Annotated in this window: 803 protein-coding genes, 11 tRNA genes, 6 rRNA genes, 6 pseudogenes, 2 riboswitches and 1 other annotated feature (2 of these 829 only partly in view); of the genes and pseudogenes, 327 read left to right on the forward strand and 499 right to left on the reverse strand. The window is 51.2% G+C overall.

Annotated features, from left to right (window positions below; genetic code table 11):
• A protein-coding gene (locus E2566_RS17535) for a hypothetical protein (protein ID WP_107168066.1) crosses the window boundary here: on the forward strand, window positions 1–43 show its 3' portion. Its footprint begins 548 nt before the window's first position; the window shows 43 of its 591 coding nt (coding positions 549–591); the start codon falls outside the window, past its left edge; the stop codon is at window positions 41–43.
• A gap of 111 nt (window positions 44–154) precedes the next feature.
• On the opposite strand, the gene E2566_RS17540 is transcribed toward E2566_RS17535, so the two are convergent.
• Window positions 155–586 (reverse strand): carboxymuconolactone decarboxylase family protein, encoded by a 432-nt coding sequence (locus E2566_RS17540; protein ID WP_107168065.1) that lies wholly within the window; start codon window positions 584–586, stop codon window positions 155–157.
• Between the two features lie 139 nt (window positions 587–725).
• Entirely contained in the window at window positions 726–1,157 is a 432-nt protein-coding gene (locus E2566_RS17545) for a GNAT family N-acetyltransferase (protein ID WP_103807971.1), read from the reverse strand.
• Window positions 1,158–1,248: 91 nt separating this feature from the next.
• Here E2566_RS17545 and pdxR (E2566_RS17550) point away from each other — a divergent pair, with 91 nt between their 5' ends.
• Window positions 1,249–2,667: a MocR-like pyridoxine biosynthesis transcription factor PdxR gene (gene pdxR, locus E2566_RS17550; RefSeq protein ID WP_107168112.1), complete on the forward strand. Its 1,419-nt coding sequence runs from the start codon at window positions 1,249–1,251 to the stop codon at window positions 2,665–2,667.
• Between the two features lie 42 nt (window positions 2,668–2,709).
• Here pdxR (E2566_RS17550) and E2566_RS17555 read toward each other — a convergent pair whose 3' ends face one another.
• Genes E2566_RS17555 through E2566_RS17580 form a run of 6 tightly spaced genes read right to left on the reverse strand, consistent with a single transcriptional unit; the run spans window position 2,710 to window position 10,506 of the window.
• Window positions 2,710–3,759: a LacI family DNA-binding transcriptional regulator gene (locus tag E2566_RS17555; protein ID WP_107168064.1), complete on the reverse strand. Its 1,050-nt coding sequence runs from the start codon at window positions 3,757–3,759 to the stop codon at window positions 2,710–2,712.
• A complete protein-coding gene (locus E2566_RS17560) occupies window positions 3,759–4,811 on the reverse strand; it encodes a carbohydrate ABC transporter permease (RefSeq protein WP_014916590.1) in 1,053 nt (350 codons plus the stop codon). Before E2566_RS17560 ends, E2566_RS17555 begins: the two co-directional genes overlap by 1 nt.
• 8 nt (window positions 4,812–4,819) lie before the next feature.
• Window positions 4,820–5,818 carry a carbohydrate ABC transporter permease gene (locus tag E2566_RS17565; protein ID WP_107168063.1) on the reverse strand — a complete coding sequence of 333 codons (999 nt, stop codon included), beginning with the start codon at window positions 5,816–5,818 and terminating at the stop codon, window positions 4,820–4,822.
• Window positions 5,819–5,841: 23 nt separating this feature from the next.
• Entirely contained in the window at window positions 5,842–6,933 is a 1,092-nt protein-coding gene (locus E2566_RS17570; protein ID WP_107168062.1) for an ABC transporter ATP-binding protein, read from the reverse strand.
• Window positions 6,934–6,935: 2 nt separating this feature from the next.
• Window positions 6,936–8,042 carry a beta-galactosidase BglB gene (gene bglB, locus E2566_RS17575; protein ID WP_107168061.1) on the reverse strand — a complete coding sequence of 369 codons (1,107 nt, stop codon included), beginning with the start codon at window positions 8,040–8,042 and terminating at the stop codon, window positions 6,936–6,938.
• A 1-nt stretch (window position 8,043) separates the two neighbouring features.
• Window positions 8,044–10,506 carry a hypothetical protein gene (locus tag E2566_RS17580; protein ID WP_107168060.1) on the reverse strand — a complete coding sequence of 821 codons (2,463 nt, stop codon included), beginning with the start codon at window positions 10,504–10,506 and terminating at the stop codon, window positions 8,044–8,046.
• A gap of 443 nt (window positions 10,507–10,949) precedes the next feature.
• Here E2566_RS17580 and E2566_RS17585 point away from each other — a divergent pair, with 443 nt between their 5' ends.
• The 11 genes from E2566_RS17585 (at window position 10,950) to E2566_RS17635 (ending at window position 22,525) form a co-directional block, all read left to right on the forward strand.
• Window positions 10,950–12,257, forward strand: coding sequence for an ABC transporter substrate-binding protein (locus E2566_RS17585; RefSeq protein WP_107168058.1), 1,308 nt, complete (start codon window positions 10,950–10,952; stop codon window positions 12,255–12,257).
• The gene (locus E2566_RS17590; RefSeq protein WP_107168057.1) at window positions 12,254–12,805 is read left to right on the forward strand and encodes a glucosamine kinase; all 552 of its coding nucleotides are present in this window, start codon (window positions 12,254–12,256) and stop codon (window positions 12,803–12,805) included. Before E2566_RS17585 ends, E2566_RS17590 begins: the two co-directional genes overlap by 4 nt.
• Window positions 12,802–13,716 carry a glucosamine kinase nucleotide-binding domain-containing protein gene (locus E2566_RS17595; RefSeq protein ID WP_107168056.1) on the forward strand — a complete coding sequence of 305 codons (915 nt, stop codon included), beginning with the start codon at window positions 12,802–12,804 and terminating at the stop codon, window positions 13,714–13,716. The genes E2566_RS17590 and E2566_RS17595 overlap by 4 nt, the downstream gene beginning before the upstream one ends.
• A gap of 25 nt (window positions 13,717–13,741) precedes the next feature.
• Entirely contained in the window at window positions 13,742–15,565 is a 1,824-nt protein-coding gene (locus E2566_RS17600; RefSeq protein ID WP_107168055.1) for a metallophosphoesterase, read from the forward strand.
• A gap of 919 nt (window positions 15,566–16,484) precedes the next feature.
• Window positions 16,485–16,622, forward strand: a complete 138-nt coding sequence (locus E2566_RS17605; protein ID WP_165800624.1) for a hypothetical protein — start codon at window positions 16,485–16,487, stop codon at window positions 16,620–16,622.
• 87 nt (window positions 16,623–16,709) lie between these two features.
• Window positions 16,710–17,177 carry a glycine-rich domain-containing protein gene (locus E2566_RS17610; protein ID WP_107168054.1) on the forward strand — a complete coding sequence of 156 codons (468 nt, stop codon included), beginning with the start codon at window positions 16,710–16,712 and terminating at the stop codon, window positions 17,175–17,177.
• Window positions 17,152–18,462, forward strand: coding sequence for a hypothetical protein (locus E2566_RS17615; RefSeq protein ID WP_107168053.1), 1,311 nt, complete (start codon window positions 17,152–17,154; stop codon window positions 18,460–18,462). Before E2566_RS17610 ends, E2566_RS17615 begins: the two co-directional genes overlap by 26 nt.
• The gene (locus tag E2566_RS17620; protein ID WP_107168052.1) at window positions 18,449–19,627 is read left to right on the forward strand and encodes a cupin-like domain-containing protein; all 1,179 of its coding nucleotides are present in this window, start codon (window positions 18,449–18,451) and stop codon (window positions 19,625–19,627) included. The genes E2566_RS17615 and E2566_RS17620 overlap by 14 nt, the downstream gene beginning before the upstream one ends.
• Before the next feature lie 417 nt (window positions 19,628–20,044).
• Window positions 20,045–20,755 (forward strand): metal ABC transporter ATP-binding protein, encoded by a 711-nt coding sequence (locus tag E2566_RS17625; RefSeq protein ID WP_107168051.1) that lies wholly within the window; start codon window positions 20,045–20,047, stop codon window positions 20,753–20,755.
• Window positions 20,752–21,606: a metal ABC transporter permease gene (locus E2566_RS17630; protein WP_107168050.1), complete on the forward strand. Its 855-nt coding sequence runs from the start codon at window positions 20,752–20,754 to the stop codon at window positions 21,604–21,606. Before E2566_RS17625 ends, E2566_RS17630 begins: the two co-directional genes overlap by 4 nt.
• A 40-nt stretch (window positions 21,607–21,646) precedes the next feature.
• Window positions 21,647–22,525, forward strand: coding sequence for a metal ABC transporter substrate-binding protein (locus E2566_RS17635; protein ID WP_107168049.1), 879 nt, complete (start codon window positions 21,647–21,649; stop codon window positions 22,523–22,525).
• A 116-nt stretch (window positions 22,526–22,641) separates the two neighbouring features.
• On the opposite strand, the gene E2566_RS17640 is transcribed toward E2566_RS17635, so the two are convergent.
• The 12 genes from E2566_RS17640 to E2566_RS17695 all read right to left on the reverse strand — a co-directional run bounded on the left by E2566_RS17640 (window position 22,642) and on the right by E2566_RS17695 (window position 35,029).
• On the reverse strand, window positions 22,642–24,141 hold the full coding sequence (locus E2566_RS17640; RefSeq protein ID WP_107168048.1) for a helix-hairpin-helix domain-containing protein: 1,500 nt from the start codon (window positions 24,139–24,141) through the stop codon (window positions 22,642–22,644).
• Between the two features lie 30 nt (window positions 24,142–24,171).
• The gene (locus E2566_RS17645) at window positions 24,172–25,938 is read right to left on the reverse strand and encodes a PP2C family serine/threonine-protein phosphatase (RefSeq protein WP_107168047.1); all 1,767 of its coding nucleotides are present in this window, start codon (window positions 25,936–25,938) and stop codon (window positions 24,172–24,174) included.
• Complete coding sequence (locus E2566_RS17650) at window positions 25,938–26,978, reverse strand: TerY-C metal binding domain-containing protein (RefSeq protein ID WP_005975029.1); 1,041 nt, start codon at window positions 26,976–26,978, stop codon at window positions 25,938–25,940. Before E2566_RS17650 ends, E2566_RS17645 begins: the two co-directional genes overlap by 1 nt.
• 129 nt (window positions 26,979–27,107) lie before the next feature.
• Window positions 27,108–27,746, reverse strand: a complete 639-nt coding sequence (locus tag E2566_RS17655; protein WP_107168046.1) for a vWA domain-containing protein — start codon at window positions 27,744–27,746, stop codon at window positions 27,108–27,110.
• Window positions 27,747–28,391, reverse strand: a complete 645-nt coding sequence (locus tag E2566_RS17660) for a TerD family protein (protein ID WP_107168045.1) — start codon at window positions 28,389–28,391, stop codon at window positions 27,747–27,749.
• A gap of 27 nt (window positions 28,392–28,418) precedes the next feature.
• The gene (locus tag E2566_RS17665; protein WP_107168044.1) at window positions 28,419–29,057 is read right to left on the reverse strand and encodes a vWA domain-containing protein; all 639 of its coding nucleotides are present in this window, start codon (window positions 29,055–29,057) and stop codon (window positions 28,419–28,421) included.
• A gap of 147 nt (window positions 29,058–29,204) precedes the next feature.
• Window positions 29,205–29,672, reverse strand: coding sequence for a tellurium resistance protein TerW (locus E2566_RS17670; RefSeq protein WP_107168043.1), 468 nt, complete (start codon window positions 29,670–29,672; stop codon window positions 29,205–29,207).
• Window positions 29,673–30,012: 340 nt separating this feature from the next.
• Entirely contained in the window at window positions 30,013–30,966 is a 954-nt protein-coding gene (locus tag E2566_RS17675) for an HpcH/HpaI aldolase/citrate lyase family protein (protein WP_107168042.1), read from the reverse strand.
• Entirely contained in the window at window positions 30,966–32,048 is a 1,083-nt protein-coding gene (locus E2566_RS17680; RefSeq protein ID WP_107168041.1) for a cysteine protease StiP family protein, read from the reverse strand. Before E2566_RS17680 ends, E2566_RS17675 begins: the two co-directional genes overlap by 1 nt.
• On the reverse strand, window positions 32,041–32,823 hold the full coding sequence (locus tag E2566_RS17685) for an HAD family hydrolase (RefSeq protein WP_107168040.1): 783 nt from the start codon (window positions 32,821–32,823) through the stop codon (window positions 32,041–32,043). Before E2566_RS17685 ends, E2566_RS17680 begins: the two co-directional genes overlap by 8 nt.
• Window positions 32,816–33,958: a phosphoribosyltransferase domain-containing protein gene (locus tag E2566_RS17690; RefSeq protein ID WP_107168039.1), complete on the reverse strand. Its 1,143-nt coding sequence runs from the start codon at window positions 33,956–33,958 to the stop codon at window positions 32,816–32,818. The genes E2566_RS17685 and E2566_RS17690 overlap by 8 nt, the downstream gene beginning before the upstream one ends.
• Window positions 33,959–33,964: 6 nt before the next feature.
• A complete protein-coding gene (locus tag E2566_RS17695; protein ID WP_107168038.1) occupies window positions 33,965–35,029 on the reverse strand; it encodes an ATP-grasp domain-containing protein in 1,065 nt (354 codons plus the stop codon).
• Window positions 35,030–35,351: 322 nt separating this feature from the next.
• Between E2566_RS17695 and E2566_RS17700 the strand changes: the two genes are divergently transcribed.
• The 6 genes from E2566_RS17700 (at window position 35,352) to E2566_RS17725 (ending at window position 39,916) form a co-directional block, all read left to right on the forward strand.
• Window positions 35,352–35,933 carry a TerD family protein gene (locus E2566_RS17700; protein ID WP_107168037.1) on the forward strand — a complete coding sequence of 194 codons (582 nt, stop codon included), beginning with the start codon at window positions 35,352–35,354 and terminating at the stop codon, window positions 35,931–35,933.
• The gene (locus E2566_RS17705) at window positions 35,933–37,087 is read left to right on the forward strand and encodes a TerD family protein (RefSeq protein ID WP_107168036.1); all 1,155 of its coding nucleotides are present in this window, start codon (window positions 35,933–35,935) and stop codon (window positions 37,085–37,087) included. The genes E2566_RS17700 and E2566_RS17705 overlap by 1 nt, the downstream gene beginning before the upstream one ends.
• A gap of 23 nt (window positions 37,088–37,110) precedes the next feature.
• Window positions 37,111–37,566, forward strand: a complete 456-nt coding sequence (locus tag E2566_RS17710) for a tellurite resistance TerB family protein (RefSeq protein WP_005975059.1) — start codon at window positions 37,111–37,113, stop codon at window positions 37,564–37,566.
• 25 nt (window positions 37,567–37,591) lie between these two features.
• A complete protein-coding gene (locus E2566_RS17715) occupies window positions 37,592–38,635 on the forward strand; it encodes a TerC/Alx family metal homeostasis membrane protein (RefSeq protein ID WP_107168035.1) in 1,044 nt (347 codons plus the stop codon).
• 52 nt (window positions 38,636–38,687) lie between these two features.
• Entirely contained in the window at window positions 38,688–39,266 is a 579-nt protein-coding gene (locus E2566_RS17720; RefSeq protein WP_107168034.1) for a TerD family protein, read from the forward strand.
• A gap of 74 nt (window positions 39,267–39,340) precedes the next feature.
• Window positions 39,341–39,916, forward strand: a complete 576-nt coding sequence (locus E2566_RS17725; RefSeq protein WP_014701349.1) for a TerD family protein — start codon at window positions 39,341–39,343, stop codon at window positions 39,914–39,916.
• Window positions 39,917–39,960: 44 nt separating this feature from the next.
• On the opposite strand, the gene E2566_RS17730 is transcribed toward E2566_RS17725, so the two are convergent.
• From E2566_RS17730 to dtnK, 4 genes are all read right to left on the reverse strand, one after another.
• Entirely contained in the window at window positions 39,961–40,644 is a 684-nt protein-coding gene (locus E2566_RS17730; protein WP_107168033.1) for an HAD-IB family hydrolase, read from the reverse strand.
• Between the two features lie 15 nt (window positions 40,645–40,659).
• Window positions 40,660–41,481 (reverse strand): DeoR/GlpR family DNA-binding transcription regulator, encoded by an 822-nt coding sequence (locus E2566_RS17735; RefSeq protein WP_107168032.1) that lies wholly within the window; start codon window positions 41,479–41,481, stop codon window positions 40,660–40,662.
• 261 nt (window positions 41,482–41,742) lie between these two features.
• Complete coding sequence (locus tag E2566_RS17740; RefSeq protein WP_107168031.1) at window positions 41,743–42,723, reverse strand: D-threonate 4-phosphate dehydrogenase; 981 nt, start codon at window positions 42,721–42,723, stop codon at window positions 41,743–41,745.
• The gene (dtnK, locus tag E2566_RS17745) at window positions 42,716–44,044 is read right to left on the reverse strand and encodes a D-threonate kinase (RefSeq protein WP_107168030.1); all 1,329 of its coding nucleotides are present in this window, start codon (window positions 44,042–44,044) and stop codon (window positions 42,716–42,718) included. The genes E2566_RS17740 and dtnK overlap by 8 nt, the downstream gene beginning before the upstream one ends.
• Window positions 44,045–44,279: 235 nt before the next feature.
• Between dtnK and E2566_RS17750 the strand changes: the two genes are divergently transcribed.
• The 6 genes from E2566_RS17750 to E2566_RS17775 all read left to right on the forward strand — a co-directional run bounded on the left by E2566_RS17750 (window position 44,280) and on the right by E2566_RS17775 (window position 50,526).
• Window positions 44,280–45,416, forward strand: a complete 1,137-nt coding sequence (locus E2566_RS17750; protein ID WP_107168029.1) for an iron-containing alcohol dehydrogenase — start codon at window positions 44,280–44,282, stop codon at window positions 45,414–45,416.
• Window positions 45,417–45,623: 207 nt separating this feature from the next.
• Entirely contained in the window at window positions 45,624–46,508 is an 885-nt protein-coding gene (locus E2566_RS17755) for a dihydrodipicolinate synthase family protein (RefSeq protein WP_107168028.1), read from the forward strand.
• Between the two features lie 37 nt (window positions 46,509–46,545).
• Window positions 46,546–47,961 carry a sodium:solute symporter family protein gene (locus tag E2566_RS17760; protein WP_107168027.1) on the forward strand — a complete coding sequence of 472 codons (1,416 nt, stop codon included), beginning with the start codon at window positions 46,546–46,548 and terminating at the stop codon, window positions 47,959–47,961.
• Window positions 47,962–47,964: 3 nt separating this feature from the next.
• The gene (locus E2566_RS17765) at window positions 47,965–49,152 is read left to right on the forward strand and encodes a sialidase family protein (RefSeq protein ID WP_107168026.1); all 1,188 of its coding nucleotides are present in this window, start codon (window positions 47,965–47,967) and stop codon (window positions 49,150–49,152) included.
• Between the two features lie 171 nt (window positions 49,153–49,323).
• Window positions 49,324–49,791, forward strand: a complete 468-nt coding sequence (locus tag E2566_RS17770; protein WP_014916607.1) for a NanQ anomerase/TabA/YiaL family protein — start codon at window positions 49,324–49,326, stop codon at window positions 49,789–49,791.
• Window positions 49,792–49,836: 45 nt separating this feature from the next.
• Entirely contained in the window at window positions 49,837–50,526 is a 690-nt protein-coding gene (locus E2566_RS17775) for an SDR family NAD(P)-dependent oxidoreductase (RefSeq protein ID WP_107168025.1), read from the forward strand.
• A gap of 21 nt (window positions 50,527–50,547) precedes the next feature.
• On the opposite strand, the gene E2566_RS17780 is transcribed toward E2566_RS17775, so the two are convergent.
• The 10 genes from E2566_RS17780 to acnB form a co-directional block, all read right to left on the reverse strand.
• Window positions 50,548–51,534, reverse strand: a complete 987-nt coding sequence (locus E2566_RS17780; RefSeq protein WP_107168024.1) for a ribokinase — start codon at window positions 51,532–51,534, stop codon at window positions 50,548–50,550.
• Entirely contained in the window at window positions 51,531–52,424 is an 894-nt protein-coding gene (alsK, locus tag E2566_RS17785; RefSeq protein ID WP_107168023.1) for an allose kinase, read from the reverse strand. The genes E2566_RS17780 and alsK overlap by 4 nt, the downstream gene beginning before the upstream one ends.
• A complete protein-coding gene (gene alsE / locus E2566_RS17790) occupies window positions 52,421–53,113 on the reverse strand; it encodes a D-allulose 6-phosphate 3-epimerase (protein WP_107168022.1) in 693 nt (230 codons plus the stop codon). Before alsE ends, alsK begins: the two co-directional genes overlap by 4 nt.
• Entirely contained in the window at window positions 53,113–54,159 is a 1,047-nt protein-coding gene (locus tag E2566_RS17795; RefSeq protein ID WP_107168021.1) for an ABC transporter permease, read from the reverse strand. The genes alsE and E2566_RS17795 overlap by 1 nt, the downstream gene beginning before the upstream one ends.
• A 17-nt stretch (window positions 54,160–54,176) precedes the next feature.
• On the reverse strand, window positions 54,177–55,166 hold the full coding sequence (locus tag E2566_RS17800) for an ABC transporter permease (protein WP_107168020.1): 990 nt from the start codon (window positions 55,164–55,166) through the stop codon (window positions 54,177–54,179).
• Window positions 55,159–56,679 (reverse strand): sugar ABC transporter ATP-binding protein, encoded by a 1,521-nt coding sequence (locus E2566_RS17805; protein ID WP_107168019.1) that lies wholly within the window; start codon window positions 56,677–56,679, stop codon window positions 55,159–55,161. Before E2566_RS17805 ends, E2566_RS17800 begins: the two co-directional genes overlap by 8 nt.
• Window positions 56,680–56,683: 4 nt before the next feature.
• Window positions 56,684–57,667 carry a substrate-binding domain-containing protein gene (locus E2566_RS17810; RefSeq protein WP_107168018.1) on the reverse strand — a complete coding sequence of 328 codons (984 nt, stop codon included), beginning with the start codon at window positions 57,665–57,667 and terminating at the stop codon, window positions 56,684–56,686.
• Between the two features lie 24 nt (window positions 57,668–57,691).
• Entirely contained in the window at window positions 57,692–58,522 is an 831-nt protein-coding gene (locus E2566_RS17815; protein ID WP_107168017.1) for a DeoR/GlpR family DNA-binding transcription regulator, read from the reverse strand.
• 558 nt (window positions 58,523–59,080) lie between these two features.
• A complete protein-coding gene (yacL, locus tag E2566_RS17820; RefSeq protein WP_025919395.1) occupies window positions 59,081–59,440 on the reverse strand; it encodes a protein YacL in 360 nt (119 codons plus the stop codon).
• 204 nt (window positions 59,441–59,644) lie between these two features.
• A complete protein-coding gene (gene acnB, locus E2566_RS17825) occupies window positions 59,645–62,242 on the reverse strand; it encodes a bifunctional aconitate hydratase 2/2-methylisocitrate dehydratase (protein WP_107168015.1) in 2,598 nt (865 codons plus the stop codon).
• A gap of 443 nt (window positions 62,243–62,685) precedes the next feature.
• Between acnB and E2566_RS17830 the strand changes: the two genes are divergently transcribed.
• Both E2566_RS17830 and E2566_RS17835 read left to right on the forward strand, forming a co-directional pair.
• Window positions 62,686–63,192, forward strand: coding sequence for a DUF3060 domain-containing protein (locus E2566_RS17830; RefSeq protein ID WP_107168111.1), 507 nt, complete (start codon window positions 62,686–62,688; stop codon window positions 63,190–63,192).
• A gap of 116 nt (window positions 63,193–63,308) precedes the next feature.
• Window positions 63,309–63,620, forward strand: coding sequence for an ArsR/SmtB family transcription factor (locus E2566_RS17835; RefSeq protein ID WP_107168014.1), 312 nt, complete (start codon window positions 63,309–63,311; stop codon window positions 63,618–63,620).
• Window positions 63,621–63,726: 106 nt separating this feature from the next.
• Here E2566_RS17835 and E2566_RS17840 read toward each other — a convergent pair whose 3' ends face one another.
• On the reverse strand, window positions 63,727–66,027 hold the full coding sequence (locus E2566_RS17840; RefSeq protein ID WP_107168013.1) for a TonB-dependent siderophore receptor: 2,301 nt from the start codon (window positions 66,025–66,027) through the stop codon (window positions 63,727–63,729).
• A 427-nt stretch (window positions 66,028–66,454) separates the two neighbouring features.
• Between E2566_RS17840 and E2566_RS17845 the strand changes: the two genes are divergently transcribed.
• Entirely contained in the window at window positions 66,455–67,438 is a 984-nt protein-coding gene (locus E2566_RS17845; RefSeq protein WP_107168012.1) for a helix-turn-helix transcriptional regulator, read from the forward strand.
• A 109-nt stretch (window positions 67,439–67,547) separates the two neighbouring features.
• Complete coding sequence (locus tag E2566_RS17850) at window positions 67,548–68,876, forward strand: MmgE/PrpD family protein (protein WP_107168011.1); 1,329 nt, start codon at window positions 67,548–67,550, stop codon at window positions 68,874–68,876.
• A gap of 138 nt (window positions 68,877–69,014) precedes the next feature.
• Here the strand turns inward: E2566_RS17850 and E2566_RS17855 are convergent, their stop codons facing one another.
• The 5 genes from E2566_RS17855 to E2566_RS17875 form a co-directional block, all read right to left on the reverse strand.
• Entirely contained in the window at window positions 69,015–70,721 is a 1,707-nt protein-coding gene (locus E2566_RS17855; protein ID WP_107168010.1) for a hypothetical protein, read from the reverse strand.
• Window positions 70,722–70,834: 113 nt separating this feature from the next.
• The gene (locus E2566_RS17860) at window positions 70,835–72,013 is read right to left on the reverse strand and encodes a dienelactone hydrolase family protein (RefSeq protein WP_107168110.1); all 1,179 of its coding nucleotides are present in this window, start codon (window positions 72,011–72,013) and stop codon (window positions 70,835–70,837) included.
• 166 nt (window positions 72,014–72,179) lie between these two features.
• Window positions 72,180–72,803 (reverse strand): hypothetical protein, encoded by a 624-nt coding sequence (locus E2566_RS17865; RefSeq protein WP_107168009.1) that lies wholly within the window; start codon window positions 72,801–72,803, stop codon window positions 72,180–72,182.
• A 198-nt stretch (window positions 72,804–73,001) separates the two neighbouring features.
• Entirely contained in the window at window positions 73,002–74,186 is a 1,185-nt protein-coding gene (locus tag E2566_RS17870; RefSeq protein ID WP_205942449.1) for an MFS transporter, read from the reverse strand.
• Window positions 74,183–75,376, reverse strand: coding sequence for a serine hydrolase domain-containing protein (locus E2566_RS17875; RefSeq protein ID WP_107168008.1), 1,194 nt, complete (start codon window positions 75,374–75,376; stop codon window positions 74,183–74,185). Before E2566_RS17875 ends, E2566_RS17870 begins: the two co-directional genes overlap by 4 nt.
• Before the next feature lie 116 nt (window positions 75,377–75,492).
• On the opposite strand from E2566_RS17875, the gene E2566_RS17880 reads away from it, so the two are divergent.
• Entirely contained in the window at window positions 75,493–76,407 is a 915-nt protein-coding gene (locus E2566_RS17880; RefSeq protein WP_107168007.1) for a LysR family transcriptional regulator, read from the forward strand.
• Window positions 76,408–76,441: 34 nt separating this feature from the next.
• Here E2566_RS17880 and lpdA read toward each other — a convergent pair whose 3' ends face one another.
• The 4 genes from lpdA to pdhR all read right to left on the reverse strand — a co-directional run bounded on the left by lpdA (window position 76,442) and on the right by pdhR (window position 83,578).
• Window positions 76,442–77,866, reverse strand: coding sequence for a dihydrolipoyl dehydrogenase (gene lpdA, locus E2566_RS17885; protein ID WP_107168006.1), 1,425 nt, complete (start codon window positions 77,864–77,866; stop codon window positions 76,442–76,444).
• 236 nt (window positions 77,867–78,102) lie between these two features.
• Complete coding sequence (gene aceF, locus E2566_RS17890) at window positions 78,103–79,992, reverse strand: pyruvate dehydrogenase complex dihydrolipoyllysine-residue acetyltransferase (RefSeq protein ID WP_107168005.1); 1,890 nt, start codon at window positions 79,990–79,992, stop codon at window positions 78,103–78,105.
• 14 nt (window positions 79,993–80,006) lie between these two features.
• The gene (gene aceE, locus E2566_RS17895; RefSeq protein ID WP_107168004.1) at window positions 80,007–82,670 is read right to left on the reverse strand and encodes a pyruvate dehydrogenase (acetyl-transferring), homodimeric type; all 2,664 of its coding nucleotides are present in this window, start codon (window positions 82,668–82,670) and stop codon (window positions 80,007–80,009) included.
• 143 nt (window positions 82,671–82,813) lie between these two features.
• Window positions 82,814–83,578: a pyruvate dehydrogenase complex transcriptional repressor PdhR gene (gene pdhR, locus E2566_RS17900; RefSeq protein ID WP_107168003.1), complete on the reverse strand. Its 765-nt coding sequence runs from the start codon at window positions 83,576–83,578 to the stop codon at window positions 82,814–82,816.
• 658 nt (window positions 83,579–84,236) lie between these two features.
• Between pdhR and E2566_RS17905 the strand changes: the two genes are divergently transcribed.
• Window positions 84,237–85,595, forward strand: a complete 1,359-nt coding sequence (locus E2566_RS17905; RefSeq protein WP_107168002.1) for an amino acid permease — start codon at window positions 84,237–84,239, stop codon at window positions 85,593–85,595.
• A gap of 80 nt (window positions 85,596–85,675) precedes the next feature.
• Here E2566_RS17905 and ampE read toward each other — a convergent pair whose 3' ends face one another.
• Together ampE and ampD are read right to left on the reverse strand one after the other, a co-directional pair.
• On the reverse strand, window positions 85,676–86,530 hold the full coding sequence (gene ampE / locus E2566_RS17910; protein ID WP_107168001.1) for a beta-lactamase regulator AmpE: 855 nt from the start codon (window positions 86,528–86,530) through the stop codon (window positions 85,676–85,678).
• Window positions 86,527–87,102, reverse strand: a complete 576-nt coding sequence (gene ampD, locus E2566_RS17915) for a 1,6-anhydro-N-acetylmuramyl-L-alanine amidase AmpD (RefSeq protein ID WP_107168000.1) — start codon at window positions 87,100–87,102, stop codon at window positions 86,527–86,529. The genes ampE and ampD overlap by 4 nt, the downstream gene beginning before the upstream one ends.
• Window positions 87,103–87,501: 399 nt before the next feature.
• Here ampD and E2566_RS17920 point away from each other — a divergent pair, with 399 nt between their 5' ends.
• The 5 genes from E2566_RS17920 (at window position 87,502) to hofC (ending at window position 92,852) form a co-directional block, all read left to right on the forward strand.
• Window positions 87,502–88,368 carry a nucleoside-specific channel-forming protein Tsx gene (locus tag E2566_RS17920; RefSeq protein ID WP_107167999.1) on the forward strand — a complete coding sequence of 289 codons (867 nt, stop codon included), beginning with the start codon at window positions 87,502–87,504 and terminating at the stop codon, window positions 88,366–88,368.
• A 144-nt stretch (window positions 88,369–88,512) separates the two neighbouring features.
• Window positions 88,513–89,403, forward strand: a complete 891-nt coding sequence (gene nadC / locus E2566_RS17925; RefSeq protein ID WP_107167998.1) for a carboxylating nicotinate-nucleotide diphosphorylase — start codon at window positions 88,513–88,515, stop codon at window positions 89,401–89,403.
• A 325-nt stretch (window positions 89,404–89,728) separates the two neighbouring features.
• Window positions 89,729–90,175: a prepilin peptidase-dependent pilin gene (gene ppdD, locus E2566_RS17930; protein ID WP_107167997.1), complete on the forward strand. Its 447-nt coding sequence runs from the start codon at window positions 89,729–89,731 to the stop codon at window positions 90,173–90,175.
• Between the two features lie 2 nt (window positions 90,176–90,177).
• The gene (gene gspE, locus E2566_RS17935) at window positions 90,178–91,650 is read left to right on the forward strand and encodes a type II secretion system protein GspE (RefSeq protein WP_107167996.1); all 1,473 of its coding nucleotides are present in this window, start codon (window positions 90,178–90,180) and stop codon (window positions 91,648–91,650) included.
• Complete coding sequence (gene hofC, locus E2566_RS17940) at window positions 91,647–92,852, forward strand: protein transport protein HofC (RefSeq protein WP_107167995.1); 1,206 nt, start codon at window positions 91,647–91,649, stop codon at window positions 92,850–92,852. Before gspE ends, hofC begins: the two co-directional genes overlap by 4 nt.
• Before the next feature lie 87 nt (window positions 92,853–92,939).
• Here hofC and E2566_RS17945 read toward each other — a convergent pair whose 3' ends face one another.
• Entirely contained in the window at window positions 92,940–93,980 is a 1,041-nt protein-coding gene (locus tag E2566_RS17945; RefSeq protein WP_107167994.1) for a GMP reductase, read from the reverse strand.
• 292 nt (window positions 93,981–94,272) lie between these two features.
• On the opposite strand from E2566_RS17945, the gene coaE reads away from it, so the two are divergent.
• Genes coaE through yacG form a run of 3 tightly spaced genes read left to right on the forward strand, consistent with a single transcriptional unit; the run spans window position 94,273 to window position 95,895 of the window.
• Window positions 94,273–94,899, forward strand: coding sequence for a dephospho-CoA kinase (coaE, locus tag E2566_RS17950; protein ID WP_107167993.1), 627 nt, complete (start codon window positions 94,273–94,275; stop codon window positions 94,897–94,899).
• Window positions 94,892–95,644 carry a cell division protein ZapD gene (zapD, locus tag E2566_RS17955; protein ID WP_107167992.1) on the forward strand — a complete coding sequence of 251 codons (753 nt, stop codon included), beginning with the start codon at window positions 94,892–94,894 and terminating at the stop codon, window positions 95,642–95,644. The genes coaE and zapD overlap by 8 nt, the downstream gene beginning before the upstream one ends.
• Window positions 95,645–95,700: 56 nt before the next feature.
• A complete protein-coding gene (gene yacG / locus E2566_RS17960) occupies window positions 95,701–95,895 on the forward strand; it encodes a DNA gyrase inhibitor YacG (RefSeq protein ID WP_107167991.1) in 195 nt (64 codons plus the stop codon).
• Between the two features lie 43 nt (window positions 95,896–95,938).
• On the opposite strand, the gene mutT is transcribed toward yacG, so the two are convergent.
• The 3 genes from mutT to secM form a co-directional block, all read right to left on the reverse strand.
• Window positions 95,939–96,334, reverse strand: a complete 396-nt coding sequence (gene mutT, locus E2566_RS17965; RefSeq protein ID WP_107167990.1) for an 8-oxo-dGTP diphosphatase MutT — start codon at window positions 96,332–96,334, stop codon at window positions 95,939–95,941.
• A 90-nt stretch (window positions 96,335–96,424) separates the two neighbouring features.
• A complete protein-coding gene (gene secA, locus E2566_RS17970; protein ID WP_107167989.1) occupies window positions 96,425–99,127 on the reverse strand; it encodes a preprotein translocase subunit SecA in 2,703 nt (900 codons plus the stop codon).
• 111 nt (window positions 99,128–99,238) lie between these two features.
• Window positions 99,239–99,754, reverse strand: coding sequence for a secA translation cis-regulator SecM (secM, locus tag E2566_RS17975; protein ID WP_205540266.1), 516 nt, complete (start codon window positions 99,752–99,754; stop codon window positions 99,239–99,241).
• 26 nt (window positions 99,755–99,780) lie between these two features.
• On the opposite strand from secM, the gene E2566_RS17980 reads away from it, so the two are divergent.
• Window positions 99,781–100,308 carry a DUF721 domain-containing protein gene (locus E2566_RS17980; RefSeq protein ID WP_107167987.1) on the forward strand — a complete coding sequence of 176 codons (528 nt, stop codon included), beginning with the start codon at window positions 99,781–99,783 and terminating at the stop codon, window positions 100,306–100,308.
• A gap of 12 nt (window positions 100,309–100,320) precedes the next feature.
• Here the strand turns inward: E2566_RS17980 and lpxC are convergent, their stop codons facing one another.
• The 16 genes from lpxC to mraZ all read right to left on the reverse strand — a co-directional run bounded on the left by lpxC (window position 100,321) and on the right by mraZ (window position 118,178).
• Window positions 100,321–101,238 carry a UDP-3-O-acyl-N-acetylglucosamine deacetylase gene (gene lpxC, locus E2566_RS17985; protein ID WP_039278868.1) on the reverse strand — a complete coding sequence of 306 codons (918 nt, stop codon included), beginning with the start codon at window positions 101,236–101,238 and terminating at the stop codon, window positions 100,321–100,323.
• A 104-nt stretch (window positions 101,239–101,342) separates the two neighbouring features.
• Window positions 101,343–102,494 carry a cell division protein FtsZ gene (ftsZ, locus tag E2566_RS17990; RefSeq protein ID WP_005975217.1) on the reverse strand — a complete coding sequence of 384 codons (1,152 nt, stop codon included), beginning with the start codon at window positions 102,492–102,494 and terminating at the stop codon, window positions 101,343–101,345.
• Window positions 102,495–102,562: 68 nt separating this feature from the next.
• Window positions 102,563–103,819 (reverse strand): cell division protein FtsA, encoded by a 1,257-nt coding sequence (gene ftsA, locus E2566_RS17995; RefSeq protein ID WP_010298002.1) that lies wholly within the window; start codon window positions 103,817–103,819, stop codon window positions 102,563–102,565.
• A complete protein-coding gene (gene ftsQ / locus E2566_RS18000; RefSeq protein ID WP_107171053.1) occupies window positions 103,816–104,697 on the reverse strand; it encodes a cell division protein FtsQ in 882 nt (293 codons plus the stop codon). The genes ftsA and ftsQ overlap by 4 nt, the downstream gene beginning before the upstream one ends.
• Before the next feature lies 1 nt (window position 104,698).
• Window positions 104,699–105,619, reverse strand: coding sequence for a D-alanine--D-alanine ligase (locus E2566_RS18005; protein ID WP_107171052.1), 921 nt, complete (start codon window positions 105,617–105,619; stop codon window positions 104,699–104,701).
• 8 nt (window positions 105,620–105,627) lie between these two features.
• Window positions 105,628–107,088, reverse strand: coding sequence for a UDP-N-acetylmuramate--L-alanine ligase (gene murC / locus E2566_RS18010; protein WP_107171051.1), 1,461 nt, complete (start codon window positions 107,086–107,088; stop codon window positions 105,628–105,630).
• Between the two features lie 62 nt (window positions 107,089–107,150).
• Window positions 107,151–108,242 (reverse strand): undecaprenyldiphospho-muramoylpentapeptide beta-N-acetylglucosaminyltransferase, encoded by a 1,092-nt coding sequence (murG, locus tag E2566_RS18015; protein WP_107171050.1) that lies wholly within the window; start codon window positions 108,240–108,242, stop codon window positions 107,151–107,153.
• Entirely contained in the window at window positions 108,239–109,441 is a 1,203-nt protein-coding gene (gene ftsW / locus E2566_RS18020; protein ID WP_107171049.1) for a cell division protein FtsW, read from the reverse strand. Before ftsW ends, murG begins: the two co-directional genes overlap by 4 nt.
• Window positions 109,441–110,757 carry a UDP-N-acetylmuramoyl-L-alanine--D-glutamate ligase gene (gene murD / locus E2566_RS18025; protein ID WP_107171048.1) on the reverse strand — a complete coding sequence of 439 codons (1,317 nt, stop codon included), beginning with the start codon at window positions 110,755–110,757 and terminating at the stop codon, window positions 109,441–109,443. The genes ftsW and murD overlap by 1 nt, the downstream gene beginning before the upstream one ends.
• 3 nt (window positions 110,758–110,760) lie before the next feature.
• Window positions 110,761–111,843 (reverse strand): phospho-N-acetylmuramoyl-pentapeptide-transferase, encoded by a 1,083-nt coding sequence (gene mraY, locus E2566_RS18030; RefSeq protein ID WP_010298023.1) that lies wholly within the window; start codon window positions 111,841–111,843, stop codon window positions 110,761–110,763.
• The gene (gene murF, locus E2566_RS18035; RefSeq protein ID WP_107171047.1) at window positions 111,837–113,198 is read right to left on the reverse strand and encodes a UDP-N-acetylmuramoyl-tripeptide--D-alanyl-D-alanine ligase; all 1,362 of its coding nucleotides are present in this window, start codon (window positions 113,196–113,198) and stop codon (window positions 111,837–111,839) included. The genes mraY and murF overlap by 7 nt, the downstream gene beginning before the upstream one ends.
• Entirely contained in the window at window positions 113,195–114,682 is a 1,488-nt protein-coding gene (gene murE / locus E2566_RS18040) for a UDP-N-acetylmuramoyl-L-alanyl-D-glutamate--2,6-diaminopimelate ligase (protein ID WP_107171046.1), read from the reverse strand. Before murE ends, murF begins: the two co-directional genes overlap by 4 nt.
• Window positions 114,669–116,432: a peptidoglycan glycosyltransferase FtsI gene (locus E2566_RS18045; protein ID WP_107171045.1), complete on the reverse strand. Its 1,764-nt coding sequence runs from the start codon at window positions 116,430–116,432 to the stop codon at window positions 114,669–114,671. Before E2566_RS18045 ends, murE begins: the two co-directional genes overlap by 14 nt.
• A 26-nt stretch (window positions 116,433–116,458) precedes the next feature.
• Window positions 116,459–116,776: a cell division protein FtsL gene (gene ftsL / locus E2566_RS18050; protein ID WP_107171044.1), complete on the reverse strand. Its 318-nt coding sequence runs from the start codon at window positions 116,774–116,776 to the stop codon at window positions 116,459–116,461.
• Entirely contained in the window at window positions 116,773–117,717 is a 945-nt protein-coding gene (gene rsmH / locus E2566_RS18055; RefSeq protein WP_107171043.1) for a 16S rRNA (cytosine(1402)-N(4))-methyltransferase RsmH, read from the reverse strand. The genes ftsL and rsmH overlap by 4 nt, the downstream gene beginning before the upstream one ends.
• 2 nt (window positions 117,718–117,719) lie before the next feature.
• Window positions 117,720–118,178, reverse strand: a complete 459-nt coding sequence (mraZ, locus tag E2566_RS18060; protein ID WP_107171042.1) for a division/cell wall cluster transcriptional repressor MraZ — start codon at window positions 118,176–118,178, stop codon at window positions 117,720–117,722.
• An 890-nt stretch (window positions 118,179–119,068) separates the two neighbouring features.
• Between mraZ and E2566_RS18065 the strand changes: the two genes are divergently transcribed.
• Complete coding sequence (locus E2566_RS18065) at window positions 119,069–119,506, forward strand: L-alanine exporter AlaE (protein WP_107171041.1); 438 nt, start codon at window positions 119,069–119,071, stop codon at window positions 119,504–119,506.
• A 67-nt stretch (window positions 119,507–119,573) separates the two neighbouring features.
• Here the strand turns inward: E2566_RS18065 and cra are convergent, their stop codons facing one another.
• From cra to E2566_RS18085, 4 genes are all read right to left on the reverse strand, one after another.
• Window positions 119,574–120,578, reverse strand: a complete 1,005-nt coding sequence (cra, locus tag E2566_RS18070; RefSeq protein WP_107171040.1) for a catabolite repressor/activator — start codon at window positions 120,576–120,578, stop codon at window positions 119,574–119,576.
• Between the two features lie 267 nt (window positions 120,579–120,845).
• Window positions 120,846–121,337 (reverse strand): acetolactate synthase small subunit, encoded by a 492-nt coding sequence (ilvN, locus tag E2566_RS18075; RefSeq protein WP_165800684.1) that lies wholly within the window; start codon window positions 121,335–121,337, stop codon window positions 120,846–120,848.
• A gap of 2 nt (window positions 121,338–121,339) precedes the next feature.
• Window positions 121,340–123,058, reverse strand: a complete 1,719-nt coding sequence (gene ilvI / locus E2566_RS18080) for an acetolactate synthase 3 large subunit (protein WP_107171039.1) — start codon at window positions 123,056–123,058, stop codon at window positions 121,340–121,342.
• A 486-nt stretch (window positions 123,059–123,544) separates the two neighbouring features.
• Window positions 123,545–125,350, reverse strand: a complete 1,806-nt coding sequence (locus E2566_RS18085) for an AMP-dependent synthetase/ligase (protein ID WP_107169258.1) — start codon at window positions 125,348–125,350, stop codon at window positions 123,545–123,547.
• 411 nt (window positions 125,351–125,761) lie between these two features.
• Here E2566_RS18085 and leuA point away from each other — a divergent pair, with 411 nt between their 5' ends.
• Genes leuA through leuD form a run of 4 tightly spaced genes read left to right on the forward strand, consistent with a single transcriptional unit; the run spans window position 125,762 to window position 130,470 of the window.
• Complete coding sequence (leuA, locus tag E2566_RS18090) at window positions 125,762–127,360, forward strand: 2-isopropylmalate synthase (protein WP_107169257.1); 1,599 nt, start codon at window positions 125,762–125,764, stop codon at window positions 127,358–127,360.
• Window positions 127,360–128,451, forward strand: a complete 1,092-nt coding sequence (leuB, locus tag E2566_RS18095; RefSeq protein ID WP_107169256.1) for a 3-isopropylmalate dehydrogenase — start codon at window positions 127,360–127,362, stop codon at window positions 128,449–128,451. The genes leuA and leuB overlap by 1 nt, the downstream gene beginning before the upstream one ends.
• Window positions 128,452–128,453: 2 nt before the next feature.
• Window positions 128,454–129,854, forward strand: coding sequence for a 3-isopropylmalate dehydratase large subunit (gene leuC, locus E2566_RS18100; protein ID WP_107169255.1), 1,401 nt, complete (start codon window positions 128,454–128,456; stop codon window positions 129,852–129,854).
• Window positions 129,855–129,867: 13 nt separating this feature from the next.
• Window positions 129,868–130,470 carry a 3-isopropylmalate dehydratase small subunit gene (gene leuD / locus E2566_RS18105; RefSeq protein WP_107169254.1) on the forward strand — a complete coding sequence of 201 codons (603 nt, stop codon included), beginning with the start codon at window positions 129,868–129,870 and terminating at the stop codon, window positions 130,468–130,470.
• A gap of 252 nt (window positions 130,471–130,722) precedes the next feature.
• Here the strand turns inward: leuD and E2566_RS18110 are convergent, their stop codons facing one another.
• From E2566_RS18110 to E2566_RS18130, 5 genes and pseudogenes are all read right to left on the reverse strand, one after another.
• Entirely contained in the window at window positions 130,723–131,034 is a 312-nt protein-coding gene (locus E2566_RS18110) for an AzlD domain-containing protein (protein ID WP_107169253.1), read from the reverse strand.
• Window positions 131,031–131,765 carry an AzlC family ABC transporter permease gene (locus E2566_RS18115; protein WP_107169252.1) on the reverse strand — a complete coding sequence of 245 codons (735 nt, stop codon included), beginning with the start codon at window positions 131,763–131,765 and terminating at the stop codon, window positions 131,031–131,033. Before E2566_RS18115 ends, E2566_RS18110 begins: the two co-directional genes overlap by 4 nt.
• A gap of 183 nt (window positions 131,766–131,948) precedes the next feature.
• Window positions 131,949–132,785 carry an AraC family transcriptional regulator gene (locus E2566_RS18120; protein ID WP_107169251.1) on the reverse strand — a complete coding sequence of 279 codons (837 nt, stop codon included), beginning with the start codon at window positions 132,783–132,785 and terminating at the stop codon, window positions 131,949–131,951.
• Between the two features lie 215 nt (window positions 132,786–133,000).
• Window positions 133,001–133,925 (reverse strand): annotated as a pseudogene (locus tag E2566_RS21910) (group II intron maturase-specific domain-containing protein).
• A 519-nt stretch (window positions 133,926–134,444) separates the two neighbouring features.
• Complete coding sequence (locus E2566_RS18130; RefSeq protein WP_107169169.1) at window positions 134,445–136,064, reverse strand: methyl-accepting chemotaxis protein; 1,620 nt, start codon at window positions 136,062–136,064, stop codon at window positions 134,445–134,447.
• Between the two features lie 564 nt (window positions 136,065–136,628).
• Between E2566_RS18130 and E2566_RS21915 the strand changes: the two are divergent.
• Window positions 136,629–136,855 (forward strand): annotated as a pseudogene (locus tag E2566_RS21915) (hypothetical protein).
• Window positions 136,856–136,883: 28 nt separating this feature from the next.
• The gene (locus tag E2566_RS18140; RefSeq protein ID WP_107169170.1) at window positions 136,884–137,444 is read left to right on the forward strand and encodes a helix-turn-helix transcriptional regulator; all 561 of its coding nucleotides are present in this window, start codon (window positions 136,884–136,886) and stop codon (window positions 137,442–137,444) included.
• A gap of 185 nt (window positions 137,445–137,629) precedes the next feature.
• On the opposite strand, the gene sgrT is transcribed toward E2566_RS18140, so the two are convergent.
• The gene (gene sgrT / locus E2566_RS18145) at window positions 137,630–137,794 is read right to left on the reverse strand and encodes a glucose uptake inhibitor SgrT (RefSeq protein ID WP_107169171.1); all 165 of its coding nucleotides are present in this window, start codon (window positions 137,792–137,794) and stop codon (window positions 137,630–137,632) included.
• Window positions 137,795–137,884: 90 nt separating this feature from the next.
• Here sgrT and sgrR point away from each other — a divergent pair, with 90 nt between their 5' ends.
• From sgrR to thiQ, 4 genes are all read left to right on the forward strand, one after another.
• The gene (gene sgrR, locus E2566_RS18150; protein WP_107169172.1) at window positions 137,885–139,543 is read left to right on the forward strand and encodes an HTH-type transcriptional regulator SgrR; all 1,659 of its coding nucleotides are present in this window, start codon (window positions 137,885–137,887) and stop codon (window positions 139,541–139,543) included.
• A gap of 37 nt (window positions 139,544–139,580) precedes the next feature.
• Window positions 139,581–139,677, forward strand: a riboswitch (TPP riboswitch).
• A gap of 79 nt (window positions 139,678–139,756) precedes the next feature.
• Window positions 139,757–140,740 (forward strand): thiamine ABC transporter substrate binding subunit, encoded by a 984-nt coding sequence (gene thiB / locus E2566_RS18155; protein ID WP_165800647.1) that lies wholly within the window; start codon window positions 139,757–139,759, stop codon window positions 140,738–140,740.
• Entirely contained in the window at window positions 140,716–142,323 is a 1,608-nt protein-coding gene (thiP, locus tag E2566_RS18160; protein ID WP_107169174.1) for a thiamine/thiamine pyrophosphate ABC transporter permease ThiP, read from the forward strand. Before thiB ends, thiP begins: the two co-directional genes overlap by 25 nt.
• A complete protein-coding gene (thiQ, locus tag E2566_RS18165) occupies window positions 142,310–143,014 on the forward strand; it encodes a thiamine ABC transporter ATP-binding protein ThiQ (RefSeq protein WP_107169175.1) in 705 nt (234 codons plus the stop codon). Before thiP ends, thiQ begins: the two co-directional genes overlap by 14 nt.
• Window positions 143,015–143,024: 10 nt before the next feature.
• On the opposite strand, the gene E2566_RS18170 is transcribed toward thiQ, so the two are convergent.
• A complete protein-coding gene (locus tag E2566_RS18170; RefSeq protein WP_107169176.1) occupies window positions 143,025–144,647 on the reverse strand; it encodes a family 43 glycosylhydrolase in 1,623 nt (540 codons plus the stop codon).
• Window positions 144,648–144,934: 287 nt separating this feature from the next.
• Between E2566_RS18170 and E2566_RS22055 the strand changes: the two genes are divergently transcribed.
• The 3 genes from E2566_RS22055 to ilvN (E2566_RS18180) all read left to right on the forward strand — a co-directional run bounded on the left by E2566_RS22055 (window position 144,935) and on the right by ilvN (E2566_RS18180) (window position 147,134).
• The gene (locus tag E2566_RS22055; RefSeq protein ID WP_015731251.1) at window positions 144,935–145,042 is read left to right on the forward strand and encodes an ilvB operon leader peptide IvbL; all 108 of its coding nucleotides are present in this window, start codon (window positions 144,935–144,937) and stop codon (window positions 145,040–145,042) included.
• Window positions 145,043–145,152: 110 nt separating this feature from the next.
• On the forward strand, window positions 145,153–146,817 hold the full coding sequence (gene ilvB / locus E2566_RS18175; protein ID WP_165800646.1) for an acetolactate synthase large subunit: 1,665 nt from the start codon (window positions 145,153–145,155) through the stop codon (window positions 146,815–146,817).
• A gap of 5 nt (window positions 146,818–146,822) precedes the next feature.
• On the forward strand, window positions 146,823–147,134 hold the full coding sequence (gene ilvN, locus E2566_RS18180; protein WP_107169244.1) for an acetolactate synthase small subunit: 312 nt from the start codon (window positions 146,823–146,825) through the stop codon (window positions 147,132–147,134).
• A gap of 35 nt (window positions 147,135–147,169) precedes the next feature.
• On the opposite strand, the gene E2566_RS18185 is transcribed toward ilvN (E2566_RS18180), so the two are convergent.
• The gene (locus E2566_RS18185; protein ID WP_107169178.1) at window positions 147,170–147,940 is read right to left on the reverse strand and encodes a DedA family protein; all 771 of its coding nucleotides are present in this window, start codon (window positions 147,938–147,940) and stop codon (window positions 147,170–147,172) included.
• Between the two features lie 147 nt (window positions 147,941–148,087).
• Here E2566_RS18185 and E2566_RS18190 point away from each other — a divergent pair, with 147 nt between their 5' ends.
• The 4 genes from E2566_RS18190 to rluA all read left to right on the forward strand — a co-directional run bounded on the left by E2566_RS18190 (window position 148,088) and on the right by rluA (window position 156,366).
• A complete protein-coding gene (locus E2566_RS18190; RefSeq protein WP_107169245.1) occupies window positions 148,088–149,668 on the forward strand; it encodes a sensor domain-containing diguanylate cyclase in 1,581 nt (526 codons plus the stop codon).
• 444 nt (window positions 149,669–150,112) lie between these two features.
• Entirely contained in the window at window positions 150,113–152,479 is a 2,367-nt protein-coding gene (locus tag E2566_RS18195; protein WP_107169179.1) for a DNA polymerase II, read from the forward strand.
• Window positions 152,480–152,640: 161 nt separating this feature from the next.
• Window positions 152,641–155,544, forward strand: coding sequence for an RNA polymerase-associated protein RapA (rapA, locus tag E2566_RS18200; protein WP_107169180.1), 2,904 nt, complete (start codon window positions 152,641–152,643; stop codon window positions 155,542–155,544).
• Between the two features lie 168 nt (window positions 155,545–155,712).
• Window positions 155,713–156,366, forward strand: coding sequence for a bifunctional tRNA pseudouridine(32) synthase/23S rRNA pseudouridine(746) synthase RluA (gene rluA / locus E2566_RS18205; protein WP_107169181.1), 654 nt, complete (start codon window positions 155,713–155,715; stop codon window positions 156,364–156,366).
• Window positions 156,367–156,449: 83 nt separating this feature from the next.
• Here rluA and djlA read toward each other — a convergent pair whose 3' ends face one another.
• Window positions 156,450–157,331, reverse strand: a complete 882-nt coding sequence (gene djlA, locus E2566_RS18210) for a co-chaperone DjlA (protein WP_107169182.1) — start codon at window positions 157,329–157,331, stop codon at window positions 156,450–156,452.
• Between the two features lie 186 nt (window positions 157,332–157,517).
• On the opposite strand from djlA, the gene lptD reads away from it, so the two are divergent.
• From lptD to apaH, 6 genes are all read left to right on the forward strand, one after another.
• The gene (gene lptD / locus E2566_RS18215) at window positions 157,518–159,887 is read left to right on the forward strand and encodes an LPS assembly protein LptD (RefSeq protein ID WP_107169246.1); all 2,370 of its coding nucleotides are present in this window, start codon (window positions 157,518–157,520) and stop codon (window positions 159,885–159,887) included.
• 89 nt (window positions 159,888–159,976) lie between these two features.
• Complete coding sequence (surA, locus tag E2566_RS18220; RefSeq protein ID WP_107169183.1) at window positions 159,977–161,272, forward strand: peptidylprolyl isomerase SurA; 1,296 nt, start codon at window positions 159,977–159,979, stop codon at window positions 161,270–161,272.
• Window positions 161,272–162,273 (forward strand): 4-hydroxythreonine-4-phosphate dehydrogenase PdxA, encoded by a 1,002-nt coding sequence (gene pdxA / locus E2566_RS18225; RefSeq protein WP_107169184.1) that lies wholly within the window; start codon window positions 161,272–161,274, stop codon window positions 162,271–162,273. Before surA ends, pdxA begins: the two co-directional genes overlap by 1 nt.
• On the forward strand, window positions 162,266–163,084 hold the full coding sequence (gene rsmA / locus E2566_RS18230; RefSeq protein ID WP_107169185.1) for a 16S rRNA (adenine(1518)-N(6)/adenine(1519)-N(6))-dimethyltransferase RsmA: 819 nt from the start codon (window positions 162,266–162,268) through the stop codon (window positions 163,082–163,084). Before pdxA ends, rsmA begins: the two co-directional genes overlap by 8 nt.
• 12 nt (window positions 163,085–163,096) lie before the next feature.
• On the forward strand, window positions 163,097–163,474 hold the full coding sequence (apaG, locus tag E2566_RS18235; RefSeq protein ID WP_107169186.1) for a Co2+/Mg2+ efflux protein ApaG: 378 nt from the start codon (window positions 163,097–163,099) through the stop codon (window positions 163,472–163,474).
• Window positions 163,475–163,476: 2 nt separating this feature from the next.
• A complete protein-coding gene (gene apaH / locus E2566_RS18240) occupies window positions 163,477–164,322 on the forward strand; it encodes a bis(5'-nucleosyl)-tetraphosphatase (symmetrical) ApaH (protein ID WP_107169187.1) in 846 nt (281 codons plus the stop codon).
• Window positions 164,323–164,374: 52 nt separating this feature from the next.
• Here the strand turns inward: apaH and E2566_RS18245 are convergent, their stop codons facing one another.
• Window positions 164,375–164,569: a hypothetical protein gene (locus E2566_RS18245; RefSeq protein ID WP_107169188.1), complete on the reverse strand. Its 195-nt coding sequence runs from the start codon at window positions 164,567–164,569 to the stop codon at window positions 164,375–164,377.
• Window positions 164,570–164,710: 141 nt separating this feature from the next.
• On the reverse strand, window positions 164,711–165,235 hold the full coding sequence (locus E2566_RS18250; protein WP_107169189.1) for a DMT family transporter: 525 nt from the start codon (window positions 165,233–165,235) through the stop codon (window positions 164,711–164,713).
• Between the two features lie 111 nt (window positions 165,236–165,346).
• On the opposite strand from E2566_RS18250, the gene E2566_RS18255 reads away from it, so the two are divergent.
• Window positions 165,347–166,252, forward strand: a complete 906-nt coding sequence (locus E2566_RS18255; protein ID WP_107169190.1) for a LysR family transcriptional regulator — start codon at window positions 165,347–165,349, stop codon at window positions 166,250–166,252.
• 91 nt (window positions 166,253–166,343) lie between these two features.
• Here the strand turns inward: E2566_RS18255 and folA are convergent, their stop codons facing one another.
• The 3 genes from folA to E2566_RS18270 form a co-directional block, all read right to left on the reverse strand.
• Window positions 166,344–166,826, reverse strand: coding sequence for a type 3 dihydrofolate reductase (gene folA, locus E2566_RS18260; protein WP_107169191.1), 483 nt, complete (start codon window positions 166,824–166,826; stop codon window positions 166,344–166,346).
• 110 nt (window positions 166,827–166,936) lie between these two features.
• Complete coding sequence (locus tag E2566_RS18265) at window positions 166,937–167,407, reverse strand: threonine/serine exporter (protein ID WP_048262415.1); 471 nt, start codon at window positions 167,405–167,407, stop codon at window positions 166,937–166,939.
• Entirely contained in the window at window positions 167,398–168,171 is a 774-nt protein-coding gene (locus E2566_RS18270) for a threonine/serine exporter family protein (protein ID WP_107169247.1), read from the reverse strand. Before E2566_RS18270 ends, E2566_RS18265 begins: the two co-directional genes overlap by 10 nt.
• Window positions 168,172–168,410: 239 nt before the next feature.
• On the opposite strand from E2566_RS18270, the gene E2566_RS18275 reads away from it, so the two are divergent.
• The gene (locus tag E2566_RS18275) at window positions 168,411–169,025 is read left to right on the forward strand and encodes a LysE family transporter (RefSeq protein WP_107169192.1); all 615 of its coding nucleotides are present in this window, start codon (window positions 168,411–168,413) and stop codon (window positions 169,023–169,025) included.
• A gap of 72 nt (window positions 169,026–169,097) precedes the next feature.
• On the opposite strand, the gene E2566_RS18280 is transcribed toward E2566_RS18275, so the two are convergent.
• The 10 genes from E2566_RS18280 to ribF form a co-directional block, all read right to left on the reverse strand.
• Window positions 169,098–169,466: a VOC family protein gene (locus E2566_RS18280; RefSeq protein WP_107169193.1), complete on the reverse strand. Its 369-nt coding sequence runs from the start codon at window positions 169,464–169,466 to the stop codon at window positions 169,098–169,100.
• 97 nt (window positions 169,467–169,563) lie between these two features.
• Window positions 169,564–170,253: a helix-turn-helix transcriptional regulator gene (locus E2566_RS18285; protein WP_107169194.1), complete on the reverse strand. Its 690-nt coding sequence runs from the start codon at window positions 170,251–170,253 to the stop codon at window positions 169,564–169,566.
• Between the two features lie 160 nt (window positions 170,254–170,413).
• A complete protein-coding gene (carB, locus tag E2566_RS18290; protein ID WP_107169195.1) occupies window positions 170,414–173,638 on the reverse strand; it encodes a carbamoyl-phosphate synthase large subunit in 3,225 nt (1,074 codons plus the stop codon).
• Window positions 173,639–173,652: 14 nt separating this feature from the next.
• The gene (gene carA / locus E2566_RS18295) at window positions 173,653–174,801 is read right to left on the reverse strand and encodes a glutamine-hydrolyzing carbamoyl-phosphate synthase small subunit (protein WP_107169196.1); all 1,149 of its coding nucleotides are present in this window, start codon (window positions 174,799–174,801) and stop codon (window positions 173,653–173,655) included.
• A gap of 445 nt (window positions 174,802–175,246) precedes the next feature.
• Window positions 175,247–176,068 (reverse strand): 4-hydroxy-tetrahydrodipicolinate reductase, encoded by an 822-nt coding sequence (gene dapB, locus E2566_RS18300; protein ID WP_107169197.1) that lies wholly within the window; start codon window positions 176,066–176,068, stop codon window positions 175,247–175,249.
• 335 nt (window positions 176,069–176,403) lie between these two features.
• Window positions 176,404–177,354, reverse strand: a complete 951-nt coding sequence (gene ispH, locus E2566_RS18305; RefSeq protein WP_107169198.1) for a 4-hydroxy-3-methylbut-2-enyl diphosphate reductase — start codon at window positions 177,352–177,354, stop codon at window positions 176,404–176,406.
• Window positions 177,335–177,808: an FKBP-type peptidyl-prolyl cis-trans isomerase gene (fkpB, locus tag E2566_RS18310; RefSeq protein ID WP_107169199.1), complete on the reverse strand. Its 474-nt coding sequence runs from the start codon at window positions 177,806–177,808 to the stop codon at window positions 177,335–177,337. Before fkpB ends, ispH begins: the two co-directional genes overlap by 20 nt.
• Window positions 177,808–178,323 carry a signal peptidase II gene (gene lspA, locus E2566_RS18315; protein WP_107169200.1) on the reverse strand — a complete coding sequence of 172 codons (516 nt, stop codon included), beginning with the start codon at window positions 178,321–178,323 and terminating at the stop codon, window positions 177,808–177,810. The genes fkpB and lspA overlap by 1 nt, the downstream gene beginning before the upstream one ends.
• Window positions 178,320–181,133 (reverse strand): isoleucine--tRNA ligase, encoded by a 2,814-nt coding sequence (ileS, locus tag E2566_RS18320; protein ID WP_107169201.1) that lies wholly within the window; start codon window positions 181,131–181,133, stop codon window positions 178,320–178,322. The genes lspA and ileS overlap by 4 nt, the downstream gene beginning before the upstream one ends.
• 31 nt (window positions 181,134–181,164) lie before the next feature.
• Window positions 181,165–182,106: a bifunctional riboflavin kinase/FAD synthetase gene (gene ribF, locus E2566_RS18325; RefSeq protein ID WP_107169202.1), complete on the reverse strand. Its 942-nt coding sequence runs from the start codon at window positions 182,104–182,106 to the stop codon at window positions 181,165–181,167.
• A 425-nt stretch (window positions 182,107–182,531) separates the two neighbouring features.
• Between ribF and rpsT the strand changes: the two genes are divergently transcribed.
• The gene (rpsT, locus tag E2566_RS18330; RefSeq protein WP_005973217.1) at window positions 182,532–182,795 is read left to right on the forward strand and encodes a 30S ribosomal protein S20; all 264 of its coding nucleotides are present in this window, start codon (window positions 182,532–182,534) and stop codon (window positions 182,793–182,795) included.
• A 95-nt stretch (window positions 182,796–182,890) separates the two neighbouring features.
• Here the strand turns inward: rpsT and nhaR are convergent, their stop codons facing one another.
• The 4 genes from nhaR to dnaK form a co-directional block, all read right to left on the reverse strand.
• On the reverse strand, window positions 182,891–183,796 hold the full coding sequence (gene nhaR / locus E2566_RS18335; protein ID WP_107169203.1) for a transcriptional activator NhaR: 906 nt from the start codon (window positions 183,794–183,796) through the stop codon (window positions 182,891–182,893).
• 32 nt (window positions 183,797–183,828) lie between these two features.
• On the reverse strand, window positions 183,829–185,025 hold the full coding sequence (gene nhaA / locus E2566_RS18340; protein ID WP_107169204.1) for a Na+/H+ antiporter NhaA: 1,197 nt from the start codon (window positions 185,023–185,025) through the stop codon (window positions 183,829–183,831).
• 268 nt (window positions 185,026–185,293) lie between these two features.
• Window positions 185,294–186,430, reverse strand: a complete 1,137-nt coding sequence (dnaJ, locus tag E2566_RS18345) for a molecular chaperone DnaJ (protein WP_014701502.1) — start codon at window positions 186,428–186,430, stop codon at window positions 185,294–185,296.
• Between the two features lie 108 nt (window positions 186,431–186,538).
• A complete protein-coding gene (gene dnaK, locus E2566_RS18350) occupies window positions 186,539–188,446 on the reverse strand; it encodes a molecular chaperone DnaK (RefSeq protein WP_107169205.1) in 1,908 nt (635 codons plus the stop codon).
• 490 nt (window positions 188,447–188,936) lie between these two features.
• On the opposite strand from dnaK, the gene satP reads away from it, so the two are divergent.
• Window positions 188,937–189,512 carry an acetate uptake transporter gene (gene satP, locus E2566_RS18355; RefSeq protein ID WP_005973207.1) on the forward strand — a complete coding sequence of 192 codons (576 nt, stop codon included), beginning with the start codon at window positions 188,937–188,939 and terminating at the stop codon, window positions 189,510–189,512.
• 133 nt (window positions 189,513–189,645) lie between these two features.
• On the opposite strand, the gene E2566_RS18360 is transcribed toward satP, so the two are convergent.
• Both E2566_RS18360 and mog read right to left on the reverse strand, forming a co-directional pair.
• Entirely contained in the window at window positions 189,646–190,983 is a 1,338-nt protein-coding gene (locus E2566_RS18360) for an MFS transporter (protein WP_168444511.1), read from the reverse strand.
• 122 nt (window positions 190,984–191,105) lie between these two features.
• Window positions 191,106–191,693, reverse strand: coding sequence for a molybdopterin adenylyltransferase (gene mog / locus E2566_RS18365; RefSeq protein ID WP_107169207.1), 588 nt, complete (start codon window positions 191,691–191,693; stop codon window positions 191,106–191,108).
• A gap of 387 nt (window positions 191,694–192,080) precedes the next feature.
• Here mog and E2566_RS18370 point away from each other — a divergent pair, with 387 nt between their 5' ends.
• A complete protein-coding gene (locus tag E2566_RS18370; protein ID WP_107169208.1) occupies window positions 192,081–193,169 on the forward strand; it encodes a GGDEF domain-containing protein in 1,089 nt (362 codons plus the stop codon).
• A 76-nt stretch (window positions 193,170–193,245) separates the two neighbouring features.
• Here E2566_RS18370 and tal read toward each other — a convergent pair whose 3' ends face one another.
• Window positions 193,246–194,199, reverse strand: a complete 954-nt coding sequence (tal, locus tag E2566_RS18375) for a transaldolase (protein ID WP_107169209.1) — start codon at window positions 194,197–194,199, stop codon at window positions 193,246–193,248.
• Window positions 194,200–194,522: 323 nt separating this feature from the next.
• On the opposite strand from tal, the gene yaaA reads away from it, so the two are divergent.
• The gene (yaaA, locus tag E2566_RS18380; protein WP_107169210.1) at window positions 194,523–195,296 is read left to right on the forward strand and encodes a peroxide stress protein YaaA; all 774 of its coding nucleotides are present in this window, start codon (window positions 194,523–194,525) and stop codon (window positions 195,294–195,296) included.
• Window positions 195,297–195,368: 72 nt separating this feature from the next.
• Here yaaA and thrC read toward each other — a convergent pair whose 3' ends face one another.
• The 5 genes from thrC to E2566_RS18405 all read right to left on the reverse strand — a co-directional run bounded on the left by thrC (window position 195,369) and on the right by E2566_RS18405 (window position 201,165).
• Window positions 195,369–196,658 carry a threonine synthase gene (thrC, locus tag E2566_RS18385; RefSeq protein WP_107169211.1) on the reverse strand — a complete coding sequence of 430 codons (1,290 nt, stop codon included), beginning with the start codon at window positions 196,656–196,658 and terminating at the stop codon, window positions 195,369–195,371.
• 3 nt (window positions 196,659–196,661) lie between these two features.
• Window positions 196,662–197,591, reverse strand: a complete 930-nt coding sequence (gene thrB / locus E2566_RS18390; RefSeq protein ID WP_010300501.1) for a homoserine kinase — start codon at window positions 197,589–197,591, stop codon at window positions 196,662–196,664.
• 2 nt (window positions 197,592–197,593) lie between these two features.
• Window positions 197,594–200,053, reverse strand: a complete 2,460-nt coding sequence (gene thrA, locus E2566_RS18395) for a bifunctional aspartate kinase/homoserine dehydrogenase I (protein ID WP_107169212.1) — start codon at window positions 200,051–200,053, stop codon at window positions 197,594–197,596.
• A gap of 91 nt (window positions 200,054–200,144) precedes the next feature.
• Window positions 200,145–200,260 (reverse strand) — a sequence feature (Thr leader region).
• Window positions 200,199–200,285, reverse strand: a complete 87-nt coding sequence (gene thrL / locus E2566_RS22060) for a thr operon leader peptide (RefSeq protein WP_071531141.1) — start codon at window positions 200,283–200,285, stop codon at window positions 200,199–200,201. Its footprint overlaps the feature before it by 62 nt.
• Window positions 200,286–200,478: 193 nt before the next feature.
• Window positions 200,479–201,165, reverse strand: coding sequence for a tRNA/rRNA methyltransferase (locus E2566_RS18405; RefSeq protein ID WP_107169213.1), 687 nt, complete (start codon window positions 201,163–201,165; stop codon window positions 200,479–200,481).
• A gap of 756 nt (window positions 201,166–201,921) precedes the next feature.
• On the opposite strand from E2566_RS18405, the gene arcA reads away from it, so the two are divergent.
• Window positions 201,922–202,638, forward strand: coding sequence for a two-component system response regulator ArcA (gene arcA, locus E2566_RS18410; RefSeq protein WP_005973184.1), 717 nt, complete (start codon window positions 201,922–201,924; stop codon window positions 202,636–202,638).
• 57 nt (window positions 202,639–202,695) lie between these two features.
• Here the strand turns inward: arcA and creA are convergent, their stop codons facing one another.
• Window positions 202,696–203,178, reverse strand: coding sequence for a protein CreA (gene creA, locus E2566_RS18415; RefSeq protein WP_107169214.1), 483 nt, complete (start codon window positions 203,176–203,178; stop codon window positions 202,696–202,698).
• A gap of 205 nt (window positions 203,179–203,383) precedes the next feature.
• On the opposite strand from creA, the gene robA reads away from it, so the two are divergent.
• The gene (gene robA, locus E2566_RS18420; RefSeq protein WP_107169215.1) at window positions 203,384–204,271 is read left to right on the forward strand and encodes an MDR efflux pump AcrAB transcriptional activator RobA; all 888 of its coding nucleotides are present in this window, start codon (window positions 203,384–203,386) and stop codon (window positions 204,269–204,271) included.
• Here the strand turns inward: robA and gpmB are convergent.
• The gene (gene gpmB, locus E2566_RS18425; RefSeq protein ID WP_107169216.1) at window positions 204,260–204,910 is read right to left on the reverse strand and encodes a 2,3-diphosphoglycerate-dependent phosphoglycerate mutase GpmB; all 651 of its coding nucleotides are present in this window, start codon (window positions 204,908–204,910) and stop codon (window positions 204,260–204,262) included. The two genes, robA and gpmB, sit on opposite strands and share 12 nt — an antisense overlap.
• Before the next feature lie 50 nt (window positions 204,911–204,960).
• On the opposite strand from gpmB, the gene yjjX reads away from it, so the two are divergent.
• On the forward strand, window positions 204,961–205,500 hold the full coding sequence (gene yjjX, locus E2566_RS18430) for an inosine/xanthosine triphosphatase (RefSeq protein ID WP_107169217.1): 540 nt from the start codon (window positions 204,961–204,963) through the stop codon (window positions 205,498–205,500).
• 3 nt (window positions 205,501–205,503) lie between these two features.
• On the opposite strand, the gene trpR is transcribed toward yjjX, so the two are convergent.
• Together trpR and sltY are read right to left on the reverse strand one after the other, a co-directional pair.
• Entirely contained in the window at window positions 205,504–205,851 is a 348-nt protein-coding gene (gene trpR / locus E2566_RS18435) for a trp operon repressor (protein ID WP_107169218.1), read from the reverse strand.
• A 72-nt stretch (window positions 205,852–205,923) separates the two neighbouring features.
• A complete protein-coding gene (gene sltY, locus E2566_RS18440) occupies window positions 205,924–207,858 on the reverse strand; it encodes a murein transglycosylase (RefSeq protein WP_107169219.1) in 1,935 nt (644 codons plus the stop codon).
• Between the two features lie 87 nt (window positions 207,859–207,945).
• On the opposite strand from sltY, the gene E2566_RS21945 reads away from it, so the two are divergent.
• Both E2566_RS21945 and ettA read left to right on the forward strand, forming a co-directional pair.
• Complete coding sequence (locus E2566_RS21945; RefSeq protein ID WP_275898510.1) at window positions 207,946–208,077, forward strand: hypothetical protein; 132 nt, start codon at window positions 207,946–207,948, stop codon at window positions 208,075–208,077.
• A 126-nt stretch (window positions 208,078–208,203) separates the two neighbouring features.
• A complete protein-coding gene (ettA, locus tag E2566_RS18445; protein ID WP_107169220.1) occupies window positions 208,204–209,871 on the forward strand; it encodes an energy-dependent translational throttle protein EttA in 1,668 nt (555 codons plus the stop codon).
• Window positions 209,872–209,952: 81 nt separating this feature from the next.
• Here the strand turns inward: ettA and E2566_RS18450 are convergent.
• Both E2566_RS18450 and E2566_RS18455 read right to left on the reverse strand, forming a co-directional pair.
• Window positions 209,953–211,655, reverse strand: a pseudogene (locus E2566_RS18450) (methyl-accepting chemotaxis protein).
• A 255-nt stretch (window positions 211,656–211,910) separates the two neighbouring features.
• A complete protein-coding gene (locus E2566_RS18455; protein WP_107169221.1) occupies window positions 211,911–212,822 on the reverse strand; it encodes a LysR family transcriptional regulator in 912 nt (303 codons plus the stop codon).
• A 136-nt stretch (window positions 212,823–212,958) separates the two neighbouring features.
• Here E2566_RS18455 and E2566_RS18460 point away from each other — a divergent pair, with 136 nt between their 5' ends.
• Window positions 212,959–213,960 (forward strand): zinc-binding alcohol dehydrogenase family protein, encoded by a 1,002-nt coding sequence (locus E2566_RS18460; protein WP_107169222.1) that lies wholly within the window; start codon window positions 212,959–212,961, stop codon window positions 213,958–213,960.
• Between the two features lie 53 nt (window positions 213,961–214,013).
• Here E2566_RS18460 and serA read toward each other — a convergent pair whose 3' ends face one another.
• Both serA and rpiA read right to left on the reverse strand, forming a co-directional pair.
• On the reverse strand, window positions 214,014–215,246 hold the full coding sequence (gene serA / locus E2566_RS18465) for a phosphoglycerate dehydrogenase (RefSeq protein ID WP_107169223.1): 1,233 nt from the start codon (window positions 215,244–215,246) through the stop codon (window positions 214,014–214,016).
• A 301-nt stretch (window positions 215,247–215,547) separates the two neighbouring features.
• Window positions 215,548–216,207, reverse strand: a complete 660-nt coding sequence (gene rpiA, locus E2566_RS18470; protein ID WP_107169249.1) for a ribose-5-phosphate isomerase RpiA — start codon at window positions 216,205–216,207, stop codon at window positions 215,548–215,550.
• A gap of 239 nt (window positions 216,208–216,446) precedes the next feature.
• Here rpiA and E2566_RS18475 point away from each other — a divergent pair, with 239 nt between their 5' ends.
• Window positions 216,447–217,340, forward strand: coding sequence for a LysR family transcriptional regulator ArgP (locus E2566_RS18475; protein WP_010300546.1), 894 nt, complete (start codon window positions 216,447–216,449; stop codon window positions 217,338–217,340).
• Between the two features lie 77 nt (window positions 217,341–217,417).
• Here E2566_RS18475 and E2566_RS18480 read toward each other — a convergent pair whose 3' ends face one another.
• The 3 genes from E2566_RS18480 to E2566_RS18490 all read right to left on the reverse strand — a co-directional run bounded on the left by E2566_RS18480 (window position 217,418) and on the right by E2566_RS18490 (window position 219,903).
• The gene (locus E2566_RS18480) at window positions 217,418–218,143 is read right to left on the reverse strand and encodes an oxidative stress defense protein (RefSeq protein ID WP_107169250.1); all 726 of its coding nucleotides are present in this window, start codon (window positions 218,141–218,143) and stop codon (window positions 217,418–217,420) included.
• Between the two features lie 205 nt (window positions 218,144–218,348).
• Complete coding sequence (argO, locus tag E2566_RS18485; protein WP_107169224.1) at window positions 218,349–218,963, reverse strand: arginine exporter ArgO; 615 nt, start codon at window positions 218,961–218,963, stop codon at window positions 218,349–218,351.
• Between the two features lie 121 nt (window positions 218,964–219,084).
• A complete protein-coding gene (locus tag E2566_RS18490) occupies window positions 219,085–219,903 on the reverse strand; it encodes an IclR family transcriptional regulator (RefSeq protein WP_107169225.1) in 819 nt (272 codons plus the stop codon).
• A gap of 467 nt (window positions 219,904–220,370) precedes the next feature.
• Between E2566_RS18490 and E2566_RS18495 the strand changes: the two genes are divergently transcribed.
• From E2566_RS18495 to araD, 11 genes are all read left to right on the forward strand, one after another.
• Window positions 220,371–221,900 (forward strand): sugar ABC transporter ATP-binding protein, encoded by a 1,530-nt coding sequence (locus tag E2566_RS18495; RefSeq protein WP_107169226.1) that lies wholly within the window; start codon window positions 220,371–220,373, stop codon window positions 221,898–221,900.
• An 87-nt stretch (window positions 221,901–221,987) separates the two neighbouring features.
• Window positions 221,988–223,118 (forward strand): ABC transporter permease, encoded by a 1,131-nt coding sequence (locus E2566_RS18500; RefSeq protein ID WP_107169227.1) that lies wholly within the window; start codon window positions 221,988–221,990, stop codon window positions 223,116–223,118.
• Between the two features lie 14 nt (window positions 223,119–223,132).
• Entirely contained in the window at window positions 223,133–224,233 is a 1,101-nt protein-coding gene (locus E2566_RS18505; RefSeq protein WP_107169228.1) for an ABC transporter substrate-binding protein, read from the forward strand.
• A 14-nt stretch (window positions 224,234–224,247) separates the two neighbouring features.
• Window positions 224,248–225,093 carry an SMP-30/gluconolactonase/LRE family protein gene (locus tag E2566_RS18510; RefSeq protein WP_107169229.1) on the forward strand — a complete coding sequence of 282 codons (846 nt, stop codon included), beginning with the start codon at window positions 224,248–224,250 and terminating at the stop codon, window positions 225,091–225,093.
• A gap of 441 nt (window positions 225,094–225,534) precedes the next feature.
• The gene (gene yiaK, locus E2566_RS18515) at window positions 225,535–226,533 is read left to right on the forward strand and encodes a 3-dehydro-L-gulonate 2-dehydrogenase (RefSeq protein WP_107169230.1); all 999 of its coding nucleotides are present in this window, start codon (window positions 225,535–225,537) and stop codon (window positions 226,531–226,533) included.
• Window positions 226,534–226,547: 14 nt separating this feature from the next.
• The gene (locus tag E2566_RS18520; protein ID WP_107169231.1) at window positions 226,548–227,021 is read left to right on the forward strand and encodes a NanQ anomerase/TabA/YiaL family protein; all 474 of its coding nucleotides are present in this window, start codon (window positions 226,548–226,550) and stop codon (window positions 227,019–227,021) included.
• A 121-nt stretch (window positions 227,022–227,142) separates the two neighbouring features.
• Window positions 227,143–228,444, forward strand: coding sequence for an MFS transporter (locus E2566_RS18525; protein ID WP_107169232.1), 1,302 nt, complete (start codon window positions 227,143–227,145; stop codon window positions 228,442–228,444).
• Entirely contained in the window at window positions 228,441–229,949 is a 1,509-nt protein-coding gene (locus tag E2566_RS18530) for an FGGY-family carbohydrate kinase (RefSeq protein WP_107169233.1), read from the forward strand. Before E2566_RS18525 ends, E2566_RS18530 begins: the two co-directional genes overlap by 4 nt.
• Window positions 229,946–230,602 (forward strand): 3-keto-L-gulonate-6-phosphate decarboxylase UlaD, encoded by a 657-nt coding sequence (gene ulaD / locus E2566_RS18535; protein ID WP_107169234.1) that lies wholly within the window; start codon window positions 229,946–229,948, stop codon window positions 230,600–230,602. Before E2566_RS18530 ends, ulaD begins: the two co-directional genes overlap by 4 nt.
• Window position 230,603: 1 nt before the next feature.
• Window positions 230,604–231,464 carry an L-ribulose-5-phosphate 3-epimerase gene (locus E2566_RS18540; RefSeq protein ID WP_107169235.1) on the forward strand — a complete coding sequence of 287 codons (861 nt, stop codon included), beginning with the start codon at window positions 230,604–230,606 and terminating at the stop codon, window positions 231,462–231,464.
• Entirely contained in the window at window positions 231,458–232,159 is a 702-nt protein-coding gene (gene araD, locus E2566_RS18545) for an L-ribulose-5-phosphate 4-epimerase (protein ID WP_107169236.1), read from the forward strand. Before E2566_RS18540 ends, araD begins: the two co-directional genes overlap by 7 nt.
• A 46-nt stretch (window positions 232,160–232,205) precedes the next feature.
• Here araD and mscS read toward each other — a convergent pair whose 3' ends face one another.
• The 5 genes from mscS to tkt form a co-directional block, all read right to left on the reverse strand.
• Window positions 232,206–233,057, reverse strand: a complete 852-nt coding sequence (gene mscS / locus E2566_RS18550) for a small-conductance mechanosensitive channel MscS (RefSeq protein ID WP_107169237.1) — start codon at window positions 233,055–233,057, stop codon at window positions 232,206–232,208.
• 126 nt (window positions 233,058–233,183) lie between these two features.
• On the reverse strand, window positions 233,184–234,260 hold the full coding sequence (gene fbaA, locus E2566_RS18555; protein ID WP_107169238.1) for a class II fructose-bisphosphate aldolase: 1,077 nt from the start codon (window positions 234,258–234,260) through the stop codon (window positions 233,184–233,186).
• Window positions 234,261–234,398: 138 nt separating this feature from the next.
• On the reverse strand, window positions 234,399–235,562 hold the full coding sequence (pgk, locus tag E2566_RS18560) for a phosphoglycerate kinase (RefSeq protein ID WP_107169239.1): 1,164 nt from the start codon (window positions 235,560–235,562) through the stop codon (window positions 234,399–234,401).
• A 72-nt stretch (window positions 235,563–235,634) separates the two neighbouring features.
• Window positions 235,635–236,651, reverse strand: coding sequence for an erythrose-4-phosphate dehydrogenase (gene epd / locus E2566_RS18565; protein WP_107169240.1), 1,017 nt, complete (start codon window positions 236,649–236,651; stop codon window positions 235,635–235,637).
• A gap of 314 nt (window positions 236,652–236,965) precedes the next feature.
• Window positions 236,966–238,960: a transketolase gene (gene tkt, locus E2566_RS18570; protein WP_107169241.1), complete on the reverse strand. Its 1,995-nt coding sequence runs from the start codon at window positions 238,958–238,960 to the stop codon at window positions 236,966–236,968.
• A gap of 410 nt (window positions 238,961–239,370) precedes the next feature.
• Between tkt and loiP the strand changes: the two genes are divergently transcribed.
• Complete coding sequence (loiP, locus tag E2566_RS18575; RefSeq protein WP_107169242.1) at window positions 239,371–240,123, forward strand: metalloprotease LoiP; 753 nt, start codon at window positions 239,371–239,373, stop codon at window positions 240,121–240,123.
• Between the two features lie 673 nt (window positions 240,124–240,796).
• The gene (locus E2566_RS18580; RefSeq protein WP_107169243.1) at window positions 240,797–241,342 is read left to right on the forward strand and encodes a helix-turn-helix transcriptional regulator; all 546 of its coding nucleotides are present in this window, start codon (window positions 240,797–240,799) and stop codon (window positions 241,340–241,342) included.
• Window positions 241,343–241,425: 83 nt separating this feature from the next.
• Here the strand turns inward: E2566_RS18580 and E2566_RS22085 are convergent.
• The 3 genes and pseudogenes from E2566_RS22085 to speA form a co-directional block, all read right to left on the reverse strand.
• Window positions 241,426–241,857: pseudogene (locus E2566_RS22085) on the reverse strand (group II intron maturase-specific domain-containing protein); the annotation flags it as partial.
• The gene (locus E2566_RS22090) at window positions 241,823–242,353 is read right to left on the reverse strand and encodes a reverse transcriptase family protein (RefSeq protein ID WP_240618670.1); all 531 of its coding nucleotides are present in this window, start codon (window positions 242,351–242,353) and stop codon (window positions 241,823–241,825) included. The pseudogene E2566_RS22085 and the gene E2566_RS22090, both read right to left, overlap by 35 nt.
• Before the next feature lie 504 nt (window positions 242,354–242,857).
• On the reverse strand, window positions 242,858–244,837 hold the full coding sequence (gene speA, locus E2566_RS18590; RefSeq protein WP_107170097.1) for a biosynthetic arginine decarboxylase: 1,980 nt from the start codon (window positions 244,835–244,837) through the stop codon (window positions 242,858–242,860).
• A 715-nt stretch (window positions 244,838–245,552) separates the two neighbouring features.
• Between speA and metK the strand changes: the two genes are divergently transcribed.
• The 7 genes from metK (at window position 245,553) to ruvX (ending at window position 251,005) form a co-directional block, all read left to right on the forward strand.
• The gene (gene metK / locus E2566_RS18595; protein WP_107170096.1) at window positions 245,553–246,704 is read left to right on the forward strand and encodes a methionine adenosyltransferase; all 1,152 of its coding nucleotides are present in this window, start codon (window positions 245,553–245,555) and stop codon (window positions 246,702–246,704) included.
• A gap of 113 nt (window positions 246,705–246,817) precedes the next feature.
• On the forward strand, window positions 246,818–247,330 hold the full coding sequence (locus E2566_RS18600) for a SprT family zinc-dependent metalloprotease (RefSeq protein ID WP_107170095.1): 513 nt from the start codon (window positions 246,818–246,820) through the stop codon (window positions 247,328–247,330).
• A gap of 95 nt (window positions 247,331–247,425) precedes the next feature.
• Complete coding sequence (endA, locus tag E2566_RS18605; RefSeq protein WP_107170094.1) at window positions 247,426–248,124, forward strand: deoxyribonuclease I; 699 nt, start codon at window positions 247,426–247,428, stop codon at window positions 248,122–248,124.
• Window positions 248,125–248,242: 118 nt separating this feature from the next.
• Complete coding sequence (gene rsmE, locus E2566_RS18610) at window positions 248,243–248,977, forward strand: 16S rRNA (uracil(1498)-N(3))-methyltransferase (RefSeq protein WP_107170093.1); 735 nt, start codon at window positions 248,243–248,245, stop codon at window positions 248,975–248,977.
• Window positions 248,978–248,988: 11 nt separating this feature from the next.
• Window positions 248,989–249,948, forward strand: coding sequence for a glutathione synthase (gene gshB, locus E2566_RS18615; protein WP_014701549.1), 960 nt, complete (start codon window positions 248,989–248,991; stop codon window positions 249,946–249,948).
• Between the two features lie 74 nt (window positions 249,949–250,022).
• Window positions 250,023–250,586, forward strand: a complete 564-nt coding sequence (locus E2566_RS18620; RefSeq protein ID WP_107170092.1) for a YqgE/AlgH family protein — start codon at window positions 250,023–250,025, stop codon at window positions 250,584–250,586.
• Window positions 250,586–251,005 (forward strand): Holliday junction resolvase RuvX, encoded by a 420-nt coding sequence (ruvX, locus tag E2566_RS18625; protein ID WP_107170091.1) that lies wholly within the window; start codon window positions 250,586–250,588, stop codon window positions 251,003–251,005. Before E2566_RS18620 ends, ruvX begins: the two co-directional genes overlap by 1 nt.
• A 121-nt stretch (window positions 251,006–251,126) precedes the next feature.
• Here ruvX and fbp read toward each other — a convergent pair whose 3' ends face one another.
• The gene (gene fbp, locus E2566_RS18630) at window positions 251,127–252,131 is read right to left on the reverse strand and encodes a class 1 fructose-bisphosphatase (RefSeq protein WP_107170090.1); all 1,005 of its coding nucleotides are present in this window, start codon (window positions 252,129–252,131) and stop codon (window positions 251,127–251,129) included.
• 169 nt (window positions 252,132–252,300) lie between these two features.
• Between fbp and mpl the strand changes: the two genes are divergently transcribed.
• Window positions 252,301–253,686 (forward strand): UDP-N-acetylmuramate:L-alanyl-gamma-D-glutamyl-meso-diaminopimelate ligase, encoded by a 1,386-nt coding sequence (gene mpl / locus E2566_RS18635; RefSeq protein WP_107170089.1) that lies wholly within the window; start codon window positions 252,301–252,303, stop codon window positions 253,684–253,686.
• Window positions 253,687–253,797: 111 nt separating this feature from the next.
• Here mpl and E2566_RS18640 read toward each other — a convergent pair whose 3' ends face one another.
• The 11 genes from E2566_RS18640 to nnr all read right to left on the reverse strand — a co-directional run bounded on the left by E2566_RS18640 (window position 253,798) and on the right by nnr (window position 266,338).
• Complete coding sequence (locus E2566_RS18640) at window positions 253,798–255,096, reverse strand: adenylosuccinate synthase (RefSeq protein WP_005973072.1); 1,299 nt, start codon at window positions 255,094–255,096, stop codon at window positions 253,798–253,800.
• Window positions 255,097–255,195: 99 nt separating this feature from the next.
• On the reverse strand, window positions 255,196–255,396 hold the full coding sequence (locus E2566_RS18645) for a DUF2065 domain-containing protein (RefSeq protein ID WP_048262534.1): 201 nt from the start codon (window positions 255,394–255,396) through the stop codon (window positions 255,196–255,198).
• A 124-nt stretch (window positions 255,397–255,520) separates the two neighbouring features.
• On the reverse strand, window positions 255,521–256,516 hold the full coding sequence (hflC, locus tag E2566_RS18650; RefSeq protein WP_107170088.1) for a protease modulator HflC: 996 nt from the start codon (window positions 256,514–256,516) through the stop codon (window positions 255,521–255,523).
• Between the two features lie 3 nt (window positions 256,517–256,519).
• On the reverse strand, window positions 256,520–257,773 hold the full coding sequence (hflK, locus tag E2566_RS18655) for an FtsH protease activity modulator HflK (protein WP_107170087.1): 1,254 nt from the start codon (window positions 257,771–257,773) through the stop codon (window positions 256,520–256,522).
• Between the two features lie 96 nt (window positions 257,774–257,869).
• Window positions 257,870–259,150: a ribosome rescue GTPase HflX gene (gene hflX / locus E2566_RS18660; RefSeq protein WP_107170086.1), complete on the reverse strand. Its 1,281-nt coding sequence runs from the start codon at window positions 259,148–259,150 to the stop codon at window positions 257,870–257,872.
• A gap of 94 nt (window positions 259,151–259,244) precedes the next feature.
• Window positions 259,245–259,544 carry an RNA chaperone Hfq gene (hfq, locus tag E2566_RS18665; RefSeq protein ID WP_107170085.1) on the reverse strand — a complete coding sequence of 100 codons (300 nt, stop codon included), beginning with the start codon at window positions 259,542–259,544 and terminating at the stop codon, window positions 259,245–259,247.
• A 113-nt stretch (window positions 259,545–259,657) separates the two neighbouring features.
• Window positions 259,658–260,599, reverse strand: a complete 942-nt coding sequence (miaA, locus tag E2566_RS18670) for a tRNA (adenosine(37)-N6)-dimethylallyltransferase MiaA (RefSeq protein WP_107170084.1) — start codon at window positions 260,597–260,599, stop codon at window positions 259,658–259,660.
• Window positions 260,592–262,568: a DNA mismatch repair endonuclease MutL gene (gene mutL / locus E2566_RS18675; protein ID WP_107170083.1), complete on the reverse strand. Its 1,977-nt coding sequence runs from the start codon at window positions 262,566–262,568 to the stop codon at window positions 260,592–260,594. The genes miaA and mutL overlap by 8 nt, the downstream gene beginning before the upstream one ends.
• Before the next feature lie 51 nt (window positions 262,569–262,619).
• Window positions 262,620–264,287 carry an N-acetylmuramoyl-L-alanine amidase AmiB gene (gene amiB, locus E2566_RS18680; RefSeq protein ID WP_107170082.1) on the reverse strand — a complete coding sequence of 556 codons (1,668 nt, stop codon included), beginning with the start codon at window positions 264,285–264,287 and terminating at the stop codon, window positions 262,620–262,622.
• Entirely contained in the window at window positions 264,284–264,766 is a 483-nt protein-coding gene (gene tsaE, locus E2566_RS18685; RefSeq protein ID WP_107170081.1) for a tRNA (adenosine(37)-N6)-threonylcarbamoyltransferase complex ATPase subunit type 1 TsaE, read from the reverse strand. Before tsaE ends, amiB begins: the two co-directional genes overlap by 4 nt.
• A gap of 39 nt (window positions 264,767–264,805) precedes the next feature.
• Entirely contained in the window at window positions 264,806–266,338 is a 1,533-nt protein-coding gene (nnr, locus tag E2566_RS18690; RefSeq protein ID WP_107170080.1) for a bifunctional ADP-dependent NAD(P)H-hydrate dehydratase/NAD(P)H-hydrate epimerase, read from the reverse strand.
• Window positions 266,339–266,482: 144 nt separating this feature from the next.
• Between nnr and queG the strand changes: the two genes are divergently transcribed.
• Complete coding sequence (gene queG / locus E2566_RS18695; RefSeq protein ID WP_107170079.1) at window positions 266,483–267,622, forward strand: tRNA epoxyqueuosine(34) reductase QueG; 1,140 nt, start codon at window positions 266,483–266,485, stop codon at window positions 267,620–267,622.
• Window positions 267,623–268,149: 527 nt separating this feature from the next.
• Here the strand turns inward: queG and ahpF are convergent.
• The 3 genes from ahpF to E2566_RS18710 form a co-directional block, all read right to left on the reverse strand.
• Window positions 268,150–269,712 carry an alkyl hydroperoxide reductase subunit F gene (ahpF, locus tag E2566_RS18700; protein ID WP_107170078.1) on the reverse strand — a complete coding sequence of 521 codons (1,563 nt, stop codon included), beginning with the start codon at window positions 269,710–269,712 and terminating at the stop codon, window positions 268,150–268,152.
• 147 nt (window positions 269,713–269,859) lie between these two features.
• Entirely contained in the window at window positions 269,860–270,423 is a 564-nt protein-coding gene (gene ahpC / locus E2566_RS18705) for an alkyl hydroperoxide reductase subunit C (RefSeq protein ID WP_010287114.1), read from the reverse strand.
• Between the two features lie 113 nt (window positions 270,424–270,536).
• Window positions 270,537–272,186, reverse strand: a complete 1,650-nt coding sequence (locus E2566_RS18710; protein ID WP_107170077.1) for a DUF4153 domain-containing protein — start codon at window positions 272,184–272,186, stop codon at window positions 270,537–270,539.
• 214 nt (window positions 272,187–272,400) lie between these two features.
• On the opposite strand from E2566_RS18710, the gene E2566_RS18715 reads away from it, so the two are divergent.
• Window positions 272,401–275,433, forward strand: a complete 3,033-nt coding sequence (locus E2566_RS18715) for an autotransporter domain-containing protein (protein ID WP_107170076.1) — start codon at window positions 272,401–272,403, stop codon at window positions 275,431–275,433.
• Window positions 275,434–276,043: 610 nt separating this feature from the next.
• Window positions 276,044–276,853 (forward strand): hypothetical protein, encoded by an 810-nt coding sequence (locus E2566_RS18720; RefSeq protein WP_107170075.1) that lies wholly within the window; start codon window positions 276,044–276,046, stop codon window positions 276,851–276,853.
• 164 nt (window positions 276,854–277,017) lie between these two features.
• On the opposite strand, the gene E2566_RS18725 is transcribed toward E2566_RS18720, so the two are convergent.
• The 9 genes from E2566_RS18725 to E2566_RS18765 form a co-directional block, all read right to left on the reverse strand.
• On the reverse strand, window positions 277,018–278,283 hold the full coding sequence (locus tag E2566_RS18725) for an efflux RND transporter periplasmic adaptor subunit (RefSeq protein WP_107170074.1): 1,266 nt from the start codon (window positions 278,281–278,283) through the stop codon (window positions 277,018–277,020).
• Window positions 278,276–279,742, reverse strand: a complete 1,467-nt coding sequence (locus tag E2566_RS18730) for a TolC family protein (RefSeq protein ID WP_107170073.1) — start codon at window positions 279,740–279,742, stop codon at window positions 278,276–278,278. The genes E2566_RS18725 and E2566_RS18730 overlap by 8 nt, the downstream gene beginning before the upstream one ends.
• A complete protein-coding gene (locus tag E2566_RS18735) occupies window positions 279,735–280,982 on the reverse strand; it encodes an ABC transporter permease (protein WP_107170072.1) in 1,248 nt (415 codons plus the stop codon). The genes E2566_RS18730 and E2566_RS18735 overlap by 8 nt, the downstream gene beginning before the upstream one ends.
• Window positions 280,975–281,676 (reverse strand): ABC transporter ATP-binding protein, encoded by a 702-nt coding sequence (locus tag E2566_RS18740; RefSeq protein WP_107170071.1) that lies wholly within the window; start codon window positions 281,674–281,676, stop codon window positions 280,975–280,977. The genes E2566_RS18735 and E2566_RS18740 overlap by 8 nt, the downstream gene beginning before the upstream one ends.
• Window positions 281,677–281,957: 281 nt before the next feature.
• Window positions 281,958–282,476, reverse strand: a complete 519-nt coding sequence (locus tag E2566_RS18745; protein ID WP_133169872.1) for a hypothetical protein — start codon at window positions 282,474–282,476, stop codon at window positions 281,958–281,960.
• A 139-nt stretch (window positions 282,477–282,615) separates the two neighbouring features.
• Entirely contained in the window at window positions 282,616–283,074 is a 459-nt protein-coding gene (locus tag E2566_RS18750) for a flagellar protein FlhE (RefSeq protein ID WP_107170069.1), read from the reverse strand.
• Between the two features lie 679 nt (window positions 283,075–283,753).
• The gene (locus tag E2566_RS18755; protein ID WP_107168427.1) at window positions 283,754–284,488 is read right to left on the reverse strand and encodes a hypothetical protein; all 735 of its coding nucleotides are present in this window, start codon (window positions 284,486–284,488) and stop codon (window positions 283,754–283,756) included.
• 197 nt (window positions 284,489–284,685) lie between these two features.
• Window positions 284,686–285,153, reverse strand: coding sequence for a hypothetical protein (locus E2566_RS18760; RefSeq protein ID WP_107168426.1), 468 nt, complete (start codon window positions 285,151–285,153; stop codon window positions 284,686–284,688).
• Window positions 285,150–285,386 (reverse strand): hypothetical protein, encoded by a 237-nt coding sequence (locus E2566_RS18765; RefSeq protein WP_133169850.1) that lies wholly within the window; start codon window positions 285,384–285,386, stop codon window positions 285,150–285,152. The genes E2566_RS18760 and E2566_RS18765 overlap by 4 nt, the downstream gene beginning before the upstream one ends.
• Before the next feature lie 516 nt (window positions 285,387–285,902).
• Here E2566_RS18765 and E2566_RS18770 point away from each other — a divergent pair.
• Both E2566_RS18770 and E2566_RS18775 read left to right on the forward strand, forming a co-directional pair.
• Window positions 285,903–286,376, forward strand: coding sequence for a hypothetical protein (locus E2566_RS18770; RefSeq protein ID WP_107168424.1), 474 nt, complete (start codon window positions 285,903–285,905; stop codon window positions 286,374–286,376).
• An 87-nt stretch (window positions 286,377–286,463) separates the two neighbouring features.
• A complete protein-coding gene (locus E2566_RS18775) occupies window positions 286,464–287,333 on the forward strand; it encodes a hypothetical protein (RefSeq protein WP_107168423.1) in 870 nt (289 codons plus the stop codon).
• 304 nt (window positions 287,334–287,637) lie between these two features.
• On the opposite strand, the gene E2566_RS18780 is transcribed toward E2566_RS18775, so the two are convergent.
• The 6 genes from E2566_RS18780 to E2566_RS18805 form a co-directional block, all read right to left on the reverse strand.
• A tRNA-Gly gene (locus E2566_RS18780) sits at window positions 287,638–287,713 on the reverse strand.
• Window positions 287,714–288,018: 305 nt separating this feature from the next.
• On the reverse strand, window positions 288,019–288,420 hold the full coding sequence (locus E2566_RS18785) for a hypothetical protein (protein ID WP_107168422.1): 402 nt from the start codon (window positions 288,418–288,420) through the stop codon (window positions 288,019–288,021).
• Window positions 288,421–288,853: 433 nt separating this feature from the next.
• On the reverse strand, window positions 288,854–289,780 hold the full coding sequence (locus E2566_RS18790; RefSeq protein WP_107168421.1) for a D-2-hydroxyacid dehydrogenase: 927 nt from the start codon (window positions 289,778–289,780) through the stop codon (window positions 288,854–288,856).
• Between the two features lie 61 nt (window positions 289,781–289,841).
• Entirely contained in the window at window positions 289,842–291,554 is a 1,713-nt protein-coding gene (locus E2566_RS18795) for a DUF6138 family protein (RefSeq protein WP_107168420.1), read from the reverse strand.
• A 369-nt stretch (window positions 291,555–291,923) separates the two neighbouring features.
• Window positions 291,924–292,973, reverse strand: a complete 1,050-nt coding sequence (locus E2566_RS18800) for an NAD(P)-dependent alcohol dehydrogenase (protein WP_107168419.1) — start codon at window positions 292,971–292,973, stop codon at window positions 291,924–291,926.
• A 172-nt stretch (window positions 292,974–293,145) separates the two neighbouring features.
• Complete coding sequence (locus tag E2566_RS18805) at window positions 293,146–293,763, reverse strand: LysE family translocator (protein WP_107168418.1); 618 nt, start codon at window positions 293,761–293,763, stop codon at window positions 293,146–293,148.
• A gap of 251 nt (window positions 293,764–294,014) precedes the next feature.
• On the opposite strand from E2566_RS18805, the gene E2566_RS18810 reads away from it, so the two are divergent.
• Window positions 294,015–294,899 carry a LysR substrate-binding domain-containing protein gene (locus E2566_RS18810; RefSeq protein WP_107168417.1) on the forward strand — a complete coding sequence of 295 codons (885 nt, stop codon included), beginning with the start codon at window positions 294,015–294,017 and terminating at the stop codon, window positions 294,897–294,899.
• A 19-nt stretch (window positions 294,900–294,918) separates the two neighbouring features.
• Window positions 294,919–296,085 carry an MFS transporter gene (locus E2566_RS18815; RefSeq protein ID WP_107168416.1) on the forward strand — a complete coding sequence of 389 codons (1,167 nt, stop codon included), beginning with the start codon at window positions 294,919–294,921 and terminating at the stop codon, window positions 296,083–296,085.
• Between the two features lie 78 nt (window positions 296,086–296,163).
• Here E2566_RS18815 and E2566_RS18820 read toward each other — a convergent pair whose 3' ends face one another.
• From E2566_RS18820 to E2566_RS18830, 3 genes are read right to left on the reverse strand one after another with little or no spacing between them, the layout of a single operon-like run.
• The gene (locus E2566_RS18820) at window positions 296,164–296,982 is read right to left on the reverse strand and encodes an ABC transporter ATP-binding protein (protein ID WP_107168415.1); all 819 of its coding nucleotides are present in this window, start codon (window positions 296,980–296,982) and stop codon (window positions 296,164–296,166) included.
• Window positions 296,979–297,743, reverse strand: coding sequence for an ABC transporter permease (locus E2566_RS18825; RefSeq protein ID WP_011095449.1), 765 nt, complete (start codon window positions 297,741–297,743; stop codon window positions 296,979–296,981). The genes E2566_RS18820 and E2566_RS18825 overlap by 4 nt, the downstream gene beginning before the upstream one ends.
• A gap of 15 nt (window positions 297,744–297,758) precedes the next feature.
• The gene (locus tag E2566_RS18830; RefSeq protein WP_107168414.1) at window positions 297,759–298,778 is read right to left on the reverse strand and encodes an ABC transporter substrate-binding protein; all 1,020 of its coding nucleotides are present in this window, start codon (window positions 298,776–298,778) and stop codon (window positions 297,759–297,761) included.
• Between the two features lie 449 nt (window positions 298,779–299,227).
• Here E2566_RS18830 and E2566_RS18835 point away from each other — a divergent pair, with 449 nt between their 5' ends.
• Window positions 299,228–300,877 (forward strand): DUF1963 domain-containing protein, encoded by a 1,650-nt coding sequence (locus E2566_RS18835; protein ID WP_107168413.1) that lies wholly within the window; start codon window positions 299,228–299,230, stop codon window positions 300,875–300,877.
• A gap of 125 nt (window positions 300,878–301,002) precedes the next feature.
• Here E2566_RS18835 and E2566_RS18840 read toward each other — a convergent pair whose 3' ends face one another.
• On the reverse strand, window positions 301,003–301,698 hold the full coding sequence (locus E2566_RS18840; RefSeq protein WP_107168412.1) for a YjjG family noncanonical pyrimidine nucleotidase: 696 nt from the start codon (window positions 301,696–301,698) through the stop codon (window positions 301,003–301,005).
• Window positions 301,695–302,927: an MFS transporter gene (locus tag E2566_RS18845; protein WP_107168411.1), complete on the reverse strand. Its 1,233-nt coding sequence runs from the start codon at window positions 302,925–302,927 to the stop codon at window positions 301,695–301,697. The genes E2566_RS18840 and E2566_RS18845 overlap by 4 nt, the downstream gene beginning before the upstream one ends.
• A 166-nt stretch (window positions 302,928–303,093) precedes the next feature.
• Between E2566_RS18845 and E2566_RS18850 the strand changes: the two genes are divergently transcribed.
• Window positions 303,094–303,699 (forward strand): hypothetical protein, encoded by a 606-nt coding sequence (locus E2566_RS18850; RefSeq protein ID WP_107168410.1) that lies wholly within the window; start codon window positions 303,094–303,096, stop codon window positions 303,697–303,699.
• Window positions 303,700–303,744: 45 nt separating this feature from the next.
• Here E2566_RS18850 and E2566_RS18855 read toward each other — a convergent pair whose 3' ends face one another.
• Entirely contained in the window at window positions 303,745–304,068 is a 324-nt protein-coding gene (locus E2566_RS18855) for an ArsR/SmtB family transcription factor (protein WP_107168409.1), read from the reverse strand.
• 46 nt (window positions 304,069–304,114) lie between these two features.
• Here E2566_RS18855 and E2566_RS18860 point away from each other — a divergent pair, with 46 nt between their 5' ends.
• Together E2566_RS18860 and E2566_RS18865 are read left to right on the forward strand one after the other, a co-directional pair.
• Window positions 304,115–304,954 carry an alpha/beta fold hydrolase gene (locus E2566_RS18860; RefSeq protein ID WP_107168408.1) on the forward strand — a complete coding sequence of 280 codons (840 nt, stop codon included), beginning with the start codon at window positions 304,115–304,117 and terminating at the stop codon, window positions 304,952–304,954.
• A 10-nt stretch (window positions 304,955–304,964) separates the two neighbouring features.
• Window positions 304,965–305,591: a dimethylsulfonioproprionate lyase family protein gene (locus E2566_RS18865; protein WP_107168407.1), complete on the forward strand. Its 627-nt coding sequence runs from the start codon at window positions 304,965–304,967 to the stop codon at window positions 305,589–305,591.
• 81 nt (window positions 305,592–305,672) lie between these two features.
• On the opposite strand, the gene E2566_RS18870 is transcribed toward E2566_RS18865, so the two are convergent.
• The 3 genes from E2566_RS18870 to orn all read right to left on the reverse strand — a co-directional run bounded on the left by E2566_RS18870 (window position 305,673) and on the right by orn (window position 306,636).
• A tRNA-Gly gene (locus E2566_RS18870) sits at window positions 305,673–305,748 on the reverse strand.
• Window positions 305,749–305,824: 76 nt separating this feature from the next.
• Window positions 305,825–305,900: transfer RNA gene (locus E2566_RS18875), tRNA-Gly, on the reverse strand.
• 193 nt (window positions 305,901–306,093) lie between these two features.
• Complete coding sequence (gene orn, locus E2566_RS18880) at window positions 306,094–306,636, reverse strand: oligoribonuclease (RefSeq protein WP_107168406.1); 543 nt, start codon at window positions 306,634–306,636, stop codon at window positions 306,094–306,096.
• A 183-nt stretch (window positions 306,637–306,819) separates the two neighbouring features.
• Between orn and rsgA the strand changes: the two genes are divergently transcribed.
• The 3 genes from rsgA to mscM all read left to right on the forward strand — a co-directional run bounded on the left by rsgA (window position 306,820) and on the right by mscM (window position 312,345).
• Window positions 306,820–307,869 carry a small ribosomal subunit biogenesis GTPase RsgA gene (rsgA, locus tag E2566_RS18885; protein WP_107168405.1) on the forward strand — a complete coding sequence of 350 codons (1,050 nt, stop codon included), beginning with the start codon at window positions 306,820–306,822 and terminating at the stop codon, window positions 307,867–307,869.
• A gap of 144 nt (window positions 307,870–308,013) precedes the next feature.
• On the forward strand, window positions 308,014–308,967 hold the full coding sequence (asd, locus tag E2566_RS18890) for an archaetidylserine decarboxylase (RefSeq protein WP_107168404.1): 954 nt from the start codon (window positions 308,014–308,016) through the stop codon (window positions 308,965–308,967).
• 54 nt (window positions 308,968–309,021) lie between these two features.
• Window positions 309,022–312,345 carry a miniconductance mechanosensitive channel MscM gene (gene mscM, locus E2566_RS18895; RefSeq protein ID WP_107168403.1) on the forward strand — a complete coding sequence of 1,108 codons (3,324 nt, stop codon included), beginning with the start codon at window positions 309,022–309,024 and terminating at the stop codon, window positions 312,343–312,345.
• 51 nt (window positions 312,346–312,396) lie between these two features.
• Here mscM and epmA read toward each other — a convergent pair whose 3' ends face one another.
• Complete coding sequence (gene epmA / locus E2566_RS18900) at window positions 312,397–313,374, reverse strand: elongation factor P--(R)-beta-lysine ligase (RefSeq protein WP_107168402.1); 978 nt, start codon at window positions 313,372–313,374, stop codon at window positions 312,397–312,399.
• A 598-nt stretch (window positions 313,375–313,972) separates the two neighbouring features.
• Here epmA and frdA point away from each other — a divergent pair.
• The 5 genes from frdA (at window position 313,973) to E2566_RS18925 (ending at window position 318,001) form a co-directional block, all read left to right on the forward strand.
• Window positions 313,973–315,769 carry a fumarate reductase (quinol) flavoprotein subunit gene (gene frdA, locus E2566_RS18905; protein ID WP_107168429.1) on the forward strand — a complete coding sequence of 599 codons (1,797 nt, stop codon included), beginning with the start codon at window positions 313,973–313,975 and terminating at the stop codon, window positions 315,767–315,769.
• Complete coding sequence (locus E2566_RS18910; protein ID WP_107168430.1) at window positions 315,762–316,499, forward strand: succinate dehydrogenase/fumarate reductase iron-sulfur subunit; 738 nt, start codon at window positions 315,762–315,764, stop codon at window positions 316,497–316,499. Before frdA ends, E2566_RS18910 begins: the two co-directional genes overlap by 8 nt.
• Window positions 316,500–316,512: 13 nt before the next feature.
• Complete coding sequence (gene frdC / locus E2566_RS18915) at window positions 316,513–316,908, forward strand: fumarate reductase subunit FrdC (RefSeq protein WP_107168445.1); 396 nt, start codon at window positions 316,513–316,515, stop codon at window positions 316,906–316,908.
• Window positions 316,909–316,922: 14 nt separating this feature from the next.
• Window positions 316,923–317,279 (forward strand): fumarate reductase subunit FrdD, encoded by a 357-nt coding sequence (frdD, locus tag E2566_RS18920; protein WP_014701584.1) that lies wholly within the window; start codon window positions 316,923–316,925, stop codon window positions 317,277–317,279.
• A gap of 122 nt (window positions 317,280–317,401) precedes the next feature.
• Entirely contained in the window at window positions 317,402–318,001 is a 600-nt protein-coding gene (locus E2566_RS18925) for a lipocalin family protein (protein ID WP_107168431.1), read from the forward strand.
• A gap of 40 nt (window positions 318,002–318,041) precedes the next feature.
• On the opposite strand, the gene E2566_RS18930 is transcribed toward E2566_RS18925, so the two are convergent.
• From E2566_RS18930 to efp, 3 genes are all read right to left on the reverse strand, one after another.
• Window positions 318,042–318,395 (reverse strand): DMT family protein, encoded by a 354-nt coding sequence (locus E2566_RS18930; RefSeq protein ID WP_107168432.1) that lies wholly within the window; start codon window positions 318,393–318,395, stop codon window positions 318,042–318,044.
• Between the two features lie 304 nt (window positions 318,396–318,699).
• A complete protein-coding gene (locus tag E2566_RS18935) occupies window positions 318,700–318,831 on the reverse strand; it encodes an entericidin A/B family lipoprotein (RefSeq protein WP_005972977.1) in 132 nt (43 codons plus the stop codon).
• A gap of 181 nt (window positions 318,832–319,012) precedes the next feature.
• A complete protein-coding gene (gene efp, locus E2566_RS18940; RefSeq protein WP_107168434.1) occupies window positions 319,013–319,579 on the reverse strand; it encodes an elongation factor P in 567 nt (188 codons plus the stop codon).
• 41 nt (window positions 319,580–319,620) lie between these two features.
• Between efp and epmB the strand changes: the two genes are divergently transcribed.
• Window positions 319,621–320,673, forward strand: coding sequence for an EF-P beta-lysylation protein EpmB (gene epmB, locus E2566_RS18945; RefSeq protein WP_107168435.1), 1,053 nt, complete (start codon window positions 319,621–319,623; stop codon window positions 320,671–320,673).
• Between the two features lie 59 nt (window positions 320,674–320,732).
• Here epmB and E2566_RS18950 read toward each other — a convergent pair whose 3' ends face one another.
• Together E2566_RS18950 and pgi are read right to left on the reverse strand one after the other, a co-directional pair.
• Window positions 320,733–321,077: a DUF4156 domain-containing protein gene (locus E2566_RS18950; protein ID WP_107168436.1), complete on the reverse strand. Its 345-nt coding sequence runs from the start codon at window positions 321,075–321,077 to the stop codon at window positions 320,733–320,735.
• Window positions 321,078–321,120: 43 nt separating this feature from the next.
• On the reverse strand, window positions 321,121–322,770 hold the full coding sequence (gene pgi, locus E2566_RS18955; RefSeq protein WP_107168437.1) for a glucose-6-phosphate isomerase: 1,650 nt from the start codon (window positions 322,768–322,770) through the stop codon (window positions 321,121–321,123).
• Between the two features lie 168 nt (window positions 322,771–322,938).
• Window positions 322,939–323,131: riboswitch (Lysine riboswitch) on the forward strand.
• A gap of 116 nt (window positions 323,132–323,247) precedes the next feature.
• Here pgi and lysC point away from each other — a divergent pair.
• Window positions 323,248–324,624, forward strand: coding sequence for a lysine-sensitive aspartokinase 3 (gene lysC, locus E2566_RS18960; protein WP_107168438.1), 1,377 nt, complete (start codon window positions 323,248–323,250; stop codon window positions 324,622–324,624).
• 428 nt (window positions 324,625–325,052) lie between these two features.
• On the opposite strand, the gene E2566_RS18965 is transcribed toward lysC, so the two are convergent.
• Window positions 325,053–326,699 (reverse strand): Na/Pi cotransporter family protein, encoded by a 1,647-nt coding sequence (locus E2566_RS18965; protein ID WP_107168439.1) that lies wholly within the window; start codon window positions 326,697–326,699, stop codon window positions 325,053–325,055.
• A 414-nt stretch (window positions 326,700–327,113) separates the two neighbouring features.
• Here E2566_RS18965 and E2566_RS18970 point away from each other — a divergent pair, with 414 nt between their 5' ends.
• A complete protein-coding gene (locus E2566_RS18970) occupies window positions 327,114–328,568 on the forward strand; it encodes a DASS family sodium-coupled anion symporter (RefSeq protein ID WP_107168440.1) in 1,455 nt (484 codons plus the stop codon).
• 56 nt (window positions 328,569–328,624) lie between these two features.
• Here the strand turns inward: E2566_RS18970 and E2566_RS18975 are convergent, their stop codons facing one another.
• The 4 genes from E2566_RS18975 to metH all read right to left on the reverse strand — a co-directional run bounded on the left by E2566_RS18975 (window position 328,625) and on the right by metH (window position 337,456).
• Window positions 328,625–329,470, reverse strand: coding sequence for an intradiol ring-cleavage dioxygenase (locus tag E2566_RS18975; RefSeq protein ID WP_107168441.1), 846 nt, complete (start codon window positions 329,468–329,470; stop codon window positions 328,625–328,627).
• A 508-nt stretch (window positions 329,471–329,978) separates the two neighbouring features.
• Window positions 329,979–332,075, reverse strand: coding sequence for a ferrioxamine B receptor FoxA (foxA, locus tag E2566_RS18980; RefSeq protein ID WP_107168442.1), 2,097 nt, complete (start codon window positions 332,073–332,075; stop codon window positions 329,979–329,981).
• A gap of 193 nt (window positions 332,076–332,268) precedes the next feature.
• The gene (locus E2566_RS18985; RefSeq protein WP_107168446.1) at window positions 332,269–333,225 is read right to left on the reverse strand and encodes a helix-turn-helix transcriptional regulator; all 957 of its coding nucleotides are present in this window, start codon (window positions 333,223–333,225) and stop codon (window positions 332,269–332,271) included.
• 547 nt (window positions 333,226–333,772) lie between these two features.
• On the reverse strand, window positions 333,773–337,456 hold the full coding sequence (gene metH / locus E2566_RS18990; protein WP_107168443.1) for a methionine synthase: 3,684 nt from the start codon (window positions 337,454–337,456) through the stop codon (window positions 333,773–333,775).
• 193 nt (window positions 337,457–337,649) lie between these two features.
• On the opposite strand from metH, the gene iclR reads away from it, so the two are divergent.
• Together iclR and E2566_RS19000 are read left to right on the forward strand one after the other, a co-directional pair.
• Window positions 337,650–338,480, forward strand: a complete 831-nt coding sequence (gene iclR, locus E2566_RS18995; protein WP_107168444.1) for a glyoxylate bypass operon transcriptional repressor IclR — start codon at window positions 337,650–337,652, stop codon at window positions 338,478–338,480.
• Window positions 338,481–338,806: 326 nt separating this feature from the next.
• Complete coding sequence (locus E2566_RS19000) at window positions 338,807–339,796, forward strand: IS110 family RNA-guided transposase (protein WP_107168428.1); 990 nt, start codon at window positions 338,807–338,809, stop codon at window positions 339,794–339,796.
• Between the two features lie 66 nt (window positions 339,797–339,862).
• Here E2566_RS19000 and aceK read toward each other — a convergent pair whose 3' ends face one another.
• From aceK to E2566_RS19050, 10 genes are all read right to left on the reverse strand, one after another.
• A complete protein-coding gene (gene aceK / locus E2566_RS19005; RefSeq protein ID WP_107171165.1) occupies window positions 339,863–341,638 on the reverse strand; it encodes a bifunctional isocitrate dehydrogenase kinase/phosphatase in 1,776 nt (591 codons plus the stop codon).
• A gap of 48 nt (window positions 341,639–341,686) precedes the next feature.
• On the reverse strand, window positions 341,687–342,994 hold the full coding sequence (gene aceA, locus E2566_RS19010) for an isocitrate lyase (protein ID WP_107171166.1): 1,308 nt from the start codon (window positions 342,992–342,994) through the stop codon (window positions 341,687–341,689).
• A 31-nt stretch (window positions 342,995–343,025) separates the two neighbouring features.
• Complete coding sequence (gene aceB, locus E2566_RS19015) at window positions 343,026–344,624, reverse strand: malate synthase A (protein ID WP_107171167.1); 1,599 nt, start codon at window positions 344,622–344,624, stop codon at window positions 343,026–343,028.
• Between the two features lie 287 nt (window positions 344,625–344,911).
• Window positions 344,912–345,841 carry a homoserine O-acetyltransferase MetA gene (metA, locus tag E2566_RS19020; protein WP_107171168.1) on the reverse strand — a complete coding sequence of 310 codons (930 nt, stop codon included), beginning with the start codon at window positions 345,839–345,841 and terminating at the stop codon, window positions 344,912–344,914.
• 137 nt (window positions 345,842–345,978) lie between these two features.
• Entirely contained in the window at window positions 345,979–346,350 is a 372-nt protein-coding gene (locus tag E2566_RS19025; protein ID WP_107171169.1) for a YjaA family stress response protein, read from the reverse strand.
• A 121-nt stretch (window positions 346,351–346,471) separates the two neighbouring features.
• Window positions 346,472–346,587 (reverse strand): 5S ribosomal RNA (gene rrf / locus E2566_RS19030).
• Between the two features lie 132 nt (window positions 346,588–346,719).
• A 23S ribosomal RNA gene (locus E2566_RS19035) occupies window positions 346,720–349,615 on the reverse strand.
• A gap of 217 nt (window positions 349,616–349,832) precedes the next feature.
• A tRNA-Ala gene (locus E2566_RS19040) sits at window positions 349,833–349,908 on the reverse strand.
• Between the two features lie 42 nt (window positions 349,909–349,950).
• Window positions 349,951–350,026, reverse strand: a tRNA-OTHER gene (locus tag E2566_RS19045).
• A 73-nt stretch (window positions 350,027–350,099) separates the two neighbouring features.
• Window positions 350,100–351,641 (reverse strand): 16S ribosomal RNA (locus tag E2566_RS19050).
• The 16S, 23S and 5S rRNA genes sit together here with 2 tRNA genes alongside, the layout of an rRNA operon.
• Window positions 351,642–352,135: 494 nt before the next feature.
• On the opposite strand from E2566_RS19050, the gene E2566_RS19055 reads away from it, so the two are divergent.
• The gene (locus E2566_RS19055; RefSeq protein WP_107168827.1) at window positions 352,136–352,684 is read left to right on the forward strand and encodes a gamma carbonic anhydrase family protein; all 549 of its coding nucleotides are present in this window, start codon (window positions 352,136–352,138) and stop codon (window positions 352,682–352,684) included.
• Here the strand turns inward: E2566_RS19055 and E2566_RS19060 are convergent.
• Genes E2566_RS19060 through dprA form a run of 6 tightly spaced genes read right to left on the reverse strand, consistent with a single transcriptional unit; the run spans window position 352,669 to window position 356,476 of the window.
• The gene (locus E2566_RS19060) at window positions 352,669–352,926 is read right to left on the reverse strand and encodes a DUF1488 family protein (RefSeq protein WP_107168828.1); all 258 of its coding nucleotides are present in this window, start codon (window positions 352,924–352,926) and stop codon (window positions 352,669–352,671) included. The genes E2566_RS19055 and E2566_RS19060 overlap by 16 nt on opposite strands.
• Window positions 352,923–353,750, reverse strand: coding sequence for a shikimate dehydrogenase (gene aroE / locus E2566_RS19065; protein ID WP_107168829.1), 828 nt, complete (start codon window positions 353,748–353,750; stop codon window positions 352,923–352,925). Before aroE ends, E2566_RS19060 begins: the two co-directional genes overlap by 4 nt.
• A 19-nt stretch (window positions 353,751–353,769) precedes the next feature.
• Complete coding sequence (gene tsaC / locus E2566_RS19070; protein ID WP_107168830.1) at window positions 353,770–354,339, reverse strand: L-threonylcarbamoyladenylate synthase type 1 TsaC; 570 nt, start codon at window positions 354,337–354,339, stop codon at window positions 353,770–353,772.
• Window positions 354,332–354,889 carry a DNA topoisomerase family protein gene (locus tag E2566_RS19075; RefSeq protein ID WP_107168831.1) on the reverse strand — a complete coding sequence of 186 codons (558 nt, stop codon included), beginning with the start codon at window positions 354,887–354,889 and terminating at the stop codon, window positions 354,332–354,334. The genes tsaC and E2566_RS19075 overlap by 8 nt, the downstream gene beginning before the upstream one ends.
• A gap of 20 nt (window positions 354,890–354,909) precedes the next feature.
• Window positions 354,910–355,383, reverse strand: a complete 474-nt coding sequence (locus tag E2566_RS19080; RefSeq protein ID WP_107168832.1) for a DUF494 family protein — start codon at window positions 355,381–355,383, stop codon at window positions 354,910–354,912.
• Window positions 355,355–356,476, reverse strand: a complete 1,122-nt coding sequence (gene dprA / locus E2566_RS19085; protein ID WP_107168833.1) for a DNA-protecting protein DprA — start codon at window positions 356,474–356,476, stop codon at window positions 355,355–355,357. The genes E2566_RS19080 and dprA overlap by 29 nt, the downstream gene beginning before the upstream one ends.
• 128 nt (window positions 356,477–356,604) lie before the next feature.
• On the opposite strand from dprA, the gene def reads away from it, so the two are divergent.
• The 5 genes from def to mscL all read left to right on the forward strand — a co-directional run bounded on the left by def (window position 356,605) and on the right by mscL (window position 361,382).
• Window positions 356,605–357,117, forward strand: a complete 513-nt coding sequence (gene def, locus E2566_RS19090; protein ID WP_107168834.1) for a peptide deformylase — start codon at window positions 356,605–356,607, stop codon at window positions 357,115–357,117.
• A gap of 23 nt (window positions 357,118–357,140) precedes the next feature.
• Window positions 357,141–358,088, forward strand: a complete 948-nt coding sequence (gene fmt / locus E2566_RS19095; RefSeq protein WP_107168835.1) for a methionyl-tRNA formyltransferase — start codon at window positions 357,141–357,143, stop codon at window positions 358,086–358,088.
• Between the two features lie 67 nt (window positions 358,089–358,155).
• Window positions 358,156–359,445, forward strand: coding sequence for a 16S rRNA (cytosine(967)-C(5))-methyltransferase RsmB (gene rsmB, locus E2566_RS19100; RefSeq protein ID WP_107168836.1), 1,290 nt, complete (start codon window positions 358,156–358,158; stop codon window positions 359,443–359,445).
• Window positions 359,446–359,501: 56 nt separating this feature from the next.
• The gene (trkA, locus tag E2566_RS19105; RefSeq protein ID WP_107168837.1) at window positions 359,502–360,878 is read left to right on the forward strand and encodes a Trk system potassium transporter TrkA; all 1,377 of its coding nucleotides are present in this window, start codon (window positions 359,502–359,504) and stop codon (window positions 360,876–360,878) included.
• Between the two features lie 90 nt (window positions 360,879–360,968).
• Entirely contained in the window at window positions 360,969–361,382 is a 414-nt protein-coding gene (gene mscL, locus E2566_RS19110) for a large-conductance mechanosensitive channel protein MscL (protein ID WP_107168838.1), read from the forward strand.
• A 32-nt stretch (window positions 361,383–361,414) separates the two neighbouring features.
• On the opposite strand, the gene E2566_RS19115 is transcribed toward mscL, so the two are convergent.
• The 39 genes from E2566_RS19115 to E2566_RS19305 all read right to left on the reverse strand — a co-directional run bounded on the left by E2566_RS19115 (window position 361,415) and on the right by E2566_RS19305 (window position 383,072).
• Window positions 361,415–361,627, reverse strand: coding sequence for an alternative ribosome-rescue factor A (locus tag E2566_RS19115; protein ID WP_107168839.1), 213 nt, complete (start codon window positions 361,625–361,627; stop codon window positions 361,415–361,417).
• A 207-nt stretch (window positions 361,628–361,834) separates the two neighbouring features.
• A complete protein-coding gene (rplQ, locus tag E2566_RS19120) occupies window positions 361,835–362,227 on the reverse strand; it encodes a 50S ribosomal protein L17 (RefSeq protein WP_005970246.1) in 393 nt (130 codons plus the stop codon).
• A gap of 40 nt (window positions 362,228–362,267) precedes the next feature.
• Window positions 362,268–363,257, reverse strand: a complete 990-nt coding sequence (locus E2566_RS19125; protein ID WP_005970247.1) for a DNA-directed RNA polymerase subunit alpha — start codon at window positions 363,255–363,257, stop codon at window positions 362,268–362,270.
• 25 nt (window positions 363,258–363,282) lie between these two features.
• Window positions 363,283–363,903 (reverse strand): 30S ribosomal protein S4, encoded by a 621-nt coding sequence (gene rpsD / locus E2566_RS19130; RefSeq protein WP_010286047.1) that lies wholly within the window; start codon window positions 363,901–363,903, stop codon window positions 363,283–363,285.
• 30 nt (window positions 363,904–363,933) lie between these two features.
• Window positions 363,934–364,323 carry a 30S ribosomal protein S11 gene (rpsK, locus tag E2566_RS19135; protein WP_002919257.1) on the reverse strand — a complete coding sequence of 130 codons (390 nt, stop codon included), beginning with the start codon at window positions 364,321–364,323 and terminating at the stop codon, window positions 363,934–363,936.
• 16 nt (window positions 364,324–364,339) lie between these two features.
• Window positions 364,340–364,696, reverse strand: a complete 357-nt coding sequence (rpsM, locus tag E2566_RS19140; protein ID WP_005970252.1) for a 30S ribosomal protein S13 — start codon at window positions 364,694–364,696, stop codon at window positions 364,340–364,342.
• A 146-nt stretch (window positions 364,697–364,842) separates the two neighbouring features.
• Complete coding sequence (rpmJ, locus tag E2566_RS19145; protein ID WP_002227352.1) at window positions 364,843–364,959, reverse strand: 50S ribosomal protein L36; 117 nt, start codon at window positions 364,957–364,959, stop codon at window positions 364,843–364,845.
• Between the two features lie 33 nt (window positions 364,960–364,992).
• Complete coding sequence (secY, locus tag E2566_RS19150) at window positions 364,993–366,324, reverse strand: preprotein translocase subunit SecY (RefSeq protein WP_005970255.1); 1,332 nt, start codon at window positions 366,322–366,324, stop codon at window positions 364,993–364,995.
• A gap of 7 nt (window positions 366,325–366,331) precedes the next feature.
• Complete coding sequence (gene rplO / locus E2566_RS19155; RefSeq protein ID WP_015841922.1) at window positions 366,332–366,766, reverse strand: 50S ribosomal protein L15; 435 nt, start codon at window positions 366,764–366,766, stop codon at window positions 366,332–366,334.
• A gap of 3 nt (window positions 366,767–366,769) precedes the next feature.
• Complete coding sequence (gene rpmD / locus E2566_RS19160) at window positions 366,770–366,949, reverse strand: 50S ribosomal protein L30 (protein ID WP_004846568.1); 180 nt, start codon at window positions 366,947–366,949, stop codon at window positions 366,770–366,772.
• A gap of 6 nt (window positions 366,950–366,955) precedes the next feature.
• Entirely contained in the window at window positions 366,956–367,456 is a 501-nt protein-coding gene (gene rpsE / locus E2566_RS19165; RefSeq protein WP_005970257.1) for a 30S ribosomal protein S5, read from the reverse strand.
• 14 nt (window positions 367,457–367,470) lie between these two features.
• Entirely contained in the window at window positions 367,471–367,824 is a 354-nt protein-coding gene (rplR, locus tag E2566_RS19170) for a 50S ribosomal protein L18 (protein WP_039308896.1), read from the reverse strand.
• A 9-nt stretch (window positions 367,825–367,833) separates the two neighbouring features.
• Complete coding sequence (rplF, locus tag E2566_RS19175) at window positions 367,834–368,367, reverse strand: 50S ribosomal protein L6 (RefSeq protein ID WP_005970259.1); 534 nt, start codon at window positions 368,365–368,367, stop codon at window positions 367,834–367,836.
• A 12-nt stretch (window positions 368,368–368,379) separates the two neighbouring features.
• Window positions 368,380–368,772, reverse strand: coding sequence for a 30S ribosomal protein S8 (gene rpsH / locus E2566_RS19180; protein WP_005970261.1), 393 nt, complete (start codon window positions 368,770–368,772; stop codon window positions 368,380–368,382).
• Window positions 368,773–368,805: 33 nt separating this feature from the next.
• On the reverse strand, window positions 368,806–369,111 hold the full coding sequence (gene rpsN / locus E2566_RS19185) for a 30S ribosomal protein S14 (protein ID WP_010286114.1): 306 nt from the start codon (window positions 369,109–369,111) through the stop codon (window positions 368,806–368,808).
• A 13-nt stretch (window positions 369,112–369,124) separates the two neighbouring features.
• Entirely contained in the window at window positions 369,125–369,664 is a 540-nt protein-coding gene (gene rplE / locus E2566_RS19190) for a 50S ribosomal protein L5 (protein ID WP_005970265.1), read from the reverse strand.
• A gap of 14 nt (window positions 369,665–369,678) precedes the next feature.
• Window positions 369,679–369,993, reverse strand: a complete 315-nt coding sequence (rplX, locus tag E2566_RS19195) for a 50S ribosomal protein L24 (protein ID WP_005970267.1) — start codon at window positions 369,991–369,993, stop codon at window positions 369,679–369,681.
• 10 nt (window positions 369,994–370,003) lie between these two features.
• Complete coding sequence (rplN, locus tag E2566_RS19200; RefSeq protein ID WP_000613954.1) at window positions 370,004–370,375, reverse strand: 50S ribosomal protein L14; 372 nt, start codon at window positions 370,373–370,375, stop codon at window positions 370,004–370,006.
• Between the two features lie 163 nt (window positions 370,376–370,538).
• On the reverse strand, window positions 370,539–370,793 hold the full coding sequence (gene rpsQ / locus E2566_RS19205) for a 30S ribosomal protein S17 (protein WP_005970270.1): 255 nt from the start codon (window positions 370,791–370,793) through the stop codon (window positions 370,539–370,541).
• The gene (gene rpmC / locus E2566_RS19210) at window positions 370,793–370,984 is read right to left on the reverse strand and encodes a 50S ribosomal protein L29 (RefSeq protein ID WP_107168840.1); all 192 of its coding nucleotides are present in this window, start codon (window positions 370,982–370,984) and stop codon (window positions 370,793–370,795) included. The genes rpsQ and rpmC overlap by 1 nt, the downstream gene beginning before the upstream one ends.
• Entirely contained in the window at window positions 370,984–371,394 is a 411-nt protein-coding gene (gene rplP / locus E2566_RS19215) for a 50S ribosomal protein L16 (protein WP_005970273.1), read from the reverse strand. The genes rpmC and rplP overlap by 1 nt, the downstream gene beginning before the upstream one ends.
• 12 nt (window positions 371,395–371,406) lie before the next feature.
• Window positions 371,407–372,108, reverse strand: coding sequence for a 30S ribosomal protein S3 (gene rpsC, locus E2566_RS19220; protein ID WP_005970274.1), 702 nt, complete (start codon window positions 372,106–372,108; stop codon window positions 371,407–371,409).
• A 17-nt stretch (window positions 372,109–372,125) separates the two neighbouring features.
• Window positions 372,126–372,458: a 50S ribosomal protein L22 gene (gene rplV, locus E2566_RS19225; RefSeq protein ID WP_005970275.1), complete on the reverse strand. Its 333-nt coding sequence runs from the start codon at window positions 372,456–372,458 to the stop codon at window positions 372,126–372,128.
• Window positions 372,459–372,472: 14 nt separating this feature from the next.
• Window positions 372,473–372,751 carry a 30S ribosomal protein S19 gene (rpsS, locus tag E2566_RS19230; protein ID WP_004929772.1) on the reverse strand — a complete coding sequence of 93 codons (279 nt, stop codon included), beginning with the start codon at window positions 372,749–372,751 and terminating at the stop codon, window positions 372,473–372,475.
• Window positions 372,752–372,767: 16 nt separating this feature from the next.
• Window positions 372,768–373,589: a 50S ribosomal protein L2 gene (gene rplB, locus E2566_RS19235; RefSeq protein WP_005970276.1), complete on the reverse strand. Its 822-nt coding sequence runs from the start codon at window positions 373,587–373,589 to the stop codon at window positions 372,768–372,770.
• A 17-nt stretch (window positions 373,590–373,606) separates the two neighbouring features.
• Window positions 373,607–373,909: a 50S ribosomal protein L23 gene (gene rplW / locus E2566_RS19240; protein WP_005970277.1), complete on the reverse strand. Its 303-nt coding sequence runs from the start codon at window positions 373,907–373,909 to the stop codon at window positions 373,607–373,609.
• Window positions 373,906–374,511 carry a 50S ribosomal protein L4 gene (gene rplD / locus E2566_RS19245; protein WP_039308906.1) on the reverse strand — a complete coding sequence of 202 codons (606 nt, stop codon included), beginning with the start codon at window positions 374,509–374,511 and terminating at the stop codon, window positions 373,906–373,908. The genes rplW and rplD overlap by 4 nt, the downstream gene beginning before the upstream one ends.
• Before the next feature lie 10 nt (window positions 374,512–374,521).
• Window positions 374,522–375,151, reverse strand: coding sequence for a 50S ribosomal protein L3 (gene rplC, locus E2566_RS19250; protein WP_014701620.1), 630 nt, complete (start codon window positions 375,149–375,151; stop codon window positions 374,522–374,524).
• A gap of 32 nt (window positions 375,152–375,183) precedes the next feature.
• Window positions 375,184–375,495, reverse strand: a complete 312-nt coding sequence (gene rpsJ / locus E2566_RS19255; protein WP_001181005.1) for a 30S ribosomal protein S10 — start codon at window positions 375,493–375,495, stop codon at window positions 375,184–375,186.
• 307 nt (window positions 375,496–375,802) lie between these two features.
• A complete protein-coding gene (gene bfr, locus E2566_RS19260) occupies window positions 375,803–376,276 on the reverse strand; it encodes a bacterioferritin (protein WP_005970280.1) in 474 nt (157 codons plus the stop codon).
• A gap of 71 nt (window positions 376,277–376,347) precedes the next feature.
• Window positions 376,348–376,542: a bacterioferritin-associated ferredoxin gene (bfd, locus tag E2566_RS19265; protein ID WP_107168841.1), complete on the reverse strand. Its 195-nt coding sequence runs from the start codon at window positions 376,540–376,542 to the stop codon at window positions 376,348–376,350.
• Between the two features lie 204 nt (window positions 376,543–376,746).
• Window positions 376,747–377,931, reverse strand: a complete 1,185-nt coding sequence (gene tuf / locus E2566_RS19270; protein ID WP_014913795.1) for an elongation factor Tu — start codon at window positions 377,929–377,931, stop codon at window positions 376,747–376,749.
• Window positions 377,932–378,000: 69 nt separating this feature from the next.
• Window positions 378,001–380,115: an elongation factor G gene (gene fusA, locus E2566_RS19275; RefSeq protein WP_107168842.1), complete on the reverse strand. Its 2,115-nt coding sequence runs from the start codon at window positions 380,113–380,115 to the stop codon at window positions 378,001–378,003.
• 96 nt (window positions 380,116–380,211) lie between these two features.
• Entirely contained in the window at window positions 380,212–380,682 is a 471-nt protein-coding gene (gene rpsG / locus E2566_RS19280) for a 30S ribosomal protein S7 (RefSeq protein ID WP_009111198.1), read from the reverse strand.
• Between the two features lie 96 nt (window positions 380,683–380,778).
• Entirely contained in the window at window positions 380,779–381,153 is a 375-nt protein-coding gene (rpsL, locus tag E2566_RS19285; protein WP_005969567.1) for a 30S ribosomal protein S12, read from the reverse strand.
• Window positions 381,154–381,284: 131 nt separating this feature from the next.
• Window positions 381,285–381,572 carry a sulfurtransferase complex subunit TusB gene (gene tusB, locus E2566_RS19290; RefSeq protein WP_107168843.1) on the reverse strand — a complete coding sequence of 96 codons (288 nt, stop codon included), beginning with the start codon at window positions 381,570–381,572 and terminating at the stop codon, window positions 381,285–381,287.
• Between the two features lie 19 nt (window positions 381,573–381,591).
• Window positions 381,592–381,951, reverse strand: coding sequence for a sulfurtransferase complex subunit TusC (gene tusC / locus E2566_RS19295; RefSeq protein ID WP_107168844.1), 360 nt, complete (start codon window positions 381,949–381,951; stop codon window positions 381,592–381,594).
• 9 nt (window positions 381,952–381,960) lie between these two features.
• Window positions 381,961–382,350, reverse strand: a complete 390-nt coding sequence (gene tusD / locus E2566_RS19300; RefSeq protein ID WP_107168845.1) for a sulfurtransferase complex subunit TusD — start codon at window positions 382,348–382,350, stop codon at window positions 381,961–381,963.
• Window positions 382,350–383,072: a helix-turn-helix transcriptional regulator gene (locus E2566_RS19305; RefSeq protein WP_005969561.1), complete on the reverse strand. Its 723-nt coding sequence runs from the start codon at window positions 383,070–383,072 to the stop codon at window positions 382,350–382,352. The genes tusD and E2566_RS19305 overlap by 1 nt, the downstream gene beginning before the upstream one ends.
• A 383-nt stretch (window positions 383,073–383,455) precedes the next feature.
• Between E2566_RS19305 and eptA the strand changes: the two genes are divergently transcribed.
• The 3 genes from eptA to pmrB are packed head-to-tail and all read left to right on the forward strand — an operon-like array spanning window position 383,456 to window position 386,858.
• A complete protein-coding gene (gene eptA / locus E2566_RS19310) occupies window positions 383,456–385,102 on the forward strand; it encodes a phosphoethanolamine transferase EptA (protein ID WP_107168846.1) in 1,647 nt (548 codons plus the stop codon).
• On the forward strand, window positions 385,099–385,767 hold the full coding sequence (gene pmrA / locus E2566_RS19315; RefSeq protein ID WP_107168847.1) for a two-component system response regulator PmrA: 669 nt from the start codon (window positions 385,099–385,101) through the stop codon (window positions 385,765–385,767). The genes eptA and pmrA overlap by 4 nt, the downstream gene beginning before the upstream one ends.
• Window positions 385,764–386,858 carry a two-component system sensor histidine kinase PmrB gene (gene pmrB, locus E2566_RS19320; protein ID WP_107168848.1) on the forward strand — a complete coding sequence of 365 codons (1,095 nt, stop codon included), beginning with the start codon at window positions 385,764–385,766 and terminating at the stop codon, window positions 386,856–386,858. The genes pmrA and pmrB overlap by 4 nt, the downstream gene beginning before the upstream one ends.
• 70 nt (window positions 386,859–386,928) lie before the next feature.
• On the opposite strand, the gene glyA is transcribed toward pmrB, so the two are convergent.
• Complete coding sequence (gene glyA / locus E2566_RS19325; protein ID WP_107168849.1) at window positions 386,929–388,200, reverse strand: serine hydroxymethyltransferase; 1,272 nt, start codon at window positions 388,198–388,200, stop codon at window positions 386,929–386,931.
• Window positions 388,201–388,219: 19 nt separating this feature from the next.
• Window positions 388,220–389,032 carry a YggS family pyridoxal phosphate-dependent enzyme gene (locus E2566_RS19330; RefSeq protein WP_107168850.1) on the reverse strand — a complete coding sequence of 271 codons (813 nt, stop codon included), beginning with the start codon at window positions 389,030–389,032 and terminating at the stop codon, window positions 388,220–388,222.
• A 103-nt stretch (window positions 389,033–389,135) separates the two neighbouring features.
• Here E2566_RS19330 and pdxR (E2566_RS19335) point away from each other — a divergent pair, with 103 nt between their 5' ends.
• Entirely contained in the window at window positions 389,136–390,635 is a 1,500-nt protein-coding gene (gene pdxR / locus E2566_RS19335) for a MocR-like pyridoxine biosynthesis transcription factor PdxR (RefSeq protein ID WP_107168851.1), read from the forward strand.
• 182 nt (window positions 390,636–390,817) lie between these two features.
• Here the strand turns inward: pdxR (E2566_RS19335) and fkpA are convergent, their stop codons facing one another.
• Entirely contained in the window at window positions 390,818–391,636 is an 819-nt protein-coding gene (fkpA, locus tag E2566_RS19340; RefSeq protein ID WP_107168852.1) for an FKBP-type peptidyl-prolyl cis-trans isomerase, read from the reverse strand.
• Between the two features lie 282 nt (window positions 391,637–391,918).
• Here fkpA and E2566_RS19345 point away from each other — a divergent pair, with 282 nt between their 5' ends.
• Entirely contained in the window at window positions 391,919–392,137 is a 219-nt protein-coding gene (locus E2566_RS19345) for a protein SlyX (protein WP_107168853.1), read from the forward strand.
• Window positions 392,138–392,250: 113 nt separating this feature from the next.
• Here the strand turns inward: E2566_RS19345 and slyD are convergent, their stop codons facing one another.
• The 4 genes from slyD to kefG all read right to left on the reverse strand — a co-directional run bounded on the left by slyD (window position 392,251) and on the right by kefG (window position 395,572).
• Window positions 392,251–392,835 (reverse strand): peptidylprolyl isomerase, encoded by a 585-nt coding sequence (slyD, locus tag E2566_RS19350; RefSeq protein WP_014701635.1) that lies wholly within the window; start codon window positions 392,833–392,835, stop codon window positions 392,251–392,253.
• Window positions 392,836–392,955: 120 nt separating this feature from the next.
• On the reverse strand, window positions 392,956–393,150 hold the full coding sequence (locus E2566_RS19355; protein ID WP_165800639.1) for a YheV family putative zinc ribbon protein: 195 nt from the start codon (window positions 393,148–393,150) through the stop codon (window positions 392,956–392,958).
• A gap of 57 nt (window positions 393,151–393,207) precedes the next feature.
• Window positions 393,208–395,019 (reverse strand): glutathione-regulated potassium-efflux system protein KefB, encoded by a 1,812-nt coding sequence (gene kefB / locus E2566_RS19360; RefSeq protein WP_107168855.1) that lies wholly within the window; start codon window positions 395,017–395,019, stop codon window positions 393,208–393,210.
• Window position 395,020: 1 nt separating this feature from the next.
• Window positions 395,021–395,572 carry a glutathione-regulated potassium-efflux system ancillary protein KefG gene (gene kefG, locus E2566_RS19365; RefSeq protein WP_165800640.1) on the reverse strand — a complete coding sequence of 184 codons (552 nt, stop codon included), beginning with the start codon at window positions 395,570–395,572 and terminating at the stop codon, window positions 395,021–395,023.
• 125 nt (window positions 395,573–395,697) lie between these two features.
• Between kefG and E2566_RS19370 the strand changes: the two genes are divergently transcribed.
• Window positions 395,698–397,605 (forward strand): ABC transporter ATP-binding protein, encoded by a 1,908-nt coding sequence (locus E2566_RS19370; protein ID WP_107168857.1) that lies wholly within the window; start codon window positions 395,698–395,700, stop codon window positions 397,603–397,605.
• Between the two features lie 82 nt (window positions 397,606–397,687).
• Here the strand turns inward: E2566_RS19370 and E2566_RS19375 are convergent, their stop codons facing one another.
• Window positions 397,688–398,290, reverse strand: a complete 603-nt coding sequence (locus E2566_RS19375; protein ID WP_107168858.1) for a LysE family translocator — start codon at window positions 398,288–398,290, stop codon at window positions 397,688–397,690.
• 106 nt (window positions 398,291–398,396) lie between these two features.
• Here E2566_RS19375 and E2566_RS19380 point away from each other — a divergent pair, with 106 nt between their 5' ends.
• The 3 genes from E2566_RS19380 (at window position 398,397) to E2566_RS19390 (ending at window position 400,645) form a co-directional block, all read left to right on the forward strand.
• On the forward strand, window positions 398,397–399,413 hold the full coding sequence (locus E2566_RS19380) for a hydrolase (RefSeq protein WP_107168859.1): 1,017 nt from the start codon (window positions 398,397–398,399) through the stop codon (window positions 399,411–399,413).
• Between the two features lies 1 nt (window position 399,414).
• Window positions 399,415–399,651 carry a YheU family protein gene (locus tag E2566_RS19385; protein WP_048262706.1) on the forward strand — a complete coding sequence of 79 codons (237 nt, stop codon included), beginning with the start codon at window positions 399,415–399,417 and terminating at the stop codon, window positions 399,649–399,651.
• A gap of 124 nt (window positions 399,652–399,775) precedes the next feature.
• Entirely contained in the window at window positions 399,776–400,645 is an 870-nt protein-coding gene (locus E2566_RS19390) for a phosphoribulokinase (RefSeq protein ID WP_107168860.1), read from the forward strand.
• Between the two features lie 113 nt (window positions 400,646–400,758).
• Here E2566_RS19390 and E2566_RS19395 read toward each other — a convergent pair whose 3' ends face one another.
• Window positions 400,759–401,166, reverse strand: a complete 408-nt coding sequence (locus E2566_RS19395; protein WP_107168861.1) for an OsmC family protein — start codon at window positions 401,164–401,166, stop codon at window positions 400,759–400,761.
• Window positions 401,167–401,543: 377 nt separating this feature from the next.
• Between E2566_RS19395 and crp the strand changes: the two genes are divergently transcribed.
• Complete coding sequence (crp, locus tag E2566_RS19400) at window positions 401,544–402,176, forward strand: cAMP-activated global transcriptional regulator CRP (RefSeq protein ID WP_004090925.1); 633 nt, start codon at window positions 401,544–401,546, stop codon at window positions 402,174–402,176.
• 143 nt (window positions 402,177–402,319) lie between these two features.
• On the opposite strand, the gene argD is transcribed toward crp, so the two are convergent.
• The 6 genes from argD to E2566_RS19430 form a co-directional block, all read right to left on the reverse strand.
• The gene (gene argD, locus E2566_RS19405; protein ID WP_107168862.1) at window positions 402,320–403,546 is read right to left on the reverse strand and encodes a bifunctional acetylornithine/succinyldiaminopimelate transaminase; all 1,227 of its coding nucleotides are present in this window, start codon (window positions 403,544–403,546) and stop codon (window positions 402,320–402,322) included.
• Between the two features lie 120 nt (window positions 403,547–403,666).
• On the reverse strand, window positions 403,667–404,242 hold the full coding sequence (locus tag E2566_RS19410; RefSeq protein WP_107168863.1) for an aminodeoxychorismate synthase component II: 576 nt from the start codon (window positions 404,240–404,242) through the stop codon (window positions 403,667–403,669).
• Between the two features lie 276 nt (window positions 404,243–404,518).
• Window positions 404,519–405,193: a hypothetical protein gene (locus E2566_RS19415; RefSeq protein WP_107168864.1), complete on the reverse strand. Its 675-nt coding sequence runs from the start codon at window positions 405,191–405,193 to the stop codon at window positions 404,519–404,521.
• 12 nt (window positions 405,194–405,205) lie between these two features.
• Window positions 405,206–405,502, reverse strand: coding sequence for a 2Fe-2S iron-sulfur cluster-binding protein (locus tag E2566_RS19420; RefSeq protein ID WP_107168865.1), 297 nt, complete (start codon window positions 405,500–405,502; stop codon window positions 405,206–405,208).
• Window positions 405,503–405,631: 129 nt separating this feature from the next.
• A complete protein-coding gene (locus E2566_RS19425; protein WP_107168866.1) occupies window positions 405,632–405,967 on the reverse strand; it encodes a hypothetical protein in 336 nt (111 codons plus the stop codon).
• 226 nt (window positions 405,968–406,193) lie between these two features.
• On the reverse strand, window positions 406,194–406,445 hold the full coding sequence (locus E2566_RS19430; protein WP_107168867.1) for a hypothetical protein: 252 nt from the start codon (window positions 406,443–406,445) through the stop codon (window positions 406,194–406,196).
• Window positions 406,446–407,287: 842 nt separating this feature from the next.
• On the opposite strand from E2566_RS19430, the gene pelA reads away from it, so the two are divergent.
• The 4 genes from pelA (at window position 407,288) to pelZ (ending at window position 413,276) form a co-directional block, all read left to right on the forward strand.
• On the forward strand, window positions 407,288–408,412 hold the full coding sequence (gene pelA / locus E2566_RS19435) for a pectate lyase PelA (protein ID WP_107168868.1): 1,125 nt from the start codon (window positions 407,288–407,290) through the stop codon (window positions 408,410–408,412).
• A 546-nt stretch (window positions 408,413–408,958) separates the two neighbouring features.
• Window positions 408,959–410,083 (forward strand): pectate lyase PelB, encoded by a 1,125-nt coding sequence (gene pelB, locus E2566_RS19440; RefSeq protein ID WP_107168869.1) that lies wholly within the window; start codon window positions 408,959–408,961, stop codon window positions 410,081–410,083.
• 628 nt (window positions 410,084–410,711) lie between these two features.
• Window positions 410,712–411,836 (forward strand): pectate lyase PelC, encoded by a 1,125-nt coding sequence (pelC, locus tag E2566_RS19445; protein WP_107168870.1) that lies wholly within the window; start codon window positions 410,712–410,714, stop codon window positions 411,834–411,836.
• A gap of 162 nt (window positions 411,837–411,998) precedes the next feature.
• Window positions 411,999–413,276 (forward strand): pectate lyase PelZ, encoded by a 1,278-nt coding sequence (gene pelZ, locus E2566_RS19450; protein WP_107168871.1) that lies wholly within the window; start codon window positions 411,999–412,001, stop codon window positions 413,274–413,276.
• Window positions 413,277–413,360: 84 nt separating this feature from the next.
• Here the strand turns inward: pelZ and ppiA are convergent, their stop codons facing one another.
• The 7 genes from ppiA to E2566_RS19485 all read right to left on the reverse strand — a co-directional run bounded on the left by ppiA (window position 413,361) and on the right by E2566_RS19485 (window position 420,761).
• A complete protein-coding gene (ppiA, locus tag E2566_RS19455) occupies window positions 413,361–413,930 on the reverse strand; it encodes a peptidylprolyl isomerase A (protein ID WP_107168872.1) in 570 nt (189 codons plus the stop codon).
• A gap of 194 nt (window positions 413,931–414,124) precedes the next feature.
• Window positions 414,125–414,901, reverse strand: coding sequence for an ABC transporter ATP-binding protein (locus tag E2566_RS19460; RefSeq protein WP_205543208.1), 777 nt, complete (start codon window positions 414,899–414,901; stop codon window positions 414,125–414,127).
• 44 nt (window positions 414,902–414,945) lie between these two features.
• Window positions 414,946–415,833 carry an ABC transporter ATP-binding protein gene (locus tag E2566_RS19465; RefSeq protein WP_370642183.1) on the reverse strand — a complete coding sequence of 296 codons (888 nt, stop codon included), beginning with the start codon at window positions 415,831–415,833 and terminating at the stop codon, window positions 414,946–414,948.
• Window positions 415,805–416,686, reverse strand: a complete 882-nt coding sequence (locus E2566_RS19470) for an ABC transporter permease (protein ID WP_103158211.1) — start codon at window positions 416,684–416,686, stop codon at window positions 415,805–415,807. The genes E2566_RS19465 and E2566_RS19470 overlap by 29 nt, the downstream gene beginning before the upstream one ends.
• A gap of 38 nt (window positions 416,687–416,724) precedes the next feature.
• A complete protein-coding gene (locus tag E2566_RS19475; protein WP_039492138.1) occupies window positions 416,725–417,765 on the reverse strand; it encodes an ABC transporter permease in 1,041 nt (346 codons plus the stop codon).
• A 131-nt stretch (window positions 417,766–417,896) separates the two neighbouring features.
• Window positions 417,897–419,507: an ABC transporter substrate-binding protein gene (locus tag E2566_RS19480; RefSeq protein ID WP_107168875.1), complete on the reverse strand. Its 1,611-nt coding sequence runs from the start codon at window positions 419,505–419,507 to the stop codon at window positions 417,897–417,899.
• A gap of 99 nt (window positions 419,508–419,606) precedes the next feature.
• Complete coding sequence (locus tag E2566_RS19485) at window positions 419,607–420,761, reverse strand: mandelate racemase family protein (RefSeq protein ID WP_107168952.1); 1,155 nt, start codon at window positions 420,759–420,761, stop codon at window positions 419,607–419,609.
• 634 nt (window positions 420,762–421,395) lie between these two features.
• Between E2566_RS19485 and nirB the strand changes: the two genes are divergently transcribed.
• The 8 genes from nirB to E2566_RS19525 all read left to right on the forward strand — a co-directional run bounded on the left by nirB (window position 421,396) and on the right by E2566_RS19525 (window position 430,965).
• A complete protein-coding gene (gene nirB / locus E2566_RS19490; RefSeq protein ID WP_107168876.1) occupies window positions 421,396–423,948 on the forward strand; it encodes a nitrite reductase large subunit NirB in 2,553 nt (850 codons plus the stop codon).
• A complete protein-coding gene (gene nirD / locus E2566_RS19495) occupies window positions 423,945–424,313 on the forward strand; it encodes a nitrite reductase small subunit NirD (RefSeq protein WP_010277621.1) in 369 nt (122 codons plus the stop codon). The genes nirB and nirD overlap by 4 nt, the downstream gene beginning before the upstream one ends.
• Window positions 424,314–424,339: 26 nt before the next feature.
• On the forward strand, window positions 424,340–425,719 hold the full coding sequence (gene cysG, locus E2566_RS19500) for a siroheme synthase CysG (RefSeq protein ID WP_107168877.1): 1,380 nt from the start codon (window positions 424,340–424,342) through the stop codon (window positions 425,717–425,719).
• A gap of 538 nt (window positions 425,720–426,257) precedes the next feature.
• A complete protein-coding gene (locus E2566_RS19505) occupies window positions 426,258–426,974 on the forward strand; it encodes an ABC transporter permease (protein ID WP_107168878.1) in 717 nt (238 codons plus the stop codon).
• Complete coding sequence (locus tag E2566_RS19510) at window positions 426,974–427,708, forward strand: ABC transporter permease (protein WP_107168879.1); 735 nt, start codon at window positions 426,974–426,976, stop codon at window positions 427,706–427,708. Before E2566_RS19505 ends, E2566_RS19510 begins: the two co-directional genes overlap by 1 nt.
• The gene (locus E2566_RS19515; protein WP_095993023.1) at window positions 427,705–428,469 is read left to right on the forward strand and encodes an ABC transporter ATP-binding protein; all 765 of its coding nucleotides are present in this window, start codon (window positions 427,705–427,707) and stop codon (window positions 428,467–428,469) included. The genes E2566_RS19510 and E2566_RS19515 overlap by 4 nt, the downstream gene beginning before the upstream one ends.
• 75 nt (window positions 428,470–428,544) lie before the next feature.
• Window positions 428,545–429,414: a transporter substrate-binding domain-containing protein gene (locus E2566_RS19520; protein ID WP_107168880.1), complete on the forward strand. Its 870-nt coding sequence runs from the start codon at window positions 428,545–428,547 to the stop codon at window positions 429,412–429,414.
• 93 nt (window positions 429,415–429,507) lie between these two features.
• Window positions 429,508–430,965 (forward strand): M20 family metallopeptidase, encoded by a 1,458-nt coding sequence (locus E2566_RS19525; RefSeq protein WP_107168881.1) that lies wholly within the window; start codon window positions 429,508–429,510, stop codon window positions 430,963–430,965.
• 53 nt (window positions 430,966–431,018) lie between these two features.
• Here E2566_RS19525 and trpS read toward each other — a convergent pair whose 3' ends face one another.
• The 12 genes from trpS to pilM form a co-directional block, all read right to left on the reverse strand.
• Window positions 431,019–432,023, reverse strand: coding sequence for a tryptophan--tRNA ligase (gene trpS / locus E2566_RS19530; protein WP_107168882.1), 1,005 nt, complete (start codon window positions 432,021–432,023; stop codon window positions 431,019–431,021).
• Window positions 432,020–432,724, reverse strand: coding sequence for a phosphoglycolate phosphatase (locus E2566_RS19535; protein ID WP_107168883.1), 705 nt, complete (start codon window positions 432,722–432,724; stop codon window positions 432,020–432,022). Before E2566_RS19535 ends, trpS begins: the two co-directional genes overlap by 4 nt.
• Window positions 432,717–433,394, reverse strand: coding sequence for a ribulose-phosphate 3-epimerase (rpe, locus tag E2566_RS19540; RefSeq protein ID WP_107168884.1), 678 nt, complete (start codon window positions 433,392–433,394; stop codon window positions 432,717–432,719). The genes E2566_RS19535 and rpe overlap by 8 nt, the downstream gene beginning before the upstream one ends.
• Before the next feature lie 112 nt (window positions 433,395–433,506).
• The gene (dam, locus tag E2566_RS19545) at window positions 433,507–434,319 is read right to left on the reverse strand and encodes an adenine-specific DNA-methyltransferase (RefSeq protein WP_107168885.1); all 813 of its coding nucleotides are present in this window, start codon (window positions 434,317–434,319) and stop codon (window positions 433,507–433,509) included.
• 79 nt (window positions 434,320–434,398) lie between these two features.
• Window positions 434,399–435,415, reverse strand: a complete 1,017-nt coding sequence (locus E2566_RS19550; protein ID WP_107168886.1) for an SPOR domain-containing protein — start codon at window positions 435,413–435,415, stop codon at window positions 434,399–434,401.
• 166 nt (window positions 435,416–435,581) lie between these two features.
• Window positions 435,582–436,667 carry a 3-dehydroquinate synthase gene (gene aroB / locus E2566_RS19555; protein ID WP_107168887.1) on the reverse strand — a complete coding sequence of 362 codons (1,086 nt, stop codon included), beginning with the start codon at window positions 436,665–436,667 and terminating at the stop codon, window positions 435,582–435,584.
• A gap of 51 nt (window positions 436,668–436,718) precedes the next feature.
• Window positions 436,719–437,240, reverse strand: coding sequence for a shikimate kinase AroK (aroK, locus tag E2566_RS19560; protein ID WP_005969451.1), 522 nt, complete (start codon window positions 437,238–437,240; stop codon window positions 436,719–436,721).
• Window positions 437,241–437,591: 351 nt separating this feature from the next.
• Window positions 437,592–438,866, reverse strand: a complete 1,275-nt coding sequence (gene hofQ / locus E2566_RS19565) for a DNA uptake porin HofQ (RefSeq protein ID WP_107168888.1) — start codon at window positions 438,864–438,866, stop codon at window positions 437,592–437,594.
• A 62-nt stretch (window positions 438,867–438,928) separates the two neighbouring features.
• Window positions 438,929–439,306, reverse strand: coding sequence for a HofP DNA utilization family protein (locus E2566_RS19570; protein ID WP_107168889.1), 378 nt, complete (start codon window positions 439,304–439,306; stop codon window positions 438,929–438,931).
• Entirely contained in the window at window positions 439,303–439,890 is a 588-nt protein-coding gene (locus E2566_RS19575) for a hypothetical protein (protein WP_107168953.1), read from the reverse strand. Before E2566_RS19575 ends, E2566_RS19570 begins: the two co-directional genes overlap by 4 nt.
• A complete protein-coding gene (locus tag E2566_RS19580; RefSeq protein WP_107168890.1) occupies window positions 439,883–440,452 on the reverse strand; it encodes a PilN domain-containing protein in 570 nt (189 codons plus the stop codon). Before E2566_RS19580 ends, E2566_RS19575 begins: the two co-directional genes overlap by 8 nt.
• Before the next feature lie 2 nt (window positions 440,453–440,454).
• Window positions 440,455–441,306 (reverse strand): type IV pilus biogenesis protein PilM, encoded by an 852-nt coding sequence (pilM, locus tag E2566_RS19585; protein ID WP_107168891.1) that lies wholly within the window; start codon window positions 441,304–441,306, stop codon window positions 440,455–440,457.
• A 111-nt stretch (window positions 441,307–441,417) separates the two neighbouring features.
• Between pilM and mrcA the strand changes: the two genes are divergently transcribed.
• Entirely contained in the window at window positions 441,418–443,973 is a 2,556-nt protein-coding gene (gene mrcA, locus E2566_RS19590) for a peptidoglycan glycosyltransferase/peptidoglycan DD-transpeptidase MrcA (RefSeq protein ID WP_107168892.1), read from the forward strand.
• A gap of 79 nt (window positions 443,974–444,052) precedes the next feature.
• Here the strand turns inward: mrcA and nudE are convergent, their stop codons facing one another.
• On the reverse strand, window positions 444,053–444,610 hold the full coding sequence (nudE, locus tag E2566_RS19595; protein ID WP_107168893.1) for an ADP compounds hydrolase NudE: 558 nt from the start codon (window positions 444,608–444,610) through the stop codon (window positions 444,053–444,055).
• Between the two features lie 436 nt (window positions 444,611–445,046).
• On the opposite strand from nudE, the gene E2566_RS19600 reads away from it, so the two are divergent.
• The 5 genes from E2566_RS19600 (at window position 445,047) to pckA (ending at window position 451,232) form a co-directional block, all read left to right on the forward strand.
• Window positions 445,047–447,194: an intracellular growth attenuator family protein gene (locus tag E2566_RS19600; RefSeq protein ID WP_107168895.1), complete on the forward strand. Its 2,148-nt coding sequence runs from the start codon at window positions 445,047–445,049 to the stop codon at window positions 447,192–447,194.
• Window positions 447,195–447,321: 127 nt separating this feature from the next.
• Window positions 447,322–448,008, forward strand: a complete 687-nt coding sequence (yrfG, locus tag E2566_RS19605) for a GMP/IMP nucleotidase (RefSeq protein WP_107168896.1) — start codon at window positions 447,322–447,324, stop codon at window positions 448,006–448,008.
• Window positions 448,009–448,020: 12 nt separating this feature from the next.
• On the forward strand, window positions 448,021–448,431 hold the full coding sequence (hslR, locus tag E2566_RS19610) for a ribosome-associated heat shock protein Hsp15 (protein WP_107168897.1): 411 nt from the start codon (window positions 448,021–448,023) through the stop codon (window positions 448,429–448,431).
• Window positions 448,432–448,545: 114 nt separating this feature from the next.
• On the forward strand, window positions 448,546–449,415 hold the full coding sequence (gene hslO / locus E2566_RS19615) for an Hsp33 family molecular chaperone HslO (RefSeq protein ID WP_107168898.1): 870 nt from the start codon (window positions 448,546–448,548) through the stop codon (window positions 449,413–449,415).
• Window positions 449,416–449,612: 197 nt separating this feature from the next.
• On the forward strand, window positions 449,613–451,232 hold the full coding sequence (gene pckA / locus E2566_RS19620) for a phosphoenolpyruvate carboxykinase (ATP) (RefSeq protein WP_107168899.1): 1,620 nt from the start codon (window positions 449,613–449,615) through the stop codon (window positions 451,230–451,232).
• Between the two features lie 196 nt (window positions 451,233–451,428).
• Here pckA and envZ read toward each other — a convergent pair whose 3' ends face one another.
• The 10 genes from envZ to E2566_RS19670 all read right to left on the reverse strand — a co-directional run bounded on the left by envZ (window position 451,429) and on the right by E2566_RS19670 (window position 464,550).
• The gene (gene envZ / locus E2566_RS19625; RefSeq protein WP_107168900.1) at window positions 451,429–452,790 is read right to left on the reverse strand and encodes a two-component system sensor histidine kinase EnvZ; all 1,362 of its coding nucleotides are present in this window, start codon (window positions 452,788–452,790) and stop codon (window positions 451,429–451,431) included.
• Window positions 452,787–453,506 carry an osmolarity response regulator transcription factor OmpR gene (gene ompR / locus E2566_RS19630; protein ID WP_005969424.1) on the reverse strand — a complete coding sequence of 240 codons (720 nt, stop codon included), beginning with the start codon at window positions 453,504–453,506 and terminating at the stop codon, window positions 452,787–452,789. The genes envZ and ompR overlap by 4 nt, the downstream gene beginning before the upstream one ends.
• Window positions 453,507–453,836: 330 nt before the next feature.
• The gene (locus E2566_RS19635; RefSeq protein ID WP_107168901.1) at window positions 453,837–454,247 is read right to left on the reverse strand and encodes a ParB N-terminal domain-containing protein; all 411 of its coding nucleotides are present in this window, start codon (window positions 454,245–454,247) and stop codon (window positions 453,837–453,839) included.
• 62 nt (window positions 454,248–454,309) lie between these two features.
• Window positions 454,310–455,470 carry an ABC transporter substrate-binding protein gene (locus E2566_RS19640; protein WP_107168902.1) on the reverse strand — a complete coding sequence of 387 codons (1,161 nt, stop codon included), beginning with the start codon at window positions 455,468–455,470 and terminating at the stop codon, window positions 454,310–454,312.
• Window positions 455,463–456,713 carry an MFS transporter gene (locus E2566_RS19645; RefSeq protein ID WP_107168903.1) on the reverse strand — a complete coding sequence of 417 codons (1,251 nt, stop codon included), beginning with the start codon at window positions 456,711–456,713 and terminating at the stop codon, window positions 455,463–455,465. The genes E2566_RS19640 and E2566_RS19645 overlap by 8 nt, the downstream gene beginning before the upstream one ends.
• 37 nt (window positions 456,714–456,750) lie before the next feature.
• The gene (locus E2566_RS19650) at window positions 456,751–457,908 is read right to left on the reverse strand and encodes an NAD/NADP-dependent octopine/nopaline dehydrogenase family protein (RefSeq protein WP_107168904.1); all 1,158 of its coding nucleotides are present in this window, start codon (window positions 457,906–457,908) and stop codon (window positions 456,751–456,753) included.
• A gap of 10 nt (window positions 457,909–457,918) precedes the next feature.
• On the reverse strand, window positions 457,919–458,935 hold the full coding sequence (locus E2566_RS19655) for a PLP-dependent cysteine synthase family protein (RefSeq protein WP_107168905.1): 1,017 nt from the start codon (window positions 458,933–458,935) through the stop codon (window positions 457,919–457,921).
• A gap of 13 nt (window positions 458,936–458,948) precedes the next feature.
• Window positions 458,949–460,352 carry a Y4yA family PLP-dependent enzyme gene (locus tag E2566_RS19660; protein WP_107168906.1) on the reverse strand — a complete coding sequence of 468 codons (1,404 nt, stop codon included), beginning with the start codon at window positions 460,350–460,352 and terminating at the stop codon, window positions 458,949–458,951.
• Between the two features lie 39 nt (window positions 460,353–460,391).
• Complete coding sequence (locus E2566_RS19665; protein ID WP_107168907.1) at window positions 460,392–462,566, reverse strand: TonB-dependent receptor; 2,175 nt, start codon at window positions 462,564–462,566, stop codon at window positions 460,392–460,394.
• Between the two features lie 82 nt (window positions 462,567–462,648).
• Window positions 462,649–464,550: an IucA/IucC family protein gene (locus E2566_RS19670; RefSeq protein WP_107168908.1), complete on the reverse strand. Its 1,902-nt coding sequence runs from the start codon at window positions 464,548–464,550 to the stop codon at window positions 462,649–462,651.
• Between the two features lie 250 nt (window positions 464,551–464,800).
• Here E2566_RS19670 and E2566_RS19675 point away from each other — a divergent pair, with 250 nt between their 5' ends.
• Entirely contained in the window at window positions 464,801–465,688 is an 888-nt protein-coding gene (locus E2566_RS19675; protein WP_107168909.1) for an HpcH/HpaI aldolase/citrate lyase family protein, read from the forward strand.
• A gap of 68 nt (window positions 465,689–465,756) precedes the next feature.
• Here E2566_RS19675 and greB read toward each other — a convergent pair whose 3' ends face one another.
• The 3 genes from greB to E2566_RS19690 are packed head-to-tail and all read right to left on the reverse strand — an operon-like array spanning window position 465,757 to window position 467,856.
• Window positions 465,757–466,236 (reverse strand): transcription elongation factor GreB, encoded by a 480-nt coding sequence (gene greB, locus E2566_RS19680; RefSeq protein WP_107168910.1) that lies wholly within the window; start codon window positions 466,234–466,236, stop codon window positions 465,757–465,759.
• Window positions 466,233–467,528: a type II toxin-antitoxin system HipA family toxin gene (locus tag E2566_RS19685; protein WP_107168954.1), complete on the reverse strand. Its 1,296-nt coding sequence runs from the start codon at window positions 467,526–467,528 to the stop codon at window positions 466,233–466,235. Before E2566_RS19685 ends, greB begins: the two co-directional genes overlap by 4 nt.
• Window positions 467,518–467,856 (reverse strand): helix-turn-helix transcriptional regulator, encoded by a 339-nt coding sequence (locus E2566_RS19690; protein WP_107168911.1) that lies wholly within the window; start codon window positions 467,854–467,856, stop codon window positions 467,518–467,520. The genes E2566_RS19685 and E2566_RS19690 overlap by 11 nt, the downstream gene beginning before the upstream one ends.
• A 351-nt stretch (window positions 467,857–468,207) precedes the next feature.
• Between E2566_RS19690 and olsF the strand changes: the two genes are divergently transcribed.
• Window positions 468,208–469,923: a bifunctional ornithine lipid synthase OlsF gene (gene olsF / locus E2566_RS19695; RefSeq protein WP_107168912.1), complete on the forward strand. Its 1,716-nt coding sequence runs from the start codon at window positions 468,208–468,210 to the stop codon at window positions 469,921–469,923.
• Window positions 469,924–470,255: 332 nt separating this feature from the next.
• The gene (locus E2566_RS19700; protein WP_107168913.1) at window positions 470,256–471,923 is read left to right on the forward strand and encodes a methyl-accepting chemotaxis protein; all 1,668 of its coding nucleotides are present in this window, start codon (window positions 470,256–470,258) and stop codon (window positions 471,921–471,923) included.
• Between the two features lie 94 nt (window positions 471,924–472,017).
• Here the strand turns inward: E2566_RS19700 and E2566_RS19705 are convergent, their stop codons facing one another.
• The gene (locus E2566_RS19705) at window positions 472,018–473,301 is read right to left on the reverse strand and encodes a citrate synthase (RefSeq protein ID WP_107168914.1); all 1,284 of its coding nucleotides are present in this window, start codon (window positions 473,299–473,301) and stop codon (window positions 472,018–472,020) included.
• Between the two features lie 317 nt (window positions 473,302–473,618).
• Between E2566_RS19705 and E2566_RS19710 the strand changes: the two genes are divergently transcribed.
• The 4 genes from E2566_RS19710 to kduI all read left to right on the forward strand — a co-directional run bounded on the left by E2566_RS19710 (window position 473,619) and on the right by kduI (window position 479,281).
• Window positions 473,619–475,952 (forward strand): Tex family protein, encoded by a 2,334-nt coding sequence (locus E2566_RS19710; RefSeq protein WP_107168915.1) that lies wholly within the window; start codon window positions 473,619–473,621, stop codon window positions 475,950–475,952.
• A gap of 402 nt (window positions 475,953–476,354) precedes the next feature.
• Window positions 476,355–477,143: an IclR family transcriptional regulator gene (locus E2566_RS19715; protein WP_107168916.1), complete on the forward strand. Its 789-nt coding sequence runs from the start codon at window positions 476,355–476,357 to the stop codon at window positions 477,141–477,143.
• Window positions 477,144–477,475: 332 nt separating this feature from the next.
• Complete coding sequence (kdgT, locus tag E2566_RS19720) at window positions 477,476–478,432, forward strand: 2-keto-3-deoxygluconate transporter (protein WP_107168917.1); 957 nt, start codon at window positions 477,476–477,478, stop codon at window positions 478,430–478,432.
• Window positions 478,433–478,444: 12 nt separating this feature from the next.
• Window positions 478,445–479,281 (forward strand): 5-dehydro-4-deoxy-D-glucuronate isomerase, encoded by an 837-nt coding sequence (kduI, locus tag E2566_RS19725; protein ID WP_107168918.1) that lies wholly within the window; start codon window positions 478,445–478,447, stop codon window positions 479,279–479,281.
• Between the two features lie 67 nt (window positions 479,282–479,348).
• Here the strand turns inward: kduI and E2566_RS19730 are convergent, their stop codons facing one another.
• From E2566_RS19730 to bioH, 11 genes are all read right to left on the reverse strand, one after another.
• On the reverse strand, window positions 479,349–479,891 hold the full coding sequence (locus E2566_RS19730) for a carbapenem biosynthesis protein CpmH (RefSeq protein WP_240618621.1): 543 nt from the start codon (window positions 479,889–479,891) through the stop codon (window positions 479,349–479,351).
• Between the two features lie 8 nt (window positions 479,892–479,899).
• Window positions 479,900–480,433 (reverse strand): carbapenem self-resistance protein CarG family protein, encoded by a 534-nt coding sequence (locus E2566_RS19735; protein WP_107168920.1) that lies wholly within the window; start codon window positions 480,431–480,433, stop codon window positions 479,900–479,902.
• Window positions 480,423–481,304 (reverse strand): SUMF1/EgtB/PvdO family nonheme iron enzyme, encoded by an 882-nt coding sequence (locus E2566_RS19740; protein ID WP_107168921.1) that lies wholly within the window; start codon window positions 481,302–481,304, stop codon window positions 480,423–480,425. The genes E2566_RS19735 and E2566_RS19740 overlap by 11 nt, the downstream gene beginning before the upstream one ends.
• A 219-nt stretch (window positions 481,305–481,523) precedes the next feature.
• Window positions 481,524–482,936 carry an FtsX-like permease family protein gene (locus E2566_RS19745; protein WP_107168922.1) on the reverse strand — a complete coding sequence of 471 codons (1,413 nt, stop codon included), beginning with the start codon at window positions 482,934–482,936 and terminating at the stop codon, window positions 481,524–481,526.
• On the reverse strand, window positions 482,933–483,625 hold the full coding sequence (locus E2566_RS19750) for an ABC transporter ATP-binding protein (RefSeq protein WP_107168923.1): 693 nt from the start codon (window positions 483,623–483,625) through the stop codon (window positions 482,933–482,935). Before E2566_RS19750 ends, E2566_RS19745 begins: the two co-directional genes overlap by 4 nt.
• Window positions 483,626–483,633: 8 nt before the next feature.
• Window positions 483,634–484,113, reverse strand: coding sequence for a hypothetical protein (locus tag E2566_RS19755; protein ID WP_107168924.1), 480 nt, complete (start codon window positions 484,111–484,113; stop codon window positions 483,634–483,636).
• 12 nt (window positions 484,114–484,125) lie between these two features.
• Window positions 484,126–485,871 carry an alkaline phosphatase gene (locus E2566_RS19760; RefSeq protein WP_107168925.1) on the reverse strand — a complete coding sequence of 582 codons (1,746 nt, stop codon included), beginning with the start codon at window positions 485,869–485,871 and terminating at the stop codon, window positions 484,126–484,128.
• A gap of 124 nt (window positions 485,872–485,995) precedes the next feature.
• A complete protein-coding gene (locus E2566_RS19765) occupies window positions 485,996–486,979 on the reverse strand; it encodes a GlxA family transcriptional regulator (RefSeq protein ID WP_107168926.1) in 984 nt (327 codons plus the stop codon).
• A gap of 106 nt (window positions 486,980–487,085) precedes the next feature.
• Window positions 487,086–487,700: a LysE family translocator gene (locus tag E2566_RS19770; protein ID WP_107168927.1), complete on the reverse strand. Its 615-nt coding sequence runs from the start codon at window positions 487,698–487,700 to the stop codon at window positions 487,086–487,088.
• Between the two features lie 145 nt (window positions 487,701–487,845).
• The gene (gene acrD, locus E2566_RS19775; protein ID WP_107168928.1) at window positions 487,846–490,962 is read right to left on the reverse strand and encodes a multidrug efflux RND transporter permease AcrD; all 3,117 of its coding nucleotides are present in this window, start codon (window positions 490,960–490,962) and stop codon (window positions 487,846–487,848) included.
• Between the two features lie 376 nt (window positions 490,963–491,338).
• Window positions 491,339–492,106: a pimeloyl-ACP methyl ester esterase BioH gene (gene bioH / locus E2566_RS19780; protein WP_107168929.1), complete on the reverse strand. Its 768-nt coding sequence runs from the start codon at window positions 492,104–492,106 to the stop codon at window positions 491,339–491,341.
• Between the two features lie 83 nt (window positions 492,107–492,189).
• On the opposite strand from bioH, the gene gntX reads away from it, so the two are divergent.
• The gene (gntX, locus tag E2566_RS19785; RefSeq protein WP_107168930.1) at window positions 492,190–492,891 is read left to right on the forward strand and encodes a DNA utilization protein GntX; all 702 of its coding nucleotides are present in this window, start codon (window positions 492,190–492,192) and stop codon (window positions 492,889–492,891) included.
• 60 nt (window positions 492,892–492,951) lie between these two features.
• Window positions 492,952–493,527 (forward strand): Fe-S biogenesis protein NfuA, encoded by a 576-nt coding sequence (gene nfuA, locus E2566_RS19790; protein ID WP_039304954.1) that lies wholly within the window; start codon window positions 492,952–492,954, stop codon window positions 493,525–493,527.
• Window positions 493,528–493,597: 70 nt separating this feature from the next.
• Here the strand turns inward: nfuA and malQ are convergent, their stop codons facing one another.
• Genes malQ through glpG form a run of 4 tightly spaced genes read right to left on the reverse strand, consistent with a single transcriptional unit; the run spans window position 493,598 to window position 499,876 of the window.
• On the reverse strand, window positions 493,598–495,682 hold the full coding sequence (gene malQ / locus E2566_RS19795) for a 4-alpha-glucanotransferase (protein ID WP_107168931.1): 2,085 nt from the start codon (window positions 495,680–495,682) through the stop codon (window positions 493,598–493,600).
• Window positions 495,683–495,694: 12 nt separating this feature from the next.
• Window positions 495,695–498,217 carry a maltodextrin phosphorylase gene (gene malP, locus E2566_RS19800; protein ID WP_107168932.1) on the reverse strand — a complete coding sequence of 841 codons (2,523 nt, stop codon included), beginning with the start codon at window positions 498,215–498,217 and terminating at the stop codon, window positions 495,695–495,697.
• A 42-nt stretch (window positions 498,218–498,259) separates the two neighbouring features.
• Window positions 498,260–499,018 carry a DeoR/GlpR family transcriptional regulator gene (locus tag E2566_RS19805; RefSeq protein WP_005969330.1) on the reverse strand — a complete coding sequence of 253 codons (759 nt, stop codon included), beginning with the start codon at window positions 499,016–499,018 and terminating at the stop codon, window positions 498,260–498,262.
• Between the two features lie 24 nt (window positions 499,019–499,042).
• On the reverse strand, window positions 499,043–499,876 hold the full coding sequence (glpG, locus tag E2566_RS19810; RefSeq protein WP_107168933.1) for a rhomboid family intramembrane serine protease GlpG: 834 nt from the start codon (window positions 499,874–499,876) through the stop codon (window positions 499,043–499,045).
• A gap of 203 nt (window positions 499,877–500,079) precedes the next feature.
• Between glpG and rbsK (E2566_RS19815) the strand changes: the two genes are divergently transcribed.
• From rbsK (E2566_RS19815) to E2566_RS19830, 4 genes are all read left to right on the forward strand, one after another.
• Window positions 500,080–501,291, forward strand: coding sequence for a ribokinase (gene rbsK / locus E2566_RS19815; protein ID WP_107168934.1), 1,212 nt, complete (start codon window positions 500,080–500,082; stop codon window positions 501,289–501,291).
• Between the two features lie 44 nt (window positions 501,292–501,335).
• On the forward strand, window positions 501,336–502,259 hold the full coding sequence (locus tag E2566_RS19820; RefSeq protein WP_107168935.1) for a dihydrodipicolinate synthase family protein: 924 nt from the start codon (window positions 501,336–501,338) through the stop codon (window positions 502,257–502,259).
• A gap of 85 nt (window positions 502,260–502,344) precedes the next feature.
• Window positions 502,345–502,827, forward strand: coding sequence for a NanQ anomerase/TabA/YiaL family protein (locus E2566_RS19825; RefSeq protein WP_107168936.1), 483 nt, complete (start codon window positions 502,345–502,347; stop codon window positions 502,825–502,827).
• Between the two features lies 1 nt (window position 502,828).
• On the forward strand, window positions 502,829–504,127 hold the full coding sequence (locus E2566_RS19830) for an MFS transporter (RefSeq protein ID WP_107168937.1): 1,299 nt from the start codon (window positions 502,829–502,831) through the stop codon (window positions 504,125–504,127).
• A 42-nt stretch (window positions 504,128–504,169) separates the two neighbouring features.
• On the opposite strand, the gene glpE is transcribed toward E2566_RS19830, so the two are convergent.
• On the reverse strand, window positions 504,170–504,493 hold the full coding sequence (gene glpE / locus E2566_RS19835) for a thiosulfate sulfurtransferase GlpE (RefSeq protein WP_107168938.1): 324 nt from the start codon (window positions 504,491–504,493) through the stop codon (window positions 504,170–504,172).
• Between the two features lie 269 nt (window positions 504,494–504,762).
• On the opposite strand from glpE, the gene E2566_RS19840 reads away from it, so the two are divergent.
• Both E2566_RS19840 and glpD read left to right on the forward strand, forming a co-directional pair.
• Window positions 504,763–505,191 (forward strand): bleomycin resistance protein, encoded by a 429-nt coding sequence (locus E2566_RS19840; protein WP_234257425.1) that lies wholly within the window; start codon window positions 504,763–504,765, stop codon window positions 505,189–505,191.
• 203 nt (window positions 505,192–505,394) lie between these two features.
• Window positions 505,395–506,897, forward strand: coding sequence for a glycerol-3-phosphate dehydrogenase (gene glpD, locus E2566_RS19845; protein WP_107168939.1), 1,503 nt, complete (start codon window positions 505,395–505,397; stop codon window positions 506,895–506,897).
• 847 nt (window positions 506,898–507,744) lie between these two features.
• Here the strand turns inward: glpD and glgP are convergent.
• The 5 genes from glgP to glgB all read right to left on the reverse strand — a co-directional run bounded on the left by glgP (window position 507,745) and on the right by glgB (window position 517,204).
• Window positions 507,745–510,192, reverse strand: coding sequence for a glycogen phosphorylase (glgP, locus tag E2566_RS19855; protein ID WP_107168942.1), 2,448 nt, complete (start codon window positions 510,190–510,192; stop codon window positions 507,745–507,747).
• Window positions 510,193–510,267: 75 nt separating this feature from the next.
• Window positions 510,268–511,707 carry a glycogen synthase GlgA gene (gene glgA / locus E2566_RS19860; protein WP_107168943.1) on the reverse strand — a complete coding sequence of 480 codons (1,440 nt, stop codon included), beginning with the start codon at window positions 511,705–511,707 and terminating at the stop codon, window positions 510,268–510,270.
• 28 nt (window positions 511,708–511,735) lie between these two features.
• Window positions 511,736–513,013 (reverse strand): glucose-1-phosphate adenylyltransferase, encoded by a 1,278-nt coding sequence (gene glgC / locus E2566_RS19865; RefSeq protein ID WP_107168944.1) that lies wholly within the window; start codon window positions 513,011–513,013, stop codon window positions 511,736–511,738.
• Window positions 513,014–513,049: 36 nt separating this feature from the next.
• Complete coding sequence (gene glgX / locus E2566_RS19870; protein ID WP_107168945.1) at window positions 513,050–515,026, reverse strand: glycogen debranching protein GlgX; 1,977 nt, start codon at window positions 515,024–515,026, stop codon at window positions 513,050–513,052.
• Window positions 515,027–517,204 carry a 1,4-alpha-glucan branching enzyme gene (gene glgB, locus E2566_RS19875; RefSeq protein ID WP_107168946.1) on the reverse strand — a complete coding sequence of 726 codons (2,178 nt, stop codon included), beginning with the start codon at window positions 517,202–517,204 and terminating at the stop codon, window positions 515,027–515,029. It abuts the gene before it with no gap.
• Between the two features lie 368 nt (window positions 517,205–517,572).
• Here glgB and E2566_RS19880 point away from each other — a divergent pair, with 368 nt between their 5' ends.
• Window positions 517,573–519,291: a sensor histidine kinase gene (locus E2566_RS19880; RefSeq protein WP_107168947.1), complete on the forward strand. Its 1,719-nt coding sequence runs from the start codon at window positions 517,573–517,575 to the stop codon at window positions 519,289–519,291.
• 83 nt (window positions 519,292–519,374) lie between these two features.
• Complete coding sequence (locus tag E2566_RS19885) at window positions 519,375–519,866, forward strand: hypothetical protein (protein ID WP_107168948.1); 492 nt, start codon at window positions 519,375–519,377, stop codon at window positions 519,864–519,866.
• Window positions 519,867–520,019: 153 nt separating this feature from the next.
• Here E2566_RS19885 and asd (E2566_RS19890) read toward each other — a convergent pair whose 3' ends face one another.
• On the reverse strand, window positions 520,020–521,123 hold the full coding sequence (gene asd / locus E2566_RS19890) for an aspartate-semialdehyde dehydrogenase (protein WP_107168949.1): 1,104 nt from the start codon (window positions 521,121–521,123) through the stop codon (window positions 520,020–520,022).
• Between the two features lie 291 nt (window positions 521,124–521,414).
• Between asd (E2566_RS19890) and E2566_RS19895 the strand changes: the two genes are divergently transcribed.
• On the forward strand, window positions 521,415–522,008 hold the full coding sequence (locus E2566_RS19895; protein ID WP_107168950.1) for a YhgN family NAAT transporter: 594 nt from the start codon (window positions 521,415–521,417) through the stop codon (window positions 522,006–522,008).
• 322 nt (window positions 522,009–522,330) lie between these two features.
• Window positions 522,331–523,319: pseudogene (locus E2566_RS19900) on the forward strand (IS110 family RNA-guided transposase).
• A gap of 249 nt (window positions 523,320–523,568) precedes the next feature.
• Here the strand turns inward: E2566_RS19900 and E2566_RS19905 are convergent.
• Window positions 523,569–524,945: a GntP family permease gene (locus E2566_RS19905; protein ID WP_107171088.1), complete on the reverse strand. Its 1,377-nt coding sequence runs from the start codon at window positions 524,943–524,945 to the stop codon at window positions 523,569–523,571.
• Between the two features lie 158 nt (window positions 524,946–525,103).
• On the opposite strand from E2566_RS19905, the gene E2566_RS19910 reads away from it, so the two are divergent.
• Window positions 525,104–525,616 carry a gluconokinase gene (locus E2566_RS19910; protein ID WP_107171087.1) on the forward strand — a complete coding sequence of 171 codons (513 nt, stop codon included), beginning with the start codon at window positions 525,104–525,106 and terminating at the stop codon, window positions 525,614–525,616.
• A gap of 9 nt (window positions 525,617–525,625) precedes the next feature.
• Here the strand turns inward: E2566_RS19910 and gntR are convergent, their stop codons facing one another.
• From gntR to E2566_RS19930, 4 genes are all read right to left on the reverse strand, one after another.
• Window positions 525,626–526,621, reverse strand: coding sequence for a gluconate operon transcriptional repressor GntR (gntR, locus tag E2566_RS19915; protein WP_107171089.1), 996 nt, complete (start codon window positions 526,619–526,621; stop codon window positions 525,626–525,628).
• 78 nt (window positions 526,622–526,699) lie between these two features.
• Complete coding sequence (locus E2566_RS19920) at window positions 526,700–528,655, reverse strand: glycoside hydrolase family 3 protein (protein ID WP_107171086.1); 1,956 nt, start codon at window positions 528,653–528,655, stop codon at window positions 526,700–526,702.
• A gap of 318 nt (window positions 528,656–528,973) precedes the next feature.
• Complete coding sequence (locus E2566_RS19925; RefSeq protein WP_107171085.1) at window positions 528,974–529,669, reverse strand: pirin family protein; 696 nt, start codon at window positions 529,667–529,669, stop codon at window positions 528,974–528,976.
• 143 nt (window positions 529,670–529,812) lie between these two features.
• Window positions 529,813–530,724 carry a LysR family transcriptional regulator gene (locus tag E2566_RS19930; RefSeq protein ID WP_107171084.1) on the reverse strand — a complete coding sequence of 304 codons (912 nt, stop codon included), beginning with the start codon at window positions 530,722–530,724 and terminating at the stop codon, window positions 529,813–529,815.
• Between the two features lie 117 nt (window positions 530,725–530,841).
• On the opposite strand from E2566_RS19930, the gene E2566_RS19935 reads away from it, so the two are divergent.
• The 6 genes from E2566_RS19935 to E2566_RS19960 all read left to right on the forward strand — a co-directional run bounded on the left by E2566_RS19935 (window position 530,842) and on the right by E2566_RS19960 (window position 536,878).
• Window positions 530,842–531,693, forward strand: a complete 852-nt coding sequence (locus E2566_RS19935; protein WP_240618669.1) for a transporter substrate-binding domain-containing protein — start codon at window positions 530,842–530,844, stop codon at window positions 531,691–531,693.
• A gap of 172 nt (window positions 531,694–531,865) precedes the next feature.
• Window positions 531,866–532,756 carry an L-isoleucine 3(1)-dioxygenase gene (hilA, locus tag E2566_RS19940; RefSeq protein ID WP_107171083.1) on the forward strand — a complete coding sequence of 297 codons (891 nt, stop codon included), beginning with the start codon at window positions 531,866–531,868 and terminating at the stop codon, window positions 532,754–532,756.
• A gap of 62 nt (window positions 532,757–532,818) precedes the next feature.
• Window positions 532,819–533,559, forward strand: coding sequence for a 3(1)-hydroxy-L-isoleucine 4-dioxygenase HilB (gene hilB, locus E2566_RS19945; protein WP_240618668.1), 741 nt, complete (start codon window positions 532,819–532,821; stop codon window positions 533,557–533,559).
• Entirely contained in the window at window positions 533,547–534,281 is a 735-nt protein-coding gene (locus E2566_RS19950; RefSeq protein WP_107171081.1) for an SDR family NAD(P)-dependent oxidoreductase, read from the forward strand. The genes hilB and E2566_RS19950 overlap by 13 nt, the downstream gene beginning before the upstream one ends.
• Before the next feature lie 47 nt (window positions 534,282–534,328).
• Entirely contained in the window at window positions 534,329–535,585 is a 1,257-nt protein-coding gene (locus E2566_RS19955; protein ID WP_107171080.1) for an ATP-grasp domain-containing protein, read from the forward strand.
• A gap of 51 nt (window positions 535,586–535,636) precedes the next feature.
• A complete protein-coding gene (locus E2566_RS19960) occupies window positions 535,637–536,878 on the forward strand; it encodes an MFS transporter (protein ID WP_107171079.1) in 1,242 nt (413 codons plus the stop codon).
• A gap of 326 nt (window positions 536,879–537,204) precedes the next feature.
• On the opposite strand, the gene glpC is transcribed toward E2566_RS19960, so the two are convergent.
• The 3 genes from glpC to glpA are packed head-to-tail and all read right to left on the reverse strand — an operon-like array spanning window position 537,205 to window position 541,335.
• The gene (gene glpC, locus E2566_RS19965) at window positions 537,205–538,416 is read right to left on the reverse strand and encodes an anaerobic glycerol-3-phosphate dehydrogenase subunit GlpC (RefSeq protein ID WP_107171078.1); all 1,212 of its coding nucleotides are present in this window, start codon (window positions 538,414–538,416) and stop codon (window positions 537,205–537,207) included.
• Window positions 538,413–539,675 (reverse strand): glycerol-3-phosphate dehydrogenase subunit GlpB, encoded by a 1,263-nt coding sequence (gene glpB / locus E2566_RS19970; RefSeq protein WP_107171077.1) that lies wholly within the window; start codon window positions 539,673–539,675, stop codon window positions 538,413–538,415. The genes glpC and glpB overlap by 4 nt, the downstream gene beginning before the upstream one ends.
• Window positions 539,665–541,335 (reverse strand): anaerobic glycerol-3-phosphate dehydrogenase subunit A, encoded by a 1,671-nt coding sequence (gene glpA, locus E2566_RS19975; RefSeq protein WP_168444512.1) that lies wholly within the window; start codon window positions 541,333–541,335, stop codon window positions 539,665–539,667. Before glpA ends, glpB begins: the two co-directional genes overlap by 11 nt.
• Window positions 541,336–541,655: 320 nt before the next feature.
• Here glpA and glpT point away from each other — a divergent pair, with 320 nt between their 5' ends.
• Both glpT and glpQ read left to right on the forward strand, forming a co-directional pair.
• The gene (glpT, locus tag E2566_RS19980; RefSeq protein WP_107170489.1) at window positions 541,656–543,005 is read left to right on the forward strand and encodes a glycerol-3-phosphate transporter; all 1,350 of its coding nucleotides are present in this window, start codon (window positions 541,656–541,658) and stop codon (window positions 543,003–543,005) included.
• A gap of 75 nt (window positions 543,006–543,080) precedes the next feature.
• Window positions 543,081–544,166, forward strand: coding sequence for a glycerophosphodiester phosphodiesterase (gene glpQ / locus E2566_RS19985; RefSeq protein WP_107170490.1), 1,086 nt, complete (start codon window positions 543,081–543,083; stop codon window positions 544,164–544,166).
• 61 nt (window positions 544,167–544,227) lie between these two features.
• On the opposite strand, the gene yigL is transcribed toward glpQ, so the two are convergent.
• Window positions 544,228–545,028 (reverse strand): sugar/pyridoxal phosphate phosphatase YigL, encoded by an 801-nt coding sequence (yigL, locus tag E2566_RS19990; RefSeq protein ID WP_107170491.1) that lies wholly within the window; start codon window positions 545,026–545,028, stop codon window positions 544,228–544,230.
• Window positions 545,029–545,076: 48 nt separating this feature from the next.
• Window positions 545,077–546,114 (reverse strand): lysophospholipase L2, encoded by a 1,038-nt coding sequence (gene pldB / locus E2566_RS19995; RefSeq protein ID WP_107170492.1) that lies wholly within the window; start codon window positions 546,112–546,114, stop codon window positions 545,077–545,079.
• A 132-nt stretch (window positions 546,115–546,246) separates the two neighbouring features.
• On the opposite strand from pldB, the gene rhtB reads away from it, so the two are divergent.
• Entirely contained in the window at window positions 546,247–546,867 is a 621-nt protein-coding gene (gene rhtB, locus E2566_RS20000; protein ID WP_107170493.1) for a homoserine/homoserine lactone efflux protein, read from the forward strand.
• A 70-nt stretch (window positions 546,868–546,937) separates the two neighbouring features.
• On the opposite strand, the gene rhtC is transcribed toward rhtB, so the two are convergent.
• The 3 genes from rhtC to pldA all read right to left on the reverse strand — a co-directional run bounded on the left by rhtC (window position 546,938) and on the right by pldA (window position 550,379).
• Window positions 546,938–547,561, reverse strand: a complete 624-nt coding sequence (rhtC, locus tag E2566_RS20005) for a threonine export protein RhtC (RefSeq protein WP_107170494.1) — start codon at window positions 547,559–547,561, stop codon at window positions 546,938–546,940.
• A 42-nt stretch (window positions 547,562–547,603) separates the two neighbouring features.
• A complete protein-coding gene (gene recQ / locus E2566_RS20010) occupies window positions 547,604–549,430 on the reverse strand; it encodes an ATP-dependent DNA helicase RecQ (RefSeq protein ID WP_107170495.1) in 1,827 nt (608 codons plus the stop codon).
• An 82-nt stretch (window positions 549,431–549,512) separates the two neighbouring features.
• Window positions 549,513–550,379 carry a phospholipase A gene (gene pldA, locus E2566_RS20015; RefSeq protein ID WP_107170496.1) on the reverse strand — a complete coding sequence of 289 codons (867 nt, stop codon included), beginning with the start codon at window positions 550,377–550,379 and terminating at the stop codon, window positions 549,513–549,515.
• A gap of 286 nt (window positions 550,380–550,665) precedes the next feature.
• On the opposite strand from pldA, the gene E2566_RS20020 reads away from it, so the two are divergent.
• Complete coding sequence (locus tag E2566_RS20020) at window positions 550,666–551,136, forward strand: thioesterase family protein (RefSeq protein ID WP_205543215.1); 471 nt, start codon at window positions 550,666–550,668, stop codon at window positions 551,134–551,136.
• Window positions 551,137–551,226: 90 nt separating this feature from the next.
• Window positions 551,227–552,156, forward strand: coding sequence for an EamA family transporter RarD (rarD, locus tag E2566_RS20025; protein WP_107170498.1), 930 nt, complete (start codon window positions 551,227–551,229; stop codon window positions 552,154–552,156).
• Here rarD and E2566_RS20030 read toward each other — a convergent pair.
• The 10 genes from E2566_RS20030 to lptM all read right to left on the reverse strand — a co-directional run bounded on the left by E2566_RS20030 (window position 552,122) and on the right by lptM (window position 561,299).
• On the reverse strand, window positions 552,122–553,180 hold the full coding sequence (locus E2566_RS20030) for an AbrB family transcriptional regulator (protein WP_107170499.1): 1,059 nt from the start codon (window positions 553,178–553,180) through the stop codon (window positions 552,122–552,124). The genes rarD and E2566_RS20030 overlap by 35 nt on opposite strands.
• A 201-nt stretch (window positions 553,181–553,381) precedes the next feature.
• A complete protein-coding gene (gene corA / locus E2566_RS20035) occupies window positions 553,382–554,332 on the reverse strand; it encodes a magnesium/cobalt transporter CorA (protein ID WP_048262883.1) in 951 nt (316 codons plus the stop codon).
• Window positions 554,333–554,498: 166 nt separating this feature from the next.
• Entirely contained in the window at window positions 554,499–554,555 is a 57-nt protein-coding gene (ysgD, locus tag E2566_RS22065; RefSeq protein ID WP_349814568.1) for a YsgD/CorL family protein, read from the reverse strand.
• 189 nt (window positions 554,556–554,744) lie between these two features.
• Window positions 554,745–555,491 carry a cyclase family protein gene (locus E2566_RS20040; protein WP_107170500.1) on the reverse strand — a complete coding sequence of 249 codons (747 nt, stop codon included), beginning with the start codon at window positions 555,489–555,491 and terminating at the stop codon, window positions 554,745–554,747.
• 144 nt (window positions 555,492–555,635) lie between these two features.
• The gene (gene uvrD, locus E2566_RS20045; RefSeq protein ID WP_107170501.1) at window positions 555,636–557,798 is read right to left on the reverse strand and encodes a DNA helicase II; all 2,163 of its coding nucleotides are present in this window, start codon (window positions 557,796–557,798) and stop codon (window positions 555,636–555,638) included.
• An 82-nt stretch (window positions 557,799–557,880) separates the two neighbouring features.
• Window positions 557,881–558,597, reverse strand: coding sequence for a 5-amino-6-(5-phospho-D-ribitylamino)uracil phosphatase YigB (gene yigB, locus E2566_RS20050; protein ID WP_107170502.1), 717 nt, complete (start codon window positions 558,595–558,597; stop codon window positions 557,881–557,883).
• Window positions 558,597–559,532 carry a tyrosine recombinase XerC gene (gene xerC, locus E2566_RS20055; RefSeq protein ID WP_107170503.1) on the reverse strand — a complete coding sequence of 312 codons (936 nt, stop codon included), beginning with the start codon at window positions 559,530–559,532 and terminating at the stop codon, window positions 558,597–558,599. Before xerC ends, yigB begins: the two co-directional genes overlap by 1 nt.
• Window positions 559,529–560,233 carry a DUF484 domain-containing protein gene (locus E2566_RS20060; RefSeq protein WP_107170504.1) on the reverse strand — a complete coding sequence of 235 codons (705 nt, stop codon included), beginning with the start codon at window positions 560,231–560,233 and terminating at the stop codon, window positions 559,529–559,531. The genes xerC and E2566_RS20060 overlap by 4 nt, the downstream gene beginning before the upstream one ends.
• The gene (gene dapF / locus E2566_RS20065) at window positions 560,230–561,054 is read right to left on the reverse strand and encodes a diaminopimelate epimerase (RefSeq protein ID WP_107170505.1); all 825 of its coding nucleotides are present in this window, start codon (window positions 561,052–561,054) and stop codon (window positions 560,230–560,232) included. Before dapF ends, E2566_RS20060 begins: the two co-directional genes overlap by 4 nt.
• A 77-nt stretch (window positions 561,055–561,131) precedes the next feature.
• Window positions 561,132–561,299 carry an LPS translocon maturation chaperone LptM gene (gene lptM / locus E2566_RS20070; RefSeq protein ID WP_286010455.1) on the reverse strand — a complete coding sequence of 56 codons (168 nt, stop codon included), beginning with the start codon at window positions 561,297–561,299 and terminating at the stop codon, window positions 561,132–561,134.
• A gap of 77 nt (window positions 561,300–561,376) precedes the next feature.
• On the opposite strand from lptM, the gene cyaY reads away from it, so the two are divergent.
• Window positions 561,377–561,697 (forward strand): iron donor protein CyaY, encoded by a 321-nt coding sequence (cyaY, locus tag E2566_RS20075; RefSeq protein ID WP_107170507.1) that lies wholly within the window; start codon window positions 561,377–561,379, stop codon window positions 561,695–561,697.
• Window positions 561,698–561,734: 37 nt separating this feature from the next.
• On the opposite strand, the gene E2566_RS20080 is transcribed toward cyaY, so the two are convergent.
• Both E2566_RS20080 and E2566_RS20085 read right to left on the reverse strand, forming a co-directional pair.
• Complete coding sequence (locus tag E2566_RS20080) at window positions 561,735–562,907, reverse strand: MFS transporter (protein ID WP_107170508.1); 1,173 nt, start codon at window positions 562,905–562,907, stop codon at window positions 561,735–561,737.
• Between the two features lie 48 nt (window positions 562,908–562,955).
• On the reverse strand, window positions 562,956–565,514 hold the full coding sequence (locus tag E2566_RS20085) for a class I adenylate cyclase (protein ID WP_107170509.1): 2,559 nt from the start codon (window positions 565,512–565,514) through the stop codon (window positions 562,956–562,958).
• A gap of 605 nt (window positions 565,515–566,119) precedes the next feature.
• Between E2566_RS20085 and hemC the strand changes: the two genes are divergently transcribed.
• Genes hemC through hemY form a run of 4 tightly spaced genes read left to right on the forward strand, consistent with a single transcriptional unit; the run spans window position 566,120 to window position 570,142 of the window.
• On the forward strand, window positions 566,120–567,061 hold the full coding sequence (gene hemC / locus E2566_RS20090) for a hydroxymethylbilane synthase (protein ID WP_107170510.1): 942 nt from the start codon (window positions 566,120–566,122) through the stop codon (window positions 567,059–567,061).
• Window positions 567,058–567,798 (forward strand): uroporphyrinogen-III synthase, encoded by a 741-nt coding sequence (hemD, locus tag E2566_RS20095; protein ID WP_107170511.1) that lies wholly within the window; start codon window positions 567,058–567,060, stop codon window positions 567,796–567,798. Before hemC ends, hemD begins: the two co-directional genes overlap by 4 nt.
• Window positions 567,799–567,821: 23 nt before the next feature.
• Window positions 567,822–568,946: a uroporphyrinogen-III C-methyltransferase gene (hemX, locus tag E2566_RS20100; RefSeq protein WP_107170512.1), complete on the forward strand. Its 1,125-nt coding sequence runs from the start codon at window positions 567,822–567,824 to the stop codon at window positions 568,944–568,946.
• A gap of 2 nt (window positions 568,947–568,948) precedes the next feature.
• Window positions 568,949–570,142 carry a protoheme IX biogenesis protein HemY gene (hemY, locus tag E2566_RS20105; protein ID WP_107170513.1) on the forward strand — a complete coding sequence of 398 codons (1,194 nt, stop codon included), beginning with the start codon at window positions 568,949–568,951 and terminating at the stop codon, window positions 570,140–570,142.
• 167 nt (window positions 570,143–570,309) lie between these two features.
• Here the strand turns inward: hemY and E2566_RS21920 are convergent.
• The 7 genes and pseudogenes from E2566_RS21920 to purB all read right to left on the reverse strand — a co-directional run bounded on the left by E2566_RS21920 (window position 570,310) and on the right by purB (window position 577,788).
• Window positions 570,310–571,233, reverse strand: a pseudogene (locus E2566_RS21920) (group II intron maturase-specific domain-containing protein).
• A gap of 1,033 nt (window positions 571,234–572,266) precedes the next feature.
• Complete coding sequence (locus tag E2566_RS20115; protein WP_107168956.1) at window positions 572,267–573,424, reverse strand: M20 peptidase aminoacylase family protein; 1,158 nt, start codon at window positions 573,422–573,424, stop codon at window positions 572,267–572,269.
• Between the two features lie 77 nt (window positions 573,425–573,501).
• Window positions 573,502–574,263, reverse strand: coding sequence for an amino acid ABC transporter ATP-binding protein (locus E2566_RS20120; protein WP_107168957.1), 762 nt, complete (start codon window positions 574,261–574,263; stop codon window positions 573,502–573,504).
• 9 nt (window positions 574,264–574,272) lie between these two features.
• Window positions 574,273–574,944 (reverse strand): amino acid ABC transporter permease, encoded by a 672-nt coding sequence (locus E2566_RS20125; RefSeq protein ID WP_011095665.1) that lies wholly within the window; start codon window positions 574,942–574,944, stop codon window positions 574,273–574,275.
• 139 nt (window positions 574,945–575,083) lie between these two features.
• On the reverse strand, window positions 575,084–575,875 hold the full coding sequence (locus E2566_RS20130; RefSeq protein ID WP_107168958.1) for an amino acid ABC transporter substrate-binding protein: 792 nt from the start codon (window positions 575,873–575,875) through the stop codon (window positions 575,084–575,086).
• Window positions 575,872–576,414: a GNAT family N-acetyltransferase gene (locus E2566_RS20135; RefSeq protein ID WP_107168959.1), complete on the reverse strand. Its 543-nt coding sequence runs from the start codon at window positions 576,412–576,414 to the stop codon at window positions 575,872–575,874. Before E2566_RS20135 ends, E2566_RS20130 begins: the two co-directional genes overlap by 4 nt.
• A gap of 9 nt (window positions 576,415–576,423) precedes the next feature.
• Entirely contained in the window at window positions 576,424–577,788 is a 1,365-nt protein-coding gene (purB, locus tag E2566_RS20140; protein WP_014916939.1) for an adenylosuccinate lyase, read from the reverse strand.
• Between the two features lie 248 nt (window positions 577,789–578,036).
• Between purB and E2566_RS20145 the strand changes: the two genes are divergently transcribed.
• Window positions 578,037–579,338: a histidine-type phosphatase gene (locus tag E2566_RS20145; RefSeq protein ID WP_107168960.1), complete on the forward strand. Its 1,302-nt coding sequence runs from the start codon at window positions 578,037–578,039 to the stop codon at window positions 579,336–579,338.
• 63 nt (window positions 579,339–579,401) lie between these two features.
• On the opposite strand, the gene E2566_RS20150 is transcribed toward E2566_RS20145, so the two are convergent.
• Window positions 579,402–580,478 (reverse strand): iron-containing alcohol dehydrogenase family protein, encoded by a 1,077-nt coding sequence (locus E2566_RS20150; protein ID WP_107168961.1) that lies wholly within the window; start codon window positions 580,476–580,478, stop codon window positions 579,402–579,404.
• Window positions 580,479–580,732: 254 nt separating this feature from the next.
• Here E2566_RS20150 and E2566_RS20155 point away from each other — a divergent pair, with 254 nt between their 5' ends.
• Entirely contained in the window at window positions 580,733–581,542 is an 810-nt protein-coding gene (locus E2566_RS20155) for a transporter substrate-binding domain-containing protein (protein WP_107168962.1), read from the forward strand.
• A gap of 175 nt (window positions 581,543–581,717) precedes the next feature.
• Here E2566_RS20155 and E2566_RS20160 read toward each other — a convergent pair.
• From E2566_RS20160 to trxA, 17 genes are all read right to left on the reverse strand, one after another.
• Window positions 581,718–581,794, reverse strand: a tRNA-Pro gene (locus E2566_RS20160).
• Between the two features lie 43 nt (window positions 581,795–581,837).
• Window positions 581,838–581,924: transfer RNA gene (locus E2566_RS20165), tRNA-Leu, on the reverse strand.
• Between the two features lie 52 nt (window positions 581,925–581,976).
• A tRNA-His gene (locus E2566_RS20170) sits at window positions 581,977–582,052 on the reverse strand.
• Window positions 582,053–582,169: 117 nt separating this feature from the next.
• A tRNA-Arg gene (locus E2566_RS20175) sits at window positions 582,170–582,246 on the reverse strand.
• A 264-nt stretch (window positions 582,247–582,510) separates the two neighbouring features.
• Complete coding sequence (gene wecG / locus E2566_RS20180) at window positions 582,511–583,260, reverse strand: lipopolysaccharide N-acetylmannosaminouronosyltransferase (protein WP_107168963.1); 750 nt, start codon at window positions 583,258–583,260, stop codon at window positions 582,511–582,513.
• Window positions 583,257–584,648: an ECA oligosaccharide polymerase gene (gene wzyE, locus E2566_RS20185; protein WP_107168964.1), complete on the reverse strand. Its 1,392-nt coding sequence runs from the start codon at window positions 584,646–584,648 to the stop codon at window positions 583,257–583,259. Before wzyE ends, wecG begins: the two co-directional genes overlap by 4 nt.
• A complete protein-coding gene (locus E2566_RS20190) occupies window positions 584,645–585,730 on the reverse strand; it encodes a TDP-N-acetylfucosamine:lipid II N-acetylfucosaminyltransferase (RefSeq protein ID WP_107168965.1) in 1,086 nt (361 codons plus the stop codon). Before E2566_RS20190 ends, wzyE begins: the two co-directional genes overlap by 4 nt.
• Entirely contained in the window at window positions 585,727–586,977 is a 1,251-nt protein-coding gene (gene wzxE, locus E2566_RS20195) for a lipid III flippase WzxE (protein ID WP_107168966.1), read from the reverse strand. Before wzxE ends, E2566_RS20190 begins: the two co-directional genes overlap by 4 nt.
• Before the next feature lies 1 nt (window position 586,978).
• Window positions 586,979–588,109 carry a dTDP-4-amino-4,6-dideoxygalactose transaminase gene (gene rffA / locus E2566_RS20200; RefSeq protein ID WP_107168967.1) on the reverse strand — a complete coding sequence of 377 codons (1,131 nt, stop codon included), beginning with the start codon at window positions 588,107–588,109 and terminating at the stop codon, window positions 586,979–586,981.
• Between the two features lie 4 nt (window positions 588,110–588,113).
• A complete protein-coding gene (wecD, locus tag E2566_RS20205; protein ID WP_107168968.1) occupies window positions 588,114–588,845 on the reverse strand; it encodes a dTDP-4-amino-4,6-dideoxy-D-galactose acyltransferase in 732 nt (243 codons plus the stop codon).
• A 38-nt stretch (window positions 588,846–588,883) separates the two neighbouring features.
• Window positions 588,884–589,957, reverse strand: coding sequence for a dTDP-glucose 4,6-dehydratase (rffG, locus tag E2566_RS20210; protein ID WP_205942470.1), 1,074 nt, complete (start codon window positions 589,955–589,957; stop codon window positions 588,884–588,886).
• The gene (gene wecC / locus E2566_RS20215) at window positions 589,948–591,210 is read right to left on the reverse strand and encodes a UDP-N-acetyl-D-mannosamine dehydrogenase (protein WP_107168969.1); all 1,263 of its coding nucleotides are present in this window, start codon (window positions 591,208–591,210) and stop codon (window positions 589,948–589,950) included. Before wecC ends, rffG begins: the two co-directional genes overlap by 10 nt.
• A 116-nt stretch (window positions 591,211–591,326) precedes the next feature.
• The gene (gene wecB, locus E2566_RS20220) at window positions 591,327–592,457 is read right to left on the reverse strand and encodes a non-hydrolyzing UDP-N-acetylglucosamine 2-epimerase (RefSeq protein WP_107168970.1); all 1,131 of its coding nucleotides are present in this window, start codon (window positions 592,455–592,457) and stop codon (window positions 591,327–591,329) included.
• A gap of 67 nt (window positions 592,458–592,524) precedes the next feature.
• Window positions 592,525–593,571 carry an ECA polysaccharide chain length modulation protein gene (gene wzzE / locus E2566_RS20225; RefSeq protein ID WP_107168971.1) on the reverse strand — a complete coding sequence of 349 codons (1,047 nt, stop codon included), beginning with the start codon at window positions 593,569–593,571 and terminating at the stop codon, window positions 592,525–592,527.
• 21 nt (window positions 593,572–593,592) lie between these two features.
• The gene (wecA, locus tag E2566_RS20230) at window positions 593,593–594,690 is read right to left on the reverse strand and encodes a UDP-N-acetylglucosamine--undecaprenyl-phosphate N-acetylglucosaminephosphotransferase (RefSeq protein ID WP_107168972.1); all 1,098 of its coding nucleotides are present in this window, start codon (window positions 594,688–594,690) and stop codon (window positions 593,593–593,595) included.
• A 480-nt stretch (window positions 594,691–595,170) separates the two neighbouring features.
• Window positions 595,171–596,430, reverse strand: a complete 1,260-nt coding sequence (rho, locus tag E2566_RS20235; protein WP_025919665.1) for a transcription termination factor Rho — start codon at window positions 596,428–596,430, stop codon at window positions 595,171–595,173.
• A gap of 489 nt (window positions 596,431–596,919) precedes the next feature.
• Entirely contained in the window at window positions 596,920–597,246 is a 327-nt protein-coding gene (gene trxA / locus E2566_RS20240) for a thioredoxin TrxA (RefSeq protein ID WP_107168973.1), read from the reverse strand.
• A gap of 118 nt (window positions 597,247–597,364) precedes the next feature.
• Here trxA and rhlB point away from each other — a divergent pair, with 118 nt between their 5' ends.
• Together rhlB and ppx are read left to right on the forward strand one after the other, a co-directional pair.
• Entirely contained in the window at window positions 597,365–598,657 is a 1,293-nt protein-coding gene (rhlB, locus tag E2566_RS20245) for an ATP-dependent RNA helicase RhlB (protein ID WP_107168974.1), read from the forward strand.
• A gap of 6 nt (window positions 598,658–598,663) precedes the next feature.
• Window positions 598,664–600,160: an exopolyphosphatase gene (ppx, locus tag E2566_RS20250; protein WP_107168975.1), complete on the forward strand. Its 1,497-nt coding sequence runs from the start codon at window positions 598,664–598,666 to the stop codon at window positions 600,158–600,160.
• Window positions 600,161–600,443: 283 nt separating this feature from the next.
• On the opposite strand, the gene rep is transcribed toward ppx, so the two are convergent.
• Window positions 600,444–602,465, reverse strand: coding sequence for a DNA helicase Rep (gene rep / locus E2566_RS20255; RefSeq protein WP_107168976.1), 2,022 nt, complete (start codon window positions 602,463–602,465; stop codon window positions 600,444–600,446).
• 160 nt (window positions 602,466–602,625) lie between these two features.
• Here rep and ppiC point away from each other — a divergent pair, with 160 nt between their 5' ends.
• On the forward strand, window positions 602,626–602,907 hold the full coding sequence (gene ppiC, locus E2566_RS20260; RefSeq protein ID WP_011095687.1) for a peptidylprolyl isomerase PpiC: 282 nt from the start codon (window positions 602,626–602,628) through the stop codon (window positions 602,905–602,907).
• A 77-nt stretch (window positions 602,908–602,984) separates the two neighbouring features.
• Here the strand turns inward: ppiC and putA are convergent, their stop codons facing one another.
• Window positions 602,985–606,932, reverse strand: a complete 3,948-nt coding sequence (putA, locus tag E2566_RS20265; protein WP_107168977.1) for a trifunctional transcriptional regulator/proline dehydrogenase/L-glutamate gamma-semialdehyde dehydrogenase — start codon at window positions 606,930–606,932, stop codon at window positions 602,985–602,987.
• 195 nt (window positions 606,933–607,127) lie between these two features.
• On the opposite strand from putA, the gene putP reads away from it, so the two are divergent.
• The gene (gene putP, locus E2566_RS20270) at window positions 607,128–608,612 is read left to right on the forward strand and encodes a sodium/proline symporter PutP (protein WP_107168978.1); all 1,485 of its coding nucleotides are present in this window, start codon (window positions 607,128–607,130) and stop codon (window positions 608,610–608,612) included.
• 37 nt (window positions 608,613–608,649) lie between these two features.
• Here putP and E2566_RS20275 read toward each other — a convergent pair whose 3' ends face one another.
• Window positions 608,650–609,543, reverse strand: a complete 894-nt coding sequence (locus tag E2566_RS20275; protein WP_107168979.1) for a LysR family transcriptional regulator — start codon at window positions 609,541–609,543, stop codon at window positions 608,650–608,652.
• 101 nt (window positions 609,544–609,644) lie between these two features.
• Between E2566_RS20275 and E2566_RS20280 the strand changes: the two genes are divergently transcribed.
• Window positions 609,645–610,298, forward strand: a complete 654-nt coding sequence (locus E2566_RS20280; RefSeq protein ID WP_107168980.1) for an NADPH-dependent F420 reductase — start codon at window positions 609,645–609,647, stop codon at window positions 610,296–610,298.
• A 93-nt stretch (window positions 610,299–610,391) separates the two neighbouring features.
• Here E2566_RS20280 and ilvC read toward each other — a convergent pair whose 3' ends face one another.
• On the reverse strand, window positions 610,392–611,870 hold the full coding sequence (ilvC, locus tag E2566_RS20285; RefSeq protein ID WP_107168981.1) for a ketol-acid reductoisomerase: 1,479 nt from the start codon (window positions 611,868–611,870) through the stop codon (window positions 610,392–610,394).
• Window positions 611,871–612,057: 187 nt separating this feature from the next.
• Here ilvC and ilvY point away from each other — a divergent pair, with 187 nt between their 5' ends.
• Together ilvY and E2566_RS20295 are read left to right on the forward strand one after the other, a co-directional pair.
• Entirely contained in the window at window positions 612,058–612,948 is an 891-nt protein-coding gene (gene ilvY / locus E2566_RS20290; RefSeq protein ID WP_107168982.1) for an HTH-type transcriptional activator IlvY, read from the forward strand.
• Entirely contained in the window at window positions 612,945–613,745 is an 801-nt protein-coding gene (locus E2566_RS20295; RefSeq protein ID WP_107168983.1) for a lysozyme inhibitor LprI family protein, read from the forward strand. The genes ilvY and E2566_RS20295 overlap by 4 nt, the downstream gene beginning before the upstream one ends.
• An 18-nt stretch (window positions 613,746–613,763) precedes the next feature.
• Here E2566_RS20295 and E2566_RS20300 read toward each other — a convergent pair whose 3' ends face one another.
• Window positions 613,764–614,507 (reverse strand): DUF2461 domain-containing protein, encoded by a 744-nt coding sequence (locus E2566_RS20300; RefSeq protein ID WP_107168984.1) that lies wholly within the window; start codon window positions 614,505–614,507, stop codon window positions 613,764–613,766.
• A gap of 401 nt (window positions 614,508–614,908) precedes the next feature.
• Here E2566_RS20300 and E2566_RS20305 point away from each other — a divergent pair, with 401 nt between their 5' ends.
• Complete coding sequence (locus E2566_RS20305; protein WP_107168985.1) at window positions 614,909–615,802, forward strand: hypothetical protein; 894 nt, start codon at window positions 614,909–614,911, stop codon at window positions 615,800–615,802.
• Window positions 615,803–615,971: 169 nt separating this feature from the next.
• Here E2566_RS20305 and E2566_RS20310 read toward each other — a convergent pair whose 3' ends face one another.
• From E2566_RS20310 to E2566_RS20330, 5 genes are read right to left on the reverse strand one after another with little or no spacing between them, the layout of a single operon-like run.
• Window positions 615,972–616,715: an ABC transporter ATP-binding protein gene (locus E2566_RS20310; RefSeq protein ID WP_107168986.1), complete on the reverse strand. Its 744-nt coding sequence runs from the start codon at window positions 616,713–616,715 to the stop codon at window positions 615,972–615,974.
• A 17-nt stretch (window positions 616,716–616,732) separates the two neighbouring features.
• Window positions 616,733–618,343: an ABC transporter permease gene (locus E2566_RS20315; RefSeq protein WP_107168987.1), complete on the reverse strand. Its 1,611-nt coding sequence runs from the start codon at window positions 618,341–618,343 to the stop codon at window positions 616,733–616,735.
• A gap of 21 nt (window positions 618,344–618,364) precedes the next feature.
• The gene (locus E2566_RS20320; RefSeq protein ID WP_107168988.1) at window positions 618,365–618,766 is read right to left on the reverse strand and encodes an ExbD/TolR family protein; all 402 of its coding nucleotides are present in this window, start codon (window positions 618,764–618,766) and stop codon (window positions 618,365–618,367) included.
• A gap of 1 nt (window position 618,767) precedes the next feature.
• Window positions 618,768–619,484 carry a MotA/TolQ/ExbB proton channel family protein gene (locus E2566_RS20325; protein ID WP_107168989.1) on the reverse strand — a complete coding sequence of 239 codons (717 nt, stop codon included), beginning with the start codon at window positions 619,482–619,484 and terminating at the stop codon, window positions 618,768–618,770.
• Window positions 619,485–619,494: 10 nt separating this feature from the next.
• The gene (locus E2566_RS20330) at window positions 619,495–620,376 is read right to left on the reverse strand and encodes an energy transducer TonB (RefSeq protein ID WP_107168990.1); all 882 of its coding nucleotides are present in this window, start codon (window positions 620,374–620,376) and stop codon (window positions 619,495–619,497) included.
• 567 nt (window positions 620,377–620,943) lie between these two features.
• Here E2566_RS20330 and E2566_RS20335 point away from each other — a divergent pair.
• From E2566_RS20335 to E2566_RS20350, 4 genes are all read left to right on the forward strand, one after another.
• Entirely contained in the window at window positions 620,944–621,951 is a 1,008-nt protein-coding gene (locus tag E2566_RS20335; protein WP_107169117.1) for an ABC transporter substrate-binding protein, read from the forward strand.
• A gap of 82 nt (window positions 621,952–622,033) precedes the next feature.
• The gene (locus E2566_RS20340; protein ID WP_107169116.1) at window positions 622,034–624,304 is read left to right on the forward strand and encodes a TonB-dependent receptor; all 2,271 of its coding nucleotides are present in this window, start codon (window positions 622,034–622,036) and stop codon (window positions 624,302–624,304) included.
• A 4-nt stretch (window positions 624,305–624,308) separates the two neighbouring features.
• On the forward strand, window positions 624,309–627,080 hold the full coding sequence (locus tag E2566_RS20345) for an exo-rhamnogalacturonan lyase family protein (protein ID WP_107169115.1): 2,772 nt from the start codon (window positions 624,309–624,311) through the stop codon (window positions 627,078–627,080).
• The gene (locus E2566_RS20350) at window positions 627,080–627,808 is read left to right on the forward strand and encodes a DUF6250 domain-containing protein (RefSeq protein ID WP_107169114.1); all 729 of its coding nucleotides are present in this window, start codon (window positions 627,080–627,082) and stop codon (window positions 627,806–627,808) included. The genes E2566_RS20345 and E2566_RS20350 overlap by 1 nt, the downstream gene beginning before the upstream one ends.
• On the opposite strand, the gene E2566_RS20355 is transcribed toward E2566_RS20350, so the two are convergent.
• The 9 genes from E2566_RS20355 to E2566_RS20395 form a co-directional block, all read right to left on the reverse strand.
• Window positions 627,795–628,724, reverse strand: coding sequence for a LysR family transcriptional regulator (locus tag E2566_RS20355; protein ID WP_107169123.1), 930 nt, complete (start codon window positions 628,722–628,724; stop codon window positions 627,795–627,797). The two genes, E2566_RS20350 and E2566_RS20355, sit on opposite strands and share 14 nt — an antisense overlap.
• A gap of 505 nt (window positions 628,725–629,229) precedes the next feature.
• The gene (gene pfkA, locus E2566_RS20360) at window positions 629,230–630,192 is read right to left on the reverse strand and encodes a 6-phosphofructokinase (protein WP_107169113.1); all 963 of its coding nucleotides are present in this window, start codon (window positions 630,190–630,192) and stop codon (window positions 629,230–629,232) included.
• 207 nt (window positions 630,193–630,399) lie between these two features.
• The gene (gene fieF / locus E2566_RS20365; protein ID WP_107169122.1) at window positions 630,400–631,302 is read right to left on the reverse strand and encodes a CDF family cation-efflux transporter FieF; all 903 of its coding nucleotides are present in this window, start codon (window positions 631,300–631,302) and stop codon (window positions 630,400–630,402) included.
• Between the two features lie 31 nt (window positions 631,303–631,333).
• Entirely contained in the window at window positions 631,334–632,521 is a 1,188-nt protein-coding gene (locus tag E2566_RS20370; RefSeq protein ID WP_107169112.1) for a sugar transporter, read from the reverse strand.
• 293 nt (window positions 632,522–632,814) lie between these two features.
• Window positions 632,815–634,887: an SWIM zinc finger family protein gene (locus E2566_RS20375; RefSeq protein ID WP_107169121.1), complete on the reverse strand. Its 2,073-nt coding sequence runs from the start codon at window positions 634,885–634,887 to the stop codon at window positions 632,815–632,817.
• On the reverse strand, window positions 634,884–636,023 hold the full coding sequence (locus E2566_RS20380) for a VWA domain-containing protein (RefSeq protein WP_107169111.1): 1,140 nt from the start codon (window positions 636,021–636,023) through the stop codon (window positions 634,884–634,886). Before E2566_RS20380 ends, E2566_RS20375 begins: the two co-directional genes overlap by 4 nt.
• Window positions 636,020–638,584, reverse strand: a complete 2,565-nt coding sequence (locus E2566_RS20385; RefSeq protein ID WP_107169110.1) for a DUF5682 family protein — start codon at window positions 638,582–638,584, stop codon at window positions 636,020–636,022. The genes E2566_RS20380 and E2566_RS20385 overlap by 4 nt, the downstream gene beginning before the upstream one ends.
• Window positions 638,585–638,766: 182 nt before the next feature.
• On the reverse strand, window positions 638,767–639,876 hold the full coding sequence (locus E2566_RS20390) for an ATP-binding protein (protein WP_107169109.1): 1,110 nt from the start codon (window positions 639,874–639,876) through the stop codon (window positions 638,767–638,769).
• A gap of 69 nt (window positions 639,877–639,945) precedes the next feature.
• The gene (locus E2566_RS20395; protein WP_107169108.1) at window positions 639,946–643,695 is read right to left on the reverse strand and encodes a DUF4132 domain-containing protein; all 3,750 of its coding nucleotides are present in this window, start codon (window positions 643,693–643,695) and stop codon (window positions 639,946–639,948) included.
• 557 nt (window positions 643,696–644,252) lie between these two features.
• Here E2566_RS20395 and ppc point away from each other — a divergent pair.
• Window positions 644,253–646,892, forward strand: coding sequence for a phosphoenolpyruvate carboxylase (gene ppc / locus E2566_RS20400; protein WP_107169107.1), 2,640 nt, complete (start codon window positions 644,253–644,255; stop codon window positions 646,890–646,892).
• A 74-nt stretch (window positions 646,893–646,966) separates the two neighbouring features.
• Here ppc and E2566_RS20405 read toward each other — a convergent pair whose 3' ends face one another.
• The 5 genes from E2566_RS20405 to udp all read right to left on the reverse strand — a co-directional run bounded on the left by E2566_RS20405 (window position 646,967) and on the right by udp (window position 653,262).
• Window positions 646,967–647,665 carry a DUF1266 domain-containing protein gene (locus E2566_RS20405; protein ID WP_107169106.1) on the reverse strand — a complete coding sequence of 233 codons (699 nt, stop codon included), beginning with the start codon at window positions 647,663–647,665 and terminating at the stop codon, window positions 646,967–646,969.
• The gene (locus E2566_RS20410) at window positions 647,662–649,713 is read right to left on the reverse strand and encodes a tetratricopeptide repeat protein (RefSeq protein ID WP_107169105.1); all 2,052 of its coding nucleotides are present in this window, start codon (window positions 649,711–649,713) and stop codon (window positions 647,662–647,664) included. Before E2566_RS20410 ends, E2566_RS20405 begins: the two co-directional genes overlap by 4 nt.
• Window positions 649,710–651,407, reverse strand: a complete 1,698-nt coding sequence (locus E2566_RS20415) for an Hsp70 family protein (RefSeq protein WP_107169104.1) — start codon at window positions 651,405–651,407, stop codon at window positions 649,710–649,712. Before E2566_RS20415 ends, E2566_RS20410 begins: the two co-directional genes overlap by 4 nt.
• Window positions 651,408–651,552: 145 nt before the next feature.
• The gene (locus E2566_RS20420) at window positions 651,553–652,341 is read right to left on the reverse strand and encodes a tyrosine-protein phosphatase (protein ID WP_107169103.1); all 789 of its coding nucleotides are present in this window, start codon (window positions 652,339–652,341) and stop codon (window positions 651,553–651,555) included.
• 150 nt (window positions 652,342–652,491) lie between these two features.
• Window positions 652,492–653,262, reverse strand: coding sequence for a uridine phosphorylase (gene udp / locus E2566_RS20425; protein WP_107169102.1), 771 nt, complete (start codon window positions 653,260–653,262; stop codon window positions 652,492–652,494).
• 327 nt (window positions 653,263–653,589) lie between these two features.
• On the opposite strand from udp, the gene E2566_RS20430 reads away from it, so the two are divergent.
• Window positions 653,590–654,417, forward strand: a complete 828-nt coding sequence (locus E2566_RS20430; protein ID WP_107169101.1) for a dienelactone hydrolase family protein — start codon at window positions 653,590–653,592, stop codon at window positions 654,415–654,417.
• An 89-nt stretch (window positions 654,418–654,506) separates the two neighbouring features.
• Here E2566_RS20430 and E2566_RS20435 read toward each other — a convergent pair whose 3' ends face one another.
• From E2566_RS20435 to metE, 3 genes are all read right to left on the reverse strand, one after another.
• Window positions 654,507–656,171: a methyl-accepting chemotaxis protein gene (locus E2566_RS20435; protein WP_107169100.1), complete on the reverse strand. Its 1,665-nt coding sequence runs from the start codon at window positions 656,169–656,171 to the stop codon at window positions 654,507–654,509.
• Between the two features lie 809 nt (window positions 656,172–656,980).
• The gene (locus E2566_RS20440) at window positions 656,981–658,603 is read right to left on the reverse strand and encodes a methyl-accepting chemotaxis protein (RefSeq protein WP_107169099.1); all 1,623 of its coding nucleotides are present in this window, start codon (window positions 658,601–658,603) and stop codon (window positions 656,981–656,983) included.
• Between the two features lie 546 nt (window positions 658,604–659,149).
• Window positions 659,150–661,414 (reverse strand): 5-methyltetrahydropteroyltriglutamate--homocysteine S-methyltransferase, encoded by a 2,265-nt coding sequence (metE, locus tag E2566_RS20445; protein WP_107169098.1) that lies wholly within the window; start codon window positions 661,412–661,414, stop codon window positions 659,150–659,152.
• A gap of 104 nt (window positions 661,415–661,518) precedes the next feature.
• Between metE and metR the strand changes: the two genes are divergently transcribed.
• Window positions 661,519–662,454 carry an HTH-type transcriptional regulator MetR gene (gene metR, locus E2566_RS20450; RefSeq protein WP_107169097.1) on the forward strand — a complete coding sequence of 312 codons (936 nt, stop codon included), beginning with the start codon at window positions 661,519–661,521 and terminating at the stop codon, window positions 662,452–662,454.
• Here metR and E2566_RS20455 read toward each other — a convergent pair.
• From E2566_RS20455 to E2566_RS20480, 6 genes are all read right to left on the reverse strand, one after another.
• A complete protein-coding gene (locus E2566_RS20455; RefSeq protein ID WP_107169096.1) occupies window positions 662,360–663,259 on the reverse strand; it encodes a carboxylate/amino acid/amine transporter in 900 nt (299 codons plus the stop codon). The two genes, metR and E2566_RS20455, sit on opposite strands and share 95 nt — an antisense overlap.
• A 247-nt stretch (window positions 663,260–663,506) precedes the next feature.
• Window positions 663,507–664,145 (reverse strand): lipid IV(A) palmitoyltransferase PagP, encoded by a 639-nt coding sequence (pagP, locus tag E2566_RS20460; protein ID WP_107169095.1) that lies wholly within the window; start codon window positions 664,143–664,145, stop codon window positions 663,507–663,509.
• 287 nt (window positions 664,146–664,432) lie between these two features.
• Entirely contained in the window at window positions 664,433–665,254 is an 822-nt protein-coding gene (cysE, locus tag E2566_RS20465; RefSeq protein ID WP_107169094.1) for a serine O-acetyltransferase, read from the reverse strand.
• A gap of 214 nt (window positions 665,255–665,468) precedes the next feature.
• The gene (gene gpsA, locus E2566_RS20470) at window positions 665,469–666,488 is read right to left on the reverse strand and encodes an NAD(P)H-dependent glycerol-3-phosphate dehydrogenase (protein ID WP_107169093.1); all 1,020 of its coding nucleotides are present in this window, start codon (window positions 666,486–666,488) and stop codon (window positions 665,469–665,471) included.
• Entirely contained in the window at window positions 666,488–666,958 is a 471-nt protein-coding gene (gene secB, locus E2566_RS20475) for a protein-export chaperone SecB (protein WP_014913761.1), read from the reverse strand. Before secB ends, gpsA begins: the two co-directional genes overlap by 1 nt.
• Before the next feature lie 187 nt (window positions 666,959–667,145).
• Entirely contained in the window at window positions 667,146–667,577 is a 432-nt protein-coding gene (locus E2566_RS20480; protein WP_015842174.1) for a rhodanese-like domain-containing protein, read from the reverse strand.
• Between the two features lie 244 nt (window positions 667,578–667,821).
• Between E2566_RS20480 and envC the strand changes: the two genes are divergently transcribed.
• Together envC and E2566_RS20490 are read left to right on the forward strand one after the other, a co-directional pair.
• Window positions 667,822–669,123, forward strand: a complete 1,302-nt coding sequence (envC, locus tag E2566_RS20485) for a murein hydrolase activator EnvC (RefSeq protein ID WP_107169092.1) — start codon at window positions 667,822–667,824, stop codon at window positions 669,121–669,123.
• A gap of 2 nt (window positions 669,124–669,125) precedes the next feature.
• Window positions 669,126–670,073, forward strand: coding sequence for a divergent polysaccharide deacetylase family protein (locus E2566_RS20490; protein WP_107169091.1), 948 nt, complete (start codon window positions 669,126–669,128; stop codon window positions 670,071–670,073).
• A 26-nt stretch (window positions 670,074–670,099) separates the two neighbouring features.
• Here E2566_RS20490 and tdh read toward each other — a convergent pair whose 3' ends face one another.
• Together tdh and E2566_RS20500 are read right to left on the reverse strand one after the other, a co-directional pair.
• On the reverse strand, window positions 670,100–671,131 hold the full coding sequence (gene tdh / locus E2566_RS20495; RefSeq protein ID WP_107169090.1) for an L-threonine 3-dehydrogenase: 1,032 nt from the start codon (window positions 671,129–671,131) through the stop codon (window positions 670,100–670,102).
• Window positions 671,132–671,141: 10 nt separating this feature from the next.
• The gene (locus E2566_RS20500) at window positions 671,142–672,338 is read right to left on the reverse strand and encodes a glycine C-acetyltransferase (protein ID WP_107169089.1); all 1,197 of its coding nucleotides are present in this window, start codon (window positions 672,336–672,338) and stop codon (window positions 671,142–671,144) included.
• A 242-nt stretch (window positions 672,339–672,580) separates the two neighbouring features.
• Between E2566_RS20500 and rfaD the strand changes: the two genes are divergently transcribed.
• From rfaD to E2566_RS20555, 11 genes are all read left to right on the forward strand, one after another.
• Entirely contained in the window at window positions 672,581–673,513 is a 933-nt protein-coding gene (gene rfaD / locus E2566_RS20505) for an ADP-glyceromanno-heptose 6-epimerase (protein ID WP_107169088.1), read from the forward strand.
• Between the two features lie 23 nt (window positions 673,514–673,536).
• Window positions 673,537–674,586 carry an ADP-heptose--LPS heptosyltransferase RfaF gene (gene rfaF, locus E2566_RS20510; RefSeq protein ID WP_107169087.1) on the forward strand — a complete coding sequence of 350 codons (1,050 nt, stop codon included), beginning with the start codon at window positions 673,537–673,539 and terminating at the stop codon, window positions 674,584–674,586.
• Complete coding sequence (gene rfaC / locus E2566_RS20515; protein WP_107169086.1) at window positions 674,583–675,566, forward strand: lipopolysaccharide heptosyltransferase RfaC; 984 nt, start codon at window positions 674,583–674,585, stop codon at window positions 675,564–675,566. Before rfaF ends, rfaC begins: the two co-directional genes overlap by 4 nt.
• A gap of 26 nt (window positions 675,567–675,592) precedes the next feature.
• A complete protein-coding gene (locus tag E2566_RS20520) occupies window positions 675,593–676,846 on the forward strand; it encodes an O-antigen ligase family protein (protein WP_240618622.1) in 1,254 nt (417 codons plus the stop codon).
• A 235-nt stretch (window positions 676,847–677,081) separates the two neighbouring features.
• Window positions 677,082–678,152: a lipopolysaccharide core heptosyltransferase RfaQ gene (rfaQ, locus tag E2566_RS20525; protein ID WP_107169084.1), complete on the forward strand. Its 1,071-nt coding sequence runs from the start codon at window positions 677,082–677,084 to the stop codon at window positions 678,150–678,152.
• Complete coding sequence (locus tag E2566_RS20530) at window positions 678,149–679,264, forward strand: glycosyltransferase family 4 protein (protein ID WP_107169083.1); 1,116 nt, start codon at window positions 678,149–678,151, stop codon at window positions 679,262–679,264. The genes rfaQ and E2566_RS20530 overlap by 4 nt, the downstream gene beginning before the upstream one ends.
• Before the next feature lie 63 nt (window positions 679,265–679,327).
• The gene (waaO, locus tag E2566_RS20535; protein ID WP_107169082.1) at window positions 679,328–680,338 is read left to right on the forward strand and encodes a lipopolysaccharide 3-alpha-galactosyltransferase; all 1,011 of its coding nucleotides are present in this window, start codon (window positions 679,328–679,330) and stop codon (window positions 680,336–680,338) included.
• Between the two features lie 48 nt (window positions 680,339–680,386).
• The gene (locus E2566_RS20540) at window positions 680,387–681,409 is read left to right on the forward strand and encodes a glycosyltransferase family 8 protein (protein ID WP_107169081.1); all 1,023 of its coding nucleotides are present in this window, start codon (window positions 680,387–680,389) and stop codon (window positions 681,407–681,409) included.
• Between the two features lie 334 nt (window positions 681,410–681,743).
• Entirely contained in the window at window positions 681,744–682,619 is an 876-nt protein-coding gene (gene yibB / locus E2566_RS20545; protein WP_107169080.1) for a protein YibB, read from the forward strand.
• Window positions 682,620–682,766: 147 nt separating this feature from the next.
• Window positions 682,767–683,555 (forward strand): hypothetical protein, encoded by a 789-nt coding sequence (locus tag E2566_RS20550; RefSeq protein ID WP_107169079.1) that lies wholly within the window; start codon window positions 682,767–682,769, stop codon window positions 683,553–683,555.
• Window positions 683,556–683,614: 59 nt separating this feature from the next.
• The gene (locus E2566_RS20555) at window positions 683,615–684,589 is read left to right on the forward strand and encodes a glycosyltransferase family protein (protein WP_133169855.1); all 975 of its coding nucleotides are present in this window, start codon (window positions 683,615–683,617) and stop codon (window positions 684,587–684,589) included.
• Between the two features lie 132 nt (window positions 684,590–684,721).
• Here the strand turns inward: E2566_RS20555 and E2566_RS20560 are convergent, their stop codons facing one another.
• Complete coding sequence (locus E2566_RS20560; RefSeq protein ID WP_107169077.1) at window positions 684,722–685,471, reverse strand: glycosyltransferase family 25 protein; 750 nt, start codon at window positions 685,469–685,471, stop codon at window positions 684,722–684,724.
• 86 nt (window positions 685,472–685,557) lie between these two features.
• Here E2566_RS20560 and E2566_RS20565 point away from each other — a divergent pair, with 86 nt between their 5' ends.
• The 4 genes from E2566_RS20565 to coaD all read left to right on the forward strand — a co-directional run bounded on the left by E2566_RS20565 (window position 685,558) and on the right by coaD (window position 689,311).
• Entirely contained in the window at window positions 685,558–686,322 is a 765-nt protein-coding gene (locus tag E2566_RS20565) for a glycosyltransferase family 2 protein (protein WP_107169076.1), read from the forward strand.
• A 93-nt stretch (window positions 686,323–686,415) separates the two neighbouring features.
• Window positions 686,416–687,276, forward strand: coding sequence for a glycosyltransferase family 32 protein (locus tag E2566_RS20570; RefSeq protein WP_107169075.1), 861 nt, complete (start codon window positions 686,416–686,418; stop codon window positions 687,274–687,276).
• A gap of 229 nt (window positions 687,277–687,505) precedes the next feature.
• Window positions 687,506–688,783, forward strand: coding sequence for a lipid IV(A) 3-deoxy-D-manno-octulosonic acid transferase (waaA, locus tag E2566_RS20575; protein ID WP_107169074.1), 1,278 nt, complete (start codon window positions 687,506–687,508; stop codon window positions 688,781–688,783).
• Between the two features lie 39 nt (window positions 688,784–688,822).
• Window positions 688,823–689,311 carry a pantetheine-phosphate adenylyltransferase gene (gene coaD, locus E2566_RS20580; protein ID WP_107169073.1) on the forward strand — a complete coding sequence of 163 codons (489 nt, stop codon included), beginning with the start codon at window positions 688,823–688,825 and terminating at the stop codon, window positions 689,309–689,311.
• 5 nt (window positions 689,312–689,316) lie between these two features.
• Here coaD and E2566_RS20585 read toward each other — a convergent pair whose 3' ends face one another.
• From E2566_RS20585 to radC, 5 genes are all read right to left on the reverse strand, one after another.
• Window positions 689,317–690,306 (reverse strand): glycosyltransferase, encoded by a 990-nt coding sequence (locus E2566_RS20585; RefSeq protein ID WP_107169072.1) that lies wholly within the window; start codon window positions 690,304–690,306, stop codon window positions 689,317–689,319.
• 53 nt (window positions 690,307–690,359) lie between these two features.
• Window positions 690,360–691,169 (reverse strand): bifunctional DNA-formamidopyrimidine glycosylase/DNA-(apurinic or apyrimidinic site) lyase, encoded by an 810-nt coding sequence (gene mutM / locus E2566_RS20590; protein ID WP_107169071.1) that lies wholly within the window; start codon window positions 691,167–691,169, stop codon window positions 690,360–690,362.
• A gap of 219 nt (window positions 691,170–691,388) precedes the next feature.
• Window positions 691,389–691,556: a 50S ribosomal protein L33 gene (gene rpmG, locus E2566_RS20595; protein ID WP_002208990.1), complete on the reverse strand. Its 168-nt coding sequence runs from the start codon at window positions 691,554–691,556 to the stop codon at window positions 691,389–691,391.
• 11 nt (window positions 691,557–691,567) lie between these two features.
• Window positions 691,568–691,804: a 50S ribosomal protein L28 gene (gene rpmB, locus E2566_RS20600; protein WP_005967968.1), complete on the reverse strand. Its 237-nt coding sequence runs from the start codon at window positions 691,802–691,804 to the stop codon at window positions 691,568–691,570.
• A gap of 237 nt (window positions 691,805–692,041) precedes the next feature.
• On the reverse strand, window positions 692,042–692,707 hold the full coding sequence (gene radC / locus E2566_RS20605) for a RadC family protein (RefSeq protein WP_107169070.1): 666 nt from the start codon (window positions 692,705–692,707) through the stop codon (window positions 692,042–692,044).
• A 153-nt stretch (window positions 692,708–692,860) separates the two neighbouring features.
• Here radC and coaBC point away from each other — a divergent pair, with 153 nt between their 5' ends.
• The 3 genes from coaBC (at window position 692,861) to slmA (ending at window position 695,299) form a co-directional block, all read left to right on the forward strand.
• Window positions 692,861–694,138 (forward strand): bifunctional phosphopantothenoylcysteine decarboxylase/phosphopantothenate--cysteine ligase CoaBC, encoded by a 1,278-nt coding sequence (coaBC, locus tag E2566_RS20610; RefSeq protein ID WP_420892580.1) that lies wholly within the window; start codon window positions 692,861–692,863, stop codon window positions 694,136–694,138.
• Entirely contained in the window at window positions 694,116–694,574 is a 459-nt protein-coding gene (gene dut, locus E2566_RS20615) for a dUTP diphosphatase (RefSeq protein WP_005967975.1), read from the forward strand. Before coaBC ends, dut begins: the two co-directional genes overlap by 23 nt.
• A 128-nt stretch (window positions 694,575–694,702) precedes the next feature.
• A complete protein-coding gene (gene slmA, locus E2566_RS20620; protein WP_005967978.1) occupies window positions 694,703–695,299 on the forward strand; it encodes a nucleoid occlusion factor SlmA in 597 nt (198 codons plus the stop codon).
• Between the two features lie 92 nt (window positions 695,300–695,391).
• Here slmA and pyrE read toward each other — a convergent pair whose 3' ends face one another.
• On the reverse strand, window positions 695,392–696,033 hold the full coding sequence (gene pyrE / locus E2566_RS20625; RefSeq protein ID WP_107169069.1) for an orotate phosphoribosyltransferase: 642 nt from the start codon (window positions 696,031–696,033) through the stop codon (window positions 695,392–695,394).
• 221 nt (window positions 696,034–696,254) lie between these two features.
• Entirely contained in the window at window positions 696,255–696,971 is a 717-nt protein-coding gene (gene rph, locus E2566_RS20630; RefSeq protein ID WP_107169068.1) for a ribonuclease PH, read from the reverse strand.
• Between the two features lie 244 nt (window positions 696,972–697,215).
• Here rph and ycjG point away from each other — a divergent pair, with 244 nt between their 5' ends.
• From ycjG to E2566_RS20685, 11 genes are all read left to right on the forward strand, one after another.
• Window positions 697,216–698,181, forward strand: coding sequence for an L-Ala-D/L-Glu epimerase (gene ycjG, locus E2566_RS20635; RefSeq protein ID WP_205942474.1), 966 nt, complete (start codon window positions 697,216–697,218; stop codon window positions 698,179–698,181).
• Window positions 698,182–698,225: 44 nt separating this feature from the next.
• Window positions 698,226–700,097, forward strand: coding sequence for an ABC transporter ATP-binding protein (locus E2566_RS20640; protein ID WP_107169066.1), 1,872 nt, complete (start codon window positions 698,226–698,228; stop codon window positions 700,095–700,097).
• An 87-nt stretch (window positions 700,098–700,184) separates the two neighbouring features.
• Window positions 700,185–701,726 carry a glutathione ABC transporter substrate-binding protein gene (locus E2566_RS20645; RefSeq protein WP_107169065.1) on the forward strand — a complete coding sequence of 514 codons (1,542 nt, stop codon included), beginning with the start codon at window positions 700,185–700,187 and terminating at the stop codon, window positions 701,724–701,726.
• 18 nt (window positions 701,727–701,744) lie between these two features.
• Entirely contained in the window at window positions 701,745–702,665 is a 921-nt protein-coding gene (locus E2566_RS20650; protein ID WP_014913740.1) for an ABC transporter permease, read from the forward strand.
• 8 nt (window positions 702,666–702,673) lie between these two features.
• Window positions 702,674–703,573, forward strand: coding sequence for an ABC transporter permease subunit (locus E2566_RS20655; protein WP_107169064.1), 900 nt, complete (start codon window positions 702,674–702,676; stop codon window positions 703,571–703,573).
• An 8-nt stretch (window positions 703,574–703,581) separates the two neighbouring features.
• Window positions 703,582–704,682, forward strand: a complete 1,101-nt coding sequence (locus E2566_RS20660; protein WP_420892581.1) for a DmpA family aminopeptidase — start codon at window positions 703,582–703,584, stop codon at window positions 704,680–704,682.
• 2 nt (window positions 704,683–704,684) lie between these two features.
• Window positions 704,685–705,506 carry a M55 family metallopeptidase gene (locus E2566_RS20665; RefSeq protein WP_107169063.1) on the forward strand — a complete coding sequence of 274 codons (822 nt, stop codon included), beginning with the start codon at window positions 704,685–704,687 and terminating at the stop codon, window positions 705,504–705,506.
• A gap of 60 nt (window positions 705,507–705,566) precedes the next feature.
• Window positions 705,567–706,514 carry an isoaspartyl peptidase/L-asparaginase family protein gene (locus E2566_RS20670; protein WP_107169062.1) on the forward strand — a complete coding sequence of 316 codons (948 nt, stop codon included), beginning with the start codon at window positions 705,567–705,569 and terminating at the stop codon, window positions 706,512–706,514.
• A 205-nt stretch (window positions 706,515–706,719) separates the two neighbouring features.
• Window positions 706,720–707,628, forward strand: a complete 909-nt coding sequence (locus E2566_RS20675; RefSeq protein WP_107169061.1) for a LysR family transcriptional regulator — start codon at window positions 706,720–706,722, stop codon at window positions 707,626–707,628.
• 98 nt (window positions 707,629–707,726) lie between these two features.
• The gene (locus E2566_RS20680) at window positions 707,727–708,590 is read left to right on the forward strand and encodes a YicC/YloC family endoribonuclease (protein ID WP_107169060.1); all 864 of its coding nucleotides are present in this window, start codon (window positions 707,727–707,729) and stop codon (window positions 708,588–708,590) included.
• A 192-nt stretch (window positions 708,591–708,782) separates the two neighbouring features.
• Window positions 708,783–710,045: a tyrosine-type recombinase/integrase gene (locus E2566_RS20685; RefSeq protein WP_107169059.1), complete on the forward strand. Its 1,263-nt coding sequence runs from the start codon at window positions 708,783–708,785 to the stop codon at window positions 710,043–710,045.
• Between the two features lie 244 nt (window positions 710,046–710,289).
• Here the strand turns inward: E2566_RS20685 and E2566_RS20690 are convergent.
• The 4 genes from E2566_RS20690 to E2566_RS20705 all read right to left on the reverse strand — a co-directional run bounded on the left by E2566_RS20690 (window position 710,290) and on the right by E2566_RS20705 (window position 712,945).
• Window positions 710,290–711,440 (reverse strand): IS3 family transposase gene (locus E2566_RS20690; protein ID WP_107170981.1). Its coding sequence is split into 2 segments (ribosomal slippage): window positions 710,290–711,182 and window positions 711,182–711,440, totalling 1,152 coding nucleotides; the frame shifts between segments, so codons are not numbered across the junction.
• 62 nt (window positions 711,441–711,502) lie between these two features.
• Window positions 711,503–711,727, reverse strand: a complete 225-nt coding sequence (locus tag E2566_RS20695; protein WP_168444513.1) for a hypothetical protein — start codon at window positions 711,725–711,727, stop codon at window positions 711,503–711,505.
• A gap of 45 nt (window positions 711,728–711,772) precedes the next feature.
• Window positions 711,773–712,267 (reverse strand): hypothetical protein, encoded by a 495-nt coding sequence (locus E2566_RS20700; RefSeq protein WP_107169260.1) that lies wholly within the window; start codon window positions 712,265–712,267, stop codon window positions 711,773–711,775.
• 93 nt (window positions 712,268–712,360) lie between these two features.
• Window positions 712,361–712,945, reverse strand: a complete 585-nt coding sequence (locus E2566_RS20705; RefSeq protein WP_008502684.1) for a hypothetical protein — start codon at window positions 712,943–712,945, stop codon at window positions 712,361–712,363.
• 258 nt (window positions 712,946–713,203) lie between these two features.
• Between E2566_RS20705 and E2566_RS20710 the strand changes: the two genes are divergently transcribed.
• Window positions 713,204–713,584 (forward strand): helix-turn-helix domain-containing protein, encoded by a 381-nt coding sequence (locus tag E2566_RS20710; protein WP_032623044.1) that lies wholly within the window; start codon window positions 713,204–713,206, stop codon window positions 713,582–713,584.
• Window positions 713,585–713,615: 31 nt separating this feature from the next.
• Here E2566_RS20710 and E2566_RS20715 read toward each other — a convergent pair whose 3' ends face one another.
• Window positions 713,616–714,167 (reverse strand): hypothetical protein, encoded by a 552-nt coding sequence (locus E2566_RS20715; RefSeq protein WP_008502683.1) that lies wholly within the window; start codon window positions 714,165–714,167, stop codon window positions 713,616–713,618.
• A 285-nt stretch (window positions 714,168–714,452) separates the two neighbouring features.
• On the opposite strand from E2566_RS20715, the gene E2566_RS20720 reads away from it, so the two are divergent.
• Complete coding sequence (locus tag E2566_RS20720; RefSeq protein ID WP_032623043.1) at window positions 714,453–714,686, forward strand: helix-turn-helix transcriptional regulator; 234 nt, start codon at window positions 714,453–714,455, stop codon at window positions 714,684–714,686.
• A 191-nt stretch (window positions 714,687–714,877) separates the two neighbouring features.
• Window positions 714,878–715,969, forward strand: coding sequence for a hypothetical protein (locus tag E2566_RS20725; protein WP_107169261.1), 1,092 nt, complete (start codon window positions 714,878–714,880; stop codon window positions 715,967–715,969).
• Between the two features lie 236 nt (window positions 715,970–716,205).
• On the opposite strand, the gene E2566_RS20730 is transcribed toward E2566_RS20725, so the two are convergent.
• The 5 genes from E2566_RS20730 to E2566_RS20750 all read right to left on the reverse strand — a co-directional run bounded on the left by E2566_RS20730 (window position 716,206) and on the right by E2566_RS20750 (window position 721,972).
• Window positions 716,206–717,576 carry a reverse transcriptase domain-containing protein gene (locus tag E2566_RS20730; protein ID WP_107169262.1) on the reverse strand — a complete coding sequence of 457 codons (1,371 nt, stop codon included), beginning with the start codon at window positions 717,574–717,576 and terminating at the stop codon, window positions 716,206–716,208.
• Entirely contained in the window at window positions 717,560–718,108 is a 549-nt protein-coding gene (locus tag E2566_RS20735; protein WP_107169263.1) for an SLATT domain-containing protein, read from the reverse strand. Before E2566_RS20735 ends, E2566_RS20730 begins: the two co-directional genes overlap by 17 nt.
• A gap of 416 nt (window positions 718,109–718,524) precedes the next feature.
• Entirely contained in the window at window positions 718,525–719,310 is a 786-nt protein-coding gene (locus tag E2566_RS20740) for a hypothetical protein (RefSeq protein ID WP_050110122.1), read from the reverse strand.
• A 46-nt stretch (window positions 719,311–719,356) separates the two neighbouring features.
• A complete protein-coding gene (locus tag E2566_RS20745; protein ID WP_107169264.1) occupies window positions 719,357–719,707 on the reverse strand; it encodes a hypothetical protein in 351 nt (116 codons plus the stop codon).
• 1,080 nt (window positions 719,708–720,787) lie between these two features.
• On the reverse strand, window positions 720,788–721,972 hold the full coding sequence (locus E2566_RS20750) for a DNA-methyltransferase (protein ID WP_107169265.1): 1,185 nt from the start codon (window positions 721,970–721,972) through the stop codon (window positions 720,788–720,790).
• Window positions 721,973–722,099: 127 nt separating this feature from the next.
• Between E2566_RS20750 and E2566_RS20755 the strand changes: the two genes are divergently transcribed.
• Window positions 722,100–722,336 carry a helix-turn-helix domain-containing protein gene (locus E2566_RS20755; RefSeq protein ID WP_107169266.1) on the forward strand — a complete coding sequence of 79 codons (237 nt, stop codon included), beginning with the start codon at window positions 722,100–722,102 and terminating at the stop codon, window positions 722,334–722,336.
• Entirely contained in the window at window positions 722,320–722,919 is a 600-nt protein-coding gene (locus E2566_RS20760; RefSeq protein ID WP_107169267.1) for a PDDEXK family nuclease, read from the forward strand. The genes E2566_RS20755 and E2566_RS20760 overlap by 17 nt, the downstream gene beginning before the upstream one ends.
• 243 nt (window positions 722,920–723,162) lie before the next feature.
• Here the strand turns inward: E2566_RS20760 and E2566_RS20765 are convergent, their stop codons facing one another.
• Window positions 723,163–724,200, reverse strand: a complete 1,038-nt coding sequence (locus E2566_RS20765; RefSeq protein ID WP_107169268.1) for an IS630 family transposase — start codon at window positions 724,198–724,200, stop codon at window positions 723,163–723,165.
• A 1,045-nt stretch (window positions 724,201–725,245) separates the two neighbouring features.
• Here E2566_RS20765 and E2566_RS20770 point away from each other — a divergent pair.
• Window positions 725,246–726,919, forward strand: a complete 1,674-nt coding sequence (locus E2566_RS20770) for a methyl-accepting chemotaxis protein (protein WP_107169271.1) — start codon at window positions 725,246–725,248, stop codon at window positions 726,917–726,919.
• Window positions 726,920–727,105: 186 nt separating this feature from the next.
• Entirely contained in the window at window positions 727,106–727,663 is a 558-nt protein-coding gene (locus E2566_RS20775) for a hypothetical protein (RefSeq protein WP_107169272.1), read from the forward strand.
• A gap of 47 nt (window positions 727,664–727,710) precedes the next feature.
• On the opposite strand, the gene E2566_RS20780 is transcribed toward E2566_RS20775, so the two are convergent.
• The 14 genes from E2566_RS20780 to E2566_RS20845 all read right to left on the reverse strand — a co-directional run bounded on the left by E2566_RS20780 (window position 727,711) and on the right by E2566_RS20845 (window position 742,583).
• Complete coding sequence (locus E2566_RS20780; protein WP_205540526.1) at window positions 727,711–728,256, reverse strand: hypothetical protein; 546 nt, start codon at window positions 728,254–728,256, stop codon at window positions 727,711–727,713.
• A 205-nt stretch (window positions 728,257–728,461) separates the two neighbouring features.
• Window positions 728,462–729,676, reverse strand: a complete 1,215-nt coding sequence (locus tag E2566_RS20785) for an AI-2E family transporter (protein ID WP_107169274.1) — start codon at window positions 729,674–729,676, stop codon at window positions 728,462–728,464.
• A 93-nt stretch (window positions 729,677–729,769) separates the two neighbouring features.
• Window positions 729,770–730,270 (reverse strand): GrpB family protein, encoded by a 501-nt coding sequence (locus E2566_RS20790; RefSeq protein WP_107169275.1) that lies wholly within the window; start codon window positions 730,268–730,270, stop codon window positions 729,770–729,772.
• Between the two features lie 129 nt (window positions 730,271–730,399).
• A complete protein-coding gene (lldD, locus tag E2566_RS20795; RefSeq protein WP_107169276.1) occupies window positions 730,400–731,542 on the reverse strand; it encodes an FMN-dependent L-lactate dehydrogenase LldD in 1,143 nt (380 codons plus the stop codon).
• A 211-nt stretch (window positions 731,543–731,753) separates the two neighbouring features.
• Window positions 731,754–733,193, reverse strand: a complete 1,440-nt coding sequence (gene aldA / locus E2566_RS20800) for an aldehyde dehydrogenase (RefSeq protein ID WP_107169277.1) — start codon at window positions 733,191–733,193, stop codon at window positions 731,754–731,756.
• A 269-nt stretch (window positions 733,194–733,462) separates the two neighbouring features.
• On the reverse strand, window positions 733,463–734,392 hold the full coding sequence (locus E2566_RS20805) for a lysozyme inhibitor LprI family protein (protein ID WP_107169278.1): 930 nt from the start codon (window positions 734,390–734,392) through the stop codon (window positions 733,463–733,465).
• A 65-nt stretch (window positions 734,393–734,457) separates the two neighbouring features.
• Entirely contained in the window at window positions 734,458–735,549 is a 1,092-nt protein-coding gene (locus tag E2566_RS20810; RefSeq protein ID WP_107169371.1) for an acyl-CoA desaturase, read from the reverse strand.
• Between the two features lie 2 nt (window positions 735,550–735,551).
• Window positions 735,552–736,688: a fatty acid desaturase family protein gene (locus tag E2566_RS20815; RefSeq protein ID WP_107169279.1), complete on the reverse strand. Its 1,137-nt coding sequence runs from the start codon at window positions 736,686–736,688 to the stop codon at window positions 735,552–735,554.
• Window positions 736,681–737,805: a sterol desaturase family protein gene (locus E2566_RS20820; RefSeq protein WP_107169280.1), complete on the reverse strand. Its 1,125-nt coding sequence runs from the start codon at window positions 737,803–737,805 to the stop codon at window positions 736,681–736,683. The genes E2566_RS20815 and E2566_RS20820 overlap by 8 nt, the downstream gene beginning before the upstream one ends.
• Window positions 737,806–737,809: 4 nt before the next feature.
• The gene (locus tag E2566_RS20825) at window positions 737,810–738,463 is read right to left on the reverse strand and encodes a phosphatase PAP2 family protein (RefSeq protein ID WP_107169281.1); all 654 of its coding nucleotides are present in this window, start codon (window positions 738,461–738,463) and stop codon (window positions 737,810–737,812) included.
• Window positions 738,463–739,749 (reverse strand): F390 synthetase-related protein, encoded by a 1,287-nt coding sequence (locus tag E2566_RS20830; RefSeq protein WP_107169282.1) that lies wholly within the window; start codon window positions 739,747–739,749, stop codon window positions 738,463–738,465. The genes E2566_RS20825 and E2566_RS20830 overlap by 1 nt, the downstream gene beginning before the upstream one ends.
• The gene (locus E2566_RS20835) at window positions 739,746–740,552 is read right to left on the reverse strand and encodes an MBL fold metallo-hydrolase (RefSeq protein ID WP_107169283.1); all 807 of its coding nucleotides are present in this window, start codon (window positions 740,550–740,552) and stop codon (window positions 739,746–739,748) included. The genes E2566_RS20830 and E2566_RS20835 overlap by 4 nt, the downstream gene beginning before the upstream one ends.
• Window positions 740,545–741,573: an NAD-dependent epimerase/dehydratase family protein gene (locus E2566_RS20840; RefSeq protein WP_107169284.1), complete on the reverse strand. Its 1,029-nt coding sequence runs from the start codon at window positions 741,571–741,573 to the stop codon at window positions 740,545–740,547. The genes E2566_RS20835 and E2566_RS20840 overlap by 8 nt, the downstream gene beginning before the upstream one ends.
• Window positions 741,570–742,583, reverse strand: a complete 1,014-nt coding sequence (locus E2566_RS20845) for a 3-oxoacyl-[acyl-carrier-protein] synthase III C-terminal domain-containing protein (protein WP_107169285.1) — start codon at window positions 742,581–742,583, stop codon at window positions 741,570–741,572. Before E2566_RS20845 ends, E2566_RS20840 begins: the two co-directional genes overlap by 4 nt.
• Before the next feature lie 324 nt (window positions 742,584–742,907).
• On the opposite strand from E2566_RS20845, the gene E2566_RS20850 reads away from it, so the two are divergent.
• The 3 genes from E2566_RS20850 to E2566_RS20860 all read left to right on the forward strand — a co-directional run bounded on the left by E2566_RS20850 (window position 742,908) and on the right by E2566_RS20860 (window position 745,609).
• Window positions 742,908–743,249: a GlpM family protein gene (locus E2566_RS20850; RefSeq protein WP_107169286.1), complete on the forward strand. Its 342-nt coding sequence runs from the start codon at window positions 742,908–742,910 to the stop codon at window positions 743,247–743,249.
• A 29-nt stretch (window positions 743,250–743,278) separates the two neighbouring features.
• On the forward strand, window positions 743,279–744,481 hold the full coding sequence (pemB, locus tag E2566_RS20855) for a pectinesterase PemB (RefSeq protein WP_107169287.1): 1,203 nt from the start codon (window positions 743,279–743,281) through the stop codon (window positions 744,479–744,481).
• 390 nt (window positions 744,482–744,871) lie between these two features.
• Window positions 744,872–745,609 carry a LuxR family transcriptional regulator gene (locus E2566_RS20860; RefSeq protein ID WP_107169288.1) on the forward strand — a complete coding sequence of 246 codons (738 nt, stop codon included), beginning with the start codon at window positions 744,872–744,874 and terminating at the stop codon, window positions 745,607–745,609.
• Here the strand turns inward: E2566_RS20860 and E2566_RS20865 are convergent.
• Together E2566_RS20865 and argG are read right to left on the reverse strand one after the other, a co-directional pair.
• Window positions 745,587–746,240, reverse strand: a complete 654-nt coding sequence (locus E2566_RS20865; RefSeq protein ID WP_107169289.1) for an acyl-homoserine-lactone synthase — start codon at window positions 746,238–746,240, stop codon at window positions 745,587–745,589. The genes E2566_RS20860 and E2566_RS20865 overlap by 23 nt on opposite strands.
• A 268-nt stretch (window positions 746,241–746,508) precedes the next feature.
• Window positions 746,509–747,855 (reverse strand): argininosuccinate synthase, encoded by a 1,347-nt coding sequence (argG, locus tag E2566_RS20870; protein ID WP_107169290.1) that lies wholly within the window; start codon window positions 747,853–747,855, stop codon window positions 746,509–746,511.
• Between the two features lie 535 nt (window positions 747,856–748,390).
• Between argG and E2566_RS20875 the strand changes: the two genes are divergently transcribed.
• Window positions 748,391–748,966, forward strand: coding sequence for a DJ-1/PfpI family protein (locus E2566_RS20875; protein WP_107169291.1), 576 nt, complete (start codon window positions 748,391–748,393; stop codon window positions 748,964–748,966).
• Window positions 748,967–749,047: 81 nt separating this feature from the next.
• Here the strand turns inward: E2566_RS20875 and xylR are convergent, their stop codons facing one another.
• The 4 genes from xylR to xylF form a co-directional block, all read right to left on the reverse strand.
• Window positions 749,048–750,226, reverse strand: a complete 1,179-nt coding sequence (gene xylR / locus E2566_RS20880) for a D-xylose utilization transcriptional activator XylR (RefSeq protein ID WP_107169292.1) — start codon at window positions 750,224–750,226, stop codon at window positions 749,048–749,050.
• A gap of 136 nt (window positions 750,227–750,362) precedes the next feature.
• Complete coding sequence (gene xylH / locus E2566_RS20885) at window positions 750,363–751,493, reverse strand: xylose ABC transporter permease XylH (protein WP_233671783.1); 1,131 nt, start codon at window positions 751,491–751,493, stop codon at window positions 750,363–750,365.
• 28 nt (window positions 751,494–751,521) lie between these two features.
• Window positions 751,522–753,063 (reverse strand): xylose ABC transporter ATP-binding protein, encoded by a 1,542-nt coding sequence (locus E2566_RS20890; RefSeq protein WP_107169294.1) that lies wholly within the window; start codon window positions 753,061–753,063, stop codon window positions 751,522–751,524.
• Between the two features lie 120 nt (window positions 753,064–753,183).
• Window positions 753,184–754,179, reverse strand: a complete 996-nt coding sequence (gene xylF / locus E2566_RS20895; protein ID WP_048258294.1) for a D-xylose ABC transporter substrate-binding protein — start codon at window positions 754,177–754,179, stop codon at window positions 753,184–753,186.
• Between the two features lie 359 nt (window positions 754,180–754,538).
• Between xylF and xylA the strand changes: the two genes are divergently transcribed.
• Window positions 754,539–755,858 carry a xylose isomerase gene (gene xylA, locus E2566_RS20900; protein WP_107169295.1) on the forward strand — a complete coding sequence of 440 codons (1,320 nt, stop codon included), beginning with the start codon at window positions 754,539–754,541 and terminating at the stop codon, window positions 755,856–755,858.
• A gap of 62 nt (window positions 755,859–755,920) precedes the next feature.
• Entirely contained in the window at window positions 755,921–757,378 is a 1,458-nt protein-coding gene (gene xylB / locus E2566_RS20905) for a xylulokinase (RefSeq protein ID WP_107169296.1), read from the forward strand.
• A 30-nt stretch (window positions 757,379–757,408) separates the two neighbouring features.
• Here the strand turns inward: xylB and E2566_RS20910 are convergent, their stop codons facing one another.
• Both E2566_RS20910 and exaC read right to left on the reverse strand, forming a co-directional pair.
• Window positions 757,409–758,401, reverse strand: coding sequence for an acyltransferase (locus E2566_RS20910; protein ID WP_107169297.1), 993 nt, complete (start codon window positions 758,399–758,401; stop codon window positions 757,409–757,411).
• A gap of 196 nt (window positions 758,402–758,597) precedes the next feature.
• Entirely contained in the window at window positions 758,598–760,133 is a 1,536-nt protein-coding gene (exaC, locus tag E2566_RS20915; RefSeq protein WP_107169298.1) for an acetaldehyde dehydrogenase ExaC, read from the reverse strand.
• A 220-nt stretch (window positions 760,134–760,353) separates the two neighbouring features.
• On the opposite strand from exaC, the gene fdhD reads away from it, so the two are divergent.
• The 3 genes from fdhD (at window position 760,354) to E2566_RS20930 (ending at window position 764,263) form a co-directional block, all read left to right on the forward strand.
• Complete coding sequence (gene fdhD / locus E2566_RS20920) at window positions 760,354–761,187, forward strand: formate dehydrogenase accessory sulfurtransferase FdhD (RefSeq protein ID WP_107169299.1); 834 nt, start codon at window positions 760,354–760,356, stop codon at window positions 761,185–761,187.
• A gap of 258 nt (window positions 761,188–761,445) precedes the next feature.
• Window positions 761,446–762,072, forward strand: a complete 627-nt coding sequence (gene sodA / locus E2566_RS20925) for a superoxide dismutase [Mn] (RefSeq protein WP_039533059.1) — start codon at window positions 761,446–761,448, stop codon at window positions 762,070–762,072.
• A gap of 298 nt (window positions 762,073–762,370) precedes the next feature.
• Window positions 762,371–764,263 carry a methyl-accepting chemotaxis protein gene (locus tag E2566_RS20930; RefSeq protein ID WP_107169300.1) on the forward strand — a complete coding sequence of 631 codons (1,893 nt, stop codon included), beginning with the start codon at window positions 762,371–762,373 and terminating at the stop codon, window positions 764,261–764,263.
• A 96-nt stretch (window positions 764,264–764,359) separates the two neighbouring features.
• On the opposite strand, the gene E2566_RS20935 is transcribed toward E2566_RS20930, so the two are convergent.
• From E2566_RS20935 to E2566_RS20970, 8 genes are all read right to left on the reverse strand, one after another.
• Window positions 764,360–764,722 carry a YibL family ribosome-associated protein gene (locus E2566_RS20935; protein WP_107169301.1) on the reverse strand — a complete coding sequence of 121 codons (363 nt, stop codon included), beginning with the start codon at window positions 764,720–764,722 and terminating at the stop codon, window positions 764,360–764,362.
• Window positions 764,723–764,871: 149 nt separating this feature from the next.
• Window positions 764,872–765,444 carry an MltR family transcriptional regulator gene (locus E2566_RS20940; protein WP_205543228.1) on the reverse strand — a complete coding sequence of 191 codons (573 nt, stop codon included), beginning with the start codon at window positions 765,442–765,444 and terminating at the stop codon, window positions 764,872–764,874.
• A gap of 111 nt (window positions 765,445–765,555) precedes the next feature.
• Window positions 765,556–766,704 (reverse strand): mannitol-1-phosphate 5-dehydrogenase, encoded by a 1,149-nt coding sequence (locus E2566_RS20945; RefSeq protein ID WP_107169302.1) that lies wholly within the window; start codon window positions 766,702–766,704, stop codon window positions 765,556–765,558.
• A 61-nt stretch (window positions 766,705–766,765) separates the two neighbouring features.
• Complete coding sequence (locus E2566_RS20950) at window positions 766,766–768,673, reverse strand: PTS mannitol transporter subunit IICBA (protein WP_107169303.1); 1,908 nt, start codon at window positions 768,671–768,673, stop codon at window positions 766,766–766,768.
• Between the two features lie 510 nt (window positions 768,674–769,183).
• Window positions 769,184–769,900: a DUF3053 domain-containing protein gene (locus E2566_RS20955; RefSeq protein WP_240958790.1), complete on the reverse strand. Its 717-nt coding sequence runs from the start codon at window positions 769,898–769,900 to the stop codon at window positions 769,184–769,186.
• A 276-nt stretch (window positions 769,901–770,176) separates the two neighbouring features.
• On the reverse strand, window positions 770,177–772,246 hold the full coding sequence (gene glyS, locus E2566_RS20960; protein ID WP_107169305.1) for a glycine--tRNA ligase subunit beta: 2,070 nt from the start codon (window positions 772,244–772,246) through the stop codon (window positions 770,177–770,179).
• 9 nt (window positions 772,247–772,255) lie between these two features.
• Entirely contained in the window at window positions 772,256–773,170 is a 915-nt protein-coding gene (gene glyQ, locus E2566_RS20965) for a glycine--tRNA ligase subunit alpha (protein ID WP_010286428.1), read from the reverse strand.
• Between the two features lie 126 nt (window positions 773,171–773,296).
• Window positions 773,297–774,103, reverse strand: a complete 807-nt coding sequence (locus E2566_RS20970) for a sulfite exporter TauE/SafE family protein (protein ID WP_107169306.1) — start codon at window positions 774,101–774,103, stop codon at window positions 773,297–773,299.
• A gap of 277 nt (window positions 774,104–774,380) precedes the next feature.
• On the opposite strand from E2566_RS20970, the gene E2566_RS20975 reads away from it, so the two are divergent.
• Both E2566_RS20975 and E2566_RS20980 read left to right on the forward strand, forming a co-directional pair.
• Complete coding sequence (locus tag E2566_RS20975) at window positions 774,381–774,944, forward strand: DNA-3-methyladenine glycosylase I (protein ID WP_107169307.1); 564 nt, start codon at window positions 774,381–774,383, stop codon at window positions 774,942–774,944.
• The gene (locus tag E2566_RS20980) at window positions 774,941–775,414 is read left to right on the forward strand and encodes an N-acetyltransferase (protein WP_107169308.1); all 474 of its coding nucleotides are present in this window, start codon (window positions 774,941–774,943) and stop codon (window positions 775,412–775,414) included. Before E2566_RS20975 ends, E2566_RS20980 begins: the two co-directional genes overlap by 4 nt.
• Before the next feature lie 20 nt (window positions 775,415–775,434).
• Here E2566_RS20980 and E2566_RS20985 read toward each other — a convergent pair whose 3' ends face one another.
• A complete protein-coding gene (locus E2566_RS20985) occupies window positions 775,435–777,396 on the reverse strand; it encodes a methyl-accepting chemotaxis protein (protein WP_107169309.1) in 1,962 nt (653 codons plus the stop codon).
• Between the two features lie 362 nt (window positions 777,397–777,758).
• Between E2566_RS20985 and ghrB the strand changes: the two genes are divergently transcribed.
• The 7 genes from ghrB to E2566_RS21020 all read left to right on the forward strand — a co-directional run bounded on the left by ghrB (window position 777,759) and on the right by E2566_RS21020 (window position 786,349).
• Window positions 777,759–778,721 (forward strand): glyoxylate/hydroxypyruvate reductase GhrB, encoded by a 963-nt coding sequence (gene ghrB, locus E2566_RS20990; RefSeq protein WP_107169310.1) that lies wholly within the window; start codon window positions 777,759–777,761, stop codon window positions 778,719–778,721.
• A 302-nt stretch (window positions 778,722–779,023) separates the two neighbouring features.
• Window positions 779,024–780,661: a TIGR04028 family ABC transporter substrate-binding protein gene (locus tag E2566_RS20995; protein ID WP_107169311.1), complete on the forward strand. Its 1,638-nt coding sequence runs from the start codon at window positions 779,024–779,026 to the stop codon at window positions 780,659–780,661.
• A 26-nt stretch (window positions 780,662–780,687) separates the two neighbouring features.
• The gene (locus E2566_RS21000; RefSeq protein ID WP_107169312.1) at window positions 780,688–781,632 is read left to right on the forward strand and encodes an ABC transporter permease; all 945 of its coding nucleotides are present in this window, start codon (window positions 780,688–780,690) and stop codon (window positions 781,630–781,632) included.
• Window positions 781,629–782,489, forward strand: a complete 861-nt coding sequence (locus E2566_RS21005; RefSeq protein WP_107169313.1) for an ABC transporter permease — start codon at window positions 781,629–781,631, stop codon at window positions 782,487–782,489. Before E2566_RS21000 ends, E2566_RS21005 begins: the two co-directional genes overlap by 4 nt.
• Window positions 782,486–784,183 carry a dipeptide ABC transporter ATP-binding protein gene (locus E2566_RS21010; RefSeq protein ID WP_107169314.1) on the forward strand — a complete coding sequence of 566 codons (1,698 nt, stop codon included), beginning with the start codon at window positions 782,486–782,488 and terminating at the stop codon, window positions 784,181–784,183. The genes E2566_RS21005 and E2566_RS21010 overlap by 4 nt, the downstream gene beginning before the upstream one ends.
• A 1-nt stretch (window position 784,184) precedes the next feature.
• Window positions 784,185–785,219: a putative FMN-dependent luciferase-like monooxygenase gene (locus E2566_RS21015; RefSeq protein ID WP_107169315.1), complete on the forward strand. Its 1,035-nt coding sequence runs from the start codon at window positions 784,185–784,187 to the stop codon at window positions 785,217–785,219.
• Entirely contained in the window at window positions 785,216–786,349 is a 1,134-nt protein-coding gene (locus tag E2566_RS21020) for an alkylhydroperoxidase domain protein (RefSeq protein WP_107169316.1), read from the forward strand. Before E2566_RS21015 ends, E2566_RS21020 begins: the two co-directional genes overlap by 4 nt.
• A gap of 56 nt (window positions 786,350–786,405) precedes the next feature.
• Here the strand turns inward: E2566_RS21020 and E2566_RS21025 are convergent, their stop codons facing one another.
• Window positions 786,406–786,915 (reverse strand): phenolic acid decarboxylase, encoded by a 510-nt coding sequence (locus E2566_RS21025; protein ID WP_107169317.1) that lies wholly within the window; start codon window positions 786,913–786,915, stop codon window positions 786,406–786,408.
• Between the two features lie 102 nt (window positions 786,916–787,017).
• Here E2566_RS21025 and E2566_RS21030 point away from each other — a divergent pair, with 102 nt between their 5' ends.
• The 4 genes from E2566_RS21030 to E2566_RS21045 all read left to right on the forward strand — a co-directional run bounded on the left by E2566_RS21030 (window position 787,018) and on the right by E2566_RS21045 (window position 789,701).
• Window positions 787,018–787,890, forward strand: coding sequence for a LysR family transcriptional regulator (locus E2566_RS21030; RefSeq protein ID WP_107169318.1), 873 nt, complete (start codon window positions 787,018–787,020; stop codon window positions 787,888–787,890).
• Between the two features lie 148 nt (window positions 787,891–788,038).
• Window positions 788,039–788,365, forward strand: coding sequence for a helix-turn-helix domain-containing protein (locus E2566_RS21035; RefSeq protein ID WP_107169319.1), 327 nt, complete (start codon window positions 788,039–788,041; stop codon window positions 788,363–788,365).
• Window positions 788,350–788,664 (forward strand): HipA N-terminal domain-containing protein, encoded by a 315-nt coding sequence (locus E2566_RS21040; protein WP_107169320.1) that lies wholly within the window; start codon window positions 788,350–788,352, stop codon window positions 788,662–788,664. The genes E2566_RS21035 and E2566_RS21040 overlap by 16 nt, the downstream gene beginning before the upstream one ends.
• Entirely contained in the window at window positions 788,661–789,701 is a 1,041-nt protein-coding gene (locus tag E2566_RS21045; RefSeq protein ID WP_107169321.1) for a type II toxin-antitoxin system HipA family toxin, read from the forward strand. The genes E2566_RS21040 and E2566_RS21045 overlap by 4 nt, the downstream gene beginning before the upstream one ends.
• 60 nt (window positions 789,702–789,761) lie before the next feature.
• Here the strand turns inward: E2566_RS21045 and E2566_RS21050 are convergent, their stop codons facing one another.
• Window positions 789,762–790,385: a LysE family translocator gene (locus tag E2566_RS21050; protein WP_107169322.1), complete on the reverse strand. Its 624-nt coding sequence runs from the start codon at window positions 790,383–790,385 to the stop codon at window positions 789,762–789,764.
• Window positions 790,386–790,428: 43 nt separating this feature from the next.
• Entirely contained in the window at window positions 790,429–790,968 is a 540-nt protein-coding gene (locus E2566_RS21055) for a CbrC family protein (protein ID WP_107169323.1), read from the reverse strand.
• Window positions 790,969–791,168: 200 nt separating this feature from the next.
• On the opposite strand from E2566_RS21055, the gene dsbG reads away from it, so the two are divergent.
• Complete coding sequence (dsbG, locus tag E2566_RS21060) at window positions 791,169–791,924, forward strand: thiol:disulfide interchange protein DsbG (protein ID WP_107169324.1); 756 nt, start codon at window positions 791,169–791,171, stop codon at window positions 791,922–791,924.
• 34 nt (window positions 791,925–791,958) lie between these two features.
• On the opposite strand, the gene E2566_RS21065 is transcribed toward dsbG, so the two are convergent.
• The gene (locus tag E2566_RS21065; RefSeq protein ID WP_107169325.1) at window positions 791,959–792,864 is read right to left on the reverse strand and encodes a siderophore-interacting protein; all 906 of its coding nucleotides are present in this window, start codon (window positions 792,862–792,864) and stop codon (window positions 791,959–791,961) included.
• 482 nt (window positions 792,865–793,346) lie between these two features.
• Here E2566_RS21065 and E2566_RS21070 point away from each other — a divergent pair, with 482 nt between their 5' ends.
• A complete protein-coding gene (locus E2566_RS21070; protein WP_107169326.1) occupies window positions 793,347–793,949 on the forward strand; it encodes a RhiA in 603 nt (200 codons plus the stop codon).
• Window positions 793,950–794,017: 68 nt separating this feature from the next.
• On the forward strand, window positions 794,018–794,377 hold the full coding sequence (locus E2566_RS21075; RefSeq protein ID WP_107169327.1) for a hypothetical protein: 360 nt from the start codon (window positions 794,018–794,020) through the stop codon (window positions 794,375–794,377).
• 69 nt (window positions 794,378–794,446) lie between these two features.
• Here the strand turns inward: E2566_RS21075 and E2566_RS21080 are convergent, their stop codons facing one another.
• The 3 genes from E2566_RS21080 to E2566_RS21090 all read right to left on the reverse strand — a co-directional run bounded on the left by E2566_RS21080 (window position 794,447) and on the right by E2566_RS21090 (window position 797,633).
• Window positions 794,447–794,836, reverse strand: a complete 390-nt coding sequence (locus tag E2566_RS21080) for a Mor transcription activator family protein (protein ID WP_107169328.1) — start codon at window positions 794,834–794,836, stop codon at window positions 794,447–794,449.
• A 473-nt stretch (window positions 794,837–795,309) separates the two neighbouring features.
• Entirely contained in the window at window positions 795,310–796,662 is a 1,353-nt protein-coding gene (gene gorA, locus E2566_RS21085) for a glutathione-disulfide reductase (RefSeq protein ID WP_107169329.1), read from the reverse strand.
• Window positions 796,663–796,790: 128 nt separating this feature from the next.
• Window positions 796,791–797,633 (reverse strand): 23S rRNA (adenine(2030)-N(6))-methyltransferase RlmJ, encoded by an 843-nt coding sequence (locus E2566_RS21090; RefSeq protein WP_107169330.1) that lies wholly within the window; start codon window positions 797,631–797,633, stop codon window positions 796,791–796,793.
• Window positions 797,634–797,939: 306 nt separating this feature from the next.
• Between E2566_RS21090 and E2566_RS21095 the strand changes: the two genes are divergently transcribed.
• Window positions 797,940–798,233 carry a DUF2623 domain-containing protein gene (locus E2566_RS21095; RefSeq protein WP_107169331.1) on the forward strand — a complete coding sequence of 98 codons (294 nt, stop codon included), beginning with the start codon at window positions 797,940–797,942 and terminating at the stop codon, window positions 798,231–798,233.
• A 10-nt stretch (window positions 798,234–798,243) separates the two neighbouring features.
• On the opposite strand, the gene E2566_RS21100 is transcribed toward E2566_RS21095, so the two are convergent.
• The 4 genes from E2566_RS21100 to E2566_RS21115 all read right to left on the reverse strand — a co-directional run bounded on the left by E2566_RS21100 (window position 798,244) and on the right by E2566_RS21115 (window position 803,498).
• Window positions 798,244–799,071, reverse strand: a complete 828-nt coding sequence (locus E2566_RS21100; protein WP_233671782.1) for an energy transducer TonB — start codon at window positions 799,069–799,071, stop codon at window positions 798,244–798,246.
• Between the two features lie 195 nt (window positions 799,072–799,266).
• Window positions 799,267–800,256: a FecR domain-containing protein gene (locus E2566_RS21105; protein ID WP_107169332.1), complete on the reverse strand. Its 990-nt coding sequence runs from the start codon at window positions 800,254–800,256 to the stop codon at window positions 799,267–799,269.
• Window positions 800,253–800,765: a sigma-70 family RNA polymerase sigma factor gene (locus tag E2566_RS21110; RefSeq protein ID WP_107169333.1), complete on the reverse strand. Its 513-nt coding sequence runs from the start codon at window positions 800,763–800,765 to the stop codon at window positions 800,253–800,255. The genes E2566_RS21105 and E2566_RS21110 overlap by 4 nt, the downstream gene beginning before the upstream one ends.
• A 180-nt stretch (window positions 800,766–800,945) precedes the next feature.
• Window positions 800,946–803,498: a TonB-dependent receptor gene (locus E2566_RS21115; protein WP_107169334.1), complete on the reverse strand. Its 2,553-nt coding sequence runs from the start codon at window positions 803,496–803,498 to the stop codon at window positions 800,946–800,948.
• A 322-nt stretch (window positions 803,499–803,820) separates the two neighbouring features.
• Between E2566_RS21115 and prlC the strand changes: the two genes are divergently transcribed.
• The 3 genes from prlC (at window position 803,821) to E2566_RS21130 (ending at window position 808,654) form a co-directional block, all read left to right on the forward strand.
• Window positions 803,821–805,863: an oligopeptidase A gene (gene prlC / locus E2566_RS21120; RefSeq protein ID WP_107169335.1), complete on the forward strand. Its 2,043-nt coding sequence runs from the start codon at window positions 803,821–803,823 to the stop codon at window positions 805,861–805,863.
• Entirely contained in the window at window positions 805,860–806,606 is a 747-nt protein-coding gene (rsmJ, locus tag E2566_RS21125) for a 16S rRNA (guanine(1516)-N(2))-methyltransferase RsmJ (protein ID WP_107169336.1), read from the forward strand. The genes prlC and rsmJ overlap by 4 nt, the downstream gene beginning before the upstream one ends.
• A 152-nt stretch (window positions 806,607–806,758) precedes the next feature.
• Window positions 806,759–808,654: a bifunctional metallophosphatase/5'-nucleotidase gene (locus E2566_RS21130; RefSeq protein WP_107169337.1), complete on the forward strand. Its 1,896-nt coding sequence runs from the start codon at window positions 806,759–806,761 to the stop codon at window positions 808,652–808,654.
• Window positions 808,655–808,930: 276 nt separating this feature from the next.
• Here E2566_RS21130 and E2566_RS21135 read toward each other — a convergent pair whose 3' ends face one another.
• The 3 genes from E2566_RS21135 to uspA all read right to left on the reverse strand — a co-directional run bounded on the left by E2566_RS21135 (window position 808,931) and on the right by uspA (window position 812,534).
• On the reverse strand, window positions 808,931–810,244 hold the full coding sequence (locus tag E2566_RS21135) for an NAD(P)/FAD-dependent oxidoreductase (RefSeq protein ID WP_107169338.1): 1,314 nt from the start codon (window positions 810,242–810,244) through the stop codon (window positions 808,931–808,933).
• Between the two features lie 216 nt (window positions 810,245–810,460).
• Window positions 810,461–811,804, reverse strand: coding sequence for an NADP-specific glutamate dehydrogenase (gene gdhA, locus E2566_RS21140; protein ID WP_039474396.1), 1,344 nt, complete (start codon window positions 811,802–811,804; stop codon window positions 810,461–810,463).
• A 292-nt stretch (window positions 811,805–812,096) separates the two neighbouring features.
• The gene (gene uspA, locus E2566_RS21145) at window positions 812,097–812,534 is read right to left on the reverse strand and encodes a universal stress protein UspA (protein WP_005968210.1); all 438 of its coding nucleotides are present in this window, start codon (window positions 812,532–812,534) and stop codon (window positions 812,097–812,099) included.
• Window positions 812,535–813,093: 559 nt separating this feature from the next.
• Here uspA and uspB point away from each other — a divergent pair.
• A complete protein-coding gene (uspB, locus tag E2566_RS21150) occupies window positions 813,094–813,429 on the forward strand; it encodes a universal stress protein UspB (RefSeq protein WP_107169339.1) in 336 nt (111 codons plus the stop codon).
• A gap of 108 nt (window positions 813,430–813,537) precedes the next feature.
• Here the strand turns inward: uspB and pitA are convergent, their stop codons facing one another.
• Complete coding sequence (gene pitA, locus E2566_RS21155) at window positions 813,538–815,043, reverse strand: inorganic phosphate transporter PitA (RefSeq protein ID WP_107169340.1); 1,506 nt, start codon at window positions 815,041–815,043, stop codon at window positions 813,538–813,540.
• A 268-nt stretch (window positions 815,044–815,311) separates the two neighbouring features.
• Here pitA and E2566_RS21160 point away from each other — a divergent pair, with 268 nt between their 5' ends.
• Together E2566_RS21160 and E2566_RS21165 are read left to right on the forward strand one after the other, a co-directional pair.
• Window positions 815,312–816,511, forward strand: a complete 1,200-nt coding sequence (locus tag E2566_RS21160) for a BaiN/RdsA family NAD(P)/FAD-dependent oxidoreductase (RefSeq protein WP_107169341.1) — start codon at window positions 815,312–815,314, stop codon at window positions 816,509–816,511.
• A 92-nt stretch (window positions 816,512–816,603) separates the two neighbouring features.
• Window positions 816,604–818,208, forward strand: coding sequence for an EAL domain-containing protein (locus E2566_RS21165; protein ID WP_107169342.1), 1,605 nt, complete (start codon window positions 816,604–816,606; stop codon window positions 818,206–818,208).
• Window positions 818,209–818,252: 44 nt separating this feature from the next.
• On the opposite strand, the gene E2566_RS21170 is transcribed toward E2566_RS21165, so the two are convergent.
• From E2566_RS21170 to ligB, 4 genes are all read right to left on the reverse strand, one after another.
• Window positions 818,253–818,915 (reverse strand): Ail/Lom family outer membrane beta-barrel protein, encoded by a 663-nt coding sequence (locus E2566_RS21170; protein ID WP_233671780.1) that lies wholly within the window; start codon window positions 818,913–818,915, stop codon window positions 818,253–818,255.
• A 238-nt stretch (window positions 818,916–819,153) separates the two neighbouring features.
• Window positions 819,154–819,230, reverse strand: a tRNA-Pro gene (locus E2566_RS21175).
• A gap of 132 nt (window positions 819,231–819,362) precedes the next feature.
• The gene (gene eptB / locus E2566_RS21180; protein WP_107169344.1) at window positions 819,363–821,042 is read right to left on the reverse strand and encodes a kdo(2)-lipid A phosphoethanolamine 7''-transferase; all 1,680 of its coding nucleotides are present in this window, start codon (window positions 821,040–821,042) and stop codon (window positions 819,363–819,365) included.
• 254 nt (window positions 821,043–821,296) lie between these two features.
• Window positions 821,297–822,988: an NAD-dependent DNA ligase LigB gene (ligB, locus tag E2566_RS21185; RefSeq protein ID WP_107169345.1), complete on the reverse strand. Its 1,692-nt coding sequence runs from the start codon at window positions 822,986–822,988 to the stop codon at window positions 821,297–821,299.
• A gap of 319 nt (window positions 822,989–823,307) precedes the next feature.
• Between ligB and gmk the strand changes: the two genes are divergently transcribed.
• Genes gmk through recG form a run of 5 tightly spaced genes read left to right on the forward strand, consistent with a single transcriptional unit; the run spans window position 823,308 to window position 829,157 of the window.
• Entirely contained in the window at window positions 823,308–823,931 is a 624-nt protein-coding gene (gene gmk, locus E2566_RS21190; protein ID WP_107169346.1) for a guanylate kinase, read from the forward strand.
• A gap of 53 nt (window positions 823,932–823,984) precedes the next feature.
• Window positions 823,985–824,260, forward strand: coding sequence for a DNA-directed RNA polymerase subunit omega (gene rpoZ, locus E2566_RS21195; protein WP_005968230.1), 276 nt, complete (start codon window positions 823,985–823,987; stop codon window positions 824,258–824,260).
• Between the two features lie 18 nt (window positions 824,261–824,278).
• Window positions 824,279–826,378, forward strand: coding sequence for a bifunctional GTP diphosphokinase/guanosine-3',5'-bis pyrophosphate 3'-pyrophosphohydrolase (spoT, locus tag E2566_RS21200; RefSeq protein ID WP_107169347.1), 2,100 nt, complete (start codon window positions 824,279–824,281; stop codon window positions 826,376–826,378).
• Between the two features lie 5 nt (window positions 826,379–826,383).
• Complete coding sequence (trmH, locus tag E2566_RS21205) at window positions 826,384–827,076, forward strand: tRNA (guanosine(18)-2'-O)-methyltransferase TrmH (RefSeq protein WP_107169348.1); 693 nt, start codon at window positions 826,384–826,386, stop codon at window positions 827,074–827,076.
• Window positions 827,076–829,157 carry an ATP-dependent DNA helicase RecG gene (recG, locus tag E2566_RS21210; RefSeq protein ID WP_107169349.1) on the forward strand — a complete coding sequence of 694 codons (2,082 nt, stop codon included), beginning with the start codon at window positions 827,076–827,078 and terminating at the stop codon, window positions 829,155–829,157. Before trmH ends, recG begins: the two co-directional genes overlap by 1 nt.
• Window positions 829,158–829,190: 33 nt before the next feature.
• Here recG and E2566_RS21215 read toward each other — a convergent pair whose 3' ends face one another.
• Genes E2566_RS21215 through E2566_RS21230 form a run of 4 tightly spaced genes read right to left on the reverse strand, consistent with a single transcriptional unit; the run spans window position 829,191 to window position 831,919 of the window.
• Window positions 829,191–829,574, reverse strand: a complete 384-nt coding sequence (locus E2566_RS21215; RefSeq protein WP_107169350.1) for a hypothetical protein — start codon at window positions 829,572–829,574, stop codon at window positions 829,191–829,193.
• Between the two features lies 1 nt (window position 829,575).
• A complete protein-coding gene (locus tag E2566_RS21220) occupies window positions 829,576–830,094 on the reverse strand; it encodes a C39 family peptidase (protein WP_107169351.1) in 519 nt (172 codons plus the stop codon).
• The gene (locus E2566_RS21225) at window positions 830,094–831,305 is read right to left on the reverse strand and encodes a transporter (protein WP_133169858.1); all 1,212 of its coding nucleotides are present in this window, start codon (window positions 831,303–831,305) and stop codon (window positions 830,094–830,096) included. The genes E2566_RS21220 and E2566_RS21225 overlap by 1 nt, the downstream gene beginning before the upstream one ends.
• A 5-nt stretch (window positions 831,306–831,310) precedes the next feature.
• On the reverse strand, window positions 831,311–831,919 hold the full coding sequence (locus tag E2566_RS21230; RefSeq protein ID WP_107169353.1) for a hypothetical protein: 609 nt from the start codon (window positions 831,917–831,919) through the stop codon (window positions 831,311–831,313).
• A 501-nt stretch (window positions 831,920–832,420) separates the two neighbouring features.
• Here E2566_RS21230 and E2566_RS21235 point away from each other — a divergent pair.
• Together E2566_RS21235 and E2566_RS21240 are read left to right on the forward strand one after the other, a co-directional pair.
• Window positions 832,421–833,809, forward strand: coding sequence for a nucleobase:cation symporter-2 family protein (locus E2566_RS21235; protein ID WP_107169354.1), 1,389 nt, complete (start codon window positions 832,421–832,423; stop codon window positions 833,807–833,809).
• 157 nt (window positions 833,810–833,966) lie between these two features.
• Window positions 833,967–835,658: an AsmA family protein gene (locus tag E2566_RS21240; RefSeq protein ID WP_107169355.1), complete on the forward strand. Its 1,692-nt coding sequence runs from the start codon at window positions 833,967–833,969 to the stop codon at window positions 835,656–835,658.
• A 162-nt stretch (window positions 835,659–835,820) separates the two neighbouring features.
• Here E2566_RS21240 and fabY read toward each other — a convergent pair whose 3' ends face one another.
• The 4 genes from fabY to typA all read right to left on the reverse strand — a co-directional run bounded on the left by fabY (window position 835,821) and on the right by typA (window position 839,939).
• On the reverse strand, window positions 835,821–836,762 hold the full coding sequence (gene fabY / locus E2566_RS21245) for a fatty acid biosynthesis protein FabY (RefSeq protein ID WP_107169356.1): 942 nt from the start codon (window positions 836,760–836,762) through the stop codon (window positions 835,821–835,823).
• Window positions 836,763–836,839: 77 nt separating this feature from the next.
• Window positions 836,840–837,277, reverse strand: coding sequence for a D-aminoacyl-tRNA deacylase (gene dtd / locus E2566_RS21250; protein ID WP_107169357.1), 438 nt, complete (start codon window positions 837,275–837,277; stop codon window positions 836,840–836,842).
• Between the two features lie 64 nt (window positions 837,278–837,341).
• Window positions 837,342–837,953 (reverse strand): glucose-1-phosphatase, encoded by a 612-nt coding sequence (yihX, locus tag E2566_RS21255; protein WP_107169358.1) that lies wholly within the window; start codon window positions 837,951–837,953, stop codon window positions 837,342–837,344.
• Between the two features lie 162 nt (window positions 837,954–838,115).
• On the reverse strand, window positions 838,116–839,939 hold the full coding sequence (gene typA, locus E2566_RS21260) for a ribosome-dependent GTPase TypA (protein ID WP_107169359.1): 1,824 nt from the start codon (window positions 839,937–839,939) through the stop codon (window positions 838,116–838,118).
• 369 nt (window positions 839,940–840,308) lie between these two features.
• Here typA and glnA point away from each other — a divergent pair, with 369 nt between their 5' ends.
• From glnA to E2566_RS21280, 4 genes are all read left to right on the forward strand, one after another.
• Entirely contained in the window at window positions 840,309–841,718 is a 1,410-nt protein-coding gene (gene glnA / locus E2566_RS21265; RefSeq protein ID WP_107169360.1) for a glutamate--ammonia ligase, read from the forward strand.
• Window positions 841,719–841,921: 203 nt separating this feature from the next.
• Window positions 841,922–842,971: a nitrogen regulation protein NR(II) gene (glnL, locus tag E2566_RS21270; protein WP_005968247.1), complete on the forward strand. Its 1,050-nt coding sequence runs from the start codon at window positions 841,922–841,924 to the stop codon at window positions 842,969–842,971.
• An 8-nt stretch (window positions 842,972–842,979) separates the two neighbouring features.
• A complete protein-coding gene (gene glnG / locus E2566_RS21275; RefSeq protein ID WP_107169361.1) occupies window positions 842,980–844,392 on the forward strand; it encodes a nitrogen regulation protein NR(I) in 1,413 nt (470 codons plus the stop codon).
• Window positions 844,393–844,535: 143 nt separating this feature from the next.
• Window positions 844,536–844,673 carry a YshB family small membrane protein gene (locus tag E2566_RS21280; protein ID WP_010281646.1) on the forward strand — a complete coding sequence of 46 codons (138 nt, stop codon included), beginning with the start codon at window positions 844,536–844,538 and terminating at the stop codon, window positions 844,671–844,673.
• 59 nt (window positions 844,674–844,732) lie between these two features.
• Here E2566_RS21280 and hemN read toward each other — a convergent pair whose 3' ends face one another.
• Both hemN and yihI read right to left on the reverse strand, forming a co-directional pair.
• Window positions 844,733–846,106, reverse strand: a complete 1,374-nt coding sequence (gene hemN / locus E2566_RS21285) for an oxygen-independent coproporphyrinogen III oxidase (protein ID WP_107169362.1) — start codon at window positions 846,104–846,106, stop codon at window positions 844,733–844,735.
• Window positions 846,107–846,420: 314 nt separating this feature from the next.
• Window positions 846,421–846,975, reverse strand: coding sequence for a Der GTPase-activating protein YihI (gene yihI / locus E2566_RS21290; protein ID WP_107169363.1), 555 nt, complete (start codon window positions 846,973–846,975; stop codon window positions 846,421–846,423).
• Between the two features lie 203 nt (window positions 846,976–847,178).
• On the opposite strand from yihI, the gene yihA reads away from it, so the two are divergent.
• Entirely contained in the window at window positions 847,179–847,814 is a 636-nt protein-coding gene (gene yihA / locus E2566_RS21300; protein WP_107169365.1) for a ribosome biogenesis GTP-binding protein YihA/YsxC, read from the forward strand.
• A 206-nt stretch (window positions 847,815–848,020) separates the two neighbouring features.
• On the opposite strand, the gene spfP is transcribed toward yihA, so the two are convergent.
• From spfP to E2566_RS21320, 5 genes are all read right to left on the reverse strand, one after another.
• Window positions 848,021–848,068: a small protein SpfP gene (spfP, locus tag E2566_RS22095; protein ID WP_071892919.1), complete on the reverse strand. Its 48-nt coding sequence runs from the start codon at window positions 848,066–848,068 to the stop codon at window positions 848,021–848,023.
• A 162-nt stretch (window positions 848,069–848,230) separates the two neighbouring features.
• Window positions 848,231–851,020, reverse strand: coding sequence for a DNA polymerase I (gene polA, locus E2566_RS21305; protein WP_107169366.1), 2,790 nt, complete (start codon window positions 851,018–851,020; stop codon window positions 848,231–848,233).
• Between the two features lie 384 nt (window positions 851,021–851,404).
• The gene (gene dsbA, locus E2566_RS21310) at window positions 851,405–852,028 is read right to left on the reverse strand and encodes a thiol:disulfide interchange protein DsbA (protein ID WP_107169367.1); all 624 of its coding nucleotides are present in this window, start codon (window positions 852,026–852,028) and stop codon (window positions 851,405–851,407) included.
• 24 nt (window positions 852,029–852,052) lie between these two features.
• Window positions 852,053–853,039: a serine/threonine protein kinase gene (locus E2566_RS21315; RefSeq protein WP_107169368.1), complete on the reverse strand. Its 987-nt coding sequence runs from the start codon at window positions 853,037–853,039 to the stop codon at window positions 852,053–852,055.
• A 78-nt stretch (window positions 853,040–853,117) separates the two neighbouring features.
• A complete protein-coding gene (locus E2566_RS21320; RefSeq protein ID WP_005968263.1) occupies window positions 853,118–853,387 on the reverse strand; it encodes a YihD family protein in 270 nt (89 codons plus the stop codon).
• A 212-nt stretch (window positions 853,388–853,599) separates the two neighbouring features.
• Between E2566_RS21320 and mobA the strand changes: the two genes are divergently transcribed.
• The gene (gene mobA, locus E2566_RS21325) at window positions 853,600–854,163 is read left to right on the forward strand and encodes a molybdenum cofactor guanylyltransferase MobA (protein WP_107169369.1); all 564 of its coding nucleotides are present in this window, start codon (window positions 853,600–853,602) and stop codon (window positions 854,161–854,163) included.
• A 4-nt stretch (window positions 854,164–854,167) separates the two neighbouring features.
• Window positions 854,168–854,689 carry a molybdopterin-guanine dinucleotide biosynthesis protein MobB gene (gene mobB / locus E2566_RS21330; RefSeq protein ID WP_107169370.1) on the forward strand — a complete coding sequence of 174 codons (522 nt, stop codon included), beginning with the start codon at window positions 854,168–854,170 and terminating at the stop codon, window positions 854,687–854,689.
• A 108-nt stretch (window positions 854,690–854,797) separates the two neighbouring features.
• On the opposite strand, the gene rrf (E2566_RS21335) is transcribed toward mobB, so the two are convergent.
• The 11 genes from rrf (E2566_RS21335) to E2566_RS21385 form a co-directional block, all read right to left on the reverse strand.
• Window positions 854,798–854,913 (reverse strand): 5S ribosomal RNA (gene rrf / locus E2566_RS21335).
• 134 nt (window positions 854,914–855,047) lie between these two features.
• Window positions 855,048–857,955, reverse strand: a 23S ribosomal RNA gene (locus tag E2566_RS21340).
• Window positions 857,956–858,182: 227 nt separating this feature from the next.
• Window positions 858,183–858,258: transfer RNA gene (locus E2566_RS21345), tRNA-Glu, on the reverse strand.
• Between the two features lie 140 nt (window positions 858,259–858,398).
• A 16S ribosomal RNA gene (locus E2566_RS21350) occupies window positions 858,399–859,939 on the reverse strand.
• A gap of 427 nt (window positions 859,940–860,366) precedes the next feature.
• A complete protein-coding gene (gene rbsR / locus E2566_RS21355) occupies window positions 860,367–861,362 on the reverse strand; it encodes a ribose operon transcriptional repressor RbsR (RefSeq protein WP_165800685.1) in 996 nt (331 codons plus the stop codon).
• A 4-nt stretch (window positions 861,363–861,366) separates the two neighbouring features.
• Entirely contained in the window at window positions 861,367–862,293 is a 927-nt protein-coding gene (gene rbsK / locus E2566_RS21360) for a ribokinase (protein ID WP_107171112.1), read from the reverse strand.
• A gap of 71 nt (window positions 862,294–862,364) precedes the next feature.
• A complete protein-coding gene (gene rbsB / locus E2566_RS21365; RefSeq protein ID WP_005976509.1) occupies window positions 862,365–863,252 on the reverse strand; it encodes a ribose ABC transporter substrate-binding protein RbsB in 888 nt (295 codons plus the stop codon).
• A 25-nt stretch (window positions 863,253–863,277) separates the two neighbouring features.
• Window positions 863,278–864,246 carry a ribose ABC transporter permease gene (gene rbsC / locus E2566_RS21370; protein WP_107171113.1) on the reverse strand — a complete coding sequence of 323 codons (969 nt, stop codon included), beginning with the start codon at window positions 864,244–864,246 and terminating at the stop codon, window positions 863,278–863,280.
• A 7-nt stretch (window positions 864,247–864,253) separates the two neighbouring features.
• Window positions 864,254–865,759 (reverse strand): ribose ABC transporter ATP-binding protein RbsA, encoded by a 1,506-nt coding sequence (gene rbsA, locus E2566_RS21375; protein WP_107171114.1) that lies wholly within the window; start codon window positions 865,757–865,759, stop codon window positions 864,254–864,256.
• 7 nt (window positions 865,760–865,766) lie between these two features.
• Window positions 865,767–866,186, reverse strand: a complete 420-nt coding sequence (gene rbsD / locus E2566_RS21380; protein WP_107171115.1) for a D-ribose pyranase — start codon at window positions 866,184–866,186, stop codon at window positions 865,767–865,769.
• A 316-nt stretch (window positions 866,187–866,502) separates the two neighbouring features.
• The gene (locus E2566_RS21385; protein ID WP_107171116.1) at window positions 866,503–866,898 is read right to left on the reverse strand and encodes a YgiW/YdeI family stress tolerance OB fold protein; all 396 of its coding nucleotides are present in this window, start codon (window positions 866,896–866,898) and stop codon (window positions 866,503–866,505) included.
• A gap of 244 nt (window positions 866,899–867,142) precedes the next feature.
• On the opposite strand from E2566_RS21385, the gene qseB reads away from it, so the two are divergent.
• Window positions 867,143–867,805 (forward strand): quorum sensing response regulator transcription factor QseB, encoded by a 663-nt coding sequence (gene qseB, locus E2566_RS21390; RefSeq protein WP_107171117.1) that lies wholly within the window; start codon window positions 867,143–867,145, stop codon window positions 867,803–867,805.
• Complete coding sequence (qseC, locus tag E2566_RS21395) at window positions 867,802–869,151, forward strand: quorum sensing histidine kinase QseC (protein ID WP_107171118.1); 1,350 nt, start codon at window positions 867,802–867,804, stop codon at window positions 869,149–869,151. The genes qseB and qseC overlap by 4 nt, the downstream gene beginning before the upstream one ends.
• Window positions 869,152–869,310: 159 nt before the next feature.
• On the opposite strand, the gene kup is transcribed toward qseC, so the two are convergent.
• Entirely contained in the window at window positions 869,311–871,179 is a 1,869-nt protein-coding gene (gene kup / locus E2566_RS21400; protein ID WP_107171119.1) for a low affinity potassium transporter Kup, read from the reverse strand.
• Between the two features lie 337 nt (window positions 871,180–871,516).
• On the opposite strand from kup, the gene ravA reads away from it, so the two are divergent.
• The gene (gene ravA / locus E2566_RS21405) at window positions 871,517–873,016 is read left to right on the forward strand and encodes an ATPase RavA (protein WP_107171120.1); all 1,500 of its coding nucleotides are present in this window, start codon (window positions 871,517–871,519) and stop codon (window positions 873,014–873,016) included.
• Between the two features lie 5 nt (window positions 873,017–873,021).
• Complete coding sequence (gene viaA / locus E2566_RS21410) at window positions 873,022–874,500, forward strand: ATPase RavA stimulator ViaA (RefSeq protein WP_107171121.1); 1,479 nt, start codon at window positions 873,022–873,024, stop codon at window positions 874,498–874,500.
• On the opposite strand, the gene asnA is transcribed toward viaA, so the two are convergent.
• Window positions 874,497–875,489 (reverse strand): aspartate--ammonia ligase, encoded by a 993-nt coding sequence (gene asnA, locus E2566_RS21415; RefSeq protein WP_107171122.1) that lies wholly within the window; start codon window positions 875,487–875,489, stop codon window positions 874,497–874,499. The genes viaA and asnA overlap by 4 nt on opposite strands.
• A gap of 206 nt (window positions 875,490–875,695) precedes the next feature.
• Between asnA and asnC the strand changes: the two genes are divergently transcribed.
• The 13 genes from asnC to E2566_RS21480 all read left to right on the forward strand — a co-directional run bounded on the left by asnC (window position 875,696) and on the right by E2566_RS21480 (window position 887,160).
• Window positions 875,696–876,103 carry a transcriptional regulator AsnC gene (asnC, locus tag E2566_RS21420; protein ID WP_233671890.1) on the forward strand — a complete coding sequence of 136 codons (408 nt, stop codon included), beginning with the start codon at window positions 875,696–875,698 and terminating at the stop codon, window positions 876,101–876,103.
• A gap of 89 nt (window positions 876,104–876,192) precedes the next feature.
• Window positions 876,193–876,636 (forward strand): FMN-binding protein MioC, encoded by a 444-nt coding sequence (gene mioC / locus E2566_RS21425; protein WP_107171124.1) that lies wholly within the window; start codon window positions 876,193–876,195, stop codon window positions 876,634–876,636.
• Window positions 876,637–877,027: 391 nt separating this feature from the next.
• A complete protein-coding gene (mnmG, locus tag E2566_RS21430; protein ID WP_107171126.1) occupies window positions 877,028–878,917 on the forward strand; it encodes a tRNA uridine-5-carboxymethylaminomethyl(34) synthesis enzyme MnmG in 1,890 nt (629 codons plus the stop codon).
• Window positions 878,918–878,999: 82 nt separating this feature from the next.
• Window positions 879,000–879,620 (forward strand): 16S rRNA (guanine(527)-N(7))-methyltransferase RsmG, encoded by a 621-nt coding sequence (rsmG, locus tag E2566_RS21435; protein WP_107171127.1) that lies wholly within the window; start codon window positions 879,000–879,002, stop codon window positions 879,618–879,620.
• Between the two features lie 623 nt (window positions 879,621–880,243).
• On the forward strand, window positions 880,244–880,627 hold the full coding sequence (gene atpI, locus E2566_RS21440; protein ID WP_048263438.1) for a F0F1 ATP synthase subunit I: 384 nt from the start codon (window positions 880,244–880,246) through the stop codon (window positions 880,625–880,627).
• A gap of 22 nt (window positions 880,628–880,649) precedes the next feature.
• On the forward strand, window positions 880,650–881,450 hold the full coding sequence (atpB, locus tag E2566_RS21445) for a F0F1 ATP synthase subunit A (protein ID WP_107171128.1): 801 nt from the start codon (window positions 880,650–880,652) through the stop codon (window positions 881,448–881,450).
• Window positions 881,451–881,499: 49 nt separating this feature from the next.
• On the forward strand, window positions 881,500–881,739 hold the full coding sequence (atpE, locus tag E2566_RS21450) for a F0F1 ATP synthase subunit C (protein ID WP_005976545.1): 240 nt from the start codon (window positions 881,500–881,502) through the stop codon (window positions 881,737–881,739).
• A gap of 63 nt (window positions 881,740–881,802) precedes the next feature.
• Window positions 881,803–882,273, forward strand: a complete 471-nt coding sequence (atpF, locus tag E2566_RS21455) for a F0F1 ATP synthase subunit B (RefSeq protein WP_107171129.1) — start codon at window positions 881,803–881,805, stop codon at window positions 882,271–882,273.
• Between the two features lie 14 nt (window positions 882,274–882,287).
• Window positions 882,288–882,821 carry a F0F1 ATP synthase subunit delta gene (atpH, locus tag E2566_RS21460; protein WP_107171130.1) on the forward strand — a complete coding sequence of 178 codons (534 nt, stop codon included), beginning with the start codon at window positions 882,288–882,290 and terminating at the stop codon, window positions 882,819–882,821.
• Between the two features lie 12 nt (window positions 882,822–882,833).
• Complete coding sequence (atpA, locus tag E2566_RS21465) at window positions 882,834–884,375, forward strand: F0F1 ATP synthase subunit alpha (RefSeq protein WP_005976551.1); 1,542 nt, start codon at window positions 882,834–882,836, stop codon at window positions 884,373–884,375.
• 52 nt (window positions 884,376–884,427) lie between these two features.
• A complete protein-coding gene (gene atpG, locus E2566_RS21470; RefSeq protein WP_107171131.1) occupies window positions 884,428–885,291 on the forward strand; it encodes a F0F1 ATP synthase subunit gamma in 864 nt (287 codons plus the stop codon).
• Window positions 885,292–885,338: 47 nt separating this feature from the next.
• The gene (gene atpD / locus E2566_RS21475; protein WP_107171132.1) at window positions 885,339–886,721 is read left to right on the forward strand and encodes a F0F1 ATP synthase subunit beta; all 1,383 of its coding nucleotides are present in this window, start codon (window positions 885,339–885,341) and stop codon (window positions 886,719–886,721) included.
• Window positions 886,722–886,740: 19 nt separating this feature from the next.
• Window positions 886,741–887,160: a F0F1 ATP synthase subunit epsilon gene (locus E2566_RS21480; RefSeq protein WP_005976558.1), complete on the forward strand. Its 420-nt coding sequence runs from the start codon at window positions 886,741–886,743 to the stop codon at window positions 887,158–887,160.
• A gap of 229 nt (window positions 887,161–887,389) precedes the next feature.
• Here E2566_RS21480 and pelX read toward each other — a convergent pair whose 3' ends face one another.
• On the reverse strand, window positions 887,390–889,624 hold the full coding sequence (pelX, locus tag E2566_RS21485) for a pectate disaccharide-lyase PelX (protein ID WP_107171133.1): 2,235 nt from the start codon (window positions 889,622–889,624) through the stop codon (window positions 887,390–887,392).
• A gap of 312 nt (window positions 889,625–889,936) precedes the next feature.
• Between pelX and glmU the strand changes: the two genes are divergently transcribed.
• On the forward strand, window positions 889,937–891,307 hold the full coding sequence (gene glmU / locus E2566_RS21490) for a bifunctional UDP-N-acetylglucosamine diphosphorylase/glucosamine-1-phosphate N-acetyltransferase GlmU (protein ID WP_107171134.1): 1,371 nt from the start codon (window positions 889,937–889,939) through the stop codon (window positions 891,305–891,307).
• 188 nt (window positions 891,308–891,495) lie between these two features.
• Window positions 891,496–893,328, forward strand: coding sequence for a glutamine--fructose-6-phosphate transaminase (isomerizing) (glmS, locus tag E2566_RS21495; protein WP_107171135.1), 1,833 nt, complete (start codon window positions 891,496–891,498; stop codon window positions 893,326–893,328).
• Between the two features lie 154 nt (window positions 893,329–893,482).
• On the opposite strand, the gene E2566_RS21500 is transcribed toward glmS, so the two are convergent.
• The 4 genes from E2566_RS21500 to E2566_RS21510 all read right to left on the reverse strand — a co-directional run bounded on the left by E2566_RS21500 (window position 893,483) and on the right by E2566_RS21510 (window position 897,157).
• Window positions 893,483–894,591, reverse strand: a protein-coding gene (locus E2566_RS21500; RefSeq protein ID WP_107171160.1) for an IS3 family transposase whose coding sequence is annotated in 2 segments (ribosomal slippage) — window positions 893,483–894,339 and window positions 894,339–894,591 — 1,110 coding nt in all. Because the reading frame shifts where the segments join, the coding sequence is not laid out codon by codon here.
• Window positions 894,592–894,792: 201 nt separating this feature from the next.
• On the reverse strand, window positions 894,793–895,293 hold the full coding sequence (locus tag E2566_RS21925) for a hypothetical protein (RefSeq protein ID WP_240618613.1): 501 nt from the start codon (window positions 895,291–895,293) through the stop codon (window positions 894,793–894,795).
• An 87-nt stretch (window positions 895,294–895,380) separates the two neighbouring features.
• Complete coding sequence (locus tag E2566_RS21930; protein ID WP_240618614.1) at window positions 895,381–895,953, reverse strand: metallophosphoesterase family protein; 573 nt, start codon at window positions 895,951–895,953, stop codon at window positions 895,381–895,383.
• A 289-nt stretch (window positions 895,954–896,242) separates the two neighbouring features.
• Window positions 896,243–897,157 carry a LysR family transcriptional regulator gene (locus E2566_RS21510; protein WP_107168541.1) on the reverse strand — a complete coding sequence of 305 codons (915 nt, stop codon included), beginning with the start codon at window positions 897,155–897,157 and terminating at the stop codon, window positions 896,243–896,245.
• A 114-nt stretch (window positions 897,158–897,271) separates the two neighbouring features.
• Here E2566_RS21510 and E2566_RS21515 point away from each other — a divergent pair, with 114 nt between their 5' ends.
• From E2566_RS21515 to phoU, 6 genes are all read left to right on the forward strand, one after another.
• Window positions 897,272–898,633, forward strand: a complete 1,362-nt coding sequence (locus E2566_RS21515) for an MFS transporter (RefSeq protein WP_107168542.1) — start codon at window positions 897,272–897,274, stop codon at window positions 898,631–898,633.
• 215 nt (window positions 898,634–898,848) lie between these two features.
• Complete coding sequence (gene pstS / locus E2566_RS21520; protein WP_107168543.1) at window positions 898,849–899,886, forward strand: phosphate ABC transporter substrate-binding protein PstS; 1,038 nt, start codon at window positions 898,849–898,851, stop codon at window positions 899,884–899,886.
• A gap of 162 nt (window positions 899,887–900,048) precedes the next feature.
• The gene (gene pstC, locus E2566_RS21525) at window positions 900,049–901,008 is read left to right on the forward strand and encodes a phosphate ABC transporter permease PstC (RefSeq protein WP_005976607.1); all 960 of its coding nucleotides are present in this window, start codon (window positions 900,049–900,051) and stop codon (window positions 901,006–901,008) included.
• Window positions 901,008–901,895 (forward strand): phosphate ABC transporter permease PstA, encoded by an 888-nt coding sequence (pstA, locus tag E2566_RS21530; RefSeq protein WP_107168544.1) that lies wholly within the window; start codon window positions 901,008–901,010, stop codon window positions 901,893–901,895. Before pstC ends, pstA begins: the two co-directional genes overlap by 1 nt.
• Window positions 901,896–901,980: 85 nt before the next feature.
• A complete protein-coding gene (gene pstB / locus E2566_RS21535; protein WP_010681437.1) occupies window positions 901,981–902,754 on the forward strand; it encodes a phosphate ABC transporter ATP-binding protein PstB in 774 nt (257 codons plus the stop codon).
• 13 nt (window positions 902,755–902,767) lie between these two features.
• Window positions 902,768–903,499 carry a phosphate signaling complex protein PhoU gene (phoU, locus tag E2566_RS21540; protein WP_107168545.1) on the forward strand — a complete coding sequence of 244 codons (732 nt, stop codon included), beginning with the start codon at window positions 902,768–902,770 and terminating at the stop codon, window positions 903,497–903,499.
• 61 nt (window positions 903,500–903,560) lie between these two features.
• Here the strand turns inward: phoU and E2566_RS21545 are convergent, their stop codons facing one another.
• The 6 genes from E2566_RS21545 to E2566_RS21570 all read right to left on the reverse strand — a co-directional run bounded on the left by E2566_RS21545 (window position 903,561) and on the right by E2566_RS21570 (window position 908,664).
• Window positions 903,561–904,895 carry an aminotransferase family protein gene (locus tag E2566_RS21545; protein ID WP_107168546.1) on the reverse strand — a complete coding sequence of 445 codons (1,335 nt, stop codon included), beginning with the start codon at window positions 904,893–904,895 and terminating at the stop codon, window positions 903,561–903,563.
• A 43-nt stretch (window positions 904,896–904,938) separates the two neighbouring features.
• A complete protein-coding gene (locus E2566_RS21550) occupies window positions 904,939–905,703 on the reverse strand; it encodes an ATP-binding cassette domain-containing protein (protein WP_107168715.1) in 765 nt (254 codons plus the stop codon).
• A gap of 29 nt (window positions 905,704–905,732) precedes the next feature.
• Window positions 905,733–906,464, reverse strand: a complete 732-nt coding sequence (locus E2566_RS21555) for an ABC transporter permease (protein ID WP_165800636.1) — start codon at window positions 906,462–906,464, stop codon at window positions 905,733–905,735.
• Window positions 906,461–907,153 carry an ABC transporter permease subunit gene (locus E2566_RS21560; protein ID WP_107168548.1) on the reverse strand — a complete coding sequence of 231 codons (693 nt, stop codon included), beginning with the start codon at window positions 907,151–907,153 and terminating at the stop codon, window positions 906,461–906,463. Before E2566_RS21560 ends, E2566_RS21555 begins: the two co-directional genes overlap by 4 nt.
• A complete protein-coding gene (locus tag E2566_RS21565) occupies window positions 907,150–907,977 on the reverse strand; it encodes a transporter substrate-binding domain-containing protein (RefSeq protein ID WP_107168549.1) in 828 nt (275 codons plus the stop codon). Before E2566_RS21565 ends, E2566_RS21560 begins: the two co-directional genes overlap by 4 nt.
• A 129-nt stretch (window positions 907,978–908,106) precedes the next feature.
• The gene (locus E2566_RS21570; RefSeq protein WP_107168550.1) at window positions 908,107–908,664 is read right to left on the reverse strand and encodes a helix-turn-helix domain-containing protein; all 558 of its coding nucleotides are present in this window, start codon (window positions 908,662–908,664) and stop codon (window positions 908,107–908,109) included.
• A gap of 93 nt (window positions 908,665–908,757) precedes the next feature.
• Here E2566_RS21570 and E2566_RS21575 point away from each other — a divergent pair, with 93 nt between their 5' ends.
• From E2566_RS21575 to E2566_RS21595, 5 genes are all read left to right on the forward strand, one after another.
• Window positions 908,758–909,942 (forward strand): benzoate/H(+) symporter BenE family transporter, encoded by a 1,185-nt coding sequence (locus E2566_RS21575; protein ID WP_107168551.1) that lies wholly within the window; start codon window positions 908,758–908,760, stop codon window positions 909,940–909,942.
• Between the two features lie 262 nt (window positions 909,943–910,204).
• Window positions 910,205–911,200 carry a VirK/YbjX family protein gene (locus E2566_RS21580; RefSeq protein ID WP_133169853.1) on the forward strand — a complete coding sequence of 332 codons (996 nt, stop codon included), beginning with the start codon at window positions 910,205–910,207 and terminating at the stop codon, window positions 911,198–911,200.
• Window positions 911,201–911,324: 124 nt separating this feature from the next.
• Window positions 911,325–912,161, forward strand: a complete 837-nt coding sequence (locus E2566_RS21585) for an ABC transporter substrate-binding protein (RefSeq protein ID WP_107168553.1) — start codon at window positions 911,325–911,327, stop codon at window positions 912,159–912,161.
• A 100-nt stretch (window positions 912,162–912,261) separates the two neighbouring features.
• Window positions 912,262–913,005: an amino acid ABC transporter permease gene (locus E2566_RS21590; protein ID WP_107168554.1), complete on the forward strand. Its 744-nt coding sequence runs from the start codon at window positions 912,262–912,264 to the stop codon at window positions 913,003–913,005.
• A gap of 1 nt (window position 913,006) precedes the next feature.
• Entirely contained in the window at window positions 913,007–913,735 is a 729-nt protein-coding gene (locus E2566_RS21595; protein ID WP_107168555.1) for an amino acid ABC transporter permease, read from the forward strand.
• A gap of 146 nt (window positions 913,736–913,881) precedes the next feature.
• On the opposite strand, the gene yieH is transcribed toward E2566_RS21595, so the two are convergent.
• A complete protein-coding gene (gene yieH, locus E2566_RS21600) occupies window positions 913,882–914,547 on the reverse strand; it encodes a 6-phosphogluconate phosphatase (protein ID WP_107168556.1) in 666 nt (221 codons plus the stop codon).
• Window positions 914,548–915,119: 572 nt separating this feature from the next.
• Here yieH and E2566_RS21605 point away from each other — a divergent pair.
• Window positions 915,120–916,457, forward strand: coding sequence for an NCS2 family permease (locus E2566_RS21605; protein WP_107168558.1), 1,338 nt, complete (start codon window positions 915,120–915,122; stop codon window positions 916,455–916,457).
• Window positions 916,458–916,511: 54 nt separating this feature from the next.
• Here E2566_RS21605 and E2566_RS21610 read toward each other — a convergent pair whose 3' ends face one another.
• The 3 genes from E2566_RS21610 to aegA form a co-directional block, all read right to left on the reverse strand.
• The gene (locus tag E2566_RS21610) at window positions 916,512–917,255 is read right to left on the reverse strand and encodes a 4'-phosphopantetheinyl transferase family protein (protein WP_107168559.1); all 744 of its coding nucleotides are present in this window, start codon (window positions 917,253–917,255) and stop codon (window positions 916,512–916,514) included.
• Window positions 917,256–917,443: 188 nt separating this feature from the next.
• Complete coding sequence (locus tag E2566_RS21615; protein ID WP_107168560.1) at window positions 917,444–917,953, reverse strand: 4Fe-4S binding protein; 510 nt, start codon at window positions 917,951–917,953, stop codon at window positions 917,444–917,446.
• The gene (gene aegA / locus E2566_RS21620; RefSeq protein ID WP_107168561.1) at window positions 917,950–919,974 is read right to left on the reverse strand and encodes a formate-dependent uric acid utilization protein AegA; all 2,025 of its coding nucleotides are present in this window, start codon (window positions 919,972–919,974) and stop codon (window positions 917,950–917,952) included. Before aegA ends, E2566_RS21615 begins: the two co-directional genes overlap by 4 nt.
• A 423-nt stretch (window positions 919,975–920,397) precedes the next feature.
• Between aegA and E2566_RS21625 the strand changes: the two genes are divergently transcribed.
• From E2566_RS21625 to E2566_RS21635, 3 genes are read left to right on the forward strand one after another with little or no spacing between them, the layout of a single operon-like run.
• Window positions 920,398–921,069, forward strand: coding sequence for a CsgG/HfaB family protein (locus E2566_RS21625; protein ID WP_015842352.1), 672 nt, complete (start codon window positions 920,398–920,400; stop codon window positions 921,067–921,069).
• An 18-nt stretch (window positions 921,070–921,087) separates the two neighbouring features.
• A complete protein-coding gene (locus tag E2566_RS21630) occupies window positions 921,088–921,447 on the forward strand; it encodes a DUF4810 domain-containing protein (RefSeq protein ID WP_107168562.1) in 360 nt (119 codons plus the stop codon).
• On the forward strand, window positions 921,444–922,103 hold the full coding sequence (locus tag E2566_RS21635) for a DUF799 domain-containing protein (protein ID WP_107168563.1): 660 nt from the start codon (window positions 921,444–921,446) through the stop codon (window positions 922,101–922,103). Before E2566_RS21630 ends, E2566_RS21635 begins: the two co-directional genes overlap by 4 nt.
• Window positions 922,104–922,195: 92 nt before the next feature.
• Here the strand turns inward: E2566_RS21635 and E2566_RS21640 are convergent, their stop codons facing one another.
• Window positions 922,196–922,746 carry the 3' portion of an MFS transporter gene (locus E2566_RS21640; protein WP_107168564.1) on the reverse strand. 952 nt of this gene lie beyond the right edge of the window, so the window shows 551 of its 1,503 coding nt (coding positions 953–1,503); its start codon lies off the right edge, out of view — the gene reads right to left on this strand; its stop codon occupies window positions 922,196–922,198.

Raw genomic sequence — 922,746 nt, forward strand, 5'->3', positions numbered from 1 at the left:
CTATCGTGTCACGGTTCTTGAACGGCTGCTGTCACTGAAATAGCATCCCGTCTATTTCAGTCTCTGTACTGATTCTCTGACCACCACCAGTTCGGAGCGTTGGGCAATACAGTGATGACGTCATTTGCTGCGCCTGCAAAGCAGGCGCCATACCTTATTGACGCATGCCGATCGCCAAGCGATTAAAGGCGCTCATCAGCGCAACGGCAAAACTCAGATCGGCGATCTCTGCATCGCTAAAATGCGCTTTCAGCGGTTCGAAATCTTCATCAGGCGCGTGGCTGCGAGCCACATCCACAAGTGATTCAGTCCAGGCCAGCGCCGCACGCTCGCGTTCATTGAACTGCGTGCTCACACGCCAGCCAGCCAGGCTGTCTAGCTTGGCATCCGGCACGCCGCCAGCACGCAGAGCCGACGCATGCATCTCCAGGCAGAAAGCACAGCCATTAATTTGCGAAACACGCAAATAGACCAATTCGATCAACTGTTTTCCAAGGCTGCTCTTGTTCAGGGCTTTCTTGGTCATGCCCAACCCTTGATAGGCTTCTGGCGAGAGGGTTTGGTAGGGCAAGCGAAGCGTACTCATAGAAGATCTCCAATAAGAAATGAAAGAACGAGAAAAGAAGCGAACGCATAAAGCGTCTAAGCCCATGTTTCAACCGTTGGGGGGTTACAACCTTGCCATTAGAGGTGAACGTAACGTCGTTTTTCATGACGCTTCACGCCTACAGCGCCTGGCTGAAATGCAGCCCCCTGGAAAGCAAGCCCTGACGAAAATAGAAGCGTTGCGCCAGCGCATTGCCTAAGGCCGTATCGAGCACCAGATGAGCGCAGTTTTGCCGCTGCGCTTCCTCGCGCATTGCCTCGATCAGCAGGCCGCCGAGCCCCTGATGGCGGGCATCCGCAGTGGCGACAAGGTCATCGACATAGAGGAATCGGCCATACAACAGGTTTTCCTGAATGCGGTAGCCCGCCAATCCCATGACGAGATCGCCCTGCCATGCCGCAAGCAGACGATAACCTTGCCCAGCCTGACGACGAGCCTGCGCAGTGAATGCGGCCGCATCAGGAAGATGAGGCCGTAGTTCCCGCATAACATCGAAACAAGCCAGGTAGTCCCGATCGCTGTCAATGAGGCTCAATCGAAAGGTGCTCATATCAATCTCCTTGTAATGAAGCCAGCATGTTAGGAAAATCATGCCCCATAAAAAAGGTGCAAGAATTGAGTAAATGAATGGGACATTACGTATGGATATGCAGCAACTGAAACCAAGCAGAGAACACGATGCCCCGCTCTATTTACAGTTGTATCGACGCTACCGAGACGCCATTGCCGTCGGAAAACTTCACCCAGGCGATCGCGTACCGTCCGTGCGCAGCCTTGCCAGTGAGCTGAATCTGGCACGCGGCACGGTCGAAATGGCTTATCAGATGCTGGCCAGCGAAGGCTATTTCCTGACCCGCGGCCCAGCGGGTACTATCGTCTCACCTCGGCTGGAAAACCTGAGCGAGTCGGGATACAGCAACGTATCCCTTTCTCAAATACCCTCGCGCCCGCAAATCGATACCGCTCAAGTACAACCTTTCCAGCTCGGCTTGCCTGCACTGGATGCCTTTCCTCGCAAGACCTGGGCACGCCTAGCCGGGCACAATTTACGCACTCTGGATACGGCAGCCATGCTCTCTCCCGATCCAGTAGGCTACGAACCACTGCGTCGCGCCATCGCGACCTACCTGGGGATCTCACGCGGCATCGCTTGCACACACGAGCAGGTGTTCATCACCGCTGGCTACCGGGGAGCGCTGGAACTGGTGTGCCGCACGTTATTACACCCCGGCGACATTGGATGGTTCGAAGATCCCGGCTATATCTTCGCTCGCCAGTTTTTGGCGCGAGCAGGTATGCGTCTGGAACCCGTTCCGGTGGATGAGGAGGGGCTGAACGTGGACATCGGTCAACAGCGAGCCGCAGAGGCTCGTTTTGCCGTGGTAACGCCCACGCACCAAAGCCCCATGGGGATGGCGTTGTCATTGCCCCGAAGACTGCAACTGCTGGAATGGGCCAGCTATCGCCAATCGTGGATCATTGAGGACGACTACGACAGCGAGTTCCGTTACCACGGCCGGCCATTGCCGGCGCTGAAAAGTCTGGATCGCGACGGGCGCGTGCTCTACACCGGCACCTTCAGCAAGGTACTGTTTCCCGGCCTGCGTTTAGCTTATCTGGTTGTCCCTGAACCGCAGATCGAGCGCTTCAGGGATACGGCAGATCATTTTTGCTGCGCGGGATCGATCCTACCCCAAGCCACGGTGGCGGATTTCATGGAGCAAGGTCACTTTGCTCGCCATTTGCGCAAGATGCGTTCACTGTATGCCATTCGTCGCGGCTATCTCGTTGATGCGCTTTTACAAACATTAGGTTCACACTTGACCGTCCAGCCACAGGCAGGCGGCATTCATGTGTTAGCTACGCTGAGCACCCGTGGCAATGACCAGTCTCTGGCAGCCGCCGCCCAATCTCATGGTCTTGCCATTCAGGCGCTGAATAGCTGGCGAACAAGCAGGGCATCACACGGCGGACTCCTTATGGGATTCACGAATGTGACCGAACCTGCGATGGCAGAGGCATTGGTGCATCGACTGGCAGCAGCCATCGGATTATCGTGAACGGGTTTTCCCACCAGCCGAACCGCGCTGCTGCCCGTGAGCTCAACCGGTATTCGTCCCCACTCGCCGCACTGATTCTCTGACGACCACCTGCCCCGCCAGTTCGGTGCGTTGGGCAATACCCAGCGCCTGTGAGGGAGTCATTTGCTGCGCCAGCAGTTGTAATGCGGCACGAGCGATAGTTTCAAACGGCAGATGTACCGTGGTGAGCGAAACCGGCAGCATATCGAACGGCAGAATGTCATCCATTCCCATCACCGACATGTCTTCCGGCACCCGTAGCCCGTGCTGATACAGCGCGTCGATCACGCCGATAGCCTGATTATCCGCCGCACAGAAAATCGCGGTCGCACCTAGCCGGTCGGGGTTCGCCGTCAGCCAGCGCAGCAGTGCGTCACGCGCAGTGCGCGGGTGGAAATCCGGCAACGACAGAATCAGATCCTCATCCACCGCTATGCCTGCCTGTGCAAGCGCATCACGGTAGCCGCGTTCACGCTGTTTGATCGTCATACGCGACGTCCAGGTTAGGTGCAAAATGCGCGAGTGCCCTTGATCGATCAGATAACGCACCGCGGCTGCCGCGGCATAATGGTTGGCAGGCGTGACGCTGCTCAGGCGCATTGAGGGATCTTCACCGTTGATCAGCACCGCCGGAATCCCGCTTTCCGCCACGGCGTTCAGTAGCGTTGGGTGATCGTCATTCACAATCAGAATGCCGCTCTCTTTTCCGCCCTGAAGTTCACGCAATAGCTGCTGTTCGTTAATGGTATCGTGTTCCCCCAAAAACGGACGCAGTTGGATATTGCGTTGCAGACACAGCGTTTTCAGAGCATTAATCAGCGTCAGCGACACCAGATTGTACTCACTTTCCAGCATCAGGTTGCGCGGCGTCGCCAGCAAAATATGGCGCAGCGGTTCCGTCTGCGCGACGGTCGCTTTGGCCACTTTATGCAGCGGATAACCCTGCTCGGTGGCAATCGCCATGATGTGCTGCCTGACTTTGGCGCTGATCGGTGCCGTCCCGTTCAGCGCGCGGGAAACCGTGCTGATGGAAACCCCCGCGCGGTCGGCAATATCCTTGAGTGTCGCCATTATTTCATCCCCGTGTTGGCAATCCCCGTCGTGATGTATTTTTGCAGGAAGACGAATACCGCCGTCACCGGCAGAAGCGAGAGCATCGTCATCGCCAGTATATAGTGCCACTGCACCGAGAACTGCCCCTGAAACGCATTCAAACCGATTTGCAGCGTAAAATTGTCCTGACTGGAGAGGACAATCAGCGGCCAGAGGAAGTCATTCCAGCGCCAGATCACCGAGAAGATCGCCAGCACCGCCAGCGCGGGTGCGGTCAGCGGCAGGATGATCTTCCAGTAAATACGGAATTCGCTGGCCGCATCGATCCGCGCCGCCTCGATCAGTTCATCGGGGATCGTCAGCATGTATTGGCGCAGCAGGAATACGCCCGTCGGTGTCGCCACCGTGGGGATAATCACACCCCATAGGTTATCGCCCATATTCAGGCCAATCACCACCAGAAACGTTGGCACCATCACCACCGACAGCGGGATCATCATGGTGGAGAGAAACAGCGTCAACACCGTGCCACGCCCGCGAAACTCGTATTTTGACAACGCGAACGCCGCCATCGAACTGAGCAACAAGGTCAGCAGCGTCGCCATCACCGTTACGAATACGGTGTTTTTCAGGTAAGTGGCAAAGTGGAACTTCGTTATCGGCGTCGTGTAGTTCTCCGTCTCCAGATGCAAGGCCTTCATTGGTACCAGATCTTTCGTCGATACACGCACCACCTCGCTCGGCGCATCCGGGTTCACCAACTGTGCAATCAGGCCGATACGCCTGACCAGCGCCATGGTTTTCGCTTCGCCGTCTTCCTGCTTAACCTGCCACAGCTCCAGCGGCTTCGGGTACTCCGGCAACGTGATGGTATCCGCCGCCTGCGGCAGAAAGCTGGGCGGAAAGCGGTTAATCTCTGCGGGCGTTTTGAACGACGACATCGCCGCCCACATGACCGGAATCATCACCAGCAGCGTGCCGACCACCAGCCAGACCCAGCTCATGATATCCGTAATATGAATGCGCCCCGGATGACGGGTGCGGGTGAGAAATGCGATTATCTTCATCATGGCTCCCGTTATTTTTTCCCTTCCAGCCGACGCGTCAGCAGGAACTGCAACGCTGTCAGGATCATCAGCACCACGCCCATCAGTACCGAGGCCGCCGAGGCCAGCCCATAGAGCGATGCATTTGACGAGAAGGCGGTCTGGTAGATGTACTGCACGATAAAGCTGTTGGCCGTGCCAGGGCCGCCGCCGTTGGTTAACACCCAAGCTTCATCGAAGATCTGCACGCTGTTGATGGTCAGCAGAATCACTACCACCAGAATATTTGGTGCCAGCAGCGGCAGCGTCAGGCGATAAAAACCGCGCCAGCGCGAAGTGCCGTCCACCGCCGCCGCCTCATAGATATCACGCGGGATCGCCTGCAATCCCGCCAGCAGGATCAGGGTATAAAACCCGACGTGAAACCAGACGGAGACAAATACCACCCAGAAACGCGACAGCGTCGGGTCGAGCAGGAAGGTAATCGGCTGTCCGCCCAGCGATGACAGCACCAGATTCAGCAGGCCGTTACGGTTAAGGAACCACTGCCAGATCAGGCCCACCACCACCGGCGACAGCAGCACCGGATAGAAGAACATCGCACGGAAAAAACCCCGTGCGATAATCTTGCGGTTAAGGATCAGTGCCGTCACCAGCGCCACCAGCAGCGTGCAGAGCACGTTGAAAAAGGTGAACGACACCGTGTTGTAGACGCCAGTCCAGAACAGATCTTGTTCACAGCTCGATGGCTCGGCGTAGTTGCCGCAGCTCAGCAGCGTGGAGAAATTATCCACGCCGACGTAAGGACGTTCCCACAGCAGAATATTGGTGCCACCGGTAAAGGCGTAGCACACCGCCAGTAGAATCGGAATAAAGACAAAAACGGCGAACAGCAGCATGTTGGGCGCGATAAAAAACCACGGCATCACTTTGCGGCCACCGAGTTTTTGTAGCAGATTCACCGCTTTCTCTACTGGCGTCACCAGCTTATCGATCAGCGATCCTGCGGGCAGTAAGGCAATCTTTTTCATGTCGTCCTCTCCCGTCGCGATAATTAATGCTCGCTACCGCGTGGCAATGTGTCATCCGTTTCGCCATCGAACAGATGGCAATACGTCGGCGGGAAGCGCACGAACACCGACTCACCCGCAGCGAACTCGCGGTGCTGCGCCAGATGGACGATCATCTCATCGTCAATGCCGCCCATCCGCCCATAGATGAAGGTTTCATGCCCCATCATCTCGCAGCGATCGACGCACAGCGCGATCCCCTCACCTTCCTCCACCAGCTCACAGTGTGAAGGACGAATCCCGAGCGTGACGTTCTGCCCGACGGTGCCGATAAACGGCAGCACCAGACGATTACCGGACGGACACTGCACCTCGACGCTGTCGGCACCGGTGGCGACGATCTGCGCTGGGAACATATTCATGCGCGGTGAGCCGATGAAGCCCGCAACAAACTTATTTTTCGGCCGATTGAACAGCTCCAGCGGCGTGCCAACCTGCTCGATCCGCCCCGCATTCAGCACCACAATGCGCTGCGCCATCGTCATCGCCTCCACCTGATCGTGAGTGACGTAGATCATGGTGGTACGCAGCTTCTGATGCAGACGGGACAGCTCGCCGCGTGTCTGCACGCGCAGCTTGGCATCCAGATTCGAGAGCGGTTCGTCAAACAGGAACAGGTCAGGTTCACGCACGATAGCGCGGCCAATGGCGACGCGCTGCTGCTGTCCGCCCGACAGCGCGCGCGGTCGGCGATCCAGATAGGGTTCCAGCCCCAGCATGCGGGCGGCTTCATCAATACGGCGGGCGATTTCGTCTTTGGGGAAGTGCAAATTTTCCAGCCCGAACGCGAGGTTCTTGCGCACCGAAAGGTGCGGATAGAGCGCGTAAGACTGGAACACCATCGCAATCTTGCGCTCTGCTGGCGTGAGATCGTTCACCTTGCGGTTGTCGATCAACAGCTCACCGCTACTGATCTCTTCCAGCCCGGCAATCATGCGCAGCAGCGTGGATTTTCCACAGCCCGACGGGCCGACAAAGACCATGAACTCGCCATCATGAATCGTTAAGTCCACGCCTTTGATGATGTTCACCGCACCATAGCTTTTGTGGACGTTTTTTAGTTCCAGACTCGCCATTGTCAGCCCTCGCAAACAGAATCTAACTGTGCCAATAACATCAGCATGACCAGCGCCTGCCCGTAAGGCACGGCAACATTGGGGATATCGCGATAGAACTGCAAATCATGCCCCATCGCTGTGCCATCAGAGACACCCTGTACCACGCCCTGTGCGTCAACCTGCGCCACCACGGCGGCATAGCCTTTTTCCAGTACGTCCTGCGGGAAATCGCGTAGCATCCCCAGCCGCTGCGCCGTCAGAATACCGGCAATAAACCCCGCGCTGGCGGACGTTTCCAGCGGTGAGTCCGGGTCATCCAGCAGCGTGTGCCACAGACCGGAATCGTGCTGGACGCGAGCCAGCGTTGTCGTTTGCTGTTCCAGAATCGCTTCCAGCGTGCGCAACACCGGCGAGGACAGTTGATCCTCCGCCAATACCCGCATTTCCGGCAGCACCAGCGTGATCCAGGCGTTGCCACGTCCCCAGAATGCATTGGCATAGTGATGGCGACCGACGAACGTCCAGCCGTGATACCACAGCCCGCTGCGCACGTCGGCGAGATAGCGCGCGTGCGTGACGAGCTGATATTCCGCTTCTTCAATCAGATCGCGGCGAGAAAGCAATTTCCCCGCGACCACCAGAAACAGACCGGCCATAAACAGCGTGTCGTCCCACAGTTGCCCGGTGTTTGGCCGTTCTTTCACCGTGTGCTGGAAACCGCCATCCTCCGTTTTCGGCAGCGAGTGCAACAGCCAGTCCGCCCAGTCGCTCACGGTTTCACGCCACTGCGCGGGCGCATCCGGTTTGTCCTGACACAGCAACGCCAGCACCAGCATCGGTGCCGTCGAGTTGATCTGGCGCGGTGGCAGACCGGTATCCAGCTTTTGCTGATACCAGTTCGCCAGCGTCGTCAGCATAGTGTCGTCCTGCGTCAGATGTGCCAGCTTCCAGAAACCGTACAGCCCGACACCAACTTCCCAATCCCACTCTTCAAATTGAATCGTCAGCCCGGCGTCCGGTGCGTCGTCCTGCGTGACGCTGTCAATCGCTTTCAGGCGGCAAAACGCCCGCGCCACCTGCGCTAACAGCGCTTCGGTTTGTTGTCGGTTAAGTGAACCTGTCTGCATGTCATGGGTTTCCTGTGTTGAGCTGCGGGACGACCGGGACATCGTCGGGAAAAATGAAAGGCTGCTGCGCCACACTGAATCCTGTCTCTTGGCTAAAGGCCAGTTCGCCGTAATCGGGATCGTCGATACGTACGCCGTCGCTGTCCTGTATCAGAGAACGCCCTCGGAAGCGGGCAGCGAATGCGGCGAATCCTTGCGCGCCGTCGCCGCTGTCCACGGCAACGAACCAGACGTTCTGTTCGCCATACGCCCGCAGTTCGCCTTCGGCCTGCTGGCCTGCGGTCGCAAACGGCTGTAGCCCGGCAGGATTATGGAAGGCGGCATAGCCGTTGCCACCGCGTACGAAGCACCAGACATCTTCAACGATGACGTCATCCAGCGCGGTTTGTGGCAAATAGAGGTGCGTCCACGGGCGAATATCCTGTTGCAGATCGAACACCATCAGCGCGCGATTACGATGCTGCATCAGGTGTGGCAAGCACCCGTTGCCCGCCCAGTACGAAGGTCGATGCACGCCGTCAGGACGATCCTCGCCGGGGTGGTTCACCCACAGGCGGGCGGCATAGTGTGTCCCCAGCCGCACATCCAGCAGATGCTGCTGGTGTCCGGGCTGGCCGGGGTGATGATCGAAAACGGAAGAAAAGGCCACATCCTGCTGCTTCCAGGCGATGATGCGGGCGCTACGGTTCAGCCCTTGTACCCAGCGAGCTTCTACACCGTGTGACAGTGACCAGTGTGCAACCCGATCCGTCGTTTCCGGCGGCTGATAGTCGCTCAGACACAGCAGCGGCAGCGCAGCACAATGAGGTATCAGCCAGCCTTCGCCCCACATCAGCGCACAGAGGCCAGATAGCTCGGTCAACATGCCGGAACGCAGCTCTTTATCGTAGGCACGTCCCATGGTGCCAACCGCGACGCCATTCTGATGCACCCACGCCGTCATCAGCATGATGCGGTCAATCACCACGCGAGATTTGTCGCGCAGATCGACATCCTGCGCCAGTTCATACAGTGCCACCAGCCCAATCAGATCGATGGGGTAATAGGCCGCCGAGTTCCACTCCACCAGCCCGTGTTCCAGAATGGAATCAAACCAGCGCGTCAAACGTTCGTGGGCAATCGCCTTTTGCTCCAGACCACGACGGCCGCTACACGGAAAGGTGTCATCAGGGAAGTTTTGTCCGGCAAGGTATTGCGCGACGTGGAAACACAGGCAGTGGTTCTCACTCCAGAACCACATGGTGTCGTTGCCTGGTTCATCAATCCAGTAGCGGAAACCGAGAATGGCGCTGCGCACGCGCCGCCAGTCCTGAGGCGGTAACTGTTGCCCCTGATAGCGCTGCCACAGCCAAATCAGCGGCACCAGTTGGAAATCCGCGCAGTCTTCACGGCGGCTGATTTTTTGCAGCGCGCTGTTGAGAATCGGCTCAGCGGCATCGCTGCCCTCGCCCGTCGCGACAATCGCCAACAGCCGTCCGAGGCGCTCAAAACCGTGCAGCGCAGTATGGCGCAACACCGTTTCACGCCGCGCGGCCAGCGTCGGTAACGCAGGCATCGTTTGCGGTGGCAAGCGCCCAAAGCTCAGGGTACGCGTCAGCGTAATGCCGTTACAGGTCGCGGCACAGACCAGATCGTAGTAGCCGACTAAAACATCAGGCAGATCCACCTGCCAACCCAGATTGCCAGCGGGCAGCGTTTGTTTCTGCTGCCATACGGGGACGGATTCGTTGACGTTGCCAATCAGACGGTGCGCCATCGTCACAGATTCCGGCAGCGGCTGCGTGCTATTCAGCACCAGCACGGGCGGCTGGATCAGGTTATTTTCCAACGTCAGTCCGTTAACCCAGCTATCCAGCGCGGTCAGCTGTACGCTGAGTGCCGTATCCTCATCAAGCTGCCAGAAGAGTGTGTCTTCCCCCTGATAGCACAGGCTGAATAGATAATCGGTATCACGTTCGCACAGTTCTTCGCTATGCACTACCAGCGTGTTCGCCCCCGCTTGCAGCGGCAGCGTGATGTCACAGGTTTGTTCAGTATTACGGGTAAAGGGCGTAAAGCGGGTGACCTGTTCGCCGTTCAGCCACAGCGTAATGCCGCCGCAGGTGCTGAGGGTAAACGGTGCCGCCTGCGCGCTGTCGCAGTGGATAACACAGCGGGAAAAACGCTGAACGTGAACCGGACACGGCCAGAAATCACTGAAATTCACACTGCGACTTTCATCGCCTCCGCTCCACATCAGCGGGAAATGAAGGTCTTCGGGTAACGTCACCTCACGCTTTGCTTCTTCCTGCAAAAAACGCACGCGGCAGGGTAAAACACCGACATCGACAAAACCATTGATAAAGCGGTAATTCACCTTATCCGCCAGCGTATCCGGCTCGGCGAAATAACGTTTTTCCGTCAGCTCGGTAATCAGAAACCGATTAATGACGCCGTTCTTCTTTAATTTCCAACCGATATTCATACGGAATCCTGTTTACGATTTTGACAAATAAAATAACGAAAACGTATGACTACACTTATTTGCACATTCACTGTGCACACGCCGCCAACATTTAGGGCAACGAGCCATTTCCTGCACTATTAACTGGCAATTATAATGCAAATTTGCATTAAATTTTTATTTGCATTCATTTTTTGACATTTCGCATTAATAAATAAGATTCTCATATTTATATATGTGATTAATATCACAAAAATACTTTATTTAAACCAACATTTAAAATATCTTTAATCTGCCTCACATAAATCAGTCGTGCTTCTGTCCATGATTGCATGATGAAAATGACAGATGAATGCAAATTTGCATTAATTAGGACAGAGAATAAATCACAGGAATAAAAATAACCCCGCAGCCAACGCCAGGGTATTTCAACCATTAATCAAACCTATGATGTGGAGATGTTTATGATGCGTTCCAATACCGCGTTATTTTTTTCCGCCCTTACGCTGGGATTATTCAGCAGCAGCGCGTTAGCCGCCAAAACGCAGATAACATTTTTATATAGTGACGACGATCCCGAATTAGTGCATTTCATGGAGCAGAAAGTTAAATCCTTCTCCCAAAGTAATGAACGCATTGATGTGAATTTCGTCAGCACGGGTTATAACGCGCTGCAAACACAGTTGCCGATGCAGCTGGCGGCAGGTTTAGGCCCCGATATTGCCAAAACCACGCAAATGGGGCTGCTCGGCTATACGCTGGATTTGCGCCCCTATCTGAAAGATCCGGCCGCCTTTGAGAAACGTTACAGCGCAGGCATCGAAAAAATCATGCGCGTGAAAGGCGTGCATAAAGCGGATGCGCTGCCGGGCTTTGTCGCGTCCTGGACCGCTGATCTGCCGTTCGTTAACGTGACGCTGTTTGAACAGGCGGGCGTGCCTCTGCCGCAGCCGGGCTACACGATTGATGATTTGATGAAAGCCTCGAAACTGGTCGCGGAAAAAACCGGCGTGCATATCCCCTTCACCATCGACCGTAGCGGCTTCCGTTTCTCCGGCCCAGCCTACTCTTACGGTGCACGTTACGATAAAGACGGGTTGATCAACTTCCCGGACGCCGCGGCGCAGCAGTGGATTAAAGATCTGAAACGCTGGTCGGATGAAGGCGTGTTCCCGCGTGAAATGTGGGGCGCGGCAGGCGGCGGTCAGTATAAGAGCATGGCGGACGATTTCGTGAACGGCAACATCGTGACCTATTTCTCCGGCAACTGGCTGTTGAACCAGTTCAGTAAGCAGATTGGCGACGGCTTTGACTGGAAAGTACTGCCAGCGCCTTGCAAAGAGAAGTGTATTTCAATGGGCGGTGCGACCTTCATCATGCCGTTCACCACCACCAAACACCCGCAGGAAGTGGCCGAGTTTATGGAGTGGCTGGGCAGCGAACCGTTGCAGCGTGAGATCGCCGAGCGCTTCAATATCATCGTCGGCGCGGATATTACCGATCTGCACTACCAAACCAAAGATAAACACGTGATCGACGGCCTGAATACCGCGCGCGAAGAAATCAAAAAGATCCCGTCTTATGTCTTTGATTGGGAACGTATGGAAAGTCTGGGTGCGAACGAGCTGTACCCCATCATCCTGACGCGTTTTACGCAATATCTGAACGATCAAGTGTCGTTTGATGAGTATCTGCGCCTGACATCAAACGATGTGAAGCGCCTCAACGAAACGATCGCGACCAACCAACAACAGCGGAAAAACGCACCGTGAAATGGCAACTGAGGGAGATCGACATCGATGGCGATCGCCCCTTTGATCGGTCGCAGGAGCACGCGCTGTGTGAGCAGCGCTGGCCGGGGCAAAACCGCTATCTGCTGGTGACGGGTGGTTTTACCCGGCTGTTACATTGGCATGACGGACTCTTGACCTGTCGCGGCGGCGACAATTTTCCCATCGGGAATCCGGCCAGTCTCTCGCGGCTGGGACTGTGGGCGGTGCAGGAGATGCTTCAGGCCGTTGAGGGCATAACCCCGCTTACGCCACTCAGTGAAGCGCTGTTTCAACACTTCGATAAACATGTCGATCGGGTGATCGACTGGTCAAAGCAGGCGCAGGCCAACGATTACACCACGCTTGGGCATGCTGTGCTCACACACCCGCAGGATGCGCTGGCGGTGCAGTTGCTGACACGCTGCGCCAGCGAGTTAAACCTGCTGCTCAACAGCCTACCGGCCTCACAGGCTGAAACCGTCAGCCTCAGCGGCGATCTGGCGGTGGCCTGTCTTCCTTATCTGGATTCAAGAGAGCGCACATCATGACGACATGGCTCTATGCGGGTGTGGATGGCGGCGGCACAGGCTGTCGAGCGCGTATTTATCAGGCCGACGGCACACCACTCGGGCAAGGGCACGGCGGTCGCGCCAACCTGCTGCTCGGCGTGGAGAACGTGCGCCAGTCGGTGGACGATGCTATCGCACAGGCGCTGAAACACAGCGGGCTGTCACCGGATGACGTACCCCGGCTGAAAGTCGGACTGGCACTCGCCAGCGCGGAACATCGCACCGCCTACGAGGCGTTTCTGGCATTACCTCATCCTTATGCCACTCAGGTGCTTAATACCGATGCGCTCGGTGCCTGTCTGGCCGTCAATCAAGGAAAAGACGCGGGCGTAGTCATTGCCGGAACCGGCTCCTGCGGGCTAGCGTGGCAGAACCAGACAATTACTGCCTACGGCGGCCATGAGTTCCCGATCTCCGATCAGGGCAGCGGCGCACGCCTTGGGCTAGCAGCGTTACAACACACCTACGATGTACTACAAGGCTGGTGCACGTCGTCGGCACTCAGCCAAAGCATCGACGATTTCTTTTCCACCAGCGCAACGCACATACAGGCTGCCAACACGCTTGACGCGCTACAGACATTTAGCCAGCAGGCAAAACCGGGCGACTATGCGCAGTTCGCCCGCCACGTATTTGACAGTGCTCAGCAAGGCGATACCGTTTCTCACGCGCTGTTGGCGCAGACGGCCAGCGAAATCAGCCTGCTGTTGGCCGCCGTGGCACGCCATGCCACGCCTCGCTTATCGCTCATGGGCAGCATCGGCCTGCATATTCGTCCCTGGCTGCCGGACGAGTGGCAATCCCAGCTCGCCGCCCCGATGGGCGATGCGCTCGACGGCGCACGATTGATTGCCTGTCATGATTATGCGTTATACAGCCATCCGTTATAAAAAATAAATAATGCCGGAGACATCAATGACATCACTCACTCGCAGAACCTTCGTCAAGCTCGGTGCAGGCAGTGCTATTACGCTAGCTGGCGGCTTTTTTCACGCTAACGGTGAATCAGCGGTACCCGCTGGGCCGCTACGCATTGCCATTATTTCAGATGTTCACGTCCACAATATCTATGGCAACTACGATTTTGACGGCCTGCCCGATACACAGACCGGAAAGAAACTGACCATTCGCACCCTGAAAGATTCGGTGAATTCGACCCGCATCTTCAACGAGCCCTACTTCGCGCTGCTGGCTGCGCTAGACGAACTGGCAAAACAGCAGGTGAAATACGTAGTGCTGTCCGGCGATTATTCTGATGACGGCCAACAGCCTACCGTTGAAGGCATTGCCGCCATCCTGACGCAGTATGAACAGCGCCACGGCATGCGCTTTTTCGCCACACCGGGCAACCATGATGTCAATCGTCCACAGGGGGATGACTCGTGGGAAAGAATGCTCAACGCCGACGGCACCAGCACGCTGTTGAGCAGTAAACCCGGCGTTAAATTGGGCGACGCGCAGTCGTTGATTGTCACCGCTAAAATGCAGGCACTCGGCTATGAACGCGGCCTGCCGCTGATGAAGCCGTTTGGTTTCTTTAAGCGCGACGACTTTCTGCACTGGGAAACACCGTTTGGCGACAGTGACGAACTCAGTAAACGTCAGTATCTCGCCCGCTCACCGGACGGTAGCAAGCAGTGGAACATCGTCGATGCCTCCTATCTGGTGGAGCCGGAAGCGGGGTTGTGGCTACTTTCCATCGACGCCAACGTGTATCAGGTTAAAGACGGCCCGGAGAAACGTGAAGGGATTGAAGGCTACTCCACCAGCAGTAACACGGGCTGGAATGCCTTGCTGACCGAGAAACCGTTCATGCTGCCGTGGGTGAAATCGGTGGTACAGCGGGCGAAAGCACAAAATAAGAAGCTGCTGGTGTTCTCGCACTATCCGCTGGTCGATTTCCTCGACGGCACGGTGGAGGACGAAAAGCAGTTGTTTGGCAGTAACAGCTTCATTAAACGCACGCCGAAGCCAGAGGTTGCCGAACAGGCGCTGGCGGCAGGCATCCGTTTGCACTTCAGCGGCCACCTGCACGTCAACGACACTGGCGTGTATCGCGGTTCACAAGGGACGCTGGTGAATGTGGCGGTGCCGTCACTGGCCGCTTACCCACCCGCGATGAAGTTAGCGACGCTGCATAGCGACCGCGTCGATATTGATACGCTGGTCCTACGCAACGTGCCGCAGTTCAACCATCTATTCCCGTTTTATCAGAAAGAGTTGGATCGCACCGGTGAGCCGCTGGGCGATATTCTGAAAAGCCGCGATTACTACGACTTCCTGCATCATCATCTGGCGCTGCTGGTACGCCAGCGTTTTCTGGTAAAAGACTGGCCGGAAGATTTATCGCCTCTCATCAACACACTGAACTGCGCCGATCTGCTGTGGATCGCGCAGCAGCAGGAACCGATCAATGCCAAAACACTGCCTGATGCCGACCAGCGTAAACCGAATGCGGTAGCAGGCACCGAAGGGTTACAGGATATTTCTCTGCTCACGCTGGTCACGGACTGGTACTGCCTGCGCAACGGCAGCGATCTCGCCTGGCAGGATATTCCGGCAACGCGGGTGAAACAGTATCGCGCGCTGCTGGCAGCCTACACACCGACGACCACACTGCCGCCGGACAGCCTGCAACACCGCTTCGGCCTGATGCTGAAAATCCTCGCGGGTTACATCAACGATGAGCCAGCTACTCGCTTTGTGGTTGATATGCAGGGAAATTTATCAGCGGTGTAATGTGTCTACGATAGTCGGCATAATCGCACACAAAGCGTAAAAAATTATATTAAGGAAAAATTAGGCATCAAAGATGCGAAAAAATCATATATAAAGCCACTACTTCGATAAAGACTTATATCGTGAAAGTATAAAAGTCAGTACCTTCACTCATTAAGATTACATTTTCTCCTAGCACGCCATATAACTCTTAGCCACTAGAATTACAAAACATTATAGTGGCTTAAAGGCTGTCCAAAATTCGCCAGCCAGCCTATTCGCAGTAAGTGGAACAATGTTGGAAAACTGAAGCCACAATTTTTATTCACTATAGCAAAAACCAAGTAAAGTATGATGCTTTATGGAAATAACAAGCCCATACCTCACGGGAAACATCTTTTTCTCATTTTTTTCTGTATTAGTGTCAGCTAGTTAACTTAAAAACTCCCTAGAAAAGATTCGGACATGCACAACTTACTTAGCTTCTTACTGGTAGATGCTGGTTTTGCAGACTACCTATTTTCGATAATTAGCCTAGTCGTGAACTCACTATTTCTATCTAAAATCGGTATTAGATGCATCCATTTACTACATTCAATGGAGAGAACCCCCTTTAACTATTTTGACAAATGGCACCAATTAATATATAAGTTTATTAATAATTTCAGATTGAAATAAGAAGCAGGAAAACTCAAGTATATACCCTGTATATATCGCATACCTCCCACCGCCTAGAATTAAAAACCGACTTATAAAAAAACATTAATTTTTTATAAAAAAATGTTAAAAAAAACAAAATCAACAAGATATATTCGTTTAATTTATAAAATATTATTTTTGTGACAAGGATCACACATTTAAGCAATTATGCTTAATGTTGTTATTGGATTGTTATTAACTGTTTTGGCGCAAGAGCGCTTAACTAATCAAGGATATTGATATGAAAAAACTTTCTAAAATTATTAAAGCTGCCGTTTCTACTGTAAAACCAACTCAAAAAGTTAAAGGTAAGGAACTGTATGCCGGTGGCGAAACTACAGGAAATAGTTCACATTGCCAAGGCGGTGGTGGCTGGTAATTTAAGCCTGGGGAGAGACGTCTCTCCCCAAACTAAGTGTTATCAAGGATGACAAAGTTAAATAGATTTTTTTAATGAGATAAATCAATGCTGGATAATATTGTAAAAACTCTTCCGCATAGCATGAATGTCAATCTAACTGGCCAGGAACCCAGTTTGGAAGATGCGGTTAATTATATAGACTCCATAGATTTTTCCGCACTAAAAAATAAATTATCTCGAAATGATCCACTTATTTCAAGGGTGTGGAGCAATAAAGAATTAATAATGACAGAACAATATTATAAAAATTTCCTATACTTAAATAAGAAATATAACAAAGAAGTTAAAGTTATTGTCCCTAGCATTGCAATTGATGAATTTTGGCACCATCACATCCTTGATACTCGATCATACATTTATGACTGCGATAATATATTTGGATATTATTTTCATCACTACCCATATTTTGGAATGAGAGGTAATGATGATTATAAAAACCTAAAAATTGCGTTTGAATTAACACAAGAAATTTATGAATTAGAATTTGGTGAAAAAATTGTTGATATTTGGTGATGGGAAGTATAATAAAAACGTTAAGCTAAAACTTGTTCCATTTATTACAAGCCGATTAGCACCTTTTATTGGTTTTACACTCATAATAGTTTTAATTTCAAAATTAAATTATCCGGAACTTGGTAAGTTTAGTTACCTTACCGCAATGTATTCATTACCTGTAGTTTTAATGTCCATGCCACTTGCTATGATAGGGAATATTTCTGTTGAAGAAAAAAACAATGGGAAATCTGGATATGATATTTTTTTAAGCGGACTACCAATAGCAATTTTAATGTCATTGCTAGGTTTTATATCTGCCCTTATAATGAAAGACAATATCATTAGCAAAGAGAATGAATCCGTAATTACCGCCAGTAAAATTTATATATTTTGCGTCCCACTCCTAATAGCAAACACATATCTATTTTACTTTATTGAAGGGTTCGTAAATAACATAGCAATGGCAAAGGTAAAACTAATTACAACCTTCACCAGTTCATTTGTTATTATAAGCATTTCTTTTTATGTTAAAAAACTACTCACATGGCATGTTTTTTCTGTTTTCTTACTCATAGAAATAATTATATTGATGCTATACACTCATGTTTTGTATAACTATTTTAAAGGAAAATACAAACGACATAAAATTAAAAGCATGAAATTTATTTCATCAAAGATCCTTCGTATAGGCTTGCCGGTAGCATTAGGGTTAGCAGGACAAAAACTTGTGTATTTTTTGATTACACAGCGCTTAACTAATTTTAATATAGATTTAGTTTCAGATCTATCAATAATAATGAGTATCATAGGGATTATATCGTTACCATTTGGTGCATTTTCGCAGATACACAGTCTTTTTGTTAGTGAAAGTGATAAGAGGGAACATAAAAAATTTTTCATTAGTGGGGTAAAGTTATCATTTCTTTTCATTATATTAATGATATTTATTACATGGCTAATTTATCCTTACTTGATAAGACTTTATGGTGCAAATCCTCAGTTGATAGATAACTCATATTTTATAGGTCTCTCTTTTTTATTCGCGACATCTTCTTTGATGCTTCTATGCATGAGTCACCTGAGAGCATTACAGGATACGTTTTACTCTCAAGCTACAGCTGTAATTATTCTTTTACTAGGTTTTATACCTGCCATATGGCTGTATAAACTTCACAATGGGGAGTTGTATAAAATAATATACACTCAATCCATGTTTACAACTTTAATTATCTTAATTTTAACATTTCGCATACTTTATTTTAAACAAGAAAATAAAAAGGAATTTTATCATGAAAAAAATTGACTTAAAATCAAAGCCACTGACAAAAGACAATTTAAAAAAGCATACAAGAAACATGACTCAGCCCTGTATATTTTTTAATTTACCATTAAATAAAAAACTAGATTCATGCTCAGTAGAAGATATTCTTTCTTTGAAAGAAAAAAAATTCCTATCTAGCATTCATAATGGTTCGTATTGGTCTGATAAACCCCTTTACGCAGAAGTTCAGGGGAGAAATAAAAGATTAGACTTAGAAAGCATGTTTTTAGATAATAACGGAGATTATTACGTTACATATTTTCGTTCCACTCGAGACAATCCCACAGGATGGAAAACAATACGAACATGTGGAAATAATGATTTTGACAACTTTCTAGCAGAAAAAACAGATTTCATGGATTATATGAAAGGAAGTAATCTTCATAATCATTGGGTATCGAATGGTAAAACATTAAGTTTATTACATGCAGATCCCGTAGATACTCTATTTTTACAGATTAAAGGAGTCAAAACTTTTCGGTTGATACCAGAATCTTATAAAATTGCTCTATTAGCTGATTTTAAACAACCTCATAAACTTAAATATAATGTAGAAGAACTTAAAAAAAATGGAAATAGTATAATAGAAATAGATATCCATCCAGGAACCGCCGTTTTTATGCCAGCATGGTGTTTTCATGAAATAGAAAGCAAAAATGAAGGGTTAAACATTTCATTAACATCTCATTACCTGAGAAAAAGAAAGTTATACGAAATATCTCCATTCCAAATAATTAATAAATTCAGAAGATTCTTGTATCCTAAAATTGTCAATAAAAAAAGGATTGAATTTCAACTAAGCAACCTTTCCCCAGAATCAATTCCATTTTTCCCTTGGTTTTCATCATATGTATATAATAATAACTTCAAATATGATACAACTTTTCAACATAAAAATTTCCTTATCAATAGGGTGAAAGTAAAAATAACCCCTATCACTAATGAATTATTGAATTTAATTTTAAATGAAGTTGATGGATATAAAAGCATTTATAGAATTTCAAAAGATAAAGAAATTGAAATTGATAAATTACTCAATGTATTCAAACAATTAATTGAGGATGAGTTTATTCAAATACTTTTTGAATCTGATGACAAATATAATTATTTCTATCAAAGCATCGAGCCTAAGAATATTTACATATAAAATAAATCCAATAAATTAAAATAAGGAAAAAAATATATATGATAAGCATTCGATAAAAATATCGAAAGACATCATTACAATATATTTGACTTATAAATATAAATCGATGAATAGCTCCGACCTCACAGAAGTCGCTCGGTCAATTGCCATTGGCAGTGGGCACAGCGTTGGTTCCATACAAATATTCTTATTGTCCCAAAAAGAACGATAACCCTCGCGCTAATATCGACTTACATACTTTTTTACCTATTGCCCCTACCGTCATCGTTAAAAACTGATATGTTATAATATAACAATTGATATTTTACCGATGACAATGACAAATTTTTACTCTCTCTCCGCGCTGAAGCGCGTGTTACTGGTTTCCCTGCTGTTAGCACTGTTGTGGCTATTAGTCGGGTGGGCGGTGATGCTGCCATGATCACTTTACAGGAACTGGCTTTTGGCTACCGTGGCCAACCACCATTAGGTACGCTCAGCGGGTGTTTTCATCAGGGATCGCTGACGGCAATTATTGGCGCGAACGGTACGGGGAAATCCACCCTGCTGAAAACGCTGGCGGGTTTGCTGCCACCGCTTTACGGTACGTTCAACCTCGGGGCTGGTAGCAAAGAGAATGCTGTCGGCTATCTGCCACAGCTCTCCGAATTCGATCGGCAGTTTCCGATTAACGTGCGCGATCTGGTGCTGATGGGTTCACTGCCCCATCGCGGATTGTTACGGAGTATTAACGCCAACTGGCACCGCAAAGCCATTGATGCCCTCGACGCCGTCTCAATGGGAGATTTCGCCGATCGTCATATTGGCGTCCTGTCCGGCGGGCAGCTACAGCGCGTGCTCTTCGCTCGTCTGATGCTAACGCAGGCTCCCATCATTCTGCTGGATGAGCCTCTTACCGGCGTCGATAGCCAAACCACGCAGGCACTCTTGCAGATTATCGAGCAGCTTCACGCCGAAGGCAGAACCATTCTTACCGTGTTGCACGATCTGGAACTGGTTGGGCAGCACTTTCCAACTATCTTGCAGCTCACCCAGGGCGGTCATCGCTGGGGAGATGCCCAACCCATATTACATAGCCTGCGCAAGGCAGAAAGTGATACGCCAACGCTCAGGATCGTCACGTCATGATGCTATTCCACCTGATGACTTCCCCTTTTGCCGAATTCGGTTTTATGCGCCGCGCGCTAGTCGGCTGTCTGGTACTCACATTGAGCGCCGCGCCGCTGGGCTGTTTCCTGCTGCTACGACGTATGAGCCTGATTGGCGATGCCCTGTCGCATGCCGTATTACCCGGCGTGGCAATCGGCTATCTCATCTCCGGGATGTCACTGCTGGCAATGGGAATCGGTGGCTTTATTGCCGGGCTATCCGTCGCCATGCTCTCCGGCTTCGTCACCCGCCACACGGAATTAAAAGAGGACGCCAGCTTCGCAGGATTTTACCTCGGTTCGCTGGCGCTTGGCGTCACGCTGGTTTCACTGCGTGGCTCCAGCATTGACCTGCTGCATGTCCTGTTCGGATCGATTTTGGCGGTGGATCGCGCCGCGCTGATCGACATTGCGTTGATCGGATCGTCGTCCTTGCTGGTGCTGGCCGCTCTCTATCGGGCGCTGGTGATTGAATCGTTTGACGTAACCTTCCTGCGCATCAGCTCAGGCCGCTATCGGGCGCTAATCCACGGCCTATTTCTGTCGCTGGTGGTGCTCAATCTGGTCGCAGGGTTCCAGCTGCTAGGCACGCTGATGACGGTCGGCATGATGATGCTGCCAGCCGCCAGCGCACGGTTCTGGACGCAGCGCCTGCCCGCCATGCTCGGTATTGCGGTGCTGCAAGGAATGGTTGCCAGCCTGATTGGGCTGCTGTGGTCTTACTATGCCGAGTTGCCTGCTGGCCCCGCCATCATCCTGACGATGACGCTGTTTTTCTGTTTCTCCGTCTGTGTTGGTCACCACGGTGGGCTGCTACGCCTGCGTCGTTGATCGATAAATTTTGTTATCTGCAACTTTCTGTGAGGGAAAAATGAAACGTTCACTATTAGCTATCGCGTTATCCGGCCTGCTGCTTAGTCCACTGGCGATGGCAAAGAACCTTGATGTTGTCGCCAGCTTTTCCGTACTTGGCGATATGGTCAGCCACATCGGCGGCGATCGCGTTACCGTGACCGATCTGGTAAAACCGAATGGCGATCCACATGAGTTTGAACCGTCGCCAAAAGACAGTAAAACGTTGGCTAGCGCCGATCTGGTTTTCGTTAATGGTCTAGGTTTAGAAGGCTGGATCGACAGACTGGTCACCGCATCTGGCTATCATGGCAACGTTATTACCGCCTCCGACGGGATTGAAACACGCTCAATGGTAGAAGACGGCAAAACGGAAACCGATCCGCATGCCTGGAACAGCATGAGCAACGGCGTGATCTACGCACACAATATCGTCAATGCGCTGGCAAAAGCCGACCCTGCCAATGCCGATTACTATCGTCAGCAGGGCGAAGCCTACATTACGCAGCTACAGGAACTGGATCGCTACGCGAAGAAAACCTTTGCCGCCATTCCTCCAGAAAAACGCAAGGTGCTGACCAGCCATGACGCGTTCGGCTACTTCAGTCAGGCCTATGGCGTGAAATTCCTGTCGCCGGTGGGCTACTCTACCGAATCTGAAGCCAGCAGCAAAAAAGTGGCCTCGCTGATTAAGCAAATTAAGCAAGAGAAGGTGAAAAGCTACTTCATTGAGAACCAGACCGATGGACGTCTGGTGAAGCAAATCGCCAATGCCAGCGGCGCACAGCCCGGCGGTGAACTGTACCCGGAAGCCCTGACCGACGCATCCGGCCCGGCAGCGACCTATACGGCCGCGTTTAAGCACAACGTTGATACCCTCGTCGCCAGCATGAAGTAAGCCCCACACCGGCTAACGCCGGGCGACCAAGAGAAATAGATAAGGGCAGCAATGCCGGGAAACTTCCCGCCAGACGCTGCCCTTAATGTCATGCACACGGTTGGTACAGTCGAACGTTAATTGGATACCAGTTGTACCACCACGAGCCTTCCCCCCTCTTGGGTGGAAAGGACAAACTGTGCGCCGTCCGTCAACGCCAGCTTATCCCCGATGGCGATCCTCTGTTTATCGGGTAACGACATCAACTCCTCAATGCCTTCATTCACCAGCCACCATTGGTCATTATGAAAGACAAAATAACCCACACGTTTCTTCTGCTCTGGCGTCGTGCGCTCATTTGGGGCAATCAGGCGATTAACATGCCAGGCATACAAAGACTGGCCGTTCCAGACCATTAGACGATGGTCATCAGGGCGATAGCTCCCTGTTTTACGCGAAGAATACAGGTTGAGTATCGGCAGCTTGCCTTTATACGGCGTACCGCAATACGGGCATGAGGGCTGAGTCTTACCCGAAAAGACATACCATTCCTGTTCGCACGCCGAATTCTGGCACGGCTGGATAAGATCGACCGTTTTCACCAGTGCCGTTTCCCACTCATCCGCCGTCGGACGTTGGGTTGGCTCATGCAAACCGGTAATAAATGCTTTCTCAAACAGAGGCGTAAGATAAGGTCCCAGAATGGTATAGGGGATCTTATCCGTATCCGCCCACGGCAAAGATGACGGGCTGACTTGGCTGAGCTTAACCGCATTGCTGCGGTCTGTCGGATGTTCGATAAACAGCGCCCTTTCCCCCATGGACAGCGCTTCGTCCCGCATTTCATCATCCATATCATGAATTTTACCGCCCCGTAGCGGGTGCCGGTAAAACAGATACATGTAGTTCAATACGGCTAACGCATGACGATCGGTACTGATGCTAGGCAAAATCCGATTGGCATCTTCTTTCGCCAAGTGAGTCGTTTTCACCACTTCGGGCGCAATAAAGTCCGGCGTACCCACGACGTCCGGTGGATATTTCCCCGGCACCACCAGACCATCGATATCGATCACACAGGCATGACCCGCTTCGGGATCAACCAGCACGTTCTTATAACTCAGATCGCTGTGGCACAGACCAGCGGCGTGCATGCGGCGCACTGCCCGGGTCAATAGCAAGCAGACTTTTAGGTAATTCAGCAGGTTACCGCGCTCACGCGGATCGAGAAATTTGTTCTGGTTATTCGCACTGGCGAACCATTTTCCTTCTTTTTCTCGTCCTTTGATGCCAAGAAAATCATTATTCTTGGAACCATACTTAAAGAAAAAGTGGCTGTGGTAGGTTGGCACCACAATGCCGATTCGCCCCTCGTGTTCAACCACGCTGGTCGGCCAGCAGAACAGGTCTTGCCAATACTCGCCGCCCGCCTGCTCAAAAATACTTTGCCGATAGCGACCGGTGATCATCGCAATTCGCTCTTTCGCCTGCTCATTCTGTGGCTTTTTATAGAACGCCACCACGTAGGTCTTGTCAGGAGAGAAATAGACATCTTTCATCGAACCCGAACCGATGACTTCGTCAACGTACTGGACGAGCTCGCCATCTCGGGTGGTACAACTAATAATATTCGCCATTTATTATCACCAGCAATCCATTTCTGAGACTCACCATGCCACGACAATCGTCCGGTCATCATGGTTTCCGGGCGAGAAAAAGTTTAGCCACTCAGTCAGTTGTTCTGCCGCCTGCTCGCCGTCATTCAGGCAAGGGGCAATGTCGGCAATCAGTGCATCCCATTTTGCCGCGTTTTGTAGCCCGTTATCCGTTTCAAAATACGGATCGGATACCCCGTCGGTCATCAGGATCAGGTGCGAGATCTCGCTCCATTTACCAATAATAACGCGCTTACTAAACTGGGTGTCCTGTACGGCATCCTGATCCAGAAAGCGGGTTTGCCCAGCATATTCACCACTATCCGGCATGCCTAATAGACGGACTTTCCCCGCGGGCCCATAGGCGGCGATAGCACCGTCTCCTAACCAGAACGACGCGGCAAATAACCCATCATCAGTGCGTAACGCAACCGTTGCTAACAGCGTGGTGGAGTAGGATTTGATGCTTTCGTTCGTTTCCAGCGCTTCGCCGTGGATCTTATGCACCGCAAGCTGTGCGGCCTTATGAAATTGGCTGACAAAGAAGGTGCCGACCTCCCGCTGATCTTCCGGCGTCCAATCGGCGATCGCGCGCTTTAATCCTGACGCCGATTCCCCTGCCAGCTGCCGCGCTAAATAGTCGCCAACCACTGCCGTGACCAGCCGCGATCCCTGCCGAGAATTTTTCGCACTCCCAGCACCGTCAGCAACCAACAGGACACTCCAGCCGCTATCATTGTCGTGTGCGATAAAATAGTCATCATCACGAAACGAACCGACGTGCTCGTGCGAACGCCCTCGACGACTGGCGGCAACAATGTTAACGCCCGGCAGCCGGATCGCTTGTTGCGCGATATTCGCTTTAAAATAACGATCGTCAGCGGGGGGATCGATGATTTTCCATAGGCTGCGCGGATCGGGATTCACGATCAAAAGTACCTTTGTGACGCCCACCGTCGCAGTTCCGCATGACCAGTGGACAGCGATTTCCCAATCACCACTTCGTGTCGGCACTCCCACCAACGCCGCAGTCTCTCGGTCGAAATGCAGCCCGATCGCCTCGCTAAACACCACCTCCTGCACATCAGGCGTCATCCCGTTATCAAGGCTAATCTCAATGGGTGAATTAAAGGGTGTACCGACGCGGGCATTAGCGATATTCACTTTTGCCTGTGGCAGACTCACCGCCGCGGGAGGGGCTTTATTACTCTGGCTCGGCGTGGGAACTTGCCCAGGTTTTAGCGCATTTACCGTAGCTGGGCGAGCTTGTGCGGCATTCAACTCTGCAAACGACATCGCTTCCCATTGTTCTTTTTCCACTTTCTCCTGTTCCACAGGCACCGGCGGTGGATCGACTGCTTCTGGTGCAGCTATCTCAGAGGAGGTCACCTCGCCCTGTACCGATACAGTGGCCATATCCTGTGATATCTCCACGGCATCCGGCGGCGTAATGACAGCGTCCGCTGATGCCGCTAAGGCTTCAACAGAGTCAGGCTTCATGCTCTGAGAGTCATTGTTTTCTTTAGAATCATCGTTTTCTGTAGCACTACGGTTTTCTGTAGCACTACGGCTTCCTGTAGCGTCACCGTTTTCTGTAATAGAAAGAGGCAGCGCGATACTTTCCACTTTGAGCACTACCTGTTCACGCAGTTTGTCTAACAGTGCGCGCAGCTCAGCATCATCGTCCCACGCATTAACGTCAGCGTCGGGAAGCGTTTTTCCTGCCTGCTGCAAGATCAGCGCGAAGATCTGGAGATCTGGACGGACATCAATATCCATTAGCCCCTCCCGCGATTGACATCGAAATCATCCACACCGCCGTTTTCACTAAAGCTAATGTTATGATTGCACCAAGGGCATATCACAGTTTCTGGCCCATTGATGCACAGGAGTTTTCCGCAGGAACACATCGCAAAGGCACTGGCATTACCGCAGTGGGGGCAACCCGGCGCGCCGTGTAATTCGCTCGTGTTTACTTGCAATGCAGAGGCTCTGGCATCACTCCAGGCAAAATAATCTTCATCTATCGGGAAACAGCCCGCCAGATTAAATCCGTTGATATTGAGCTTAAAATTGAGGGACGACAGGTTAACGTTGGGGCGCTCATACTTCATCAGATAGGGGCGGCGAGATTTGTTGCAGCGACCAACCAGAATGACACAGTTCTCATCATACGCCCGCGCGACCTCATCCTTAGCCAGCCGAACAATAGACTCATTATTCGACAACAACGGTGGCGCATCTTCCCCGACGCTACGGCTATGGGCAGTGACAGACGCGGTGATCCATTTGATAAAACGGGTGAAGTCCCCTTCCTGTGCCTCAGTAAACAGCAATACATTTTCGGTGAGTTGGCGCAATGTATTCAAATCGGCAGAGGCTCCCAGACCAATCGCGATCAGGTTGACCTTATTAGCGTAGTGCTGTTTCCAACGTGTAATCTCCGGTGCGGTATCATCCGTCGGGCGGCCATCTGTCAGCAGATAGACCACGGGTTTCCAATCACCTTTACGCTCTTGCGTCGTCTTTCTTACTTGTTCATCGATCTGCTTAGTCAATTCCCGCAGCGCGGCACCAAGGCTGGTACCGCCGCCTAACGGCAGACGCGGTGGATAGAATGATACCACCTCCACTAGGGGAACGATGGTTTGCGCCACACCGGCAAAAGCGATGACGGAAATCCAAGCTGTTTCGAGGGCGTGAGGATCTTTTTTCAAATCGCTAACGATAGCCTGTAGACCATCGTTCATTTTCTTCAGATTATCTCCGATCATCGACTCCGAGCAGTCGAGAACGAAGAAAACGGGTAGTCGTCTCATAACAGACACCTTTATTAAGCCAATAGCCTGTAAGCGAATCGCCTTCGCAGCAAGCACGTCTATGGGTTTAAATGTGAGCGTGGTCGCTAAATAAAAGGCAAGGTCCCTGTCGGGAGCCCTGCCTTGACGTCACAGAACCAGCTGTATTTCGGGAGGCGGCGGCGGTAGGTTATCCTGACCCGCCGTGACGCCGGAGCTGGTGCTGCCGGACGCGACGCTCGCAGAAACCCATTTGAAGAAACCGGCAAACGCCGTAGAGTCCAGCGTTTCTAAGGCCACCACTTGGTTGGTCAGTTTTTTCAGGTGTTCATGCTTGGCTTTCGGCCCAACCGCACAGGCAATGATCGAACCAAAGGCGCGCTTTTTGACTTCGGTCACCGCTTCATCATACGCGTAGGCGTCAGAAGGGCTGCCGTCCGTCATGAGGAATACCAGAGGACGCCAGTCGCCTTTCTGATCGCCATCGGAGCGTTTAACATCACGATCGACGGACTGGATCAAACACTCAAGGGCCGCCCCCGTAAAGGTGCCACCCGCGCTGGGAACCACGATATCGGTAAACTGGAAATCTTCCAGCGGCGTCAAGGGGATAAACTCTCGCGCGTCATTGTCGTAGGTGATGATCGAGATATGGACGCTTTCTAGCGCGTAAGGGTCCTGACGCAGTGCGCTTAGCATGGCCTGAATCCCCACATTGACCGCATGAATGGACTCGCCGCGCATTGAGCCTGAAGTATCAATCAAGAGATAAACAGGTAGCCGCCTCATTTACAGGTAGCTCTTTAAATGTGTAATAAAGCTATCTGAATCGGAAGGCTCACCGATAGCGCAGAGTTTCCAACCCGTGCCTTCACGCACCAGTTCGGCAAATACCATAGAGCATTGTTGGTTAAATGCAGGCCCGCCGGAAAGATCAAAACGCGCCATTTCTACATTCTTGGCATCGACAGCGCGAATAAACGCGTTCTTCACTTTACCAAAATGCTGTTGCTGTTCCTGGCCGTTATAAATTTGGACGATAAAAACAATTTTTTCGTATTTGGCATCCAGCGTATTCAGGTTAGCGATGATTTGTTCATCGTCGCCATCTCCTGCTCCGGTACGGTTGTCGCCAGTTAACCAGATTTGACCTGAGTGGTGACGCTGGTTATTGAAAAAGATCACATCCCCGTTATCCAAAGTGGGTCGGCCATCTTCTATTTGCCCCAAATCAACTACTTTTCCTTCGGCATTGCACAGGAAAGCAATAACATCGAGATCATACTCATCTTCTGTTTTCTTACCAAATATTCCCCCCAGGAAGCTTTTTTTCTCTTCGCTAATGTCCCAACCCAGGCCGATGGTGACAGAGGAGAGATCAAATTCATTCTTCTTGAGGCTAACACTTTGTCCTTTACGCAAACTGACTGACATACAGTCTCCTTGTTTTTGATAATAGAATTAGAGCACGACATTCACTTCTGGCGGCGGTGGGGGGAGATCGTCAAGACCGATAACGTCTTTTTTACCCGACTCCACTTTTTGGCTTCCAACAGAAATACTCGCCGATACCCACTTGAAAAATGCTTTGATGGCGTTCGAATCCGCCGTATCAAGCTGTAAAACGATTTCGGTAATTTCCTGCAAAACCTTTGTTTCCGCGACTTGCCCAGCGGCACAGGCAACAACGACGCCCGTACGTGCCGACTTAAAGTCAGCGACACCTTTACGCCAGTCATCCGTTGGCGCACCATCAGTCATGATAAAGACCAGAGGACGCCAGTCACCCTTCGTTTCCGCCGTGGTTTTCTGAACCTCGCGTTCAATAGCCTGTGCCACCAACGATAGCGCCTCGCCCAGCGCAGTCGTGCCATTCGCAACCAGATCGGGGGATTTGAAAGTAAGCAGGTCAGTTAGCGGTACAACTTGGCGGGCGGAGGTATCAAAGGTAATGACGGAAACATAAGCGGTTTCCAACGCGTAGGGATCTTGTCGCAACGTCGTGAGTAACGTCTGTACCCCATTTTTGACGGCTTCAATTGGCTCACCGTGCATAGAACCAGAGGTATCCAACAACAAATAGACGGGTAGTCTTCGCATATCATCAATCCGTTTATCTTATGCATAATATGATGGAGATATCATAATCCTTCTGGTTGTTATCTCAACAAAAAATGCGCACCACCAACCCGCAGAATTGAGAGGGTTGAATGGGATGTTGTAGGGGGGGACGGGAAGACGTGGAGCTTATTTCCGTGGTGGTAAAGACGTACGAATCAGTTCATCAGCACATTTACCGATCAGCATTTCCACCGCTTCGCTGCGCGTAACGTCTTTAAGACCTGCCAGCGTATCGATTTTACGCAGCACCGACATCCTTAATGACAGGGAAACGGCTTTCTTTTTTTCTTTATCCAGAAAGACCCGGCTAACCGTTTCTTCTTCTTTCAACTCGGCATTGGAATCAAGCGCTTGCGCCATACGACGCAGTTCTTTTTTATCAAGCTGGCCGGGATGAATCATCTGATAAGCATGCAGAGATTTACTGTACTTTATCTCAGCGGAGTAGGCACTTCTCAACTCTTTCAGTACCCGAGTCAATGTGGGTTCCGAACAGTCCAACATCGTGATGATCTGCTTTGCGGCAACGGGTTTTCCTGCCCCCAGAATTTTGGCAAGACGGTAAACACGAACCTGACGGGTGCTTAGTTGCATAAGAAATCACACCCTGTATTCCAGGACAACGATCGTATGGGCTGAAAAATAAGTGTGTTCACTAACATTCTTCTGAGGACTCTCTCATGCTAATCGTTGTTAATTAAAGAATTATCAATCGTCCCGCAGCCCTTTATGCTGGGGTAATTGCCGCATCGCCGTCATTTCCAAGCGTGGAAAAATAATGTAGGTGATAGCGAATAAACGCGCGCTCCCGCATGCTTAAGTAAAATTTTAATCGTTTTTCACTCTAACAGACAAATTTTCAACGTGAGATAAACCAGAAACACTATCGAACAACGTACCCGGACAAAATATGGCGCATAGCCTATCAACCGCCTCAGTGATTATGGGTCGCAACGATAAGGCGAGCTCCCTGGTTTTGTTCTGATGCAATGCCATAGACCTTCGCCCGTTCCAAAATTCCCGATGCCCAGCGGCGATGCGTGGCAGGCTCGCACATCGATCCCTGAGATTTAAAGACCGCCTGGCTGGAATTCAGAATGCGCAACGCATCCGCATAATCTGTCGCGGACACCATCAGCGCCTGCTCAATGATATCGATTTGATTGGGGTGAATAGCCGTTTTTCCGACCAATCCGTGCGCCATATCCAACGCCAGCTCACGCGACATGATGTGATGGTCATCAATATGTTCACAGACTGGCGCGGTCAACGCGAAATTACGTGCTGCAAAGATCGAGACCAACATTTTGATCACGTATCCCATCGGTCCATCATATAAAGTCAGGTGGCGTGAGCGCCGCAGTGAGATCACATTCATCAGATCGTTTCCGCCAATACGCAAGGCAATAATGCGCGCATGGCAGGGATGAGACTGGAGCTGCGTAGCTAACTCACGCATCTGCACCACGTCGAAAACGTCTTCAGTTTCCAGTGTCGGCATCATGCAAAGCTCGCTGTTCCGCACCACCTCCCACCACTGTGGCAAAGAAGCCAGAGTAAATTTGGGCAACACCAGCCCATCCAGCGGACTCAAGTCCATCTCATGCGCAAGCCAGCGGCCCATCTCAGCGTCGCGCGGCCGAACAAAAACCAACGGCCAGTCGGCTTTTCCATTAGCCTGTTTCGCCTGCGCCAATGTCGTCAAAAGCTCACGAAGGCGCAACAACGCCAGAGGGACATCACTTTCCGCGACGGCATCTTCAAGGCAAATAACCAGCGAGCGCAGCCCGCTAATTTTATCGGTCAAAATAACGTCAGCGATATCGGCACGCGTCGCGGGCATATAGAGCGTCGCACCTAAATTCCAGGGAGAAAGCCTTTTATTCATCAGTGCACCTTTTTGATAATGGTAACCGCGCGGTACTGACCGATTTCATCGCCAACTTCAGTAATCGTGATGCCCTTTTCCTTCGCAAGATAAACCAACAGCGCAACATCCGGGTCGTCCATCGTTTGTACCAGAACATGATCCGGCACCCGACGTAGCACAGCGCGGGTCGCTTCAGCAATACCTGGTTTGATTCTATTGATGCTATCGATGCCATAGCGTTCAGCCAGAGTACGGATCACCCTTTCACTCTGTTGTTGAAGATCGCGTTGCCGTTCAGGCAGTAATTCGCTACATGACAAATCCACGGGAGAGGAGGCTCGACGCAGCGCCTCGACGGTATCTGCCAGCATTTGGCTGCACTCATAGCGCTTAAGGTGCTCGCATATCACGCAGCCGTGTAACCCTTCCGCCGACCACAGCGATCGGGATATCAGACCCGAAACAGGGGCTCCCATAATCCCAAACGGAATCAGCCAGTCATCATTACTCGCTGACAGCCAGGCACAGCCGCAGGGGTCCGCCAGTACCACCAGACGTGGCTGTTCGGGATACCCTTCTCTTCCCTTCAGAGATTTGATCAACTCGCCCGTGATAGCGCCTTTACCGGTCCAGCCATCAACAAACACAATGCCCTTACTGCCGTGACGCGCCTCAATCCATTCCAGCGCGGTTTTATCGATGCCCCGATCGCGGATAATGCTGATGCCATAATGGTAAGACGTTTTCCCCATAGCACGTAGGGCGCGATGCAACATCACACCCAGAGGAACACCGGCCCGCACCAAGCTGGTCAATATCACTGGCGTATCGCCAAAACGCTGTGCCAGCGTTTGCGCAAGCATCTGCACCTCGCGCGCCAAACGTGCGCCCTCTTGTTCAAGCGCGCGGGAGAAAAGCTCAAGGTGCCAGACCGTCGGTTCCGGCTCCTGGCTCAGCATATCGGAATAGTGCTTAGCGCCCGACTGAATCAGTCGCTCCTTCTCTTCCACGGGCGTCACGTCTATCTCGACAGGCTGAAGCAAAAAATGGATATCGTGTGGCAAGTAGGAGCCAGAGAAAGGCGTGATGTCGTCATGCATCCTGGGCATCTCCGAAAATGCGGTGAGCGATTGCCTCGGCAAACTGACTTTGCCGAGGCAATCCGTACCAGGTGCAAAGCGTCATAAAGCGGTGATCGCTGAGACTATCGCCCAAACCAATCACGGGAAAAGTGCCGCGTTCCGCCCGTAATTTGTTGAGTAAATAGGTCACTGCGCGCCCTTTCTCTACCGGGTCAGGTAACCAGGCCACGTTGTTGCTGTTGCGATGCAGATAGAAACCCTGTGTCGGATAGCGCTGCTCTATTTCATCAGCAATGGCGTAGAGTTCCTCGATTCTGGTGCTATCGCGGTGCTTCATCACCAGATAAATCGGCGTATCGCCATATTCGTAATTAATCCGCGCCCAGCCGTTAATATTACGCTCTGCCATCAGTTCGGTGATGCCATGCTGCATGGTCTGAAGCTGCTCGGCATACGGAGCCAAAGCAGTCAGTATCTGCGCTTTCCAGACAGGATCAGGCTCCCCTTGCGGGGTAAGAATGACAGCACCATGCGTGGTAACGGCCCAGGAACGGAAAGGGATGGTCACACGGGCAATTTCCTCCGTGCCGCGTGCCGTCACGGGGATCAGCTCCGCGTATTCCAGCATCCAGTCCACCAGCATGGCCTGTTCTTCGGTCATGAAACTGCGCGGCGTCAGGCTAGGGTCCAACGCCCCCGTACGATAAGGTTCAAGCGCCAACTCATTCACCATCTTACGTCGCGTCTGAAACAGCGTGTCGTCAAGATCGGAAAAAATAACGGGCTTAGTCATAGCTGATAATCTCCACGCTGGGCGCTACCGTCGCCAACGCATCGAGTAATTGGGGATCGACACTCTCTGACGGCGTTTCCACGCAGAGCAGAATGCGATCGAAACGTTGATGCATCACGTTGTAGACAAAATTTGCAATGCCTAGCCCGTAATTGTCATTGAACGTTATCGCCGACTGAATGGCGAATCCAGTTGCGATAGGGGATCGCGTGGTAGAGCCGAACTTAACGTCAGCCCCTTGCGCTTGCAAACGCTCCGCCAGTAAAAAAGGTTCCCAAACAAACTCACTACTGCCCAGAACCAATATTTTTTCACTCGGCGCTACACGCAAATCACGCCCTAAATCCCCGGCAGGTTCGGCCATACCCAAGCGTCCCCAGCTCTGTTTTCCCGTGATGGCAACGTTACCGCGCGCCGTGACGTTCACCGTCGGCATAATGGGAAGAGGTGCATCCGGTTTGGGCACCCATTGCCAGTCGCCCTGAACCAGAGAAATGGACTGAAGAGGTAAAGGACAACGCTGTGCGAGCGCACTACCGCTCCAGTCAGTCAGCGTTACCGTAAATACCTGCTGCAAGTGCGTCAGCCATGCGGTTTCTCGCAGGGCGGCCAGTAAATTAATGAACGTATTGCCCGTCGTCGCTTCGTCATCAATCAGTATCAGAGTACGTGCTTCACGCACGCGGCGACGTAACAGCTCATCTTCTGGGAGATAGATTAAGTGATCGGTGGCGTGACTATGCGCTTCCTTAAACTCACAGAGCAGTTCAGCGTCTTGCGGGTGGCGGGTGGAGGTCAAATAAACGGGTTCACTGACCCGTTGCCTCACTTCATCAAAAACGCCTGCCCCTAAACCTACCGCCGTTTCGGCCATGCCGATAAACAACACCGGTCCCTCAATAGAGGCGGGGATCTGCTCAGCAAGCTGGCGATACACACCGCGCATCGTCGCGGGAGATACGGGAATGTGTCGTCCCAGTACTTTGCTAACAAACAGGAAAGCACGCTTAGGGTTACGACGTTCAGCAATATCAAACAAGGTATCCAGCGCCGCCACGCCGCCAGTTGGCGTTACGCTGAGCGTGCCGCAGGAAAGGTGGCGGGTATAAACGGGCTGTTGTGGAATCGGTGACATTGCGGCTTACCCTTCCTGAAGTCGGTTAGACAACGTAGTCTGGTAGCGGACAACATCGGTGATGGTACGCACGGTCGCGGGCTCAAAGGCTTCCGCCGCCAGTTCGACCACCTGTTGCACACTCAGCAATTCCAACTGGCGCAGGGCGAAGAGCCCAGGCAGGTTTACGCCGCTAAAACGGGTATAGCCAATCCCCCCGGAAGGACGCATGTTAATCTCAAGCAGTTGAGGGACGCCATCATCATTGTGGCGGGTCTGCACGTTGACTAACCCATCCGCTTGCATCGACTCCGCACAGGCAATGGCGAGCTGGTAAGCTTCGCCGCTATTTTCCAGATATTGCAGCGCACCGGCCTTACGCCGTGCCACTGCGGCCAACACCTTGCCTTTTTCTACCAGCATATCGACAGAATATTCCGGCCCAGGCAGGTAGGGCATCAGCACCAGCGGCGCAAAATTTCCCGCTTCGCTCAGTGCACGTAAATAGTGAGCTGGAGCAACCACACGTCTTTCTGGATGGGTAAATACCGCCATCGGAGAGGCGCTATCATCAAAACGCCAAAAACCCATGCCATAAATACCCGTTACTGGCTTAACACACAGTGGCGCGCCGGAAAAAGGTGCCGCGGCGATCTGCTGTCGGAGTTCATCGACGGAGGACACGCGAATCGAAGGCACGACAGCTAGCCCTAATTTCTCCATTTCATGAGCAAAAGCGACTTTGTCATCGGCTATCAGTAGAGAAGCGACATTAACGGTGCCGGTAGTCAGTTTCACGCCAAGCGATTCAATTTCATGTCGATGGTTTTCGCACCAGCGGCCGTGTCGACCGGCATGGATCGCATGAATCCCCTGCGTTTTGACGGTAGTCAGGATAAATGAGAGACGTTCAGCCTCGTCCTTTGGCTCCAGGAATGCACGATCGGCAAGCGACAGGATTTCATTACGCTCATTACGATGAGAAGCAAAAATGGTGACGTCCACACCGCGGATTTCAGCAAAAGATTTAATCGCCAAAATCATATCGCGCTGGGAAGACAAGCCTTCCATTAGCCAAATTCTCTGTGTCATTGGTATGCATTCCCGTGCTGTATTGCCAGATTGAGTTAAGCGCATTGAGTCTATTGACGCCATCATAATATGTCAATCATATGATGATTTACATTAAGTAAAGAAAAAACATGATGAAAAAGCTTATGAATATTAAGTAAAAACGTAAAACCACAACAAAAAACACATTTTTCACATAAAAATCATATAATTGTAAAATTCAAAACAATAAAAGACAAAAAGTCACTTGCTCACAAACTACATCATGATATGATTTTTTAAAGAATGGGATTTGGTGTAAAAAAGCGTTGTTCTTTTCAATACCTTTATAAGGAATGTGGCTATGGTTTCTTTAAGTAAAAACCAGACAATTTCTCTCAGCAAACAGTCTTCTGCTATCAGTAATCTTCACTTTGGGCTCGGCTGGGACCCAGTGAAAAAGAAAGGCCTCTTAGGGGGATTATTTGGCGGTAATGCGTCAATCGATCTTGATGCCGGATGCGTTCTGCTCGACAAAGCAGGTAATGAGATCGACACAGTGTGGTTTCGTAAACTGAAATCATCCTGTGGCTCGGTGGTACACAGCGGAGACAACCTGACTGGCGAGGGAGACGGCGATGACGAAGTGATCCGCGTTGACCTGAACCGATTGCCACAAAACGTCGAGTTCCTGGCATTTACCGTCAATAGCTTCCGTGGCCAAACGTTTAATGAAGTTGAAAATGCCTTCTGCCGCGTCGTTGATCAAGCCAATAAAGAACAGGCTCGCTATCAGTTGACCGAACAAGGCTCTCATACCGGGATCGTTATCGCTTCACTGCGCCGCAATAATGGCCAGTGGGATTTCACCGCTCATGGGCAGGCCTGTCGTGGCCGCACCATCAGTGATATGCACGCCGATATCGTTACCACGGTGGTACGCTAATGAATCTGACCCCAGGCGGCAATGCGTCCGTCCCTAACAAAGCGTTGCAGGTTCGCGTCCTCTCCGGTGCCGCCGTTGATGCCAGTGCTTTCCGTCTGTTTGCAACAGGCAAGGTACAGGGCGACGCAGATATGGTGTTTTATGGTCAGCCACGCAATGATGACGGCAGCATCAGTCTGATGCATGAAGGGCACAACACCCTCTTCACCGTTGACGTCACTCGACTAAAGCCAGAAGTACAAAAGGTCGCCTTTACCGTTGCTTGTGAAGGTAGCCAAACCATCGCGAATTTACAGCGGCTCAACATTCAGGTTGAGGCTGATAATGAGGTTCTGGTTAACGGCAATGTCGAACTGGCTGGGCGTCAGGAAGCCGCCCTGATCCTGGGAGAACTTTATCGTCGTAACAATGACTGGAAGTTTCGCTTTATTGCGCAAGGATTCAACGGCGGCCTACAGCCCCTTGCCGAGCACTTCGGCATCGAAGTGGCCGCGCCTACCGCACACACTGAACCTACGCCTCCTCCGGCACCACCAGCGACAAGCCGCATCAATCTGAGCAAGGTGTCACTCACCAAAGAAAAACCAGCCATTAGCCTGGAAAAACGCGATAACTTCGGTGAGATTCGCATCAACCTAAACTGGCATCGCGAGGCCAAAGCATCCGGTCTGCGTGGGATGTTTGGGGGCAGTAACGGCGTCGATCTCGACCTCGGTGCCTTTGTCGAAATGCAAGACGGTCACAAAACCGTGGTTCAGGCGTTGGGCAGTCGCTTTGGCGATTATCAGGACGAACCCTTTGTCCTGCTCAAAGGTGACGACCGCACTGGCGATGTCTCAGAAGGCGAATGGCTGCATATCAATGGCCGCGAATGGAAAAACCTGCGCCAGGTACTGATTTACGCCTTTATTTACGAAGGTGTACCTAGCTGGAATAAAACCGACGGCGTGGTCACGCTGCACATCCCCGATCAACCACCGATCGAAACCCGCATGACGGAAGGGCAAGATAGCCGCAGCATGTGTGCGGTTGCGCGTCTGGTCAATGAAGGCGGGAACATCAAGGTCGAACGTATCAATCAGTTCTTCCGTGACCACAGCGAGATGGATAACGCACTTGGCTGGGGGTTCCGCTGGAAAGCGGGCTCAAAATAGTTTCATTTTACGAGGGGTTCAGCATGAGTTTTCTTAATAAGGTTAAAGGCGCCTTCAATGCCAGCCGAGAAGAGTTGACCAAACAGGTCGGACGCTTCAAGAACAAGAAGTTTCTGCAAGGTACTGTCGCCGTTTGTGTCCGCATCGCGGTATCCAGCGGTGGCGTGAGTACGGAAGAAAAACAGAAGATGATTGGTTTTCTCAAATCATCAGAAGAGTTGAAAGTGTTTGATACTGCTGAAGTTATTGAATTCTTTAACAAACTGGTTGCCAGTTTCGATTTCGATGAAGAAGTCGGAAAAGGTGAAACCATGAAATATATCCTGGCGCTCAAAGATCAGCCTGAAGCCGCACAGCTGGCGCTGCGAGTCGGTATTGCTGTTGCTAAAAGTGACGGTGATTTCGATGCAGCAGAGCAACATGCCGTGCGAGAGATCGCGACTGCGCTTGGGTTTCAACCAGCCGACTTCGGCCTTTGATGTCAATATCCTCTAAGGGTTATCTATGGTATCCACTCATATCGGCTTCCCGACAGAAACCGTCATTGTTTTTATAGCACTGGCCGTCGGGGCCATTTTTATCGACCTGTTCATGCACCGCCATGACAAGCCGATTTCATTGAAAAGCGCCGCGCTGTGGTCTGTATTCTGGGTCATTGTGGCAATGGCTTTTGCCGGTTTCCTCTATATTCATCACGGTACTGAGGTCGCCAGCCTGTTCATTACCGGCTATGCGCTGGAAAAAGTGCTATCGGTGGATAACCTGTTCGTGATGATGGCGATCTTCTCTTGGTTCGCTGTTCCCGATCGTTACCGTCACCGCGTACTCTACTGGGGGATCATCGGAGCCATCGTGTTCCGTGGTATTTTCGTCGCAATCGGTACAGGGCTGCTCAGCCTGGGGCCGTATGTCGAAATCGTCTTTGCTTTGATCGTTGCCTGGACCGCCGTCATGATGCTGAGAAGCGGCGATGATAACGACGAGATCGAAGATTACTCACAGCATCTCGCTTACCGTTTAGTGAAACGCTTCTTCCCTATTTGGCCAAAATTGAAAGGTCACGCATTTCTGTTAAACCAGAAAGAAGTGGACGAAGAACTGGCCAAACCGGAAAACAAAGACGTCACGATTGGCCGTGGAACCAAAGCCGCTTTCTACGCCACGCCACTGATGCTCTGTGTCGCGGTAGTAGAACTTTCTGACGTAATGTTCGCCTTTGACTCGGTTCCCGCTATTATTGCCGTGAGCCGTGAACCGCTGATTGTCTACAGTGCGATGATGTTCGCTATCCTAGGTTTGCGTACACTCTACTTTGTACTGGAAGCACTGAAACAATATCTGGTTCATCTGGAAAAAGCCGTTATTGTGTTGCTGTTCTTCATCGCTGCCAAGCTTGGCCTGAATGCAACCGATCACATATGGCACCATGGCTACAGCATCTCGGCAACCACCAGCCTGTTTGTTGTTCTGGGCGTACTGGCGCTAGGTATTATCGTCAGCGTACTGTTCCCAGCCAAACCCGATGCTGAGGAGAACAAGGAGAGTTAATCTTCTGCTCCTAACACTACATTCTGAAATATCAACTTAAGAGGTTAATTTAATGAGCGTTTCTCTTTCTAAAGGCGGTAATGTCTCACTGAGTAAAGCAGCACCGACGATGAAAAATGTCTTAGTCGGTCTTGGCTGGGATGCACGCGCGACGGATGGTCAGGACTTTGACCTGGATGCTTCGGCATTCCTGCTCAATGCGAATGGCAAAGTCCGTGGCGATACTGACTTCATTTTCTACAACAACTTGAAGTCTGCTGATGGCTCAGTGGCCCACACCGGCGATAACCGTACAGGCGCGGGTGATGGAGATGACGAATCATTGAAAATTAAGCTGGATCTGATTCCGGCTGAGGTCGACAAAATCGTTTTCGTTGTCACTATCCATGATGCACAGGTTCGTAACCAGAGCTTTGGTCAGGTATCCGGCGCTTTCATTCGCCTGGTAAACGATGACACCCAAGCCGAAATCGCACGCTACGATCTGACTGAAGATGCTTCAACTGAAACCGCCATGCTGTTCGGTGAACTGTATCGTCATAATGCGGAGTGGAAATTCCGTGCCGTCGGTCAGGGCTATGCGGGTGGTTTGGCATCGGTCTGCTCACAGTATGGTATCAACGCATCCTGATAAACCTCACCTTGTCTTTCCCTTTGGGCAGTCTCGCACTGCCCAGTAATCCACTCTAAAGCAGGAGCTATAAAATGGCAGTTTCTCTGGTAAAAGGCGGTAATGTATCCCTAACGAAAGAAGCACCAACCATGAATGTTGCCATGGTCGGCCTGGGATGGGATGCTCGCGTCACCGACGGGCAAGCATTCGATCTGGATGCGTCAGTATTTATGGTGGGAGAAGATGGCAAGGTCCTGTCTGACGCTAATTTTATTTTCTTCAATAACAAACTGAGCCCTTGCGCCTCCGTTGAGCACCAAGGCGACAACCGTACCGGAGAAGGTGACGGCGATGATGAGCAAGTAAAAATTCATCTGGCGAAAGTGCCGGCTGAAGTGAAAAAGCTGGTGTTTTCCGTAACGATTTATGATGCCGAAGGCCGTAAACAAAACTTCGGTATGGTCAGCAACAGTTTCATGCGCGTCTATAACAACGATACCAGTGCTGAAATTGCGCGTTTCGATCTGTCTGAGGATGCATCCACCGAAACGGCCATGATTTTTGGCGAACTGTACCGTAATGGCACCGAGTGGAAATTCAAGGCAGTAGGCCAAGGTTTTGCGGGCGGATTGTCAGCCCTTGCCGCTCAACACGGCGTTAATGTGTGATTGATACCGTCTCCCCGACTTAGGTCGGGGAAGTTTCCTGATGTTTAAGGATGAACCTTAATCACACCCGATAGAAGTAGTCGTTCCGAAAGTGGTTTACGCCGCAGCCAGCGCGGATGGAAATGACGCCAGTGCGCATCGTGAGCGGATGCCAACAGCTCGTAGTCGCCACGGGTGTCGCCCCATGCACGTATATGGTATTGGTTTAGCGGGCCATACACGCTTTCCAAACGCTGTACCTTATAGCTACACCGACAATTATGCCCGTTAATCTTTCCGGTCAGTATTCCGTTTTCTACCTCAAGCTGCGTCCCAATCAGTTTTACACCTAATCGTTCGGCAAAAGGCCGTAGCACGATCTCCGGCGATGCCGAACAGAGCGTCACCTCAGCCCCGGAATGCAGTTCCGCAGCGACGCCAAGCACCCCAGACTTACGCATTAACGTATTCCACTTACGCTGACAAAACGCCTCTGCTTTTTCCTGTATCCAGGCTGCTTCAATGCCAGAAAGAAACGTGGCAATGAGGTATTCTTTGAGTTCATCGCGCGTCAGCTTACGCTGAACACAACGTGCAGAAGGCAGCACCAGATGCATCATCCGCCGGGCAAAAACACGCTTACCGAAGGCAAAACGTAAAAAAGGAATAAAGCTGTCATGGTAGGTCAACGTTCCATCGAAATCGAAAACCGACAGAACCTGACGAGTCCCATTGAACTCAGTACTCATTATAAAACTCTCCTGTCAGCCACCAACCAACGTAAGATTGAATGTTTTACCTTTCAGTTGCGCCTGTACGTCGGGCACTAACGCGCTGTCGGTAATGATATCGGTCAGTTCTGACAACGGTGTCACGCAGAACAGGGAATACGCACCATATTTACTGCTATCGGCCAGCAACACGCGCCGGCTGGCATTCGCGCCAAGATCTTGCTTCACACCGGCTTTTTCTTCTGTCGGTGTGGTCACCCCTTTATCGAGGCTCCATGAGTTGCAGCTAATAAACGCGATATCGGGGTAAATATTGCGTAACAGGCGGCGACCGTGCTCACCAATACAAGATTGGCTGCTGTCATCAATACGCCCGCCAATAATCGTCACTTCGATCTGCTTGAATTCAGACAGAAATAACGCAATTTGTAAATCGGCGGTAATCACGCGCAGCGGCAGATGCGTTAAATTACGCGCCAATTCCAGCATCGTCGTTCCCGCATCCAGAACTACTGCACTGCCCGGCGTCACCAATGTTGCGGCATAACGTGCGATCGCCTGCTTTTCCTGAAGATTACGATGCAGTTTCTCGTTCGTCGTCGGCTGGGAAGGAATAAAGCGATTAAGCGTTACACCACCATGACTACGGCTAATCACGCCCTGCTCATCCAGCTTAATCAAATCACGACGAATTGTCGCCGGGGAAGCGTCGATCACAGACACCAGTTCCTCTACCGTCACCAGATTATGGCTTTTCAGATAATCCATAATCTGATCAAGGCGGCTTTGTCCTTTTACTTTATCCCCGCTCATGCGGAAAGCATCAGTTAATGTAGGGTCCACGGCGATATCCATCTGACAGTCATAAAATAATTTTAAGTTGTTGGTCAATCGATATAAAGAATGAAAACAATGATAATGGGATGATAGAGGAGTGAAGCGTTTTCGCCAGGAACGCTTTTACACGTTACCCAACAAACGTTATCAGCAATGTAATGCGTAATCATTCTTGGTTGCAGGATACCAGAAACCTTCCCGAAGGCGGGAAGGAAGATATCCTGCAATGTGCTCTGTAGCTTAAAAAACCGTACGGACAGCAGCCGTAGTCACCGCAAATTAGGCCAGTTGCATCGCGAGTTGAATAGAGATCGCCATGCTTTCAGGCTTCGCTTTACCCGTCCAGGCAATGTCAAAGGCCGTGCCGTGGTCAGCCGATGTGCGAATAAACGGCAGCCCAGCGGTAATGTTCACCCCATCATAGAAGCCCAGCAGCTTGAGCGGGATGTGCCCCTGATCGTGATACATCGCCACGACCATATCGTACTGGCCTTCATACGCCTGCAAATAGACGGTATCCGGCGGGCACGGGCCATACACATCAATACCTTTGGCCTTCATAGCTTCAACCGATGGCGAGACAATTTTAATCTCTTCATCACCAAACAGACCATTCTCACCCGCGTGCGGATTAACCCCGGCAACGGCGATACGTGGGTGGGTAAAACCGACGCGCTTAAGGAAGACATCCGCCATGTCGATCACCGTTTCCACGCGATCGCGGTTCAGCGTATCGAGGAATTTACGCAGCGCAATATGCGTTGAAACATGGATAACCTTCAGCTTGTCGGTATACAACACCATCGCATAGTCGCGGCTGTTGGTCAGCTTAGCCAACAGCTCCGTGTGACCTGGGTAGAGGTGGCCTGCCGAGTGCAGCGCTTCTTTATTTAGCGGCGCAGTCGCGATCGCATGCACTTCACCTGCCATTGCCAGCTCGGTGGCCTTCTTGATACAGCGATAAGCTAAATCGCCCGCCTGTGCCTGAACGACGCCAGGCTCTAGTGCCTGCGGATCTTCCAGCGGCTCGTCGATAATGTTGATGACGCCAGGTGCGAATACGGCGTCAGCCGGTTTATCAATGATTTTTAACTCTACGGCTGGCACCACATTCAATGCCAGAACACGCCGCATCGTTTGTACGCAGCCCACCACCACGGCAGATGCGCCGGAAAGCTCGCCTTCGGCCAGAGATTTGATAATAATTTCCGGTCCAATCCCTGCCGGATCACCCATCGTTACTGCAATAATTTTACTCACTGACCTTCTCCTCAATAAAACGTAAAACGTCGAGCAGAGTAGTTTCGTTGCCAAAACCCCCCGCTTTAGTCATCACAGGGGTCATGCCGACAACGCTATTCAGCAGGTATCCCCAAGGCACGCAGGATGCGATTTGTCCCTTAATCTGAAAACCGGTAGCACCCAGTGCGGTTGCCACGGCAATCGCGATATCGCCCCCAGATAAATACAAACCTCCCGGCAAGCGTCGGCTAGCGCCGTCCGCAGCCTGGCTATCTAGTGTCTGAACAATGCGGCGCGTGAGTTCCCCCAGATAGTGGCTGATCGTTTCGCCAAGCTGCTGGCGACTAAGTCCAAGCTGCTGACACCGCGCGTCGATCTCGAAGCGCTGATTTTCGTTATGACAGGTGCGAATAATGCAGTGATTACCGCTCATCAGCGCCTTCACCGCGTCCTCACTCTGGGATGCCATGACGGTGGATGACTCGGCTGAAAAGAGTGCGTTGATATCAATATCAACCAGCGTGACATCGCTGCGCAGCCTGACGGCCGCAATCTGCTTTTGAGCGATGTCGCTCATCGACCCGACGACAGCCAGCAGCGGCTTTTCGGTTTTACGCGTAAAATTCTGCGTATTCGCCAACGCGTCGCTCAAACCTGCCGAACCGACCAGCAAGGGGCGAAACGGCAACGTTCTGGCGGCATCAACGATATGTGTCAGATCGTCCTGCACATCGGTATCAAGAATAATCAGACGCACGCCCTCGTCCGCCAGCTGCTGCAAACGGTGGGCTAAATTAGCCTGACGGACGTCATCAAGGTGTATCTCCGCCACCGGTAACGCGGTTTGTTCTGCCAGACGGGCAGCGATAGAAGCGGAGGTCACCGGCGTTTTGGGATCGCTGGCAAACTCCGTGTCGGTAAGCAGACGGCCATTCACCCAGACTTCACCTTTGCGGGTCACGCGTCCCAGCGTCGGTGACGCCGCGGCAATCAGCGCGACGGGCACGTCAGCAGCAGACAGCGCAGCGGCGATTTCCGCGCCCAAATTCCCGCGCAGCGTCGAATCAATCTTCTTGATAATCCAGCCTTGTCCGCCAGCGGCCTGCCAGGCTGCAACCGCTTCTGCGGTACGTTGAGACGCCACGTCGTCACGCGCCGCACGGCTATCGGTGTTGATCACCACCGCATCGCCCAGTAAATCCGCGTGCAGTTTATTAACGTCAAAGACGACGCTAACCCGCGCACCATGCTGCGCCAGACCGACGCCCGCATCATTGGCACCCGTAAAGTCATCAGCGACCACTAATACCTGTTCTGCTGATTGCTGCACGTTTGGCATACCTCATCCCCGCTTCATGATTACCTGATAATGATTATATTGAATCACGTTTGATTATATGTGAGCAACATCAAATTATTTAAAAGGAATTTCACCTATAAATTATCACCACGATGTGGCAAATGGCGTTCAGTCGTGATGAGAAACATGCCATTTGACTGAAAATAATCACCATCGCAACCATTATCATCGCGATAACGCTCTGGCGAAGAAGAGAAAAGGCAAGGTAATAAGCATGAACATCAATAGCACTATCCTCAGCGGCTACCGGGTACTTCAGGACATCAGTCATCTGTTGTCAGGTAAACAGCACGTTTTATTTGTCACCGACAAAAACATTGTCGGGCTGCCTGACGTTCAGGCGCTGATCGCACAAGTTAAGCAAGCCGTTCCGCAGGTTCTGCTGGTTGATAACGTGCCTGCCGAGCCGAGCCAACATGACGTTGCCCAGATACTGAGCCAACTGACACAAACCCAGACCGATCTGGTCATCGGCGTAGGCGGCGGCAGCGTGCTGGATGTTGCCAAACTGCTTTCCGTACTGTGTGCGGGCGATGAAACCGTGACGTTGGATAGCCTGCTGGCAGGGGAAAAACCCACCCGCCGCACAACATCACTGCTCATCCCAACCACGGCGGGAACCGGCTCTGAAGCCACGCCAAATGCCATTCTGGCGATCCCAGAGAAAGAGACGAAAGTCGGCATTATTACGCCAGTGATGCTGCCGGACTACGTTGCGCTGGTGCCAGAGCTGACGGTCAGCATGCCGCCGCATATCGCCGCTTCCACCGGTATTGATGCACTCTGCCACCTGATCGAGTGTTTCACGTCAACAATTGCCAACCCGGTCAGCGACAACTACGCACTGATTGGCTTGAAAAAGCTGTTTGCCAACCTCGAAACCTCCGTGCGCGAGCCAGGCAATATGGAAGCCAAGCTGAACATGCTGTGGGCATCCTATTATGGCGGTGCCGCCATTGCCCACTCCGGTACGCACCTGGTCCATGCGATGTCCTACCCGCTCGGCGGCAAGTATCACATCCCACACGGCGTGGCGAACGCCATTCTGCTCGCCCCTTGCATGCGTTTCGTGCAGGACGCCGCACAGGACAAATTCGCACAGGCGTATGACCTGGTGCCGGATGCCGACCTAACCCTCAGTACAGCGGAAAAAGCGCAGGCGCTGGTGGCCTACTTCAGCGAGTTGGTCAAACGACTCAATCTGCCCAACACCCTACAGCAGCTCGGTGTGGAAAAAGATCACCTGCCCTACTTGGTCGATGCCGCATTACAGGTTCAGCGCCTGATGAAAAATGTACCGACGCAGGTCAGTGCTGACGATGTGCGTGAGGTTTATCTGACCCTGTTTTAACCGCACAGCGTTAAAGAACTGATGCCGACCGTTCAAGCATCGAGATACACGGGGCGACCACAGGGGTGAGGCATCCCTGCGGGAACCTCCCCCTGTGTTTCCCCTAACAACAGGCTTAAGTGAATAGTATTAGGCGTTAAAGAACACCGTTTTGAGTAGGGCAGTTTTAGGTTTTCACTTTTTGATTACGTGTCACGAGGAATAACAATGAGTAAGAAAATTGCTGGCGTCCTGACCGCCATCGTCACGCCGTTTGATAATCAGGGCGAATTTAACCCCGCAGCTATGCGCCTTCAGGTTCAGCGCCAGATGCGCTATGGCAACGGTATTTTCTGCAACGGCACCAACGGTGAGTTCTTTGTTCTACACACCGATGAGAAAGTCGCCGTCACCGAAACCTGCGTGGATGAAGTTGCCGGAAAAGTGCCCGTTGTCGGCCACATCGGTGAAATCTCCACGCGGGAAACCATTAAGCTCGGCAAGCGTATCGCCGCGCTGGGTGTCGATGCCGTTTCAGTCATCACCCCTTATTTCATCCCATTAAAACAGGAAGAGTTGATCGCCCACTACACCGCCGTCGCCGATGCGCTGACCGTGCCGGTGTTCCTCTACAACATTCCTGCACGCACGGGGAATACGCTGGCACCGGAAACCGTCCGCACGCTGGCGGATCACCCGAACATCATCGGCATCAAAGACAGCGCAGGCAGCTATGAAAGCCTGAGCAGCTATGTGCAAGCGGTGAAAGGCGTACAGGGTTTTGACGTACTGAATGGCCCAGACTCGCTCATTCACCAGGGCTTTGTTGACGGCTGCTCCGCCTGTATTTCCGGGCTAGCTAACGTGGCACCGGAACCGATCAGCCAGATTTGGCACCGTTTCCATGCTGGTGACATCGAAGGCTCCCGTCAGGCACAAGAACAGGTTGCCGAATTGCGTAAGACGCTGTACGCCATCGCGTTTTCACCGGCTGTGGTGAAGAAAGCGCTGGCGATCATGGGTGAAGATGTCGGCGTCAGCCGCTATCCGATCCAGTTTTCCGCACAGGATGAAGACAACATCCGCAACATCCTTAATCAATTCTCGCAGTAACAGAGAAATTACAATTTCCACTTAAGGCCGAGAAGATATGAACCATTTTAATTTTACCGACACCCTCATAATCATCGGGATGATTGTATTTTATATCGCATTCACCTCGTGGTTAACGCTCAAACTACGCAGTAAATCGAACACCGAATTCATGGAAGGATCGCGTGCGCTACCGGCATTTATCGTCGGTGTTCTACTGATGACCGAGTTTATCGGTGCCAAATCCACAGTAGGTACGGCGCAGTCCGCTTTTGAAAATGGTATCGCCGCCTCTTGGTCAGTGATCGGTGCCGCCATCGGCTTCCTGCTGTTCGGGATGATTCTGGTCAAAAAAATCTACAACACGGGCAAAGTTACTATTTCCGGTGCGATCGCTGAGAAATACGGTACATCGACCAAGAACATCATCTCAATCATCATGATCTATGCTTTGCTGCTGGTTAACGTGGGCAACTACGTCAGCGGCGCGGCAGCCATCTCAACCGTGTTGAAAATTTCTCTGCCCGTTGCAGCCCTGATCACCGCTATCGTCAGTACGTTCTACTTTTACTTTGGCGGCTTAAAAGGTGTTGCTTACGTGACGTTGATTCACAGCGCCGTGAAATATGTCGGCGTTATGATCATTCTGTACGTGGCACTGAAAATGACCGGTGGCATCACACCGATGATTGAAAAAATGCCGGATTACTACTGGACGTGGGACGGTAAAATTGGTGCCAGCACTATCTTTGCCTGGCTGATCGGCACCATTGGATCGATTTTCTGTACCCAATTCGTTATTCAAGCCATTTCAGCCACCAAGGATGCCACTTCCGCCAAACGCGCGACCTGGGTTGCCTTCTTCTTCTGTATGCCGATTGCAATTGCTATCGCGGTTATCGGCGTCGCGGCGAAGTTTGCTCACCCAGAAATCAACAGCCTGTACGCCATGCCAGTCTTCCTGCAAGATATGAACCCGTGGGTAGCAGGACTGGTGACAACCTCACTGGTCGCATCAATCTTTATCAGCGTGAGTACCGTAGCACTGGCGATCGCCTCACTGATCGTGAAAGACTTTTACGTCCCGTACTACAATCCGACGCCAGAAAAAGAGATGAAAATGACGCGTGTATTCTCGCTCATTATCGGATTCCTGCCGTTAGTTTTCGTCCTGCTGGTGCCTGAAGTTCTGAAGCTGTCGTTCTTTACCCGTGCCATTCGCCTGTCGATTTCCGTAGTTGCGGTGATTGCATTCTATCTGCCGTTCTTTAATAGCACCCGCGGCGCTAACGCCAGTCTGATCTCAGCCTGCGTGGCCACCTCCGTCTGGTACATACTCGGCAACCCATACGGTATCGACAACATGTACGTCGCACTGGTTACCCCGGCTATCGTCATGCTGCTCGATCGCATGATTCCGAATAAAGAACACAAAATCAAAATTTCTCAAACTGAAAATAAATCAGGAGCCTGAGTCATGAGTAGCGAAACCATTACCGTGGAACGTAGCGGAAAAGTTCATCACGCAGAAGGCGATGCCGCGCGTCTGGATGCCTACATTCCGTCGGAATGCCCGCAGAATCATGCAGCCAACCTGCTCCATCTGCCAAACGGCGATGTGCTGTGCGTCTGGTTCGGCGGTACACAAGAAGGGATTGCAGATATCTCTATCTACCTGTCACGCCTTGTGAAAGGCAGCGATAGCTGGAGTAAAGCCGTTAAGCTGTCTGAGGATGCGACGCGTTCTGAACAGAATCCCGTGCTGTTCCTCGCGCCGGATAACGTGCTGTGGCTGCTGTACACCGCACAGAAATCCGGTAATCAGGACACCGCAATTGTGCGTTATCGCCAGTCCACCGATTTGGGTGCCACCTGGGGTGAGATCGGCACGTTGCTCGATCAGCCGGGCACCTTTATCCGCCAACCCATCACCGTGTTGGAAAACGGTGACTGGCTGCTGCCGGTGTTCTACTGCCGCGTTCAGCCTGGCGAGAAGTGGGTCGGTAACGATGATGATAGCGCCGTGAAAATTTCCAGCGATCGGGGTAAAACCTGGCGGGAATATCCGGTGCCAAACAGCACGGGCTGTGTACACATGAACATCACCCCGTTGCAGGACGGCACGCTGCTGGCGCTGTACCGCAGCCGCTGGGCCGATTTTATCTATCAGAGCCGTTCAACCGACGGCGGTAAAACCTGGTCAGAGCCCGTACCGACCGATTTACCGAATAACAACTCGTCTATTCAGGTGACTACGCTGAAAAACGGCCATCTGGCACTGGTGTTCAACCACATGAGCGCCGCCAATGCTACCGAGCGCCGTCTGTCACTGTACGATGAAATCGAGGATGAAGAAGACAAAGCCAGCAATGCCAAAATGCCGGAAGTGCAAGCCGGTGGTCGTAGCGCCTTCTGGGGCGCACCGCGCGCACCGATGACGCTCGCTATTTCGGAAGACGGCGGTAAAAGCTGGCCGTGGCAGCGCAATGTCGAAGTGGGTGACGGTTACTGCATGACCAATAACTCAACGGAGAAGCTGAACCGCGAGTTCTCTTACCCCAGCGTCAAGCAAGCGCAGGACGGTAAGCTACATCTTGCTTTCACCTACTTCCGTCAGGCGATCAAGCATGTCGTGGTAAGCGAGGAGTGGGTCAAGGCGGGTTAAGGCTGTCTCGCCTTTAGAGCCTGAGATACACGGAGCGACCACGGGGCGAGGCTTCCCTACGGGAACCTCATCCCCGTGTTTCTCCTAAAAATAGGCTTAGGTTAAACCACGCTGCTTTTTTCTCTTTTCCAGCGGGGGCTCTCCCCCGCTATCTTCCTTCAGGACACGATAATGATTGCAGGAAACCTCAACGCCCTCAAACTCGCCACGCTGCCCGATGCACTGTGGACCATTCTCTCCGCACCGGGCATGTCGTTAGCTGAACTGAATGCGCTGCCAGAAGGCCGCTATCAGCCAGAAGGTGCCGACTGGTTCTACAACATCGGCACCGTGAACACCGCACCGCGCGCGACGAGACATACCGAATTTCACAGCAACTATCTCGATATTCAACTGATTCTGGAAGGCGAGGAGATTATCGGTTACGGTCTGAATGATGTGCATGGTCAGCCTGCAACCGAGCGTAAACCGGATCTTTATATTCTGGATAACCCGCAGGTGCCGCATCAGATCCATCTGCGGGCAGGCGATTTCGTCACGTTCTATCCGGGAGAAGCCCACCAGGCGCTGTGTGCCATCAACGACAGTCCAGCACCCGTCAAAAAAGCCGTGTTTAAAATCCCCGTTACGTTGTTGTAATTAAGAATGGTGCATCAAAGCCGTTAAGTTTGATTAAGGAGACACATGTCAGCTACAGCCCCTAAACATGCCCTGATTACCGGCAGCAGCTCAGGGATCGGTGCCGCCATCGCACAAAAATTACTGGCGGAAGGCTGGCGAGTAACGGGCCTGTCACGCAAACCGGGTGACTATTCACATCCACACTTTACCCACCGTGCGGTAGATATCATGGATACGCACGCGCTGACTGCAATTCTGGACGAGATTGCACAGGTTGATGCCGTTATCCATGCTGCTGGCATTATGAAATCGGCCCCGCTCGGCCAGCTGTCGTTAGAAGACGGAGAAACGCTGTGGCGCTTGCACATCCAGGCAGCGCAAGTACTTGCCGATCGGCTGGTTGATAAGCTGCCACAAGGCGGCAGGATTGTGTTGCTGGGCAGTCGTACCTCCAGCGGTGCGGCGGGACGCAGCCAGTACGTCACCACAAAATCTGCGATGATTGGTATGGCGAGAAGCTGGGCGGCGGAGCTGGCACCACGTGGCATTACGGTGAACATTGTTGCGCCGGGCGCAACGGAAACGCCAATGCTGACGATGCCGGGACGCCAGAGCTCTCCACCAAAGCTACCGCCGATTGGCCGTTTCATTCAGCCACAGGAAGTAGCCGATTTGGTAGGCTATCTGCTCTCCCCTTCTGCGGCAGCTATTACCGGCCAACAGTTGGTGATGTGCGGCGGTGCCTCGCTGTAAGCTAGCAGACGCTGACTTTCCCTAATCGGCCTGCTGGTCGGTCTCCACCATTCGACCAGCAGTTCCCACATCATGCAACCGCTCTGCATGCTGCTGCATCCGTTCCAGCGCTTCTTCATAACGCGGCATCGCGTGCGCAGCACCTTCGCGCTCAACGCAAAGTGAGGCATAGGCGGAGGAAAAGAGCGCCGCCTGTTCCAGGGTGTCGCCCGCCGCCAGCCTCGCGGCCAACGCCCCATTAAACGCATCGCCCGCGCCCGTGGTGTCCTTGGGTTGCGTAGGAAACGCAGGGATATGCGCCTGAGTCTCACCGGTGGATAAAAACGCGCCCTGCATGCCGAGCGTGATCACCAGTTGTCGCACCCCTTTTTGATGCAGCACCGCTGCGGCACGCTGGGCGCTATCGATATCGGTGACTGAAATGCCCGTCAACAGCGTTGCTTCGGTGCTATTCGGCGTCAGCAGATCGATCTTACTGAGCAAAGCGTCGCTCACTTTCTGCCAGGGAGCAGGATTCATAATGATGAAGGTATTCGCCGCCTGTGCGCTATCCACAATGCGCTGAATCGCACTCAGATTATTTTCTAACTGAATCAATAAAATATCCGCCGCGGCGACCGTCGGCTGGCAGCGCGCGATCTCCGCCGCCGTCACCATCAAATTGGCACCAGGATAAACGGAGATCATATTTTCCGCATCATTGCCGGCCACATAGATCAGCGCATTCCCCGTCGGTTTTTCCTTACAGGTAAACAGCGTAATGGCATCAAAGCCGGTCTTTTCGAGATGACGCCGAGCAAACAGGCCAAAGTCATCATTACCAATTTTGCCGATGTAATGTACGCGCGCGCCCGCACGCAACGCCGCCGTCGCCTGATTCGCTCCTTTTCCGCCCGGCCCCATCATGCTGCGATGAGCAATCAGCGACTCTCCCGGCTGCGGAAAACGGGACATGCCCGCCACAATATCCAGATTGAACGAGCCAAATACGCAAACCTTGCCTTTCATGCCTTTCTCCCGAATTGACGCTCCGCTGCCAGACAAGCCCCGCGACAGCCGGTATAGTCTGTCGCCTCACTGAACACCATGTTTAGCTTCTCTCGTGTCATTGGCGGGCGTAAATGCTGCCAAATCCCGTCGCGTAGCGCCGCATGCGGAAAATCGACCATCGACAGCACGCCGCCGCCAAGAACCAGATAGTCGGGATCGAAAATATTCATTTCCATCGCAACGACCTTCGCCAGTCGATCGATAAACGCCTGTAAATCCGGGTGCGTTCCCCAGCGCGTAAACAGTGACGACATGGCTGAGTCCCCCTGCTGGATTGCCCAGTTTTTCAACCAGTGCCCCGACGTCAGGGTTTCCACACAGCCAAGGTTACCGCAGGGGCAAGGCTGTTGATTATCCGGCCAGGGTATATGCCCCAGCTCACCCGCACCGCCGTGCTCACCGTGATAAAAACGGCCATTGAGCCACAGGCTATTGCCAATCCCTGTACCAAGGTAAATACCAATTGCCGTGTCCGGCAGCGTTTTCAACTGCATTAAATCCCACAGCATCAGATGGTTGACGTCTTTATCCATCGCCACGGGGATACCCAGACGTTCGCTGATCTTCTGGGCAACTGGCTGACCATCCAACGCCGGAATAAACGGCAGCGACAGCACAGATTGGCGGTCGCGGCTCAAAATCCCCGGCAGCCCCAGCATCACGCCATTCACCGTCTGCGGTTCCAGCGTCTGCGCGATCACCTCCGTCAAGGCGGCCAGCGCATCAGGCTGCTGTGCCCAGCTCTCCGTTGCTATCTTGCGAAACCCCGACCACTGGTGCTGTGCATCCATCAGCATTAACCGTGTACTGGTGCCGCCAATATCGATCCCCAGCCAGCATTCGGTCATGCCGACTCCTGTATCAGGCGCTGAGCCTGCGCGATGTGTCCCGTCATGGTTTCCCATGATTCTGCCAGATCGTCATGCAGGTTGAAGAGGCCCGATGTCCCCACAATCAGGACTTCCGCCCCCGCCGCCAGAAGCGTACTGTAGGTTTTCTGATTACAAGAACCATCGATCTCGATCAGGTAAGAATAGTCATGCTGCTGTTTTAACGCTTTCAGCTTCCCAATCTTTTGCAGCATTTCTGGGATGAACGGCTGACCGGCATAGCCTGGGTCGACCGTCATCACCGTAATCTTATCCAAGAGATGTATATAGTGCTGGATAAATTCGACTGGCGTTGCAGGGTTAAGCACCACCCCCACTTTTTTGCCTAGTGCGCGGATCTGATTGATCACGCGAAACGCATCTCGATTAATGGTTTCAGCGTGAGGGCAAATGTAGTCTGCCCCCGCCTTCGCAATCGCATCGATAAAATCCGTAGGCGTTTCCACCATCAGATGTACATCTATCACCAGCGGCGTATGTGGCCGAATCTGTTCAATGAAGAACGGTGACAGCGTGATATTTTTCACGTAATGCCCGTCCATGATATCGACATGTAAAAAATCCGCACGCGAGTTTAAGACCGCCAACTGCTGCTTGATCTCCATCAGATTCATGCACATCAGCGAGGGAGAAATTTTAGTACGCATCAGACTTCCTTTTTTTCAGTTAAATGATCGGTGCGGGCGCGTAAGGCACTAAGGCGCACCGCACGGTAATCGGAGTAGCGAGCTTTAAAGAATTTCAGCGCCAGAACGACAATCAACACGGCTCCCCACATCGCCAGACTGAAGTGCTGGCTGATATTCATCAGGTTAAAGCCCGTGGAGAGGATCTGGAGCACGATGAGCGACAGCACCACACCGGTCACCCGACCAAATCCACCGTTCGGATCGGTGCCGCCAAGAATGATCGCCAACACCGTGAGCAGCAGGTAAGAATCGCCGTATCCCATGCGGGCCGAGTTAAAACGCGCCATCATCACCAGCCCGGCCAACACGCACATCAGGCTGGAAATGACGTACACCAGCATCAGCATTCGGTGCGTATTGATGCCGCTGAACCAGGTAGCATTAATGTTGCTGCCGCCCATATAAATGCACTTTCCTGCCCGCGTTTTGCCGAGGAATAGAGCCAGTGCGCCAGCGGCGGCCATAAACAACCAGAGCGGCAACGGAATGCCAAGCCACGTGCCGGACCCTAGCGTGCGCAAGACATCCGGCATTCCACTAACGGCCGCGCCTTTGGTTAACCAGATGCCGATTCCGTTAACCGTCATCATGCTCGCCAGCGTCACCAGAATGGGGTGCGCCCCCACCTTCGTGACCATAAAGCCCGTTAACGCACCAATCACCACGGCAATAACCGATGCGCCTAGCAGACCAACTCCTAGCCACAGCAGTTGCATCGCCGTTCCTGCCCCTTCAGGCAGAAAGTGCAGCAACACCCAAGCGATAAACAGGCTGGTCAGGTTCGCCGTCGCAATAATGCACAGGTTGAGTCCACCGCTGAGAATGGCAATAAACATACCCAGCGTCAGCAGCCCCAGTTCGGGAAGCTGAAACGCCATACTCATGAACGTCGAGGTGGTAAAAAAACGGCCGGGCAGCATCACGCTAAACAGTGCACAACACAGTGCGATGAGGAACAATAGCCCTACGTCAGCGCCGCTCGGTTTGAAGATGTGTCGTTTCATCAGGACCCTCCGGTCGGTCACACAAAGCTGACGTCGGTTTCTTTGCGTTTTTTGTAATGTGTGACGGCGATGGCCAGCATAATCACCACGCCGATAACGATATTCATGAAGTAACTCGACACACCGATCAGATTCAGGCCGTTTTTCAAGATGGCAATGAGAAAGACCCCCATCAGCGTCCCCAGAACCGTCCCTTTACCGCCCATCAGGCTGGCACCGCCGAGTACGGTAGCGGCCAGCACGTCGAGTTCACCGCCCACGAGCGCATTGGGCACCACCTCGCCCATACGATAGGTCTGCACTAATCCACCTATCGCGGCCATTGCCCCTAAATAGCCATAGGCGAAGAGATGGATTAGCCCCACCCGAATACCAATGCGGCGAGCGGATTCCTGATCGCCACCAACCGCATAGAGTTGACGCCCCAGATGCGTTTTATTCAGGAGAACCCAGGTCAGCCCGGTAATCACCAGCAGCGTGACCAGCGGTAGCCCCACCTGAAAAGGCAGGCCGCCCAGCGTGAACGGCAAGACTTGCCGTAGCGTGACCCACCATTCGGGCAGCGTGTAAAGGCTACGCCCGTCGGTCAACCACATCAGGAGGCCGAACAGCAGCGACTGCATACTGATCGTGATAATGATCGAGACGATTCTCAGCGAATAGATCAGCACCGCGTTGACCATGCCAAACACGATGCCGCAGGCAATCGCCAGCACAATGCTGAGCGCGGCGTTATCAAATTGAAACTGAATGAACAGCGTGGCGATCAGGTACTGCACGACCGACGCCACCGCAGCAAACGAAATATCGATCCCCCCGGTCACCAGCACCACGAACAACCCCAGCGCGAAGATCCCTGTCACCGCATAGCTTTCCGCCAGATCGAGCAGATTTTGCATCGACAAAAATTGATCGCTGGTCAGTGAGAAAAATACGATAGCGACAAGCAGCACCCAGGCCAGCCATCCTTGGCTACTCTTAGGTTTGAAAAAGGAGAAATCAGGCATTGATCACCTCGGCAAGTTGCTGTTGTTCCAGCTGTTCTGGCTGATACTCCGCATGAATAGCACCATTGCGAAAGTGTAAAATCCGGTCGCAGTTGTAATACACTTCCGGCACCTCGTCAGAGATCAGAATGATGGCAAGCCCTTCCTGCGCAAGTTGGTGGATCAACGCGTAAATACTGGCTTTCGCCCCCACATCTACCCCCACCGTGGGCGAATCCAGAATGAGGATTTTCGGCTGAGTCAGCACCCATTTCGCCAGCACGATTTTCTGTTGATTACCCCCAGACAAGGTAGAAATCGCCTGCTGCGGATCGGCCATCCGCACCCCTAGCTGCTCGATCCAGCTCATGATCAGTTTATTTTTACGATACTCATCAATCAGGTGGAATCGGTTGCGAAGCTGATCGAGGATGGTCAACACCATGTTGTCTGCAACCGACTGCTGCTGCACTAGCCCCAGCGTTAGACGATCCTCAGAAACGTAGCCAATACCCGCCTTAATCGCGTCTTCGTGGTTACGGAAGGTCACCGGCTTACTATCCAGCCAGATTTTTCCGCTGTCGGGACGCGTCATACCGAATAAAGAAAGCGCCAGTTCTGTTCGCCCGGAGCCCAACAGCCCACACAGCCCCAGCACTTCCCCCTCGCGCAGAGTGAAATTGATATCGTGGTACTGACCTGCACGGGTCAGACCAGCCACCTCCAGTAGCGTACGATCTGGATTTAGCGTTGGCGTTTTACGCTGATAATCCAGCGTTAACCCCGTCATCAGTTCAGTCAGACGATGACCATCCATCTCGCTGGCAGGCCAGGTTCCAATCTTCCGCCCGTCACGGATTACAGTGACGCGATCGGAGATCTCCAGCACCTCATCCAGACGGTGGCTGACAAACACCACACAGATACGTTTCTCTTTCAGGTAACGCACGGTACGTAGCAGTTGGTTCACTTCAGTCCGCGTCAACGATGCCGTCGGTTCATCCATGATCACCAGTCGGGCATCCGCGACTAGCGCGCGACAGATGGCAACCTGCTGGCGCTGGGCGATGGATAGCGCCGACACCTTTTCATCCAGATCCAGATCAAAATTCAGTTCACCAATGACTCGCTGCGCCGTTTCTCTCAGCGTTCCTGCGCGATACCAGCCAAGCAACCCCTTCAGGTTGTGTTCAAACGCGATGTTTTCCGCCACGCTGAGATTGGGAAACAGCGACAGATCCTGATAGATCACCTGAATCCCAAATTCGCGTGCCTGCTTAGGCGTCAGGCGGGGAAATTGCACTTCCGCCGCCGTCTCACCGTTAAAGAGCGAAATCTGGCTACCGGCATCCGGCGCGTACACGCCGGAAATCACCTTTATCAACGTACTTTTGCCGCAGCCATTAGTACCAGCAAGGCAGTGAACCTCCCCGACAGCCAATGACAGATCGACCTCGTGCAATGCGCGGTTGCCGCCAAACGTCTTGGAGACAGAGCCGAGCGCAATCAACGTCTGTGGTTCGGTCAGCGTCATTGGTCTACAGCCCCATTTCGATCAGTTTTGGCAGATTGGCTTTATCAAGGCTTTCGGTATTGTTGCCAAGAATGGTACGCGCCTGTACATCCACATTGACCTTACCCAATCCCTCAATCGTCATACCGTCTGTAATCGGCTGATTCTTCTGCATCATGTCGGCCAACCGAACAAACACCTCGCCCGCCGTTTTCGGGTTCCAGATATAGCCGCCTTTGATGGCACCCCGGTTTACCAACGTGGCACCTTGTCCAGGGCTAAACGCACCAATCACGCAGATCTGATCGGTTTTATTACGGTTCATCACCGCACGTCCTGCTCCAATTGGCCCTTGTGAACCAAAGGCCATGATGCCTTTAAGATCGGGGTATTTAGACATCAGCTCGTTACTGGTACGGATAGACCCATCCAGCGATTCACCGACGCCAAACTTATCGGTTACCAACTGCATTTTTGGATAGTGTGTTTTTTGATATTCCAGCGCGGCATCGGTCCATTCCTGATGTAAAGGCACCGTCAGGCTCCCTACATACATGGCGTATTTGCCTTCCTCTTTCATGCAGGCAGCCAAGGCTTTCATATGGTTAATACCGTGGGTCGGCGCATCCACCAGCTCAAAGTCCCAGTCTGCATATTTCTGCCCAGGAGATTCATGCACCAGAACCTTAATGCCCGCCTCTTGTGCACGTTTAAGAACCGGTTCCAGCACTTTCGGGTCATTCGGTACGACGCCAATGATGTCCACTTTCTGTGCGATTAAGTCTTCAATGGCACGAACCTGTAGAGCGGGGTCAGCCGCAGTAGGGCCAACCTGCCAGGCATCAATACCGAGTTTGGCCGCTTCGCTTTTAATGCCCGCTTCCATTGCATTAAACCAGGGAATACCACCAATTTTGACGACGACGCCCATACGTAATTTCTCGGCGGCATCGGCGTGGGCTGAACTCAATAAGGCAAAGAGGGTACAGGCGAGGAATGTTTTTTTCATAATCTCTCCAGGGTGATGATCTTGTTAGTTATTAATTAACTGCATGGACTGGGGACGTTGCGAACAATCAATAATATTGACGCCGTTCCAGGCCAATTCCTGTGTTAGATCTTTGTCGTCCATTTTGTCGGTAATAAGAAAATCCACATCACGGTAATGGCAAATACGTGCAAAAGAAGGATGCAAAAATTTACTCGCATCCATCAGCAAATATTTCCTTTCTGAAGCCAATAACATCTGCTGTTTCAGGTGTGCTTTATTTTCATTTCCTTCACGTAAATAACCATCATTACCCAAACTGCTACAGGAAAAGAAAATTTTATTAATCAAAAACTCTTTTAACGGCTGTTCTGCCACTACACCATTAAAATCTTCATCACGATCGGAATATTCTCCACCCAGACAGATTGTGCGAATATTCCCTTTCGGTGCCAACGTCTGTACCGTTCGTAGTGAATTAGTGATTACCGTTAATTCTATATCGGGTAATTGTCGAGCGAGAAACCAGCATGTGGTACTACTGTCGAGTAATAAGCAGTCTCCCACACTAATAAAATCCAGCGCACGTTTAGCTATCTGCATTTTTTGCGAAATATTTTCATTCGTGCGCTGGTGAAAGGTTAATTCATACTCATTATTTTTATTTATATTATTTATTATATTTCCCTGGTGCTTTTGCGCTAATACTGCACCGCCGTGACTCCGCAATAACATACCTTTCTTTTCTAAACTGGCTAAATCACGGCGAATCGTTTCCTGAGAAACCTGTAACAAACTCACTAATTCTGCCACCAGCACGCGGCTATTCAGGGTTAATATTTCCATTATCCGCCGCTGACGTTCAATCGGTAGCATGATGACCTCCTGTGTTAATAAAGTAATGGATAGAGGGATCGAAAAATGTGCACTGCGCGAGAGTAACAAGGGGTAAAATTGGCAGTTTCAATTAAGTGATATGAATCAAATAAAAATGAAAACAGATAAAAACAACCATTAACTATTGTGATTAACTTCACATTTAATGCCGTTATACGCCATTTTTTTTACCGACATCCGAATCAAGAAAAAATAGCGACAGCGCACCACAATGACCGAATATGACCGAGTTTGTGTATTTGACCGTTTCATCTTGTTTCAGTTCTGTTAACAAATTATTTTCCAATCTCAGTTTTCTCACCGGAGAAAGCGGTACGTGCAGGAGGCCAGGAAAGGGGAACATGAGATCGCGGAACTTAATCATTGGTAATAAGACAGGAAAGCGTGCCTGCCAGTCACCCCGACAGAATGTGTCGCTTTATAAGCAGGGGGGAAAACACCACTCGTCTGGCGGGTGGTGTTATAAACGTTCGATTTATCAATAATACCGTCTTACAAAAACGATCATGTGACCAAACGATCTCGTAGCTAAAACCATCAATGCAGGACAAACTCGCGGTACTTTTCCACCAGCGTCAAAAAGTCATCCAAGCCGCATAGCGACAGGCTCTCTTCGTCGTAATAACTCATGCCTTCTTCCAGCTCATCCGTGGTGAAAGACAGCTGATTCGCCTGCACCATCACTTCTTCTTCATCCAGCAACAGCGTGTATTCGTGACCCACGCGCCGCCACTGCCGTTCGCTGCCAGCAACAGAACGCGCCGCTTCTTCAACGTCAGTTAATACCGTTAGCTGGCCTTTCACTTCTTCATTGAACCAATGCCCGATCGCCTCATGTCCCATCGACATACGAACGATGACCTGGCCCGTCACATCCCGCAAAAATTCATAGTCCATGATGCCATCCTCACTGTGATGTTTCTTCTGTTCAGTTTAGTCGCCTATACACCCTACCGTCGTGACGCACCTTCACCTTTGATGTTGCTAGATGCACAATGCCGCAGCCAACGGCCAGCGAACAGGCAACGTGAAGTATGAAAACAGGCAGAAAAAAAGGAGGCACAAGGCCTCCTTCGGTGTAGAGATGCGAACTATAGCGAGTTAGACCGTCGTCTGGAAGATCACACCATCTGCTTTCTCGGTATATTGACCTAACTGGTCAAAATTCAGATAGCGATAGGTGTCCTGCGCGGTTTTATCCACCTGCGACATGTAGGTCTGATACTCTTCTGACGTCGGCAAGCGACCCAGCAGGGAAGCAACCGCAGCCAGTTCAGCAGAGGCCAGATACACGTTGGCACCGGTTCCCAAACGGTTCGGGAAGTTACGGGTCGAGGTAGAAACCACGGTAGAACCGTCAGCCACACGCGCCTGGTTACCCATACACAGCGAACAACCAGGGATCTCAATACGCGCCCCGCTCTTACCAAACACGCTGTAGTAACCTTCTTCTGTCAGCTGCGCGGCATCCATTTTGGTCGGCGGCGCAACCCACAGGCGGGTCGGCAACTGGCCTTTGTGACTATCCAGCAGTTTACCTGCCGCACGGAAGTGTCCGATGTTGGTCATACAGGAACCGATAAAGACTTCATCGATCTTCTCGCCCTGCACGTCAGACAGCCAGCGCGCATCATCTGGATCGTTCGGCGCACACAGGATCGGCTCTTTGATGTCAGCCAGATCGATGTCGATCACCGCCGCATACTCAGCATCGGCATCCGCTTCCAGCAGTTGTGGATCGGCCAGCCATTTTTCCATGCCCTGAATACGGCGCTCCAGCGTACGGCGATCGCCGTAACCTTCAGAGATCATCCACTTCAGCAGCACGATGTTAGAGTTCAGATACTCTATGATCGGCGCTTTATCCAGCTTGATCGTACAACCAGCCGCAGAACGTTCCGCGGAGGCATCGGTCAATTCAAACGCCTGCTCGACTTTCAGATCCGGCAGACCTTCGATTTCCAGAATACGGCCAGAGAAGATGTTCTTCTTCCCTTTCTTCTCAACGGTCAGCAGGCCTTGCTTGATGGCATACAGAGGGATGGCGTGAACCAGATCGCGCAGAGTAATGCCCGGCTGCATTTTGCCTTTGAAGCGCACCAGAACGGATTCCGGCATATCCAGCGGCATCACGCCCGTCGCGGCAGCAAACGCCACCAGACCGGAGCCCGCAGGGAAAGAAATACCGATTGGGAAACGAGTATGGGAGTCACCACCCGTACCGACGGTATCCGGCAGCAACATACGGTTCAGCCAGGAGTGGATAACACCATCGCCCGGACGCAGCGATACGCCACCACGGTTCATGATGAAATCAGGCAGCGTGTGGTGCGTGGTCACGTCAACCGGCTTCGGATAGGCGGCAGTGTGACAGAACGACTGCATCACCAGATCGGCGGAGAAACCGAGACAAGCCAAATCTTTCAGCTCATCACGAGTCATCGGCCCAGTGGTATCCTGTGAACCCACAGAGGTCATTTTCGGCTCGCAGTATTCGTCAGGACGAATGCCCGCGACACCACAGGCACGACCCACCATTTTCTGCGCCAGTGAGAAGCCTTTTTTGCTGGCTTCAACCGCTTTGGAAATACGGAAAACATCGCTGTGCGGCAAGCCCAGTGACTCACGCGCTTTAGACGTCAGCCCACGTCCGATGATCAGCGGGATACGCCCCCCCGCGCGCACTTCATCCAGCAGTACATCGGTTTTCAGCGCAAACGTTGCCAGTACTTCATTGGTATCATGACGGCGTACTTCACCTTCATACGGATAGATGTCAATCACATCACCCATATTCAGATCGTTAACGTCGACTTCGATCGGCAACGCACCTGCATCTTCCATGGTGTTGAAGAAGATTGGCGCAATCTTGCCGCCCAGCACCACACCACCACCACGCTTGTTTGGAACATGAGGAATGTCTTCACCCATGAACCACAGCACAGAGTTGGTCGCCGATTTACGCGACGATCCTGTACCGACAACGTCACCGACGTACGCCAGCGGGAAGCCTTTCTTGTTCAGTTCTTCGATCTGTTTGATCGGGCCTACTGCACCAGGCTGATCGGGATCAATACCTTCACGGGCGTTTTTCAGCATCGCCAACGCGTGCAGCGGAATATCAGGGCGCGACCAGGCATCAGGTGCCGGAGACAGGTCATCAGTATTAGTTTCACCAGTGACTTTAAAGACGGTAACGGTAATTTTTTCCGCCAGTTTCGGGCGGGACAGGAACCACTCGGCATCAGCCCAGGATTGAATGACTTTCTTGGCGTGCGCATTGCCTGCTTTCGCTTTTTCTTCCACATCATAGAAGTTATCAAACATCAGCAGCGTGTGGGACAACGCTTCAGCGGCAATCGGAGCCAGCTTGTCGCTATCCAACGCATCAATCAGCGGATGGATGTTATAACCACCCTGCATGGTACCCAGCAGCTCGATCGCTTTTTCCTGGCTAACCAAGGGGGAAGTGGCTTCGCCTTTCGCGACAGCAGCCAAAAAACCGGCCTTCACATAGGCGGCTTCATCAACACCGGGGGGGACACGGTTAATCAGCAGATCAAGCAATGCTTCTTCTTCGCCTGCCGGGGGATTCTTGAGTGACTCAACCAGCGCGGCCATCTGCGTGGCATCTAACGGTTTAGGAACAATCCCCTGCGCAGCCCGCTCGGCTACGTGCTTACGATATTCTTCTAGCACGACGTTCTCCTCGCTCTCATTGTCTTCATTATGCCGGCGCTCTTGTTCCCAATTGTGGTGTCCATGCCTGGGTGTCAGCGTGTGGATGTAAGGTAGTAGAGTGTCCGGTCCAGCCTCGTCAGCATATCAGGATTTGAATTGATTGTTAATTCGTTCACATAATAGCAACATTAATTTTTATTCAACTGCGCTATGTGCCAAATATCACTATCGCTGAAAAATACCGACATCAGCAGAATAGCATGTCCCTGACGGCGCACACTAACTATGCTGATTTAACCATAAAATATCTGGGCTTTTAACAACATAACGTGATTAAGCATCGTCTAAAAACGCCGCGATAATCAGAATGTTCGCAATAGAGTCTGAATAAGTGTTAACAGATGATAGGAGCTCCCACGGCAACGATGCCGGATTGCTTCATTGATAATAGGAAGGACGCCATGAGGGTGAAACGGTATCTACGCGTGGTTTCTGCCACACTTTTGGCGTTAAGCGCATCGGTCTATGCCGCCCCTATCGAATTGGCGGGTCTCGCTTTAACGCGCGATATTCCTTGTAATGGCAATGATGTCACTATTTCGGGCAATGGCAACCGCATCGTGCTGACAGGGAAATGTGCCAATATCTACATCAATGGTTCCGAGCACAATGTCACATTTGATACCGCCACATCCCTTACCGTGACTGGCTCCGAGATAGCCGTTACAGGCCAGTCAACCGGTGACCTGACCGTCGCCGCATATAAGAACGCTATTCACACTCATATCATTACTGAAGATAAGCCAGTAAAGGTGACGGTGACGGGTACGGAACATCATCTCGATTTGGATTTTAACGGACCTGCGGTTGTCTCTTTCAATGGCATTAGTAACCACCTCACATGGGGCGGAACAGAACCCCGACTCTCCTCTAGCGGTGCCAATAACGTCATCAAACAAAAACCCTAGCGTGCATTTTTTCTCTGATGTTATCAGTCAAGTCGGGGGAGGAATGCGGCAATGATATGGTAAACTCAATACATTAGGCATCACTAAATTAGCCAGTAACGCAGGGTGGAGTGAAGATGACGTTGAGCAATTCAGATCGGGAATTCATGCAGGACGGCGCGGTAAAAGCCGCGGCGCTACTGCGCGCGATTGGCAACGAAAACCGGCTGCTGGTGCTGTGCCTGCTTATCGAACACGGTGAAATGTCAGTGGGTGCGCTGCTTGAGCATATCCCTCTTAGCCAGTCCGCTCTCTCGCAACATCTGGCGAAAATGCGTGAGGAAGGGTTGATTAGCTATCGTCGTGAATCTCAAACGCTGTACTACCGCATCGAGAATCATGACGTGGAGAAAATCGTCGCCACCTTAAAAGCCCTTTTCTGCCCCTGATAACAGCAACGGCACGCAAGGTGACGACCAGTGATGGCACGCTATAAAAAACGCCACGGCACAATGGCACCGTGGCGCTCGCGATTCAGTATGACGGAGATAAAACTTAGAACGACGTCTTCACGCTAACAAAGAAGGTGCGTCCCGGTTCGTTATAGGTTGCTGCACCGGCACCCGCAATGGTGACAACGTTATTGTTCACCACATCCTGCGCATTACCAGCACGGAACAGACGTTTATCAAACAGGTTCTCTACGCCACCCGTCACGCTCAGGTTCTTGTTAAACGTATAGGTACTGCTTAACCCGAACAGTGCATAGGGGCTTAACTCATTGGTTGCGCTACCGGTGACGCGCTCACCCTTGTAGTTATACATCTTCGGTTTTTGACGACCATACCAGGTTACATCGGCCAAGAAGGAGAGTTTCTCCGTCGCCTGCCAGTCCACGGATGAGTTCAGAGTAAACTCCGGGGTAATCGACAAGTAATCGCCCGTGGTTTTATTCTTCGACTCCAGCATCCAGGTCAGGTTATTACGCCAGTTGATGGTCTCCGTAACAGGAACGGTCAGGTTACCTTCCAGCCCTTGAATAACGGCCTTAGGTACATTGCCCCACTGGAAAATATTGGCGTTGTTGCGACCCGTATTATTTCCACCTACAGCATTACCAATAACATTGTTGCCTGATTCAATCTTGTTACGATAATCGTTATGGAAGTAGGTGACGCCCGCGATCAACCCATCGCGGTGAAACTCCAGACCAATCTCTTTATTCAGGCTGGTTTCCGCTTTCAGATCTTCATTGCCAATCAGGTAGCAAGGAGTACCGCCGGAACAGCCCTGACCACGACTATAGAGGATATAGTTCTCATTCGTTTGGTACAGGTTCGGTGCTTTATAAGCGCGGGCGATGCCTAACTTCAGCGTATAGTCGTCGCCCAGCTCCTGCGCCAGATTGAGCGACGGGCTCCAGTTGGTTCCCGCGGTGCTGTGATGATCGACACGCAGTGCAGGCGTCAGCATGGTGCTGTCCGTCAATTGGACGTTATCTTCCACAAAGGCAGAAGCCAGACGGGCGGAAGATCGCTCGCTACGACCACGGCTACTTAACGAACCGATACTCCCTGCTTCATCCGTATCCTGCGCATTTGAAACTGGGTCCTTCATCTTCTGTTCGTTCCACTCAACCCCAAACGTGAGTACCTGATCGACCCAGACATTCAGAGGAATATTCACTTCGTTGTGCGCAGTGAAGTTATCCAGTTTTATCGTGCCATATTGGTTTGGATTGGCCGTATCAAAAATCCCTTCTAAACCGCCAGACAGTCCCTCAAGGATACGGGTATTGTGCGTACGTTCGTATTGCAGATACGACGTAGAGCTAACGCCGCTGTCCCAATAGCCGCGATGCGTGACCGCAAAATTCTGGCGGTACATGCGGTTGGTTTCCTTGCCATAATTGCTGACGACAAGCGGGTTAGTGTTGGTATTTTGCGAATCGCCCGCATAGATATTGCCTTGACGGCTGGAACCAGCCTCAAACTCCAGCGACTGCTGCTGCGTCATATCCCAACGCAGGAGGCCGTTGATATCCTTGTTGCGTACCCCTTCACGCCCGGAAGGCAGTGAAGCTGACTGATTGCCCGCACGCGCGGACTGATGCCCTTGGTTAATATCACGTGCATCAGCCTCGGTTTTATTCACATTACCAAACAGGCGGAAGCTCAGACTATCGGTCAGGCCGCCCATCAGGCTGAAATCGGTACGCTTAGTTGCACCTTCCGAGCTATGTTCCGGCGCGTTCAGATAAGTATTCCAGGTACCGTGCCATTCTTGCGTCGGCTGTTTGGTGATGATGTTGACCACACCGCCTGCGGCACCGTTACCATAGCGCGCTGCCGCAGGACCGCGCAGCACTTCAATGCGCTCAACCATGTCGGCAGGTACCCAGTTGGTATCGCCGCGGGTATCACGCTCACCGCGCCAGCCGTAACGTACCGCCGTACGGCTTGACACTGGCTTACCATCCACCAGAATCAGCGTGTTTTCCGGCCCCATGCCGCGGATATCGATCTGACGATTGTTGCCACGCTGGCCGCTAGTTGAGTTACCGGACAGATTAACGCCTGGCATGGTGCGAATCAGTTCTGACAGATCGTTAGCGGGCGGACGTTTGCTGATATCCTCAGCCGTGATTACCGACACACCCGGAGCCTGACGCGTTTGCTCCGCAGCCGTCACCACCATCGTATCGCCCGATGGACTATTTTCGGCCTGATTCTGCACCTGAGAGGCAGGTTCTGTTGAAGGAATGGTCGAGGTCTGCGCCGCACTCAGAAACGACGTCATCCCGCAGCTAACGCCAATGAGCGTCGCCAGATAACGGCGCGATTGTGGTAGTTTCATCAAAATTATCCTGCCCTGTAAGAAATGAATAAGTAGCCTGAAAAAGGATCAACATCGCAGCCGGTACAGCGACACCTAATGACAATCAGCAACAGTGCTGAATAACGGCGGAGATAAAACGCGCAGACGTACGGTTATCAGGAGAGAAGCGTCATGCAAACGGGGGCATCACGTCGCATTGTTATGAAATACTGTTTGTCATCAATCAGCCCTCTTTCTCCGCATTGCCGGAAATGGAAAATGCATTTATCGTGCAATGTGACCTCCTCAACGAAAAATGCTATTGAGAAGTATTTGCATTACCATTTTGGCGCGGTCATTGTTACATTTGTCATTCAGGACGGGGTTTGCTCTAGCAGCAAAATGTTTTGCCAAAGCATCAAAATGGAAGGCGCAGGTCGAAGGGTTTAATCAGGTAGGTAATCACGTGCGCAGCTTCACTCAGTCATCAAAGCCGATCTATAAAGATCACATCGTTCAGCAATCGAGTCTGGTCGCGAATAATTACCGTTTTATCGGCCCTCGGCTGATCGATAACACAGCCGTGTTATTCGGTTCGTTCACCGTCGTGCAGCTCAATCCGCATCTGATCCTACATACCGCTGATGTGATTAATCGTCACAACATGAAAACCCAAAACCTGCTGGATGGCGCGATCAAGCTCGCCATCGTAGTGAGCGGAAATGCGCATATTTCATTTTCCCATCAGGAACTGCATCTGGGAGAGAGCCAGCCAGCCTCGCTGATTTCGCTGACGGAACCAACGATGTTTACCCGCATCGGCAAGCGTGATGAATATGAACGAACCATTACGCTGACGTTCGACAGAGAATGGCTGTACGGCAATATGATGGACACCGTCGGTGACTGGCAGGCCATCCACGATTTCACGCAGACCCATCTTGCAACACACTTATGGACACCGTCCCGACAGGCGCTGGCGATTGCTTTACAAACGCTGGATGCTAAACCTTGCCAAACGCCGCTCCAGCGCCTTTATCTGGAAACGCAGTGCATGAGCCTGATTATCGAGGCGTTTACGTCACTAACCGCCAGCGTGGCGCAAGAGAAAAACAGCGGTGTCACCCTGCGCGGCTACCATCGTATTCAACAAATCAGAGATATGCTGGAAAGCGGCAGCGCTGACCATCTTTCGATGAGCGAAATCGCCAAAAGCGTCAACATGAGTGAAAGCACGCTACAACGCCATTTTCGTCAGACGTTCAATATGAGCGTTTTTGAATACCTGCGTAACTGTCGCTTGCAGCGCGCCATGCTGGCTTTGCAGAAGGACGGTATCGGTATCGCTCAGGCAGCCAGCATTGCTGGCTACAACAGTCCCGCTAACTTTGCCACCGCGCTGCGACGTGCATTCGGGATTACGCCAGGGCAGCTAAAAGACCGCTTCTGATCTCCACCATTAATAACCAAATGGAATTTATTATTCTGTTTGGTTATTAATCGCTCTTCAGCGATGCACAGTAAATTAGTGTTTTATCTGCCAGCACACATGACTACCCATGACCAATCAGACTGATATCACCGCAACGCTTGCCCACCACATCATCCATAGCGAACCCAATCGGGAAGCGATTGATGCCGCCCGTGAAGGGGTGACTGACTTCATCTCTACCGCGCTCCCGATCGCACAGGGTGCGATTGTTGATAGCGGGCTCGCGCCGTTAAAGCAGGTATTCAGCGGTGCGGACAGCCTGACGCGTAGCCTGATTTTGGGTTACTCCGGTCACGTACTGGACTTTGACGATTATCATCCGGCGTTTCGCGGCCACCCCAGCACCGTCATTCTACCTGCGCTATTTGCTCTTGCCGCGGAGGATGCATCCGTTACAGAAGAGGCGTTTTTGACAGCCTATGTGATCGGCGTAGAAGCCGCTGGCAGAATCGGGCTGGCATGCGGCCCGCGTCATTACAGCCTCGGCTATCACAACACGGCTACGCTCGGCGCTATCGCCGCTGCGGCGGCGGCGGCACGTCTGGCTGGAGCCTCGGTGGAGCAAACGCAAACTATTCTTGGCCTGGCCGCTACACAGGCCGCAGGGCTACGGGCGCAGTTTGGTTCCGCGGTCAAACCGCTACATGCAGGGCTTTCTGCCAGAGCGGGATTAACCGCCGTCAAGCTGGGGTTAGCGGGCTTCGAGGGCAACCCACAACGGGTAATTGATGCCTTTCTTGCCGCGCATGGCGATCAAAAACAGCAACCAGCGCTGCTGGTGGAAAACTGGGGAGCCCCGTGGCGCATGCTTTCTCCCGGTCTGGAGTTCAAGCGCTACCCAACCTGTGGCGGAACCCACAGCGCCGCCGAGGCTGCGTTTGCGTTGCGGGAACGGTGGCATGAGCAAAATGGGGCGGATGCCGATCTGGCTGACGCCATCGAGCATATCACGGTGACCTTCCCGCCGGGCGGTGACGTTGCTCCTTTCATCCGTAACGCGACCAACGGCGTAGAGGCACGCTTCAGTCTGGAATATGTCATTGCGGCCGCGCTGATTGAAGGGGAACTGAAGCTGGCGCATTTTTCGGAAGCACCGGTTGAAACCACGATCGCCGCGCTAGCGAGTCGAGTCATACGCCGCGCCGATGAAACCGCGCCACCTGATGAGCTTGACCCAGAGGCACGTTTTCATGAGGTTACCCTGCATTTGCGTAACGGCAGCATGCTGATCCAGCGTACCACACGTCAGGAAACCTCAGCACGTCCCACCGATCTGCGCGCCAAACTGCGGCAAACCATCGGTTCTCTGGCACATCTCGACAGCAGCCAGATCGCCGATCGTTGCGCATTACGGCAGGACGGCGATCTACGCTATTTGCTTGGGCTGTTATTTTAACAATGCTGGTTTTAACAAGATAATGTTTTAACAAGATGCGGTTTTAACGGGATACGAAGCGCTGTCGATAGCCATCATTATCGACAGCGCTATTCCCCACAATACCATTACCGACAACCACCACGCCGTCAGCTCCGATTAGTCTTTCTGATGGGAAATCAATTTTCCTTTTTCATCAAAGACCATCACACCCGGTACTCTGGAATAATTCCCTTCCCCCTCTGATTTATAACGGGTCGCCAAGATATGGGGTGAGTTGTATTTAAACTCAAAATAGCCATCAGCAGGGCTAGCAATAATCAAATTGCCCACGCTGTCGATGAGACCTTCTTTCACATTGAAATAACGATCGCCAAGGTTAGATCCGAAAAGTGGCGCACGCTCATACTTAGATAGATTTTTTCCTTCCTGCTCAGAAATCATGGGGAAATGTGTCATATCAAGCTGCCGTAATACATGCAGAAACATTAACCGTTCCAGCGGTGTTCCTGAATCCTTCGGCACCAAGAATTGCAATATGAGCCCATTTCCGACATGAGCGTCATATTCATAGCCGGCAAACGCGCTATCACCATAAATAAAGACGTCATCCACCTGTTTACCTTCAGGAACAATTTCCTTAGTTTCAGCCATAAGTTCAGGGATTGACTGGGGAGAGACCTGAAAATAAATGTCATACATAAAGACTTCTGACGGGAATCTTATCCGTATACGTTTCATTCCCCGATCGATAAAACGTTCGGGCTTTTCCAGATTTTTATTTATGTCCTTCCATATCTGCTGATGCATTTCTGCGATATTAAATGTATCAGCAATCTTTACACCATACTTCGCTTCCAGCGCCTGTGGAGATAATGCCAGATCGTACATCGACAGTGCCTGCTTGCCACGATAGCGTTCATCCATCGTACGCAGTACGGCAAATGCCTTGGCTAGCGATTCGGTGTCTTCAGCATTCGCTAACCCAATAAAATAGCGCTGCTTAGCCTCATCATATTGAAAATAGACCGCTTCCAATGTGCCCTGTCGATTATCGTATGCCGCGCCGTTTTCCGACTGGAACAACACGCCCTTTTGCCCTTCCAGCCACGATGCGAGATTAAAATCCTCTTTTGCCGCGCTCACGGTAAACAGGTCAAAGTCAGTTTTATTCTGCTTATCCCGATAGGAATAGATCTGCGTGTCTTTATTTTCCCGGTCGATAAGCAGGCGTCCCATCCTGCGAATATAAGTCCCGTGCTCCCACAAACTCAGCTTGTCGAACATGGCAAACGGCAGCTTAATCGTAAAGTCGTCTTCAGGATAAAAAGGGATACCAGGGAAATCGTCCATCGGCGTGCGGTTAAATATTTCTTTCTCTTCAAGAAGCCACGCCTGATAGGCTTTTTTGCTATCGTCAAAACGCTGCTGGATTTTGAGTAAATCGGGGGACTGCGTTTCCGTCTTTTTCAAGACCATGATGATTTCACAGTAATAAAACCCGCAGGCAGCGCTTTTATCCGATACGAACTGAACCGTATTTTTCCCGGTAATTTTTAGCGTATGCCACGAACCGTTTACCTGTACTCGGTTCTCTTTTATGTCCTCGGTATGTTCGCCATCCACACTGTAGTAACTCACCTGAGTTGGTGTCAGGTTAAAATAGATGTCGTTTTTAATGTGTTTAAGACTTTGCGTAATATGTTCCTGAAGATCATCTCTGTTTTTATTAGCTTCAGGATTTTTACTGTTATCAAACACAACGCGAACGTCCTCAACCAGATATTTCCCCTCGCTAAGTGTTTCTTCGCCATTACAACCCGACAGCCATAGCACCATCATGATAATGCCCAGATATTTCTTCATCACCTCATCCCTGTAAAATTAAAAAGCCCCTGAATGCTACAGCACGCAGAGGCGAATAATGCATCAGTAAGCTGATGTTATCAAAAAACATATTACAATTCAGGCACTGACGGCTAGGGTTTCAGCCATTGTTCCAGAAAGCTAAAAACTTCTTCTTGCTGTTCCTGATAGAAAACATGCCCTAACTCAGGCCAGATCTTGGTTTGCAACTTGTTGTCCGCCCGTTGGGATTGCCACACTTCATGCATTTTGGCATAAGCATCTTCGACCGATTTCGTCGGGAACAGTTTGTCTTTGCCGCCGTTAAATAACAGCATCGGTTTTGGCGCGGCGACACTCGCCACATCGGGGAAATCAAAGCGTGTCGGTTGCCCCGGATGCAACATATAGAATGCTGACTGGCCTCTCAACACGTTATTGCCCGGCGTCATCAGACCGTCGTACGTACCAATCCAAGACACCGCTGCCGTTGCCGCTACCTTGTCGGATAGCGCAGCGAGCTGCCAGGCACGATAGGCCCCCATCGAAAAGCCAACGACACCAATACGTTGCTTATCGACCTGCTCAAGCGATGCCAGAAAATCCGTCGCCCGCATATCTTCGTAGGCCATCAGACCCGCGAGCGAGCGTCCCAGATTAAAGAAATTACTCGCCAGCGCCTGCTGCTGTTCATATTTGATCGGCCCACGCGATCCCCAACCTAACGCATCTACGGCCAGCACCACATAGCCTCGCTTCGCCAGCTCATCGCCGACAAAGCGCCCCGTGAAGAACTTATCGGCCCACGCCTGTGCGGAAGCAAGCTGTTCGTCATTGCCCCATGGCTTGATCATCTTCTCTTTGCCGATATCAAACTTCGCGCCGTGATCGTGCAGCAGGATGACCGCAGGATGCGGCCCCGCGCTTTTTGGCGTCAGGAGCAACGCGTCTACGCGGCTTTCATCGGTGAGATTAAAAGCGACCTTTTCTGCCGTGTAGCTGCCACGATCCTGTTTTTCAATCGCCTGCGGCGCAAAGTCTTTGGTGGAATCCGGTGTCAGAAGCAGCGAACGCAGCGTTTTTCTCGACTGGGATTGCCACTGACTAAAATCCGTAAAGTTTCCAGATAGCCAGGAATCAGAGTAGGTCATCTGCTGCTTAAGCTGCGGATAAAATGAAGGCAGACCTTCATCCGTCACCGCCTGATCCGCCGCTATTTGAGGAGAAGGGTTCATATCGTTCGCCATCAGTGAAGGGCTGGCTAGCAACGCCGCCAATAACCAGACAGAGGAGCGTAAGGTATTCAGATTCATCATAACCTCAAAAACAAAACATCGTTTCTTTTTTGAGGTTTGATTGTAATTGACGCGGCTAAAAATAAACGGACGGAGCGCGCATTCTGCGAAGCGCCCGGCAAAAAAATCCGGCACCTTACGGTGCCGGATTATGATTCATCGTAGCAGTAGGCGCAAAATGACATCAGGTTACGGATTCACCTCGTTTACGTTCAGCCACCAGCACAACCCCTTTTCGCGATTCATTCGGAGCAAGGCTCCAGATATCGCTTTCGGGAATACTACGGCCATCATATCGGATTCGTTCTCCGTCATACGGCCAAAACGCACGCTGTTCTGAGTCGAATACAAATACCTGAATACCCACTTCTTTACGCGCCATACGTGCCCACAACGCTTTCCCACCTGGGAATTGAACGTTATCACTCACCAGCACAATGCCGTCATTAATGAGCGCCTTATACATGGCGCTCGCGACATTGGCGTTTCGTTCACGTTTAGTGACAATCACACCTTCAACCTGAGCAAGACTGTCACCTACCAGTTGCAGATTTTCGTAATAACCGATAACCGCCAAAATAGTTTCGGTTTCATCATTGCTGTGACGAGATTTTAGGTCAATCTTTGCGACGACAACATGCCGTAAATCTCCGTTAACGTCATCAGGTTCTCCGTATATAGCAACGGCATGATGCCGCTCGTTATGGATATAAATATCCACCGCGCGACCGTTCACACTCGTTTCGCCAATTTTCCGATATTCCCGCGCCATAGTGGCGGGACTATATGACATTGGAAGAATCGCCATATCAAAACTCCCGCTATCGTTGAGTACTGGTGACATTGTAAGCATAGCCTGTTGCTCGTCGTTGGTGACTATCATACCAAACATCATGCACATTTTAGCCAATTTACGCCGTGGCGCTCCCCATAAACATTGCAGCCAGACGAAACAGGAAAATAGGTTGATTCATCGCAGGCTCACGTGAACAAAAAATCCGGCACCTTACCGCCGTGCCGTAGGGAAACCGTGTGGTCTGGCGAACCACACCACAATCAGTGTCACCAGTAACAAGACGAACATTGCTGGAGAAAATGCGGCAACACCGATGTGCTCCAGCAAAACACCGCCGATGATACCGCCCCCGGCGATCGCCATATTCCAGGCGGTGACCAGCATAGACTGCGCGACATCGGCTTCCTTCTCCGCGGTGTTGACCATGGCCGTTTGGAACAAGGTTGGCACGCCACCAAAAGCAAGTCCCCAGACTGCCACAGCGACATAAACCACCACTGGCACATCCCCCGCTACGCCAAGCACCACGGCGGACAGGCAGAACAGTGCCGAACAGCCAAGCGTCAAGGCTCGCAAATAGCCGTCGATCAGTACACCGACGATCCAGATGCCCAGCAATGAGGTAACACCGAACACCAACAGTACCAGATCGGTCTGTGCGACCATACCCACCGCCGCGAGAAACGGCGCGATATAGGTGTAGAGAATGTTATGCGCCAGCACAAAGGCCAACACGACGACGAGTACCGATCGCACGCCTGCGAGGGTGAAAACCTGCCCCAGCGAAAGCCGTTTACCTGCTGGCTGCCCGGCAAAATCGGGTACTTGAATGCGCACCCACACCATGAGTATGACGGCCAAAACACTAATCATGCCGAAACACATGCGCCAGCCGATCAGATTGCCAACAAAAGTTCCCGCCGGTACGCCGAGCGATAACGCCAATGGCGTACCCACCATCGCTATCGCAATAGCGCGTCCCTTCTGATGTTCAGGCACCATACGCGCCGCGTAGCCTGCCAGTAGCGCCCATAGCAGCCCAGCGGAAACTCCTGCCAGAAAACGCGCGGCCATCGTCAGCATATAGCTGCCGGAAAACGCCGTAATCGTATTGGCGATAACAAAACCTCCGATGGCCGCCAATAGCAACTGGCGGCGACGTACACCTTGCGTCGCTGCGGTCAACGGGATCGCAGCCACCAGAGACCCCACGGCATAGATCGTGACGGTTTGCCCAACCCAAGCTTCGGACACCGCCAGACCTTGCGCCATTTGTGGCAACAGGCCCGCAGGCAGTGCTTCGGTCAGGATGGTGATGAAGGCCGCAGTAGCTAACGCCAAGAGTGAGGCAATCGGTAAGCTATCACGCTGTGTAGCCGTCATTGAGGCAGTCATCGTACAGCCTCCAACTCGCCATACACGGCATCACGCAGATCGGTAACAAAGCGCCCTGACATCCCCTCGTACATCGTGTTGGTGAACGCCACCACGCTCAAACCTTGCGTTCGATCGACAAACCATGAATGGCCGTAGGCACCGCCCCAGCGCCAGGTGCCTGACGATTCCGGTGACTCGGCTAACTGCGGATCGCGCAAGACGGAAAAACCAAGGCCGAAACCGCAGCCCGGTGCGTTGGGCAATTCCAGACCCTGAGTCTGATCGCGTCCCATCTCCTCAATCAGCGCATCAGGCAGTGGTACCCCCTCTCCTTTGCGCAACGCTTCCAGCAGGCGTAGCAGATCCCACGCGCTCCCCACCATGCCAGCACCACCTGACGGAAAGGCCTGTGCATCAAAGATACGAGCGGGGCTATACGCAATACCGATTGCCCCCTCGAAGGGAGAAACCATCTCGCCTTCAGTCAGGCGATGCGGTTCTGGGGTGTCGTTCACATAAGCGGTGGTCAGGCGCAAAGGAGCACGAACAACGAATCCAGTATCATGCATACCCAGCGGGTCGGTCACCAATTGGCGAATCGCCTCATCCAGTGACGAACCGTGGATGCGTTCAATCAAGGCTCCCAGTACGTCTGTTGCCAGCGAATAACCCCAGGCCGTTCCCGGCACATACAACAACGGCACGCTGGCGATGCGACTCAGGTTCTCATCCAGAGTAATGCCAGAGGCATCCATACCGTCTGAAACTCCCGCTCGCGCGTAGGGGCCATCCGCATGATCCTCGAAAAAGCGATAGCCCAAACCTGCTGTGTGGCTGAGCAGCTGTCGCACCGTGATACGCGAGGGGCAACCATCGGGCAGCCGGGGCTGGAACGTTGGCATCCAGCGAGTAATATCCTCATCCAGATCGAGCCGACCTTGCGCCACCAGCACCAGCACTGCCACGGACACGATGGGTTTGCTTACCGAAGCCAACCGGAAGATGGCGTCCAGCGTCATCGGGCGAGCCTTCTCCCGGTCAGCCCATCCGGCAGCCTGCTGATGAATCAATGCGCCGTTATGCGCGACCAGCACGACGGTACCAACCAAACGCCGCTCGTCCAATGCTTGTTGAACGACTGTCTGAATTCGAGCAGAGAGATGCGTTGTCGGCGAATCGGTACGCGGGGGAAATAAGGGAGTTATCACGACATGTTCCTTTCATTAATGAGCGTTCCCGGTACGATAGAAAATCGACAATTAAAGAAAAAGTAGGCTACAGTTCCTAGATATACGGAAAAAAACATCCGTAATGGAGGAGTAATATGGACAGCCTGAATGGCTTTGTGGTGTTTGTACAGGTGGCCGAAACGCGCAGCTTCGTTGCGGCAGGCCGGTTACTTGGCGTGTCAGCCTCTGCGGTGGGGAAAAGCATTGCACGGCTCGAAGAAAAGCTGGGCGTGAGACTGTTTCACCGCAGTACGCGCAGCATCACACTGACGGCTGAAGGCTCACTATTTCTAGCGCGTAGCCGACGTATTCTGGCCGAAATTGAGGCCGCAGAGCGGGAACTGTCTCAGGGCAAAGCCGTACCACGCGGACGTCTACGAGTCAGCCTGCCGCTGGTTAGCCCGCTGATGCTGCCCATACTCGGCGATTTCATGCGCGACTATCCTGAAATCGAACTGGACTTGGACTTCTCCGATCGCATGGTAGATGTGATTGAGGAAGGTTTTGATGCCGTTGTGCGGACGGGCGAGCCGGTTGATTCACGCCTCACGGCACGCAAGCTGGGTATTTTCCGTTTTCTGCTGGTCGCCGCGCCAGACTATCTTGCCCAACACGGCACACCCCAGCAGCCTGCTGATCTGCTGCAACACACTTGCCTGCACTACCGCTTTCCCAGCAGTGGCAAGCTGGAACCTTGGGCGTTGCGGCTTGATCCCGATGAACCCGAATTGCCGTTGCCCACGTCGATGATCTGCAACAACATCGAAACGCGCCTCTGTTTTGCATTACAAGGACTGGGGATCGCCTATCTGCCGGATTTCTCTATCCGCGAACCGCTGGCCAAGGGACTGCTACAGCCGATCCTAAGCAACTATGTGGAACGCAGCGGCGTCTTCCATGTGCTGTGGCCTGCCAGCAAACATCCGTCACCAAAAGTACGGGCACTGGTGGATTTCCTCTGCGCGCGGGTGTTTCCCTCTTCTGACGGACAAAAAAAATCCGGCGCCTAAGCACCGGATTCTGATTCATCGAACGCGAGTAAACTTACTTCTTCTTCGCTTTCGGGTTTGGCAGGTCAGTAATGCTACCTTCAAAGATTTCAGCCGCCAGACCAACAGACTCATGCAGCGTTGGGTGCGCATGGATGGTCAGTGCGATATCTTCTGCATCACAGCCCATTTCAATCGCCAGACCGATTTCGCCTAACAGTTCACCACCGTTAGTCCCGACAATCGCACCACCAATAACACGGTGAGTTTCTTTGTCGAAAATCAGTTTGGTCATACCGTCAGCGCAGTCAGACGCAATAGCACGGCCAGACGCCGCCCATGGGAAGGTCGCGGTTTCGTAGCTGATGCCTTTCTCTTTGGCTTCTTTCTCGGTCAGACCCACCCATGCCACTTCCGGTTCGGTATAGGCGATAGAAGGAATCACTTTCGGATCGAAGTAGTGTTTCTTACCGGAGATCACTTCAGCAGCAACGTGGCCTTCATGCACGCCTTTGTGCGCCAGCATCGGCTGACCGACGATGTCGCCGATAGCATAGATGTGTGGCACGTTGGTGCGCATTTGCTTATCAACGTGGATGAAGCCGCGATCGTCAACTTCCACGCCCGCTTTGCCAGCATCCAGGTTTTTGCCGTTCGGTACACGACCGATAGCCACCAGAACCGCATCGTAACGCTGTGGCTCGGCTGGCGCTTTTTTGCCTTCCATCGTCACATAGATGCCGTCTTCTTTGGCTTCTACTGCCGTCACTTTGGTTTCCAGCATCAGATTGAACTGCTTGCTGATACGTTTGGTGAAGACTTTGACGACATCTTTGTCAGCGGCTGGAATCACCTGATCGAACATTTCAACAACGTCGATCTGTGAACCCAGAGCATGGTAAACGGTACCCATTTCCAGACCGATGATACCGCCGCCCATCACCAACAGACGACCTGGGACGCTTTTCAGCTCCAGTGCATCGGTAGAATCCCATACGCGCGGGTCATTATGAGGAATGAAAGGCAGTTGGATAGGACGTGAACCCGCAGCGATAATCGCGTTATCGAAGTTGATCGTCGTTTTGCCGTTTTCACCGTCAACTTCCAGCGTGTTGGCACCCGTGAATTTGCCCAGACCGTTAACGACTTTAACTTTACGGCCTTTAGCCATACCCGCCAGACCACCGGTCAGTTGGGTGATAACTTTTTCTTTCCACAGGCGGATCTTATCAATGTCGGTTTTAGGTTCACCGAACACGATACCGTGTTCTGCCAGTGCTTTGGCTTCTTCGATAACTTTGGCAACGTGCAGCAGGGCTTTGGAAGGAATACAGCCCACATTCAGACACACCCCACCCAGCGTGGAGTAGCGCTCTACCAGTACGGTTTCCAGACCCAAATCCGCCGCGCGGAATGCAGCAGAATAGCCTGCGGGGCCGGCACCAAGTACCACTACCTGAGCTTTAATTTCAGTACTCATCATGACCTCTTAATTGATTTCCGGCGGGTCTGTGACGTCACACCCGTCATCATTCTGATTGAGGGTGCATTTTTAATAACGCCCTCTTCCACCGGGACGTGTCTTTGCCGCAGTAGTTTACAAAATCGTTAACAATTTTGAAACAACAAGCGACTAACGATTTGTCCTTGATCACTGACCGCTGTAACAAATTACAGCTTATCAGAAAAAAGCCGGCCGTCAGGCCGGCTTTTCGATTACATCACCAGACGGCGGATGTCAGACAACGTGTTGTTAATGATGGTAATGAAGCGAGCACCATCAGCACCGTCAATGACACGGTGGTCGAAGGACAGAGACATCGGCATCATCAGACGCGGAGTGAACTCTTTACCATTCCAGACCGGTTCCATTGCAGACTTAGACACACCAAGAATAGCCACTTCAGGCGCGTTGACGATCGGCGCAAAGTGCGTAGTCCCGATACCGCCCAGGCTGGAGATAGTGAAGCAACCACCCTGCATTTCGCCTGCGGTCAGCTTACCGTCACGGGCTTTCTTGGAAATCGCCATCAGTTCGCGAGACAGCTCAGTGATGCTCTTCTTGTTCACGTCTTTAAAGACCGGAACCACCAGACCGTTCGGGGTATCAACCGCAACACCGATGTTGATGTATTTCTTCAGCGTCAGACGTTGCGCGTCTTCAGACAGGGAACTGTTGAAGCGTGGCATCTGCTCAAGCGCAGCGGCAACGGCTTTCATGATGAAGACAACTGGGGTGAATTTCACATCCAGTTTGCGCTTCTCAGCTTCGGCGTTCTGCTGTTTACGGAACGCTTCCAGATCGGTGATGTCCGTTTTATCGAAGTGCGTAACATGCGGGATCATCACCCAGTTACGGCTCAGGTTAGCACCAGAGATTTTCTGGATACGGCCCAGTTCCACTTCTTCGACTTCACCAAACTTGCTGAAGTCGACTTTCGGCCATGGCAGCATGCCTGGCAGACCGCCGCCAGCGGCAGCGGCTGGCGCAGACTCAGCGCGTTTCACGGCATCTTTCACGTAAGCCTGAACGTCTTCGCGCAGGATACGGCCTTTACGACCAGAACCCTTCACTTTCGCCAGATTCACGCCGAATTCACGTGCCAGACGACGGATAACAGGCGTCGCGTGAACGTAAGCATCATTCTCAGCGAACTCGCTCTTGCCTTCCGCTTTCGCAGCCGGTGCAGCAGCAGGTTTTGCCGCTGGAGCAGGTGCAGCAGGAACCGCGTCTTGCTTCGCAGCTGGAGCCGCCGCAGGCGCAGCGCCTTCCACTTCGAAGACCATGATCAGTGAACCGGTTTTCACTTTGTCGCCGGTGCTGATTTTGATTTCTTTAACCGTACCCGCGAACGGCGCAGGGACTTCCATTGAAGCCTTATCGCCTTCAACGGTGATCAGTGATTGCTCAGCCGCGATTTTATCGCCAACTTTAACCATCACTTCAGTCACTTCGACTTCGTCACCGCCGATATCCGGTACGTTAACTTCTTTAGCGGCAGAGGCCGCTGGCGCAGCTGCTGCTGGAGCAGCTGCTTGTGCCGGAGCGGCAGCAGGTGCAGCTCCCGCGACTTCGAATACCATGATCAGAGAACCGGTAGAGACTTTATCGCCGGTGCTGATTTTGATCTCTTTAACCGTACCCGCGAAAGGTGCCGGGACTTCCATAGACGCTTTGTCGCCTTCTACGGTGATCAGAGACTGTTCAGCAGCAACGGTGTCGCCCACTTTAACCAGTACTTCGGTCACTTCAACTTCGTCACCGCCGATATCCGGTACGTTGACGTCTTTCGCCGCAGAGGCTGCTGGTGCAGCAGCCGGAGCCGCTTCTTTCTTCTCTTCTGCCTTAGCAGGTGCAGCATCAGCTGCACCGTCGGCGGAATCGAAAATCATGATCAGTTTGCCGGTTTCAACTTTGTCACCGACAGAGACTTTGATCTCTTTAATGACACCAGCCTGCGGAGAAGGGACTTCCATAGAAGCCTTATCACCTTCAACCGTGATCAGCGACTGTTCAGCTTCAACCTTGTCGCCCACCTTCACCAGCACTTCGGTGACTTCAACTTCATCTGCACCGATGTCCGGTACGTTGATTTCGATAGCCATGTAATCTTTACCTCTTATGCCAGACGCGGGTTAACTTTATCTGCATCGATGTTGAATTTAGTGATGGCATCAGCAACCACTTTCTTATCGATTTCACCGCGTTTAGCCAGTTCACCCAGAGCCGCAACCACGACGTAAGACGCATCCACTTCGAAGTGGTGACGCAGGTTCTCACGGCTGTCAGAACGACCGAAACCGTCAGTACCCAGTACGCGGTAATCGCTAGCCGGGATGAAGTTACGGATTTGCTCAGCAAACAGCTTCATGTAGTCAGTAGATGCAACCGCTGGCGCATCACTCAGTACCTGAGCCACGTAAGGTACGCGCGGCGTTTCGGTCGGATGCAGCATGTTCCAACGCTCACAATCCTGACCTTCGCGAGCCAGTTCAGTGAAGGAGGTTACGCTGAATACGTCAGAACCGATGCCATAGTCTTTAGCCAGAATCTGAGACGCTTCACGTACGTGACGCAGGATAGAACCAGAGCCCAGCAGTTGAACTTTACCTTTGCTACCTTCAACCGTTTCCAGCTTGTAGATACCCTTACGGATACCTTCTTCCGCACCCTGCGGCATCGCAGGCATGTGGTAGTTTTCGTTCAGCGTGGTGATGTAGTAGTAAATGTTCTCTTGCGCTTCGCCGTACATACGGTGCAGACCATCATGCATGATCACCGCAACTTCATAGGCGAATGCCGGATCGTAGGAGAGACAGTTCGGGATAGTCAGCGACTGAATGTGGCTGTGGCCATCTTCGTGTTGCAGACCTTCACCGTTCAGCGTTGTACGTCCTGAAGTGCCACCGATCAGGAATCCACGCGCCTGTTGGTCACCCGCAGCCCAGCACAGGTCGCCGATACGTTGGAAACCGAACATAGAGTAGTAGATGTAGAACGGGATCATTGGCAGATTGTTGGTGCTGTAAGACGTTGCCGCCGCCAGCCAAGAAGAACCTGCACCCAGCTCGTTGATACCTTCCTGCAGAATCTGACCTTTCTGGTCTTCTTTGTAGTAAGCAACTTGCTCACGGTCCTGCGGGGTGTACTGCTGGCCTTTCGGGCTATAAATACCGATTTGGCGGAACAGACCTTCCATACCGAAGGTACGCGCTTCGTCAGCGATGATCGGAACCAGACGATCTTTGATAGATTGGTTCTTCAGCATCACGTTCAGGGCACGTACAAACGCGATAGTGGTAGAGATTTCTTTGTTCTGCTCTTCCAGCAGCGTGCGGAAATCTTCCAGCGTTGGCAGCTCAAGCTTCTCATCAAAGTTCGGCTGACGAGATGGCAGGTAACCGCCCAGTGCCTGACGACGTTCGTGCAGGTACTTGTACTCTTCGGAATCTTTATCGAAGGTGATGTACGGCAGGCTTTCGATGTTTTCATCGCTCACTGGCACGTTGAAGCGGTCACGGAAGTAACGTACGCCGTCCATGTTAACTTTCTTAACCTGGTGAGCGATGTTCTTACCTTCCGCCGCGTCGCCCATACCATAACCTTTAATGGTATGCGCCAGAATAACGGTTGGTTTGCCTTTGGTGTCCTGCGCTTTTTTCAGTGCAGCGTAGACTTTCTTCGGATCGTGACCACCACGGTTCAGTGACCAAATCTGATCGTCGCTCCAGTCTTTAACCAGTGCAGCCGTCTCCGGGTATTTACCGAAGAAGTGCTCACGCACGTAGGCACCATTTTTGGATTTGAAGGTCTGGTAGTCACCGTCGACGGTTTCTTCCATCAGTTGGATCAGTTTACCGCTGGTGTCTTTACGCAGCAGTTCGTCCCAACGATCGCCCCACATCACTTTAATCACATCCCAGCCAGCGCCGCTGAAGATGCCTTCCAGTTCATTGATGATCTTACCATTACCCGTAACCGGACCATCCAGACGTTGCAGGTTACAGTTGATAACGAATACCAGGTTGTCCAGTTTTTCACGGGTCGCGATGGTGATCGCACCTTTGGATTCTGGCTCATCCATTTCGCCGTCGCCCAGGAAGGCATAAACGGTTTGCTTAGAGGTATCTTTCAGACCACGGTTTTCCAGATACTTCAGGAATTTAGCCTGGTAGATAGCACCAATCGGACCCAGACCCATAGAAACGGTCGGGAACTGCCAGAAGTCAGGCATCAATTTAGGGTGCGGATAAGAAGACAGACCGTTACCGTGAACTTCCTGACGGAAGTTGTTCATCTGGTCTTCTGTCAGACGGCCTTCAAGGAAGGCACGAGCGTAAACGCCCGGAGAAATGTGGCCCTGGAAGTAGACCAGGTCGCCGCCGTCCTGCGCAGTGCGAGCACGGAAGAAGTGGTTAAAGCACACTTCATAGAAAGTAGCGGAAGACTGGAAAGAAGCCATGTGGCCACCCAGATCCAGATCTTTTTTCGAAGCACGCAGCACTGTCATGATCGCGTTCCAGCGGATTGCTGAGCGAATACGACGTTCCAGATCCAGATTACCAGGGTACTCCGGTTCGTCTTCCACTGCGATGGTGTTGATATATTGGCGTGCAGCCGTACCAGCAGCAACGCTGACACCGCCTTTACGCGCTTCACCCAGAACCTGATCTATCAGGAACTGAGCGCGCTCAACACCCTCTTCACGGATGACCGATTCGATCGCCTGCAGCCAGTCGCGGGTTTCGATCGGATCCACGTCATTATTTAAACGATCTGACATGGTTATTCCTTATCTTCTCTAATAAGTTGGTTTGTTGGAGCCTGTCTTCATGCATTCTGGCTTATATTTGATCATAAGCAAAACGCATGAAGACAGGCTCATCGTCGTCATTGCCGCATTCAGAGCACCAAAAATATGGGTACTCAGTCCTTGCGTTGCTGGAGCCGACGCAGCGATCTCTCGCGCCGACTATGTTCCCGGTTAAGATCCAGCAATACTTCCTCAATAAACGCCAGATGGCGGTGTGATGCTTCGCGCGCCTTCTCTGGCTCACGGGCAACAATCGCCTCAAAAATGCTGGCGCGATGAATGCTAACCTGAGCCAACACTTCACGGCTCAAATAAAGCAATTCAAAATTCTGCCTCACGTTCTGTTCGAGCATCGGCCCCATACAACGTACCAAATGCAGCAAAACCACATTATGCGTGGCTTCTGTTACAGCAACCTGATACTGCATAACGGCTTCTGACTCGGCGTCTAGATCGCCCGCTTCCCTCGCCTTCTCAATCACGGCATGACAATCCTGGATACGCTGCAAATCAGACTCTGTGCCACGCAACGCCGCATAGTAGGCAGCAATGCCTTCCAGCGCATGACGCGTTTCCAGAAGATCGAACTGTGATTCGGGATGTGTGCTCAGTAATTCTGCCAGCGGATCGCTGACGCTTTGCCATAGATTGGCTTGAACGAAGGTACCACCACCCTGACGGCGCAAAAGTAAACCTTTGGCTTCCAGGCGTTGAATGGCTTCTCTCAGAGAAGGGCGGGAAACATCGAACTGTTTTGCCAGTTCGCGCTCCGGTGGGAGCTTCTCGCCGGGGCGCAAGGTTCCCTCAAGGATCAGAAACTCCAACTGCTTTTCAATCACATCTGACAGTTTGGGCTGACGGATCTTGCTGTATGCCATGGTGAATTCTTCTCTGCGAATGGCGCGGAGTCAATTGGTAATACCAATTTCAAAAACGTGACGCTAAAGTAACAAAGTATTCACCTTCTGTCCATAAGGACCTTGAGCTAAATCACCAATCCCACCAGATTTTAACAAATGCACGAGAAACATGCGGCAAAGTGATAGCCCGCCTGTGGTATTACCATTAATCCCCCCTGTCTATATTTTAACTTTTTTGAAACGTAAAGCAGGCGGTGCTGAACCGTTTAAATGCACAAATAATGAATTTTTATTCAAAAAATAAGGATTTTTATTCTTATAAAGATAGCGTGATTACCAGTAGCCCTCTATCGGGGTAAACACTATTTTTACAGCGGGGATAAACAGGCAATAAAAGGGAGTAAGCCAAAAGAGGTATCGCCTTTCAAATTCCCCACCTATTTCTCATCATCAGGGGTTCAATCGAAGAGAGATAAAAATTTTGATGTGACGATAGTTTTTAATTATCAGGCTATAAGAAATCAGTGCAATCTTGCGTACTTACCACTATTCTTTGGCAAACGGTAGAGAGTTTCTTAATTTAAGAAAAATCAATCCGTAAAAATAAAATTACACAAACGTACAGTCAATAATACGCAGCGTATTTTTTACTTGCACAGGCAGAGGGTTAAATTTGATGGATAATCAACAAACGGACGGCACGCTAAAGCGTGGTTTGAAAAACCGTCATATTCAGTTGATTGCCTTGGGTGGCGCGGTAGGTACTGGCCTCTTTCTTGGTATTGCACAAACAATCAAAATGGCCGGACCATCAGTCCTGTTAGGCTATGCGATTGGCGGACTGATCGCGTTTCTCATTATGCGCCAACTGGGCGAGATGGTGGTTGAAGAACCGGTAGCCGGATCGTTCAGCCACTTTGCTTATAAATATTGGGGCGATTTCGCGGGCTTTGCATCTGGATGGAACTACTGGGTACTGTATGTTCTGGTCGCCATGGCTGAGCTCAGTGCCGTAGGGATTTACGTCCAGTACTGGTGGCCAGATATTCCGACCTGGGTATCCGCCGCGGTATTCTTCCTACTGATTAACGCTATCAATCTGGCGAACGTCAAAGTCTACGGTGAGATGGAGTTCTGGTTTGCCATCATCAAAGTCGCTGCGATTATTGGCATGATCGTCTTCGGCGGCTGGCTGTTGATCAGCGGTACAGGTGGGCCGGAAGCCACCGTGACCAATCTGTGGGCGCAAGGCGGGTTCTTCCCGAATGGCGGGCTCGGTCTGGTGATGGCGATGGCCGTTATCATGTTCTCATTTGGCGGGCTGGAACTGGTGGGGATTACCGCGGCAGAAGCAGATGACCCAGAGAAAAGTATTCCACGCGCGACCAATCAGGTGATCTACCGTATTCTGATTTTCTATATCGGTTCACTTGCTATCCTGCTGTCACTTTATCCGTGGGGAAAAGTTGTAGAAGGCGGTAGCCCGTTCGTCATGATCTTCCATGAACTGAACAGCAACGTCGTAGCTACGGTACTGAACATCGTGGTATTGACCGCAGCACTGTCGGTTTACAACAGCTGTGTTTATTGCAACAGCCGCATGCTGTTCGGGTTAGCAAAACAGGGTAATGGCCCGAAAGTGCTGGAGACCGTCGATAGCCGTGGCGTACCGGTTGTCGCAATCGGTATTTCCGCACTGGCGACAGCACTCTGCGTGCTGATTAACTACCTTATTCCCGGCAAAGCATTCGAGCTATTAATGGCGTTGGTCGTGTCTGCTCTCGTGATTAACTGGGCGATGATCAGTCTGGCACACCTGAAGTTCCGTGCACAGAAGGACAAAGAAGGTACGGTGACCAAGTTTAAAGCGTTGCTGTATCCGCTGGGTAACTACCTCTGCCTGCTGTTCCTGGCGGGGATATTGGTCATCATGTTCCTGACGCCGGGCATTCAGATTTCCGTCATGCTGATCCCGGTCTGGCTGGTTATTCTGGGCGTGGGCTACTTCATCAAAAAGAAAAATCAGCTTAAGTAAACCTCTGCCTTAACCACATTTTCTCGATTCAATGGCCGACCTTGTCGGCCATTATTTTTCCTACCAACGCCCAACAAACATCAGACCAGCGCACCGTATATCGTCAGAAGCGCGACAACCACCACCAGCACCAGCGTCACTTTTTTCGCCAGCGTCACGGCGGCTTTGGGCGTTTCTACGGGCTCGCTATGGGATTCACGCGCCAGAGAAAATTGAGCCAACTGAGTTAACACCCAATATTGCGAACTGCGAGAGTCCCCTAGCGATGCGAACCAGGCAGGCAACGCTTTTTCACCATGTCCCAGCAACGCGTAAGCCGCACCAGCCAAACGAGCGGGAATCCAGTCGAGCCAATGCAACAAACGATCGACACCAGACTGCGCACGTTCCAGCGGCGTGTTATGCCGAGCAAGCCAGGTTTGTCTGGCGCGCAAAAACGCATACCCCACGAGTGCAACCGGCCCGTATGGTCCTGCGGCAACGAACCAAAACAGCGGAGCCAGATAAAACCGGAAATTTATCCATAGCAATGCATTTTGCAGCTCTTTTAGCTGCTCGCTTTCACCAGCACCAACGGGTAAACCGTGAATCAACGCCAGTTCCGCCGCCATTTCCCGGCTGGCATCCGCCTCGCCGCGCTGTGCGGCCTGCAAATAACGTCGATAGTGTTGGCGAATCTCACCCGCACCAATGCACATCAGGCTGATAACAATCCACAGCAAAAGAGAAATCAGGCCAAACAGAATGCCACTCGTTAGCCACAGCAGTCCCACCACAATTCCCATGCTGCATAACGTCAGGAACAGCGTTTGAAATAAAGAGGGAGAGGGAACGTGTCGGAATACAACGTCAAGCCGATGATCGATCTGCCAATGCTCCCCCTGTTTGAACAACCGTTCCCATGCCAGCGTAAGCAACAGTGTAAACAGCGTCATTGATCGAGACTCCCTTTGTTTTCTTTCCAGTTTTCTTGTAGCAGACGATGATAGCCGTCCCAGTCAAATGCCGGACCGGGATCGGTTTTACGGCCCGGAGCAATGTCGCTATGTCCGGTAATTCGAGACGGTGTAATAGGATAAGCCCGCATTAATAGGCGTGTAATCATAACCAGTGAGTGATACTGCTCCATGGTAAAAGGCAGCGTATCCGTACCTTCCAATTCAATACCAATAGAGAAATCATTACAGCGTTCACGACCTTCAAACACCGAAACACCGGCATGCCAGGCGCGCTGATCGAAAGACACATACTGCGTGGTTTGCCCATCGCGACGAATAAGGCAATGTGCCGCGACGCGTAAATGGGAAATATCGGCGAAATAAGGATGCGCAGTGGGGTCCAATGTCGCCGTAAACAGCTGGTCAATATACGGACCGCCAAACTCACCGGGCGGTAGGCTGATATTGTGAATCACCAGTAAGGAAGGCACCTCGTTATTCGGGCGACCATCATAATGCGGCGAAGGCGTGTGTGTAATGTCGGATAACCAGCCATTTTCCAAAAGCATCGGCGATAACCTCGCATCGTATCGTTTGCCGGCTGAATCAAGCGAAAAATCAATTGGAGCTAAAAGTCCTCGGCTCCAAGATACCATGTTTCACGTCATCCTATCTATCCAACTGGATATCAATAGATTTTACCGTTCGTTTTGTGATGTTTTAGCCATTTTCCTGCCTTTTTCGACTTTCACATCTTTTTTAGCAAGATAAAATCCCAATCTCATTGTGTGATTAAAGTCACATTACAAATGTAATAACACAATAAAAGGCAATCGTTTTCGTGCATTGCGTCTATTTTTACTTAAAATGCATGGCAAAATTATCTCCTGATTTTTTTTGATATTACCAAAATTTATTTTGCGGTCTTACGCTCGGCGTAAATAACGTCTAACACTATGGTACTTAACATGAAAAACACTTTCGCCGCAGGCACCTTGCTCGCACTGTCATGCTCAATGCCAGCTCTTGCCGACAGCAATAGCAATAAAGCTGAATACCTCTCCGACTGGTGGCACCAAAGCGTTAACGTCGTCGGCAGCGCCCATACGCGTTTCGGACCGCAACTGAACAGCACGACCTACCTGGAATATGAAGCATTTGCGCGTAAAGACTGGTTCGATTTCTACGGTTACGCCGATGCGCCTAAATTTTTTGGTGGCGATCCCGACAGCCGTGGCATTTGGGACAAAGGCTCCCCACTGTTTGTCGAGATCGAACCACGCTTCTCGATTGATAAACTGACGGGAGCTGACCTGAGCTTTGGTCCGTTTAAAGAGTGGTACATCGCCAATAACGTTATTTACGATCAGGGGCGCAACAGCGGTTCACGCCAAAGCACCTGGTACATGGGGTTAGGTACCGATATTGATACCGGTACCGACCTGTCGCTATCACTGAACGGTTATGCCAAATACCAATGGCAGAACTACGGCGCAGCGAACGAAAATGAGTGGGACGGCTACCGCGTAAAAGTGAAATACTCCTACCCGCTGGGCTCTCTGATGGGCGGTAACATCTCGTATATCAGCTTCACCAATTTTGATTTCGGTTCAGAACTACGTGATAAATCGAATTCAAGCCGCACTAACAACTCCATTGCCTCCAGTCATATTCTGGCACTGGGTTACGACCACTGGCACTACTCTTTCGTCGCACGCTATTTCCACAACGGTGGCCAATGGGCTGATGGCACAGAGCTCAATTTCGGCAAAGGTCCGTTTGAAGTGAAATCTACCGGTTGGGGCTATTACCTGGTCGTCGGTTACAACTTCTAAAATGACATCTCCTTTCCGGCGACCACGCATGTTCGCCGGAAAGTTAAAGAAAGTAATGCATTGAATTACAAAGGCTATTCATTCTGGATGTCCTGATATAAACAAGGTAGCATAGACCTCCGAATCCCCCTTCGGAGTTTTGTCATGTCAACGCGTCGCTACAGTCAGGAACAACGCCAGCAAGCCTTGCTCGCTCGTATTTCACAAGATATCCCCGCCAGCGTGCAACTGGCACTGCGTGAAGATTTAGGTGGCATCGTCGATGCTAATCAAGACATTACCGCTCTGCTGTTACCCGACAACGAGACCGTCAGCGCGCGTATTATCACGCGCGAAGCAGGCATATTCTGCGGTACGCGCTGGCTTGAAGAAGTCTTTTCTCAATTGGGCGACACGACAACGATCGTTTGGCACGTCGCCGATGGCGAGGCTATCACCCCCAATCAAACGCTGTGTGAGATCACGGGGCCTGCTAAACAGCTTCTGACCGGTGAGCGCACAGCGCTGAATTTCCTGCAAACGCTGTCCGGCGTCGCAACCGAAGTCAGCCGCTATGTTGCCGTCTTGCAGGGAACGCGCACTCGACTGCTGGATACCCGCAAGACGCTGCCGGGGCTGAGAACCGCACTGAAATACGCCGTATCATGCGGCGGTGGAGATAACCATCGTCTTGGCCTATCCGATGCCTTCCTGATTAAGGAAAACCATATCATCGCCGCTGGCTCAATCAAAAATGCGGTAGAAAAAGCACAGGCTTTGCGCAACGATGTTCCGGTAGAAGTTGAAGTCGAATCACTGAATGAGTTGCAGCAGGCGCTAGAGGCTGGTGCCGATATCATTATGCTGGATAATTTTAGTCTGGATAATATTCGGGAAGCGGTTGGCTTGGCACAAGGCCGTGCACTACTGGAAATATCCGGCAATGTCACGCTCGACACGCTACGTGGCTATGCAGAAACCGGCGTCGATTATATCTCGGTGGGCGCATTAACCAAGCACGTACAGGCACTGGATTTATCCATGCGCTTTATCTAATCGCTCCTCTATTTCTATCGGCGAGGTGCTATTTCGCACCTCGTTCACCTCTCTACATATCATTCTCTCGTACACCATCGTAACAACACAAACTACGAATCCCGCGCGGACTTCCTGTCCCAACAGCGTGAAAATTGCGTCTCTGCTCGCAAAAAACTTTCAATCCTCTGCAAGTCGCTAAAAACATGTCGTAGCGCCTTCCTGTTTCACATTTTCCTGCTCGTCAGCCTTCGCTCCCTTTCCTATGCTGCCGCCATCCGTATGGGTTTATGTACCGCAATATTTATGTGCCACAAAATTTATATGCAACAACAGGGAAATCAACATGACAACACAACAAGGATTCACACTGATTGAGCTGATGATCGTGATTGCGATCATTGCTATCCTCAGCGCCATTGGCGTCCCCGCCTATCAAGGTTATCTGCAAAAGGCGGCGCTCACAGACATGCTACAAACGATGGTGTCTTATAAAACGCCAGTCGATCTCTGCGGCCTGGAAAATGCGGCGTTTACGGCCTGCAACGCAGGTAATCAGGGAATTCCTGGTAGCAAATCTTCACGCTATGTCAGCGCCGTTAGCGTCGCCCAAGGGGTGATTACGCTCACTGGGCAATCTACTCTGCAAGGGCTACGCGTTATTCTGACGCCAACGTGGGATACCGAAACTGGTGCTTCACACTGGACGAAAAACTGTGCCACAGATAACGGCGCAGAGAGCCTGCAAGCCGCCTGTCAGGACGTTTTCCGTTTTGATAATACGGCGGGTTAATCATGACAGATTCGTCCTTCTCCTCCGAGCATACGCTCAGCGAGTTACAGACGCTGTGCCGGCGTTATCAGGCATTATTGCTCAGCATTGATGAACAAACGCTGTCGGTAGCCGTCACGACCTCCCCTTCGGCGGAAATGATTTCCGCACTGCGTTTTGCCAGCAATCGCCGCATTATGGTGGAACAGTGGCCGCAGGCCAGAATGGAACAACAGCTTAACCCCGTGAACGCCGTTGCCGAGCCAGTAGAAACCTACCATGCCAGTATTCATCACGCCAACGTAGGGCCGCAGGATCATGATGACGATTCCCCTGTTGCGCAATTTATCCATCAAACGCTACGCCTCGCCGTTCAGCGCCGCGCTTCTGATATCCACTTTGAGCCACAGCTAGACAGCTACCGTGTGCGGCTACGCATTGATGGTGTATTACAGGTAATATCCGCACCACCTCCAGAGCTGATAAGCCGAATTACCGCACGGCTAAAAATCATGGGTAAGTTGAATATCGCCGAACGACGGTTGCCGCAGGATGGTCAATTCAGCCTAACGTTGGATCAACAGCCCTACTCGTTACGTATCGCCACCCTCCCCGTGCAGCAGGGGGAAAAAGTCGTATTGCGTATTTTACAAACGCACCAACAGGAGTTGGCGCTGGACAAACTCGGTCTTGGCGAAAAAGCATTGCAGCAGGTTATCAGTGTGCTGAACGCCTCACAGGGAATGCTGCTAGTCACTGGTCCTACAGGGAGTGGTAAAACCGTGACGCTTTACAGCGCAATACGCTGGCTTAACGAGTGCAGTCGCAATATCTGTAGCGTGGAAGATCCGGTCGAAATTCCCTTACAGGGAATCAATCAAACGGCAATCAATCCCAAAGCGGAACTAGGCTTTGGGAGAATTTTACGTGCGCTGCTGCGACAAGATCCAGACGTCATTATGATTGGTGAAATCCGCGATGCTGAAACCGCTGAAATTGCGGTAAAAGCCGCACAAACGGGCCATCTGGTCATGTCCACGTTGCATACCAACTCTGCGGTCGAAACGCTAACTCGTCTCAATCACTTGGGCATTCCTGGATATCTGTTAGCTTCGGCGCTTAAACTCATCATCGCACAGCGGCTTGTGCGTCGACTATGCCCACACTGTAAAACCCAAGGAGAACCGCTACTCTCACTGCCAAAAAATATATGGCAAGGACCACTGAACCATTGGCAGGCCAGCGGTTGCAGCCACTGCTTCTCTGGTTACTATGGTCGTGTCGCGCTCTATGAATTACTCCCCATCACGCCAGATTTTCAGGCTGCATTAGCAGGCAACGCCAGCATTGGGGAATTATCTGCCCTATCGCAAGACTCTGGTTTTCCGACACTGCTGGCTGCGGGGCTCGAACGGATCAACGATGGCCTAACCTCACTTGTTGAAGTCTATCGTGTTGTCGGCGATGAGTGGTCTATGAATCAGGAGATACAATGAAGTTAGCGCGCTTATATCATTGGCAGGCAATCACATCCGAGGGCGAATTTGCTAACGGCACACTGATTAGCACGCACCGCCAGCACGCCTATGCCAACTTGATTGCCCAAGGCTACCAGCCGCTCATCGTAAAGGCTGGCCATTATCTGTCACCCCGCTACTGGAAACGCGAACAGCTAGGTGAGTTAATCAAACAGCTTGCGGCTCTACTACAAGCTGGATTGCCTCTGCTGGAAGCATTAAAATTGGTGTCAGAGCAGCATGAGCGCCCCGGTTGGCGCTGCATATTACGCGACGTTCGCACTCATGTTGCTCAGGGAAATTCGCTGTCTGAGGCATTGCACGGCTATCCTCATATTTTTCCCGTTCTGTATCGATCCCTCATTGCCGTCGGCGAATTGACGGGAAAACTAGATATATGCTGCCTACAGCTAGCTCAACAACAAGAGAAGCAGTCCAGACTGCAACAAAAAGTTATCAAGGCGCTACGCTATCCCTGTTTTGTTTTGCTCATTGCAATGCTGGTCAGCATGATGATGTTGCTGCTGGTTCTACCCGAATTCGCAACACTCTACTCCTCGTTCAATACGCCGTTGCCGTGGTTTACTCGGCAGTTACTTCATCTAGCCGATCTCCTCGCTGGCTACGGGTTCCTTGGGCTATTGCTTATTAGCTGCCTAATATTGGGATATGCCCGACTGAGACAGCAAAGACCATTATGGAAAACCAGAGAACAAGAATGGCTGCTGAGGCTCCCTGTGGTATCCAGTTTGCTACGTGGTAAATCACTGAACCAGATATTCAATATTCTGGCCATGACTCAGCATGCCGGTTTAACGCTTCCTGAGGGGCTGGATGCGGCCGCCACGATCCGTCATCCGCTTTATCAGGCCGCGATTCAACAGATACAAGAGCAGCTGCATCAGGGCACGTCGCTATACCATGCCACACAGCATCACACCACGTTGTTCCCCGCACCGTGTCCGCAGTTGATTCGGGTTGGTGAAGAAACCGGGGCACTGGATGCAATCTTTACACAGTTAGCAGAATGGCATGAAAGGCGGGTACAACAACAGGCCGACATGCTGACACAAACGCTGGAGCCGTTATTGATGATGGTCGTCGGGGGAATGGTCGGGGCGCTAGTGATTGGCATGTATTTGCCTATCTTCCAGTTGGGGAATATATTGGCCGGTGCCTGAACCAGCCAATACATGTACGACAACGTCTACAAATCAAACCACATAACCACTATTAAGAGCGGAAAGACGGAATGTGAAAACGTATAACTATCCGTTAAAAATACGATTTTCCTGCTCGGCCACGCGGATAAACGTTGTACGTTTCGTCAGTTCCTTCAAGCGGGATGCGCCAACATAGGTACAGGCCGAACGCAATCCGCCAAGAATATCGCGGACGGTATTATCTACCGGACCGCGTAATGGCAGCTTCACGGTTTTTCCTTCTGCGGCACGGTACTCAGCCACACCACCGACGTGACGCTCCATCGCAGATGCGGAACTCATACCGTAGAACAACATCATCTTCTCACCGTTTTCTTCAACGATAGTACCTTCACATTCATCATGCCCTGCCAACATGCCGCCCAGCATGACAAAATCGGCACCGCCGCCAAAGGCTTTCGCGACATCGCCGGGCATAGCGCAGCCACCATCGCTCACAATTTGCCCGCCGAGGCCATGTGCCGCATCGGCACATTCAATCACGGCGGAAAGCTGAGGGTAGCCAACGCCCGTTTTAACACGCGTTGTGCAGACAGAACCGGGGCCAATACCGACTTTCACGATGTCCGCCCCAGAGAGAATAAGTTCTTCCACCATTTCACCCGTTACCACATTTCCAGCACAGATAACCTTGTCTGGACAGGCCTCACGCGCTTTTTGCAGGAACGTCACAAAGTGCTCAGAATAGCCATTTGCTACATCGATACAGATAAATTTCAGCTCTGGCGACAGCGCCAAAATCTGTTTTAACTTGATGAAGTCAGCGTCAGATGTTCCGGTCGAGACCATGACGTGGCGTAATACCGATTCTGGTGCTCGCTGCACAAACTGGGACCATTGCTCGACAGAATAGTGTTTATGGACGGCTGTCAGAACATCAAAAGAAGCCAGGACTTCCGCCATACTAAACGTACCCACGGTATCCATATTAGCGGCGATAATCGGAACACCAGACCAGTTGCCACCAGCGTGGAGGAAGGTGAATTGACGTTCTAGTTCAACGTCAGAGCGGCTTTTCAGCGTCGAACGCTTTGGCCGGATGAGAACGTCTTTAAAGCCTAACTTTAAATCTTCTTCAATACGCATGAGGTTCGAGTTCCTGGTGAGTGACGGCGGAATGCTCAGTATCGTTACTGGGCATAATCATTTCTAAAAAAATAATGCCCTTTACCAGTGACGTTATCATACGCAGGAATAATCCTGCGGCAAGACTGCGATTTTCACTTTATTTGGGATAAAATCAGAAAAATTTACCTATCGCCTAGCAGGGTGATAGTGTGGAGCAAACTGCGGTTTATGCTTGATTGGGTTCAGGGGACGGGAATGAATTCCTCGCCCTTGAAGATAGTAAAAATGTTAACTTTTCAACACAGGTGCAATGACATACATCGTAGCCTTAACGGGCGGTATTGGCAGCGGAAAAAGCACCGTAGCCGATGAATTTGCCAAATTAGGGGTCACTATCGTTGATGCGGATATCCTCGCACGACAGGTAGTCGAACCTGGGAAACCCGCACTGGATGCCATTAAGCACCGGTTTGGCGATGCCGTGCTCAATGCCGATGGTTCATTAAACCGTACCGCACTACGTCACCGAATTTTTTCCTCACCAGACGAGAAACAGTGGCTGAATAATTTGCTCCATCCGTTGATCCATCAGGAAACACAGGCCCAGTTTCACGCCATATCTACACCGTACATTCTGTGGGTCGTCCCTTTACTGGTAGAAAATGGGTTACAGCAGCGAGCACAGCGTATTCTGGTCGTTGATGTAGATAGAGACACACAGCTTGAACGCACACTGGCCCGTGATGGCATCAGTCGGCAGCAAGCGGAAAACATACTGGCAGCACAGGCAACCCGAGAACAGCGCCTGGCTTATGCCGATGATATTATTGATAACAGTCGTTGCCCAAGCGAGTTGGCTCCACAGGTTGCGGAATTACACCGCCATTACCTAGAGCTAGCCGCTTCCGCAGCCGACAGGATGACTAAGAATGAGTGACGCTTCCTCAACGATTTTATTTGAATATCCGCTCAACGAGAAAACGCGTACCTGGTTGCGTATCGAATCATTATTGCAGCAGCTGCATCAAAACCATTCTCTGACTGACATGGGGAGCGCTCTGACATTTTTTCGCGCCGTCGCCGAGCTGCTTGATGTACTGGAACGCGGAGATGTGCGTACCGAGTTGCTGAAAGAACTGGAGCGCCAACAGCAAAAATTGCTGCAATGGAGTGATGTACCAGGTGTAGACATGGAACGCATCCACACGTTGCGGCGTCAGTTGAAAGATCTGGCCAGTACGCTGATGGCAGCACCGCGGATGGGGCAGTTCTTACGAGAAGATCGTCTGATTAGCATGGTTCGTCAGCGACTAGGTATTCCCGGCGGGTGTTGCAGTTTCGACTTACCAACGCTACATAGCTGGTTGCATCAACCTCAGGCGCTACGTGAGAAACTGGTTTATGGCTGGCTTAGCTCTCTATCACCGCTTAAACAAGCGCTGGACATGATCCTGGAACTAATCCGTCACTCCGGTACGTTCCGCCCACAAACCAGTTTGAATGGCTTCTTTCAGGACAATGCCTCAGATGCTGACCTGCTACGCTTGCGTCTTGAACAGGCACATCAACTCTATCCACAAATATCCGGTCATAAGACACGCTACGCCATCCGTTTCCTGCCATTAGATAGCGAAAACGGCCATATTCCGCCTCGTTTAACGTTTGAACTGGCCTGTTGCTAGACTCAGCACAGATAAACGAAAACGTGTTAAGTACCAAATAGAGTGAAAAGAACGTTATGACAACAGAGATTACGACGGTGAAGTGCCCAACCTGCAAGCGAGCGGTTATCTGGAATGAAGCCAGCATCTATCGCCCCTTTTGCAGCAAACGTTGCCAGCTCATCGACTTAGGCGAATGGGCTGATGAAGAAAAACGCATTCCAAGCGATGATATGGTTTCAGACAGTGAAGACTGGAGCGAAACGCGCTAACAGCAACGTTTCGCGATAATGAGTTCAAACAGAAAATCGTAGATTAAAGCGATTTCAGCCAGCGGATCATCTCCGCATTCGCTGGCGGAAACTCTTCCTCGCGCAGCGCCTCCACGCTCACCCAGCGAGATTCCTGACCTTCCCGCCCATAGGGCTCACCCTGCCACGTTTCAACCAGAAAGAAATGAAGTGTGATGATTCTCTCCGGCGTAGAAAACGTTTTGCTGTTTAGCGGCTGCGGTGCGCTCGCTTCGATACCCGTTTCTTCACGCAGTTCACGAATCAGCCCCTGCTCTGGCGTTTCTCCCTCTTCAATTTTACCGCCGGGAAACTCCCACATCCCTGCCATATGAACGCCATCGGGACGACGAGCAATGAAGTATTGCTGATCCGCATTGCGGATGATGCCCACTGCGACGGATAACTGTTTTTGCGTCATGACAATTCCTATCAGATTCTTACCAAGTAAAAGGCGGTCAATGACCGCCTTTACACTTATCACCAATTAATCACTGGATTCAGCAGTCAATTATTTCTGTAAGCGACCGTGGCACTGCTTATATTTCTTACCTGAACCACATGGGCAAGGATCGTTACGCCCAATCTTACGGTCTGCCTGCGCCGGTGAACCTGTATTCAGGCTATCTTCTTCCTGATGGCTCAGTTGCTGCTGCCTAGCCAAACGTTCAGCTTCTTCGCGACGTTGCTGCTCCAGCGCTTCGATCTCTTCCGGCATTCTCACCTGGACTTTGCTCAGCGTACTGATCACTTCATATTTCAGTGATTCCAACATCGCGGCAAACATAGAGAACGACTCACGCTTATATTCTTGCTTAGGATCTTTCTGCGCATAGCCACGTAAGTGGATACCCTGACGCAGGTAATCCATTGCCGCCAAATGCTCTTTCCACAAGGAATCCAGCGTCTGCAACATCACGCCTTTCTCGAAGTTGCGCATGACTTCATTGCCAACCACTTCTTCTTTGCGATGATAAACTTCAAGCGCCTGCTGGAAAATACGCTCACGCAGCGTTTCTTCATGCAATTCAGGCTCTTTATCCAGCCACGCCTTGACTGGCATATCCAGATCGAAATCGTTCTTCAGGCGCTGTTCCAGGCCTTCCGTATCCCACATTTCTTCCAGAGATTCCGGTGGAATATAGCTGTCGATCGTCGCTTTGAATACATCTTCACGAATGCTGGTGATGGTTTCGCTGATATCAGACACATCCAGCAGTTCGTTGCGCTGTGTGTAGATCGCGCGACGTTGGTCGTTCGCCACATCATCGTATTCCAGCAATTGTTTACGAATATCGAAGTTACGGCTTTCCACTTTACGCTGCGCGTTCGCAATCGCCTTAGTGACCCACGGGTGCTCAATCGCTTCGCCCGGTTTCATCCCCAGCTTGCGCATCATGTTGGAAACACGATCGGAGGCAAAGATACGCATCAGCGCATCTTCCATCGACAGATAGAAGCGTGATGAACCCGCATCCCCCTGACGACCGGAACGGCCGCGTAGCTGATTATCAATACGGCGAGATTCATGGCGCTCAGTACCGATAATATGCAAACCGCCCGCAGCTAATACGGCATCATGGCGCACTTTCCAGGCCGCTTTAATTTCTGCAATTTGCTCGTCACTTGGGTTTTCCAGATGTGCAACTTCTGCCTGCCAGCTACCGCCCAATACGATGTCCGTACCACGACCGGCCATGTTGGTAGCAATAGTAACCGCACCAGCCTGACCCGCCTGAGCAACGATGTCCGCTTCCATGGCATGGAATTTCGCATTCAACACGTTGTGTTTAATGCCCGCTTTTTCCAGCGCATGAGAAACCACTTCTGATTTCTCAATCGAGATCGTACCGACCAGAATCGGTTGACCTTTTACGGAACGATCTTTGATATCTTCAATGATGGCATCGATTTTTTCCTGCTCGGTCATGTAGACCAGATCGGGCAAGTCTTTACGAATCATCGGACGGTTAGTCGGTACCACAATCGTATCCAGCTTATAGATAGAGCTGAATTCAAACGCTTCGGTATCTGCCGTACCGGTCATACCCGCCAATTTTTCATACAAGCGGAAGTAGTTCTGGAAGGTAATGGAAGCCAGAGTCTGGTTTTCATTCTGAATCGCCACTTTCTCTTTCGCTTCCACAGCCTGATGCAGACCATCTGACCAGCGACGCCCCTGCATGGTACGGCCAGTGTGCTCGTCGACGATGATCACTTCACCGTCTTTCACAATGTAGTCCACATCGCGGGTAAACAGCACGTGCGCACGCAGCGCGGCGGTCACATGGTGCATCAGCATAATGTTCGTCGGAGAGTACAGCGATTCTCCCTCTTCCATAATGCCTTCTTTCACCAGCAGTTCTTCTACCAGAACCAGACCACGCTCAGTGAGGTTAACCTGACGTGCTTTTTCATCAACAGAGAAATGACCTTCGCCCTGGAAAGTATCGGAATCTTCTTTCTCCTGACGGATCAGGTGAGGGATAATTTTATTGACGCTAATATAAAGCTCAGAGCTATCTTCAGCCGGACCGGAAATGATCAGCGGCGTACGTGCTTCATCGATCAGGATGGAGTCAACCTCATCCACCAGCGCGTAGTAAAGTTTACGCTGTACACGCTCTTCTGGGCTAAATGCCATGTTGTCACGCAGATAGTCAAAGCCGTATTCGTTATTGGTTCCGTAGGTAATATCGGCGGCGTAGGCTTCACGCTTCGCTGGCGCAGGCATCCCCGGCAGGTTAATACCGACGCTCAGGCCAAGGAACTCAAACAGCGGGCGGTTATTTTCGGCATCACGCTGTGCCAAATAATCGTTCACGGTAACTACGTGTACGCCACGGCCAGTCAATGCATTCAGGTACGCAGGTAAGGTTGCCGTCAGCGTTTTACCTTCACCGGTACGCATCTCCGCAATACACCGCTCATTCAGAACCATACCGCCAAGAAGCTGTACGTCGAAGTGACGCATACCAAATACACGTTTACTGGATTCACGCACTACAGCGAAAGCTTCCGGCAGCAGGCTCTCCAGCGTTTCGCCTTTCTCCAGACGAGCACGGAACTCCAGCGTTTTCGCCTGTAGTTCCTCATCGGAAAGTTTTTCCATTCCTGGCTCTAACCGACTAATAACATCAACATTTTTACGCATACGACGCAGCGTACGATCGTTACGGCTACCAAAAATTTTGGTTAAGATATTCATGACCATAATAGTTTTAATCTCACAAGTGCCACGTATCCAGTGGCAATACAATATCGAAAACCTGAGAAACTCAGCAAAAAACGAGAGAAATTTCTTCAGCTAATTATCATTACACGTTCAGCTGATGAGGTATGGTCCTGCGCGGATGCCACGGATTTGGGCAAGCCAGATACCGATTTGATGATATGCCTGAGGATAAAAAGTGACTCGTCCAGCATGGGGAGAGATCACGAAGGGATACTGGGAATCCTGCGTCAACAGCGCATTTAGCGTATCCAACAAAACCAGAGAATGAGGCTCTAGCTCGTCAGCCTGTTGGGCATTGGCCGTCTGTGGCGTCGTCAATGCAAAAGAAAGGTGACGAATGACAGTGCGTATCGCATGCTGATGCCAATAATCAACGCTGTAGGACGAGCGTCGATGCGCTTCTTTTAGCGCCACCAGATCGGTAAGGCTCAGCGATACGTTATTCTGCCGGCTAACGCTGGAGCTTGAATTAGGAAGTGAGGCGATGTCCTGTGAGTCGTTCAGGCTTGTCGGCAGACCAAGACTCGCCGCGACCATCCCTAATAAGAGATGCGGCCAGAAATAACGTCTGCCAAATTGTCGCCAACGATTTAGAATACCAATCACGAGTAACATCCACCGGAGCCAGGTCTATGCGTGATAGCCGCCCACAATCACTGGAATTTCTGTTTGATAGCGCATCCATGTCGGGTAAAGGCCCGCTACAAGATGTGCAACAGCGCGCTATCGCCTTATTAAAACTCAACCGTGCCGTGCGCGGATTACTGCCTGCACCGTTGCACCCATGGTGCCGCGTCGCTAATTACCGGCAAGGTTTACTGATACTGGAAACCGCCAACGCCAGTTGGCTGATGCGGTTACGTTACGAACAACCTGCGTTGCTCTCTGCATTACGCGCACAAATACTACCATCATTGGCTTCAATCGACATCAGGATTAATCCAACGCTTGCCGCAAAAGGGCATGAAATCGTGAAAAATAGTGACATTGCAGCGCAAGAAATTACCGGGGATAAACCGTTGCGTCAGTTGAGTGAGCAAAGCGCGGAGACATTGAGGACGTTAGCAGGCAACAGCCCGGAAAAACTCAGAAAGATATTAGAACGACTGGCTTCACTGGCCGGAGAGGGTACCAGTAAAACCAGTCGTAATAAGAAGTGACAACGTCAGGCGTTACGCCAACACAATAGATGGCGCTTTAAACGCCAGCGGCATTTCAGCTTCATCTTCAAAGGTCACGTATTCCCACGCTTCCTGATTCGCCAGCACAGCCTGCAACAGTTTGTTGTTCAGAGCATGACCGGATTTAAACGCAGAAAACGCACCGATGATGTTATGACCACACATAAACAAGTCACCAATGGCATCCAGCATTTTATGACGGACAAACTCATCTTCAAAACGCAGGCCGTCTTCGTTCAGTACGCGATAATCGTCAACAACGATGGCACAATCCATACTGCCGCCCAGGCACAACCCACGAGACTGCAAGTATTCGATATCGCGCATGAAGCCGAAGGTACGCGCACGACTGATCTGGCGAACAAACGCATCGGCAGAGAAATCCAAACGATAGCGCTGGTTGCCCGCATCAATCGCTGGGTGGTTGAAGTCGATAGTGAAATCCAAGCTAAAACCGTTAAACGGTTTCATTTCGGCCCACTTGTCGCCGTCTTCAACGCGAACGGGCTGTTTGATACGTACGAATTTCTTGGCGCAGTTCAGCTCTTCGATACCCGCATCTAGCAACAGGTAAACGAACGGGCTGGCGCTGCCATCCATAATTGGAATTTCTGGTGCATCAACATCGATGACAATATTGTCAATGCCCAACCCTGCAAGCGCAGCGTTAAGATGCTCCACCGTAGAAATACGCACGTCATGCTCATTAACCAGGCAAGTACAGAGCATGGTATCACGCACGGATTTTGCATCAGCCGGGAAATCAACCGGGGGATTCAAGTCTGTGCGGCGATAGATGACCCCGGTATTTGCCGGTGCAGGACGCATGGTCAAGGTGACCTTCTTGCCGGTATGTAACCCGACACCAGTCGCCTGAACAATACGTTTTAATGTACGTTGTTTGATCATCATTTTATCTCGCATGTTACTGAACCTACCGACCTAGTATAGACCAAGCTCGGTGGCACAGTTTAGCACAAAGAGCGGAGATTCCAACGTTATCTGGCAGCAAATTAGTCTGCCTGCTTACGCAGAAACGCTGGGATATCCAGATAGTCTGGCTCTTTATTTGTCTGCGGATTCTGGTCGTTAACCACTTTAGCAGCCGGTTTTTCCTGCGCCAGCGGCGTCATGCCGTGTTGCTGGTAACGATGATCCATCACAGGCTGGCTGGCCTGCTTATTTGTCACCAGAGTAATCTCAGGACGTTTGTCCATACCGATACCCGTCGCAACAACCGTTACACGCAGTTCATCATTCATTTCTGGGTCAAGCGACGTACCGATTACTACGGTCGCATTGTCGGACGCGAATGCACGGATGGTGTTACCTACCGTCTCGAACTCATCCAGGCGCAGGTCAAAACCCGCCGTGATGTTGACCAGCACGCCACGTGCACCAGACAGATCGATATCTTCCAACAGTGGGCTGGAGATTGCCATTTCAGCCGCTTCTTCTGCACGGTCTTCACCGCGTGCAACGCCGGAGCCCATCATGGCATAACCCATTTCGGACATCACGGTACGCACGTCTGCAAAGTCGACGTTCATCAGACCTGGACGCGTGATCAGCTCGGCGATACCCTGCACCGCGCCTTTCAGTACGTCATTTGCCGCACCAAATGCATCCAGCAGGGAGATCCCCCGCCCGAGTACTTTCAGCAGCTTGTCGTTCGGAATGGTGATCAGCGAGTCGACGTGCTTAGACAGCTCGGCGATACCCTGCTCCGCAAACGCCATACGCTTTTTGCCTTCAAAGTTGAAAGGCTTGGTCACTACAGCGACGGTCAGAATGCCCAGATCTTTGGCAACTTCGGCCACAACGGGTGCAGCACCTGTACCTGTACCACCGCCCATACCGGCGGCGATAAACACCATATCCGCACCTTCGAGTGCTGAACGCAACGCTTCGCGATCTTCTTCAGCCGAGTTACGGCCGACTTCTGGATTAGCGCCTGCACCCAAACCTTTTGTGATGCCGCTACCGATCTGAATTGTCTGGCCAACCGCTGTTTTACGTAATGCCTGCGCATCCGTGTTGACTGCAAAAAACTCGACGCCTTCGATGCGCTCACGCACCATGTGTTCGACGGCATTACCACCGCCGCCACCGACGCCGATGACTTTAATCACCGCGTCGTTGGTTAATTCCATTGGTTCAAACATAATTTCTCTCCGTTTGTGCCTGTAACTGCGAGATCATAAAACTGTGCCAGGTGATCTCTTTGATAAAATTAGAATTCTTTCCTCAACCAGCTGTTGATTCGTTTGAACCAGTTGCTCACTGAGGCACGTTTTTCGACTTCATGCTCACCACCCAGATGAGATTCTTTCCCGTAATGCAGCAACCCAACCGCCGTTGAGTAATAAGGCTCTTGGGCATAATCCGTCAGCCCTGTTATATTCATTGGTTGTCCAATACGCACCTGTGTATGAAACACACGCTGCGCACAAGCCGCCAGACCGTCTATTTGCGCGGCACCGCCCGTCAGCACAATCCCTGCTGCCAGATGGTGTTTTACGCCCTGTTGACGCAACTGCTCCTGCAACTGTAAAAGTTCATCGTTCACCAAGTTCAACAGCTCGGTGTAACGTGGTTCAATCACTTCCGCCAGTGTCTGTCTTTGCAAACTGCGGGGTGGACGTCCTCCAACGCTCGGGACCTCCACATTCTCATCTTTGCCAACGATCGCGCCTAATGCACAACCATGACGCACTTTGATCGCTTCAGCATCCGTCGGCGGCGTGCCAAACGCGTAGGCAATGTCGCTCGTAACCACGTTGCCTGCATAAGGAATCACTTTCGTGTGTCGCAATGCGCCACCGGTGTAGACCGCGATATCCATTGTGCCGCCGCCGATATCAACAACGCACACGCCCAGCTCACGTTCGTCTTCTGTCAAAACCGCATAGCTGGAAGCCAATCCTGCGAAAATCAGTTGGTCGACCTTTAAACCACAGCGTTCAACGGCTTTAACAATATTCTTCGCCATATCGTTATGGCAGGTTATCAGGTGGACTTTCGCCTGCATACGCACGCCAGATAAGCCAACTGGGTTTTTAATCCCTTCCTGATAATCGATCGCATACTCCTGTGGGATCACATGGAGAACACGGTGTTCATCGCGCACACGCACGGACTTGGCGGTATGCACCACACTTTCTACGTCGTCCTGCGTCACCTCTTCTTCTGAAATAGGCACCATCCCTATTTCATTCTGGCAACTGATGTGTTTTCCCGATAGCGCCAGATACACGGAAGAGATCTGACAGTCTGCCATTAACTCCGCCTGATCAATCGCGCGTTGAACACACTTAACGACTGATTCCAGATCGTTTACGCCGCCTTTATCCATTCCACGTGACGGGCAACTGCCTACGCCAATAATATTGACCATGCCATCGGGCAGGACTTCCCCTACCAGCGCAGCCACTTTCGCTGTACCGATTTCCAGCCCAACTACCAGTTTTCTGTCCGTCGACTTGATCATTGTTGTTTAGCCTGTGTCTGTTTCTGGTTACTGTTCTGTTGCTGATCAATGTCTTGTTGCTGACCAACTCGCTGCCGATCAACATGTTGTTGATCAAGCAAGGCTGGAGCCCAACCTATCGCGGCCCCGCTGTCGTATCGCAAATCTACATGGCTAATACGTTTGTTTTCGCTCTGAGCCTGCCGCTGCAACAGCGGATAAAGTTCAATAAAGCGTTGCAGACGTTTAGCCCTATCGTCCCGCCCCAATTCGAGGCGAGTATCATCGTCTAATCCCAGTTGCCATGAATGCCGTGCACTCATCGCAACCGTTTTTAACGTAAACTTTCCGGCGGCTAGCGTCTGACTCATGATGCGATAGCCTTCCAATACTTCGGTTTCACTGCCTTCCGGGCCATACAGCAACGGCATCTTACGGTTACCAACACGTTCAGCGGGTACACTGAACGAATTTCCTTCCGCATCAACCATTAGCTGATCATTCCAACGCGCTACCGGTACATATTCAACCAGATGAATCTTTAATTCGTCCGGCCACTGCTTACGTACGCTGGCCTGTTTTATCCATGATAGACGTTCGATCTGCTGCTGGATCACGTTCACATCCTGTGTCATGAACGTTCCCGGCGACCCCAACGACAAAATTGCCTGACGAATATCGTCATTGGTGGTGTACTGCCTTTCCCCTGTTACTGCCATACGAGAGAGCGGCAGGCGGCTGGCGTCTTTCATCCACCCCACCACCATCCAGCTTCCCCAGACGATCGTCCCTATCACCATCAGCAGGAAAACAATTCCTGCCAATTGGCCTCCATTACTGCGACGTGTTCCTTTCGGTTCAGGCTCTCGTCCGCGTGTATTCAGCGCTGCCTGCGACATATCAGCCAGCAAGCTCCAGAATTTTCACGACCAGTTGCGAGAAAGTCAGGCCACGTTGACGCGCCGCCATAGGAACCAGGCTGTGGCTCGTCATCCCTGGAGACGTATTCACCTCAAGCAAGTAGAAAGCACCATCGCTATCCAACATAAAATCGACGCGTCCCCATCCGCTACAGTCCACCGCACGATAAGCCGCCATCGCCAGTACCGCTAATGCCTGCTCTTGATCGTCAGGCAAACCACTTGGGCAGAAATACTGGGTATCATCTGACAAATACTTCGCTTCATAGTCGTAAAACGTACCCGCAGGCTGAATGCGAATAGCAGGTAATACCTCATCACCCAGGATAGCGACGGTATATTCTGGGCCACTCAGCCATTTCTCGACCAGAACATCGTCATCATGACGGAATGCCTCTTCCAATGCCGCAGGCAAATCACTAAGCGCGTTCACTTTGCTCATGCCGACGCTGGAACCTTCACGGCTTGGTTTGACAATCAGTGGCAAACCAAGATGAGTGAATTTCGCCAGCAATTCATTTGCCGCCGTCTCTGAATACTGGCGACGAGCCAATGCCACGTAAGGCGATACCGGTAATCCGACCGCCTGCCACACCTGTTTGGTACGGAGCTTATCCATCGTCAGTGCGGATGCCATGACGCCGCTACCGGTATAAGGCAGCTCCAGAAATTCCAAAACACCCTGCAATGTGCCATCTTCACCACCGCGACCATGTAAGGCGATGAAAACGCGGGTAAAACCTTCGTCCTTCAATTTCGTCACAGGGAAGTCACGGGTATCAACCGCATGGGCATTGATGCCAGCTTCCTTCAGGCCAGCCAAGACCGCCTGACCGGAAAGTAACGACACTTCACGTTCAGCAGAGGTTCCACCAAGCAATACAGCAACTTTCTCAGTCATGATGTTCCTCATTCACTTATCTGCGGCTGTAATCTGGAATCAGCCAGTTTACGCGCCAGTTTACCGATGTTGCCGGCTCCCTGAACCAAAATCAGGTCTTCGCCTCGCAGCGCCTGTGACAACAGTTCCGGTAAAGTATCCACATCTGTTACCAGAATCGGATCAATCTTACCTCTTCCTCGAATGGTACGGCACAGTGAACGGCTGTCTGCGCCCGGAATCGGCGATTCTCCTGCGGAATACACATCCAGCATCAGCAGCACGTCAACCTGCGATAACACATGCGCGAAGTCGTCATATAAATCGCGGGTTCGCGTATAGCGATGCGGCTGAAAAATCATAACCAACCGCTTATCTGGCCAGCCAGCGCGTGCGGCTTTAATCGTAGCATCAACCTCTGTCGGATGATGACCGTAATCATCCACCAACATCGCTGTTCCACTGTGCCCATTTACCAATTCGAGCGGATATTCACCGAGAAAATCAAAACGACGCCCAGTCCCCTGAAAACGTTCTAGCGCGCGTAGAATTGCCTCGTCATCGATGCCTTCATCGGTCGCTACAGCAACCGCCGCCGCCGCATTCAGCGCATTGTGACGCCCTGGCGCATTCAGCGTAACGTTCAGCAACGGTTTATCTTTCCGCTCCAGCGTAAAGTGTCCTTGTGCGCCAATCTGACGATACCCAGCAACGCGCACATCAGCATCGTCGCTAAAACCATAGGTAATGATATGGCGGCCAACTCGTGGCAACAGTTCGCGGATGACCGCATCATCAACACACATCACAGCCTGACCATAAAACGGCAGGTTGTGCAGGAAATTAATGAACGTCTGCTTCAGGTTCTCAAAATCCCCCTGATAAGTGTCCATATGGTCGGCTTCAATGTTAGTTACAATCGCCACCATCGGCTGCAAATGCAGGAAGGACGCATCGCTTTCATCCGCTTCCGCAATCAAGTAACGGCTTGACCCCAGACGTGCATGCGTTCCCGCCGCTTTCACCAAACCACCGTTCACAAACGTTGGGTCCAATCCCGCTTCTGCGTAAATACTGGTGACCATCGCCGTTGTCGTCGTCTTGCCATGCGTACCGGCGACCGCAATACCGTGACGAAACCGCATCAGTTCCGCCAACATTTCAGCACGACGGATCACGGGAATACGAGCGTCATGCGCAGCGACAATCTCCGGGTTATCCGCCGTAATCGCACTCGATACCACCACCACGCTGGCGTTCAGCACGTTCTCTGCACGGTGGTGGAAATAAATCTGTGCACCAAGATCGGTCAACTGCTGCGTCACCGCATTCGGTGCCAGATCGGAGCCGCTAATTTCATAACCTTCGTTGGCCAACACTTCGGCGATACCACCCATGCCAGCACCGCCGATGCCAACAAAGTGTATGTGCCGGACGCGATGCATCTCGGGCACGATTGAACGTAGTTTCGCCAGTTGTTGAGTATTCACGTTATTCTATCGCTACCTTGTAGCGTCACCGGACAGTCTCCTACCCGACAACGCTGTATTAATTAACCATGAGCCACGTGTGTGGCCCGACTGCCTGCCGCTGTACTGACCTCCGCCGCAACCCGTTCGGTTGCATCTGGAATCGCCACTGCGCGGGCTTTTTGCGCCATCGCCAGCAAAGTTGTGCGATCCCAAGCAGACAGCACCTCGCTAACAGATGCCACGCTAAACTGTGGCTGCTCAATAATTTTTGCCGCGCCAGCCTTTTCCAACGGCAGCGCATTCCAGTACTGCTGCCGATCTTTATGCTGAAACGGCACAAACAGAGCTGGTAGCCCTGCCGCTGCAATTTCACTGACGGTCAAGGCACCAGAGCGGCATACCACCACGTCTGCCCAAGCGTAAGCTGCCGCCATATCATCAATAAACTCGGTAATCTTGTGCTGAGTCTGCCCAACATCCTGATAAGCCAGTTGAACAGTTGATAGCGCACCTTTACCGACCTGATGCCAAATCGTAATACGCTCCCCCAACTGCTCTGCCACACCGGGAAGCGTGTGGTTCAGCACTCTCGCTCCCTGACTACCACCGACAACCAGCACCCTCACAGGGCCTGAGCGATCGGCTAATCGTGTTTCCGGCGCAGGCAGTGTCAACACATCAGTTCTTACCGGGTTCCCCACAACATCTGCCTTAGGAAACGCCCCCGGGAATGCCTGCAATACCTTTTTGGCGATATGGGATAACCAACGATTGGTTAGCCCTGCAATACCGTTCTGCTCATGTAGGACAACCGGAATGCCGCACAGCCAGGCAGCCAAGCCACCGGGACCGGAAACATAACCGCCCATCCCCAGCACGACATCAGGCTGGTAACGGCGCATAATCGCCCGCGCCTGACGCACTGCCTGAAAAATACGAATCGGTGCGCTTAGCTGCGCCCGAATGCCTTTACCGCGTAACCCAGAAATGCGGATAAAATCAATTTCGATACCATGCTTAGGCACCAAATCGGCTTCCATACGATCCGCTGTACCTAACCAGCGAACCTGCCAGCCCTGCGCCATCAGATGATGTGCAACCGCCAGCCCAGGGAAGACATGTCCACCCGTGCCGCCAGCCATCACCATCAAACGCTTGCCTTCGCCACTCATCGGGCACCTCTCGTAAACGCCTGCGCTTTTGTCAGACGCGTTTCAAAATCAATGCGTAACAACAAAACAATCGCCGTCGACATAATCAGCAAACTGGAACCACCATAACTGATCAGCGGTAGCGTTAACCCTTTCGTCGGCAGCATCCCCGCAGCTGCGCCTACGTTCACCAGCGTTTGAAAGCTAAACCAAACACCAATTGAACATGCCAGAAAGCCTGAAAAACGCTGATCGATCTCCAGCGCCCGCTTTCCAATAGACATCGCGCGAAAAGCGACGAAGAATATCATTAACAACGCCAAAACCACACCGATATACCCCAGTTCCTCACCTAAAATAGAGAAAATGAAATCGGTATGTGCCTCCGGCAAATATTCCAGTTTCTGTACTGAATTCCCCAGGCCTTGCCCCCAGAACTCGCCGCGTCCAAACGCCATCAGAGATTGTGTTAACTGATAGCCATCGCCGAACGGATCATCCCACGGATTCCAGAAAGACGTTACGCGCCGCATACGATAAGGTTCAGCCACAATCAGCAGCCCAACGGCAAAGGCACCGGAACCAATGATCGCCAGAAACTGCCACATCTTAGCGCCGGCCAGAAACAACATCGCCAACGTCGTAATGAACAGCACAACCACCGTACCGAGGTCAGGCTGGGCCAGCAATAGCACTGCCAACACCACCATCACGCCCATTGGTTTGCAAAAGCCCCAGAAGTTGTTTCGTACTTCTTCAACTTTGCGCACCATATAGCTGGACAGGTAGCAAAACAACGCCAGCTTGGATAACTCCGCGGGCTGGATGCGTAACGGCCCCAGAGAAATCCAGCGCGACGCACCGTTGACCGAACTGCCTACCGCGAGTACAACCAGCAGCATGACCATGGCGAGCAATAACAGCACTGGACTATAGCGTTGCCATATTTCCATCGGGACACGCAGCGTAATTAACGACAAACCAAATGCTAACCCCAGATAAATCGCATCACGCTTCGCGAACAAAAACGGGTCGTTGGCAAGACGCTGCCCGACAGGCATAGATGCCGAGGTCACCATCACAAAACCAATCACAGCCAGGCCAAGCGTTAACCACACGAGCGTTCTATCGTACAGAACGATGCTCAACGTATCGCTTTCGCGCGTCCCCATGACCCAGCTTTTGATACGTTCAATAAATGCCAACCCAAAGAAACGCATCAACCTAATTCCTTCGCCAGGCGAGCAAACTCATCGCCTCGCTGTTCAAAACTGCGAAACTGATCCAGGCTTGCGCAAGCTGGCGACAGCAACACCATGTCACCGGGCTTAACGTGTTCGGCGATGATACGCATTGCCTGTTCCATCGTGTCCGTCTGCTCGGCAATTTCCGGGCGCAACGCAGCCAGTTGTTCACCATCACGTCCAAAACAATACAAGCGAATACGCTCACCCTGTAAATACGGCACCAGCGGCGAGAAGTCGGCAGATTTTCCATCCCCCCCTAACAGCAGGTGCAACGTGCCGTCGACGGTCAAACCGCTTAATGCGGCCTCAGTGCTGCCCACATTGGTGGCTTTAGAATCATTGATCCACCGTACGCCGTTGTGCTCGAAGGCCATTTGAAAACGGTGCGGCAGCCCGGTAAATGACGTCAATGCCGCCAGTGCAGAAGCCCGCGGAATCTTCACGGCATCAGCCAGTGCCAGTGCTGCTAATGCGTTCGTATAGTTGTGCTGTCCAACAAGCTTGATTTCGCGGGTGTTGAGCACACGTTCACCGTTCACCCGCAGCCAGGTTTCGCCCTGCTGGCGGTTAAGATGATAATCACCGACATCAACACCAAAACTGCGACAGCGCACATCTGCACCGCGAACTGGCATGGTCAACGCATCGTCTGCATTCACCACGCACAAATCTGCATTTTCATAGATACGCAATTTCGCTGCACGATACTGCTGTAGGCCAAACGGGTAACGGTTGGTGTGATCTTCCGTTACGTTCAGAATGGTAGCCGCTGCGGCATGCAGACTACTCGTCGTTTCCAGTTGGAAGCTCGACAGTTCCAGTACATACAGTTGAGCAGGCTGTTCCAGCAGTTGCAGCGCAGGAAGGCCAATGTTGCCACCGACGCCCACCTGCCAGCCTGCCGCGCGCGCCATTTCACCGACCAGCGTTGTCACCGTACTTTTACCGTTCGAACCGGTAATCGCCACAATCGGGGCCTGCGCTTCACGGCAGAACAGTTCGATATCGCCAACAATCTCAATACCAGCATCAGCGGCGTCACACAGAATCGGCGTCGCCAACGCCACACCGGGGCTGGCGACAATCAAATCCGCATTCATCAGCCAGTCTTCATTCAAGCTACCAAGATGTCGTTCCACCTGTTCTGGCAGCTTATCCAGACCCGGTGGACTGATACGGGTATCCACCACGCGCGGTACGACACCACGCGCGAGAAAGAAATCAACACAGGAAAGCCCGGTCAGACCCAACCCGATAATGACGACTTTTTTACCCTGATAGTCCACCATGTCTTATCGTACCTTCAGCGTTGCCAGGCCAATCAGCACCAGCATCAACGAAATAATCCAGAAGCGCACAATCACGCGCGGTTCCGGCCAGCCCTTAAGTTCATAATGATGATGAATGGGCGCCATGCGGAAAATCCGCTGCCCGCGCAACTTAAAGGACCCGACTTGCAGAATCACCGACAGCGTTTCGACGACGAAAACGCCGCCCATAATCACTAACAAAAACTCCTGACGTAACAGTACCGCGATAGTACCCAGTGCGCCGCCCAGTGCCAGTGAACCTACGTCTCCCATGAAGACCTGCGCCGGATAGGTGTTAAACCACAGGAAGCCGAGCCCAGCCCCCACAATCGCAGTACAGACAATCACCAGCTCGCTGGCATGACGGATATACGGAATATGCAAATAGCCGGCAAAATTCATGTTCCCTGTCGCCCATGCCACCAGTGCAAAACCCGCAGCAACAAACACGGTCGGCATGATTGCCAATCCATCCAGGCCGTCAGTCAGGTTTACGGCATTACTGGTGCCGACAATGACAAAATAGGCTAGCGCAACATACAGCAGGCCCAATTGCGGCATCACGTCTTTGAAAAATGGCACAACCAGCTGCGTTGCTGGCGTATCTTTACCGATGGAGTACATAGTGAAAGCCACCACGAGCGCAATCACGGACTGCCAGAAGTATTTCCAGCGTGCAATCAACCCTTTAGTATCCTTACGTACCACTTTGCGATAATCATCAACAAAACCGACGGCGCCATAGCCCGCTAACACAAGCAGCACGCACCAGACATAAGGGTTAGACAGATTCGCCCACATCAAAACGGAAACGATAATCGCGACCAGAATCATCACGCCCCCCATTGTCGGGGTTCCACGTTTGCTAAAATGCGATTCTGGCCCTTCGTTACGCACAACCTGCCCAATCTGCAAACGTTGCAGCCAGGCGATCATATGCGGCCCCATCCATAGAGAGATAACCAATGCGGTCAGCAGGCTGACAATGGCGCGGAACGTCAAATAAGAAAAGACGTTAAAACCGGTATAAAGTTTGGCCAAATGTTCGGCCAGCCATACTAACATTGCGCATTCTCCTGTAATGCATGTACAACCTGCTCCATCGCAGCACTGCGTGAGCCTTTGACCAATACGCTGATGACGTTATGTTCTGACATCAGCACCTTCAAACGTGAAACCAGCGCGGCCTTATCATGAAAATGTTCACCATTGCCGCTGGCAGCGCCGATCAATTCACTCAACGTTCCCACACTCAATACGCAATCAATACCCGCAACACGTGCGGCTTCGCCTACTTGACGATGACACTCGGGGGCTTCCTCTCCCAGCTCTCCCATATCGCCGACAGCCATCACACGGTAGCCCGGCATCTCCGCCAGTACCTGTGCTGCCGCCGTCATGGAACCCACATTGGCGTTATAGCTGTCATCCAACAGCAGCTTGCCTTCGGACAAGGCAATCGGAAACAATCGCCCTGGCACCGCTTGAAGTTGAGATAATCCTGTTTTAACGGCCTCTAGCGTCGCCCCGACGGACATCGCCAGCGCAGCCGCCGCCAGTGCGTTCGACACATTATGTCGACCAGGTAAAGGCAGCAAAACCTGCGTTTCGCCAAACGGCGTGTGCAGAGTAAAGCGCGTACCTTGTGCCAAAACGGCTACGTCGCTGGCAAAAAAATCGATATCGCAAGCAGCCTGCGGCGAGAACCGCCAAACGGTTTTATGATTCAGTGTGGCCTGCCAGTGCGGGAAATCGTTACTGTCCGCATTCACGATCGCAACGCCGTCTGCTGGCAAACCAGAAAAAATCTCACCTTTCGCCTGCGCCACGCCGGCCAGCGAACCAAAGCCTTCCAGATGCGCAGCAGCCAGATTATTGACCAGCGCACTTTCCGGCCGCACCAGATCGGTGGTATAGGCAATCTCACCAATGTGATTCGCCCCTAGTTCAATCACTGCAAACTGGTGTTCCGCCGTCAAACGAAGCAGCGTTAACGGCACGCCGATGTCGTTATTGAAGTTACCCGCGGTATACAGAACCGAACCGCACTGACGCAGAATCGCCGCGGTCATCTCTTTAACCGAGGTTTTGCCGGAAGAACCGGTCAGTGCAACAACGCGCGCCGTTGACTGCTGGCGAACCCAGGCCGCCACTTGACCTAATGCTAAACGTGTATCGCTTACCAACAGTTGGGGAACATCAAGAGGTAAGTGCTTACTGACTAACAGAGCCGCCGCACCGCCTTTTACCGCGTCTGCGGCATAATCATGCGCATCAAATTTCTCGCCTTTCAGCGCAACAAACAAACAGCCGGACGTCAGCTTACGCGTATCCGTTGAAACATCGTCAATATCAATGTTTTCACCAATGAGCTGCGCATTCAGCACCGTGGCAAGCTGCTGTAGGGAAACGCGAATCATGCGATCACCCCCAGCAGACGAGCAACAGTGATGCGATCGGAATAATCAAGACGCTGATTGCCAACCAGTTGATAATCTTCGTGTCCTTTGCCCGCAACCAGCACCACGTCATTTTCCTGCGCCTGCATGATCGCGCTAGTGACAGCTTCAGCACGTCCGTGAATCACCTGAACCCGCCCGGCATCCAGCAGCCCGGAGAGAATATCGGCAACAATTGCCTGAGGCTCTTCACTGCGCGGGTTATCATCAGTCACTACAACACGATCGGCCAGTTGTTCTGCGATGCCGCCCATAAGTGGGCGCTTACCTTTATCGCGATCGCCGCCGCAGCCAAACACACACCAGAGTTTACCCAGACAGTGCAAACGCGCCGCTTCAAGCGCTTTTTCCAGCGCATCCGGCGTGTGAGCATAATCAACAACGACCGTTGGTTTGCCTTCAGCATGGAAAACTTCCATGCGCCCACATACGGGTTGTAGTTGCGATCCGGCGATGACGAGCTTGTCGAGCGGATAACCTAGAGACAGCAATGTTGCCAGCGCCAACAGCATATTGCTGACGTTAAACGCGCCCATCAGGCGACTTTCAATTTCGCCATGTCCCCAGCTTGAATCAAACGCAATCGTGGCGCCGTTATCGTGATAATCAATCTGTGTCGCTTTCAGCCAGCGCCCACGGCAGCCGGGGACCAAATTGTTTTCCATCGTCACAGCAACCGCATCCGGCAGCTTCGCCAGCCAACGCAGCCCAACCTCATCATCAGCATTGATAATCATCTGACCAACGCGATGCTCAGCGAACAACGCCCACTTGGCCGCTTCATAGCTTTCCATATCGCCGTGGTAATCAAGATGGTCGCGGCTCAAGTTGGTGAACACGGCCGCCGCAAACGGCAGCGCGGCCACACGGTTTTGTACCAGCCCATGGGAAGACACTTCCATTGCGGCAAAGGTCGCGCCTTGCTCTACCAGTTGGCTCAGCACCTGCTGAACATCTACAGCAGACCCTGTTGTATTCTCTGTCGGAATGGCACGCCCCAATAGACCATTGCCTACGGTGCCCATCACGGCACTCGTTTCGCCTAACGCCTGACTCCACTGAGCAAGAAGCTGAGTCGTTGTCGTTTTTCCATTGGTTCCCGTTACACCAACCAGCTGTAACCTTTCCGCAGGCTGACGATAAAAACGGCCTGCCAGCGCGGAAAGCCGCTGATTCAGATTACTGAGATAGACCACTGGCACACCGTGCATTTCGCGAATCGTACCGTCAGCAGCTTCACCTTCTGCTTCGGCAACAATCGCTGCTACGCCTTGCGCAATTGCCTGCGGAATATAGCGCCGTCCATCTGCTTTGTGCCCGACAATCGCGACAAACAGATCCCCGGCAGCCGCAACGCGGCTGTCTAATGTCATTTCCCGCAGCGCACACGCCGGGGTGTCTTGCACCCACGGAGCAAGTAAATCGCGCAAATTACGATCTGCCACCTGATCCCTCTTCTCTATTAATTACAAACTCGTTTTTGTCGCCCGCAGGTAACGCATCCGGTTCGATATTCATCGTACGCAGAACGCCCCCCATGATGGCGCCAAAGATTGGCGCAGAAACCGCGCCGCCGTAGTACTTCCCTGCCTGCGGATCGTTGATCACGACAACCAGAGCAAAACGTGGGTTACTGGCTGGCGCCACACCCGCCGTATAGGCAATGTATTTATTGATGTATTTACCATCTGGACCGACTTTCTTGGCCGTACCGGTTTTAATCGCGATACGGTAACCTTTGATCGCAGCCTTGGTGCCGCCACCGCCGGGCAGTGCAACGCTTTCCATCATGTGCACCACGGAACGCACGAGCGCTTCTGGGAAGACGCGCTCGCCAGGCACAGGGGGATCAACTTTGGTAATCGACAGCGGACGGTAAATACCGAAACTGCCGATCGTGGCATAGACTCGCGCTAACTGTAACGGGGTTACCATCAGCCCATAGCCGAAAGAAAAGGTGGCCCGCTCTACGTCAGACCACCGTTGTTTTTGAGGATATAAGCCACTGCTTTCTCCGACCAACCCCAAATTGGTCGCTTTTCCTAATCCAAAGCGGGCGTAAGTGTCGACCAGCGCAGAGGAAGGCATCGCTAACGCCAGCTTAGACACGCCAACGTTACTCGATTTTTGAAGAATACCGGCTAGCGTTAATTCGCTGTAGCGCGCCACATCTTTGATTTCATGACCGTTGACGTAGTAAGGCAGCGTGTTGAGTACGCTATTTTCTTTCACCACGCCGCGCTGCAAGGCCGTCATTACCACCATCGGTTTAACGGTAGACCCTGGTTCGAAGATATCGGTGATCGCGCGATTACGCATGATGTCTTTCGGCGTACCCGCCAGATTGTTCGGGTTATAAGACGGGCTATTCGCCATTGCCAATACTTCACCGGTATTCACATCGACCAGTACGGCCGTTCCCGATTCAGCTTTGTTAAAGGCCACTGCGTTATTAAGTTCACGGTACACCAGCGCCTGCAAACGCTCATCAATACTGAGCGCCAAATTATGTGCTGCCTGGCTGTCAACGGAGGAGATATCTTCAATCACGCGGCCAAATCGGTCTTTTCGCACGGTGCGTTCACCGGGTTGCCCGGTCAGCCAGCGGTCAAAACTTTTCTCTACCCCTTCGATGCCTTGCCCATCGATATTGGTGAAACCGATGAGATGAGAGGTAACTTGCCCAGAAGGATAGTACCGGCGAGACTCCTGCCGCAGATTAATTCCTGGCAATTTCAGCTTATGAACGTATTCGCCAATAGCCGGATTCACCTGACGCGCCAGATAAACGAAGCGCCCTTTCGGGTTAGCATTGATTTTGGTTGCCAACTGATCTAACGGAATATCGAGCGCGTCAGAAAGTGCTTTCCAGCGCGTATCCAGCGTGATGCCACCACGATCGTTCACTTCTTTCGGATCTGCCCATACGGCATTTACTGGCACGCTAACGGCCAAAGGACGGCCAGCGCGATCGCTGATCATACCGCGCGCTGTCGGCACTTCCTGAACACGTAGGGAACGCATATCGCCTTCGCGCACCAGTTTGTCTGGATTGATCACCTGAAGATAAGCCGCGCGAGCCATCAAGCCAACCATCGCAAGCAGGATACAGCCGCAAAGCAACGCAAAACGCCAGCTAACAAAGCTGGCTTGTTCTTCTTGGCGCTTTAACTTTCCTGTACGGGCTGCTTTCATGCTTGGTTGATTGCCTATTTAGTTCATTACTTAACCACAATGTTTTCCTGTGACGGATCAACATGCCCCATTTGCAGCTTTTCCGTCGCGATCCGCTCAACGCGGCTATGATCCCCTAATGAGTTTTCCTCCAGGATCAGATTTCGCCATTCGATATCCAGCGCATCACGCTCCAGTAGAAGCCGTTCGCGCTCCGCTGTCAGCAAGCGCGTCCGGTGCGCCGTCGTTACGACAAAAACGGCTGAAATCAACACGGCAACCATCAGCAGCACCGGGAGTTTTGCATTGCGTAGCAGATCCTCGCCGATGACGCCGACCAGAGTATGCCGCTCATTACCGATCATGCCGGCAGTCTCTCAGCAAACCGCAGCACGGAACTACGCGCACGCGGGTTTTCTGCAACTTCTTCTTCCGAAGGCATCAGTTTCTTTCCAACAGGCTTTAATGTCTGTCCACCTTGGCTGCGCAGTTGCGCTTCCGTTAGTGGCAGGCCGGCAGGAACCTGTGGTCCACGACTTTGATGACGGATAAACCGTTTTACAATCCGATCTTCTAACGAATGGAAGCTGATCACCGACAGACGTCCCTGCGGAGCCAGTACGCTCAGCGCACCTTCTAACGCACGTTCGATCTCTTCCAGTTCACTATTGATATAAATGCGGATCGCCTGAAAGCTGCGCGTTGCAGGATGTTTATGCTTTTCCCGAACCGGGCTAGCAGCAGCAATCAATTCCGCCAGTTCTTTTGTACGCGTCATCGGCTCAGTACGATTACGTTCCACAATGGCGCGGGCAATACGCTTGGCAAAACGCTCTTCACCGAACGTTTTCAATACCCAGACAATGTCGTCAGCTTCCGCTTTCATCAGCCACTCGGCAGCAGACAAACCGCGCGTCGGGTCCATACGCATATCCAGCGGGCCATCGCGCATAAATGAGAACCCACGCTCAGGGTCATCAAGTTGTGGGGAAGAAACGCCGAGATCGAGCAAAACACCATCGATTTGCCCGGTAAGCCCAAGCTCCTCGACATAATCCGCCATTGCAGAGAACGGCCCATGAATAATGGAGAAACGCGGATCGTTAATCGCCTTGGCTGCTTCAATGGCCTGAGGATCGCGGTCAATAGCTAACAGACGCCCTTCCGGCCCGAGTTGGGAAAGAATGAGACGAGAGTGACCACCACGGCCAAATGTGCCGTCGATGTATGTGCCGCCGCTGCGAATATTCAGGCCATTTACGGCCTCATCCAGCAGGACGGTGGTATGTTTATAATTTTCCAGCATGGCTATAGCGATAGGTCCTGCAACCGCTCAGACAAAGGCTCCTGAGTCGATTGTTCAGCGTCAATATCATCCTTGACCTGTTGATACCAAGTCTGTTCATCCCACAGCTCAAACTTGTTGAACTGCCCGACTAGCATCACTTCTTTTTTAAGGTCCGCATGCTGCCTTAACGTATTCGCAATCAACAAACGCCCTGCACTATCCATTTGACACTCGCTGGCATGCCCCAATAACAAACGCTGCACACGGCGCTCAACGGGGTTCATGCTCGACAAGCGAGACAATTTTTGTTCAATGATTTCCCATTCAGGTAAGGGATAAAGCAGCAGGCATGGCTGATGCAGGTCAATGGTACAAACCATTTGACCTTGCGATTCCTCATTCAGCATTTCCCGGTATCGGGTAGGCACAGCAAGACGCCCTTTACTGTCGAGGTTAACCAGCGTAGCCCCACGAAACATACCTGAGTTACCCCTCCATCACCTTTTTCACCACTTTACCCCACAAAATCCCACCTTTAAGAGTGTACGGAGGGTATGAAAACCTTGTCAAGCCAGAGCGGACGCGCTTTGGGATTATTCCTGAATGAATTTGGGCCAGCATAGAGGTAAAAAGAATAAGGAGTCGGAATTAACAGTGATTAACATCATGATAATTTGAGGAAAATTTGCAGTAAAAAGGGTTCATTGCAAACATATCGCCGCCAACTTCAACATATCGATTATTTTTATTGTCACAACCTGATACCAAAGATAAAAGCTTTCAGAATTGTCTCATTAAGCCGAACACCTTGAATGTCAAGGCTTACCGAATCACGCGGGATCATACCGTGGGTGCAAACATTTGCTCAATGTCACATTTTTAACATCAACGCCATCGATTCTGCATTAATCCGTCGATTTACGCTCATTTACGTCTCTCTACGATGAATACAGGTTCCCACTGAAAGAACAACAGGCTCAGGAATCACGTCGAATAAAATGAACACCAGTACATCCTAAGAAGCCTTAAACAACGGCGTCAAAAGTAACCTTTGTTTATCGGTCATTCCCTCACTTCCTTTAAGGCTTCCACATAATTAACGCGTTGCAGAAACCCCATGGCTCAAAAATAAATTAATGCATTGTTTTTAAATGATTTTAAATTTCATCTCGCGATAAAAAAACGGGAAAATTATTGGATAGACATAAAGTAGCGGAAAAGTATAAAAAACGAACATAAATAAAAACTTTTCACTAATACCAAGCCAATCATTCAGTGATGTAAACTACGCAAATAAAATAAGACATAACAAAAAACCACACAAATAGACTTAAGCAGTTTATCCGACCTAACAATGGAGCACCTAGGTATGTTTTCCCCGACATCACGATTGCGAAGCGTCACCGCTGATACCTTTGCACTCGTTGTCTATTGTTTCATCATCGGCATGGCAATTGAAATTATACTTTCCGGGATGAGCTTCGAGCAGTCGCTGTCTTCACGTCTGCTATCTATCCCCGTCAATATTGCTATTGCCTGGCCGTACGGGCTTTACCGCGATCGCGTGTTGAATATGGCCAAACGTCACGGTGGCAACCATTTCCTGGTGCGCAGCGTTGCTGACCTGTTTGCATATGTTAGCTTTCAATCTCCTGTCTATGCTGCGATTCTCTGGGTTATCGGGGCAAGCCCGGCACAAATTTTGACCGCAGTCACCAGTAATCTGGTGATATCAATGGTGATGGGTGTAACGTACGGCTACTTTCTGGAATATTGTCGTCGGCTATTCCGGGTCGCACTGCCATAAAAATGGATTGAGATCGGATAAAGAAGAGGCGCCATAGCAGTCTATGGCGCAGAAAAGCAGAGGGATATTATGCGCGGCTCAATGAGCCACGGCGGTACAGATTACGTCGAATACGATTCAAGCCAGGCTTCGGCCTTTTCGGTTCATCCAGACTGGCCAACACCAACTCCAGCACACGCTCAGCAACTTCACGATGACGCTGGGCGACAGACAATACTGGGCATTCCAGATAATCCAACAGCTCATTATCCCCAAAGGTCGCGATAGCCAGATTATTCGGCAAACGCCCGTTAACCTTCAGGTTAACGTCCATCACCCCCTGCAATAGTGGGAATGAAGTGGTGAACAACGCATCAGGCATAGGATTATTATTCAAATAATCCATAAACGCAGCAGCAGCAGCCACCCGCTCATAGCTATTGGAATAAAGATAATTCACTTCACGCGGATCGCCCGACCATGCCTGACGGAATCCCTGTTCACGCAGGAAACTGACGGAAAGTTCAGGTAACGCCCCAAGGTAGAGTACCGATTTAGCAGGCACCTTCCTCAATTCCTGCGCCAACATTTCGGCATCTTCAAGGTCGGCCCCGACCACGCTGGTAAAGTGCTCGCGATCTAATGCTCGGTCTAATGCAATAATCGGCAGGCCGCCGTTTATCCAGCGCTGATAAAACGGGTGCTCGGGTGGCAGCGCGGTAGAAACGATAATCGCATCAACTTGCCGCTGTAATAGATGCTCAATACACCGCATCTCGTTATCCGGCTGATCTTCGGAACATGCGATTAATAACTGATATCCGCGCTGTCTGGCCTGGCGCTCCAGATAATTGGCAATGCGCGTATAGCTGGTATTTTCCAGATCGGGAATAACCAGACCAATTGAACGTGTGCGTCCGGCACGTAATCCAGCCGCGACGGCGTTGGGATGATAATTGTGCTCCCTGACGACAGCCATGACTTTCTCAACGGTCTTATCGCTTACGCGATATTGTTTGGCTTTCCCGTTAATGACATAGCTGGCTGTCGTGCGTGAAACACCCGCAAGACGCGCGATTTCATCCAGTTTCACGGTAACCCCTTAGTAGGCCGGAAAATAAATAGGCCGGCTAAATAAATAGTGTGATGACCATAAAATCATCATGGATATGGCGTAGATCTAACAGCAGAAGCTTTTGTACGGCAACTGCTTTTATCACGTTACCCACATATTTCAAGCTGCCATATCAATAATGGACACCTTTTAAGCTGAATATATTGCGTTTATATAAGATAAGGGAAATAAAAAGGCCCGATACGATAATATCGGGCCTCTTAAAGGAAAAAGCTGCGAAGTTGATTAACGCATTATCTTATCGCCGCGCGATACGCCGACAACTCCTGAACGCGCCACCTCAACAATTTCGGCAACTTCACGCACAGCGCTGAGGAATGCATCCAGTTTATCGCTGGTGCCAGCAAGCTGTACGGTATACAGCGAGGCGGTGACATCCACGATCTGCCCGCGGAAAATATCGGCGCAGCGTTTCACTTCTTCACGGCCATAACCTGTAGCCTGTAACTTCACCAGCATGATTTCACGCTCAACGTGCGCGCCCTGCCCCAATTCGCTGACGCGCAGAACATCCACCAGCTTGTGCAGTTGTTTTTCGATCTGTTCCAACACCTTCTCATCGCCTACCGTCTGAATCGTCATACGGGATAGCGTAGGGTCTTCGGTTGGTGCCACCGTCAGACTTTCGATGTTGTAACCACGCTGTGAAAACAGACCGACGACACGTGATAAAGCACCTGATTCATTCTCAAGTAATACTGATAAAATCCGCCGCATGATCAGGTTCTCTCCGTTTTGCTCAACCACATTTCATCCATCGCCCCGCCGCGAATCTGCATGGGGTAAACATGCTCGCTGCTATCGATGTTGATATCAACAAACACCAGACGATCTTTCTGTGCCAGTGCTTGCGACAGCTTACTTTCCAGTTCATCCGGCGTATCGATAGAAATCCCGACGTGACCGTACGCTTCAGCCAGCTTGACGAAATCCGGTAACGATTCCATATAAGAACTGGAATGGCGGCCAGAGTAAATCATGTCCTGCCACTGCTTCACCATACCAAGGAAACGGTTGTTCAGGTTGATCACCACGACCGGCAGATCATATTGCAGTGCCGTAGAAAGCTCCTGAATATTCATCTGAATACTGCCATCGCCCGTCACACAAATGACCGTTTCTTCCGGCAGCGCAAGCTTAATGCCCAACGCAGCAGGCAGGCCAAAGCCCATCGTCCCCAGTCCACCTGAGTTCACCCAGCGACGTGGTAAATCGAAAGGATAATACAGTGCAGCAAACATCTGGTGCTGGCCGACATCCGATGCCACATAGGCTTTACCTTCAGTCAGCCGATGCAGCGTTTCAATCACTGCCTGCGGTTTAATTTTGTCGCTTTCAGTGTCGTATTTCAGACAGTGACGTCCACGCCACTGCTCGATACCCTGCCACCAGTCGCGCAGCGCATCGAACTGCTGCGGTGCGCCATCCTGTTCCAACAACTCCAACATCAGGCTTAGCACTTGTTTGGCATCGCCCACGATAGGGATATCTGCGTTTACCGTTTTAGAAATCGACGCGGGATCGATATCAATATGCAATACCGTCGCATTCGGGCAATATTTCGCCAGATTGTTGGTCGTACGGTCATCGAAACGCACCCCAACGGCAAAAATCACATCGGCGTTATGCATAGCCATGTTGGCTTCGTACGTCCCGTGCATTCCCAGCATGCCGAGGCATTGACGATGCGTTCCCGGGAAGCCGCCCAGCCCCATCAGAGACGTTGTCACGGGCAAATTAAGCTTTTCCGCCAGCGTCAGCAGCTCTTCATGGCACTCCGCGTTAATCACGCCGCCACCGCTGTAGATAATCGGCTTTTCTGCCGCCAGCAGGGTTTGCAACGCACGGCGAATCTGACCTTTGTGCCCTTGAACCGTTGGGCTATAGGAGCGCATGCTGACGCTTTCGGGATAAACATACGGCAGTTTATTTGCCGGATTCATGATGTCTTTGGGTAGATCGACGACTACCGGCCCCGGACGTCCGGTTGATGCCAGATAAAACGCTTTTTTCAGGATCGTCGGAACATCTTCAACTTTCTTGACCAGAAAGCTGTGCTTCACGATAGGGCGGGAAATGCCCACCGTGTCACATTCCTGAAAGGAATCATAGCCAATCAGCGAGGTAGCAACCTGACCGGATAACACCACCATAGGAATGGAGTCCATATACGCCGTCGCAATACCGGTAATGGCATTTGTCGCACCGGGACCGGAGGTAACCAGCACCACACCGACCTCACCCGTCGCGCGCGCATAGCCATCGGCCATATGTACCGCACCTTGCTCATGCCGCACCAAAATATGCTCGATACCGCCAACCGTGTGTAGGGCATCATAAATATCCAACACCGCACCGCCCGGATAACCGAACACATGTTTTACGCCCTGATCGATCAACGATCGGACCACCATTTCGGCGCCTGACAACATCTCCATGGATCTGCCTCTTTTGTTCAGAAAACGGAGCCCGTTTCTGTATTGACCGGGGGAAATCCCCGCGCTCACGTTGTGTTAATACTGTTAACTTTTAGTATATCCCAAATAATTCGAGTTTCAGGAAGGCGGCAAGAGAAGGCATCCCGATGAGCTTACTCAAGTAAGTGATTCGGGTGACTAAACGCAGCCAACGCACATGCAACTTGAAGTATGACGGATAGACAACAATACGAAATATTATAGGGTTGCTAATAACCCATTAACATAACGCCAGATTATGACGCAGACAAACGGCAAAAAACCACCGCTCTTAATCAGGCCTAGGGGAAATCGAACGTGAGTGAAAAAAGAACTGAGATAAAATACTAATCAGAGACCTGTAGACCTGAGAGATCGTCCATGAAGACGGTAAATTACAGAGTGAAATCTTGAGGCCGAAAAACCACATTTCTTTTCAGGAAACGCATTTTTCGGCCGACGACATCATCAAGACTCGGCGTACATCGCATCAATCTCCAGCTGGTAACGCTGATTGATGATCTTCCTGCGCAGCTTGAGCGTTGGCGTCAGTTCCCCTTCAGCCATCGAAAACGGCACAGGCAATAGCGTGAATTTCTTCACCTGCTCAACGCGAGAAAGCTCTTTCTGCATTTCTCGCAGGCGCTGTTCGAACAGCTCAATAATATGGCTGTGACGCAACAGTTCCAGACGATCGTGGTACTTCAGATTAATAGAGTGAGCATATTCTTCCAGCGCCTCGAAACAGGGAACAATCAGCGCAGACACGTACTTACGCGTGTCCGCGATAATCGCAACCTGTTCGATAAAACGATCCTGCCCCAGCGTCCCTTCCAGATGCTGCGGTGCGATATATTTACCGCCCGAGGTTTTCATCAGATCTTTCAATCGCTCGGTAATAAACAGGTTACCGTTGGCATCCAGCTCTCCCGCATCGCCCGTTTTCAGCCAGCCATCTTCGGTAAAAGCGTCCGCGGTTTCTTGCGGACGATGGAAATACCCCCGCATGATGGTCGCCCCGCGCACCTGGATCTCTTTTTCCTCGCCAATACGGACATCAATGCCCGGTAGCGGCGTGCCAATAGAGCCTAAGCGGAAACGGTTTTCTTCCCAGCAGGAAACCGTCGCGCAGGTTTCGGTCATACCATAACCATAAATAATGCGAATCCCGATCGACCGGAAAAACAGAATGATATTGTCATCCAGCCGTGCGCCTGCTGCCGGCATAAAGCGAATTTCGCCGCCCAGAAGCTGGCGCAGTTTCCCTAACACCAGACGGTCGGCATAGTGGTGCATCACGCGACGGAAAAGACCGCCCTTCTTCGCGGTTTGGCTCGCCAGAAAAGCGTGTTGCCCCTGCGTGACAGCCCAGTTGAAGAGCCGCTGGCGATACCACGGCGCCTGCGCCACTTTTTCATGGATGGCGCTATACACTTTTTCATAAAAACGGGGAACGGCACACATCACCGTCGGCTTCACCGCCTGCATTGCCTCACGCACCAGATTTGTGTTGCTGAGATACACGTTCTGCGCGCCGCGGTGCATAATGACAAAGCTCCAGGCGCGCTCAAATACGTGGGAAAGCGGTAAGAAACAGAGCGATACGTCATTTTCTGACATATCCAGACGATCGTCATGCAGCTTAAGCTGCATCGCCATGTTGGTGTAATCCAGCATGACGCCTTTCGGCTCGCCGGTAGTGCCAGAGGTATAAATCAGCGTAAATAGATCGTTGAGATCGCGGCTGTCGATGCGCGTTTGCCATTCATCACGCCAGAAATCGTCTACGGCCTGCGCTTCAAATTCATGCAGGGATTGTGCGATGTCGCTACCGCGCAGGTTAACGCCGTTATCCATCACGATAATGTTTCGCAACTGTGGGCAGGTATCGCGCAGCGCCAGCAGCGCATCCAATTGCTCCTGACCCCCGACGAATATCGTACGAATATCCGCGTCATTGATAATGAACGCCGCCTGTGCCGCCGTATTCGTGGCATAAACTGGCACACTGATTGCGCGCAGGTGCAACAATGCCAGGTCGGCTAGCGACCAATTCATCGAATTGTGAGAGAAAATCGCAACCCGTTCCTGAACATCCACGCCCTGCGCTAAGAGCGCGCTGGCAATGCGCTGAATGCGCTGTCCGGCCTGTGTCCAGGTGAGTTGCTGCTCGCCCGTAGGCGTCCACTCGCGCAGCGCAATACGACCTGCGCAGTGATTGATCCGATCTTGAACCCGGTGCACCACATGGTATGGCTGTAAATGATTAGTCATCTGTAAAAGAATTTATAAGGGAAATGAATGTGACAGCGTTTCAGCGTACAGCTGTATATTATTTGGCGTGCAGTCTACCGCCATTGTTCAAAACCGCAACGATCTTTCGTTCATTCGCCGTGGGCTATCGCTGGTTTACTTGACGCACGTCACATCAATCAAAAGTTGACATAACCCTGATAATCGCGTACCAATAATGCAACACCGAATTTTAGATGACGAGATCCCATGTTCAACTTTGCTGTCCTACTAGGCCTACTACTAAACGCATCCTTCTTGCGCGGTAGGTTTGTGGGCAGAGTTAAGAACTAAGTTTCTCGCCACACGATACAAAAACCCGCGCTGATGCGCGGGTTTTTTTTTACTCGCCGAGCGCCAAGTACAAAGTAGACACGACAAGGAACTAAACCGATGAGCGAGCAAGTCATTATTTTTGATACCACATTACGCGATGGTGAACAGGCTTTACAGGCGAGTTTGAGCGTAAAAGAAAAGCTGCAAATTGCCTTTGCCCTGGAACGTATGGGCGTTGATGTCATGGAAGTCGGCTTTCCCGTGTCATCTCCCGGCGACTTTGAATCCGTTCAGACCATTGCCCGCAACATCAAGAATAGTCGTGTGTGCGGTCTGACCCGCTGTGTCGAAAAGGATATCGATGTCGCCGCAGAAGCACTGCGCGTCGCAGAGGCCTTCCGTATCCACACCTTCATCGCCACCTCACCGATGCACATCTCCACCAAGCTGCGCAGCACGCTGGATGAAGTCATTGAACGCGCTATTTACATGATCAAACGCGCGCGTAACTACACAGACGATGTTGAATTCTCCTGTGAAGATGCAGGCCGCACGCCAATCCCCGATCTGTGTCGCGTGGTCGAAGCTGCAATTAACGCGGGCGCTCGCACCATTAATATCCCGGACACCGTCGGCTACACCATGCCGCATGAGTTCGGCAATATCATCGCTTCACTGTATCAACGTGTCCCCAATATCGATAAAGCCATCATTTCTGTTCACACTCACGACGATCTGGGCTTGGCCGTCGGCAATGCCATGGCGGCGGTTCATGCAGGTGCTCGTCAGGTAGAAGGCACGTTGAACGGTATCGGTGAACGTGCGGGTAACTGCTCACTGGAAGAAGTGATCATGGCGATAAAAACTCGCCATAACCTCCTGAATGTCCACACCAACATCAATCATCAGGAAATCTACCGCACCAGCCAACTGGTCAGCCAGATTTGCAACATGCCTATTCCTGCCAACAAAGCGGTCGTCGGTGCCAACGCCTTCGCCCACTCTTCAGGCATTCATCAGGATGGCGTGCTGAAGAATCGTGAAAACTACGAAATCATGACGCCGGAATCCATCGGGCTGAAAGAAGTGCAGTTGAACCTGACTTCTCGCTCTGGCCGTGCCGCCGTGAAACACCGTATGGAAGAAATGGGCTACCAAGACAGCGATTACAATCTGGACGACTTGTACTCCGCTTTCCTGAAACTGGCAGATAAAAAAGGTCAGGTATTTGATTACGATCTGGAAGCGCTGGCCTTTATCAGCCGTCAGCAGGAAGAACCTGAATTCTACAGTTTGGACTATTTCAGCGTTCAGTCTGGCTCCAGCGTAATGGCAACCGCTTCGGTCAAGCTGATCTGTGGTGAAGAAACCCAGTCAGAAGCCGCAACGGGTAATGGTCCGGTAGATGCCGTTTATCAGGCGATCAACCGCATTACGGGTTATCAGGTTTCGCTGGTTAAATACCAACTGACGGCCAAAGGTCAGGGGCGTGATGCGCTGGGTCAGGTTGATATCGTCGCGGATTATCAGGGCCGTCGTTTCCACGGCGTCGGTTTGGCGACGGATATCGTTGAATCTTCCGCGCAGGCAATGGTAAATGTATTAAACAACATTAAACGTGCTCAGCAGGTAGAAAAAGAAATTCAACGTCTGCAACAGCACAATAACCAACAACAAAACGATAGCAAACAACAAAACAGTCAGGAAACAGTGTGATGACAAAGAGCTACCATATCGCCGTTTTACCCGGAGACGGCATTGGCCCAGAAGTAATGGCGCAGGCCCACAAAGTACTGGATGCGGTGCGTCAGCGTTTTGGTATCCGCATTACCACCAGTGAATACGACGTTGGCGGTATCGCCATTGACCGTCAGGGCACACCATTGCCGCAGGCGACCGTCACGGGCTGCGAGCAGGCCGATGCGATTCTGTTTGGTTCCGTGGGCGGGCCGAAATGGGAACATTTGCCACCCGCAGAGCAACCGGAACGCGGTGCATTATTGCCTTTGCGTAAGCACTTCAAACTGTTCAGCAACCTGCGTCCCGCACGTCTGTATCAAGGACTGGAAGCATTTTGTCCACTGCGTAGCGACATCGCCGCAAAAGGCTTTGATATCCTGTGCGTCCGTGAACTGACGGGTGGGATCTACTTTGGTCAGCCGAAAGGACGCGAAGGTAGCGGTCAGTATGAGCGCGCATTCGATACTGAGGTGTATCACCGTTTCGAGATTGAGCGCATCGCACATATCGCGTTTGAATCTGCCCGTAAACGCCGCAGTATCGTGACTTCCATCGATAAAGCCAACGTGCTGCAAAGCTCTATTTTGTGGCGCGAGATCGTCACAGAAGTCGCTAAAGCCTATCCAGATGTGAAGCTGTCCCATCTGTATATCGATAACGCGACAATGCAGTTAATTAAAGATCCCTCTCAGTTTGACGTGATGCTGTGTTCTAACCTGTTCGGTGACATTCTGTCCGACGAGTGCGCCATGATTACTGGCTCCATGGGTATGCTGCCTTCCGCGAGCTTGAACGAACAAGGCTTTGGTCTGTACGAACCTGCTGGCGGTTCCGCACCGGATATCGCCGGTAAAGACATTGCTAACCCGATCGCACAGATTCTGTCGTTGGCGCTGCTGCTGCGTTACAGTCTGGGTGCAGATGATGCCGCAGAGGCGATCGAAAAAGCCGTCAATACTGCGCTGGCTGAGGGCTACCGCACCGCCGATCTGGCAAGCGCCAGCAACGCGATCGGTACCAGTGAAATGGGCGACGTTATTGCGCGTTTCGTGGCGCAAGGGGCATAACCATGGGTAAGACGTTATATCAAAAACTGTACGACGCACACATCGTTCATGAAGCGCCGAACGAAACACCGCTGCTGTATATCGACAGGCATCTGGTACACGAAGTGACTTCCCCACAGGCATTCGACGGCTTGCGTGCGATGGGCCGCAAGGTTCGTCAGCCGGGGAAAACCTTTGCAACCATGGACCACAACGTATCCACACAGACCAAAGACATCAATGCCAGCGGTGAGATGGCTCGCATTCAGATGCAAGAGTTAATCAAGAACTGTGCGGAATTCGGCGTTCAACTGTATGACCTGAACCACCCGAATCAGGGTATCGTTCACGTTATCGGCCCAGAACAAGGGATGACGCTGCCGGGTATGACCATCGTCTGCGGTGATTCACACACCGCAACGCACGGCGCATTTGGTTCACTGGCTTTCGGTATCGGTACATCAGAAGTGGAACATGTGCTGGCGACGCAAACCCTGAAACAGGGTCGTGCTAAAACCATGAAGATTGAAGTCACCGGTGATGCTGCACACGGCATCACCGCGAAAGATATTGTGCTGGCGATCATCGGTAAAACGGGTAGCGCGGGCGGCACCGGCCATGTGGTTGAATTCTGTGGCAAAGCCATTCGGGCGCTGAGCATGGAAGGCCGTATGACGCTGTGCAACATGGCCATCGAGATGGGGGCGAAGGCAGGTCTGGTTGCACCGGATGAAACCACCTTCAACTATCTGAAAGGCCGCCAATTTGCACCGAAAGACGCCAACTGGGACGCCGCCGTTGCGTACTGGAGCACGCTGAAATCCGATGATGACGCGCAGTTCGACACGATCGTCACACTGGACGCCGCGCAGATTGCACCGCAGGTCACCTGGGGCACCAACCCCGGTCAGGTTATCGCCGTCAATCAGGAAATCCCTAACCCTGATTCTTTCAGCGATCCGGTAGAGCGCGCCTCTGCCGCTAAAGCGCTGGCGTATATGGATCTGCAACCCGGCATTAAATTGACCGACGTGAAGATCGATAAAGTCTTCATTGGTTCTTGTACCAACTCGCGTATCGAAGATTTACGCGCAGCGGCAGAAATCGCCAAAGGGCGTAAAGTCGCGGCTGGCGTTCAGGCCATCGTCGTACCCGGCTCCGGCCCGGTAAAAACCATGGCTGAGCTGGAAGGGCTGGATAAAGTGTTCATCGAAGCAGGTTTTGAGTGGCGCTTACCGGGCTGTTCCATGTGCCTGGCGATGAACAATGACCGCCTGAACCCTGGCGAGCGTTGTGCATCAACCAGTAACCGTAACTTTGAAGGCCGTCAGGGCCGCGCGGGTCGTACCCATTTGGTCAGCCCGGCAATGGCTGCTGCTGCTGCGGTGACGGGTCGCTTTGCCGACGTCCGCGAGTTGAATTAAGAGAGAAACCGACATGGCTAAATTTACTCAACACACAGGTCTGGTGGTTCCTCTGGATGCCGCTAACGTCGATACCGACGCCATTATCCCCAAGCAGTTTCTGCAAAAGGTGACGCGTACCGGTTTCGGCCAACATCTGTTCCACGACTGGCGTTTTCTGGACGACGCCGGCCAACAGCCCAACCCTGAGTTTGTGCTGAACAAGCCACAATACAAAGGGGCAAGCATCCTGCTGGCGCGCGAAAACTTCGGCTGCGGCTCTTCCCGTGAGCACGCGCCGTGGGCGCTGACCGATTACGGCTTCAAAGTCGTTATCGCCCCAAGCTTTGCCGATATCTTCTACGGCAACTCGTTTAACAACCAACTGCTGCCAGTGAAGTTGAGCGACGAAGAAGTAGACGAACTGTTCAAACTGGTTGATGGTCAAGAAGGCATTAACTTCACCGTCGATCTGGAAAATCAGGTCGTTCAGGCAGGCAGCAAAAGCTATCCATTTGAAATCGACAGCTTCCGTCGTCACTGCATGATCAACGGATTAGACAGTATCGGCCTGACGCTGCAACACGAAGCATCGATTACCGAGTATGAAAAGAATCAGCCTGCATTTTTGAACTGATTCAAGATTACAGATAGCCCGAAGCCCGCACACTTCCCTGCGGGCTTCGGGGCTGACAAAGTCCACCTAGCGGCAGTAACGGATAGATCGTAAAGACGCTGTAAACACATCCATGTGCGCTCGGCTTGCGCCATCCATGGCGCAAACGCTTTACTCTTCTATTCCGTTACTCCCGTTTTCGTTCGGCAAATAGGTTTATCAACAGTCTGAGCCCGCACTTTATTGCGGGCTTTTTCTTTTTTAAATTAAGCGCTAAAGCAAGGCGGCAATCATATAGAAAGCCAGCATACTCAAGAGCACCGCGACTACTATATTTCTGATAAAGAATGAAATCACGACACTCACTATCGCGCCGAGAAAATACGGGTTATCAGGAAAGGCGCGAATCACGCCGTGTTCCATTAAAATAATCGGCCCACAAATCGCGGTGAGTAAACATGGCGCAGAATACTTTAATGCACGATGCAGTAAAACGGGGATTTTTACCGGCACGGCGGGTTCGAGGAAAATATAACGATTAAAAAATACGATCCCCGCCAGAACGAATATCAATAACCAACTCATTTTTCTTCCTTAAGCACGGACGCAATGAATACAGAGAAAAACATACCACCGACACCAGCAATAGCGATGGCACCTTCTATCTTGAAATAGGTCAATAGCATTGAAAGAAATAGAGAGAACAGAACACCAGAAAAGGTACTGATCTTTTTTATCATCGGTACAACGATGGTAATGAACGTAGCCACGATAGAGTAATCAAGGTGATACTTATCCAAATCGGGTACAGATGACGCCATGACCACGCCAAGAATACTGAAGATATTCCAAAAAATATAAAAGGTGAAACCCGCACCAATTAAATAGCTGGTACTAACGTTGTTCTTTCTATCTTTCTTTTCACTCAGCGCAAAAAGCTCATCTGACAATAAAAAACCGATAGGCAGCCGTTTTCTTAATCTCAAGGTTGAAACATATTCCCGCAGCGTCAGGCCATATATCAGGTGCTGTGCGGTGATAAAGAAAACAGAGATTAATAGCGTCGCGACATTCGCCCCAGACATGAGCAATCCTAGCGAGACTAATTGCGCAGCTCCCGCAAAAATAATCGCGGACATCCCGATACTTTGCCCGACAGATAATCCCGATTGGATAGCCATAGAACCAGCGAGAATTCCCCATGGCACCACGGACAAACAGAGCGGAAGCATTTCAACCACGCCGGTCATAAAATGCTTCCACGGGCTAATCGTATCTTTTGATTCCGACGATGAACGGGCTACGGTGTTTTCCATATAACATTGCGCTACCATAAATAAATCGATAGCGGAAAACTAACAGAACGGTTTTTAACAGTATTGGATAAATTTGCTGTGACTCGGAATAGAGAACGAGCCTATTAATATCCTAAATAATTCGAGTTTCAGGACAAAACGTTAACGTTTTGAACAACGCACAGGCAACTTGAAGTAGACGGGTTATACGTTGCCTTTAGCAAACTCGCCCGGCGTCAGCCCCAACGAATTTTTGAAATGACGGTGGAAGTGGCTCTGATCGGTAAAACCACACTGTACCGAAACATCAAGAATCGTGTTGCCTTTACGCAGTAGATCTTTCGCCTTACGCAAGCGCGCTTGAATCAAATAAGCGTGGGGTGTGATACCGACAACGGCCTTAAACTGCCGTAAGAAGTGCCATACGCTAAGCTCGGCAAGTTCTGCCAGTTCAACAAGGGCGAGTTCTCTCTCAGGATAGCCGTCCATAAACGCTTTAACATTCAATATATTTTGGGTCGAAACAGGTAGCGTCTGTGGCGTAAGACGAGTCTTGCTATAGCGCATCGTCAGCCAGGTTAATGACGACAACAGCAGCGTTTCTTTCAATAGCATATTGCCCGGCTGAGCAAGCATATTGAAGGTCATGAGCAGTTGTTCCGCCAATCCTGGATCGTGCACCACAGCGTCAGGAAACCACGGAATGGAATCCTTTTCGCGTTGAAGATCCTGATTAATTGAGCGAAAAAGGTCAGGATGAGGATAAATGGCTCGATAGGCCCAGCCGGTTTCTACCTCGGAACTTCCCGTATGCACATCGTCTGCATTCACCAAAATGATGTCACCTTTAGGCGCAACGTGCTCCGCACCAGAGCGATAAAAGCGCTGAGCGCCCTGTTCAATCACGCTGATGCAATAGGTATCATGAACATGACGAGGAAAGCGTTGCTGGTAGTACTGCGCCTGCAACATATCCAGACCACCGAGTGCCTCCAGGTGTCTGAAATTTGTCTGCTCTTGCGCAACCAGCTTTTTATGCACGCGTTAACCCTCTTGTCATTTGTACAAAATTGCTCAGGCAGAGAAGAAAAATAAGCGATCTTCATCATCCAGAAACGGTGTACCTGTTTCACTGATTCTATCAGAAACGGATTAACATCCCCATGCTGGAAAAAAACAGATCGAGTAGGAGGCGGGATCGCTCCCGCCGTCCTCTCACACCACCGTACGTACGGTTCCGTATACGGCGGTTCAGGTTAACTCTGGAACTGCCTGTGTTCTTCGAGTAGTGATAGCAAGCCCGCCTTCCTTAGCCACGAGACTTTAATCGCTTGATTCATATGCCTCGCTCCCGCGTTCCACCACGCTCCTCGTTGGTTGCTCGCTGAACGCCACGCCCTTTCTTCCGTTAAACCCGCTTGCATTAACTTCTTCGCTCGCGTGCCTGGACGCTTCCATTGCCGCCACAGCAGGCAACGCAACTTCCTGTTTATCCCGCTATCTATTTCCTCCAGTACCCCTTTCACCTCGGTGTATCGGAAGTAACTTATCCAGCCTCTGAGGAGCGGTTTCAGTTTATTGATGACACTCTGGATTGACGCCGAGTTATGCCCTGTCGTCAGACTGCGCAGCTTTTCCTTTAACCTCGCTACACTACTGCCTGCCACTTTTAAGCGAACCTGTTTGTGCCTGACGCACTGCCTGCCATGCGTTGCGTGCCGGGCGGAAGCCATAACTGGAATTTGAGAAGGTCGGGTCGACGATAGCGCTCAGCTTCTGCGCTATCGCTTGTTGGATAAGTCTGTCTGCTACCGTCGGGATACCTAATGTTCTCACGCCGCCATCTGGCTTTGGGATGTCCATTTTACGTATCGCGCGGGGCGGATAATGTCCTGTCATCAATGCACTTTTGATGCTTGCCCAGTTTTCTTTCAGCCACGGCTTTAACGCTGACACGCTGAGATTATCTACCCTGCCGCACCTTTGTTTTCCACCACGCGCTGATAGGCCAGCATCATATTGGCTCTCTGTCACCGTTTCGATTGTCAACGGCACTTCCGCTTTCGTTCGCCCACTGACCGCCGTGTCGATTTCAGCACCACTACGTTGCGCTCGCGGATTCTGTCCGCAGCCCTGACTGATGGCGGCAATGTTCTGCCCTTGTGCATCATTAATCGACATCGAGTATCCGTGTCCTAATTACGGTTAACCTGTTCAGCCCTTCGTGCTCCTGGTCAATGAGTACTACTACGGCGTCGGCTGACTTCTGACATTCCCTCCCAACACCTCTCGATATTGGTAGCACAGTGGCAGAATGGCAGAGCTCCCGAGGTAATTCGCGTGACCTTCCTGCATATGTCTGTCGGCTCTACGTCACAGCGTTCCGTGTAAGTATTGGGCGTTGACGATATCGGCCGCCTTACCCCGCTGTGCCGCCTGAACCGCTTCCTGTTCGTCAGACCCGCATTTTGCTTTCAGCTTCCTTCAGATTTCACCTCACGGTGAACACCCTTGCCGTTCAGCTAACACTTCCCCTTACCGGGTGTGTAGAGGACTTGCACCTCCAAGTCGTCTGTTAACCACCACAGTCAACAGACAGCGCCTGTCAAGGCACTACGCGCCATGCTCGGCGCACCGAAAAAAAGCCAGCGACAACGTCGCTGGCCATCAATGGTACTTTCTTTTTTTACCGTCAGGGGGCTACATCAGGTGAAAACGGGACACGCCAAGATTTAACCGCTCAGCCTGCTGCTCCAGAGATGCGGCTGATGAGGAGGCCTCCAACACCAGCGTCGCATTTTGTTGCGTGACCCGATCCATTTCTGATATTGCTAACGACACCTGATTGATACCGCTGCTTTGCTCATCGGAAGCCAGCGCGATCTCATTCATGATTCGGGTAACGTTATTAATTTCAGCGACAATCTCAGCCATCGCTTTACCCGCTTCAGATGCCAGCGTCGTACCTTCTGTTACTCTGGTTTCGGATTCTTTAATCAACGCGGCAATTTCCGTTGCGGCGTTAGCCGAACGCTGTGCCAGGCTACGCACTTCTCCTGCCACCACCGCGAATCCTTTGCCCTGCTCGCCTGCTCTGGCTGCTTCAACTGCCGCATTCAGCGCTAGAATATTAGTCTGGAATGCAATCCCATTAATGAGCGCGATAATCTCAGAGATTTTGTCTGAACTCTTGGCAATACCAGCCATAGAATCCACCACCTGTTCAACAATATTGCCACCGTTTACGGCCTTGGAAGACGTCTCCGTCGCTACCTCACTGGCATGATGCGCATTATCGGTATTCTGCTTCACCGCTGCGGTAAGTTGCTCCATGCTGGCTGCTGTTTCCGCCAGTGCCGCAGCCTGCTGTTCCGTTCGAGCGGATAAGTCTGTGTTACCAACGGCGATTTTCGTCGAACTACTATGGATCGACTCCGCACTATCACGCACCGATCCAACCGTTTCGGAGAGTGAATCCTGCATTTGCTGGATATTTCCCCCCAAAATGCCGATTTCATTTCTTCCCACATCCACGCTCGTGCGCGTCAAATCCCCCTGCGCGATAGCCTGTATGCGCGACACCCAATACTGCACTGGATTAATAATGACCCGACGAATTAATAAGAACGTCATACCAGTTAGCACAATGGCAAGAATAAACGCCCCTGTCATCAGCGTATATCCCAACGTTGAATGTCTTTCGGCCGTCACATTAATATTTTTTGCCATCTCAACCCGATAAAGATAAGACGCTTTCAGCGGTACGTCATACTCATCGTCCAGCTTAGACAGGGTTGTCGACTCAAACGCATTGAGTTCGTCAACATTGCCCCGTTTCGCGATATCAAACATGGGCTTGATACCCCGCTCAACATAATCGCTATAACGCGCTTTCAATTCATTATCACGTGCTTGTTCAACGTCAGCGCGAACCGCTCTATTTTGATATCCGTTAAACATTTGTTGCGACATCATCAGCCGTTCTTCGGCGGCTTTCATACTGGCGTTGTAATTGTTCGTAAGGCCATTATGTAAGTGGTTCACGGCATGCAACAGATTCATACGTGCCGCACGCATATGATTCGCGCTATCAACTAACTCCATCCGGACGTTCAATTCCAGCGTTGATTCATTTAATGACAATTCCGCTTGCTTCAAAAAATAGGACGACGTCGCCACAGCCAGAGCGAAGAGCAATAAAACACCAGAAAAAACAACAACAAAGAGAGGCGTCAGCTTAATGTTATGTACCCCAGGGGTGGACTGCCAGGATTCTGGCTTTTCGTAAAGCGCTATTGACTGATACGGTACATCGCTCATTTTTACATCCGTCGAGTTATTCAGAAGGTTGCTGTGAAGTAAATTTCAGGTAAGCAAGAAAAAATAAAACGCCACTACATGTTACATATTAATTAAAGATTGTGATAATCTGCGTTAAATGCAAGAAAAAAAATAGTAACCCATGAAAAATAATTTTATCAATAAGATCACCATCACGAAAAAACGTCATTTTAACGATAATTTCTTCAATTAAAAATCATTCATAACATGAACTATTACATAGAGTTAGTGAATAATCCGAATTAAGACTTTTGCGTTACAGCATCTTATTAGTATAGAAACACATTCATAGAATTGTTTAATTTTAATGACAATAGATTTCACCCTAACATTCAATATTGGGTATTAAACGTTACGTTAGTAATATCTGAATACGGTTCTCTGAAATGTATTCTTCCTCTTCCTTTCAACCTGCTTTTGCGAAGCCACACGCAGGCTCGCCACGCCATTCAATAGCCAGTGAAATAAGCGGGTATATTTCATTCTTGATCAACACCAATGTTGACACTCGTCAACAAACAAACATACCATGACCGTATATAGATGAAAAAACACCCAAACAAGCATATTCAGGCAGCCATTGAATATGCATTAGCGCAGGGCTGGCGTTTTATCCCAGCAACGGGCATGCATTTGGCAGGCTTATCTGCGGCACGCCGGACCACAGCACTCATATGATGAGCATTTGGTCCACGCCATCAATCCCGGAAAATCATGCAAAGCAGATCCGCCGTAACGTCGATAACTGCCTGACAATACTGAAAAAATAAAAGATATATACGGCTTACCGAGGAATTTATGACAACGTATCACTTTTCTCTCACGCTAGCGGGCGTTTGCGCAGATACGGCTGGGCTGGAAGATGCACTTTTTGCCAGCGGCTGCGACGACGCGTTGATCTGCTTCTATGGCAGCGCCGTCTATCTCGAATTTGATCGAGAAAGCCCCCGTTTTTCTACCGCGGTCATCAGCGCTATTCATGACATCGAGTCAGCAGGTATCCAGGCCAGAGTCCACTCCGTTGATGCAGTCTGGGTTGGGATCAGTGATATCGCAGCCTTGTCTACGATGTCGCGTCAGGCGATTGCGCTTCTCAAAGATGGAAAACGTGGCGCAGGCGATTTCCCCTCCCCAGTCCAACGTTTACGCGGCACATCACCGCTGTGGGAGTGGAGCGATGTCGCAGACTGGCTGGCCAAACAAAAAAAAATCCCACAATCGTTAGCCGACAACGCTCGGGAGCTTGCCACGATTAATCTGGCCTTACAGATACGAAATGCCCGCCAACAGGATGAATTAGCACGCTATTGTGCACTGCTCAGCGAAGGTAAGCCATTACGTGAACAAGTCATTACGTGAACCGCGCCGCTGATGCCACTTCGTCACGCAAGCTCTCCGCAATAGCCAAAAAATGACGCGACGATCCGTAGTAGGGTGGCAGGTAAACGCCATAAAAAAAGCCAGCGAGAAAACTCGCTGGCTGGTGAAACATCACCATTACTCAGAATACATTGTTTTACTCAGAATACGTTTCCTCACACCACCTAGAGCCAATGACGATACTCTTCATCAGACATTTCGTTTAGGTGCCACTGCGTCGCCTGCTGCAATAAGGCAACGCGCTGCTGGGTAGACATCCATCGCAACCACTTCGCTTTACACGTCGATAGATAGGTTCGATAGAACTGGGACAAACGGGAAATTGTCATGATCCACCTCCTCTCTTTCCTTGCTAGAAAGTATCGACGTAATATAGGGAAAGATAAATTGATGACTTTAGTGTAGGGAGTTCCTCTTTTATGTCTTCCCCTCGATTGCAACAACAGTTCATCCGCCTGTGGCAACACTTTCAGGGGCAAACCACCGATACCACGCTGCAAGAGCTAACCGGGGTGTTGAACTGCTCACGCCGCCACATCCGTTCGTTATTGAACGCAATGCAACAAGAAGGCTGGCTCATCTGGCAGGCAGAGGCCGGGCGAGGAAAACGTTCACAGCTCTCCTTTGTCTATACCGGATTAGCGCTACAGCAACAGCGTGCCGAAGATTTACTGGAACAGGATCGTATTGAGCAGTTGGTGCAGTTGGTGGGTGACAAAGAAGCGGTGCGCCAGATGCTACTCGCCCACCTTGGGCGAAGTTTCCGGCAAGGGAAGCATATTCTGCGCATCCTCTATTACCGCCCGTTACGCAATTTATTACCCAGTTCAGCACTACGACGCTCAGAAATGCACATTGCGAGGCAAATATTCAGCGGACTGACCAATATAAATGAGGAAAATGGGGAACTGAAACCCGATCTAGCTCATCACTGGCAGAGCCTATCTCCTCTGCACTGGCGCTTTTATCTGCGTCCAGCCATCCGCTTCCATCACGGTCGTGAACTCACGATGGATGACATCACCCTATCGTTATCGCGCCTCGCGCCGCTTCCGCTCTTCTCACATATCGAAGCCGTGACCTCACCGATGCCGTTTGTGATTGATATCCGCTTACGCAGCCCAGATAAGTGGTTGCCGTGGCTTTTGGCCAGCGTGCATGCCATGATCCTGCCGCAAGAGTGGCAAACACTGCCGAATTTCGCCCAACACCCGATTGGCACCGGCCCTTACGCCGTGGTGCGCAATAACAGCAGCCAATTGAAGATCCGCGCTTTCGATGACTATTTTGGCTATCGAGCGCTGATTGATGAGGTCAACATCTGGGTCTTGCCGGACGAACCGGAGGAAATGCCCGTCTCCGTCCAATTCCAGTCAGACAATTCTCGTCACGAACAGTTGGAAAGCCGGATGGAAGAAGGCGGTTATTTCCTGTTGTTCGACAAACGTTCACCGCTGAACAAGCGCCCAGAGGCTCAGCAATGGCTCAGGCAGGTATTTAATCCTATTTCGCTGCTCAACCACGCCAATATCAGCAACCAACGCGATTGGTCGCCAGCCTATAGCCTGCTGCCGCGCTGGCATCACCATCACCCTGACACGCCACAGTCGATGCCAAAAGGGCTGACCGACGTCACGCTCACGTTCTATCAGGAGCACCCAGAGTACCGGATATTAAGCGAGATTATGCGCACGCTGCTGGCGCAACAGGGTGTCACTCTACATGTTCAGACCATCAGCTACGAAGATTGGTATCAGGGCAATGCCGAAAGCGATATCTGGTTTGGTAGCCTGAATTGTTATCTGCCGCTCGAATTCTCTCTGTTCGCCATGCTCTATGAGCTGCCGCTGGTGCAACATTGTCTGAACGACGACCTGGATACCGACGCACAACAGTGGCGTAATCACTCGCTCCCAATGGCAGAATGGAGTGAAAAACTCATCAAAAGCGGGCAACTGCATCCGTTATTGCATCACTGGCTGCAACTTCAAGGGCAGCGCAGCATGCGCGGCGTCAGAATGAATATGCTGGGCTGGTTTGATTTTAAATCCGCGTGGTTTGCGCCGCCGGAACGCTGAGAGCCTTTCACTGCCGGACTTAACCCTTTACAATGAGCCGTTCTCAACGGGGTGCGGAAAATTTTTCGCTGAGAAGATACCCGTCGAACCTGATCCGGTTAATACCGGCGAAGGGATTTGAGAGTGCGGCTTATGCTGCCTCGAAGTCCTTTGCCACCCTATGATTCTCAGGAGTGCAAAGTGTTAAATCAATTCTTACACCGTTCAGCCACCGTGCTGAAAACCAGCCTACCTTGTTTGTTACTGCTCTCAGCATCCGCTTTCGCCAAGCCCGCGCTTACCGTTTATACCTATGACTCATTCGCTTCCGAATGGGGCCCGGGGCCCGTCATCAAGACCGCGTTTGAAAAAGAGTGCGCGTGCGAGCTGAATTTCGTCGCGCTGGAAGATGGTGCATCGCTGCTAAATCGCCTGCGTATGGAAGGAAAAAACAGTAAAGCGGACATCATTCTGGGGCTGGATAACAATTTGTTGCAGGCCGCAGAGCAAACCGGTCTGTTTGCGCCACACGGTCAGGACACCAGCACCGTCACGGTGCCGGGCGGTTGGAACAATAAAACGTTCGTTCCTTACGACTACGGCTATTTCGCCTTTGTGTATAACAAAGACACGCTGAAGAACCCGCCGAAAAGCCTGCATGAGCTGGTGGACAGCAACACGCCGTGGAAAGTGATCTATCAAGACCCGCGCACCAGCACACCGGGGCTGGGCCTGCTACTGTGGATGCAGAAAGTTTACGGCGACGATGCGCCGCAAGCCTGGCAGAAGCTAGCGAAAAAAACCGTTACCGTCACCAAAGGCTGGAGCGAAGCCTATGGTTTGTTCCTGAAAGGGGAAGCCGATCTGGTGTTGAGCTACACGACATCGCCGGCCTACCACATCATCGAAGAGAAGAAAGACAGCTACGCAGCGGCGACCTTTAGCGAAGGACATTATCTGCAAATTGAAATCGCCGGGCAGTTGGCTTCCAGCAAAAACCCCGAGCTGGCAAAACGCTTTATGCAGTTCATCCTGAGCCCAACCTTCCAGCAGGCTATCCCTACGACAAACTGGATGTATCCGGCGGTGAAAACCGAACTGCCTGCAGGCTTCGCAACGCTCGCCGTGCCTGAGAAAGCGATGCAGTTCAGCGCACAAGACGTTGCCGACCAAAGGACGCAGTGGATTCAGGCATGGCAACGCGCCGTCAGCCACTAATCGGCGGACGTCTGTGGCCAGGGCTACTGGCCACCACGTTGTTAATTTCCGTTGCCGTACTGGCTTTCGGCGCGCTGTGGATACAGGCACCAGAAAGCCAGTGGCGCACGCTATGGCATGACAGCTATCTCTGGCATGTCATTCGGTTTACCTTCTGGCAGGCCTTTCTCTCTGCGCTGTTTTCTACCGTTCCTGCGATTTTCCTCGCCAGAGCGCTGTACCGACGGCGCTTCCCCGGCCATCGCTGGTTGCTGCGCCTGTGCGCGATGACGCTGGTGTTGCCCGTACTGGTGGCCGTTTTTGGCCTGCTCAGCGTTTATGGCCGACAAGGCTGGCTGGCCTCTGCATTGGGCTGGTTCGACCTAAAATACACGTTTTCACCCTACGGACTGCAAGGTATTTTGCTGGCACACGTCTTCTTCAACCTGCCGCTGGCAACCCGACTGCTATTGCAATCCTTAGAAGGCATCGCCACCGAGCAGCGCCAGTTAGCCGCCAATCTGGGCATGAATAGCTGGCAACATTTCCGTCTGTTGGAGTGGCCCGCCCTGCGCAGGCAAATTTTACCCACTGGCGCGCTAATTTTTATGCTCTGCTTTGCCAGCTTTGCCACAGTTCTATCACTGGGCGGTGGCCCGCAGGCGACCACGATTGAGCTGGCTATCTATCAGGCATTGAGCTTTGATTACGATCCGGCACGCGCGGCACTGCTGGCGTTAATTCAGATGGTTTGCTGTCTCGGTTTGGTGCTGCTGAGTCAGCGGCTGGGACGAATTCTGCCTGTCGGCAGTACGCAGCAGCTTTCATGGCGCAACCCGCAAGATAGCGCCTTAAGCCGCCTCACCGATGGCCTGATGATTGGCGCGCTGTTGCTGCTGGTCATTCCCCCTTTGCTAGCCGTGGTGGTTGATGGCGTGAACCGCTCGCTGGTTACCGTGCTGCAACAGCCCGTACTCTGGCAAACGCTGTTTACTTCGCTGCGCATTGCCCTAGGCGCTGGGCTCCTGTGTCTGGTGTTAACCATGATGCTGCTCTGGAGCAGCCGCGAACTCAAGTTACGCCAGAAGCCACTCTACGGGCAGTTGATGAACCTGAGCGGGATGCTCATCCTCGCCATGCCCGGTATTGTGCTGGCAACTGGCTTTTTTCTGCTGCTGAATAACAGCATCGGGCTGCCACAATCCCCCTATGCGCTGGTCGTGTTCACGAATGCGCTGATGGCAATTCCATATGCCATTAAGGTGTTGGAAAACCCGATGTTGGACGTTGCCGAACGCTACAATCGGCTCTGTACATCGCTGGATATTCGCGGCTGGCAAAGGCTGAAGCTAATCGAACTTGCCGCCCTGAAGCAGCCGTTAGCGCAGGCGTTGGCCTTTGCCTGCGTATTGTCTATCGGCGACTTCGGCGTCATCGCACTGTTCGGCAATGAGCAGTTCCGTACGTTGCCGTTCTATCTGTATCAGCAAATTGGTTCCTATCGCAGCGCCGACGGTGCGGTCACGGCACTGTTGTTGATGCTGCTGTGCTTTATGTTATTTACCCTGATTGAGAAACTGGCAGGCCGTCATGATCGCGCTTGAGAAATTGACCTACTTCTATCAGCACTTGCCTATGCGCTTTGATTTTCACGTCAAACCGGGTGAGCGCATCGCCATCCTCGGCCCCAGCGGCGCTGGGAAAAGCACACTGCTGAATCTGATTGCCGGTTTCCTGATGGCAGACAGCGGCGAATTACGGCTTAACGGCGCTCCCCACCGCGAAACGCCCCCCGCTAAACGACCGGTTTCTATTCTATTTCAGGAAAACAACCTGTTTCCTCACCTGACGATTGGGCAGAACATCGCGCTGGGGTTGCACCCCGGTCTACGGCTCAGTACCGCACAGCGTGAAACGCTACGGCAGATCGCCGATCGGGTTGGTCTGGCAGATCTTCTGGATCGGTTACCGTCGCAGGTTTCCGGCGGGCAACGTCAGCGCGCGGCATTGGCACGCTGTCTGGTACGTCATCAACCGATTCTGCTGTTGGATGAACCGTTTTCAGCACTCGATCCGGCACTGCGTCAGGAGATGCTCGATCTGGTTGAAAGCGTATGTCAGGAGCGTCAGTTCACGCTGCTGATGGTGTCTCACAATCTGGATGATGCCATGCGGATCGCAAAACGCACGGTGCTGATCGTGGACGGGCAGATTTATTATGATGGATCGACTCAGGCGCTACAGGATGGCAGCGCCGAAGCCGCCACCATCCTGGGCATTTCACGCTCGTCTTAAGACCGGGGAATCAAGGCAAAGCCTGATAGCGCAGGTTACTGAACGTCACCTCGCCTTCGCCTGAAGCATACAGGGCAGGCCGCAGACTGAGGAAGTCATACGCGACGTTGTGATGGTAGCCAGACACTTCCATCTGCACCGGATACTTCTTCCACGGCTCCTGATCCGAGGTTCGGGTATAAAACGTCACGATATGGCGATCGTTTTTCATCCGAATTTGCACCTCATTGCCTGTGATGTGCGGCAGTTTCTTCTCCGCCCTTTCCAACCCATAGCGGTGCATGACGGTGCCATCCTGATTAAACGACAACCCGACATACAGCTTCGCGTTGTAGAACAGCAGTAAACCAGCCTGCGATCCAGGGGCAAAGTTCGCCGTGACCTCAATTTGATAGGCCTGATCGCCAGGGATCATCGTCAGCGGTGCGCTGTCTTTCGGCGACGTTCCTTTTGCCTTCAGGTGCAGCTTGCCGTCGCTGAGCGTAACCCGTTTCAGCTCTTCCGCATTGGCGCGGTAGAAATGCCAGCGGGCTGGAAATTTTTCATCGGTAAAGCTATCAGACCAGCCGATACCGTGCGGCACCGCTTCGCCCCCTGCCGGTTTGCGAATCGGTTTACCGGTATCAAAGCCAGCAGACGTAAACCAGCCATCGTCTCCCCAGATGATCGGCTCCAGCATCGCCTGCCGTCCCAGCGTCATAAAGCCATTTTCATAACCGTGATACACCATGTACCAATTTTTATCCGGTCCTTCGATCAGCGTTGCGTGGCCGCGTGACCACCACTTTTCAGAACGATCTTGCGTGCGGATAATCGGGTTATGCGGTGAGTTTTCCCACGGCCCGTTGATCGATTTCGATCGCGCGGCAATCACCATATGCCCCGTTGGTGGCCCCGCCGTGCCGCCTTCCGCCAGCACCATGTAGAAATAGTCGCCGTGGCGCAGCATCTTCGGCCCTTCCTGCGAGAAGCTTTCCACATCCCACTCTTCCGGGTACTGCCATCCCTGATAAACCACTTCCATGTCACCGACCGTCGACAGCCCGTCATCGGTTAACTGCACGCGATTGCCGCCAGACATAAAGATGTAACGTTTACCGTCCTCTCCCACCACATGACCGGGATCGCTGGCCGGATTTTTCAAGCCCGTATCCTTCGGCGGCGTCCACGGGCCGTGAATATCATCGGCAGTAATCACATACAGCGTTTTCTTTTTCGTTCCTTTGGCGTCGATAATCCGGTTTGTGGTGAAGTAGATATAATATTTGCCGTCGTGTTTCACCAAATCCGGCGCCCAGATCGCGTCAACGGGCGTCGTGATCGCCGGGCCAATCGGCTGCCAGTTAACTAAATCGCGCGAGTGCCAAATCAGCAGTCCGGGGATATCGTCAAAGGACGAGAACGTCATGTAGTAATCGGCACCATCCTTGATAATCGTGGGATCTGGATGATCGCCCGCAATAATCGGATTGAGATAACAGCCGTTGCCCAAATCCGCCTGACGCTGCTGTTCAATACCCCGTTTCCACTCATTAGCAGGGCCAGCCTGACAGGACATTGCCTGACCGATACCCATTGCCATCAGTAAGATACCGCTCAATACCCCTTTCCCTACCACTCGGGACACACCCATTTATCACCACCCACTATCCCAATGATTATTTTATAATTTATAACATTGAAACCCTGTTCCAATTGTGAAAACAGTCACGCTTCTCTGGTTTTTCGGCGAAAAATCAAGCGGTAATCACACCGTGCAATTTTCAATATACTGTGACCAATTCGACATATTCAGTTTTTATCCCTTGTAGGTATTGTGTCTTTTTGTACTGCTGTGCTTATATGAGTTGGCGAGTGAATAACTCATTCGAACACAACATTCGGCCATAAATAATTCACTAGAACATAAATAGGATTCCCGTGACGCACTACTCTTCTTCCACTTCAGCACTACTAAGCACCGCGCATGTTGACGCGGTCGTCGTCGTGCGCGTGGTGGTCGTGGTCGTCGTCGGCAGCGCGCCGTAACGGGTTCCGAATCGAAGATTCTCAAACCCCGCCGGCGCCAGCCGAGCGGGGTTTCTTGTTTCTACCCTCCCCGCTCCGACACCGCACCGGCCCTGATGAAGGATGTAAACATGCGTTATACAGGCGCTCAGTTGATTGTTCGGCTGCTCGAACAGCAGGGCATCACCACCGTAGCGGGTATTCCAGGCGGCGCAGCTCTGCCGTTATATGATGCACTGGGTCAAAGTAAGACGATTCACCACGTTCTGGCCCGCCATGAACAAGGGGCGGGATTTATGGCACAAGGCATGGCGCGCGCCAGTGGGCAAGCCGCCGTTTGTATGGCCTCCAGCGGCCCAGGAGCAACCAACCTGCTCACTGCCATTGCCGATGCCAAGCTGGATTCCATCCCGCTGGTGTGCATCACCGGTCAGGTGCCTTCCGGCATGATCGGCACCGATGCGTTTCAGGAAGTCGACACCTACGGCATCTCAATCCCCGTCACTAAGCATAATTATCTGGTGCGTGACATCAGCGAACTGCCGCACGTGATCCCAGAAGCGTTTCGCATCGCGCAGTCGGGCCGTCCCGGACCGGTGTGGATCGATATTCCAAAAGATATTCAGAACGCAACCATTGAACTGAGCGAATTGCCGGGCGTCTTTCCTCTCGATACGCCCCCCGCTATCGCCCAGCAGGACATAGAGCGAGCAGCGGCTATGATTAACGCGGCGCAGCGTCCGGTTCTCTATCTGGGCGGTGGGATCATTAGCAGCGCTGCGCACGAGCAGGCGGTTCAACTGGCAGAACGTTCCAGCCTGCCAACCACCATGACGCTGATGGCCCTGGGCTCAATGCCTGTCGATCATCCTCTGTCGCTGGGTATGCTCGGCATGCACGCCGCACGATCAACCAATCTGATCTTACAGCAGGCGGATTTGTTAATTGTGCTGGGTGCGCGTTTTGACGATCGCGCGATTGGTAAAGCAGAGCAGTTTTGCCCGCAGGCCAGCATCATCCACATCGACATCGATCCGGCAGAACTGGGCAAGATCCGCCAGCCACATGTGGCGATCAATGCCGACGTTGCACAGGCACTGGATCAGTTGCTGCCGCATATTACGTCGCAGCAGCGTGACGTGTGGCGTGCAACCGTTAGCAGTCTGCAACAGGAATTCCCGTTCAGCATGCCGAATGCTGACGATCCGTTAAGCCATTATGGTCTGGTGCAGGCCACGGCGCAGGCGCTGACGGATGATGCCATCATCACCACCGATGTCGGCCAACATCAAATGTGGGTGGCTCAGTCCTATCCACTGCGTCGTCCACGTCAGTGGCTGACATCTGGTGGATTTGGCACGATGGGCTTTGGCCTGCCTGCGGCGATTGGTGCCGCGCTGGCCGAACCGGAACGCACCGTAGTGTGCTTCTCGGGTGATGGCAGCCTGATGATGAATATTCAGGAAATGGCGACCGCGGCAGAAGAAGGGCTCAACGTAAAAATCGTCCTGATGAACAACCAGTCACTGGGTCTGGTTCACCAGCAGCAGGATATGTTTTTCCAGCAGCGCATCTTCGCTGCCGATTACCGTTACAGTACCAATTTCCTCGCGATTGCCGCCGGTTTCGGCTTTGCAACCTGCGATCTGAACGCCGCAGCCGATCCACAGGCTGCCCTGCAAGAGGCGCTCAACCAGCCAGGCCCGGCGCTGATCCACGTACTTATTGACGCCAATGAGAAAGTTTTACCCATCGTGCCACCGGGCGCAGCGAACATCGATATGATCGGAGATTAATGACTATGTCAACTCAACTAACTTCGTCAACTCAGCCAATTTCAAATCAGGTCACGCTAGAACTCTCTGTGCGCAACCACCCCGGCGTGATGTCACACGTTTGCGGACTGTTTGCCCGCCGGGCATTTAACGTAGAAGGCATTCTGTGTATGCCGCTGGCAAACGGTGAAGAAAGCCGAATCTGGCTACTGGTTAAAGATGACCAGCGGCTACAGCAAATGATCAGTCAGGTAGAAAAGCTGGAGGATGTCCTTCAGGTTCGTCGTCACGGTGAAGAAATGCGTATTTTTGAGCAGGTCGCCGAGTTTTACTGCTAAATGGCGTGGCCGGGTCTTTCCCGGCCTGCCCAATCTCACCCGTTCAACACCTGCCATAGCAGGTGCCGGTAAACCGGCATCAGCGGGTGCTGAACCAGCACGACCAACGATGCAGCCGCCGATACAGATATCGCTGGAGCGACCCAACGCAGGCGTCTGAGCGGTATCTTTCTGCTAAACCAATCATGATGTTTACGCTTATCGCTGCGCCACCAGCGCCAGTTTAACCAGCCTGCGACCCATACCACGATGGCCGTTGCCAGTAATAACCACTTAAAGCCCGCGCTGTTCGTCCCTGCGGGAATATCAATCGCCACCCCAGCCAGAATACCGGGTAAGAAATAGGCCGGTGGCCACAGCAGGCAGCCGATGATATTCGGCACCGCGAATTTATAAGGCGGTAGCCCCAGCATCCCCGCCACCATCGGGATTAATGGCCGCGTAGGGCCGACAAAGCGCCCAATCAATATTGTCGGCATTGGATGTTGATACAAAGCATATTCAGTTTTACTTAGTAATGCCTGATACTTTTTCAGGAAAGACCAGTTATGCAGCGGAGTCTTAAAACGTATGCCAATAAAATAGGAAATCCAGTCTCCTAGCAGGCAACCGATAATTCCAACTGCCCACGCCGGGTACAGCCCCATTTGTCCACTGCCGATCAGCGCCCCCAGCGTTGCCATCATGACCGTGCCCGGCAACAACAGCCCCACCAGAGCCAGAGATTCCAGAAAAGCAACCAGCATGACGGCGATCAGTGAATACGCGAGTGATTGAGTAACCAGATGATCCAGCCACGCTTCCATAAAACCTACCCGTACTTTATAAAAACAAAGATTGTCTGGATCATAGCAGAAGCCGTCAACTCCTGATTGCTGGTCAATTCTTTTGCACCGACAGGCAGCAACACTTATGATAGCGGTCATTTTTTGCCACTGTGCCGCTCTGCCACTATGTTTTTTAAACTACTCAATCATTTCGGGCTACGACGTCTTATCCTCTTACTGGCAGTGGCAAGCGCATTAGTGACGCTGGCAAACAGCTTTTACGCCAGCTATCGCGTCCAGCGAGAGCTTCTGATTGATAACACACTTGAAGCCAATCGCGTCTACGCCGCCAAACTTGCGGCAATGACCCATTCTTTCTTTAAAGAATCTCAGCAACAGTTAGCCTACAGCGCAAACATCGTCGCTTCCCAAATGGATGACAAGGTTAGTCTGCTAAAAGAAGCTGACCGCCTGCGGTTACAGACCAGCAACTTCAACTCTGTCGTCATTGCAGATGAAAAAGGTATCGTCAGAGCCACGTCACCCGATACGTTCCAATTAATCGGGAGAAACCTGACAACAGACGGCGCACTCGACGCCTTGAAAGAAAAGCGACCTCTCATCAGCCAGCCCTACATGTCTGCCGCCAATAACTTTATCGTGCTGATATCGTCGCCGATCTTTACACGGGATGGCCGTTACAAAGGGTTTATCGGCGGATCGATCTATCTTAAGCAGCCCAGCGTTCTTAATACGCTACTAGATAAACACTATTACCGCGACGGCTCTTATATTTATGTCACCGATAGAAACAGAAGGATGCTGTATCACCGCGATATGGAGCGTATTGGTAAAGTAGAAACCAACGATCTGAAGATCGATGCACAGCGCGAAGATAATGGTAGCCAGCATATGGTGAACTATCTGGGTGAACAAATGTTAGCGGGTTACGCCGTGGAATCTACCTCACAATGGGAGATTGTGGCGCTTCGCCCAACGGACATCACGCTGAAACCACTGGATGGACTGATGCTGAATGTTCTGCGTCATACGCTTCCGCTCGCGCTGCTCACAATCTTGTGCGTCTGGCTACTTGCCCGGCTCATCGCGCAGCCTCTCTGGCTGCTGGCACGCAGCGCCAATAAGATGGATGCGACGGATGTTTCCGACGATATCAGAAACATCCACTCTTGGTATTTTGAGGCCTCTCAGCTCAAGCAGGCCATGTTGCTGGGTATCGATTTATTGCAGCGCAAAATTGGTAAATTACGCTCTGAGGCACACTCAGACCCGATGACCGAACTGCTCAATCGCCGCGGGTTGGATAGCGTTCTCCGCTACTGGCAGATGGGGCAAAAAAGCTTTGCGGTCATCGCGCTCGATATCGACCGCTTCAAACGCATCAATGACACCCACGGTCACGACGTAGGGGATACCGTCATTCGCTATCTATCACAGCTTATTCGCACCAGCTCGCGCGATGCTGACATCCTGTGCCGCAGCGGCGGTGAAGAGTTTCTGATATTGTTGCCCGAAACCAGCCTGAATGAGGCTCTCAACATTGCTGAACGATTACGCCAACGCACGCAGGAATCCACGATACCTGTCGTGGGCAATATCACCATCTCATTAGGTGTTGCCCTATGGGAACCGGGTACCAGCGATATGTCGATCGAGCGAACCTTCAAGCTCGCGGATGAGGCTCTGTATCAAGCCAAACAGGAAGGCCGCAACCGCGTGGCTTCAGCTTTACGCGACGAGCATTAATTCATTTTCACCTTATATACCCTAAATAATTCGAGTTGCATGACAAAACGTTAAGCGTTTTGAACAACGCTCTGCGTTGACCCTTTAGGGCAAGGCCCATTTATGGCCTTGTAACGCGGCAACGGCGCGACAAATTCGTCGGGAACGAATTTGACCAGCCAACGGCTGGCCTTCGGTGAGAGACAGGATGTCTCTCATTTCATCCTCAGGAGCTTACTCAGGTAAGTGACTGGGGTGAGCAAGGACAAATTGGTTTAGCCAATTTGAACGCCGTTTACGGCGGCCCTTCAGGGCGAGGCTCAGTGATGAGCCGAGTATTGCCAACGCACAAGCAGCTTGAAGTATGACGGGTATACAGGTGATGTCGCTGGACATTACCTGTATAAATAACCATACTTATCTCTACCATCCTTCCTTATCTCGCTTGCTATAAAAGGCCGCTTAGTGACTCAGGTTCGTCAGGGGTTTCTACTGACCCGCCACTGGAACGATACGCCAGCAGGCACGCAGGTTGAATTTTGGCTGGCCACCGATGAAGGTCCACTGCTTGCACGGCTGCCGCCACAAGAGGCCGTTGCCTTTATTCCCGCACAGCAGGAAGCCCGCGCAAGAATACTGTTACAGCAGGAAAAACGCTGGCAGTTAAAGCCGCTCGCTATGCAAGATTTCCACCATCAACCGCTATTGGGGCTGTATTGCCCGCAATACCGTCAGTTGCTGCGGCTGGAAAAGTTACTGCGTGAAGGTGGCGTTCAGGTCTACGAAGCGGATATTCGCCCGACGGAACGTTTTCTGATGGAACGCTTTATCACCGCCCCCGTGTGGCTGAGCGGTACCCCCATGTCAGATAACCTGCTAACACAAGCCCGCATGAAGCCGAATCCCGATTACCGTCCGACGCTCAGGCTAGTGTCGCTGGATATCGAAACCAACCGCCACGGTGAGCTTTACTGCATCGGGCTCGAAGGCTGCGGGCAGCGCCAGGTTTACATGCTCGGCCCGCCAAACGGCACACCTGCCGAACGCGATGATTTTAATCTTGAGTACGTTGCCAGCCGCCCGCTACTGTTGGAAAAGCTGAATACCTGGATGCAGCAACACGATCCTGATGCCATCATCGGCTGGAATCTGGTGCAGTTTGACCTACGTGTTTTGCAGAAACATGCTGAGCGCTACAACATTCCTCTCAAGCTGGGGCGTAATGGGCAGGCGTTGGAATGGCGAGAGCACGGCTTTAAACAGGGGCATTTCTTTGCCAGCGCCACCGGCCGTCTGATTATTGACGGCATTGAAGCGCTCAAATCCGCGACGTGGAATTTTGCCTCGTTCAGTCTGGAGTTTGTCGCGCAGTCGCTGCTGGGGGAAGGTAAAGCCATCGACACGCCCTATCAGAGGATGGATGAAATTGACCGTCGCTTTGCCGAAGATAAGCCCGCACTCGCTCGCTATAACCTACAGGACTGCGAACTCGTCACGCGTATTTTTGAAAAAACCGAACTCCTGCCCTTTTTACTGGAACGCGCCAGCGTCACCGGGCTGGCGGCAGACCGCAGCGGTGGTTCCGTCGCGGCATTTTCCCACCTTTATCTACCGCGCATGCATCGCATGGGTTACGTCGCGCCCAATCTGGGCGAGGTCGCACTGGAAGCCAGCCCCGGTGGGTTTGTGATGGATTCACGTCCCGGCCTGTATGACTCGGTGCTCGTGCTGGATTACAAGAGCCTCTATCCTTCGATTATCCGCACCTTTCTGATCGACCCCGTCGGGCTGGCGGTGGGAACACAGAATCCAGACGCTCAGCATGCCGTCTCCGGCTTTCGCGGGGCATGGTTCTCACGTGACCAACACTGCTTGCCAGCCATTGTTGAACACATCTGGCAAGGACGTGAAGCGGCGAAACGCACCAATAATAAGCCGCTATCACAGGCATTGAAGATTATCATGAATGCCTTTTACGGCGTGCTAGGTGCGACTGGCTGCCGCTTCTTTGACCCGCGTCTCGCCTCCTCTATCACTCTGCGCGGTCATGAAATTATGCGTAAAACGCGCGAACTGATCGAAGAGCAAGGCTATCAGGTGATTTATGGCGATACCGACTCCACGTTCGTCTGGCTTAAGCATGCGCACAGTGAAGAGGAAGCCGCAAAAATTGGTAAAACGCTGGTACAGCACGTTAATCAGTGGTGGACACAGCACCTGCAAGACACTCAGCAGTTAACCAGCGCGCTAGAGCTGGAGTTCGAAACCCATTTTCGCCGTTTCCTGATGCCAACGATACGCGGCGCAGAACAAGGTAGTAAAAAACGCTACGCCGGAATGATCGACACGCCACAAGGCGAAAAGATGGTGTTCAAAGGGCTGGAAACCGTGCGTACCGATTGGACGCCGCTGGCACAGCAGTTTCAGCAACAGCTTTATCTGTTGATTTTTCAGCAACAACCTTATCAGGACTGGCTGCGGGATTATGTTGACCGTACTCTGAACGGGGATTTTGACGATCTGCTGATCTACCGTAAACGGCTGCGTCGCAAGCTGGACGATTACCAGCGCAACGTGCCGCCACACGCCAGAGCCGCGAAAGTCGCCGATGATTATAACCGCCAGCAAGGGCGGCCGCTGCAATACCAAAACGGTGGCTGGATCAGTTATGTGATGACCGTCAATGGCCCTGAACCGCTGGAAACCCGACATTCACCGTTAGATTATCAGCATTATGTAGAACGCCAGCTTCAGCCCGTCGCGGACGCCATTCTTCCTTTCCTTCATGACGACTTTGCTACACTGGTAACAGGTCAGATGGGATTATTTTAAATAGAAACGGTTAATTCACAGCACAGCAAGTTTGAGAGGTGACGAACGCGCCGTCATCCATTACCATAACGCCCTTTCTGAATTTGCATCAGCAGCATTATCCGCAACCGATAATGTAATCAGACATTCCCCCGACACAAACGACATCGAGCTAAGAATTTATGCCTTTTACACTTGGTCAGCGCTGGATCAGCGATACAGAAAGCGAACTTGGACTGGGAACGGTTGTTGCCGTCGATACGCGTATGATAACGCTGCTTTTCCCTGCCAGCGGTGAAAACCGACTTTATTCCCGCAGCGACGCCCCCATCACCCGCGTGATGTTCAATCCCGGCGATACCGTTACCAGCCATGAAGGTTGGCAGCTTAAGGTTGATGACGTGCGGGAAGAAAAAGGGTTACTGGTGTATTGCGGCCAACGCCTGGACGATGAAACACAGGCAGAACTGCGTGAAGTCTTTCTGGACAGCAAGCTCACGTTCAACAAACCACAAGATCGCCTGTTCGCCGGACAGATAGATCGTATGGATCGCTTTGCGCTGCGCTATCGCGCCCGCAAGCACCAGAACGAGCAGGCGCTGCAACAATGGGGCGGTTTGCGCGGCATGCGTGCCAGCCTCATCCCCCATCAGCTTCACATCGCTCATGAAGTCGGCCAACGCCATGCGCCACGCGTTTTGCTGGCGGACGAAGTCGGTCTGGGGAAAACGATTGAAGCCGGTATGATTATCCACCAGCAGTTGTTGGCGGGTCGTGCCAGCCGCGTGTTAATTATCGTACCGGAAACTCTGCAACATCAGTGGCTGGTCGAAATGCTGCGCCGCTTTAATCTGCTGTTCTCACTGTTTGACGATGAGCGCTATGCCGAAGCCAAGCTGGACAGCAGCAATCCGTTTGAAACCGAACAGTTGGTGATCTGCTCACTGGGATTTGTTCAGCGCAACGCCCAGCGTTTTGCACAGTTAGTTAACGCCGACTGGGATCTGCTGGTAGTGGATGAAGCCCACCATCTGGTCTGGAGCGAAGAAAGCCCCAGCGCGGAATATCAGGCTATTGAAACGCTGGCACGCGCCACCCCTGCCGTTCTGCTATTAACCGCAACGCCGGAACAGCTTGGCCAGCAAAGCCACTTTGCGCGTTTACGCCTGCTCGATCCCAACCGTTTCCACGACTATCAAGAATTCGTTGCCGAACAGCAGCAGTACCGTCCGGTTGCCGATGCCGTCACACTACTATTAGCAGGCGAAAAAGCCCAAACGACTGAACTGAATGCGCTAAGCGATCTGCTGGGTGAACAGGACATCGAGCCGTTACTAAAAGCCATCAACAGCGACAGCGATGATAATCAAAAGGCGCGTCAGGAACTGATCACTATGCTGATGGATCGCCACGGCACCAGCCGTGTGTTGTTCCGCAATACGCGTCAGGGAGTTAAAGGTTTTCCGCAGCGTATTCTGCATCAAATTCGTCTGCCGCTGCCGGCACAGTACCAAACAGCCATTAAAGTTTCCGGCATTATGAACGCGAATAAGCCGTTGGAAACCCGCGCCCGCGACATGCTGTATCCAGAACAAATTTATCAACAGCTCGAAGGGGACGACGCCACCTGGTGGAACTTCGACCCACGTGTGGAATGGTTGCTGAACTACCTGACTGCTAACCGCGATGAAAAGGTGCTGGTGATCTGTGCACAGGCCGCCACAGCGCTACAGTTGGAGCAAGTGCTACGCACGCGTGAGGCGATTCGCGCCGCCGTCTTCCATGAGGGATTGTCTATTCTGGAACGTGACCGCGCCGCCGCCTATTTTGCTTCCGAAGAAGAAGGCGCACAGGTGCTGATCTGCTCAGAGATTGGCTCTGAAGGCCGTAACTTCCAGTTTGCCAGCCATTTAGTGATGTTCGATCTGCCGTTCAACCCCGACCTGCTGGAACAGCGTATTGGTCGTCTGGACCGAATCGGACAGGCAAAAGAGATTCAGGTTCTGGTGCCCTATCTGGAAAATACCGCACAGGCCATGCTGGTACGCTGGTATCACGAAGGGTTAGATGCATTTGAGCACACCTGTCCAACAGGCCGTACTATCTATGATGCCCACCATACGCAGCTGATTGAACGACTGACGACCGTCGGTGAACAGCAGGGATTAGATGAATTTATCCATACCTGCCGTCAGCAGCACGACAGCCTGAAGCAGCAGCTTGAACAGGGTCGCGATCGCCTGCTGGAAATGCATTCTAACGGTGGCGAGCAGGCTCAGCTATTGGCGCAGGCCATTGCTGAACAGGATAATGACGTCAATCTGGTGACATTCGCCCTGAACCTGTTTGATATTGTTGGCATCAATCAGGAAGATCGCAGCGATAACCTGATCATTCTGACGCCATCCGATCATATGCTGGTGCCGGATTTCCCAGGGTTGCCGCAGGACGGCTGTACGATCACCTTCGATCGCGATCAGGCGCTCTCTCGCGAAGATGCGCAGTTTATCAGTTGGGAACACCCACTTATCCGCAACGGGCTCGATCTGGTGCTGTCCGGCGATACCGGAAGCTGCGCGGTGTCGCTGCTGAAAAATAAAGCGCTGCCGGTCGGTACACTGCTGGCAGAGCTGGTTTACGTTGTCGAAGCACAGGCACCAAAACACCTGCAACTGACCCGCTTCCTGCCGCCAACACCGGTTCGCCTGCTGATGGATCGTAAAGGTACGAATTTGGCGGCACAGGTTGAATTTGAGAGCTTCAACCGCCAGCTCAATGCAGTAAACCGTCATACCTCCAGCAAACTGGTGAATGCGGTGCAATCCGATGTTCATGCGATGCTACAGCAGGCGGAAGCGTTGGTGGAAACGCAGGCGCGCCAGCTTATCACTGAAGCGCAACAGCAGGCTGACCTGCAACTGCGCCGTGAGCTGGAACGTCTGGAAGCGCTGAAAGCCGTCAACCCTAACATTCGTGAAGATGAGCTGACTGCACTGGAAAATCAGCGTGAACAGGTGTTGAGCAACCTGCACGAGGCCAACTGGCGTCTGGATGCGATCCGTCTGGTCGTAGTAACGCATCAGTAAATGTCGCTTGCAGCGGTATAGGCACAACGCGTTACCGCTGCCATAACAACATGTTGTTTGTAAAATCGAGATACACGGGCCTACCACGAGGCGAGGTCTCCCTGCGGGAACCTCATCCCCGTGTTCTCCCTAATATCACACATTATACGTTGCCTGAAAGGTGCTCCGATGGAACCCTATAATCCGCCTACCGATCCCTGGTTGCATATTCTGTATCAGGATCAGCACATTATGGTGGTGAATAAACCCAGCGGCCTGCTGTCGGTTCCCGGCCGTGCGCCAGAACACAAAGATAGCGTCATGAACCGCATTCAGGCTGACTACCCGACGGCAGAATCCGTTCATCGTCTGGATATGGCAACCAGCGGAGTGATTGCCGTTGCGCTCACAAAAGACGCAGAGCGCGAATTAAAGCGCCAATTTCGCGAACGTGAACCCAAGAAATCCTACCTTGCCCGCGTCTGGGGTCATATGGCACAGGATGAAGGCGTCATAGATCTGCCTCTGATCTGTGACTGGCCGAACCGCCCGAAACAGAAAGTCTGCTTTGAAACAGGAAAATCAGCGCAGACAGAGTATCAGGTACTCTCGCGTGACGATGATGGTACAACACGCGTCAAGCTGATGCCGATTACCGGCCGTTCTCATCAACTGCGCGTCCATCTGCTCGCACTGGGTCACCCTATCCTCGGCGATGGCTTTTATGCACATCCCGATGCTAAAGCGATGGCTCCACGCCTTTTACTGCACGCACAAGAGTTGGCTATCACACACCCCGCGTTCAATACTCCGATGCACTTTCGTTGCGAAGCAGATTTTTGAGCCAAATGTGCTGACGGTATTGTTAAATCGGGTGTGGTAGAGCGGTGAGACAGAGAAGACATTAAAAAAGGGAAGAATACGGATTATTTTGCCTGATTCGCACTTTTCAACAGTTCATAGGCAGCCTGAATATCCTGCGCTTTACGCTTGGCCATCTCCATCATCCTTGGTGAAAGCTTCTTCGCGACCAGCTTGTCGGGATGATGTTCACTCATGAGTTTACGGTAGGCACGTTTAATCGTAGCGGCATCATCGCTACTGCGCACCCCCAATGTACGACAGGCACTTTCAACCGTTGGCCCGCGCGGTGCCGAAGGCGGGCGTTGACCACCATAAGAATGCCCGTTGGAGTTGGAATAACTGCTGTTGCGCCGCTGATGTGATTTACCATTCTGTCGTGACTGATTTTGCCGAGACTGCTGCCCTGTGGCGCTTTCCATATTCCGCAAAAAGAACTCAAACTGTTCACGCGTCACCCCCAGTTCATCAGCAATCACGTACAGCACGCGACGCTCATTTGGGTGCAGAACCCCATCGACAAACGCGACCTGAAGCTGAATTTCCAGAAACATCTTAATTAAATCAAAACGTCCCAGACAGGCATCGCGCAGCTTGCGCAGTTTTATTCGCAGCGGGAAATGACCGGCCTTTCCCTCGCGGAAAGCTCGCTGGGCAGCCGCTCTGGCCTCACCAAACAGCTCAAGGCGATCCATCATTTTGGTCGCGATCTTGATGTCAGCTTCCGTCACCCGACCTTTAGATTTGGTCAGATGCCCCATGGCCTGAAAGGTGGTGAGAAAGAACAATGACTGACGGGTAGACTGGGCGGAGAAATAATCACGGCGACGCGATGCCCGGGCTCTGTCAATCCAGTGCCCCATCAGTAAGCCCATGATCATTCCCCAGATGCCAGCGCTTGAAACAATTCCCAGCGCCAACCCCAGCAACTTTCCCCAATACCGCATATACTCCTCAAATCCTCATGCCGTCAGCTAAAAATTGCTTTATCATACCTGTCATTTATCTTTGCACCTAACGGCGGTGCGTATATAGCGGTGGGGATTTAACACTGGCGCAACGCCAACGAGTGATATAGTCTCTGACCGTTTGCCGACATGATGCCCCTGATGACGGAACACCTGATAACACGTATGAAAAAAAGTTTCCCAACTCTGCTGGCCACTCTGGTTTGGTCCGCGCTTTACAGCCAGCACGCGCTGGCCGATCTCGCTGAACAGTGCATGCTGGGCGTACCCACGTACAACAGGCCGCTGGTAACAGGCGATCCTAATCAGCTGCCGGTTAATATTCAGGCCGACAAAACCGAAGCCAATTATCCCGACAATGCAAAATTCATCGGCAATGTTAACATCCAGCAGGGTAACAGCGTCATGACTGCCGAGCAGGTGGAGCTGAACCAACTGGACCCGGCAACGCAGGGCAGCACACCTACGCGCACCATTACCGCGACGGGGAATGTCCACTACGACGACAATCAAGTCATCCTAAAAGGCCCTAAAGCCTGGGCCAACTTGAACACCAAAGATACCGACGTCTATGAAGGCGACTATCAGATGGTAGGCCGTCAAGGGCGTGGTTCCGCCGACAAAATGAAAATGCGTGACAGCAATCGCTACACCATTCTGGAAAACGGCTCTTTCACATCCTGCCTGCCGGGAGATAATAGCTGGAGTGTCGTCGGTTCGGAAGTGATTCAAGACAGAGAAGAGCAGGTTGCTGAAATCTGGAACGCACGTTTCAAGATCGGCGGCGTGCCTGTGTTCTACAGCCCGTATTTACAACTTCCTATCGGCGATAAACGACGCTCTGGCTTCCTGATCCCCAATGCGAAATATGGTAGTAGCAATGGCTTTGAACTACTGACGCCCTATTACTGGAATATCGCCCCTAATTTCGACGCCACGATCACACCGCATTTGCAAACCAAACGCGGCATGCAGTGGCAGAACGAATTCCGCTATCTAACCACACCGGGCCTTGGCGTTATTCAGTTCGACTGGCTACCTAGCGATCGTGAATACGCCAAAACCTCACCGCAGGACGATAATGATACCCGCTGGCTGCTCCACTGGGGTCACAGCGGCGTGATGGATCAGGTATGGCGTTTTAACGCAGACTATACAAAAGTCAGCGACGATCGCTACTTTACCGATCTAGACTCGCATTACGGTTCAACCACTGACGGCTACGTTACCCAAAAACTCAGTGCAGGTTATGCGAACCAAAATTGGAACACCACGCTGTCTACCAAACAGTTCCAGGTTTTTTCCAATGCGACCAGTCGCGATGTCTACCGCGCAGAACCACAGCTTGATATCAATTACTACCAGAATGATATCGGCCCGGTTGATATGCACCTTTACGGTCAGGCGGTAAAATTTACCAACGTCAACGATAACAGGCCAGAAGCAACGCGTCTGCACGTTGAGCCAACGCTAAATCTCCCGCTGGCAAACCGCTGGGCCAGCCTGAATACCGAAGCTAAGCTGTTAGCGACGCACTACCAGCAGGATAATCTGGATCGTTACCGTGCTTCCTCGACGCCAAATATTGACCAAAGTACAAAAGATGCACTGAAAGATTCGGTGAACCGAGTCATGCCGCAATATAAAGTCGACGGCAAGATGGTCTTTGAACGCGAAATGGACTGGTCGCAGGCTTATACCCAAACGCTGGAACCTCGCGCGCAATATCTGTACGTGCCTTACCGCGATCAGAGCAGCATCCACAGCTATGACTCCACACTCATGCAGACCGACTATTCCGGCCTGTTCCGCGATCGCAGCTACAGCGGTCTGGATCGTATCGCCTCCGCGAATCAGCTTGTGACCGGTATCACCACGCGTATTTATGATGATGCGCTGGTTGAACGTTTTAACGCTTCTATTGGTCAAATCTATTACTTCGATCGTCCACGCACCGGTGACCGCAACACGTCACTCGATAAAAGTGATAACAACGGCAGCCAGGTGTGGGCAGGTGACTCCTTCCTGAAAATCGATGACAGCTGGGGTGTTCGCGGTGGTCTACAGTATGACAATCGTCTGAACGAAGTCGCTCTGGGCGACGCCGTGTTAGAATACCGTCGTGATGCAGAACGTCTGGTGCAGTTAAACTACCGTTACGCCAGCCCTGAATATATTCGCGACATGATCCCTAATGTCACGAACCCTGGCTTCCAGCAAGGTATCTCACAGGTTGGTGTTACCGCGAGCTGGCCGATCGTCGAACGTTGGGCTGTCGTGGGCGCTTATTATTACGACACCAAAGCCAATCAGCCGGCAAACCAGCTAATTGGCTTACAGTACAACACCTGCTGCTGGGCTGTGAGCGTCGGTTATGAACGTAAAATTACCGACTGGAATAGCGCCAGCCGCAGTAGCGTATACGACAACAAAGTGTCATTTAATATCGAGTTACGTGGTTTAAGCAGTAATTACAGTCTGGGTTCCGACAAAATGCTGCGCTCAGGCATTTTGCCTTACCAGCGCGCATTCTGATGTCATCCAGAGTGTGAGTAGCAAACAGGCTGTCTCACTGAAACGTTGGAACTTTTAACCCGCCTTGCGGATGAAATAATGGGAAAGGTATGAAGAACTGGAGAACGCTTATTCTCGGATTGGCACTGAGTGCCTCTACCGCGTTCGCAGCACCACAGGTGGTTGATAAAGTCGCAGCAGTCGTCGATAACAGCGTCGTACTGGAAAGTGATGTAAACAGTCTTTTGCAATCGGTCAAACTGAACGCCCAGCAGGCCGGGCAACAGTTACCCGATGATGCCACGTTACGTCATCAGATAACCGACCGCCTGATCATGGATAACATCATCCTGCAAATGGCGCAAAAAATGGGTATTCAGGTGACGGATGAGCAGTTGGATCAGGCCATCACTAATATTGCCGCTCAGAACCGGATGTCTCTGGATCAGTTAAAGAGTCAGTTGGCTTATGAAGGTCTGAACTACAACACCTACCGCAACCAGATTCGTAAAGAGATGCTGATTTCGGAAGTGCGTAACAACGAAGTTCGCCGTCGCGTTACCGTCCTGCCACAGGAAGTCGATACGCTGGCGAAGCAGATTGCTAACCAGACCGGCGAGAATGATGAGCTGAATCTGAGCCACATCCTGATTCCATTACCGGAAAACCCGACTCAGCAGCAGGTTGATGAAGCGGAAAATCTGGCCACATCGCTGGTGAAGCAAATCAGTGAAGGGGCGGATTTCGGTAAGCTGGCCATCACCTATTCATCTGATTCTCAGGCGCTGAAAGGCGGTCAAATGGGCTGGGGCAAGTTGCAGGAGATCCCAACGCTGTTTGCTGAACGCTTAACACAGGCGCAGAAAGGCCAAGTCGTCGGTCCGATCCGTTCTGGTGTCGGCTTCCACATTCTGAAGGTGAACGACATCCGCGGTGGTAACAAAAGCGTGTCGGTAACCGAAACCCATGCTCGCCATATTTTGATCAAACCTTCCGTCGTGATGACGGACAGCCAGGCGCAAGCCAAGCTGGCCGACGTTGCGCAACAGATCAAAAACGGCAGCACAGATTTTGCTGCTCAGGCCAAACTGCTTTCTCAGGACCCAGGATCGGCAAATCAAGGCGGCGACCTTGGCTGGGCTTCTCCAGATATGTACGATCCAGCCTTCCGCGATGCGTTGCTGAAACTGAAGAAAGGCGAAATCAGTCAGCCGATTCATTCCTCTTTTGGCTGGCACCTGATTCAATTACTGGACACCCGTCAGGTTGATAAAACAGACGCGGCGCAAAAAGAGCAGGCATACCGTATGATCTTTAATCGTAAATTCGCTGAAGAAGCACAAACCTGGATGCAGGAACAGCGTGCAGCGGCCTATGTCAAAGTGATTAATGGTGCCACTAACTAATGCAGACTGAGAGCAATACGCCACGCGTTGTGATCACCCCCGGCGAACCCGCTGGGATTGGCCCCGATCTGGTTATTGCTCTGGCACAGCAGGCTTGGCCTGTAGAGCTCGTTTGCTGTGCCGATCCCGAGCTGTTATTAACTCGCGCATTACAGTTGTCTATGCCGCTGACGCTGCGTGACTATCAACCCGGCCAGCCCGCACAGCCACAGCAGGCAGGTAGCCTCACCGTCCTGCCGATTGCCGCACCAGCAACCGTCATTGCAGGGCAACTGAATGTTGCCAACAGTGCTTATGTCGTTGAGACGTTAGCCCGCGCGTGTGATGGTTGTCTGAACGGTGAATTCGCGGCGCTGATTACCGGCCCGGTGCATAAAGGCATTATCAACGATGCCGGTGTCCCCTTCAGCGGGCACACTGAATTTTTCGCCGATCGCAGCCACTGTGAGCGCGTCGTCATGATGCTGGCGACGGAAGCGTTGCGCGTCGCCTTAGCGACCACACACTTACCGCTCGCTGCCGTTTCTGCGGCCATTACTCGCCAGAGTCTGCATGAAGTCATCACGATCTTACATCATGATTTGCAGACAAAATTCGGTATCTCTCAACCGCAGATTTATGTCTGCGGACTGAATCCTCATGCGGGTGAAGGCGGTCATATGGGCCGTGAAGAGCTGGATGTCATTAATCCTGCACTGGACGAGCTACGGCAACAAGGCATCACGCTGGTTGGGCCGCTGCCTGCCGATACGCTTTTCCAACCAAAGTATCTGCAACACGCCGATGCCATTTTGGCGATGTATCACGATCAAGGGCTCCCGGTTCTGAAATATCAGGGCTTCGGGCGCGCTGTTAATATCACACTGGGGCTACCGTTTATCCGCACATCGGTCGATCACGGTACAGCGCTAGAGCTGGCCGCAACCGGTAACGCTGAGCCTGGTAGCTTCATCACGGCATTAAATCTTGCCATTAAAATGATAAAGAATAGTAATGAATAATCGCGTACACCAAGGTCACTTCGCCCGTAAACGTTTTGGGCAAAACTTTTTAAACGATCATTTCGTGATCGATAGCATCGTTTCGGCGATTCATCCTCAGCCAGGTCAGGCCGTGGTAGAAATCGGTCCGGGGCTTGGCGCGTTGACGGCCCCGGTCGGCGACAGAATGGATCGTTTTACCGTGATTGAGCTGGACAGGGATCTGGCGGCACGGTTGGAAAGGCACCCGACGCTGAAAGATAAGCTGACAATTATTCAGCAAGACGCCATGACGATCGATTTCGCCGCGCTGGCTGAACAGGCTGGGCAGCCTCTGCGTGTTTTTGGCAACCTGCCGTATAATATTTCTACACCGCTGATGTTCCATCTATTCACCTATACTCAATCTATCCGCGACATGCACTTTATGTTGCAGAAAGAAGTGGTTAACCGCTTAGTGGCAGGGCCAAATAGTAAAGCGTTTGGACGCCTGAGCGTTATGGCACAGTATTATTGTCAGGTGATTCCGGTGCTTGAAGTGCCACCGGAGGCATTCACGCCTGCGCCTAAAGTCGATTCCGCTGTAGTGCGACTCGTGCCTCATGCCGTGACCCCTTATCCGGTTAGTGATATTCGCGTGCTGAGCCGCATCACAACGGAAGCATTTAATCAGCGCCGCAAAACGCTACGTAACAGTCTCGGTAACCTGTTCACCCCAGAAACGCTCACCGAACTGGGTATCAATGTTACCAGCCGCGCAGAGAATGTGACCGTTGAGCAATATTGCCGATTGGCGAACTGGTTAAGCGAGCATCCGGCAAAACAGGAATAACTGGAGTTCATCATGATTAATGCGCCCCGTGTTTGTGTACAAGTTCAGAGCTTCTACGTGGAATCACAATCGGAGCCTGATGAAGAACGTTTCGTGTTTGCTTATACAATTACGGTTCGCAATCTGGGGCGTCATGAAGTCCAGCTTTTAGGGCGTTATTGGCTGATCACCAACGGTAATGGCCGGCAGACTGAGGTTCAGGGGGAAGGCGTAGTCGGCGAACAGCCGATTATCCAGCCCGGTGGCGAGTTCCAATATACCAGTGGTGCCGTCATAGAAACGCCCCTCGGCACAATGGAAGGCCACTACCATATGATTGACCATCAGGGTAAGGCATTTCAGGTTCCAATCTCCGTCTTCCGTCTGGCTATCCCTTCACTGATACATTAATTATGTCTACCTATTTAGTTGGCGATGTTCACGGCTGTTTAGTTGAACTCAAAGCGCTATTAGCGCAAGTTTCCTTTAATCCTGAGCAGGATACGCTCTGGCTAACCGGCGATTTAGTCGCACGTGGGCCGGACTCGCTTCAGGTTCTGCGCTTCGTTCGCTCTCTCGGTTCAGCTGTCCGTATGGTACTTGGCAATCACGATCTGCACCTGCTGGCCGTTTATGCCGGTATCAGCCGCAACAAACCGAAAGATCGTCTCAACGATCTTCTCACCGCACCGGATGCGGACGAGCTAATTAACTGGCTACGCCGTCAGCCGATCTTACAGGTCGATGACGATCTTAAGCTGGTCATGGCGCACGCAGGCATCACACCACAGTGGGATCTACCGACGGCACTCATGTGCGCGCGCGAAGTTGAAGCGATCCTGAGCAGCGACAGTTACCCGCTTTTCCTTGATGCCATGTACGGCGATATGCCAAACCACTGGAGCCCAGAGCTCAGCGGCTTGGCACGTCTACGCTTTAGTACCAATGTTTTTACCCGCATGCGTTACTGTTTCTCTGGCGGACAGTTGGATATGCTCTGCAAAGAACCACCGGGTCAGGCACCTTCCCTGCTAAAACCATGGTTTGATCTACCCAGTCAAATCGCTGGAGAATACGCCATTGTGTTCGGCCATTGGGCATCACTGGAAGGGAAAGGCACGCCGGAAAACATTTATGCGCTGGATACCGGGTGCTGTTGGGGGGGAGAAATGACGATGCTGCGTTGGGACGATAAGCGCTACTTTACACAACCGTCACTCTCATCAACTACCGAACTCTCTGGCGATATCACGCTCTGAAATGGGTGAATAATACACCAGTATCTCCATTCCATCGCTAGCCGTGCCATTGTCATAGAAAGGGGAAGGTCGTATCAGACTGCACCTGCCTGGATGGCGGCACGGCCAACGCCTCAGCGGGAATCGACCAGATACCGCCACCAAGAAACCCAGCCAGACCAACGGCTTCTACACCATCTGACGGTAATTCGCGGCGGCGTGGATCGCTTAAGCGATCAGTATTCAGATTGCTGCTTCTATTCGTCATGTGTACTGTCTCCTACCTATCAAACACAGCGGCTTAACGACATCTTGATTTAACGACAAAAGCCGCAACCCGTTGTCATACTAGCGATAATAGATGACGAAAATGTGACCCATTTCTGCTAAAAAATAGAGAGTTAGCCGCTCATTGTGGTTGCTTATAGGTTTCAACGGCAGGTTTTGTCAGCGGTTGAGAAACCGCAGAATATTGCACCACCAGCATCCCCATGACGATGAGCGCTACACCCGCTATACGCCCTAACGTCGCTGGCCTCACCGCCAACCCCATCAAGCCAAAGTGGTCAATAATCAGCGATGCCACAACCTGACCGACAATTACGCAGACAATAAATCCTGAAGCGCCGAGCTTTGGCGTCAGTAATAACGCGGCGGTGATATAAGCCACACCCGCTATCCCACCCAGCCAGATCCACCACGATCCCTGTAAGGTATGACCAACCGTTGGAGCGGGTACTCGGGCAGCAAACAGGATCGGCAACAACACACAGATACTTACCAGCAGTGATGCCAACGTTGCCCAAAGCGGATGGCCTAACGAGCGCCCCAACGCCGCGTTGCTGGCTGCCTGAAAAGGCACAATGCTACCAGCAAGTACAGCAACACCTAACGGCAGCAACAGTGAGAGAGAAAAAGAAGAGAATAACGACATGGAACCCCCTGGCTCACAATATAAAATTCACAACGTCATTGGGATGTTCCAATACTCATCCATCCATTAAACTAATGGAAATTCGTAATTTTCACATGAGACATGCATAGAATGGATGATTTGCGTCGTATCGACATGAATTTGCTGCTAACACTTCATGCTCTGCTGACGGAAAAACACGTTACGCGGGCTGCGCTACGTCTGCACCGCAGCCAGCCTGCCGTCAGCCATTCACTATCACAGCTGCGTCAGATTTTTAACGATCCATTGTTAGTCCGGCGTGAGGCTGGTTTGACGCTAACAACCCGCGCTCAGGCACTACTCGATCCGCTGGAACAGGCGCTTGATCAACTAAACGGACTTATTCAAGCACCACAGTTCGATCCGCGTCATAGCACACGACATTTCCGTTTAGTCCTCTCTGATTACGGTACGAATGCCGTCCTGCCAACGCTCATGCGGCATCTCCGTACACAGGCTCCTGGTATTTCGCTGTCCGTCGGCCATGCTGGTCGCGAAATGATGCTGGCACAGTTGATCGATGGAGAAATTGACTTAGCCCTCGGCGTATTCCCTGAACGCCCGTCGGAGGTACACGCAGAACTTCTCTTTGAAGAGCATTTTTCCTGTCTGGCCGACCGCGCCACGCTGCCGGAAAACGGCACACTGTCGTTTAGCGAATGGCTGGAAAGGCCGCACATTCTGATCACGATGCATCCTGATTCTGCCAATGAAATTGACAGTACGCTGGCAGCCAGTGGCCAATCGCGTAATGTCGTGCTGGCACTGCCCCACTGGCATGCTGCCATCAACCTCATTGCCGGTACTGACCTGATTTTGACGGCTGCGCGACGCAGCATGTCACAAATCAATTCGCCTGATTTGCACGTTTTTCCACCGCCGTTCACGATCCCCAATTTCGCATTCCAGCAGGTGTGGCATACGCGACGCGAAAGCGATCCTGCGCATCGCTGGCTGAGAAAAGCCATTTGGGAAAGCTGTCAGGCGGGGAAGTAAAGTAACGGGTAAGAAAACGAAAAAACCCGCAACAAAGGCGGGTTTGGGTATTCATCGTATTACCGACAGCGCGTTATCGCAGGAAAGGTGCTTAGCGGCGTTCCAGAATTTCAAAGCAGTAACTGTGTGAGTTACGCTCATCAGCATCATGGAATTCGCTGAAAACAGACTGCCATTCGTCCGGCTCATAGTCAGGGAAATGCGTGTCGCCTTCCACTTCAGCATCAATATGCGTCAGGTAGAGACGATTAGCCTGCGCCAGCATTTGCTGATAAATACTGCCGCCGCCAATCACCATCACTTCTTCAACCTCGCCCGCCGCCGCCAGCGCAGCATCTAACGAAGAGACCCAGGTCACACGTTCGTCATCACCGGGATGATTACTCACAACAATGTTCAGTCTGCCGGGCAGCGGCTGACCGATAGAGCGGAAGGTGTTACGCCCCATAATAATCGGCTTATTAAGCGTATTACGCTTAAACCATGCCAGATCGGCTGGCAAATGCCACGGCATCGCGTTTTCCATGCCAATCACGCGATCCACTGCCAGTGCAGCAATCAAACTAATAACCATGGTGAAAAAACCCTGTAGGTCAGAAAATTGCTGACACTATACGGAAAGCCCCTTCACTCGTCGACATGGAGACGAGACCGAAACGCAATATAAGAGAGCTCCGACGCTATTTATACTCCTGGCCGTTTACGGTAGAGCCAGATTCCCGGTAAAGACAGGCCGATAGAGAGCGCACCGACAATAAAACTGGCCTTTAGGAAATTGGTCATCATGACGCTCATCAGCGCTTCGCTGTAGCCAAGGTGCGAAATCTCCACCACCGAAATCATCGCCGTGTAGGCAGAAATACCGGGAAACATCGGAATGACGGCTGCCACAGTGAAGACTTTCGGATGCGCCAGCAGCCAGCGTGACCAGCGAATACCCGTGATGCCAATCAGGATTGCCGCCAGAAACGATGCCCATTCGATATTCATACCAAAATGTATCGCCAGAAACCGTACGCCATGCCCGACGCCTCCCAACAGCGCGCAGTAAGGCAGCACTTTCAGTGGCACATTGAAGACCATAGCAAACCCCAATGCAGGGACCGCGGCCAGCACCATATCCTGCAAGAGCGCCCAGAGTAAACTTAAGCCCATCCGCGTAACCCCCACAGCGACATCGCCATCACCACACCAATACAGGTTGCCAGCGTCAATAAACTCGCCACCGTCCAACGTGCCAGACCGGTATTCACGTGCCCTTTAAACATATCCGCCACAGCGTTAATTAGCGGAAAGCCGGGAACCAGCAGCAGCACACTCGCCGCCATCGCCACCGTTGAGGTCTGAGAAAAAACCGGCAGGCGCATCAACAGCCCGGATGCCGACGTCGCGACAAACGCGGTAATACAGAAATTGATTAGCGGATTCAGGTGCCGTCCGGTAAAAACCTGTCGGACGTACATCGCCAGGCCGCTGGCAATCAGCGTGACAATAAACGCATCCCACCCGCCGCCGTTCAAACGGCTGAAGCAGCCGCAGGAGAGCGCCACAACGGAAACCATCAGCCAACGCGGGTAGCGCAGTGGCTTAATATTTCCCAGACGCTTCTCCACGCCTGCCACATCCAGCAGTTTATGCTCGGCCATGATCACCGCATGCTGCACCTCAATAACGACGTGCATATTAATGCCGCGATCCACATTCTTCCGCGTTGACGTCAGGCAATGCCCCTGCATGATGGTGGTTAGGACAATCGAATTTGCCGAAATTGAACTCTCAACGCTATCGGCCCCCAGTGCCATACCCAACCTTGAAGACAGCTGCTCCACGACCATACTTTCTGCACCATGCTGTAACAGCAGCAGCGCACACTGAATACACAGTCGGGTTATCTCCCGCTGCTGTGGTGCTTCACCCATCCGTTTTGCGCCACTGACTTGTTTTTCACCACTAAATGGTTTTTCACCACTGAATGGTTCACGGTTCTCACGTTCACTGACCATGTTGTTCTCTCAACCCGCCCCTGAAATTAACCACAAAAAATGAAAGGGTAATTGTTAACATATCGCCGCCGAATAACCAATAAGTGTGATGCGAATTCATTATTCTGGCGTTATGATTCCCCTCGCCCCTCTCTTTTTTACTGTCTGGAATGATCATGCTAGAAACATCGCTGTTTGTCGCGACCATCGCCACGTTAGGGATGATCTCCCCCGGCCCCGACTTTTTCCTCGTCATCAGGAATGCCGCGCGCTACCCACGCGTCGCCGCACTGATGACCGCATTTGGTGTAATCTGCGGTGTAGCAACCCATATGGCGTACTGCGTCGCCGGGCTCGCCGTCGTCATCACCACCACGCCGTGGCTGTTTAATGTACTGAAATATGCCGGTGCCGCCTATCTAATCTGGATCGGTGTTCAGGCACTATTCACGCGCGGTGGCAGCAAGCTGGATGTATCACATCTGGCACAGCAAAGCGTCAGCCTGAAGAAAGCCTTCCTGCAAGGTTATCTCTGCAACCTGCTTAACCCGAAAGCCACACTATTCTTTCTGGCAATGTTCACTCAGGTTCTAAATATTCACTCCGGTATTGGTGAAAAACTGTGGTATGCCATGATTATCTGGGGACTATCTGTCGTCTGGTGGCCGCTGTTGGTGGTGCTTTTCCAAAGCGAACCGGTACGGCGCGGATTAGCTAAAGTACAGAAACTGGTAGATAAGCTGCTGGGAACGGTGTTGATCGCGTTAGGTATCAAAGTAGCGCTGGGTTGATAATGCCGTCTGGAGCGATATACCCCCTCCGATTTTCACCGAAGGGGGTTATGGTCTTATCCTGAAGTGGGCTTAGTAACTGGCATAATAAACACGTAATCGATGTTGATCGGGATCGAGTGCCACGAACGTCAGGCCAAAATCCATCTGGGTGATGTCCTGAGCGATAGTTATATTCCGTGCCTTCCAGCTTTCATACATCGCATTCAATACAGCCTCACTCTCGACACGAATGGCTAATTCGCTACCACCGCCCACTAATTGCGCTACCGGTTTAACCTCATGCTTAGACCACAACCCCAATAACAACCCAGAGTCAAAGGCAAACATGGCAAAGTGTTCTGACTTCTCAATAGGCTGAAAATCAAACAGTTCACGATAGAAACGTTCACTGGCAACAGCATTTTCCACATATAAAATAATAAAATTTGGTGCGTTCATCAGAGACTCCCTGTAATCAGGTGAGATATAAGCAGAAGGATTCTGCTTGCCTGAATGCATCGTAGTACGCCCTGATGTCAATTTTTGTCAGTAGCCATTACTGCTGAGGAATGCCCTCTTTTTCATACCACTCTTTTAATAACTGCTGCCGACGACGAGGATAGCGCTGTTCCAACACCGACATGCTACGGATACGTTCAGCTCTGAAATGACGAAACTGCTGACGACGTTCGCACCAGGCGGCAATCACGTGCGTTTGATCGAAAAACCCCAATGCAAACGGCCAGATAACACGGTGGGATTCATCCCCCTGAAGGTCACAATAAGCAATCTCCGTACGACGTTCTGCACGAATAGCATGACGCAAGACAGATAAATCGATAACAGCAGCGGGAGTAACTTCTGCCTTACCCACTAATAATCCTGAGGAATCGAGTGCATTGCGCAACTCTGGCGGTAATACCGCCGCAATCTTCATCAACGCATTACGGGCTGCCCCCGCCAAACGCTCATCTGTTCTTCGGACTACCCAGCGCGATCCCAATACCAATGCTTCAATTTCCTCTTCTGAAAACATCAGAGGAGGGAGAATGAACCCTGGGCGCAGGATATAACCTAATCCCGCCTCGCCCTCAATATGCGCTCCCTGCAACTGTAGCGTAGCAATATCACGATAGACGGTTCTCTGGCTCACATTTAACTTTTCCGCCAAATACGCCCCTGTTACGGGAAACCGGTGATGGCGTAATATCTGTAAAAGCTCAAGTAAACGCTGCGTTCTGGACATCATCTCACCCTGATTTCAGGCATAGAAAACCTGTTCAATACCGGCCTTAAAACAGAGTGGCTGGAAAGAGGGTTTCAGGCTAAATAAAAATACAAAAAAGCCAGCGCTGTTACCAACGCTGGCTTTCATCATCGGTTTATTGCCTACCGAAGCCGGCCAATCAACCTTTAATCATCGCATGCATTTCCTGCACGGAAGTCACCTTCTCCGTCGGATCTGCCGTCAACGACATCGCGGTAGCGAAACCGCCGTTCAGCGTCGTGTCGTAATGCACCTTGTATTGCAGCGCACTGCGGCGAATCAGCTTGGAGTCCTCAATCGCCTGACGTCCTGCTGTGGTGTTGACGATGTAAGTATACTCGCCGTTCTTGATGCGGTCCTGAATGTGCGGACGACCTTCGTGCACCTTGTTCACCAGACGTGGATTAATGCCCGCTTCACCCAGCTCAATCGCCGTACCGTGTGTCGCATCCAGCTCAAAGCCGTGTTTCAGCAGTTTGGCCGCCAGATCCACCACACGGGCTTTATCGCCCTCACGTACCGACAGCAGCGCACGTCCGGTTTTCTTCATGTGCGAATTGCTGCCCAGCATCGCCTTGGCAAACGCTTCAGCAAACGTGCGGCCAACGCCCATCACTTCACCGGTTGAACGCATTTCTGGCCCCAGAATCGGGTCAACGCCAGGGAATTTGTTGAATGGCAGCACCACTTCTTTCACTGAGTAGTAAGGCGGGATGATTTCTTTGGTGACGCCCTGCTCAGCCAGCGTTTTGCCTGCCATCACGCGTGCCGCGACTTTCGCCAACGGAACGCCCGTCGCTTTCGAGACGAATGGTACCGTACGCGCTGCACGTGGGTTCACTTCAATCAGATAAACTTCGTTATCCTTCACCGCGAACTGCACGTTCATCAGACCGCGAACACAAAGTTCAAACGCCAGCTTCTCAACCTGCTGACGCATCACGTCCTGAATCTCTTTGCTTAACGTGTAAGCCGGTAGTGAACAAGCCGAGTCACCGGAGTGAACCCCTGCCTGCTCGATGTGTTCCATAATGCCGCCAATCAGTACACGTTCGCCGTCGCAAATGGCATCGACGTCCACTTCGATAGCATCGTCAAGGAAGCGGTCTAACAGAACCGGCGCATCATTGGATACGCTCACCGCGTTTTGGAAGTAGCGACGCAGGTCGATTTCGTCATACACGATTTCCATCGCACGGCCGCCCAGAACATAAGAAGGACGAACAACCAGCGGGTAGCCGATACCACGCGCTTTTTCTACCGCCTGCTCAATGGTCGCGACCGTGGCGTTAGCGGGCTGTTTCAGCCCCAGACGATTCACAGCCTGTTGGAAACGTTCACGGTCTTCTGCACGGTCAATCGCGTCCGGGCTGGTGCCGATAACCGGCACACCAGCGGCTTCCAGCGCACGCGCCAGTTTCAGCGGCGTCTGGCCACCGTATTGCACGATAACGCCTTTTGGCTTCTCGATACGGACGATTTCCAGCACATCTTCAAACGTTACCGGCTCGAAGTACAAGCGGTCAGACGTATCGTAGTCTGTTGAAACGGTTTCAGGGTTACAGTTGACCATGATGGTTTCATAACCATCTTCACGCAGCGCCAGAGAAGCGTGGACGCAGCAGTAGTCAAATTCAATTCCCTGACCGATACGGTTAGGTCCGCCGCCCAGCACCATGATTTTGTCACGATCCTGAGTCGGATTGGCTTCACATTCTTCTTCATACGTGGAGTACATGTAAGCCGTATCGGTGGCGAATTCTGCCGCACAGGTGTCGACGCGCTTATAGACCGGATGCAGGTCGAATTTATCGCGCAGCTTGCGAATTTCGCTTTCTGCCACGCCAGCCAGCTTCGCCAGACGCGCATCGGCAAAGCCTTTACGCTTCAGCGTGCGCAGGAATTCTGCATCCAGCGCGGTAGCGCCTTTCTCTGCAACCTGCTCTTCCAAACGAACCAGCTCTTCAATCTGCACCAGGAACCAGCGATCGACGTTGGTCAGGTTAAACACGCCATCGACGGACATCCCCGCGCGGAAGGCATCGGCGATGTACCAGATACGCTCGGCACCGGCATCTTTCAGCTCGCGGCGGATTTTGGTCAGCGCTTCTGGATCGTCTAGATCCACTTTCGGATCGAAGCCCGTTGCGCCCACTTCCAGGCCACGCAGCGCTTTCTGCAAGGATTCCTGCTGCGTGCGACCAATCGCCATCACTTCACCCACAGATTTCATCTGCGTGGTCAGACGATCGTTGGCACCCGCGAATTTTTCGAAGTTGAAGCGCGGAATCTTGGTCACAACGTAGTCGATAGCAGGTTCGAAGGACGCTGGCGTACGACCACCCGTGATGTCATTCATCAGCTCATCGAGCGTGTAGCCTACAGCCAACTTGGCCGCGATTTTCGCGATCGGGAAGCCCGTTGCTTTAGACGCCAGCGCGGAAGAACGTGATACGCGTGGGTTCATTTCGATCACGATCAGGCGACCCGTTTTCGGGTTTACCGAGAACTGAACGTTGGAGCCACCCGTTTCTACACCGATTTCACGCAGTACCGCCATCGAGGCGTTACGCATGATTTGATATTCTTTATCGGTCAGCGTTTGCGCTGGTGCAACGGTGATGGAGTCACCGGTGTGGATACCCATCGCATCAAAGTTTTCGATGGAGCAGACGATGATGCAGTTGTCGTTCTTATCACGCACCACTTCCATCTCATACTCTTTCCAACCAATCAGCGATTCATCGATCAGCAGCTCTTTGGTTGGCGAAAGATCCAGCCCACGTTCACAGATCTCTTCGAACTCTTCGCGGTTGTAAGCGATGCCGCCACCGGTGCCGCCCATCGTAAAGGAAGGACGAATAATGCACGGGAAGCCGACGTCAGCCGCGACAGCCAGCGCTTCTTCCATATTATGTGCAATACCAGAACGCGCCGTGTCCAGACCGATTTTCTTCATCGCGACGTCGAAACGGCGGCGATCTTCTGCTTTATCAATCGCGTCTGCCGTTGCACCAATCATGGTGACGCCGAACTCGGCCAGCACACCCTGGCGTTCCAGCTCCAGCGCACAGTTCAGCGCGGTCTGGCCGCCCATCGTCGGCAGCACCGCGTCTGGACGCTCTTTTTCAATAATTTTACGCACCACTTCCCAGTGAATTGGCTCGATGTAAGTTGCATCGGCCATTTCAGGGTCGGTCATAATGGTTGCTGGGTTGGAGTTCACCAGAATAACGCGGTAACCCTCTTCACGTAGCGCTTTACACGCCTGTGCACCCGAGTAGTCAAACTCACACGCCTGGCCGATAACAATCGGGCCTGCGCCCAGAATCAGGATGCTTTTAATATCTGTACGTTTTGGCATTTTCTCGCTCCTGATTATTTAGCTGAAGAACGGTAAGTCTGAATCAAGTCAATAAAGTGGTCGAACAGCGGCGCGGCATCGTGCGGGCCAGGGCTGGCTTCTGGATGCCCCTGGAAGCTAAACGCCGGTTTGTCAGTACGGTGAATTCCCTGAACCGTGTGGTCAAACAAGGATTTATGCGTGACGCGCAGCGTGTCCGGCAGGTTATTTTCATCCACCGCAAAGCCGTGGTTCTGTGCGGTGATCATCACACAGTTGTTATCCAGATCTTTTACTGGATGGTTGCCGCCGTGGTGACCCAGCTTCATTTTGATGGTCTTCGCACCGCTCGCCAATGCCAGCAGTTGGTGACCAAGGCAGATACCGAACACCGGAATATCCGTTTCCAGGAAGGTTTTGATCGCGCGAATCGCATAGTCACACGGTTCCGGGTCGCCCGGGCCGTTAGAGAGGAAAATACCGTCTGGATTAAGCTTCAGTACGTCTGAAGCAGACGTTTGCGCCGGAACAACCGTCAGGCGACAACCGCGATCTACTAGCATACGTAAAATGTTGCGTTTCACGCCATAATCATAAGCCACTACGTGGTAAGGCAACTCACTCTCGTTTTTCGCCGCAGGCAATTCGCCTTCCAGCGTCCAGCTTCCCTGTAACCAGCTGTAGCTTTCCGTCGTCGTCACTTCTTTTGCCAGATCCATCCCCTTCAGCCCTGGAAAGGCTTTCGCTTTCTCCAGTGCGACGGCAGCATCCGGTGCATCGCCCGCGATGATGCAGCCATTCTGTGCGCCTTTTTCACGCAGCAGACGGGTCAGTTTACGGGTGTCGATGTCGGCGATGGCAACGATGTTGTTGCGTTTGAGGTATTCAGACAGGCTTCCTTCACTACGGTAGTTGCTGGCAATCAGAGGTAAATCGCGAATAACCAGACCTTGAGCCTGTACAGAGGGGGATTCTTCATCGTTGGCATTAGCGCCGACATTACCGATATGGGGATAAGTGAGAGTGACAATCTGGCGGGAATAGGAAGGATCAGTAAGGATTTCTTGATAACCGGTCATCGACGTATTGAAGACCACTTCCCCCACTGCCGATCCTTCTGCCCCAATGGCCCGACCGTGGAATTGGGTTCCGTCTTCCAGAACCAATAGCGCTGACTTAATCAAAACACCCTCCAAGGAATAAACAATCACGTTATTTGCATATTAATTCAGATTCGAGCCACTAAATCAATGCAAAAACTACCTGTAAGGCCAATTTTTGGCAAATTGGGCGCATTTTAATGATGGTCTTCCCAATTGTCTACCCAAACCGCTTTTTTTCTCTTATTTTTATGCTTTCCGAAATAAATAACCGCCCACTGACGTAAAAAGCCGTATCAACTTAGACAGGTAAACGGTTGCGAGACAATTTTGTTAAAATCAGGGTAACAAATCACCAGCAAAGGACATTTAGGCAGTGGGGAAGGTAAACCATCACGAAAAAAGAGAATAAAACCCAAATAAAAACCGGTGATAACAACAAAAACAAACCAAAAACATGAAAATAAAGGTGAGAACAAAAAAACCCACCTTTTTCATAAAGATATTTTTTTATAAAAAAAATAAAGTACTACAAATCATCCAAAGAAAGCACATCTCTCATATCAAAAAGACCAGATTCCTTCGCACCAATCCAAATAGCCGCTCTTACGGCACCATTAGCAAATGTCATACGGCTAGAAGCCTTGTGGGTAATCTCAACGCGCTCACCAATATCAGCAAACATCGCCGTATGCTCACCGACAATGTCACCCGCCCGCACGGTAGCAAAACCAATGCTTTTAGGATCGCGTTCTCCCGTATGACCTTCACGCGCGTAAACGGCGCAGGACTTCAGATCGCGTCCCAGCGCATCAGCAATCGCTTCGCCCATCGCCAACGCGGTGCCAGACGGCGCATCCACTTTGTGGCGGTGATGTGCTTCAATGATTTCGATGTCAGTATAGTCGCCCATGACCTTGGCTGCTTTTTCCAGCAGTTTCAGCATGACATTGACGCCAACGCTGAAGTTCGCCGCAAACACAATCCCGATATCCTGTGCAGCCAGCTTAATCGCCGCCTTACCTGCGTCATCAAAGCCGGTTGTCCCAATAATCATGCCCTTACGATGCTGACGGCAAAATGCCAGATGCGCGAGCGTCCCTTCTGGTCGGGTGAAGTCGATCAAAATATCGAAATCATTCTGCACGGCATCCAGGTTTTCATTCACGGTGATACCGTTTTTACCCAGCCCTGCCAGCTCACCAGCATCACTTCCGATCAGGGACGAGCCAGAACGTTCGAGTGCCGCGCCCAGTACCACACCGTCCATTTGCTCAACAGCCTGAATTAGCTGACGCCCCATACGGCCGCCCGCACCAACCACCGCAATACGGATGGATGAATCTTTCATAATGCCTCTCTCTTTTTGATCCTGACGACATAAAAATAACATCAGGTTAACGGGCGCTGCGCACTATCGCCAGCGGATTTACCGCCAGATTAGAAAATACTGTTTGAAGCCGCAGAAAATCAGCAAAACTGTCTAGCTACAGCCAGCAGAATCGCATCTGAAAGCGATGAAAAGCCTTAAAGCGTTTGAAGACAAGCAGAAACGTTCAGAAATAAACCATACGTGATAACGCATAAAAATTCATTTTTATGCATTAACACTTTCATGAATGAATACAAGGAGAGATAGAGACGGGAATAACAGCGATAGAGCCGAAGCCCTATCGCAGAAACAGACTAATCGATCTGTTTAACTTCAACGCGCAGCTCTTTCGGTACTTCAAAGACGATGTTTTCTTCACGCCCTTGCATTTCAACCGCAACCTTGCCGCCTAATTCTTTCAGGCGCTGAATCACCTGTTGAACCAAAATATCCGGTGCCGATGCCCCTGCGGTGACGCCAACCTGCGCAACGCCCGTTACCCATGATTCCTGGATATCTTCGGCTGCATCAATCAGATAAGCTGCTTTCCCGGCTCTTTGAGCCAATTCAGCAAGGCGGTTGGAGTTTGAGGAGTTTTTAGACCCCACAACAAAAACAACATCCGCTTTATCCGACAAATGACGAACCGCTTCCTGACGATTGGTCGTTGCATAACAGATATCATCTTTACGCGGGCCCACAATCTGCGGGAAACGCTCGCGCAACGCATCAATTACCGCATAGGTATCATCAACAGAAAGCGTGGTTTGCGTCATAAAACACAGATTAGTTTCATCTTTTACGCGTAACTGCCAGACATCCTCAGGGGACTCGACCAGATACATGCCGCCATCCGCATTGCTGTACTGCCCCATCGTTCCCTCAACCTCGGGGTGCCCAGCATGCCCGATCAGAATGGCTTCTACGCCTTTCTTACTGGCCCTGGCAACTTCCATATGCACCTTGGTTACCAAAGGACAGGTCGCATCGAATACCGTCAGGTCGCGGTTTTTGGCTTCATTACGTACCGCTTGCGAAACACCATGTGCCGAAAAAATCAGAATCGCACCATCCGGCACATCTTCGATCTGCTCAATAAAGATCGCGCCGCGTTCGCGTAAGCCATTAACCACATAGCGATTATGTACCACTTCATGACGAACGTAGATCGGCGTACCAAAAAGCTCCAGCGCACGTTCCACTATGCTGATAGCACGATCGACACCGGCACAGAAGCCGCGTGGATTAGCCAGCAGAATCTGCATGTGATGCCTCCTGTTGTACGGGATCGATGTCCAGCACTTCAAGATCGAAGGTAATCGCCTGACCGGATAAAGGATGGTTGAAATCCACCGTGACAGACTCTTCAGTCACATCACGGATAATCCCCGGCATATCATTCCCAGCGACGCCGCTGAACAGCATGATGGTGCCAACATCCGGCACGCCGGTCTGGGCAAAATCACGACGTAAGAAGAACTGGATCAGGTTCGGGTTGGTCGGTCCAAAGGCTGACTCCGGCGGCAGCGTAAACTTGCGTTTATCACCACGCTTCAACCCCAACAGATGTTGTTCCAGCGCGTCAGACAGGCTACCGTCACCAAGACGAAACAGCGCAGGCTTGCCGCGCTCACGCGTGGATTCAGCCGCAGAGCCATCCTCCAGCGTCAGAATAAAATGCACCAGCAGCGCGCTGCTGTGCTGCACAGTCTCAGACATCAGTGACCCTTTTGCTTAACGGTATCAGTATCATCATGCGTACTGAAAAACCCTTCCAGTACGATGAGCGCCGCACCAATACAGATGGCGGTATCGGCCAAATTAAACGTGGCAAAGTGCCAGTCACCGACATAGAAGTCGATAAAATCGACGACAAATCCGTGCCATGTCCGGTCAAACAGATTGCCCAATGCACCGCCGATAATCAGCGAATAGGCGATGTTATTTAGCTTCTGCTTGACGTTGCCACGATACATCATCACCAGCAGCGCAACCACGATAGCAATCGCGATACCAGCAAAGAACCAACGTTGCCAACCGCCTTTATCCGCCAGGAAGCTGAATGCTGCGCCGTAGTTACGGGCGTAATGCAGATTCAGAGAAGGCATCACTGGTACCGTATCTCCCAGCGCAAAGTGGGCAAGAATCCACTGCTTGCTGCCAAGGTCGATAACTAAAACCAGTAGCGCCAGCCAGAGCCAGCGCAATCCGCTCGAACAGATTTTATTCATCAGACAAATTTACGCTCTTCGCCATTACCGCCCACGTTAGTCGCACAGCGACCACACACTTCAGGATGCTCGGCATTGCTACCAATATCCGTCTCGTAATGCCAGCAGCGTGGACACTTGTGCCCTTCTGCCTCACTTAAGGCAATTTTCAGTCCGGTGAGTTCCGTTGCCTGTGCGCTATCCGGCGCATTTTCATAACGTTCTACTCGCGCTTTTGACGTCAACAGCGCAAAGTGCAGTTCCTGCTGTAGCCGGTTCAGCTTGTCTGCCAGATTAGCATCGGCGTACAGCGTGACGGAAGCTTCCAGCGAGCCACCGATGCGCTTATCATTACGCGCCTGCTCAATGACTTTGTTCACTTCGCTACGTACTTTCAGGATATCCGCCCAGAACGTATCGTTCATCGTTTCAGAAGCATCCAGCGCAAACAGACCGTCATACCACTCTTCGGTAAACACGTACTGCGCACGTTCGCCCGGCAGGTAGCTCCAAATTTCATCCGCAGTGAAGGACATAATCGGTGCCATCCAGCGTACCAGCGCTTCTGAGATATGGTATAGCGCAGTCTGGCAGCTACGACGTGCAACACTGTCGCTTTTTGCCGTGTACTGACGATCTTTAATGATGTCCAGATAGAACGAGCCCATTTCGATTGAGCAGAACTGCATCAGGCGCTGTACCACACGGTGGAAATCGTAGCTTTCATAGGCTTCGAGGATCTCGTCCTGCGCCGCTTTCGCACAGCCAACCGCCCAACGATCCAGCACCACCATCTCTTCCGGTTTTACAATATCTTTCTGCGGATCAAACCCATTCAGGTTCGCCAGCAAGAAACGCGCAGTGTTACGAATACGGCGGTAGGCATCGGCGGAACGTTTCAGGATCTCATCGGATACGGCGATTTCACCAGAGTAATCCGTTGAGCCGATCCACAGGCGCAGAATGTCAGCGCCCAGCTTGTTCGTCACGTCCTGCGGGCTAACGGTATTCCCGATCGACTTGGACATCTTACGACCCTGACCATCAACGGTGAAACCGTGGGTCAACACCTGACGGTAAGGCGCTTTACCTTTAATCGCGGTGGAGATCATCAGAGAAGACATGAACCAGCCACGATGCTGGTCAGAGCCTTCCAGATACATATCTGCTGCGTGACCGCCGAATTCAGGGCGAGCCTCCACCACGGAGGCGTGCGTTGATCCAGAATCGAACCACACGTCCAGCGTATCTGGCACTTTGACGTAGTTATCCGCATCTGCGCCTAGCACATCGGCCGGATCGAGATCCCACCATGCCTGAATACCATCAGCTTCAACACGTTTCGCCACTGCTTCAATCAGCTCAGCGGTACGCGGATGCAGTTCTTCCGTCTCTTTATGAACGAAGAGTGACATCGGCACGCCCCAGGTACGCTGACGGGAGATACACCAGTCAGGACGGTTGGCGACCATCGATTCAATACGCGCCTGACCCCAATCCGGAATCCACTGCACGCCTTTGATTTCAGACAGCGATTGCTTACGCAGGCCTTTCTGATCCATGCTGACAAACCATTGTGGCGTTGCACGGAAAATGATCGGCGATTTATGACGCCAGCAGCACGGATAGCTATGCTGTAATTTCTCTACGTGCAGCAACATGCCTTTTTCACGCAGGATTTCAACGATCAGATCGTTGGCTTTGAAAACGAATTTGCCATCCAGCTCAGGATAAGTACCGCTCAGGTAGCAGCCGTTCGGCCCCACTGGGTTAGCGATTTCCAGATTGTATTTTTGGCTGATCACATAGTCGTCAGGGCCGTGGCCGCCGGCAGTATGTACTGCACCAGTACCTGCATCCAGCGTTACGTGGTCGCCCAGAATTGCTGGAACATCGAAGCCCAGGAACGGGTGTTTGAAACGCAGCAGCTCAAGATCCGCGCCTTTGCAGTCACCCAGCACTATCCACTGAGTCACACCCACGCGTTTCATGACGCTTTCAACCAGATCGGCCGCCAGAATCAGTACCTGGCCGTCAATCTGAACCAGTTGATAATCGAACTCTGCATTCAGCGAGATCGCACGGTTTGCTGGTAATGTCCACGGCGTCGTCGTCCAGATCACCAGCGAAACAGGGCCATCTACGCGACTCACGCCAAACTTGGCTAATACCGCCGCCACATCAGTCGCGTTAAACGTCACATCAATGGATGGGGACGTTTTGTCGTAATACTCAACCTCTGCTTCCGCCAGCGAGGAACCGCAGTCCACACACCAGTGAACTGGCTTCGCCCCCTTATGCAGGTGACCGTTATCAATGATGCGGCCCAGCGCACGAATGATGTTCGCTTCGGTTTTGAAATCCATCGTCAGGTAAGGACGATCCCAATCGCCCAGTACGCCGAGACGAATAAAATCGGCTTTCTGCCCGACAATCTGCTCCGCCGCATACTTACGGCACTCAGCGCGAAATTCTGCCGCGCTGACTTTCTCGCCCGGTTTACCGATCAACTGTTCGACTTTCAGTTCGATCGGCAAACCATGGCAGTCCCAGCCCGGCACATAAGGAGAATCGTAGCCAGACAGACCTTTCGATTTAACAATAATATCTTTCAGAATCTTGTTAACTGAGTGACCAATGTGAATGCTGCCGTTCGCGTACGGAGGGCCATCGTGCAAAATGAAGGTCTTCTTTCCCTTTTTCGCATTACGAATAATCCCGTACAGATCCTGCTCATACCAACGTTTCAGCATGTCAGGTTCGCGCTTGGCCAGATCGCCACGCATCGGGAACCCTGTTTCCGGCAAGTTCAGGGTAGTCTTATAGTCACTCATTAGATTCTCGATTTCGTTTCGGCTAGAAAAATTAAACCGGTGTCTTTAACCCGAAGAACGTCCGGGCGGTCACCACATCATCGGCGATTTGCTGTTTTAACGCATCGAGCGAAGCAAAACGCTGTTCATTACGGATCTTTTTACGCAGTACGACTTCAATATGACGACCATAGAGGTTCATCGTCACGTCCAGCAAATGCACTTCAAGCTGCTGGCGTTTATCACCATTTACGGTCGGACGTGTACCAATATTGGCAACGCCCGGCAGAGGTTCTTCGCCCAGACCATAAACGCTGACGGCATAGACCCCGCTGACGGGGGAAACCTGACGTTTCAACGGCAGGTTGGCAGTCGGGAACCCAATGGTTCTGCCCAGCGCTTTACCATGTTCTACGCGCCCGGAAATGCAGTAAGGGTGACCCAACAGGCTTTCTGCCAGTTCAAGCTCATCACGACTGAGCGCTTCACGTACTGCCGTGCTGCTGACACGTTTGCCACCATTGCAGAACGAATTGGTGCTGATGACATCAAACCCCGACTCACGCCCAGCCTTCTGTAATAACAGGAAATCACCCTGACGACCAGCCCCGAAGCGGAAGTCATCGCCCACAACCAGAAACTTCACGCCGAGTTTCTTCACCAACAGAGAAGAGACGAATGTTTGAGCATCATTGGCGGCAAAACACGCATCAAATTTGACGCACAGCAGATAGTCCACGCCAGCCTGCGCCAGATACTTCACCTTGTCACGCAGACGCGTCAGGCGTGCGGGGGCTTTGTCCGTAGCAAAAAGTTCCAGCGGCTGCGGTTCAAAAATCATGACCATCACCGGCAACCCACGAGTGCGACCTTCCTGCTTCAGTCGTTCAAGCAGCATTTGGTGTCCGAGGTGCACGCCGTCAAAATTACCAATAGTGAGCACACAGCCGTAATGGTGTGCCCGAAGATTGTGTATACCGCGAATTAGCTGCATGGCTGGCCCAGAACAAAGGGTTAAAATTATGGAAATCGGCGGATTATACCTTGTACAGCGAGTAAGGTTAACCCGCGATTCGCGCCTTTTGCAGCCACCCTATAAATCGTGCCAGTATTTGTACGTTTTTTAGCTGAATCATCGATGAATGAGGCGCATATGCAGAATATCCAGGTAGCGGATGTCCCATCCAATCCGACTTTACCGAGAGCAGACAGGGCTTTATCAAATTCAAGATGAAATTATGATGCGAAAGGCTGTATTCCACCGCGTGAAGCTGCTAAAATCCTGCGCCATCACAACGTAACAAGTGTCGACGTACAAACGACGCTTATTTGCACAAATCCATTGACAAACGAAGGCTAAACGAGCATATTCCACGGCCTTTGAATTGTCCTCGATTGAATATATTTGGGAGTTGGACCTTGGCTAATATCAAATCAGCTAAGAAACGCGCCGTACAATCTGAGAAGCGCCGTAAGCATAACGCAAGCCGTCGCTCAATGATGCGTACTTTCATCAAGAAAGTATATGCGGCGATCGCTACTGGCGATAAAGAAGTGGCACAGAAAGCGTTTAATGACATGCAACCGATCGTGGATCGCCAGGCTGGTAAAGGTCTGATTCACAAGAACAAAGCTGCACGTCATAAATCCAATCTGGTTGCGCGCATCAACGCCATGCAATAATCACGCATCTGCGTGTAGTTGCTAAAAAACCGGCTTAGGCCGGTTTTTTTGTATCTATTGTACGACAAGTGCTCAAGTGCTTATGCATCGTCCCGTTATAGACTTGCTGTTCTATCGCGGAAAAGCGCAGTGAAATCCGCGTTACAGACACGCTGCACTGCGGGGTGCTGGATCATTCTGGCCGCAAAAATCGCATAATACTCGTCCTGGATGTTCTCGATCCTTCCAATCTCGACGATATCCCCCTGCTGGTAGATTTCATTAGCATACAGCGACGGCGCAACGAAAATCGCATCGTTATTAATGCCAAACGCCGTCATCAGCGCCGCATCATCAAACTCACCCAAAATATCCGCCTGAATATTCTGCGCCGTAAACCAATTCAATAGCTTGCGTCCCAGCATGGTTCTACGTCCTGGAATCAGTAATTTACGTTGTTCAAGACAGGCAGGGAAAGCGTGCTCAGGCTGTGGGCGCTTACAATAAAAGCTCACACCACATTCACCTAACTTGAGTGAAAACAGCCCTTCCTGCTGCGTCGAATCCACCGGACAATCCGACAGAATCATATCCAGTTTATGCTGACTCAACTGCTCCAACAGCATCTCATGCGTCGACTCAAAACAACGCAAATGAATATGTTCCTGTTCTGTTACGACCGTTTCCAGCACCCTGCTTACCAGCCGTTTGGACAACGCATCGGCCACGCCAACGTCGAATAGCAGATTCGATTCTTTGCGGTAGTTCACAATATCCAACATTTCCTGGCTGAGCTGGAACATGCTATCCGCATAGCGAAAAACGAGCTGCCCCAGCTCTGTCGGTTCCAGCCCTCGCCCTTTACGCTTGAAAAGTTTGCCCTGCAAACGCTCTTCCAGGCATTTAATTTGCCCGGTGATCGTCTGCGGGGTTAAAAACAGCGTTTCTGCCGCACCGGCAACGGAGCCAGACTTATAAACCTGCCAGAAATAATAGAGATGGTTAAAATTCAAATGAGACACACCCGCCTCCTCTTCGCGCCTCTCGCATCGCATCAACCCTTACACGGCTGAACCACCTTGTCCAGCGCTGGCAACACCCCGCGTAATGCCAGATAACCCAGCAGCGCTGCCAGTCCTGACGCCAGCAAGATCCCCAGCTTGGCGTAGGTAATCAACGCCTCATCACCGCCAGAGAATGCCAGCAGCGTAATAAATATCGACATAGTAAAGCCGATACCACACAGCACAGAGACCGCCACAATCTGGTTAAAGTGCACACCAGCAGGCAGACGCGCATAGCCCAGCCGAAGGGTTAGCCAACTGAACAAGGTAATGCCCAGTGGTTTACCAAGCAACAGCCCAGCAGCGATACCGAGGCTCAACGGGGAAAACAGTTTTTCCAACACAATTCCCTGCAATACAATGCCTGCGTTGGCGAATGCAAACAGCGGTATAATCAGAAACGCGACCCACGTTTGTAAGCCATGCTCCAGCATGATTGCCGGAGAAGGCTGCCCGCCTGACGTGCGCAAAGGAATAAAGAATCCAACGATCACACCAGCCAGCGTCGCATGAACGCCGCATTTCAGAATGCACACCCACAAAACGATCCCCACCAGCAAATAGGCGGACGTTTTCATGACCTGCTGTCGGTTCATATAGGCCAGAACCGCGATTGCCAGCACCGCCCCCCCCAGCGCAGGCCAGAAAATCTGCTGCGTATAAAACAGAGCGATAATCAGGATCGCTCCCAGATCGTCAATGATCGCCAGCGCCAGCAGGAAGACTTTCAACCCTGCTGGAACGCGCTTGCCCAATAACGTCAGTACCCCGATGGCAAACGCGATGTCTGTCGCAGCGGGGATAGCCCAGCCAGCGCGCGTCACCTCATCATTCGCATTAAAAAGCAGAAAGAGCAAAGCGGGAAAAACCATTCCACCTACCGCAGCAGCCAATGGCAACATCGCCTGCTGACGACTGGCTAATGTGCCTTCGACTAACTCGCGTTTTACTTCCAGACCAATCAGCAGGAAAAAAATCGCCATCAAGCCATCATTAATCCACAGCAGCAGGTTCTTATTGATTTCCAGCGCACCAAAGCGCATTTCCACTGGCATCATCAGGAATTGTTGATAGCCCAAAGCAGTAACAGACCAATTGGCAAGTACGATCGCCAACATCGTTGCCATCATTAGCACCACGCCAGCGGCCACATCCAAGCGAATAAAGCGGCGAATCATTGTTATCATTGACTTAATCTCCCATCAGGCACGAACATCAATATCGAACGTCCGCTTTCTTGCAGGCAAGATTACGCAATACAATCATTCGTTAAAAGTAGATTAAAACTGACTTAACACTCGAAAAAAACGATCTATTGAATTGAGGGTATTGAGAAAAAAGCATAAAAAACGTTGCGCAGCAACGGCCACCGAGTGACGGACAACGATTTCTGTCATAAAAAAAACCGGCGGGATTACCCCACCGGTTTTTCTGCCACGCGTTAACGAAAAGCGATTAACGGGTCAAATCGTCGAAAAACTTCTTCACGCCGTCGAAAAAGTTTTTCGAACGTGGACTGTTTCTTTCGCCAGACGGGCCACCGAAACTCTCATCGAGTTCTTGCAGCAATTGTCTCTGCCGCTCGTTCAGATTAACTGGCGTTTCCACAACCACGCGGCACAGCAGATCGCCCTGTGCACCGCCGCGAACCGATTTCACACCTTTGCCGCGCATACGGAACAGTTTTCCGGTTTGCGTTTCCGCAGGCACTTTCAGCTTCACGCGGCCATCCAGCGTCGGGACTTCAATCTCGCCGCCTAATGCTGCCATTGCAAAGTTGATCGGCACTTCGCAGTACAGGTTGTTTTCTTCACGCTGGAAGATCGGATGCGCTTTAACCTGAACCTGAACGTACAAATCGCCTGACGGTGCGCCGTGCTCGCCTGCTTCACCCTCGCCAGATAAGCGGATACGGTCGCCCGTGTCCACACCCGCCGGAATTTTCACCGACAGCGTTTTGCTTTTCTCTACGCGACCATGGCCGTGACATTTGACGCACGGATCTTTAATGATCTTACCGCGACCATGACAGTGCGGACACGCCTGCTGCACGGTAAAGAACCCCTGGCGCATCTGTACCTGACCGTTACCATGACAGGTTGGACAGGTGACCGGTGAGCTACCCGGCTTCGCACCGTTGCCGTGGCACACATCACACTCTTCCAGCGCAGGAATACGGATCTCTTTGGTGACGCCACGTACCGCTTCTTCCAGCGTCAACTCCATGTTGTAGCGTAAATCGGAGCCACGGCTTGCGCGCTGACGACGGCCACCGCCAAAGATGTCTCCGAACACGTCGCCAAAAATATCACCAAAATCAGCACCGCCGCCGCCAAAGCCACCGCCGCCTCCGCCCATACCACCCTGCTCAAACGCCGCGTGACCGTACTGATCGTAAGCTGCGCGTTTTTGCGAATCGATAAGGATCTCGTAGGCTTCTTTGATCTCTTTAAACTTGGCTTCTGCCTCGCTATCACCAGGATTACGATCCGGGTGGTACTTCATCGCCAGACGCTTGTACGCTTTCTTTATTTCGCGCTCATCCGCGCTTTTAGCAACGCCCAGGCTTTCGTAATAATCTTGCTTCGCCATTTCTTTTCCTGCCCCTCAACATGCGTGCACGGGCGCAGAGTTTCCTCGACGCCCGTGCTGATTGCCAGCAATAGCCTTGTGGCTGCTACTGCGCCCGCTCAAGGGCGATTACTTTTTGTCTTTTACTTCTTCAAACTCAGCATCAACGACATCGTCGTCGCGACGAGCAGAAGCATCATCAGCGGCGCCTTCAGCACCAGGCTGTGGCTGAGACGCTTCCAGCAGCTTGCCGGAAACCTGAACCAGCGCCTGAATTTTCGCTTCGATTTCTGCTTTATCTTCGCCTTTCAGCGCGCTTTCCAGCGCTTTCAACGCGTCATCAATGGCAGCTTTGTCATCGGCGGCCAGTTTATCACCCACTTCTTCCAGCTGCTTACGCGTACTGTGCAGCAGATGATCGCCTTGGTTACGTGCCTGAACCAGCTCTTCAAACTTACGGTCAGCTTCAGCGTTGGCTTCTGCATCGCGTACCATTTTCTGAATTTCTTCTTCGTTCAGACCAGAAGAAGCCTTGATGGTGATTTTCTGCTCGCGACCGCTGTTTTTGTCTTTCGCGGAAACGTGCAGAATACCGTCGGCATCGATGTCGAAAGTAACTTCGATCTGCGGCATACCGCGCGGTGCAGCCTGAATACCATCCAGGTTAAATTGACCCAAGGATTTGTTGTCATGCGCGCGCTTACGCTCACCCTGCAGAACGTGAATCGTTACCGCAGACTGGTTGTCTTCCGCCGTAGAGAACACCTGACTGTGTTTCGTCGGGATCGTGGTGTTCTTAGCAATCAGCGCCGTCATCACGCCGCCCATGGTTTCGATACCCAGAGACAGCGGGCTTACATCCAGCAGCAGAACGTCTTTCACGTCACCAGACAACACACCGCCCTGAACCGCAGCACCGATGGCAACCGCTTCGTCCGGGTTCACGTCTTTACGTGGCTCTTTACCGAAGAAGTCAGCGACTTTCTTCTGTACCAGAGGCATACGCGTCTGACCACCAACCAGAATCACGTCCTGAATTTCAGAAACAGACAGGCCAGCATCCTGTAATGCGACTTTCAGCGGCTCAAGAGAACGGTTCACCAGTTCTTCGACCAGAGATTCCAGTTTCGCACGAGTCACTTTGATGTTCAGGTGCTTAGGACCGGTCGCGTCAGCCGTGATGTACGGCAGGTTAACGTCGGTCTGCTGTGCAGAAGACAGCTCAATCTTGGCTTTTTCTGCTGCTTCTTTCAGACGCTGCATCGCCAGTGGATCGTTACGCAGGTCGAAACTTTGCTCTTTCTTAAATTCGTCAACCAGATAGTTGATCATACGGCTATCGAAGTCTTCACCACCCAGGTGGGTATCACCGTTGGTCGCCAGCACTTCAAAGGTTTTTTCGCCATCAACTTCGTCGATTTCGATGATGGAAATATCGAACGTACCGCCGCCCAAGTCGTAAACCGCGATAGTACGGTTGCCAACTTCTTTATCCAGACCATACGCCAGCGCTGCCGCGGTTGGTTCGTTGATGATACGTTTGACTTCCAGACCCGCGATACGACCAGCATCTTTGGTTGCCTGACGCTGCGCATCGTTGAAGTAAGCCGGTACGGTGATAACCGCTTCGGAGATCGTCTCACCCAGATAATCTTCCGCCGTTTTCTTCATTTTTTTCAGCACTTCAGCTGAAATCTGCGGCGGAGCCATTTTCTGATCTTTCACTTCCAGCCATGCATCGCCATTATCCGCCGCGATGATTTTGTACGGCATGATGTTGGCATCGCGCTGAACTTCTTCGTCTTTGAAACGACGACCAATCAGACGCTTGATAGCAAACAGGGTATTTTTCGGGTTGGTCACTGCCTGACGTTTAGCCGGTTGGCCAACCAAAGTTTCACCGTCTTGCGTATAAGCAATGATTGAAGGCGTGGTGCGATCGCCTTCGCTATTTTCCAGTACTTTTACCTGAGTACCGTCAATAATCGCGACACAAGAGTTGGTTGTACCCAGGTCGATACCAATAATCTTACCCATCTAAACATCTCCACTAAAAAGTCATATTCGGTGTGGTGGTTAAACCTACTACCTACTGTGCGGGCGAAATGTCGTTTTTCAACAAGATTTCTCGTTTTATAGCGACACACCCTCGTTTTTCATCAGCAGCACACGTTTCATTTTCATGCTAACTACCGATGTAACGGCCCGACACACGCCTTTGCGGCAGGTCAAACTGTTTCGGTTGGAAATAAGATGGGGCCAACATTTCTATCATCAAGGGGGGAAGATGAAAAAAAATGGCCTTTATCCCTCTTACGATCAAACTATTCTGCCTTCCCGATGTTGTGTCCATTCCAAACGCCCGATATGATGCCGCGCTCGTCGCAAAAATGGGGACATATCCCTACACAATGGCGGGCAATAACACCTAAACGACACCTATCCCAACGTGATTGGCGCATTCGCTAACCTTAATGCCGCGCCCGACGCGAAGGGACTATTAATAATCTGTTATTGCAGAGGATTTATGAGCACGAACACGTTGGCAAATCCTGGTCCATTAGGACTGATGGGCTTCGGGATGACCACTATTCTGTTGAACCTGCACAACGCAGGCTTTTTCCCACTTTCTTCAATCATTCTCAGCATGGGTATCTTCTACGGCGGTATTGCCCAGATTCTGGCTGGCCTGTTGGAATATAAAAAAGGTAATACGTTTGGCGTGACAGCGTTTACGTCTTATGGCGCATTCTGGCTGACGCTGGTTGCCATTCTCGTCCTGCCGAAAATGGGTCTGGCGGAAGCCAGCGACGCGCAGTTCCTTGGTGTATTCCTGGGTCTGTGGGGCGTCTTCACACTGTTTATGTTCTTCGGTACATTCGGCACCAACCGTGCCCTGCAATTTGTATTCGGTAGCCTGACCGTGCTGTTTGCTCTACTGGCCGTAGGTAACTTTACTGGCAACCACGCACTGCTAACCTTCGCGGGTTACGAAGGTATCATCTGTGGCGCTAGCGCCATTTATCTGGCAATGGCTGAAGTGCTGAACGAGAAGTTTGGCCGCACCGTACTGCCAATTGGTGCTCGTGGCGCGTCTCACTGAGTTCTGGCGCAGCATAAATACCGACGCGATAGACGCTGTTTATAAGCACTAGCCCGCGTTAAATAGCAACGAGCCTTGTCAACCTGACAGGGCTCGTTTGTTTTTGATGAAGAGCTTGTTTGATAACGTGGGTTTAAACGTTGACAGGTGACCGATCGCCCGCGTCGCTATCTTCCGAAGAACGCGAATCAGCATCCAAATCGCGTTGCAAATAAACGCCTAGCAGTAATCCTACCGCAGCCAGCGTCAAGACATAGAATGCCGGAGCCATCGGTGTCGCCTTCATGATCAGCGTGACAAAGACGGGCGTCAGGCCACCAAAAATGGCATAGGACACGTTGTAGGAAAAAGAAAGTCCTGAGAATCGGACCGCAGCGGGAAATGCCCGCACCATGACATAAGGCACCCCACCCACGATGCCAACACTGAGCCCTACAATCGCATAGCTGACAAAGAGCAATGTTGTACTGCTTGCCGCCGAACTATAAAAGAACCAGCTACACACGGCTAACAGCAGGCTACCCACAATGAACAACCTGCTGGCACCGAAACGATCAACCAACAGCCCTGCTCCGACGCAGCCCACCATCAGCGCAATCGTTGCCAGACAGTTCGCCTGCAATGCCAGCGCGGCCGATATACCGTGGACTTTTTGCAGATAGGTTGGTGCCATCAGAATAACGACGACGATACACGCAGACAGCAGCCAGGTCAGCAGCATTGACACCACAACCGCACGTTTATGATTTAAGACAACCGATTTCAGCGGCAGCTCTTCCGCCAGCTTTTTCTGCGCCTGCATTTCCATAAAAATGGGCGTTTCTTGTAACCAGCGACGCAGATACATCGCCACAAGGCCAAATACCCCGCCGATGAAAAACGGCAACCGCCAACCACCACCCGACATCTGCTCTGGCGTGAGCACCGTATTCAAGAGCGTTGCGATCAGCGAACCCAGCAGAATCCCCATCGTCAACCCGGCGGTCAACGTACCGCAGGCAAATCCAATGCGAGCACGAGGCACATGCTCTGCAACGAAGACCCATGCGCCGGGAACTTCACCACCAATTGCCGCACCTTGCAGCACGCGCATGAACAGCAGTAACAGCGGAGCCGCAATACCAATGGCTTCATAGGTTGGTAGCAGACCCATTGCCAGCGTTGGTAACGCCATCAGTAATATGCTCAGACTGAACATTTTCTTACGCCCACTCTTATCGCCAAAGTGAGCCATGATGATGCCCCCAAGCGGGCGAGCCAGATAGCCAGCAGCAAAGATACCGAACGTCTGTACCTGCCGCAGCCATTCTGGAATATCTGGCGGGAAGAAGAGATCGCCAATAACCGCAGCAAAAAAGACGAAAATAATAAAATCATAAAACTCTAGCGCGCCACCCAGCGCAGCCAGAGACAGCGTTTTATAGTCCTGCCGATTCAGCCGACGAGGATAGGCGTGTTGATTCTGAGTCATAAATTACCGTGCATTGCCAGAGTGAAAAAGACGTCACCGCAGTGTGTAAAGTAGAAATTACTATAGCGGCAAAAATTTTATACACCAGCAAAGCTGAATCTTATGTTTCAAATCGCCTAACTTCAGTCTTTTATTTCGCGCACCGCATTTTTAGGGCGAAAAGCTGCTACTACATCCACATTGGTTTCAATATAAGGGCCTTCCAGCAGTTGGATACAATACGGTACGCTGGCAAAAATACCGGCCACAATCACCTTGCCATCGGCATCTTTTAAACCTTCCAGCGTTTCCTTAATCGCCTTAGGTTGCCCTGGTAAATTGAGAATCAGCGCCTGTTTACGCAGCACCCCCACCTGACGAGAGAGGATCGCGGTAGGCACGAAACGCAGGCTGATCTGCCGCATTTGCTCGCCAAATCCAGGCATTTCTCGATCGGCAACGGCCAGCGTGGCATCCGGCGTGACATCACGACGTGCAGGCCCCGTGCCTCCCGTCGTTAACACCAAATGGCAGCCGCGTTCATCCACCAGCTCACACAGCGTTTGTTCAATCATCGACTGTTCATCCGGCACTAGCCGAGTTTCCACGTCAAAAGGCGTCGTCAGGGCACTGCGAAGCCAGGATTCCAATTCTGGGATACCTTTATCCTGATAAATTCCGCTGGAAGCGCGATCGGATACGGAGACCAAACCAATACGTAGTACGTTCATAAGCACCTCAATTTAAACAAAAAATAAATTTTATCAGGATAGTGAACGCTTTTATCAAAGAATTAGCGCTTATAAAAAAATTCCTATCACACCCGTTATTTCGCACGCTGCGTGATACAGCATTTGATAATGGTTATTAATTGTCGTCTCAAAAAACCATGAAATTACTTAAATTAATAATACCGCCACGAAATTAAAATTAAAAAATCGCAGGCGAATAAAAAAATCGCTTACCCATTAAGAGCCAAGGAAATAGGCCGATATATTAAAGAGAAAAAGGATGATATCCGCCATGACAGAACATCACGAAAAATCAAATCATATGATAAAATTAAAGCACTTCTTTAGTATCACAATAAGTAAAAAAGCCTTATCAAGGAAGTCGCCATGAACGACCTTAAGTATAAGATACTTAAACTTTTTGCCCATCCGACATACGCATTTTTCCTGTTCGGGGCGATTTCTTTTATCTTCACCATCGTTATTATGCATGAAGCCAACAAATCGACTTGGAAAGCAGAACGCACCAATCTCGATACCGCAATCAAAACCTATGGTTCCTACAGCAACAGCGGTGAAGTAACAGAAAGCGATATGACCCGGCAATCCGGCACTTATTTATCTTCACGAACCAGAACAGTAGCCTTTAACACTCGAAATTCACGTAGTGAATGCATAAACAAGCTTTCTTCTTCCGATCTCACTTTCAACGATATGGCCGTGATCCGAACCTGCCAAAATAAATTGCCGTCTATCGGTGACTATGCAGGTAAAGACACGCTGACAGTTATTTTCCCTATACTGTCTCCCACCGATGAACTACTGGGCATTTGGATAAGAACAACGTCGGAAAAACCACAACCATCATTTATCCAGACGCTATTTTCTCTGTCATCGACCCTCATTATTGTTGGTAGCGTAGTGCTTTTCGCTATTTTAGGCAGCCTGCTGTCACTTCTGGCAAAAAAATACCTGATAGAACTGCCGATCATTGCCAAATACGACGATCTGACTGGCTATTTACGGCGAGATGCGTTCTTTCTGGCAACGAATAAAGCCTTTAGTATCGCCAATCTGACCAAGCGGCCCGTTAGCGTCATGCTGATCGATATCGACCATTTTAAACGAGTGAATGACAGCTTCGGCCATAGCGTCGGCGATGACGCATTGAGATTCATTGCCGACACATTCAAGAAATCATTTCGCCGCGAAGATATTTTTGGCCGTATTGGCGGCGATGAATTCGCTATTGTTTTACCGAATACCGGATTGGACGATGCTTACACGATCGTCGATCGAGCCAGAGAGCGTATTAGCGACACACCTTGTGATACAACCGCAGGAAAAATCAGGCTAACGGTGAGCATCGGACTGGTTGAATACCATACCGCAGAGGAAGATTTAAGCGAGGTCATGAAACGCGCCGATGACAATCTTTATATCGCGAAGAAAACGCGTAACGCGACGGCGAGATAGGTTTCGCCTCCCTCAGCAACGAACCACAGACAAAAAAATAGCCGGGATTTCCCGGCTATTTTTATTTGCACAATGCTTACAGTAAATCTGCAATCATTTTTTCCAGTTTTTCCTGGTCAATCGCAAACTTACGAATACCGTCGGCCAGTTTATCAATCGCCATTGGGTCTTGGTTGTGCTGCCAGTAGAATTCAGCTTCTGTCATTTTCGCTGGACGAACTTTCACCTCACCGACATAAGACAGCTTACGAACCACTTCACCTTCGCTTTCTGACAGTTCTTTCAGCAGGGCTGGTGCAATCGTCAGGCGGTCACACCCGGCCAGTTCCAAAATCTCACCGACATTACGGAAGCTCGCGCCCATCACAACGGTTTCATAGCCGTGCTCTTTGTAGTAATCATAGATTTCGCTAACAGAAACCACGCCCGGATCTTCATGCGGCGCGAAGTCTTTCTTGTCGCCATTGGCTTTGTACCAATCCAGAATACGGCCAACAAACGGTGAAATCAGGAACACGCCAGCTTCGGCACAAGCACGCGCCTGTGCAAAGGAGAACAGCAGCGTCAGGTTACAGTTGATGCCTTCTTTTTCCAGTTGCTCCGCCGCGCGGATGCCCTGCCAGGTTGAGGCTAACTTAATCAGGATACGCTCGTTGCTGATGCCTGCGTCGTTGTACAGTTTGATCAGGTGCTTAGCTTTCGCCACGCTAGCCTCGGTGTCATAAGACAAACGCGCATCGACTTCAGTAGAGATACGGCCGGGGATCAATTTTAAAATTTCGAGACCAATGTTGACCGCCAGTTTATCCGTGGCATCCACGACCTGCTGTTTACGATCGCTGCTCTGCTCGCGCGCCCAAGCAATAGCCTCGTCGATTAGCTTACGGTATTCAGGAATCTGCGCCGCGTTCAAAATCAGTGAAGGGTTGGTGGTCGCGTCTTGCGGTTGGTACAGTTTCATTGCCGCAATATCACCGGTATCAGCGACAACTGTGGTCAATTGGCGTAGGGAAGTCAGTTTATCCGTCATGTTGGCATGTCTCGTTGTTTATACGTGGTGCTCGTGAATGAAAATAGCTCGTATATGAATCGACTTGTTATGTAATCAGGTGGCCATCTGTTTTGCGCCGAAATCTGATAATAACACGCGCGTTTTACCGTGCAAGCCGACTGTTAATCCTCTCCACACAGCCTCACCTCTGACCACGCTAAAATCATCGCACCGGGAAAATGAAGCGTCTTAAAAGATGAAGCTATTTCTTAAAAGATGAAGCTATTGTAGCCATCGCCGTTTTCTTATCAGGTTCTTGCTATAGTAGGCGCATCAAAAATCAGACCGACAGGACATGGCGCATGCTTATTACTATTTCACCCGCAAAAACGCTCGACTACACCAGTCCGTTGGCAACAACGCGTTACACCCAGCCGGAACTCCTGAACTATTCCAGCCAGTTAATTAACGTGTGTAAAAAGCTGACGCCAGCGCAGATCGCCTCACTGATGAGCATCAGCGATAAATTGGCTGACCTGAACGCGGGTCGCTTTAACGAGTGGCACCCAGATTTCACGCCGGAGAATGCGCGTCAGGCGCTGTTAGCATTTAAGGGCGACGTCTACACCGGATTAGCCGCAGAAGATTTCAGCGAAGATGACTTTGATTTCGCCCAGCAGCATTTGCGTATGCTGTCAGGTCTCTACGGCGTGTTGCGCCCACTGGATTTGATGCAGCCGTATCGGCTGGAAATGGGCACCAAACTGGAAAATAAAACCGGTAAAGATCTCTACAGCTTCTGGGGCGATACCATTACCGAAAAGCTGAATCAGGCGCTACGCGATCAAGGCGACGACGTACTGATTAATCTGGCATCGGATGAGTATTTCAAAGCCGTTAAACCGAAAAAGCTCAATGCTCGTTTGATCAAGCCCGTCTTTTTGGATGAGAAAAACGGTAAATTCAAGGTGATCAGCTTCTACGCTAAGAAAGCGCGAGGCCTGATGAGTCGTTTCATTATTCAAAACCGTCTGACTCAACCGGAACAGTTGAAAGCGTTTAATCTGGACGGTTACTTCTTCGAGGCAGCAGACTCGTCAAATGACGAACTGGTATTTAAGCGCCACGAACAGTAAGTCGAAAATGTAAAAAGGGCGGAATTCTCCGCCCTTACTCTTTAGCCTTTACCGCGATGCCTCACAACAGGATTATTCTGGCAGAGACATCAGGAACTCACGCAGCTTCGCGAAATCATCCGGGAAGTTGTGCGACAGCAGATCCAGATCGGCACGCTCAGCAAGCGCTTCTGGCAGATCCAGTTCTTTGCCAAGAATGTCTTCTACGCTTTCCTTGAATTTCGCTGGGTGCGCCGTACCCAGGAACAGGCCAAACTCACCGGCTTGCAGCTGATCGCGCAGCAGACGGTAAGCAATCGCCGCGTGCGGCTCAGAGAGATAGCCTAACGCATCCAGCTCATGCATGGTTTCTTTCGTGGTCTCATCGCTCACCGCACCAAAGCCCAGCGTTTTCAACTGCCAGTTCTTACGACGGAACAGCTCTTCCACGCGCGGCCAGTTGTTCGGCTGGCTTACGTCCATCGCGTTGGATAACGTTGCCACCGTTTTATGCGGTTCCCAGTTACCATTGCTTAGGAAGCGCGGCACGGTATCATTGGCGTTCGTCGCCGCGATGAAGCGCTTAATCGGCAGCCCCAGAGATTTCGCCAGCAGACCAGCGGTCAGATCGCCGAAGTTACCACTCGGTACAGAAACGACCAACTGGTTACGCGCTTCCTGCGGCAGTTGTGCAACGGCTTCAAAGTAGTAGCAAATTTGCGCCAGCAGACGGCTGATGTTGATGGAGTTCGCTGAGTTCAGGCCAATCGCCTTTTTCAGTTCTTCATCATCAAACGCCTTTTTCACCAACGCCTGACAGGCATCGAAATCACTGTCGATAGCGATGGTGTGAATATTACCACCCAGCGTACAGAACAGTTTTTCCTGCAATGGGCTGATCTTGCCCTGCGGATACAAAATCACAACGCGGACATTTTCCAGACCGTAAAAAGCGTGCGCCACAGCAGCACCGGTATCGCCAGAGGTTGCCGTCAGAATGGTAATTTTCTCGTCGCCAGAGACTTCCGTCAGCATTTGCGCCATAAAGCGGCCGCCGAAGTCTTTAAAGGCCAGCGTCGGGCCGTGGAACAGCTCCAGCGCAGCGACATCGTCCTCAACTGGCGCGATAGGAGCAGGAAACGCAAAGGCCGCCTTTACGCGCTCAAATACGGTTTCAGCCGCGATCTCATCGCCAATGTACGCAGACAGAATACGGCTGCTGCGAGTAACGAAATCCAGATCCAGCAGTGCATCGATTTCGGTGCGCTCAAACTCCGGCAGCTCCAGCGGGAAGAACAGCCCCTGCTGGCTCCCCAGCCCTTGCTTGATAGCCTGAGCAAAACTGACCTGCTCGTTATGATCTTTAAGGTTGTACAGTTTCATGCGTTATCCCAGTTGTCGTGCGCCAGTCGTATCAAGACGGCAAATATGAACAAAACCTTCATCGTTCTGCAAATAGTTATCCCGCAGCCAGTCGGCTAAGCGCTGTGCGCTCGCCATGTCGTTGCAGACGGAGAATAACGTTGGACCAGAACCGGAAATACCGCAGGCCAGCGCCCCGATATCTTCAGCAGCCTGGCGAGCGGCCGCAAATCCAGGCAGCAGTTTCGTACGATAAGGTTCCGCGATGACATCCTTCATCAGTTTCGCCGCCAGCGCAGCCTGTCCGGTATGGCAAGCGTGGATAAAGCCAGCCAGATAACGGCCGTGGCTAATGCAATCCTGACGACGATATTGCGCAGGCAGAATCGCGCGCGCTTCTGCGGTAGAGACTTTAATCCCCGGATACGCCATGACCCACAGCCAATCATCGAACGACGGCACAGGCTGGCTGATAATGCCGTTTTCTTCCAGCATCAGTTGGACACCACCGAGGAAACACGGGGCAACGTTATCGTAGTGAACGCTGCCGGAAATGCGCCCTTCCAGCTCGCCCATCAGCGTCAGCAGACGGGTATCATCCAGCGGTTTGCCGCAAAATTCGTTCATCGCCATCAGCCCGGCGACCACGGAACAAGCGCTGGAACCGAGCCCCGAACCAATCGGCATGTTCTTTTCGAGCGTCATCGCCACCGGCACGGTTTTGCCAATTTCCTGACAGAACAGTTCCCAACATTGATACACAATGTTTTCTTTCGGGTTGTCCGGCAGTTTGCTAACAAAACGCCCTTCATTACGCAGGCTGAACAGATCGGCGGCTTCAACAGAGACGCAATCCCCCAGCAGTGAACCGTCTACCGGCGAAACGGCCGCACCCAGCACATCAAATCCAACGCTGACGTTACCGATTGATGCAGGTGCATACACCTTAACCATAATTATGCTCCCAACTTCCATGACAAGGTGCGCAGCAGATCGGCGAACACACCAGCAGCGGTAACATCGTTACCCGCGCCATAACCGCGCAACACGAGCGGCAGTGGCTGATAATAGCGGCTGTAGAATGCCAGCGCATTCTCACCATCTTTGACTTTAAACAGTGGATCGTTGCCGCCAACGGCGCTGATCTTGACTTTGCAGCGGCCTTCTTCAATCACGCCAACATAGCGCAACACTTTACCTTCATCGCGCGCTTGTGCAACACGGCTGGCAAACTCATCGTCTGCCGCCGGCAGGCGTTGCATAAAACTGGCGACATCACCGGCGGCATCGAAGCTGGCAGGCAGGACGGATTCCACCTCAATATCGCCCAATTCCAACTGATAACCCGCTTCACGAGCCAGAATCAGCAATTTACGCGCTACGTCCATACCAGACAGATCGTCACGCGGATCGGGTTCGGTATAGCCTTTCTCTTTCGCCTGCGTGGTCGCTGCCGACAGCGACATGCCTTCATCGAGTTTACCGAAAATAAAGGACAGCGAGCCAGAGAGAATACCGGTAAAGCGAATCAGTTCATCACCCGCATTCAGCAAATTTTGCAGATTCTCAATGACGGGTAGCCCCGCACCGACGTTGGTGTCATACAGGAACCGACGACGGGATTTCGCCGCAGCGCTGCGCAGTTGGTGATAATAGTTCATCGACCCGGTATTGGCTTTCTTGTTTGGCGTCACCACGTGGAAACCATCGGCCAGAAAATCTACATACTGATCGGCCACCGCCTGATTCGACGTACAGTCGACAATGACGGGGTTCAGCAGGTGATATTCTTTAACCAGACGAATCAGACGGCCCAAATTGAACGGCTCACGGGCTTTCTCTAGCTCTTCACGCCAGTTGTCCATCGAAATGCCGTTAATGTTGGTCAACATAGCCTTGGAGTTAGCGATCCCACAGACACGCAGGTCGATATGTTTGTCTTTCAGCCACGGCTGTTGGCGGTGGATCTGCTCCAGCAATGCACCACCCACGCCGCCGACGCCGATAACAAATACGTCGATCACCTGATCGGTGTTAAACAACATTTGGTGAGCAACGCGAACCCCGGTGGTAGCGACATCGTTATTCACGACAACGGAGATGGAGCGCTCGGATGAGCCCTGTGCGATAGCCACGATATTGATGTTTGCCGTCGCCAGTGCCGAGAACAGGCGGGCAGACAGGCCGCGCAGCGTGCGCATACCATCGCCCACCACAGAGAGGATGGCCAAACGTTCCATCACATCCAGCGGCTCCAGCACACCTTCTTTCAGTTCCAGATAAAATTCGTCTTCCAGCGTTTTTCTGGCGCGCGCCAACTCGTTTTGCGATACACAGAAGCTAATGCTGTATTCAGAAGAGGACTGCGTGATCAGCACGACCGAGATACCCGCACGTGACATCGCGGCAAACACACGTGCGGCCATGCCGACCATGCCTTTCATGCCGGGGCCAGATACGTTGATCATCGCCATGTTGTTCAGGTTGGTAATGCCTTTCACCGGATACTGGGTATCCGTGCTGTCCATGCCGATGAGCGTACCGGGAGCCTGAGGATTTTCGGTGTTTTTGATGAGGCAGGGAATCTGGAACTGGGCAATCGGAGCGATGGTGCGGGGGTGGAGGACTTTAGCGCCGAAATAGGACAGCTCCATCGCCTCCTGATAGGACATCGATTTCAATAATCGAGCGTCCGGCACCTGACGCGGATCGCAGGTATACACGCCGTCTACATCGGTCCAGATCTCACAACAGTCAGCACGCAAACACGCGGCCAGCACCGCAGCTGAATAGTCTGAACCGTTGCGGCCCAGCACCACCAGTTCGCCTTTATCGTTACCAGCAGTGAAGCCCGCCATCAGGATCACATGATCTTTCGGAATGGCGCTTTCGGCGATACGGCGAGTTGATTCAGTAATGTCCACGGTAGATTCGAGATAGTGCCCCTGCGCCAGCAGTTTCTCGACGGGATTGATGACGGAAACGCCGTAGCCGCGTGCCTGAAAGACCGCTTCCATAATGGCGATAGACAGTTTTTCCCCCCGGCAGATAATCGCAGCATTCACGCTGTCAGGACATTGCCCCAGCAGAGCGATACCGTGCAGAACGTGTTTCAGCTGTGCAAATTCCTGATCCACAAATGCCTTTAGACGGGCGTGTTCAAAGCCAGGTTGGGATGCGGCGAGACCTTGCAGCAGAGAAGAAAAGATCGTTTCGGCGTCATTTAAATGCGGCAGGATATCTTGTCCGGCGACGGTTTTCTCAATCATGGCAACCAGATGGTTGGTAATTTTCGCCGGCGCGGATAATACGGTAGCCACCTGTCCCTGGCGCGCGTTGTTTTCGATAATGTCAGCAACGCGGGCAAAGCGTTCCGCATTCGCTACTGAAGTCCCGCCAAATTTCAACACTCGCATTTTTATCTGTTCTCCTGAATTTCTGCCAACCAAACGCCGGAAGCGTTTTTTATATGCCGCTTACAAACGGCGTTGAGGGATAACCTGCCATAAAAAAAAAGCCCGCACTGTTCGGTGCGGGCTTTTTCTGGAATCTTGGTATGCGTCAGCCCGCACCGTTACTGGTTGTATCGGTGATGGTAATAATCGTGGTGATCAGGCTGATAGTGCGCATGCTAAAATCGAATCTCATTAAAAGTAGAGTTATCTGCCCTATTAGTTAGGCCAATCGCCCTTTGAAGTCAACGGATTTCTTTTTTTTCTTCTCGTCGAATGAAAAACGCCTACCGCTAAACCCACTGCTAAAACAGAAATACGCCAGACAAACCATTGCCAAAATACGCGTTTCAATATGTTCGCCTGCCAGGAAAGTCATTCTTGCTATCTTATTTCGGCAACCTTTTTTCAATATCGTGTAGCAACCGATGGAGCATCGCCGTATCGCGTTGCTCTAAACGACCCAGCCGCTGATGCAGCCAGTCCCGTAGTTTTTCATCGTCCTCAACCGCCAAATTAACCAGTAGCCGATCCAAACGATCGTGTAACGCCGACAATTGTCCCGCCGCCGCTGGCTGCACAGCATCCGGTTTGACCTGCATGAGTGCGGCCATCTGGTAACAAAACACCATCACGGCCTGACCAAGATTCAGCGAAGGATAATCCGCTTTCATTGGCACGCCAGTTAATACATCCGCCAGCTCGAGCTCTTCATTCGTCAGGCCGGTATCTTCGCGACCGAACACCAACGCCGCAGACGCCATCCATTGGATCTTTTCCTGCAATAGGTCTGTCAGTTCGGCTGGCGTGCAGTAATAGCGAAATTTAGCCCGACTGCGCGCGGTAGTCGCAACCGTAAAATCAACATCTGCCAGTGCATCGGCCAGCGTGGAAAAGACCTGTACGTTATCCAGAATCTCTCCCGAACCATGTGCCACCCAGCGTGCCGCAGGCTCTTGGTGTGCCGTACTGCCGACAATACGTAAACTGCTGAATCCCATCGTCTTCATCGCACGGGCCGCCGCCCCTACGTTCTCAGCCCGAGCGGGCTCAACCAAAATAATATGAAACTGCATAGACTCCCCAGTATGGGTTAGAACGCACTGACACTATTTGCGCCAGCAGGTCAATAACACGGTCTTGTAATCGATAGCATCATTGGTAACGATTGATTGTTCACCGCTCCTCGATAACGAACTATCACTCGCGACAGGTAGAAAATTAACAATAAACCAACAGAGTTTCTGGCATCAACTCAGCCTGTGGCAGGAAACATCGGGATGTCCAAAAAGTGGGCGGGAATAAAAACCCTAAGAAAAACAAGGTAAATTATTTTATTTCAATAAGTTATAAAAACACCAACGACTGTGTAGCGTCAATTATGATTATTGGCATTTGCTATGCTAAATCGTTCATAAAAAGTGCTAAATTGTGACGTAAACTGGCAATCCTATAAGTGTTTATCACAAAATAGTTAACGTGCTAAAATGAAATTTGATATATGTCAACAGAACCGTAGATTTATCAGCAGGCAAAATCTGTGCTTACTGTTATGTTGCTGTTAATAAGGTTAAACTGTGCGCCACTTTGAGCGCAGTTAAATTAGCGCCACGCTCATCCGCTAGCAGTACCTCTAAGCGGGTAGAGAATGAACACCAGTAACGCATTTACGTACTTGAGTCTGACGTTGAGCGAGAGCGTAGTCTACCTCGATAAGCTCCAGGGAAATACCCGGAATAACTGGCGTTGTAGCCAGCGGGCCAGCAGGGTATGACAGCGACTTCTGTACTTCCGATTTCTATAATTTAAGTTGGCAATTTTAGGTAGCAAACATGCAGACGCCGCACATTCTTATTGTTGAAGACGAGCTAGTAACTCGTAATACCCTCAAAAGCATTTTTGAGGCGGAAGGATACGTTGTTCACGAAGCCACTGATGGCGCAGAAATGCACCACATTTTGTCCGAGAACGACATCAATCTGGTGATCATGGACATCAACCTGCCAGGAAAGAACGGCCTGTTGCTGGCACGTGAATTGCGCGAGCAAGCCACCGTTGCCTTGATGTTCCTCACCGGCCGCGACAATGAAGTCGATAAGATCCTCGGTCTGGAAATCGGTGCGGATGATTACATCACCAAACCATTCAACCCACGTGAATTGACGATCCGCGCACGTAACCTGCTGTCACGTACCATGAATCTGGGCAGTGGCACTGAAGAACGTCGTCTGGTGGAAAGCTACCGTTTCAACGGCTGGGAACTGGATATCAATAGCCGTTCTCTGATCAGCCCGGCTGGCGAGCAATACAAGCTGCCACGCAGTGAATTCCGCGCGATGCTGCACTTCTGCGAAAACCCAGGCAAGATTCAGTCTCGCGCAGAACTGCTGAAGAAAATGACCGGTCGCGAGCTTAAACCGCATGACCGTACCGTTGACGTCACCATCCGCCGCATCCGCAAGCACTTTGAATCAACCGCAGATACGCCGGAAATCATCGCGACGATCCACGGCGAAGGTTACCGCTTCTGCGGCGATCTGGATAATTAATCCTACTCAGCCGGAGCAGGTCTCTGTTCCGGCTGTTTTTCCTCTTCTTACCACACCTTATTCACTCTTTCCCCACGGCATCACCGGCACCGCGCTTAACGCGTTTTTTGGCGAACCATCAACCAGTCGATCAGAGTAAGCAAGATAGATCAGAGAATTGCGTTTCTGATCGTAGAACCGAACGACCTGCAATTTTTTGAAAACCAACGACGTTCGTTTTTGGAATACGACGGACCCGCGGTTGCCACCGTTTTTGATCTTATCGGACAGATCAATCGGCCCAACCTGCTGGCAGGAAATTGCCGCATCCGACGTGTCTTCCGCCAGCCCTAACCCTCCCTTGATTCCGCCTGTTTTGGCCCGGCTAATGTAGCAGGTCACGTTTGATACATCAGGATCATCAAACGCTTCCACCACGATCTTATGATCCGGCCCAAGTAGTTTAAAGACCGTATCGACCGATCCCACTTCTTCCGCATTGGCTACGCTAACGGCAGATAGCACCAGTAGCCCCGCTCCCATCATTCGCTTTATGTTCATATTTCAGACTCTGTGATAATTCATAACAAACGATTAATAACCACAATAAAAAAGAGGATGTACAAAATAAACCGCTATGATCATCCTCCTTATCCAAATTACCTGCGGGATATTTTCAAAAATCTTCAGCAGTACCAACGTGAAAATATTGCTATGATGCGGGATCTCAATACGCTCGCGCTCAATGTGTTTGATGAGGAAGATTATGGATCAAGCCGGTATCATACGTGACCTACTTAACTGGCTGGAAAGCCATCTCGACCAACCATTATCACTCGATAATGTGGCGGCGAAAGCAGGTTATTCCAAGTGGCATCTGCAAAGAATGTTCAAAGACGTAACAGGTAATGCCATTGGTTCCTATATCCGGGCGCGGAGATTGACCAAAGCGGCGGTTGCACTCTGCCTGACCAGCCGCCCTATTCTTGATATTGCCCTGCAATACCGCTTTGATTCACAACAGACTTTTACTCGCGCGTTCAAAAAGCAGTTTGCCCAAACGCCAGCGTCTTACCGTCGTTCCGATAACTGGAATACTTTTGGCATTCGTCCGCCGATCCGGCTCGGTGAATTTACCCTACCACAGCCGCAATTTGTAGCCCTCCCAGAAACGCAACTTCTTGGGCTAACGCAAACCTATAACTGTCGTCTTGAACAGATCTGTAACTTCCGCACAGAAATTCGTGTCCACTATTGGCGTCAATTTTTAGGCGAAACCTGTTCTGTCCCGCCAGTGCTTTACGGACTGCACCATTCGCGCCCAAGCAAAGAGAAAGACGACGAACACGAGGTGCTTTACACCACCGCGCTGGAACCACAATATCTGCCTGACGATGTTCACACGGGCGAACCCATTACGCTGCCGGGCGGCGACTACGCGATGTTTGTATTTGAAGGGCCGAAAGATGGGCTACAGGATTTTATTATCACACTGTATGACACCTGTCTGCCGACCTTTCAACTCACGCGCCGCAAAGGGTTCGATGCAGAACGTTTCCATCCAGACGGTACGGCACGTGACGAGGTGCCCGCTATCATTCGCTGCGAGTACCTCATCCCCATCCAGCACGCAGAACCCATCTCAGCGCTGTAGCTCATCCAGTGCCGGAATATCCAGATGAGAAATATCTCCGGCCGTTTCTACCACCCAACCCGGTGCCAGCCACGGGCTTTGCTGATAATCAATGCGTGACAAGGAACAGTTGCGCAGACGCAGGCGGCGCTCAGCCGACGCGGACAGCCCGAGTACCGTACTCAGCAGGCACCCTAACGCCATCCCGTGGCTCACCAATAACGGGCGGCTTCCTGCTGGCAGCGCCAGGCAGCGTTCCAGAACGCCATGCATGCGTAATGCCACATCAACCATCGATTCACCTTCTGGGATGCGGCCATTGGGCGTACCATCCACCAGCCCTTTACGCCATCCTTCCTCTTCAGTGGTCAGCGAATCCAGATCGCGAGCTTCTAATACGCCCATGTTCAATTCACGTAACCCTGGCTCCAGGATTATCTGGCAATTACCACTAGATTTAGCGATGATTTCTGTTGTCTGACGCGTTCTTCCGAGATCGCTGGTAAAAATGTGCGTAATCCCTAGCGTTCTGATTCGTTCAGCAACCTGCTGTGCCTGTTGCTCACCTCTTGGCGTCAGTGCACTGTCCGATTGACCCTGAATACGTCGAGCCACATTCCATTCTGTTTCGCCGTGGCGAACAAGATATACCTGTAACATGGTTATTTTCCGTTATACTGCGTCAAATTAACTAAAGGTACGAAACTGTTATGTATCACGTTGTTGCTGCAACTACCAACCCGGCAAAAATTAAGGCTATTAGTCTGGCATTCACCGATGTCTTTGGTGCAGAAAATTGCCGCATCGAAGGCGTTGACGTCGATAGCGGCGTCCCACGCCAGCCTCTCGGTTCTATTGAAACCCGTACCGGAGCCAGAAACCGCGTTATGATGGCACGTCAGGTACGGCCAGAAGCCGATTTTTGGGTCGGTGTAGAAGCAGGCATTGAAGAAAGTATGACTTTCGCCTGGATGGTGATCGAAAATGCTCACCTGCGTGGCGAATCACGTTCTGCAAGCCTGGTCCTTCCAGAAAGTATATTACATGGTATCCGTGAAGGGCGGGAATTAGGTGATGAAATGGAACGTTTGACGGGCGTTCAGAACATTAAACATAAAGGCGGTGCCATCGGCGTCTTCACCGACGGCAAATTATCGCGCACTAGCGTGTACCATCAAGCGCTGCTGCTGGCGCTGGTGCCATTCCATAATCCAATCTATCAGATTCCCGTTCAGGCCGCGAAACCGTAACGGCTACGCGTCTTCATCCAACGGTTTATCTGCCGACAGCAACTGCGCTTCCAGCCAGCTTTTTAACGCGGGGGGCGCGGCTTTCAGACTATTTGAACCGCGCGTAATCGTAGCGATTCCCGCTCCTAGCTCACTTTTCAGTTCGCGCTGGCTCATTTCACCCCGCATTAACTCTTGCACAATTCGCACCCGCGTTCCCAACGCTGTACGCTCATCTGGCGTCAACAGCAGTTGCAGCAGTGGCAGTTGGAGATCTTTCTCAATTGACTGCTGTAATAGCGCGACAAAGCGTAACCAATGTTCATTGTCTTGTTCAGAAAGTGCTGGGTCGATTAGCGATAACGGAGTCATAATTGGCTGCCATACTATTTAACTAGTACGGCAGCATAGCACAGTTCCGGGTAACGATCGCAACGCCGCGTCTCAGTAACGCCGTTGCCATTCTCCATCCGTCAGCACATTGGCTGGCTGATTGAGGAAATAACGATAGAAGACGTCATAGGCCAGCACATTTTTCACGTAACCGCGTGTTTCCGAGAACGGGATACTTTCGATAAACGCAACGGGATCGATACGCCCCGCGCTGTTCCTCAGCCAGGTATTCACGCGCGACGGCCCGGCATTGTAAGCCGCAGAAGACAGAATGCGGTTACGGCCAAATGTCTGGTACACGTACTCCAGGTAGCTCGTTCCCAACAGAATGTTCGTCTCAGGATCAAGCAGTTGGCTGCTGTTCGTGTAGAACGTGATATTGCTCATTTTAGCGGTATGCTGCGCCGTCGCAGGCATCAACTGCATCAGACCCGATGCGCCGACGGGCGACCGCGCTTTCGGATTCCAGGCGCTCTCCTGACGGGCAATCGCCATCGCATAGCTCTGGCTGATCCCCTTGCCCTGCGTTTCACGGCGGAATTCATCATTCCAGGCCAACGGGAAGCGCTCTTCAAGATGATCCCATAATTTTGCAACAATCGTCGCCTGAACGCTTAAATCTGCCCAACGCTGTTCAAACGCATAGCGAGCCAACGCTTCCTGCTGCGGCTTACTGCGATTCGCCACCAGCCCGACCCACTCGCTACGCGCCAGATTATCCATCTGCCAGAACATCAATTCCCGCACGCGGGTGATTTCGGGTAATTGGGACAAAGAAGGGTCTGGCTTCACTGCCGCCATGATAGTAATAGCATAGCGCTCGTTCAGTTTCTGCGCCGCTGCCATTGGGTAGAACCCACGCTCCTGCATCAGGCTGCGTAATAACGTCTCGCCTTCCTGACGTTTGCCCTGATCCAACAGCACGACGGCACGCCAGTAGCGCCATTCATCTTTCTGCAACGCCTCCGCCGGTAAACGCGCCATCCAGCTCGTCAAGCCCTGACGATCGCCTGTACCCAACGCCATACGCACGCGACGTTCCAGCAAGGTGGTCGACGTGCTGCGCCGCACCACGCTATCCCGCCACTGTGCTTGCTCTGGTGTGGCATCATTCCCCATTAAACGCCAGGCGATGGTTTCTTCCATATCCTGACATTCTGCGGCGCTCATCTTTTGCAAACGGGCAATAACCGGCAGCATCGAACGGGCATTGTCCGTATCCTGACGCGCCGTACGCGTAAAGGCCGACAGCGTGACTTTGCGGGTGAAATCCGTTGGCCCGACGGTGCGAGCAAAGCTCTCCAGCGAATTGGGATCATTCTGGAGTTTCAGCAGCGCATCACCCATCGTTTTATAATCGTCGGGCAATTGCTTAATGAGATAGCTCACCAGACTACCGCTGCCTTCATCCATGGCAAGACGCGCACGTTCCAACGTCGTCAGCGGCGTTTGTTCACCCGCTTGCTGCCACACGGAGAAGAGTTTATCGCACACGGTAGGGAGCGAACGCCCGGTTAGCCAGATATCACGCGTGGCTTCCCAGACGCCTTGGCGCTGGCCAGTTGCCCATTGGGCGTAATAAAAATTACAGCGGGCGCTGACCGGCTTCGGCGGCTGCGGGCTAAATGCCAGTAGCCCGATCCAGTCCTGACGGCGTGCAAGTTCATTCACAAAGCTGGTGGTCAGATTACGGGCAGGCGGCAGCGTTGGGTGCGTTGCCATAAACTGCCTCACCTGCGTTGCGCTTATCTGACTCAGATCCTGCGTAAGCGAGCGATATTCAAGATAAGGATAAAGCGGGTAGCTGCGCAGCGTCGGCATCAGTTGCGCTACCGTGTCCATTTGGTTGCTGTCCCACGCCTGCTTCACCTGCTGATAACGCTGGCGCTGTTCGTCCAGAGAATCCGCCAGCACATGGCCGGAAGCCCCAGCCAGACATATCGCCGCAACGGCGTACCACCAATGACCTGCTTTTATCACCTGCATTAACCTCATCCGTTATCGAACCTGCTATCGGCATCCTTCATCGTATCGATACCCCTATCCTATCGGGCAGATCCAGTGTGGCACATCATGCCAGACAACGATATGCCGATCCGCAAACCGATTCTGAAATTCATCACGCGGTCTACGTCTCAGATCGGCCATGGCAAATCGCCGGATAGCTGGGATCGCGGGCTGAAACCCGCTACACTTCATACTTAGAATAATCGATCCGCTGCCGGGGTATTTCCCAGGCTGCACCACTGAGTATTAAGTAGCGCAGTGCTACATATGGTCACCCGCTTATGGTGACAAATCATAGAGATAAGAGAGAGGCGAAGTCGCAACGTGGCTCAATATGTTTATACCATGCATCGCGTCGGTAAGGTCGTACCGCCGAAGCGTCACATTCTGAAAAACATCTCCCTCAGTTTTTTCCCCGGTGCCAAGATCGGCGTACTGGGTCTGAACGGAGCCGGTAAATCAACGCTGTTGCGTATTATGGCTGGCATTGATACGGACATCGAGGGTGAAGCTCGCCCACAACCAGGAATCAAAATCGGCTATTTGCCGCAGGAACCGCAGTTAAACACGGAACACACCGTACGTGAATCCGTGGAAGAAGCGGTGTCTGAAGTCGTGACTGCGCTGAAACGTCTTGATGAAGTCTATGCGTTGTATGCCGATCCAGATGCAGACTTCGATAAGCTGGCCGCCGAACAAGGTCGGTTGGAAGAAGTCATTCAGGCGCACGACGGCCACAACCTGAATAACCAGTTAGAGCGCGCGGCAGATGCCCTGCGTCTGCCTGAATGGGATGCAAAAATCGCCAACCTGTCCGGGGGGGAGCGCCGCCGCGTTGCACTATGCCGTCTGCTGCTGGAAAAACCAGACATGCTGCTGCTCGACGAACCGACCAACCACCTGGATGCCGAATCAGTCGCCTGGCTGGAACGCTTCCTACACGATTTCGAGGGTACCGTGGTGGCGATTACCCACGACCGTTACTTCCTCGATAACGTCGCAGGCTGGATTCTGGAGCTGGACCGCGGTGAAGGCATTCCGTGGGAAGGTAACTACTCTTCGTGGCTGGAGCAGAAAGATCAGCGTCTGGCACAGGAAGCCTCTCAGGAAGCGGCACGTCGTAAATCGATTGAGAAAGAGCTGGAGTGGGTGCGTCAAGGCGCTAAAGGCCGCCAGTCGAAAGGTAAGGCGCGTCTGGCACGCTTTGAAGAGCTGAACAACACGGAATACCAGAAACGTAACGAAACCAACGAACTGTTTATTCCACCTGGTGCCCGCCTCGGCGATAAAGTGGTGGAAGTCACCAACCTGAGTAAGTCTTACGGCGAGCGTCAACTCATCGACGGGCTTTCTTTCTCCGTACCGAAAGGTGCGATTGTCGGCATTATCGGTCCGAACGGTGCGGGTAAATCAACGCTGTTCCGCATGATGTCCGGTCAGGAACAGCCAGATAGCGGCGCGATTGAACTGGGTGAAACCGTCAAACTGGCGTCAGTCGACCAGTTCCGTGATGCGATGGACAACAGCAAAACCGTCTGGGAAGAAGTTTCCGGCGGGCAGGACATCATGCGCATCGGCAATACCGAAATGCCGAGCCGCGCTTACGTTGGCCGTTTCAACTTCAAAGGGGTTGATCAGGGCAAACGCGTTGGTGAACTATCCGGTGGTGAGCGTGGCCGTCTGCATCTGGCGAAGCTGCTACAGGTAGGCGGCAACGTGCTGCTGCTCGATGAACCGACCAACGACCTGGATATCGAAACCCTGCGCGCACTGGAAAACGCCCTGCTGGAATTCCCTGGCTGCGCCATGGTGATCTCGCATGACCGTTGGTTCCTCGACCGTATCGCAACGCACATTCTGGATTATCAGGATGAAGGTAAAGTGGAATTCTTCGAAGGTAACTTTACCGAATACGAAGAATACAAGAAGCGTACGTTGGGTGCAGAAGCGCTGGAACCTCACCGCATCAAGTACAAGAAGATTGCTAAATAAGCCGTCACCAGACGTCATAAAAAAATGGCCCGCATCGCGGGCCATTTTTCTTTCTGATGGTGTGTTATTTACTGTAAGCGATCAGAACGTTTCCCAGTTTTGATTATCACTGCCTTTACTGCTGGCACTAGCGATGGCCATTGCTGGCGCTAAACGTGGTTGCGCAGCTGCTTTCGGCAATGACGTTCTCCGTTGCTGAGCCACGCCAGCCAGCTTGAATACCGCAACAGCCTGCGTCAAACGCGCCGCCTGCTCTTCAAGCGAAACCGCTGCCGCCGAGGCTTCTTGCACCAGTGCCGCATTCTGCTGCGTCGCGCTATCCATTTCAGACACAGCCTGACTCACCTGCCCGATACCACGGCTTTGCTCATCAGACGCAGAGGCAATTTCCCCCATGATGTCAGTGACGCTGACAACCGCACGGACAATCTCACCCATCGTTGACCCCGCCTGCGCCACCAGCCCAGAGCCGGTATCGACCAACCTGCCAGATTCACCAATCAGCGTTTCGATTTCCTTCGCTGCCTGCGCACTACGCTGCGCCAGATTACGAACTTCCCCCGCGACCACGGCAAAACCACGCCCTTGTTCACCCGCCCGCGCCGCTTCTACTGCGGCGTTCAACGCCAGAATATTGGTCTGGAAGGCGATGCTGTTAATAACGGAAGTGATCTCGGAAATACGTTTTGAGCTAGTGGAAATATCATGCATGGTATCCACCACACCTTGCACAATCTGTCCGCCTTTCTCTGCTTTTTCAGACGCGTTCTTCGCCAGTTGGCTAGCATGGTGAGCGTTGTCAGAGTTTTGTTTCACCGTTGCGGTCAGCTGTTCCATGCTCGCGGCGGTTTCTTCCAGCGCGGCGGCCTGCTGCTCGGTACGCGAAGAGAGATCGACGTTGCCTGCCGTGATTTCTGACGATCCCTGGTAGATCGAATCTGCACCTTCACGAACGATCGTGACCGTATCGGTCAGCTCCGCCTGCATATTCTGGATATTCGTTCCCAGAATGCCGATTTCATTACGCCCCATTACCATTGGCGGTTGTGTCAAATCCCCGCCGCAATCTTCTGGATACGCTCAACCAATCGGTTGATAGGCGCGAGGATCACATTGCGTACCATGATGTACGCCATAATCGCCATAATGATGGATAAGGCAAATGAGCCCGCCATCATCCAGTTACCCAGTTTCGCGTTCTCCGCCGCTCGATCATTGATGTCTTGCGCAGCTTTCGTAAGTTCAGTCACTTTCTTACGCACCGGAACGCTAAACGCTTCATCTAATGTGCGCGCCACCGTGCTTTCCAACGACACCAGATCTTCGAATTCACCATCATTCGTCGCTTTCTGCATCACCGCAATCGCGTTATCACGATAGTTGGCGTAAGCCTTGAGAATATCCTCATCCAGAGCCTTTTCACTCTCCAATCTGTCTGGACGCGCAAGATATTCATCAAGACGTTTCTGTGAGGCTCGGACTCGACCAGCAGCCTGATCTGAAGCAGCTTTAAATACCTCGTGATCGCTAATACGGTTTGCTGCACCCGCCTGAATGAGCAGCAATCTGGCAACACGTAATTGATCGAGGCTGCTGCTGATACCTGCACGGATGTCAGACAGATCATTAGCCTTATCCAGTGAATCATTGCTCTGCTTTAAGAAATAACTTGCGGTGCCAATAGAAAGCGCAAAAAGAATCAGGATAATTGAAAAAAGAGTAATAAATAGCGAGACGAGACGTATATTGTTGATGTAACTCAACTTCTCTTTTTGAACAGACATCGATTGCATTGTCATTTTCACCATCACTGGTCTACATTATCTCTGCCATCATGGCTGCGACAGAGCTCGGATATTACCGTGACAACAACGCCACGCAGGAAATAAATACCTTTCATAAAAAAGTAAAAAGGAACCACATTGTGTTATCGGCACTTCCACGCTAAAGCGTACCTAAAATAGGTTGATAGAAATCATGTTTCAATAAAAATTGAAATATACCCATAAAAATGAAACAAAAACGTTTTTCTCTGCCTATCACGGCGACTTTTTCAACGCTATTGAGTAATCATCCAATGCACGATGTTGCAAAACAAAGTCGATAAAACACGCTAGCGCGGGCGAGTTCAGCTTGCGGCTGGGGTACACCAGATAAAGCTCATTGGCCTCCGCCTGCCAATCCGGCAGAACCTTAACCAACTTTCCTGACACCGCTTTATCTTGGCAGAGAAAATCCGGCAACAGCGTAATCCCCGCCCCCGCAATCGCGCACTCGCGGGCGTAAAGCAGGTTGTCTGTAATGTGTGCGTCAGGTAATAGCCAACGATAGAGTTCTGAACCGCGGTGAAGGAGCCACTCTGTCCAGGCATGATGCGCAATACAGCGATGTTGCTGGAGCTGTTGCGGATGAAGCAATGTCGGATGCCGTGCAAGATAGTCAGGCGATGCCAGCAAATATCGCGGAGTCTGTCCGAGTGAACGCCCAATGAGTGAGGAATCGTGCGGTTTGCCAGTACGAAAAGCGACGTCAAATCCCTCCTGAACCAGATCGATCACGGCATCTGAAATCAGCACGTCCAGCGATACCGCGGGAAAGCTCTGCTGAAACTCGGCGGTGAGTCGCGCTAGCAGCGTGGAACCTAACCCCGCAGGGCTGGTAATACGTAGTCGCCCACTGGGGTTATCGCGCAGGCGCTGTATGGCGAGATCGGCACGCTCACTGGCTTGTAGCATCTCCTGGCAGTGAATCAGGTAACGTTCGCCAGCAAACGTCAGATTTAGCTGGCGCGTCGTTCGGTTAAGCAATCGCAGGCCGATCTGCTGTTCGAGCTGGCTAATACGCAGACTCAAGCTGGATTTTGCCAACCCTGCTTTTCGTGCCGCCAGTGTAAAGCTGCCACACTCAGCCACCAGCGCAAACAGTGCCATATCCTGCAATTGTTTAAACATTATTGTTCATCTCAGTCGAACACTTCATTATTTATTGTCCATCTTATCAGCCCTATCTCCGTGTTCTACACTTGGTTGTATTCAAAAACATGTCCCATTCACAAGACCCTATTCTGAAAATAATGAGGAATACACCATGACCGCTCATGCGATAGCCGTTGATCCACAACAGCCAGAAAACTTCATCGCCATCACACAGGAGATCCCGGAACCGGGCGAATACGATCTGCTGATCGGCGTAAAAGCCATTTCCGTCAATCCGGTTGATACCAAGGTTCATGCCGGATTGCGTCAGAATGGGTTACAGCAACCCAGAATTCTCGGCTGGGACGCCAGCGGCATCGTGCTGAAAGCGGGCAGCGCGGTTAGTCACTTTCAAGTCGGTGATGAAGTCTGGTACGCGGGCGACATCACACGCCCTGGCAGCAACACCACCCATCAGTTGATTGATTCACGTATCGTGGCGCGTAAGCCCATCTCTCTGGACTGGGCAGCCGCTGCCGCCATGCCGCTCACGGCGTTAACCGCATGGGAAGGATTGTTTGAGCACCTGAAAATACAGCAGGCCGACAGCAAGAAAACGCTGCTGATTATCGGCGGCGCGGGCGGCGTCGGTTCTCTCGCGATTTCTCTGGCAGCGTTACGCAGCTCGGTGAACATTATCGCCACCGCATCACAGCCAGACTCGGCAGAGTGGTGCCGCCAGCGTGGCGCACACAAGGTCGTGGATTACCGTAATCTGGTGGATGAGCTCGCAAAAGAAGGGATCAAGCAGGTCGATTATATCTTCTGCCTGAACGATACCGACGGCCATTGGGATGCCATCAGCAAACTGATCGCACCAATGGGGCACATCTGTACCATCGTGGAAAACAAAAATCCACTCGACCAAACGCAGCTAAAACTCAAAAGCGCGGCACTGCATTGGGAACTCATGTTTACTCGCAGCATGTTCACCACCCCGGATATCGCGGAACAGGGGAACATTTTGCACGACGTCGCACAGCTGGTTGATGCAGGGAAACTTCAGGGAACCGCCAGCGAAGCACTGCAAGGGTTAACGGTAGATACACTGAAGCAGGTACACGATAAAGTACTGGAAGGGCATATGCGCGGCAAGATCGTTATCGCGCTGTAATAACGCAACCAGCCCCGTTTGGGGCTGGCTGTTTATTCACTGATTACAACGAATTAGAACAGCAGACGGGCACGAATAGTGCCAGGGATCGCTTTCATCAGTTGCAGCGCGGTTTGCGCGCCGTCGGTTTCGACGTCAATCACCACATAACCAATTTCAGGCGTCGTTTGCAGATACTGTGCGGCAATGTTAATACCCTGCTCAGCAAAGATCTGGTTAATTTTGGTAATCATACCAGGACGGTTTTCATGGATGTGCAGCAGACGGCTGGCGCGTGCACCATGAACAGGCAGCGACACCTCTGGGAAATTCACCGCAGACAGCGTAGAACCGTTGTCTGAGTATTTCGCCAGTTTTCCGGCAACTTCATCACCGATATTTTCCTGTGCTTCCTGCGTGGAGCCACCGATATGCGGCGTTAGCAGCACGTTATCAAACTCACACAACGGTGACAGGAACGGATCGCTGTTGGTTGCAGGTTCTTGTGGGAATACGTCAATCGCCGCACCGGACAGATGCTTGCTGCTCAACACGTCGCACAACGCTGGAATATCAACTACGGTACCACGAGCGGCGTTAATCAGGATTGAACCCGGCTTCATCAGCGCCAGTTCTTCTGCGCCCATCATGTTATACGTGCTTTCATTTTCCGGTACGTGCAGGCTCACCACGTCGCTCATATTCAGTAAATCAGACAGGTGACGCACCTGCTGAGCATTGCCCAGCGGCAATTTACTTTCGATATCATAGAAGTAAACGTGCATACCGAGGCTTTCAGCCAAAATACCCAACTGCATACCGATATGGCCGTAGCCGATGATCCCGAGTTTTTTGCCACGCGCTTCAAACGATCCCACAGCCAGTTTGTGCCAAATACCACGGTGCGCTTTCGCGTTGGCAGCCGGGATACCGCGCAGCATCAGCAACATTTCGCCGATCACCATTTCTGCTACGGATCGGGTATTGGAAAAAGGTGCGTTAAATACCGGAATACCGCGTTTGGTCGCAGCCGACAGCTCAACCTGATTAGTCCCAATACAGAAACACCCTACCGCGATCAGTTTTTCCGCAGCAGCAAAAATTTCTTCTGTCAGATGGGTACGCGAGCGGATACCAACAAAATGCGCATCGCGAATGGAGGCTTTCAGCGCCTCAGGATCTAGTGCGCCTTTATGGAACTCGATGTTGGTGTAACCAGCTGCACGCAGGTTATCCAACGCGCTCTGGTGCACGCCTTCCACTAACAGAAACTTAATCTTGTCTTTTTCCAGTGATACCTTTGCCATTTCCCGACCTTATTTTCAGACTTCAAATGTGACAGAGTGCTAAATAACCTCTGCCAACATAACAAAAATTACGCAGTCAGCAATACAAACGATTGCGTTGCCCGAATCGCGCCACCGAGAAGCGCGCCTGATTTATGGCAAAAAATATTGCCAAAGAGATACATCGCCATATCGGCGATAAACAAAATAAGAAAATGTGATATTAAGTACCAAAAATGAGCCGTTAACTAAATAGATTTTTTTAGCTAAAAAATTTCTGACGTGGAACGTGGACGCTCATCACGTCAGAACAATCGCGAACTCATTTAACGACAGTTTTTACACCCTCGGCGGTGCCGACTAACGCAACATCTGCGCCGCGATTAGCAAACAACCCAACGGTCACGACGCCTGCGATACCATTGATGTGGTTTTCTACCGCAACGGCATCCATGATATTCAGGTTGTGTACATCCAGAATGACGTTGCCGTTATCCGTCACCACTCCCTGACGATATACTGGCTGCCCGCCTAGCTTCGCCAGTTCACGCGCCACGTAAGATCGCGCCATCGGAATAACTTCAACGGGCAACGGGAACGTGCCCAGCACATCAACCTGCTTGGATGCATCAACAATGCAGATGAACTGGCGCGACAGCGCCGAAATGATTTTCTCGCGGGTCAGTGCCGCACCACCGCCTTTAATCATCTGCATATGGCCGTTGATCTCATCGGCACCATCGACATAAACATCCAACGAATCGACTTCATTGGCGTCAAAAACGGGGATACCCAGACTTTTCAGCTTTTCCGTTGAGGCATCAGAGCTGGAAACCGCGCCTTTGATTTGATGTTTTATCGAACCCAGCGCATCAATAAAGTGTGCTGCCGTCGATCCGGTTCCTACTCCCACAATGGTGTCAGGACGGACATAGTCGAGCGCCGCCCATCCCACTGCTTTTTTCAGTTCATCTTGCGTCATAATCTGCTTCTGGCCTGTAGAATCAATATACGAAAACGTGTGCGTATTATAGAACATGCGCGTTGGGGAAAGCGTGCAAATTCATCACCCCATTGCCGCATTATTTCATACGCACCGCGCCACACGCAGCGTGCTGAATCGTGATTGCACACAACAGCCAAAATAAGATTTCTGCATGGCAAATCAGCAAAATGTGGCATAGTGAAAAAAACGGACTCATTCAGAGGATTTTGAATTTCATGAAACGCCCGGACTATCGAACGCTTCAGGCTCTGGATGCCGTCATCCGCGAGCGTGGTTTTGAACGCGCTGCCCAAAAGTTGTGTATTACCCAATCTGCCGTTTCGCAACGCATTAAACAGCTGGAAAATCTGTTCGGCCAGCCGCTGCTGGTCAGAACCATTCCTCCTCGTCCGACGGAACAAGGGCAGAAACTGCTGGCTCTGCTTCATCAGGTAGAATTGTTGGAAGAAGAGTGGCTGGGCAATGAAACTAACAGCGATATCCCACTGCTGCTGTCGCTGGCGGTGAACGCTGACAGTCTGGCAACCTGGCTGTTACCCGCGTTACAGCCGGTGCTGGTCGATTCACCGATTCGCCTCAACTTGCAGGTAGAAGATGAAACGCGTACTCAGGAAAGGCTGCGCCGGGGTGAAGTGGTGGGTGCAGTGAGTATCCAATCTCAGCCGCTGCCAAGCTGTCTGGTGGATAAACTGGGCGCGCTGGATTATCTGTTTGTCGCATCACCCACCTTCGCTGCCCGCTATTTCCCGAATGGCGTCACGCGTTCGGCGCTCCTGCGCGCGCCTGCGGTCGCCTTCGACCATCTGGATGACATGCATCAGGCTTTTTTACAACAAAACTTTGATTTATCGCCGGGCAGCGTTCCCTGCCATATCGTGAATTCGTCGGAAGCCTTTGTTCAATTAGCGCGACAGGGCACGACCTGCTGCATGATCCCGCATCTGCAAATCGAGAGAGAACTGGCCAATAACGAGCTAATCGACCTGACGCCGGGGCTATTTCAACGTCGGATGCTCTATTGGCATCGCTTCGCACCAGAAAGCCGGATGATGAGGAAAGTGACGGACGCCCTACTTTCGCACGGCCATCAGGTACTGAGACAATCATAACGTACTGAGAGAGTGATAAACGAAAACAGGCCTGTCTGAACAGGCCTGTTAGTAGCATCACTGCGTTCACGCAGTCATTACGGCGTACGCTGTAGTTCAAACACGACATCCACCTGATCGTCAAAGTGAATGGTTTGCTGTTCATAAGTTTGTGCCGCTTCCGTTTGCGTCGCCGCATCTGCCGTTTTAAACATCCGTGCCATTGGCATCGGCTGATAGTTGGCAACATGGTAGCGAACGCTGTAGATCGGCCCCAGCTTGGCATTGAAGCCCTGCGCCAGCGCTGCCGCTTGGCTCGTCGCCTGCTCAATCGCTTTCTTACGCGCTTCGTCACGATAGGTTTCTGGGTTAGCCACGCCGAGTTCTACCGTGCGAATCTCATTCAGGCCCGATTTCAACGCCCCATCCAGCAGTTCGTTCAGTTTATCTAACTGACGTAATGTCACTTCAACCTGACGCACGGCACGGTAGCCTTTCAGCACCGATCCCCCCGTTTTCAGATAGTCATATTCCGGCTGCGTGCGCAAATTGGCGGCATTAATGTCTTTTTTCTCAATGCCGTTTTTACCTAGAAAATCAAAATATTGTGCAACGCGGGCATCGACCTGCTTTTTCGCTTCCGCCGCATCTTTCGATGACACGCTCACTTCAATCGCCAAGCGCGCAATATCCGGCGTCGCGTCTACGCTGGATGTCCCTGACGTCACGATATGCGGGCCATCCGGCAATTCCGCAGCCTGTGCGACCATCGACACACCACCAAATCCTACTGCGGCGGCCAGCGCCAGTGCATTTAGCTTCATCATACCTCGCTTCACACTCTCTCCTTACTGATGTTTCGTCACGCGTGTGTCCCGGCAGATTTTTCCTGCGTCGGCACAGCACGTTCCAGAATGAAAGATACAAGAAGGGTATCTTTTACCAGACAACATAACGTATTACTGACTCCACACAATATAGGTGAATTTCTGAAACGTAGCGTAAGGTGATGTCATTTATTTCTAACCACTATTGCCAACCGTGACGCGCCAACTGCAAGGCAATCCCCCACATCACCACGCCGACAAAAACGTTGATGACCCGCTGTACCCTCGACGTATTCAGCCACGGTGCCAACCAGGCCGCCAATAACGCCAGCGCGAAGAACCAGGTGAAGGAAGCCGTTATCGTCCCCAGCGCAAACCAGCCTCGATCATCCTCCGTAAATTGGCTCCCCAGGCTTCCCAACACCACAAAGGTATCGAGATAAACATGGGGATTAAGCCAGGTCACTGCCAGCATAGTGGCAATAATCCGCCAGCGGCTCTGCTTCATCACCTCAGCGCTAGCCAGTGCGATATTTTTGCTGAAAGCCGTTTTCATCGCTCCCCAGCCGAACCAGAGTAGAAACGCAACGCCGCCCCAAGTCACCGCCCCCAATAACAGTGAAGACTGGCTGAGCAACGCGCTGCCGCCAAAAATACCGGCGGTAATCAACACCATATCGCTCACGGCACACAACAGCGCTACCATCAGGTGATACTGACGGCGAATTCCCTGATTCATCACAAATGCATTCTGTGGCCCCAGCGGCAGAATCATCGCCGCGCCTAATAGAACGCCTTGTAGAAAGACAGCAAACATGATTTCCCTCGTAGATAAAGCGCCAATAGCGGCGCATGCGCGATGTCACTCGCGCATCATACGAAGGGATAATCATTAGATGAAATGGATGTTTCTAATCAGGCATTAGCCAAGCTAATACTCAACCGGGCGTGACAAAACCCAGCTCCAGAGAAATACGCTGCGCGGTCGCGATGACCGGCTTAATCAGCGATTTCATACCGATTTGCTGTAACTTAGCGGTAGGCAGGGATACCGATACGGCATAAGGAACACGCTGCTGAATATCAAATACCGGCGCGGCAATACACGATACGCCAAGTTCATTTTCCTCACGATCCATCGCCAGACCTTTCTGACGAATATCCTCCAGCTCTTCATACATCTTCGGCAGCTCGGTGATGGTATTGCGCGTGAGAGGCTGGATAGTATTTTGGTGAGTTTGCCAATAGTACGCAGGGTAGTCGCTTTTACCATATGCCATAAAGATTTTGCCCATGGCAGAGCAATAAAGCGGCATGTGCTGACCGATATAAGCGCGAGTACGCATCATCCCCGTCGTCGGCTCCAGTTTGTAAATCAGAATGACATGATCGTCTTCACGGCTGGAGAAGTTTACCGTCTCTCCCACTTCCAGATTTAATTGCACCAAATGGGGCGAGGCGACGTGGATAATATTCAGTGAAGACAGGGCCTTCTGCCCAATAGAGATAAATTTAGTCGTCAGACGATAGCTGCCGGGTGAAGGTGCCTGCGTAACATAGCCACTGGTGTGCAGCCCTTGTAGCAGCCTGTGCACGGTGCTTTTGTTCATCCCCGCCAGTTCTGACAAATGGGCGAGTGGGCAACCGTTAGGAAAATTACTCAGAATTTCAATCAATTGCAAACCACGAAATAGACTCTGGCTCCCCAGCGGTTTCTCTTTTTGATCGTCTTTCTCATTAACAGCTTTCGGGCTCATAACTGATCTCCAGAATCAGGGGCTGGGCAGTGCTTGCGCAGAAATTGCTGCAACGCAGTGTGTCGCCGCCATCCATTTCTCTTAAGAATAGCGATGTTACCGCAAGGGCTGCATGAGGTGAAGTGGAACGCCGTTTCATTGTCGGCATGACATCCCGAATACGCAACCTTCCCCCTGTCCATGAAGTGAGCAGTACGTCACAAATACGAAACAACAAAAATAACTATTTGTTTTTTAAATAAATTAAAAACCTCTTTGCCTTTGCTTTAGCGCAATCTTCAGTATATTGTTTTTGAAATCAAGTTTCGCATATTGAAATATGCGGATTATTAAAACGCCAAAATATTACTGATTTCGTTCCTGCCACACCACATTCAGGACGCGATGCCGTTCTGAATTAATGGGAACAGGTTGCTTACCGATTTTGCACCGCATTGCAGCGTGTGCTGAACACAAGGGCGCATCACATGAATCAAATCAATGCGGATCAACCCATACTTGCGCTTAGCCACATCACTAAACGCTTTGGCGGCAACATTGCGGTTAATGATGTCAGCCTTCAGGTCATGCCGGGCGAGGTGCTCGCGCTGCTGGGCGAAAATGGCGCGGGGAAATCGACAATTATTAAAGTCCTCGCGGGCGTCTACCCCCGCGATGGCGGTGATATTCAATTCCGTGGAACCAGCATAGCGTCAGCCGCAGCGATAAAAAGTGATGGCCTCCAGCCTATTGCGTTTATTCATCAGGATCTGGGGCTGATCGAGTGGATGACGGTGGCGGAAAACATGGCACTGGTCATGGGGTTTCCACGCCGTTTTGGATTAATTGACTGGCGGGCGATCCGTAAACGTGCCAGCCAGGCGTTACAGGATGTAGGGATCGCACTCGATCCCGATGCCCGCGTATTTGAACTCTCCCGTACGGAAAAATCACTACTCGCCATCGCACGAGCCGTCGCCGTTAATGCCGAGCTGCTGGTGCTGGATGAACCCACGGCTTCGCTCCCAGCAAACGATGTCCGCCATCTTTTTTCCGTGATTAACCGACTGCGTGCGAAAAAGGTTGGCATGATTTACGTCACTCACCGACTGGATGAAGTGATCGACATCGCCGATCGCGTCTGCGTTATGCGCGATGGTCGCTATGTCGCTGGCGGAAAAACAGCGGATTATTCGCTGCGTGACCTGGTGCAATTGATTGTGGGCGAAGCGATGCCCGGCGATCAGCGTGAACCCTTGCCTGCCCCTTCCGCCCCCGTTCTCCAGGTAAAAAACGTCACCGTAGGCGATATTGGCCCGGTCAGCTTTAACCTACAGCCGGGGGAAATGCTCGCACTGGCCGGTCTGCGCGGCGCGGGTCAGGAAGAAATCGGTCGTTTGCTGTTCGGGCTACGTCAATGCGACAGCGGAGAAATTCAGTTTCGTGATGCACCTTACCACGCCAGTTCGCCGCAACAGGCGATGGCTCACGGCGTTTCGCTGGTCGCAGGCGATCGCACCAACGAAAGCCTGGTGATGTCTATGAGCGTACGAGAGAACCTGTTTATCAACCCCTGCGCCAGCGGACATAAACTCTTTTCCCGCTACAGCCGCCGCGAAGAGATAGGGGCAAGCTGGTGGAAAGTGCAACTGTTCGATGTTCGCCCCAAAAACGTCAATATCGACATCAGTGCGCTGTCCGGCGGCAACCAACAGAAAGTGGTGATGGCACGCTGGATGCATCTCGGCGCACCGCTGCTGATCCTCGAAGATCCCACGGCGGGCGTTGATGTCGGTGCGCGTGCCGAAATTTACCATCTATTAAATAAGTCACTGGCAGAAGGCGTCGCCGTGCTGGTGATCTCCAATGATTTCGAGGAAATCGCCCATATTTGCAACCGCGCACTGGTTTTCAATCGAGGCAGTGTCGTCGGCGAACTCAAGAATCAACAGGTCTCTTTCGCCAACTTATTGGAACTGGCGTCTGCCAGCGCGGGAGAAACCACGGCTTCGGCCTGAATGACACGTTATTGCGCAGTCGAACTGAATCAACAGTAAAAAAATTCAGACGCTCACACAGCCTCACCTGTTCGAAGGAAGAAAATAATGTCTAATAAAACATCAGTAAAATCAACGGCGCTAGAGCAACGCGTGAGTCTGGCACAGGACGGTGCAGGCCCCTGGTTGATGCAAATTCTGACCCGCTATGGCCTGCTGCTACTGTGCATCGCGCTGGTTATTCTATTTTCACTCGCCACGCCATCGTTCGCTTCCATGTTGACGCTACAGGCAATCCTCTCCAGCAAAGCCAAAATTGCCCTGCTGGCACTGGCCGCGACCATTCCCATGATCGTCGGAAAAATCGATCTCAACGTCGGTTTCGGCATCGTGCTCTGGCACATTCTGGCGATTACGCTTCAGGTGGAATACGGCTTCTCATGGCAGATGGCCGTGCTGACGGTGCTGGTCATTTCCGCGCTATACGGCCTGCTCAACGGCATTCTGGTGGCATTGGCCGATATCGATAGCTTCGTCGCCACGCTGGGCTCTGGCACTGTACTGTACGCTGTCGCCCTGTGGCACTCGGGCGGCCGCCAGATCGTCGGCGATCTGCCTGATGCCTTCATTGCTCTACACCATACCGAGATCGGCGGAATCCCTATCGTGGCCTTCTATGTCCTGCTTGTCGCGATCGTTTTGTGGCTCGTCACTGAACATACACCGCTTGGCCGCTGCATGTATGCCGTAGGCGGCAACCCAGCAGCAGCACGGCTCAATGGGATTTCCGTCAATCGTTTTACTATCGGTGCCTTCATCGTCTCAAGCGTATTGACAGGTTTTAGCGGCGTGTTAATCGCCGCAGAACAAGGCGTCGGGCAGGCCAGCGTCGGTATGGATTATCTCTTGCCCGCGCTGGTGGGTGCATTCCTTGGCAGTACCACGCTTCGCCCCGGCCGAGTTAACGTCTGGGGAACGGTTATCGGTATCGCCATTCTTGCGATTGGCATCGCCGGTATCCAACAATTTGGCGGCGAATTCTGGGTTGAGCCACTGTTTAACGGAGCCACGCTGCTGCTCTCCATCACGCTGGCAGGCTATGCCCAGCGCCGCCGCTTGCTGAATCAAAAAGCCGTACAACGCCGTCAGGCTGACACACCCGAGCGCCACCACCAGGAGTCTTCTCATCAGAAAAACACGCCACCAGAAAACAATAACCATAACGTGACACATCCCTAACAGGAGCACACCCTATGAAACGTTTATTGCTGTTATCAGGACTGACCACCGTGTTATTAAGCAGTCAGTCAACGTGGGCTGACAGCTATCTCGATCAGGCAACAGCGGCCGTTGCAAAAGCGACCGCCAGCAGCACGCAGTGGGATGGCCCGACTCAGGGGCCGCAGTTGCAGCCGAATAAGAAGATTATTTTTATTGCTTCCGACATGAAAAATGGCGGTGTTCAAGGCGTACAGCAGGGGCTAAGCGAAGCAGCCAAAGCCGCTGGCTGGAAGCTGGAAACGCTGGACGGTGGCGGCTCAGTCAAAGATCAGTTGGCCTCGCTCAATCAGGCGATCGCTCAGAAGCCAGATGGCATTGTGATTGGCGGCTGGAACCCGAATGTTGCCAAAATCCCGCTGAAGAAAGCCATTCAGCAAGGCATTGTTCTGACAGCATGGCACGCTGTGCCAGAACCGGGCCCGCTGCCTAAATACGATATTTTCTACAACGTGACATCAGATTCAAATGACGTCGCCCGTATCGCCGCCCAATACGCCGTCGTTAAATCAGGTGGAAAAGCCAATGTCTTAATCTTTACCGATTCCCTTTATCAAATCGCTCTTGATAAAGCCAACGTCATGAAAGACGAGATCGCTAAATGCAGCGGCTGCAAGGTGGTGGAATTCATCGATACACCGCTCGCCGATACCGCAAACCGCATGCCTGCGATGACGTTTAGTCTGTTGCAGAAATACGGCGACAGCTTCCAGTATTCGCTGGCCATTAACGACCTGTATTTTGATTTCATGGCACCGTCGTTAAAAACAGCCGGGAAAGGCGGTAAAAATGCACCGTACAACATTTCGGCGGGCGATGGCTCCATCTCTGCCTATCAACGTATTCGCTCCGGCGATAGCCAATCAGCCACCGTGCCCGAACCCTTGAAGCTGCACGGCTGGCAGTTGCTGGATGAGTTTAACCGTGCCTTTGCCAAACAACCGCCTTCTGGCTATGTCACCCCGGCACATTTGGTGACCGCCGAAAACGTCGCGAACGATGGCGGTAATAACAACCTGTATGACCCGCAAAATGATTATCAGGGCCATTACCGGGCAATCTGGGGTGTGAAATAAGTGGGGAGCCCAACATGACACAACAACTTGAGCGTCTGTGTTCTCCCGCCATCTGGGCCGAAGGCCCAGTATGGTTGCCGCAGCAGGATGCCGTGGTCTTTAGCGATGTGAAAGGAAACCGGATGTTTATCTGGTCGCGTACTGGCGACGTCACGCTCTGGCGCTCTCCATCCCACTACGCCAACGGCAATGCACTCGATGCGCAAGGACGCGTCGTAAGCTGCGAGCATGGTCGACGTGGTATCAGCCGTCGTGAGCACAGTGGCGATATTCACATTCTGGTTGACCGCATTGACGGGAAACGCTTCAACTCGCCAAACGATGTGGCGATCCGTAGTGACGGCACGATCTGGTTTACCGATCCGCCTTATGGCATTACCAGCGATGACGAAGGCTACAAATCAGAAAGTCAGGTCATTGGCTGCTATGTCTACTGTTTCGATCCGCGCGATGGCTCACTCAGCATCGCGGCCAGCGATCTCCAGCGCCCAAACGGGTTGGCCTTTTCGCCAGATGAAAAATATTTATATGTTGCAGACATGTCGATTATTGATTTCCCCACGCTGGGTCGTCGCGATCTGCGCATTTATCCGGTTGAGGGAAAGCGTCTGGGCGCGGGACAGTTTTTCGCCCGCGTAGAACCGGGCATTCCCGATGGCTTCTGTGTTGATCGCACTGGCAATCTGTTTTGCAGTTGCGCTGACGGCGTTCTGGTTTTTAGTCCCGAAGGTCATCAGATCGGCAAAATTGATGTACCGGAATGCGTGTCCAACTGCACCATCGGCGGGCCAGAAGGGAATGAACTGTACATCACGGCAACAACGTCGCTTTACCGTATCGGGGTAGAGTCGTACCGGTAAAACCGCGCGTATGGGGTAGCTAACAGGGTGAGGCTCTCACCTCTTAAACCGTTGACAAACCTACTCGCAGAACGAAAACGGGAGTAACGGAATAGAAGAGTAAAGCGTTTGCGCCATGGATGGCGCAATCCGAGCGCACAGGGACGTGTTTACAGCGACTTTACGATCTATCCGTTACTCACGCTCGACGGCCATTGTCAGCAACTTTAGGGTGCGGCTCTCACCCTGCTTTTTCACGTCTGTACTTCGCGAACCGACCAAAATGCGGCACCGATCACAAAGTCACCACATTAAAATAACCACCTGTTTTTAAATGAAAATTTAACACACTCTCATTTTGACTTCATGCAAGCACAGGTATAGCATTTATTTGAAATGCAATTTCGCATAATGAAATATGACGAATAAAAAGCAATCTAATTATCGTCATGGAGACGCGTTATGAGAGTGAGTTACAACGACCTTAAGCAACAGTTCAAACGTGTTTTACTGGCGCGCAATGTCGCGGAAGAAACCGCCGATACCTGCGCGACGCTGTTCGCCGATACTTCAGCCGACGGCGTTTATTCTCACGGTGTAAACCGTTTCCCACGCTTTATTCAGCAGTTGGACGCCGGCGACATCGTACCCGATGCCGAACCCAGCAAACTGCTCTCACTTGGTGCTATCGAGCAGTGGGATGCCCATCAGGGCATTGGCAACCTGACGGCGCGCCGCATGATGGATCGCGCGATGCAGTTGGCCGATGCGCACGGTATTGGTCTGGTGGCATTGCGCAATGCTAACCACTGGATGCGCGGCGGCGGCTATGGCTGGCAGGCCGCCGAGAAAGGCTATATCGGTATTTGCTGGACTAACTCGATCGCCGTTATGCCACCGTGGGGAGCAAAAACCTGCCGCATCGGTACTAATCCGCTGATCGTCGCCGTCCCCGGCAACCCAATCACCATGGTGGATATGTCGATGTCGATGTTTTCCTATGGCGCGCTAGAGATCAACCGATTGGCAGGCAAGACCTTGCCCGTTGATGGTGGGTTCGACAACGACGGTAATTTGACCCGCGATCCAGCCATTATCGAGGAGAACCGACGCATCCTCCCGGCGGGCTACTGGAAAGGATCGGCACTGTCTATTGTGCTGGACATGATCGCCACCCTACTGTCCGGCGGTGCCTCCGTCGCAGAAGTCACAGAAGATCATCGCGACGAATACGGCGTATCGCAGGTCTTCATCGCCATTGAGATCGATAGGTTGATCGACGGCAAAACCCGCGATGAAAAACTGAAACGCATAATGGATTACATCACCAGCGCCGAGCGTACCCAACCTGATGTCGCCATCCGTCTGCCGGGCCATAAGTTTCCGCGTATTCGCGAGGAAAACTTGCGCGACGGCATCCCGGTTGATGAACGGGTGTGGGCACGCATTCAGGCGCTTTAACAAGGAGACGTCCCATGATCTTCGGTCATATCGACAATACCGTTTTTGGTCAGCACCCTGCACCCGTCGCCCGTGCGCTGGCCTACCTGCAAAAAACCGACTTCAGCGCCTTACCGGCTGGCCGCTACCTTGATGAAGAGACAGGCTATACCGTTCAGGTACTGGATCTACACACGCAGACTAAAAGTGACTTACGTCCTGAAGTCCATCGTCACAATATCGATGTGCAATTTTTAGTCAGCGGAACCGAACGGATCGGCGTGGTAACGGACAACGGCCGTAATCCGGTACATCAGGAATGGAACGAAGCACGCGACATCTTGTTCTATCAGGATGTTGATGACGAGTCCTGGCTGACCATGCATTCCGGCAACTTTGCCGTGTTCTTTCCTCAGGATGTGCATCGTCCAGCCTGCATTCACGAGCAGCCCTGCGCAATCCGCAAAGTGGTGGTGAAGATACCGATGGCACACTTTCACGCTCCCTAATCGTTTCTGATTTTGCCATGTAACGCGACACATGCCTGCGGGCATGTGCGGGGATCGCTACGCGCGAAAAAGCCCAAAGTGAAGCACGCCATGCACGCAACATGTTGAAGGGTAAAGTGATATGAATACAGCTACGGTTTCTTCTAGCCAGCCCACAGCGGCAAACATTCCTCGATTACGCTGGTTGCGGATCGTACCGCCCATTTTGATTACCTGCATTATTTCCTATATGGACCGCGTCAACATTGCCTTCGCGATGCCGGGCGGTATGGATGACGAACTGGGTATTACGGCATCGATGGCCGGACTCGCAGGCGGGATCTTCTTCATCGGCTATCTGTTTTTACAAGTGCCGGGCGGCAAACTCGCCGTACACGGCAACGGTAAAAAATTTATCGGCTGGTCACTGCTGGCCTGGGCCGTCATTTCGGTGTTGACCGGTCTGGTAACCAATCAGTATCAGTTGCTGTTTTTGCGCTTTGCGCTGGGGGTATCTGAAGGCGGCATGCTCCCGGTGGTGCTCACGATGATCAGCAACTGGTTCCCGGATAAAGAGCGTGGCCGCGCCAACGCGATTGTCATCATGTTTGTGCCCATCGCCGGAATTTTGACCGCCCCGCTTTCTGGCTGGGTCATCACAACCTGGGATTGGCGCATGCTGTTTCTGGTGGAGGGAGGATTCTCGCTGGTGGTTATGCTGCTGTGGTGGTTTACCATCAGCAACCGCCCGCAGGAAGCGAAATGGATTTCACCGGCAGAAAAAGAGTATCTGATCAAAACGTTGCAGGAAGAACAAGCGGCCCTGCAAGGCAAAACCGTCCGTAATGCCTCCCTAAGCCGGGTACTGCGCGAAAAGCTGATGTGGCAGTTAATTTTGGTGAATTTCTTTTACCAGACAGGTATTTACGGCTACACCCTGTGGTTGCCCACCATCCTGAAAGGGCTGACCAACGGCAATATGGAACAGGTCGGTATGCTGGCTATTTTGCCTTATATCGGTGCGATCGTCGGCATGTTCACGATCTCCTATCTGTCCGATAACTCAGGAAAACGTAAAGTCTTCGTCGCACTACCGCTCGCCTGTTTTGCTATCTGCATGGCGCTGTCCGTCTTGCTCAAAAGCCATATCTGGTGGTCCTATGCCGCGCTAGTCGGCTGTGGCGTCTTCATTCAGGCGGCTGCGGGCGTGTTCTGGACCATTCCTCCCAAGCTGTTTGATGCCGAAGTCGCTGGCGGCGCGCGCGGTGTCATTAACGCGCTCGGTAATCTCGGTGGCTTCTGCGGCCCTTATATGGTCGGCGTCCTGATTTCAGCCTTTAACAAAGACGTTGGCGTTTACAGTTTGGCTATCTCGCTGGCGATTGCCGCTGTACTGGCCATGATGCTGCCACCGCGCTGCGATGAGTCCACGGAGGCAGCATGACGGACTATTTTCTGGGGCTCGACTGCGGCGGCACTTTTATCAAAGCCGGGATCTATGACGTCACCGGAACAGAGTACGGCATCGCACGCCGTAATCTGCCAATTACCACACCGCAGCCCGGTTGGGCTGAGCGCGACCTGCACACCCTGTGGCAGACCGCTGCTGAGGTTATTCGCGAACTGCTGGGCAGAGCGGCAATCCCCGCCAGCGCCATTTCCGGCGTAGGGATCTCTGCCCAAGGCAAAGGGTTATTCTTGCTGGATAAGCATGACAAGCCGCTAGGTAATGCGATGCTGTCATCCGATCAACGCGCGCGTGAACAGGTTCTGGCGTGGCAGCAGGCAGGGATACCGCAAGCGCTTTATCCTCAGACCCGTCAGACGCTGTGGACAGGCCATCCGGTTTCGCTACTGCGGTGGCTTAAAGACCACCAGCCGACACGCTATGCACAAATCGGTACGCTGTTCATGGCACACGACTATCTGCGTTTCTGCCTGACCGGAGAACGGGCTTGTGAAGAAACCAATATCTCCGAATCCAATCTCTACAACATGGACACGGGCCGCTACGATCCCGCGCTGGCAGAACAGCTCGGGATTGCAGAAATCATCGAGGCTTTACCGCCGCTTATCGGTTCTGCTGATATCGCAGGCCGAATTACCCCAGAAGCGGCACAGCTCACCGGACTGCGGGCAGGAACCCCCGTCGTCGGCGGATTATTCGACGTGGTTTCTACCGCCCTGTGCGCAGGCCTTCAGGACGAAACCCGACTCAATGCGGTGATGGGAACATGGTCTGTCACCAGCGGCATCACCGACACGCTCGCCGATGGCTACGACCATCCCTTTGTGTATGGCCGCCATGCGGAAGCAGGCCGTTACATCGTGCATGAAGCCAGTCCTACGTCTGCCGCCAATCTGGAATGGTTCTGCCAACAATGGCGGCTGAGCGACGGTTTAGGGGTTGATTATGCTCAGCTCAACCGCTGGGTTTCGGATCTGCCTAAAGCAGGCAGCCCCCTACTGTTTGTCCCGTTTTTGTATGGCTCCAACGCCGGATTAGGGCTCAGCGCCAGCTTCTACGGCCTGCAAGCGTTCCACCAGCGAGAACACCTTGTTCAGGCCATTTACGAAGGCGTGGTGTTCTGCCACATGGCGCACCTGAATCGTATGCGTCAGCGCTTCCCTCACGTGGACGCGTTGCGCATCACCGGCGGCCCTGCCAAGTCCGTCCCCTGGATGCAGATGTTCGCGGACATCAGTGGCCTGCCTGTCGAACTCCCACAGGTAGAAGAAACCGGCTGTCTGGGTGCGGCGATGGCGGCGATGGTCGGCAACGGTGCCTTTAGCGATTTCACTGCCGCTCAGCAGGCACTCTCACCACGCATTACACGCCTTACCCCAGATGAACACGTTCGCACGGCCTACGACAAAAAATACCAACACTATCAGGCGCTCGTCGACGCGTTAAAAGCGCTGCAACCCGCCGGTAAGGAGAAACCATGACCACGCAACCCCGCCTGCAACTGGCGCTCGACCACACCCGACTGGATGCCGCCCTCACTACCGTGGAATTACTCCACCCTTATGTTGACATCATCGAGGCGGGCACCATTTTGTGCATCAGCGCAGGTATTCAGGCCGTCAGCCAACTGCGCGAGCGCTGCCCTCACCATGTGCTGGTGGCCGATTTGAAAGTCGCTGACGCGGGCGCAACGCTGGCGGAGCAAGCCTTTTCTCACGGCGCAAACTGGATGACCGTGATCTGCGCCGCCCCGCTGCCCACCATGGCCAGCGCACGGGAAGTGGCAGAGCGTCATCGGGGAGAGATCCAGATAGAGCTATTCGGGCGCTGGACGCTGGAAGATGCCAAAGCGTGGCGTGCGTTGGGCATCAAACAGGCGATTTACCACCGTGGCCGCGATGCGCAGGCCAGCGGCCAAACCTGGGGTCAGCAAGATCTAGACATGATGAAAGCCCTCTCAGACCTCGGCATCGAACTGTCTATCACCGGAGGGATCACCCCTGCGGATCTGCCGCTATTCCGTGATATCGCCGTCACTGCATTCATTGCCGGACGAGCGCTGGCGGATGCATCTGACCCAGTAAACTCGGCTCGCCAATTCCGTACCGCCATTGACGCCATCTGGAGGCCTTAATATGCGCCAACACCCATTAGGTATTTATGAAAAAGCCCTGCCGAAACACCTGACCTGGCCAGAACGCCTGGCGCTGGCAAAAGCCTGTGGTTTTGACTTTGTTGAAATGTCGGTAGACGAAAGCGATGAACGTCTGGCTCGCCTGCTGTGGAGTAAGGAGCAGCGGCTCTCGTTGGTCAATGCGATGCTGGAAACCGGCATTCGCATCCCTTCGATGTGCTTATCCGGGCATCGGCGTTTTCCGTTCGGCAGCCATGACGAGGCACTACGCCAGCGCGCCTTTACGATCATGGAGCAGGCTATTCAACTGGCCAACGACGTGGGCATCCGCACTATTCAGCTCGCTGGGTATGACGTCTATTACGAGCAGCAGGATGAAAGCACGCTCGCTCGCTTTACCGAAGGTATGCAATGGGCGGTTGAACGTGCCGCCGCCGCGCAGGTGATGCTGTCCGTGGAGATCATGGATACCGCCTTTATGAACTCGATCAGCAAGTGGAAAGCCTGGGATGCCTGCCTGGCTTCGCCGTGGTTTACCGTCTACCCAGACGTCGGCAACCTCAGCGCCTGGGGCAACAATGTCACGCAAGAATTACAACTGGGTATCGATCGCATCGCCGCTATTCATCTGAAAGACACCTTAGCCGTTACCGCAACCTCGCCCGGACAGTTCCGCGACGTGCCATTTGGTGAAGGCTGTGTGGATTTCGTTTCCGTTTTTAGCACGCTGAAAGCACTCAATTATCGCGGTGCGTTCTTGATTGAAATGTGGACGGAGAAGGCTGATGAACCGGTCGCCGAAATTGTTCAGGCGCGCCGCTGGATCGAACAGAAAATGCAACAAGGGGGAATGCCATGCTAACGTTACAACAGCTTAAACAACAGGTTCTGGAAGCAAATCTGGATTTACCGCGTCACAATCTGGTGACGTTCACCTGGGGTAACGTCAGCGTCGTGGATCGCGACCGCGGTCTGGTGGTCATCAAACCGTCAGGCGTGGAGTACGAACATATGGCCGTAGAGGATATGGTCGTGGTCGATCTCGCCTCCGGGCAGACCCTCGAAGGTAACAAAAAGCCGTCCTCGGATACGGCGACACATCTGGCGCTATACCGTGCTTTTACCGAGATCGGCGGCATCGTCCATACGCACTCGCGCCACGCCACCATCTGGGCACAGGCAGGGCTGGATCTGCCCGCCTGGGGCACCACGCATGCCGACTATTTCTACGGTGCCATCCCCTGTACGCGATTGATGACACAGGACGAAATTGCGCAGCACTATGAGCAGGAAACGGGCAACGTCATTATAGAAACGTTCCGCCAGCGCGGAATCAGCCCGACAGACATTCCTGCTGTGCTGGTCAATGCCCACGGCCCGTTCGCCTGGGGCAAAGATGCACACAACGCAGTGCATAATGCGGTGGTGTTGGAAGAGATAGCCTATATGGGAATTTTTTCACGCCAGCTGACACCGGGTATTACCGCTATGCAGCAAGTTCTGCTGGACAAGCACTACCTGCGCAAGCATGGTAAAAACGCCTATTACGGACAGTAAAGGCAGGGATCAATCAGGGGCCATTCGGCCCCTGTCATATTATCTATTATTCAGCGCGTTCTTGAACCTTATGCAGGTGTACATCCATCTGCGGGTAAGGAATGCCAATACGATGTTCGTCTAGTACACGCTTAAAGCTTTCCAACAGATCCCAGTACACCGCCTGCGCATTACCGTTGGTCGTCCATACCCATACCACAAAATTCAGCGACGATGCTGCCATTTCATTCAGGCGGATCGTAACGCCTTTGTCATGCTGAATACGATCGTCTGCGGCAACAATATCGCCCAACAGCTTTTTCACTACATCAATGTCAGCATCATAGGCTACACCAACAATAATTTCGGTACGGCGATCGGGTTCACGTGAGCTGTTGATGATATTACCCGCAATGATCTTGCCATTCGGCACCACGATAATTTTGCCGTCAGAGGTACGTAGCGTCGTCGAGAAGATCTGCACCTGCGTAACCGAGCCAGATACGCCGCCCAAATCGACCCATTCTCCAGTACGGAAAGGCCGGAAGATCACTAACAACACACCGGCAGCAAAGTTGGCTAACGAGCCCTGTAATGCCAAACCGACAGCCAAGCCCGCCGCACCCAACACGGCAATCACCGATGCAGTCTGTACGCCAACCCGGCTCAATACCGCAATCAGCGTAAACGCGATAATGCCATAACGCACCAGCGCAGACAGGAAATCAGCCACGGTTGAATCGATAGAACGGCTAATCATCAGTTTATTGATGGTGCCAGAGACGATCCGCGCGATCACCAAACCAACAATAAGGATCACTAATGCGGCGACAATATTCACGGCATACTGCAAAAACAAGTTCTGATGTGCCACCAACCAGTTCCCTGCCTGATCCAATCCCGTATTAAGTTCTTCCATTTAAACGCTCCTGTTTTCTTAATCACCGGGAAAGCATAACGTCGATAGCAGAAACCGCAACATCGGCCCCAAAAATTAAGACTCCCTTAGGAGTCTTAATATCAAACCATACTTACGTCGTCTTACTTACAGCACATCAACGGCATTCAGCTCTTTGAAGGCCTGCTCCAGACGCGTAACCATGCTCGCCTGAGCGGAACGCAGCCACACACGTGGATCATAGTATTTCTTGTTCGGCTGATCGTCGCCTTTCGGGTTGCCCAATTGGCCTTGCAGGTAAGCTTCGTTTTCTTTGTAGTACTTCAGGATACCTTCCCACGTTGCCCACTGGGTGTCGGTATCGATGTTCATTTTCACTACGCCGTAGCTAACGGAGTCTTTGATTTCCTGAGCGCTGGAACCAGAACCACCGTGGAACACGAAGTCCAGGCTGTTGTGCGGCAGGTTATGTTTCTTGGAAACATATTCCTGAGAATCACGCAGGATGGTCGGGGTCAACTTCACGTTACCTGGCTTGTATACGCCATGCACGTTACCGAAAGAGGCAGCGATAGTGAAACGTGGGCTGATCGCGTTCAGTTTGGTGTACGCATAGTCAACATCTTCTGGCTGGGTGTACAGAGCAGAAGCGTCCATGTGGCTGTTATCCACACCGTCTTCTTCACCACCGGTGCAACCCAGTTCGATTTCCAGGGTCATATCGATTTTGGCCATACGCGCCAAATATTTAGAGCAGATTTCGATGTTCTCTTCCAGAGACTCTTCAGACAGGTCAATCATGTGAGAAGAGAACAGCGGTTTGCCGGTAGCCGCGAAGTGTTTTTCACCCGCATCCAGCAGGCCATCGATCCATGGCAGCAGTTTTTTCGCACAGTGGTCAGTGTGCAGAATTACCGGAATACCATAATGTTCAGCCATTTGGTGAACATGATGAGCGCCAGAGATCGCACCCAAAATTGCCGCCTTCTGGCCTTCCGCTTTCAGGCCCTTACCTGCGGTGAACGCTGCTCCGCCGTTAGAGAACTGAACGATGACCGGCGCGCGTACTTTGGCTGCGGCTTCCAGCACAGCATTGATTGAGTCGGTACCGACACAGTTTACTGCTGGCAAAGCGAATTTGTTTTCTTTTGCTACTGCGAAAACTTTCTGAACGTCATCACCTGTGATGACACCGGGTTTTACGAAATCAAAAATTTTAGACATGTTACGTGTCCCGTTTCGTTGGCCGTGGAGGGGTTAGAGAAATCGATGTTCAATCGACAGGCCATCCCGACATGCTGTTGCAACAACCCCATGTCGAGACAGCCCTGGGAAAGGGAAAAAATCAGCCCTTACCTTAAATTACTGCTTAGCGCGTTCTTCCAGCATCACAACTGCTGGCAGTTTTTTCCCTTCAACGAACTCCAGGAATGCACCGCCACCGGTAGAAATGTAGGAGATTTTATCTGCAATACCAAACAGATCGATCGCAGCCAGCGTATCGCCGCCGCCTGCAATAGAGAATGCATCGCTCTCTGCGATAGCGCGAGCGATGGTCTCGGTTCCTTTACGGAAATTCGGGAATTCGAAGACGCCAACCGGGCCATTCCACAGGATGGTCTTGGCATTTTTCAGAATCTCAGCCAGACGCTCTGCGGAAACATCACCCAGGTCCAGAATCTGCTCTTCATCTTTGATTGCGGTAACAGACTTCAGCGTTGCCGTTGCAGTTTCAGAGAATTCTGACGCCACGCGCACATCGCTCGGTACAGGAATATCGCAGGTTTCCAGCAGCTTCTTCGCTTCAGAAATCAGATCGGCTTCGTACAGAGATTTACCCACGTTGTGGCCTTGTGCGGCAACGAAGGTATTGGCAATACCGCCGCCGACGATCAGCTGATCGGCGATTTTAGACAGGGAATCCAGTACCGTCAGTTTAGTGGAAACTTTAGAACCACCTACGATAGCAACCATCGGACGTGCTGGCTCGCTCAATGCTTTACCCAATGCTTCCAGTTCACCAGACAGCAGCGGGCCCGCACAGGCGATAGACGCAAATTTACCCACGCCATGGGTTGAAGCCTGCGCACGGTGTGCCGTACCGAAGGCATCCATCACGAATACATCGCACAGCGCCGCGTATTTCTTGGACAGGACTTCGTCGTCTTTCTTCTCGCCTTTGTTAAAGCGGACGTTTTCCAGTACAACCAGCTCGCCTTCGGCGACATCAACACCATCAAGATAGTCTTTCGCCAGACGTACAGGAGAAGACAGTTTCTCTTTCAGGTAGTCAACGACAGGCAGCAGAGAAAACTCTTCGTTGTACTCACCTTCGGTCGGACGTCCCAAGTGGGACGTGACCATAACGCGAGCGCCTTGTTTTAGCGCAATTTCGATGGTCGGCAGAGAGGCACGGATGCGCGCATCAGACGTCACTTTCCCTTCTTTTACTGGTACGTTCAGATCCGCACGAATAAGAACACGTTTACCAGCCAGATCCAGATCGGTCATCTTAATTACAGACATGGTGAATCCTCTTGTTGATTCTCTTTTAAAGTTGCTTGAGCGAGATAGCGACCCCTGATCGCCACCGTCGTACTAGAAACCGCAGGCTGCCATCGCCCGTGTTGTATCCAACATCCGGTTGGCAAAGCCCCATTCGTTATCGCACCAGACTAATGTTTTAATCAGGTGCTGACCACTGACCCGTGTCTGCGTGCCGTCGACAATGGCACTGTGCGGATCGTGGTTAAAATCAGCCGACACCAGCGGCAATTCAGTATAATCAACTATACCACGAAACGACTCATGCGCTGATTTTTGCAATAGTGCATTAATTTCATTCACGTTTACGGCTTTCCTGACGCTAACGCTCAGGTCAATTGCCGTGACGTTAATCGTCGGCACCCGCACCGATATCGCTTCAAAGCGATCGACAAACTGCGGAAAAATACGGGTGATCCCCGCCGACAGTTTGGTATCTACCGGAATGATCGACTGGCTGGCAGCGCGTGTGCGCCGCAGATCGTGATGATAAGCATCGATCACCGGTTGATCGTTCATGGATGAGTGAATCGTCGTCACCGTGCCATTTTCGATCCCGAAGGCATCATCCAGTAATTTGATCACCGGGATAATGCAGTTGGTCGTGCAGGACGCATTCGAAACAATGCGATGCCCGCTTTCCAACTGATGGTGATTGACGCCAAACACCACCGTAGCATCCAAATCCGCCGTTCCCGGATGAGAAAACAGCACTTTCTTCGCACCTGCCGCCAGATGGGCTTCGCCATCTTCCCGGCTACCGTAAACACCGCTGCAATCCAGTACGATATCTACACCGAGTTCTCGCCAGGGCAATGCCTGGATCTCTGCCTGATGCAACAGACGAATACAATCATCACCGACATAAAGCTGGTCGCATTCCTGACGCACATCCCACGAAAAACGGCCGTGGCTGGAGTCGTACTTGAGCAAATGCGCCATGCCTTCCGCGCTCGCCAACTCGTTAATCGCCACCACGGTAATCTCAGCTCGGCGGCCTGATTCATACAACGCACGTAAAACACTGCGGCCGATGCGGCCAAAACCGTTTATCGCAATACGGATCGTCATAGCGTTCTTTGTGGTTCCTTATGTCATTGCAGGTATGCCCAGCGCATAGAATATACCCTTCTTAGACACCAGAGAACCCCTGGCAGAACGCCGTCAGCACAACAACTGAAACGCTTCAGCTAGCATAAACGAATTAATGCATAAAAGAAATATTCTCGTTTGGCACACACCAGAAGAGTGACCTACGTCATAAAACTAAAAAAACGGGAGTTGAAGAGAGGGCAAAATGTGCAGAGCAGCGGAGCAAATTAAAGACGAAAAAAAGCCGCCAGTGTTAGCTGGCGGCTTCTTATATCAGGATTAACGCGGCGTGATTACTTCAACAACGCCTGCGCTTTTTCGACCACGTTATCGACGGTAAAGCCGAACTCTTCGAACAGCAGTTCAGCCGGAGCTGATTCGCCGAAGCTCGTCATGCCGACAATCGCACCGTTCAGGCCGACGTACTTGAACCAGTAGTCCGCGATACCTGCTTCAATCGCCACGCGTGCGGACACGGCCTTCGGCAGCACCGCTTCACGGTAGGCGGCATCCTGCTTGTCGAACGCATCCGTAGACGGCATGGACACTACGCGTACCTTGCGGCCAGCGGCAGTCAGTTTGTCATACGCGCCGACAGCCAGTTCAACTTCAGAACCGGTGGCAATCAGGATCAGCTCAGGTTGACCCTCGCTGTCTTTCAGCACATAGCCACCTTTCGCCACGTTCGCCAGCTGCTCAGCGGTACGTGACTGCTGTGCCAGATTCTGACGAGACAGGATCAGCGACGTCGGGCCGTCCTGACGCTCAATGGCGTATTTCCACGCCACCGCCGTTTCCACCTGGTCTGCCGGACGCCAGTTGCTCATGTTCGGTGTGACGCGCAGGCTGGCCAGCTGTTCAACCGGCTGGTGTGTCGGGCCGTCTTCGCCCAGACCGATGGAGTCGTGGGTGTAAACGTAGATGCTGCGGATTTTCATCAGCGCGGCCATACGCACGGCGTTACGCGCATATTCCACGAACATCAGGAAGGTCGCCGTGTACGGTACAAAACCACCGTGTAGCGCAATCCCGTTGGCAATCGCCGTCATGCCGAATTCACGCACGCCGTAGTGGATGTAATTACCCGCGTGGTCTTTATCCAGTGAAACCGAGCCAGACCAGATGGTCAGGTTGCTCGGCGCCAGGTCGGCAGAGCCGCCCAGGAATTCCGGCAGCAGTTTGCCGTAGGCTTCCAGCGCGTTCTGTGACGCTTTGCGACTGGCAATTTTCGCCGGATTCGCTTGCAGGTCTTCAATGAATTTCTGTGCGTCAGCCTGCCAGTTGGCGGGCAGTTCACCGCCGGTGCGACGAGTGAACTCGGCAGCCAGTTCCGGGTATGCGCTGGCATAGGCAGCAAATGCCTCATCCCAGGCAGCTTCCTTACGCTGACCGGCCGGCTTGGCATCCCAGGCGGCATAAATATCGGCAGGAATATCGAACGGTGCGTGCGTCCAGCCCAGCTGTTCGCGGGATGCAGCCACTTCGGCATCGCCCAGCGGTGCACCGTGCGAGTCGTGCGTACCGGCCTTGTTCGGAGAACCAAAACCAATCACGGTTTTACACATCAGCAGTGACGGTTTGTCAGTGACAAGCTGCGCTTCGCCGATGGCGCGTTTGATAGCGTCCGCATCGTGACCGTCCACGCCGCGCACCACGTGCCAGCCGTAGGCTTCAAAGCGGGCGGCAGTATCGTCGGTAAACCAGCCTTCAACATGGCCGTCAATGGAGATGCCGTTGTCATCATAAAACGCGGTCAGTTTGCCGAGTTTCATGGTGCCCGCCAGCGAGCAGACTTCGTGGGAAATCCCTTCCATCATGCAGCCGTCGCCGAGGAAGGTGTAGGTGTGATGGTTAACAATCTCATGACCCGGACGGTTGAACTGCGCGGCCAGCGTGCGCTCGGCAATCGCCATACCGACCGCATTGGCGATACCCTGCCCCAGCGGACCGGTGGTGGTTTCAACGCCGGCGGTGTAGCCGTATTCAGGGTGACCTGGCGTTTTGGAGTGCAACTGACGGAAGTTTTTCAGTTCTTCAATCGGCAGGTCGTAGCCGGAGAGGTGCAGCAGGCTGTAAATCAGCATGGACGCGTGGCCGTTAGACAGCACGAAGCGGTCACGGTTGGCCCAGTTAGGGTTGGCCGGATTATGGTTAAGATAGTCGCGCCACAGCACTTCGGCGATATCGGCCATGCCCATCGGTGCGCCCGGGTGACCGGATTTGGCTTTCTGCACCCCATCCATGCTCAGCGCACGGATAGCATTGGCAAGTTCTTTACGAGAGGACATGCTTGACTCCAGATCGGATTGAACGAATACCTTCCTGAATAACTCATACTAATCAATGCGTTAAACAGAAATGACAAAATAAATATGATTACAAATGTACATGAAAAATGCAGCGAATGCACATGGAACCGTGAGTAAAAAACAGGGATTTATCAGCTAACGAATCAATCGCGGTTCTTTTGCCAATTGTGCAGTTGATTACAGTGCCATACGCCCTGTTTTCCAGTAGCTTCACCTTTCTCTCGCGTGTCTTTTTGGCACACGCTGGAAACAGAATTCATCGCTTATGGACTATCGAAAAAAATAAAAATCAGATTTTCCGATCTATTGCCCGACGCTGTTTTCGGGTAATTTATAGCCGCTTTTATTTCGTATTAAAAAATAAACACAATCGTAGGGAGATGATTTTTATGGCAATTCGTTCTTCTGTGCTGGCTCTGTGTGTCGCAACGCTGCTGACTGGCTGCCAGAACTTAAACACCAATACCTTAATGCAATCCGGCGCACAGGCTTTCCAGGCAGCGACGCTTAGCGACGCCCAGGTTAAAGCGCTCAGCGACCAATCCTGTGAGCAAATGGATAAAGAGGCAAAAATTGCCCCGGCTGACAGCAAATACACGCAGCGTCTGAATAAAATTGCGGATGCGCTAGGCCACGATATCAACGGTACGCCAGCGAACTACAAGGTGTATTTGACAAAAGATGTTAACGCCTGGGCAATGGCGAACGGCTGTATTCGGGTATACAGCGGCTTGATGGACATGATGAATGATAATGAAGTAGAAGGCGTACTCGGCCACGAAATGGGCCACGTGGCGCTGGGACACACCCGTAAAGCGATGCAGGTTGCCTATGCCGCAACAGCCGCACGTACCGCAATCGCCTCTGCCGGCGGCGTAGCAGCGTCTCTGTCGCAATCACAGTTAGCCGATCTGGGCGAAAAACTGGTCAACTCCCAATTCTCTCAATCTCAGGAAAGTCAGGCTGATGACTATTCCTTTGATTTGCTGAAGAAACGCGGCATCAAGCGAGAAGGTCTGGCAACCAGCTTTGAAAAACTCGCTAAACTGGATGCAGGTCATGAGAGCAGCATGTTTGATTCCCACCCTTCATCTGAAGGACGCGCCAAACACATCCGCGAACGCATCGCTGCCGAGAAGTAATCGCACGCTCTGATTACCCGCAAAAATATCCCCACGGGCAATTGAAAAAATCTCAATTGCCCGTTAGTCATCCGACCACTATCATCCCCGCCGTATTACCTGTAAGCTGTTGGATAACAGCAACCTCTAATTGTTTCGATCCTCATTATGATAGGATTTAATAATTAATAAATATAAATAGATAGTTATTTGCAATCATATTACTGTTCCGTTCTCTTTTTAAGAAACGATGCTCGGCAGATTTCCAGATGCTGGAAAGCAAGAGAAAGCGAATGCAGCAACATACGGATAAGCAGTCGCCACGATTAACGCAGAGACTCACGTTGCAATAGCAGGAGGGATGGGATAACCCTATGTATTTAAAGATAGAAATAAACCAGTAAATCAAGCATACTATGTTACACCGATAAGAATTTTTCCAGTTTGATCATAGAGATAGATGATGAAATCAGTTGTTGCTTCCACTGATTTATCTAGAGGCTCTACCTTTTAGCGATGCAAGACCCTTCAGGCTCGCGATTTCTTAATAACTGGATAACATCAGCAACGATTATTGGTTTGTGACCACTTTCAGACAATAAACTCATATGTGTTAAAAATCATGGATGTGAGAATTTTCAGTAAATGCAATTTTACCACGGTAGGATTACGGGAAATCCTATCGAGTATTCCTATGCTCTCGATAAAACCTGTCAACAGGTTTACGCTACAACAAGGAAAGAAAAAGTGTATTTTTATCATTGATGGTAGCAGCGAAGGCTTTGAAGAATACTATGAGTCGATAAGAACCCACTTTTATAATATGGCGTCATCGTTCATTATCATCAATAATTCCCCCAATCACCCCCCCGTGTGTATTGACGAAAAAACGATTCTTATTTCCAAGTCAGCACACATCAATTCTTTTTATAAATTGCTCGACTTCGTTCACCATCACGATCGCCGTCTATTCAGCCCCGTCAGGCTATCGAAATCTGAATATGCCGTGTTTCAGTATTGGAGTGCGGGTTACTCAGCAGAAACGATTGCCGATCTTATCGGGTTAAATAAGAAATCAGTACTGAACAGCAAATCAAGGTTACTGAATAAATATGGCGTTCAGGATAAAAACTCTCTACTGCTTATTGCTAAAATTATCTTCAAAGACAGCGTCATTGAAGAATTTGATTCCCTTCCAAAACCAGCAACCGATATCAATATGGGTCATTCGCTTATCTGATCGCAGGATCGAGTAGGAGGCGGGATCGCTCCCGCCGTCCTCTCACACCACCGTACGTACGGTTCCGTATACGGCGGTTCAGGTTAACTCTGGAACTGCCTGTGTTCTTCGAGTAGTGATAGCAAGCCCGCCTTCCTTAGCCACGAGACTTTAATCGCTTGATTCATATGCCTCGCTCCCGCGTTCCACCACGCTCCTCGTTGGTTGCTCGCTGAACGCCACGCCCTTTCTTCCGTTAAACCCGCTTGCATTAACTTCTTCGCTCGCGTGCCTGGACGCTTCCATTGCCGCCACAGCAGGCAACGCAACTTCCTGTTTATCCCGCTATCTATTTCCTCCAGTACCCCTTTCACCTCGGTGTATCGGAAGTAACTTATCCAGCCTCTGAGGAGCGGTTTCAGTTTATTGATGACACTCTGGATTGACGCCGAGTTATGCCCTGTCGTCAGACTGCGCAGCTTTTCCTTTAACCTCGCTACACTACTGCCTGCCACTTTTAAGCGAACCTGTTTGTGCCTGACGCACTGCCTGCCATGCGTTGCGTGCCGGGCGGAAGCCATAACTGGAATTTGAGAAGGTCGGGTCGACGATAGCGCTCAGCTTCTGCGCTATCGCTTGTTGGATAAGTCTGTCTGCTACCGTCGGGATACCTAATGTTCTCACGCCGCCATCTGGCTTTGGGATGTCCATTTTACGTATCGCGCGGGGCGGATAATGTCCTGTCATCAATGCACTTTTGATGCTTGCCCAGTTTTCTTTCAGCCACGGCTTTAACGCTGACACGCTGAGATTATCTACCCCTGCCGCACCTTTGTTTTCCACCACGCGCTGATAGGCCAGCATCATATTGGCTCTCTCTGTCACCGTTTCGATTGTCAACGGCACTTCCGCTTTCGTTCGCCCACTGACCGCCGTGTCGATTTCAGCACCACTACGTTGCGCTCGCGGATTCTGTCCGCAGCCCTGACTGATGGCGGCAATGTTCTGCCCTTGTGCATCATTAATCGACATCGAGTATCCGTGTCCTAATTACGGTTAACCTGTTCAGCCCTTCGTGCTCCTGGTCAATGAGTACTACTACGGCGTCGGCTGACTTCTGACATTCCCTCCCAACACCTCTCGATATTGGTAGCACAGTGGCAGAATGGCAGAGCTCCCGAGGTAATTCGCGTGACCTTCCTGCATATGTCTGTCGGCTCTACGTCACAGCGTTCCGTGTAAGTATTGGGCGTTGACGATATCGGCCGCCTTACCCCGCTGTGCCGCCTGAACCGCTTCCTGTTCGTCAGACCCGCATTTTGCTTTCAGCTTCCTTCAGATTTCACCTCACGGTGAACACCCTTGCCGTTCAGCTAACACTTCCCCTTACCGGGTGTGTAGAGGACTTGCACCTCCAAGTCGTCTGTTAACCACCACAGTCAACAGACAGCGCCTGTCAAGGCACTACGCGCCATGCTCGGCGCACCGAAAAAAAGGGATGCTCACTCGCATCCCTTTTCACTCAACCTATCACACTTACTCATCTTCCAAATAAGTATAGCCATACAGCCCGGTTTCAAATTCTTCCATGAACTGCGCCTGAAGTTCAGCATCAAGGTCGGTTTCTTTGACCTGATCGCGGAAACGGGTCATCAGCACTTTGGGGTCAAGCTGCACATATTCCAGCATATCGGCAACCGTATTCCCTTCGTCAGACTCTTCAATCTCAACGGTGCCGTCCTGAAAGACAAACACGTCGACCGTCGACGTATCGCCAAACAGATTATGCATGTTGCCCAGAATTTCCTGATAGGCACCGACCATAAAGAAGCCCAGCAACGGTGGGTTTTCTGGATCGTAAGGCGGCATTGGCATCGTTGTCGCGATTCCATCGCCGTCGACATAATGATCGATCGTGCCATCCGAGTCACAGGTGATATCCAGCAAGACAGCACGACGCTCAGGCGGCTTATCCAGCCCTTCCAACGGCAGTACCGGGAACAGTTGATCGATACCCCATGCATCCGGCATAGATTGGAACAGCGAGAAGTTGACATACAATTTGTCAGCCATGCGTTCCTGTAATTCATCAATCACCGGCCGATGCGCACGGTTACTCGGGTCTAGCTGTTCCTGAATCATCTGGCAGATGCTCAAATACAGCTGCTCTGCTTTTGCACGCTGCGTCAGATCCAACATGCCATGCGTGTACTGGGTATGCACATCATGCAAGTCCATTTGGCTGTCATGTAACCACTCGCGCAGCGAACGGCGTTTACCCGGCTGCTTGATTTCTTTCCAGGTTGACCACAGGCTCTCCAACGCACGCGGAGCGTCTTCTTCCGGCTCGGTAGGTTCGCTGAATTCGTTACGCTCAACCCCGATAATATTGGAAACCAACACGGTATGATGCGCGGTGACCGCACGACCAGATTCGGTGATGACCGTCGGATGCGGCAAACCGTGCTCGTTACAGGCATCGCCGATGCCCCAGATCACGTTGTTAGCGTACTCATTCAGACCATAGTTGACTGAACAGTCGGACTGGGAACGCGTTCCTTCATAATCCACGCCCAAGCCGCCGCCAACATCAAAACACTGGATATTGACACCCAGTTTATGCAACTCAACATAGAAGCGCGCAGACTCACGCACGCCCGTCGCGATATCACGGATGTTTGCCAGTTGCGATCCCAAATGGAAATGCAGCAATTGCAGGCTATCCAACTTCCCAGCCTCGCGCAGCATCTCAACCAGTTGCAGCACCTGAACCGCCGCCAGACCAAATTTGGATTTTTCGCCACCGCTGGATTGCCATTTACCCGACCCCTGAGAGGCGAGACGCGCGCGAACGCCGAGGCGCGGCACCACATTCAAACGCTCCGCCTCTTCCAGCACCATCCGGATTTCGGACATCTTCTCGATGACCAGATAAACCTTGTGACCCAGCTTTTCGCCGATCAGTGCCAGGCGGATGTATTCGCGGTCTTTGTAGCCATTACAAACAATGACGGTACGGGTCATTCCCGCATGGCCCAGTACCGCCATCAGTTCAGCTTTTGAACCGGCCTCAAGGCCTAGCGGCTCACCGGAATTAGCCAATGACTCAATGACGCGACGATGCTGGTTAACCTTGATCGGGTAAACCAGAAAATAGCCGCCTTCATAGCCAAACGATTCACGAGCCTGTTTAAACGCAGCGTTGATAGAACGCAGGCGATGCTGAAGAATTTGCGGAAAGCAGAACAGCGCAGGCAGGCGCTGATGGTTATCTTTCTGCATATCTTTGACCAATCTGGCCAGATCGACGCGAGCTTCTGGTACGTCGGGGTCCGGGCACACGCTAATGTGGCCTAACTCATTGACGTCATAGTAATTATTGCCCCACCAGGCAATATTATAGGTACGAAGCATTTCGCTGGCATTACGGTCATTCATGGCAACCTCCTGCATAGAGCGCAAATTTTCATGTTTACCCGTCGCTGACGAGCCGTGATGAATCATGTCGTCAGACATAACGAACCTCTTCTTTTTCTATACTGCTAATCACATCAGTACCTGAATAAACAGCCCACATAAGCATACCTGCAACATGCGGCGTCGACAGTGAAAAAACCGGTCTAGTGAAGTATGCCGTCACTTTATTACTCTTATTAGTGTAAAACACGTTGTCAGGCTCCGTGTTACGGGTCGCGAAAACTCGTTGTGAAAACCACCGGGCGGACGTGACCAGAAAGGCGTTAAACGCTTCTGGCAGAAAGAATAACAGGCAGATTAACCAGCTCTGGAGTCCTGTGTTGAATTTAACGACAGGCTACGTCTGGATACGGAAAAGAAGGGTTGAGTCGCTGACGCGGTAGCGTCAAAAGGGACGTATTGCGAAGGCAATACACTCAGTAAACAACGGATCATTAATCCAATCACCTCCACGCGCGCCGCAGCCATGCGGTCAGCTATCAATGAGAAATTCAACATGTTGCGGGTTAGATTACCTCTAACCGCCCGCGCGTTTATACAGAGATGCTGCCAGAAAAGCAAAATGAAAATTATCGCCAGTCATCTCTTGTAAAAGAAAAAATGGCCGATGTTTAAATGTGATGGCGGGCTAACACGAAAAACTACTGGCACTGAGACCAAAAGGTGACCTAGAATAGCCATCCAGATGTTAATCCGTCTATACCGATTAACCGATACATTGCTTAGCGGCTTTGATTTGAAGGTAAAGAAACTCATGGCTAAACACCTTTTTACGTCCGAGTCAGTCTCTGAAGGACATCCTGATAAAATTGCTGACCAGATTTCTGATGCGGTTCTCGACGCCATTCTGGAGCAAGATCCAAAAGCGCGTGTCGCTTGTGAGACCTATGTAAAGACCGGAATGGTGTTAGTCGGTGGTGAAATTACTACCAGCGCCTGGGTCGATATCGAAGAAATTACCCGTCGTACCGTGCGTGACATCGGTTATGTCAATTCTGAAATGGGCTTTGATGCCAACTCTTGTGCCGTACTGAGTGCCATTGGCAAGCAATCTCCTGACATCAATCAGGGCGTTGACCGCCGCGACCCGCTGGAACAAGGCGCAGGCGATCAGGGTCTGATGTTCGGTTACGCAACTAACGAAACCGACGTCCTGATGCCAGCGCCCGTGACTTATGCACACCGTCTGGTTCAGCGCCAGTCAGAAGTCCGCAAGAGCGGCTCTCTGCCGTGGCTACGCCCGGATGCAAAAAGCCAGGTTACGTTCCTGTACGACGATGGCAAGATTGCTGGCATCGATGCCGTGGTGCTGTCTACCCAGCATTCAGAAGACATCAGCCAGAAAGATCTGCACGAAGCGGTGATGGAAGAGATCATCAAACCCGTTCTGCCTGCAGAGTGGCTATCTGCCAGCACCAAATATTTCATCAACCCGACAGGGCGCTTTGTGATCGGCGGCCCAATGGGTGACTGCGGTCTGACCGGTCGTAAAATCATCGTTGATACCTACGGCGGTGCCGCTCGCCACGGTGGCGGTGCGTTTTCTGGTAAGGACCCGTCTAAAGTAGACCGTTCTGCAGCCTATGCCGCTCGCTATGTCGCCAAGAATATCGTTGCTGCGGGTCTGGCCGATCGCTGCGAGATTCAGGTGTCTTATGCTATCGGCGTAGCGGAACCGACATCCATCATGATCGAAACCTTCGGCACAGAGAAAGTGTCCACCGAGCAACTGACGCTGCTGGTGCGCGAATTCTTCGATCTGCGTCCTTACGGCTTAATCCAGATGCTGGATCTGCTGCATCCTATTTATCAGGAAACCGCAGCCTATGGCCACTTTGGCCGTGAACATTTCCCATGGGAAAAAACGGACAAAGCCGCACAGTTGCGTGAAGCTGCCGGTCTGTAATCCGGTAATGCAACAAAGACCAAGACGGCGAATGAAAATTCGCCGTTTTTCATTCTGATTTCCCTCCGCTTCACCTATTGCGTCTCCCTGCCACTCAACTTATGCTCACAGCAATGAACACATCCCGAATCCCCATTGCCAGCCATCAGGCTGTGATGCGCTGCCTGCGTGATAAATTACAGCAAGCCAACCTCACCTTGCAGACCGACTACGCTGAACCTACGGTGAATTACCAGCAACGCGGTTCAACGGCAGGAACGGCCTGGCTGCAACACTGGGAAATTCGGCTGAACCCCGTTTTGTTGCAGGAAAATCAGCAGGCTTTTATCGATGAAGTCGTTCCTCATGAATTGGCTCATCTGCTGGTTTACGCACGTTTTGGCCGTGTCGCGCCACACGGCAAAGAGTGGCGCTGGATGATGGAAAGTGTCCTGCACGTCCCGGCAAAACGCACACATCGGTTTGCCGTGCAATCCGTGCAAGGGAAGACCTTTACCTACCTCTGCGATTGCCAACGGCATGAGCTGACAATCCGTCGGCACAATCGGGTGCTACGCGGCGAAACAGAATATCGCTGCCGTCGTTGCGGGAAAACCTTACATCATGATGTAAAAAGCTCTATTTAAACGGGAATTTCCAGTTTTAAAAACTGCTTTTACGTTTGCTTGCCGCTAAGACATCCGGTAGTCTGCCAACTTTACCGTCTGTGGATTATTGGAATATGCTACGCAAAATTCTCGCTATCGCTGCCGTTGGCGCGGGTCTATTTTCGGCCATCGCGCAGAGTCAAAACATCAATAATTTTTCGCAGGCAAAAGCCGCCGCTGTCGACATTAATCGCGATGCGCCGGGGTCGTTCTACTGCGGCTGCAAAATTACGTGGCAGGGCAAGAAAGGCACACCCGATCTGGAATCCTGCGGCTATCAGGTGAGGAAAAATGAACAGCGTGCCAGCCGCATTGAGTGGGAACACGTAGTGCCCGCCTGGCAGTTTGGCCACCAGCGCCAGTGCTGGCAGGATGGCGGTAGAAAGAACTGTAACAGCGACCCCGTCTACCGTGAAATGGAAACGGATTTGCATAACCTGCAACCCGCTATCGGTGAGGTTAACGGCGATCGCGGCAATGCCATGTATGGTCAGTGGAACGGCGGTGCATCGCAATATGGTCAATGCGAGATGAAGGTCGATTTCAAAAACAATCTGGCAGAACCACCTGCCCGCGCCCGTGGTCAGATCGCCCGTACCTATTTCTACATGCGCGACCGCTATCAGTTACGCCTGTCCAATCAGCAAACTCAGCTATTTGTAGCCTGGGATAAGCAGTACCCCATCACGCAATGGGAATGTACCCGCAACCAACGCATCGCCGCAAAGCAGGGAAACCCAAATCCCTACGTTCAACAGGCTTGCCAGCGCTAATCCGTCTACCTACTATAGCGAATCAGTTTCCAGCGTAACCACCGTCAAATGACGGTGGTTTTACCTATTTCTGGCGTTTCTGCGCCGGTTAATTTTCATTCAAAGGTCTTAATTCAGTATGCGAGTACCACGCATTTTCCACCCAGAGACGCTCCCCCTTAACGGTGGTGAAGTCGAACTAAGCGACGATGCCGCCAACCATGTTGGTCGCGTGTTACGCATGAATACGGGCCAGTCATTGCTGCTATTTGATGGCAGCAATCATGTCTTTGATGCAGAAATTATCGCGGCTGGAAAAAAGAGTGTGCGCGTTAGCTTCACAGCAGGTAAGTTGGAAGATAAAGAGTCTCCCCTGCATTTGCATCTGGGACAGGTGATGTCGCGCGGCGAGAAGATGGAATTTACCATTCAGAAATCCATCGAGCTGGGCGTCAATGTTATTACGCCGCTGCTGTCTGAACGCTGTGGGGTAAAACTGGATGCAGAACGTATGGAGAAGAAAATTAGCCAGTGGCAAAAAATCGCAGTTGCTGCCTGTGAACAATCTGGCCGCAACTGTGTGCCGCTGGTTCGGCCAGCGATGACGCTGGAAGCCTGGTGTGCGGAGCAAGACAACGCGCTGAAATTGAATCTGCACCCACGCGCTACACAGAGTATCAATACGCTACCGCTGCCGGTAGATCGGGTTAGGTTGCTGATCGGCCCGGAAGGCGGACTCACCGCCAGTGAAATTACCATGACCTCAGAACACGGATTCACTGATATCCTGTTGGGGCCACGCGTCTTGCGCACAGAAACCACTGCACTCACCGCCATGACCGCCTTACAGGTACGTTTCGGCGATTTGGGGTAAAGGAGAAAAGAATGATCAAACTCGGTATCGTGATGGACCCGATTGACACCATCAATATCAAGAAAGACACCAGCTTTGCCATGCTGCTGGAAGCACAGCGCCGTGGTTGGGAATTACACTATATGGAGATGAACGATCTCTATATGCACGCAGGGGTTGCGCGCGCAACAACGCGCCGCTTGAGCGTCCAGTACGACTACGACGGCTGGTACGATTTCTCCGGCGAGCAGGATATTGCGCTGGAAGAGTTGGATGTGGTGCTGATGCGCAAAGATCCACCCTTCGATACGGAGTTCATCTACGCCACCTATATTCTGGAACGCGCGGAAGAGAAAGGCACGCTAATCGTCAACAAGCCGCAAAGCCTGCGCGATTGCAATGAAAAGCTCTTCACCGCCTGGTTCCCGCATCTGACACCCGATACGCTCGTCACGCGTCGTGCAGACAAACTGCGTCAGTTCCATGAAAAACACGGTGACGTTATTCTCAAACCGCTGGACGGCATGGGCGGCGCGTCTATTTTTCGTTTGAAGCAGGATGATGCTAACGTCTCCGTCATCATCGAAACCCTGACCGAACACGCCAGCCGCTACTGCATGGCGCAAAACTACCTGCCTGCGATTAAAGACGGTGACAAGCGCGTGCTGGTGGTCGATGGCGAACCCGTTCCTTACTGCCTCGCACGTATTCCCAAAAGCGGTGAGACACGCGGCAATCTGGCTGCCGGTGGTCGTGGCGAAGCACGCCCGCTAACCGAAAGCGACTGGAAAATCGCCCGCGACGTCGCACCGACGTTAAAAGCCAAAGGCCTGATTTTCGTCGGTCTGGACATCATCGGTGACCGTCTGACTGAAATTAACGTCACCAGCCCGACCTGTGTGCGTGAAATCGAAGCGGCCTACCCAGACGTGTCCATCACCGGCATGCTAATGGACGCCATTGAAAAACGTCTGGCTGCACGTACCCGTTAATACCAAATACGCTATCCGGCCCGCGCAACACGGGCCGTTTCTCCAACGCTGACGGATATCGATAAAAATACACAATGAATTTACAGCATCACTTCCTCATTGCTATGCCAGCACTACAGGACTCTGTATTTAAACGTTCGGTGGTCTATATCTGCGAACATAATGAAGACGGAGCCATGGGGCTGATCATCAACAAACCGATGGATCAGTTTTCCGTGGAAAATGTGCTGAAAAAGCTAAAAATAGACCCAACGCCACGCGATCCTGCCATCCGGTTAGATAAACCCGTATTTATGGGGGGCCCGCTGGCAGAAGATCGTGGTTTTATTCTACATACCCCCTGCTCCGGCTTCGGTTCCAGCATCAGTATTTCTGAGGACACCATGATCACCACCTCAAAAGACGTACTGGAAACGTTAGGCACACCCAAGCAGCCGAAAAATACACTGGTCGCCTTAGGCTATGCCGCCTGGGATAATGGACAGTTGGAAGAAGAACTGTTGGATAATGCCTGGCTGACAACGCCAGCCGACAAAGACATTCTGTTCCACACACCGATTGCCGAGCGCTGGCGCGCAGCAGCCAGAAAACTGGGTATCGATATTCATAATATCTCTACTGAAGCAGGGCACGCTTGATGACCAGCAGAACCATTCTTGCTTTTGATTTTGGGACAAAAAGCATCGGTGTCGCCATCGGTCAGGAAATTACCGGTACAGCGCGTGCACTGACGTCGTTCAAAGCGCAGGAAGGGATACCCGACTGGCAAAAAGTGGAAAAGCTGTTATCAGAATGGCAGCCCGATTTGGTCGTCGTCGGCCTACCACTCAACATGGATGGCACCGAACAGCCGCTGACGGCACGGGCGCGAAAGTTCGCTAACCGACTGCATGGCCGTTTCGGCGTCGCGATTGAGCTACACGATGAACGTTTGAGTACGGTGGAAGCACGCGCCGATCTCTTTGAACGCGGTGGCTTTAAAGCGCTGGATAAAGGGAGCGTAGATGCGGCTTCTGCGGTGATTATTCTGGAAAGCTGGTTCGAAGCTCAGTTTTAGAAAAAGCGGTGAGTATTTTTTAAGATCGCTGCAATGACGTACAAAGATGGCGTACTGGATAGCACGCCATAAGCAGTCATCCCGCATTGGCAGATTACCCGCCGACACGAGACAACATTAATTAGGCATCGGGGAACTCACGGATGAAACGTTCAACGTCATCAACCATGGATTCCGTTCCCACAAAGAACGGTGAGCGCTGATGTAACTTCTCTGGCGTGATATCCAGAATACGGTTTTTACCATCGCTAGCCTTACCGCCCGCCTGTTCAGCCAGAAACGCCATCGGGTTGCATTCGTACAGCAAACGCAGTTTGCCTTTCGGGTAGCTCGCCGTGCTTGGATACAGGTAAATTCCGCCTTTCAGCAGGTTACGATGGAAATCTGCGACCAGTGAGCCGATATAACGCGACGTATAAGGACGCTGTGTCTCTTCATCCTGCTCCTGACAGTATTTGATGTATTTCTTCACACCGACAGGAAACTTGATGTAGTTCCCTTCGTTGATGGAATACATATTCCCTTTTTCCGGGAAGCAAACTTTTTCATGCGAGAGACAGAATACGCCAAGCGACGGATCGTAGGTAAAAGCATGAACGCCATGGCCCGTGGTGTACACCAGCATGGTAGAAGAACCGTAAACGATATAGCCCGCAGCAACCTGCTGGCTACCCGGCTGCAAGAAGTCCGCTTCCGTGACGGAGGTTCCCAGCGGGGTAATACGGCGGTAAATAGAGAAAATCGTACCGACAGAGACGTTCACATCGATATTCGACGAGCCGTCCAGCGGGTCCATCAGAACAACATACTTAGCGTTTTCCGCCTTATCGCCTTCAAAGATAACGATCTCGTCTTCTTCTTCAGAGGCAATACCTGCCACTTCACCACGCGCCTTTAATGCCGCTTTCAGTTTTTCATTGGCATACAGATCGAGCTTCATCTGCACTTCGCCCTGAACATTAGAAACGCCGCTGGCCCCCAGGATATCAACCAGACCTGCTTTATTGATATCACGGTGAATAATCTTGGCACCCAGTTTAATAGCAGACAGCAGCGCGGTAAGCTCACCTGTGGCGTGAGAGAAATCGTGCTGTTTTTCGACGATAAATTCGCCTAACGTTTTCATAACACTATTCCAGAATCTACGGATGAAAAGCGGTTTCATTTCTGCACCGCCAACGTTTGCGCATGCAGTGTAGCCCAAAGAGAAAGTGAGTACCTAGTCAAATCCATTTCTTATGGCGGATTCATAGCGTTAGAATATGACGCAGACTCACTGCGAAGATGGAAAATGTATGCGTATTCATATTTTAGGTATCTGCGGCACCTTTATGGGTGGCCTTGCCCTACTCGCCCGCTCTTTGGGGCATGACGTCACGGGCTCAGATGCGAATGTTTATCCCCCCATGAGTACCTTACTGGAAGAGCAGGGAATCACACTGATTCAGGGATACGATCCGGCACAACTGACTCCCGCCCCCGACCTGGTCATCATCGGCAATGCCATGTCTCGCGGTAACCCGTGCGTCGAGGCCGTGCTAGAACAGGGGTTACCTTATGTTTCCGGTCCACAGTGGCTGCATGATTATGTGCTGCGCGATCGCTGGGTGATTGCCGTTGCGGGAACGCATGGTAAAACCACTACGGCGGGAATGGTCACCTGGATTCTGGAAGACTGTGGCTACCAACCTGGCTTTGTGATCGGTGGCGTTCCCGGCAACTTCACTGTTTCCGCACGGTTGGGTGACAGCCCGTTCATGGTGCTTGAAGCTGACGAATATGACTGCGCATTCTTCGACAAACGCTCCAAGTTCGTCCATTACTGCCCAAGAACGCTAGTGCTCAACAACCTTGAGTTCGATCACGCCGATATCTTTGACGATCTGAAAGCCATTCAGAAACAGTTCCACCATCTTGTTCGTCTGGTGCCGGGCAGCGGGAAAATCATCTCTCCAACCAACGATCTTAACCTCAAACAGGTAATGGCAATGGGGTGCTGGAGTGAGCAGGAGTTGGTCGGCGAAGAAAGCGTTTGGCGCGCACAGAAAGTGGCTATTGATGCCAGCCAATATCAGGTTTACCTGAACAACGAACTTGTCGGCGAAGTTCACTGGAAATTGGTGGGTGAACACAACATGCATAACGGGTTGATGGCCATCGCGGCTGCGCACCACGTTGGCGTCTTGCCCGCAGATGCCTGCCGCGCACTCGGTGGTTTTATCAACGCACGCCGTCGTCTTGAATTACGCGGCACGGAACATGGCGTCGCAGTGTATGACGATTTTGCACACCACCCTACTGCTATTCTGGCTACGCTGTCGGCATTACGCAGCAAGGTGGGCGGTACAGCCCGTATTTTGGCCGTACTGGAACCCCGTTCGAATACCATGAAATTGGGGATGTGCAAAAACGAACTCGCCCCGTCATTAGCCCGCGCCGATGAAGTTTTCCTCTTCCAACCGACGCATATTCCGTGGCAGGTCGTAGAAGTCGCGGAAGCCTGCATACAGCCCGCACACTGGAGCGCGGATATTGATACGTTGGTAGAAAACATCGTCAAGACCGCACAGCCAGGCGATCACATTCTGGTCATGAGCAACGGCGGGTTCAGTAACATCCACAATAAACTACTGGATAGCCTGAAGAAGAAAGCGCAGAAGGCGGAAGACGCTCAGGAATAACGAGTCAGAAGCCGTCGTTATTCACACCGCGGCGGTTAAAACGATAGATAGCAAAAAGGACGGGAATCCCGTCCTTTTTCATAATTGCCTCACCCATTAAGCGTGGCGCAATCAAGCATCAAACGGGTCGCGCAATACCATTGTTTCGCTGCGATCTGGGCCGGTAGAAATAATATCAATCGGCACACCCGTAACTTCTTCGATACGTTTGATGTAGTTCAGCGCAGCCTGCGGCAGCTTGCTGTGATCTTTCACGCCAAATGTGCTTTCAGACCAACCCGGCACAGTTTCGTAAATCGGCTCAAGACCTTCCCAGCCCTCAGCAGCCAGCGGAGTGGTATCCACTTCGGTGCCATTCGGCAAACGGTAGCCTACGCAGATCTTAATCTCTTTCAGACCGTCCAGAACATCCAGCTTGGTCAGGCAGAAACCTGACAGCGAGTTGATCTGTACCGCACGGCGCACGGCCACGGCATCCAGCCAGCCAGTACGACGGCGACGACCTGTCGTCGCACCAAACTCATTACCTTTCTGAGACAGATGCTCGCCAACTTCCTCAAACAACTCTGTCGGGAAGGGACCAGCACCCACGCGGGTAGAGTAAGCTTTAACGATGCCCAGAACGTAATCCACATAACGTGGACCCAGGCCAGAGCCAGTCGCAACGCCGCCCGCAGTGGTATTTGAGGAGGTCACATACGGGTATGTACCGTGATCGATATCCAGCAGCGTACCCTGTGCGCCTTCAAACATGACGAAATCGCCACGCAGGTGCGCTTTATGCAGCAGATCGGACACATCAACAACCATAGCGGTCAGGATGTCAGCGATCGCCAACACATCGTCCAGAACTTTCTGGTAGTCGACAGCATCAACTTTGTAATAGTTAACCAGTTGGAAGTTATGGTATTCGATGATTTCTTTCAGTTTGACGGCAAACGTTTCTTTATCAAACAGATCGCCAACGCGCAGGCCGCGGCGTGCAACTTTATCTTCATACGCTGGGCCGATACCACGACCCGTCGTACCAATCGCTTTTGCACCACGCGCTTTTTCACGCGCGTTATCCAGTGCGACGTGATAAGGCAGGATTAACGGACAGGCTTCAGAAAGCAGCAGACGTTCGCGTACCGGGACGCCACGCGCTTCAAGCTCCGTCATTTCTTTCATCAATGCGTCAGGCGCTAGCACGACACCGTTACCGATGATGCTGACAACATTTTCACGCAGAATGCCAGAAGGAATTAAATGAAGGACGGTTTTTTCACCGTTGATAACCAGCGTATGGCCAGCGTTGTGACCACCCTGATAGCGCACAACATATTTAGCCCGTTCAGTCAGCAGGTCAACGACCTTGCCTTTACCTTCGTCACCCCATTGGGTGCCCAGTACGACGACGTTCTTACCCATTTCAAGAATCACCAGGTTGCTTAAAAAAGGATTCTACCATCTCATTTGGATGCTTTCAGTACTTTTAGCACACGATTGCGCACATTTTTCCACTTAATTTTAGCCACCCATCCGGCTACGCAACATGTAGTAGATCACGCACCCTGCGACGACTATTCCGCCGCCAAAACGGCGTAAAATATTATCCGGCAACTGTGCCATACCCAAAATCATCCGCCGCCAGAGGCGGGGAAACAGCAGCGGCCCCAGCCCTTCAAGTACCAAAACCAACCCAAGCGCCAGCCAAATCGTTGAATTCATAACCACCTCTTTTCCCACACCAAGCACAAACGGGACTAAACCCTATCAATGATCTCTGCCAGAAAACGACAAAAAAAAGCCCGGAGAATAACCCGGGCTTGATAACGACGTCAGTTAATGGCGATCAGCGGCGCGGTGCTATGCTGCTTTCCGGTGACTTCATGTAGCGGAAGAAGTCACTATCCGGGCTGAGAACCATCACGTCCTGATTATTACTAAAGCTACTTTCATACGCACGCAGACTACGAACGAAAGAGTAGAAGTCAGGATCTTCACTGAATGCATTCGCAAACAATTTCGCCGCTTCGGCATCCCCTTCACCACGGGTGATACGCCCTTGGCGTTCGGCTTCAGCCAGCGTACGGGTCACTTCATAGTCTGCCGTTGCTTTCAGCTTTTCAGCCTCTTCCTGACCTTGTGAACGGTGGCGACGCGCTACCGCTTCACGCTCTGCACGCATACGTTGATAAATGGCGTCAGACACTTCAGTTGGCAGGTTGATTTGCTTAATCCGCACATCGATAACCTCAATACCCAGCGCAGCCATGCTGTTAGGGTTGATGTGAGGTTCGTTGCTTGTCGTCTCTTTCTCAACGCGCGCAGCAGCCGAAGCAATCGCATTATCGGCCTCGGTGGTTTCACCCGTACCGGTATTCAGCGCTTCACGCACGTCCGACATCAGTTGACCACGAGAGTCGGTAACAATGCCTTTTACATCCAGACGACCAATTTCAGAACGCAAACGGTCGCTGAATTTACGTTTCAGCAGTACTTCAGCCTGAGAGATGTCACCACCGCCCGTAGCCAGATAGTAGCGGCTGAAATCGCTGATACGCCATTTCAGATACGAATCGACAATCAGGTCTTTCTGCTCTTTAGTGATGAAGCGGTCAGCCTGATTTTCCATCGTCTGAATACGCGCATCGAGCATTTTCACTGAGTCGATAAACGGAACCTTGAACTGCAATCCCGGTGCATAAATCAGCGGCTTGTTTTCGTCATCACGCAGTACTTTACCAAAACGCATTACAATGCCGCGCTGGCCTTCCTGCACCACAAACAGTGACGCATAGACCACCATCAGTACCAGGATCAGGATAAATAGTAAGGGCTTACGCATCGATTATTCTCTCCCTACTCGAGTGAAGTCATCACGCTGCGCATTTGCTTTGCGCTGATCCATGATATTTCCATTGTTACTGCTGCGCGTTGGGTTGCTATTCGCCGCACTGCTGCTGTTACTAGGCAAACGCAGTGGGTTAGCACCGCTGTTGCTTTGCGTATTTTCACTGCCTTGTCCACGCAACATCTGATCCAACGGGAGCACCATCAGGTTACTTCCTTTGTCATTGACCAGAACTTTACGGGTATGGCTAAGTACGCGCTCCATCGTTTCAATATACAAACGCTCGCGGGTAATTTCCGGTGCCGCTTTATATTCCGGTAATACTCGGGCAAAGCGGGCAACTTCACCTTGAGCTTCCAGAACGGTACGGGTTTTATAAGCGCGAGACTCTTCCAGAATACGCTGAGCCTGACCGTTGGCACGCGGTTGCACTTCATTCGCGTACGCTTCTGCTTCACGAATGTATTGCTGCTCGTTTTCACGCGCGGCAATGGCATCATCAAACGCGGCCTTCACTTCTTCCGGTGGACGAGCGGTCTGGAAGTTGACGTCCAGCAGCGTGATCCCCATGTTGTACGGACGAACAGTTTCTTCCAGTACACGCTGGGTATCCGTACGCACAATGGTACGGCCTTCCGTCAAAATTTTATCCATCGTGTACTTACCAATAACGCCGCGCAGCGCGCTGTCAGTCGCCTGACGCAGACTGTCATCCGCATTGGTTACGCTGAACAGATATTGTTCAGGCTGTGTGACACGATACTGTACGTTCATTTCAACGCGCACCACGTTTTCATCCGATGTCAACATCACACCCGACGTCGCCAGTTCGCGTACCGACTCAACGTTCACCGCGCGAACAGAGTCGATAAAGGTTGGTTTCCAGTTAAGACCCGGACCAACCAAATGGCTGAACTTACCAAAGCGCGTCACGACACCGCGTTCCGCTTCTTTAATGGTATAGAAGCCCGTAGCAGCCCAGATGACAACTGCGGCGACGGCAGCGATACCGACGATCCGGCCACCCAGTGCTGGGCCGCCAGAATTTCCGCTGTTGTTCGAGCCTGAACCTTTCCCGCCACCCAGATCGCTGAGTTTTTTACTCAACTTACGGAAGATGTCGTCCAGATCCGGAGGCCCCTGATCTCGGCCACCTTTATTATTATTTCCGCCAGAGTTGCCGCCATTATTGCTGCTGCTCCCCCACGGGTCGCGGTCTTGTCCGTTATTACCGGGCTGATTCCACGCCATGTTTTAGCTCCATTCTTTATGATAGGTGTTCTTCAGGTTCAATATCCCAGAGTCCGTCAGACTATTTCGCTGTACAGACTGTATCTACCAGTCAAATCAGACAATATAGTCCATCAGTTCCTGCTCTTTTTTGCAGAGGCGGTGCCAGTCGGCAATCGGCATACGAATAACCAAACCAATTTGCCCATCCTCTTCAATCCATTCTTTTTCTATTGCCTGAAGCTGGTAAAAACGACTACGCAAGCGTCCTGCCTGCGGGGGAAGATGCAACGTATGTTGCGCGATTTCCCCGGAAAGCCGCTCAGTCAATGCCTGAAATAACAACGGAATACCGTCGCCAGTCTGTGCTGAAAGCCAGACCCGTACCGGTAGATTCTCTTCGTTGCGATCGATACGCGGAACGAAATCATCCAGCATATCAATCTTGTTCATTACCAACAGCGCAGGTATTTCATCCGCCTCGATTTCCGCCAGTACGTCATGAACCGCCTCGATATTCTCGTCAAGACGAGGATCGGCGGCATCAACAACGTGCAACAGCAATGAGGCTTGACGTGTTTCCTGTAATGTAGCCTTAAACGCAGCCACCAAATCGTGGGGTAACTGCCGGATAAAACCTACGGTATCCGCCAGCACTGTATCACCGACATCATCCACCTCAATGCGGCGTAATGTTGGGTCCAGTGTGGCAAATAACTGATCGGCAGCATAAACACCCGCCGATGTAATCTTGTTAAACAGCGTGGATTTACCGGCGTTGGTATAGCCCACCAGCGAAACAGTGGGAACATCGGCACGAACCCGCGACCGACGCCCTTGCTCACGCTGTTTTTCTACCCGTTCGAGACGCGACAGTATCTGAGAGATACGATTACGCAATAAACGGCGATCCGTTTCAAGCTGGGTTTCGCCTGGGCCACGTAAACCGATACCGCCTTTCTGGCGCTCAAGGTGCGTCCAACCGCGAACCAGTCGGGTCGCAAGGTGACGCAACTGTGCCAGTTCTACCTGTAATTTCCCCTCGTGAGTACGCGCACGCTGGGCAAAAATATCTAAAATCAGTCCGGTACGATCGATCACCCGGCACTCACACAAACGCTCCAGATTACGTTCCTGAGCAGGCGTTAGCGCGTGATCAAACAGCACGACAAACGCGCCAGTTTCTTTCACTACTTGAGCAATTTCTTCGGCTTTGCCCTCCCCGACAAAATACTTGGGATGAGGTGCCTTACGACTACCAGTAACCACCTGCAACGATTCAATACCGGCAGAAGAAACCAGAGATTCAAACTCTAGCAGATCGTCCGTATCTCTATCTTGCGAGAAAAAAATATGAACTAATATGGCCCGTTCACCTGATTCATAACGGTCAAACAAGCGAGTAACCTCTCAAACGAGCAAAAAACACCACAGCGAAGGAGCCGAGCGATGCGTCCAGCTCTCCTGCGCCGTGGTGAATTGACAATACGCCTTATTCAGCGTCATCAGCATCCTGCGACTGTTGCTGCGCAGTCGTGTTACTACCGTGATAGTTGCTACCGCCGCCTGGATTGTTGCTATGGTGAGACACTGGGCGAGAAGGAACAACTGTAGAGATGGCATGTTTATAAACCATCTGACTGACCGTGTTTTTCAACAAAATCACGAACTGATCGAAAGATTCGATCTGACCTTGCAGCTTAATACCGTTCACCAAATAAATCGAAACCGGAACACGTTCACGACGCAAAGCGTTCAAGAACGGATCTTGCAAAGATTGCCCCTTAGCCATTCTATATTTTCCTTATTTGTATGTTGTTTGTAACAAAGAACCCTATGGCTCTAAAATAACGGTGTAAAAAAACTTGCACGCTGAGACTCATCGATTGTACACAATCACTCAACCTATGCACTAACAACCTCTATTACCTTGTCCAGTGCTTCCGTCGGTTTTTCGCTGTCCAACCAGCAAACATCATCCCAACCGCGCAGCCAGGTCATTTGCCGTTTCGCTAACTGACGCGTCGCACAAACTCCCCGATAAACCATTTCATCGTAATCAATTTCACCGGATAAATATGACCACATCTGGCGGTAGCCGACGCAACGAATAGAGGGCATATTCGTATGCAGGTCCTGCCGGGCAAACAATATCCGGGCTTCTTTCTCAAAACCCGCTGTCAACATCTGATGAAAACGCTGTTCAATCCGCTGATGCAACAATTCACGCGTCGCCGGGGCGATAGCAAACTGATGAACCTGATAGGGCAGTGCATCGCCAGACGTTTTTGTCAGCTCAGTTAAAGTGTTACCTGAAACGAAAAAAACTTCCAGTGCTCGCGAGAGTCTCTGCGGATCATTTGGATGAATCCGAATTGCCGCTACCGGGTCGATCTCACTAAGCTGCCGATGCATCGCTTCCCAACCGATTTCTTTTGCCTGCTCTTCAATACGCTGGCGCACGGCAGCATCGGCTGACGGTAGAGGAGAAAGCCCCTCCAGCAGCGTCTTGAAATACAGCATCGTCCCCCCGACCAGCAGAGGAATGCGCCCGGCGGCGGTAATCTCCGCCATCTCGCGTAGCGCATCGCGGCGAAAATCAGCCGCAGAATAGGATTCAGCCGGATCGAGAATATCAATTAACCGATGCGGTGCCTGCGCCAGTTCTTCCGCGCTTGGCTTCGCCGTCCCGATATCCATACCTTTATAGATGAGGGCGGAATCTACGCTAATCAACTCTACCGGCAAATATTCTCGTAACGCCATTGCCAATGCCGTTTTTCCTGACGCCGTCGGCCCCATAATAAAGATGGCAGGCGGCAACGACGTTTTTTCTACATCACTCATGCTTTAACGCCTTGATGGCATCCTGGATGTCCATCATAAATAAAAGTTCAGACGGCGGCGCTTTCGCCAGTTGCGGACAAAGCCGTTCGACATCCGCCAGTAATTGTATAGCCTGAGAATGGCTCCAGTTATCCTGCTCGCTCTGCAATCGCGTTGCCATCCACGATGCTAACGCGCCTGATTCCACCTGCTGTGACTCAACCGTCTGATTGTCGGCCAGATAGCCTATCAGTTCAGAGATCAAGTTTTGTAAATTTTGTTGGCGCAATGGTAAAGGTACAGCGCGCAGCGTGGCACGCTGTGACTCAACCAATACATCAATACCAAAATGCGTCAGCAAAGCATGATGGGTAGACAACACGTTCAGTTCGGATTTACTTAACGTCAGCCGCTGCGGAATCAGTAATGGCTGTGCCCGCAGCCCCTCTTCAGACGGCGTTAATTGCACGACTTTCAGATAGCGCTCAGCGACGGAAAGCGACAGCATCGCCAATCCTTTATGGTACTCCAACAGCGCATAGCACGGCGGATATACCGTCAGCACGCGGCCAAAACCGCTCGATTGGCTTTCCAGCGGGGGCTCAACTAGCGCACGTTGCCTATTATTGTTGGCGGTGGTGTCTGCTGCGGTTCGCGCCAATGGGGCATCATGCAATATCGCAGGGGGAGCTACGGTATTTTCCGACACGGCAATATTCGGCAACGCGTCAGACGACGGTAGGCTGTCTGTCGGTTGCAGCAGCGCCTTATACAACTCGCCCTGCTTTTTCTGATACGGATTTTCCGGCTGATAGCCAGAATAGGCAGCTTCTCGTGCCTGGCCACTACGCGGCGTTTTCTCCCCCGCCGCTGGAGATTTTTCAGTACGCGACGGTTGGGCAAAGTGGTTTTCACCTGCGGCGGGACGGTTCTCTTGCTGCCACTGTACAGGCTTCCCGGTTTCCGGCTCTGCCATGCCAAGCCCCGGCGCGGATGCCTGCTGTAGAACGGACATCACGGCCTGATAGATAAAGTCATGCACCAGACGTGCCTGATGGAACCGCACCTCATGCTTGGCAGGATGTACGTTGACATCAACCTGATGTGGGTCGATCTCCAGATACAGCACATAAGCGGGCTGCTGATCGTCGCTAATCTGGTCTTGATAAGCCTGTCGGATGGCGTGATTGATGAGTCGATCGCGCATCATGCGCTGGTTCACGTAGCAATACTGCATGTCAGGCAGCTGTTTGGTCCCAACCGGATCGGCAACCCAGCCATGAATAGTGAGATCGCCATGCTGCCATGATACCGCCAACGCATGTTGCAGGAACGTCGCACCGCAGATGCTACCCAAACGGCGCTCATACTGGCTTTTATCCGGTGCAGCACGATACTGCCGCATCAGCTTACCGTTATGATGCAGCGTAATGGCGACATCAAAACGCGCCAGTGCGATGCGGCGCACCACCTCATCAATATGGGTGAATTCGGTTTTCTCGGTGCGCATGAATTTACGGCGAGCGGGCGTGTTATAAAACAGATCCAGCACTTCCAGCGTAGTGCCTACAGGATGGGCAGCAGGTTTAACCGTGACCGCCATATCGCGCCCTTCGGCATAGGCCTGCCAGGCCTCAGACTGTTCAGCGGTGCGTGATGTCAGGGTTAGACGAGAGACGGAGCTGATACTCGCCAGCGCTTCGCCGCGAAACCCCATGCTGACAATCGCTTCCAGATCGTCGAGCGTCGCGATTTTACTGGTCGCGTGGCGCGCAAGCGCTAACGTTAACTCATCCTTTCCGATGCCTGAGCCATTGTCACGGATACGAATTAGCTTCGCACCGCCGCGTTCAATGTCGATATCAATCCGAGTCGCCCCTGCATCCAGACTGTTTTCCACCAGTTCCTTCACGACCGAGGCCGGACGTTCAACCACTTCTCCGGCGGCAATCTGGTTAGCCAACTGCGGTGGCAACACCTGAATCGGCATGGCGTATCCCTCTTACTATCCTCAATCTATCGACATCATCAGCATGAAGAATCAGGCGGACGGTATAATCAGCGTTTGCCCCAGCTGTACCGAACCGGAACGCAGATTATTTGCCTGTTGAATATCTTTCATACTGACACCGTAACGGGCAGCGATTGCACTCAGGCTATCACCCTTTACGACCTTATGCTTCACCGGCGCTGCTTTTTTGGGCGCTGGCGTTGACGTCGTCTGTTTCGTCCCGGTAGCCGGAATGTTCAGGCGCTGCCCAACCCAGACGATATCCTTATTCAGCTTATTCACGTCACGCATAGCCGCGAGGCTGACACCATAACGCCGGGCAATCGAAGAAAGTGTTTCGCCACGCGCAACGGTATGACGCGTGCTGCCCGCACTCGCTTTTGCCGTACTGACATTATCACTCGACGTTGTTGTATCACTTGCCGCCGACTGTAGTGGGCGGCTTTCCTGCTTTGGGAGGGATTGCATCGGATGCGTCTGGAAGTAACTTCTCAGCCCCTGATAAATCGCATTGGCGATTTTTTCCTGATAGTCGTTGCTCCCTAACAGCCGCTCTTCCGAGAGATTAGTGATAAACCCGGTTTCCACCAGCAGAGAAGGAATATCCGGCGAGCGCAACACACCCAGGCTGGCATGCTCTGGCCGCCGTTTATGCAAACCACCGACACGCTGGAGCTCACGCAGCACCTTGGTTGCCACGTCATACCCAACGCGCTGGGAGTGGCCAAATTGCAGATCCAGCACCGCCTGACTGAGATAAGGATCGGCACCGCTGTTCGCCAGCAAATCGCCCGCACCGCCCAATAATTCAGACTGTTTCTCGTGCTGTTCCAGCCAGTTAGCCATTTCACTATTCGCACGGCGGTTGGATAGTACCCAGACCGAGGCACCTTTCGCATTGCGGTTCGGCGCAGCATCAGCATGGATCGACACTAACAGGTTCGCGCCCTGCTTACGCGCTACGTCCGAACGCCCCATGACGGAGATAAAGTAGTCGCCGTCGCGCGTTAATACGCCTTTAAAAGCGGGATCGTTATTCAGCAAAGCTTGTAACTTACGGGCAATAGAAATGGTGACATTTTTCTCCCGCAGCCCGTTCGTGCCAATCGCGCCAGGATCTTGCCCACCGTGACCGGCATCAATCGCTACAACAACGCGTTCATTCCCCTGCCGGGCTGGCGATGGCGATGGCGAACCACCGCTCACGACAACGGTAGGCTTGTTGGTAAACGGATTCTTTGCGGGCTCTGCTGGCACACGATTTTGCTGGCGTGAAACAGGGGGGATTGGGGCTTGTACCGTTTTCGCTTTGTCACCCGTGATGGTAAAAACGACAACGTAACCCGAACCTTCTTTTTGCGTCACCGCTCGCGTTTTGGCCGCCTGCGTTAAATCCAGCACCAAACGCAGGCTTTGTGCATCCTGTGCATTACTGGTTCGCACGCGCTTAATCAGATTTTGTCCGCTGAAATCCAACGGCAGCCCCTGAATGACGCCGCTCTGACGAATATCAATCACCACTCTGGCAGGGTTGCTGAGCGGGAAAAAGGCATAAATCGGTTGGCCGCTAAAGCTTAATCGCACTGTGGCTTGGCCTGACGCGTTATCTACCTTGATATCCGACAGATTGGCGGCCCACGCCGATCCCGCAAGCAATAGCCATACGCCGATGAACAGCTTAGCCATACGACTCATCATGATTCTGTTGTTCCTGGCTGAAGAGAAAAACGTTGTAACATCGCGTCTCCCGTAGCAGAGACAGCAGACAGTTCAGCCTGTCGGCCCTCATCCTGATAGCGCAAATGCAGCTCGATATCCGCGTCGGGCAGCACGCCAGCGCCCTGCTGCGGCCACTCAATCAGGCAAATAGCATCCTGCGTCAGGTAATCGCGAATCCCCATAAACTCCAGCTCTTCCGGGTCGGCCAGTCGATAGAGATCAAAGTGGTAAACAGCCAGTGGAGACAATGCATAAGGTTCCACCAATGTATAAGTAGGACTTTTGACATTGCCCTGGTGACCGCGCGCCTGTAGGAAACCGCGACTAAACGTCGTTTTCCCCGCGCCGAGATCGCCATAAAGATGGATCACACAAGCAACGTCACAGGCTTTCGCCAGCGCCGTGCCTAATGAAATGGTTGCTGCCTCATCAGGCAGAAGTAAGACTATTTTTTTCATTCTATTGTTCTAAAAACATAAGTTCTAAAAACATCGGCGCTAAAAAAACACCCGATCAGGATTCACATATCGGAACAGCACGGGCAGTAAATCGGTTGCCAGCATACCCCGGGTACCACGTTGCGCCACCAGCCAGTCGGCCGCCGCACCGTGTACGACACACCCTGCACAAGCAGCATCATACAGCGAGAGCTTTTGCGCCAGCAAACCGCCGACAATACCCGACAGCACATCCCCCATTCCGCCCGTCGCCATGCCGGGATTTCCCACATCAGCAATAGCAACCTCTTCTTGCTGGTTGGCAATCACCGTTCCCGCACCTTTTAATACGACAACGCCGCCATAGCGCTTTACCAGCTTTGTGGCCGCAAGTAAGCGATCACTTTCAATATCAGATACGCGGCAATTCAGTAAACGTGCCGCCTCACCGGGATGAGGTGTCAGCACGCGATTCTGCCGCTTATGCGGATTGATTGCCAGTAGGTTAAGTGCATCCGCGTCCCATAACATGGGTTTGTTACAATTTTCTGTCAAACGCAGGGCGTTTTTACCCCATTCATCCTGCCCTAAACCAGGTCCAATCACCACGACATCGGCCCATTCCAACCCCTGTCGCAGCGTATCTGCCGTCAGTTCCTGCACCATCAGTTCAGGTCGAACCGTTAAAAATACCGATTGATACTGTTTGTGAGTAAGTACTCGCACTAAGCCTGCACCGCTATGTAATGCCGCATCGGCAGCCATCAGTACCGCACCGCCTAAGCCCGCGTTTCCGCCGACCACCAACAGCCTGCCGTTATCCCCTTTATGTTGTCCGGCGGGACGAGGCGTCAGCCATTCGGGAAGCTGTGCCGCAGTCAGCCGCCGGATCGGCGCAGTTTGGTCACCCAGCCACGTCTGCAACCCTAGCGAGTGATAATGCAATGATCCTACCTGCTCACGCGCGCGGCCAGTCAGTAACCCCGGCTTCAGCGCGATAAACGTCACCGTTTGTGCCGCACAGATCGCAGCACCAGCACAAACGCCAGTTTCAGCATGCAATCCAGAGGGAATATCGAGCGAGATAATGGGGGCGGGATAGGCATTAGCCTGTGTAATTAACGCGGCATAGGGTGCACGCGGTGCGGCGGAAAGTCCGGTCCCCAGTAGAGCATCCACAATGAGATCGATCCCATCTGGCCACGGCGTATTAACATCATCCTGTGCACTTACCTCTTCAATACGCCCACCCTGCTCCAGCCAGCGCTGCCGAGCAAGACGGGCGTCATCAGGCAACGGTTTATCGCTAGCACAAGCGACAACATCTACCTCAATACCCGCAGCCAGCGCCAAACTGGCGACCACATATCCATCGCCACCGTTATTGCCGTGCCCAGCCAGCACTCGCCAGCGACGGGCAAAGGGATAGCATTGGTGAGCCACTTGAAATGCCGCGTCTCCCGCACGCTGCATCAACTGCCATAATGAAAGCCCTGATTCGCTGGCCGCTCTGGCTTCTTCACGGCGTACCCATTCGGCGTAAAATACCGAATCGGGCAACTTATCCTCTCGTTTCCGATCGTGGCTCATCATCATTTGCTCTTCGTTTTCATTACAATGACTTAAAATTAGCAAGCAACTGAAACGACTGCCAGCATTCCCCCTTCTCCGCAAACATCGGTTCTGCAACGCGAGTATGGTAACATCGGTACGTCTTGTTTATTTTTACGGTTCCTCATGTCATACCCCTACGATCTCAACGAATTAGTGCAACACATCAAACAATGGGGACAGGCATTGGGATTCCAGCAGGTCGGCATTTGCGACACCGATCTGTCTGCAGAAGAGCCTCGGCTTCAGGCCTGGCTGGATAAGCAATATCACGGAGAAATGGACTGGATGGCACGCCATGGCATGCTGCGAGCACGTCCACATGAACTACTACCCGGCACACTCCGCGTCATCAGCGTACGGATGAATTACCTGCCCGCCAAAGCGGCATTCGCGAGTACCTTAAAGAATCCAGAACTCGGCTACGTCAGCCGTTATGCACTAGGCCGTGATTACCACAAGCTGTTACGCCAGCGTTTAAAGAAGCTTGGCGATCAGATTCAGGAATACTGTGGTGAATTGAATTTTCGCCCCTTTGTCGATTCCGCTCCCATTATGGAGCGCCCTTTGGCCGCGAAAGCCGGGCTTGGCTGGGTTGGTAAACACTCACTAATTTTAAACAGAGAAGCGGGCTCCTGGTTCTTTCTCGGTGAATTGCTGATCGATCTGCCTCTACCCGTCGATCGGCCACAGGAAGAGCAGTGCGGCCGCTGTGTCGCCTGTATGACCACCTGCCCAACTGGCGCGATTGTTGCCCCTTACACCGTTGATGCTCGCCGCTGTATTTCCTATCTAACCATTGAGTTGGAAGGCCCGATACCTGAAGAATTCCGTCCACTGATGGGTAATCGCATCTATGGCTGCGACGACTGTCAGCTCATTTGCCCATGGAATCGCTTTTCACAACTCACCGACGAGACTGATTTCAGCCCACGTGCCGCGCTGCACACGCCGGAACTGCTGACGCTATTCGGTTGGAATGAAGAGAAATTTCTACGAATTACGGAAGGATCGCCGATCCGGCGTATCGGCCATCTCCGCTGGCTACGCAATATTGCCGTCGCACTGGGAAATACCCCCTATCAGGATAGTATCGTACTGGCACTGCAAACCCGTCTGGGTGAAAGTGAATTGTTGGATGAACATATCCACTGGGCGATTCAGCAGCAGCTAGCACGCCGCGCATTATTGGAAATTGACGTCCAATCCACACAGAAAAAACGACTCATCCGTGCAGTAGAGAAAGGATTACCGCGCGATGCATGAGCGGCTAAAACCGTTGCCATCAGTTTGTCGCATTCGCTGTGAATAAATAAAAAAAATCGTTGCCAATCAACTGTCACAAAAAGTACAAGCGATCGTTATAGCGTTTTATAAGTAAATTTTATGAATAAATATCAATAAGATACTCTACTGTATTTTATCAACAATATTGCGGGGTTAATAAATAACCAACAAACAGCCTGTGGATAAGTCTGTTAAGAAGAATATGATTTTTTGTATTAACTGATAAAAAACGATGTGAATTGAGGTAACGCTAGCGCCCTAAATACGATGTTGTGAAAACAGCAAAAAACAGGTCACAACACAGAGCGGCCAGCATTATGAATTTCTTATTGTCCTTTAGCAAGGGCTGAGATCTAATTTTTACGATCGAAAGAAAAATTTTACGATCAAAAGCAAAAACGCGGCGACACCTCGTTATGAGGCATCGCCGCGCGGAACGTTAAGATCGTCGTCAGAGAAACAGAAGGATGGCAAATATATTCACCTTCGTCCTCAACAGGCCGATGTTATGCACGGGTTCTGATCAAGTAGTCAAAAGCACTCAAGGATGCTTTTGCGCCTTCGCCCGTCGCGATAATAATCTGTTTGTACGGTACCGTCGTACAATCGCCGGCAGCAAAGACCCCTTTCACACTGGTTTCACACTTGGCATCGATCTCAATTTCACCAATGCGGTTTCTGGCTACCGTACCTTCCAGCCAGTGGGTGTTAGGCAGCAGGCCAATTTGTACAAAGATCCCTTCCAGCGCTAAATCATGCACCGTATCAGTAAGACGATCTTTGTAACTCAGCCCCGTCACCTTCTGGCCATCGCCTTTCACTTCTGTGGTTTGCGCATTCAGAATGATGTCAACGTTTGGCAGGCTGCGTACCTTCTCCTGCAATACAGAATCCGCTTTCAGCTCCGATGCGAACTCAAGCAGCGTGACGTGTTTCACCACACCAGCCAGATCGATAGCCGCTTCTACACCCGAGTTTCCACCGCCAATCACTGCAACGTGCTTGCCTTTAAACAGTGGGCCATCACAGTGTGGGCAGTACGTTACACCACGCGTCCGATACTGATCTTCACCGGGCACATTCATGTTTCTCCAACGGGCGCCCGTCGCAATGATCACACTCCGCGCTTTCAACGTCGCGCCGGATACGGTAATCACCTGATGCGGTTTACCCGGCTCTCCACCAGGAATTAAAGCTTCTGCACTCTGCGCGTCGATCACATCAACATCATAGTCATCAACATGGCTCTTCAGTGCGGTTGCCAGTTTGGCACCTTCCGTTTTCGGCACTGAAATGTAGTTTTCGATATCAACGGTATCCAACACCTGGCCGCCAAAGCGCTCACCGACCAAACCGGTGCGGATGCCTTTACGCGCCGAATAGACTGCCGCTGCCGCCCCTGCCGGGCCGCTGCCGATGATTAACACATCATAGACGTCACGCTGGTTCAGCTTCTCAACCTGCTTAGCGCCCGCGCCAGTATCGATTTTAGTCACAATCTCAGCAAGGCTTGTTCGCCCCTGGCTGAAATGTTCTCCGTTCAGGAAAACAGTGGGGACGCCCATGACATTACGGTTTTGGATCTCATCCTGAAACACGCCGCCGTCTATCGCGGTGTGGGTGATCTTCGGATTCAACACCGCCATTAAATTCAGCGCCTGCACCACGTCCGGGCAATTGTGGCAGGACAGCGAGTAATACGTTTCAAAGTGGAACGCACCGTCAAGATTGCGGATTTGATCGAGTAATTCTTTTGCTTCTTTCGACGGATGTCCACCCACCTGCAATAACGCCAGAATCAGGGAGGTAAATTCGTGTCCCATCGGCGCACCGGCAAAACGTGGGCCGCTTTGGGAACCAGGGTTGGTAATCAGGAATGAAGGCTTACGGACGGATAGATCATTCTTTTCAATAAAGCTGACCTGATTGGACAACTCGGCAATATCGGTCAATAAGGTTCTCACTTCCGCAGATTTAGCGGAATCATCCAGAGTCGCAATTAACTCAACAGGTTTGGTTAATTTTTCCAGATAGGCTTTCAACTGGACTTTCATCGTATTGTCGAGCATCGGTCGTCCTTAATGAGGTAACTAGGTACAAAGGCAAAATTAGGTACACAGACAAAATAGTGCGAGGTGTTGGCCCGAAAAGGAGCCGGGCCAGAAAAATCGGGTGCATCGCACCCGAAAAACAGCCATATTTTCCGTGGTGTCAGCTTAGATTTTGCCAACCAGATCCAGAGACGGGGCCAGCGTGGCTTCGCCTTCTTTCCATTTAGCTGGGCAGACTTCGCCAGGGTGAGATGCAACGTATTGAGCGGCTTTGACTTTGCGCAGCAGGTCAGAAGCATCGCGACCAATGCCTTCAGCCGTGATTTCTACTGCCTGGATGATGCCCTGTGGGTCAACGATGAACGTACCACGGTCAGCCAGACCTTCTGCTTCACGCATGTTTTCAAAATTACGCGTCAATTGGCCAGTTGGGTCACCGATCATGGTGTATTTGATTTTGCCAATCGTTTCAGAGCTGCTGTGCCACGCTTTGTGCGTGAAATGGGTGTCGGTGGAAACAGAGTAAATTTCCACGCCACGCTGTTGGAATTCGTCGTAGTAGTCAGCGACATCACCCAGTTCGGTCGGGCAGACAAACGTAAAGTCAGCCGGATAGAAGAAGAATACGCTCCATTTTCCTTCGATATTCTTCTCAGTCACTTCAATGAATTGACCGTCTTTGAAAGCCATGTTTTTGAATGGTTTAACTTGGGTATTAATTACTGACATCACGTTATCCTCATGTGTTTTTGCATGTGGCTAAAGTACAGAAACGTGATCGTTATCACCAATTCGTTGTCTTTATTGAATCAATAAGTAATACCTAACTAACGCGACTAAAATCAGGGATAGGTGATCTCCATATTCTGACCCCCAATCCTGATCGTCTTAAAGCGTGGGGCAACCGCTTCGACCTTGCCGTCTTTCACCTGCGCGACCAGTTGTTCCGTGCCAATCGCACCATACAGGCTGGCTGCAATCTGCCACTGTCCCTTTTCATCACGAACAAGGATCTTCCCACCATTCGCCCAGCCTACTCTGGGAAAAATGAGCACTTCGTTGTGACCATCACCAGTCAAATCAATCGCAAAGAGCAGGCAAGCCATTTCCCTACACTGATTACCAAGATTATCGCCCCGTAACATGCTTTCGACCCCGTCTTCCAACGGGCCTACCCACTCGACCTGAACAGGAAGCACTTTTGCGGGACGCCCCTGCAACCGATCGCGCAGCACCTGACGCCCTGCTGCATCAAGAATTTGGTCTTGCTCCAACGCTTCCGCCAGCCAGTTAAACTGCTCCCTGCCTGCGGTTCCTAGCTCATCACGCAGCGCCCACAAATCAAACTTATCAATCGGCGTTTTCCCGCTCAGCAAGCGCTGAACCTGATTTCTCGCACTAAAGGCTTCTGGGCTCAGCAGCGGTGTATGCAGCAATACCATCAGTACGCAGGTCACAGCCGCGAGCAGCGAATTGCTCGTGCGTAAATGACCTAACCAGACTCCAGAGCGTCGGATAACAGCCCATAGCATGGCCAGACTGTAAAGCATGGCGATCGCTACGACAAAGAGTGACTGAAAACGGAAAGGAGTCAGGCCGTATTGTTCGATGCGCAGCCAGCTGGAGTAACCCGCCAGTGCGCTCAACACTGGCAGACACAGCACGCTGGCGCTAACCAGCCCGCGTAAAACTGCCGGATAAACACGCCCTTCGCTATCATCTTGAGATGCGCAGTTAATCAAAAAGAGGTTCACGCCCATCAGACATAGAAGAATGAGGGTGGAACGACCAGTATTCCATATCGGTTCCAAACCACTAAAAGGCAGCGTCAAGGTGAAAATCACCGTGATCAACGCACTAAACGGCAGCAGAAAACGACACGCCGATAGCAAAATCCCCCGCAGTAGTCCAACTACCGCTTCTTTGGTCATTCCGATGTACATGCCAATAGAAAACACGACCGGCAAGAACAGCATATAGAACCGATAATGACCGAATACTTTATTAACCTGCGAGAAACCCAACATGTTGAACAACATGCCGCACAACACGAGTAGCAGCACGACCACCAGAACAACTAGCCACGCTAACAGCACGGTAAAAATATGGCTCCAGGCGTGTTTGCAGAGCGCGTCATAGGATGGCCATCTTCCTTCACGGGTTGACCAGCAGCGAATAAAAGTACAGCAGATATAACCGAGGAGGATGCCGCACAACACCCAAGAACCAGACAGACGCTCTCGCCCACTGTCATAGAAAACCCAACCGCTAATCGCCGTCATCAGCACAGTCAGCACGCTGACCCATAGCCACGTTTTTTTCAAAAAAAGCGTACGTTCCAGCCATTGCAGGCTAATCCCGCCAACCGTCGCCATCGTTATCAACAACGTCTGAACGATGCCTTCTTTCATCTCCAGCGCAGTGACAAATAGAAGCCCCTGAAGCAGGCCAATAGCCAAATAAAACCTTAACGATGGAGAACGGGCAAACATGGCAAATCCTTTTATCGATACGAATCAATGAACGACCTACTGTAGCATCGAACGCGTGTAACTTGAGTGAATAGTGTCTCTTCGACTGTTTACCGCACCCACCTCTACCCTCCCATTTTTAATGTTCATACCAACGTCACCGTTTAGTCATTTGCCATCGTTACACTGCCGCCCGGAATTTCATAACGCATAGAAAAATAAAGGAATAATATAAATGGCATCCCCAACGAAAGCACTTTTGGCTACGGCAATAGCCTCATTAATACCGTTTAGCATCGCTGCCGCGGAAGGAGAACCTGCCTCTGCCATTGATGTTCTATCAGGGTTTAATAAATTCTGGACTGCGGGCACAGCCTGGAATAACGGCATACCCACTACACTTGGCGAGATTGTACTGCGACAGAATATCCAAACGGTGATTGATATCGCCCGTTCGCGCACTCAGGCACAAGAAATATCAGCTTTTGAATTCGATGCTCAAGATGCCAATTACGCCGTCATCGCTGGTCTTGGCCCGCTAGCCAGCATCTTGAAAACGGAAACTGGCGCTTTCACAACGGTCGACGGTATTCCAGACCGCGCATACAGTAGCCGAGTCAGCGACGGTGGCAACGGACTTGGGTCTGCCACCAGCGGGCTAGGCAAGGTCGTCGAACTCGTCAACGCCGTGCGTTACCCAGCCTCCACCACGCCAGCCAAAAACAACTACAACTATCCGCGTCCCTTCCGCCAAACGCTGGGCGGAGAAGATCTAAGCTGGGTACTGCAACGCTCTCTCGTTGCCCGCGTGCCGGCAACGGGAAATGGTGATGGCGGTTTTCCTAGCGGACATACCAACGCAGGCTATCTCTCCGCTTTCGGTCTCGCGTACGCGGTTCCGCAGCAATATTCCGATCTGATCCTACGGGCTGGCGAGATTGGCTACAGCCGCGTCGTGACGGGTATTCACTCACCACTGGATGTGATAGGCGGGCGAATGCACGCGACCTATTACGCGATTCAAGACCTCATCGCCAATCCAACGTTACGTGCAGAAGCCTACGATCAGGCACAAGCATTCTTCGCAGGACAATGCGGAGGCACCATCACCACGTGCTACACCAGCGGCAGGAGTGCCGAGGCAGCCTACGCTCAGTATCAGATCGATAAAGCCCTATACGCGAAATACACATTTGAAAACGCCTTCACGCCTATCGGTGACACCCGTGCCGCCGCGATTGTTCCGCAAAACGCCGAAGTGCTGATCGAAACACGCTACCCCTACCTCACCGCAGCCCAACAGCGCGACATTCTGGCGACAACATCGAATGCCTCAGGCGGCGTGATGGATAACGGCATGGGTTACGATCGTTTGAACCTCTTCAAGGCAGCAAATGGCTACGGCGCGTTCAACAGCAATGTTGCGGTAGTGATGAACGCCACAAATGGGGGCTTATCTGCCGCCGATCTGTGGCTAAACGACATCACAGGCACAGGCTCCTTGACCAAATCAGGTAGCGGGCAGCTCACACTCGCAGGACGTAATAGCTGGAGTGGCGGTACAAGCGTATCAGACGGGACGCTGATTGGTACTAATGGTCGCGCTTTCGGCACTGGTGCTATCGTCAACAACGCAACGTTGGCTTTCGACATCAACACCGACGACACGCTCGCGAATGACATTTCAGGTAACGGGATACTGCGCAAAGACGGTATAGCTAAGCTGAACTATACAGGCAATGGATCGTCCTTTACTGGAACCACACAGGTGACAAACGGCAGATTGGCAATTAACGGTTCACTGGGCGGTTCAATCGTTGTGGCCGATGGTGCGACCGTTTCAGGCAGCGGTACGATAGGCAGTATGACTGTCGCCAGTGGCAGTACGCTGGCTCCCGGTAACTCGATTGGCACACTAAGAGTGAACGGCGATCTAACGTTAACCAATGGGGCTATTTATGAAGTTGAAGTCGATCCAGAGACGACCGAAAGCGATCTGATTGCGGTGACAGGCACGGCCACGCTGGGTGATGCTTCAGTGCTGCACGTCGGCCAGAATGGGGATTATCGTATTGCTTCAACCTATACCATTCTGACCGCAGACAAGGGGATCTCCGGTACCTTCGGTGCGGTAACGAGCCGCTATGCTTTCCTCGATGCCAATCTGGGTTACACCGCTAATGCGGTGACGATGCAACTCGCACGTAACGACATCACATTTGCGTCAGTCGCTACCACGGCCAATCAATCAGCCGCCGCCAATGCAGTAGAGTCCTTAGCGACAGGCAATGCCGTTTATAACGCAGTAGCGATGCTCGACCGAGGCGCACCACAGAACGCCTTTGACGCGTTATCGGGTGAAGGCTATGCCTCGCTGGCTGGTGCCATGACACGCGGTGCATTGACGGTCAGCGATACGGTTACAGAACACGCCCGTACCACGCATGATGATAACGTCTGGCTCAATGTTTATGGCGGTCGCCATGATGCGAACGGCGCTAACGGCACGGCCGATACTGACTATCGCAGCAACGGTTTTCTGCTCGGCATTGACGGTGCGCTGTCCGACAACATGACGCTTGGCATTTTCGCTGGAGCAGACAAGGGAGATGTTGACGTAAATGGGCGTCATTTCTCCGCAGATGTCGACAATTACCAGTTAGGGGCTTATGCCAATTATACGTATAACCGGTTGGGATTGACCTTCGGTACAGTCGGAAGCTGGGGCGATATCGCGGCACAGCGTGACGTCACCGTCGGTTCCCTGAATGAGAAGTTGTCAGCAGATCTGGATGCCCGCACTCTCCAGGTATTTGGTGAAGCACGTATGAAATTTGATGCTAACGTGGTTACGGTAGAACCTTTCGCCAGATTAGCGCACGTCGCCAGTAAAATGGACAGCTTCAGCGAGGCTGGCGGTGCTGCCGCATTAGGCGGCGAAGCGCTCAAAATGGATACCACCTTTTCTACCCTCGGCGTCCGTCTGGAACGCAGCTTCGGCACGCAAGCACGCGCATGGACAGTGAATGGCAGCGTCGGCTGGAGACATGCTTTTGGCGACATCGATCCTACGGCACGCCTGCACTTCATTGGGGCTGATAACTATAACGTGATGGGAACGCCACTGGCTGAAAATAGCGTACGTGTTGAAGCGGGCATCGGCAAAAAGCTAACCGACAATGCGAACCTGTCATTATCCTATGGCGGCCAATTCGGTGGCGGCGTTACCGATAATGCCGCTCACCTGAAACTAAATGTTCGTTTCTAAAATACAATGACGACGTAAGGCGATGGAAAAGCGTTTACCGCTTTACGTCGTCTTACCATCGCCACCTCACTGTCGTTTATTGATTTAAAAAAAGGTAGACGAACCGATTACGTTAAAGCTCAATTCATACAGAATAGTCGCCTCTCATTATGAACAATAAATACGAATGAAACGATATTAAAAAATAATCACTGGAATTAAATAATAACAAGGTAATGAAAATAGCAGATTTAATATATCGACATGAATCACAAATCCACTTCAACATAACCATAAGTAATTAAAGTTATTTACATAACTTGCCGATTATAAAAAATCACCATAGGGTAGTTTTCTGAGTTTTATGGCTACAGCACACAGATGTTGTATTCCGCCCTCTGGTATTACGGTCTGGGGAATAAAATCCCACAATGGACACAAAGCACAACACCAAGCAACGGTGCTAGATGCGATCTGCGGGTCACCTATGCCAATCTCTTTACTCATGATTCAAACGTTGAAATCACAATGAGATAAAATATCTCAATATGATAATCATATAAAAATACACGATAAGTCACTGTAAAGTGGCCTATCTTTCAGATATCACCTGTTACCTGGAAAATTGACGATGATTAATCTAAATAACCTTCCCACCGCTAAAAACATTGATGTTAGAGACTCGGTGAAAACCCACTCATCTGCGCCAGCAGACAACACATCAAATAACAAATCATCGTCTGTGCTATCAACTGAATCAACAATAAAAGATAAAAGCAGCGTATCGTCACTGGCACGTCAGTTGAGTGCTGCCGCAGCACGCGCAGAAGCAAGGGATGCCAGTCATAGTCGTAGCGAACTGGCATCGTATGCACAGTCCGTTATTCAGGGGTTGGCTGGCGTCAGTTACATAAACAGCCACAAAACACATGCTGAAGAATTACCCGCCACTGACGATCCGGAATTACTTGCTCGTGCCAAACAGGCTAATTATTTCTCCAATAATTTCACTAATGGTCGCAGTACGAATCCGTTTAAAGGGTTATCTCGCGATCAGCTCGCGCTCATTATTTATGACGATAGCAATACTTTTACCATCAACGAGCGCAGATCGGCATTACATGAATCAAATGAACAGGAGAGCGCCTGGAGCTTCTGGGTAGTGGAGAAAAGCAAACAAGAATGGAACGCGGGGGAGTTTAAACAGACAGAATTTTTCAAGCTCGTTCTAAAACACTATGAAGATTTACCGCGAATCGAACAGGTACAGGCTCCCGCCAACTACGAATCTCGGCTCAACCATCTGATAGCGATGGATTACAACTTTGTAACCGGTGAACCAGGAAAAAATGCGAATCCGCTGAACAGTCTGTTCGATTTGCTTTTACCGCGCAATGTCCAGATAGGAAGTAATATCACCACTACGGGCAAGGTTGAATAAGAAAACATAAACCCCACAACCATCTATTTTCGAGGGGGTGTTCAGGGAGAAACCAATGGCAAGCGTGTGATAATTTCCTGAACACCCACTTCCGACTTAAAAAATAGCAACCGCCGTACTCACAATTACCATCTCTGGTGCCATCCACACGCTTACGTTGATAATTAAGGGAGCAGCACTTCACCCGCTTCCAGGCCAGAGATTTCTATGCCCTGCGCCACGGTTTTCCCCAGCGTTACGTTGATTTTCTTTGGTGATGCATCAGCAGTCGGGCGATAAATGACATAGGTATCGCCACGCTCATCGGTATGCACGGCCTGTGCAGGCACAGCGATGCCTTGATCATTACGATAGACAATAATAGCCAGACGTGCGCTCATCCCCAGTCGAATATTTTGCTTTAAGTCTGCCAACGGCGTATCAAGCGACACCACCACATCATAGTAAGCACCGCTACCTGATATATCAGCAGCATCGGCCTGCATATCAATCGAGGCAATCTTGCCTGCCAGCGTCTGCCCGGCAAAGCCATCCCCGGTCACGTTAACTGCCATTCCCTCTTGCAGCTGATGCAGGTCCGTTTCTTCTACCCGGGTTGCCACCTGAAAACGGTCCTGAGCAATAACACCAAACAGCGGCGTCCCCTGACTGACGAGTAAGCCAGATTGGATGACCACAGGTTTGCCGGTATCAGGCATAGCCGGGCGCACCACAAAACCGCTGAACGGTGCCTTGACGTTCTGCCGTGCAACCTGTGTCGCCAACGCCTGATAGCGAACCTGTGCATTGGTCAGTTCCATCTCCGCAATCTTACGATCCTCCCCGTTCGCACGTGCTAACACCGTTCGATACTCCTCTTGCGCCGCGATAACATCCTGCTCCTGAGTACGAATCTGCTGCTTTAACGTATCCACTTCCATTCGCGCAACAATGCCACGCTCGAACAGCGCCTGTGTATCCCGAAGGTTGGCCTGCGTGTTGCTAAACGTTGACTGGGCTGAATTTACCGCACGCCGTGCCCGCGATACCTCAGCGCTTTGCTCCCACTGCTTGAGTGACTGCACCTCACGCTGTGCTTTGAGCAGTTCAGCCTGCGCCTGACGGAGCTGAATCTCAATTTGTCCGGGGTCCAGTACCAGCAATGTTTGCCCTTGCTCGACGCGTTGCCCCTCACGCGTCAGTACCTCACGGATAACGCCTTCAAAAGGGGCTGCTAGCGTTGTCTGCGTCGCGGCCTGAATTCGTCCCACCAGCCCTAATTGATTTTCCAGTCGCTGAGGCTGAATGGGTAGCCATTGCCCCTGAGGAACGCTTTCCTGCTCACCCGTACGTCCAGCCAATAGCCACATAAACACACCAAGCGCCACAATCAGCGACACGACAATGTAGTGACGCCGACGCAGTCGAGATAGAAAGCGATGTCTAATCATTAAGTGCAATATCCCAGCTTTGTAATGTAGTACCCAGCGTCTCATCCAGTTCAGCCTGCGCATTAAGGTAGCTAATGAGCGCATTGAGACGGGCGTTTTCCGCGTTGCGTAAATCGTTCTCGAAGCTCAGAACCTGAAAGTTACTGGAACGCCCAACCGTGAGCTTTTCTCGCTCAATGTCCAGCTTACGGCGCGACAGATCTCGTGCACGTTGAGAAATCTCGAACTGCCGCCAGCGCGTCCCGATATCACGCACCGCATTGGCAACATCACGTTCAAGCTGCTGCCTAACTTCATCCAACTGGATGTGCCGATTACGCACATTGACCCGCGCTTGAACCTCAGCCTGACGAGTACTCAGATCGCCAATCGGGATCTCCACCTGAACACCAACATAATTTTCCCAGGTACGTGACGTGCTATTCTGTGCTGCACGGTCACGCACCTGACTCGCGCCGCCGACTAGCGAGACATCCCACAGGCGATCATTACGCGCAACCGCCAGACTGAGCGCAGCCTGCTCGTTAGCGATAATCTGTGCCAGATAAGCAGGTCGAGAGGCTTCGGCCTGTTTCAACGCCTGCGCAGCGTTGACATCAACGCGCTGTGCCTGCATGGATTCTGTTGCCACAATCAGCGTATTTAAATCCAACGCCAGAAGTTGCAGCAGCGCAAGCCGCGCGGTATCCAGTTGGTTTCTAGCTTCCTCATACGCCAATTCCTGCGTGGCAACTTCAGCTTCGGTTTGCACAATTTCAAACTCGGCCATACGCCCTGCGGCAATCATCGCACGGTTGACGTCAACCAGTTGGCGCGCACGCGCCAGAACATCACGAGCAATTTGCAGTTGCTCCTGTGAGCGCAGAAGTTCCCGATAGGCAGCGATAATCTGCGTAATAGTCTGCGAGACCGTAGATTTCAGCGTCAGACGATTGAGTTGTTCAGTCAGCCGCGCAATATTAACGGGCGCAGTAGTGACATCTTTACCTGCTCCACGAAGTAAAGGCTGAATCACCGTGATGTTGGCACCATCGTTACGCGATAACCCTGCGTTATCAGCCTGCGTGTGGCGGTAGGTCCAGCCTAGGCTGAAGCGGGTGCCATAAGGCGTGAGCAGTGTCGATGTTGGCGTCAGGTTGCCCTGTCGATAACGATCGCTTTGATTGCGATTGGAAAGATAGCTACCCGTCAGCGACAATTTGGGAGTAAAACGATCCTCCGCGACACGCAGATCAAATTTCTGCGAGATGCGATCCAGATAGGCGCTGCGGATCGCGCGATTGTCACGCAAACCAAGATAAATGGCATCGCTTAGCGTGAGATCAATAGTTTGCGCATTTAGCGATACGCTCACGGTCGCCAGCCCTTGCCGCGTCGCCTGAGAAGGATTCAAAGCAGTTTCCGCATACCCTTCATGAGCAGAAAATAAAACAAGTAAACATAGGAGAGATTTACGCATCGCGTAGCGCCTGCACAGGTTCAAGCCGAGCCGCCGTCATCGCTGGATTAAGTCCAAAAAACAGGCCAATCGCCAATGAACTGCCAATACCGAGGGGAAGTGACAGTACCGAGAGTGAAAAAGCTGACCAATCGGAAAAAAAGACAAACAGCCACGCGGCCGCGACACCACACACCGCCCCGATAAGAGCTCCACAAGCGGATAGCACAACGGCCTCCAATAGAAACAGCCCTGCAATATCGCGCGGTCGTGCACCTAACGCCATACGCACCCCGATTTCACGGCGCCGTTCAGACACATTCATGACCATGACGTTCATCACCCCGACCCCACCGACCAGCAGGGAAATCCCTCCCAGCCCTGCTAGCAACCATGAAAACATCCGTGATTGCTGCGCCATCCCCTCCAGCAACTGCTGTGGGATTTGTACATCGATATCAACCTTCGGCATCAGAGACACCAAATAATCCTTTAGCTGCGAGCCCGTTTGTACCAGCGTGTCGCTGCTGCTATTACGTGCAATCACGCTGATGATTTGTGGTGTTGGCATGACACGACGCATACCAGAGATCGGCATCAGGATAGAGTCGTCAACTGAGACGGGAACCAAAGGGTTGTTCCCCTGCGGTTGAAGGATTCCTACGATCTCAAATAAGTATCCGCCTACCTGCACGCGTTCACCCAAGGCGGCGATGCCTCCCTGCGATGCCCATTGCCCCGCAACATTCGCACCCAACACAATGTAAGTACTTTGTGCATCGAAATCGCTCAGGTAGCGACCCTGTGCAAGCTTTAATCCTAAGACTTCCGACAATTCAGCCCTGCCCCCCACAACCATGCCGGTAAACGAACGGCCGCGCAATCGCACCTCAGTAGCAGTAATAATGAGAGCCGTTGCTGCTTTAATATCAGGCAAATTTTGTCGCAAAACGGGGATATCTAGATCCGCAGGCACCAAACCAATAGCGTGACTCCCCACCCTATTCTGTACGGCCGCGACCAGCAGGTCGCTGCCCATGCCTTTGAATACCCCCATGGCTTCAGCTTCCGCGTTGTGCCCGATGTTAAGCAACGCAACAACAGAACCACACCCCACCGCAATCCCAAGCAGGGCCAGAACAGCACGCCGCCCTAGAAGAATGAGACTGTTCAATGGCTCAAGCAGACGCTGTTGCAGCGAAGGACCATAGTGGGATTGTCGGGTCTGGCACGCTTGCGTTCGTAAACGACGGTCAGGCATGCTTCACCTCATGGATTCGGCCGTCCTGCACATGAATGCACCGAGCCATACGACAAGCTATACCTTCATCATGTGTCACCATCACTAACGTCGTCCCCTGTTCGCGGTTCAATGCCAGTAACAGCGTGATGATGTCATCAGCTGTTTGGCTATCAAGGTTGCCGGTTGGTTCATCTGCGAGAAGAAGCTCCGGCTCACCAACCAGTGCGCGTGCAATCGCTACCCGCTGACGTTGACCACCGGATAAATCAGCAGGGCGATGATGGGTTCGCTCAGCCAAACCAACGCGCGCCAGCTGTACTTGCGCGGCTTGCCGAGCAGCTTGCCGAGACATTCCACGATAGATCAAGGGGAGTGCGACGTTATCCAACGCGTCCAGACGCGGCAGCAAATTAAAACTTTGGAAGACGAAACCAATAACCTGATTGCGCATGATGGCGCGTTCATCGGCACTTGCTTTGGTCATATCTTGCCCAGCAAGCAGCAAACGCCCAGAAACGGGCTGATCGAGTAAACCGATGATATTGAGCAAGGTGCTTTTTCCAGAACCCGATGCACCAACAATAGCGCAGCTTTGTCCGGCAGGAATGGATAGATAAATATCATGCAATACCGATTGAGAAGAAGCACCGGTACTGTAGGTGTGTGAAATAGCTTGTAAACAGATCAGATCCGTTATTCTTGCATCAGACATCCTTGCCTCTTTGCCGATCCCCTAGAGCACCACATGAATCGGATTATCCTACTGTTTATGCTTTAGGAAAAGCCTTCAACATCATCATTTAGCTACCTCTCCGATTACTCCGTATTGCCGAGATATTTATTCTATATGCCTAAAATAATTTACGTTTTGAATAAAACGTTAGCGTTTTGAACAACACAAAGCGTTGGAGATACACATCAGTGTGCCACATGACGTAGCCAACGCACCTGCAATTTGAGGTATTACGGGTATAAAACGGGCAGAGAGATCAATTACATCTCTTGGTTCGGCCAATTGATCTTTCTTAGAAAATGCTCTGGCTGCTGGCTTATATGTGTCTGAATTTTTAAATAAATGTCTGAAGACAAAGACCCCTTCGCTCGTTCATTATTATATATACGCGTTGTTTCCGCTAATACAGCCTGATCCCACTCGGAAAATTTAGCAGCAGACTCAGGTGTTACTTGCTCACCAGTATAAGAATTAAATACATCAGGATAATGTTCGATGGAAACTAACTCTCCTGAATGACGAGGTGTTGCGTACAGGTCTCGAATATAAGAATCAACTTCATTCTGATCGACACGACTACGCAATTCTTGGTATTTGTTGACGACCGAATCAGGTAATGTAGCCTGCTGTTGTGCCTGAGACGACAGCGACACCTTAGTGCTAGATTTCGATTCAGTTGATTGATTAATTTCATGTTCATTATCGATAAATGGCTGATTTCGCTTTTCAGTACCCATTGTGGAAAGGATGCCTGATGTTAACTCAATTTTTGATAACACTTTTATACCTCCCAAAATCACGCTATTTTTATAGCAGTCTATGTTACAGAGACATTCAACTCTAGCGAGAAAAAAATATGCAAACATTCTATCGTTTAGCAATAAATGCTTGCATATCATGTTAACTTACGACTGCTTTTTATTGATTATTTTGCCAATTTACAGTTACCTGCGTTGATCCTGAACCATAGATAGACCCGATGGTTGAACGACTATTCACACGATAATACAAAAAGAATGGTGTCGTTGCAGATTGATCTCGAAACACCTCAGTAGAACCTGAGTTCATGTTCGATATATCAAAACAAGTAGAAGTATTACCTTGACATAAATAAACGATTAGCGTCCCTTTGCTTCCGACCTGAAGCTGTCCTAGCGCATAATTCCAGTAAACGCGAGTTACCTTAGCATTTGATGGTGGAAGAAAGCTGGATGATATTGGAAAGTTAAATTGATTCCAAAAATTTGCAGAATGAACATCCATACTTGCCATAGGTGCAGAAGTATAAGCACCACTAATAGCATGTGCAGAATTTGATAAGAAAAAAGAAGATAATGAAAGTAAAGCAATAGCTGAAGCAGCCTTGAATGTTTTCATAGCATTCCCTTACAATGAAAAAGAAATTTATTTATATCACATAAAAATTCATTGTCAAAAAAAAACATCCGGATAGAAAAAAACAATATATAAACTAACATTTAACACTTATAAAAAAACTTACCTAAAGTCGTTAAGGGTTTATCAATTAAACATTCAATGTAGTGACTATAACCTAAATAATTCGAGTTTCAGGAAGGCGGCAAGAGAAGGAATCCCGATGAGCTTACTCAGGTAAGTGATTCGGGTAAGTGAACGCAGCCAACGCACATGCAACTTGAAGTATGACGGGTATATATTTGTAATCTGAAGCATTTTAGCTCCATCAACAAAAAACGAAATAAACCAAAGCAAGCTAATTATTTTAAAATAATTTATTGCAAAACCATCACAGACCTATAACAATATCAAGGATTATAATTGCATTCGATATAATTAAATATCATTGTTTTCACCTCTTCCCTGCAGGCAATGTGCTCGACGAGGAACGGTATTTTCACCATGCTTTCGCTTATAAATTCTAACGCTAAAAATAATGGTTTTCACATTGTATATCAGCAACTCATTAGCTAAACATGGTGCGCCATAATGGCGTTAGGTAAAGCGAACAACTGCTGCTGTTGTGTTCGCCATATATAACGCTGATAGTCATGAAGGCTGAATGTGCTGTTGGCTAAGATCAACTCTCCGTCATACGATCCAGAAATACTTGCAAATCCTTTACGCTCTGAGGTAAGCCACCGCTTTCCGAAGCTTGAATCTGAGACAATAGCTGCGCATCGTATCCTTTGGGCAATTGTGCTTCTTCAATTGCTGGTAAGGATTTGTAATGCTTCAGAATCTCTGACAATGTACCAGAAGAGACTTGTCCAGTACGGTTATACTCCTCATCCATTTTGGCGATCGCGGCACGCTTCCACTGCTGCTCTTGATCATAAGACTCCAACCAAGCCGCACGTCTTTCATTGACGGTGAAATCACCACTTTCATCGTAGGTGATCAACGCTAACTGCTCGCGGGACATTCCCCTGAACGGATTTGCACCATCACCATTCACGAAGCTGGTCGCTTGTTTGGCCCGAGCTAATAAATCGGGGTCTTCTGTTTTAGGCACTTCAGCATCATGAGCGACTTTATTCATATCATAGCTCGCGCCTAACAGCTTCTCAGTGACCGATCTGGCGATCTCCCCTAAACCATCACGATCGGTTCCTGCATCTCGGGCGGCAGCCCGAACAGCAGCGTCGCTTAACTGACGAGCGAGTGCGGATACCTGCGTGCTCTCATTGTTCGTCGCTGTTGCATTATTCTCTTGAACCGATGCTACAGCCTTTGCATCAACAGCGCTTTTTCCAACCGTATTGGCCGGTATATAGCGGCTGGATACAGCATCAAGTGAATTTATTTTTTCCATAATCTGCCCCTATTTAAAAGCAGCGATGCAATGACATTGAACATACCGCGGTGCTATACCAGCAAAGCTGAGCGAGTCAAAAAAGGGACGTCAATGATGCATGACGTCCCCATGACATACATAACAATAGCGCTAGCGATGCGTTTTATACAAAAACGCGACCTCTCGCCTATCAGCAAAAATACATCGCCTGCTGATTATTTCATTGTGAATTCAACATTCCACGCATATGTGGATAAACTCTGCGAAGTAATCGTTGCAGTACAGACAGCCCCACCGCTTCCCTCAGCTGATTTATTCCATTTTGGAGCCTTTTTAGGGCCGCCAGGATTAAAAAGGCCACCAGGAATGATGGTATTGACGAAGGTAGTACCGAATACGCACGTTTTACTGCCCATGGTATAACGAACAATTGCTGCATTAGCATCAGGGCTGATGACATTCTGAACCCGATAAATATCAGATTCCTTCGCAGGAACAGTCGTAGCGGGTTTGGGGCTGGCGCTGGCATTAGTACTGACTTCATTGTTAGTAATAACTTTGTATGTCGCGGTTTCGTTGCCCAAATTTTTGAAAGTCACAGTCACTGGAGGCCCAGCATAAGCCGCTCCAGCAGCAAACATAGAAGTCACAATACTAGCCAGAAGCACCTTTTTAAAAGTCATCGCACTTTTCTCCATGTGTTAATGTTTTTTTGCTTATCTGACGGAACATCCGCCCAGCTCAGATGCGGCACAGAACTTGAATCTGCGCCACAAATCCATTCCAGTGGCGACGTAATATTACTCCCCCCACCATAATTCCAGAGGATCGCTAAAAAAATAACGTTAACCTTTGTGAAATTTAACGGCAAAGGTGAAAAAAACTTTAATTTATTTCCATATAAACTCGTCGACATCACAAAGTCCTTGCGGGAATAAAAACCAACAACAAATAAAAAACCCACCAAGAAAAACAATGATCACAATAATAATTACCGTGATCATATTATTAACCAACAACGCCAACTCAAAAATCACAGTCGAATTAAAGACGTGTATGATACATGTTATGTAAAAATCGGAACCGTTATAGAAAAACAACATTCGACACACTTTAACGTTCATCGGTTAGATTTATTTTTTATAAACATTAAATTTTACTTTTCTTATTCCGTTAATAATGGATAGTGACTGAGGAATTCGTATAGGGCACCCAACCTCGCGGTAATACACTGGCTGGAAGGAAATCGTCATATAGGAACCGTTAACAAAGCACCGGATCTGCTGACACAATGGTTGGACGTTTATTGCCCCATAACAAGGCTGTCAAGAGACTGACATCCTGATATCGATAGCAAAAAATACCACCATGATGCCTGATGCAGAAAAGCGCTGTAATGCGTAAAAAAACGTAAGAATACCCAGGAGAAATCATGAAGAAGGAATTCGTTTCTTTGTCCCTACTAATTGCTGCTAGTGTAGCAGCGTTCCCTTTGATGGCCGCCACTGGCAGTATCAGTGAAACACCACTATCAGCACAAATAAGATTTGTTTATTCCGATGGCTCAAGTACCCCTGCGTTGAACCAGTTTTATGCGAGTGCAACAAAGTTTCCCTCTGGAACATTGAGCAAAACTAAGAAGCTGACCCAGGTAAATTATAGCGTAGCGTCCTACCCCACTGCATATACTGAAAGTGTCGACATATGTTATTATCAACCTTATCAGACATCACCGACAAAATGTATTATTGTCCCTAAAGGTACATCAGGAACAACCTCTCAATTCAATGAATTACGTTTTGACCACGGTGTACGCATTCAAATTCAGCACAAACTTACGGGAAAACCCGGAGAGAATCTACACCCATTACAAAAAGAGAGTATTACCTGGGAATATACTTATTAGCCTAATTAATTATTCACATCGTTCTAATTGACGGTGGCGATATATGTCTAGCTTCCTTTAAAAAACAGGCAAGGGGAAATTTCCATTATGATTATCAATACATCCACAGCAGCATACGCTCAGATGAAAAATATATCAGGCGACGACCAAAACACAGTTCGCCCCTTGTCTGCACAGGTAAATAGCACGCAGGATGAGATATTATCGACCAGGCAGGCCCAAATAAGTGGTAAAGGGCTGATGATGTCTCGCTTGTTTGGTGGTACAGATACTATCCCATCAGTGCAGACACAATTAACCGAAGCTACGATGCAGATGTCCTCTGTTAACTTTCTCACCAATGAGGACCGCAGTATGTTGTCCGAGTTGTACGCTCAGACTCAACAACAAGGAACAGACTTGGGGTATGTGGACGCTCTGGCAAGAGATCTGGGTGACTATCGTATGTTTGGGGGCGTAAGTGCCAACGTCAATAGCGGAGGAATGTATGATACCAGTGGGCGCATGCAGACCTTTAAATTTACCGAAACGGATACTGCAACAGCTGCACGCATACTAACCGGTGATGGAATCGCTAAAACATCACTGGATTCGGGATTTCTACGCTATGCACTCGATCCTGGCTTTTCGTTCGATCATCGAACAAATTTTGAATTCCTGGAAGAGGTTGTGAACACTTTCGGTCAAGGGACGGTAAATGAAGGTCAGCCTTTCTCCAGTAAATTCTCTGTCTATACACCGTCTGGAAATCAAAACTTCATTGTTGAAACCTCCAGCGAGATTACATTGCATTCTGAGGAACCAGATTTTCGAAATGTCGATGGGGTATTCTTCGTCACCGAAACCGGGTTAAAGAATGGATTTAGCCTTATCGATGGAAATCCAGTACAGGGACTTCCAATGATGCTGCTGGATCTTCTTAAGACAGGTAACACTCTCTGGAATAGTATGAAATAACTATATTCGATGCTAATTTCTGAACAACATGCCAAGAACTCAACTAAGCTAGCGTTAATCTGTGGCTACGCCGATGTTCTTAACCGTAGGAAAATCGGTGTGTGAAAGAGTCTTAGGGGTATCAATATTTAACAAGGATGAATAATCGGCGGTACAGAGATAAGAACCTAATATCAGTGCATTGGAAGGTATTGGAAGGTATTGGAAGGTATTGGAAGGTATTGGAAGGTATTGGAAGGTATTGGAAGGTATTGGAAGGTATTGGAAGGTATTGGAAGGTATTGGAAAAAACGATGAAAAAATTTGGAGCGGGAAACGAGACTCGAACTCGCGACCCCGACCTTGGCAAGGTCGTGCTCTACCAACTGAGCTATTCCCGCATAGAATCGGATTTACTATCTTCTGCTTTCAGCAAAATCTATCGAAATCAGAACGTATAAAATCCTGTCAAACTGTATGTAACCTAATGAATTTAATCATTATTTATTAAATCATCAGTTCAACGGCCAGCATTATGTACCAATCAACTTAACGTGGCAAGTCCTTTTCACTAAAAAACATCTCCGCGCGATTTCAGCCAGCAGTAAGCTGTGGAAGCTCTGAACCCGCTTCCACAGACCAACCACTCAGGCATCTGCGGTTTTTCATTACACCGTTTAACGCCTCGGGAACCTTATATTATTAATTATATTTGGTTATACCAGTTGCTATCCCAGTTCCGTTGGTGGATCGCCACAGCAGTACCATCACGAGGGGCGGAACGTGCGAGATGCCTTGTTAGGATATCAACCCCCATATCGATGGTTTCACCGTAATTATCTCGGCTAAGCGTTTTTTGGGTGTTGAAGCCCTTATGCGCATTAAACACCTCAATCTGAGCATCCGCCAAATCATTCGCCAAAGCGACTAATTCATCAGAGCCATTCAACGCTTTTTCCAAACGATCAATTTGTTCGCTATCCAAGCCTTCCGCCTGCGTCACAAAAAGCGTTCCATCTTTATTCACACTAAACCCGAAAAATGCCCCCTTCAAGTCAGGGTGATCTTCAGCAAGCTGATCCAAGAAAGACGCATAAGTTTGATCCATTTGCTTCGTTAGCGGAGAAAGGTTACTCCAAGCATCATCTATCTTCTTATGCTAATTACGTCTTCGGGTGTATGCGCAATGAGCCCCCAAACGATTATCCCCGTCATACTTCAAGTTGCATGTGCGTTGGCCGCGTTACTGAAACTCGAATTATTTAGGCTATATAAGAGCCATCGTGATTTCGGTTGGATTGATCCACCAGGCACCGAATATAGGCCTGAACTGCGATGTGTTATCTGGCTATTCGCTTATCCTGGGAGCAGCTAAAATAGGGGGATTTACCCCGACCGCAGAGTTAAGAACGGACTAAATTAGGGCGATATTATTCCGCCCTGCTATAGTCTTAACGGTTATTTTTCAGAATTCTTTACAATAGTTTTTATATGAAATTATTATTTTAAATATTAATTTATGGCGGTAATTAATTTAGTAATCAATACTCGCGACTAAAATCCACCTCTCCGCGCAGTACATCATCAGCATGAAAACGAGCAAGATTATCCAGAAATAATCGCCCCATCAGCCCCGGCACCATCGGCCCAGCAATATGTGCCGTCAATGTTATATTCGGCGTATTCCAGAACGGATGACTGTCCGGTAGCGGCTCTTGTCTGAATACATCCAGCACCGCACCTGCAATTTGCGCATCACGTAGCGCGGCCCGTAGGTCATCATCGACTACCGCACTACCGCGCCCGACATTAATAAACAGCGCAGAAGGCTTCATGGCGGCAAACAGACGGGCATCATAGATATCGGTGGTTGCCGACGTATCGGGAAGGAGGTTGATGACATAATCGGCCTCCGGTATCGCGACAGGTAGCTCTGCCAAATTCATGATCCGTTTAAAATCAGGCCGCTGTCTTGGCGTACTGACGATGCCATATAGCTCAACACCAAAAGGCCGTAGAAAACTTGCGACTTCACAGCCAATCTCTCCCGCACCAACGATCAGCACGTTTTTATCCGCCAGCGATCCCGGCAGGCGGTGATCCCATCGCCGCTCTTCCTGACTGATTTGCCGCTCCCCCAGACGAAGCTCATGCCTGAGCATATAGGCAATCACATATTCTGCTATCGGCTGCCCAAATACCCCAACGGCACGGCTTAAACGGTAATCACGCGGTAACCCATCGGCCAACAGCGGCTTGAATCCTGCCCAGGTAGACTGTAGCCATTTCGGTTTGGCTCCCTGAGCAAGCAATGCCGCTGCGGTGTCTGGTTCTCCCAACCAAATCGGACAGCTCGCGGCCTGCTCTGCCGTACCGTTTGACAGCATCAGCTCAAGTTCCGGTGCCCCATGATTTAAAACAGGGCCGATTTCATCAGCACGCGAGTCCAGCAGCAGAATAGCGGTCATCAATACGCTCCGTCATAGGGTGAGGCACATCTGTTCTCACCCAGCGTTATCATTATTACGTTTAGGATTCGGCCGAAGCCTGAATAAGCGACGTCAATAACGCGCCGCGCTTCGCTTCCGATTTTTTCACCAGTGCGGCGAGCTTCTTGGCATTGCCCCAGATGAGATACAAAATATGTTCTATCACCGCAGGTTCTCGCCTCCGCACTTCTTCGACCAACTGTTCAAACAAGGCATCATTTTCTAACGCAGGCAGCATGTTCAACTTGAGGCTTTCCGTCGCATGGCTCAGACAGGCGACCAGTGTCGCCACATTCTGTGTCGTCACGCTATGCTTATCGAAAAATGCACGGATGAAGCCATCGTGTACCGATTGGTGCTCGTCATCCACGCTTTCCATATAATCTTTTACGAGTGGGAAATATCCTGCATCGGTCAGCCCCAGCCCAAATACCGCATAGCTTCCCGGCATACTGCACTTCTCGCCTTCCGAATCGGCGTACCATTCAAATTTCTCAATCGCAGCACGAGCATAATCCTCAAGAAGCGGATAGGTCGATGCATACTGCAACGCGTTAGCAAAAAAGCGATGGGTATCCGATTTTGCCACGCCTTTGACGGGAAGGTACTGTCGCGTCGACGATTTCAGAACAATCTTGTAACTCTTTGGAAAACCAAGCGTCAGTAAACGCGTAATGAAAAGCAGCGCCTGTTCATACGCTTCGGCGCTTTCCTGACGAACATGCACCGTGATGGTAGAAAACACATCATTCGCTACACATTCCACCCATTCATTCTTCAGGTTGATCTGCTCTTGCTCAAACGTGCCGCTTCCCTCTTCCATCATGATAACCGCACGCAAGTAGCCCAATTGCTTTGCGATATCCAGATATTCCAGCGCCTGGGATTTACTGTAGGAAGGTTCATAACGCAGAATCATGACTGCCGCATAGAGCACTAACTCAACGGGGTGAAGCGTGTGTGAATCCTGTACCTCCAATGCGATACCTGACTTGAGGGTATAGATATCCGGTTCGAAAAAATATTCAGGCTGGGACACGTCGCAATAGCGCAACAAAAACTGCTGATCGACCCATTCTTTTAACGCACTGACGATTCTGCGCCGATGCTCCGACAATTCCGCGTGCCCTGTATTTCGTTGCTGAATACGCTCAAACTGAGTCATGATCCAGTGGATATCCTGCGAGGGAAAGAGCTGTACATCAAGCAGGTGGCGAGCCAGAAAGAAAGTTTCTAGCGTCTCAGTCGGCGTATTGCCATGGGTAAGATGCTGCTCGATATAGGTATGAATAGACTCAAGTAGCTGCTGTTTTTTCACCTCGTTGGTGAACGTAAATAGCGTAACCAGCAGGCGACCTTCGATTGCCGGGAGAACAGCACGGAAACAGAATCGGTAGTCAATCACCGCAGTATCTGCGAGTTTCTCAACCCGCAGGGCAATAGCCTGAGCCAGCGCAGGAACCACATCTTCCTCAATTTGCGCCACACTCAATTCCCCTTTTCGGCTACCGGGCGACAGCCCATCAGCATCACTTTTCGATTCAGAGGATATCGACGTCCGACCCGGCGCATAATCCAGTACCACATCGTTATAGATACCCGCTTGCAGCGTGGTTCGCGATACGATCTTATCAACACCGACCCTTTTCTCCAGCGCGTCAAACCATTCGCTGATGACCTGAAGCGATTCATCTCGCAAAGGCAGGTCGTGTTGTAGTGATGCTCCGGTTTCGTTTGAATTCTTATCCGTCATTTTTCTTTTTTCCTTTTTATCGCAGGTGAAACATAGCCAGAAAATAGTATTGATGCGTGTTTACCAACCACCAAAGGCAGCACGACGCATGCTATTTTTGCCTTCCTCGCTACGCCATAGCAGTGAAGTCTAGCGAAGAGAGCAGGAGGGCTAAACCAAGATAACCGTCTATTTAAAACGGCATTTTGGTTATGATAGCGGAGGAAAATCAACGTGTTGGTGTAACAATGGATAGTACCGCATCCGCACGTCTTTGGTGACAGGAAATGACGATGAGTTAGCTTTTCGGATGATGCAAAGAAGGCGCGAACGCCCACGCGGTGACAATCCCACGGCACCGAAAAACAGGTACGGTGGGACTCAGGCTAATCAGGCACTCAGCGTCGCATTATCAATGACGAAGCGGTATTTCACATCGCCTTTGAGCATCCGCTCGTAGGCCTCATTGATTTCATCAGCGCGGATCAGCTCAATATCTGACACAATCCCGTGTTCAGCGCAAAAATCCAACATCTCCTGCGTTTCAGGAATGCCACCAATCATCGATCCCGCCACCGTACGACGTTTCATGATCAGATTGAACACGTTAGGAGAAGGATGTGGTGACGCAGGCGCACCGACCAGCGTGAGCGCACCATCTCGCTTCAGCAGGACCAGAAACGCGTCCAAATCGTGCGGCGCGGCAACGGTGTTGAGAATTAAATCGAAGCTGCCTGCCTGCGCGGCCATTTCCTCAGCATTACGAGAAACCACAACCTCGTTTGCACCCAGCGCTTTTGCATCGTCGCGTTTAGATTCAGACGTAGTGAACGCAACAACATAGGCTCCCATTGCATGTGCCAGTTTGATCCCCATGTGACCAAGCCCGCCGATCCCCACAACGCCAACCTTCTTACCCGGCCCAGCATTCCAATGCCGCAGCGGTGAATAGGTGGTTATTCCTGCGCACAGCAGAGGGGCAACGGCAGCCAGCTCCGCCTCAGAATGACGAACACGTAGCACATAGCGCTCATGCACGACGATTTGCTGAGAGTAACCGCCAAGCGTCCATCCAGGTTCATCGGCTGTCGGGCCGTTATACGTGCCGACCATGCCATCACAGTAGTTCTCTAAACCCTCATCGCACTCTTCGCAGTGTCGACAACTGTCCACAATGCAGCCAATCCCGACCAGATCGCCAGCCTTAAAATCAGAAACATGCGCTCCTACCGCAGACACCCGCCCGACAATTTCATGGCCGGGAACGCAGGGAAACTGTGTTCCAGCCCATTCAGCACGCACCTGATGCAGGTCCGAATGGCAAATACCGCAGTACGCAATCTCAATTTGAACATCGTGAGCTCCTGGCGCACGTCGGACAATCTTCAACGGCTCAAGAGGTTTGTCGCCCGCATGGGCTCCATACGCGTGTACAAGCATGGCTATTTCCTTTTCTGTTGAGAAACCGATTATGTTGAGAAACAGACTATTTTCCTAAATCCTCTCAGCAAACAGGTATAGCATTCCGACTGTTTTCTTGCCTGATCCTCCATTTATTTATGTACAGGCTAGCGAATTCGAAGCGCCTCCCATCATTTCGTCAGCGCGGCCTCTAGAGGGCAATTTTAGTAAACGCCAGAGAAGCACCTAAAGCAATGAGGGCAATGCCGATCCCTTTATCGACCAGATGCTGACGCTCGAGTAACCGACGACGCATAGCCGGTGCGGCAAAAAACAGCGCAACAATACTGAACCAGACCCAGTGCGCCACTGACATGAATAACCCGTAGCCAAAATTATGGCTCATTGGGCTGCCGGGCTGCACGACTTGGGTATAGGTGGCGACAACAAACAGCATCGTTTTCGGGTTAAGGGCATTGGTGAGAAACCCCATACGGAACGCAGCCAGTGATGACGGTGCCTGACCGGATGACGCATCTAATGTTATTTTTGTCTTATTGATTAATGATTTATATCCCATATAAATCAGATATGACGCCCCCAAAATCTTCATCGCCATAAACATCATCGGGGAGTTAACAATGAATACGGCAATGCCAAAAACGGTATACATCACATGAATCTGGACGCCGCAGGCAATGCCAAACGCGCTGAGTAGCCCAGTACGTGAGCCAAACGCATAGCTGTTGCGAGTTACCATCGCAAAATCAGGCCCCGGGCTGATAACCGCCAAAATAGTGATCGTCGCGACGGCAATTAACTCATTCATTAACAGTTTCCTTGTTCAGCAAACCATCATTTTTACGATGATTTTGCACAGATAGAAGACAGGTGGATTAACAGAGAAATACAATGGTCAGTGATGTAGTACGGTTATTAACGATGCCATCCCTACAATATTTTCTCATTATTTAGGCTATTACACATATTTACGCTGGAGCGCAGTTTGATTATTCAGCGTTTGCATGTGCCAAAAAAGCGATTTATCTTGGTGTAAATCTGTCAAATTTCATCGTGTATATGAAACTTCCCTCGTTAGCTTCTTTTCGCTTCTTTGAAGCAGCAGCACAAACAGGTAGCTTTGTTAAAGCCGCCGAGTCTTTGCATGTCACACACGGTGCTGTCAGCAGACAAATTAGATTGCTGGAAGACGCGTTAGGCGTTGAACTGTTTGAACGACGTAACCGGGCGATCTTTTTAAACGCGGCAGGCCGCTCTTTGCACACGGTCACACAGTCTGTCTTCGAGCAGCTTGAAGGGGCGGTATATCGCCTACAGCAAGCTGCGCAGGATGAGGTATTAACGCTGTCATGCGAACCCACGATTGCCATGAAATGGCTGATTCCGCGACTGCCTGCTTTTAATCAGGCGCATCCCGATATCAAACTTCATTTGGTGGCTGCGGGTGGGCCGATCGATTTTGTACGTAGCGGCGTTGATCTCGCGTTGCGGCGTGACGATTTTCACTGGGAACCACAAACGCATGGGGTAAAGGTATGTGACGAATGGATGGGGCCAGTAAGCCGCAATAAAGCCGAGCGCCAAGACAGTCTGGAGGGAATGCGTTTGCTCTACACCGGAACGCGACCAAGAGCGTGGGCAACATGGCAGCGACAGGCACACGTCTCCTTCAAAGGCAGTACCAGAGCTGACTATGAACATTTTTATCTGTGTATTCAGGCTGCGGTTTCAGGGTTAGGTATGGCGATGGCGTCGTTCCTGATGGTGCAAGACGAGATTGGAAGCGGACAATTGCATGCACCGTATGGGTTTGCGCGGGATGGTTCTGCTTATTACTTGCTCTCGCCCGTCCCTCTTGAGCAAAATGAAAAATACGCGCGGTTTCATACCTGGCTCATGAAGGAAGTTTCTACCTGCCTTTCCGGGGTTGAAGAACCTTGTTAACCCCCACACTGGAAGCACAATGACAGCACACTCCCGTGAAGCTAATTTCACGACACTGAACATGATTATTGCCGCCTCCCTCGTGGGGCTCGTCACTGGATACACACTGCCGCTAATCAGTTTAAAACTGGCAGAGCACGGGCACAGCACGACGACGCTCGGTATTCTGGCTGCACTCCCGGCGGCAGGAATGATGCTCTCATCCTTTGTTACCCCGTGGCTCAGCCGCCACCTGCACGCCAGATATCTGTTATCCGGCAGCCTGATTATTCTGGCGGTATCAACCGTCGCCTCATTCCTGCTGTCGCACCCTGTTTCACTCATTTTACCCCGCCTGCTAACCGGGCTCGCTTCAGGGATACTTGTGGTACTGGGAGAAACCTGGGTCACCAGCCGAGCCTCAGACAAACACAAAGCAACACTGACGGGGCTGTATGCCTCCGTTTTCACGGGGTGTCAGCTAATAGGACCGCTGCTTATTGCCGCTGGCGAGACTATTCAAACCTATGCGCTATGGCTGATTGGCGGCATATGTGGCGCCTGTGCGCTTATGCTGAGGAATTGCGACAGCATGGTTCGTGCCGATGAGCAATCCTCGGCGTCTTATCGGGACTTTATCCCTTTTCTCCCCGCGATGGCTTCTGGCGTACTCTGCTTCTCCTTCTTTGACGCCAGCATATTGTCGCTCTTTCCGCTCTACAGCATGGCGCAGGGGCTGGACGAAAAATCCGCGATCTTGTTGGTCACACTCATCTTTCTGGGCGATGCCGTATTTCAAATGCCGATAGGCTGGCTGGCGGACAAATGCGGCATCATAAAAACCCACATCGGCTGCGGCGTCTTTTTCTGTGTGATGCTGATAAGTACCGCCTTCTCGTTTTCCTCTCCCTCACTGCTGGCACCGGCCTGCCTCGCGCTGGGTGCAGCGGCGGGCGGGCTTTACACGTTATCTCTGGTTCGAGCCGGTCAGCGATTTGCTGGTCAGCGGCTGATTGTGATGAATTCCCTTCTGGGGCTAGTGTGGTCTGCGGGTAGTATCACTGGGCCACTGTTCTCCGGTGCAGCGATGACGTTTTACGGCTACGACGGCCTCATCGCTATATTGCTACTCATCGGCGTGTTGTTTGTCGGCATACAGAGCGTATTAAGAAAAGAACACGTACCGCGTTCGCTGAGTGAAGAGTGAAGAGTGAAGAGTGAATGTTCGAAGCCTGTCTCCCAAACCCATTGCCGTTTGGGAGACAGAAAACCAGCTCGACGTTCTCTATGCGGCCATTTCGCGTTTGAATACTTCCAACGTGTGCGCTTTGACGCGAATAAACTCGGGATCGCTCATCGCCTCCGCCCCACGTGGACGCACCAAATCGAAAGGAACAATCTCCGACACCGTCGTTGGCCGACGCGTCAGCAACAGGATTTCGTCCGCCAGAAACACGGCATCCTCCAAATCGTGTGACACGATGACCATTGTCACGCCGGTTGCCAACTGAACCTCTTGCAGTTTGTCGCGGATGAACAGCGTCATTTCAAAATCCAGCGCCGAGAACGGTTCATCCAGAAACATGACTTCCGGCCCCGTCGCTAGCGCCCGCATAATACACACCGTCTGCTGCTGTCCGCCCGACAGTTCATACGGATAGCGCTGAAGGTCGAAACGAATATCAAACATCGCAATCAGTTCATCCATGCGCGTCTGAACATCCTGTTTGCGCATTCCACTGCGCACCAACGGGTAGGCAATATTTTTCCAGGCGCTCATCCAGGGGAAAAGCGCATCACGATAGTTTTGAAACACATACCCGATTCTGGTTTCCGCCAGCGTTTTACCGTCAAACAAAATATCGCCGCTATCAACAGGAATCAGCCCGGCAATCATGTTCATCAGCGTCGATTTACCACAGCCGTTCGGCCCGAAAATAGACACAATCTTGCCGCGCGGCAAATCCAAATTCAGATCGGTATAAAGCGGCTGACCCGCAAACGACTTGTTCAAGCCGCGAATGGTCACATGAGTGTTCGGTGCCGGATAAGGCGGAAAAGTGGTATCCAGTTTTTCCACTTGCGCTGTATGAGATGTCATCATGCTTTGCCACTCCAGTGAACAATTCGTTTTTCTGCGATTAAAAACAGCACGTTAAGCAGATATCCCAGTGCGCCAGTAATCAGGATAGAGGCATACATATCCCGAATATTGAACACCTGCTGAGCATCAATGATGCGGTGTCCCAGCCCCGTTTCGGAACCGATAAACATCTCCGCGACAATCACGATCACCAACGCCATCGACACACCGGTACGCAGCCCGACAAAAGTTTGCGCCAGACTTTCCAGCAGCATGATGTCCTTAAAAATATGCCAGCGAGAGATCCCCATAACCTGTGCCGCCATCAGACGGGTTTTCTTAGCATTCATCACGCCATAAGCGCTGTTGAACAGAATCACCAGCACGGCGGCAAAAGCTGAAATGGCAATTTTATTCGCATCGGTTATCCCGAAAATCAGCAAAAATAGCGGAATCAACGCAGACGACGGCGTAGAGCGGAAAAAGTCGATCAGAAATTCCAGGCTGCGATAAATCTTTTCATTGCTGCCTAGAATAACGCCCAGCGGCACGCCAATCAGTGCAGCAAAACCAAATGCGGCGAGCGTGCGGTATAGCGTCGCGCCGATATCTGTACGCATGCTGACATCCGCGAAGGACTGGAACATATAGCTCAACGTGTCGACTGGCGACGGTAATAAAATGGGGTTCAGCCATTTCGCGCTGACCGCCAACTGCCAAAAGAGAAACAGCAGAATCGGGCCGACAGCGGGTAGTAATTTAGACGTCCAATGCTCACGCATAATCGCACACCTCCCTTAAGGCTGATAAATCAGGCTGCTAACATCCACCGGCTGCCGAAAGATTTTTCTCTCGGTGAACACGTCATAAAACCTCTGGAACCATGCCAGATTGTCGCCTTTTAGCTCGTCGTACATGACAAATCCCGGCAACGGCACCTCTTTACTCAGTTCAACTTCAATACTGGTGTATCCGGTAATGTGTTCGCGCGCCGCTTCTGGATTCTGCTGAATAAACTGCACCGATTTGGCATAAGCTTGCGTGAAGGTCTTCGCCTCAGCAGCGCGGCTTTCGATAAAACCGCTATTTAGCGCCGCCGCACCGCCAAACCACGGCGCATCTGGGTTACCGAGCACATAGCGTGAGATCACTCCCGTTTCCAGCGTACGCGACAGCCCTTTCAGTCGCCCAACTGTCCCCGTAGGCTCCAGCGTATAAACACCGTCGATCTGACCAGCGGCCAGCGCCGCCACATGTTGCCCGACGGGTAATTCCGTCACACGCAGCTCATCCGCCGTAAAGCCATTTTTTTCCAGAATAATTTTGGTCATGACCACATTCTGAATACCCGGCCCACAGGCGATACGCTTGCCCTTCAGCTCCGAGATGCTTTTTACGTCGCTGTTTAGCGGCACCAGAAACTCATCCAATACCATCTGGTGGTTAGAAGGGTTTGAGCAAATGATCTTGAACAAGCCGGGTGAAGTAATTTCCCCTAACCCCAACGCGCCTGTAGCCGTACCGTTGGCGCAGCCGTGTATACGCCCCGTGATCATTCCCTCGACAATCTGCTGTGGGCTGGCGAATTTCACCGCACGAACACTCAATCCCACCTCTTTGAAAAAACCGCGTTCAACGCCCACATATAAAGGTAAGCCGCCCACAATCGGCCAGTAACCAATGCGGATCTCTTCACCTTCTGCGGCGAAAGCAATACCCGGCAGCATGCTGCTTAGCGTCAGCGCACCTGCGCTAACCGCTGACCACTTCATTAATTGCCTGCGTTTACGATCGATCTTGTCATTGTTATTTTTCATTGTGTTCCCCCTTCAACGGTGAGCTAACAACAGCTGATCATCACCAGCCTGAAAAAACCGATCAGGTCGATTGCCTGAGTCGCGCCATCTTGTACACAAGACGGTATATAAGACTAAGCACAGGCCGTGCCATGATTCCTGACTCCGTGAAAATGCAGTAAACGCGCCGTTCTGACAGGAACGCGCGCACCAAAAAAAGGCAAAACGTTACAAAAATGCATTACGAGTGATGCAACGTCATCGGCAGTCAGTGCGTCGATACCTTTAGGGGTAAAGCCATCCTGCATCATAAAAAATCATCGGCTGCCGTGTTTTTTCTACGTTACGTGGGGGATTGGTTGCCTCACCATTCGGTGGCGGATTGTGATGAATTCCCTTTCGGGAAGGCATCACCCGCGGGTAGTATCACTGGACGACGGTTTTCTGAAATCAGCATTCAAGGAATAGCCATGCCAATCATACACACGGATGTTTTATCTATAGACTTCCCCCCGAATTTCACTTCCGTTGAGCAAATCGGACAGGGCGCGCTCGGTCAGTATCCTACTGACGACAGTCTCGTCGTGCTGGATATTTATCCGGTTGATAGGGAATTACTACACAAAACAGAAACGGTACAAGCTGAGCAATACCGCGCTTTCTGCGGAAAAATCTATGGAAAGCTCACCTGGCTTGAAGAAAAAACGTTAGCCCTTGGAAACGACAGCGCATTGTTAATGACGGCTGAAGGGGTTTACGGCTTTGCTTACCTGTTCGCGTTTATCCGCTTAACCGACACGGTCTGCCTTTTCGCAGGGGGATACTGCCCGCTGGAGCAGCAACAAGAGCACTTCATCACAATGGAAGCCGCACTGCGCAGCCTGCGAATTGTCACTGCCACACCAGAAACGGCATATCACAGCCACCTGCAAGCGAAGGGAGCAAAAACGGCCACAACACAGGGCAACGATGCGAAAGCAAAGCAGAGAAGCATCGTAGAGACACCAATCTACCCTCCTGTAACGCGAGATCCTGCCCTGTTCCCGTTGCTGGCTGAACATTCTCCGCAGCGCCAGCATCTTATGAACACGTTACTCTCAGCTGATGCCATCACGCCTATCGCCTATGCCGTATCTGGCACTTTACGCAGTAGCATCGATTTCTATCATGGCGCAGAAGACGACCACTCAGGGCTGGGTAACCACCGACTCGGCGGCCTGCCAGATTTACCTGTCGATATTCCTTACCCTTGTGTCAGCGTCGCCAAGGACACCCTGCTTGAGTACGAAGAATGCTGGGAAGCAAGTGATGACGAAGAAGATGTCTGCATTTTCCCTTGGGACGACGTCACACAGACCTATCGTGTACCGTTGGAATTTATTGCACAGGTAGACTGCCGTGATTTGGCCCCATTGCAGAGCTATTTGCCACGCGAAGGCACGTTATTCTTCTTTCTGGAGTGTGGAAGTAGCCCTTTGACGACCAGAGGGAAAGTTATCTATGTGCAGGATACGGCGAGCCTGAGTAGTGGAACACGCTTTGCCGAACTGGCTTTCAATGACGAAAAGACCCTCGGGCAAAAGCCCGCCTTTAAACTGCATCCCAGAGCCAGCGTTACCGTACCCAGTTTTTACGCATTACGCCAAAATCCTCATATTGGTTCCATACTCTGCTCACGCATGAGTCTGGAACAGCAGGCAGCACTGGATGATGATGAATACGACGATGTGCTATCCCGTCTTGGCTTTGCACAATATTATGCCTGGAAGCTGCGGCAGTTGGGGGCATTCAATCTATTACCTGATAGTAAAGCGACTGAAGAACAGCTGGCCTGGATGACCGAAAACGACATGCTGCCATCGGACTTTCCGCCGGATGCGCCGTTGCCTGAATATCAGGGCATTGCCCGAGTCAACGGCTGTGGTTTCAGCCAGCATGAATTACCAGAGTTGCAGGCAGCACAGAAATTGGGTGGCGAAGCACAAGACTGGCTGGTGCTATTTCAGGTTTGTCTGGATGGGCAATTTCAGTGGGATGACGGCATACTGAATTTCATCATCCATCGCACCGACCTTGCCGCTCAACGCTTCGACCGAATATTCATGGTCTGCGACTATTGAGGACGTACATGTTGCTAAAGCGAACGCAGCAGTGTTGATAAGTCTGCTGAGCTCACGAGCCAGTGCGACGACAACCCACCGCGGATTAATCGCGGCGATTGTCGTTGATATTATGCGATACAGGATTAAGACTTGGCACTGAGCTGCGTGAAGACATCCCGTAGCGTTGCGGCCTCGTAGGTTGGCGTAATATCCGACTCGTTGGCGGCTCCGTTTGCATTGAACCAGCAGCTGTCTATGCCGTACAGGTTTGCTCCCAGAATATCGGCATCAAGCCTGTCTCCCACGATGATCGCCTTGGTTTTCTCAAATGCGCTGAATTTATTGGCTGAGAACTCAAAGAAGCGCGCGTCCGGCTTCGCAAATCCGCAAGCCTCAGAGGTAGCAACGAACGTGAGCCAGTCTGCCAGCCCCGAGTTCGCCACTCGCTTCGCCTGCACATACTCAATACCGTTGGTAATAATGCCAACTTCACCGATCTCAGCAAGCGCTTCGCATATCTGGACTGCGCCATCTACCAGCACCACAGTCTCAGGCAGGCATTCCAAATAGAGGCGGCTTGCCTTATCGGGATCGATGTCGATGCCATGCAGAGAGAACGTGCGGCGGAATCGTTCTACTTTCAGTAAATCTTTGGTGATTTCTCCCTTCTCGAATTCACTCCATAGTTGAGAGTTCTCACGCTGATAGTCTGCAAACAGAGTGGTATTTTCAATATCGACGCCAAGGTTTGTCAGCGTGCGGGCGAACGAAAGCCGCTCAGAGGCTTTGAAATCTAACAGCGTGTCGTCAAGGTCAAACAGGAAGTGGCGGTATTTCATAAATGTTGGTTACTCGAAATCAAGGAATCGTTTTTGGTGGAGACGGACTGCGCGGGCTTAGCCGCCGTCAGCGCGCGGTTAACACCCAGAATCACAACGAGGAATGATAGCGTCAATATCCCAATCATCACCCACGGAAATGCGCCCGGACCTGCGCTGCTGAGGAGTAATCCTCCAATAACGCCTCCAGCCGCGACAGCGGTGTTCCATGATGTAGTAGACATCGACTGTGCGACATCTACGGCATCAGACGAAAGATGGGTCATGGCCGTTTGCGTGACGACAGAGAACCCCCCGAAAGAGATTCCCCACATAAAGACGGCCAGAACCAAAATGACCTGTACATCGGACCAAAGACCCAGAAGTAGCGTCGCTGCGGCGAATAACATAACTTCGGCAGGGCCAAGACGCTTTAGATTTCCATCAACGATGATGCCAGACAGCACAAGGCCAAAAACCGCACCCGCTCCGAAAATGAATAGAACCCCGTTGAGCCAGTCACCCATGGCTGAAGCGACGAGGAAAGGTTCGATGTAAATATAGAGAATGTTGTGCGTGACAATATAAGTGAGGATCAATGCAAGCGTCGCTCCGACGCCGCGCTTGGAGGCGACCTGAGGTAGCGATAGCCGCTTATCAGCCGATTCGCCTGGGAAGTCAGGGGCAAAAATCGCGATCCAAACAACAAGAAGCACCGCGATAACCGACACTAACCCAAATGCGCCCTGCCAGCCGATCGCTAACCCGAGAAGGCCGCCAATCGGCACGCCGAGAACTAACGCGGCCGTAGAGCCTGCGCCGACAATAGCGATGGCACGCCCAAGTAACCAACGGGGAACCATACGAGATGCGTACCCGGCAAGCATCGACCAAACCACCCCGCCGAACAGACCTGCAACAAAGCGGGCAGCCAGTGATAAAACGTAGTTGTCCGAAACCGCAGTCACCGCATTAACGATGGCAAATCCGCTAATCGCTACAAGCAACAGAGGTTTGCGCCGCATTCCCCGCGTCAGCGCCGTAGCGGGGATCGCGGATAACAGCGCCCCCAGCGCAAATGCGGTAATGAACTGACCCGCCAGACTTTCGGACACGTCCAGACCCGTCGCGATCGAACTGAGGAGCCCTGCTGGCATGATCTCAGTCAGTAAGGTCAGAAACGCGGCTGTCGCAAGCGCGAGAAGCTTTAACACGGGAAGAGACGGGGATGGAATTCGATTTGCACTCAAAATGATTATTCACCTGTAACGCTGGCCTGTCGTGGCGCACTAATTTTCTGCCACCTGAATAGAGATGATACCATCACATCCATATACAAACAGGTAACATGATGATTCCTGAAAGTCACCATGTTGCGGATACGCATTCAGAGGCACAATACGTGGTTGGTCAACAATGTTAAAAACATCTTTCTTTAATCTATTTGCGATGTATTTAAAAGAATCGACCATTCGGTATCCCGGTATTTTTGGGCTTAAGGATTTTTCGCCGACAGAACTGATTTCTCAAGAGTATGAGTTAGTCGGCGAACCGGCTGATTTTCATTTTTATGAGAAGGATTATGTTGTTGGTTACCATAATAAAAAATTGGATATTGTTTTTAAACACTACTTTTACCTCGATGAAAATGCCGGAAGCGGTCTCTCTGTCGGGAAAGGAGTGAGCCTTATTTCCCTTTTGCAATACTATAAGGCCGCTGGTTTGGCGGATGGAACGATTGAACCAATATTTGATTTTTATTTTTCGGATGATAAGAAAGACGGTGCCGTTATATTAGAAAACGCGATCGTCGTTCGCTTCAGCCAATCAAGTAAAAGAGGGCAATATTCCGTTGTCACTATTGAAAGTGATTTTAGTGAGTCGGCACAGTTTCAGATGGTCTCAACCAATGCGGTTAAAAAAACCATGCTCGCCTATGACGCTACATTACCGCTCTCAAAATCAACGCTCAGGAAAAAATCCAGTGCGTTTTTCGGGCTGGCTAAATTTCTGTCAGTTTGAACGTTTTGTTGTGATTACAGGCTGTCAGAAGCAGAATATTTTTCTTTAGCCCTCGGTTTTTCCACACAGTTCTTCAGACAGCCACTGAATGTAATCCGCCAATGCCGTCTCATTTCTCTGACAGTACGTCCATTTCTGGTAGCGCTTTACCGTAATAAAACCCGCCTGTCGTAACAGATCGACATGCCGGCTGGCGGTTGGCTGAGCGATATGCAATGCATCGGCGATCAGCGTAATGCACACGCCAAATTCCTGCGGATCGGCCGACATTTGTCCGCTGAAATGTTGTTGCGGATGCTTAAGCAACCGGAGGATTTCCAACCGTGGCTCACTGGCTAATGCTTTGACTTGGGTTGATCTCTCACTCATCTTTCGTATTATATAGTCATATAGCTAATATTGAATATAATAATACATGCTTGAGCTGAAACATAACTTTATTTTCGAAGACCAGCCTGTTGCCTGGGGATGTATGGGGCAAGGCCCCGCGCTGGTGCTGATTCACGGTACCCCCTTTTCTTCCCAAGTATGGCGGCGCATCGCTCCCCTGCTTTCCTCACACTGGACCGTTTATTACTACGACATGGTGGGCTACGGGCGATCACATCAATCTGCCGGACAGCAGGTATCGCTTGGCGTGCAGGATCGGCTATTGGCCGCACTCCTGAAAGAATGGGAACTGACGCGACCCGACATACTTTGCCATGATTTCGGCGGCGCGACGGCGCTACGCGGCTATTTCCTGCAAGGTCTCCGCTATGCCTCGCTGACGTTATTTGATGCGGTCGCCATTTCCCCGTGGGGATCGCCCTTTGTTGCACATGTCAGAAAACATCAGGACGCCTTCACCGGCTTGCCGGAATACGTTCATGATGCGTTGCTCAAGGCATATTTGCAGGGCGCGGCTTATCAGCCGCTATCGGAAGGCACGCTGAACATTTATATGTCGCCGTGGCAAGGAGAAGTCGGGCAAGCCGCTTTTTATCGGCAAATAGCCCAGATGGATCAGTGCTATACCGACGACATTGAGTCATCGCTCACCAAACTTGATTGTCCGGTGAATATGTTATGGGGCGAGCAGGATGAGTGGATACCACTTGAGGTCGGCAAACGTCTGGCACATCGACTCGGCGATGCACCTTTACAGATCGTCAAAAACGCAGGGCATCTTGTTCAAGAAGATGCCCCCGAAGCCATCGTTCAATCGATGTATTCCTTGCTACTACAGCGGGCGGGAACATCATCCTCACGGTAAGGCGGCATTCATGAGCAGCAGTGACGGCATTCTCGAACGCTTACTCTTCACGATCCATAAGCGGCTAGTCTCGATCCCCATCACTCCGCAGTTATGTAAAGGCATCGCCCCAATCGCTAACAGCTGGCCTTCCGAACCAGAAAAAAACACGCGATTGAGTACCTCTTCGCCTCTGCCTGCGGTTGATTACCTTGAACGAGCGTTGAAAATTGGAGAAACATCAGGAGACAGAGAAATATGCTCGATGCTCAGGTTAGTAGCCCCAGAATTACGCTGGAACTTTGATTATACCCCGCATCCCGAGTTCCCATATCTGGATGAAAACGTCGCTTTTACACAATTTGTCGGGCCAGACGATCTCTGGGTATCTTCTCACTTAGCGATAGGGTTGACGCTTATTGCGCCAGAAACACACTATCCAGCGCATTACCACCCCGCGACGGAGATTTACCTTCCTCTGGCTGGCACAGGTTTATGGGCGATGGGGAATGGGGGTTACTTTCCGCGCCAGCCCGGTGAGTTAATTTTTCACCCTAGTGGGGCGACACACGCGACCCAGACACAAAAAGAACCCGTTCTCGCGCTATACATTTGGCACGGCGATATCCGTTCGCCTTCTGAATGGCAACATGAATAGCAGGCGGCTAAAGGCAATAAAACACAGAGACAACAAGAAATTATAAATTTTGGAAGTAATTAAAAAAGAAGAAAAAAAGATTGGAGCGGGAAACGAGACTCGAACTCGCGACCCCGACCTTGGCAAGGTCGTGCTCTACCAACTGAGCTATTCCCGCATATCGGACAGACGAAAACAGGCGTTACGTCTGATTACTGCACACGGCTTGTATGGTGACAAACAGTGATAAAACTTGGAGCGGGAAACGAGACTCGAACTCGCGACCCCGACCTTGGCAAGGTCGTGCTCTACCAACTGAGCTATTCCCGCCCGGGAAATCTGCATACGATGTTGAAGTTCTTTACTTGAAATTCTTCATCGGTATGGGGTGCGCATTATACGAGAAATCCGTTCAACCGCAAGCCCCAGAAAATGAAAAATCGTCTGACTGCTGATAAAAACGACATCATGGCGTAAATATCAGCAAATCGCGGCACATCTATACTCTACCGCCTCGCTTCACCTACAGTCGCAGAAAATTCTCACGGTAATAGGCCAGTTCCGCCAGCGATTCACGAATGTCGTCCATCGCCTGATGTGTGCCTTGCTTCTTAAAGCCCGCCATAATTTCCGGCTTCCAGCGTCGCGCCAACTCTTTTAGCGTGCTGACATCCAGATAACGGTAGTGGAAGTAGGCTTCCAACTCTGGCATATAACGGAACAGGAAACGGCGATCCTGACCAATACTGTTGCCACAGATCGGCGATTTACCCGCAGGCACCCATTTTTGTAAAAATGCCAGCGTTTCCCGCTCGGCAGCACGTTCGTCCGTGGTGCTGGCTTTAACGCGTTCAGTCAGTCCGCTGGTACCGTGCGTGCGCACATTCCAGTCATCCATCAGTGCCAGTTGGCTATCCGACTGGTGCACCGCCAGTACCGGTCCTTCGGCCAACACGTTCAAATTTGCATCCGTAACCAGCGTTGCGATCTCAATGATGCGATCGTGATCCGGGTTGAGGCCGGTCATCTCAAGATCGATCCAGATCAGGTTATTTTCATCTACCATCGTGGGAATTCCTGTTGCATTGTGCCCTGTCATCGATACAAGGATACCAGTATCAATCTCAATGCTGATACCGACAAAGTGGTATCAGTTAATTAAAATCAAATAGGGTGTATTATAGTCTGTTAAAACGCAGCGGGCGATAACGCACTGCCGCGAACGATAAATCGTCTTAAGTGAGGCTCAGTGAGCAAAAAGAAACTGTCGAAAGGTCAGCAGCGTCGGGTTAGCGCAAACCACCAGCGTCGCCTGAAAAAAACGGAAAGCAAAGTCGAATGGGAAGATAGCCAACTGGGCGATGCGCAGGAAGGCATTATCATCAGCCGATTTGGCATGCACGCCGATGTAGAATCCACTGATGGCGTCGTGCACCGCTGCAACATTCGTCGGACAATTTCATCGCTGGTCACAGGCGACCAGGTCGTCTGGCGTCCTGGCCATGAATCGCTCGCTGGCATCAGCGGGATCGTGGAAGCCGTTCATCCCCGTCATTCGGTCCTTACGCGCCCTGACTATTATGATGGCATTAAACCGATCGCCGCCAATATCGATCAGATCGTGATCGTTTCAGCGATCTTGCCCGAACTGTCGCTAAATATTATCGATCGCTATCTGGTCGCCTGCGAAACGCTGGAGATCGAACCGCTGATCGTACTGAACAAAATTGACCTGCTGGATGATAAATCCCGTCAATTTGTCGATGAACTGATGGATATTTACCGCGCGCTCAAGTACCGCGTGTTGATGGTTTCCAGCCATACCCAACAGGGTATTCCCGAACTGGAGCAAGCGCTCACCGACCGCATCAGCATTTTCGCTGGGCAATCAGGCGTTGGGAAATCCAGCCTGCTTAACGCGCTGCTTGCGTTGGGTGAAGAACGCATTCTGGTGAATGAGGTTTCCGACACATCAGGATTGGGGCAACACACCACCACCGCCTCCCGGCTTTACCACTTCCCGCATGGCGGCGACGTCATCGACTCACCGGGCGTACGTGAATTTGGTCTGTGGCATCTGGAGCCAGAACAGGTTACGCGTGGTTTCATTGAGCTACGCGAATACATCGGCTCGTGCAAGTTCCGCGATTGTAAACATGAAAACGATCCGGGCTGTGCGATTAACGCCGCACGTGAGCGCGGAGATATTGCTGTAGAGCGCTTTGATAACTACCACCGAATTCTCGAAAGCATGGCGCAAGTAAAAACGCGTAAAGGCTTTTCGGATACAGATAACTGACATTTATCATGACCGTCGTTACAATGCGCCCCCTTTGAGGGTAAGTGAATCCGCTTGCTCTCTTTCTGGGTTACCGCTGGCGGTACTAAGCGTGTTCCCCAGAAAGCTTGTTTTATGGCGCACTATTAACCCAAGAGGCTCACTGTGCTGGATAATATTAAAATCAAACTACAGTATTGGCTTCCCAAGATCTGGCTGACCCGCTTAGCGGGCTGGGGAGCAAATAAGCGTGCGGGAAAACTCACCAAGCTGGTGATCGATCTGTTTGTCCGTCAATACAACGTCAACATGCAGGAAGCTCAGCAGCCGGACACCGCTTCCTATCGCACGTTTAACGAATTTTTCGTTCGCCCTCTTCGCCCAGGCATTCGTCCTGTCGATCCCCATGCGCACCGTCTGGTGCAGCCGGCAGACGGCGTGCTATCGCAGTTTGGCCCGATTACCGACGGCAAGCTGATTCAGGCAAAACATCATGATTACACTCTAGAAGCGCTGCTGGCTGGCAACTATGTGATGGCCGAGCTGTTCCGCGATGGTCTGTTTGCCACCATTTATCTTTCGCCGCGTGACTATCACCGCCTCCACATGCCGTGTGACGGCGTATTGCGGGAAATGATTTACGTCCCAGGTGATCTGTTCTCCGTCAATCTGCTGACGGCAGATAACGTGCCGAATCTGTTTGCGCGTAACGAACGCGTCATTTGCCTGTTTGATACTGAGTTTGGCCCATTGGCACAAATTCTAGTCGGCGCAACCATTGTCGGCAGCATTGAAACCGTGTGGTCGGGTGTGGTGACGCCACCGCGTGAAGGTATCATCAAACGTTGGACTTACCCGCAGGCGGGCGAAGAAGGTGCCATCGTGCTGGCGAAAGGCGAAGAAATGGGTCGCTTCAAGCTGGGCTCAACGGTGATTAACCTGTTTGCCACAGGCAATAATCTCCAGTTTGCCGCACACCTGAATACCATGAGTGTGACCCGTATGGGTGAGCCATTTGCCGAAGTCCGTCAAGATGAGCCAGCATCCGTTGTCTTCCCGGAAGGCACCGAGCTGGAAGAAAACGGCACGCAGACAGGCCACAAGCCCGACGCACCGTAAATAACGTCCGACTTTAGTCGCTTGTAAAAGTGTTGTTTGTAGAAGGTAGCTAACGTGCGTTTGATTCTGACTTTTCTTCTGGGATGTTTATTATCAACCGCCGCGTTGGCTGCCACTGCGCCCAATGAGGCGCAATTACGCCAGCAGCTACAGCAGGCGGAAGCCAACAAAGGTGCAGCCGATCAGGCGAAAGTCGTTGAGGAATACCAGGCTGCGCTGAATACCTTGCAGGATCGCAAAGAAGCGCAAGAACGCGCCACGCAGTATCAGCGCGTCATTGATGATTTCCCCAAACTGGTTCAAGAGCTGCGTCGCCAGCTTAATGCCGAAGACGGCAAACCTTCATCCATTTCAGAAAGCCTTTCCAGTAACGATCTCGAACAACAGTTGCTACAAACGAGCAGCCAACTGTTGGAACAAGCCCGTCAGCTCCAGCAGGAGCAGGATCGACTGCGTGAAATCGGCGATTCACTGAGTCAGCTTCCACAACAACAAACTGAAGCCAGCCGCATGCAAAGCGAGGCGGAACGCCGAATTCAGTCTCTCGGAACACCCGCTACGCCGCTGGGGCAAGCACAGCTCATCGCACTTCAGGCCGAATCCGCCCTGCGCAAAAGTCGGGTGGACGAGCTGGAGCTGGCACAGCTTTCAGCCAGTAACCGTCAGGAGCTATCCCGGTTACGCGTCGAACTGTATAAAAAGCGCCACGATAGACTGGATCTGCTGCAACAAGATTTACGCAGCCGACTCAACAATCTGCGCCAGCGTGAAGCCGAGCAGGCATTAGAACGCACCGAGCTTCTCGCAGAACAAAGTGGTGATTTACCCGCCGTCATCAGCAAGCAGCTACAGGTTAACCGTGAGCTCTCCGTCGCGCTGAATCAACAGGCACAGCGGATGGATCTGATTGCTTCTCAGCAGCGTCAGGCAGCGACACACACGATTCAGGTTCGCCAGGCGCTAAGTACCATCCGCGAACAGGCCCAGTGGCTCGGCGTTTCACCGATACTGGGAGAAACGTTACGCGCACAAATCGCCCGCCTGCCGGAAATGCCCAAACCTCAGTTGCTGGATAGCGATATGGCGCAGCTCCGCGTACAGCGGCTGCACTTTGAAGACCTGATCAACAAACCGCAAGATTTTGATAACGCCAAACAGGATAACGGCGATCCGCTGACCAGCGCACAGCAGCGTATTCTGACCGATCAGATGCGTACCCAGCGCGACCTGCTGACGTCGCTGATCTCCGGCTGTGATTCACAGATATTGGAACTCACCAAACTCAAAGTCGCCAATAACCAGCTGGCGGATGCCTTGACTGAAACGCGCGAAGCAGCCCACCGCGATCTGTTTTGGGTCGCTGATGTTGAGCCTGTGACATTCGCCTACCCGCTCAAGCTGGTGCAGGATCTGACGCGGCTGCTGTCATTGGATACACTGACGCAGTTGGGTAGTGCACTGGTCATGATGGTGACCAGTCAGGAAACCGTGTTGCCGCTGCTGGGTGCACTGCTGCTGGTTGGCTTCAGCGTCAGTTCCCGCCGTCACTACCACGCGTTTATGGAGCGTGCGAGCAGCCGTGTCGGCAAGGTCACGCTCGATCACTTTATGCTGACGCTGCGTACTGTGTTCTGGTCCATCCTTACTGCCCTACCACTGCCGGTGCTCTGGGCTGCCTTGGGCTACGGGCTGCAAAACGCCTGGCCTTACCCGATTGCCGTAGCCATCGGCGACAGCGTCACCGCTACCGTACCGTTAATGTGGCTGGTGATGATCAGCGCCTCATTCGCACATCCACAAGGGCTGTTCATTGTCCACTTCCGCTGGTCGCCAGAGCGCGTAGCCAGAGCGATGCGCTATTACCGTCTCTCCATCGCCTTTATCGTGCCGTTAATTATGGCGCTGATTACGTTCGATAAGCTCAATGACCGCGAGTTCTCCAGCACGCTGGGGCGGCTCTGCTTCATCCTCCTCTGTATGGCATTGAGCTTAGTCACCACTGGGTTAAAACGTGCGGGTATCCCACTGTATCTGGATAAAGAGGGGTCGGGGGAAAACTCCGTTAACCGGGCGATGTGGAACATCCTGATCGGTGTGCCGCTCGTTGCCGCGCTGGCCTCCTGCATCGGCTATCTGGCGACCGCACAGGCGCTGTTGGCGCGACTGGAAACCTCCGTCTCGATCTGGTTCTTCCTGCTGGTGGTTTACCACATTATTCGTCGTTGGATGCTGATTCAGCGACGTCGCATTGCCTTCGATCGTGCCAAACAGCGGCGCTCGGAGATTCTGGCACAGCGTGCCAAAGGCGAAGAAGACACTCAGCCTACTTCGTCCCATGAAAGCAGCTCGGAAGCCGTCGAAGAGCCAGTGGTCGATCTGGATGCCATCAGCGCTAAATCCTTGCAGCTGGTGCGATCCATTCTGACGCTGATCGCACTGGTTTCCGTGATCGCACTGTGGTCAGAAATTCATTCGGCCTTCGCGTTTCTGGAGAACATCAGTCTATGGGATGTTTCCAGCACGGTTAAAGGCGTGGAGAGCGTGCAGGCCATTACGTTGGGGTCTGTGCTCATCGCGATTCTGATCTTCATTATTACCGCACAGTTAGTACGCAACCTGCCCGCCCTGCTGGAGTTGGCGATCCTCCAACACTTGGACCTGTCGCCAGGCAGCGGTTATGCGATTACTACCATCAGCAAATATATTCTAATGCTGATCGGCTGTCTGATGGGCTTCTCGCTGATCGGGATCGAATGGTCGAAACTGCAATGGCTGGTTGCTGCTCTGGGTGTGGGACTCGGGTTCGGCTTGCAGGAGATCTTCGCTAACTTTATCTCCGGCCTGATCATTCTGTTTGAGAAACCGATCCGTATCGGCGATACGGTCACGATCCGCGATCTTACGGGTAGCGTCATGCGGATTAATACCCGCGCCACTACCATTTCTGACTGGGATCGCAAAGAGATCATCGTGCCAAACAAGGCATTTATCACCGAGCAGTTTATCAACTGGTCACTGTCGGATTCAGTTACGCGTGTGGTGATGACGGTGCCCGCACCAGCGAACGCGAACAGCCAGGAAGTGACGGAATTACTCATGGATGCGGTGAAGCGTTGTTCTCTGATCCTCGATACGCCAGAACCTGAAGCCTTCCTCGTCGATCTACAACAAGGGATTCAGATTTTTGAACTGCGCGTTTTCGCCGCCGAAATGGGGCACCGTATGCCACTGCGCCACGAACTGCATCAGTTAATTCTGGAAAACTACCGCAAGCATAATCTGGAGCTTCCTTTCCCACCGTTCCAGGTGAAAATGGATAATCTGTCGCGCAGTGGGAAAACGCTGACGCCACGGCAGCGGACGCCGGGCAGCTTATAAGAAAGGAAAACGGGCGGCAGCCAGGTCTGGCGCCGCCCTGCTGCAAGTCTGCTATGCGCGCTCGACGGAGAACGCAATCACGTCACTCAGGCTCTCAGCCTTCAGTGCCAGCATGATCAAACGATCCACACCCAACGCCACACCGGAACACTCAGGCAAACCCTGTTTCAGCGCCGCCAGCAGGTTTTCATCGATCGGCTGCTGTGGCAAACCACGCGCGGCACGCTTGCGGTTATCCTGCTCGAAACGCTGACGTTGTTCATCGGCATCGGTTAATTCACGAAAGCCGTTCGCCAGCTCAATCCCTTTAAAATAGACTTCAAAACGCTCGGCGACGCGATGATCCTCCGAACTGATCTCTGCCAACGAGGCTTGCGTGGCTGGGAAATGGTAGACAAACGCCGGTTTGTCGCGACCAATATTCGGCTCTACCCCAAAGGTAAACAGCATCTGCACCAGCAAATCGCGATCGTCTTCGCGGCAGGCAATATCACCCAACCCGAGTTTTTCTGCGGCTTCGCGCAGTTGCGCTTTATCAACAGAGAGGGGGTCAATCTCCAGATGGCGTAAAAATGCCTGCTGATAAGAGAGCATTTCTGCACTTTCACAGTCCAGCACCTGCTGCAACAGATCATCGACCTCATTCATCAGGCGATACATATCATAATGAGGGCGATACCATTCCAACATGGTGAATTCAGGATTGTGGTGTCGGCCAGATTCTTCGTTGCGGAAACTGCGGCACAGTTGAAAGATCGGCCCGCTACCAGCAGCCAGCAGGCGTTTCATGTGATATTCCGGGCTGGTCATCAAATACAGCGTCATACCATCCGCAGCACCGGGGCCAACGAAACGGGTTTGGAACGGATATAAGAAAACATCCGTTACCGTAGCCTGGCTCATCGCTGGCGTTTCAACTTCGAGCACCCCACGATCGGTGAAGAAACGTCGGACCGCTGCAACTATCGACGCTCTTTTCAACAAATTAGCGACAGAAGCACTAGGTTGCCAACTTGTCGTCTCGCTCATGGTTCTTACTCCAAAGTCAAAATAGGGGATGCAGTCTACCCGCATCAGCCCAAATTTCCAGCAGAAAAAGTGCCTCCGCGGGGTTTTAGCAATGCTACTTCTTCTCTTCGGGAGGGCGCTGAAGGTGGCCGCTGTAAATTATATCCAGTGAATCATTTTTCTATATCCCCTTCAAAAGGGTTATTAAAGAAATATACTCGTCATACTTCAAGTTGCATGTGCGTTGGCTGCGTTCACTCACCCGAATCACTTACCTGAGTAAGCTCATCGGGACTCCCTCTCTTGCCGCCTTCCTGAAACTCGAATTATTTAGAGTATAAAAACATCATTTCCCCGTAAATAAGCCTTTCGATCACGTTTTTATCAATAAATACGGAACCCGCTGAAAAAACCACAAAATGCAGGATCACATCAAATTTCGTCTACCTATAATTCGGTATAATTATTCCCACACAAAAATTATAGGTTTATCTATTCTTTATAGGTCTATCACACAATTTTAAGCGGGTTTGATATTAAGCTCGGATATAAAGACAGAAATGAATAGATATTATTTTTTTATTTTAACTTAATTAACTTAAGTAACTGGAGGAATGCATTGCAAACCTTTAACGCTGATTTGGCCATTATCGGGGCCGGGGGTGCTGGCCTACGCGCAGCAATTGCTGCCGCAGAAGCCAATCCCCAACTGAAAATAGCGCTGATCTCAAAAGTCTACCCAATGCGTAGCCATACCGTGGCAGCAGAAGGTGGATCAGCCGCGGTGACTCAGGAACACGATAGTTTCGATTATCACTTCAACGACACCGTATCCGGTGGCGACTGGCTGTGTGAACAGGACGTTGTTGAGCACTTCGTCAAACACTGCCCGGAAGAGATGATTCAACTAGAACAGTGGGGGTGCCCCTGGAGCCGTAAACCGGATGGTTCTGTCAACGTTCGCCGCTTTGGCGGAATGAAGATTGAACGCACCTGGTTTGCCGCCGATAAAACCGGCTTCCACATGCTGCATACGCTGTTCCAAACCTCCCTTAAATATCCACAAATCCAACGTTTTGATGAGCACTTCGTCCTCGACGTTCTGGTCGATGATGGCCAGGCGCGCGGCCTCGTAGCCATCAACATGATGGAAGGTTCGCTGATTCAGATCCGCGCTAATGCTGTAGTACTGGCGACTGGCGGAGCAGGACGCGTGTACCGCTATAACACCAATGGCGGCATCGTCACCGGCGACGGCATGGGCATGGCATTCCGCCACGGCGTCCCGCTGCGTGATATGGAGTTTGTGCAGTATCACCCGACCGGTTTGCCCGGTTCCGGTATTCTGATGACCGAAGGCTGCCGTGGCGAAGGCGGTATCATGGTCAACAAAGACGGCTACCGTTATCTGCAAGACTACGGCATGGGCCCGGAAACACCGCTAGGACAACCGAAAAACAAATACATGGAGCTGGGCCCGCGCGATAAAGTATCGCAGGCATTCTGGCACGAATGGCGCGCAGGCCGCACCGTCTCAACCCCGCTGGGCGATGTGGTTTACCTCGATCTGCGCCACCTCGGCGAGAAAAAACTCAAGGAACGTCTGCCGTTCATCTGCGAACTGGCAAAAGCCTATGTTGGCGTCGATCCCGTGAAGGAACCGATTCCTATTCGTCCTACGGCGCACTACACAATGGGCGGCATTGAAACCGATCAGAACTGCGAGACACGCATCAAAGGGCTGTTTGCCGTCGGCGAATGCTCTTCTGTTGGTCTGCACGGGGCGAACCGTCTGGGTTCCAATTCACTGGCCGAACTGGTGGTCTTTGGTCGCGTCGCAGGTGAGCACGCTGTGCAACGCGCACAGGCAGCAGCACCCGCCAACGGTACAGTGCTGGACGCACAAACGCGCGACATCGAACAGCGCCTGCATGACCTGATGAATCAGGAAGGCACCGAAAGCTGGGCGAAAATTCGCGACGAAATGGGCATGTCGATGGAGGAAGGCTGTGGTATTTACCGCACCACCGACCTGATGCAAAAAACTGTCGATAAGATGGCGGAGCTGAAAGAACGCTTTAAACGCGTGAAAATCACCGACCGCTCCAGCGTGTTCAACACCGATCTGCTGTACACCGTTGAACTAAGCCACAGCCTGGATGTTGCGGAATGTATGGCGCACTCGGCAATCAACCGTAAAGAATCCCGTGGCGCGCACCAGCGTCTGGATGACGGATGTACCGAGCGTGATGACGTCAACTTCCTGAAGCATACGCTGGCGTTCTATAACCCAGAAGGCGCACCTCGTTTGGAGTACAGCGATGTGAAGATTACCAAACTGCCACCAGCTAAACGCGTCTATGGTGCAGAAGGTGATGCACAGGAAGGCAGCAAGAAGGAGCAGGCGAATGGCTGAGATGATCAAAACCCTGAAAATGGACGTCATGCGCTACAACCCGGAACAGGATCGCGAACCGTATTTTGAGACGTTCGATGTCCCGTATAACACACAAACGTCCCTGCTGGATGCGCTGGGTTATATCAAGGATAACCTGGCACCGGATTTCTCTTACCGCTGGTCCTGCCGTATGGCAATCTGCGGCTCCTGCGGCATGATGGTGAACAACGTCCCTAAATTAGCCTGTAAAACCTTCCTACGTGAATACACGAATGGTCTAAAGGTCGAAGCGCTGGGCAACTTCCCTATCGAGCGCGATCTGGTGGTCGACATGACCCACTTCATCGAGAGTCTGGAAGCCATCAAGCCGTATATCATCGGCAACGACCGTAAACCCGCTGACGGCCCGAATAAACAGACTCCAGCGCAGATGGCGAAGTATCACCAGTTCTCTGGCTGTATTAACTGCGGTCTGTGTTATGCGGCGTGCCCGCAGTTCGGTCTGAACCCTGAGTTCATCGGTCCGGCTGCAATTACGCTGGCGCACCGCTATAACCTGGACAACCGCGATCACGGCAAGAAAGAGCGCATGACGCAATTGAACGGTAATAACGGCGTCTGGTCCTGTACGTTTGTGGGCTACTGCTCAGAAGTGTGTCCGAAGCACGTCGATCCTGCTGCTGCTATCCAGCAAGGCAAAGTCGAAAGCGCGAAAGACTTCATGATTGCCATGCTGAAACCACAATAAGGGAGGGACAATGATGACAACTAAACGTAAAGCGTATGTTCGCGATATGTCGCCAACCTGGTGGAAAAAGCTGGGGTTCTACCGCTTTTATATGTTGCGTGAAGGGACTGCCGTCCCTGCTGTCTGGTTTAGCATCGTCCTGATGTGCGGCGTCTTCGCACTAAAAAACGGGCCAGAAGGCTGGGCAAACTTCGTCAGCTTCCTGCAAAACCCGCTGGTACTGCTGATCAATATCGTGGCTCTGCTGGCTGCGGCGCTGCATACCAAAACCTGGTTTGAGCTGGCACCTAAGGCCAGCATCATCGTCATTAAAGACGAAAAAATGGGGCCAGAGCCAATCATTAAAGGGCTTTGGGCTGTCACCGTGGTGGTAACCGTAGCCGTTCTGGCGATCGCCTTACTATTCTGAATAGGAGAAATAATGTGATTAACCCAACGCCAAAACGTTCTGACGAGCCTCCTTTCTGGGGTCTGTTCGGTGCTGGTGGGATGTGGAGCGCGTTCTTCGCTCCGGTAATCATCCTGCTGGTCGGTGTGATGCTGCCTCTGGGGTTGTTCCCAGACGCGCTAACTTACGAACGCATCGCCACATTCAGCCAGAGCTTTATCGGTCGCGTATTTTTACTGCTGATGATTGTGCTGCCGCTCTGGTGTGGCCTGCACCGCATCCACCACGCGATGCACGACCTGAAAATCCACGTTCCAGCCGGAAAATGGGTATTCTACGGTCTGGCGGCAATCCTGACCGTGGTTACCGTCATCGGCGTCGTCACGCTGTAGGTGTAACACTGCAAATGTAACACTGTACTTAACGGCCTGTGTAATGCAGGCCGTTTTTTTTCCCCGCCTGACTACGTCCATCGTCTACACTGGAACAAAGATTAAACCAATGAGACGTCAATATGGTGCGCTTTAACGCTATTCGCTTTAACACTATTCGCTTTAACACAACGTTCTTCAAATCTCTTATCTTCAAAATCAGACGATATGGGAAAACATGTGTTGCTGTGCTGGTAGCACTCTTCTCTGTCGCCTGTAGCGTAACACCGCCCGATAACGTCAGCGTGGTGGAAAAATTTGACGTCAATCGTTACCTCGGCACCTGGTATGAAATCGCCCGTCTCGACCACCGCTTTGAGCGCAATCTGGAGCGCGTAACGGCAACCTACAGCCCACGGGATGACGGCGGCATCAAGGTGATCAATCGCGGCTTTAACGTCGAAAAACAGGAATGGAAAGAAAGTATCGGAAAGGCGTATTTCACGGGATCGCCCCAGCGCGGAGCGCTAAAAGTATCGTTCTTCGGGCCGTTCTATGGCGGTTACAACATTATTGAACTGGATGACGACTACCGCTACGCCCTGATTTGCGGGCCGAACCGTGACTATCTGTGGATTCTCTCACGCACGCCAACGCTGGATGCCGTGACGCGCGACAAACTACTCGCCACGGCCAAACGCTACGGCTTCCCAACTGAGGCGCTCATTTGGGTCAATCAGTAACCTGATCGTATTGGCCGCAACACAGGGGTAACCGATAGCGTTATCCCATAATCTTATCGCGAAACATAAAGAAAACCGCGCCCAGCAGGCATAGCCCCGCCCAAATATAATCGGTGCGAAACGGTTCTTTTAAAATAAACATGGAGAAAGGGATAAATACAGAAAGGCTGATCACTTCCTGCAATATTTTCAATTGACCCGCAGAGGCGACCTGATAGCCAATTCTATTTGCAGGTACCTGTAAGAGGTATTCGAATAATGCGATACCCCAGCTGATCAACGCAGCAATTACCCAGGTTCGGCCGCTGAAATAGCGTAAATGCCCATACCAGGCGAACGTCATAAATATATTGCTCAGCGTCAGCATGCCGACAGTAATGAAAAGAGGCGACATTATTACTTCTCCGAGTGATCCACTTTCACATTATCTCGCCGCGGGGAAGAAAACACCATCACGGCATTTTCTTCCACTCGGAAAAGTTATTACGACTTATTTCCTGAAGCATACCTAGATAATTCGAGTTGCATGCAGGCGGCAACGCAGAGACAAATCGGTTAGAGACCGATTTGAACAGCGTTCGCGCTGGCCCGAAGGGTGGACCTCATTTATGAGGTCCATTAATCCCCAGGAGCTTACATCAGTAAGTGACTGGGGTGAGCGAGGAAAGCCAACACACATGCAGCTTGAAGTATGACGGTTATTGGGCGCTGCGCTGAATAGCCTTCCCACCCGCTTCCACATCTTGCCCAACGCCTCGAGTGGTATTACACCCCACCACTGCGGAAAGAATAACCAGAGAGAAAATGGCAACAAACGCTTTCTTCAACATACTCGATTCCTTCTTTATGAGAGTAGGATTTCAACGGTACGAAAGTGACTGCTTTCTAAGCGTAGACAATTTTGATGCTTGTGAAGGTTTTTTCGGATGAGGTGCAAAACAGAGGGAGACTCAAATGAGGAAAAATGAATTAAAAATGCCGCTCTCACAGAAGGCGGCATTTCCAGATACATTACTTAACGCGTGAAACGTACTCACCAGAACGCGTATCAACTCTGACAACTTCGCCGATCTGTACGAACAATGGCACTTTAACCACAGCACCGGTGCTCAGCGTCGCTGGCTTGCCACCTGTTCCGGCAGTATCACCTTTCAGACCCGGATCGGTATCGGTGATTTCAGCTTCGATGAAATTCGGCGGCTGAACGGCGATAGGACGACCATCCCACAGCGTAACGATACATTCGGCATTGTCCTGCAACCATTTTGCAGAATCACCAACGGTCTTCTCTTCAACCTGATGCTGTTCAAATGTCTCAGGGTGCATGAAGTGGTAGAACTCACCGTCGTTATACAGGTAGCTCATGTTGGTATCTACTACGTCTGCACCTTCTGCTGAGTCGGTAGACTTGAAGGTTTTTTCAACACGAGAGCCCGTCAACAGGCGACGCATTTTCACACGAGCAAAAGCCTGGCCTTTACCCGGCTTAACAAATTCACTGGATTCGATGGCATACGGCTCGCCTTCGAACATGATTTTAAGACCGGAACGGAAATCGTTGCTAAGATAAGTCGCCATAAAGGCCCTCTACAATTTAACACTGGTACGAAGCCAAAAAAATGGCACACATTGTAACCCTAAATATACCTTCCAGAGAAGATTGGTTGCAGCAACTTGCGGACGTAATCACCGATCCTGATGAATTGCTACAACTTTTGGCTCTGGCCGATCACGAAAAACTCCGGCAAGGGCATGATGCACGGCGGCTTTTTGCTCTTCGTGTACCGCGCGCATTCGCCGCGCGGATGCAAAAAGGCAATCCTGACGATCCGTTGCTACTACAGGTATTGACCGCACGTGAGGAGTTTGTTGTCACACCAGGCTTCACCCACGATCCGCTTGATGAGCAACACAGCGTCGTCCCTGGGCTACTGCATAAATATCATAACCGCGCGTTATTGCTGGTTAAAGGCGGCTGCGCGGTGAACTGTCGCTACTGCTTCCGCCGCCATTTCCCGTACCAGGATAATCAGGGCAATAAGGCAAACTGGCGTCAGGCGCTGGATTATATCCGCCAGCACGCTGAGCTAGATGAAATCATTTTTTCCGGCGGCGATCCGCTGATGGCCAAAGACCACGAGTTGGATTGGCTTATCACTGAACTGGAACACATCCCGCACGTGAAACGCCTGCGTATTCACAGCCGTTTGCCTGTGGTGATCCCCGCCCGTATTACCGATGCACTGTGCGATCGTCTAGCACGCAGTTCGCTTCAGGTATTGCTGGTGACGCATATTAACCATCCGCAGGAAATCGATCCTGATTTAACACAAAGTATGGCGCGTTTACGTCGTGCAGGCGTGACGCTGCTCAACCAAAGCGTGCTGCTGCGCGGAGTGAATGACAGCGCAGAGACACTCGCCCGGCTCAGTAATGCGCTATTTGACGCGGGAATTCTGCCTTATTACCTGCACGTGCTGGATAAGGTTCAGGGTGCCGCGCATTTTCTGGTAGATGACAACGAGGCGCGCGTCTTAGTCAAAGCGCTGCTGAAGAAGGTATCCGGCTATCTGGTGCCTCGTCTGGCACGGGAAATCGGTGGGGAAGCCAGCAAAACGCCGCTGGATTTAGGGATGAAGCAGCATCAGGACGACGCTGGGATAGTCGGTTGAGCAATACGTTAGGAAAGCGGTGAGAGCAAAATGCCACTCTCACCGGGTTTTTCTTTAGCTTAAGGACATTTGTAGACGCTGCCGCTCATCTTGCTGTCCAGCGGCGCAAAGCTTGACCAGAAGGTCTCACTCGGACTGGTTGCGCCATAGACCGTATTGCCCCCCATCGCCGCCGCTTTATTACGCAGATCGTTTGCCGCACCGCGCATAGAACTGCCGTCGCTATGGTTGCCTGCCAGCCAGTTAGACTGGCTACCGCTAGCCTGCCCCAACAGCTGACATTCGCTGCCTGGCTTGGTATCCGTGAACGTCACGGCCTGCCCAGCGGCGCTGAGTTGGCTGGTACTGCTGCACCCTGCCAGCAAGACTGCCGCTGATAGCCCCAACAACATACGAACCTGCATATCTTCCTCCTTGCGATTAAAAAACCAAAGGGCACAGGCCCGATTAGTTACGCCACGCCTTGAAGCGGTTGATCAACCCGTTGGTGGAGCTGTCATGACTGTCGATCGTATTATCATTTTCCAGCTCTGGCAGAATACGGTTCGCCAGTTGCTTACCTAATTCCACGCCCCACTGATCGAACGTGAAGATGTTCAGGATCGCGCCTTGCGTAAAGATCTTATGCTCATACAGTGCGATCAACGCACCCAGACTGTACGGGGTGATTTCACGCAGCAGGATCGAGTTGGTCGGGCGGTTACCTTCAAATACCTTGAATGGTGCCACGTGTTCTACGTCTTTTGCACTTTTACCCGCAGCCGCAAATTCCGCTTCCACTACCTCACGGCTCTTACCGAACGCCAGCGCTTCCGTCTGTGCAAAGAAGTTCGACAGTAGCTTGCTGTGGTGATCGCTCAATGGGTTATGGCTAACAGCCGGTGCGATAAAATCACACGGAACCAGTTTGGTACCCTGATGAATTAACTGGTAGAACGCATGTTGGCCGTTTGTGCCCGGCTCACCCCAGATAATCGGCCCAGTCTGGTAATCCACTGGGTTGCCGTTGCGATCGGCTGATTTCCCGTTAGATTCCATATTCCCCTGTTGGAAATAGGCGGCAAAGCGGTGCATGTATTGGTCATACGGCAGAATCGCCTCAGTTTCAGCACCGAAGAAATTGTTGTACCAAATGCCGATAAGCGCCAGCAACACAGGCAGGTTTTTCTCCGCAGGCGTGGAAGCAAAGTGCTTGTCCATCGCGTGCGCGCCGCTGAGCAGTTTTTCAAAGTTTTCAAAACCCAGAGAAAGGATGATCGACAGCCCAATCGCCGACCACAGAGAGTAGCGTCCGCCCACCCAGTCCCAGAATTCGAACATGTTGTCGGTATCGATACCAAATTCGCCGACGGCTTTCGCGTTGGTGGACAGCGCAGCAAAGTGCTTGGCAACGTGTTTCTCGTCCTGCGCCGTTTTCAGGAACCAGTCGCGAGCACTGTGCGCGTTGGTCATGGTTTCCTGCGTGGTGAAGGTTTTCGACGCGACGAGGAACAGCGTGGTTTCTGGGTTCAGCGGCTTCAACGTTTCAGCGATGTGCGTGCCGTCAACGTTAGAGACAAAGTGCATGTTGAGGTGATTTTTATAAGGCTTCAGCGCTTCCGTTACCATGAACGGGCCCAGATCGGAGCCGCCAATACCGATGTTAACCACATCGGTAATGGTTTTGCCGGTATAGCCTTTCCATTCACCGCCAATCACACGTTCGCTGAAATCTTTCATCTTCGCCAGCACCGCGTTGACTTCCGGCATCACATCTTTGCCATCCACCAGAATCGGCGTGTTGCTGCGGTTACGCAGGGCAACGTGCAGAACGGCGCGGTCTTCCGTGCGGTTGATTTTCTCGCCGGCAAACATGGACTGAATCGCCGCAGACAGGTCGGTTTCCCGCGCCAGCGCGTGCAGTTTTTCCATCGTTTCAGCCGTGATGCGGTTTTTGGAGTAATCCACCAGCATCTGATCGTCGAACGTCGCGGAAAAATGCGCGAAACGATCGCTATCCTGTGCAAACAGCTCGCTGATTTGCACGTCTTTCATCGCGTCAAAATGGTGTTGTAATGCCTGCCAGGCGGCAGTTTGGCTTGGATTAATATTTTTCATAATGCGACTTTCTCTCTAAGCATGAGTTCAAAGTGACTGAATCGATTGTATCCCTTAAAATCCAGATTGAGATCCCTTTTCTTGCTAAAAGCGGCTCATGCCGTTTTGTTTATTGACAGAAACCGCATAACCCGTTATTTGTAACACCGTACTTGCACACTCGGTGTGCAAGCCAGAAGAGGCGCGTCGCCCAGGTAAGGTATCGGAGGAACCGTAATCCGCTGATGATATCTGAGGGGGAGCGACGCCGAGATGAGGTGAAATACGGCTTTCACCCTATCGACTACAGAGGCTGAATCCTCTGGGTTGTCACCAGATTCGTCCTGATGGACGTTTAGCAAGGTGGAGCGCTTCTGGGTGTATCGTAGCGATTTTCTACGCCTGCCCCCTACTTACCGCTCTCCCCCTGTGCCAAGGCTGATTTAATGGAATGCTGTTTACTGAAAACAGCCTACCCCTGACACGAGGTTTTTTGACATGTCTGCAACTGAAGTATCCGCAAACGCGAACTCTACCGTTATTGCCAAATTTGGCGGCACCAGCGTGGCGGACTTTGACGCCATGAATCGCAGCGCCGATGTGGTGTTGTCTAATCCGAATGTTCGCGTTGTCGTGCTATCGGCATCGGCGGGTATCACCAATTTACTGGTCGCGCTCGCGGAAGGCCAGACGCCAGAAACGCGCGCCGAACATCTGGCGAAGATCCGCCAGATCCAATACGCCATTATCGACAAGCTGACCAATCAGAGCGTTATTCGTGATGAAATTGATCGCATGCTGGACAGCGTAACCACGCTTTCTGAAGCCGCAGCGCTCGCGACATCCAACGCACTGACCGATGAACTGGTCAGCCATGGCGAACTGATGTCTACCCTGTTGTTTGTTGAGATCCTTCGCCAGCGCGATGTAGTAGCTGAGTGGTTTGATGTGCGTAAAATCATGCGAACCGACGATCATTTTGGCCGCGCACAGCCAGATTGTGACGTACTGGGCGAACTGACGCGTAGCCAGTTGCAGCCACGTCTTGAACAAGGTTTGGTGATTACTCAGGGCTTTATCGGCAGCGAAGCAAAAGGCCGCACAACCACGTTGGGTCGCGGCGGTAGCGATTATACGGCAGCATTGCTGGGCGAAGCGCTCAACGTCAGCCGGATCGATATCTGGACCGATGTCCCCGGCATCTACACCACCGATCCACGCGTGGTGCCGACAGCAAAACGCATCGATCAAATCATGTTTGAAGAAGCCGCCGAAATGGCGACATTTGGCGCGAAAGTCCTGCACCCAGCCACGCTGTTGCCTGCGGTGCGTAGTGATATCCCCGTGTTCGTTGGTTCCAGCAAAGATCCAGCCGCAGGCGGTACGCTGGTGTGCAATAAAACAGAAAATCCGCCGCTGTTCCGCGCGCTGGCGCTACGCCGTAAGCAAACATTGCTCACACTGCACAGCCTCAACATGCTGCACACTCGCGGCTTTCTGGCAGAAGTGTTCAGTATTTTGGCGCGTCACAACATCTCCGTTGACCTGATCACCACGTCAGAAGTCAACGTGGCCCTGACACTTGATACCACCGGCTCTACCTCAACGGGCGACAGCCTGCTGTCCAGCGCCCTGCTGACCGAGCTGTCATCGTTGTGTCGAGTCGAGGTTGAAGAGAACCTGTCACTGGTCGCGCTGATCGGCAACAAGCTGTCTCAGGCCTGTGGCGTAGGGAAAGAAGTGTTTGGCGTGCTGGAACCTTTCCGCATTCGTCTAATCTGCTACGGTGCCAGCAGCAACAACCTGTGCTTCCTGGTACCGGGTGACGATGCAGAACGAGTGGTACAGACGCTGCACCACAGCCTGTTCGAGTAAATTCGCTCTCTCCGCGCTGTCTCTTAGTCACATTTTATGTGAGCGCGGATTTTGCCCTTATCCGGCGTAAAAAATTATGCTGAGGAGATAGCAGGCTTAGGATGAGCCGCAGGGACGCGGCGAAAGCTTGTGCCACGCCGGACAAAAACGTCAGAGACGTTTTTGAACAGCACTTGTGCTGGCCCGAAGGGCGAGTCCCATTTATGGGGCGAGTAACCGTGTCGCAAGCGGTCCGTGAAGCCTGATATCGACGAAGGAACCGCGTCAGCGGCATAATTTCCGCCGAAAGCCTAGGGGTCATGGGGCGAGCGGCGTTTGAGCCGCCCCATGTCGGGCGCGTGCTACGGAGTAGCATAAAAATGACGGTACTATCGCGCACGAAACCGTATCCTAGTCTGCATAAAAACGTCTGTCATTCCACAAAAGGATCACAACGTCAGCGGTGATTCTTCGCGCTCTTCATCCCCATCCTGTTGCACAATCAATACGTTATACGCCACTGCGCAGAACAGGGAGTTCAGCCGGTTCATATCGCCAAGTAAACTCAAATGAAGCGAACTGGTTTCCAGACTCTGTACGTTGTGCTGATGTAAGCGATCGACATGCGCATGGGCATAACGACGATTCATAATACGGAAACGGTGCTTGGCACGGCGCAGGCGTTTGGCGCTGGTGACATCTTCAGATAAGAAAACCGACAGCCCCAGACGCAAGTTCGCCAGCAGTTGGTCATGCAGGTGGTTCAACTCTTCCAAACCCTGCGCAGAAAACGCCATGCGTACACCGGATGAATGATTGCCAATGTCATCAGCCATGCGTTCGATAATATCGCCCGCCTGCTCCAGATTCAGCGCCACTTCGATGACTTCTGCCCAGCGCTGAGAATCCCGTTCATCCAACCCGTCTTTCTGAATCTGCGCCAGATAAAGCTTAATCGCGGTGTATAGTATATCGACATCATCATCAAGCCGACGAATCTCCCGCCGCTGCATAGGGTCGCCCTGCAATACTTCGCGGTATAAGCGCAGCATTTGTTCCAGTACATCGCCAATCCGCAGCGTTTCCCGTGCTGCATTAGCCAACGCCAATGCTGGCGTATCCAGCGAGCTGGTATCCAGATGACGAGGCTTCATCTGGAGATCAACCTGCGGCGAATCAGCAATCATCGCGCAGGACAGACGAGCCACCACACCAGTAAGCGGAATCAGCAGCAGGCAACGAATCAGGTTGTAGAACAGGTGGAAGTAGATCACCAACTCTTCAGCACTTAGCGGAATACGCGCCAGCCAACGCGAGAGCGGCTCGACCAGCGGTAGCATAACCAGACAACCGAACATCTTGAATAGCATGCTGCCGAGCGCCACGCGTCGCCCCGCCGCATTCTGCGTCGAGGTGCTCATCATCGTCAGTAACCCACTCCCCAGATTGGCACCGATGACCAGACACATCGCCACTTCCAGCGAGATCACACCGCTTGCCGTTAACGTTGCCGTCAGCAGCACCGCAGCCAGGCTGGAATAGGTAACCACCGCGAACAGCGCACCAGCCAATGCATCCAACATAACGTCGCCCGTCAGCGAAGAGAACAGCACCTTCACGCCCGACGCCTGCGTGATCGGCGCGGCGGCCAAGACGATCATTTCCAACGCCAGCAGAATCAGCCCAAGTCCAATCGCTACACGACCAATCTGGCCGCCCCTCGTCTGTTTACGGCTGAGGAAAAACACCACGCCAAGAAAAATCAGCAGCGGAGAAAGCCAGGATAGATCGAACGTCAGAATTCGCACCATCAGTGCCGTACCGACATCCGCCCCGAGAATAATCACCAGCGCAGGCGTTAAAGCCACCAGCCCCTGTGAGACAAAAGAGGTCGTTAGCAAGGCCGTCGCATTACTACTCTGCACCAGCGCAGTGACGCCAATGCCAGCCATAAAAGCCAATGGCTTTTTCTCAACGCTATCGCTGAGAACTCGCCGTAGCTGAGTGCCATAAACCCGCATGATACCCGTGCGGACAATGTGGGTGCCCCACACCAGTAATGCAATCGCAGAAAGGAGATTCAGCAATGTTAACAAAAAGTCCGCGCCTCCGGTCAAATAATGTGTCGATGAAATACAGTGTGTCGATGAAATACTGTGTGTCTATGAAATACGGTGTATCGATAGAAAACACGGTATTGATGAGGTAATGAGCAGCCATCTTACCAGATGTTGTCTGGCCGTGCTGCGAGGCAGTCCTCACCACAGGAAAATCGATTACATCAAAAAATGAAAAAAATTAATTAAATGACAATATTTAAAAAACAGAATCCAAATCAATAATCCTGCGGTTTCCTGTCATGCCTTGTCTGGTTAGCGCTATGCTCCTCTTATGTACCTAACCCTTATGGGTTATGCGCTTGCAAAACGTTAAGCAGGATTAATGTTTTGCAAATTGAGTACGTTAGCGTATGCCCTGCAATCCTTCTGGCTTTTTAGTAAGGAAAATGGATGAAGACAAAAACCTCGTATGGACTAAACTGGCTCCCGCTGATCGTGATTCTTGCTGTCGCCGCTTTTTTTTGGCAAATGGAACCCCCTACGGGCTTAAACCCAGCCGCCTGGCACTCCGCCGTCATTTTTGTAGCAACGATCGTTTGTATTGTCGCTAACGTCCTCCCGATTGGGGCTATCGGTATTATCAGTATCACCCTCTTTGCGCTGACGTACGCCGCGGGTGATAAAACAGCAAGCGGGGCAATACAAACCGCACTCAGCGATTTGAACAGCTCGCTGATCTGGCTGATTGTCGTTGCCTTCATGATCGCGCGTGGGTTTATCAAAACGGGATTGGGTCGCCGTATCGCCTTGCAGATGATCCGTATGCTAGGGAAGCGCACATTGGGGCTGGCTTACGGTCTGGCCTTTGCCGATCTGGTGCTTTCCCCCGCGATGCCAAGCAACACCGCACGCTGCGGCGGAATTATTTATCCAATTGCCGATTCGCTGTCACGCAGCTTCGACTCCAAGCCGGAAGATGCGTCGCGCAGTAAGATTGGTACGTTCCTGATCACCTGTATTGGTAACGTTAACGACGTGACAGCAGCCATGTTTATGACCGCCTACACCGGCAATCTGCTCGCGGTGAAACTCGCGGCCAACGCAGGCGTTACCATTACCTGGGGAAGTTGGTTCCTCGCCGCACTCGTCCCCTGTTTGATCTCTCTGGCGGTTGTCCCACTGCTCGTCTACTGGCTAACCAAGCCAGAAATTCGCCATACGCCGGATGCGCCAAAATTGGCCGTCGCAGAATTGGCAAAGATGGGCAATATGAGCCGCGGAGAGTGGCTGATGGCCTTCACCGTTATTCTGCTGCTGGTACTGTGGATTTTTGGCGACCGCTTAGGCGTAGATGCCACGACCGCTTCCTTCGTCGGGCTGTCCTTTCTGCTGTTAACCGGCGTACTGAGCTGGGAAGACGTGAAAAGCGAGAAAGGAGCCTGGGATACGCTGATTTGGTTCGCCGCCCTGCTGATGATGGCGAATCAGTTGAAAAAACTCGGCTTCACCAACTGGTTCGGCGATCTCATCGGCAGCAATATCGGCCATTTGATGCAGGGAACAAGCTGGGTCTTGGTGCTGTTGTTGTTGAATGCAGCCTATTTCTACACCCACTATTTCTTCGCCAGCGGCAATGCACAGATCGCCGCCCTTTTCGCGGTATTCCTCGGTGTCGGGATCAACCTGAACATTCCAGCAGTGCCGATGGCGTTCATGCTGGCGTTTACCAGTAGCCTGTACTGCTCACTCACGCAATATACCCACGCACGCGGCCCGATCCTGTTCGGTGCAGGCTACGTACCCACCGCCGTCTGGTGGCGCACTGGCTTTGTCGTCAGTTTGGTGAATCAGGCGATCTTCATGAGTGCAGGTCTATTGTGGTGGAAAGTGATTGGGCTGTATTAATATCGCAGTAAGTCGAATAGAAAAACGGGGCGGTGCATCTGCCCCGGATATTGACGTTAATCTTGAGAAACGGTGTATTTATATAAGTCACGCTGAGTCAGATAGGTTGAGGTCGCATTTTTATCAATAGATAAAATGATTTCGCCCGTAAACCCGTCATTAAAATCGCCTTCATTGACTTTATTGACCGTAAGGAGCGATTGCACACCATTCATCTTGGTAAAATAGTCATCTTTATCATTGGTGACTCGGGTAATATCCCTTGGGCTATAGGGCTCATTATTATAAACCACGCGACAAAGATCCTCTGGGAAATATAACTGTCCAACAAAAGCAAAGTGTTCTTTTTCCAGAGGATTTTTACTCGGTCGCCTTATTGCTACGTGAATATGTGTCGCTCTGCCGGCATAGAAGCCAGGAAATATTGTCGTGAACCTCACAACCCCATTCTGGTCTGTCGGCTGAATACCTCTAAAGAAGCGGGTATTGTCTGTCCGATTAACCGTTCCTACATCATCGGTTGATGCTTCTTTATCAGGGCTAATGAAACTCCACCCCGAATATTTACCCCGCGCATTGCAATGCCAGACATCAACCAAAATGTTATCCACGGGTTCACACGTCACACCATCGATCACTTTTATTTTCAGCAGCAGCGGAATTCCCGGTTGGGATTCGGTAATATCGCGTCGTAGTATTTTGTAGTCAACAAAGTAAGGCCCCACGATTTGCTCAGTTGTAAGAGGGCATGTCTTTATCCCGACGGCCTTTGGCTTATCCACGACGTCACTCGCCCTCACCGTGAAAGGGATATTCGCTAATGATAATAACCCGACGGTTCCTATCATTTTTTTCGCAGAGCTAATAAAGAAAAATCGTCTGTTTTTATTATTCAAGTCCATTGCTATGCCTCACATACATTATGTAAATAGAATTTAAAATAATAAGTATTGAAATTATTTTCATAGAAAAATACGAATTAAAAACCTCCAGACTAACTATTACATGAAGAATACATTATCTATGACCGATAGATATTACGTAAGAATCGCAAAAAAACATGCCAAAACAGTATTGTTTTTAGTCATTGAAATGTCCAGCCCATCTGAGATAAATACCACTTATTGCCAAAAATAAACGTAAAATTAATGACATAAATTACTCCTGAAAATATAAATATAGAAAATATAAATTCACTATCATGCATTTCATTCAATGAATCAGAACATTATTTAATGTGTTTGAGGAAAATAGCTGAAATAGGTAAGAAGTAGCAGAATATTATCTCTACTCACTAGCAGAAATGTGATGATTTAATGTCTTCAGATATGGTGAAAGTGTGGACGATCTATTGATGTAAATCCTCGTACAACCCATTGTCCTGCCCGTTAAGGCAGGACGGGGAAGATATCAGAACGAATAAGAAACGCTGCCGACCACGCTGCGCTCCGCACCAAAGTAACAGAACTCTAGCGAGTTACACGCTGCCACGTAGCGTTTATCGGTCAGGTTATTGACGTTAAGCTGTGCACTCAGCCCTTTCAGACCCACCTTCGAGAGATCGTATCCCACCGCCATATCCACCAACGTATAGGAGGGCAACGTGTGGGTATTGGCACGATCGGAAGTCACACCGTTCACATAACGCACGCCGGAACCAATCGTCAGGCCGTCCAGCGGACCGCTTTTTACATCATAGCTGGCCCAGACGCTAGCCTGATTGCGTGGGGCATACACCGCACGTTTTCCTTGCTCAGCCACGCTGCTTTTCTTATAGCGAATGTCCGTATAAGTGTAAGCCGCTTGCAAACGCAGATTATCGGTAATGTGGCTCACGGCCTCCAGTTCCACCCCTTCAGATTCAATTTCACCGACGGAACGGTAAGGATCATTAGGCTGAACTTTTGTCGCGACATTCTTCTGATTAATACGGAAGACCGACAGACTGTACTGATCCTGAGAGCCTTCTGGCTGATACTTCATCCCAGCTTCCCACTGTTTACCTTTCATCGGCTCCAGTACGTTACCGTTATCATCGGCGAAGCTAGTCGGCGTAAAGGCCGTAGAGTAGCTGACATACGGTGCAAAACCGTTATCAAACAAATAGAGCAAGGCCGCTCGTGAGCTAAAGTTGTTTTTATCAAGCTCACTATGTGTGCCGTTAGTATGGTTAACGTGAGTGACTTTCACCCGATCGTGGCGCCCCCCCAACGTCAAGCGCCAGCGTTCCCAGCTCATTTGATCCTGAACGTAGATCCCCGTCTGTTGCAGCTTGTGTTTTTCCAGCGTGCCAGACATACCTGTTGGCCCAGAGCCGTAAACGGGGTTAAACGCATCGATCGCCGGGAAAGAGCCAGAAGGCCAGTCCATGTTATTATTACGCTGCTGATAGTCGATCCCCACCAGCAGACGGTGATTTACGGCACCGGTATCCACGCTGCCATCGAGCTGATTATCTAACGTTAACGCAGACAGCGACTCACGGGAACCTGAGTAGTAGCGAGTCAGAGTATCAGCGCTCGGCTGCGTCCAGCCATAGGCGTACACCTGATCCAAATGCACTTTGGTACGCAGGTAACGCAGCTTTTGACGCACCGCCCAGCCGCTATCAAAACCATGTTCAAAGTTATACCCCACCATGTTTTGCTTGCGGTCGTATTTCTCATAGTTCTCTTCCCCTTCATAAAAGGTGTTCGAGATTTTCTGGCCGTTATGCGCCACCACGGTGCCTTCATATGGTAGTCCCGAATGGCTGCCACCTTCAGGATCGCGGTGCAGATAAGCCATCAATTCCAGCCGCGTCTTATCGGAAATTCGCCACAGTAAGCTGGGCGCAACCGCGTAACGTTCTTCTTTCAGCGGCCCAAATTGCGTATCCGCCTCACGCACCATCCCGCCCAGGCGGAAGGCAAAACGCTCATCGTCATCCAACGGGCCGGTAACGTCAAACGCCGCACCACGCTGCGCATTATTACCTGCAAACAGTTTAATCTGGCCGCTGCGATCAAAAGACGGTTGGCGGGAATTTAGCGCCACAATCCCACCCGGTGAAGAGCGCCCGTAGAGTACAGACGCCGGGCCTCTGACGACTTCAATGCTGTCGAGGAACCAGGGATCGATAACCAGCGAACTATGGGAATTGGTATCTCCCATCATCTTCAAACCATCGAGATAAACGTTATCAAGACTGCCGTCGGAAAAGCCGCGTAACACCATGTAGTCAAAGCGGTTAGAGGCACCAATCTGGTTGTTAAACACACCCGGCGTATAACCGACCGCCTGCCTAACGCTGGTCGCGCCTTGTTCCTGAATCTGATCGCGCGTAATGATAGAAACGGCCTGAGGAGTCTCAATATCCGGCGTTTCCAGCTTGGTGGCACCGCGTTGCGTTTGAGACGTAACGACTAACGTATCGCCAGAGGATAGCGTCTCCTGTGCGAATGCCGACACAGTAAATCCACTGGTGAAACAGCCAACCAGCAGCGCCAGCCGCGTTTTTCTGAACATGGGAATCTCCACAGACTTTATTATTGTAAATAAGAATTATTACCGTTATTGGTCTGCCGATAGCTATGCGCAGTGACGGTTTACGTATGCGCAATGACAAAATGGGAACTCTGCGGAAAGACGCTGGACAGGTAGCAAAGTGACAATACCTGGCGTAAGCAAGGAGCAATGCATCGATTAAGACAAGGAAGGGCTAGCTGGGTATGCGCGCATCGCTCGGCGCAATACCGTAACGTCGCCGGAAAGCCGTGGCGAAGTTAGTCGCGTGCTGGTAGCCCGACATCCAGGCGGCTTGCTGAACGCTGTATCCCTGCGCCAAATAGCGGCGGGACAGTTCTAATCGGCAGTCACGCAGGTAGTCAAAGACGGAATGACCATATGCTTGACGAAATTTGGTACGCAGGCTACTGCTGCTCATCGCGGCCAGCTGCGCCAGCTCATTGAGGGTGTACTCTTTTTCAGGCTGTTGCGCCAGACGTCGCCGCACATTATCCAATCGCTCCTGTTCGCCGGGCGGGGGCAACATACGCCGCTCTCCCCCACATTGTCCGAATGACAGACCATGTCCCAGCAGTTGCAGCATCACGCCTTCCAGCATGAGCTGGCGCGATAAACCCGGCAGGGTATTTTCCAGCGCATGCTGTAAACCAGACAACAAATAGCCAGGAACCTGCCATAAAAATGTCGGATTACCGCTCTGTTCCCATTCGTTCAACAACAAGCTCAACTGCGGCTCCAAAGCGGAAGTCGCGGGAAAAATCCCCAAAGACACGGTACGAAGATGATGGTCAGCAAGGTGGCTCGCGTTCATGACTAGCCGATCGCCCAGTTGGGTACTGAATGCCATGCCAGAGCGCACAACAAACTCTTTACCATTCAGGCGCAGCGCGACACATCCTTCCAGCACCACCAGCGTATAAAACGGACAGCAGTGCAAAGACGTCGATTCGTAAGGCTGCAACACGCGTACATTGGAGTTCGTCAGGCAAATACCGGAAGACAGCGTCATCTCTTCGACATCACCCTGCACCACGATGCGCTTTTCTTTCATGCGATCGCGGCAAGACGACAACTGCGGGAAGTGGTAATCAATCCCGTAGCGTTCACCGATATCAAAGAAATCCTCTATGGAAAAGAGTCGTTTTAGCATAAGCGGGAAGATACCCTCATCCTGTTTAACGCCCAGAATCAGGCCTGCGATTAACGGACATAGCGTGAGACGCAGCGACATATTCGCCGCAGAGACTGTTAATCACCTTATCATTGCGAGACAGACGCATCAATAAGACTGATAACTATTCTCATCATAATGAGTTTCATGTGATGACAGGTTTAGAAGCAGAAAACATCCACGAGCTAATCAGTTTTGTTTTTCAACTGGCGTTAAAAATTATACTGAGGCGTACGAGGACGCCGTGTGAGCAGCATGGACGCTGCGAAAGCTAGTGCCGCGCCGGGAGCGCGTCACTAGCGGCACGATTAGCGTTCTCGAATGCCGAAGGAACCGCGCAGCGGTATAATTTCGCCAGAAAGCCTGGGTTCTCAGGGCAGCGGCGATTGAGCGCCCTGAGCGGGCGTGGCGCTAGTGCCACAGAGAAATAATGTGGTCTATCACGCACGAAACGCCCCCTCACTGACATAGTTGAGATGACAACCTCTCCAAGGTTGATGTTGTCATACTCGACTTAGGTCGCAATTTAATCAGCATCATAGCCGAGATTTGGTGCCAGCCAGCGCTCAACGTCACTCACTTCCATACCTTTGCGTATCGCGTAATCCTCTACCTGATCGTGCTGGATTTGTGCGACCGCAAAGTATTTGCTGTCAGGATGGCTGAAATACCAGCCGGATACCGACGCACCTGGCCACATGGCATAGGATTCGGTGAGTTTCATGCCAGTATGTTTTTCCACATCCAGCAACTGCCAGATTTGTACTTTCTCCGTATGGTCTGGACAAGCAGGGTAGCCCGGCGCAGGGCGAATCCCCTGATAATTCTCACGGATCAGCAGCTCATTACTGAGGTTCTCATTCGGCGCATAGCCCCAGTAAACTTTACGCACGCGTTCGTGCAGGTATTCCGCAAAGGCTTCCGCCAGACGGTCAGAAATCGCCTTCACCATGATCTTGTTGTAATCATCATGCTGAGCTTCCCACAGATCGGCCAACGTATCCTCTTCCAGCCCACCAGTCACCGCAAAGGCACCGAGATAATCCGGCTTGCCGCTGGACTTCGGCGCCACAAAGTCGGACAAGCAGTAGTTCGGGAAGTCGGTTTTTTCCGTTTGTTGACGCAGATGATGGCTGACTGACAGCACCGTTTCGCGACGTTCATCGGTATAAATCACCACGTCATCGCCAACGCGGTTCGCCGGGAATAAACCCACCACACCACGAGGGTTCAGCGCACCGCGCGCAGACAAGTCGTCCAACATTGCGTTGGCATCGGTGAACAGGCGTTTGGCCTCTTCACCTACTACCTCATCTTCCAGAATACGAGGATATTTCCCCGCCAGCGACCAGGTCATAAAGAACGGCGTCCAGTCGATGTAATTGCGCAGCGTTTCAATGCTGGCTGTCACTTCCTGAACGCCCAGACGATGCACAACTGGCGGCGTATAATTTTCCCAATCCAGATCCGAGGCGTTAGCGCGCGCCGCTTCCAGCGTCACCGGCGGCGTTCTCGGTTTTTTACGCGCGTGCTGAATACGCACGGTTTCGTACTCTTTGCGGGTACGCGCAACAAAGTCATCGTACTGTGTACTGGACAGCAAAGCCGATACCACGCCGACAGAGCGTGAGGCATTCTGCACGTAGACGGTCGGGCCACTGTAGTTCTGCTCAATCTTCACGGCAGTATGCGCTTTAGAGGTCGTCGCACCGCCAATCAACAGCGGCAGCGTAAAGCCCTGACGCTCCATCTCTTTCGCCACGTTAACCATTTCATCCAGCGACGGCGTAATCAGCCCGGATAGCCCAATGATATCGACATTCTCTTCGCGTGCGGTTTTCAGGATTTTATCCGTCGGAACCATCACGCCCAGATCGATAATCTCGTAATTGTTACATTGCAGCACCACGCCGACGATATTCTTACCGATGTCGTGAACGTCGCCTTTTACCGTCGCCAGCAGGATTTTCCCTGCGGACGAGCCTTTGTCTTTACTGGCTTCAATATAAGGTTCGAGGTAGGCCACAGCCTGCTTCATCACACGCGCAGATTTCACCACCTGCGGCAAAAACATTTTACCTGCACCGAATAGGTCGCCGACCACGTTCATACCGTCCATCAACGGACCTTCGATCACTTCAATCGGTCGTGACGCCTGCTGACGCGCTTCTTCCGTATCCAGTTCGATAAACTCGGTAATGCCTTTAACCAGCGAATACTCCAGACGTTTCTTCACGTCCCAGCCACGCCACTCCGCCTGTGTTTTACTGCCTTCATCTTCTGTTTTGCTACCGCGGTATTTTTCCGCCAGTTCGAGCATGCGCTCGGTGGCATCGCTGCGGCGGTTGAGGATCACGTCCTCTACCGCATCGCGCAACTCAATAGGAAGATCGTCATAGATCGCCAACTGACTGGCGTTCACGATCCCCATGTCCATACCATTGCGGATCGCGTAATACAGGAAGACGGCGTGGATCGCCTCACGTACCAGATCGTTACCGCGAAATGAGAACGACACATTGGACACGCCGCCAGAGATCATCGCGTGCGGCAGCTGCGCCTTGATATCGGCGCAGGCTTCGATGAAATCCACCGCGTAGTTGTTGTGTTCGTCGATCCCCGTTGCCACCGCGAAAATATTCGGGTCAAAAATGATGTCTTCCGGCGGGAAGCCGACTTCTTCCGTCAGGATGCGATAAGCTCGGCTACAAATTTCAATTTTACGTGCGCGGGTATCTGCCTGTCCGACTTCATCAAAAGCCATCACCACCACGGCAGCGCCATAGCGCCGCACCAGCTTAGCGTGGTGAATAAAGGTCTCCACACCTTCCTTCATGGAGATCGAGTTAACAATCCCTTTTCCCTGAATGCATTTAAGCCCTTTCTCAACCACATCCCACTTTGAGGAGTCGATCATAATCGGCACTCGGGCAATATCAGGTTCACCGGCAATCAGATTCAGGAAGCGGATCATCGCCGCCTCTGCATCCAGCATGCCCTCATCCATGTTGATATCGATGATCTGCGCACCGCTTTCCACCTGCTGACGGGCAACATCCAGCGCTTCGTTGTATTTTTCTTCTTTGATCAGACGTTTAAAGCGCGCAGAGCCGGTAACGTTCGTCCGTTCCCCCACGTTAACAAACAGGGTATTAGCATCGATAATCAGCGGTTCAAGACCGGATAAACGGCAAGCTACCGGGATCTCCGGCAGCGTGCGCGGCGGCACACCTTCCACCACTTTCGCCATCGCAGCAATGTGTGCAGGCGTCGATCCACAGCAGCCACCGACGATATTCAGAAAACCCGATCGCGCCCATTCACCGATATGTTTCGCCATATCTGCTGGATCGAGATCGTATTCCCCGAAGGCGTTAGGTAGCCCCGCATTCGGGTGTGCGCTCACATAGCATTCTGAAATACGCGATAGCTCGGCGACATACTGACGCAGCTCATCCGGCCCCAATGCACAGTTCAGACCGAAGGAAAGTGGGCGGGAATGACGCAGAGAGTTGTAAAAGGCTTCCGTGGTTTGGCCGGACAACGTACGTCCTGACGCATCTGTGATCGTACCGGAGATCATCACCGGCAAAACAATCCCTAACGCCTCAAATTCACTTTCGACTGCGAAACTCGCCGCTTTAGCATTCAACGTGTCGAAAATGGTTTCGATCATGATCAGATCGACGCCACCCGCGATCAGTGCGCGAGTCGATTCGCGGTACGCCTCTACCAGTTGATCAAAACTGACGTTACGAAAAGCCGGATCGTTAACATCGGGGGAGATCGACGCAGTGCGGTTCGTCGGACCGAGAACGCCAGCAACATAGCGAGGCTTATCTGGTGTTAATGCTGTCCATTTATCCGCGCTGGCACGCGCCAACCGGGCGGCGACGGTATTAATTTCCGCCGACAGCGATTCCATATCATAGTCCGCCATCGCAATCGTGGTGGCGTTGAAGGTGTTGGTTTCGAGAATATCAGCACCGGCTTCCAGATAGGCGTCGTGAATTTCACTAATCACCTGCGGTTTGGTCAGCACCAGCAGATCGTTATTTCCCTTCACATCGCTCGGCCAGTCGGCAAAGCGCTCGCCGCGATAATCTGCTTCCTGCAGGCGATAACCCTGAATCATAGTACCCATACCACCATCCAGCACCATGATGCGTTGCGCCAACTGACGCTGCAATTCGTCTACCCGATTACTCACGCGAACCCCATTCCCGGCCAATAAATACGATATATATTGCGTCTATCCTAGCATAAGTTATGAGCAGGCTAACGCGGTGTAGCGTGAGACTTTTTCAGGTAATTTGCCGATAAAAAACACAGCGAAAGAAGAGTTGCATTCTGCGGTAAAAAAACGAAAATCAATTCCATTACTACAAAAAGGAATCGACGCCATGACGCCACCAGAGCCAGCTAAACGCGGGAAAAAACCCAGAGCCAGCGCGGGAAACGCTGCACAGCCAACCGGGCAGGTTCAGTCACTGACCCGTGGCCTGACGCTGCTTGAGTATATCGCCAAAGCCAACGGCAGCGTGGCGCTAACCGATCTCGCTCAACAGGCCGGTTTACCGAATTCCACCACCCACCGCCTGCTCACCACTATGCAGCAGCAGGGCTTTGTGCGTCAGGTTGGCGATCTGGGGCTATGGACGATCGCATCGCACGCCTTTATCGTCGGCAGTAGCTTTCTGCAAAGCCGCAACCTGTTAGCGATTGTGCATCCGATATTACGCAAATTAATGGAAGATTCAGGCGAGACGGTCAATCTGGCCGTTCTCGATCAGACGGATAGTCAGGCGATCATCATCGATCAGGTTCAATGTACAGCGCTGATGCGTATGTCCGCCCCCATCGGCGGTAAATTACCGATGCATGCTTCGGGTGCCGGAAAAGCATTTCTGGCGCATTTACCCGATGCTCAAGTTACCCAACTACTGCACAAGAAAGGGCTGCATGGCTACACGCCACACACGTTCAGTTCGCCACAAGCGCTGAAAGAAAATCTCTTGTTGATTCGCAAGCAGGGGTATTCGTTCGATGACGAAGAGCATGCGCTGGGGCTACGCTGTATCGCGGCCTGTATTCTGGATGAACATCAGGAAGCCTTCGCCGCCATTTCCATCTCTGGCCCCGTATCTCGCATCACGGACGACCGCGTCACAGAACTCGGCGCGCTGGTGATCAAAGCCGCCAAACAAGTCATGCAGGAATACAGTGGGCTATGAATAAAGGGTATTTCTCGTCAGGCCTTTCAGGTGCATGTTTATGCAGACTCTGGGAGGTTTCGTGCGCGATGATGTCGTTATTTTCATGCTACCTCGTAGCACGCGCCCGACACAGGGCGCTTGTATCTTTCTCATGTAGTGATTAGCTATCACTACATGAAACAGAGTGAGCTTCCGCAGGGCGCTAAGGCTATCAACCTTGCGATTGAGTTTAAGCCCTCTGTTTCACCTTTCACGCCAGCATTAACATTGAACGGTTACCTAGAGCACTGACTCTGAATGTACAAGCGGAACGGGCGTGACGGCTTCAGTGAAAGGGGGACATTATGTATTACATCGGCATTGATATCAGTAAACGTTTTATCGATGTGTGCTTATTGGTTGATGGCATTAAAGGTAAACGGAAGACGAAAGTTTTACCCAATGACCCCAACTCAGCACAGGCTTTGGCTCGATGGTTAATCCTGCAAAAATGTGACCCGAGTCAGGCTCATATCATCATGGAAGCCACTGGGATTTATCACGAACACCTGGCCTATGGTCTCCATCAGGCTGGTATTCTGGTGTCCGTGATAAACCCGCATCGGGTGCGTGAATTCGCCAAAGGAATGGGGATATTGACTAAAACGGATAAGGTTGATGCTTATGTGCTTGCCTGTTATGGCTGCCTGAAACAACCAGAAAACTGGCTCCCGCCTTCTCAAGAAATAAGGAAACTCAAAGTCTTGTTACAGCACAGGGATAGTCTGCTGAATGATAAACAACGCATAGAAAATCGACTGAGCACGTTAAAATCCACCACGGCCCCAGAAGAAGTCCTGACCTCGCTGGAGTCGATTGAGCGAAATTTGAAGAATGAGCTGGCAAGGATTGAACGCCTGATAGCGGAGCATATAGATAAGCATCCTGGGCTAAAAAATGACCTGAAACTTCTGCAATCGATTGATGGAGTTGGAGAGCAAATCGGGTGGAATATGTTAGCCATCATCCGGGGCAATAACTTCAGGAGCGCGGAACAGGTGGCGGCGTACCTGGGAGTTATCCCGGTTGAACATCGTTCAGGCACCTCGGTGTGTGGCAGGGCCAGACTGTCGAAAATAGGTCCGCCGGGTATCCGGGCAAAACTATATATGGGAGCCATAGCGGCTATCAGTTGGAACAGTCATGTGAAAGCCCTCTATGAAAGACTGCGGCTAAAAGGAAAAGCGAAGATGGTGGCGATAGGGGCGGCGATGAGGAAACTGGTTCATCTGTGTTATGGCGTGCTGCATACGCAGCGGCCATATGACAAAAATTATGCGATGACGCCCCATTAAAATGCTTGACCGGCAACACGGTTACTCAATCGCCGCCGCCCTGTGTACCCAGGCTTTCCGGCTAAATTATGCCGGATTACGACAAAAGCCAGAATCATTCTCAGCAGTTGTGTATCGCGGATCAGCACGCTGGCTAAAACGCTTGCGGCGTCGGTAGGCGTAAACATCCTCGATATGACCTTCCCTGATGCGCTGCTGTAATGCGCGCCAGTAATCCGCACAAAACAGATCGCCGTGCATTTCCTCAAACAGCGTACGAATGTGACGATCACTGCACAGGAAATGCGGAAACTCTTCAGGAAACACATCATTCGGTGCAACGCTGTACCACGGCTCAGCGGCCAACTCGTCCTCCGGGTAACGCGGCGGCGGAATCTTGCGAAAATTTACCTCAGTCATGTAGCAGATCTCATCGTAGTCATAAAACACGACCCGCCCATGGCGCGTGACGCCGAAGTTCTTAAACAACATATCACCGGGGAAAATATTCGCCGCTGCCAGTTGTTTGATAGCATTGCCATACTCTTCAATCACATCGTGCAACTGCTGTGCGTTTGCCTGTTCCAGATAGAGGTTCAGTGGCGTCATCCGGCGTTCCATGTACAGATGACGGATCACCAGCCGATCGCCCAGATCCTCCAGCTTATCAGGTACCTCACGCCAAAGTTCATCCAGTAGTTCCGAGCTGATTCGGTGCTTATCGATGACGAAATTTTCATATTCCTGCGTATCCGCCATGCGCCCAACGCGATCGTGCTCTTTCACCAGTTGATAGCACGCCATGACCCGCTCCGCACTCACCTCTTTCTGCGGCGCAAAACGATCTTTGATGACCTTAAATACGCGATCGAAAAAAGGTAGCGTAAATACCAGCATCACCATGCCTTTCACGCCGGGAGCGATAATGAACTGCTCTTCTGATTCGGCAATGTAGTGCAAATATTCACGGTAATACTCGGTTTTACTGTGTTTCTGACAGCCAATAGCCAGATAAAGCTCCGCCGTCGTTTTCCCCGGCAAAATGTCGCGCAGCCAGGCCACCAGCGCGGACGGCAACGGGGCATAGACCATGAAGTAAGAGCGGGCGAAACCGAACACGATGCTGGCGTCTGATTGACTGGTTAAGCAGGTATCAATAAATAGCGCACCGCGTTCATTGTGATGAATCGGTAGCAGGAACGGAAAAAAACCGTCAGGCAGCGACAGTTTCCCCACCAACCAGGCTGCTTTGTTGCGATAAAACAGCTCATTCGCTACCTGTAACGTAGACTGAGCAAGCTGCTCCGCCGAGAAAGTACGCTGTAAATACGCAATGATATAGGCAATATCACGCGGCAAATCTTCCCACGGTAAACGCAGCGGCACGTCACCCAACAACTTTTCCAACATGCTTTGCCAGCCATCCGTGGGCACAAACGTCTTGGCAATCGGACGGGGAATCTCATGAAAGCGCTGCTCTGGTTGAGAACTGAAAACAAACAGTTTATCGGGCGTCAGCTCCCGATGATTAAATAGCCGACAATAGACGGAGTTAAAGAAACTCTCAGCAATCTCGAAACGTGGATAATCCGGCAGTAAGCGGGTGTAGATATGCTTCACCCGTGCCAGAAAATCCGCATCATCACAACGGATACCGGTAATACAGCGCAACTGTGCGACCACCAGCCCAACATGGTGATCGTATAGATGAATACGCTGTTTCATTGCCTGCTGTACGGCAGACCAGTCAGCCTGTTCAAAACGCTGCTGCGCGCCAGCCGTTACTTCGAGAAAACGTCCATATTGCGCATCAAACCCTTGCAGGATCGTCTGCGCCACCAGCTTTTCAAGGTCACGCGTCATCATGATCTCCAGATGAAACCCGGCCAGTTGAACGCTGACCGGGCAGGATCAGAACTGCTGTTCTTCCGTCGATCCCGTCAGCGCCGTCACTGAAGACTCGCCTCCCTGAATGATGTTCGTCACCTTATCAAAATAGCCCGTCCCCACCTCCTGCTGATGTGATGAGAAGGTATAGCCGTCTTTAATCGCCTCAAATTCAGGCTGCTGCACTTTTTCTACGTAGTGCCGCATCCCTTCGCCCTGTGCATAAGCATGCGCCAGGTCAAACATGTTGAACCACATGCTGTGGATGCCAGCCAGCGTAATGAATTGATACTTGTAGCCCATTGCCGACAGCTCATCCTGAAAACGCGCAATCGTGCTGTCATCCAGATTCTTCTTCCAGTTAAAGGAGGGCGAACAGTTGTACGCCAGCAGTTTGCCGGGAAACTTCGCGTGGATGGCTTCGGCAAAACGACGCGCCAGCGATAAATCTGGCGTCGACGTTTCGCACCACACTAAATCCGCATAAGGTGCGTAGGCTAGCCCACGGCTGATCGCCTGTTCAATCCCGGCGCGCGTACGATAGAAGCCTTCCACCGTACGTTCTCCAGTGATGAAATCACGGTCATATTCATCGCAGTCAGACGTCAGTAAATCCGCTGCATCCGCATCGGTTCGCGCAACCAGTAAGGTCGGCACGCCCATGACATCCGCCGCCAGCCGCGCCGCGACCAGCTTCTGAACGGCTTCCTGCGTGGGAACCAGCACCTTGCCACCCATGTGTCCACATTTCTTCGCCGATGCCAGTTGATCCTCAAAGTGAACTGCCGCCGCCCCCACTTCAATCATCGATTTCATTAGCTCAAATGCGTTAAGCACGCCGCCGAATCCCGCCTCTGCATCCGCCACAATCGGCAGGAAGTAGTCGGTATGGCGCTTGTCGCCCGGCTCAATATGATTCGCCCACTGAATCTGATCGGCACGCCGAAACGTGTTATTGATGCGTTCGATCACCGCAGGCACCGAGTTTGCCGGGTAGAGCGACTGATCGGGATACATGCTGGACGCCAAATTGGCATCCGCAGCCACCTGCCAGCCGGAAAGGTAAATCGCTTCAATGCCGGCTTTAGCCTGCTGTAAAGCTTGTCCGCCCGTCAGCGCCCCCAGACAGTTAACATAGCCTTTACGGGCCTCGCCGTGCAGCAGGCGCCATAACCTCGCCGCGCCGAGCTGCGCGAGCGTACATTCCGGGTTCACCGATCCACGTAGGTTAATCACATCTTCTGCGCTGTAGGGGCGCGTAATACCTTCCCAGCGGGCGGTTTTCCACTCTTTTTCGATATGCTGGACTTGTTGGGTACGAGAGGTCGTCATAGCAGAGGTTCCTTTTTATTATCAATCAGGATTAATCAAGCAATGCGTAGCCGGGTAATGTCAGGAAATCGATCAGTTCATCTTGCGTAGTAATTTGCTCCATCAGCCGGGCAGCTTCACCAAAACGCCCTCCGCTAAAACGGGCATCACCTAATTCTTCCTGAATCACAAACATCTCTTCGGCCAACATCTGGCGGAATAGCGCTTTGGTGATCACACGACCATCGCTCAACGTCTTACCATGACGAATCCACTGCCAGATTGAGGTACGGGAAATTTCTGCCGTCGCCGCGTCCTCCATCAGCCCATAAATCGGGACGCAGCCATTGCCAGATATCCACGCTTCGATGTACTGCACGGCAACGCGGATATTCGCGCGCATACCGATTTCCGTACGCTCTCCCGGACAGGGTTCCAGCAGTTCCTCTGCGCGAATGGATGCATCCTGTTCACGGCGAATATCGAGCTGGTTTTTGCGCTCACCTAACGCCCGGTCGAACACGTCCATCACCGCATCCGCTAACCCTGGATGCGCCACCCAGGTGCCATCATGACCATTGTGAGCCTCCAGCTCTTTATCTTTACGTACCTTATCCAGCACCCAGTTATTGCGTTCCGCATCCTTACTCGGAATGAACGCTGCCATTCCGCCCATGGCGAATGCCCCCCGCCGATGACAGGTTTCGATTAACAAACGCGAGTAAGCACTGAGGAAGGGTTTTTCCATCGTCACCGACTGGCGATCGGGCAGAACACGATCGCTGTGGTTCTTTAATGTTTTGATATAACTGAAAATATAATCCCAACGACCACAGTTCAACCCGACGATATGATCGCGTAAGTGGTAGAGGATTTCGTCCATCTGGAAAACGGCAGGCAGTGTTTCAATCAATACCGTTGCTTTGATCGTCCCACGCGGAAGGTCAAAACGATCTTCCGTATAGCAGAAGACATCGTTCCACCAGGCCGCTTCCTGCCATGACTGTGTCTTTGGCAAATAGAAATAGGGGCCGCTACCTTTCTTGAGCAATTCCTGATAGTTGTGGAAAAAATACAGCGCGAAATCAAACAGGCTACCGGGAATGGCTTCCCCCTGCCAGGACACGTGTTTTTCAGGCAAATGCAGCCCGCGTACCCGACAAATCAATACAGCAGGGTTGGGTTTCAGTTGGTAGATTTTTCCTGTTTCATTGATATAGGAAATCGTACCGCGTACGGCATCGCGTAAGTTGATTTGCCCATCAATCACCTTTTCCCATCCCGGTGATAGCGAATCCTCAAAGTCCGCCATGAAAACTTTCACATTGGCATTCAATGCGTTGATCACCATCTTCCGCTCAACCGGGCCAGTAATTTCAACGCGGCGATCCTGAAGGTCATCGGGAATACCGCGTATCGTCCATGCTTTATTTCGAATGGAAGCCGTTTCTGAAATAAAATCTGGCAGCTTTCCCTGATCGATATTGCGCTGCTGCACCTGCCGTTCAGCAAGTAATTGATTACGTGCTGGCGTAAAATGTGCGACCAACTCCGCTAAGAAATTAACCGCCTCTTCAGTAAGAATGTGCTTCTCACCTTCGCCAAAACGCTGACTAAATGCCAATTCTCTGTTTATCGTCTGCTGCATCATTCGTGGTTCCTTTTCAGATTCCGCTTCATTCATCAACAACCGCTAGGTCGGCAAAAAACAGCATGTACATTTCTTAGCCGACAGAATTAAGCGTAATGCAATAAAAACAAAAATCAAAAACAATTTCCATTTTTATGGAAAAACAAATTTAAGCACATGATAAAATTGAAGATTAAGATTAAAAAGGAAAAGAAATAACTTTCACTAACTAACGGGAATGGAATGCTTCAGTACGAAAAAGAAAGGCACCTTTAACGGTGCCTCAGAGAAAAAGATCAAGATGGGAGCTAGTCGAGTGTAGGGTTCATTTTGCGCAAATCGTAAGGCGTAATCTGGTAAACATAATAATTTAGCCAGTTAACAAAAAGCAGATGTCCGTGGCTACGCCAGCTCGCTTTCGGTGCCAATTCAGGATTGTCATCCGGAAAATAGTTAACCGGAACCGCTGGATCTAATCCGGCATCGCTATCACGGAAAAACTCTCCTGCCAGCGTCAGAACGTCATACTCAGGATGTCCGGTAACGAACGCCAGACGTTTATCTTTACTGGCAAACAGGTAAGCGCCGGCCTGCTCCGACTCAACCAGAATATCCAAATCCGTGTGCTGCCGAATCACATCAGCCGGAAAATCTGCATAACGCGAATGTGGGGCCAGGAACGTTTCGTCAAAGCCGCGGGTCAGCAAAGCATGGGGTTGTAACGTCTGATGCAAGTAAACGCCAGACAGCTTTTCCTTTCGGGTCATCTTCGGAATGCCGTAGAGGATATTGAGAGCCGCCTGTACAGCCCAGCACACGAATAATGTGGATGTGACATGTTCTTTTGCCCACTCGATGACACGTGCGATCTGCGGCCAATACACAACATCGCAGAAATCGACGAGCCCCAGCGGGGCACCGGTAACAATCAAACCATCAAAATTTTCGTCCTGAATATCGTCAAAATTGCAGTAGAAATTATTCAAATGCTCAGTTGGCGTATTCTTTGACTCTCGGCTATCGATGCGCAGCAGTTGGATATCGATCTGTAGGGGAGAATTGGATAACAGGCGTAGAAACTGGTTTTCAGTCTCGATCTTCTTAGGCATCAGGTTCAGAACCAGCACTTTGAGTGGACGAATCTCCTGCGTTTTAGCACGCGAGGACGTCATGACAAAGACGTTCTCATTACGCAGAAAATTAACGGCTGGTAACTCATCAGGAACCCGAATTGGCATAACCTTATATCCTCAAAGCATACGTTTAAACGTTTAGACATCCAGATGCCCGAAGATAGCGAGTTTTTGTACTAATGTCGAGTGCTCAACGCATAAGGTGAAAATGTTTCACTGTGCCTAAAAAAACGTTATGCGCTTTATCTATTTTTCCTTGCTTGTTCAATAACTTCCGCATCGGCCAATACTCGATCATTTTCGATCATAACTAGCCGAGCTCTTGGTGAAGTGGAAACCGTTATTTCCTGAAGAATACGTTGCTCAACCTGAGACAGCCCACCGTCATTCATTTCAAGCGCATGAATGACAAGTACATCCTGACCAAATTTAAACCAGTTACGTTTTATTAATTTTCGGGCTAAATCTTTAAGCACCTTCTCTGCACGAAAAAAATCAGCGACCAGTAGACGTGTATTACTGAAAACCTGACTGGAATCGCCTAGCTCTTGGTGTGTTTCAGGATTACGCACAACCATTTTGTTCTTACGAATCTGGATATATAAGATCGTCATTTATTTCCCTATATTTCTTATTCCTAGTGATCTCTATGTGCAAACAGTGAGGAAATCGATTGCAGATAAAACCATAGCAAAAAGCCCCTGTCTTTCGACAGGGGCTTTCCACTTATTTGATGCCTGGCAGTTCCCTACTCTCACATGGGGAAGCCCCACACTACCATCGGCGCTACGGCGTTTCACTTCTGAGTTCGGCATGGGGTCAGGTGGGACCACCGCGCTATCGCCGCCAGGCAAATTCTGTTTCATTCCAACCGTTATGCTCTACTTTCTTTGTATCGCACAACCATCAGAACCAATCTTCGAACAAGCTGAATATCGTTCTCTATGAGTCTTTCATCACCCACAAAACACCTTCGGTGTTGTAAGGTTAAGCCTCTCGGGTCATTAGTACTGGTTAGCTCAACGTATCGCTACGCTTACACACCCAGCCTATCTACGTCGTCGTCTTCAACGGCCCTTCAGGGACATCAAGTGTCCAGGGAAGACTCATCTCGAGGCAAGTTTCCCGCTTAGATGCTTTCAGCGGTTATCTCTTCCGCACTTAGCTACCGGGCAATGCAATTGGCATCACAACCCGTACACCAGTGGTGCGTTCACTCCGGTCCTCTCGTACTAGGAGCAACCCCTCTCAATCTTCCAACGCCCACGGCAGATAGGGACCGAACTGTCTCACGACGTTCTAAACCCAGCTCGCGTACCACTTTAAATGGCGAACAGCCATACCCTTGGGACCTACTTCAGCCCCAGGATGTGATGAGCCGACATCGAGGTGCCAAACACCGCCGTCGATATGAACTCTTGGGCGGTATCAGCCTGTTATCCCCGGAGTACCTTTTATCCGTTGAGCGATGGCCCTTCCATTCAGAACCACCGGATCACTAAGACCTGCTTTCGCACCTGCTCGAGCTGTCACTCTCGCAGTCAAGCTAGCTTATGCCTTTGCACTAACCTCCTGATGTCCGACCAGGATTAGCTAACCTTCGTGCTCCTCCGTTACGCTTTGGGAGGAGACCGCCCCAGTCAAACTACCCACCAGACACTGTCCGCAACCCGGATTACGGGCCTACGTTAGAACATCAAACATTAAAGGGTGGTATTTCAAGGTTGGCTCCACGCAGACTGGCGTCCACACTTCAAAGCCTCCCACCTATCCTACACATCAAGGCTCAAGGTTCAGTGTCAAGCTATAGTAAAGGTTCACGGGGTCTTTCCGTCTTGCCGCGGGTACACTGCATCTTCACAGCGAGTTCAATTTCACTGAGTCTCGGGTGGAGACAGCCTGGCCATCATTACGCCATTCGTGCAGGTCGGAACTTACCCGACAAGGAATTTCGCTACCTTAGGACCGTTATAGTTACGGCCGCCGTTTACCGGGGCTTCGATCAAGAGCTTCGCCTTGCGGCTGACCCCATCAATTAACCTTCCGGCACCGGGCAGGCGTCACACCGTATACGTCCACTTTCGTGTTTGCACAGTGCTGTGTTTTTATTAAACAGTTGCAGCCAGCTGGTATCTGCGACTGGCTTCAGCTCCATCCGCAAGGGACTTCACCTACGCGCCAGCGTGCCTTCTCCGAAGTTACGGCACCATTTTGCCTAGTTCCTTCACCCGAGTTCTCTCAAGCGCCTGAGTATTCTCTACCTGACCACCTGTGTCGGTTTGGGGTACGATTTGATGTTACCTGGAGCTTAGAGGCTTTTCCTGGAAGCGTAGCATTGGTTACTTCATCACCGTAGTGACTCGTCATCACGCCTCAGTGTTAACGATGACCCGGATTTACCTAAGTCACCCACCTTCACGCTTAAACCGGGACAACCGTCGCCCGGATAACCTAGCTTTCTCCGTCCCCCCTTCGCAGTAACACCGAGTACAGGAATATTAACCTGTTTCCCATCGACTACGCTTTTCAGCCTCGCCTTAGGGTCGACTCACCCTGCCCCGATTAACGTTGGACAGGAACCCTTGGTCTTCCGGCGTGCGGGTTTTCACCCGCATTATCGTTACTTATGTCAGCATTCGCACTTCTGATACCTCCAGCAACCCTCACAGGCCACCTTCAACGGCTTACAGAACGCTCCCCTACCCAACAACGCCTAAGCGTCGCTGCCGCAGCTTCGGTGCATGGTTTAGCCCGTTACATCTTCCGCGCAGGCCGACTCGACCAGTGAGCTATTACGCTTTCTTTAAATGATGGCTGCTTCTAAGCCAACATCCTGGCTGTCTATGCCTTCCCACATCGTTTCCCACTTAACCATGACTTTGGGACCTTAGCTGGCGGTCTGGGTTGTTTCCCTCTTCACGACGAACGTTAGCACCCGCCGTGTGTCTCCCGTGATAACATTCTTCGGTATTCGTAGTTTGCATCGGGTTGGTAAGTCGGGATGACCCCTAGCCGAAACAGTGCTCTACCCCGAAGATGAATTCACGAGGCGCTACCTAAATAGCTTTCGGGAGAACCAGCTATCTCCCGGTTTGATTGGCCTTTCACCCCAGCCACAAGTCATCCGCTAATTTTTCAACATTAGTCGGTTCGGTCCTCCAGTTAGTGTTACCCAACCTTCAACCTGCCCATGGCTGATCACCGGGTTTCGGGTCTATACCCTGCAACTTAACGCCCAGTTAAGACTCGGTTTCCCTGCGGCTCCCCTATTCGGTTAACCTTGCTACAGAATATAAGTCGCTGACCCATTATACAAAAGGTACGCAGTCACCTAACAAGTAGGCTCCCACTGCTTGTACGTACACGGTTTCAGGTTCTATTTCACTCCCCTCGCCGGGGTTCTTTTCGCCTTTCCCTCACGGTACTGGTTCACTATCGGTCAGTCAGGAGTATTTAGCCTTGGAGGATGGTCCCCATATTCAGACAGGATGTCACGTGTCCCGCCCTACTCATCGAACTCACAACTTGTGCATTTTGTGTACGGGACTATCACCCTTTACTGTGCGACTTTCCAGACGCTTCCACTAACACACAAACTGATTCAGGTTCTGGGCTCCTCCCCGTTCGCTCGCCGCTACTAGGGGAATCTCGGTTGATTTCTTTTCCTCGGGGTACTGAGATGTTTCAGTTCCCCCGGTTCGCCTCATTACGCTATGTATTCACATAATGATAGTGTGTCGAAACACACTGGGTTTCCCCATTCGGGTATCGTCGGGTATAACGCTTCATATCAGCTTACCGACGCTTATCGCAGATTAGCACGCCCTTCATCGCCTCTGACTGCCTAGGCATCCACCGTGTACGCTTAGTCGCTTAACCTCACAACCCGAAGATGTCTCTTTCGATTCATCATCGCGCTGCGATTATTTGAGAGACTCATTGACAGACTGATTCACCACGACACACCCGAAGGCCGTCATGCATGTTCAGCTGTCATGTTTCAATTTTCAGCTTGTTCCAGATTGTTAAAGAGCAAAACATCGCAGTGCACCCAAACAGGTACACTCTGATGTTTTTTTATCATAACGAGTAGTTATGGTGGAGCTATGCGGGATCGAACCGCAGACCTCCTGCGTGCAAGGCAGGCGCTCTCCCAGCTGAGCTATAACCCCATCGCTACTTACAGTTACCTTAGATACCACTCATGGAAGAGTTGGTAGGCCTGAGTGGACTTGAACCACCGACCTCACCCTTATCAGGGTGCGCTCTAACCACCTGAGCTACAAGCCTATTAAGGTATTTCTGCTCGTTATTTTCATCAGACAATCTGTGTGAGCACTTCACTTAACGCACATCTTCTTGGTAAGGAGGTGATCCAACCGCAGGTTCCCCTACGGTTACCTTGTTACGACTTCACCCCAGTCATGAATCACAAAGTGGTAAGCGCCCTCCCGAAGGTTAAGCTACCTACTTCTTTTGCAACCCACTCCCATGGTGTGACGGGCGGTGTGTACAAGGCCCGGGAACGTATTCACCGTAGCATTCTGATCTACGATTACTAGCGATTCCGACTTCATGGAGTCGAGTTGCAGACTCAATCCGGACTACGACGTACTTTATGAGGTCCGCTTGCTCTCGCGAGGTCGCTTCTCTTTGTATACGCCATTGTAGCACGTGTGTAGCCCTACTCGTAAGGGCCATGATGACTTGACGTCATCCCCACCTTCCTCCGGTTTATCACCGGCAGTCTCCTTTGAGTTCCCGACATTACTCGCTGGCAACAAAGGATAAGGGTTGCGCTCGTTGCGGGACTTAACCCAACATTTCACAACACGAGCTGACGACAGCCATGCAGCACCTGTCTCAGAGTTCCCGAAGGCACTAAGCTATCTCTAGCAAATTCTCTGGATGTCAAGAGTAGGTAAGGTTCTTCGCGTTGCATCGAATTAAACCACATGCTCCACCGCTTGTGCGGGCCCCCGTCAATTCATTTGAGTTTTAACCTTGCGGCCGTACTCCCCAGGCGGTCGATTTAACGCGTTAGCTCCGGAAGCCACGCCTCAAGGGCACAACCTCCAAATCGACATCGTTTACAGCGTGGACTACCAGGGTATCTAATCCTGTTTGCTCCCCACGCTTTCGCACCTGAGCGTCAGTCTTTGTCCAGGGGGCCGCCTTCGCCACCGGTATTCCTCCAGATCTCTACGCATTTCACCGCTACACCTGGAATTCTACCCCCCTCTACAAGACTCTAGCCTGTCAGTTTTGAATGCAGTTCCCAGGTTAAGCCCGGGGATTTCACATCCAACTTAACAGACCGCCTGCGTGCGCTTTACGCCCAGTCATTCCGATTAACGCTTGCACCCTCCGTATTACCGCGGCTGCTGGCACGGAGTTAGCCGGTGCTTCTTCTGCGGGTAACGTCAATCGATGAGAGTATTAATCTCACCGCCTTCCTCCCCGCTGAAAGTGCTTTACAACCCGAAGGCCTTCTTCACACACGCGGCATGGCTGCATCAGGCTTGCGCCCATTGTGCAATATTCCCCACTGCTGCCTCCCGTAGGAGTCTGGACCGTGTCTCAGTTCCAGTGTGGCTGGTCATCCTCTCAGACCAGCTAGGGATCGTCGCCTAGGTGAGCCATTACCTCACCTACTAGCTAATCCCATCTGGGCACATCCGATGGCAAGAGGCCCGAAGGTCCCCCTCTTTGGTCCGAAGACGTTATGCGGTATTAGCTACCGTTTCCAGTAGTTATCCCCCTCCATCAGGCAGTTTCCCAGACATTACTCACCCGTCCGCCGCTCGTCACCCAGGGAGCAAGCTCCCCTGTGCTACCGCTCGACTTGCATGTGTTAGGCCTGCCGCCAGCGTTCAATCTGAGCCATGATCAAACTCTTCAATTTAAGATTTGTTTGATTTGCTGAACTCGTCAGCGATGCTCAAAGAATTAAAACTGTTTATTCGTAATGAATTTACTGTTGTTCACTCTTCAAGACTTTTTTATATCGTTAAGATACGGTCTTGTGAGTGCCCACACAGATTGTCTGATTATATTGTTAAAGAGCAGTGCGTTGCGGTCTTAACCGCTTCGCGAGGTGGCGTATGTTACGCTTTCCACCTTCAGAGTCAACGTTTATTTTAAAGCGTTTTCTCTTTCTTTATCGACCCGGTTGTGTGTTCACAGCGCCGTGTCGATGGAGGCGCATTATAGGGATCTGTTTTCGTTGCACAACAACTTTCTTGATCTTTTTTTCTGTTCGCGCGTTTTTCGACCCTTTCGATGAGATCTTACGCGATCTGCGTTATTTTTCAGTTGCCGCCGCGGCATATCTGTCGATATTTTGTCTGTTAATGCGAATAATCAGCGTGTGGCAACTAAATAACTGCGAGGTTATCGATGAGTGCAAAAACATTCCGTCGTTATAACGGTATTTCTCCTATTTTAGGTGAAAGAGTCATGGTCGATCATTCTAGCGTGGTGATTGGCAAGGTAACACTAGGCGATGACGTCGGTATTTGGCCTCTTGTCGCCATACGCGGTGATGTTAACTACATCACGATTGGTGCAAGGAGTAATATTCAGGACGGAGCAGTGCTTCATATCACCCACTGCTCAGAGAAAAAACCGGAAGGTAATCCACTTATTATTGGCGAAGACGTTACTGTAGGCCATAAAGCGATGCTGCACGGTTGCCAAATAGGAAATAGGGTTTTGGTGGGAATGGGTTCAATACTTCTGGATGGTGCCATTATTGAGGATGATGTCATGATCGGTGCGGGTAGCTTGGTCCCTCCTGGAAAACGTCTAGAGAAAGGACATCTATACCTTGGCAGCCCAGTTAAAAAGATTCGGCCACTGACACAAGAAGAAATAGAGGGGCTGGTTTACTCAGCAAATAACTATGTTCGTTGGAAAGATGAATACCTTGCTCAGGATAATGAGTAACACCCCTCATCATCCCATTCTTCAGCAACAATCATTTTTTCAAATTCGTCTTCAAGATCCCATCTATATTCCCTGAACAGTGCCAGCCACTGTTCAGGGCTATCTCCCCCGTAACGGTGCTGAAGACATTCAGCACTTATCAGGCATTCCTGCTGAAAGCCATTCACTAAAACAGGGAAACGGATCGCCATTATCTTATCATCCCAACTTTCACGATCTGGGAACTGGATCGCTTGGTTCACTTCGCGAGCTCCTGCTTCAGTAAAGCAATCACGGGCTCCACGTCCGGCATCACACCATGCCAAAGTTTGAACGCATGTGCCGCTTGTCCCACTAGCATTCCCAAACCATCGGCATAATGGGTAGCGCCATGCTGTACGCACCATGACAAAAAGGGTGTCAGTTGCGGCAGGTAAAACATGTCATAGCAACACGTTTTTGGAGAAATGAGTTCTGGCGGTAAGTTAGGAATACTATCGTACATACCAGAAGAGGTTGCGTTAATGACTAGATCGAAAAACTGACCATGTAAATCGTCGAGAGCAACCGCTTGAATATCGCCAATATCACAGAAGGCCTTAGCTAAAGCATCAGCTTTAGAGAATGTCCTATTCGTCAGCACAACTGTGCAGCCATAAGCCAGTAAGGGTTGGATAACCCCCCGCGCTGCACCGCCCGCCCCCACTAGCAAAACACGATCCAGCGGCTTCACCAGCGCCAGCCGTTGCAGATCGCTGAGCAAACCGATGCCATCTGTATTATCACCAAATAGGCGTCCGTCACTCAGCCTCTTCAATGTATTCACCGCACCTGCGCGCGCCGCAGATTCGCTACGCTCATCAGCTTCGGCAAAAGCCCTCTCTTTAAAGGGCGCAGTGACATTTGCACCACCAGCACCATCGCGAAAATACTGACGCAGCTGCGGCTCAAAATGATCCAGAGGCACTAACACACGTTGATATGTCAGCGTTATCCCCGTCTGTGCAGCAAATAACTCATGTATGCGAGGCGATTTACTATGCGCAATCGGATTACCAAAAACTGCAAAAGACGTTACTTCAGACACGTTCCCCTCCAACTTACCGTTAGCCCTGACGAATGAGCTCGCCTGTTAGTACATCCCTGATTTCTGATGGATTCATTCTTCCGCCGACGTTCCCACACAGCACAGGAAAACTGTCGCCAAACTGCTGCAATACGTCCTGAGCAGTGCGACAAGGGAGTTGCCCACTTAAATTGGCACTGGTTGACACTAACGGTTTACCGTAACGCTGGCACAGCTCCTTGACTAATGGATGGTCACTAACGCGTACTGCAAGCGAAGAAAATTGCCCCGTTAACCACTTCGGCGTCGTCTGTTTTGCAGGTAATACCCACGTAACTGGACCTGGCCATGTAGAAAACATCACGCCCTTCTGCTCGTCAGATAACACGCTGTCATCAATATAAGGCGCTAGTTGACTAAAATCTGCTGCAATCAGGATCAGACCTTTTTGCCAAGGGCGTTGTTTTAACGCCAGCAAGCGGTTAACCGCTACTTCACTATCAGGGTCACATCCCAACCCAAATACGGCTTCAGTCGGGTACGCAATCACCTGCTCATTATGTAATTCCCGCAAAACAGGAATCATTAGTTCATCAGAGACATCACTCATTCTTATCAACTTCTGTCGCTATTGGTTTTCCGCATAATTTACTGGCACAAAATAGCTTGGTGCCTTGTGCCGTCTTCTTCTCAAACAATAAAGCATAATGGCAAGAGGGGCATTCACCCGCTATCGGTTTATGGTTTAACGCAAACTGGCAATCGGGATAACGATCGCAAGAATGAAACACCTTACCGTAGCGAGACTTACGCTGTAGCAGCGTGCCTTCATTACACTGTGGACATCGAATCGCCGTTTCATCAGGGCGATCGATAGTCTCGGTATGATTGCACTCAGGATAATTACCGCAGCCGATGAACATCCCATAACGGCCTTGCCGTAGCACCAATGTCGACTGACAAAGCGGGCATTGCTGTCCATCCAACACTTTGACAATATGTCCATCAGCCTGCGCTTTAAGCGGGCGAATGAAACCACATTCCGGATACGTAGAACAGCCAAGGAATGGGCCGTGCCGACCAGAACGGATAACCAGCACTGACCCACAGTCTGGGCATATTTCCTGTTTTTTTTCAGTAAACAATTCAGGTTTAGCCATTCGAACCGTTATTCCTCTGGCTATTGCACATAACCGTCATTGACCTCAAAAAGTAATTCTTCCATTTGCTGATAGGCATTCTCACAACCGGGAACATTGAAAAGCACCATGAGAATAACCCACTTCAGATCTTCCAGATCAAATTCCTGCGTTTCCAGCGCCATCACACGTTCGATGATCATCTCGCGCGTTTCAAGATTCAGAACCTGGATTTGCTCAAGGAACAATAAAAATCCACGACAGTCCGCATCCAGACGCAGCTCCTCATCCTGCGTATAGATTCGCATAGCCAGAGCATCGTTCGCCAAATAAAGCGGCGCAGTTTGTCCTTCCTGAATATCGGCCAATTTTTCCAGCCAACTCAACGCGCTATAGATATCATTACGATGGAATCCAGCGCGAGTGAGGTCATCAGTTAACGTATCCTGATCGACACGCATTTCAGTTTCATTGTGGATGTAGCTCTCAAACAAGTACATGAGTACGTCGAACATGGCTTGCCCTCCTTAATCGGACATAGCCGCCGGGTACTGCTGCGATCCATCCTGCTAACTCCAGTTCTAATAGCTTAGTGACTACTTCTGGCACAGGTTGGCCGGCACGTTCAGCGACAACGTCAACAGGTGTAACCTCATCTCCTACGTTAGCCAACACGTCGGCAAATGGCAATTCGCCATTCTCTTCTTCGTTAGAAATAGTTTGCCCACTTTCCATCGGTAGCCACTGTAATTCACTCACCAACTGTTCAAGAATATCCTTCGGATGCGTAACCAGGCTGGCCCCTTGCTGGATCAGCCAATGTGTACCCTCAGTCATGGGGTTACCGATAGCTCCCGGCAAGGCAAAAATGTCCCGCCCTTGCTCTAAAGCATAACGCGCAGTGACCAGCGACCCACTACGGATAGACGCTTCGATAACTAGGACGCCCAGCCCTAACCCACTAATGATGCGATTTCTTCTGGGGAAGTTGGTTGGAAAAGGCGGCATAGCGAGGGGGAATTCAGAAACCAGTGTGCCGCCATCGTCACAAATACGTTCAGCAAGCTTGGCGTGACGCTTGGGATAAATATTCTCCAGCCCGCTCCCCAGCACGGCTATCGTTTTCCCCCCTGCATCCAAGGCAGCCCGATGAGCGATACCGTCAATACCAATCGCTAACCCACTGGTCACCGTCAGTTCATTTGCCGCAAATTCCTGTGCAAAAAAACATCCCCAGCGTTCGCCGTAAGCGCTATTACCTCGGCTACCCACGATCGATATTTGTGGCGATGCCAATAATTCAGGAGAACCAGAAACAAAAAGCAACAGCGGAAAATCACGAATATTGCTCAACAGAAAGGGATACAGTACATCTTCGCACGTCACAATATGGTGATTAGGAGACGACAGCCAGTTGAGAGTCTCCTCCAACACATTAGGATCATAAGCCCAGAACTGAGATATTTGAGCAGGGGACAGGCCTAATACGCTCAACATATTGTTATCTAAATCGTTTAGATCAATAAGCTTTCTGGCAATAGCTCGACTACGCCTGATTCCCAGATGCCGTACGCCCGTCATACGTAGCCAAATTTCCGTTGATAGCATCAGCGTCCCTTATTCTGCTATGTTCAGATAAGTCGTGCAATTCGGTGCTGATGCTGTCAATCGAGGCCGGAAATGTCTAGAATGTACGCTAAGACTCTTTCACTATTCAGATACAGATCTAAACATATATGTCAGTTTTGCAGGTATTACATTTCCCAGACGAGCGGCTGCGCATTACTGCGCAACCCGTAAAAGAAGTCAATGCAGATATTCAACGTATCGTGGATGATATGTTCGATACCATGTACGAAGAAGAAGGTATTGGACTAGCCGCAACACAAGTGGATATTCACCAGCGTATTATTGTGATTGACGTCTCTGAAGAACGAGACCAACGGTTAGTGCTGATCAATCCAGAGCTGATTGAAAAGAGCGGTGATACGGGTATCGAAGAGGGTTGCTTGTCGATCCCTGAAACACGTGCACTGGTTCCTCGTGCAGAGCATGTAAAAGTGCGAGCATTGGATCGTGAAGGTAACGTGTTCGAACTTGAAGCAAGCGAGCTACTTGCCATTTGCATTCAGCATGAAATGGATCACTTAGTTGGGAAATTGTTTATCGATTACCTTTCCCCGCTTAAACGCCAGCGCATTCGTCAAAAACTGGAAAAGCTGGCTAAACAGAATAGCCGAGCCCAATAATTTTCACCCTGACAGGAAGCACCGTGTCTGATTCTTTACGCATCATCTTTGCCGGAACCCCTGACTTTGCAGCGCGTCACCTTGACGCGCTTTTATCATCAGGGCACGAGATCGTGGGCGTTTTCACTCAGCCTGACCGCCCGTCCGGTAGAGGCAACAAGCTCACGCCAAGCCCGGTAAAAGTACTGGCAGAACAACATAGCATCCCCGTTTTCCAGCCGAAATCCCTGCGACCGGTAGAAAATCAGGCAATGGTTGAGACGTTAGGCGCCGATATTATGGTCGTTGTCGCCTATGGATTAATTCTGCCACAGCCGGTGTTATCTATGCCGCGCCTCGGTTGCATTAATGTACACGGTTCTCTGTTACCTCTTTGGCGCGGTGCTGCGCCTATCCAACGTGCATTATGGGCTGGGGATAGTGAAACCGGCGTGACGATCATGCAAATGGACGTTGGGCTCGATACTGGCGCAATGCTGCACAAAATTTCGTGCCCCATCCTGCCACAAGATACCAGCGCGACGTTGTACGATAAACTTGCTGAGTTGGGGCCACGTGGCTTATTGGAAACGTTGGAACAACTTGCAACCAGCAACATTGTCGCTGAAGCGCAAAATGACGCCCTTGCAACCTATGCAGAAAAGCTTAGCAAAGAAGAAGCTCGCTTAAACTGGCAGTTATCCGCCGAGCAACTCGAGCGCTGTATTCGAGCTTTTAATCCTTGGCCAGTAAGCTATTTCAGCGTAGATGAACAACCGATAAAAGTCTGGAAAGCTGAGGTTATAGCCAAAGCACATGACTCACAGCCTGGCACAATCATACAGGCAGACAAGCAGGGTATTCAGGTGGCAACAGCCGCAGGTATCTTGAATATCCAAGAGTTGCAGCCTGCGGGTAAAAAAGTGATGAGTACGCAGGATCTGCTGAACTCACGTCGTGAGTGGTTCATTCCCGGTAATATACTGAACTAATCTATTTTTCATACCGGCGTCATGCCGGTATATCCTCTCTCTTTTACGTATACGTCATCGTTAACACATGAAAAGCTCATACAATCTACGCAGTATTGCCGCAAAAGTGGTGGGACAAGTTCTGGATCAGGGGCAATCACTCAGTGCCCTATTACCGGTTCATCAACGTGAAGTCTCCGATAAAGATCGTGCACTTTTACAAGAGCTTTGCTTCGGCGTATTACGTGTTTTACCGCAGTTGGAATGGTGTATTCAACAACTGATGGCTAAGCCCCTGACGGGGAAACAACGCACACTACATTACCTCATCATGGTAGGCATCTATCAATTACACTACACTCGCATCCCCCCCCATGCTGCTCTGGCAGAAACAGTAGAAGGTGCAGTCGCATTAAAGAGACCACAGCTCAAGGGGTTGATTAATGGCGTATTACGCCAATTCCAACGTCAGCAAGAAGAACTCATTCAGCGTGAGTCAACGCATTCATCTCACTATCTGCATCCAAGCTGGCTACTGGCGCGCATTGAACACGCCTACCCAAATCACTGGCAAAGCGTTGTTGATGCGAATAATCAACGCCCTCCGATGTGGCTGCGCGTGAATCGATTACACCATACACGAGAAGCGTACTTAGACTTGTTGGCGCAAGAAGGAATCGAAGCGTTTGCTCATCCTGAATACGCCGATGCAATACGACTTGCTTCTCCGTGTGCCGTCGATCTATTACCGGGCTTTTCACAAGGGTGGGCAACAATACAGGATGCTTCGGCTCAAGGCTGTGTCTATTGGCTCGATCCACAAAATGGCGAGCAGATCCTCGATCTCTGCGCTGCGCCCGGTGGAAAAACGACGCACATTTTAGAAGCTGCACCAAAATCTCATGTGCTCGCTGTCGATATTGATGAAACACGTTTAGGTCGAGTAAAAGAAAATTTACTCCGATTACAAATGCATGCAGAAGTGAAACAGGGTGATGGTCGCTACCCCGATTCATGGTGTGAAGGGCGTATGTTTGATCGCATTCTGTTGGATGCCCCGTGCTCCGCTACTGGCGTGATTCGTCGTCATCCGGATATCAAATGGTTACGCCGAGACAGAGATATAGAGGAATTGGTTGCACTGCAAAAAGAAATTATTGATGCCATCTGGCCCCATCTAAAACCAGGCGGCACGATGGTCTACGCGACCTGTTCCATTCTACCGCAAGAAAATACTCAGCAAGTTACGGATTTACTGTCTCGCCATGCTGATGCCAAATTGGCTGGTACAGGTACAAGTGAAATACCGGGCATACAGATACTTCCCCATGCTGATGGTGGCGATGGCTTCTTTTATGCGAAGCTGGTAAAAAACTGATATTGAACCCAGTATTGTCTGCAACAGGCAGCAATCAATAAACGGCATGGCTTATTATGAAAATTATCATTCTTGGCGCGGGTCAGGTCGGCGGAACACTGGCGGAAAATCTAGCGGGTGAAAACAATGACATCACTGTCGTTGACACTGATGCAAATCGGTTGCGCCAGCTTCAGGATAAATTTGATCTGCGCGTCGTTACAGGCTACGCCTCTCACCCGCGTGTTCTGCGTGAAGCGGGAGCGGAAGATGCAGATATGCTGGTCGCCGTGACCAATTCAGATGAAACGAATATGGTAGCATGCCAGATTGCCTACTCTCTTTTCAAAACACCAAACCGTATTGCGCGTATTCGTGCTGCCGAATACATTCGTGAATCAGAGCTGCTGTTTTTACCAGAAGCCGTCCCGATTGATCATTTGATCTCTCCAGAGCAGCTAGTGATCGATAACATTTATAAACTGATCGAATATCCTGGAGCACTCCAGGTCGTCAACTTCGCTGAAGGTAAAGTAAGCCTTGCGGCCGTCAACGCTTACTATGGTGGCCCACTGGTCGGCAATGCCCTAACTTCTCTCCGCGAGCATATTCCTCATGTGGAGACCCGCGTTGCGGCAATCTTTCGCCATGATCGTCCGATTCGCCCTCAAGGTTCCACCATCATCGAAGCTGGAGATGAAGTATTTTTTGTCGCAGCTTCTCAACACATTCGTGCAGTAATGAGTGAGTTACAGCGTCTTGAAAAACCGTATAAAAGGATCATGATCGTTGGTGGAGGTAACGTCGGCGCAGGATTAGCACAGCGGCTAGAAAAAGACTACAGCATTAAGTTGATAGAACGAAATGCAGAGCGGGCGATAGAGCTAGCGGAAATTCTGCAAAATACAGTTGTGTTTCATGGCGATGCCTCAGATCAAGAGTTACTCGCCGAAGAACACATTGAGCAGATAGATGTATTCATCGCTATTACCAATGATGACGAAGCAAATATTATGTCAGCTATGCTGGCTAAACGGATGGGCGCAAAAAAAGTAATGGTGCTCATCCAGCGTCGAGCTTATGTCGATCTGGTTCAGGGTAGCGTCATTGACGTCGCGATTTCCCCACAGCAGGCGACAATCTCCGCACTACTCAGCCACGTCCGTAAGGCAGATATTGTTAGCGTGTCTTCGTTACGCCGAGGAGTCGCCGAAGCAATTGAAGCCATCGCCCATGGTGACGAGGGAACATCGAAAGTTGTCGGCAGAATGATCGAAGACATTAAGCTTCCACCAGGTACTACTATCGGTGCAATTGTTCGCGGTGATCACGTCATCATTGCCAATGCAAATAGCAAAATTGAGCAAGGTGATCATGTCATCATGTTCTTGGCTGACAAGAAATTTGTGCCTGATGTTGAACGCCTATTTCAACCAAGCCCTTTCTTTTTGTAATGCGGGAACAAATTTATTACTAACCGATAATCTGGCAAAGATGTGGCTATTGGTTAGAATTAATTTATATTTTTGGCAAGGAGAACAGCTATGAGTATCATCAAAGAATTCAGAGAGTTTGCCATGCGTGGCAACGTTGTCGATTTGGCGGTAGGTGTCATTATTGGTGCCGCTTTCGGTAAAATTGTCTCCTCTCTGGTATCGGACATTATTATGCCACCGCTAGGGCTTTTGATTGGTGGTGTTGATTTTAAACAATTCAGTCTCATTCTTCGTGATGCCCAGGGCGAAATTCCTGCCGTTGTCATGAACTACGGCGCTTTCATCCAGAATATTTTCGACTTTGTCATCGTCGCTTTTGCGATTTTTATAGCTATCAAGCTTATGAATAAAATGCGCCGTAAACAGGAAGATACGCCTGCCGCCCCACCGAAACCGAGTGCAGAAGAGAAGTTACTAGCTGAAATCCGCGATTTGCTTAAAGAACAGCAACCCAAACAATAAAAATCGAGTTTTGTCCAATCTCTACTTCGTTATTACGCAGAAAGTAGAAAGGCCAGAGGTAAATAATCATTTGATTGCTTACCACTGGCCTCCCAACTACCTTTCTTCACATGCTTATCTTTCCTACGATAACTTCCTTTCCCTTTTTCATTAACTTCAATTCGTTGGCGAAACAGCGGATCATGCAGCAACGCCTCAATCGCGTTATCCTGAATTTTCCCACGCTTATGACGGTATGTAGTCATCATCACTCCTAAGAAAGTCGGTTTGGTATGAACATAAAGAAAACGTGCAGAGTATATAGCCGAAATGGATGGATGAGAACAGAGAGGTATGTGTTTTTCAGCTGATTTAGACATCGCCAGCCTTGTGCCATGCCTATCCATGCAAAAGAATATTTATTTCAGATATAAAAAAACCGGGTCGCCCCGGTTTTTTTACGCTCTTACAGATTACTCTGCAGTAGCTACTTCTTCTGTCTGAGAGACTGAGCGATCAACGAGCTCGATGTATGCCATCGGCGCATTGTCACCAGCACGGAAGCCACACTTCAGAATACGAGTGTAACCACCGGCACGGCTCGCGAAACGCGGGCCCAGTTCATTAAACAGTTTTGCCACGATCTCGTTATCACGAGTACGGGCGAATGCCAGACGACGATTAGCAACGCTGTCGGTCTTGGCAAGAGTAATCAGCGGTTCAACAACGCGACGCAGCTCTTTCGCTTTCGGCAGGGTCGTCTTGATGATTTCATGACGAACCAAAGAACTAGCCATGTTACGGAACATAGCCTGGCGATGGCTGCTGTTACGGTTCAGTTGACGACCACTCTTACGATGGCGCATGACCTTATCCTTCTCAGTAAAACCTTAACCTGTGATCTGGTTACTCATCAGCAATACTTGCAGGTGGCCAGTTTTCCAGGCGCATGCCTAGAGACAAACCACGGGAAGCCAGTACGTCTTTAATCTCAGTAAGAGATTTTTTACCCAGGTTAGGCGTTTTGAGCAGCTCAACCTCGGTACGCTGTACCAGATCACCGATGTAGTGGATAGCTTCTGCCTTAAGACAGTTAGCAGAGCGGACAGTCAATTCCAGATCGTCAACAGGGCGCAGCAGGATCGGATCGAATTCTGGTTTCTCTTCTTTAACTTCTGGCTGACGAACATCACGTAAGTCAACAAAAGCTTCAAGTTGTTCAGCCAGAATGGTGGCCGCACGGCGGATCGCCTCTTCAGGATCGATCGTACCATTGGTTTCCATTTCGATGACTAGCTTGTCCAAGTCAGTACGCTGTTCTACGCGAGCTGCTTCAACATTGTAGGCAATACGCTCTACAGGGCTGTAGCAAGCATCAACTAACAGACGACCAATCGGGCGCTCATCTTCTTCCGTATGAATACGGGCAGATGCCGGCACATAACCACGGCCACGTTGAACTTTGATACGCATACTAATAGATGCGTTTTCATCGGTCAGATGGCAAATTAAGTGCTGCGGCTTGACGATTTCGACATCACCATCATGGATGATGTCGGCTGCAGTCACAGGGCCAATGCCAGATTTATTCAGGGTAAGAATAACTTCATCTTTGCCTTGAACTCTCACCGCCAGCCCTTTCAGGTTGAGCAGGATTTCCAGGATATCTTCCTGTACGCCTTCTTTGGTGCTGTACTCATGCAGTACACCATCAATCTCAACCTCGGTCACCGCGCAACCTGGCATGGATGAAAGCAGAATACGGCGCAGTGCGTTGCCAAGAGTATGGCCGAAGCCTCGCTCTAATGGCTCAAGGGTCACCTTGGCGTGCGTCGAACTCACTTGCTCGATATCAACCAGGCGCGGTTTTAGAAACTCTGTCACAGAACCCTGCATTGTGTCCTCTCTTTGGTACTAAGCCTTACTTGGAGTAAAGCTCGACGATCAGGTGTTCATTAATGTCCGCAGACAGATCGGTACGTTCAGGAATACGTTTGAACACACCTTCCATCTTGGCAGCATCAACTTCCAGCCAAGTTGGCTTTTCACGCTGTTCAGCCAGCTCCAGAGCGGCTTTCACGCGAGATTGCTTTTTCGCTTTCTCACGGATGCTGACTACGTCATTCGGGGATACCTGATAAGAAGCGATGCTAACAACGCGACCGTTTACCATGATAGCTTTGTGGCTTACCATCTGACGTGCTTCAGCACGAGTGGCACCAAAACCCATACGATAAACAACGTTATCCAGACGACCTTCCAGCAGTTGCAGCAGGTTTGCACCTGTGTTGCCTTTCAGACGTGCAGCTTCTTTATAATAGTTACGGAACTGACGCTCCAGAACACCGTAGATACGGCGAACTTTTTGCTTTTCACGCAACTGCACACCATAGTCAGACAGACGCGGTTTACGCGCACCGTGCTGGCCAGGAGCTTGTTCAATTTTACACTTGGAATCGATCGCACGAACACCAGACTTCAGGAACAGGTCGGTGCCTTCACGACGGCTCAGCTTGAGCTTAGGACCCAAATATCTTGCCATTTTCTTTCTCCAACAATCCTAAAAGCGGCGTTATACGCGGCGCTTTTTCGGCGGACGACAACCGTTATGAGGGATCGGAGTCACATCAGTAATATTAGTGATGCGGAAACCAGCCGCGTTCAATGCGCGGATAGTAGACTCACGGCCCGGACCAGGTCCTTTAACCATAACTTCCAGGTTCTTAATACCGTATTCTTTCACGGCCTCTGCGCAACGTTCTGCAGCTACTTGAGCAGCGAACGGCGTAGATTTACGAGAACCACGGAAGCCGGAACCACCGGCAGTTGCCCAACCCAGCGCATTACCCTGACGATCAGTAATGGTTACGATGGTGTTGTTGAAAGAAGCATGGATATGAGCCACACCGTCAGAGACTTGCTTTCTTACACGCTTACGTGCACGAATAGGTGCCTTTGCCATTATTCAATCACCCCGATTATTTCTTGATCGGTTTGCGCGGACCCTTACGGGTACGGGCGTTAGTCTTGGTACGCTGACCGCGAACCGGCAGACCACGACGATGACGCAAACCACGATAAGTACCAAGGTCCATAAGACGCTTGATGCTCAGGGTAACTTCACGACGCAGATCACCTTCTACAACAAACTTGGCAACTTCGTCACGCAGCTTATCGATTTGCTCTTCAGACAGCTCACTGATCTTAACATTCTCGGCAATCCCTGTAGCAGCGCAAATAGCCTGCGACCGAGTTTTACCGATACCGAAAATTGACGTTAACGCAATAACGGTATGTTTATGATCAGGAATGTTAATGCCTGCTATACGGGCCACTATGCACTCCTACAATTTTATACAGCAACACCATTCTGAAAAGCCCGTTTTCAGGATACTCAAATAATGTTGCAGCTACATACAAAAGATTGGCTGGCTAATCTAGCCAGCTCAACCCAACTTTGCAAGAAAAATATGCGAGATAATCAGCCTTGACGCTGTTTATGCTTCGGTTCGGCACTGCAGATCACACGAACGACACCGTTACGCTTAACAATCTTACAGTTACGACATAATTTCTTGACGGAAGCACGAACTTTCATTTTTACTCTCCGTAACTTCTCAAGCTCACCTAATTAACGGTTATAGCCTTTCAGGTTTGCTTTCTTCAATGCAGACTCATATTGACTCGACATCATCAGAGTTTGCACTTGAGCCATAAAGTCCATGATGACGACAACAACGATCAATAAAGATGTACCACCGAAATAGAAAGGTACTTTCATTGCGTCACGCATAAACTCCGGGATCAGGCAGATAAAAGTAATATACATCGCACCAATCAGAGTCAGACGAGTCATTACTTTATCGATATATTTCGCCGTTTGCTCTCCCGGACGAATTCCTGGCACGAATGCACCGGACTTCTTCAGGTTATCTGCTGTTTCACGCGGGTTGAAAACCAACGCAGTGTAGAAGAAACAGAAGAAGATGATTGCAGACGCATAGAGTAACACATAAAGCGGTTGTCCGGGCTGCAAATACAGCGAAATAGTTGTCAGCCAGTTCCAACCGGTACCGCCCCCAAACCAAGATGCAATCGTGGCAGGGAACAGAATAATACTGGAGGCGAAGATCGCTGGAATAACACCAGCCATATTCACTTTCAGTGGTAAATGCGTACTCTGTGCTGCATAAACCCGACGACCTTGTTGACGTTTTGCATAATTAACGACGATACGCCGTTGACCACGCTCAATGAAAACAACGAAGAAGGTTACTGCAAACACTAAAACTGCAACCAACAGCAACAGGAGGAAGTGCAGGTCGCCTTGCCGAGCTTGCTCGATGGTATGGCCAATGGCCGGCGGGAGACCCGCAACAATACCAGCAAAGATTATGATCGAGATACCGTTACCGATACCACGTTCCGTAATCTGTTCTCCCAGCCACATTAGGAACATCGTCCCAGTAACCAGGCTCACAACAGCGGTAAAGTAGAATGCAAAACCTGGGTTTATCACCAAATCTTGCATTCCAGGCATATTCGGCAAACCGGTAGCAATACCGATAGATTGGAATATAGCCAATACCAAGGTACCGTAGCGGGTATACTGGCTAATCTTACGACGGCCAGCTTCCCCTTCTTTCTTTATTTCAGCCAAGGCAGGATGAACCACCGTCAGCAACTGGATAATAATCGATGCCGAAATATACGGCATAATACCCAGAGCAAAGATAGAAGCACGGCTGAGTGCACCACCAGAGAACATGTTAAACATTTCAATGATGGTGCCTCGCTGCTGTTCAAGCAATTTGGCAAGCACAGTGGCATCAATACCAGGAATCGGGATAAAAGAGCCAATACGGAAAACAATTAGCGCACCGATAACAAACAAAAGTCTGCGCTTCAGTTCACCAACTCCGCCTTTAGCACTCTGAAAATCTAATCCTGGTTGCTTAGCCATCTGCTACTTATTCCTCAATTTTACCGCCAGCAGCTTCGATAGCAGCACGAGCACCTTTAGTGACACGCAGACCACGAATCGTTACCGGACGAGCAACTTCACCAGACAGAATCACTTTCGCGAATTCAATCTGAATGCCAATAACATTAGCGGCTTTCAGCGTATTCAGGTCAACTACGTCGCCTTCTACTTTAGCAAGATCAGACAAACGAACTTCTGACGTGATCATCGCTTTGCGAGAAGTAAAACCGAATTTCGGCAGACGACGATATAAAGGCATCTGACCACCTTCAAAACCGCGACGTACGCCACCGCCAGAACGAGACTTCTGACCTTTGTGACCACGACCGCCAGTTTTGCCCAGGCCAGAACCAATACCACGACCTAAACGCTTCGGTGCGTGTTTAGCACCTTCGGCCGGAGACAGAGTATTTAAACGCATCTGTTACTCCTCTACTTTAACCATGTAGGAAACCGCGTTGACCATACCACGAACCGCAGGAGTATCCTCACGTTCAACAGTATGACCAATACGACGCAGACCCAGGCCAAGCAGTGTCGCCTTATGTTTCGGCAGACGACCGATTGCACTACGGGTTTGAGTGATTTTAATAGTCTTTGCCACGGTCAATTACCCCAGAATTTCTTCAACGGATTTACCACGCTTGGCAGCGACCATTTCCGGGGACTTCATGTTGGCTAAACCATCAATCGTTGCACGAACCACGTTAATCGGGTTAGTGGAACCATAGGCTTTAGCCAATACGTTGTGAACCCCTGCAACTTCCAAAACGGCGCGCATTGCACCACCGGCAATAATACCGGTACCTTCGGAAGCTGGCTGCATGAACACACGAGACCCCGTGTGAGCACCTTTAACTGGGTGCTGCAGGGTGCCGTTGTTCAGCGCGACATTCATCATATTGCGACGGGCTTTTTCCATCGCTTTCTGGATCGCTGCTGGAACTTCGCGAGCTTTACCGTAACCAAAACCAACGCGGCCGTTGCCATCACCCACTACAGTCAGTGCGGTGAAGCTGAAAATACGACCACCTTTAACGGTTTTAGATACGCGATTTACCGCGATCAGCTTTTCCTGCAGTTCGCCAGCTTGTTTCTCGATGTGAGCCATCTTACACCTCTACCTTAGAACTGAAGGCCAGCTTCACGGGCAGCATCTGCCAGTGCTTGGACTCGACCATGATATTGGAAACCGGAACGGTCGAAAGAGACATCCTTGATGCCTTTTTCTAACGCACGTTCTGCAATAGCTTTACCTATTGCGGTTGCCGCGTCTTTGTTACCGGTAGACTTCAGTTGTTCAGCGATAGCTTTTTCTACAGTAGAAGCGGCTACCAGGACTTCAGAACCGTTCGGTGCAATGACCTGCGCATAAATATGGCGTGGAGTACGATGTACCACCAGACGCGTCGCACCCAGTTCCTGGAGCTTGCGGCGTGCGCGGGTCGCACGACGGATACGAGCTGCTTTCTTATCCATAGTGTTACCTTACTTCTTCTTAGCCTCTTTGGTACGCACGACTTCGTCGGCGTAACGGACACCCTTGCCTTTATAAGGCTCAGGACGACGGTAGGCGCGTAATTCCGCAGCAACCTGACCAATAACCTGCTTATCAGCACCTTTCAGTACGATTTCAGTTTGGCTTGGGCATTCTGCAGTAATACCTGCCGGCAGTGCATGCTCTACTGGGTGAGAAAACCCGAGAGACAGGTTAACCACATTGCCTTTAACAGCAGCACGGTAACCAACACCAACCAGTTGCAGCTTCTTAGTGAAGCCTTCGGTAACACCGATAACCATTGCGTTCAACAGAGCACGAGTGGTACCCGCTTGGGCCCATCCGTCAACAAAACCTTCGCGCGGAGCGAAAGTAAGAGCGTTGTCAGCTTGTTTCACTTCAACAGCATCATGGATCTTACGACTCAGCTCGCCGTTTTTACCCTTAATCGAAACATCCTGACCGTTGAGTTTTACCTCTACGCCGGCAGGAATGACGACGGGTGCTTTTGCAACACGAGACATTTTTCCTCCCGATTAAGCTACGTAGCAGATAATCTCGCCACCAAGACCAGCCTGGCGAGCTGCACGATCAGTCATAACACCTTTAGAGGTAGAAACAACTGCGATACCCAAACCGGCCATAACTTTTGGCAGCTCATCTTTTCTTTTATAGATGCGCAGACCTGGACGGCTTACTCGCTGAATGCTTTCTACCACTGCCTTGCCCTGGAAATATTTAAGTTCTAATTCCAGAACTGGCTTGGTGTCGCCTTCGATTTTGAAATCTTCAATGTAACCTTCTTCCTTCAGCACGTTGGCAATTGCCACTTTCAGCTTGGAGGAAGGCATGGTGACCGCAACTTTGTTCGCGGCTTGACCGTTACGGATACGGGTCAGCATATCCGCGATCGGATCTTGCATGCTCATCTGTCTTTACTCCCGTGATTCAATTGGTGACAATTACCAGCTAGCCTTTTTCAGACCCGGAATTTCACCGCGCATAGCGGCTTCACGGACCTTGATACGGCTCAACCCGAACTTCCGCAGGAAAGCGTGCGGACGACCAGTTTGGCGGCAGCGATTACGCTGACGAGACGGGCTGGAATCACGCGGCAGAGTCTGCAGCTTAAGAACTGCATCCCAACGATCTTCGTCGGATGAGTTCACACCAGAGATGATAGCTTTCAATTCCTCGCGTTTAGCGCGGTATTTTTCAGCCAGTTTCACACGAACAACTTCGCGTGCTTTCATGGATTGCTTAGCCATTAGTAACCCTACCTTACTTGCGGAATGGGAAGTTAAAGGCGGCCAACAGCGCACGGCCTTCATCATCGGATTTCGCAGTGGTGGTAATGGTAATGTCCAAACCACGAACGCGATCGACTTTATCGTAGTCGATTTCCGGGAAGATGATCTGCTCACGCACACCCATGCTGTAGTTACCACGACCATCGAATGACTTGGCAGACAAGCCACGGAAGTCACGGATACGCGGTACAGCAATGGAAATCAGTCGCTCAAGGAACTCCCACATGCGTTCGCCACGCAGAGTTACTTTACAGCCGATCGGATAGCCCTGACGGATTTTGAAGCCTGCAACAGATTTGCGTGCTTTGGTGATCAACGGTTTTTGACCGGAGATTGCTGCCAGATCAGCTGCTGCGTTATCCAGCAGTTTCTTGTCAGCGATCGCTTCACCAACACCCATATTCAGGGTGATCTTCTCGACCCGAGGGACTTGCATGACAGAATTGTAGTTAAACTCAGTCATGAGTTTTTTAACTACTTCGTCTTTGTAGTAATCATGCAGTTTCGCCATCGTACTACTCCAAATTACTTGATAGTTTCGCTATTAGATTTAAAGAAACGGACTTTTTTTCCGTCTTCAAATCTAAAGCCTACACGGTCAGCCTTACCAGTTGCCGCATTGAAGATTGCAAGGTTAGAAACTTGAATTGCAGCTTCTTTTTCAACGATGCCACCTGGTTGGTTCAGGGCCGGAACCGGCTTCTGATGTTTTTTAACCAGGTTAATACCTTCAACAATGACCTTACTAGCAGACAGGACATTTTTTACTTTACCGCGCTTACCTTTATCTTTGCCGGTTAGCACGATAACTTCGTCATCACGACGGATTTTCGCTGCCATGATTCGCTCCTTAAAGTACTTCTGGTGCCAGAGAGATAATTTTCATGAACTTCTCATTACGCAGTTCACGAGTTACCGGCCCAAAAATACGCGTACCGATAGGCTGTTCGCTGTTATTGTTTAAAATAACGCAAGCATTTCCATCGAAGCGAATGACAGAACCGTCCGGGCGACGAACACCCTTCTTGGTGCGCACCACTACCGCCTTCAGAACATCGCCTTTTTTCACCTTACCGCGAGGAATTGCTTCCTTGATGGTAATTTTGATGATATCGCCGACGCCTGCGTAGCGACGGTGCGAGCCACCTAGAACCTTGATACACATTACGCGACGTGCACCGGAATTATCGGCCACGTTCAGCATAGTCTGTTCTTGGATCATTTTAGTGCTCCGCTAATGTCAACTACTACTTTAGGACCCTTTCGGGCCATTAAATACCCCATAATTGAGGGCGCAGCATTATAACACCGCTTCCTTGGTATGGGTAGAAAAAATAAACGGCCCTTTGCAGAGCCGTTTATCATAAGAGAAGAGCGCTACTTTATTACAGAATCGCTTTCTCTACAACGCGAACAAGTGTCCAAGACTTAGTTTTGGACAGTGGACGGCATTCGTGGATTTCAACCACGTCACCGATACCACATTCATTGTTCTCGTCATGTACGTGCAGCTTAGTCGTACGCTTAATGAATTTACCGTAAAGCGGGTGTTTCACGAAACGTTCGATAGCAACAACAATGGATTTCTCCATTTTGTCGCTTACAACACGACCTTGCAAAGTACGGATTTTATCGGTCATTACGCACCCGCCTTCTCAGTCAGTAAAGTCTTAACACGTGCAATATTGTGACGCACTTGTTTTACCAGGTGAGTCTGTTGCAACTGACCACTGGCAGCCTGCATACGCAGGTTAAATTGCTCGCGCAGCAGGCCGAGCAGCTCAGTTTTCAGCTCTTCAACGCTCTTTTCACGCAGCTCATTTGCTTTCATTACATCACCGTCTTAGTTACAAAGGTGGTTTTGATAGGCAGTTTCGCTGCTGCCAGTTGGAATGCCTCACGGGCTAACTCTTCCGGCACACCGTCCATTTCGTACAGGACTTTACCTGGCTGAATCAAGGCAACCCAATATTCCACGTTACCTTTACCTTTACCCATACGAACTTCAAGCGGTTTTTCGGTGATCGGTTTGTCCGGGAATACACGGATCCAGATCTTACCTTGACGCTTAACAGCACGAGTCATGGCACGACGTGCAGCTTCGATTTGACGAGCAGTCAGGCGACCGCGGCCAACAGCTTTCAGACCGAAAGTGCCGAAGCTAACATCCGTACCCTGCGCCAGACCACGGTTGCGGCCCTTGTGCACCTTACGGAATTTTGTACGCTTTGGTTGTAACATCAGCGACTCTCCTTACTTGCGGCCTTTACGCTGCTGCTTTTTAGGTTGAGCAGCCGGTTTTTCCGGTTGTTCAACGGCAGCCATACCACCCAGGATCTCACCTTTGAAGATCCACACTTTCACACCGATAACACCATAAGTGGTGTGCGCTTCGGAAGTGTTGTAATCGATATCCGCACGCAGTGTATGCAACGGAACACGACCCTCACGGTACCATTCGGTACGCGCGATTTCAGCGCCGCCAAGACGGCCACTTACTTCAACTTTAATACCTTTAGCGCCCAGACGCATGGCGTTCTGTACCGCACGCTTCATAGCACGACGGAACATCACACGACGTTCCAGCTGAGAAGTGATGCTGTCAGCAACCAGTTTTGCGTCCAGTTCAGGTTTACGAACTTCTGCGATATTGATCTGTGCAGGTACGCCAGCGATATCCGCTACGACTTTGCGCAGTTTTTCAACATCTTCACCTTTTTTACCGATAACGATGCCTGGGCGAGCAGTGTGAATAGTCACACGGATGCTTTTTGCAGGACGTTCGATAACGATACGAGAAACGGAAGCCTTCTCCAGTTCCTTCGTCAGGTATTTACGAACTTTAAAATCGCTGTCCAGGTTGTCAGCGAATTCTTTGGTATTCGCATACCAGGTAGAGTTCCAAGGTTTGACAATACCCAGGCGAATACCATTAGGATGTACTTTCTGACCCATTGCTAGTCTCCAGAGTCTCAGCGATCGGACACAACCACAGTAATGTGGCTGGTACGCTTCAGGATGCGATCCGCACGGCCTTTAGCACGCGGCATAATGCGCTTCATGCTTGGGCCTTCGTCAACGAAAATTTTCGCGACTTTCAGATCATCAATGTCAGCGCCATCGTTGTGTTCTGCGTTAGCAATAGCAGACTCCAGCACTTTTTTAACCAGACCAGCAGCTTTCTTGTTGGTGTAGGTCAGAACTTCCAGAGCTTGCGACACTTTCTTACCGCGAATCAGGTCTGCCACCAGGCGAACCTTTTGAGCAGAAGAACGAGCGTGGCAATGTTTAGCGATAGTTTCCATCTCTTCCTCCTACCTTAGCGCTTCTTGGCCTTTTTGTCGGCCGCATGGCCGCGATAAGTACGAGTCGGCGCGAATTCACCCAGCTTGTGACCGACCATTTCATCGGAAACAAACACCGGAACGTGCTGACGACCATTATGGACAGCGATGGTCAAACCGATCATATTTGGAAAGATCGTTGAACGACGGGACCAAGTGCGCAAAGGCTTCTTGTCTCCGCTTTCCACCGCTTTCTCTACCTTCTTCAGCAAGTGCAGGTCAATAAATGGACCTTTCTTGAGAGAACGTGGCATGGTTTATCCTCTAAGATTATTTAGTACGGCGACGTACGATAAATTTATCAGTACGCTTGTTGCTGCGGGTCTTTTTACCTTTGGTCTGAAGGCCCCACGGACTCACCGGGTGCTTACCAAAGTTACGACCTTCACCACCACCGTGTGGGTGGTCGACTGGGTTCATTGCCGTACCGCGAACGGTAGGACGAACACCACGCCAGCGTGCAGCACCAGCTTTACCCAGAACGCGCAGCATGTGCTCAGCGTTGCCAACTTCGCCTAGCGTAGCGCGGCAGTCGGATTCGACTTTACGCATTTCGCCAGAACGCAGACGCAGGGTAACGTAAGAACCATCACGAGCAACGATCTGAACGTAAGTACCAGCAGAACGAGCCAACTGGCCGCCTTTACCTGGTTTCATTTCTACGTTGTGAACCGTTGAACCGACTGGGATGTTACGCATTGGCAGGGTGTTACCTGCTTTAATCGCAGCATCAACGCCAGATTGAATCTGGTCGCCGGCTTTCAGGCCTTTCGGCGCCAGAATGTAACGACGCTCGCCGTCTTTATACAGAACCAGCGCGATATTCGCGGAACGGTTCGGATCATACTCCAGACGCTCAACAACCGCAGGAATACCATCTTTGTTGCGTTTAAAGTCAACAATACGGTAAGCCTGTTTGTGACCACCACCGATGTGACGGGTAGTGATGCGGCCATTGTTGTTACGGCCACCGGATTTGCTGTTCTTTTCCAGCAACGGGGCATAAGGTTTGCCCTTGTGCAGCTCAGGGTTAACCACTTTAACAACGTGGCGACGACCCGGAGATGTCGGTTTACATTTAACAACTGCCATTGTCTTTCTCCTCCGACTTACTCAGCGCCGCCGATGAAGTCCAGATTCTGGCCTTCTTTCAGGGTGACGTAAGCTTTTTTCCAGTCGCTGCGACGACCAATACGCTGTCCGTGACGCTTAACTTTACCCTTAACTACCAGGGTGTTTACGTCTTTAACTTCTACTTCGAACAGTTTCTCTACAGCAGCAACGATCTCTGCTTTAGTCGCGTCTTTGGCAACTTTGAGAACGATGGTGTTAGTTTTTTCCATCGCGGTAGATGCTTTTTCAGATACGTGCGGCGCGCGCAGTACTTTCAGCAGACGTTCTTCACGGATCATGCCAGCATCTCCTCAACTTGCTTAACTGCATCAGCAGTCATAACGACTTTGTCGAAGGCGATCAGGCTAACTGGGTCGATTGCTGCTGCATCACGCACATCAACCTTGTACAGGTTACGCGCTGCCAGGAACAGATTTTCATCCAGTTCACCGGTGATGATCAACACGTCTTCCAGTGCCATTTCTTTCAGTTTCTGAGCCAGCAACTTAGTTTTAGGTGCTTCAACAGAAAACGTCTCGACAACGATCAGACGATCTTGACGTACCAGTTCGGACAGAATGCTTTTCAGCGCGCCGCGGTACATCTTTTTGTTAACTTTCTGACTGTGGTCCTGAGGCTTAGCAGCGAAGGTCACACCACCGGAACGCCAGATCGGGCTCTTAACAGAACCTGAACGCGCACGGCCAGTACCTTTCTGACGCCAAGGTTTTTTACCGGAACCAGTTACTTCAGCACGGGTCTTCTGGGCGCGAGTACCTTGACGGGCGCCTGCTGCATAAGCAACAACAACCTGATGTACCAGCGCTTCGTTGAAATCACGACCGAAGGTAGTTTCGGAAACAGTCAGCGCGCTTTGCGCGTCTTTCAATACTAATTCCATTGCTATCTCCTCACGCCTTCACAGCTGGTTTAACGATCAGGTCGCTACCGGTAGCTCCCGGAACAGCACCTTTAACCAGCAGCAGGTTGCGCTCAGCGTCAACACGCACTACGTCCAGGCTCTGAACGGTTACACGTTCGTTACCCAGCTGGCCTGCCATTTTCTTGCCTTTGAACACTTTGCCCGGAGTCTGGTTCTGACCGATAGAACCCGGAACGCGGTGAGACAAGGAGTTACCGTGGGTAGCATCCTGAGTACGGAAATTCCAGCGCTTAACTGTGCCAGCAAAACCTTTACCTTTAGATGTACCAGTAACGTCTACTTTTTTAACGTCAGCGAAAATTTCAACACTGATGCTCTGACCAATAGTGAACTCTTCGCCTTCAGACAGACGGAATTCACGCAGGGTACGGCCAGCTTCTACACCAGCTTTAGCAAAGTGACCTGCTTCTGGCTTGGTAACTCGGTTTGCTTTTTTAGCACCAGTAGTTACTTGCACAGCGCGGTAACCGTCGTTAGCCAGGTCTTTAACCTGAGTTACGCGGTTTGCTTCAATTTCGATAACAGTTACGGGGATAGATACGCCATCTTCAGTGAAGATACGGGTCATGCCCACTTTTTTACCGACTAAACCAATCATTGTTTCAACCTCTCAATCGCTCAATGACCTGATTAACCCAGGCTGATCTGCACGTCTACACCAGCAGCCAGATCCAGACGCATCAGAGCATCAACGGTTTTCTCGGTTGGCTCAACGATGTCAACCAGACGCTTGTGAGTGCGAATTTCGTACTGATCGCGCGCATCTTTATTGACGTGCGGAGAAATCAGAACGGTAAAGCGCTCTTTGCGGGTCGGCAGCGGGATCGGACCACGTACTTGCGCACCAGTGCGCTTAGCAGTCTCGACGATTTCCGCAGTTGATTGATCAATCAGACGATGATCAAACGCTTTCAGGCGGATACGGATTCTTTGGTTCTGCATGAGACCAGAGCTCCAATTATTTATAAACGTAAATGATTACTCCTCACACCCATTTCGATTGATGGGGGAGTGTAATCGTCAGCACATAACCCCCATATCGGGAGTATTGTTTTAGGTGCAATAATGAATATTCACCCTCTGATTCGGATTGAATCAGGCTTACCTTGTTTCAGTAAGCTCGCGCATTATACGCAAATTGGCCGGGGAAGCAACAAGCAGGATGAAATGATTTTAAACGCGGCCGGAACAATGTGAGCTAATCCGGCCGGAGTGGGCATAAAGCACATAATAGCGTATACCTATCCTGCTACTCAGCTTTTAGCTGAGCTTGAAGATAATTTTGTATACCAAGACGTGAAATCAAATCTAATTCAGTTTCCAGCCAGTCGATGTGCCCTTCTTCATCGGCAAGAATTTCTATCATTAAATCCCTGCTGACATAGTCATGTACAGAGTCAGCATAGGAAATTGCCTCACGCAAATTCTTTGCGCCATCCAGTTCAAGTTGAAGGTCTGAACGTAAGATCTCTTCGACATCCTCGCCAATATTTAATTTGCCCAAATCCTGCAGATTCGGGATGCCTTCAAGAAACAGGATTCGTTCGATGTAGCGATCAGCGTGCTTCATTTCGTCAATAGACTCATGATATTCGTGATCGTTTAGACGGGTTAAGCCCCAGTTTTTAAACATGCGGGCATGAAGAAAATATTGGTTAATGGCTACCAGCTCGTTGCCCAATAACTTATTCAGGTGTGTGATAACTTTTTTATCGCCTTTCATGACATGCTCCTCGCTCCAGTTCTTAAAGTGTAGAACTGGTCAGCAGAGAGTCAAAAAAACGACCCTACATTTTATGCTACTTCATACATGTCAGGAATTTTAGCTTGTTCTTCCTCAAAAATAACACGCGCCTGACGAACACACTTACCGCAATCCGTCCCGATAGGAACGAGCTTACGTAATTGTTGCATAGATTGAGGCTGGTGCTGGCGAACAGCATTACGAATGACTTTGTCAGAAATTGCGTTGCACAAACAAACATACATACCAGAATGACTCATCGTTATCGCGAGTGTCTTTTACGCTACCTTTAAGGACACTACAGACGGCATTTGAAACCGCTCCTAGCGATTTTTTAACCAACCTCAGCATTGTAAATAAGAATTATTTTTATTTCAATTTCGATTTAATCATTTAGACGTAAAAAAAGGCACCGAAGTGCCTTTTTCATGCATTGAGTTTATCAGCGATTAAGCGATAACTTTAGCAACAACGCCCGCGCCTACAGTACGGCCGCCTTCACGGATGGCGAAACGCAAACCGTCGTCCATCGCAATTGGGTGGATCAGGGTAACAACCATTTTGATGTTGTCGCCCGGCATTACCATCTCTACGCCTTCTGGCAGTTCGATGGTACCCGTTACGTCAGTGGTACGGAAGTAGAACTGAGGACGGTAGCCTTTGAAGAACGGAGTATGACGGCCGCCTTCATCTTTGCTCAGGATATACACTTCTGATTCGAACTGGGTGTGTGGCTTGATTGAACCCGGCTTAGCCAGTACCTGGCCACGCTCGATTTCTTCACGCTTGATACCACGCAGCAGAACACCAACGTTCTCACCTGCACGACCTTCGTCCAGCAGTTTGCGGAACATTTCTACGCCAGTACAGGTAGATTTCGCCGTATCTTTGATACCAACGATTTCAACTTCTTCACCGACTTTAACGATACCGCGCTCTACACGACCGGTAACAACGGTACCACGACCGGAGATGGAGAATACGTCTTCGATTGGCAGCAGGAACGGCTTGTCAATGGCACGCTCTGGCTCTGGGATGTAAGAATCCAAGTGCTCTGCCAGTTCGATGATTTTTGCTTCCCACTCAGCTTCGCCTTCCAGCGCTTTCAGCGCAGAACCACGAACCACTGGGGTGTCGTCGCCTGGGAAGTCGTACTGAGACAGCAGCTCACGCACTTCCATCTCAACCAGTTCCAGCAGCTCTTCGTCATCAACCATGTCACATTTGTTCAGGAACACGATGATGAAAGGAACGCCAACCTGACGACCCAGCAGGATGTGCTCACGGGTCTGAGGCATTGGGCCGTCAGTCGCAGCAACAACCAGGATCGCGCCGTCCATCTGGGCAGCACCGGTGATCATGTTTTTCACATAGTCGGCGTGTCCTGGGCAGTCAACGTGCGCGTAGTGGCGAGACGGGGTATCGTATTCAACGTGAGACGTGTTGATGGTGATACCACGTGCTTTTTCTTCTGGTGCGTTATCGATCTGGTCGAATGCACGTGCGTTACCACCGTAGGTTTTAGCCAGAACGGTAGTGATTGCAGCAGTCAGAGTCGTTTTACCATGGTCAACGTGGCCGATAGTACCGACGTTAACGTGGGGTTTTGTACGTTCAAATTTTTCTTTAGACACGGCGATATTCCTTACTCAAATGCTCTCCCCCTATGGAGAGAGCACGGGATTTTGTTTTAACCCTGAGGCTTATTTACCACGGGCTTCAATTACGGCCTGAGCAACGTTGTTAGGCGCATCATCGTACTTCAGGAACTCCATGGAGTAAGAAGCACGGCCTTTGGTCAGAGAACGCAGTTGAGTTGCGTATCCGAACATTTCAGACAGCGGAACTTCAGCATGAATCACAACGCCAGTAACGTTAGATTCCTGACCACGCAGCATACCACGACGACGGCTAAGGTCACCGATGACGTCACCAGTGTTCTCTTCCGGCGTTTCAACTTCAACCTTCATGATCGGCTCAAGCAGAACAGGTTTTGCTTTCTTAAAGCCGTCTTTAAAGGCGATAGAAGCAGCCAGTTTAAACGCCAATTCAGAGGAGTCAACGTCATGGAAAGAACCGAAGTGCAGACGCACACCGAGATCAACCACTGGGTAACCAGCCAGAGGACCCGCTTTCAGCTGTTCCTGAATGCCTTTATCAACGGCAGGGATGTATTCGCCAGGAATTACACCACCTTTAATGTCGTTAACGAACTCGTAACCTTTCGGATTTGAGCCCGGCTCCAGTGGGTACATGTCGATAACAACATGGCCATACTGACCACGACCACCAGACTGCTTGGCGTGTTTACCTTCGATATCGGTAACTTTCGCACGAATCGCTTCACGGTAAGCAACCTGTGGTTTACCCACGTTCGCTTCAACGTTGAATTCACGTTTCATACGGTCAACGATGATATCGAGGTGCAATTCACCCATACCAGCGATGATAGTCTGGTTAGATTCTTCGTCAGTCCAAACGCGGAAAGACGGGTCTTCTTTAGCCAGACGGCCCAATGCCAGACCCATTTTTTCTTGGTCAGCTTTGGTTTTCGGTTCTACCGCGATGGAGATTACCGGCTCTGGGAATTCCATACGTTCCAAAATGATGACGTTATCTGGATCACACAGCGTGTCACCCGTCGTTACATCTTTCAGACCGATAGCAGCAGCGATATCGCCCGCACGAACTTCTTTGATCTCTTCACGCTTGTTAGCGTGCATCTGAACGATACGACCAAAACGCTCACGTGCTGATTTAACTGGGTTCAGTACGGTGTCACCGGAGTTAACTACACCAGAGTACACACGGAAGAACGTCAGGTTACCAACAAACGGATCGGTAGCGATTTTGAATGCCAGCGCAGCAAACGGCTCGTCATCACTTGCGTGACGCTCAGCCGGCGTGTCTTTACCGTCATCCAAAAGACCGTTGATCGCAGGTACGTCAACTGGGGATGGCAGGTAGTCAACTACCGCATCCAGCATCGCCTGAACACCTTTGTTCTTAAATGCAGAACCACAGGTTACCAGGATGATTTCGTTGTTCAGAACGCGCTGACGCAGAGCTTTTTTGATCTCTTCTTCAGTCAGTTCTTCACCACCCAGGTATTTCTCCATCAGCTCTTCAGAAGCTTCTGCTGCGGATTCGATCAGGTTTTGGTGCCATTCTTCAGCCAGTTCCTGCATATCAGTTGGGATCTCTTCGTATTCGAAGGTCACGCCCTGATCGGCATCGTTCCAGTTGATGGCTTTCATTTTCACCAGGTCAACAACACCGGTGAAACCTTCTTCAGCACCAATTGCCAACTGCAGCGGAACAGGGTTCGCGCCCAGACGGGATTTGATCTGACCAACAACTTTCAGGAAATTCGCACCCATGCGGTCCATTTTGTTAACGAACGCAATGCGTGGAACTTTATATTTGTTTGCCTGACGCCATACGGTTTCAGACTGCGGCTGAACACCACCAACTGCGCAGTAAACCATTACCGCACCATCCAGTACACGCATGGAACGTTCTACTTCGATAGTGAAGTCAACGTGTCCCGGGGTATCGATGATGTTTACGCGATGCGGTTCATACTGCTTAGCCATACCAGACCAGAATGCAGTAGTCGCAGCGGAAGTGATAGTAATACCACGCTCCTGCTCCTGCTCCATCCAGTCCATGGTAGCTGCGCCGTCATGAACTTCACCGATTTTATGGTTTACACCAGTGTAGAACAGAATACGTTCGGTAGTAGTGGTTTTACCGGCGTCGATGTGCGCACTGATACCGATGTTACGGTAGCGTGCGATGGGTGTTGTACGAGCCATTTGTATCCTCTATTTACTAGGGCGTTCAATTTAGTTAACCCAAGCGGGTTGGCTATTTTTAGCGCCCGCTTGGTTAGCATGACTACAGCGAAGGGATTACCAACGGTAGTGAGCGAACGCCTTGTTAGCTTCGGCCATACGGTGAACGTCTTCACGTTTCTTAACAGCAGTACCTTTGTTTTCTGCTGCATCAGAAAGTTCGTTCGCCAGGCGCAGAGCCATAGATTTATCACCGCGTTTACGAGCAGCTTCTACGATCCAACGCATTGCCAACGCATTACGACGAACCGGACGGACTTCTACTGGTACCTGATAAGTAGAACCACCAACGCGGCGCGACTTAACTTCGACAGTCGGGCGAACGTTGTCCAGAGCTACTTCAAAAGCTTCCAGATGATCTTTACCAGAACGCTGAGCCAGGGTCTCCAGCGCGGTATAGACGATTGCTTCAGCAGTAGATTTTTTACCATCTACCATCAGGATATTTACAAATTTGGCCAGCAGTTCTGATCCGAACTTAGGATCCGGCAGAATTTTACGTTGACCAATGACGCGACGACGTGGCATGGAAATACTCCGTTGTTAATTCAGGATTGTCCAAAACTCTACGAGTTTAGTTTGACATTTAAGTTAAAACGTTTGGCCTTACTTAACGGAGAACCATTAAGCCTTTGGCTTCTTCACGCCGTATTTGGAACGGGATTGCTTACGGTCTTTAACACCTGAGCAGTCCAGCGCGCCACGAACGGTGTGGTAACGCACACCTGGCAGGTCTTTAACACGACCGCCACGGATCAGGATCACGGAGTGCTCCTGCAGGTTATGACCTTCACCGCCAATATAGGAGGTAACTTCAAAACCGTTAGTTAAACGAACACGACATACTTTACGCAGTGCGGAGTTCGGTTTTTTAGGGGTGGTAGTATATACACGGGTACATACGCCACGTTTCTGCGGGCATGCTTCCAGCGCCGGAACGTTGCTTTTAGCAGCCTTCAGGGAGCGTGGTTTGCGTACCAGCTGGTTAATCGTTGCCATTCAAAAAGCTCCTGGGTTTTGCTTCGTAAACACGTAATAAATCGCCTCATGTTTGCGCAAGGCAAAGTATGAGGACGCAGAATTTTAGGGCTGGCAGTGGAAGGAGTCAAGAAATATACAAAAATTCGGCGTTACCACGCGAGTTGCTGCGGGTGTTCCACTGTCAGTTGAACAAATTCATTATAGTCAATGAGGACCACGCTGTTTGAAATTTGTTCAGTTATTCCTCTTGCCTCAGCATCAGGCTGAAGTGCATAGAGAAGAACGACTGAATCAAGAAGATGATGAATAATATCTCCACCAGCTACGGCACCGATAACACCATCTTGCAATAAGACCAAAGCATCACCCTGCTCCAAGCTGCGCAAAAGTGCGTCAAGGTCAGTGTGATAAGGAGAAGTTGAGAGCGTGTGTAACATAAAATGAAGAAATCCGTCGCTAGAATGAAAGAATGGAATGGTAACCGGCCAACTTGCTGCGCCATGCTTTCGGCGCTAACAGTTCCACATCCAAAACCCAGTCTGTATCTATATTCAACCCACGCTGACGTACGGAAGTCTCGCACAGATAGCAGCGTTCGATGTCGTATAACGGCAGCACCCCAAACGTAGCGATGTAATTGCGCATCAGAATCTTTTCCGGCTGTTGATGCGGCAGTAGCTGAAACACGCCATCACCAACAAAAAACACGCCAATCTCTTCTGTCAGTGCCGACATCGCCAACAGCGCATCCAGCCCTTCACGCCCAGATGCACTCCCATGCGGAGAATGCGTAAAAACAAATGCGACTCGCTTCATAACGCTACCTTAAAACTGAATCACCCGATCGCAGGTCAGTACCGACTGCGCCAGTTCACCCAACCCACTGAGAACAAAGCCGGATTGCAGATTCGCTCCCGCAAGGTTGAGCTGGGCAGCTTGCTGCGCATCGGCCACCCCTCGGCGCAGCGCGGCGGCAACGCAAACATTCAGCGCCACCTGATGCGTTTCACCCAACTGCTGCCAGGCATGTACAAGGTCAAACTCATCATTAGCGGGTGACGTTAGCTGGTTGGCATTTAGCACGCCTTCCCGGTAGAAGAACACGCTTTTCAACTTGTGCCCCTCAGCCAACAACGCCTGCGCAAACTGTAACGCGCTGCTCGCTTGCTGCGTGCCGTAAGCAGGGCCAGTCACCAGCAAGCAGTAACTCAGCATCAACGTTCATGCCCGCTGAAGTCGCCGCTTTTGAATTGACGAATATAAAGATAAACCGTGTGCTTGGAGATATTCAGACGTTCGGCGACCTGGTTGATAGCATCTTTAATATCAAAGATGCCTTTCTCGTACAGGCTCAGGACGATTTGGCGGTTTTTCGCATTATTGGAGACATTGCGATCCGCATTAACTTCCTCAATGGAAAACTCCAGCGTTTGTGCAACCAGGTCATCAACAGATGATGCAAAGTTAACAGAAGATGCAACGTCATGCGTTTCAGGTGGAATAAAGGTCTGCACAATCTGGGAGAAAGGTACATCCAGATTCATGTTGATACACAGCAGCCCAATCACGCGCTGATCGCGATTACGGATTGCGATCGTCACTGACTTCATCAACACGCCGCTTTTTGCGCGGGTAAAATAGGCTTTCGACACGCTGCTATCTTCACCTGCCATGTCGTGCAACATACGCAATGCAAGATCCGTAATCGGCGAGCCAATCTTTCTGCCGGTATGTTCCCCATTCGCAATACGCACGGCAGAACATTTAAGATCCTCAAGCGAGTGCAACACTATCTCACAGTGCTCACCAATCAACATGGCCAAGCCATCAACCACCGCTTCATACGATTTCAGGATCTCGTAGTCCGTTTGGCTGAACGGCCGTTCATCGAGTAAATCAAGCTCATAAGATTCGCCAGATACAAGCGAATTAGACATGGCAGACACCACCCTCAGCATCATTATCCCCTAAATAATTCGAGCTGCGTGATAAAACGTTAGCGTTTTAAACAACGCCCCGCGTTGGCCCTTTAGGGCAAGGCTCATTTATGAGCCTTGCCCTAAAGGGCCAACGCGGCAACCGCGCAAATCCCCAGGAGCTTACTCAGGTAAGTGACTGGGGTGAGTAAAGGCGGCCAACGCACAAGCAGCTTGAAGTATGACGGGTATCTTTATTTTGTATTGACAAGGGACATAGTCTAGCAAATGTCCACTCTCGCGTCCCCGAATTTAACGGACTACCTCTTAAGGTTGTATTAATTTAATCCCGCTAGAGTCTGCGTCTTCTTTCCTCTCCATCATGGAAATCACGAGAGACGCATATGAAAAATCCAATACCGATGGGCAGACCACACCTGAACAGCATCATGTTCGTGTTGGTATTTTCTGCCTTTATTACTCTGGTCCAGAACATCGCCTACTACCGTCAGGCGCTACAACTGCTGGATATGACAGACTGGACTAACATCCCTTTTTTTCTCAGCATGCCGGTGGTGATTTTCGCGGTGCTGAATATCATTTTCACGCTGCTGGCCGTCCCTTATCTGCGTAAGGCCGTCATCGTTTTTTTCTTACTGTCCGGTGCCGCCGCACAATATTTTATGCTGAACTACGGCATTATCATTGACCGCACGATGGTCCAGAATATTCTGGAGACGACGGCCAGCGAGTCCTTCTCACTGCTTACGCCACAGCTTGTCGCCTGGGTATTCTTTATTGGCGTCATTCCTGCCGCGCTCGCTATCTGGATAAAAATAAAGCCCGCCAAACCGACAACCCTCTATATCGGCATGCGTTTTCTTAGCGTTATTATTTCGTTATTCGCCATTTTATCTGTCGCGGCATTCTTTTATAAAGATTACGCCTCGTTCATGCGTAATAACAAAGAGTTGGTAAAAGCGATTACGCCCAGCAATATTGTGGCAGCCAGCCTGTCCTACCATAAGCATAGCGCGCTGGCTAATTTACCCCTGGAGCAAATCGGCCTGGACGCTCACAAAGTGTCGCCAGCGTCCCCGACAGCAAAAAAGAACCTGGTTATTCTGGTCGTGGGAGAAACATCCCGGGCGCAAAACTTTTCGCTGGGCGGCTACGGGAAAGAGACGAACCCACTGCTGGCAAAAGACAATGTGGTTTATTTTGAAAACACGTCATCGTGCGGCACATCAACAGGTGTTTCCGTTCCCTGCATGTTTTCCAACATGCCGCGACAAAGCTTTAACGGTGACGTAGCCAGCCATCAGGAAGGGCTGTTAGATATATTACAACGCGCCAAAGTTAACGTACTCTGGCAAGAAAATGACGGCGGCTGCAAAGATGCCTGTACACGTGTGCCAACGGTTGATGTGACATCGCTGAAGCTACCAGGTCTCTGCACCAACGGCGAATGCCAGGATGAAGCGTTATTCCACGGCGTCGAAGACTATATCAATAAGCTCGATAACGACGGGATTATCGTATTACATACCATAGGCAGCCACGGCCCGAGTTATTACCAGCGCTACCCTGACGCCTTTAAGAAATTTACCCCAACCTGTGATACCAATCAGATTCAAACCTGTACGCAAGAAGCACTGACCAACACGTATGACAACACGATTCTGTATGTCGATTTTGTTCTGGATAAAACGATCAACCTACTGAAACAGCATCAGGATAAATTTAATACCTCACTGGTTTACCTGTCTGACCACGGCGAATCGTTAGGCGAGAACGGCATCTACCTACACAGCATGCCCTACTCTATTGCGCCAAAGCAGCAAACGCATGTGCCGATGTTGATGTGGTTATCCTCGGGTTATCAGCAGCAACAGGCGATTCAGGACACCTGTCTGCGCCAGAACGCGAAGCAGCAGGATTACTCGCAAGATAATCTTTTCCATACCATACTGGGGATGTTTAGTATCGCCACAAAAGAATATCAGCCTCAGCTCGATATCCTTCAGCCGTGCAGGGACAAGGCAACATGAAATTATTGATTGTTGAAGACGATAAGCTGTTGCAGGAAGGATTATTATTGGCGTTGAGTCATGAAGGTTATGCCTGCGATTGCGCTGGCACAGCCAAAGAAGCGGACGCGCTCATCAGTAGCGCGCACTACAGCCTGGTGATTCTCGATCTTGGCTTACCGGACGACGACGGCCTCGCTCTGCTATCCCGCTGGCGTAAGAATAATTATCAGCATCCCGTGCTCATCTTAACGGCGCGGGATAAGGTCAACGATCGCGTCAGCGGACTGGATGTGGGCGCAGACGATTATCTTGCCAAGCCTTTCGCGTTAACTGAATTACAGGCGCGCGTACGCGCGCTGATTCGCCGCAATCAGGGTTCAAGCAACAGCAAGATACAGGTCGACAACATCACATTGGATTTAAACAATCAGCAAGTGTGGCTGGACGAAAAACCGATAGTGCTGACGCCGAAAGAGTTTGCGATACTTTCCCGCCTGGTGTTGAAAGCCGGTTCTCAGGTGCACCGTGAGCTTCTTCATCAGGACATTTATGCCTGGAACGACGACCCCTCCTCCAATTCACTGGAAGTCCATATCCATAATCTGCGTCACAAGATAGGGAAAGAGCGCATCCGAACCCTGCGAGGCTTTGGCTATCTGTTGACCAAAGGGGAACAACCATGAAGGGTGACACCGACGCCGTCACCAGCATGCGTCGCCGTTTGGTGCTGGCACTGGGCGGCATTCTCCTCGTCTGCCAGATGATCAGCGTATTCTGGCTCTGGCACGAGAGTGAAGAACAGATCGGCCTGCTGGTTGATAAATCCCTGAGTGCAACCGCTCAAAATATGCAGATCGATCAAGAAATTAATGAGGCGATCGCTTCTCTCAGCATCCCCAGCCTGGTGATGGTCATCCTGACATTGCTCATGTGCTTTCAGGCGGTCAGTTGGATCACCCGCCCGCTTTCTCGGCTACAGGAAGAATTGCAGGATCGTACTGCTGAAAATCTGGAACCGCTGCCACAGCAGAGTGACATTAAAGAAGTTGCTGCCGTCACACACACCATCAACCAGCTTTTTCAACGTCTGGACGAAACGTTGAAACGCGACAGACAATTTACTGCCGATGTCGCCCATGAGTTACGAACGCCGCTAGCCGGTATTCGGCTGCATCTGGAATTACACCAGCAACAACATCAGATTGATTGCAGCTCACTCATCAAACGTATCGATAAAATGGTCAAAACGGTGGAACAACTCTTACTGCTGGCACGTGTCGGACAGGATTTCTCGGCAGGCCACCACGAAAATGTCGCATTCCTGCAAGATGTCATCTTTCCCATGCAGGATGAACTGGCCGAGATGCTGCAAAAACGTCAACAACGGCTGAAATGGGTATTACCGCGAGAAGATATCACTCTGCGCGGTGATGCGACGTTACTCCAGTTACTGTTACGTAATTTGGTAGAGAATGCCTATCGCTATAGTCCTGAAGAAAGTCAGATTACAGTGAGCCTTAACACCCAACAACATTTTGAATTACAGATCGAAGATGAAGGGCCGGGTATCGATGAAAGCAAAGTCGGTGAATTGAGTAAGGCGTTTGTACGAATGGACAGCCGCTATGGTGGTATCGGCCTCGGGCTGAGTATCGTGACGCGCATTGCCCAATTGCACGATGGGAAATTTTTTCTCAGTAATCGACTGCAAGGTCCTGGCGCACTCGCGCGGGTAGTACTAACCACACCTGACGACTACCCCGATTCCGCTTGAAGAACACCAATAGAAGATCCACGTCAAAATAGCACCGCGACGGCACATCCCTGTGCAGAAGCCTTATCCCCTATTGATACACAGGGTAGCGGCGGCACAGTGCGACCACCTGCTCACGAACACGATCGCGTATCGCCGTTAATTCTTCATTTCCGGCACCCAGTCCATCCAGTACATCACATAGCCATCCCGCCAATTCCTCGCATTCTGCCACACCGAAACCACGCGTTGTGACGGCTGGCGTACCAATACGCAGTCCAGAGGTCACAAAAGGTGAACGCGGGTCGTTAGGCACCGAATTCTTATTTGTCGTGATATAAGCCTCGCTCAGTGCAGCGTCAGCATCCTTACCGGTATAAGGCTTAGCGGACAGGTCAATCAGCAGTAAATGGTTGTCGGTGCCGTCGGAGACAATCTTGTAGCCACGCAGTTGGAGGACGCGCGCCATAGCACGGGCGTTGGTCACCACCTGACGCTGATAAACTGTGAATTCAGGGCGCAACGCTTCCTTGAAAGCTATCGCTTTGGCCGCGATAACGTGCATCAGCGGGCCGCCCTGAATACCGGGGAACACGGCGGCGTTGAGCTTTTTGTAAAAATCCTCACTCTGCCCCTTGGCCAAAATAATTCCACCGCGCGGGCCGCGCAGGGTCTTATGCGTTGTACTCGTCACAACATGCGCGTGAGGGAGCGGAGTCGGGTACTCACCTGCTGCCACTAAACCAGCAACATGAGCCATATCCACCCAGAAGATAGCACCCACCTTGTCAGCAATAGTGCGCATGCGTGCCCAGTCTTTGTGACGTGAATAGGCGGAGAACCCGCCTATTAACATCTTTGGCCGGGTTTCCAAGGCAATACGCTCCATTTCGTCGTAGTCGATAAGCCCTGTTTCAGGGTCAAGGCCATAAGGTACGATCTTGTAGTGGCGACCAGAGAAATTGGAGGAATTACCGTGAGTCAAATGCCCGCCCTGAGCCAAATTCATCCCCATCACGGTGTCGCCGGGGTTAGTCAGTGCGAGAAATACGGCCGCATTAGCCTGAGCACCAGCATGGGGCTGGACATTAGCGTAATCGCAGTCAAACAGCGCTTTTGCCCGTCCGATAGCCAGGCGTTCGGCTACGTCAACATACTCACAGCCGCTGTAATAGCGCTTGCCGGGGTAACCCTCTGCATATTTGTTGGTGAACACAGAGTTCTGGATCGCCATCACCAGCGGGCTGGCATAGTTCTCTGAAGCGATAAGTTCAACGTGAGTTTCCTGACGGTGTTCTTCATGCAGGATGGCGTCGGCCAGTTCCGGGTCGAAGTCAGTAAGGGTAAGAGAAGCGTCATACATGGGCATCGTCCTATGGTTTTTAACAATGTGATGCGGTAATGGAACTATCAGGCCAGTAGTAGCTATCCGGCAGAGGACGCGCGCCAAAGATTGCCTGCCCGACGCGTACCACGGTGGCACCTTCCTCAATCGCTATTTCAAAATCACCGGACATGCCCATGGATAATTCATCCAGCGCAATGCCGACCGGAAGGTTTTGCTGCAACCGATCGCGCAGATTACGCAGCCGTATAAAACACTGGCGCACGCGTTCAGCCTCGCTGGAGAACAGCGCCAGCGTCATGAGTCCACGCACACGTAGCGCAGAGAATGTGGGAAGCGCCTGAATAAAAGCAGGAACGTCTTCAGGAGGCAGGCCGTACTTACTGGCCTCGCCGGAGGTGTTAACCTGCACGAAGACATCCAGTGAGCGTCCTTCAACGTGCAAGCGGCGATCCAACGCTTCAGCCAGTCGCAGGCTATCCAATGCCTGAAATTCGCTAGCGAAGCGTGCCACCAGCTTAGCCTTGTTGGTTTGCAGGTGACCAATAACCGACCACTGTAAGTCGGCTAAGTCCTGCATCGCTTCCCATTTGCGGTACGCCTCCTGCACCTTGTTCTCACCCAATAGCCGACAACCTGCCATATGGGCCATACGCAGGCGATTTTCTGGCTTGGTCTTGCTAACTGGCAGCAGGCGCACGGTGGCAGGATCGCGCCCAACGCGGTGACAGGCCGCCGCGATGCGCATCTGTACTGCCGCCAGATTACGTTGGAAATCCTCAACCGTGGCGGCTTCAGGATAGCGACCATGGCTGTCGTGGCGAGTGGGTGTATCGGAAGATATCGGCATCAGCCTAACTCCTGATGAAGAGGATGAATGGATTGTGAAACGTATTTATAGATTTAAAATAGCCGGATGTCCCCCACCATTTTCTTTATAAGAAGCAGACCAATTGTTCAAACATGCCCAGCTTGAATCGGTCAAAGCCTGGATTGGCGATCCCGCGCATGGCGCTTTGCCGCTGCACGCTCGTATCCAGCGGGCGATTCGCCAGCTCATCCTTGATGGCATTCTCGATGTGGGAAAACCCTTACCCGCCTCGCGCGCGCTGGCTACATCACTGGAGGTATCGCGTGATACGGTCGAGTCGGCTTACAGCCAGCTGCATGCAGAGGGGTTCATTGAGCGTCGCGTTGGCAGCGGCAGTTTCGTGTCCGAGCGGGCAAAACGCCTGTCAGGACGGGGCAAAGCCCGTAAAACGGGAGAGAGCAAAACAGAGCTGCGCCTCAGTCAACGCGGCAGCGCCATGTTCCAGAATGGCGGTGTACGAGATTTCATCATACCGCGCGCGTTCGCGCCCGGCGTGCCGGAAACACGCAGCTTTCCCCTCCAGACGTGGGAACGACTAGAGCGGCAGGTGCTAAAAGAATATGGCACTAAAGCGCTGTTACACAGCCCGCCGCAGGGTATGGAAACGTTGAGACGAGCCATCGCAGATTATGTCAATCTCGAACGAGGAGCCCGCGCCACGCCCGATCGCGTGTTAGTGTTGACCAGCTCCCAGCAAGCGCTAACCCTGTGCGCGAATGTGCTGATGGATGTTGGCGACAGGATCTTCCTTGAAGATCCTGTGTACCACGGCGCACGCAAGGCATTCGAGGCCGCCGGGCTCGCGTGCGTGCCGATCCCGTTAGATGTTGATGGGTTGCAGGTCGATCGCCTACTTGAAGCAAGCAGCGAACACAATGCGCCTGCGAAAGCCGTATTCCTGACGCCCTCACACCAGTTTCCAACCGGCGCGACGCTGGCATTGGACCGAAGGCTGGCCGTTATCGAATGGGCCTGGCAGCATCAGAGCTGGATTATTGAAGACGATTACGACAGCGAGTTTCACTACGCGGGTAAACCCACCGCCTGTGTGCAGGGACTCGACCCGCACGATCGCACGATCTATATCGGCACCTTCACCAAATCGCTGTTTCCAGGCCTGCGCATCGGCTACATGGTTCTGCCGCCACAGTTGGTCGTACCGATGACCGTGGGCCGCACCCTGATGGATGGACACAGCGCACCGATTCCACAGCTCACGCTGGCACGCTTCATCGAAGGTGGTCACTTCGGTGCTCATGTACGCACGATGCGCGCCATTTACGCGGAACGCCGCGATGTGCTGGCACAACTGGTGCGCCAGCATCTGGCTGATTTCGTGGAGCCACGAGTGCCGACCGGAGGCATGCAGATGCCCTGTATCTTCATCCGAGATATCCCTGAACACGATGCCGTGGAGTCTGCACGTCGGGCCGGTATCGATCTACTGGGGCTGACAGCGCTGCATGCGTCGAGCCAGCATAAAGCAGGTTTCCTCATGGGATTTGCGGCTCACGCTCCGCATGAACTTGAAATTGCCGTCAAGACGTTGGCAAAAGTGCTACGTGCGCTGTGCCGCCAATAGGTGATAGCAGTGGATAACAGGTATGAGCCGTCACGGTCAGTTGGAAAATAGCAGTCAGACCGAAGATGAGCGTCATTGAGAGACAACAAGCTGAAAAAGGGATTCGATTGCAGGAACGTGATTGTGAAACACAAAAAAAACCGCAGGCCAGGCCTGCGGTCATATCGCCATAATAGCGATGCTTATTTAGCGGTTTTCTCTGCGGCGGCTGGTTTTTCAGCTTTCGCATCATCCGCTGCTTTCAGGTCAGCTTCAGATTTAATGTCCAACAGCTCAACGTCAAACACCAGCGTGGAGTTAGCCGGAATGCCCGGTACGCCGTTTTCGCCATAGGCCAGCGCTGGTGGGATAGCCAGCTTGATTTTGCCGCCTTTCTTAACGTGTTTCAGACCTTCAGTCCAGCCTGGGATCACGCCGTCCAGACGGAAAGAAAGCGGCTCACCGCGTTTGTAGGAGTTGTCGAACTCGCTACCATCAACCAGCGTACCTTTGTAGTTAACCACTACGGTGTCGCTGTCTTTCGGCGCGTTACCGCTGCCTTCTTTCTCAACCTGATACAGAAGGCCAGATTCAGTTTTCTTCACGCCTTTTTCTTTGGCGAAAGTTTCAAGATACTTGGTGCCTTTATCAGCGTTATCTTTCGCATCTTGCTTCATTTTGGCTTCAGCCGCTGCTTTCACTTTGCCTTCAAAGCCTTGCAGCGTTTTCTCGATTTCTTCGTCAGTCAGCTTGCTCTTGTCAGCAAAGGCATCTTGCACACCAGCAATCAGCTGTTCTTTATCCAGCTTGATGCCTAATTTCTCTTGCTCTTTCAGAGAGTTATCCATGTAACGCCCTAAAGAAGCGCCTAGCGCATAAGCCGCTGCCTGCTCATCGCTTTTGAATTTGGCTGCCGCAGTGGTGTCAGATGCCTGCGCTTTGTCTGCCGCCAGAGCCTGGCCTGCGTTCAGAGCCAGAGCCATCGTTGTTGCTAACAGCGTTACTTTAAACAGTGATTTCATCCATTTCTCCAGCATCTGGAGCGACGTGCTCCAGCCATCATTAAAATAAATTCGCGCCTACTATAACTGTGCGGACGAAGACAACACAACGACACACGCGACAATCCTTTGATAAAAAACGTCAGGAAGCTTTTCCGACATCATTTGTATCGTCCTAAGGCCATCCGGCAACGATATGCCCCATTTCGGATACTGCATTGCGCCCTACTGCGACCATTTTTACTACCAGAAGTTTCCGCTTTCTGACAAACTCGCAGGTAACAAGAAGTAAGGGGAATACCGATGTCACCATCAGCACTCGAAGAACGGCTTGAACAGTTGGAAAGCCGACAGGCCTTTCAGGAATTAACCATAGAAGAGCTTAACCAAACGGTTATTCAACACGAGCGAGAAATTAGCCGCCTGCGTGAACACGTCCGTCTACTCACCGACAGGCTGCGCAACCAGCAAACGTCGCTCGTCGCTCCTCAGTCGGAAGAAACGCCACCGCCGCATTACTGAACCTGACATACTCAGGTTCACTACCGGCCAGATATAAAAAAACCTCAGGTGATGTTCATCAACCTGAGGTTTTTTTTATGACAGCATTCGGCCGTTGTATGCGCTACGACCGATTAGTGGCAACCGCATCCACCGTGGCCGCCGCAGCCGCCTTTACCGTGTTGGTGATCATGGTCATGATCGTGGTCATGGCCGTGACCGCCGCAGCAACCGTCACCATGTTCATGATCGTGTTCACCATGAACGTGGCCGTGCGCCAATTCTTCTTCCGTCGCTTCACGAATGGCAATCACTTCAACATGGAAGCTCAGGTTTTGGCCTGCCAGCATGTGGTTGCCGTCGACAACAACGTGGTCATCTTCAACTTCGGTGATTTCAACTGGAACTGGACCCTGATCGGTTTCAGCCAGAAAACGCATACCCACTTGCAGCTCGTCAACGCCCATAAAAACATCTTTCGGTACGCGTTGAACCAGATTCTCGTCATAGTTGCCGTAAGCGTCGCTGGAACCAATGTTCACATCAAACGTTTCGCCAGCTTCACGGCCTTCCAACGCGGTTTCCAGACCTGAAATCAGGGAACCGTGACCATGCAGATAGTCCAACGGCGCGCTCACCGGAGACTCATCAACCAACACACCGTCTTCTGTACGTACCTGATAGGCCAGACTGACCACCAGATCTTTTGCTACTTTCATGATATCTCCTACCGTTGGAAATCAAACTGGCGCAAATTGTAGCTGAAAAATGTCCCTATGTACCGTCTGGAATCAAAAAACGTCAACGGTTGATGACAATGCCATCATGACACCCGTCTCTTATTCTGGCCGAAAGATCCCGATAATATCGCTAGCCTGCGGGTCGGGTGTGGTCGCAGGTTCATCTGCCTGACTCTTGCGATATCCGCACTTTACGCACACCACAACCTCGACGTCATCTTCTCGTCCAACTGCCAGCGTGTCCTGAGCCTGACACGCCGGGCACACCGCCCCTGCAATAAAACGTTTACGCATGATAACTCCCATTCATCTCCGTTCCAGAATCTCTATTCTACTAGGCGCTGTCGGCACTTATTCGTCGTCCTCATCCCACACGCTAGGTCGACGACGCTCGCGCAGCATTTCGCGCTGGAAAATATCCTCCAGCTCACGACGCGCCTCTTTTACACGAGAAATCTGCGCAACATCCCCTGTCAGCTGCGGCATCAATTCACGCAGCATGCGCATATCAAGACGCCGGAAATGCTGCTGTGCGCGCATCGCCTGATGGGGATGCATGCCGAGTGTTACCAGCGTTTTCCGCCCCAGTTCCAACGCGCTGGAAAAGGTTTCACGCGAGAAATGCCTTACGCCCGTCTGCAACAGTTCATGGGCTTCAACACGCCCACGCGCCCGCGCCAGAATCTCCAGATTCGGAAAATGCTGTTGGCACAGGTGTACAATTTCCATCGTATCTTCCGGCGTATTACAGGTAATCACAATCGATCGTGCTTTGTCCGCGCCCGCCGAACGCAGCAGTTCCAGCTCCGTGGCATCGCCATAATAAACCTTATAGCCATAACTGCGCATCAGGCTGACGGCGCTGATATCCCGCTCAAGAACCGTAATCCGCATTTTGTTCGCCATTAATAAACGACTGATCACCTGTCCGAAACGTCCGAAACCCACCACAATCACCTGCGGTTCATCATCCTCGACATAGGGTTTCTCATCCGGTACATCCTGCACGTTATAGCGACGCGCCAGAATGCGGTCGATCGCCTGCATCAGCAGCGGTGTCGTCATCATCGATAGCGTCACCGTCACCAGCAACAGCGGCAGTTGCTCACCTTTCAATACGTTGAATGAGGCCGCTGCGGAAAACAGTACGAAAGCAAACTCGCCGCCTTGACTCAGCACGCCGGCAAACTGCAAGCGCTCGGAGCGGCGCATTCGGTTAACCCGCGCGAGGAAATAAAGTACAGCCGCTTTCACCGCCACCAGCACCAACACCGCAACCATAATTTTCACGATGTGGGTGTAGAGAATCCCGAGATTCAGCGCCATTCCTACTGAGATAAAGAACAGGCCTAACAACAAACCTTTGAACGGTTCAATCGCGATTTCCAACTCATGCCGATATTCACTTTCCGCCAGCAGAATCCCGGCGATAAAGGTGCCTAACGCCATAGAAAGCCCTAATGCTTCCATAAACAGCGCAGAGCCGAGTACCAGCAACAACGCAGCGGCGGTGAACACTTCGCGCACGCCAGACGCCGCAATAAAACGGAACAATGGACGTACCAGATAGCGGCCGCCGATTAACATGCCGAGAAACGCGGCGACCTTCAGGCCAATCCGCTCCCAATCGCCGAAATCACCCTGCACACCAGCCAGAATAGGGATCAGTGCCAGCGCGGGAATCACCGCCAAATCCTGAAACAGCAGGACAGAAAAACCAAGTTGGCCGGACTCGCTGCGATTCATGCCTTTCTCGCGCATCAGTTGCAACGCCATGGCCGTTGACGACATCGCAAGCCCCACGCCACCAATCAACGCAGACTGCCATGAAAAGTCCGTCAGATATAATGCCCCACCGAGAATCAGCGCACTCAGGCCAACCTGAGCAGCTCCAACGCCGAAGATGGAACGACGCAGCGTCCAAAGCTTGGACGGATTCAGCTCCAACCCGATGATGAACATCAGGAAAACCACACCCAGTTCCGAGAAGTGCAGGATGGCCTCCACATCACGAATAAAGCCAAGCCCCCAAGGGCCAATGGCGATCCCGGCGATCAAATAGCCCAATACGGCACCAATTCCTAATCGGGCAGCGATCGGTACAGCTACTACCGCCACAAACAAAAACAAGACTCCGGCAGTCAGTAGCGCGGAACTCTCCATACTAGCGTTCCTCTTCAGATAAAGGGGAGGATAGCCATTCGCCGTAGGCTCTGGCGTGGCTCGATAACACGTCGGGCTGTAAACGACGCGCCCAGTAAACAATCATCGGGCGCATCCAATGCATACGACACATGCCGGCTGTCAGCTCAAACGGACGTAACAAATCATCCATGGAGTAACGGTTGTTGCCATCAGCATGGTAAGCATCTTCCGGTTCACCGGTCGTAATCACTGAACGCCAGTATTTCCCCGCCAGCGCATTGCCGCCAATCCCATTGGCAAAACCACGGGATAACACCCTATCGAGCCACTCTTTCAGCAACGCCGGGCAGCTATAGGTATAAAACGGATGTTGGAAAACAATGATCTGATGCTCACGCAGCAACTGTTGTTCGTGATGGATATCGATAAAAAAATCAGGATAGTGTGCGTAAAGATCGTGCACGGTTACATTCGCCAACTGCTGCGCCGGTTGCAATAAGACCCGGTTCGCGACCGAGTCCTGTGGTTCCGGATGGGCATACAGCAGCAAAATCTTCGGTGGCTGCGACATCATTCCCCTCCAAAGCGTCGTCATGATAATCGTTTTCCGTTACCATGCAGCGCAACGACTAAAAACAGGACACCGCGTGTCCTGATATGTCCATAATTTAACATACTCTGAACATACGGCGCTTTATGATTGTTTTCTCTTCGCTGCAAATTCGACGTGGTGTACGCGTTCTAATCGACAACGCGACAGCAACGGTTAATCCTGGCCAGAAAGTTGGTCTGGTTGGCAAGAACGGCTGTGGTAAATCTACGCTGCTGTCATTACTGAAAGGTGAAATCAGCGCCGACGGCGGTAGCGCGACATTTCCGCAAAACTGGTCACTGGCCTGGGTCAATCAGGAAACACCGGCATTGGACAAGCCCGCGCTGGACTACGTGATTGACGGTGACCGTGAATATCGCCAGTTGGAAGCCGCGTTGCAGACCGCCAACGAAGAGAACGACGGCAACGCGATTGCCACGCTGCACGGCAAGCTGGATGCGATTCAGGCCTGGACGATCCAGGCCAGAGCGTCAAGCCTGCTCAGTGGATTAGGGTTTTCTCAGCCACAGTTGCAACAGCCTGTCAGCGCCTTTTCCGGTGGCTGGCGGATGCGCTTGAATCTGGCGCAGGCGCTGATTTGCCGTTCAGACCTGTTACTGCTAGATGAACCAACCAACCACCTCGATCTGGATGCCGTCATCTGGCTGGAAAAGTGGTTAAAAAATTATGCTGGTACGCTGGTTCTGATCTCGCACGACCGCGATTTCCTCGATCCGGTGGTGACCAAGATTCTGCACATCGAACAGCAGTCGCTTAACGAGTACACCGGTAACTATTCCTCGTTTGAACGCCAACGCGCCACCCGCCTTGCACAGCAGCAATCGCTTTATGAGCACCAGCAGGAGCGCGTCGCGCATCTGCAACACTATATTGACCGATTCCGTGCGCAAGCGACCAAAGCCAAGCAGGCGCAAAGCCGGATAAAAATGCTGGAACGCATGGAGATGATTGCGCCAGCGCATGTCGATAACCCTTTCCGCTTTAGCTTTCGCGCCCCGGAATCGCTGCCTAATCCACTCATGAAGATGGAAAAGATCAGCGCAGGCTACAACGACAAGCTGATTCTCGAATCCATCAAACTCAATTTAGTGCCGGGTTCGCGCATCGGGCTGCTCGGCCATAACGGCGCAGGTAAATCTACGCTGATCAAGCTGCTTGCTGGCACGCTTGCCCCATTGAAAGGAGAAATCGGGCTGGCAAAAGGCGTTAAGCTCGGTTATTTCGCCCAGCATCAGTTGGAGTTCCTACGTGCAGACGAGTCACCATTGCAACATTTGGTGCGCCTGGCTGAGCGGGAAACGGAACAGCAGCTACGCGACTACCTCGGTGGCTTCGGTTTTCAGGGCGACAAAGTCACCGAGATCACCGAGCGCTTCTCCGGCGGTGAAAAAGCGCGTCTGGTGCTGGCACTGATCGTCTGGCAGCGTCCAAATCTCCTGTTGCTCGACGAACCGACCAACCACCTCGATCTGGACATGCGTCAGGCGCTAACCGAAGCGTTAATCGATTTTGAAGGCGCGCTGGTTGTCGTCTCGCACGATCGACACCTGATCCGTTCTACCACCGACGATCTCTATCTGGTACACGACCAGAAAGTAGAGCCATTCGACGGCGATTTGGAAGATTACCAACAGTGGCTGGTTGGCCTGCAACGTCAGGAAAATACGGCCGATGAAACGCCAAAAGAAAATGCTGCCAACAGCGCACAGGGCAGAAAAGATCAGAAACGCCGTGAAGCCGAGTTGAGAACACAAACTCAGCCACTGCGTAAGCAGATCACCAAGCTTGAACAGCAGATGGAGAAGCTGGGGGAAGCGCTCGCAGCACTGGAAGCTCGGCTGGCGGACAGTGCAATCTACGACATCAGCCGCAAGGCCGAGCTCACCGATTGCTTGCAACAACAAACCAAAGTCAAAATCGAGCTAGAAGAAACGGAGCTGTCCTGGCTGGACGCACAGGAACAGTTAGAACAGATGATGCAGAGCGAATAAATCTGATGTCCCTCTCCTGATAACGTCGCGAGCGATAAACCGCTCACGACGTTATCAAACCAGCATGAATGCCAAATCAACGTTAATGCCAAATCAACAACACGCAGGCAGCGGTTAGCAGCCCCATTGATACGTTGAAGATGATCCACGCTTTCTTACTGCGTAGCAGTCGCCCAATCACCGTACCAAAACCCAGCCAGATGACACCGGAAACCAGATTCACCAGCACAATGCCGATGCTTATCGCGATCACCGAATGGTTATAGCCTTCACCCGCCAGACTAAAGCTGGCCACCGCGCCCAACGCCATGAGCCACGCTTTCGGGTTTAAGAATTGCAACAACCACCCTTGATAAAGCCGGATCGGCTGAGGCGGCGCAACGGATGTCTCCAACCGTTCGTAAGCCGCCGTGGCGATTTTCCACGCCAGCCAAAGCAGATAGGCGCTACCGAGGACTTTCAGAATAAAGTGCAACGAAGGATAAATCAGAATCAAACCGCCGACGCCGAATGCGACCAGCAGCAAAATGCTCTGCATCCCCAACATGATGCCAACCATCAGCCACAGTGAGCGCATAAAGCCAAAATTCGCGCCCGAAGTGGTCAACAACATATTATTCGGCCCCGGTGTGATAGCCGCTACCCACAAAAAACCTAACATCGAAAGAAATAAACTCAGTTCCATTATTTGTGGGCGCTCCTGACCCAAATGTCGTACCAACTGGCAGCATTGAAGCTAACAGTGTGATATTGATCGTACAAGAGCCGACAACAAGATTTTCATATCCTTTATGCATGACCATTTTCATCCGCTAAGCGGTGCGCATAATCCGCATCTGCAAACGCTATTACCGCGCCTGATTCGCCGTCACGCGCAGTTCTCACCAGTCTGGCAAGCGCTCGAATTACCCGACGGCGATTTCGTCGATCTGGCATGGAGCGAAGCGCCCGCGCAGGCACGGCACAAACCACGCGTGGTGCTGTTCCACGGGCTGGAAGGCAGCTTTCACAGCCCATACGCCCACGGCCTGCTACATGCTTGTAAACAGCGCGGCTGGCTGGCCGTCATCATGCATTTTCGCGGGTGCAGCGGTAAGCCCAACCGGATGAAACGCATTTATCATTCTGGCGAAACCAGCGATGCCAGCTATTTTTTGCACTGGATGCAAGAAACGCTGGGCGCGGCGCCTACCGCTGCCATCGGTGTTTCTCTCGGCGGAAACATGCTGGCCTACCTGCTCGGTCAGCAGGGTGAAGGCTGTTCCCTGTCCGCCGCCGTCATCGTTTCCGCGCCGTTGATGCTCGAACCTTGCAGCCGTCGGATGGAACAAGGATTCTCCCGCGTCTATCAGCACTACCTGCTGCGCCTGTTGAAACAAAACGCCAGCCGCAAGCTGGCAGCTTACCCGGACACGCTGCCGATCCAGTTGCCGCAGTTGAAGCGAATCCGCCAGTTGCGCGAGTTTGATGACGTCATTACCTCCCGTATCCACGGCTTTCACGATGCCACTGACTACTATCGACGCTGTAGCGCGCTGCCGCTGTTACCTCAAATACGCAAACCACTGCTGATCATCCACGCAAAAGACGATCCTTTTATGACGTCAGAGGTCATTCCCGATCTGTCGCAGTTACCGTCTAATATTGAGTATCAACTAACGGAACACGGCGGGCATGTTGGCTTCGTGAGTGGTACGTTATTGAAACCGGAAATGTGGCTGGAACAGCGCATTCCCAACTGGCTTAGCCCATTCTTGGACCACGCCGCCGATCCTTCTTCAGGAACCACTTTTACTCAGGAACCCTAGCGTGATTATTCCCTGGCAACAGCTCGATCCAGAAACGCTGGATAACATCATCGAATCTTTCGTGCTGCGTGAAGGCACCGATTATGGCGAGCAGGAACGTTCGCTGGCGCAGAAAGTAGAAGATATCCGTAGTCAGCTCCAATCTGGCGAGGTCGTTTTGGTGTGGTCTGAGTTGCATGAGACGCTAAATATTATGCCACGCGGGCAGCTCAATGCAGGTGGACATGCTCCTTATTGAGCATGGTGAAAGACGTGAAAGAACGCGCCAAACATGCTAACAATGGGAACCATTACGTCATTTTTGAGAATGTGCGCAGGCTTTCAGCCTATGCGCGCATCGCGATCACGGAGTCACGCGCCTTATGTCACATCAGCATCCGATTATTGCGGTTACTGGTTCCAGCGGAGCGGGAACCACGACAACCAGCTTGGCCTTTCGTAAGATTTTCCAGCAGTTCGATCTACGTGCAGCCCAGTTAGAAGGCGATAGCTTTCACCGCTATACCCGCCCGGAAATGGACATGGCGATCCGCAAAGCGCGTGATTTAGGGCGCCACATCAGCTATTTCGGCCCAGAAGCGAATGATTTCAGCCTGCTAGAACAATCGTTTATCGAATATGGTCGACATGGTCGCGGCCAGACGCGTAAATACCTCCACACCTACGATGAAGCGATTCCCTATAATCAGGTTCCCGGGACATTCACACCGTGGGAACCCATGCCGGAACCTACCGATATCCTGTTCTACGAAGGGCTGCATGGTGGTGTGGTCACCGAACAAAATGATGTGGCACAGCATGTCGATTTGCTCGTCGGCGTAGTACCGATCGTCAACCTGGAGTGGATTCAAAAGCTGATTCGTGACGTCAATGAACGCGGTCATTCGCGTGAAGCGGTGATGGATTCTGTCGTCCGCTCCATGGAAGACTACATCACCTATATCACGCCGCAGTTTTCTCGTACGCACATCAACTTCCAGCGCGTACCCACCGTGGACACCTCTAACCCGTTTGCCGCCAAGTCAATTCCTTCACTGGACGAAAGCTTCGTCGTCATTCACTTTCAGGGGTTGGATAATATTGATTATCCCTATCTGCTCGCCATGTTGCAGGGGTCGTTTATCTCCCACATCAATACGTTAGTCGTTCCCGGCGGGAAAATGGGGCTAGCGATGGAGCTCATCATGGCACCGCTGGTACAGCGGTTAATCGAAGGGAAAACGATAGAATAAGCATCAAGATACACGGGGAGACCACAGGGATGAGGCCTCCCTACGGGAACCTCCCCCTATGTTTCCCCTAATAACAGGCTTAAGTGACCAGAATGAGTACCCAGAGAAAGGGATTATTCCAGCACTCTAATTTCGTGACTGTGCGTCACCTCGACGGCTTTGCCCAGCATCAATGCCACAGAGCAGTATTTTTCCGCTGACAGGGCAACAGCTCGCTCGACGGCTTTATCGGTCAGCCCTTTTCCCGTCACGGTAAAATGTAGATTGATATGGGTAAATAAGCGCGGCGCTTCAGAGCGGCGCTCCGAGGTTAATTTCACCTCACAATCCGCCACGTCATTGCGACCTTTTTGCAGAATCGACACCACATCAATCGCGCTGCATCCCCCTACGGACATCAACACCATTTCCATCGGACTGGGCGCTTTATCGCCGGAATTACCGTCCATCAATACCTGATGCCCTGATGCGGATTCGCCCAAAAACGTTAAGCCTTCAACCCATTTTACCCGAGCCTGCATGATGCCTCTCCACTAAAAATTTTTTGAAAATTTATACCGTTACTGTACAAAAACCAGCGTTAATCAGAGCTTTGTCATGCTGAAGCGAGACAACACAAGACACATCCTTAAAGCTGTGTTAAAACGAAAATAGAATAGACCTTTTCTGGACAAAGCCAGAAACGAAGAAGATGATGATGACGTAGCCAGACATACCCAGCCACGTTTACGGTGCGGCAAGGCAGCAACCGGAAAATCAAGGGTACAGTGGTTCCAGTATATTCCCTGACGTCATTCTGACTAGACTGAATTTTATTTTTTTAGCAGTTAAACACGCCGTACAGGGAACTCTGACCCCTGTAATTTGCGCAGTGAATTACAACAGAGGATGATAGCGAATGGTTCTCGGCAAACCGCAGACAGACCCAACTCTCGAATGGTTCCTTTCCCATTGTCATATCCACAAGTATCCATCGAAGAGCACGCTGATTCACCAAGGTGAAAAAGCAGAAACGCTTTACTACATCGTGAAAGGCTCTGTCGCAGTGCTAATCAAAGATGAAGAAGGCAAGGAAATGATTCTTTCCTACCTCAATCAGGGCGATTTTATTGGTGAGCTCGGCCTGTTTGAAGAAGGTCAGGAACGCAGCGCCTGGGTTCGGGCAAAAACCGCCTGTGAAGTGGCTGAAATTTCCTATAAAAAATTCCGCCAGCTCATCCAGGTTAACCCGGATATCCTCATGCGCTTGTCTGCGCAAATGGCAAGCAGACTTCAGGTTACCTCTGAGAAAGTCGGCAACCTCGCCTTCCTTGATGTGACCGGCCGTATCGCCCAAACATTACTCAACCTGGCCAAACAACCTGATGCCATGACGCATCCAGATGGCATGCAAATTAAAATTACCCGTCAGGAAATTGGGCAAATCGTTGGCTGCTCGCGTGAAACCGTGGGCCGCATTCTGAAAATGTTAGAAGACCAGAACCTGATCTCTGCGCACGGTAAAACGATTGTCGTTTACGGCACTCGCTAAATCCCTGTCGCTGTACCCTACCAACAAAAAAGCGTGAAGCCTCTGCTTCACGCTTTTTTTATGGCGAGCTTCCTGCTCACCACCCTACGGGTCGTTGCTAACGCAACGCTGAAAAACGTTCCCTACGTTTTTTTATGGCGTAATCAGTTTGCTGCGTTAACGACCTGCGCGACGGCTTTAGCGAATTTCGCCATTCCCTGCACAATATCGTCTTCATCAATAATCAACGATGGCACAAAGCGGATCACGTTCGGCCCTGCCATCAAAACCATCAGTCCCTGCGCCGTTGCAGCAGCCAGGAACTCTCCCGCGCGGCCATGCCACTGCGGTTTCAACTCGGCACCCAACAGCAGCCCCATCCCGCGGATTTGCTCGAATACGCCGTACTGCTGGTTAATTTTCTCCAGTTCACTGACAAAGCGCTCGTGACGAGCCGCTACGCCCGACAGTACTTCCGGCGTGTTGATAATATCCAGCGCTGCTTCCGCCACCGCACAGGCCAGAGGGTTACCGCCATAAGTGGTACCGTGCACCCCAACCGTCATGGCTGATGCGATCTCTTCTGTCGTCAACATCGCGCTAATCGGGAACCCACCGCCCAACGCTTTAGCCGTTGTCAGGATATCCGGCGTAATACCATAGTGCATATAGCTGAATAATTTACCAGTACGCCCCATCCCGCTCTGCACTTCATCAAACACCAGCAACGCTTTATGTTGATCGCACAAGTCACGAACGCCCTGCAAAAATTCAGGCGTAGCGGGGGTAATTCCGCCTTCACCCTGAATCGGTTCCAGCACGACCGCACAGGTGTGATCGTCCATCACCGCTTTAACCGCAGCGAGATCGTTGAACGGAACATGCACAATATCGGCAGGCTTAGGCCCGAAACCATCGGCATATTTAGGTTGTCCACCAACTGAAACGGTGAACAGCGTGCGACCATGGAATGCATTGTAGAAGGCGATGATCTTGGTTTTATACGGACTATGGCGTTTAACCGCATAGTGACGCGCCAGCTTAAATGCGGCTTCGTTAGCCTCTGCACCAGAGTTAACAAAGAACACGCGATCGGCAAAAGTGGCATCGATCAGTTTGCTGGCAAGGCGTAGCGCAGGTTCATTCGTGAAAATATTGCTGGTATGCCACAGTTTTTCGCCCTGCTGCTGTAAGGCGTTAACCAGCGCCGGATGGCAGTGACCGAGCGCCGTGACCGCGATACCACCGGAGAAATCGATATATTCTCGGCCATCCTGATCCCAGACGCGGCTCCCCTTACCTTTCACTGGTACAAACTTCGCGGGTGCATAAACCGGCAAAATAACCTTATCGTGGGTATCCCGTGTCACTGCTTTCTGCTCTGCTGCCATTTGCTGCCTCACTCTGCTGTCCATTACGTCAGAAATGAAAATATAGTCAATAAATATGCATAAAAAATCAATCGCAGGCAATATTAAATCAGCCGATGAAGAAAATAACTTTCTATACGATTAAATTTTAAGGAAATTATCCAAAAGCTGATGCCCTTGCTGGCTGAGAATGCTCTCAGGATGAAACTGCACGCCTTCCAGCGGCAATGAGCGATGACGGACTCCCATAATCTCGTCACGCTTCCCTTCATATTCGCTCCAGGCGGTAACCTCAAAGCAAACGGGTAGCGAAGCGGGATCAATGATGAGCGAATGATAGCGGGTAACCGTCAAAGGCTGGGCCAACCCGGTGAAAACACCCGTATTGTTGTGCACAATTGCTGAAGTTTTGCCATGCATCACTTGCCGCGCCCGCACCACCCGCGCGCCGAACGCCTGCCCCATCGCCTGATGGCCAAGACACACACCCAAAATAGGCAACTTATCAGCAAAGTGACGAATAGCCGCCAGTGAAATGCCCGCCTCGTCTGGCGTACAAGGGCCAGGAGAAATCACCAACCGCTCGGGCGCAAGCCGTTCAATCTCGCGCAGCGTCAGTTCATCATTACGCTTCACCACGACTTGTGCGCCAAGCTCACAAAAGTATTGATAAAGGTTGTAGGTAAAGGAGTCGTAGTTATCGATAATTAGCAGCATATTGACTTAATGTTATGATAAATATTAGTTATTTAAATTAATCCTACTCTTGATATCCACAATAATACCCGAAAATTATGCCAATGAATTTTTCATAGACGCATGCAACACTGATTATTGTATCTGCGTATAGCTAGAAGCATGGCGAGAGGTCGATCTTAGTTGCATCCAGAGGCGTGTTAGAGGGCAGGAAGCAGAGATTCCGAGTTAAATGTGCAGAATCCCTACTTTAGCTAGATATTGATTAGATTAACGAGCGCGAGCTATTAACGATAGCTAAGCATCATCCAAGATAAAAGTTATAGGTACCCGATAAAAACCATCAACAAAATCAGGTCGTAGTTCAGCAACTGAGGTATCTGGCTTTGCCCCATATAGCTCGATTGCTTTATCTGTCAGGGTAGTCGTTGTTACCGCTTCTTTCGCATTCGACTGGAATACACCGATCGATGATAAATAATCCAAGGGAAAATTAAACCGATAGACACCAAATTTATTTCCCTCCCTAATGATAATATCCATAGGATTCATCACCTTCTTTCCTTTTAAAGACAATTTAGGGATGTAGGTAATGAACTCGACAGGTGCTTCATCTCTAATTTCGGCCCACGTTAAGTTGCAGCTCTCAGTCGCAGAAGCAAGCTTTCCTTTAGATTTGAAAGCATCAGAAAGGCATAAACCCACTTTGCTCCCGGTTAAAGGCTCCATCGTAGACTTACGGATAACGTTGATAATAACTTTTACAGCACTCTGTTGTGTTGATTTAACAGAATTGCATTGACCTTTTTTAAATACAAACTTATCCAAGCGTTCATTAATATCATTTACGTTATTAATTAACACTGCATTTATTACTGTAAGTCGCTCGCCAGTTTCACTATTTACTCTATATGCCAAGCTACAAAGGCTGAATGCAACACCGGATAAAATAAAATCCCTTCTGCTAACCATTATTCAACCCTCTTATTCAACCAAGTCAGCTTCAGCATGAGACATTATTGTCATATCTGATGTAGGATATGTTGTACAAGATAATATAAATGTTCCTCTCTGAGTTCCATCAAGGAAAGATTGATCGCTATCATCATAACTTCCAAAGATCACCCTACATGCACATGTAGAACACGCTCCAGCCCGGCAACTGTAGGGAAGATCTATTCCAGCTTCTTCAGCAGCATCAAGTATATATTTATCATCAGGACACATTATTTCTTGGGTGCCGCCGCTGCAACTCAAAATCCGTATCTTGTATGAAGCCATAACTCATACCATCCTTTTAAATTTACTAATTGAATTTTTCCAATAAACACATTAAAAAAATTATGAAAATGAATATAAAAAATTAACAAGATTATTTTTTAAAATACAGTGAAAAAAATAATTTTAAAATTAGAAATCACACATCGCAACGCCACCTTTACATTGTGCAAGACAACTCTGAAAGTTCGTACTTCCATAATCACCAGGCATATCTAATAGGTATGAACATTCGGCTATACATCTATCGGTCAGGGATAGTGAATATTTTTCGTCGATAATCATTTCATTCGATTTTTTACTTTTAACAATACACATCTTTTGATTTTGTGTTTGTATAAAACTGACTTTCCCATTAATAAGGTCAATAGGAAGGGGTTTATCATCTGAACTGATCGCTTTACCTGAAAATAAAACAAACGACAAAATCAATGGGAATAATACCAACAAGGGAGGGGATTTTAACATAACTCAATCCTTTAAAAGTATGCTAATTAATGTTTCTAATACTTGGTTTTTTATCTTCCAATAACCAAAATAATTTAGGCAAAAAATACATGCATTTATCGCAAAAATCCAATCAATACTAAAATAATTAGTAAAGAAATCAAGATCTTTTTCTTTTATCTATCACGTGCCATTTAAAAAATGGCACAAAACAATAACAAAAAAAGGAAAGGAAATAACAAAAAAATCACACATCCGCATCTTTATTTACATAAACTGTAAAGCCATCTGGTTTTAAATCTGGATGATCAATTGAAATATCATTTATAACCTTACCCGTTAACGTATAAATTAAGTGCCCGGCAACATGCCGACACTTTTCATACTCCTCCTGAGGCAAAGAGCTTTTCAGCACAACTAACTCTGCTTTGATTTGCTCGATAAGAACAATTGATTTTTCAATTAAACTTTCTGCGATCTTTTTATCTGAGATGAACATTTTACGATCCTAGTAGCGTGTCTGAAAATGGCTTTCATGCATCCTAATAATGCTACCTTTCGTAAAATTAAGGGTCAATAAAAAAATAATTTGTCAACAAAAAAATATGTACGAAAAATATTTACACAGATAAACGCTAACAGCCTGTCAGCCACTTCCTTATGTTTAGTTTTTTTATCGCTTCACAGCAGAAGCAGAAATATTCAGAGGGACAGCGTCTCTACAAATAGAGGAAAACCAACCAGGTGTGTCTGCACTGAGCCAAAGTATAAAGGTAGCACGATCATAATTACAAAGATAACAAATGATTTATTTCTGTAATAAATATCTTCATTAATAGGTAATATTTATTATTACCCCCTACAGAAAACGATTTCTTTGAAACTATTGTTAACAAAATAAATAATAACCAAAAAACCCTCATGAATTAATTACGTTTTTTTAAGCTGGCAAGTTACCCCACGAAATTTATCTTTCTAATCAATATTTAATTTTAACTTTTGACGGCGATCACAATTGCTATCAAGTGAATAAAATCTAGATATGAAACAAGTAAAAATAAAGAAAAAAATTAAAATAAAAACACAACTAATTGATTTAAATGAATTTAAATAGAAATCAGTTTCTATCTAAAAGTAGTAAAAGAAAATCAAGTCAACGTTCCCCTGTTATTTAATTAATATATTTAACGCCCCATCTTGTATTGTTTATTTTTTCTGTTAACACTTAGCTCGGCTTTATAGACAAACCTTAATTTCATTTTTGTTGAAACAGCCTTTTTTATTACACAGGGTGTGTAGTGATAAATACCCAGAAAAATTCTATGTCAAGGAGAGTACACAATGAAATACCTACTGCCTTCTGCAGCCGCTGGGCTGTTACTGCTTGCAGCCCAACCAACAATGGCAGCAAATACGGGAGGTTATGCCACCACTGACGGCGGCGACGTTTCCGGTGCTGTGAAAAAAACCGCACGCTCTCTGCAAGAGATCGTCGATATCATTGAGGCAGCGAAAAAAGACTCAAACGGTAAAGCAGTCAAGGGGGGAGCCTATCCGCTCGTGATTACCTATAACGGTAATGAAGATGCACTGATCAAAGCCGCTGAAGCCAATATCTGTGGCCAATGGAGCAAAGATCCGCGCGGTGTAGAAATCAAAGAGTTCACCAAAGGGATCACCATCCTCGGTACCAATGGGTCTTCTGCCAACTTCGGCATCTGGGTGGTTAACTCTTCCAATGTTGTCGTACGTAATATGCGCTTCGGTTATATGCCTGGTGGCGCAAAAGATGGCGACGCTATCCGTATTGATAACTCACCGAACGTTTGGATCGATCACAACGAGATCTTTGCGAAGAACTTTGAATGTGCCGGTACACCAGATAACGACACCACTTTTGAATCGGCTGTCGATATCAAGAAAGCATCAACCAACGTCACGGTGTCGTACAACTATATCCATGGCGTGAAAAAGGTGGGTTTGAGCGGTTCAAGCAACACGGATACAGGTCGTAATCTGACTTACCATCACAATATTTACAGCGATGTTAACTCACGTCTGCCGCTGCAACGTGGTGGTCAGGTACATGCTTATAATAACCTGTATGACGGTATCAAAAGTTCAGGCTTTAACGTCCGTCAGAAAGGGATTGCACTGATCGAAAGCAACTGGTTCGAAAATGCACTCAACCCAGTAACTGCACGTAATGACGATTCCAACTTCGGTACTTGGGAGTTGCGTAACAACAACATTACCAGCCCGTCTGATTTTGCTAAATACAAAATTACCTGGGGCAAACCATCCACACCGCACATCAATGCGGATGACTGGAAAAGCACTGGCAAATTCCCTGCCGTCCCGTATAGCTATTCCCCTGTTTCCGCACAGTGCGTGAAGGATAAACTGGCGAACTATGCTGGCGTAGGTAAAAACCAGGCCGTACTGACAGCAGCCAACTGTAAATAAACGCGTTAAGCTCGGCGTATTCACTCTGCGCCGGGTTCTTCATGAGCGAGCGCAACGTGCTCGCTCATTTTTCACAACACATAGTAGTTAATAATAATTATTTCTTAGCAAATTAAAATTCAATATAAAATCCATTCATGACAAAAACAAAACTGAATATCCCTGTGATATTATATTCTGACTTAAGATAAATTATTACGTTAATCGCAGCGATCGTCACAAAAAAAGTCGCGGCTTAAATCACATAGATAAAGAAACCAAGACACATTATCTATCCATTAAAAAAATAACTCACTGATTTAAAATTATTTTAATGGAATGTTGTTTCCTATAAATCAAAAACCATTCAATCATCAATATTACAAAATGTTTCCACCGTAATACATTTAACATTTCACCCTTGAAGTGTTGTTATTTTTTGACCACACTCCCCTTGGTTTTTCATCAAAATTGATATTCCTTTTTGTTGAAAAATATGTACCTGCTACATCGGGCATATGGAGCAATAAATGCCCATGAAAATTCTATTCTAAGGAGACAGTTATAATGAAATACCTATTGCCTACGGCAGCCGCCGGATTGTTATTACTTGCTGCTCAGCCAGCGATGGCCGCCAATACGGGTGGCTATGCCACCACCGATGGTGGAGATGTTTCCGGCGCCGTGAAAAAAACTGCACGTTCTCTGCAAGAGATTGTAGATATTATTGAAGCCGCGAAAGTGGATTCAAAAGGCAAGAAAGTTAAAGGCGGAGCTTACCCGCTCATTATCACTTATAACGGTAATGAAGATTCATTAATCAAAGCGGCTGAAAAGAATATTTGCGGCCAGTGGAGTAAGGACGCGCGCGGCGTACAAGTCAAAGAGTTTACCAAAGGGATCACCATCCAGGGCACCAATGGCTCATCTGCCAACTTCGGTATCTGGATTATTAATTCATCCAACGTTGTCGTACGTAATATGCGCTTTGGCTATATGCCAGGCGGCGCGCAAGACGGCGATGCCATTCGTATTGATAACTCGCCAAACGTCTGGATTGACCATAATGAGATCTTTGCCAAAAACTTTGAGTGTAAAGGCACACCAGATAATGACACCACTTTTGAATCGGCCGTCGATATCAAGAAAGGGTCAACTAACGTCACGGTGTCATACAACTACATCCATGGCATTAAAAAAGTGGGTCTGAGCGGTGCAAGCAATTCGGATACGGGTCGTAACCTGACTTATCATCACAATATCTATCGCGATGTTAACTCACGTCTGCCGCTACAGCGTGGTGGCCTGGTTCATGCTTACAACAACCTGTATGACGGCATCACTGGCTCTGGCTTTAACGTTCGCCAGAAAGGGATCGCGCTGATCGAAAGTAACTGGTTCGAAAATGCACTGAACCCGGTGACGGCACGTAACGACAGCTCCAACTTTGGTACTTGGGAGTTGCGTAACAACAACATCACCAAACCAGCAGACTTCTCCAAGTACAACATTACCTGGGGTCGCCCTTCCACGCCTCACGTTAATGCTGATGATTGGAAAAGTACCGGCAAATTCCCTTCCATTTCTTACAAATACACGCCAGTTTCGGCGCAGTGTGTGAAGGATAAACTGGCAAACTATGCTGGCGTAGGTAAAAACCTGGCAGTACTGACAGCAGCTAACTGTAAATAAACGCTATCCCCTTGAGCGAGCTCTTAGAGCTCGCTTATTTTTTATGGAAATCCATGCAGGAACATAGGTTAACCTCCCAAATAGACAATCAACATATTAACTACCATGCTAATTATTTTAAATTAAAGTCAGCTGAATGATTAACTAACAAAAACCATATTTAAATTAAGGATTAATCGAAAAATAAAATAATGACGTACCAACATGAGATAAATTAATAATTTGATCGGCATCAATTATTTTTAACACTCCCCTTTTAATGAGGGAATTTTACTTATTTCTTGATGGTGCTCACAGTTATCACGCCTTTCAAATCATCCCTATCAAAAAACAACAAACCAAAAAAATAATTTTATTTTTAATAAAAAACAAAGATGTATTGATTTTAGAAAAAATGAAAAAAATATTACCATTTAAAATAGGGACTTATTAATCATCGATATTTACCCATGTTATTCGTCTGATGTATTTAATATCTAAATATTGAATTATTTTATTTTTATGATAACACTTAAACGGGATTTCAATAAACCTTGATTTCACTTTTATTGAAACAACCTAATAATATAATCTGGGCTATGTGGATCATAAATGCCCAAAAAAATTCAATTCCAAGGAGAGTACCTGAATGAAATACCTACTGCCTTCTACAGCCGCTGGGCTGTTATTACTTGCAGCCCAGCCAACAATGGCGGCAAATACGGGGGGTTATGCTACCACTGACGGTGGTAACGTGGCTGGTGCCGTGAACAAAACTGCGCGTTCCATGCAGGATATCATTGATATTATCGAAGCGGCGAAGCTGGATTCCAAGGGTAAGAAAGTCAAAGGTGGGGCTTACCCGCTCGTCATTACCTATAACGGTAATGAAGATGCGCTGATCAAAGCTGCTGAGAACGATATTTGCGCTCAGTGGAAGAAAGATGCGCGCGGCGTGGAAATCAAAGAGTTTACCAAAGGCATTACCATCATCGGCACCAACGGTTCTTCCGCTAACTTCGGGATCTGGCTGACGAAATCATCCGATGTTGTCATCCGTAACATGCGTTTTGGTTACATGCCAGGTGGCGCGCAGGACGGTGATGCGATTCGCATCGATAACACGCCAAACGTTTGGATTGACCACAACGAAATCTTCGCGAAAAACTTTGAATGTGCAGGTACAAAAGACGGTGATACCACATTTGAATCGGCGATTGATATCAAGAAAGCGTCTACCAACGTGACCATTTCGTACAACTACATTCACGGCATCAAAAAAGTGGGGCTGAGCGGCTTCAGCAGCAGCGATACGGGCCGCGACCTGACTTACCATCACAATATTTACGACGATGTTAACGCTCGCCTCCCACTGCAACGTGGTGGTCAGGTTCACGCTTATAATAACCTCTATACTGGTATCACCAGCTCCGGCCTGAACGTGCGCCAGAAAGGGATTGCGTTAATCGAACGCAACTGGTTCGAAAATGCGAAAAACCCTGTGACTTCACGCTACGACGGTTCCAACTTCGGTACCTGGGAATTGCGTAACAATAACGTCATGAGCCCAGCCGACTTCGCGAAATACAACATCACTTGGGACAAAGACACAAAACCCTACGTGAATGCTGAAGACTGGAAAAGCACTGGCACGTTCGCTTCTGTTCCTTACAGCTACTCCCCGGTTTCAGCGCAGTGCGTGAAGGACAAGCTGGCAAATTATGCTGGCGTGAACAAAAACCTTGCCGTACTGACAGCAGCAAATTGCAACTAGTCGAGAAGAGTAAATAAGCGGACTTCAGGCTCCTACCCTCATTGTCCTGTGCTAACAGGAGCCGGCAAGCAAGCTTAATGCCCGTCGATCTATCGTTCGGGCCGTACTTGAGCGAGCCCTAAAGGCTCGCTCATTTTTGTCGTTAATATTCAAGGAAATGAAATGAAACGTTCTCTTCTGTTCGCCGCACTGTTCAGCACCAGTACAGTATTCAGTGTTGGCATACCGATGGCTAGCGCCGCCACACCAGCAGCACCAGAGTTGAAAGGATTCGGAACGGATACCGTGGCAGGCAGTGGTGGACGCGTTATTCGCGTTACAACGCTGGCTTCTTCCGGGACCGGCTCACTCAGGGAAGCACTAGCCGCCAAAGGGCCGCGCATTATCGTTTTCGAGGTTGGCGGTATTATCGACTTGAACAAAAGCGACCTTCGGCTAACCGAACCGTTTGTCACCATTGCGGGTCAAACGGCCCCTTCTCCCGGCATCACGATTATTCGTGGCGGAATGGGAATTAGCACCCATGATGTGCTCATGCAGCATATTCGTTTTCGCATCGGCGATGCCGGTACGGGTAAGAAAAGCGGCTTTGAGCGCGATGTTTCAATCAACGGCGCAAATGCTTACAACGTTGTCATCGATCACTCAAGTTTCGCGTGGGGGACAGACGAAAATCTGTCTATTTCCGGCCCACGCTACGACGGACCACAGGGCACCGCGCACCGTATCACGCTCTCGAATAATATCGTTGCTGAAGGCCTATACGACTCAGCCCACACCAAAGGCATTCACTCGATGGGCACGCTGGTTCACGATAACGTGACTGATGTGTCAATCATTGGCAACCTGTATGCGCACAACAACGAGCGCAACGCCTGGTTCAAGGCGGGTTCAACGGGCGTCATGGTCAATAATCTGATCTACAACCCCGGCATTTGGGGCGTGCGCGTTGGCGGAGTCAAAGGAGAATGGGAAGGGAAAACTATGCCCGCCAGCCCACGCGTTTCCGTTGCGGGTAACGTGATGCACTATGGCGCAAATACCAAAGCAGGTTTAGGCCTGGTAGGAAGCAACAGCTCTGGCGATGTCTGGATGTCAGATAACCTCGCGTATGATGCCAAGGGAAAAACCGCGCCACAAACGTCAGGCAGCGGGATTACTTTACTCAAGGTGTCCCCTATTTGGCCTGCGGGCTTAACGGCATCACCGGCCAGCGCAATCACCAATCAGGTACTGCAAAGTGCGGGCGCACGCCCCAAAGATCGTGATGCCGTCGATAAACGTATCGTAGAGAATTTCAAACAGCGGACAGGTGGCTTCGTGAACAGTCAGGAAGAGGTTGGCGGCTATCCCGTGGCAACCACGACCTACCGTCAGTTGAACGTGCCGAGCACTGGCGTGGATGCCTGGCTACAGCAGATGGCAAAAGCGCTGGAATAATGCGCGAATTGAAGCGTTAAGATCGCAAAAGGCCACTGACGTGGCCTTTTGTATTCTCGGTTCTTTGCTTATCTATCTTGCCAATCAGGGCAGCACTTTCGCGGACTGAATCACGATAGGTGCAGTCGGCACATTCTGGTAAGGTCCAACGTTTTTCGTTGGTACCTGAGAAATCTTATCCACGACGTCCATACCCTTCACCACTTTACCAAATACGGCATAGCCAAAATCACGCTGGCCATGATCGAGGAAAGCGTTGTCCGCTACGTTGATAAAAAACTGGCTGGTCGCGCTATCTTTGTCAGCGGTTCGCGCCATCGCGATAGTGCCACGCTGGTTACGCAGGCCGTTGTCAGCTTCATTCTTGATCGGCGCATTTGGCGCTTTCTGGTTCATTTCGCCAGAAAAACCGCCGCCCTGCACCATAAAACCGGGGATCACACGATGAAATGTCGTCCCGTTATAAAAGCCATTGTTAACGTACTCGACGAAATTTTTTACCGAAACCGGCGCTTTTTGATTATCTAAAGACAGTTCGATATTGCCTGCGGATGTCGTCAACAGCACATGAGTGGTGCCAGAGGCCGCAAAGGCTGGAGAAAATGCCGTCAGTGAAATAAGGGCTGCTGCCGCAACCAGAGTACGTTTGAACATGAGAATTCCTTTTTGAAGAGGCCGACTACAGAAAGCGTAATGATTGTAAGTATCCGCACTCTTCAGCGCTACCCATTTACCTTTTTTTACGTATAAAAGTCTGTTCGTAACCAACTGTGAACGAAAACCTGCTTACAAGACAAAAAAAGGGCCGATGACTCGGCCCTCATGATGATGATCGTCGCACTGTATGCCTAGCCCATACGCTCCGAACGCACCGCCAGATCGCGGCTGTACTGACGGCTGGCGTCCACCAGCATCGAAGTATAGGCATCCTTCGGCACATCGCTGGTCAGATCGTCGGTCTCCAGCGTTTCCAGTATCTTGCCGTATTGCATCACCGCCACTTTATGACACAAGTGAGAAATCACGCCTAAATCGTGCGTCACCATCAGGTAAGTCAGCTTTTCCTGCTGGTGCAACTCCGTCAGCAGATTGAGGATCTCCGCCTGCACCGACACGTCCAGCGCCGAGGTTGGTTCATCGAGCAGCAGCACTCTCGGCTCCAGAATCAGCGCACGGGCAATCGCCACGCGCTGGCGCTGCCCGCCCGACAGCTGATGCGGATAGCGGCGACGAAAGTTCGTTCCCAGCCCGACTTTCTCCAGCAAGGTATCGATGCGATCGTCACGATCGTCAAAACGGTGGATCGACAGAGGCTCTTCCAGAATCGCCTCTACCGTATGACGGGGGTGCAGCGATCCGTACGGGTCCTGAAACACCATCTGCACGCGGCGACAGCGCGCCCGATCGATCCGATGTGCCAGCTTCTTCCCGTCAATGTGCAGCGTGCCTTCCCAATGATTAAACAATCCGGCCAGACACTTCAACACGGTGGTTTTTCCTGACCCCGATTCCCCCACCAGACCAAAGATATCGCCATCGTTGACCGTGAGGTTCACGTCGTACAACACCTGATTCGCCGTGCTGCCCTGACCGAAAGAGAGATTCAGGTTATTCACTTCGATCATCGGCTGACGCTGATGTATTGCTTCAGTTGCCATGATTATCCCCTTTATCCGTTGATCCAGGCAGGATCGCGATTCATCACCGGCAAACGCGGGCGTCGGTGGTCGATATCCGGCAGCGAATTCAGCAGCCCGCGTGTGTACGGGTGCTGTGCGTTATCCAGATCGGCGGCAGCAATCGACTCCACAACGCGCCCGGCATACATCACCAGCACCCGATCGCAGAAGCTGCGCACCAGATTGATGTCGTGGCTGATGAAAATCAGCCCCAGACCACGCTCACTCACCAGATCGTCCAACATCGCTAACACCTGCAAACGCACGGAGACATCCAGCGCTGAGGTCGGCTCATCGGCAATCACGATTTCGGGTTCGGTAATTAACATCATCGCAATCATGATGCGCTGCCCTTGCCCGCCTGAGATCTCATGGGGATACAGATTGTAGACACGCTCTGGCTGACGAATACGCACCACGTCCAGCATTGCCATCACCTTTTCCTTCGCCTCGCGGTGCGACACCTTATGGTGCGCCAGATAGGCTTCGGCAATCTGATCGCCGACGCAAACCACTGGGTTCAGCGAGTATTTGGGGTCCTGCATAATCATGGAGATGCGCTTGCCGCGAATCTGACGCATCCGCGCCTCATCCGCTTTCAGCAAATCGGTATCACCGAAGCGCAGTTTATCTGCCGTAATTCGCGCGCTGTGCGGGTGCAGTTGCAACAGCGCACGGCCAACTGTCGATTTACCGGAGCCGGATTCGCCAACAATCGCCAGCTTTTCACAGCCAAGCTGGAAGGAAACGCCGCGCACGGCATCAGTCACAACACCACGGTTCACGAAGCCTACCCGCAGATTTTCCACTTCCATCAGGGGCGAGCTTCCCGGCACTCGTTGAGAAGACTTATTCAGTTCTGGGATCGAGGATGTCACGTAGGCCGTCTCCAAGGAAGTTGAACGCCAGGCTGTTAATTAAAATCGCCAGCCCCGGAATAGTTACTAACCACCAGCACTCCATCATGTAACGACGACCCGCAGAGATCATCGCGCCCCATTCAGGATCGGGCGGCTGTGCCCCCAATCCCAGAAAGCCCAGACCCGCCGCCGTCAGAATAATGCCCGCCATATTCATAGTGATACGAATAATCACCGATGGCAGGCACAGCGGTACAATGTGATGCAGCAGGATGCGGATAGACGATGCCCCTTGCAGCTTCACAGCAGAAACGAAGTCCGCGTGACGCAGCGACAGCGTTTCCGCCCTTGCCAGACGAGCAATCGGCGGCCAGGCCGTCAGCGTAATCGCGATCACTACATGTTCCAGACCAGGACCGAGCGCCGCCACGAACGCCAGCGCCAATACCAGGCTGGGGAACGAGATAAAGATATCGGTGATGCGCATCAGGATAGTGTCAACGATGCCACCGTAATACCCTGCCACCACGCCCAACGCCAGCCCGATCGGCCCAACGGTGACCGACACCAGCGCAACGATATACAACGTGATGCGTGAACCATAGACCAGACGACTAAACACATCGCGCCCAAACTCATCGGTACCAAAGTAATGCGCCGCGCTCGGTGCCTGTAGCGCGTTTGCCAAATCCTGTACCAGCGGGTCGTGCGTGGCGATCCACGGCGCGAAGATGGCGACCAGCATCAACATCAGCACAATCGCAGAGCCAATCGCGGTAAGTGGATTGCGCATCATCGTCAAGAGAAACCCGCCGATTCGCGCTCCGCGTAGCCGGAGGCGGCTCACGCGTTTTTCGGGCGGTGTCCGCATTACCGACTCACGAGTGACTGACGGCTCAGAGGAAATATTCATGCGTTCGTCCTCGGATCAAAGATTTGATACAACATGTCCGACAGCAGGTTAAGCGTCACGAAGATTAACCCCACCAGCAGCACACACCCCATCACCGCGTTCATATCCCCCAGCAGTAGACTACCGGTCAGATAGGAACCAAATCCTGGCCATGAGAAGACCGTTTCGATCAACACCGCCCCTTCCAGCAGCGAGCCATACGCCAGCGCTACCACCGTCAGAAGCTGAACCAGAATATTGCGAAACGCATGCGCCCAGACAACACGGAACTCAGACAGCCCTTTCACTCGCGCAGTAATGATGTATTCCTGCGAAAGCTGCGCCAGCATGAAGCTGCGCGTCATACGGCTGATATAGGCCAGCGAATGGAAACCGAGAATCGTCGCGGGCAATACCAGATGGTTCAACGCGCTGCGGAACACATCCCACTCGCCTGCCAGTAGTGAATCCACCAACAGCAGACCGGTACGGTTTTCCACCAGACCATCGTAGGCCATATCAACCCGTCCAGCGCCACCGACCCAATTCAGCCAGGCATAGAACACCAGCAGCCCCATCATCCCGACCCAAAATATAGGCGTCGAATAACCGGCCAGACTGATAAAACGCACCACATAATCCGCCCACTTACCGCGTCGCGCCGCAGCCAGCACGCCTAGCGGTACACCCAAACCCGCACCCACGATAATCGCCATGGTGGCAAGCTCGATGGTGGCAGGGAAAACCCGGATAATGTCATCCATGACCGGTCGTCCGGTCAGGAGTGCATTGCCCAAATCCCCATGCATCAGTGAATTGAAGTAAATAAAGAACTGGACATATAGCGGCTTATCCAACCCCAGTTGTTGGTAAACCTGTTGATAGGTACTTTGGTCAGCATCCTGCCCGACAATAGCCAGGACTGGATCGATTGGCATCACGCGGCCGATCACGAAGGTCAGGATTAATAACCCGAACAGCGTGACGACGACCTGAAACAGACGTTTTGCCAAACGACGCAGTACTCCACCCGGCTTGATCCAATCAGAGAAAACCATGTTCTTTCTCCTGATATCCCGGTTAGCGGCGACAGCAAATCACCACTCACGCGGTCATCTCTTTTTAGCGTATCTGATCGGGATGATTAGCTGGGAACGTGTAGCTAATCATCCGATTTAACGTGTGGACACTAGCGCTGCTTATAGACCTCGCGCAGATGCGTCGTAGAAGACGGATGCGGCACATAGCCTTTCACGTCTTTACGCAACACCACAGAATCGATCATCTGCGACACCGGAATAATGGCCGGGAACAGTTCTTCATAGCGATTCTGTACGTTGATATACATCTGCTTCTGTTTCTGAGGATCTTTCTCCAACAACGCCTGATCGATCATGTCGTTCAAGGGTTTGTCGTAGAAAGACGTGCGCCAGCCCTGGAAGTTGGTCAGTTTGGCTTCGTCGCTGTTATCCGGGTTATAGACAACAGAACGCAGGCTGGAGTGAGGGTGCGGATCGACGCCACCACCGCCGCGGCCGACCAGCATATCGAAGTTACGATCGCGCATCGCGCCGTAAACCTGATTGCCAGTACCGGAGATGATTTTGGCTTTGATACCCGCCTGTGCCAGCGTGGACTGTACCGACGTCGCCAGATTCAGGAACGGCTGATCGGAAAGAACACGTAGCGTGGTTTCAAACCCATTCGGGTAGCCAGCTTCAGCCAGCAGCGCTTTGGCGCGTGGCACGTCCAGCTTATAGCCAGGGTCCGGCAACGTCGCATCCATCCCTTTTTGGATGGGGCGCTGATGATAGAAGCCGTAGCCAGGCATCACTGTCTTATTGACGCCATCGTAATCAATCAGGTAGCGAACCGCTTCGCGCACTTTCGGCTTAGCGAAGTATTCGTTTTTCAGGCTCATTGCAACGTAGTACAGCGTGCCTTTTTTCACCTCATCAACCACAACGTCTTTATCTTGTTTCAACGCATTGATATCCGGCACCGACATCCCAGAGGCCACGTCAATGTCGCCTTTTTCAATCATCAGACGCAGCGCCTGTGATTCAGTCATGTGGCGGAAAATCACGCGCCGCATTTTCGCGTCGCCCTGCCAGTTGTTCTCAACCTTACTGATGCGCAGCACGTCTTTCGCCTGCCACACATCCAGCTTGAACGGACCAGAACCGGCTTCGTTCGTGGTCAGCCAGCCGTTACCCCAGTCACCGTTTTTCTCGTGCTTCATGACCGTTTTACTGTCCAGCACCGAGCCGCTACCTAACGTTGCCAGCGAATAGATCACCAGCTTGGGGTCGTTCGGCTTAGGCAGCTCAATTTCAACGGTATGATCGTCTTTGGCACGGATCATTTTCTCCACGTTTTCCGCGGTGAAGCCGTAGGATTTCCACGTCGTGGCCTGGGCCATGTTGAGGCTAAGCAGACGCTTCATCGACCAAGCGAAATCTTGTGCCGTCACGGGGTTACCGGAATGGAATTTGGCGTTATCGACCAGATTGAAGGTGATGACGTTGCCCGCATCATTGACGCTCCAGCTTTTCGCCAGAGAAGGCAGGATGTTACTCAGGTTGGCCGGATCGAGCACCACCAGCGAGTCATAGAGGTTGACGATAATGCCCACCACTTCGTTACCCGTCATGGCGGCCGGATCGAGTGAGAGCATGTTGTTCATGTTCATCCCCACGATCAGCTGATCGTCAGGGGTTTTTGCCGATAGAATGGCCGGCGTAGCGGCCATGCAGAGTGAACCTAACAGCAGGGTACGGAGTATTGCTCGTGCTTTCATCATTATTCTCCAGGTGTGGGAGCATGGAAGACGACAACTTTTTATTTTTTAGGTAAGGCTATCTTTCAGATCGAACAAACAACTATTCATGCAGAAAAACTATTCTTTGCTTAGGGTATGCTCCTCAATCCAGTCAAAATTAATATCTTCTCCCAGCCCTGGACGTTGCGGCAGATGCACAAAGCCCTCGTCATCCATCGGGTCGACAATCGAATTCAGGTAAGCAGCAGGTTCGTCGTAATCGAGGAAAGGATGCAGCAGCCCGCGTTCATACCAACGGCAGTTTTTGATCGCACCTACAACGTTAAGGTTTGGCGCACCGTTACCGTGAATTTCGCAGTCCATACCGAAAGATTCAGCCAGGCTGGCAACCTTCAGACACGGCCAGAGACCGCCGACGCCTTGCACGCCCGCGCGCAAAATGTCGCATGCGCCTTCTTTAACCCAGTCAGCACGGCTGAAATATTTACCTGACAGGCTTTCCGGCCCGATGACATCGATATCCAGGCTCTTGGTCAGCCAACTGTAGGACGCCATGCTCTGTTCTTCCATTGGCTCTTCAAACCAGGTGAAATCGAGCTTTTGCAGTTCACGGCCGATGTATAGCGCATCGCTGCGGCTGTACCAGTGGTAGCCATCCAGCATCAGGCAGATATCCGGGCCGACCGCTTCACGCACTGCCGCACAGGCTTTCACATCAATTTTCGGGCTAGGCGCGAACGAGACAGGCGGCATCCAGGTATGCAACTTGATGGCCTTATAGCCGCGCTGCACCAGCTTTTCGGCGAACTGGCCGTATTCCTCTGGCGTAGATAAACCGCCTTCCAGCTCATCACCACACATGGTGCTGCCGTAAGCAGGGACTTTTTCACGATAGCCGCCGAGCAGCTTATGCACCGGCATGTTCAGCACGCGACCTTGCAGATCCCACAGTGCGGATTCCACAATCGACAGCGCGCGGTCAGTCAGTTGGTTGGCGCTGCCGCGTTGCCAGTGCACCAGATCCTGCCAGAGGCGTTCACGATCGAACGGATTCTGCCCAATCAGCACTTTACGGAAGAACGCATTAACGATATGGGGACGAATCACTTCCGGCGGAGCGAAAGCGTAACCTTTTTGGCCGTCATCTGCCGTGATGGTCAACAGCGCCATCTTGGCCTGATTCTCGGCTCCCGGGTGTGAATGGCCCGCACTATCGGAAACCCGACGTGTGGGATAAGTGAAGACGGTGACATCAATTGATTCTATTTTCACGTTGTTACCTGCTTTGATGTTTAACACAACTCATGTATACGATTGCGAATGTGAGCCACATAAATAGTAAAGAATCACTTCACTGCCTGTGCTGGGACTAGTAGATAAAAAACGCATAACGCTTTCTGGTACGACCTTATAAGTCGATCGGCGTCACAAAAAGAAATCACGTGTTAATTAAAAAAAAATAGCGTTTTATTTTTAATTATTAAGGTTGTTACGCCGTTAGTCATTAGGCAATTTCTTTCATATGAAGAAATTATGTCGCGGATAACTGTGCATTTGCACATAAAGCTGTGAGCACTATCACCAGAAAATTTCATATCCTTACTAAATGAATGGATAATCCCTTAGTTTTATTTTTACGCCTTCAGGAACGTGAATGATTGATGAGAGGGACGATTACCCTGATAGCGGATTGGCCGCTAATCAGTCGGCTTCTGACCAAAAGCGTGCTATAGATCTCATTTTTGCCAATCCCGAAAACTCCAATGAAAACCAACACTTAATAAAAATTAAGTAAAATCATCAAGATACCCACAAAGAAGTATATAAAAGACAACTTGATGTACATCAATAAGCGGCCTTTGTAGCGCGATAAGGTAACCTCAGAAGAAGCAATTTTGAGGCAAAAATGAACAAAGTCAGACTCGCTGTTATCGGTAACGGGATGGTTGGCCACCGTTTTATCGAAGAGTTGCTGGATAAGGCCCCAACGTCCACCTACGAGATTACCGTTTTTTGTGAAGAACCCCGCGTTGCCTACGATCGTGTCCACCTCTCTTCTTACTTCGCTCACCATACGGTAGAAGAACTTTCTTTAGTACGCGAAGGTTATTACGAAAAGAATGGCGTTAACGTCCTGCTCGGTGAACGCGCCATCACCATCAACCGCAGTGAAAAAGCCATTCACTCCAATTCCGGCCGTACCGTGTATTACGATAAGCTCATCATGGCAACCGGCTCCTACCCCTGGATTCCTTCAATCAAAGGATCAAACGGGCAAGACTGTTTCGTCTACCGCACCATTGAAGATCTGAACGCCATCGAAAACTGCGCACGCCGTAGCAAGCGCGGCGCGGTGATCGGCGGGGGGCTATTAGGTCTAGAAGCGGCTGGCGCGCTGAAACACCTTGGCGTGGAAACACACGTCATTGAGTTCGCCCCCGTGCTCATGGCCGAACAGTTAGATGCACAGGGCGGCACCCTGCTGCAACGCAAGATTGAAAACATGGGTGTGCGTGTGCATACCAGCAAGAATACGCAGGCGATCCAACATTCTGGTCTGGAAAGCCGCAAGACGATGGTGTTTGCCGATGGCAGCACGCTGGAAGTCGACTTCATCGTGTTCTCTACCGGTATCCGCGCACAAGACAAATTGGCACGTCAGTGTGCGCTGGAAATTGGCCCACGCGGCGGTATCGCGATTAACGACTGGTGTCAAACTTCCGACCCTGACGTCTACGCCATCGGCGAATGTGCCGCCTGGCAAGGCAGGCCATTTGGTCTGGTTGCGCCCGGCTACAAAATGGCACAGGTTACCGTCGACCACCTGTTAGGGCATGAAAACCGATTCCAGGGTGCCGATATGAGCGCCAAGCTCAAGTTGATGGGCGTTGATGTCGGCGGGATTGGCGACGCACACGGCCATACGCCAGGCTCTCGCAGCTACATGTGGCTGGATGAAAATAAAGAAACCTACAAACGACTGATCGTCAGCGCCGACAATAAAACGCTGCTCGGCGCTGTGCTGGTCGGCGACACGCGGGATTACGGTAACCTGCTGCAATTCATGCTGAACAAAATCCCGCTGCCGGATTCTCCTGAAGCGCTGATTCTTCCTGCGTCCGCTGGCAGTGCGAAACCGACGCTGGGTGTCGATGCACTGCCAGAAAGTGCGCAAATCTGCTCCTGCTTCGACGTGTCCAAAGGCGACATCATCAAAGCGATTAACGGCGGCTGCCATACCGTCGCGGCGCTTAAGGAAACCACTAAAGCCGGTACGGGCTGCGGCGGCTGTATCCCGCTGCTTACGCAGGTGTTGAACGCGGAACTCAGCAAACAGGGGATCGAAGTCAATAATCACCTGTGTGAACACTTCGCCTATTCGCGTCAGGAGCTGTACCACCTGATCCAAATCGAAAAAATCAAAACGTTCGATCAACTGCTGGAGAAACACGGTTCAGGCTACGGCTGTGAGGTCTGTAAACCGACCGTCGCGTCCCTGCTGGCTTCCTGTTGGAACGAGTACGTGCTCAAACCGCAGCACACGCCGTTGCAGGATTCTAACGACAACTTCCTCGGCAATATCCAGAAAGACGGCACCTACTCCGTGATCCCCCGCTCCGCAGGCGGGGAAATCACGCCGGATGGCCTGATCGCCATTGGTCGCATCGCGAAGCAATACAACCTGTACACCAAAATGACGGGTTCTCAGCGCATGGCGCTATTCGGCGTACAGAAAGACGACCTGCCTGACGTATGGGCTCAGCTCATCGAAGCCGGGTTTGAAACCGGCCACGCTTACGCCAAGGCATTACGGATGGCAAAAACCTGCGTCGGCAGCACCTGGTGCCGTTTTGGCGTCGGTGACAGCGTAGGGTTCGGCGTTGAGCTGGAAAACCGCTACAAAGGTATCCGCACGCCGCACAAAATGAAATTTGGCGTTTCCGGCTGTACGCGGGAATGTGCGGAAGCACAGGGTAAAGACGTGGGGATCATCGCTACCGAAAAAGGCTGGAACCTCTATGTATGCGGCAACGGCGGGATGAAACCGCGCCACGCTGACCTGCTGGAAGCCGATCTGGATCGCGAGACCTTAGTCCGCTATTTGGATCGCTTCATGATGTTCTACATCCGCACGGCCGATAAGCTCCAACGTACGTCCGTCTGGCTGGATAACCTCGAAGGCGGTATCGACTACCTGCGCAATGTAATTGTGAAAGACAAACTGGGCATTAACGACCAACTTGAATCCGATATCGCACGCCTGCGGGAAGGCTACGTCTGCGAATGGCAGGCGACGCTGGAAGATGCGGAAGCACAGAAACGCTTTGCCCACTTTATTAACAGCCCGGTACGTGACCCGAACGTGCAAATGGTGAGTGAACGTCAACAACACCGTCCGGCACGCCCTGCCGAGCGTATTCCGGTGAAACAGATTGAACTAGCGGAGGAAAACGCATGAGCCAATGGACGACCGTATGTAAGTTAGACGACATCCTGCCCGGCACTGGCGTGTGTGCACTCGTCGAGCAGCAACAGATTGCCGTGTTCCGCCCACGTAACGATGAGCAGGTTTACGCCATCAGCAATATCGATCCGTTCGCACAGGCGAGTGTATTAAGTCGCGGGATAGTGGGAGAGCATCAAGACGATCTTTGGGTCGCAAGCCCATTGAAAAAACAGCATTTCCGCCTTTATGATGGCTTCTGTCTGGAGGATGGAGCCTATTCTGTTGCAGCTTATGATACTCAGGTAACAAACGGTAATGTGCAAATATCCATCGCAGACCGTGACATCGCGGTTGATAATAGCCAACCATTACCCTAATAACCTGAGCTTTTAAGAGGCGTTACATGGATTACCTGCCAATATTCTGTCAGTTGCACGATAAACCTTGTCTATTGGTAGGAGGGGGGGAAATAGCCGAGCGTAAAGCCCGGCTATTGCTGGATGCTGGCGCAGTGATTACTGTCAATGCGCTCGATTTTAACGATCAATTTCGGGCGTGGGAGCAGGATGCTCAATTAACGCTGGTACACGGCACCTTCGATCCGACGTTACTGGACGCGGTGTGGCTGGTGATTGCCGCTACCGACGATCAGGACGTCAATAACCATGTCTATGCCAGCGCCAGCGAGCGCCGGATTTTCTGTAACGTGGTGGATTCACCAGAACGTGCCAGCTTCATTATGCCGTCGATCATTGACCGTTCACCGCTGATGGTCGCGGTGTCTTCTGGCGGCGCGGCGCCGGTATTGGCTCGGCTACTGCGGGAAAAACTGGAAAGTATTCTGCCGCAAAATCTCGGTAAGCTGGCGACATACGCAGGTGAATTGCGCAGTCGGGTCAAAAGCCGATTCCGCAATATGAGCGCACGCCGCCGCTTCTGGGAAAAGCTCTTTGTACACGATCGGCTGGCGCAAGCGCTGGCAAATGAAAATAGCCAGAGCGTTCAACAACTGACGGAACTGCTTTTCTCCGCGCCGCTCGATGACCGAGGTGAAGTCACGTTGGTTGGCGCGGGACCGGGTGATGCCGGGTTACTGACGTTGAAAGGTCTACAGCATCTACAGCAGGCTGACATCGTCGTTTACGATCGTCTGGTCTCGAAAGAGATTCTCAATCTGTCACGCCGCGACGCCGAGCGAATTTTCGTCGGCAAAGCCTCTGGCTACCACAGCGTTCCTCAGGATCAAATCAATCAGTTGCTGGAAGAAAAGGCACGCGCCGGTCATCGGGTCGTCAGGCTGAAAGGCGGCGATCCCTTTATCTTCGGCCGTGGAGCCGAAGAGCTGGAGCACCTGCAACAGGCGGGCGTACCGTTCTCTGTTGTTCCCGGTATTACTGCTGCGTCAGGCTGCTCAGCCTACAGCGGTATCCCTCTCACCCATCGCGATCACTCGCAGGGCGTCAGATTGATTACCGGGCACGTCAAGCACGACACCGATCTGGACTGGTCCAGCCTCGCAGCGGAAAAACAAACGCTGGTGTTTTACATGGGGCTTCAGCAGGCTGAGCACATTCAAAGTAAGCTCATCGAACAGCGGTTACCGGAAACCGTGCCTGTCGCCATTATCGAAAACGGCACCTCAACCAAACAGCGCGTTCTGAGTGGGCAGCTCTCCCAATTGAGCGAGTTAGCCCAACAAGCCAGCAGCCCGAGTTTGATCATCATCGGTAACGTTGTCGGGCTACGGGAAAAATTGAGCTGGTTTTCAGACCGGACAGCATAATCCTCTTCTCATTTACCGACTCACCCGCTATCCGTCCTGCCGGATAGCGGTTATTGCACCATCATAATGCAACGCCCCACCAAATAGCATAATAATGCACTATTTTGAACATACTCCCTTACAAAATGTCACTTTAATGCTTTACCACAGGCCACATCTGTCTTATTTTGACTAAAACAAAACTCATTAATAAGCAGGCTATGTGAATAAATAATCAATTATCATTTGCGTGGAAACGTGGCCCAAGTATTGCTTAGCTTTCTGATAGATTCGCGGCACGACTTCTGAATCGTTCTTATCGAGCCGATTTCATCGTCAAACCATCGTGTTTCATCGAATTCGTACTCCATAGAATGAGTACATCATCGAGTTAATACCATTACGCATTACTGCTCTTGTTCCTGAACAGAGTGTGTAGCCCTCTCACCACAAACACAGTTCTGTGTAACGGAGCACTCTTTTACTACCAACAAAACGTGCTAAGAACACTATTTGCTAAGAATGAAATTTGCCAAAAACAGGCAGTTTGGAGTCACTTGTGGAAGACATTACTTTCTGGCAACTCATCAGTTTTGGTGAACACGGCTGGGGAAAATTATTACTGATTGGGGCAGGAATGACGCTCGCACTGGCGATCTGCGGCTTCCTGCTGGGAGCGGTGATCGGTACGATCGGCGCCTGGTCCAAAATTTGCGGCAATCGCCCCGTGCGCTATCTGGCCGATGGCTACACGACGCTTATCCGTGGCGTCCCCGATCTACTCATCATCTACCTGCTGTATTTCGGCGGCAGCTCTGCGCTAACCCTGCTCGCCAAACTGTTTGGCAGCAATGAGTTCTTCGGTTTTCCTGGCTTCCTCGCTGGCGTCTTCGCCGTCGGCATTTCCTCTGGTGCGCAGCAAACGGAAGTCTACCGCGGTGCCTTCTACGCCGTGTCCAAAGGGGAAATTGAGGCCGCCAAAGCCTGTGGTATGCCAACGCTATTACGCCTGCGCCGCATCATCATACCGCTCCTGCTGCGCCACGCGATCCCCCCACTCGGCAACGTGTGGCAGTTGGTGCTGAAAACCTCTGCGCTGGTTTCCGTTACCGGCGTCGCAGAGCTGATGACGCAGTCGCAAACTGGCGCCGGTTCTACCGGTAAACCGTTTGATTTCTTCATGGCAGCCGCGCTGCTGTACCTGCTTATCTCAATCTGTTCCGGCTGGATTATGCGCCGTGCTGAATCTCATTATTCCCGGGGTGTGAAACGCTGATGGATTTTCCTTTTCTGTACGACACGTTTCTGGAGATTATTCCCGGTATTCCGTTGACCCTACAGCTGGCGGTCAGCTCGGTTTTTCTGGGCTTCTTTCTGGCGCTGGGCTTAGCACTGATGCAGTTATCATCCTTTGCCGTGCTGCGCTCCATTGCACGAACCTATGTGCTGTTTTTCCGCGGCACACCGCTGCTGGTTCAGCTGTTCCTGATTTACTACGGGCTGGGGCAATTCCCCTGGGTGAGAGAAAGCATGCTTTGGCCGTTCCTGCGGGAGCCACACTGGTGCGCCCTGCTGTCGCTCAGCCTGTGTACCGGAGCCTATGCCAGTGAAATTATCCGTGGTGGATTGCAGTCCGTTCCCACAGGCCAGATCGAATCGGCACGCGCCTGCGGCATGCCGTCGTTCATGATTTTCAAGCGTATCGTTTTCCCGCTGGCAATCCGTCAGGCACTCCCGGCTTACGGCAATGAGCTGATTTCGATGGTCAAATCGACCTCATTGGCTTCCATCATCACACTAATGGAAATCACCGGTATCGCCGCACGCCTTATTGCGGAAACCTACCGAGCGCTCGAAGTCTTCTTGGTCGCCGGCGCTATTTATCTATCTATTAACCTTATTCTGACACGTTTACTGATGTGGACAGAATTTACGCTTACCCCTCATCTCCGTGCGCCGGGCGCGCAACCGGCAGCGAAAAAAATTAAGAAATTGGGAGATCTGCAATGACGACACCCGCCATTAGCCTGCGCAACATTCATAAAAGCTTCGGTTCTCTGGACGTCCTGAAAGGGATTTCGATTGAAGCCAATCAGGGAGAAGTCATCTCAATTCTGGGATCGTCCGGTTCAGGTAAATCGACACTGCTGCGCTGTAGCAACCTGCTTGAGCTTCCCGATCAGGGTGAGATTATCGTCGGCGGAGAAGCGATTGAAATGAAGCCGAACCGCAAAGGGCAGAACCGCCCGTCGAACCTCAAGCAGATCGACAGAATTCGTACTCAGTTGGGCATGGTATTCCAGAATTTTAACCTCTGGTCACACAAGACCGTGTTGGAAAACATCATCGAAGCGCCCGTACACGTCTTAAAGCGTCCACAGGCAGAGTGCGTGGAACACGCCGAGCAATTATTAGAGAAAGTCGGTCTGGCGGATAAGCGTCACTACTATCCTGCGCATTTGTCCGGTGGACAGCAGCAGCGTGCGGCGATTGCCCGTGCGCTCGCGATGGAACCAAAAGTGATGCTATTCGATGAGCCAACCTCCGCACTCGATCCCGAGCTGGTTGGCGAAGTGCTGCGCGTCATGCGCACGCTGGCGGACGAAGGGATGACCATGCTGGTCGTGACTCACGAAATGGATTTTGCCCGCGAAGTTTCTAACCGTATCGTCTTCCTCCATCAGGGGGAAATTGAAGAACAGGGAACGCCGGAGCAGGTTTTCACCGCCAGCCAGTCGGCTCGCTTCCGGCAATTTATTGCCAGTTGGTAAACACAGCCCACCACTATCGTTACAGTGGTGGGAAATAAACAAAATATAACGATATAGAACGCCGGGAGAACACCAATGATCAAATCAAAACTCACTCTGTTCGCCTGCTCGCTGTGTATGGCAGGCACGCTGGCTGCTTCATTCACCGCCTCCGCAGAAGAGAAAAAATGGACAACCGTCCGCATCGCGACCGAAGGCGCTTACCACCCGTATAACTTCACCAAGCCAGACGGGACGCTGGATGGCATGGAGATCGAACTGTATAAAGTGCTGTGCAACAACATGCAGGTAAAATGCGAGATCATGGTTCAGCCCTTCGCCAGCGCCATTCCTGCGCTAAACGCAGGTAAATATGACGCGATCATTGCAGGTATGTCCGCTACGGCGAAACGCCGTGAAGTGATCGATTTCAGCCAGCCGTACACGCAGTCAGGGCAAACTTTCGCCGTACTGAAATCCAGCTCACTCGCCAAAGATTTCCCAGATGCAGGCGTGCGTTTCTCCATTGAACCCGCCGATGAAGCTACAGCATTGGCAGAAGTCGAGAAACTGAAACCGCTGCTGGAAGGCAAAACTATTGGCGTACAGTCTGCTTCTATCGCCAGCGCCTTTTTAGATAAATATATGAAAGGCTTTATGAAAGTACGCGAGTATAAAACCACGCAGGAACACGATCTGGATCTGAAAGCTGGCCGTGTCGATCTGGTCATTGCTTCCGCACCTTATCTGAAAAGCACGACGGACAAACCAGGCAATGAGAACATCGTGATGCCAGGGCCACAGTTCATCGGCGGCATTCTGGGTAGCGGCTCCTCTGTTGGCCTGCGCAAAAGCGATCCTGAGCTGAAAGCCATGTTCGACAAAGCGATCGATCAGGCCAAGCAAGATGGCACCATCAGAAAACTGAGTGAAAAATGGTTCGGTATGGACACCACGCCACTCTAAGTATGACCCTCTAGTTGAATCGCGTGTCATAGCAAACGGGTTGTGACACGCTCCTCGCAAATGCATCAGAGCAATCAAACGAGCACACCACGCATGAATGCAACACACAATGAAGGAACGCTGCCTGCCGTCAATCATCAGACCGTGGAAGCGATCTGCGGCCTGATTGCGGCCAAGCGGCAGCAATTCTGTACGCTGAGTGACGGCATCTGGGATACGCCAGAACTAAACTACGAAGAGCATCGTTCAGCCGCACAGCATGAAGCCGTCCTGAAAGCAGAAGGCTTCCGTCTGACGAAAGGCATTGCCAACATGCCGACTGCACTACTGGGGGAATTCGGCGAAGGTCTGCCGATTATCGCCATCCTGGGTGAATACGATGCGCTGCCGGGCCTAAGCCAGCAGGCGAATATCGCTGAGCCAAAGCCGTTGGAAAACGGTGGCAACGGCCACGGCTGCGGGCATAACCTGCTCGGCACCGCGGCACTACAGGCTGCGACGGCAGTGAAGGATTATCTGCAAAAACACGCACTGGCCGGAACCATACGCTTTTACGGCTGCCCTGCGGAAGAAGGCGGATCGTCCAAAGGTTTTATGGTCAAGGAAGGCGTGTTTGATGACGTCGATATTGCCCTCTGCTGGCACCCTGCGACCTTCACCGGCGTCAACAGCCCGGTCTCGCTGGCCTGTAACGAGCTGAATTTTTACTTCAAAGGCCGCGCCGCTCATGCTGCCAGCAGCCCACACTTGGGGCGCAGCGCGCTGGATGCCGTTGAATTAATGAATGTTGGCGTGAACTATATGCGCGAGCATATGCCGTCCTCCGCGCGCGTTCACTACGCGATTACCGACAGCGGCGGTCAGGCACCAAACGTCGTACAGGCTAACGCGACCGTGCGTTACCTCGTACGAGCACGTCAGTTGCCAGAACTGCATCAGTTGGTCAAACGCGTGAAGAAAATTGCCGAAGGCGCGGCGCTAATGACAGAAACCGAAGTCCGCAGCGAGGTGATTAGCGGTGATGCCAACCTGCTGGCAAACCCGCCGCTGGAAGCACGTATGCATGAACATCTGCTGGCACTCGGTCCAATACCGTTTGATGACGAAGATCGTAAGGTCGCGGCAATGTTCCAGACGGCGTTGAGCGCCGAAGACATCGCCGAATCCTACGCACGTTTCGGCGTCAAACCTCAGCCGGGTTTAACGCTACATGATGGGATTTATCCGCTGTATAGCCCGAATGACGCCTTCATCGGTTCCACCGATGTGGGAACAGTGAGTTGGGTTGTGCCGACCGTGCAGATTCGCAGCGCCACCTACGCCATTGGTACACCGGCGCATTCGTGGCAGTTGGTTGCACAGGGGAAAACTGGCGCAGCGCATAAAGGCATGGAATATGCGGCAAAGGCGATGGCATCACTGGCTATCGATCTGCTGGTCACGCCTGAACTGATTGCACAGGCAAAAGCCGACCACCAGGAAAGATTGCAGCACACACCGTTTGAGAACCCGATTCCAGACGACGTGTTTGCGCCTATCCCGCAGGAATAAATAAGACGTATCAGGAAACCGTCAGGAGAGAACCTCCTGACGGTGATGAAAACTTACGGGCGGGACACAAAACCGACAGCGTCGTAGACTTTCTTCAGCGTTTCCTGTGCACGAGCGCTGGCTTTTTCAGCGCCTTCACGCATCACCTGTTGCAGGAAAGCCTCATCGTTGCGGAAACGGTGATAACGTTCTTGCAGTTCTGACAGCATACCAGACACGGCCTCCGCCACCGCGCCTTTCAGATGACCATACATCTGGCCATCAAATTCCTGCTCCAGCTCTGGGATGCTTTTTCCCGTCACGCCAGACAGAATATCTAACAGGTTCGATACCCCGGCTTTATTCTTCACATCATAGCGAATGACTGGCGGCTCATCGGAATCTGTCATCGCGCGTTTGATCTTCTTCACCACCGCTTTCGGATCTTCCAGCAACCCGATAACGTTGTTGCGGTTATCGTCGGACTTGGACATCTTCTTGGTAGGTTCCAACAGAGACATCACGCGCGCGCCCGATTTCGGAATAAATGGCTCCGGCGCTTTAAAAATGTCGCCATACAGGCTATTGAAGCGCTGACCAACATCGCGGCTCAGTTCCAGATGCTGCTTCTGATCTTCGCCTACCGGTACCTGATTCGTTTGATACAGCAGGATATCCGCCGCCATCAGCACCGGATAATCAAACAGGCCAGCGTTGATATTCTCTTCATAACGCGCGGATTTATCCTTGAACTGCGTCATGCGGCTCAGCTCGCCGAAATAGGCGTAACAGTTCAGTATCCAGCTCAGTTGGCTATGTTCAGGAACATGAGACTGAACAAAAATGGTGCTCTTTTTCGGGTCGATGCCACAAGCCAAATACAGCGCCAGTGTGTCCAACGTCGCTTTTCTCAGCGCCTGCGGGTCCTGACGTACCGTGATGGCATGCAAATCCACAATGCAGTAGATGCAGTCATAATCGTCCTGCATGTTGACCCACTGACGTAACGCCCCCATGTAGTTACCAATGGTCAATTCACCAGACGGTTGCGCACCGCTAAATACAATGGGCTTGCTCATACTAAGGGTTCCTGATTGTGTGAAGAAGACTGCCCGATTAGAGGCAAAATATCGGCAAAGCGATCCAAAACGATATCCGGCTGACTCAGCTCGATCGCTTCACCATAGTTATAACCATACGTCATACCGACACTGCGGCAACCCGCCGCCTGCGCGGCCTGAATATCATTGCGGGAATCACCGATGAACAAGAGTTCGCTAGCGCGTAATCCCAGTTTACCCAGCACCAGATAGAGCGGCGCGGGGTGTGGTTTTTTTACGATGACATCATCGCCACCGATAATCAGTGAAAAATAGTCACCGATCCCTAATCCTGACAGCAGTGGCGCAACAAACGGCGTGGGCTTATTAGTCACCACCGCCATCGGAACCCCTTGCTGTGCCAACTGCGCCAGCGTCTCTTTTACCTGTGGGAACAGCGTGCTGCCGCTATCCACCGTCTGTGCATAATAGCTATCAAACCGCTCACGCGTTTCCTGCAAGCGCGCGCCCGTCGGCTCAACACCCGCCCAACGTAGCGCACGTTCAACCATAACGTCAGCGCCGTTGCCGATCCAGGTTGCAACACGGGCTTCACCCGCAGCAGGCAATGACTGTGCCACTAATGCCCGATCGATAGCCGCCGCAAGACCCGGTGCGCTGTGAATCAGCGTACCGTCCAAATCAAAAGCCAACCCGCGAATCGCCGTTAATTCAGTCATGTTTCGTCCTTGAAATTTCATTACGCATTTGATCAATCACGGTACGGTAATCCGGATGACCAAAAATAGCCGATCCCGCTACAAACATATCCGCGCCAGCTTCCGCAATCGCGCCGATATTCTCCACTTTTACCCCGCCATCAACTTCCAGTCGAATGTCGTAACCGCTGTCGTCGATCAAGCGACGAACCTGACGAAGCTTATCCAACGTACCAGGAATAAAAGATTGGCCGCCGAATCCAGGGTTAACCGACATCAGCAGAATAATATCCAATTTGTCCATGACATAATCGAGATAACTTAGCGGGGTTGCAGGGTTAAACACCAGCCCGGCTTTACAGCCGTGATCCTTGATCAGTTGGAGTGAACGATCGAGATGATCGGTAGCTTCAGGATGAAAAGTAATGAAACTGGCTCCCGCATTGGCAAAATCGGGAATGATACGATCGACCGGTTTCACCATCAGGTGAACGTCAATCGGCGCGGTAATGCCGTAATCGCGCAGGGATTTCAGTACCAGCGGGCCAATCGTCAAATTTGGCACATAGTGGTTATCCATGACATCAAAATGGACCACATCAGCCCCGGCGGCTAATACATTAGCGGTATCTTCACCAAGACGGGCAAAATCAGCCGACAAAATAGACGGCGCGATTAAAAACGGTTTCATTCATTTCTCCAAACGGTAAAGTCTGAATGCCTGCGGGTAACCTCACTCTCGGCTAATGACGCCTCTCAGACGGCATTAACCAATTCACCGCGCTCTGTTTGCCCAAGCGGTATTACCGATATAGGGCTAATAACTCGTTTACTTTACTACGCCCTAAAATATTACGGCTAATTGTTCTGCGCGCTTTAACCACATAAAGCACGGCTTCCTGATACCACTCGCGAGTCAGCAAGGTGTCATGATTGGAAATCAGCACGGGAATCTGGCTTTCTACTGACAAACGCCGAGCCAATTGCGCCAAACTTTGCTGATCGGCACGACTGAAATTATTAGTGTGGTAGGCCGTAAAATTCGCGGTAGCAGACAGCGGTGCATAGGGCGGATCGCAATAAATAACCGATCCCTTCTCTGCTTTTTCCAGCGTGTCCTGATAATGCTCACAAACGAAGGTGGCATTTTGCGATTTCAGGGCAAACCAGCGAATCTCTTCTTCAGGAAAATAGGGCTTCTTATAACGCCCAAAAGGAACATTGAATTCACCGCGCATATTGTAACGGCACAGGCCGTTATAGCAGTGGCGATTCAAATAGAGAAATAACAGGGCACGCCGATAAGCATCACTGCAAAGGTTAAATTCGTCACGCAGCAGATAAAACGCCTCAGACGTGTTCACTTCATCCGTAAACAGTTTACGGGCGTCGAGAACAAACTCCTCGGCATTCGCTTTGACGATATTGTACAGGTTGATCAGATCGCTATTAATATCAGCCAGTATATAGCGCTCATATTCCGTATTCAGAAACACGGAACCCGCGCCAACAAAAGGCTCAATAAGACAGTCTCCTGCGGGTAAATAGCGACGAATTTCTTCTACCAGCGGATATTTACCACCAGCCCATTTTAAAAAAGCGCGGTTCTTCTTCATGCCGTCGTTAGTTACTCATACGTTTCAGAGCCGCGGATTGTACTCTGTGTCAGACAGCACATCAGGGCTAAAATTGGTGTTACTTATTCAAGTCCTGCTTCACCTGACGGATCGGCTTAACCCATGGTTTTTTCGCTTGTACTTCTGCGGGTAGCGCGGCAATCGCCTGTTTCGCCTCCGCAGAAGAAGCATAGACTCCGGTCACTAACACATACCAGGATTTTCCGTCTCGTTTCGTTTCATACACCCATGACTGGGCGAGATTGTGTTGTTTCGCGTAGGCTTTCAGCGTGTCCGAGCGTGAAGCGCTGCTCAATTGCAAAGTAAAGTGGCTGGCTGGCGCATTCTGTACGGAAACGTTTTGCCCGACAGTCGCCGGAGCCGCTTTTGCATTAGTAGCAGGTTTACTCGCTACTGGCGTTTTTGGCGCGCTGTTCACGGCAGGCTTAGCATTGCTGGCGTGTGTAGACGTCGTGCTGTGCGTATTTTTAGCTGAGGACGCCGCTGGCGTTTTCCCCGTTGGGGCTACCGTTGCAGGCGCCGTCGGCAGCGTCGAATGTCCTGATGCACCCTGAGAGAATTCGCTCACGCGCCCTTGCTGTTGCGACAATGCATCGGTGATATTTCCCGGCAATTCAATACGCTGCTGTCCAGCCACTGGTGGTTGAACTTTCGCATCTGTCGGCGTACCAGCAATCGGTGGGGCACTTAATGTTTGGGGTGACATCGGCGCTTGGGAAGATGCCTGCGCGGATGTTTGCCCATGACCAACATCGCCGGGAACCGCCGTAGGGTTCTCACCCTGTGAAGAAAGCTGCGAGTTCTGTGTCATCGATGACGATGAAGAGAGATCGATATTCCGCTCTCCCCCCGCTTGGTTTTGTGTCTGTGGCGTTTGTGGCTGGGAAGGAGCCTGCAATGCAGAGCCGATACCCACAATCAATAGCACCAGCACGACAATCCCGATACCAATCATCAGGTGCTGTCTGGAAAGCGCGACTTTAGGTACCGCGAAATTGCTGCTTTTTTGCTGACGAGTAGGTCGACGGTCACTGGTATCAGGCTTCAGCTCATCTTCCGGCTTGAACTCATCCATTTAACATCTCCCCACTAAAAAACTCGAATCCGCCATACGATCGTCAAGGCGAATCATTGAATCGTAACGCATTGTATTTTATTAACCATAACCCATCAGGGCGTGTCTGTCGTTAATACTTATCTTTCATAACTGCCAGTCTTTCATAACTGGCTAGCATTAGGCGTCAGGCTTGGCAATCCGCGATTGAGGCCAACACCATGTCATGCGCAACGCCACCACGGACTTCTGATTGGCCAATCGCTGTTGGCAACACCAGGCGTAGCTCACCTGCCAGCACTTTCTTGTCACGCATCATGTGAGGAAGATAGGCTTCAGGCGTCATTTGCGTCGGACCGTTCACTGGAAGGCCAGCACGAACCAACAGAGACTTGATGCGCTCGACGTCCGCAGAGGAGAACTGCCCGAGGCGACGTGCAGTATGCGCAGCCATCACCATGCCTGCCGCAACCGCTTCGCCATGAAGCCAATTACCGTAGCCCATTTCAGCTTCAATAGCATGCCCGTAAGTATGGCCCAAATTGAGCAATGCGCGCATGCCACTTTCACGTTCATCAGCGGCGACCACTGCCGCTTTGATTTCACAGCAGCGTCGAATGCAATAAGCCAGCGCGTCATGCTGTAGCGCACGCACCGCCTCAATATTTTCTTCAAGCCAAAGGAAGAAATCGCGATCCAGAATAATGCCGTACTTAATGACCTCCGCCAGCCCGGATGACAACTCCCGCGCGGGTAAGGATTTCAGGCAGTCCAGATCGATCACAACCGATACGGGCTGATAAAACGCCCCGATCATGTTTTTACCCAATGGGTGATTGACGGCGGTTTTACCACCGACGGAAGAATCTACCTGTGATAACAGCGTTGTCGGCACCTGAATGAACCGGACGCCGCGCTGATAACTGGCTGCGGCAAAACCGGCTAAATCGCCGATGACACCGCCCCCCAAAGCGACAATCGTCGTATCACGACCATGTGGCTTTGCCAGTAGCGCGGTAAAAACCTGATCCAGTACGGCCAACGATTTGTACTGCTCGCCATCAGGTAAGATCACCTGATCGACATGCACGCCATTGTTTTCCAGCACACCACGAACGCGGTCAAGATACAGAGGGGCCAACGTCTGGTTAGTCACCAGCATGGCCTGTTCCCCCGCTTTCAACGGCATAAAAGATGCCGAATCATCAAATAATCCGGCGGCTATCGTAATGGGATAACTACGTTCCCCTAGTGTTACGGTAATTCTTTCCATGCTCGTTAAACAACCCGTTCAGGGTCCGCTCAATGCGGATAAGGTATGCGCTTAGTTGCTTTCCAGCATATTGATAATCTGGTTAGCAACAACCTTGGCACTTTGCTCGTCAGTCCGAATGGTAACATCGGCGATTTCTTCATAAAGCGGGTTCCGCTCTTTCGCCAATGCTTCCAATACTTCACGTGGAGGGGTTTCAACCTGAAGTAACGGACGTTTCTTATCACGCTGCGTGCGGGCCAGTTGCTTCTCGATTGTCGTTTCCAAATAAACGACAACGCCGCGCGCAGAAAGACGATTACGCGTCTCACGTGATTTGACTGAGCCACCGCCTGTCGCCAGTACGATGCCTTGCTTTTCCGTCAATTCATTAATGACTTTCTCTTCACGATCGCGGAAGCCTTCTTCGCCTTCCACATCGAATACCCAGCCCACATCAGCCCCAGTGCGTCGCTCAATTTCTTGATCGGAGTCGAAAAACTCCATATTGAGTTGCTGAGCTAACTGACGGCCAATAGTGCTTTTGCCGGCACCCATAGGCCCAACCAGAAAGATATTGCGTTTCTCTGCCATGTTTTTTGGTATTACTAAGACAATTCGTTAATGATAACCCGCCCCGCCAATCAACCCAGCGGCGGGACCTAAACTGAAACCTCATGAGCGATAGTGCGAGAATCAGACAAAAAATTATCTCAAGACTCAGGGTAGTTTGGCAACCGAATAAAATGTCACACCGACCACAGAGGGCCAATGCAGTATGTTTTATCGACATTTTCGGTGGAACAACACTTCAGTGCTCAATTCGCTAACCCTTGTAAGCTAAATCCGCCGCAGCGTCAAACTCATAAGCATTGAACGTGACAAAAATATTGCTCCTTATCCGAAAAAAATCACCGAATAACATCAGAGCGAGCCTGGGTTTGCTCACGATGAGGCGGGTATCAACGTCGGCGTGATGAAAATAACCAATTCTCGTCGCGTATGCTGCTGAGTATGGTTTCTGAACAGATGACCAAATACAGGAACCTCACCTAATAGTGGCACCTGTCTGTCACTGTTCTTTTTTTGTTGCTGGAAAATGCCACCTAATACGATGGTTTCTCCGTCGGTGACGGTCACCTGCGTTTGAATTTCTTGTTTATCGATCGCTAACGCTTCACCATTATCGCCCTGCTTAATCGTCTGTCCCGGCATGTTTTGACTAATTTTCAGATTCAGCGTAATCCGTCCGGCGCGCAGAATGTCGGGCGTCACTTCCATACCGAGTACCGCTTCTTTGAACTCGATAGACGTCGATCCGCTAGCACCGCTGGAGACCTGATACGGAATTTCCGTTCCCTGTTTAATACTGGCGGTCTGCTGGTGTGCCGTGAACAGGCGGGGACTAGCGATAATTTCGACCTGGCTTTCCTGCTCCAGCGCCATTAATTCCAGATCCAACAGACGACCATTCAGTCGCGCCAAATGGAACCCCGCATTGACCGCTGGCGTATCTACTGGCAAGCCAACATTAAAATTGTTCAACCTGAGTGCCTTGTTCGTTGCATCACCTTCCCCCAACCCCCAGTTAACGCCCAACGCTTGCAAGTGTTCACTGCTAATGGTGACAATGTGCGCCGCCAGTTGCACCTGCGCTAACGGCAAATCGAGCTCTTTTACCCACGGTTCGAGCTGTGCCAACGCGTCTTCCGTATCGCGAATCAATAAGGTATTCGTTCGTTTATCCATGGTTACGCTACCACGTGTAGAAAGCAGGGCTCCACGCTGGGCCTGAACGCTGGCTGCGACCTCATCCACATCGGCATACTGCAAGGCGATAGAAAGATTATGTAGCGGCAGTTTCTGCGCCAACTCCGCCATGCGTTCATCCTTTTCCTTCTGCTGGGACGCAAGATGCTCGGCAGGGAAAACCAGTAGCACGTTACCGTTGCGCTCTACGCTGAGTTTCCCCATACGCAAAACAATCTCCAGCGCTTGCTGCCAGGGTACTTCTGCCAACCTCAGGCTAAGGTTTCCCGTCACCCCCGGTGCAATCACCACATTGAGCTGCTGGTGATCGGCTAGCGCCTGCAACACCCGGGATATTGGCGAATCCTCAAAAGCCATCGATACCGAAGGTTCTGCATTGACCTGATACGGCATTACGAGGAGCAGTAACCAACTCAACGTCGCCACGCGACATAACATTCTGATGTTCATAACCGTCCTTGTTATCGAGATAAGCGGTTGTTAAAAAATACGAGCCGATAGGCAAGCTTCACCTATTCCTTTGACTTATTAATAAATGGCGAAGCCAGCAACAGGCTCTCCTGCTGACCGTCACAACCTGCCCCCCTCACTGTCGGAACCAGTTTGGCTCCTGATTTATCCAGTTGGCTGACCGACCAATTTCCCGGAGGAATGACCTCGCCATTTGTTAGCCGAACCCACCCTACTTCTGGCTGGGCTAGCCAGCCAATCCAGCGGTCACCAGAACCAACCACGCCCTTTAGCCTCCACGCAGGCGAGGTCGCTGAAGGCAGGCAACGTGCAGCGATCGACGGATGAAAAGGGTCGATACGTGCTGCGGTTTTTTCTGCCTGCACGCTATGCAGCACGAATAACAGCATCCATGCGATACGACCGATTATCTGACTCATGGCACCACCTCTGGTTCGATCAGTGATAATTCAACCCGTAGCCGTGGCGCTTCAGAGGATAGATTGGTTAACCCGGCATCTGGCTTTACCGTCAACTGCGCAATTCGCAATACATAAGGCAGCTTCGTCAACTCACGAAGCACCTGCAATATCCCCGTGTAATCCGCACTAAATACCAGTTGCCAGCGTTCCTGATGAGGAGCTTCTACGCTACGGGAAGCGCGTTGCCACGACAGCAGCGAAGCCCCCGCTTGCGACAGAGGCTCGACGAGAAGTTGTGCCAACACATCAGGCTGAAAGGGAGCGGATCGCGTGGTTTTTCCCGCTAGCTGCGTGTGCAAAACTGACAATAACGGCATCGCGTCTAGTTTTTGTTGCGTCTCCTGTATATTCAGCCGCACCTGAACGATCTGCGCCTCCGTGCCAATAACGGTTATCCGTACGTCACCGATGAAGAACCAGCCTGATAGCAGCCCAACTGCGGCAACAAACGCCCATTGAAGGGCAAGTTGCTGCCAGAGCGGTTTATTAATTAGTCCTGGTCGGTTCAACACAGCATTAAGCATAATTTTTTGATTAATCATGGTCATCCCCCAACAGGAAATCCGTTGCGCCGCGCCAGTCAACCTGCAAGGAAAAACGTAGCCCGTCCCCCATGTCGCGCTCTCGGGACGTACGCAGCAGTTGTATGCGTTCGACTGAAACATGGCGCAATAACGCGTGCTGTAGCGTAATGATGTCGTGATAGTTTTCGCTCACACCTGTAAGTAGCAAATGCGACCCACGGTCAGCGATTTCCGTCAGCCACAGACGCGCGGGCATCATGCCAGCAAGCTGCTCTAACAAATGAAGGTTGCGACGATTGTCATGCAGGATTACTGCCTCTGTGCGTTCTTGCGCCTGAAAGCGACGCAGCGTTTCCCGCGCGAGGTGAGTTTGCTGATACAACGTGGACAACTGCTGCTGCTGCGTCAGAACCGTATCGAGACCATCCTGCGCACGTTGTTGACGGTGCTGGAAAAGCAGATAACTTGCCGCAATAAGGCATAGCATCAACCCCGTCTGTAGCCATAATAGCCCTAACCAACGGCGTGCCCGCTGACGCATCTGAGTCGTACGCCAGGGTAAAAGATTAATCAGCAGCATGGTCAGACATCCTCAGGACGCAATGCCAAGCCACTCGCGACCGCAAAAGCCGAGGGGAAACTCGGCAACGGTGGCTGTAGGTGGCTAAACACCGTTAACGGCGACCACGGCAGTAATACGTTGGTACTCTGTCTGGGTAAATCGGACGAGACGCTGGAATAATAGGCTACGCTATCGACATCATGCTGATAGCGAGTGCTTACAACCGATACGATATCGGCTTCGTCATTCAGCTCATCAAGGTGTATCACGCCCGAGTAAAACGCGTGGTTCAACGGGGATGCCCACAGCCAACCATCCAACAGGCGATGCAGGAACAGACGGTTAGCTTCAAGTCCAGCCAACTGTGCCATCGTTCGAAGCGCACACGTTGAAACATCAAGGACATCAGGATGCAGCCCCGCGTTCTTCAGACATGTCAGCCATTTGTCGATTTCCTGTCGGCGTGCGGCCGTCACCAGCAGTGAACCCTGCTCCTGCGGATCTTCCCGATAGTCTATCGCCAGCGATTCGCGGCTAATCGGCAGCTTGCGATCCGCCATAGTTTCAATATAAAGGCTACGTTCTGGCTCCTGTAAACGCGGGTCAGGCAGCGGTAAACGCTGCTGCAAAATCGACTGAGCAGGAAACCCCACCCGCAATGAAATAGGTTCAGGCAGTAAACGACGCCATGTTTGTAAGGTCTCACAAAGCACCTCAGTATGGTGTAGACTACCCGAGCGCAACGTATCGTCTGGTAGTGGATATTGCCACCAGTGACGAAGCTGCCAACCGTAGCGGCGACGCTGAACCGCCAGAGCGCGCATGAAGCCGTTCTGTATATCTAACCCAACCCGCCAGATGTGATAAGCCATGTTTAACCCGATTTCCTTATCCAATAAACGTATCCACAGTGCTGGGTTATCTTTATACTAGCGCCCGATTGTTTATAAACTGTCCAAACGCTACTGAATGGAAAATCCCAGGTGAAGTTCGTAAAGTATCTATTCATCCTTGCAGTCTCTTGCATTCTGCTGGGAGCTGCCTCGATATATGGTTTGTACCGCTATATCGAACCCCAACTGCCCGATGTCGCCACGCTGAAAGACGTTCGGCTACAAACGCCAATGCAGGTCTACAGCGCCGATGGCGAACTGATCGCTCAATTTGGTGAGAAACGGCGTATCCCGCTCAAGCTGGACCAGATTCCCCCTGAGCTGGTACATGCTTTTATCGCGACCGAAGACAGCCGCTTCTATGATCACCACGGTGTCGATCCCGTCGGGATTATCCGCGCCGCATCTATCGCGCTCACCTCTGGTCACGCCTCTCAAGGGGCGAGTACCATTACGCAACAGCTCGCCAGGAACTTCTTCCTGAGCCCGGAACGCACCCTGACTCGTAAGATAAAGGAAGTGTTTCTGGCTATTCGTATTGAGCAATTGCTGACTAAGGATGAAATCCTTGAGCTCTACCTGAACAAGATTTACCTCGGCTATCGCGCCTATGGTGTTGGTGCGGCGGCACAGGTTTACTTCGGTCGCCCTGTTGACCAGTTGACGCTGAGCGAAATGGCGATGATCGCCGGCTTGCCGAAGGCCCCATCGACGTTCAACCCGCTCTATTCCTATGACCGCGCCGTTGCCCGCCGCAACGTGGTACTGGCGCGCATGAAGGATGAAAACTACATCACGCCGTCGCAATACGATGCGGCACGCAGCGAAAAGCTGGTCGCGAATTATCACGCGCCTGAAATTTCGTTCTCCGCACCGTATGTCGCGGAAATGGCACGGCAGGAGATGGTCAAACGCTACGGTGAAGATGCGTATAACGACGGTTATAAGGTCTACACGACGGTTACCAAGAAATTGCAAACTGCCGCGCAGGATGCATTGCGTAATAACATTCTCGCCTATGACATGCGCCACGGTTATCGCGGCCCAAGTAAAGTGTTGTGGAAAGTGGGTGAAGGCGTTTGGGATCAGGCGAAGATGATTACGGCATTGAAAGCGTTGCCGGTCTACGGCCCGCTCTATCCGGCCATCGTCACCAGCACGACGTCAGATAATGCGATTGCGATCCTGTCTGACGGCAACAATATTGCCTTACCGATGGCGGGCATGCGCTGGGCGCGCGCCTATCGTTCCGATACGCAACAAGGGCCAACGCCGAAACGCGTCACGGATGTAGTGCAGGCAGGCCAACAGATTTGGGTGCGTAAAGTGAACGATGACTGGTGGCTGGCACAGGTGCCGGACGTCAACTCTGCTATCGTCTCGCTCAACCCGAAAAATGGCGCGATAGAAGCGCTGGTTGGCGGTTTTGACTTTAACCAAAGTAAATTCAACCGTGCGACACAGGCACTGCGTCAGATTGGTTCCAACATCAAACCATTCCTGTACACCGCAGCGATGGACAAAGGCTTAACGCTGGCAACGATTCTGAACGACGTACCGATCACCCGTTGGGATGCGGGCGCAGGATCTGACTGGCGGCCGAAAAACTCCCCAGCAACTTATGACGGCCCAATCCGTTTGCGTCAGGGACTAGGTCAATCCAAAAACGTGGTCATGGTACGCGCCATGCGTGCGATGGGCGTCGACTATGCCGCGGATTACCTGCAACGCTTCGGCTTCCCGGCACAGAATATCGTTCATACCGAATCGCTGGCGCTGGGTGCGGCCTCGTTTACGCCGCTACAGGTTGTACGTGGTTATGCCGTCATGGCAAACGGTGGCTATCTGGTCGATCCCTATCTGATTAGTAAGATAGAGAGCGAAGCGGGTGGTACGGTGTTTACCGCGACACCTAAGGTGGTCTGTGATACCTGCAATCTACCGCTGGTTTACGGTGAAACGCCACGTTCTCCGGTATTAGCAACCACTAACGTTGAAGATGTCGCCACGTCAAACGAAGCACCACCGCTAGGCCTGCCGCAGCCAGAACTGGAGCCTGTTACGCCAGAGGCCGCACAGCAAAGCGCAGCGCAACCTTATGCACCGCACGTGATCAACACGCCGCTGTCTTTCCTGATTAAAGACGCGCTGAACAGTAACGTCTTTGGTGAACCAGGTTGGATGGGAACGGGCTGGCGTGCAGGTCGTGATTTGAAACGTCGTGATATCGGCGGAAAAACCGGTACCACGAACAGTTCCAAAGATGCCTGGTTCTCCGGCTATGGCCCGAATCTGGTGACCTCAGTCTGGATAGGTTTCGACGATCACCGCCGCGATCTCGGGGCAAGCAGCGCATCAGGCGTCATCAAAGACCAGATTTCCGGTTATGAAGGCGGTGCGAAATCAGCGCAGCCTGCATGGGATGATTTCATGAAAGCCGCGCTGGATGGCGTACCTGAGCAACCGCTGACGCCGCCGCCTGGCATCGTCAGCGTGGTCATTGACCGCAGCAGCGGTAAGCTGTCTAACGGGGGTGGGAACAGCCGTTCCGAATACTTCATTGACGGTACACAGCCGAAAGAATATGAAGTGCATGAAGTCGGCACCACACTGATGGATAACGGGCAAAGCGAAGAATTGTTCTAGCCAACGTTCGATAGCGTTACACTTACAAAGAAGGCACCGAAACGGTGCCTTCTTTTTTTGGCGATGATAAGTCAGGAAATTAGCGGGGCGTACGGCGCAACCAGTCGTGAGCCAGAAATAGCGCACTAACATTACGTGCTTCGCGGAAATCGGGCTCTTGCAGCAGCGACATCATATTGTCCATCGGCCAGCGGACTTGCGGCAGAGGCTCCGGCTCATCGCCTTCCAAACTCTGCGGGTACAACCCGCGCGCTACCACGATATTCATCTGACTGGAAAAATAGGAGGGTGCCATGGTTAACGTCGCTAGCAGTTCCATCTTTTCCGCACCGAAACCGACTTCCTCCATCAGTTCGCGATTAGCCGCTTCAAAAACCGTTTCACCGGGATCGATCAGCCCCTTAGGGAAGCCCAGCTCGTACTCCTCAATGCCGACTGCGTATTCGCGGATCAACAACAGTTCATCATCAATGATCGGGACAACCATTACCGCCTGCCGACCGCTTGATCGCATCCGTTCATAAACCCGGCGTACCCCGTTGCTAAATTCAAGATCGACGGATTCCACATTGAACAAGCGCGAACGCGCTACCGTTTCCACCTTGAGGATTTTAGGTTTTTTCAGGTTATGACTCATTGATGCCCCCAGAGAGTTACGACCAGAACGGCGCCTTCGCCCAACGCACATGAGGGACTGCGTTTATCGCAACCTGAACACGACATGCTGTTGAATAAGAAGAGATCGTAAATATTCTTTTTTGATTCTGTTCACATTGTGCGTTAACAGTCACCTTCGCTGCAACTATCGTGACGATGAATTTACGTGTGAGCAACATGCAGGACACATCCTGTATGAGAAACGGCCGCCAAAAGTCAATAACTTAAAAAAAATAGGATTATCCTCATTCAATAGGCATTTTTTGCTTGTTACTATCATCACCTTATGCGATTAATTCTATTCACAATTACGTCATTAATCTAAGAAAACAATGCCATACGGGTTATCATCGATTGTATAATTTTGTTAAACTCCGACAGGAACAAGGAGCATCGCGTTTTGGAATGGAGATGACATGAGCACAATATTTACCCTATTGGCGATATTGCTTGCCTGTCTGATCGTTATCGGAGGTCTTGTCGGCTACCGTATGCGACGCCGTTTTCTGTCCGCTCCGCCCTTACCTGTTGCGCAATCGCTTCCCCGTCGGTTAACTGAAGATGAACGGATCGCTATTGAGCGTTATCTGGCTCAGGAAAACAGTCAACAAACCACACCGCTTGATACCCCCAATGCGCAGCCAAAACTGCCACGATCTCTGCAAAGTAATCGGGTGTACCCTATCACCCATACCATTACACGCTACGGCCTGAGCACCGATGCTCAGAATAAATGGCGCTACTATATTGATACCCAAGAGATTCATCTGCCACCCAGTTGGGAGCAGTTCATTACCGAAAACAATACCGTTGAACTGATTAAGACACGCTCGATCCCGCTGGTCATCTCCCTAAACGGTCATTCGCTAACAGAATGCCTCGACGATCGTCCATTAGCCCCGTTACCGGCTGAAGTTCCCGTGCCAAATGCCTCTATCCGCCAGGAGGGCAGTGAACATGCGGAGCTGGTCACCATCCGCAAAGAAACACGTGAAGAACACGTCATACACCACTCCAGAGGGCTGAAAGAAACGGCCGTGCTCTGTCTGTCTTTTTTTCTCCTGTTCATCAGCCTGAATAGCCCTATCGCCCTACTCCCCTGGCTGACTGGCATTGCGACATTGCTGGCAAGCTGGAGCTTATGGCAGCTTTTTCGGTCACCGTCCTCTCAGGAATTGCGGGACGTGCATTGCCTTCACGGCACGCCACAAGGCCTGGGTCTGTTTGGCGAATCTAATCAGGGATCACTCGGCAATATCTCACTCGGTAACATCGATCTGATCTACCCTCCTCACTGGCAGCCTTATATCACACAGGATCTGGGGCGGAAAACGGACGTAGATATCTATCTCAACCGACAAGTCATCCGTCAAGGCGAGCATCTTTCGCTGCACGATGAAGTGAAATATTTCCCGCTACAGCGCTGGGGCAGGAATCTGCTGCTAGCTGCGGGTTCACTGCTCAGCCTGATGTTGCTCGTCACCAACGTGCAGCTCGAACTACCGTTAAAACTCAGTCTGGCCTGGCTTCAAGGCGCACAGCGCATTGAGGTAACGCAAGTCAGCGATCTGGAAAAAGCGCAGCTCCGCATTGGCGATACGCTGGCGGTTCGCGGTAACGGTATGTGTTATGTACCCGCAGGCATTCACCCCGTCTCTGCACCATCACCCTATGCTTTCAGCCCTTTCGACTGTTCCGCTATTTACTGGAACAAAGCTGCGCCGCTACCGCTGCCGGAGTCCGAGACCATTGAAAAAACGTCCGCCTTGCTTAAATCCGTCAACAGCCAGCTCCATCCGCAAGCGGATAAAGACGGTCAGGCCAATTCTCAATTAGCGTCCACGATCCAGAAATCAGGGCTGATTCTGATGAAGAACTTCGCTGATGTCGTCCTAAGAACGCAGGATTTATGTAAACAGGAAAATGACTGTTCCCGCTTGAAAAATGCACTGGTGAATTTAAGCGACGTTAAAAACTGGAATACGTTGGTAAAAGATGCCGATTCCGGCAAGTTGAAAGGCATGAATGTGGTGTTGCCCGCTGTCAGTGCAGAAACACTGGAATCATTGGTCAACAGTTCCACCGATCAATTCTTCTATCAGGAAATCAATAATGCAGCAGAGTCGCTGAACAGCCCACCGCCCGGAGGATTCCTGATCCGTAGCGATGAAGGCCGGCAGTTCGTTAACCACCCGCTCCCTCCGATGCCGCTCAATGAATATCGACCATCGGATCAGTGGCAGGAACTCCAGCGGCTTTCGGCGATGCTGCTGCATACGCCGTTTAATGCCACCGGCGTCATCACGCAGCTCAATACTGATGCCAACGGGACACAGCACATCAGCCTGCACAGTGAACCCGACGTCATTACCGTCTGGCGCTATCTCGGCAGTTGCCTGCTGCTGCTGCTCTTTTCCACGATGTTCATCATTAATGCGATTCTGACCGGCATTAAAATGCGTAAAAGCCAGAAGCGTGTCACCGATATCCAGCGCTATTACGCCTCACGCTTCAATATGATGGCGAGTTCATCCTCGGATAATCACCCTCGGCTTCCCCACTAACGGCATCGTGCCCTCCTTGTGATTATGCTAACCTAATGGACTAGGTTTCCCCTCACTCTTGTCACAATTGCATTGCGCGTCTCCTGTTTCATCACCCCAATGGTACGACGCGACATCTGGAGTCGTTATGAACCCCCACGTTAACTGGCATAACATCGACACCGTGATACTGGATATGGATGGCACGCTGCTCGATCTGGCGTTTGACAGCTATTTCTGGCTTCAACTGGTGCCGCAATCGCTCAGTGAAAAACGTCAGATCAGCCTTGAACAGGCGCATCAGCTTATCGAACAGGAGTACCGGGCCGTTCAACACACGCTGAATTGGTATTGCTTCGATTACTGGTCAGAACGTCTCGATCTGGATATCTACCAAATGACGACAGATATCGGCACGCGAGCCCGATTGCGCGACGACACCACGCCGTTTTTAGCGGCGCTGCGCGAGTGCGGCAAAGAGACAATTCTGCTGACCAACGCTCATCCGCACAGTCTGGCGGTAAAAATCGAGCATACTGGGCTGGATCGGCACCTTGATTTATTGCTTTCCACCCATACTTATGGGTATCCGAAAGAGAATCAGCGCTTGTGGCAGGCCGTACAGCAGCAAACCGGTTTCAATCCTGCCAGAACTCTGTTCGTGGATGACAGCGAACCGATTCTGGATGCCGCGAAAACCTTCGGCATCCATTATTGTCTGGGCGTACGTAATCCAGATTCTGGTCAGCAGGAGAAGGCATTCCTGCAACATCCGTCAATGAACGACTATCTTGCGCTGCTACCAGCCCTGCGTCACTCCGTTAACGCAGGGTAATCAGGAGGGTTTATGGTGAAAGCTACCGAGCATGCCGACGACGCCGTTCGTCTGGACAAATGGCTCTGGGCCGCCCGTTTCTATAAAACACGGGCAATAGCCCGCGAGATGATCGACGGCGGCAAAGTGCACTATAACGGTCAACGCGGTAAGCCGAGCAAGCAGGTCGAGCTGAATGCCGAGATTAAACTGCGTCAGGGAAATGATGAACGCACCGTGATCGTTTCAGCCGTCAGCGGCCAGCGCAGAAGTGCGACAGAGGCGCAGTCGCTGTATCAGGAAACAGCAGCAAGCATTGAGAAACGAGAAAAGGTAGCGCAGGCGCGGAAAATGAATGCGCTGACGATGCCACATCCCGATCGCCGCCCTGATAAAAAAGAGCGACGCGATCTGATTAAATTTAAATATAGCGATCAGGAATAACGCTCCGCTCTTCATTTTTTGGTCATCAAACTGCTGACAATAGAGAGAAGACCCAGCGATTGCCGTACCACTCATCGCGCACTACTCATCTCCGTACAACGACGAGAAAACATCATGGCTCACGACCAACTACATCGCTATCTGTTTGAAAATTATGCCGTCCGTGGCGAATTAGTGACCGTTAACGAAACGTATCAACGTATTTTGACTAACCACGACTACCCGTCCGCGGTACAAACACTGCTGGGTGAAATGCTGGTTGCCACCAGTCTGCTGACGGCAACACTGAAATTCAGCGGTGATATTACCGTTCAGCTTCAGGGCGATGGCCCGCTGAAACTGGCGGTGATTAACGGTAACCACCAACAGCAGATGCGCGGCGTTGCCCGTCTGCAAGGGGATATCGCACCGGGGAGCTCGCTGAAAGAGATGGTCGGCAATGGCTATCTGGTCATTACGATTACACCAACCGACGGAGAGCGTTATCAAGGCGTTGTTGGTTTAGAAGGTGAAACCGTTGCCGAATGTCTGGAAAGCTATTTCCAGCAGTCCGAACAGTTGCCAACACGGCTGTTTATCCGTACCGGACAGCACGAGGGCAATCAGGCCGCCGCAGGCATGTTGCTACAGGTACTGCCTGCGCAGGACGCCGATCGCAATGATTTTGATCATCTGGCACAGCTCACCACAACGGTCAAAGCCGAAGAACTGTTTACCCTGCCTGCCAACGAGGTGCTGTACCGCCTTTACCATCAGGAAGAGGTTACCGTGTATGAACCGCAGGATGTCGAATTCCGCTGTCACTGCTCGCGCGATCGTTGCGCAGATGCATTAATGACGCTGTCCGATCAGGAAGTGAATGAGATGATCGAACAGGACGGTGAAATCGATATGAACTGTGATTATTGCGGTACGCACTACCTGTTTAATTCTCTGGATATCCGCGCGATCCGGCAGGATTCATCAGGAAATCTGTTGCATTAATCTTTTTGACGGGTACAAAAGTACCCGTTTTATTTTGCTTATTTTCCCACCTGCAAACCGCTATGGTTATTTTTCAAACACCCTAAATAAGCAAAGTTATTAATGAATTTATTTAATTTTATGATTGCTATCGCGGTTAAAATAAGCTCACTCCCTACAATGTTTAGTAGTACGACTATAACTTGAGGAGTAGCAACATGCAGATCAACGGTATTACCCCGCAAGCTCTGGCTGCTTATGGAATCCATGATGTCCGCGATATTGTCTACAATCCCAGCTATGAACTCCTTTTTAAAGAAGAACGCTCTCCAACCCTACAAGGCTATGAACGCGGCATCGAAACTCAACTCGGTGCGGTAGCCGTCGATACTGGCATCTTTACCGGCCGTTCCCCGAAAGACAAATACATCGTGCGCGATGACGTGACCCGCGACACCGTGTGGTGGTCCGATCAAGGCAAAGGCAAGAACGATAACCACCCGTTGAGCCAGGAAACCTGGACTCATCTGAAACAGCTGGTCACCACGCAACTGTCCGGCAAGCGGTTGTTCATCATCGATGCTTTCTGCGGCGCCAATCCAGACAGTCGCCTCAGTGTGCGTTTCGTAACCGAAGTGGCCTGGCAGGCACATTTCGTCAAAAACATGTTTATCCGTCCGAGCGATGAAGAATTAGCAGGTTTTGAACCAGACTTCATCGTGATGAACGGCGCAAAATGCACCAACCCAAACTGGCAGGAACAGGGGCTGAACTCTGAGAACTTCGTCGCGTTCAACCTGACAGAGCGCATCCAGCTGATTGGCGGCACCTGGTACGGTGGCGAAATGAAGAAAGGGATGTTCTCCATCATGAACTACCTACTGCCGCTGAAAGGCATCGCTTCCATGCACTGCTCGGCGAACGTCGGTGAAAAAGGCGATGTCGCAGTCTTCTTCGGCCTGTCCGGTACGGGAAAAACCACGTTGTCCACCGACCCGAAACGCCAGTTGATTGGTGATGACGAGCACGGCTGGGACGACGACGGCGTCTTTAACTTTGAAGGCGGCTGCTACGCCAAAACCATTAAGCTGTCCAAAGAAGCGGAGCCGGATATCTACGGTGCCATCAAACGCGATGCGCTGCTGGAAAACGTTACGGTGCTGGCAGACGGCACCGTGGACTTCAACGACGGTTCCAAAACCGAGAACACCCGCGTCTCTTACCCGATCTACCACATTCAGAATATCGTTAAACCGGTCTCGAAAGCGGGCCACGCGACCAAAGTGATCTTCCTGACGGCGGACGCCTTCGGCGTGCTGCCACCGGTTTCTCGCCTGACGTCCGATCAAACGCAGTATCATTTCCTGTCCGGCTTTACGGCTAAACTGGCGGGAACCGAGCGCGGCGTGACGGAACCGACACCAACCTTCTCTGCCTGCTTTGGCGCAGCCTTCCTGATGCTGCACCCAACGCAGTACGCGGAAGTGCTGGTGAAACGGATGAAGGCGGCAGGGGCGCAGGCCTATCTGGTGAACACGGGCTGGAACGGCAGCGGCAAGCGTATCTCCATCAAGGATACGCGTGGGATTATTGACGCCATTCTGAACGGCAGTATTGATGATGCTGAAATGCAGACGCTGCCAGTGTTCGACTTGGCGATTCCGACCTCGCTGCCCGGCGTCAATCCTGACATTCTCGACCCGCGTGATACCTACGCGAGCGTCGAACAATGGCAGGAAAAAGCGGACGATCTGGCACAGCGCTTTATCACCAACTTCGATAAATACACCGATGCGCCAGCAGGTGCCGCGCTGGTGAAAGCAGGGCCGAAGCGGTAAGCGTTAGCAAGAAACACACAGAGAAAAGGCGCGGAATCCGCGCCTTTTGCTATTGTAGAACTTAAAAAGAGGCTTATGACTAACGCTGGTAGCCTAAGCCTCATTTTAGGAGAAACACGGGGATGAGGTTCCCGCAGGGATACCTCGCCCCGTGGTAGCTCCGTGTATCTCGGTTCTTAAACGATCGGCATTAGGCTTATGACTCTTTTGCGGCACCGTTATCCACTACAGAGGCTTCCGATAACAACGGCAGATACGCGCGGACGCAGAGTCCGCCGCGTTCGCTCGTGCCGACATCCAGCACGCCATTGTGCGCATCGATAATACGTTGCACGATCGCCAAGCCCAACCCTGTTCCACTGGTGGTTCGTGCGCTGTCACCGCGAACAAATGGTTGGAACAAGTGCTGTAATTGATCGGCCGCGATGCCTTCCCCATCATCTTCTACCTGAAACCACACGCGCTGTAGTTCACGTCCGGTACTGACTTTGATCCAACCGTTACCGTAACGCGCCGCATTCACCACTAGATTCAGCGCCGCACGTTTTATCGAAAGCGAGCTAATGCGTACCAACAGTTCACCGGTAACAAACTCACTGTCAATCTGGCGTTCATAGCCGCTCTCCGATGCTACCACCTCGCCCATAATCGCGTTCAGGTCGGCCACTTCCGTCTGCATTTCCTGACCAGTGCGCAGGTAGTCGAGGAACTGCTCAATAATCGCGTTACACTCCTCAATGTCCTTATTGATCGACTCCGCCAGATAGTCATCTTCCTTGCCCATCATTTCGGTCGCCAGACGAATGCGCGTCAGCGGCGTACGCAGGTCATGACTGACGCCCGCCATCAGCAGCGTGCGATCGTCGGCCAGCAGTTTCACGCCGGAGGCCATCTGGTTAAAAGCGCGCGTCACGGAACGCACTTCAGAAGCGCCGTACTCACGTAGCGGCGGTGGAATAATGCCTTTACCGACCTGCAAAGCCGCATGTTCCAGCTCAACCAGAGGCCGGTTTTGCACCCGAATAAAGAGCCATGCGCCACCAATCACCAGCAGCATAATCGCCAGCGTGTAGCGGAAAAGCGGCGAGAAATCGCCCTGATGAATTTCAGTGAGAGGAACACGCACCCAGATATCGGGTGACAGCCAGGTTTTCAGCCACACCACTGGCGTATTTTTGCTGACCTCGACCCGTACATCTGTCGGACCGCCCAACTGTTGCGCCATCTGATCGCTCAGAAACTTATAGTGCTGAGCCCAACGCAGGCCGCTTTCCTCCGCCGCCGCATTGGTGTACAGCGATATACCCAATTCGCGATAAATCTCACGTCGGAACGCAGGCGGCACCTCAAGCGTGGAGCCATCTTCCAGTTGCAGACTGTCCGTCATCAGCATTCTTACTTCGTATGCCAGCACTTTATTGAACTGCTGCAAACTCGGCAAAATGGCAAAGTTGAGCACCACCAGATAGGTGGTGACCAAACTGACAAACAACAACGTGACAATCAGTAGCAACGTCCGTGCAAATGAGCTGCGCGGAGAAAAACGCCATTGCATCATGCCTTACTGCCGTCCGGGACGAATACGTAGCCAAGACCCCACACGGTCTGGATATAACGCGGGTGCGCCGGATCTTCTTCCACCATGCGGCGCAGACGAGAAATTTGTACGTCGATGGAACGCTCCATCGCACTGTATTCACGGCCACGAGCCAGATTCATCAGCTTATCGCGAGACAGCGGCTCACGCGGGTGGCTTACCAGCGCTTTAAGCACGGCAAATTCACCGCTGGTTAACGGCATCGGTTCGTCATCACGGAACATTTCGCGCGTGCCCAGATTCAGCTTGAATTTGCCAAACGCGATAATCGCTTCTTCCTGCGACGGCGCGCCCGGCAGTTCATTTGCCTGACGGCGCAGCACCGCACGGATGCGAGCCAGCAGTTCACGCGGATTAAAAGGTTTAGGAATATAATCGTCCGCGCCGATTTCTAGCCCGACGATACGATCCACTTCTTCCCCCTTCGCCGTCACCATAATGATCGGCATCGGGTTGCTCTGGCTGCGTAAACGACGGCAGATGGACAACCCATCTTCGCCCGGCAGCATCAGATCCAGCACCATGAGGTGGAAGGATTCTCGAGTCAGTAAACGGTCCATCTGTTCAGCATTGGCTACGCTACGTACCTGAAAACCCTGTTCGGTCAAATAACGTTCTAACAGCGCACGCAACCGCATGTCGTCATCTACAACCAGAATTTTATAGTTTTCTTGCATTCTCTTTCTCCAAAGGCGTAATAGCGCCGACGCTGCTATTGTTCAGAAACACACGAATTACTGACAGTCGTTTCTGGTATACATTCTAGGCAAAATTGTTACAAAGCATATTAAAATTCGTGTAATCAATCATTTCCTGTGCTGTCAGTCATAAAATCATCGGCGATTTACGCAGGTTGTGGTTAGCGAAGATTGTCGTTTACGAAGATTATAGTAACGCCGTAGCCAATAAAAAGGCACTGTGGCGGCAAAAGCTGGAGAAAAGAAAGGCGAGAAGGCGTTACTGCCCGGATTCAGGGCGGCGGCGTAGCGGTTAACACCTAACCGTGATTAGCGCATCAGCTCATCCAGTACAACACGCACTGACGGCAGCGCAGGCTGGAAAAGGTGACGCGTGGTTTTATAGGGAAATAGGCTCTTTTCCGTCACAACCGTCTGCATAATCAGATTTTTGCAAAAAGGCTGGCCGGTTTTCCAATGGTAAACAGCCACGCGAGGATCGTCATAATCGAGCAGCGCACAGGGGATATGCTTTAACCCCAATTCGGTGGCCGCACGCAGCCGATGATTGCCGTCCATGATAATCCCCGTCTCTTTCTCTATCGGCACAGGCGTCGTCCAGCAACCACAGCGGCAAATATCCTCCATCAGACATTCCACGTTCGACATATCGACATTTTCCGAGGGCAACAAGAACTGCACGGGCGTAAGGGCAATGTGGTAGGTCATACTGTCAAACATTCTCCACCTCCTGACATAACGGTTACGTGCAGCGCCGACGTAACGCCGGAGCTGACTCTCATTTACGGCGTAAGACTGACGAAATAGCCCGACTGGTAGTCAACCGGTAAAAACTGCTCATGAAGCTGGCGGAAGGTGTCGTCTGCATTGAGATCGCGGAATAAATCTGGGTGAAACCACTCTGCCAGTTGCTGAATCGCAATGAAATCATAGGGGCCGTTGTAAAACTGGTGCCAGATGGCATGGAACGCGCGCTTCTGTTTAGCAATGCTGTTGGTATAGGCCGGACGCCCCAGGAACCATTCAAGCCGCTTGCGCCCTTCCGTCATATCCTGTCCCGGCCCTAACCCAATCCAGCGCCCGCCGGGAACGAAGGCTTCAAAGTTGCCGCTGGTGATCACCACGACTTCCGGGTTTTCCACAATCACCTGTTCAGAATGCATCTGCATGAAGGTATTCGGCGCATTTTTCGCTGCCACATTGTCGCCGCCCGCCAACTGCACAAATTTACCAAAATTATCCCGACCAAACGTCAGGCAGCACTCATCGGTGTACCCCCCCAGTCGCTCAATAAACACGCGCGGGGAACGCGGTTTTTTCGCCGCTAGCACATCGGAAACGCGTTTTAGCTGCGCCTCACGGAATGCGAGAAACGCGTCGGCACGCGCTTCCTGATGGAACAGCTTGCCGAACAGGCGCAAGGTCGGCGCCGTGTTTTCCAGCGGGTGATAGCGGAAGTCGACATACACAATAGGAATGCCAACGCTGTCCAATATCCGATCGTAGCCCGCATCGACAATCGCCCGCTGCGCCTCAATGTTCATAATGATCACGTCTGGCTTGAGCGATACCGCCTGTTCCACATCAAACGTGCCCTTTTCCGTGCCGTCAAACGTCGGTATTTTTGCCAGTTGAGGGAAGCGGTCACGATACTGGTGCCACGTTGCCGGATCGGACTGAATCAGATCGCGCCGCCAGGCGACAATTCTTTTTGCCGGATCTTCCCTGTCGAGCATCGCGACCAGATAAAGCTGACGCCCCTCGCCCAACATCACGCGCTGCACCGGTGTGTTGACTCTCACCTCACGCCCCAACACATCCTTGATGACAGTTGAGGTTTGCGCAGTTTGCTCAGCCTGCCCCACCAGCGGCGACAGACCGACCATCAACAGCGCACTCAGCAATAACCGACGGCAATGTTGCCGCATCCAACAATTACACATTTTCGATATTTCCCTTCGTCGAGAGAGAGTCATGTTTTTCCACCTGTATCCGCAGGCGTCGTAGCAGCATCAGCGAGACGAGAAAAGTCACCAGATACGCGGCACCAACGCAGAAGAACAGTGAACGTAATCCGGGGGAATAGAGAACCAATCCGCCCAAAGCAATGCCCAGAATCGAGGCAAACTGGCTGACGCTTTGCGCCACGCCGAGTATGTAACCCTGCTGCCCGGCACCAGCCGCGCGGGAAATCAACGCCATCAGAACGGGCGTCGTTGCCCCCAACAGCACGCCCCACAGGAAATAAAGCGGGATGAAAATCGCAATATTCAGGATCGTAGCGGCCGTCAATGTCACGATAGCGCAGGCCAGCATGACCACGCACAGACGGCTCAGCGTCTGCGACAGCGAGAGATTTTCAAAATAGCGCGCCCACAGCGACGCGGAGACAATCACGCCGGTCGCCTGCAAGCCATAACACAGCCCGATAACCCACTTATCCACCTGAAAGAAGCCGTCCATGTAGAGGGAAAACGGCGTTTGCGGAATCATGCGGCTAGCCAGCAGCAGGCCAGAAATCAGCAACAGGCCGGGGATCGGCGACAGCGCCCAGAGCCGCCTGCGGGGAATGGTTTTCGCCTGCACGTCCGCAGGCGGTGTCGTTGGCACCGCCGGGGCGACATGCGGTAGGAACAGCGCCACAGTGATGCCACACAGCGCGCAGAGGATCGCGGCACTCAGGTTGATCCAGAAGAAGTTCAGATAATCGAGAATCAGCCCACCAACAATCGCTCCCACTAGCGATCCCACGTTGGTGGAGACCTGAAGCCAGGCAAACAGCCGCGTGCGCTGTAACGGACTGACCACCGCAACGCCGTACGCCTGCGCGGGTGCAATATAACCCGCACAGGCACCCTGAATAAAACGCAGCGCGACGATCGTCCAGATATCATTGGCCCACGCCAGCCCAAGTTGGGTCAACGCCAGCCCGAACAGCGCGCGGATCATCATGGCTTTGTTGCCCAGCCGATCGCCCATCCGTCCCCAGAAAGCGCTGGTCAGCATAATGCCCAGCATCGGCCCGACGTATACGGCAATCCCCGCGAGACTCAGTTCCGCACCGGACGACATGCTTTCCAGATGCAGCGGCCAAAACGGCCCGCTCATCTCCATCGCTCCCATTGCCACTAGCTGTACGACAAACATAAAGTGGATGATGAACGCGACCTGCCCGCTCAAGCGCATACGTCAGCTCCTTCTGCTTTCACAGCGTCACCCCGTCTCATTTCAGCCACTGTAGCGGGAAATAGTCGGGACGATCCTGCGTCAATGTTCCCATGTAATCGCTGCACCACCGGTAGACTTCCTCAATGTACGGCACGCTAACGGCCAGGTTCTCTGCAAGGGTCACCAGCAGGCTCAGGCCGTAGGCAATATCCTCCTGAAACACCCGATGCTGCGTATCAAACACGTACCCACCAGCATCATGTTTTCGCAGCGGCAGACCGATGCCGTGATAAGCCTGATTGGTGCGCAGTACGGAAAGCATCGTGTGCGCATCGGCAATCTGCTCGCCATAAGCATCGATAATCTCCTGCTTGAGCGGCAGTACCGAACCCAACTGCACGCTAAGCCGCGCCTCCAGCGCCGCACACAGCCGCTGGTTCTCCTCGTCCATACGTTCCAGATAATAGGCTCCGAGTTCCGGGCAATCATTCCACCAGCACAGCGGCTGCGGGAAAGGCCGGGCATGCCACTGTCCGTAGGGGCCGATAAGACCATAAATCACCGCACTGTGCATAATTGGGTTACCCGGCGTCAGCGTGATCTCCAAATAATCCGGCAAGAGCACAACGGGCGCAGCATAGAGCCGTTGCAGCAGCGCCACCAGCGCCTGCTGGCTCGCAGCGGTTTCACGCCGATGGGTGGCGACATACAGCGTGGATTTTTCCCCCCCCATCTTGATCGACTGACCCGGCAGCAAATCAAACGCAATGTGCGCCACATCCTTCATTCCCCAAATCACTGCATTTGGGCAAGCGGCCAGCTCGCGTTCGGCCAGCCAGTCAAAACCACAAAAACCGGGAATTGCGCCAACGTAAACCGGTTTGTTGGCAGGTAAATGGGGAACGATCCGCGCCAGAATATCAGCGCGAAAGTTAGCGGGAACGGTGATGATAACCACATCGGCATCACGGCAGGCTTCCGCCGGATCGCAGGTCACGCAGTCTGGCGTAGCCGTCAGTACCTCGCCATCCGGCAGCAGCGCGTGTAGCCGTTTACCGTGCTGTTGGTAGGCTGCCAGCAGACGGGGATGGCTGCCCAGCAGCGTCACCTCGACGTCCGGTAACTGCGTAAACAGCACCGTGGCGAGATGGCCGGTCTTGCCAGCCCCACAAATCACCACGTTAAGCGGCTGTGCACTTAGCGATTCGCTCATCCTTGGCTCCTTAACTTGCCTGCTCCAGAGAAATCGCGTTGCCCAGCCAGCGATCCAGATCGTGCCACACGCTGTTATCCGTCAGATTACGTGCCGCCAGCCACTCTTCGTTAAACACCGTATGCAGGTATTTTTCACCGCCGTCGGCGATCGCCAACACAACGTTGCCACCGATACGATCCTGATAGATCAGTTCCAGCGCTTTATAGATCACCCCGCCGGTCGAGCCGCCAACCAGCAGACCGTAGTGGCGTGCGATATAGCGTGCTGTTTCAAATGCTTGCGAATCCGAAACCTGCTCACCGCAGTCGATACAGCTGTAATCCAGCACCAGTCCCACCGTATCCCCCGCTGGCGTACCAGTGCCGGACTGATAGTAGGGTTTGCCGGGGTGGCCGAAGACGATGGAACCCACCGGTTCAACGGCAATGGTCATAATATCCGGGTTGTGCACCTTCAGGCCGTGAGAAATACCGGTCATCGATCCCCCCGTGCCCACGCAACCGACAAACGCGTCGATCTTGCCAATCTGACTGAACAGCTCGCGGACAAGATCGGCATAGCCGCCCGCATTCGCCGCATTGTCCGACTGATTCATAAACACCGCACCGGGAATGTCCTGTGCCAGCTGCGCCGCCATACGCTGACGTTCCACTACCGCCACCTCATCTTCGCCATAATCACCGGAGACATAGCGAATTTCCGCCCCCAGCGCGCGCATGATGGCAATTTTGTCCGGTGCCGCATGATGATCGACCACGGCAATAAAGCGCAGACCGTATTCGATCGACGCCAATGCCAGTCCGATACCGGTATTACCCGATGACGACTCGACAATGGTGCCACCGGGGCGGATTTTCCCTGACTTCAGTCCGGCAACAATCATATTTCTCGCCATGCGATCCTTCATGCTGCCACCGGGGTTGTTCTTCTCCACTTTTAAAAACAAACGCGTGTCCCCATAGGGAACGGGAATGTGTATAACGGGCGTATTACCAATCAAATCAGTTACTTTACTCAGGATCATGGTTCTGCTCCATTCAGTTATCACTGGAAAAAATCAGCTCACCTTTCTTACCTTTGAAAGCGCACAGGCGCGCAGGCAGCGGATGCCGATGAAACGCGTTCTCCAGCAGGTCCATTTGGTATCCCGCCGTATTCGCGTAAATCAGTAAATCGCCTGGCTGCGGCACGGTTCGAAAATGAATCAATCGGTTCGTAATGACATCGTCGTCCAGACAGCTGTGTCCGGCGATCCAGGATTTGCCCGGCACCAGAGGCGTGTCTTTTTTGACGGAAAAAACATGCAGAGGATCAATCAAAAACTCAGAGTTAAACCAGGTTTCACACGCGCTAAAGCTGCTGCCTTCCACAAACACGACGTGGTTGCCATCCGGCTGGCGGCGCGTGCGCGTGACGCGAAACACGGTAATCGCACTTTGGTCAGCCAGGCTGCGTCCCGGCTCAATCGCCAGAATCAGGCCGTGCTGCTTGAGCACGTCCGCTACGCGGTTCTGTCCGATTGAGCCGGACAGGAATGCTTCAAGATAGTCGGCTGCCGAACGCTCGCCGCCGTACGGGTAAAACGAGGTCGGCACCTGACCGTGGCGGTAATCCGCCGCATTCTGCTTCGCTAAATAATCCTGATAGCGTGAAGCCGAAAGATATTGAATCGGCAATCCGCCGCCGATATCAATAATGACCGGCTGCAACCCCCGGGACTGCGCCCGCTCCAGTAATGGCAATAGCTCGGCGAATGCCGCCACGCGGGTATCGGGCTCATAGCCGCCGAGATGGAAATGGAAGCCTTCTAAACGCAGCGCATCCTGCCTGACGCTCAGCGCCTCCAGACAACGTTCGACCTCATCGGCCAACATGCCAAAACGGCTAGCCTGTGCGAACGATGGGCGATAGCGCAGCAGGACCCGCACCGGCTTCGTCACGCGCAGCAAATCTGCCAGCGCGAGCACCTCGTCGAACTCTTCCGGTGAATCCAGCACGATAAGCGCACGGTGATGAACCAGCGCCGTCAGGAACTCACGCGTTTTTGCCGGGCCGGTGGCGCACAGCCGTGCGCCATCGCCGCCTGCCCGCAGCGCATCGTTCAGTTCCTGTAGGCTGGAAACATCCACGCCAACACCCGCATTAACCGCCGCCTGTACCAGCCCCGGCGATTTGTTCACCTTCGCGCCGTAGTACAGGCGGCAGTCCACGTCGTGACGCTGCAACACAGTTCGCAATGCCGCGATATTGTTAGCCACGGTGTGCGGCCAGACAATATTCAGCGGAGACCCATACTGTTCAACCAGCCATGACAACCTTTGGGTCGAGTCGAAAAGGAACTGTTCAATCTCACTATCCAGATAAGGCGTCAGTCTTTCAGGCCAGTGTGCCTGCATAACAGAGTGGGAAGACGCTGCGGCAAAGCTAAACAGGTTGCTCATTGCTATCTCCTAACGTTCGGTTCCTGAAAACGCATGCCCTTAGAAATCAACCGCCACGGACAGCATCAGCGTCCGCGGCGTTCCTTGCGATACCGTGCTGAACGACGTCACGCCAGACCAGTAGTTGTGGTCAAAAGCGTTAAGGACATCTGCTCGGAACGTGGTCGGTGCGTTATAGATGCGCGTCTTGTAACGGGCGCCGAAATCAACGGTGGTCCAGGAAGGAATGGATTGAGTATTGATGGTGTTGACGTTCTGCTTCCCGTTATGGGTGACGTTGGCGTTCAGCGTCAGATCGCGCAGGAACGGCAGGTCATATTCCAAGCCGGCGTTAGCCTGAAAACGCGACGTACCCGGTGCGCGCTTGCCCTGCGCCCCCGGTGTCACGCTTTTGGTTAGTTCAGCATCCAGCAGCATCACGCCGCCCGTCAGACGTAGATCCTCCAGCGGTGAACCGACCACATCCAGTTCGATACCCCGATTGCGCTGCTCGTTAGCCTCAATAAACTCACTGCCCGGTCCGTTAGCTAACGCGCCGCTCGGTTTGGTGATCTGGAAGACACTCAGCGTAGAAATCGTCCCCAGCGCATCCACTTTTACCCCAGCCTCGTACTGCTTGCTCTTATACGGCGACAGTACTTGACCTGCATTCGATGCATTATCTGGAGCAATTTGGCCTTGGCTCAGACCTTCAATGTAGTTGGCGTAGAGCGAGACGTGCTGCCAAGGTTTAACAATCACCCCGAGCATCGGAGTAATTGCACTCTTGTCATAAGAAGAACGCACAACAAAGTTATCTGAGCTAACTTTCTGGTAGCGTAACCCACCAGTAACCTGCAACGTATCGTTCCAGAAACCGAGCGTATCCGCCAACGCGATACCCGATAGTGCGGTGGAAGAACGCTTAACAACATCAGGTTCGTTAATGCTCTGCTCAGGGATATAGACTGGGTTATAAATGTTACTGTTAACATTTAACGTAGAGCGAATACCACTTGATAACTGATCACGATAGTAGCTAGTTTGTGCGGATAATTTGTGCGTTATCGAACCTGTTTCAGCTTCTGCCCGAATACCAGTTGCCAAGTTATAACGACTGACGTTAGAACGAAAACCCACCATGCTGGATACTGAGTCACCATTATTATTAATCAGCGGGACCTGCTCCGATACGCGATGAACATGACTGCTAGAGCCTCCAGCATCGGTAAACCAAGTGACGTTATCCGCCAAATCGTATTCGGTATGCAGCAACACCGACTGATCTTTGGAGTGCCAGAATCCCCACGGCTGGGAAATATTGGTGTTACCATCCGGTGCATCGGGCACGGTCACACCCTGCGCGAACAAATAAGGGCGAGACGGCGCACGGGTTTTCAGATGCTGAGTGATAAGATCCAACGTGGCGCGGAAGCGTTCTGATGAGAAATCCAGCCCGAGCGCGCCGACCTGCGTGCGCTTGTCGCTGCCGTCCCACACGGTGTCACCATAGCCATAGTTACCATTAAAACGGACGCCGAGCAGATTATTATTGTCCAGCGCATAAACGCGGGAGATATCCGCATGCTGCGTGAGTTGAGAATCAGACTGCCAGCTGGTGGTGAGGCGGGTCAGATTGCCGACGGTAGTCGGGCGTTTGGTGACGGCGTTAATCACGCCGCCCACGCTGCTGTTAGGTGACAGCCCGTACAGCAGCGCCGACGGCCCTTTCAGCACTTCCACCCGCTCGATGTAGTCGGTCATCAGTTGGTAGTTGGGCGCGACGCCGTAGACACCATTCATGGCGATATCGCTCAGATTACCTTCGTTGAGCGGGAAACCGCGGATGTAATAAGAATCCAGCAGACCGCCCTGCGAACTACTGACTCGCACCGAGGCGTCATGCGCGACTACCTGCCCCAGCGTCTGCGCCTGCTTGTTTTCAATAAACGATGAGGTCATGTTGCTGACATTAAATGGCGTATCCATCACGTCCTTTTTGCCCAGCAGCCCGGTGCTGGACGCACGCGCCGACATGCCGCCCGCCACCAGCCCCTGCGCAGCCTCAGCGTCTTTGGCTTCGACCACGATAGTGGAATCATCGCGCTCGCCCGTTGCCGACTGCACGGGTATCGCGATGCCGCTTAGCACAGCCGTTACGGCGATGGCCAACGCGGAGGGAATAGGAAAACGAGTCTTCCCGGTAGGTGGAGTGAAGTTCTTCCTGGCGTTCATCAACAAAGTTATCCATCTCAAAATGAGGAGTGAAAAAGATGCTCCCGTTTTTCAGCCTGTGGGGCAGGAGCATCGCCATACATCACGATCCGATGCGGGTTTCTTCCCCTTCCGCGAGGAAGGGATTGCTCAGACCATGCTGAATTCGGTAATCGCGGTATTCCTGAATGTGCATGCGCAGCAGCGAACGCGTATACCAGGGCTGGGTCAAAAACATGTCGCGTTCGGTCTGCCACAGATCGCCATCAACGCGCGACTTCACCGCGTCAAACGCCGCGGCGGTTTCTTCCTTCATCACCTGCCACAGCCGGGCATCGGCAAAGCCGTATTCCGCGCTGAGCGCCAGCGCCAGTTCGTGCAGGTGGCTGACAAAGCAGGCATCAACGACAAACATCCGCACGGGTTCGATATCGTCTTCAAACACCGTGGGCAGAATGCCGGGCCAGACGTAGGGTTGCAGATGATGCCCGCGCTGACGCAGCAGCGGTGCGTAGGTGCGCCCGTCGCCGAAATCACGGATTAATAGCCCTTGCGCGACACCTTCAGATGAAAAGAGGATCTGGCTGTTCTGCTGATGCGCTTCCAGCCCGATGCCGTACAGCAGATAGATAGCGATAACAGGACGAGTAACGGCGCGCACGTATTGGCGGAACCATGCCTCTGCGCCGAGCCCGGAAAGCGTAACCAGCTCGGTGAACAGTGGCTGGTCGCGGTGAGGCAGCGCCGTAAACAGTGTGGCGACGGTCACGGGCAGCGCGCCGTCAGCGCGTTCATAGGCGTGCGCATCGCGGAAAACGACAGAGAGGTGTTTGCCCGGCGCGTCATCCTGATGAACCGCGTGCTTGTAGTGGAAAGCGGCTTCTTCGCGGAAAAATTCCAATCGCTGTTCGAATCCCCCTTCCTGCACCAGAATCGCCTCGATAATGGCGCTGATGCGCGGCCCCATGTGGATCGATTTCGCCTGTAGACTACGCATTTCGCTGGTCATCCAGATGGCGACAGGCAGTTTGATGAAGGGGGAAGAAGGCGGTTCAACAGGCAAAACCGTACGAAACGACATGCCCGGAAGCGTGATGAGATCGGGGCCGTCGGTAAGCAGAATCCCTTCGGCGATCTCGTCCGCGTAGTGGGATTTCACCCAGTTTTCCAAATGCCAACTGTGGATGGGCAGCGGGAGCCATTGCGCCTCATCCAGCCCCTGTTGATTCAGGCGCTGCTTCCATTCCTGCCAGAGCGCCGGGAACGCTTGAGCAAACCACTGATGAAAATCATCGACATGTGGCATACATTCCACATACGCCATATCACGGCGTAGTGCGGTAATACGCAATGGTACACGGGCATTGAATTCGGGTGACAGCAGTTGGACGTCTTCGTCACTCAGGCCCGGACGAGATTTCCAGGTCGGGTAGTAGGGATGCCCTTCCAGCGATCCCCACTGATCGAGAAACATGGCGGCATCGCGAATACTTCGCTGCCGACGCAGCCATTGCGTGAAATATTCTTGCCCATCCTGTCGCATGGCCTCAGCCACCTCAGCACGCCATTGACACCGATAGCGCCGGGCATTCGTATCATTACGGATGCTGTTAGCCACATCTCTTTTCAAGCCATTAATGCCGCTTTCTTCAGGATGGAAATCAAAACTATCGCGGAATACATCAATCAACCGCTCGTGACCGTTGACGGGAAAAGATGTCCCATCTGAATGAATGAGAGAAATATTTCCATTATTAATATAGGTATTTGCCGGGGCTAGATAAATATCATCAAATTTCACCTCCCCTTTTCCATCTCGTAAAACAAGCGTTGCTGACCTGGAATTAACCCCATTTAAAATAAGGTCATTTCTATTCAAAATTCCTTCAGCAAAAAAGCAACGAATCAATCGCCTCAACGCATTTTTATTTGAATAATCAGAGAGAAAATCACCTGAAATCTGATGTATATCCTTGTGCTTAACTGCGTCTACCTTGATATTCATAACCACTCCTCATACCGATAAAACAAGTAATAATTAATTGCAGTAACGTATAAAAAGGTGTCATTAGGACTCGGGTTAACACATCCCGAAACATAATAAAAATGTCGTGATAGATAGATTGAAAAATAATGAACGGAAAGCTAGCATACCATTAACGTCAATGTAAATAGGTATCATTCTTATTCGCAATTAATTAGTTACATTTTAATAAAATTATCTTAAATCAATTAATTAACAGAAGGAGAGCAGCATGGAATACGCTAAGACCTATCTCTTCGTACCCGGTAATGCACCCCGTCGCTTTCAGCATGCTGTTAACTGCGGTGCCGATGCCGTGATATTTGATTTAGAAGATGCTGTTCATCCTGATGAAAAAAACCAAGCCCGAGAAAATATTATTCAGTGGTATGAAAAAGATACTGCCGTCTCTGATGTAAATTGCAAAAAATATATACGTTTAAATAAGTTTGGCTCAATAGCGTTTAGTGAAGACATCGAGTTCCTGAATAAGCTCAATAACAAAGAGGGATTAAGACGTAACGAAAAATTAAGAAATAAAGTAGTCAAGTGGGAAATTGTCTTACCTAAAATAGAGTCCGCAGAAATGCTGAATGAAGCGAGGGAAATGATAAATCGCAATAAAAATAAACTAGAAAATGTGAATATTATTGCGATTATTGAAACAGCACGGGGGTTGCATAACGTAGAGGAAATTTGCGCCGCAGGCATAGAAAGGGTCGCATTCGGTTCACTGGATTTTTCACTCGATATCCATTGCGATCAATCCCTATATGCTTTGCTGTATGCCAGAAGCCGTATTGTATTAGCTTCCAGATTGGCCGACTTGCCGCCGCCAATAGATTGCGTCAATCCCGACTTCACGCATCACGAGCGGGTGTTAGCTGACGCATTGCACGCACGCTCGCTCGGGTTCTCAGCCAAACTGTGTATCCATCCCTCGCAGATCGATGCCGTTCAGCAGGCTTTCGCGACAGATCACAGCAAAATAGACTGGGCAAAACAGGTGTTGAAAGCGGCCGAACATAGCTACGCTTTTCAGATAAACGGCGAGATGGTTGACTTACCCGTCATTGAGCAGGCCAGGCAACTATTGCGATCGCAAAATGCAGATGACTAAACCTGCTTCAGGCGACATCGCACTTTTCACGTCAGCGATAAATCCGCCCGGCGTAAGCTGGGCTACGCTTATGACTTAACGTAATCAATCGAATTAACGAACCACTCGCGCGGCCCCTCTGGCGTATTCACGGTGAACTCCTCATCAACCGCTTTTTTCAGCATCGCACGCGCCATCGGGGAGTCAATCGAGATATAGTCTTTATTATCACCGTAGATCTCGTCCGGGCCGACAATCCGCAAGCGCTTCACATCACCCTGCTCATTTTCGATCTCGACCCAGGCACCAAAAAATACGCTGCCGTCCTGCTGCGGTGAGTAATCGACAATTTTCAATTCCGTCAGACATTTTCTCAGGTAGCGCACACGGCGATCGATCTGGCGTAACAAACGCTTATTGTAGGTATAGTCCGCATTTTCTGAGCGATCCCCCAAGCTTGCTGCCCAGGAAACGATTTTGGTAATTTCCGGGCGCTTTACATTCCAGAGATGTTCATGCTCAGCCCGCAGTTTGTCATATCCCTCGCGGGTAATCAGATTGGTTTTCAAGTCAGTAACCCCGCTAGCGCTTTAGTGCGTACAACGTCCGGCGTACCTTCAAAAATAAAAGGGTTGAGAAACATACGGCCCCAAAACAGCTTGCGGTCCACTTCACTCAATACGACTTCATCACAGATGTCTTCCCAGCATGCACGCACCGTTTCTATCTGATGCATGATGATCTCAATAGCGTCAGCTTCACCCAACAGAAATTTAGGAGCGGCCTCCAGACAGAGGGAGAGATTACTCATCCTGTTTTCGCCAGTGATCAACATTGCCTGCGTCGCCTCATTACCCGCCCGATTCTGCGGACAGATATCATAGGCTGGTGTCAGCTTTAGAGCGCGACCATCCCAGAATGCCGCGTGATTTCGGGCATGATCGTCGGTGTTTCCGCAAATGATATTGAAGGTTAGACGGCCAAACAGCTCGCGCAGCGTCGCTTTCGGTTCGTCGAAGCGTTGCCGAATGATATCCGAGAATTCTTCGTAGCTCGCATATCTCGCCATCATTTCATCAAGGCCGAAAAGCGTCAGTGCAGAGACCATCAGCCTACGTTTCCAGCCATCTTCTACTTTCGTACGGTCAAAACGTTCTATCAGAATCACGTCCTTCCCCGCCGTCTGCCGAAAGTGCACCGGAGCCACATTTAAACCAACACTCGCAGCCAGTCGCATCGCAATGTATTCGGCCTTAACGACGTTGTAGGTATCCGTTGAGGATGAAAATTTTGCGATAAACTTATGGTTCTCATCTTCAATCATCGCTTTCGGCCGAGCCCCGCCCAACGAACTCCCATGGAAAAGTGCTTGTTCAAGCTCAGGCGTCAGCAAAGCCCCCTTTTCCACCATGGTTGCAGCCAGCATCAACTCTTCAAGAGAAGCATTTTGGGCTGAACGCGGGACATACTCTGTTGGCGATGCTTGAAAATCAAGCCCGCCAATTCTGTCTGAGCCTGACTCAAGCAGGTATGTCAGTTCATCCAGCATACCGCTATCCGCTCCCCTGCCTCTGGCCCCCATGAGTCGATTAAGGATAACCCGTCGCCCCCACGCGTCAGGTGCGGCATCGCGTAATGCACTCGCCTGCCATAGGCCCGCTGCTGGCGGGATAGCACCACGCATTAACGGCAGTTCAGGTTCATAGATAGGGATCGCGTCTTTTCGCTCCAGATAGTGACGACCATAATTGAAAATAAGTCGGTCGCCGTCCCGGCTCAATAAACCAGCCACAACGGGCTTCGTCGCATCAGGCAACCAGATCCACACGTAGGCTTTGCCGACAGCGTTATCAGAAGTCATCATTCACGATCTTTTTGGAATTATGTACAGCACGCGGTAGAAGAGAGAGTGTTTTCTCCGTGTTTGCAATATGAAGAGCCATTGCGGATTGATCTGCGGTAAAAAGAGGCACACCAACAAGGGTCGCCAACTCAAAAACCGCACCAATTGAGCATCCCATATCTCCTTCCTCCGCGCGATAGACCAGACCTCGTGATACGCCCGCTCGTTCAGCTAATTCTTCTACCGTCATATTACGTTCAATCCTCGCGCTGCGAAGCATCAACCCCAGTAAACGAGCGGCATCACGGCTGTAGCGAGAGTATGTTCGAGCAGAAGGTTTCGCCATCGCTATATTCCTGTTCCATTAATGGGGCATAACATATACCTAACACCTATTTATAGAACATGATGCGTCTATAATGAAGGAAACTCAAGACTACTGTTCTATTAATAGGTCATATTTTTAAACTATGCCTTATTAATGAAACACGCCTCCCCCTGCATTGAATAACAGCGGCAAAAACCTGTCCTAGCGCGCTTTTTCCACAGCTAATCGGCAGGCTGGGTTGGTAATAGCACGCAAAAATCACGCGTTCATTACACAGATTTACAATTTTGGCTAATAATCTATCAACAGACATAAATATGTCATTTCTATCCCGTACTTTTAGCCACGGAGAGCTACGGAGAACGATTTATGTTTAGCTTAGACGCCATTCTGCAAGATCTTGCCCCGCATCGCCATACGCCACCCTGGCAGAAAACGGTTTTGCGTTCTCTGCTATTTGAAAATGAAATGCAGCAATTTGCCCGGCGTTACCCGCATTTGAAAGGATTGGATCTGGTCGAACAGATTCTTGATTACTTCAACTTCAATTGTGAAATGGTCGAAGGGGACTTAGAAAATATCCCCAGTCAGGGGCCGGTGGTGCTGGTTGCCAACCACCCGATTGGGTCGCTGGACGGTCTGGCGCTACTACGCACCGTCGCCAGCGTCAGGCCCGATGTTCGCATCGTCGCCAGCCAACTCCTCTCTTATGTCGCCCCACTTAAAAATCTGTTTTTTTCCGTCGATAACTTCAATAACCGCACCAAACGCCAGCAAATCAGCGCCATCCAGCAGCATCTGGAAAGTGACGGCGCGATCATCGTGTTCCCGGCTGGTGAGGTTTCACGCGCCAGCCTGAAAGGGATTCGTGACGGCCACTGGCATAATGGCTTTATCCGCATGGCGAGCAAAGCCCGTGCGCCCGTGGTTCCGATTCATATCGGCGGACGTAACAGTGCGCTGTTCTATCTCTCTTCCATGGTTTATCGCCCGCTGTCCACCCTCCTGCTGGTCAGAGAAATGTTCGGCCAACGCGGACAAACACTCAAGCTGCGTATCGGTGCCAGAATTCCCTATACGTCCTGGAGCCAGGGCGAATGGAACGCCAACGATCTGGCAGCCCGCTTCCGGCGACACGTTTATCGATTGGGACAAGGAAAACCCGGCTGCTTTGCAGGTGAGAAGCCCATCGCGCTGGCCGAAGATCGTGTGCTGCTGAAACGTGCGCTGTCAGCGTGTGAAACGCTGGGCACCACGCCGGATGGCAAAGTGGTCTATCTGTATCGGCGCGGTGAAGAGGATTACGTACCGCTGTTGCGTGAACTCGGACGCCTGCGTGAAATCGCTTTCCGCGCCGTGGGCGAAGGCTCCGGCCAGCGCCGCGATCTGGACAGCTATGACGATGACTATATGCACCTGATCCTATGGGACGATCGCGAGCTAGAGATTGTCGGTGCTTATCGCTTTGTCTCAACGGCAAACCTGATCGCTGAAAAAGGGAAAAGCGGCCTCTATAGCCACAGCCTGTTCCAGTACGGCGACGAAATGGACCCAATACTGGCGTCAGGCATTGAACTGGGGCGCAGTTTTATTCAACCCAAATATTGGGGTAAACGCGGACTGGATTATCTCTGGCTGGGTATTGGTGCTTATCTGGCACGCTATCCAGAACACCGCTATCTATTTGGCCCGGTGTCACTTTCTGGCACGTTGCCGCCTCATGCACGCGATTTGCTGGTTGCGTTCTACCGCCTGCACTTCACGCCTGACCAGCCGCTGGCAACCTCGCGCCGACCTTATCCGGCATCGCTGCCTGACGTGCTGAAGCAGTTTGAAGGAACAGACTATCAGCAGGATCTCACACGGTTGAAAAGCATGCTCAGCAATATGGGGTGCGCCATTCCAACGCTCTACAAGCAGTATTCGGAGCTGTGTGAACCGGGAGGCGTGCGGTTTATCGACTTTGGCATCGATCCCGACTTCAATAACTGCATTGACGGCCTGGTGCTTGTCGACCTGCAACAGCTGAAAACATCACGCTATCAGCGCTATATCGCCCCTTTTGTCCACGATAAAGCCTCTTGATTGACCGGTGCGTTCGCCTCTGAAGGGCTAACGCACCACTTCTCCGTTCCTCCCGCATTCCCCACTCGGCAACATCAAAATAACCCGTATTTTGTCTCTCAGATCACACATTTCATACGAAATCCCTCTCGCCGTAATTTACGTGATCAACCGAACGCTTTTACTGCCGATATTAAAGATATTCTTATCTATAGGTTTTTAAATGCGGGAGTCGACGATGTATCCCGAAAATGAAAAACATGGCAATAAAACCCTGTCATTACTTGCATCAATTACGATAGCAAGCCCCCTCCTTTGTGCCTTCGTAGCATGTCAAAAAATTAAGGATGTTTATGAATATGCTGAACAGAATCAAACTCGGTAACATGCTGGGTATGGGATTTACTCTGGTTATCATCATCAGTTTGCTGGTCGCATTCTTCGGACGACTCCAGCTGGTTGGGCTGGGTAACGACATCAACCGGCTTTCCGGCACCACGTTAGCCAACATGCTACTCATTCAAGAGGTTAAAGCCGGTTTTGATGCCAATGCCCGTCTTATCCGCAATATTGCACTGAGCACCGACCCCGAGAAAATTCGGCAGGAAAAACAGTTTGTTGACGAACAAATCGCCCGCAACACCGCCAATCTGAAAAAACTCGGCCAACAGTTAGATACCGAAGGCACCAGCGCACTGTTGAAACAGTTTCAGGACACGCGTCCACCGTACCTTGCCGCTTTTTTAAAAGCCATGGAGCTGGTGCAATCCACCGACCCACAACAGCGCCAGCAGGGTAGCACCATTATTCTTAACGAGATGCAAACCGCGCAAAATGCGCTATTCAAAGTACTGGATGCGATGACAGCCTCACAACAGCAGGATACCAATGAGATTGTCAGCCGTGCGCAGAATAATGCGCAATCCGGCAGCGTTATCATGCTGATTCTCTCCCTTGCTGCCACCGCGATGGCCGCTGTCGTGGCATGGCTGATTACCCGTACATTGAAAAAACAGCTGGGCGGCGAGCCGCTGTACGCAACCCACGTTGCCCGGCAGGTAGCCGAGGGCGATCTGGCCGTCGACATCGATATAAAACCGGGTGACCACAGCAGCCTGTTAGCCACCATGCATCATATGAGTAATAGCTTGGGAAATATCGTCGAACAGGTACGACAAAGCAGTGAAGCGATTGCTTCTGGCTCCAGCCAGATCGCTGCTGGCAGTGAAAACCTTAGCCAACGTACAGAAGAGCAGGCTGCCAGTTTGCAGCAAACCGCCGCTTCGATGGAGCAAATGAGCCAGGCGATTCGTCAGAATGCGGATACCGTGCGTAACGCCACCCGCCTCGCCAGCCAAACCAGCGAAACGGCGACGAAGGGTGGTGAGGCCATTAGCGATATCGTTGTGACGATGAAAGAGATCTCCGCCAGTTCGCATAAAATTCGCGATATTATCAGCGTGATTGACGGTATCGCCTTCCAGACCAATATTCTGGCGTTGAATGCGGCCGTTGAAGCCGCCCGCGCTGGCGAACAGGGCCGCGGCTTTGCCGTCGTCGCCGGAGAAGTTCGTTCGCTGGCACAGCGCTCCGCCTCTGCCGCTAAGGAGATTGCGGTACTGATCAATACCAGCGTCGAAAAAGTCGAAGCAGGCAACCGTCTGGTCGAAGAAACGGGTAGCACCATTGATGAGCTGGTCAATCAGGCACGCAATGCCGCAACGTTAATCGGCGAGATTGGGACAACCACGCAAGAGCAGGAATCCGGCATTGCGCAAATTCATGATGCGGTTAACCAACTCGATCAGGTCACACAGCAGAACGCAACGCTGGTGGAAGAGTCTGCCAATGCAGCAACCAGCCTGCGCGAACAGTCTGCCCATCTGGTGACTCTCATGAACCATTTCCACCTGCGAGGCATGTCAGCAGCCCGTCCAACACCGGTGGCAAAGACAGCACAACCGGCTCGCTTAGCGCTAGCCCCTGTCGGTAACACGCAGGATAACTGGGAAAAATTCTAGCGTCTTTCTCCTGCCCCCAGATGCCACAACATCGGCATCTGGGGGCAATCGTACTAGCCCTTCCTTTGAGAAGCATTATTTCTTCTGAGAAACGCTATTTTTTCTGAGAAACATAGTCCCGGCGCGGCTGCCCAGTGTAAATTTGCCGCGGGCGATAAATGCTGATGTCCTTCTGTTTGTGCATTTCATCCCAATGCGCAATCCAACCGATCGTCCTGCCAACGGTAGAAATGACCGTAAACATTGATGGCGGCAGACCCATCGCTTTCAAAATGACCGACGTATAGAAATCGACGCTTGGATAGAGCTTATTCTCTAGAAAATAGGCATCGGTCATAGCGATATGTTCCAGCTCCATCGCCACCTGTAACAGGCTGTCTTCCGTACCTAACTCACCTAATACTTCGTAGCAGGTTTTACGCAGAATCGCCGCACGCGGATCGAAATGCTGGTAGACCGAGTTACCGAATCCCATCAGGCGGAATGAATCACAGCGGTCTTTCGCTCGCCGTACAAATTCAGGCACGCGATCGACCGTTTTAATCTCTTCCAGCATGCGCATACAGGCTTCATTCGCCCCGCCGTGCAGCGGACCCCACATCGATGCCAGCCCGGCGGCAATGCAGGCAAACGGATTCGCACCGGAAGAGCCAGACGCTCTAACCGCCATCGTAGACGGGCATTGACCGTGGTCAGCATGCAGAATCAGGATGCGGTTCATCGCCCGTTCCAACACCGGATTGACTTCATATTTTTCCGCCGGCACTGAAAACAACATGTGCAGGAAGTTGCCGGTATAGGAGAGGGAATTTCGCGGATAAACAGAAGGCTGCTCGATGGAGTATTTGTAGCACATCGCCGCCAGTGTCGGCATTTTTGACAGCAGTCGCACTGCCGCTAGCTCGCGGTGCTCCTCGTTATGAATATCGAGTACATCGTGATAGAACGCGGCCAACGCCCCTACCACCGCACACATCAGCGCCATCGGATGAGAGTCACGGCGAAAACCGCTGAACATCCGGGTAATTTGCTCATGAACCAGCGTATGCCGGGTAATGTTGTTGGCAAATTCCGCATAGGCCTCCGCAGAAGGCGCGTCGCCATGCAGCAGGATGTAACAGACTTCCGTAAAATCGCACTGCTCGGCAAGCTGTTCGACAGGGAAGCCCCGATGTAGCAATACGCTATTCATTGCATCAATATAGGTAATCGCCGACTCGCATCCTGCCGTATTGGCAAAGCCAGGATCATAACTGCATAGCCCGTGTTCACCGAGAGGGCGAATGTCCACCGCCTCTTTCCCCAGTACGCCGGAACGCATTTCCAGCGCAATACTCGCCTGCCCTTCTGCCGTCAACGTGGACGTTCTGACTGTCATGAACCTTTCTCCTGCCCGAATAATGATGTTGTTCCTTCAGCTCTCACGGGCTTTGGATAGGTCATCCCGTGCTACACGTCCTGATCAAAACAACACTCAATTTACAAAGAAACAAGCCAACGTATTTCATACGCTAAAATCGTGGGTGGGTTGCAAGAATCTGACGGAATATTGATTTAGGTAAAGATTGTTGCGCTGAACAGCGCGAGATCGCCCACGCTTTCCAGATGGCAGCGGCTGGCATTTTGCACGCTCAATCCGTATAACTGTCCTCACTTGTTTATTCCACTCATTTGATGACGACTGATATCAGACCCATGAATGATTCATTAAGCCATATTATCGCCAGCGAATTGCAGGCGCGCACGGAGCAGGTAGACGCCGCAGTCCGCCTGCTGGACGAAGGAAATACCGTCCCTTTTATCGCCCGTTACCGTAAAGAAGTGACCGGCGGACTGGATGACACTCAACTGCGCCAGCTCGAAACACGCCTCGGTTACCTGCGTGAACTGGAAGACCGGCGCCAGACTATTCTGAAATCCATCGATGAGCAGGGAAAGTTAACCGCGCAGCTCGCCACCGCCATTAACGGCACGCTGAGTAAAACCGAGCTGGAAGATCTCTATCTGCCGTATAAACCTAAGCGCCGCACCCGCGGACAAATCGCGATTGAAGCCGGTCTGGAACCGTTGGCCGATAGCCTATGGCAAGACCCAAGCCAGGAGCCGGAGCTGACGGCACAGGCTTATGTCGATGCCGAGAAAGGCGTAGCGGACGTGAAAGCCGCATTGGACGGCGCGCGTTACATCCTGATGGAGCGCTTTGCCGAAGACGCGACGCTACTGGCGAAAGTGCGTCACTATCTGTGGAAAAACGCCCATCTGGTTTCCCGCGTCGTGGAAGGGAAAGAGGAAGACGGCGCGAAGTTCCGCGACTATTTCGATCATCACGAACCGATCGCTCAGGTGCCTTCACACCGCGCACTGGCGATGTTCCGTGGCCGTAACGAAGGCGTGCTGCAACTGGCGCTGAACGCCGATCCGCAGCACGAAGAAGCGCCGCGTGAGAGCTACTGCGAACAGATTATTATCGACCACTTGAACCTGCGGCTAGGCAATGCAGCGGCAGACAGCTGGCGTCGCGCCGTCATTAGCTGGACGTGGCGCATCAAAGTGCTGCTACATCTTGAGACCGAGCTCATGGGCAGCGTGCGTGAGAAAGCGGAAGACGAAGCCATCAACGTCTTCGCCCGCAACATGCACGACCTGCTGATGGCCGCTCCGGCGGGTATGCGTGCCACGATGGGTCTCGATCCCGGCTTGCGTACTGGCGTAAAAGTCGCGGTGGTGGATGCCACTGGCAAGCTGGTCGCGACCGATACGATTTATCCGCACACCGGTCAGGCAGGGAAAGCCGCGCCAATAATCGCCGCGCTGTGCCGTAAACATCAGGTTGAGCTGGTGGCGATTGGCAACGGCACCGCCTCGCGTGAAACCGAGCGTTTCTTCCTCGATACGCAGAAACAGTTCCCAGAGATCAACGCGCAGAAAGTGATCGTCAGTGAAGCCGGTGCGTCGGTGTACTCCGCGTCCGAGCTGGCCGCGCTGGAATTCCCCGATCTGGATGTGTCGCTGCGCGGTGCCGTGTCTATCGCTCGTCGTTTGCAGGACCCGCTGGCAGAACTGGTGAAGATCGACCCGAAATCCATCGGTGTAGGCCAGTATCAGCATGACGTAAGCCAGAGCCAACTCGCGAAAAAACTGGATGCGGTGGTCGAAGACTGCGTAAACGCCGTCGGCGTTGATCTCAATACCGCCTCCGTTGCACTGCTGACACGTGTCGCAGGGCTGACACGTATGATGGCGCAAAATATTGTGACCTGGCGTGATGAGAATGGCCGCTTCCACAACCGCGAGCAGTTGCTGAAAGTCAGCCGTCTGGGGCCAAAAGCCTTTGAGCAATGCGCGGGCTTCCTGCGTATCAATCACGGCAATAACCCACTGGATGCCTCCACCGTTCACCCGGAAGCCTATCCTGTCGTAGAACGCATTCTGGCCGCAACCGAGCAGGCGTTGCAGGCGCTAATGGGGAATCCAAACGCGCTACGTAACCTGAAACCGTCGGATTTCACCGATGAACGTTTCGGCGTGCCGACGGTGACTGACATCATTAAAGAGCTGGAAAAACCAGGTCGCGATCCGCGCCCTGAGTTTAAAACCGCCAGCTTCGCCGACGGTGTAGAAACCTTAAACGATCTGCTACCGGGCATGATTCTGGAAGGCGCAGTCACCAACGTCACCAACTTTGGCGCGTTTGTGGATATCGGCGTCCATCAGGACGGCTTGGTACATATTTCATCGCTGGCCGACCATTTCGTCGACGATCCACACAAAGTGGTGAAAGCAGGCGATATCGTGAAAGTGAAAGTGATGGAGGTGGATCTGCAACGTAAGCGCATCGCACTGACGATGCGGCTTGATGAGCAGCCGGGTGAGACGTCATCGCGCCGTGGCGGTGGCAATGCCCGCACTGATAACACGACCTCACCGCGTCAGCCAGCAGGTAAATCACGCCCCCGTCCAGCAAGTGCACCTGCTACAGGTAATAGCGCGATGGGTGATGCGCTGGCCGCCGCCTTTAAAAAGCGTTAATCACCGTTCTTCTATTATTTAAAAATCCCTGACCTTGTGAAAATAGGGTCAGGGATCAGACCGTTGACAAACCTATTTGCCGAATGAAAACGGGAGTAACGGAATAGAAGAGTAAAGCGTTTGCGCCAGGGATGGCGCAAGCCGAGCGCACAAGGACGTGTTTACAGCGTCTTTACGATCTATCCGTTACCCCGCTCTGCGGACTTTGTCAGCAACCTCAGGGATTTTTCTCTTTCCCGCCAAAATACCGCTATTTTGTTTCCCTAATAAAACTACGTTTCATTTATATTGAAATATTCAACCTATTTGAGATTAATTTGTGATCTGTATCTAGGTAAATAAATTACCGTTGCGTTATTATTGTTCTATATAGGAAACCAAAGTTTTATATATAGAACAACTATGAATATATTCCAACAGCTCGAACACAGTAAAGCGCCAGCAGCCGTCCGTTTAGTGATGGTTCTTGACTACATCGCCAAACGCGACGAAGCCAGCTTCACTGAGATTTGTACGGATTTGTCTATCCCCAAAAGCAGCGTACATCATCTACTGGAAGTGCTGGTGGTCACACAGCTATTACGTCAGCGCGCCGACGGACGTTATGTTCTGGGGTTGAGACTATTTGAGCTGGGTGGTCTGGTAATAAAGAATATTGACCTGCGTAAAGATACAATTAACTTTATGCATGAGCTGGTCAAAGAGACGGAATTGACCTGCCATCTTGGTATTCTGGACGGCGACAATGGTTTCTTCCTGAGTAAAGTGGAATCACCCAAGGCTATTGTAAAAACATCTTGGGAAGGTAAGAAAATTATTTTTAACCGCATGTCTCTGGGAAAAGTACTCGTGGCCTGGCTACCACAGGAAAGAATTGAATCACTAATTGCCAATTGCACCTTTGAATATTTAACGCCCCGGACGATCACCAATAAATCTGATTTCCTACAGCACCTGAAAATCGTCAAAGAACAGGGCTGGGCCATAGATGACGGTGAAGATATAGAAGAAATTTGCTGTATGGCCGCGCCGATTTTTAATCAGGATGGCGAAGTCATTGCGGCTATTGGCGTTAACGGCATGCAATCGCAATATGCGAATGGAAAAAAAGAGAAGCATTTGGCAAGCCTGATTAAAACCAGCAAAGCGATTACCGCTCATATTAACAGTCGGAATATTGATATCAGATAATTTATTTCTCAAAAACAGCCACAATAAATTTTAATGAGTGACGTATTGAACGTCATTCAGTAATCGTCATGACATAAAAACCCGCAAGCGTGAATTACGCATTATGGGAAGGCAACCTATACCCTAAATAATAGCCAAGAGCATCAATATCAAAATAACGAAGAGTATTCATTATCAATTTTATAATAAGGACAACCATCTTCAATAATTAATGAAATCGGGTAATAACCCCTTGGGTTTTATTCCACCCTATTTATGATTTTATACCAATACTCCATCTGCTTTCACTGAAAGCGGGCTGAATATCTTTTTATTTTTAAATGAGGTCTTTTATGAAAATCAAACAAGCCATTGATAAAATCCCAGGGGGATTAATGCTGGTGCCGCTCTTTTTGGGCGCACTCTGTAATACCTTTACGCCCGGTGCGGGGAAATATTTAGGGTCTTTCAGTAACGGCCTGATTACCGGCACGATCCCTATTCTGGCGGTCTGGTTTTTCTGCATGGGCGCGTCCATTGAACTTAAAGCGACGGGAACGATGTTGAAAAAGTCAGGTGTTCTGGTGATAACCAAACTCGCCACCGCCTGGGTTGTCGCGATGATCGCAGGCACGTTCCTGCCGGGGGACGGCATCCAAAACGGCTTGCTGGCCGGGATCTCCGTGTTGGCACTGGTCGCGGCAATGGACATGACAAACGGTGGTTTGTATGCCGCATTGATGAACCAATATGGTTCGAAAGAAGAAGCGGGCGCGTTTGTGCTGATGTCTCTGGAATCCGGCCCGTTAATGACTATGGTTATTCTGGGTGCCAGCGGTATCGCGACCTTTGAACCTCAGCTATTTGTCGGTGCCGTCCTGCCTTTCCTGATTGGCTTTACGCTAGGTAACCTGGACCCTGATCTGAGAAAACTGTTTGGTAACTCAGTACAAACTCTGATTCCTTTCTTCGCTTTTGCGTTGGGTAATACCATTAATTTAGCGGTAATCCTCCAAACAGGCTTCGCAGGGATCTTCCTCGGCGTATTGGTGATTATCGTTACCGGCATTCCATTGATTCTCGCCGATAAATTTATCGGCGGCGGTAATGGAACCGCTGGCGTGGCCGCATCCAGCAGCGCAGGTGCCGCCGTCGCCACTCCCCTTCTGATCGCGAATATGGCACCAGAGTTCGCGCCGGTCGCGCAACAGGCAACAGCGTTAGTCGCCACCAGCGTCATCGTGACGTCAGTATTGGTGCCCATCATTACGGCATTATGGGCAAAACGCTTTTCACCTAAACACGCATAAGAAGGTAGCAAAATGGACGTAAGACAAAGTGTACACAGTGAGCATGCGAAAACGCTTGATACCACCGAGCTGAGAAAGAAATTTCTCATTGAGAAGATATTTACGCCAAACCACTACACCATGACTTACAGCCACATCGACCGTATTGTTGTGGGCGGGATCATGCCGGTGGATGGCGAGATAACGTTTGATGACGGCATCGGCAAACAGTTTGGCGTGAATTATTTTCTTGAGCGGCGCGAACTGGGGCTGATCAATATCGGCGGCCCGGCAGAAATCGTCATCGACGGCACAAGCTATCAGGTTGGCAACGAGGAGGCGCTCTATGTCGGCAAGGGAGCCAAGGCCTTAGCCTTTAGTAGCCTCGACAAGACTAAACCGGCAAAACTGTATTATAACAGCGCCCCCGCGCATGCCGTTTACCCGACACGTATCATCACGCAGGATGACGCGATAAAAGCGCCGTTGGGAGACGTCACGACCTGCAACAAACGGACGATTTGCAAATATCTGGTGCCGGAAGTGGTAGAAACCTGTCAACTGAGCATGGGATTAACGCGTCTGGCAGAAGGCAGCAACTGGAATTCAATGCCAACGCATACCCATGAACGCAGAATGGAGGTTTACTTCTATTTTGATATGGCGGAAGACACCATTATTTTCCATATGATGGGTGAACCGCATGAAACGCGTCATCTGGTGATGCATAACGAACAGGCGGTGATCTCCCCCAGTTGGTCGATTCACACCGGTGTCGGCACCAAAAACTACGCCTTTATCTGGGGCATGATCGGCGAAAATCTGACGTTTGACGATATGGATCATATCGCGATGTTGGATTTACGCTAATCCCTTCCGGCGTGATGCCACAAGAGTAAAAAAACAGGGTGAACCACGTTCACCCTGTTTTTTAGCATCAATAATCCAGTTCTACTGGCACAGGGTAATCCTGCAATTTCGCCGCTCCGCCTAACGCTTCACGAAGGGTGGCCGAATAGCGCGTGGTTCCTACGCCACCAACAAGATTATCCAGCTCGCTAAAGGCAAAACGTAGCGCCCGGTTATGCGCCCAGTTCTCCAGTGGCGTTAAACGATAAGTGAAATACACCACCGCCAGTTCCTGAGTCACGCGATCGACTTTCTCAATGCGCTCCACCTGCATCCTGCCGTAACACAAGTCACCGTACTGACGCCAGTTTTTATCCCCTATGGGCGATAAACGGTATACCGTGCTGGTTCCTTCCGGCGTGGCATAAGCCAGACCCGCATCGACCAACGCGTGCAAACGCCCAATGTTCCAAGGTGCGTCACCTTTAGGGCTATGCACCGGCCACTGTTTCTCGCCCAGACACAAAGGCGATCCTGCATCAAAAAAATCCTGTACCCGCTGCTGATAATCCCGCTCGCTAAGCTGTGCCAACGCCCCGAAAGGCAAAAGTAGTCCTGCTGCGATTAACATCGGCGTTTTCATTTTGCTAGCATTGCCTCATCGACTTCCTTGTAGGCCTCATCGACGGATTGGTAGGCATTTTGCGTTACCACACGCTTGCGTTCTGACCATTCATACAACGGTACACCCGGATCGTCCTGCGACGAGTTGAAACCGTAAATCGTCAAAATCACTTTTGCAGGATCAAAGGCGTTTTCCCCTTCCTTCCTCGCCGATACCAGAAAGTAGCGACCTCCAGACAGGAACAGTTGGTTATCCTGTACCAGAAAATCAGCAGCGGCGGACAGCCGATAATCAAACCAGGTAAATGTATTACTGTTGGCAACTGGCATAATGCTGTGTCCGCCATCCGGCCGTTGTATAAAGAAAGTCAGCCCGAGATGAGGATGCGAGGTATTGTTGTCAAACTGCGCCACGACAACATAGTCTTGCCCACCGTCCTGATTCAGATCCAATCGGTTAATGCCGTCTTTCAGCACCACGGGAGACAGTGCAGCGGCAGCGCTGCTGATGGCGCAGAGCACCACCCCACCAACGAATTTATTTATCACCACGCGTCCTTACCAATCGAAAACCGATATCCGGCATGAAAAAACCGGGCGTATGCAGATCGCAGCTTGCCAGGCTATGCACCTGTTCCAGATAACTTCCGCCGCAAAAGTAGAACATCGTTTTGCCGCCTTCTACCGCATAGGGCTCATTCAACCACTCAGAGACATTGCCACTCATGTCGTAAAGACCCAGTGAATTGGGGCGCTTCGATGCCACTGGCACCGTTCCAAACAACGGCTTTTCCGAAGGAAAATGCGCCACGCGCTCCGGCTGTTCGCTGCCTGCATAGCGAGCGCCGTAAGTGGCATCCGCAAGTCCCTTCTTACCGCCTCTGGCCGCTATTTGCCATTCCGCCAACGTCGGCAAGCGGTAACCTGATGCCTGCGGATTCTCACGCATCAACTTGTCGTTATCGTCTTCTGGAGCACGCTTCAGCGTCTTACCGTCAATAGTGAGGTAACGAGGTTGCAGTTGCTGCCGCTCGCTGAGTGCATTGGCAAAAATCACCGCATCCCACCATGAAACATTGGTCACGGGGTGTTGCCCACCATCCTGCTCAGGTGGCAAACAATCTTCAAACGTCGCGCCATTGCAGCCGCCACTCAGCTGATAACCGTGTGCGTCCGCCCAATCTTGCAGTGCATGGTACTGCTGATAGGTGATTTCTGTTTGCGTCATGGAAAAAGAGGTGATCGACGTGTTGGCATGGGCCGCATAGTCTTCTGGGCCAAAGACAGAACCCACATAAAAATTGCCGCCGTCGACGTTAATTTCCGCCATCCCGTTCACCTTAGCTTCCATGACGGGTAGCGCTGCGGCATGCGATAGCACTAAGCACAGCCCTGAAAAGATAAAACCGTTCTTTAACATAACAATCCGTGTTGACCGTACTGAGGAGGGAACATCATTTATTTATTCGCCGCCGAAGTATATGCCTCTGCCTACGGTTTGAGCTAGCCGTAGAATAGACTTTTCATCGTCTTAGCGGTTCAAGCGAGGGGGCTGTAGAGGGGAGAAAAAACAGCATCGGGTGCCAAAACAACGCGCCCGATGCCAACACAGCTTAGCTTAGCGAATGAGTCAACGCACTTATTCCCCTCGCAGCGCCGTTGCGGGAGACTGCCGGTAAGACAGCATCGCTGGGATCGTGAGGACAACAGCGGCAACCAGCAACAGGAGCAGGACGAAGTGGATATCTTCCCATTCCAACGTCACTGGCAGCACGAAGCCGCTTTTTTCGCTCATGACTACCGCAATCGCACGTGCCGCAAGGTAGCCAAGACCGACACCCAGCAACACGCCGACGCCCACCAGCGACATCAATCCGCTCCAAATCAGCGTAAAAATGCCGTAGCGCGGCGCGCCAAACGCCCGGAGTGCACCGATCTGTTTCTGCCGCTGACGCAGGTGGATAACTGCCACCATCGCCACAGCCACGCCGACTAATCCCTGTGTCCCCAGCGAGATATAGGTCAGCAGTTCGCGTATATCACCCAGCATCGAGTACAACTTCACCAGCACTTCACCGGGGAACACCGCCAGCGTCGTGTTGCTGCGATACAGCGAACGCAGTTGATAAGCCCCTGCAATTGTTTTTGGTTTCACAACAATCGCAGGCAGCCCCGCCTGATGTTTGTGCTCGTGCGCCTCTTCTTCGCCGTGCTCGTCAGCATGTGCTGCCGTAGCAGGGTTCGCGGCCTCAGCAGGGTGGTCACGGCTTCCCGAACCTTCCGCAGAATGAGCTTCATCGTGATCTTCATCAGCATGCGCCTCATCTTCCGTGTGCGCAGCGTCATCATGCCCATGTTCACCTTCATGTTCATGTTCATGTTCATGTGCGCCATGGTCGTGGCCATCGTGGTGTGCATCATCCGCATCATGCGGTGGATGGATTCCATGTACCCGCCATACCGCGTTCACCGGAACCAGAATCGCTTTATCCCACGCGCTGCCGTCAGCAGGCAACACACCGACAACGGTGTAGGTGACGTCATCGTGCGCGTGCGCGCCTTCTGTTCCCACCTGACCATGAATCGGGCTGAACGTACTCCCCACCGTCAGCCCGGTTTGCGCGCCGACCACAGCTTCAAAACCATCGTTGAAGAGACGTCCGGCGGTGAGCTGTCGCTTGCCGTTATCCGTCACCAGCGGCGGCGTGGTGCCGATAATCGGCATCCCTTGATAAAAATCACCAAACGCGACCGGAGCCGTCCACGCCACCAGTGGATTCTTCTCCAGATCGGTCAGCACCTGCGCGGGAATCAACGTTAGCGCAGACGGTTGCAAAAATACGGATGACAGCACGAGCTGTGTTTCGCTTCCCGGCGCACCAATCACCAAATCAAAACGATCGGCAGCCTTGGCGCTGCCCATACGTAATGCTCTTTCCTGCAAACTCACCGAAATACTTAATGCTGTCGCCACCGCGATCAGCAACACCACGACCAGCACACCCGGCCATAGCCGACGCCAGTCGACCCAGATAAGACGCCATGGAATCATGCACGATCCTCCTGATAGGGCTTGTCCGCCACAAGGCGTCCTTTTTCCAGTTGAATACAGCGCGACATCTGGGAAGCCAGACGCGCATCGTGCGTAATGGCGATAAGCGTTGCGCGACTTTCGCGCGCCAGCGTCACCAGCAAGTCAGCAATCTGCTCACCGCTCTGTGCATCCAAACTGGCCGTTGGCTCATCGGCGACGATGATGTCTGGGTTGCTGAGCAAGGCTCTTGCTACCGCCACCCGCTGCTTCTCGCCACGTGATAACACCTCAACCGGGCGTTTTCCCGTATCCAGCCCGACCTGTGCCAGCAAATCTGCCGCCCGTTGCCTGAGCGACGTGGGTATCCGCCAGTGATGAAACTGTGCGGGTAGTAAGACGTTCTCTATCGCATTCAGACCGGGAAAAAGGTGGAAATCCTGCATCACCAGTCCGATATGCTTTGCCCGCCAACGGTCACGTTCTGCTTCATTCAACTGCCAAATGTCCTGCTTTTCCCACTGCACCTGACCCGTTCCACTGTGATCCATGCCAGTGATGGCATTCACCAACGTGGTTTTACCGGAGCCAGAAGGCCCCATCACCGCCACTCGTTCGCCAGAACGAATCGACAGTGCGGGAATATCCAGCACGGCCTCAGACGTATCGGGGAAGGTCACACTCAGGTGTTGAATCAATAACTCAGCCATCAGCGCTCCTAAAGGGTATCGAACGTCGCTTCACGCAGTCGCAGCAGGCTGACAAAACCCGTTTCGGGATCGGTCCACGATCCGTGCTCCAACACGCCTTCTACTTCAATCATGGTGTTGTTCTGTACGAAGGTCTGACGTTTGGCGAGATAGACCACAACGATATCTTCGGGCCAGTCCGCATCAGACGAACAGAAGGGGCACAGCGCCATCGGCATTTTAGTTAAAACAAAGAATTGTGACTCCGCCTTGAGCGGCGGTGCCATGAAGCCGTGCATCTTTACCCGTTTGCCGGAAAGTGCTTTGACGTCATTGGAGAATTCAAGACCCAGCACGCCGTAAGAGGCATACAGCTTATCGAAGGAGAGTTCAGACTGCGCGGCGTTCACGGGTGCGATGCCACCAAGGAGCAGCAACACCAACACCGCACGCAGCCAAGAGAATAAAAGCGGGGTTACCCCCGCTTTGCTGCATTTCGCATTATTCATAGCGTCGTAGGATTACTTTTTGTCTTGCGGTTTTACCGCCAGTGCATCAACAATCACGCGGAACAGATCGGTGTTTTCCATGTAGCCACGGATACGTTCTGCACCTGGGCCACTCGCCTGAATCACCATATCGTCAACGGCATGAACACCTGTGTCGGAAGAGCGTGGCAGAATCCCTTCACGGAATACCGCACCCGGCACTTTCTCATAGGCTTTGTTGGCAACGTACTCATCTTTTTCGTTCTTGATAGCAGGCACGAACTGGCCATCCAGCTTCGGACGGAATGTTTCGTAATAGTCAGGGTAGTTGTTGAAGAATACCGCCAGACGTTTGGAAACGTTCAGATCATCCGGGTAGCCGTCTTTGTTGGCGTCTTTATAGTTCGGATAGCCAGCGTCTTCATACACGCCGACTTTCTCACGCATCTCGGTGCCTGGTTTGCTGTCATCGACCGTACCGATAATAGACAGACCGTGAGTATGGTCACCCGTTACGATGATCATCGTGTCTGGGTTCTTCTCCACGAACTTCTTGGCGATCGCGACAGACTGATCCAGCATGATGGTGTTCGTAAACGCACGTTCCCAATCCAATGGGTGAGAGGCTTTGTCGATCAGCGCGGATTCCACCATCAGGAAGAAGCCATCTTGGTTTTTGGACAGCACATCCAGCGCCGCCTGCGTCATTTCAGTCAGGTCAGGCTGATTAGGGAATTTCTTGGCCACGTCATTTTTCAGGAAACGACGATCCATCACGCCGTCCATATTACCGGTGTGGAACAGCCCCAGCAGCTTGGTAGCCTGTGACGCGTTTTTCTTCAGAGAATCCGCATCGGTAACCAGTGAGTAACCCGCCTGCTGGAATTTCTCAACGTAGTTGGTTTCGTCTTTACGCTTTGATCCCGGCGTGCTTTTCGGCAGGAAGTAGGCTGAACCGCCGCCCAGCATGACTGTCGGCTGCACGTTGTAGAACATCTCGACGATTTCAGCTTTATCCGCACGGCGGCGAGTGTGGGAAACCACCGCGGCTGGCGTCGCATCCTGAAGTTCAGCATCACTGACGACGCCAACAGACATTTTGGTAGAACGAGTCAGCAGTTCACCCAGCGTTTCCTGCTTTGGGTGATCCAGTGAATTTTTGCTACGGCTGACGTACACACCCAGCGCATTCACACCGGATTTGTGGCCGGTCATGTAAGCACTCATGGTGTTGGCGCTGTCGGCCGCGATGGAGTCAGTACTGGAAGTACCGCCAAACGCCATATATTGCAGATCATCAATCGCCAGACGACCGTCTGCTTTCCCTTCCGTCACGCCTTTCGACAGGATGCGTGCGCCGGTGCGGTGTGCGACGGACAGGCCATCGCCGATGAACAGAATCACGTTTTTGGCTTTACGCGTACCGGACGCGGAATAAACGTCCCAGCTCACCTGTGTTTTTTTGCCTTTTGCTTCCGCTTCTACCACATACTTGCCTGCTTCTGGCAGGTTCACGTCTCGCAGCCAGATCGTAGAGGCGTTGCCGCCGTCTTCACGCTCAACAAACGAGGCCGTTTTGCCCAGCACCTGCTGGTAATCTTTGCCGTTGATCAGAATGCGAATATCTTCCGGCTTGAGTACTTCATCAAACTCGACTTTAAAATCGAATTTTCCGCCTGCCAGCATCGTGGCGCGGTCAATGGGATAAATGGCCTGAGCCTGCACCATTCCTGGCAGTGCAGCAGAAATCAGTAAAGGCAGTAACCAGCGAGCTTTCATTGTTATGTCCTTGGTTGCGTAGTTTAGCAGGACATAACGTAGTTACCTTTTTTTACAGTTTGATGAATTTCACCATAAATTATTGCATCTACATCTATTTTCAATAACAAATTCAATCTGGCTGTTACGTTTCAAATGCATTCTCCTGACGCCATTTTCCGGGTGTCAGCCCCAGATGCAGCCTGAAAATACGGTTCAGATGGCTGGGATCGGAAAAACCGGTATCTGTCGCAATTTGGGACAAGGTACGAGAAGTACGTAACATCAACCAGCACGCCTGAGCGATCTTCATGTCCATGTATGCCTGCTGGATGGTGCGGCCAATACTCTTTTGCAACGACCTATCCAACTGTCTACGCGACAGGCCGCTGCGCTGGGCAATCTCCTCAGAACTAAGCCTGCTTGCCAGACTCTGGCGCATGATAATCAGCGCCCGCCGTACCGACATCGGCATGGCTTCAAGCTCAGAGCTGTTCCATGTCAGGTTAGACGGTGGCACAAATCCGCCGACCAACATATCTGACAACCCCTTGATAGCCCTTTCCCTGCCCAGTTTTTTTTCCAGAAGAAAGGCCGCCAGCTCGATAGTGGCACTGCCTCCGGGGCAGGAATAGAGGTTCCCTTCTTCCATGACGTTCTTGTCTGTAACAGGAGTAATCGATGGAAACCGCGCTTTAAATTCATCAAAATGACGCCAGTGGACAAGAATACGTTTGCCGGAAAAACCCGTCTCCGCGAGGAGAAAGGCGGCGTTATCGACACTCACGAGGGGGATTTTGCTGCGTCGAAGGTGCCGCAGCAGCGGGAGGTAAGAAGCGGTATCCGATAATATTTTTGCTGGCGTATTCCCACCAAAGATGACGAAATAATCGCAGTTTCCAGCATGGATTTGCCGCGTTGAAACCGCCTGATCCGGTATGAGTACAGCACCACAGCTGGCTGTCACAGGGTGGCTATCCAGCGCTGTCAGCGTCCAGGAACAGGTCAACTGACGGCTATAGTCCTCTTCATCGCTGGAGAACCGCAGCTTGTCAAGAAACCCGCCGACCGACAAAAGAGAAAACCCCGGCATCAGCAGCAGAACAAATTTTACCTGGGGATTGACCATTTTACACCTGCTCAAAAAACGGATCGCGACAGCGCAATCCAGACAGAGATAACCCTATTTTACGCCTCAACAGGGAAAGCGTCTTTCTCAGAACCAGACCCGCCGTTTACTGCATAAACAGCACCAGCCCGCCAACCGTCATAAAGATGGCACCGCAGACCATGCTGAAGGCTTTTCCATGTACCGCGAGATAAGATCGGAACCGTCCCGCTGTCAGATTGATAGCCAGTTCAACCAGAAATTCCACAGCAGCAAAGGTGGCGACCATCACGACAAATTGCAGCAAGGTGTCCTTTGTCGGATCGATAAATTGAGAGAGAAACGCTCCGAAAAATAAGAAGACTTTCGGATTCGCTCCCGCCGACGCGGCCCCCTGAGTAAAAAGAGATAACCGACTTATCGATGCCGCCAATGGCGCAGACTCACCGATATTCAGCGTCCTTAACCGCCATTGCCTGAAGCCCAGCCAGATAAGATACATGCCGCCAGCAAATTTTATGTAAGTCAGGAAAGAAGGATACATGTTAAGCAACACATCAATGCCAAACAGGGACACCGTCATCAGCAGTGCGAAGGCCAGTATTCCGCCCAAAATGGTATATAGGGTGATAGCAGGCCCGAACCGGATACTGTGCGTGATGACCAGTAACGCATTCGGTCCAGGGGTCAACGTAAGGCCGCAACAGGCAAGCGCAAAGTAAAACCATACATGCATATCCATAACATCTCCTCTTTTACAGAGGTATTAGAGCGAACTGTTCAGCGTGAAGAAATGAACAGTTCGGACTAAATAGTGTTATTTATGGACACCCAGTCAGCCGCCATTCGGCTAAGTTCATCAAGCCTTCGGCAATGCTACCTGCTCTCTATTCCGAGATCTTATCTCTCAACGGGAAGCGACGGCGCACGACAACAAAGAACAAGGGCACGAAGAAGATGGCGAGGAAGGTGGCCGCCAGCATACCGCCGATCACGCCCGTTCCCACCGCATGCTGGCTGGCCGAGCCCGCACCGCTGCTGGTCGCCATCGGTAATACGCCGAAGATAAACGCCAGCGATGTCATCAAGATGGGTCGCAGACGCTGGCGGGAGGCTTCCAGCGTGGCCTCAACCAGATCCTTCCCTTTCTGGTTCATCTCGTTGGCGAATTCCACAATCAGGATGGCGTTCTTCGCCGATAGCCCGACCACCGTCAGTAACCCAACCTGAAAATAGACATCGTTTTCCAGACCGCGCGCCCAGGTCGCTACCAGCGCTCCAAGTACGCCCATCGGCACCACCAGCATGACGGAAAACGGCACTGTCCAGCTTTCATACAGCGCCGCCAGGCACAAGAACACCACCAGCAGCGAAACGGCATACAGCGCCGGTGCCTGCGCCCCGCTCAATCGTTCCTGTAAGGACATCCCCGTCCACTCCAATCCAAAACCTTCCGGTAGCTTCGCCACCAGTGATTCCATGATCGTCATCGCCGTACCGGTACTGACACCCGGCGTCGCCTCACCGACAATTTCCAGCGACGAGTAGCCGTTGTAACGCTCAAGACGCGGCGAACCGGTTTCCCAGATGGTTTGTGCAAACGCGCTGAACGGCACCATCCCACCGCTGTTGTTGCGAACATACCATTTGCTGATGTCATCCGGCAGCATACGGAACGTCGCCGCCGCCTGAACGTAGACTTTCTTCACCCGACCACGGTCAAGGAAGTCATTCACATAGGTCGACCCCCAGCCCGTTTTCAGCGTGCTGTTAATGTCATCCACCGACACCCCCAGCGCCTGTGCTTTGCGCTGATCGATATGAATCCGCAGTTGCGAGCTGTCATCCAGCCCGTTGTGCCGCACGCGCGTCAGTTCGCGATTGCCGTCAGCCATGTTCAGCAGTTGATCCCGCGCCGCCATCAGCGCATCGTGCCCTAATCCACCGCGATCCTGTAACCGCATGGCGAAGCCCGCAGCGCTACCCAATCCGTTAATCGACGGCGGGCTGCTGGCGAATACTCGCGCTTCCTTGATAGTGCGAAATGCTTTGGTCGCGCGTTCGATCACGGCAAACGAGCTACTCTCTGGCGCGGTGCGTTCATCCCAGTCTTTAAGACGCACAAACAGCCGCGCCACGTTCTGCCCGTTACCGCCAGGCCCCGAGCCAATGGTGGAAAACACGGATGTCACCGTGTCCTTTTCCTGCGTGAGATAATACTGCTCGATCTTGTTGACCACCTGTAAGGTCTGCTGTTGCGTCGAACCCGGGGGAAGCTGCACTTGTGTCGTGAACACGCCCCGATCTTCCTGCGGCAGAAACGAGGTTGGCAGCCGGAAAAACAGGAAGGCCATAATCCCGATAATGCCCATATAGAGCAGCAGCCAGCGCCCGCTACTGACCAATATTTTGCCGACGCCGCGCTCATACTTCAGCGACGTGCGGGTAAAGCTGCGGTTGAACCAGCCGAAAAATCCTTTACGACCGTGGTGTTGGCCTTTGGCAAGCGGCTTGAGCAGCGTCGCACACAGCGCAGGCGTCAGAATCATCGCCACCAGCACCGACAGAATCATTGACGTCACAATCGTGACGGAGAACTGACGATAAATCGCCCCCGTGGTGCCGCCAAAGAAAGCCATCGGCACAAATACGGCGGACAGCACCAGCGCAATCCCGACCAGCGCCCCTTGCACCTGCCCCATCGATTTTCGCGTCGCGTCGCGTGGTGAGAGCCCCTCTTCGCTCATCACCCGCTCCACGTTTTCCACCACCACGATGGCATCGTCCACCAGCAGGCCAATCGCCAGCACCATCGCGAACATCGTCAGCGTATTCAGGCTAAAGCCGAAGGCATACAGCACGGCAAACGTACCGAGCAACACCACAGGCACGGCAATCGTGGGAATCAGCGTGGCGCGGAAATTCTGTAAGAACAGGTACATCACCAAAAACACCAGCAGCACCGCTTCAAACAGGGTTTTCACCACATCGGTGATAGAGGCTTTAACAAAGGGGGATGTCTCGAAGGCGATTTTGGCTTCCAGCCCGTGTGGGAAGTATTGCGATAGCTCCTCGATACGTTCTCTGACGCGTTTATCGGTTTCCAGCTCATTCGCGCCCGACGCCAGTTTTACGCCCAGCCCGGAGGCGGCCTGACCGTTAAAACGGCTGAGAAAATCGTAACGTTCAGAACCCAACTCCACTTCCGCGACATTAGCCAGCGTCACGGCAGAACCGTCTTGATTGACCCGCAGCGTAATATCGCGAAACTGCTGCGGTGTCTGTAACAGGGATTGCGCGTTGATCGTCGCGTTCAGCGCCTGATTATCTACCGACGGTACACCGCCGACTTGCCCTACCGAAACCTGACTGTTCTGCGATTCGATAGCCCGCACCACGTCGCTGGTCGTCAGCGCATAATCCATCAGTTTGGCCGGATCTAGCCAGATGCGCATCGCATACTGTGACCCATAGGAATCAACCTCGCCCACCCCGCTGATGCGGCTGATCGGCTCCTGAATATTCGTCGCGACATAATCGGCGATATCCTGTTTGTCCATGCTGCCATCGGTAGAGACAAACGCGACCATCAGGATATTGGTATCACCCGTTTTACTTACGGTAACCCCCTGCTGCTGTACATCCTGAGGCAGCTTGCGGGTAGCGGACTGCAACTGATTTTGCACCTGCTGACGAGCTTCATCAGGGTCAGTGCCTGCTTCAAAGGTCAGCATAATTCGGGACTGCCCGGTATTGCTGCTGTCCGAGGACATGTACATCAGGTTATCCAGCCCGGTCATGCTTTGCTCGATAACCTGCGTGACGGTATTTTCCAACGTCTGTGCTGATGCACCGGGGTAGTTAGCCGTGATCCTTACGCTGGGCGGAGCCAGATCGGGATACTGTTCTAGCGGTAATGACTTAATCGCCAACATACCGCACAGGCTGAGAAGGATAGCCAGCACCCACGCAAAAATAGGACGGTCGACAAAAAAATTCGCCATCGCTTCTACACTCCTCAGCCATATTTTGATGTGGCTGCTTCATGAGCAGCCTACTTATAATCGAACAGAATCGGGTTCATTCAACCCAGAGAAAACCCTGCATACAAGGTCATGCTGATCGCTTCAGCATGGATTTACTCGCCCAGTTCCTGTGCTCGCCCTGACGGACTGCCACAAGTGGCATTTAAAATGCGTTTGCATTTTATAAGGGGAAACACGGGGATGAGGTTCCCGTAGGGATGCCTCACACCGTGGTCGCCCCGGTATCTCGAGCTTGAAACGACCGACATTATGCATACAGCGTGCCGAATAACCTTAACTGCCAGCATCGGTTAAATCGTGGAGAAATTGAGGAGAAAATGTAAATTATCGTCGGCTACGCCTGAGCGAACGCGATTATCTGCTCGGAGAAGGCATCCGGATGCGAAATAAACGGCGCATGTGCGGCCTTTGGCATCACCACCGACGTCGAGTTCGGCCACGGGTCATCCAGCAATACAGCGACCTTGCGCGGCACCAGCCCATCTAACGCACCGTAGAGCCGTAGGAATGGCACGGTCAAGTCGGCTAACGGCTGGCGTAAATCGGCTTCACGCAGAATCGCCAGCCCACCGTTTAACACCTCGACTGACGGCATCGGCTGTTCCAACACCACGCTTTTTAACAGCCTTGCATCCTGCCGTGCGCTCTCCGTTCCTAGCGTTTGCAGCGCCAGAAATCGCTCAACCGTACGCTGAAAATCTTCACTGAGCTGCTGCTGAAACCCCTGCAATACTTCCGGTTTGATGCCCGGCCAGCCCTCTTGTGCACTGAAACAGGGCGACGACGCCACGGTAATCAGCTTTTCCACCTGTGTAGGGGCGCTTAGCGCAATTTGGCTGGCAACCAGCCCACCAAGCGACCACCCCAGCCAGACGGCGCGATCTGGAGCCTGCGCCAACACGCAGTCCGCCATGTCATTCAGGGACATCGGCCCGAATCCCTGGCTTCTGCCATAACCCGGTAGATCGACAAGATGCAGGCGAAAATGCGGGGCGAGTCGCGCAACCATGCTCTGCCATACCTGCGCATTCAATCCCCACCCGTGCAGCAACACAAGATCCGTATTTCCTGCACCTTCAGTCTGCCAATACAACGCTGCCATCCGTTATCTTCCTTTCTCAGGAACCCCCTTCACGTTTGCATGGGGTCAATATATTTCAGGGAAAACGATCGTTAAGGAAAACAATGTTAACCATCTCCGCACGCTGCTGGCTATGCTTATTGCCGCTTCATAACGGCCAGCAGGGAATTTGCTCGTACTGCCAGCGCCATTTGCCGCGTTTACCTGCCTGCTGCCCACGTTGTGGTTTACCCTCCGGCGACACAACGCGTCAGTGCGGGCGCTGCCTGCAAAATCCACCGCCCTGGCAATCGATGACCTTTATCAGCGACTACGCGCCGCCGTTTAACACGCTACTTAAGCATTTCAAGTTTACGGGTAAAACCGAGCTGGCAGCAGTACTTGCGCGACAGCTGTTATTACGCTGGCAGATGGCATACCGCGAGCGAAAGTTCACCGGGCAGGTTCCGCTGTTCCGCCCCGACCGCCTGTTCACCGTTCCCCTGCATCGGAACCGCCAGTGGCGTCGTGGCTTTAACCAGACCGAGTTGCTCGCTCACCCTCTCGCCCGCTGGCTGAACTGCGCTTACGATCCACGCGAGTTGCTGCGCACCCGACGCACGCCGTTGCAGCAAACGCTCAACGCCAGCGCACGGCGCAGAAACCTGAGGGGCGCATTTTCCTGTGATGTCTCGCTGTCCGGGCAACAGGTGGTTTTATTGGATGATGTGGTCACGACGGGCAGTACCGCCGCTGAAATTAGCAGGCTATTGTTAGCTCAGGGCGCAGCAGGCGTTCAGGTCTGGTGTTTGTGCCGAACCTTGTAGTCAGGGGGAGGATGGGCGTATTATAACCGATAAGTGCAGTCAACTATCGAGCTTACTATTATGATCCGTATTACCGATGCTGCTCAGGAGCATTTCCTGAAACTGTTGGCAAAACAGGAAGAAGGCACACAGATTCGCGTATTTGTTATTAATCCAGGTACGCCAAACGCCGAGTGCGGTGTTTCTTACTGCCCGCCGGATGCCGTAGAAGCCAGCGATACCGTACTGAAGTTTGAAAAGATCTCCGCTTATGTGGACGAACTGAGCGCTCCTTATCTGGAAGACGCTGAAATCGACTTCGTGACCGATCAATTAGGTTCTCAGCTCACGCTGAAAGCGCCAAACGCCAAAATGCGTAAAGTGGACGACAGCGCCCCGCTGATGGAACGCGTTGAATATGTGCTGCAATCGCAGATCAACCCACAGTTGGCCGGCCACGGCGGCCGCGTGACGCTGATGGAAATTACCGATGACGGCCTGGCGATCCTGCAATTTGGCGGCGGCTGTAACGGCTGTTCTATGGTTGACGTCACGCTGAAAGAAGGGATTGAGAAAGAGCTGCTACAAACCTTCCCTGAGCTGAAAGGCGTGAGAGACCTCACCGAACACCAGCGCGGCGAGCACTCCTACTATTAATCCTCTCCCCTGTTGATTTGTCTTTGCTTTTCCTCCCCGACTCAGGGGAGGAAAAGTGTTCGTTTTGTTGTTAGGCTTTTTGCGTTTTCATCGGCGCACCGCGGCGCAAATCCACATCCCGAACCAGTCGTTCAAGGCAGCGGTCAGCGAAGATCGATTCCAGCGGACGCGTCAGCTTGCGTCGCCAGTTAGGGTATTCGCGGTTGGTGCCCGGTACATTCACCGGCGTGGCCATATCCAGCCAGTCTTCTAGTTGAAACCCGACCAGTGCGCTGGCGCTATCGGCAACATAGCGATGAACACCACGGCTCAGCGGCGCGCCCATTGTCGTCAGCGCCGAGTTGCGGCCAACGCGCTGCGGCAACAGCCCGTAATGGTGTAATGCGTTAAGTAGCCCCTGTTTCGCTTTTTCGCGCTGCTGCATCTGCTCTTGTAACAACGCCTCCACAGGGTACAGCCCTAACTCGCGCCCAAGCGATAAATCCACGGTTTGCCAGTAACCGCGTAGCGTCGGAAGGTCGTGAGTGGTAATGGTTGCCATCGCCTGGCGCGGGTAATCCTCTGGAGGACGAAAGTGGTTCTCTCCGTCCTTTTCAAAAAACAGTACCTTGTAAGAATAGATACCGTAGTCGTGCAGTTTGCTGACAATTTCCGGCGGAACCGTGCCTAAATCCTCACCGATAATCAAGCAGCGATGACGCTGACTTTCCAGTGCCAGTACCGCCAGCAGATCGTCGACCGGGTAATGTACGTAGGCTCCGTTGCCAGCCGACTCCGCCTTCGGTATCCACCACAGGCGCAAGAGCGCCATCACATGATCGATACGCAACGCGCCGCAGTGCGCCATGTTGCTACGTAGTACATCGATAAACGGTTGATAGCCCCGAAGCTGCATCATGGTGGGGTTCATCGGCGCAAGCTGCCAATTTTGTCCCTGTGGCCCAAGCGGATCGGGCGGTGCGCCGATTGAGGCATCAAGGCAATAGAGCTGTCGTTCATCCCAGGTTTCTGCACCACCCTGTGCGACGCCGACGGCCAAATCGCGATACAGCCCTAACGGCAGGCCAAGCTGTTTGCTGTGCGCGTAGCAGTCTGCTAACTGCTCATGCGCTACCCATTGCAGCCAGCTATAGAACGTAATCTCATCGCTGTTTTCACGGCGGAATGCTTTTACCGTTTCACTGTGTACATCATGATAGCTGGCAGGCCATTGATGCCAGTCCGCATAATTCTCGCCCTGTTTTTTCAGGTGAGCCTGCAACGCATCAAACGTCGCCTGAAGTTGCAGACTTTGGCCACCGCTGACAACAAACTGACGAAACGCACTAATGCGCGGGTCCAGCGCACTACGAGTCGTAAAATAACGGTACGCCAGCCGCAGGGCCGTCAGCTTAAGCTGCGTCACCGGTTCATAATCAACCCAGCGCCCCGCCCGCAGTGCTGCGATGGCGCTTTGTGTCTCCTCTCGGTGCCACCACGCCTGCGCTTCCCCGCTCTGCTGAAAATCATCAATCCGATTTACATCGATGTAAATAATGTTCAGCCAGTGGCGGGACGACGGGCTGTAAGGGCTCGCCGCCTCTGCCAACGCCGGGTATAGCGAATGCAGTGGGTTCAGCCCCACAAAGGCTCCGCCACGTCGGGCAATCTGTTCTACCAGTTGGCGCAGATCGCCAAAATCCCCTATGCCCCAGTTGTTGTGCGAACGCAAGGTGTAAAGCTGCACGGTCACACCCCACCAGCGTTTTCCCTGTTGTAAAGCTTCGGGTTCATAGCAGCGATGCGGTGCAACAATAATCCGACAACTCCAGCGCTGGTCAGCCTGCGTCAGCGTCAGGTAGTGGTAACCCAGCGGCAGCACGCCCGGCAGAGCTAACGTTGAACCACCGGTTATCTGCCCTTGAATTTGACCGCCGTTTTCATACATCAGCGTCCAGAAGAATTCACCGTGACCAGCAAGCTCGATGACCGCATCTCGGCCTTGCAAAAAGACACGGACAGGCGGCAGGGGCGCATTGCCGCTATCAGAAACGTCCATCATCGCCTGAATCTGGTTTCTGACTGCGGCAGCAACAATGTGCTCTTTGCCATAGGCATCGGTATAGCTTTCCGCGATGCCGGTCTGCTGGCTTGCCAGTTTATCCACCTTGAACATCCTCTCCTTTTCCTAATGATGCGCTTGCCAAATACGCGTCTGGTAATCATGAATCGCCCTGTCCGAACTGAACATCCCCATTCTGGCGGTATTCAGCACACAGCGACGCGTCCATTCATCCGGCTCACGATAAAGCGCATCAACACGCTGCTGCACCTCACAATACGGTGCAAAATCGGCCATTAACATATAGGGATCGCCCAGCTTCAGCAGGCTATCCAACAGTGGGGCAAACGCGTTTTTATCCCCCCGGCTGAATGCACCACTCGCTAGCTCATTCAGTATTTCGCGTAGCAGAGGCGTCACAGCAAGATAGTCTGACGGTTCGTAGCCCTGAGCCTGTAACGCTTTGACCTGCTCTACGGTATGGCCGAAAATGAACAGATTGTCCTCACCGACCTGCTGCGCCATTTCTACATTTGCCCCATCCAACGTGCCAACGGTCAACGCGCCATTCAGCGCGAGTTTCATATTGCCCGTGCCAGAAGCTTCCTTACCTGCCGTCGAAATCTGCTCAGAGACATCAGCAGCAGGAATCATCCGTTCAGCCAGAGAGACACGATAGTCCGCCGGGAAGATCACCTTTAGGCGATCGTTAACGCGGCGATCCTGATTAATGACCGCAGCGACCCGATTAATGGCATAAATGATATTTTTTGCTAAGACATAACCCGGTGCCGCTTTGGCACCGAACAGAAAGACGTGCGGCACTATATCCAGATGCGGATTGTCACGCAATTGACGATATAGCGCGAGAATATGAAGTAGGTTCAAATGCTGACGTTTGTATTCATGCAATCGCTTAATTTGCACATCAAACAGCGCCAGAGGATCGATCACAATGTCATACTGTTGGCGGAGATAGCTCGCCAGTTGCGTTTTATTATCGGCCTTGATTTGTCGATAACGCTCACGAAAACCGGCATCGTCAGCATAGGGCTCCAGCCCTTGCAGCGCGGGTAAATCATTTACCCATGGCGTATGTAGCGTGTCATCAATCAACGCAGACAGCGCCGGATTACACTGCTTTAGCCAACGACGTGGCGTAATGCCGTTGGTGACATTGTGGAATTTGGTCGGCCATAGCAGGTGGTATTCGGGGAACAGGTCTTTCACCACCAGTTCCGAGTGCAGCGCCGCCACGCCATTGACCGCAAAGCAGCTCACCACGCACAGGTTTGCCATGCGAATCTGACGCTGGTGGCGAATGGCAAGCTTCGCCCATATCTGCCGATCGCCGGGCCATTGTTGCTCGACCTGCACCTTAAACTGCGCATCAATTTGCCGGACAATCGACAAGTGGCGAGGCAGCAAGCGGCCAAACAGCCGTTCATCCCAGCGCTCAAGCGCTTCCGGCATCAGCGTATGATTGGTGTAGGCAAAGGTGCGTCCGGTTATCGACCAGGCGTCGTCCCAGGCTAGCTGATGTTCATCCAGCAGCAGGCGCATTAACTCAGGGATCGCCAGCGTCGGATGGGTATCATTAAGCTGGATGACTTCATAATCTGGCAGCGCAGACAGAGCACGCCCCGCGCTAAGATGGCGACGCAGGATGTCAGCCACCGAGCAGGCACAGTGGAAATATTGCTGCATCAAACGCAAACGCTTGCCTGCGGCATGATTATCATTGGGGTACAGCACGCTGGTCAGACTGGCCGCGGAAATACCCGCCTGCGCCGCGCGCAAATAGTGGCCTTCATTGAATAAGGTTAAATCAAACGGATCGCGATGCGTCGCACGCCACAAACGTAACGGCTGCGCGGCACCATTTTGATAGCCAATCACCGGCAGGTCACAGGCTTCGCCTCTGAAAACCATATCCGGTAGCCAGCGCAGGCTACCATCCGTCAGGGGTTGCAGACGTCCGCCGAACCCAACCTCTACCGCCAGCTCAGCACGCGGTAAAAGCCATGGATAGGTGTCACGCTGCCAGTCATCAGCCGTTTCCCGTTGCTGCTCTTGCGCGAAATGCTGACGAAACAGGCCGTACTGGTAATTGAGGCCGTAACCCGTTGCAGGCTGCCCCACCGTCGCCATCGAGTCCAGAAAGCAGGATGCCAGCCGGCCTAATCCGCCGTTGCCTAAACCCGGATCGGTTTCCTGCTCCAGCACATCACTCAGATTTAGCCCCTGCTCTGCCAGTACGTCGGCGACAGCATCATACCATCCCAGATTCAGCAGGTTGTTGCCCGTCAAACGACCGGGCAGAAACTCCATCGACAGGTAATTCACATGGCGCTGAGGCGAATGGTCAGGGGAAGAGGTTGGCGACGCGGGATGCATCAGCAGTTGTTCCGCTAGCGCGAGACTGACGGTACGCCAGCACTGCACCGGCGTCATCGCTTTCAGGGAAGCGACGCCACCGAGCCGCTGTTGACGAAGCAGCGCAGCGGCAAACTGTGCTGCATCAAAGGCGATAGCAGAGTGATTGGAAGAAGCAGGCTGAGTCAAAAAATCTGACTTTTTTACCGCTCCTGAACGCGTTAAAGAACCTGACTTTTCTGAAGAACCCGGCTTTTTTGCAGAATCTGACATCGTGCCTCCTCCTTTGTCCATCATGGAAAAGGCACATCGGGTTCAACACAACTCCAACTGTACCTTATGCTGTTCAATAATTTTCAGTACGCTGGGTGGTGGTGACTGATCGGTAAAAAGATAGTCGATCAAATCCATGTTGCCCAAGTTCACCATCGCATTACGGCCAAACTTGGAATGATCCGTCACCAGCATCACGCAGCGAGAATTTTCAATAATCGCCCGTTTTGTGCGCACTTCATGATAATCAAACTCCAGTAATGACCCATCCATGTCAATACCGCTGATGCCCAAAATGCCAAAATCCAGACGGAACTGAGAGATAAAATCGAGCGTCGCCTCCCCCATAATACCGCCATCACGGGTGCGTACTTCGCCACCGGCCAAAATCAGGCGAAAATCCTCTTTTGCGGTCAGTAGCGTTGCTACATTCAGGTTATTGGTGACCACGCGCAGATCCTTATGCTGCATCAGCGCATAGGCCACCGCTTCGGGCGTGGTGCCGATATCAATAAACAAGGTCGCCCCGTCTGGAATCTGGCTCGCCACCCGACGGGCAATACGTGCCTTTTCATCCGACCACATCATTTTACGATCGTGATAAGCCGTGTTAACCGAACTGGATGGCAATGCCGCACCGCCGTGGTGGCGATGGATTTTATTTTGCTCGGCCAGATCGTTCAAATCGCGACGAATAGTTTGCGGGCTCACCGCAAAATGATCCACCAGCTCTTCAGTACTGACATACCCCTGCCGACGCACCAGTTCAATAATGGCGTCATGCCGTTGTGTCTGCTTCACATTTATCCCCTAAGACGCCCCGATTTACCGGGGGTTTGTTTTATTATACGTGTCCCAAAAGGCCATCAATAGCCCGACAATCAGCCCTGCCACATGCGCGGCATTCGCTATCGACATACCTAAAATATCGAAATATCCGGCGACCAACCACAGTAAAGCGAAGGCCATCAGGCTGCGCGGCATGGCCAAATAACCGTCAGGTTCTCTTTCCCCTCGTAGCCAGACGTAGCCCATCAGCGCATAAACGACGCCAGACAGGCCACCAAAAGAGGTGCCGCTAAACCAGGACTGCGCCCAGCCGCTGACCAATGCGGAAACCAGCGTGATGACCAGCAATTTTCCGGTACCCAACACTTTCTCAACTGGCCCACCCAGATACCACCACCACATCAGATTGAACAAAATATGCAGCAGGGAAAAGTGCAACAAAGCATGACTGAACCAGCGCCATAGCTGTGCCTGTTGCCCTTCAGCCGGAAAGGCTAGCCAGGCCATCACGCTCTCATAGCCCGAAATCTGCATCAGGATAAACACCGCAATCGTCACCACCATCACGGATAGCGTCAGCGGCCCAGCCTTTTGTTTCAAGGTTTGCAGGAAAGAATAGCGTTGGTATTGAATACCGGTGTCCATCGATCCCGTTTGCCAGCTGGCTGCCAAATAGCGTGGGTTTGTCGGATCGCGCAGAAAAATCTCCAGCGCCTCCTGAACGTTTCTCAGCTGTGTTTCATCGTCTAGCCACAGCTCAGCTTCATGCCCCTGAGGCCGCATCTCCAGATGGATCTGCTGCGTACGCATGTAATCGACAAATGCCTGAGCCAGACGCGGGTTGGAGAGAGCAATAACGCGGATTGGCATGGGTGTGTATCCGTAGCGAATAGATTTACCTAAAAATATCATATTGCTTCGCGGGCAGGGGCGGAAAAAGTAAAAACGGCCTTCTTAACCGATAACATTCTACCAACTTCCGTTTACTTCCGTTTCACCGATCATCCTATGACAGTAGTCACTTTTTAGCCGCAGACTCTCCTTTAGGCTCATAACCAACAACTGAGGTAAGCATGTTTCTAGAAGAAAGACGTAATCAGATTCTGGCCTATCTGGCCAAACATGAACGCGCCAGCGTCGATTATCTGGCAACGGCCTTTGCCGTTAGCAAAGAGACTATCCGCAGTGATTTGAATCAACTGGCACGGTTGAACCTGATTCAACGCTGCTACGGTGGAGCCATGATCGTACGACGTCTCTTACAGTCCGAATTAATCGCCCCGTCTGGCGAGAATTTCGAAGTGCTGCTGAAGCGGTTAGAAAAACAGAACAGACATCAAACCAGCAAACAGAAAGGAAATTCGATGAACGGCAAGGTGTGTATTTTAGGATCGTTCAATGTTGATATCGTCGCCAAGGTGATGCGTTTTCCCAAGGGCGGCGAATCCATCATGGCGCAGGGCAGCGCGATCGGCCCTGGGGGCAAAGGCGCTAACCAGGCAATGGCTGCCAGTCGGGCAGGTGCACAGGTTTATTTCATCGCTAAAGTGGGTACCGACCAATTTAGCCAGTTTGCCTACGATCATTTTACGGCATCAGACATTCACTCGTTCAAGTTGTACCAGTCAGATAGTGAACCTACGGGTAACGCGATCATTTACGTCTCGCAGCAAAACGGCGAAAACATGATCGCCATCCACCCCGGTGCTAACCAAACCATTACCGATGACGAAGTGGCCGCCATTGCGTCAGAGCTCACCACCTCAGACGTGCTGCTGGTACAGTTAGAGAATAACTTTTCTGCAACGCTGAACGCGATCAAGCTGGCCCATACGCTGGGCAAGAAAGTGATTCTTAACCCCGCCCCCTACTCCAGTGAAATTCTGCCCTATCTGGATTATCTCGATGTCATCACGCCTAACGAGACGGAAGCCTCGCTTTTATCCGGCATTGATATTCACGATGTTGACGATGCCAAAGAAGCGGCGCTGAAAATCGCTGCCATGGGAGCCAAACGCGTGATTATCACCATGGGTTCCCGCGGTGCGCTGTTATTGGACGGCAAGCAGTTCCAGCATATTCCTGCCTTTCCGGCACTGGGTGTCGATACGACCGGCGCAGGGGATGCATTCAACGGCGCGTTTGCCGCCGCGCTCGCTAACGGGCAGAACCTGGTGCAGGCCGCCACGTACGCCTCCGCCTTTGCCTCCCTCGCCGTTGAGCGGGAAGGGGCCTCTAACATGCCTGAGCATCAACAAGTTATTGCACGTTTATCGCAACGCTAACGCGGAAAATCGCCCGCAACCGCTGTTTTTTGGAGAATAAAGAAATGAAAACAATTGATGGTATCGTCCCTGTCATGCTGACCCCGTTCACCGAACAGAACGACGTCGATTATCCCGGTCTGGCGAAGCTCATTGACTGGTACATAGACAAAAACGTCGATGCGCTGTTCGCCGTGTGTCAGTCTAGCGAAATGCAGTTTCTCTCGTTAGAAGAACGCGTGGCCGTGGCACGCTTTGTGGTGGAACACGTGCAAGGCCGTATACCCGTGATTGCCTCCGGCCATATCAGCGACGATCTCAACGCACAGGTTGAAGAACTTTCTGCGATGGCGGAAACCGGCATCGACGCACTGGTACTGGTCACTAATCACCTCGATCCACAGAAAGCGGGCAGCGATACCTTCTTTGCCAATCTGAATCATCTGTTGGACGCCCTGCCGAAGACACTGCCACTCGGCCTCTATGAATGCCCAGCCCCTTATCGTCGGCTATTGAGTGATGAAGAGCTGACCTATTGCGCCAATACAGGCCGTTTTGTGGTGCTAAAAGACGTCAGCTGTGACCTGGCTACCGTCACCCGCCGTGTGGAGTTGGTGCAGGGAACGCCGCTCAATATCATTAACGCCAATGCCGCTATCGCATTCCCCGCGATGAAAGCGGGTTCACGCGGCTTTAGCGGCGTGTTCACCAATTTCCATCCTGAACTTTATGTATGGTTATATCACCATTATCAAGAGAACCCTGCGCTGGCAGACGAACTGGCCGACTTCCTGTCACTGGCCGCCGTGACTGAAACCTTGGGCTACCCGAAAAATGCCAAGGTTTACCATCAGCGCCTCGGCACCTTTACCAGCATTCAGTGCCGCGTCAATAAAGATGACGTACTGGAGAAACATTGGGGATTAACCGTCATCCTCGATCAAATTCGGCACGGAACGGAACACTACCAGAAAAAAATCACACGATAAAAATAAGCGTCTATGGGTAACGGGAATAAATAAACCTTCTTGTTACCCTCTATAAAAAACCGCATTCACAGGGGAATATTTTATTATGATTATTTGCGATCAGCGCGATTGGGCGCAGGAAAAGCATGCCCTGCACCCTATTATCCAAAAAGGGATTGATTATATTAATCAAACTGATTTCGCCAGATTAACACCAGGGAAATACGATATTATTCCAGGCAAGATGTTTTGCCTGCTGCAAGAAACCGCTACGGTGCCTGCTGCACAAATGCGGGCAGAGTCGCACTTTAATTTTGTTGATATTCAATACCTCATTTCTGGAGAAGAGAGTATTGGTGTGGCGCGTGGCGCCAAAGAGCATACGGTTATCGAAAATAAAGCGGAACAAAACGATATCGTATTTTATACCGACACGCGAAACGAATCCTTTATTCATCTGCTGCCCGGAATGTTTGCCGTATTTTTTCCCGAAGATTTACATCGCCCTTGTTGTCAAACGCACGGTGAATCTTTTATCCGCAAAGCGGTAATCAAGATTCACCTCAGCCTGTTTACGGAAAATAAATAAAATGAAACAGACAACTGCCTCATCTACACCTGCTGCTGTAACGCAACCTTCGCAGAAAATATCTCGTCTGCGTTGGAATATTATCTTCATATTACTGATTGCTGCCGTGGTGAATTATCTTGACCGCGCTAATCTCAGTATCGCCAACACCACCATTTCAAAAGAGTTTGGCTTCAGTTCCACACAGATGGGACTCCTGCTCTCCGCATTCTTATGGCCGTATGCCATCGCGAACCTGCCTGCTGGCTGGCTGGTCGATAAGTTCGGTCCGAAAAAAATGTTCTCCTGGGCTCTCGGTCTCTGGTCTGGGTTCACCATTCTGGCAGGCTTCGTCAATGGCTACGCCATGTTCTATGGCCTGCGTATGTTACTCGGGGTGTCTGAATCACCGTTCTTCACCTCCGGAATTAAAATCACCCACCGTTGGTTCCCAAGTAATGAACGCGGCCTACCCACCGCCATCATCAATACAGGTTCGCAAATCGCCAACGCCATTGCGCCACCGATTTTGACCATTCTGCTGTTAACCATGGGTTGGCGTGGCATGTTTATCGCCATTGGGCTGGCGGGTATTCCGCTCCTGCTGGTCTGGATGAAGCTCTACCGTAACCCAACGCCACAGGAAGAAGTTGAAATCCATGGTCCTGTTGCCGCCCCGGAAACGCAAAAGCCAGACGCGCCAAAAGCAAGCTGGGGCTCTCTGTTTAAACACAAGACGACCTGGTTCATGATTCTGGGCAATTTCTCCATCATGTTTACCATTTGGGTCTATCTAACCTGGCTACCCAGCTATCTGGAGCGTTCTCTTGGATTCAGCTTGATGAAAACAGGTTGGGTCGCCTCTATTCCGTTCATGGCTGGTATTTTGGGCGTGCTGTGCGGAGGGATAATTTCAGACCGTCTGATTCGTCGCGGCACCAATACCATTACCGCACGCAAAATTCCTATTGTATGCGGGGCAGCTCTCGCGGCGTGTTGCGTCGCTCCTGTGCCGTTCGTCAGTGACACAACATTATGTATCGCGCTGCTTTCTCTGGGATATTTCTTTTCTCAGATGCCTTCTGGCGTGATCTGGACGCTGGCGACCGATATCGCCCCGAAAGCACAGGTTGCCTCCCTGGGTGCCATCCAGAACTTCGGTGGTTTTCTCGGCGCGGCCAGTGCTCCCATCGTCACGGGTATCATTCTTGATATGACAGGCGCTTTCACCAACGTGTTTATCTTCGGTGCCAGTTTACTTATGCTAGGTGCTATCAGCTACGGCGTATTTGTCAAAAAGCCGTTGCCGGCTGAGCAATAATGGTTCGCCTGCTGCGCCGTCAAACGCAGCAGGTTTCCACTTTCACACTGGTGGTAACACATCCTGCGGGTAACGGTGTTGCCAGGCTTCAAAACCACCATCAATGCTGTACACCGAATCAAATCCCAGGCTAATCAGGTACTGCGCGGCATTGCGGCTGCTAATGCCGTGGTAGCAAATCACCATAACTGGCGCATCGAAGTCAGCACCGCGCACAAAATCAGACAGGCTCTCATTCGTCAGGTGCATCGCGCCGGGAACATGAGCAGTGGCAAAGCTCTGTGGATCGCGAATATCAACGACAACGCCCCCTTCCTGCCAGCGGGAATGGGCTTGCTCAATACTAATAGCTTCAAATTGTTCCATCGAAAGTGACAACCTTGTTAATAATAGACAGGATGTTAGTAACAACTGGCGTCATTGTAACCTGCCTTTGGCAGCATAAAACCTATATGATTATAAGGTTATTAAGAAAAACAGCGCTTCGCATAATACGGATCACTTAAGCCCATGATTAGGGGAAACGCAGGGGATGGTTCCCGCAGGGACGCCTCACCCCTGTGGTCGCCCCATATCTCTCGATGCTTAAACGATCGGCATTAGGGCTTCGCATGGCGATAAAAAACGGTAATCCTATGACACAAACCTACTGGAACCGCATGGTACCTGAACTTACCGTGACGGACTTTTCCACCTCTCTGCATTTCTACGTGAACATACTCGGTTTCGCCATAACGATCCGCCGTGAGAATCCAGAATTTGCCTATCTCAGTCTCGGCGAAGCACAGCTAATGCTGGAAGCGTTTCACGATGGAGGATGGAACACGGAGGCGCTAATCAGGCCTTTGGGACGGGGTATCAATCTTCAAATTGAGGTGGATGACGTCATGCCGCTACTGGACAACCTGGCACATCATCGCATCCCGCTTTACCGACCGCTGAGAGATAACTATTACACAATAGACGCCAGCGAGAACGCGACAAAAGCCTGCCAGCGAGAGTTTTTGGTGCAGGACCCCGATGGTTATCTCTTACGCTTCAGCCAATATATCGAGCAACCGTAACGCCTACAGGGGCAATATCGTCAAGAAAAGCCCCAAAAACCCGCTAATACCCCTTATTTTAATGTGACAATTATCACCATATTGTTAGCTCCATCACGCATAAATGTTTTTATTTGGTTAACCATTGGCTGATTTGTTTGTTTTCGATTATTATAATGCTCGAAAACGAACATTTTGATTTATTCGAGGGTGGAGGAAGAAACGTGGAAACCAAAGATCTCATCGTTATCGGCGGCGGAATTAACGGTGCAGGCATCGCCGCAGATGCGGCTGGGCGGGGTTTATCAGTCCTGTTGTTGGAAGCACAGGATCTCGCCTGTGCCACGTCCTCCGCCAGCTCCAAGCTGATTCACGGTGGCCTGCGTTACCTTGAGCACTATGAGTTTCGTTTGGTCAGCGAAGCGCTGTCTGAGCGTGAAACGCTACTGAAAATGGCCCCGCACATTATTTTCCCGATGCGCTTTCGTTTGCCCCATCAGCCGCACCTGCGTCCAGCCTGGATGATTCGTATCGGCCTGTTTATGTATGACAATATTGGCAAACGCGTTAGCCTGCCTGCCAGTAAGGGACTGAAATTCGGCGCAGAGTCGGTGCTTAAACCTGAACTGAAGCAAGGCTTTGAATATTCGGACTGCTGGGTGGACGATGCGCGTCTGGTGGTGTTAAACGCGCAGGAAGTGACAAAACGCGGCGGAGAAGTCCGTACCCGCACCAAAGTGACCCGCGCTCGCCGTGAACAAGGCGTGTGGATTGTCGATGCCGTCGATTCACTGACCGGCGAAACCTTCACCTGGCGCGCCAAAGGCCTGGTGAACGCAACCGGCCCGTGGGTGAAAGAATTCTTCGATAATGGTCTGCAACTGAAATCGCCTTACGGCATCCGTTTGATCAAAGGCAGCCACATCGTGGTGCCAAAAGTCCACAACCAGCCGCAGGCCTATATCCTGCAAAACAAAGATCACCGTATTGTGTTCGTGATCCCGTGGCAGGACGATTATTCGATCATCGGCACCACTGACGTGGAATACAAAGGCAATCCGCACGATGTGAAGATCGATGACAACGAAGTCGGCTATCTGCTGGATGTGTATAACGACCATTTCAAACAGCAGCTCACGCGTGACGATATCGTTTGGACTTATTCCGGCGTGCGTCCGCTGTGCGATGACGAGTCCGATTCTCCACAGGCGATTACGCGTGATTACACGCTGTCAGTGGATGATGATAACGGTCAGGCTCCTCTGCTTTCCGTGTTTGGCGGCAAGCTGACGACGTACCGTAAGCTGGCAGAGCACGCGCTGGACAAATTGCACAAATACTATCCGCAGGCAGGCAAAGCCTGGACGAAAGGGGCAGTACTGCCGGGTGGCGATATCTCGGGTACGCGTGATGACTACGCCGCCGCGCTGCGTCGCCGTTTCAATCTGCCTGAATCACTGACGCGCCGCTACAGCCGTACCTACGGTTCAAACAGCGAACTGATTCTGGCAAACGTGAAAGGCCTCAGCGATATGGGTGAAGATTTCGGTCATGACCTGTATGAAGTAGAGTTGCGCTATCTGGTCGAGAAAGAATGGGCCGTCACGCTGGACGACGTCATCTGGCGTCGTACCAAACTGGGCATGCGCTTTGATGACGCGCAGAAACAGCGCATCAGCGACTGGTTAGCCAGCTACCGCCAACAGCAAGTGGCAAAAGCGGGTTAATCTGCGGTCACAGCAAACGCCTTTTACTGCAATACAAAAGCGCCGTAGGTTGTTGCCTACGGCGCTTTTTTCATATCATCAACACGTCATCACAGCCGTATCGGTTTACTATTCCAGATAGCTTCCGCATATTCGCCGATGGTGCGGTCAGACGAGAAATAGCCCATGTTGGCAGCAGTGCAACGGGGAATACCGAACACGCCAATGCAGATTAAAGTTGTCTGAATATATCAGGATGATACAGTATAAATATTGGCTTTAATGTTATGGATAATACGATTAAGGATGATGATGAGCAGGAATACATGTTTAAAAACAGAGAATAATAGAGTGATAATAAATAAATCATCTATTATTAAAATTTTTTTATTACCCACCTTTTTTTGGTGTTTCTTATCATTTTTATATGTTTTTTTTTGCGGCGATCGATATAGTGAGACGAATTTTTTTAATAGCTGGGATTTTTTAGCTTGGATTATGTTCTCCGGTTACATCATCTTTATTGGGGTTGTATCTATTTGTTTACATTTCATAATGAAAAAATATTTCATCGGCGCGATGGCGATTATCATTTTTTTATTTATCATGGCAACTATAGATTTTGATTACGAGCTTTCATCTTTACTGTTTATTATTATGTTCACCATCCCAATCTTTGGTTCGTTGACGTTGAAATATCTGCATAAAAAACACGACCAGCATATGGAATAGCGACCTCATTAGAAAACATTAAGATGAATCATTGAAAATTCGCATACATCCGATAAAAATGCTAACCATAATATACAGGCGTTCATTGAACGCCTGTTGTCTTTTTAAAAATTAACCCTCAATGAAGTTCCCGTAATCACAACCGTATCGGTTTGATATTCCAGATATCTTCCGCATATTCACCGATGGTGCGGTCAGACGAGAAATAACCCATGTTGGCAATATTCTGTATGGCGCTGCGCGCCCATTCGTCCTTTTTCTCGTACAGCTCATCCACCCGATCCTGCGTATCCACATAGCTGCGATAGTCTGCCAGTAGCTGGTAGTAATCGCCAAAATTCACCAGTGAATCAAACAAATCGCTATAACGGCGGCTATCATCAGGGCTAAAAGCCCCTGTGGTGATTTGCGTCAGCACGCGGCGTAGTTCTTCGTCCTGATCGTAATACTGCCGTGGGTTATAGCCGTTCTGCCGTAGTGCTTCAACCTGGTCGGCCGTGTTACCGAAGATAAACATATTCTCTTCGCCAATATGTTCCAGCATTTCGACATTCGCCCCATCCAGCGTACCGATCGTCAACGCACCGTTCAGGGCAAACTTCATGTTGCTGGTCCCGGACGCTTCCGTTCCCGCTAGCGAGATCTGTTCAGACAGATCCGCCGCCGGAATGATCAGCTGTGCCAGACTCACGCTGTAGTTCGGGATAAAGACGACCTTCAGCCGATCGTGCAGTGCCGGATCGTTGTTGATCACCTTTGCGACATCGTTGATCAAGTTAATAATGTGCTTCGCCATGTAATAAGCCGATGCCGCCTTGCCCGCAAAGATAGCAACGCGCGGAACACGTTCGACACCTGGATCGTCCTTAATGCGGTTATAGAGCGTGATGATGTGCAACACATTCAGCAGTTGCCGTTTGTATTCGTGAATGCGCTTAATCTGCACATCAAACAGTGATTCCGGGTTAACCACAATATTCAGGTTTTCCGCCATGTAGGTCGCTAAACGCACTTTGTTCTTTAGCTTCACCTTGCGGATTTTCTGCACAAACGCCGGATAATCGATGTGCTGTTTCAGTTCGCTCAGTTGGCTCAGATCGGTACGCCAGGTCTGCCCGATGGTGTCATCCAACAGCTTAGAGAGCGACGGGTTGGCCAGCGCCAGCCAGCGCCGCGGCGTTACCCCATTGGTTTTATTACAGAAGCGATTGGGGAAAAGTCGGGCAAAGTCAGCAAACAGGGACTGCACCATCAGATCCGAATGCAGCTCCGATACGCCGTTCACTTTATGGCTGGCGATCACCGCCAGCCACGCCATCCGTATTTTACGCCCATTGTTTTCATCAATGATGGAAACCCGTGCCAGCAGCTCGTTGTCATCGGGAACTTCTTTCTGCACGTACTCGAGAAAATGTTCGTTAATTTCGAAAATCAATTGCAGGTGGCGCGGCAGAATTTTACCCAACATATCAACCGGCCAGGTTTCCAGCGCCTCTTGCATCAGCGTGTGATTGGTGTAGGAAAAGACTTTCCTCACGACCGTCCACGCCTCTATCCACTTGAATTTATGCTCATCAATCAGCAAGCGCATCAGCTCAGGGATCGCCAGCACCGGATGCGTATCATTCAGGTGGATAGCGAATTTTTCCGCCAAATTGGCATAGGTCTTATGCATCATCCAATGGCGGTTGAGGATGTCCTGCACTGTCGCGGAAACCAGAAAGTATTCCTGGCGCAAACGCAGCTCACGACCAGAATAGGTGGAATCATCGGGATACAGCACACGCGACACGTTTTCCGAGTGGTTTTTATCTTCTACCGCCGCAAAATAGTCGCCCTGATTGAATTTACCTAAATTGATTTCATTACTGGCCTGCGCGCCCCACAGACGCAATGTGTTGGTGGCATCGGTATCGAAACCGGGAATGATTTGGTCGTAGGCGCACGCGATAACCTCTTCCGTTTCCAGCCAGCGCATTTTGCTGCCTTCCTGCTGGATACGTCCCCCAAACCGCACTTTGTAACGCGTGCTGTGGCGTGGAAATTCCCATGCATTGCCGTATTCCAGCCAGTAATCCGGCGATTCGGCCTGCTTGCCGTTAACGATATTCTGTTTGAACATGCCGTATTCGTAGCGAATGCCGTAGCCGCGCCCCGGCAGGGCCATCGTCGCCAGCGAATCGAGGAAACAGGCGGCCAGACGCCCCAGGCCACCGTTCCCTAAGCCGGGATCATTTTCTTCCTGTAGCAGATCGTCCAGTTCCAGCCCCATACCATCCAGCGCCGCTTTCAGATCATCATACAATCCCATCGCCAGCAGCGCGTTCGACAACGTCCGCCCCAGCAAAAACTCCATCGACAGGTAATACACCTGCCGTACATCCTGCGAAAGCTGTGCCCGATTCGAGCGCAGCCAGCGCTCCACCATCCGGTCGCGCACGGCCAGCAGCGTGGCGTTCAGCCAGTCATGTTTATTCGCAATCGAGGGATCTTTCCCCACACTAAACATGAGCTTGTAAGCAATAGAGTGTTTCAGCGCTTCCACACTGAGCGTTGGTGAAGTATAGATAAACGGCGAGTTCATAATATTCATTCCCAAGTGAGTGTTACCCTACCCTGTCGTTTTCAGATTGCACGCGGATGACGCACCGCAGGAAAACTAGTGGGTATGCAAGCGTTGATAGAGCGCACCATAAGCCTGAGCAGAAACCTGCCAACCAAAATCCATCGCCATCGCCTGACGCTGCACATAGCGCCATAGCGTAGGTCGGGACCACAACACGAACACACGACGAATCGCGCGGGATAGCGATCCCACACTGCAATCGTTAAAGACAAACCCGCTTGCCAGACCATCTGCCAGATTCTCTAGCGAACAGTCAGATACCGTATCCGCCAGCCCACCCGTTCGGCGCACCAGCGGCAACGTGCCATACTTCAAGCCATAGAGCTGCGTTAACCCACAGGGTTCAAATCGGCTGGGCACCATGATGACATCCGCACCGCCAATAATGCGGTGTGAGAAGGCTTCGTGATAGCCAATCTGCACGCCAACCTGACCGTGATATTCGGCTGCGGCGGCCAGAAAACCTTCCTGCAAATCGGCATCTCCGGCCCCCAACACCACCAGTTGCCCACCCTGTTCCAGCAAATCCGGTATCGCGCTTAACGCAATGTCGAGCCCTTTTTGGCTGGTCAGGCGGCTAACAATGGCGAACACCGGGATCTTGTCATCCACTTTCAGGCCCATCGCCGTTTGCAGATGCCGCTTGTTTTCCGCTTTGTTCGCCAGCGCATCGCGGCTGTAATGGCTTGTGAGCAACGGATCATCCGCCGGATTCCAAATCGTTTCGTCTACGCCATTGAGAATGCCAGACAAGCGCCCCTCTTCTTCACGCGCCTGTAGCAAGCCTTCCATGCCATAACCATAGGCTGGCAGCGTAATCTCGTGCGCGTAGGTCGGGCTCACGGTCGTAATGTGGTCGGCGTAGAACAAACCTGCCTTGAGGTAAGAAATCTGGCCGTAAAACTCCAGCCCGTAGACCTGAAAGAAGTCTCTCGGTAAGTGGAGATCCGCCATATGTCGGGCATCAAACAGCCCTTGATAAGCCAGATTGTGCACGGTAAAAACCGATTTCGCCGGGCGATTACGCGCCGCCAGATAGGCGCAGGTCAACCCCGCGTGCCAGTCATGAGCATGCACAATATCGGGCCGCCAATAGTGGTCCAGCCCGCACGCCATTTCACACCCCATCCACCCTAGCAGCGCAAACCGCAGGTAGTTGTCGGCATAGGCGTAAAGCGCCGGGTCGTGATAAGGGCTGCCCGCGCGTTCATACAGCTCAGGCACATCAATCAGATAAATGCCGACGCCGTTAAAATGGCCAAACAGTAAGGTGACATGTCCGGCAAACGTATCCAGCTCACGCACAACCTGTATATCAGCGATCCCTTTTTTCAAATCGGGGAAGGCAGGCAGGATGACGCGGGCATCCATCCCCGCCGCAATTTGCGCGCCGGGCAACGCACCTGCCACATCCGCAAGACCGCCGGTTTTCAATAGTGGAAACAGCTCTGAACAAACATGTAAGACCCGCATTATGACTCCCATTTTGTGCCGATGGCGTTTACAGCTTTTCCAACATCGATCGCGTGACCAGTACGATCCCTTCCTCCGACCGGTAAAAACGGCGGCTATCCTCTTCCGCGTTTTCACCAATCACCATGCCTTCCGGCAAGTGGCAGGCACGGTCAATCACGCAACGGCGTAAACGACAGGAGCGTCCCACGTTGACATCCGGCAGGATCACCGTCGAATCGATACTACAAAATGAATTGACCCGCACACGCGGGAACAACACCGAATGCGTGACAACCGAACCGGAAACGATGCAGCCCCCCGATACCAGCGAGTTCATCGTCATGCCATGGCTGCCAGAGCGGTCCTGAACAAATTTAGCTGGCGGCAGCGATTCAATAGCGGAACGAATCGGCCAATGCCGATCGTACACATCCAATTCCGGCGTGACGGACGCCAGATCGAGATTGGCGCGCCAGTAAGCTTCCAGCGTGCCGACATCCCGCCAATACTGGTGCTCATCTTCACCCGACGTGACGCACGACAGAGTAAAAGGGTGCGCCCAGGCCAGACGCTGCGAGACGATCTTCGGGATCAGATCCTGACCAAAATCGTGGTTAGAGTCCGGCGCATTGCGATCCGCTTCCAACAATTGATAAAGATAGTCCGCATTAAAAACATAGATCCCCATGCTCGCGAGCGCCATGTCGGGGTTATCCGGCATCGGTGTCGGGTTATCCGGTTTTTCGGAAAAATCGAGGATGCGATGCTGTTTATCCACGCTCATGACGCCAAAGGCATTGGCTTCTTCCAGCGGCACAGGCAGGCAGGCGACTGTACACTCTGCCCCCTTCTCCACGTGATCAATCAGCATCCGTGAGTAGTCCATCTTGTAGATGTGATCGCCCGCGAGGATCACCACATACTCCGCACGGTAGCGCCGAATAATGTCGAGATTCTGACAAACGGCATCTGCGGTTCCCCGATACCAATGATCGGTAGAATGGCGTTGCTGTGCGGGAAGCAGATCGACAAACTCGTTCATTTCCGCATTCAAAAACGACCAGCCGCGCTGAATGTGTTGCACCAGCGTATGCGACTGATATTGCGTAATCACACCAATACGGCGGATGCCGGAGTTCAGACAGTTGGACAGCGCGAAATCAATAATGCGAAATTTGCCGCCAAAATGGACGGCAGGCTTGGCGCGCAATGCCGTCAGCCCTTTCAGTCGCGTTCCACGGCCTCCTGCCAAAATTAATGCCACGGATTTCAGAGGGAGCTGTCTTGCCAACATCAGAGGGTCATGCTTATCGTTGTTCACCATGGCTATCTCCTGATTATTCTTTTTAATGGCTTGCGCTTAGGCGGTCTGTTTTATCAAGACGCATACCGCCTGCGCGTGTCCGTGCCAAATTCCGCCTTCAGGCGGGTTCGTCTCATCAAACGGCGGTGAAACCTGCCAGTGGCCTTCTGGCAAAATGAACGTTCCGGCATGCAGACTGGCGTTAACCAGCACAAGCCAATGACCGGAAAGTAAAATCTGTAGCTGATGCTCCCCGTGCTCCCACTGCTGCGGCGTTAAAGGCTGCCCTTCTCGGTTCAGCCACTGCACCGCGCCATCCCCTTCCTGCCACCACGTTTCCTGCTGTAATGCCGGGATTGTGCTGCGCAGTTGGATCAACCCAGCGACAAATTCACGCAAGCCACGATCTGCATTTTTCCAGTGCAGCCAGGTCAATTCATTATCTTGGCAGTAGGCGTTGTTGTTGCCCTGCTGGCTGTGCCCCAGTTCATCGCCCGCCAGCAGCATTGGTGTACCCTGCGACAAAATCAGCGTCGTCAGCAGCGCCTTCTGGCTAGCCAGCCGGCGTTGACGAATGTCGTCATCGGCTTCTAACCCTTCCGTGCCATGGTTGTTGCTGAAGTTACTGTCCGTGCCGTCACGGTTACCTTCACCGTTCGCGTCGTTATGCTTGTGGTTGAAACTCACCAGATCGCGCAGCGTAAAACCGTCATGCGCCGTCAGTTTGTTGATAGAGGCGTAAGGCAGGCGATCGCGCTGCTGGAAGATGTCGCTGGAGGCGGCAAAACGGCAGGCAAATGCGCCGAGAGAAATATCACCATGCAGCCAAAAGCGGCGCATGTCGTCACGATAGCGATCGCTCCACTCGGCAAACGGCGTCGGGAACTGACCCAGTTGATAGCCGCCATGCCCGATATCCCACGGCTCAGCGATCAGCTTGCAGCCCTGTAAGCGACTATCGTTTTTCATCGCGGACAGCAGCGGTGCGGCAGCGGTAAAATCTGGGGTACGCCCCAGTACCGTTGCCAGATCGAAGCGGAAACCGTCAACGTGGCAGACTTCACGCCAGAAGCGCAGACAGTCCATCACCCAGTCAATCACCGCAGGGTGATTCAGGCGCAGCACATTGCCGCAGCCGGTCCAGTTATGGTATTCGCCGTTGTCATCCAGCCAGTAATAGCTGCGGTTATCGATGCCGCGCTGGCATAACGTGGGACCTTCGACATCCAGTTCTGCACTATGGTTGAATACCACATCCAGAATGACCTCGATCCCCGCGTGATGCAGCGCTTTCACCGCATCGCGAAATTCATTCAGCGCGTCGTCACCCGCAGCCAGACTGTTATCCACCGCGAACGGCAGCAGCACGTTATAGCCCCAGTAGTTACGCAGCCCCAATTGCTGAAGCCGCGGTTCATCGGCATGTTGTTGCACAGGAAGCAGTTCCAGCGCCGTCACGCCCAGCGACGTCAGATAGTCAATCATCACTGGATGGCCTAACGCCGCATAGCTACCGCGAATATCCTCGGGGATATCAGGGTGCAGTTGCGTCAGCCCGCGAACGTGTGCCTCATAAATCACCGTCCGGCTCCAGGGGGTTTGCGGATGCTGGTCATTCTGCCAGTCGTAATCCTCCGTCGTGACCACGCACTTCGCCATGATGTCAGCGCTATCGCGTTCATCTCGCTGGTCAATCCCGCCTTGCAGGCAAGCGTCATCCACCACCCAGCCATCAAGCTGACGAGCGCACGGATCTAACAGCAGTTTATGCGGATTGAAGCGTAAACCCTGTGACGGCTCGAACGGCCCATCGACCCGAAAACCGTAGCGTAAGCCGGGCTGTGCATCAGGGAGATAACCGTGCCAAATATCACCGCTGCGCGCGGTCAGTTCGATGCGCTGTTCCTGCTGGCGTTCATCAAATATGCACAGCTCAACCCGCTCGGCATCCGCCGAAAACAACGCGAAATTCACGCCGCTGCCGTCAAAACTCGCCCCCAGCGGCGTCGGTTTGCCCGTCTGCAATTCCGCCATTTACACCTCCTTCACCAGATACAGCGTGGCAAGCGGCGGAATGGTCAGCACGAGAGAATGTTGACGCTGATGGCTGCCCCACTCCTCACTGTAAATCGTCCCAACATTGCCCAAATCGCTACCGTTGTAGTGAACAGAATCGGTGTTGATGGCCTCTCGCCAACCGCCGGGCTGGTTGATGCCAATCCGATAGCCGTAACGTGGCACTGGCGTAAAGTTGCTGACCACCAGCACTTCATTGCCCTGTTCATCACGTCGGACAAAGGCAAAGACCGAGTTTTCTCGGTCATCTACCACCAGCCATTCAAAGCCCTGCGGCTGAAAATCCAACTGATACAGCGGCGGCTGCTGGCGATAGCAGTGGTTAAGGTCGCGCACCAGCGTCTGCACGCCGCGGTGCCACCCTTCCGGCTCATCCAGCAGATGCCAGTCCAAACTGGCGTCGTGGTTCCATTCACGTCCCTGCGCAAATTCGCCCCCCATAAACAACAGTTTCTTACCGGGATAGGCCCACATAAAACCGTAATAGGCGCGTAAATTGGCAAATTTCTGCCAGACATCGCCGGGCATGCGATCCAGCAGCGAGCGCTTACCGTGTACCACTTCATCGTGAGACAGCGGCAGCACGAAATTCTCGCTATAGGCGTACAACATGCCGAATGTCAGCAAATCGTGATGGTATTTGCGGTGAACCGGATCGTGCTGCATATAGGCCAGCGTGTCGTGCATCCAGCCCATATTCCACTTGTAATGAAACCCTAACCCGTTGCAATCCGGCGGCAGCGTAACGCCCGGATAATCGGTCGACTCTTCAGCCAGCGTGATCGCCGCAGGCGCGGCATGACCCAGCGTGTGGTTGGTGTAACGCAGAAACGCAATCGCTTCGAGGTTCTCTTTACCACCGTAATGATTCGGCACCCACTCGCCTTCACTGCGGCTGTAGTCGCGATAAATCATGGAGGCCACGGCGTCTACCCGCAGCCCGTCGATGCCATAGCGTTCCATCCAGAACAGCGCGTTACCCGCCAGATAGTTACGCACCTCATGACGGCCATAGTTATAAATCAGCGTATTCCAATCCTGATGATAGCCTTCACGCGGATCGGCGTATTCATACAGCGCGGTGCCGTCAAACTGTGCTAAACCGTATTCGTCACCGGGAAAATGCCCCGGCACCCAGTCCAGCAAGACGTTGATGCCCGCATCATGGAGCGCATCAACAAACGCTCTGAATTCCGGCGCCGTGCCGAAGCGACGCGTTGGCGCATATAGACCCAGCGGCTGATAGCCCCAACTGCCGTCAAACGGGTGTTCGTTAATCGGCATCAGTTCCACATGCGTGAAACCCATGTACTGCACATAATCAATCAGTTGCTTCGCCAGTTCCTGATAGCTCAGCCAGAAATTGTTATCCGTATGCCGTCGCCAGGAACCGAGGTGGACTTCATAAATAGAGATAGGGGAACGCAGGCCATTCGCCTCACGGCGAGCCTCGTTGGTCGGGACTTTCTCAGGCAGCGGCGTAATCAGCGAGGCGGTATCCGGGCGCATCTGCGCTTCAAACGCATAAGGATCGGCCTTCAGCCGGACGCTACCGTGGCTGTCGATCATTTCATATTTGTAGAGCTGCCCCGCTTTCACATCGGGCAGAAACAACTCCCAAATGCCATTCTCCCTACGCAGCCGCATCGGGTGTCGGCGACCATCCCAAAAGTTGAATTCTCCCACCACCGAAACACGCTGCGCATTGGGTGCCCACACGGCAAAGCGCGTACCTTCGACCCCATCCAGCGTTTCCAGATGTGCGCCTAATCGTTCGTAAGGTCGCAGGTGGGTGCCTTCGGCCAGCAACCAAATATCCATATCCTGCAACAACGGGCCAAAACGATAAGGATCTTCAATTACCCAGGTTTCTTCACGCCAGGTCACAGCCAATTGATAGTGAAAAGCATTTTTCCGGCGTGGCACTAGACCACAAAAAAAACCGCGCTCGTCTATACGTTCTAGTTCGACAATTTTTCGCCCATTGCTGGCATCAACAACCCACGCTGCCTGCGCATCCGGCAGCAATGCTCGAACTTCAAGACCTTCGGAGGAATGATGCATACCTAACAGCGAAAATGGATCGGCATAATGCCCGGAAATAAGTGAATTAATCGCATCAGAAAACGCTGACATGGTATTCATCCTTTGATTAACCATTTGAATTAAATAAATAAGCGCTATAAAACGTTATGTGGCGCTTATATTTTTCCCAAACTTTATTTTCGATAAAACTCAATAAAAATAATGAGTTATTAGCTTGCTAACGAATAACGGCGACATGTAAAAATAATGAATACTATGAAAGGGTTCTCGCACTACGCCCCTTCATTTAGCGTAGTCAAAGAACGGAGAAATAACCGAGAACTGATCAAATTTTTCCGTTTATATTTATATGAATAAGTTATGACACAGAGCAATTAGCATTTTTCGTTCAAAGAACGATTCGTCCGCGAGTAAAAAGCAGTACAATTTGGCGGATTTTGAATGACGAGACACCGACCATGGTTAGCCAGATTGATCTGATTCTTTCCCTATTACAGCAGATGTGTGTTTATCTGGTGATCGCTTATTTGCTCAGTAAAACACCGCTATTTATCCCGCTGATGCAGGTCACCATTCGTCTGCCACACAAGCTGGTCTGCTATCTGGTTTTCTCCGTGTTTTGCATTATGGGAACCTACTTCGGCTTGCATATAGACGATTCTATTGCCAATACCCGCGCGACGGGCGCCGTGCTCGGCGGCATGTTGGGTGGCCCTTCAGTGGGCTTTCTCGTCGGGTTAACGGGCGGGTTACACCGCTATTCCATGGGTGGCATGACCGCACTGGCCTGTATGCTATCGACTATTGCCGAAGGACTGCTCGGCGGGCTGCTACATCGCTATCTGGCACGCCGCAACCGTATCGATTTGCTCTTTAAGCCCCTCGTCGTCGGCCTGACCGCACTGGTTGCAGAGATACTGCAAATGGCGATTATTCTGCTGGTCGCCCGCCCCTTTGATAATGCCGCTGAACTGGTGAGAGACATTGCACTACCGATGATGATCACCAATACCATTGGTTCTGCCATGTTCATGCGTATCTTGCTCGACCGACGCGCTATTTTTGAAAAATATACCTCTGCATTTTCCGCCAAGGCGCTGCAAATCGCTGCCCGCGCCGAAGGGGCGCTGCGTCAGGGGTTCAACCCACAAAACAGTATGCGTGTTGCCCGTATTTTGTATGAAGAACTGGGTGTGGGAGCTGTAGCCATTACCGATCGCGACAAATTACTGGCGTTTATCGGGCTGGGCGATGACCACCACAACGTCGGAGCACCCATTACGTCATCACACACGCGCCGGGCGATAGACAATAATCAGGTGGTGTACGCCGATGGTAACGAGGTGTCTTACACCTGTTCGGTGTCGTCGCACTGCAAGCTAGGTTCCACGCTGGTGATCCCACTGCGTGGCGAAGATCAGCGCGTTGTCGGCACGATCAAGCTTTATGAACCCAAAAACAAGCTATTTTCCAGTATTAACCGTACGCTAGGAGAAGGGATCGCCCACCTGCTTTCCGCACAGATTCTAACAGGCCGCTTTGAACAGCAGAAACAACTGCTGGCACAGTCAGAAATCAAGCTACTGCATGCACAGGTCAACCCGCATTTTCTATTCAACGCACTGAACACGCTGTCCGCCGTGATACGACGCAATCCCGACCACGCCCGCCAGTTAGTGCTATCTCTGTCGACGTTTTTCCGTAAAAACCTTAAGCGGAGTAACGATGAAGTGTCGCTCAATGACGAGCTGGAGCACGTTAACGCCTATCTGGAAATCGAAAAAGCACGCTTTGCCGATCACCTGACGGTAGAGATTTCTCTGCCAGAAGCGCTGCGTGAGGCTAGATTACCGGCGTTCTCTCTACAGCCGATTGTCGAAAATGCGATTAAGCACGGCACCTCGCAGATGATTGAACACGGGCACATCCACATTAGCGGACGTCTGCACGCCAACACGCTAGAGCTGTCAGTGGAAGATAACGCGGGTACCTATCAACCCCGCAGCGGTGGCGATGGGCTAGGCATGAACCTGGTCGATCGCCGCATCAAAGCACGCTATGGCAACCGCTATGGCATCACGGTAGTCAGCGAAGCGGATAAATTCACCCGGGTCGAAGTACGCGTCCCACTGATCTCACCCCGCCAGGTATTGGAGCAGCTTGATAGCGTAGCGTGACAGGGAAATAAAGGCGTTGTGGGTTGAATAGTTGAATGCCATGACGACAGAGCAAAATAAGTTTAACAATACAAGGAATCGTTATGACCGATACCGCACTTTATGCTGCATTTGAACAGGCAGTGCCCGGATTTTCAGCACGAGATATCATTACGCCAGCATTAGATCAGTCGCATGGTGAATATGCGCAGATCTATTGGCTGGATGATTTATTGGGGGAAGATTTTCTTTGTTATATCGAATGGAAAGAATTTGATCTTCGGGCTCTGGAGGCGTTAATTCCTATTAAGCAAGCAGGGGTCGCGTTATCAGTGGACAGTTTGTTTGACGAACAGGGTTTTCCAATCGGAGACATCACTCCTGAAGAGTTCTTCTATGATGCATCCGGTTTTTTCCTGCCAGTGTTACAGCAACAGCTACAACAATCCGAATTGCAGTTGCTTGAAGTTGGATTACTTCAGAACGGCGACGTCTATTTGCATGAAAATCCACGTTTTATCTGCACCACGACGGCTAACGACAACGTGGAACAGTTGAACCAGTGTCTGCAACAAAGAGGCTTGGTCCTTTGCTGAAAATGTCAGTGAGTGATACACGCCTTGGACGCTGGCCGTTCTGAAATACCCAGCCCGTCGCGGTTCTCGAAAATATACGAGTGAAGAAATACGAGTAGAAACTGGCGCAACACCGACCGATGTTGCGCCAGCAAGATCACTACATCGAGATAACTACAGCAGGATGCGCAGCATACGGCGCAGCGGTTCAGCGGCTCCCCACAGCAGCTGATCGCCGACCGTAAAGGCGGACAGGTATTCCGGCCCCATGTTCAGCTTACGCAGACGGCCTACCGGCGTAGAAAGCGTACCCGTTACCGCAGCAGGCGTCAGCTCACGCATGGTAATGTCGCGATCGTTCGGCACCACTTTCACCCAGTCGTTGTGGGTAGCCAGCAGTTGTTCGATCTCCGGCAGTGCCACATCTTTCTTCAGTTTGATAGTGAACGCCTGGCTGTGGCAGCGCAGCGCGCCAACGCGCACGCAGAGGCCGTCAACCGGAATCACGCCGCTAGTACCCAGAATTTTGTTGGTTTCCGCCTGACCTTTCCACTCTTCACGGCTCTGGCCGTTATCCAGCTGTTTGTCGATCCACGGAATCAGACTACCCGCCAACGGCACGCCAAAGTTATCAGTCGGCAGCGAACCGCTACGGGTCAGCGCTGTCACTTTACGCTCGATATCCAGAATCGCAGAAGCCGGGTCCTGTAATTCTTTCGCGACTTCACCGTGCAGTGCCCCCATCTGAGCCAGCAGTTCACGCATGTGACGCGCACCGCCGCCAGACGCCGCCTGATAGGTCGCAGCAGAAACCCATTCCACCAGATTGTTCGCAAACAAACCGCCCAATGACATCAGCATCAGGCTGACGGTACAGTTACCGCCCGCAAAGGTTTTGATGCCTTTATCCAGACCTTGCTGAATCACACCGTGGTTCACTGGGTCCAGAATAATAATCGCGTCATCTTTCATACGCAGCGAGGATGCGGCGTCGATCCAATACCCCTGCCAGCCACTTTCACGCAGCTTTGGGTAGACTTCATTGGTATAATCGCCGCCCTGACAGGTAATGATGATGTCCAGCGCGCGCAGTGCTTCGATATTATAAGCATCCTGCAACACGCCTTGATGACCGCCCAACGCCGGAGCAGCTTCGCCGTGCTGAGACGTTGAAAAGAACACCGGGTGAATAACATCAAAGTCGCGTTCTTCCACCATGCGCTGCATGAGAACCGAGCCGACCATACCGCGCCAGCCAATAAAACCAACATTTTTCATGGTAACTGTCCTGCTTTGGGGGTAACAAAAAAGAATTCCGGCTAACGTCGAGGGCGCATAGTTAGTGCTGACTCAGTGAACTGCCGCAGAGGTTGCGCGTGCCGTGCCGTAAATCTGTAAATTATCGTGTCGTTCAACCTTACAAAATGTACATAAAGTCGCAAGTGAATTTATTCGATAGTACGGCATTTTTCAGCAGTCATTCTAATATCATCAACCTGACTCACGATAAGAACCGCGACCAATACATCATATCGCTGCCACCGTCAGGTAACAGGAGCAATAACCAACATGACAGAAATGATCTCCGCAACGGTGCTGCTGTTGCTCATTATGGACCCACTCGGCAACTTGCCCATTTTCATGTCCGTACTCAAGCACCTCGATCCCAAACGCCGACGTGTGGTGCTGATCCGCGAGATGCTGATTGCACTTGGGCTGATGCTGATTTTCCTGTTTGCTGGCGAACACATTCTGGCGTTCCTGAATCTGCGTACTGAAACCGTGTCCATTTCCGGCGGTATCGTCCTCTTTCTCATCGCGATTCGGATGATTTTCCCCTCGCAGGAAGGCAATAGCAGCGGTCTGCCAGCCGGCGAAGAACCGTTTCTGGTGCCGATGGCGATTCCATTGGTCGCCGGGCCGTCGATCCTCGCGGCATTGATGCTCCTTTCTCACCAGTATCCCAATCAGTTACCCCACCTGACGCTGGCATTGTTTATCGCCTGGACGATCTCCTTCATCATCCTGCTGCTGTCAGATGTGTTCTTACGTTTATTGGGTGAAAAAGGCGTGAGCGCGCTGGAGAAATTGATGGGGCTGATTCTGGTGATGCTGTCGACGCAAATGTTCCTCGACGGCATACGTGCGTACATGAAGTTATAGGTGCGTCATTCTCGCCTGTGTCTTAGTCACATTTTATGCCGACTAAGAGGTGGTTTCGTGCGCGATAATACCGCAATTTCCATGCTACCCCGTAGCACGCGCCCGACGCAGGGCGCTTGTATCTTTCTCATGTAGTGATTAGCTATCACTACATGAAACAGAGTGAGCTTCCGCAGGGCGCTAAGGCTATCAACCTTGCGATTGAGTTTAAGCCCTCTGTTTCACCTTTCACGCCAGCATTAACATTGAACGGTTACCTAGAGCACTGACTCTGAATGTACAAGCGGAACGGGCGTGACGGCTTCAGTGAAAGGGGGACATTATGTATTACATCGGCATTGATATCAGTAAACGTTTTATCGATGTGTGCTTATTGGTTGATGGCATTAAAGGTAAACGGAAGACGAAAGTTTTACCCAATGACCCCAACTCAGCACAGGCTTTGGCTCGATGGTTAATCCTGCAAAAATGTGACCCGAGTCAGGCTCATATCATCATGGAAGCCACTGGGATTTATCACGAACACCTGGCCTATGGTCTCCATCAGGCTGGTATTCTGGTGTCCGTGATAAACCCGCATCGGGTGCGTGAATTCGCCAAAGGAATGGGGATATTGACTAAAACGGATAAGGTTGATGCTTATGTGCTTGCCTGTTATGGCTGCCTGAAACAACCAGAAAACTGGCTCCCGCCTCTCAAGAAATAAGGAAACTCAAAGTCTTGTTACAGCACAGGGATAGTCTGCTGAATGATAAACAACGCATAGAAAATCGACTGAGCACGTTAAAATCCACCACGGCCCCAGAAGAAGTCCTGACCTCGCTGGAGTCGATTGAGCGAAATTTGAAGAATGAGCTGGCAAGGATTGAACGCCTGATAGCGGAGCATATAGATAAGCATCCTGGGCTAAAAAATGACCTGAAACTTCTGCAATCGATTGATGGAGTTGGAGAGCAAATCGGGTGGAATATGTTAGCCATCATCCGGGGCAATAACTTCAGGAGCGCGGAACAGGTGGCGGCGTACCTGGGAGTTATCCCGGTTGAACATCGTTCAGGCACCTCGGTGTGTGGCAGGGCCAGACTGTCGAAAATAGGTCCGCCGGGTATCCGGGCAAAACTGTATATGGGAGCCATAGCGGCTATCAGTTGGAACAGTCATGTGAAAGCCCTCTATGAAAGACTGCGGCTAAAAGGAAAAGCGAAGATGGTGGCGATAGGGGCGGCGATGAGGAAACTGGTTCATCTGTGTTATGGCGTGCTGCATACGCAGCGGCCATATGACAAAAATTATGCGATGACGCCCCATTAAAATGCTTGACCGGCAACACGGTTACTCAGTCGCCGCCGCCCTGCGAACCCAGGCTTCCGGCTAAATCATGCCGCTACGCGGTGCCATCGGCGTTCATGATCACCCTTCGAGCCGCCAGTGACGCGTTCCATACGCGGCACTGGCTTTCGCGACGTCCTGTCGCTCACTCGGTGCTCATGATCACCGCTGCATAATTTTTACGCCGGATTAATGTCAAAACCCTCCCTTGTAAGAGGGGGGTTAAACACATTAGAGCAAAATACTACCAATCACCGCCAGCAAGAAGGCGATGGTGCCGAGCAGCGTTTCCATCACCGTCCAGGTTTTCAGGGTTGTTTTCTCATCCATTTCGAGGAAGCGGCTCACCAGCCAGAAGCCAGAGTCGTTCACATGCGACAGCACGGTCGCACCACCCGCAATCGCCACCACAATAAAGCACAGATCAAACTGGCTTAAGCCCGTGGTCGCCGCCACGGTGGGTGCCATCAGCGCCGCCGTCGTCGTCAATGCCACCGTCGCCGAACCCTGCGCCACACGCAGTGCAGCAGACACGACAAACGCGGCCACAATCACTGGCATCCCCGTATCCGCCAAGGCACCCGCCAACGCGTTACCAATGCCGCTGGCGCGCAATACACCACCGAACATTCCGCCCGCGCCAGTGACCAGAATAATCGAACAAATCGGTCCTAATGCCCCATCACAAATTTTCTCAAGGTGTGAGCGGCTCTTATCGCCACTAAAGACCATCAACGCAAAGAACACCGTGATCAGTAATGCAACTGGCGTTTTACCCAACATGCGTAAGAACTGCACCAAGCCGTTATCACCGCTCACTACCCCCATCACCGTTAGCGTATTCAGCCCGGTATCGAGAAAAATCAGCACTAATGGCAGCAGCAGAATACTCAACACCACGGAAAAGCGTGGTGGTTTAACGCTCGTATCGGTTTCAACCGCAGACAAGAAGCTTGCAGGCAGCTTGATATCGAATTTTTTACCGGCGTATAACCCATAGAGATAGCCGCCGAAATACCAGGTGGGTAACGCAATAAGGCCACCAATAATCACTAACAGGCCGATATTGGCACCCAGTAACTCACTGGCCGCAACCGGACCGGGATGCGGCGGCACCAAAGCGTGCATGGCAGCAAAAGCACCCGCCGCGGGAAAGGCATATTTTAATGTTGAGCCGCCAAAGCGTTTCGCCACGCTGAAAATAATCGGCAACATCACAACCAGACCGGCGTCGAAGAAAATCGGGAAGCCAAACAGCAGCGACGCAATACCCAGCGCAAAGGGAGCACGCTGCTCGCCGAATTTGTTGATCAGCGTATCGGCCAAAACCTTCGCGCCACCAGTAACTTCCAGCAGCCGGCCAATCATTGCCCCCAGACCAACCAGCAGAGCAACAGAAGCCAGCGTACTACCAAAACCACTAAGTAATGTTGGGACAATCTTCTCATATGGAGTTTTTGTCACCAGCGCAGTGACCAGACTTACCAGTGTCAAAGCCAAAAAAGCATGCACTTTAAAGCGCATAATCAACACCAGTAACAGTGCGACCGCGCCTGCGGCGATGGTTAATAGCACACTGGCGCTATAGGCGGATGTTATTTCTGTCATCGTTAATCATCTCTCTTAGACACCGGGCCAAAATTGGCTGATTGTTTGTGAGGCGTATCACATCATCATTTGATACCGGTAACATGATACGGGTAACATGTTAAAGTCTGGAACCATTAAGTATCATTTAATTTACAGTTTGAGATAGAGATCAAATTATGTCAGGTCGAAGCATTATTCTGATGGGCGTATCAGGCAGTGGAAAATCCTCAGTTGGCGCTGAACTTGGCCGCGCCATTCAGGCAAAATTTATTGATGGCGACGATCTGCATCCGCGCGCCAATATCCAGAAAATGGCCAGCGGTACGCCGTTGAATGACGACGACCGCGCACCGTGGCTGGAGCGGCTCAGCGATGTCGCCTACAGCCTGGCGCACAAAAATGAAACGGGCATTATCGTCTGTTCCGCGCTGAAAAAGCGTTACCGCGACCGCCTGCGCGAAGGGAACGAAAAGATGGTGTTTATCTATTTGAAAGGCAGCTTTGAACTGGTTCTGGAGCGTCACAAAGCCAGAGCGGGACACTTTATGCCAACAGACCTGCTGAAAAGCCAGTTCGATGCACTGGAAGAACCAGGCAGTGATGAACCGGATGTCCTGAAGATCGACATCGACGGCACGCGGGAAGACGTTGTGCAGCGTTGCGTTGACGCACTGCGTGCAGCAGGCTAACGTCGCGGCTTAGAGGCTTTCGCCATCCAGCACGGTAAAACCGACATCAACCATTTCCTGCTCCACCGGCTCGCCTCTCAGGCGGGCCAGCAGGCGTTCGGTGCCGACGCGCCCCATGTGTTCACGCGGCGTCAGTACGCTAGCCAGCTTCGGCACCATCGCTTGACCAATGTCGTGCCCGTGGAAACCCGCTACGCCAATGTCATCTGGCACGCGTAACCCCTGCCGCTGACATTCGAACATCGCACCGACGGCTAAGTCGTCATTGGTGCAAAATACGCTATCGACCTGCGGATATTCCGCCTGCGTCTGCCGCAGTAGCTCACCGCCAAGCGAATAGGAAGATGCCCGCTCGCTCATCACGCAATAACTTTTGAGATCGCTTTCCAACATCGCTTGTTCGTAACCTCGGCAACGCATAATCGTACGTTCATCCTGTCGCGCGCCGAGATAGACGATGTGACGATGCCCCAGCGCGACCATACGCAACGTCATCTGGCGCGCGGCTTCAACGTTATCGAACCCGACCGCCATATCCAGACAAGGCGACACAGAATCCATCAGTTCCACCACCGGAATACCCGCAACATCCAGCATCTGGCGCGTTCGCGGCGTGTGGGTGCGTTCGGCCAGAATAAGCCCGTCAATGTGATAGGACAGCAGTGAGGTCAGGCGCTGTTCTTCTCTGTCAGGATGATAGCCATAGTGCGCCAACATAGTTTGGTAACCGTGCGCTTCCGCCGTACGTTCAATTCCACGCAATACTTCAGCGAAAACCTGATTGGTTAATGATGGCAGCAACACGCCAATCGCCCGGCTGGTCGAACTGGCGAGCATGTTAGGGGCGAGATTAGGGATGTAGCCCAGCTCATCCAACGCAATGGCGATCTTTGCCTGCAACGCGACCGACACTTGAGCGGGATTACGTAAATAGCGGCTTACCGTCATTTTGGTAATCCCAACGCGGTCGGCAACATCCTGGAGAACGGGTCTTTTCTTCTTCATCATCGACTAAAAGCGTCTGAAAAACAGTGCCCTAAGTCTAGCAAAAAAAGCCCGTCGAGGCTCCCCCAGAGACACGTTTTACTGTAGCCCAAAGCCGGAAAAATAGAGCGGTGCGGGCGAATCATGCGGTATATCGCCGCGTTGCTGTTCCACTGCCTTCATCGAAGAGGGCAATTCAAACGGCAAACGGGCAGTGTAGCGCCGCTCATGCATCAGAGAACGCAGCAGGATCGTATCACTGACGCCAAAGTTAGCCACCAGAACACTGGCCTTATCTTCAATCGCGGTCAAGATAGCCGGGCGATCAAGATAAACCGTCACGATCGTTGGCACATAGCGAGCCGCATTCACAATTGCTTGATACTGTTCATTATCTTGGCGGAAATCTAGCGCACCTTCATGGTACATCGCGCCAAAAAAGAAATTCTTGTGCGGTTGCTCATACGGTGCCGTCGCTCGTATCAACGCCACATCGGCCTTGACGGGGTGATCAACAACAACCAGGCCAGCATTACGCACGACATCGGGATTCATTCCCCACACATAAATTTTCTTCCCCTTCTGCAACGGCAGAATTCCCTGTCGTTTTTTCAGCAACACTAACGCGTCATATTGCGCCTGTTCAGCTTGTGCCGTGATGGATGGGCGCTGGAACACCTGCTGCGTCCTTTCTGGATCGACAAACGGCACCTCGAATTGACCGAGCTGGAATTTTTGTTCCAAAATACGCAAGACCGATTGGTCAACGCGCTGCGGCGAAATCTTGCCTTGCTGCACCGCTTGCACAATGATGGAAGAGTCATCTACCCCACCAAATTGATCAATACCCGCGTCGATCGCTTTAACAAAGCGCTTAGCTTGAGATAAATGCTCAACGCCCCAAGGAATGCCAATATCAATACCGGGTTTCTCATTTTCTGGATATCCGGTAATACAGGTTCCGACGCAGTCTTTCGTAATGAGCCAATCGCTGATCACGACACCACGAAAACCATACTCACCACGCAGCACATCCTGTAGTAAGAAACGGTTAAAGCCGACGCCCACCTGCTCAATCGGCTGACCTTTATAGACCGCATCTTTCAAAATCGGGTAGGTAGGCATCACCCCCGCGACATTCGCTTCAAACGCGCCGGTAAACGGGTAAACATGCGTTTCCAGAGCGTCGCTATCGCCGAAAGAGGCAAAACGGCCATAGTAGTGGTGGCCATCAAAACCGTTATCCGACGCGCCGTATCCAACCCAATGTTTCACGACTGAACTCACGCTCTGCCGGTTTAATCCGCCCGCCCCATTTTGCATTCCCGTGATGTAGCCCCGCACCATGCGTTTGACCAGCTCACTATTATCACCAAACGTGCCATCAATACGTGACCAGCGCGGTTCTGTCACTAAATCAGCGATAGGTGACAATGCCTGAGTGATCCCCACCGAACGGTATTCCTGACGGATGATATCAGCATAATGACGAGCAAACGCTTCACTACCCATTGCGGCGATACCGGGGGGCGTCGGCCATTTGGAGAAACCATCAACAGTTGGGGTCGCATTCACTGAATAGGTATAGACACTGCGCGGATCGGCGCTGAGGGTTAACGGAATCCCCAGGCGGGACGATTCGGCGATTTCTTGCAGCAAATTATTCTGGCGAGCAAATTCTTCTGGTGTAGCCTTATCCAACCGCGTAATAAGGCTGTTGACCTTTTTATCCACAATCAGTCTGCGGTTAGCGGCCAGATCGTAGATTGCACCACGGCCGATGGCATCCCCAATAGACGGTGCGGAGCCATGCATCATGATGCCAGCCTTCTCATCCAGCGTCATTCTGGCCAGTAAATCACGGGCTCTCACCTCCGCAGTTAAGCGCCAGTCCTCATACGGTGCCAGTTTTCCATCATGGTTCAGGTCACGGAAGGTCAACCCATCCTGATGAATCAATTTGCTCCAGCGGTAGGTTAATTCAGGTTGTTCTGTCGTCGCACTCACTGGCAGCGCACTGCATAGAAGACACAACGACAATAATGCTTTGTTCATATCACCATCCATGAGTCAGAAGTAATGAATACCGAAAAATAGTTCGCTACATTCAGAACGACAGCGTTAAGGACTGTATGCAAAGCGCATCAATTAACAGGCATAAAAAAACCTAAACACACCAGCCAGTAGCCATCGTATACGGCACGATGCTGCCAGCTGGGACGTTTAGGTTTTGCCTGCTTGAACAGTAACAATCCTAAGACAGAGCCGAAATAGGTATTCATCAATAGATTAACTGCATCTTAAAAACAGTGAATCTATTCACACTTCAAAGGATGAGCCGGCACAAAGCGGTCTGGTAAAGGCCGTGAATCGTTATACCGCCGGCAAATCAAACAGCAGAATTTCACTGTCTGCGCTGGCGTGTACGGAAATCGCCGTTTCGTCCCAGACCGCAAACGCATCGCTGGTTTCCGCTTTCTGCCCGCTAATCTCTACACTGCCGCGCACCACTTGAACCCAAACGCGACGATCGGCCTGGATCTGATACACCGATTGTTCCTGTGCTTTCAGCGCCCAACGCCACAGCGTCATATCCTGAAAGACCTTCAGCGAGCCTTCACGTGCATCCGGGGAGAGCACTAGTTGACGCCCTTGCTGCACATCAAAGCGTTTCTGCTCGTAGCGCGGCGTTAGCCCGGTTTTTTCTGGGATAATCCAGATCTGATACAGGTGCAGCGGTTCGTCCTTACTGGCATTGTATTCAGAGTGACGAATGCCCGTTCCCGCGCTCATAATCTGGAATTCACCCGCGGGCACCTGCTCTTTATTTCCCATGCTGTCCTGATGTTCAACCGCACCGGACAACACATAGGTGAGAATTTCCATATCTTTATGCGGATGTGTGCCGAAGCCCTGACCGCCTTCGATAACGTCTTCGTTAATCACGCGCAGTGCTGAGAACCCCATGAAATCAGGATCGTAATAATCGGCGAATGAGAATGTATGCCAGCTGTCGAGCCAGCCATGGTTAGCATGTCCGCGATCTTGCGCTTGACGTAAATAGATCATGTTCTTTCCTCCTGCGTTTCTGATAAGGAAAGTGTAACGGGCAGTGGTAAATAAGATAGCGCAAAAAACTCACCGCTCTGTTCGAAAAATCAGAACGGGATAGAGGGCTGCCGGGGCATCTCATGAACATCCCCGTCTCTTAGCTATTTCGTTTTCAACCACGCCATAAAATCGTCAATAAACACACGCGTTTTCAGCGGCAACAAACGGTTTGGTAATGTAATGGCGTAGGTCGTCATTGGCATGGGATTCTCAATACGCCAGTCTGACAGCACGCGTTTCAAGCGGCCGTTAAGCAAATAACTATTTGCGATAAACGTTGGAATCAGTGCTATACCCACCCCCTGTAATATCGCATCAATCATCGCATCACTGTTATTGATCATCAACCTTGGGGTAAGCAGCACGCTTTCCATTTGATCATGTCGCCAGAAGCACCACTCGCCGCGAAACTGTGAATCGTTAGGAAAGAAAATATTGTGCTGGCTCAGGAAGCTTGGCGTCTGTGGCAGGGGCTGTTCGTATTCCCGCGCGCAGACTAATACATAATCAATAGGCATCAGTGCGCGTGCGACCATGTTGGCCGGGGGCGTATCCGTCACACGTAGCGCAAGATCATAGGAGCCATTCATCAGATTTTCTATCTGATCAGTGAGGTTCAACTCGATATTAATCTCTGAATAGTCGCGTAGAAAACCAGGAAGAAACGGAGTAAGCAGAATTTTCCCCAATGTAATTGGAGCGGTAATACGCAGCACGCCTTTAGGTTTGTCACTATAACTGTCTGCCTGTGAGAAAAGTGAGCTGGTGGCAGCAAGAACAGTTAACGCTTGATGATATATTTCCTGCCCAGCTTCTGTAACCGAGAGCGAACGAGTGGTACGAGTAAATAAAATCAGATTGAGGCGTTTCTCCAGCCGGTCAATCATGCGACTGGCAGAAGAAGGAGTCATAGAAAGCGCACGAGCGGCAGATGAAAACCCACCTTTTTCAACAACTTGAACAAAAAGCATTAAGCTCGGTAAAACTTCAGTTAGCTCATTGATGTTCTTCACGCATAACTCTTTTGCTTTTCAACTATCTATTCAAATTATCACCGAACCGTATGATGTTCAACAGAGGCTTACATGTCGAAAATATGACTATTATTAACCTTTTCTGATAGGTTCCCTATGTATGAACAATCGATAATTAAACGTATTCAACAGCATAATGTTCTGAATGTTGGCGTCAGTTTAGGGTTTAAAGGGCTGTCGCAACGTGATGCAGTCAGCAACGCCTGGGAAGGATTTGATATCGATTTAGCACGCGCAGTGGCAATCTCAGTATTGGCTGACAGTGGCAAAATTCATTTTGTCCCGTTGCAATCGGCAGACCGTTTTCAAGCATTACGAGATGGAGTAATCGACTTGGGTACTTTTAACTCAAGCGTTACCTTTCAGCGCGAAGTCGAATTTGGCGTCAGCTTTGTCCACCCGATGCTATTTGATGGCGAAGTGCTGATGACTTCATATAATAATCTGACGCAAGCAACACCACAGGCTCAATTTACCCGCCAACGTCGTATTGCTGCGATGCGTGGCTCGACTACCGAAGAGAATCTTACACGCTACTTCGCTGGACTGAATTTGTCATGTGACATCATCTTATTTGACTCCCCCCGCCAGGCTCGTCGTGCCTACCAACAAGGAGAATGCGACATTTATTGTCTGGATAGTTACCTTCTGGCTGGAGAGCACGTACAACTGGCAGATAAAGAGCAGCATTTAATTCTAGATGATCGCATTTCGTTGGAGGTCATGGCGCCAGCTATCAATTCACAAGATCCACAGTGGCACACCGCCACCCGGTGGGTAATGCGTGCGCTAATTGAGGCAGAAAACCTTGGCTTGAATAGCCATAATTCAGTGCAAAGAGCGATAATCCTGTCGGTTATCTACGTACCTTTCTCTTTCCAGACCCAATCCTCTGCCAGCATCTGGGTCTGCAACCCGAATTTATTCGCGACATTATTCGTCAGATAGGAAATTACGGTGAAATATTTGAACGTCATCTGGGAAAATATTCAGAATTAAAACAACCGCGCAGGGATAATAAAACGTGGATTGAAGGTGGAATGCTCTGGTCACCTTTATTCATCTGATTATTCCCCTTTAATACCTTAACCTCTACAAAGAATATTGACAAAGGACTATCATGAATGAATTGTTAGCTACAGAACCAAAGAGAAAATATTTGACAGGGTCTTCCAAATCTAACTTTGGTTATTTAGAGTCAACAGATGGAGAAATTGATTTCTCTATTGTAAAGAACATTATTCTTCATGGGCATCATAACGGTAACGTACTTTATATTATCCGTAATTATGCTCATGAAGCAGTATGTAAGGCCATAGCTGATACATTTAATCGTGTAGTGGTAGAAAATGGAAGAAATCGTCCAGATGATGGTTTCGTTTTGACCAACCAAGTCGGTGCCACGCAGTTCTCTCGTAATGGGCAGCAATATATTTACGAAGTCAATCGCGTGAATCAGTGCGTTGCCGACCTCATGGCGATGACCGATGAACACGGCAATGAATCCCTCTTCCTTAATCGTACCTTAGAAGCGGAGTTTCTGAATCACGGTATCCATTTTGGCCCTGCACGTTTTAAAAATGGTTATGCCTGCTTTGCAACCTTCCGCCGCTGGCTGGACAATGGTGTAATGTCACTGATGCCACACGAAGACATGGCGCAGGTTGATTTTGCTCGTGAAGATGGTTTCGAGATCGCCAACACACAAACAGTTACAGCCTACAACGCCTGCCTTGAAGGCGCTAAAGGTGGCGGCCAGTTGAAGATTTGGAACCTGATACCTGATGACCAGTGCCGCAAAAGCTTGGGTGTTAGTCGAACGGGCTATCCTTACCCACCACATCTATTGGAAGGAATTGAGTCTCTCTCTGTACAGCTTAACGCAGGAGACCTCTACTTTATGAATGCCTGCCATCTACATGGTGTCAGCAGCGTCAGTGAAGGAAGTCGACTCACCGCAGGGCGCTTTATTGGCAAATTGAGCGACCGTAAAGTCGTTTACTGGACGTAGTCCAATAGTTTACATCCTGAATAGACTTCTACGTTTCTGTTTTAAAAATGGAGGCATGAATTATGGAATATGCAAAGCATCTTTCCAGGCAGGGCTACGCCTTTATTCCTGGTCAACATTATCAATCTATTGAAAATATGCAGTTTAAAAATAAAGAATTATTTACTTCTGAACTAAATATTTTAAAGAGAAGCTACCAAGATTTAACCCTCGACCCTTATTCTCCAGGAAATCGCTGGCGGGGGTATGCCCAGTGTCAACGTAATGAAAAAGGGGAATTACTGTTTGGAAAGTTCAGCCCATATAAGCAAACAAAAGCTTATAACCCGGATACCGGCGATATTGTGCGCGATTATCCATTATTGCCAGAGCACATCACTGGCAATCGGCTGCTGCAAACTTTACTGATGGATGACTTCCGTCTGGTTGAGGCATACGAACACATTGGCCCACTGGAAAATCTAACCATTGGTATTCATTTGTTTCGTTATCAGGCAGATGTTGATACCCCAGCATACAGTTCCCCAGTGTGGCTACACAAAGACGATGAAGATATCGTTTTTGTCCATTTGATTAATGTCTCTTCCAATATGTTGGGTGGTGACAGCTTGATTGCCAGTCACCCACGCGGTATCGAACGGGTACTGCGTCTCGAACAGCTTTTCGACACTTTGGTGGTCAATCACGACAAGCTTCATGCCGTCACTCCCGTAGGTGCACGTGCGGACAGCGGCGTCGCACAGCGCGATATCATACTGATTACTTTCCAGCGAAATCAAAAGGACATCACATGTGCAGCCTGACACACACAGCTTTTATTACCGGTGCATCCAGCGGTATTGGTCGCGCTCTGGCCAGCGCGTTTTTGGCGGAGGGCTACCATGTTAATGGCATTGAACGTTCGCCTTCCGCTTTTGAAGAAGAGCCATCTTATCAGCATCATCAGTTGGATGTTACCGACTCAGTTCATCTCGCTGAACTGTTTGAAACAACAGAATATGGTGAAACCAATAATGTACTGATCAACTGCGCCGGCACTCGAGAAATTTGCAGTATTGCTGATTTGACCTTAGCCCTGTGGGAAAACGTATTTGCCCTGAACGTTACCGCCAGCTTTGTAGCAGGCCGCGCCTTTTGCCAACAACTGCTGAAACGGAAACGCCCTGGCAATATGGTCAACATGGCTTCAGTTTCCGGCCTGATGGGGGAGCCCAATCGCACCGCATATGTATCGTCTAAACATGCGGTCATCGGTCTGACTAAACAGCTAGCTCTAGAGTACGGCAAACACCATATAAGGGTGAATGCCATTGCACCCGGCGTGATCCGTACGCCACTCACAGAAGCTTATTACCACAACGCCACACAGTTGGAAAAAATCCAACGTGGGCAGTTTTTACCGGTTTTCGGGGAGACGCGTGACATCGCTGATGCCGCACTCTATCTCACCTCGCCCCAGGCGCGTTTTGTCACCGGTTCTACGCTGGTGATTGATGGCGGCTGGACGCTTGGCAAAGACCTTTAATGTTGTGAGCCACGTTGGGGGCTCGAATATAATTTGGGAGAAAGTATATGGAAAATCGTTACCTCTTAATTTTAGGAGGCGAATTTGCGCTTCGTGAACGCGTGCTGGCAGGAGCACTCAGAGCCTCCAGCGGTATGCGTGTACTCACCATGGCCAAAAACCGCACCACGCCCACAATCAAGTTTTTCGATGGTTACTTATCGGGTGATGTGGCCGATGAGCAAGCCGTATTAGAAGCAGTAAAAACCTATGAACAGAAAACGGGGAGCACTCCAGCAGCAGTCATCCCAATGAATGACTTCACCGTCCGCGCCGCAAGTCTGGTAACCGAACACTACGGTTTGGCAGGCAACAGCCGTCAAACTATTCATAACTGCCGCGACAAATTTGTAATGAAGCAATTGTTGAAAGATGCTGGACTACCGGTGCCACGCTTCGCTGCTTTCAGTACGTTAGAGGAACTCAAAGATCACATTAGAGAGATTGGCCTGCCAGTCGTGATCAAACCACGTGAAATGGCTGGCAGTCTGGGTGTGTTAAAAATTACGTGTGAAGAGGAAATTGAGCCGAGTTTTTCCCGCAGCGTGGCCGATGTTATTTCGTTGAATGGTGAATCCCACGCGCCGGAAGATCTCTTTCAGGTAGAAGAGTATGTTACGGCCAGACAAGAGGTGAGTGTCGAGGTGATTAATCAGGGAGATTACCATCGTGCCATTGCAGTCACCGACAAATACCTGGGTAATGAGCCGCATTTCGTGGAGATCGGCCATACCGTACCCTCGGTACATTCCGACAATACCCAACTACGCGATATCGCCGAACGAGCCTGCCATGCACTTGGTGTCCATTACGGTGTCGCACACTTTGAGGCACGAATAACGCCTGCGGGCGAAATCAAAATCATTGAGGTAGGTGCCCGTACCGGCGGCGACACCATTATGGATCTGGTTGAACGTAGTTATGGTATTAATCCATATGAACTTCACATACTTAGCCACTTGAACGCACTGAAACCGCTGCCAGACACCTTGCTGCCGAGAGGTCTAAGCGCTGTGGCCTTTATCAAAGCTCCGCTTGGTGTGATCGAGAAAGTAACACTCCCTACCAGTCTGCCGGATCACATCGTCAATATGCAGATAACCGCAAAACCGCTGGATGTATCGAAAAATCTGGAGTCATGGAAAACGCGCGAGGGTTCGGTGGAATTCTTTTGGCCTAACCGTGAGCCGGAAGAAGGCTTCAATGAACATCTAAAGACGGCGGATGAATACGCGAGCTCACTTTTTACCCTACGTCACGTCTGATGAGAACTGAGCCGCTACCCAGCGACTCTTGGATCAGGATTGAGGAATTTTATGAACGGCGACAACTTTGGTTTAAAACGTTTCGTCTTTTCCCGTTTTGTAGGTGCACTGTGCGATCAGTTTCTGCTGTTTGCCGTTCCGCTCGCGATTCTAAAAGCCACTGGCTCACTCACGTTTGCATCTCTGGCTTTTGTCATTGAGTGGCTACCGCGCATCATCTTTTTCCCACTGTCTGGTTTTATGGCCGACCGTATTAAGCCCCGTTTCATCTTCTTTAATGTCGATGCGGTTCGTGCAGTGTTGATGATAGTGACTTTTGTCGCTCTCTACCTGTACCCACAAGCCACGTTTCCAGCCCTAGCCACAATGATGGCTCTGCTATCGGTGGCCTATGTGCTTAACTTTGTTGCCACTGATGCCCTACTACCACGTCATATCTCGTCCGACGCGTTGCCTAAAGCCCATACCATGCTACAAGGCGTCGATCAGATAACCATGGTGTTAGGTCCAGCAATCGCCGTCATCATTTCAGCTTACGGTGGCATTAACAGTATTCTGCTCGTGGCTGCGGTACTTTTTGCCATTTCCGCCATCAACTATCTCTTTCTGGAAACACACGATCTAGATGTCACGGAAAAAATGGGATTGGGTACGCTTATAGAATCTAACCGCACGGCACTAACGGTACTGAAGCAAAATAAAATCCTGTTGCACCTTTGTGCGCTAACGTGGGTAGTGAATTTAGTGTACGGCTCAGCTCTGGTAGTGAGTGCTGCTGTGATTCTTCAGGAGTTTAACCTATCGGATCGTTACTTCGGCGTATTACAGACCACTGCCGCCGTAGTAACGATTATTACGTTTTTCTTCGTACCGCGATTTGCCCGTCGCTTTGGCCTGTCATCGCTGGGTACCTTATCATTTTGTGCCATGATCTTGGCAGGAGCAGTGATGTCTCTGTCCATCGATTACACGATGTATCTAATCGGTTATGCGGTACTGATGGCGTTTGACGGATCTTTCAGTGTTTACCTACGTACACTGCGCAGCCAAGTCATACCTAAAGAACACTTAGGCAAAACCATGGGACTGATTGGCTTGATGAATATGTGCTCAGTGCCAGCCAGCGGAGCAATCGTGTCACTGCTCTCAGGTAGCTTCATGCCTCTGCAAATTATCGCCATAATTTTGGTTGCAGCACTGATATTCGGGATTGCGCTGATTGTGTTCGGTCGCCGTGCCTTTGGCTATCGTAGCTGGCTACCGCCTGTCATCACGGCTAATGCTTCAAGCTAATTATCTTACGGCAGGGTAATTTTAGAGATTATCGTTTATGGATAGTGAGGTCGTGGCTCATTTCTATTGATAATCAAAAAAGTATGGCAAAAAAAAAGCCAGCACCCGAGCTGGCTAAATAATACTGGAAGCAATGTGAGCAATGTCGTGCCTTCACAGGGAAACCGGCTCGTCATCAACACCACTAACACAGGCATATGACACCGTTCCCCGGAACGCACAGCAATAATAATCATTATCATTCGCAGTTGTAAAGTGCTTTTTGCGATAAATTCTTATTCTCAATACGGACTGAGGAACAGCCCGTTTTGCTCCCCTGCTGTTTGTTACTCTGGCTGCGCCAATGACCTCGCCAGCAGTGTGATCGGATGTTCACACCGTTTGCTGGTCGACATCTCAATCTGCCATTTACACGTTTCGCAGTCTGTCACCACAATATCGACGCCGCTCTCTTCAATCTGCTGAAACAGCGGAGCGCCAATCCCTTGCGAGGTCGCGTAATTCTCTTTTTTAAAACCGTAGGTGCCTGCAATACCGCAGCACTGGGAATCCAGCATCACCAGTTCAAGACCAGGAATACGTTGCAGCAGCGCTAAGGTATACGCCGTCCAGCCCATACGTTCCAGATGGCAGGGCGTGTGATACGCCACCCGCAGCGGCAATTTACGCAGCGGCAGCGTTCGCCCTTCTTCTTCCAACAGGCGATAAAGCTGGCGCGTCACCAGTTCGACACCATCACGCACGTGGCTGTTATCCACACCCAGCAGGTGCGGGTATTCATCCCGCAGCGTGAACGTACAGCTGGATGACGTCGCGACCACCGGCAGGGATTTCTGATTGATCGCCTCATCCAGTGATGTGATATTCGCATGCGCTTGTTTTCTAGCCTTGTCGTGAAAACCATTGGCGATCAGCGGCACACCGCAGCATTTCTCTTTATTCAGCAACTGGACGCCAATGCCCATCGCGTTAAAGACCTGAACCAAATCTTTACCCAGCTGTGGATGGTTGTAGTTCACATAGCAGCCGTGGAAGTAAGCGATCTGTTCATCATAGTTCTGCTGCTTTGCCGCTTGCTGACGATACCAGCGCCGAAAAGTACCGAACGAATATTTCGGCAGTTGGCGACGATGGTCAATTTTCAACGCTTTATCCAGCAGTTGGCGCACGGGCTTCAGGCTGGTAGCCGTATTAACCAGCGGCGCAAACGGCGTGGCAATCGACCCCATGAAGTCGGTATGGCTCAGAATCGCGTCACGCAATGTCGGCTTGTGGCTGCTGTGCGTCGCTTTCGCACGCTGAATGATGTCGCCAATTTTGACATCTGACGGGCAGGCGACTTCACAGCGTTTGCAGTTAGTACAGTATTTCAGCGCATCATCGTACAGCGCCGGATCTTTACGCCGCAGACGTTCACCGTCTGGCCCAGCCTGTTTCGGGCCAGGGTAAAGCGGGTTCACACGCGAAACCGGACAGTACGTGGTACAGACCGTACACTTGATGCAATCTTCAAAACTGTTATCGCTAAGCAGGCTCATGGGTTGCCCTCCTTCAAAATCTGTTCGGCAACATGAAGCGCACTGAGCAAGGAAACCCCCGCTCCGCATCCCTGTACAATAGGGTCGAACCCTTCCAGCACCGCACCAATCGCATACAGGTTGTTGACCGTTTCTCCCCCGATACGCGGATGCAGATGTTCATCGACAATCACACCAAATTGCATATAAGGCTGTGGCGCAAACACATCCTGCTGGCTCCAGCCCTCACGCTGCTCTGCAAACCGAACGTCCAGCCCAAAGACCGGCTCAGTCACCCGATCGAACTGCGTCACCAGCCCGTTGCTGAAGAAGCTACCACTCGCCAGCACCGCGTACTTCGCCCGTAGCGGGATATCACGGTGATGGTGGCTGTGAACGGCAATCTCCTGCGAAGACAGCGATGCACGCACCGCGCGATCGCCCGGCATCACCATGCCACCCAGTTGACGGAAACGCTGCGACAGCGCCTGATGCAAACGTAACCCGAGTACTGACGGCGGTAAGGTTGGCAGCAGCAGCACCGGTTTACCTAACGCATCAGCGAGTTCACGCACGATCTCGGGGCTATCCAATCCCAGACAGGCAGGCATGATGATGGCATCGTTACCGTTGGCCAGAAGCGACAGTTCGTCCACCAGCGCCGCACGATTTTCTGGTCGATCCAGCACACGGGCGATGTTTACCGCACGGAATTCGCTGGGGTTTTGACGTAACCGATCCAACACGGGCAGCTTGAGCTCATCGCTGCGCGCCGCAATACCCTGCGTCTGAAGCGTGCCGGCCACAATACGAGACTGAAAATCCAGAAAGCCTTCAATACCGGCAATCAGCGGGTTGTCGCCAAAACGGGAATCCGGCAGACCACGCATTACGCCATCAACCGGGCTTAGCCAGCATGCACGAAACTTACCTAACGGCGTCATACGCCAGTGGTTCTGCTGATGGTTGCCCAACAGGGAGATAGTGCTGCGTTCCAGCAACGCCTCGACCTGTGGCAACAGTGCGGCAATCGCGGCCGCCCCCATACGAGAATAAGGGTGATGAGGAGCCTGGCTCGCTAGCGCACCCAGTGCCTCAAGCGGCTGGCTAACGGGCTGCCCGTCAGGAAGATGGGAAAGTAAATCCAGCGCACCGGAAGAAAAATGCAGCGCATTCTGCCCAGCGCTAACAATTGCGCAGCGTTTTCCCTGCTCCGCCAGGCGAATGCCGCAGGTCAGCCCCGCCAACCCGCCGCCGATAATCACAACGTCATAGCGCATGACGATCCTCCTGACTGTCGCTGGCCGTCAGGCCGCACAGTCCCTGATAAATCCAACTGGTAAACTCGCTTTCGCGTAGCGCATTGCCCCATGCGACGGGGCGAATGCCTTTCCAACGTTCGTTCAAAAACTGGCTGAGCTGCGTAAGCGACTGCTCTGGCGTCGCGGTTCCCAGGCGGCATAACAAACCTGCCGCGCGACAGGCGCACAGCTCACCCTGACAGGTGCCCATGCCAACACGAGTACGCCGACGCAAATCAATCAAGTTATTCACCTGCAACGATTCCACGGCGTAGCGCACTTCCCCTGCCGTCACGGCTTCACATTCACACACCAGACTGCGATCCAAACGTTCACCGGACAGCATTCGCCCGGCACGCTCACCGTGGCGATAGATCGCCGAACCGCGCAGTGGCGCAGAGAGCGGTTTTGCCGCAGGGTAAGCTGACAGGGCGTGGGGGGCTGTTCTCACCTCTTCCAGCGATTCTGAGCCGGGCAGCGGCGTCTGCGCCGTCGAACACGCGACGTCATGACCCAGCTTTTTACAGATAGCGTCCGTCACCCATTCAGCCATCAGGCGATAGGTCATCAGTTTGCCGCCGGTGATAGTAATAAACCCTTCCAGCCCGTCACGGCTGGCATGGTCAAGCAGCACAATGCCGCGGCTCACGCTACGCCCGCTAGGGTCACTATCGTTGGCAACCAGCGGGCGCACGCCTGCATAGGCGCGTAGAATTCTCGTGCTTGCCAGCGACGGCGCCAACATCGAGCCTTCCCGCATCAGCGTTTCCACCTCGGCAGGCGTCACCAGCATATTGTCGATCTGATCGTAGTCGATGTGGGTTGAGGTGGTGCCAATCAGCGAAATGGTATCGCCCGGCACCAGAATGTCGGCATCCGCCGGTTTACGGCAGCGGTTGATCACCATGTTGTTGATACGGTGTCCAAGAATCAACAGCGCGCCTTTTGCCGGGAACATGCGCACACGCAGATCGGCATATTCCGCAATCTGTTGTCCCCAAATACCGCCAGCATTAACCACCACCTGCGCATAGATTTCTGTTTCTACACCTTTTTTGTGGTCGAAAACGCGCACACCGGTAATGCGATCGCCCTGACGAATCAGCCCGATAACTTCATGATAGGTTAGGACTTCCGCGCCATGCTCGCAGGCATCAATCATGTTGGCCGCCGTCAGGCGAAAAGGATCGACAGAGCCATCTGGCACGCGAACCGCGCCAATCAATGTAGGGTTTGCCGCCGGCTCAAGCCTAAGCGCTTCCTGCGGGTCTATCGCCTGTGCGCGAATCCCCGCCTGCTGGCAAGCGGTAATGAATTGCGTCTGCCAGCCGAGGTCATCTTCCGGCAAGGTGATAAACAGGCCATCGGTAGGTTCAATGCAATGGCGAGCGATCCGCCGGAGAATCTGGTTCTCTTCAATACATTCGCGGGCAGATTCGCCATCGGTTACCGCATAGCGGGCACCGCTGTGTAATAAACCATGATTACGCCCGGTCGCACCGGTCGCAATATCATAGCGTTCAAGCAACAGGCAGCGCAGTCCACGCAGGGCACAATCCCGTGCCGTACCCGCCCCCGTCGCACCACCGCCGATGACAACCACGTCAGTTTCACGCCAGTTCCCAGTGTTTTGCATCATATTCTCGCTCCAGGCGGAGGATATAGAGGGTATATATGTTGCTATTGGGACACAAAAAGGAGGGTTAATGTTTGATAAAGAGCAAAAACGAACACTAAACGAAAATAAATGAGAGTTTAAAAACGATAAGTGTGATTTACATCACTAAAACCACACTGTGTAATTTTCCGATTCTGTTAACATGAGCGCAAAAATCGTCACAGTTTCATAAAAGTGTAACATTAGCGTCATGAATCACACTCATTTGCACGCTATCCCCTTACAATAACGTTCGTAATAGAACAAAAAAGCTATCGTTTTTTTTCGCATTGGAGATATCTATGCTGAGTATTTTTAGGCCCGCAGCCCACCAGCCACGCGTGTCGCAGGATCGTGTCGATCCCCTCTATCGCCGCCTACGCTGGCAGATTTTCATGGGGATCTTTTTTGGCTACGCCGCCTACTATCTGGTACGTAAAAATTTCACCCTGGCCATGCCTTACCTGATTGAGCAGGGTTTCTCGCGCGGCGATCTTGGCTTTGCGTTGTCCGGTATCTCCATCGCCTACGGCTTTTCCAAATTCATCATGGGTTCGGTATCTGACCGTTCCAACCCACGGGTTTTCCTGCCTGCCGGTCTGATTCTGGCGGCCGCCGTGATGCTGTTCATGGGCTTCGTGCCGTGGGCAACATCAAGCATCGCGGTTATGTTCGTCCTTCTGTTCCTGTGCGGCTGGTTCCAGGGAATGGGCTGGCCACCGTGCGGGCGCACCATGGTTCACTGGTGGTCGCAGAAAGAACGTGGCGGCATTGTGTCAGTATGGAACTGTGCTCATAACGTCGGCGGCGGGCTTCCACCTCTGCTGTTCCTGCTGGGTATGGCCTGGTTTAACGACTGGAAAGCCGCACTCTACATGCCAGCCTTCGCCGCGATTCTGGTTGCACTCATCGCATTTGCCTTAATGCGTGATACCCCGCAATCCTGTGGTCTACCACCAGTCGAAGAGTACAAAAACGACTATCCGGTTGATTACAATGAAAAAGATGAAGAGGAACTGACGGCTAAGCAGATTTTCATGCAGTACGTTTTCCCGAACAAACTGCTGTGGTACATCGCTATTGCCAACGTCTTCGTTTACCTGCTGCGTTACGGCATCCTCGACTGGTCACCAACTTACCTGAAGGAAGTGAAGCACTTCGCGCTGGATAAATCCTCTTGGGCTTACTTCCTGTACGAATACGCGGGTATTCCGGGCACGCTACTGTGCGGCTGGATGTCTGATAAGGTCTTCAAAGGCAACCGTGGTGCAACGGGCGTGTTCTTTATGGCACTCGTCACGATAGCGACCATCGTTTACTGGATGAACCCAGCCGGTAATCCGGGTGTGGACATGGCGTGTATGATCATCATCGGCTTCCTGATTTACGGACCGGTTATGCTGATTGGCCTGCACGCGCTGGAATTGGCACCGAAGAAAGCAGCCGGCACCGCAGCGGGTTTCACTGGCCTGTTTGGCTACCTCGGTGGCTCCGTTGCCGCCAGCGCCATCGTTGGCTATACCGTTGACTTCTTCGGTTGGGACGGCGGCTTTATGGTGATGATCGGCGGCAGCATTATGGCGGTACTTCTGCTAATTGTTGTTATGCTGAATGAGAAAAAGCATAAAGCCGAGTTAGCCAACCGCGCTTAACCCGCTCTTGTAAGCATCCCTCTGGCGGCGTCCTGATGACGCCGCCTTTCTCTCAACAGAAAGAGGTTTGATCGCATGAACGTTACCGTAACATCCCTACTCTCCGCCCTCGCGCTCTCCGTTTCCTTTAGTGCTGTTAGTCACGCTGGCACTTCCGCTTCATCAACCGATAAAATCGTCATTGCCCATCGTGGTGCCAGCGGCTATTTACCTGAGCATACGCTTCCGGCGAAAGCGATGGCCTACGCGCAGGGTGCCGATTATCTGGAGCAGGATCTGGTGCTCACCAAAGATAACGCGCTCATTGTCCTGCATGACCATTATCTGGATCGCGTTACCGATGTGGCAGAACGTTTTCCGCAACGCGCCCGTAACGATGGACGCTTTTACGCTATCGACTTCACTCTACAAGAGATCAGGTCGCTGAAATTCACCGAAGGATTCGACATCAAAGACGGCAAGCAGGTACAGAGCTACCCGAACCGCTTTCCGATGTGGAAATCCGATTTCCGTATTCATACCTTTCAGGAAGAAATTGAATTCATTCAGGGTCTGAATCACTCAACTGGCAAGAACATCGGCCTCTACCCCGAAATCAAAGCGCCATGGTTTCACCATCAGGAAGGGAAAGACATTGCCCGCGAAACGCTGGCCGTGCTGAAGCAATATGGCTATACGAAGAAAAGCGATAAGGTCTTTCTACAATCGTTTGATGTTGCAGAGTTAAAACGCATCAAAACCGAATTGCAGCCACAAATGAAGATGGATCTGAACCTGATTCAACTGATCGCCTATACCAACTGGCATGAAACCTACGAGAAACAGGCCGATGGAACGTGGGTGAATTACAACTACGACTGGATGCAGCAGCCCGGTGCAATGAAACAGATTGCGACCTATGCCGATGGTATCGGCCCGGACTACCACATGCTCGTCCAGAAAGGGGCGACGCCTGACCACATCACCTTTACCGACATGGTGAAGGAAGCCCACCAGCATAAACTTCAGGTACACCCGTTTACGGCAAGGGCAGACCGGCTACCGGCGTACGCCAACGATATCGATCGGCTCTACGATATTCTCTATCGTCAGGCAGACGTTGACGGCCTGTTCACCGATTTTCCCGACAAAGCGGTCGATTTCCTGAAAAAACCGCGCTGAAGTTCAGCTTTCCCATCGAGCACCGCATGCCCGATGGGACATCGGTTCAAGAATATACGGATTACTTCAGAAACAATTCCCGCAGGTAATTCGGCACCGCGCTGTCCGCGTTAGAGCCAATCACCTCACGATCTGGCAGTAAATCTTTCAGGCGCTGATGCGCGTTCTGCATCACGCAGCCTTTACCCGCCATCGACAACATTTCGTAGTCGTTCATGCCATCGCCAAACGCGACACACTCTTTGAGCGAGAAGCCGATAATCTTCGCCACCTGCTCCAGCGCGTGGCCTTTAGACACGCCGCCCGCCATCACTTCCAGACAGGTGAGCGTCGAGAAGCTTACGTTGACGCGATCGCCCCAGCGCGCGTTGATCGCTTCTTCCAACGGCAGCAGCTGTTCATGGGAATCGCAGGTAAAGAACACTTTGCTGACGCCATCAGTCTCAAGTAGTGCAGGTTCAAACAGCTTGTATTTAAAGATCGATTCTTTGAAGAATCGCTCTTCTTCCGCACGCGGACGGTTCATAAACCACTCATCATCGCGGTAAACGTGCGTCAGCATATCGGGGTTATTATGTACGACGCTGTAAAGGTCGCGGGCAATATCCTGATCCAGATTGTGGCTGAAAATCAGCTCACCCTGCGAGTTGTGCACGCGCGCGCCATTCGAGGTAATCATAAACGCGCTGATACCGAGATTATCGCGGATCTGCGCGACATCCATGTGATGCCTTCCGGTAGCGAACACAAAGTGAATCCCTTTCTCCGTCAGCAGCCTGAGGGTTTCTTTCGCATACGGGGACAGCGAGTGGTCAGGTGACAGCAGTGTGCCATCTAAATCGGACGCAACGACATGGTACATAACGATGAGATCTCACTTCTGGTGTATTGGCGGCATACGCCGCAAAAATTAATGATAACGCGCAAAGTGCGAAAAGATCAGCGCAAATGCCTGAGCGCGGAGGTTATCCGTTTCAAAGAGAATTTCATGCCGCGCACCGCAGATAACCTGTAAAACGCCGTCAGAATTGGCGTTTCCATTCTGCACCAGTGCCTGACAGAACGCATTCTGACTACGGTTATCGACCACGCGATCTTCCTGCGCCTGCAATAGCAGAAGCGGCGTGGTGATGGCGCTAGCCTGTGCCAGCAACTGTTTTCCCGCCTGTAGTGCCTCGCGCACCCAATGGTAAGTCGGCCCGCCTACGCGCAAATCCGGTGAATCCGCATAAAAGCGGATGCTGCGCTGGTAACGCTCACGACTGTGCGTCAGCACATTCATCCGATAAGGTAAAGGACGCCACTGCCCGGTGCCGATAGCGTAATAATCACGTATCGCCGGGCGGCGCTCCGCCCAATCAACAATCCATCCGGCCACACAATGAGGAAGCGGTAAACGAATGCCAAACATCGGTGCACACAGTGCCGCCGCATCAAATATCGCAGGTTGGCGAGCCAGAAGCTGTGCCAAAATCGCTCCGCCCATGGAATGCGCTAGCGCAAACCGCCGGGTATATCGCTTAACATCAAGATGTTGCTGACACAGTGTTTCGGCATCATCGACATAATCACTGAAACGCAGCACGTGTCCACGGTGGCCGTCTTGCAACATCCGTCCAGATCGCCCTTGCCCACGGTGATCCATAATGAGCACATCATAGCCGTGATGAAAGAGATCGTAAGCCACTTCGCTATATTTGACATAGCTTTCGATACGGCCTGAAAAGACAACAACGATCTTGTCATGCTGGGGTGCAGTAAAACGGACAAACCGGATTGGCACAGCATCCACGCCAGAGAATTCGCCTTCTTCGCGCTGACGCCAGAAATCCAGTAATTCTCCGGTAGAAAAAGCGGCAAACTGCGCTTCTCGCGTCAGCAGACTGGTCATTAACGATTCAGGCGTTAACGGTTCCGACGTAAACAACGTATTGGGGCGTTGAATCATCACACCTCTCCGGTGACGCAGGGAAAACAAAGCTAGCGGAAGAACATGACAAGCAGTAGAGCACGAGCGTATTGTGACATAAAAAACAGACAGACTCTCGTAATACAGAACGTGGTTCAGGAGCAGTATTTCATGACATTGGATTGGTGGTTAACCTACTTACTCACAACGCTTATTCTCAGTCTCTCCCCCGGTTCGGGTGCCATCAATACCATGAGCACCGGCATCAGCCACGGCTATCGCGGTGCAGCGGCCTCCATCTGTGGCTTGCAGGTCGGGCTGGCTATTCATATCGTGCTGGTCGGCATCGGATTAGGCGCATTGCTTAACCAGTCCGTGCTGGCTTTCGATGTATTGAAATGGCTGGGCGCAGCTTATCTGATCTGGCTAGGTATTCAGCAGTGGCGCGCCGCTGGCGCACTCGACCTTCAGGCGCTTGCCAGCGCCATGCCGCGCCGTAAGCTGTTTAAACGTGCGATATTGGTCAATCTAACCAACCCGAAAAGCATTGTGTTTCTGGCGGCGCTGTTTCCGCAGTTCATTATCCCTCATCAACCGCAGGCCGCACAGTATCTGGTGTTGGGTATCACCACCGTCGTGGTCGATGTTATCGTGATGATTGGTTACGCCACGCTGGCCACACGTATCGCTGGGTGGCTGAAAGGCCCACGGCAGATGAAAACACTCAACCGGATATTTGGATCGCTGTTCGTGCTAGTCGGCGCATTACTCGCCACAGCGAGAAAGGCCTGATGAAGGCAGCGCGCCGTATCGAATCACGGCGCGCTGTTGTTTCTCCTGCGGGAACGCTCAGGAAGAACGGTTAGCGAGAGAAAATCAGGTGTAGGCCAAAACCGGTAAACAACACGCCCGCTACGCCATCCACCCATTTAGCCAGACGCTGATAGCCACGACGTATGGTAGGTAGGGCGAAAACCATCGCAACCAGACTGAACCAGATCAGCGTTTCAATCGATATCAGCGCAAACAGCCCCCAACGCGCACCGCTGCCGACGCTGTCGCCAACAAACAGCGAAAACACGCTGCCGAAATAGATCAGCGCCTTTGGGTTAGCCAGATTCGTCAGCAGCCCACGCATGAAGGTTTTGCCACGCTGCGGCAATACCACCGCCGTTTCCTGCGTGGTTTCCAACTGCGCTTTACGCCGTGCCGAGCACAGCATCTGCCAGCCCATCCAGCACAGATACAGACCACCGCCGACGGTAATAGCAGTATGTAACCAGGCCATTTTTTGCAGCAGCAGGTGCAGCCCCAGCAGCGCGATAGCCGCCCAGACCACCACGCCCAGAGAAATGCCCAACACGCCCATCATCGCTTCGCGGCGCGAACGGCTAGCCGCAGTTTGTGAAACGAAAAAGAAATCCGGCCCCGGGCTCATCAGCGCAATGAAATGCACCAGCGCCACCGTCAGAAATAGCATCAGCATGTTGGTTTTCCTTTTTTTAAATGCAATCAGATAAGGCGAGCGTTACTCGTCATCATTATCAACATGATCGCGAATCATGTTCATGAAAGGCGCACCGAAACGTTCAAGTTTGCGGTGACCGACCCCGTTGATATTCAGCAACTCACCCGCCGTGATCGGCATCAATTCCGACATCTCTAGCAGCGTGGCATCGCTGAACACCACATAAGGCGGAATATTGTCCTCATCCGCGATGGATTTACGCAGTTTGCGCAATTTGGCAAACAGCTTACGGTCGTAATTTCCGCCGTAAGATTTTTGATTCGTGCGGGGTTTCAGGTTAATCACACGCGGCACGGCCAGTTGCAGCGGCACTTCTCCCCGCAATACCGGACGCGCAGATTCGGTAAGCTGTACGGCAGAATGCATCGTAATGTTCTGGTTCAGCAAACCCAGATGAATCAACTGGCGCAGCACGCTGACCCAATGTTCTTGCGATTTATCCTTACCAATACCGTAGACCGGCAGTTTGTCATGGCCGAAGTCACGAATACGCTGGTTATTCGCACCGCGCAATACCTCGACGATATACCCCAGACCAAAACGCTGCCCGACACGATACACACAGGAAAGCGCCTTTTGCGCCTCGACTAATCCGTCATAGCGCTTCGGCGGATCGAGACAAATATCGCAGTTGCCGCAGGCCTCTTGGCGTCCTTCACCGAAGTAGTTCAGCAGCACCAGGCGGCGGCAGGTCTGCGCCTCGGCAAACGCGCCCATCGCATTGAGCTTATGACGTTCAATATCCAACTGTGGCCCGGCGGGTTTCTCTTCCAGACAACGGCGCAGCCACGCCATATCCGCCGGATCGTAAAACAGCGCCGCTTCTGCCGCGAGACCATCACGTCCGGCACGCCCCGTTTCCTGATAGTAGGATTCGATGTTGCGCGGAATATCAAAATGCACCACGAATCGCACGTTAGGCTTGTTGATGCCCATACCAAAGGCGACGGTCGCGACCACGACCTGAAGATCGTCACGCAGGAACGCTTCCTGCACCTGTGCGCGTCGTTCATTGTCCAACCCGGCGTGATACGCTCCTGCACTCAGCCCACGGGCCTGCAAGCGCGCGCTGATATCCTCCACGCGGGAACGGCTATTACAGTAGATGATGCCACTTTTGCCACGCTGCCCCTGTACGAACATCCAAAGCTGATCGAGCGGTTTGAACTTCTCCACCAGCGTATAGCGAATATTCGGGCGGTCAAAACTGCTGATCTGAATCAGCGGCGAGCGAAGATCCAGCAGGCGAACAATATCGTTGCGCGTGGTCTCATCGGCGGTGGCCGTCAGGGCAATAAAAGGAAGATGAGGGAAACGCTGTTTAATCTGCCCCAGCGCGCGGTATTCAGGACGGAAATCGTGCCCCCATTGGGAAATACAGTGCGCTTCATCCACCGCGATCAGTGAAATCTGCCAGTGGACAAGGTGATCGAGGAAGCTGTCCGTTGTCAGGCGTTCTGGTGCGATATAAAGCAGTTTTATCTGACCGGTACGGCAACCTGCCATCACTTCAAGCTGCTGTTCGCGCGTCTGCGTTGAATTAAGGCAAGCGGCCGAAACACCGTAGGCCTGAAGCTGATCGACCTGATCCTTCATCAGCGAAATCAGTGGAGACACCACCAGCGTCAGTCCATCCATTACCAGCGCGGGGATTTGGTAGCACAGCGATTTACCGCCCCCCGTCGGCATAATGACCAGACAGTCCTGCCCACTGAGCGTCGCGCTGATAATTTCCTGCTGACCCGGTCGGAATTGCTGGTAGCCGAACGTGTCCCGTAGAACCTGAACCGCCAGCGCTTCCTTATTCAATACTTCCGCCGTAGACACGCCTTCCCCAATTCAATGAAATCAAACAGGCGCTATTTTCAGCGCCGTCGGGTAAAACTGCAATCGCTAAATCACACGATCGTTAGAACATGTCGTTCAGCGTCACCCCAACACCGAAGCGGGTCTGACGATGATTGTAGTCAATCAGCGATTCACCGTAGCCGCTGAAGACCTTGGTGTAGAAACGGACATGGCGCGTCAGCGGGTAGCTCCAGCCCAGTTCGCCACCGCCGTAGCCGCTGTTCCAGTTATAACGTCCTTCCGCACTAAATACGCTATCGCCCCACACATAACCGACGCGCAAGCGGTAATGACCCATGTATTTGATGATATCCGGGTTATCGTCCTCGCTATCAGAAAAACGTACCCACGGCTTCACATCAACCTGCCAGTTACCGTTCTGCGCCATCAGACGCATATAGGCACGGTTCCAACTGCGTGAAGTCGGTTCGGAACGGCCGTTAGACTGGTGATTAAAACCCATTTCCACATCCCGCAGCGTCCAGCCTGCTAATGTGTAGTTGGTTGCCCAACCTAAGAAAACCTGTGGCTCATAATCCGTTTCACGGAATGGAGAAGACTCGCTTTTATTAGAGAGCTGCCACCAGGAGCGCTGGGTATAAGACGCGCCCAACAGCGAGTTCCCCCCCAGAATACCGCGCCAGATCGGGAACCCAAGGCTCAACTGATAATGCACTTCATCTTTACGGGCTTCATCACCCCAGTTATAGCTCTGTATCGCCGTTTTATTGATGTTGCTGGTGTAGGTATACAGCAGGTAGTTGCTTTCGTAAGGATAGAGAATAAACGGGGTGTCATGCTCTTGTAACAGGCTGGCGATAATACTGCCACGTACCGCGGGTTGATTCGGCGCAGGGGAGTTTGTTGTATCCTCAGCATGAGCCTGTGCCATCAGTAATGCTGCCAGTACGAGTACTATTTTACGCATTCATTTTCTCCGACATTTTTTTATACGACGTTCGTTTTATCCGACGTTCGTTTAACTAACTCGTGGTGAGTCGTTCCCCACTCAAGCCCGCCATTCTACACAGTTCCGCGACGTTTGAATTACCGTTCCCCGGTTTCTCGGCCTTTTCTGGCAAGAAACAAAATCAATGCATAAAATAAACACTTACATAACGTTTTAATTTCAAATTAAATACATTTGTGCGTATCTCTTATCCGGGCGGGAAACGACTATGGCTGACGTACCATCATTTCAGGGAGCCCCCTCATTGCAGGGAACGACCTTAACCAGAGATACCGTGCGCCAACTCGTTGGCGAGATTTTCATTTACAAGATGCCGTTCAACATCGAACTTGGCCTTGAATTACAGCAGTTTGACGCCGATAAAGCCGTCCTGACGTTCGCTCGGCAAGAGAAGCTCATCGGCAATGCGGCACAACAGATTCTGCACGGCGGCGTGATTGCGGCGGGGCTGGACGTCGCAGCCGGATTAGTGTGCGTCGGCAACACGCTGCTGCGCCATGAAACGATCAGCGATCGGGAATTTCATCACCGACTTGCACGCATGGGCACCATTGACATGCGGGTCGATTATCTGCGACCGGGCTACGGGGAGCACTTCACCATTACCAGCACGCTGCTGCGCGGTGGTAATAAAATCGCCGTCGCGCGCGCCGAATTGCATAACGAACAGGGTTCGCATCTGGCCAGTGCCACCGCAACCTATATTGTCGGATAGCTGGCAAACCCTGTAATGAACACTTTACGTGAAAGCGCTCACAGTTTTGGGTAGACTTAGCGTTTTCCCGCCGTCCTTATCGAGTCACCCATGAATGCGCAACAAACCCGTGAGGGGATATTTTTCGCCCTCGGCGCGTATTTCATTTGGGGAATTGCTCCCGTTTACTTCAAGCTGCTTGAGCACGTTCCACCCAATGAAATACTGACGCACCGTATTATCTGGTCATTCTTCTTTATGCTGATCCTGCTGACGGTCGGCAGAAAATGGCGTCAGGTGAGCCATGCCTGCCGCAACGTCAAGCATCTGTTTCTGCTGGCGTTAACAGCGGTACTTATTGGCGGGAACTGGCTGTTGTATATCTGGGCGGTCAACAACCATCACATGCTGGAAGCCAGTCTGGGATATTTTATCAACCCACTGGTTAACGTCATGCTAGGTATGATCTTTCTAGGGGAACGTTTTCGTCGTCTGCAATGGCTGGCGGTACTGCTCGCGGTGACTGGCGTACTGGTTCAGCTATGGACATTCGGCTCGCTGCCGGTTATTGCACTAGGGCTAGCATTCAGCTTCGCGTTATACGGGCTGCTGCGCAAAAAAATTGGCATCGACGGGCAAACCGGCATGCTGATCGAAACACTCTGGCTACTGCCGGTGGCGGTCATTTATCTGTTTTTTATTGCCGACACCCCAAGCAGCCATTTGACTGCTAACCCTTGGTCGCTGAATCTGCTACTGCTCTCTGCCGGTATCGTCACTACAGTACCGCTGTTGTTCTTCACCGCGGCGGCCATGCGCCTGCGCTTGTCGACGCTCGGCTTTTTCCAGTATCTCGGCCCCACCATCATGTTCATACTGGCAGTGGTGTTCTACGGTGAAACATTCAGCAGTGATAAACTGATTACCTTTGCCTTCATTTGGGGCGCGCTGGCGCTATTCATTCTGGATGCACTGTATACGCAACGTAAGCTACGGCGTACGCCTGCTACAACGTCCCAACCTCAACACGGCGGGAAATAAAGCGCGATAAGATCGGGCTAAACAACAGCGTCGAAAACAGCCGCAGCGTCTGCATGGCAATAACAAATGCCATGTCGACTCGACTGCCTGCGGCGATAATCGCAATCGAATCCAGCCCGCCAGGGCTGGTCGCCAGAAAAGAGGTCAGTATATCCACCGGCATTATTTTCGTCACCATCCATGCCATTCCGCCGCACAGCAGCATCAAGCCGACAATCGATGCCATCATGTGGGGCAACGTGCGTATCGCCAGCAAAAAGATCGGGCGGGTAAAACACAAACCCACACTCCAACCAATCACAGCATAAGCCAACGCCAGCAGCCATTCCGGCGTTTGCAGCTGTAATGTACCGCTGGCATGCAGCATCGAACCGATAATCATTGGCCCCAGTAATGCTCCAGAGGGAATACGTAAGCGCCTTGCTAGCCATGCGCTGCCGAATGCCACGCCGAGCGTCGCGATAAAACGCCAGTCTAATGAAGGGAACCACACCAGCATCGCGCTGTTTTCTGCCGCGTCATCCCCCAAACTCAGGCGTGCCACAAACGCCGCCGAAGCGGTCACCATCAACACCCGTAAATATTGCATGAAGGCAACCAGTCGCACGTCCGCGCCGAACTCTCCAGACATGGCAACCATGGCAGACGCCCCGCCCGGCGATGCGCCCCAAGTTCCGGTCGTTCCGGGCAGCTCGCTAAATTTGACCAGTAACCAGCCAGATAATCCGCTGGCCGCCAGTGTCGCCAACAAAATGAACAGCACCAGCGGCCATTCATTCAGCAAAGGGGTCAGGATAGAAAAAGACAGGCTTTGTGCAACCAAACAGCCCAGAATGGCATTACTACCTGCAAAGCCGACAGGCGGAATACGAATCGTCGCGCCATTTAACCCCATCGCTACGCCAACCATCATCGGGCCCAGCAACAGCGCAGCAGGAACGTGGTAAACCTGTAGTCCAAACCCCAGAATTAATGAGACCGACAGCAGGATTCCCCATTGCACCCACGGTGACATCCCTTTCATCTACACGACCTGTATTTGACAATAGAAAGTAATAATAGAAAGTAAGAACAGAAAAGCGATTCGCCATTCTAAACAGAATAACCAGAGAATAAACAGGAATAGTAAGGCCGCAAACTATCAAGCAGGAAAGGGGTTTTGCCTCGAAGAGAAGAAACGCAACGCGCCTGATGGTTAATCTCCGTCAGGCGCATCAGTGAAAACTTACAGCCAGTTTTTACGCTTGAAATAAAGGTACGGCGCCAGCCCGGCGAGAATCATTAACACAATCGCGCCCGGATAGCCAAACGACCATCTCAGCTCAGGCATAAACTCGAAGTTCATCCCATAACTGGACGCCACCAGCGTCGGCGGCAGGAACACCACAGATACCACCGAGAAGATCTTGATAATCCGGCTCTGTTCGATGTTGATAAAGCCCATCGCCGCCTGCATCAGGAAGTTAACCTTCTGGAACAGCGATTCGTTATGTGGCAGCAGAGATTCGATATCGCGCAAAATTTCACGCGCCTGCTCCAACTGGCCGGATGGCAAGCGGGCTTTACGCACCAGAAAATTCAACGCACGTTGGGTATCCATCAGACACAGGCGGACCTTCCAGCCCACGTCTTCCTGTTCCGCCAGCGTAGACAACGCATCATCGTACTCTTCACCCTGCCGCCCTTCCATAATGATGCGGCTCAGCGATTCCAGATCGCTGTAGATGTTCTCGATTTCGTCCGCCAATTGCTCAATTTTCGTCTCAAAGAGATCGAGCAACAGTTCATAAGCATTGCCGTCTACCAGCGTTTGGTTACGTGCACGCATACGATACAGGCGGAACGCGGGCAGTTCACGCTCGCGCAAGGTATACAAGCGACCATCGCGAATAGTAAACGCCACGGTAGAGTTACCGGCGTGATCTTCCGCGTCTTCAAAGAAGAAAAAGGAGTGAATATGCAGGCCGTCTTCATCTTCAAAAAAACGCGCCGACGCTTCAATGTCTTCCAGTTCTGGACGGGTTGCCAAGCTTTGTCCCAGCTCGGTTTGTACTTTCTCACGCTCATCGTCTTCCGGCTCGATCAAATCGACCCAAATTGACGTAGTGAGATCATCGGAGTCATCCAATTCCAGACGAGATAAACGGCAATTATCCAGTTTAAATGCGCTCAGCATGGGCCATAGCTCCCCTTTCAGTAGCAGAGATGGATAACGCGATTGAAGCACAGAAACAGAGGTGAGGTGTCACCAGTAGGTTTCAGTCCGTTCGACGGATCTGACTCATAGCGACAAAAACAGCATCGCTGACAACCACGAAGGGTATCAGCAGAGGAAGATAGCCTTAGAAGTTGTACCTAATGAACAGGTTAGTGAGCCAGTATCGACTGGGTGTGTCCAAGGCGTTAGTCCTCCGAGAATAATGATGCGCGCATGTTACGCTGAGATGAAAAAGACTTCAACTTTAAAACCGTGGCTGAAACACGCTGTAAAATATTGACCGACAGGATAAGCCGCAAGCGAGAAAATTATTCATTAAATCAATAAGAAACGCGATCACCCCAAAACAAAAGGGAACCGCGTTTATACATTAGGCGTTGTCTGGCAGATAGGCGATGGCGCGGACGGGGAAACCGGGCGCACCCACAAAATTAGGGTAACTAACATGGATATAAGCGCCGGTAGACGGCAGCTGATGCAGATTGTTCAGCACCTCGACCTGCCAGGCATTCTGATTCAGTACAAAGAACTCGCCGATAAGCCCGCTGTTACGACGGAAATCAGCAGCGGAATCCGTATCCAGCGTTTCGTGCCCTACCGCGCTAATGCTGCGCTCTTCAAACAGAAACGTTAGCGCCTCAAGCGACCACCCTGGCGTATGGCTGTGTCCCTGCTCATCTTTATTCGCAAAGGCATCAATATCAGGCCAGCGCGTGCTCCAGCCGCTAGCAAACGCGACAAAGCTGCCTGACGGGATTTCCCCATGTTCACGCTCGAACGCCAGAATATCGTCGACAGAAAGGCGATAATCGGGATCGCGCGCGACGGCGTCTTGTTTATGAAGCACCACGATTGGCAGCAGCAGCTCTTTATTATCAATCCGATCCAGATAACGCTTACCCGCCACGAAATGCCCTGGCGCATCAATATGCGTCCCCGTCTGCGTCGCAAACGTCACCGCCTGCGCATAAAACCCGTGATCTTCGACGTTGAATAAGGTCTTGCGCTGCAACACGCCTTCAAACGCGCCAAAAATAGGAATCGACTCCGTAATCGTGTGCGTGAGATCGACCCATTTTTTCTTCTGTAGCTCGGCAATAATCTGGTCTAACGTCATGGGCATGCTCCTTTTTTATTGTGATACCACACATCCATAGATACGCGGCAGGCCAGCTAGCATTGTCGAAAATGACGAGAAAGGTTAATACAGGATTTTTATAAGATATATAACCCCGTCATACTTCAAACTGCATCGTGACGATCACACCGTTTCCAGTCTGGCGTAGGCGGCGACCAGCCATTTAATACCCTGTCCCTGGAACGCGACCTGAAGACGGGCGTGATCGCCGCTGCCTTCCAGATTCACGATGGTGCCTTCACCGAATTTCGCATGGCGAACCCGCTGCCCTAATTTGTAACCGCTGTCATTTTGCATGACCGGCGTACCGAGGCGCTGGTGGTTAACCGGACGGGAGACGCTAGCGCGTAACCGTACCTCTTCAACACACTCTTCGGGCAGTTCGCCAACAAATCGTGACGGTCGGTGATAGGCTTCTTTGCCGTATAAACGGCGAGATTCAGCGTAGGTTATCGTCAGCTTTTCCATCGCACGCGTGACGCCAACATAAGCCAGACGACGCTCTTCTTCCAGACGTCCGCCTTCATCCAGCGACATCTGGCTAGGGAACATGCCTTCTTCCATACCGACGATAAACACCTGCGGGAATTCCAACCCTTTTGCCGAGTGCAGCGTCATGAGCTGCACGGCGTCCTGATTGGCATCCGCCTGACCTTCACCTGCTTCCAGCGCGGCATGCGACAGAAACGCCTGAAGCGGCATCAGATCCTGATCTTCTTCCTGATAGCTGAACTGACGCGTCGCCGTCACCAGTTCTTCCAGGTTTTCTACTCGCGCCTGCCCTTTCTCGCCTTTTTCCTGTTCGTACATACTCCACAGGCCAGAATCTTTAATCGCTCGGTCAGTCTGCACATGTAGCGGCAGTTCAGAGGTTTCATAGGCCAGCGCGTCAATCAATTCGATAAAGCGTTGCAGCGATGCCGCCGCACGTCCGGCCAACACCTTCTCCTGCAACAGCGCACGCGTGGCTTGCCACAGCGTCAGCTGACGATCGCGCGCCGTCTGGCGCACCACGTCCAGCGTGCGATCGCCAATACCGCGCGTCGGCGTATTCACCACACGCTCGAACGCCGCATCGTCATTACGATTGGCGATCAGGCGCAGATAAGACAGCGAATCTTTGATTTCCTGACGCTCGAAGAAGCGCATCCCGCCGTAGATGCGGTATGGCATACTCTGCTGCAACAGCGCCTCTTCCAGTACGCGCGACTGGGCGTTGCTCCGATACAGAATGGCGTTATCTTTCAGCGCCCCCCCCTTTTCCTGCCAGGCTTTAATCCGGTTGACGACGTAACGTGCCTCATCCAGTTCATTGAACGCGCAGTAAAGCGAAATCGGTTCACCCTCGACACCGTCCGTCCAGAGGTTCTTGCCAAGCCGCCCGCCGTTGTGCGCAATCAGGGCATTCGCCGCTTTCAGGATGTTGCTGGTAGAACGGTAGTTCTGCTCCAGACGGATTGTTTCTGCGCCGACGAAATCTTTCAGGAACAGCTGAATATTTTCGACCTGTGCACCGCGCCAGCCGTAAATTGACTGATCGTCATCCCCGACGATCATGACCTTGGCGCTATCACCCGCCAGCATGCGAATCCAGGCGTACTGAATACGGTTGGTATCCTGAAATTCATCCACCAGAATATTGGTAAAACGCTCACGATAGTGGTTCAACACATGCGGCTTATTCAGCCACAGTTCATGCGCGCGCAGCAGCAGCTCGGCGAAATCCACCAGCCCGGCGCGATCGCACGCTTCCTGATAGGCTTGATAGACACGCTGCCACGTTTGCTCAATAGGGTTGCCGTAGCTTTCAATGTGCTGCGGACGTAAACCTTCGTCTTTTTTACCGTTGATAAACCACATCGCCTGACGCGGCGGCCACTGTTTCTCATCCAGATTAAGCGCCCGAATCAGCCGTTTCAGCAAACGCAGCTGATCTTCACTGTCCAGAATCTGGAAATCCTGCGGCAAATTGGCATCCATATGGTGCGCACGCAGCAGACGGTGCGCCAATCCGTGGAAGGTGCCAATCCACATGCCACCCTGGCTCGTACCGATAAGATGGTCGATTCGATGGCGCATCTCCGCCGCAGCTTTGTTGGTAAACGTCACCGCCATGATGGAGTACGGCGAACAGTTTTCAACAGACAATAGCCAGGCGATACGATGGACCAATACCCGCGTTTTGCCGCTGCCTGCCCCCGCCAGCACCAATAAATTGCTGCGAGGTGCGGCTACCGCGTCGCGCTGTTTGTCGTTGAGGCCATCGAGCAGATCAGAAACGTCCATAGGTACGGGTTATCCGGTGACGGGAAACGCCGCGCATATCAGGGGCGTTTCCACTGGTGATTTATACAGATTAATGCCGTGATTATAACAACGCCGACAGCGATGCCAATCGCGAAATTTCAATATGCGGCAGCAGCCGGGCGTCGCCAATCTGCGTCAGGCTGCCTTCACGCAGGTTAATCCAGCAGGCCTGCATACCGCAGCGGATCGACCCCGCCACATCGGTGGTGAGATCGTCACCCACGTGCAGAATCTCATGCAAAGGCAGATTGAGTTTTTCCGCCGCCAGATGGTACATATCATCAAACGGCTTGGCACGGCCATCTGGACCAGCGCGCAGGGTGAAAGAAAAATAGCGATCGAGGCCAAAGCGGTGCGGTTCGGCGTTGCCATTGGTAATCGCCGCCAGCGGCACTTGCGCGGCTAATGCTGCCAACGTCTGGTGCGTCTCTTCCGTAATCGCAATCTGGCTACGCCAGTGGGCAAAGTTTTCCATTGCCGCTTTTGCGCCACGCTTCGACTCCGCAGCACTCAGGCCACAATCTAACATTGCCAGTTCAACCGCGCGGCGACGCCATTCGGTGACGTCGTGATAGATGTCCGGCTCACGCTCTAGCAAGGTCTGGCGTAAGTTTTGGAAATCATCCGCCTGAAAATCACGAAGCGCAGGATGGTACGCTTGCAGGAAGCGGATTGACTCTTGCCCTGTGCGTCGAATGACGTCCGCGTTATCGTACAATGTGTCATCCAAATCGAACGTGATCGCACGGATCGGACCAAGAGGTCGGTAAAAATGCATCAGGGTTTCCCTCGTTTGGCGCGTGGATGCGCAGCATCGTACACGGAGGCTAAATGTTGAAAATCAAGATGGGTATAAATCTGCGTCGTAGTCAGATTAGCGTGGCCAAGCAGCTCTTGAACCGCGCGTAAATCACCGCTGGATTCCAGCATGTGCGTCGCAAAGGAGTGGCGCAGCTTATGCGGATGAACATGGCTATTCACGCCCTGCTTAACACCCCACTCGGCAAAACGCTTCTGCACGTTGCGCATCGAAATACGTCGCCCCTGATTGGAGATAAACACGGCGTCATCCTGCGGGCCGAACAGCTCACGCAGCGCCAGCCAGCGTTCCAACCAGGTTACCGCCGTTTTTCCTATCGGTAATTTGCGCTCTTTGCTGCCTTTCCCCATCACCCAGACTTCACCGCTTGCCAGATCGAGGTGCTGATAGTCCATGCCAACCAGCTCTGCCAGACGCAGGCCCGCGCCGTACATCACTTCCAGCATCGTACGGTCTCGCACCGCAAGGGGATCGTCCAGATCGATCTCCAGCAGGCGATTCATCTCATCCACATCCATATTCTTTGGCAACGGGCGTCCGGCTCGCGGCGTGGATACCCCTTTAGCTGGGTTTGCCGTCAGTACACCGCGTGACACCATCCAGTCGAGAAAGCTGCGTAACGCCGATAAACGGAGCGCCAGGCTTGCTGAATGTAGCCCATCACGCTTACTGCGGGACACTACGGCGCGCACGCCAGAAGCATCCAGCTTGCGCCAGTCAACCACACCCGCAGCGGAGAATATCGTGATAACCGCAGATAATTGGCGCGAATAGCTGGTCAGCGTCAACGGACTTAACTGACGTTCTACTTTCAGATAACGCAGGAAAGCATCAACATCAGTTTGCAAAAGAGAAGAGGAAGGTGACGCCGATGGTTCGGGCTGCCGGCTCATACCCGCTCAACCCAGCGCGCCAGCATCGCTGGCAACATCATCGCCATTTGCTGAAGCAGCACGGTTCCCATGCCATCCTGATAATGGTGGCTGTCACGGCTGCTGAAAATCAGCACGCCCAAATCATGATGATTGCCCATCAGCGACAGCGCAACCGAACCAACCTGACGAGCCTGTGGCAACAGCAGTAACAATTCCGGCCCATTCAGGCTGCCAAGGTAGTGGTTCTGTTGTCCGAAGCGCTGAATGCGCAACGGCTCAAACGTGGAGCGATTTAGCCCAAGGTGGGTAAAACCAGAAGGCGCACCAATGCGCCATTTGTCGCTAAACAGACGAACCGTTGCCCCTGCCAGGCCAAGCTGACGCGCCCAGCGCTGCAACCGATCCAACATATCTGTGAGGCTATCCGCCGATGCCAATTCGGTTTGTAACCCAAGCAGGCGGTTGAACAGCACTTCATTCGCACCCGCTTGTTCCATCAGCAGCGTGATTTCTTCCTCAAGCTGGGTGATATGGTTACGCTGGCGTGCCAGTTGCCATTCTACCAGCGACACGGTTCCTCGGACGGGATGAGGAATGCGCATCTGTTCGACGGGACGCGCATTGCGGATAAAAAAATCAGGATTTTGTTGCAGGAACTGCAAAACCATCTCGTCACTGAGTGCGATCTCGCGTTCTGCCTGTTCCTCGACATTCTTCATAAATGAATAAATCCATCGTAGACATGCGTTGCAGGTCCGGTCATGAATAACGGATGCCCCGGCCCATCCCACTGAATATCCAACTCTCCGCCCGGCAGCGATACGCGAACTTTCGCGGACAATAATCCCTGCTGGATACCGACCGCCACGGCCGCACACGCGCCGCTACCACACGCCTGCGTTTCTCCCGCGCCGCGCTCGTATACGCGCAAACGGACAGTCTGGCTATCGACAATCTGCATAAAGCCAATGTTGGCGCGTTCAGGAAAGCGTTCGTGGCTTTCCAGCAATGGTCCCAGCGTTTCCACCTTCGCCGTTTCCACGTCTTCAACCTGAATCACACAATGCGGATTGCCCATCGACACCACACCACAAAGCACCGTATGTTCGTCGGCACGCATGATGTAGGTTTTCTCCGCTTTGACCGCGCGAAAAGGTACCTGTTGCGGCTCGAAATTCGGCTCACCCATGTTGACGCGCACCAGCTCATCATCCGTCACAGAGAGCACCATCCGGCCAGTCTGCGTACTCACGGCGATATCACGCTTGTTGGTCAACCCTTTCAGGCGAACAAAACGGGCGAAACAGCGCGCGCCATTACCACACTGCGCCACTTCACTCCCATCCGCGTTAAAAATGCGGTAATGAAAATCCAGTTCAGGATCGTAGGGCGGCTCGACCACCAATAGTTGGTCGAAACCCACACCACAGTGCCGATCCGCCAAACGGCGAATCAGTTCGGGTGAAAAATAAACGTTTTGCGTAACGGCATCAACAACCATGAAATCGTTGCCTAATCCGTGCATCTTAGCGAACTGCATTATCCTGACTCCCCCGCTTACTTAACCGGGCGCGATAAACGTATACGTGACCTGTTATTATTTGTTGTCGTCACACATTAAGGACGCATTGACGGTTTCTTTTGTGGCGGCTGGTTCTCATTTTGCTGAGTCGTTGACGCGCCGGACTTGCTATCGGTTGGCATATAAAGCGGACCTTTCAGGCCGCAACCGAGTAAACTTACCACTGATAACACCAGAAGAAGTGGGCGAAACACGTTTTTCATTACGTTAAGACCTGTCATTAATACTCGTATGCTCTCTATAATCGCAGGTGGATCATGAAAATCAATAGGAATCGAAAATGAACGATAGCGAGTTCCACCAATTAGCCGACGAACTCATGCTTCAGTTGGAAGAAACGCTGGATCGGTTTGAGGGCGATGCCGACATCGATTACGAAATCAACGGCGGCGTGATGACGCTGAGTTTTGAGAACGGCAGCAAAATCGTGATTAATCGGCAGGAGCCGCTGCACCAAATCTGGTTAGCGACCAAAGCAGGTGGCTACCACTTCACCCTTCAGGCAGAACGCTGGATATGCAATCGCAGCGGTGAAGACTTTCTCACATTGCTGTCATCCGCCTGCTCGACGCAGGCCGGGGAAACCGTTCACTTCGAGTAACTGCCGCATTTTCAATGGCATCACGGTTCAGCATACCTCAGCGCCGCCCCAGAACGATCGGCACCAGTACCAGCAACAACAGCATCCCAATACCGACCATATTCACCAGCGGCCAGCCGCTGGTTAGCGCCATCAGGCTACCGGCAGACAGCGACGCCAGTGCATTAGGCAGGTAAATCAGCAACGAGTTAATGCCCTGCAAGCGAGATTTATGCACAGAATGGGTAAAAGCATTCAGCATAAATGTTCCACCGTTGAACATAAACGCCCACCCGATGCCAAACAACATCAGCGCAAAAAGAAAGTACCAGAACGTCAAACCACTCAGCGCGACCACCACACCAACCACGTTACAAACCACGCCGATCGCCACAACCTGAACCGGCGTCAACCGTTTCGCTAGCAGCACTAATAGCAGTGCAGGCGCATACATAGCGACAAAATGCCATTGCAACACCGTCGCGCTGTGGCCAACGGAAAAGTGGTGCTGGTGCATCGCCAACGGCACCGAGTTCATTAATAGCGTCATCACCACAAATCCGACGGAACAACTTGCGGTTCCCAACACAAATGCCCGACTTTTCAGAATCGACGCCAGCGGTTCGCTACGCTGAGCGCTGGCTGTAATCATCGACATCGGGGGCAATTTAAGACCAAGCAACAGCAGTGATGTCACAATGCAGATAAATGCAGCGGCAATAAAACTGCCGAGAAACGGGTACGATGCCCAGAGTTGAGAAGATTGGCTAGCGGCAAATGGACCGAGGAAGCCCCCCAAAATACCACCGCTGATCACCCATGATATTGCTCGGTTTTTCTGCTGATTATCGGTAAAAATTTCAGCAGCCGCGAAACGATAATATTGATTAAAGGCGCAGGACATTCCCAGAACAAATGTCGAAAACACAAAGAGGGGGAAACTATGTAGCACAATCGCCAGCGCCGCCAACAGCGCCCCTGACAACCCGAGCAGCGTGCCGATGATGAACGCATTGCGCCTGCCATATTTTGTCATCAATGAGGAAACGGCGTAGATCATCAGCGCTGCGCCGCATACCGTTGCGGTAATCGGCAGCGTGGTCAATAGAGGAACTGGCGTCATCGATACGCCAACCAGCGTAGAGCACAGCGTCATCAGGGAAATAATACTGCCGGTCAGCCCTTGTCCGAGCGCCAGCAGTATCAGATTTCGGCGTTGCAACGAATCCATCAATACATCCTTTTTTGAATACGCTGAAAGCCGAGTGTCAGGTGGCTACTAGAGAATCTGTAGTCGCTGCTTCATCGTCATTACCTCATCCCCGACCACGGGCGTAATGCACAGATGAGAAAGTGCACTGCTGCGGAACGGGATGACCTGCGTGCGGCCGTCCAACTGTACAATTTGGTAGAACTGCGGCAGGTTGAAATTGATAAAGCTAGAACCGTAAGTAAAGCGATCGTGCGAAGACGAATAGAAACGGCTGACATCGCGCACCAGTTCTTCCTTGCTGCCTTCACAGTGGTGATACACCTCAACGCGGTTTGACTCATCGAGAATATAGATATTAAAACCTTGATTCTCCGTCACATCTTCAAAGAAGAATTGGATGATCCCTTCACTCGCGACACCATCAACCACTGGCGGTAAATGCACATGGTTGGTTTCAACCTGAACGGGCTGGCCTTGCAGCTTATTGTTAGAAATCGCGCCATAAAACTCGACCGCGTTTTCCAGCTTCTGCACTGACACACTCAACCGCTCAAAGAACAGCCCCCAGGTTTGCCCCGCCACTTTCACCGCTTTGAAGCGCCCAGGCTCCTGCTGACGCGTACTGGTCAGGCGCAGCTCAATACATTCGGACACCAGTTGCTGAACACGAGTACGAATCAACCCACGCAGGTGCTGGCTGTAGCAAAACACTTCCAGTGATTCCGGCAGCGCCGCATCCTGATGCATTTTGCCCAGAATAGTTTTCAACGCTTCCAACACCGCCTGCTCGCCGCTGAAATGCAGAGTACGCACTTCGTTCCACGAGTTGCGATACAGCAGGTCGATACTGCCGACCAAACACTGCTGCTGCTGGCCGAAACTAAATACATCCAGATGACGGAAATCGAAATGCACCACCTGATTGCGAAACGCCGCCGTCGGATCGTGTTCCAAATTGACGATAATCGCCAGATGGCGAATTTCACACGGGCTGTACAGCGCCTTCGGCGTAGGTGCGGGCAGGCGCAGCGGGAAATGGCTGGCGACATCGTCCACCAGCGCTTGCAGACGCGTGATATCACACAGCTCGTTGCCTTTGATGTACAGGCGCGTATTGGGTGTCAGCAGGCCATTAAAATATGCCCACGCCACCAGCTTGTTCAGATAGCGGTTATATTCCAACGGCTGGTGGCTGATGATCGCATCCATCGACGGTGCCTGATTGTACAGGTACCAGCCAGAACGGTTAGCACGACCCGGTGGAACATAGATAAAGGTTAAGTTCGGCTCTGACAAATCAGGCGAAATTTGTGGGTTCAGCAGAGTGACCTTGCCCGGCAACGCTTCAAACGCGGCGTACAGTTTACGCGTCAATACACCGATATCCTGCGGGCTCGCGCTGACGCTCAGATTATTGCGGCGGGCGAAGCGGATCAGGTTGCGATAGGTCTGCATCATCGCATCCAGCAGCTCATTATGCGCTTCGCGTACCTGTTCAATTTTCCAGTTAGCGCGGTTATCCAGCATGGCCAGATGCTCGTCGCTCCAGCCCCATTCCTGCACCAGTTGGCTCAGAATCTGCCGCCGCCAGCCGACACAGGCTTGTTCTCTGGAGAGCTTTTCACACACTTTTAAATAGAAACATCGACGCGCCAGATCGAGGCGCGTGGGATCGTTAATCGCCGTCAGATAGTGCGTAACGCGATCCAACATCATGCAGTAAGGATCGAGGCCAAAAGAGACAATCTCACCATCATGCAGACGTTTTTTAATTTCAGTCGACAGCAGGCTGGTATCCGGGTATTCCCAAGAATAGGCTTCCAACAGCAGCGTTTTCAGCACAGCTTTATACGGGGAATCGATACTTTTATAGAGCTGCCAAAGGCTCGCACCAAAATACTCTTCCGCCGAAAGCGTGCTTAATCCACCTAAATCCATCCACTCGTTCGGTGCCAGCGCGCCCTGCGAGTACAGCGACAGCACATAATCGTCGTAGTGGGATTCTTCTTCGACCGGCACCATATTCCACAGAATACGTTTACCCGCCATACGCACAGCGGTGCGGTAAAATTCGTCAAGCAACAGGATGTGTTGCATGGTGCCGCAGTCTTCACCGCTCAGGCTACCGCTTTCATTATGGCGGAAACGACTTTCATCCATCAGGAAGAAGCTGACTTCAGCGCCCTGCGCAGCGGCCCACTGCTCCAGCAGCGTACATTTTTTCTGTAAGAGCTGGCGTTCTTCGCTATCCAGCCAGGATTGATGGCACACCCAGATATCGAGATCAGAGCTACAGCTCTGCCCGATAGACGAAGTGCTTCCCATTGAATAGATGCCCGTGATCGGCAGTTCGCCCTGCGGATGAGAGCTGTCAAACTGACCCCAACGCAACGCGATGCCATCAAGGTACTGTTGTTGCTTTTCATCAGGCGTGTGAGTGCAGATACCGTGAGGCACCTTGCCTTCAAGGTAGCCGGGCATCAACGGGTGATGATGATGTAATAAAATGGGCAGAAGACTGTAAACCTGCTGAAAAGCTGGCTTCATTGCTCCCAGAGCACGGTCAACACGCAGTTGGTTGATCGCATCCAGTCTTTGCTTCAAAGTCTCGATGTAGAAGTACAAGACGCTTCGCCTGATTTATCCCAGTGCCTAGAAAAACCCCGTGTTCCAAACTCGCCAATGATAAAATTAGAAGAATGTGTGGCGAATTATTGCTGGAAACGTGATCAATTTAACACCTTGCTGATTGGGCGTAAAGAAAGTAAAGAAAGTTAGACTTATCTATCTTGCTTTATTGCGAATTTCTCTACCCGACTGCATCAGCCCGGTCTCCTTACTCGTCATACTTCAAGTTGCATGTGCGTTGGCTGCGCTACTCGGTACACTTACGTGCACCTCGCCCCGTTGGGGCCGCTGCCAGCAGCGTTCAAATCTGCCTTTGGCAGATTTGTCAGTCGCCCGAATCACTTACTTGTGTAAGCTCATCGGGACTCCTTCCCTTGCCGCGTTATTCGGCCTTATGGCCTCACCCCTTCGGGGTCAGCACAAGCGCTGTTCAAAAACGCCTTGCCGTTTTTGTCCTGAAACTCGAATTATTTAGAGTATATCTAGATTTGCGGCACCCGAATTTCAGACCGTTTTAAAAGGCGCGCCGCTCATGCCCACAACCTGACACCAACGCACCATCAGTGATACGATGGCGGAAAATGATAAAAACGGTATCAAGCATGTTAGCCAATATTATTAGAATTGCCACCCGACAAAGCCCGCTAGCCCTATGGCAAGCACGATATGTTCAGCAGTGTTTGAACCATCTCTATCCCGATTTACAGGTGGAACTGGTGCCGATGGTAACCCGCGGCGACATCATTCTGGATACGCCACTGGCAAAGGTTGGTGGTAAGGGATTGTTTGTTAAAGAGCTGGAATTAGCACTGCTCGAAGGACGCGCCGATATCGCCGTTCATTCCATGAAAGATGTGCCTGTCGAGTTTCCCGATGGCCTTGGCCTGACCACCATTTGTGAACGTGACGACCCACGCGACGCTTTTGTTTCCAATCATTACGACAGCCTCGATCAATTACCGGAGGGCAGTTGTGTCGGTACCTCCAGTCTGCGTCGCCAGTGCCAACTGCGCGCCCGGCGCCCCGATCTGGTGATTCGTGATTTGCGCGGTAATGTCGGCACGCGTCTGTCAAAACTGGACAACGGCGAGTATGACGCCATTATTCTTGCCGTCGCGGGTCTGAAACGCCTTGGACTTGAAGAACGCATCCGCAGTGCGTTAAGCCCGGAAGAGTCTCTGCCTGCTGTCGGGCAAGGCGCTATCGGCATCGAATGCCGTTTGGATGACGATCGCATTCGCCAGCTCCTTGCTCCACTCAATCACACCGAGACCGCTGCCCGCGTACTGGCTGAACGTGCGATGAATGTACGTCTTGAAGGTGGCTGTCAGGTGCCGATTGGTAGCTACGCCGAGCTGGAAGGCGATACGCTATGGTTACGCGCGCTGGTTGGTGCACCGGATGGCAGCCAGATGATTGTCGGTGAACGTAAAGGAAGCATCGTCGATGCTGAAAAAATCGGTATTGCCTTGGCTGAAGAGCTGTTAGCGAAAGGGGCTAGCGCCATCCTTCAGGCCGTTTATCAAGGGTCAAGTTCATCATGACGATTCTGGTTACCCGTCCGTCACCCGCTGGCGAACAACTGGTGACCCGTTTAAGGAAGCTCGGCTATCACGCCTGGCACAGCCCGCTGATCGAGTTTTCGCCTGGACGAGAACTCGCTGGTCTGCCTGCACAATTACAAGCGCTACACGCCGACGATCTGGTGTTTGCACTCTCACAACACGCGATTCATTACGCCGATCCCATGCTGGCACGCACGGGCATAAGCTGGCCTGCGCATCTCGCTTATTATGCCATTGGCCGAACCACAGCACTGGCGCTGCATAAAATCAGCGCACACCCTGTCACCTATCCGCCTGAACGTGAAACCAGCGAAACGCTATTGCAGCTCCCTGAGCTGCAAGATGTTGCAGGGAGACGTGCTCTAATACTGCGCGGTAATGGCGGAAGGGAATTATTGGGAGAAACATTAACTGAGCGGGGTGTACAGGTCATCTACTGTGAATGCTATCAGCGTAGAGATGTTCACTATGATGGTTCGGAACAAAGCCGCCACTGGCAGCAAATAGGCATCGACAAGCTGGTGATTACCAGCGGAGAAATGCTACAACGGATCTATACTTTAGTACCTGATTACTATCGGGCTTCCTGGTTACTTGGCTGCCAGTTGATCGTCGTCAGTGAACGACTGGCAGAACAGGCACGTCAGTTCGGCTGGCATGATATCCGGGTGGCCGATAACGCCGATAACGATGCGCTTGTGCGCGCACTACAATAAACCTGATCATGGGATGTACCATTATGACGGAACACAATACCCCCACAGCTCCATCCGACGAGGTTGCTGAACGGGTTGAACCCGCTCATCAGCAGCAAGATCCCGTACCACAGCCCAAGCGCAGTGGTGCCATACTAGGGGCGATCGCCATCGTGGTTGCGCTGGCAATAGGCGCGGGCTTGTATTATCACGGCCACCAGCAGGCACAGAGAGAAACTGCCTCGCTTCAACGTCTGGAATCACAGCTAAACGCATTGCAACAGCAGCATAAGCAAGAACAGCAGCAGTGGCTGGACGCTCAGCAGCAGCAAAGTAAAGCGCAGGACAGCGCCACACAGCGTCTTGAGGCATTAACGCGTCAATCAGACGAGCTGCGCGATAAGCTGGCGGCACTTTCCAGCCATGACACCAATACCTGGCTGATCGCTCAGGCAGATTTTCTGGTGAAACTGGCAGGACGCAAGCTGTGGAGCGACAAAGATGTCACCACCGCAGGCGCATTGTTGAAGAGCGCGGATGCCAGTCTGGCAGAAATGAACGACCCTAGCCTGATAGACCTCCGTCGCGCATTGACCAGCGATATCAGCGCGCTGGCTGGCGTGAGCCAGGTTGATTTTGATGGCATCATTCTCAAAGTGAACCAGCTCACCGACCAATTGGACAACTTGCAACTCGCCGACAACAACACCGATGAAGCGCCGATGGACGCTAACAGTACGGAGTTGTCCGCGTCATTGAGCGAGTGGCGCCAGAATCTGAGCAAAAGCTGGCACAACTTCATGGCTGATTTCATCACCATTCGCCGCCGTGACAGCGCCGCGGAACCACTGCTGGCACCGAATCAGGATGTATATCTACGTGAGAATATCCGCTCACGCCTATTGGTCGCCGCACAGGCCATTCCTCGTCACCAGAACGAAGTGTACAAACAATCGCTGGAAACGGCCGCAACCTGGGTCCGCGCCTACTTCGATACCACCGACCCCACGACGCAGGCCTTTTTGGATCAGTTGGATACCTTAAGCCAACAGTCGGTCTCACTGGATGTCCCAGCCGAGTTACAAAGTCAGGCACTGTTAGAAAAATTGATGCAAACGCGCGTTCGTAATTTACTGGCTCAGGCACCAGCCACACAGCAGGGAGAGTGAGCATGCTAAAGGTCTTATTGCTGTTCCTGATCCTGATCGCAGGCGTTGTGATCGGCCCAATCGTCGCAGGTCACCAAGGTTACGTCCTGATTCAGACGGATGACTATGACATTCAAACCAGCGTGACCGCTCTGGTTATTATGCTGGTGCTATTTTTCCTCGCCTTTCTAGCGGTAGAGTGGCTGCTACGTCGGCTCTTTCGCACCGGCTCCCGCACGCGGGGCTGGTTCCTCGGTCGCAAACGCACCCGCGCTAGAAAGCAGACCAAAGCTGCGCTGCTCAAGCTGGCCGAGGGGGATTATTTACAGGTAGAAAAACTGCTAACTCGCAATGCCGATCATGCCGAGCAGCCCGTAGTTAACTACCTACTGGCAGCAGAAGCCGCGCAGCAGCGCGGTGATGAATTCCGCACCAAGCAATATCTGGAGCGTGCCGCCGAAGTTGCAGATACCGACCAGCTTCCGGTAGATATTACGCGCGTGCGCATTCAGCTAGCCCGTAATGAAGATCATGCTGCACGTCACGGCGTGGACAAATTGCTGGAAGTCGCACCTCGTCACCCTGAAGTGTTGCGTTTAGCGGAACAGGCTTTCCTGCGCACTCACGCCTATAGCGCACTGCTGGATATTCTGCCTGCGATGCGCAAGATCAATCTGTACCCCGAAGCGCGTTTGCTGGATCTACAACAGCAGGCCTATATCGGCCTGATGAATCAAACGATGGCAGATGGTGGCAGCGAAGGGCTGAAATCATGGTGGAATAATCAGAGCCGCAAAGTACGTCACGAGATTCCACTTCAGATCGCGATGGCTGAACATTTGATCGAGTGTGACGATCATGATACTGCTCAGAAGATCATTCTCGATGGGCTCAAACGTCAATATGACGAACGTTTGATCCTGCTGATGCCTCGCCTCAAAGCTGGCAACCCCGAGCAGTTGGAAAAAATGCTACATCAGTACATCAAGCAACACGGTGCAACGCCGCTGTTAAACAGCACGTTAGGCCAGTTGCTGATGAAACACGGTGAATGGCAGCTGGCAAGCGATGCCTTCCGCACCGCGTTGGAACTGCGCCCAGACGCGTATGATTATGCCTGGCGTGCAGATGCATTAGAGCGGCTGCATCTGCCGGATGAAGCGGCACAAATGCGGCGTGAGGGGCTACTGCTCACGCTACAGCAACCCGCTAACTAATCACCAGGTTATCCCCTTCATAAGGCTCCTTTCTGGAGCCTTATTATTTTTATGTTTCGGGAGCAGGCAGTTACCAAACATTTTCAGCAGAATCGAGTAGGAGGCGGGATCGCTCCCGCCGTCCTCTCACACCACCGTACGTACGGTTCCGTATACGGCGGTTCAGGTTAACTCTGGAACTGCCTGTGTTCTTCGAGTAGTGATAGCAAGCCCGCCTTCCTTAGCCACGAGACTTTAATCGCTTGATTCATATGCCTCGCTCCCGCGTTCCACCACGCTCCTCGTTGGTTGCTCGCTGAACGCCACGCCCTTTCTTCCGTTAAACCCGCTTGCATTAACTTCTTCGCTCGCGTGCCTGGACGCTTCCATTGCCGCCACAGCAGGCAACGCAACTTCCTGTTTATCCCGCTATCTATTTCCTCCAGTACCCCTTTCACCTCGGTGTATCGGAAGTAACTTATCCAGCCTCTGAGGAGCGGTTTCAGTTTATTGATGACACTCTGGATTGACGCCGAGTTATGCCCTGTCGTCAGACTGCGCAGCTTTTCCTTTAACCTCGCTACACTACTGCCTGCCACTTTTAAGCGAACCTGTTTGTGCCTGACGCACTGCCTGCCATGCGTTGCGTGCCGGGCGGAAGCCATAACTGGAATTTGAGAAGGTCGGGTCGACGATAGCGCTCAGCTTCTGCGCTATCGCTTGTTGGATAAGTCTGTCTGCTACCGTCGGGATACCTAATGTTCTCACGCCGCCATCTGGCTTTGGGATGTCCATTTTACGTATCGCGCGGGCAGATAATGTCCTGTCATCAATGCACTTTTGATGCTTGCCCAGTTTTCTTTCAGCCACGGCTTTAACGCTGACACGCTGAGATTATCTACCCTGCCGCACCTTTGTTTTCCACCACGCGCTGATAGGCCAGCATCATATTGGCTCTCTGTCACCGTTTCGATTGTCAACGGCACTTCCGCTTTCGTTCGCCCACTGACCGCCGTGTCGATTTCAGCACCACTACGTTGCGCTCGCGGATTCTGTCCGCAGCCCTGACTGATGGCGGCAATGTTCTGCCCTTGTGCATCATTAATCGACATCGAGTATCCGTGTCCTAATTACGGTTAACCTGTTCAGCCCTTCGTGCTCCTGGTCAATGAGTACTACTACGGCGTCGGCTGACTTCTGACATTCCCTCCCAACACCTCTCGATATTGGTAGCACAGTGGCAGAATGGCAGAGCTCCCGAGGTAATTCGCGTGACCTTCCTGCATATGTCTGTCGGCTCTACGTCACAGCGTTCCGTGTAAGTATTGGGCGTTGACGATATCGGCCGCCTTACCCCGCTGTGCCGCCTGAACCGCTTCCTGTTCGTCAGACCCGCATTTTGCTTTCAGCTTCCTTCAGATTTCACCTCACGGTGAACACCCTTGCCGTTCAGCTAACACTTCCCCTTACCGGGTGTGTAGAGGACTTGCACCTCCAAGTCGTCTGTTAACCACCACAGTCAACAGACAGCGCCTGTCAAGGCACTACGCGCCATGCTCGGCGCACCGAAAAAAAAAAACGCTTACCGATAAACGGTAAGCGTTGAAAATATCAGGTCTGTCAGACAACAGTATGGTGCCTCACTCAACGTTATGTCCGGAAAGCCCGATGGAGATTCACATCTTCATCTGGAGTTGGACGATAGGCACCTCAAATTGGCTCTGCGTCATTCCCAGGATTATGAAGCCGAAGCAAGCATAGAAGGTGGAATGAGCATCTACCCGCTTATTTAAGCATAAATTATGCCAATATGCATAATTTTATTGCTATCGATTCATGAATTCATGATAACCAACTAATAATAAATACTATTTTTATTTCTTCACTGCGATAAAAGCAAAAACACACTGGGGAGTAAAAACGAGATCGAACTCACAAAAACTGTCTCCATTCAGAGACGAATTTATCAAATAAAATATTAATCATTATTAATCAATAAATTAAATGTCTCTTTTTTGCGACACCCGATCACCCCAAGTGTCGTGTTTTTCCGACAGTGTTGTCAAAGCTACTAATTCAGCTGAAGAAATAAAAAAATATCCGCGCCGGAAAACTGGCGCGGATTGCATTATTTAACAGAAGAACTTAGCGAGAGGAGAGCTGTTCCAGACTCTGCTTCGCCATCTGATACAGATAGTGTGCCGTCGGGAACAGTGCGCTGTCGTCAACGCGGAATTTCGGGTGGTGCAGCGCATACGGTCCACCGGAGCCGACCATCATGAACGTACCCGGCAGTTTCTGCTGATAGAACGCGAAATCTTCACCAATCGGGCTGGCTTCCACGCGGCGTGCTTCAAACCCTTCGTCACTTGCCACGTTCAGCGCAAACTCAACCCACTCTGGCGTGTTGATCACCGATGGCGGTCCTGCGTGCCACAGGAACTCAATTTCTGCGCCAAAGGTGCTGGCAATACCCGCTACGATCTGACGGAAACGCTGTTCAATCAAATCACGCGCGTCTTGGTTGAACGTTCTGACCGTACCTTCAACGTAGGCGGTATCCGGGATAACGTTCCAGGTGCTGCCGCTATGAACCTGAGTAATCGACACCACCGCGTTATTATCAGACGACACCGTGCGGCTGATGATGGTCTGTACGGCAGAAATCAGCTGGCCCAGAATGATAATCGGATCGTTGCCTTCATGCGGCTTCGCTGCATGGCAGCCTTTCGCCGCAATTTTGATCTCAAAGCGGTCAACGCCCGCCGTCAGCGCACCGTCTTTCCCACCGATGACGCCAACGGGCAGCGTCGGATCGTTGTGAATACCAAAAATCGCCACCGCATTGTCTAACGCACCAACCGCAATCACTTCCGGTGCGCCCAGCCCGGTTTCTTCAGCCGCCTGGAACAAAATCCGCACCGTGCCTTTCAGCTCCGGCTCGATTTTCTTCAGCAAAATCGCCGCGCCCAACGCAGCGGAAGAGTGAAAGTCATGACCGCAGGCGTGCATCACCCCTTTGTTGAGTGACGTGAATTCTACGCCGGATTCTTCTTCAATCGGCAGGGCATCGATGTCGGATCGCACCACGACCAGTGGGCCATCCTGTAGACCACCGACTTCTGCGACCAGACCGGTTTTCAACGGCAGATCGAGAACGCGAATCCCTTCTTTTTCCAATACCGCACGAATCTTTTTCGTGGTTTCGAACTCCTGATTCGACAGTTCAGGGTTGCGGTGTAAATCGTGGCGAAATGCCTGAATAAACTGAGCCAGAGGCTCGTGCTGAGGTGCTGTTCTCATCAATTCTTGCTCCACATTATCTTGCCCTGTCTGGCAGGGCGGCCTTGTTCAGGCGTGCAGGTGTGTCTACGTGTGCGTTAAATATCGTATTCAAGCGGCTCAGGCAGCTTGGTCAACTGACGCAGGAAACGCTGGGTTTGCGGGTTGTCCGAGAAGCTAATCACCTGCTCTGCCGGACCTTCCTCAACGATGTGACCATCCGCCATGAAGATCACCCGGTCGGCCACTTCTTTCGCAAACTGCATTTCATGGGTAACGATCACCATTGTAGTGTCGTTTTTCGCCAGCTTCTGAATCACCTGAAGCACTTCGTGTACCCTTTCCGGGTCCAGCGCCGAGGTCGGTTCATCAAACAAAATGGCTTTCGGATCGACCGCCAGCGCACGTGCAATACTCACGCGCTGCTGCTGCCCGCCGGACAACGTCACCGGATACTGCGCCGCCTGCGGCAACAGACCAACCTGCTCCAGCAGCGCCAGACCGATTTCATCCGCCTGCTTCTTCGGCATTTTTTTCACGACAATCAGCGCTTCCGTTACATTCTCCAGCGCCGTCTTGTTCTTAAACAGGTTATAGCTCTGGAACACCATCGCCGTCTGACGGCGCAGCGCGTAGGCCTCCTTGGAGGAATAACGATGCGTATCCAGCGTTTGGTCGCCAATTTTGATCGTGCCTGACTCCGGCGTTTCCAGCAGGTTCAGACAGCGTAGCAGCGTGGATTTACCCGAACCGGATGGGCCGATAATCGCCACGACTTCGCCTTTCGCGATATCGAGGCTAATGTTGTCCAACACCACCTGATCGCCAAAGCGTTTAGAAAGATTCTTTACACTGATCATGTCAGCCCCTTATCGCTGTAGCGAGTGATTCAGTTTCTTCTCCAGCTGTTTTTGCAGCCAGGCGTAAACCACAATCACCATCCAGTAAATCAGACCCACGACCAGGAAGGTCTCAAAGAAACGCAGAGATTCAGCGGCAATCATCTTGCCTTCCGCGAACAGTTCGGAGACACCCAGCGCGAAGGCTACCGAGGTATCCTTAATCAAGGAAATGAAGGTGTTCCCCGTCGCTGGCAGCGCATTCAACATCGCCTGCGGCAACACAATGCGGCGATAGACCTGCGCTTTGCTCATGCCAATGGACAGGCCCGCTTCCGTCTGGCCGAAATCCACCGAGGCCAGACCCGCACGGAAAATCTCGGCCATGTAAGCGGAGGTTTTCAAGCTAAAGCCGATAATCGCGGCCGTCATCGCATCCAGATTGGATAAACCAGGAAATAGCTGCGGCAGGCCGAAATAGATAATAAACAGCTGAACCAGCGATGGAATGCCGCGGAACAGCGAGATATAGAGCTCAACGATTTTTACCACGACGACGATCTTGCTTTCACGGACTAACGCCAGGATAAGGCCGAGAACCATAGCAAAAAACATCGATACCACGGCAAGAAACAGCGTGGTCGGCAAATACATTAATACCTGGGGAAAGACCTTTAACAGGTAGGCAAGATCGATATTCATAAGTAATACCATTAATGCATCCACCGGCCATACTGCGCCGGTGGAACAGGGTTATGACTATTGGCTATATAACAAATCATCTGGCTACATAACGAGTCATCAAGCGAGATGGCGACTCAGCCGAGATGACAACGTGAGGTTATTTAGCCGGTGATACCGTGATGTCTTCGCCAAAATATTTTTCGGAGATAGATTTCAGACGTCCATCTTCACGCATTTTCGTCAATTGTGCATCGAACTGTTTACGCAGCGCATCGCCTTTCTCGTCCTTATGGAACGGGAAGCTGACTTCTTCAATCACCAGCGGTTCGCCAACCAGTTTGAACGGCAGATTACGTTTATTGATTTCCGCCAGCAGGATCGGACGTGAATTCACGTAGCCTTCAACGCGTTTGGACAGTGCATCGTTCATCGCGCCATCGCGTGTTTCATAGGTACGGATGTTTACGCTGCCATCGGCAAAGGCTTTTTTCAGGTTATTAACGTGGTTAGAACCCAGAACCCCAGCAACCGTCTTCCCTTTCAGGTCGGCCAATGTATTAATATCCGTGTTGTCTTTATGCGTCACAATCTGGCTGCCGTAGAAGCTGTACGGCTGGGCGAAATTGTATTTTTCCTGACGCGCAGGAGTAATGGCTACCACGTTTGCCACGGTATCCAGCTTTTTCGCTTCCAATTGCCCCATCAGGCCACTGAAATCAGCGGTAACCCACTCAACTTTGTAGTTCAGATCTTTAGCAATGGCTTCCGTGACTTCAACGTCAAACCCAACCAGCTTGTTATCTTGCTTAAAACCACTTGGATAACTTTGGCCTGTTGAACCCACTTTCAATACTTTTTCCTGCTCGGTGCCGCTCTTCCCAGAATCACAGCCGGCAACAAGAAAGGCGGTCGTCAGCGCCAGAACAGACAACGTTACTTTTTTCATCATTTTACTGCCTCTCTTTTTGAGTTTTTATCTTTCCACTGGTCATACAATTGGTTATCAAGGATTTTTTCCATCCAGATTGTCAGGTGTCCTTTTCCCAGATTCGTCTGCCCGACTTCCCTGAAACCATAATTTCTGTACATCTCAATCAGCCACGGGTGGTTTTGCGCAGTGCCCAACGACACCGCCGGCGCTTTGAGCTGGTTAATCAGAATTTCTTCTTCGAGCCAGCCCATCATTTGCTTACCCAACCCCTGTTTTTTATAGCCAGGGTGCGTCGCAAACCAGCCCAGATGCGGTAGACCGAACGGGCCAGGCTCAGGCCCCCACGGATAGCGGATGGTGAATGACGACACCATTTCCCCGCCTTTTTCCATCACATAAACGCCGTGTGAGGCGATATGTGTGCGCACCATGTCGATATCCGCATGGGCGGCGGAAAAATTGATACCGAGCTGACGAATCGGCTCAAACGCCGCCAGCGCCAGCGCCAAAAAAGTTTCATCATCCGCAAGCGTAGCCTGACGAAATACGATACTCATGGTTTCACCTTATGCTGGTAACAAGCCGGAGTTATCCGCATAGCGAATCACATCATCGACCTTTTGCGGCGCGCTGCCGACGTAGTTCGCCGGATTCAGCCATTCGTCCAGATCGGCGGCGGTCACCTGTTCGGAAAGCACCGGATGGGCTAGCAATACTGATTTAAAGGACTGATTCTGCTCAAATGCCTGCATAGAGCATTCGTAAACCAAATGGTGAGCAGTCTGCTTACCGAGACGTTTACCAATCTCGAACATGACTTTTTCGGACAGCAGCAGGCCATTTTGCAGATCGAGGTTCGCCAGCATTTGCTTCTCGTTGACGGACATGCCACGCAGGATGCCAAGCGCGTTCTGAAGCTGAGCAGACAGATAGATGTTGATTTCCGGCAGCGCGATCCACTCCGCACGCCAGCTCATCGCATCACGCTCATGCTCAACTTTCATGGATTCATGAATCAGCGCGGCGCTCTTAAACAGCGGTGCTGTCAGGCTCGCCAGCCCTTCCAACGCGGCAGGGTTACGTTTATGCGGCATCGTGGTAGAACCGATTTTCCCTTCAGAGAACGGTTCTTCAATTTCGTTAATCTCGGTGCGCATCAGGTTATACAGTTCGTTGCCGATTTTGCCCAGCGTACCGCTGATCAGCACCGTAACGGAGGCATATTCGGAGAAGCGATCGCGGGCAGACTGCCAGCCGATATTCGGCGTATTCAGCCCCAGTTTATCCAGCGTCAAACGCTCAATTTCCGGCCCTTGCTCGCCAAAAGAGGCATAGGTGCAGATGGCACCATTGATGTTACCGACCAAAACACGCTCTTTGATTTCACCCAGACGTTCGAGGTGACGGATAAATTCATCCAGCCAGACGGCCAGCTTGAAGCCAAACGTGGTGGGCAGCGCCTGCATACCGTGGGTACGGCCGGCCATCAGCGTATGTTGATATTTCTTCGCCAGACGTTTCAGTTCAACGGCCAGCAATTGTGTATCTCTGACGACAATATCAAAAGATTGTTTCAGCTGTAACACTGTCGCGGTATCAACGATGTCCTGCGTGGTCACGCCGTAGTGAATAAACTCACCCGCAGCGCCACACTGTTTCTGAATCGCGGCAATCGTCGGCATCAGAGAGTGCTTCATGCGTGCGGCATCTTTTGCAATCTCTTCAACGTTAAGCGCGCTTGCGTCAGCGTTTTCTGCAATGGTTTTTGCCGCATCCAGCGGAATGACACCCAGTTCACCCTCGGCAAGCGCCAGGGCGACTTCTACTTCGACCTGTTTAGTCAGGCGGTTATGCTCAGACCAAACGCCGCGCATTTCAGGCGTGCCAAAATTATTCCCTATAAGAAGAAAATCAATAAGATGTGATGCCATAATTAACTCGTTAGTGTTGGATTTATCAGGCGGGGTTTTATGTCGTCTTTTTAATTTTTAAAAATATAACATGCGGAAATTATGCGCTTTATACCTTTCGGATCTATCTTAGATCAAAAAGTTTGATTGCAAAGTATGCATCTGGAAACGTTCGCTAACACTCTCTCTTGGGCTGAGAAACCCGCTTGTCACTTTCTCCTCTCTACAATGAAATCCCTTGCTCGTATCACTGCTGACGAAGGATTATCATGCTTTCCCACCACACATCGCGAACGATCCGTATTTTATTGATTGTCATACCGATTATTTCAACGTTCTCTACCCAAGCCCAGGATCGCTACCAGTTGGAGAAGGTGGTTGAAGTCAGCCGCCATGGCGTTCGTCCACCGACCGAATCCAACACGACCGCGTTAGAATCCGGCACGGCACGACAATGGCCGCAGTGGGTAACAAGGGATGGCGAGTTAACCGGACATGGCTATGCCGCCACCGTGCTAAAAGGCCGCTATGAGGGCGAATATTACCGTCAGCAGCATTTGTTCGCTTCGGGTTGCCCAGTAGAGCAGCAGATTTATGTGCTTGCCAGCCCGTTACAGCGCACTCGCGCAACCGCGCAGGCCTACATGGACGGCATGTTCCCCGGCTGCGGCGTTGCGACGCATGCCGTTGAGGATGAAAAGCACGATCCGCTGTTCCACGGGGATAAAATGGGAATTGGCACACTCGACCCCGAACGGGCAAAAGCCGAGGTGTTGAAAGCGATGGGCGGCGACTTGGATAGTGCCTATCAGCGTCTTAAGCCCAGTATCGAGCGGTTAAAACAGGTCGTATGCGCAGCAGACAAACCCTGCCCGGTGTTTGATAAACCGTGGGCGCTCAAACAGGATAAAGACGGCTCAACCTCTATCAGCGGCCTAAATACGCTGGCAAATATGAGCGAGGTTTTCCTGCTGGAATATAGCGAAAACCTGCCGCTGGCACAGGTTGCCTTCGGCCATGTCCGCAACACGCAGGATCTCACCCCGCTGATGGCTCCAATGACGGCTAAATACGACGTCACCAATGATGTTCCCTACATTGCACAGCGCGGCGGTTCGCTATTGATGCAGCAAATCGCACAGGCGCTGGCGCAAGGGACATCAGCAGAACAGGACACCGCACAAGGCGAGCCGCCGGCAGTACCTTACTTGCTGTATGTCGCCCACGACACTAACATCGCCTATCTGCGCACGCTATTGCAATTTCACTGGCAACTACCCGGTGATACCGCCGATAACATCCCGCCCGCGGGCAGTCTGGTCTTTGAGCGCTGGCGCGATACCACGACTCAGCAGCGTTTTTTGCGTATTTATTTCCAGACACAGTCGCTGGATCAGATCCGTTCGCTGACACCGCTGGGCGAGCAGCAGCCGTTACTGAAAGAGGAATTTACGTCTCAGGGCTGCCAGCAGACAGAACAAGGCACGCTATGTCCTTTTGATACCACGCTCGAATCAATGCGAAAAAGTATCGATAGCAGCGCATTAGCGATGGTGTATTACGCGCCATAGTTCGCGAGTTCATCGAAAACAGTAATATCCTGCCGGGTTGATGAATCCGGCAGGACAGCATGGCTATCTACGCACATTTTCCACCGCCAGAATCGCGCGGCTCAGTGCGTCAGGAGAGAGAGAGAACGGCAATAACGCCGCGCTATCCGTTGGGAATTTAAAGTGTGTCACGATATGCTTCACCGTTTCCTCATATTGCTCCCCTGCTATCGGAAGCGATAAAGGCATATCATAGCGATATAACTGCTCCAATAAACCCTCATCAACACACTTGCTGTCGTGAGCCAGAAGAGATTGTACTAGCAATCCAAATCCGACCTTTTCACCATGTAGCCAATCGTGCAATTCGGGGATATAGGTCAAACGGTTATGAATAGCATGAGCAACACCCGGAGCAGGGTTTTCATCCCTCATACTATTAGCCAGTCCCGCACCAGCAATCGCCGCATCAATAACCTTCTGCAACGCAGGCGTCACCTGCTGATTTTCGTTATCGCGTATCGCCTGCTCTCCCCATTGTTCAAAGATATCACGGGCAAAAGTGGCGGCCTGTATCTTGAGACTCAGTGCCAGACTATCGCTACACGAGATCAAGTACGGCTGAAATTCATACCATTTCGCCAACGCGTCAACGATCCCGGCTTTCAAGTAACGTGCATCGCTACGTGCAATGACGGAACTATCAACCATGACAAGGACAGGCATCCGTTTGAGCACAACAGTCCCCTGATGCCCACCTTGATCATTATAAAGAATGCTAATTGGCGACCAGGCCGCACAGGTCGCCGCTATCGTTGGTAGTGTGGCGACCTGCCCATTTTCCAGTCCATCCGCTATGGCCTTAGCACAATCCAGCACACGCCCGCCGCCAATCCCTACGACGAACTGAATGTTATTCCGTGCAATTTTTTCACGGTGGTATTCCACACTTTCACGCGTACATTCTCCGGTTAAGAAATGCACATCAAAAGCAATTCCGTTGTTCTTAAGGCTGCCAGTCACTTCATTCTCAACCGCTTGCCAGGCACTTGGGCTGGTTAAAATCGCAATGTTCTGACTAAACGAGTGAATCAGTCCACCGACATGACGACACAAATCAGCCTGATGATGATAAGCAAGGGGAGATTTTATAGATAACACAAGAATTCCTTTTTAACTGGCAGTTGCCATTCTTTCATAACCACGAGGAAAGCCCATAGATTGGTTTATTAGTTTAAGAATCCCGATGAAATTTGTAACGAAAGCAAAGGGAATAAATTATAGCGTTACGATATAAACCACTCATTTTTCGCAGTGATATAGTTCACTTTAGGCTCTTAAATCTATATCTATCAAATAATTATATTAAAACCCAAATTAATATCATCATGACACTAGGGAATAGGGATTCCACTATGCAAGCACGCTTCTTTATTAAACCTAAAACACTCTTGCTCGCGGCTGGGATCGCCGTCGCCGTAGCTGGGTGTGATAATTCGACTTCTACAGATCAGCCACAGGTTTTACGCATTGGAACCACCGGACAGAGTTTTCCAGGTTCTTATAAAGAAAACGGTAAACTCGTTGGCTATGATGTAGAAGTCGCTGAAAAAATAGCGAATGAACTGGGATATAAGGTCGAGTGGACAACGTCGGACTTCAGCGGTTTGTTGGGGCAGTTAGAGGCAGGAAAACTTGATACTATCGCGAATAATTTCGTCCAAACCGAGGCTCGTCAGAAAAAATACAATTTTTCTAAATCCTACCTCACTTATGCTTCACAAGTGGTCACAAGTATAAAAAATGACGATATCCAGTCTTTGTCCGACCTGGACGGAAAAACAATTGCAGGGGTTCTAGGATCGACACACGTCACGAACCTGCGTAACGCTTTTCCCAAAAACAATATTACCATTAGAACCTACGAGACTCGGGATGGTGCGGTCAATGATGTCATCAATAACCGCGTACAGGGCTATGTCAATTCACGCCCGATTCTACTAGCCGAAATCAACAAACATAAACTGCCGCTCAAGTTGGTTGGGGAGCCGTTATCTCATGAACTCGTTAGTTTTCCGTTTGCTAAAAATCCACAAGGCGACACCCTGCTCGCCGCTTTTAACGAAAAGCTCGACACATTAAGAAGCAACCGCCAGTTGAACGGATTGGCCGAAAAGTATTTCGGTGACGATGGTGTGCTGGGGCATGAATCCAAGGCTCAATAAAAACAGCCTATCGGTAAAAATCCAGTCTATTGGTAAAAATCAAAGTGCGGAGACACAACCGTTCATATCCGCACTCTACCCGTATAATCTCAAATAAAAAATTAGGGTTTATCGTCGTGACATGATTTTCAGACGAAAAAAAAAGCACATCTTTCGATGTGCTTTTTCTTGTAATTGGTCGGCGAGAGAGGATTCGAACCTCCGACCCACTGGTCCCAAACCAGTTGCGCTACCAAGCTGCGCTACTCGCCGAATTTACTGCTTTTTGTGAACATCACTGATGTTCTCGTTTGTGTGGTGCGAAGAGAGGGACTTGAACCCTCACGTCCGTAAGAACACTAACACCTGAAGCTAGCGCGTCTACCAATTCCGCCACCTTCGCATAACTCACAAACTATTTTATTAACGAAAAATCGCTAATTTACTGCTAAATCTGGGGTGGCTAATGGGACTCGAACCCACGACAACTGGAATCACAATCCAGGGCTCTACCAACTGAGCTATAGCCACCATCACCACATTTTACATCTTATTACGCGGTACTTCCTTTTTACGGGATACTTTCTTTGAGAAGAAAAGTGTACCACCGCAGCTCTTGCACACAACATACTCGTTTACACAATATAATGGTGCGCCCGACAGGATTCGAACCTGAGACCTCTGCCTCCGGAGGGCAGCGCTCTATCCAGCTGAGCTACGGGCGCTTAGCGCCGTTGCGGGACGGGATATTACGGACTTAGCGACTGGCTGTCTAGTGCTTTTTTATCGAAATGATGCGTTTGCTTATGCTTTGCTCATTTCAAGCTAACATAACGTACAAATCCGCGCTTCCCGCCCCCAAACACGGCTATTTCCCCCCTGCCAGAGACGTTTTTTTGCCCAATCCCAGCGCAAAATAACACAAGCTGACCACGGCTAAAAAAGCGATACCGACCAATAAAGACATCCGCGTATCGATACTAAAGAATCTACAGACGACCGCTGTAGTGATAGGCGACATATTTCAACAGCCTAAACTGCCGAAAAATACGGCTCGGCTGGGACAGCAAACGATACAGCCATTCCAGTCCTAAATTTTGCCACACGAGCGGAGCGCGTTTCACATGCCCGGTAAAGACATCGTATGTTCCACCGACGCCCATATACAGCGCATCAGGATAGTGGTGGCGACAATCGCGCATCAGAATTTCCTGTCGTGGCGACCCCATCGCAACGGTGACAATTTGTGCGCCGCTAGCACGAATGCGCTCAAACAGCGCATCACGCTGCTCCGGCGCAAAATAGCCATCCTGACTGCCGACAATATTGACGTTCCACTGAGTGTGTAGTTTTGCTTCCGTTTGTGCCAGCACATCAGGTTTACCCCCCACCAAAAACACCGGCGTTCCCTGTTTGCCTGCCCGTTCCATCAACGCTTCCCACAGGTCAGCACCCGCAATACGTGTGACGTCAGCCTCTGGATATTTGCGCCGAATGGAACGTACAATGCTGATACCGTCCGCATACTTATACTCTGCACGATCGAGCAACGTACGCAGCGCCACATCTTTTTCCGCCGTTAGCACTTTCTCAGCGTTAATCGCGATGAGCGTCCCCGTTTCAACCCGCTCGCCTGCAAACAGATAGTCAACAAACTGCGCCCTATTGCGAAAACCATGAATGGACAAACCACGGATAGCATACAGGGGAATAGCCTCTCTCGTTTTCAACGCTGTCATATCTGCTCCTTTATCACAGTATCCTGTACGGCGCTGGGTGTGGGCGCTAGCGGCGTGGCACGCATGCGCCTCAAGCGCTGCCGGATGAGTCCAGCGCTTTCCAGCAGCCAGTAAAGCAACTTCGCTACGAGCAGGCATAGGCCAAATACCAGACAGAAAAACACCACGCGTGAAACGAAAGCATCGACGCCTTCACGCGCCAGAACGATGATATTGAATACTGCACCGAAGCAGAACGCCTGCAAGATAGCGGCCTTATAGCGGTTGCTATCGTTCTTCCCTAGCTCGTACACCCAGTCAAACCACTTGATAACCAGCCCCACAGCGATCGCCCCCAGCGGGATAAACAGCACCCCGCCCATTACCACCAGTGAGCCTAACAGCGTGGGGGATATCGCTAGCCCTGAGTGGTTATTCAATACTTCCCAAGTGAAATAGTTTGCACTGTTTAACACGAGATTCGGACGATCGGGCCATAGCCAGGAGGGAATAAATACGTAGAAATCGCGGGCGATAGGTGCCAGTCCCTGAAATTCAATCTTGTCATAGTTCTGCCACAACAGCGCCAGATTTTCCCAGGGCGAAAAGGTGTCACGAGTTAAATAGAGGAAGGTATAAAAGGCGTAATCGCCGCTGACATCCAACCCGTAGCGCTTCAGCGCTAGCCAGAACATCCCGATAACCCCAAACACGCCAGCCGCAGCTAACATCCAGAGTGTAATCCAGCCGCGCACGATACCAATAAACAGAAACAGCGCGAAGGCGATGATCAGATTCGCACGCGTACCGCCGACAATCACATACGTCAACATCCCAAACGCGACCGTTCCAATGAGGAACATCAGCCATGCACGCTGCGTCTGTCGCAGGAAATACACCACCAGCATGGCCGGAATGAAGAAGTAGAAAAAGCGTTTCAACGCCACGCCGGACACATCACTGGAGAATATCTGGCTGTAAGAACGCAGTTTAAACAGCAAGAAGCCATTGTTGAGGAAGAAAATGCCGACGGTGGCTACCGCGATCAACGCCAGCAGCAGCCAGGTCAGGTTGGCTTCAACCCGATTCACCGTCAGAAGTGGCGCACGTGGCGCGGCGGTTTTCTGGCGTAATCGCGTTTTATAGCTGACGTAATAGATCGCATAGAATGCCGTTGCGGACAGCATAGCCTGAAGCAGGTATTGCACGGGGACGACGTCAACACCAAACCGGAACACCAGCACACAGGTAAATGGAAAACCAAAATAGAACGTCAATAAATAGAGCAGAGAAAACAGCACGTTAAAATTAAAACGTACCCGCCGAAACTCCATCCAGGTCAGGCTCAGGATAAAGATGACAGAAATCAGGTAGACGACAAACAACCCGCCAAATTGCCCCAGCGTCATGTTGGTTCTCCCGCCGCCAACGCCAGCGCATCCCGCCAGCCTTGCAGATAATTGGGATTGAAGAACGCAATCTGGTGTTTATCTACCGATGCCAGTTGGCGCTGTGCCTCGCGCACCAACGCTTCATCCATCTGATCACCGTAAAACAACACCGGTAGACCTTGCTCCGTCAGGTCCTGCCAGAACGGATTTTTCCGACTGATCACAAACGGCACACCAAACTGAATTAGCAGACATAGCGTCCCGATTCCCTGCTGGCGATCGAAAATAAAATAGCCCAAATCACAAGTGCGTAGCATGTTGAGATAATCATCAAACGCCAGTTGCTCTTTCAACAGTTGGAAATTTTTCACACCGAACAGCGCCAAACCGTCCTTTTCCACCTGTGCGATGTAAGACGCGTTATTCGCGGGGTAGCCCATGGGCACAATAACCCGCACATTGTTCCCGAACTGTTTGTGAATCGCCTGCAACGCTTCCTGATGACGATTCGTGCGATCGCCAGAATTGCCGACCAGAATCGTCATCGGCCCCGCCAGCGGTTTATCCACCTGCATGCCCGTTAGCGCTGGATTCATCCGCGTCGGAAAATATAGCAATGACGTCGGTACACGAGGCGCACGCGGCTGATACCACGCCAGATCGCCACGCGTGGCAAACACATGTCCGACATGCTTCTGCGCCATACGCCGAAGCCAATAAAACAGGCGGTATTTCAGACTGCTTGCTTCTTCATACAAATCCGCGCCCCACACGTGCCAGAAAACCTGCTCAGCTTTGATTTTCCCACTCAGCAACGCCAGCCACAGCGTGGGGTTAAACTGCCCATGTAGGAAAAAGCGCATCTTGCGGTTCGATTTTGCTCTGGCGATAACCGCTTCAGCCAGCGTTTTTTTATCCACGCAGGTTTCGATACGCAATGCAGGAAAATCGGCTGGCGAAATGCCGTCGCGGGACGCCACGATGAAATGCCGAATCTGCTGTTCGGGGAGTTCCGTCGCCAGTACGTCGTTAAAAAAACGTAAAACGGTCTGGTTATGATGCGGGATATCAGATCCCAGTACATGAATCAGTGTCGTCATGCTCGCCTACGGTAAATAATGAATACGCAACAACAAAGCAAAAAATAGACCAAGTAGGTTGCCATATAGGCCTGCGCTGCGCCTTGTGCGCCATAAAGCGGAATTAACCAGTGAGAAAAACCGGTTAACAGGAGAAACTGGCTGACTTCCGTGAGCAGATAAAAGCGCAGCGCTGCTTTCGCAATGACCAGATAGCCAAAGACGTAAGCGCCCACTTTCATTACATCGCCTACCAATTGCCAAACGAAGAGATCTCTCATTGCGGTAAACTGGCTGGAGAACAGCAGCCAGATAGCAAAATCTCGCAGCAGCCACACGCAAACGCTGACACCCGCTACGACGGGCAGTACAAACTTCAGCGAGCGTACAATTTCCTGCGTCAGCGCAGCCTTGTCCGTCAGGCGCGAGAGCGTTGGCAACAGATACACGGTAAAGGAGGCGGTAATAAATTGCAGGTAAGCATCGGAAATACTGCTGACGCCCTGCCAAATACCCACTTCATCCCAGCTGTAATGCGCCGCCAGCAGGTTACGCATCATGATGTACGCAACGGGCAGCGTCACGGCAGTCATCAACGCCATCAGTGTAAATTTGCCCAACTGCCCAGCGATAGCACGATCCCATGCCGGTTTTAGCGAGGCCAGCGACAGCGGCGTACGACGTAATAGCATGATGCCTGCCGGAATCACCAACAGTGCAGGTACCAGCGCCAGTCCTGCAAGCGCACCAACATAGCCGCCCAGCCGCAGACAGAGCCAAAAAGCCGCCAGCCCAATCAGGCTACCGCCGATAACGGCCAGCGCATTGCCTATCGCATCCCGATAGCCTTTGAGGATCGCCAGAAACAGGTTGGCGTAGGCGATTCCCATCTGGATAAATGCCAGCGCGCGCACCACATCGCGATAGTCGTCATGCCCAAACAGCAGATTGGCGATAGGCGTTGCGGCCGCCAGAAAGAGTATTGCCAGAAAGGTGGAGAATCCCAGCACCAGCGTGATAGATGTACCTAGCAGCGGCCTCAGTCGTTCTGGCTGTTGCTGGTACTCCGCAACATATTTGGTAACGCCGTTGAAAATCCCCGCACCGGCGAGTACACCCAACACCGTAATTAACTGGCGGAAATTCCCTGCCATCCCCACACCGCTGGGGCCAAACGTGACCGCCAGCAGTTTGACGACAACCAGTCCCGCACCGATTTTTATCAGCGTGGAGCCTGCCGTCCATATCGATGCTTTCGCCAACGACATATCAGGAGAAAAAGCTCAGAATGGTATTGATGACGGTGCGCTGATTGACGTCTGACAGGTTGTAGAACAGTGGTAAACGCACCAACCGTTCGCTTTCCTGCGTAGTGTAGCGATCGTCACCGGAAAAACGACCAAAGTTCAGACCGGCCGGGCAGCTATGTAGCGGGATATAATGAAAGACCGTCATGATCTCGGCTTCTTTCATGTAATTGATAAACGCACTGCGATCGTCCTGATCGCGCAGTTTGATATAAAACATGTGCGCGTTATGAATGCCATTGGCAGGCACGGTCGGCAAGGTAAGTCGCCCGACATCGGCCAACGATTTAAATGCAGCATAGTAGTTCTGCCACAGCTTCAGGCGACGCTCGTTGATCGGCCGCGCCGCTTCCAACTGTGCCCAGAGATAGGCGGCCTGAATATCTGCCATCAGGTAGCTTGAGCCAATGTCACGCCAGGTGTATTTGTCCACCTGTCCACGGAAGAACTGGCTACGGTTGGTGCCTTTTTCACGAATGATTTCCGCCCGTTCCACCAGTCTGGCGTCATTAATCAGCGTAGCCCCACCCTCGCCGCCCGAGGTGTAGTTTTTGGTTTCGTGAAAACTGAAGCAGCCGATGTGGCCGATAGACCCCAGAACGCGCCCCTTGTAGCTGGACATCACGCCCTGTGCCGCATCCTCCACAACATATAAATCGTATTTTTTCGCCAGTGCCATAATCGCGTCCATCTCGCAGGCGACACCCGCGTAGTGAACCGGCACGATAATGCGCGTTTTTTCCGTAATGGCCGCTTCGATCTTCGTTTCGTCAATGTTCATGGTATCCGGGCGGATATCGACAAACACGATCTTTGCCCCGCGCAGCACAAAGGCGTTGGCGGTAGAAACAAAGGTATAGCTCGGCATGATCACTTCATCACCGGGCTTAACGTCCAGCAGGATAGCGGCCATTTCCAGCGACGCGGTGCAGGAAGGCGTAAGCAGGACTTTCTTGCTGCCGGAGTAATGTTCCAGCCACTGCTGACAACGGCGAGTAAACCCGCCATCGCCGCACAATTTACCGCTGCTCATGGCAGCCTGCATATAATCCAGTTCCGTACCGACAACCGGTGGCGCATTAAATGGAATCATGTGATCACCTGTATAACCAATACGCCGTGCTCTCAATCGTAGCACCACGGCGAAGATAAAGACGAAGCGCCGCCACGTTGCCAACCTGCGTTGCGACCCGAAGACGTATCAATCCTTGCTGCCGGCACCACGTTTCCGCCAGCGCCATCAGCTGTGAACCAATGCCCCGTACCGTAACACCAGGCCAAACGCCGAGTAGCCCGATACGTGCATCTCTGTCATTCACTCTGCGTAGCGTGACCCATCCCTGTGGATTGCCAGCGGCATCTTCCGCCAGCAAACAGCCGTCGTCGAATGTCCCATGCGCGGCATTTTCAATCCACTGCGCATAGAAGCGCCCGCTATCTTCCGGCTGATACCACGGAGCACGAAAACGGCTCAGCGCAAAAACGCGTGATGCCGCGTCCCTCAGCACAGGAATATCGTCGGGTGTGGCTTCACGCCAGCGCGGTAGCGGCGTAATAGCGGTAGCAGGGTGCAGCGACAGACAGAGATCGACTTCCCCCTCCACCAAACGAAACCCGAGATCGGCCAATGCATCCGCCAACACCAGATTGTCTGCCGCTATTTTGGCCTGCGTCAGCGCAAATGCGTTCAGCGCATCACACGTCAACACGGGCGCAGCAGGCGAAAAACTCAGCTTACCGCTGTCAAGCTGGAAGAATTCGCTCTCCCAACCCAGCGGTTCAACCGTGGCGCGAATGTCTACCTGTCCTGCTGATGTCGGATAGGTCATCGTTTCGCTCCTTTCTTTTCCGCCATATGACACGACGTTTAGTCGTTCAGCCCTAAACGCTCACCGGTATAGGAACCGTCCTGCACGCTGCGCCACCATTTTTCGTTATTCAGATACCAACTGACCGTTTTTTTCATGCCTGTCTCAAACGTTTCTTCTGGACGCCAGCCCAGTTCACGTTCAATTTTCCCGGCATCGATCGCATAACGCATATCGTGACCTGGGCGGTCTTTCACGTAGGTAATGAGATCGCGGTAATACGCCACGCCAGCAGGCTTATTCGGTGCCAGCTCTTCCAGTAGCTCGCAAATCGTCTGCACCACTTCAATGTTTTTACGTTCGTTGTGGCCACCGATGTTGTACGTCTCACCGATTTCGCCTTCCGTCACCACTTTATACAGTGCACGAGCGTGGTCTTCGACAAACAGCCAGTCACGAATTTGTGCGCCGTCGCCGTAAACCGGTAGCGGTTTGCCCGCGACCGCATTCAGGATGACCAACGGGATCAGCTTCTCAGGAAAGTGGTAAGGGCCGTAGTTATTCGAGCAGTTAGTGATAACCGTCGGGAGCCCATAAGTGCGCAGCCAGGCGCGAACAAGGTGGTCGCTGGACGCTTTCGACGCCGAATAAGGGCTGCTCGGCGCATAAGACGTGGTTTCGGTAAACAGATCGTCCGTCCCATGCAGATCGCCAAACACTTCATCGGTAGAAATATGGTGAAAACGGAACGCACCTTTGTCCACATCAGCCAGGTTCTGCCAGTAGTGGCGTGCCGCTTCCAGCATGGTATAGGTGCCAACAATATTGGTTTCGATAAACGCTGCGGGGCCGTCGATAGAGCGATCGACGTGGCTTTCTGCTGCCAGATGCATCACCAATGCGGGCTGGTAAGCCGCAAAGACGCGATCCAGTTCAGCGCGATCGCAGATATCCACCTGCTCGAACGCCAAACGATCACTATCAGCGACCGGAGCCAGAGAAGACAGGTTCCCAGCATAAGTCAGTTTATCGACAACAACGACACTGTCCTGCGTTTCAGTCAGAATGTATCTGACCAATGCTGAACCAATAAACCCGGCTCCACCGGTAATTAAAATACGTTTCAACGCCATACTCCTTTGGTATCAATGACCCACTGTTGTTTCACATCTTCTGGGTTAATCGCTTTAAACTGACGGTGGTCTACCAGCATCACGAGCACATCGGCTTCTTTTAATGCGCTGAGGGTATCGACCAGTTTTACCTGCCCGGCCAACACGGACGGCAGGTGTTTGACATTCGGTTCGACGACTAACGTCGCGCCGGTATTCCATTGTGCAATCATCGACGCAATCCCTACAGCAGGGCTTTCGCGCAAATCGTCGATATCAGGCTTGAACGCCAGCCCAAAGCAGGCCACCGTAACCTCGCTAGCGCGTTTATCCGTCTGTGCCAGATAATCCGCTACGGCCGCTTTTACGCGATCGACTACCCAAAGCGGCTTACCATCGTTCACCAGCCTGGCAGTGTGAATCAAACGCGCCTGCTGCGGATTCTGCGACACAATAAACCAAGGGTCGACCGCAATACAGTGCCCGCCAACACCAGGTCCAGGTTGCAGGATATTGACGCGGGGATGGCGATTTGCCAATCGGATAAGTTCCCATACGTTAATGTTTTGTTCGGCACAAATCAGCGAGAGTTCATTGGCAAAAGCGATGTTAACGTCGCGGAAACTGTTTTCGGTCAGCTTACACATTTCGGCGGTGCGGGAGTTAGTAACCACACACTCACCTTCCAGAAAGATGTTGTACAGTTCGCTGGCGCGGGCAGAGCACACGGGAGTCATACCGCCAATAACGCGATCGTTCTTAATCAACTCCACCACAACCTGACCGGGTAGTACGCGTTCAGGGCAATAGGCAATATTGATGTCTGCCGTTTCCCCAACCTGCTGCGGAAACGTCAAATCCGCTCGCTCATCGGCAAGCCACTCGGCCATTTGCTCTGTCGCTCCCACAGGGGAAGTCGATTCCAGAATCACCAGATCGCCTTTCTTCAGAACAGGCGCGATGGAGGCTGCCGCCGCCTGAACGTAGGCGAGATCGGGTTCGTGATCGCCTTTGAAAGGCGTCGGAACGGCAATGAGAAAGGCATCGGCCGGTACAGGCTTCGTCAGCGCCTGAAGGTAACCATTTTCTACCGCGACCTTGACCAACGTATCCAAATCGGGTTCGACAATATGGATTTCACCGCGATTAATCGTTTCGACGGCCAGTTTATTCACATCGACACCGATGACTTTTTTCTGGCGTGACGCAAAGGCAGCCGCAGTCGGCAAACCGATGTAGCCCAAACCGATTACGGAAATGGTAGTAAAGCTCATAGTATCACCCTAATTTTTATGTCTGCCGCCGCAAGGCAACGTTTAAAATCGCTCCTGGCGATTTTTTATGTCGGGCTATCCCTGCCCGACACCCTTCGGATCGTCGCAAGCGACGTTTAAAATCGCTCCTGGCGATTTTTTAAAGCATCAACAATGCGTTGACAGGCTTGACCATCACCAAAGGGGTTATGGGCGCGGCTCATTGCCTGATATGCCTCTTCGTCCGTCAACAGCATAGACACCGCATCGACAATGCTCGCCACTTCCGTACCGACCAGTTTGACAGTACCTGCTTCCACCGCTTCCGGTCGTTCCGTCGTATCGCGCATCACTAATACCGGCTTGCCTAGCGACGGGGCTTCTTCCTGAATGCCGCCCGAGTCGGTCAAAATCATATAAGAGCGATTCATCAAATACACGAAAGGCAGATAGTCCTGTGGTGCAATCAGCATGACATTATCAATACCGCTCAGGATACGATTCACCGGTTCGCTAACGTTAGGGTTCAAATGAACGGGGTACACGATCTGCACTTCAGGGTGTCGCCGGGCAATATCTGCCAGCGCGCTACAAATGCGCTCAAAACCACCGCCAAAACTCTCACGCCGATGCCCGGTAACCAGAATCAGCTTTCTATCGTCGTCCAAAAAGGCATATTTTTCATCGAGACTACGGCGTAACGTAGCATTGCCGACGATCCGATCACGTACCCAAAACAGCGCATCAATCACCGTATTGCCCGTGACAAAAATATGTCGATCGGACAAATGCTCACGCAGCAAATTTTGTCGGGAATTTTCCGTCGGAGCAAAATGGTACATCGCCAAGTGCCCCGTCAGCTTACGGTTAGCTTCTTCCGGCCAAGGCGAATACAGGTTGCCAGTGCGTAGACCCGCTTCTACGTGACCGACCGGTATACGTTGATAAAAAGCCGCCAGACTGGTTGCCAACGTCGTGGTGGTATCGCCATGTACCAACACCAAGTCCGGTTTGAACTCTTTCATAACGGGCTCAAGCCCCGATAAAATCCGGCAGGATATCTCACTGAGTCCCTGTCCCGGTCGCATAATATCCAGATCGTAATCCGGCGTAATATCGAACAAACGCAGCACCTGATCCAGCATTTCCCGATGCTGGGCTGTTACGCAAATTCTCGATTCAAAGGCTCCATCCTGAGCCAAGGCATGAACCAGCGGCGCCATTTTAATGGCCTCCGGCCGGGTGCCGAAAACAGTCAACACTTTCACATTGAATCTCTTTAATCAGGTTAGACGCAGATGCTTCCTGAGCATCAAACGCAAAGCAGCAAGCCAGTTAGCGCGAACGGCGCGTCAAGGCAATACCCGCACCGATAAGCGCACCAATCGCACCCCACATCACCATCAAAAATGCCCGGCGCGGGCTGTCACGCTTCACCGGTTCTTCCGGCGTCCGCAAATAACGATACGTCTGGAAACTGGCTTCGAGCGTTGGCCCAACGTTCAGCGTTGCCAACATCGCACGGTTTTGATCGTAATCCAGTTCGTAGTGAGGGCCGCTGGTCTGTAACGTCTCCAGTCGGGCTTGTAGCATCGGTCTACCAAGCAGGAACATTTCCGATGCGGGGATTTCATCAGCCGGTGTATCCGTCTGACTACGGCTAATACCTTGCTGTTGTGCGATCTTCAGCGCCAGCTCAACGCTGCGAACCTCACGATCGTAAATCGCTTTTGCTACCGCTTCCTGACGCTTGATCTGCGACTTCATGAAAATGGTTCTGGCAGCCCAAGCACCTTTAATCTCTTCATTCAGATGGCTGGCAGCACGCAGACTGGCAAAAGCCACATACTGGCGGAGCAACGTATTCGCATCAGCAGAAGTTTCGGCCACTAACTTAACGGAATCATTGGTTTTTTTTCCATCATCGCGCGCCGTAAACTGAATATTGTTGACCATTTCATCTAGCAGGGCTGCATCCGCCTTGGCATCACCTTCCAGACGTTGCTTGTAATAGTTGGTCTGTAACCAGAAATCACGGCGAGTGTCATAGGCCGCTAATTGCATGATGAACTCACCATAAGCATCTGCTGAAATAGGGGGTTGTTCAGGCGGAGGGGTGGAAAAAGATCGCGCGTCGAGGTTACGCAGGAATTGCTGCTGCGAATAATATCCACCCAGCATATTGACCGTCGGCTTGTCGGTAATCGCTGTCGCGCTCCACTCCTGTTTCACAAGATAGGAATAGCCTAGTGCTACAACGGCAAAAAGCAGGCCGATTGCTATCGGCCACACCTTTCCACGCCACAACAGGCGAAATAACCCACGGATATCCAGTTCGTTATCAATCAACGCATTCCCGGTAGACAAGTTCTCTGATTTCATTACTTCCCCAAAGTTATTTGGTCAGGATGACTGCTTTTGCTCATCGGAATGCCGCATACGGCGTTTGACTCGCTTGATAAAACGGGCGACCCGCCATGCTCGTTTCAGGCAGTAGCCATACAGTAAAAAAACAAGCAAGAATAATGCCAACATGACCCACTCAGGTACGAAAAAGAAATATTCTCCCAACACGCCGACTACCGCCAACAAGGCGGCAGCAAGCGTAATCAGCACAAACGCCTGACGGGAAGAAAAACCGGCTCGCATCATTAAATGATGAATATGCTGTCGGTCAGGCGAGAACGGGCTCATCCCCTTACGCAAACGTCGATACATAATGGCGATCATATCGATCAGCGGGATAGCGATAATCCACAGCGCGGTAACGGGATTAATCGGATGCTGCGGGCCTTGCGTTGTCTGAATCAGGAGCCAGATGGCCGTAAAGCCAATCATCGTGCTACCCGCATCACCCATGAAGACCTTATAACGTCGCCCAAACATGCCAAGGTTAAGCAGAATATAAGGCAACGTCGCCGCGATCATGGCGAAACACCACAATGCCAGATTCGTATGGCCGCTCAGATACAGCAAAATACCCATCGCCCCGAAGGAAACACTGGATAATCCACCGAGCAGCCCATCGATCCCATCGACCATGTTGAACGCATTGATCGCAGCCCAAACGGCAAACAGCGTAACCAAATAGCCAAACGGCCCCAGTCCCATCTGCCATGGGCCGAAAATGTGCCCTAGATTGTGTATCGTCAAGCCAGCAAAGGCCATCATCACTACCGCGACAAACGCCTGCACAACGGCACGAATTTTCACGCTGATATCAAAACGATCGTCCAGCATGCCGACAAACACCAGCACACCTGCACATAGCAGATACAGACGGAAGTTGAGGATGTATTGATCGGTAATAAAGTAGGTAAAGCAGATACCCGCATACACGGAAATGCCGCCGACCAGAGGCACAAGACCCCGATGACGTTTACGGTAATTGGGACGATCGACAAGTCCTATTTTACCCGCGATGCTGCGAGCAAAAAAAAGAAAGCCCAGAGAAAACAAGAAAATAAATAGTAATTCGGTACTCATAGTGAGCAAGTTCACCGTTAACAGCTGCGCTGTAGCTGTTCAGTATAGACTCGGTTTACGCCTTATATCCCATCGCCCATGTTGATCGCCAGTACAAATTGAAGTGGTAACCGCACCTTTCTCGCAGACAACACATTCACAGCCGATTAATTGAGGGATAAAAAAACGCCACGACCCAGCGTGGCGTTCCCCGAGTTATCCGTAATGTACCCGTCATACTTCAAGCCGCATGTGCGTTGGCTTCCCTTACTCACCCCAGTCACTTACTGATGTAAGCTCCTGGGGATTAATGAGTCTCATAAATGAGACTCACCCTTCGGGCCAGCGTTCACGCTGTTCAAATCGGTCTGCCACCGATTTGTCGTGCGCTTGCCGCGTTACGCTGCTCATCACTGAGCATCGCCCTAAAGGGCCAACGCTTCACGTTGTTCAAAACGTTAACGTTTTGTCCTGCAACTCGAATTATTTAGGGTATATATAGATGAACGCCCGGATTTATGAACGTTTCATCATATCGAAGAATTCATCGTTGGTTTTCGTCATCGCCAACTTATTGATGAGGAATTCCATCGCATCGATCTCACCCATTGGGTGGATGATTTTGCGTAGAATCCACATCTTCTGCAATTCTTCAGAGGTAGTAAGCAACTCTTCTTTACGCGTACCGGAACGGTTGTAATCAATCGCCGGGAACACGCGTTTTTCTGCGATTTTACGCGCCAGGTGCAGTTCCATATTACCTGTACCTTTAAACTCTTCGTAAATCACTTCGTCCATCTTAGAACCGGTATCAACCAGTGCGGTGGCGATGATGGTCAGGCTACCGCCTTCCTCAACGTTACGAGCAGCACCGAAGAAACGCTTCGGACGATGCAGGGCGTTGGCATCCACACCACCAGTCAACACTTTACCCGACGCTGGAACAACGGTGTTATAAGCACGCGCCAGACGGGTAATGGAGTCCAGCAGAATGATAACGTCTTTCTTATGCTCAACCAGACGCTTCGCTTTTTCGATTACCATTTCAGCAACCTGAACGTGACGGGAAGCAGGTTCGTCAAACGTTGACGCAACCACTTCACCTTTCACCAGACGCTGCATCTCGGTCACTTCTTCTGGACGTTCGTCAATCAGCAACACCATCAGCACACAGTCAGGATGGTTGTAAGCAATACTCTGCGCAATATTCTGCAGCAGCATGGTTTTACCTGCTTTCGGCGGTGCAACGATCAGACCACGTTGCCCACGACCAATTGGCGAAGCCAGATCTAATACACGCGCCGTCAGATCTTCTGTCGAACCGTTACCGCGCTCCATACGCAAACGAGAGTTTGCATGCAGTGGCGTTAAGTTTTCGAACAGGATTTTGTTGCGGGCGTTTTCAGGTCTGTCGTAGTTAACTTCGTTAACTTTCAGCAGTGCAAAATAGCGCTCACCTTCTTTCGGCGGGCGAATCTTGCCAGAAATGGTGTCACCAGTGCGGAGGTTGAAACGGCGGATTTGGCTGGGAGAAACGTAGATATCATCGGGGCCTGCGAGGTAGGAGCTGTCTGCGGAGCGGAGAAAGCCGAAGCCATCCTGCAATATCTCCAGCACACCATCGCCGAAAATATCCTCGCCGCTTTTGGCATGCTGCTTCAGAATCGCGAAGATAATATCCTGTTTACGCATGCGGGCCTGGTTTTCCAGTCCCATATTTTCGCCAAGAGTAATTAACTCAGAAACTGGCGTATTCTTTAATTCGGTAAGATTCATAGTGGTGGGTTCTTTAACTCGGGGTAAATCTCGAACTATTAACGTGAATGGTATGGCAGGATCATCCGTGCCTCTATAACAGCCTTCAACCACCGGATTCCTGTCTGGTTTCACACCTGAAGCGCATTACATCCGCGCAAAACGACATCCGCATAAACGATATCCGCATAAATCAACGGCAGGAGATCGAAGACACATAAAACCAATTATTGTAAAACTCGTAGACTGCCCAAATCGGATCACAAACGTGTTGTAAAACAATTGCTTTTCAAAAAAGACTTTGTAAAACAATGTTCTTTCGATTTCGACACAGAATAATGCTTTAGACTCTAACTTTTAGGCTTAAGCCTAAGGGCTTAAACATAGGCAAGTACGATATGCAGTGATGAAGAATCTAACACGCTTCCCGACGAGCAGCAAGCAGTCAATATGAGAATTGCATATTGACCGATCGCGCCCGTCGGCCCCCCCTTTCCAGGGGCAAGCTAATTACAGATTTGCCGTCAGGAACTCTTTCAGTTGCCCTTTGGACAGTGCGCCGACTTTTGTCGCCGCGACTTCGCCGTTTTTAAACAACAGCAGCGTAGGAATACCACGGATACCATATTTCGGTGCAGTTGCAGGATTTTCATCAATGTTCAGCTTGGTCACCGTCAGTTTACCTTCAAACTCTTCGGCAATTTCATCCAGAATAGGAGCGATCATTTTACAAGGACCACACCACTCAGCCCAGAAATCAACCAAGATAGCGCCATCAGCCTGCAATACTTTCGTACCAAAGCTGTCATCAGTCAGGTGAATTATTTTATCGCTCATATTTTACTCCACAGGATTATTTCTAGCTCGTTGGTGTAGCATTAACCAACAATGGCTTGACTTTATTTCACCGGATACGCTTTCGTAAAGCAATAGTTAGCTGATATTCTACCACACTATGAGCAAAACACACTTAACTGAACAGAAGTTTTCCGACTTCGCCCTGCACCCGCAGGTTATCGAAGCCCTTGAAAGTAAAGGGTTTCATAACTGTACGCCTATTCAGGCGTTAGCTCTGCCATTAGCTTTGTCAGGGCGTGATGTTGCGGGTCAGGCGCAAACCGGTACCGGCAAGACGCTGGCTTTTCTTGCGTCTACTTTCCATTATTTGCTTTCACATCCTGCAAACGCAGAGCGTCAAACCAATCAACCACGTGCCTTAATTATGGCACCTACTCGTGAACTGGCTGTCCAGATTCACTCTGACGCAGAAGCGCTATCTCACCTGACTGGGCTAAAACTGGGTTTAGCCTACGGTGGCGACGGCTACGACAAACAGCTTAAAGTGCTGGAAAGCGGCGTTGATATCTTGATCGGCACCACGGGTCGCCTGATCGACTATGCCAAACAAAACCATATTAATCTGGGCGCGATTCAGGTCGTCGTGCTTGACGAAGCGGATCGCATGTACGATCTCGGTTTCATCAAAGATATCCGCTGGTTGTTCCGTCGTATGCCAGCCACGTCACAGCGCCTGAACATGCTCTTTTCCGCTACGCTCTCCTACCGAGTGCGTGAACTCGCGTTTGAACAGATGAATAACGCAGAGTACGTGGAAGTTGAACCGGAACAGAAAACCGGTCACCGCATTAAAGAAGAGTTATTTTATCCGTCCAACGAAGAGAAAATGCGCCTGCTCCAGACGCTGTTGGAAGAAGAATGGCCGGATCGCTGCATTATTTTCGCGAATACCAAGCATCGCTGTGAAGACATCTGGGGTCACCTGGCTGCCGACGGCCATCGTGTTGGGCTGCTGACGGGCGACGTCGCACAGAAAAAACGTCTGCGTATTCTGGAAGAATTTACTCAAGGTAATCTGGATATTCTGGTAGCAACGGACGTTGCAGCGCGTGGTTTACACATTCCTTCTGTGACCCACGTTTTCAACTACGACCTGCCGGATGACTGCGAAGACTACGTTCACCGCATTGGCCGTACTGGTCGTGCAGGGCAAAGCGGATTTTCTATCAGCCTGGCCTGCGAAGAGTATGCATTGAATCTCCCGGCTATCGAAACCTACATCGGCCACGGTATCCCGGTCAGTAAATACAACAGTGACGCGCTAATGAGCGATTTACCTGCGCCGAAGCGTTTAACACGCCCACCGCGTTCTAATAATGGCCCGCGCCGACATAGTAATGCGCCACGCCGCAGCGGAGCGCCCCGTAATAACCGTAAACGAGCGGACTAACCGTTGATGCAGAGCTCTTCTTCACTTTACGCTGCCATCGATCTCGGATCGAACAGCTTCCATATGCTGGTCACACGGGAAACCGCAGGCAGCATTCAGACGCTGGCGAAAATAAAGCGTAAGGTCCGCCTTGCAGCAGGGCTGGATAAGCAGAATCGGCTCTCACAGGAAGCCATGCAGCGTGGCTGGCAGTGTCTACAACTGTTCTCCGAACGGTTGCAGGACATTCCGCAGGATCAGGTGCGTGTCGTCGCGACCGCAACTCTGCGACTGGCAACGAACGCTGACGGCTTTCTGCAACGTGCTCAGGAAATTCTGGGCTTGCCGATTCAGGTTATCAGCGGTGAAGAAGAAGCGCGCTTGATTTATCAAGGTGTAGCACATACCACGGGCGGCCCGGATGCGCGTCTGGTTGTGGATATTGGCGGTGGCAGTACCGAACTGGCAACAGGCGTCGGTGCAAAAACGACCCAGTTGATCAGCCTCCCAATGGGATGCGTAACGTGGCTGGATCGCTATTTCAGCGACCGCAACCTCGAAGCTGGTAACTTTGAACGCGCTGAACACGCGGCGCGTGAGATGTTGCGCCCTGTCGCAGCTTCCTTGCGCGAGCAAGGGTGGCAAATCTGCGTCGGCGCTTCCGGTACAGTGCAAGCACTACAGGAAATTATGGTCGCGCAGGGAATGGATGAATACATTACTCTGCCGAAGCTCAGACAGCTTAAAGAGCATGCGATTCAGTGCGATAAGCTGGAAGAGTTAGAAATTGAAGGCCTGACGCTAGAACGTGCGCTGGTTTTCCCCAGCGGGCTCGCAATTCTATTGGCGATCTTCCAAGAGCTCGACATCAAAACCATGACGCTGGCTGGAGGCGCGCTGCGTGAAGGGCTGGTCTATGGCATGTTGAATTTGCCCGTCGATCAGGATATCCGCCACCGCACACTAGAGACGCTACAACGCCGTTATCTGCTGGATACCGAGCAGGCTAAACGCGTCAGTACGCTGGCAGACAACTTTTTGCAACAAGTTGCCCGTGACTGGCAGTTAGATAGTCGATGTCGCGAGTTGCTGCGCAGCGCCTGTCTGGTGCACGAAATCGGTTTGAGCATTGATTTTCGGCAGTCTCCCCAGCATGCAGCCTATTTGATTCGCCATAGCGATCTCCCCGGCTTTACGCCAGCCCAGAAGAAGCTGTTAGCCACACTTCTGCAAAACCAAATTAACCCCGTCGATTTGATGCCGCTCAGTCAGCAGAATGCGCTACCGGTCAATCAGGCACAGCGCCTGTGCCGCCTGTTGCGTCTGGCAATTATTTTTGCCAGCCGCCGTCGCGATGACACATTGCCGGCAGTGCGGTTACGCGTAGAAGGTGAAGCATTGCGTTTGATTCTGCCTGCTGGCTGGCTGGCTCAGCACCCGCTACGAGCAGAAATGCTGGAACAGGAAAGCCGCTGGCAGAGCTATGTACACTGGCCGCTGATGCTGGAAGAAACCCCGGCTTAACGGATATATATTATCCCCTAAATAATTCGAGTTGCAGGACAAAACGTTAACGTTTTGAACAACGTGAAGCGTTGGCTCTTTAGGGCGATGCTCAGTGATGAGCATCGTAACGCGGCAAGCGCACGACAAATCGGTGCCAGACCGATTTGAACAGCGTGAACGCTGGCCCGAAGGGTGAGTCTCATTTATGAGGCTCATTAATCCCCAGGCGCTTACATAAGTAAGTGACTGGGGTGAGTAAGAGAAGCCAACGCACATGCAGCTTGAAGTATGACGGGGATGGTTATTCCCCTTTTGCTTTCGCCAGCATCGCCCGAATATTGGCAACGTTCGTCTGGCCTTTCTGCATACGCTCTTGTGCGCTCACCACTTTTCTTTCCGTTTCCCACACTACATCATCTTGTGGCAGTTCAAGCAGGAAGCGACTCGGTTCTGGGCGCATTAGCTCGCCATACTGGCGGCGTTCTTTACACAGCGTGAAGAACAGCTCGCGCTGGGCACGTGTAATTCCCACGTATGCCAGACGGCGCTCTTCGTCGACGTTGTCTTCATCAATGCTGCTCTGGTGCGGCAACAAACCTTCTTCCATCCCGACCAAAAAGACGTACGGAAACTCTAGTCCTTTGGATGCATGCAGCGTCATCAGTTGTACCTGATCCAGTTCCTCTTCACTCTCTCCGCGCTCCATCATGTCCCGCAGTGTGAAGCGCGTCACTACTTGCGTCAGCGTCATGGGTTCATCCAGTTCGGAGCCTTCCAGCATTTCCGTCATCCAACTGAATAACTGATTGACGTTCTTCATCCGCATCTCTGCGGCTTTTGGGCTGGGTGAGGTTTCGTAGAGCCAGCTTTCGTAGTCCAACCCATGAATCAGGTCGCGCACGGCTGCCACAGGTTCACGCTCCGCCAGACGGGCAATCTCCGCCAGCCACTGCGTAAACCGTTGCAGAGATTCCAGCCCACGCCCAGTCAGAGATTGGCTCAACCCAAGATCAAAACTTGCGCTGAACAGGCCTTTATTACGTTGTCCTGCCCACTCGCCCAGCTTCTTCATCGTCGCTGGGCCAATCTCACGTTTGGGCGTGTTCACAATACGTAAAAACGCACTGTCATCGTCCGGGTTAGTCAATACACGCAGGTAAGCCAGTAAATCTTTGATTTCAGGTCGAGAGAAAAAAGACGTGCCACCGGAGATGCGATAAGGAATACGGTTCTGCATCAGCATCTTTTCAAACAGACGCGACTGGTGGTTACCACGATACAAAATGGCATAGTCGCCGTACTGGGTCTTTTTAATAAAGTGATGGGCAATCAGTTCGCCAACAACACGCTCGGCCTCGTGATCTTCGTTGTTGGCGGTAATCACTTTGAGCTCATCACCATAACCCAGCTCTGAGAACAACCGCTTTTCAAAAACGTGCGGGTTATTAGCGATGAGAATATTGGCAGCTTTCAGAATACGCCCGGATGAACGGTAGTTTTGTTCCAGTTTGATTACGTCAAGCGCGGGGAAATCCTGCTGTAATAACACCAGATTCTGCGGTCGCGCACCACGCCAGGAGTAAATTGACTGATCGTCATCGCCTACGACGGTGAAACGCGCACGAGTGCCAACCAGCAGTTTCACCAGCTCGTACTGGCTGGTGTTGGTGTCCTGATATTCATCAACCAGCAGGTAGCGTAAGCGGTTCTGCCAACGTTCACGCACCTCAGCATTCTGCTTCAGCAGCAGCGTGGGCAGCAAAATCAGATCGTCGAAGTCCAGCACGTTACAGGCACGCAGGTGTTCATGGTAAAGCGAGTAGCAATGCACAAACAGCTTGTCGCGTTCGGATCGTGCGGTCGCCGCCGCACCAGCAGGATCGATCAGATCGTTTTTCCAGTTTGAGATCGTTGAGATCAGCTGTTGCAGCAGCACCTTATCGTTTTCCAGCCACTGCTCCGTAAGCTCCTTCAGCAGCGCCATCTGATCCTGATCGTCAAACAGGGAGAAATTGGCTTTCATACCCAGCGCGGCATATTCACGCTTGATGATCTCTAACCCCAGCGTATGAAACGTCGCAATCATTAGCCCGCGTGTTTCTTTACGCCCCAGCGTTTGTGCCACGCGTTCCTTCATTTCACGCGCCGCTTTGTTGGTAAACGTCACAGCAGCAATGTGCCGGGCCTGATAACCACACTGGCGAATCAGGTGCGCAATTTTGTTGGTGATCACGCGGGTCTTGCCTGAGCCAGCGCCCGCCAGAACCAGACAAGGTCCGGTGACGAATTCGACGGCATGTTGTTGGCTGGGGTTTAAGCGCATAACGATCTTGCTCACTGATAAAACGGAAGGCGATTGTAGCAGAAAGCCGTATCGATCTTGACCGGGGATTTGTTATTAAGGAAAGCACGTCGCAGTCCACATCTTGCGTTGCAAATGTTACATTGCGCGCCGGAATCTCTTTTGCAAAAAAGGTAATAACATGGCAAATACCGCAGCAGCCCTACATATCCTAGTCGATACCGAGCAACTGGCTAACGACATTCTGGCTCAATTAGAAAAAGGTGCCGATTTCCAGAAACTGGCGCAAAAACACTCAACCTGCCCATCAAAACGTAACGGCGGCGATTTGGGTGAGTTTCGTAAAGGCGACATGGTGCCAGCTTTCGATAAGGCGGTGTTTTCCTGCGAATTGCTGAAACCGTTTGGGCCGGTGAAAACCCAGTTTGGTTACCATGTGATCAAAGTGCTGTACCGCAACTAAGCCGTTATACCAACGCTTCTGAACATAAAAGCGCGCCTACCTGACGGTTTGGCGCGCTTTTTCTATTGAATGCCTTATTAACCTATCGCCATCAGGCTGGCGTTACCGCCTGCGGCGGCGGTATTGATACTCAGGGAACGTTCGGTCAGCAATCGCTCCAGTTGAACGTGGGTATCACCCTGCGTATAGCCTAACAGCAGGACAATCGGGCCATCACGTTCCGCAAGCGCTTCGCTGACCTGCCGTAACCGATCGGCATCGCCATGATAAATGACGCCGTGAAAAGGCACCTCATCATGGCGTTGCCAGTCATGTACAAGCTGAATACACGACTGCACCTTCTGCGGTAAACGTTCGTAGAGCGTTTTCTCCTGTTCACCTTCAGGCCACAGGAGTTTTCCGCCCGTTGCCAGCACCGCTGCCGCCTGAATCAAACGGTCGTCCTCATTATCTGCCAGACATAGAATCCGCTCACGTGGCGACAACGTATACGTATTACTTTCCCCTGTCGGGCCAGACAGCAGTCGCGTTGTCCCGCTGATGCTATATTCTCTATAGCGCTGGCATAACGTCGCTAGCCCGTGACGCTCCTCAGCAATCGCCCAGTCTTCCAGCGCCTGTAGCCCCGCCAGCAGCGCCTGATCACGGTTCTGCTGTGCAAATTCTGCCGCAAGCGCGCCGTCCGGTCGATGTGCCAGTAAGCGGTATAGATAAAGCGGTCCGCCTGCCTTTGGTCCGGTTCCCGATAGGCCTTCTCCGCCAAACGGTTGAACACCGACAACGGCTCCCACCATATTGCGGTTCACGTACTGGTTACCCACCTTTGCCCTGTTCATTACACGCTGGATAGTTTCATCAATACGGGTATGTACGCCCAGCGTCAGGCCATAACCCGCCGCGTTGATCTGCTCAATTACGGTATCCAACTGCTGGCTTTGATAGCGAATGACGTGTAGAACTGGACCAAAAACCTCTTTTTTCAGCTCGTCTATCTTGCTCAATTCGATTAGGGTCGGCTTTACAAACGTTCCGTGCCGCCATGTCTCCTCGTCCTGCGGACGCGCTGCCTGAAATACGGTATGACCTTTCGCCCGCATCGTCTGGATATGCAGTTCCACGTTCTCTTTCGCTTCCGCGTCAATCAGCGGGCCGATGTCGGTCGATAACCGCTCAGGATTCCCCATTCGACACTCCGCCATCGCGCCGCGCAGCATAGCCAGCGTGCGATCCGCGATATCTTCTTGTAGGCACAGCAGACGCAGCGCAGAACAACGCTGTCCGGCACTGTCGAACGCAGAGGCAATAACGTCATTCACCACCTGTTCCGTTAGTGCAGAGGAGTCGACAATCATGGCATTCAGGCCGCCCGTTTCGGCAATCAGCGGCGTCAAACGCCCCTGTGGATCGAGTCTGCCAGCGATGCTACGTTGCAGGGTTTTGGCTACGGCCGTCGAACCAGTGAACACCACGCCACGTACTCGCTCGTCGTTCACCAATGCACTACCGATGGTTTCCCCCTGCCCCGGCAGTAGTTGCAATACGCCCAAGGGGATTCCCGCTTCATGCAGAATACGTACCGCCTGCGCCGCAATCAGCGGCGTTTGTTCAGCCGGTTTCGCCAATACGCTGTTTCCTGCCGCCAGTGCAGCAGAAATTTGTCCGGTAAAGATTGCCAGCGGGAAATTCCACGGACTAATGCAAACGATGGGACCCAGAGGACGATGGGTATCATTGGTGAAGGTGTCTCGCACCTGACTCGCGTAATAGCGCAAGAAGTCCACCGCTTCGCGCACTTCTGCAATCGCGTTACTGAAGGATTTCCCCGCCTCCCGAACCAACAGCCCCAGCAGGCTTTGCAACTGCTCTTCCATCAGCGAAGCGGCCTGATTTAATATCGCGGCTCGCTCAGCGGGCGGCGTCGCAAACCAGATGGCGTTGGCATGCACTGCGGCATCTATTGCCCGTTCAACATCTGCCACGGAGGCATCACGGACATAGCCCACCACATCGTGCACATCGGCGGGATTCACCACGGGCTTTTCTTCGCTTGCCTCGCTTTCCCCCTCAATCATTGGCGCGGCGTACCACGGTTGTGTCGCGTGACTCAGCAACGCACTGGAGAGCGAGGCCAGCCGATGCTCATTCGAGAGATCCAGCCCGCTCGAATTTTGCCGCTCCCGACCATATAGCTGACGCGGCAGAGGAATGCGCGGATGCGGTGCGCCCATACTCCATTCTACTTTTGCCAGTGCCTCTACGCCGCTAACCGGATCGGCAATCAGCGTTTCCAGCGCCATTGAGGTATCCGCAATGCGGTTAACAAACGAGGTATTCGCGCCGTTTTCCAGCAGACGCCGTACCAGATAAGCCAGCAGCGTTTCATGGGTTCCGACCGGGGCATAAATGCGGCACGGTCGGTTCAATTTACCGTCTGCAACCGCGCCAACCACCTGATCATAGAGCGGTTCCCCCATGCCATGCAGGCACTGGAATTCATATTGACCGGGATAATAATTGTTGCCCGCCATGTGGTAGATCGCGCTTAGCGTCTGCGCATTGTGCGTGGCGAACTGCGGATAAATCAGATTCGGTACGGCCAACAGCTTGCGGGCGCACGCCAGATAAGACACATCGGTATAGACCTTACGCGTGTAGACCGGATAGCCTTCCAGCCCGTCAACCTGCGCCCGTTTGATTTCACTGTCCCAATATGCCCCTTTCACCAGGCGAATCATCAACCGCCGATGGCTGCGCTGTGCCAGCTCAATCAACACATCTACCACATACGAGCAGCGCTTCTGGTAAGCCTGAATGACAAACCCGATACCGTTCCACCCCGCCAGTTGCGGTTCCATACAGAGTTTTTCCAGTAGATCGAGCGAGATCTCCAGTCGATCGGCTTCCTCAGCGTCAATATTGATCCCGATATCATACTGGCGCGCCAGCAGCGTCAGCGATAACAACCTCGGATACAACTCATCAAGCACGCGATCATACTGCGAACGGCTATAGCGCGGATGCAGTGCCGATAGCTTGATGGAGATACCCGGCCCTTCGTAAATCCCCCGCCCGTTCGAGGCTTTGCCGATAGCATGAATTGCCTGCTGATAGGCCGACAAATACGCGGCAGCATCAGGCTCCGTCAGCGCCGCTTCACCTAACATATCGTAAGAGTAACGGAAGCCTTTGTTCTCTCGCTCACGGGCATTCGCCAGCGCTTCACCGATGGTTTCCCCCGTGACGAACTGCTCTCCCATCAGCCGCATAGCCATATCGACGCCTTTACGAACGAGCGGTTCACCGCGTTTACCGATGATGCGATTCAGCGAATTCGACAGGTGAGCTTCATTGTGTGTCACCACCAGCTTGCCGGTAAACAGCAGTCCCCAGGTTGCGGCATTCACGAAAAGAGACGGGCTATGGCCGAGGTGCGCCTGCCAATTTCCCCGGCTGATCTTGTCGCGAATCAGCGCATCGCGTGTAGATTTATCGGGAATACGCAGCAGCGCTTCGGCTAAACACATTAGCGCCACACCTTCCTGAGAAGACAGTGAGAATTCCTGTAACAGCCCTTGCACGATACCCGCACGCCCGTTGCCGGCTTTCTGACTGCGTAATTTCTCTGCCAGTCGATAAGCCAGTTTCTGCGTTAATTGCGATAATTCATCGGTAAGTCTTGCTTGTTCCAGCAAGATGGGTACCAGTTCATTTTCGGGGCGACGATAAGCGGAAGTCATGGCCGCTCGGATAACGGACTGGGGAAGAACCTGCTCGGCGAAATCAAGAAAGGGTTGGTAGGTTTCTTCTTCTCGAGATTGCGGCATAATCTCTTCTGCTTCAATGTGGCTCACGTTCGCCCATTGCGGTGTTTCAGGAGTGTCGAGGCCACTTTCGAGGCGTTCGAGGTAATGGAAAATAGCCTGTTTGATCAGCCAGTGCGGTGTACGATCAATACGCTGTGCTGCCGCCTTGATGCGCTCACGTGTTTCCTCATCGAGTTTTACACCCATCGTGGTAAAGCCCATAGCGTCCACTCCTGTGATTAGAAGATGCACATCGGGATAACGTCAATATCAACCATGTTGCAACTTTGTGCAACCTTGTTAACAAATGGAACGGTTGCTACCCATCATCACCTTCAGGCCTCGTTCCGGCCTGAGTGATTACTATAAAACACAGCGTCGCCGCGACAGCGGCACGAAAAAAATGTGGAGAGTTGAATGACAATAAGCACACCCATGCTGGTGACGTTTCTGGTGTATATTTTCGGGATGGTCCTCATCGGCCTGTTTGCCTACCGCGCCACCAATAACTTTGGCGATTACATCCTGGGTGGACGTCGGATGGGAAGCGTCGTCACTGCCCTGTCGGCTGGCGCTTCCGATATGAGCGGTTGGCTGCTGATGGGATTGCCGGGCGCCATCTTCATTTCCGGCATTTCTGAAAGCTGGATCGCGATCGGCCTGACGTTAGGTGCCTACCTGAACTGGAAGTGGGTCGCCGGACGCCTGCGCGTACATACCGAGGTCAACCACAACGCGCTCACGCTGCCAGACTATTTCACCCATCGTTTTGAAGATAACAGTAAATTACTGCGTGTGATTTCTGCATTAGTGATCCTGATTTTCTTCACTATTTATTGTGCATCCGGCATCGTCGCAGGGGCTAGACTGTTTGAAAGCACCTTCGGTATGAGCTACGACACGGCGTTATGGGCAGGGGCAGCGGCCACCATCGCCTATACCTTCATCGGTGGTTTTCTGGCCGTGAGCTGGACGGACACCGTTCAGGCCAGCCTGATGATTTTCGCCCTGATCCTGACGCCGGTGATGGTCATTTTATCGCTGGGAGGAATAGATACTTCACTCATGGTGATTGAAGCGAAAAATCCGGCCAATCTGGATATGTTCAAAGGGCTCAACTTTGTCGCTATCCTCTCGCTGATGGGCTGGGGTCTGGGCTATTTCGGCCAGCCGCACATTCTGGCGCGCTTTATGGCCGCTGACTCACACCACACCATTCATAACGCGCGGCGCATCAGTATGACCTGGATGATTCTGTGTCTGACCGGTGCTGTGGCGGTAGGTTTCTTCGGCATCGCCTACTTCAACAATAACCCGGATCAGGCGGGCAACGTGACGCAAAACAGCGAGCGTGTCTTTATCGAGCTATCCATGCTGCTGTTCAATCCGTGGATTGCTGGCGTGCTGCTGTCTGCGATTTTGGCTGCCGTGATGAGTACGCTGAGCTGCCAGTTGCTGGTATGTTCCAGTGCCATCACCGAAGATTTGTACAAGCCCTTCCTGCGCAAGAATGCCAGCCAGAAAGAGCTGGTGTGGGTAGGGCGTGCGATGGTGCTATTCGTCGCTATCATTGCTATCGCGCTGTCGCTCAACCCTGAAAACCGTGTACTCGGTCTGGTGAGCTATGCCTGGGCAGGGTTCGGCGCCGCCTTCGGACCGGTAATTTTGATTTCTCTGCTGTGGCCGCGTATGACGCGCAACGGCGCACTGCTCGGCATGATCGTGGGTGCGGCAACCGTGCTAATCTGGAAACAGTATGCCTGGCTGGGTCTGTATGAAATCATCCCCGGATTTATCTTCAACAGCCTGACCATTTTCATCGTCAGCCTGCTGGGTAAAGCGCCGTCAAAAGCGATTACCGACCGCTTCAAGCAGGCAGAAGCGGAATACCAGTCCGTTTAGTCATAATGCCCGTGGCATCGTTCGCCATGCCACGGGCTTATCTTGACCCGAAATGGGCTCTGACTGCATCGACAAAGGTTTTCACTTTAATCGCTGCCCGCCGTCCCACCGGCACCATGACGTGAACCGGGCGAGCAGGCCCATGATAGTCAGACAGCACCTGTACCAGACGCCCACGGTCAATTTCCTTACGTAACACGGCCTCCGGCCCAAGCGTGATACCATATCCCTCTATCGCAGCATGCAGCAGCGCATTCCAGTCATTAGCAAAAAGCCGACCTTCCGGCCTGATTTCTTCCGTCTGGCCGTCCTTCTGAAATACCCACCGACAAGACGTCGCGGCGGTGCGCACGCCATAAATAAGGCACGCGTGGCGTGCAAGACTCGATGGCGAATCTGGCATGCCTTCACGCGCCAGATAGTCAGGCGATGCGCAAGCGATCAATGAGTAAGGCTGAAGTGGCCAAGCCACCATTGAACTATCTGCCAATTCACCGATGCGAATGATAACTTCAAACCCCTCTTCTATCGGGTCAACCAGACGATCGTTCAGCGTCAGCGCAATTTGCGTGTCAGGATAGCGAGCAAGATAGTGTGTGATAAACGGCGCGAGCAGATGCGATCCCCAGGTAACGGGCGCGTTAACCTGAATCATTCCCGAAGGTGTCACCTGCATTTCACGGGCAACGGCATCAGCATCTTCCGCTTCGGCAAGCACAACCTTACAACGCTCATAATAGCGCAGACCAATATCCGTCAGGCTTTGCCTCCGCGTCGTACGGTTCAGCAACCGAACGCCAAGCCTCGCTTCGAGCCACGCCACCTGCTTCGCCACCATCTGAGGTGAGGTGCCCAGCACCTCTGCCGCGGCGGCAAAAGACCCCAACTCCGATGCTTTAACAAAGATGTTCATGCTGGTCAGCCGATCCATGATTCACTCATATTTGTTGTTTGTTTTCGCTTAAAAGCACAATTTATCCTCAAATTGTAGGCAATTAAGATTCTCTTCTCAAAAGCATTAAGGAGAGAAAGATGAAAATTGGCATTATTGGTGCGGGCTTTGTTGGGCGGGCAATCGCTAAATTAGCGCTTCAGAACGGTCATCAGGTCATGCTCAGCAACTCGCGCGATCCCCAGTCACTGTTCAGCCTCCGTCCCATGATCGGCTGCGATATCGGCACCGCCACTCAGGCAGCGCTCTTTGGCGACATTGTGGTTATCGCCGTTCCCTTTACCGCTATCGATAAGCTCCCTGAACAGGTTTTACGGGGAAAATCCGTCATCGATACCGTCAATTACTATACCGAGCGAGATGGTAAGGTCACCGCACTGGATACGCGCAGTACCACCACCAGCGAGCTACTGGCGCGTTATTTACCAGACGCCAGGATCACCAAAGCGTTCAATGCTATCCCCATGACACAACTTGAAAGCGATGGGCTCCCGACAGGCTCAGCTAATCGCCGTGCGCTACCGCTCGCGGGTGACGACGAGCAGGAAAAAGCCATTGTGGCTGAACTCTATGATGCCTTCGGATTTGATGTTGTCGATGCGGGAAAATTGTCTGAAGGATGGCGCTTTGAAAGGAACATGCCGTCTTACTGTGTACGGATGACAAAAGCGGAATTAATCACTGCGCTGGCACTGGCCCCACGTGAAAGCACTGCCGATACACAACAGAGATAACTCAGGCTTAGGGATAACTGCGGATAAAAAAATGCTGCTCCCAGAGGGTGCAGCATAGAAATTATCGTGTTTCGCTAAACGTAAAAGCGAACATTAACCTGCGACAGCGATACGCTTCATGTCTTTCATGTAGCCACGCAGCGTGTGGCCTACGGTTTCGATTGGGTGGTTACGGATAGCTTCGTTAACATCACGCAGTTGCGCGTTGTCTACTTCAGTACCCGCGACCGCTTTGCCCAGATCGCCCGGTTGCAGAGATGCCATGAACGCATCTTTCAGCAATGGAACGGCAGCGTTGGCAAACAGGTAGTTACCGTATTCTGCGGTATCAGAGATAACCACGTTCATTTCATACAGACGCTTACGCGCGATGGTGTTGGCGATCAGCGGCAGCTCATGCAGTGATTCGTAGTAAGCCGACTCTTCGATGATGCCGGAGCTCACCATGGTTTCAAACGCCAGCTCAACGCCCGCTTTCACCATCGCAACCATCAACACGCCGTTATCAAAGTATTCTTGCTCAGCGATTTTACCGTCGAACTGCGGTGCATTTTCGAACGCCGTTTTACCGGTCTCTTCACGCCAGGTCAGCAGTTTCACGTCATCGTTCGCCCAGTCAGCCATCATACCGCTAGAGAATTCGCCGGAGATGATGTCATCCATGTGCTTCTGGAACAGCGGAGCCATGATGCCTTTCAGTTGCTCAGACAGTGCGTAAGCACGCAGTTTCGCCGGGTTAGACAGGCGATCCATCATCAGCGTAATCCCGCCTTGCTTCAGCGCTTCGGTGATGGTTTCCCAGCCGAACTGAATCAGTTTTTCTGCATAGGCAGGATCGGTGCCTTCAGCAACCAGTTTGTCGAAGCCCAGCAGAGAACCGGCCTGCAACATACCACACAGAATAGTCTGTTCACCCATCAGGTCAGATTTTACTTCTGCAACGAAAGAAGATTGCAGAACACCAGCACGGTGGCCGCCCGTTGCCGCCGCCCACGCTTTGGCGATTGCCATGCCTTCGCCTTTTGGATCGTTTTCAGGGTGAACCGCGATCAGCGTCGGTACGCCGAAACCACGTTTGTATTCTTCACGCACTTCCGTACCTGGGCACTTCGGCGCCACCATCACAACAGTGATGTCTTTACGGATTTGCTCGCCCACTTCAACGATGTTGAAGCCGTGAGAGTAACCCAGCGCTGCACCCTGTTTCATCAGCGGCTGTACTGCCTGAACCACGGCAGAGTGCTGTTTGTCTGGCGTCAGGTTAACGATCAGATCGGCCTGCGGGATCAGATCTTCGTAGGTGCCAACGGTGAAGCCGTTTTCAGTCGCTTTGCGCCATGAGGCACGTTTTTCCGCAATCGCTTCAGCACGCAGGGCATAAGCGATATCCAGACCAGAATCGCGCATGTTCAGACCCTGATTCAGACCCTGAGCACCACAACCGACGATCACCACTTTTTTCCCTTTCAGGTAGCTCGCCTCATCGGCAAATTCATCACGCCCCATAAAGCGGCACTTGCCCAATTGATCCAGCTGCTGACGCAGGTTTAATGTGTTGAAATAGTTAGCCATGTCGTGCTCCGTATACGGTTTTTGTTTGTCTGTTATTCAGAAAAGGATTCCCGCCAGATGGGAATTCACTATGACCCCATCATATGACAGGAATTGCGTTGCTTAAATTGATATATTAGCAACGTCATATTGCACTATATGCAAGATAAAAAAACGGCTGCAAGATAAAAAACGAGGCCTGCATCGCATGGATTTACGTGATCTCAAATTATTCCTACATCTGGCAGAAAGCCGACACTTTGGCCGTACCGCCAAAGCGATGCACATCAGCCCGTCCACGCTGTCACGACAAATTCAGCGGTTGGAAGAGGATTTAGGGCAGACGCTGTTTCTGCGCGATAACCGTACCGTGCAGCTCACCGATGCCGGAGATCACCTAAAGCTATTCGCTCAACAAACGCTGCTGCAATACCAGCAGCTACGCCACACGATAGACCAGCACGGGCCGTCATTAAGCGGTGAACTGCGGATATTCTGCTCCGTCACCGCCGCCTACAGCCATCTGCCACCGATTCTGGATCGCTTCAGGGCGCTGCATCCGCTAGTGGAAATCAAGCTGACAACCGGCGATGCCGCCGATGCCGTTGAGAAAATTCAGTCGAACGATGGAGATTTGGGGATTGCAGGACGCCCGGAAGCGCTGCCTGCGAGCGTTGACTTCATGCCGCTCGATGAACTGCCTCTCGCGCTGATTATCCCGGCGCTTCCCTGCCCGGTTCAGTCGCTGGTACGCCAATCAGAACCGGACTGGTCGCAGATTCCGTTCATCCTGCCGGAACACGGCCCAGTGCGTAAGCGCATCGATCAGTGGTTCCGCCGCAATCACATCACCAACCCACAGATTTACGCCACCATCTCCGGGCATGAAGCGATGGTATCGATGGTTGCGTTAGGCTGTGGCATTGCGCTCATTCCCAACGTGGTACTGGAAAACAGCCCGGAGCCGGTACGCAACCGCGTCTCTGTCTTTGCCGAACAGGTGATGGAACCGCTTGAGCTGGGCGTTTGCGTACAGAAAAAACGGCTTAGCGAACCGCTGATTGCCGCCTTTTGGGACATATTACAGGACGCATCATGAAGATAGCCTTCGCGACCATCATAGCAGCAGGAGCGGTACTCGCCTCACTCAGCGACCCTGCGCACGCCGCCAGTTTCCCCTGCGAAAAAGCCACCTCGACGCAGGAAACGTTGATTTGCGCCAGCCCGTTGCTCGGGCAGCTAGATGAAGAGCTGACTCAGGCCTGGAAGGCATCCCGCGCGTTCCTGACGGCGTACGGCAACAGCGCGCCGTGGGAAAAAACGCTCAATCAATTTCAGCGCGGCTGGCTGACCACGCGCGACCAGTGCAAAGACGAAGACTGCCTGCGACAACGTTATCAGCAGCAGTTAAACCGGCTGCGCTACCTAAATGACATCGCGCAGCACGCTTTGCCTTCACCGATTACCCCCGTGAAAAGCACATCCTGTTTCCACGGTTCATTCAGCTATGAGTACGTGATGTCGGGGCTTTCCGCCGAGGAGTACCGCGATCTGGGAGAGTATTTTCGGGAAATGTATGACCAGAAAGCGCCCTATCATGCTGTTAGCCTGACCATGACCAACCAGCGTGGCAAGCTTGAAGGCGGCGCGTCCATTGCATTCCGCTATGGTAACAAGCTGGATGATTCCGGCTTCACCGCCCGTCAGATGAGCGATACGCAAGCCATTGGCAAAGGTGAAAGCAGCTTCGGCCAGCAGGTGAAAATACTGCTCACCTGCATTGACGATGATCATCTGCAAATCGCTACCTTCGGCAGCAATCAGGAAGAAGGTTACCTGTTTAACTATTTGCTAGAGCGCGATAAAACGCCACTGGAGCCGCAAAAAACGCCGTAGCGTTGGCTCACTCTGACGCTAGCGTTCAAACCACTTATCCGCCGAAAATGCCCGCGTATCGGACTCCGTTTCCTGCGCGGCTTTTTTCATGGTTTCGACATTCATCAGGTAATGATAGAGCGGCTCAAGCTGGGTAAATCCGCGAGCTAACACCGTCACCAGATCGCCGGAAAACAGCGCTTCCATATCCTGCCGGGTAGATATCGCGGCAAACGATTTACGGTTATACCAGTTCGCCAGTTCCGGCTCCTGCTCTTTAATCAGCGGGCGTTTGTAGCTGTCCCCTTCCAGAGTGAAGGTGTCTCCCAGACAGCTCGCCACCTCAAGGAACTGTGACGGGTTACCACGCAGCGTCTGACGGAACAGGTCCATCGTATTGCGCGTCGCGCTGTAATAGCCCAGCCCGTAGCGCCAGGTATCCGGCGTGATTTCAAAGAAATACACCGGGGCATCCGTCCAATCTTTGCGGGTACGCTTGAAAGTGAGCCACATATGGCTGCGATAGCGTGATTTATCATGGGAAAACCGCGTATCGCGATGAATACGGGAGAGGGTTTTACCGATTGCCGGGCGGGTTTCAAAGTGGTCGTCAATCTGTAGCATGGTTAGACTGAGTTCATCTACCAACGTACGAAATGGCGCAACCAATTGCTCATCGTAAATGGATCGATGCTCGTCAAACCACGCTTTATCGTTGTTCTGCCGCACCTGCTGAAGAAACGTCAAACCCGCTTGGGAAAAACCCGTGAACTGCGTTGCCATAGAGAAATACCCTCCCTGTTGCTGTCAGATGGCATAAAGATAACGCCGCCAGTAGCGAAACGCCATCGTCAGCGGAAAGGTCACCTCATCGCCCAAACCACTATTTCCTACAGTTTCCCAAAAGCATGAATTATTTTTATCGTTACCTTTTTTCTTCTCGGATCGGCCATGACAACATCCATTTATATTCATTATCCCATGAGCAACAGCAGATAAGATTACCCTCACGCCAGTATTTGTGGAAATCAAAGTATCGTGATTTCTACATAAGAATTTACAGAGAAATAGCTACAGGATTTTACTTAATTTAGAACATGCCTCTATAGCTGATATGTTAGCATTATTGCAATTTAAGCAAGGTAATTATTAACAACAAAATCCTTTGATGAGGGAACTATATAATGAAGGAAGCATTAAAACTGGGGATAATGGGGTTCGTTGCACTTTCTGTTTCGGCCTGTGATAGTTTAGATCCGACAAGTCAGAAAGGCGTATTTTATTACAGCAACCCGACTGCAAGTAATATTACCTTCAAGGTTGATGGACAAAGTTATGACGTTTTGCCGAACCATAGCGACAAAATTAAACTTTCACCCGGTAAGCATCTATTAGAAAATAATAAAGGTGAGCGTTTCTCCTTCATGGTTTTTGATAATAACAACGGCGGAATTATCAATCCGAACAACCAGGTTTATTATACACTATCCGAAATTTATGCCGTTGAAGGAAAAGGAAAAAGCTTTAAGCCGACGACCTACGAGGTGATGATTAATGGTCATCAGATAGAAATGGCCGTCAGAAGTGCTAACGCGTCGGTCATTGATGCCAACATGTTTAAATGCACCTACCAATTAGGTGAAGCCTTCCCTGATTCCATCACCACCCGTGATAAAACATCAAATGGTAACATCAAGTCTAAATGTTTTGATAAGCCAGAGCTCGTTCAATACATTGCAGACGTCTATGGCGAAAATCTTGCCGCCGGCGCTAGCGAAGATAAAAATAAAGATTCAGTCAACATGCAATTTAATTACGACCTCCCTGCTACCAGTGGTCTTCATCCTAAAATCCAGGAATCGGCAGAAAAAATAGTCGACCTGTTAAAGACGTTGCAGACAACGGATGACAGCGCTATTCATGAAAAACTGAGCAAACAATATTTTCAGCTGAGCACTGATTTCACTCAAGCCTATGTCAGTAACACATCTACCCATACTGCTGAACAACATAAGCAACACGGCGATTTCGTTAAGCAATCAGGGTATTTTTTCAGCTACGGCATTTTGGCTAAATAGCGCTACCCGACATCATTCAAGATACGTGGCAAAACGTTAGTCCATCAGGGCGACATATTCGCAAGTGTGTCGCCCTGACGCAACGGCCTAAGAGATATAGCCGAAACGGTGCTGTCATTAGGTGGAGCAAGCGCCTGAACAACACCCTTTTCACGGATATTCACAACGGTCAGGCCTGATGCAGCGCCTGACTGACCGCTTGTCGTTGTTCCAATAACGCGGTGCTGGTTCGATCGCGAGGATAAGCGAGATCGACTGGTAGAATCGCACTAATCCGACCCGGTCGGGGTGACATCACCACTACCCTGTCGGCCAGAAAAACGGCTTCTTCCACGTCATGCGTTACCAGCAATATCGTCAAATCCGTTTGTCGGCGAATCTCCGCCAGACGTTCTTGCAACTGCTGCTTAGTCAACGCATCTAGCGCGCCGAAAGGTTCATCCAGCAAGAGAATACGTGGCGTCGACACCAGTCCGCGGGCAATCGCCACACGCTGCGCCATCCCGCCCGAAAGCTGATGCGGCCACGCGTCGGCAAATGCTTCCAGCCCCATCATCTGAAGATAGTGTGTAATACGCTGCGCAGCGTCCGCAGAGGAAAGATTGAGGTTGAGCATGCCAAGACGGATATTGTCCGTCACGGTGAGCCACGGAAACAGGCGCGGTTCTTGAAACACCAGGCTGACATCGTCGGGAATACCGCGCACAGACCGATCGCCAATCAGAATACGCCCACGTTCGGTGGTATCAATCCCAGCCGCCAAACGCAGCAGCGTCGATTTACCGCAGCCGCTGGCCCCGATGACCGCAACCAGCTCGCCCGCGAGCAGCGACAGATCAATATCCTGTAACACCGTCAGCGGTGCGCCGTTGACGGTAAAATACTTGGTAATATGCTGAAAATGCAGTGACATAGATTCTCCGTTAACGATCACGCAAAGCGCCAGCGCGTCAGCCGCCGTTCAGATAAGGTCATCAAGCGGGAAAAGAACGCGGCTACGATCGCAATCAGCACGACCCCGGCCATGATGCGATCGGATTCAAGCAGTTGCTGTGCGCGAATCATCATGCCGCCCAGCCCTTCTCCCGACGGCATGAAATACTCTGCGCCAATGGCTCCGGTCCACGCATGCATCAACGCCAGCCGTAAACCGGAAAAAAGTGGCGGTAATACGCTGGGAAACACCAGCGCGCGCAACGTCTGCATAGGGGTAAGGCGCAAAACCTGAGCCACTTCCAATAGCGCAGGGGGAAGTTGGGCGATCCCCTGACGGGTTGCCAACATGACGGGAAAGAACGCGGCCACGGCGATAAACACGATTTTGGCGCTTTCCCCTAAACCGAACCAGGCCGTTATCAGCGGCAGCCAGGCGAATAGCGCCACACAGCGCAGTGCAGACAGTGCCGGATTAAACAGCCTATCGGCGATACGCCAGCCACCGAGCACCGCGCCGACCAGCACGCCGATCCCGCTCCCCAGCAGAAAGCCCTGGAGCGCACGCAGCAGGCTGGCATTCAGGTCGGCCAACAGTCCCCCCTGAGCCAAGCCTGACCACAGCGCATCAATCACACCACTTGGTGCAGGAAGAAAAGCCACGTTCACCCACTCACGCGTACTGCTAACCTGCCACAACGTAACCAGAGCCAATGGCGCGAGCCAAGGCGTCAGCGATAGACCCGGCAGCGCAGAGCTCAGGCTATCGCGCCCCAGTATCGGCGCAGGCCAATGAATCCAACGACGTTCCAGCTTCAACAGCACGCGTTCCCCGGAAAATCCCAGTATCCCGATAATCAAAATACAGACAAACACCAGATCCAACATGAACAACTGACGGCTCTGTACCAGCAGGTAGCCCAGCCCTTCGCTGGATGCCAGCAGCTCTACTGCAATCAGCGCCACCCATCCGGTGGAAAACGCTAGCCGTACCCCCGTCATCACATACGGCAACATCGCGGGCAGAATCAGGTAACGCAGGAAGGCGATGGGCGGTAAACGCAGGCTACGCGCCATTTCATGCAGCTTTTGCGGCGTCTGTTGAATACCGGCACAGGTGTAAAGCGTCACCGGCACCGTCACCGATTTCACCAACACCACCAATTTCAGCGCTTCACCAATGCCTAATGACAGCATCAAAAGCGGTATCCAGGCTAACGTTGGAATCTGTGCGATGACGGTGAAAAGTGGCATAAACAGCGCATTCAGGCGTCGATTCAGGCCGAACAAACTACCCAGTACCAGACCCAGCGCGATGCCGCCGCCAAAGCCCATCGCAAGCCGCATCAGGCTAATGGGCAACTGATGAATCAGTTCTTCGGGGACAAAATCACGCGCACTGTCGATGACCGCCAGCGGCGAAGGCAGTATCTGCTCAGACATCCACCCATGCCGACTGGCCAGCCACCATCCGGCCAATACCAGCAATGGCACGAGCAGTGACGCGATCAACGACGTGACCAGCGCAGAATATCCCGCCGATAGCGCCCCCGTGGACAGCGAAGCATCAGAAGCGGAACGTAGTCGCAGTGTGTATTTGGGCATCATGAGCGTCGGTATCCGGCTAGGTTATTTCTGCGTCAGCAGAGATAAACGTGTAATCCCCGCCTGCTCAACATCGGCCAGTAGCGCCGCTACCGCGCCATAATTGGCCTCTTTGTCCGCTTGTACCTGCACCACCAAATCAGAATTACCCGCTTTCGCCTGCTGCAAGCGCGGCACCAGTTGCTCGCGTGCCAGGTTTTCTTTATTGATGAAGACGCGCTGCTCACCATCAATACTAATCACGATCGGATCGGCGCGATCGGCCGGGGCCACCGCCGCCGTTTTCGGTAGCTGAATAGGAATGGCATTGGTCAGCATCGGCGCAGTAACGATAAACACCACCAGCAATACCAGCATGACATCCACGAGTGGTGTGATATTCATTTCACTCATGACGTCGTCATCATTACGCGAGGTAAAGGCCATCTCAGACCACCTCTCTCAGATTCTTTACGGAGAAAGCCGCAGAGGATGGCTCTGTGCTGGCCTGAAACGTACTGACGTGAAAATCATTCGCCTGCATCACGCTGTAAACATCATGGGCAAAGTCATCCATATCCGCGACAGCCAGCTTAAGACGGCGTAAAAAGTAGTTGTAGATCAGCACCGCAGGAACCGCGACCGCAATCCCGATTCCGGTGGCGATCAGCGCATTACCAATCGGCCCCGCCACAGTGTCGAGACTGGCAGAACCCGAAAGTCCGATCTCCTGCAACGCCGCCATAATGCCCCAAACGGTGCCGAACAGGCCGATAAACGGCGACGTACTGCCGATACTCGCCAACACCGCCAGCCCGCTTTCCAGCGAGCGGCGTTCGCGCTGAATCTGCTGTTGCAGCGCACGCTCGACCCGATCGGGAAGATGAATATTCAAAGCAAGCTGGCCGCTAATCCGCTCCGGCGCTTTAACGGCAGCCAGAGCAAGGTTTGCCAGCGAACCGGGCTGTTTCGCGCTGGTTTCTGGCGTCTGGCTGACGTCATCCTGCTGCCAGAAAGCCGCACGGAAACGCCGATCGCGCCGTTGCGCCAGCCGGTACTGGACAAACTTCAGCAACCCCAGCCCCCAGGTGACGAGAGAAAACAACAGCAGTAACAGAACCACTGCGCCTTCAGCAGAAAAGAGTTCAATGTGTCCGAGTGTCATAACCAATACCTCATGAGTTCAGCGAAAAATCGACAGGAACCACCACCCAACCGCTAACAGGCTGGTTGCCGCGCCGCGCTGGAACGAAAGACCAGCGCACCACTGTGTCTCTGGCAGCCTCATCCAGCGACGGATAGCCGCTTGATTGATGAATTCGAATGGTTTGTACCTTGCCGTCAGCACGCACCTGCACATTTAGCAGCACCGTGCCTTCATAACCGCGGCTAATCGCCACATCGGGATAAGACGGCGAAGGGTTATGCAGGTAATCAGCATTGGCCAGCGGCGGCGTTAACGGCGCGTCGACGGGCTGTACCGCCGCCTTTTGCGCTATCGGCGCAGGCGCTATTGGAGCCACTGCCGATGCGGTTTCCGTCTGGGGCTGCTGCGTCGGTTTAGGTGCGGGAGCACTCTTTTTCACCGGTGTTTTTTTCGGTACAGGTTCAGATTTTTTCTCCGGCACTTTTTTTTCTGGGGCCGGTTTTTCCGGTGCAGGAGGCAGCAATGCACTTTCATCCACCAGCGGCTCGGTTATCGTCGGCTCTTCCAGCGGCTGCGGCGTCGGTGTCTCAGGTTCGGCGACCGGAACGACCTCTTGCACCACAGGTTCCGTTACCGAAGCAACCAGCTCAACGCTGACAGGCTGTGGCCGGGCAGGTACCGTAACCGGCGGCGTCGCCGCACTGTTGAACAACGCCAGCACCGCCGCATGCAATAGCAGCGTCGCTACCACGGCCAGCCAGCGTTCTGGCCGGGATGAAACCGTCGTATTGAGCTGCGGTAAACGTAGCGGCACCGCGCCGCTTACCCGCTGCGTGTTAACCTGCGGCATTGGCTCCGGTGAATAGGATCGGGATATCGGCGCGGCTCCCGCATAGAGTAATTCCGTCATGATGGGTTGCTCCTGACAATATATCTTTATCGCCCTATTTCACGTTGCAGGCGTCAGTGTATAGCTCACCTGGAATAGCGATTGGGATAATCAATTCTTCCCGACTATTTAATAAAGTCAACGTATGTATCTGCATATCGATATACTCGTAATACTTCAAGTTGCATGTGCGTTGGCTGCGTTCACTCACCCGAATCACTTACTTGTGTAAGCTCATCGGGATTCCTTCTCTTGCCGCCTTCCTGAAACTCGAATTATTTGGAGCATACTCATTTCATTCTTTATTTAATAAGACGATAGCGTTAATAATCGACACCCAGACTAAAGGGAAAAATTGCTGTCAGGCTAATGCATAGTTGGAATAGTTTTTTTTCGTTCGCTGCATAGCGGTGAAATAGACGATGAATACTGATTTAGCTATTTATTAAAAATAATAATGCTTTTTTTGTATTAGTCAGTTTATTGCCAAGCCTTTAAATGTGGTTCTGCAACGATATGACGCCGTTCGAAACAGGCGCAATAACACAATTTCTATTCATCGATTTCATTACTGGCGGGTAAAAAATAATGACGACATCAGGACGAAAATGGTTAGTGACCAGCGTATTGGCAATGGGTATGGTCTGGTCAGGTATCACCTCCGCAATCACTGAAATTCGTATTGCCGCGCCAGACATTGGCGCGGGTACAAAACCCAGCGGCGGCGGCCTGCTCGATGTCATCCACAGTCAAAAACTGCTGGAGCGCGAGTTTAGCAAAGATGGGATCAGCGTACGCTGGACGTTCATCAAAGGCGCTGGCCCCGTCATTAATGAAGCGTTTGGCAACCATCAGGTCGATGTGGCCTATCTGGGTGATTTAGCCAGCATTATCGGTCGTTCGCGCGGCCTGGATACCCGCGTGATCGCCGTAGCGTCACGCGGCATCAATCACTATCTGGCCGTGGCAAAAGGCTCTGGTATTGAGAAAATTGCCGATCTGAAAGGCAAACGCATCGGGATCTTTCGTGGAACAGCAGGTGAACTTTCCTTCGTTAGTGCGCTTGACTCACAAGGCCTGAAGCCCTCTGACGTTAAGCTGATTAATCTCGATTTCGCCGCCGCCAGCGCGGCGTTAGCCGCCGGACAGATTGATGCCACCTGGGGCGGCAGCAATACGCTTTCATTGCGGGACAAAGGGCTGGCAGATATTCCACTCTCCAGCCGCGACCTGAACGGGGCGGGTCAGCTCAGCGGCTTCCTATTGGTGGATGAGAAATTTGCCAAAGGCAACGAAGATATTCTACGGCGCTTAGTTAAAGTTCAGCGAGAAGCAGCAAACTGGGCTAGCGACAATAAAAATAAAGATGAATTTATTCAGCTATTAGCCACTCAGTCAGGTTACCCGGAAAATATATTACGCGTCGAATGGGATACGTTACCGCCATTAACTGAGCGTCTTTCACCCGAATTAGATGCCGCTTTCGTGGAAAAATTAAAACGTGCCGTCACATTAGCCGATGAATCGCGTCTTATTCGACAACCATTTGATGTCGATAAATGGCTGGATGATTCTTATCTAAAAGCAACGCAGTAATTTACCCCACAAAATTATAACCCACGTATTGCCGTGACATTCACGGCAATCGGCCACCTATTGACGACATTCGGAAGACGCCATGTATTTTAAAAAGCACCAACCGTATTTAAAAAAACACCAGAACAAAATAACGTCAGGCATTTTAATGAGCTGCGTTTTAACGCTCCCCGCCACGACGCAGGCAGCCGATCCGCAAATCGCAACGGACAATGCACCTCGAACCGAGGCGACAACCGCTGCCCCCGTCCAACTAAAACGCGTGAAAGTGAACGCCCAGCGTACGCCTATTCAGCCACCGACCACGCTGGCATCGGTGATCGACGGTAAAACGCTCGAAGAAGAGCGGCTCTACCGCTTTGAGGAGCTGTCACAGCTCGTGACGGGGTTGGATGTCGATACCGTCGATGTGATGGACACGACCGTAACCATTCGTGGGATTGGCGATGGTGGTGAGAGCGGCACCAACATTGGTATGCCGGGCAGCGTGGGTCTGTTTGTCGATGGCGTCTATTTGTCTCGCCCCGGCGTTATCTCTAACGATTTGCTGGATATCGACAGCACCCGCGTGCTCAAAGGTCCGCAGGGTGCCGCCTATGGCTTTAATACTACCGGCGGCGCGATTGATATTCGCACCCGCAAACCGACCTTCACCCCCGAATACTCACTGGAGCAATCATTCGGACAACGCGGCTATCTGCAATCCAAACTGATGGCATCCGGGCCACTCAGCGACCACTGGGCGGGGCGCATCAATCTGTCACGCACTGAACGCGGCGGCAACGTCACGAATATCGAAAACGGCCATAAACTCGGAGGCAGCACCAATAACGGCGTGCGCGGACAGTTACTGTATCAGCCCAATGACAGCTTTAGCCTCAGAATCACCGGCGACTACAGTGATTCTACTCAGCGCCCCGTTTCGGTTCTGGTGAGCGCAACCGACGCCTTTCGCACTCGCGCCGAACAAACTGGCCTCAAGGTCGTTGGCGGTCGTCAGGTCGCTATGGATGACGAGAACGTCATTCGCGTTGCGCAAGGCGGCGGCTCGGTCGAGGCCAACTGGAAACTGAAGAGTGGATTTAGCCTGAATTCCCTCTCCTCATTGCGCTATTTCCGCGTCTTACCCAGTACGGCGGATAACTGGAACATTCCGCTCTATAACGACAGCGGTGCCGATGTACGCGATCGCGTTTGGTCGCAAAGTTTTTGGCTAGATTCACCCAAAGGTAATAAGGTCGATTACTCACTCGGCGTCGATTACTGGGGAGAGAACCTCGATACCGAGGCAAACAGTCGCTACTACAACGACAATCGCGTACGGACATGGGTAGGAAATGGCTATCAGGGCATTAACGTTCAGCGCTTTGGTACGTTAGATGACACCGTTTATTCCGTCTATGGTCGCGGAACCTGGCACGCCGCCGATAAGCTGGACGTCATTGTCGGCCTGCGCCAGACCTACGAGAAAAAAGAGGGAACGTTTGTCCGCAGGAACCGCGCAACCTTTGATTCTGGCCCACTCTCGCAAACCAACCGCCTGCCTTCGGGCTCTGTCAGCCTAAACTGGTTTGCGGCACCCAACGTCACCCCTTATCTCACGCTGGGCTACGGGGAAAAATCCGGCGGCCTGAACGTGTCATCTGGGGCAGCAAGGCAGTTGGGAATCGACTCGCTGTACGTCGATCCAGAGAAAACTCGCTCGGCGGAGCTGGGGGTTAAAACCCACTGGCTACAGCGCAAAGTGGAATGGAATACCGCGCTGTTCTGGAGCGTCGTTGAAGATTTCCAGAATAACGCCTATGACGAAGAAACGGATACCAGCTACCTGATTAATGCCGGGAAATTCCGCTCACGCGGCGGGGAATCTCAGCTGACGCTGCGCCCGCTTGATGGCCTGAGCATCAGTCTGGCCGGTACGCTGCTGGATGCCAGTTATCTGAACTTCCCTAACGCCCGCTGCCCGGCAGAAATTTCCGCCGTCTCGTGCGATATGTCAGGAAAGCGCGTCTTCAAATCTCCCAAGCTGAGCTACAACACGCGCGTGCGTTACCAGTGGGATACGCCAAACAATCTGCAAGCTTCGGTTTCCGGGCAATGGTCATGGCGGAGCTGGGCTTACGGTACGCTCGATGATTCCGAGAGCAACCGTATTCCCGCTTATGGTGTTCTGAATCTGTCTAGCGGACTGAGTGGCAAGCAAGGCGACAACCGTTGGAACGTATCGCTGTGGGTGAAAAATGCGTTGGATAAGAACTACTACCGCTCCGTCAGAGGCTCCAGCGCCACAACGGGCGTGATTGGCGAACCGCGCATGGTCGGAATATCGGTCGGTTACGACTTCAAGGGGTAATGTCATGAAGCAGATGACGTATTCACGCCGACGCTTCCTACGTGACAGCACGCTGCTGGCGCTGTCGGCACCGTTCTGGACCTCTGCCGCTACGCCTTTGGCGGCGGCTTCCAACCTCGCTGGCGGAACTGCACCGCAGGTCAGCCTGCGCTGGCTGGACGGGCAGATCCCCCGTTCGTTTACGGGCGTCACCTGGGGCGTTCCCTGGCCGCGGGGGGCGGTGCGCAGCGATAGTGATTTCGCGTTGTACGATGCGCAGCAGCAAGCCTATGGCCTGCAAAGCTGGCCGCTCGCCCGTTGGCCGGACGGCTCGATTAAATGGTCGGCACATGCTCTGGGCGGCGATGCCGCGCCGAAAGACGGCCTGACGCTGCGTCCGATTTCCGTTAAGGACGTGCCGACAGGTTCAGAGATGGTTAGCGAGCACGCGCGCGGCTGGACAATCGATACCGGCCGTATTCGCTGCGTCATTCCACGTTCAGGTTCTCGCCTGATCGAAGAAATATGGCGAGAGGGTCGGCTAGCGTTAACCAACGGCAGACTGGTACTGCGTATGCAGCGCGGAGCAGAGACAGACAGTACGCTGACACAGGACACCTATCAGGGCGCGATCGACACGGTCACCGTAGAGCAAAGCGGGGCGCAGCGCACGGTGATTGCGCTACGCGGTACGCACCATGCGCAGCAACAAGGGGTTAAGCACATCCCCTTTATTATCCGGTTGTACAGCTACGCGAACACCGATTCGCTGCGCGTGGTACACACCCTCCTCTATGACAACGATGACGAACAGCTTAGCCTGAAGGGACTTGGGCTGGCATTTGACGTTCCGTTACAGGGGGAGTTGCACGATCGCCATGTACGCTTCGTCTCCGACCAAGGTGGACTCTTTCGTGAAGCGGTACGCGGTCTGAGCGGATTACGCCGCGACCCCGGTGCGGCCGTTATCGCAGCCCAGCTAGCCGGGCAAGCAACGCCGCCGATCGCAGATTTTTCACCGGAGGTTGGCAAACGGCTGGATTACATTCCCGCGTTTGGCAGCTACCGCCTGACCCAGCACCATCCCGACGGTTTTCAGATCCATAAGCGCACTGAAGCCGGACAGGGTTGGTTGCTGTCCGCCACGGGCGAACGGGCAGCAGGCGTCGGTTATCTGGGCACGCCAACAGGCGGCGTGGCGTTCGGCCTGCGTAATTTCTGGCAGAGCTACCCCGCCGGTCTGGAAATCGACAATGCCCACACCGACGTGGCGACCGTCACGCTCTGGCTGTGGTCGCCGTGGGCGGAACCGATGGATATGCGCTTTTATCATGACGGCTTAGGCCAGGATACCCATGACAAACAGCGTGAAGGGCTGGCAATCACTTATGAAGATTACGAACCGGGCTTCGGCTCGGCGGTCGGCGTGGCGCGCACCAGCGAACTGTTTATCGATGTGCTGCCCGCGACGCCCGACGCGGAAAATCTGGTGACGCGAGCACGGCGTATGCAGCAACCGCCGCTGCTGGTGGCGAACTCACCGGATTTGTATCGTGCGCAGGCGTTTGGATCGATGTGGGCTCCCGCCTCCGCCACAGCCCCCGCACGAACCCGTCTGGAAAAGCAGTTGGGGGCGTATTTCGACGCCTACCAGCAGGAGGTCGAGCAGCGAAAATGGTACGGCTTCTGGGATTTCGGCGATGTCATGCACACCTATGACAGCGACCGTCACGTCTGGCGCTACGATGTGGGCGGCTATGCGTGGGATAACTCGGAACTGAGTACTGATCTGTGGCTCTGGTATTACTTCCTGCACAGCGGACGCGCCGACGTGTTTCGTATGGCGGAAGCCATGACGCGCCACACCGGTGAAGTCGACGTGCATCATCTGGGACGCTTTAGCCCGCTAGGGTCCCGGCACAATGTTCGCCACTGGGGCGACAGCGCTAAACAGTTGCGGATTTCTACCGTCGCCAACCGCCGTTTTCTCTACTACCTCACCGCCGATGAACGCATCGGTGAATTGATGGATGAACAGGTTGAGGCGCTGCGCACGCTAAGTGCGGTGCTGCCTGGCCGCAAAATCGGCCAGACGTATCCCGACAAACTCAATCATATCAGTCTGGGTTTCGGCACCGACTGGGGTGCCGTCGCCGCCGCCTGGCTCACCGCCTGGGAACGCCACGGCGATCCAGCAATGCGCGAACGCTTGCTCAACAGCATGCAGACGCTGGCCGCCCAGCCACACGGGTTTTTCACCGGTAGCGCCGCCATCGACCCCGACACCGGCAGATTCCTCCCTGCACCTGAGGATCAGGTAGAGATTTCGCATTTGAGCGCGGTTTTTGGCCTGACAGAAATCTGTAGCGAGCTGGTTGAGGTTCTGCCCGATCCTGCCTTTACGCGCGCGTGGCTCGACTACTGTCGGCTGTATAACGACCCCGTTGCGTTAAGCGCAGCCGTAGGGAAAACGGTGAAGAAACTTAATTTAGCTCAAGGCCATGCACGGCTGACCGCCTTTGCCGCGCGGCAACTGAACGATCGTACGTTGGCACAGCGTGCCTGGGCAGAATTTACCGCAGGCAGCGGCGGTATTGCTAACCCAACACTCACGCAGCGACGCCTGACACCGCCTGATGTGCTCTACCCCATTAATGAACCGGTGATCAATTCCACCATTGATAAACATTCCGGTAGTACCGCGGCAACCAATCTGGCGACCAACGCCGTCGCCCAATGGGGATTAACCGCCATCGCCCTGCTGGCCTTGCTGGATGACATCCCCGCATCTTCTTAATGCCGCCATCCGGCGGCACGTTACAGGACATCATCATGATTGACCCTAGCTGTACTGAAAACACGCTCCTCCTGTCGCCACAGACAAGCGACACACGTAACGTTATCGATTCCCCCCACCGTGCGGCGCTTATCTGGTCCACCGATTTAGACGGACAGCCGCTACGCTGGCAGGTGGAACAAGAAGACCCTGACCGCACCACGCTCCAGACCACGCCCGAACGTCTAACGCTGGAGAGCGCCGCCGGGCTGACGATCTGGCTGGATGCGCCGCTCTCAGGCACCTATCGCATCGCCTTCACGCGGGAGCTTGTGGTCGCGGATCGCCCGCACGATCGCGTGTCCGACCTCAACCAATTCTGGGCCGCGCGCGATCTGCATAATTCGAACCTGTTTACCCGGCACGGCAAGCTCAACGAATACGACAGCCTGAACCTGTACTATGTCGGGATGGGCGGCAACTGGAACAGCACCACGCGCTTTCGTTACTACGACGGTCACGGCGAGCGCCTGCTACTGGGTGAATACACCGATGCCGCGCATCTGCTGCGTCCTCATCATCGCTATCGTATCGTGATTGAAGTGGATCGGCGGGAAACGCGTTTTTGGGTTGAGGACGTGCTTTATTTCAGCGCCAGCTATACACACACGCCCGCTCCGGGCTATTTCGGCTTTCGGACGGTATTTTCACGTCAGGAAATCAGTGAGTTCAGCATCACCCCGCTGTAAGCGACACGGGCACGCCGTGCAGGTCGCCATCGATCTGCACGAAGGTGTCGATCAGCTTACGCGCCAGCAGGGACAGGCGGGCGTCCGCCAGATAAATGATGCCGTAGTGGGTATAGAATTCGTCGGTATTGTCGTCCAGACCCGCAATCTTCAACATATGCAGGCCGTGCCGTTCGGGCTCATTGAAGTGATTGGTCGTGCCGATGGCATCTGAATGACGTACCACATCCAGCAGACTGTAGCCATTTTCACACTCAATACTGGTGCGAATATCCAGTTTACCGCTCAGTTGCACCAGCGCACGGTGCAGGTTGGGCGGGCGAATCGTTGCCGCCAGCGGATAGGAGAAGAATTGCTCAACGGTAATCGCTTCCTGCGCCGCCAGCGGATGCCCGCTGCGGCAGCAAAATCCCCAGCGATGCTGGCTCAACGGCTGTACCCGATAGCGGGTATCGAATTCAAAGTTACGCATATCCGCCACAATGAAATCCAGTTCTTCGGCCATAAGCCGATGGCCCAGCGCCTGCCAGTTATCAACGCGAAAGACCATCCGCACCTTGGGATACAGCCGGGAGAACGCTCCGATCACCTGCGGCATCAGCCAGGCGGCGGGAGCAGGGCCGCAGCCAAAATTCACTTCGCCCGCCTCTTTCTCATTAAATTGCTGAATATCGTTAAACAGATCGTGTGTCTGATTAATCAGGCGACGCGCGTGTTCCAGCACCACCAACCCTTTAGGCGTGGGTTCCAACTGGTTCATACGATCGATCAAACGCGTCCCAATGGTCTGTTCCAGCGACTGGATACTGCGGCTGAAAGCGGATTGGGACAGCTTCATCGCCTGTGCCGCCGAGGTAAAATTGCGATGCTCAATCAGGGCAATAAAGTGACGCAGTTGGCGAAGATCGATATTCATAGCGCGGCGTGTCATCAGGACGGAAGGAATTTTCAGGCTAACAGGTCTAATCGTGCAGAAAAAATAATAAAACCGATGTTTATATGCTTACTGGTTATATATCTAAAGCGGTTGATACGATGGGGGAAGCACTCATTGCTGGTGCCTGGCGCAGTCTCTTATACGCCAATCCAGAAACATCGGGAGGTTTTGCCGTTATCCGGCGTAAAAAATTATGCTGAGGAGATAGCGGGCTTAGGATGAGCGGCATGGACGCCGCGAAAGCTTGCGCCACGCATGGAGCGTGTCGAAAGCGGTCCGTTAAGCCAGATACCGACGAAGGCACCGCGTAGCGGCATAATTCACGCCGAAAGCCAGGGGTCACGGGGCGAGCGGCGCGTGAGCCGCCCCGTGTCGGGCGCGTGCTACGAGGTAGCATGAGGATAGCGACAGTAGCGCGCACGAAACCGTCTCAGCGTCCGCATAAAAATGGACGAAGAGACGGAGAGCGAGCGTCCGCTCGGGGTCAGAACAGCTTTTTCGCCGTATCCAGCCAGTCGCCTTTGAACGGACGTTTCATGTTCTCGATGGCATCAACGATGTCGTGGTGCACCATTTTCTCATTCTGGATACCGACACAGCGGCCACCGTAGCCCTGCTGTAGCAGTTCAATAGAATAGGCGCCCATGCGAGAAGCCAGAATACGGTCATACGCGACCGGCGAACCGCCGCGCTGAATGTGGCCAAGTACGGTGGCTCGGGTTTCACGTCCCGTTTCTTGCTCAATGTATTTCGCCAGTTCATCGACGTCGCACACCAGCTCGGTGATTGCCACAATCGCGTGCTTTTTGCCTTTTTCGATGCCCGCTTTAATCTCGCTAACCAGATCTTCCGGGCTGAACGGCACTTCCGGCAGGACGATGAATTCACAGCCGCCGGCAATCGCTGCCGCCAGTGTCAGGTCACCGCAGTGGCGTCCCATAACTTCGACAATCGAAATACGTTGGTGAGAAGAAGAGGTGTCGCGCAGGCGGTCAATCGCCTCCAGCACGGTTTCCAGCGCGGTGAAGTAACCGATGGTGTAGTCCGTTCCCGCTACGTCGTTATCGATCGTGCCGGGCAAACCGATACAGGGAAAACCCATTTCCGTCAGACGTTTGGCACCCATGTAAGAACCATCACCGCCGATGACGACCAGCGCATCCAGACCGCGTCTCTTCATGTTTTCCACACACACCTGACGCACCGCTTCGTCACGGAACTGTGGGAAACGCGCTGAACCGAGGAACGTGCCGCCACGGTTAATCACATCCGATACGCTGTAGCGATCCAACTGCTCCATGCGATCTTCGTACAAGCCCTGATAGCCATCATAAATGCCGTAGATTTCCAGCCCTTCCGACAGTGCAGCACGAACCACACCCCGAATTGCCGCATTCATACCTGGTGCATCGCCACCGCTCGTCAACACTCCGATTCTTCTAATCATGACAACCTCTGGACTTGTAGATGTAATTTTGCAGGATTCTTCTATCGTAAACTCACCACCGCTGTTACGCAGGCAGCAACACCTTGTTCTTTTATTAGCATATTATAACAAACACCCGAAGCTGAATTGATTCAGGTCAGGCTACATTGTGCATAAATTTTCATGACCTATCACGTTTTTAACACTAAATGCTGAAAATACCGTCGCCTACATCGCCAACCTGCCACGCTGGTTTTCCGGCACGGCGGAAACCGGGTCCTGATGGATCATAATGTCGGCGCCCGGAAATTGTTTACGTAACGCTTGCTCCAGATCGTCCGCAATCTGGTGTGCCTCAACCAGCGGCAGGGCGTCATCCATTTCCAGGTGTAGCTGAATAAAACGCGTTGGCCCAGAGCGACGGGTGCGCAATGCATGTGCACCGCGAATACCCGGCCAGTTCACAATCACCTCGGCAATAGCACGATGTTCTTCCTCCGGCAGCGCACGATCCAGCAGCGACTGCACCGCGTCATACCCCATACGTAACGCGCTATATAAAATATAGCCGCCAATCCCCAACGCAAACAGGGAGTCAGCACGCGTAACGCCCTTCCAACTGAGTGCCAACGCCAGCAGAATCGCACCGTTCATCAGCAGATCGGACTGATAATGCAGCATATCCGCCCGTACCGCCTGACTGTGTGTACGTTTAACCACCCAGCGCTGGAACGAGACCAGCAACAGCGTAGCCAGCAGTGCAATGAGCGTCACCCACATGCCCACTTCCGGCGCGTGCAACGCCTGCGGCTCCAGAGAATGTTGCAGCCCCGTCAGGATCAGGAACAGCGCCGAACCGGAAATAAACATGCTCTGCGCCAGCGCGGCCAGCGATTCTGCCTTGCCGTGGCCGAACGCATGCTCAGTATCCGCTGGCTGCAACGAATAGCGAACCACCAACAGGTTCACCAGCGACGCGGCGATATCCACCAGCGAATCGACCAGCGACGCCAGCAGGCTCACCGAACCGGTATGCCACCAGGCGAACACTTTCATCACAAACAACACCAGCGCCACGGCGGTTGCGCTCACTGCCGCCAGCGTCACCAAACGTGCATAGTGTGGATTCATCATGCCCTCACAGAAGGTCTGTTGCCCGGATTCAGCTCGTTAATGACGTTTTTAACACACGGGAATAGCGAACAAACGTGAAAATACAGCACATCGTCGCCAACACCGCCATCGCCGCCCCCATGTAGCCGATATCGGGCAGGCCAAGATGGATAATGACCTGATTACCGAGCAGCGCACCGCCGCCGATCCCAATATTATAAATCCCCGAATAGAGCGCCATCGCCACGTCGGTTGCGTCCGATGCCAACGTCAACACCTTGACCTGCATACCCAAACTCAGCGCCATAATGGCAATCCCCCAGACGATACACAGCGTCGACAGGCTCCAGCCGCTGAATGACAGCGGTAGCAATAGCAATAAACACACCGCCAGAAACGCGAACGATACAATCAGAAAGCCTGCCGGATACTTGCTGCTGTAGCGGCTGAACAACATGCTGCCAATGATTCCGGCACCGCCGAAAATCAACAGCAGAATGGTCGTGAAGTTTTCACTCAACAACGCCACTTTCTGGATAAACGGCTCGATGTAACTGTAGGCGGTAAAGTGCGCCGTTACGATCATGACCGTCAGGCCGTATACACACAGCAGCGCAGGGCGCTTCAGCAGGAGAGGCAAGCTCTTTAACGAACCGGAATTGCTGCTCGGCAACACGGGCAGGAGCTTCATCAGACCCAGCATAATCACTGCGGCGATCAGGCCAATAAGGACAAACGTCACGCGCCAGCCCAGATACTGCCCGACCACGCGTCCTAGCGGTAATCCCAGCACCAGCGCCAGCGCCGTCCCGGTCGCCAGCAGGCTCAACGCCTGCGCTTTTTTATCCGCAGGTGCCAGACGTACCACCAACGATGCCGTAATCGACCAGAACACCGCATGAGACAGCGCCACGCCAATACGCGCCATGACCAGAACCCAATAATTCCAGGCCAGGCCAGATAGCACATTACTGATAGCGAACAGGATAAAGATTTTGATCAGCAGGCTGCGTCGTTCCATATCGCTGGACAACAGCATGCAAGGCAGCGACATCAGCCCAACTACCCAGGCATAAATCGTAATGATCAGCCCAACCTGTGCGGCGCTCATGGAAAAGCTGGCGGCGATATCTGACAACAGCGCGACAGGGGCAAACTCGGCGGTGTTAAAAATGAATGCCGCCAGAGAAAGGCTGACGACGCGTAACCAGGCGGTCGAACGGGGAGAACGGGTCATGGTATTGATATCAAAAGTTAAAATAAAAGAATGCGCCCCCCTGTCACGGCAGAGGCTAACGCGATGGAGCAATGGTACAGGGAAAGTATGACATCGCCATGTAATGGCGAGCGGCCAACGATGTTTCAGCGTGCTTTTATGAGGATGTCAGCCAAAAGCCTGAAGACAGGTAAGGGAACATTCATGAGCATCATTTTTGGTGCTCATATTCTACGCGTTACCACTCCCTTACGCTGTCTTTTTTCGTGCCTTTCTTGCCCTATTTTTATTCTGCTTCCGACGGGAAAAGCGCGTTACGCGGATGAAGCTTGGCGTAGCACAATCGGTAAGCCGTTTTGCAAACGCTGAAGTCTGTCGCAAAGAAAGACGACCCGCAGCAGGCTATCAACCTCAGGTTGGGGCTGCGCTATATAGTGCGACAACGCACGCTCAACGAGCGTTAGACCCAGCTCATTGGCGGTTTTCATGGCGTGCTGCAACTGTTCTCTTTGCGTTGTGGTTAAATGCCGACGCCCAGTGCAGGCCTGTGCATCCAATACACCAAGGATCGGCTGGCAAATGCGCTGTGCCAGCGTCAGCGGTGGACGCTGTACCGTTTTTCGCTGCCTCTTCTCAGCCAGCATGGTTTGAATATGGCTAATAAAACCCAGCGCTTTCTTCTCACTTTTAACGGTCTGAAAATCCAGACTGAACGCCTTCACCACCCCGCCCTCCCTTACCAACAGAGAATAGGGATGAAGATCGATATCATTCCCACGCCGACGAGGCTGAACCAGCACCGCCACAATCTTCCACTTTTGCTGTGTGGCCTGTTTAAGCCTGTCTATCCGCTGGTGCTGTGCCTTTTTCCAGTTGAGGCTCAGGTACAGGGCATTATCCGCGTCGTCAAAAACTGGCCAGACGATACGCTGCTCCACCTCATGCCAGACCACGGGTTCATAGCGATGTACATGCAGCAGCAGAGGCTGTGGATAGTCCTGATTCTCTTGCTCAAAATAGCGAAATAGCTGCGACCAGTCGGCAATTCCCCCCGTCGATTTGCACTGCTCATACGCAGCAGCAGGCCACGGCGTACCATCAAGGTTCGCGTAGCTTTCACCGCCAGCGGCCAATTTGCCGTCATCAGAAAAGCGCGGGTGGTGCAGCGTAAACGGGGCACGCATGATGTGCTCACCCAACTGTTTCCACATGGCCTGACCCTGCCACACACTTTGCTGGCTGAACGTCACATCATGACGATCGGCACGCGCTTGCGTGCAATGCAGTAATTGCTGGTTTTCACTCTCCCAAAACGAAAAGGTCGCACCGCGCGCACCGCCTTCTGTCACCCACCACTGCGTCCCTAACGGCACAAGCGATAGCGCCTCAGGCTGCTGTTGATACTGCCGCCGCACCTGCCCCCGCAGCAGCAGCAAGCGTTCAGGGCTCGCCTGCCCAAGCTGGAATAAATACGCCGACAGGCGGGCAATAAACAGCAGGACATCACGTTCTTCCAGGCTGTAATGCCTTTCGGCTAATAAGCTGACCTGCCCGCTCAGCGTGCGCAGGTAGCCCGCCAATCGCGGCAGTCCTTCCGCACGGGCGGACATATTCAGCAAATGAAGCTGCCGCGCACTACTTTTACTGATGTGCGACAGCCCCTGATTCATAACGTCACGGATAAACGCGTTCAGCATAGCAATCAGCGCCTGCTCATCCGCATTTAACGCCCTCTCACTCGATTCCTGAGCGAAACAATCCGCAGGCCACGGCCAGACGCGCTGATTTTCCGCAAAGAGGCGGGCAATGGCGGCAAGATGCAAAGCAGGCTGCTTCTCACGTAAGAAATCCGACAGCATGCCGGTCAACCCCGTTCCGGCCAGATAGATCACGGGGCTTTCCAGCGCTGGCAGGTAAATTTTAAGCTGGTTTGCCAGCGGCTCCGTTCTCACCGACGCTTCCGCCCACATTTGTACAAATCGCGCCGCATGCCGCGTTTGCACTTTGCCGACCTGCTTCATTAAGACATCGGGATCAAGCAGCAAGATCTCGGCGAGCACGTCTATCGGCGGTGCTACTGTTTCCTCAGAGAGGACAGCCGTTTGATCCGCATCCCGTTCAGCATGGATTTGTAGCCACAACACCGCCGCCAAAATGTGCTTACAGCAGCCGGTAGCCGGGCAATCGCACCGTGCAGTTTGTATCCCCTGCGCATCAAGCACCACTTTCTGACCATCACTGGCAAAATGCCCTTCTTGCCCCGCGTCAGTCACCAACGTCACCTTGTCGCCTGCGAGATCTTTTTTAGCTCGGCGCAGTAAACCCACATTGGCAAAAACGCTCAGCGCCTCTTCATCATAATTCAGGTAGAGAGGTTGCCAGCTCATCGCATCACCTCCGCCAGCCATTGCGCAAAGTGCTCCGGCGTTAACGCGGCGACATGCATGCCACGGTCGGCCAGCTTTTGCCCGATTGCGGCATCGTAGACCGGGTGCGCCGCCTCATCCAGTGCCGCCAGCCCTAACAGCGTGACTTGCTGGCTGTGCATGCGCTGCACGCAACTGAGCAGGTGATTCAGTGCACCGCCTTCTTCAAAATCACTGATTAACGCCACGATAGTACGTTTCGGATGTTGTACACGCTGTTCGCAATACTGCATGGCTTTCGCAATGTTCGTCCCGCCCCCGAGTTGAACCGTCATCAGCACCTCGACCGGATCATGGGCAAGATGCGACAAGTCCACGACCTGCGTATCAAACACGATTAAAGAAACCCGCACCGCAGGCAACGTCGCCAGAATGCTGGCGCAGACCGCCGCGTACATCACCGAGCTGGACATCGAAGCACTTTGGTCGACGCACAGAATGACATCCCACGGCATATGCCGCTGCATGCGTGAATTAAAATGCGGTGTTTCAATCACCAGTCGCTGCTTCTCGCGATCAAAATGCTTAAGATTGGCCGCAATCGTGGCACGCCAGTCGAAATTTTGACTGCTGGCAATCGGCGAGCGTCGGAATCGATTACGGCGACCGGTAAGCGCGTTCGTAAAGGTCGGCCTCAGCGTGCGTAATATCTCATCAACCACTTTGCGAATAATATCGCGTACCGCCTCACGCGTTTGCTCATTCATCCGGCCACGCAAACTCAATAGCACCTTAGCGAGCGCTGGCGTAGGTTCCATGGCTTGCAGAGCTTGCGGATCGTTGAATAAATGCGTGATTTCATAGCGTTCAATCGCTTGCGATTGCATCCGCTCAAAGGTGCTGCTGGGGAATAATTTACGCGCCTGATTCAGCCAGTTCACCGCTGTCAGTTGAGACTGATCCAAAGAGCCGTGGCGTCCACCTTCCTGTTTGAGGCCACGGCGCTGATATTCACGGCGATACAGATAATCCAGCGTGCGTTCCACTTTCAGATCCTGCGCATCCAATGCCGCCTGACCTAATGCCTCATCGGCATAGTGGCCCAGAATCAAGCGCCAGCGTTTGCCATTTTTTTCTTTATCATCATGAGCACTCATCGGGCTGGCCCCTTCTCTGTTTCGTACCATGACAGTAAATCGTTTTCCGCCAGCTGTTGTTGCAGCTGTTGGTTTAACTGCATCGTCTGTAGCATCTCCCGCTCCGTGAAATCCGCTTGCCAAAGGTGCATATCCGGCTCAGAGAAACCGCATTGCTCGGCAATATAGCTCGCTAACGTCGCATTCTGCTTCGGTGTAAGTTGGCTGAAGGCAAAGCGCAGGTCGGGCAACACATGCAGGAAACGGTCGTCATCCCACTGCGAAATCAGTGTGTTTAGTTTATCGACCAAGCGCGGGGTCTTGATGATGAGCTCAGGAGCCGCACGCATTAATCCCACAAAATAGCGCACCGCTTGCTCAGGCTCGCTCCCCTGACTAAAGACGCGCGATAGGTTGTCATCAAGAGCGCGCTCATCAATGTCACCACCGAGATAGCGCAGCGCATCAACCGCTCCTTTTAATAACGGCACGTCCTTTAACTCTGGGGAGACCTGCTGCAATTGGTGGTAAAAATCACGGCTGGCGGTACTGGAGGGAGTGAGCGTCGGCATAAATTCAATCAGCTCGCGCAAGCCAAGCAGTGCCGTAAAATGCGTTTCCTGCTGGGATTCATCGCCTGCCGTGATGGTCGGTAAACAAAACAGCGCCTGTGAAACCAGCTTAAGCAAGAGTTGCGTTAATTCAGGCTGATTGCGTAAGCCAAGAAAATCACGCCCACGCCAGAGATGAATCAGACTATGCCCGCATTCAACGAGTGAATCTACGCGGAAATCGTTGTGTATATCATCATGTAATAAACGAAATAGCCCGGCTAAACGCGACTGTAGCCCTAATAGCGCTGCCTGAATCAGCACATGCACCGCATTTTTACTCGACCGATTCTGCCCTTGTTCCTCTAACTGCTTTTCCAGATAGACCACTTTATCGATGGCAATCGCTTCGAGCTGGCTTCCTTTCTCCGAGAGCGCAATCAATCGCCCTTCGATCGACGGCGTCCACGCATAGTGCCACTCTTCAAAGAGCAGATCGAGATTGTGACCGCCCAAAAAATCAGGGCCGTTACTGCGCGTCGCAAAGCCAACTTCAAGGAAGCTCAGCAAATGAAGAAAGCGGCTACGCGCACGATGCTGCGGGTTGCGATAAATATCTAAGCGGCTTAGTTTGACGAGCGTGTCATCGAGTTTAAAACGATGATATTTCGCTAACCGATAGGTTTCATCAACCAGCGGTGGCGTCGCACTGCCTGCCGGAATCTGTCCTAGCGCATGGCCAGAGAATGTTTTTTGAATCTCAAGCCACAGTTCACTCTGCGCATCATCAATACTCCCTTTGATAAAACTACTCTGTAGCCCATCCAGCAGATCGTAACGGCCAGGGCCGTCATGCCCGCGCAATGCTGCAAGCTGAACACACTGCTCCACCGCATTTTTTACCGTGATATAGCTGGGGGGATCGTCAAAAGCTTTAGCACGGAGCATGCTGGCAACCTCAGACAAAAAACGCATCCCCATGTTATTGCGATATTCCTGAGTCGTGAGCGGCGGCAACGCCTTTTCCGCCCGCCGATCGCCCCGCTGCGTCATAAGCATTTGCCAGCTTCGCTGGTAGTAAGCAGGCGCAGGCATGCCGGATGCATATCCATTGAGCGCATCTAATCTGTCAAAGCTATAGCGAATCAGCCACGCGTGATCTTTTTCTGCCTGCTTAAGCTGTTTTTGGTACTGCTTTTGCGCGGCATCCGTGAAAACATTGAATGACTTAGCGTCGTGAGACAGCCCTTCGAGCAGCGCCAGAGAATGAAAACCACCGGTGACGACCAGAATTTTTCCCGTCGGGTTTTCAGCACGAACCTGCATGATAGCGGCAAGCATATGTACCTCACGCTGCGCAGAGCCCTCGGCTTCCAACACCTGAGGCTCATAATCCAGTCGCGCCAGCGCACACCAAACCAGCGTATCGCGGAAAAGCTGTTGCCAGTCGCTCAGCGCCTCAATCGAGCGCAATTCAAATAAATGCTCCCATAAATCATCGTGATCGCGGCAGTAGCATTTCCTGGCGAGTGCCGAAATAAACTGGCTATGAGCGAGATAGCGTTCTGCTTGCAGGCTTTGGCTGACATCATCCTGCCGTTCCTCAATCGCGATTTGCTCAACCCACGGCAAATCAATAAAGCGCAATGCCGCGCCGTGTTGATGCCCGGCGTGCAGAGCCACCCATTCCGGCGAGTAGTCACAAAAAGGGAAAAAAGCACTACGCGTCGCCGTTTGCGGCGCTTCACCGTCTTGCGGCTCACGGGATTGAACGTCGGCCTGTCCCATCACCGCGATAGGGGGCTTCGCGTCAGGGTGAAGCAAATCAGGCAATAGGTGATTAAAACTGACCGGTGCCTCGATCAGGATGTGATCGGGGTGGATATCTTCAATCAATGACAACAAACCATAGGCACACGCAGGGCTATGGTGGCGCACAGGCGCGAAATAGATCTGCTGCGACTGCAAAAAATCCCATGTTGCCAGCGCCTGTTTCATCCGTGCGGGCAGTACGATGTTCGAGAGACTCACTGGCGCGCTTCCTCATGAAAAAGAGTCCGTGAAGTAATCGGTAACAATGGACTACAGCCTAATGCCGATCGTTCAAAAGCCGAGATACACGGAGTGACCACAGGGCGAGGTGTCCCTGCGGGAACCTCATCCCTGTGTTTCTCCTACTATGAGGCTTAAGTGACCGGCATTAGGCCACGGCCTTACTTCCAAAACTGTCGTGAGGCATCATAAAACGCTTTCCAGTCATCGCTGCTTTTTGCCCGTTCCCGCGCCACGTTATCCACGTAGTAACGCATACGTTTCGCATCGTCAGGATTATCTTTTAATACCACGCCGATAATCTGGCGTGCGATGGCACCCGCATTCAGCGTGTTATCGCCCAGATAATGCGCCTCAAGCGCGGAGGCATAGGCAATATTGACGGCTTCCGCACTCGACATCACCGCATCCGGTGTTTTGATGCTGCCACCGTCGCGCGTATTGCCGGAGCGAAGCTCCTGGAATGTGGTCACCAGCAGTTCAATGACGCTCGGTGGCACAGTGACCAGCGCAGCCAGTTCGCCCAGTTCACGCGTAAGCTGCATTTGAATCAGCGCGATCTCGAATTCAGGATCTTGAATCGGCCTCACGGTTTCAAAGTTAAAGCGCCGTTTTAATGCCGCTGACATTTCATGTACGCCGCGATCGCGCAAGTTCGCCGTGCCAATCAGGTTAAAGCCGGGTTTGGCACTGATCCGCCCTTGTTCACCCATTTCAGGGATCATCAGCTGTTTTTCAGACATCAACGAAACCAGGACATCCTGTATTTCCGGTGGACAGCGGGTGATTTCCTCAAAACGAACAATCCTGCCCTGCATCATTCCCTGATAGAGCGGTGAACCGATCAGCGCCCGCTCGGTGGGGCCTTCAGCAAGCAATAGCGCATAGTTCCATGAATACTTGATATGGTCTTCAGTCGTTCCCGCCGTGCCTTGAATCGTCAGGCCAGAATCACCCGAGATAGCCGCGGCAAACAGCTCAGACAGCATGGATTTTGCCGTTCCGGGTTCGCCAACCAGCATCAATCCCTGTTTCCCCAGCAGCGTCACGATTGCGCGATCGACCAGCGCATTATCACCAAAAAATTTGGCGGAAATCTCTAAGGCCTCGTCACCTAAAATAAACTGCCGCACCGCACGGGGCGAGCGCAGCCAGCCCTGCGGCTTAGGGTTATTTTCGTCCGCTTTAGTCAGGCGCGCTAATTCATCCGCAAAGCGAATTTCAGCATGCTGACGCAGCACATTGCTGGCCGTCGATGGGTGTTTTTCCATGTTCGTGTCTCTGTTCGCCACAAAATAATGAACGAAGCCGGCACAGTGTGTACCGGCTCCATAAGCGGATTACCAAGGCGTTTTGTTTTCCCAGTCGGCATCGTATCCCGAACAGGCCTGTGCAACTTTCAGATAATCGGCGTAGCTTTCTGCCAATAAGATGGGCGGAACATCCTGCAATGCCAAATTATTGCGATCCCAGTAATTTTGCTGATTTTTCTCAAAGCTCAAATCAAACAATACCGCCGGAATATTTTCTTCTGGCACGTAACTGCCACTAAATCCAATATTCACGTACAAATCCAGGCTGCTGAAATGTTTGTAATAGTGGCTAAACGAACCGCCATCTTCCGCTGGCGCACGCTGATAGCCCATCTTGGTTAAGACGCCGCGCAGCGTGAACGTATCGGTCAGCCACCCTTTTCTATCCTCAATTTCAACCTGTTTGAGATCGTGTTCCGGCACGGCGTGCACCATCTGCGAGAATAAAAATGTCACTTTATAGTCGTTAAAATGCGCAAGCCAGGCTTCACGCGTGTCGTTATCCACCACCGCCGCATGAGCAAGCTGAATCACCGTATCGCTTGATAATTCAACCTCATCATCTTCAAGATTAATTAAGCAGCCGTCATCCGTTGGCCTGAAGGTATTGAGCACCTGCTCACCCTTCACTTCTTGCCACACTAAGCGCTCAATCAGCGGCCGCATCACCGGATGAATCATGATGTACGTCTGCCAGTCTTCACTCGGCCATTGGCGCTGGGCGCACATCGATTCATATAAACGTGCGGTTTGGAGGTCGATCACCTGCTTAAGCTCTTTTTTGCTCGACGAGAACAGCTTTTTCGCGTCTTTTATCTGCTCTTCATTATCCGTTTTGCGTGCGGCAGGCAGTGCTTTAATTTCTTTTCCTTCCGGGTTCAGGAGCACCAACCGTTGCTTGCTGTCCATGCGAGCGGTAAAGATCCTCTCGCCGTATTCCAGCACTAACGTTCCCGTTTCATCCATCCCGGCAGTGGGGATCGTACGGTCGGCCAGTTCATCGGCACTCCAGCCATTGCGATCGGCAATCTCTTTGACTAATTCGCGAGCCTTTTCCTGAATCGCCGCAGTACGGTAGCGACGTGACAGTGAGAGTAACAATTGGATAATGATCGGATCGTCGCTAATCGCCACCGCGCTGATCATCGCTTCAATCTGTGAACGGCGCGGATAATGGTCACGCATATAATTCCGTAATACAGAGACGGCAACATGGCCTTCAATATGGCTCGTCAGCGCCAACATGCCTTTCTCACTGATTGCAGAGCCTAAATAGCGCCGCAAGACTTCCTGTTTTATTTCTTCGGTTACCTGCTCCAGCGTGTAATTCGCATACTTTTGATAATACTCACCATAATGTTCAACACAATATTGATAGTTTTTTAAACGTCCTGGTGCCTCTTTATGCGCCTCCAACATCGCTTCTTCCAGCGATGGGTTTTTTACATCCTGAGCGATAAACGTATGTAAGATAAAATGACCCAGCTTCTGCTGGCTCTCTTTGGCTAATAAACCGACATAGCGCTGTAATAACGTGTTACCCGCGGGCATTTTTAGTTTTACCGCCAGGATTATCCACCATTTGATGATGTCAGCATCGACGACCTTACCGTTTTCCCATTTCAATGGCGGTATTGCGCTATAGTCAAACCAGCTCATGCTCGCTGGAGGGTTCGCCTTCAACCCTTTCAACGCTTCTTCATGCAATACTTTTTCTGATAAATAGGGCGAAATATCTTCACCAAACTGCTCTAATGCCGCCAGCAATGCTGCACGGACCGTTTCTCTTTTCTCTTTTTTTAACAACGCATAAAGCGGAGCGATACTGTCTTTATTTTTTATACGCGCCAGCCATTCGATCGTGGTAATACGGATTTCTTGTTTCGCGGAATGCAAACTTTCCTGTGCATTCACATGCACATTCGGCAACCTTTCCAGCAGCTTCTGCGCACTCACGCGAAAGGTTTTATTCTCGCCTAATGCCAATTCCATAATTCGCGGAATAAACTGCGCGGGGATAGCAGGGAATTTACCCAGTAACTCGAAAGCATGGCCTAATTCAAATTGGCTATATTGGCTCTTGCTCTTATTTGGCAACAGCCCCAATGCTTCGGCAATATACTCTGGATATTGAGAGAAAAAAGGCCAAAGCTGTTCCGGTTTAGGGAAGAGTTTCAACCCATAATTATAGGACTCTAAACATAGCCCAGCAACGGTTCGAGCAGGCTCACGGCATGACAGTTTCTGCAAAACCGCTTCAATCTGCCGTAATTCCAGGGCTGAAATTACATGTATTGGCGCTTCATTTTCTATCCGAGCGGTACTGAGATTAAAGTTTGCATGCATGTTGCCAAAGATAATTCTCATCGCATGATAAAACGTAAACTCAGGAAGAGAGCTAAGACGATTCTTATACTTGATAATGTTGATATCTTCATTGGATAGCGGTTTCCCGCTATTGCCAAGATTCAGTCTATCAACCAAATTATGGCACTGTTCAACACTGACTGAACTTATTTTTTTATAATATTCTTGCGCCCATTTATATTTGTTCGCACTCTGTTTGTTCTCTGCGATTTCTTTCTCTGCGCTTATTTTTGCTTTTTCCAGCATCTCCGCCAGATTTTCAACCAGAATCGCTTTTGCGCTTTCAGGCAATGGCGTATCGGCAAGTAGCGTTAACTCAGGTAACGCTGGTATTTCAATATCTTGTGCCGTATCAACAACGTCAAAGCGTGTAATGGCACTTTCGATACTTTTTATCACTGCCTTACTTTTTTCCAACTGCAACGCATGCTCTAAAACGTCTTTATTTTCGCCCTGACGGGCAAAGAGATCGGCAGCCTGAGAGCGCTGCTTCGGCGTTCCGTTAAACAGGATATCACTCAGATATGTTTTAATATCGCTAGCAGGGAGAGTGTTCAGCAACGGTTCCGCTTCATTACGTACCGTTTTTCGCTGATCTATGGCTAATTTAACAATGACGTCTGAGAATAAAATACGCAATGCTTCACGATCGGATAAATATTTCAGAAATTGAATCAGACCCGGTGCAGAAAGCTTTTCCACCAGTGTGGTACGGACAAATTTTGCATGCGCTTCGATGTAGGCCGACAAATCAGGGAGTTCAAAGAAAATATTTAACTGCGAACTATAATAGTCAGATATTTCTGCCCTATCAAAGATCGCAAATAAAATAAATTCACCCTTATCATGCCCCTGCTCATTAACCATCAGATCGTCAAGCAGTTGAATACGCCAACCCGTCCGGTGCGTCAATTTCAAATTTTCATTAGAGGTGCTTTTTAACGTCGTAGACAGCGCATCACACAGTAAGTAAATCATCCAGCTTGGCACTTCGCCCGTTGTGATTTTTATATTTTTATTTTGGCATGCCGCAGATAAAACTTTAGCAAAGCGTATAACTTGTTCATTGGTGAGAGCTTTACCTACCTCAGAATAGAGTTTATAGCGTGAATTTCTCGCTTGCCTTATTAGTTTATTATATTCACTCGTGTTAAAACTATTATTTTGAACATACCACCAATCAACCGTACCGGGTTTATCCAAGAGTACCGCTGCTTTATCAGCATCCAGCTGGTTTAAGGTATAAATCACCTCGGGTTCAGAGCCGGTCATGACATAATGGAACAACTTTTTTGGCAACGTTTTATCAAGCTCTCCAAGCGGTAATAGAGACTCTTGCAACAATTTTTCCGTTGGTGAAACATCCTTATTACCAAAAAATGGCAAAAGATCAAAAAATTTCTTTATCATGCCGACACCTAATTATGTATAGATAAACAGCAATTTTTTAACATGAATTGTGATTATTCTCAATTTTAAAATTCATCTTTTTTCACCAACATTTATTTTGTATATCATTGCTTTCATAGAGAATAAAACCAGTTAATCTAATTCTTATCCAAAATTTCAGGTGAAAATAGAATAGATTTAAAATAGCGCAATATTCCCTAAATAATCCGAGTGGCTTATGCGAAGACGGCTCTGACTTTCCCTGTCACCGAGCACGGTGCGCTTCTGGGGGACGTGCGTTACGAGGCCCTAGCGGGTCAACGCATCGCGCCGTTCAAAATGCTAACGTTTTGTCATGCCACTCGAATTATTGCGGGTATTAGTTCACCTAATATCCACGCCGCTGTAATTAAATTTCACAAATTGCCAAGTCCGCATCAATGCAAGTACAAAGAATGGGGAGAAGAAAGAATCGTCAATTGACGAACCCGCCTTATCGTGGCTAGATGGAGGCAGTGCGTCAAAATATGTCAAGTGAAATAAACTTACAAAAATGGTAGGGATGGGTCAGGGTAACTATGAACGAACAATATTCCGCAATGCGCAGTAACGTCAGTATGCTCGGCAAACTACTCGGCGATACTATCAAGGAAGCACTGGGTGAAAACATCCTTGATAAAGTCGAAACAATCCGCAAGCTGTCAAAGTCATCTCGTGCAGGTAATGAAAAACATCGTCAGGAACTACTGACCACACTGCAAAACCTGTCTAACGATGAACTGCTGCCCGTTGCCCGCGCATTCAGCCAGTTCCTTAACCTGACCAATACCGCTGAGCAATATCATACGATTTCACCGCACGGCGAAGCAGCGAGTAACCCGGCACAGCTTTCCAGCGCCTTTGAGCGTCTAAAAGAAAATAAAGATCTGACAGAACGCGATATCCGTGACGCGGTAGAATCGCTGTCGATCGAGCTGGTGCTGACCGCACACCCAACCGAGATTACCCGCCGCACGCTGATCCATAAATTGGTGGAAGTAAATACCTGCCTCAAGCAGCTCGACCATAACGATTTGGCGGATTATGAGCGCAATCAGATCATGCGTCGTCTTCGTCAGCTGATCGCACAGTCCTGGCATACCGATGAAATCCGCAAAATTCGCCCTACTCCGGTAGATGAAGCCAAATGGGGTTTCGCCGTCGTGGAAAACAGCCTGTGGGAAGGCGTGCCCGCCTTTTTACGTGAACTGGATGAGCAGTTGGAACAGGCTTTCGGCTACCGTCTGCCGGTTGATGCCGTACCGGTACGTTTTACCTCGTGGATGGGTGGCGACCGCGACGGTAACCCGAACGTCACGGCGGAAGTCACTCGCCACGTGCTGTTACTCAGCCGCTGGAAAGCTGCCGATCTGTTCCTGCGTGATATCCAGGTGCTGGTCTCCGAGCTGTCGATGTCCGAATGTACGCCGGAGCTGTTAGCGCTGGCCGGCGGCAGCGAGGTACAGGAACCGTACCGCGCTATCATGAAGTCATTGCGTTCGCAGTTGAGCAGCACGCTGAGCTATCTGGAAGCACGTCTGACGGGTGAAGAACGTCTGCCCCCTAAAGATTTACTGGTTACCAACGAGCAGCTGTGGGAACCCCTGCACGCCTGCTATCAATCGCTGAAAACCTGCGGCATGGGTATCATCGCCGACGGTCGCCTGCTGGATACGCTGCGCCGCGTGCGCTGTTTCGGCGTACCGTTGGTACGTATCGACGTCCGTCAGGAAAGCACCCGCCACACCGACGCGCTGGCCGAAATTACCCGCTATCTGGGTCTGGGCGATTATGAAAGCTGGTCAGAATCCGATAAGCAGGCCTTCCTGATTCGCGAACTCAGCTCCAAGCGCCCGCTGCTGCCGCGCTACTGGGAGCCGAGTGCAGATACCAAAGAAGTGCTGGATACCTGCCGGGTGATCGCGAAAGCGCCACAGGGTTCTATTGCCGCTTACGTTATTTCAATGGCGCGTACGCCTTCCGACGTGCTGGCCGTTCAACTGCTGCTCAAAGAAGCCGGTTGCCCGTTTGCGCTACCTGTCGCACCGCTGTTTGAAACGCTGGATGACCTGAACAACGCCGACGATGTCATGACGCAGTTGCTGAGTATTGACTGGTATCGCGGCTTTATTCAGGGCAAGCAGATGGTCATGATCGGCTATTCCGACTCAGCGAAAGACGCAGGCGTGATGGCTGCCTCCTGGGCGCAGTACCGTGCGCAAGATGCGCTGATCAAAACCTGTGAGAAAGCCGGCATCGCGCTAACGCTGTTCCACGGACGCGGCGGTTCTATCGGTCGCGGTGGCGCACCGGCTCATGCCGCACTGTTGTCACAACCGCCGGGCAGCCTGAAAGGCGGCCTGCGCGTGACGGAACAGGGCGAGATGATCCGCTTTAAATACGGCCTGCCGGAAGTCACCATCAGCAGCCTGGCGCTGTATACCGGTGCGATTCTGGAAGCCAACCTGCTGCCACCGCCGGAGCCAAAACAGGAATGGCACGAGGTGATGGATGAGCTGTCCCGCGTGTCCTGCGATATGTATCGCGGATACGTGCGTGAGAACCCAGATTTCGTTCCGTACTTCCGCGCTGCTACGCCGGAACTGGAGCTGGGTAAACTGCCGTTGGGCTCACGCCCGGCCAAGCGTCGTCCGAACGGCGGCGTGGAAAGCCTACGTGCGATCCCGTGGATTTTCGCCTGGACGCAGAACCGCCTGATGCTGCCAGCCTGGCTGGGGGCAGGTGCCGCGTTGCAGAAAGTGGTGGATGACGGCAAGCAGGGGCAGTTGGAAGAAATGTGTCGCAACTGGCCGTTCTTCTCGACGCGTATCGGCATGCTGGAGATGGTGTTCGCCAAAGCCGACCTGTGGCTGGCGGAGTATTACGATCAGCGTCTGGTAGAAGAGAAGCTGTGGCCGTTAGGGAAACAGCTGCGCGATCAGTTGGCCGCCGACATCAACATCGTGCTGGCGATTTCCAATGACGATCACCTGATGGCAGATTTGCCGTGGATCGCCGAGTCAATCGCACTGCGTAACGTCTACACTGACCCGCTGAACGTGTTGCAGGCAGAGCTGCTGCATCGCTCACGCCAACAGGAACAGCCGGATGCCGATCTGGAACTGGCGTTGATGGTCACCATCGCGGGCGTCGCAGCGGGCATGCGTAATACCGGTTAATCGCGACAACACATTAATACGCCAAACGTACTCACTTAGGAGGCCTCTCAACAGAGAGGCCTTCTTTATATTGGTTAAGAGATAACCGCCGTGACGTCATCTAACGGTAAATGCCAGTCCAACGTGTTCCACGGGCTTTCTGGATTACCCGTTAAACGACGCAGAATATCCATCTGATCGTTAACAAAATCTTCCGTCGCCAGTGAACGCCAATATTGCCGCCCAACCACGTAGCTAATGGCAAAGTGATACCAGCTGTCATATTTCTGTTGCGCATTCCGCGCCATAGACATGATCATATCCCAGCCTTCCTCTTCGCCCACCATACCCACCGCCATCCCCCAGCGGCACAGATTGACGCTACGCCCTTCGTCCCAGGCATCAATCCCGGTACGATCCAACGCAAACCGATTGAGCCTCACGATCAGTAATTCACTGTGATGTTCTTCATCATGTTGATGGCGCTGGATATACGCATCCATCTCCGCTTCAGACATCGCAGACAGCCGATGCTGTAGACGGCGGTAACCCGGCCCGTGTCCGTGACCATTGAGCAGGCGATGGATCTGGCGCAGCAGCGCTTCACGCGTTTCAATGCCCCAATCCCGTTTCAGAATATGTCGAATCGCCCTCAGCGCTTCCTGTTTATCACCACCACCATCCAGCACGTCATGCCGATCGTAATTCATTTCCGTCAGAATGGCTGACAGCGCCAGCCCCCATAGCTGAGTTTTGGATAAAGGCTGCGTATTTTCCTGATTTTCTACGGTCATGCGTTATCTACTCCCTGCCGCCCCGGTGCTATCTGCTCCAGCTTCATCAACCACTCGCCGATCTCATCCATATCGCCGCCGTATTCCTGATATAGCTTCACGCCACGCTGAGCCTTGTCATACAGGCCTAATTCGCAGGCAGATTTCAACAATTCTAACGCGGCATCAGGATCCTTAATATTCCAGTCGATAGCTTCTTCCAGGCTCTCTATGGCCTCTCGATGGCGTCCTAAACGACTCAGACAGATCCCACGTCGATACCATACCGAAGAGAAAGATGGCTTACATCGCACAATAAAATTCAGGTCCGACAAGGCTTCCTCATAGCGCTCACAGATATAGTGCAAAATGATCGAACGAACAGAAAAATACACCCAGTGCGATGCATCCAGTGCAATAGCCTGATTCACATATTCCAGCGATTTGTCATATTCATCCGTAAAACGAAAAGCCTCTGATAGCATGAAGCAGATTTCAGAATCATTACGGTGGTAGCCCTGTGCTTTTTCCAATAGAGGGATAACATCTTGGTAGATTTTCAGCTTCAACAGAACACGCGCTAAACAAACACTCGCACCGTAGCCATTTTCGCCTTGTCGTTGCGCTTCCTCCAGCGCCCAGGTATATGCCTGCCGGGCATCCTCATATTGATCCAGTTGATAATGAACATCACCGAGCGTCATGTAGAGCGTAGAGGAAAGCGTGCGCTCATTGAAATCGCCATGTTTGACAAAAAACGAGCGGTATATCACCTCAAAAATACTGCCTCTGATTAAGCGCGGCAGCGGCTTGGCATTATATTCAGCACGAGCCATCAGGTGTTGTATAAAATCGATACACAGAGTGTAAGCCCCATTTTGCAGATAACATTCTGCGACTTCTTCACAGTATTCCATGCTGTAACGCTTTGGTTTAATCGTCGCGAAACCACCAGCAATGGTTTGCGCATTGATTTTCAGCACCTGAATCTGCGCTTCTACGTCATACGGCACCAGGGTGCAGAGATAGCGATACAGTTCCCGAGCTTCAAAGAGCATCCCTTGAGCCAGGAAACAGCCAGCCAACCCCTTCAACGCCACGGCATGGTCGCTTTGCATCTCCAGCACCTGATTAAACGCATCGGCAGCGCGTAGGTACTGTCGGTCATCCAGCTCAATCTGCGCTAACCGCAAATAACCGTCTATTTGCTCCGGCACCATTGCAATTAACTGACGACAGCATTCACGAGCAGGGGAAAAATCACCAAGGCGATGGTAGTGGGCGATAGCCCAACAGAGCAGCTCTGGATCGCAGATCTGTCGGGATAACATCTGCGCCAGTTGCCGATCAAATGCGGCATTATCATGTTGATAAACGATGCGAACCAGCTGCTCCCGGTCGTGAAAATAGCGGTCTACATCTTCACCAGTTATACCGGAAGGAAACCGCAACCCCCGCACAGGGATATGCCAGACATCTTCGTCATTCAGCCATTCCAGTACATCTTCCACCTGCTGTGAAGAATAGTGTCGCCTGAGCAACAGCAAGTTGTGTTCCCAGTCAAACGTCTCCAATAAGCATTGCTTCACCGAGTCTGGCAAGAAAGCACAGTGGCCTAAAAAGCCAAACAGCCACAGTGAAACAGGCTGTTTGATTTCAAGACGATCGAGTACCGATGTTGATAGCACGTCACGCCAAATCCCATCGTCGATACGACACTGAAAATCCGCATAGATTGCCGCCACACGCTGCTTTATCGCTTCAATTTGCTGCATCGTATCCTGCATTACAGCAATGTCATCATTCGCCGTGTTAGCCGCAGGATTGCTCATCTTCTCAGCCTCTGCTGCCGCCTCTGACGCAGGGTTTTCCTGCTGCTCGGCATCCCCTTTAGCCACCAGATAGCGCGCCTGTAAGAGCGCGTCTTCATACGCTGCACGGAGCGCCTTAAACGCTTCGGCGTCATCTTCTGGATTATGCTGCCGCAACAAACGCGCATACGCACGTCGAATGGCCATTTGGTCGACCGTTTCCTCAATCCCTAAAAATACCCAGCACGACGTTTTCATAACGAATGAGGCTCCATCTCATCAAATACGCTCTGTATCTCTTTTGTTACCCGGCGAATGTGCAAGGAGTCCTGCGTTTCCAATGCATCTTCAAAGGCTTGCAATTCATGTGCGATACGCTCTCGCGCTTCACCCATCAATTGCTCATATAAACGTTCCCCGCGCGCCAGTAACAGTCGACTTTCCATACGCTCACGCGGGTGTATTTTTATCTCTGCCAACTGCTGTAAGCGCGCCTGTATCTCAGCGTCCGACAAATCACAGCTATCATTGCGGATAATCGTTGATTTACTGTTGCCCTCATGGAGGTCTGTCGCCTGCACTTCCAAAATACCGTTGATATCGTAGGTATAACGCACACGCACAATGGGTTCGTCTTCCGGTGTGGGCGGAAACTCAATTTCCAGCTCACCCAATTTGACGTTATTGCGCGTCAGGCGACTTTCCCCCTGATAGATTTGCAGCAGCATGTTGGTTTGCCCTTCATGACAGGTGCTAAACACTTTTTCCCGGCTCACGGGGACGACCGTATTACGATCAATAATCGGCGTATAATAACCGCTTTCCAGATGTCCATTCGGCAAGCGGCGTGCCGTTTCTAATCCTAGGGTAAACGGGCAGACGTCAGTCAGCACGACCTCCGCTAGCCCTTGGCTACGCGCCTTGAGCCCAGCCTGCACAGCCGCACCCAACGCCACGATTTCATCAGGATTTAGCGTCGCGATCGGGTACTGACCAAATAGTCTGGCAGCCAGGCTTCTCACCACGGGCATACGGCTGGCTCCCCCGACCAGAATGACGCAATTCAAATCACGCGGGGTAATAGCCGCATCATTCAATGCCCGCTCGATAGGCTGCCGTAACGCATCAATTAAAGGGGCACAAAGTACTTCGAAATCATCGCGGGTAAGGTGCCACGGATACGCTACGCCCCCGAACTCTGGCGCTATCGTCGCCTCATGTTGCAGCGTTAACTCCCGTTTCATCCCTTCGATATGCTGGCGCAGGCGACTCATTTCTGACAAGTCGAGCGACGTCAGCGCATGCGCATTCAGAAACGCTTTTACCAGCGTATCGACAAAATCTTCGCCCCCCAGTGTGTTGTGCCCTGCTGTGGCGTTCACTTCCATAATGCCGTCAAATAGCGTCAGGACTGACACATCGAAGGTGCCGCCGCCTAGGTCGAAGACTAAAAAACGGCTTTCTGGATCATTAACATGCAATCCGTAACTTAGCGCAGCCGCTGTCGGTTCATTCACCAGACGCTCCACCTTAAGACCGGCTAGCTGCCCTGCAATCTGCGTTGCTTTACGCTGTTTATCATTAAAGTAGGCAGGCACACTGATGACCGCTTCTGTCACGGGCGCACCAAGAAATGCCTCAGCATCGGCTTTCAGCACGCGTAGCAGAAAAGAAGATAATTCTTCAGGCTGGTAGGTTTGTACACCGCCGAGCGAGTAGGCCTTTTTCGTCCCCATGTAGCGTTTGAACAACGCTGCGGTTTTAAGTGGGTGGGTAATCAAGCGTTCTTTGGCAACACGCCCTACCAATAGATCGCCGTTATCATCAAGGCCGATAACTGAAGGAGTGAGGTAATCACCGTGTGCATTGGGAATCAGTACGGCTTTCTCGCCATCCCAGAATGAAACCAAACTGTTTGTCGTGCCTAAATCTATCCCTATGATATGAGACATGTTCCTCCCTGATTTAACAAACGCAAAACGCCTGATGAAATTCATCGGGCGTTGGTTAGACTGAGTAAAATTAACCGATAAGAGAACTAATTATGACCACAATAACGGATTCGAAAAACGCATTATTGTAAAGTAAAGCAGGTAATTATCCTGCAATCAGGTATTTATCTTGTAAATAATTCCGTGCGTGATTATCCAGACCGTATTCCACTTCAAGCCAGCTATCGATAGAACCATGTCGTTCATAGATCGCCTGCAACGCCGTCACAATGAACTCTTCCTGCACAGAGAGCACATAAGAAAACTGTCCTAATGCTTTCTCATTCAGCGTTTCTGACAAATGTGCCAGTAACTGCTGACGGAATGGCGTCAGCGTCGTATCCGTGAGCAGGTAATCTTCCATCACGGTCTGCTCATCGGCACCCAGCGCAAACATCACCAGCGCAGAACCGATACCTGTGCGATCTTTTCCCACCGCGCAGTGCTGTACCAACCCGCCTTCATCTGGCCGTAATAGCAGCGACACCAGTTGCTTATAGGCAGAATTGTTGAAGGGCAAACGGCGGTAGAGTTCTAACATAAACGCGCGGGAATCAAACGCCGCCAGCACATCGGACCCTAGCGAATCCAGATTGGCCGTCACTTCGTGGCGTAACGGATTGGCCGGATAAGCGTGATAATTGGCCCCAGTCCACAGTACATCGGGCTTCTGCGCAATTTCATCGGCATCCCGATAATCCACCACGTGAGAAATAGGCACGCCAGCAAGGTGTTCACAATCCGCCTGGCTCAGCAAATCCAGCGAACCGGAGCGAAAAAGTTTACCGTGTCGGATAAGCCGCCCATCAGCAGCCCGGTTACCACCTAAATCACGGAAGTTGATTCCACCGTCCAGCGGTAATAAAGAGGGATGAAGCAACGTTGGTTCGGTCATACATCTCCTTGCGAGGTTGAAAGGCGAGCAAGGCAACCATATTACATACGCAGGGCGCGTCGCAGGTTAACCCAATAAACCAGAACAAGTTTATTAGGATAAAGGCTGGCCTCTGCGATGACCAGCCCAAAATACCATCAATTTTTGTGCTTATTCAGCGGCTAACAAACGGCGTGTCGCGTCCAGCAACACCTTGATGACGGTGGTTTCGGCCAGCTTCATGGTCGCCGCATCCGGGATTTCCTGCTGAGTACGGTTCACGATCACACCCGCGATCATGCCCGCTTTTAGCCCCTGGCTGGCGCACATGGTCAGCAGCGTGGCAGACTCCATTTCATAGTTCAGCACCCCCATGCTCTGCCACTCCTCCATCGAACCGCGGAAGCGACGAACCACGCGTCCAGAGAAGGTGTCATAGCGTTCCTGACCAGGATAGAACGTATCGGAAGATGCCGTGATGCCAACGTGCAACGCGGCACCCGACGCTTTCGCGGCTTCCACCAACGCGGTAGTACAGCCGAAATCAGCCACAGCAGGGAACTCCATTGGCGCGAAGTGCAGACTCGCACCGTCAAGGCGGACGGCTGCGGTGGTCACTAACACATCACCGACATTGATACCGGACTGAATCGCCCCCGTCGTACCAACGCGCAGAAACGTGCGGATGCCAAGCTGCGCCAATTCTTCTACCGCGATTGACGTTGACGGACCACCGATACCGGTCGAGCAGACAATGATTGCCTTGCCGTCCAGTTCTGCACGCCAGGAGGTAAATTCACGGTGTGATGCCAGATGAACCGGGTTATCCATCAGGCGGGCAATTTTTTCGACACGCTCAGGATCGCCGGGCACGATAGCCAGCGTCGCGCCCTGTAAATCGTTCTTAACCAGACCAAGATGGAACACATCAGATGTAGACATAACTGCCTCCCGGGCAATCAATTGGGTATTCAGAGAAATCGTGCCGAATGCCTCATCTATGCTGCTTGTCGCAGTCTGTAAGCATCCGCGTTATAAAAAGACTCTAGCGCATCATTACGTTTTTTTAAGTGACAGGAGTCACCTATAAAAAAGAAACAAACATCAACATACATAAAAAACGTGACTTAAATCACTATTTATTGGGTGAGGAATTCATTTTCGCCGATTAATTGTCTTCTAGTGTAGATTCTTTAATCATTGATAGTATTTATCATGACATCCCTCTTTCACATGAAACTCGGCAGACCGATAACAGGAGAGCGCGTAATGAAGACTGATGAACAGACGACCTTCAAACATCTTCCTCAAGGGTTATCCCCGGCGGTAAAACCGCAGGGCTTCTCCATCATTACAACGGATTCTGTCGGTATCGTTGCCAGTGAAACCACCATTCCTTCTCAGGGTGAGCAGTTGCCTGCCTATATCGCCAGACCAGCGAACCATAATGGGCCGCTCCCTATCGTCCTGGTGGTACAGGAGATTTTCGGCGTTCATCAACACATTCAGGATGTGTGCCGCAGGCTAGCTAAGCAGGGCTATATGGCCATCGCCCCAGAGCTGTATTTCCGTCAGGGCGACCCCAGCCACTATAACGACATTCAGCAAATCCTGACCGAGCTGGTGCATAAGGTTCCTGATTCACAGGTGCTGTCCGATCTCGATCACACCGCCAACTGGGCGATTAAACAGGGCGGCGATGCCAGCAAGCTGGCGATAACGGGATTTTGTTGGGGCGGACGTATCACCTGGCTCTACGCCGCGCACAATCCACAACTCAAAGCGGCCGTGGCCTGGTACGGCAAATTTACCGGTGAGAAAACGCTGAACAGCCCCAAACATCCGGTCGATATTGCAACGGAGTTGGAAGCGCCCGTGTTGGGGCTATACGGAGCGAAAGACGAGAGTATTCCGCTGGAAAAAGTGGATATTATGCGACAGGCGCTACGCGCTGCGAACGCGGCGGCAGAAATCATCGTCTACCCCGATGCCGGCCATGCTTTCCATGCCGATTACCGCCCCAGCTATCATGAAGAATCCGCACGTGACGGCTGGCAACGGATGCTGGCATGGTTCCAGAAAAACGGTGTAGCGTAGCGCCACCACACGCGTCCGTTCTTACCTACGATCTAAAACGCCACCGAACAACGGTGGCGTTTGTGTTTCAGCGTGTTACACCGACGGCCTTAGAACGTCGTCCAGTCACCGTTGTTGCCTTGATCTTTCGCAGGCGTCACGGGTGCTAAAGACAGCGTTGGGGTACGTGTTGGGGACGATGCATAAGAAGCGGCTTTGCCGTTGCCATATGACAGCAGTTTAAACGCGCTCACCGCTTCCGCCAGCACGGAAGCCTGTGCTTGCAGAGAAAGTGCCGCAGAGGCAGATTCTTCAACCAGAGCCGCATTCTGCTGGGTCGTGGTATCAATTTGCCCAACCGCCAAATTCATCTGGTTAATCCCGTCGCTCTGCTCACGACTGGCCTGCGAGATTTCACTGATGATCTCATTCACATCCCGCACATAGCCGGTTAATCCGCCCATGGTTTCTTCAGCAGTATCCACCAGCGACATACCTTCCTGGATTTTGCTCACGGAGTCGTCGATCAAATCCTTGATCTCACGCGCGGCTGTCGCACTGCGCTGTGCCAGAGAACGCACTTCACCTGCTACCACCGCAAAACCACGCCCTTGTTCGCCCGCTCGCGCCGCTTCAACCGCCGCGTTCAGTGCCAGGATATTGGTCTGGAAGGCAATACCATCGATCACACCAATGATTTCCGCCATTCGCTGGGATGAATCGCGAATACCGCGCATTTTCTGCGTAACAGAAACCATGACGTCACCGCTTTGCTTGGCAGCACCAGAAGCTTTATTCGCGATGTCTGTTGCCTGCTGCGTATTTTCCGCCGTATTTTTAATGGTAGAAGTCAGCTGTTCCATTGAAGCTGCCGTTTCTTCCAGCGAGCTGGCCTGTTCTTCGGTGCGCGAGGACAGATCCTGATTACCTGCGGCAATCTGCGAAGCCGCCGTCGAGATCGTTTCCGCCCCGTCACGCACCTGCCCAACAATCGTGCTCAGGCTGGTGTTCATGTGATCCAACGATTGCAGCAGCAATCCGGTTTCATCTTTGCTGGTAACAGTGATACGTGAGGTCAGGTCGCCCTGCGCTACTCTATCTGCGACTTGCAAAGCCTGCTGTATCGGTCGGGTGACGCTACGCGTAATTGACCAGGCAATCAGCGCACCAAATACGGCGCCCAGCGCTAAAATGAGCAGCAGAATAATGCGGGTCTCGCTGTACACCTCAGCCATGGCTTCAACAGAGGTATCCATCGCATCATCCTGATAGTTAACCAATTGTCTTACCGCATCACGGTACTGGCGTTGGACAACATTCAGGTTATTGTTGAATTCCTCAATCGCCGCTTCCCGATTGCCAGCGACCACTTCGCTGATAATTTTGTCACCGGATTTCAAAAATTCGGTACGGATCGCGCGGATAGCACGCAACTGAGAGATTGAACGCTCTTCAACCGTCTGGCTGTCCAGCTTATCCAGCAAGCGGCCTATTTCCTGGCGGAATCCATTCACACGATCGACGTTTTCCTTGATTTTATCCTCACCTGAAACCAGCATCAGCCGCTGATAGGCCACCAGAATGCTGTTTACATTATCGATAAGGCTATTTGAATCAACCGTTTGTGGATAAACCTCTTTCACAATGCCTCTGGCACCGTCCTGAAAGCCGGACAACTTAGACAGGGAAAAAATACTTACGGCAAACAACATCAGAATCAGGATGGCAAATCCAGCCCCCAATCGATAACCAATACGCCAGTTTGCTAAATTCATGTCTCACTCCTTTTAGGTAATACATAGCAAGGTCAGTTGCGCACATGTCGCAACTTGATGGACCACAGGGCGGAGAATGGCTGGCTATCCAAAGGAAAAAGCGGTTTCCTTCTGACATACCAGAGATACCTTGAGGCAGGCATTTTTACGCACGCTCTCAGCATGAGAGGTGCGATCAAAAATCAAATAATTTTCCTCAGGTGTTGAGGTGCAAAAGTGGCAATAAATCTAACAGTGGTACAAATACGATTGATAAGACCGAGGAGACGTTATCGAGGTGAGATGATGACCTTCCCTCTCCGTATTCGTGCATCCATAGCCGTTCCTGTGTGATCCATTTTATCGGCAACTTGTTTCTGAACTTTACAAATTGATCGTTTAAATCATTCAAAAACATATAATAAATAGACTAGAACTATCAAAAGTTAAGTTTCGATCGGAAAAATCACAGATTAATTCAACGGCGATTAACAAAAATAACACCACAACTACATTAAATGATAGTCAGACATATTTGATATTAAAAATAAAGAGAGGGAGTTTTTCTTAAAAAAGGACAACAAACTGAATAAGCAAAGGAAAAAACAGATTTGCTCTATATACCCTAAATAATTCGAGTTTCAGGAAGGCGGCAAGGGAAGGAATCCCGATGAGCTTACTCGGGTAAGTGATTCGGGTGAGTGGACGCAGCCAACGCACATGCAACTTGAAGTATAACGGGTATCGCGAGATAACGGAATCAGGGAGGCCATTACCCCCCTGATGAAATAGACGTTGCACAGCAACACAGGCAAATTATGGCAGCAAATTTACTCTTTATTTGCCAGCGCCAGCAGTGGTGTACTCATCGGCCTCGGTGCATAAGACCCGGCATCGCTACGGCTAGATGACTGTACTTTAAACGCGCTCACGGCTTCCGCCAGAACGGAGGCCTGCGCTTGCAGGGACAAAGCAGCAGAAGCGGATTCTTCAACCAAGGCCGCATTCTGCTGGGTCGTGGTATCAATCTGCCCAATCGCCAGATTCATCTGGTTAATCCCGTCGCTCTGTTCACGGCTAGCCTGTGAAATCTCAGTGATAATGTCGTGCACATCCTTCACATGGGATGTTAAGCCACCCATGGTTTCTTCGGCGGTATCGACAAGCTCCATGCCTTCGCGAATTTTGCTGACGGAGTCGTCGATCAAATCCTTGATCTCCCGCGCGGCTGTCGCACTGCGCTGTGCCAGCGAGCGGACCTCTCCTGCCACTACCGCAAAGCCGCGCCCCTGCTCACCCGCACGCGCAGCTTCAACCGCCGCGTTCAGTGCCAGGATATTGGTCTGAAACGCAATACCGTCAATCACACCAATGATTTCTGCCATACGCTGGGATGAATCGCGAATACCGCGCATTTTCTGCGTCACGGAAAGCATGACATCACCACTTTTTTTCGCGGCACCGGTCGCCTTATTGGCAATCTCCGTCGCCTGCTGAGTATTTTCCGCCGTGTTTTTAATGGTCGATGCCAGTTGTTCCATTGAGGCTGCCGTTTCTTCCAGTGAGCTGGCCTGTTCCTCTGTGCGTGATGACAGATCCTGATTCCCTGCGGTGATTTGCGATGCCGCCGTCGAAATGGTTTCTGCACCATCACGCACCTGGCCAACAATCGAGCTCAGGCTGGTATTCATACGATCCAACGACTGCAGCAGCAATCCGGTTTCATCCTTGCTGGTTACAGTGATACGTGAGGTCAGATCGCCCTCCGCCACTCTATCCGCGACTTGCAAAGCCTGCTCAATCGGTCGGGTAACGCTACGCGTGATTGCCCAGGCAATCAGCGCGCCAAAAGCCGCACCCGACAGCAAAACAAGCAGTAAAATTATGCGAGTACTGCTATACACCTCTGCCATGGTCTCGACAGAGTTATCCATCGCTTCATTTTGGTAATTCACCAACTGCTTCACCGAGTCACGGTAATTGCGCTGAATCACATTCAGGGTGTTATTGAATTCCGCTACGGCGATGTCGTTATTACCCGCCAGCGCATCACTAATAATTTTATCGCCGGATTTGATAAACTCAGCACGAAACCCACGGACAACCCCCACCTGCGTGCGAGCACGCTCTCCTGAGGCATTGTTTTCCAGATTATCAAGCAGGCGGCTAATTTCCTTGCGGTACGCCATAATCCGATCGACATATCCCTGACGCTGCTCCTGATCGGATACCAGCATCATCTGCAAATAAGCGACAAAATGCCCATTCACGTTATCAATGAGATCATTAGCCTCTACCGTTTGTGGGTAAACCTCTTTGACGATATCTCTGGCACCATCCTGAAAACTGGACAGTTTAGACAGGGAAAATAAACTCACGGCAAATAACATCAAAATCAGAACGGCAAACCCGCCTCCTAATCGATAGCCAATACGCCAATTCGCTAAGTTCACATCTCACTCCTTTTAGGTAATAAATAATAATGACTACTGCGCACAGCACGCCGTCGAATAACGTCGCAGAGTGGGGAAATAATCGTTTTTCGGGAAAGGAAATATGCTTTATAGGTATATTTAATCTACCCATAAGAGAGTAATTACAGGTGCACTTCCAACATAAAGAAAATATTAAAAATAAAAAATCCTCGCGCTATTGGTACGTCCTGAGCCGCCTCCATGCCGTTTACCTTATCGGCAAAATATTCTCTAGCTTTATGACCGTGTCGATTTACCCCAGCGAAAAATAGAGACATGGATAGCGGCTAAATATTCATTTTCGGAAGATAACCTACCAGTTGATGCAGAAAAACAAGGGGGATAGCGCGGCGATTTTATTAAAGAAAAGACAATATAGTTAATTTTTAGGAAGAGAGAATATTTGCAGTGAGAAATAATGAAGAAGCGTGAGGAAAAGCAAAATGACGCGTATTTTATCTATTCGTGAAGGGTACAAAAAATCAGGGAGAGCATAGCCTCCCTGATTTCATCAGTCATTAACGATTACTGGGTTTCACGCAGACGCTGTGCTGCCTGAACCATGTTTGCCAAGGCCTGACGCGTTTCCGGCCAGCCACGCGTTTTCAGACCGCAGTCTGGGTTCACCCACAGGCGCTCAGCAGGAATACGCTGAGCCGCTTTTTTCAGCAGGGCTTCCATCCATTCCACACTCGGTACATTCGGAGAGTGAATGTCGTAGACGCCTGGACCAATTTCATTCGGGTATTCGAACTCTTCAAACGACTCCAGCAACTCCATATCGGAGCGAGAGGTTTCAATCGTAATCACGTCTGCATCCAACGCGGCGATAGAATCCATGATGTCGTTGAACTCGCAATAACACATGTGAGTATGGATTTGCGTATCATCTTTCGCTACAGCGGCATTCAGACGGAAAGCATCCACTGCCCAGGCCAGATAAGCGTCCCAATCAGAGCGGTGCAGCGGCAGACCTTCACGCAGCGCCGGTTCATCAATCTGGATGATACCAATGCCTGCGGCTTCCAAATCGGCCACTTCATCACGCAGCGCCAGCGCAATCTGCTTGGCAATGGTTTCACGCGTGACGTCCTCGCGCGGGAAGGACCAGCACAGGATGGTCACTGGACCTGTCAACATGCCTTTCATCGGCTTGTCAGTCAGGGACTGTGCGTATTTCGCCCACTCAACGGTAATCGCTTCTGGACGGCTCACATCACCAATGATAACTGGCGGTTTCACACAGCGAGAACCGTAGCTCTGTACCCAGCCGTTCTGGGTAAAGACAAACCCATCAAGATGCTCACCGAAGTATTCCACCATGTCGTTACGTTCAGCTTCACCGTGCACCAGTACGTCCAGCCCCAGTCGCTCTTGCTCAACGACAGCTTGCTTGATGTGCTCGGCAATGCCGGTGCGGTAGTTATTACCGTCCAGACGACCCTGCTTGAAATCCAGACGCAGACCGCGAATTTCGGTGGTTTGCGGGAAAGAACCAATCGTCGTGGTCGGCCATGCTGGCAGATTAAAGCGCTCACGCTGAGCATCGGCGCGCACGGAATACACGTTCTGACGCTGGCTGTCCTGTGCGGTGATGGCCGCCAGACGCTGCGCAACAGCGGCGTTGTTGACACGCGTAGAGGTACGACGAGCACGAATCGGCGCGCTGTAGGCTTCCAGTGCCTGACCGTTGCCGCTGTTAAGTGCCTGAGACAGCAGTGACAACTCCGCACATTTCTGAATCGCAAAGGCAAACCAGCTCTTCACTTCATCATCCAGGCGCACTTCCACACTCAGATCGATAGGGCTATGCAGCAGTGAGCATGAACTTCCCAGCCATAGAGCGCGCGTCCCCACCAGCGGTTGCAAACGCTCGAACCAACTGCTCAGGTCAGCACGCCATACGTTACGGCCGTTAATCACCCCCAGCGACAATACCCAGTTAGCTGGCAGTTGGGCGCTCAACGTCGCGGCATCGTCCTTCCCATGAACCAGATCGATATGCAGCCCCTGAACCGGCAGCGCTTTGATCGTTTCCAGATTCTGGCTAACGCTGTCGAAATAGGTCGTCAGCAGCAATTTCACCTGACCTTGCAGCGCATCGTAAGCGGGTTTAAACGCGGCCAGCCACGCTTGCGGCAGTTCCAGTGCTAGTGCCGGCTCATCAATCTGCACCCACTCAATGCCACGCTTCGCCAGTTCAGCCAGCACTTGCTGGTAAACGGGCAGAATGTCTTGCAGCAGTGATAAACGGTCAAATTGATCGCCTTTCACTTTGCCCAGCCACAGGTAGGTAACTGGGCCTAACAGAACAGGCTTCACCTTATGGCCCAGCGCCAGTGCTTCATCCACTTCATCCAGCAACTGCGTCCAGGTCAGCGCAAACTGCTGCCCTTGAGTGAATTCTGGCACCATGTAGTGATAGTTCGTGTTAAACCATTTGGTCATTTCTGCCGCAGCGGCAGGCTGACCGGTTGGTGCCCGTCCACGGCCAATACGGAACAGCGTGTCCAGATCGACCGATCCATCTTCATTCTGATGACGCGCAGGTACATTACCCAGCAGCAGACTCGTGGTCAGCACATGGTCGTACCAGGCGAAATCACCCACTGGCAGCAGATCAACGCCAGCATCCTTCTGTTGTTGCCAATGACGCGCACGCAGCTCACGTCCAACGGTCAGCAACTCTTCCTGTGTTGCGTTACCTGCCCAATAGCTTTCCTGCGCTTTTTTCAGTTCACGGCGTAACCCAACGCGCGGAAAACCCAGTGTGTGATTCACAATCGTCATCGTTAATTCCTCATTTAGCCGTCCAGATGTTTACACATCCATAATCCGCAGGTACTGTAGTAAGCACAAGCGCAATTTATTCACTGTCACTGTGAAGGACTCTCATGATCGAATTTAAACACCTGCGAACGCTGCAAGCACTGCGCAATACGGGATCGTTAGCCGCCGCTGCCGCTGCACTTCACCAAACCCAATCGGCGTTATCCCACCAGTTCAGCGATCTGGAACAGCGTCTTGGGTTCAGGCTATTCGTGCGTAAAAGCCAGCCGTTGCGCTTTACGCCTCAGGGAGAAATTCTGTTGCAGTTGGCAGAGCAGGTGTTACCGCAAATTCAGCAGGCGTTGCAGGCGTGCCATGAGCCGCACCAAACCATGCTGCGTCTGGCCATCGAGTGCCATAGCTGCATTCAGTGGCTGACGCCTGCGCTAGATGAGTTTCATCAGCACTGGCCACAGGTCGCGATGGATTTTAAATCAGGCGTCACGTTCGACCCTCAGCCCGCACTCCAGCAAGGCGAATTGGATCTGGTTATGACCTCCGACATCATGCCGCGCAGCGGGCTGCACTATTCACCTCTGTTTGATTTTGAAGTCCGACTGGTACTGGCTCCCGAGCACCCACTGGCAAAAAAAGAAAAAATCGAACCGGAAGATTTCAGCGCAGAAACCCTAATGATCTACCCGGTACAACGGCAGCGGTTGGACGTCTGGCGTCATTTTTTACAACCCGCAGGCATCAGCCCTGCGCTGAAAAGCGTGGATAACACACTGCTGCTGATTCAGATGGTTGCCGCCCGTATGGGCATTGCCGCGCTCCCCCACTGGGTGGTGGAAAGTTTTGAACGCCAAGGGCTGATTGTGACCAAATCGTTGGGTGATGGGCTTTGGAGCCGGTTGTACGCCGCCGTCCGCGACGGAGAACAGCGCCAACCGGTCATTGATGCGTTTATTCGTTCGGCGCGCCAGCACGCTTGTGATCATTTACCGTTCGTGAAGGATGCTTCACGACCCAATGCTGGTGTACCCACAACGAGGACGTAATGATTGCTGTCCCTACGATAAAGCTCAGCCAATCTGGCGTTTTATGCCAGATGGCGAAGTTGACCAGTAGCCCAGCCGGCACGTGAAAGTTATTCATAATGCTGAGCGTTCCGGCATCCACCTGGGTTGCGCCATAGTTCCACATAAAATAACCCAAGCCTGAAGCGCCAATCCCCAGCCAGGCCAGCACACCCCACTGCAAGGTTGTGGTGGGTAACTTAGCCATGTTGCCGAAGAGCAGCCACGCGGCTATCGTCACGATCGCGGCTCCCAGATAAAACCAGGAAAACGCGCAGTGCTGCGGTACAGGATGAATCTCCATCAGACGCTTATAGCCAACCTGACCTGCGGCAAAACACACGTTCGCCACCTGCACCAGCAGGAATCCCCACCAGAAATGCTCACTCACGCCGTGATAGTGGATTACGGCTGCGCCGAATACTGCCAGAAGCGCACTCATCGCGTAGCCCCAGCGTAGGCGCTGTCGGGCAAGCAGATCGTAAATCAGCGTGACGTACAACGGCGTCATCACCGTGAAGAGTAAAAACTCAGGCACAGTCAGGTACAGGTAAGCCTGGAATACGAACAGGTACATGATACCCAGTTGGCAAGCGCCCACTAACATATACAAGAAAATGACGCGCGGCGCGTAGCCCCGCCAGCGTAAGAACGGTAAAAATACCACTGCCGCTGCCGTCAGACGAAACATCGCAGAAAACCAGCTATCGACCTGGCCCGCCAGATATTCGCCAATCAGACTGAATGAAAATGCCCACAAGATCGTGGTGATAATAAGTAATGGCACGACAGCATCCACTGAGAAAAAAGTATCGCCATTGTAGCGGAGATGGCTGAATGAACATCAGTCAATATGGTTTACATCAGGATAAATAACGAGCAAATAGAAAGTAAACGTAGAGAAGAAAAGATGTGGCGTTAAATACCTTTATCCAGATAACACTTACGCCATTCAATATATTTCATCAATGCGCGATCTACAGAATAAACAGAGCCTCGTTTTGTAAAACAAAAGAGGCTCGTTAATCTAAGAATTAAATCTGCCACCTGAGCCAGGCAAAGAAAACATTACCGTTATTGTATGTTCCGGGAATATACGTCGCCTGAAAAGAAAGTTTGTTATAACTTATTGACGCCAAAGGCAACAATACAGGGATCGGGATATAGTTCCAGTTATCACGCATCGTGAAACCTGCCGTAAAGCCCAGGCCCAGTTGAAAATCCTGATCGCGGGTGGGTCGCCAACGCTTTTCATAACCGTAGCCACCAATAGGCTCCCATTTGTTATAGGAGTCTTTGAACGCCATGAGATAAAGCCCGTGCCAATCCCCATCCTGATCCAGGCGAGAAACACCGTAACCCGCGCCCCACGGTCTTTCATTATATCTGTCAGTCTTTTCTTTATCGTACGTCCAGCGGTTATGCCAGGTGATAGCAGGGATATAAATATCGTGACTCTGCGGCGCATTCCAGGTCGTAGACAGGTTATTTTTACTTCTCTGCCACCAACTTTCATCCTGCTTATTCGACGCAGAATCAGTAGAATCCGCCGTGACGGATACAGGGTTTTCCATGCTGCCCGTATTATTTATGCTTTCTACTGCGTAACTCGAAAAAGGGATGATGGGTAGTGTAATCAAACTCAACGTGATTAAAGTTCGCTTCAAATGCATATAAGGTTCTCTGTAACAGCGTCACGATTCCATTCAAACAAAGGTGATCCAAGCAAAGCTATTCTGATGGTTACCAAAATATATATAGTTTAGTTCACGTAATCTGCCTATATAACCGATGAAAAACTCAAACGGCCTATTATGAAGGGTTAAACAGCGGCAGTGCTTAAATAGATAGCGAACCAAGCGTTGCTTTCAGACGTTTCTTAGCTGCAATAACAAAAAACCACCTTATTTGTCGGTGGTTTATATTCAGCAGAGGGTAATGAAGAACCTATGTCGCGAGGTTAGATACCATCGCCGTATTCGAAACCGCGGTTGATACCGTTGAAATACTGATCCATATCCATCGCAGGTTTATCGCTTTCCGGGCGACCGACGATACGCGCCGGAACCCCTGCCGCCGTCGTGTGTGGTGGAACGGATTGCAGCACGACAGAGCCAGCACCAATTTTTGCGCCACAACCGACCTCAATATTCCCCAGAATTTTAGCGCCAGCGCCAATCATCACGCCTTCGCGAATTTTAGGGTGACGATCGCCACTGGTTTTACCCGTTCCGCCCAGCGTGACGGATTGCAGAATGGAGACATCATTTTCAACCACAGCGGTTTCGCCGATCACAATACCTGTTGCATGATCGAGCATGATCCCGCAGCCGATTCTCGCCGCCGGGTGAATATCCACGCCGAAAGAAACCGATATCTGATTCTGGAAATAGACCGCCAACGCTTTACGATCCTGAGACCAAAGCCAGTGACCAATGCGATAAGCCTGCAATGCATGAAACCCTTTCAGGTAGAGCAATGGCGTCGAGTATTTATCCACCGCAGGATCGCGCAGACAGACAGCCTGAATATCGCGTGCGGCAGAAACGATCATCTGCGGCTCGGCGCGGTAGGCTTCTTCCACCACCTCACGGATAGCGATCGCGGGCATAATAGAATTGGCTAGCTTGTTCGCCAGCATGTAGCTCAGCGCACTACCTAAATTCTCGTGCTTCAGCAATGTGGCATGAAAAAAGCTGGCCAGCATCGGTTCACAGTCCGCGAGATTGCGCGCTTCTGTTTTGATATTGCTCCAGACCAGCTTCAATTCTTCTGTCGACATTGCCTTACTCTCCGAGACACCACAACGACTATCTGTTCTAAAACAACAGGCTTATTAGCACTACCGCGCGTATACAAGAAAATGAAGATACTATGAGCCCCCAGGATTAGGAAGCCCAGCATAGACTCGTCATACTTCGAGTTGCATGTACATTATTAAAAACGTTAACATTTTTAATAAAACTCGAATTATTTAGAGTATAGAACGACGTGTTTTATAATTTGGCGGTTTCGTCTTTACGCGTACGTCCTAACAGACTCAGCGCCGCCTCTCGGGCATCTTTCCCACAATACAGAACCTGCCAGAGTTGCTCCGTAATCGGCATTTCAACGCCGTAGCGCTGCGCCAATGCCAGAACCTCTTTCGTATTGCGGTATCCTTCAACAACCTGACCAATGCTATCCTGCGCGCTCTGCACATCCATTCCCTGCCCCAACATCATGCCAAAGCGTCGGTTACGGGACTGATTATCAGTACAGGTCAGCACCAGATCGCCAAGCCCAGCCATCCCCATGAAAGTGGTAGGGTCTGCACCCAGTGCGGCTCCAAGCCGGGTCATTTCCGCCAATCCGCGAGTAATCAAAGCGGTACGTGCATTAGCACCAAACCCAATGCCGTCAGACATTCCGGCACCGATAGCAATGACGTTTTTCACCGCGCCGCCCAACTGCACCCCGATAAAATCCGGGTTGCTGTAAACACGGAAGCTCTTCCCGCAATGTAGTAGCCGTTGCAGGTCGTCGGCAAACTCACTGTCCGTTGATGCCAGCGCAATCGCCGTCGGCATACCCGCCGCTAATTCTTTGGCAAATGTCGGACCAGAGACCACCGCAAGCGGAATAGCTTCGCCCAATGCTTCGCGTGCGACATCCTGTAACAAGCGCCCCGTTTCCGCTTCCAGCCCTTTGGTCGCCCACACGATACGCGCATCGGCACGCAGGTGAGGTTTCAACTGACGCAGAACATCACCGAATACGTGGCTCGGCACAACAACCAGCACGTTTCTGCTGGCAGCGAGCGCCTGTGCCAAATTAGTTTCCAACTGTAGGGAATCAGGAAAAGGCACATCAGGCAGGAATGCCTGATTACAGCGAGCGGCCTGTAACGCCTGAATGTGCGTAGGGTTGTGGCCCCACAGCACGACTCGATGGCCATTACGCGCCAGCGTAATGGCTAATGCGGTGCCGTATGAACCGGCACCGATGACGGTCATGGAAGCGTCAGACGCGTTCATCAGGCATCCTGATGCTGCGCAGCGCCTTCACCTTCGGTCTGCTGTTGCAGGTAATTCATGAACAGCGCGTCAAAGTTAACCGGCGCCAGGTTCAATTGCGGGAAAGTACCGCGAGAAACCAGGCTGGTGATGCACTCACGCGCGTAAGGGAACAGAATGTTCGGGCAGTATGCGCCCAGGCAGTGCGCCAACTGAGTCCCTTCGATACCGCCAACGGTAAAGATACCACCTTGTTGAACTTCACACAGAAATGCCGTTTCTTCGCCCAGAGATGCCGTTACGGTCACACGCAGTACGACTTCATAGATGTCATCAGCCAGTTGGCTAGAAGCCGTATCCAGATCCAGTTTTACTTCTGGCTGCCATTCCTGCTGGAACACCTGAGGCGCATTCGGCGCTTCGAAAGAGATATCTTTGGTGTAGATACGCTGGATTTGGAAAGCCATTTCTGTGTTGTTTTGTTCAGACATGTTAAGTAATACCCTTTTGTTGGATTTTCTTGACGTCTTCCGTCGTCATAAGTAGGCGGACGTCAGCACATTTTTGTCATTGTCGTACTGCAATCAGCCTGTCGGTTATCCTGCAAAATCGTCGCCATTTTCGCAGTGTATAACTGACGCACATGGCACGATGCGGATAGTTTTACCACAAACCGTTTTATTTGCCGCGGACTAAAGGCAGATTCTCACCGCTCCAGCCAGCCAAACCGTCTTTCAGTACCTGCACACGCTCAAAACCCGCTTTATGCAAGTTCTCGGCCGCTTCGCGTGAAGAGAGGCCGTTGGCGCAGACCACGATAATCGGCTGCGACTTATGTTTTTCAAGTTCACCTACGCTGCCGTTTTTAATGTCGTTCGGCAACAGGTTAAATGCGCTGGCAATATGGCCACGGCGATAGTCGTCACGGTTACGGATATCAACGACGACAGCATCTTCTTTATTAATCAGTCGGATCGCTTCACCACGAACCACTTCTTTCACGTTCGACAGTTTACTCTTCACAGTAAGTACAATTACCGCAACCAACAGCGCAACCCAGGCGATGCTCAAAATAGGGTTCTTGCTAACGAATGGCATAATCTCTTGCATGGGGTGTAACGGCTCCCGGATCAGTTAAGCAACAAAAATATAAGGTTCCTGAGTATACCTGCGCGATACGGCAATTACAGCCAGTAAGCCAACATAGCGTATCGAATCTGCGGCGCGCTTTCCATTTATCTATCATTGATACGCATAGACATGCGCCTTTGTGCCATGCTTGTCACGTCTGGAAATAGAAATCAGACAAGAGACAACTGGTAAGCCGCTGTTCATCGTGGAATAATTTATCGATATGAGTAAAAACGCGTTATTTGTACAGAGTCGAGTAGCATGTAGCGCCGATCGCCAGTTATCCGCATTACACAGGCTACTCACCCGCTGCGTCAGCGCGCTCTGCGTTGGCGTTTTGCTGTTGCCCGCGCTCGGCCAAGCGGAAGATAACCAGGCACAGCTTAAGACCCTGCAACAAGATATCGCCGCGAAAGAAAAAAGCGTCCAGCAGCAGCAACAGCAGCGCAGCACCTTAGTTCAGCAGTTGAAAAAGCAGGAGCAGTCTATCTCTCAGGCCAGTCGTCAACTGCATGAAACGCGCAATACGCTGTCTACGCTCAATAAAGAATTAACCAGCCTCAGTGCCTCTATCGCAAAGCTGCAATCTCAGCAGGATAAGCAACAAACGCTTCTCTCCCGTCAGTTGGATGCCGCCTTCCGACAAGGCCAGCACAGTGCGCTGCAGCTCATGCTGAGCGGAGAAGAAAGCCAGCGCAATGAGCGCATCCTCGCTTACTTCGGCTACCTGAATGAAGCACGGCAGAAATCTATCAACGAATTGCAGCAAACCCGCGTAGAGCTGGCTAATCAAAAACGTCAGTTGGAACAAAAACAGACGCAGCAAAAAACGCTATTAAGTGACCAACAACAGCAACAGCAAACGCTGGAACAGGCACAGTCCGACCGGAAGAAAACGCTGTCAACGCTGGAAAGCTCGCTGGAAAAAGATCAGCAGCAGTTGACGGAACTGCGCCAGAATGAAACCCGCTTACGCGACCAGATCGCCCGCGCCGAGCGAGAGGCAAAAGCCCGTGCCGAACGGGAGGCACGCGAGGCCGCCAAGGTTCGTGCCAAAGAAGAGCAGGCCAAACGCAGTGGGAGCAGCTACAAACCCACTGAAGGTGAGCGCTCACTTATGGCGCGCACTGGCGGTTTAGGCCGACCTTCTGGTCAAGCTATCTGGCCAGTTAACGGGCGTATTGAGCACCGTTTCGGCGAGCCGCTACAGGGTGAGCTACGCTGGAAAGGTCTGGTCATTACCGCACCGGAAGGGACTGAAGTGAAATCTATCGCCGATGGCACGGTGTTGATGGCCGACTGGCTACAAGGTTACGGACTGGTGGTGGTCGTACAGCATGGTAAAGGTGATATGAGCCTGTATGGCTATAACCAGAGCGCATTGGTTTCCGTTGGTACTCAGGTCAAGGCCGGTCAAGCCATTGCGTTAGTCGGCACCAGCGGCGGGCAGAGCAAACCTGGACTGTATTTTGAAATCCGTCGCCAGGGTCAGGCGGTCAATCCACAACCTTGGCTGGGAAGATAGTCTTGTCTTATTTAACCAAAACACCGTTATTGGCATTAAGTCTGTTAGCGCTTTCTCCTTTGGCACTGGCCGGAAAACTTTCCATCGTGATCGATGATTTTGGCTATCGCCCACATAATGAGAACCAGATTCTGGCGATGCCGACGGCAATTTCCGTCGCGGTATTGCCCAACGCACCGTATGCCCGTGAGATGGCAACCAAAGCCCACCAGCAAGGGCGCGAAGTGCTAATCCACCTACCGATGGCGCCAATGAGCAAGCAGCCGCTGGAGCGTGACACGCTACGCCCAGATATGAGCAGCGAAGAAATTCAGCGCATTATCCGCCAATCGGTTAATAACGTGCCTTACGCTGTGGGGTTGAATAACCATATGGGCAGCGCGATGACCGCCAGCCTGCCCGGCATGCAAAAAGTCATGCAGGCGCTGAGCGCCTACCCGCTCTATTTCCTCGATAGCATGACCATTGGCAGCAGCCAATCAAGCCAGGCCGCGGCAGGAACGAACGTTAAGGTCATCAAACGCAAAGTCTTTTTGGATGATTCGCAAAACGAAGCCGAGATCCGTAAACAGTTTACCCGTGCGGTGCAAATCGCCCGTCGTAGCGGTTCCGCTATCGCTATCGGGCACCCACATCCTTCAACCATCCGTGTCTTGCAGCAGATGCTGCCCACGCTGGATGCCGATATTGTCTTAGTGCGTCCCAGCCAGTTGCTAAATGAACCAACGCGGCAGTATGAACCTCAGCCGCAGCCGCCAGTCAAACCACGTAATCCATTCCGCGGCATACCGCAGTGCCAAGTCAAACAGCCGCCGGAACCGGTGAAGAACGATGTATTCTTCAAGCTGGTGAGCAGCAGCATTCGGGACAGTGCGCCTGTACTATTTATCAAGCACCGCTGGCAGACCTGGATTGCCCCAGCCGACACCGAAACACACAAGCAGCCGTAATACCGCGTGGACTCGCTACGGCAGGGTTACTCTTCATCCCAATTGAGAATAACCTTGCCCGACTGACCCGAGCGCATGGCATCGAACCCTTTCTGAAACTCATCAATGTGAAAGCAGTGGGTGATAATCGGTGACAAATCCAGCCCAGACTGAATCAGTGCCGACATTTTGTACCAGGTTTCGAACATTTCCCGTCCGTAGATCCCTTTGATAAATAGCCCTTTAAAAATCACCTCTCCCCAATCAATCGACATCGGTTCATGCGGAATGCCCAGCATGGCAATGCGACCACCGTGATTCATCGCTTTCAGCATGGCACGAAAGGCCGAGGGTGCGCCCGACATCTCTAACCCAATATCAAACCCCTCGGTCATGCCTAGTTCTATCATTACATCGGCCAGTTTTTCCTCTGCCACATTGACGGCGCGCGTTGCGCCCATTTTGCTGGCTAACGCCAGGCGATACGCGTTCACATCGGTAATCACGACATTCCTTGCGCCAACATGACGGCACACCGCCGCCGCCATCATGCCGATCGGTCCCGCTCCGGCAATCAACACATCTTCCCCCACCAAGTCGAAGGAAAGTGCGGTATGCACGGCGTTGCCGAAAGGATCGAAAATGGCAGCCAGCTCGTCAGAAATATTGTCGGGAATACGAAATGCGTTGTAGGCAGGGATCACCAGATATTCCGCGAACGAACCGGGACGGTTTACTCCAACACCGATGGCATTACGGCATAAGTGACGTCGCCCGGCACGGCAATTGCGGCAGTAGCCGCAGGTAATATGCCCTTCGCCAGAAACCCTATCGCCAATATGAAAACCATTAACTTCCTGACCGATGGCGACAATTTCGCCAACGTACTCATGCCCAACGACCATTGGAACAGGAATCGTCTTCTGCGACCATTCGTCCCAGTTATAGATATGCACATCCGTTCCGCAAATCGCGCTTTTGCGAATTTTAATCATGATGTCGTTATGCCCGAGCTCCGGCGTGGGGGAATCCGCCATCCAGATACCCTCTTCTGGCCGCAGTTTTGCCAATGCTTTCATGACGGTATCCTCAGATGATCACACCCAGACGTTTGCCCACGCGGATAAACGCCTCGACGGCGAATTGGATTTGCTGCGGTGTATGAGCAGCCGACATTTGGGTACGAATACGCGCCTGGCCAAGGGGAACAACAGGGTAGAAAAAACCCGTGACATAAACGCCTTCCCGCTGTAGTGCCTGCGCAAAATCCTGTGCCAACTGTGCCTCACCCACCATAACGGGAATAATGGCGTGATCGGCTCCCGCCAGCGTGAACCCTGCGGCGGTCATCTTTTCACGGAACAAACGAGCGTTTGCCCACAGACGCTCACGCCGTTCTCCGCCATGTTCCAACAGAGCCAGCACCTTGAGCGACGCGGTGACAATGGCTGGCGCAAGTGAATTGGAAAACAGATAGGGCCGCGAGCGCTGGCGCAACCAGTCGATCACCTCACGCCTGCCCGCCGTATAGCCGCCTGACGCACCGCCCAGTGCCTTGCCTAACGTGCCAGTGATGATATCGACACGCCCCATTACTCCGCGATGTTCATGCGTCCCACGCCCATGTTCACCGACAAACCCCACCGCATGGGAGTCATCAACCATCACGAGCGCGTCATAACGATCGGCCAGATCGCAAATTTCCTGCAAATCCGCAATCACGCCGTCCATCGAGAAAACGCCATCGGTGGCAATCATGATGTGTTTCGCTCCTTCCGCTCTGGCCAATTGCAGCTGTGCTTCCAGTTGGTTCATATCGTTATTGGCGTAACGGTAGCGCCGCGCCTTCGATAGCCGAACACCATCAATGATCGAAGCATGGTTAAGCGCATCGGAAATAATCGCATCCTCCGGCCCCATCAGCGTTTCAAACAGCCCGCCGTTGGCATCAAAGCAGGAGGAATAGAGAATCGCGTCCTCCATGCCCAGAAACTCCGCCAGCTTACGCTCCAGCTGTTTGTGGATATCCTGCGTTCCACAGATGAAGCGCACCGAAGCCATACCAAAACCGTGGCTGTCCAATCCAGACTTTGCGGCGGCAATTAACTCAGGGCTGTCCGCCAGGCCAAGATAATTATTGGCGCAGAAGTTGAGCAGGCGGTCGCTGCCCATTACCCCGATTTCAGCCTGCTGCGCAGAGGTAATGATGCGCTCTTCCTTGAACACGCCTTCGGTGCGTGCAGCCATAATTTTTGCAGTAAGTTGTTGATAAAACGCGGCAGGCATAGCGTCACTCTCCCATAAAAAGATTGCGTTATGGTTTTTAAGCTAGCGGATGTGGGCAAAAATGCGGGGTAAACAGTCTGAAAATGCTGGCGTCGTCACGGCCTGACTCATCTTAAAAAAGTTGGCGCAACACGGGATAAATTAAGCTCTGGCTGCTTGCGGTAAAATGAAATGCTATTATAGCGGTCATAAACAGTGTGGGGCGCGGTGCCTCACCGGCAAGATTAACAAAGGTCGCGCCCATGATTATCGTTACTGGCGGTGCCGGTTTTATCGGCAGCAATATCGTAAAATCTCTGAATGACATCGGCTATCGGGACATTCTGGTTGTCGATAACCTGAAAGACGGCACCAAATTCGTCAATCTGGTCGATCTGGACATCGCAGATTACATGGATAAGGAAGACTTTATCGCCAGCATCGTTGCAGGTGACGATCTGGGTGATATCGATGCCGTATTCCATGAAGGTGCTTGCTCTTCCACGACCGAGTGGGATGGCAAATACATGATGGATAACAACTATCAGTATTCCAAAGATGTGCTGCACTATTGCCTCGATCGCAGTATTCCGTTCTTGTATGCCTCTTCTGCCGCGACCTACGGTGGTCGCAACGATAACTTCGTCGAAGACCGTCAATACGAGCAGCCGCTGAACGTCTATGGCTATTCCAAATTCCTGTTCGATCAATACGTGCGTGAGATTCTGCCGGAAGCGGAATCACAGATCTGCGGTTTCCGCTATTTCAACGTCTACGGACCGCGTGAAGGTCACAAAGGCAGCATGGCGAGCGTCGCGTTTCACCTGAACAACCAGATCAATCAGGGTGAAAATCCGAAGCTGTTCTCCGGTAGCGAAAATTTCAAGCGTGATTTCATCTACGTCGGTGATGTCGCCGCCGTCAACCTGTGGTTCTGGCAAAACGGTGTTTCCGGCATCTTCAACTGCGGTACCGGCCGTGCCGAGTCCTTCCAGGCCGTTGCCGACGCCACACTTGCCTTCCATAACAAAGGCAGCGTGGAATACATCGAATTCCCTGAGAAGCTGAAAGGTCGCTATCAAGCCTATACGCAGGCCGACCTCACTAACTTGCGTGCTGCGGGCTACGATAAGCCGTTCAAAACCGTCGCCGAAGGCGTAGCGGAATATATGACCTGGCTGAACCGTACCGTTTAATCGGATAAGGATTCATAAGCGGTATGAAAATTTTGGTCATCGGCCCTTCCTGGGTCGGCGATATGATGATGTCGCACAGCCTTTATCGCACATTGAAGGCTGAACACCCGGAAGCGGTCATTGACGTGATGGCACCGGCCTGGTGCCGTCCGCTGCTGGCACGGATGCCGGAAGTCAATCAGGCGTTAGCTATGCCGCTAGGGCACGGCGCACTTGAGCTGGGGGAACGCCGCCGTCTTGGCGTATCGCTGCGTGATGCGGGCTATGACCGCGCTTACGTGTTGCCCAACTCCTTTAAGTCTGCGCTGGTGCCGTTCTTTGCCAACATTCCGCAGCGCACAGGCTGGCGCGGCGAAATGCGTTATGGGCTATTGAACGACGTACGCGTGCTGGATAAAGCCGCCTTTCCGTTGATGGTTCAGCGCTACACCGCATTAGGCTACGATCGTAGCCGTATTCATCGTGCAGAGGATCTGCCACAGCCGTTGCTTTGGCCACAGTTACAGGTCAGCCAGACCGAAATTGCGGACATGACGCAGACCTTTGATCTCAGCGATACACGCCCTATCATCGGTTTTTGCCCCGGTGCCGAATTCGGCCCTGCCAAACGTTGGCCGCATTATCACTATTCAGCATTGGCGCAATCGCTGATTGAACGCGGCTACCAGATAGCACTGTTCGGTTCAGCCAATGACCACTCGGCCTGTGACGATATCCTTCAGGGATTGACGGAAGATGCCCGGCAATATTGCACCAATCTGGCGGGAAAAACCTCGCTGGAACAGGCCGTGGTGCTGATTGCCGCCTGTCATGCTGTCGTCAGCAATGACTCAGGGCTCATGCACGTCGCGGCGGCGCTTCATCGTCCGCTTGTCGCACTTTACGGCCCCAGCAGTCCCGACTTTACTCCGCCGTTATCTCATCAGGCCGAAGTGATTCGCCTGATAACCGGTTATCACCGAGTGCGTAAAGGGGATGCCGAGCAGGGTTATCACCAGAGTTTGATCGATATTCAGCCCGAACGCGTGCTCAGCGCGCTAGATAAATATCTGCTACCGGGAGCAGACGCATGAGAGTGCTGATCGTGAAAACATCGTCAATGGGCGATGTGCTGCATACGTTACCCGCCTTGACCGACGCGATGCAGGCTATTCCCGGTATCCAGTTCGACTGGGTGGTTGAAGAAGGTTTTGCACAAATTCCAAGCTGGCACCCGGCAGTTTCCCGCGTTATTCCGGTAGCGATCCGCCGCTGGCGCAAAAGCTGGTTCAGCGCCCCGATTCGTCAAGAACGTGCAGAATTTAAGCGTCAATTACGCCAGTATCGCTATGATGCCGTTATTGACGCACAAGGGCTGATTAAAAGCGCGCTGCTGGTAACACGACTCGCCAACGGAAAGAAACACGGATTGAACTGCAAGAGCGCGCGTGAGCCGCTGGCAAGCTGGTTTTATAACTATCGCCATCCGGTAAGCCGCAGGCAACACGCCGTAGAGCGCGTACGCGAATTATTTGCCGCGAGTCTAGGCTATAGAAAACCCACTGAACGCGGCGATTATGCGATTGCCCAGCGCTTCCTCTCTCAATTACCCGCAGATGCCAATCGCTATCTGGTGTTTCTCCATGCCACCACGCGTGATGAAAAGCACTGGCCTGAAATGCACTGGCGTGAACTCATTGCCCTATTGGCACCGAGTGGGCTGCGTATCAAACTCCCTTGGGGAGCGGAACATGAGCACCAGCGTGCATTACGGCTGGCGGAAGGGTTCCCACACGTTGAAGTCTTACCACGCCTGGCGCTGCAACAGGTCGCCGAGGTGCTGGCGGGCGCTAACGCCGTCGTCTCCGTCGATACCGGGCTTAGCCACCTGACGGCAGCGCTGGATCGCCCGAATATCACGCTGTACGGACCGACCGATCCAGGGCTGATTGGCGGTTATGGGATGAACCAGGTGGTGGAAATGTCTGAAAGCCAGAAAATGGAGACAATTCCCGCTAGCCTCGTCCATCAGAAATTAGAGAAGCTGATAGAATTACCTGCATCAGGCGAGTGATATCGCTCCCGACTGTGAACAAATACATGCTTAATGAATTAAGGTACGAACTGGGCAAAACGCCCAGTATAAGTTCGGCTGTCGCACTTAACGCCGTCTTCCCCGGCTGTTTACTCACATTAGCCATTATGCCATTTAGTAGCATTCTTGCCGGATGGCTTTTTTATCTCACTGGCACGCTATCCGTTTTCTATGTAGTGACACACCTAAAAGCTATCGTGGGCGCTAAGCGACGTCTACTTATTCCACTTTGCCTGCTAGCTATCGGTATAACCAACCTCATTTGGTATCACCACTATTATCAACCCGATAGTCTTTTCCCCTATGTGTATAACGCCTACAAGACATCTGCGCACGCCGGGATTTTGGGCGCGTTTATCCTGCTGACGGCATTGCATATCACCCAAAAACAACGAAAGCAGTCGCTCTTCTACATCATCGCAATTTGTGTATTAGCGCTAGGTTATGCGTTCTATCAGTCGCTGTTCAGTGGAATGCATCGCATTGGGTTGATATTTGGCACGGCAACCAGCGCCGCCTATTTTCTTACTTTTATTGGTGCGTTAAGCGCACAGGCGCTGCTGAAGCTCGATTCAACCTATAAGTATTATCTCTATCTGGTACATTTTCTGTTAGTCACGATAGCCATTCTACTGACAGAAACCCGGGCTGCTATGTTTGTCTACCCTATTGTGGGCGCAACCATTTTATTGTCAGAAGTCAGACACGATAAACGTTTGTTCATAAAGGAATTCATTGGTTCAGTAACAACACTTCTCCTATGCTTATTCCTGTTTCAGGAGACGATTCATCAACGCGTCAACGACCTGTTCAACGACGTACATAGCTACAGCATGAATAACAGCAAAACATCAGTGGGTGCGCGCATCGCCATGTACCAATCTGGTATAGAAGCAGGAGAAGAAGCATTATTGGGGCAATCTGCCGAACAGCGTGCCGCCCAGATCATTACACAAGCGGAACAAAAGCCGAGTTTAGCGGGTGCTGTCGAGTATCTGAATGTCCATCTACATAATGAAGTGGTTGATGCCTTTTCCCTTAAAGGGTTACCGGGGGCGATATTACTAATATTGCTCTATGCCTCCTTATTCTATTTTTCATTTTTTGTTCTACGTAGCCACCTCTCCGTCGCGCTACTTTTTGCTCTGATTATGTATGGACTTAGCGATGTCATCCTTTATTCACGGGATATGCTTATTACGTGGCTAATGACGTTTTGCCTTGGCACAACGCTGACCGGAAAATGGTTAAAGAATTAACCCTGTTATAATTAGCAGGTGGCAATAGCATTTACCCCTGTGAGAGAAATGTGGGTTCTAGTACCATACGGAGGTTTAGCACAATATGTGCTGTAGCAACATCGCGAGATAAATTTGCGTTCCGCAAATCGCTATGAAGTCTTGAATCATCTCAGTTAACTGGTAGCTGTCGAGCCAGGGGCGGTAGCATACCCGCAATAAAATAATAACCTTTTGATTAAATGAAGGAAAACGAGTGAGTCAACGCATCATCTCCTATCACCGGATTCTTGTAGTAAAGCTCAGATATCATGGCGATATGCTGCTGACCACTCCGCTCATCAGCACGCTGCAAGCAAATTATCCTGACGCCAAAATCGACGTATTGCTGTACCAGGATACGATGCCAATTCTCTCCGCAAACCCAGAGATACATCAGATTTATGGGCTCAAGAGAAAGACCGGAACGCTTTTAGAAAAAATCCGTAATTTCACAGAAACCAGGCAAGCGCTTAAACAAAATAATTACGATCTGATCGTCAATCTAGCTGACCAGTGGCCGATTGCTCTATTAGTCAAATCATTGGGATGTCGCAGTATTGCTCTCGATCGGGGCAATAACCTGAAAGGAAAGATATGGCGTTCATTTTTCAGTGATTGTGTTCCGCCAATAGGCGCGCATATTGTTGAGCAAAATCTTTATCTCCTCACCCCGCTCAACTTACCAGCGTCAAATACGCGCTCCCGGTTATCCCTGTATTATCGTCAGGAAGATGCCCAAAGCATCATAAACCAACGCCCTACACTGTTAACGCAGCGCTACGTTGTCATCCAACCCACAACTCGCCAATACTACAAATACTGGGACAACGACAAATTCGCTCAGGTCATTGATTATCTTAAAACCAAAAATCTGGAAGTCGTTTTAACCTGTGGTCCTTCTGAAGACGATTTAAATGTGGTGCAAGATATTCACGCACAGTGCACACATAAACCCGATATGACCTTCGCAGGTAAAACGAGTTTTCTGGAGTTGGCCGCACTCATTGACAACGCTGTATTGTATATCGGCGTAGACTCGGCCCCGATGCATATGGCGGCCGCGTTGGATACACCACTAGTGTGCCTGTTTGGTCCAACAGATTACAAATTATGGCGCCCGTGGTGCGACCGTTATAAGCAAATTTGGGCTGGGGAATATCAACAGATGCCAGCCCAACAGAATTACGATCAGACCATTAAATATTTGTCCTGTATTCCTGCACAAGCAGTGATTCAGGCATCGGAAAACATGCTGCAAGAGACGCAGGAAGAGAATCCCAAATGAAAATCGCCTTCTGTGTCTATAAATACTTTCCTTTCGGCGGGCTACAGCGGGATTTTCTAAGTATCGCACAAACCTGCCAAAAACAAGGCCACGAGATTCGCGTTTACACGAGCGAATGGCAAGGTGACAAACCAGAAGGGTTCGACATCGTTCTCGTACCGATATCAGGACTCGGTAACCATACTCGCCATCGCCGTTTTTCCGACTGGATACAACGCCATTTACAGCAACACCCTGTCGATCGCGTTGTCGGGTTTAGCAAAATGCCAGGGCTGGACTTCTACTATGCCGCAGAGGGATGTACGGCAGAAAAAGCGGTTCAGGAAAAAGGCTTTTTTTATCGACTAACACCCCGCTACCGCGGATATGCGGCGCTAGAACGCGATGTGTTCGATAGAAACAGCCACACGCGTATGCTGATGCTAACACCGCGGCAAATTGCCCATTTTCAGAAGCATTACGGCACACAGGATGAACGCTTCTTTATGCTGCCCCCAGGTATTTCATCGGATAGAAAATACAGCACGCGTTCTCCAGAGACGCGCACTCAATTTCGCCAGCAACATAAGCTGGATGAAAACGGATTCGTTCTGTTACAGGTAGGCTCCGACTTCAAACGTAAGGGCGTTGGCCGCAGCCTGATCGCTATTGCTAGCTTGCCACAGGAACTACGTCAACAGGTCGTGCTGCTCGTTGTCGGCCAAGACGATCCAAAACCGTTTCAACAGCAGGCTGAACAACTCGGTATCGGTAAACAAATACATTTCTTTTCAGGCCGAGACGATATTCCTGACTTTATGGCAGCGGCGGATCTGTTACTGCATCCGGCTCATCAGGAAGCAGCCGGCATTGTCTTGCTCGAAGCTATCGCAGCAGGATTGCCGATACTCGTTACCGATGCATGCGGTTATGCTTTTTACATTGAGCGCTCGCAGGCAGGACAAGTTATTTCCGAGCCTTTTAGCCAGACAGAACTGAATCACGCGTTATCACACGCGCTCAGTCAGCCAAAAACGCTCAAACAGTGGGCGGAAAATGCCCGCCACTTTGCCGACACGGAAGATATTTATAGTCTGCCAGAAAAAGCAGCGCAGTTGATTATTGAATCATAAATATTCTGACCTGTTTTTTGCAACACGTTATTCTCTTCGCTACTCATCCAACACGGTAAGCACATGTACTTTGACAAAGAAAAAGTCATAAAAAACGTACACTCATTCTCGTATTCTAAAAAAAAACCTGAGTTAAATATAGCATTTGGTACTGATGAAAAATTCATTTATGGCTGCGCCATAGCTATAGCGTCTACTCTATTAAAAAATCAGGATCACTGCTTATCCTTTCACGTGTTTACCGACAAAATCAGTGATAGCGACAAAGCCAAATTTCAGGAAATGGCAAAGCAATATAATACAACCATTAATATCTATATCGTTGATTGTTCTTGGCTAAAAACATTACCAGAAACAAAACTCTGGAGCTATGCTATTTATTTCCGTTTCATTATTGCCGATTACTTTCATGGAGTACTTGATAAAGTTCTCTACCTTGATGCAGACATTATATGTAATGGATCATTACAAGAATTAATAGAATTAGATGTTAGTAACCATATTTCCGCTGCGGTTCTAGATGGTGACAGGCACTGGTGGAGTGAGCGGGCACAAAAATTTAATCATCCTGAACTCAGCAATGGATACTTTAACTCTGGCGTTTTACTAATTGAAGTCAACAACTGGCATCAAGCAGCGGTAACAGAAAATAGCATGCGTTTTTTGACCGATCCAAAGATGAAGAAAATTATCACTCATCCTGATCAAGATGTTTTAAATATATTATTGGCAGGAAAATTCTGCCACTTGGAAAATAAATACAACACACAGTTTAGTATAAATTATGAATTAAAATACAGTCATGGCGAGTCTGCACCTACGCCGATTTCCAGTGAGACTATTTTTATTCATTACATCGGCCCTACTAAGCCCTGGCATAAATGGGCAGCTAATTATTCCTGTACGAAATATTTTTTAAAAGCCAAAGAACACTCGCCATGGAAAAATGAGTCGCTACTAGACGCAGTAACAGCGAGTAATATGCGATATTGTGCTAAGCATCAGTTTCATAATGGTGAAATTATTCGTGGAACACTGAGCTTCTTTAAATATCTTTATAAAAAAGCATTTTAAAAAAATTTAAATTTCACATGCTAAATTTTCTTCTTTAAAGGTGATTTAATGGTCTTTTCATCACATATCGATGTTCTTTCCACTTTCGAAAAGAGGCATCAACTAATCGCCGATAATGACACGCTAAACGTTGCTTATGGTATAGATAAAAACTACGCCGTTGGTTGTGGAATATCAGTAGCATCGATTCTCATCAATAATAATATCAATTTTACATTCCATATTTTTTCTGATGATTTTGATGATGAGTTTATTAAAAAATTAAATATTCTTGCGGGAAAATTCAAAACTAAAATCGTCTTATATAAAATAAATTCTGAAATGTTAAAAACATTGCCTTGTACTGATATTTGGTCGCATGCTATGTATTTCAGATTACTAGCCTTTTCCCACCTTTCAGATAAAATCTCAAGCCTCCTCTATCTTGACGCTGATGTAATCTGTAAAGGTTCTTTAGCACAGCTTCACAAGTTGGATACGGCACCACATGTTGCTGCCGTAATTCGTGATTTACCTGAAACACAAAAGAAATCAGCAAATCGATTAAAGATGACCGCCTTAGAAGGGAAATATTTTAACTCTGGTGTTTTATTCGTAAATTTAACTATCTGGAATGAATTGAATTTAACACAAAAGATATTTGATAAACTAAGAAATGGTGAGAAATCAATTCAATATCCGGATCAGGATGTCATGAATATATTGTTGCATGATAACGTAATCTTCCTTCCCAGAGAATATAATACTATTTATTCTATAAAAAGTGAGTTGAAAGACCCAAGTCATCAAAAATATAAAGAAATTATAAAAAATACTACTATTCTCATACACTATACAGGTGTAACTAAACCTTGGCATAAATGGGCAAGCTATCCATCGACTGTCTCTTTTCAGAGAGCATTTCATGAATCACCATGGTTGACCTCAGATCTAAAGGATGCAACTTTTTTCGTTGAGATGAAGAAAAAATATAAACATTTAATTGCACAAAAAAAATATTTCTCTGGATCTTTAAGTTGTTTTTTATACGGAATAAGAAAAATTTCAAAGAAAATCCGCAATTCATTATAAATATACTAAATGATTTTGCAAAATAGTAGATCGCCTGAAGGGAACTCAATCCGACGAGTGTAATTTGATCAATCGCCAACCCAATACAAACCACTAGCCGAACTGAGCGATACTGAGCGGTGAAACATGACTGTTTTTAGGATCGCTAACATGCTATGTACTGCTCGCTAATCTATCGGAAGATGAGTAATTCTACTGGCTATTTATCAATATATCCTGATAAATGAATCCAAAAAATAGGTTATTTATGATTTCTTAACTCGTCTAATGATATATTAATATTTTTCACATCTTACTTAATTACATTCTATCTTATTAAGATAATAGGAAAAAAATGGCTCCCTCCATAACAATTGTTACCGCATTCTTTGATATAGGTCGAGGAAATTGGACTCCAGAAAATGGCCACACCCCATACTTCCATAGAACAACAGACACTTATTTTGAGTATTTCAATAACCTTGCCCGCCTTGACAACAAAATGGTTATATTTACGTCAAATGAGTTTAAAGATCGCATAAAAGAAATAAGAGGAGAAAAACCGACAGAAATAATAGTTCTTGATTATAAAAATAAATTGAATAGGCTGCGAAATAAAGTATCAAAAATTCAAAAATCTACGGAATTTAAAACTAAACTAAACAAAGAACAGTCAATTAGCCCCGAATATTTCTCACCAGACTATGTTATAGTCTGTAACCTTAAAAGCTATTTCGTCGCTAAATCCATTAGCATGGGGTTAATTGAAACAGATTTTGCTGCTTGGATAGATTTCGGCTATTGCAGAAACGAGAAAGTATTAAATGGGCTTACACAGTGGAATTATTCATTCAATAGAGAAAAAATACATTTTTTTACCATAAATAAAAACTTGGAGGTAAATTCATTAGACTCTGTTTTTGATAAAATGTTTAATAATGAAGTTTTTATTATTGGCGGGGCTATCGTAGGTACTAAAGATAAGTGGGACGAATTTTTTAATCTTGTCTGGCGTTGCCAAAAATTGACCTTACAGGAAAAAATAATTGATGATGATCAAGGTATTTTTATTATGTGTTACTATAAAAATAAAGATTTAATACAATTAAACTATCTTGGAAAAAACAATTGGTTTAATTTATTTAGAAAATATAACCAAAAATCCTTGTTCTCTAAAATAGAGAAATTTAGAGAAAAATTACTTTCTCACTTTTTCTCTACTAATCCATAAATATATAGATATTATATATTTATTTTTATAATCATTATCTTTGATTACAAAGCATGAATGGGGAAAAATAATAAAAACAATAGAAATAAAGAACTAAGGAAAATAAAAAACCTAAAGATAAAAACACTTAATTAAATGGAATAATTTATGACCGACACTTCTCTCTCCAATTACCATAATGTTCGTATACTATCGTTGTATTGGGACAATGTAGATCTACGTTTAGTTAATGCTCAGAAAAAAGTCTTTAATAAATTAGGTTTTCACATTGAACAGCAAAATTTCCATAATATAGACCATGCAATATGGATGATGGAAGCTCTTGATAATACATCAGATGAAGATGTAATTATAATTGTTGATATTGATTGTATTCCTTTAAATTCAGATGCGGTACATAAAGCAATAGACAGCGCATGTAATGGACGTATTTATGGTTGTACTCAATCAGCTAATCACATTGACTATCATTATATTTATGTTGCTCCAATGTTTCTCGCTTTAACAGGGAAAACCTGGCGTGGTGTAGGTCGCCCATCATTAATTGCAAATGACGAATTTGATGTTGCTGGCCGACTAACATTAGCAGCGCAAAATGCCAAATACCCAATAGATTTTATCTACCCAACAATATCAGCCGTACCTAAATGGCTATTAGGTGACAGCCACGTGTATGGATTATTTACAATATACAATAACGATTACCTTCATCTATTCGAGTCAAGAAATAAATTTCTCATTGAATGTTTTATCGAGTTATCAGATGAAATAATTCAATTTGGGGATAATATAGATTATCGAAAATATGTAATAAAAGCATCAATAGAAAGTCACAATACACATTTAAAAAACCACCTAAATAAGAAAAGTATTTTAGGAAAGATAAAAAGAGAGTGGTCCCGTTTCAAAAAACGCAGGCTAGTCAAAAACCATTAATTATTAAGAATCACTATCTCTCTAAAATATAAACCCATAAATTTTAATTTTGGTAAAATATGAAAATAATATTTCATGAAAATCAATTATGCTATAGAGGAACAACCAATGCAATGTTCCATTATGCGTTAGAAAACCAACAGATTCTGGGGAATGAATCTATAATTATATATGAAAAAAACAACCCAAATAATTTCCCTCAAGCAGTTGAATTGTTCAAAAAAAACTTTGCAACATATAATTACTCTTATCATTCTGAAATAAAAAAAATAATAAAAGAGACCCAATCAGATATTTTATATGTAATAAACTCGGGAAAAAAATCTGATGTAATAAGTGATGATATTAAAACTGTCGTTCATGCTGTGTTTAAAAACTATGAGCCACATGGTGATGTATATGCCTATGTCTCAAAGTGGCTTTCAGATGAGATGACTTCAGGCAAGGCTCCCTATGTACCTCATATGATATCATTACCTGATGAAGAATCAGATCTGAGAACCACTTTAGGAATCCCTAAGGACGCAATCGTTTTCGGTAGACATGGCGGCGCAGATACATTTGATATAAAATTTGCTAGAAATGTTGTAAAAAAAATATCAAGAAAGAGGAAGGATATATTTTTCTTATTTTTAGGGACAGATTCATTCGTTAAGAATAATTTCTTCTATAAATACGATAACATTATTTTTCTTAATGGAACCTCAAATCCAAAATATGTATCAAAATTTATAAATACATGCGACGCTTATCTTCATGCTAGAACTAACGGAGAAACATTCGGCATAGCTATTGGTGAATTCTCGATCAAAAACAAACCGATTATAACATGGGGATTATCCGATGAACGTTGTCATCTTGATATACTAGGAGATAAGGCAATAATATATAATAACGCTAATGACCTTAACCGTATAATCAGTGAATTTGATAGAGAGTATATGAAAAAACAAGATTGGGATTGTTATACTAAAGAATTTAACAAATTTTCAGTCATGAAAAAATTTGATAATGTTTTCCTAAAAACAAATTAAATATAAAAAATGAAAATTGGCATACAAAAATCAAACTGTAAATAGTTTAAATAACGATATTATAAAATACATCCACCACTCTAAAAACGATTTTTATATTGTGAATTTTGAATAGTGGTTTTTATATGGTCATTAAGCCTTTTCTTTTTTAAGAAAAATCCTTCTGATATATTTGTGATAATATTTTATCACATAATAAAAAGGTTGTTTTTTTATTACTCCCATTTGATATTTTTCTTTTTCATTTAACAGCAATAATCTTTCAGTCTCTATGGAAGACAGCGATTTATCAATATCATATGCCTTGACTAGTTCTTTATTCAACGCATAAACCTTTAATAAAGATACTTGATAAAACCATAGCCATGCATCAGCCACTAATATTATAGGATTATTTATCCGTATGAGTTTTTTAGCAGCTTTGCTCGAGATAATATATCCATGAGTACATGATGCATTATAGACCTCATAAAAAAAATAATCTTGGGTGATATTTATTTTTCTATTAGTAAATCTTAATCCTGAAGGATATAATAAAAAAACATCTCCTTGTCTCTTATTTTTAATATTTGAAAACTGTCTTAAAAACACATTAATATCTTGGGGGATTTCGACATCATCTTCTAAGATGAGAGCGTAATCGATGTTATCATCTAATATTTTTTTATATATTTTTTGATGGCTCAAGGCACAACCTATTTCGCCCTTAGAAAGATAATTAATACTAATATGATGGATCTTTGATCTCAACTCACTGTTACTTAGCTCTCTGCCATCAACTGCATTAATTATTTCGTAATCAAGTTTAGCTTTTATGCATTCATCCTGTATCTGATCTCTTTTATTTTTATCTCTTTCCAAGTTTACTACAAATGTCTTCATGGTAATTACCTTATGATAATATTAATTGGCTAGCGTATATCAATAACAATGAAAAAATCAAGAATAACTTACACCATAGGTGTAGTATGAATAAAAAGTTATCTATAATAATCATCACAAAAAATGAATCCGAACTCATAACAGAGTGCCTGCAATCTGCCAATTGGGCAGATGAGATCATTATCGTAGATTCTGGCAGCACTGATTCTACGGTAGAAATAGCTCGTCAATATGGTGCTAGAGTCTATCAACACAATGACTGGCAGGGATATGGCAAACAAAGGCAACGAGCACAGAGCTATGCCAGTGGAGACTATATCTTTTTCATTGATGCTGATGAAAGAGTAACCCCTGAACTACGTCAATCCATTGAAAGCGTGCTACTCAACTCCAATCTAGACGATAAAATCGTCTACTCTTGCGCGCGACAAAATCTCTTTCTTGGCCGCTTTATGAAACATAGCGGTTGGTATCCCGATAAAGTAATACGACTCTACGCAAATCATCACTACCAGTATAATGACAACCGCGTACATGAATCATTGGATTATGGTGATGCTCCTATTCAGCATTTATCTGGAGATCTTAAGCATTTAACCTGTCGTAATTTTTCGGCATTCCAAGAAAAACAGTTACGTTATGCTTCTGCGTGGGCAAAAGAACGTTATGAAAAAGGTAAATCTTGCAGTTATATTGCGATATTTACTCACACCATTTTCTCATTTTTAAAAACGTGGATATTCAGAGCGGGTTTTTTAGATGGAAAGCAAGGATTGTTGCTCGCATTTGTCAATGCTCAGTATACCTTTAACAAATACACCGAACTGTGGTCACTAAATAACAACAAATAAAGCGAAATATATTTCCCATAAAATATAAATTAAATTTTAAAATCATCAATAGATATATTTTTTATTTTTTTAAAAACCAAGGACGACACAGTGATGAAAATACCTAAAAAAATCCATCAAATATACACTAAAGGCATACATGAGTTGCCTGAAGAAATATTAGCATCTATAGATAACCTGAAAAAAATAAATCCTGAATGGACATATTTTTTTTATGATGAAAATAAAATATTAACATATATAGAAAATCATTACGGGAAAGAAGTGCTGAGTCTCTATTTAAATATAGATCCTAAGTATGGTGCAGCCAGAGCTGATTTATTTCGCTATCTATTGATTTATATCGAAGGCGGTGTTTATCTGGATATTAAAAGCTCATGTTTGATCCCACTTAACGATGCCATTGCAGAAGATTGTGAGATACTGCTATGCAGTTGGGATAATAAAGCATGTGGCTGTGATAAAAATATGGGGATACACAAAGAGTTAGATTTCTTAAAATGTGGCGAATACCAACAATGGAACATAGCCTCAGTACCTAGGTCTCCTTATATAAAATCTGCAATAGATGAAGTTATTCATAGATTAAAAATTTACAAACCCTGGATTTACGGTGTAGGAATGAAAGGCGTGCTAAATACTACAGGCCCAGTTCCATTTTCTATTGGTATTGAAAAAATCAACAAAACCGAATTCTTCTACCATGAAGAAAACCATCGAAACATCGGATTAAAATATCGTAATGTTACCGATGATATAATAAGAAAGTTTAACAGTAATCATTACAGTAAGCTAAAAGACTCCATTGTTATGCTAGAAGGGAAAGATAAATTATATTATAGATTATGGTTATTACTGGTTTACCCACTACAGCGGCTAAAGAAAAACATTATTAATGAAAGCAAAAGCGTAATAAGAAAAATAAAACGTATCTTCTGTGAAAAATCCCAATAGCTACAAACGTCTTATAAATCAAGGTCCGGGCAGATAGCACAGTTGGCTCTTCTAGTTCGTTCGATTGACTGTTTAATCCGAACGCTATCCAATAGCCACAGCCATGTACGTATCTGTCCGCATTTTTTAGGAAATGCGTCAGAGGAATAAGTGCATCCGTTTTACAAATAGCCTTATCCTCACGAACCCGATAAAATCCCCCCAGCGATAACCGATAACAGTAGATCTTATGTTACAAACTCTCTACACCATCATCCTGTACCTCATCCAACCGTTGATTTGGCTTCGCCTGTGGCTTCGTGGCCGCAAGGCACCTGCTTATCGTCGGCGTTGGGGTGAACGCTACGGTTTTTGTGCAGAGAAGGTTAAACCAGACGGTATCATGCTGCATTCGGTCTCAGTGGGTGAAACATTAGCAGCCATTCCTTTAGTGAGAGCATTGCGTCATCGTTATCCTAATCTGCCGATCACGGTAACGACAATGACACCCACTGGCTCTGAGCGCGTGCGTTCCGCTTTTGGTGACACGGTCTATCACGTTTATCTGCCTTATGATTTACCTTGTGCCCTGAAACGTTTTTTTGATCAGGTTCGTCCAAAAATCGTCATCATTATGGAAACCGAACTATGGCCAAATCTGATCGCGGAGCTGCATAAACGCGAAATTCCGCTGGTCATTGCCAATGCTCGGTTATCAGAACGCTCTGCGGCGGGTTACAAAAAGATCGGTAAGCTAACGCGTCATATCTTGCAACGTATCACGCTCGTCGCCGCACAAAATCAGGAAGACGGGAATCGATTTATCGATCTTGGTCTGAAACGCTCAAGCCTGAAAGTAACCGGTAGCCTCAAATTTGATATTTCCGTTACACCGGAGCTAGCCGCCCGAGCGATCACATTACGCCGGCAATGGGCACCGCACCGCCCAGTATGGATAGCGACCAGTACGCATGAAGGTGAAGAAGCAATCGTTCTGGCCGCACATCGCCAGTTGCTTAGTACCTACCCCGATTTATTGTTGATTCTCGTTCCTCGCCACCCAGAACGTTTTTCTACCACACAGGTGTTGGCAGAAGATTTGGGATTCACCTACACCTTGCGCAGCAGTGGTGAACAGCCTTCTGCGAACACTCAAGTGGTCATTGGTGACACCATGGGTGAGCTGATGCTGTTGTACGGCATCGCCGATTTGGCCTTTGTCGGTGGAAGTTTGGTTGAGCGAGGCGGACATAATCCGTTAGAAGCGGCAGCTCATGCTATCCCAGTATTGATGGGGCCACACACGTTCAATTTCAAAGATATCTGCAACAAACTAGACCAGGCTGACGGGCTGATTACCGTTACCGATGCAGACTCACTTGGAAAAGAAGTAGGGAAACTGCTCGCTGACGAAGACTATCGCCTCTACTATGGCCGACACGCCGTGGAAGTGTTACATCAAAACCAAGGCGCACTACAGATGCTGCTAACGCTACTGGAACCTTATTTACCCCAGAGAACCCAGTGAAACAGTGACCACCGAGACAGTGAATGAAGGGCTAACGTGATGACAACCAAAGCGATTTATCCTGGCACGTTCGATCCATTAACCAATGGTCATTTGGATTTACTAACGCGTGCGTCACGCATGTTCGATCAGGTGGTGCTGGCTATCGCCGCCAGTCCGAGCAAGCATACGCTTTTCACACTGGATGAGCGCGTGGCGTTAGCAAAGGGCGCAACACAACATTTGTCGAACGTCGAAGTCATCGGTTTTAGCGATCTCATGGTGCACTTCGCGCAGCAGCAAAAAGCGAATATTCTTGTGCGCGGTTTGCGAGCCGTTGCCGACTTCGAATATGAACTTCAGCTCGCGAAAATGAACCATCACCTGATGCCGACGCTTGAAAGCGTCTTCCTGATGCCATCGGAAGAATGGTCATTTATTTCATCCTCTTTGGTCAAGGAAGTCGCTCGTCACGGCGGCGATGTGTCACATTTCTTACCCGACGCCATCGTTAGTGCACTACACGATAAATTAGCGAAGAATCTGTAGAGACATTATTTTTTCTTTGAAAATAGATAAACAGTAAGATTAAAACGTAGGGCATACCAAAAATCATTAAATGAGCCCATTTCCTTGAATAAATTCCCACCAATGCCAGTAGCAATAAATTTCTGGGCTAACTGTTTCCGAATGGAATGAGATGATATTTTTTTACGCAAAAGCCCAAACAAATGGCGACTCTCTCGGTTTGCATGACGAATTAATGCTTTATTTAAAATAGCGTTGTCTTTTTTTCGATGAGCAAGAGCAATCAGGCCATGCATGATATCAATATAACTGTTTGCTCTACGTGATATTTTCTCAATCGACACTGATTTTGTTATCGAATTCGTATTACCGATTCGATAACCATAACCTACCTTTTCACAGAAGCCCACTCGTTTAGCAACCAGCGCTAAATTCGCCGTCCATAGAATGTCTTCATGCATCATATCTGGAATAAAACTTAATTTATTCAATGATATGACATCATGGCGTATTAGCTGCAACCATGCAAAGTGGCACCATTCATTATTTCTTACACTACGAATGATCCATTCATCTCCGCTCATTACCTCATCCCATGGCTGCTTTGTTTGAATAGGCTCTTTTACTTCCTGTTCTGGATTTTCATTAAACTTAAAACCATTGCCTATCAATAGATCAAGGCGTTGTTCCTTGGCTTTTTCAAGCCATGTCGATAGCGTACTTTTTTCCAACCAGTCATCACCATCAACGAATGCAATCCACTCGCCACTGGCGTGTCGAATCCCTGTGTTTCTCGCTTCAGACAACCCTTTATTCTCTTGACTGACAATAATCAAATTTGTAGCCGACTTGCCTATCTCATTCAATTTCAGAAGGCTGCCATCTGTGGAACCATCATTTATCGCAATAACTTCAAAAGCGACATTATCCTGGGCAAGCAAAGACGAAAAAAGAGGCTCGATATACTCTTCACAGTTATAAATAGGAACAATGACGCTAATATCCACACGACTCATAATGTCCTCTAAAGCACCTTATATTTAAGCGAAAAAAGCTAAATTAAACAATATTAACGCTGACAACGGCGGCAAAAGAATGTGCTACGCTGCCCATGTTTCGCGGTTTCTATTGGTGTTCCACATGTTCGGCAAGGTTCACCGTTGCGGCCATAGACCCGCAACTCCTGTGCGAAATAGCCAGGCTTGCCATCTGATTGCAAAAAGTCACGCAGCGTCGTGCCACCCTGCTCAATCGAAAGCTGTAACACCTGTTTAATCACGTGCACCAAGACGGCTGCATCATTCTCATTTAGCGATCCGGCCGTTCTATCAGGGTGGATACCCGCAGCAAACAGCGATTCACTCGCATAAATATTGCCTACGCCAACGACCACTTTGTTATCCATAATCCACTGTTTTATAGACGTTTTTTTATTTCGTGACGCCTGATAGAGATAATCTGCGGAGAATTCTGACTCTAATGGCTCCGGCCCTAGATGTGCCAATACCGAGCAAGTTTCTATATTATCCGTCCACAGCCAGGCGCCAAAACGCCGGGGATCGGTGTAACGCAGCACTTTACCGCTGTCCATCACCAAATCAACATGATCGTGCTTTTCTGGTTCGCTATATTCCGGCAATACCCTCAGGCTACCAGACATACCAAGGTGCACGATAATCCAGCCACGCGTAAGCTCAATCAGCAGGTATTTTGCCCGTCGACGCACGCTTAGCACTGGCTCATCGCTTAGTGAGAGAACCTCAGCCGATATCGGCCAGCGCAGGCGCGTATTCCTCACTTCTGCATAAAGGATGGTATGACCAACGAGATAGGGTGAAATTCCCCGACGACTGGTTTCAACCTCAGGTAATTCAGGCATGTGCGTCTCCTGATAAAGGTGGCTACATTAGCATAAACAACAGGATACCATCTGTGATGGCCCCCAAAACAGGGGATACGGCGGGAAACAACGCTATCGCTGACATATTTTACCCACAGCGATTAAAACAAATCAGTTAAGACAAATCGACACGTGCCTGACAGACAACTGCCAAAAAAAAACCCAGCCTTGGCTGGGTTTTTCATAAAGGAGCAAAAATTACTTAATTTTAGCTTCTTTGTAGAGAACGTGCTGACGGACAACTGGATCGAATTTCTTCAGTTCCAATTTTTCCGGCTTAGTACGTTTGTTCTTCGTAGTGGTATAGAAGTGACCAGTACCAGCAGAAGAAACAAGCTTGATCTTCTCGCGAACACCCTTAGCCATGATTCAGTTCCTTAATACTTTTCACCACGGGCACGCAGATCGGCCAAAACCGTCTCAATACCCTTCTTATCAATAACACGCATACCTTTAGCAGATACACGCAGTGTTACAAAGCGCTTCTCGCCTTCAACCCAAAAACGGTGTGAATGCAGGTTCGGCAGAAAACGGCGTTTGGTCGCATTCAGTGCGTGGGAACGGTTGTTCCCGGCCACCGGACGCTTGCCAGTAACTTGGCAGACTCGGGACATGTCTATTCTCCAAAAATCAAATCAGCTCGAGCTTCGTATAGGGTTTGGCCGCCTCGTCAGGCTTTAGAGCCCATCTCAGCAACTTCACTGAAAAGACTCTGTCATCAGGATAAACCTGCTGAGATAGGCTCTTAACGCCACACCCAAGATTCTCAAAGGTGGCGTAGTATACGCTCTGAAGCGTAAGTGCTCAAGTCCCGAACAGCTAAAGATCCCATTGGATCGCGGAAATATCTGTTAAATCCAGCCACGCTCGGCAAAAGAAACGTATTCGCCATGCCCAATGACTAAATGATCGAGCACGCGGATCTCCATTAACAGGCACGCTTTGACAATCTGTTCGGTTATCGCACGGTCAGCCTGACTCGGCTCCGCTTTTCCCGACGGGTGATTATGCGCCAAAATCAGCGCGGCGGCATTCGCCTTTAGCGCTTCACGCACAATTTCACGCGGGTGTACTTCCACGCTGTTAATCGTACCAACAAACATCTCCTGATGGCGAATAACATGGTGTTGATTATCCAAAAACAGGACTAAAAAAACCTCGCGCTCACGTCGCGACAGTAGCAACTGCAAATATTGACCGGTCGCTGCCGGGTTTAGCATCGCGTCCTCTTTTGCCAGGCGAGAGAAAAACAACCGCCTCGACAGCTCTGCTATCGCCTTAAGCTGCGTATATTTTGATATTCCTACGCCTTTGGCGCTATGAAACGCAGACTGCTCGGCCGTCATCAGTTGATATAACGACCCAAATTGCACCAACAAACTTTCTGCCAGTTGCATCACATGCATACCGGGTAGCCCTGTGCGTAAAAAAATCGCCAGCAGTTCGGCATCCGTCAGCGATTCCGCCCCTAAACGCACCAGTTTTTCACGCGGTGCCAATCCCTTTTCCCAACCCATCAGCCTCTCCCTGTACCGCTCGACGGCATCATGTCACACCGGCAAAAATAGGACGATATCGCCGATAAAAGGCTGCGAGGTGCCTCGCAATCTTCTCAGGGAAACCCTGGCAACGACCTTAAGGTTCTTATCTGACCGCAAGGTTATGGTAAAATGATGCCTCTTAGGACTTTTAATCGGACCATGATGATGACGGAATTTTCCAGCCTGAATGCACTCTCCGGCAAACGAATCGTACTGGGTATCAGTGGCGGTATTGCTGCGTACAAGTGCCCGGAACTGGTACGGCGCCTGCGCGATGGCGGTGCCGATGTACGGGTTGTCATGACATCTGCCGCTAAAGCTTTCATCACGCCACTGACGCTACAGGCTGTCTCTGGCTATCCCGTATCAGACGACCTGCTCGACCCCGCGGCAGAAGCCTCAATGGGCCACATCGAGTTAGGAAAATGGGCTGATTTAGTCATTCTTGCCCCAGCCACCGCCGATCTGATTGCCCGCGTCGCCGCTGGCATGGCAAACGACCTGCTGACCACCCTTTGCCTCGCAACGTCTGCCCCTATCGCCGTCGTCCCTGCGATGAATCAGCAGATGTATCGCGCAGAGCCCACGCAAGACAACCTGCGCACGCTGGCGGCAAGAGGGCTACCAATCTGGGGGCCGGATAGCGGCAGTCAGGCGTGTGGCGATGTTGGACCGGGTCGAATGATCGACCCGATGGACATTGTTAGGCTGGTGCAGCGTCATTTTTCTGCCATCCACGATCTGCAACATCTGAATATTCTGGTCACCGCTGGGCCGACGAGAGAAGCACTGGACCCGGTGCGCTTCATCTCTAACCACAGTTCCGGAAAAATGGGCTTTGCTATCGCACAGGCCGCTGCCGCTCGTGGCGCTAACGTCACACTAGTAAGCGGCCCAGTCTCGCTTGTTACACCGCAAGGCGTCACGCGTATTGATGTCGGCAGCGCGCTGGAGATGGAGCACGCGGTGATGGAACGCGCAACACAGCAGCACATTGTTATCGGCTGTGCTGCGGTTGCAGACTATCGCGCCAAACATATCGCTGATGAAAAGATTAAAAAACAGAATCAGCAGGGTGATGAAATGACTCTCACCCTGGTCAAAAATCCAGATATCATCGCTGGTGTCGCAGCCATGACAGAAAATCGTCCTTATGTTGTCGGGTTTGCTGCCGAAACCCAGAATGTGGAAGAATACGCCCGGCAGAAACTGGCGCGTAAAAAACTGGACCTGATTTGCGCGAACAACGTCTCTCTTTCCGGGCATGGTTTTAACAGTGAAACCAATGCGTTACATCTTTTTTGGCATGATGGAGACACCGCGTTGCCGCAGTGCGACAAACGTCTTCTTGGCCAAAAATTAATCGATGAGATTATCAGCCGTTATGATGAAAAAAATCGACGTTAAGATTGTTGACCCACGTGTTGGACAACAATTCCCGTTACCAACCTATGCTACTCCGGGTTCTGCCGGGCTCGATCTGCGTGCCTGTCTGGATCAGGCGATTGAACTCAAAGCAGGAGAAACCACCCTGATTCCAACCGGGCTGGCGATTCACATTGCCGATACCGGACTGGCGGCGGTTATTCTGCCTCGTTCTGGGCTAGGCCATAAGCACGGCGTGGTGCTGGGGAATCTGGTTGGTCTGATCGATTCCGACTATCAAGGGCAACTCATGGTTTCCGTCTGGAACCGGGGTCAACAATCGTTTACGGTTGAACCGGGCGAACGCATCGCGCAGATGGTTTTTGTGCCCGTCGTTCAAGCTGAGTTTAATCTGGTCGAAGATTTCGTCGGCAGCGAACGTGGAGAAGGCGGCTTCGGCCACTCCGGCCGTAGCTAACGCGCTCCAGCCACCCTGTAGTGTAAAAAATTCATATAAGCCACAGCGCCGCCTATCCAAAAGGAAATGGCGACTGTGGCGCTAACGGGTGCTTGTCAGTCAAATATTTAGCAAGGGTCTTTTCAGACATGGCAGAAAAAGAAAATACGAAAAGGAATCGCCGCGAGGAAATTTTGCAGGCGCTGGCGCAGATGCTGGAATCCAGCGACGGTAGCCAACGCATCACCACGGCAAAACTAGCTGCGAACGTCGGCGTGTCCGAAGCAGCGCTCTACCGGCATTTTCCCAGTAAAACGCGGATGTTTGATAGCCTGATTGAATTCATTGAGGATAGCCTGACCACCCGTATTAACCTGATTCTGCAAGACGAAAAGGAAACGTTTAATCGTCTTCGTCTGATTTTGCTGCTGATTTTAGGGTTTGCAGAACGGAATCCTGGTCTGACTCGCATCATGACGGGTCATGCGCTGATGTTTGAACAAGATCGCTTACAGGGGCGAATTAACCAACTGTTTGAGCGTATTGAATCGCAATTGCGTCAGGTATTGCGCGAGCATAAGCTACGTGATGGCAAAGGTTTCCAGCATGACGAAACGCTGCTGGCTAGCCAACTGTTAGCGTTTTGCGAAGGGATGTTGTCGCGCTTTATTCGCTCTGAGTTCCGCTATCGTCCGACGCAGGAATTCGATACCCGCTGGCCGCTGCTGGCTGCGCAACTCAACTAAATGCGGTTTATCGCACCGCACTTTAGATTGCACAATACCTTAAATAGACAGGATTCCGCCAGATGTTCCTGACGGAATCCTAATTTACAACGTTAAATCCCGTACTGCTCACGATAGTCTTTCACCGCATCCAGATGCGCCGCCATTTCTGGTTTTTCTGCCAGATAAGCGATCAAATCCGTCAGCGTAATAATCGAAATCACCTTGCACTGATAATCACGTTCAACTTCCTGAATCGCAGACAAATCAGCACGACCGCGTTCCTGACGATCCAACGCAATCATCACACCCGCCAGCGTCGCGCCGTGCGCACCGATGATCTCCATCGACTCGCGAATCGCCGTACCCGCCGTGATCACATCATCCACCAGCATCACGCGACCCTGCAATGGGCTGCCGACCAGACTGCCGCCCTCACCATGGTCTTTAGCTTCTTTGCGATTAAAGCAGTAAGGCAGGTCACGATCGTGGTGTTCTGCCAGCGCTACCGCTGCGGTGGTGGCAATAGGAATACCTTTGTAAGCTGGCCCGAACAGCAGATCGAACTCCACACCAGAATCAACCAAAGCTTCGGCATAAAAACGCCCCAGTAAGGCCAAATCGCGCCCGGTATTAAACAGCCCGGCGTTAAAGAAATAGGGACTGATACGCCCGGATTTCAGCGTAAACTCGCCGAACTTCAATACCTGCTTGCTGAGTGCAAACTCAATAAACTGGCGCTGGTAGGCTTTCATTACTGCATCTCCTCGTCTTACGGATTAATCATGTTGTTGAGTAATTTATATATACCCTAAATAATTCGAGTTGCAGGACAAAAACGGCAAGGCGTTTTTGAACAGTGCTTGCGCTGACCCCGAAGGGGCGAGGCCATAAGTTGGCCGAGTAACAAAGCCAACGCACATGCAGCTTGAAGTATGACGGGTATAAAAAAGCGACCAATTGGTCGCTTATAAAATCAATCAGCTAAGGCAGCTTTCTGCGCCTGAACGATGGTATCGATTCCCCCTCGGGCGAGCGCCAGCAAGGTAAGCAATTCTTCGTGGCTGAACGGCTCGCCTTCGGCCGTCCCCTGCACTTCAACCATACGGCCATCTTCAGTCATGACCACATTCATGTCGGTTTCAGCAGCAGAATCTTCCACGTATTCCAAATCGCACAGCGCTTCGCCGTTCACGATGCCGACGGAAACCGCTGCGACCATGCCTCTCATCGGGTTCTTTTTCAGCTTACCGCTGGCAACCATCTGATTTAACGCATCTGCCAGCGCTACGCAGGCTCCGGTGATGGACGCGGTACGCGTGCCGCCGTCTGCCTGCAAGACATCGCAGTCGAGCGTAATGGTGTATTCGCCGAGCACTTTCAGGTCGATAGCCGCGCGTAGGGAACGTGCGATCAGGCGCTGAATCTCTAGCGTCCGCCCGCCCTGCTTGCCTTTAGCCGCTTCACGCGCGTTACGGCTGTGCGTCGCACGCGGCAACATACCGTATTCGGCAGTGACCCATCCTTGCCCCTGGCCTTTTAGAAAGCGCGGAACACCCTCTTCTACCGTGGCATTGCATAACACTTTGGTGTCGCCAAACTCGACCAAAACGGAACCTTCGGCGTGCTTCGTGTAATGACGGGTGAATGTAAGGGGGCGTACTTGCTGTGCACTTCGGCCTGTTGGGCGCATGGCTCATCTCCGGCGGGTCAATGAAAACTGGCGCGCATTATACGTTTTTCGCAGCGCGCTGCCTAATCTTACCCTGCGCCAGTACCGATAAATTTGCAAGATTAGCGGTTAATTCTTCACCAGCCATACCTTATCCTTATGGTATAACCTGAGGTTATACCCTACTCATAAACAAGTATTCGTCAGTGATGATGCATCATGAAATAGTCCGTTCATCCCTTGAGCGTGAATGAGAAAAATCATGATGCGGCATATGCACATTGAAACCGTCAATCTGCCACTGGCCCGCCCCATCACGGCCGATAACGGCACGCGTCATGTGGTCACCGTTATCCGCGTCTCGCTGGAAGAAAAAGGATTTATTGGCCAAGGCGAATGCACGCCTGCCGCCTATTATGGCGAGTCTGCCGACAGCGTATGCCACCAACTTTCTGCGATCCGTGAGGCGGTAGAAAACGGCCTCACCATTGAACAACTTCAACAGAATTTATCGGCAGGCGCGGCCAGAAATGCGCTGGACTGCGCGCTGTGGCGGCTCAACACCGCATTGAAAAAACAGACGCTGTGGCAACACCTCGATATTCGTCCGCCAGCATCCGTAGTTTGCGCGCAAACGTTGGCGCTCGACAGCGTGGAAAAAATGGCCGCTGCTGCCTCAAATGCCATTTCTCATGGCGCACTGCTACTGAAAATCAAGCTGGATCGTGAACTGATTCTGGAGCGGGTTGCCGCCATTCGTGCCGCCGCGCCCAATGCCAGATTGATTATCGACGCGAGAGCAAGCTGGAGCGGACTGGATTTACACAGCCTATCCAAAGCTCTGCTGCCTTATCAGGTTGCGATGATCGAACAACCGCTTCCCGTCGGTAAGGACGAGGATTTACAGCGCTTTGCCCATCCGATTCCCATCTGCGCAGATGAAAGCTGCCGCGACAGCGGTGACATCATCGGGCTGCGCCGTCGTTATGACATGATCAACATCAAGCTGGACAAGTGTGGCGGACTGACCGAGGCGCTGGCAATGGTACGTGAGGCGAGATTCCACGGCCTGCGCATTATGGTCGGCTGCATGCTGGGTTCATCAATGGCAATGGAAGCCGCTTTGCCGATCGCGGCAGATGCCGAACATGTCGATCTTGATGGCCCTATCTGGCTGGCAGCCGACAGCTCGCCTTATCTGACCTATAACCTTGGCCGAATCTGGCTATGACGCTCTCAACCGAAGCAACCCTAAAACCCTCAACCGGAGTGACCATGACGGATATCATGCACGCGGGTGCCGCCACAGCACCCGGTAACGCCCCCAGACCTGTACTGGAAATCGACGATCTGAACGTTAGCTTTAGCGGCCGTTCCGGCACGCATCAGGCACTAAAAGGCATTTCCTTTACCGTCAATAAAGGGGAAGTGGTCGCCGTGGTGGGCGAAAGTGGTTCAGGCAAATCAGTGACATCACTCACCGTGATGGGGTTGCTGGCAGATTCTGCCAACATCGAACGTGGCGCGCTCCGTTTTACTACGCGCGACGGTCAACAACACGACCTGTTAAGCATGAAAGCAGAAGCACGCCGTAAGCTGCGCGGTCGCGATCTCGCCATGATTTTTCAGGAACCGATGACCTCACTCAATCCGGTGCTGAAAGTCGGCGATCAGCTTACCGAAGCCCTGCTTGATCACAAAATCTGTGATGCCGCCAGTGCAGACAAAAAAGCCCGTGAGCTACTGCGCAAGGTGCGCATTGCAGACGTCGATCGCGTGATGAAAAGCTACCCGCATTCGCTATCAGGCGGAATGCGCCAGCGTGTGATGATCGCACAGGCGCTGGCCTGCGACCCACAACTGCTGATTGCCGATGAACCGACCACCGCGTTGGATGTCACCGTGCAGGCGCGCATTCTGCAAATCCTGCGCGACCTGCAACAACAGAGCGACATGGCGGTATTGTTTATTACCCACGATATGGGCGTCGTCGCAGAAATCGCTGACCGCGTCGTAGTGATGTATCGCGGCGAAATCGTAGAGCAAGGCACTGTCGAACAGATTTTCGCTGCACCGCAGCACCCGTACACCCAATCGCTGCTGGCCGCCGTACCGAAACTGGGCGACATGCGCGATAGCCTGTGGCCGAAACGTTTCCCACTGTTGGGACAGGCTACCGACCCAAACAATATTGAACAAGTCACCGCCCGCTATGATGCCGAGCCGCTGTTAGATATTCGCGGGCTGCGCGTCTATTACCCCATACGCAGCGGGATTTTATCTACAGTGACCCACCACGTTCACGCGGTAGAGCAGATCGATTTCAACGTCTGGCCGGGCGAAACGTTGGCAATCGTCGGTGAAAGCGGCTGTGGTAAATCGACTACCGGACGTGCCTTACTGCGTCTGGTTCAGAGCGAGGCCGAAAGCATTCACTTTCAGGGCAACGAAATATCCCAGATGAAAGAGCGTGATTTCCAGCCGCTGCGCCGGGAAATGCAAATGGTGTTTCAAGACCCGTATGCCTCGCTCAATCCACGTCTGACGGTCGGTTTCACCATCGCCGAACCGCTGCTGCTACACGGTCTGGTGAAATCACTGGAAGAGGCGACACCGCAGGTGCAGGCGCTGCTCAGAAGTGTCGGTCTGCTGCCTGAGCACGCACGTCGTTACCCACACGAATTTTCCGGCGGACAGCGCCAGCGTATCGCGATCGCCCGTGCGATGGCGTTGCAGCCGCAGGTCATCATTGCTGACGAAGCCGTCTCGGCGCTCGATGTGTCAATTCAGGCGCAGGTCGTCAATCTGATGATGGACCTCCAGAAGAAAACCGGCGTGTCATGGATTTTCATCTCGCACGATATGGCGGTGGTTGAGCGTATCGCTAACCGCGTCGCGGTGATGTACCTCGGCCAAATTGTAGAGATCGGCCCGCGTCAGTCGGTGTTTAACGATCCGCAACATCCATATACCCGCCGCCTGTTGGCCTCGGTCCCGATTGCCGATCCAACCCGTCGCGGCACACGCCAGTTTGACGACAGCGAAATCCCCTCCCCCTTGCGTAAAGCAGGTGAGGCCGTCGCCAAAACGCGCTACCGAGAGGTTGCGCCGCAGCACTGGGTCGCCGACAACGAATCGGCAGCCTGAAATACGATGTAGCTATAAAAAATAGTAAAAAAACACGACACATTCATAAACACAACACACGTTCATTGCTGACCAGGAGAGATAACCATGAAGCCATTCGTTCGCCGCTCCGCCGTTGCCCTCGGGCTCTCACTGTGTCTGGCTGCTGTTGCCCAGGCGCAAGACCTTCGTATTTCCATCTATGCCGATATCACCGGGCTCGACCCGCACGATACGTCGGACACGCTGAGCTACTCCATTCAGAGCGGCATCTTCGAGCGTCTGTTCCAGTTCGATAACAAAATGAAGCTGGTACCGCGTCTGGCGACGGGTTACACCAGCAACGATACCGCCACCGAGTTTGTCGTTACGCTGCGTGAAGGCATCACCTTCCAGGACGGCGCGCCATTCAACGCTGATGCCGTTAAAGCCAACCTCGACCGTCTGGCGGATCAGAGCAAAGGCTTAAAGCGCAACAGCTTGTTTAACATGGTGCAAACCGTCACCGTGCTGTCGCCAACACAGGTCAAAATTGAACTGAACAAATCCTTCGGTGCCTTTGTGAACACGCTGGCGCACCCGTCGGCCGTGATGCACAGCCCGGAAGCGCTGAAGAAATATCCAGACGAAGCACAGCTGCGCGTACATCCGGTCGGGACGGGTCCGTTCAAGTTCACCGAATGGCAGCAGGGTAAAGACGTGAAGCTGGTGAAATTCGACAACTACTGGCAGAAAGGCTGGCCGAAAGTCGACAGCGTGACCTTCTACCCAACGCCGGAAGATTCCACCCGCGTAGCCTCACTGAAATCGGGCCAGGTTGATGCGGTCTATCCGCTGCCTTCCGACCTGATCGGTACCGTACAAAACGACAGCAAGCTGGCGATTCAGCGCGACCCAAGTATTTATCAGTTCTGGCTGGCGATGAATAACCTGCGTCCGCCGCTGAACGATATCCGCGTACGTCAGGCGCTCAACTACGCTATCAACCGCGACATCTGGCTGAAAGTGGGCTTTGCTGGCATGGGCGTTCCGGCTTCCTCCGCGATGGCTCCAGACGTGCAGTTCTTCGCACGCCAGACCTCGCCGAACTACACCTACAACCCAGAAAAAGCCAAGGCGCTGCTGAAAGAGGCGGGCTACGCCAACGGTCTGAGCCTGAAACTGTGGACGACGAACCGCACCGACTACATCCGCAGTGCACAGTTCTTCAAACAGCAGTTAGAGCAGGTTGGTGTCAAAGTCACCGTCACCCCGATGGATTCCGGGATGCGTAACGCCAAGCTGTTCGGCGTAAAAGATCCGAAAGATGCCGAATTTGACCTGTTCTACAACGGCTGGTCTCCGTCTACCGGTGATGCTGACTGGGCGCTGCGTCCACTGTTTGCTACAGAATCCTGGGTGCCGGTTGCTTACAACGTCTCCTACTACAGCAATCCGGTCACAGATAAAGCGATTACTGCTGGGTTAGCGACGGCCGATGCAGACAAACGTGCTGCCGCTTACGCTGATGCACAGCGCCAGATTTGGCAGGATGCACCTGTGGTCTTCCTGGGCTCGCCGGACAACGTTGTCGGTAAAACCAAGAACCTCGACGGCGTGTACATGCTGGCAGATGGCTCGCTGATCTTCGATCAGGCTGAATTTAAGTAATCGGTCAGGGAGAACGCCATGTTTGCTTATATCGTCCGACGTTTGCTGGAAATGATCCCGGTTCTGCTGGTGGTCTCCCTGTTAGTGTTCGGTTTTATCAAACTGCTGCCGGGTGACCCGGCACGGATTTACGCCGGTGCTGACGCAACCATTGAGGCGGTGGAAGCCGCCCGTCAGCAGTTAGGGTTGAATGACCCGCTACCGCAGCAGTATGTCCACTGGCTCGGCGGCCTGTTCAGCGGCGATCTGGGTGTGACATACCGCACGCAGCAGCCCGTCATCGATGTCATCAGCAAGAGCTTCATGCCAACCATGTGGCTGGCGCTGGCAGGTTTCGTCTGGTCGGTGCTGCTCGGCCTGCTGATCGGCGTGGTATCCGCGCTCAAGCGGGGAAAATGGCAGGATTGGACGCTGATGAGCTTCGCCGTCGGTGGGATTTCCATGCCGCCGTTCTGGCTCGGCCTGTTGCTAATCCAATTTGTGGCCATGCCGTTCGGCGTCTTCTCCGTCAGCGGCTTTAATCAGCCCAGCGACATCATTCTGCCGGCGCTGACGCTCGGGGCATCGGTCGCCGCCGTGATGGCGCGTTTTACCCGCTCCGCGTTTCTGGAAGTCGCACAGGAAGATTACGTGCGCACCGCGCGCTCTAAGGGGCTACGCAATCGGCTGGTCACCTGGAAGCATGTGATGCGGAACGCGCTGATCCCTGTTATCACCATGCTCGGGCTGCAATTCGGCTTCCTGCTCGGTGGCTCCATCGTGGTGGAGAGCGTATTTAGCTGGCCGGGACTGGGTTGGCTGTTGATTGAATCGATCAAAACGCAGGATCAGCCGGTCATTCAAGCGCTGGTGATGCTGTTCGTATTTGAATTTATTGTCATTAACCTGTTGGTGGACCTGCTGTACGCGGTGGTCAATCCGGCGATTCGCCTACGTTAGGAGACACGATGAACCTGCCTTCCGAACCCGTCGTGGCCGCTGCCACGCTTGATGAAGAGACGATACGTTCGCCGTGGCGCGATTTCGTTCAGGTCTTTATCCGTAACCCGATGGCGCTGGTGTCCAGCGGCTTCGTCCTGCTGCTGGTACTGGTCGCGATTTTCGCCCCTTGGCTGGCACCGTGGAACCCGATGGAGCCCGACTGGATGGCGCTGGCTTCACCGCCTTCGGCGGCGCACTGGATGGGTACCGACGACCTTGGACGCGATGTGATGAGCCGTATCATTTACGGCGCACGCATCTCGTTATACATCGGTATTTTCTCCGTCACGCTCGGCATGCTGGTCGGTATCGTGCTCGGCCTGCTGGCGGGGTACTACGGCCGCTGGGTGGATACGCTGATCATGCGCGGTTCCGACGTGCTGTTCGCCTTCCCCGGCATGCTGCTGGCGATTGCAGTCGTTGCGATCCTCGGCCCAGGTCTGAATAACGTGATTATCGCTGTCGCCGTCTTCAGCGTACCCGTCTTCGCCCGCATCGTGCGAGCCTCCACGCTGTCGCTGAAACAGGCAGCTTATGTGGAAGCCGTGCGCTGCGCCGGTGCGCCGGATCGCGTCGTGCTGATGCGCCACATCCTGCCCGGCACGCTGCCTAACGTGATCGTCTATTTCACCATGCGTATCGGCACCAGCATCCTGACCGCGGCAGGGCTGAGCTTCATCGGCCTTGGCCCGGAGCCGGACGTACCAGAATGGGGCAATATTCTGGCGATGAGCCGTAGCCTGATGATGGCGGGCGCGTGGCACGTCAGCGTGTTCCCCGGTCTGGCGATTTTCTTCACCGTGCTGGCGTTTAACCTGCTCGGGGATGCGCTGCGTGATACGCTCGACCCCAAACTGAAAAGCTGAGGAAGGCGATGCACGGCGATCATCCGATGAACGACTATCACCAGCAGCAGCAGGCGCTGTTGCTACAACGCTGGAAGACGACGCGGCAACTGGGTACGCCGCGCTCGGCCAGCGGGCCGCATAACAGCATTAGCGATGTGGCAGGCGTGCGCGTCGGCCACTGCACGCTGGCGGCAGGCGAAGTGCAAACCGGCGTCACGGCGATTGTGCCGCCCGGTGAAAACCTGTTTACCCAACCTCTACCCTGCGGCGCGGCGGTGCTAAACGGCTTCGCTAAACCCGTCGGGCTGGTGCAGATTGAGGAATTGGGGCAACTGCAAACGCCTATTCTTCTCAGCAATACACTGGCAACCGGCACGCTGTTTACCACGCTTGTGCGTGACGCGATTTCCCGCAACCCTGAACTAGGTCGCACGCTGCCGACGGTGAATCCGCTGGCACTGGAGTGCAACGACGGTTGGCTGAACGACATTCAGGCGCTGGCCGTGACGGAACCTATGGCGCGGCAGGCGCTGGACAGTGCAACAGACCGCTTTGCACGCGGCAGCGTCGGTGCCGGACGTGGCATGAGTTGCTTTAGCCTGAAAGGCGGCATCGGCACGGCATCTCGCCTGATTCCCGAATTAAACGCCACGCTCGGCGTGCTGGTGCTGGCAAACTTCGGCACACTTTCCGCGCTGACGCTGGACGGTGTACAGATGGGAGATGCCATCGCCCCCATTCTACCGGGTCTCGCGCCACAGCAGGATGCCGGATCGATCATCATTATTATGGCGACGGATGCCCCGCTCGACGCCCGCCAGCTCAAACGCATTGCCAAACGCGCTGGCGCAGGATTAGGTCGGCTCGGCAGCTACTGGGGACACGGTTCCGGCGATATCGCCGTGGCATTCTCCACCTGCCCACAGCCACAGCCGCCGGAGGATGCTCAGCTTGAATCATTGTTAAGCGCCGCCGCCGACGCCACCGAACACGCGGTGCTCGACGCCATGCTTCAGGCAGACGCCGTGACCGGTTTTCGCGGCCATCATCGCCCAACGCTGCCACAGGCGTTGGATAAGCTAGCCGCAGCTCTCTCTTCCGTAGGACATTCTCCCGTAGGAAATTAATTATGAAAATTTTTATCTCCGCCGATATTGAAGGGATCGCAGGCGTCATGCGCCCAGAGCAGTGCAGCCCCGGCACTGCGGAATACCAGCTGGCACGCGGCCTGATGGAACAAGAAGTGAATGCCGCCATCGACGGCGCGTTCGCGGGTGGCGCAACAGAAGTGGTGGTCGCCGACAGCCATGCCGCAATGGTTAACCTACGTGCGGAGAATATCGACGCCCGCGCCCGGCTGGTACAGGGCAAACCGCGCGGCTACTCCATGGTCGAAGGATTGGAGCAGCAGCAGTACGATGGTCTGATGTTCATCGGCTACCACAGCGCCGCGGGCGAATTTGGCGTGTTATCGCACACCATCAACGGCCGCGCCTTCTACCGCGTGCGCATCAACGGTGAAATCATGGGCGAGAGCGATATCTACGCTGCCGCCGGGGTGGAACAGAAGACGCCACTCTGGTTGGTCAGTGGCGACGACACGCTCCAGAGCTGGGTCGCCCGCTACTACCCTGCCACCGACTACGCCTGCGTCAAACGCGCTATCTCACAGCACGCGGCGGAATCCCTCAGCACCGAACAGGCGCGTCAGGTGATTCGTGACGCAGCCAAGGCCGCGGTGGAAAAAGCACACCGTACCTTAAATTCGCGGATTCAGGCACCTTACCGTCTCGAACTGATGGTGGCAAAACCGGTGCTGGCCGATCTATTCTGTCTGCTGCCGAACATTGAACGTTTGGATGCCATAACCGTAGGTTATACGGCGCAGAGCATGCGCGAAATCACCAGTCTGCTGGGTGCATTTTCCTATCTGGCGACAACGCAAAACTGATTCCGGTCTCTCCGCCCCGACCTTCTGGGGCGAAAACCGATTAAAAAGAGAATTTATCGCATGACGAAACCCGTGATTGTGATCCACGGTGGCGCAGGCGCGCTGACCCGCTCGGCCATGAGCGCTGAAAAAGAGCAACGCTATCTGGCCGCGCTGTCCGAGATTGTCGCCAGTGGACAACGCATTTTGGCTGAAAATGGCACTGCGCTAGATGCCGTAACGGAAGCTGTCCGTCTGCTGGAAGAATGCCCGTTGTTCAATGCTGGACATGGTTCAGTCTTCACCCACGCAGAAACCCACGAACTGGACGCCAGTATCATGGACGGACGCTCGCTGGATGCGGGTGCGGTCAGTTGCGTCAGCCATATCCGTAACCCGATTCTGGCAGCGCGTACCGTTCTCGAAGCCAGTCCGCATGTGATGTTTACCGCCGACGGCGCGGAAGCCTTTGCAGAACAACACGGGCTGGAAAGGGTTGATCCTGCATTTTTCTCCACCGACGAACGCCGCCAGCAGTTACATAACGCGCAGGCCGGCTCAGGCCGTGTCATCCTCGACCATGACGGCCAGAGCGACCCTATCGATCCCGACCGTAAGTTCGGCACCGTAGGCGCGGTCGCACTCGACAGCGCGGGGAATCTTGCGGCAGCCACCTCGACGGGCGGCATGACCAATAAACAGGCCGGTCGTGTGGGCGATAGCCCTATCATCGGCGCGGGCTGCTACGCCAATAACCAGACGGTCGCGGTTTCCTGCACCGGCACAGGCGAAGTCTTTATGCGCGCCGTCGCGGCTTATGATGTCTCTGCGCTGATGGAATACGCCGGACTGACGCTACAGCAGGCCACCGATCGTGTGGTGATGGAGAAACTGGTGCAGATGGACGGCAGCGGCGGGCTGATTGCCGTCGACAAGGCGGGCAACATCGCCCTGCCGTTCAACAGCGAAGGGATGTACCGCGGCTATGGTTACGTGGGAGAAACCCCCGTCGCCGATATCTATCGTTAAACTATCAGCACGCCGAAACAGAACCAAAACGCCCAATATCGGTGCAGTCGCACCATTATTGGGCATCAAAATAGTGCATAAAGCGTCCTCATCGCTTATCTATCGACCATTCATCGTGGCCTTATAATCTGGCGTAATAATTGCAGACTTTTTGGTTATTACTCATACGACGTTCATTAGAAAACGTCAGCCGGAGCCTGCACTCATGCGATTACGCCATATTGAAATCTTCCAGGCCATTGTTCAGGCAGGCACCATCAGCGGCGCCGCCCGGTTGCTCAACGTCTCGCAGCCCAACGTCAGCCGGGTACTGAATCACGCAGAACAACAGCTCGGTTTTTCTCTGTTTGAACGTCGAACTCAGGGGATGGTCGCCACCGAAGAAGGGCTACGCCTGATCCCGAAAGTACAGGAACTCTTCAGCCATCTGCAAAGCATCAGTTCACTCACCGAACAAATCAAAACCAGCAAAGCCCACTCTGTACGACTGGGCGCGGCGCATGCGTTCGGGCAGATGGTCGTCGCGCCAACGCTAGTGGAATTTCATAAGCAGGCGGCGTCGGTTAATGTCGAATTGGTGACCGAACATTTCAGCACGCTGTGCCAAAACATCCTGCAAAACCAGCTCGATTTTGCGCTGATCTTTGGCCAACAGGTGCCATCCGAGCTGCTGGCAGAACCGCTATTCCAATCCACGATGGTCGCCCTGTTACCGAAAGATAGCCCGGTGAACGGCCCAGTATCGCTGGAATGGTTGTGCAACAACAACCTGCTAATGATGCAACATCAAGATCCGCTCGGTCAGGTGGTACACCGTGCGCTACGCGACAAGGCGCTACAGCCGACGGCGTCGCTCTACATCAAAACCTACTCGGTGATTGCCGATATGGTTTTGGCAGGCGGTGGCGCGGGCATCGTCGATCTCTTCACCGCCTGCCGCTATGCCGACCAGCTAAAAATCGTCCCGATTGACCAGCCGCTGCCTTTTGAAGTCACGCTGATCAGCCGCCGTGACAACCCGCAATCGCAGGCGACACTGCAACTGAAACAGATGATGAAAAACCGCTGTCGCGACATCGCCAGACAGCACGAGACTCTGCTTTACGCCGCCTGATTCGCGACAGACGCCACGCCACGGACGGTTTTTCCTATCCCCTGTGTGGGACTCAACGCTATAATCCTTCTCATCATTTGCTTTACAGGTATGCACCAATGATTCGCAGCATGACCGCTTACGCCCGCCGAGAAATCAAGGGCAACTGGGGAAGCGCAGCCTGGGAACTGCGTTCCGTTAACCAGCGCTATCTGGAAACCTATCTTCGTTTACCGGAGCAATTCCGCAGCCTCGAACCCGTCGCCCGTGAGCGCATCCGCGCCCGTTTAACCCGTGGAAAAATCGAATGTAACCTGCGTTTTGAGCTCGACCCGAGTGCGCAAAGTGCACTGATCCTGAACGAAAAGCTGGCAAAGCAGCTGGTTAATGCCGCCAACTGGGTCAAAATGCAGAGCGACGAAGGGGAAATCAATCCGGTTGATATTTTGCGCTGGCCGGGCGTGATGTCGGCAGAAGAGCAGGATCTGGACGCCATCAGCGCCGAACTGCTGAAGGCACTGGAAGGTGCACTGGATGACTTTATCGCCGCCCGTGAAAGCGAAGGTAACGCGCTGAAAGCCTTGATTGAACAACGTCTGGCAGGCGTCAGCGCCGAAGTCGTCAAAGTCCGCGCCCAGATGCCGAACATCCTGCTATGGCAGCGCGAACGCCTGCAAAGCAAGCTGGAAGATGCACAGGTACAGCTGGAAAACAACCGTCTGGAACAGGAACTGGTACTGATGGCGCAGCGCGTCGACGTCGCTGAAGAACTCGACCGCCTCGACGCTCACGTCAAAGAAACCTACAAAATCCTGAAAAAAGAAGAAGCCGTCGGCCGCCGCCTCGATTTCATGATGCAGGAATTCAACCGCGAATCGAACACACTGGCCTCGAAATCCATCAACGCTGACGTCACCGCTTCAGCCATTGAGTTGAAAGTACTGATCGAGCAAATGCGGGAACAGATTCAGAATATCGAGTAGTGTTTCACGCGATCTCATAGAGTCTCATCGCATCTCACCGCCTAAAAAAGCCATTGTAAAAAATGGCTTTTTTTGTTTTATATAGTCTCATATCGTATCACTACAGCGCATGTTTTAGGTGTACTTAAAGGTGTACTTACTCGGTTTTATGCACACCACTTTAAGTACACCCCATCTGGTAACGAGTGACATATGAGCAAATTGACAGACATACAGATTCGTACATGGATAAAAAACAAAGAAAATTTCGCGGGACGCTCCGATGGAAATGGGCTATATATCTGTTTTCCAGAGACATATAGCGCCCCATTCTGGCGCTTTCGTTACAAAATGGCGGGTAAAGCCAGAGTGATGCTCATTGGCTACTACTCCAGCATTTCACTTGCCAAAGCGCGGGAAATCGCTAAAGAGCTTTCCGCTCGTGTCGCTCTGGGCCATGACGTAGCGGGAGAGAAGCAAGAACGCAAAGCAGACGCGTTGAAGAAAATGGAGGAAGAAAAACACGCATTACGTGTTTCAGAGTTAGCCGCCGAATACTTTGAACGCCAGATCCTGACCCGCTGGAAGCATCCGGACATTCTGCGCCGTCGCATAGACAAGGACATCAACCCTAATATCGGGCACCTCAGAATAGAAGATGTTCGTCCCTTCCATATTGATGACATGCTGCAAAAAATCGTTCAGCGTGGTGCACCGACAATCGCTAACGATGTGTTGAGATGGACTCGCCGCATATTCGATTACGGCATAAAACGGCATATGTTGGAAACGAATCCTACTGGCGCTTTTGAAATCGCTGATGCTGGTGGACAGGAACAAAGCCGGGAGCGCTGGCTCAGTCGTGAAGAACTCGTGCAGTTCTTCCAGACCATGCCAAAGACAAAGGGTTTCTCACGTCAAAATGAGTTAACCATGAAACTTATTCTGGTTTTCTGCTGCCGAAAAATGGAGTTTTGCGGCGCTGCGTGGGAAGAATTCGACTTTAAAAATGCCATCTGGCATCTGCCTGCTGAACGGGTAAAAAACGGCGATGCGATCGATATCCCTATTCCTGCTCCTGCGCTTGAATGGCTACAGGAACTTCATTGTATGTCATGTAATAGTAAGTGGGTTCTTCCGGCCAGAAAAATGCAGCATCGAATGATCCCCCATATTCAGGAAAGTACATTATCTGTAGCGTTAGGAAAAATTAAAGCTAACATGCCTAACGTCCCTAACTTCACTATTCATGATTTCCGGCGTACAGCACGCTCACATCTGGCCGCGCTGGGAATAGATCCCATAGTTGCTGAACGTTGCTTAAATCACCGTATCAAGGGCGTTGAAGGTATTTATAATCGTTACCAATATTTTGATGAACGTAAAGCAGCATTAGAGCTATGGATTAATTTACTCTTGTCTTTAGAAAAAGGTGAAAATTATAACGTAACGCCATTAAGAAAGGATATTGCGTAAGTTTTCCTCTATTTTAAACCCCTTATTTCCAACCTGAACTATTTCAGGTTGGAAATTGGCATTCCCAAACTAATTACTTCTTCTTGTATTTCCCATCCATAGCACCTATAGCTGATACGCCGCAGTAGTTGTCACATTTGTCAGTAATAACCTGTATAGTGCCATTTTGTTGTTCACTGATAACTACTGCGCACATACTTTCTTTATCGCTATATGATCCTACCCACGTAATGTGGACACAGCCCTAAGCGAGGTTCTGGTTTTCAAATTGTTCCGGGCTGAGACCGCCACAGGCACTGTGACGGCGCCAGCGATTGTAATCGCACTCAATATAATTAAATACCGTTGAGCGCATCATTTCCCTGCTACTAAAGCGTTCCCCGTGTATGCATTCCACTTTCAGTGAATGGAAAAAGCTTTCCACACAGGCGTTATCGTAGCAACAACCCTTTGCGCTCATGCTGCCATGTAGCCTATGTCGTTTCAGCAATGCCTGATAATCCGCTGAACAATACTGCCCGCCTCTATCTGTATGAACAATGACATTCTCTGGGCGTTTACGTCTCCAGAGCGCCATCTGTAACGCATCACAAGCCAGTTGTGCCGTCATCCGGGATGACATCGACCAGCCAATTACCGCCCGTGACCACAGGTCAATCACAACAGCCAGATAGAGCCAGCCTTCATCCGTGCGAAGATACGTGATATCACCTGCCCACTTCTGGTTCGGGCTGCTGGCGATAAAGTTCTGCTTCAGCAGGTTTTCCGATACCGGCAGGCCATGTTCACGGTAGCTGACCGGACTGAATTTACGGCTGGCTTTCGCCCGTAACCCCTGACGACGCAGACTGGCTGCGATGGTTTTAATGTTGTACTCAGGCAACTCATCAGCAAGGCGTGGCGCACCATAGCGCTGTTTTGCCTCAGCGAAGGCTTTACGGACCGCTTCATCACAAGTGAGCCGAAACCGCTGACGCGAGTTAACCTGATGGCGGCGACAACACCAGACATACCAACCGCTGCGGGCAACCCGAAGCACCCGACACATCGCTTTAATGCTGAACTCAGCCTGATGCTTTTCAATAAAGACATACTTCATTTCAGGCGCTTCGCGAAGTATGTCGCGGCCTTTTGGAGAATGGCCAGTTCCTCGTCTCTCTCTGCCAGTTGGCGCTTGAGGCGGGCAATCTCTGCAGCCTGTTCACTCTCTCGCTCAGAGGTAGTTGTCTGGCTCTGTTGCTTGCTACGCCAGTTATAGAGCTGGGATTCGTGCAGACTGAGTTCACGAGCAGCGGCGGCAACACCGATGCGTTCTGCAAGCCTCAGGGCTTCGTTACGAAATTCAGGCGTATGTTGCTTACGTGGCTTCTTACTGGTTGATACGGATTTTGTCATGTGAGCTACCTCTGGTAGAGAGTTTACTCACTTAGTCGCGTGTCCACTAATGCTGGGTAGGATCAATACACCCATTGATTACGTAGCCCTTTCTCTGCCCCAATTGATATAGCTTCACCATATACTTCACATATTGATGTATCACCATGTGAAGCATTAATATTGAATTCAGCAATCTCACCTCTCGGAGAAAGGGATAAAATACCATTACGTTTAACATATTCGCCAGCATGTGCCAGAGATACACTCGTGATTAAAATAAATGCTATCGTTATCTTTTTCATCATAATTCCATTATAAAATAAAAAATTTATCTTTTATATAACAGATGGTTACCGATATGTTTTGGTACTTGAAAAACTAGTTTTCCTTGTTTCCACCCCTTGCTCCTGATATGCGTCACCACAAACAACACAACGATATTTTCTGGTGACATCATATTTTTCTTCCGTCCAATTTTCATGTATTACAATATGCTTACCTTCACGATCACCTGATGTTACCCGACCTCCATTTTTGATTGCACTACGAGGTATAGCGGATAAAAATATCTCTTCTGTATCAAGAAGCTCAATACTATATGTTGCATTGCAAGCCTCACATTGATAATCACCAGAGAGAAAATAAATAGTAACCTTAGTTGCAATAAAAAAAGATGCCGTAAATACTATTAAGGACAAACCTATTCTCGCAAACATAGGTTCAATAGCAAAAATAAAATAAACAGCACCCGCAATTAATAATGCGATGCCAGCGCCATACCCGATAGCTCTAAGAACTATTTCATTCTTGATTTTTTTCTGTGAAGCAGAAAGATTCTCGCTCATAATCCACCCATTCAAAAATAGTTAATCTCTAGACCTAGTTAATTTGTCGTTTATCTTAACGACAAGTTAACTTTAATAAAACACGCGATTTATTCATAAAATATTGTTCATGAAGGCTCCAATCGTATAGGTTCGTGAAATATAAGGTGACTCGATAAGTTTAAAAGTTCCTGCACCAACGATATGATTCATTACTTTTACATTCTGGGAAGATGACTTTTCGTGTGATTGTGTTCGATGGTAAAATGCAGAATATGCAACCAACCCTTCCCCCCAACTAATATTTCTAGTTGGAGCAACAATTGCATTGCAGAAAGATTTATGCAGAGTAAATAATTCTGCTACTCCATTGCCAACAGAGCAACTTGAGAAACAAATACACTTCCCTCGTAAAATTGGCCATGCAAGACGGTCGAAATCACGCCACGTAACAATATCACCGTCAGTAAGAGAAAAACCTTCATCAAAACCGTGCGCACTGATATGAATGTATTTTATATTTTCTCGCTTGGCTATGTTTAAAGCTTTAATAAACATTTTCTCATTAATCACCTCTATACTTTTTGCATTAACACCCTGTAGTTGAAGTACACGTTTTAATGTATCTCCTTCGCATCTGCCATCATAAATATCCTGATCACTGCGTGATTCGATAATCAATATTTCTTGTTTTCTCATCAGCCATGCCAAACAAGCTATTCGTTTAAGAGTTTGTTATAGACTTATCAAAAAGATCTCTTATTACGGGAACAAAATGAACTTTTGCTCTCGTAAAAGCGGCTGATTACGAGGTATCCAATCTCTTGCTCCCTTCCCTTCATCACTATGGCTATAGATGCGCAAAATACATTTATAATCCATAGATGATGTTCATACAAGAGCAAAATGACCACAAACTTCCATCTATAGACATTTTATAGGTGAAGAGTGGTACGTATGGCTCAGTTATCTTCGGACAGTGCAGACAAACAGGTAGGCCAACGCATTCAAATGCGTCGTAAAGAACTGGGAATAACAGCTCAGCATTTAGCAGAACTCGTTGATATATCTCACCAACAACTATCGCGATACGAGCGCGGAACAAACAAGATCAACGTGGCGCATCTGGTAAATATCGCCATTACACTTGATACACCAATTAGCTGGTTTTTCATTGATTGTTTCACGGAACCAGATAGCCATAAACAGAAACAACTCGAATATGTACCAGTAAAGGATGCGGATCTGAAAAGCCGATTTGAAAAAATTTGGCCTCGGCTGACACATAAGCAGAGGCGTATATTGATTATGCTTCTTGATGAATATACCAAACAGTAATAAATATCAAGAGTTATTTCAGACAGGAATATTATGCTATTCCTGATGACTTAATGGGTAAAGGTTTTTTAAAATCGTGATCTAATTGCTTTAACGTCTCAATTACCTTTTCTTTATCCAACACTCTTTTTAGTGCTTTTTCACTCCACGAAGAATTTTTCCCGCCTTTAATCACCGATAAGGGGGTGAGCATTTTATCAGATGTCATCTTTGTTATGATTTCATTATCAGAGTAATTTTTATCATGTTTTAAATGATTCACAATTTTATATAACCGATAAAATTTTTTAGCTGTTCGTGATTTAGGTTTGTAAATCGATGATTCCCTTTCAATACGAAGCAAGTGAATCAAACTAGCTGAGTAAATTTCTATCAGGTTACGTTTTTTTGCCTCTGGACGTTGATATCCTAAAATTTCGCAAATATCCGATAACGACTCATAATCGGTATTATCCAATCTTATTGTAATACTATGTTCGCCAAGTTTTTCAAGTTTCTCTTTACGCTTATTTTGATATTCAACATCCCTTTTTCTTCTAACAACTAATTCATTAGCTTTTTCTGCTTTTGTTTTTTTCGTCATTCTTATTCCAACCACGCGTTAAAAATATCAGATCTGACGATCAGATTAATGTTCGATACACGATTGTCAAGATTGGATCTGATGATCAGATTAAAATCATTTTTTATAAATCTGACGATCAGACAATTTAATCCCAATCTAAGAAAAAATAACATTTAATATCAATGTATTAAACAACAAAAAATCTGATCGTCAGATTTACAAAAACCAGTATAAAAACGTATAAATCGAAAACTGTAAAGAATCTTCGTATCAATCCGATACGCAAATCGAACAGGTTTTGAGATGAATTTTTCACGTTTGATCAAGATGAAAATGGTTCTTGAATTGTGCGCTATATCCCGTGCAACGCTGTATCGCCAGATCAAAGCAGGCCACTTCCCTGAACCAGTTCGCTTAACAGGTGGGACAAATGACCAAAGTAATTCTTCTCGTGCGATTGCATGGCGAGAGGAAGAAATACTTCAATGGATTATGAGTCGCCAGAAAGTACCTTTAGCGCAGGAACATACGAATTAACCCTCCCATAACTAATATACCGTTGCTCTAATAATAGCACGTTATATACACACACATAGTATGTCTGAATAGAGAATATATCAGTTAAACATGCTTCAATAGCCATTAGGAGCATTTACACCCTATTAGGGTAAGTATCAACTGTCATTGTTCTCTATTCTATATATGGCTATTAGCCGTAAGGAATAACAATGCTATTAAATAAGCACAATATCGACTTTTGTTCTTCTATGAGAATTGGTAAGGACAATTTTGGACATTCATTAAAAATGCGAATTGATGGACTTGCAATTGTAAGTTGCTTCCTCAACAAAGCTGAGAAGAAGAGAGTATATTCTAAACTTAGAAAAATGAGAAAATTTAACTATAAAAAATATAGAGTGAGATACATAAAAAACAAAAAAGGTAAACCCTATCGTAACGCGCTATTAATCATGGGAATCAAAGAAAACTCTCCAGTTTTATTACGAATTGACTATTCACCAATAAATCATAACTCAGGAGGTATACGCTTAGATTTCCACCCCCAACATCTGACTGCAAGTAAGATCGATCATCTACTATCGTGGATGAATCAACGATTAGGGGAAGTATTTTATCACCTATTGGCACGCTCATGGATTACACGAATAGATGTTGCTGTCGATATTTATGGTTGTCAGTTAGATAACTATATATGGGGATTGGAACGAGCAGGAAAAACATCGTATCGCAATAATAAAAAGAGTTTACCGAGTGTCAGGATCGGCAGTTCACGTTCTATTTTATATATTCTTTGCTATGAGAAGATCGATGCTCATGGAAGCAAACAACTCACATTTCGGGAGAAATCCAGATTCATTAATATCAATCTGAATGAGCATCGGCAATTCTTGCGTATCGAGTCCCGATACCAACCCAATGCCACGCCTACGAGCAAGAGAGGTAATGCCCTGATGCTGGCTCACCTTCTGAGTATGGGAAACCCTTTCGAACGACTTCAAGTCTACTCGGACGATTTAGCATATGAGCTACTAACTAAGGGATACATTCGCGCGATTCCAGCAGAACCCAGCATAGCGGCATTGAAACGCTCTATAGTGCGAAACATGCAGAACTCACGTTTGCCCCGTGAGGTCATTGGCATAATCGTTAAGCATGAAATTGAGCTACTCAATAAGAATACAATTTGGGAGCAGTGGTCGCTCTGTGTTGAACGATTAAGCAGCATATTTAACATATCGTCTGTTTTCTTTCTACATAACAAAGAGTCAGATCGAACAAATCCACAAACCAGAAGATAAAATCTATTACTTCATATCTATTTAGCGTAAAAATTTCAATTAGGAAAAGGCTATGATTAATCATAGCCTTTTCCAGGATAACCACCATAATAAAGCAATTTATCTATTTCAATTTCACCCATCAGTAACTGCCGTAATTAAAAATAGAAATCACTATAGCTACCACGTCACGCTACATTATAAAAACAAACATTGGCTGTAATAAAAAAAGGTTATGCTACTTAAAAATATTTCACTTAAGATATCCCCGAGATATCTTCTTCAAGCTCTTTAACTGCGGATGTTATCTTGTAATTAAATTTCCTTTCCACCTCAGAGTCCCTCAATTTGTTAGCTGCCTCTCTCCCAATCCACATAGAAACTACTTCACGTTTCTGTTCTATAGTGAGATTGTCAAAATTGGGGATATATCTTGATGTAAATGCCACTCCACGATTTATTTCATAAAATGTCTTTATCAAGGATTTTGCTTTGATATCATCACCCAGTCCAAACCGCTTAATAAACTTTGTAACAGTATGGTTAACTGCTCGTAATTGAGCGGTGCTTGAAATCTGAGAAAAATAAGAAACCCAACCAAGACGTTTACCACCGAAAATACAACCTGTAATTCTTAAATTGAGTTTCCATTTACAATAAGCGATTGCTTTTTCTTTATCCCGCTTATTTTTAGCCTGCGAAAGCGCGTGTCTATAGGCAGTGAATATCTTTGCGAGTGATGACTCAAAACGAAGAATACTATCCCTTTTAATTAAAAGTTCTTCACCAATAATTTGATACCCTAAAAAACTAAAGGGTGTACCTATCACACCCACTACTGATTTAGAGTTTTCTTCGTTGAGCGGATGTGGTTTAAGCTCTATTGATTCTAATTTTCTGATAACATTTTCTGCTACGATACTTGCTTGACCGGAAGTAGTTAAAATTAATATGTCATCAACATATCTTTTAAACCATATATTAGGATCAGATGACAATTCATTATCAAGCTTTCCAAGCGATATTTCGGCAAGGATATTAGAAATAGCTAAACCTTGAGGGACGCCTTTTGTATTCGGCATGGAATGCTTACTACCCTTAAATTCATTAACTGTAGGTACAGCTAATGCCGACATAATTAGCGATCTAAATTCTTTTTTCCTGATTCGGCTTTTTATCGCGTGTTCTATAAGTGAGTGTTCAATTGAAGGGTAAAAAGATTTAAGATCAATCTTGGCATATTCTGTGAATTTTTTCTCGTGCAATGCCTCCTTCAAAGAATCCATGACGGTATGTGGTAACTTAAGTCTCGCTTCGGGAAATACATCTGACAAGCACTCACATAATGCTCTTAGAGTTATTCTATCTCTAGCAGTGGGAATTGAAATTTGTCTAGGATTAGAGTTTGCACCTTTTGAAATTAATTTTTCTTTGTATGCTGTGAATTTATAGATTCCAGCATTAACTTTTTTTGAAATAAGTTCCAGTTCATCATTAAGTTTTTTTTCTAAACTCGATGGACGGACTCTATCTATACCAATAGCACCAGAACTTTTTATTTTGTTTTGATAAATAGATTTAAGATTCCTTATGGAAAATTTCCCTTTAAACTTACGCGCCGCATTCATAATTAATCCACATCAGAATCAAAGGAGTTAAATACAATAGAGATATAATGGTGATCCTCACTATTTTAAAACGTCTAACTTCTTTTATCTCTTCTATAGTTGGGTTTCGCGTTGTTAATGTTAAATGGGAGGAAACTCTCGCCATTTTATCGTCGATTTCTTTATGGTTCTCAACCTCACTCAAGAGATCATTATATGCTGCAATTTGAGCTGACGTGAGAGAGTGTTCTTGAGGAATTTCAGCATATAATTTCTGGAGAGCCAAATAATTTTTTCGCATTGCAATAGCTCGTCCACGGAAATCCAGATTAGATACTACTAGCGACACACCGAGTAAAAAAATAGACAGAATAGCAGCCCAAATATCTGTATTATCTCCAATAATTTTAGGATAACGTATTGTTATAACAGAAAGCACCGCTCCCAAAATAGCATACCAGACAAGAAGAAACTGCGAATGTTTTTCCATCAATTCAAGACGATGATGTGCGTTTATACGAGCTTTGTAAGTAAACCAAATATTATCCCGCACAAATCCCCCTGTTAGTTTGAAGAAAGAAGGGACAGGAACTATTGAGAACCGTTGAACATCCCGTAGGATCAGTGAGCCGAAGCCCAACAACAGCCAAAAAGTAAGCTGTTCTTTATTAGAGCCACCCTTACGTAGGTAAGAGGAAAAACCTGCCCTTCCAAATATACTAATAACAACATCTCTGAGCTATAGTCAACCCGATTTTTCATTATTATTAGCCTATTGGGCCGATTTCACCCTAAAAAACTTTTGCAGCCCCATTTTGGGCAAAACTGCTATTCGTAGCATGGCATAGACTCAGCTCTGTCAAGGCTAAGTTCAGATTTCATCAACCCATACCAGCAAAGTTGAAAAGGCTGCTGCGAAAATCAAATCCGGCAGCGGCCTCTTTAGCATAACATCATTATGCGAACCAGTTATTTGCTTTTATTCAGAAAATCAAATATTTGTATCATTGGGTTCTTATAAATCAATAAAATAAATACACCTATTGCTCCAATAAAACTACCATTGATAACACCAAAATCAAATGACATAGTTGAATCAAATGGTAGTGAATAAATCGTCACTGGCAGAGTGACATAAAATACAAGAGATAGTAATAATATTTTCTCCCTAGATGAAAACATCATTATCAAAATAATATAGAGAGCATTAAAAACCAGTCCATACATGAAAATAAGATTATCATTACCACTCAGTGCCATTATAAATATTATAAAAGTAGCAATCACCGTTAATATGCTAAATGTCAGTTTTCTTTGGTTTTTAATTGTCATACGCCTTAACCCATAGGTTGGTATTCCCAATCCATTAAATTCGTTAATGAAATTCTTTATCTCGTTTTTTTTACCTTTATCATTTATTTTACACGCCAGCCTCATTAGATCAGAATAAGCTGTATTACTTATTGTTGTGTTTTTTCCAATTTCATTTTTCATATAAGTAAAGTGGCGTTTTATAAAATGTAAAGTGTCAAAGCATGTCTCTACAACGTATTGATAATCAACTAAGTTTTCACCATCATCTGTATTGTAATCGCTCGCTATAGTATCAACATAACGTAAGAGTTCCCTCGCTTTCTCATCTAAGTAATCTAGTTTTTGCACTGATTTATCAGATTGATAACCATAGTAAGCATTCTGATATACAGAATTTAAAAAATCTTGTTTTTCTTCTATTTCTTTTCTTAAATCCACCATCAAGTTCAATCCTTATCCCTTTTATAATATAAAAGGGATGTTTACGTTATTCTTTATCTTTCTTTTCCTCTTTTTCTTTCTTTTGTTGCTGAATCCCGTTATCTAACATTTTTAATGTTTTGGAGTAGTCGTAGCCCTCACAACCGATAACCAATTTAAATAGGTTGTAATCATTGTCAGATACACCTAATTTTTCTAACTCGCTAGCTATATCATCCTTGCTCAATCCATATAATTTTTCGGCATCATACTTTGATAACGAAGTTAATAACTTATCCATTATTTCGTCAGTGATAACGCCTTTATTTAAATTCATCGCCGATTCCAGTCCTGATGAAAGAAAATGGACATCATCTTGTTCTGAAATAAAAATCTCTTCAAATAAACTCTTTTTCATAAATGTCTTCCTTTTTTAAACTTTAACCATTCTTTCATCAGTACATTGTACTATGATGATATTTTCAGCTTGTAATTATACCTCGAAGCAGTTCGGGGTTCAGTGACACCCGAACTTTACCATGGTTTCCATGCAGTTTTCTCTGTATATCATATCATTGAAGATATTTACTTGTACCTAAGATTTCCTCAGAACGTGCCTGTAATGTCTTCCATGCCCAAGCATATCGTCACCATACAGCGAATGCTGGGATTTCTTTCCTCTTGGTTTTCTGTGTCGCCGTGAGGGGCCACCACCGGCAAGTATTGCCTGTGAACGATATGAGTGGGGTATAGAAGAGCAGCCTCGTTAAGCCGGTGTTCTTTTAGCCCATCAGGGTAGTGCAAGACTTCGATATATTTACCAATAGCCTTTCTATTTTATTCATTTTCTTCAATTAGATAGAACACTTTTTCATACTGTACTGTCATGGATCTTTCACACGACGGGGTTCCTAACAAATGAAAAATGCCGCTAGCGGCCTATGGGCATCAAAGTCAGGTCGGGAAGCTTTAGCAAAACGCTGGTTGTAATCGTCCATAAACCCATTAGTAGAATCATTGGTTGTTTCTACAGAAGAAATTTCCCTGAGCCGTCATCAAAATCCCCAGAACGGACATTACAACTTTGCCATTACAATCTTGTTACATATATCGTGGGTTATGTATAAGACACCTTAACTTGGTTTTTGCACGCAAGAATTGCCGCCACACTTTGAGCAATTAGGTATAGCGTCTGTTTCCGTTGTACTTAAGGGTGTAGTTACTCGAAAGCAAGATTAGATAAAACCATTAAAAATCAAACAACTTAAACTAACACTCATTATTCAGATTCAATCGAGTGATTGTCCTATCGCTTAAAGTTCTCATATAACGCCCTGTTTTCAGGGCGTTTTTGTTTTCATGGGCTATCATAGAGGAGCAACAAAGCGCATGGTTATCGTGTACACTTGGGTGTACCCATTAAAGGAACTACGTAGCGCTTTGGGTACAGTGATAAAAAACCACGAGAGTTGCGATTAAAATAATAAAATTTCAATTTTTATTTATTAAAGTCATCATCTGTCCATATTTTTCTCTGCTTTCTTTTAGCTTTAATATTGTCAGGAAATAAATTATTTATTTGTGAACGATAGTTATCGACGATTTTACTTTCCTCATCAATCCTATTAAATCTATCTATGATTACATCCAATGGGCCTAGTTCTGACCCAATCCACTTTCTATTTTTTATTTCAGCAGCTATATATGTTGTTCCTGAACCACCAAATGGATCAAGTATGACATCACCTTCATTCGTAGACATTTCAATTACACGATCTAATAATTTAATTGAAAGTTCATTAGAGCCTTCTCGCCTTTTATATTTCGCATGCCTTACAGGTGGAATGTCATACCAAATATCAGTCATATTCACCCCTTTAGGGTTCATTTTATCTTTATATCCACCATAATCTTTTAAATCACCATAACATTTAGGACAAACCTGCATTGGCAATCTATCTGGATGGAAAACATTCGGCTTCTTTCCTTTAATGTAATAAAGCATTGAATAATGAGAGGGATATAGCTTACTTTGAATAGGGAGACTATACTTTATATCCGTAGCAATCCAATGTCTAAAAGTCAACATTCCAGATAAATATGCAGAAAGTTCAGTATTCCATTTTGGCAGATTCCAAATAAAAAAACTTCCCCCATGCTTTAAAACTCGAACGCACTGATAAATCCATTCTTGACACCATCCGATATATTTATCGTGCTTCAAATTATCATCCATACCTGACGGATAAATTTTATCCAAATTAAAAGGTGGATCGGCAAAAATCATGTCCACGCTATCGCTATCGACGCTTTTCAAAAACTCAATGCAATCGCCTTGATATAACTTACCTAATTTCGTTTGAAAGTTGAAATTAACATTATTAACTAAGTTATCACCTTTAATCTCAGAATTAATTATAGAATAAATTTCATCTGATTTACTTCGTAACACATTCATTAATGAGGCATCAACAAACCCCATTTTTAGCTTTAATAAAACATCATTCAACCCCGATGCGGTACAAATTTTAATAAGATCACTACCTGACGGGTAAATGTTTTCCTCATCATAATATTTCAACCTTGCAACCGGAACCCCAGAGATTTTACAGAATGCATTTAGTTTCTTTTTATCAGCTGGATCAATACCTATCGCTGAAAAAAGACCATTTTTATAATACATCCAATCCCCCTAGCTAGTGGCGTTTTTGCCATTATACCACTTTTGATAGAAGCGAAACATTGCAGACTATAGTCTGTGGAACTACTTATCATATCACAACATAATCAAGCATTAAGGAGAGTCCTTCATGGCACCAGAAACGGCATTTGGCATTGTATTAAAAAGACAAAGATTGGCTTCTGGTCTGTCTCAAGAGCAGTTAGGCCTAAACAGCAACCTCGATAGAACATTCATATCATTGTTGGAACGTGGGCAAAGACAGCCCTCTCTGACATCGATAATTATGTTAAGTAAAAGTCTAAATATATCGCCGGCTGAATTTTTAACACTTACTATGGAGCTAATTAATGAAGATAAAAAGTGAAATAACTCTAATTAAAAATGGTGTTTTTGCAAATTCAAAAGTCGTTGCAAAGATAAAAAATGACATACATGATGCAATCCTAAAAGTAGTGTGGCCTCTCGGCAATGATCGCTTCTCTATTAATCCTATCCGCAAAGGAAATGGGGTCAAACCTATAAAAAAAGAGTGTATGGATTACTTATACGATAGAGGGTGGACCTTAGAGAAAAGATTAAAAATATCTTCTGAAAGAAATGCTGGTCCAATTGATGCGACATATTCTGTTAAAAATTACGCTTATTTCGCCGTCGAATGGGAAACCGGAAATATTTCTTCATCACATAGAGCATTAAATAAAATTTGTTTAGGAATGCTAAATGGGTCTCTACTTGGTGGGACACTAATTTTACCTTCTCGTGAATTATATCCATTTCTAACAGACAGGATAGGTAATTATCTTGAATTATCACCTTACTTCGAGGTTTGGAAAAACATCAATATAGCCAATGGATACTTGTCAGTAATAGAAATTGAACATGACGAGGTGAATACCAATATTCAATTAATACCAAAAGGAACAGATGGGTGGGCAAATTTTAATTGAATTAATTTTAAGAAAAGGCTAATTTAAAGAATGCTACGCTGGCTTCTACGAATTCCTCTTTTCTTTTCGCCTGTCGGTTAAAAATTAAAAGCAAAATCGCTACCTTGACAGCGTTGTGGCATAAATCAGGTTCTGAGCCAGTATTCCCTCAATAAGGTCAACTTTCAGATAACCTGCACGTTTTCCTCTCTCTTACCGTATCATTCTACGCACATATCCCTATAGCCTAAATAGCTTCGCATATTACTGCTCCACTTTAGCCAGACCATGCTGATTGCCGGGGAACGGCGAAGCGGCATTCATAAATAGCTTTACCTGTTCCAGTAACTGCCACATATACCGGCACTGATGGTTACGCGTTATGGTCTCGTGTAACGACAACCACAGCAACTCGATTGGATTCAGCCACGGCGAATACGTGGGCAGGAACAACAACCGGAACTTCGTATTTTTTTCCAGCCACCGTTCCACCTTGCGGCTTTTATGAATGATGTAGTTATCAACGACCAGCGTAATGGTTTTCGCTCGCCGATATGTCCGCCGTAACATCTCTAACAGATTGATAAATAAATCAGAACTCTTTTTACTGCCGCCGACGTAATGGACTCGTCCCGTATCCGAATGCAGTGCCCCTGCCAGATAATACTTTTGGTTATGTCCCGGCGTAGTCACTCGTTTCTGTTGCCCTTTGAGCATCCAGTCCGTGCCGATTTTCGGGTTCAGGTCGATATCCACTTCATCCTGATAAAATACCGGATGGGTCGGCTGCTTCCGGACGACCGCCTGTTCGATGGCGAGTCGCTTTTCCTCATAATACGGGTCTTTGATTTTCAGTGTTGGCGCGGCTCTGCGCCAGACAATACCAGCCTGTCTCAGGTAGCGGTGCAGCGTGGTAGGATGAAGCGCTACATTAAAAAGCCGATTAACAATAAGTGCCAATAACTCCGTGCTCCAACGAGAACGCAGCCAGCCAAAGTCCTGAGGAGAACGCTGAACCAGAAGCGGCAAAATAGGCAGGATATCCGTGACTGGCCAGCATGGTGTTCGTCCGGGCTTGAGGCTCTTTAGCCCTTCAACACCGTATAAAGTAAACCAATTTATCCATCTCCCGACGGAAGAGCGAGCCGCACAGAGCAGTCTGGCGACGTCGGTGACGGTCATTCCCCGATGCAGCATCAGTAGGGCGATGAGTCGTCTGGAATGGTTTTTATCGCGAGTTTGTTGGGCTTCTTTACGCATTAGTCGTCGTTCTTCATCAGGGATTGCTGCTATGATCGGCATCGCTCAGTCCGGTTGGTGATTTGTTTGGTTTGGCGATTGATCAGATCGCTCAATTTGGACTGAGTTCCCTTCAAGTGATCTACTATTTGGCGAAGCTATTTAGCCTCAACGTTACAGAACGGCCTCCCAAACAGTTGCCTACGCAATGAATGCCAGTAGACCACTCTCGCTATTTGTCTTATTCTCACGCGCAGCCCAATTAACCGCTTTTAAGCCTGACAGAACGCCAAATGGAGTGAAAATGAGTAAACCAACGGTTGTTTTTATCGTTGTCGCCGTCATCGTTGGCTTAGGTAGCCACTTTGGCTGGTGGTAACCACGATACAAGATAAATTCCTGCCCTATCCCAGGTGCATGGGCGTTAGTTTCTCTTCAACGCTAACCGTCGTGTGCCTGCCTCCAGAATGCCGCCGTTTGAGAGATAGACCGAGTTTAAAATCGCATCCATTCTGGCGGGATAAGATCGCACTATCCAATTCCATAGCGTGCTAAAAATGAAGAAATACAGCCTAGTGTTGTTAGTTTATGCTTATTATTTTAGAAATTTAATTGTTATTGATTAAATTATTTTTTATATGAAGCATAATGAAATCGTTTCATTTTTTTCAAAATAAAAATGGCATCTATAATATTATTTACACTGTAAACTTTACGTTACTTATTTTAATAAATCGTTCATTTACTATTTTCACCTCTCAGTTGATTTTAACGATCAATATTTTTATATTGATAGGTTTTACCTTTTTATTGTTTGTTTTTAAATGCTATAAACGATCAATTTAATGAAGATTTTATTTCACTGGCCGATAATCCATGCGGTATCAGGGTGTGACCAGATTAGTGCATCGATTGTAAAAATCGATGATATTAATACAGAGAATAAAATGGTCTATCGCATTGTTAACAAATGGTTTTATCATTTTGTGCTGTTCTCGAAAAATGATGATATACCACTGCTAACAGCACCATTCATCCACGCTTAATACCAATTTAGTGATCCAAAAAATATAACGTTAATAAATATCAACTAGATAAAGGAAGAATTATGAGTGTGGCTAACTGGCGTATTGGTTATCGACTGGGAATCGGCTTCACAGGGCTAATTGCCATGCTGTTCGCTGTCGGTATCTTATCAATAATGAAACTGTCCGATTTCAATCAAAGCGCCAAACTGATTGTTACGGATACCTATGCAGATACCGTTGATGCAAATAACCTGCGCAATGTAGTTAATCAAACCGTGATTGCCTATGAAGGTTTATTATTGGCTTCCGACGAGAAACAGTTACGTGATGTACTCAACACTATAGAAGATATTCGCAAGAATGGTGGTGTCTTATTAAAAAAGATCGATCAGGACACCCAGGCAACTAACGATCCCAATCTCAGCAAAATCATGTCTGACATGCTATTGATAAGAAACGATTTCATCGCGTCAGGCAATAAAATCATCACTATGATGACGGCAGGCGACCGTGAAGCGGCGCTGGCGGAGTTCCACGATCGTTTGGATAATACGCAACGTCAGTTTAGCGCACAAATCCTCCGTTACGTTGATTACAAAGATGATGGCATGACGCGAACGCTGCATGTCATGGACGCCGATTTTGGAAGCTCGCGTTTATTCTTGCTGGTTTTCATGGGTATCGGCGCATTGCTCGGTGCTATCGCTGCATGGTTGATTACACGTAGCGTGACCCACCCCATCCAAGAGGCATTGACCATCGCCGAACGCGTGGCGAAAGGCGATCTGACCTCGCAAGTCGTTATCGATCGTCAAGATGAAACCGGCCAGCTATTAACTGCGTTGGATAACATGAATACCAGCCTGCGCTATATTGTGAGCCAGGTTCGCGACGGGTCGGAAGCCATTTCGACAGCAGCCTCACAGATCGCAGCCGGTAATCAGGATTTGTCAGCCCGTACTGAAGAGCAAGCCAGTTCACTGGAACAAACCGCCTCATCAATGGAAGAGCTCACCTCTACCATCAAAAATACGGCAGACAATACACGTCAGGCAACGGCGGTTTCCCATCAGTCCTCAGAGGCAGCCAAGACCAGCAGTGATGTGATGGCCTCAGTGACGCACAAAATGCGCGGTATCCGCGATTCATCACATCGAATGGCAGAAATTATCGGCGTGATTGACGGCATCGCCTTCCAGACCAATATTCTGGCGCTGAACGCCGCCGTTGAGGCGGCACGCGCGGGCGAACAGGGTCGCGGTTTCGCGGTCGTCGCCAGCGAGGTACGTTCTCTGGCACAACGCAGTGCCACAGCGGCGAAAGAGATCAAAGAATTGATTGATGATTCAGTGAATAAGGTACAGGAAGGGATGCAACTGGTCGATTCTGCCGAAGCGACGATGAATACTCTGACCGGCCATGTCTCTGACGTCAATGCCATCATTGCCGAGATTTCTCAGGCAAGTCAGGAACAAAGCGACGGTATCAGCCAGATTAATATTGCCGTTGGACAAATTGATACCACCACGCAGCAAAATGCCGCGCTGGTAGAAGAGTCGGCTGCGGCAGCACTATCATTACAATCTCAGGCCACGACGCTAACGCAAACGGTCAGTGCCTTTAAACTGACGTCACAGGCTACGGTAGGGCGGCGATCTTTGGCACCAGAATTGGCCCTTGAAACAGCAGGCAAGCTAGCCCACCAGGCTTTAGCAAAACCCAAGAATGATTCACAGGACTGGACGTCGTTCTAATATATCGCAGGGCCACAGCAGTGGCCCAATCATTGACGATTTCCTGACCGTTGAATTTTTCCAACGCTAATGTTTTCATAACCGCCTGATTCCGAATAAACAGCGAAGCTTTAATAGGGAACCACTCTTCTCCACACCATTTCCAGAGCATCTTCACTCGTGGCAAAACAGGGAAAATAAACCGACATGCGTTATCTCGTTCTCCCCCTCATTCTTCTTGCCTTAACAGGCTGCCAGGCGTTAACCACCTTCGATAAATACGCCACGCTGCGTCTTTACGAAGTCTATGAAGCCGAGAATCTTTCTGCCTGTGATTACAAACCGCAGTTTCGTGACTGTACTGTGGATAAGCGATCTTTTAACGTCAGGATTACTGACGATAAGAGCAAAATTGCGTTAGTGGTAGGAAAGCGCTATGCCTATTTCGGCTTCACGCGTGATGATTTTTCACGCCAGACGCAGCCGCTGCGTGACTTCCTGATCTGGGCAGAAAATCCGAACGCACAAGATAAACAGATCAAGCAACTACGTAAGGCCGGAAACGTTGGCGGAAGTTTGTTTTACAACACGGAGGTGGAATATCAGTTCGATTATCTGCACACGCGTGCCGATGTTCCGTTGCTCGTCGTTAAACCTCATGAAAATGCAAATTCTTACGGCCTGACCGTCGAAGAAGTGAAAAATCTGCTATCAGTGATGGATGCCTGGTATGCCGGCACGTTCTCGGGAAAACAACTGACGTAAACGCAGTAAAGACGGCCAGACAAGTTTACGTCTGGCCGAGTATTTCATTAAAACTTCTGCATTCTGGAAGAGAACTGGCCGCAGTTTTTCAGCATCAAATCTTTGACTGGCCTGCGATCGTAGTAGCCTTTTTCCGTCTTGAACACTTCGTAGACTTCAATGCGGCGTGGCGAATAAGCATCAACAAATTTACCAGTAACATAATAGTAATTCCCCACCACGGGCTTAAAAGTCACGGTACTAAATCCGCCATTCGCAGCAATCATTCTGACTGCAATATTGTGCTGTGCGCTGACCCAGAATTCACGAATCATTGTTGGCGTTTCAGGAATAGCCGGGAAGCCGAGCTCTTTATTATTGAGCTTAGTTTGGAACCCAAATGCATTATTGGTGTAGCCATTTTCTGGCGCATCAATATTAATGCATCTATCGGTCGTCGGATAAACACGAATATAGTCGAGATTGCGATTATCGAATGTGACCCCTACGCGCTCAGCACCCTGATCATCTTCCAGCTTATGACTATAGGTCGCAACCGAACATCCGCTAAGTAATAACGCACCCATTCCTATCAGGAGAATTTTCCCAAACATAACCATCCCTTACCTTTATAAAATCAGAACGTCCTGATTATTTTTCGCCGTTTTTTCTTCGAGAATTTATGTTGTATTACCTCACCTTAAACCCTCCTGAAGAGAGGGCTGTTGGCGAATTGGCCTGTCGTTCTTCGCCAAAGCTCCCTCAGGCGTCGTGTGGATCACGCCTGAGGGCAAGGGATTTGGACGTAGTGCAGGCGGATCACTCTGCCTTCTTATTTTCCACGTCCTGGCTTTCCCCCCTTCGCTCCGTTGCCGTCTTGCTATCCAAAGGCTGACTCGCCGTCGCATCAGCGCCTTCTGGATTCACTGTACTCGCATACAGGCGACCCTCTTCGATAAAGTCTTCATCAATACCTTCAATATTTTCCTGATTATCGCGGCCAGACAGAATGTTCCAGCAGGCGATGAACAGCGCAGCAATGAGCGGACCAATCACAAAACCGTTAATACCGTAGATTTCCATGCCGCCCAGCGTGGCGATCAGAATCAGGTAATCCGGCATTTTTGTGTCTTTCCCCACCAGCAGCGGACGCAGAATGTTATCCACCAGCCCAATCACCAGCACAAAGAATGCGACGATGAAGATGGCCTGCCAGAGCATATTTGTAGCGAACAGGAAGACGGCGGCAGGTACCCAGATAATCGCCGAACCCACAGCGGGGATCAACGACAGGAACGCCATCAGCGAGCCCCATAACAAGCTACCTTCTATCCCCGCGATAGAGAACGCAATGCCGCCCAGCGTTCCCTGCACAATCGCCACGACGGCTGTACCTTTCACCGTCGCCCGCGATACGGCAGCAAATTTCACCAGCAGGTGATGTTTAACGTGGGTGGAAAGCGGCAACGATTCCAGAATCAGGTTCACCAGATAGGAACCATCTTTCAGAAGGAAAAAGAGCAGGTAGAGCATCACCCCAAAGCCAATGAAGAAGGTGAATGTCCCTTTGCCGATCAGGAGCACGCTCCCTGCCAAATATTGCCCCCCTTTCAGCGCCACCTGAGAAAGCTCTTGCTGTATTTTGGCAGCGTTATCCAGATTGTGTTCCGTCAGGAAATGGCGTGCCCATTTGGGCAGATGCTGAAGCAGCTCCGCTAACACCACCGGAAATTGGGTATTACTGTCCTGCAATCGGGTGTAAACCCCGTTAATCTCAACCACCAGCGAGGAAACAATGATCCCCAATGGAATGAAGACGATCAGGAAGATAATCAGAACGGTCAGCAGCGAAGCGATGCCGTTGCGATCGTTCAATTTTTGCCGAATCTTGCTTTTCAGCGGATGGAAGATAATGGCCAACACTGCCGCCCATAAAATGGCGGAATAATACGGCGCCAGTATGTCAAAAAACGCCAGTGTGACGGCAAATAGGATCAGGATGAAGAATCCCTTCGTAAGCCCTTTAATATTCACAACGATTTCCCCTTCGTTCAATCTATCCCCGAAATATAGAACGAAGTAGGACGTTTGCAATACAGGAAAAAGCGCATAGTGCTGAGGAAATGGCTATGCACGTGCCTCATGCGTTGCAATAAAGTCATTTTTTAACTGACTATACACTGCGGCATCGTTGCCACATGCCAGCGCCGCGGCACGCTTTACTGCCGCGTATTCCGCACACACGGAAGGATTAGCTCGCAGGTAATCACGAAAAGCCAGGTGCCGCTGAACATGCTCGTCACCCACCACAAAAGCGTGAAGATGATGAGTACGCGCCTCGCCGCCCTTGGTGTAGTAACGGCGTCCCGCCATGCCATTTTCGCCGCGCGGATGATAGCCCAAATCTATCATGGCGCAATCTAGCCTGTCCAACTCGGACAGCGAAACCACTTCCAACAACATATCAATCACCGGTTTAGCGGGTAGCTCTGGTACGGCCGTACTGCCGATGTGATGCACTCTCACCGCAACCGCGCCGAGCGCCTGCGTTAGCGCTCTCGCCTCTGTTGCGTAATTCGTCACCCAATATGGATCGTAATCCACCACGGCTATTGTTCGTCTGCCCATTCACGTATCCCCAACACAGTCTTATTGCATACAGGTTATAACGTTTAGGGGAAGGATCAAAAGCCATCAGGAAACGCGGCGAGAGGATGATTCCTACCGCCTGATTAGCGCTTACAGACCATTCAATCGCTACCGGGTCGCCTGCACCAACGAATCGGCGGTAATGTCGGCAATGGATTTGGCACCCGTGAGCGTCATCGCCACTCGCATCTCTTTTTCGATCAGGTTCAGCAAGTTAACCACACCCGCTTCACCCGCCGCAGCCAGTGCGTAAACAAACGCACGTCCGAGCATCACACCATCCGCGCCCAGCGCAATCATGCGCACCACGTCCAGACCGGTGCGAATACCGGAATCCGCCAGAATGGTGATATCGCCTTTCACCGCGTCGGCTATCGCTGGCAGTGCACGTGCCGTTGACAGCACGCCATCCAACTGACGACCGCCATGATTGGAAACCACAATCCCGTCTGCGCCGAACCTCACCGCTTCCTTGGCATCTTCTGGATCGAGGATACCTTTGATGATCATCGGCCCTTTCCACAACTCGCGAATCCACGCCAAATCCTGCCACGAAATAGAGGGATCGAAATTCTCCGCCAGCCAGCCGATATAGTTTTCCAGCGTCGTCGGCGTGCCGCGATAGGCAGAAACATTCCCCAAATCGTGCGGCTTACCATGCAGCCCGACATCCCACGCCCACTGTGGATGAGTAACCGCCTGTAAAATACGCCGTGTCGCCGCATTCGGACCACTCATGCCAGAATGCGCATCACGATAGCGCGCACCCGGAGTCGGCATATCCACGGTAAATACCAGCGTCTTCACCCCCGCCGCCTGTGCACGCTCCAGCGCATTACGCATAAAACCACGATCTTTTAGCACGTAGAGTTGGAACCACATCGGGCGATCGATGGCGGGAGCCACTTCCTCAATCGGGCAGACTGAAACGGTAGATAAGGTAAACGGAATCCCTTTCTGTGCTGCCGCTCGAGCAGCCTGTACTTCGCCGCGTCTGGCATACATACCGGTCAGGCCAACGGGTGCGAGCACCACCGGCATCGCCAGCTTTTCACCGAACAACTGCGTCTCCAGACTCAGGTCAGACATATTTTTCAGGATGCGCTGGCGCAGCGCGATATCTGCCAGATCGGCAGTATTGCGCCTGAGCGTGTGCTCGTTGTATGCCCCGCCGTCAATATAGTGAAAAAGAAACGGTGGCAGCCTACGTTGCGCTGCCGCTCGGTAGTCCGTTGAAGCAGAGATGATCATCGTCCTTTCCCATCCTTCTTCTTGTTGGTGCCATTATTGCGGTCAGTAATAACCGTTACTGGAACGGCTTTTAGTGAAATTGATGCTGTGCGCGTAAGCCCGTTTTTAGGGGAAACACAGGGGGAGGTTTCCACAGGGACACCTCACCCCTGTGGTCACCCCGTGTATCTCGATGCTTAAACGATCGGCATGACTTTAGTAAAATTACCTGTTAATGAAATTGCAGGTACGCGACATGCGTTTGCAGGTATTCCTGCAAGCCGTGTTTGCCGTCCGCACCACCTACACCGGATTTACGCCAGCCCGCATGGAAGCCCTGCATCGCCTCGAAGTTTTCACGGTTAATGTAAGTTTCGCCGAACTTCAGCCCTTTCAGCGCTTTCATCGCGGTATTGATGTTTTGAGTATAGATCGACGATGTCAGGCCGTATTCGCTGTCGTTCGCCATTGCAATCGCGTCTTCCAACGTGTCGAAGGTCGCTACCGGCAGCACCGGACCAAACACTTCTTCGTGCATGATTGGCATCTCTTGCGTCACGTTCACCAGCAGCGTCGGTGGATAGAAATAGCCCGTACCGCTTTCACGCTTGCCGCCAAGCAGCACTTTCGCGCCCTGCGATACCGCTTTCGCTACTTTGTCTTCCACACGCTGTAGCGCCGCTGCGCTGATCAGTGGCCCCATATCCAGCGCTTTTTTCTCCGCCGTATTGCCGAAGGTCACCTGCTCCATCGCGGCTTTAATACGCGTGATAAAGTCGTCGTAAATGCCTTTCTGCACGTACACACGCTCGGCGCAGTTACACACCTGCCCGCTGTTAATCACGCGAGAACTGACAATCGCTTTGACGGCCAGATCGAGATCGGCGTCGTCCATCACGATGGCAGGCGCTTTGCCGCCCAGCTCCAGCGACACTTTGGTCACGTTCTGCGCCGCCGCCGTCATGGTGGCAATCCCCGCCGCCACACTGCCAGTCAAACTGACCATGCCCACTTTCGGGTTAGCGGCCAGCTCTTGCCCGACCGTCGGGCCGTAGCCGGTAACGAAATTGATGACGCCTTTCGGCAGGCCAATCTTGTGAATGATTTCGGCAAAAATCACCGCATTATTCGGTGTGATCTCACTCGGTTTGATAACGATGGTGTTGCCGGTGATCAGCGCTGGCGCTGCCTTACGCGCAATCAGGAAGAAAGGAAAGTTCCACGGCAGAATACCGGTCGTGACGCCAATCGCTTTGCGGAAGACGAAAATATTCTCATTCGGGCGGTCGCTCTGAATGATTTCGCCTTCATAACGGCGCGCCCACTCTGCCATGTAGTCCAGATAGTCAGCGGTGAACAGCACTTCCGTCTGCGCCAGACCGTGGGTTTTACCGCCTTCCGCAATAATGGTATCGGTCAGTTCGGCTGCGCGTTCGCGAATACCGGCAGCTATTTTGTGTAACCAGACGCCGCGCTCAACCGCGGGCAGTGCTTCCCAGCCCGGCTGTGCGGCTTCTGCTGCATCAATCGCTCTTTTTGCATCGTCAGCGGAGCCTTCCGGGATCTGCGAAATGACCTGTTCTGTGGCCGGGTTCACCACATCAATCCACTTCCCGCTTCTGTTTTCAACAAACTCACCGTTGATGTACATACGTTTCTGGGTGGTGCTCATGTCAGGCATCTCCAAAGTGATATACGAGTTGTTAAAAAAACACGTCTTTTTTGTGAAGTTTTGCCATGCTGCGCGTTCTGCGCCGCATTTACCTTTTCATGGCTGCCATCTCAGTCTAGCAAGTGGCAAAAAAGTCATGATGAGAACGTCTGACGTAACACTTTTGCAAAGTAACGGATAACACAGAGAAATAACGGCAGTGTGGGGATGCAGAGGGAGTGGCAGACGCCGCATTCATCTACGGCGCCTGTCTTTAAAGCAGGGAAATCTTACGGTTCGTCGCTTTCCGCGATCTCTTCCGTCACTTTCCATTTACCGCCCACCAGCTCGCGAACGGTGACTACCGTCGCCTGCCTCTCTTCAGAATAGGCTTCCGTGGTTTCGACAATCAGGACAGGCTTATTATTGACCACCTTGTAGGTAAACGACTGGAACCAGCAGCAGCTGCTTTTGGCAACCGTCGTGATAGTCTTACTTTTCTCATCGATATCGAACAGGCTGAGGTCGGAACTGGCTAACTCGGTCAGCGGTGCATTCAGGGTGAACTGCTGCTTTTCCACATCAAACAGGTACACATCGTAAGACGATCCGCCAGAAGCCTCGTTAATGCCCGTGCGCAGCATGATATCCGCATGATGATCGAAGTTAGCGTCATCAATTACCAGCCCGCGATGGTTCTCACCGTCGACGTCGACCCGATTCGCCGTCACCTCGCTCTTCGTGTTCAGTTCGATAAACATATTTTCCATCGTGATACGCTGGAACAGGTCACCACGCCCTTTCTTAAAAATATCCAGCGTGCCGGAGCCTTCACAGGTTGAATAAGAGGAATCAAGATGGCACGTTGCCACGCTGAGAACGAAGTCCCACTGGTCTGATGCCTGCGTAATCAGGGAGATATTTTCACTACCGGAAAGTGCCTGAATACGGGAAATCATCTCATTCTCCAGACAAACGTCATCCTTACAGCGGTCACGCTCGAGCAGCCACGTGTGCTGCTCCTGACGCACCTGCGCGCTGTCTGCCTTTTTTACATAACCCTGATTCGCCTGGTTTAATACCGCATCGAACTGCTGTAAGCGGCTGCTGGCGCAAATCCTTTTCTCGGCGTCTGTGCTGGCCTTGCTGCAATCCATCGCCCAGACGGACGAGGTGAAAAAGAACAGCAGGGATGAAACGGCCAGAAATAAATAACGCATGACGTATCGCTCCTTGAATACAGATAAAAATCTAACAGATTGATAAAAATGGGTAATAGCGATTGTTAGCCACCCTTTCCCATCTTTTTAAGAAAGCGCTGCTGCTCAACTAAAATTGCTTTCAGCGTAATGCACTGATACTCAATGCCGTAACGTGGGGCAACGTCCGCAATAATTTTCGATAGCGCGGGATAGTGTCGGTGATTCCAGTTGGGGAAAAGATGGTGGGTCAGGTGCATATTGAGCTGCCCTAGCCAATAGCCAAGCCAGGCGGGACGAGTAGACCAATCGACCGTGGTGGAAAAGACATGCTGATAGCGGCCGTGCCTGAATAGTCCATCTTCCGGTGCCTGATAGAACGTCCCTTTTGCCCAATGTGACCCCAGAATCAGCACGACAAAAATCAGCGACGACAGCATCTGGCTCAGCAAATAAACCAGCAGCAGTGAGCCGAAGCCGATCGGCATCGGCGACAACAGCCAGTAAGGGATCGCCAGCGCTAACAAAGCATGCAGCGCTTTTGATAATAGAAACACGCTCCAACCTTTAACGCCCTGAAGCGTCATATTGCGCGTCACCTGCGTTTTCCCCGCACGATCGATCCAGTCAAAAAACCAGATAATGCAGGGGAAGGTCAACGACGCCACCATCGGCCAGTAATAGCGCTGGGCACGCATAAAAAAGCGAAACCGATGGTAGGGTGACTGCCGTAAGACACCGTTTTCTTCGATATCCAGATCGTAGTGCTGCACATTCACGTGTGCATGATGGAAAATCACATGCCGCACGCGCCAGCAGTCAGAATCCATACCAAGTGGAATACTCACCACGATATTGAGCAGGCGATTCGCCCACGGTTGGCGGAAAAAGACGTTATGCGAGGCGTCATGCACCACGTTCACCGCCAGAAACATCGCGGTAAAAATAAAGACAAAATAGCAGCCAGCAAAACCCCATAGCGTTGTCTGCTGGAGGCTAAAACCATAAAACGTCAGGCTCAGCGCCACCAGAAACAGCATCTTGCCGATAAACCCCGCATTGGCAAAACGGTGATCGCCCGTCTCTGCCAGATACGCATTTGCGGCCTTCATCAGCGCCCGATGCAACGCCAAATCGCGACCTTGTTCATAGCGGAGTGGCTTCAGCGGTGCGGGCATCATTATTCCTCCCTTCCCTCTTCCGCGGTACGTTGTGCAGCACGTTGATCGCGACCTTCGCCCATCGATTTTAAAAACCGACGCTGGCTAGCCAGTAGCTCACGATAGGTAATGCAGCGATAGTTCATACCATGCTCGGCGGCAACGCGCCGTAAAATAGCGGCGAGCGCGGGGTAATGCCGGTGATGCCATCCGGGGAAAAGATGATGCGTCAGGTGTAAATGCAGCCCTCCCGTCCAGTACGCAAGCCAGCGCGGCGTCGGCAGCCAGTCGCAGGCGGTCGCAAAGTTGTGTTGATACCAGCCCAGGGGCATGGTCTCCGTATCGGTCACCGCATAAAATTCCGCTTCTGCCCAGTGCGTGCCCAGCAGTAAAAATACCACCAGCAACGAGGCCAACATCTGACCCAGCAAATAGCTTAACAGCACGATACCGGGGCTAATGCCGTGTGTCGCCCCCACCATGATGGGAATCACCAGTAGCAGCAGGAGATGACCGACTTTACTGGCGATAAAAATCAACCATCCATCACGGCCTGATTGCGCCGAACGGGCGTTGACGGGGGTTTTACCCAACCGATCGGCCCAGTCAAAAATCCAGGCGATATAGGGGAGCGAGAACGCGGCCACCAGCGGCCAGTAAAGGTGCTGATAGCGCATGTAGGCACGGTGGCGCTGGAAAGGCGTTTGGCGAAAAACACCGTTCTCTTCCGTATCCAGATCGTAATGCTCCACATTCGGGTAAATATGGTGGAAGTCCACATGGCGCAAACGCCAGTAGTCAGGATCGATGCCTAACGGCAGCGTCACGATGCGCCCAACCACGCGGTTTAGTGTGCGATTGCGGAAAAACGTATTATGAGAGGCGTCATGATTAACAATGATATTCAATACCATCGACAGCATGATGAAAGAAAAATAGCTCAGGAAGAACGTCCATGCCGTCTGCTGCATCAGGCTCAGCGCATAACAGACAAGGCAGCCTAAAAAGAGTAATCCAGCCTTAACAAACTGGCCGCGATCGGCAAAGCGATGATCGTGATTCGCGCGCAGATAAGCCGATGTTTCCCGCTGTAATGCCCGATGAAAGGCTTGCTCACCCTTCGCGGGATACGGTTTGGCAGGAAGCACACTAGCCATTTTCATGTTCCTCTGTAAGGGGGCGTCGACCCCAGCCGACAGCCATCGCCAGCCCGTGTAGTGCCAACATCAGCATAGTGACTTTCCAATAGAGTGCTTCCCAAGACCAATAAACAAGAAACACGGCAGGAAATAACAGGGTCACCAGCAGCCAGACGTAAACGCCCCAGCGTCGTCCTTCGGAAATGCCGCCCAGCGCGACCGCCCCGCTCACCAGCAGCAGGAAGAGAGCCACCTGCGACAAGTTGGCGGAGTCATAGCCGTAGCCATACAGGTAGACATAGCCCACCACCAGCGCAAATAGCAGCATCGCCCCAGCGATCAACGCTATCGGCGTACAGTGAAACGTCGCCCGACGCGTACGGCGCACCGACAGTTTCAGGTACGGCATAAAAGGCAGGTTACTGGCCCAAAACGGATTGTTCGATGGCGTGTCTTTGCCTGCGCCGTAGCGGAAAGGCGTATCGGGCAGTTGTGGGCAAAAGCTGCCAAACAGTTTGTCCCAGAAAATGAAGGTGCCGCCAAAATTCTTATCGGCATAAGCGCGGTCGTTTACGTGGTGGACACGATGGTGTGCTGGCGTCACCAGCACCTTTTCCAGCCAACCCAATTTGGGCGTCATCGCATTATGGTTAAAGAGCTGGACGCTGTAATGCAGGATAGAAACCGTGACGAACACGTACAGCGGAACGCCAAGCAGTGCCAGAATCAGGAAGAACGGAATTGAAGTCAGTGAGGAATACCACGAGTTACGCACACCCAGCGACAGATTGAAATGTTCACCCTGATGATGCACCACATGCACCGCCCACAGTACGCCAAAGGTATGGTGCAGCCGGTGTAGCCAATAAAAGCCGAAATCCCAGGCGAGTAACGCAAATAGCCACATCAACACCGGCGGCCAGTTTTCTACCCAGCCGAAACTGAAATGTGCCGCAACATAGCCATAGCAAAAAATTTCCACGCTGCGAAAGAACCACAGCATGATATGCCCGGAATTCAGGTTGAACACCACGTCATGCCAGTTCACCTTCTCACGCTGCATCCACTGTAAAGCCAGCGCTTCACCCATCACCACAACCAGCATGAAGACGATAGGTAATGCTAAATCAATCATGATGTCATTCCTGATGGCGCTTATCGTTAGGCAACGGAGCCCGTGGGGAAATGGCCTTGATCGTCTCCCGACTACGCAGAAAAATCCATCCGGTTATGCCCGCCAGCATCGCCCCCGTCACCAGATCGATGAACAGGTGCCGGCGCAGTTGCAGGATGGAAAAAGCAATTGCCGCTCCCCATAGAAGATACAAACCCGTTTTCACTTTCTGCTGGCTATCGCTCATCGCCCACACCGCCAGTGCCGTTAGCGCCATATGCAACGACGGCAGGCAATTTTGCGGCGAATCGATACGTTGCAAGAGCTGTAGCAAACGAGCGGAGAGATCGTCCCCGATAGCCTGCGGATACACCATCGTTGTCGGAAAAATCAGGTACACCGCGCCCGCAATCAACGCAGTAAGCTGCGTTGCCCGACGTAATCCAGCCAAGCGCGTAATTGGGCAGGATAAGTAAGACAGCGGAATGATGATGAAAAAGGAGAGATACAGCCAGATAGCCGAGGGGCTAAAGGGAATCCATTCGTCGACAATCGAGGGAGGTAATACCGTTCCCCGCCCTTGAAACTGTGCGCTCAGTTGATACACCACCCCGACAGCTCCCCAGCCGAAGAGCAGCGCTTTCAGTCGTAATAGCATCGTTCCTTGAGGAAATCGCATTAGGCTTCCTCCTTCAGGCGGGTAATACGTCGGCGCTTTTGCGTAAATTCTGGCGCGATCTCACCTGCGCTTAACCGCCACTGTAGCCGCGTCGTATCAATACCCTGCACTGCAAACTGCTGCGACAGACTGTCCCGACAGGCTTCCAGCTCCGACAGACTACACGCGGCGGATAAATGCAGCGTCGCGTCTCCCTGCTGTACTAGCCGATAATCAGCATGCAGCGGCAGCGCGTTGGCAATCACCCGGTTACAGAAATCCGCAAAGACGGTCTGCGGTTCACCGCGGTTATCCGGCAATCGCAGACTGTCATCGCTGCGCCCTTCAATGCGGGCTATCGCCATGGTCACCCGACCACACGCGCAGGGCGCTTTTTGCTTCACCAACACATCGTCCAGCCGATAGCGCACAATCGGCTGCGTGCTGCGGGTGAAATCGGTAATGATCGGCGTAAAGCGTTCGTCATCCAGCCACTGTGGCTCGATGTGAATAAATTCTTCGTTGAGGTGTAGCGTACCGTGCTCGCAGGTCGATGCCAGAAAGCCTTCCGTTGCCTGATACACTTCTCCTACCTGTCCGAACACCTGCTGCAACAGTTGCTTATCCTGCGGTTCCAACACCTCGGCTACGGAAATTACCTTCTTGACCGACAGACGCAGATCACCGCACTGTACCGCCAGCGCCAGTTCGCGCAACACCTGCGCGGGTGCGACGATAATCGACGGCGACCAGGCTTCCAGACGCGAAAAATGTTCGGCAAACGGCGCAAAGAGATCGTAAAACGACAGGCTGAGCCAGCGGTTATCGACGCTGTGATACAGATTGTTATCCGCCCGCAGGAACAACGCCACCCGTTCACCGGCGCGTAAACCGTCCGGCAGCATTTTCGCCAACATACCTCCGGCCCAAACTTGCTGTTCGCGCGGACTGACGACAAACAGGCCACGCTGACCAGAGGTGCCGGACGACAGCCCGACGCTGAACCCGTTTACTCTCGGCGTGAAGTCGCGATCGTCCTCACTGCGGCGTGCGCAGGCAAGCAGTTCATCCCGCTTAAGCCCGGCGGTATTCATCCGATCGAATTCGGCCATCATCACGGCTTTATCCATCATCGGCCAGAATGCGATCGGGAGATGGCAGTAAGGTCGAAAATAGGGGCTACGCGCCAGCACCTGCCGCGCAAAGCGGGCGAGCTGGCGCTGCTGATGGCGTTCAAGCGCCTGACGAGTAGTAAAACGTAGATGTCTGGCGCGCAAATAGTGCCAGATCGTCATCAGCGGGATCATAGGTCACCCTCGTGACACAGCCGAATCTCAACCTGCCCGTTCAGATGCAACTGGTGCAGTTGGTCTAACGTGTGGTAATAGGCTTTTGGGTCGTCCATCACCAGATTCGCCAAGCGCGACGGCCCGCGACCTTCACGATAGCTGTGCGGCGACCAGGCGGCATCGCTTGCCAGCAACACCCAGCCGTCTTCCGTCAACACAAACGCGCCGAGGTGTCCGGCGGCATGGCCAGGCAACGGTACCAGCACGATTTCTTTATCACTCCCCGGCAGCGCATAGCCTTGCGTAAACGGCGCAAGCGCTTCTGGCAGGTCGGTAAGCGGGAAGTTTTCGACAAACTGAAGCGCCTGCTCAAAATATTCAGGGATCAACGCAGGCACAAACGCTCGTTTCAGGGCCGCGAAACCACGCAGATTCCGCGTCTGCTGCCAGCCCAGCGCCGAACAGATAAACGGCACAGAGGGGAAATCCCGCAGCCCCGCGATGTGGTCGCCGTGAAAGTGGGAAATAATCAGGCCGTCAATGTCCGCAGGTTGAATACCCCGCACGTGTAGCTGATGAATCAACGCGTCTTTCGTCTCGAAATGCACCGGTGTCATTCTACGGTACAGTTGAAACAGGCCAGAACGCGTGGCGTCGGTAAAATGCTGCGCATAACCGGTGTCCCACAGCCAGCGCTTGCCCTGACTTTCCAGCATCCAGACCCGCGCCGGAAAACGGCACACCTTCCACCCCGCACCGCGCAACGCCATGCAGCCCGGATGCAGGCAGTACCCTACTTCAAACGTTGAAATATTAGCCATGCCCGTTAGCACTCCGCTGTGCAAGAGGGGTATTGAACCAATTACCGGTTAATTCGATGCCCTGCTGGAGGGAAAAACGCGGCTGATAGCCCAGCTCTTGCCGCGCTTTTTCAGCACTGAGCGTCATATCGAAATTCACCGCTCCCGCACTGTAGCGCGTCAGCAGTGGTTCTTTCCGGCTAAACCACGAGAACAGCTCCATCCCACCCGCCACCGCATGCAGCAACGGATACGGTACCGCCTTAATGTGATAATTCATCCCCAGTTGCCCGACCAGCAGTTGCTCAAGCATGTCTGCAAGCCGCGCGGGCTCATGGTTGGTGATGTTATACGCCGAGCCAGACACTAACCCGCTTCTTTGGCTGGCAAGCGCCATCGCTTCGACTACGTTGCCGACAAACGTCAGATCCAGCAACGCCTCACCACCGCGCGGGAGCCGTAGCACGCCACCGCCCACCGCGATTTGTTCCAAAATACGTGGCAGAATCACGCGGTCATGCGGGCCAAACAGGCCACGCGGACGCAGGATCACATAGGTGGTTTGCGGATAGCGCGACGTCAGCGTCTGAAGCCGTTCTTCCGCCAGAAATTTGGTCTGCGCATAGTGATTGGCAAAACGCGCCGCGCGGTAGTTTTCATCAATATTCAGGTGGTGCTGGTAATCGAAGTAAATCGCCGGCGTGGAGATGTGCACAAAACGCGGGATACCCAACTGACCGGCGGCGTCGGCCAGTCGTGCCGTCACTTCGGTATTATTCTGATAGAAGTCATCATATTGACCCCACGGCGATGACTTCGCCGCACAATGCCAGACGACATCACAACCCGCCATCAGCGTTCGATACTGCTCTACCGAGGTTTCGACCAAATCGATGCAGGCAAACTGCGCGCCCTGCATGCCAAGCTGCTGTCCCACCGTGCGATCGCGCCCACAGGCCAACACCTGATGCCCAGCCTGAAACAACCATTCCGCCGCGTTACGTCCCAGCCCGCTGGTGGCCCCCGTGACGAAAACCTTCATGGAATCAGTACCATTCCGCCCAGCGTCAACCCGGCAGCCGTACCAACCAGCATCGCAGGCTCACCTTCAGGCAAGCGTTGCGTCACGATGGCATGATGCAACGCCGTCGGAATCGAGGCCGCCACCTGATTACCGTGATAGCGGTAAATATCAATCAGCTTTTCCGTCGGGATCGCCAGCCGCTTGCGCATATGCTCCAGCGACAGATGGCTAGCCTGATGCGGAACCACCGCCGCCATCTGCTCCAGAGAATAACCACTGGCATCCAGCAGCCGTTGCAGATAGCCCTCAATCAAGGCAGAAGCCTGCCTGAATAACCGTTTTCCCTGCATATGGAACAGAAAATCATGCAGTTCCATGCCCGCTCGCGGATTACGCAACGTACCACCTGCGCGGATCTGGCACAGTTCATTGCCTTTCGGGTAGGTTTCCAGCAGACAGGCGGCAATCCCGCTGCGACCGTCACCCCGTTCGACGATGGCACAGGCGGCACCATCACCAAAAATCAACGACGACTCTTCGTCATCCCAGTCAATACCGCGTGAGGCCAGTTCGGTAGAGACAATAGCAATGCGTCTATAAGCACCGGTATTTAACAGTCCAGCCGCCACCTGAAGCGCGGAAATAAAGCTGACGCAGCTGCTGTTAATATCAAAACAGGCCGTCCCTTTCGGCAGGGACGATGCCTTTAATACATGGCTGGCGCTATAAGGCAGCGCCTGAATCGGGATCGCGGAAGCAAACAGCAGCAAATCGATGGACGCGGGGGGAATAACGCCCCGAGTCAGCGCGTCATTTAACGCCGCCACGCCAAGTTCAGCCTGGCTGGCATGATTATCCGCATGGTGACGATAGATAATGCCTGAACGGCTTTCGACATAGCCTGCGGGTTTATTAAGCCGCACATCTAATTCGGCCGAGGTCACCCGCTGCGCAGGAAGCGCGCTGCCGGTAGAAATAATCTTGAGTGGAACCAATCCCTGAGTAAATGCATGACTTTGCGTTTTCAACGTCAATCCTTTCCAGCTTCATTATCGTTTTATCTGTACCTTCAGTGCCATATACCCTAAATAATTCGAGTTGCGTGAAGGCGGCAACCGCGTGAATCCCCAGGAGCTTACACAAGTAAGTGACTGGGGTGAGTAAGGGCGGCCAACGCACAAGCAGCTCGAAGTATGACGGGTATCACGTACAGTATTTATTCATTCTGCTGCTAAGAATAACGAAATCACCACAAATTTAAATCTTTACCTATGAACTCCCACTCTTCCCCACCGCTTTTTTTTCAGTATGCTCTACTTATTCGCTGCGTTATTAAGCTAGAAGTCATACTTATGTCATTGTTTATCAAATCTGTTATCGGTGCGTTGATCGTATTGCTCATCAGCGTACTGGCGAAAAGCCGAAACTATTACATTGCCGGGTTGGTGCCGCTTTTCCCCACGTTCGCGCTGATCGCACATTACATTGTTGGCAGTGAACGCGGGCTGGACGCGCTACGCACCACCATCCTGTTTGGTATCTGGTCCGTCATTCCTTATCTGGCTTATCTCATTTCACTTTATTACTTTACTGCATGGATGAAGTTACCACAGGCGCTGTTCGCGGCAGTCGTGTGCTGGAGTGTATCGGCGGCACTGCTGATCAAAATCTGGACGTGGTATCAGGGGAATTAGTGCCTGACTTCTTACCTTAGGATTGCGCAATGACAAAAATGACATACCCCGGTACATCTTTTCGCCCTGTACTCTCTGCTCAGGAAGCGGATCGCTTCACGCTCCCACACTATTTTACGCGGCGTGGGCACGATGAACATTCTGACACTGATGTTTGGCAACCTACACCGATTGAAGTCAATCCGGCTACGCCGTGGGTTGTCGGGCCACAGGTCGGGGTGGATGGCGCAACACACCGTACAGTGCAACAGGCCATCAACACCGCGCTACGGATGCAGCAGGATCGGCCGTATATTGATATTAAATTACTACCGGGCACCTATACTGGAGCAGTCTACATCCCCGCCGATGCGCCACCGCTCACGCTATTCGGCACAGGGGAGCAGCCAAACGACGTGGTGATTCAACTTGCGCTGGATTCGATGTTTTCACCAGCAACCTACCGAGAAACAGTGAACTCACAGGGTGAGTATCAACCCGGTGACCCAGCCTGGTACATGTACGATCTCTGTGCGTCAAAACAGAACGCAACAATTGATACCATCTGTGCCGCCGTGGTTTGGTCGCAGAGTGACAATTTCCAGATGAAGAACCTGACGGTGGTAAATGCATTGCTGGATTCAGTCGATGGCCGTGCACATCAGGCCGTGGCGCTGCGCACCGATGGCGACAAAATACAGCTTGAAAGGGTTCGCCTGATCGGGCGTCAGGATACGTTTTTCGTCAACACCAGTAACCTCCGCAACGAGTACGTCATAGATCGCTACAGCCGCGCCTACATTAAAGACAGCTACATTGAAGGTGATGTCGATTATGTTTTTGGACGGGCAACCGCAGTATTCGAGCATGTCCACTTTCACACAGTTTCCAGCCGTGGAGCGAAAGATATTCATGTCTTCGCACCTGACAGCATGCCGTGGACGCAGTACGGTTTTCTGGCGGTAAGTTGCCGCTTTACAGGAGACGAAGGCTTCAATGGAGAAAGAAAGGCCAAACTAGGCCGCGCCTGGGATCAAGGAGCAAGGCAGACGGGATACCAGCCCGGCCAGACGGCAAACGGCCAACTAGTCGTTCGCGACAGCACGATTGACGCGAGCTATGACAGAGAACAACCGTGGGGAGCCGCGGCAACCACCGCGCGGCCTTTTGCAGGGAACGCGGATTCAATACGTAATCTGGACGATGTGCATTTCAATCGGTTGTGGGAATACAACAACACTGATGAGGTGTGATATGCAGCGAAGTTGGGCATATTATTCAAGGCAGGTGCGACTCATTAAAGCACCACACAGATATAACGAATGCTACTGCAAATTAATGGGCCTGTAAAACAATACAGGCCCTGGAAAAGAAAAATTATTTTTTATTATATTACTGATAAATCTCGCTTAATTAGCATTCCCTGATGTCAGCCAATCATCACGCTTATCCTGAGCGATGTTTATTTCTTTTGCTTTACGCCCTTAACAATGTTGTAAGATTTTATGTTTTTTCACCCCAAAGAAAAGCTATACTAAAGTATAGTTAAGGCTATCTGTATAGGTTACTATGGATGTGCGTATAGGGATGGGTATATACTTTTTCAATTACAGGATGTTGAATTTTCAGGCAGAGGTCATGAGATGTCGCAATTATTCTACAACAATGAAACTATAAGCAGGATAATAAAAAGTCAATTTGATATGGCATTAAGCCACTACGGCGACATCAAATATGCCTACATGGTGTTAAATAAAAAGAAGCCAACAGAAATTTTGATCATTTCCAATCACCATGACGAGTGGCGAGAGATATACCAAGCAAATAACTATCAACACATTGATCCTGTGGTAATTTCAGCCCTTAATAAAATCACACCTTTTCCTTGGGACGAAGATTTACTGGTTAGTTCACAACTGAAGATGTCAAAGATATTTAACTTATCGAGAGAGCATAATATCACCAACGGTTACACTTTTGTTCTTCATGACCACAATAACAATCTGGTTATGTTATCAATCATGATTGATGAATCTAATGTGAATAACATCGATGACGTAATCGAAAGTAACAAAGATAAGTTACAAATGACGTTGATGAATATTCATGCAGAAACCATCTCTCTTTACAGAGAGATGGTTAGAAACAAAGAAGATGAAAGATCAAATGATAAAGATATTTTTTCTCAACGGGAAAATGAAATTCTTTATTGGGCCAGTATGGGTAAAACCTATCAGGAGATAGCACTGATATTAGATATTAAAACAGGCACCGTTAAATTTCACATCGGCAATGTTGTGAAAAAACTCGGCGTATTAAATGCCAAACATGCAATCAGACTTGGCATCGAGCTACAACTCATTCGACCGGTTCAGTCATAGGCTCGAAAGACAGTGGCCACTCTCGTAACTTACTTTCAACAAATTCTTGGTTGTGATTGATACGACGAACGAGTACATCCTGGCTTTCATTATCGACAGGTAAGAAAAGTAGATAAACTCTTTCCTGTTTTTCTGACATACCCTGCTCGACAATCGAAATTTTCCAACCAGAACGCTTCAGTATTGTGAGCATAGGGTGACTGACAATAGTGTAAACACCATCATATCCCTTACTTCTTGAATAATTCACTGTGGCCAAGAAGAACATCGTACTAACGGGATAAGAATTTCCTAAAATAGTTTTTGACCGCGCTTTATCTACAAAAAACCGGCTCGACTCAATATATTTCCCATCAGGAATATTTATTTTCTCAAAATAAGAAAAAAATGTTCCGGTAATCATATTAGGATATTTCGTTTCAATTAGCCGAGAACTGCAAATAACCTGGTCATCCTCTACGCCGAAAAGATAAGTCGCATTATCATCATCATACTGATCGAACTCCATCCCGTTAATACATTTCACTGCCCAATTCAGCCTGTCCTTGAACGTTTCTTTCCTAAGCGTAAACAATTCTTCCGATTTTTTTTCCGACAGTAGTGTGTAGCTTACATCGAATATTTCTAACATTTTTCCTCCATTAAAAATTTGCCGCTAGACATCAAAAAAACAGATAGACCATCCAATAGATTCTTTCGCCTTTTAACAAAAATCTAGGCTTATTGTTATTGTATTCTGTCGCTTTCCACGATAGTTGTACAGATGCAACCTGCATTGTCAGCAAGAGTTCACACACGAAAAAAATCGCGAGAAAATCAAACATAAACATAGGGTAAACAGATAAAAAAAATCCGGAACGCGAGACGGTTCCGGATTTTTATGTAACCCAATCTGTGCGTTACTTCTCTGTTTTATCCTGCAATTGCCCAACCTGCGGCAAACCGGTGCTGGCAGAAGAAGAAAGCAAGCCCGTCTCAGCGTAGTTAAACAGTTTTTCACGCGTGTCCGTGATGTCCAGATTGCGCATAGTCAGCTGGCCAATACGATCATCCGGTGAGAAGACCGAGTCGCCTTTCTCCATCGTCAGACGTTCTGGCTTATAGGTCAGATTGTCGGACACAGTGTTCATGATGGAGTAATCATTGCCACGACGCAGCTCCAACGTCACTTCACCAGTGATGGCACTGGCGATCCAACGCTGAGAAGCATCACGCAGCATCAGCGCCTGGGAATCAAACCAGCGTCCCTGATACAGGAAACGACCCAGTTGACGCCCATTAGCATGGTATTGCTCGATGGTGTCTTCGTTGTGGATACCAGTGACCAGACGCTCATAGGCAATGTGCAGCAGTGCCATTCCCGGCGCTTCATAGATGCCGCGGCTTTTTGCTTCAATGATACGGTTTTCAATCTGGTCGCTCATGCCCAAACCATGACGTCCGCCAATGCGGTTCGCTTCCAGCATCAGCTCAACATCGTCGGTAAAGGTCTGGCCGTTCAACGCAACTGGGTGCCCACGTTCAAAACGAATGGTCACTTCTTCTGCCGGAACCTTGACGTTCTCATCCCAGAATTTCACGCCCATAATCGGGTTAACAATTTTGACGCTGGAATTCAGGAATTCCAGATCCTTCGCTTCGTGCGTCGCACCCAGAATGTTGGAATCCGTCGAATAGGCTTTTTCGGCCGACATTTTATAGCCGAATCCTGCCTGCGACATAAACTCGGACATCTCCTGACGGCCGCCCAGCTCATCAATAAAGTCGGTATCCAGCCACGGCTTGTAAATCTTCAGTTCAGCATTGGTCAGCAGGCCGTAACGATAGAAACGCTCAATATCGTTGCCTTTATAGGTGCTGCCGTCCCCCCAGATGTTCACGCCGTCTTCCTTCATCGCCGCAACCAGCATCGTACCGGTCACTGCACGGCCCAACGGGGTGGTATTGAAATAGGTCACGCCTGCCGTTGTGTTATGGAATGCGCCACACTGAATCGCAGCGATACCTTCGGCGACCAATTGTTTACGGCAATCGATAAGGCGAGCATTTTCTGCGCCATATTCCATAGCCCGACGTGGGATTTCATCGTAGTCATCCTCGTCTGGCTGCCCCAGATTTGCGGTATATGCGTAAGGAACCGCGCCCTTTTGACGCATCCAAAGCAGCGCGGCACTGGTATCCAGACCACCCGAGAACGCAATACCAATACGCTGACCAACCGGAAGATGCTTGAGAATCGTTGTCATATATGTAATCCCTGCTCGAAAGATCTATGGTGATATACCCGTTATACTTCAAGCTGCATGCGCGTTGGCTTCTCTTACTCACCCCAGTCACTTACCGATGTAAGCTCCTGGGGACTCGCGCGATTGCCGCCTTCCTGCAACTCGAATTATTTAGGGTATAAGCTTAGCCGCCACACCATTATGTTACGCCATACATTCCTGAGCGCTCGTGCCCTGTGTACATCCTACATCAATGGGCTGGTCGATGACCAAAATCGACACGCTCACAAATGCATATTTATGCAAAATAAGTGAGTGATAATTTAAACATCTTTTTGGCGGGACAGGAAGAGAAGAGTCATGCTTTCATGCAAAAAAATTCGTGGCCGATCCACGACCAAGTTAGCAAGTATAACGCCATCTTCTCTTTAGGCTAAGCAGCAAAAATCGTTTACGCGACTCAATCGACATTAATAAAACATCGTTTCATTTTTACGATATTTTTTTGCTATCCTCTTGCGGTTAACACCTTCCCTTGCATATTGCTGGAGATGCTATGTCTAAGAAAGTCGCCGTTCTGCTGGCTCCTGGGTTTGAAGAAGCAGAAGCGATTATGGTGATTGATGTTCTGCACCGTATGAAGATAGAAGTCACCATGCTGTCATGCTATGACAGACTGGAGTTGCACAGTTATCACAATATTCGCATGTTTGCCGATGCGCTGCTAGAAAGAAACCAGGACACGCTGTTTGATGCCGTGGTCATTCCTGGCGGCCCGCAGGGTACAGTTAACTTGGCCGCAAACCCGATGGTTGTCGAGTTCATCCGTCGCCATGACGACGCGGGCAAGCTGATCTGCCCACTGTGCTCAGCAGCTGCACGCGTACTGGGTGGCAACAAACTGCTTAAAGGCCGCCGCTACGTCTGCTCTGGGGATTTATGGCAAGACGTAACCGATGGCGTTTATGTTAACGAGAAAGTCGTTGAAGATGGCAATCTGATCAGCGGCAAGGGGCTGGGCGTGTCATTCGATTTTGCCTTTACCCTCGCCACCCGTCTGACCGGTGACAAAGAAGACGCTAACTTCCAGGTTGAGCACATCGATTACGATTACTGGCGCGTACCGGCGTAACGGTTAACCAGCCTAAGATAATAAGGCGCGCACCGCCGCGCCTTCCTGCTTGACCTTCCTACTTGAACAAACTGAATAGCCTTAATAACCTTCCCCATAACGCTCACGGTACTCTTTCGGCGTGATGTCATAGCCTTTCTTAAAGACAGCGTAAAAGTAAGGCAGTGAAGGGTAGCCGCACATCAACGAGATCTCGCCAATCGAGAGCGAGGTCGATATCAGCAAATTGCGCGCCCGATCCAACTTCTCTGCGTGAATCACACCGTGAATCGTCTGACCTACCTCATCTTTGAAGCGCTTTTCCAGATTTGAGCGGGAAATCCCTACCGCATCCAGCACCTGCTCGACCTTAATGCCTTTACAGGCGTGATAGCGGATAAAGTGCATGGCCTGGATAACGGCAGGATCGTGCACGGAGCGATAGTCTGTTGAACGGCGTTCGACCACCCGAACCGGCGGCACCAGAATACGTTGCAGCGGCAAGCCAGACTGATCCAGCAGCAGCTGATGCAGCAGTTTCGCGGCACGATACCCCATTTGACGCGTACCTTGCGCTACCGATGACAGCGCCACGCGTGAAAGATAGCGAATCAGATCTTCGTTATCGATCCCGATGACGCACAGTTTTTCCGGTACGGCAATATTCAGGTGTTCGCAGACCTGTAACAGGTGGCGTGCACGGGAGTCCGTCACCGCGATAATGCCTGTCTGCGGCGGCAGCCCTTGTACCCAGTCGGCCAACCGATTTTGCGCGTATTGCCAGTTATCCGGCGAGGTTTCCATTCCCTGATACACCACACCCTGATACTTTTCTGCCGCCACCAGTTGCCGGAAAGCATGCTCTCGCTCCTGCGCCCAGCCTTTCCCACCCGATGCGGGTAGGCCATAAAAAGCAAAGCGATTCAGCCCCTTTTCTTTAAGGTGCATAAACGCGCTTTCCACCAGTGCATAATTATCTGTGGCAATATAATGCACAGGCGGGTAATCCTCAGGCTGATGATAGGAACCGCCCACCCCCACCAATGGCACGTTCACATCCTGTAATAGCTGTTTGATCTCGCCATCGTCAAAATCGGCAATCACGCCATCGCCTAGCCATTCTTTGATATTATCAATGCGGCAACGGAAATCCTCTTCAATGAAGATGTCCCAATCACACTGAGAAGCCTGTAAATATTCGCCAACACCCTCAACCACCTGGCGGTCATACACTTTATTGGCGTTGAACAGCAGCGTAATGCGATAGCGTTTTTCAAACATGGTTTTCGGTGCTCATTAATCGCAAACTCCTTGAATAAAATCCTCTTTCTTGAATAACACAGCTCCCCCAGAGGCCAAAATAATTTGCTGATTATTGCGAGCCGCCACGTATCGCCGCCATGAACCCTCTATCACGTCACACACGCCGCTTTGTGGCAGTATCCATCCACACCGCCAGCAGCAGAATTCCACCTTTCACGACGTATTGCCAGAATGTCGGCACATCCAGCATACTCATCCCGTTATCCAGCGACGCCATGATAAATGCTCCCATCACTGCACCTGCGACGCTGCCAATACCGCCAGCCAGACTGGTTCCACCAATCACGCAGGCCGCAATCGCATCCAGCTCGGCAATATTCCCGGCGGATGGTGACCCCGCCCCCAATCGTGAACTGAGAATCAACCCTGCGACCGCGACCATCAGGCCATTAATCGCAAACACTGCCATTTTAGTGCGTTCGACGTTTACCCCCGATAAACGTGCAGCATCAATGTTCCCGCCCACCGCATAGATACGGCGACCAAATGCAGTTCGCGTCGCCAGAAAAATGCCGCCCAGCATCAACAACGTCAGCACCAGAACCGGCGTTGGCACACCGCGATAATCATTTAGCAGATAGATCGCACCCAATACGACGAGTGCCGTCACTGTCTGTCGACCGATGTCGCCTGCGGGTGGATTTATCGGTAATCCTAATCGGGCGCGGCTACTGCGCCGACGCCACTGCCAGGCAATGAATACCATCAGCCCAATGGCACCGAACGTAAAACCGATGCCGGAAGGCAAATAGCTCTGCCCAATCTGCGACATTGCCTCGCTGGTCGGGGAAACCGTCGTCCCATTGGTAATGCCGATCAAAATGCCTCGAAAAGCCAGCATCCCTGCCAGCGTCACGATAAAAGAAGGGACCTTACGATAGGCGACCCACCAACCATTCCACGCGCCAAGCAGCAACCCCAGCGCAAGTGTCACAACGATGGTCAACGGTAAAGGCCAGCCAAACCAGACATCAAAAATAGCCGCCGCCCCGCCCAATAGCCCCATCATCGAGCCAACCGACAGGTCGATCTCGGCGGAGATAATGACAAACACCATGCCGACCGCCAGAATACCGGTGATCGCCGTTTGCCTCAGCAGGTTGGAGAGATTACGCGCGCTGAGATACGCCCCATCGGTCATGTAGGTGAAAAAGAGCATGATGGCGATGATGGCGGCAATCATCACATAGACCTGAAGATTGATGCTTTTCAATCGTTGCAGCATCGAGACAGAGCCAGCAACATGTTGTTGTTCAGACTGCGATGTTTTCAGCACGATGTTCACTCCTCAATGCAGCTTCCATAACCTGTTCCTGGGTTAAATCACGATTGATCAAATCCGCTTTGATACGCCCCTGATGCATCACCAGCACCCGATCGCTCAACCCCAGCACTTCGGGCAATTCAGAAGAAATGACAATCACAGCAATGTGCTGTTTTACCAGCGCATTAATAAGCTTATAGATTTCATATTTGGCACCGATATCGATACCGCGCGTGGGTTCATCAAGGATCAGAATGCGAGGATTCAGCAGCAGGCATTTCGCCAGCACCGCTTTTTGCTGGTTACCGCCGCTTAAGCGGGCGATCGCCAACTCCGGGCTGGAGGTTTTCACTTTCAGATTTGCTAGCGACTGCCGGATGATGTCCTGTTCACGCGCATCGTCCAGCATGGAAAACGGCCCAGAGAATTGATCGAGCGCTGCCAGCGTCATATTCTGCGCTACGCTCATCACCGGGACGATGCCATCCTTCTTACGATCCTCTGGCACCATCGCAATACCCAGTGCCATCGCATGCTGGCAGTTGCTGATGGTCACCTGCGCGCCATCAATAAAGATGTCGCCTTGCCAACGGCCGTGATAGGCACCAAACAGGCATTGCACCGTTTCCGTACGCCCTGACCCAACCAGCCCGGCAATACCGAGAATCTCACCTCGGTGCAGCGCAAACGAGACATCATCCACCCGGCGAATGTGGCGATTGACCGGGTGCCAGGCAGTAAGGTGTTCTACGCGCAGTACTTCTTCGCCAATGACATGCGGTTCATTGGGATAAAGCTCCGTCAGCTCTCGCCCCACCATCATGGCAATGATCTGGTCCTCGCTCAGTTCGACCGCCGGGCGCGTGCCAATCGGCTTCCCATCGCGAATTACGCAAATCACATCGGAAATGGCTTTAACTTCGTTGAGCTTGTGCGAAATATAGATACAGGCAATACCGTGATCGCGCAGATCCTGAATGATCTCAAGCAGAATGCCCGTTTCCCGTTCAGTCAATGAGGCCGTTGGCTCATCCAGCACCAACAAACGCACCTGCTTGTTTAGCGCCTTGGCAATTTCCACCAACTGCTGCTGACCTAATCCGAGCTCTCCCACTTTGGTATTCGGATCGACGGCCAGTTTGACCTGCTCCAGCATACGTTGGCAGCGAAGGTACATATTGTCGTAATCCATCACGCCAAAACGCGTCCACTCGTTGCCCAAAAAGAGGTTCTCTAGCACCGTCATCTCTTTCACCAGCGCCAGTTCCTGATGAATAATCGCGATACCTTTTTGTTCCGTATCACGAATATGGCTGGCGCGCAGTTCGTCACCGGAAAAAACGATCTGCCCGTCATAGCTACCATGCGGGTAAATGCCACACAGCACCTTCATCAAGGTAGATTTACCTGAGCCATTCTCGCCGCACAACGACAAGACCTGACCCGCCTCCAGCGTCAGGCTGACATTATCGACGGCTTTCACCACGCCAAACGCCTTGGTGATGTTTTTCATTTCCAACAGATGTGGCATCACGGCCTCCGTGATTCAGGTATCTCAGACCTCGCCTGCGACAGTGGCGAACCACAACCTCGTGTCGTGGCTCGATGAACGTCTTTCCTGCATCCTGAAATCTAGTGGCTGCGACGTGTGTTAATACACATCCGCTTTTTTGTGGAAGCCATCAGCAATGACGGTGGAGTCGATATTGGATTTATCGACGGGAATCGGCGTGAGCAAGAAGGAAGGAATGTCTTTCAACCCATTGTTTAATTTAGCATTAGACTCAGGTGCTTTACCGGAACCCAGCGCCACGGCGATATCCGCAGCATCTTTCGCCAGCTTGCTGATCGGTTTATAGACCGTCATGGTTTGCGTGCCTGCCACAATACGTTTGATTGCCGCCAGATCGGCATCCTGACCGGAAATGGCAACTTTCCCAGCCAGTCCCTGTGCGGCAAGCGCCTGAATCGCGCCGCCCGCCGTGGCATCGTTCGACGCGACAACCGCGTCAATCTTATTGCTGTTCGCCGTTAGCGCATTTTCCATAATTTTCAGCGCATTCTCCGGTAACCAGGCATCGACCCATTGATCGCCGACCACTTTGATTTTTCCGCTTTCGATCAGCGGCGTGAGCACTTTCATTTGCCCCTGGCGAAACAGCTTCGCATTATTATCAACAGGTGAACCGCCCATTAAGAAGTAGTTCCCGCCGGGCACCTTATCGACGAGATATTTCGCCTGTAGTTCGCCAACCTTTTCATTATCAAATGAAATATAAAAATCCACATCTGCATTATTAATCATGCGATCGTAAGCAAGCACTTTTATTCCTTCACGCTTTGCTTCCGCAATAACATTGCCAAGTACCTGGCCGTTATAAGGAATAATAACCAATACATCGACACCACGATTAATCATGTTTTCTATCTGAGAAATTTGCGTGGCTTCATTGCCGTTTGCCGATTGAACAAACACATCAGCACCCTGTTTTTTGGCTTGTTCAACAAAAAGATCGCGATCTTTTTGCCAGCGTTCAAGACGTAAGTCATCAATCGCCATGCCTATTTTAACATCTTTCGCGAATCCGGGCTGACAAGCTAAAGTGAATACGGCACAAGCTGAGAGTAAAAAATGTTTAACTTTCATCATAGCGTACCTTTTTTTATTTAAGATGCAGGGCCTAAGACTCCAATAGCAATAGCCAGATGAGTATTGTCGCTAAACATGCCCCCATCAATTACAGATTTTTATCCTCCAATTATGTTTTTTGGTTTAATTCCCATTTTTTGATACGGGTCATATTTTATTGTTGAGCTACATTTTTATGTTGTTACTTATTGCGGCGCGCATTCAGATTAAAACGCCATCATTTTTGCGACACAGCGCACATTTAATAATTCTCTGAATTTCAGTGTGAAATAACGTAATTGAGGAAACCTTCATCTGCTCCGAAAATTAATCCCATTCCCGCCTCTTCCGTCCGGGTGGTTTCTAAGGAGTTAACGATGCAAGCCTATTTTGAACAGATCGAAAAAGTCCGTTATGAAGGTAGCCAAAGCGATAATCCCTTCGCCTTTCGTCACTACAATCCCGATCAGGAAATTCTCGGTAAACGTATGGCGGACCATTTGCGCTTTGCTGTCGCGTATTGGCACACGTTCTGCTGGAACGGCGCAGATATGTTCGGCGTCGGCTCTTTTGCCCGGCCGTGGCAACAATCAGGCGATGCGATGGAGCTGGCGAAGCGCAAGGCGGACATCGCGTTCGAATTCTTTCAAAAGCTGGGCGTGCCTTACTACTGCTTTCATGACGTCGATGTCGCTCCAGAGGGGAACTCACTGAAAGAGTATCTACATAACTTTGCAGCGATCGCCGATGTGCTGGCGGAAAAGCAGCAGGCTAGTGGTGTGAAGCTGCTGTGGGGTACCGCCAACTGTTTCACTAACCCCCGTTATGGCGCAGGCGCGGCCACCAACCCCGACCCAGATGTGTTTGCCTGGGCGGCCACACAGGTGTTCACCGCAATGAACGTCACCCAAAAACTGGGCGGTGAAAACTATGTACTGTGGGGTGGGCGCGAAGGGTATGAAACGCTGCTCAATACCGACCTGCGCCAGGAACGTGAACAGATCGGCCGCTTCATGCAGATGGTCGTCGAGCATAAACACAAAATCGGTTTTCAGGGCACGCTGCTCATCGAGCCAAAACCACAGGAACCGACCAAACACCAGTACGATTATGATGTCGCCACTGTTTATGGCTTCCTTAAACAGTTTGGGCTGGAAAAAGAGATTAAAGTCAACGTTGAAGCCAACCACGCGACGCTGGCGGGTCATTCATTCCACCATGAGATAGCCACCGCTGTCGCGCTCGGCGTTTTCGGATCGGTCGATGCGAACCGTGGCGACCCGCAGCTTGGCTGGGACACCGATCAGTTCCCTAACAGCGTGGAAGAGAACGCGCTGATCATGTATGAGATTCTCAAAGCGGGCGGCTTTACGACGGGTGGCTTGAACTTTGACGCCAAAGTTCGTCGTCAGAGCACCGATCGCTATGACCTTTTCCATGCGCATATCGGCGCGATGGATACGATGGCATTAGCGCTCAAGGCTGCTGCCAGAATGATTGAAGATGATAAGCTCAATCAGCTTGTTGCTAAACGCTATGCGGGATGGAACGGAGAGCTGGGTCAGCAAATTCTGCAAGGCAAGGCCTCGCTGGAATCACTCGCCCACTATGCGGAAAGCCACCAACTGGCACCACAGCACCAGAGTGGCCAGCAAGAATTGCTGGAAAATCTGGTTAACCGCCATCTATTTGGCTAAAACGGTACGCTTGCCTACTGCGGCAGGCTATCCCCTGTCGCAGAGGCTTATCAGGAGCCACTATGTATATCGGTATTGATCTGGGTACGTCCGGTGTGAAAGCCATTCTGCTGGATGAATCTGGAAAAGTGATTGCCAGCCATAGCGCGGCGTTGAGCATTTCGCGTCCGCACCCGCTCTGGTCGGAGCAAGCGCCTGAAGACTGGTGGCAAGCAACCGATCAGGCACTACAGGCGCTGGCGACAATGCACAGCCTTCACGCCGTGACAGCGTTAGGTCTGACCGGGCAAATGCACGGGGCCACCTTATTAGATGCCCGCCAGAACGTGCTGCGCCCTGCAATTCTCTGGAATGACGGACGTAGCGCGGCTCAATGTCGAACGCTGGAACAGTTGGTGCCTACATCGCGCCAGATTACCGGCAACCTGATGATGCCAGGCTTTACCGCACCCAAATTGAAATGGGTACAGGAAAACGAAAGCGCTATCTTTCGCCAAATTGACAAGATCTTGCTGCCAAAAGACTATCTGCGTTGGCGCCTAACAGGGGAGTTTGCCAGTGATATGTCAGATGCAGCTGGCACCCTTTGGCTGGACGTCGCCAAACGAGACTGGAGCGACACCCTGCTGGAAGCCTGTGAGCTGAACCGCGAGCATATGCCCACGCTGTATGAAGGCAGCCAGATTACGGGTTATCTGCGGCATGATATCGCCAGCCGCTGGGGCATGGAGCGCGTCCCCGTTATTGCTGGCGGTGGGGATAACGCAGCAGGTGCAATTGGCGTTGGCCTATATCAAGCTGGACAGGCCATGCTGTCTCTCGGCACATCTGGCGTTTACTTCGCCGTTAGCGACGGTTTTCTCAGCAATCCGCAGCATGCCGTTCATAGCTTCTGCCATGCGTTACCAAATACCTGGCACCTGATGTCCGTGATGTTAAGCGCAGCATCCTGCCTGGATTGGGTCGCTCGCCTGACACAGGCCGAGAGCGTGTCCGCAATGTTGCAAGAAATCGCCTCGACACCAACCGATAATGCCATCACGCCAGTGTGGTTCTTGCCCTATTTATCCGGTGAACGCACGCCGCACAATAATCCCGATGCCAAAGGCGCATTCTGGGGGCTCACCCATCAACACGGTCGCCCGGAACTGGCAAAAGCGGTACTGGAAGGCGTGGGGTTTGCGCTTGCCGATGGAATGGACGCACTGCATATGACGGGGCTAAATCCCGATAGCATCACGCTGATTGGCGGTGGTGCACGCAGCGCCTACTGGCGGCAAATGTTGGCGGATATCAGCGGCCAAACGCTGGAGTACCGCACAGGAGGGGATGTCGGCCCGGCGCTAGGTGCTGCACGTCTGGCACAAATCGCCATGCATCCGCATACGCCACTGGCAGAGCTCTTGCCGCCGCTACCGCTGGAGCAGGTTCATCAGCCGGATGCTCAGCGCCACGCCGACTATGCCGAACGGCGGCGCACATTTAAATCGCTCTACCAACAGCTTAGCCCACTGATGTAACACGATGAGTCCGGTGCACCGGGCTCATCGTCAGCTCACCCAGCGACGCACATCAATCTTCTGTAGCGCCATCGAAAGCAGCAGGCTTGCCACCAGCGCAACGGCGAAGACATAGAAAATATCGAGAACCGGGTGAGATGGCAGCGCCACATCATGCGTACGCAAATAATGAATAATCAACGCGTGGAAGCCGTAAATCGCCAGAGAATGGCGCGAAATCGTAGCAAAACCCGGTAAAATCCGCTGGCTAAAGTAATGCTTAAACACCACCAGTAGGCTGACCGCAGCCAGAAACACCAACGGACCACAGTAGATATAAAACGTCTGAGTGAACGTATCGTTCAACAATGTGTGGTGCTTCGTTCCCATCGCCACCAATGCGACACACACGATGAAAAAGGGGATAGCAGCAAGCACGACTTTCTTTGGTACATCCAACATGCCCAACGCTCGTCCCAGCGCGGCATACAGCACGTAGTAAAACGTATCGCCGTAAATATAGAGATTAACAGGCAGTAATTTAAAGCCTTCAAACCCCACCCGCCCCGTATTGGGATTAGCGACAACAGCCAATAAAACAATCAAGACAACCACATATTTGCCCGATATTGGCTTGACTGTAATCAGTGGGGAAAGCAGATAAATCACGATAATGGCGTAGAAAAACCATAAGTGATAAAAGATCGGTTTTTGCAACGCATGGTGTAATGAGTTCAGGCCATTAATCGGTGTGAGTGTCGCAATATAGATCAGCGCGACCGTACTATAAAAAAGCAGGCATAAACCGATACGCAGGAAATGCTTCTTCCCCGCACTGCGTTCACCAAAAAATAAGTATCCCGAGATCATGAAAAACAGCGGGACGCAGACGCGCGACGCAGAGTTCAGAACATTCGCCACATCCCAATGTCCATCGCCCGGCATGCCCCCCGCGGTAATATAGTAGGTTGTACTATGAATCAGAACGACCATCATGCAGGCCAGCGCCCGCAGGTTATCAATCCAGCCGATCTTATCCGTCATGCACAACCTCTTGAAAGCAAAGCGCTATTCAAAACAGCGTAGCCGTTGTTAAGCGCTGACACAATCAACTATCAATCATCAGCTATAACAACCGGGCAAATCCTAGTGTAAGGACGGCTTAATACGGAAAACGGTGTTGAGTTAAGCTATGCGCGCCTACGGTGGCAAGCGCGCAAGGTTTTAAGGAAGTATGCTGTTAGAACAGCCCCATCGGCTTATCAGAGTAACTTACCAACAGGCACTTGGTTTGTTGATAGTGTTCCAGCATCATTTTATGGTTTTCACGCCCGATACCAGACTGCTTGTAGCCCCCAAACGCGGCATGTGCCGGGTAGGCGTGATAGCAATTGGTCCAGACGCGACCAGCCTGAATGCCGCGCCCGATTCGGTAAGCGATATTGCCGTTACGGCTCCACACACCCGCACCCAGACCGTATTCTGTATCGTTGGCGATCTCCAACGCATCTTCCATCGTCTTGAACGTCGTTACCGCCAATACGGGACCGAAAATTTCCTCTTGGAAGACGCGCATACTGTTTTTACCGAACAATATCGTCGGTTCCAGATAGTAACCTTCCGCCAGACCACCCGACATCGCCTTACGCTGGCCGCCCGTGAGCACCCGTGCGCCCTCTTTCTTACCGATATCAATATAGTTAAGGATGGTATCAAGCTGGCCTGCTGACACCTGTGCACCCATCATGGTGCTGCTGTCCAGCGGGTTGCCGATGCGGATCGCCTCAACGCGCTTGATTGCCCGCTCCATAAAGCGATCGTAGATCGATTCCTGCACCAGCGCACGACTCGGACAGGTGCAGACTTCTCCCTGATTGAAGGCAAACAGCGTGAAACCTTCAAGCACTTTGTCAAAGAAGCTGTCTTCCTTATCCATCACATCGGCAAAGAAGATATTTGGCGACTTGCCGCCCAGCTCCAGCGTCACCGGCGTCACATTCTGCGCCGCATAGCTCATGATCTGCTGACCTACTTCGGTCGACCCAGTGAAGGCAACTTTCGCGACGCGTTTCGACGTCGCCAGATATTCACCGATTTCGCTTCCCGACCCGTTAACGACATTAATGACACCCGGCGGCAACAGATCCTGAATTAGCTCCATCAAAACCAGCACCGACATCGGCGTCAGTTTGGCGGGCTTCAGCACAATACAGTTACCCGCGGCCAGCGCGGGTGCCATCTTCCAACAGGCCATCAGCAGCGGGAAATTCCAGGGAATGATTTGTCCAACCACACCGAGAGGTTCATGAAAATGATAGGCTACGGTATCACCATCAATTTCGCTGATCGCCCCCTCTTGCGCGCGGATACAGGCCGCAAAATAGCGGAAGTGGTCAATCGCCAACGGCACATCCGCCCCGCTGGTTTCACGTATCGGTTTACCGTTATCCCAAGTTTCTACCTGCGCTAGCCGCTCAAGATTTTGTTCCATTCGGTCAGCGATGCGGTTAAGCACCAGCGCCCGTTCCTGCACCGACAGGCCACCCCATTGCGCTTTTGCTTTGTGAGCAGCATCCAACGCATGGTCAATATCTCGCGTTGTCGAGCTGGCTACCTCACACATCGGTTGACCCGTTACTGGCGTTAAATTGACAAAATACTGACCCGCATCAGGTGGAATCCAGGCTCCGCCGATAAAATTGTCATAGCGTTTTTTCAGATTAAGAGAGCCGATTTCGCCAGATGCAGATCGGCCTTCGAGATTATCGTGCGCCATTTCAGTCTCCTTTTCAGTTCCGGGTGAGCGGCCAGGCCGCAGTGAAAAAAGAGGCAAACAGTAAACCGTTACATTAAGCCTATACGGGGTATGGAGTTAGCGACAGGATTCGGCCAGAGAAGAAGGCAACTCTTCGAGTTGACGCACAGTTTCTTACGAGAAAAAGTCGCATCCCTTCAGGCGCGGTGAAATAATACTTTTAATTTCCAGGGTTACTAACATGCAGGTATTTCAGGTGGAAGAGGTGCATTTACGCGCAGATACGGCCCTCGAGGGCGCAACGCAACATTCGGTCTATCATCCCGATTCGCTACACCAGCCACAACCTGACTGGCTAGCGGAAGAAGTGCCCGTTGCGCTGGTTTATAACGGCATCTCACATGTTGTGATGATGGCTTCACCAAAAGAGTTGGAACAGTTCGCTCTCGGGTTTTCCTTATCTGAAGGCATTATCCAATCACCCGCAGATATCTACGGCATTGATGTACAGGCCGCCTGTAACGGCATCGAAGTGCAGATTGAGCTTTCCAGCCGACGCTTTGCCGGGCTAAAAGAACGACGTCGGGCAATGGATGGCCGCACAGGCTGCGGCGTATGTGGCGTAGAGCAGCTTGCAGAAATCGGCAAACCAGTGATGCCTCTGCCCTTCACCCAGACATTTTCCCTCAGCAAACTTGAAAACGCACTGGTGCGACTGCGCGATGTACAAAAGATCGGCCAGATGACAGGCTGTACCCATGCAGCCAGTTGGATAGCGCCAGACGGCGCGCTGTCAGGCGGGAGCGAAGATGTTGGCCGCCATGTCGCACTGGATAAATTGCTTGGCACCCGAGCAAAACAAGGATGGCAACAGGGTGCCGCGCTGGTTTCCAGCCGAGCCAGCTATGAAATGGTACAAAAATCTGCCATGTGTGGGGTGGAAATCCTGTTTGCTGTCTCGGCAGCCACCTCACTGGCCGTTGACGTTGCACAACGTTGCAACCTGACGCTGGTGGGGTTTTGTCGACCAGGGCATGCGACCATTTACACGCATCCGCAACGTCTAAGCGCATAAGCCATTACCGTTAGGATCGCGATGGCTCGCCGCCAGTGGACAAGCAATTTGAAGCACGACGGTATAGATTAATTTGTTTTTACATAGTGCAATAACGACATAAGCGTTTGTTATCATGAAGTAAAGCAATCTGATTCATGCCACCCATTCGAGAATAATCATTTTCAATATCATTTAATTAACTATAATGAAGGTATTGCTTACGCGGCACTAACAACACAGTGCCGTAACATTTTTTTTACCATGGAGATGCTAAACATGAGTTATTCACTGCCATCGCTGCCTTATGCTTATGACGCACTGGAACCGCATTTCGACAAAGAAACGATGGAAATTCACCATTCCAAACACCATCAGGCTTACGTCAATAATGCTAACGCCGCGCTGGAATCTCTGCCTGAACTGGCTAAATTGTCTGCTGAAGAGCTGATCGCTCAACTGGATAACGTTCCTGCGGAGAAAAGAACGGCACTGCGTAACAACGCGGGTGGTCACGTTAACCACAGCCTGTTCTGGAAAGGCCTGAAAGTAGGCACGACGCTGACTGGCGATCTGAAAGCCGCCATCGAGCGTGATTTCGGTAGCGTTGACGCGTTTAAAGAGAAATTTGAGCAAGCAGCAGCAACCCGCTTCGGTTCTGGCTGGGCGTGGCTGGTACTGAAAGACGACGGCAAACTGGCTGTCGTATCGACTGCAAACCAAGACAGCCCGCTGATGGGTGAAGCCGTTTCTGGTGCATCTGGCTACCCAATCGTCGGTCTGGACGTATGGGAACACGCTTACTACCTGAAATATCAGAACCTTCGTCCAGCTTATGCTAAAGCATTCTGGAACGTATTGAACTGGGACGAAGCCGCTGCTCGTTTCGCTAGCGCAAAAAAATAAAACCGCTGAGTGCCTGATACCATCAGGCCTCTTCTGCGTTTGAATATAAACTGGAATAACAGCCTGTTATTCCAGTTTTTTATTATCCCTCCTGGACGTCGAGCCTCATGTACGCTGGCTATCCTCGCTCATTGGCGCATAAAGTTTCAGAGTAAAGTGCCGATATCTACTGCGGATTTTTATCATGCTGTTTTGCAGGGATAAGCTTGGTAAGTGGTAATCCGAGATGCTAACACCGCTAAGCAAGTGTGCATCAGGATAGTGAATTCGACTCAATACGATATAGTGGTGGGATGTGATGGCTATGAATTTTGACAATCTAAAAGTCGGTAAAAAATTAGGATTGGGCTTTTTCCTGATTCTGCTGATGACCATGGTGATTGCCGGCGCGGGCATTATGCATATCAGCTCGCTGAAAGACAGTATTGATAAAGTTAATTTAAGCAACAATATCAATGATGAAATTAACCAGGCTAAATATTACCGCGCATTATACGGCACCACTTATAACCCAGATGATATAAAAAGGAACATTGAGCATATTACCAGCGTCAGTAAACTCGCTGAAAAAGCAAAAGAATTTCACTGGCCTGAAAGCGACGCCAAGAAAATAGCCAGCATCCCCACATTAATTACCAGCTATCAGGAAAAACAAAATAATTATATTAATGCCGTGAGCAAAAAGGATACTGTAAGAAAGAGCTGGAATATTTCAACCACGGAAAAACCCCTACAAGAGCTCAACGATCAATTAAAGACAGACAACAACAGTACAAACCTGCAATTATTACTTTCAGACCTGAACCAAAAACTGATTGCCGTCCGCTACCACGTTCGTGGTTTATTACTTTCTACCAATAAAGAATCCGAAGAAAAACTGACGGATGCCATCAACACGGCACAAACATCATTGACCTTCCTGTATCAGAGTCTGTCTGCCGAACAGCGTGACACGCTGGCACCAGTTATGACAATCATGAACAACTATGAAGAGCAGGTTCTGGCCTATATGCCAGCCTATCAGGAGGAAATGGCGCAGGCGGGGCAAATGCAGACTGTCGCCGAGCAGTTGAACATCGTGGTTAAATCCCTGCTGAGCGATCAGCTTGCTGCCTCACAGGCCGATATTCACAACGCCACGCTGCAAATGAGCATCGCGGCACTGATTACGCTGCTGCTTGGCCTGCTGATTTCCTGGTTTATTTCGCGTCAAATCACCACGCCACTGGGCAGCACGCTGAGCATGGCTGAAAAAATAGCAACAGGCGATCTCACCATGTCCATCAACACTACCCGCAAAGATGAACTGGGTCAGTTGATGAGTGCAATGTCGAAAATGAATGACAACCTGCACAATATGATCGATGACATTCGCGTCGGCGTCAGCCAGATTTCTAACGCATCTGGCGAGATCGTCGCAGGCAATACAGATTTATCTTCACGTACCGAGCAACAGGCCGCTGCCGTTGAACAAACTGCCGCCAGCATGGAGCAACTCACCGCAACGGTTAAGCAAAATGCAGACAACGCACACCACGCCAACAAACTGGCCATCAGCGCTTCCCACACCGCGAAACAGGGTGGCGAACAGGTGAATAACGTGGTGCAAACCATGACGGCAATTGAGAACAGCTCCAAACGTATCGCGGAAATTACGTCCGTCATCAACAGCATCGCCTTCCAGACTAACATTCTGGCATTGAACGCCGCGGTAGAAGCCGCCCGTGCTGGTGAGCAAGGCCGTGGCTTTGCCGTTGTCGCCAGCGAAGTCCGTAGTTTAGCTCAGCGCAGTTCTCAGGCTGCGAAGGAAATTGAAGACCTGATCTCTGAATCGGTTAATCAAGTATCACGCGGTGCGACACTGGTCGGCAATGCGGGCAAAACCATGAACGATATCGTCACCTCGATCACGCAGGTGCATGACATCATGGGTGAAATTGCCACCGCATCAGATGAGCAAAGCAGGGGAATCAGTCAGGTTAGCCAGGCGATTGTGGAGATGGACAGCACTACGCAGCAGAACGCCGCGCTGGTTGAACAATCCTCTGCGGCCGCCGATTCGCTGGAAGAGCAGGCGAGACTGCTGAAGCAGGCCGTCTCCGTCTTCCGTCTGGCCAACGCACAGCATGATGACACACCGGCCGGTATCGCGTTTACCAACCAAACACACCATCTGCACGCGCCGCGCTAATAGTAAAAATCGCAGAGCACCAAAAACGACAAAGCCCCTGTTAAGCAGGGGCTTTGCAATTAATCCAGTATCCTCTGTCTACGCAGAGAAAAGGCCTCAGAACGATTTCGGCGCGTAACCTGTCATCTCTTTTAAGCCCATTTCACGCCCGAGTGCAGTCATCGGGTGCACAATCACCAAACCGCGAACGCTCTTCTTCAACGTCCCCATATCAGCCTGCTCTTTTTTGGTAATCGCACGGTTGAAAGGCAGCTTCGCCAGTTTCTGCGCTTCTTTGCTAAGTTTCTGTTCTCTCACGTTACGCAGGCGCTCAATCTCAGCCGTAAGCTTTTCGCAAGCTTCCAGATTGAGTGCGATAGCTTCGGCATCACCTTGTGCCAGCAGCGTAGTCTGCTTATGCGTCAGCTTATCCAATTGGTCGCTAAGACGTTTGATCTCTGCTTTTTCCTGCTCTTTCATAAAAGATAACCTATATAACGGGAGAATAATGCGGGGCACAGCATACACTATACGCTAAATAATTCGAGTTGTTGAAAGACCAGTCAGCTTGAAGTATGACGAATATAAACACCTGACAGGTTAATGTAGCGTGATATCGCTGAATGGGACTAAAACGCCTTTTTCAGACTGATTTGCGCAATCAATGCAGTCAGAGATAAAACCAGTGTAGAACGTACCATCTGCTGGTAACGCTGCTGTTGCATGCTCACCAGAAGTGGATCGGCAGCTTCTACTACGGGCGGCAAAGCGGGTTCTGTGGGCAACGCAGCAACGCAGTGCAGCTCACCGATAGGCCCCAGAATTTCATCATCGGTAAAACGATAATGCCGATCGTCATGCGCTAGCTCTTCTCCCAACGCCATCAACAGTTCCGCATCTTCGTACTCTTTACGGCTGATCATTCCCAAGCCATAAATCAGTTTCAGGCGCACGGAAAGGTCGCCCAGTGGCCCCGTGCCCGTCATCAGAGGTTCAACGGCATATTTCACCGCATAATCATCTTTACGGAACACCTGCAACATCAGGATGCTGACCGCTTCAGCCAGTAATTCAACGGCACAGAGCATAAAGTCGCGCACTGTCTTCCCTGAGTTCAGCGCTTCCAGAACCCGGTTTTCAAACGCCTGTGTTTCTTCCATCGTCACTTCTCGACCCTTTAAACCCGCACACAGCATACCCATCTCGGTAGCATGCTTACCGGCAGGTGTGGCGACATCGCATCCCCGACGTCGCCCGTATACCTTTACACCGTGTCGAAAAGACCACACTTGCCTGGTGACGAGACGCGCCGATTACTGCATGGCGTTATACACATTCACTGCTTGCGCGACAACCTTGCTGTCGGCATCCAGACCAGAAATCTGCACCAACGCCGCCTGCACGCCCTGGGTGTGGATTAACTCAGCCAGTTCCAGCGCCTGCGGATCTTGTTCGCTGCGATAATGCATCGCCGCGGCAATACCGGTAATCAGGTTGTCATGCGGTAAATGGTATTCCAGCGTTCCCAGCAGCGGCTTGATCAGACGGTCTCCTGCACTCAGCTTACGCAGCGGCTGACGACCAACGCGTTCGACATCATCATGCAAATGGGGATTTTCAAAGCGGCTGAGAATTTTGTTGATATAGGCAGCGTGCTTATCCGCATCAAAACCGTAGCGCTTGATGAGTACCGCGCCGCTCTCTTCCATTGCACCTTTGACCACGGCTCTGACTTTCGGGTCAAGAATTGCATCGCGGATCGTTTGATGGCGCGCCTGCTGACCGAGATAGGCCGTAATCGCATGGCCGGTATTAAGTGTGAACAGTTTACGCTCGACAAACGCCATCAGATTGTCGGTCAGTTCCATACCGGGAATCGCTGGCGGCTCACCGCAGAACTGGGTTTTATCGACGATCCATTCGCTGAAGGTTTCTACCGTCACCGCCAGAACATCATCGCTACCGACTTCGGAAGGGGGAACGATGCGATCTACGGCGGAATCGACGAATCCCACATGCTCGACCACCCATTCCTGATGGCCTTCCGGCAGCAGTTTCAGTACATGTTGTTTTAACTGGCTGGTGCCACGCACCATATTTTCACAGGCAATAATGTTCAACGGCCGGATATTGCCGTCTTCGTGACGCTTAACCAGCCCCTGAGCGATAGTTCCGGCGATTTTTTCCAGAATCTGTGGCCCCACAGCGGTCGTCACCAAATCGGCCACGGCAATGAGCGCGACAGCATCCTGACTGCCGCTGTGAACGGCGCTAACGTTGCTGACGGTATCAACCTGCGTGTTATCACCGACAATCCGCACCGCGTAGCTTTTACGACTGTTCAGGGCATCTAACAGCGGCTGATTGACGTCAGCAAATGTCAGTTCGACGTTGGCATCCGCCAGCAATTTCCCAATAAACCCGCGGCCAATATTACCCGCGCCAAAATGTAATGCTTTCATGAGACGTAACCTTAAAAAGACATAAAAAGAGGCCGCCCGAAGGCGGCACTAGCCAAATTAATCAGGCACTCTTTTTACCGGAGAGTAAGTCGAGTACTTCCTGAACGTCCTGCGTGTGTGCCAGACGTTCAATAACCGCGTCATCATCCAACGCATTGGTCAGGCTGGTGATGACCTGAATATGTTCGTTGTTACGGGCAGCGATACCGATAACCAGACGCGCAACCTCATCCTCTTCATCGCCAAAGCGAACGCCTTCAGGATATTGGCAGAAGACAACGCCAGTTTTCAACACGCGGTCTTTCGCTTCTATCGTACCGTGCGGCACGGCGATCGACTCGCCCAGATAAGTGGAGGTCAGCTTTTCACGCTCCAGCATGGCTTCAACATACGCAGGCTCGACGTAGCCGCCTTTCACCAGTTGCTCGCCGGCGAAACGAATTGCCTGCTCTTTGTGTGTCGCATGCTGATTCAGGAACACGTTACCCGCCCCCAGTTGGAACAGGTTCGTCTGCGTGTCGACTACAGCGGATGCAGGCGTCGCGACGGTTTCAGGCTGCGCGGCACCCTGCGCTGCCACAAGACGAGCAGCCAGATCGCTATACAGACCGCTATCAAGGAAGTTGGTCAGAGAAATGTGCTGTGCCTGCGGCGCATGGCGCATAGCGCGTTCAGTCAGATCGCGGTGCGTAATCACCAGATCGACATCGTCCGGCAGGCTATTGATCGCGCTGTTGGTCACCGAAATGTTGGTCAGCCCAGCATCCTGAACTTTCTTACGCAACACGCCAGCACCCATCGCGCTGGAACCCATACCAGCATCACACGCTACGATGATTTTACGCACGGTGCTCATATCACCGCTGACGCCCGTGTTAGTCGCTGCACCTTTAGAAGACGCTTTCATTTCCTGCACACGACGCGTCGCATCGCCCAGGTCTTCTTCTTTTTGCTTGGTGCTTTTCAGCAAAATCGCCGACACGATGAAGGACACCGCGAAAGCCGCTGCAATCGCCGCCAGGTTAGCGAAGTAAGCACCTTTTGGTGTCATCGCCAGCACTGCAAGAATGGAGCCCGGAGAGGCTGGAGAAACTAAGCCACCGCCTAGTACGCTCAGCGTAAACACGCCAGTCATCCCGCCCAGAATCACCGCGATAATCAGACGCGGATTCATCAGGACATAAGGGAAGTAGATTTCGTGAATCCCGCCCAGGAAGTGGATAATCGCCGCACCCGGTGCTGATTCTTTCGCGTTACCACGCCCGAAGAACATATAAGCCATCAGCACGCCCATACCTGGACCTGGGTTCGCTTCGATCAGGAAGAAAATAGATTTGCCGGTTTCCGTCGCCTGCTGAATACCCAGTGGAGAGAAGATACCGTGGTTAATCGCGTTGTTCAGGAACAGAATTTTCGCTGGTTCAACGAAGATGGACGTAAACGGCAACAGGTTGTTCTGTACCATCAGGTTAACGCCGGAAGCCAGCACCTGAGAGAAGACTTCAACCAGCGGACCAATTGCCAAAAACGACAGAATTGCCAACAACATACCGATAATACCGGCAGAGAAGTTGTTGACCAGCATTTCAAAACCGCTCTTGATTTTACCGTCGACCATGCGGTCAAAACGTTTAATCGTCCAGCCGCCCAGCGGGCCCACAATCATGGCACCGAGGAACATCGGGATGTCGGTTCCGACGATCACACCCATCGTCGTAATTGCACCCACGACACCACCACGCTCACCGAATACCAGACGTCCGCCAGTATAACCAATCAGCAATGGTAGCAAATACGTAATCATCGGGCCGACGAGCTTCGCCAAGGTTTCATTGGGAATCCAGCCGGTAGGGATAAACAGCGCGGTAATAATACCCCAGGCGATAAATGCGCCAATATTGGGCATCACCATATTACTGAGGAAGCGACCAAAGTTTTGCACTTTGATCTTAATATCTGGTGAAAGCATAAAAACACACCCCTATTGAAACGCGCTGACAATAAGAGCGCGTGGTAATTATCGTGAGACGGCGTGGCAACGTGTGTTAGTCGCAGCGATGGTTAGCAACAACCGACAGTCTTATTTTTACCGAGATATCGACGGTTACCGAAAGCTCAGCTGTTATAAAAACACCGATTGCCACAAAAATATTTCCGTCATTATTACTGTATGCAGCGCGGACTCTAACACGCTGTTTTCATACCGCAACCTCATGGCAGGAACGTGACAAAAATCACACAACCACCCTACATCAACGATACAAATAGGTGATTTACTTCACAAAAAAACGTTAAAAATGAAAAACTAAACAGATTCGTAGACAAATACAGCGTCTTATATGTGATTTGCATCACACTTTAAGTGGTCATGTTTGTTTTATTTATGTGATTCAAATCACAATTTATTTTTCTCCTCTCGTCCGTCACACTCATTTTATCCAGAATACCTACCCGCTAATATCGACTCGCCAAGAGGCTATTAGGGATAATTCACGCCATTTACCCCTCTGAGCGCATTCATCACATTCTGTTGCTGCACAGGTAATGCCGCCACCATACTGTTATATTGCGCCGCCTGCTGTGGGGTGCGGAATTGGACAGATGCGCCGTTAAATACGGCCTGATCGCCCTGAGCCTGGAGGAAATCACCAACCTGAATCAGGCTTTGTGCAAACGATGTGGCGCCAGGAATAACAGGTAACAACGCATTCGTCGGCTGTATTACCGTGCTCGCATAGAGCCGCTCATAAGGAATTTGCACCTCTTCGGGCTGCTTTAACGTACGGTGGGCATTGTCAGCCTGCGCTTTTGCCGCCTGAACATGCTGCGCCAACAGGCTCATGGTTCCAACAGATTGCCTGAGCGCATCACGCTGTGTCAGATAGTCTTTAGGGACACGAATACGGGAAATTTGCCCCAGCATCGGCGTCAGACTGCCGGATACGGCTTGATTAAACTGCTGAGAAAAGGTGGTTAAAATCGCATAATCGTTGGCAAAATTGCCAAAACTCTTCTTCTGCTCTTCCGTCAATGCGGGCAGCGTCCCATCCTGCTGCGACTGTGCGCTTTGCAGAAATGCAATGAATGCCTTGCGCTGGTCGGCCTCACTATCACCGCAGGCAGCAAGCTGTAATGCCGCCAGAATAACCAGAACTGGCAGCAGCCAGCGTGAACGGTACGTCATCAGCCTTCTCATTCCCTACTCCTGTTATGCTTACTGCCCCGCCAGCCGTGCTTTATTTAGACAAAAACACGCTGACGACGGATTTTCCATGACAAGATTTTCTACGATATAAGCATAGTCGAATCGGGCTTGCTGTGTAGAAAAAGGCCAGCTCTTACAACGAATACCGACTGTTTAAGTCTCGAGATACACGGGGCGGCTATAGGTGGGCGTTCTGGAATGAGAAGAAAATAGCCCCCGAATAGGAGAACCTATTCGGGGGCTAAGATGACAATGACGCAGTTATCGTTATTGCAGAACGGAAATATCCGCAACCTGCAAGAACAGCTCTCGCAGTTGGCTCAGCAGCGTCAGGCGGTTCACACGCACCTGCTCATCTTCCGCCATGACCATCACCTGATCGAAGAATGCATCGACCGGTTCGCGCAGCGAGGCCAGCTCAACCAACGCTTCCTGATAGCGGCCTTCGGCAAACAGCGGCGTCAGTTTGTCACGCAGCACGACAAGGTGCGTTGCCAGCGTAATTTCCGCCGCATCTTTCAATACGGCAGCGTTGACGCTCTCATTCAGCGTATCGGTAGACTTAGCAAGAATGTTGGAAACGCGTTTGTTAGCTGCTGCAAGCGCCGCTGCTGCATCCAGCGAACGGAAGTGGCTAACGGCTTTCACGCGGGCATCGAAATCAGCCGGACGAGTTGGACGACGCGCCAATACCGCCTGAATGGTATCCACACTGTGCCCTTCTTCCTGATACCAGGCACGGAAACGACCGAGCATAAACTCAATCACGTCATCCACAACCTTGGTATTAGTCAGCTTGCTGCCATACAAACGTACCGCTTCTTCGGTCAGCGTCTGCAAATCGAGCGGCAGACGTTTTTCGACAATAATACGCAGCACGCCGAGGGCTGCGCGACGCAGTGCAAATGGATCTTTGTCACCTTTTGGATGTTGGCCGATGCCAAAAATCCCTGCCAGCGAATCCATTTTGTCGGCAATCGCCAGCGCACAAGCCACCGCAGAAGACGGCAGTTCATCACCCGCAAAACGCGGCTGATACTGCTCATTCAGCGCAACAGCAACATCTTCGGCTTCACCATCATGACGCGCATAGTGCATCCCCATCACGCCCTGCGTGTCGGTGAATTCGAACACCATGTTGGTCATCAGGTCGCACTTGGACAGCAGACCCGCACGCGTTGCGTGGTTCACGTCAGCACCAATTTGGCCAGCAACCCAGCCTGCCAGCCCCTGAATGCGGTCAGTTTTGTCACGCAATGAACCCAGTTGCTGCTGGAACAAAACCGTTTCCAGACGCGGTAAGTGATCTTCCAAACGCTTCTTGCGGTCGGTATTGAAGAAGAACTCGGCGTCAGCCAAACGTGGGCGCACCACTTTTTCGTTACCGGAGATAATCTGCTGTGGATCTTTGGATTCAATATTGGCAACAAAGATGAAATTCGGCAGCAGATTGCCGCTGTTATCATAAACCGGGAAATACTTCTGGTCACCTTTCATGGTGTAAACCAGCGCTTCGGACGGTACGGCGAGGAATTTTTCTTCAAATTTCGCGGTCAGTACCACCGGCCATTCCACCAGCGAGGTGACTTCTTCCAGCAGGCTGTCGCTAAGATCGGCATTACCGCCAATCTTGCGTGCGGCTTCTTCTGCATCAGCTTTGATTTTCGCTTTACGCGCATCGTAGTCGGCGACGACTTTACCGCGTTCCAGCAGAATCTGTGGATACTGCTCTGCATTGTCGATCGTAAATTCAGCTTCACCCATAAAGCGGTGGCCGCGAAGAGTACGAGCGGAATCGATACCCAATACCTGACCGGGTATCAATTCCTCACCCAACAGCATAGTCACGGTATGCACCGGACGTACAAACTGGGTTTCTTTGTCGCTCCAGCGCATCAATTTTGGAATCGGCAGCTTCGATAATGCAGTGCTTACCATGCCAGCCAGCAGTGCCTGTGCCTGTTCGCCTTTAGCGTGGGCGCGATACAGCAACCACTCGCCTTTGTCGGTCGTCAAACGTTCAGCTTGCTCAACGGTGATACCACAGCCACGCGCCCAGCCTTCTGCCGCTTTTGTCGGCTTACCTTCCGCATCAAACGCTTGGGAAATCGCTGGACCGCGTTTTTCTACTTCACGATCGGGTTGGGAAGCGCTTAGGCGTGCAACCTTCAGCGCCAGACGGCGCGGCGCAGCAAACCAGCTTACGTCACCGTGCGCCAGATTGGCAGCATCCAGCTCCGCCGTGAAATTCGCGGCAAAGGATTCTGCCAGATTACGGAGAGCCTTCGGCGGCAGCTCTTCCGTGCCAATTTCCACCAGAAAAGTCTTGTCAGTCATGGCTGCCTCTTAGCTCTCTTTCTTATTACACATCGGGAAACCCAATGCCTCACGAGAGGCATAATAGGCTTCCGCAACCGCTTTGGTCAGGGTACGAATACGCAGGATGTAGCGCTGGCGCTCGGTAACCGAGATCGCTTTACGCGCGTCCAGCAGGTTAAAGCTGTGCGCCGCTTTCAGAATGCGTTCGTAAGCTGGCAAAGGCAGCGGTTTTTCCAGCGCGAGCAGGTGCTGCGCTTCTTTCTCATATTGCTCGAAACAGCTGAACAGGAAATCGACATCAGCGTGTTCAAAGTTGTAGGTCGACTGCTCGACTTCGTTTTGATGGAACACGTCGCCGTAGGTGGTTTTACCTAACGGGCCATCGCTCCAGACCAGATCGTAAACACTATCAACGCCCTGAATATACATCGCCAGACGTTCCAGACCGTAGGTAATCTCACCGGTCACCGGTTTACATTCCAAGCCACCAACCTGCTGGAAGTAGGTAAACTGCGTGACTTCCATACCATTCAGCCAGACTTCCCAACCCAGGCCCCATGCGCCCAGCGTTGGGTTTTCCCAGTTATCTTCCACGAAACGGATATCGTGAATGGTCGGGTCCATACCCAGTTCTTTCAGAGAACCGAGGTACAGCTCCTGAATATTGTCCGGTGATGGCTTAATGACGACCTGAAACTGGTAATAGTGCTGTAAGCGGTTCGGGTTTTCGCCGTAGCGCCCATCGGTCGGACGACGAGAAGGCTGCACATAGGCGGCGGCCATTGGCTCCGGCCCCAGTGCCCGCAGGCAGGTCATAGGATGTGAAGTGCCTGCGCCGACTTCCATGTCCAATGGTTGAACAATGGTGCAGCCCTGGCGAGCCCAATAATCCTGTAATGTCAGGATCAGGCCCTGGAAGGTCTTGGTATCAAACTTTTGCATGTTGGATTCGCGCGCGATACAAGTGGATTTATAAGGAATGCGCCAGTATACCCTCTGACCGCAAGATATACAGCCAGAATGCGGTAACAAGTGCAAATCCCCGTTATCATCTTTCAAATTCCGGGATCAACCGGAAAAAACGGTCTGCAACATTTTCAGGCTTAGCAGCAGTAACAATGCCGCAAAGGCCTTTTTCAGCGTTGCCACAGGCAGACGATGTGCCAAACGGGCGCCGACAGGGGCGGTGAAGAAGCTGACGACGGAAATCAGGAAAACAGCAGGCAGAGAAACATAGCCGACGCTGTAGTCAGGCAATCCGGTCGTCGACCAGCCGTTGATCAGGTAGCCCAGCGCGCCGGAAACGGCAATCGGTAGCCCAACCGCCGCCGATGTCCCAATCGCCTGCTGAATACGGACGTTGCACCACGTCAGGAACGGCACCGTAAGCGACCCGCCACCAATAGCCACCAGCGCCGAGATGCTGCCGATCGTCAATCCCGCCAGCGAAATCCCTGCCGTACCGGGCAACTGACGCTGCGGTTTGGGCTTGATATTCAGCACCATTTGCAGAGAAACATAGGCCATAAAACAGGAGAAAAAGATCGCCAGCGTCCGCGTCGGCAACAGCGTCGCCAGCCAGGTCGCGGCGAATGTCCCGATCAGAATGGCGGGCGTAATTCTGATAACCACAGGCCAAAGCACCGCCTGATGCTGATGATGAGTACGTAGACTGGAAATCGCCGTGACGACAATCGCCGCCATTGACGTTCCCAACGCCAGGTGCACCAGATGCGTATTATCCACACCCTGTGCGGCAAACAACGCCGTCAGCACTGGCACCATAATGCCGCCACCACCGATACCTAATAATCCCGCCATGAAACCCACCACTGCACCTAATGCCAGATAGGCTGCTACCCACTCCACTGCCATTCCCTGTACCCCTGTTTCTATTTACGTTTTTCTTATGATCGATAACAGCCTTGAGCGAATAAAATAGCCCTGAGCTGTCGGCAAAACATTATTCACGATTCCACGACGACTTTCCGCCCCATCCGCAAATGACTTTCCCTATCTGCGAGCACGCCCGCAAAATGCTGGTTGCATATACAGCACTATGAATGCCATGATCGCACCACATTGCGGCAGACTGCCTTACAATAAACAGTGCGTCAAAACACCAACGGCGCAACCGAATAAGGAGAAAGGAATGCAACGCTGCGGCTGGGTTACACAAGACACCTTATATCAGGATTATCACGATAACGAGTGGGGGAAGCCCTGCACCGACAGCCAGAAACTATTCGAGCTACTGTGTCTGGAGGGCCAGCAGGCGGGCCTTTCCTGGATCACCGTCCTGAAAAAGCGCGAAAACTATCGCCGTTGCTTCCACCAGTTCAATCCTGAGCAGGTGGCGAAAATGACGCAGGATGACGTAGATCGATTAGTACAGGACAGCAGCATTATCCGCCATCGCGGGAAAATCGAAGCGATTATCACCAATGCAAAAGTGTGGGTGGCGATGGAAAGCCAAGGAGAGAGCTTCGCGGACTTCATTTGGTCTTTTGTCGAACACCGGCCACACCTCAACCATCCCGTTTCACTCGCAGACGTTCCCGCCAAAACGGACGTTTCAGATGCCATGTCCAAAGCCCTGAAGAAACGCGGCTTCAAATTTATCGGTTCGACTATCTGCTATGCCTTCATGCAGGCGGGCGGATTGGTCAACGACCATGTCATTGACTGTTTTTGTCATCAGGAAAGCGCGTCATGATCCGCCCTTATCGCAGCCTCGATCTTGCGCCGTTGATGCAACTCTGGTTAAAGAGCACTATTCTGGCGCATCCCTTTATCCGTGAAGATTACTGGCGAGAAAGCGCCAGTGCGGTACGCGAGATCTATATTCCCCAGTCACAAACCTGGGTTTATGAAGAACAAGGAAGCCTTATTGGCTTTATCAGCGTACTAGAAGCACGGTTTATCGGCGCGCTGTTTGTGGAACAAGCCTATTATGGAAAGCAGATTGGCACCGCGCTGATCCAACATGTTCAGGCGCAGTACCCCTTACTCAGTCTGGAAGTGTATCAACAGAATACACGCGCTTGCCGGTTCTATCATAAGCAGGGGTTTGTCGCCGTTGAGGAAAACATCAATCAGGAGACACAAGCTACGGCGCTGATCATGCAGTGGGTGAACGAGGGGACAGCAAATGCCGTTCCCTCTAGTTCAATCGGCCACCTCTGAGTCATCGACTCAACGGGGTATCAGAACGTTGTCCAGTTATCGTTCCCATTATCCCGTGACGCGAGCGTCGGCAGGCGAGCCGTTGCTCTATTGCCCGAATTTCCATTGCCGGTGTTAGATCCTTGCAGTCTTGGTACCCCGGCAACATCCGCATCGGATATGCGGAAAACGGACATGAGTTTTGCCAGCTTCGAGGCCTGTTCCTGCAACGAGTTCGCCGCGACGGAGGATTCACTCACCATAGCGGCATTCTGCTGGATGGTGGTATCCATTTCAGCCACTGCACTGCCAATTTGCGCAATACCGCGACTCTGCTCATCCGATGCTGAAGATATTTCCCCCATGATGTCATTCACGCGGCTTACGGAAGCGACAATGTCATCCATCGTTGTTCCCGCTTGAGAAACCAGATCGGTTCCTGCATCCACACGAGAAACCGATTCTGAAATCAGGCTTTCTATCTCTTTTGCCGCCTGTGAACTGCGCTGAGCAAGGCTGCGAACCTCGCTAGCAACAACCGCAAAGCCACGGCCTTGCTCACCGGCCCGCGCCGCTTCCACTGCTGCATTCAATGCCAGAATATTAGTCTGGAAAGCGATACTATTAATGACACTCGTGATATCAGAGATCTTCTTCGAGCTACCGGAGATATCGCTCATGGTGTTAATCACGCGGTTAATAATATCCCCGCCTCGATTCGCATTGGTTGAGGCTTCCCCGGCAATCTGGCTGGCATGTCGGGCATTATCGGCGTTGTTCTTCACCGTAGCCGTTAACTCTTCCATACTGGCTGCCGTTTCTACAATCGCCGCCGATTGCTGCTCGGTGCGTGATGACAAATCATTATTGCCCGATGCAATGTCAGAGGAAGCGCTCTCAACGCTGTACACGCTTTGACGAATATCCGTCATTAAATGACGCAATTTCTCCGTCATCACCGTCATGGCCGTCGTTAACTGCCCCAGTTCATCATGCCGTTCCACCGTGACGTTTGCAGAGAGATCGCCGCCTGCAATGCGCTCCGCCAGCTTCAGATTAGTAATAATGGGTCGGGTGATTTGCCGCGTAACTGACCATGCAATCAGCAATCCAAAGACGATGGCAATCGCCCCTAAAATCAGTGTTTGCAGTACAGAGCTATTGATAATGTCATCATTCCTCGCGCCAAGCTTTTGCAGAATAGTACCGATATCGCTCGTCATTCTGTCTCCGGTTGCCCGGAATTTGACATCTGTGGTTTTTAACTGCCCCAGTTGTTTGTAGTATTGCTCTGCCGTTTGATTATAATTTTCAAATGCTTGCCAAAAAGAATCCACGACGCGACGACGATCGTCACTGACCGATGCTGCCAGCGCAGCATAGGATGCTTTCGATTCGGCATAAGCCTGTTTCTGCACGTTAAACGCAGCTTCGCTGTTCTCTCTTTGTAAGATATAGGTGCTATTAACCAGTTTCAGAAACAGTAGTGAGAGGGTATCTTTCTGCGCCGCCAGCGCATTTTCATCCGCGCCGACCGGGAGATTGGTCATAAATGCCGTTAACGCATCGGAGGCATTCATCTGGCTGATTTTCTTTGCCGTATCAACCACCGCGTTCGCAGCGGCTTTCATGGTATTCAGATCGGTATCATAATCTGTAAAATCCTGGTCAAGTTTATTAAAATCAGATAGATAAGCCTCTTCCCACGCTAGTGCTTTCGCTTTTTCCTTTTGCGCCCTAGCCTGCTCAATGTACTTATTCAGGTTTTTAATATGCTCATCTGCAAAGGTGAATGAATACTTGACCCTCGCCATTTTCGACTGATCGAGCTGATGATTCATTTCATTCAAAATCGTCGTTTTAACATACAGTTCATGAATGATAAAAAACCGTATGGCGCCAACACCAGACGCCATCATGACTAACAATAGGACAATACCAAACCCGCCATACAGCTTATGAGAAACCTTAAGATTGCTCATAATTCTGGTAAAAAAATGCATTTCCGCCCCCGTTAACAACATCGTGTCTAAATAACAGCATCATTTCTAAAACATCCCCGCAAATAGCGTTATCGGTTTTTTGCAGTAATGCTTTACAAGAAAATGATTAACAAAAATCACAGTGGAATAATTTTAATCAAACTGTAATAAATCTCATGCGGCCAGTACGTGATTCATGCTGTGAGCGTACTCTGGAGCGGAGGTCACACCATCACTCATGACATAAATCGTGCAAATCCCCCATGAATCACGGTTAACCTTGGGCAAATGCAGGGGCAGTATCACTTGCAGTCTCTTGCCAGCTACGCGATTATTCGATGAGCGATTTCTACGTTAACTTCCTTAATCTGCTGGAGTTTGTCATGAAACCTAGCGTTATCCTGTATAAAACCATTGCTGACGACTTACGCGCTCGTTTGGATCAACACTTCACCGTCACTGAACTTGACGCCTTTCCTTCACTCGATCATCCGGCTCTGGCAACGGCAGAAGGCATCATCGGTTCCGGCGGTAAAGTCGATAAAGATTTCCTGCAACACGCACCGCGTTTACGCGCGGCTTCCACCATTTCTGTCGGTTACGACACTTTCAACGTCGATGCGCTAAATGAAAAAGGGGTCATTCTCATGCACACCCCGACCGTGCTGACGGAAACCGTGGCGGATACGGTTCTGGCACTGATGCTCGCCAGCGCACGTCGGGTTGTAGAAGTGGCTGAGCGGGTCAAAGCGGGAGAGTGGAAAGGCGGTGTCGGCAGCGACTGGTTTGGCACCGACGTTCACCATAAAACCATCGGTATTCTGGGGATGGGGCGCATCGGTCTGGCCGTCGCGCAGCGTGCTCACTTTGGTTTCAGCATGCCGGTACTGTACAACGCGCGCCGCCATCACGCCGAAGCCGAGCAGCGTTTTAATGCCCGTCACTGCGATCTCGATACGTTATTGGCCGAGTCGGATTTCCTCTGTATTACGCTGCCATTGACGGCGGAAACTCACCACCTCATTGGCCGTGAACAGCTGGCAAAAATGAAACCCAGCGCCATTTTGATTAATATCGGCCGTGGTGCCGTGGTGGATGAAGACGCGCTGACGGAAGCCTTGGTGAAAGGAACCATTCAGGGTGCAGGTTTGGACGTTTTTGTCAAAGAACCGCTGCCCGTCGATTCTCCGCTGCTGGATTTACCCAACGTCGTGGCACTACCGCATATCGGTTCCGCCACGCACGAAACGCGCTATGACATGGCCGCCTGCGCCGTCGACAACCTGATTGCCGCCCTAAGCGGTCAGGTGAAAGAAAACTGCGTGAATCCACAAGTATTGAAATAACCCTCCGTCTACCTGAGCGCTGCGACGACGTTTTCGCAGCGCTGCTTTTCCCCACGAACCAACCCCATCATCACACGCGAAACGCGGCGATTTCTCGCAAAAACCATGCTTTTTCCTAACTAAAAACTGGATAACCAATACCGGTATTGTTCTTTGCTGTTTCCTACTGCCTATGGAAGTATCGGCTGTAACGAGCGGTTAACGTCTTCTGCTGTATTCCCCGTTTCAGGACGTAATCGATACGCGTATTCACCTGATAAAAACAAATTTAATAAAAACCATCACATGTAGGGACAATCATCGTGGCGACTTTTTTGCATCCTCATCAAAAACTCACTATCTTTGCCTCGCTACTCCTTCTAGGCGGTTCGCTGGGAGCACAGGCAGCGAACGACACACCGAAAATCGGCGGCACGCTGGTTTATCTGGAGCAGCAGGCACACACCAATCTCTATACACCCGCAGGCGGTTTTTATCCGAACGGCGGCATTCTCAACCAGATTACCGATAAACTGACCTACCAGAACCCGGAAACGCTGGAGATTGAACCGTGGATTGCCGAATCCTGGACCATCAACGCGGATAACACGGAATACACATTCAAGATCCGCCCCGGTATCAGCTTCTCTGACGGCACCCCGCTGGACGCCAACGCCGTGGCGAAAAACCTTGATACGTATGGCTTAGGAAACACCGCTCTTAACCAACCGGTTTCGGAAGTCATCAACAATTACCTGCGCAGTGAAGTCATCGACCCGCTGACGGTGAAATTTTACTTTAAGAAGCCCTCACCCGGTTTTCTACAAGGCACCTCGGCCATCGGTTCCGGCTTGGTTTCTCTCAGCACACTTGAACGTAATTTCAATCAGTTAGGTAATGCCAAAAACATCATTGGCTCCGGCCCATTCGTGGTCAGCAGTGAGAAGCTGGGACGTGAACTGAAACTGACCGCCCGTAAGGATTACAACTGGGCACCCGTTAAATCGAAGCATCAAGGGCGCGCCTATCTGGATGGCATTACCTATCTGGTCACTCCAGAAGACAGCGTGCGTATCGGCGCGTTGGTCTCCGGTCAGGCAGATTTCATTCGTCAGATCCAAGCCTATGATGAAAAGCGAGTGCAAAGTCAGGGCTTCAACCTTTATGCCCCGCCTACGCGCGGCGTCAATAACAGCGTGGTTTTCCGTCCAGATAATCCGCTGGTAGCGGATATCCGCGTACGTAAAGCACTGCTGCACGCTACGAATACCAAAGAAATCATCGATACGCTGTTCTCTGAAAACTACCCACAGGCCACGTCACCGCTGGCGAAAACTGCCGCGGGCTATGTTGATCTCTCCAGCAAACTGACATTCGATCCCGCCCAGGCCAGCAAACTGTTAGATGACGCAGGCTGGAAAACCGGTTCTCAGGGGTTACGACAGAAAGATGGCAAAACGCTGGAACTGACCGCTTATGAATCGCTACCACAACCGCAGAACAAAGAAACCTTACAGCTGGTTTCGCAACAGTGGGCAAAAGTCGGCGTGAAGCTGAATGTGTTAGCGGGCGACGCGGGCAGTAAAACCGTGGATAGCCTCGATCCGCTGAAAACCGGCGTTGCGCCAGCGATGGTAGGCCGTGCCGATCCAGATGTGCTGAAAAGCCAGTATTACCCAACGGTACGTAACGTCCTGCTGCAAAAAGGTGGCTCAAGCGACAAGGTGAAGGACTTTGTTGATCCCCATCTGAATACGCTGCTGGATGGCATCGCCGCAGAAACTGACCGCAGCAAGCGACTAGCGCTGGTAGGAGAAGTACAGAGCTATCTGATCGATCAGGCTTACGTCATTCCCATCTTTGAAGAACCACAGGTATTTGCGGGTGCCGCCACCACAAAAGGCATCGCGTTTGAAGCTGTTGGTCGCCCCAGTTTTTACAACACCTGGCTGGATAAGTAACACAGCGGCAAAGGGAGGAGATCATCATGAACCGATATCTGGCACTGCGCATCGGTCAGGCACTGCTCGTGCTGTGGGCTGCATTCACCCTGTCTTTTATCCTGCTTCAGGCGATGCCGGGTGATGCCGTACTGATCAAGTTTCAGAACCCAGAGCTCGGCCTAAGTGCCGAGCAGATTGCGCAATTACGGTTATCCTACGGCGCCGATACACCGGTAATCACGCAGTATTTTCATGCGATAACTCAGATACTGCGTGGCGATCTTGGCCTGTCTATTCAGGCTGGCGTACCGGTCACCGAGCTTATCGCCGCGAATCTACCACCCACGCTGCTGCTCGCAGTACTGGGCTTCATCGCTGCCGGGCTGTTAGCGTTTGCCCTCGCGTTCTTATCGACGCTGACGCCGTTTCAGTGGTTGCGAACCACGCTGCAATCCCTGCCGTCGCTGTTTATTTCCGTACCAACATTCTGGCTCGGCATCGTTCTGATTCAGATCTTCTCTTTCCGTTTGGGGCTGATTCCCGTGATTAACCCCGGCGAATGGGAGGGGCTCATTTTGCCCGTTCTCACACTGGCACTGCCGATCTCCGCCCCGCTGGCTCAGGTGCTGATGCGCAGCATCGATCAGGTACAAACCCAGCCGTTTGTCGCTGTCGCCCGCGCGAAAGGGGCGAGCCGCAGCGGTGTGCTCTGGCGGCATATCGCCCGTAACGCCATGCTGCCCACGCTGACCATCGCCGGTTTATTGCTGGGTGAGCTGATTGCAGGCGCGCTGATTACCGAAACCGTGTTTGGCCGCAACGGGCTCGGCCAACTGACGCAGGAAGCCGTGAACTATCAGGACAGCAGCGTGCTACAGGCCATCGTGCTGATTTCTGCCGCCGCCTTTGTCGTCGTCAATCTGGCCGTCGACCTACTCTATCCTCTGCTCGATCCGCGCCTGAAAAGAACGCCAGGAGCCACGTTATGACTACCGTACCGTTGGAAAAAATTACGTTTCCCCTTCTGCGCAAGCGACCGTTTCTGCGTCGCCACGCCTTTCAACCTGGGCTACTGCTGGCGTGGCTGGTCATATTAACTGTCGCACTCTGGGCGCTGTTTCCAGGCTGGTTCACTAGCTATAGCCCGACAGAAGGCATCGCAGGTGCACAGCGACTGGCACCCGACGCAGACTACTGGCTCGGCACCGACCAGCTTGGGCGCGATCTCTACGCACGTATCGTTTATGGCGCGGTGCACTCGCTGTCAGGCGCATTTATCGCCGTCGGGCTGGGTTTGGTGCTCGGTAGCCTGTTCGGTTTATTAGCCGGTGCCGTTGGCGGCTGGCTGGATAGCGTCGTCATGCGCAGCATCGATGTCTTGCTGGCCATTCCCGGTCTGCTACTGGCGCTGAGCGTCATCATTCTGCTGGGTTTCGGCACGGTCAACGCCGCGATTGCCGTGGGTGTTACTTCCGTCGCCAGCTTTACCCGACTGGTGCGCTCAGAGGTGTTACGTGTACGCCATAGCGACTACGTTGAAGCCGCCTATGGCAGCGGCGGCACCTTTTTCAGCGTGCTGTGGCGACACATCCTGCCAAATTCACTCACCACCGTTTTTGCTTTCGCCGCCCTACAATTCGGCAGCGCGATTCTGGCGATTTCCACGCTGAGTTTTCTCGGCTACGGCGCACCACCGCCCACGCCAGAATGGGGGCTACTCATCGCCGAAGGCCGCAATTACATCGCAACCGCCTGGTGGCTGACCACCTTCCCCGGCCTGATTGTCGTACTTGTTGTGCTGTCCGCTAACCGCATCAGCCAGTCGATCAGGAGGACGGAACGATGAGTCTGCCAGCCAGCTTACAAACCAGCGCAGCAGTCCCCGTATTGGCTCTGGAAAATGTCACTATCGCCTACCGCAGTGACGACCGCGAGCAAACCGTCGTGGAAGGCGTCTCTTTCCATATTCAGCCCGGTGAAGTCGTCGCGCTGGTAGGAGAATCCGGTTCAGGCAAGACCACCACCGCACAAGCTGTCATCGGCTTGCTCGCCGAGAACGGCAGGCTCACGCGCGGCGCTATTCGGCTAAACGGCGTAGATATCAGCAGTTGGTCACAGAAGCGGTTGGACAGCGTGCGCGGCGCGCAGATCAGCCTGATCCCCCAAGATCCCACCAGTTCCCTTAATCCAGTACAAACCATCGGCGAGCAGGTGGATGAGATTCTGCGTATTCATCAACGGGAAGATCGCCAGACTATCCGCCAGAAAACGCTGGCGCTGCTGGAACGTGTTGGCCTGAATCAGCCGGAACTACGAGCGAAGCAGTATCCACACGAGCTATCTGGCGGTATGAAACAGCGCGTGTTGATAGCCATTGCGATTGCACTGAAACCCGCGCTGATTATTGCCGATGAACCCACCAGCGCGCTGGATGTCACGGTGCAGAAGCGTATTCTCGATCTGCTCGATGAGTTACGGCGCGAGAATGGCACGTCGGTGCTGTTCGTCACTCACGACCTAGGGGTCGCAGCCGAGCGTGCCGATCGGCTGCTAGTCTTCCAGAACGGCTACATTCAGGAACAGGGGCCAACGCTTGAGGTGCTCAGCGCGCCCGCAAGCCACTATGCCCGCACGCTGCTGGCAAACGTGCCGTCACTTAATCCAACACCACGTCCACCGCGCAACCATGCCTCCGAGATTATTGTCTCGGTCGAAAATCTGGTGCAAACCTTTCCTCTGTCAGGTCGCAAAGGCGAGCATTTTCGCGCTGTGGATGACGTCTCTTTCAGCGTAGTGCGCGGCACAACGCATGCCATTGTTGGCGAATCCGGCTCGGGTAAAACCACCACGGCACGCAGCTTGCTCGGGTTCCATCATCCCAGCGCCGGACGTATTCTGATCGACGGCACGGATATCTCTCATCTGAAAGGTGAAGCGCTGCGCCAGTTCCGGCAGAAAATCCAACTGGTCTATCAAAACCCCTTTGGCTCGCTCGATCCGTCACAGCGGTTGTACGACATCGTCGAGGAGCCGCTACGCAATTTTAATCGCCATACTGCCGCACAGCGGGAGCGAAAAATTCATGAGATGTTCGAACGCGTCTCCTTACCGGTAGCGCTATTGTCGCGTAAACCGCGTGAACTGTCCGGCGGCCAGCGTCAACGCGTCGCCATCGCCCGAGCACTGGTGCTGGAACCGCAGGTGTTGGTATTGGACGAAGCCGTTTCCGCACTGGATGTCACCGTGCAAGCGCAGATTCTGCGTTTGCTGACCGATCTACAAGAATCTCTGGGGCTGACGTACGTGTTCATCTCGCACGATTTGGCGGTAGTGCGCCAGATCGCCGATACCGTTTCCGTGCTGTACCACGGCAAGCAGCTTGAGTCCGGCCCCGTGGAGCGCATCTTCGCTCAGCCCGAGCATCGCTATACCCGTGAACTTATCGAAGCTATCCCCGGGCAGCATCACCCGGCGTTTGCCCGTTCACACCAATCCCCAATTCATACTGAAACCACATTCGCACTAAACCAAGGACTGTAAAATGGCAACGAAACGTCTGGGATTTTTCACACGGTTGCTGGATGACGTTTCCGCCCAGCAGCGCTACCGACTGGCAACGGAACAGATCGTCAAAGCAGAACAGCTAGGATTCGACAGCGCGTGGGTCGCACAGCACCACTTCCACGCAGATGAAGGCGGGTTACCATCACCGCTGGTGTTTCTGGCGCTGGTCGCCGCACGGACTCAGCGCATCCAGCTCGGTACTGGCGTGATTACCCTGCCAATGGAAGAACCGCTGCGTGTGGCGGAAGACACCGCCGTGCTCGATTTACTCAGCAATGGTCGACTGGAAGTCGGCGTGGGTTCCGGCGGCACGCCGTCCTCATTTGCCGCATTCGGTCACGACAGTGCACAGCGCGGGCAGATTCTTGGACGCTATCTGGAGAAACTCCGCGCCGCCTGGCGGGGCGAGGCATTGAGCGAAGACGGTAATCAACTTTATCCTGCCGCCCCACATTTAGATAAGCGCGTCTGGCAGGCCACATTTTCCATCGAGGGTGCAGAACGGGCGGGCAAAGCGGGCGATGGCCTGATGCTCTCTCGTACCCAGCCACGCCCGGAGCATTTCCCAGACGCCACGCTCGCTGACTTGCAAAATCCGATGATCGACGCCTATCTGGCTGCGCTGCCCGCTGGCGTCACTCCGCGTATCCTCAGCTCACGCAGCGTTTTCGTCGCTGACGATCGCCAATTGGCGCTGAGTCTGGCAGAGAAAGGGCTTAATCGTTCTGCCGCCCGTTCCGGAACGTTCCGCGCAATTCCTCACGACTCGGTCGAGGCACTTATCGCCTCCTTCGATAGCCATGTCGGCACGGCACAGGATGTGATTGCATCGCTTCGGGCGGACAGTTCGCTGGAGCGGGCGACAGATGTAACCTTCCAGGTACATTCTATCGATCCGCCACATGCGCTGATCCTGCGCTCGCTTGAATTAATTGCTACTCAGGTGGCGCCCGCTTTGGGCTGGAAGCCCGCCGTCAAACAGAAAAGCCCACTCGGGCAGGAGATTGCATGACGCACGCTAACACCTTACACACGCCTGACGTATTGGATACGCTGGCCGACATCAACCCGAACTCCGTCCTTGCAGAAGCGAGAAAAATCCGTGAAGCGGCAACCCGCCATACCCAAGGCAGTTACGACGCGCTGTTTAGCGCCGCTGCACATGATGACGTGACATTACCGTTATCGCTGCGCTTCTGGTTTGCAACAAAGATCAGCGGCTGGCAGCAGGATGAGCAACTACAACGTTTTTATGCCGAGCGACTGGCGGACTTCCCAGAACCTACCCTGACACCCGCGCTACAGCTGGCGTTGGATCACGCTGAGCGCCTGACGAAGACCCCCGTGCAGGCCGCCCCATCCCACGTCAACGCGCTGGAGCGAGCGGGCTGGTCAGTAGACGACATCGTAACGCTGTCGCAGCTCATCGCGTTTGTGAATTTTCAAAGTCGCTTGCTGCGCGGCTATCGCCTGATTGCGGGTCACCGCGTCGGCCAGCCGCATTCGCAGGCCGCCGTTGCAGGCCAGTGGCATACCCAGCCGCTGGCGCACAGCGGCAAGTCCGCACCACAGGCGTTCACTCAGGCGGAACTGGATTGGGAACCGTGGATTGCCCCCAAACCGCTGGCAGCATTCAATGCCGACGAGCAGGCGATTCTGGCGCGCTTCGGCCACACCAATTCCGACTATTTCCGCCTGCTAGGCCGCAACCTTCCGGTGCTGGAACAGCGCACGCTAACAGATAAAGGGATTTTCTATACCTCTGGCGGCCTGCCGCGCAAAGAACGTGAACTCATCGCCGCCGTTACCAGTAAGGTTAACGGCTGCATCTATTGCGCTTCGGTGCACGCGCGTAAAGCCAGTCAGCTCTCCAAGCAGGACAGCGATGTGCAGCGGTTACTGGATGTCGTCCCCGGTGGCGATTTGAGTATCGGCCAAAGCCCGCGCTGGCAGGCGATTATCGATTTTTCGGCACGCCTTTCTGCCACGCCCGCACAGGTCAACGCAAACGACGTGAAACAGCTGCAAGAACAGGGATTGGATACGCTAGAGATTGTCGATGTGGTGCAGTCGGCCGCCTTCTTCTCGTGGGCCAACCGACTGATGCTCACGCTAGGCGAACCTTTCTGGCCAGAGAGTTAATCGGCCTTATGGGATAGCGAATCAGGCGGCACAACCTCCGTGACGCCTGTTGCTGCTTATTTTTTCAGGTAAGCAGGAAAACCCGCAGGCAATTCGCTGGCAGGGCAGTTGATGACCTCGTTGTTGTTTTCCCCACAGTCGCGTATGAACGTGATGGTGGCGAATTCATCAATGACTTCGGTGGGGTACGCGGGGCCCGCTTCACGATACGCTTCCATTTCAGCAATATGTTCGTTCTGGAAACATACCGTTTTTTCTGGATTATTAATGATCCAACGTGGGAAGAAGATGGTGCCGTGGAAAATCTTATCGGCTATGTTAACAATCAGACTGACATCCGTTCCCGTTGGTTCTGTCCATGAAATTTTATACACATCGCGAGCGACCTGCACGATATACACCAGCTGATCTTTGACCCAACGGTTACCCACAATGCCACTGTGAATACGATAGTCTATTGTATTGGCGTTTTTGACATACAGCTCGTAATTCCAGCCATTATCGTAGGTATATACCAGATGTTTCCCTACAAAATGGCTTAGGTCGTGTTGATTGAATGAAAGCATGATCGTTCTCCTGAAGTGTGTAAATTCACTCTAGAGCTTTATTAATTCGATGAATAACGCTATTTTTCAGGTGAAACCATTCAATATTTAGATATATTAAAGATGCTAGCAAAGACGACGCTGGAACAGTGGGAAATTCTTCAAGCGGTTATTGATTTGGGCGGCTATACGCAGGCGGCGAATGCGCTTCACCGCAGCCAATCTTCCGTCAGCTACCAACTTTCGCTGTTGCAAGAGCGGCTGGGTGTCGAACTACTCACAATACACGGGCGTAAAGCCGAACTAACACCAGAGGGGGAATGCTTACTCGCACAGGTGCGACCCGTAATACGTTCGTTTCATGCGCTGGAAGCTCGTGCCCACTCGCTGAAAATGGGCGAGCAAACCAGCATCAACCTGGTGGTTGACAGCACATTCCCCAAAGATCGCCTATTCCACTTGCTCAGCACCTTTCAGAAACGGCATCCGGCTACGCGTATCCACCTGACCGAGGTGCTGCGTAATGAAACGTCTGCGCAGTTGAAAGCGCGCGATGCGGATATTTATGTCATCACGCCGCGTGAACTCGACGGCGTCGCAGGGCAATGGCTAATGAACGTTGATTTCGTCGCTGTCGCACACTGCCACCATCCGCTTTTCACACTCCCCACACCGTTAAGCCATGAGGCTCTGTCTCGCTATCCTTGCGTAGAGATTGTGACGCGCACGACGCCACATTCGCAGCTGACATCCGCCGAGAGCTGGACATTCACAACGTTTGAAGCGGCAACGCAGGCCGTTTTGCATCAGGTCGGTTACGGCTGGCTACCGGAAGCGCGGATTTCAGAGCACATCACACAAGGTGAATTGCAAATATTGCCATTACAGCAAGGGGAACGGCGCACCACCCCACTCTATCTGCTAGCCGAAGAGAAAGGGCAGCCGCTCAGCAAAGAGATCCTCACGCTCATCGCGCTATTGTTCGGCAGACTCTGATGTGTGGGCCATTGGGTGCCAATCATCAAGACCATAAATGAGCTAAATCTCAGTCACTAATACACAAAAGTGTTAAAAATGGACAAAAATAAAGCTAACGGGTTATACTTAATCTATTAATGGGTTAAATAAAAAAAAGAGTCCATTTATGAACACACCTACCACTGCACCAACATTACTAAAGCTCGACGCCATTAGTGAAGCTATCAACGAGCTACGGCACGAACTCGCACATAACGAAACCGCTAATCAAGGTTCAGTGCTGGGGGAGCGTATTCATTCTTTGGATGCTTTTGGTTCTCAGTTAAATACACGACGTAAAGCGCTGGGCATCGAACTTGCGACACTTGAGTTACAAACTGGCGTATCCATATCCACCTTAAAACGTCTATTCAAAGACCCCACTCAGGTGAAATTTTCCACGGTTTATAGCGTCTGTTCCGCGTTAGGGATAAAACTATGCGCCGTCAGATAAAGGTCTATCTTTACGGTGTCCATATCGGCCAGTTAAGTCAGGATGATGAAGGCTATCTGTTTGAATATAAAAAGTCCTACATCGGCCCGCCATTATCACTAAGCCTACCGATACAGACCGGAACATTTCGTAGCAAATCATTGCCACCCTATTTTGCCTCGTTGGCGCCGGAAGGCTGGTTGCGGCGACAGTACAGCCAGTTTCAACATCTGGATGAGAAGGATTTATTTGGCATCCTCATTCAAAACGGTAAGAACCTAATCGGCGCAGTACAACTGATCGCAGAGGATAAGGCATGACAAGATGTCGAATTTTACTGACGCCTCTGGCACATGAAGAAGAAATTGCCACAGGCTATAGCCGTAAAGGATTGAAGCATCTTGCGGGGTCAATACATGCTTCCCCAACCTTACGTTTCACACGCCAGCAATTCATGCACGACTTGCCACAAACGCAGAAAGGCATGAGTATTTCTGGTTATCAGCCCAAGATTCAGATGGTATTAGAAGATCGGGCGTTTACCGTCGTTGACCACCAAGGTCTGTATATTCTTAAACCCTCTCCAATTGAATTTCCCCATTTGGCAGAAAACGAACACGCCACCATGACGCTCATGGAACGTCTGGGGTTTTCCGTGCCACCGCACGGGTTGCTCCGTTTTAAACCGAAACAAGTTGATGACGAACCTGAGTTTGCTTTCGTTATTAAGCGCTTCGACCGAGACGAAAAAACAGGTCACCCTATCCATCAGGAACAGTTGGATGGTGCAATGGGGATCGGTGAAAAATTCGGTAAAATACGCGCAGATGGCAGACAATATGTCAGTTATGAGAGGTTGGCGTTATTCCTTAGCGAGCACGTTAATGACAATATCGTCTTCAAAATTGATCTATTCCGCCGCATTGCTTATGCCTATATGCTGGGTAACAATGACATGCACCTGCGTAATTTTGGCCTGATACATTCGCGTTCAGGCCAGTTAATACTAGCTCCCATTTATGATTTTGTTTCCGTCGCCCCTTATCCCGCCTATTTTTCTTCCTGCTTCATGGCATTACCGCTGTTGATCCAAGAAGAAGGTGACGAGGTACTCGCACCAGGGTTTGAAACCGCGTATGGGGAATACCTTGGTATGGATTTCATACTGTTTGGCCAGCGTATCGGGCTGAGTGAAAATCTCACCAAGAAGCTACTAGCTGACTTCATAAAAGAAGCTGGATGCGTTGAATCAACCTATCGGGATTCTTTTATGCCTGCGGACGCGATTGATGCAACGCTACAGTGCTATCGACACCGTCTGAATCTTATGAGTATTCTCGATGCAAAGCGGATTTAGTGATGAGTAATCAAACACTTTAATCACATCACTGCTGACATCAGTACAATGGCACGAAGCCTACCGCCGGGAAAATGCCAGACGTGCAGCAAACGCTAAAAAGACAACGCCCGTTGTTCGATCCATCCATTTAACCACCGAGCCACGACGTAGAAAGCGCGCCAGCGGGCGTGTCGCGGCGATCAGCGTAGACGACCACAGCGTGCCAATAAAGACATGAATCAGTACGAGTAGATAAGTCCACAGTACCACCGAATGGCCGGCAGGGATAAACTGCGGCAGGAATGAAACGTAGAACACACCGATTTTCGGATTGAGTATGTTGCCCAGCATACCACGGAGAAACCAGTTTTGATTCTTCGGTGCGTCTTGTGACGCCGTCATCACCAGCTCGGTTCTGGGCTTCAGGAGCATTTGCAGACCCAGCCAGCAGAGATACGCCGCACCGCACCACTTCAAGATGTTATAGGCCAGCTCCGACGCAGCAATCAGCGTTCCCAGACCAAACGCCACCATCGCGCCCCAAATCAGGCAGCCGACTTGAATACCAAACGCGGCATGGAAGGCTTTCTTACTGCCTTCAACAGTAGCGGTACGTAAAATCAACGCCGTATCCAAACCCGGCGTCAGAGTCAGAAGCGTCGCGGCAAACGTAAAAGCAATCAGCGATTCGGTCAGGTTCACGGTAATTCATCACTCCAGCAGGGAAAACCACAAAACGCCATAGTCAGGCGAAATCAATGCCGTAATGCACCTTCTGACAGTGCAGACACTCAAAACGGTAAAGCGCGGTTTCGCCGCCGGGCTGATAGAACTCAACGAGATTCTCCCAGGCTTCCAACGGCCATGAGAAATCCGTAAATTGCGCCGATAATGCCCCTGCCCCCAATGCAATGAGCTCTTCGTGACTGGCATCCCCCGCAAATGCACAGGCATCGTCGCAGCATGAAAGCCAATGCTCCTGCTGCCAGGAAACATAACCCGGCGTCCGCTCGCACACTTCATCAACGATCTCCCTCGCCACACCTGCGCAAAGCAGAGGGTGGCTGTCCGCAAAATGCATGTCGTAGCGTACCGCCGCGCTGCCATCTGCAATACACCAGGGGCAAAATGTCTCTTCGGGCAAATCATGTGCGGTATAGCATGAAGCGGTATAAACATAGCCACGCGCCTGATTGCAGCATGGGCAGACATCATCAGCCGCTTTGATGCTCCCCGTCGATAACGGATTAGGGTGATAACGGAAATGGGGGAAAGGTGTATTCATGAAAGAAGCGCTCCACGCAGTAAGTAAGCCATCCTAATTAAGCCCTGCGTAATATACGCCAGAGAATGATCCTACCCAACCCATCTCTTCAACCAGACAAAATCTGTCTCTGATTCAGAAAGTGTAAATACACTCTCCCGATAGATGGCCTTGCGCTACGCTATCCAGCAGACCATGATTTACGATACAGGTGCAATACCATGATAAAACGCGTCTTCCTCACGCTCTCCTTATTGACGTTTTCCGCGTCTTCATTGGCGCAAGATGCCCTGCCGGACGCGGTGAAGAGCATAGAAAAACAGGGTATTACGATCATTAAGCCGTTCACTGCACCCGGCGGCATACAAGGTTGGCTGGGCAGCTATCAGGGTGTGGGAGTGACCATCTACTTAACTCCTGACGGTAAGCATGCCATTTCGGGCTATATGTATGATGAACACGGCAACAACCTCAGCGAAGCGCTGATTCAGCAGGAAGTGTATGCTCCTGCCGGTCGAGAGATGTGGCAGAAATTGCAGCAAGCACCATTTATCACTGAGGGTTCGCAGGATGCGCCACGTAAAATCATCGTCTTCGCCGACCCGTTCTGTCCGTACTGCAAACAGTTCTGGCAGCAGGCACAGTCGTGGGTAAAAGCAGGAAAAGTGCAACTGCAAACGCTGCTGGTTGGCGTCATCAAACCGGAGAGTGGACGTTATGCCGCGGCGATTCTTGCCGCCAGCGATCCGGCCAAAGCCTGGCATGAATATGAGCTATCGAATGGCAAAACGGTGCCACCGTTCCCCGAAAGCTCTTCACGCGACATCTGGAATAACATTCAGCTTAATCAGCGGCTAATGGATGAATTAGGCGCAAACGTCACACCGGCCATCTATTACCTGAATGATAAGAATGAACTACAGCAGGTGGTTGGGCTGCCAAATGAACAGCAGATGGCGGAGATGATGGGGAAATAACCTCAGGAGAGAATATCCCTCCTGAGGTTTTCTCTTAGCGATGCGACCAGTAAGCCATAAAGTTGATCGTTTCTTTATCGAGGTGGCGCTCGTCGAGCAGATAGCGGCGCAGCCGTTTGATGGCAGAAGACTCTCCCGCAGCCCATGCGTAAAAGGGACGGTGCGCCGTTGCCCGCTCCCACAGTAGCTCGTCTTCCGGCGTCTCTTGTGCGATTTCATCGCGGTTGGTACAGGCGCTGGCGGGAATTTTCACGTCCTGTTGCACCGCAGCCAGTAGGCGTTCACCCCATACTGTGCTATCGGTTTCCTCACGCGGTAACCAGTGAATCTGTGCAAACGGAAAATTGCCCGACGTCACGCAGTCGGCCGCTTTCGGCACTTCAAAAAAAGCCTGCACCGACGGCGGAGAAGGCTGAGTAGCCAATTGTTCAAGAATTCCCATTGCCGCTGGCAGCGCCGTTTCATCTGCAATCAGCAGCACCTGCTCAACGCCATCGTGCGGTGCCCATTCATAACCGCCGCTGTCGCCATCGGCCTCCGCGTTGGGCGCGACGATCTGTAGCGCATCGCCCGGCTTAGCGTGATTCGCCCAGCTTGAAGCTGGCCCGGTATCGCCGTGCAGCACAAAATCGATCGCCGCTTGCTGTGATTCATGGGAGACAGACCGCAGCGTATAGGTGCGTAAAATAGGGCGACGCTCACGCGGCAGTGCCAGATAATCCTGATACCACGTGTCGCTCACGGCCATCGGCGTCAGTTCCCCGCTTTCACTAGCGAGCAGCAGTTTGATGCGCTGATCCGGCGCGTCCAGTTTCATCTGGCGCACTTCAGGGCCGGTAAACACACAGCGAACAAGCGAGGGCGAGAGCAGCGTCTTGCTCTCTAAGCGTAAGTTGAACAGCCGATAGGCGGAAGACGTTGTACGGGTAGCTAAAGACATAGTGAGAAAACCGTATGTTTTGTAAGGAAAATCAGTTCACGGGATAAACCCCATTAACCGCAACTTACCATAAACAAAACACTAACGATAATCATTATCACTCTGCCATCCCAAAATACTGCAACACATACACATTATAGAAAAATAGGAAACCCAAGACAGGCAAAGTGTTGCTCCCTGTCGTGCCAATCTGACATCACCCTATAAATTCTTTTTTTGACTCTACGATGCACTGTGCCCAAGAAGGCGAAAGAATTAACATTAGGCTAAATTATTCACAATAAATATCTGTGCTATAAAATTGTTAATTTTCTCCCACTGGAATTACTGAGCCATCTAACTATATCAATAAATAATTACTTACAGACTCTAAAAACCATAATAATAATTAACAGGACTTACTTCCCTATTATTTTGAATATAGGCATATGGATAATAGTGCTTGAACCTAATATTGGGTTCCTAATAAAGAGGAATACACTATGTCTAATCAATACAGCGTTGAGTTTATCAACAAATCAAGTAATTCAGGCAATGTAGCAATCTTTCAAAAAGCACCGGACCAGAAGGCACGGAATATTTTCTCACTGGCATGGTTTAGCAAATTCGTGAATCCGAACGTGCATGAAACCTTCCGCTGGAACATTGATTACTCTTTCGTCTGGTCAGATACCGGGGAAGTTAAACCTGGTGTCATTTTTGAAGGGGGGGAAGAAATTCCTGCCGACCTTCAGTCAGCAAATACCATCACATTGGACTACAATGGAGGGTATCTCTTTGGCCCGACATCATTCACGGGTCAAGCGGGTTCACTCTATATTGATGAAAGCGGCAACGTTCCACTTAAGCAGGCTGCTGTCGGCATCGGAATGAGCAATGCAGGAACTTTCGTACAGGCGGCACAGCCAAATTTACATATTGAGTTTATCCCACACCCTTCTTACTGGATTGTATTCGGTAACTATGAAGAAGGTGAAATTCTGGATATTGAGCAAATCAGCGATGCCGTTGAATTAGTGTTCGAACCAAACATTTACAGCGTTGTCGCTACACTGCAACAAAACAATACCTGGACGGTTTCCTGATCCAGCAATCGGAAGGCAGGAGGGTTCCTGCCTTCCTCATCCCCTGTATTTTCTTTTGGAGAAATAATATGTCTGATATTTATATCATTGATCAAGGTGTACAAAGCGGTCCTTTCAACCAAATGCAGGCAGAAAATGAATTAGCAGGCTACCTTGAGAAAAATCGCCATGCCAACATGAAACAAGCAATGAATGATGTTACATCTGGAAGAGGAAAAGCGACAGGCAGCTACACCTATGATGGCCACACCGTGCTACATGCTTCTTCTGGTAATAGTCAAAAAAGCGTGAGTATCTTTTTCTACCATACCGAAACACATGATTACCTGATCGCAATGGGAGAACATATAACGCCAACAACCTACCGATTAACCGACTTTGGACAAAAATCTGGAGATTTCAAACTCGGTAAAACCATTTCACTTTAAAAAACAAACAAATAAAAAGCATCCACGTTATCTTGGATGCTTTTTATTTATCAATGCTATTCATAATCTTTATTTATACACAGTCTTCTTGATATTAGCCACTTGCCTTACTCCGAGGTTATATATTTTAGCAACTTCCGTACGCGACTTCCCCCTATCTAATAAATTGATTATTTCACGATTACGTAACTGCCTGTCAATATTTTTAGCGTGGGGAACATCGATACTTAAACCACCAAATTCCTGGCATAATCGTGCTACAGAATCCCCATTGATATCTGAGCAAAAACACTTCGGTGATTTAGGAATATATTTACATTGCCCACCAAATAATTTTGAAAAAATATAGGCATCCTCCAACCCCATGATATTAATTAATTCCTGAAATTGATCAGGTAATTTATTTATATCAAGTCCATAGAAAAAATCATTATGTGCCGCACTTTCTTTATAGCTCATAGAACCATTCCTTGTGTTGTTCCTGTAATTTCGATGACATCACATTTACAACGCTCAAACGATAGGGAAACAATTCATGCTATAGATTATTTTCAGATTTAAGACAAGCAACCTATCCATAGACTCCATTAGTAGGGGAAAGGATAAGGCATCATATTTTCGTAGAGGAAAAAGAATACAATAGGCATTGTAAGATAGACACTTTAATTAGCACTGAATTAAATTATTCAATAAATGATTATTTATACATTTATTTGTCATCTATCCAACTACTTTCAAAACGATTCACTCTCTATTTATTGGCGAAAAATCGAGGATTGGATCGGCTCACTGCGCCAACGGGGCACGACCATTTGAAAAAATCAGTTAGGCCAGGTCATTACCCTCATAAAAAATGCCGGCCAAATAGTTCACTATTCAGCCAGCATGTTTTCGTTTTCCCGAGAAGCAGTTAAGCCCGCTTCCCTACACCATTACCGCATCGTCACAAACTCTTCCGATGCCGTTGGGTGGATGGCAACGGTGTTGTCGAAGTCTTTCTTGGTTGCACCCATTTTGACGGCAACCGCGAAGCCTTGCAGCATTTCATCCATACCAAAGCCGATACCGTGGATACCGACGATTTTTTCTTCTTTGCCCACGCAAACCAGCTTCATGCGGCACGGCTGGCGGTGCTGCGTAACGGCAGTGTACATTGCGGTGAAGGCGGACTTATACACTTTCACCTGCTCGTCGCCGTATTGCTCGCGCGCCTGTGGTTCAGTTAACCCGACGGTACCAATCGGTGGGTGACTGAAGACGACGGTCGGGATATTGCTGTAATCCAGATGCTCGTCCGGTTTATTGTTAAACAGACGCTCGGACAACCGACGCCCCGCCGCAACAGCAACCGGCGTTAGCTCGACGGCACCGGTATTATCGCCAACAGCGTAAATGCCAGAAACGTTAGTGTTCTGGAATTTATCGACATTGATGTAGCCTTTGTCGTTCAGCGCCACACCGGTGACGCTCAGGTTCAGGTTATCCGTCGCCGGTTCGCGGCCAATCGCCCAAATCAGGCAATCGACAGTTTGTGACTGACCATTTTCCAGCTCCAGCGTCAGGCTGCCATCAGCATTTTTCACAATCGATTTCGGGATCGACTCGGTATGCAGCGTCGGTCCTTCGGTGTTCATCACTTCCACCAGCGTATCGACAATCAGCGGATCAAAACTGCGCAGTGGTGCATGTTTACGCACAAACAGATGGGTTTCAGAACCCAATCCATTCAGCACGCCAGCAATCTCCACGGCGATATAGCCTGCACCGACAATAGCGGTGCGCTTCGGCAGCGCATCCAGTTCAAAGAAGCCATCAGAATCGATACCGTACTCCGCACCGGGAATATCAGGGTGAACCGGGCGACCGCCCGTCGCAATCAGGATATGGTCAGCCGTGATTTTCTCGCCGTTCACCTCCACCGTGTGCGCATCGACAAAACGAGCGAAACCGTGGATGACATCGACCTTATTCTTACCCAGCACGTTATCGTACGACTGGTGGATACGATCGATGTAGGCGCTACGATTCTTGACCAACGTACCCCAGTTAAACTGGTTCACCGTGGTATCGAATCCATAATCTGGGCCGTACTGATGGATCGCTTCGGCAATCTGCGCCGCATGCCACATCACTTTCTTCGGCACACAGCCGACGTTGACGCAGGTGCCGCCCAGGTATTTTGCTTCGATCAACGCACATTTTTGTCCATACATCGCCGCACGGTTGATAGACGCAATACCGCCGCTGCCGCCGCCAATAGCAAGATAGTCATAGTGTTTGGTCATCAGTGTATCCATGCTTAAGTGAATAAAATTTGCCTAGAGTGTAACGCCAGAGCCACATGTCCAATAAAGGTTATGCCTATGGTTGCGATAGGAAAAACCGACCGCATCGCCCACAGTAATCGCACGCATTATTCCGGTACGATTTGCTCTACCAACGTATGTCCGGTGCCTTCCGGTACCAGCACGTTATGCAGCCACGGCAGCACGCTTTTCATCTGCGCCGCCAGCTTCCACGGCGGATTAATCACAATCATGCCGGACGCCGTCATGCCATAGCGATCGCTGTCGGGCAGCACTGCTAACTCAATTTGCAGAATGTTGCGTATGCCCGTGGCTTCCAGCTCTTTCAGCATGCGTTTGATATGCTGACGCAACACAACCGGATACCACAGTGCAAATACGCCCGTGCCAAAGCGTTTATGTCCTTCCTTAATGCCTTTGACCACGGCCTGATAGTCCGTCTTCAGTTCATAAGGTGGATCGATCAGCACAAACCCACGACGAGAAAGCGGCGGCAGCTGTGATTTCAACTGCTGATAGCCATCATCACGCGACACTTTGGTTCGTGCATCTTTCTGGAATTCATTACGCAGCAGCGGGAAATCGCTAGGGTGCAGCTCGGTCAAATGAAGTTTGTCCTGCTCACGCAGCAACTGACGCGCTATCAGCGGGGAACCAGGGTAATAGCGCAACTGCCCGTTGTGGTTATAGGTGCGCACCGCCTGCATGTAAGGTTCGAGTTCAGCCGGAATATCGTCACGCTGCCAGATTTTCGCAATACCATCCAGATATTCACCTGTGCGCTCAGCGTGTTCACCGCTGAGCTGGTAGCGGCCAGCACCCGCATGGGTATCCAGATACAGGAAAGGTTTTTCTTTCTCTTTCAGGGCGGTGATGATTAGGCTCTGAACAGTGTGTTTCAGCACGTCGGCATGATTGCCGGCATGGAAACTGTGGCGGTAACTTAGCATGCTTGCTTTCCGGTGAAGTTTTTATAAATAACGTCGATTAACCGACAGTATAACCGTCTGAGGCGAAAAATATCCCGTCAAACGCTTCATGTCGCGAACACCCCCGCAAACCAGCAATTTTTGTCGTCTTAAATCAGTAAATTGTGAAACATCCCCATTTTCCGTTCGATTAGATGCTATCGATATTCAAGCGGAAGAAGTACGTGCATACGCCAGGGGATTCAGGAATATTTTCCAACAGATCTGGTGAGTGATAAATAAGCGTTATATCATAAAATATATAACGATCATTCACGGAGCATTATCATGGGAAACCATTTTGAGCGAGGCGTCCTCGCGGGGCTGAGATCGGCCAATCCAAAATCCAGCAACGACATTAACCCTTACTGCTACGATTATCGACGCGGCTATATCTGTGGTTATGCTCACAATCTGGCGGAAACCAAAGGCGACCGCCAGCAGGCTGCCTTCGAGGCAGGGTTGTTATCGCGCCGCTACGGACTAGAACGGGAGAGAGTCGCAGAGTTCTTTACCGAACAAGGCAATCCCTACGCCATTCGGTTTTTTTATGCTGGCTATGATGCGCACACACCGCGCTAGATGATGCCAGCTAGCGGCGTGCTTCGCGCAAATCGAAGCTAATCGGGATCGTGATGGTGAGTTGCGTGTTATCGCCAATCACTTCTGCCGGCGGAGCTGGAAGCGGCTGAGCACGCTTCGGCAAGGCGATAGACTCCGTATCCAATGGCGTCACGCCGCTGCTGCTGACCAACGAAACGGCCAACACATTTCCGGTTCTATCCAACGTCACGCGAATCTGTGCAACACCCTGCAATCGCTGCCGTGCGGCCTGAGCCGGATAGCGTTTATGGCGGCTCAGATGCGCCAGCAGCTTGCTACTCCAGTCCGCCACCCCTTTACGCATCTGCGCGGCATCACTGTTATACGGCGCAGCGACGTGCTGGCTGCTACCCGGAAGCGGTGCGCTGGTAACGGGGGCTGGCGGCTTTTCCGATGGCGCAATTTCTTCCTGCGGCGTCGTCTCCTGCACCTGCTTTTCCATTTTTTTCTGTACTTTTTTCTGCGGCTGCGGTTTTTCCTTTTGCGCCGTCGCAATTGCGGGCTTTGGTGCAGGCGCAAGCGGCGGCACGTCTTGCATCATTTTTTCCGGTTGAACCGCCGACTCTTGCGGTGTGGACAGCGTTTGCTGCGGGCCAACAGGGGCATCCTGAGGACTGGACGTGGATTGCACGCTATCCGCAACCATTAACATCATAGCCGGCGGCGGCGCTTCAATTGAGGAATCGAGTGCATAGTAGCTCATCCAGACAATCACCCCTGCGTGTAACGCCAACGCCAGCAGCGAGCCACTTCCCCAACGTACTGTCGTTGCGGGCTGAATCGTATTGTATTTCAGCGTCTGGGCGGCCATTAGCATGCCGACCATCGCCGTGGGGAGAGGGGCGGCATCCTCAATGAATGCAGTTCCGAGGAAATCATCATGCGTTTTTCATCACATCGTTAGGTATAAAACAGGCAACAGATAATAGTAGGTCGTTCAGCGACAGGGATCGGGCAGAAAAAAAATCAAAACAGCATAAAATGTAATGTTATTACGCTTTGGCAGGATATTTTATCGCGCAGCAATCTGAATCCAGTAACGAGAGAAATAACGCACTTGCACAGGAAGCGCCTCCACCAGCGCAGCCAAAATATTATCGGTATCCGACAGCGGGAAGACACCGGAAAACCGCAGGCTCTCAACCTCTGGCTGGCAACGAATCACGCCGCTGCGATAGCGACTCAGTTCATCAACAAAATCCACCAGACGCTGGTTATCCGCCAACAATTGCCCTTTCACCCAAGCCGGCTCTGCTTTTGCTGTCTCAATCGCCCCACAGCGCTGCGTGGTGAACGTCGCCATCTGCCCGCTTTTTACCACTTGTACATCTTGACCGTTCTGCTGCGGATAAAGCCTTACCGCACCGTCATACACCGCTACCTGAGTGTGTTCACCCTGTATCCGCAGGCTGAAGCGCGTCCCCAGTGCCTGCACCTTTCCCTGCGCCGTTGTCACAACGAAAGGACGAGGATATTGCCCAGTCTTCACAGCCTGGCTAGTTTCGATCATGACTTCACCGCGGATCAGCGCGAGCTGGCGTAGATCGTCACTGTAGGTCACATTCAGCGCCGTCTGCGTATTCAGAAGCAGCGTAGTGCCATCCTCCAATACGGCATGGCGCTGTTCGCCTACCTGTGTCTGGTAATCCGCCGTAAACGACCGCCAGAGATCGGTGCGCGACCCAACCACCCCAGCGCTTCCGGTCAGACAAAAAATAGTCAGCGCTTTCAGAACGCTGCGACGCTGCATACCGTTAAGCGTCGACAGGCTCTGGTGTGCGGCTCGCGCGTTAAGCTGACCCAGATTGGCACACACAGACTCAATATGCTGCCACGCCTGTTCGTTATCCGGTGAGGCTTCTCGCCAACGCTGCCACTCGCGGCGATCCTGTTCCGTAACACTGTCGGACATCAGTTGCGTCAGCCACGCCACCGCTTCACGCGCGCTGTCTGGTTGAATCGGCTGACCCTGCCCGTCACGATAAAAAATACGATCGTTCATAGCGGTAGTGCAAAGAAACACTGGAGGTTGGCGCGTTGCAGATACTGTTTCACCGAACTGCTGGAAATACGCAAACGTTCGGCGATATCGCTGTAGCGCATACCGTGAAGGTGCGCGAGCAAAAACGCCTCTCTGACCGGCGCTGGCAGGCCATCCAACGCCGCATCAAGCTGTTCAAGAATTTCGAGGGTAAGAAGACGCGTCTCAGGGGATGGCATACAGACATCCGGCTGCGTGCTCAACACATCCAGATAAGCATCTTCAATCTTTTTACGACGATAATGATTAGCGACTAAACGGCGGGCCACGGTGGCCAGAAACGGGCGCGGCTGGCGAATCGTGAGAAGGTCGGGATTCATCAACACGTTAAGGAACGTGTCCTGTGCCAGGTCTTCCGCATGCTGGGCGCAATCCAATTTATGGCGCAGCCAGTTATACAACCAGCGGTGGTGATCGAAATAGAGCTGTTGGGCAAAGTCATTTACGCTGGCCGTCGCTTTCCTCACCATCGAACTTTACCCCAGAGTGCCATTTAAATATAAGAATGATAATCGTTCTTATTTATGTTTTTTCCCTCTGGCTGTCAAGTTCCGAAACGAAAATTATTCAAATTTGCTGAATTTGCATTACGCCCACGCAACACGTCCCTACAAACGGGGCGGACATCACATCCGCCCCACGCAATGCTATCAGAAGCGTTGTAGTACGCTGATTTTCACGTTACGTCCCACACCGGACACCGATTCGCCCAGATACGGGTAATAATCGGTGTTCAGTAAGTTATCGACCGTCACACGCGCTTCAAATCCTTTTATCGTCTGCGGCTGCCAGCTGGCAAACAAGCCATGCAGCACATAGCCTTTAGTCTTCGGTAACGCCCAGCCAGAAGCCAGCGGGTCGCCGTCAGCAGGTGAGCGATCCTGCTTACGCACGAAATCACCCGTCCAGCCTATTGCCATATCCAAACTCGGAATTTTGGTGCCCAGCGTCGCATGTGCGGTTGTTGGTGGGATTTCAGCAATCCAGGTTTTATTGCCCCACGGGTTACGCGGTGAAGCATCGCGTTCGCCGCGAATCGAGGAGAAGGACAGGCTACCAAACAGCCTGCGGCTGTCGTAGAACGACTCAATTTCAATCCCTTCGATGGTATATCCCGTCAGATTGCGGTAAACCGACAACGGCCCGGCACAGGATGAATTACGACCCGTCTGTGCAGACGCTTCGCAATACACGCCTGTACGTTTGAAAATTTCGTTTTTGCCACGGTTACGGAACAGCGTGGTGCGGATTTGCAAACTGTCTTCTTCCAGCATGAGGTTATTGAAGTCCAGAATCGCTCCCAGGCGGATGCCTTTAATGCTTTCCACTTGCAGATTACGGCTGCTACCAGGCACACCCGAGGTCGCAGATTGTACTTCATACTGCTCATCGATAACGGGCGCGCGCCAGGTTCGGCTGGTATCAGCAAACAGCGAGAGGTTATCCGTTGCTTTCCATAAAGCACCGATTCGCGGCGACCAACCGGTGTAAGTCACGCTGCTGTAATCATGCCCAGCAGCAGGATTACTACTGTTATAACGAGGGGCTATGTTGGGTCGCCCAGTATTGGTTACATGGTCATAGCGTACGCCCGGCGTGATCGTTACGCTGCCCAGCGTAACCGCATCCTGTAGATAGACACTACGCGTTTCCTGATCTCCCGCAGGCATGTAGTAAGGCTGTAAATAGCCATAGTTATATTCGGCGCTATTCTTGCCAGACGGGTAATAAATAAGCGTATCGCGCTTATGCTGGTGCCAGCTCATTCCGACGAGAACAGCATGGTCGAAAGGACCGGTGCTGAAACGGCTTTCGTTACTGACTTCCGCAAGCTGATCTTTATAGCTTACCCAACTTTCGTTCCCTAACGTGCCCAGAAAACTGTCTTGAGAAGCCGAATCAGGGCGTCTGTCATGCTGTTCAGTCTTTGAGGTAGCAAATGACGCCGTCAAATTCAGCCACGGCTTATCCTCCGGTGCAAGGTTCCATTTCAGCGAGTAGTTTTTATCAACCTGATCGCGGTAAACCAGCTTACGTAGCCAAGCCCCTTCCCAACCGTAGAGGTCAACATCCCTTTGTGAAGGTGCGGTCATCTCGTCACGTTTAGCGGCAAACGGCTGCCAGCCATCGGATTCGGAGCGCATCGCGGAGAGTGTCAGCGTCTGAGAATCCGTCAGATAGATGTTGGTCTTCAGTAAATAGGACGCCATGTCGCTGGTCGAGTAGGCAAAGCGAGTGCCATCAGGACGTTCGATATTGTCGCCATCGCGCTTGCTCATATAGAGCAGGCCATCTGCCATCCCCTCTTCCGTGCGGCCATACAGCGCGCCGCTGTAGATATTTTGCCGATCGTTGGTGTGATAGCTGTATTTGACCATCCCGCCGAAGTTTTCTCCCGGCAGCAGCAGATCGCTGGCGTCTTTAGTATCAACATGAATGGTGCCGCCGAAACCGCCGTTGCCGCTGCGAATGTCATGCGGGCCCTTATCGACGTCGATACGCTTAATCAGCTCAGGCTCAATAAACACAGAACCTTGGCGGTATTTCTCAAAACCTTTCGGCGCGCCGTCCAGAACAACTTTGACGTCTTCCATGTCGCCCATGCCCCAGATGTTCAGGCTCTGCCCACCCGGTCGAGGAGAACCCGCCATCGACACGCCGGGGAGTTTGTCGAGCAGGCTGGCAATGTTGTCGGCTTGTACACGATCGACATCGGCTTGACGCAACACAGAACGCCCAGCAGCGGCGCTGTCCGATGTACCACCGACAACCGAGAGCGTCGGGATCATCAGGCTGCCGTCGCTTCCCTCGGCGGCAAGCGTGGATTCCAACCGATAGCCCGTGGCCGTCTGAACCACATTGAGCCCCGTTCCCGCCAGCGCAGCCGCAAAGGCTTCCTGAACGGTGTAGGTTCCCTGCACACTCCCGCTAGTTTTATTCTGTGTTTGGTCGGGAGAGAACGTGAGAATAACATTGGCGCGGCTAGCGACAGCCTGCAAAGAGGCCCCTAGCGACCCTGGCGGAATGGAAAACGTCATTCTTGGTGCTGCGACAGCAGCAGAACTTTCCGCCGCCAACGCCGAGCTGGCCGCGCCAACACCCAAGATCAACACGCCAGACAGTGCCAAATGGACTGCCCGCGCGACCGCCAAGGCAGGTTTGTGCGCAGCGATGCACCCGCCATCATGATGGTTTATTGCCATTGTCATTCCCCTGAAATATTGAAAAAAAAGACACATCAGGTAGGTCACGCGAAAAACGAAATCGGGCAGAAAAATAGCAAAAAATTTCAGGGACACGTATTTAGCACAGCGTTAAGAACCGTGTTCAGGTAATGTTTTGGCGCTTATTCATGATGGAAAAATGTACCTTTGGTTACGAGGAGCACCGGCTCTACCATTGATTTTCGCGGCACTTGACCTCATCTTAGTAATTAATCCGCAATAGATATGCGCTTTGCCGGTCTCTTTTCAACAGACTCCATTTATCGGCAACGAGATCACCCACAATTATCAGGACGGCACCATGACGAATCCATTACTGACCTCATTTACCCTGCCCCCGTTCTCCAGCATTAAAACAGAAGATATTGTCCCAGCAGTGAAAGATGCGCTGGATGAATGCCGTAAGACGGTAGAGCGGGTGGTCGCTCAAGCGGGGCCGTTTACGTGGGATAATCTGTGCCAGACGCTGGCAGACAGCGACGATCGTCTTAGCCGCATCTTTTCCCCCATTAGCCATCTGAATGCGGTAAAAAACAGCCCAGAGCTGCGCGGTGCGTATGAACAATGTCTACCGCTGTTATCCGAGCACAGCACCTGGGTTGGTCAACACGCCGGGTTGTACCAGGCCTACCGTAGCCTGCGTGACGGTGAACACTACACCACGCTGAGCGTGGCGCAGAAGAAATCCGTTGATAACGCGCTGCGTGATTTTGAACTGTCCGGTATTGGCCTGTCGCCGGAAAAACAGAAACGCTACGGCGAAATTTCCGCCCGTCTGTCCGAGCTAGGCTCGCAGTACAGCAACAACGTGCTGGATGCCACGATGGGCTGGAGCAAACTGATTACCGACGTCACTGAGCTGGATGGCATGCCGGAAAGCGCGCTGGCAGCAGCTAAAGCGCAGGCAGAAGCCAAGGAGCAAGAGGGCTGGCTGCTGACGCTGGATATCCCGAGCTATCTACCCGTGATGACCTACTGCACCAATCAGGCACTACGTGAAGAGATGTACCGCGCCTTTGGCACGCGAGCTTCCGATCAGGGGCCAAACGCTGGCAAATGGGACAACAGCGAAATTATGGCGGAAGCGCTGGCACTGCGTCACGAACTGGCACAGTTGCTGGGCTTCGATAGCTACGCGCACAAGTCGCTAGCGACCAAAATGGCGGAAAACCCGCAGCAGGTACTCGATTTCCTGACCGATCTGGCGAAGCGCGCCCGTCCACAGGCGGAAGAAGAACTCGCTCAGCTGCGCGCCTTTGCCAAAGAACACTACGGCGTAGATGAGTTGCAGGCCTGGGATATTACCTACTATAGCGAGCAGCAGAAGCAGCATCTGTATTCCATCAGTGATGAGCAGCTTCGCCCATACTTCCCGGAAAACCGCGCGGTAAACGGCCTGTTTGAAGTGGTTAAACGTATCTACGGCATTACAGCGAAAGAGCGTAAAGACGTCGATGTGTGGCACCCGGATGTTCGCTTTTTCGATCTGTTCGATGAAAGCGGTGAACTACGCGGCAGTTTTTATCTCGATTTATACGCCCGTGAACACAAACGCGGCGGAGCCTGGATGGACGACTGCGCGGGTAAACTACGCAAAGGCAACGGCGAGCTGCAAAAACCGGTCGCCTATCTGGTCTGTAACTTCAACCGCCCGGTCAACGGCAAACCCGCGCTGTTCACCCACGATGAAGTCACTACCCTGTTCCACGAATTCGGCCACGGCCTGCACCACATGCTGACCCAGATCGATACCGCCGGTGTCGCTGGCATCAACGGCGTACCATGGGATGCGGTCGAACTGCCGAGCCAGTTCATGGAAAACTGGTGCTGGGAGCCGGAAGCGTTGGCCTTTATTTCCGGCCACCACGAAACCGGTGAACCGCTGCCGCAGGAACTGCTGGATAAAATGCTGGCGGCGAAAAACTATCAGGCCGCGCTGTTCATTCTGCGTCAGTTGGAGTTCGGTCTGTTCGATTTCCGCCTGCATGCCGAGTTTGATCCTGCGAAAGGCGCACAGATTCTGCCGACGCTGGCCGAAATCAAAGCGCAGGTGGCCGTGGTGCCGAGCCCAAGCTGGGGCCGCTTCCCGCACGCGTTCAGCCACATTTTCGCGGGCGGCTATGCCGCAGGCTATTACAGCTATCTGTGGGCCGACGTGCTGGCAGCCGATGCCTATTCCCGCTTCGAGCAAGAAGGCATCTTCAACCGAGAAACCGGTCAGTCATTCCTGGATAACATCCTGACTCGCGGCGGTTCCGAAGAGCCCATGGAGCTATTCAAACGCTTCCGTGGCCGTGAACCTCAGTTAGATGCCATGCTCGCGCATTACGGCATCAAAGGATGAGCATCTGCTTAATCGCAGAAGAAGGCGCCGATAGTGGCGCCTTATCTTCTCTGGCCGAACGCTGGGGACTGGTTTCCGATCCCGATGCGGTGATGGCGCTGGTGCTAACCGCCGAACGCCTGGAACTGCGTAAGCAGGACGAACCGAAGCTTGGCGCTATTTTCGTGGATTTCGTTGGTGGGGCGATGGCACACCGTCGCCGCTTTGGCGGCGGACGCGGTGAGGCCGTCGCTAAAGCCGTCGGTATCAAAAAAGATTACCTGCCGGATGTCGTGGATGCGACGGCCGGGCTGGGGCGCGATGCCTTCGTGCTGGCGGCATTAGGTTGTCGAGTACGCATGGTTGAGCGCAATCCGGTGGTTGCGGCACTGCTGGACGACGGGTTGCAGCGTGGCTATCAGGATGCGGAAATCGGCCCGTGGCTACGGGAACGGCTCACGCTGCTACACGCATCAAGTATGACTGCGCTGCGTGACATCACGCCGCCGCCGGATGTGGTCTATCTCGACCCGATGTTCCCGCACAAACAAAAGAGCGCGCTGGTGAAGAAAGAGATGCGGGTGTTTCAATCACTGGTGGGGGCGGATGACGACGCCGATGCATTGCTGGAACCCGCACGTGCGCTGGCGAAGAAACGCGTCGTGGTGAAGCGACCAGACTATGCGCCGCCGCTGGCAGGCGTGCCAGCACAGTCCATGTTAGAAACCAAAAGCCATCGTTTCGACTTCTATCTTCCCGCCTGAAAAATCTCATCGCCGTGACGCTACGCGTATCGGCGACTAAAAACTTAGCCTGCTTCGCATTTCCTACGCTGCTTTTGCAAAGTCTGTGGCACTAATGAGAAGCAAATCGCATAATTCCGCGTTATCACCTTTTATGACACTAAGATGACATAATGAAAAAAACGCTTCTGTCACTTCTGCTTTGTTTGAGTACTTCTGCTATGGCCGCTCAAGAACCCGTCAATATTACGATTCTGGGGACATCCGATCTGCATGGCACCTTTGTTCCCTGGGATTACGCCACCGACACCGCCAACATGGCTGGCAGTCTGAGCCAGATCGCCACGCAGGTGCATAAAGTTCGCGCACAGCAGCCGAATGTCATTCTGGTTGATGCGGGCGATACCATTCAGGGTAACTTTGTCGAAACCTTCAAAAATGACAAAACCAGCCCGATGATCCTCGGTTTTAATGCCCTGAATTATGACGTCTGGGTGCTGGGCAACCACGAGTTCGATTTCGGCCTGAACGTGCTTTCCACCTCGCTTGACCAGTTCAAAGGCACCGCGCTGGCAGGCAACATTTTTTGGGAAAGCGGTAAACCTTACCTACCCGCTTATAAAATTGTCGAACGGCAAGGCGTGAAGATTGGCATTATCGGTATGGATACGCCGATGACTGCGGAATTCGCCAAAGGCACTGACCGCGTGAAAGGGCTGAACTTTACCGATCCCGTCGGGGCGGTCAAAACCGTTATCCAGCAAATCCACGGCAACGTAGATGCCATCGTGCTGGTCGCCCATATGGGAATCGATAACGAAAACCAGCGACCGGGCACTGGCGTCGGTGATATTGCCCGCGCGAATCCTGAATTAGCCGCCATCGTCGCAGGCCATATGCACGTAAAAGTGGACAAAGAGGTGATTAATGGCGTGATCGTCACCGAACCGGACAGATATGGCCGTGCACTGTCGCGCATCGATTTGCAGTTTGAGCAGCAAAACGGCAAGTACGTGCTGATCAACAAAGACAGCTATACCTATTCGATCAAGGACGTAGATTCTGACCGTAAGATGGAAGACATCTACGAGCCTTACCACAATACGCTGCGCGCCAACGCTAATCGCCCGATTGCACAACTTCTTGGGCACGATCTGGTGCCGCAAGATACCGTGAAAGGCATTCCTCAGGTACACGTGCAGGACACGGGCATCAGCGCCCTGTTCCAGGAAGCCAGCCGCCATTACGCCCCTAAAGCGCAGGTCATCGCACTGCAAATTGATAACGATCGTCCCAAACTGAACGTCGGCACCATCGCCGCAAAGGACATCGCCTTTAACTATCAATATGCTGGCGGTGAAATCACGGTTTATCAGCTAACCGGAAAAGAACTGAAGAAATACATGGAATGGTCAGCAGGTTACTTCAACCAGTTGCAGGACGGCGATGTGACTTACAGTTTCAATCCACAGCGCCGCGCGTCCAAGTATTCCACCAATGATTTCTTCGACGGCGTGACGTACACCATCGACCTGACGAAACCCGCTGGGCAGCGCATCACCGACCTGAAAATGAATAACGGCATGCCAGTTACCGACGACATGCCGATTCGTCTGGGTATGAACAGTTACCGCATGGGCCACCTGACGCAGAAAGGCGGCGTGCTGGAAGGCATGCAGTTCCCAGTGCTATCGGATACCAAAGTAGAATATGGCGAAGAGGCCGGCACGATTCGTAACCTGACCATCCGCTATCTGACCGAGGTGAAAAAAGGCCAATACGAGGGTACAGTGCCGCAGCGCTGGAAGCTGGCAGGATTGCAGGGCTATGAGCGCGAACGCAAAATTGTCGAATCACTGCTCAACGGCGGAAAAATCAGCGTACCAACCTCAGACGATAGCCGCTACAGCAATGTGCAATCTATCAACGTGAAGTCGTTGCTGCTGCCAGATGCCGCACAAAGAGAAAAACGCGTGGCGGAATTGACGCAACAGCGCGACAGCACCACCAATGCGTTGACCAAACAGCGGCTGAACGATCAACTGACGATTATCGCAGCGATTAACTAACCGACGCCTTACGGAAACCCAAGATTCCTAACGAAGTGCATCGCGCGATGATAATGGATAGATCGTAAAGACGCTGCAAGTACGTCCCCGTAAGCTCGAGCCGCGCAGATAGGAATCTCATCCCTGAGATTCCCCCTTTCAGGGCCGTCGCAAGCGACGTTCAAAAACGTTCCTAACGTTTTTGTCCATGGCGCGGACGCTTTACTCTTCTATTCCATTATCATTCTACGAAGAGGTTTTCTAACGGTCTTCAAGGCCTGCCGTCGGTAGGCCTTATTATCGCTCGCTGCGGGCTTTCCAACGTTCGCTCGTCAGGTAGCCATTCACGCCAACATCCAGAAAAGGGCGTGGCGGCAGGTAGTTTGCCTGACCGAGCGATTGCATATCACCAATCAACGGATTGTCTTCACCTAACGCCAGATCCGCCAAAATATGCCCGGCAGCAGTTTGCTTCGACAACCCCGCCCCGTTACAGCCAGCGGACGCGTACACATTGTCGCTTAACTGTCCCCAAATTGGCGCGCCGTTGCGCGTGACGCTAATCAAGCCTGACCAGGTATGCGCCATCTTCACATCGCTCAATTGCGGGAACATGCGGGCAAAAATAGCTGCGTGACGACGTGCGTGGCGTCCGGTTTCTACCGCGCTATTGACCAACTCAGGCGTAAATTTCACATGCTCCCGAATCAGGAAACGATGGTCACGCGTATAGCGCAGCGTCGCACTGGCCAACGCATTAACCGGCGTCAATCCCCAATCCGGCATGTCACCAATCCGCGCTATCTGCTCCGCATTCAGCGGCTCTGTCAGTGTCGCAAAGGTCGCCACGGCAAATACCCGCCCCTTAAACAGCGGCAGGCCGCGCGCCGCGCCGTTAATCGCCATCATCAGCTTCTCTGCCTGAATCTCGCCATAGGGCGTTTCCACGCGAATGCGCGATCCAGTTTCGATATTCAGCGCGGGTGAATGGGCGTAAACCGTCACGTTCTTAGGCAGATTAGCCACCAGCCCGATCACCAGTGCCGCTGGGTTTAACAGAATACAATTGGGGGTATACACAGCACGATGGTAGAAAGACGTGCCGAGGCGGCGGGAAAGTTCATCTTTTTCGACTACCTGATAAGATTCGCCAAGGTCGTCCAATTCACGGACATAGGTATCGATCAGACCATTAAACGTCGAACTGACAGCACAGTGATATTTCCCTGCCACACTCCAGTCACACGCGATAGCGTGGCGATCCACCTTCTCTTTCAGATGCGCGACGCCGGACTGCAACAGACGGCGATAAGCCGCTGCTTTTTCCAGTTCAGCCGTCGAACTGCCGATATTGTGCGGCAAATCGATAACGAAACCGGAGTTACGCCCAGAGGCATTGTCGCCAATCTCGCCCGCATCCAGCAGGATAATGTGTTTATCCGGGCGTTGTTCAGCCAAACGGTGTGCAAAAGCAATCCCCGCATAGCCTGCGCCGATCACCAGCCAGTCCGCCGTTGTTTTCCCCCGCTGCTGCGGGTAAATAGGTTTATCGGCGAGATCTGCCGACCAGCCATTACGATTCTGATCGAAAGGAAGATGTTTGATTTTCACAATGGTGTAAGCCTTGAAGAGGACAGGTTGTACCGGAAGGCAGAAACACAATACCGACGATACGCAATACGGATTAAGATAAAGAAAGGCAGGAAGCGGTGTCCAGCAAGAAATGTCGCTAAAACATAGATAAATAAGTGAAAAGTCAAAGCACCTGCGAATACAAGCGCTTTGACTACATTATGCGTTACACCATTACCGTTGAACCATCATCCGTTACACAACGCCCTGTGCCAGCATCGCGTCGGCTACTTTTACAAAGCCCGCCACGTTGGCTCCGCGTACGTAGTTCGTCTGGCTATCTTCACCACCGTACTGCACGCATGCATTATGAATATCTAACATGATGTGGTGCAGACGCGCGTCTACCTTCTCGGCTTTCCAGCCTAAACGTGCCGCGTTCTGCGCCATTTCCAGCCCGGATGTTGCCACACCGCCTGCGTTGGCTGCTTTGCCCGGTGCAAACAGCACGCCCGCATCCAGAAACGCGTCGGTCGCCGGGATGGTGGTTGGCATATTGGCGCCTTCCGCCACGGCTTTCACACCGTTAGCAATCAGCGTCTGCGCCGCTGGCAGATCTAACTCATTCTGCGTCGCACAAGGCAGCGCGATGTCTACCGGCACTTCCCACGGCGTCTTGCCTGCCAGATAGGTCAGCTTCGCTTCACGTGCGTAATCTTCCACGCGGCCATAGCGTTTGTTCTTAATCTCTTCCAGCAGCGCCAGTTTCTCTGGGGTAAACCCGTTTTCATCCACCACGGTACCGTTGGAATCTGATGCCGTGACCACGCGAGCCCCTAGCTCCATCGCTTTTTCAATCGCGTACTGCGCCACATTACCGGAACCGGACACCGCAACTCGCATACCTTCAAAGCCCAAACCATGGCGCTTCAACATCGCTTCCGTGAAGTAAATCAGACCGTAGCCCGTCGCTTCAGGACGAATCAAACTACCGCCGAACGACAACCCTTTGCCGGTGAAGACACACGCGGTGTTGTTGGTCAGTTTCTTCATCATGCCGGTCATGAAGCCAACTTCGCGGCCACCCACGCCGATGTCACCCGCCGGAACGTCCGTATCCGCGCCCAGATGACGATACAGTTCCGTCATCAGTGCCTGACAGAAACGCATGACTTCACCCTGACTTTTCCCTTTCGGATTAAAGTCTGAACCCCCTTTACCACCGCCCATTGGCAGCGTCGTCAGCGCATTCTTGAACGTCTGCTCGAATCCAAGGAATTTCAGAATCGACAGGTTAACGGACGGGTGGAAGCGCATGCCGCCTTTGTACGGGCCAATCGCGGAGCTGAACTGAACACGCCAGGCACGGTTTACTTGTACCTGACCTTTGTCATCCGTCCACGCCACGCGAAACTGAATCACACGTTCCGGTTCCACTAATCGTTCCAGCAGGCTGTAATCCGCATAGTGAGGGTTCTGCTCCAGAAAAGGCCACAGCGTGGAAAGGACTTCATTAACGGCCTGTAGAAATTCAGGCTGATGCGGATCGCGTTGTTGAACAGAATCAAGAAAACTTGCCAGAGATACGATTTGTGCCATGAACAGCTCCTGATTGAACGAATAAGCTCCCGTCTGCTTCTTTAATTTTTAGACACGCAGAAGCTTGTGGGATCGGTGAAAATGAGGTTGTGTCCTCTGGACTATAACACTGGCGATGGATATTTAAGCAAGCGTTTTCTTTTCAGATAAACGTTACAATCCAATGAGATAGGAAGGGTTTTTGGGCGGTTTTGAGAAGGAAATTAGACATAAGTTTTTGTTATATAACAAAAGGCACAGCTAAGAAGCCGTGCCTTTCGTCACTGAAAAAAAATGCAAAAAAAGCTAATTTTTATTCGTCTTCTTCATCACGCAACGGCACGATGAGCATATCAACATGGACGGTATTAATCAGCTGACGTGCAGAAGACATCAATTTGCTCCAGAAGTCCTGATGGTGCCCGCACAGCACAAGGTCAGCGTCGTATTTCTTGATTGCATCCACCAGCACTTGCCCTAAATCACCGCTGCCGCTCAGCGTTTCACTGATGGGGTAGCCGGCATTTTGGGACAGCTCGGTCAACGCATTCTGGGTTTCTTCGGAGATACGCTGTTGCATGTCACCCAGATTGACGTCGATCAGCCCCGTGTAGAGATCGGAGTAATTCACATCAACATGGATTAACGAGACTTTCGCATTGTACGGTCTTGCCATTGATACCGCTTTTTCCACTAACACTTTGCTTTCTGGAGAAAGGTCAACCGCAATAAGGATGTGTTTGTAAGCCATAATGAGACTCCTTCCGTAAAGACTAATTAAGGGTTAGCAGCTATTTCTCCTGCCAATCTGATACTTAACGGCGGATTATAGGATAGCACTCGCCCGCGCTATCGGACTGTTCAGTCGATCACAACCCGTTTTCAAATCTGTTAATTCTATTGATAAGTGTAGTAGAAACCGCTCCTTTTCACAGTTAAATCGCGTAGCTTCTCCTTTCAGAAAACGCATTATCTCGTCGAAAATCATCCTTCATGTCGATTGCGTCTGCCTCTCTGGCACAAACGAACATTCTTCTTCTACACTACAAGTAGGGGGCAGTAAGACTATCCACTGCGCTCTGGGATGGAAAACAAGAATGGGGCTAGCCGTGACGCTGTTGGCTATCCACAATGACAATAAAATCGTGCGCAAGCGCGTGGCATAACTATTCGTCGTTGAAAGACGCTCGTCGTAGAAAAACATCGTAGATAAGCGTCGCAAGTAATCGTAACGCTTGTCATCGGCCACAGGTGGGCAACGGGAATGTGTGGCCATCGTATCTGACGAATAGAACGACCGGGAGGGAAGCATGATTAGTACATTTGCGCTTTTCTGGGCTTTATGTATCGTCTGCATCATTAATATGGCGAGGTACTACTCTTCATTACGCGTGTTACTGCTGATTTTGCGTGACTGCGATCCACTGCTTTACCAATACGTTGATGGAGGAGGTTTTTTCACATCGCACGGGCAGCCAAGCAAACAAATCCGGCTGGTAGGATACATCTACGCACAGCGTTATCTTGATCATCACGACCCTGAGTTTATTCGCCGCTGTGAGCGAGTACGAGGGCAATTTCTGCTCACGACCGCCTTGTGTGGCCTCATCGTCATCAGCCTGATTGCCATGATGATGTGGTATTAACACATTGTACTTATACAATTATTGGTATTAACAGCATGAACGTCGATAAAAAGTAAAAAGGCGATTCCCCACAGAATCGCCTTTTTTATGATTAACTCGTTACCAAAATCAAATCAGCTTCAGAGCCAACCAGTACAGCGCACCAGACATCAGCATTGAGACAGGCAGCGTCAATACCCAAGCCAGCAGAATGCTTCTTATCGTTTTGCCCTGTACGCCCCCACCGTCAGCAATCATCGTCCCAGCAACCGCCGAGGATAATACGTGCGTGGTGGAAACCGGCATACCGGTGTAACTGGCAACGCCAATCGACAAGGCCGCCGTCACCTGTGCCGAAACACCCTGTGCGTAGGTCATGCCTTTCTTGCCAATCTTCTCGCCGATGGTGACAGCAACGCGTTTCCAGCCCACCATGGTGCCCAGAGACAGCGCCAGTGCGACGGCAACGATAATCCAAAGAGGCGCATACTCAACCGTCTGCAGCATGTCTTTACGCAGGTTGCTCAGGTAGCGTTTATCTTCGCCCGACGTTTCTGGTAGCTTGATCACCCGATCCATCGTATCCGAGATGCACATCAGCAAGCGACGCACTCTGCTTCGATCGTCAGGGTTCAGTTGGTCATAGCTTTTCAGGTTATTCAGCAAGCCCTGTGTGCGCTCAATCGCAATCATTACGCGTGAACTGTCACAGTGGAACTCTTTCTGACCATTGCCGGGAATCGTGCTTTCTGGCGTAGGAATCACTGGCGGAGACAGGTCGATGACATGCGTCAACGCGTCGCCGTGCTGCTTGTAGTATTCCTGTAAATTAACAACGGCATCACGCGTCCGGCTGATGTCATAACCAGACGCGTTCATGTTGACAATAAACCCGGCAGGCGCAACACCAATCAGCACCAGCATAATCAGGCCGATACCTTTCTGACCGTCGTTTGCACCGTGAGAGAAGCTCACCCCAATCGCCGATAGAATCAGCGCGGTACGCGTCCAGAATGGCGGCTTACGTTTGCCATCCTGCTTTTCGCGATCGACGGGCGTCAGATGCACGCGTTTGCGTTTTTTACTGTTGTTCCAGAACCGACGCAGTACCAGCAGCATCAGACCTGCGACTACCATCCCCACAATTGGCGATAGCAGCAGTGACAGGAAAATGCTGATCATTTTCGGCACGTTCAACGCATCCACGATGGAGGTATCCGTCAGCAGTGCGTTGGTCAAACCAATACCGATGATGGAGCCAATCAACGTGTGAGAGCTGGAGGCAGGAATACCAAAATACCAGGTACCCAGATTCCAGATAATGGCAGCCAGCAGCATGGAAAAGACCATCGCCAGACCATGCGCCGAACTCACATTCAGCAATAAATCCGTGGGAAGAAGGTGAACAATCGCATAGGCCACACTCAGGCCGCCCAGCAGTACACCGAAGAAATTAAAGACACCCGCCATAACAACGGCAAACTCTGCACGCATGGCTCGGGTATAAATAACGGTGGCAACGGCATTCGCAGTATCGTGAAAACCGTTAATGGCTTCGTACATCAATACAAACAACAAAGCCAATATCAACATCAGGCCGGTGTAGTAATCCAGTCCGGCAAATAAATGTAGCATAAACGTTAGGCCATTTAGTGGTCATGAACGCGGCGCATTATCGGCGACAAGCAGGGGTGGGGAAAAGGAAAATATGACATTTTTTTGACTTAAAATGTGACGGGCATCGACAAGAAAACCACTTAATCAATATAAATCAATTAATTATATATTTTTACTAAAACATGCAAATTGTTACGCTGGTATCGAACAAAAACCAACACTACAATTTGCCGCCCCAATGGCCCATTTGCCTGCGGTAATCAATCACTCATCGGAGAAATGCATTGTGGAACAGTTTGACGTTGTCATCATCGGTGCTGGTGCAGCAGGCATGTTTTGTGCCGCACAGGCGGGACAGCGTGGGCTGCGTGTTCTACTGCTCGATAACGGCAAGAAGGCGGGGCGTAAAATATTGATGTCCGGCGGCGGACGCTGCAACTTTACCAATATGTATGCGGAGCCGGCCGCGTATCTGTCCCACAATCCTCACTTCTGTAAATCGGCACTGGCGCGTTATACCCAATGGGATTTCATTAGTTTGGTCAACAGCCACCGCATCGCTTACCACGAGAAAACACTTGGCCAGCTATTTTGCGATGACTCCGCACAGCAAATTGTGGATATGCTGGTAACAGAATGCGAGCAGGCTAACGTCACCCTTCGTCTGCGCAGTGAAGTCACCTCAGTGGCGAAATCAGACGATCTGTTCACCATCCACCTCAGCAACGGTACATCATTCCAAAGCGTATCACTGGTCGTTGCCTGCGGCGGCTTGTCGATGCCCGGTCTAGGCGCAACGCCGTTCGGTTACCAGCTTGCCGCGCAGTTTGATCTTAACGTACTCCCAACCCGCGCCGCGCTAGTCCCCTTTACGCTGCACAAACCACTGCTCGAACAGTTGCAAACGCTCTCCGGCGTTTCTGTACCTACCGTCATCACCGCAGAAAATGGCGTGACGTTCCGTGAAAACATCCTGTTCACACATCGTGGGCTCTCTGGCCCCGCTATTTTGCAAATTTCCAGCTACTGGCAAGCGGGTGAATTCGTCACCATTAACTTACTACCCGGACACAATCTCGCCCAGCTCATCAATGATGAACGCAGTGCCCATCCAAACCAAAGCCTGAAAAATACGTTGGCACAGTGGCTACCTAAACGACTGGTTGAATGCCTGCAAACACTAGGACAACTGCCAGATGTAACGTTGAAACAGCTCAACAGCGCACAGCAGCTACAAATTGAACAAAGCCTGCAACAGTGGCGCGTACAGCCGAATGGTACGGAAGGCTACCGTACCGCAGAAGTGACCATCGGCGGTGTTGACACCCGCGCGCTGTCTTCCAAAACCATGGAAGCTAATTCAGTGCCAGGGCTGTATTTCATCGGTGAAGTGGTCGACGTAACTGGCTGGCTGGGCGGCTATAATTTCCAATGGGCGTGGAGTTCGGCATGGGCCTGCGCACAAGCGCTGCCTTTTAGCAAATAGGCACTATAATAACCTCTATTCAGCGCTCTCCTTTAGTTAATGGAGAAAGGGACGTCTCTACATAGGCCTCTGCTGCCAGAAAGGAGATGTGAATGAGCCCCAGACGTAGTGAACGTAAAATCAACATGTTGCAGTTACTGACAGCAGGTATGCTGCCACTGCTGCTGGGATTACTGTTCACTTTTGTAGAATCCAGGTTAATGGTAAAACGCGATTTGGAAGCCACAGCGCAAATCGCAATGAATCATGCTGAGAATATTTCCACGCAGGCGTGGAAGATGGTGGATCGCCTCCAGCACTTTCATGGTCAGTCCTGTGATGCCATCAATGATGCGCTGCAACGTCTTGGCTCGATTTTTCCTTACTTTCGCGCGATCGGCGTCACCCATAATACCGATGTCTACTGCTCTTCAACGTTTGGCAACGCACTGACACCAATAAGTCGCGTCATTCAACAGCCGCTGCCGGATACCTATTCTGAACGCTGGAGCCTGTCAATTGCAGGCTCAGACAACGTGAGAACACGCCCTGCAATCATCTTCGTCCAGATGCCCCTCACGGGTTATGGCGCTTACACCATGGTTGACGCGCAGTACCTGATCGATCTTATGACGGCGATCAGCCAAACCCGCGGCTATCAACTTACACTGAAGATCGGCAACGGTTACCCCATTCAAATTGGCCCGATCATTACGCTCAACTCAGGCTTATTTTCTACCTCAGCGCTTGAAATAAAATCGAGCGCTTTCCCGATAGCCCTCACGGTTACCGCACCAACTTCTCAATCTGTCGCAAACTGGAAGCAGGCGTTCTTCACGTTCTTGCCGCTGGCAATGATTCTCTCCCTGCTCTTCTTCGCGATGATGTGGTACTGGCAAAAACGTAAATTATTATTCCGCGACGAGCTCCGTAAAGGCATCGCCAAAGGCGAATTTTCCGTATATTACCAGCCCATCTATGATGCAGAATCGCAATCCTGCATCGGCGTTGAGACATTACTGCGCTGGCGGCGCAGTAATGGACAGTGGATCAGACCCGATATATTTATCTCTGCCGCCGAAGCAGAAAGCATGATTATCCCCATCACCCGGCATTTATTTGATCTGGTCGCAGCCGATATCGCCAGTTGGCAGGTAAAACCCGGATTTCATCTGAGCCTTAACGTGGCAGCCGAGCATCTACATCACCCAAATTTCGTTTCAGACGTACATCGGTTCGCAGAAAAAGTTGCCTCTCATTCATTAAGCATTACGCTGGAACTGACAGAACGTAACCTCATTAGCAACGGCCCTGAAGTCATACAGCGCCTGCATCAACTACGTGAAGATGGCTTTATGATCGCCATCGATGACTTCGGCACCGGCCACTGTTCACTCTCTTATCTGCAAAATTTCCCACTGGATTGCCTGAAAATCGATCAGGGATTCGTCAGTGCCATTTCATCACCGGATGAAGAAGCCCCCATTCTTGATGCCATTATTAATTTGAGTCATCGCATCAAACTTCAATCGATAGCAGAAGGCGTGGAAACCACGCAACAACTCATGTATTTACAACAGCACGGCGTCAAATATATACAGGGATTTCTTTATGCGAAGCCGATGAACAATGAATCGTTGCTAGTATGGCTGCACTATCATAGTAATAAATCGATAGAGAGCTTTATGAATAAAAAAGAAGAGAGGGAAAAGAAGTAATAACCGGCAGAAGCTCGTCCACCGGTTTTCTATATTCAGACAAATTAGAAACGATAGCCGACGCCAATATTAAAGCTATCTACACGCGTTTCGTAGATTTTCGTGCCTTCGTAGCCAATATCAATTGCCCAGTTTGCTACCGGTGTGATTTGGATACCAGCGCCGTAAGCAAAGCGGGTTTCTTTCTCGCTGCCTGAATCAGCAAAAGTGCCGTAATCGTATTTCCAATCCACTTTTCCATGACCAACACCTGCAAGGCCATAAACACTAACGACATCGTTAAAACGATAGGATGGCCCAGCCATCAAGGAATAATATTTAAGTTTAGTCGTATCGTAGGAATTGAAGTCACGATCATAATACTCTTCTTTTGCCCCCAGATAAGTGAAAGAAGCAATAATTCCTAGAGCGGAATCACCCTGATAGTGATATTTTGCCGTAATCCCTTTTGGATCTTTAAAGTCATCAACTTTCGCCTGGGCATAACCCAATGATACCGTTTGTGTCGCCTGAGCAGCAGACATTCCCATGGCACAAGCAATCAGAGTGGAAAGCAGCAGTGTTGTTTTTTTCATGATAGAAACATCTTCCATGTTTGAATAAAAAGACGGCTTCAACAAAGCGAATAGGTAAGTATCGCGAATGTTGACCGCACATAAACTTACATTTAAATACGGTGAGGTAAAGCCTGTATTATTTTCAAACACCTGAGGGAGTTTTTGTTTTTAATCATTAAAAAACAAAAAGATACATATTATCCAGGAAGATTAACGCATGCTTTTCCGCTCTATTTTTGGGAACATTCCGAACTGAAAACAAAGGAAATAGAGCAATTCCCAACGCCAAGTAACGTTGATATAAGAATCTTTTTTTACAAAGGAATAAGGTGAAATCAGAGAGTATCGGAAAATAAAATAAGAGGGGATTATCTATTGAGAAATAAAGTGGTCGGCGAGAGAGGATTCGAACCTCCGACCCACTGGTCCCAAACCAGTTGCGCTACCAAGCTGCGCTACTCGCCGAATGCGGGCGCATATTACTGCTACCTCATTGAAGCGTCAATCCCTTTTTCACAAAAGGATTCCGGCTGCCGTTAAAGTATCCATCCCTTGTATTTACAAGCCTGAAATCGACGTCCTTGTCCGTGATTCATGTCAATCAGCAGGTTTCTGACACCAATTATTCTTAGGATTAATACCGCCGTCAGGCGACGTGTATCCCAAACATCCAAGAATCGTATCAAACAACTCTTCATGGCGATGTGTTTTACCAACGCGCTGCTGGGCTTTTAACTGCTCAAATGCATGTAAATTATCGGCGTCAGCCAGAAATTTATCCGATGTCCACACCATCATCGGTGAACGGAACTGCTCAGGTGGTGCCATCTGACGCGGCGTGCCGTGCAAATGGTAGTTATCATCAATAGACTCACCGTGATCGGAGGCATAAAACACGATCGCTTTCTTGTCCCGCACCTGATCGATGACGCTATCAATAAAGCTATCGGTATAGAGCACGCTATTGTCAAAAGCATTAATCAACTGCTCACGCGAACAGGAGGCATCAACGCCCATACATTCTGGCTGATAGCGCGCATAGCTGCGGGGATATCGCATGGAATACAGATAGTGAGAGCCTTTGGTATGCAACACAATCAGATGCTTACCTTGAGGGTAGCGTGCCAGCGACTCCTTGACCTCATCAACTAGCAACATATCCTGCACCGATTTGCCGTCATTCTGTTTCTCTGACGCGATCATTTCTCGGAAGGAATAGTTGTTCGCCTCAATGCTATTGTAAAACCACACCTCACTTTGCATCGCAAACAGTTCGGAGGTAAAGCCCAGCTCTTTCATTACGGCAAAGACGTTCTGTTCTTTTAGCGTTCGCTGCGGGTTGTCTTCCGTACCGCCTTCTCGCACAAACATACAGCGCATGGAAAGTTTGGTCGAGGTATCACATGATTGGCCACGGAATGCGACCAGATTTTTTTCTTTTGATAACTTCGGCGTCGTATCTCGCTCGTAGCCTAACAGCCCCATATGATCCCAACGGGTTGTTTCACCAATAATGAAAACCACGTAAGTATCATCAATACCTTTCGGCGGGACATAGGTAAAATGCTGAGCGGGGTCAAAAAGATTGGAGGAATCCTGACTCTCGTCATACTTGGTGTATGCAAATAACCCTAACGCAGATAACCAGTTAGAAGGCAAATAAGAATGAGCCACAACGCCGCCATAACTAGGTAAATCCACATTGGATTCTCGTTCAGACACCGACTGAGCCTTGTCCATATAGCGAAGTGGCATCCACACGAGTGCAACGACAGCGACAAGAACCAAAAGAGGAATCAAACGCTTCCCTGGCGATTTAAGTTGTTCGATCAACGTATCACGCAGTGAGTTCTTCCAGATCAAAAATAATGGCAACGCACTCACCACTAGCATCCATAGGAAAAAACGAAAGCCGATAACTTCTTTAGAAAGATCAATATCCGTGGTCATGACTGCTGCAACAATCCCATAGCCAATCACGACATTGAAAAACGTCATGTAATAACTAGCGGAAACAGAAATCAGCACTAAAAGAGAAGCGATAATCCGATAAAAACGGCGTCCCCCAAGTGAAATAATTCTCATCAGGAAAAAGGTGAATAAGATACTTGCTGTCAATTCGACAAGAGCGGGAATAAGCGTTGGAATCTGGCTGCCAGCAGAGAGTGAAAAATAATCAAATCGGCGGTAATACACTGAGATATTGAGAAAAAGACCAATATAGATTGCCAGGACAAACGATAACTTGGGTTGCGAAAAAGATGCTACAAACTTCATTATGACAAGTGCTCCAACAAACCTTTCTTATTATCTGAAGATATACGACAACATCCCTATGCTTGAGTTCAACGAAAATAATCAGACGCTCAGGCTTTTTTATATCGCAAAACAGCAAATAGGCTTAGACCGTTAATGAGTAAATATTACTTATAATGAAGTGAAGGAAACAGGAAAAAACTGTTCTTTTATGTGAATGAATCCACGAAAAAATAAACTGCGTGACCCAACATGTTCTAAGAAAACACGACCAATTATTGAGGTATACCCTCGCGATGCAATCGGGCAATGAGTTCCACAACGATGGGGTGATTCAGGAACGCCATAATTTCTTCTGCACGCCGTTCTCCAATACCCGAAAACTGTCGCCACTGCTGTATCGTCCGTTGCTGTAACGCCAGCCAATCCACATGATCCAATGCACTCATTGCTGAGCGGGGAACAGGAATACCCAATGCAAGTAGCCAGCGAGATAGCGGCTTCTGTCGTGCCGACTGCAAGCTCGTGTAAATATCCCGCGCCCGCTTATCACCCATACCATTGACGGCATTAAGCTGTGCTTCGGTCAGAGATAACCACGCCAGTACATCCCCCAGTAAATTATGTTGCATCAAGCGCAACCACATCCCGTCACGCATGCCCGCCAGATTTAAACCGTGTTCCCCACTTAGCCAAACTAAGCGCGCAAGAAATTGCTGCTGACACACCGCGCTATAGCGAAAACAGCTAAAATCATGGAAATCATGTTCACTGGGTGGGGTGATAGCTGGCCGCTCAGTCCCACGCCATACCACATTATCCAGACGCGAAATCCCCTGTCCCGCCAGGCTGACACTTACCCGATCGCCAGGCAACACATCCCATTGCTTCCAACGAGATAGCGAGCCCACATTCACCCGGCTGACCGATTTGTCATCCAATTTCATAGGACTAAGCTTCAACACCACGGCGATCTTACCCGTACGCCCGACAGAAAAAGCCACATCGGTGACTTCCGCAACCTGATGAACAGGCGGATATTTCCATGCGATCGCCCAGTCGGCCGATGTGTTACGCCAATAGCGTCCCTGCGGTTCTTTAGTCTGGCGGATAACCACGCCATCCGTCACGAAGGGCAAGGGACTGCTATACCAGTAGTGACGCCATTTCTCCGCGTCGGCGAATGACCCAATGGCATGGGTATACTCCGCTACCATAGCAAATCCCATTTCCTGCAATTTTTTCAGACGTTCGGGCATCGTCTTTGGGCCATCCGGCCATTCCCAGACAAACAGGCCAATCTGCGACAACACGGGAGATGGCTGATGACGACGCATTTCACCCGCCACGACTGAGCGTGCATTAACACCACCCTGAGTACGCTGTCGATGATCGGTCATCTTTAGGAAAAGCTCTCCTTGTAATACTAACGAGGAAGGTGCATCGGCTAGTAAATGAGGGATTCCCGGAATCAGACGAACTTTTTCAGTCCAGTCTTCGCCTTGAATGCCATTACCCCGGCTAACCGCGGACACGAGCTTGCCGTGCTGGTAGACCAGTGTGACGGCCACACCATCAACTTTTGGCTGAACCCATAAATCCTTACGCTGTGCGATCCAGTGCACCAATTGCTCGCGATCGGACAATTTTTTCAACCCCGTATGGGCAACAGGATGGAGCTGCTTGCCATGATCGGGTAGGCGGACAGGAAACACGTTTTGAGGCTGAAAGCAGCCAACCCACTGGTTTAACTGCTCCCTCAGTTGATCATAAACATCATCTGCTACAGGGCTTTTCCCTTCGGTGTAATACACGTCATCCCACCGTTCTAACTGCTGACGCAATGCAGTAATTTCTTTTTTCGAACGCGTGTTATCCCAATCGGGGCAGATTTCGGCCGCAGCCGAAAAACCACTGATGCCCCCAACAACGCAGATGATCAAAAAAGTGTAAATCCTGAGCCACATAGTCCCTCCAGCCATCCAGTCGCGAATGGGCGCAGTACATAGCAACAAAGGGGAAAAGACGAGGCAAAAAAAGGAGGAATGCCAAGCGCACCGCAAGATGATTTATCGTTTACAACACCGGTAAAAATGACAGGAACGCGCGTCGCAATCTCAAAAAGACACGTTGGCAAAAGATTTGCCCAATGGCATAACGGAAAAACAATCCGTGGAGAATTTATCACAGCGCGACTGATGACATATTGGCGTGTATAATGCGGGGATATGCACATGTTCCTGCTGCATATCAACATCCACCATCGTAACGTAAATAAACTTCATTATGGCTCAAGGCACGTTATATATCGTTTCTGCTCCCAGTGGAGCCGGGAAATCCAGCCTGATTCAGGCATTATTAAAAACTCAGCCGCTTTACGACACTCAGGTCTCGATTTCGCATACCACACGAGCGAAACGACCGGGAGAAAACCACGGCGAACACTATTTTTTCGTCGAAGTCGATGAATTCAAGCGTATGATTCAGGATAGTGAGTTTCTGGAACATGCTGAAGTCTTCGGTAATTACTACGGCACATCCCGACCTGCAATTGAACAGGTATTAGCGACAGGTGTTGATGTTTTTCTGGACATCGATTGGCAAGGTGCCAAGCAAATTCGCGCCCAAATGCCGCTCGCGCGCAGTATTTTCATCCTGCCACCGTCAAAAGAAGAGCTGGCTCGCCGTCTGCGTGGCCGTGGACAAGACAGTGATGAGGTTATTGCCCGCCGTATGTCTCAGGCTGTGGCTGAAATGACGCACTACGGCGAGTATGATTACCTGATTGTGAATGATGATTTCGATCTGGCACTGCTCGATCTGAAAACCATCATTCGCGCCGAACGTCTGCGTTTGAGCAGACAACAGGTTCGGCATGATGCATTAATCACCAAACTATTGGCAGACTGACGCCTCTTTCAGTATGATGCCCAGTCATTTTATTTCCTGTGGAGTAGCACATTATGGCACGCGTAACTGTTCAAGACGCTGTAGAGAAAATTGGTAACCGTTTTGACCTGGTGTTGGTCGCTGCTCGTCGCGCCCGTCAAATCCAGACTGGCGGCAAAGATCCGTTGGTTCCTGAAGAAAACGATAAGTACACCGTGATCGCACTGCGTGAGATCGAAGAAGGTCTGATCAACAACCAAATTCTGGATGTTCGTGACCGTCAGGAACAGCAAGAGCAGGAAGCCGCAGAGATTCAAGCGGTCACCGCAATTGCTGAAGGCCGCCGTTAATCACACCACGAGTCGCCCTTGTACATTTTTGAAAGCCTTAATCTGCTGATTCAACGTTATCTTCCCGAAGATCAGATCAAACGTTTACAGCAGGCTTACTTAGTTGCACGTGATGCTCACGAGGGGCAGACTCGCTCCAGCGGTGAACCCTATATCACACACCCTGTTGCCGTCGCCTGCATTCTGGCGGAGATGCGTCTCGATTACGAAACGCTGATGGCAGCACTGCTGCATGATGTCATAGAGGACACCCCCGCCACCTATCAGGACATGGAACAGCTTTTTGGTAAAAGCGTTGCTGAACTGGTAGAGGGCGTATCCAAGCTGGACAAACTGAAGTTCCGCGATAAGAAAGAAGCGCAGGCTGAAAACTTTCGCAAAATGATCATGGCGATGGTGCAGGACATTCGCGTCATCCTGATCAAACTTGCAGACCGTACCCATAACATGCGCACGCTGGGTTCATTACGCCCAGACAAACGTCGCCGCATTGCCCGTGAAACGCTGGAAATATACAGCCCACTGGCACACCGACTGGGTATTCATCACCTCAAAACCGAGCTGGAAGAGCTGGGTTTTGAGGCGCTGTATCCGAACCGCTATCGCGTCATTAAAGAGGTCGTTAAGGCCGCACGCGGTAATCGCAAGGAAATGATTCAGAAAATCCTATCGGAAATCGAAGGTCGTTTGACAGAAGCAGGGATTGCCTGCCGCGTCAGCGGTCGCGAAAAGCACCTGTACTCCATCTACTGCAAAATGCACCTGAAAGAGCAGCGTTTTCACTCCATCATGGATATCTACGCGTTTCGGGTCATCGTCAAAGAATTGGATACTTGCTATCGCGTGCTCGGTCAGGTTCACAGCCTGTATAAACCGCGCCCAGGCCGGGTGAAAGATTATATCGCCATTCCCAAAGCCAACGGCTATCAGTCGCTGCACACGTCTCTGATTGGTCCGCACGGCGTACCGGTCGAAGTACAGATTCGTACCGACGACATGGATCAAATGGCGGAAATGGGTGTTGCCGCGCACTGGGCCTATAAAGAAGGCGAGAGCAGCACTACCGCACAGGTACGCGCTCAACGCTGGATGCAAAGCCTGCTGGAACTCCAACAAAGTGCTGGCAGCTCGTTTGAATTTATCGAAAGCGTTAAGTCCGATCTCTTCCCTGACGAGATGTACGTCTTTACGCCGGAAGGCCGCATTGTGGAACTCCCCGCTGGCGCGACGCCTGTCGATTTCGCCTACGCGGTGCACACTGATATCGGCCACGCCTGCGTCGGTGCACGCGTTGACCGTCAGCCTTACCCGCTGTCACAGTCGCTTACCAGCGGCCAAACCGTTGAAATCATTACCGCACCGGGCGCCAGACCAAATGCCGCATGGCTTAACTTTGTGGTTAGCTCCAGAGCGCGTTCCAAAATCCGCCAGATGCTGAAAAACCTCAAACGTGATGATTCCGTGAGTCTCGGACGTCGTTTACTGAACCACGCATTAGGCAACGGCCGCAAACTCTCCGATATCCCTGAAAAGTCGGTTCAGTTGGAGCTTGAGCGCATGAAGCTCGCTACGCTGGACGATCTGATGGCGGAAATTGGTATGGGTAATGCCATGAGCGTTGTCGTGGCGAAAAATCTGCTGAACGAGCAATCTGAATTGGGAACCACTGGGCTGCGCAAGCTGCCAATCAAAGGCGCAGATGGCGTGATGCTTTCCTTCGCCAAATGCTGTCGCCCCATCCCAGGCGATCCGATCATTGCCCACGTCAGCCCCGGTAAAGGGCTGGTGATTCACCATGAATCCTGTCGCAACATTCGCGGCTATCAGAAAGAACCTGAGAAATTCATGGCGGTAGAGTGGGATAAGGTGACAGAACAAGAGTTCATCGCTGAGATCAAAGTGGATATGTTCAACCATCAGGGCGCACTAGCGAATCTGACGGCAGCGATTAACGCCGCGAACTCCAATATTCAGAGCATCAATACGGAAGAGAGGGACGGCCGCGTATACAGCGCCTTTATCCGCCTCACTACCCTTGATCGCGTTCATTTGGCTAATATTATGCGTAAAATTCGCGTAATGCCGGATGTCATCAAAGTTAACCGTAACCGAAATTAGCCGTCATGACTCCTCAACGTTATGCACGCATAAAAGAAATGCTGAACGGCCGTCAGCCCGATCTGACGATTTGCATGGAGCAGGTGCATAAACCGCATAATATTTCTGCCGTGATCCGCACTGCGGATGCTGTCGGCGTACATCAGGTTCATGCCATTTGGCCCACCAGCCGAATGAAAACGCTGGTTTCCTCCGCTGCGGGCAGTAATAGCTGGGTAGAAGTTAAAACCCATCGCACCATACATGATGCGGTCGGCCATCTGAAGGATGAGGGGATGCAGGTTCTGGCGACCAATTTGTCTGAACATGCGGTCGATTTTCGGGAAATTGATTACACCCTACCGACCTGTATTCTGCTCGGACAAGAAAAAACCGGAATTACTGCCGAAGCGCTCAAACTGGCCGATCGGGATATTATCATTCCGATGACCGGCATGGTGCAGTCGCTGAATGTCTCCGTGGCCTCAGCATTGATCCTGTATGAAGCACAGCGCCAGCGCCAGATCGCTGGCATGTATCAGCGTGAAGACAGCCCGTTGAATGAAGAAGAGCAGCAGCGCCTGCTGTTTGAAGGGGGTTATCCGGTACTGGCGCGCGTCGCAAAACGTAAAGGACTACCTCGCCCTTATATTGACCATCAGGGTCAGATTGTAGCGGATACCCCGTGGTGGGCCGCGATGCAATCGTCGGAGTGCTGATGAAAGGCCGCCTGCTAAACACCCAACCGCTAAGCACACTTGCCGGCGTGGGTGCCAGTCAGGCAGCAAAACTCGCCCGACTCGGGCTAGAAACCGTGCAGGATTTATTGCTGCATTTGCCCCTGCGTTACGAAGACCGCACGCACCTTTACCCGATTGGTGACCTCCTTCCCGGCATGTATGCCACCGTGGAAGGTGAAATCCTACGCAACGACATCACCTTTGGCAGCCGGCGTATGCTGACCTGCCAAATCAGCGACGGCAGCGGCATGCTGACCATGCGTTTCTTTAATTTCAGCGCAGCGATGAAAAACAGCCTCGCGCCGGGGCAACGTGTTACCGCTTATGGCGAAATCAAGCGCGGTAAAATCGGCGCAGAAATCATCCATCCTGAATACCGTGTTCAGGGGGATAATACCCAAGTTGAGCTACAGGAATCGCTGACGCCTGTTTACCCCTCCACAGAGGGCATTCGTCAGGCGACCCTGCGCAAACTCACCGATCAGGCGCTGGAGCTACTCACCGCAAACCACATCGATGAATTACTGCCTGAATCACTGAGCCGATCGCTCATTAGCCTACCGGACGCGCTGCGCACGTTACATCGTCCCTCACCGGATATGCAGCTCAGCGAGCTTGAGCATGGGAAACACCCAGCGCAGCAGCGGCTGATTATGGAAGAATTGCTGGCGCATAACCTGAGCCTGCTCGCCGTACGAGCAGGGGAACAGCGCCATAAAGCTTCGCCGCTACCCGCTAAAGACAGCTTGAAACAGCAACTGCTCTCCGCCCTACCGTTCACCCCTACGCAGGCACAAGATCGTGTCGTGGCGGAGATCGAAACGGATATGGCGAAAGATTTCCCGATGATGCGTCTGGTACAGGGTGACGTGGGTTCAGGGAAAACACTGGTCGCCGCGTTGGCCGCATTACGTGCTATTGCCAATGGCAAGCAGGTCGCGCTAATGGCACCAACAGAGCTATTGGCCGAACAGCACGCTCATAACTTCCGTCAGTGGTTTGAACCGCTAGGGCTTGAAGTCGGCTGGCTGGCTGGCAAACAAAAAGGAAAAGCGCGTCAGGCGCAGCAGGACGCCATTGCTAACGGTCAGGTTTCCATGGTTGTCGGGACCCACGCCATTTTCCAGCAACAGGTGAAATTCAACGGGCTGGCCTTGGTCATCATTGACGAACAGCATCGCTTTGGCGTTCATCAACGCCTTGCTCTGTGGGAAAAAGGCGAAGAACAAGGCTTTCATCCTCATCAACTGATTATGACCGCCACCCCTATTCCCCGGACGCTGGCGATGACGGCCTATGCCGATCTGGATACCTCAGTTATTGATGAGCTACCGCCGGGCAGAACCCCTGTCACCACGGTCGCCATACCAGATTCACGCCGCAGCGACATCATCGAACGAGTGAATAGCGCCTGTCAGCAGGAAGGTCGGCAGGCTTACTGGGTCTGTACACTGATTGAAGAATCCGACCTCTTGGAAGCACAGGCAGCGGAAGCCACCAGCGAAGAACTGAAGGCTGCGCTACCGAATCTCAAGGTTGGGTTGGTTCATGGCCGCATGAAAGCGCAGGAAAAGCAGGCGGTGATGCAGGCTTTCAAACAGGGTGAACTGCAACTTCTGGTGGCAACAACCGTCATCGAGGTCGGTGTCGATGTACCCAATGCCAGCCTGATGATCATTGAGAACCCGGAGCGTCTGGGTCTGGCGCAATTGCACCAATTACGTGGTCGCGTTGGGCGCGGTGCGGTGGCATCCCACTGTGTGTTGCTCTACAAAACACCGATGAGCAAAACCGCACAAAAACGACTTCAGGTTCTACGCGATAGCAATGACGGCTTTGTCATCGCCCAGCGCGATCTGGAAATTCGCGGACCAGGGGAATTATTGGGTACGCGGCAAACGGGCAATGCCGAGTTCAAAGTGGCCGATCTTCTGCGCGATCGGGATTTGATCCCACAGGTACACCGCGTTGCCCGCCATCTGCATGAGCACTATCCCGAGCACGCCATTGCGCTCATCGAACGCTGGCTACCCGAGCGGGTACGCTACACAAACGCCTGATGATATCAGCTATATTTTTAGATTTTAAAAATACTATATTTTAACAAAAGTGACGGTTCCAATACGCGATTCTGGGTTTTCCAGTTGAGATATATATTTATTGAAAATAATTCTATTCCTTAGCAAGGAATTAGCTCCATTCAAAATAAACTTCTCTTCTTTAGATAAATTTTTAGATCCATTTATCTCTGTAGATACGTCAAGTTTATTATTTGTAAAATTTTCAATAAAAACATTAAAAACATTTTTCCCCGTTTGTGCGCTGACAAGAGAAACAGATGAATTATTTTTCTTATTATACTCGTCAGTGGCTGTTTTTAATATTTCATTGAAAACTCCATTTTTTTTATCACGTTGAATTTTCCATGTATTATCAACACCTTGGAGTCGAGAAAAACCATTGATATCATTAGACATACTACCCCCCTATTAATAATGCATACCCTTTCCATCGGTGCTTTAGTTCATAAATTGGCATATTTATCTTTCCAATTTCAGGATCATAAAGCGTTGCATTTTCTTTATTCATTCTATCAAGCACAACAAAGTGTATGTATTCTGGCCCTTCGATAGGAATAATAATCGGTTCAGATATAACAAGTTCATTATCAATTTCAAATTTAACACCTTTAGCAGGGTATCCCAATCGCTCTACCTGCTGTTTTAAATCAAGAAGTGAGAATCCATTCTCTATCTTACTTCTCTCTGCTCCACTATCAGATCGAAAAATGATATCGGAGATTATTTCTATTTCTTTAATGTCGATGCCAAATTTCATATTCAAAAGAAGAGACAGTGCCGCAGGTCCACATGAAAAATCTGTAGTTTGCCGAGTAATCCCATCCATACGCAAATTAACCCACCCTTTAATCGATGTGTTATAGGCATATGAATAGTTCATTATCAACATAATAAAAATGCACAATAAACTTTTCATCAGAAATTCTTAGTCATTGTGATTCCAACAGTAGTACCTGTAGAATCCAAAGGAAAAGTTACTTCTGGCATAATACTCAATTTACTGGATAGTAGATAAGAGAAATAAAATGAAAGTAACTCGGTTTCTGAATCAGTTCCTTTCATGGTAGTACCATAATACTTCATCTTATCGGTCCATGCGTAAGTAAACTTAGAACCAAAAGAAGACATGTTATTCAAAGAGTATCCAGACCCAAGATAAAGAGACACCGTATCGCCTACTTTTATTTTCTCTTTTCCTTTATTCGTTTCAAACGTTTTTTCGTATGAAACGCCACCAAAAAATGTCACAGGATCTACGATACGCACAAAACTAATCGCCGGAGTGACGCTCCAATAACCTTCACTGTTGTTCAACGGTTGTTTCCAGGAGTCCAGTTTTTCAACAAATTCTTTTCTTCCTGTCGGTATTCCTATAGAAAGAGACCCAGTAATTGCCGGAAATTCCATTGACTCTTTAAGAATTCGATATTGTATACCCGTAGATATATCACCAACGTGTCCATTTTCCGCACTACGACTCCAGGCATTACTTGATACATCTTCAATCCGAGTATATGTATAAGGTAAATTAAACCATACACTTAAATTTTCAGTCACACCAAATCGAGGAGACACATAAAGATATAGTTTTTTAACTGAATAACTAGAAACCTGATAAGGACCTTGCAATGGCAGAGATGAGATCGATTTGTATGTCCTATATTTAAATCCAAAATCAACATCCGTCTCACCTGGATTAAGAAGAACAGTATAATCTGACAGGTAACTAATCGGTGCGCTATACTCTTCTTGTTTTTTATCTATTTTTGAAATAACATTTTCTCTATCCCTGACGATATCAAAATCTTTAACATCTTCAAAATTAAAATCGTAACTTACATTATGACGAGTGATTTTTTGTTTGTTATCCGATTTTGTAAGATAGCCAGTGACACGATCACCATTATTTAATGCAACAGTAAACTCATTATCAGTATTAATAAAAACAATGTCTTTTGCAGCTATCCTAATACTAGACTCATAAATGGTTCCAAAAACACAAACACCATTTTTAAAGGAGATAACATGCCCAGAAATGTTATCCCCATTTTTTAACTCGATTGTATCCGCACTAGCTATTGGTCCAATGAAAAATAATGCTGCCGCACCAAAAATTCGCAGAATCATTATCATCACCAACTTGTCACATTAATATTTCTAGTCCATTTAGCCCATCTAAGCGCTGTATTTGACATAGTTCCATCATTGTTTATAACACGATAATATTCTTCAACAATAGGAGCATTAGCATCATTAAACCCTCCATTTTTACTTTTCGAGGCTCGCCATATATCACCTATTACGGTATATTTATTCCCGTTACCAGTATCAGTTATCGTTATCGCACCTTTTTGGAAATACTCACTATTAGGAAAATAATTTTTGTGATCCTCGTCAACACCAAAATTATGTAACATATTTATATAATGGATACCATAAAAAGGTTCCCTTTCAGTAATCGTCAGAAACCCTTCTAAAGGTGCTTTTATCCCAGGATTACCAGCCATATTAAGAGTCGAATATTTAGGGAATTTAATATTTACCCATGGGTTTACATAACCAGATCCTGTTCCTGTCCATGGCTTTTTCGGTGGAAAAAGAGGCGGGTAAATAATACCAGGGATAGGCGTAATTAAACCTTTCCCATGGATATTAGCAAGCTGAGCATCATTTAGTTCAGTGACAACAGCCTGAGCTGCTGTGGAAAAAAATAGCGCCATTAACACTATTTTTACTTTCATATCATCATCCTTGATCATTTTAAATGAAAAATATTTTATTTAGTGCAAAAAGGAGGGGGAAGTCGCTCCCTGCAACTTTAATAAAATGACTATGAATTCATCGAAGCCATTATATATCAAGAAAAATGATTTAATCTAGTTGAAATAAATCATTATCACGGGACTATTTTAATTTAATATAATTAACAAGGTAATTATATTAAATTAGTGTTATAACAAACTCACACAGCATTATTTTTTATTAGAATAAAAATGATGGAATCCATTTTTTATAAGATAAAAAACATATTTAATTTAAAATTACCTTATATAAGGTCGCTATGATTGCCTTTTTCGAGACTATTTTCATCATTAATAATATTCTCACAAAGGGAAAACATCTGTCTGATGGGCTATTTCATAACCTAAAAATCATGTGGACAAACGTTAGCAAACGTTTGCTTTCGACAAAGAGATCATTAAAATGCGCTCTTTGTCGTTTCAGGAACGCCAACTTACATCATGACTACCACCACGGAAACGTCCCAAACCGAAGCCGCTGCCACTCCTCAGCGCAGTGAACTTATCTATCGTCTTGAAGACAGGCCACCGCTGCCGCAAACGCTGTTCGCCGCCAGCCAGCACCTGTTGGCCATGTTTGTTGCTGTGATTACCCCCGCGCTACTGATCTGTCAGGCATTAGGTTTACCCGCTCAGGATACGCAGCGCATCATCAGCATGTCGCTTTTCGCTTCCGGCCTGGCCTCTATTCTCCAAATTAAAACCTGGGGTCCCGTCGGTTCTGGTCTTCTATCTATTCAGGGCACCAGCTTTAACTTCGTGACGCCGCTGATTATGGGTGGGCTGGCGCTGAAGAATGGTGGAGCGGATGTTCCCACGATGATGGCTGCGCTGTTCGGTACGCTGATGGTCGCGTCCTTCACCGAAATCATTCTTTCACGCTTTTTGCATTTAACTCGCCGCATCATCACCCCGCTGGTTTCCGGCATTGTGGTGATGATCATTGGTCTGTCGTTGATTCAGGTCGGCCTGACCTCTATCGGCGGTGGTTATGCCGCGATGGGTAATAACACCTTCGGTGCGCCTAAGAACTTATTGCTGGCAGGTGTGGTGCTGCTGGTGATTATTCTGCTGAACCGCCAGCGTAACCCCTACCTGCGCGTCGCCTCGCTGGTGATTGCCATGGCGGTGGGTTATCTGGGTGCCTGGCTAATGGGTATGCTGCCGGAAAACACATCCTCGCAACACGATACAGCCATCATGGTGCCCACGCCGCTGTATTACGGTTTAGGCTTTGACTGGAATCTGTTGATTCCGCTGATGCTGGTCTTCATGGTCACATCGTTGGAAACCATCGGTGATATCACCGCGACCTCCGACGTTTCCGAGCAGCCCGTCAAAGGCCCACTGTACATGAAACGCTTGAAAGGCGGCGTGCTGGCAAACGGTCTGAACTCTTGCCTGTCCGCTGTATTCAATACCTTCCCGAACTCTTGCTTCGGCCAGAATAACGGCGTCATCCAGCTTACCGGCGTTGCTAGCCGATATGTCGGTTTCGTGGTTTCACTGATGCTGATCGCGCTAGGGCTGTTCCCTGCGGTCAGCGGATTTGTGCAACATATTCCAGAGCCGGTTCTGGGCGGCGCCACTATCGTGATGTTTGGTACGATCGCCGCCTCTGGTGTGCGCATTGTATCGCGTGAACCGCTGAACCGCCGTGCAATCATGATTATTGCACTGTCACTGGCTGTCGGCCTTGGCGTATCACAGCAGCCGTTGATTCTGCAATTCGCACCGGATTGGATTAAAACATTGCTGTCTTCCGGTATTGCCGCTGGCGGCATTACCGCAATCGTACTGAATATGGTCTTCCCACACGAAGAAAAATAGCGCCAGTACGCAATAATTTCTGTTCAATTCATGTAAAAGCGAGCGGTGATGCAACACCGCTCGCTTTTTACTGTCTGTAACAGCATTACCTATTGAGCCTTCAGGGAAATTGCGGCATAAGAACAGTTCTCCCTGACGATTGGCATGGACTGACACGATGAAATTTATCGGGAAATTATTGCTGACCCTACTGCTGCTGGCCTTTTTAGCGCTAGTGGTCGTATATGTATTACTGCAAACCAGTTGGGCGGCAGGCTGGGTGAGTAATTGGGTAAACCAGAACACCGACTACCAGTTATCACTGGGAAAAATCAATCATGGCTGGTCAACAGCCGATCATATCCAACTCACCGATGTCAGTTTTGGTCAGAAAAACCAGCCGCCGACCCTCACCGCAAAGCAGGTCTCAGCCGGGTTTAGCGTGCGTCAAATTACCGATCCGCGCCATTTCGCCAGCCTGGAATTGGAAGGCGGTACGCTGAACCTTTCCCCACAGGCCGCCACGCTCCCTATCGAAGCCGATGTGCTACAACTGCGTACCATGGCACTACAGGCAAAGGACGGTGATTGGCGCCTGAATGGTCAGCAGATCAACGGCGGCATAATGCCGTGGCAGCCCGAAGCGGGTTATCTACTGGGCAAACAAGGGCAGTTCCAGCTCAGCGCCCGTTCGCTTGAGCTCAACGATATTCCTGCCAGTCAGGTATTAGTTCAAGGCGAGATCAACCACAACCAGCTGATTTTGAGCAATTTCGGCGCCGATGTTGCCCAGGGGCAGCTAACAGGCAACGCCAGCCGCGCGGAAGACGGCAGTTGGCAGATCGGTAATCTCCGACTCAGCAATGTCCGTTTGCAAACGCAGAGAACGCCGGAAGCCTTCTGGCAGCCCGTAACCGAACTACCTTCGGTTACGGTTAACCGCTTTGACCTGATTGATGCTCGTATTGAAGGGCCGGGCTGGGCGTTTATCGACCTGGATGTTGCCCTACAAAATGTCACGTTTAAGCAGAATGACTGGCAGAGCGAAGGGGGGACGCTGTCGTTCAATGCGACCGATATTGTGAACGGCAACATGCACCTTATCGACCCGATCGTGAATCTGGATTTGTCGCCAGCGGGTGTTAACATCAAGCAGTTCTCCACACGCTGGGAAGGCGGTTTACTGCGGACCAACGGCAACTGGCAGCGGAGCAATCGGCGCTTACAGCTGAATGAATTTGTTGTTGCCGGGATGGAGTACACACTCCCCAGCGACTGGCGTCAACGTTGGCAAGCGACACTGCCATCATGGCTGGCAGAAGTGAATGTGCGAAAATTCACGGCGAATCGTAACCTGCTAATCGATATCAACCCGGATTTTCCTTTCCAGCTAACCGCATTGGATGGTTATGGCAGCGATTTGCTGCTGGCTCGCAATCACCAATGGGGAGTGTGGACAGGATCGTTGACTCTTAATGCCAGTGACGCAACGTTCAATAAAGTTGATGTTCGTCGCCCTTCTCTGGCATTGGTCGCCGATGATAACCAGCTCGCCATTAATGAACTCAGTGCATTTACGCAGAATGGCATGCTGGATGCTAAAGCAACCATCAATCAGCAACCCGCACGCAACTTTTCCCTATCGCTGACAGGGCGCGCCGTACCGCTAGATGTTCTGACACGTTGGGGATGGCCAGAACCCGCAACCGCACCAACAGGCAACACCAATCTGCAATTGCAGTTAAATGGGCGGCTTGCCGCGGATACACCGCTGAAGCCGACGCTAACTGGCACGCTACAAGGTGTGGATAGCAATGATCATCCCATCAGACAGCAAATGCATCAGGGAACGGTGACGGAAACGCCATAAATATTACGTTTTCAAAGACGTTAAAAGCATTCACAGATTAATAACATGCTGAAAAATAGGGTAAACCCCGTAAAAACCACGGGGTTACTCTGACGGGGTACTGCGGGCTAGCGTGAAGCGTGATGTACGGATGGGAAGAACGTCATAAGGCTCAGTAACGGGTTAATCGACTTCCGATCCCCCCTCTTCCAATGGCGCATCCGGCTGAGCAGGCAGCACGATATACACCCCTTCAAATAACGCCCCTTTATTGTCATCACCGAACAGCTCGACGTTTAACTGCACGCGCGCCTTACGCCCTCGAGCCAGACGATCCAGATCGCCACTCAGCGACCCCAAATCGGCAATAGCGCTTGGTCGGCCACTGACTGGCGTACTGTAACGAATATGCGCATCCGCCAGAATGATCGTTCCACCAAGATGCCGTTCACGCAGCAACAGCCAGATCAACCCCCAACCCGTTAGCGTTGCGAGAGAAAACATACTGCCGGCAAAAAGCGTGTGATGCGGATTCTGATTACCCGCTTCAGGCATGGTAGTAATAAATTTCTTCCCGGTGTACTGGCTTATCCGTACCCCCATTTTTTCACTCAGAGGGATATGATCATACCAAGCCTGCTGCAACTGCCCGCACCAGTCAGGGCGGTGCAAGATATCATCCAGCGTCACCACCGGTTTGATCATCAGGAAGTGCCGAACAGGCGTCGTTTGCGGCGCAGTGATTTCCCCCTGATTAACAAAACCTAGTTTGGAAAAGAAGTCCATTGCGTCTTCACGGGCGCTACAGACCACGCGTTTAACGCCTTCCTGACGTGCTACAGACTCCAGAGTAATCGCAAGCAGTGTTCCTAACCCTTTCCCCCGTAGGTCAGGATGAACAGCTAGAAAGCGGATTGCCGCCTCATTATCTGCATTGATAGAAAGACGCCCAATCGCGACCAGCTTCCCCTGCTCATCAACCACCGTTTGGTGATGTGCCAGCGCGTCATAGGCATCACGTTCGGAGCCTAGCGGCTGGTGTAGGGGTTTACGCAGCATTTCCCAGCGAAATTGATAGTACGCATCCAGTTCTTCCGCGCTTTCAGGTACTCTCAGATGATACATAGCCCTTCCTCTATGCCGATGATGCTTTGTTGCACCATGGTTCATAAGATCTCAAACTGATACACGGAACAGCAGCTTTATGTCTGTAACCAGAACGTCACCGGGCCATCATTCACCAATGCCACTTTCATATCCGCCGCGAACTGCCCCGTTTCTGTATGAACGCCTTGCTCACGACACTGCCCAACAAAATACTGATAGAGGCGATCGGCCTCTGAGGGATGTGCACCACGGGAAAATCCAGGTCTCATACCACGCTGCGTATCGGCCACCAGCGTAAACTGGGAAACCACCAGCACATTACCGCATGCCTGACGCACATTGAGGTTCATTTTCCCGTCATCGTCACCGAATATCCGGTAGCCCAACACGCGCTCGCAAAGTCGTGTAGCTTTTTGTTCGTCATCGCCCTGCTCAACGCCCAGCAAGATCAGCAAACCTTTATCGATTTCCCCAACCACACTGCCTTCTACCGTAACGCTGGCGCTGGAAACCCGCTGAATTAGCGCAATCATAAAACCCAACTACTCCTGATGTTATCATTCCCAAGAGGGGCTATGTCCGCCCCTGCGATACAAATCATGCTTTGGCCGTCGTTGTCTGCATAGCGAAAAAGTCTGGAACCACGTGACGATCGGTCACCAGAATGCTGTGAATGCCCAGACTCTGCGCAGCATCAATATTTGCAGAATTATCGTCAAAAAACACGGCCTGCTCAGGCGTAACACCTTCCTGTGTCAGGACATAGTGATAAATCGCCAATTCAGGTTTACGTAGCCCAATGTCTTGCGACAAATAGAGTCTGTCAGCCGCATCCCCCACTTCTGGAAACAATGCTGGCCAGTGTGAACAATGGAGACGATTGGTATTCGACAGAATCACCACGCGGTGTCCTTCCTGACGCAAACGCTGCATGATGTCGATAACCTCAGGACGCAGTGCAATAAAAATAGCCTGCCAGCCAGCGGTGAATTGCTCGAAGCTCAGGGCGATGCCCATTTCCTGGCACAGCCTGGTGGCAAATTCCTCGTCGCTAATTTCGCCCCGCTCATGCTGTTCAAACGCGTCGCCCATGACAAAGCGCTCTTGCAACGTTGCGAGCGGCGCGCTGCTCAGATTACTCCAGACGCCCAATACTCTTTTGAAATCAATATCAATGACGACATTACCCAAATCAAAGATATACAGCATGGCAGCCACCTTCTGACGCAATCGTAGGATTTTCACTGTAGCGGGAAATGGCGGAGCTGAACAGGGAGGAAATATAAAGGAAAGGTTAAAGTGGAAGAAAGCGCATAAAATTCAGGGCACCCGAAGGTACCCTGTTACGTGACAATACAAATCGGTCTGAAATTAGACGTCTTTGCTGCCGCGGCTCGCGCGCTTACGATCGTTTTCAGTCAGGTGACGCTTACGAATACGAATAGACTGTGGCGTAACTTCAACCAGTTCGTCATCATCAATGAACTCCAGCGCTTGTTCCAGAGACATTTTGATGGCCGGAACCAGCGTAGTCGCTTCGTCAGTACCCGATGCACGCATGTTGGTCAGTTTCTTACCGGTCAGACAGTTTACCGTCAGGTCGTTAGAACGTGAGTGAATACCGATGATCTGGCCTTCATACACTTCTGCACCGTGTCCGAGGAACAGCTTACCGCGATCTTGCAGGCTAAACAGTGCGAACGCGACCGCTTTACCCTGACCATTAGAGATCAGCACGCCGTTCTGACGTTGGCCGATTTCACCCTGACGCACGTCATCGTAGTGGCTGAACGTGGAGTACAGCAGACCTGTACCAGACGTCATAGTCATGAATTCGGTACGGAAACCGATCAGACCACGAGCAGGGATCAGGTAATCCAGACGGATACGACCCTTGCCATCTGGGATCATGTCTTTCACATCACCTTTACGTTCACCCATGGCTTGCATGACTGAACCCTGGTGCTGTTCTTCGATGTCCAGCGTTACGTTTTCAAACGGCTCTTGGTTACGACCGTCGATAACGCGGTTGATAACTTTCGGACGTGATACAGCCAGTTCGAAGCCTTCACGACGCATGTTTTCGATCAGAACGGACAGGTGCAATTCACCACGGCCAGAAACGCGGAACGCATCGGCGTCTTCGGTTTCGTCAACGCGCAGAGCAACGTTGTGCACCAGCTCTTTGTTCAGACGCTCCAGAATCTGGCGCGACGTCACATACTTACCTTCTTTACCGCAGAATGGTGAAGTATTGACGTTGAAGAACATGGTAACGGTAGGTTCATCGACACTCAGTGCTGGCAGCGCTTCGACATTCTGCGGATCGCAGATAGTGTCGGAAATGTTCAGCTCGCCCAGACCGGTGATCGCGATGATATCGCCTGCTTCCGCTTCAGTCGCGTCGATACGCTCCAGACCCAGGTGAGTCAGAACTTTACCGACTTTACCGTTACGGGTTTTGCCTTCGCTATCAACAATAGTGACTTGTTGGTTAGGCTTAACTTTACCGCGCTTGATACGGCCGATACCGATAACGCCAACATAGTTGTTGTAGTCCAGCTGAGAGATCTGCATCTGGAACGGCGCATCCATCTCAACCTGAGGCGGAGAAACGTGATCGACAATCGCCTGATACAGCGGAGTCATATCTTCCGCCATGTCAGTGTGGTCGAGACCCGCGATACCATTCAGCGCAGAAGCATAAATGATAGGGAAATCCAGCTGCTCGTCAGTCGCATCCAGGTTCACGAACAGGTCAAATACCTGATCGACAACCCAGTCAGGACGCGCACCAGGACGGTCAACTTTGTTGATAACCACAATAGGTTTCAGACCGTTGGCAAACGCTTTTTTGGTCACGAAACGAGTTTGCGGCATCGGGCCATCCATCGCATCAACAACCAGCAGTACCGAGTCAACCATCGACATAACACGCTCAACCTCGCCGCCGAAGTCGGCGTGTCCCGGGGTATCTACGATGTTAATACGGTAGTCTTTCCAATTAATGGCGGTATTTTTTGCGAGGATAGTAATTCCACGCTCTTTCTCCAAATCGTTGGAGTCCATTACACGCTCAGTTGCTTCGACACGTTCACCGAACGTTCCGGATTGTTGCAACAGTTTGTCAACCAGGGTGGTTTTCCCATGGTCAACGTGCGCAATAATGGCGATGTTACGCAAATTTTCGATCACAGCTTTGCCTCAGGCATTTAGAAATAGCGCGCTATTGTACACGTATTAATCGAGGGACTAAACAAGATCACAAGCATCTATGATAAACAACCTAGAGCTGCCTGCTTTGTGATCCCTTTCACGGTGCAAAAGCGCTACAAGCGAACATGAATGCACTAAATAAGTGCAATAATTCACATATGGAGCACCATTTTGGTGCTTTAGACTATAATGGTGCAGTGGGTTTACGTGAGAAAGCCCCAAGGGGCAACACATTGCACGAATTTAAAAAGTTGGCACACTTTTAGCTTTAGTCTACTCACGGCAACAACATCAATCCACAACGATATTCGTTCCACGACGATAAATGACCAATCGGGAGAACCAAGTATGTCCGCAGAACATGTTTTGACGATGCTGAATGAGCACGAAGTGAAGTTTGTTGATTTACGCTTCACGGATACTAAAGGTAAAGAGCAGCACGTCACCATTCCGGCTCATCAAGTCAATGCCGACTTCTTCGAAGAAGGTAAAATGTTTGATGGTTCCTCGATTGGCGGCTGGAAAGGTATTAACGAGTCAGACATGGTTCTGATGCCAGATGCCAGCACCGCGATGATCGATCCGTTCTTCGAAGATTCTACGCTGATCATTCGTTGTGACATCCTCGAGCCAGGCACCATGCAGGGCTACGATCGCGACCCACGTTCTATCGCGAAACGTGCGGAAGATTTCCTGCGTTCTTCTGGCATTGCCGACACCGTACTGTTCGGGCCAGAGCCAGAATTCTTCCTGTTTGATGACATCCGTTTCGGCAGCAGCACGTCCGGCTCCCACGTTGCTATCGACGATATCGAAGCTTACTGGAACTCCGGTAAAGAATACGAAGGCGGTAACAAAGGTCACCGTCCAGGTCTGAAAGGCGGCTACTTCCCAGTTCCACCTGTCGACTCAGCGCAGGACATCCGTTCTGCTATGTGCTTGACCATGGAGCAAATGGGTCTGGTTGTTGAAGCTCACCACCACGAAGTGGCAACTGCTGGTCAGAACGAAGTGGCTACCCGCTTCAACACCATGACCAAAAAAGCGGACGAAATTCAGATCTACAAATATGTCGTACATAACGTGGCTCACGCCTACGGTAAAACGGCGACCTTCATGCCAAAACCCATGTTCGGTGATAACGGTTCTGGTATGCACTGCCACATGTCTCTGTCTAAAGACGGTACTAACCTGTTCGCTGGCGACAAATACGGCGGCCTGTCTGAACTGGCTCTGTTCTACATCGGCGGTGTTATCAAACACGCTAAAGCTATCAACGCCCTGGCGAACCCAACCACTAACTCCTACAAGCGTCTGGTCCCAGGCTACGAAGCCCCTGTTATGCTGGCTTACTCTGCCCGTAACCGTTCTGCTTCAATCCGTATCCCTGTGGTTGCTAGCCCGAAAGCACGTCGTATCGAAGCGCGCTTCCCTGACCCAGCAGCTAACCCATACCTGTGCTTCGCCGCACTGCTGATGGCCGGCCTTGACGGTATCATCAACAAAATCCACCCTGGCGATGCGATGGACAAAAACCTGTACGACTTGCCACCGGAAGAAGAAGCAGAGATTCCAAAAGTTGCAGGTTCTCTGGACGAGGCCCTGGCTGCACTGAACGAAGACCGCGAGTTCCTGACCCGTGGTGGCGTGTTCACCGACGACGCTATCGAAGCGTATATCGAACTGCGTAAATCTGAGATTGACCGCGTTCGTATGACGCCACACCCAGTTGAGTTCGAACTGTACTACAGCGTCTAATAATCTCTGCCTTGGCGTGGTTGGGTGTGCTGATACCCGACCATCACCGATAACCAACAGAATACTAAGAAGTTTGTTCTTGTTGCCGTGGAAACGCTTCAGCCCATCTTCGGATGGGCTTTTTTCACCACGGGCATTGGCCGTTGTGGCGTAACATCCATCATCCACACTAAATGCACCATGCTGGTGCGGGAGTCTGCGTTATGGCAACAGGCACGCTGCCCGATGCTGGGCAGATCCTAAATTCTCTGATAAATAGCATCTTATTGCTGGATAACGATCTGGCGATTCACTATTCCAACCCGGCAGCACAGCAATTACTGGCACAAAGCTCGCGTAAATTATCTGGCACACCGCTGCCCGATTTGCTGGGATATTTTTCTCTGAATATCGATTTACTGCGTGAAAGTCTGGATTCAGGACAAGGTTTTACGGATAACGAAGTCACCCTCGTCGTGGATGGCAAAGCGCACATCATGTCGCTCACCGCTCAGCGGGTACAAAACGATTTTATCTTACTGGAAATGGCGCCGATGGATAACCAGCGCCGTCTCAGTCAGGAACAGCTTCAACATGCACAGCAGCAGGCCGCTCGTGACTTGGTCCGAGGTCTGGCACATGAGATAAAAAATCCGCTTGGAGGATTGCGCGGAGCCGCACAGCTGCTTGCCAAGGCATTGCCCGATCCCGCGTTGACGGAATACACCAAGGTCATTATTGAGCAGGCGGATCGCCTGCGTAATCTGGTTGATCGCCTGCTTGGGCCACAACAGCCCGGCCTGCACGTCACTCAAAGCATCCATCAGGTCGCCGAACGTGTTTGCCAGCTTGTCTCACTGGAAAAGCCAGATAACGTGACGCTGGTAAAAGATTACGATCCTAGCCTGCCGGAGTTAACGCACGACCCCGACCAGATTGAACAGGTACTGCTGAATATTACCCGAAATGCGCTACAGGCGCTGGGCGAGGAAGGCGGGACGATTACGATACGTACACGCACGGCTTTTCAGCTTACCTTGCACGGTGTGCGCTACCGCCTCGCCGCCCGTATTGATGTGGAAGATGACGGCCCCGGCGTACCCGCTCAGCTACAGGACACCCTGTTTTACCCGATGGTAAGCGGGCGCGAAGGGGGAACCGGTTTAGGGCTTTCTATCGCCCGCAGTCTTATCGACCAACACTCCGGTAAAATTGAATTTAACAGTTGGCCAGGACACACCGAATTCTCGGTTTACCTGCCCATTCGCCAGTGAGGTTCACAATGCAACGAGGGATAGTCTGGATTGTCGATGACGATAGCTCCATCCGTTGGGTGCTTGAGCGCGCGCTTGCTGGTGCGGGTTTAACCTGCGCAACGTTTGAGAACGGCAATCAGGTATTGCATGCGCTAGCAACACAAACCCCCGACGTTCTGCTGTCCGACATCCGCATGCCAGGGATGGATGGACTAGCGCTCTTACAGCAAATCAAACAGCGCCACCCAATGCTCCCGGTCATCATTATGACGGCACATTCCGATCTGGATGCTGCCGTCAGCGCTTATCAACAAGGTGCGTTCGACTATTTGCCGAAACCCTTTGATATTGATGAGGCCGTTGCGCTAGTTGAACGTGCAATCAGCCATTATCTGGAGCAACAGCAGCCGGTACGTAGCCAGCCGATCAATGGTCCGACAACGGACATTATCGGTGAAGCGCCTGCGATGCAGGATGTCTTTCGCATTATCGGTCGCCTATCTCGTTCGTCGATCAGTGTGCTGATTAACGGCGAATCGGGAACTGGTAAAGAGCTGGTGGCACACGCCCTGCATCGCCACAGCCCGCGCACCAAAGCTCCTTTTATCGCTCTGAATATGGCCGCTATTCCCAAAGATCTGATCGAATCGGAACTGTTCGGCCATGAAAAAGGCGCGTTTACAGGCGCAAACCAGATCCGTCAGGGTCGTTTTGAGCAGGCCGATGGCGGTACGCTGTTTCTGGATGAAATCGGCGATATGCCGCTAGACGTACAAACACGTCTGCTGCGCGTATTGGCAGATGGACAGTTTTACCGCGTTGGCGGCTATGCAGCGGTGAAAGTGGATGTCCGCATTATTGCGGCAACGCACCAAAATCTTGAACAACGCGTGCAGGAAGGCAAATTCCGTGATGACCTATTTCATCGCCTGAATGTGATCCGCGTTCATCTGCCGCCGCTACGTGAGCGTCGGGAAGATATCCCCCGTCTGGCACGTTATTTCTTGCAGGCCACGGCCAAAGAGCTGGGTGTCGAGCCGAAGAATTTGCATCCAGAAGCGGAAACGGCATTAACCCGTTTACCGTGGCCTGGCAACGTTCGCCAATTGGAGAACACCTGCCGCTGGTTGACGGTCATGGCCGCTGGTCAGGAAGTGTTGATCCAAGATCTGCCGCCTGAACTGTTCGAGACCACCGCGCCCGATTCTACCGTGCATATTCTGCCAGACAGTTGGGCCACGCTATTAGCACAATGGGCCGATCGCGCACTGCGTTCCGGTCATCAAAACCTGCTGGCGGAAGCGCAACCAGAAATGGAAAGAACGCTACTGACAACGGCACTTCGGCATACTCAGGGACATAAACAGGAAGCGGCAAGATTGCTGGGATGGGGTAGAAATACCCTGACTCGTAAATTAAAAGAGCTGGGAATGGAGTAGCGAGATTGTTTTTTTATTGCTCAATTGTTAACAAACAATTTGGTGATAAAAAATACAATCTGGCGCACGAAATTGTCATTAATTTGTCCTTTACTTGCCTTGAGCCAGCAGTATGATCGTGTCGCTGATTCGGGAGGAATACCATGCTGGACTCATTGATTTCTGCGGCGACACTTTCCGTTGCAACACACGGCGCTGAAATTGGCTCTGCGGCAAGCCATTCGCCGCAGGCTGCTATTGCCGCCGTTTTGTGTGCCGCGCTGATTAACTTCTTTAGTTAATCAGAGAAAAGTTAAGAGAACAGCCAGCCGGTCTGAACACCGACTGGCTGTTTTTTTGGTTAAATCACGCGGGAAAATTGCTGTGTCCTGAGCTTGCTACGTAAATAAACATCAAAACACATGCAGATATTGCGAATCAGCAAACGTCCTTTCGGCGTCACCACCAGTCCGTCCTGCTGACTATCGACCAGCCCATCAGCCACCAGCGGTGCCAATAGCGCTAAATCCTGCTCAAAGTAGGTTTTAAAATCGATCGCGTATTCTGCTTCAATCGGCGCATAGCTGAGTTGGAAATTACAGATAAGCGTCTTAATCACATCGCGGCGAAGACAATCATCACGCGTCAGCTGTAATCCACGCCACAAGCCATGCCCTTGGTCTTTAACCTGTGCATAATACTGCTTCAGCTCTTTCTGGTTCTGAGCATAGCTATCACCGATCATACTAATCGCTGAAACACCCATACCAAGCAGATCGCTATCGCCTTGCGTCGTATAGCCCTGGAAATTGCGATGCAATTTCCCTTCTCGCTGCGCCACCGCCAGCTCATCGTCAGGGCGAGCAAAGTGATCCATACCGATAAACTGGTAGCCCGATTGCGTCAGCGACCCAATCGTCTGTTGCAGAATATCCAGCTTTTGCTCCGCGCTCGGTAAATCCGCGTCTTTAATTTTACGCTGTGCCGCGAATAGGCTAGGTAAATGCGCATAGTTAAAAACACTCAGTCGATGCGGACTTAATTCCGCAACGCGCTGTAGCGTAAAGGCGAAGCTTTCCGGCGTTTGCTTCGGCAGGCCGTAAATCAAATCAATATTGGTTGAGGTGAAGCCAAGCGCCTTTGCCCGTTCAATAAGGGCAAAAATAAAGTCTTCATCCTGCTCACGATTGACAAGCTTCTGAACGTCTTTATTAAAATCCTGCACCCCCATGCTAAGGCGGTTAAACCCTTCAGCACGTAGATGGTCGAGAACATCCAGTTCAATTTCCCGCGGATCAACTTCAAGCGACAGCTCAGCCTGCTCGGAAAAAGAGAACAGCTCACGCAACAGTGACATCAGCCGGCTAATTTGTGCTGTATTCAGGTAGGTCGGCGTACCGCCGCCCCAATGCAATTGCGTCACCATTCGTCCGACGAATAGCGGCGCGCGCTGACGAATCTCCAGCTCCAGCACATCAAGGTATTCATCCGCTTTATGCTGCTGACGCGTAACCAGCTTATTACAGCCGCAGAAATAGCACAGCCGATGGCAAAAAGGGATGTGGATATACAGCGACAGCGGTCGCTGCGGATAACGGGCAATGGCATGCTGAAACGCAGGCTCATCGTAAGCTTCACTGAATTCTAACGCTGTGGGATAAGACGTATAACGCGGCCCAGAATAGTTATATTTTTGAATCAGGGCCAGATCCCAGTCAACGGACGGTATCGACATATTCGCTCACTCCTTCCAGTTTTTACTCGGTGGGTTATCCTTCCCCTCCTTCAGATCACCAAAAAACGGCGTTCAAAAGCGCTCCCGGCATTTCGCTACTCACCTCATCCCTGATGACTCACAGCCCTAAAGGGCTGCGTTCAAAAACGTTTCCTATGTTCTTGTTTTGGGCGTCGAACCTGATTCACGCGCCCGTTAAACAAGGCGCGATGCAACCGATGCTTACGCTTCGACAATAACCATAGTTTACTGAACAGACAGAGCAGATAAAACGCAACCAGCAATATCAGGAACAGAAACAGCCATTTCATTGATTAGAACGCGTCTTTCGGGTTATTACGTTTTAAAAGCTGCAACATGTCTTCCTGTTGCTCTTCTTCATCATCATCACCCAGCTCGATTCCAAGCTCTTCCATCAGGATATCGATACGATCCAGCGTTTCGTCAACCCATGACTGATCTTTAGCGCTCAGCGTTTCACCGCTATCCAGACGATCCAACAGGGCATCCAGACGCGCATCGTTCTCTAACATTTCCAGCTCTTCTTCTGGAGACATTGTCGGCTTGGCAGCAACGGCTTTCTCCACGGGCGCAGAAGGCTTTGACTTAGGCTTCGGTTTAGTGATAGCGCTATCTAACACGCCAAGCTGTACAGGCTTTTTACTACCAATACGCGGATCGGCTACTTTACGTTGCCCGGACTTCTGGTCAGAAGACGCTTTTTCCTGAGTTCGGCTACCCGCAGCATGACCACGATGTTTTTTATCTCTTTTCCGCTCACGCGCTTCACGCTCCAGCTCTTCGCGGGATTTTCTTTTTACTTTGGGCTTTTCTGCCTTATCGGCAGCCCCTTTGACAGGTCGGTTCATAATGTTGTTCTCAGGTACACAGATATAAGGGAAGTGCGGCGGAATCTAGCAGAAAGCCCGATAATAAAAAAGCGCCCACATCAGACGACCGAGCTTTTCTTTTCATATCAGTCTGCTGCACTTTAAGGCAGATAAACCCGCCTTTATTGTCAGTTACAGGTATAATCCCCAACCAGACAGAGATCCAGACAGAGATAACGATCGTGACCCAGCAATATAACTACCACATGACGCGTTTTATCATCAGCGCCCCGGATATTCGCCATCTGGCAACAGATAGCGGTATTGAAGTGGCCTTTGCTGGGCGTTCTAACGCCGGAAAATCCAGCGCGCTGAATACGCTGACCAACCAGAAGAACCTGGCGCGAACCAGTAAAACGCCGGGCCGTACTCAGTTGATTAACCTGTTCCAGGTGGCAGACGATGTACGTTTAGTCGATCTCCCTGGCTATGGTTATGCCGAAGTGCCAGAGCAAATGAAGATCAAATGGCAACGTGCGCTCGGTGAATATCTGCAAAAGCGTAACAGCCTAAAGGGTCTGGTTGTGCTTATGGATATTCGTCATCCTTTGAAAGATCTCGATCAGCAAATGATTCAGTGGGCTGTCGATGTCGAGCTTCCGGTCTTAGTACTACTGACCAAAGCCGATAAGCTGGCTTCAGGTGCACGTAAGACACAGTTGCATATGGTTCGCGAGGCTGTCGTGCCATTTATGGGTGATATTCAGGTTGAGGCATTTTCGTCACTGAAAAAACTCGGCGTCGATAAACTACGGCAGAAATTGGATAACTGGTTCAGCACGCTGCCACACGCTGAAGAAGAACAAGAAGCAGAATAATTCTTTCACGTGGTGCAGAGTATCATTACTCGCATCACGTACCCACTTTCCCGCAATGATCGCCCACCAGAGACGTTCTTTTCACACTCGAAACTGTGCTGACCCGCTGCTGTCTATCAGGCAATTATTGGCGTTTTAAGGGCAAAAAATCCTGGATAAAGCCCATAAAAAACGCCCCGCTCAAAACTGAGCGGGGCGGCTAATATTCAGCCAAATCCGATTACGTGAAGTAAAAGGTCTGAAAGATAGAACATCTTACCTCTGTACCCTACGTCTTTAACTCTACCCTATTTTTTCACGGGAACAAAGGCTTTTTTGTTGTTTACTTTCATAGAAAATGGTTATCGATTACACAAAGTTAAACCAGGTCACACAATACTGTTATTTAATTACAGAAATAGCGTAAGAATCGGCCATTAATGTGCTTGATCCCAGTTCATGCCCGTGCCGATGTCTACCTGCAACGGAACATTCAATTGCATACAACCTTCCATTAATACTTTGATTTTACTAATAGATTCCTCAATAACCGAATCGTGGATCTCGAAAACCAGTTCATCGTGAACCTGCATGATCATCTTCACCTTCGGCGCGTCTTTCTGTAGCCAGTCGTCAATCGCGATCATGGCTTTCTTAATAATATCCGCAGCGGTCCCCTGCATCGGGGCGTTAATCGCCGCGCGTTCCGCGCCTTTACGCGCCATCGCATTACGAGAATGGATATCTGGCAGGTAGAGACGGCGACCATCCAATGTAGACACATAGCCATGTTCCGCAGCCTGTTGGCGCGTCCGCTCCATGTAATCCTGCACACCAGGATAACGCTCAAAATACAGGTTCATGTATTTCTGCGATTCGCTACGGGGAATGTTCAACTGGCGTGACAAGCCAAATGCGCTCATGCCGTAGATCAGACCGAAGTTGATCGCTTTCGCACTACGACGCTGTTCTGCTGTCACCTTATCTAACGCGATGCCAAACACTTCTGACGCCGTTGCACGGTGGATATCCAATCCGTTTGCGAACGCATTCAACAGCCCTTTATCACCCGATAGATGCGCCATAATTCGCAGCTCAATTTGCGAGTAGTCCGCCGCCACAATGCTGTAGCCCTTAGGTGCAATAAATGCCTGACGAATACGACGCCCTTCATCATTACGAACCGGGATATTTTGCAGGTTAGGATCGCTGGAAGACAAACGTCCGGTTGCAGTAACGGCCTGATGATAAGACGTATGCACTCGCTTCGTTGCCGGATTGATCATCAGCGGCAGCTTATCGGTGTAAGTAGATTTCAGCTTGGCTAAGCCACGATACTCTAGGATCAGCTTCGGCAGAGGGTAATCAAGCGCCAGTTCAGCCAGCACTTCTTCATTGGTTGATGGTGCGCCTTTTGGCGTTTTCTTCAGAATCGGCAGCTTTTGCTTTTCATACAGAATGCCCTGTAGCTGCTTGGTCGATGAGAGATTGAACTCTTCACCCGCCAGCTCATACGCTTCTGTTTCCAGCTCCGCCAAACGAGTCGTTAGCTCTTTTGAGTGTTCTGCCAGAATCGCGGGATCGATCAGCACGCCCGTACGCTCGATGCGGGATAAAACTGGCACCAGCGGCATATCAATCGTCTGGAAGACCTGACACAGATCGGCATGTGGCTGGAGTTTCCCCCAGAGCTTCTGGTGCAGATGCAGCGTAACGTCCGCATCCTCGGCCGCATACGGCCCAGCCTGTTCCAGTGCGATCTGATTAAACGTCAGCTGATTTTTTCCTTTACCCGCAATTTCTTCAAAAGTAATAGTCTTGTGGTTCAGATAGCGTTCGGCCAGACTATCCATATCGTGACGACCCGCCACACTATCAAGCACGTAAGATTCCAACATGGTATCAAACGCGATGCCGCGTAAATCGATGTCATACCGTTGCATCACGCCTTTATCAAATTTGAGATTCTGGCCAATCTTAAGCAGCTTCTCATCTTCCAGCAGCGGTTTAAACAATGCCAATACCGTGGTGCGATCCAACTGCTCCGGCGCATCCAAATAATCATGTGCCAACGGTAAATAAGCCGCTTCACCGGGCTTAATCGCAAATGACAAACCAATCAGATTGGCTGTGAGCGTATCCAGTCCGTCGGTTTCTGTATCAAAAGCGAAAACTTCAGCCTGTTTTAAACGCTCAACCCAATCCAGCAGCGTTTTTTCATCAAGAATAGTGACATAGCCATCGGCAGAAAGCGTAGGCGCATTATCTTCTTCAGCAGCCTGCTCAACTACCACGTTACTTATGGCCTGAGCTGGCTGGCTGCTCTTTTTACCCTGCATCCAGGTGCCTGATTCAATATCTGATAACCAGCGTTTAAATTCATAACGGGAAAAGAGGCGATGCAGTTCATCCACATCCAGCTCGTTAACGGTGAGCTGATCGCAGCTAAGTTCCAGCTCAACATCCGTTTTAATGGTGGCAAGCTGATAAGAGAGGTAGGCCACTTCTTTATGCTGTTCCAGCTTCGGCGCCATAGTTTTCGCGCCACGGAAGGAAAGCCCGGCAATTTTATCGAGATTGGCATAGAGCGAATCCAGCCCGCCAAGCCCTTGCAATAGCGCCTGAGCCGTTTTTTCACCCACACCAGGCACACCGGGAATGTTATCCGATGCATCTCCCATCAACGCGAGGAAATCGATAATCAGCTCAGGAGGAATACCGTATTTATCACACACTTCCTGTGGGCCAAGAATGGTGTTGTTCATGGTGTTAATGAGCGTCACGCTCGGCGTTACAAGCTGTGCCATATCTTTATCGCCGGTACTAATCAGCACCGACTTACCCGCTTTTTCCGCCTGCACCGCGAGTGTACCAATGACATCGTCCGCTTCTACACCAGAAACAGCCAAAAGCGGCAACCCCATTGCTTTCACCATATTATGCAGAGGTTCTATCTGTTCGCGTAGATCCTCCGGCATAGGTGGGCGGTGAGCTTTATAGTTTTCGAACAGCTCATCGCGAAACGTTTTCCCTTTCGCATCAAAAACAACGGCAACGTGGCTGGGGCTATATTGCAGCAGCAAACTGCGTAGCATATTCAGTACGCCATACATTGCACCGGTTGCTTCTCCCGCGCTGTTTGTTAACGGTGGGAAAGCGTGATACGCACGATACAAATAGGATGAACCGTCTACCAGTATTAAAGGGTTTTCTGCAATCTGAGCCATAGCCTGCCGTGATCGTTGTTAGTCTGTCATAGCGCTAAGCATGCCATAGGTCAGAGAAAGAGACGATCCTTAACGTAAGATATCGGTTGATTTTGCATGGAGCATCGCAAGATTTTCCTGTGGATAACTTTGTGAATAGTTTTATTTTCGTAATTATTAATTTATCCATTTGTCTAATGGATTTATTTAATCATTATAAATTTCATAAAGTTACAATATAAATTGTTTGTTTTTGATGCATGGCAAACCGTCATCTAATTTGTGGATATAAACAAAAAGATAAATAGATATTGTAGGTGGTGAGATATAAAAGATAAGGGAGTGAACAGCTTGAAGTATAACGGGTATAGGCCATGCGGTTAACCCGCATGGCCTATTAAGTGATTACTTTTTAGTAATGAGGAATTTCACCACATCAGCATACTGTTTTACGTAAGCGTCCATTGAGCTAGTATCAAGACCATCGTTCTTGATCATATATTTGCCATTAACGAACATCGCTGGAACACCACGTAATTGTAAATCTGCAGCCGCTTTTTCTTGTTGGGCAACCAGAGATTTCACAACAAAACTGTTCAGGGCACCATCAAATTCTTCCGCACTCACACCAGCTTTTACAAAGACAGCGCGAATATCTTCCGGTTTTTGTACGGTCTGTGTTTTCTGGACGGCATCAAACATCAGCGGGGTAATTTTATCTTCCACACCCAGCGCCATGGCCACAGCCCAAGCCTGCGTCAGGTTTTTACCCAATGGGCCCAAGAAGTCCACATGATAACGCGTCATCTTCACTCCCTCCGGCAGCGCTTTTTTTACTGCATCCGGGACATGGTAAACTTGTTCAAATTGATAGCAGTGCGGACAATAGAATGAGAAGAACTCGAGAACCTGAGGCTCTTGGGTTGCAGGTTTATCTAATTCTACATATTGTTTACCGTCAGAAAATTCTGCAGCAGAAGCACTAAATGCCAGAACGACGCCAATCAGCGCAAGCCATAATCTTTTCATAAATTTAACTCTCTCCATTTAATTTCAGTACATGGGCATCAGTTGTAGAGGAGGCTCCTGCAACAGCTGAGTTTGTCCAATAAATATTGCCGTTTGCTTCAACCAAAAATCGGCATCCGTCATCCAAGGGAAATTTTTCGGAAAAGCAGGGTCTTCCCAACGACGCGCAACCCAAGCCAGATAATAAACCTGTCGCATCGCACGAAGAGGCTCAATCAACGCCAGTTCTTTCTCCTGAAAATCCGAAAATTCACTATAAGCCTCTAATAAGATATCCAATTGAATACGTTGTTCACGGCGGTCGCCATGCAACAGCATCCATAAATCCTGTATTGCCGGGCCATTGCGAGCATCGTCCAAATCAACAAATAGCGGGCCATCACGCCACAAAATATTTCCTGGGTGACAATCCCCATGCAGACGCAATGGACGCCAGTCGCTGTGCCAATAAGTTTCAACTGTATCAATCAGTTGACGGGTTGCCTGTAAAAAATTATGTCGATGTATTTTCGGTATTAGCGGACACGTCTCCAGCAACCGATAAGGTTCATGCAAATATTCATTTACCCCGATCGTCGGTCGCTCGGTGAATAACGATTTCTGCCCCGTCTGGTGAATGCGTCCAAGAAAACGACCGACCCACTCTAGCTGATCTTCATTATCCATCTCATACTGCCGCCCCCCCATACTAGGGAATACGGCAAAATGAAATCCGTCATAAACATTCAGCGTCTGTCCATTAAGAAAAACAGGCGCGACGATAGGCACTTCATCTTCTGCCAATTGTTGGGCAAAAATGTGTTCTTCCACAATTTGCGCCGCACTCCACCGTTCCGGCCGATAAAATTTCACCACGAATCGTTTACGATCTTCATCAGCGAATTGATACACCCGGTTTTCATAGCTGTTTAATGCCGTCAGACCGGAGTCAACGCGCAGACCGACATCCAACAAGGCATCCACGATCAAATCTGGGAACAGTGTCTGGAAATTAAATACCGAGCTATTCATCGCGACCACAAATGGCCTGAGGCGGCATCAGATATACGCGTAAAATAGTTAGCATCATGAACGTGTTATTTCTTTTCACTAGTCTTTAATAACCCCACGGGCACGCAGCAAAGCGGTTTTGAAATCTTCCTCGTAGTCTTTCTTTAGACCAGGAATGACTTGTTCTTTATCTGCATCACGCATTTTCAGATGGTAAATAAGGATATCATCAGTTAGTTCGTTTAACTGCCCCTCGAACCCCGCCTCCTGTGCAAGGTTTTGTAAAAATTGCACTAGGTTTAAATCGGGCTCTTTTTGCCAGGCTGGATGCAGCAGCTCTATCAGCTCATTAACACGGTGACATTTCATTTTTTTCTCCTTAAAAACGGTTTGTACTCAATAAATTTCAAGAAGTAGAAAACAGCTTGAGTAATGTTGAATATATAGCGATAAAAATAACAGCCTTGCGCACATGAGGAAAGAACTTGGTCTTCGGTGAAAGTTTTCAGAGAATAATGTATGGTTCCTCCCTCATAAGCTTTCGTATAAAGAAAAGTGGGCATAGATAATTGGGAAGTGAAATGATTACAGGCGTTATTCTCGCGGGCGGACGTGCAACGCGCATGGGCGGGCATGATAAAGGTCTGATAACACTAAACGGTGTAGCACTATATCAACACGCCCTGTCTCGGCTTAGAACACAGGTTGACGAGGTCATTATCAGCGCCAACCGCAATCAGGATGTATATGCACAAAGCGGGTGCCGCATTATTGGTGACGTTGATACAACCTTTCCAGGCCCGCTGGCTGGCATCCTGAGTGGATTACATGCATCTACGTCCGAATGGGTGGTATTCGTCCCTTGTGATGTCCCGGCCTTCCCTATCGACTTGGTACACCGCTTATGGCAAGCACGTGGGGAAGCCAATGCCGCTTATGTGACCGATGGGGAACGTTCGCATCCCACATTACTCTTAATCAATAAAAGCCTCATTGAACCATTGGAAACTTATCTGCATCTAGGAAACCGTAAATTAATGCTATTTATGGAACAGGTTCGGGCAAAAACCGTTTCATTTAGCGATCAACCAGGAGCCTTTCGCAATATGAATTCTCCTGAAGATTTATCTAACTGGGAGGATTAGCACAGTGAATTCTAAACGCCTCCCCTTGCTCGCAATCGTTGCTTACAGCGGTACAGGTAAAACAACATTACTCAAACACGTCATCCCTCTACTAACTAACCATGGCGTTCGAGTCGGGTTAATTAAACATACACATCATCGGATGGATATTGATACACCAGGTAAAGATAGCTACGAGCTACGTAAGGCGGGTGCGACACAGACTATGGTCGCTAGCAGCGAAAGGTGGGCGTTGATGACGGAAACGCCTGAGCAGAAAGAACCCAATATTTATGATTTGGCAGGAAAAATGGATGCATCAACTCTCGATCTGGTTCTGGTTGAGGGTTTTAAACACGAAAAGATCGCTAAAATAGCCTTATTTCGTCAATCGTTGGGCAGAGAGTTGCATGATTTGATCGATGAATATGTCATCGCGATTGCGACAGACTCTGAGACAGATACCATACTTCCAATGCTCGATATCAATCAGCCAGAACAGGTGGCTAATTTTATCCACCAATGGCTTCAAAATAGCCGTCGATAACCTGCTTATCGGCGGTCTTCGCCACGGGATACGCGTAAATAAGTACTCTCCGCAACGCGCACAGCAAAAAGCCCTCGTCTTTCGACGAGGGCTTTCCACTTGTTTGATGCCTGGCAGTTCCCTACTCTCACATGGGGAAGCCCCACACTACCATCGGCGCTACGGCGTTTCACTTCTGAGTTCGGCATGGGGTCAGGTGGGACCACCGCGCTATCGCCGCCAGGCAAATTCTGTTTCATTCCAACCGTTATGCTCTACTTTTCTTTTGTATCGCACAACCATCAGAACCAATCTTCGAACAAGCTGAATATCGTTCTCTATGAGTCTTTCATCACCCACAAAACACCTTCGGTGTTGTAAGGTTAAGCCTCTCGGGTCATTAGTACTGGTTAGCTCAACGTATCGCTACGCTTACACACCCAGCCTATCTACGTCGTCGTCTTCAACGGCCCTTCAGGGACATCAAGTGTCCAGGGAAGACTCATCTCGAGGCAAGTTTCCCGCTTAGATGCTTTCAGCGGTTATCTCTTCCGCACTTAGCTACCGGGCAATGCAATTGGCATCACAACCCGTACACCAGTGGTGCGTTCACTCCGGTCCTCTCGTACTAGGAGCAACCCCTCTCAATCTTCCAACGCCCACGGCAGATAGGGACCGAACTGTCTCACGACGTTCTAAACCCAGCTCGCGTACCACTTTAAATGGCGAACAGCCATACCCTTGGGACCTACTTCAGCCCCAGGATGTGATGAGCCGACATCGAGGTGCCAAACACCGCCGTCGATATGAACTCTTGGGCGGTATCAGCCTGTTATCCCCGGAGTACCTTTTATCCGTTGAGCGATGGCCCTTCCATTCAGAACCACCGGATCACTAAGACCTGCTTTCGCACCTGCTCGAGCTGTCACTCTCGCAGTCAAGCTAGCTTATGCCTTTGCACTAACCTCCTGATGTCCGACCAGGATTAGCTAACCTTCGTGCTCCTCCGTTACGCTTTGGGAGGAGACCGCCCCAGTCAAACTACCCACCAGACACTGTCCGCAACCCGGATTACGGGCCTACGTTAGAACATCAAACATTAAAGGGTGGTATTTCAAGGTTGGCTCCATGCAGACTGGCGTCCACACTTCAAAGCCTCCCACCTATCCTACACATCAAGGCTCAAGGTTCAGTGTCAAGCTATAGTAAAGGTTCACGGGGTCTTTCCGTCTTGCCGCGGGTACACTGCATCTTCACAGCGAGTTCAATTTCACTGAGTCTCGGGTGGAGACAGCCTGGCCATCATTACGCCATTCGTGCAGGTCGGAACTTACCCGACAAGGAATTTCGCTACCTTAGGACCGTTATAGTTACGGCCGCCGTTTACCGGGGCTTCGATCAAGAGCTTCGCCTTGCGGCTGACCCCATCAATTAACCTTCCGGCACCGGGCAGGCGTCACACCGTATACGTCCACTTTCGTGTTTGCACAGTGCTGTGTTTTTATTAAACAGTTGCAGCCAGCTGGTATCTGCGACTGGCTTCAGCTCCATCCGCAAGGGACTTCACCTACGCGCCAGCGTGCCTTCTCCCGAAGTTACGGCACCATTTTGCCTAGTTCCTTCACCCGAGTTCTCTCAAGCGCCTGAGTATTCTCTACCTGACCACCTGTGTCGGTTTGGGGTACGATTTGATGTTACCTGGAGCTTAGAGGCTTTTCCTGGAAGCGTAGCATTGGTTACTTCATCACCGTAGTGACTCGTCATCACGCCTCAGTGTTAACGATGACCCGGATTTACCTAAGTCACCCACCTTCACGCTTAAACCGGGACAACCGTCGCCCGGATAACCTAGCTTTCTCCGTCCCCCCTTCGCAGTAACACCGAGTACAGGAATATTAACCTGTTTCCCATCGACTACGCTTTTCAGCCTCGCCTTAGGGGTCGACTCACCCTGCCCCGATTAACGTTGGACAGGAACCCTTGGTCTTCCGGCGTGCGGGTTTTTCACCCGCATTATCGTTACTTATGTCAGCATTCGCACTTCTGATACCTCCAGCAACCCTCACAGGCCACCTTCAACGGCTTACAGAACGCTCCCCTACCCAACAACGCCTAAGCGTCGCTGCCGCAGCTTCGGTGCATGGTTTAGCCCCGTTACATCTTCCGCGCAGGCCGACTCGACCAGTGAGCTATTACGCTTTCTTTAAATGATGGCTGCTTCTAAGCCAACATCCTGGCTGTCTATGCCTTCCCACATCGTTTCCCACTTAACCATGACTTTGGGACCTTAGCTGGCGGTCTGGGTTGTTTCCCTCTTCACGACGAACGTTAGCACCCGCCGTGTGTCTCCCGTGATAACATTCTTCGGTATTCGTAGTTTGCATCGGGTTGGTAAGTCGGGATGACCCCCTAGCCGAAACAGTGCTCTACCCCCGAAGATGAATTCACGAGGCGCTACCTAAATAGCTTTCGGGGAGAACCAGCTATCTCCCGGTTTGATTGGCCTTTCACCCCCAGCCACAAGTCATCCGCTAATTTTTCAACATTAGTCGGTTCGGTCCTCCAGTTAGTGTTACCCAACCTTCAACCTGCCCATGGCTAGATCACCGGGTTTCGGGTCTATACCCTGCAACTTAACGCCCAGTTAAGACTCGGTTTCCCTGCGGCTCCCCTATTCGGTTAACCTTGCTACAGAATATAAGTCGCTGACCCATTATACAAAAGGTACGCAGTCACCTAACAAGTAGGCTCCCACTGCTTGTACGTACACGGTTTCAGGTTCTATTTCACTCCCCTCGCCGGGGTTCTTTTCGCCTTTCCCTCACGGTACTGGTTCACTATCGGTCAGTCAGGAGTATTTAGCCTTGGAGGATGGTCCCCCCATATTCAGACAGGATGTCACGTGTCCCGCCCTACTCATCGAACTCACAACTTGTGCATTTTTGTGTACGGGACTATCACCCTTTACTGTGCGACTTTCCAGACGCTTCCACTAACACACAAACTGATTCAGGTTCTGGGCTCCTCCCCGTTCGCTCGCCGCTACTAGGGGAATCTCGGTTGATTTCTTTTCCTCGGGGTACTGAGATGTTTCAGTTCCCCCGGTTCGCCTCATTACGCTATGTATTCACATAATGATAGTGTGTCGAAACACACTGGGTTTCCCCATTCGGGTATCGTCGGGTATAACGCTTCATATCAGCTTACCGACGCTTATCGCAGATTAGCACGCCCTTCATCGCCTCTGACTGCCTAGGCATCCACCGTGTACGCTTAGTCGCTTAACCTCACAACCCGAAGATGTTTCTTTCGATTCATCATCGCGCTGCGATTATTTGAGAGACTCATTGACAGACTGATTCACCACGACACACCCGAAGGCCGTCATGCATGTTCAGCTGTCATGTTTCAATTTTCAGCTTGTTCCAGATTGTTAAAGAGCAATATCGTAAACATGACTCCGAAGAATCATCTTTAAGATATTCATGATAATGTCTTTCACTCATTATCGGATTGGCGTCCCCAAGGGGATTCGAACCCCTGTTACAGCCGTGAAAGGGCAGTGTCCTAGGCCTCTAGACGATGGGGACACGAAAAATCCGTACCGAATTAAAAATCCGGCACTATCGCGTCAGCATGAGTTAACACTCATTACATCAACAGGTGCGCTTGCTCAGTATTTTCATCAGACAATCTGTGTGAGCACTTCACTTAACACACATCTTCTTGGTAAGGAGGTGATCCAACCGCAGGTTCCCCTACGGTTACCTTGTTACGACTTCACCCCAGTCATGAATCACAAAGTGGTAAGCGCCCTCCCGAAGGTTAAGCTACCTACTTCTTTTGCAACCCACTCCCATGGTGTGACGGGCGGTGTGTACAAGGCCCGGGAACGTATTCACCGTAGCATTCTGATCTACGATTACTAGCGATTCCGACTTCATGGAGTCGAGTTGCAGACTCCAATCCGGACTACGACGTACTTTATGAGGTCCGCTTGCTCTCGCGAGGTCGCTTCTCTTTGTATACGCCATTGTAGCACGTGTGTAGCCCTACTCGTAAGGGCCATGATGACTTGACGTCATCCCCACCTTCCTCCGGTTTATCACCGGCAGTCTCCTTTGAGTTCCCACCATTACGTGCTGGCAACAAAGGATAAGGGTTGCGCTCGTTGCGGGACTTAACCCAACATTTCACAACACGAGCTGACGACAGCCATGCAGCACCTGTCTCAGAGTTCCCGAAGGCACTAAGCTATCTCTAGCAAATTCTCTGGATGTCAAGAGTAGGTAAGGTTCTTCGCGTTGCATCGAATTAAACCACATGCTCCACCGCTTGTGCGGGCCCCCGTCAATTCATTTGAGTTTTAACCTTGCGGCCGTACTCCCCAGGCGGTCGATTTCGCGTTAGCTCCGGAAGCCACGCCTCAAGGGCACAACCTCCAAATCGACATCGTTTACAGCGTGGACTACCAGGGTATCTAATCCTGTTTGCTCCCCACGCTTTCGCACCTGAGCGTCAGTCTTTGTCCAGGGGGCCGCCTTCGCCACCGGTATTCCTCCAGATCTCTACGCATTTCACCGCTACACCTGGAATTCTACCCCCCTCTACAAGACTCTAGCCTGTCAGTTTTGAATGCAGTTCCCAGGTTAAGCCCGGGGATTTCACATCCAACTTAACAGACCGCCTGCGTGCGCTTTACGCCCAGTCATTCCGATTAACGCTTGCACCCTCCGTATTACCGCGGCTGCTGGCACGGAGTTAGCCGGTGCTTCTTCTGCGGGTAACGTCAATCGATGAGAGTATTAATCTCACCGCCTTCCTCCCCGCTGAAAGTGCTTTACAACCCGAAGGCCTTCTTCACACACGCGGCATGGCTGCATCAGGCTTGCGCCCATTGTGCAATATTCCCCACTGCTGCCTCCCGTAGGAGTCTGGACCGTGTCTCAGTTCCAGTGTGGCTGGTCATCCTCTCAGACCAGCTAGGGATCGTCGCCTAGGTGAGCCATTACCTCACCTACTAGCTAATCCCATCTGGGCACATCCGATGGCAAGAGGCCCGAAGGTCCCCCTCTTTGGTCCGAAGACGTTATGCGGTATTAGCTACCGTTTCCAGTAGTTATCCCCCTCCATCAGGCAGTTTCCCAGACATTACTCACCCGTCCGCCGCTCGTCACCCGGGGAGCAAGCTCCCCTGTGCTACCGCTCGACTTGCATGTGTTAGGCCTGCCGCCAGCGTTCAATCTGAGCCATGATCAAACTCTTCAATTTAAGATTTGTTTGATTTGCTGAACTCGTCAGCGATGCTCAAAGAATTAAAACTGTTTATTCGTAATGAATTTACTGTTGTTCACTCTTCAAGACTTTTTTATATCGTTAAGATACGGTCTTGTGAGTGCCCACACAGATTGTCTGATTATATTGTTAAAGAGCAGTGCCACTTCTACGGTGGCGCGGGCTGCATATACTATGCCAATCCGCTTTAAAGTCAAGTCATTACTGACCGTCTTTATTAAATCTTTTTCTGTCACCCCAACCGCGTGTCGCTGTTGCCGTGTCAGTGGAGGCGCATTATAGGGACTTCTCGGCGGCTGACAAGTGCTAAATGCAAAATAATTTCTGAGTGGTTTTTTTTTCAGCAAAGCGTATTAAAAGACGGCGTTATGCCGGATTTTTCAGCGTTTTCTTAGCCAAAATCTTACCGAACTGACTGACGTACCATTAATTCCGGCGTCAGCACCAACACATTCGGTTCAGTATTTGGATGTTCCAGACGATACAGCAGCGTATCGACTGCTAATTCGCCGAGCTCGTCCTTTGGTTGATGAACCGTAGTGAGAGGCGGAGACATATAGCGAGCGAGTTCAATATCATCGTAACCAATAACCGCCATGTCTTGAGGGATTGAAAGCCCCGCCTGATAAAGAGCGTGGTAAACACCCACAGCCATTGCATCGTTACTGGTGAACACCGCTTCGGGTTTATCTTCCAGCGCTAATAACTGCTGCATCGCGCGGTAACCTGTTTCAAATTCAAAATCACCAAAAATCTCATAATCAGCGGGAATGGGTAACCCAGCGAGCTGCATCGCCTGTCGATAACCCTCCAGTCGGTTATAGGCTGTCGTCTTATCTTTCGGCCCCGCAATGCAGGCTATCTTTTTATACCCACGAGAAATGAGGTGATTGGTCGCAATCTCTCCACCGAGCAAAGAGTTATCTTTAATAACATCAATAGCGCCTTCAAAAGGTGCCCAATCCATCATGACCATAGGAACAGAAGGATAGCGGCTCATCATTTCAGGCAAGGGGCGATGGCTTTCAGTGCACATCAGCAATACGCCGTCGACCCGCTTTTGCAGGAGCGTTTCAAGGCTATGACTCATTCTGTCGCGATCGCCTTCGGTGTTGCACAGAATCAGGCTATAGCCCCGCTCATAACAACAGCGTTCAACGCCACGCACAACTTCAGCATAAAACGGGTTACTACTGGCTGTGAGCAACATACCGATAGTGCGGGTCTGGTTTATTTTCAGACTTCTGGCCAGCGCAGATGGCGCATAGTTGAGATCCTCAACGGCCTTCATCACCTTTTCGCGAATGGTATCGCTGACAAAGCGATTGTTATTAATGACGTGAGATACAGTAGAAGTAGAAACGCCCGCCAAACGGGCGACATCTTTCATGGTGGCCAAAAAATTACCCCTGAGCTTGCAAAAATGCGTCGATCTCTTCTCGCCACGGGACAGAAGGTTGAGCACCTCGGCGAGTTACTGCAATCGCAGCCGCAGCATGAGCGAACTTCACAGCAGAAGACATTGGCCGGTTTTCCAGCAAGGCGGTAACCAACGCACCATTAAAGGTGTCTCCAGCGGCAATAGTATCCACAGCTTTTACGCGATACCCCGGAATACGCTGCCCTTGACCACTTTCACTTAGCCATACGCCACGGCTACCCAATGTGATAAGAACCGTCTCGATACCTTTATCGTGCAGAACCCGTGCTGCGCGAGCGGCGTCCTCTTCTGTCTCAATCGTAATTCCTGTCAGGAACTGTGCTTCGGTTTCATTCGGCGTGATCATATTGACCAGCGATAACAGTTCATCAGGCAGTTCACGAGCAGGAGCCGGGTTGAGAATCACTTTAGTCTGGTGTTCATGTGCCAGTTTAGCTGCCTCAATAACCGTTGCCAACGGCGATTCAAGCTGCATAAGCAATGCAGAAGCATCAATAATGTGTTGCCCATGATGATGAAGATAATCAGGCGTCACCGCTGCATTCGCGCCAGCGTTAATTGCGATCATGTTCTCAGCTTCAGCGTTAACAAAAATCAGCGCAACGCCCGTTGTTTCCCCGGAGATAGCCTCAACGGCAGAAACATCAATATTGTCCTTGGAGAGCTGCTGACAAATGCGAGCGCCGATATCATCTTCTCCGACGCAGGCAATAAAGGCGATATCCGCACCACTTCGGCCAGCGGCAACGGCCTGATTAGCGCCTTTCCCGCCGAAAGCGACACTATATTGTTCACCGATCACCGTTTCGCCCGGGCGGGGAAATTGCTCAAGATTGAGAATATGGTCAGCGTTAATACTGCCCAGCACCACCAGCTTACCCGTTTTCATTATGTCGAATCCCGCTACGTTAATAATGCGCCACCACAAACGGGTGGCGCGAGCCCTGCTTTATTCTTTACTTATTTAGCGACCAGCTTCAGGTCAACTGGAATGATGGCCTGCGTTTTTTCACCTTTCAGCACTTTCGCAGCCGTTTCGATGCCGATTACACCGATCTGGTCTGGACGCTGAGCCACCGTTGCTGCCAGCTTGCCTGACTCAACGGCTTTCACACCATCTTGGGTACCGTCAAAGCCCACAACCAGCACATCTGTCTTGCCTGCGGTTTGTAATGCACGCAGTGCACCTAACGCCATTTCATCGTTCTGAGCAAATACCGCCTGAACGTCAGGGTGTGCGGTCAGCAGGTTCTGCATCACGTTCAACCCTTTAGTACGATCGAAATCAGCAGGTTGGCTTGCCAGCATAGCGAATTTATTTTTCTCAGCAGATTTCATGAAACCCGCCCCACGCTCACGCGCAGCAGAGGTTCCTGCGATCCCTTCCAACTGAATCACCTTGGCACCTTCACCCAATTTCTTGGCAATGAAATCACCGGCAACTTTACCGCCGAAAGCGTTATCAGAAGCAACGTGGCTTACGACTTCACCACTGCTAGCGACACGGTCCAGCGTAATGACCGGGATTTTTGCCTGATTAGCCATTTTAATCGCATTGCCTACTGCATCAGAGTCAGTCGGGTTGATCAGCAATACTTTGGTGCCACGGACCGTTAAATCCTGAACGTTAGCCAGTTCTTTCGCAGGGTTATTCTGAGAATCCAGCACAATCAACTCATAGCCCAGTTTGTCAGCTTCTTTCTGCGCCCCCTCTTTCATAGAAACAAAGAACGGGTTATTCAGCGTAGAAACCACCAGAGCAACCGTATCTTTGGCCAAGGCATTAGCACTGACAGTCGCGCTCAGCGCAACAGCGGAAACCAGAGTAGCCAGCTTTTTCATATTCATAACTCAATTCCTGTGTGAATGAAGGTTATTTACTGCTTTTGTTATCTACCAGAACCGCCAGCAAAATGACGACTGCTTTGACAATCATTTGGTAGTAAGAAGAAACACCTAATAAATTCAGTCCATTGTTGAGGAAACCAAGGATAAGTGCGCCGATCAACGTGCCAACAATACGCCCCTTGCCTCCTGCCAGACTGGTGCCGCCCAATACCACTGCTGCAATGGCATCCAGTTCATACCCTGTACCCGCTGTAGGCTGTGCAGAGGATAAACGTGCAACTTCAATAATTCCCGCCAGGGCAGACAGCAGCCCGCACAGGGAATAGACAATAATCTTGATTTTATCAACGCTGATACCGGATAAGCGGGTTGCGGATTCATTACCACCCAGCGCATAGATATAACGCCCCAGGCGCGTATGGTGCAGCATGTACCAGGTCGCGGCGAAGACGATAGCCATGATCCAGATTGGCGTCGGAATCCCCAACGGACGACCGATACCGAACCAGCCAAAAGCATCTGCCACGTCGGAAAAACCCGTATTAACCGGGCTACCGTTGGTATAAACCATTGTCACGCCGCGCAGTAACAACATCATGACCAGCGTAGCGATAAATGCCTGCACTTTGCCTTTAGAAACAATGATACCCGTGCCTGCGCCAATCAGTGCCCCCAGTGCCAGCGCACCAAATACTGCCACCAGCGCATTCACTTCAAGCCCAACAATGGAAGCCGCGACGGCACCAGTCAGCGCCAACAGTGAGCCCACCGACAAGTCGATTCCCGAGGTCAAAATCACCAGCGTCATACCGACAGCCATAATGGCGTTTACCGATGTCTGCTGGAGAATATTGAACAGGTTATTCAAGGTGAAAAAGTTAGGGCTCATGGCGGAAACAACCGCAATCAGGATCAGGAGCGCGATCAGCGATTTTTGCTCCAGTAACCACTCTTTGCTGAACCAGCGTTTTGCCGCGATAGATTGAGAACTCATGTCTGACTTACTCCTGCTTTGCGCCGTATTGCTTACCAACGGCCGCAGCCATCAGTGCTTCCTGGGTTGCTTGCTCAATCGGGAAATCACCGCTTAAGCGCCCTTCATGCATCACAATGATGCGATCGCTCATTCCCAAGACTTCGGGCATTTCGGATGACACCAATATGATGCTCAACCCTTCTTCTTTGAATTGATTGATTAGCTGATAAATTTCTTTCTTCGCCCCCACATCAACGCCACGCGTTGGCTCATCAAGGATCAAGACATTCGGGCGCGTCATCAGGCCACGGGCAATCGCCACTTTTTGCTGATTACCACCGGAAAGCAGGCCGATAGGCTGCGTCATAGAAGGCGTTTTAACGTTGAACAAGCGAATAAAGTCAGCGACCGCCAACTGTTCTTCGGCGTGTTTGAGACGACCACCAGCATGGCTGAAATAGCGCAGTGCGGTTAACGACATGTTTTCTTTTACCGACATGCCCAGCACCAGACCATCTCGCTTGCGATCTTCAGAGATATAAACGATGCCGTTGGCTAAACCATCCTGCGGTTTACGGGTCACCACGTCACGGCCATCAAGCGTCACATTGCCGCCAGTACGTGGTAGCGCACCGTAGAGAATCTTCATCAGTTCAGTTCGACCCGCGCCCATCAGCCCTGCGACACCCAGGATTTCACCTTTCCGTACCGTAAAGCTAACGTTGTCTACGCCAGGTCCAGACAGGTTCTGCACCTTAAGGCGAACCTCTCCCGGCGCTTTATTTGAGCGTGGGTACTGATCTTCCAGCTTGCGCCCTACCATCATTTCAATCAGCGTATCTTCCTGTAAGTCGCTTACCGGACACTCGCCGATAAACTGACCATCGCGGAAAACGGTAATGTCATCGCAGATTTCGAAGATTTCTTTCAAACGGTGGGAAATATAAACGATGCCACATCCCTGAGATTGCAGCTCTTTGATCACACTGAATAACGAAGCGGTTTCGGTATCGGTCAGGGCATCGGTGGGTTCATCCATAATGATGACTTTCGATTCAAAGCTCAGTACTTTGGCAATTTCCACCATTTGCTGATCGCCAATCGATAAATCCCCCACCATACGGCGACTGTCATAGCGCAAATTAAGGCGTTTCAGCAGTTTATCGGCTTCAGCATACATCTTGTTCCAATCAATTCGCCCGAAACGGTTGGTAAACTCACGACCGAGGAAGATATTCTCGGCAATCGTGAGCTGGGGAATCAGGTTAAGCTCCTGATGGATAATACCGATACCTGCTTCCTGAGACGCTTTCGGCCCGTTGAAATCCACCTCTTGCCCCAGAAAATGGATGCTGCCGGCATCTTTACGATAAATCCCGGTCAGGACTTTCATCATGGTGGACTTGCCCGCACCGTTCTCGCCCACCAACGCCATCACTTTTCCCGGGTAGACATTGAGTGCCGCACCGGAAAGCGCTTTAACGCCCGGAAAAGATTTCGTGATGCCTTGCAGTTGCAGTAAAGGTTGCATTGATACCTCAGAACGTTACGCCAGCACAAAGGATGACATTGGCATACGGTGAACACTCTCCGCTGCGAATGATGGCCCGGCTTTTGCCGCTTTGGGTTTTAAATTCTTCATGGCTGACATAGTGCAATGCAATTGAGTTTCCCTGGTGTTGTTCAAGTTGCTTCAATTGATCGAGTAACGCGTCATGGACCGCGGGGTTCTTTTCAATCATCTCTTCCGCCAGAATAGCGGCCTCGACCTGCATTTCACTGGTGACAACATTAACCACCTGCAAAAACGTTGGCACATTGTGCGTCAACGCCAGATCGATACGGGTCGTCGTTTCTGGAATCGGTAAACCAGCATCACCAACAACAAGGCTATCGGTGTGCCCCAGCCGAGCAATCACGGAAGAAATATCTGAATTCAATAATGCTGCTTTTTTCATCTCTCACCCCACCAGCGAAACGTTTCGCTGATAATATTCTAGAAAAAGAAGAGAGAAAGGCAATGAAGAAATAAAAAAAATGTGATCACTATCGAAACGTTTCGCTAACAAAAAATAAAGACAACATAATGTGGTTATCTACCCTAGATAATTCAGGTTTCAGGAAGATGGCAAAGGAAGGTATCTCGATGAGCTTAACCAAGCCGATCGCTTGTGTGAATAAATGCTGGCAACGTGAAAAATGACGGACGTAGATAGTTGATAAATAGAGAGATGGCGGGAAATAGCCCGCCATTCGACAATTGAAGATAACAGATTAGAGTTTACGGATCTGCTTCACATCCAGCTCGACTGAATTGAAGTCTTTATCCAACTCACCCTGGATTTCCACTTTATCCGTGGGCGAAATCATCTGACCATTCCAACGCTTGTGATCGATTTCAACTTCTATCGTGCCCGTCGCATCGCGGAACAGATAGTTCTCATCACCAATCCGTTTTTCAATATTGCCACTCAGCGTAACCCAACTGTCGTCACGCAGATCTTTAGCCTTAGCTACCGTGGTGAGGGTGTTCTGTGAATCGATGAATCCCCCTTTATGTGTGCCAACCGCAGGCGTTTCCGGGTTAACGAAACCACCGCCGCTTTGTGCAGCAAATACGGGTGCAGAAACCAGAGCGGTAATGGCGAATAACGCAGCTGCTTTTTTCATATTTTACCTTCCTTATTTTGCCTGTCGTTTCGCAGTCAACCTGCGGGAGTAATCGGTCTTCGAGAAGGATTAAAACAAACCGTTCTTAACAGAATCTTAAGGAGTCATCCTTTGCATTTTTATTTTTTTATCTTGCCGAAATCGCCCGATTTCAGCGATTTGTCCTGTACACATCACCCCACGATTTCGTATAAAACCGGGAAAGGCGTAAATACGACAGCGGTACATTCCCTGCGAGGCGGCCATGAGAATATTGTTAATTGAAGACGATCGCCTGATCGGTGATGGTCTAAAAGCAGGGTTGACCAAACTGGGCTTTAGTATTGACTGGTTTACGGAAGGTAAAGCGGGTGCTGCCGCATTAAAGGCCGCCCCTTATGATGCGGTGGTGCTCGATCTCAGCCTGCCGGGTATGGATGGGATGGATATCCTACGCCAATGGCGTCAGGCTGGACATGATGAACCGGTGTTGATTCTGACCGCCCGCGATGCGCTGGAACAACGCGTGGAAGGGTTGCAACAGGGTGCCGATGATTATTTATGTAAGCCCTTTGCACTAACGGAAGTCGCCGCTCGCCTACAGGCACTGATTCGCCGCCGTCACGGTCAGCTCCAACCCACATTAACGCACGGCTCAGTTTCCCTTGAGCCAGGCTCTCGGAGCGTCACGCTTAACAACGCGCCTCTCATATTAAAATCCCGCGAACTGGCGCTGCTGGAACTATTTTTGCTCAATCCCAACCGCGTACTCACACGTGTGCAGTTAGAAGAAAAGCTCTACGGGTGGGATGATGATGTCTCTAGCAACGCGGTCGAAGTGCATATCCACCACCTGCGCAAAAAACTGGGCAGCGGGTTTATCCGTACCGTACATGGCATTGGCTATATTCTGGGGGACGCACCATGAACCGACTCAGCCTGCGTTTACGCCTGGTTGCGGGTTTTACGCTGTTGACAGTGATGTGCTGGGGCGTAGCCAGTCTGCTTTCGTGGTCTCAAACGCGCCATAACATCAATGAACTCTTTGATACCCAGCAAATGTTGTTTGCCAAACGTCTGGCCACCATGAATCCCGATGAATTGCGAATCCAATCAACTTCTCTGCCCAAGACCAAAAGTCTGGTACATAAAGACCGAGGTAAACAGGATGATGATGCACTGGCCTTCGCCATGTTTACCCACGATGGGAAAATGGTGTTGAACGACGGTGAGAACGGCAAAGATTTCATTTTTGACTATAAGCACAACGGCTTCACCGACGGCAAACTGCGCGATGATAACGACACATGGCGCATCGTCTGGCTGACGACGGAGGATAATCGTTATGTGATTGCGGTGGGTCAGGAATGGGAATACCGTCAGGATATGGCGTTGGATATTGTAAAAACCAACCTGATGCCCTGGCTGTTTGCGCTACCGATCATGCTGGCGCTGCTGTTCTGGCTGGTAACACGCGAACTCTCGCCGCTAAAACAAATTGCCGCTGAGCTTCAGCAGCGTTCCCCCGATGACAGCACCCCGCTGGCAACGCAGCACATCCCGCAAGAAGTTCGCCCGCTGATTAACGCATTAAACCATCTGTTTTCCCGTATCAGCGACATGCTGGTTCGGGAACGCCGTTTTACCTCCGATGCCGCTCACGAACTGCGTAGCCCGCTAGCGGCGCTGAAAGTTCAAACCGAAGTCGCACAGTTAGCGCATGACGATGAGGCCATGCGTCGCCATGCATTAATGAATCTGGATAAAGGTATCGATCGCGCCACCCGGCTGGTAGATCAGCTCCTGACGCTGTCGCGACTGGATGCCGAATCGTCTCCCGAAGGGATGCACCCCGTCCAGTTCAATGAACTCCTGCAACAGGCGGTGATCGCGCATTACCACACGGCGCAAACCGCAGGTATCGAACTCACGCTGGACTTACCGGATACTCAGGTTATCCGGCAGGGTCATCCGCTGCTGCTAACGCTGCTAGTGCGCAATCTATTGGATAACGCCATCCGCTACAGCAATGAGGGGGGGACGGTAAATCTGACGCTGACGGAACGTGGATTTAAGGTAGCCGATAGCGGACCGGGCATCAGCGATGAAGCGTTGGCAAGAATCGGCGAGCGTTTTTATCGCCCACCAGGGCAGGAAAAATCTGGCAGCGGTCTGGGAATTTCCATCGTGAACAACATCGCCACGCTGCATCACATGCGGGTTACATTCATCAATCAGCCCGAAGGCGGGCTGATTGTGTCGGTTAACTGGTAGAAGCTGTAGGATGTTACGTTCAGGTGTTGGGATAAGATCGAGATATACGGTCGACCACGGGGCGAGGTATCCCTGCGGGAACCTCATCCCCGTGTTTCCCTAATAACCAACAACGAGTCGCTGCATACGTGTTAATGATAGCGAGTACAAAGAGATCACTTAAATCTCGACCTGTATCCCCAGTTCGATCAGCCTGTTCGGCGGTATTTCAAACTGATCCGCCGCCCGCAGCGCATTGCGGCTGAGCATCATGAATAGCTTACCGCGCAGGCGCAGATACCATGGACGCTCACCGATAATCAGCGATTCATTGGACATAAAGAAAGACGTTTCCATCATTTGGCAAGTCAGCCCATCCTGCCAACAGCGCTGAAAGACTTCCTCTACATCCGGCGTCTCACGCCAGCCATAGTTAGCGATCACGCGCCAGAACGTCGGAGAAAGCTGTTCAACCGTCACGCGTCGCGCGTTCAATACATAGGGTGCATCCTCTGTTCGCATGGTCAACAGCACCACGCGCTCATGCAGGATCTTGTTGTGTTTGAGGTTATGCAGCAGCGCAAACGGGATCACACGTGTCGCACGCGAGAAATATACCGCCGTACCAGGAACCCGCGTCGGTGGGGATTTCTCCAGCGACGCAATCATGGCATCCAGCGAATTACCATGCTCATGCAGCCGGCGCAGTAACCTGAAGCGCTCGCTTTTCCACGTCGTCATGATAATAAACATCACCATGCCCAGTGCCAGCGGTAGCCATCCACCGGACAAGATCTTGACCACGTTTGCCAAAAACATGGGTAGGTCAATCATCAGCAAGCCTGCCAAAAAAACCCATGCCAAATAGCGGTTCCAAAGCCAGTTTTTCACCGCCACCGTACAGAACAGAATGCTGGTAATCACCATCGTGCCCGTTACCGCAATACCGTAAGCCGCAGCCAGATTGCTCGAATGCTCGAAGCTGACGATCACGATGACAACAGCGATATACAGCATCCAGTTAATGGCGGGAATATAAATCTGACCGGATTCCATATCTGACGTGTGTACGATACGCATCGGCGGTAAATAGCCCAACCGCACTGCCTGGCGCGTCAGGGAGAAAACGCCTGAAATTACCGCCTGCGAGGCAATGATCGTCGCCAGAGTCGCCAGCACCATCAGCGGAATTAGCGCCCAATCAGGTGCCAACAGGAAGAACGGGTTTTTGATCGCCTCGGGGTTCTTTAGCAGCAACGCGCCCTGCCCGAAGTAATTTAATACCAGCGACGGCAGCACTACCGTAAACCACGCCAGACGAATAGGGAATTTACCGAAGTGGCCCATATCGGCGTACAGCGCCTCGACACCGGTAATGGCTAGCACCACCGCGCCCAGTGCGAAGAACGACACCGCTTTGTATTCGATAAAGAAACGAGCGGCGTACATCGGATTCAAGGCCTGCAAGACTTCAGGGTTAGCGATAATGCTGCGCGCACCCAGTACGCCGAGCGTTAAAAACCAAATCAGCATCACAGGCGCAAACAACTTGCCGACGCTGCCTGTGCCGTGTTTTTGAATGATAAAGAGTAATGTCAGAACGACAATCGAGAGCGGGACGATATAGCTGTCCATCGACGGCGCGGCGATTTCCAGCCCTTCCATCGCCGACATCACCGAGATGGCAGGCGTGATAACCACTTCCCCATAGAAGAAGCTGCCGCCGATCAATCCCATAATGACCAGCACGGACGTCATGCGATCGGAAGTATTACGCCCAGCCAGCGACATTAATGTGAGAATTCCGCCTTCACCCGCATTGTCAGCACGCATCACATAGGTCAGGTATTTCAGCGAAACAACGAGAACCAATAGCCAAAAGATCAGTGAAAGAAAGCCAAAGACCGAATCAGGCTCGACCCCAAAACCAAACTGCCCTGATAAACATTCCCTTAACGTATAAAGAGGGCTGGTTCCTATATCTCCATAAACCACCCCGATGGCCGCCAGCGTGACAGCCGGAAGCGAACGTTTATGTTCTGAGCTCATAAACCTATCTTCTGTTATTAATCAGTCCGCGAAGCGCGTCATTCACAACAACTCGTCCAAAAGCGCACAGTATGCACAAATCAGGGTAAAAACCCATTTTTATTGTGCGATCCACCTGTACACGAAACATCCTGTAAAAGGTCGTTTATTGCTTACTTACCCCGTTAGGGTGTAATAATCCGTAAAAGTATTCTAATAAAAATCTGTGATCTGCCGTTTATTATTACGATTGTCTTTATGAAAGTAGGGTTTTTCTGAGGCCACCCTTTCAGCCAAGCCGTCGGATTCAAAAATAAACGATTTCAGTACATCACATCATGGGACTAACGGATTAATTATGCGTCAAACTGCGGCATTGGCTGAAAGAATTTCTCGCCTCAGCCATGCGCTAGAACATGGGCTCTACGAAAGACAGCACGCGATTCGCCTCTGTTTGCTGGCGGCACTGAGCGGGGAAAGCGTATTTCTGTTGGGTCCACCAGGTATCGCCAAAAGTATGATCGCCAGGCGTCTTAAATTCGCGTTTCGTCATGCGAATGCGTTTGAGTACCTGATGACCCGCTTTTCCACCCCGGAAGAGGTGTTCGGCCCTCTGTCCATTCAGGCACTAAAAGATGAAGGCCGCTACCAGCGCTTAACTGCTGGTTACCTGCCAGAAGCTGAAATCGTATTTCTGGACGAAATCTGGAAAGCAGGCCCCGCCATTTTAAACACCCTGCTAACGGCCATTAATGAACGGCGTTTCCGTAATGGCAACAGCGAAGACACTATCCCCATGCGCCTATTGGTCGCGGCCTCGAATGAACTGCCAGAGGCAGACGGCGGTCTGGAAGCGCTTTATGACCGAATGCTTATCCGTCTATGGCTCGATCGCGTGCAGGAAAAACAGAATTTCCGTGCACTGCTCGTGAATAACAGCAGCGATCGCGATAATCCCGTACCACCCGCTCTCAGCGTCAGCAATGAAGAGTACCAACAATGGCAGAAGGACATTGAGCACATCTCGCTGCCAGAAGTTGGCTTCGAACTGATTTACACGCTGCGCCAGCAGCTTGATGCGCTGGAGCAAGCGCCCTATATTTCCGATCGACGCTGGAAGAAAGCCTTGCGCCTACTTCAGGCCAGCGCGTTTTTCTGCGGTCGGGATGCCATCACGCCAGTTGATATTATTCTGCTGAAAGACTGTCTCTGGCATGACCAAAGCACGTTGACACTCATCGAACGCCAGCTTGAGCTGTTGATTACCGAGCACGCCTATCAACAAAAAAGCCTGCTGTTCCGCCTTCAGCAGGTGAATACCAAACGCCAGCAATACCAGCGTGAGCAAAGTGAATTGCAGGCATTTTCCGTAGAGAAACAAGGGCACTTTCTGGGTCGCAAATTCCATTACTCCTTGCCTGACACGATCGCAACTGAAACATTGGATCTTGTGCTGCAACGCCCGTTGATCCTGCACGATATTGAAGTTAACCATCTGATCATTGAGAAAAATGCCCTGCAAGTCTGGCTGCGAAAAGGGGGAGAGATCCGGGGTAAGCTCAACGGCATTGGTTTTACCCAACGTCTCGATCTGCTGGTGGACGATCGCCAGCATCTGACTATCCGCGATATCAGCCTGCAATCCTCTATTCTTTCTCTGCCGGAAAAACGCGACTGTGCGCTTCCTGCCGAAATTACCGATGAATATGAAAAGCTGAACATGCAACTGCGCGAACAGCGTCGCTTATTCAGCCAGCATCAGCCCTGCCTGTTCGTCCCTGGTGAATGGCTGGCGAAAATAGAAGCCAGCCTGCAACAGGTTGCCGAGCAGATCCAGCAATCAGAGCAACAGGAATAACGCCGATGATCACGCTGGAATCACTGGAAATGCTACTGTCTATCGATGAAAACGAGCTGTTGGACGATCTTGTCGTCACACTGCTGGCAACACCGCAGCTCGCTTTCTTCTTCGAAAAGTATCCCAGCCTGAAATCCGCGTTGCTCAACGATCTCCCTCGTTGGAAAGAAACCTTAAAGCAGCGCCTGCGCACCACGCAGGTACCGCCAGAGCTGGAAAGGGAATTTAGCTGCTACCAACGTTCACAATCGATCGATAACCAGGCTTTTCAGACACGCCTGCCTGCGATTATGAATACGTTAAACACCGTGGAATCGCCGTTTCTGATGCAGGCCTCACAGCTCATAACCTCTCCGGAGAGAACCTTAGGGCAGAAGATAACGAGTGGGCTCCATGCGCTCTTTCTTCAGCGCTGGCGGCTGAGCCTGACATTGCAAACCGTTTCACTACATCAGCAATTGATGGATCAGGAACGGGAAATCCTGCTGGATGAACTGCAACAGCGCCTGACCCTGAGTGGCAAACTCGAACCGGTTTTGGCAGAGAATGAAAACGCAGCTGGACGGCTCTGGGATCTTAGCGCAGCGCAGCGTATCCACACCGATCCCCGCCCATTACTGGATTTCGGTGCTTTCCTGCAACGTCAGCCTGCACTGCAAAAACTGGCGGAACGCCTGGGACGCAGCCGGGAGACCAAATCTATCCTTACGCAGGAAGCACCACAAGAAGCCTTCCGAGTAAGGGTACGGGAACCTGCCACTGTTCCCGAGCAGGTGAGCGGCGTGCATCAGAGCGATGATATCTTGCGTCTGATGCCCACTGAGTTAGCCACACTGGGCATTAGTGAACTGGAATACGAATTTTATCGTCGCCTGCTGGAACACCGGCTGCTGACCTATCGCTTACAAGGTGAGAGCTGGCGCGAGAAAGTTACCGAGCGGCCAGTGGTTCACCAACAAAACGAACAGCAGCCACGCGGCCCGTTTATCGTCTGCGTTGATACCTCAGGCTCGATGGGCGGCTTTAATGAACGCTGTGCCAAAGCTTTCTGTCTGGCGCTGATGCGTATCGCACTCGCCGACAATCGCCGTTGCTACATCATGCTATTTTCCACTGGTGTAGTGAAATATGAGCTCACATCTACAGACGGCTTAGAACAGGCTATACGCTTTCTCAGCCAGTCCTTCCGTGGCGGCACGGATATGAGCGCCTGTCTGTCAGCATTGTTGGATAAGATGGACGATTCACTCTGGCATGATGCCGATGCGGTGGTAATTTCAGATTTTATTGCCCAGCGGTTGCCGGATGAGGTAGTAAACAAGGTGAAAAGCCGTCAGAAACAGCTACAGCATCGTTTTCATGCTGTAGCGATGTCCGATCATGGCAAACCCGGCATCATGCACATCTTTGACCATATCTGGCGCTTTGACACCGGGTTAAAAAGCCGCTTAATGCGCCGCTGGCAGCACGGCAAGGCTTATTAAAGCAGGCCGGAAACTGATTCACGCAGCGGCTGTGGCCACACGCCGCACTGAACCTGACCAATGTGTGACAATTGTAGCAACAGCATGACAAGGCGAGACTGACCAATTCCCCCACCGATTGTTTGCGGCATCTCGCCACGTAGCAGTGCCTGATGCCATTCCAGCTTCAAGCGTTCTTCATCCTGCGTCAGCGCCAGCTGGCGTGTTAATGCCTCTGCATCCACGCGGATTCCCATGGATGAAATCTCAAATGCATCGTTCAGCACCGGGTTCCACACGACAATATCACCGTTCAAACCAGCTAATTCCTGCTCACCTGGCGTCGTCCAGTCATCATAATCCGGCGCACGCACATCGTGAGAGTGACCGCTGGACAGCTTACCGCCAATCCCAATCAGGAAGACGGCACCGAGCTCTTTCGCAATCGCTCGCTCACGCCCTTTCGCATCCAGATCGGGATAGCGCTTCAGCAATGTTTCGGTATGCACAAAATGAATCTGTTCCGGCAGGAAAGGCTGAACGCCAAACGCCTGGTGTACCGCTGCTTCAGTTGCTTTAATGCCTTGATAAATGCGCGTGACCGTCGATTTCAGATACTCGGCATTACGCTCGCCCTCTCCCATCACGCGCTCCCAATCCCACTGATCGACATAAACGGAATGGATCGGGCTCAGGCGATCTTCGTCTGGGCGCAGCGCCTTCATATGGGTATAAATGCCTTCCCCGAAGCTAAAATCATACGCACCCAGCGTTTTACGTTTCCATTTCGCCAGTGAGTGAACGACTTCAAATGTGGCATCTGGCAGGGCTTTAACCTTAACCTGCACTGCTTTTTCCGTACCAGACAAGTTATCCTGCGTGCCATCGCCGATACGGCTGAGAATCGGTGCCTGGACTTCAATCAATCCCAAAAGCTGCTCCAACTGGCTGGAGAAGAAAGACTTAACGAAGCTGATTTGCTGTTGTTTTTCGATGTACTGCTTTTTCATTGCCACGTCTCTTATTCATCGTATTTAGTTATTCATTAAGCAATAAAAACTGCCAGTCATTCAATAATCTTATGGATAAATTGCACTTGTGCTTTTAATCCGTCATTTTAGAGCGGTATAAAATCATTATTCGCTAAAATAGGAGGCTCAAAGTGGCAGAAATTTATCAGATCGATAATCTCGATCGCGGCATTCTTTCCGCCTTAATGGAAAATGCACGCACGCCTTATGCCGAACTGGCAAAACAGTTTTCCGTCAGTCCGGGGACGATCCACGTTCGGGTGGAGAAAATGAAGCAGGCGGGCATCATTGTCGGTACGCGTCTGGACGTGAATCCAAAACAGCTGGGCTATGACGTATGTTGCTTTATCGGCATCATACTGAAAAGTGCTAAAGACTATCCCTCAGCGCTGGAAAGACTGAACAATCTGGAAGAAGTGGTCGAGGCTTACTACACCACCGGGCATTACAGCATCTTTATTAAGGTCATGTGCCGTTCGATCGAAGCGCTGCAACACGTACTTATCAACAAGATCCAAACAATTGATGAAATTCAGTCCACTGAAACACTCATCTCCTTGCAAAACCCCATTATGCGGACGATCGCACCGTAATGTCTTTTTCCTATACCCATATTATCCACAGGTAGATCCCAGCCAGATCACAGCGTACAATGTCCCGTCTTTTATCGGATGGGATCGCTATGGCAGACATTACCTTAATCAGTGGCAGTACCCTTGGCAGCGCCGAATATGTGGCAGAGCATTTGGCTGAACTGCTGGAAAAGGATGATTTTTCCACTGAAACTCTCCATGGCCCCACGCTTGATGCGCTGCCTGAAAGCGGTGTATGGCTGGTAGTGACGTCTACGCACGGCGCTGGAGAATTTCCAGACAACCTGAAAGTGCTGTTTGAGCAGTTGGAACAGCAAAAGCCCGATCTTTCTCAAGTGAGTTTCGGTGCAGTAGGGATCGGCAGTAAAGAGTACGATACGTTTTGTGGTGCGATCCAAACGGCGGATCGTGTACTCACTCAGTTAGGCGCTAAACGGATCGGTGAAATCCTCGAGATCGACATCACTCAGCATCAAATTCCAGAAGATCCAGCAGAGGAATGGTTAGGATCGTGGGTTAATTTACTCAAATAAGATGAAATATTCAGCAGTTGAATGTGGATAACTATGCTTAATTTAGGTGTAAAAGCCGTAGTTATCCCAATAACAACCCAAGTATGTTTTTTGTCCTGTGCATAAACCCACATTTAGATCCCAGCTTATACTGACTAGGATCACCGATCATTCACAGGTAAGGATCATCAGCATTCTCTTGATCTTTAATATGAATAATCACTTATCCACACAACATGACGATCCTAATAAGAGATCTAATAAAGAGATCTTTAAATAAAAAGATCTTTCTTTAATTAACGAGAATCCAACGGGCTTGGTCGTTGGCTCAAAGTTGAGTAGAATCCCCCACCCCAGGGCAAATAACGATCGTTTACCACTCATCATTCGCAATAATGCGAGGAGCAGTACCATGTTTTATCCAGATCCATTTGACGTCATCGTGATCGGTGGCGGTCATGCCGGAACAGAAGCGGCTATGGCTTCTGCGCGAATGGGCCAACAGACGCTTTTACTCACACACAATATTGATACGCTAGGACAAATGTCCTGTAATCCAGCGATCGGCGGTATTGGGAAAGGCCATCTGGTTAAAGAGATCGATGCCATGGGAGGGTTGATGGCGCGTGCCGTCGATCAGGCAGGTATACAGTTTAGGATACTAAACAACAGCAAAGGTCCCGCGGTCAGAGCCACTCGTGCACAAGCGGATCGCGTGCTTTATCGTCAGGCCGTACGCACCGCCTTGGAGAATCAGCCAAATCTAACGATCTTCCAGCAGGCGGTTGACGATCTGATCGTAGAAAGCGATCGCGTCGTTGGTGCTGTGACCCAGATGGGACTTAAATTCCGAGCAAAAGCTGTTGTATTAACGGTCGGTACTTTTCTTGATGGTAAAATTCACATTGGGCTGGATAACTACAGCGGTGGGCGTGCAGGCGATCCGCCTTCCATTCCACTCGCGCGCCGCCTGCGTGAATTGCCTCTGCGCGTCAACCGCCTGAAAACCGGTACGCCGCCACGTATTGATGCCAGAACCATCGATTTTAGCGTGTTGGCACAACAGCACGGTGACAACCCAATGCCGGTTTTTTCATTCCTGGGTAACGCGAGTCAGCACCCAGCGCAAATGCCGTGCTATATCACGCATACCAACGAAAAAACCCATGATGTGATCCGTAATAATCTGGATCGCAGCCCGATGTATGCCGGGATCATCGAAGGGATCGGCCCGCGTTATTGCCCCTCGATCGAAGATAAAGTCATGCGTTTTGCCGATCGAAACACGCATCAGATCTTTCTTGAGCCAGAAGGCCTGACCAGCAACGAAATTTATCCTAATGGGATCTCAACCAGTTTGCCGTTCGACGTTCAGTGGCAGATTGTTCGTTCAATGACCGGTATGGAAAATGCTCGCATTGTCCGACCTGGCTATGCCATTGAGTACGATTTCTTCGATCCCCGCGATCTGAAGCCGACGCTGGAGAACAAATTTGTTCATGGCCTGTTCTTTGCCGGACAAATCAACGGCACAACAGGGTATGAAGAAGCCGCTGCACAGGGCATGTTGGCAGGGCTGAATGCAGCGAGACTGGCTGCCGATAAGGAAGGATGGTCACCGCGTCGCGATCAAGCTTATCTCGGCGTGTTGGTTGACGATCTCTGTACGCTGGGGACAAAAGAACCCTACCGTATGTTTACGTCGCGTGCCGAATATCGTCTGATGTTGCGCGAAGATAACGCCGATCTGCGTTTGACTGAAATCGGTCGTGAGCTGGGAATGGTCGACGATCGCCGTTGGGCACATTTCAACGAGAAGCTTGAAAGTATTGAGAAAGAGCGCCAGCGTTTGCGTGACATTCACGTTCACCCGCAATCTGAGCAGCTAGATCAGGTTAATTCACTGCTGAAAACCCCCTTGTCGCGTGAAGCAAATGGTGAAGAGCTCTTGCGTCGTCCAGAAGTTGATTACGTTCAGCTTACTGCGCTACCGCTGTTTGCACCGGGATTAACCGACGAGCAGGCTGCCGAACAGGTTGAAATTCAGGTTAAATACGAAGGGTATATTGCTCGTCAACAGGATGAAATCGAGAAACAGCTGCGTAATGAAAATACGTTGCTGCCAGCCGATCTGGATTACAAGCAGGTTAACGGGTTGTCCAACGAGGTGATTGCCAAACTGAACGATCACAAACCGTCGTCGATCGGTCAAGCTTCACGGATTTCCGGTATTACGCCAGCGGCGATCTCAATCCTGCTGATTTGGCTTAAAAAACAGGGTCTGCTACGCCGTAGCGCCTGATTTAAGGTAAACTTATCTCCTAAATAGCCGGTTATCCGGCTATTTTTATTATTAACTTCATATTTTTCATCGGGATCTTATTGTGCGCAACACACTCGATAATCTGCTAAATGCGGCTGGCATTGTGATTTCAGATAAGCAAAAAAATCTTCTGATACAGTATGTTGATATGCTGAATAAGTGGAATAAAGCTTATAACCTGACGTCTGTACGCGATCCGCAGCAAATGCTGGTCCGCCACATCATGGACAGTATCGTGGTTGAGCCGCATTTACACGGACAGCGTTTTATCGATGTGGGAACAGGGCCTGGGCTGCCAGGGATTCCATTGGCTATCGTTCGCCCTGAGTCGCATTTCACCTTGCTGGATAGTTTGGGTAAACGTGTTCGCTTCCTGCGTCAGGTTCAGCATGAACTACAGCTTGAAAATATCACGCCAGTACAGAGTCGCGTTGAAGAATTTCCGGCAGAACCGCCTTTTGATGGGGTGATTAGCCGAGCGTTCGCCTCTCTACAGGATATGATTAACTGGTGCAGCCATCTTCCTGCTAAACCAACAGGGCGGTTTTATGCTCTAAAAGGCGTACTTCCAGAAGATGAATTGTCATCTTTACCACAAGGTGTCTTGCTGGATCTGGTTGTTCGCTTATCTGTTCCCGATCTGGAAGGTGAGCGACATTTAGTCGTGCTTAAACCAAACTAATTTTGTTTTTTATCAAAAAAATTATAACTAAATATTGCGTGTCAGGTTGCCACCTTGTCTGTGGGTGGCATCGTTCTAGAACCCATAGCGATCACTGAAATTTTACATCTTCGTTTTTTCAGTGGCTCCCTTTTACTTTCGTGCTAAATAATAACGAGCGAAAATAAATGATTGGCATCAAAATTTAGTTGTTTTTGTGTTAATTGAGTAAAAAAACGATATCAATAATGTCAATAGGTGGTTGAAACGTTGTTTATTGCGTTTTTTGAATGGTTTTTTTTGTAAATTATTGAATTTAAATAAAATAAATGACTTATTTTGCTAAAGACAAAAAAAAACATGTTCTGTTATAAATAGTCGCAAAGCCTTTTATGTGAGTCGCATCACAGATTAGAGGGCTTTAGAAATTAATTACACCAGATATGATCAGGGATGATTGTTAGTAAAAATGGGGCTTCAGAAAGAAATTTAAATAATTGTTCACCTTTTCGCTACTTATCGATTGAATTCGCAGGTATGACCCGTATAATTTGCTCGTTTTTTGCTGCTTGACTCAGTGGTGTAAAGGCAGTTTTATACGTCATTCGGTATACCTCTGAAAAGGTACGGAGAGAGCAAACGTCATGCCTGTATCCCTTTACAGCGGAAAGGTGGCCCTAAGGCTGCTGTTGTTACAGTTAGTGACTTTTGCTTTGTTGAGTGCTGTTTTCAGCCTCAATAGCGTCAACGCTGCCGCTTCTGCATTAGGCGGGGGATTGGCAGCCTGGTTACCGAATGTCTTGTTTGTGCTGTTTGCCTTACGTCATCAGTCACACAAACCTGCTGATGGGCGTGTGGCTTGGTCGTTCGCGATTGGTGAGGCGCTTAAGGTATTTATCACCATTGCACTGTTAGTGGTGGCGTTAGGCGTGTTTAAAGCGGCATTCTTTCCGCTTGGTCTGACTTATTTATCGGTGCTGGTTATGCAGATCGTGGCACCGGCCGTAATTAATCGTTACCGTAATTAACAACAAAAGGGTAAGAGACATCATGGCTGCTGGAGAAATCTCTACTCCGCAAGAGTATATCAGTCACCACTTGCACCATTTGCAGGTAGGGACGGGTTTTTGGTCGATCAACGTCGATTCGATGTTTTTCTCCATCGCTCTTGGGGTCCTCTTTCTGGTTATCTTTCACCGCGTAGCGAAACGTGCGACCAGCGGTGTGCCAGGTAAGCTGCAAACGGCTGTCGAACTGATCATCGGTTTCGTTGACGGTACCGTACGCGATATGTTCCATGGCAAAAGCAAACTGATTGCTCCTCTGGCGCTGACCATTTTCGTCTGGGTTTTCCTGATGAACTTGATGGATTTGTTGCCTATCGATCTGTTGCCGCAAGCTTGGGCGGGAGTCTACAGCCTACTGGGATACGATCCGGCGCATGCTTATCTGCGTGCTGTGCCGACGGCTGACGTGAACATCACGCTGTCGATGGCGCTTGGGGTATTTATCCTGGTTTTGTTCTACAGCATCAAAATGAAAGGTCTTGGTGGTTTTGTTAAAGAACTGACCATGCAGCCGTTCAACCATCCAGTATTTATTCCTATCAACCTGATTCTTGAAGGTGTCAGCCTGCTGTCCAAACCTATTTCCTTAGGCTTGCGACTGTTTGGCAATATGTATGCGGGTGAGTTGATCTTCATCCTGATTGCCGGTCTGTTGCCGTGGTGGTCACAATGGCTGTTAAATGTGCCTTGGGCTATTTTCCACATTTTGATTATTACGCTTCAGGCTTTTATTTTCATGGTTCTGACGGTTGTTTATCTCTCGATGGCATCTGAAGAGCATTGATTTTCTTTCAACAAATAACGTTTTTAACTGAAACAAACTGGAGACTGTCATGGAAAACCTGAGTGTGGATCTGCTGTACATGGCTGCCGCGTTAATGATGGGTTTGGCGGCAATCGGTGCTGCGATCGGTATCGGCATTCTGGGTGGTAAATTCTTGGAAGGTGCTGCTCGTCAGCCTGACCTGATTCCTTTACTGCGTACACAGTTCTTTATCGTCATGGGTCTGGTTGACGCCATCCCAATGATCGCTGTTGGTCTGGGGCTGTATGTGATGTTTGCGGTGGCCTAAGCAGAATGTTTTCTGCTGAGGTTAAAACATCAACTTATTTAACTTTGAAAGAGGCATTGTGCTGTGAATATTAATGCAACAATCCTCGGCCAGGCCATTGCGTTCGTCCTGTTTGTCTGGTTCTGCATGAAGTTTGTATGGCCGCCGATGATGGCTGCCATCGAGAAACGTCAAAAAGAAATTGCTGACGGTCTTGCTTCTGCTGAACGTGCCAAAAAAGATTTGAACTTGGCTCAGGCCAATGCGACAGATCAACTGAAGAAAGCCAAAGCGGATGCTCAGGTTATCATTGAGCAGGCGAACAAACGCCGTGCTCAGATCCTGGATGAGGCGAAAGCTGAAGCGGAAGCTGAACGTAACAAGATTGTGGCGCAGGCGCAGGCTGAAATCGAAGCCGAGCGTAAACGCGCTCGTGAAGAGCTGCGTAAGCAAGTTGCCGTATTGGCGATTGCCGGTGCCGAGAAAATTATTGAACGTTCCGTGGATGAAGCTGCTAACAGCGACATCGTTGATAAACTGGTCGCTGAACTGTAAGGAGGGAGGGGCTGATGTCTGAATTTGTCACGGTAGCTCGCCCCTACGCCAAAGCAGCTTTTGACTTTGCGGTTGAGAATCAGGCCTTGGATCGCTGGCAGAACATGCTGGCGTTTTCGGCTGAAGTAGCGCGCAATGAGCAAATTGCCGAGCTGCTTTCTGGTGCTGTTGCACCGATTGAGCTGGCGAAAACGTTCATTGCCGTTTGTGGTGATCAACTTGATGAAGCCGGTCAGAACCTGATTAGGGTAATGGCCGAAAACGGACGTTTACCAGTGCTTCCTGAAGTACTGGAACAATTTATTCAACTGCGGGCAGCACTAGAATCGACGGTTGACGTCGATGTGATTTCTGCCAACACGTTGAATGAGCAGCAGCTATCAAAAATCGCTGCTGCTATGGAAAAACGTCTGTCACGCAAAGTGAAGCTGAATTGCAAAATTGATAAGTCTGTCATGGCCGGCGTGGTTATTCGCGCGGGCGATATGGTGATAGATGGCAGCATTCGCGGTCGTCTGGAACGTCTGGCAGACGTCTTGCAGTCTTAAGGGGACTGGAGCATGCAACTGAATTCCACCGAAATCAGCGAACTGATCAAGCAGCGCATTGCTCAGTTCAATGTGGTGAGCGAAGCTCACAATGAAGGTACTATTGTTTCCGTCAGTGACGGAATCATCCGCGTCCACGGTCTGGCAGACGTGATGCAGGGGGAGATGATCTCTCTGCCGGGTAACCGTTATGCAATCGCACTGAACCTGGAGCGCGACTCCGTTGGTGCGGTAGTCATGGGGCCGTATGCGGATCTGGCTGAAGGCATGAAAGTAAAATGCACCGGCCGTATTCTTGAAGTTCCAGTTGGCCGCGGCCTGCTGGGTCGCGTGGTCAACACGCTGGGCGCACCGATTGACGGTAAAGGCGCACTGGATCACGACGGTTTCTCTGCGGTTGAAGCGATTGCGCCTGGCGTTATCGAACGTCAGTCCGTTGATGAGCCGGTACAAACGGGCTATAAGTCCGTTGACGCCATGATTCCAATCGGTCGTGGTCAGCGTGAGCTGATTATCGGTGACCGTCAGACGGGTAAAACCGCACTGGCCATCGACGCCATCATCAACCAGCGTGATTCCGGCATCAAATGTGTGTACGTCGCTATCGGCCAGAAAGCCTCCACGATTTCTAACGTGGTGCGTAAACTGGAAGAGCACGGCGCACTGGAAAACACCATTGTTGTTGTTGCTACCGCGTCCGAGTCTGCCGCCCTGCAATACCTGGCACCATATGCCGGTTGTGCGATGGGTGAGTACTTCCGTGACCGTGGTGAAGATGCGCTGATTATTTATGATGACCTGTCTAAACAGGCCGTTGCTTATCGTCAGATTTCTCTGCTGCTCCGTCGTCCGCCAGGTCGTGAAGCTTATCCTGGTGACGTTTTCTATCTCCACTCCCGTTTGCTGGAGCGTGCATCGCGCGTTAACGCCGATTACGTTGAAGCATTCACCAAGGGTGAAGTGAAAGGGAAAACCGGTTCGTTGACCGCTCTGCCGATCATCGAAACGCAAGCAGGTGACGTTTCTGCGTTCGTTCCGACCAACGTGATCTCGATTACTGATGGTCAGATCTTCCTGGAATCCAACCTGTTTAACGCCGGTATTCGTCCTGCGGTTAACCCAGGGATCTCCGTATCCCGTGTGGGTGGTGCAGCGCAGACCAAGATCATGAAGAAACTGTCCGGTGGTATTCGTACCGCACTGGCACAGTACCGTGAACTGGCAGCGTTCTCTCAGTTCGCTTCCGATCTTGATGATGCAACCCGTAAACAGTTGAGCCACGGTCAGAAAGTGACCGAACTGTTGAAACAGAAACAGTATGCGCCGATGTCTGTCGCACAGCAGTCTCTGGTTCTGTTTGCGGCGGAACGTGGTTATCTGGAAGATGTTGAGCTGTCGAAAGTCGGTAGCTTTGAAGCGGCTCTGTTGGCTTACGCTGACCGTGAGCATGGCGAACTTCTGCAACAAATCGACCAGACTGGCGCTTATAACGATGAGATCGAGGGCAAGTTTAAAGGCATCCTCGATACTTTTAAGGCAACCCAGTCCTGGTAACGCCCGGTGGCCTGCTGTAAAGCAGGCCGCAAGGCTTTGAGGAGAAGCAAAGATGGCCGGCGCAAAAGAGATACGTAGTAAGATCGCAAGCGTCCAAAACACGCAGAAGATCACCAAAGCAATGGAAATGGTCGCCGCTTCCAAAATGCGTAAATCGCAGGATCGTATGGCGGCCAGCCGTCCTTATGCGGAAACCATACGCAATGTGATTGGTCACCTTGCGTTAGGAAATCTGGAATATAAACACCCGTACCTGGAAGAACGCGACGTTAAGCGCGTTGGGTATCTGGTGGTGTCTACTGACCGTGGCCTGTGTGGTGGCTTGAACATTAACTTGTTCAAGAAACTGTTGGCTGATATGAAATCCTGGAGCGATAAAGGCGTTCAAACTGATTTAGCGCTGATTGGCTCCAAAGCGGTTTCTTTCTTCGGTTCGGTAGGCGGAAACATTGTTGCTCAGGTTACCGGTATGGGGGATAACCCTTCCGTATCAGAACTGATCGGCCCGGTTAAAGTTATGCTGCAAGCCTACGACGAAGGTCGTCTGGACAAGCTGTATATCGTAAGCAACAAGTTTATCAATACCATGTCTCAGGAACCGCTTGTTGTTCAAGTGTTACCGTTACCGCCTTCGGATGACGGTGAGTTGAAGAAGAAAGCCTGGGATTACCTGTATGAACCCGATCCTAAGTCGCTGCTGGATACCCTGCTGCGCCGTTATGTGGAATCTCAGGTTTATCAGGGCGTCGTAGAAAATCTGGCTAGTGAGCAGGCCGCGCGAATGGTTGCGATGAAAGCCGCGACCGATAACGGCGGTAGCCTGATCAAAGAGCTTCAGTTGGTATACAACAAAGCTCGTCAGGCCAGCATTACCCAGGAACTCACCGAAATCGTCGGGGGAGCCTCCGCGGTTTAAAGCAGGTTTACGAATTACGTATTGTCGAATTACGTAGAGGATTCAAGATGGCTACTGGAAAGATTATCCAGGTAATCGGCGCCGTGGTGGACGTCGAGTTCCCGCAAGATGCCGTACCGAAGGTGTACGATGCGCTTGAGGTAGAGAACGGCGCTGAGAAACTGGTGCTGGAAGTGCAGCAGCAGTTGGGCGGCGGTATTGTTCGTTGTATCGCAATGGGGTCTTCTGACGGTCTGCGTCGCGGGTTGAACGTAAATAACCTGGACCACCCGATCGAAGTGCCGGTAGGTAAAGCAACGCTGGGTCGTATCATGAACGTGTTGGGTGATCCCATCGACATGAAAGGCGACATCGGCGAAGAAGAGCGTTGGGCTATTCACCGCGCGGCTCCGAGCTATGAAGAGCTGTCAAACTCACAGGAACTGCTGGAAACTGGCATCAAGGTTATCGACCTGATGTGTCCGTTTGCCAAGGGCGGTAAAGTGGGTCTGTTCGGTGGTGCGGGCGTAGGTAAAACCGTAAACATGATGGAGCTGATCCGTAACATTGCGATCGAGCACTCCGGTTACTCTGTGTTTGCAGGTGTTGGTGAGCGTACCCGTGAAGGTAACGACTTCTACCACGAAATGACCGACTCCAACGTAATCGATAAAGTATCACTGGTTTATGGCCAGATGAATGAGCCACCAGGTAACCGTCTGCGCGTAGCACTGACTGGCCTGACCATGGCAGAAAAATTCCGTGATGAAGGCCGTGACGTACTGTTGTTCGTCGATAACATTTATCGTTATACCCTAGCCGGTACGGAAGTATCTGCACTGCTGGGTCGTATGCCTTCTGCGGTAGGTTATCAGCCGACGCTGGCGGAAGAGATGGGCGTTCTGCAAGAACGTATCACCTCAACCAAAACCGGTTCTATCACCTCCGTTCAGGCCGTTTACGTTCCTGCGGATGACTTGACTGACCCGTCACCAGCCACCACCTTTGCTCACTTGGATGCAACTGTGGTACTGAGCCGTCAGATCGCTTCTCTGGGTATCTACCCGGCCGTTGACCCGCTGGATTCCACCAGCCGTCAGTTGGACCCGCTGGTTGTTGGTCAGGAACACTATGATGTTGCCCGTGGCGTGCAGTCTATTCTGCAACGTTATCAGGAACTGAAAGACATCATCGCGATTCTGGGTATGGACGAACTGTCTGAAGAAGACAAGCTGGTGGTATCCCGTGCGCGTAAGATTCAGCGCTTCCTGTCTCAGCCGTTCTTCGTTGCTGAAGTATTTACCGGTTCTCCGGGTAAATACGTTTCCCTGAAAGACACCATCCGTGGCTTTAAAGGGATTATGGAAGGCGAATACGACCACCTGCCAGAGCAGGCGTTCTACATGGTTGGTTCCATTGAAGAAGTCGTGGAAAAAGCCAAGAAACTGTAACGCCTTGTAGGAGGGTGACATGGCTATGACTTACCATCTGGATGTCGTGAGTGCGGAACAGCAAATGTTCTCCGGTCTGGTGCAGAAGATCCAGGTAACGGGGAGCGAAGGCGAACTGGGTATTTATCCGGGACATGCCCCTCTGCTCACTGCCATTAAACCGGGTATGATTCGTATCGTTAAGCAGCACGGTGAAGAAGAGTATATCTACCTTTCTGGCGGCGTCCTTGAGGTGCAGCCGAATATGGTTACCGTACTGTCCGATACCGCTATTCGTGGACAGGATTTGGATGAAGCCCGTGCGTTGGAAGCGAAACGCAAAGCAGAAGACCATATCCGTAATTCGCATGGCGACGTGGATTATGCTCAGGCTTCCGCAGAGCTGACTAAAGCGATTGCGAAACTGCGCGTTATCGAATTGACCAGAAAAGCGATGTAATAGATAAGCTCGCAATAATGGAAGGCCAGTCAGTTCATACTGACTGGCCTTTTTGCATTTAAGCCTATGTTACATATAAAAATGCCTGCGAGAGCAGGCATTTTGTTGAAGTCATGCTGGTCACTTAAGCCCATTATTAGGGGAAACACAGGGGGAGGTTCCCGTAGGGACGCCTCACCCCGTGTATCTCTATGCTTAAACGATCGACATTACATTTTTTCGAAAAGACTTATTTCTTCTTCAGGAAGTCGCCAAGTACCAGATTGCCTTTGGCATCACGCGTAAATGTCTCCGGGACGATAACCGAAACGAAGTTATTTACTGTGACTTCTTTACCTTGCGCGTTAACAGAACGGTCGCCTTTGATGAAGTAGTTGGTGTTATCGATATTGCCGACAACTGCATCATCATATTTACCCGCTTTGGTTTTCAGCGAAACGTTGTTCTTGAAGACGCCTTGTTTTTCCGGGCCAGAGTAAGGGCTTGGGCGGAAAATGAAGTTAAAGCGTTCGTTGTCTAACGCGATGTTGTCTTCAACGATCAGTGCACCAGGGTTGAAGTTGTCAGTGAAACCATCAAGCTTGTTACCCACTGCAATGCTGTTTTTGACCTGATGCGCCACTGGCTGACCTTCGCCACCCATTTTGAAGCCATTGCTGGTGTTGCTCATGGCAATTGAATTCTCGATCACCACAACGCCGTTTGCGCCGTCTTCAATTTTGTTAAACAGGTCGAAGCCGTCATCGATGTTGTTGTGTGAGAATGCGCCGCGGATTACGTTGCCTTCACCGACACGCATTTTTACCGCAAAACCGTCAGCGTTAATTTTGCCAGGGTCCTGGTTGCTGTGAGATTCTGAGTTCAGGATCAGGTTATGGCTGGCCCACAGCGGTCTGCCTACATCGGCCGTTGAAGTTACCTGAATACCGGTATCGTCAGCATGGTGCGCCAGAACGCGTTCGATGGTGTTGTAGCTTCCTTCGATACGGAACGGTTTCTCGGTGATTTCAATCCCTTTAACATGCCAATGGCTTGCCTTCAGTTGCAAGCCGTGAATGACGGCTTTATTACCGACGGTAAACAGGTTTTTGACGGCTTTTTGCTGGCCGCTGGCGCTGACAGGGATTTCAGTTGCGCTGTAATCGCCATCGTTGAGCCAAATGGTGCCGCCTGCTGGCAGAGCGGCGACGGCGCTGGCTAAATCGAGCGGTGCATTTTTACTGCCGTCGTTGCTGGCTGAACCCTGTGGCGAAACATACAGATTTTTGGCGTCTGCATAAGCCACTTTTTCAACTTTGAACGTGCTCTCTTTGACCGCTTTATCATCCCCATCCGCAGGTTGGTAAGCGAGCTTGAATTCAGCGCTATTACCGGCAATTTTTGCTGACAGAGAGAACGTCTCCCCTGCTTTTACCTGCTTGGCATCACCCAGAGATTTACCGTCTTGTGAAACGGCGATCGTACCGTTGTAATTGGCTTTGGCCTGTACAACATAGTTTTCGCTGGTGGTTTTAGGTGATGACATCACCTGTAGTAACGGATCGTAAGCCTTAACTTTAAATTCCGCTGAGGCTTTGGTTTGCGCCGGGGCCGTAGTCAACTGTGCATTACTGACGATGATTTTGGCGTTACGGGAGGCAAAGAAACCGACATAGTAGTGGTCTTTATCCAACTTGGTGACGACATCCGCACCTTTGACTTCTTTTGATACCCAGTTATCCGTGCCTTTCGGTGCATAAGAGGTAATGAAGCCGTCGTTGGTACGTTCCAGTTTCAGACGGAAAGTCGGTGTTTGCTCCAGATTGACGTTTTCCTGATAGCTGGTTTTGGTAATTTTCGCGCCCGCGTTGCCCCATGGCTGTGTTACGCCATTACGCAAAATAGCCTGTAGCTTGATTTCGGTATGAGATTTTTTATCCTGCGTCATGATGGCGTTCATCACCATGTTGGAGGCCGCAGGGAATTCTTCATACCCTTCTTTCAATGGTTCCTGACGTGGCACGCCGATAATATCGCGTACCAAAATCCCAGCCCCTTCCTGAGCCGCAGGTTTGGCACCATTTTCTGGCCCAAACTGTTCCACGGTAATATCAGACTGAAGCGTAAAATTCACATTGGCAGGCAACTGCGTATAGAAGAACGTCAGTCCGTCATGGGTGTTGGCAATCTTTCCGCCACGGCTTTCAATCGTGATCGGTGCGGATAAATCAGCGTTATCTCCTGGCGCCAATTTCTTGCCGTTAATGGTGACGTCATTAACACCAATTTTTTCCGGCAGGACATTGGATGAAAAATTTACGTCTGTTGATTGACCAAAGGCGATACCGTGCCAGACGGGGGTTGATTCTGTCGCGGCGTGTGTACTGAAGCTGAAGAGTAATGCATTCGTCAACGCGACGGCTGCGAGGCGTGAAGAACGGTGTTTCCGTACAAAATCACATTTTTGTGAAGAACAACGTTTCATTGTGTCTCCTTCGTTATTGAATTATTCGCCCGCGTATATTGCTATAAATGAAACGCTGTTTCTTTTGTGTGTGTCACAAATAGAAATACTTAAAAACAAAGTCTGCTTTTTATAAAACCCCGTGCCATTTTGTTGTTGAGGCTCTCATGCTTTCCTCATGAGTATTCATGGCTTTGCGAGCGACTTTCAGAAAAAACTCACCAAAAATTATCTGCGTTATGCCGGAATTTCGGTAAACTCTGGTTATTCAGGCCGTAATCGGCTGGTCATTTTTATTCTGCGGGGCCGTGGCTTCGTATTGTCAGGATGCTTATGTCAAATAGTGCTATGAGTGTAGTTATTCTCGCTGCGGGTAAAGGAACCCGTATGTATTCCGACCTTCCTAAGGTGTTACACCAACTGGCGGGCAAACCAATGGTTCAGCATGTTATTGATGCGGCCATGACGACAGGTGCACAGCATGTTCATCTGGTCTATGGGCACGGCGGTGATTTGTTAAAACGTGAATTGGCCGATCCGGCGTTGAACTGGGTGTTGCAGGCGGAACAGTTGGGAACTGGTCATGCGATGCAGCAAGCCGCCCCGCATTTTGCCGATGATGAAGATATCCTGATGCTCTATGGCGATGTGCCGTTGATTTCATCGCAGACGCTAGGGCGTTTACGTCAGGCTAAGCCTCAGGGTGGGATCGGGCTGTTAACGGTAAAGCTGGACGATCCGACGGGCTATGGGCGGATTGTGCGTGAAAACGGCGCAGTAGTGGGGATCGTCGAGCATAAAGATGCCAGCGAAGCACAGCGCCAGATTAACGAGATTAATACCGGCATATTGATTGCCAACGGCAAAGATTTGAAGCGTTGGTTAAGCCAGTTGAACAACAACAACGCGCAAGGCGAATTTTATATTACCGACATTATTGCGATGGCAGCGGAAGAAGGTCAGCGCGTTGAAGCGGTCCACCCCGAACGACTGAGTGAAGTTGAGGGCGTTAATAATCGCCTGCAATTGTCGGCGCTGGAGCGGGTTTATCAGCGTGAACAGGCGGATAAACTGCTGTTGGCCGGGGTTATGCTACTCGACCCGGCACGATTTGATTTGCGCGGCGAACTGACTCATGGTCGCGATGTGGTTATTGATGTCAATGTGATTGTGGAAGGCAATGTTCAACTCGGTAACCGGGTGAAAATTGGTGCAGGATGTGTAATCAAAAACACCATCATTGGCGATGATTGCGAGATCAGCCCTTATTCCGTACTGGAGGATGCCGTTCTGGAAGCGCAGTGCACCGTTGGGCCATTTGCTCGTTTGCGCCCTGGTGCGGAACTGGCTGAAGGTGCGCACGTTGGCAATTTTGTTGAACTGAAAAAAGCGCGTCTGGGGAAAGGATCAAAAGCGGGACATCTTAGCTATTTAGGTGATGCGGATATCGGTTCCGGTGTTAATATTGGTGCGGGAACGATCACCTGTAATTATGACGGTGCGAATAAACACAAAACGATTATTGGTGATGATGTGTTTGTCGGTTCGGATACGCAACTTGTGGCACCCGTTAGCGTTGCCAACGGTGCGACGATTGGTGCTGGCACAACGGTCACGCGCGATGTCGCAGAGAACGAACTGGTGATTGGTCGCGTGAAGCAACGGCATATCTCCGGATGGCAGCGTCCGGTGAAGAAGAAATAGTCGTTTAGCGATATACCTCCGCTTGTGGCGGAGGTGGTTTTGTCCTGTGCTTTGTCTCCCAGAGCGCAAAACAAAACATAATAATCCCCAACTCTCTACAAGGCTCGGGGAACCCGGAAAAACCGGAACAATCAGGTCTAAGACATCCCAAGTGACACAATATGTCACTTTTATAGGAATACACATCGATGTGTGGAATTGTAGGCGCAGTCGCGCAACGTGATATTGCAGAAATTTTACTGGAAGGTTTACGCCGTCTTGAGTACCGCGGCTATGACTCTGCGGGCCTGGCGGTTGTTGATAGCGAAGGGCATGTCGCTCGTTTGCGCCGTTTGGGTAAAGTGCAGGTGCTGTCTCAGGCCGCTAGTGAGCATGAGCTACACGGCGGTACCGGTATCGCTCATACCCGCTGGGCAACGCACGGTGAACCTTCTGAAGAGAATGCGCACCCGCATGTTTCTGAACATATCACTATCGTCCATAACGGTATTATCGAAAACCACGAGCCGCTGCGCGAACTGATGATCGGTCGCGGCTATCGTTTTGTTTCGGAGACTGATACTGAAGTCGTTGCCCATCTGGTTCATTTCGAACAGAAACAGAACGGCGGAACGCTGGTTGAAGTCGTTAAGCGTGTGATTCCACAGCTGCGCGGTGCCTATGGCATGGTGGTATTGGATAACCGCGACCCAAGCGTATTAGTCGCTGCGCGCTCAGGTAGCCCGCTGGTGATTGGCCGTGGCGTGGGTGAGAATTTCATTGCTTCCGATCAGTTGGCATTGCTGCCTGTGACTCGCCGCTTCATGTTCCTGGAAGAAGGCGACGTGGCGGAAATCACCCGTCGTGATGTACGCGTGTTTGATAAATCAGGCCAGCTTGCTACACGCGAAGAAATTGAATCAAAAGTGAATTATGATGCCGGTGACAAAGGCGCATATCGTCACTACATGCAGAAAGAGATCTACGAACAGCCGATGGCAATCAAGAACACCCTTGAAGGGCGTTTCAGCCACGGTGAGATCAATCTTTCTGAATTAGGCCCTAAAGCGGATGAACTGCTGGCGAAAGTTGAGCATGTTCAGATTATCGCCTGCGGGACGTCCTACAACTCCGGTATGGTTTCCCGCTACTGGTTTGAAGCGCTGGCGGGGATTCCGTGTGACGTAGAAATCGCCTCTGAGTTCCGCTATCGTAAACCTGCCGTGCGTAAGAACAGCCTGATGATTACTCTGTCTCAGTCTGGTGAAACGGCGGATACGCTGGCTGCGTTACGTTTGTCCAAAGAACTGGGTTATCTGGGGTCGCTGGCTATCTGTAACGTTGCAGGTTCCTCGCTGGTGCGTGAGTCCGATCTGGCGCTGATGACCAAAGCAGGCGTAGAGATTGGCGTGGCCTCGACTAAAGCTTTCACCACTCAGCTTACTGTTCTGCTGATGTTGGTGGCGCGTGTTGGCCGTCTGCGCGGTATGGATGCGCAGATTGAGCATGATATCGTTCATGGTTTGCAAGCGCTTCCCGCGCGTATTGAGCAGATGCTGTCCCAAGACAAGCTAATCGAGTCTCTGGCAGAAGGTTTCTCTGACAAGCATCATGCGCTGTTCCTCGGCCGTGGCGATCAGTACCCGATCGCGATGGAAGGCGCGCTGAAGCTGAAAGAGATTTCTTACATTCACGCTGAAGCTTATGCGGCTGGCGAGCTGAAACACGGTCCGCTGGCGCTGATTGATGCAGACATGCCGGTTGTCGTGGTAGCACCGAACAATGAACTGTTGGAAAAATTGAAATCCAACATCGAAGAAGTTCGGGCGCGCGGCGGCGAGCTGTATGTCTTCGCTGACGAAGATGCTGGTTTCACCAGCAGCGAAAATATGAAAATTATTCCGCTGCCGCATATCGAAGAAGTGATTGCGCCAATCTTCTATACGGTGCCGTTGCAGCTGCTGTCTTATCACGTCGCGCTGATTAAAGGTACGGACGTCGATCAGCCACGTAACCTGGCGAAATCCGTTACTGTAGAGTAACTTTTAAAATGAAGGTAAATAGCCATTGTGCTATTTGCCTTCATTTCTTCATACTGCCGTTCATTTTTCATACCCATTCTTTTACGTCCCCTATACTCTCCTCATCTAAATTGATTGGGTATAGCTAGGTCTGACATTGTAGTCCCTCCGGTTTTTAGTACCACCGCCAGTTAGAGTCTCCGGCCAGTTTTTGCCTTGCATAGATAACCGGTGGTAGATTGCCAAGTGAACTATGTGGGCGTTCCTCGTTGTATTCCGTCCGCCAGTTTTCTGTTAATTCTCGCACTTCAGACAGCGTTCGGAACAGATACAAGTCGAGTATTTCCGTTCGTAATGTCTTATTAAACCGTTCGATAAATCCGTTCTGCATTGGCTTGCCCGGCTGAATAAAATCCAGTATGACTCCATGCCGTTCGGCCCATTCCGACAGGGCGGCGGCGGTGAGTTCCGGTCCATTGTCGCTTCGGATAAACGCCGGGTAACCTCTTTCTGCGCTGAGCCGTTCCAGAATGCGCACTACGCGATGCGCCGGGATATTTAAGTCCACTTCGACTGCCAGCGCTTCCCGATTAAAATCATCGACGACATTAAACAATCTGAATCGCCTTCCATCCATCAGTGCGTCACTCATAAAATCCACTGACCAACAGTGATTCATGCTAACGGGGACCGCCAGAGGCTGTGGACTCCGGTTGGGTAAGCGTTTTTTACCCTTGCGTCTGAGGTTTAGTTTTAACCAACGATATATTCGGTAAACGCGTTTCTTATTCCACGATAACCCCGTCTGACGCAGTTTGTTGAACATCAGGCCAAATCCATAGGCCGGATAATGATGCGCCAGATTTTGTAGCGCCTCGATGACCGGAATATCCCGTTCGGCATTCGGGCGATAATGCAAAAGGCTTCGGCTAATACCGATAATCCGGCACCCGCGTCGCTCGCTGGCCTGATGTTCCGTCATGACATAGCGCACCAGTTCGCGTTTATCGGGGACCGTTAAAGTTTTTTTGCGATGACGTCCTTGAGGATCTCATGGTCCAGGCTCAAAGAGGCGTACATCTGCTTCAATCGCCGGTTTTCCTCTTCCAGCTCTTTCATGCGTTTGATATCAGAGGACTCCATGCCGCCATATTTTGATTTCCAGTTGTAGTAGCTGGCTTCTGAAACGCCATTCTCGCGGCAAACATCCTTCACATGTCGACCGCCTTCAACTTCTTTTAGGACCCTCAGGATCTGGGATTCGGTGAAACGTATTTTCTTCATAGCGCACCTCCATAGGTTGTATTTTAACCAGAGGACTCTATTAAGCGGTAAGACTAAATTCTGGGGGGACTACAACATCACTGACAAATTACTTAGCCTTAGCCAGCCTATTGGCACTAGTACGATAAAGGTTGATAGGACTTTCATCATCCGTATCTTTTAGCCACAGTGCTATATCGTGAGCGACAAGGCCGCCATCCTTTATCCCTTCAATGAGGGATCGGATGAATACTGCTCCCATTTATAATTGGGCCACAATCTCCTTAAGCCAAAATGTTCTTGCCCTTCGGTTATGCTATCTCCGCCATCATTCTCTTCTGCTATTTTCTCCCATGGGTAATTTTCTGATAATAAATTATTGTAATATTCATCGTTTTCTTGCTTTTTCTCTAAGATAGAAGAGACAGCGTGGTCGGTTATTTTTATGTCGTATTCAGGGTAGTGCTGGTTTTTCAAAAAATCCCATGCTTCAAATGTAATGGAGTTACTTTCTATTTGTAGAATAAAACCATAGCCTTTTTCCCTTAATCCATTTTCCGTTCTATTAAATGAGGGGATTTCAATTAGGGTGCCGAATTCTTTTTGCATTGCCTCTAAAACCCCGAATCCATTATGTATATGACCGGATATAACAACGGTTTTGGGGTGGCTTGATAATATCTTCTTGATTTTTTCATCCTGCTTCCCAAACCCACCAAACAAATTAGAACGCCAGTGTGTGTCATTAAGCGGTTGATGGGAGATAACAAATTTCCTACCGTTGACCTCTTCAGCGATTTTCTTTTCGAACTATGCTAATGTTGAATCATCGTAGTAGGCTTGATCCTTTAGGCCTCTATCTGTGTTTAGTGCAATAAAATGATGATCGCCAATAAAAATATCAAAACATGCATGCTTTTCTTCATGCTTTATTTTTTTAGTATTCATGTTTTTGTATTTTTCTATAATAAATTTGTAGTAAGGGTTGTCTTTATCAGGATCTTTAGTCCATGACTTACTGTCTGGGCCTCTAACATCATGGTTCCCTAATATAGCTATCACTTTTTCATTGCTTTCTTTAAAAGTGCTTTCTATCGACGCCATTGCTTTATCAATGTACTCAACGCTATCGCTAATATCTCCAGGGACAATAATATGAGATATTTTGTTTTTTTCTTTTATATTTACCAATGCTTTGGATAAGGATGATAACAAATCATCGTTATCTATATGCAGGTCACTGATTACCGCGATAGATAACCTTTTTTCTTTATCACGATTGCTGGGTTGGCTTACGCATAGATCGGCGGTGCTGGCATGAACCGGGAGTTGCATGGCGAGCGGCAGGAGCGCCGCAGATTGTATGAAGGTTCTTCTTTTCAATGTCGATCTCCTCTTTAACACCTGTGGTTAATGCCTAAATGGCTGTCGTCATGACACACGCACGCTTCTCATTTTATTTTTGGCGTTTTTGACTTTTATCCACCGTAATTGTCAGGTTTTTTTAAAACCAATGACGTAAAACCAGAGGATAATGTCGTTATTTACAAAAAAATAAAATCATCGTGCTGTTAGATCGATCATTACCATAAAGCACAATTGTTACAGATTTCTCACAAGTGACAGGAATATCGCTATTGCCCGGTATACATGGCTAGCGCAGGTCGATGTTTTATTCCCACGGAGCGTGGGGGGTAAAGGCTGCCAGTAGTGAATCGATCGCAGCTCTGAGTCTCAGGGGCATGGTGAGTCCTTTGAGCCACACCATATGTATGGGCAGCCCTGCTCCGCAACAGCCTGCCAACACGTCGACTAACTCGCCTTTACGTAAGGCATCAGCGACTAGCCATTGTGGCAGTTGTGCAATGCCGTGGCCGGACAACGCTGCCATCATCACTGCATCCATATTGCCTAATCGCAGTCGGGTTGGTGGTAAAACACATTGGCTCCCTCCTTTTGCGTTCTCGACTTTCCATGGCTGCGCCTGTCCATTGCGTAGTAGGCCGATTCCCTGATGCGTGGCTAAGTCGCTTAGCTGTTGAGGATGCCCGCTTTGTGCCAGATAATCTGCAGACGCGCATAAAACCTGCCGTTGTTCGCCCATTCTGCGTGCGATTAATCCTGTATGCTCTCCGATTTCACCTATCCGAATAGCGAAATCCATCCCTTCTTCGGCTAGATCGACAAGGCGATTGGAGAACTGAACATCAATATGTAATGCCGGAAAACGGTGCGTTAAGCGCAATAACTCAGGCATTATCCACCGCTGTCCGAATCGTTCTGGCAATGTTACGCGCAGATTGCCGGAAGGGATTACCGTGCGTGCCGCCAGCCGATTTTCTGCCTCTTCCAGCGCAGCTAATGCTTTAACGCAGTCCTCATAAAACAGCACGCCTTCATCTGTTAATGACAGACTGCGCGTGGTTCGATGAAATAATTTGATCTGTAATCTTGCTTCCAGCCGCGCTATTGCTTTGCCGACCGTGGAGCGGGAAAGCCCGAGTTGATCTGCGGCTCGGCCGAATCCCCCAGCCTGAACGGCCTGCACAAACGCCCGTATGTTGTTTAACCGCTCACTTGAAATCATGTCTGTTCTCTATTGGCGATAATTTTTCCCATATTAAGCGAAAATATGCCCTGAATGGAGAAGGCTATCGCAAGGTAGACTTTTTCTCTTTCAGACGTTTCAGAGGAATTGGCCATGAACGCGAGTGTTCCCTCGCCACAGACGGTTATTGCCCATCAGTGGCGAGCTTTGACGGGCATTTGTATTGCGAGTTTTCTTGGCTGTATTGATTTTACGATTGTGAATACCGCCATTCCGGCCATTCAACAGCAGTTTGGTGCCGGTATCGCTCATGTGCAGTGGGTGATGGGAATATTCATTATGGCGCTGTGTACCAGCATGGTCATCGTTGGAAGGGTAGCCGATCGCGCGGGTCGTCGGCGTGTACTCTATATTGGTATGGCGGTGTTTGGCGTGGCATCGTTGGGAGCGGGTCTGTCGGGCAGTGTGAATGAACTGATTGGGTGGCGTTTTTTGCAGGGGGCATCTTGCGCCGTTTTATATACTGCAACAACGGTTATTTTGGTTGATATTTATCCAGCTCAGCACCACGGGCGCGTGTTAGGTATCTTGTTTGCCGTCAATGGGTTGGGATTGGCTATTGGCCCCGTGGCTGGTGGTCTTCTGGTGGATGTTCTGGGCTGGAGGTGGGTGTTCTTGCTTAATGTTCCGCTGATCGCAGTGAGTTTTGTTTTTTGTCTCGGTCAGGTGCGGGAATCTCGCGTAGCGCAAGCGCCGCCTTTGGATGGTAAAGGGTTACTCTTTTTTATCCTTTCCGTTGCCAGTGCACTGTTGGTTATCAATCAAGGCGATCGCTGGGGATGGTTGAGCCTGCCATCGTTAGCCTGTTTTTTACTGGCGCTGGTGGCGCTAGGGGGACTAATTCGGGTTGAGCGGCGAGAGCCTTTCCCTCTGATCGATATCGATTTATTACGGCAGCCTGCTTTTCTCCGAATCTGTGTACTGACATCGCTACTGGCTTTTTTCTACTGCGGCGCTTTTTTTCTCATGCCGATTCATCTTCATGCGACGCATCATTATCGTGATGCTGTGATTGGCCTGTTGCTATTGCCTACAACGGCCGCGATGGCGTTAATTTCGCCGTGGGTGGGGCGTTTGGCGGACCGCATCGGCCCTCGATGGATACTGATGGCTGGCTTTCTTATGCTCGGGCTGTCTGCGGGTTTACAAAGCATGCTCGATCGTGAGAGTGCGTTAGGCACCATGATAGTGGCTTTTACCTTAATGGGCGTGGGCTGGGGATGCATCTTAGGTCCCTCTGTTCTGGCCGCGCTCAAGGCTGTACATGCTGAACAGCAGGGGGTTGCCATCGGTATTTCCTGGACGTTGCATAATTTGGGCGGTGCGGTAGGATTGGCGTTTGTCACACAACTCTATCATCGTACGGAACAGGGTTATCAGACGGCGATGTTATTACTGTGCTTCCTGTCATTATTGGGATGTCTCATCGCCAGTTACCGTGATAAACGTCTCTGAGATCCCCCTAAATTTGGCGCTACGGCAGCTGGCGCCACCTCCTATACCCTATGCTGCCAAGCGATTTTCTTGCTTGTCATAAAACTGTCACATTGCGTACATTTTACTGTCACTAAATTGTCCTATTTTTCCTCCTGCGAACTACACTCTGATTTGATAACTCTGATTTGATAACGGCTCTACGTCGACACGTCGAGTATCCCACAGGAGGGATTATGAAACTGATGCGTACCACTCTTGCCAGTGTTGTTGCGGCAACCTTTTCTCTGACGGCATTTTCTGCTTTTGCTGCTAACCTCACCGGTGCCGGTGCGACATTCCCTGCGCCTGTTTATGCCAAATGGGCTGATTCCTATCAAAAAGAAACCGGTAATAAAGTTAACTATCAAGGCATCGGTTCTTCTGGTGGTGTAAAACAAATTATCGCTAAAACGGTAGATTTCGGTGCCTCTGACGCGCCTCTGGCTGACGACAAATTAGCACAGGATGGTTTATTCCAGTTCCCAACCGTTATCGGTGGCGTGGTACTGGCAGTGAACGTTCCTGGTATCAAATCTGGCGAATTGACGCTGGACGGTAAAACACTGGGTGATATCTACCTGGGCAACATCAAAAAATGGAACGACCCGGCAATTACCAAACTGAACCCGAATGCCAAGCTGCCGGATCAGGATATCGCTGTCGTTCGTCGCGCTGATGGTTCTGGTACGTCTTTCGTGTTCACCAGCTATCTGGCGAAAGTGAATCCAGAGTGGAAAGAGAAGATTGGTGCGGGTTCTACTGTGAACTGGCCGACCGGTCTGGGCGGTAAAGGTAACGATGGTATCGCAGCGTTCGTACAGCGTCTGCCTGGTTCTATTGGTTACGTAGAATACGCGTATGCCAAGCAGAACAACCTGGCTTACACCAAACTGATTTCTGCCGATGGCAAAGCGGTTAGCCCAACTGGCACCAGCTTCAGCAATGCGGCTAAAGAGATCGACTGGAGCAAGTCTTTCGCTCAGGATCTGACGAACCAGAAAGGCGCTGATGCATGGCCGATCACCTCAACCACCTTCATCCTGGTTCACACCAAGCAGGATAAACCTGAGCAGGGCGCTGAAGTGTTGAAATTCTTCGACTGGGCGTTCAAGAAAGGCGGCGAGCAAGCCGAAGCGCTGGACTACGCCACACTGCCGAAAGAAGTGGTTGAGCAAATCCGTGCTGCCTGGAAAACCCAGGTAAAAGACAGCAGCGGTAAAGCACTGTATTAATTATTGTATCGACCAGTCGTGTTGATAACCAGAGCGTGATGAGGTTGTCAGGTGCTGGAAATACGGTAGTGGAATAACACGTCGTATCGAGGCGGAGAGGTGATAGCAACCTCTCTGCCTTCAATAGCTTATTAAATGCAGTTAAAACGAGAAGAGAGACGTATGGCGGAGTACAAGCCAACTATCAAAGCCCCGGGAAAATATGGCGATATCCTCTTCAGCACGCTGGTAAAACTGGCGGCGCTGGTCACGCTCCTGCTGTTGGGAGGCATCATTGTTTCCCTGATTGTGGCGTCCTGGCCTAGCATCGAGAAGTTCGGTTTTGCCTTCTTGTGGACGAAAGAGTGGGATGCGCCCGCAGAGCAGTTTGGTGCACTGGTTCCTATTTACGGTACCGTCGTAACCTCACTGATCGCACTGATTATTGCGATTCCGATTAGCTTCGGGATTGCGTTATTTCTGACAGAGCTGGCACCAGCTTGGTTGAAACGCCCGCTTGGCGTGGCGATTGAATTGCTGGCGGCCATACCAAGTATTGTTTACGGCATGTGGGGGCTGTTTATCTTTGCTCCGCTATTTGCCAAATATTTCCAGCAGCCAGTAGGCAACGTCCTGTCCGGTATCCCTATTGTTGGTTCACTGTTCTCTGGCCCGGCGTTCGGGATTGGTATTCTGGCAGCTGGCGTTATTTTGGCCATCATGATTATCCCTTATATTGCAGCGGTCATGCGTGACGTGTTTGAGCAAACGCCAGTCATGATGAAAGAGTCCGCCTACGGCATCGGCTGTACGACGTGGGAAGTGATCTGGCGCATTGTGCTGCCTTACACCAAGAATGGTGTCATCGGCGGGGTGATGTTGGGATTGGGGCGCGCCTTGGGGGAAACCATGGCCGTTACCTTTATCATTGGGAACACTTACCAGCTCGACAGCGCGTCGCTGTATATGCCGGGCAACAGTATTACCTCTGCGTTGGCGAATGAATTCGCCGAAGCCGAATCCGGCGTGCACACAGCGGCGCTGATGGAGCTGGGTCTGATCCTGTTTGTTATTACCTTTATTGTTCTGGCGTGTTCAAAGCTGATGGTGATGCGTCTGGCAAAAAATGAGGGGGCGCGCTAATGGCGACATTAGGCATAGAGCAAGAAGCCGCACTGGCACGCTCGCGACGTAAAATGCAGGCCTGGCGTCGCCAGAAAAACCGCATTGCGCTGTTCTTATCCATGTCCACGATGGCTTTTGGCCTGTTTTGGCTGATTTGGATACTGTTCTCGACGGTGACTCGAGGCATCGATGGCATGTCTTTGGCATTGTTTACCGAGATGACACCGCCGCCTAATACGGCAGGTGGTGGATTAGCGAATGCCATCGTTGGTAGCGGATTGCTAATTCTATGGGCAACCCTGTTGGGTACGCCGCTGGGGATTATGGCGGGCATCTATCTGGCGGAATACGGTCGTAAATCCTGGATCGCCGAAGTGATTCGCTTCATCAACGATATTCTGCTGTCAGCGCCTTCCATTGTGGTTGGGTTGTTTGTCTACACGCTAGTGGTAGCCAAGATGCAGCATTTCTCCGGTTGGGCGGGTGTGATTGCACTGGCGCTGTTGCAGGTGCCGATTGTGATTCGTACCACAGAGAATATGCTCAAACTGGTGCCGGATAGCCTGCGTGAAGCGGCTTATGCACTGGGTACGCCGAAATGGAAAATGATTTCTGCGATTACGCTGAAAGCATCGGTATCGGGCATTATCACCGGGGTGCTGCTGGCTATCGCACGTATTGCGGGGGAAACGGCGCCGCTGCTGTTTACATCGCTGTCGAATCAGTTCTGGAGCACGGATCTGATGCATCCGATTGCTAACCTGCCGGTCACCATATTTAAGTTTGCTATGAGCCCGTTTGTGGAATGGCAACAGCTGGCCTGGGCGGGTGTACTGCTGATTACGCTGTGCGTTCTGCTACTGAATATTCTGGCGCGTGTTATTTTCTCTGCGAAGAAACACTAATTCGCTAAAAACAGTAATTAGCTGAAAAACACTAAACAAATTCAAGGCGTTGCCAGTCATCGCCAGGAAAAAGAGAGAAGTCTTGATGAGTATGGCTACTGAGACATCCAACAAAATCCAGGTACGCGATCTGAATTTCTATTACGGAAAATTCCATGCGTTGAAAAACATTACGCTGGATATTGCCGCGAATCAGGTTACCGCGTTTATCGGTCCGTCCGGCTGTGGTAAATCCACGCTGCTGCGTACGTTGAACAAAATGTATCAGCTCTACCCTGAGCAGCGCGCCGAGGGCGATATCCTGCTGGATGGCAATAACATCCTGACCGATAAGCAAGACATCGCGCTGCTGCGTGCCAAGGTGGGGATGGTTTTCCAGAAGCCGACGCCGTTCCCGATGTCCATTTACGATAACATTGCGTTTGGTGTTCGCCTGTTTGAGAAGCTGTCTCGCGCGGATATGGATGAGCGTGTTCAGTGGGCGCTAACCAAAGCGGCGCTGTGGCAGGAAACGAAAGATAAGCTGCATCAGAGCGGCTACAGCCTGTCTGGTGGTCAACAGCAGCGTTTATGTATTGCGCGTGGTATTGCGATTCGCCCGGATGTCTTGCTGCTGGATGAACCTTGTTCTGCACTCGACCCGATTTCTACCGGTCGCATTGAAGAGCTGATCTCTGAGCTGAAAAAAGATTACACCGTGGTCATCGTGACGCATAACATGCAGCAGGCAGCGCGTTGTTCAGATCATACGGCGTTTATGTATTTAGGTGAGCTGATTGAGTTCAGCGATACTGATACCCTGTTTACTGCCCCACGGCAGAAGCAGACTGAAGATTACATCACCGGCCGTTACGGTTGATTAGGAAAGCATCATGGATAATCTGAATCTGAACAAACACATTTCCGGTCAGTTTAACGCCGAACTGGAACACATTCGCACGCAGGTCCTGACTATGGGCGGGCTGGTGGAGCAACAGCTGAGTGATGCGATTACCGCGATGCATAATCAGGATGCGGAGCTGGCTCAGCAGGTGATTGAAGGCGACGCCAAAGTTAACATGATGGAAGTGGCGATCGATGAGGCCTGCGTGCGCATTATTGCGAAACGTCAGCCGACCGCCAGCGATCTGCGTTTGGTGATGGCGATCATCAAAACCATCTCTGAACTGGAGCGTATCGGCGATGTGGCGGATAAAATCTGTCGCACCGCGCTGGAGAAATTCTCCCATCAGCATCAGCCGCTGCTGGTGAGTCTGGAATCATTGGGCCGCCACACCGTGCAGATGCTGCATGATGTGTTGGATGCTTTTGCCCGTATGGATCTGGACGAAGCAATCCGTATTTATCGTGAAGATAAGAAAGTGGATAAAGAGTACGAAGGGATTGTGCGTCAGTTGATGACTCACATGATGGAAGATCCTCGTACTATCCCGAGTGTACTGACGGCGTTGTTCTGCGCCCGTTCTATTGAGCGTATCGGCGATCGTTGTCAGAACATCTGCGAATTTATCTTCTACTTTGTCAAAGGTCAGGATTTTCGCCACCTTGGTGGTGATGCGCTGGAAAAGCTGTTGGCTGAGAAAGACAAGAAAGCGGAAGAGTAACGCGATTCCGCGCTTAGCCTCTTATTAACGCCCTGCTTGCAGGGCGTTAGTTTTTTTGTGATTACTGACGACCGATCCACGCGGTGGCATGCTTCAGCGTGTTTTCCACCGTATGTACAAGCCGATCCACCTCGTCAGCAGTAATGACCAGCGGCGGTGTCAGCGACAGTGCGCCACCATGAATAGACAGAATGACCCCTTCCTCTTCACGTGCGTACCGAGGAATCTCTGCCAGCAGTTCGGGATAGTGGCGGAAGAGCGATACCTTCGTGGCCTTATCCGCCACCAGTTCCAGACCAATCATTAACCCGCGACCGCGAATATTGCCGACTATCCCCAGATCGTTTAATGGTGCCAACGCGCTAAGTAACTGTTCGCCGCGCGTGCGGGAAGCCTGAACCAATTGCTCATTCTCGATGATATCGATATTAGCGCTGGCGACGGCGCAGGCAACCAGATGCCCTGCGAACGATCCACCACCACCAGCACCTTCAATGGTTTCTGCGAATGATTCGCTGAGCAGCAGAGCGGCAATCGGCATATATCCGCTGGCAATTCCCTTCGCCAGAACGATCACATCGGGTGTGAGCTGATAATCATTGGCGGTAAACCAGGCTCCGGCTCTGCCGAAGGCTGTCACCACTTCATCAACCACAAACAGAATGCCGTGTTTCTTCAGCAACGCGGCAACCTTCGGCCAATAGTCGTCCGGGGCTGGGATCATGCCCGCAGGCCCCCAAACCAGTTCGCCAAATAGGGCGGCAATATTTTCGGCTCCGTGTTCGCGAATCGCCTCGTCCAATTCCTGTAAGCAGAAATCTGTCGCGCTCTGCTGGTTGAACCACTCGGAATGATAGGACCACGGCGGCGTTAACTGGATGACCTGAGCATCGCCATTTCCCTGATGGATGCCCATCAGCTCTAAACCGCCATAGGTACGGCCATGAAAAGCACCACGATGAACCAGTATTTTTTTTCGTTGTGGTTCGCCACGGCGCTGGTGGAAAAGGCGTACAAGCTGTAACGCCTCATCATCGGCTTCTGAACCGCTGCTCATGAACCGAACTTTTCCTATATTTCGGGGCGCACGCGAAATGAGTTTCTCGGCTAACTCGATAGACGGGGGATTAGCAAAGTAGGCTGCTGTCGTGAAGTGCGCCAACTGTTCCATTTGCTGAGCGGCCACCTGTGCCAACTCCCGGCGCCCGTGACCTACCTGAGCCAGCCAGGCTCCCGCATGAGCGTCGAGAAAGGCACGGCCATGTTCATCCCATACCGTGCTCCCTTTACCTTTGACCAACACAAAACGTTCTTTATTGGCACGGTTCCCGCTGACGTGCTGAACGACCTTGCGATCGCGTTCCGCCCAATGTCCTGTTGCCTGTGCTTTCGTCATTTCTGGTTCCTTTTTTTGTGAGCGAGTGCATAACGCTCAACGATCATAATGCCTGTATAAATGTGTTGAAGCGATCCGAACCGCCGCCGCTGAACAGGGCATCCGGCGACCCTTGTGTATCAATGCGCCCCTGATGTAAGAATAAAATCTGATCGGATACTTCACGTGCAAAGGCAATTTCGTGCGTGACGATCACCATCGTTCTCCCTTCTTGCGCCAGAGAACGGATGACTGCCAGTACCTCACCAACGAGCTCTGGGTCGAGGGCCGATGTGGGTTCGTCTAGCAGGAGTATTTCAGGATTGACCGCTAAGGCTCTGGCAATCGCGCCGCGCTGCTGTTGTCCGCCAGATAACTGCGACGGATAGTGGTGTTTTCGTTGATATAGCCCCACCCGCTGGAGCAAGTGTTCTGCTTGCTCGATCGCTACTTGTTTTGGGGTATGCCATAACTGAGTGGGAACCTCCGTGATGTTTTGCAATAACGTGAGGTGGGGCCAAAGGCGGTAATTTTGAAAAACCATGCCTATTCGCCGGCGTAGACGGGTAATCGCGGCGCTGAGGTGTCGTGGATCGCATGAGGGTGATAGCGAGATTGTTTCGTCCAGCAATGAAATATTGCCTGTATCCGCTAATTCGAGGAAATTCAGGCAGCGCAATAACGTAGATTTCCCTGAACCGGAACGGCCAAGTAGCGAAACCACGTCCCCTTTGCGCGCTTGTAATGAGATGTCATGTAGCACGCTAATCGCGCCGTAATGTTTACTCAGATGGCTGACCCGTAAAATAGCGTCACGGCTATCGGTCATCGCACCAGAATGAAAATGTGTTGTCATGTTTAGGATGCACTGTTTTTTGCGCGAAGCTTATGGGGCTGACTGGCCGATTTTTTATCATGACGATAATTTGTCAGATGACGTTCCAGACGATAAATGATGCCCGTAGCGACAAGCGTAATGGCGATATAGATCACGCCTGCGACGGTAATGACCGGAAACACGCTGTACGTTTTGCTAATGATGGTTCTGGCGATACCGGTGACTTCTGCGAGCGTAATCGTGGAGGTTAACGACGTGACCTGAATGGCGCGGCCGACTTCGTTACTGTAGGCGGGTAGTGCCTGACGTAACGCCAGCGGAAAGACAATAAAACGGTAAATCTTGACCGTCGACAGCCCCAGACTTTTCCCCGCTTCGATCATTCCATTATCAACGGCGCGTAGACCGCCACGAAAGACTTCACAGACGTACGAAGCCTGATAAAGCGATAACACGATGATGGCGCACCAGAGGGGATCGCGAAAATAGGGCCAGAGAACGCTATGGCGTATGAAAGAAAATTGCCCGGCACCGTAATAGACGATAAATAGCTGCACTAGCACCGGAACGGTACGGAAAACAAAAAGATAGCCATCCGTCAGCAGCACCAGTCCTTTGCTTCTGGATGTTTTTAAAAGCGACAATCCGATACCGATCAACACGCTGAATAATAAGGTCGATGCGGTGATTGCTAGTGTTAACGGCACGCCAGCGAGTAGCGAGGTTACGGTAGTGAGCCATTCTCCGTTCATTGCGCGGCCCCTTTTTTCGCCGCGATGCGTCGCTCCCATCCGCCTACCCACCAGGATGACGCTAGTGCCACGACCATATACAACAAGGCTGCTATCGAATAAAAAACAAACGGTAGACGCGTTGAGCCTGCGGCGATTTGGGCTTGTCGCAGAATCTCCATGACACCGACCACGGACACGAGCGATGAGGCTTTCAAGGTGGTTAACCAGATATTGCCAATGCCGGGTAACGCCGTGGGCAGCGCTAAGGGAATAATAATGCGGGTGAGCAGCTTTCGCCCCGTCATACCAAAGGCGGTTGCCGATTCAATATAGATTTTATCGATAGCGAGGACGGCACCGCGGAACACTTCCGACAGCAGCGCAGAGCTGGTAATCCCCACGGCGATAATTCCCGTGATAACGGGGGACGGAACGATGGCGGCACTATCCAGAAACGCGGAAATATCGCTCAGGAAGAGGATACCGCCGAAGAAAAAGAAATAAATAATCAATAAATCGGGCACGCCGCGCAGTATCCAAACATAGGCTTGCGCCGCCCGGCACAACACCGGACGGGAGGACAAACGTCCGTAAACGACGACAATAGCGATCAGTACGGCAAGAATAAAGCTGAACCCTGCGACATACAGCGTTACCCAAGCCGCCTGTATCAACAGAAACAGCCAATTCCAATCGAAGGCACTCATGCTGACGGCGTTTTAGGAATGGAATCGAACTTCAGCCATTTGATGGATAACGCCGACACCGTGCCATCATGGATTGCGGCGTCAATGGCGTTATTGAGTTTTTCCTTTAAGGCCTGTTCATCTTTACGCAGCGCGATACCGATACCGCCCTCATCGGCGATTTCTGGTCCGAATCGAATAAAGGTGTCCTGATGCTGGCCTTCCAGTAGCGGGGTGAGATTGACCGATACGCCTAATACGGCATCCAAACGCCCTGCTTCCAGATCGATTTTCAGGTTATCGTCGGTGTCGTATTCCTTAATCTCGACACCCTGCTGGCGAAAGGTGTTATCGGCAATCGCTTGCTGAATGGTCCCGCGCTGGACGCCGAGAGATTTCCCTTTGAGTGCGGCGATAGCGGCGTCTGATGTGGTGATATTTTTAAACAGCGCCTCTGAGCCAACCAGCCAACTGGGTGTGGTCGAATAAGGATGGGTAAAATCTATCTGTTTTTTTCGCTCTTCCGTAATAGAGATGCCCGACATGATGGCATCGTATCTTTTAGCGAGCAGGGCGGGAATAATGCCTTCCCAGGATTGGCTAACCACGGTGCATTCTTCGTTGATTCTTTTGCACAGGTCGTTAATGAGGTCTACTTCAAACCCTTCGATTTTTCCGTTTGAGGTACTGTAATTATAAGGCGGAGAAGCGCCATCCATCGCAATGGTTAATTTGGCCGTTGCCTCTGGTGAAGCGGCTGAAAATACGGAGAACAAGAATAACGGCGTAATGCACCGTGAGAATAAACTCGCACGATGTGCGGTATTGGCTTTTAACTGACCCATAGAACGTTAACCCCATAAAACGAATGGGAAGAAATTCTATTGCGCGCGCGTCGATTGTCTAATACGTATTTTTGCTATCAATATCTATTTATTTGATTTTTAAACCTATTGGGACAGAAATCGCTCAGGTTACAGATAGTGAATCAAATCGTGGAAGCGCACCGTGGTGTTGGTAGGATTGTGGTAGCTGTGCTCTCTGTCGGCGGCAAAGCGTAGAGCATCCCCGGTGGACAATAAGTGGGTCTGCCCATCAACGGTAATCTCCAATTGGCCTTCCAACACAATAATATGCTCGATCACCCCGTTTTCATGTGGCGATGACGTGCTGCTGGCACCCGCAGCTAGCTCAATAACCAGCATATCGAAATGCAGTTTTTCGTCGTAGGGAAAGAGTGGCACCGCGCGCATTCCTGCGGCATTTTCCCTGAATGTTGAACCAGCCCCTGAGCGATACGTCACGTCTTCATCCGTGAGCGTCGGTTCAATAAAGGTTGAGAACGCGACATTTAGGCCCGTCGCAATTTTCCACAGAATCGCGACCGTCGGGCTGGATTCACCGCGCTCGATCTGACCGAGCATCGCTTTACTGACACCCGTTTCTTCCGCTGCTCGCGTGAGGCTCCAGTTTTTCTCCTGCCTTAACGCTTTCAATGTATCGCCAATACGGCAAGTTAACTCATCAGACATCGATGTTGGCTCCTGCTTGTGCGTTATAACGCACGCTGCTATGTTAACGCTTTCTGTGCGTTATAGCGCACGATAAGAGTGGGATGCTATACCATGCCTGCGTCATTTGCGCTAAAAGATGTCACGTTTTCGACCTTCGTCGCCGGTTTTGTTGCGGTACTGGTGGGTTACACCAGCTCGGCCGCCATCATTTTTCAGGCGGCGGAAGCGGCGGGTGCCAGTACGCTACAAATCGGCGGCTGGTTAAGCATGTTGGGGATTGCCCAAGGGCTGGCGTCCATTAGCCTATCGCTGTATTACCGTGCGCCAATACTGGCTGCGTGGTCAACGCCGGGGGCGGCGCTATTGGTCACCAGTCTGCCGGGCACATCGCTCAATGAGGCGATCGGCGTATTCCTGTTTTCTTCTGCGCTTATTTTTATCTGCGGGATTACGGGTCTGTTTGCCCGCTTGATGAACGTTATTCCACAAGCCATTTCTGCTGCGATGTTGGCAGGGATTCTGCTGCGCTTTGGTGCAGATGCCTTTCTTTCTCTGCAACAGGATTTCTGGCTCGCTTTTGCGATGTGCGTGACGTATTTGCTCAGCCGTCGGCTGCTACCCCGCTTTGCCATTGTGTTAACGCTGCTTGCAGGCCTGTTGCTAGCGTTATGGCGTGGGCAAATTGCGGTTTCTGATTCGCCGCTGGTATTTGCCGTGCCGGAATTTATCGCGCCGCATTTTTCGTGGGCGTCTCTGCTGGGTGTCGGCATTCCGTTTTTCATTGTCACTATGGCGTCGCAGAACGCACCGGGCGTTGCCACGCTGAAAGCCGCGGGCTATCAGATTCCCGTATCGCCGCTGATTACTATTACGGCATTAATCGCGTTGATATTGACGCCGTTCGGCGGCTTTTCTGTGTGTATTGCCGCGATTACTGCCGCGATCTGTATGGGATCAGATGTGCATCCCGATCCAAAAAAACGCTATCTTGCCGCTGTCGCGGCAGGTGGATTTTATCTACTGGCGGGCGTTTTCGGTGGATCGATCGGGCAGCTTTTTACCGCGCTGCCGCAGCCGCTGATTCATGCTATCGCTGGTTTAGCGTTGCTCAGCACAATTTCGGGTAGCTTGTACCGCGCCTTGCTGGATGAAGAGCAGCGCGATGCGGCGGTGGTCACTTTCCTGATTACCGCGTCTGGATTAACGCTGTGGGGCATTGGCGCGGCGTTTTGGGGACTCATTGGGGGGATGATGACCTGGCTGGTGCTGTCTGGAGGAAAAGTGGCGTTACGCTGAGTACATCAGGAAAAACAGGCGAGCACCTAATACAGGTCACTTAAGCCCGTTGTTAGGGAAACACAGGGGGAGGTTCCCGCAGGGAGGCCTCACCCCTGTGGTCGCCCGAGTATCTCGATGCTTAAACGATCGCCATTAGGTGAGCGCCTATCTTAAATTAATCTTCAACGAACGAGAGAACGCTGCTTTTTCGGCGTCGCGATTTTAGTTTCATTGATGAATGTCCCGTTACGATTTCGTCATCTTAATCATGGTGGCATTCATGGACATTACCTCTACACAATCAATTGGCAGTACGAAGACCCAGTTTCGTGCCGCATTCTCCCTGTTACTGGCATTAGCAACGGGTAAACATAAGCCGGATCGGCGCTGGGAGAGTCTCCAGTGGCGTATAAAATATACATCCCGAGTGATGCTTCACCCGCTGCTGACCATGAAATGGCTCAGTTTTATCGTCGATTATCCCGTACAGGATATTTTTCAACGTGACGGCAATGAGCTTTATAGTAAGCTCCAGCGCCCCTACCTGATGGCGTCACTGCCGGCACATCAAACCTGTACGGCCTTAATGGATCATTACCGTTTTATTCAATCATTGCCGTCACACCGCCAGCGTTTGCTATATAGCCAGAACGGGGGCGGTAATGTATTGGCCAATTTTCAGGGAAAAGGCGGTGAAAATTACACGCTTCGCCTGATGACTAACGATCAAATGTGTAAGGAAGGTGAACTTTCCCTACAGCTTGAGACCAGCGAGCACGTGCTGGCACAGATGACATTCTCCATCCTGCGCATTGAGGGGGAAATGAGCCTGTTTATCGGTGGAATCCAAGGGCCGGATGCACAAACGCCGCATCACGTTATTCAGGGTGCGACGCGAGATTGCCACAGCCTGTTCCCCAAACGCATTCTTCTGGAAGGCTTGCTTAACCTGGCTCGTGGCCTTAATCTGGCGCGCGTTATCGCAGTCAGTAACGAAACGCATATCTATAAACACTGGCGCTATCGCAGTAAGAAACGCCATGTTTTTCTGGCCGACTACAATGCTTTCCTTTTCGCTCACGGTGGTCAACCGCGGTCTGATGGCAACATTACGCTGCCGTTATCGCTTCCGAGAAAGTCTGAACAGGACATTCCCAGCCGCAAGCGGGCAGAATACCGCCGACGCTATGCGCTCTTTGATGAGGTAGCCTGCCAAATGGATGACGTACTCGCCGGTAGTCTGCCGTTTTCCATCAATCTACCTAGCCGTACCTGAGTCAGGATAATCTGCCAGAATACCGAAGTAACATAAGGTTATATTATAGCTATTTATGTTATTTCCCGCGTTTTCACCCTGCTGATAGCCTGCTGTTAATACAGCAATAATTAAGGGGCAGGGAATGAAAAAGCATATTTTGACCGTGACGTTGTTGGCCGGGTTGGCTTCCGTTTCTGGTGCTGCACAAGCAGACAAACTGGATGATATTCAGAAGGCGGGCGTGGTGAAAATTGCCGTTTTCGACAGCAATCCGCCGTTTGGCTATGTCGATCCGCAGAGCAAAAAGCTGGTGGGTTATGATGTGGATATCGCCGAGGCAATTGGTAAGGCGCTGGGCGTGAAGGTTGAGCTGCGTGCGACCAATCCGGCTAACCGTATTCCTCTGCTAAGTTCGCAGAAAGTCGATCTGATTGCCGCGAATTTCACTATTACCGATGAGCGCGCCAAGCAGGTTAACTTTAGTATTCCTTACTTCGCGACCGGACAAAAATTCATCGCCCGTAAAGGCGTATTGAAAACGCCGGACGACATCAAAACGCTGCGTATCGGTGCGGATAAGGGCACCGTGCAGGAAATTACCCTGCGCGAACATTACCCGACCGCCAAAGTGATTTCTTACGACGATACGCCGTTGGCTTTTGCCGCGCTGCGTAACGGCAATGTTCAGGCTATCACGCAGGATGATGCCAAACTGGTCGGCTTGCTGGCTAACGTGCCTGATGCACAGAAGGCCGAATTCGAAATTTCTCCGTTCAGCATTACCAAAGAATATCAAGGTGTTGGTATTCCGAAGGGCGAAGAGCGTCTGACAGCGAAGATTAACGACACGCTGATTAATCTGGAAAAACAGGGCGAAGCGAAGACCATTTACGATCGCTGGTTCGGGCCGAGCACGAAATCATCTCAACCGCGCGGTGATTTCACCTTTGCCCCGTTGGATCAGCAGCCTAAATCCTGATAGCTAACGCATTCAGTGCTATGATCCTAGCCCTCTGCATCCTATTGCAGAGGGCGTTTCTATTTGTACCTCGTGATAATGACAAAGAGAGATAAAACGTATGGATACGGCGCTGCAATCGCTTGAGTCGTGGCTGTTGGCTCCCCAATATCTTATCTGGCTGTGGCACGGTTTCCTGATCACACTGGGTATTTCCCTCGGTACGATCGTTCTGTCTACGGTGTTGGGTTTTCTGCTGGCAGCGGCCAGAGACAGTCAGATTCACGTGTTGCGTGGCGCCGTTGTGGCATATAGCTCGCTATTTCGTAATACGCCGCTGCTAGTACAGCTGTTTTTTTGGTATTTCGGTGCTGGGCAGCTTTTCCCCTCAGAGATGATGCAATGGCTGAATACCCCTCATACCATCTCGTTGTTGGGCACGACATTAGCGTGGCCTTCTTTTGAATTTTTGGCTGGATTGGCCGGGTTGACGCTCTACTCCAGCGCGTTCATTGCGGAAGAGATCCGCTCCGGTATTCGCGGCGTGGCGCGTGGGCAGAAGTATGCCGCGCATGCTCTGGGGTTAACGGGCTGGCAATCCATGCGTTACGTGGTGCTGCCGCAAGCGCTAAAGATTGCTCTGCCGCCGCTGCTTGGGCAGTACATGAATATCGTTAAGAACTCGTCGTTGACGATGGCAATTGGCGTCGCCGAGTTGTCCTACGCGTCGCGTCAGGTGGAAACGGAAACCTTGCGTACGTTTCAGGCATTTGGCGTGGCGACGGTGTTGTACATCGTGATTATTGCCGTGATGGAAGGCTGGGGCATGTGGCGTCAGCAACGTGGTTTGGCGGAGAAGCACTGAGATGGATTTTACCGTTATCACCGATAATATCGGCTATTTGATGTGGGGTACGTTCCCAGAGGGGCCACTGGGTGGCGCGGCGCTGACGCTGTCGATGAGCCTGCTGGCGGGCGTCGCCTCTGCCGTTTTAGGGACGATTTTGGGCGTGGCGCTGGCGATGTCGCGAGGCGTATGGAGCGCGCTGTTGGCAATGGTACTCGGGTTCTTTCGGGCGATTCCCGTCATCATGCTGATTTTCTGGACTTACTTCCTGTTGCCGATCGTTTTTGGCGTTGATATCCCTGAAATCACTACCGTGGTGTGCGCGCTGGCGCTGATCGCCTCGGCATATCTGGCTCATGGTGTAAAGGCGGGCATTGTCGCCATCGGGCGTGGTCAGTGGCAGGCCGGACTCTCGCTGGGGCTGAGCCGCTGGCAGGTACTGTGGCAAATTGTGCTTCCGCAGGCGCTGCGGATGATGGTGCCTTCCTTTATTAACCAGTGGATTTCCCTGATTAAAGATACCTCACTGGCCTACATTGTCGGCGTTGGCGAACTGACCTTTCTTGCTACGCAGGTCAATAACCGCAGCATGGTCTACCCGATGGAAGTTTTCCTGTTTGTCGCGCTGGTCTACTTTGTGTTTTGCCTGTCGCTGGAACTGCTGGCTAACCGGGTTAACGCCCGTTTTAACCAGCAGGAAAAACAGCCGAAGCGCCGTCTGCTGTGGTGGCGGAATAAACCAGCCTGAGACGAATACGGGTCACTGAAGCCCGTTATTAGGGGAAACACAGGGGGAGGTTCCCGTAGGGAGGCCTCACCCCTGTGGTCGCCCCGAGTATCTCGATGCTGAAACGATCGGTATTAAGCCTGAGTCTGGTCGCCTGAGTGGTACTGCTACATCGTGATATTCCAGCCTTTTTCGCGCCAGATTTGCGGCAGTTCGCGCATATCGTCAAACATCGTGACCAGCGGGTGATGAATCGGCTGGTTGTGGGGATCGGCGCAGTAATAGAACACGGGAATGCCCGCCGCGATGCCCGCCTGTACGCCAGCGGCAGAATCTTCAACCAGAATGCAGTGTTCAACAGGAAGCTGTAACTGCTCGGCGGCGTGATACAACACCGCTGGGTCGGGTTTCCACTTTTTCAGATCGTAGCCGCTATAGAGATGGTCGCCAAACAAATCGAGCATGTGCGTCAGGCCGAGCGAATGCTGCATCTTACTCACCGGGCCGTTGGAAACCACCGCCATCGGGACGGTGATGGACTGCACTAATTCACGTGCACCCTCGATAGGTTGCAGGTACTCATCGAACAGACGCTTCACTTCTTGCCGGAAATGACGCTCCGCGTCTTCTACCGATACGGTTAAGCCATGCTGCTGGCTGATGCGGGCAATAATCTCGTACAGCTTCACGCCCTTGTAGGTTTTTATCACCTCCTCCAGCGATAAGTTCACCCCATACGGAATGAAGATATTCACATAGGCCTGGCAACACAGCACTTCGCTATCAACCAGCGTGCCATCACAGTCGAAGAAGACGCATTCAATACGGGGCATGACTAATCCTTATCGATGAAATAAAGCAAATACCTAATGCCGATCATGTAAGAACCGAAATACACGGAGCGACCACATGGCGAGGCTTCCTGCGGGAACCTCATCCCCGTGTTTCTCCTAAAAATGGACTTAAGTGATCAGGATTAAGCGATTGCTCTTACTTTAACTAATTGACCCAATATTGCGACCTATACTCGTCATACTTCAAGTTGCATGTGCGTTGGCAGCGTTCAGTCACCCGAATCACTTACTTGAGTAAGCTCATCGGGATTCCTTCTCTTGCCGCGTTATTCGGCCTTATGGCCTCACCCCTTCGGGGTCAGCGCAAGCGCTGTTCAAAAACGCCTTGCCGTTTTTGTCCTGAAACTCGAATTATTTAGAGTATATAAAGCTATTTTCACGGCAATCTTGCAGAAAATTAAGGGGTTTCAAACGAGGGGTTTCGGCGTAATAGCCATGGTATTAATAGGTTCTTCTTATTTGATGAAAAAAAACGTGGGATCAACGTAAAAACGTAGAATTTTGTTATAGGATACCCGACGACAGTTATTCCCTTCTTTGGATTGGTACTAATGAATAAATCACAACCCGGTTCTGCTACCGAGCAGGGCCTGCTGGAGCGCGTGTTTAAGCTTAAACAACATGGCACTACAGCACGTACGGAAACGATTGCTGGTTTCACGACGTTTTTGACGATGGTTTACATCGTTTTTGTTAACCCGCAGATTTTGGGCGTCGCGGGGATGGATACCAAAGCGGTCTTTGTGACCACCTGTCTGATTGCGGCATTCGGCAGTATTTTAATGGGGCTGCTGGCTAACCTGCCTGTGGCACTGGCTCCGGCAATGGGATTGAATGCGTTTTTCGCTTTTGTTGTCGTAGGTGCGATGGGGCTGCCATGGCAGGTGGCGATGGGCGCTATTTTCTGGGGCGCAATCGGTTTCCTGTTGCTGACTATCTTCCAGATTCGCTATTGGATGATCGCCAATATCCCGCTTAGTCTGCGTCTGGGTATCGCCAGTGGTATCGGGTTGTTTATTGCCATGATGGGCCTAAAAAACGCTGGTATTATCGTTCCCAACCCTGAAACACTGGTGACGATTGGTAACCTGACTTCACACAGCGTGCTGTTGGGTGCTCTGGGCTTTTTCATCATTGTGGCGCTGGCTTCACGTAATATTCACGCCGCGGTGCTGATTTCCATCGTGGTGACGACCTCAATCGGCCTGTTGCTGGGTGATGTTAAATTTACTGGCGTGTTTTCACTGCCGCCAAGCGTAACGTCGGTGGTCGGTCAGGTTGATCTGATGGGGGCGCTGAACCTCGGGATGTCCGGCATTATTTTCTCCTTCATGCTGGTTAACCTGTTTGACTCCTCTGGCACGCTGATTGGCGTGACGGACAAAGCTGGACTGGTCGATGCTCGCGGTAAGTTCCCGCGTATGAAGCAGGCGCTGTATGTTGATAGCATCAGCTCTGTGGCGGGTTCATTTATCGGGACATCATCCGTTACGGCGTATATTGAAAGTTCTTCAGGTGTGTCCGTGGGTGGACGCACCGGTCTGACTGCTGTGGTTGTTGGCCTGCTGTTCCTGCTGGTGATCTTCCTGTCACCGCTGGCGGGTATGGTGCCTGCCTATGCGGCCGCTGGCGCGCTGATTTACGTGGGCGTATTGATGACGTCCAGCCTGGCACGCGTGAAGTGGGACGACCTGACCGAAGCCGTTCCTGCCTTTATTACCGCGGTGATGATGCCGTTCAGCTTCTCGATTACTGAAGGGATCGCGCTGGGCTTCATTTCTTACTGTGTGATGAAGTTGGCGACGGGGCGTTGGCGTGAAATCAGCCCTTGCGTGGTGGTGGTTGCACTGCTGTTCCTGCTGAAAATCGTGTTTATCGACGGGCATTAATTGGTTCGTGGCTCCGGGGTTTCCCGGAGCCTCAGCCAGCGACGAGGCAACTGGCTACTGTGATGCGGTAGAGGTGACTTTTTCTATCGTGTGGCTGGTTAACTTCATATAGCGTACAGACTGGCGCTGCTGCTGTAAGATTTCCCCCGACTTTCTCATGCCCGATGCCGATGTGTATTTCCACATGACGAGTCGGTTAAGCGTGGGGATATGGGCGCAGGCCCATGCAAGATAATCATCAACATCGCTCATCACCTCTACGGCTGGTATGTCGGTTGAACGTAGCCTGCCGGAGGCGGGGTGAAGTTTAAGGTTATGGGGAAGATGGCTATTTGCACCAGGCATTTTCACCAGCGACTGACGAATGGTGCATAATTGCGTTGCCGCTTCCAGTGGGTCGCGCTGAGCGTCAATCCACGCCTGTTCAGCCTGCGTTTGCGCCTGCATCTGTGGGACGGTCTGATTTGTTGGCCTGACATGAACGATTTCGATATCCATACCGACGCTTCCCTCTTCGCTCAGGAGGATAGCAATCGTATTGCCTGCATAGCCGATGCTGAAATTGGGCAGATTAGGATCGGCAAAATAAGGACGTCCTTCAGGGGACACCAGCAGCGTGGGTAACAGCGGATAACCGAAAAAATAGAACATCATCTCAGCCAGCAGCGCTCGGCTTTTCAGATAACGCTCACGGCGTTTGGCTGAAAAACTTTGTGTTGATGAGATGAGCCTATCAGGCAGTCTTTGTAATTCAGGAAGCGCTTCCGTGCTTGTCCACCTGACAAAATGGCAGGTCATTGTTCACTCCATGATCGTGATAAAAGATGGGAACCTATCAGGTACTACCAATGCATATTATCAGACTAATATGTGATCTAAAGAAAAATCGATGGATAAATCGGCGATAATTATTAATTAGGCACAACGAATTTTCTGTATTGCGTGTTGTTTAGCGATCCTTCCCTGTCCGCCACATTCCCGCCTGTTTAATGGCTTGACCATCCCAATGCGGAACGCTGTTGTTTTTCCCGCGTCTGCTTGCGCAACTCATCCTCTGTCACTAATCGCAGCGCCGATGTCGGACACACGCTGACACAGGAAGGGCTTGAAGCTACATCGACGCATAAGTCGCACTTGTGGACTTCACTTTGCGTATTTTCGTCATTTGAGGCTTTCGTTACCACATTGATGGCACCGAAGGGACAGGCGACCACACAGCTTTTGCAGCCGATGCAGCGGGACTGGATAACCTGAACGCTGTCTCGATCGCGCACCAGCGCGTCATTTGGGCACACGCTGGCACAGGGGGCGTTCTCACACTGGCGACAAAGAACGGGTACGCTGATGCTGGCGCTTTTAATCACTTTCAGGCGGGGAAAGAAATGAGATGGCCGCAGTTGTGCACTTTGGCCACCGCTATGAGCGACCGCGCAGGCGATCTCACAAGTCCGGCAGCCGATACATTTTTCTGCTTCGGCGATAACAAATTGATTCATGAGCGGACCTCCTCGCGGGTTGCGTTCATCTCTGGGCGTTGCGGGTGGGCGGGAATGGCCCCGGTTACGGCGGTCAGCCCCATTGTCGCAATCATTCCCAATGCGGCTTTTCGTCCATCCGCAATGGCGGTAACCACCAGATCGGCACCGCGTACGGCGTCACCGCCAGCAAAAATACGCGGATGATTGGTTTGGCAAGGTATCTGACTATCGAGAGGGGCAGTGATGTATCCCCAATTATCTAACTCGACGTCCGCTTCTTCCAGCCATGGCATTCTGTGTGACTGAAAACCAAATGCGGTTATTACGGCTTCTGCGGGTTGAATGAATTCCGAGCCAGGAATGGGGCGCGGACGACGACGGCCGCTGGCATCAGGCTCGCCCAGTTCGGTACGAACCAGACTAATACCGCACACTTCGCCCTGTTCATTGAGGCAGATTTTTTGTGGCTGGACGTTAAACATGAACTCCACGCCTTCTTCGCGGGAGTTTTTCACCTCTTTTTTCGAGCCGGGCATGTTGGCTTCATCACGACGATAGGCGCAGGTTACAGATATCGCACCTTGCCGAACGGATGTGCGCAGGCAGTCCATCGCAGTGTCCCCACCGCCGAGCACGACGACGCGTTTGCCCGCCATCGAGATATAGGGCTCATCGTCTAATTCAGGTAATCCCATAACGTGTTTGGTATTGGCGATCAGGAAAGGAAGCGCGTCGAAGACGCCGGGTGCCTCTTCATTATCAATATTGGCTTTCATGGAGCGATAGGTGCCCACACCGAGGAAAACGGTGTCATAGTCGTCCAGAAGCTGAGCCAGAGAAATGTCTTTCCCCACCTCGGTATTCAGCTGGAAGTTGATGCCCATTGAGCTGAATACTTCACGACGATGGATCAGAACGTCTTTGTCCAGTTTGAACGACGGAATCCCGAACGTGAGCAGGCCACCAATTTCCGGGTGACGATCGAACACGACGGCCTGTACGCCGTTGCGTGCCAACACATCGGCACAGGCTAGCCCAGCCGGGCCAGCCCCGACGATCGCGGCACGCTTTCCGCTGGGAATGACACGCGTCATATCGGGCGACCAGCCCATTTCCATCGCGGTGTCGGTAATGTAGCGCTCAACGTTGCCGATGGTGATCGCGCCATATTCTTTGCCCAGCGTACAAGCCCCTTCGCATAATCGGTCCTGCGGGCATACCCGACCACAGATTTCTGGCAGGCTGCTGGTTTGATGCGAGAGCTCGACGGCTTCAAGAATGCGACCTTGCTTTGCCAGGCTTAGCAATTCGGGAATATTGTTATGCAGCGGACAGGTCCACTCGCAGATCGCGCGTTTGCCACAGGAAAGGCAGCGGTCAGCCTGATCTTCCGTCTGCTGCATGGAGAAGCCATGATAGATTTCATCAAACGTTGAGGTTCTCTGGGTCAGCGGCTTTTTCTCTGCATCCCGGCGTGGCCAGTTTTTTCTTTTACTGAGTGGATTAGTCGTCACCGCTTTCAGCACGGGCGTTTCACGCTGCCAGTGGGAAGCTGAACGTTGCGCCATCACGTGCTGTTTCTCTTGGCGACGGTCAGCTAGCGTTTGTTCACTGACTAACTGCAATGCCTGCGTTGGGCAGGCTGCCACACACGCTTGTCCTTCTGGGCGGTCGGCGCAGAGATCGCATTTATGAGCGACTGTGCTGTTGTCCACAGGGTTTGTTACCATCGACATCGCGCCAAACGGGCAAGCTAGTACACAGCTTTTGCAGCCGATGCACTTTTCCTGAACGAGCTGAATGCTATTGTCCTTTCTGATCAAGGCCTGTGTTGGGCACACGCCTGCGCAGGGTGCATCTTCACAGTGACGGCATGTCACGGCAGCCCGAAGCTTTGGCGTATTGAACGCCTTGATTCTGGGCTGAAATACCGTAGCGCTATCTGGATAGCGGTCGTCATTGTGTGAAATCACACAGGCGATTTCACATGCATGGCACCCCATGCAGTCTTGAGTACTGGCAATAACAAATCGGTTCATTACCTTTTCCCACCCTTGATCCCTCGATCGTGGCCTTTATCCTAATAGCTGGATAACTCTCTGACCTTGATATAAAGCAGGTAAAAAGTCGGTTAATGTTAAATTCCACTCGTGTTATTCATGAAATTATTGAATCGTTTCAGTGGGTTGCGATGTTAGGTGAAAGTAATGGCATGGTTGCATATAACCTTGTTTTTTATCTGGTTTATTGTGATTTATCTCGGGTAAAAATTCTGATTTTCATTACTTTTGTTAATTTTCCTATGAAATAACTCGTTACTTTTACTTACGCCCTTCATAATGCCGGACATCATTTAAATGCAGCAAAACAGTGTTTAAGCTAAATAATATTTTTTACGATATTTTCATTATGAATCAATAACAGGGCTTGCTCAGGGTTAATAGTCACTAAGGGATAGTGTTATGAATAAAAAAGTCGTTCTATGTTCTGTATTCATGTCAGCTGCGCTATTGAGCGGATGTGCCACAGAGTCTTCTCGTACCGTAGAAGCCCAAAAAGTGACTTCTTACAGTACGCCTTATCAGGGCGTTCGCAGCCCGATTTCTGTCGGAAAATTTGAAAACCGCTCTAACTACATGAACGGTATTTTTTCTGATGGTGTTGACCGCTTAGGTAATCAATCCAAGACCATTCTTGTGAGCCATCTTCAGCAGAGTGGCCGTTTTAACGTGTTGGATCGCACCAATATGGAAGAGCTGAAAGCAGAAGCGGGTATTAAAGGGCAAACGCAGACGCTGAAAGGCGCGACCTATGTTGTTACCGGCGATGTGACCGAGTTTGGTCGCAAAGAGGTGGGTGACCATCAACTGTGGGGCATCCTTGGTCGCGGTAAAACACAGGTTGCTTACGCAAAAACCACGTTGAATGTGGTGAACGTACAAACGTCTGAAGTGGTGTATTCCGTACAAGGTGCGGGCGAGTACACGTTGTCCAACCGTGAAATTATCGGTTTCGGCGGTACGGCCAGTTATGACTCGACGCTGAACGGTAAAGTGCTGGATTTGGCTATTCGTGAAGCCGTCAATAATCTGGTTGCAGGAATTGAAAGCGGTGCCTGGCGCCCAGCGAACTAATGGAATAGGAATATAACCATGTTATCTCATAAGAAAGTTACCCTGCTATTGGCAGTAGCGGTACTGGCTGGCTGCGCGTCCGCGCCGAAAACGATTTACAGCTGGGACAACTATCAGCCTGCGCTTTATGATTATTATCAACAAGATAAAGTCGGTCCAGAACAACAGATCCTTGCTCTGAATGAGTCGATCGAAAAAGCGAAAGCCGCAAATAAGCCTGTTCCGCCGGGACTCTATGCTCAACTTGGGTTGCTGTACGCCAATACTGGTCGTGATAGTGAAGCTCGCCAACAGTTTGAAACTGAAAAAGCGAAATTCCCTGAATCAGCACCTTTCATGGACTTCCTGTTGAGCAAAAATAAAGGGAATATTAAATGAATCGTTTCTTAGGATTATGTGGTCTGATTTTTGCGCTGGTGCTGACTGGCTGTGCTAAACCCGTACCTTATGACTACACGTCATTTAAGCAGAGTAAGCCGAAGTCTATTCTGGTCTTACCGCCGGTTAACCATTCTCCTGATGTGAAAGCAAGCTACAGTCTGCTTTCACAAGTCACCTACCCGCTGGCAGAATCCGGTTATTACGTATTGCCTGTCGCGGTAGTGGATGAAACGTTCAAACAGAATGGCTTATCTACCGCGTCGGATATCCATGCGCTGAGCACGGCGAAGCTGCACCAAATTTTTGGTGCTGATGCTGCGTTATATCTGGATGTGAAAGAGTACGGCACGTCATACATCGTGATTAGCAGCGAAACCCGCGTTTCTGCGGATGCGCGTCTGGTTGATCTGCGTACCGGCAAACTGCTGTGGAGCGGAAGCGCAACGGCTTCCAGCAACGAGCAGCAATCAAATTCTAACGGCGGCATCATCGGTGCTCTGGTGCAGGCTGCGGTGAGCCAGATTGCGGACACGATCTCCGACAAAGGCCATGATGTTGCTGGCGTGACCAGCTCGCGCCTGCTCGCGGCGGGTCATCCACGCGGGATGCTGTACGGGCCTCGCTCATTGCAATACGGTAAAGAAACGTACTGATCTGCCAGGTAGTACGTCGCTAAATCGACATAACCAACGCCGTTCGTTATTGAACGGCGTTTTTTATCACCTTAATCCGGTCGTCGGTGATGCTACGCGTCAGCGGCCTGATTGCGATGTTGTTTATGATTGCGCGTTATCCAGACGAAGGCCGAGGTTAGCAACAGAATCAGCGTTGCGGCTGCCAGTACGGCGGAAAACCCAGAATCAAAAGCGGCATGTGCCTGTGTGATAAGCGTCCGCTGCATATTTTCTGGTAAAGATTCGGCAAAAATTAACGCTTCATCCAGACTGTCATAGGCGGTGTCTGGTACGCTAAACCCAGTAGGTAGCATAAACGTCGCGGAATAAGCGAAAGACAGCAAACTGCCCATCAACGTCACTCCTGTCGCGCCACCCAATTCATAAGACACTTCTTCTATTGATGCTGCCATCCCCGCTTTTGCCGCGGGAGCAACCTGCATAATGGTGCTCGATGCGGCTGTCATGGTTGACCCCACACCAGCACCAATCACCGTCAAACTGATGATTTGTACCACTGTGCTGGCATTGTGCAGCAGCAGATAGCTCCCCATACCCAATGCCGAAATCAGCAGGCCTGCCGCCAGTATTTTCCCACTACTCACATGCGGTAATATCTTTC

This window comes from Pectobacterium punjabense (assembly GCF_012427845.1).
Lineage (GTDB): Bacteria > Pseudomonadota > Gammaproteobacteria > Enterobacterales > Enterobacteriaceae > Pectobacterium > Pectobacterium punjabense.

Bases quoted from the DNA above. Each gene is read 5' to 3' on its own strand.
- E2566_RS17540 (WP_107168065.1), bottom strand. From the start codon at position 586: ATGAGTACGCTTCGCTTGCCCTACCAAACCCTCTCGCCAGAAGCCTAT.
- E2566_RS17545 (WP_103807971.1), bottom strand. From the start codon at position 1,157: ATGAGCACCTTTCGATTGAGCCTCATTGACAGCGATCGGGACTACCTG.
- pdxR (WP_107168112.1), top strand. From the start codon at position 1,249: ATGGATATGCAGCAACTGAAACCAAGCAGAGAACACGATGCCCCGCTC.
- E2566_RS17555 (WP_107168064.1), bottom strand. From the start codon at position 3,759: ATGGCGACACTCAAGGATATTGCCGACCGCGCGGGGGTTTCCATCAGC.
- E2566_RS17560 (WP_014916590.1), bottom strand. From the start codon at position 4,811: ATGATGAAGATAATCGCATTTCTCACCCGCACCCGTCATCCGGGGCGC.
- E2566_RS17565 (WP_107168063.1), bottom strand. From the start codon at position 5,818: ATGAAAAAGATTGCCTTACTGCCCGCAGGATCGCTGATCGATAAGCTG.
- E2566_RS17570 (WP_107168062.1), bottom strand. From the start codon at position 6,933: ATGGCGAGTCTGGAACTAAAAAACGTCCACAAAAGCTATGGTGCGGTG.
- bglB (WP_107168061.1), bottom strand. From the start codon at position 8,042: ATGCAGACAGGTTCACTTAACCGACAACAAACCGAAGCGCTGTTAGCG.
- E2566_RS17580 (WP_107168060.1), bottom strand. From the start codon at position 10,506: ATGAATATCGGTTGGAAATTAAAGAAGAACGGCGTCATTAATCGGTTT.
- E2566_RS17585 (WP_107168058.1), top strand. From the start codon at position 10,950: ATGATGCGTTCCAATACCGCGTTATTTTTTTCCGCCCTTACGCTGGGA.
- E2566_RS17595 (WP_107168056.1), top strand. From the start codon at position 12,802: ATGACGACATGGCTCTATGCGGGTGTGGATGGCGGCGGCACAGGCTGT.
- E2566_RS17600 (WP_107168055.1), top strand. From the start codon at position 13,742: ATGACATCACTCACTCGCAGAACCTTCGTCAAGCTCGGTGCAGGCAGT.
- E2566_RS17605 (WP_165800624.1), top strand. From the start codon at position 16,485: ATGAAAAAACTTTCTAAAATTATTAAAGCTGCCGTTTCTACTGTAAAA.
- E2566_RS17610 (WP_107168054.1), top strand. From the start codon at position 16,710: ATGCTGGATAATATTGTAAAAACTCTTCCGCATAGCATGAATGTCAAT.
- E2566_RS17620 (WP_107168052.1), top strand. From the start codon at position 18,449: ATGAAAAAAATTGACTTAAAATCAAAGCCACTGACAAAAGACAATTTA.
- E2566_RS17625 (WP_107168051.1), top strand. From the start codon at position 20,045: ATGATCACTTTACAGGAACTGGCTTTTGGCTACCGTGGCCAACCACCA.
- E2566_RS17630 (WP_107168050.1), top strand. From the start codon at position 20,752: ATGATGCTATTCCACCTGATGACTTCCCCTTTTGCCGAATTCGGTTTT.
- E2566_RS17635 (WP_107168049.1), top strand. From the start codon at position 21,647: ATGAAACGTTCACTATTAGCTATCGCGTTATCCGGCCTGCTGCTTAGT.
- E2566_RS17640 (WP_107168048.1), bottom strand. From the start codon at position 24,141: ATGGCGAATATTATTAGTTGTACCACCCGAGATGGCGAGCTCGTCCAG.
- E2566_RS17645 (WP_107168047.1), bottom strand. From the start codon at position 25,938: ATGGATATTGATGTCCGTCCAGATCTCCAGATCTTCGCGCTGATCTTG.
- E2566_RS17650 (WP_005975029.1), bottom strand. From the start codon at position 26,978: ATGAGACGACTACCCGTTTTCTTCGTTCTCGACTGCTCGGAGTCGATG.
- E2566_RS17655 (WP_107168046.1), bottom strand. From the start codon at position 27,746: ATGAGGCGGCTACCTGTTTATCTCTTGATTGATACTTCAGGCTCAATG.
- E2566_RS17660 (WP_107168045.1), bottom strand. From the start codon at position 28,391: ATGTCAGTCAGTTTGCGTAAAGGACAAAGTGTTAGCCTCAAGAAGAAT.
- E2566_RS17665 (WP_107168044.1), bottom strand. From the start codon at position 29,057: ATGCGAAGACTACCCGTCTATTTGTTGTTGGATACCTCTGGTTCTATG.
- E2566_RS17670 (WP_107168043.1), bottom strand. From the start codon at position 29,672: ATGCAACTAAGCACCCGTCAGGTTCGTGTTTACCGTCTTGCCAAAATT.
- E2566_RS17675 (WP_107168042.1), bottom strand. From the start codon at position 30,966: ATGAATAAAAGGCTTTCTCCCTGGAATTTAGGTGCGACGCTCTATATG.
- E2566_RS17680 (WP_107168041.1), bottom strand. From the start codon at position 32,048: ATGCATGACGACATCACGCCTTTCTCTGGCTCCTACTTGCCACACGAT.
- E2566_RS17685 (WP_107168040.1), bottom strand. From the start codon at position 32,823: ATGACTAAGCCCGTTATTTTTTCCGATCTTGACGACACGCTGTTTCAG.
- E2566_RS17690 (WP_107168039.1), bottom strand. From the start codon at position 33,958: ATGTCACCGATTCCACAACAGCCCGTTTATACCCGCCACCTTTCCTGC.
- E2566_RS17695 (WP_107168038.1), bottom strand. From the start codon at position 35,029: ATGACACAGAGAATTTGGCTAATGGAAGGCTTGTCTTCCCAGCGCGAT.
- E2566_RS17700 (WP_107168037.1), top strand. From the start codon at position 35,352: ATGGTTTCTTTAAGTAAAAACCAGACAATTTCTCTCAGCAAACAGTCT.
- E2566_RS17705 (WP_107168036.1), top strand. From the start codon at position 35,933: ATGAATCTGACCCCAGGCGGCAATGCGTCCGTCCCTAACAAAGCGTTG.
- E2566_RS17710 (WP_005975059.1), top strand. From the start codon at position 37,111: ATGAGTTTTCTTAATAAGGTTAAAGGCGCCTTCAATGCCAGCCGAGAA.
- E2566_RS17715 (WP_107168035.1), top strand. From the start codon at position 37,592: ATGGTATCCACTCATATCGGCTTCCCGACAGAAACCGTCATTGTTTTT.
- E2566_RS17720 (WP_107168034.1), top strand. From the start codon at position 38,688: ATGAGCGTTTCTCTTTCTAAAGGCGGTAATGTCTCACTGAGTAAAGCA.
- E2566_RS17725 (WP_014701349.1), top strand. From the start codon at position 39,341: ATGGCAGTTTCTCTGGTAAAAGGCGGTAATGTATCCCTAACGAAAGAA.
- E2566_RS17730 (WP_107168033.1), bottom strand. From the start codon at position 40,644: ATGAGTACTGAGTTCAATGGGACTCGTCAGGTTCTGTCGGTTTTCGAT.
- E2566_RS17735 (WP_107168032.1), bottom strand. From the start codon at position 41,481: ATGGATATCGCCGTGGACCCTACATTAACTGATGCTTTCCGCATGAGC.
- dtnK (WP_107168030.1), bottom strand. From the start codon at position 44,044: ATGCCAAACGTGCAGCAATCAGCAGAACAGGTATTAGTGGTCGCTGAT.
- E2566_RS17750 (WP_107168029.1), top strand. From the start codon at position 44,280: ATGAACATCAATAGCACTATCCTCAGCGGCTACCGGGTACTTCAGGAC.
- E2566_RS17755 (WP_107168028.1), top strand. From the start codon at position 45,624: ATGAGTAAGAAAATTGCTGGCGTCCTGACCGCCATCGTCACGCCGTTT.
- E2566_RS17760 (WP_107168027.1), top strand. From the start codon at position 46,546: ATGAACCATTTTAATTTTACCGACACCCTCATAATCATCGGGATGATT.
- E2566_RS17765 (WP_107168026.1), top strand. From the start codon at position 47,965: ATGAGTAGCGAAACCATTACCGTGGAACGTAGCGGAAAAGTTCATCAC.
- E2566_RS17770 (WP_014916607.1), top strand. From the start codon at position 49,324: ATGATTGCAGGAAACCTCAACGCCCTCAAACTCGCCACGCTGCCCGAT.
- E2566_RS17775 (WP_107168025.1), top strand. From the start codon at position 49,837: ATGTCAGCTACAGCCCCTAAACATGCCCTGATTACCGGCAGCAGCTCA.
- E2566_RS17780 (WP_107168024.1), bottom strand. From the start codon at position 51,534: ATGAAAGGCAAGGTTTGCGTATTTGGCTCGTTCAATCTGGATATTGTG.
- alsK (WP_107168023.1), bottom strand. From the start codon at position 52,424: ATGACCGAATGCTGGCTGGGGATCGATATTGGCGGCACCAGTACACGG.
- alsE (WP_107168022.1), bottom strand. From the start codon at position 53,113: ATGCGTACTAAAATTTCTCCCTCGCTGATGTGCATGAATCTGATGGAG.
- E2566_RS17795 (WP_107168021.1), bottom strand. From the start codon at position 54,159: ATGAAACGACACATCTTCAAACCGAGCGGCGCTGACGTAGGGCTATTG.
- E2566_RS17800 (WP_107168020.1), bottom strand. From the start codon at position 55,166: ATGCCTGATTTCTCCTTTTTCAAACCTAAGAGTAGCCAAGGATGGCTG.
- E2566_RS17805 (WP_107168019.1), bottom strand. From the start codon at position 56,679: ATGACGCTGACCGAACCACAGACGTTGATTGCGCTCGGCTCTGTCTCC.
- E2566_RS17810 (WP_107168018.1), bottom strand. From the start codon at position 57,667: ATGAAAAAAACATTCCTCGCCTGTACCCTCTTTGCCTTATTGAGTTCA.
- E2566_RS17815 (WP_107168017.1), bottom strand. From the start codon at position 58,522: ATGCTACCGATTGAACGTCAGCGGCGGATAATGGAAATATTAACCCTG.
- yacL (WP_025919395.1), bottom strand. From the start codon at position 59,440: ATGGACTATGAATTTTTGCGGGATGTGACGGGCCAGGTCATCGTTCGT.
- E2566_RS17830 (WP_107168111.1), top strand. From the start codon at position 62,686: ATGAGGGTGAAACGGTATCTACGCGTGGTTTCTGCCACACTTTTGGCG.
- E2566_RS17835 (WP_107168014.1), top strand. From the start codon at position 63,309: ATGACGTTGAGCAATTCAGATCGGGAATTCATGCAGGACGGCGCGGTA.
- E2566_RS17840 (WP_107168013.1), bottom strand. From the start codon at position 66,027: ATGAAACTACCACAATCGCGCCGTTATCTGGCGACGCTCATTGGCGTT.
- E2566_RS17850 (WP_107168011.1), top strand. From the start codon at position 67,548: ATGACCAATCAGACTGATATCACCGCAACGCTTGCCCACCACATCATC.
- E2566_RS17855 (WP_107168010.1), bottom strand. From the start codon at position 70,721: ATGAAGAAATATCTGGGCATTATCATGATGGTGCTATGGCTGTCGGGT.
- E2566_RS17860 (WP_107168110.1), bottom strand. From the start codon at position 72,013: ATGAATCTGAATACCTTACGCTCCTCTGTCTGGTTATTGGCGGCGTTG.
- E2566_RS17865 (WP_107168009.1), bottom strand. From the start codon at position 72,803: ATGGCGATTCTTCCAATGTCATATAGTCCCGCCACTATGGCGCGGGAA.
- E2566_RS17870 (WP_205942449.1), bottom strand. From the start codon at position 74,186: ATGACTGCCTCAATGACGGCTACACAGCGTGATAGCTTACCGATTGCC.
- E2566_RS17880 (WP_107168007.1), top strand. From the start codon at position 75,493: ATGGACAGCCTGAATGGCTTTGTGGTGTTTGTACAGGTGGCCGAAACG.
- lpdA (WP_107168006.1), bottom strand. From the start codon at position 77,866: ATGAGTACTGAAATTAAAGCTCAGGTAGTGGTACTTGGTGCCGGCCCC.
- aceF (WP_107168005.1), bottom strand. From the start codon at position 79,992: ATGGCTATCGAAATCAACGTACCGGACATCGGTGCAGATGAAGTTGAA.
- aceE (WP_107168004.1), bottom strand. From the start codon at position 82,670: ATGTCAGATCGTTTAAATAATGACGTGGATCCGATCGAAACCCGCGAC.
- pdhR (WP_107168003.1), bottom strand. From the start codon at position 83,578: ATGGCATACAGCAAGATCCGTCAGCCCAAACTGTCAGATGTGATTGAA.
- E2566_RS17905 (WP_107168002.1), top strand. From the start codon at position 84,237: ATGGATAATCAACAAACGGACGGCACGCTAAAGCGTGGTTTGAAAAAC.
- ampE (WP_107168001.1), bottom strand. From the start codon at position 86,530: ATGACGCTGTTTACACTGTTGCTTACGCTGGCATGGGAACGGTTGTTC.
- ampD (WP_107168000.1), bottom strand. From the start codon at position 87,102: ATGCTTTTGGAAAATGGCTGGTTATCCGACATTACACACACGCCTTCG.
- E2566_RS17920 (WP_107167999.1), top strand. From the start codon at position 87,502: ATGAAAAACACTTTCGCCGCAGGCACCTTGCTCGCACTGTCATGCTCA.
- nadC (WP_107167998.1), top strand. From the start codon at position 88,513: ATGTCAACGCGTCGCTACAGTCAGGAACAACGCCAGCAAGCCTTGCTC.
- ppdD (WP_107167997.1), top strand. From the start codon at position 89,729: ATGACAACACAACAAGGATTCACACTGATTGAGCTGATGATCGTGATT.
- gspE (WP_107167996.1), top strand. From the start codon at position 90,178: ATGACAGATTCGTCCTTCTCCTCCGAGCATACGCTCAGCGAGTTACAG.
- hofC (WP_107167995.1), top strand. From the start codon at position 91,647: ATGAAGTTAGCGCGCTTATATCATTGGCAGGCAATCACATCCGAGGGC.
- E2566_RS17945 (WP_107167994.1), bottom strand. From the start codon at position 93,980: ATGCGTATTGAAGAAGATTTAAAGTTAGGCTTTAAAGACGTTCTCATC.
- coaE (WP_107167993.1), top strand. From the start codon at position 94,273: ATGACATACATCGTAGCCTTAACGGGCGGTATTGGCAGCGGAAAAAGC.
- zapD (WP_107167992.1), top strand. From the start codon at position 94,892: ATGAGTGACGCTTCCTCAACGATTTTATTTGAATATCCGCTCAACGAG.
- yacG (WP_107167991.1), top strand. From the start codon at position 95,701: ATGACAACAGAGATTACGACGGTGAAGTGCCCAACCTGCAAGCGAGCG.
- mutT (WP_107167990.1), bottom strand. From the start codon at position 96,334: ATGACGCAAAAACAGTTATCCGTCGCAGTGGGCATCATCCGCAATGCG.
- secA (WP_107167989.1), bottom strand. From the start codon at position 99,127: ATGGTCATGAATATCTTAACCAAAATTTTTGGTAGCCGTAACGATCGT.
- E2566_RS17980 (WP_107167987.1), top strand. From the start codon at position 99,781: ATGCGTGATAGCCGCCCACAATCACTGGAATTTCTGTTTGATAGCGCA.
- lpxC (WP_039278868.1), bottom strand. From the start codon at position 101,238: ATGATCAAACAACGTACATTAAAACGTATTGTTCAGGCGACTGGTGTC.
- ftsZ (WP_005975217.1), bottom strand. From the start codon at position 102,494: ATGTTTGAACCAATGGAATTAACCAACGACGCGGTGATTAAAGTCATC.
- ftsA (WP_010298002.1), bottom strand. From the start codon at position 103,819: ATGATCAAGTCGACGGACAGAAAACTGGTAGTTGGGCTGGAAATCGGT.
- ftsQ (WP_107171053.1), bottom strand. From the start codon at position 104,697: ATGTCGCAGGCAGCGCTGAATACACGCGGACGAGAGCCTGAACCGAAA.
- E2566_RS18005 (WP_107171052.1), bottom strand. From the start codon at position 105,619: ATGACTGAGAAAGTTGCTGTATTGCTTGGTGGAACCTCTGCTGAACGT.
- murG (WP_107171050.1), bottom strand. From the start codon at position 108,242: ATGAGTGGCGAAGGCAAGCGTTTGATGGTGATGGCTGGCGGCACGGGT.
- ftsW (WP_107171049.1), bottom strand. From the start codon at position 109,441: ATGCGTTTCTTTGGGTTGGCATTTATTGAACGTATCAAAAGCTGGGTC.
- murD (WP_107171048.1), bottom strand. From the start codon at position 110,757: ATGGTGGACTATCAGGGTAAAAAAGTCGTCATTATCGGGTTGGGTCTG.
- mraY (WP_010298023.1), bottom strand. From the start codon at position 111,843: ATGTTAGTATGGCTGGCCGAACATTTGGCCAAACTTTATACCGGTTTT.
- murF (WP_107171047.1), bottom strand. From the start codon at position 113,198: ATGATTCGCGTTTCCCTACAGCAGCTTGCCACGGTGCTGAATGCGCAG.
- E2566_RS18045 (WP_107171045.1), bottom strand. From the start codon at position 116,432: ATGAAAGCAGCCCGTACAGGAAAGTTAAAGCGCCAAGAAGAACAAGCC.
- ftsL (WP_107171044.1), bottom strand. From the start codon at position 116,776: ATGATCGGTAATGAGCGGCATACTCTGGTCGGCGTCATCGGCGAGGAT.
- rsmH (WP_107171043.1), bottom strand. From the start codon at position 117,717: ATGCTGGAAAATTATAAACATACCACCGTCCTGCTGGATGAGGCCGTA.
- mraZ (WP_107171042.1), bottom strand. From the start codon at position 118,178: ATGTTTCGTGGGGCTACGCTGGTTAACCTCGACAGTAAAGGGCGTCTT.
- E2566_RS18065 (WP_107171041.1), top strand. From the start codon at position 119,069: ATGTTTTCCCCGACATCACGATTGCGAAGCGTCACCGCTGATACCTTT.
- ilvN (WP_165800684.1), bottom strand. From the start codon at position 121,337: ATGCGGCGGATTTTATCAGTATTACTTGAGAATGAATCAGGTGCTTTA.
- ilvI (WP_107171039.1), bottom strand. From the start codon at position 123,058: ATGGAGATGTTGTCAGGCGCCGAAATGGTGGTCCGATCGTTGATCGAT.
- E2566_RS18085 (WP_107169258.1), bottom strand. From the start codon at position 125,350: ATGACTAATCATTTACAGCCATACCATGTGGTGCACCGGGTTCAAGAT.
- leuA (WP_107169257.1), top strand. From the start codon at position 125,762: ATGAGCGAGCAAGTCATTATTTTTGATACCACATTACGCGATGGTGAA.
- leuB (WP_107169256.1), top strand. From the start codon at position 127,360: ATGACAAAGAGCTACCATATCGCCGTTTTACCCGGAGACGGCATTGGC.
- leuC (WP_107169255.1), top strand. From the start codon at position 128,454: ATGGGTAAGACGTTATATCAAAAACTGTACGACGCACACATCGTTCAT.
- leuD (WP_107169254.1), top strand. From the start codon at position 129,868: ATGGCTAAATTTACTCAACACACAGGTCTGGTGGTTCCTCTGGATGCC.
- E2566_RS18110 (WP_107169253.1), bottom strand. From the start codon at position 131,034: ATGAGTTGGTTATTGATATTCGTTCTGGCGGGGATCGTATTTTTTAAT.
- E2566_RS18115 (WP_107169252.1), bottom strand. From the start codon at position 131,765: ATGGAAAACACCGTAGCCCGTTCATCGTCGGAATCAAAAGATACGATT.
- E2566_RS18130 (WP_107169169.1), bottom strand. From the start codon at position 136,064: ATGAGCGATGTACCGTATCAGTCAATAGCGCTTTACGAAAAGCCAGAA.
- E2566_RS18140 (WP_107169170.1), top strand. From the start codon at position 136,884: ATGACAACGTATCACTTTTCTCTCACGCTAGCGGGCGTTTGCGCAGAT.
- sgrT (WP_107169171.1), bottom strand. From the start codon at position 137,794: ATGACAATTTCCCGTTTGTCCCAGTTCTATCGAACCTATCTATCGACG.
- sgrR (WP_107169172.1), top strand. From the start codon at position 137,885: ATGTCTTCCCCTCGATTGCAACAACAGTTCATCCGCCTGTGGCAACAC.
- thiP (WP_107169174.1), top strand. From the start codon at position 140,716: ATGGCAACGCGCCGTCAGCCACTAATCGGCGGACGTCTGTGGCCAGGG.
- thiQ (WP_107169175.1), top strand. From the start codon at position 142,310: ATGATCGCGCTTGAGAAATTGACCTACTTCTATCAGCACTTGCCTATG.
- E2566_RS18170 (WP_107169176.1), bottom strand. From the start codon at position 144,647: ATGGGTGTGTCCCGAGTGGTAGGGAAAGGGGTATTGAGCGGTATCTTA.
- ilvB (WP_165800646.1), top strand. From the start codon at position 145,153: ATGCGTTATACAGGCGCTCAGTTGATTGTTCGGCTGCTCGAACAGCAG.
- ilvN (WP_107169244.1), top strand. From the start codon at position 146,823: ATGTCAACTCAACTAACTTCGTCAACTCAGCCAATTTCAAATCAGGTC.
- E2566_RS18185 (WP_107169178.1), bottom strand. From the start codon at position 147,940: ATGGAAGCGTGGCTGGATCATCTGGTTACTCAATCACTCGCGTATTCA.
- E2566_RS18190 (WP_107169245.1), top strand. From the start codon at position 148,088: ATGTTTTTTAAACTACTCAATCATTTCGGGCTACGACGTCTTATCCTC.
- rapA (WP_107169180.1), top strand. From the start codon at position 152,641: ATGCCTTTTACACTTGGTCAGCGCTGGATCAGCGATACAGAAAGCGAA.
- rluA (WP_107169181.1), top strand. From the start codon at position 155,713: ATGGAACCCTATAATCCGCCTACCGATCCCTGGTTGCATATTCTGTAT.
- djlA (WP_107169182.1), bottom strand. From the start codon at position 157,331: ATGCGGTATTGGGGAAAGTTGCTGGGGTTGGCGCTGGGAATTGTTTCA.
- lptD (WP_107169246.1), top strand. From the start codon at position 157,518: ATGAAAAAAAGTTTCCCAACTCTGCTGGCCACTCTGGTTTGGTCCGCG.
- surA (WP_107169183.1), top strand. From the start codon at position 159,977: ATGAAGAACTGGAGAACGCTTATTCTCGGATTGGCACTGAGTGCCTCT.
- pdxA (WP_107169184.1), top strand. From the start codon at position 161,272: ATGCAGACTGAGAGCAATACGCCACGCGTTGTGATCACCCCCGGCGAA.
- rsmA (WP_107169185.1), top strand. From the start codon at position 162,266: ATGAATAATCGCGTACACCAAGGTCACTTCGCCCGTAAACGTTTTGGG.
- apaG (WP_107169186.1), top strand. From the start codon at position 163,097: ATGATTAATGCGCCCCGTGTTTGTGTACAAGTTCAGAGCTTCTACGTG.
- apaH (WP_107169187.1), top strand. From the start codon at position 163,477: ATGTCTACCTATTTAGTTGGCGATGTTCACGGCTGTTTAGTTGAACTC.
- E2566_RS18245 (WP_107169188.1), bottom strand. From the start codon at position 164,569: ATGACGAATAGAAGCAGCAATCTGAATACTGATCGCTTAAGCGATCCA.
- E2566_RS18250 (WP_107169189.1), bottom strand. From the start codon at position 165,235: ATGTCGTTATTCTCTTCTTTTTCTCTCTCACTGTTGCTGCCGTTAGGT.
- E2566_RS18255 (WP_107169190.1), top strand. From the start codon at position 165,347: ATGGATGATTTGCGTCGTATCGACATGAATTTGCTGCTAACACTTCAT.
- folA (WP_107169191.1), bottom strand. From the start codon at position 166,826: ATGGTTATTAGTTTGATTGCTGCACTGGCAGTGGATCGCGTGATTGGC.
- E2566_RS18265 (WP_048262415.1), bottom strand. From the start codon at position 167,407: ATGGGCTTAAGTTTACTCTGGGCGCTCTTGCAGGATATGGTGCTGGCC.
- E2566_RS18270 (WP_107169247.1), bottom strand. From the start codon at position 168,171: ATGGGTGAAGCACCACAGCAGCGGGAGATAACCCGACTGTGTATTCAG.
- E2566_RS18275 (WP_107169192.1), top strand. From the start codon at position 168,411: ATGCTAGAAACATCGCTGTTTGTCGCGACCATCGCCACGTTAGGGATG.
- E2566_RS18280 (WP_107169193.1), bottom strand. From the start codon at position 169,466: ATGAACGCACCAAATTTTATTATTTTATATGTGGAAAATGCTGTTGCC.
- E2566_RS18285 (WP_107169194.1), bottom strand. From the start codon at position 170,253: ATGTCCAGAACGCAGCGTTTACTTGAGCTTTTACAGATATTACGCCAT.
- carB (WP_107169195.1), bottom strand. From the start codon at position 173,638: ATGCCAAAACGTACAGATATTAAAAGCATCCTGATTCTGGGCGCAGGC.
- dapB (WP_107169197.1), bottom strand. From the start codon at position 176,068: ATGAAAGATTCATCCATCCGTATTGCGGTGGTTGGTGCGGGCGGCCGT.
- ispH (WP_107169198.1), bottom strand. From the start codon at position 177,354: ATGCAGATTCTGCTGGCTAATCCACGCGGCTTCTGTGCCGGTGTCGAT.
- fkpB (WP_107169199.1), bottom strand. From the start codon at position 177,808: ATGTCTGAGACTGTGCAGCACAGCAGCGCGCTGCTGGTGCATTTTATT.
- ileS (WP_107169201.1), bottom strand. From the start codon at position 181,133: ATGAGTGACTATAAGACTACCCTGAACTTGCCGGAAACAGGGTTCCCG.
- ribF (WP_107169202.1), bottom strand. From the start codon at position 182,106: ATGCAGCTAATTCGCGGTATACACAATCTTCGGGCACACCATTACGGC.
- nhaA (WP_107169204.1), bottom strand. From the start codon at position 185,025: ATGATAACAATGATTCGCCGCTTTATTCGCTTGGATGTGGCCGCTGGC.
- dnaJ (WP_014701502.1), bottom strand. From the start codon at position 186,430: ATGGCGAAGCAAGATTATTACGAAAGCCTGGGCGTTGCTAAAAGCGCG.
- dnaK (WP_107169205.1), bottom strand. From the start codon at position 188,446: ATGGGTAAGATTATTGGTATCGACCTGGGTACAACCAACTCTTGTGTC.
- satP (WP_005973207.1), top strand. From the start codon at position 188,937: ATGAGCACGAACACGTTGGCAAATCCTGGTCCATTAGGACTGATGGGC.
- E2566_RS18360 (WP_168444511.1), bottom strand. From the start codon at position 190,983: ATGACTCAGAATCAACACGCCTATCCTCGTCGGCTGAATCGGCAGGAC.
- mog (WP_107169207.1), bottom strand. From the start codon at position 191,693: ATGAACGTACTACGTATTGGTTTGGTCTCCGTATCCGATCGCGCTTCC.
- E2566_RS18370 (WP_107169208.1), top strand. From the start codon at position 192,081: ATGAACGACCTTAAGTATAAGATACTTAAACTTTTTGCCCATCCGACA.
- tal (WP_107169209.1), bottom strand. From the start codon at position 194,199: ATGACGGATAAACTGACTTCCCTACGCCAATTGACCACAGTTGTCGCT.
- yaaA (WP_107169210.1), top strand. From the start codon at position 194,523: ATGCTTATTACTATTTCACCCGCAAAAACGCTCGACTACACCAGTCCG.
- thrC (WP_107169211.1), bottom strand. From the start codon at position 196,658: ATGAAACTGTACAACCTTAAAGATCATAACGAGCAGGTCAGTTTTGCT.
- thrB (WP_010300501.1), bottom strand. From the start codon at position 197,591: ATGGTTAAGGTGTATGCACCTGCATCAATCGGTAACGTCAGCGTTGGA.
- thrA (WP_107169212.1), bottom strand. From the start codon at position 200,053: ATGCGAGTGTTGAAATTTGGCGGGACTTCAGTAGCGAATGCGGAACGC.
- thrL (WP_071531141.1), bottom strand. From the start codon at position 200,285: ATGAGATTCGATTTTAGCATGCGCACTATCAGCCTGATCACCACGATT.
- E2566_RS18405 (WP_107169213.1), bottom strand. From the start codon at position 201,165: ATGCAGTTTCATATTATTTTGGTTGAGCCCGCTCGGGCTGAGAACGTA.
- arcA (WP_005973184.1), top strand. From the start codon at position 201,922: ATGCAGACGCCGCACATTCTTATTGTTGAAGACGAGCTAGTAACTCGT.
- creA (WP_107169214.1), bottom strand. From the start codon at position 203,178: ATGAACATAAAGCGAATGATGGGAGCGGGGCTACTGGTGCTATCTGCC.
- robA (WP_107169215.1), top strand. From the start codon at position 203,384: ATGGATCAAGCCGGTATCATACGTGACCTACTTAACTGGCTGGAAAGC.
- gpmB (WP_107169216.1), bottom strand. From the start codon at position 204,910: ATGTTACAGGTATATCTTGTTCGCCACGGCGAAACAGAATGGAATGTG.
- yjjX (WP_107169217.1), top strand. From the start codon at position 204,961: ATGTATCACGTTGTTGCTGCAACTACCAACCCGGCAAAAATTAAGGCT.
- trpR (WP_107169218.1), bottom strand. From the start codon at position 205,851: ATGACTCCGTTATCGCTAATCGACCCAGCACTTTCTGAACAAGACAAT.
- sltY (WP_107169219.1), bottom strand. From the start codon at position 207,858: ATGCAGGTGATAAAAGCAGGTCATTGGTGGTACGCCGTTGCGGCGATA.
- E2566_RS21945 (WP_275898510.1), top strand. From the start codon at position 207,946: ATGCCAGACAACGATATGCCGATCCGCAAACCGATTCTGAAATTCATC.
- E2566_RS18455 (WP_107169221.1), bottom strand. From the start codon at position 212,822: ATGTTTAAACAATTGCAGGATATGGCACTGTTTGCGCTGGTGGCTGAG.
- E2566_RS18460 (WP_107169222.1), top strand. From the start codon at position 212,959: ATGACCGCTCATGCGATAGCCGTTGATCCACAACAGCCAGAAAACTTC.
- serA (WP_107169223.1), bottom strand. From the start codon at position 215,246: ATGGCAAAGGTATCACTGGAAAAAGACAAGATTAAGTTTCTGTTAGTG.
- rpiA (WP_107169249.1), bottom strand. From the start codon at position 216,207: ATGACGCAAGATGAACTGAAAAAAGCAGTGGGATGGGCGGCGCTCGAC.
- E2566_RS18475 (WP_010300546.1), top strand. From the start codon at position 216,447: ATGAAACGCCCGGACTATCGAACGCTTCAGGCTCTGGATGCCGTCATC.
- E2566_RS18480 (WP_107169250.1), bottom strand. From the start codon at position 218,143: ATGAAGCTAAATGCACTGGCGCTGGCCGCCGCAGTAGGATTTGGTGGT.
- argO (WP_107169224.1), bottom strand. From the start codon at position 218,963: ATGTTTGCTGTCTTTCTACAAGGCGTTCTATTAGGCGCGGCGATGATT.
- E2566_RS18490 (WP_107169225.1), bottom strand. From the start codon at position 219,903: ATGAGCCCGAAAGCTGTTAATGAGAAAGACGATCAAAAAGAGAAACCG.
- E2566_RS18495 (WP_107169226.1), top strand. From the start codon at position 220,371: ATGAATCAAATCAATGCGGATCAACCCATACTTGCGCTTAGCCACATC.
- E2566_RS18500 (WP_107169227.1), top strand. From the start codon at position 221,988: ATGTCTAATAAAACATCAGTAAAATCAACGGCGCTAGAGCAACGCGTG.
- E2566_RS18505 (WP_107169228.1), top strand. From the start codon at position 223,133: ATGAAACGTTTATTGCTGTTATCAGGACTGACCACCGTGTTATTAAGC.
- E2566_RS18510 (WP_107169229.1), top strand. From the start codon at position 224,248: ATGACACAACAACTTGAGCGTCTGTGTTCTCCCGCCATCTGGGCCGAA.
- yiaK (WP_107169230.1), top strand. From the start codon at position 225,535: ATGAGAGTGAGTTACAACGACCTTAAGCAACAGTTCAAACGTGTTTTA.
- E2566_RS18520 (WP_107169231.1), top strand. From the start codon at position 226,548: ATGATCTTCGGTCATATCGACAATACCGTTTTTGGTCAGCACCCTGCA.
- E2566_RS18525 (WP_107169232.1), top strand. From the start codon at position 227,143: ATGAATACAGCTACGGTTTCTTCTAGCCAGCCCACAGCGGCAAACATT.
- E2566_RS18530 (WP_107169233.1), top strand. From the start codon at position 228,441: ATGACGGACTATTTTCTGGGGCTCGACTGCGGCGGCACTTTTATCAAA.
- ulaD (WP_107169234.1), top strand. From the start codon at position 229,946: ATGACCACGCAACCCCGCCTGCAACTGGCGCTCGACCACACCCGACTG.
- E2566_RS18540 (WP_107169235.1), top strand. From the start codon at position 230,604: ATGCGCCAACACCCATTAGGTATTTATGAAAAAGCCCTGCCGAAACAC.
- araD (WP_107169236.1), top strand. From the start codon at position 231,458: ATGCTAACGTTACAACAGCTTAAACAACAGGTTCTGGAAGCAAATCTG.
- mscS (WP_107169237.1), bottom strand. From the start codon at position 233,057: ATGGAAGAACTTAATACGGGATTGGATCAGGCAGGGAACTGGTTGGTG.
- fbaA (WP_107169238.1), bottom strand. From the start codon at position 234,260: ATGTCTAAAATTTTTGATTTCGTAAAACCCGGTGTCATCACAGGTGAT.
- pgk (WP_107169239.1), bottom strand. From the start codon at position 235,562: ATGTCTGTAATTAAGATGACCGATCTGGATCTGGCTGGTAAACGTGTT.
- epd (WP_107169240.1), bottom strand. From the start codon at position 236,651: ATGACGATCCGTATTGCGATAAACGGTTTTGGCCGCATCGGCCGCAGT.
- tkt (WP_107169241.1), bottom strand. From the start codon at position 238,960: ATGTCCTCTCGTAAAGAACTTGCCAATGCTATCCGTGCGCTGAGCATG.
- loiP (WP_107169242.1), top strand. From the start codon at position 239,371: ATGGCAATTCGTTCTTCTGTGCTGGCTCTGTGTGTCGCAACGCTGCTG.
- E2566_RS18580 (WP_107169243.1), top strand. From the start codon at position 240,797: ATGCTCTCGATAAAACCTGTCAACAGGTTTACGCTACAACAAGGAAAG.
- E2566_RS22090 (WP_240618670.1), bottom strand. From the start codon at position 242,353: ATGTCGATTAATGATGCACAAGGGCAGAACATTGCCGCCATCAGTCAG.
- speA (WP_107170097.1), bottom strand. From the start codon at position 244,837: ATGTCTGACGACATGATTCATCACGGCTCGTCAGCGACGGGTAAACAT.
- metK (WP_107170096.1), top strand. From the start codon at position 245,553: ATGGCTAAACACCTTTTTACGTCCGAGTCAGTCTCTGAAGGACATCCT.
- E2566_RS18600 (WP_107170095.1), top strand. From the start codon at position 246,818: ATGAACACATCCCGAATCCCCATTGCCAGCCATCAGGCTGTGATGCGC.
- endA (WP_107170094.1), top strand. From the start codon at position 247,426: ATGCTACGCAAAATTCTCGCTATCGCTGCCGTTGGCGCGGGTCTATTT.
- rsmE (WP_107170093.1), top strand. From the start codon at position 248,243: ATGCGAGTACCACGCATTTTCCACCCAGAGACGCTCCCCCTTAACGGT.
- gshB (WP_014701549.1), top strand. From the start codon at position 248,989: ATGATCAAACTCGGTATCGTGATGGACCCGATTGACACCATCAATATC.
- E2566_RS18620 (WP_107170092.1), top strand. From the start codon at position 250,023: ATGAATTTACAGCATCACTTCCTCATTGCTATGCCAGCACTACAGGAC.
- ruvX (WP_107170091.1), top strand. From the start codon at position 250,586: ATGACCAGCAGAACCATTCTTGCTTTTGATTTTGGGACAAAAAGCATC.
- fbp (WP_107170090.1), bottom strand. From the start codon at position 252,131: ATGAAAACGTTAGGCGAATTTATCGTCGAAAAACAGCACGATTTCTCT.
- mpl (WP_107170089.1), top strand. From the start codon at position 252,301: ATGCGTATTCATATTTTAGGTATCTGCGGCACCTTTATGGGTGGCCTT.
- E2566_RS18640 (WP_005973072.1), bottom strand. From the start codon at position 255,096: ATGGGTAAGAACGTCGTCGTACTGGGCACCCAATGGGGTGACGAAGGT.
- E2566_RS18645 (WP_048262534.1), bottom strand. From the start codon at position 255,396: ATGAATTCAACGATTTGGCTGGCGCTTGGGTTGGTTTTGGTACTTGAA.
- hflC (WP_107170088.1), bottom strand. From the start codon at position 256,516: ATGCGTAAGCCCTTACTATTTATCCTGATCCTGGTACTGATGGTGGTC.
- hflK (WP_107170087.1), bottom strand. From the start codon at position 257,773: ATGGCGTGGAATCAGCCCGGTAATAACGGACAAGACCGCGACCCGTGG.
- hfq (WP_107170085.1), bottom strand. From the start codon at position 259,544: ATGGCTAAGGGGCAATCTTTGCAAGATCCGTTCTTGAACGCTTTGCGT.
- miaA (WP_107170084.1), bottom strand. From the start codon at position 260,599: ATGAGTGATGTAGAAAAAACGTCGTTGCCGCCTGCCATCTTTATTATG.
- mutL (WP_107170083.1), bottom strand. From the start codon at position 262,568: ATGCCGATTCAGGTGTTGCCACCGCAGTTGGCTAACCAGATTGCCGCC.
- amiB (WP_107170082.1), bottom strand. From the start codon at position 264,287: ATGATGAGTCGTATGGCTAAGCTGTTCATCGGCGTATGGCTATTGCTT.
- tsaE (WP_107170081.1), bottom strand. From the start codon at position 264,766: ATGAAAAAAATAGTCTTACTTCTGCCTGATGAGGCAGCAACCATTTCA.
- nnr (WP_107170080.1), bottom strand. From the start codon at position 266,338: ATGATGAGCCACGATCGGAAACGAGAGGATAAGTTGCCCGATTCGGTA.
- queG (WP_107170079.1), top strand. From the start codon at position 266,483: ATGTCATACCCCTACGATCTCAACGAATTAGTGCAACACATCAAACAA.
- ahpF (WP_107170078.1), bottom strand. From the start codon at position 269,712: ATGCTCGACAATACGATGAAAGTCCAGTTGAAAGCCTATCTGGAAAAA.
- ahpC (WP_010287114.1), bottom strand. From the start codon at position 270,423: ATGTCAGTAATTAATACCCAAGTTAAACCATTCAAAAACATGGCTTTC.
- E2566_RS18710 (WP_107170077.1), bottom strand. From the start codon at position 272,186: ATGTTTGCCCGTTCTCCATCGTTAAGGTTTTATTTGGCTATTGGCCTG.
- E2566_RS18715 (WP_107170076.1), top strand. From the start codon at position 272,401: ATGGCATCCCCAACGAAAGCACTTTTGGCTACGGCAATAGCCTCATTA.
- E2566_RS18720 (WP_107170075.1), top strand. From the start codon at position 276,044: ATGATTAATCTAAATAACCTTCCCACCGCTAAAAACATTGATGTTAGA.
- E2566_RS18725 (WP_107170074.1), bottom strand. From the start codon at position 278,283: ATGATTAGACATCGCTTTCTATCTCGACTGCGTCGGCGTCACTACATT.
- E2566_RS18730 (WP_107170073.1), bottom strand. From the start codon at position 279,742: ATGCGTAAATCTCTCCTATGTTTACTTGTTTTATTTTCTGCTCATGAA.
- E2566_RS18735 (WP_107170072.1), bottom strand. From the start codon at position 280,982: ATGCCTGACCGTCGTTTACGAACGCAAGCGTGCCAGACCCGACAATCC.
- E2566_RS18740 (WP_107170071.1), bottom strand. From the start codon at position 281,676: ATGTCTGATGCAAGAATAACGGATCTGATCTGTTTACAAGCTATTTCA.
- E2566_RS18750 (WP_107170069.1), bottom strand. From the start codon at position 283,074: ATGAAAACATTCAAGGCTGCTTCAGCTATTGCTTTACTTTCATTATCT.
- E2566_RS18755 (WP_107168427.1), bottom strand. From the start codon at position 284,488: ATGGAAAAAATAAATTCACTTGATGCTGTATCCAGCCGCTATATACCG.
- E2566_RS18760 (WP_107168426.1), bottom strand. From the start codon at position 285,153: ATGACTTTTAAAAAGGTGCTTCTGGCTAGTATTGTGACTTCTATGTTT.
- E2566_RS18765 (WP_133169850.1), bottom strand. From the start codon at position 285,386: ATGTCGACGAGTTTATATGGAAATAAATTAAAGTTTTTTTCACCTTTG.
- E2566_RS18770 (WP_107168424.1), top strand. From the start codon at position 285,903: ATGAAGAAGGAATTCGTTTCTTTGTCCCTACTAATTGCTGCTAGTGTA.
- E2566_RS18775 (WP_107168423.1), top strand. From the start codon at position 286,464: ATGATTATCAATACATCCACAGCAGCATACGCTCAGATGAAAAATATA.
- E2566_RS18785 (WP_107168422.1), bottom strand. From the start codon at position 288,420: ATGGATCAAACTTATGCGTCTTTCTTGGATCAGCTTGCTGAAGATCAC.
- E2566_RS18790 (WP_107168421.1), bottom strand. From the start codon at position 289,780: ATGACCGCTATTCTGCTGCTGGACTCGCGTGCTGATGAAATCGGCCCT.
- E2566_RS18795 (WP_107168420.1), bottom strand. From the start codon at position 291,554: ATGACGGATAAGAATTCAAACGAAACCGGAGCATCACTACAACACGAC.
- E2566_RS18800 (WP_107168419.1), bottom strand. From the start codon at position 292,973: ATGCTTGTACACGCGTATGGAGCCCATGCGGGCGACAAACCTCTTGAG.
- E2566_RS18805 (WP_107168418.1), bottom strand. From the start codon at position 293,763: ATGAATGAGTTAATTGCCGTCGCGACGATCACTATTTTGGCGGTTATC.
- E2566_RS18810 (WP_107168417.1), top strand. From the start codon at position 294,015: ATGAAACTTCCCTCGTTAGCTTCTTTTCGCTTCTTTGAAGCAGCAGCA.
- E2566_RS18815 (WP_107168416.1), top strand. From the start codon at position 294,919: ATGACAGCACACTCCCGTGAAGCTAATTTCACGACACTGAACATGATT.
- E2566_RS18820 (WP_107168415.1), bottom strand. From the start codon at position 296,982: ATGATGACATCTCATACAGCGCAAGTGGAAAAACTGGATACCACTTTT.
- E2566_RS18825 (WP_011095449.1), bottom strand. From the start codon at position 297,743: ATGCGTGAGCATTGGACGTCTAAATTACTACCCGCTGTCGGCCCGATT.
- E2566_RS18830 (WP_107168414.1), bottom strand. From the start codon at position 298,778: ATGAAAAATAACAATGACAAGATCGATCGTAAACGCAGGCAATTAATG.
- E2566_RS18835 (WP_107168413.1), top strand. From the start codon at position 299,228: ATGCCAATCATACACACGGATGTTTTATCTATAGACTTCCCCCCGAAT.
- E2566_RS18840 (WP_107168412.1), bottom strand. From the start codon at position 301,698: ATGAAATACCGCCACTTCCTGTTTGACCTTGACGACACGCTGTTAGAT.
- E2566_RS18850 (WP_107168410.1), top strand. From the start codon at position 303,094: ATGTTAAAAACATCTTTCTTTAATCTATTTGCGATGTATTTAAAAGAA.
- E2566_RS18855 (WP_107168409.1), bottom strand. From the start codon at position 304,068: ATGAGTGAGAGATCAACCCAAGTCAAAGCATTAGCCAGTGAGCCACGG.
- E2566_RS18860 (WP_107168408.1), top strand. From the start codon at position 304,115: ATGCTTGAGCTGAAACATAACTTTATTTTCGAAGACCAGCCTGTTGCC.
- E2566_RS18865 (WP_107168407.1), top strand. From the start codon at position 304,965: ATGAGCAGCAGTGACGGCATTCTCGAACGCTTACTCTTCACGATCCAT.
- orn (WP_107168406.1), bottom strand. From the start codon at position 306,636: ATGGTAGATGAAAATAACCTGATCTGGATCGATCTTGAGATGACCGGC.
- epmA (WP_107168402.1), bottom strand. From the start codon at position 313,374: ATGAGCGAGACGACAAGTTGGCAACCTAGTGCTTCTGTCGCTAATTTG.
- E2566_RS18910 (WP_107168430.1), top strand. From the start codon at position 315,762: ATGGCTGAGATGATCAAAACCCTGAAAATGGACGTCATGCGCTACAAC.
- frdC (WP_107168445.1), top strand. From the start codon at position 316,513: ATGACAACTAAACGTAAAGCGTATGTTCGCGATATGTCGCCAACCTGG.
- E2566_RS18925 (WP_107168431.1), top strand. From the start codon at position 317,402: ATGGTGCGCTTTAACGCTATTCGCTTTAACACTATTCGCTTTAACACA.
- E2566_RS18930 (WP_107168432.1), bottom strand. From the start codon at position 318,395: ATGTCGCCTCTTTTCATTACTGTCGGCATGCTGACGCTGAGCAATATA.
- E2566_RS18935 (WP_005972977.1), bottom strand. From the start codon at position 318,831: ATGTTGAAGAAAGCGTTTGTTGCCATTTTCTCTCTGGTTATTCTTTCC.
- efp (WP_107168434.1), bottom strand. From the start codon at position 319,579: ATGGCGACTTATCTTAGCAACGATTTCCGTTCCGGTCTTAAAATCATG.
- epmB (WP_107168435.1), top strand. From the start codon at position 319,621: ATGGCACACATTGTAACCCTAAATATACCTTCCAGAGAAGATTGGTTG.
- E2566_RS18950 (WP_107168436.1), bottom strand. From the start codon at position 321,077: ATGCAGGTTCGTATGTTGTTGGGGCTATCAGCGGCAGTCTTGCTGGCA.
- pgi (WP_107168437.1), bottom strand. From the start codon at position 322,770: ATGAAAAATATTAATCCAAGCCAAACTGCCGCCTGGCAGGCATTACAA.
- lysC (WP_107168438.1), top strand. From the start codon at position 323,248: ATGTCTGCAACTGAAGTATCCGCAAACGCGAACTCTACCGTTATTGCC.
- E2566_RS18970 (WP_107168440.1), top strand. From the start codon at position 327,114: ATGAAGACAAAAACCTCGTATGGACTAAACTGGCTCCCGCTGATCGTG.
- E2566_RS18975 (WP_107168441.1), bottom strand. From the start codon at position 329,470: ATGGACTTGAATAATAAAAACAGACGATTTTTCTTTATTAGCTCTGCG.
- foxA (WP_107168442.1), bottom strand. From the start codon at position 332,075: ATGTTCAGAAAAACGCGGCTGGCGCTGCTGGTTGGCTGTTTCACCAGT.
- E2566_RS18985 (WP_107168446.1), bottom strand. From the start codon at position 333,225: ATGCTAAAACGACTCTTTTCCATAGAGGATTTCTTTGATATCGGTGAA.
- iclR (WP_107168444.1), top strand. From the start codon at position 337,650: ATGACGCCACCAGAGCCAGCTAAACGCGGGAAAAAACCCAGAGCCAGC.
- E2566_RS19000 (WP_107168428.1), top strand. From the start codon at position 338,807: ATGTATTACATCGGCATTGATATCAGTAAACGTTTTATCGATGTGTGC.
- aceK (WP_107171165.1), bottom strand. From the start codon at position 341,638: ATGACGCGTGACCTTGAAAAGCTGGTGGCGCAGACGATCCTGCAAGGG.
- aceA (WP_107171166.1), bottom strand. From the start codon at position 342,994: ATGACGACCTCTCGTACCCAACAAGTCCAGCATATCGAAAAAGAGTGG.
- aceB (WP_107171167.1), bottom strand. From the start codon at position 344,624: ATGATGCAGCAGACGATAAACAGAGAATTGGCATTTAGTCAGCGTTTT.
- metA (WP_107171168.1), bottom strand. From the start codon at position 345,841: ATGCCAATTCGGGTTCCTGATGAGTTACCAGCCGTTAATTTTCTGCGT.
- E2566_RS19025 (WP_107171169.1), bottom strand. From the start codon at position 346,350: ATGACGATCTTATATATCCAGATTCGTAAGAACAAAATGGTTGTGCGT.
- E2566_RS19055 (WP_107168827.1), top strand. From the start codon at position 352,136: ATGAGTGCAAAAACATTCCGTCGTTATAACGGTATTTCTCCTATTTTA.
- tsaC (WP_107168830.1), bottom strand. From the start codon at position 354,339: ATGAGTGATGTCTCTGATGAACTAATGATTCCTGTTTTGCGGGAATTA.
- E2566_RS19075 (WP_107168831.1), bottom strand. From the start codon at position 354,889: ATGGCTAAACCTGAATTGTTTACTGAAAAAAAACAGGAAATATGCCCA.
- E2566_RS19080 (WP_107168832.1), bottom strand. From the start codon at position 355,383: ATGTTCGACGTACTCATGTACTTGTTTGAGAGCTACATCCACAATGAA.
- dprA (WP_107168833.1), bottom strand. From the start codon at position 356,476: ATGCTATCAACGGAAATTTGGCTACGTATGACGGGCGTACGGCATCTG.
- def (WP_107168834.1), top strand. From the start codon at position 356,605: ATGTCAGTTTTGCAGGTATTACATTTCCCAGACGAGCGGCTGCGCATT.
- rsmB (WP_107168836.1), top strand. From the start codon at position 358,156: ATGAAAAGCTCATACAATCTACGCAGTATTGCCGCAAAAGTGGTGGGA.
- trkA (WP_107168837.1), top strand. From the start codon at position 359,502: ATGAAAATTATCATTCTTGGCGCGGGTCAGGTCGGCGGAACACTGGCG.
- mscL (WP_107168838.1), top strand. From the start codon at position 360,969: ATGAGTATCATCAAAGAATTCAGAGAGTTTGCCATGCGTGGCAACGTT.
- E2566_RS19115 (WP_107168839.1), bottom strand. From the start codon at position 361,627: ATGACTACATACCGTCATAAGCGTGGGAAAATTCAGGATAACGCGATT.
- rplQ (WP_005970246.1), bottom strand. From the start codon at position 362,227: ATGCGCCATCGTAAGAGTGGTCGTCAACTGAACCGTAACAGCAGCCAT.
- E2566_RS19125 (WP_005970247.1), bottom strand. From the start codon at position 363,257: ATGCAGGGTTCTGTGACAGAGTTTCTAAAACCGCGCCTGGTTGATATC.
- rpsD (WP_010286047.1), bottom strand. From the start codon at position 363,903: ATGGCAAGATATTTGGGTCCTAAGCTCAAGCTGAGCCGTCGTGAAGGC.
- rpsK (WP_002919257.1), bottom strand. From the start codon at position 364,323: ATGGCAAAGGCACCTATTCGTGCACGTAAGCGTGTAAGAAAGCAAGTC.
- rpmJ (WP_002227352.1), bottom strand. From the start codon at position 364,959: ATGAAAGTTCGTGCTTCCGTCAAGAAATTATGTCGTAACTGTAAGATT.
- secY (WP_005970255.1), bottom strand. From the start codon at position 366,324: ATGGCTAAGCAACCAGGATTAGATTTTCAGAGTGCTAAAGGCGGAGTT.
- rplO (WP_015841922.1), bottom strand. From the start codon at position 366,766: ATGCGTTTAAATACTCTGTCTCCGGCCGAAGGTGCTAAACACGCACCG.
- rpsE (WP_005970257.1), bottom strand. From the start codon at position 367,456: ATGGCTCACATCGAGAAACAAGCTGGCGAACTGCAGGAAAAGCTGATC.
- rplR (WP_039308896.1), bottom strand. From the start codon at position 367,824: ATGGATAAGAAAGCAGCTCGTATCCGTCGTGCGACCCGCGCACGCCGC.
- rplF (WP_005970259.1), bottom strand. From the start codon at position 368,367: ATGTCTCGTGTTGCAAAAGCACCCGTCGTCATTCCTGCCGGCGTAGAG.
- rpsH (WP_005970261.1), bottom strand. From the start codon at position 368,772: ATGAGCATGCAAGATCCGATCGCGGATATGCTGACCCGTATCCGTAAC.
- rpsN (WP_010286114.1), bottom strand. From the start codon at position 369,111: ATGGCTAAGCAATCCATGAAAGCACGCGAAGTTGTTCGTGTGAAACTG.
- rplE (WP_005970265.1), bottom strand. From the start codon at position 369,664: ATGGCGAAACTGCATGATTACTACAAAGACGAAGTAGTTAAAAAACTC.
- rplX (WP_005970267.1), bottom strand. From the start codon at position 369,993: ATGGCAGCGAAAATCCGTCGTGATGACGAAGTTATCGTGCTAACCGGC.
- rplN (WP_000613954.1), bottom strand. From the start codon at position 370,375: ATGATCCAAGAACAGACTATGCTGAACGTGGCCGATAATTCCGGTGCA.
- rpsQ (WP_005970270.1), bottom strand. From the start codon at position 370,793: ATGACCGATAAAATCCGTACTTTGCAAGGTCGTGTTGTAAGCGACAAA.
- rpmC (WP_107168840.1), bottom strand. From the start codon at position 370,984: ATGAAAGCAAATGAGCTGCGTGAAAAGAGCGTTGAAGAGCTGAAAACT.
- rplP (WP_005970273.1), bottom strand. From the start codon at position 371,394: ATGTTACAACCAAAGCGTACAAAATTCCGTAAGGTGCACAAGGGCCGC.
- rpsC (WP_005970274.1), bottom strand. From the start codon at position 372,108: ATGGGTCAGAAAGTACATCCTAATGGTATTCGCCTGGGTATTGTCAAA.
- rplV (WP_005970275.1), bottom strand. From the start codon at position 372,458: ATGGAAACTATCGCTAAACATTGCCACGCTCGTTCTTCTGCTCAAAAG.
- rpsS (WP_004929772.1), bottom strand. From the start codon at position 372,751: ATGCCACGTTCTCTCAAGAAAGGTCCATTTATTGACCTGCACTTGCTG.
- rplB (WP_005970276.1), bottom strand. From the start codon at position 373,589: ATGGCAGTTGTTAAATGTAAACCGACATCTCCGGGTCGTCGCCACGTT.
- rplW (WP_005970277.1), bottom strand. From the start codon at position 373,909: ATGATCCGTGAAGAACGTCTGCTGAAAGTACTGCGCGCGCCGCACGTA.
- rplD (WP_039308906.1), bottom strand. From the start codon at position 374,511: ATGGAATTAGTATTGAAAGACGCGCAAAGCGCGCTGACTGTTTCCGAA.
- rplC (WP_014701620.1), bottom strand. From the start codon at position 375,151: ATGATTGGTTTAGTCGGTAAAAAAGTGGGCATGACCCGTATCTTCACT.
- rpsJ (WP_001181005.1), bottom strand. From the start codon at position 375,495: ATGCAGAACCAAAGAATCCGTATCCGCCTGAAAGCGTTTGATCATCGT.
- bfr (WP_005970280.1), bottom strand. From the start codon at position 376,276: ATGAAAGGCGATAAAAAAGTTATCACACACCTGAATAAGTTATTGGGC.
- bfd (WP_107168841.1), bottom strand. From the start codon at position 376,542: ATGTATGTTTGTTTGTGCAACGCAATTTCTGACAAAGTCATTCGTAAT.
- fusA (WP_107168842.1), bottom strand. From the start codon at position 380,115: ATGGCTCGTACAACACCCATCGCACGCTACCGTAACATCGGTATCAGT.
- rpsG (WP_009111198.1), bottom strand. From the start codon at position 380,682: ATGCCACGTCGTCGCGTCATTGGTCAACGTAAAATTCTGCCGGATCCT.
- rpsL (WP_005969567.1), bottom strand. From the start codon at position 381,153: ATGGCAACGATTAACCAGCTGGTACGCAAACCACGCTCCCTGAAGGCT.
- tusB (WP_107168843.1), bottom strand. From the start codon at position 381,572: ATGTTACACACGCTCTCAACTTCTCCTTATCACACTGACCTTGACGCA.
- tusC (WP_107168844.1), bottom strand. From the start codon at position 381,951: ATGAAGCGAGTCGCATTTGTTTTTACGCATTCTCCGCATGGGAGTGCA.
- tusD (WP_107168845.1), bottom strand. From the start codon at position 382,350: ATGCTGAGTTACTGCTTGCTGGTGACTGGCCCTGCTTACGGCACGCAG.
- E2566_RS19305 (WP_005969561.1), bottom strand. From the start codon at position 383,072: ATGTCTAATTCGCTTGTATCTGGCGAATCTTATGAGCTTGATTTACTC.
- eptA (WP_107168846.1), top strand. From the start codon at position 383,456: ATGAAAAATCCAATACCGATGGGCAGACCACACCTGAACAGCATCATG.
- pmrA (WP_107168847.1), top strand. From the start codon at position 385,099: ATGAAATTATTGATTGTTGAAGACGATAAGCTGTTGCAGGAAGGATTA.
- pmrB (WP_107168848.1), top strand. From the start codon at position 385,764: ATGAAGGGTGACACCGACGCCGTCACCAGCATGCGTCGCCGTTTGGTG.
- glyA (WP_107168849.1), bottom strand. From the start codon at position 388,200: ATGTATGACGCTTCTCTTACCCTTACTGACTTCGACCCGGAACTGGCC.
- E2566_RS19330 (WP_107168850.1), bottom strand. From the start codon at position 389,032: ATGCCGATATCTTCCGATACACCCACTCGCCACGACAGCCATGGTCGC.
- fkpA (WP_107168852.1), bottom strand. From the start codon at position 391,636: ATGAAATCACTGTTTAAAGTAACGCTGTTAGCAACAACGATGGCTCTG.
- E2566_RS19345 (WP_107168853.1), top strand. From the start codon at position 391,919: ATGTCACCATCAGCACTCGAAGAACGGCTTGAACAGTTGGAAAGCCGA.
- slyD (WP_014701635.1), bottom strand. From the start codon at position 392,835: ATGAAAGTAGCAAAAGATCTGGTGGTCAGTCTGGCCTATCAGGTACGT.
- E2566_RS19355 (WP_165800639.1), bottom strand. From the start codon at position 393,150: ATGCGTAAACGTTTTATTGCAGGGGCGGTGTGCCCGGCGTGTCAGGCT.
- kefB (WP_107168855.1), bottom strand. From the start codon at position 395,019: ATGGAGAGTTCCGCGCTACTGACTGCCGGAGTCTTGTTTTTGTTTGTG.
- kefG (WP_165800640.1), bottom strand. From the start codon at position 395,572: ATGTCGCAGCCACCGAAGATTTTGCTGCTGTATGCCCATCCGGAACCA.
- E2566_RS19370 (WP_107168857.1), top strand. From the start codon at position 395,698: ATGATTGTTTTCTCTTCGCTGCAAATTCGACGTGGTGTACGCGTTCTA.
- E2566_RS19375 (WP_107168858.1), bottom strand. From the start codon at position 398,290: ATGGAACTGAGTTTATTTCTTTCGATGTTAGGTTTTTTGTGGGTAGCG.
- E2566_RS19380 (WP_107168859.1), top strand. From the start codon at position 398,397: ATGCATGACCATTTTCATCCGCTAAGCGGTGCGCATAATCCGCATCTG.
- E2566_RS19390 (WP_107168860.1), top strand. From the start codon at position 399,776: ATGTCACATCAGCATCCGATTATTGCGGTTACTGGTTCCAGCGGAGCG.
- E2566_RS19395 (WP_107168861.1), bottom strand. From the start codon at position 401,166: ATGCAGGCTCGGGTAAAATGGGTTGAAGGCTTAACGTTTTTGGGCGAA.
- crp (WP_004090925.1), top strand. From the start codon at position 401,544: ATGGTTCTCGGCAAACCGCAGACAGACCCAACTCTCGAATGGTTCCTT.
- argD (WP_107168862.1), bottom strand. From the start codon at position 403,546: ATGGCAGCAGAGCAGAAAGCAGTGACACGGGATACCCACGATAAGGTT.
- E2566_RS19410 (WP_107168863.1), bottom strand. From the start codon at position 404,242: ATGCTGCTAATTATCGATAACTACGACTCCTTTACCTACAACCTTTAT.
- E2566_RS19415 (WP_107168864.1), bottom strand. From the start codon at position 405,193: ATGGTTAGCAGAAGGGATTTTATTTTATCCGGTGTTGCATTCAGCCTT.
- E2566_RS19420 (WP_107168865.1), bottom strand. From the start codon at position 405,502: ATGGCTTCATACAAGATACGGATTTTGAGTTGCAGCGGCGGCACCCAA.
- E2566_RS19425 (WP_107168866.1), bottom strand. From the start codon at position 405,967: ATGTTAAAATCCCCTCCCTTGTTGGTATTATTCCCATTGATTTTGTCG.
- E2566_RS19430 (WP_107168867.1), bottom strand. From the start codon at position 406,445: ATGTTCATCTCAGATAAAAAGATCGCAGAAAGTTTAATTGAAAAATCA.
- pelA (WP_107168868.1), top strand. From the start codon at position 407,288: ATGAAATACCTACTGCCTTCTGCAGCCGCTGGGCTGTTACTGCTTGCA.
- pelB (WP_107168869.1), top strand. From the start codon at position 408,959: ATGAAATACCTATTGCCTACGGCAGCCGCCGGATTGTTATTACTTGCT.
- pelC (WP_107168870.1), top strand. From the start codon at position 410,712: ATGAAATACCTACTGCCTTCTACAGCCGCTGGGCTGTTATTACTTGCA.
- pelZ (WP_107168871.1), top strand. From the start codon at position 411,999: ATGAAACGTTCTCTTCTGTTCGCCGCACTGTTCAGCACCAGTACAGTA.
- ppiA (WP_107168872.1), bottom strand. From the start codon at position 413,930: ATGTTCAAACGTACTCTGGTTGCGGCAGCAGCCCTTATTTCACTGACG.
- E2566_RS19460 (WP_205543208.1), bottom strand. From the start codon at position 414,901: ATGATCGAAGTGAATAACCTGAATCTCTCTTTCGGTCAGGGCAGCACG.
- E2566_RS19470 (WP_103158211.1), bottom strand. From the start codon at position 416,686: ATGCGGACACCGCCCGAAAAACGCGTGAGCCGCCTCCGGCTACGCGGA.
- E2566_RS19475 (WP_039492138.1), bottom strand. From the start codon at position 417,765: ATGGTTTTCTCTGATTGGATCAAGCCGGGTGGAGTACTGCGTCGTTTG.
- E2566_RS19480 (WP_107168875.1), bottom strand. From the start codon at position 419,507: ATGAAAGCACGAGCAATACTCCGTACCCTGCTGTTAGGTTCACTCTGC.
- nirB (WP_107168876.1), top strand. From the start codon at position 421,396: ATGAACAAAGTCAGACTCGCTGTTATCGGTAACGGGATGGTTGGCCAC.
- nirD (WP_010277621.1), top strand. From the start codon at position 423,945: ATGAGCCAATGGACGACCGTATGTAAGTTAGACGACATCCTGCCCGGC.
- cysG (WP_107168877.1), top strand. From the start codon at position 424,340: ATGGATTACCTGCCAATATTCTGTCAGTTGCACGATAAACCTTGTCTA.
- E2566_RS19510 (WP_107168879.1), top strand. From the start codon at position 426,974: ATGGATTTTCCTTTTCTGTACGACACGTTTCTGGAGATTATTCCCGGT.
- E2566_RS19515 (WP_095993023.1), top strand. From the start codon at position 427,705: ATGACGACACCCGCCATTAGCCTGCGCAACATTCATAAAAGCTTCGGT.
- E2566_RS19520 (WP_107168880.1), top strand. From the start codon at position 428,545: ATGATCAAATCAAAACTCACTCTGTTCGCCTGCTCGCTGTGTATGGCA.
- E2566_RS19525 (WP_107168881.1), top strand. From the start codon at position 429,508: ATGAATGCAACACACAATGAAGGAACGCTGCCTGCCGTCAATCATCAG.
- trpS (WP_107168882.1), bottom strand. From the start codon at position 432,023: ATGAGCAAGCCCATTGTATTTAGCGGTGCGCAACCGTCTGGTGAATTG.
- E2566_RS19535 (WP_107168883.1), bottom strand. From the start codon at position 432,724: ATGACTGAATTAACGGCGATTCGCGGGTTGGCTTTTGATTTGGACGGT.
- rpe (WP_107168884.1), bottom strand. From the start codon at position 433,394: ATGAAACCGTTTTTAATCGCGCCGTCTATTTTGTCGGCTGATTTTGCC.
- dam (WP_107168885.1), bottom strand. From the start codon at position 434,319: ATGAAGAAGAACCGCGCTTTTTTAAAATGGGCTGGTGGTAAATATCCG.
- E2566_RS19550 (WP_107168886.1), bottom strand. From the start codon at position 435,415: ATGGATGAGTTCAAGCCGGAAGATGAGCTGAAGCCTGATACCAGTGAC.
- aroB (WP_107168887.1), bottom strand. From the start codon at position 436,667: ATGGAAAGAATTACCGTAACACTAGGGGAACGTAGTTATCCCATTACG.
- aroK (WP_005969451.1), bottom strand. From the start codon at position 437,240: ATGGCAGAGAAACGCAATATCTTTCTGGTTGGGCCTATGGGTGCCGGC.
- hofQ (WP_107168888.1), bottom strand. From the start codon at position 438,866: ATGAACATCAGAATGTTATGTCGCGTGGCGACGTTGAGTTGGTTACTG.
- E2566_RS19570 (WP_107168889.1), bottom strand. From the start codon at position 439,306: ATGAGTCAGATAATCGGTCGTATCGCATGGATGCTGTTATTCGTGCTG.
- E2566_RS19575 (WP_107168953.1), bottom strand. From the start codon at position 439,890: ATGATTAATCAAAAAATTATGCTTAATGCTGTGTTGAACCGACCAGGA.
- E2566_RS19580 (WP_107168890.1), bottom strand. From the start codon at position 440,452: ATGCTGCTGATTAATCTTTTACCCTGGCGTACGACTCAGATGCGTCAG.
- pilM (WP_107168891.1), bottom strand. From the start codon at position 441,306: ATGGCTTATCACATCTGGCGGGTTGGGTTAGATATACAGAACGGCTTC.
- nudE (WP_107168893.1), bottom strand. From the start codon at position 444,610: ATGAGTCATAACCTGAAAAAACCTAAAATCCTCAAGGTGGAAACGGTA.
- E2566_RS19600 (WP_107168895.1), top strand. From the start codon at position 445,047: ATGAGCACAATATTTACCCTATTGGCGATATTGCTTGCCTGTCTGATC.
- yrfG (WP_107168896.1), top strand. From the start codon at position 447,322: ATGAACCCCCACGTTAACTGGCATAACATCGACACCGTGATACTGGAT.
- hslR (WP_107168897.1), top strand. From the start codon at position 448,021: ATGGTGAAAGCTACCGAGCATGCCGACGACGCCGTTCGTCTGGACAAA.
- hslO (WP_107168898.1), top strand. From the start codon at position 448,546: ATGGCTCACGACCAACTACATCGCTATCTGTTTGAAAATTATGCCGTC.
- pckA (WP_107168899.1), top strand. From the start codon at position 449,613: ATGCAGATCAACGGTATTACCCCGCAAGCTCTGGCTGCTTATGGAATC.
- envZ (WP_107168900.1), bottom strand. From the start codon at position 452,790: ATGATGCAATGGCGTTTTTCTCCGCGCAGCTCATTTGCACGGACGTTG.
- ompR (WP_005969424.1), bottom strand. From the start codon at position 453,506: ATGCAAGAAAACTATAAAATTCTGGTTGTAGATGACGACATGCGGTTG.
- E2566_RS19635 (WP_107168901.1), bottom strand. From the start codon at position 454,247: ATGTTTGACAGTATGACCTACCACATTGCCCTTACGCCCGTGCAGTTC.
- E2566_RS19640 (WP_107168902.1), bottom strand. From the start codon at position 455,470: ATGTGTAATTGTTGGATGCGGCAACATTGCCGTCGGTTATTGCTGAGT.
- E2566_RS19645 (WP_107168903.1), bottom strand. From the start codon at position 456,713: ATGCGCTTGAGCGGGCAGGTCGCGTTCATCATCCACTTTATGTTTGTC.
- E2566_RS19650 (WP_107168904.1), bottom strand. From the start codon at position 457,908: ATGAGCGAATCGCTAAGTGCACAGCCGCTTAACGTGGTGATTTGTGGG.
- E2566_RS19655 (WP_107168905.1), bottom strand. From the start codon at position 458,935: ATGATCCTGAGTAAAGTAACTGATTTGATTGGTAATACGCCCGTTATA.
- E2566_RS19660 (WP_107168906.1), bottom strand. From the start codon at position 460,352: ATGAGCAACCTGTTTAGCTTTGCCGCAGCGTCTTCCCACTCTGTTATG.
- E2566_RS19665 (WP_107168907.1), bottom strand. From the start codon at position 462,566: ATGAACGCCAGGAAGAACTTCACTCCACCTACCGGGAAGACTCGTTTT.
- E2566_RS19670 (WP_107168908.1), bottom strand. From the start codon at position 464,550: ATGAATATCAAGGTAGACGCAGTTAAGCACAAGGATATACATCAGATT.
- E2566_RS19675 (WP_107168909.1), top strand. From the start codon at position 464,801: ATGGAATACGCTAAGACCTATCTCTTCGTACCCGGTAATGCACCCCGT.
- E2566_RS19685 (WP_107168954.1), bottom strand. From the start codon at position 467,528: ATGACTTCTGATAACGCTGTCGGCAAAGCCTACGTGTGGATCTGGTTG.
- E2566_RS19690 (WP_107168911.1), bottom strand. From the start codon at position 467,856: ATGGCGAAACCTTCTGCTCGAACATACTCTCGCTACAGCCGTGATGCC.
- olsF (WP_107168912.1), top strand. From the start codon at position 468,208: ATGTTTAGCTTAGACGCCATTCTGCAAGATCTTGCCCCGCATCGCCAT.
- E2566_RS19700 (WP_107168913.1), top strand. From the start codon at position 470,256: ATGAATATGCTGAACAGAATCAAACTCGGTAACATGCTGGGTATGGGA.
- E2566_RS19705 (WP_107168914.1), bottom strand. From the start codon at position 473,301: ATGACAGTCAGAACGTCCACGTTGACGGCAGAAGGGCAGGCGAGTATT.
- E2566_RS19710 (WP_107168915.1), top strand. From the start codon at position 473,619: ATGAATGATTCATTAAGCCATATTATCGCCAGCGAATTGCAGGCGCGC.
- E2566_RS19715 (WP_107168916.1), top strand. From the start codon at position 476,355: ATGAATATATTCCAACAGCTCGAACACAGTAAAGCGCCAGCAGCCGTC.
- kdgT (WP_107168917.1), top strand. From the start codon at position 477,476: ATGAAAATCAAACAAGCCATTGATAAAATCCCAGGGGGATTAATGCTG.
- kduI (WP_107168918.1), top strand. From the start codon at position 478,445: ATGGACGTAAGACAAAGTGTACACAGTGAGCATGCGAAAACGCTTGAT.
- E2566_RS19730 (WP_240618621.1), bottom strand. From the start codon at position 479,891: ATGTTAATCGCAGCAGGACTACTTTTGCCTTTCGGGGCGTTGGCACAG.
- E2566_RS19740 (WP_107168921.1), bottom strand. From the start codon at position 481,304: ATGTTAAAGAACGGTTTTATCTTTTCAGGGCTGTGCTTAGTGCTATCG.
- E2566_RS19745 (WP_107168922.1), bottom strand. From the start codon at position 482,936: ATGATTCCATGGCGTCTTATCTGGGTCGACTGGCGTCGGCTATGGCCG.
- E2566_RS19750 (WP_107168923.1), bottom strand. From the start codon at position 483,625: ATGGCTGAGTTATTGATTCAACACCTGAGTGTGACCTTCCCCGATACG.
- E2566_RS19755 (WP_107168924.1), bottom strand. From the start codon at position 484,113: ATGAATAATGCGAAATGCAGCAAAGCGGGGGTAACCCCGCTTTTATTC.
- E2566_RS19760 (WP_107168925.1), bottom strand. From the start codon at position 485,871: ATGAAAGCTCGCTGGTTACTGCCTTTACTGATTTCTGCTGCACTGCCA.
- E2566_RS19765 (WP_107168926.1), bottom strand. From the start codon at position 486,979: ATGGTCAATCCCCAGGTAAAATTTGTTCTGCTGCTGATGCCGGGGTTT.
- E2566_RS19770 (WP_107168927.1), bottom strand. From the start codon at position 487,700: ATGGATATGCATGTATGGTTTTACTTTGCGCTTGCCTGTTGCGGCCTT.
- acrD (WP_107168928.1), bottom strand. From the start codon at position 490,962: ATGGCGAATTTTTTTGTCGACCGTCCTATTTTTGCGTGGGTGCTGGCT.
- bioH (WP_107168929.1), bottom strand. From the start codon at position 492,106: ATGGCAGCGTTGTATTGGCAGACTGAAGGTGCAGGAAATACGGATCTT.
- gntX (WP_107168930.1), top strand. From the start codon at position 492,190: ATGTTAACCATCTCCGCACGCTGCTGGCTATGCTTATTGCCGCTTCAT.
- nfuA (WP_039304954.1), top strand. From the start codon at position 492,952: ATGATCCGTATTACCGATGCTGCTCAGGAGCATTTCCTGAAACTGTTG.
- malQ (WP_107168931.1), bottom strand. From the start codon at position 495,682: ATGTTCAAGGTGGATAAACTGGCAAGCCAGCAGACCGGCATCGCGGAA.
- malP (WP_107168932.1), bottom strand. From the start codon at position 498,217: ATGTCAGATTCTGCAAAAAAGCCGGGTTCTTCAGAAAAGTCAGGTTCT.
- glpG (WP_107168933.1), bottom strand. From the start codon at position 499,876: ATGCCAATCCGCGTTATTGCTCTCTCCAACCCGCGTCTGGCTCAGGCA.
- rbsK (WP_107168934.1), top strand. From the start codon at position 500,080: ATGTTTCTAGAAGAAAGACGTAATCAGATTCTGGCCTATCTGGCCAAA.
- E2566_RS19820 (WP_107168935.1), top strand. From the start codon at position 501,336: ATGAAAACAATTGATGGTATCGTCCCTGTCATGCTGACCCCGTTCACC.
- E2566_RS19825 (WP_107168936.1), top strand. From the start codon at position 502,345: ATGATTATTTGCGATCAGCGCGATTGGGCGCAGGAAAAGCATGCCCTG.
- E2566_RS19830 (WP_107168937.1), top strand. From the start codon at position 502,829: ATGAAACAGACAACTGCCTCATCTACACCTGCTGCTGTAACGCAACCT.
- glpE (WP_107168938.1), bottom strand. From the start codon at position 504,493: ATGGAACAATTTGAAGCTATTAGTATTGAGCAAGCCCATTCCCGCTGG.
- E2566_RS19840 (WP_234257425.1), top strand. From the start codon at position 504,763: ATGACACAAACCTACTGGAACCGCATGGTACCTGAACTTACCGTGACG.
- glgP (WP_107168942.1), bottom strand. From the start codon at position 510,192: ATGAACTCGCCGTTTATCTATACTTCACCAACGCTCAGTGTGGAAGCG.
- glgA (WP_107168943.1), bottom strand. From the start codon at position 511,707: ATGCGGGTCTTACATGTTTGTTCAGAGCTGTTTCCACTATTGAAAACC.
- glgC (WP_107168944.1), bottom strand. From the start codon at position 513,013: ATGGTGAACAACGATAAGCATGACCCTCTGATGTTGGCAAGACAGCTC.
- glgX (WP_107168945.1), bottom strand. From the start codon at position 515,026: ATGGCGGAATTGCAGACGGGCAAACCGACGCCGCTGGGGGCGAGTTTT.
- glgB (WP_107168946.1), bottom strand. From the start codon at position 517,204: ATGTCAGCGTTTTCTGATGCGATTAATTCACTTATTTCCGGGCATTAT.
- E2566_RS19880 (WP_107168947.1), top strand. From the start codon at position 517,573: ATGGTTAGCCAGATTGATCTGATTCTTTCCCTATTACAGCAGATGTGT.
- E2566_RS19885 (WP_107168948.1), top strand. From the start codon at position 519,375: ATGACCGATACCGCACTTTATGCTGCATTTGAACAGGCAGTGCCCGGA.
- asd (WP_107168949.1), bottom strand. From the start codon at position 521,123: ATGAAAAATGTTGGTTTTATTGGCTGGCGCGGTATGGTCGGCTCGGTT.
- E2566_RS19895 (WP_107168950.1), top strand. From the start codon at position 521,415: ATGACAGAAATGATCTCCGCAACGGTGCTGCTGTTGCTCATTATGGAC.
- E2566_RS19905 (WP_107171088.1), bottom strand. From the start codon at position 524,945: ATGACAGAAATAACATCCGCCTATAGCGCCAGTGTGCTATTAACCATC.
- E2566_RS19910 (WP_107171087.1), top strand. From the start codon at position 525,104: ATGTCAGGTCGAAGCATTATTCTGATGGGCGTATCAGGCAGTGGAAAA.
- gntR (WP_107171089.1), bottom strand. From the start codon at position 526,621: ATGAAGAAGAAAAGACCCGTTCTCCAGGATGTTGCCGACCGCGTTGGG.
- E2566_RS19920 (WP_107171086.1), bottom strand. From the start codon at position 528,655: ATGAACAAAGCATTATTGTCGTTGTGTCTTCTATGCAGTGCGCTGCCA.
- E2566_RS19925 (WP_107171085.1), bottom strand. From the start codon at position 529,669: ATGATCTATTTACGTCAAGCGCAAGATCGCGGACATGCTAACCATGGC.
- E2566_RS19935 (WP_240618669.1), top strand. From the start codon at position 530,842: ATGTATGAACAATCGATAATTAAACGTATTCAACAGCATAATGTTCTG.
- hilA (WP_107171083.1), top strand. From the start codon at position 531,866: ATGAATGAATTGTTAGCTACAGAACCAAAGAGAAAATATTTGACAGGG.
- hilB (WP_240618668.1), top strand. From the start codon at position 532,819: ATGGAATATGCAAAGCATCTTTCCAGGCAGGGCTACGCCTTTATTCCT.
- E2566_RS19950 (WP_107171081.1), top strand. From the start codon at position 533,547: ATGTGCAGCCTGACACACACAGCTTTTATTACCGGTGCATCCAGCGGT.
- E2566_RS19955 (WP_107171080.1), top strand. From the start codon at position 534,329: ATGGAAAATCGTTACCTCTTAATTTTAGGAGGCGAATTTGCGCTTCGT.
- E2566_RS19960 (WP_107171079.1), top strand. From the start codon at position 535,637: ATGAACGGCGACAACTTTGGTTTAAAACGTTTCGTCTTTTCCCGTTTT.
- glpC (WP_107171078.1), bottom strand. From the start codon at position 538,416: ATGAGCCTGCTTAGCGATAACAGTTTTGAAGATTGCATCAAGTGTACG.
- glpB (WP_107171077.1), bottom strand. From the start codon at position 539,675: ATGCGCTATGACGTTGTGATTATCGGCGGCGGGTTGGCGGGGCTGACC.
- glpA (WP_168444512.1), bottom strand. From the start codon at position 541,335: ATGATGCAAAACACTGGGAACTGGCGTGAAACTGACGTGGTTGTCATC.
- glpT (WP_107170489.1), top strand. From the start codon at position 541,656: ATGCTGAGTATTTTTAGGCCCGCAGCCCACCAGCCACGCGTGTCGCAG.
- glpQ (WP_107170490.1), top strand. From the start codon at position 543,081: ATGAACGTTACCGTAACATCCCTACTCTCCGCCCTCGCGCTCTCCGTT.
- yigL (WP_107170491.1), bottom strand. From the start codon at position 545,028: ATGTACCATGTCGTTGCGTCCGATTTAGATGGCACACTGCTGTCACCT.
- pldB (WP_107170492.1), bottom strand. From the start codon at position 546,114: ATGATTCAACGCCCCAATACGTTGTTTACGTCGGAACCGTTAACGCCT.
- rhtB (WP_107170493.1), top strand. From the start codon at position 546,247: ATGACATTGGATTGGTGGTTAACCTACTTACTCACAACGCTTATTCTC.
- rhtC (WP_107170494.1), bottom strand. From the start codon at position 547,561: ATGCTGATGCTATTTCTGACGGTGGCGCTGGTGCATTTCATTGCGCTG.
- pldA (WP_107170496.1), bottom strand. From the start codon at position 550,379: ATGCGTAAAATAGTACTCGTACTGGCAGCATTACTGATGGCACAGGCT.
- rarD (WP_107170498.1), top strand. From the start codon at position 551,227: ATGAATGCGCAACAAACCCGTGAGGGGATATTTTTCGCCCTCGGCGCG.
- E2566_RS20030 (WP_107170499.1), bottom strand. From the start codon at position 553,180: ATGAAAGGGATGTCACCGTGGGTGCAATGGGGAATCCTGCTGTCGGTC.
- corA (WP_048262883.1), bottom strand. From the start codon at position 554,332: ATGCTGAGCGCATTTAAACTGGATAATTGCCGTTTATCTCGTCTGGAA.
- E2566_RS20040 (WP_107170500.1), bottom strand. From the start codon at position 555,491: ATGACGTTAGACCAGATTATTGCCGAGCTACAGAAGAAAAAATGGGTC.
- uvrD (WP_107170501.1), bottom strand. From the start codon at position 557,798: ATGGACGTTTCTGATCTGCTCGATGGCCTCAACGACAAACAGCGCGAC.
- yigB (WP_107170502.1), bottom strand. From the start codon at position 558,597: ATGCATTTTTACCGACCTCTTGGTCCGATCCGTGCGATCACGTTCGAT.
- xerC (WP_107170503.1), bottom strand. From the start codon at position 559,532: ATGAGCCGGCAGCCCGAACCATCGGCGTCACCTTCCTCTTCTCTTTTG.
- E2566_RS20060 (WP_107170504.1), bottom strand. From the start codon at position 560,233: ATGAAGAATGTCGAGGAACAGGCAGAACGCGAGATCGCACTCAGTGAC.
- dapF (WP_107170505.1), bottom strand. From the start codon at position 561,054: ATGCAGTTCGCTAAGATGCACGGATTAGGCAACGATTTCATGGTTGTT.
- lptM (WP_286010455.1), bottom strand. From the start codon at position 561,299: ATGAAAAACGTGTTTCGCCCACTTCTTCTGGTGTTATCAGTGGTAAGT.
- cyaY (WP_107170507.1), top strand. From the start codon at position 561,377: ATGAACGATAGCGAGTTCCACCAATTAGCCGACGAACTCATGCTTCAG.
- E2566_RS20080 (WP_107170508.1), bottom strand. From the start codon at position 562,907: ATGGATTCGTTGCAACGCCGAAATCTGATACTGCTGGCGCTCGGACAA.
- hemC (WP_107170510.1), top strand. From the start codon at position 566,120: ATGTTAGCCAATATTATTAGAATTGCCACCCGACAAAGCCCGCTAGCC.
- hemD (WP_107170511.1), top strand. From the start codon at position 567,058: ATGACGATTCTGGTTACCCGTCCGTCACCCGCTGGCGAACAACTGGTG.
- hemX (WP_107170512.1), top strand. From the start codon at position 567,822: ATGACGGAACACAATACCCCCACAGCTCCATCCGACGAGGTTGCTGAA.
- hemY (WP_107170513.1), top strand. From the start codon at position 568,949: ATGCTAAAGGTCTTATTGCTGTTCCTGATCCTGATCGCAGGCGTTGTG.
- E2566_RS20115 (WP_107168956.1), bottom strand. From the start codon at position 573,424: ATGAGAACAGCACCTCAGCACGAGCCTCTGGCTCAGTTTATTCAGGCA.
- E2566_RS20120 (WP_107168957.1), bottom strand. From the start codon at position 574,263: ATGATCAGTGTAAAGAATCTTTCTAAACGCTTTGGCGATCAGGTGGTG.
- E2566_RS20125 (WP_011095665.1), bottom strand. From the start codon at position 574,944: ATGAATATCGATCTTGCCTACCTGTTAAAGGTCTTTCCCCAGGTATTA.
- E2566_RS20130 (WP_107168958.1), bottom strand. From the start codon at position 575,875: ATGATGAAAAAAGTAACGTTGTCTGTTCTGGCGCTGACGACCGCCTTT.
- E2566_RS20135 (WP_107168959.1), bottom strand. From the start codon at position 576,414: ATGAGTATCGTATTTCGTCAGGCTACGCTTGCGGATGATGAAACTTTT.
- purB (WP_014916939.1), bottom strand. From the start codon at position 577,788: ATGGCATCACATCTTATTGATTTTCTTCTTATAGGGAATAATTTTGGC.
- E2566_RS20145 (WP_107168960.1), top strand. From the start codon at position 578,037: ATGCTTTCCCACCACACATCGCGAACGATCCGTATTTTATTGATTGTC.
- E2566_RS20155 (WP_107168962.1), top strand. From the start codon at position 580,733: ATGCAAGCACGCTTCTTTATTAAACCTAAAACACTCTTGCTCGCGGCT.
- wecG (WP_107168963.1), bottom strand. From the start codon at position 583,260: ATGACAGCGTTGAAAACGAGAGAGGCTATTCCCCTGTATGCTATCCGT.
- wzyE (WP_107168964.1), bottom strand. From the start codon at position 584,648: ATGACGCTGGGGCAATTTGGCGGGTTGTTTGTCGTCTACCTGATTTCT.
- E2566_RS20190 (WP_107168965.1), bottom strand. From the start codon at position 585,730: ATGACGACACTGATTCATGTACTGGGATCTGATATCCCGCATCATAAC.
- wzxE (WP_107168966.1), bottom strand. From the start codon at position 586,977: ATGTCGTTGGCGAAAGCATCGATATGGACGGCAGGCTCCACGCTGATA.
- rffA (WP_107168967.1), bottom strand. From the start codon at position 588,109: ATGATTCCATTTAATGCGCCACCGGTTGTCGGTACGGAACTGGATTAT.
- wecD (WP_107168968.1), bottom strand. From the start codon at position 588,845: ATGACCTATCCGACATCAGCAGGACAGGTAGACATTCGCGCCACGGTT.
- rffG (WP_205942470.1), bottom strand. From the start codon at position 589,957: ATGGCGTTGAAACGTATTTTAATTACCGGTGGAGCCGGGTTTATTGGT.
- wecC (WP_107168969.1), bottom strand. From the start codon at position 591,210: ATGAGCTTTACTACCATTTCCGTAATCGGTTTGGGCTACATCGGTTTG.
- wzzE (WP_107168971.1), bottom strand. From the start codon at position 593,571: ATGAAATCAGAGAACTTGTCTACCGGGAATGCGTTGATTGATAACGAA.
- rho (WP_025919665.1), bottom strand. From the start codon at position 596,430: ATGAATCTTACCGAATTAAAGAATACGCCAGTTTCTGAGTTAATTACT.
- trxA (WP_107168973.1), bottom strand. From the start codon at position 597,246: ATGAGCGATAAAATAATTCACCTGACTGATGACAGCTTTGGTACGAAA.
- rhlB (WP_107168974.1), top strand. From the start codon at position 597,365: ATGAGCAAAACACACTTAACTGAACAGAAGTTTTCCGACTTCGCCCTG.
- ppx (WP_107168975.1), top strand. From the start codon at position 598,664: ATGCAGAGCTCTTCTTCACTTTACGCTGCCATCGATCTCGGATCGAAC.
- rep (WP_107168976.1), bottom strand. From the start codon at position 602,465: ATGCGCTTAAACCCCAGCCAACAACATGCCGTCGAATTCGTCACCGGA.
- ppiC (WP_011095687.1), top strand. From the start codon at position 602,626: ATGGCAAATACCGCAGCAGCCCTACATATCCTAGTCGATACCGAGCAA.
- putA (WP_107168977.1), bottom strand. From the start codon at position 606,932: ATGGGCTTTACCACGATGGGTGTAAAACTCGATGAGGAAACACGTGAG.
- putP (WP_107168978.1), top strand. From the start codon at position 607,128: ATGACAATAAGCACACCCATGCTGGTGACGTTTCTGGTGTATATTTTC.
- E2566_RS20275 (WP_107168979.1), bottom strand. From the start codon at position 609,543: ATGGATCGGCTGACCAGCATGAACATCTTTGTTAAAGCATCGGAGTTG.
- E2566_RS20280 (WP_107168980.1), top strand. From the start codon at position 609,645: ATGAAAATTGGCATTATTGGTGCGGGCTTTGTTGGGCGGGCAATCGCT.
- ilvC (WP_107168981.1), bottom strand. From the start codon at position 611,870: ATGGCTAACTATTTCAACACATTAAACCTGCGTCAGCAGCTGGATCAA.
- ilvY (WP_107168982.1), top strand. From the start codon at position 612,058: ATGGATTTACGTGATCTCAAATTATTCCTACATCTGGCAGAAAGCCGA.
- E2566_RS20295 (WP_107168983.1), top strand. From the start codon at position 612,945: ATGAAGATAGCCTTCGCGACCATCATAGCAGCAGGAGCGGTACTCGCC.
- E2566_RS20300 (WP_107168984.1), bottom strand. From the start codon at position 614,507: ATGGCAACGCAGTTCACGGGTTTTTCCCAAGCGGGTTTGACGTTTCTT.
- E2566_RS20305 (WP_107168985.1), top strand. From the start codon at position 614,909: ATGAAGGAAGCATTAAAACTGGGGATAATGGGGTTCGTTGCACTTTCT.
- E2566_RS20310 (WP_107168986.1), bottom strand. From the start codon at position 616,715: ATGTCACTGCATTTTCAGCATATTACCAAGTATTTTACCGTCAACGGC.
- E2566_RS20315 (WP_107168987.1), bottom strand. From the start codon at position 618,343: ATGATGCCCAAATACACACTGCGACTACGTTCCGCTTCTGATGCTTCG.
- E2566_RS20320 (WP_107168988.1), bottom strand. From the start codon at position 618,766: ATGGCCTTTACCTCGCGTAATGATGACGACGTCATGAGTGAAATGAAT.
- E2566_RS20325 (WP_107168989.1), bottom strand. From the start codon at position 619,484: ATGACACTCGGACACATTGAACTCTTTTCTGCTGAAGGCGCAGTGGTT.
- E2566_RS20330 (WP_107168990.1), bottom strand. From the start codon at position 620,376: ATGACGGAATTACTCTATGCGGGAGCCGCGCCGATATCCCGATCCTAT.
- E2566_RS20335 (WP_107169117.1), top strand. From the start codon at position 620,944: ATGACGACATCAGGACGAAAATGGTTAGTGACCAGCGTATTGGCAATG.
- E2566_RS20340 (WP_107169116.1), top strand. From the start codon at position 622,034: ATGTATTTTAAAAAGCACCAACCGTATTTAAAAAAACACCAGAACAAA.
- E2566_RS20345 (WP_107169115.1), top strand. From the start codon at position 624,309: ATGAAGCAGATGACGTATTCACGCCGACGCTTCCTACGTGACAGCACG.
- E2566_RS20350 (WP_107169114.1), top strand. From the start codon at position 627,080: ATGCCGCCATCCGGCGGCACGTTACAGGACATCATCATGATTGACCCT.
- E2566_RS20355 (WP_107169123.1), bottom strand. From the start codon at position 628,724: ATGAATATCGATCTTCGCCAACTGCGTCACTTTATTGCCCTGATTGAG.
- pfkA (WP_107169113.1), bottom strand. From the start codon at position 630,192: ATGATTAGAAGAATCGGAGTGTTGACGAGCGGTGGCGATGCACCAGGT.
- fieF (WP_107169122.1), bottom strand. From the start codon at position 631,302: ATGAATCCACACTATGCACGTTTGGTGACGCTGGCGGCAGTGAGCGCA.
- E2566_RS20370 (WP_107169112.1), bottom strand. From the start codon at position 632,521: ATGACCCGTTCTCCCCGTTCGACCGCCTGGTTACGCGTCGTCAGCCTT.
- E2566_RS20375 (WP_107169121.1), bottom strand. From the start codon at position 634,887: ATGAGCTGGCAACCTCTCTACCTGAATTATGATGAAGAGGCGCTGAGC.
- E2566_RS20380 (WP_107169111.1), bottom strand. From the start codon at position 636,023: ATGAGTGCTCATGATGATAAAGAAAAAAATGGCAAACGCTGGCGCTTG.
- E2566_RS20390 (WP_107169109.1), bottom strand. From the start codon at position 639,876: ATGGAAAAACACCCATCGACGGCCAGCAATGTGCTGCGTCAGCATGCT.
- E2566_RS20395 (WP_107169108.1), bottom strand. From the start codon at position 643,695: ATGATAAAGAAATTTTTTGATCTTTTGCCATTTTTTGGTAATAAGGAT.
- ppc (WP_107169107.1), top strand. From the start codon at position 644,253: ATGAACGAACAATATTCCGCAATGCGCAGTAACGTCAGTATGCTCGGC.
- E2566_RS20405 (WP_107169106.1), bottom strand. From the start codon at position 647,665: ATGACCGTAGAAAATCAGGAAAATACGCAGCCTTTATCCAAAACTCAG.
- E2566_RS20410 (WP_107169105.1), bottom strand. From the start codon at position 649,713: ATGAAAACGTCGTGCTGGGTATTTTTAGGGATTGAGGAAACGGTCGAC.
- E2566_RS20415 (WP_107169104.1), bottom strand. From the start codon at position 651,407: ATGTCTCATATCATAGGGATAGATTTAGGCACGACAAACAGTTTGGTT.
- E2566_RS20420 (WP_107169103.1), bottom strand. From the start codon at position 652,341: ATGACCGAACCAACGTTGCTTCATCCCTCTTTATTACCGCTGGACGGT.
- udp (WP_107169102.1), bottom strand. From the start codon at position 653,262: ATGTCTACATCTGATGTGTTCCATCTTGGTCTGGTTAAGAACGATTTA.
- E2566_RS20430 (WP_107169101.1), top strand. From the start codon at position 653,590: ATGAAGACTGATGAACAGACGACCTTCAAACATCTTCCTCAAGGGTTA.
- E2566_RS20435 (WP_107169100.1), bottom strand. From the start codon at position 656,171: ATGAATTTAGCAAACTGGCGTATTGGTTATCGATTGGGGGCTGGATTT.
- metE (WP_107169098.1), bottom strand. From the start codon at position 661,414: ATGACGATTGTGAATCACACACTGGGTTTTCCGCGCGTTGGGTTACGC.
- metR (WP_107169097.1), top strand. From the start codon at position 661,519: ATGATCGAATTTAAACACCTGCGAACGCTGCAAGCACTGCGCAATACG.
- pagP (WP_107169095.1), bottom strand. From the start codon at position 664,145: ATGCATTTGAAGCGAACTTTAATCACGTTGAGTTTGATTACACTACCC.
- cysE (WP_107169094.1), bottom strand. From the start codon at position 665,254: ATGTCGACAGAAGAATTGAAGCTGGTCTGGAGCAATATCAAAACAGAA.
- gpsA (WP_107169093.1), bottom strand. From the start codon at position 666,488: ATGAACGCGTCTGACGCTTCCATGACCGTCATCGGTGCCGGTTCATAC.
- secB (WP_014913761.1), bottom strand. From the start codon at position 666,958: ATGTCTGAACAAAACAACACAGAAATGGCTTTCCAAATCCAGCGTATC.
- E2566_RS20480 (WP_015842174.1), bottom strand. From the start codon at position 667,577: ATGCAAGAGATTATGCCATTCGTTAGCAAGAACCCTATTTTGAGCATC.
- envC (WP_107169092.1), top strand. From the start codon at position 667,822: ATGAGTAAAAACGCGTTATTTGTACAGAGTCGAGTAGCATGTAGCGCC.
- tdh (WP_107169090.1), bottom strand. From the start codon at position 671,131: ATGAAAGCATTGGCAAAACTGCGGCCAGAAGAGGGTATCTGGATGGCG.
- E2566_RS20500 (WP_107169089.1), bottom strand. From the start codon at position 672,338: ATGCCTGCCGCGTTTTATCAACAACTTACTGCAAAAATTATGGCTGCA.
- rfaD (WP_107169088.1), top strand. From the start codon at position 672,581: ATGATTATCGTTACTGGCGGTGCCGGTTTTATCGGCAGCAATATCGTA.
- rfaF (WP_107169087.1), top strand. From the start codon at position 673,537: ATGAAAATTTTGGTCATCGGCCCTTCCTGGGTCGGCGATATGATGATG.
- rfaC (WP_107169086.1), top strand. From the start codon at position 674,583: ATGAGAGTGCTGATCGTGAAAACATCGTCAATGGGCGATGTGCTGCAT.
- E2566_RS20520 (WP_240618622.1), top strand. From the start codon at position 675,593: ATGCTTAATGAATTAAGGTACGAACTGGGCAAAACGCCCAGTATAAGT.
- E2566_RS20530 (WP_107169083.1), top strand. From the start codon at position 678,149: ATGAAAATCGCCTTCTGTGTCTATAAATACTTTCCTTTCGGCGGGCTA.
- waaO (WP_107169082.1), top strand. From the start codon at position 679,328: ATGTACTTTGACAAAGAAAAAGTCATAAAAAACGTACACTCATTCTCG.
- E2566_RS20540 (WP_107169081.1), top strand. From the start codon at position 680,387: ATGGTCTTTTCATCACATATCGATGTTCTTTCCACTTTCGAAAAGAGG.
- yibB (WP_107169080.1), top strand. From the start codon at position 681,744: ATGGCTCCCTCCATAACAATTGTTACCGCATTCTTTGATATAGGTCGA.
- E2566_RS20550 (WP_107169079.1), top strand. From the start codon at position 682,767: ATGACCGACACTTCTCTCTCCAATTACCATAATGTTCGTATACTATCG.
- E2566_RS20555 (WP_133169855.1), top strand. From the start codon at position 683,615: ATGAAAATAATATTTCATGAAAATCAATTATGCTATAGAGGAACAACC.
- E2566_RS20560 (WP_107169077.1), bottom strand. From the start codon at position 685,471: ATGAAGACATTTGTAGTAAACTTGGAAAGAGATAAAAATAAAAGAGAT.
- E2566_RS20565 (WP_107169076.1), top strand. From the start codon at position 685,558: ATGAATAAAAAGTTATCTATAATAATCATCACAAAAAATGAATCCGAA.
- E2566_RS20570 (WP_107169075.1), top strand. From the start codon at position 686,416: ATGAAAATACCTAAAAAAATCCATCAAATATACACTAAAGGCATACAT.
- waaA (WP_107169074.1), top strand. From the start codon at position 687,506: ATGTTACAAACTCTCTACACCATCATCCTGTACCTCATCCAACCGTTG.
- coaD (WP_107169073.1), top strand. From the start codon at position 688,823: ATGACAACCAAAGCGATTTATCCTGGCACGTTCGATCCATTAACCAAT.
- E2566_RS20585 (WP_107169072.1), bottom strand. From the start codon at position 690,306: ATGAGTCGTGTGGATATTAGCGTCATTGTTCCTATTTATAACTGTGAA.
- mutM (WP_107169071.1), bottom strand. From the start codon at position 691,169: ATGCCTGAATTACCTGAGGTTGAAACCAGTCGTCGGGGAATTTCACCC.
- rpmG (WP_002208990.1), bottom strand. From the start codon at position 691,556: ATGGCTAAGGGTGTTCGCGAGAAGATCAAGCTTGTTTCTTCTGCTGGT.
- rpmB (WP_005967968.1), bottom strand. From the start codon at position 691,804: ATGTCCCGAGTCTGCCAAGTTACTGGCAAGCGTCCGGTGGCCGGGAAC.
- radC (WP_107169070.1), bottom strand. From the start codon at position 692,707: ATGGGTTGGGAAAAGGGATTGGCACCGCGTGAAAAACTGGTGCGTTTA.
- coaBC (WP_420892580.1), top strand. From the start codon at position 692,861: ATGATGCCTCTTAGGACTTTTAATCGGACCATGATGATGACGGAATTT.
- dut (WP_005967975.1), top strand. From the start codon at position 694,116: ATGATGAAAAAAATCGACGTTAAGATTGTTGACCCACGTGTTGGACAA.
- slmA (WP_005967978.1), top strand. From the start codon at position 694,703: ATGGCAGAAAAAGAAAATACGAAAAGGAATCGCCGCGAGGAAATTTTG.
- pyrE (WP_107169069.1), bottom strand. From the start codon at position 696,033: ATGAAAGCCTACCAGCGCCAGTTTATTGAGTTTGCACTCAGCAAGCAG.
- rph (WP_107169068.1), bottom strand. From the start codon at position 696,971: ATGCGCCCAACAGGCCGAAGTGCACAGCAAGTACGCCCCCTTACATTC.
- ycjG (WP_205942474.1), top strand. From the start codon at position 697,216: ATGCGGCATATGCACATTGAAACCGTCAATCTGCCACTGGCCCGCCCC.
- E2566_RS20640 (WP_107169066.1), top strand. From the start codon at position 698,226: ATGACGGATATCATGCACGCGGGTGCCGCCACAGCACCCGGTAACGCC.
- E2566_RS20645 (WP_107169065.1), top strand. From the start codon at position 700,185: ATGAAGCCATTCGTTCGCCGCTCCGCCGTTGCCCTCGGGCTCTCACTG.
- E2566_RS20650 (WP_014913740.1), top strand. From the start codon at position 701,745: ATGTTTGCTTATATCGTCCGACGTTTGCTGGAAATGATCCCGGTTCTG.
- E2566_RS20655 (WP_107169064.1), top strand. From the start codon at position 702,674: ATGAACCTGCCTTCCGAACCCGTCGTGGCCGCTGCCACGCTTGATGAA.
- E2566_RS20660 (WP_420892581.1), top strand. From the start codon at position 703,582: ATGCACGGCGATCATCCGATGAACGACTATCACCAGCAGCAGCAGGCG.
- E2566_RS20665 (WP_107169063.1), top strand. From the start codon at position 704,685: ATGAAAATTTTTATCTCCGCCGATATTGAAGGGATCGCAGGCGTCATG.
- E2566_RS20670 (WP_107169062.1), top strand. From the start codon at position 705,567: ATGACGAAACCCGTGATTGTGATCCACGGTGGCGCAGGCGCGCTGACC.
- E2566_RS20675 (WP_107169061.1), top strand. From the start codon at position 706,720: ATGCGATTACGCCATATTGAAATCTTCCAGGCCATTGTTCAGGCAGGC.
- E2566_RS20680 (WP_107169060.1), top strand. From the start codon at position 707,727: ATGATTCGCAGCATGACCGCTTACGCCCGCCGAGAAATCAAGGGCAAC.
- E2566_RS20685 (WP_107169059.1), top strand. From the start codon at position 708,783: ATGAGCAAATTGACAGACATACAGATTCGTACATGGATAAAAAACAAA.
- E2566_RS20695 (WP_168444513.1), bottom strand. From the start codon at position 711,727: ATGATGAAAAAGATAACGATAGCATTTATTTTAATCACGAGTGTATCT.
- E2566_RS20700 (WP_107169260.1), bottom strand. From the start codon at position 712,267: ATGAGCGAGAATCTTTCTGCTTCACAGAAAAAAATCAAGAATGAAATA.
- E2566_RS20705 (WP_008502684.1), bottom strand. From the start codon at position 712,945: ATGAGAAAACAAGAAATATTGATTATCGAATCACGCAGTGATCAGGAT.
- E2566_RS20710 (WP_032623044.1), top strand. From the start codon at position 713,204: ATGGCTCAGTTATCTTCGGACAGTGCAGACAAACAGGTAGGCCAACGC.
- E2566_RS20715 (WP_008502683.1), bottom strand. From the start codon at position 714,167: ATGACGAAAAAAACAAAAGCAGAAAAAGCTAATGAATTAGTTGTTAGA.
- E2566_RS20720 (WP_032623043.1), top strand. From the start codon at position 714,453: ATGAATTTTTCACGTTTGATCAAGATGAAAATGGTTCTTGAATTGTGC.
- E2566_RS20725 (WP_107169261.1), top strand. From the start codon at position 714,878: ATGCTATTAAATAAGCACAATATCGACTTTTGTTCTTCTATGAGAATT.
- E2566_RS20730 (WP_107169262.1), bottom strand. From the start codon at position 717,576: ATGAATGCGGCGCGTAAGTTTAAAGGGAAATTTTCCATAAGGAATCTT.
- E2566_RS20740 (WP_050110122.1), bottom strand. From the start codon at position 719,310: ATGGTGGATTTAAGAAAAGAAATAGAAGAAAAACAAGATTTTTTAAAT.
- E2566_RS20745 (WP_107169264.1), bottom strand. From the start codon at position 719,707: ATGAAAAAGAGTTTATTTGAAGAGATTTTTATTTCAGAACAAGATGAT.
- E2566_RS20750 (WP_107169265.1), bottom strand. From the start codon at position 721,972: ATGTATTATAAAAATGGTCTTTTTTCAGCGATAGGTATTGATCCAGCT.
- E2566_RS20755 (WP_107169266.1), top strand. From the start codon at position 722,100: ATGGCACCAGAAACGGCATTTGGCATTGTATTAAAAAGACAAAGATTG.
- E2566_RS20760 (WP_107169267.1), top strand. From the start codon at position 722,320: ATGAAGATAAAAAGTGAAATAACTCTAATTAAAAATGGTGTTTTTGCA.
- E2566_RS20765 (WP_107169268.1), bottom strand. From the start codon at position 724,200: ATGCCGATCATAGCAGCAATCCCTGATGAAGAACGACGACTAATGCGT.
- E2566_RS20770 (WP_107169271.1), top strand. From the start codon at position 725,246: ATGAGTGTGGCTAACTGGCGTATTGGTTATCGACTGGGAATCGGCTTC.
- E2566_RS20775 (WP_107169272.1), top strand. From the start codon at position 727,106: ATGCGTTATCTCGTTCTCCCCCTCATTCTTCTTGCCTTAACAGGCTGC.
- E2566_RS20780 (WP_205540526.1), bottom strand. From the start codon at position 728,256: ATGTTTGGGAAAATTCTCCTGATAGGAATGGGTGCGTTATTACTTAGC.
- E2566_RS20790 (WP_107169275.1), bottom strand. From the start codon at position 730,270: ATGGGCAGACGAACAATAGCCGTGGTGGATTACGATCCATATTGGGTG.
- lldD (WP_107169276.1), bottom strand. From the start codon at position 731,542: ATGATCATCTCTGCTTCAACGGACTACCGAGCGGCAGCGCAACGTAGG.
- aldA (WP_107169277.1), bottom strand. From the start codon at position 733,193: ATGAGCACCACCCAGAAACGTATGTACATCAACGGTGAGTTTGTTGAA.
- E2566_RS20805 (WP_107169278.1), bottom strand. From the start codon at position 734,392: ATGCGTTATTTATTTCTGGCCGTTTCATCCCTGCTGTTCTTTTTCACC.
- E2566_RS20810 (WP_107169371.1), bottom strand. From the start codon at position 735,549: ATGCCCGCACCGCTGAAGCCACTCCGCTATGAACAAGGTCGCGATTTG.
- E2566_RS20815 (WP_107169279.1), bottom strand. From the start codon at position 736,688: ATGGCTAGTGTGCTTCCTGCCAAACCGTATCCCGCGAAGGGTGAGCAA.
- E2566_RS20820 (WP_107169280.1), bottom strand. From the start codon at position 737,805: ATGATTGATTTAGCATTACCTATCGTCTTCATGCTGGTTGTGGTGATG.
- E2566_RS20825 (WP_107169281.1), bottom strand. From the start codon at position 738,463: ATGCGATTTCCTCAAGGAACGATGCTATTACGACTGAAAGCGCTGCTC.
- E2566_RS20830 (WP_107169282.1), bottom strand. From the start codon at position 739,749: ATGATCCCGCTGATGACGATCTGGCACTATTTGCGCGCCAGACATCTA.
- E2566_RS20835 (WP_107169283.1), bottom strand. From the start codon at position 740,552: ATGGCTAATATTTCAACGTTTGAAGTAGGGTACTGCCTGCATCCGGGC.
- E2566_RS20840 (WP_107169284.1), bottom strand. From the start codon at position 741,573: ATGAAGGTTTTCGTCACGGGGGCCACCAGCGGGCTGGGACGTAACGCG.
- E2566_RS20850 (WP_107169286.1), top strand. From the start codon at position 742,908: ATGTCATTGTTTATCAAATCTGTTATCGGTGCGTTGATCGTATTGCTC.
- pemB (WP_107169287.1), top strand. From the start codon at position 743,279: ATGACAAAAATGACATACCCCGGTACATCTTTTCGCCCTGTACTCTCT.
- E2566_RS20860 (WP_107169288.1), top strand. From the start codon at position 744,872: ATGTCGCAATTATTCTACAACAATGAAACTATAAGCAGGATAATAAAA.
- E2566_RS20865 (WP_107169289.1), bottom strand. From the start codon at position 746,240: ATGTTAGAAATATTCGATGTAAGCTACACACTACTGTCGGAAAAAAAA.
- argG (WP_107169290.1), bottom strand. From the start codon at position 747,855: ATGACAACGATTCTCAAGCATCTTCCGGTTGGTCAGCGTATTGGTATT.
- E2566_RS20875 (WP_107169291.1), top strand. From the start codon at position 748,391: ATGTCTAAGAAAGTCGCCGTTCTGCTGGCTCCTGGGTTTGAAGAAGCA.
- xylR (WP_107169292.1), bottom strand. From the start codon at position 750,226: ATGTTTGAAAAACGCTATCGCATTACGCTGCTGTTCAACGCCAATAAA.
- xylH (WP_233671783.1), bottom strand. From the start codon at position 751,493: ATGCTGCAACGATTGAAAAGCATCAATCTTCAGGTCTATGTGATGATT.
- E2566_RS20890 (WP_107169294.1), bottom strand. From the start codon at position 753,063: ATGCCACATCTGTTGGAAATGAAAAACATCACCAAGGCGTTTGGCGTG.
- xylF (WP_048258294.1), bottom strand. From the start codon at position 754,179: ATGAAAGTTAAACATTTTTTACTCTCAGCTTGTGCCGTATTCACTTTA.
- xylA (WP_107169295.1), top strand. From the start codon at position 754,539: ATGCAAGCCTATTTTGAACAGATCGAAAAAGTCCGTTATGAAGGTAGC.
- xylB (WP_107169296.1), top strand. From the start codon at position 755,921: ATGTATATCGGTATTGATCTGGGTACGTCCGGTGTGAAAGCCATTCTG.
- E2566_RS20910 (WP_107169297.1), bottom strand. From the start codon at position 758,401: ATGACGGATAAGATCGGCTGGATTGATAACCTGCGGGCGCTGGCCTGC.
- exaC (WP_107169298.1), bottom strand. From the start codon at position 760,133: ATGGCGCACGATAATCTCGAAGGCCGATCTGCATCTGGCGAAATCGGC.
- fdhD (WP_107169299.1), top strand. From the start codon at position 760,354: ATGCAGGTATTTCAGGTGGAAGAGGTGCATTTACGCGCAGATACGGCC.
- sodA (WP_039533059.1), top strand. From the start codon at position 761,446: ATGAGTTATTCACTGCCATCGCTGCCTTATGCTTATGACGCACTGGAA.
- E2566_RS20930 (WP_107169300.1), top strand. From the start codon at position 762,371: ATGGCTATGAATTTTGACAATCTAAAAGTCGGTAAAAAATTAGGATTG.
- E2566_RS20935 (WP_107169301.1), bottom strand. From the start codon at position 764,722: ATGAAAGAGCAGGAAAAAGCAGAGATCAAACGTCTTAGCGACCAATTG.
- E2566_RS20940 (WP_205543228.1), bottom strand. From the start codon at position 765,444: ATGGGTATGCTGTGTGCGGGTTTAAAGGGTCGAGAAGTGACGATGGAA.
- E2566_RS20945 (WP_107169302.1), bottom strand. From the start codon at position 766,704: ATGAAAGCATTACATTTTGGCGCGGGTAATATTGGCCGCGGGTTTATT.
- E2566_RS20950 (WP_107169303.1), bottom strand. From the start codon at position 768,673: ATGCTTTCACCAGATATTAAGATCAAAGTGCAAAACTTTGGTCGCTTC.
- E2566_RS20955 (WP_240958790.1), bottom strand. From the start codon at position 769,900: ATGAGAAGGCTGATGACGTACCGTTCACGCTGGCTGCTGCCAGTTCTG.
- glyS (WP_107169305.1), bottom strand. From the start codon at position 772,246: ATGACTGACAAGACTTTTCTGGTGGAAATTGGCACGGAAGAGCTGCCG.
- glyQ (WP_010286428.1), bottom strand. From the start codon at position 773,170: ATGCAAAAGTTTGATACCAAGACCTTCCAGGGCCTGATCCTGACATTA.
- E2566_RS20970 (WP_107169306.1), bottom strand. From the start codon at position 774,103: ATGGCAGTGGAGTGGGTAGCAGCCTATCTGGCATTAGGTGCAGTGGTG.
- E2566_RS20975 (WP_107169307.1), top strand. From the start codon at position 774,381: ATGCAACGCTGCGGCTGGGTTACACAAGACACCTTATATCAGGATTAT.
- E2566_RS20980 (WP_107169308.1), top strand. From the start codon at position 774,941: ATGATCCGCCCTTATCGCAGCCTCGATCTTGCGCCGTTGATGCAACTC.
- E2566_RS20985 (WP_107169309.1), bottom strand. From the start codon at position 777,396: ATGCATTTTTTTACCAGAATTATGAGCAATCTTAAGGTTTCTCATAAG.
- ghrB (WP_107169310.1), top strand. From the start codon at position 777,759: ATGAAACCTAGCGTTATCCTGTATAAAACCATTGCTGACGACTTACGC.
- E2566_RS21000 (WP_107169312.1), top strand. From the start codon at position 780,688: ATGAACCGATATCTGGCACTGCGCATCGGTCAGGCACTGCTCGTGCTG.
- E2566_RS21005 (WP_107169313.1), top strand. From the start codon at position 781,629: ATGACTACCGTACCGTTGGAAAAAATTACGTTTCCCCTTCTGCGCAAG.
- E2566_RS21010 (WP_107169314.1), top strand. From the start codon at position 782,486: ATGAGTCTGCCAGCCAGCTTACAAACCAGCGCAGCAGTCCCCGTATTG.
- E2566_RS21015 (WP_107169315.1), top strand. From the start codon at position 784,185: ATGGCAACGAAACGTCTGGGATTTTTCACACGGTTGCTGGATGACGTT.
- E2566_RS21020 (WP_107169316.1), top strand. From the start codon at position 785,216: ATGACGCACGCTAACACCTTACACACGCCTGACGTATTGGATACGCTG.
- E2566_RS21025 (WP_107169317.1), bottom strand. From the start codon at position 786,915: ATGCTTTCATTCAATCAACACGACCTAAGCCATTTTGTAGGGAAACAT.
- E2566_RS21030 (WP_107169318.1), top strand. From the start codon at position 787,018: ATGCTAGCAAAGACGACGCTGGAACAGTGGGAAATTCTTCAAGCGGTT.
- E2566_RS21035 (WP_107169319.1), top strand. From the start codon at position 788,039: ATGAACACACCTACCACTGCACCAACATTACTAAAGCTCGACGCCATT.
- E2566_RS21040 (WP_107169320.1), top strand. From the start codon at position 788,350: ATGCGCCGTCAGATAAAGGTCTATCTTTACGGTGTCCATATCGGCCAG.
- E2566_RS21045 (WP_107169321.1), top strand. From the start codon at position 788,661: ATGACAAGATGTCGAATTTTACTGACGCCTCTGGCACATGAAGAAGAA.
- E2566_RS21055 (WP_107169323.1), bottom strand. From the start codon at position 790,968: ATGAATACACCTTTCCCCCATTTCCGTTATCACCCTAATCCGTTATCG.
- dsbG (WP_107169324.1), top strand. From the start codon at position 791,169: ATGATAAAACGCGTCTTCCTCACGCTCTCCTTATTGACGTTTTCCGCG.
- E2566_RS21065 (WP_107169325.1), bottom strand. From the start codon at position 792,864: ATGTCTTTAGCTACCCGTACAACGTCTTCCGCCTATCGGCTGTTCAAC.
- E2566_RS21070 (WP_107169326.1), top strand. From the start codon at position 793,347: ATGTCTAATCAATACAGCGTTGAGTTTATCAACAAATCAAGTAATTCA.
- E2566_RS21075 (WP_107169327.1), top strand. From the start codon at position 794,018: ATGTCTGATATTTATATCATTGATCAAGGTGTACAAAGCGGTCCTTTC.
- E2566_RS21080 (WP_107169328.1), bottom strand. From the start codon at position 794,836: ATGAGCTATAAAGAAAGTGCGGCACATAATGATTTTTTCTATGGACTT.
- gorA (WP_107169329.1), bottom strand. From the start codon at position 796,662: ATGACCAAACACTATGACTATCTTGCTATTGGCGGCGGCAGCGGCGGT.
- E2566_RS21090 (WP_107169330.1), bottom strand. From the start codon at position 797,633: ATGCTAAGTTACCGCCACAGTTTCCATGCCGGCAATCATGCCGACGTG.
- E2566_RS21095 (WP_107169331.1), top strand. From the start codon at position 797,940: ATGGGAAACCATTTTGAGCGAGGCGTCCTCGCGGGGCTGAGATCGGCC.
- E2566_RS21100 (WP_233671782.1), bottom strand. From the start codon at position 799,071: ATGCTAATGGCCGCCCAGACGCTGAAATACAATACGATTCAGCCCGCA.
- E2566_RS21105 (WP_107169332.1), bottom strand. From the start codon at position 800,256: ATGAACGATCGTATTTTTTATCGTGACGGGCAGGGTCAGCCGATTCAA.
- E2566_RS21110 (WP_107169333.1), bottom strand. From the start codon at position 800,765: ATGGTGAGGAAAGCGACGGCCAGCGTAAATGACTTTGCCCAACAGCTC.
- E2566_RS21115 (WP_107169334.1), bottom strand. From the start codon at position 803,498: ATGGCAATAAACCATCATGATGGCGGGTGCATCGCTGCGCACAAACCT.
- prlC (WP_107169335.1), top strand. From the start codon at position 803,821: ATGACGAATCCATTACTGACCTCATTTACCCTGCCCCCGTTCTCCAGC.
- rsmJ (WP_107169336.1), top strand. From the start codon at position 805,860: ATGAGCATCTGCTTAATCGCAGAAGAAGGCGCCGATAGTGGCGCCTTA.
- E2566_RS21130 (WP_107169337.1), top strand. From the start codon at position 806,759: ATGAAAAAAACGCTTCTGTCACTTCTGCTTTGTTTGAGTACTTCTGCT.
- gdhA (WP_039474396.1), bottom strand. From the start codon at position 811,804: ATGGCACAAATCGTATCTCTGGCAAGTTTTCTTGATTCTGTTCAACAA.
- uspA (WP_005968210.1), bottom strand. From the start codon at position 812,534: ATGGCTTACAAACACATCCTTATTGCGGTTGACCTTTCTCCAGAAAGC.
- uspB (WP_107169339.1), top strand. From the start codon at position 813,094: ATGATTAGTACATTTGCGCTTTTCTGGGCTTTATGTATCGTCTGCATC.
- pitA (WP_107169340.1), bottom strand. From the start codon at position 815,043: ATGCTACATTTATTTGCCGGACTGGATTACTACACCGGCCTGATGTTG.
- E2566_RS21165 (WP_107169342.1), top strand. From the start codon at position 816,604: ATGAGCCCCAGACGTAGTGAACGTAAAATCAACATGTTGCAGTTACTG.
- eptB (WP_107169344.1), bottom strand. From the start codon at position 821,042: ATGAAGTTTGTAGCATCTTTTTCGCAACCCAAGTTATCGTTTGTCCTG.
- ligB (WP_107169345.1), bottom strand. From the start codon at position 822,988: ATGTGGCTCAGGATTTACACTTTTTTGATCATCTGCGTTGTTGGGGGC.
- gmk (WP_107169346.1), top strand. From the start codon at position 823,308: ATGGCTCAAGGCACGTTATATATCGTTTCTGCTCCCAGTGGAGCCGGG.
- rpoZ (WP_005968230.1), top strand. From the start codon at position 823,985: ATGGCACGCGTAACTGTTCAAGACGCTGTAGAGAAAATTGGTAACCGT.
- trmH (WP_107169348.1), top strand. From the start codon at position 826,384: ATGACTCCTCAACGTTATGCACGCATAAAAGAAATGCTGAACGGCCGT.
- recG (WP_107169349.1), top strand. From the start codon at position 827,076: ATGAAAGGCCGCCTGCTAAACACCCAACCGCTAAGCACACTTGCCGGC.
- E2566_RS21215 (WP_107169350.1), bottom strand. From the start codon at position 829,574: ATGTCTAATGATATCAATGGTTTTTCTCGACTCCAAGGTGTTGATAAT.
- E2566_RS21220 (WP_107169351.1), bottom strand. From the start codon at position 830,094: ATGAAAAGTTTATTGTGCATTTTTATTATGTTGATAATGAACTATTCA.
- E2566_RS21225 (WP_133169858.1), bottom strand. From the start codon at position 831,305: ATGATTCTGCGAATTTTTGGTGCGGCAGCATTATTTTTCATTGGACCA.
- E2566_RS21230 (WP_107169353.1), bottom strand. From the start codon at position 831,919: ATGAAAGTAAAAATAGTGTTAATGGCGCTATTTTTTTCCACAGCAGCT.
- E2566_RS21235 (WP_107169354.1), top strand. From the start codon at position 832,421: ATGACTACCACCACGGAAACGTCCCAAACCGAAGCCGCTGCCACTCCT.
- E2566_RS21240 (WP_107169355.1), top strand. From the start codon at position 833,967: ATGAAATTTATCGGGAAATTATTGCTGACCCTACTGCTGCTGGCCTTT.
- fabY (WP_107169356.1), bottom strand. From the start codon at position 836,762: ATGTATCATCTGAGAGTACCTGAAAGCGCGGAAGAACTGGATGCGTAC.
- dtd (WP_107169357.1), bottom strand. From the start codon at position 837,277: ATGATTGCGCTAATTCAGCGGGTTTCCAGCGCCAGCGTTACGGTAGAA.
- yihX (WP_107169358.1), bottom strand. From the start codon at position 837,953: ATGCTGTATATCTTTGATTTGGGTAATGTCGTCATTGATATTGATTTC.
- glnA (WP_107169360.1), top strand. From the start codon at position 840,309: ATGTCCGCAGAACATGTTTTGACGATGCTGAATGAGCACGAAGTGAAG.
- glnL (WP_005968247.1), top strand. From the start codon at position 841,922: ATGGCAACAGGCACGCTGCCCGATGCTGGGCAGATCCTAAATTCTCTG.
- glnG (WP_107169361.1), top strand. From the start codon at position 842,980: ATGCAACGAGGGATAGTCTGGATTGTCGATGACGATAGCTCCATCCGT.
- E2566_RS21280 (WP_010281646.1), top strand. From the start codon at position 844,536: ATGCTGGACTCATTGATTTCTGCGGCGACACTTTCCGTTGCAACACAC.
- hemN (WP_107169362.1), bottom strand. From the start codon at position 846,106: ATGTCGATACCGTCCGTTGACTGGGATCTGGCCCTGATTCAAAAATAT.
- yihI (WP_107169363.1), bottom strand. From the start codon at position 846,975: ATGAACCGACCTGTCAAAGGGGCTGCCGATAAGGCAGAAAAGCCCAAA.
- polA (WP_107169366.1), bottom strand. From the start codon at position 851,020: ATGGCTCAGATTGCAGAAAACCCTTTAATACTGGTAGACGGTTCATCC.
- dsbA (WP_107169367.1), bottom strand. From the start codon at position 852,028: ATGAAAAGATTATGGCTTGCGCTGATTGGCGTCGTTCTGGCATTTAGT.
- E2566_RS21315 (WP_107169368.1), bottom strand. From the start codon at position 853,039: ATGAATAGCTCGGTATTTAATTTCCAGACACTGTTCCCAGATTTGATC.
- E2566_RS21320 (WP_005968263.1), bottom strand. From the start codon at position 853,387: ATGAAATGTCACCGTGTTAATGAGCTGATAGAGCTGCTGCATCCAGCC.
- mobA (WP_107169369.1), top strand. From the start codon at position 853,600: ATGATTACAGGCGTTATTCTCGCGGGCGGACGTGCAACGCGCATGGGC.
- rbsK (WP_107171112.1), bottom strand. From the start codon at position 862,293: ATGAAAACGGGTAAGCTGGTGGTGCTGGGCAGTATTAACGCTGACCAT.
- rbsB (WP_005976509.1), bottom strand. From the start codon at position 863,252: ATGAATATGAAAAAGCTGGCTACTCTGGTTTCCGCTGTTGCGCTGAGC.
- rbsC (WP_107171113.1), bottom strand. From the start codon at position 864,246: ATGAGTTCTCAATCTATCGCGGCAAAACGCTGGTTCAGCAAAGAGTGG.
- rbsA (WP_107171114.1), bottom strand. From the start codon at position 865,759: ATGCAACCTTTACTGCAACTGCAAGGCATCACGAAATCTTTTCCGGGC.
- rbsD (WP_107171115.1), bottom strand. From the start codon at position 866,186: ATGAAAAAAGCAGCATTATTGAATTCAGATATTTCTTCCGTGATTGCT.
- E2566_RS21385 (WP_107171116.1), bottom strand. From the start codon at position 866,898: ATGAAAAAAGCAGCTGCGTTATTCGCCATTACCGCTCTGGTTTCTGCA.
- qseB (WP_107171117.1), top strand. From the start codon at position 867,143: ATGAGAATATTGTTAATTGAAGACGATCGCCTGATCGGTGATGGTCTA.
- qseC (WP_107171118.1), top strand. From the start codon at position 867,802: ATGAACCGACTCAGCCTGCGTTTACGCCTGGTTGCGGGTTTTACGCTG.
- kup (WP_107171119.1), bottom strand. From the start codon at position 871,179: ATGAGCTCAGAACATAAACGTTCGCTTCCGGCTGTCACGCTGGCGGCC.
- ravA (WP_107171120.1), top strand. From the start codon at position 871,517: ATGCGTCAAACTGCGGCATTGGCTGAAAGAATTTCTCGCCTCAGCCAT.
- viaA (WP_107171121.1), top strand. From the start codon at position 873,022: ATGATCACGCTGGAATCACTGGAAATGCTACTGTCTATCGATGAAAAC.
- asnA (WP_107171122.1), bottom strand. From the start codon at position 875,489: ATGAAAAAGCAGTACATCGAAAAACAACAGCAAATCAGCTTCGTTAAG.
- asnC (WP_233671890.1), top strand. From the start codon at position 875,696: ATGGAAAATGCACGCACGCCTTATGCCGAACTGGCAAAACAGTTTTCC.
- mioC (WP_107171124.1), top strand. From the start codon at position 876,193: ATGGCAGACATTACCTTAATCAGTGGCAGTACCCTTGGCAGCGCCGAA.
- mnmG (WP_107171126.1), top strand. From the start codon at position 877,028: ATGTTTTATCCAGATCCATTTGACGTCATCGTGATCGGTGGCGGTCAT.
- atpI (WP_048263438.1), top strand. From the start codon at position 880,244: ATGCCTGTATCCCTTTACAGCGGAAAGGTGGCCCTAAGGCTGCTGTTG.
- atpB (WP_107171128.1), top strand. From the start codon at position 880,650: ATGGCTGCTGGAGAAATCTCTACTCCGCAAGAGTATATCAGTCACCAC.
- atpE (WP_005976545.1), top strand. From the start codon at position 881,500: ATGGAAAACCTGAGTGTGGATCTGCTGTACATGGCTGCCGCGTTAATG.
- atpH (WP_107171130.1), top strand. From the start codon at position 882,288: ATGTCTGAATTTGTCACGGTAGCTCGCCCCTACGCCAAAGCAGCTTTT.
- atpA (WP_005976551.1), top strand. From the start codon at position 882,834: ATGCAACTGAATTCCACCGAAATCAGCGAACTGATCAAGCAGCGCATT.
- atpG (WP_107171131.1), top strand. From the start codon at position 884,428: ATGGCCGGCGCAAAAGAGATACGTAGTAAGATCGCAAGCGTCCAAAAC.
- atpD (WP_107171132.1), top strand. From the start codon at position 885,339: ATGGCTACTGGAAAGATTATCCAGGTAATCGGCGCCGTGGTGGACGTC.
- E2566_RS21480 (WP_005976558.1), top strand. From the start codon at position 886,741: ATGGCTATGACTTACCATCTGGATGTCGTGAGTGCGGAACAGCAAATG.
- pelX (WP_107171133.1), bottom strand. From the start codon at position 889,624: ATGAAACGTTGTTCTTCACAAAAATGTGATTTTGTACGGAAACACCGT.
- glmU (WP_107171134.1), top strand. From the start codon at position 889,937: ATGTCAAATAGTGCTATGAGTGTAGTTATTCTCGCTGCGGGTAAAGGA.
- glmS (WP_107171135.1), top strand. From the start codon at position 891,496: ATGTGTGGAATTGTAGGCGCAGTCGCGCAACGTGATATTGCAGAAATT.
- E2566_RS21510 (WP_107168541.1), bottom strand. From the start codon at position 897,157: ATGATTTCAAGTGAGCGGTTAAACAACATACGGGCGTTTGTGCAGGCC.
- E2566_RS21515 (WP_107168542.1), top strand. From the start codon at position 897,272: ATGAACGCGAGTGTTCCCTCGCCACAGACGGTTATTGCCCATCAGTGG.
- pstS (WP_107168543.1), top strand. From the start codon at position 898,849: ATGAAACTGATGCGTACCACTCTTGCCAGTGTTGTTGCGGCAACCTTT.
- pstC (WP_005976607.1), top strand. From the start codon at position 900,049: ATGGCGGAGTACAAGCCAACTATCAAAGCCCCGGGAAAATATGGCGAT.
- pstA (WP_107168544.1), top strand. From the start codon at position 901,008: ATGGCGACATTAGGCATAGAGCAAGAAGCCGCACTGGCACGCTCGCGA.
- pstB (WP_010681437.1), top strand. From the start codon at position 901,981: ATGAGTATGGCTACTGAGACATCCAACAAAATCCAGGTACGCGATCTG.
- phoU (WP_107168545.1), top strand. From the start codon at position 902,768: ATGGATAATCTGAATCTGAACAAACACATTTCCGGTCAGTTTAACGCC.
- E2566_RS21545 (WP_107168546.1), bottom strand. From the start codon at position 904,895: ATGACGAAAGCACAGGCAACAGGACATTGGGCGGAACGCGATCGCAAG.
- E2566_RS21550 (WP_107168715.1), bottom strand. From the start codon at position 905,703: ATGACCGATAGCCGTGACGCTATTTTACGGGTCAGCCATCTGAGTAAA.
- E2566_RS21555 (WP_165800636.1), bottom strand. From the start codon at position 906,464: ATGAACGGAGAATGGCTCACTACCGTAACCTCGCTACTCGCTGGCGTG.
- E2566_RS21560 (WP_107168548.1), bottom strand. From the start codon at position 907,153: ATGAGTGCCTTCGATTGGAATTGGCTGTTTCTGTTGATACAGGCGGCT.
- E2566_RS21565 (WP_107168549.1), bottom strand. From the start codon at position 907,977: ATGGGTCAGTTAAAAGCCAATACCGCACATCGTGCGAGTTTATTCTCA.
- E2566_RS21570 (WP_107168550.1), bottom strand. From the start codon at position 908,664: ATGTCTGATGAGTTAACTTGCCGTATTGGCGATACATTGAAAGCGTTA.
- E2566_RS21575 (WP_107168551.1), top strand. From the start codon at position 908,758: ATGCCTGCGTCATTTGCGCTAAAAGATGTCACGTTTTCGACCTTCGTC.
- E2566_RS21580 (WP_133169853.1), top strand. From the start codon at position 910,205: ATGGACATTACCTCTACACAATCAATTGGCAGTACGAAGACCCAGTTT.
- E2566_RS21585 (WP_107168553.1), top strand. From the start codon at position 911,325: ATGAAAAAGCATATTTTGACCGTGACGTTGTTGGCCGGGTTGGCTTCC.
- E2566_RS21590 (WP_107168554.1), top strand. From the start codon at position 912,262: ATGGATACGGCGCTGCAATCGCTTGAGTCGTGGCTGTTGGCTCCCCAA.
- E2566_RS21595 (WP_107168555.1), top strand. From the start codon at position 913,007: ATGGATTTTACCGTTATCACCGATAATATCGGCTATTTGATGTGGGGT.
- yieH (WP_107168556.1), bottom strand. From the start codon at position 914,547: ATGCCCCGTATTGAATGCGTCTTCTTCGACTGTGATGGCACGCTGGTT.
- E2566_RS21605 (WP_107168558.1), top strand. From the start codon at position 915,120: ATGAATAAATCACAACCCGGTTCTGCTACCGAGCAGGGCCTGCTGGAG.
- E2566_RS21610 (WP_107168559.1), bottom strand. From the start codon at position 917,255: ATGACCTGCCATTTTGTCAGGTGGACAAGCACGGAAGCGCTTCCTGAA.
- E2566_RS21615 (WP_107168560.1), bottom strand. From the start codon at position 917,953: ATGAATCAATTTGTTATCGCCGAAGCAGAAAAATGTATCGGCTGCCGG.
- aegA (WP_107168561.1), bottom strand. From the start codon at position 919,974: ATGAACCGATTTGTTATTGCCAGTACTCAAGACTGCATGGGGTGCCAT.
- E2566_RS21625 (WP_015842352.1), top strand. From the start codon at position 920,398: ATGAATAAAAAAGTCGTTCTATGTTCTGTATTCATGTCAGCTGCGCTA.
- E2566_RS21630 (WP_107168562.1), top strand. From the start codon at position 921,088: ATGTTATCTCATAAGAAAGTTACCCTGCTATTGGCAGTAGCGGTACTG.
- E2566_RS21635 (WP_107168563.1), top strand. From the start codon at position 921,444: ATGAATCGTTTCTTAGGATTATGTGGTCTGATTTTTGCGCTGGTGCTG.